The organism is Streptomyces sp. NPDC039423, assembly GCF_055598725.1.
The window spans coordinates 206,463-1,117,579 of sequence record NZ_JBVKAH010000001.1; the positions used below are offsets into that span (position 1 = coordinate 206,463).

General features: G+C 72.9%; 790 protein-coding genes, 11 tRNA genes, 1 other RNA gene, 6 pseudogenes and 3 riboswitches (1 of these 811 only partly in view). Of the genes and pseudogenes, 439 read left to right on the top strand and 369 right to left on the bottom strand.

The window, feature by feature from the left end:
* Positions 1–49: 49 nt before the first annotated feature.
* From ACZ7LK_RS00935 to ACZ7LK_RS00950, 4 genes are read right to left on the bottom strand one after another with little or no spacing between them, the layout of a single operon-like run.
* On the bottom strand, positions 50–187 hold the full coding sequence (locus tag ACZ7LK_RS00935) for a hypothetical protein (RefSeq protein WP_471137770.1): 138 nt from the start codon (positions 185–187) through the stop codon (positions 50–52).
* A 35-nt stretch (positions 188–222) separates the two neighbouring features.
* Entirely contained in the window at positions 223–516 is a 294-nt protein-coding gene (locus tag ACZ7LK_RS00940; RefSeq protein WP_471137772.1) for a hypothetical protein, read from the bottom strand.
* A 54-nt stretch (positions 517–570) separates the two neighbouring features.
* Positions 571–1,749: a helix-turn-helix domain-containing protein gene (locus tag ACZ7LK_RS00945; protein WP_471137774.1), complete on the bottom strand. Its 1,179-nt coding sequence runs from the start codon at positions 1,747–1,749 to the stop codon at positions 571–573.
* Positions 1,746–2,393 (bottom strand): HAD family hydrolase, encoded by a 648-nt coding sequence (locus tag ACZ7LK_RS00950; protein WP_471137776.1) that lies wholly within the window; start codon positions 2,391–2,393, stop codon positions 1,746–1,748. Before ACZ7LK_RS00950 ends, ACZ7LK_RS00945 begins: the two co-directional genes overlap by 4 nt.
* A 181-nt stretch (positions 2,394–2,574) precedes the next feature.
* On the opposite strand from ACZ7LK_RS00950, the gene ACZ7LK_RS00955 reads away from it, so the two are divergent.
* Positions 2,575–3,444, top strand: coding sequence for an NmrA/HSCARG family protein (locus ACZ7LK_RS00955; RefSeq protein ID WP_392274541.1), 870 nt, complete (start codon positions 2,575–2,577; stop codon positions 3,442–3,444).
* 423 nt (positions 3,445–3,867) lie between these two features.
* Here ACZ7LK_RS00955 and ACZ7LK_RS00960 read toward each other — a convergent pair.
* The 4 genes from ACZ7LK_RS00960 to ACZ7LK_RS00975 form a co-directional block, all read right to left on the bottom strand.
* Positions 3,868–3,940 (bottom strand) — tRNA-His (locus ACZ7LK_RS00960).
* Positions 3,941–4,024: 84 nt separating this feature from the next.
* On the bottom strand, positions 4,025–4,624 hold the full coding sequence (gene orn / locus ACZ7LK_RS00965) for an oligoribonuclease (protein WP_392274610.1): 600 nt from the start codon (positions 4,622–4,624) through the stop codon (positions 4,025–4,027).
* Positions 4,625–4,730: 106 nt separating this feature from the next.
* Entirely contained in the window at positions 4,731–5,951 is a 1,221-nt protein-coding gene (locus tag ACZ7LK_RS00970) for a helix-turn-helix domain-containing protein (protein ID WP_392274611.1), read from the bottom strand.
* 377 nt (positions 5,952–6,328) lie between these two features.
* A complete protein-coding gene (locus tag ACZ7LK_RS00975; RefSeq protein ID WP_469465140.1) occupies positions 6,329–6,649 on the bottom strand; it encodes a hypothetical protein in 321 nt (106 codons plus the stop codon).
* A gap of 761 nt (positions 6,650–7,410) precedes the next feature.
* On the opposite strand from ACZ7LK_RS00975, the gene ACZ7LK_RS00980 reads away from it, so the two are divergent.
* Together ACZ7LK_RS00980 and ACZ7LK_RS00985 are read left to right on the top strand one after the other, a co-directional pair.
* Positions 7,411–7,932, top strand: coding sequence for a universal stress protein (locus tag ACZ7LK_RS00980; protein ID WP_392274613.1), 522 nt, complete (start codon positions 7,411–7,413; stop codon positions 7,930–7,932).
* Positions 7,933–8,206: 274 nt separating this feature from the next.
* Positions 8,207–8,791: a GPR1/FUN34/YaaH family transporter gene (locus ACZ7LK_RS00985; protein WP_392274614.1), complete on the top strand. Its 585-nt coding sequence runs from the start codon at positions 8,207–8,209 to the stop codon at positions 8,789–8,791.
* 100 nt (positions 8,792–8,891) lie between these two features.
* Here ACZ7LK_RS00985 and glmS read toward each other — a convergent pair whose 3' ends face one another.
* The 3 genes from glmS to ACZ7LK_RS01000 all read right to left on the bottom strand — a co-directional run bounded on the left by glmS (position 8,892) and on the right by ACZ7LK_RS01000 (position 11,979).
* Positions 8,892–10,709, bottom strand: a complete 1,818-nt coding sequence (glmS, locus tag ACZ7LK_RS00990; protein ID WP_392274615.1) for a glutamine--fructose-6-phosphate transaminase (isomerizing) — start codon at positions 10,707–10,709, stop codon at positions 8,892–8,894.
* A gap of 52 nt (positions 10,710–10,761) precedes the next feature.
* Positions 10,762–11,037, bottom strand: coding sequence for a hypothetical protein (locus ACZ7LK_RS00995; RefSeq protein WP_392274616.1), 276 nt, complete (start codon positions 11,035–11,037; stop codon positions 10,762–10,764).
* Positions 11,038–11,112: 75 nt separating this feature from the next.
* Entirely contained in the window at positions 11,113–11,979 is an 867-nt protein-coding gene (locus ACZ7LK_RS01000; protein WP_392274617.1) for a DUF4429 domain-containing protein, read from the bottom strand.
* Between the two features lie 183 nt (positions 11,980–12,162).
* Here ACZ7LK_RS01000 and ACZ7LK_RS01005 point away from each other — a divergent pair, with 183 nt between their 5' ends.
* Complete coding sequence (locus ACZ7LK_RS01005; protein ID WP_469465139.1) at positions 12,163–13,800, top strand: beta-N-acetylhexosaminidase; 1,638 nt, start codon at positions 12,163–12,165, stop codon at positions 13,798–13,800.
* A gap of 60 nt (positions 13,801–13,860) precedes the next feature.
* Here ACZ7LK_RS01005 and ACZ7LK_RS01010 read toward each other — a convergent pair whose 3' ends face one another.
* From ACZ7LK_RS01010 to ACZ7LK_RS01055, 10 genes are all read right to left on the bottom strand, one after another.
* On the bottom strand, positions 13,861–15,645 hold the full coding sequence (locus tag ACZ7LK_RS01010) for an IucA/IucC family protein (protein ID WP_469465138.1): 1,785 nt from the start codon (positions 15,643–15,645) through the stop codon (positions 13,861–13,863).
* Positions 15,642–16,211: a GNAT family N-acetyltransferase gene (locus ACZ7LK_RS01015; protein WP_392274620.1), complete on the bottom strand. Its 570-nt coding sequence runs from the start codon at positions 16,209–16,211 to the stop codon at positions 15,642–15,644. Before ACZ7LK_RS01015 ends, ACZ7LK_RS01010 begins: the two co-directional genes overlap by 4 nt.
* The gene (locus ACZ7LK_RS01020) at positions 16,208–17,479 is read right to left on the bottom strand and encodes a lysine N(6)-hydroxylase/L-ornithine N(5)-oxygenase family protein (RefSeq protein WP_392274621.1); all 1,272 of its coding nucleotides are present in this window, start codon (positions 17,477–17,479) and stop codon (positions 16,208–16,210) included. Before ACZ7LK_RS01020 ends, ACZ7LK_RS01015 begins: the two co-directional genes overlap by 4 nt.
* Positions 17,463–18,905, bottom strand: a complete 1,443-nt coding sequence (locus ACZ7LK_RS01025) for a pyridoxal phosphate-dependent decarboxylase family protein (RefSeq protein WP_392274622.1) — start codon at positions 18,903–18,905, stop codon at positions 17,463–17,465. Before ACZ7LK_RS01025 ends, ACZ7LK_RS01020 begins: the two co-directional genes overlap by 17 nt.
* Before the next feature lie 397 nt (positions 18,906–19,302).
* A complete protein-coding gene (locus ACZ7LK_RS01030) occupies positions 19,303–20,148 on the bottom strand; it encodes a siderophore-interacting protein (RefSeq protein ID WP_471137783.1) in 846 nt (281 codons plus the stop codon).
* A gap of 4 nt (positions 20,149–20,152) precedes the next feature.
* Entirely contained in the window at positions 20,153–21,196 is a 1,044-nt protein-coding gene (locus tag ACZ7LK_RS01035; protein WP_392274624.1) for an ABC transporter substrate-binding protein, read from the bottom strand.
* A gap of 178 nt (positions 21,197–21,374) precedes the next feature.
* A complete protein-coding gene (locus ACZ7LK_RS01040; protein WP_392274625.1) occupies positions 21,375–22,535 on the bottom strand; it encodes an acyl-CoA dehydrogenase family protein in 1,161 nt (386 codons plus the stop codon).
* A 3-nt stretch (positions 22,536–22,538) separates the two neighbouring features.
* The gene (locus ACZ7LK_RS01045) at positions 22,539–23,492 is read right to left on the bottom strand and encodes a hydroxymethylglutaryl-CoA lyase (protein WP_392274626.1); all 954 of its coding nucleotides are present in this window, start codon (positions 23,490–23,492) and stop codon (positions 22,539–22,541) included.
* On the bottom strand, positions 23,489–25,543 hold the full coding sequence (locus ACZ7LK_RS01050; RefSeq protein ID WP_471137786.1) for an acetyl/propionyl/methylcrotonyl-CoA carboxylase subunit alpha: 2,055 nt from the start codon (positions 25,541–25,543) through the stop codon (positions 23,489–23,491). Before ACZ7LK_RS01050 ends, ACZ7LK_RS01045 begins: the two co-directional genes overlap by 4 nt.
* A gap of 7 nt (positions 25,544–25,550) precedes the next feature.
* Positions 25,551–27,167, bottom strand: a complete 1,617-nt coding sequence (locus tag ACZ7LK_RS01055; RefSeq protein WP_471138594.1) for a carboxyl transferase domain-containing protein — start codon at positions 27,165–27,167, stop codon at positions 25,551–25,553.
* 76 nt (positions 27,168–27,243) lie between these two features.
* Between ACZ7LK_RS01055 and ACZ7LK_RS01060 the strand changes: the two genes are divergently transcribed.
* The 4 genes from ACZ7LK_RS01060 to ACZ7LK_RS01075 all read left to right on the top strand — a co-directional run bounded on the left by ACZ7LK_RS01060 (position 27,244) and on the right by ACZ7LK_RS01075 (position 30,122).
* Positions 27,244–27,834, top strand: coding sequence for an SACE_7040 family transcriptional regulator (locus ACZ7LK_RS01060; RefSeq protein ID WP_392274628.1), 591 nt, complete (start codon positions 27,244–27,246; stop codon positions 27,832–27,834).
* 72 nt (positions 27,835–27,906) lie between these two features.
* Positions 27,907–28,665 carry a pentapeptide repeat-containing protein gene (locus ACZ7LK_RS01065; protein ID WP_471137788.1) on the top strand — a complete coding sequence of 253 codons (759 nt, stop codon included), beginning with the start codon at positions 27,907–27,909 and terminating at the stop codon, positions 28,663–28,665.
* Positions 28,631–29,257: a pentapeptide repeat-containing protein gene (locus ACZ7LK_RS01070; RefSeq protein WP_471137790.1), complete on the top strand. Its 627-nt coding sequence runs from the start codon at positions 28,631–28,633 to the stop codon at positions 29,255–29,257. The genes ACZ7LK_RS01065 and ACZ7LK_RS01070 overlap by 35 nt, the downstream gene beginning before the upstream one ends.
* Before the next feature lie 97 nt (positions 29,258–29,354).
* On the top strand, positions 29,355–30,122 hold the full coding sequence (locus tag ACZ7LK_RS01075) for a phosphatase (RefSeq protein ID WP_471137792.1): 768 nt from the start codon (positions 29,355–29,357) through the stop codon (positions 30,120–30,122).
* Positions 30,123–30,174: 52 nt separating this feature from the next.
* Here ACZ7LK_RS01075 and ACZ7LK_RS01080 read toward each other — a convergent pair whose 3' ends face one another.
* The 4 genes from ACZ7LK_RS01080 to ACZ7LK_RS01095 all read right to left on the bottom strand — a co-directional run bounded on the left by ACZ7LK_RS01080 (position 30,175) and on the right by ACZ7LK_RS01095 (position 34,244).
* Entirely contained in the window at positions 30,175–30,642 is a 468-nt protein-coding gene (locus ACZ7LK_RS01080) for a hypothetical protein (RefSeq protein ID WP_392274631.1), read from the bottom strand.
* A gap of 15 nt (positions 30,643–30,657) precedes the next feature.
* Entirely contained in the window at positions 30,658–31,560 is a 903-nt protein-coding gene (locus ACZ7LK_RS01085; RefSeq protein WP_392274632.1) for an acyl-CoA thioesterase, read from the bottom strand.
* The gene (locus ACZ7LK_RS01090) at positions 31,561–32,718 is read right to left on the bottom strand and encodes an acyl-CoA dehydrogenase family protein (RefSeq protein ID WP_392274633.1); all 1,158 of its coding nucleotides are present in this window, start codon (positions 32,716–32,718) and stop codon (positions 31,561–31,563) included.
* Between the two features lie 107 nt (positions 32,719–32,825).
* Positions 32,826–34,244 carry a PucR family transcriptional regulator gene (locus ACZ7LK_RS01095; RefSeq protein WP_471137795.1) on the bottom strand — a complete coding sequence of 473 codons (1,419 nt, stop codon included), beginning with the start codon at positions 34,242–34,244 and terminating at the stop codon, positions 32,826–32,828.
* 166 nt (positions 34,245–34,410) lie between these two features.
* On the opposite strand from ACZ7LK_RS01095, the gene speB reads away from it, so the two are divergent.
* The 7 genes from speB to ACZ7LK_RS01130 all read left to right on the top strand — a co-directional run bounded on the left by speB (position 34,411) and on the right by ACZ7LK_RS01130 (position 44,636).
* Positions 34,411–35,391 carry an agmatinase gene (gene speB, locus ACZ7LK_RS01100; RefSeq protein WP_392274635.1) on the top strand — a complete coding sequence of 327 codons (981 nt, stop codon included), beginning with the start codon at positions 34,411–34,413 and terminating at the stop codon, positions 35,389–35,391.
* A 104-nt stretch (positions 35,392–35,495) separates the two neighbouring features.
* Positions 35,496–37,178, top strand: coding sequence for a thiamine pyrophosphate-binding protein (locus tag ACZ7LK_RS01105; RefSeq protein WP_471137797.1), 1,683 nt, complete (start codon positions 35,496–35,498; stop codon positions 37,176–37,178).
* A 116-nt stretch (positions 37,179–37,294) separates the two neighbouring features.
* Positions 37,295–38,212 (top strand): serine hydrolase, encoded by a 918-nt coding sequence (locus ACZ7LK_RS01110; protein WP_392274872.1) that lies wholly within the window; start codon positions 37,295–37,297, stop codon positions 38,210–38,212.
* 147 nt (positions 38,213–38,359) lie between these two features.
* Positions 38,360–42,088: an ABC transporter ATP-binding protein gene (locus ACZ7LK_RS01115; RefSeq protein ID WP_471137799.1), complete on the top strand. Its 3,729-nt coding sequence runs from the start codon at positions 38,360–38,362 to the stop codon at positions 42,086–42,088.
* A 170-nt stretch (positions 42,089–42,258) separates the two neighbouring features.
* The gene (locus tag ACZ7LK_RS01120) at positions 42,259–42,642 is read left to right on the top strand and encodes a hypothetical protein (protein ID WP_471137801.1); all 384 of its coding nucleotides are present in this window, start codon (positions 42,259–42,261) and stop codon (positions 42,640–42,642) included.
* A 74-nt stretch (positions 42,643–42,716) separates the two neighbouring features.
* Positions 42,717–43,124 carry a hypothetical protein gene (locus ACZ7LK_RS01125; RefSeq protein ID WP_392274639.1) on the top strand — a complete coding sequence of 136 codons (408 nt, stop codon included), beginning with the start codon at positions 42,717–42,719 and terminating at the stop codon, positions 43,122–43,124.
* Between the two features lie 93 nt (positions 43,125–43,217).
* The gene (locus ACZ7LK_RS01130; protein ID WP_471137803.1) at positions 43,218–44,636 is read left to right on the top strand and encodes a S28 family serine protease; all 1,419 of its coding nucleotides are present in this window, start codon (positions 43,218–43,220) and stop codon (positions 44,634–44,636) included.
* 113 nt (positions 44,637–44,749) lie between these two features.
* Here ACZ7LK_RS01130 and ACZ7LK_RS01135 read toward each other — a convergent pair whose 3' ends face one another.
* Positions 44,750–46,582: a glycoside hydrolase family 3 protein gene (locus ACZ7LK_RS01135; protein WP_471137806.1), complete on the bottom strand. Its 1,833-nt coding sequence runs from the start codon at positions 46,580–46,582 to the stop codon at positions 44,750–44,752.
* Between the two features lie 327 nt (positions 46,583–46,909).
* On the bottom strand, positions 46,910–47,818 hold the full coding sequence (locus tag ACZ7LK_RS01140; protein WP_392274642.1) for a LysR family transcriptional regulator: 909 nt from the start codon (positions 47,816–47,818) through the stop codon (positions 46,910–46,912).
* An 88-nt stretch (positions 47,819–47,906) separates the two neighbouring features.
* On the opposite strand from ACZ7LK_RS01140, the gene ACZ7LK_RS01145 reads away from it, so the two are divergent.
* On the top strand, positions 47,907–48,914 hold the full coding sequence (locus ACZ7LK_RS01145; RefSeq protein WP_392274643.1) for an EamA family transporter: 1,008 nt from the start codon (positions 47,907–47,909) through the stop codon (positions 48,912–48,914).
* Here ACZ7LK_RS01145 and ACZ7LK_RS01150 read toward each other — a convergent pair.
* Together ACZ7LK_RS01150 and ACZ7LK_RS01155 are read right to left on the bottom strand one after the other, a co-directional pair.
* The gene (locus tag ACZ7LK_RS01150; RefSeq protein ID WP_392274644.1) at positions 48,911–49,696 is read right to left on the bottom strand and encodes a sugar phosphate isomerase/epimerase family protein; all 786 of its coding nucleotides are present in this window, start codon (positions 49,694–49,696) and stop codon (positions 48,911–48,913) included. The genes ACZ7LK_RS01145 and ACZ7LK_RS01150 overlap by 4 nt on opposite strands.
* 140 nt (positions 49,697–49,836) lie before the next feature.
* On the bottom strand, positions 49,837–50,904 hold the full coding sequence (locus ACZ7LK_RS01155; RefSeq protein ID WP_392274645.1) for a LacI family DNA-binding transcriptional regulator: 1,068 nt from the start codon (positions 50,902–50,904) through the stop codon (positions 49,837–49,839).
* Positions 50,905–51,076: 172 nt separating this feature from the next.
* Here ACZ7LK_RS01155 and ACZ7LK_RS01160 point away from each other — a divergent pair, with 172 nt between their 5' ends.
* The 6 genes from ACZ7LK_RS01160 to ACZ7LK_RS01185 all read left to right on the top strand — a co-directional run bounded on the left by ACZ7LK_RS01160 (position 51,077) and on the right by ACZ7LK_RS01185 (position 60,279).
* Entirely contained in the window at positions 51,077–52,228 is a 1,152-nt protein-coding gene (locus ACZ7LK_RS01160) for a Gfo/Idh/MocA family protein (RefSeq protein ID WP_471137810.1), read from the top strand.
* The gene (locus tag ACZ7LK_RS01165; RefSeq protein ID WP_471137812.1) at positions 52,225–53,367 is read left to right on the top strand and encodes a dihydrodipicolinate synthase family protein; all 1,143 of its coding nucleotides are present in this window, start codon (positions 52,225–52,227) and stop codon (positions 53,365–53,367) included. The genes ACZ7LK_RS01160 and ACZ7LK_RS01165 overlap by 4 nt, the downstream gene beginning before the upstream one ends.
* Entirely contained in the window at positions 53,364–54,176 is an 813-nt protein-coding gene (locus tag ACZ7LK_RS01170; protein ID WP_392274648.1) for a sugar phosphate isomerase/epimerase family protein, read from the top strand. Before ACZ7LK_RS01165 ends, ACZ7LK_RS01170 begins: the two co-directional genes overlap by 4 nt.
* Before the next feature lie 356 nt (positions 54,177–54,532).
* Positions 54,533–56,464 (top strand): rhamnogalacturonan lyase, encoded by a 1,932-nt coding sequence (locus tag ACZ7LK_RS01175; RefSeq protein ID WP_471137814.1) that lies wholly within the window; start codon positions 54,533–54,535, stop codon positions 56,462–56,464.
* A gap of 122 nt (positions 56,465–56,586) precedes the next feature.
* Complete coding sequence (gene recD2, locus ACZ7LK_RS01180) at positions 56,587–58,812, top strand: SF1B family DNA helicase RecD2 (RefSeq protein WP_392274650.1); 2,226 nt, start codon at positions 56,587–56,589, stop codon at positions 58,810–58,812.
* 177 nt (positions 58,813–58,989) lie between these two features.
* Positions 58,990–60,279: a citrate synthase gene (locus tag ACZ7LK_RS01185; protein WP_392274651.1), complete on the top strand. Its 1,290-nt coding sequence runs from the start codon at positions 58,990–58,992 to the stop codon at positions 60,277–60,279.
* A 508-nt stretch (positions 60,280–60,787) separates the two neighbouring features.
* Here ACZ7LK_RS01185 and ACZ7LK_RS01190 read toward each other — a convergent pair.
* From ACZ7LK_RS01190 to ACZ7LK_RS01210, 5 genes are all read right to left on the bottom strand, one after another.
* Positions 60,788–61,099 (bottom strand): heavy-metal-associated domain-containing protein, encoded by a 312-nt coding sequence (locus ACZ7LK_RS01190; protein WP_392274652.1) that lies wholly within the window; start codon positions 61,097–61,099, stop codon positions 60,788–60,790.
* Between the two features lie 84 nt (positions 61,100–61,183).
* On the bottom strand, positions 61,184–61,807 hold the full coding sequence (locus tag ACZ7LK_RS01195; RefSeq protein WP_392274653.1) for a GNAT family N-acetyltransferase: 624 nt from the start codon (positions 61,805–61,807) through the stop codon (positions 61,184–61,186).
* 117 nt (positions 61,808–61,924) lie between these two features.
* Positions 61,925–62,122, bottom strand: coding sequence for a helix-turn-helix transcriptional regulator (locus ACZ7LK_RS01200; RefSeq protein ID WP_392274654.1), 198 nt, complete (start codon positions 62,120–62,122; stop codon positions 61,925–61,927).
* 308 nt (positions 62,123–62,430) lie between these two features.
* Positions 62,431–63,597, bottom strand: a complete 1,167-nt coding sequence (locus ACZ7LK_RS01205) for a serine hydrolase domain-containing protein (protein ID WP_392274655.1) — start codon at positions 63,595–63,597, stop codon at positions 62,431–62,433.
* A 189-nt stretch (positions 63,598–63,786) separates the two neighbouring features.
* Entirely contained in the window at positions 63,787–64,701 is a 915-nt protein-coding gene (locus tag ACZ7LK_RS01210) for a sugar phosphate isomerase/epimerase family protein (RefSeq protein WP_469465026.1), read from the bottom strand.
* A gap of 127 nt (positions 64,702–64,828) precedes the next feature.
* Between ACZ7LK_RS01210 and iolC the strand changes: the two genes are divergently transcribed.
* The 8 genes from iolC to ACZ7LK_RS01250 all read left to right on the top strand — a co-directional run bounded on the left by iolC (position 64,829) and on the right by ACZ7LK_RS01250 (position 75,454).
* Positions 64,829–65,788 carry a 5-dehydro-2-deoxygluconokinase gene (iolC, locus tag ACZ7LK_RS01215; RefSeq protein WP_392274657.1) on the top strand — a complete coding sequence of 320 codons (960 nt, stop codon included), beginning with the start codon at positions 64,829–64,831 and terminating at the stop codon, positions 65,786–65,788.
* Positions 65,785–66,702 carry a Cgl0159 family (beta/alpha)8-fold protein gene (locus ACZ7LK_RS01220; protein ID WP_471137819.1) on the top strand — a complete coding sequence of 306 codons (918 nt, stop codon included), beginning with the start codon at positions 65,785–65,787 and terminating at the stop codon, positions 66,700–66,702. Before iolC ends, ACZ7LK_RS01220 begins: the two co-directional genes overlap by 4 nt.
* On the top strand, positions 66,699–67,511 hold the full coding sequence (gene iolB, locus ACZ7LK_RS01225) for a 5-deoxy-glucuronate isomerase (RefSeq protein WP_469465025.1): 813 nt from the start codon (positions 66,699–66,701) through the stop codon (positions 67,509–67,511). Before ACZ7LK_RS01220 ends, iolB begins: the two co-directional genes overlap by 4 nt.
* A complete protein-coding gene (gene iolD / locus ACZ7LK_RS01230) occupies positions 67,508–69,382 on the top strand; it encodes a 3D-(3,5/4)-trihydroxycyclohexane-1,2-dione acylhydrolase (decyclizing) (protein WP_471137822.1) in 1,875 nt (624 codons plus the stop codon). The genes iolB and iolD overlap by 4 nt, the downstream gene beginning before the upstream one ends.
* A gap of 28 nt (positions 69,383–69,410) precedes the next feature.
* Positions 69,411–70,913: a CoA-acylating methylmalonate-semialdehyde dehydrogenase gene (gene mmsA / locus ACZ7LK_RS01235; RefSeq protein ID WP_471137824.1), complete on the top strand. Its 1,503-nt coding sequence runs from the start codon at positions 69,411–69,413 to the stop codon at positions 70,911–70,913.
* Positions 70,914–70,974: 61 nt separating this feature from the next.
* Positions 70,975–71,571, top strand: a complete 597-nt coding sequence (locus ACZ7LK_RS01240; RefSeq protein WP_392274662.1) for a DUF4291 domain-containing protein — start codon at positions 70,975–70,977, stop codon at positions 71,569–71,571.
* Positions 71,572–71,756: 185 nt separating this feature from the next.
* Positions 71,757–74,588, top strand: a complete 2,832-nt coding sequence (locus tag ACZ7LK_RS01245; RefSeq protein WP_471137826.1) for an alpha/beta fold hydrolase — start codon at positions 71,757–71,759, stop codon at positions 74,586–74,588.
* On the top strand, positions 74,585–75,454 hold the full coding sequence (locus ACZ7LK_RS01250) for an ABC transporter permease (RefSeq protein WP_471137828.1): 870 nt from the start codon (positions 74,585–74,587) through the stop codon (positions 75,452–75,454). The genes ACZ7LK_RS01245 and ACZ7LK_RS01250 overlap by 4 nt, the downstream gene beginning before the upstream one ends.
* A gap of 58 nt (positions 75,455–75,512) precedes the next feature.
* Here the strand turns inward: ACZ7LK_RS01250 and ACZ7LK_RS01255 are convergent, their stop codons facing one another.
* Entirely contained in the window at positions 75,513–76,151 is a 639-nt protein-coding gene (locus tag ACZ7LK_RS01255) for a helix-turn-helix transcriptional regulator (protein WP_471137830.1), read from the bottom strand.
* Between the two features lie 349 nt (positions 76,152–76,500).
* Between ACZ7LK_RS01255 and ACZ7LK_RS01260 the strand changes: the two genes are divergently transcribed.
* The 14 genes from ACZ7LK_RS01260 (at position 76,501) to ACZ7LK_RS01325 (ending at position 90,395) form a co-directional block, all read left to right on the top strand.
* Positions 76,501–78,150, top strand: coding sequence for a vWA domain-containing protein (locus tag ACZ7LK_RS01260; protein WP_471137832.1), 1,650 nt, complete (start codon positions 76,501–76,503; stop codon positions 78,148–78,150).
* Between the two features lie 45 nt (positions 78,151–78,195).
* Positions 78,196–78,660 carry an anthrone oxygenase family protein gene (locus tag ACZ7LK_RS01265; RefSeq protein WP_392274667.1) on the top strand — a complete coding sequence of 155 codons (465 nt, stop codon included), beginning with the start codon at positions 78,196–78,198 and terminating at the stop codon, positions 78,658–78,660.
* Positions 78,661–78,781: 121 nt separating this feature from the next.
* Entirely contained in the window at positions 78,782–79,486 is a 705-nt protein-coding gene (locus ACZ7LK_RS01270; protein ID WP_392274668.1) for a DUF4142 domain-containing protein, read from the top strand.
* Positions 79,487–79,491: 5 nt separating this feature from the next.
* Positions 79,492–80,130, top strand: a complete 639-nt coding sequence (locus ACZ7LK_RS01275) for a class F sortase (RefSeq protein WP_469465019.1) — start codon at positions 79,492–79,494, stop codon at positions 80,128–80,130.
* A gap of 216 nt (positions 80,131–80,346) precedes the next feature.
* A complete protein-coding gene (locus tag ACZ7LK_RS01280; protein WP_392274670.1) occupies positions 80,347–81,084 on the top strand; it encodes a thioesterase II family protein in 738 nt (245 codons plus the stop codon).
* 70 nt (positions 81,085–81,154) lie between these two features.
* On the top strand, positions 81,155–82,621 hold the full coding sequence (locus tag ACZ7LK_RS01285) for a cation:proton antiporter (protein ID WP_392274671.1): 1,467 nt from the start codon (positions 81,155–81,157) through the stop codon (positions 82,619–82,621).
* Positions 82,622–82,649: 28 nt separating this feature from the next.
* Positions 82,650–83,306, top strand: a complete 657-nt coding sequence (locus ACZ7LK_RS01290) for a 4'-phosphopantetheinyl transferase family protein (protein ID WP_471137836.1) — start codon at positions 82,650–82,652, stop codon at positions 83,304–83,306.
* A 64-nt stretch (positions 83,307–83,370) separates the two neighbouring features.
* Positions 83,371–83,706 carry an ArsR/SmtB family transcription factor gene (locus ACZ7LK_RS01295; protein WP_392274673.1) on the top strand — a complete coding sequence of 112 codons (336 nt, stop codon included), beginning with the start codon at positions 83,371–83,373 and terminating at the stop codon, positions 83,704–83,706.
* Between the two features lie 23 nt (positions 83,707–83,729).
* Positions 83,730–83,963 (top strand): hypothetical protein, encoded by a 234-nt coding sequence (locus ACZ7LK_RS01300; RefSeq protein WP_392274674.1) that lies wholly within the window; start codon positions 83,730–83,732, stop codon positions 83,961–83,963.
* Positions 83,960–84,745 (top strand): sensor domain-containing protein, encoded by a 786-nt coding sequence (locus tag ACZ7LK_RS01305; RefSeq protein WP_471137839.1) that lies wholly within the window; start codon positions 83,960–83,962, stop codon positions 84,743–84,745. Before ACZ7LK_RS01300 ends, ACZ7LK_RS01305 begins: the two co-directional genes overlap by 4 nt.
* Positions 84,717–85,514: an ABC transporter ATP-binding protein gene (locus ACZ7LK_RS01310; protein WP_392274676.1), complete on the top strand. Its 798-nt coding sequence runs from the start codon at positions 84,717–84,719 to the stop codon at positions 85,512–85,514. Before ACZ7LK_RS01305 ends, ACZ7LK_RS01310 begins: the two co-directional genes overlap by 29 nt.
* Positions 85,511–88,054 carry an ABC transporter permease gene (locus tag ACZ7LK_RS01315; protein ID WP_392274677.1) on the top strand — a complete coding sequence of 848 codons (2,544 nt, stop codon included), beginning with the start codon at positions 85,511–85,513 and terminating at the stop codon, positions 88,052–88,054. The genes ACZ7LK_RS01310 and ACZ7LK_RS01315 overlap by 4 nt, the downstream gene beginning before the upstream one ends.
* Before the next feature lie 149 nt (positions 88,055–88,203).
* Positions 88,204–89,757 (top strand): tryptophan halogenase family protein, encoded by a 1,554-nt coding sequence (locus ACZ7LK_RS01320; protein ID WP_392274678.1) that lies wholly within the window; start codon positions 88,204–88,206, stop codon positions 89,755–89,757.
* 71 nt (positions 89,758–89,828) lie between these two features.
* Positions 89,829–90,395, top strand: coding sequence for a flavin reductase family protein (locus tag ACZ7LK_RS01325; RefSeq protein WP_471137843.1), 567 nt, complete (start codon positions 89,829–89,831; stop codon positions 90,393–90,395).
* 323 nt (positions 90,396–90,718) lie between these two features.
* Here ACZ7LK_RS01325 and ACZ7LK_RS01330 read toward each other — a convergent pair whose 3' ends face one another.
* The 26 genes from ACZ7LK_RS01330 to ACZ7LK_RS01455 form a co-directional block, all read right to left on the bottom strand.
* Complete coding sequence (locus tag ACZ7LK_RS01330) at positions 90,719–91,561, bottom strand: ArsR/SmtB family transcription factor (RefSeq protein ID WP_392274680.1); 843 nt, start codon at positions 91,559–91,561, stop codon at positions 90,719–90,721.
* A 34-nt stretch (positions 91,562–91,595) separates the two neighbouring features.
* A complete protein-coding gene (locus ACZ7LK_RS01335) occupies positions 91,596–92,534 on the bottom strand; it encodes an ATP-binding cassette domain-containing protein (RefSeq protein ID WP_392274681.1) in 939 nt (312 codons plus the stop codon).
* 25 nt (positions 92,535–92,559) lie between these two features.
* Positions 92,560–92,778 carry an MbtH family protein gene (locus ACZ7LK_RS01340; RefSeq protein ID WP_469464569.1) on the bottom strand — a complete coding sequence of 73 codons (219 nt, stop codon included), beginning with the start codon at positions 92,776–92,778 and terminating at the stop codon, positions 92,560–92,562.
* 110 nt (positions 92,779–92,888) lie between these two features.
* Positions 92,889–93,140, bottom strand: a complete 252-nt coding sequence (locus ACZ7LK_RS01345; RefSeq protein ID WP_392274683.1) for an acyl carrier protein — start codon at positions 93,138–93,140, stop codon at positions 92,889–92,891.
* Positions 93,140–94,036, bottom strand: coding sequence for a 3-hydroxyacyl-CoA dehydrogenase family protein (locus tag ACZ7LK_RS01350; protein ID WP_392274684.1), 897 nt, complete (start codon positions 94,034–94,036; stop codon positions 93,140–93,142). The genes ACZ7LK_RS01345 and ACZ7LK_RS01350 overlap by 1 nt, the downstream gene beginning before the upstream one ends.
* Before the next feature lie 2 nt (positions 94,037–94,038).
* Positions 94,039–95,250, bottom strand: a complete 1,212-nt coding sequence (locus ACZ7LK_RS01355) for a class-II aminoacyl-tRNA synthetase family protein (RefSeq protein ID WP_471137848.1) — start codon at positions 95,248–95,250, stop codon at positions 94,039–94,041.
* Positions 95,251–95,265: 15 nt separating this feature from the next.
* Entirely contained in the window at positions 95,266–96,426 is a 1,161-nt protein-coding gene (locus ACZ7LK_RS01360; protein WP_392274686.1) for an acyl-CoA dehydrogenase family protein, read from the bottom strand.
* A 46-nt stretch (positions 96,427–96,472) separates the two neighbouring features.
* Positions 96,473–97,447 carry a beta-ketoacyl-[acyl-carrier-protein] synthase family protein gene (locus ACZ7LK_RS01365; RefSeq protein WP_469464571.1) on the bottom strand — a complete coding sequence of 325 codons (975 nt, stop codon included), beginning with the start codon at positions 97,445–97,447 and terminating at the stop codon, positions 96,473–96,475.
* Complete coding sequence (locus tag ACZ7LK_RS01370; RefSeq protein WP_469464572.1) at positions 97,444–98,694, bottom strand: cytochrome P450; 1,251 nt, start codon at positions 98,692–98,694, stop codon at positions 97,444–97,446. Before ACZ7LK_RS01370 ends, ACZ7LK_RS01365 begins: the two co-directional genes overlap by 4 nt.
* 22 nt (positions 98,695–98,716) lie before the next feature.
* Entirely contained in the window at positions 98,717–99,538 is an 822-nt protein-coding gene (locus ACZ7LK_RS01375; protein WP_392274689.1) for an ABC transporter permease, read from the bottom strand.
* On the bottom strand, positions 99,535–111,417 hold the full coding sequence (locus ACZ7LK_RS01380; RefSeq protein WP_471137852.1) for an amino acid adenylation domain-containing protein: 11,883 nt from the start codon (positions 111,415–111,417) through the stop codon (positions 99,535–99,537). Before ACZ7LK_RS01380 ends, ACZ7LK_RS01375 begins: the two co-directional genes overlap by 4 nt.
* 221 nt (positions 111,418–111,638) lie before the next feature.
* Positions 111,639–112,346, bottom strand: a complete 708-nt coding sequence (locus ACZ7LK_RS01385; protein ID WP_392274691.1) for a 2-hydroxychromene-2-carboxylate isomerase — start codon at positions 112,344–112,346, stop codon at positions 111,639–111,641.
* 31 nt (positions 112,347–112,377) lie between these two features.
* Entirely contained in the window at positions 112,378–113,124 is a 747-nt protein-coding gene (gene fabG / locus ACZ7LK_RS01390) for a 3-oxoacyl-ACP reductase FabG (RefSeq protein WP_392274692.1), read from the bottom strand.
* Entirely contained in the window at positions 113,125–114,225 is a 1,101-nt protein-coding gene (locus ACZ7LK_RS01395; protein ID WP_392274693.1) for a beta-ketoacyl synthase N-terminal-like domain-containing protein, read from the bottom strand.
* The gene (locus tag ACZ7LK_RS01400) at positions 114,225–115,457 is read right to left on the bottom strand and encodes a beta-ketoacyl-[acyl-carrier-protein] synthase family protein (RefSeq protein WP_471137855.1); all 1,233 of its coding nucleotides are present in this window, start codon (positions 115,455–115,457) and stop codon (positions 114,225–114,227) included. Before ACZ7LK_RS01400 ends, ACZ7LK_RS01395 begins: the two co-directional genes overlap by 1 nt.
* Positions 115,458–115,512: 55 nt before the next feature.
* Positions 115,513–115,770, bottom strand: coding sequence for an acyl carrier protein (locus ACZ7LK_RS01405; protein ID WP_392274695.1), 258 nt, complete (start codon positions 115,768–115,770; stop codon positions 115,513–115,515).
* Between the two features lie 77 nt (positions 115,771–115,847).
* Positions 115,848–116,837, bottom strand: a complete 990-nt coding sequence (locus ACZ7LK_RS01410) for a LysR family transcriptional regulator (protein WP_392274696.1) — start codon at positions 116,835–116,837, stop codon at positions 115,848–115,850.
* 210 nt (positions 116,838–117,047) lie between these two features.
* A complete protein-coding gene (locus ACZ7LK_RS01415; RefSeq protein ID WP_469464576.1) occupies positions 117,048–117,836 on the bottom strand; it encodes an AfsR/SARP family transcriptional regulator in 789 nt (262 codons plus the stop codon).
* Positions 117,837–118,060: 224 nt separating this feature from the next.
* Positions 118,061–120,307, bottom strand: coding sequence for an MMPL family transporter (locus ACZ7LK_RS01420; RefSeq protein ID WP_469464577.1), 2,247 nt, complete (start codon positions 120,305–120,307; stop codon positions 118,061–118,063).
* Positions 120,308–120,603: 296 nt separating this feature from the next.
* Positions 120,604–122,859 carry a pyridoxal-phosphate dependent enzyme gene (locus ACZ7LK_RS01425; RefSeq protein ID WP_471137858.1) on the bottom strand — a complete coding sequence of 752 codons (2,256 nt, stop codon included), beginning with the start codon at positions 122,857–122,859 and terminating at the stop codon, positions 120,604–120,606.
* Between the two features lie 49 nt (positions 122,860–122,908).
* Positions 122,909–123,766: a GHMP family kinase ATP-binding protein gene (locus ACZ7LK_RS01430; RefSeq protein ID WP_392274700.1), complete on the bottom strand. Its 858-nt coding sequence runs from the start codon at positions 123,764–123,766 to the stop codon at positions 122,909–122,911.
* Positions 123,767–123,837: 71 nt separating this feature from the next.
* Entirely contained in the window at positions 123,838–125,376 is a 1,539-nt protein-coding gene (locus ACZ7LK_RS01435; RefSeq protein ID WP_469464579.1) for a lyase family protein, read from the bottom strand.
* 8 nt (positions 125,377–125,384) lie between these two features.
* On the bottom strand, positions 125,385–128,807 hold the full coding sequence (locus tag ACZ7LK_RS01440) for a non-ribosomal peptide synthetase family protein (protein WP_471137861.1): 3,423 nt from the start codon (positions 128,805–128,807) through the stop codon (positions 125,385–125,387).
* A 160-nt stretch (positions 128,808–128,967) separates the two neighbouring features.
* Positions 128,968–129,315 (bottom strand): VOC family protein, encoded by a 348-nt coding sequence (locus ACZ7LK_RS01445; protein ID WP_392274703.1) that lies wholly within the window; start codon positions 129,313–129,315, stop codon positions 128,968–128,970.
* A 133-nt stretch (positions 129,316–129,448) separates the two neighbouring features.
* A complete protein-coding gene (locus ACZ7LK_RS01450; RefSeq protein WP_471137864.1) occupies positions 129,449–130,204 on the bottom strand; it encodes a hypothetical protein in 756 nt (251 codons plus the stop codon).
* A gap of 1,203 nt (positions 130,205–131,407) precedes the next feature.
* Entirely contained in the window at positions 131,408–132,067 is a 660-nt protein-coding gene (locus tag ACZ7LK_RS01455; protein ID WP_471137866.1) for a hypothetical protein, read from the bottom strand.
* 1,266 nt (positions 132,068–133,333) lie between these two features.
* On the opposite strand from ACZ7LK_RS01455, the gene ACZ7LK_RS01460 reads away from it, so the two are divergent.
* A complete protein-coding gene (locus tag ACZ7LK_RS01460) occupies positions 133,334–133,444 on the top strand; it encodes an integrase (protein WP_471137868.1) in 111 nt (36 codons plus the stop codon).
* A gap of 179 nt (positions 133,445–133,623) precedes the next feature.
* Here ACZ7LK_RS01460 and ACZ7LK_RS01465 read toward each other — a convergent pair.
* A tRNA-Arg gene (locus ACZ7LK_RS01465) sits at positions 133,624–133,696 on the bottom strand.
* Between the two features lie 314 nt (positions 133,697–134,010).
* Between ACZ7LK_RS01465 and ACZ7LK_RS01470 the strand changes: the two genes are divergently transcribed.
* The 7 genes from ACZ7LK_RS01470 (at position 134,011) to ACZ7LK_RS01500 (ending at position 142,745) form a co-directional block, all read left to right on the top strand.
* A complete protein-coding gene (locus tag ACZ7LK_RS01470) occupies positions 134,011–135,615 on the top strand; it encodes a dynamin family protein (protein WP_392274724.1) in 1,605 nt (534 codons plus the stop codon).
* The gene (locus tag ACZ7LK_RS01475; RefSeq protein ID WP_392274725.1) at positions 135,612–137,420 is read left to right on the top strand and encodes a GTPase; all 1,809 of its coding nucleotides are present in this window, start codon (positions 135,612–135,614) and stop codon (positions 137,418–137,420) included. The genes ACZ7LK_RS01470 and ACZ7LK_RS01475 overlap by 4 nt, the downstream gene beginning before the upstream one ends.
* A 156-nt stretch (positions 137,421–137,576) precedes the next feature.
* Entirely contained in the window at positions 137,577–138,080 is a 504-nt protein-coding gene (locus ACZ7LK_RS01480) for a single-stranded DNA-binding protein (protein ID WP_471137870.1), read from the top strand.
* Positions 138,081–138,321: 241 nt separating this feature from the next.
* Complete coding sequence (locus ACZ7LK_RS01485; RefSeq protein WP_471137872.1) at positions 138,322–139,746, top strand: Cys-Gln thioester bond-forming surface protein; 1,425 nt, start codon at positions 138,322–138,324, stop codon at positions 139,744–139,746.
* 227 nt (positions 139,747–139,973) lie between these two features.
* Positions 139,974–141,638, top strand: coding sequence for an energy-dependent translational throttle protein EttA (ettA, locus tag ACZ7LK_RS01490; protein ID WP_392274728.1), 1,665 nt, complete (start codon positions 139,974–139,976; stop codon positions 141,636–141,638).
* A 10-nt stretch (positions 141,639–141,648) separates the two neighbouring features.
* On the top strand, positions 141,649–142,089 hold the full coding sequence (locus ACZ7LK_RS01495) for an acyl-CoA thioesterase (protein WP_189551530.1): 441 nt from the start codon (positions 141,649–141,651) through the stop codon (positions 142,087–142,089).
* Complete coding sequence (locus ACZ7LK_RS01500; RefSeq protein WP_471137875.1) at positions 142,086–142,745, top strand: DUF8010 domain-containing protein; 660 nt, start codon at positions 142,086–142,088, stop codon at positions 142,743–142,745. Before ACZ7LK_RS01495 ends, ACZ7LK_RS01500 begins: the two co-directional genes overlap by 4 nt.
* 80 nt (positions 142,746–142,825) lie before the next feature.
* Here ACZ7LK_RS01500 and ACZ7LK_RS01505 read toward each other — a convergent pair.
* From ACZ7LK_RS01505 to ACZ7LK_RS01595, 19 genes and pseudogenes are all read right to left on the bottom strand, one after another.
* Positions 142,826–143,037 (bottom strand): annotated as a pseudogene (locus ACZ7LK_RS01505) (ATP-binding cassette domain-containing protein); the annotation flags it as partial.
* 105 nt (positions 143,038–143,142) lie between these two features.
* On the bottom strand, positions 143,143–145,392 hold the full coding sequence (locus ACZ7LK_RS01510) for a thioesterase domain-containing protein (RefSeq protein ID WP_471137877.1): 2,250 nt from the start codon (positions 145,390–145,392) through the stop codon (positions 143,143–143,145).
* A complete protein-coding gene (locus tag ACZ7LK_RS01515; protein WP_469464584.1) occupies positions 145,389–145,523 on the bottom strand; it encodes a hypothetical protein in 135 nt (44 codons plus the stop codon). Before ACZ7LK_RS01515 ends, ACZ7LK_RS01510 begins: the two co-directional genes overlap by 4 nt.
* Positions 145,524–145,528: 5 nt before the next feature.
* On the bottom strand, positions 145,529–145,876 hold the full coding sequence (locus ACZ7LK_RS01520; protein ID WP_392274732.1) for a hypothetical protein: 348 nt from the start codon (positions 145,874–145,876) through the stop codon (positions 145,529–145,531).
* A 162-nt stretch (positions 145,877–146,038) separates the two neighbouring features.
* Positions 146,039–146,443, bottom strand: coding sequence for a globin (locus tag ACZ7LK_RS01525; RefSeq protein ID WP_392274733.1), 405 nt, complete (start codon positions 146,441–146,443; stop codon positions 146,039–146,041).
* A 137-nt stretch (positions 146,444–146,580) separates the two neighbouring features.
* Positions 146,581–148,038: an FHA domain-containing protein gene (locus ACZ7LK_RS01530; protein ID WP_471137880.1), complete on the bottom strand. Its 1,458-nt coding sequence runs from the start codon at positions 148,036–148,038 to the stop codon at positions 146,581–146,583.
* Positions 148,039–148,091: 53 nt separating this feature from the next.
* Positions 148,092–149,450, bottom strand: coding sequence for a vWA domain-containing protein (locus tag ACZ7LK_RS01535; protein ID WP_392274735.1), 1,359 nt, complete (start codon positions 149,448–149,450; stop codon positions 148,092–148,094).
* Positions 149,451–149,530: 80 nt separating this feature from the next.
* Complete coding sequence (locus ACZ7LK_RS01540) at positions 149,531–151,060, bottom strand: PP2C family serine/threonine-protein phosphatase (protein ID WP_471137882.1); 1,530 nt, start codon at positions 151,058–151,060, stop codon at positions 149,531–149,533.
* 3 nt (positions 151,061–151,063) lie between these two features.
* Entirely contained in the window at positions 151,064–153,532 is a 2,469-nt protein-coding gene (locus tag ACZ7LK_RS01545) for a serine/threonine-protein kinase (RefSeq protein WP_471138596.1), read from the bottom strand.
* Positions 153,533–153,573: 41 nt separating this feature from the next.
* Positions 153,574–154,845: a hypothetical protein gene (locus ACZ7LK_RS01550; RefSeq protein WP_469464586.1), complete on the bottom strand. Its 1,272-nt coding sequence runs from the start codon at positions 154,843–154,845 to the stop codon at positions 153,574–153,576.
* 36 nt (positions 154,846–154,881) lie between these two features.
* Positions 154,882–155,829 (bottom strand): glutamate ABC transporter substrate-binding protein, encoded by a 948-nt coding sequence (locus tag ACZ7LK_RS01555; protein ID WP_471138598.1) that lies wholly within the window; start codon positions 155,827–155,829, stop codon positions 154,882–154,884.
* Positions 155,830–156,035: 206 nt separating this feature from the next.
* Positions 156,036–157,445 carry a hypothetical protein gene (locus ACZ7LK_RS01560; protein WP_392274738.1) on the bottom strand — a complete coding sequence of 470 codons (1,410 nt, stop codon included), beginning with the start codon at positions 157,443–157,445 and terminating at the stop codon, positions 156,036–156,038.
* A gap of 153 nt (positions 157,446–157,598) precedes the next feature.
* Complete coding sequence (locus tag ACZ7LK_RS01565; RefSeq protein ID WP_471137885.1) at positions 157,599–158,585, bottom strand: N-acetylglucosamine kinase; 987 nt, start codon at positions 158,583–158,585, stop codon at positions 157,599–157,601.
* Positions 158,576–159,841 carry a 6-phospho-beta-glucosidase gene (locus ACZ7LK_RS01570; protein WP_471137887.1) on the bottom strand — a complete coding sequence of 422 codons (1,266 nt, stop codon included), beginning with the start codon at positions 159,839–159,841 and terminating at the stop codon, positions 158,576–158,578. The genes ACZ7LK_RS01565 and ACZ7LK_RS01570 overlap by 10 nt, the downstream gene beginning before the upstream one ends.
* A 6-nt stretch (positions 159,842–159,847) precedes the next feature.
* Positions 159,848–160,774 (bottom strand): carbohydrate ABC transporter permease, encoded by a 927-nt coding sequence (locus ACZ7LK_RS01575; RefSeq protein ID WP_392274740.1) that lies wholly within the window; start codon positions 160,772–160,774, stop codon positions 159,848–159,850.
* A gap of 5 nt (positions 160,775–160,779) precedes the next feature.
* Positions 160,780–161,721 (bottom strand): carbohydrate ABC transporter permease, encoded by a 942-nt coding sequence (locus ACZ7LK_RS01580; RefSeq protein ID WP_471137888.1) that lies wholly within the window; start codon positions 161,719–161,721, stop codon positions 160,780–160,782.
* Positions 161,718–163,046: an ABC transporter substrate-binding protein gene (locus ACZ7LK_RS01585; RefSeq protein ID WP_471137889.1), complete on the bottom strand. Its 1,329-nt coding sequence runs from the start codon at positions 163,044–163,046 to the stop codon at positions 161,718–161,720. The genes ACZ7LK_RS01580 and ACZ7LK_RS01585 overlap by 4 nt, the downstream gene beginning before the upstream one ends.
* 192 nt (positions 163,047–163,238) lie before the next feature.
* A complete protein-coding gene (locus ACZ7LK_RS01590; RefSeq protein ID WP_469464592.1) occupies positions 163,239–164,408 on the bottom strand; it encodes an ROK family transcriptional regulator in 1,170 nt (389 codons plus the stop codon).
* A 282-nt stretch (positions 164,409–164,690) separates the two neighbouring features.
* Positions 164,691–165,755 (bottom strand): mechanosensitive ion channel family protein, encoded by a 1,065-nt coding sequence (locus ACZ7LK_RS01595; protein ID WP_392274878.1) that lies wholly within the window; start codon positions 165,753–165,755, stop codon positions 164,691–164,693.
* 234 nt (positions 165,756–165,989) lie between these two features.
* Between ACZ7LK_RS01595 and ACZ7LK_RS01600 the strand changes: the two genes are divergently transcribed.
* On the top strand, positions 165,990–166,523 hold the full coding sequence (locus ACZ7LK_RS01600) for an HNH endonuclease (RefSeq protein WP_073751115.1): 534 nt from the start codon (positions 165,990–165,992) through the stop codon (positions 166,521–166,523).
* Positions 166,524–166,642: 119 nt separating this feature from the next.
* Here the strand turns inward: ACZ7LK_RS01600 and ACZ7LK_RS01605 are convergent, their stop codons facing one another.
* Positions 166,643–169,594: a beta-N-acetylglucosaminidase domain-containing protein gene (locus ACZ7LK_RS01605; RefSeq protein WP_392274743.1), complete on the bottom strand. Its 2,952-nt coding sequence runs from the start codon at positions 169,592–169,594 to the stop codon at positions 166,643–166,645.
* Positions 169,595–169,863: 269 nt separating this feature from the next.
* Here ACZ7LK_RS01605 and ACZ7LK_RS01610 point away from each other — a divergent pair, with 269 nt between their 5' ends.
* Genes ACZ7LK_RS01610 through ACZ7LK_RS01620 form a run of 3 tightly spaced genes read left to right on the top strand, consistent with a single transcriptional unit; the run spans position 169,864 to position 172,493 of the window.
* A complete protein-coding gene (locus ACZ7LK_RS01610; RefSeq protein ID WP_471137891.1) occupies positions 169,864–170,133 on the top strand; it encodes a hypothetical protein in 270 nt (89 codons plus the stop codon).
* A complete protein-coding gene (malQ, locus tag ACZ7LK_RS01615; protein ID WP_469464895.1) occupies positions 170,134–172,245 on the top strand; it encodes a 4-alpha-glucanotransferase in 2,112 nt (703 codons plus the stop codon).
* Positions 172,246–172,265: 20 nt separating this feature from the next.
* Positions 172,266–172,493 (top strand): hypothetical protein, encoded by a 228-nt coding sequence (locus ACZ7LK_RS01620; RefSeq protein ID WP_392274746.1) that lies wholly within the window; start codon positions 172,266–172,268, stop codon positions 172,491–172,493.
* Between the two features lie 124 nt (positions 172,494–172,617).
* On the opposite strand, the gene ACZ7LK_RS01625 is transcribed toward ACZ7LK_RS01620, so the two are convergent.
* The gene (locus tag ACZ7LK_RS01625) at positions 172,618–173,133 is read right to left on the bottom strand and encodes a MarR family winged helix-turn-helix transcriptional regulator (RefSeq protein WP_392274747.1); all 516 of its coding nucleotides are present in this window, start codon (positions 173,131–173,133) and stop codon (positions 172,618–172,620) included.
* Between the two features lie 105 nt (positions 173,134–173,238).
* On the opposite strand from ACZ7LK_RS01625, the gene ACZ7LK_RS01630 reads away from it, so the two are divergent.
* The 3 genes from ACZ7LK_RS01630 to ACZ7LK_RS01640 are packed head-to-tail and all read left to right on the top strand — an operon-like array spanning position 173,239 to position 176,072.
* Positions 173,239–174,165: an EamA family transporter gene (locus tag ACZ7LK_RS01630; RefSeq protein WP_471137894.1), complete on the top strand. Its 927-nt coding sequence runs from the start codon at positions 173,239–173,241 to the stop codon at positions 174,163–174,165.
* 24 nt (positions 174,166–174,189) lie between these two features.
* The gene (locus ACZ7LK_RS01635) at positions 174,190–175,143 is read left to right on the top strand and encodes a DMT family transporter (RefSeq protein WP_469464897.1); all 954 of its coding nucleotides are present in this window, start codon (positions 174,190–174,192) and stop codon (positions 175,141–175,143) included.
* 26 nt (positions 175,144–175,169) lie between these two features.
* Positions 175,170–176,072 carry a LysR substrate-binding domain-containing protein gene (locus ACZ7LK_RS01640; protein WP_469464898.1) on the top strand — a complete coding sequence of 301 codons (903 nt, stop codon included), beginning with the start codon at positions 175,170–175,172 and terminating at the stop codon, positions 176,070–176,072.
* 41 nt (positions 176,073–176,113) lie between these two features.
* Here the strand turns inward: ACZ7LK_RS01640 and ACZ7LK_RS01645 are convergent, their stop codons facing one another.
* Complete coding sequence (locus tag ACZ7LK_RS01645; RefSeq protein ID WP_392274750.1) at positions 176,114–176,746, bottom strand: TetR/AcrR family transcriptional regulator; 633 nt, start codon at positions 176,744–176,746, stop codon at positions 176,114–176,116.
* 140 nt (positions 176,747–176,886) lie between these two features.
* On the opposite strand from ACZ7LK_RS01645, the gene wrbA reads away from it, so the two are divergent.
* On the top strand, positions 176,887–177,501 hold the full coding sequence (gene wrbA / locus ACZ7LK_RS01650) for an NAD(P)H:quinone oxidoreductase (RefSeq protein ID WP_471137897.1): 615 nt from the start codon (positions 176,887–176,889) through the stop codon (positions 177,499–177,501).
* A gap of 239 nt (positions 177,502–177,740) precedes the next feature.
* Here the strand turns inward: wrbA and ACZ7LK_RS01655 are convergent, their stop codons facing one another.
* The 5 genes from ACZ7LK_RS01655 to pepN (ACZ7LK_RS01675) all read right to left on the bottom strand — a co-directional run bounded on the left by ACZ7LK_RS01655 (position 177,741) and on the right by pepN (ACZ7LK_RS01675) (position 183,632).
* Positions 177,741–178,361, bottom strand: coding sequence for a GTP-binding protein (locus tag ACZ7LK_RS01655; RefSeq protein ID WP_392274752.1), 621 nt, complete (start codon positions 178,359–178,361; stop codon positions 177,741–177,743).
* Positions 178,342–178,719, bottom strand: coding sequence for a DUF742 domain-containing protein (locus tag ACZ7LK_RS01660; RefSeq protein WP_392274753.1), 378 nt, complete (start codon positions 178,717–178,719; stop codon positions 178,342–178,344). Before ACZ7LK_RS01660 ends, ACZ7LK_RS01655 begins: the two co-directional genes overlap by 20 nt.
* Entirely contained in the window at positions 178,716–179,123 is a 408-nt protein-coding gene (locus tag ACZ7LK_RS01665; protein WP_073751149.1) for a roadblock/LC7 domain-containing protein, read from the bottom strand. Before ACZ7LK_RS01665 ends, ACZ7LK_RS01660 begins: the two co-directional genes overlap by 4 nt.
* Positions 179,120–180,775 (bottom strand): sensor histidine kinase, encoded by a 1,656-nt coding sequence (locus ACZ7LK_RS01670; protein WP_469464899.1) that lies wholly within the window; start codon positions 180,773–180,775, stop codon positions 179,120–179,122. The genes ACZ7LK_RS01665 and ACZ7LK_RS01670 overlap by 4 nt, the downstream gene beginning before the upstream one ends.
* A 295-nt stretch (positions 180,776–181,070) precedes the next feature.
* The gene (pepN, locus tag ACZ7LK_RS01675; RefSeq protein ID WP_471137900.1) at positions 181,071–183,632 is read right to left on the bottom strand and encodes an aminopeptidase N; all 2,562 of its coding nucleotides are present in this window, start codon (positions 183,630–183,632) and stop codon (positions 181,071–181,073) included.
* Positions 183,633–183,744: 112 nt separating this feature from the next.
* On the opposite strand from pepN (ACZ7LK_RS01675), the gene ACZ7LK_RS01680 reads away from it, so the two are divergent.
* Positions 183,745–184,296 carry a DUF1203 domain-containing protein gene (locus ACZ7LK_RS01680; RefSeq protein WP_392274756.1) on the top strand — a complete coding sequence of 184 codons (552 nt, stop codon included), beginning with the start codon at positions 183,745–183,747 and terminating at the stop codon, positions 184,294–184,296.
* A gap of 130 nt (positions 184,297–184,426) precedes the next feature.
* Here ACZ7LK_RS01680 and ACZ7LK_RS01685 read toward each other — a convergent pair whose 3' ends face one another.
* Positions 184,427–185,446 (bottom strand): aspartate-semialdehyde dehydrogenase, encoded by a 1,020-nt coding sequence (locus ACZ7LK_RS01685; RefSeq protein WP_469464902.1) that lies wholly within the window; start codon positions 185,444–185,446, stop codon positions 184,427–184,429.
* Positions 185,447–185,622: 176 nt separating this feature from the next.
* Positions 185,623–188,943, bottom strand: coding sequence for a S8 family serine peptidase (locus ACZ7LK_RS01690; RefSeq protein ID WP_471137903.1), 3,321 nt, complete (start codon positions 188,941–188,943; stop codon positions 185,623–185,625).
* 255 nt (positions 188,944–189,198) lie between these two features.
* On the opposite strand from ACZ7LK_RS01690, the gene ACZ7LK_RS01695 reads away from it, so the two are divergent.
* The gene (locus tag ACZ7LK_RS01695) at positions 189,199–189,654 is read left to right on the top strand and encodes an NUDIX hydrolase (protein ID WP_392274759.1); all 456 of its coding nucleotides are present in this window, start codon (positions 189,199–189,201) and stop codon (positions 189,652–189,654) included.
* 93 nt (positions 189,655–189,747) lie between these two features.
* Positions 189,748–190,899, top strand: a complete 1,152-nt coding sequence (locus tag ACZ7LK_RS01700) for a serine hydrolase domain-containing protein (protein WP_471137905.1) — start codon at positions 189,748–189,750, stop codon at positions 190,897–190,899.
* Positions 190,900–190,931: 32 nt separating this feature from the next.
* On the opposite strand, the gene ACZ7LK_RS01705 is transcribed toward ACZ7LK_RS01700, so the two are convergent.
* Both ACZ7LK_RS01705 and pepN (ACZ7LK_RS01710) read right to left on the bottom strand, forming a co-directional pair.
* The gene (locus tag ACZ7LK_RS01705; RefSeq protein WP_471137907.1) at positions 190,932–191,918 is read right to left on the bottom strand and encodes a hypothetical protein; all 987 of its coding nucleotides are present in this window, start codon (positions 191,916–191,918) and stop codon (positions 190,932–190,934) included.
* Between the two features lie 298 nt (positions 191,919–192,216).
* Positions 192,217–194,766 (bottom strand): aminopeptidase N, encoded by a 2,550-nt coding sequence (pepN, locus tag ACZ7LK_RS01710; RefSeq protein WP_392274762.1) that lies wholly within the window; start codon positions 194,764–194,766, stop codon positions 192,217–192,219.
* Between the two features lie 139 nt (positions 194,767–194,905).
* On the opposite strand from pepN (ACZ7LK_RS01710), the gene ACZ7LK_RS01715 reads away from it, so the two are divergent.
* The gene (locus ACZ7LK_RS01715; RefSeq protein WP_392274763.1) at positions 194,906–195,541 is read left to right on the top strand and encodes a mycothiol-dependent nitroreductase Rv2466c family protein; all 636 of its coding nucleotides are present in this window, start codon (positions 194,906–194,908) and stop codon (positions 195,539–195,541) included.
* Between the two features lie 217 nt (positions 195,542–195,758).
* Here ACZ7LK_RS01715 and ACZ7LK_RS01720 read toward each other — a convergent pair whose 3' ends face one another.
* From ACZ7LK_RS01720 to ACZ7LK_RS01735, 4 genes are all read right to left on the bottom strand, one after another.
* Positions 195,759–196,403, bottom strand: coding sequence for a superoxide dismutase (locus tag ACZ7LK_RS01720; RefSeq protein ID WP_392274879.1), 645 nt, complete (start codon positions 196,401–196,403; stop codon positions 195,759–195,761).
* Between the two features lie 75 nt (positions 196,404–196,478).
* Entirely contained in the window at positions 196,479–197,528 is a 1,050-nt protein-coding gene (locus ACZ7LK_RS01725) for a glycerophosphodiester phosphodiesterase family protein (RefSeq protein WP_471137910.1), read from the bottom strand.
* 170 nt (positions 197,529–197,698) lie between these two features.
* Complete coding sequence (locus ACZ7LK_RS01730; RefSeq protein WP_392274765.1) at positions 197,699–199,108, bottom strand: amino acid permease; 1,410 nt, start codon at positions 199,106–199,108, stop codon at positions 197,699–197,701.
* Positions 199,109–199,271: 163 nt separating this feature from the next.
* Positions 199,272–200,657 carry an amino acid permease gene (locus tag ACZ7LK_RS01735; protein ID WP_471137912.1) on the bottom strand — a complete coding sequence of 462 codons (1,386 nt, stop codon included), beginning with the start codon at positions 200,655–200,657 and terminating at the stop codon, positions 199,272–199,274.
* A gap of 252 nt (positions 200,658–200,909) precedes the next feature.
* Here ACZ7LK_RS01735 and ACZ7LK_RS01740 point away from each other — a divergent pair, with 252 nt between their 5' ends.
* A complete protein-coding gene (locus ACZ7LK_RS01740) occupies positions 200,910–201,500 on the top strand; it encodes a biotin transporter BioY (RefSeq protein ID WP_392274767.1) in 591 nt (196 codons plus the stop codon).
* Positions 201,501–201,646: 146 nt separating this feature from the next.
* Here the strand turns inward: ACZ7LK_RS01740 and ACZ7LK_RS01745 are convergent, their stop codons facing one another.
* Positions 201,647–203,080 (bottom strand): amino acid permease, encoded by a 1,434-nt coding sequence (locus tag ACZ7LK_RS01745; protein WP_392274768.1) that lies wholly within the window; start codon positions 203,078–203,080, stop codon positions 201,647–201,649.
* 149 nt (positions 203,081–203,229) lie between these two features.
* Between ACZ7LK_RS01745 and ACZ7LK_RS01750 the strand changes: the two genes are divergently transcribed.
* Positions 203,230–203,718 (top strand): ribose-5-phosphate isomerase, encoded by a 489-nt coding sequence (locus ACZ7LK_RS01750; protein WP_392274769.1) that lies wholly within the window; start codon positions 203,230–203,232, stop codon positions 203,716–203,718.
* 229 nt (positions 203,719–203,947) lie between these two features.
* On the top strand, positions 203,948–204,757 hold the full coding sequence (locus tag ACZ7LK_RS01755; RefSeq protein ID WP_471137915.1) for an Fpg/Nei family DNA glycosylase: 810 nt from the start codon (positions 203,948–203,950) through the stop codon (positions 204,755–204,757).
* On the opposite strand, the gene ACZ7LK_RS01760 is transcribed toward ACZ7LK_RS01755, so the two are convergent.
* Complete coding sequence (locus tag ACZ7LK_RS01760) at positions 204,745–205,974, bottom strand: GNAT family N-acetyltransferase (RefSeq protein WP_469465266.1); 1,230 nt, start codon at positions 205,972–205,974, stop codon at positions 204,745–204,747. The genes ACZ7LK_RS01755 and ACZ7LK_RS01760 overlap by 13 nt on opposite strands.
* A 106-nt stretch (positions 205,975–206,080) precedes the next feature.
* On the opposite strand from ACZ7LK_RS01760, the gene ACZ7LK_RS01765 reads away from it, so the two are divergent.
* Both ACZ7LK_RS01765 and ACZ7LK_RS01770 read left to right on the top strand, forming a co-directional pair.
* Positions 206,081–207,226 (top strand): SpoIIE family protein phosphatase, encoded by a 1,146-nt coding sequence (locus ACZ7LK_RS01765; protein ID WP_471137918.1) that lies wholly within the window; start codon positions 206,081–206,083, stop codon positions 207,224–207,226.
* 9 nt (positions 207,227–207,235) lie between these two features.
* A complete protein-coding gene (locus ACZ7LK_RS01770) occupies positions 207,236–207,691 on the top strand; it encodes an HD domain-containing protein (protein WP_392274773.1) in 456 nt (151 codons plus the stop codon).
* Between the two features lie 13 nt (positions 207,692–207,704).
* Here ACZ7LK_RS01770 and ACZ7LK_RS01775 read toward each other — a convergent pair whose 3' ends face one another.
* Positions 207,705–208,817, bottom strand: coding sequence for an acyltransferase family protein (locus ACZ7LK_RS01775; RefSeq protein ID WP_471137920.1), 1,113 nt, complete (start codon positions 208,815–208,817; stop codon positions 207,705–207,707).
* Between the two features lie 420 nt (positions 208,818–209,237).
* Here ACZ7LK_RS01775 and ACZ7LK_RS01780 point away from each other — a divergent pair, with 420 nt between their 5' ends.
* Together ACZ7LK_RS01780 and ACZ7LK_RS01785 are read left to right on the top strand one after the other, a co-directional pair.
* Complete coding sequence (locus ACZ7LK_RS01780) at positions 209,238–209,432, top strand: hypothetical protein (protein ID WP_064069514.1); 195 nt, start codon at positions 209,238–209,240, stop codon at positions 209,430–209,432.
* 71 nt (positions 209,433–209,503) lie between these two features.
* On the top strand, positions 209,504–209,869 hold the full coding sequence (locus tag ACZ7LK_RS01785) for a cupin domain-containing protein (protein WP_392274775.1): 366 nt from the start codon (positions 209,504–209,506) through the stop codon (positions 209,867–209,869).
* Positions 209,870–209,952: 83 nt separating this feature from the next.
* Here the strand turns inward: ACZ7LK_RS01785 and ACZ7LK_RS01790 are convergent.
* Positions 209,953–210,023, bottom strand: a tRNA-Gly gene (locus tag ACZ7LK_RS01790).
* 136 nt (positions 210,024–210,159) lie between these two features.
* On the opposite strand from ACZ7LK_RS01790, the gene ACZ7LK_RS01795 reads away from it, so the two are divergent.
* From ACZ7LK_RS01795 to clpX, 5 genes are all read left to right on the top strand, one after another.
* Positions 210,160–210,236, top strand: a tRNA-Pro gene (locus tag ACZ7LK_RS01795).
* Positions 210,237–210,410: 174 nt separating this feature from the next.
* Positions 210,411–211,805: a trigger factor gene (gene tig, locus ACZ7LK_RS01800; RefSeq protein WP_392274776.1), complete on the top strand. Its 1,395-nt coding sequence runs from the start codon at positions 210,411–210,413 to the stop codon at positions 211,803–211,805.
* Between the two features lie 251 nt (positions 211,806–212,056).
* Positions 212,057–212,674, top strand: a complete 618-nt coding sequence (locus ACZ7LK_RS01805; protein ID WP_079137019.1) for an ATP-dependent Clp protease proteolytic subunit — start codon at positions 212,057–212,059, stop codon at positions 212,672–212,674.
* Between the two features lie 44 nt (positions 212,675–212,718).
* Positions 212,719–213,393: an ATP-dependent Clp protease proteolytic subunit gene (locus tag ACZ7LK_RS01810; protein ID WP_031070475.1), complete on the top strand. Its 675-nt coding sequence runs from the start codon at positions 212,719–212,721 to the stop codon at positions 213,391–213,393.
* A 136-nt stretch (positions 213,394–213,529) separates the two neighbouring features.
* Positions 213,530–214,813, top strand: coding sequence for an ATP-dependent Clp protease ATP-binding subunit ClpX (clpX, locus tag ACZ7LK_RS01815; RefSeq protein WP_073751205.1), 1,284 nt, complete (start codon positions 213,530–213,532; stop codon positions 214,811–214,813).
* Positions 214,814–214,885: 72 nt separating this feature from the next.
* Here the strand turns inward: clpX and ACZ7LK_RS01820 are convergent, their stop codons facing one another.
* On the bottom strand, positions 214,886–215,815 hold the full coding sequence (locus tag ACZ7LK_RS01820; protein ID WP_392274777.1) for a hypothetical protein: 930 nt from the start codon (positions 215,813–215,815) through the stop codon (positions 214,886–214,888).
* Positions 215,816–215,954: 139 nt separating this feature from the next.
* On the opposite strand from ACZ7LK_RS01820, the gene ACZ7LK_RS01825 reads away from it, so the two are divergent.
* The 19 genes from ACZ7LK_RS01825 (at position 215,955) to galE (ending at position 244,062) form a co-directional block, all read left to right on the top strand.
* Positions 215,955–218,576 carry a valine--tRNA ligase gene (locus ACZ7LK_RS01825; protein ID WP_471137925.1) on the top strand — a complete coding sequence of 874 codons (2,622 nt, stop codon included), beginning with the start codon at positions 215,955–215,957 and terminating at the stop codon, positions 218,574–218,576.
* 93 nt (positions 218,577–218,669) lie between these two features.
* Positions 218,670–220,178 (top strand): bifunctional tetrahydrofolate synthase/dihydrofolate synthase, encoded by a 1,509-nt coding sequence (gene folC, locus ACZ7LK_RS01830; protein ID WP_392274779.1) that lies wholly within the window; start codon positions 218,670–218,672, stop codon positions 220,176–220,178.
* An 8-nt stretch (positions 220,179–220,186) separates the two neighbouring features.
* A complete protein-coding gene (locus ACZ7LK_RS01835) occupies positions 220,187–220,522 on the top strand; it encodes a DUF4233 domain-containing protein (protein WP_392274780.1) in 336 nt (111 codons plus the stop codon).
* 150 nt (positions 220,523–220,672) lie between these two features.
* Complete coding sequence (ndk, locus tag ACZ7LK_RS01840; RefSeq protein ID WP_471137928.1) at positions 220,673–221,086, top strand: nucleoside-diphosphate kinase; 414 nt, start codon at positions 220,673–220,675, stop codon at positions 221,084–221,086.
* 263 nt (positions 221,087–221,349) lie between these two features.
* On the top strand, positions 221,350–222,369 hold the full coding sequence (locus ACZ7LK_RS01845) for a rod shape-determining protein (RefSeq protein WP_064069523.1): 1,020 nt from the start codon (positions 221,350–221,352) through the stop codon (positions 222,367–222,369).
* A gap of 132 nt (positions 222,370–222,501) precedes the next feature.
* Positions 222,502–223,452 (top strand): rod shape-determining protein MreC, encoded by a 951-nt coding sequence (mreC, locus tag ACZ7LK_RS01850; RefSeq protein WP_392274782.1) that lies wholly within the window; start codon positions 222,502–222,504, stop codon positions 223,450–223,452.
* Between the two features lie 2 nt (positions 223,453–223,454).
* Complete coding sequence (gene mreD, locus ACZ7LK_RS01855) at positions 223,455–224,120, top strand: rod shape-determining protein MreD (RefSeq protein WP_392274783.1); 666 nt, start codon at positions 223,455–223,457, stop codon at positions 224,118–224,120.
* A gap of 19 nt (positions 224,121–224,139) precedes the next feature.
* On the top strand, positions 224,140–226,326 hold the full coding sequence (gene mrdA / locus ACZ7LK_RS01860) for a penicillin-binding protein 2 (protein ID WP_392274784.1): 2,187 nt from the start codon (positions 224,140–224,142) through the stop codon (positions 226,324–226,326).
* 6 nt (positions 226,327–226,332) lie between these two features.
* On the top strand, positions 226,333–227,532 hold the full coding sequence (gene rodA, locus ACZ7LK_RS01865; protein ID WP_471137931.1) for a rod shape-determining protein RodA: 1,200 nt from the start codon (positions 226,333–226,335) through the stop codon (positions 227,530–227,532).
* Positions 227,533–227,564: 32 nt separating this feature from the next.
* Positions 227,565–229,070 (top strand): CYTH and CHAD domain-containing protein, encoded by a 1,506-nt coding sequence (locus ACZ7LK_RS01870; RefSeq protein ID WP_469464008.1) that lies wholly within the window; start codon positions 227,565–227,567, stop codon positions 229,068–229,070.
* Between the two features lie 117 nt (positions 229,071–229,187).
* Positions 229,188–231,113 (top strand): TIGR03960 family B12-binding radical SAM protein, encoded by a 1,926-nt coding sequence (locus ACZ7LK_RS01875; RefSeq protein ID WP_471137933.1) that lies wholly within the window; start codon positions 229,188–229,190, stop codon positions 231,111–231,113.
* 71 nt (positions 231,114–231,184) lie between these two features.
* Positions 231,185–232,237, top strand: a complete 1,053-nt coding sequence (locus tag ACZ7LK_RS01880) for a hypothetical protein (protein ID WP_471137935.1) — start codon at positions 231,185–231,187, stop codon at positions 232,235–232,237.
* Between the two features lie 123 nt (positions 232,238–232,360).
* Complete coding sequence (locus ACZ7LK_RS01885; RefSeq protein ID WP_392274792.1) at positions 232,361–233,143, top strand: TIGR03936 family radical SAM-associated protein; 783 nt, start codon at positions 232,361–232,363, stop codon at positions 233,141–233,143.
* A gap of 183 nt (positions 233,144–233,326) precedes the next feature.
* Entirely contained in the window at positions 233,327–237,568 is a 4,242-nt protein-coding gene (locus ACZ7LK_RS01890; RefSeq protein WP_471137937.1) for an Rne/Rng family ribonuclease, read from the top strand.
* A 398-nt stretch (positions 237,569–237,966) separates the two neighbouring features.
* Positions 237,967–239,094: a DegT/DnrJ/EryC1/StrS family aminotransferase gene (locus tag ACZ7LK_RS01895; RefSeq protein WP_392274794.1), complete on the top strand. Its 1,128-nt coding sequence runs from the start codon at positions 237,967–237,969 to the stop codon at positions 239,092–239,094.
* A complete protein-coding gene (locus ACZ7LK_RS01900; protein WP_469464000.1) occupies positions 239,091–240,104 on the top strand; it encodes a Gfo/Idh/MocA family protein in 1,014 nt (337 codons plus the stop codon). The genes ACZ7LK_RS01895 and ACZ7LK_RS01900 overlap by 4 nt, the downstream gene beginning before the upstream one ends.
* On the top strand, positions 240,101–241,729 hold the full coding sequence (locus tag ACZ7LK_RS01905) for a glycosyltransferase family 2 protein (protein WP_392274796.1): 1,629 nt from the start codon (positions 240,101–240,103) through the stop codon (positions 241,727–241,729). The genes ACZ7LK_RS01900 and ACZ7LK_RS01905 overlap by 4 nt, the downstream gene beginning before the upstream one ends.
* Positions 241,726–243,009, top strand: a complete 1,284-nt coding sequence (locus tag ACZ7LK_RS01910) for a nucleotide sugar dehydrogenase (RefSeq protein ID WP_392274797.1) — start codon at positions 241,726–241,728, stop codon at positions 243,007–243,009. Before ACZ7LK_RS01905 ends, ACZ7LK_RS01910 begins: the two co-directional genes overlap by 4 nt.
* An 84-nt stretch (positions 243,010–243,093) precedes the next feature.
* Positions 243,094–244,062, top strand: a complete 969-nt coding sequence (gene galE, locus ACZ7LK_RS01915; protein WP_469463998.1) for a UDP-glucose 4-epimerase GalE — start codon at positions 243,094–243,096, stop codon at positions 244,060–244,062.
* 69 nt (positions 244,063–244,131) lie between these two features.
* Here galE and ACZ7LK_RS01920 read toward each other — a convergent pair whose 3' ends face one another.
* From ACZ7LK_RS01920 to ACZ7LK_RS01935, 4 genes are all read right to left on the bottom strand, one after another.
* A complete protein-coding gene (locus ACZ7LK_RS01920; RefSeq protein ID WP_469463997.1) occupies positions 244,132–246,264 on the bottom strand; it encodes a glycosyltransferase family protein in 2,133 nt (710 codons plus the stop codon).
* On the bottom strand, positions 246,261–247,637 hold the full coding sequence (locus ACZ7LK_RS01925) for a glycosyltransferase (RefSeq protein ID WP_469464013.1): 1,377 nt from the start codon (positions 247,635–247,637) through the stop codon (positions 246,261–246,263). The genes ACZ7LK_RS01920 and ACZ7LK_RS01925 overlap by 4 nt, the downstream gene beginning before the upstream one ends.
* A gap of 113 nt (positions 247,638–247,750) precedes the next feature.
* Positions 247,751–248,854 (bottom strand): non-hydrolyzing UDP-N-acetylglucosamine 2-epimerase, encoded by a 1,104-nt coding sequence (gene wecB, locus ACZ7LK_RS01930; RefSeq protein WP_392274800.1) that lies wholly within the window; start codon positions 248,852–248,854, stop codon positions 247,751–247,753.
* Positions 248,855–249,098: 244 nt separating this feature from the next.
* On the bottom strand, positions 249,099–249,500 hold the full coding sequence (locus tag ACZ7LK_RS01935; RefSeq protein ID WP_469463996.1) for a PIN domain-containing protein: 402 nt from the start codon (positions 249,498–249,500) through the stop codon (positions 249,099–249,101).
* A gap of 136 nt (positions 249,501–249,636) precedes the next feature.
* Here ACZ7LK_RS01935 and ACZ7LK_RS01940 point away from each other — a divergent pair, with 136 nt between their 5' ends.
* Positions 249,637–250,779: a PLL family lectin gene (locus ACZ7LK_RS01940; protein WP_471137942.1), complete on the top strand. Its 1,143-nt coding sequence runs from the start codon at positions 249,637–249,639 to the stop codon at positions 250,777–250,779.
* A 90-nt stretch (positions 250,780–250,869) separates the two neighbouring features.
* On the opposite strand, the gene ACZ7LK_RS01945 is transcribed toward ACZ7LK_RS01940, so the two are convergent.
* Positions 250,870–251,472, bottom strand: coding sequence for an acyltransferase (locus ACZ7LK_RS01945; protein WP_392274803.1), 603 nt, complete (start codon positions 251,470–251,472; stop codon positions 250,870–250,872).
* A 292-nt stretch (positions 251,473–251,764) separates the two neighbouring features.
* Between ACZ7LK_RS01945 and rplU the strand changes: the two genes are divergently transcribed.
* The 12 genes from rplU to ACZ7LK_RS02005 all read left to right on the top strand — a co-directional run bounded on the left by rplU (position 251,765) and on the right by ACZ7LK_RS02005 (position 266,669).
* A complete protein-coding gene (gene rplU, locus ACZ7LK_RS01950; protein ID WP_017944922.1) occupies positions 251,765–252,085 on the top strand; it encodes a 50S ribosomal protein L21 in 321 nt (106 codons plus the stop codon).
* 14 nt (positions 252,086–252,099) lie between these two features.
* The gene (rpmA, locus tag ACZ7LK_RS01955) at positions 252,100–252,357 is read left to right on the top strand and encodes a 50S ribosomal protein L27 (protein WP_156694431.1); all 258 of its coding nucleotides are present in this window, start codon (positions 252,100–252,102) and stop codon (positions 252,355–252,357) included.
* A gap of 102 nt (positions 252,358–252,459) precedes the next feature.
* Positions 252,460–253,896 (top strand): GTPase ObgE, encoded by a 1,437-nt coding sequence (obgE, locus tag ACZ7LK_RS01960; RefSeq protein ID WP_392274804.1) that lies wholly within the window; start codon positions 252,460–252,462, stop codon positions 253,894–253,896.
* A 220-nt stretch (positions 253,897–254,116) separates the two neighbouring features.
* Complete coding sequence (locus ACZ7LK_RS01965; protein WP_471137945.1) at positions 254,117–256,141, top strand: glycosyltransferase family 4 protein; 2,025 nt, start codon at positions 254,117–254,119, stop codon at positions 256,139–256,141.
* 165 nt (positions 256,142–256,306) lie between these two features.
* Positions 256,307–257,806 (top strand): SDR family NAD(P)-dependent oxidoreductase, encoded by a 1,500-nt coding sequence (locus ACZ7LK_RS01970; RefSeq protein WP_392274806.1) that lies wholly within the window; start codon positions 256,307–256,309, stop codon positions 257,804–257,806.
* Positions 257,807–257,974: 168 nt separating this feature from the next.
* Positions 257,975–260,119, top strand: coding sequence for a hypothetical protein (locus tag ACZ7LK_RS01975; protein WP_471137947.1), 2,145 nt, complete (start codon positions 257,975–257,977; stop codon positions 260,117–260,119).
* Between the two features lie 223 nt (positions 260,120–260,342).
* Positions 260,343–261,521, top strand: a complete 1,179-nt coding sequence (locus ACZ7LK_RS01980; RefSeq protein WP_469463993.1) for a glycosyltransferase family 2 protein — start codon at positions 260,343–260,345, stop codon at positions 261,519–261,521.
* A gap of 154 nt (positions 261,522–261,675) precedes the next feature.
* On the top strand, positions 261,676–262,803 hold the full coding sequence (proB, locus tag ACZ7LK_RS01985; protein ID WP_392274809.1) for a glutamate 5-kinase: 1,128 nt from the start codon (positions 261,676–261,678) through the stop codon (positions 262,801–262,803).
* A gap of 142 nt (positions 262,804–262,945) precedes the next feature.
* Positions 262,946–263,446: a hypothetical protein gene (locus ACZ7LK_RS01990; RefSeq protein ID WP_392274810.1), complete on the top strand. Its 501-nt coding sequence runs from the start codon at positions 262,946–262,948 to the stop codon at positions 263,444–263,446.
* A gap of 74 nt (positions 263,447–263,520) precedes the next feature.
* On the top strand, positions 263,521–264,837 hold the full coding sequence (locus ACZ7LK_RS01995) for a glutamate-5-semialdehyde dehydrogenase (RefSeq protein WP_471137950.1): 1,317 nt from the start codon (positions 263,521–263,523) through the stop codon (positions 264,835–264,837).
* Between the two features lie 87 nt (positions 264,838–264,924).
* Complete coding sequence (locus ACZ7LK_RS02000) at positions 264,925–265,509, top strand: SCO2584 family spore wall biosynthesis protein (RefSeq protein ID WP_392274812.1); 585 nt, start codon at positions 264,925–264,927, stop codon at positions 265,507–265,509.
* A 65-nt stretch (positions 265,510–265,574) separates the two neighbouring features.
* Complete coding sequence (locus ACZ7LK_RS02005; RefSeq protein WP_471137952.1) at positions 265,575–266,669, top strand: SCO2583 family membrane protein; 1,095 nt, start codon at positions 265,575–265,577, stop codon at positions 266,667–266,669.
* A gap of 113 nt (positions 266,670–266,782) precedes the next feature.
* Here ACZ7LK_RS02005 and ACZ7LK_RS02010 read toward each other — a convergent pair whose 3' ends face one another.
* Positions 266,783–267,838 (bottom strand): M48 family metallopeptidase, encoded by a 1,056-nt coding sequence (locus ACZ7LK_RS02010; protein WP_392274814.1) that lies wholly within the window; start codon positions 267,836–267,838, stop codon positions 266,783–266,785.
* Between the two features lie 256 nt (positions 267,839–268,094).
* Between ACZ7LK_RS02010 and ACZ7LK_RS02015 the strand changes: the two genes are divergently transcribed.
* The 6 genes from ACZ7LK_RS02015 to ACZ7LK_RS02040 all read left to right on the top strand — a co-directional run bounded on the left by ACZ7LK_RS02015 (position 268,095) and on the right by ACZ7LK_RS02040 (position 272,060).
* Complete coding sequence (locus ACZ7LK_RS02015; protein ID WP_392274815.1) at positions 268,095–268,256, top strand: hypothetical protein; 162 nt, start codon at positions 268,095–268,097, stop codon at positions 268,254–268,256.
* 52 nt (positions 268,257–268,308) lie between these two features.
* The gene (gene nadD / locus ACZ7LK_RS02020; RefSeq protein ID WP_189551438.1) at positions 268,309–268,929 is read left to right on the top strand and encodes a nicotinate-nucleotide adenylyltransferase; all 621 of its coding nucleotides are present in this window, start codon (positions 268,309–268,311) and stop codon (positions 268,927–268,929) included.
* A 19-nt stretch (positions 268,930–268,948) separates the two neighbouring features.
* On the top strand, positions 268,949–270,739 hold the full coding sequence (locus ACZ7LK_RS02025; protein WP_392274816.1) for an LCP family protein: 1,791 nt from the start codon (positions 268,949–268,951) through the stop codon (positions 270,737–270,739).
* A 69-nt stretch (positions 270,740–270,808) separates the two neighbouring features.
* On the top strand, positions 270,809–271,264 hold the full coding sequence (rsfS, locus tag ACZ7LK_RS02030; RefSeq protein ID WP_471137956.1) for a ribosome silencing factor: 456 nt from the start codon (positions 270,809–270,811) through the stop codon (positions 271,262–271,264).
* Positions 271,261–271,914: a histidine phosphatase family protein gene (locus ACZ7LK_RS02035; RefSeq protein WP_392274882.1), complete on the top strand. Its 654-nt coding sequence runs from the start codon at positions 271,261–271,263 to the stop codon at positions 271,912–271,914. The genes rsfS and ACZ7LK_RS02035 overlap by 4 nt, the downstream gene beginning before the upstream one ends.
* A gap of 73 nt (positions 271,915–271,987) precedes the next feature.
* A tRNA-Ala gene (locus tag ACZ7LK_RS02040) sits at positions 271,988–272,060 on the top strand.
* A 68-nt stretch (positions 272,061–272,128) separates the two neighbouring features.
* Here ACZ7LK_RS02040 and ACZ7LK_RS02045 read toward each other — a convergent pair.
* Positions 272,129–273,046: a helix-turn-helix transcriptional regulator gene (locus ACZ7LK_RS02045; RefSeq protein ID WP_471138603.1), complete on the bottom strand. Its 918-nt coding sequence runs from the start codon at positions 273,044–273,046 to the stop codon at positions 272,129–272,131.
* 111 nt (positions 273,047–273,157) lie between these two features.
* Here ACZ7LK_RS02045 and ACZ7LK_RS02050 point away from each other — a divergent pair, with 111 nt between their 5' ends.
* Both ACZ7LK_RS02050 and ACZ7LK_RS02055 read left to right on the top strand, forming a co-directional pair.
* Positions 273,158–274,591, top strand: a complete 1,434-nt coding sequence (locus ACZ7LK_RS02050) for an MFS transporter (protein ID WP_471137958.1) — start codon at positions 273,158–273,160, stop codon at positions 274,589–274,591.
* A gap of 238 nt (positions 274,592–274,829) precedes the next feature.
* Positions 274,830–275,063: a hypothetical protein gene (locus tag ACZ7LK_RS02055; protein WP_260226316.1), complete on the top strand. Its 234-nt coding sequence runs from the start codon at positions 274,830–274,832 to the stop codon at positions 275,061–275,063.
* Here ACZ7LK_RS02055 and ACZ7LK_RS02060 read toward each other — a convergent pair.
* Entirely contained in the window at positions 275,042–276,262 is a 1,221-nt protein-coding gene (locus tag ACZ7LK_RS02060) for a glycosyltransferase 87 family protein (protein ID WP_471137961.1), read from the bottom strand. The two genes, ACZ7LK_RS02055 and ACZ7LK_RS02060, sit on opposite strands and share 22 nt — an antisense overlap.
* A gap of 150 nt (positions 276,263–276,412) precedes the next feature.
* Here ACZ7LK_RS02060 and ACZ7LK_RS02065 point away from each other — a divergent pair.
* Positions 276,413–276,485, top strand: a tRNA-Ala gene (locus tag ACZ7LK_RS02065).
* Between the two features lie 151 nt (positions 276,486–276,636).
* On the opposite strand, the gene ACZ7LK_RS02070 is transcribed toward ACZ7LK_RS02065, so the two are convergent.
* Both ACZ7LK_RS02070 and ACZ7LK_RS02075 read right to left on the bottom strand, forming a co-directional pair.
* Positions 276,637–278,220, bottom strand: coding sequence for an NADH-ubiquinone oxidoreductase-F iron-sulfur binding region domain-containing protein (locus ACZ7LK_RS02070; RefSeq protein WP_392274820.1), 1,584 nt, complete (start codon positions 278,218–278,220; stop codon positions 276,637–276,639).
* On the bottom strand, positions 278,217–279,536 hold the full coding sequence (locus tag ACZ7LK_RS02075) for a hypothetical protein (RefSeq protein WP_471137963.1): 1,320 nt from the start codon (positions 279,534–279,536) through the stop codon (positions 278,217–278,219). The genes ACZ7LK_RS02070 and ACZ7LK_RS02075 overlap by 4 nt, the downstream gene beginning before the upstream one ends.
* A gap of 405 nt (positions 279,537–279,941) precedes the next feature.
* Between ACZ7LK_RS02075 and leuS the strand changes: the two genes are divergently transcribed.
* The 7 genes from leuS to holA all read left to right on the top strand — a co-directional run bounded on the left by leuS (position 279,942) and on the right by holA (position 289,820).
* Entirely contained in the window at positions 279,942–282,812 is a 2,871-nt protein-coding gene (gene leuS, locus ACZ7LK_RS02080) for a leucine--tRNA ligase (protein WP_392274822.1), read from the top strand.
* A 130-nt stretch (positions 282,813–282,942) separates the two neighbouring features.
* Entirely contained in the window at positions 282,943–283,740 is a 798-nt protein-coding gene (locus tag ACZ7LK_RS02085) for a hypothetical protein (protein WP_392274823.1), read from the top strand.
* A gap of 65 nt (positions 283,741–283,805) precedes the next feature.
* Positions 283,806–284,651: a DegV family protein gene (locus ACZ7LK_RS02090; RefSeq protein ID WP_469463985.1), complete on the top strand. Its 846-nt coding sequence runs from the start codon at positions 283,806–283,808 to the stop codon at positions 284,649–284,651.
* A 257-nt stretch (positions 284,652–284,908) separates the two neighbouring features.
* Positions 284,909–285,979 carry a ComEA family DNA-binding protein gene (locus tag ACZ7LK_RS02095; protein WP_471137966.1) on the top strand — a complete coding sequence of 357 codons (1,071 nt, stop codon included), beginning with the start codon at positions 284,909–284,911 and terminating at the stop codon, positions 285,977–285,979.
* The gene (locus tag ACZ7LK_RS02100; protein ID WP_471137968.1) at positions 285,976–288,498 is read left to right on the top strand and encodes a ComEC/Rec2 family competence protein; all 2,523 of its coding nucleotides are present in this window, start codon (positions 285,976–285,978) and stop codon (positions 288,496–288,498) included. Before ACZ7LK_RS02095 ends, ACZ7LK_RS02100 begins: the two co-directional genes overlap by 4 nt.
* Before the next feature lie 23 nt (positions 288,499–288,521).
* Entirely contained in the window at positions 288,522–288,767 is a 246-nt protein-coding gene (locus ACZ7LK_RS02105; protein ID WP_469463980.1) for a hypothetical protein, read from the top strand.
* Between the two features lie 66 nt (positions 288,768–288,833).
* A complete protein-coding gene (holA, locus tag ACZ7LK_RS02110) occupies positions 288,834–289,820 on the top strand; it encodes a DNA polymerase III subunit delta (protein ID WP_392274828.1) in 987 nt (328 codons plus the stop codon).
* A gap of 392 nt (positions 289,821–290,212) precedes the next feature.
* On the opposite strand, the gene rpsT is transcribed toward holA, so the two are convergent.
* Complete coding sequence (rpsT, locus tag ACZ7LK_RS02115; RefSeq protein WP_064069563.1) at positions 290,213–290,479, bottom strand: 30S ribosomal protein S20; 267 nt, start codon at positions 290,477–290,479, stop codon at positions 290,213–290,215.
* A 208-nt stretch (positions 290,480–290,687) separates the two neighbouring features.
* On the opposite strand from rpsT, the gene lepA reads away from it, so the two are divergent.
* The 4 genes from lepA to hemW all read left to right on the top strand — a co-directional run bounded on the left by lepA (position 290,688) and on the right by hemW (position 298,343).
* On the top strand, positions 290,688–292,559 hold the full coding sequence (gene lepA, locus ACZ7LK_RS02120; RefSeq protein WP_471137971.1) for a translation elongation factor 4: 1,872 nt from the start codon (positions 290,688–290,690) through the stop codon (positions 292,557–292,559).
* Positions 292,560–292,803: 244 nt separating this feature from the next.
* The gene (locus ACZ7LK_RS02125; protein WP_392274830.1) at positions 292,804–294,693 is read left to right on the top strand and encodes an AMP-dependent synthetase/ligase; all 1,890 of its coding nucleotides are present in this window, start codon (positions 292,804–292,806) and stop codon (positions 294,691–294,693) included.
* 203 nt (positions 294,694–294,896) lie between these two features.
* The gene (locus ACZ7LK_RS02130; RefSeq protein WP_471138605.1) at positions 294,897–297,095 is read left to right on the top strand and encodes a SpoIIE family protein phosphatase; all 2,199 of its coding nucleotides are present in this window, start codon (positions 294,897–294,899) and stop codon (positions 297,093–297,095) included.
* A gap of 15 nt (positions 297,096–297,110) precedes the next feature.
* On the top strand, positions 297,111–298,343 hold the full coding sequence (gene hemW, locus ACZ7LK_RS02135; protein ID WP_392274832.1) for a radical SAM family heme chaperone HemW: 1,233 nt from the start codon (positions 297,111–297,113) through the stop codon (positions 298,341–298,343).
* Positions 298,344–298,401: 58 nt separating this feature from the next.
* Here hemW and ACZ7LK_RS02140 read toward each other — a convergent pair whose 3' ends face one another.
* Positions 298,402–299,217: a DUF3097 domain-containing protein gene (locus ACZ7LK_RS02140; protein ID WP_392274833.1), complete on the bottom strand. Its 816-nt coding sequence runs from the start codon at positions 299,215–299,217 to the stop codon at positions 298,402–298,404.
* Between the two features lie 10 nt (positions 299,218–299,227).
* The gene (locus tag ACZ7LK_RS02145) at positions 299,228–299,950 is read right to left on the bottom strand and encodes an MBL fold metallo-hydrolase (RefSeq protein ID WP_392274834.1); all 723 of its coding nucleotides are present in this window, start codon (positions 299,948–299,950) and stop codon (positions 299,228–299,230) included.
* Positions 299,951–300,117: 167 nt separating this feature from the next.
* Between ACZ7LK_RS02145 and hrcA the strand changes: the two genes are divergently transcribed.
* The 9 genes from hrcA to ACZ7LK_RS02190 all read left to right on the top strand — a co-directional run bounded on the left by hrcA (position 300,118) and on the right by ACZ7LK_RS02190 (position 309,113).
* A complete protein-coding gene (gene hrcA / locus ACZ7LK_RS02150) occupies positions 300,118–301,134 on the top strand; it encodes a heat-inducible transcriptional repressor HrcA (protein ID WP_064071914.1) in 1,017 nt (338 codons plus the stop codon).
* Positions 301,135–302,271 carry a molecular chaperone DnaJ gene (dnaJ, locus tag ACZ7LK_RS02155; protein ID WP_392274835.1) on the top strand — a complete coding sequence of 379 codons (1,137 nt, stop codon included), beginning with the start codon at positions 301,135–301,137 and terminating at the stop codon, positions 302,269–302,271.
* A 46-nt stretch (positions 302,272–302,317) separates the two neighbouring features.
* A complete protein-coding gene (locus ACZ7LK_RS02160) occupies positions 302,318–303,394 on the top strand; it encodes a nitronate monooxygenase (RefSeq protein WP_392274836.1) in 1,077 nt (358 codons plus the stop codon).
* Positions 303,391–304,122 carry a 16S rRNA (uracil(1498)-N(3))-methyltransferase gene (locus ACZ7LK_RS02165; protein WP_471137975.1) on the top strand — a complete coding sequence of 244 codons (732 nt, stop codon included), beginning with the start codon at positions 303,391–303,393 and terminating at the stop codon, positions 304,120–304,122. The genes ACZ7LK_RS02160 and ACZ7LK_RS02165 overlap by 4 nt, the downstream gene beginning before the upstream one ends.
* A gap of 232 nt (positions 304,123–304,354) precedes the next feature.
* Complete coding sequence (locus ACZ7LK_RS02170) at positions 304,355–305,650, top strand: ATP-binding protein (RefSeq protein WP_471137977.1); 1,296 nt, start codon at positions 304,355–304,357, stop codon at positions 305,648–305,650.
* Entirely contained in the window at positions 305,647–306,777 is a 1,131-nt protein-coding gene (locus tag ACZ7LK_RS02175) for a tetratricopeptide repeat protein (protein ID WP_392274839.1), read from the top strand. The genes ACZ7LK_RS02170 and ACZ7LK_RS02175 overlap by 4 nt, the downstream gene beginning before the upstream one ends.
* Positions 306,778–306,817: 40 nt before the next feature.
* Positions 306,818–307,177, top strand: a complete 360-nt coding sequence (locus ACZ7LK_RS02180) for a histidine triad nucleotide-binding protein (protein ID WP_392274840.1) — start codon at positions 306,818–306,820, stop codon at positions 307,175–307,177.
* A gap of 11 nt (positions 307,178–307,188) precedes the next feature.
* Positions 307,189–308,097: a ribonuclease Z gene (locus ACZ7LK_RS02185; RefSeq protein ID WP_392274841.1), complete on the top strand. Its 909-nt coding sequence runs from the start codon at positions 307,189–307,191 to the stop codon at positions 308,095–308,097.
* An 11-nt stretch (positions 308,098–308,108) separates the two neighbouring features.
* Positions 308,109–309,113 (top strand): adenosine deaminase, encoded by a 1,005-nt coding sequence (locus ACZ7LK_RS02190; protein ID WP_469463976.1) that lies wholly within the window; start codon positions 308,109–308,111, stop codon positions 309,111–309,113.
* 32 nt (positions 309,114–309,145) lie between these two features.
* Here the strand turns inward: ACZ7LK_RS02190 and ACZ7LK_RS02195 are convergent, their stop codons facing one another.
* Positions 309,146–310,471 carry an MFS transporter gene (locus tag ACZ7LK_RS02195; RefSeq protein WP_471137980.1) on the bottom strand — a complete coding sequence of 442 codons (1,326 nt, stop codon included), beginning with the start codon at positions 310,469–310,471 and terminating at the stop codon, positions 309,146–309,148.
* A 265-nt stretch (positions 310,472–310,736) separates the two neighbouring features.
* Between ACZ7LK_RS02195 and ACZ7LK_RS02200 the strand changes: the two genes are divergently transcribed.
* From ACZ7LK_RS02200 to era, 10 genes are all read left to right on the top strand, one after another.
* A complete protein-coding gene (locus ACZ7LK_RS02200) occupies positions 310,737–311,855 on the top strand; it encodes a carbohydrate kinase family protein (protein WP_392274844.1) in 1,119 nt (372 codons plus the stop codon).
* A gap of 168 nt (positions 311,856–312,023) precedes the next feature.
* A complete protein-coding gene (locus tag ACZ7LK_RS02205) occupies positions 312,024–313,037 on the top strand; it encodes a PhoH family protein (RefSeq protein WP_351817221.1) in 1,014 nt (337 codons plus the stop codon).
* A gap of 14 nt (positions 313,038–313,051) precedes the next feature.
* Positions 313,052–313,549: an rRNA maturation RNase YbeY gene (gene ybeY, locus ACZ7LK_RS02210; RefSeq protein ID WP_064071926.1), complete on the top strand. Its 498-nt coding sequence runs from the start codon at positions 313,052–313,054 to the stop codon at positions 313,547–313,549.
* The gene (locus tag ACZ7LK_RS02215; protein WP_392274847.1) at positions 313,546–314,817 is read left to right on the top strand and encodes a hemolysin family protein; all 1,272 of its coding nucleotides are present in this window, start codon (positions 313,546–313,548) and stop codon (positions 314,815–314,817) included. The genes ybeY and ACZ7LK_RS02215 overlap by 4 nt, the downstream gene beginning before the upstream one ends.
* Complete coding sequence (locus tag ACZ7LK_RS02220; RefSeq protein ID WP_392274848.1) at positions 314,814–315,167, top strand: MmcQ/YjbR family DNA-binding protein; 354 nt, start codon at positions 314,814–314,816, stop codon at positions 315,165–315,167. The genes ACZ7LK_RS02215 and ACZ7LK_RS02220 overlap by 4 nt, the downstream gene beginning before the upstream one ends.
* 65 nt (positions 315,168–315,232) lie before the next feature.
* Positions 315,233–316,123 (top strand): helix-turn-helix transcriptional regulator, encoded by an 891-nt coding sequence (locus ACZ7LK_RS02225; protein ID WP_392274849.1) that lies wholly within the window; start codon positions 315,233–315,235, stop codon positions 316,121–316,123.
* A 120-nt stretch (positions 316,124–316,243) separates the two neighbouring features.
* Positions 316,244–316,966 (top strand): hypothetical protein, encoded by a 723-nt coding sequence (locus ACZ7LK_RS02230; protein WP_471137984.1) that lies wholly within the window; start codon positions 316,244–316,246, stop codon positions 316,964–316,966.
* A gap of 27 nt (positions 316,967–316,993) precedes the next feature.
* Positions 316,994–317,347, top strand: coding sequence for a cytidine deaminase (locus ACZ7LK_RS02235; RefSeq protein ID WP_392274851.1), 354 nt, complete (start codon positions 316,994–316,996; stop codon positions 317,345–317,347).
* Positions 317,347–317,796, top strand: coding sequence for a hypothetical protein (locus tag ACZ7LK_RS02240; RefSeq protein WP_392274852.1), 450 nt, complete (start codon positions 317,347–317,349; stop codon positions 317,794–317,796). The genes ACZ7LK_RS02235 and ACZ7LK_RS02240 overlap by 1 nt, the downstream gene beginning before the upstream one ends.
* Positions 317,774–318,724, top strand: coding sequence for a GTPase Era (gene era, locus ACZ7LK_RS02245; protein WP_392274853.1), 951 nt, complete (start codon positions 317,774–317,776; stop codon positions 318,722–318,724). Before ACZ7LK_RS02240 ends, era begins: the two co-directional genes overlap by 23 nt.
* Before the next feature lie 16 nt (positions 318,725–318,740).
* Here era and ACZ7LK_RS02250 read toward each other — a convergent pair whose 3' ends face one another.
* Positions 318,741–319,007, bottom strand: coding sequence for a protealysin inhibitor emfourin (locus ACZ7LK_RS02250; protein WP_392274854.1), 267 nt, complete (start codon positions 319,005–319,007; stop codon positions 318,741–318,743).
* A 9-nt stretch (positions 319,008–319,016) separates the two neighbouring features.
* Positions 319,017–320,081, bottom strand: coding sequence for a M4 family metallopeptidase (locus tag ACZ7LK_RS02255; RefSeq protein WP_469463972.1), 1,065 nt, complete (start codon positions 320,079–320,081; stop codon positions 319,017–319,019).
* Between the two features lie 295 nt (positions 320,082–320,376).
* Here ACZ7LK_RS02255 and leuA point away from each other — a divergent pair, with 295 nt between their 5' ends.
* From leuA to ACZ7LK_RS02275, 4 genes are all read left to right on the top strand, one after another.
* On the top strand, positions 320,377–322,134 hold the full coding sequence (gene leuA, locus ACZ7LK_RS02260) for a 2-isopropylmalate synthase (RefSeq protein ID WP_469463971.1): 1,758 nt from the start codon (positions 320,377–320,379) through the stop codon (positions 322,132–322,134).
* A gap of 170 nt (positions 322,135–322,304) precedes the next feature.
* Entirely contained in the window at positions 322,305–323,000 is a 696-nt protein-coding gene (locus ACZ7LK_RS02265) for a TerB family tellurite resistance protein (RefSeq protein WP_392274857.1), read from the top strand.
* A 107-nt stretch (positions 323,001–323,107) separates the two neighbouring features.
* Positions 323,108–324,100, top strand: coding sequence for an ornithine cyclodeaminase family protein (locus ACZ7LK_RS02270; RefSeq protein ID WP_471137988.1), 993 nt, complete (start codon positions 323,108–323,110; stop codon positions 324,098–324,100).
* A gap of 202 nt (positions 324,101–324,302) precedes the next feature.
* Positions 324,303–325,139, top strand: a complete 837-nt coding sequence (locus ACZ7LK_RS02275) for a nitroreductase/quinone reductase family protein (RefSeq protein ID WP_469463969.1) — start codon at positions 324,303–324,305, stop codon at positions 325,137–325,139.
* 49 nt (positions 325,140–325,188) lie between these two features.
* Here ACZ7LK_RS02275 and ACZ7LK_RS02280 read toward each other — a convergent pair whose 3' ends face one another.
* The gene (locus ACZ7LK_RS02280) at positions 325,189–326,553 is read right to left on the bottom strand and encodes an FAD-dependent oxidoreductase (protein ID WP_392276432.1); all 1,365 of its coding nucleotides are present in this window, start codon (positions 326,551–326,553) and stop codon (positions 325,189–325,191) included.
* Positions 326,554–326,714: 161 nt separating this feature from the next.
* On the opposite strand from ACZ7LK_RS02280, the gene ACZ7LK_RS02285 reads away from it, so the two are divergent.
* Positions 326,715–327,467 carry a hypothetical protein gene (locus ACZ7LK_RS02285; protein ID WP_471137990.1) on the top strand — a complete coding sequence of 251 codons (753 nt, stop codon included), beginning with the start codon at positions 326,715–326,717 and terminating at the stop codon, positions 327,465–327,467.
* Between the two features lie 4 nt (positions 327,468–327,471).
* Here ACZ7LK_RS02285 and ACZ7LK_RS02290 read toward each other — a convergent pair whose 3' ends face one another.
* The 3 genes from ACZ7LK_RS02290 to ACZ7LK_RS02300 are packed head-to-tail and all read right to left on the bottom strand — an operon-like array spanning position 327,472 to position 329,114.
* A complete protein-coding gene (locus ACZ7LK_RS02290) occupies positions 327,472–328,083 on the bottom strand; it encodes a DUF7691 family protein (RefSeq protein ID WP_392276434.1) in 612 nt (203 codons plus the stop codon).
* Positions 328,084–328,092: 9 nt separating this feature from the next.
* Complete coding sequence (locus ACZ7LK_RS02295) at positions 328,093–328,293, bottom strand: DUF397 domain-containing protein (protein WP_392276435.1); 201 nt, start codon at positions 328,291–328,293, stop codon at positions 328,093–328,095.
* Positions 328,275–329,114 carry a helix-turn-helix domain-containing protein gene (locus tag ACZ7LK_RS02300; RefSeq protein ID WP_471137993.1) on the bottom strand — a complete coding sequence of 280 codons (840 nt, stop codon included), beginning with the start codon at positions 329,112–329,114 and terminating at the stop codon, positions 328,275–328,277. The genes ACZ7LK_RS02295 and ACZ7LK_RS02300 overlap by 19 nt, the downstream gene beginning before the upstream one ends.
* A gap of 93 nt (positions 329,115–329,207) precedes the next feature.
* On the opposite strand from ACZ7LK_RS02300, the gene ACZ7LK_RS02305 reads away from it, so the two are divergent.
* The 5 genes from ACZ7LK_RS02305 to ACZ7LK_RS02325 all read left to right on the top strand — a co-directional run bounded on the left by ACZ7LK_RS02305 (position 329,208) and on the right by ACZ7LK_RS02325 (position 331,984).
* Positions 329,208–329,465 (top strand): hypothetical protein, encoded by a 258-nt coding sequence (locus tag ACZ7LK_RS02305; RefSeq protein WP_469465152.1) that lies wholly within the window; start codon positions 329,208–329,210, stop codon positions 329,463–329,465.
* Positions 329,462–329,689 (top strand): hypothetical protein, encoded by a 228-nt coding sequence (locus ACZ7LK_RS02310; RefSeq protein ID WP_471137995.1) that lies wholly within the window; start codon positions 329,462–329,464, stop codon positions 329,687–329,689. Before ACZ7LK_RS02305 ends, ACZ7LK_RS02310 begins: the two co-directional genes overlap by 4 nt.
* A gap of 64 nt (positions 329,690–329,753) precedes the next feature.
* Entirely contained in the window at positions 329,754–330,500 is a 747-nt protein-coding gene (gene recO / locus ACZ7LK_RS02315) for a DNA repair protein RecO (RefSeq protein ID WP_392276438.1), read from the top strand.
* A 27-nt stretch (positions 330,501–330,527) separates the two neighbouring features.
* A complete protein-coding gene (locus ACZ7LK_RS02320) occupies positions 330,528–331,394 on the top strand; it encodes an isoprenyl transferase (RefSeq protein WP_392276439.1) in 867 nt (288 codons plus the stop codon).
* A 44-nt stretch (positions 331,395–331,438) separates the two neighbouring features.
* Positions 331,439–331,984, top strand: coding sequence for a YcxB family protein (locus ACZ7LK_RS02325; protein WP_471137997.1), 546 nt, complete (start codon positions 331,439–331,441; stop codon positions 331,982–331,984).
* Positions 331,985–332,062: 78 nt separating this feature from the next.
* Here ACZ7LK_RS02325 and ACZ7LK_RS02330 read toward each other — a convergent pair whose 3' ends face one another.
* From ACZ7LK_RS02330 to ACZ7LK_RS02345, 4 genes are all read right to left on the bottom strand, one after another.
* A complete protein-coding gene (locus ACZ7LK_RS02330; protein ID WP_198943973.1) occupies positions 332,063–332,470 on the bottom strand; it encodes a Fur family transcriptional regulator in 408 nt (135 codons plus the stop codon).
* Positions 332,471–332,559: 89 nt separating this feature from the next.
* Positions 332,560–333,468, bottom strand: a complete 909-nt coding sequence (locus tag ACZ7LK_RS02335; protein WP_392276441.1) for a metal ABC transporter permease — start codon at positions 333,466–333,468, stop codon at positions 332,560–332,562.
* Position 333,469: 1 nt separating this feature from the next.
* Positions 333,470–334,264 (bottom strand): metal ABC transporter ATP-binding protein, encoded by a 795-nt coding sequence (locus ACZ7LK_RS02340; protein ID WP_392276442.1) that lies wholly within the window; start codon positions 334,262–334,264, stop codon positions 333,470–333,472.
* 5 nt (positions 334,265–334,269) lie between these two features.
* A complete protein-coding gene (locus ACZ7LK_RS02345) occupies positions 334,270–335,256 on the bottom strand; it encodes a metal ABC transporter substrate-binding protein (protein ID WP_392276443.1) in 987 nt (328 codons plus the stop codon).
* A 144-nt stretch (positions 335,257–335,400) separates the two neighbouring features.
* On the opposite strand from ACZ7LK_RS02345, the gene ACZ7LK_RS02350 reads away from it, so the two are divergent.
* A complete protein-coding gene (locus tag ACZ7LK_RS02350; RefSeq protein ID WP_189551384.1) occupies positions 335,401–336,783 on the top strand; it encodes a glycine--tRNA ligase in 1,383 nt (460 codons plus the stop codon).
* An 81-nt stretch (positions 336,784–336,864) separates the two neighbouring features.
* On the opposite strand, the gene ACZ7LK_RS02355 is transcribed toward ACZ7LK_RS02350, so the two are convergent.
* Together ACZ7LK_RS02355 and ACZ7LK_RS02360 are read right to left on the bottom strand one after the other, a co-directional pair.
* The gene (locus ACZ7LK_RS02355; protein WP_469465154.1) at positions 336,865–337,461 is read right to left on the bottom strand and encodes a TetR/AcrR family transcriptional regulator; all 597 of its coding nucleotides are present in this window, start codon (positions 337,459–337,461) and stop codon (positions 336,865–336,867) included.
* A 31-nt stretch (positions 337,462–337,492) separates the two neighbouring features.
* Positions 337,493–338,509 carry an aldo/keto reductase gene (locus ACZ7LK_RS02360; protein ID WP_392276445.1) on the bottom strand — a complete coding sequence of 339 codons (1,017 nt, stop codon included), beginning with the start codon at positions 338,507–338,509 and terminating at the stop codon, positions 337,493–337,495.
* Between the two features lie 249 nt (positions 338,510–338,758).
* On the opposite strand from ACZ7LK_RS02360, the gene ACZ7LK_RS02365 reads away from it, so the two are divergent.
* Positions 338,759–338,941: a DUF6243 family protein gene (locus ACZ7LK_RS02365; RefSeq protein WP_392276446.1), complete on the top strand. Its 183-nt coding sequence runs from the start codon at positions 338,759–338,761 to the stop codon at positions 338,939–338,941.
* Between the two features lie 144 nt (positions 338,942–339,085).
* Here ACZ7LK_RS02365 and ACZ7LK_RS02370 read toward each other — a convergent pair whose 3' ends face one another.
* Positions 339,086–340,528 carry an MFS transporter gene (locus ACZ7LK_RS02370; protein WP_392276447.1) on the bottom strand — a complete coding sequence of 481 codons (1,443 nt, stop codon included), beginning with the start codon at positions 340,526–340,528 and terminating at the stop codon, positions 339,086–339,088.
* A 57-nt stretch (positions 340,529–340,585) separates the two neighbouring features.
* Here ACZ7LK_RS02370 and dusB point away from each other — a divergent pair, with 57 nt between their 5' ends.
* From dusB to ACZ7LK_RS02385, 3 genes are all read left to right on the top strand, one after another.
* Positions 340,586–341,722: a tRNA dihydrouridine synthase DusB gene (gene dusB, locus ACZ7LK_RS02375; protein ID WP_469465155.1), complete on the top strand. Its 1,137-nt coding sequence runs from the start codon at positions 340,586–340,588 to the stop codon at positions 341,720–341,722.
* A gap of 435 nt (positions 341,723–342,157) precedes the next feature.
* Positions 342,158–344,869 carry a pyruvate, phosphate dikinase gene (gene ppdK, locus ACZ7LK_RS02380; protein ID WP_471138002.1) on the top strand — a complete coding sequence of 904 codons (2,712 nt, stop codon included), beginning with the start codon at positions 342,158–342,160 and terminating at the stop codon, positions 344,867–344,869.
* Positions 344,870–345,575: 706 nt separating this feature from the next.
* Positions 345,576–346,616 carry an ArsR/SmtB family transcription factor gene (locus tag ACZ7LK_RS02385; protein WP_392276450.1) on the top strand — a complete coding sequence of 347 codons (1,041 nt, stop codon included), beginning with the start codon at positions 345,576–345,578 and terminating at the stop codon, positions 346,614–346,616.
* On the opposite strand, the gene ACZ7LK_RS02390 is transcribed toward ACZ7LK_RS02385, so the two are convergent.
* Complete coding sequence (locus tag ACZ7LK_RS02390) at positions 346,586–347,746, bottom strand: PhoX family protein (protein ID WP_471138004.1); 1,161 nt, start codon at positions 347,744–347,746, stop codon at positions 346,586–346,588. The genes ACZ7LK_RS02385 and ACZ7LK_RS02390 overlap by 31 nt on opposite strands.
* 94 nt (positions 347,747–347,840) lie before the next feature.
* Entirely contained in the window at positions 347,841–347,999 is a 159-nt protein-coding gene (locus ACZ7LK_RS02395) for a hypothetical protein (protein ID WP_469464973.1), read from the bottom strand.
* A gap of 69 nt (positions 348,000–348,068) precedes the next feature.
* Here ACZ7LK_RS02395 and ACZ7LK_RS02400 point away from each other — a divergent pair, with 69 nt between their 5' ends.
* Positions 348,069–348,479 carry a VOC family protein gene (locus ACZ7LK_RS02400; protein WP_392276453.1) on the top strand — a complete coding sequence of 137 codons (411 nt, stop codon included), beginning with the start codon at positions 348,069–348,071 and terminating at the stop codon, positions 348,477–348,479.
* A gap of 106 nt (positions 348,480–348,585) precedes the next feature.
* On the opposite strand, the gene nirD is transcribed toward ACZ7LK_RS02400, so the two are convergent.
* The 3 genes from nirD to ACZ7LK_RS02415 are packed head-to-tail and all read right to left on the bottom strand — an operon-like array spanning position 348,586 to position 352,632.
* Complete coding sequence (gene nirD / locus ACZ7LK_RS02405; RefSeq protein ID WP_392276454.1) at positions 348,586–348,933, bottom strand: nitrite reductase small subunit NirD; 348 nt, start codon at positions 348,931–348,933, stop codon at positions 348,586–348,588.
* Positions 348,930–351,449, bottom strand: a complete 2,520-nt coding sequence (gene nirB, locus ACZ7LK_RS02410) for a nitrite reductase large subunit NirB (protein WP_471138007.1) — start codon at positions 351,447–351,449, stop codon at positions 348,930–348,932. Before nirB ends, nirD begins: the two co-directional genes overlap by 4 nt.
* A gap of 1 nt (position 351,450) precedes the next feature.
* Entirely contained in the window at positions 351,451–352,632 is a 1,182-nt protein-coding gene (locus tag ACZ7LK_RS02415; RefSeq protein ID WP_471138009.1) for an NAD(P)/FAD-dependent oxidoreductase, read from the bottom strand.
* 213 nt (positions 352,633–352,845) lie between these two features.
* On the opposite strand from ACZ7LK_RS02415, the gene ACZ7LK_RS02420 reads away from it, so the two are divergent.
* Positions 352,846–353,622 carry a sulfite exporter TauE/SafE family protein gene (locus ACZ7LK_RS02420; RefSeq protein WP_392276457.1) on the top strand — a complete coding sequence of 259 codons (777 nt, stop codon included), beginning with the start codon at positions 352,846–352,848 and terminating at the stop codon, positions 353,620–353,622.
* Positions 353,623–353,677: 55 nt separating this feature from the next.
* Here ACZ7LK_RS02420 and ACZ7LK_RS02425 read toward each other — a convergent pair whose 3' ends face one another.
* A complete protein-coding gene (locus ACZ7LK_RS02425) occupies positions 353,678–354,343 on the bottom strand; it encodes a class F sortase (protein WP_471138011.1) in 666 nt (221 codons plus the stop codon).
* Positions 354,344–354,444: 101 nt separating this feature from the next.
* Positions 354,445–355,047 carry a hypothetical protein gene (locus ACZ7LK_RS02430; RefSeq protein ID WP_392276459.1) on the bottom strand — a complete coding sequence of 201 codons (603 nt, stop codon included), beginning with the start codon at positions 355,045–355,047 and terminating at the stop codon, positions 354,445–354,447.
* A 259-nt stretch (positions 355,048–355,306) separates the two neighbouring features.
* Between ACZ7LK_RS02430 and ACZ7LK_RS02435 the strand changes: the two genes are divergently transcribed.
* The 3 genes from ACZ7LK_RS02435 to ACZ7LK_RS02445 all read left to right on the top strand — a co-directional run bounded on the left by ACZ7LK_RS02435 (position 355,307) and on the right by ACZ7LK_RS02445 (position 356,764).
* Complete coding sequence (locus ACZ7LK_RS02435) at positions 355,307–355,909, top strand: NADPH-dependent FMN reductase (RefSeq protein ID WP_392276460.1); 603 nt, start codon at positions 355,307–355,309, stop codon at positions 355,907–355,909.
* A 64-nt stretch (positions 355,910–355,973) separates the two neighbouring features.
* A complete protein-coding gene (gene cutA, locus ACZ7LK_RS02440) occupies positions 355,974–356,342 on the top strand; it encodes a divalent-cation tolerance protein CutA (RefSeq protein WP_471138013.1) in 369 nt (122 codons plus the stop codon).
* Positions 356,339–356,764 (top strand): gamma-glutamylcyclotransferase family protein, encoded by a 426-nt coding sequence (locus ACZ7LK_RS02445; RefSeq protein ID WP_469464971.1) that lies wholly within the window; start codon positions 356,339–356,341, stop codon positions 356,762–356,764. Before cutA ends, ACZ7LK_RS02445 begins: the two co-directional genes overlap by 4 nt.
* Here ACZ7LK_RS02445 and ACZ7LK_RS02450 read toward each other — a convergent pair.
* The 3 genes from ACZ7LK_RS02450 to ACZ7LK_RS02460 all read right to left on the bottom strand — a co-directional run bounded on the left by ACZ7LK_RS02450 (position 356,712) and on the right by ACZ7LK_RS02460 (position 360,511).
* Positions 356,712–358,799, bottom strand: a complete 2,088-nt coding sequence (locus tag ACZ7LK_RS02450; RefSeq protein ID WP_392276463.1) for a molybdopterin oxidoreductase family protein — start codon at positions 358,797–358,799, stop codon at positions 356,712–356,714. The genes ACZ7LK_RS02445 and ACZ7LK_RS02450 overlap by 53 nt on opposite strands.
* A gap of 242 nt (positions 358,800–359,041) precedes the next feature.
* Positions 359,042–359,749, bottom strand: coding sequence for a SanA/YdcF family protein (locus ACZ7LK_RS02455; RefSeq protein ID WP_392276464.1), 708 nt, complete (start codon positions 359,747–359,749; stop codon positions 359,042–359,044).
* A gap of 48 nt (positions 359,750–359,797) precedes the next feature.
* On the bottom strand, positions 359,798–360,511 hold the full coding sequence (locus ACZ7LK_RS02460; RefSeq protein ID WP_471138016.1) for an aquaporin: 714 nt from the start codon (positions 360,509–360,511) through the stop codon (positions 359,798–359,800).
* A gap of 104 nt (positions 360,512–360,615) precedes the next feature.
* Between ACZ7LK_RS02460 and ACZ7LK_RS02465 the strand changes: the two genes are divergently transcribed.
* The 6 genes from ACZ7LK_RS02465 to ACZ7LK_RS02490 all read left to right on the top strand — a co-directional run bounded on the left by ACZ7LK_RS02465 (position 360,616) and on the right by ACZ7LK_RS02490 (position 368,389).
* Positions 360,616–361,323: a hypothetical protein gene (locus tag ACZ7LK_RS02465; protein ID WP_471138018.1), complete on the top strand. Its 708-nt coding sequence runs from the start codon at positions 360,616–360,618 to the stop codon at positions 361,321–361,323.
* A gap of 204 nt (positions 361,324–361,527) precedes the next feature.
* On the top strand, positions 361,528–362,283 hold the full coding sequence (locus tag ACZ7LK_RS02470) for a sirohydrochlorin chelatase (RefSeq protein WP_471138020.1): 756 nt from the start codon (positions 361,528–361,530) through the stop codon (positions 362,281–362,283).
* Positions 362,284–362,320: 37 nt separating this feature from the next.
* Positions 362,321–363,625 (top strand): deoxyguanosinetriphosphate triphosphohydrolase, encoded by a 1,305-nt coding sequence (locus ACZ7LK_RS02475; RefSeq protein ID WP_469464969.1) that lies wholly within the window; start codon positions 362,321–362,323, stop codon positions 363,623–363,625.
* Between the two features lie 116 nt (positions 363,626–363,741).
* Positions 363,742–365,010 (top strand): NAD(P)/FAD-dependent oxidoreductase, encoded by a 1,269-nt coding sequence (locus ACZ7LK_RS02480; protein ID WP_392276469.1) that lies wholly within the window; start codon positions 363,742–363,744, stop codon positions 365,008–365,010.
* Between the two features lie 59 nt (positions 365,011–365,069).
* Positions 365,070–366,974, top strand: a complete 1,905-nt coding sequence (gene dnaG / locus ACZ7LK_RS02485; RefSeq protein WP_392276470.1) for a DNA primase — start codon at positions 365,070–365,072, stop codon at positions 366,972–366,974.
* Between the two features lie 155 nt (positions 366,975–367,129).
* Positions 367,130–368,389, top strand: a complete 1,260-nt coding sequence (locus ACZ7LK_RS02490; RefSeq protein ID WP_392276471.1) for an RNA polymerase sigma factor — start codon at positions 367,130–367,132, stop codon at positions 368,387–368,389.
* Positions 368,390–368,411: 22 nt separating this feature from the next.
* Here ACZ7LK_RS02490 and ACZ7LK_RS02495 read toward each other — a convergent pair whose 3' ends face one another.
* From ACZ7LK_RS02495 to ACZ7LK_RS02510, 4 genes are all read right to left on the bottom strand, one after another.
* Positions 368,412–370,367 carry an ABC transporter ATP-binding protein gene (locus ACZ7LK_RS02495; RefSeq protein ID WP_469464966.1) on the bottom strand — a complete coding sequence of 652 codons (1,956 nt, stop codon included), beginning with the start codon at positions 370,365–370,367 and terminating at the stop codon, positions 368,412–368,414.
* Positions 370,367–372,100, bottom strand: coding sequence for an ABC transporter ATP-binding protein (locus tag ACZ7LK_RS02500; protein ID WP_392276473.1), 1,734 nt, complete (start codon positions 372,098–372,100; stop codon positions 370,367–370,369). Before ACZ7LK_RS02500 ends, ACZ7LK_RS02495 begins: the two co-directional genes overlap by 1 nt.
* Before the next feature lie 144 nt (positions 372,101–372,244).
* Positions 372,245–373,687: an FGGY family carbohydrate kinase gene (locus tag ACZ7LK_RS02505; protein ID WP_392276474.1), complete on the bottom strand. Its 1,443-nt coding sequence runs from the start codon at positions 373,685–373,687 to the stop codon at positions 372,245–372,247.
* A 21-nt stretch (positions 373,688–373,708) separates the two neighbouring features.
* Positions 373,709–374,011: a YtxH domain-containing protein gene (locus tag ACZ7LK_RS02510; RefSeq protein WP_392276475.1), complete on the bottom strand. Its 303-nt coding sequence runs from the start codon at positions 374,009–374,011 to the stop codon at positions 373,709–373,711.
* A gap of 171 nt (positions 374,012–374,182) precedes the next feature.
* Between ACZ7LK_RS02510 and ACZ7LK_RS02515 the strand changes: the two genes are divergently transcribed.
* The 5 genes from ACZ7LK_RS02515 (at position 374,183) to istB (ending at position 377,385) form a co-directional block, all read left to right on the top strand.
* Positions 374,183–374,255 (top strand) — tRNA-Asn (locus ACZ7LK_RS02515).
* Between the two features lie 5 nt (positions 374,256–374,260).
* Positions 374,261–374,333, top strand: a tRNA-Asn gene (locus tag ACZ7LK_RS02520).
* A 187-nt stretch (positions 374,334–374,520) separates the two neighbouring features.
* Positions 374,521–374,594, top strand: a tRNA-Ile gene (locus ACZ7LK_RS02525).
* 288 nt (positions 374,595–374,882) lie between these two features.
* Entirely contained in the window at positions 374,883–376,010 is a 1,128-nt protein-coding gene (locus ACZ7LK_RS02530; RefSeq protein WP_471138024.1) for an NADH:flavin oxidoreductase, read from the top strand.
* Positions 376,011–376,182: 172 nt separating this feature from the next.
* Positions 376,183–377,385: an IS21-like element helper ATPase IstB gene (gene istB / locus ACZ7LK_RS02535; protein WP_471138026.1), complete on the top strand. Its 1,203-nt coding sequence runs from the start codon at positions 376,183–376,185 to the stop codon at positions 377,383–377,385.
* Here istB and ACZ7LK_RS02540 read toward each other — a convergent pair.
* Positions 377,375–377,788 carry an organic hydroperoxide resistance protein gene (locus ACZ7LK_RS02540; protein WP_392276478.1) on the bottom strand — a complete coding sequence of 138 codons (414 nt, stop codon included), beginning with the start codon at positions 377,786–377,788 and terminating at the stop codon, positions 377,375–377,377. The two genes, istB and ACZ7LK_RS02540, sit on opposite strands and share 11 nt — an antisense overlap.
* A gap of 102 nt (positions 377,789–377,890) precedes the next feature.
* Between ACZ7LK_RS02540 and ACZ7LK_RS02545 the strand changes: the two genes are divergently transcribed.
* Positions 377,891–378,382 (top strand): MarR family winged helix-turn-helix transcriptional regulator, encoded by a 492-nt coding sequence (locus ACZ7LK_RS02545; RefSeq protein ID WP_471138028.1) that lies wholly within the window; start codon positions 377,891–377,893, stop codon positions 378,380–378,382.
* A gap of 160 nt (positions 378,383–378,542) precedes the next feature.
* Here ACZ7LK_RS02545 and ACZ7LK_RS02550 read toward each other — a convergent pair whose 3' ends face one another.
* From ACZ7LK_RS02550 to ACZ7LK_RS02565, 4 genes are all read right to left on the bottom strand, one after another.
* Positions 378,543–379,865 carry a carboxyl transferase domain-containing protein gene (locus tag ACZ7LK_RS02550; protein ID WP_471138030.1) on the bottom strand — a complete coding sequence of 441 codons (1,323 nt, stop codon included), beginning with the start codon at positions 379,863–379,865 and terminating at the stop codon, positions 378,543–378,545.
* Positions 379,858–381,342, bottom strand: a complete 1,485-nt coding sequence (locus tag ACZ7LK_RS02555; RefSeq protein ID WP_471138032.1) for an acyl-CoA synthetase — start codon at positions 381,340–381,342, stop codon at positions 379,858–379,860. Before ACZ7LK_RS02555 ends, ACZ7LK_RS02550 begins: the two co-directional genes overlap by 8 nt.
* Before the next feature lie 463 nt (positions 381,343–381,805).
* Positions 381,806–382,849, bottom strand: a complete 1,044-nt coding sequence (gene mreB, locus ACZ7LK_RS02560) for a rod shape-determining protein (RefSeq protein WP_392276482.1) — start codon at positions 382,847–382,849, stop codon at positions 381,806–381,808.
* A gap of 211 nt (positions 382,850–383,060) precedes the next feature.
* Positions 383,061–383,633 (bottom strand): hypothetical protein, encoded by a 573-nt coding sequence (locus ACZ7LK_RS02565; protein ID WP_392276483.1) that lies wholly within the window; start codon positions 383,631–383,633, stop codon positions 383,061–383,063.
* A 121-nt stretch (positions 383,634–383,754) separates the two neighbouring features.
* Here ACZ7LK_RS02565 and ACZ7LK_RS02570 point away from each other — a divergent pair, with 121 nt between their 5' ends.
* On the top strand, positions 383,755–384,570 hold the full coding sequence (locus ACZ7LK_RS02570) for an SCO2400 family protein (RefSeq protein WP_471138034.1): 816 nt from the start codon (positions 383,755–383,757) through the stop codon (positions 384,568–384,570).
* A 162-nt stretch (positions 384,571–384,732) separates the two neighbouring features.
* Here ACZ7LK_RS02570 and ACZ7LK_RS02575 read toward each other — a convergent pair whose 3' ends face one another.
* On the bottom strand, positions 384,733–385,167 hold the full coding sequence (locus tag ACZ7LK_RS02575) for a MarR family winged helix-turn-helix transcriptional regulator (protein WP_392276485.1): 435 nt from the start codon (positions 385,165–385,167) through the stop codon (positions 384,733–384,735).
* 109 nt (positions 385,168–385,276) lie between these two features.
* Between ACZ7LK_RS02575 and ACZ7LK_RS02580 the strand changes: the two genes are divergently transcribed.
* Together ACZ7LK_RS02580 and ACZ7LK_RS02585 are read left to right on the top strand one after the other, a co-directional pair.
* Positions 385,277–386,296 carry an NADP-dependent oxidoreductase gene (locus ACZ7LK_RS02580; RefSeq protein ID WP_392276486.1) on the top strand — a complete coding sequence of 340 codons (1,020 nt, stop codon included), beginning with the start codon at positions 385,277–385,279 and terminating at the stop codon, positions 386,294–386,296.
* 66 nt (positions 386,297–386,362) lie between these two features.
* On the top strand, positions 386,363–386,788 hold the full coding sequence (locus tag ACZ7LK_RS02585) for an organic hydroperoxide resistance protein (RefSeq protein ID WP_392276487.1): 426 nt from the start codon (positions 386,363–386,365) through the stop codon (positions 386,786–386,788).
* 88 nt (positions 386,789–386,876) lie between these two features.
* Here the strand turns inward: ACZ7LK_RS02585 and ACZ7LK_RS02590 are convergent, their stop codons facing one another.
* Positions 386,877–388,070, bottom strand: coding sequence for a serine hydrolase domain-containing protein (locus ACZ7LK_RS02590; RefSeq protein WP_471138037.1), 1,194 nt, complete (start codon positions 388,068–388,070; stop codon positions 386,877–386,879).
* A 65-nt stretch (positions 388,071–388,135) separates the two neighbouring features.
* Here ACZ7LK_RS02590 and ACZ7LK_RS02595 point away from each other — a divergent pair, with 65 nt between their 5' ends.
* The 6 genes from ACZ7LK_RS02595 to ACZ7LK_RS02620 all read left to right on the top strand — a co-directional run bounded on the left by ACZ7LK_RS02595 (position 388,136) and on the right by ACZ7LK_RS02620 (position 394,657).
* Complete coding sequence (locus tag ACZ7LK_RS02595) at positions 388,136–388,996, top strand: EI24 domain-containing protein (protein WP_471138039.1); 861 nt, start codon at positions 388,136–388,138, stop codon at positions 388,994–388,996.
* A complete protein-coding gene (locus tag ACZ7LK_RS02600) occupies positions 388,989–389,594 on the top strand; it encodes a LysE family transporter (protein ID WP_471138041.1) in 606 nt (201 codons plus the stop codon). The genes ACZ7LK_RS02595 and ACZ7LK_RS02600 overlap by 8 nt, the downstream gene beginning before the upstream one ends.
* 150 nt (positions 389,595–389,744) lie before the next feature.
* Complete coding sequence (locus tag ACZ7LK_RS02605) at positions 389,745–391,310, top strand: type III PLP-dependent enzyme domain-containing protein (protein ID WP_471138043.1); 1,566 nt, start codon at positions 389,745–389,747, stop codon at positions 391,308–391,310.
* Positions 391,307–392,626, top strand: coding sequence for a pyridoxal-phosphate dependent enzyme (locus ACZ7LK_RS02610; RefSeq protein WP_471138045.1), 1,320 nt, complete (start codon positions 391,307–391,309; stop codon positions 392,624–392,626). Before ACZ7LK_RS02605 ends, ACZ7LK_RS02610 begins: the two co-directional genes overlap by 4 nt.
* A complete protein-coding gene (locus ACZ7LK_RS02615) occupies positions 392,619–393,833 on the top strand; it encodes an aminotransferase class V-fold PLP-dependent enzyme (protein WP_469464771.1) in 1,215 nt (404 codons plus the stop codon). The genes ACZ7LK_RS02610 and ACZ7LK_RS02615 overlap by 8 nt, the downstream gene beginning before the upstream one ends.
* Before the next feature lie 65 nt (positions 393,834–393,898).
* Positions 393,899–394,657 (top strand): class I SAM-dependent methyltransferase, encoded by a 759-nt coding sequence (locus ACZ7LK_RS02620; protein ID WP_471138047.1) that lies wholly within the window; start codon positions 393,899–393,901, stop codon positions 394,655–394,657.
* Between the two features lie 28 nt (positions 394,658–394,685).
* Here ACZ7LK_RS02620 and ACZ7LK_RS02625 read toward each other — a convergent pair whose 3' ends face one another.
* Together ACZ7LK_RS02625 and ACZ7LK_RS02630 are read right to left on the bottom strand one after the other, a co-directional pair.
* Positions 394,686–395,921 (bottom strand): pyroglutamyl peptidase, encoded by a 1,236-nt coding sequence (locus ACZ7LK_RS02625; RefSeq protein WP_471138049.1) that lies wholly within the window; start codon positions 395,919–395,921, stop codon positions 394,686–394,688.
* A gap of 32 nt (positions 395,922–395,953) precedes the next feature.
* Positions 395,954–396,529 carry a TetR/AcrR family transcriptional regulator gene (locus ACZ7LK_RS02630; protein WP_471138050.1) on the bottom strand — a complete coding sequence of 192 codons (576 nt, stop codon included), beginning with the start codon at positions 396,527–396,529 and terminating at the stop codon, positions 395,954–395,956.
* A gap of 110 nt (positions 396,530–396,639) precedes the next feature.
* Between ACZ7LK_RS02630 and ACZ7LK_RS02635 the strand changes: the two genes are divergently transcribed.
* Positions 396,640–399,087: a beta-glucosidase gene (locus tag ACZ7LK_RS02635; protein ID WP_471138052.1), complete on the top strand. Its 2,448-nt coding sequence runs from the start codon at positions 396,640–396,642 to the stop codon at positions 399,085–399,087.
* Here the strand turns inward: ACZ7LK_RS02635 and ACZ7LK_RS02640 are convergent.
* On the bottom strand, positions 399,018–400,016 hold the full coding sequence (locus ACZ7LK_RS02640) for an aldose epimerase family protein (protein ID WP_392276497.1): 999 nt from the start codon (positions 400,014–400,016) through the stop codon (positions 399,018–399,020). The genes ACZ7LK_RS02635 and ACZ7LK_RS02640 overlap by 70 nt on opposite strands.
* Positions 400,009–400,914 carry a GDSL-type esterase/lipase family protein gene (locus tag ACZ7LK_RS02645; RefSeq protein ID WP_392276498.1) on the bottom strand — a complete coding sequence of 302 codons (906 nt, stop codon included), beginning with the start codon at positions 400,912–400,914 and terminating at the stop codon, positions 400,009–400,011. The genes ACZ7LK_RS02640 and ACZ7LK_RS02645 overlap by 8 nt, the downstream gene beginning before the upstream one ends.
* 249 nt (positions 400,915–401,163) lie before the next feature.
* Here ACZ7LK_RS02645 and ACZ7LK_RS02650 point away from each other — a divergent pair, with 249 nt between their 5' ends.
* A complete protein-coding gene (locus tag ACZ7LK_RS02650; RefSeq protein ID WP_392276499.1) occupies positions 401,164–401,658 on the top strand; it encodes a DUF3145 domain-containing protein in 495 nt (164 codons plus the stop codon).
* Positions 401,659–401,874: 216 nt separating this feature from the next.
* On the opposite strand, the gene fabF is transcribed toward ACZ7LK_RS02650, so the two are convergent.
* The 5 genes from fabF to ACZ7LK_RS02675 form a co-directional block, all read right to left on the bottom strand.
* Complete coding sequence (gene fabF / locus ACZ7LK_RS02655) at positions 401,875–403,137, bottom strand: beta-ketoacyl-ACP synthase II (protein ID WP_392276500.1); 1,263 nt, start codon at positions 403,135–403,137, stop codon at positions 401,875–401,877.
* A 67-nt stretch (positions 403,138–403,204) separates the two neighbouring features.
* Positions 403,205–403,453, bottom strand: a complete 249-nt coding sequence (locus ACZ7LK_RS02660; RefSeq protein WP_084897295.1) for an acyl carrier protein — start codon at positions 403,451–403,453, stop codon at positions 403,205–403,207.
* Between the two features lie 82 nt (positions 403,454–403,535).
* A complete protein-coding gene (locus ACZ7LK_RS02665) occupies positions 403,536–404,537 on the bottom strand; it encodes a ketoacyl-ACP synthase III (protein WP_392276501.1) in 1,002 nt (333 codons plus the stop codon).
* Between the two features lie 16 nt (positions 404,538–404,553).
* A complete protein-coding gene (locus ACZ7LK_RS02670) occupies positions 404,554–405,477 on the bottom strand; it encodes an ACP S-malonyltransferase (protein ID WP_469464767.1) in 924 nt (307 codons plus the stop codon).
* Between the two features lie 89 nt (positions 405,478–405,566).
* Positions 405,567–406,769, bottom strand: coding sequence for a PucR family transcriptional regulator (locus ACZ7LK_RS02675; protein WP_392276679.1), 1,203 nt, complete (start codon positions 406,767–406,769; stop codon positions 405,567–405,569).
* A 99-nt stretch (positions 406,770–406,868) separates the two neighbouring features.
* On the opposite strand from ACZ7LK_RS02675, the gene ACZ7LK_RS02680 reads away from it, so the two are divergent.
* Positions 406,869–407,528 (top strand): pirin family protein, encoded by a 660-nt coding sequence (locus ACZ7LK_RS02680; RefSeq protein WP_392276680.1) that lies wholly within the window; start codon positions 406,869–406,871, stop codon positions 407,526–407,528.
* Positions 407,529–407,571: 43 nt separating this feature from the next.
* Here ACZ7LK_RS02680 and ACZ7LK_RS02685 read toward each other — a convergent pair whose 3' ends face one another.
* Both ACZ7LK_RS02685 and ACZ7LK_RS02690 read right to left on the bottom strand, forming a co-directional pair.
* Positions 407,572–407,943, bottom strand: a complete 372-nt coding sequence (locus tag ACZ7LK_RS02685; RefSeq protein WP_392276503.1) for a hypothetical protein — start codon at positions 407,941–407,943, stop codon at positions 407,572–407,574.
* Between the two features lie 27 nt (positions 407,944–407,970).
* Positions 407,971–408,816 (bottom strand): serine hydrolase domain-containing protein, encoded by an 846-nt coding sequence (locus ACZ7LK_RS02690; RefSeq protein WP_471138057.1) that lies wholly within the window; start codon positions 408,814–408,816, stop codon positions 407,971–407,973.
* A gap of 86 nt (positions 408,817–408,902) precedes the next feature.
* Here ACZ7LK_RS02690 and ACZ7LK_RS02695 point away from each other — a divergent pair, with 86 nt between their 5' ends.
* Together ACZ7LK_RS02695 and ACZ7LK_RS02700 are read left to right on the top strand one after the other, a co-directional pair.
* Positions 408,903–409,370 carry a MerR family transcriptional regulator gene (locus ACZ7LK_RS02695; RefSeq protein ID WP_392276505.1) on the top strand — a complete coding sequence of 156 codons (468 nt, stop codon included), beginning with the start codon at positions 408,903–408,905 and terminating at the stop codon, positions 409,368–409,370.
* Complete coding sequence (locus ACZ7LK_RS02700) at positions 409,367–410,383, top strand: aldo/keto reductase (protein WP_392276506.1); 1,017 nt, start codon at positions 409,367–409,369, stop codon at positions 410,381–410,383. The genes ACZ7LK_RS02695 and ACZ7LK_RS02700 overlap by 4 nt, the downstream gene beginning before the upstream one ends.
* A gap of 5 nt (positions 410,384–410,388) precedes the next feature.
* Here the strand turns inward: ACZ7LK_RS02700 and ACZ7LK_RS02705 are convergent, their stop codons facing one another.
* The 7 genes from ACZ7LK_RS02705 to ACZ7LK_RS02735 all read right to left on the bottom strand — a co-directional run bounded on the left by ACZ7LK_RS02705 (position 410,389) and on the right by ACZ7LK_RS02735 (position 418,231).
* Positions 410,389–411,654 (bottom strand): acyltransferase family protein, encoded by a 1,266-nt coding sequence (locus ACZ7LK_RS02705; protein ID WP_392276507.1) that lies wholly within the window; start codon positions 411,652–411,654, stop codon positions 410,389–410,391.
* On the bottom strand, positions 411,651–412,640 hold the full coding sequence (locus ACZ7LK_RS02710) for an alpha/beta hydrolase (RefSeq protein WP_471138608.1): 990 nt from the start codon (positions 412,638–412,640) through the stop codon (positions 411,651–411,653). Before ACZ7LK_RS02710 ends, ACZ7LK_RS02705 begins: the two co-directional genes overlap by 4 nt.
* Positions 412,641–413,003: 363 nt before the next feature.
* Positions 413,004–413,681, bottom strand: coding sequence for a response regulator (locus ACZ7LK_RS02715; RefSeq protein ID WP_471138060.1), 678 nt, complete (start codon positions 413,679–413,681; stop codon positions 413,004–413,006).
* Positions 413,678–414,964, bottom strand: coding sequence for a sensor histidine kinase (locus ACZ7LK_RS02720; RefSeq protein ID WP_469464764.1), 1,287 nt, complete (start codon positions 414,962–414,964; stop codon positions 413,678–413,680). Before ACZ7LK_RS02720 ends, ACZ7LK_RS02715 begins: the two co-directional genes overlap by 4 nt.
* A 167-nt stretch (positions 414,965–415,131) precedes the next feature.
* Positions 415,132–415,998 carry a DUF4429 domain-containing protein gene (locus ACZ7LK_RS02725; protein WP_392276510.1) on the bottom strand — a complete coding sequence of 289 codons (867 nt, stop codon included), beginning with the start codon at positions 415,996–415,998 and terminating at the stop codon, positions 415,132–415,134.
* Positions 415,999–416,104: 106 nt separating this feature from the next.
* The gene (locus tag ACZ7LK_RS02730; protein ID WP_392276511.1) at positions 416,105–417,316 is read right to left on the bottom strand and encodes an alpha/beta hydrolase; all 1,212 of its coding nucleotides are present in this window, start codon (positions 417,314–417,316) and stop codon (positions 416,105–416,107) included.
* 237 nt (positions 417,317–417,553) lie between these two features.
* Complete coding sequence (locus ACZ7LK_RS02735; RefSeq protein WP_392276512.1) at positions 417,554–418,231, bottom strand: TetR/AcrR family transcriptional regulator; 678 nt, start codon at positions 418,229–418,231, stop codon at positions 417,554–417,556.
* A 116-nt stretch (positions 418,232–418,347) separates the two neighbouring features.
* Between ACZ7LK_RS02735 and ACZ7LK_RS02740 the strand changes: the two genes are divergently transcribed.
* The 3 genes from ACZ7LK_RS02740 to ACZ7LK_RS02750 all read left to right on the top strand — a co-directional run bounded on the left by ACZ7LK_RS02740 (position 418,348) and on the right by ACZ7LK_RS02750 (position 421,038).
* On the top strand, positions 418,348–419,958 hold the full coding sequence (locus ACZ7LK_RS02740) for an MFS transporter (RefSeq protein ID WP_469464762.1): 1,611 nt from the start codon (positions 418,348–418,350) through the stop codon (positions 419,956–419,958).
* A gap of 284 nt (positions 419,959–420,242) precedes the next feature.
* Positions 420,243–420,710 carry a peptidase inhibitor family I36 protein gene (locus ACZ7LK_RS02745; protein ID WP_471138063.1) on the top strand — a complete coding sequence of 156 codons (468 nt, stop codon included), beginning with the start codon at positions 420,243–420,245 and terminating at the stop codon, positions 420,708–420,710.
* Positions 420,711–420,729: 19 nt separating this feature from the next.
* On the top strand, positions 420,730–421,038 hold the full coding sequence (locus ACZ7LK_RS02750) for a small hydrophobic protein (protein ID WP_471138065.1): 309 nt from the start codon (positions 420,730–420,732) through the stop codon (positions 421,036–421,038).
* Positions 421,039–421,162: 124 nt separating this feature from the next.
* On the opposite strand, the gene ACZ7LK_RS02755 is transcribed toward ACZ7LK_RS02750, so the two are convergent.
* The 3 genes from ACZ7LK_RS02755 to aceE (ACZ7LK_RS02765) form a co-directional block, all read right to left on the bottom strand.
* A complete protein-coding gene (locus ACZ7LK_RS02755; protein WP_392276516.1) occupies positions 421,163–421,894 on the bottom strand; it encodes an alpha/beta fold hydrolase in 732 nt (243 codons plus the stop codon).
* Positions 421,895–421,994: 100 nt separating this feature from the next.
* A complete protein-coding gene (locus ACZ7LK_RS02760) occupies positions 421,995–422,798 on the bottom strand; it encodes a potassium channel family protein (protein ID WP_471138067.1) in 804 nt (267 codons plus the stop codon).
* A 51-nt stretch (positions 422,799–422,849) separates the two neighbouring features.
* Positions 422,850–425,582: a pyruvate dehydrogenase (acetyl-transferring), homodimeric type gene (gene aceE, locus ACZ7LK_RS02765; protein WP_471138069.1), complete on the bottom strand. Its 2,733-nt coding sequence runs from the start codon at positions 425,580–425,582 to the stop codon at positions 422,850–422,852.
* A 450-nt stretch (positions 425,583–426,032) separates the two neighbouring features.
* On the opposite strand from aceE (ACZ7LK_RS02765), the gene ACZ7LK_RS02770 reads away from it, so the two are divergent.
* The 6 genes from ACZ7LK_RS02770 to ACZ7LK_RS02795 all read left to right on the top strand — a co-directional run bounded on the left by ACZ7LK_RS02770 (position 426,033) and on the right by ACZ7LK_RS02795 (position 430,710).
* Positions 426,033–426,464, top strand: coding sequence for a DUF3052 domain-containing protein (locus ACZ7LK_RS02770; protein WP_392276519.1), 432 nt, complete (start codon positions 426,033–426,035; stop codon positions 426,462–426,464).
* Positions 426,465–426,579: 115 nt separating this feature from the next.
* Entirely contained in the window at positions 426,580–427,065 is a 486-nt protein-coding gene (locus ACZ7LK_RS02775; RefSeq protein WP_392276520.1) for a peroxiredoxin, read from the top strand.
* A 112-nt stretch (positions 427,066–427,177) separates the two neighbouring features.
* Positions 427,178–427,753: a TerD family protein gene (locus ACZ7LK_RS02780; RefSeq protein ID WP_064071174.1), complete on the top strand. Its 576-nt coding sequence runs from the start codon at positions 427,178–427,180 to the stop codon at positions 427,751–427,753.
* A 290-nt stretch (positions 427,754–428,043) separates the two neighbouring features.
* Complete coding sequence (locus ACZ7LK_RS02785) at positions 428,044–428,619, top strand: TerD family protein (RefSeq protein WP_392276521.1); 576 nt, start codon at positions 428,044–428,046, stop codon at positions 428,617–428,619.
* Between the two features lie 83 nt (positions 428,620–428,702).
* The gene (locus tag ACZ7LK_RS02790; protein WP_392276522.1) at positions 428,703–429,827 is read left to right on the top strand and encodes a DUF475 domain-containing protein; all 1,125 of its coding nucleotides are present in this window, start codon (positions 428,703–428,705) and stop codon (positions 429,825–429,827) included.
* A 139-nt stretch (positions 429,828–429,966) separates the two neighbouring features.
* A complete protein-coding gene (locus tag ACZ7LK_RS02795) occupies positions 429,967–430,710 on the top strand; it encodes a TerD family protein (RefSeq protein ID WP_392276523.1) in 744 nt (247 codons plus the stop codon).
* Between the two features lie 123 nt (positions 430,711–430,833).
* Here the strand turns inward: ACZ7LK_RS02795 and ACZ7LK_RS02800 are convergent, their stop codons facing one another.
* Positions 430,834–431,682, bottom strand: a complete 849-nt coding sequence (locus tag ACZ7LK_RS02800) for a TerD family protein (protein WP_392276524.1) — start codon at positions 431,680–431,682, stop codon at positions 430,834–430,836.
* 176 nt (positions 431,683–431,858) lie between these two features.
* Between ACZ7LK_RS02800 and ACZ7LK_RS02805 the strand changes: the two genes are divergently transcribed.
* The 3 genes from ACZ7LK_RS02805 to ACZ7LK_RS02815 all read left to right on the top strand — a co-directional run bounded on the left by ACZ7LK_RS02805 (position 431,859) and on the right by ACZ7LK_RS02815 (position 436,539).
* Positions 431,859–433,022, top strand: a complete 1,164-nt coding sequence (locus ACZ7LK_RS02805) for an HpcH/HpaI aldolase/citrate lyase family protein (RefSeq protein WP_471138073.1) — start codon at positions 431,859–431,861, stop codon at positions 433,020–433,022.
* 110 nt (positions 433,023–433,132) lie between these two features.
* Positions 433,133–435,676, top strand: coding sequence for a phosphoribosyltransferase (locus ACZ7LK_RS02810; protein WP_471138075.1), 2,544 nt, complete (start codon positions 433,133–433,135; stop codon positions 435,674–435,676).
* Positions 435,673–436,539, top strand: a complete 867-nt coding sequence (locus ACZ7LK_RS02815; protein WP_392276527.1) for an HAD family hydrolase — start codon at positions 435,673–435,675, stop codon at positions 436,537–436,539. Before ACZ7LK_RS02810 ends, ACZ7LK_RS02815 begins: the two co-directional genes overlap by 4 nt.
* Here ACZ7LK_RS02815 and ACZ7LK_RS02820 read toward each other — a convergent pair.
* From ACZ7LK_RS02820 to ACZ7LK_RS02835, 4 genes are all read right to left on the bottom strand, one after another.
* Complete coding sequence (locus tag ACZ7LK_RS02820; protein WP_392276528.1) at positions 436,508–437,119, bottom strand: DedA family protein; 612 nt, start codon at positions 437,117–437,119, stop codon at positions 436,508–436,510. The genes ACZ7LK_RS02815 and ACZ7LK_RS02820 overlap by 32 nt on opposite strands.
* A gap of 112 nt (positions 437,120–437,231) precedes the next feature.
* On the bottom strand, positions 437,232–437,450 hold the full coding sequence (locus ACZ7LK_RS02825; protein WP_064071106.1) for an FmdB family zinc ribbon protein: 219 nt from the start codon (positions 437,448–437,450) through the stop codon (positions 437,232–437,234).
* 21 nt (positions 437,451–437,471) lie between these two features.
* Positions 437,472–438,815: a hypothetical protein gene (locus tag ACZ7LK_RS02830; RefSeq protein WP_469465061.1), complete on the bottom strand. Its 1,344-nt coding sequence runs from the start codon at positions 438,813–438,815 to the stop codon at positions 437,472–437,474.
* 74 nt (positions 438,816–438,889) lie between these two features.
* The gene (locus ACZ7LK_RS02835) at positions 438,890–439,639 is read right to left on the bottom strand and encodes a DUF4097 family beta strand repeat-containing protein (protein WP_469465074.1); all 750 of its coding nucleotides are present in this window, start codon (positions 439,637–439,639) and stop codon (positions 438,890–438,892) included.
* Positions 439,640–439,831: 192 nt separating this feature from the next.
* Here ACZ7LK_RS02835 and ACZ7LK_RS02840 point away from each other — a divergent pair.
* Positions 439,832–439,906: transfer RNA gene (locus ACZ7LK_RS02840), tRNA-Val, on the top strand.
* Positions 439,907–440,409: 503 nt separating this feature from the next.
* Here the strand turns inward: ACZ7LK_RS02840 and ACZ7LK_RS02845 are convergent.
* Positions 440,410–441,048, bottom strand: a complete 639-nt coding sequence (locus tag ACZ7LK_RS02845) for a PASTA domain-containing protein (protein ID WP_471138078.1) — start codon at positions 441,046–441,048, stop codon at positions 440,410–440,412.
* Positions 441,049–441,471: 423 nt separating this feature from the next.
* Positions 441,472–441,858 (bottom strand): hypothetical protein, encoded by a 387-nt coding sequence (locus ACZ7LK_RS02850; protein ID WP_469465067.1) that lies wholly within the window; start codon positions 441,856–441,858, stop codon positions 441,472–441,474.
* A 100-nt stretch (positions 441,859–441,958) separates the two neighbouring features.
* Between ACZ7LK_RS02850 and ACZ7LK_RS02855 the strand changes: the two genes are divergently transcribed.
* From ACZ7LK_RS02855 to ACZ7LK_RS02870, 4 genes are all read left to right on the top strand, one after another.
* A complete protein-coding gene (locus tag ACZ7LK_RS02855) occupies positions 441,959–442,183 on the top strand; it encodes a cold shock domain-containing protein (protein ID WP_392276532.1) in 225 nt (74 codons plus the stop codon).
* Positions 442,184–442,245: 62 nt separating this feature from the next.
* Entirely contained in the window at positions 442,246–442,797 is a 552-nt protein-coding gene (locus ACZ7LK_RS02860) for a flavoprotein (RefSeq protein WP_471138080.1), read from the top strand.
* A 94-nt stretch (positions 442,798–442,891) separates the two neighbouring features.
* Entirely contained in the window at positions 442,892–444,049 is a 1,158-nt protein-coding gene (locus ACZ7LK_RS02865) for an SUKH-4 family immunity protein (protein ID WP_471138082.1), read from the top strand.
* Positions 444,046–444,789: a hypothetical protein gene (locus ACZ7LK_RS02870; RefSeq protein WP_471138084.1), complete on the top strand. Its 744-nt coding sequence runs from the start codon at positions 444,046–444,048 to the stop codon at positions 444,787–444,789. Before ACZ7LK_RS02865 ends, ACZ7LK_RS02870 begins: the two co-directional genes overlap by 4 nt.
* Here the strand turns inward: ACZ7LK_RS02870 and ACZ7LK_RS02875 are convergent.
* Positions 444,779–444,853: a 50S ribosomal protein bL37 gene (locus ACZ7LK_RS02875; RefSeq protein WP_373297613.1), complete on the bottom strand. Its 75-nt coding sequence runs from the start codon at positions 444,851–444,853 to the stop codon at positions 444,779–444,781. The genes ACZ7LK_RS02870 and ACZ7LK_RS02875 overlap by 11 nt on opposite strands.
* 169 nt (positions 444,854–445,022) lie before the next feature.
* Here ACZ7LK_RS02875 and ACZ7LK_RS02880 point away from each other — a divergent pair, with 169 nt between their 5' ends.
* Both ACZ7LK_RS02880 and ACZ7LK_RS02885 read left to right on the top strand, forming a co-directional pair.
* A complete protein-coding gene (locus tag ACZ7LK_RS02880; RefSeq protein WP_392276536.1) occupies positions 445,023–445,199 on the top strand; it encodes a hypothetical protein in 177 nt (58 codons plus the stop codon).
* A 32-nt stretch (positions 445,200–445,231) separates the two neighbouring features.
* The gene (locus ACZ7LK_RS02885; RefSeq protein ID WP_471138086.1) at positions 445,232–445,483 is read left to right on the top strand and encodes a DUF2277 domain-containing protein; all 252 of its coding nucleotides are present in this window, start codon (positions 445,232–445,234) and stop codon (positions 445,481–445,483) included.
* A gap of 55 nt (positions 445,484–445,538) precedes the next feature.
* On the opposite strand, the gene ACZ7LK_RS02890 is transcribed toward ACZ7LK_RS02885, so the two are convergent.
* From ACZ7LK_RS02890 to ACZ7LK_RS02910, 5 genes are all read right to left on the bottom strand, one after another.
* A complete protein-coding gene (locus ACZ7LK_RS02890) occupies positions 445,539–446,291 on the bottom strand; it encodes a DedA family protein (protein WP_392276538.1) in 753 nt (250 codons plus the stop codon).
* A 369-nt stretch (positions 446,292–446,660) separates the two neighbouring features.
* Positions 446,661–447,098 carry a DoxX family protein gene (locus ACZ7LK_RS02895; RefSeq protein ID WP_392276683.1) on the bottom strand — a complete coding sequence of 146 codons (438 nt, stop codon included), beginning with the start codon at positions 447,096–447,098 and terminating at the stop codon, positions 446,661–446,663.
* A gap of 62 nt (positions 447,099–447,160) precedes the next feature.
* Positions 447,161–449,011 (bottom strand): FAD/NAD(P)-binding protein, encoded by a 1,851-nt coding sequence (locus tag ACZ7LK_RS02900; RefSeq protein WP_469465072.1) that lies wholly within the window; start codon positions 449,009–449,011, stop codon positions 447,161–447,163.
* A 329-nt stretch (positions 449,012–449,340) separates the two neighbouring features.
* Entirely contained in the window at positions 449,341–451,017 is a 1,677-nt protein-coding gene (locus ACZ7LK_RS02905; RefSeq protein ID WP_392276539.1) for an alkaline phosphatase D family protein, read from the bottom strand.
* Positions 451,018–451,417: 400 nt separating this feature from the next.
* Positions 451,418–452,062 carry an HNH endonuclease family protein gene (locus ACZ7LK_RS02910; protein ID WP_392276540.1) on the bottom strand — a complete coding sequence of 215 codons (645 nt, stop codon included), beginning with the start codon at positions 452,060–452,062 and terminating at the stop codon, positions 451,418–451,420.
* Between the two features lie 187 nt (positions 452,063–452,249).
* Between ACZ7LK_RS02910 and ACZ7LK_RS02915 the strand changes: the two genes are divergently transcribed.
* Together ACZ7LK_RS02915 and ACZ7LK_RS02920 are read left to right on the top strand one after the other, a co-directional pair.
* Positions 452,250–453,029 carry an ABC transporter permease gene (locus ACZ7LK_RS02915; RefSeq protein WP_471138088.1) on the top strand — a complete coding sequence of 260 codons (780 nt, stop codon included), beginning with the start codon at positions 452,250–452,252 and terminating at the stop codon, positions 453,027–453,029.
* Positions 453,030–453,297: 268 nt separating this feature from the next.
* A complete protein-coding gene (locus tag ACZ7LK_RS02920; protein WP_392276542.1) occupies positions 453,298–453,882 on the top strand; it encodes a TMEM165/GDT1 family protein in 585 nt (194 codons plus the stop codon).
* 34 nt (positions 453,883–453,916) lie between these two features.
* On the opposite strand, the gene ACZ7LK_RS02925 is transcribed toward ACZ7LK_RS02920, so the two are convergent.
* Both ACZ7LK_RS02925 and ACZ7LK_RS02930 read right to left on the bottom strand, forming a co-directional pair.
* Positions 453,917–454,597, bottom strand: a complete 681-nt coding sequence (locus ACZ7LK_RS02925; RefSeq protein ID WP_471138090.1) for an HAD-IA family hydrolase — start codon at positions 454,595–454,597, stop codon at positions 453,917–453,919.
* Between the two features lie 285 nt (positions 454,598–454,882).
* On the bottom strand, positions 454,883–455,629 hold the full coding sequence (locus tag ACZ7LK_RS02930; protein ID WP_471138092.1) for a peptidoglycan-binding domain-containing protein: 747 nt from the start codon (positions 455,627–455,629) through the stop codon (positions 454,883–454,885).
* Positions 455,630–456,036: 407 nt separating this feature from the next.
* Here ACZ7LK_RS02930 and ACZ7LK_RS02935 point away from each other — a divergent pair, with 407 nt between their 5' ends.
* On the top strand, positions 456,037–458,085 hold the full coding sequence (locus tag ACZ7LK_RS02935; protein ID WP_469465158.1) for an MFS transporter: 2,049 nt from the start codon (positions 456,037–456,039) through the stop codon (positions 458,083–458,085).
* A gap of 57 nt (positions 458,086–458,142) precedes the next feature.
* Here ACZ7LK_RS02935 and ACZ7LK_RS02940 read toward each other — a convergent pair whose 3' ends face one another.
* On the bottom strand, positions 458,143–458,637 hold the full coding sequence (locus ACZ7LK_RS02940) for a GNAT family N-acetyltransferase (protein ID WP_392276546.1): 495 nt from the start codon (positions 458,635–458,637) through the stop codon (positions 458,143–458,145).
* 108 nt (positions 458,638–458,745) lie between these two features.
* On the opposite strand from ACZ7LK_RS02940, the gene ACZ7LK_RS02945 reads away from it, so the two are divergent.
* Positions 458,746–459,390 carry a hypothetical protein gene (locus ACZ7LK_RS02945; protein WP_392276547.1) on the top strand — a complete coding sequence of 215 codons (645 nt, stop codon included), beginning with the start codon at positions 458,746–458,748 and terminating at the stop codon, positions 459,388–459,390.
* Entirely contained in the window at positions 459,363–460,118 is a 756-nt protein-coding gene (locus ACZ7LK_RS02950) for a hypothetical protein (RefSeq protein ID WP_392276548.1), read from the top strand. The genes ACZ7LK_RS02945 and ACZ7LK_RS02950 overlap by 28 nt, the downstream gene beginning before the upstream one ends.
* A gap of 24 nt (positions 460,119–460,142) precedes the next feature.
* On the opposite strand, the gene ACZ7LK_RS02955 is transcribed toward ACZ7LK_RS02950, so the two are convergent.
* From ACZ7LK_RS02955 to ACZ7LK_RS02985, 7 genes are all read right to left on the bottom strand, one after another.
* Complete coding sequence (locus ACZ7LK_RS02955) at positions 460,143–460,811, bottom strand: O-methyltransferase (RefSeq protein ID WP_392276549.1); 669 nt, start codon at positions 460,809–460,811, stop codon at positions 460,143–460,145.
* A 210-nt stretch (positions 460,812–461,021) separates the two neighbouring features.
* A complete protein-coding gene (locus ACZ7LK_RS02960) occupies positions 461,022–461,423 on the bottom strand; it encodes an aggregation-promoting factor C-terminal-like domain-containing protein (protein ID WP_392276551.1) in 402 nt (133 codons plus the stop codon).
* 287 nt (positions 461,424–461,710) lie between these two features.
* A complete protein-coding gene (locus ACZ7LK_RS02965) occupies positions 461,711–462,607 on the bottom strand; it encodes an ECF transporter S component (RefSeq protein ID WP_471138611.1) in 897 nt (298 codons plus the stop codon).
* Positions 462,571–464,391 (bottom strand): ABC transporter ATP-binding protein, encoded by a 1,821-nt coding sequence (locus ACZ7LK_RS02970; protein WP_471138096.1) that lies wholly within the window; start codon positions 464,389–464,391, stop codon positions 462,571–462,573. The genes ACZ7LK_RS02965 and ACZ7LK_RS02970 overlap by 37 nt, the downstream gene beginning before the upstream one ends.
* Entirely contained in the window at positions 464,388–465,488 is a 1,101-nt protein-coding gene (locus tag ACZ7LK_RS02975; RefSeq protein ID WP_392276553.1) for an energy-coupling factor transporter transmembrane component T family protein, read from the bottom strand. The genes ACZ7LK_RS02970 and ACZ7LK_RS02975 overlap by 4 nt, the downstream gene beginning before the upstream one ends.
* Positions 465,485–466,162, bottom strand: coding sequence for an SCO2322 family protein (locus ACZ7LK_RS02980; protein ID WP_471138098.1), 678 nt, complete (start codon positions 466,160–466,162; stop codon positions 465,485–465,487). The genes ACZ7LK_RS02975 and ACZ7LK_RS02980 overlap by 4 nt, the downstream gene beginning before the upstream one ends.
* Positions 466,162–467,460 (bottom strand): prenyltransferase/squalene oxidase repeat-containing protein, encoded by a 1,299-nt coding sequence (locus ACZ7LK_RS02985; protein WP_471138100.1) that lies wholly within the window; start codon positions 467,458–467,460, stop codon positions 466,162–466,164. The genes ACZ7LK_RS02980 and ACZ7LK_RS02985 overlap by 1 nt, the downstream gene beginning before the upstream one ends.
* 134 nt (positions 467,461–467,594) lie before the next feature.
* Positions 467,595–467,665, bottom strand: a riboswitch (cobalamin riboswitch).
* Positions 467,666–468,030: 365 nt separating this feature from the next.
* Between ACZ7LK_RS02985 and ACZ7LK_RS02990 the strand changes: the two genes are divergently transcribed.
* Positions 468,031–468,600: a hypothetical protein gene (locus ACZ7LK_RS02990; protein WP_392276557.1), complete on the top strand. Its 570-nt coding sequence runs from the start codon at positions 468,031–468,033 to the stop codon at positions 468,598–468,600.
* Between the two features lie 11 nt (positions 468,601–468,611).
* Here ACZ7LK_RS02990 and ACZ7LK_RS02995 read toward each other — a convergent pair whose 3' ends face one another.
* Positions 468,612–469,250 (bottom strand): TetR family transcriptional regulator, encoded by a 639-nt coding sequence (locus ACZ7LK_RS02995; RefSeq protein WP_392276558.1) that lies wholly within the window; start codon positions 469,248–469,250, stop codon positions 468,612–468,614.
* Between the two features lie 218 nt (positions 469,251–469,468).
* Here ACZ7LK_RS02995 and ACZ7LK_RS03000 point away from each other — a divergent pair, with 218 nt between their 5' ends.
* Genes ACZ7LK_RS03000 through ACZ7LK_RS03010 form a run of 3 tightly spaced genes read left to right on the top strand, consistent with a single transcriptional unit; the run spans position 469,469 to position 472,633 of the window.
* Positions 469,469–470,773 carry a glycosyltransferase family 4 protein gene (locus ACZ7LK_RS03000; protein ID WP_392276559.1) on the top strand — a complete coding sequence of 435 codons (1,305 nt, stop codon included), beginning with the start codon at positions 469,469–469,471 and terminating at the stop codon, positions 470,771–470,773.
* Between the two features lie 55 nt (positions 470,774–470,828).
* A complete protein-coding gene (locus tag ACZ7LK_RS03005; RefSeq protein WP_392276560.1) occupies positions 470,829–471,563 on the top strand; it encodes a class I SAM-dependent methyltransferase in 735 nt (244 codons plus the stop codon).
* Complete coding sequence (locus tag ACZ7LK_RS03010; RefSeq protein WP_471138103.1) at positions 471,560–472,633, top strand: prenyltransferase/squalene oxidase repeat-containing protein; 1,074 nt, start codon at positions 471,560–471,562, stop codon at positions 472,631–472,633. The genes ACZ7LK_RS03005 and ACZ7LK_RS03010 overlap by 4 nt, the downstream gene beginning before the upstream one ends.
* Before the next feature lie 27 nt (positions 472,634–472,660).
* Here ACZ7LK_RS03010 and ACZ7LK_RS03015 read toward each other — a convergent pair whose 3' ends face one another.
* The 4 genes from ACZ7LK_RS03015 to ACZ7LK_RS03030 all read right to left on the bottom strand — a co-directional run bounded on the left by ACZ7LK_RS03015 (position 472,661) and on the right by ACZ7LK_RS03030 (position 475,755).
* Complete coding sequence (locus ACZ7LK_RS03015; protein ID WP_392276562.1) at positions 472,661–472,954, bottom strand: hypothetical protein; 294 nt, start codon at positions 472,952–472,954, stop codon at positions 472,661–472,663.
* A 177-nt stretch (positions 472,955–473,131) separates the two neighbouring features.
* Positions 473,132–473,965 (bottom strand): hypothetical protein, encoded by an 834-nt coding sequence (locus tag ACZ7LK_RS03020; protein WP_392276563.1) that lies wholly within the window; start codon positions 473,963–473,965, stop codon positions 473,132–473,134.
* A 162-nt stretch (positions 473,966–474,127) separates the two neighbouring features.
* Entirely contained in the window at positions 474,128–475,009 is an 882-nt protein-coding gene (locus tag ACZ7LK_RS03025) for an N-acetylmuramoyl-L-alanine amidase (protein ID WP_392276564.1), read from the bottom strand.
* A 92-nt stretch (positions 475,010–475,101) separates the two neighbouring features.
* On the bottom strand, positions 475,102–475,755 hold the full coding sequence (locus ACZ7LK_RS03030) for a class I SAM-dependent methyltransferase (protein ID WP_392276565.1): 654 nt from the start codon (positions 475,753–475,755) through the stop codon (positions 475,102–475,104).
* Positions 475,756–475,862: 107 nt separating this feature from the next.
* Here ACZ7LK_RS03030 and ACZ7LK_RS03035 point away from each other — a divergent pair, with 107 nt between their 5' ends.
* The 3 genes from ACZ7LK_RS03035 (at position 475,863) to ACZ7LK_RS03045 (ending at position 478,592) form a co-directional block, all read left to right on the top strand.
* Positions 475,863–477,305: an MFS transporter gene (locus tag ACZ7LK_RS03035; RefSeq protein WP_392276566.1), complete on the top strand. Its 1,443-nt coding sequence runs from the start codon at positions 475,863–475,865 to the stop codon at positions 477,303–477,305.
* Between the two features lie 59 nt (positions 477,306–477,364).
* Positions 477,365–477,586 (top strand): hypothetical protein, encoded by a 222-nt coding sequence (locus tag ACZ7LK_RS03040; protein WP_189548367.1) that lies wholly within the window; start codon positions 477,365–477,367, stop codon positions 477,584–477,586.
* 151 nt (positions 477,587–477,737) lie between these two features.
* Positions 477,738–478,592: a MaoC/PaaZ C-terminal domain-containing protein gene (locus ACZ7LK_RS03045; RefSeq protein ID WP_471138107.1), complete on the top strand. Its 855-nt coding sequence runs from the start codon at positions 477,738–477,740 to the stop codon at positions 478,590–478,592.
* A 324-nt stretch (positions 478,593–478,916) separates the two neighbouring features.
* Here the strand turns inward: ACZ7LK_RS03045 and ACZ7LK_RS03050 are convergent, their stop codons facing one another.
* Positions 478,917–480,191, bottom strand: a complete 1,275-nt coding sequence (locus ACZ7LK_RS03050) for a hypothetical protein (RefSeq protein ID WP_392276568.1) — start codon at positions 480,189–480,191, stop codon at positions 478,917–478,919.
* Between the two features lie 244 nt (positions 480,192–480,435).
* Between ACZ7LK_RS03050 and ACZ7LK_RS03055 the strand changes: the two genes are divergently transcribed.
* The 4 genes from ACZ7LK_RS03055 to ACZ7LK_RS03070 are packed head-to-tail and all read left to right on the top strand — an operon-like array spanning position 480,436 to position 484,263.
* Positions 480,436–481,251, top strand: coding sequence for a Nif3-like dinuclear metal center hexameric protein (locus tag ACZ7LK_RS03055; RefSeq protein WP_392276569.1), 816 nt, complete (start codon positions 480,436–480,438; stop codon positions 481,249–481,251).
* On the top strand, positions 481,248–481,991 hold the full coding sequence (locus ACZ7LK_RS03060; RefSeq protein WP_469464448.1) for a zinc ribbon domain-containing protein: 744 nt from the start codon (positions 481,248–481,250) through the stop codon (positions 481,989–481,991). Before ACZ7LK_RS03055 ends, ACZ7LK_RS03060 begins: the two co-directional genes overlap by 4 nt.
* Positions 481,991–483,406 (top strand): bifunctional RNase H/acid phosphatase, encoded by a 1,416-nt coding sequence (locus ACZ7LK_RS03065; RefSeq protein WP_469464424.1) that lies wholly within the window; start codon positions 481,991–481,993, stop codon positions 483,404–483,406. Before ACZ7LK_RS03060 ends, ACZ7LK_RS03065 begins: the two co-directional genes overlap by 1 nt.
* The gene (locus tag ACZ7LK_RS03070; RefSeq protein ID WP_471138110.1) at positions 483,403–484,263 is read left to right on the top strand and encodes a GNAT family N-acetyltransferase; all 861 of its coding nucleotides are present in this window, start codon (positions 483,403–483,405) and stop codon (positions 484,261–484,263) included. Before ACZ7LK_RS03065 ends, ACZ7LK_RS03070 begins: the two co-directional genes overlap by 4 nt.
* A gap of 45 nt (positions 484,264–484,308) precedes the next feature.
* Here the strand turns inward: ACZ7LK_RS03070 and eda are convergent, their stop codons facing one another.
* Both eda and yaaA read right to left on the bottom strand, forming a co-directional pair.
* Positions 484,309–484,935 (bottom strand): bifunctional 4-hydroxy-2-oxoglutarate aldolase/2-dehydro-3-deoxy-phosphogluconate aldolase, encoded by a 627-nt coding sequence (gene eda, locus ACZ7LK_RS03075; RefSeq protein ID WP_471138112.1) that lies wholly within the window; start codon positions 484,933–484,935, stop codon positions 484,309–484,311.
* A 66-nt stretch (positions 484,936–485,001) separates the two neighbouring features.
* Entirely contained in the window at positions 485,002–485,766 is a 765-nt protein-coding gene (gene yaaA, locus ACZ7LK_RS03080) for a peroxide stress protein YaaA (protein WP_469464426.1), read from the bottom strand.
* 110 nt (positions 485,767–485,876) lie between these two features.
* On the opposite strand from yaaA, the gene ACZ7LK_RS03085 reads away from it, so the two are divergent.
* Positions 485,877–487,319, top strand: coding sequence for an RNB domain-containing ribonuclease (locus ACZ7LK_RS03085; RefSeq protein ID WP_471138114.1), 1,443 nt, complete (start codon positions 485,877–485,879; stop codon positions 487,317–487,319).
* Here ACZ7LK_RS03085 and ACZ7LK_RS03090 read toward each other — a convergent pair.
* Entirely contained in the window at positions 487,270–488,307 is a 1,038-nt protein-coding gene (locus ACZ7LK_RS03090) for a hypothetical protein (RefSeq protein ID WP_471138115.1), read from the bottom strand. The genes ACZ7LK_RS03085 and ACZ7LK_RS03090 overlap by 50 nt on opposite strands.
* Before the next feature lie 8 nt (positions 488,308–488,315).
* Positions 488,316–489,131, bottom strand: coding sequence for a MerR family transcriptional regulator (locus ACZ7LK_RS03095; protein WP_392276576.1), 816 nt, complete (start codon positions 489,129–489,131; stop codon positions 488,316–488,318).
* 154 nt (positions 489,132–489,285) lie between these two features.
* Between ACZ7LK_RS03095 and ACZ7LK_RS03100 the strand changes: the two genes are divergently transcribed.
* Both ACZ7LK_RS03100 and rnpB read left to right on the top strand, forming a co-directional pair.
* On the top strand, positions 489,286–489,864 hold the full coding sequence (locus tag ACZ7LK_RS03100) for a Uma2 family endonuclease (RefSeq protein ID WP_471138117.1): 579 nt from the start codon (positions 489,286–489,288) through the stop codon (positions 489,862–489,864).
* Positions 489,865–489,897: 33 nt separating this feature from the next.
* Positions 489,898–490,298: RNase P RNA component class A (gene rnpB / locus ACZ7LK_RS03105), an RNA gene on the top strand.
* 198 nt (positions 490,299–490,496) lie between these two features.
* Here rnpB and ACZ7LK_RS03110 read toward each other — a convergent pair.
* The 7 genes from ACZ7LK_RS03110 to ACZ7LK_RS03140 all read right to left on the bottom strand — a co-directional run bounded on the left by ACZ7LK_RS03110 (position 490,497) and on the right by ACZ7LK_RS03140 (position 500,150).
* Positions 490,497–491,039, bottom strand: a complete 543-nt coding sequence (locus ACZ7LK_RS03110; protein ID WP_471138119.1) for a hypothetical protein — start codon at positions 491,037–491,039, stop codon at positions 490,497–490,499.
* 313 nt (positions 491,040–491,352) lie between these two features.
* On the bottom strand, positions 491,353–492,657 hold the full coding sequence (locus ACZ7LK_RS03115) for a DNA sulfur modification protein DndB (protein ID WP_471138121.1): 1,305 nt from the start codon (positions 492,655–492,657) through the stop codon (positions 491,353–491,355).
* 25 nt (positions 492,658–492,682) lie between these two features.
* Positions 492,683–493,285 carry a hypothetical protein gene (locus ACZ7LK_RS03120; RefSeq protein ID WP_471138123.1) on the bottom strand — a complete coding sequence of 201 codons (603 nt, stop codon included), beginning with the start codon at positions 493,283–493,285 and terminating at the stop codon, positions 492,683–492,685.
* A 140-nt stretch (positions 493,286–493,425) separates the two neighbouring features.
* Positions 493,426–494,259, bottom strand: a complete 834-nt coding sequence (locus ACZ7LK_RS03125) for a phosphoadenosine phosphosulfate reductase domain-containing protein (protein ID WP_471138124.1) — start codon at positions 494,257–494,259, stop codon at positions 493,426–493,428.
* 2 nt (positions 494,260–494,261) lie between these two features.
* Positions 494,262–497,825, bottom strand: coding sequence for an ATP-binding protein (locus ACZ7LK_RS03130; protein WP_471138126.1), 3,564 nt, complete (start codon positions 497,823–497,825; stop codon positions 494,262–494,264).
* The gene (locus ACZ7LK_RS03135) at positions 497,822–498,919 is read right to left on the bottom strand and encodes a DUF4007 family protein (RefSeq protein ID WP_471138128.1); all 1,098 of its coding nucleotides are present in this window, start codon (positions 498,917–498,919) and stop codon (positions 497,822–497,824) included. The genes ACZ7LK_RS03130 and ACZ7LK_RS03135 overlap by 4 nt, the downstream gene beginning before the upstream one ends.
* 58 nt (positions 498,920–498,977) lie before the next feature.
* Positions 498,978–500,150 (bottom strand): cysteine desulfurase family protein, encoded by a 1,173-nt coding sequence (locus ACZ7LK_RS03140; RefSeq protein WP_471138130.1) that lies wholly within the window; start codon positions 500,148–500,150, stop codon positions 498,978–498,980.
* A gap of 498 nt (positions 500,151–500,648) precedes the next feature.
* Here ACZ7LK_RS03140 and ACZ7LK_RS03145 point away from each other — a divergent pair, with 498 nt between their 5' ends.
* The 3 genes from ACZ7LK_RS03145 to ACZ7LK_RS03155 are packed head-to-tail and all read left to right on the top strand — an operon-like array spanning position 500,649 to position 504,978.
* Positions 500,649–502,205, top strand: a complete 1,557-nt coding sequence (locus tag ACZ7LK_RS03145; RefSeq protein ID WP_471138132.1) for a DEAD/DEAH box helicase — start codon at positions 500,649–500,651, stop codon at positions 502,203–502,205.
* A complete protein-coding gene (locus ACZ7LK_RS03150) occupies positions 502,202–504,070 on the top strand; it encodes an ATP-binding protein (protein WP_471138134.1) in 1,869 nt (622 codons plus the stop codon). The genes ACZ7LK_RS03145 and ACZ7LK_RS03150 overlap by 4 nt, the downstream gene beginning before the upstream one ends.
* Positions 504,067–504,978 (top strand): phospholipase D family protein, encoded by a 912-nt coding sequence (locus ACZ7LK_RS03155; protein ID WP_471138136.1) that lies wholly within the window; start codon positions 504,067–504,069, stop codon positions 504,976–504,978. The genes ACZ7LK_RS03150 and ACZ7LK_RS03155 overlap by 4 nt, the downstream gene beginning before the upstream one ends.
* Before the next feature lie 113 nt (positions 504,979–505,091).
* Here the strand turns inward: ACZ7LK_RS03155 and ACZ7LK_RS03160 are convergent, their stop codons facing one another.
* Complete coding sequence (locus ACZ7LK_RS03160) at positions 505,092–505,271, bottom strand: hypothetical protein (RefSeq protein ID WP_471138138.1); 180 nt, start codon at positions 505,269–505,271, stop codon at positions 505,092–505,094.
* 172 nt (positions 505,272–505,443) lie between these two features.
* Between ACZ7LK_RS03160 and ACZ7LK_RS03165 the strand changes: the two genes are divergently transcribed.
* From ACZ7LK_RS03165 to ACZ7LK_RS03180, 4 genes are all read left to right on the top strand, one after another.
* Complete coding sequence (locus ACZ7LK_RS03165; RefSeq protein WP_471138140.1) at positions 505,444–507,987, top strand: ATP-binding protein; 2,544 nt, start codon at positions 505,444–505,446, stop codon at positions 507,985–507,987.
* A 186-nt stretch (positions 507,988–508,173) separates the two neighbouring features.
* Positions 508,174–508,830, top strand: a complete 657-nt coding sequence (locus ACZ7LK_RS03170) for a hypothetical protein (protein WP_471138142.1) — start codon at positions 508,174–508,176, stop codon at positions 508,828–508,830.
* 137 nt (positions 508,831–508,967) lie between these two features.
* On the top strand, positions 508,968–509,636 hold the full coding sequence (locus ACZ7LK_RS03175) for a class I SAM-dependent methyltransferase (protein ID WP_471138144.1): 669 nt from the start codon (positions 508,968–508,970) through the stop codon (positions 509,634–509,636).
* Between the two features lie 472 nt (positions 509,637–510,108).
* Positions 510,109–510,909, top strand: coding sequence for a phosphoadenosine phosphosulfate reductase (locus ACZ7LK_RS03180; protein ID WP_471138146.1), 801 nt, complete (start codon positions 510,109–510,111; stop codon positions 510,907–510,909).
* Between the two features lie 101 nt (positions 510,910–511,010).
* On the opposite strand, the pseudogene ACZ7LK_RS03185 reads toward ACZ7LK_RS03180, so the two are convergent.
* Positions 511,011–512,494 (bottom strand): annotated as a pseudogene (locus ACZ7LK_RS03185) (DNA phosphorothioation-associated putative methyltransferase).
* A 493-nt stretch (positions 512,495–512,987) separates the two neighbouring features.
* Here ACZ7LK_RS03185 and ACZ7LK_RS03190 point away from each other — a divergent pair.
* From ACZ7LK_RS03190 to ACZ7LK_RS03200, 3 genes are all read left to right on the top strand, one after another.
* Positions 512,988–513,266: a helix-turn-helix domain-containing protein gene (locus tag ACZ7LK_RS03190; RefSeq protein WP_471138148.1), complete on the top strand. Its 279-nt coding sequence runs from the start codon at positions 512,988–512,990 to the stop codon at positions 513,264–513,266.
* Positions 513,267–513,392: 126 nt separating this feature from the next.
* Positions 513,393–514,286 (top strand): tyrosine-type recombinase/integrase, encoded by an 894-nt coding sequence (locus tag ACZ7LK_RS03195; protein ID WP_471138150.1) that lies wholly within the window; start codon positions 513,393–513,395, stop codon positions 514,284–514,286.
* Between the two features lie 19 nt (positions 514,287–514,305).
* Positions 514,306–514,647, top strand: a complete 342-nt coding sequence (locus ACZ7LK_RS03200; RefSeq protein ID WP_471138613.1) for a tyrosine-type recombinase/integrase — start codon at positions 514,306–514,308, stop codon at positions 514,645–514,647.
* 300 nt (positions 514,648–514,947) lie between these two features.
* Here ACZ7LK_RS03200 and ACZ7LK_RS03205 read toward each other — a convergent pair whose 3' ends face one another.
* From ACZ7LK_RS03205 to ACZ7LK_RS03230, 6 genes are all read right to left on the bottom strand, one after another.
* Complete coding sequence (locus tag ACZ7LK_RS03205; RefSeq protein WP_392276578.1) at positions 514,948–515,238, bottom strand: hypothetical protein; 291 nt, start codon at positions 515,236–515,238, stop codon at positions 514,948–514,950.
* Positions 515,239–515,310: 72 nt separating this feature from the next.
* The gene (locus ACZ7LK_RS03210) at positions 515,311–515,604 is read right to left on the bottom strand and encodes a DUF6087 family protein (protein ID WP_392276579.1); all 294 of its coding nucleotides are present in this window, start codon (positions 515,602–515,604) and stop codon (positions 515,311–515,313) included.
* A 17-nt stretch (positions 515,605–515,621) separates the two neighbouring features.
* A complete protein-coding gene (tgmC, locus tag ACZ7LK_RS03215; protein WP_392276580.1) occupies positions 515,622–516,785 on the bottom strand; it encodes an ATP-grasp peptide maturase system methyltransferase in 1,164 nt (387 codons plus the stop codon).
* The gene (gene tgmB, locus ACZ7LK_RS03220) at positions 516,782–517,741 is read right to left on the bottom strand and encodes an ATP-grasp ribosomal peptide maturase (RefSeq protein WP_392276687.1); all 960 of its coding nucleotides are present in this window, start codon (positions 517,739–517,741) and stop codon (positions 516,782–516,784) included. Before tgmB ends, tgmC begins: the two co-directional genes overlap by 4 nt.
* A gap of 5 nt (positions 517,742–517,746) precedes the next feature.
* Positions 517,747–518,007, bottom strand: a complete 261-nt coding sequence (tgmA, locus tag ACZ7LK_RS03225; protein ID WP_392276581.1) for a putative ATP-grasp-modified RiPP — start codon at positions 518,005–518,007, stop codon at positions 517,747–517,749.
* Positions 518,008–518,086: 79 nt separating this feature from the next.
* Entirely contained in the window at positions 518,087–518,293 is a 207-nt protein-coding gene (locus tag ACZ7LK_RS03230) for a hypothetical protein (protein ID WP_392276582.1), read from the bottom strand.
* Positions 518,294–518,640: 347 nt separating this feature from the next.
* Here ACZ7LK_RS03230 and ACZ7LK_RS03235 point away from each other — a divergent pair, with 347 nt between their 5' ends.
* The 3 genes from ACZ7LK_RS03235 (at position 518,641) to ACZ7LK_RS03245 (ending at position 521,086) form a co-directional block, all read left to right on the top strand.
* Positions 518,641–519,897 (top strand): helix-turn-helix domain-containing protein, encoded by a 1,257-nt coding sequence (locus ACZ7LK_RS03235; RefSeq protein ID WP_392276583.1) that lies wholly within the window; start codon positions 518,641–518,643, stop codon positions 519,895–519,897.
* 16 nt (positions 519,898–519,913) lie between these two features.
* On the top strand, positions 519,914–520,267 hold the full coding sequence (locus ACZ7LK_RS03240; protein ID WP_392276688.1) for a hypothetical protein: 354 nt from the start codon (positions 519,914–519,916) through the stop codon (positions 520,265–520,267).
* A 492-nt stretch (positions 520,268–520,759) separates the two neighbouring features.
* The gene (locus tag ACZ7LK_RS03245; protein WP_469464428.1) at positions 520,760–521,086 is read left to right on the top strand and encodes a nuclear transport factor 2 family protein; all 327 of its coding nucleotides are present in this window, start codon (positions 520,760–520,762) and stop codon (positions 521,084–521,086) included.
* A gap of 64 nt (positions 521,087–521,150) precedes the next feature.
* Here the strand turns inward: ACZ7LK_RS03245 and ACZ7LK_RS03250 are convergent, their stop codons facing one another.
* A complete protein-coding gene (locus ACZ7LK_RS03250; protein ID WP_469464429.1) occupies positions 521,151–521,903 on the bottom strand; it encodes an SDR family oxidoreductase in 753 nt (250 codons plus the stop codon).
* 101 nt (positions 521,904–522,004) lie between these two features.
* Positions 522,005–522,160, bottom strand: a pseudogene (locus tag ACZ7LK_RS03255) (gfo/Idh/MocA family oxidoreductase); the annotation flags it as partial.
* A 114-nt stretch (positions 522,161–522,274) separates the two neighbouring features.
* Here ACZ7LK_RS03255 and ACZ7LK_RS03260 point away from each other — a divergent pair.
* Positions 522,275–523,657: a multidrug effflux MFS transporter gene (locus tag ACZ7LK_RS03260; protein WP_471138154.1), complete on the top strand. Its 1,383-nt coding sequence runs from the start codon at positions 522,275–522,277 to the stop codon at positions 523,655–523,657.
* On the opposite strand, the gene ACZ7LK_RS03265 is transcribed toward ACZ7LK_RS03260, so the two are convergent.
* Positions 523,639–524,982 (bottom strand): hypothetical protein, encoded by a 1,344-nt coding sequence (locus ACZ7LK_RS03265; RefSeq protein WP_471138156.1) that lies wholly within the window; start codon positions 524,980–524,982, stop codon positions 523,639–523,641. The genes ACZ7LK_RS03260 and ACZ7LK_RS03265 overlap by 19 nt on opposite strands.
* Before the next feature lie 130 nt (positions 524,983–525,112).
* On the opposite strand from ACZ7LK_RS03265, the gene ACZ7LK_RS03270 reads away from it, so the two are divergent.
* Both ACZ7LK_RS03270 and ACZ7LK_RS03275 read left to right on the top strand, forming a co-directional pair.
* Positions 525,113–526,108, top strand: a complete 996-nt coding sequence (locus ACZ7LK_RS03270; protein WP_392276588.1) for a small ribosomal subunit Rsm22 family protein — start codon at positions 525,113–525,115, stop codon at positions 526,106–526,108.
* A gap of 114 nt (positions 526,109–526,222) precedes the next feature.
* Positions 526,223–526,744 carry a hypothetical protein gene (locus ACZ7LK_RS03275; RefSeq protein WP_392276589.1) on the top strand — a complete coding sequence of 174 codons (522 nt, stop codon included), beginning with the start codon at positions 526,223–526,225 and terminating at the stop codon, positions 526,742–526,744.
* Between the two features lie 67 nt (positions 526,745–526,811).
* On the opposite strand, the pseudogene ddaH reads toward ACZ7LK_RS03275, so the two are convergent.
* Positions 526,812–527,654, bottom strand: a pseudogene (gene ddaH, locus ACZ7LK_RS03280) (dimethylargininase); the annotation flags it as partial.
* Positions 527,655–527,733: 79 nt separating this feature from the next.
* Complete coding sequence (locus ACZ7LK_RS03285) at positions 527,734–527,913, bottom strand: DUF6243 family protein (RefSeq protein ID WP_392276590.1); 180 nt, start codon at positions 527,911–527,913, stop codon at positions 527,734–527,736.
* A gap of 135 nt (positions 527,914–528,048) precedes the next feature.
* Here ACZ7LK_RS03285 and ACZ7LK_RS03290 point away from each other — a divergent pair, with 135 nt between their 5' ends.
* Both ACZ7LK_RS03290 and ACZ7LK_RS03295 read left to right on the top strand, forming a co-directional pair.
* On the top strand, positions 528,049–528,666 hold the full coding sequence (locus tag ACZ7LK_RS03290; protein WP_392276591.1) for a TetR/AcrR family transcriptional regulator: 618 nt from the start codon (positions 528,049–528,051) through the stop codon (positions 528,664–528,666).
* Between the two features lie 226 nt (positions 528,667–528,892).
* On the top strand, positions 528,893–529,630 hold the full coding sequence (locus ACZ7LK_RS03295; RefSeq protein ID WP_392276592.1) for a bifunctional DNA primase/polymerase: 738 nt from the start codon (positions 528,893–528,895) through the stop codon (positions 529,628–529,630).
* A gap of 101 nt (positions 529,631–529,731) precedes the next feature.
* On the opposite strand, the gene ACZ7LK_RS03300 is transcribed toward ACZ7LK_RS03295, so the two are convergent.
* Genes ACZ7LK_RS03300 through efeO form a run of 4 tightly spaced genes read right to left on the bottom strand, consistent with a single transcriptional unit; the run spans position 529,732 to position 533,992 of the window.
* Positions 529,732–530,673 (bottom strand): SCO2278 family lipoprotein, encoded by a 942-nt coding sequence (locus tag ACZ7LK_RS03300; RefSeq protein WP_469464449.1) that lies wholly within the window; start codon positions 530,671–530,673, stop codon positions 529,732–529,734.
* Positions 530,600–531,586 (bottom strand): iron uptake transporter permease EfeU, encoded by a 987-nt coding sequence (efeU, locus tag ACZ7LK_RS03305; protein ID WP_392276594.1) that lies wholly within the window; start codon positions 531,584–531,586, stop codon positions 530,600–530,602. Before efeU ends, ACZ7LK_RS03300 begins: the two co-directional genes overlap by 74 nt.
* A 15-nt stretch (positions 531,587–531,601) precedes the next feature.
* Positions 531,602–532,843, bottom strand: a complete 1,242-nt coding sequence (gene efeB, locus ACZ7LK_RS03310; protein WP_471138160.1) for an iron uptake transporter deferrochelatase/peroxidase subunit — start codon at positions 532,841–532,843, stop codon at positions 531,602–531,604.
* Positions 532,844–532,849: 6 nt separating this feature from the next.
* A complete protein-coding gene (gene efeO, locus ACZ7LK_RS03315) occupies positions 532,850–533,992 on the bottom strand; it encodes an iron uptake system protein EfeO (protein WP_392276596.1) in 1,143 nt (380 codons plus the stop codon).
* A gap of 236 nt (positions 533,993–534,228) precedes the next feature.
* Here efeO and ACZ7LK_RS03320 point away from each other — a divergent pair, with 236 nt between their 5' ends.
* A complete protein-coding gene (locus tag ACZ7LK_RS03320; RefSeq protein ID WP_392276597.1) occupies positions 534,229–534,879 on the top strand; it encodes a PhzF family phenazine biosynthesis protein in 651 nt (216 codons plus the stop codon).
* Here the strand turns inward: ACZ7LK_RS03320 and ACZ7LK_RS03325 are convergent.
* On the bottom strand, positions 534,869–535,534 hold the full coding sequence (locus ACZ7LK_RS03325) for a biliverdin-producing heme oxygenase (protein WP_392276598.1): 666 nt from the start codon (positions 535,532–535,534) through the stop codon (positions 534,869–534,871). The two genes, ACZ7LK_RS03320 and ACZ7LK_RS03325, sit on opposite strands and share 11 nt — an antisense overlap.
* Positions 535,535–535,667: 133 nt before the next feature.
* A complete protein-coding gene (map, locus tag ACZ7LK_RS03330; RefSeq protein WP_469464435.1) occupies positions 535,668–536,525 on the bottom strand; it encodes a type I methionyl aminopeptidase in 858 nt (285 codons plus the stop codon).
* A gap of 58 nt (positions 536,526–536,583) precedes the next feature.
* On the opposite strand from map, the gene ACZ7LK_RS03335 reads away from it, so the two are divergent.
* A complete protein-coding gene (locus tag ACZ7LK_RS03335; protein ID WP_392276600.1) occupies positions 536,584–536,811 on the top strand; it encodes a hypothetical protein in 228 nt (75 codons plus the stop codon).
* A gap of 63 nt (positions 536,812–536,874) precedes the next feature.
* On the opposite strand, the gene ACZ7LK_RS03340 is transcribed toward ACZ7LK_RS03335, so the two are convergent.
* Complete coding sequence (locus ACZ7LK_RS03340; RefSeq protein ID WP_392276601.1) at positions 536,875–537,480, bottom strand: hypothetical protein; 606 nt, start codon at positions 537,478–537,480, stop codon at positions 536,875–536,877.
* A 101-nt stretch (positions 537,481–537,581) separates the two neighbouring features.
* Here ACZ7LK_RS03340 and npdG point away from each other — a divergent pair, with 101 nt between their 5' ends.
* Positions 537,582–538,256, top strand: a complete 675-nt coding sequence (gene npdG / locus ACZ7LK_RS03345) for an NADPH-dependent F420 reductase (protein ID WP_392276602.1) — start codon at positions 537,582–537,584, stop codon at positions 538,254–538,256.
* A gap of 68 nt (positions 538,257–538,324) precedes the next feature.
* Positions 538,325–538,498, top strand: a complete 174-nt coding sequence (locus ACZ7LK_RS03350) for a hypothetical protein (protein WP_392276603.1) — start codon at positions 538,325–538,327, stop codon at positions 538,496–538,498.
* Here the strand turns inward: ACZ7LK_RS03350 and ACZ7LK_RS03355 are convergent.
* Entirely contained in the window at positions 538,485–539,291 is an 807-nt protein-coding gene (locus ACZ7LK_RS03355; RefSeq protein WP_469464436.1) for a site-2 protease family protein, read from the bottom strand. The genes ACZ7LK_RS03350 and ACZ7LK_RS03355 overlap by 14 nt on opposite strands.
* Before the next feature lie 87 nt (positions 539,292–539,378).
* Here ACZ7LK_RS03355 and ACZ7LK_RS03360 point away from each other — a divergent pair, with 87 nt between their 5' ends.
* Positions 539,379–542,684, top strand: a complete 3,306-nt coding sequence (locus ACZ7LK_RS03360; protein ID WP_469464437.1) for an AfsR/SARP family transcriptional regulator — start codon at positions 539,379–539,381, stop codon at positions 542,682–542,684.
* A gap of 3 nt (positions 542,685–542,687) precedes the next feature.
* Here ACZ7LK_RS03360 and ACZ7LK_RS03365 read toward each other — a convergent pair whose 3' ends face one another.
* The 4 genes from ACZ7LK_RS03365 to panB all read right to left on the bottom strand — a co-directional run bounded on the left by ACZ7LK_RS03365 (position 542,688) and on the right by panB (position 546,005).
* Complete coding sequence (locus ACZ7LK_RS03365) at positions 542,688–543,494, bottom strand: ABC transporter permease (RefSeq protein ID WP_392276606.1); 807 nt, start codon at positions 543,492–543,494, stop codon at positions 542,688–542,690.
* Complete coding sequence (locus ACZ7LK_RS03370) at positions 543,491–544,489, bottom strand: ATP-binding cassette domain-containing protein (protein ID WP_392276607.1); 999 nt, start codon at positions 544,487–544,489, stop codon at positions 543,491–543,493. The genes ACZ7LK_RS03365 and ACZ7LK_RS03370 overlap by 4 nt, the downstream gene beginning before the upstream one ends.
* A gap of 111 nt (positions 544,490–544,600) precedes the next feature.
* Positions 544,601–544,972, bottom strand: coding sequence for a cupin domain-containing protein (locus ACZ7LK_RS03375; protein WP_392276608.1), 372 nt, complete (start codon positions 544,970–544,972; stop codon positions 544,601–544,603).
* Positions 544,973–545,141: 169 nt separating this feature from the next.
* On the bottom strand, positions 545,142–546,005 hold the full coding sequence (gene panB / locus ACZ7LK_RS03380) for a 3-methyl-2-oxobutanoate hydroxymethyltransferase (RefSeq protein ID WP_392276609.1): 864 nt from the start codon (positions 546,003–546,005) through the stop codon (positions 545,142–545,144).
* Between the two features lie 302 nt (positions 546,006–546,307).
* On the opposite strand from panB, the gene ACZ7LK_RS03385 reads away from it, so the two are divergent.
* The 3 genes from ACZ7LK_RS03385 (at position 546,308) to ACZ7LK_RS03395 (ending at position 548,240) form a co-directional block, all read left to right on the top strand.
* Positions 546,308–547,333 (top strand): endonuclease/exonuclease/phosphatase family protein, encoded by a 1,026-nt coding sequence (locus ACZ7LK_RS03385; protein WP_469464438.1) that lies wholly within the window; start codon positions 546,308–546,310, stop codon positions 547,331–547,333.
* Between the two features lie 139 nt (positions 547,334–547,472).
* Positions 547,473–547,703, top strand: a complete 231-nt coding sequence (locus tag ACZ7LK_RS03390; protein WP_392276611.1) for a hypothetical protein — start codon at positions 547,473–547,475, stop codon at positions 547,701–547,703.
* Between the two features lie 96 nt (positions 547,704–547,799).
* Positions 547,800–548,240 carry a hypothetical protein gene (locus ACZ7LK_RS03395; protein ID WP_471138166.1) on the top strand — a complete coding sequence of 147 codons (441 nt, stop codon included), beginning with the start codon at positions 547,800–547,802 and terminating at the stop codon, positions 548,238–548,240.
* On the opposite strand, the gene ACZ7LK_RS03400 is transcribed toward ACZ7LK_RS03395, so the two are convergent.
* The 6 genes from ACZ7LK_RS03400 to ACZ7LK_RS03425 all read right to left on the bottom strand — a co-directional run bounded on the left by ACZ7LK_RS03400 (position 548,206) and on the right by ACZ7LK_RS03425 (position 553,570).
* Positions 548,206–549,966 (bottom strand): NAD+ synthase, encoded by a 1,761-nt coding sequence (locus ACZ7LK_RS03400; RefSeq protein WP_392276613.1) that lies wholly within the window; start codon positions 549,964–549,966, stop codon positions 548,206–548,208. The genes ACZ7LK_RS03395 and ACZ7LK_RS03400 overlap by 35 nt on opposite strands.
* A gap of 175 nt (positions 549,967–550,141) precedes the next feature.
* Complete coding sequence (locus ACZ7LK_RS03405; RefSeq protein ID WP_392276614.1) at positions 550,142–550,561, bottom strand: CBS domain-containing protein; 420 nt, start codon at positions 550,559–550,561, stop codon at positions 550,142–550,144.
* A 157-nt stretch (positions 550,562–550,718) separates the two neighbouring features.
* A complete protein-coding gene (locus tag ACZ7LK_RS03410) occupies positions 550,719–551,348 on the bottom strand; it encodes a DUF305 domain-containing protein (protein ID WP_392276615.1) in 630 nt (209 codons plus the stop codon).
* A complete protein-coding gene (locus ACZ7LK_RS03415) occupies positions 551,345–551,995 on the bottom strand; it encodes a DUF3105 domain-containing protein (protein WP_392276616.1) in 651 nt (216 codons plus the stop codon). The genes ACZ7LK_RS03410 and ACZ7LK_RS03415 overlap by 4 nt, the downstream gene beginning before the upstream one ends.
* A gap of 66 nt (positions 551,996–552,061) precedes the next feature.
* Complete coding sequence (locus tag ACZ7LK_RS03420) at positions 552,062–552,460, bottom strand: hypothetical protein (protein ID WP_392276617.1); 399 nt, start codon at positions 552,458–552,460, stop codon at positions 552,062–552,064.
* 30 nt (positions 552,461–552,490) lie between these two features.
* Positions 552,491–553,570: a PP2C family protein-serine/threonine phosphatase gene (locus tag ACZ7LK_RS03425; RefSeq protein WP_392276618.1), complete on the bottom strand. Its 1,080-nt coding sequence runs from the start codon at positions 553,568–553,570 to the stop codon at positions 552,491–552,493.
* 119 nt (positions 553,571–553,689) lie between these two features.
* On the opposite strand from ACZ7LK_RS03425, the gene ACZ7LK_RS03430 reads away from it, so the two are divergent.
* Both ACZ7LK_RS03430 and ACZ7LK_RS03435 read left to right on the top strand, forming a co-directional pair.
* On the top strand, positions 553,690–555,051 hold the full coding sequence (locus ACZ7LK_RS03430; RefSeq protein ID WP_392276619.1) for a glutamine synthetase family protein: 1,362 nt from the start codon (positions 553,690–553,692) through the stop codon (positions 555,049–555,051).
* Between the two features lie 273 nt (positions 555,052–555,324).
* Positions 555,325–555,840: an RICIN domain-containing protein gene (locus tag ACZ7LK_RS03435; RefSeq protein WP_392276642.1), complete on the top strand. Its 516-nt coding sequence runs from the start codon at positions 555,325–555,327 to the stop codon at positions 555,838–555,840.
* Between the two features lie 131 nt (positions 555,841–555,971).
* On the opposite strand, the gene ACZ7LK_RS03440 is transcribed toward ACZ7LK_RS03435, so the two are convergent.
* Together ACZ7LK_RS03440 and ACZ7LK_RS03445 are read right to left on the bottom strand one after the other, a co-directional pair.
* Complete coding sequence (locus ACZ7LK_RS03440) at positions 555,972–556,373, bottom strand: DUF4234 domain-containing protein (RefSeq protein ID WP_471138170.1); 402 nt, start codon at positions 556,371–556,373, stop codon at positions 555,972–555,974.
* Between the two features lie 64 nt (positions 556,374–556,437).
* A complete protein-coding gene (locus ACZ7LK_RS03445) occupies positions 556,438–557,037 on the bottom strand; it encodes a helix-turn-helix domain-containing protein (protein ID WP_471138172.1) in 600 nt (199 codons plus the stop codon).
* A gap of 100 nt (positions 557,038–557,137) precedes the next feature.
* On the opposite strand from ACZ7LK_RS03445, the gene ACZ7LK_RS03450 reads away from it, so the two are divergent.
* Complete coding sequence (locus ACZ7LK_RS03450) at positions 557,138–558,538, top strand: MFS transporter (protein WP_471138174.1); 1,401 nt, start codon at positions 557,138–557,140, stop codon at positions 558,536–558,538.
* Positions 558,539–558,606: 68 nt separating this feature from the next.
* On the opposite strand, the gene ACZ7LK_RS03455 is transcribed toward ACZ7LK_RS03450, so the two are convergent.
* Both ACZ7LK_RS03455 and ACZ7LK_RS03460 read right to left on the bottom strand, forming a co-directional pair.
* Positions 558,607–559,038, bottom strand: coding sequence for a VOC family protein (locus ACZ7LK_RS03455; RefSeq protein WP_471138176.1), 432 nt, complete (start codon positions 559,036–559,038; stop codon positions 558,607–558,609).
* Positions 559,039–559,125: 87 nt separating this feature from the next.
* A complete protein-coding gene (locus ACZ7LK_RS03460; RefSeq protein ID WP_471138178.1) occupies positions 559,126–561,132 on the bottom strand; it encodes a PIG-L family deacetylase in 2,007 nt (668 codons plus the stop codon).
* Positions 561,133–561,456: 324 nt separating this feature from the next.
* Here ACZ7LK_RS03460 and ACZ7LK_RS03465 point away from each other — a divergent pair, with 324 nt between their 5' ends.
* Entirely contained in the window at positions 561,457–564,441 is a 2,985-nt protein-coding gene (locus ACZ7LK_RS03465) for a bifunctional [glutamine synthetase] adenylyltransferase/[glutamine synthetase]-adenylyl-L-tyrosine phosphorylase (RefSeq protein WP_392276648.1), read from the top strand.
* 25 nt (positions 564,442–564,466) lie between these two features.
* Here the strand turns inward: ACZ7LK_RS03465 and ACZ7LK_RS03470 are convergent, their stop codons facing one another.
* Genes ACZ7LK_RS03470 through ACZ7LK_RS03480 form a run of 3 tightly spaced genes read right to left on the bottom strand, consistent with a single transcriptional unit; the run spans position 564,467 to position 568,376 of the window.
* Positions 564,467–565,450: a phosphatase PAP2 family protein gene (locus ACZ7LK_RS03470; RefSeq protein ID WP_471138180.1), complete on the bottom strand. Its 984-nt coding sequence runs from the start codon at positions 565,448–565,450 to the stop codon at positions 564,467–564,469.
* Between the two features lie 36 nt (positions 565,451–565,486).
* Positions 565,487–566,557, bottom strand: a complete 1,071-nt coding sequence (locus ACZ7LK_RS03475) for a LacI family DNA-binding transcriptional regulator (RefSeq protein WP_392276650.1) — start codon at positions 566,555–566,557, stop codon at positions 565,487–565,489.
* A 25-nt stretch (positions 566,558–566,582) separates the two neighbouring features.
* Positions 566,583–568,376, bottom strand: coding sequence for a glycoside hydrolase family 13 protein (locus ACZ7LK_RS03480; protein ID WP_471138182.1), 1,794 nt, complete (start codon positions 568,374–568,376; stop codon positions 566,583–566,585).
* 349 nt (positions 568,377–568,725) lie between these two features.
* On the opposite strand from ACZ7LK_RS03480, the gene ACZ7LK_RS03485 reads away from it, so the two are divergent.
* From ACZ7LK_RS03485 to ACZ7LK_RS03520, 8 genes are all read left to right on the top strand, one after another.
* Positions 568,726–570,000, top strand: a complete 1,275-nt coding sequence (locus tag ACZ7LK_RS03485) for an extracellular solute-binding protein (protein WP_471138184.1) — start codon at positions 568,726–568,728, stop codon at positions 569,998–570,000.
* Positions 570,001–570,024: 24 nt separating this feature from the next.
* Positions 570,025–571,050, top strand: coding sequence for a carbohydrate ABC transporter permease (locus ACZ7LK_RS03490; RefSeq protein WP_469464445.1), 1,026 nt, complete (start codon positions 570,025–570,027; stop codon positions 571,048–571,050).
* On the top strand, positions 571,047–571,907 hold the full coding sequence (locus ACZ7LK_RS03495; protein ID WP_392276654.1) for a sugar ABC transporter permease: 861 nt from the start codon (positions 571,047–571,049) through the stop codon (positions 571,905–571,907). Before ACZ7LK_RS03490 ends, ACZ7LK_RS03495 begins: the two co-directional genes overlap by 4 nt.
* A gap of 505 nt (positions 571,908–572,412) precedes the next feature.
* Positions 572,413–574,065 carry a glycoside hydrolase family 13 protein gene (locus ACZ7LK_RS03500; RefSeq protein ID WP_469464446.1) on the top strand — a complete coding sequence of 551 codons (1,653 nt, stop codon included), beginning with the start codon at positions 572,413–572,415 and terminating at the stop codon, positions 574,063–574,065.
* Entirely contained in the window at positions 574,053–575,135 is a 1,083-nt protein-coding gene (locus tag ACZ7LK_RS03505; protein ID WP_469464447.1) for a LacI family DNA-binding transcriptional regulator, read from the top strand. The genes ACZ7LK_RS03500 and ACZ7LK_RS03505 overlap by 13 nt, the downstream gene beginning before the upstream one ends.
* Before the next feature lie 430 nt (positions 575,136–575,565).
* Complete coding sequence (locus tag ACZ7LK_RS03510; RefSeq protein WP_392276657.1) at positions 575,566–577,269, top strand: carbohydrate-binding module family 20 domain-containing protein; 1,704 nt, start codon at positions 575,566–575,568, stop codon at positions 577,267–577,269.
* Between the two features lie 108 nt (positions 577,270–577,377).
* Complete coding sequence (pulA, locus tag ACZ7LK_RS03515) at positions 577,378–582,726, top strand: pullulanase-type alpha-1,6-glucosidase (protein ID WP_471138616.1); 5,349 nt, start codon at positions 577,378–577,380, stop codon at positions 582,724–582,726.
* A gap of 96 nt (positions 582,727–582,822) precedes the next feature.
* Positions 582,823–583,173 carry a 5-carboxymethyl-2-hydroxymuconate Delta-isomerase gene (locus tag ACZ7LK_RS03520; protein WP_471138188.1) on the top strand — a complete coding sequence of 117 codons (351 nt, stop codon included), beginning with the start codon at positions 582,823–582,825 and terminating at the stop codon, positions 583,171–583,173.
* Positions 583,174–583,188: 15 nt separating this feature from the next.
* Here the strand turns inward: ACZ7LK_RS03520 and ACZ7LK_RS03525 are convergent, their stop codons facing one another.
* Positions 583,189–583,914 (bottom strand): TetR/AcrR family transcriptional regulator, encoded by a 726-nt coding sequence (locus ACZ7LK_RS03525; RefSeq protein WP_471138190.1) that lies wholly within the window; start codon positions 583,912–583,914, stop codon positions 583,189–583,191.
* Positions 583,915–583,987: 73 nt separating this feature from the next.
* On the opposite strand from ACZ7LK_RS03525, the gene ACZ7LK_RS03530 reads away from it, so the two are divergent.
* Complete coding sequence (locus tag ACZ7LK_RS03530; RefSeq protein ID WP_392276660.1) at positions 583,988–584,281, top strand: hypothetical protein; 294 nt, start codon at positions 583,988–583,990, stop codon at positions 584,279–584,281.
* 153 nt (positions 584,282–584,434) lie between these two features.
* On the opposite strand, the gene ACZ7LK_RS03535 is transcribed toward ACZ7LK_RS03530, so the two are convergent.
* Positions 584,435–586,366, bottom strand: coding sequence for a hypothetical protein (locus ACZ7LK_RS03535; RefSeq protein ID WP_392276661.1), 1,932 nt, complete (start codon positions 586,364–586,366; stop codon positions 584,435–584,437).
* A 30-nt stretch (positions 586,367–586,396) separates the two neighbouring features.
* Positions 586,397–589,477, bottom strand: coding sequence for an alpha-N-acetylglucosaminidase TIM-barrel domain-containing protein (locus ACZ7LK_RS03540; protein ID WP_469464932.1), 3,081 nt, complete (start codon positions 589,475–589,477; stop codon positions 586,397–586,399).
* A gap of 101 nt (positions 589,478–589,578) precedes the next feature.
* Here ACZ7LK_RS03540 and ACZ7LK_RS03545 point away from each other — a divergent pair, with 101 nt between their 5' ends.
* A complete protein-coding gene (locus ACZ7LK_RS03545; RefSeq protein ID WP_469464933.1) occupies positions 589,579–590,124 on the top strand; it encodes a hypothetical protein in 546 nt (181 codons plus the stop codon).
* Positions 590,125–590,239: 115 nt separating this feature from the next.
* Here the strand turns inward: ACZ7LK_RS03545 and ACZ7LK_RS03550 are convergent, their stop codons facing one another.
* Positions 590,240–591,856: a DUF1996 domain-containing protein gene (locus tag ACZ7LK_RS03550; RefSeq protein ID WP_471138194.1), complete on the bottom strand. Its 1,617-nt coding sequence runs from the start codon at positions 591,854–591,856 to the stop codon at positions 590,240–590,242.
* 150 nt (positions 591,857–592,006) lie between these two features.
* Positions 592,007–592,993 (bottom strand): NAD-dependent epimerase/dehydratase family protein, encoded by a 987-nt coding sequence (locus tag ACZ7LK_RS03555; RefSeq protein ID WP_471138196.1) that lies wholly within the window; start codon positions 592,991–592,993, stop codon positions 592,007–592,009.
* A gap of 194 nt (positions 592,994–593,187) precedes the next feature.
* Between ACZ7LK_RS03555 and ACZ7LK_RS03560 the strand changes: the two genes are divergently transcribed.
* Both ACZ7LK_RS03560 and ACZ7LK_RS03565 read left to right on the top strand, forming a co-directional pair.
* Complete coding sequence (locus tag ACZ7LK_RS03560) at positions 593,188–593,796, top strand: hypothetical protein (protein WP_469464936.1); 609 nt, start codon at positions 593,188–593,190, stop codon at positions 593,794–593,796.
* Between the two features lie 56 nt (positions 593,797–593,852).
* Positions 593,853–595,316: a PepSY-associated TM helix domain-containing protein gene (locus tag ACZ7LK_RS03565; protein ID WP_471138198.1), complete on the top strand. Its 1,464-nt coding sequence runs from the start codon at positions 593,853–593,855 to the stop codon at positions 595,314–595,316.
* Positions 595,317–595,412: 96 nt separating this feature from the next.
* Here the strand turns inward: ACZ7LK_RS03565 and ACZ7LK_RS03570 are convergent, their stop codons facing one another.
* Both ACZ7LK_RS03570 and glnII read right to left on the bottom strand, forming a co-directional pair.
* Positions 595,413–595,976 carry a winged helix-turn-helix domain-containing protein gene (locus tag ACZ7LK_RS03570; protein WP_392276668.1) on the bottom strand — a complete coding sequence of 188 codons (564 nt, stop codon included), beginning with the start codon at positions 595,974–595,976 and terminating at the stop codon, positions 595,413–595,415.
* Positions 595,977–596,322: 346 nt separating this feature from the next.
* Entirely contained in the window at positions 596,323–597,360 is a 1,038-nt protein-coding gene (gene glnII / locus ACZ7LK_RS03575) for a glutamine synthetase (protein WP_392276669.1), read from the bottom strand.
* Between the two features lie 219 nt (positions 597,361–597,579).
* On the opposite strand from glnII, the gene ACZ7LK_RS03580 reads away from it, so the two are divergent.
* The gene (locus ACZ7LK_RS03580; RefSeq protein WP_471138199.1) at positions 597,580–598,491 is read left to right on the top strand and encodes a Gfo/Idh/MocA family protein; all 912 of its coding nucleotides are present in this window, start codon (positions 597,580–597,582) and stop codon (positions 598,489–598,491) included.
* Between the two features lie 36 nt (positions 598,492–598,527).
* Here ACZ7LK_RS03580 and ACZ7LK_RS03585 read toward each other — a convergent pair whose 3' ends face one another.
* Entirely contained in the window at positions 598,528–599,340 is an 813-nt protein-coding gene (locus ACZ7LK_RS03585) for an RlpA-like double-psi beta-barrel domain-containing protein (protein WP_471138201.1), read from the bottom strand.
* A 137-nt stretch (positions 599,341–599,477) separates the two neighbouring features.
* Complete coding sequence (locus ACZ7LK_RS03590) at positions 599,478–599,840, bottom strand: arsenate reductase family protein (protein WP_392276672.1); 363 nt, start codon at positions 599,838–599,840, stop codon at positions 599,478–599,480.
* 134 nt (positions 599,841–599,974) lie between these two features.
* Here ACZ7LK_RS03590 and ACZ7LK_RS03595 point away from each other — a divergent pair, with 134 nt between their 5' ends.
* Together ACZ7LK_RS03595 and ACZ7LK_RS03600 are read left to right on the top strand one after the other, a co-directional pair.
* The gene (locus ACZ7LK_RS03595) at positions 599,975–600,250 is read left to right on the top strand and encodes a hypothetical protein (protein ID WP_392276673.1); all 276 of its coding nucleotides are present in this window, start codon (positions 599,975–599,977) and stop codon (positions 600,248–600,250) included.
* 124 nt (positions 600,251–600,374) lie between these two features.
* The gene (locus tag ACZ7LK_RS03600) at positions 600,375–601,556 is read left to right on the top strand and encodes a winged helix DNA-binding domain-containing protein (protein ID WP_471138204.1); all 1,182 of its coding nucleotides are present in this window, start codon (positions 600,375–600,377) and stop codon (positions 601,554–601,556) included.
* Between the two features lie 112 nt (positions 601,557–601,668).
* Here the strand turns inward: ACZ7LK_RS03600 and glnA are convergent, their stop codons facing one another.
* The gene (gene glnA, locus ACZ7LK_RS03605; protein WP_392276675.1) at positions 601,669–603,078 is read right to left on the bottom strand and encodes a type I glutamate--ammonia ligase; all 1,410 of its coding nucleotides are present in this window, start codon (positions 603,076–603,078) and stop codon (positions 601,669–601,671) included.
* A gap of 209 nt (positions 603,079–603,287) precedes the next feature.
* Here glnA and ACZ7LK_RS03610 point away from each other — a divergent pair, with 209 nt between their 5' ends.
* Positions 603,288–603,755 (top strand): RDD family protein, encoded by a 468-nt coding sequence (locus tag ACZ7LK_RS03610; protein WP_392276676.1) that lies wholly within the window; start codon positions 603,288–603,290, stop codon positions 603,753–603,755.
* Positions 603,756–603,859: 104 nt separating this feature from the next.
* On the opposite strand, the gene ACZ7LK_RS03615 is transcribed toward ACZ7LK_RS03610, so the two are convergent.
* The 4 genes from ACZ7LK_RS03615 to lipB form a co-directional block, all read right to left on the bottom strand.
* On the bottom strand, positions 603,860–604,567 hold the full coding sequence (locus ACZ7LK_RS03615) for a DUF4191 domain-containing protein (protein ID WP_392276068.1): 708 nt from the start codon (positions 604,565–604,567) through the stop codon (positions 603,860–603,862).
* A 10-nt stretch (positions 604,568–604,577) separates the two neighbouring features.
* A complete protein-coding gene (locus ACZ7LK_RS03620) occupies positions 604,578–604,847 on the bottom strand; it encodes an SCO2195 family GlnR-regulated protein (protein ID WP_392276069.1) in 270 nt (89 codons plus the stop codon).
* Positions 604,848–605,092: 245 nt separating this feature from the next.
* Positions 605,093–606,046, bottom strand: a complete 954-nt coding sequence (lipA, locus tag ACZ7LK_RS03625; protein ID WP_469464940.1) for a lipoyl synthase — start codon at positions 606,044–606,046, stop codon at positions 605,093–605,095.
* A 144-nt stretch (positions 606,047–606,190) separates the two neighbouring features.
* The gene (gene lipB, locus ACZ7LK_RS03630; protein ID WP_392276071.1) at positions 606,191–607,003 is read right to left on the bottom strand and encodes a lipoyl(octanoyl) transferase LipB; all 813 of its coding nucleotides are present in this window, start codon (positions 607,001–607,003) and stop codon (positions 606,191–606,193) included.
* A 272-nt stretch (positions 607,004–607,275) separates the two neighbouring features.
* Between lipB and ACZ7LK_RS03635 the strand changes: the two genes are divergently transcribed.
* Entirely contained in the window at positions 607,276–608,739 is a 1,464-nt protein-coding gene (locus tag ACZ7LK_RS03635) for a regulator (RefSeq protein ID WP_471138207.1), read from the top strand.
* 80 nt (positions 608,740–608,819) lie between these two features.
* On the opposite strand, the gene ACZ7LK_RS03640 is transcribed toward ACZ7LK_RS03635, so the two are convergent.
* Positions 608,820–610,088, bottom strand: a complete 1,269-nt coding sequence (locus ACZ7LK_RS03640; protein WP_471138212.1) for an FAD-dependent oxidoreductase — start codon at positions 610,086–610,088, stop codon at positions 608,820–608,822.
* 380 nt (positions 610,089–610,468) lie between these two features.
* Positions 610,469–611,371, bottom strand: coding sequence for a TIGR01777 family oxidoreductase (locus tag ACZ7LK_RS03645; RefSeq protein WP_469464942.1), 903 nt, complete (start codon positions 611,369–611,371; stop codon positions 610,469–610,471).
* Between the two features lie 33 nt (positions 611,372–611,404).
* On the opposite strand from ACZ7LK_RS03645, the gene ACZ7LK_RS03650 reads away from it, so the two are divergent.
* Positions 611,405–611,896 carry a GNAT family N-acetyltransferase gene (locus tag ACZ7LK_RS03650; RefSeq protein ID WP_392276075.1) on the top strand — a complete coding sequence of 164 codons (492 nt, stop codon included), beginning with the start codon at positions 611,405–611,407 and terminating at the stop codon, positions 611,894–611,896.
* A 45-nt stretch (positions 611,897–611,941) separates the two neighbouring features.
* On the opposite strand, the gene ACZ7LK_RS03655 is transcribed toward ACZ7LK_RS03650, so the two are convergent.
* Positions 611,942–612,460, bottom strand: a complete 519-nt coding sequence (locus tag ACZ7LK_RS03655; protein WP_469464946.1) for a DUF4240 domain-containing protein — start codon at positions 612,458–612,460, stop codon at positions 611,942–611,944.
* A gap of 98 nt (positions 612,461–612,558) precedes the next feature.
* On the opposite strand from ACZ7LK_RS03655, the gene ACZ7LK_RS03660 reads away from it, so the two are divergent.
* Positions 612,559–613,491 carry an SDR family oxidoreductase gene (locus tag ACZ7LK_RS03660; protein ID WP_392276076.1) on the top strand — a complete coding sequence of 311 codons (933 nt, stop codon included), beginning with the start codon at positions 612,559–612,561 and terminating at the stop codon, positions 613,489–613,491.
* On the opposite strand, the gene ACZ7LK_RS03665 is transcribed toward ACZ7LK_RS03660, so the two are convergent.
* The 6 genes from ACZ7LK_RS03665 to ACZ7LK_RS03690 form a co-directional block, all read right to left on the bottom strand.
* Positions 613,482–614,450 (bottom strand): helix-turn-helix transcriptional regulator, encoded by a 969-nt coding sequence (locus ACZ7LK_RS03665; protein ID WP_392276077.1) that lies wholly within the window; start codon positions 614,448–614,450, stop codon positions 613,482–613,484. The genes ACZ7LK_RS03660 and ACZ7LK_RS03665 overlap by 10 nt on opposite strands.
* Before the next feature lie 55 nt (positions 614,451–614,505).
* On the bottom strand, positions 614,506–617,196 hold the full coding sequence (aceE, locus tag ACZ7LK_RS03670; RefSeq protein ID WP_471138215.1) for a pyruvate dehydrogenase (acetyl-transferring), homodimeric type: 2,691 nt from the start codon (positions 617,194–617,196) through the stop codon (positions 614,506–614,508).
* A 262-nt stretch (positions 617,197–617,458) separates the two neighbouring features.
* Positions 617,459–618,082, bottom strand: coding sequence for a GntR family transcriptional regulator (locus tag ACZ7LK_RS03675; protein ID WP_392276079.1), 624 nt, complete (start codon positions 618,080–618,082; stop codon positions 617,459–617,461).
* A 178-nt stretch (positions 618,083–618,260) separates the two neighbouring features.
* A complete protein-coding gene (gene sucB, locus ACZ7LK_RS03680; RefSeq protein WP_471138217.1) occupies positions 618,261–620,111 on the bottom strand; it encodes a 2-oxoglutarate dehydrogenase, E2 component, dihydrolipoamide succinyltransferase in 1,851 nt (616 codons plus the stop codon).
* A 58-nt stretch (positions 620,112–620,169) separates the two neighbouring features.
* The gene (lpdA, locus tag ACZ7LK_RS03685; RefSeq protein WP_392276081.1) at positions 620,170–621,558 is read right to left on the bottom strand and encodes a dihydrolipoyl dehydrogenase; all 1,389 of its coding nucleotides are present in this window, start codon (positions 621,556–621,558) and stop codon (positions 620,170–620,172) included.
* A gap of 479 nt (positions 621,559–622,037) precedes the next feature.
* Positions 622,038–623,558, bottom strand: a complete 1,521-nt coding sequence (locus tag ACZ7LK_RS03690; RefSeq protein WP_392276082.1) for a leucyl aminopeptidase — start codon at positions 623,556–623,558, stop codon at positions 622,038–622,040.
* Between the two features lie 303 nt (positions 623,559–623,861).
* On the opposite strand from ACZ7LK_RS03690, the gene ACZ7LK_RS03695 reads away from it, so the two are divergent.
* Genes ACZ7LK_RS03695 through ACZ7LK_RS03715 form a run of 5 tightly spaced genes read left to right on the top strand, consistent with a single transcriptional unit; the run spans position 623,862 to position 630,437 of the window.
* Positions 623,862–625,916: a hypothetical protein gene (locus tag ACZ7LK_RS03695; RefSeq protein WP_471138220.1), complete on the top strand. Its 2,055-nt coding sequence runs from the start codon at positions 623,862–623,864 to the stop codon at positions 625,914–625,916.
* Between the two features lie 41 nt (positions 625,917–625,957).
* Complete coding sequence (gene pelF / locus ACZ7LK_RS03700; RefSeq protein WP_471138222.1) at positions 625,958–627,496, top strand: GT4 family glycosyltransferase PelF; 1,539 nt, start codon at positions 625,958–625,960, stop codon at positions 627,494–627,496.
* Entirely contained in the window at positions 627,496–629,019 is a 1,524-nt protein-coding gene (locus tag ACZ7LK_RS03705) for a hypothetical protein (protein WP_471138224.1), read from the top strand. The genes pelF and ACZ7LK_RS03705 overlap by 1 nt, the downstream gene beginning before the upstream one ends.
* 18 nt (positions 629,020–629,037) lie before the next feature.
* Positions 629,038–629,646 carry a spherulation-specific family 4 protein gene (locus tag ACZ7LK_RS03710; protein WP_392276086.1) on the top strand — a complete coding sequence of 203 codons (609 nt, stop codon included), beginning with the start codon at positions 629,038–629,040 and terminating at the stop codon, positions 629,644–629,646.
* Entirely contained in the window at positions 629,643–630,437 is a 795-nt protein-coding gene (locus tag ACZ7LK_RS03715) for an endo alpha-1,4 polygalactosaminidase (protein ID WP_469464925.1), read from the top strand. Before ACZ7LK_RS03710 ends, ACZ7LK_RS03715 begins: the two co-directional genes overlap by 4 nt.
* 18 nt (positions 630,438–630,455) lie before the next feature.
* Here the strand turns inward: ACZ7LK_RS03715 and ACZ7LK_RS03720 are convergent, their stop codons facing one another.
* Together ACZ7LK_RS03720 and ACZ7LK_RS03725 are read right to left on the bottom strand one after the other, a co-directional pair.
* Positions 630,456–630,659, bottom strand: a complete 204-nt coding sequence (locus ACZ7LK_RS03720) for a cold-shock protein (protein WP_392276088.1) — start codon at positions 630,657–630,659, stop codon at positions 630,456–630,458.
* A 66-nt stretch (positions 630,660–630,725) separates the two neighbouring features.
* Positions 630,726–631,553 carry an adenosylcobinamide-GDP ribazoletransferase gene (locus tag ACZ7LK_RS03725; RefSeq protein WP_471138618.1) on the bottom strand — a complete coding sequence of 276 codons (828 nt, stop codon included), beginning with the start codon at positions 631,551–631,553 and terminating at the stop codon, positions 630,726–630,728.
* A 37-nt stretch (positions 631,554–631,590) separates the two neighbouring features.
* Here ACZ7LK_RS03725 and ACZ7LK_RS03730 point away from each other — a divergent pair.
* Positions 631,591–632,334: pseudogene (locus tag ACZ7LK_RS03730) on the top strand (hypothetical protein); the annotation flags it as partial.
* 128 nt (positions 632,335–632,462) lie between these two features.
* Here the strand turns inward: ACZ7LK_RS03730 and ACZ7LK_RS03735 are convergent.
* The 4 genes and pseudogenes from ACZ7LK_RS03735 to ACZ7LK_RS03750 form a co-directional block, all read right to left on the bottom strand.
* Positions 632,463–633,161: pseudogene (locus tag ACZ7LK_RS03735) on the bottom strand (hypothetical protein); the annotation flags it as partial.
* Complete coding sequence (locus ACZ7LK_RS03740; protein WP_471138227.1) at positions 633,158–634,921, bottom strand: phosphatidylglycerol lysyltransferase domain-containing protein; 1,764 nt, start codon at positions 634,919–634,921, stop codon at positions 633,158–633,160. The gene ACZ7LK_RS03740 and the pseudogene ACZ7LK_RS03735, both read right to left, overlap by 4 nt.
* A gap of 94 nt (positions 634,922–635,015) precedes the next feature.
* Positions 635,016–636,146, bottom strand: a complete 1,131-nt coding sequence (gene cobT, locus ACZ7LK_RS03745) for a nicotinate-nucleotide--dimethylbenzimidazole phosphoribosyltransferase (RefSeq protein ID WP_471138229.1) — start codon at positions 636,144–636,146, stop codon at positions 635,016–635,018.
* Positions 636,147–636,163: 17 nt separating this feature from the next.
* On the bottom strand, positions 636,164–637,363 hold the full coding sequence (locus tag ACZ7LK_RS03750; protein ID WP_392276091.1) for a bifunctional adenosylcobinamide kinase/adenosylcobinamide-phosphate guanylyltransferase: 1,200 nt from the start codon (positions 637,361–637,363) through the stop codon (positions 636,164–636,166).
* An 80-nt stretch (positions 637,364–637,443) separates the two neighbouring features.
* Between ACZ7LK_RS03750 and ACZ7LK_RS03755 the strand changes: the two genes are divergently transcribed.
* Positions 637,444–637,653: a hypothetical protein gene (locus ACZ7LK_RS03755; protein WP_392276092.1), complete on the top strand. Its 210-nt coding sequence runs from the start codon at positions 637,444–637,446 to the stop codon at positions 637,651–637,653.
* A 98-nt stretch (positions 637,654–637,751) separates the two neighbouring features.
* Here ACZ7LK_RS03755 and ACZ7LK_RS03760 read toward each other — a convergent pair whose 3' ends face one another.
* The 3 genes from ACZ7LK_RS03760 to ACZ7LK_RS03770 form a co-directional block, all read right to left on the bottom strand.
* On the bottom strand, positions 637,752–638,843 hold the full coding sequence (locus tag ACZ7LK_RS03760) for a S1C family serine protease (protein ID WP_471138231.1): 1,092 nt from the start codon (positions 638,841–638,843) through the stop codon (positions 637,752–637,754).
* A 103-nt stretch (positions 638,844–638,946) separates the two neighbouring features.
* Positions 638,947–639,699: a class I SAM-dependent methyltransferase gene (locus ACZ7LK_RS03765; RefSeq protein ID WP_471138620.1), complete on the bottom strand. Its 753-nt coding sequence runs from the start codon at positions 639,697–639,699 to the stop codon at positions 638,947–638,949.
* A 41-nt stretch (positions 639,700–639,740) separates the two neighbouring features.
* Complete coding sequence (locus ACZ7LK_RS03770) at positions 639,741–640,337, bottom strand: DUF3043 domain-containing protein (RefSeq protein ID WP_392276094.1); 597 nt, start codon at positions 640,335–640,337, stop codon at positions 639,741–639,743.
* Between the two features lie 240 nt (positions 640,338–640,577).
* On the opposite strand from ACZ7LK_RS03770, the gene ACZ7LK_RS03775 reads away from it, so the two are divergent.
* The 5 genes from ACZ7LK_RS03775 to ACZ7LK_RS03795 all read left to right on the top strand — a co-directional run bounded on the left by ACZ7LK_RS03775 (position 640,578) and on the right by ACZ7LK_RS03795 (position 646,969).
* The gene (locus tag ACZ7LK_RS03775; RefSeq protein ID WP_392276095.1) at positions 640,578–641,378 is read left to right on the top strand and encodes a PspA/IM30 family protein; all 801 of its coding nucleotides are present in this window, start codon (positions 640,578–640,580) and stop codon (positions 641,376–641,378) included.
* 12 nt (positions 641,379–641,390) lie between these two features.
* A complete protein-coding gene (gene pspAA / locus ACZ7LK_RS03780; protein ID WP_392276096.1) occupies positions 641,391–641,669 on the top strand; it encodes a PspA-associated protein PspAA in 279 nt (92 codons plus the stop codon).
* A 168-nt stretch (positions 641,670–641,837) separates the two neighbouring features.
* Positions 641,838–643,040, top strand: a complete 1,203-nt coding sequence (locus tag ACZ7LK_RS03785) for a sensor histidine kinase (protein WP_469464929.1) — start codon at positions 641,838–641,840, stop codon at positions 643,038–643,040.
* Positions 643,037–643,726, top strand: coding sequence for a response regulator (locus tag ACZ7LK_RS03790; protein WP_392276097.1), 690 nt, complete (start codon positions 643,037–643,039; stop codon positions 643,724–643,726). Before ACZ7LK_RS03785 ends, ACZ7LK_RS03790 begins: the two co-directional genes overlap by 4 nt.
* Before the next feature lie 129 nt (positions 643,727–643,855).
* On the top strand, positions 643,856–646,969 hold the full coding sequence (locus tag ACZ7LK_RS03795) for an efflux RND transporter permease subunit (protein ID WP_469464921.1): 3,114 nt from the start codon (positions 643,856–643,858) through the stop codon (positions 646,967–646,969).
* Between the two features lie 88 nt (positions 646,970–647,057).
* Here the strand turns inward: ACZ7LK_RS03795 and nadA are convergent, their stop codons facing one another.
* Entirely contained in the window at positions 647,058–648,245 is a 1,188-nt protein-coding gene (gene nadA, locus ACZ7LK_RS03800) for a quinolinate synthase NadA (protein WP_392276099.1), read from the bottom strand.
* A gap of 244 nt (positions 648,246–648,489) precedes the next feature.
* Here nadA and erpA point away from each other — a divergent pair, with 244 nt between their 5' ends.
* Positions 648,490–648,846 carry an iron-sulfur cluster insertion protein ErpA gene (erpA, locus tag ACZ7LK_RS03805; RefSeq protein ID WP_064071056.1) on the top strand — a complete coding sequence of 119 codons (357 nt, stop codon included), beginning with the start codon at positions 648,490–648,492 and terminating at the stop codon, positions 648,844–648,846.
* 72 nt (positions 648,847–648,918) lie between these two features.
* On the opposite strand, the gene ACZ7LK_RS03810 is transcribed toward erpA, so the two are convergent.
* Positions 648,919–650,505 carry a hypothetical protein gene (locus tag ACZ7LK_RS03810; protein WP_471138235.1) on the bottom strand — a complete coding sequence of 529 codons (1,587 nt, stop codon included), beginning with the start codon at positions 650,503–650,505 and terminating at the stop codon, positions 648,919–648,921.
* 138 nt (positions 650,506–650,643) lie between these two features.
* Entirely contained in the window at positions 650,644–650,856 is a 213-nt protein-coding gene (locus tag ACZ7LK_RS03815; protein ID WP_392276101.1) for a hypothetical protein, read from the bottom strand.
* Positions 650,857–650,986: 130 nt separating this feature from the next.
* Between ACZ7LK_RS03815 and ACZ7LK_RS03820 the strand changes: the two genes are divergently transcribed.
* Complete coding sequence (locus tag ACZ7LK_RS03820; protein WP_392276102.1) at positions 650,987–651,961, top strand: carbohydrate kinase family protein; 975 nt, start codon at positions 650,987–650,989, stop codon at positions 651,959–651,961.
* A 28-nt stretch (positions 651,962–651,989) separates the two neighbouring features.
* Here the strand turns inward: ACZ7LK_RS03820 and ACZ7LK_RS03825 are convergent, their stop codons facing one another.
* On the bottom strand, positions 651,990–653,369 hold the full coding sequence (locus ACZ7LK_RS03825) for an aminotransferase class V-fold PLP-dependent enzyme (protein WP_471138238.1): 1,380 nt from the start codon (positions 653,367–653,369) through the stop codon (positions 651,990–651,992).
* A 260-nt stretch (positions 653,370–653,629) separates the two neighbouring features.
* On the opposite strand from ACZ7LK_RS03825, the gene ctaC reads away from it, so the two are divergent.
* From ctaC to ACZ7LK_RS03845, 4 genes are all read left to right on the top strand, one after another.
* A complete protein-coding gene (ctaC, locus tag ACZ7LK_RS03830; protein WP_392276104.1) occupies positions 653,630–654,601 on the top strand; it encodes an aa3-type cytochrome oxidase subunit II in 972 nt (323 codons plus the stop codon).
* Positions 654,598–656,346, top strand: coding sequence for an aa3-type cytochrome oxidase subunit I (gene ctaD / locus ACZ7LK_RS03835; protein ID WP_392276105.1), 1,749 nt, complete (start codon positions 654,598–654,600; stop codon positions 656,344–656,346). The genes ctaC and ctaD overlap by 4 nt, the downstream gene beginning before the upstream one ends.
* Entirely contained in the window at positions 656,343–656,741 is a 399-nt protein-coding gene (locus tag ACZ7LK_RS03840) for a cytochrome c oxidase subunit 4 (RefSeq protein ID WP_392276106.1), read from the top strand. The genes ctaD and ACZ7LK_RS03840 overlap by 4 nt, the downstream gene beginning before the upstream one ends.
* A 110-nt stretch (positions 656,742–656,851) precedes the next feature.
* Positions 656,852–658,093 (top strand): L,D-transpeptidase, encoded by a 1,242-nt coding sequence (locus ACZ7LK_RS03845; protein ID WP_392276107.1) that lies wholly within the window; start codon positions 656,852–656,854, stop codon positions 658,091–658,093.
* Between the two features lie 138 nt (positions 658,094–658,231).
* Here ACZ7LK_RS03845 and ACZ7LK_RS03850 read toward each other — a convergent pair whose 3' ends face one another.
* The gene (locus tag ACZ7LK_RS03850) at positions 658,232–658,633 is read right to left on the bottom strand and encodes a DNA-binding transcriptional response regulator (protein WP_392276108.1); all 402 of its coding nucleotides are present in this window, start codon (positions 658,631–658,633) and stop codon (positions 658,232–658,234) included.
* Positions 658,634–658,832: 199 nt separating this feature from the next.
* Here ACZ7LK_RS03850 and ctaE point away from each other — a divergent pair, with 199 nt between their 5' ends.
* From ctaE to ACZ7LK_RS03880, 6 genes are all read left to right on the top strand, one after another.
* Entirely contained in the window at positions 658,833–659,453 is a 621-nt protein-coding gene (gene ctaE, locus ACZ7LK_RS03855) for an aa3-type cytochrome oxidase subunit III (RefSeq protein WP_392276109.1), read from the top strand.
* 76 nt (positions 659,454–659,529) lie between these two features.
* A complete protein-coding gene (qcrC, locus tag ACZ7LK_RS03860; RefSeq protein ID WP_392276110.1) occupies positions 659,530–660,339 on the top strand; it encodes a cytochrome bc1 complex diheme cytochrome c subunit in 810 nt (269 codons plus the stop codon).
* Positions 660,336–661,388 (top strand): cytochrome bc1 complex Rieske iron-sulfur subunit, encoded by a 1,053-nt coding sequence (gene qcrA, locus ACZ7LK_RS03865; protein ID WP_392276111.1) that lies wholly within the window; start codon positions 660,336–660,338, stop codon positions 661,386–661,388. The genes qcrC and qcrA overlap by 4 nt, the downstream gene beginning before the upstream one ends.
* Positions 661,385–663,016 (top strand): cytochrome bc1 complex cytochrome b subunit, encoded by a 1,632-nt coding sequence (gene qcrB, locus ACZ7LK_RS03870; protein ID WP_469465122.1) that lies wholly within the window; start codon positions 661,385–661,387, stop codon positions 663,014–663,016. The genes qcrA and qcrB overlap by 4 nt, the downstream gene beginning before the upstream one ends.
* Before the next feature lie 144 nt (positions 663,017–663,160).
* On the top strand, positions 663,161–664,225 hold the full coding sequence (trpD, locus tag ACZ7LK_RS03875; RefSeq protein ID WP_471138243.1) for an anthranilate phosphoribosyltransferase: 1,065 nt from the start codon (positions 663,161–663,163) through the stop codon (positions 664,223–664,225).
* Positions 664,226–664,350: 125 nt separating this feature from the next.
* Positions 664,351–664,468, top strand: a riboswitch (SAM riboswitch).
* A gap of 161 nt (positions 664,469–664,629) precedes the next feature.
* Positions 664,630–665,997 carry an aminotransferase class V-fold PLP-dependent enzyme gene (locus ACZ7LK_RS03880; protein ID WP_471138245.1) on the top strand — a complete coding sequence of 456 codons (1,368 nt, stop codon included), beginning with the start codon at positions 664,630–664,632 and terminating at the stop codon, positions 665,995–665,997.
* Positions 665,998–666,202: 205 nt separating this feature from the next.
* On the opposite strand, the gene ACZ7LK_RS03885 is transcribed toward ACZ7LK_RS03880, so the two are convergent.
* Positions 666,203–666,484: an Lrp/AsnC family transcriptional regulator gene (locus ACZ7LK_RS03885; protein WP_392276116.1), complete on the bottom strand. Its 282-nt coding sequence runs from the start codon at positions 666,482–666,484 to the stop codon at positions 666,203–666,205.
* Positions 666,481–667,179, bottom strand: coding sequence for a rhomboid family intramembrane serine protease (locus ACZ7LK_RS03890; protein WP_392276117.1), 699 nt, complete (start codon positions 667,177–667,179; stop codon positions 666,481–666,483). Before ACZ7LK_RS03890 ends, ACZ7LK_RS03885 begins: the two co-directional genes overlap by 4 nt.
* A gap of 153 nt (positions 667,180–667,332) precedes the next feature.
* Between ACZ7LK_RS03890 and ACZ7LK_RS03895 the strand changes: the two genes are divergently transcribed.
* The 5 genes from ACZ7LK_RS03895 (at position 667,333) to ACZ7LK_RS03915 (ending at position 672,759) form a co-directional block, all read left to right on the top strand.
* The gene (locus ACZ7LK_RS03895; RefSeq protein WP_392276118.1) at positions 667,333–667,575 is read left to right on the top strand and encodes a hypothetical protein; all 243 of its coding nucleotides are present in this window, start codon (positions 667,333–667,335) and stop codon (positions 667,573–667,575) included.
* Positions 667,576–667,627: 52 nt separating this feature from the next.
* Entirely contained in the window at positions 667,628–668,992 is a 1,365-nt protein-coding gene (locus ACZ7LK_RS03900; protein WP_392276119.1) for an NYN domain-containing protein, read from the top strand.
* A 327-nt stretch (positions 668,993–669,319) separates the two neighbouring features.
* Positions 669,320–670,345 carry a C40 family peptidase gene (locus tag ACZ7LK_RS03905; protein ID WP_392276120.1) on the top strand — a complete coding sequence of 342 codons (1,026 nt, stop codon included), beginning with the start codon at positions 669,320–669,322 and terminating at the stop codon, positions 670,343–670,345.
* Positions 670,346–670,564: 219 nt separating this feature from the next.
* Complete coding sequence (locus ACZ7LK_RS03910) at positions 670,565–671,596, top strand: C40 family peptidase (protein ID WP_392276121.1); 1,032 nt, start codon at positions 670,565–670,567, stop codon at positions 671,594–671,596.
* A gap of 44 nt (positions 671,597–671,640) precedes the next feature.
* Positions 671,641–672,759, top strand: coding sequence for a hypothetical protein (locus tag ACZ7LK_RS03915; protein ID WP_392276122.1), 1,119 nt, complete (start codon positions 671,641–671,643; stop codon positions 672,757–672,759).
* Between the two features lie 108 nt (positions 672,760–672,867).
* Here ACZ7LK_RS03915 and ACZ7LK_RS03920 read toward each other — a convergent pair whose 3' ends face one another.
* On the bottom strand, positions 672,868–674,127 hold the full coding sequence (locus tag ACZ7LK_RS03920; protein WP_392276123.1) for a glycosyltransferase 87 family protein: 1,260 nt from the start codon (positions 674,125–674,127) through the stop codon (positions 672,868–672,870).
* A gap of 100 nt (positions 674,128–674,227) precedes the next feature.
* Between ACZ7LK_RS03920 and ACZ7LK_RS03925 the strand changes: the two genes are divergently transcribed.
* Positions 674,228–675,370 carry a glycosyltransferase family 4 protein gene (locus ACZ7LK_RS03925; RefSeq protein WP_392276124.1) on the top strand — a complete coding sequence of 381 codons (1,143 nt, stop codon included), beginning with the start codon at positions 674,228–674,230 and terminating at the stop codon, positions 675,368–675,370.
* 161 nt (positions 675,371–675,531) lie between these two features.
* On the opposite strand, the gene ACZ7LK_RS03930 is transcribed toward ACZ7LK_RS03925, so the two are convergent.
* On the bottom strand, positions 675,532–677,328 hold the full coding sequence (locus tag ACZ7LK_RS03930) for an AMP-dependent synthetase/ligase (protein WP_469465115.1): 1,797 nt from the start codon (positions 677,326–677,328) through the stop codon (positions 675,532–675,534).
* 268 nt (positions 677,329–677,596) lie between these two features.
* Here ACZ7LK_RS03930 and ACZ7LK_RS03935 point away from each other — a divergent pair, with 268 nt between their 5' ends.
* From ACZ7LK_RS03935 to ACZ7LK_RS03960, 6 genes are all read left to right on the top strand, one after another.
* Positions 677,597–678,364, top strand: coding sequence for a metallophosphoesterase family protein (locus ACZ7LK_RS03935; protein ID WP_392276416.1), 768 nt, complete (start codon positions 677,597–677,599; stop codon positions 678,362–678,364).
* Positions 678,365–678,428: 64 nt separating this feature from the next.
* Positions 678,429–678,872 carry an SRPBCC family protein gene (locus ACZ7LK_RS03940; RefSeq protein WP_392276126.1) on the top strand — a complete coding sequence of 148 codons (444 nt, stop codon included), beginning with the start codon at positions 678,429–678,431 and terminating at the stop codon, positions 678,870–678,872.
* Between the two features lie 58 nt (positions 678,873–678,930).
* The gene (locus ACZ7LK_RS03945; RefSeq protein ID WP_392276127.1) at positions 678,931–680,103 is read left to right on the top strand and encodes an ArsA family ATPase; all 1,173 of its coding nucleotides are present in this window, start codon (positions 678,931–678,933) and stop codon (positions 680,101–680,103) included.
* Positions 680,104–680,141: 38 nt separating this feature from the next.
* The gene (locus ACZ7LK_RS03950; RefSeq protein ID WP_469465106.1) at positions 680,142–680,606 is read left to right on the top strand and encodes a DUF5304 domain-containing protein; all 465 of its coding nucleotides are present in this window, start codon (positions 680,142–680,144) and stop codon (positions 680,604–680,606) included.
* A gap of 50 nt (positions 680,607–680,656) precedes the next feature.
* Entirely contained in the window at positions 680,657–681,598 is a 942-nt protein-coding gene (locus tag ACZ7LK_RS03955) for an ROK family glucokinase (protein WP_392276129.1), read from the top strand.
* Between the two features lie 73 nt (positions 681,599–681,671).
* Positions 681,672–682,433, top strand: a complete 762-nt coding sequence (locus ACZ7LK_RS03960; protein ID WP_471138251.1) for an endonuclease/exonuclease/phosphatase family protein — start codon at positions 681,672–681,674, stop codon at positions 682,431–682,433.
* An 18-nt stretch (positions 682,434–682,451) separates the two neighbouring features.
* Here ACZ7LK_RS03960 and ACZ7LK_RS03965 read toward each other — a convergent pair whose 3' ends face one another.
* Positions 682,452–683,015: a hypothetical protein gene (locus ACZ7LK_RS03965; protein ID WP_392276131.1), complete on the bottom strand. Its 564-nt coding sequence runs from the start codon at positions 683,013–683,015 to the stop codon at positions 682,452–682,454.
* The gene (locus tag ACZ7LK_RS03970; RefSeq protein ID WP_392276132.1) at positions 683,008–683,814 is read right to left on the bottom strand and encodes an alpha/beta hydrolase; all 807 of its coding nucleotides are present in this window, start codon (positions 683,812–683,814) and stop codon (positions 683,008–683,010) included. Before ACZ7LK_RS03970 ends, ACZ7LK_RS03965 begins: the two co-directional genes overlap by 8 nt.
* 182 nt (positions 683,815–683,996) lie before the next feature.
* On the opposite strand from ACZ7LK_RS03970, the gene ACZ7LK_RS03975 reads away from it, so the two are divergent.
* The 4 genes from ACZ7LK_RS03975 to ACZ7LK_RS03990 all read left to right on the top strand — a co-directional run bounded on the left by ACZ7LK_RS03975 (position 683,997) and on the right by ACZ7LK_RS03990 (position 688,143).
* Positions 683,997–684,758, top strand: coding sequence for a lysophospholipid acyltransferase family protein (locus tag ACZ7LK_RS03975; protein WP_392276417.1), 762 nt, complete (start codon positions 683,997–683,999; stop codon positions 684,756–684,758).
* A 38-nt stretch (positions 684,759–684,796) separates the two neighbouring features.
* On the top strand, positions 684,797–686,002 hold the full coding sequence (macS, locus tag ACZ7LK_RS03980) for a MacS family sensor histidine kinase (RefSeq protein ID WP_392276133.1): 1,206 nt from the start codon (positions 684,797–684,799) through the stop codon (positions 686,000–686,002).
* Complete coding sequence (locus ACZ7LK_RS03985) at positions 685,999–686,670, top strand: response regulator (protein ID WP_392276134.1); 672 nt, start codon at positions 685,999–686,001, stop codon at positions 686,668–686,670. The genes macS and ACZ7LK_RS03985 overlap by 4 nt, the downstream gene beginning before the upstream one ends.
* Before the next feature lie 459 nt (positions 686,671–687,129).
* Positions 687,130–688,143, top strand: a complete 1,014-nt coding sequence (locus tag ACZ7LK_RS03990) for a 2-hydroxyacid dehydrogenase (protein ID WP_471138255.1) — start codon at positions 687,130–687,132, stop codon at positions 688,141–688,143.
* Here the strand turns inward: ACZ7LK_RS03990 and ACZ7LK_RS03995 are convergent.
* Positions 688,130–690,001 carry an anthranilate synthase family protein gene (locus ACZ7LK_RS03995; RefSeq protein ID WP_471138623.1) on the bottom strand — a complete coding sequence of 624 codons (1,872 nt, stop codon included), beginning with the start codon at positions 689,999–690,001 and terminating at the stop codon, positions 688,130–688,132. The genes ACZ7LK_RS03990 and ACZ7LK_RS03995 overlap by 14 nt on opposite strands.
* A 127-nt stretch (positions 690,002–690,128) precedes the next feature.
* Positions 690,129–690,185 carry a trp operon leader peptide gene (locus ACZ7LK_RS04000; protein WP_078493144.1) on the bottom strand — a complete coding sequence of 19 codons (57 nt, stop codon included), beginning with the start codon at positions 690,183–690,185 and terminating at the stop codon, positions 690,129–690,131.
* A gap of 103 nt (positions 690,186–690,288) precedes the next feature.
* On the opposite strand from ACZ7LK_RS04000, the gene ACZ7LK_RS04005 reads away from it, so the two are divergent.
* Together ACZ7LK_RS04005 and ACZ7LK_RS04010 are read left to right on the top strand one after the other, a co-directional pair.
* Positions 690,289–691,641 carry a class II 3-deoxy-7-phosphoheptulonate synthase gene (locus ACZ7LK_RS04005; protein ID WP_392276136.1) on the top strand — a complete coding sequence of 451 codons (1,353 nt, stop codon included), beginning with the start codon at positions 690,289–690,291 and terminating at the stop codon, positions 691,639–691,641.
* Positions 691,642–691,839: 198 nt separating this feature from the next.
* Entirely contained in the window at positions 691,840–692,115 is a 276-nt protein-coding gene (locus tag ACZ7LK_RS04010) for a (2Fe-2S)-binding protein (RefSeq protein WP_392276137.1), read from the top strand.
* A gap of 13 nt (positions 692,116–692,128) precedes the next feature.
* On the opposite strand, the gene bfr is transcribed toward ACZ7LK_RS04010, so the two are convergent.
* A complete protein-coding gene (gene bfr / locus ACZ7LK_RS04015; RefSeq protein ID WP_469465109.1) occupies positions 692,129–692,608 on the bottom strand; it encodes a bacterioferritin in 480 nt (159 codons plus the stop codon).
* Positions 692,609–692,764: 156 nt separating this feature from the next.
* On the opposite strand from bfr, the gene ACZ7LK_RS04020 reads away from it, so the two are divergent.
* Entirely contained in the window at positions 692,765–693,397 is a 633-nt protein-coding gene (locus ACZ7LK_RS04020; protein WP_392276139.1) for a sulfite oxidase-like oxidoreductase, read from the top strand.
* Positions 693,398–693,414: 17 nt separating this feature from the next.
* On the opposite strand, the gene ACZ7LK_RS04025 is transcribed toward ACZ7LK_RS04020, so the two are convergent.
* The 6 genes from ACZ7LK_RS04025 to thiO all read right to left on the bottom strand — a co-directional run bounded on the left by ACZ7LK_RS04025 (position 693,415) and on the right by thiO (position 699,301).
* The gene (locus tag ACZ7LK_RS04025; protein ID WP_469465110.1) at positions 693,415–694,026 is read right to left on the bottom strand and encodes a DUF4396 domain-containing protein; all 612 of its coding nucleotides are present in this window, start codon (positions 694,024–694,026) and stop codon (positions 693,415–693,417) included.
* A 74-nt stretch (positions 694,027–694,100) separates the two neighbouring features.
* Entirely contained in the window at positions 694,101–694,994 is an 894-nt protein-coding gene (locus ACZ7LK_RS04030) for a deoxyribonuclease IV (RefSeq protein WP_471138258.1), read from the bottom strand.
* Between the two features lie 6 nt (positions 694,995–695,000).
* Complete coding sequence (gene pknB / locus ACZ7LK_RS04035; RefSeq protein ID WP_471138260.1) at positions 695,001–696,950, bottom strand: Stk1 family PASTA domain-containing Ser/Thr kinase; 1,950 nt, start codon at positions 696,948–696,950, stop codon at positions 695,001–695,003.
* A gap of 150 nt (positions 696,951–697,100) precedes the next feature.
* The gene (locus ACZ7LK_RS04040; RefSeq protein WP_469465112.1) at positions 697,101–697,895 is read right to left on the bottom strand and encodes a thiazole synthase; all 795 of its coding nucleotides are present in this window, start codon (positions 697,893–697,895) and stop codon (positions 697,101–697,103) included.
* Positions 697,896–697,898: 3 nt separating this feature from the next.
* Positions 697,899–698,099, bottom strand: coding sequence for a sulfur carrier protein ThiS (thiS, locus tag ACZ7LK_RS04045; RefSeq protein ID WP_469465113.1), 201 nt, complete (start codon positions 698,097–698,099; stop codon positions 697,899–697,901).
* Positions 698,096–699,301, bottom strand: coding sequence for a glycine oxidase ThiO (gene thiO / locus ACZ7LK_RS04050; protein ID WP_471138262.1), 1,206 nt, complete (start codon positions 699,299–699,301; stop codon positions 698,096–698,098). The genes thiS and thiO overlap by 4 nt, the downstream gene beginning before the upstream one ends.
* A riboswitch (TPP riboswitch) is annotated at positions 699,299–699,412 on the bottom strand. (Overlaps the previous gene by 3 nt.)
* Positions 699,413–699,462: 50 nt before the next feature.
* Between thiO and ACZ7LK_RS04055 the strand changes: the two genes are divergently transcribed.
* The 6 genes from ACZ7LK_RS04055 (at position 699,463) to ACZ7LK_RS04080 (ending at position 704,125) form a co-directional block, all read left to right on the top strand.
* On the top strand, positions 699,463–699,804 hold the full coding sequence (locus ACZ7LK_RS04055) for an avidin-fold protein (protein ID WP_392276146.1): 342 nt from the start codon (positions 699,463–699,465) through the stop codon (positions 699,802–699,804).
* Positions 699,805–699,844: 40 nt separating this feature from the next.
* Positions 699,845–701,050 carry an NAD(P)/FAD-dependent oxidoreductase gene (locus ACZ7LK_RS04060; RefSeq protein ID WP_392276419.1) on the top strand — a complete coding sequence of 402 codons (1,206 nt, stop codon included), beginning with the start codon at positions 699,845–699,847 and terminating at the stop codon, positions 701,048–701,050.
* A gap of 61 nt (positions 701,051–701,111) precedes the next feature.
* Positions 701,112–701,477: an Rv2175c family DNA-binding protein gene (locus ACZ7LK_RS04065; protein ID WP_392276147.1), complete on the top strand. Its 366-nt coding sequence runs from the start codon at positions 701,112–701,114 to the stop codon at positions 701,475–701,477.
* 113 nt (positions 701,478–701,590) lie between these two features.
* Positions 701,591–702,241 carry a thiamine phosphate synthase gene (gene thiE / locus ACZ7LK_RS04070; protein WP_392276148.1) on the top strand — a complete coding sequence of 217 codons (651 nt, stop codon included), beginning with the start codon at positions 701,591–701,593 and terminating at the stop codon, positions 702,239–702,241.
* Between the two features lie 122 nt (positions 702,242–702,363).
* Complete coding sequence (metF, locus tag ACZ7LK_RS04075) at positions 702,364–703,278, top strand: methylenetetrahydrofolate reductase [NAD(P)H] (RefSeq protein ID WP_392276149.1); 915 nt, start codon at positions 702,364–702,366, stop codon at positions 703,276–703,278.
* A 52-nt stretch (positions 703,279–703,330) separates the two neighbouring features.
* Positions 703,331–704,125 (top strand): hypothetical protein, encoded by a 795-nt coding sequence (locus tag ACZ7LK_RS04080; protein ID WP_392276150.1) that lies wholly within the window; start codon positions 703,331–703,333, stop codon positions 704,123–704,125.
* Positions 704,126–704,186: 61 nt separating this feature from the next.
* Here ACZ7LK_RS04080 and ACZ7LK_RS04085 read toward each other — a convergent pair whose 3' ends face one another.
* The 4 genes from ACZ7LK_RS04085 to ACZ7LK_RS04100 all read right to left on the bottom strand — a co-directional run bounded on the left by ACZ7LK_RS04085 (position 704,187) and on the right by ACZ7LK_RS04100 (position 709,916).
* Positions 704,187–705,725: a phytoene desaturase family protein gene (locus ACZ7LK_RS04085; RefSeq protein WP_471138266.1), complete on the bottom strand. Its 1,539-nt coding sequence runs from the start codon at positions 705,723–705,725 to the stop codon at positions 704,187–704,189.
* 456 nt (positions 705,726–706,181) lie between these two features.
* Entirely contained in the window at positions 706,182–706,790 is a 609-nt protein-coding gene (locus ACZ7LK_RS04090; protein ID WP_392276152.1) for a TetR/AcrR family transcriptional regulator, read from the bottom strand.
* An 11-nt stretch (positions 706,791–706,801) separates the two neighbouring features.
* On the bottom strand, positions 706,802–708,895 hold the full coding sequence (locus ACZ7LK_RS04095; RefSeq protein WP_471138268.1) for a YhgE/Pip family protein: 2,094 nt from the start codon (positions 708,893–708,895) through the stop codon (positions 706,802–706,804).
* Positions 708,867–709,916 carry an ATP-binding cassette domain-containing protein gene (locus ACZ7LK_RS04100; protein ID WP_471138270.1) on the bottom strand — a complete coding sequence of 350 codons (1,050 nt, stop codon included), beginning with the start codon at positions 709,914–709,916 and terminating at the stop codon, positions 708,867–708,869. The genes ACZ7LK_RS04095 and ACZ7LK_RS04100 overlap by 29 nt, the downstream gene beginning before the upstream one ends.
* 155 nt (positions 709,917–710,071) lie before the next feature.
* Here ACZ7LK_RS04100 and ACZ7LK_RS04105 point away from each other — a divergent pair, with 155 nt between their 5' ends.
* The 3 genes from ACZ7LK_RS04105 (at position 710,072) to ACZ7LK_RS04115 (ending at position 712,045) form a co-directional block, all read left to right on the top strand.
* Positions 710,072–710,557, top strand: a complete 486-nt coding sequence (locus ACZ7LK_RS04105) for an SAV_6107 family HEPN domain-containing protein (RefSeq protein ID WP_392276155.1) — start codon at positions 710,072–710,074, stop codon at positions 710,555–710,557.
* Between the two features lie 70 nt (positions 710,558–710,627).
* Positions 710,628–711,386 (top strand): methyltransferase, encoded by a 759-nt coding sequence (locus tag ACZ7LK_RS04110; RefSeq protein WP_392276156.1) that lies wholly within the window; start codon positions 710,628–710,630, stop codon positions 711,384–711,386.
* Between the two features lie 263 nt (positions 711,387–711,649).
* On the top strand, positions 711,650–712,045 hold the full coding sequence (locus tag ACZ7LK_RS04115) for a DUF3040 domain-containing protein (RefSeq protein ID WP_392276157.1): 396 nt from the start codon (positions 711,650–711,652) through the stop codon (positions 712,043–712,045).
* Positions 712,046–712,321: 276 nt separating this feature from the next.
* Here the strand turns inward: ACZ7LK_RS04115 and ACZ7LK_RS04120 are convergent, their stop codons facing one another.
* From ACZ7LK_RS04120 to ACZ7LK_RS04135, 4 genes are all read right to left on the bottom strand, one after another.
* Positions 712,322–714,730 carry a transglutaminase TgpA family protein gene (locus ACZ7LK_RS04120; protein WP_471138273.1) on the bottom strand — a complete coding sequence of 803 codons (2,409 nt, stop codon included), beginning with the start codon at positions 714,728–714,730 and terminating at the stop codon, positions 712,322–712,324.
* Positions 714,727–716,094, bottom strand: a complete 1,368-nt coding sequence (locus ACZ7LK_RS04125) for a DUF58 domain-containing protein (RefSeq protein WP_392276159.1) — start codon at positions 716,092–716,094, stop codon at positions 714,727–714,729. Before ACZ7LK_RS04125 ends, ACZ7LK_RS04120 begins: the two co-directional genes overlap by 4 nt.
* Positions 716,094–717,203, bottom strand: a complete 1,110-nt coding sequence (locus ACZ7LK_RS04130) for an AAA family ATPase (RefSeq protein WP_469464164.1) — start codon at positions 717,201–717,203, stop codon at positions 716,094–716,096. Before ACZ7LK_RS04130 ends, ACZ7LK_RS04125 begins: the two co-directional genes overlap by 1 nt.
* 209 nt (positions 717,204–717,412) lie before the next feature.
* On the bottom strand, positions 717,413–717,961 hold the full coding sequence (locus ACZ7LK_RS04135) for a beta-class carbonic anhydrase (protein WP_392276161.1): 549 nt from the start codon (positions 717,959–717,961) through the stop codon (positions 717,413–717,415).
* Between the two features lie 393 nt (positions 717,962–718,354).
* Here ACZ7LK_RS04135 and rsmH point away from each other — a divergent pair, with 393 nt between their 5' ends.
* From rsmH to ACZ7LK_RS04215, 16 genes are all read left to right on the top strand, one after another.
* Positions 718,355–719,311 (top strand): 16S rRNA (cytosine(1402)-N(4))-methyltransferase RsmH, encoded by a 957-nt coding sequence (gene rsmH, locus ACZ7LK_RS04140; RefSeq protein WP_392276162.1) that lies wholly within the window; start codon positions 718,355–718,357, stop codon positions 719,309–719,311.
* An 85-nt stretch (positions 719,312–719,396) separates the two neighbouring features.
* Positions 719,397–719,804: a cell division protein FtsL gene (ftsL, locus tag ACZ7LK_RS04145; protein WP_392276163.1), complete on the top strand. Its 408-nt coding sequence runs from the start codon at positions 719,397–719,399 to the stop codon at positions 719,802–719,804.
* A 4-nt stretch (positions 719,805–719,808) separates the two neighbouring features.
* Entirely contained in the window at positions 719,809–721,779 is a 1,971-nt protein-coding gene (locus ACZ7LK_RS04150) for a peptidoglycan D,D-transpeptidase FtsI family protein (RefSeq protein ID WP_392276164.1), read from the top strand.
* 17 nt (positions 721,780–721,796) lie between these two features.
* Entirely contained in the window at positions 721,797–723,464 is a 1,668-nt protein-coding gene (locus tag ACZ7LK_RS04155) for a UDP-N-acetylmuramoyl-L-alanyl-D-glutamate--2,6-diaminopimelate ligase (RefSeq protein WP_469464165.1), read from the top strand.
* A 4-nt stretch (positions 723,465–723,468) separates the two neighbouring features.
* A complete protein-coding gene (locus ACZ7LK_RS04160; protein ID WP_392276166.1) occupies positions 723,469–724,899 on the top strand; it encodes a UDP-N-acetylmuramoyl-tripeptide--D-alanyl-D-alanine ligase in 1,431 nt (476 codons plus the stop codon).
* The gene (mraY, locus tag ACZ7LK_RS04165; protein ID WP_392276167.1) at positions 724,896–725,966 is read left to right on the top strand and encodes a phospho-N-acetylmuramoyl-pentapeptide-transferase; all 1,071 of its coding nucleotides are present in this window, start codon (positions 724,896–724,898) and stop codon (positions 725,964–725,966) included. The genes ACZ7LK_RS04160 and mraY overlap by 4 nt, the downstream gene beginning before the upstream one ends.
* A complete protein-coding gene (gene murD, locus ACZ7LK_RS04170; protein ID WP_471138278.1) occupies positions 725,948–727,378 on the top strand; it encodes a UDP-N-acetylmuramoyl-L-alanine--D-glutamate ligase in 1,431 nt (476 codons plus the stop codon). Before mraY ends, murD begins: the two co-directional genes overlap by 19 nt.
* A 49-nt stretch (positions 727,379–727,427) precedes the next feature.
* Positions 727,428–728,825, top strand: a complete 1,398-nt coding sequence (gene ftsW / locus ACZ7LK_RS04175) for a putative lipid II flippase FtsW (protein WP_471138280.1) — start codon at positions 727,428–727,430, stop codon at positions 728,823–728,825.
* Between the two features lie 6 nt (positions 728,826–728,831).
* The gene (murG, locus tag ACZ7LK_RS04180; protein WP_392276170.1) at positions 728,832–729,926 is read left to right on the top strand and encodes an undecaprenyldiphospho-muramoylpentapeptide beta-N-acetylglucosaminyltransferase; all 1,095 of its coding nucleotides are present in this window, start codon (positions 728,832–728,834) and stop codon (positions 729,924–729,926) included.
* A gap of 13 nt (positions 729,927–729,939) precedes the next feature.
* Positions 729,940–730,797, top strand: coding sequence for a cell division protein FtsQ/DivIB (locus tag ACZ7LK_RS04185; protein WP_471138283.1), 858 nt, complete (start codon positions 729,940–729,942; stop codon positions 730,795–730,797).
* 278 nt (positions 730,798–731,075) lie between these two features.
* Positions 731,076–732,290, top strand: coding sequence for a cell division protein FtsZ (ftsZ, locus tag ACZ7LK_RS04190; protein ID WP_392276172.1), 1,215 nt, complete (start codon positions 731,076–731,078; stop codon positions 732,288–732,290).
* A gap of 9 nt (positions 732,291–732,299) precedes the next feature.
* Positions 732,300–733,034, top strand: a complete 735-nt coding sequence (gene pgeF, locus ACZ7LK_RS04195) for a peptidoglycan editing factor PgeF (protein ID WP_392276173.1) — start codon at positions 732,300–732,302, stop codon at positions 733,032–733,034.
* A 3-nt stretch (positions 733,035–733,037) separates the two neighbouring features.
* Complete coding sequence (locus tag ACZ7LK_RS04200) at positions 733,038–733,757, top strand: YggS family pyridoxal phosphate-dependent enzyme (protein ID WP_471138285.1); 720 nt, start codon at positions 733,038–733,040, stop codon at positions 733,755–733,757.
* Between the two features lie 142 nt (positions 733,758–733,899).
* On the top strand, positions 733,900–734,526 hold the full coding sequence (locus tag ACZ7LK_RS04205; protein WP_392276175.1) for a cell division protein SepF: 627 nt from the start codon (positions 733,900–733,902) through the stop codon (positions 734,524–734,526).
* A gap of 69 nt (positions 734,527–734,595) precedes the next feature.
* Positions 734,596–734,892, top strand: coding sequence for a YggT family protein (locus ACZ7LK_RS04210; protein ID WP_392276176.1), 297 nt, complete (start codon positions 734,596–734,598; stop codon positions 734,890–734,892).
* A gap of 49 nt (positions 734,893–734,941) precedes the next feature.
* The gene (locus ACZ7LK_RS04215; RefSeq protein ID WP_392276177.1) at positions 734,942–736,027 is read left to right on the top strand and encodes a DivIVA domain-containing protein; all 1,086 of its coding nucleotides are present in this window, start codon (positions 734,942–734,944) and stop codon (positions 736,025–736,027) included.
* Between the two features lie 277 nt (positions 736,028–736,304).
* On the opposite strand, the gene ileS is transcribed toward ACZ7LK_RS04215, so the two are convergent.
* Positions 736,305–739,436, bottom strand: a complete 3,132-nt coding sequence (gene ileS, locus ACZ7LK_RS04220) for an isoleucine--tRNA ligase (RefSeq protein ID WP_392276178.1) — start codon at positions 739,434–739,436, stop codon at positions 736,305–736,307.
* A gap of 559 nt (positions 739,437–739,995) precedes the next feature.
* Here ileS and ACZ7LK_RS04225 point away from each other — a divergent pair.
* The 5 genes from ACZ7LK_RS04225 to ACZ7LK_RS04245 all read left to right on the top strand — a co-directional run bounded on the left by ACZ7LK_RS04225 (position 739,996) and on the right by ACZ7LK_RS04245 (position 745,462).
* The gene (locus tag ACZ7LK_RS04225) at positions 739,996–741,765 is read left to right on the top strand and encodes a TraR/DksA family transcriptional regulator (protein ID WP_471138289.1); all 1,770 of its coding nucleotides are present in this window, start codon (positions 739,996–739,998) and stop codon (positions 741,763–741,765) included.
* 68 nt (positions 741,766–741,833) lie between these two features.
* Positions 741,834–742,394: a signal peptidase II gene (gene lspA / locus ACZ7LK_RS04230; RefSeq protein ID WP_392276180.1), complete on the top strand. Its 561-nt coding sequence runs from the start codon at positions 741,834–741,836 to the stop codon at positions 742,392–742,394.
* A 17-nt stretch (positions 742,395–742,411) separates the two neighbouring features.
* The gene (locus ACZ7LK_RS04235; protein WP_392276181.1) at positions 742,412–743,353 is read left to right on the top strand and encodes an RluA family pseudouridine synthase; all 942 of its coding nucleotides are present in this window, start codon (positions 742,412–742,414) and stop codon (positions 743,351–743,353) included.
* Entirely contained in the window at positions 743,350–743,817 is a 468-nt protein-coding gene (locus ACZ7LK_RS04240; protein ID WP_392276182.1) for a GNAT family N-acetyltransferase, read from the top strand. The genes ACZ7LK_RS04235 and ACZ7LK_RS04240 overlap by 4 nt, the downstream gene beginning before the upstream one ends.
* 58 nt (positions 743,818–743,875) lie before the next feature.
* Positions 743,876–745,462 (top strand): Na+/H+ antiporter, encoded by a 1,587-nt coding sequence (locus ACZ7LK_RS04245; protein ID WP_392276183.1) that lies wholly within the window; start codon positions 743,876–743,878, stop codon positions 745,460–745,462.
* Between the two features lie 24 nt (positions 745,463–745,486).
* Here ACZ7LK_RS04245 and ACZ7LK_RS04250 read toward each other — a convergent pair whose 3' ends face one another.
* Positions 745,487–746,662 carry a mechanosensitive ion channel family protein gene (locus tag ACZ7LK_RS04250; RefSeq protein WP_471138292.1) on the bottom strand — a complete coding sequence of 392 codons (1,176 nt, stop codon included), beginning with the start codon at positions 746,660–746,662 and terminating at the stop codon, positions 745,487–745,489.
* A 31-nt stretch (positions 746,663–746,693) separates the two neighbouring features.
* Here ACZ7LK_RS04250 and ACZ7LK_RS04255 point away from each other — a divergent pair, with 31 nt between their 5' ends.
* Entirely contained in the window at positions 746,694–747,263 is a 570-nt protein-coding gene (locus ACZ7LK_RS04255; protein ID WP_392276185.1) for a dienelactone hydrolase family protein, read from the top strand.
* A 142-nt stretch (positions 747,264–747,405) separates the two neighbouring features.
* Here the strand turns inward: ACZ7LK_RS04255 and ACZ7LK_RS04260 are convergent, their stop codons facing one another.
* The 5 genes from ACZ7LK_RS04260 to ACZ7LK_RS04280 all read right to left on the bottom strand — a co-directional run bounded on the left by ACZ7LK_RS04260 (position 747,406) and on the right by ACZ7LK_RS04280 (position 753,430).
* Positions 747,406–748,407, bottom strand: a complete 1,002-nt coding sequence (locus tag ACZ7LK_RS04260; protein WP_471138295.1) for a zinc metalloprotease — start codon at positions 748,405–748,407, stop codon at positions 747,406–747,408.
* 296 nt (positions 748,408–748,703) lie between these two features.
* Entirely contained in the window at positions 748,704–750,359 is a 1,656-nt protein-coding gene (locus ACZ7LK_RS04265) for an alkaline phosphatase D family protein (RefSeq protein WP_471138297.1), read from the bottom strand.
* A gap of 106 nt (positions 750,360–750,465) precedes the next feature.
* On the bottom strand, positions 750,466–751,281 hold the full coding sequence (locus tag ACZ7LK_RS04270; protein WP_471138299.1) for a DsbA family protein: 816 nt from the start codon (positions 751,279–751,281) through the stop codon (positions 750,466–750,468).
* Between the two features lie 72 nt (positions 751,282–751,353).
* On the bottom strand, positions 751,354–752,040 hold the full coding sequence (locus ACZ7LK_RS04275) for a hypothetical protein (protein ID WP_392276189.1): 687 nt from the start codon (positions 752,038–752,040) through the stop codon (positions 751,354–751,356).
* Between the two features lie 37 nt (positions 752,041–752,077).
* Positions 752,078–753,430, bottom strand: a complete 1,353-nt coding sequence (locus ACZ7LK_RS04280; RefSeq protein WP_392276190.1) for a DUF2252 domain-containing protein — start codon at positions 753,428–753,430, stop codon at positions 752,078–752,080.
* Positions 753,431–753,608: 178 nt separating this feature from the next.
* Here ACZ7LK_RS04280 and dnaE point away from each other — a divergent pair, with 178 nt between their 5' ends.
* Positions 753,609–757,148, top strand: coding sequence for a DNA polymerase III subunit alpha (dnaE, locus tag ACZ7LK_RS04285; RefSeq protein ID WP_392276191.1), 3,540 nt, complete (start codon positions 753,609–753,611; stop codon positions 757,146–757,148).
* 136 nt (positions 757,149–757,284) lie between these two features.
* Here dnaE and ACZ7LK_RS04290 read toward each other — a convergent pair whose 3' ends face one another.
* Positions 757,285–757,455, bottom strand: a complete 171-nt coding sequence (locus ACZ7LK_RS04290; RefSeq protein WP_392276192.1) for a hypothetical protein — start codon at positions 757,453–757,455, stop codon at positions 757,285–757,287.
* Between the two features lie 223 nt (positions 757,456–757,678).
* On the opposite strand from ACZ7LK_RS04290, the gene ACZ7LK_RS04295 reads away from it, so the two are divergent.
* The 4 genes from ACZ7LK_RS04295 to ACZ7LK_RS04310 all read left to right on the top strand — a co-directional run bounded on the left by ACZ7LK_RS04295 (position 757,679) and on the right by ACZ7LK_RS04310 (position 761,718).
* Complete coding sequence (locus ACZ7LK_RS04295) at positions 757,679–759,037, top strand: NYN domain-containing protein (protein WP_392276193.1); 1,359 nt, start codon at positions 757,679–757,681, stop codon at positions 759,035–759,037.
* A 38-nt stretch (positions 759,038–759,075) separates the two neighbouring features.
* Positions 759,076–760,047 carry an ABC transporter ATP-binding protein gene (locus ACZ7LK_RS04300; RefSeq protein WP_392276420.1) on the top strand — a complete coding sequence of 324 codons (972 nt, stop codon included), beginning with the start codon at positions 759,076–759,078 and terminating at the stop codon, positions 760,045–760,047.
* 194 nt (positions 760,048–760,241) lie between these two features.
* Complete coding sequence (locus ACZ7LK_RS04305; RefSeq protein WP_392276421.1) at positions 760,242–761,066, top strand: ABC transporter permease; 825 nt, start codon at positions 760,242–760,244, stop codon at positions 761,064–761,066.
* Positions 761,067–761,100: 34 nt separating this feature from the next.
* Positions 761,101–761,718, top strand: a complete 618-nt coding sequence (locus ACZ7LK_RS04310) for a DUF2567 domain-containing protein (protein WP_392276194.1) — start codon at positions 761,101–761,103, stop codon at positions 761,716–761,718.
* Between the two features lie 124 nt (positions 761,719–761,842).
* On the opposite strand, the gene ybaK is transcribed toward ACZ7LK_RS04310, so the two are convergent.
* The 4 genes from ybaK to ACZ7LK_RS04330 all read right to left on the bottom strand — a co-directional run bounded on the left by ybaK (position 761,843) and on the right by ACZ7LK_RS04330 (position 765,893).
* Complete coding sequence (gene ybaK, locus ACZ7LK_RS04315) at positions 761,843–762,340, bottom strand: Cys-tRNA(Pro) deacylase (RefSeq protein ID WP_392276195.1); 498 nt, start codon at positions 762,338–762,340, stop codon at positions 761,843–761,845.
* Positions 762,341–762,360: 20 nt separating this feature from the next.
* A complete protein-coding gene (locus tag ACZ7LK_RS04320) occupies positions 762,361–763,101 on the bottom strand; it encodes an LON peptidase substrate-binding domain-containing protein (RefSeq protein WP_392276196.1) in 741 nt (246 codons plus the stop codon).
* A 5-nt stretch (positions 763,102–763,106) separates the two neighbouring features.
* A complete protein-coding gene (locus tag ACZ7LK_RS04325; RefSeq protein ID WP_392276197.1) occupies positions 763,107–764,168 on the bottom strand; it encodes a hypothetical protein in 1,062 nt (353 codons plus the stop codon).
* 114 nt (positions 764,169–764,282) lie between these two features.
* Positions 764,283–765,893, bottom strand: a complete 1,611-nt coding sequence (locus ACZ7LK_RS04330; protein WP_392276198.1) for an oxidoreductase — start codon at positions 765,891–765,893, stop codon at positions 764,283–764,285.
* A 160-nt stretch (positions 765,894–766,053) separates the two neighbouring features.
* On the opposite strand from ACZ7LK_RS04330, the gene hisD reads away from it, so the two are divergent.
* The 8 genes from hisD (at position 766,054) to hisF (ending at position 771,897) form a co-directional block, all read left to right on the top strand.
* Positions 766,054–767,376, top strand: coding sequence for a histidinol dehydrogenase (gene hisD / locus ACZ7LK_RS04335; RefSeq protein WP_392276199.1), 1,323 nt, complete (start codon positions 766,054–766,056; stop codon positions 767,374–767,376).
* Positions 767,373–768,500 carry a histidinol-phosphate transaminase gene (locus ACZ7LK_RS04340; RefSeq protein WP_471138305.1) on the top strand — a complete coding sequence of 376 codons (1,128 nt, stop codon included), beginning with the start codon at positions 767,373–767,375 and terminating at the stop codon, positions 768,498–768,500. Before hisD ends, ACZ7LK_RS04340 begins: the two co-directional genes overlap by 4 nt.
* A complete protein-coding gene (gene hisB / locus ACZ7LK_RS04345; protein WP_030492957.1) occupies positions 768,497–769,090 on the top strand; it encodes an imidazoleglycerol-phosphate dehydratase HisB in 594 nt (197 codons plus the stop codon). Before ACZ7LK_RS04340 ends, hisB begins: the two co-directional genes overlap by 4 nt.
* 64 nt (positions 769,091–769,154) lie before the next feature.
* Entirely contained in the window at positions 769,155–769,322 is a 168-nt protein-coding gene (locus tag ACZ7LK_RS04350) for a hypothetical protein (RefSeq protein WP_392276201.1), read from the top strand.
* Between the two features lie 5 nt (positions 769,323–769,327).
* Positions 769,328–769,969: an imidazole glycerol phosphate synthase subunit HisH gene (hisH, locus tag ACZ7LK_RS04355; protein WP_392276202.1), complete on the top strand. Its 642-nt coding sequence runs from the start codon at positions 769,328–769,330 to the stop codon at positions 769,967–769,969.
* A gap of 37 nt (positions 769,970–770,006) precedes the next feature.
* The gene (gene priA, locus ACZ7LK_RS04360) at positions 770,007–770,732 is read left to right on the top strand and encodes a bifunctional 1-(5-phosphoribosyl)-5-((5-phosphoribosylamino)methylideneamino)imidazole-4-carboxamide isomerase/phosphoribosylanthranilate isomerase PriA (RefSeq protein ID WP_392276203.1); all 726 of its coding nucleotides are present in this window, start codon (positions 770,007–770,009) and stop codon (positions 770,730–770,732) included.
* Complete coding sequence (locus ACZ7LK_RS04365; RefSeq protein WP_392276204.1) at positions 770,729–771,145, top strand: RidA family protein; 417 nt, start codon at positions 770,729–770,731, stop codon at positions 771,143–771,145. Before priA ends, ACZ7LK_RS04365 begins: the two co-directional genes overlap by 4 nt.
* On the top strand, positions 771,142–771,897 hold the full coding sequence (gene hisF / locus ACZ7LK_RS04370; protein WP_392276205.1) for an imidazole glycerol phosphate synthase subunit HisF: 756 nt from the start codon (positions 771,142–771,144) through the stop codon (positions 771,895–771,897). The genes ACZ7LK_RS04365 and hisF overlap by 4 nt, the downstream gene beginning before the upstream one ends.
* A gap of 18 nt (positions 771,898–771,915) precedes the next feature.
* Here the strand turns inward: hisF and ACZ7LK_RS04375 are convergent, their stop codons facing one another.
* Both ACZ7LK_RS04375 and ACZ7LK_RS04380 read right to left on the bottom strand, forming a co-directional pair.
* A complete protein-coding gene (locus ACZ7LK_RS04375) occupies positions 771,916–772,302 on the bottom strand; it encodes a VOC family protein (RefSeq protein ID WP_392276206.1) in 387 nt (128 codons plus the stop codon).
* Between the two features lie 185 nt (positions 772,303–772,487).
* The gene (locus ACZ7LK_RS04380; protein WP_392276207.1) at positions 772,488–773,123 is read right to left on the bottom strand and encodes a TIGR03085 family metal-binding protein; all 636 of its coding nucleotides are present in this window, start codon (positions 773,121–773,123) and stop codon (positions 772,488–772,490) included.
* Between the two features lie 84 nt (positions 773,124–773,207).
* On the opposite strand from ACZ7LK_RS04380, the gene hisI reads away from it, so the two are divergent.
* The 11 genes from hisI (at position 773,208) to lgt (ending at position 782,452) form a co-directional block, all read left to right on the top strand.
* Positions 773,208–773,573 (top strand): phosphoribosyl-AMP cyclohydrolase, encoded by a 366-nt coding sequence (hisI, locus tag ACZ7LK_RS04385; protein WP_392276208.1) that lies wholly within the window; start codon positions 773,208–773,210, stop codon positions 773,571–773,573.
* An 11-nt stretch (positions 773,574–773,584) separates the two neighbouring features.
* A complete protein-coding gene (locus ACZ7LK_RS04390; RefSeq protein WP_392276209.1) occupies positions 773,585–775,072 on the top strand; it encodes an anthranilate synthase component I in 1,488 nt (495 codons plus the stop codon).
* A 4-nt stretch (positions 775,073–775,076) separates the two neighbouring features.
* Positions 775,077–775,757 (top strand): TIGR02234 family membrane protein, encoded by a 681-nt coding sequence (locus ACZ7LK_RS04395; RefSeq protein WP_392276210.1) that lies wholly within the window; start codon positions 775,077–775,079, stop codon positions 775,755–775,757.
* A 97-nt stretch (positions 775,758–775,854) separates the two neighbouring features.
* Complete coding sequence (locus ACZ7LK_RS04400) at positions 775,855–776,127, top strand: HGxxPAAW family protein (RefSeq protein WP_392276211.1); 273 nt, start codon at positions 775,855–775,857, stop codon at positions 776,125–776,127.
* Between the two features lie 60 nt (positions 776,128–776,187).
* A complete protein-coding gene (locus ACZ7LK_RS04405; RefSeq protein ID WP_471138311.1) occupies positions 776,188–776,775 on the top strand; it encodes a DUF2752 domain-containing protein in 588 nt (195 codons plus the stop codon).
* A 115-nt stretch (positions 776,776–776,890) separates the two neighbouring features.
* Positions 776,891–777,700, top strand: coding sequence for an indole-3-glycerol phosphate synthase TrpC (trpC, locus tag ACZ7LK_RS04410; protein ID WP_392276213.1), 810 nt, complete (start codon positions 776,891–776,893; stop codon positions 777,698–777,700).
* A 161-nt stretch (positions 777,701–777,861) separates the two neighbouring features.
* Positions 777,862–778,101 carry a tryptophan biosynthesis modulator TrpM gene (gene trpM, locus ACZ7LK_RS04415; RefSeq protein WP_392276422.1) on the top strand — a complete coding sequence of 80 codons (240 nt, stop codon included), beginning with the start codon at positions 777,862–777,864 and terminating at the stop codon, positions 778,099–778,101.
* A gap of 124 nt (positions 778,102–778,225) precedes the next feature.
* Positions 778,226–779,539, top strand: coding sequence for a tryptophan synthase subunit beta (trpB, locus tag ACZ7LK_RS04420; RefSeq protein WP_392276214.1), 1,314 nt, complete (start codon positions 778,226–778,228; stop codon positions 779,537–779,539).
* Positions 779,536–780,360 (top strand): tryptophan synthase subunit alpha, encoded by an 825-nt coding sequence (gene trpA, locus ACZ7LK_RS04425; RefSeq protein ID WP_471138313.1) that lies wholly within the window; start codon positions 779,536–779,538, stop codon positions 780,358–780,360. Before trpB ends, trpA begins: the two co-directional genes overlap by 4 nt.
* 63 nt (positions 780,361–780,423) lie before the next feature.
* On the top strand, positions 780,424–781,296 hold the full coding sequence (locus ACZ7LK_RS04430; RefSeq protein ID WP_471138315.1) for a DsbA family protein: 873 nt from the start codon (positions 780,424–780,426) through the stop codon (positions 781,294–781,296).
* A gap of 151 nt (positions 781,297–781,447) precedes the next feature.
* Complete coding sequence (gene lgt / locus ACZ7LK_RS04435) at positions 781,448–782,452, top strand: prolipoprotein diacylglyceryl transferase (RefSeq protein ID WP_471138317.1); 1,005 nt, start codon at positions 781,448–781,450, stop codon at positions 782,450–782,452.
* Between the two features lie 53 nt (positions 782,453–782,505).
* Here the strand turns inward: lgt and ACZ7LK_RS04440 are convergent, their stop codons facing one another.
* The 7 genes from ACZ7LK_RS04440 to ACZ7LK_RS04470 are packed head-to-tail and all read right to left on the bottom strand — an operon-like array spanning position 782,506 to position 790,454.
* On the bottom strand, positions 782,506–783,363 hold the full coding sequence (locus ACZ7LK_RS04440) for an HpcH/HpaI aldolase/citrate lyase family protein (protein ID WP_392276218.1): 858 nt from the start codon (positions 783,361–783,363) through the stop codon (positions 782,506–782,508).
* On the bottom strand, positions 783,360–784,565 hold the full coding sequence (locus ACZ7LK_RS04445; protein WP_392276219.1) for a CaiB/BaiF CoA transferase family protein: 1,206 nt from the start codon (positions 784,563–784,565) through the stop codon (positions 783,360–783,362). Before ACZ7LK_RS04445 ends, ACZ7LK_RS04440 begins: the two co-directional genes overlap by 4 nt.
* A complete protein-coding gene (gene rbsK / locus ACZ7LK_RS04450; RefSeq protein WP_392276220.1) occupies positions 784,562–785,446 on the bottom strand; it encodes a ribokinase in 885 nt (294 codons plus the stop codon). The genes ACZ7LK_RS04445 and rbsK overlap by 4 nt, the downstream gene beginning before the upstream one ends.
* On the bottom strand, positions 785,443–786,897 hold the full coding sequence (locus ACZ7LK_RS04455) for an ADP-ribosylglycohydrolase family protein (protein ID WP_471138320.1): 1,455 nt from the start codon (positions 786,895–786,897) through the stop codon (positions 785,443–785,445). Before ACZ7LK_RS04455 ends, rbsK begins: the two co-directional genes overlap by 4 nt.
* Positions 786,894–788,060 (bottom strand): ADP-ribosylglycohydrolase family protein, encoded by a 1,167-nt coding sequence (locus tag ACZ7LK_RS04460; RefSeq protein WP_392276222.1) that lies wholly within the window; start codon positions 788,058–788,060, stop codon positions 786,894–786,896. The genes ACZ7LK_RS04455 and ACZ7LK_RS04460 overlap by 4 nt, the downstream gene beginning before the upstream one ends.
* Positions 787,996–789,426 (bottom strand): ADP-ribosylglycohydrolase family protein, encoded by a 1,431-nt coding sequence (locus ACZ7LK_RS04465; protein ID WP_469464190.1) that lies wholly within the window; start codon positions 789,424–789,426, stop codon positions 787,996–787,998. The genes ACZ7LK_RS04460 and ACZ7LK_RS04465 overlap by 65 nt, the downstream gene beginning before the upstream one ends.
* The gene (locus ACZ7LK_RS04470) at positions 789,426–790,454 is read right to left on the bottom strand and encodes an ADP-ribosylglycohydrolase family protein (RefSeq protein ID WP_469464191.1); all 1,029 of its coding nucleotides are present in this window, start codon (positions 790,452–790,454) and stop codon (positions 789,426–789,428) included. Before ACZ7LK_RS04470 ends, ACZ7LK_RS04465 begins: the two co-directional genes overlap by 1 nt.
* Before the next feature lie 481 nt (positions 790,455–790,935).
* Here ACZ7LK_RS04470 and ACZ7LK_RS04475 point away from each other — a divergent pair, with 481 nt between their 5' ends.
* From ACZ7LK_RS04475 to ACZ7LK_RS04525, 11 genes are all read left to right on the top strand, one after another.
* A complete protein-coding gene (locus ACZ7LK_RS04475) occupies positions 790,936–791,664 on the top strand; it encodes a VIT1/CCC1 transporter family protein (protein ID WP_392276225.1) in 729 nt (242 codons plus the stop codon).
* 568 nt (positions 791,665–792,232) lie between these two features.
* Positions 792,233–796,795, top strand: a complete 4,563-nt coding sequence (gene gltB / locus ACZ7LK_RS04480; protein WP_471138323.1) for a glutamate synthase large subunit — start codon at positions 792,233–792,235, stop codon at positions 796,793–796,795.
* On the top strand, positions 796,788–798,248 hold the full coding sequence (locus ACZ7LK_RS04485) for a glutamate synthase subunit beta (protein ID WP_392276227.1): 1,461 nt from the start codon (positions 796,788–796,790) through the stop codon (positions 798,246–798,248). The genes gltB and ACZ7LK_RS04485 overlap by 8 nt, the downstream gene beginning before the upstream one ends.
* 505 nt (positions 798,249–798,753) lie before the next feature.
* Positions 798,754–799,614, top strand: a complete 861-nt coding sequence (locus ACZ7LK_RS04490) for an inositol monophosphatase family protein (protein WP_471138325.1) — start codon at positions 798,754–798,756, stop codon at positions 799,612–799,614.
* A gap of 167 nt (positions 799,615–799,781) precedes the next feature.
* Positions 799,782–800,498 (top strand): VWA domain-containing protein, encoded by a 717-nt coding sequence (locus tag ACZ7LK_RS04495; protein ID WP_469465271.1) that lies wholly within the window; start codon positions 799,782–799,784, stop codon positions 800,496–800,498.
* Positions 800,495–801,052: a HutD/Ves family protein gene (locus tag ACZ7LK_RS04500; protein WP_471138328.1), complete on the top strand. Its 558-nt coding sequence runs from the start codon at positions 800,495–800,497 to the stop codon at positions 801,050–801,052. Before ACZ7LK_RS04495 ends, ACZ7LK_RS04500 begins: the two co-directional genes overlap by 4 nt.
* Positions 801,053–801,147: 95 nt before the next feature.
* Complete coding sequence (locus ACZ7LK_RS04505; protein ID WP_469465273.1) at positions 801,148–801,585, top strand: hypothetical protein; 438 nt, start codon at positions 801,148–801,150, stop codon at positions 801,583–801,585.
* 236 nt (positions 801,586–801,821) lie between these two features.
* The gene (locus ACZ7LK_RS04510; protein ID WP_005318814.1) at positions 801,822–802,025 is read left to right on the top strand and encodes a cold-shock protein; all 204 of its coding nucleotides are present in this window, start codon (positions 801,822–801,824) and stop codon (positions 802,023–802,025) included.
* Between the two features lie 104 nt (positions 802,026–802,129).
* Entirely contained in the window at positions 802,130–803,710 is a 1,581-nt protein-coding gene (locus ACZ7LK_RS04515; RefSeq protein WP_392276233.1) for a DEAD/DEAH box helicase, read from the top strand.
* A 247-nt stretch (positions 803,711–803,957) separates the two neighbouring features.
* Positions 803,958–804,371 carry a ribonuclease domain-containing protein gene (locus ACZ7LK_RS04520; protein WP_471138331.1) on the top strand — a complete coding sequence of 138 codons (414 nt, stop codon included), beginning with the start codon at positions 803,958–803,960 and terminating at the stop codon, positions 804,369–804,371.
* 13 nt (positions 804,372–804,384) lie between these two features.
* Positions 804,385–804,666, top strand: a complete 282-nt coding sequence (locus tag ACZ7LK_RS04525) for a barstar family protein (RefSeq protein WP_469465274.1) — start codon at positions 804,385–804,387, stop codon at positions 804,664–804,666.
* A gap of 29 nt (positions 804,667–804,695) precedes the next feature.
* On the opposite strand, the gene ACZ7LK_RS04530 is transcribed toward ACZ7LK_RS04525, so the two are convergent.
* Positions 804,696–805,613 carry a hypothetical protein gene (locus ACZ7LK_RS04530; protein WP_469465275.1) on the bottom strand — a complete coding sequence of 306 codons (918 nt, stop codon included), beginning with the start codon at positions 805,611–805,613 and terminating at the stop codon, positions 804,696–804,698.
* Positions 805,614–805,835: 222 nt separating this feature from the next.
* Here ACZ7LK_RS04530 and ACZ7LK_RS04535 point away from each other — a divergent pair, with 222 nt between their 5' ends.
* A complete protein-coding gene (locus ACZ7LK_RS04535) occupies positions 805,836–806,657 on the top strand; it encodes a S1 family peptidase (protein ID WP_469465276.1) in 822 nt (273 codons plus the stop codon).
* A 101-nt stretch (positions 806,658–806,758) separates the two neighbouring features.
* On the opposite strand, the gene ACZ7LK_RS04540 is transcribed toward ACZ7LK_RS04535, so the two are convergent.
* Positions 806,759–808,513, bottom strand: a complete 1,755-nt coding sequence (locus tag ACZ7LK_RS04540) for a glycoside hydrolase family 35 protein (protein WP_392276238.1) — start codon at positions 808,511–808,513, stop codon at positions 806,759–806,761.
* Positions 808,514–808,627: 114 nt separating this feature from the next.
* Between ACZ7LK_RS04540 and ACZ7LK_RS04545 the strand changes: the two genes are divergently transcribed.
* From ACZ7LK_RS04545 to ACZ7LK_RS04565, 5 genes are all read left to right on the top strand, one after another.
* Positions 808,628–809,515 carry a helix-turn-helix domain-containing protein gene (locus ACZ7LK_RS04545; RefSeq protein ID WP_471138334.1) on the top strand — a complete coding sequence of 296 codons (888 nt, stop codon included), beginning with the start codon at positions 808,628–808,630 and terminating at the stop codon, positions 809,513–809,515.
* Positions 809,516–809,526: 11 nt separating this feature from the next.
* Positions 809,527–809,844, top strand: coding sequence for a chorismate mutase (locus ACZ7LK_RS04550; RefSeq protein ID WP_471138336.1), 318 nt, complete (start codon positions 809,527–809,529; stop codon positions 809,842–809,844).
* Between the two features lie 70 nt (positions 809,845–809,914).
* On the top strand, positions 809,915–812,425 hold the full coding sequence (gene pepN / locus ACZ7LK_RS04555) for an aminopeptidase N (RefSeq protein ID WP_471138338.1): 2,511 nt from the start codon (positions 809,915–809,917) through the stop codon (positions 812,423–812,425).
* A gap of 321 nt (positions 812,426–812,746) precedes the next feature.
* Positions 812,747–814,162: a pyridoxal phosphate-dependent decarboxylase family protein gene (locus ACZ7LK_RS04560; protein ID WP_471138340.1), complete on the top strand. Its 1,416-nt coding sequence runs from the start codon at positions 812,747–812,749 to the stop codon at positions 814,160–814,162.
* Positions 814,159–815,586 (top strand): lysine N(6)-hydroxylase/L-ornithine N(5)-oxygenase family protein, encoded by a 1,428-nt coding sequence (locus ACZ7LK_RS04565; RefSeq protein ID WP_392276243.1) that lies wholly within the window; start codon positions 814,159–814,161, stop codon positions 815,584–815,586. Before ACZ7LK_RS04560 ends, ACZ7LK_RS04565 begins: the two co-directional genes overlap by 4 nt.
* Before the next feature lie 169 nt (positions 815,587–815,755).
* On the opposite strand, the gene ACZ7LK_RS04570 is transcribed toward ACZ7LK_RS04565, so the two are convergent.
* Positions 815,756–817,543, bottom strand: a complete 1,788-nt coding sequence (locus ACZ7LK_RS04570) for a bifunctional metallophosphatase/5'-nucleotidase (RefSeq protein WP_392276244.1) — start codon at positions 817,541–817,543, stop codon at positions 815,756–815,758.
* A gap of 145 nt (positions 817,544–817,688) precedes the next feature.
* On the opposite strand from ACZ7LK_RS04570, the gene ACZ7LK_RS04575 reads away from it, so the two are divergent.
* On the top strand, positions 817,689–818,402 hold the full coding sequence (locus tag ACZ7LK_RS04575; protein WP_471138342.1) for an SIMPL domain-containing protein: 714 nt from the start codon (positions 817,689–817,691) through the stop codon (positions 818,400–818,402).
* A gap of 132 nt (positions 818,403–818,534) precedes the next feature.
* The gene (gene pyk, locus ACZ7LK_RS04580; protein ID WP_392276246.1) at positions 818,535–819,965 is read left to right on the top strand and encodes a pyruvate kinase; all 1,431 of its coding nucleotides are present in this window, start codon (positions 818,535–818,537) and stop codon (positions 819,963–819,965) included.
* Positions 819,966–819,978: 13 nt separating this feature from the next.
* Here the strand turns inward: pyk and ACZ7LK_RS04585 are convergent, their stop codons facing one another.
* A complete protein-coding gene (locus ACZ7LK_RS04585; protein WP_469464756.1) occupies positions 819,979–820,752 on the bottom strand; it encodes a helix-turn-helix domain-containing protein in 774 nt (257 codons plus the stop codon).
* Between the two features lie 108 nt (positions 820,753–820,860).
* Positions 820,861–820,935 (bottom strand) — tRNA-Leu (locus tag ACZ7LK_RS04590).
* A 100-nt stretch (positions 820,936–821,035) separates the two neighbouring features.
* Here ACZ7LK_RS04590 and ACZ7LK_RS04595 point away from each other — a divergent pair.
* Positions 821,036–821,692, top strand: a complete 657-nt coding sequence (locus tag ACZ7LK_RS04595) for an ANTAR domain-containing response regulator (protein WP_392276248.1) — start codon at positions 821,036–821,038, stop codon at positions 821,690–821,692.
* A gap of 75 nt (positions 821,693–821,767) precedes the next feature.
* On the opposite strand, the gene ACZ7LK_RS04600 is transcribed toward ACZ7LK_RS04595, so the two are convergent.
* The 8 genes from ACZ7LK_RS04600 to ACZ7LK_RS04635 form a co-directional block, all read right to left on the bottom strand.
* A complete protein-coding gene (locus tag ACZ7LK_RS04600) occupies positions 821,768–822,484 on the bottom strand; it encodes an ABC transporter ATP-binding protein (RefSeq protein ID WP_064073040.1) in 717 nt (238 codons plus the stop codon).
* Entirely contained in the window at positions 822,481–823,641 is a 1,161-nt protein-coding gene (locus ACZ7LK_RS04605; RefSeq protein WP_471138346.1) for an ABC transporter ATP-binding protein, read from the bottom strand. Before ACZ7LK_RS04605 ends, ACZ7LK_RS04600 begins: the two co-directional genes overlap by 4 nt.
* A 2-nt stretch (positions 823,642–823,643) precedes the next feature.
* Positions 823,644–825,470: a branched-chain amino acid ABC transporter permease gene (locus tag ACZ7LK_RS04610; protein ID WP_469464754.1), complete on the bottom strand. Its 1,827-nt coding sequence runs from the start codon at positions 825,468–825,470 to the stop codon at positions 823,644–823,646.
* 7 nt (positions 825,471–825,477) lie between these two features.
* Entirely contained in the window at positions 825,478–826,407 is a 930-nt protein-coding gene (locus ACZ7LK_RS04615; protein WP_336318498.1) for a branched-chain amino acid ABC transporter permease, read from the bottom strand.
* A 94-nt stretch (positions 826,408–826,501) separates the two neighbouring features.
* On the bottom strand, positions 826,502–827,734 hold the full coding sequence (locus ACZ7LK_RS04620) for a branched-chain amino acid ABC transporter substrate-binding protein (RefSeq protein ID WP_392276251.1): 1,233 nt from the start codon (positions 827,732–827,734) through the stop codon (positions 826,502–826,504).
* Between the two features lie 434 nt (positions 827,735–828,168).
* A complete protein-coding gene (locus ACZ7LK_RS04625; RefSeq protein ID WP_392276252.1) occupies positions 828,169–828,348 on the bottom strand; it encodes a hypothetical protein in 180 nt (59 codons plus the stop codon).
* Positions 828,349–829,393: 1,045 nt separating this feature from the next.
* The gene (locus ACZ7LK_RS04630) at positions 829,394–829,900 is read right to left on the bottom strand and encodes a PaaI family thioesterase (protein WP_392276423.1); all 507 of its coding nucleotides are present in this window, start codon (positions 829,898–829,900) and stop codon (positions 829,394–829,396) included.
* Positions 829,901–829,961: 61 nt separating this feature from the next.
* Positions 829,962–832,244 (bottom strand): FdhF/YdeP family oxidoreductase, encoded by a 2,283-nt coding sequence (locus ACZ7LK_RS04635; protein WP_469464753.1) that lies wholly within the window; start codon positions 832,242–832,244, stop codon positions 829,962–829,964.
* A 190-nt stretch (positions 832,245–832,434) separates the two neighbouring features.
* Here ACZ7LK_RS04635 and polA point away from each other — a divergent pair, with 190 nt between their 5' ends.
* Positions 832,435–835,089 (top strand): DNA polymerase I, encoded by a 2,655-nt coding sequence (gene polA, locus ACZ7LK_RS04640; protein ID WP_392276424.1) that lies wholly within the window; start codon positions 832,435–832,437, stop codon positions 835,087–835,089.
* 133 nt (positions 835,090–835,222) lie between these two features.
* Here polA and ACZ7LK_RS04645 read toward each other — a convergent pair whose 3' ends face one another.
* Complete coding sequence (locus tag ACZ7LK_RS04645) at positions 835,223–836,032, bottom strand: DUF4184 family protein (protein ID WP_471138350.1); 810 nt, start codon at positions 836,030–836,032, stop codon at positions 835,223–835,225.
* 205 nt (positions 836,033–836,237) lie between these two features.
* Here ACZ7LK_RS04645 and ACZ7LK_RS04650 point away from each other — a divergent pair, with 205 nt between their 5' ends.
* Complete coding sequence (locus ACZ7LK_RS04650; protein ID WP_469464751.1) at positions 836,238–837,959, top strand: lytic transglycosylase domain-containing protein; 1,722 nt, start codon at positions 836,238–836,240, stop codon at positions 837,957–837,959.
* A 316-nt stretch (positions 837,960–838,275) separates the two neighbouring features.
* Here the strand turns inward: ACZ7LK_RS04650 and ACZ7LK_RS04655 are convergent, their stop codons facing one another.
* Entirely contained in the window at positions 838,276–840,882 is a 2,607-nt protein-coding gene (locus ACZ7LK_RS04655; protein ID WP_471138352.1) for an ATP-dependent RNA helicase, read from the bottom strand.
* The gene (locus tag ACZ7LK_RS04660) at positions 840,882–841,676 is read right to left on the bottom strand and encodes a class I SAM-dependent methyltransferase (RefSeq protein WP_392276257.1); all 795 of its coding nucleotides are present in this window, start codon (positions 841,674–841,676) and stop codon (positions 840,882–840,884) included. The genes ACZ7LK_RS04655 and ACZ7LK_RS04660 overlap by 1 nt, the downstream gene beginning before the upstream one ends.
* Before the next feature lie 350 nt (positions 841,677–842,026).
* On the opposite strand from ACZ7LK_RS04660, the gene rpsA reads away from it, so the two are divergent.
* The 4 genes from rpsA to ACZ7LK_RS04680 all read left to right on the top strand — a co-directional run bounded on the left by rpsA (position 842,027) and on the right by ACZ7LK_RS04680 (position 845,944).
* Complete coding sequence (rpsA, locus tag ACZ7LK_RS04665; protein ID WP_064073049.1) at positions 842,027–843,532, top strand: 30S ribosomal protein S1; 1,506 nt, start codon at positions 842,027–842,029, stop codon at positions 843,530–843,532.
* A gap of 159 nt (positions 843,533–843,691) precedes the next feature.
* On the top strand, positions 843,692–844,684 hold the full coding sequence (locus ACZ7LK_RS04670; protein WP_469464749.1) for a PAC2 family protein: 993 nt from the start codon (positions 843,692–843,694) through the stop codon (positions 844,682–844,684).
* Positions 844,685–844,769: 85 nt separating this feature from the next.
* Complete coding sequence (gene coaE, locus ACZ7LK_RS04675) at positions 844,770–845,393, top strand: dephospho-CoA kinase (protein ID WP_392276259.1); 624 nt, start codon at positions 844,770–844,772, stop codon at positions 845,391–845,393.
* Between the two features lie 158 nt (positions 845,394–845,551).
* Positions 845,552–845,944, top strand: a complete 393-nt coding sequence (locus tag ACZ7LK_RS04680) for a tetratricopeptide repeat protein (RefSeq protein WP_392276260.1) — start codon at positions 845,552–845,554, stop codon at positions 845,942–845,944.
* Between the two features lie 85 nt (positions 845,945–846,029).
* Here ACZ7LK_RS04680 and ACZ7LK_RS04685 read toward each other — a convergent pair whose 3' ends face one another.
* Entirely contained in the window at positions 846,030–846,302 is a 273-nt protein-coding gene (locus ACZ7LK_RS04685; RefSeq protein WP_392276261.1) for a DUF6343 family protein, read from the bottom strand.
* Between the two features lie 116 nt (positions 846,303–846,418).
* Between ACZ7LK_RS04685 and ACZ7LK_RS04690 the strand changes: the two genes are divergently transcribed.
* From ACZ7LK_RS04690 to ACZ7LK_RS04715, 6 genes are all read left to right on the top strand, one after another.
* Entirely contained in the window at positions 846,419–847,126 is a 708-nt protein-coding gene (locus ACZ7LK_RS04690; protein WP_469464748.1) for a class I SAM-dependent methyltransferase, read from the top strand.
* A 121-nt stretch (positions 847,127–847,247) separates the two neighbouring features.
* Positions 847,248–847,676 carry a DoxX family protein gene (locus tag ACZ7LK_RS04695; protein WP_471138356.1) on the top strand — a complete coding sequence of 143 codons (429 nt, stop codon included), beginning with the start codon at positions 847,248–847,250 and terminating at the stop codon, positions 847,674–847,676.
* 84 nt (positions 847,677–847,760) lie between these two features.
* Positions 847,761–849,203 (top strand): carboxylesterase/lipase family protein, encoded by a 1,443-nt coding sequence (locus ACZ7LK_RS04700; protein WP_471138358.1) that lies wholly within the window; start codon positions 847,761–847,763, stop codon positions 849,201–849,203.
* An 81-nt stretch (positions 849,204–849,284) separates the two neighbouring features.
* On the top strand, positions 849,285–852,263 hold the full coding sequence (locus ACZ7LK_RS04705) for a DEAD/DEAH box helicase (protein ID WP_392276265.1): 2,979 nt from the start codon (positions 849,285–849,287) through the stop codon (positions 852,261–852,263).
* Entirely contained in the window at positions 852,260–853,606 is a 1,347-nt protein-coding gene (locus ACZ7LK_RS04710; protein WP_392276266.1) for an SWIM zinc finger family protein, read from the top strand. Before ACZ7LK_RS04705 ends, ACZ7LK_RS04710 begins: the two co-directional genes overlap by 4 nt.
* Positions 853,607–853,806: 200 nt before the next feature.
* Complete coding sequence (locus ACZ7LK_RS04715) at positions 853,807–854,574, top strand: chaplin (protein WP_392276267.1); 768 nt, start codon at positions 853,807–853,809, stop codon at positions 854,572–854,574.
* 15 nt (positions 854,575–854,589) lie between these two features.
* On the opposite strand, the gene ACZ7LK_RS04720 is transcribed toward ACZ7LK_RS04715, so the two are convergent.
* Positions 854,590–855,252: a DUF2293 domain-containing protein gene (locus tag ACZ7LK_RS04720; protein WP_392276268.1), complete on the bottom strand. Its 663-nt coding sequence runs from the start codon at positions 855,250–855,252 to the stop codon at positions 854,590–854,592.
* A gap of 1 nt (position 855,253) precedes the next feature.
* Positions 855,254–855,412 (bottom strand): hypothetical protein, encoded by a 159-nt coding sequence (locus ACZ7LK_RS04725; protein WP_392276269.1) that lies wholly within the window; start codon positions 855,410–855,412, stop codon positions 855,254–855,256.
* A gap of 70 nt (positions 855,413–855,482) precedes the next feature.
* Here ACZ7LK_RS04725 and ACZ7LK_RS04730 point away from each other — a divergent pair, with 70 nt between their 5' ends.
* Positions 855,483–856,220 (top strand): DUF7873 family protein, encoded by a 738-nt coding sequence (locus ACZ7LK_RS04730; RefSeq protein ID WP_392276270.1) that lies wholly within the window; start codon positions 855,483–855,485, stop codon positions 856,218–856,220.
* Positions 856,221–856,636: 416 nt separating this feature from the next.
* On the opposite strand, the gene ACZ7LK_RS04735 is transcribed toward ACZ7LK_RS04730, so the two are convergent.
* Complete coding sequence (locus tag ACZ7LK_RS04735; protein ID WP_471138361.1) at positions 856,637–857,848, bottom strand: pyridoxal phosphate-dependent aminotransferase; 1,212 nt, start codon at positions 857,846–857,848, stop codon at positions 856,637–856,639.
* Positions 857,849–857,933: 85 nt separating this feature from the next.
* On the opposite strand from ACZ7LK_RS04735, the gene ACZ7LK_RS04740 reads away from it, so the two are divergent.
* Complete coding sequence (locus ACZ7LK_RS04740) at positions 857,934–858,563, top strand: winged helix-turn-helix transcriptional regulator (RefSeq protein ID WP_471138363.1); 630 nt, start codon at positions 857,934–857,936, stop codon at positions 858,561–858,563.
* 214 nt (positions 858,564–858,777) lie between these two features.
* Here the strand turns inward: ACZ7LK_RS04740 and ACZ7LK_RS04745 are convergent, their stop codons facing one another.
* The 3 genes from ACZ7LK_RS04745 to ACZ7LK_RS04755 are packed head-to-tail and all read right to left on the bottom strand — an operon-like array spanning position 858,778 to position 860,451.
* The gene (locus ACZ7LK_RS04745) at positions 858,778–859,143 is read right to left on the bottom strand and encodes a nuclear transport factor 2 family protein (RefSeq protein ID WP_471138365.1); all 366 of its coding nucleotides are present in this window, start codon (positions 859,141–859,143) and stop codon (positions 858,778–858,780) included.
* A 19-nt stretch (positions 859,144–859,162) separates the two neighbouring features.
* A complete protein-coding gene (locus ACZ7LK_RS04750; protein ID WP_392276274.1) occupies positions 859,163–859,528 on the bottom strand; it encodes a MerR family transcriptional regulator in 366 nt (121 codons plus the stop codon).
* Between the two features lie 56 nt (positions 859,529–859,584).
* Positions 859,585–860,451 (bottom strand): SDR family NAD(P)-dependent oxidoreductase, encoded by an 867-nt coding sequence (locus ACZ7LK_RS04755; RefSeq protein ID WP_471138367.1) that lies wholly within the window; start codon positions 860,449–860,451, stop codon positions 859,585–859,587.
* Between the two features lie 90 nt (positions 860,452–860,541).
* Between ACZ7LK_RS04755 and ACZ7LK_RS04760 the strand changes: the two genes are divergently transcribed.
* Positions 860,542–861,174 carry a nucleoside/nucleotide kinase family protein gene (locus tag ACZ7LK_RS04760; RefSeq protein WP_471138369.1) on the top strand — a complete coding sequence of 211 codons (633 nt, stop codon included), beginning with the start codon at positions 860,542–860,544 and terminating at the stop codon, positions 861,172–861,174.
* A 94-nt stretch (positions 861,175–861,268) separates the two neighbouring features.
* Here ACZ7LK_RS04760 and ACZ7LK_RS04765 read toward each other — a convergent pair whose 3' ends face one another.
* Together ACZ7LK_RS04765 and ACZ7LK_RS04770 are read right to left on the bottom strand one after the other, a co-directional pair.
* Positions 861,269–862,159: a carbohydrate kinase family protein gene (locus ACZ7LK_RS04765; protein WP_392276277.1), complete on the bottom strand. Its 891-nt coding sequence runs from the start codon at positions 862,157–862,159 to the stop codon at positions 861,269–861,271.
* Entirely contained in the window at positions 862,156–863,064 is a 909-nt protein-coding gene (locus ACZ7LK_RS04770; RefSeq protein ID WP_471138371.1) for a pseudouridine-5'-phosphate glycosidase, read from the bottom strand. The genes ACZ7LK_RS04765 and ACZ7LK_RS04770 overlap by 4 nt, the downstream gene beginning before the upstream one ends.
* Positions 863,065–863,216: 152 nt before the next feature.
* On the opposite strand from ACZ7LK_RS04770, the gene ACZ7LK_RS04775 reads away from it, so the two are divergent.
* Entirely contained in the window at positions 863,217–863,573 is a 357-nt protein-coding gene (locus ACZ7LK_RS04775) for a cupin domain-containing protein (RefSeq protein WP_392276279.1), read from the top strand.
* Positions 863,574–863,713: 140 nt separating this feature from the next.
* Here the strand turns inward: ACZ7LK_RS04775 and ACZ7LK_RS04780 are convergent, their stop codons facing one another.
* Together ACZ7LK_RS04780 and ACZ7LK_RS04785 are read right to left on the bottom strand one after the other, a co-directional pair.
* Positions 863,714–864,964, bottom strand: coding sequence for an MFS transporter (locus tag ACZ7LK_RS04780; RefSeq protein ID WP_392276425.1), 1,251 nt, complete (start codon positions 864,962–864,964; stop codon positions 863,714–863,716).
* Positions 864,965–865,073: 109 nt separating this feature from the next.
* Entirely contained in the window at positions 865,074–865,616 is a 543-nt protein-coding gene (locus ACZ7LK_RS04785) for a methylated-DNA--[protein]-cysteine S-methyltransferase (RefSeq protein WP_471138374.1), read from the bottom strand.
* A 271-nt stretch (positions 865,617–865,887) separates the two neighbouring features.
* On the opposite strand from ACZ7LK_RS04785, the gene ACZ7LK_RS04790 reads away from it, so the two are divergent.
* The 6 genes from ACZ7LK_RS04790 (at position 865,888) to ACZ7LK_RS04815 (ending at position 873,534) form a co-directional block, all read left to right on the top strand.
* Positions 865,888–866,757: an MHYT domain-containing protein gene (locus tag ACZ7LK_RS04790; RefSeq protein ID WP_392276281.1), complete on the top strand. Its 870-nt coding sequence runs from the start codon at positions 865,888–865,890 to the stop codon at positions 866,755–866,757.
* 103 nt (positions 866,758–866,860) lie between these two features.
* The gene (gene uvrB / locus ACZ7LK_RS04795) at positions 866,861–869,023 is read left to right on the top strand and encodes an excinuclease ABC subunit UvrB (RefSeq protein WP_471138376.1); all 2,163 of its coding nucleotides are present in this window, start codon (positions 866,861–866,863) and stop codon (positions 869,021–869,023) included.
* Positions 869,024–869,160: 137 nt separating this feature from the next.
* A complete protein-coding gene (locus ACZ7LK_RS04800; RefSeq protein ID WP_392276283.1) occupies positions 869,161–869,739 on the top strand; it encodes a TerD family protein in 579 nt (192 codons plus the stop codon).
* 92 nt (positions 869,740–869,831) lie between these two features.
* Positions 869,832–871,844 carry a TerD family protein gene (locus tag ACZ7LK_RS04805; protein ID WP_392276284.1) on the top strand — a complete coding sequence of 671 codons (2,013 nt, stop codon included), beginning with the start codon at positions 869,832–869,834 and terminating at the stop codon, positions 871,842–871,844.
* A 245-nt stretch (positions 871,845–872,089) separates the two neighbouring features.
* A complete protein-coding gene (locus ACZ7LK_RS04810) occupies positions 872,090–873,097 on the top strand; it encodes a TerC/Alx family metal homeostasis membrane protein (protein WP_392276285.1) in 1,008 nt (335 codons plus the stop codon).
* Positions 873,098–873,186: 89 nt separating this feature from the next.
* Positions 873,187–873,534 carry a hypothetical protein gene (locus tag ACZ7LK_RS04815; protein WP_392276286.1) on the top strand — a complete coding sequence of 116 codons (348 nt, stop codon included), beginning with the start codon at positions 873,187–873,189 and terminating at the stop codon, positions 873,532–873,534.
* A 13-nt stretch (positions 873,535–873,547) separates the two neighbouring features.
* On the opposite strand, the gene ACZ7LK_RS04820 is transcribed toward ACZ7LK_RS04815, so the two are convergent.
* The 3 genes from ACZ7LK_RS04820 to ACZ7LK_RS04830 form a co-directional block, all read right to left on the bottom strand.
* Complete coding sequence (locus ACZ7LK_RS04820) at positions 873,548–874,831, bottom strand: MFS transporter (RefSeq protein ID WP_392276426.1); 1,284 nt, start codon at positions 874,829–874,831, stop codon at positions 873,548–873,550.
* A gap of 118 nt (positions 874,832–874,949) precedes the next feature.
* Positions 874,950–875,606, bottom strand: coding sequence for an MBL fold metallo-hydrolase (locus ACZ7LK_RS04825; RefSeq protein ID WP_392276287.1), 657 nt, complete (start codon positions 875,604–875,606; stop codon positions 874,950–874,952).
* Positions 875,607–875,615: 9 nt separating this feature from the next.
* Positions 875,616–876,299 (bottom strand): maleylpyruvate isomerase family mycothiol-dependent enzyme, encoded by a 684-nt coding sequence (locus ACZ7LK_RS04830; RefSeq protein WP_471138380.1) that lies wholly within the window; start codon positions 876,297–876,299, stop codon positions 875,616–875,618.
* Positions 876,300–876,490: 191 nt separating this feature from the next.
* On the opposite strand from ACZ7LK_RS04830, the gene uvrA reads away from it, so the two are divergent.
* The gene (uvrA, locus tag ACZ7LK_RS04835) at positions 876,491–879,496 is read left to right on the top strand and encodes an excinuclease ABC subunit UvrA (protein ID WP_471138382.1); all 3,006 of its coding nucleotides are present in this window, start codon (positions 876,491–876,493) and stop codon (positions 879,494–879,496) included.
* Between the two features lie 58 nt (positions 879,497–879,554).
* Here the strand turns inward: uvrA and ACZ7LK_RS04840 are convergent, their stop codons facing one another.
* Entirely contained in the window at positions 879,555–880,808 is a 1,254-nt protein-coding gene (locus ACZ7LK_RS04840) for a PfkB family carbohydrate kinase (RefSeq protein WP_471138384.1), read from the bottom strand.
* Between the two features lie 133 nt (positions 880,809–880,941).
* Here ACZ7LK_RS04840 and ACZ7LK_RS04845 point away from each other — a divergent pair, with 133 nt between their 5' ends.
* Positions 880,942–881,370 (top strand): Rieske (2Fe-2S) protein, encoded by a 429-nt coding sequence (locus ACZ7LK_RS04845; protein WP_392276291.1) that lies wholly within the window; start codon positions 880,942–880,944, stop codon positions 881,368–881,370.
* A gap of 6 nt (positions 881,371–881,376) precedes the next feature.
* On the opposite strand, the gene ACZ7LK_RS04850 is transcribed toward ACZ7LK_RS04845, so the two are convergent.
* A complete protein-coding gene (locus ACZ7LK_RS04850) occupies positions 881,377–882,357 on the bottom strand; it encodes a hypothetical protein (protein WP_471138386.1) in 981 nt (326 codons plus the stop codon).
* A gap of 224 nt (positions 882,358–882,581) precedes the next feature.
* Here ACZ7LK_RS04850 and ACZ7LK_RS04855 point away from each other — a divergent pair, with 224 nt between their 5' ends.
* The 14 genes from ACZ7LK_RS04855 to pgi all read left to right on the top strand — a co-directional run bounded on the left by ACZ7LK_RS04855 (position 882,582) and on the right by pgi (position 899,719).
* The gene (locus ACZ7LK_RS04855) at positions 882,582–883,190 is read left to right on the top strand and encodes a papain-like cysteine protease family protein (RefSeq protein WP_392276293.1); all 609 of its coding nucleotides are present in this window, start codon (positions 882,582–882,584) and stop codon (positions 883,188–883,190) included.
* A 5-nt stretch (positions 883,191–883,195) separates the two neighbouring features.
* Positions 883,196–884,089, top strand: coding sequence for a hypothetical protein (locus tag ACZ7LK_RS04860; RefSeq protein WP_392276294.1), 894 nt, complete (start codon positions 883,196–883,198; stop codon positions 884,087–884,089).
* A gap of 244 nt (positions 884,090–884,333) precedes the next feature.
* Positions 884,334–886,331, top strand: coding sequence for an excinuclease ABC subunit UvrC (gene uvrC / locus ACZ7LK_RS04865; protein WP_392276295.1), 1,998 nt, complete (start codon positions 884,334–884,336; stop codon positions 886,329–886,331).
* The gene (gene rapZ / locus ACZ7LK_RS04870) at positions 886,324–887,292 is read left to right on the top strand and encodes an RNase adapter RapZ (protein WP_392276296.1); all 969 of its coding nucleotides are present in this window, start codon (positions 886,324–886,326) and stop codon (positions 887,290–887,292) included. The genes uvrC and rapZ overlap by 8 nt, the downstream gene beginning before the upstream one ends.
* The gene (locus tag ACZ7LK_RS04875; RefSeq protein ID WP_392276297.1) at positions 887,289–888,311 is read left to right on the top strand and encodes a gluconeogenesis factor YvcK family protein; all 1,023 of its coding nucleotides are present in this window, start codon (positions 887,289–887,291) and stop codon (positions 888,309–888,311) included. The genes rapZ and ACZ7LK_RS04875 overlap by 4 nt, the downstream gene beginning before the upstream one ends.
* Positions 888,302–889,291, top strand: a complete 990-nt coding sequence (gene whiA / locus ACZ7LK_RS04880; RefSeq protein WP_064073084.1) for a DNA-binding protein WhiA — start codon at positions 888,302–888,304, stop codon at positions 889,289–889,291. The genes ACZ7LK_RS04875 and whiA overlap by 10 nt, the downstream gene beginning before the upstream one ends.
* A gap of 140 nt (positions 889,292–889,431) precedes the next feature.
* Entirely contained in the window at positions 889,432–892,395 is a 2,964-nt protein-coding gene (locus ACZ7LK_RS04885) for a M14 family metallopeptidase (RefSeq protein ID WP_471138389.1), read from the top strand.
* A gap of 234 nt (positions 892,396–892,629) precedes the next feature.
* Complete coding sequence (gap, locus tag ACZ7LK_RS04890; protein ID WP_392276299.1) at positions 892,630–893,634, top strand: type I glyceraldehyde-3-phosphate dehydrogenase; 1,005 nt, start codon at positions 892,630–892,632, stop codon at positions 893,632–893,634.
* Between the two features lie 120 nt (positions 893,635–893,754).
* On the top strand, positions 893,755–894,966 hold the full coding sequence (locus tag ACZ7LK_RS04895) for a phosphoglycerate kinase (protein ID WP_392276300.1): 1,212 nt from the start codon (positions 893,755–893,757) through the stop codon (positions 894,964–894,966).
* 6 nt (positions 894,967–894,972) lie between these two features.
* Positions 894,973–895,749: a triose-phosphate isomerase gene (gene tpiA / locus ACZ7LK_RS04900; protein ID WP_392276301.1), complete on the top strand. Its 777-nt coding sequence runs from the start codon at positions 894,973–894,975 to the stop codon at positions 895,747–895,749.
* A 158-nt stretch (positions 895,750–895,907) separates the two neighbouring features.
* Entirely contained in the window at positions 895,908–896,138 is a 231-nt protein-coding gene (gene secG / locus ACZ7LK_RS04905; protein ID WP_064073089.1) for a preprotein translocase subunit SecG, read from the top strand.
* Positions 896,139–896,247: 109 nt separating this feature from the next.
* Complete coding sequence (locus ACZ7LK_RS04910) at positions 896,248–896,583, top strand: RNA polymerase-binding protein RbpA (RefSeq protein ID WP_003957010.1); 336 nt, start codon at positions 896,248–896,250, stop codon at positions 896,581–896,583.
* A 200-nt stretch (positions 896,584–896,783) separates the two neighbouring features.
* The gene (locus tag ACZ7LK_RS04915) at positions 896,784–898,010 is read left to right on the top strand and encodes an MFS transporter (RefSeq protein WP_469464268.1); all 1,227 of its coding nucleotides are present in this window, start codon (positions 896,784–896,786) and stop codon (positions 898,008–898,010) included.
* A gap of 56 nt (positions 898,011–898,066) precedes the next feature.
* On the top strand, positions 898,067–899,719 hold the full coding sequence (gene pgi, locus ACZ7LK_RS04920) for a glucose-6-phosphate isomerase (protein ID WP_471138629.1): 1,653 nt from the start codon (positions 898,067–898,069) through the stop codon (positions 899,717–899,719).
* Between the two features lie 129 nt (positions 899,720–899,848).
* Here the strand turns inward: pgi and pgl are convergent, their stop codons facing one another.
* Genes pgl through tkt form a run of 5 tightly spaced genes read right to left on the bottom strand, consistent with a single transcriptional unit; the run spans position 899,849 to position 906,496 of the window.
* The gene (pgl, locus tag ACZ7LK_RS04925; protein ID WP_392276303.1) at positions 899,849–900,631 is read right to left on the bottom strand and encodes a 6-phosphogluconolactonase; all 783 of its coding nucleotides are present in this window, start codon (positions 900,629–900,631) and stop codon (positions 899,849–899,851) included.
* A complete protein-coding gene (gene opcA, locus ACZ7LK_RS04930; protein WP_392276304.1) occupies positions 900,628–901,722 on the bottom strand; it encodes a glucose-6-phosphate dehydrogenase assembly protein OpcA in 1,095 nt (364 codons plus the stop codon). Before opcA ends, pgl begins: the two co-directional genes overlap by 4 nt.
* Positions 901,719–903,251, bottom strand: coding sequence for a glucose-6-phosphate dehydrogenase (gene zwf, locus ACZ7LK_RS04935; RefSeq protein WP_392276305.1), 1,533 nt, complete (start codon positions 903,249–903,251; stop codon positions 901,719–901,721). The genes opcA and zwf overlap by 4 nt, the downstream gene beginning before the upstream one ends.
* A gap of 3 nt (positions 903,252–903,254) precedes the next feature.
* Positions 903,255–904,373, bottom strand: coding sequence for a transaldolase (gene tal / locus ACZ7LK_RS04940; protein WP_392276306.1), 1,119 nt, complete (start codon positions 904,371–904,373; stop codon positions 903,255–903,257).
* A 35-nt stretch (positions 904,374–904,408) separates the two neighbouring features.
* Positions 904,409–906,496, bottom strand: coding sequence for a transketolase (gene tkt / locus ACZ7LK_RS04945; protein ID WP_471138393.1), 2,088 nt, complete (start codon positions 906,494–906,496; stop codon positions 904,409–904,411).
* 372 nt (positions 906,497–906,868) lie between these two features.
* Between tkt and ACZ7LK_RS04950 the strand changes: the two genes are divergently transcribed.
* The 3 genes from ACZ7LK_RS04950 (at position 906,869) to ACZ7LK_RS04960 (ending at position 909,453) form a co-directional block, all read left to right on the top strand.
* Positions 906,869–907,810, top strand: coding sequence for a heme o synthase (locus ACZ7LK_RS04950; RefSeq protein WP_392276308.1), 942 nt, complete (start codon positions 906,869–906,871; stop codon positions 907,808–907,810).
* Between the two features lie 147 nt (positions 907,811–907,957).
* Entirely contained in the window at positions 907,958–908,305 is a 348-nt protein-coding gene (locus ACZ7LK_RS04955) for a hypothetical protein (protein ID WP_392276309.1), read from the top strand.
* A 68-nt stretch (positions 908,306–908,373) separates the two neighbouring features.
* Positions 908,374–909,453 (top strand): amidohydrolase family protein, encoded by a 1,080-nt coding sequence (locus ACZ7LK_RS04960; protein WP_471138396.1) that lies wholly within the window; start codon positions 908,374–908,376, stop codon positions 909,451–909,453.
* A 77-nt stretch (positions 909,454–909,530) separates the two neighbouring features.
* Here ACZ7LK_RS04960 and ACZ7LK_RS04965 read toward each other — a convergent pair whose 3' ends face one another.
* Both ACZ7LK_RS04965 and ACZ7LK_RS04970 read right to left on the bottom strand, forming a co-directional pair.
* A complete protein-coding gene (locus tag ACZ7LK_RS04965) occupies positions 909,531–910,532 on the bottom strand; it encodes a COX15/CtaA family protein (RefSeq protein ID WP_471138398.1) in 1,002 nt (333 codons plus the stop codon).
* Positions 910,533–910,629: 97 nt separating this feature from the next.
* Positions 910,630–911,117, bottom strand: the 3' portion of a protein-coding gene (locus tag ACZ7LK_RS04970; RefSeq protein WP_392276312.1) for an ABC transporter permease. The gene runs 280 nt beyond the window's last position; only the last 488 of its 768 coding nucleotides appear in the window; the start codon falls outside the window, past its right edge — the gene reads right to left on this strand; its stop codon occupies positions 910,630–910,632.

The window sequence follows — 911,117 nt, forward strand, 5'->3', positions numbered from 1 at the left end:
GTCCGCCCGCTGCGCCGTCCCTGCTGGCGGTCGTGGGCGGGGGGCGAGCTCAGCGAGGCCCGCGGCTGCGCCGACTCTGGTAGTACGCCAGGGCGGCGAGCAGGTCGTCGAACGGGGCGGCCAGGTCCCGGGCGTGCGCGCGGCACGCCCAGACATCCCGGCCGTTCCGTACGGCGACGACGCGCACGTGCTCCCTCGAGCCACAGTGGGCGCATGGGGCGGTCACCGTCCGGACTCCGGGGCGGTCGGTTCCTCGTCCAGTGCCTGCACCCCGCGCGCGGTGGCGCACCGGCAGTGCGCGTACAGCGGACAGCCGGGCCCCGACGTCTTCTCCAGCACCTGCACGCACACGTCGGCGCCCGGGTGCGAGCAGTAGACGCAGTCCTTCACCGAGCCCTGTCGGTGAGCGCCGTACACCGACAGGGTGTTCGGGCCGGCGCCACCCTGTACGCACGCCGCGTCGTTGAGGCGCGCGATGCTGACGGGTCCGTCCACCACCACTCGGCTATCGCTCATGGACTGATGTTGTCCCGGTCGCATGGGCGCAAGTACCCCTCGGTGGGGTACCTCTCAGATCGCGTGGCACCACTCGGCGAACGCGGTCACCGCCGGCGCCGCCCCCCGCCGCAGCCGTCGCAAGGTGGCGACGTCATGGCGCACCCACGGGTGTTCACGGGTGTGCAGCGGCGCGATGCGCCGTGCGGCGGTCAGGGACTCGAATGCGTCACCGGGTCTGCCGGCCCAGAGCTGCGCGCGGGCGAGCTCGATGTGGAAGCCGCTGCGCCGCTCGGCGGGCATGTCGGCCGACGGTCTCCACACGCGAGCGACGGCCAGTGCCTCGCCGATGTGGTCGCCGCCGAGGCTCACAGCGACGGCCACGTGATGGACGCGCACCGAGTCAGGGCCGAACGCGGTTCCGGAGTAGAGCGCCTCCGGGGCGAGCCCGGCGAGTCGCCCGGCCTCGGCGAGGTGCGCCCGGGCCGCTGCGGCGTCGTCGGCGCGCGCGGCGATGACGGCCGCGCGCATGTGCAGCGCGCCGCGGGCGGCCGCCGTCCCCGGGGTGGTCGGTGCGGGTGCCCGGTCGATGGCGGTTTCGAGCGCTGTCAGTCCAGCGCGGTGCGCACGGGCGGCGAAGAAGATTTCGGTGCGTACGTAGGCGACGGCGGCCGCGACGAGGGGGTCGCCGCTCCGCGTGGCCGCCCACCTCATCAGTTCGACGAGCCGTGCCGAGAGGTCCCGGGCACCGTACTTGTACGCGGCGGCGTCGACGCTGCGGTACGCGGACACCAGCAGGGTCGCCACCCGCTCTCTTTCCGCGCCGCCGGCCGTATGTAACGCGCGTGCGAGTTCCGGCAGTAGGGCCGGCGCGGAAAGCGCGAGGCGCTTGTACTGGGCGGCGAGGCGCCATGCGGTCCACTGCTGTACATCGCTCACCAGCAGGGGCAGGGGGCGCACGGGGCCGTCCCTGGGGATGTCGTACACCGCGATGGCACCGGAGATTGCCGGGAGAGCATCACGTACAGCGCACGGCGCGGTGGCGTCGCCGAGGAGCCGGGGTACGTCGATGCCGAGGGCGTCAGCCAGGGCTTCGAGCATCGTCCCGCTCGCGGCCCGCTCGCCCTGCTCGATCTTCCGTACGGTTCCCAGCGCGACGCCCGCGCGTTCGGCGAGCTGCCGCTGCGTCATCCGGGGCCGGGCGATGCCGCGGAAATACGCCACGCGCCGCCCAAGCTCGCGGTCGACGGTCACGCCGAGTCCCGGATGATGGCGAGGAGATCGTGCAGGCTGTCGATGCTGTGGTCGGCCGCGGCTCGCACCGCCGGGTCGTCCGCCCACAGATGCCCCCAAGGGCCACGGCGTAGGTGCGCGGTCAGCAGACCGGCGGCGCGGGCCGGGTGGACGTCATTGCTGGGGTGATCGCCCACGTACAGCGTCTCGTGGGGCGGAGCTTTGCCGGCGTCGAGGACACGTGCGAAGAACTCGCCGTCGGGCTTGGCGCATCGCCATTCGTCCGAGGTGGCGATCAGATCGGCCGGCAGATCGAGGTCGCGCAGCAGGTCGCCCGCGCGGCGGGTCTGGTTGCCGGCGATGACGACGCGCACTCCCGCGTCGCGGAGCGCGGCGAGGGCGGGGCGGACGTCCGGGTAGAGGTCGGTTTCGTCAAGGTGCTCGCCGCGGCCGGCTGCCTCCCGGGCGCGGTACTCGGCGGCGAGGTCGATGCCGGGGCGCAGCAGCCGGATGGCGTCGGCGTTGTCCCGGCCCTGTGCGACGACGGCGCCGACGAGTGCCGCGAGGGTGTGGCGGGGGGCGTCGAGCCAGTCGGCCCACGATGCCCAGTACCGGTCGTCACGTACGAGGGTCTCGCCGATGTCCAGGGCTACCGCTCGAATCATGGGACCAGCGTAGGGGTGGCGGGGGCACGTCGGTGGGGTGCGGTCCGAGACGGTCCGCGACCGCTTGGCCGAGCATGACGGACGAGGCCGGGTGGCGGCGGGACTCCCGTGGGAGATCGGCGCTCGGCGATGGAACATTAAATATCTGCGCCACGCAGTGAATGTGTCGTACAGTGGAGGCATGACGAAGGAATCCTTTCGGCCCGTGGTGGCCGTTACCGGAGCGACCGGTGCCCAGGGCGGCGCGGCCGCCCGCTCGCTGCTCGACCAGGGCTTCGAGGTCCGCGCCCTGACCCGCGATCCCGACTCGGCCGCCGCCAAGGCGCTGCGGGTCCTCGGCGCCGAGGTGCTCGCCGCCGACTTCGACGACCGCGAGTCGCTGGAGGCCGCCCTGAAGGGCGCCGACAGGTTGTTCGCGATGTCCACGCCGTTCGGCTCCGACCCGGAGACCGAAGTCCGGCAGGGCATCGGCCTGCTGGAGGCCGCCCGCGGCATCGGGCACATCGTGTTCACCTCGGCCGCGCACGCCGACCGGGACACGGGCATCCCGCACTTCGACAGCAAGTACCGCATCGAGCGGCACCTGCGCGGGCTGGGTGTGCCGTGGACGATCCTCGGTCCGGCCGCGTTCATGGACAACTACACGGTCGAGTGGTCGCTGGAAGGTCTGCGTGAAGGCCGATTCGTCCTGCCGATGCCGGCCGACCGGCCGCTGACACTGATTCCCGCGCGGGACATCGGAGCCTTCGCCGCCCATGTGCTCGCGCGGCCCGAGGAGTTCGCGGGCCGGCGCATCGACATCGCCTCCGACGAGCTGACCTGTCCCGAGATCGCGGAGGCGCTGACCGGGGTGTGCGGCAGGCCGATCGTCTTCGAGCGGCTGCCGATCGCCCGCGTCGAGGCGTTCTCCGCCGATCTCGCCGCGATGTTCCGGTACTTCACCGAGGTCGGCCTCGACGTGGACGTGGACGCGCTGCGGCGCGACTTTCCGGAGATCGGCTGGCAGCGCTTCGGCGCCTGGGCGGCCGAGCGCACCTGGCCGGTCGACTGAGCGCACGTGGCCGGCACGTGGCTCGCCTCGGGCCGGTAGCGGTTCATGCGGGCGCTCGGCCGGGGATTCCGGCCGAGCGCCTCGCGCGGGCGGCCGTTGAGCTCGGGCGTGGCGGCCTGGTTCGCCTTGCCCGCCCGGGTGGGCAAGGGATCGGTACGGGCACGCTCGAGGCGGCCGTCAGCGGCAAGATCGGCTTCGATGGGGCCGGCAAGCAGCGCACCGCCTCAAGGTGCCGTACCGCCATGCCCGCCCCGCCGGCTTCCGTGCCCGCTGGGGATGCGCACCTCGCGGTGATGGTCCTCGCGCGTCCATGCGTCGGTTCCTGTGAGCCGGTTCACACGGCGGGTCGCGGAATCGGTGCCTGGCGTTGCGAACACGACGAAGGGCTGACCTGTTTTCACAGGTCAGCCCTTCGTCGTTCAGGGTGAGTAACGGGACTCGAACCCGCGACATCCTGGACCACAACCAGGTGCTCTACCAGCTGAGCTATACCCACCACGACCGGTCTTTTTCCCGACCGGCCGAGAAAAAGTGTACAGGGTCCGAGAGGGTGCTCGCTCCCGCCTTTCGGGCGGGCGGGTTACTCGGGCAGGACGTGGCGCGCGGCGATGCGCTTGGCGGTGTCGGAGTCCGGGCCGGGCTGCGGGACGAAGATCGCCTCGCGGTAGTAGCGCAGCTCGGCGATGGACTCGCGGATGTCGGCGAGCGCGCGGTGGTTGCCGGCCTTCTCCGGACTGTTGAAGTACGCCCTCGGGTACCAGCGGCGAGCCAGCTCCTTGACCGAGGAGACATCGACGATCCGGTAGTGGAGGTAGTCCTCCAGCGTCGGCATGTCGCGCAGCAGGAACCCGCGGTCGGTGGAGACCGAGTTCCCGCACAGCGGGGCCTTGCCGGGTTCCTTGACGTGCTCGCGCACATAGGCGAGGACCTGCTCCTCGGCGTCGGCGAGGGTCGTGCCGGCGGCGAGCTCGTCCAGGAGGCCGGAGGCGGTGTGCATCTGGCGCACCACGTCCGGCATGGTCTCCAGCGCCGCGTCCGGCGGGCGGATCACGATGTCCACCCCTTGACCGAGTACGTTCAGTTCCGAGTCGGTGACCAGCGCGGCCACCTCGATGAGTGCGTCGTCCGTCAGCGAGAGCCCGGTCATCTCGCAGTCGATCCACACCATGCGATCGTTCATGCGTCCTACCTTAGAGGGGCGGCCGCCCGGGGGACGCGCCTCGTACGGGCGCCCCCGGGCGGCCGCCCCTCTCAAAAGGCGGTACGCCGTGTTCGTGACGTGGTCGCTACGGTGCGCTGCGCTGGCCCGGCAGGGCCGCCCTGCCGCCGAACGCGTCCGCGTGCGGCTTGCCGTGCTCCGCCGGGACGGCGGACGTCGCCGACGGGCCGGTCGCGGCGGAGGCCGCGGCCGCCCGCCTCGCCGCCGACGCCACCTGGGACGGCACCAGCGACTCCACGACGGCCGGCGGCCCCGACGGACCCGACGGGTCGCTCTGGGGACGACGGGCCCGGTAGGCGGCCCGGTACGCGGCGGGCGACGAGCCGAGCTGGCGGCGGAAGTGCCCGCGCAGCGCGACGGGGGAGCGGAAGCCGCAGCGGCCCGCCACCTCGTCGACCGAGTAGTCCGACGTCTCCAGCAGCCGCTGGGCCTGGAGCACCCGCTGCGTGATCAGCCACTGGAGCGGGGCCGACCCGGTGAGCGAGCGGAAGCGCCGGTCGAACGTCCGCCTGCTCATGTACGCGCGGGCCGCGAGCGTCTCCACGTCGAACTGCTCGTGGAGGTGTTCCAGCGCCCACGCGACGACCTCGGCCAGTGGGTCGGCGCCGATCTCCTCCGGCAGCGACCTGTCGAGGTACCGCTCCTGCCCGCCGCTGCGCCGGGGCGGCACGACGAGCCGGCGGGCCAGTGCCCCGGCCGCCTCGGTGCCGTGGTCCGTGCGCACGATGTGCAGGCAGAGGTCGATGCCGGCCGCCGTTCCGGCGGAGGTCAGTACGTCTCCGTCGTCGACGAACAGCTCCCGCGGGTCCACGTGGACCGACGGGTAGCGCTTGGCGAGCGTCGGCGCGTACATCCAGTGCGTGGTGGCGGGCCGCCCGTCGAGTAAACCGGCGGCCGCGAGCACGAACGCCCCGGTGCACAGGCCGACGATGCGGGCCCCTTCCTCGTGCGCGCGGCGCAGCGCGTCGAGCGCCTCGGCCGGTGGCGGCGAGGTGATCGACCGCCAGGCCGGTACGACGACGGTGCCGGCCCGGCTGATGGCCTCCAGCCCGTACGGCGCGCTGAGTTCGAGTCCGCCGGTGGTCCGCAGCGGTCCGTCCTCTCCCGCGCAGACGAGCAGCCTGTAGCGCGGAACTCCGGCGTCCTGGCGGTCAATCCCGAACACCGAAAGTGGAATCGAACTCTCGAAGATGGGGCCGCCGCTGAACAGCAGTACTGCGACGACCTCGCGGCGGCGCCGTCCGGACAGTTTGCGTCCGGTCTCCGGTGCGGCGGAGTCCTGGCTCATGACGCTAAGCCCCCCTCGGTGTTCGCGTCTCCTAGGTCCTGTCGCTCCTGCACGTTTCCCCTCGGTTTTGCACGAGTCCCCAGTCTTCGATAGTCATGATCGAATCTACTGTGTCCCGTGGCGCCGGAGTGACAAGTTCCGCATCCGGCACTATGTCGACAAGGCAACTTGGCGCGAAGCATTCGATCACGAAGCGTTCCACTCGCGGGGCCCGCAGGGAAGTGCGCCTCACGCGCATGGCCCATCCGCGTAGGGTGCGAGCCGCCCTCGCGGTCCTTTCTTTCCTGGTGACAAGGGGGTTGGCAGGCCATTCTGGCAAGGAATGGCCAGGTCGCCGAAGTTGGCTGAAAACATACGGGTGCGGATGTGCGAACACGTCAGTCTCCGGACGTGCGCCTCCCGTCGTGACGGCCTCCGCGGTACGCCCCGGCCCCGGATCGTGAGTGCCGGCCGCCCCGCTGTGGGACGGTCCGCCGCCGGTTCTCCTCGGCCGCCCGTTCCGAGCGGCGCAGCAGCATCCGGCACGCGGCGGTCACGGCGGCCAGCCCCACGGCGGTGCCCGCCGAGCCCCCGACGGAGGTGCCGTACACCAGGAGCACCACCGGTACCAGGGCGCAGCTGAAGGCGGCCCAGCGCACCACGTCGCTCGCCGACTCGGACGCGGAGGACGGGGCGGGCGCGGGCGGGCGTACGGGCACGGATGCTCCCTCGGGCTGCGGTATGACCGGTCGGACCGAGTGGCCAACGACAACCGGCCGCCCCGGTCACTGCCCCCGGCGCCCGGATGGCGGGCCCCGGGGCGGCCCGGCCGGGGTCGCTCGCCGGTACGCGGAGGCCGGGGATGCGCGGGCGCGGGCCGGCGCGCAGGGGCGCACAGGGGCGCGGACGGGCTCCACCGGGTACCGGTCGGTCGGCATGATAAACGCCCCTGTCGAGCCCCCCGGAAGGTTCCGGCCGCGCGCCCCTCCCGCTGCCGGGCCCCCGGCAGGTCGCCGTTCCCGCACGTGAGCGGCCGGGCCGGAGGCGAGGGGTGCGCGACGGGGCGAGGACGGTGCGATGGAGGCGAGGGCGGTGGGGTCGGGGGCCGGGGCCGGGCCGGTGGCATGGCGGCCGGGGCGGTGGCGCGGTGGCGGTCGGGGTACGGCGGGTGGGCCCGCACCGGCGCGGGGGGCAGCCGCCCCCGGCTGCCGCCCCGGCTCCCGCCCCGGCGCACCCGGGCGGGCGCGGCGGGGGCGGACGGCTGTAAGGGGCATCCGGCATTGCCATACCGGGCGGGCTCGTGCATGCTCCCTGGAACGCCGTGTGACCGCCGCGGCAGGGTGGCGGGCACTGGGCAGTGGAGGAGTGTCGCCGTACCCTTGGGGGTATGGGGTGGGGAAGAGGTTTCCCGGACAGAGCTCCCCCGCGAACCGTCGTACCCCTGCTCCCTCCCAAGAGGACCTTCTTCGCCGAGACACCGATGGCCGGTCACGAAATCCCTGAACCCGCGGACCGCAGGCAGGTCGCCGACTCCCCGGTCGACCCCCTCGCGGCGGACGAGACACGCCACTCCTGCGATCCCGCGTTCCGGCACGGAGTGGTCGTCGGCTTCGACGGCTCGACCTCCAGCGAGCGGGCGCTCGCGTACGCCATCGGCATGGCCCGGCGCTCCGGCTCCGGCCTGATCATCGTGCACGTGGCGAACCGGCTGCCCACCACCGTCTGGGCCGGCTGCGAGCCGCCCGTCTTCGTCGACGTGCCCGACCACCGCACCGAGGTGCTCGGCCTGGAGCTGGCCTGCGCGGACTACCTCTCCGAGGTGCCGTGGATCCTCGTGGAGCGCGGCGGTGACATCTGCCACGAGCTGGAGGAGGTCGGCCGGGAGTACTCGGCCGACGCCATCGTGGTCGGCTCGACGCACGGCCTCGTCGGCCGTGTCTTCGGCTCGGTCGCCGGACGGCTGGCGCGGCGGGCCCAGCGGCCGGTCGTCGTCATCCCCTAGTCCGCAGTCCGCAGTCCACAGTCCACAGTCGGCAGTCCGCCGTACCCCCCGGACCCCTTCGCCCCTCAGGCCCCCTTCGTACCTCGGGCCCCCTTCGTACCTCGGCTCCGCCGTTGGTCCGCGGCTCCGCCGTCTTCCGGCGGTGATACGGCGTCAAATCCCCTTGCGCCAGGCCGGATAAAGGCCCTCGGGAGGTGGATTGCGCGCTTGTGAAGGGTATATCCGGAGGGCTGGGAAGCAGTACGACCGCACATGAGCTTGAAGGGAGCCCGCCGTGGACAACGACGTCTCCGCGGGAAGCGCCGGAAGCACCGGCTCCACCGCCTCCACTCTCGGCCACCTCGCACTCGGCCTGACGCTGCTGGCGTTCGGCATCGGCGGCGCCGGTGTGATCGACGGCGTCACGGCCGCGGACGCCGCGGCACTGGCGACCTGGGTCGGCGGAGTCGCCCTGTTCGCCGCCGGACTGTTCGCCCTGCGCGAGGGCGACGGCCGCACCGGCACCGCCTTCGCGGGCCTCGGCGCCTTCTGGTTCGCCTGGGGCACCGGCGTGGGTGCCGGGACCTCGGCGAAGGCCGGCGGGCTGTTCCTGGTCCTGTGGGCGCTGCTGGCGCTGAGCATGACGGCGGCCGCCTCCGGCGGCGGGCCGCTCGGGCAGGGCGTGTACGGGCTGCTGACCGTCTCCCTGCTGCTCTCCGGCATCGGCGCCTTCGCCGACGCCTCCGTGCTCGGGCGGATCGGCGGCTGGACCGCCGCGGTCGCGGGTCTCGCCGCCTGGTACGGCGCCACCGCGTCGCTGGCGAAGTGGCCGACGTTCGCGGGGCGCGCCGCGGGCCGGGGTGTGACGGCCACCGGCTGAAGCGGCCACAGGGGCCGGTGCGGGGGCGGCACCGGCCGTACGGAAAGGGGCGACCCCCGGCGCGTTGGTGGCACGCGCCGGGGGTCGCCCGCGTCCGGGACTACTCCACGGTGACGGACTTGGCCAGGTTGCGCGGCTTGTCGATGTCCCGGCCCAGGGCCAGGGCCGTGTGGTAGGCGAGGAGCTGGAGCGGGATGCCCATGAGGATCGGGTCCAGCTCGTCCTCGTTCTTCGGGACGATGATCGTGTGGTCGGCCTTCTCCTGCTCCTGGTGCGCGACCGCGAGGATCCTGCCGCTGCGGGCCTTGATCTCCTCCATCGCGGCCCGGTTCTTCTCCAGCAGGGAGTCGCTCGGGACGATCGCGACGGTCGGCATGGCCGGCTCGATGAGCGCCAGCGGGCCGTGCTTGAGCTCGGAGGCGGGGTACGCCTCGGCGTGGATGTAGGAGATCTCCTTGAGCTTCAGGGAGGCCTCCAGGGCGACCGGGTAGCCACGGACGCGGCCGATGAACATCATCGACTTGGCGTCGGCGTACTCGGCGGCGAGCTTCTTGATGTCCTCCTCGCCCTGGAGGATCTCCTGGATCTGCGCGGGCAGCTTGCGCAGGCCCTCGATGATCCGCTTGCCGTCGGCGACCGACAGGTCGCGGATGCGGCCCAGGTGCAGGGCGAGCAGCGCGAAGGCGACGACCGTGTTGGTGAAGCACTTGGTGGACACCACGCAGACCTCCGGGCCGGCGTGCACGTACACGCCGCCGTCGGCCTCGCGGGCGATGGCGGAGCCCACCACGTTCACGACGCCCAGGACGCGGGCGCCCTTGCGCTTCAGCTCCTGCACGGCGGCCAGCACGTCGTACGTCTCGCCGGACTGCGAGACGGCGATGTACAGGGTGTCGGGGTCCACGACCGGGTTGCGGTAGCGGAACTCGGAGGCCGGCTCGGAGTCGGCCGGGATGCGGGCCAGGCCCTCGATCAGCGAGGCGCCGATCAGGCCGGCGTGGTACGAGGTGCCGCAGCCGAGGATCTTCACCCGGCGGATGCCCCGGGCCTCGCGGGCGTCCAGGTTGAGGCCGCCGAGGTGGACGGTGGAGAACTTGTCGTCGATGCGGCCGCGCAGGACGCGGTCGACGGCGTCGGGCTGCTCCGAGATCTCCTTGTGCATGTACGTGTCGTGGCCGCCCATGTCGAACGAGGCGGCCTCCCACTCCACGGTCTCGGGCGTGGCGGTGGTCAGCGTGCCCGACGTGGTGTAGGTGCGGAACTCGTCGGCCTTGAGGGTGGCCATCTCGCCGTCGTCGAGGGTGACGATCTGGCGGGTGTGGGCGATCAGCGCGGCGATGTCGGAGGCGACGAGCATCTCCTTCTCGCCGATGCCGAGGACGACCGGGGAGCCGTTGCGGGCGACGACGATGCGGTCGTTGAAGTCGGCGTGCATGACGGCGATGCCGTACGTGCCCTCGACGACCTTGAGCGCCTCGCGGACCTTCTCCTCCAGGGTCTCGGCCTGGGAGCGGGCGATCAGGTGGGTGAGGACCTCGGTGTCGGTCTCCGAGGCGAAGACCACGCCCTCCGCCTCCAGCTTGGCGCGCAGCTCGAGGGCGTTGTCCACGATGCCGTTGTGGACGACCGCGACCTTGTTCTCGGGGTCCATGTGCGGGTGCGAGTTCACATCGCTGGGGGCACCGTGGGTGGCCCAGCGGGTGTGGGCGATGCCGGTGGTGCCGGTGAAGCGCTTGGGGACACGGGCCTCCAGGTCACGGACCCGGCCCTTGGCCTTGACCATCTTCAGACCGGTGGACTTCGGGCTGGTGATCACCATGCCCGCCGAGTCGTACCCCCGGTACTCCAGCCGTGCCAGACCCTCCAGCAGCAGCGGAGCCACGTCACGCTTACCGATGTAACCGACGATTCCGCACATAAAGTGTTGCCCCTCCGAATGATTGCGGGTGTGTGCCCGGTCCCGGGCGCTCTCAGCCGTAGACGATGCGGCGCAGCTGCCGGAGCGAGAGCTCCGGTGGCGCCACGGCGCGGTGCGGCAGTTCGGCCGCGATGCGCTCGAAGATCGTGGAGTTCACCTCGCCGCCGGACTGGAGCTCGCGGTGGCGGCGGCGGACGAACTCCTCCGTCGTCTCGTCGAAGTACGCCAGCACGTCGAGCACCACCCGGGCGGCCTCACCGCGCTGGAGCGCGGTGCTGCGGACCAGGTGGTCGATGAGGTCGTCGTGCGACGGGCGGTGTTCGAGCACTCGTAGATATTGAAGGACGGGCATACGGATGGCAACATTCCTGCCCGATATCGGGCAGGCTGTTGTCCTTTTTGGTCAGAGTTGCTTGAGAACGGCCTGTTTGGCGGCGGTGAACTCCTCCTCGGTGAGGACGCCGGTCCGGTGCAGATCGCCCAGCTCCCGCAGCCGCCGCAGCAGGACGTCATGGTCGGCGGCGGCCGTCGGTTCCGCCGCCGGCGCCGCCGGCACCGCCGGGGCGTTCGGGTGCGGCAGCCGGGCCACCACGGCCGCCCCGGCCAGCGCCATCAGCGGGTCCTTGCGGAAGCCGAACAGCTCCACGGCGTGCGGGTCGTACTTGGGCGCCGGGAGGGAGGCCGCCGTCCCGGCCCCCACCCGGAAGCGCAGGTAGCCGTTCTCCAGCCCCGAGGCCGGCAGCCACTCCACGCCCCGCACGTCGGCCAGGGCCAGGGTGCGGTCGCCAGCGGAGGACTTGGACTCCTCCGTCTTCCAGTTCCACTCCAGCCGGACGCGCTCCCCGTCGAAGGTCACCGTGCCGTCCCCCGCGCCCACGGTGATCGGCAGGGCGGGACCGGGGAGCAGGTACGTGTCCACCGGACCGGTCCCCACCTGCTCCAGCAGCAGCGCGTGCCGCACCTCGTCCACGAAGTACTCCGCCACTCCGCTGCGGTCGTTGGCCACCGCCAGCCGGTACGGGTCGGACCCCTCCGGCAGCCTGCCCCCGGCGACCTGGAGCAGGGGATCGGCGCCGTCCCGCAGCCGCAGCCGCAGGCGCCCCGCCTTCTTGCCCGGTTCGAACGAGATCCCGGCCAGTGCCTCCAGGGGCACCACGACTTCGCCGAGCGTCCGGCGCAGCAGACCCACGCTCTTGTCGCCGCCCGGCACGACGCGTATGACGTCCCCGTCGAAACTCCAGGTCCCGTCCTTCTGGATGATTTCCGTCATGCCGAGGATTCTGGCACCGCGCGACGACGACCCGTCCCGAGGGCACCCGGTACCGGCCCGGGAGGCCGCCCCGGAAACGGTCCGCGCCTTGACCGGCACCGGGGCGCGCGGTACGGATGGGGACCGTTACGTTGCACCGGCCCCACAGTCGCGACGCCCCGTGAAGGGATCCAGCCTGTGAGAGTGAGACAGCACGCGACGTCCTCCCGCCTCCGCCTCCTCGGCCCGCTGCTGCTCGTGATCGCCACCGGGATCGCCGGGACCGGCGCCGCGCCCGGCGGGGCCCCGCCCGGCGAGGCCCCCGCCGCACCCGCCGCCGCGCCCGGCGTGCGGCCGCTCGGCGACGTCGTGCCCGTGCCCGCCTCCGTACGCCCCGGCGGCGGCCCGTACACCCTCACCGCCCGCACCCGGATCCGGGTGGACGCGGGCGCGGCCGGCGCCCGCCGTGTCGCGACCTACCTCGCCGAGGTGCTGCGGCCCTCGACCGGCTACGCCCTGCCGGTCACCGACGACGGCACCGGCGGCATCCGGCTGCGGCTCAGCGGCCGCGAGACCGCGCTCGGCGACGAGGGCTACCGGCTGGAGTCCGGCCCGAGGGGCGTCACCCTCACCGCCCGCGAGCCCGCCGGGCTCTTCCACGGCGTCCAGACGCTGCGCCAGCAGTTCCCCGCCGCCGTGGAGAAGGACACCCGGCAACCCGGCCCCTGGCAGGTGGCGGGCGGCACGATCACCGACACCCCCCGCTACGGCTACCGGGGCGCGATGCTCGACGTGTCCCGGCACTTCTTCACGGTCGGGCAGGTGAAGCGCTATATCGACAACCTGGCCCTGTACAAGATCAACAAGCTGCACCTGCACCTCAGCGACGACCAGGGCTGGCGCATCGCCATCGACTCCTGGCCGCGCCTGGCCCGACACGGCGGCTCCACCCAGGTCGGCGGCGGGCCGGGCGGCCACTACACCAAGGACCAGTACCGCGACATCGTCGCGTACGCCGCCTCGCGCCACCTGGAGGTCGTGCCCGAGATCGACATGCCCGGCCACACCAACGCCGCGCTCGCCTCGTACGCGGAGCTCAACTGCGACGGCGTCGCCCCGCCCCTCTACACGGGCACCGAGGTCGGCTTCAGCAGCCTGTGCGTGGGCAAGGACGTCACGTACGACTTCGTCGACGACGTCGTCCGCGAGCTGGCCGCCCTCACTCCCGGCCGGTACCTCCACATCGGCGGCGACGAGGCGCACTCCACCGGCCACGAGGACTACGTCGCCTTCATGGACCGGGTCCAGGCGGTCGTCGCCGCGTACGGCAAGACCGTCATCGGCTGGCACCAGCTCACCGGCGCACGTCCCGCCGACGGCGCCCTCGCCCAGTACTGGGGCCTGGACGGCACGTCCGGTGCCGAGAAGGCACGGGTGGCGAGCGCCGCGCGCAACGGCACCGGGCTGGTCCTGTCGCCCGCCGACCGGCTCTACCTGGACATGAAGTACACCAAGGACACCCCGCTCGGCCTGTCCTGGGCCGGGTACGTGGAGGTGCGGCGGGCCTACGACTGGGACCCGGGCTCCTACCTGCCGGGCGTCCCCGCGGCCGCCGTCAGGGGCGTCGAGGCGCCGCTGTGGACGGAGACCCTCTCCACCGACGCCCACCTCGACACGATGGCCTTCCCCCGGCTGCTCGGGGCGGCGGAGCTGGGCTGGTCCCCGGCCGCCTCGCACGACTGGGAGGCGTACCGGCAGCGGCTCGCGGGCCAGGGCCCGCGCCTGGAGGCGCTGGGCGTCGGCTTCCACCGGTCGCCGCAGGTGCCGTGGCGGACCCGGTGAAAAAGCCGGGGCGCCGGACGGAGGACCGTACTCCGTCCGGCGCCCCGGCCGGCCCGTGGGTCACGCGAAACGCGCGATCGGGTTCACCAGCGTGCCCATGAACTGGAGCGCGCCGGAGGGGTCCGCCAGGTCCACCATCTGCTTGTTGTTGCGGAGCTGGAGGCGGTTGAGGCAGGAGAGCGCGAACTCCCCGGCGAACATGTCGTACTGCGCGAACTTGTCCGCCAGCTCGGGCTTGGACTCCTGGTAGGACCTGACGCACTCGGCGACCGTCCGCCAGAAGTCGTCCTCGTCCAGGACCCCCTCGGCGGCGAGCGTCGCGCCCAGGAAGCGGAAGAAGCAGTCGAAGACGTCCGTGAAGACGGACAGCAGCTTGGTGTCCTCGGGCACGTCCACCCGGATGCGCTCCACGGCCGGCGGCAGCACCGCGTCCGGGTCCATCACCGCGATCTCCTCGGCGATGTCCTTGAAGATCGCGCGCCGGACCGCACCGTCCTCGATCACCAGGATCACGTTCTCGCCGTGCGGCATCCACACCAGGTCGTAGGCGTAGAAGGTGTGCAGGATCGGCAGCAGGTACGCGTCCAGGTAGCGGCGCAGCCACTCGGTGGGCGCCAGCCCCGACTCGGCGATCAGCGCGCCGGCGAACGACGCGCCCTCGTGGTCGGTGTGCAGCAGCGACGCCATGGTGGCGAGGCGCTGGCCGTCCTCGATCGTCGGCACCGGGCTCTCGCGCCACAGCGCGGCGAGCATCTTGCGGTACGGGGAGTACCGGTCGGTGGCGGCCTCGTACTCCAGGTGGCGGTAACCGACCGCGGCCCGCTCGCGGATGATCGAGAAGCGGGCCGCCTTCAGGACGTCGTCGCCGTCGATCAGGTTCGCCAGCCAGTCGTTGATGGCCGGGGTGGCCTCCATGTAGGCGGCGGAGAGGCCGCGCATGAAGCCCATGTTGAGGACCGAGATGGCCGTCTTGACGTAGTGCTTGGCCGGGTCGTCGGTGTTGAAGAACGTCCGGATCGACTGCTGCGCCAGGTAGCGGTCGTCGCCCTCGCCGAGGAACACCAGCCGCCGCTGGGCGATCTCGGCGGCGAAGGTGACGGACAGCTTGTTCCACCACTGCCAGGGGTGCACCGGCACCAGGAGGTAGTCGGCGAAGTCCAGGCCGAGGCCGGCCAGGGTCTTCGCGAAGCCGTCGACGGCCGCGTCGCCCAGCTCGGCGCGGATGAAGCCGTCGTAGTCGATGCCCGCGCCCGCGGTGAAGGTGGTGCGGTCGCGGTGGGCGGCCAGCCAGATGAGCCGCAGCGGGTTCGCCGCCTCCGGCGCGTACGCGTGGTACTCGTCGATGCCGAAGCCGAGCCGCCCGTTGTTGGCGACGAAGCACGGGTGGCCCTCGGTCATGCCCGTCTCGACGTCCTGGAAACCGGCCTTCGCCAGCTCGGCGGCCGGCACCGGCGGCTTGGCCGACTTGTACGCCGTACCGGAGAGGGTGGAGGAGATCTCCTCCAGGTAGACCGGGAGGATCTCGTCGCTCAGGCCCAGGGAGCCGCGCAGCTCGATGATGAACCGCAGCGCGTCGAGCGGCAGTTCCTCCCCGCCCTGGTGGCGGCTGATGGAGCCGGCGTCCACCTGCCAGTGGTCGAGGGCGAACCGCTCGGCGGTGAAGCGGTACTCGGTCGTGCCGTCGTCGCTGAGCACGCGGTAGCGGTCCTCGCCCAGGGGCTCGGGGGTGAGCAGCCGCTCGTGGGCGAACTCGGCGAGGCCCTTGCGGACCAGGAGGCGGTTGGCGTGCGCCCAGCGCTCGGGGGTGAGGTGGGCGACGGGGTCCATGGGGTGGGCGGCGCTCATCGGGCGGCCCCCACGGCGGCGCGGAACTGCTCCCGGGTGCAGAAGCTCAGGTAGGCGTCCTTCTCCGGCTTGGCGATCCGCTCGGCTATCTCGAAGCCGACGGCCGCGTTCAGCGCGTGGACGGCCGTGTTGCGGACGTCGGGCTCGACGACGACCCGTGCGGTCGCCGGGTCCCGGAACAGCTCCTCCATCACGGCGGTGATCACGGCGCGGGTGAAGCCGTGGACGGGGGTGTCGGTCGGGGCGACCAGGAAGTGCATGCCCACGTCGCCGGGGCGCGCCTCGTACAGCCCGACCAGCTCCGCCTTCGCCGGGTCGTACCGCTCCATGAGGAACGCGGGCTCACCGTCGCGCAGGCCGATGAAGGCGTCGTGGTGCTCGTCGGCCGCGATGGCCATGTACTCGCGCTCGACGTCGGCGACGGTGTGGTTCTGCATCATCCAGAACCCGGCCTTGGGGTGGGTGACCCAGGAGTGGACCAGCTCGCCGTCCACGAGCGGGTCGAGCGGGCGGAAGGTGAAGGTCCCGACGGCGGTGGCGGTACCGGTGGTGCTGGTGGTGCTCATACTGCGAACTCCTGGAACGCGATGGACTTCTCGACGGGGTAGTACTCGGAGCCCAGCAGCTCACCGATGATGTACGCGTTGCGGTAGGCGCCCATGCCCAGGTCGGGACTGGTGATCGAGTGGGTGTGCACACCGGCGTTCTGGAGGAAGATGCCCCGGCCGGTGGTGTCGATGGAGTAGTTGCGGGCGACGTCGAAGCGGCCCTGGCCGTCCCAGCGGATCCGGTCGCGCACGGGCTCCAGGAACGCGGGGGTCACGTACTTGTAGCCGGTGGCCAGGACCAGGCCCTCGGTCTCGATCTCGAAGTCCTTGCCCTGCTCCTCCTGGCGGAGGCCGAGCGTGTACGTGCCGTTCTCGTACGTCGCGCTGTTGAGCGACGCGTTCGTGAGCAGCCGTGTGGGGACGGGGCCGCCGAGGTTCTTCTGGTACAGCAGGTCGAAGATCGCGTCGATCAGCTCGCCGTCGATGCCCTTGAACAGGCCCTTCTGCTGGGTCTCCAGGCGGTAGCGGGTGGCCTCGGGGAGGGCGTGGAAGTAGTCCACGTACTCCGGAGAGGTCATCTCCAGCGTGAGCTTGGTGTACTCCAGCGGGAAGAAGCGGGGGGAGCGGGTGACCCAGTTGAGGCGGTAGCCGTGGACGTCGATCTCGCTCAGCAGGTCGTAGTAGATCTCGGCGGCGCTCTGGCCGCTGCCCACGAGGGTGATCGACTTCTTCTTCTGGAGCGCTTCCTTGTTCGGCAGGTAGCGCGAGTTGTGGAGGAAGTCGCCCTCCAGCCCCTCGCAGGCCTCCGGGATGTACGGCGGGGTGCCGGTGCCCAGGACGAGGTGGCGGGCGCGGAAGGTGTCGCCGGCGGTCGTGCGGACCGCGTACAGCTCCTCGGCGGCGTCGTACTCGACCGTCTCGACCGTGGTGTTGTAGCGGACGCTGCTCAGCTTGCCGGCGGCCCAGCGGCAGTAGTCGTTGTACTCGGTCCGCAGCGGGTAGAAGTTCTCGCGGATGTAGAACGAGTAGAGCCGGCCGTTCTCCTTGAGGTACTGGAGGAACGAGTACGGCGACGTCGGGTCGGCGAGGGTGACCAGGTCCGACATGAACGGCGTCTGGAGGTGGGCGCCCTCCAGGAACATCCCGGAGTGCCACTCGAATCCGGGCTTGGACTCGAGGAAGAGGCCGTCGAGCTCCTCGATCGGCTCGGTCAGGCAGGCGAGACCGAGGTTGAACGGACCCAGTCCGATACCGATGAAATCGTGGACGTCACGAGGCGTGGACAAGGTTTTCTCCAAGGTACTGCTCGGCGTGGCCGGCGATCAGGTCGAGGACGGCGGTGATGTCGTGCACGGTCGTCTCGGGGTTGAGCAGGGTGAACTTCAGGTACTGGCGGCCGTCCACCTTCGTACCGGCGACGACCGCCTCGCCCGACGCGAACAGCGCCTTGCGGGCGTGGAGGTTGGCGCGGTCGATCTCCGTGGGGGAGGTGACGGCGGCCGGGATGTAGCGGAAGACCAGGGTGGACAGCGACGGCCGGACGACCACGTCGTAGCGCGGGTCGGCGGCGAGCACGTCCCAGCCGGCGGCGGCCAGATCGCACACCTCGTCGAAGAGCTGCCCGACGCCGTCGGCGCCCATGACGCGCAGGGTCATCCACAGCTTGAGCGCGTCGAAGCGGCGGGTGGTCTGGAGCGACTTGTCGACCTGGTTCGGGATCCGCTCCTCCACCGTGCGCCGGGGGTTGAGGTAGTCCGCGTGGTAGGTGGCGTGCCGCAGCGTGGCGCCGTCACGGACCAGCACGGCGGAGGAACTCACCGGCTGGAAGAAGGACTTGTGGTAGTCGACGGTGACGGAGTCGGCCCGCTCGATGCCGTCGAGGAGGTGACGGCGGGTGGGGGAGGCGAGCAGTCCGCAGCCGTAGGCGGCGTCGACGTGCATCCAGGCGCCGTACTGGCCGGCGAGCTCGGCGATCTCCGGGAGCGGGTCGATGGAGCCGAAGTCGGTGGTGCCGGCGGTGGCGACGATCGCCATCGGGGTGAGCCCCTGGGCGGCGCACAGCTCCAGCTCGGCGGCGAGGGCGACGGACTGCATCCGCTTGTCGCGGTCGGTGGGGACGGCGATCACGGCGTCCGGGGACAGGCCGAGGAGTTTGGCCGACTTCTGGACGCTGAAGTGGCTGCACTCGGAGGAGAAGATGCGCAGTTTCGCCAGGTCGTCCGTCTTGGCCTCCTCACGGGCCAGGAGCAGTGCCTGGAGGTTGGACTGGGTGCCGCCGCTGGTGAACACGCCGTCGGCGGCCGGCCCGAGGCCGATGCGGCCGGTGGTCCAGTCGATCAGCTTGCGCTCGATGAGGGTGCCGCCGGCGCTCTGGTCCCAGGTGTCCAGCGAGGAGTTGACGGCCGAGAGGACGGCCTCGCCGAGGACGGCGGGGATGACGACCGGGCAGTTGAGGTGGCCCAGGTAGCGCGGGTGGTGGAAGTAGACCGCGTCGCGGAGGTAGACCTGCTCCAGCTCGTCGAGGGCGGCGGAGGCGTCGCCGAGCGGCTTGTCGAGGTCGACGGCGGAGACGAGGGGCGCCAGCTCGTCCGGCGTGACGCCGGTGAACGGCCGCCGGGTGGAGGCGAGCCGGTTCGCCACCCGCTCCACTCCTTCGGTGACGGAACGCCGGTACTGATCGGCTGTCGCGTCATTGAGCAGGTGCGAGCGCATGCGGTTGTCCTCCCGGGTACGGGGACTTGAACGGCCCTCAGGGGACAGGAAGGGGGTTGAGGCGCCGTGGCGTAAGTAAGGTTAGCCTAACCTAATTTGAAACCGCAACGGACCCAGGTGCCTCACCAGCCCCGTACGGCACGGCCGTTGCTCCCGACCTTCCGCCGTACCACCGCCGTCGCGGGGCGACGGCGCGCCGGGTCCCGGGGCCGGGGTGCCCGCGGTACAGGCGGGCACGGACGTCCGGGCGGCCCCGTGGCGCGGTGCCACGGGGCCGTTCCGGACGGGTGCTCCGGCCGACGGACCGCGGGATCGCGGTACCGCGGCCGTCACGGTCGCCGGTGGACCGCTCCTGTGCCCGCCCTCCGGGCGGACGGCGCCGGTTCCGGCGTACTGCCTAGGACTCGTCCTCGGTCGTGTCGGGGACCTCGCGAAGGGCGTCCTCGCTCAGGCCCTTGCGCCAGTAGCCGACGAAGGTGACCCGCCGGCGGTCGATGCCGCGCTCGTTGACCAGGTGCCGGCGCAGCGCCTTCACCGAGCCGGCCTCGCCCGCGATCCAGGCGTACGGGGCCGAGCCCGACAGCTCGGCGGCCCGTACCGCGTCGACCGCGGCGGGCGCGCCCTCCTCCCGGACCAGCCAGGTGACGGTCGCGTCCGCCTCCGTGGCGAGCTCCAGGCGGTCGGCGGTGTACGGGACTTCGAGCCACACCCGCGCCCTCGTCCCAGCCGGCAGCTCCTCCAGGATCGCCGAGGCGGCGGGCAGCGCCGTCTCGTCGCCCCAGATCAGCACCTCGTCGGCGTCCTCCGGCAGCCGGAAGCGCACACCGGTGTTGTCGGCCGCCGTCGGCCCGAGGACGACCACCCGGTCCCCCGGTGCCGCTCCGGCGGCCCAGCGGCAGGCCGGCCCGCCGTCCTCGTGCAGGGCGAAGTCGATGTCCACCTCGGCGCCCCCGTCACCGGCCGTGCGCTGCCCGCGCACGGTGTACGAGCGCATCACCGCCCGTACGTCGTCGGGCATGGCCCGCCACGCGCCGAGCGCGCCGTACAGGTCCCCGTCCACCACCGGCGGCATCACCGGCTGGGGCTGGCCCGGGTGGGGCAGGAACAGCGACAGGCTCTGGTCGCGGCCGCCGGAGACGAAACCTTTCAGCTCCTCGCCGCCGGCCCCGGTGAACGTGACCCGCACCAGCGACGGGCCGAGCCGCCGCGTCCGCGCCACCTGGAGGGAGAAGAAGGCGAACACCGGGTCAGGCCACCTTCTTGGCGTTCTGGATCGCCTTGGCGAGGTCCTCCAGCAGGACGGCGCACTTGTCGTAGGAGTAGATCGGCTCGGTGAAGCGCGGGACGACCTGGCCGGCCTTGACGGCGGGCAGTCGCGTCCAGGTCGGCTTGGACTTCAGGTCGGCCGGCTGGATGGCCTGGCTGCGGTTGTCCATCATGATGATGTCGGCCGGGTACTTGTCGAGGTTCTCCCAGCTCAGTTCCTCGAAGTAGCCCTGCGCGTTGACCTTCGGCTTCACGAACTTCACGCCCAGCTCCTCGAAGTACGCGGTGTCCGCGGACATCTTGGCGAGCGAGACGTAGAACAGCTCGGCGCTCGCCGAACCGATCATCACGCGGATCTCGGGCCGCGACTTGGCGGCGGCGCGCAGCGCGGCGGCGGCCTTCTCGAAGCGGGCCTTGGCGTCGACCGTCTTCTTGTCCTTCAGGTCCGCGCCCAGCGACTCGGCCAGCTCGGCGTGGCGCGCCAGGGCCTTCGGCATCGTGGTGTTGGCGGCCCACAGCGCGACGGTCGGCGCCAGCTTGACGATCTTGTCGTGGGACTGCGGGGGCAGGTACCACAGGACGTCCTTGTCCCACATCGCCGAGACCAGCAGCTCGGGCTCGAGCTTCAGGTACTCCTCGATGTTGAAGGTGCCCCAGACGTTGCCGAGGTTCTTCACCTTGGTGACGTCGAGGTCGCCGGCCTGGATGTCGGCCTTCTCCTTGCCCGTCTTCGGGTCCTTGACGGTCGTCGGACCGAAAACACCCTTGACCTCGATGCCGTAGTCGTACAGCGCGGCGGCGGTACCGATGAAGGCGACGATGTTCTTCGGGGTGGACTTCAGCTCCACCGCCTTGTTGCGGTCGTCCGTGAACTTCCAGGGGCCGGACTTCCCCTCGGCCTTGGCCGAGCCCTTGTCGTCTTTTCCGCCACCGCACGCGACGAGCGCGGCGCCGAGCCCGACGGCGCCGCCAGCGGCGAGCAGACCGCGACGGGTGAGGGAGGTGGCTCGGGCGTTGCTGGACATGGCGGAGTCGCTTTCGTACGGCCGTATTCGGCCACTGGGCAAGTTCGAGGGTAGGTTAGCCTAACCTCACGCGATGTCCAGAGGGTGCCCCCGTGTGGGATGGAGCACGCGACCGGAGGCCGGACGCGGCGAGGCCGCCGTCACCGGGTGACGGCGGCCCCGCCGGACGTACGGGAGGTCAGGCGGACAGGCCCAACTCCCGGGCGATCAGCATGCGCTGGACCTCACTGGTGCCCTCGCCGATCTCCAGGATCTTGGAATCCCGCCACATCCGGGCCACCGGGTACTCGTTCATGAAGCCGTAGCCGCCGTGGATCTGCGTGGCCTCACGGGCGTTGTCGACCGCGACCGTGGAGGAGTACAGCTTCGCCAGCGCCGCCTCCTTCTTGAACGGCTCTCCGCTCACCAGCCGGGAGGCGGCGTCCCGCCAGCCGATGCGCGCCATGTGCGCCCGCATCTCCATGTCGGCGATCTTGAACTGGATGGCCTGGTTGTCGCCGATGGGCCGCCCGAAGGCGTGCCGCTCCTTGGCGTACTTCACCGACTCGTCCACGCAGCCCTGGGCCAGGCCCGTCGCCAGCGCCGAGATGGCGATGCGGCCCTCGTCGAGGATGCGGAGGAACTGGGCGTACCCGCGCCCCTCCTCGCCCAGCAGATGGGACACCGGGACGCGTACGTCCGAGAAGGACAGCTCGCGGGTGTCGGAGGCGTTCCAGCCGACCTTGGAGTAGGGCGCGGCGACCGTGAAGCCGGGGGTGCCGGAGGGGACGATGATGGAGGAGATGAGCGGGCGGCCGTCGTCCTTGTGGCCGGTGACGGCGGTGACCGTGACCAGGCCCGTGATGTCCGTGCCCGAGTTGGTGATGAAGCACTTCGAGCCGTTGATGACCCACTCGTCGCCGTCCCGCACGGCCGTGGTGCGGGTGCCGCCGGCGTCCGAGCCGCACTCCGGCTCGGTCAGCCCGAACGCGCCCAGGATCTCGCCGGAGCACATGCGCGGCAGCCACTCCCGCTTCTGCTCCTCGGTGCCGAACCGGTACACCGGCATCGCGCCGAGGGAGACGCCCGCCTCCAGGGTGATGGCGACGGACGAGTCGACCCGGGCCAGCTCCTCCAGGGCGATGCCCAGGGCGAGGTAGTCGCCGCCCATGCCGCCGTACTCCTCGGGGAAGGGCAGGCCGAACAGGCCCATCCGCCCCATCTCGCGGACGATCTCGTACGGGAACTCATGGCGCTCGTAGAAGTCCCCGATCTTCGGGGCGACGACCTCGTGGGCGAACTCCTCCACGGTGCGGCGCAGTTCCTCGTGCTCCTGGGAGAGCCGGTGGTCCAGGGACATGACTCAGGACTCCTTGTGGGAGGCCGCGCCGCCGAGGGCGCGGACGGTGCGGGACGGGCTGGGACGGCCCAGTTGTCCGGCCAGCCACACGCTCGTGGCGGTGAGCAGGCCGAGGTCGACCCCGGTGTCGATGCCGAGGCCGTGGAGCATCCACACGAGGTCTTCGGTGGCGAGGTTCCCGGTGGCGGACTTGGCGTACGGGCAGCCGCCGAGGCCGCCGGCGGAGGCGTCGACCGTGGTGACGCCGTGCTGGAGGGCGGCGAGGGTGTTGGCGAGCGCCTGGCCGTAGGTGTCGTGGAAGTGCACGGCCAGCGCGTCCGTCGGGACGCCCGCCTCGTTGAGCGCGGTCAGCAGCCGGGTGACGTGGCCAGGGGTGGCCACGCCGATCGTGTCGCCCAGGCTCAGCTCGTCGCAGCCCATGTCCCGCAACCGCCGGCAGACCCGGACGACCTCGTCGACCGGGACGGGGCCCTCCCAGGGGTCGCCGAAGCACATGGAGAGGTAGCCGCGCACGGTGAGGCCGTGCTCGACGGCGCGGGTGACGACCGGGTCGAACATGGCGAGCGCCTCGTCGACCGTGCGGTTGAGGTTGGCCTTCGCGAACGACTCGGTGGCGCTGGCGAACACGGCCACCTCCCGCGCCCCGAGCGCCAGCGCCCGGTCGAGACCGCGCTCGTTCGGCACGAGGACCGGCAGCCGCACCCCTTCGAGGTCGCTGACGAGCGGGAACAGCCGCTCGGCGTCGGCGAGCTGGGGCACCCACTTGGGATGGACGAAGCTGGTCGCCTCGATGGTGGTCAGTCCGGCGCCGGCGAGGCGCCGGATGAACTCGGCCTTCACCTCGGTCGGGACGACACCCTGCTCGTTCTGGAGGCCGTCGCGCGCACCGACCTCATGGATCCGCACACGGGCGGGCAGCCCCGGCGCGGGCACGGTCATGGGCAGTCCGGTGGTCATCGCTCCTCCTTGGGAACCACCACGGCGAGCACCTGGTCCATGGCGACGGTGGTCCCGGGCGTGACGTCCAGCTCGGCGACGGTGCCGTCGTGCGGGGCGGAGATGACGTGCTCCATCTTCATGGCCTCGACCACCACCAGCCCCTGTCCGGCCGTCACCTCGTCGCCCACGGCGACCTTCACGACCGTGACCGTCCCGGGCATGGGGGCGGTCAGCGAGTCGGCCCCGGCGTGCGCCGACCGGCCGAGGGAGGCCTCCACCGGGTCGTGGTCCAGGACGTTCCAGGCGTCCCCGTCCCGGCCCAGCCAGCTCCCGGCGCGGTGGAAGGCGTGCGTGAGGCCGTCCACCTCGACGGTGGCGGTGCTCGCGGTGAGCGCCACCAGCCGGGCCCGCCGCCCGGCGGACGCCGACGCCCCGGCCGCCGGGGCGCCGGTGGTTCCCGCTCCCTCGTCCGCCGCCCCGCCGTCGCCGGACGGCAGCAGCAGCTCCGCGTCCCCGGCGGTGCCCCGCACCCGCACGGTCACGGGCTCGTGGCCCGGGATCCGGAGGTGGTGGGCCGTCCAGGCGGGGGCGCCGCCGAGGCGCCAGGCGCTCGGCACCGAGAACGGGTCCGTCCAGCCGGGGCCGGCGGGCGGGGCCAGCTCCGCCTGCCGCACCAGCGCGGCCGCCGCGTACACCTCCTCCGGTACGCCCCCGGGGACCAGCCCCTCGGCGTCCCGCTCCACCAGCCCGGTGTCCAGGTCGCCGGACACGACGTCCGGGTGGGCGAGGAGCCGGCGCAGGAAACCGGCGTTGGTCGGGACGCCGAGGGTGACCGTGTCCGCGAGGGCCGCCCGGAGCTTGCGGAGCGCGGTGGGGCGGTCGGGCCCGTGGACGATGACCTTCGCCAGCATCGGGTCGTACAGGCTGGACACCTCGGTGCCCTCGCTCAGGCCCGAGTCGGTCCGCACCCCGTCGCCCGAGGGCTCGGCCAGCGCCAGCACCGTGCCGCCCGAGGGCAGGAAGCCCCGGGAGGGGTCCTCCGCGCAGAGGCGGGCCTCGATGGAGTGGCCGGTGAGCGCGATGTCGTCCTGGGTGAAGCCGAGCGGCTCGCCGGCGGCCACGCGCAACTGCCACTCCACCAGGTCCACGCCCGTGACCAGTTCGGTGACCGGGTGCTCGACCTGGAGCCGGGTGTTCATCTCCATGAAGTAGTGGGCGGACGGGTCGCCGCCCGGGACGATGAACTCCACGGTGCCCGCGCCCCGGTAGCCGCAGGAGCGGGCCGCCTGGACGGCGGCCTCGCCCATCGCGGCCCGGGTCTTCTCGTCCAGCAGGACGGAGGGGGCCTCCTCGATGATCTTCTGGTGCCGGCGCTGGAGGGAGCACTCGCGCTCGCCGAGGTGCACGACGTTGCCGTGCCCGTCCGCCAGCACCTGGATCTCGATGTGCCGGGGCCGGTCGATCCACCGCTCGACGAGCAGCGTGTCGTCGCCGAACGACGCCCGCGCCTCGCGGCGCGCGGCCGCGATCTCGTCCATCAGGGCCGACTCGACCCGGGTGAGGCGCATGCCCTTGCCGCCGCCGCCCGCCGAGGGCTTCAGCAGCACCGGCATGCCGATCTCACGGGCGGCCGCCGCCAGTTCGTCGTCGCTCAGCCCGCTTCCCGAGGAGCCGGGCACCACCGGCACGCCGGCGGCCTTCACGGTCTCCTTGGCGCGGATCTTGTCGCCCATGAGGGCGATCGCGGAGGCCGGCGGCCCGATGAAGACCAGACCGGCGTCCTCGCAGGCCTGCGCGAAGGCGGCGTTCTCCGCCAGGAAGCCGTATCCCGGGTGGACGGCCTCCGCGCCGGTGCGGGCGGCCGCCTCCAGCAGCCGGTCCACACGCAGGTAGCTCTCGCCGGCGGGCGGCGGCCCGATCCGCACCGCCGTGTCCGCCTCCCGTACGTGCCGGGCGTCGGCGTCCGCGTCGCTGAAGACCGCGACCGAGCGGATGCCGAGCGTCCGCAGCGTACGGATGACGCGGACCGCGATCTCGCCCCGGTTGGCGACAAGAACAGTCGTGAACATCAGTCCCTCACATCCGGAAGACGCCGAAGCCGGGCTCACCCAGCGGGGCGTTGGCACACGCGGTCAGGGCCAGACCCAGCACCTGGCGGGTCTCCAGCGGGTCGATCACACCGTCGTCCCAGAGCCGGGCCGTGGCGTAGTAGGCGTTCCCCTGCTGCTCGTACTGCGCGCGGATCGGGTCCTTGAACGCCTCCTCCTCGTCGGCGGACCAGGACTCGCCGCGCGCCTCGATCTGGTCGCGCTTGACGGTGGCCAGGACGGAGGCGGCCTGCTCGCCGCCCATCACGGAGATCTTGGCGTTGGGCCACATCCACAGGAAGCGGGGGCTGTAGGCCCGGCCGCACATCGAGTAGTTGCCGGCGCCGTACGAACCGCCGACGACGACCGTCAGCTTCGGCACGCGCGTGCAGGCGACGGCGGTGACCATCTTGGCGCCGTGCTTGGCGATGCCGCCCGCCTCGTAGTCCCGGCCGACCATGAAGCCGGAGATGTTCTGGAGGAACAGCAGCGGAATGCCGCGCTGGTCGCACAGCTCGATGAAGTGGGCGCCCTTCTGGGCGGACTCGGCGAACAGGATGCCGTTGTTGGCGACGATCCCCACCGGGTGGCCGTGGACCCGGGCGAAGCCGGTGACCAGCGTCTGCCCGAACTCGGACTTGAACTCCTGGAACCGCGAGCCGTCCACGACCCGCGCGATGATCTCCCGCGCGTCGTACGGCGTGCGCGAGTCGACCGGCACCGCCCCGTACAGCCCCGCGGGGTCGACCTTGGGCTCCTCGACCGGCTCCACCGGCCAGGGCAGCGGGCCCCGGGCGGGGAGCGTGGAGACGATGTTCCGCACGATCCGCAGCGCGTGCGCGTCGTCCTCCGCGAGGTGGTCGGTGACGCCGGAGGTCCGGGAGTGGACCTCGCCGCCGCCCAGCTCCTCGGCGGTGACGACCTCACCGGTCGCGGCCTTCACCAGCGGCGGGCCGCCCAGGAAGATCGTGCCCTGGTTGCGGACGATCACGGCCTCGTCGCTCATCGCCGGGACGTACGCCCCGCCGGCCGTGCACGAGCCGAGGACGGCGGCGATCTGCGGGATGCCCGCGCCCGACATGCGGGCCTGGTTGTAGAAGATCCGCCCGAAGTGCTCCCGGTCGGGGAAGACCTCGTCCTGCTTGGGGAGGAAGGCGCCGCCCGAGTCCACCAGGTAGACGCACGGGAGGCGGTTCTCCAGGGCCACCTCCTGGGCGCGCAGGTGCTTCTTGACCGTCATCGGGTAGTACGTGCCGCCCTTGACGGTCGCGTCGTTCGCCACGACGACCACCTCGCGGCCGGCGACCCGGCCCACTCCGGCGATCACCCCGGCGGCCGGTGCCTGGCCGTCGTACATCCCCTCGGCCGCCAGCGGGGCGAGCTCCAGGAACGGGGAGCCGGGGTCCAGGAGGGTGTCGACGCGGTCGCGCGGCAGCAGCTTCCCGCGCGCGGTGTGCCGGGCGCGGGCCTTCTCACCGCCCCCCAGCCGGGCGGCGGCCAGCCGGGCGCGCAGCCCCTCGGCCAGCTCGTGGTGCGCCGCCTCGTTTGCCTGCCAGGCGGCGGAGGCCGGATCTGCCGTGCTGGTCAGCACGGGCGCCTGCTGCATCATGCCCCCAGTTAATGACCGTTAACGTGTGTCCATCAGGTTAACGACCGCTAACCGCCTTGTCTAGAATCAATCCATGAGCACCAGGACCGACGCCCCGACGCGCCGCGAACAGATCCTCAAGGAGGCCGCACGCCTCTTCGCCGAGCGCGGCTTCCACGGTGTGGGCGTCGACGAGATAGGCGCCGCCGTCGGCATCAGCGGTCCCGGCCTCTACCGGCACTTCCCCGGCAAGGACGCCATGCTGGCCGAGCTGCTGGTCGGCATCAGCGAGCGGCTCCTCGACGGCGGCCGGCGACGCGTACGGGAGGCGGCGGGCGACCCCGGGGCGCTCCTCGGGTCGCTCATCGACGGGCACATCGACTTCGCGCTCGACGACCGCCCCCTGATCACCCTGCACGACCGCGAGCTGGACCGCCTCCGGGAGAGCGACCGCAAGAGGGTCCGCCAGCTCCAGCGGCAGTACCTGGAGCTGTGGGTCACGGTGGTCCGCGAGCTGTACCCGGCGCCCCCCGAGGCGGAGGCCAGGGCCACCGTCCACGCCGTGTTCGGCCTGCTCAACTCCACCCCCCACATCGGCCTTCTCGGCCGCACCGCCATGGAGGCCCTGCTGCGCCGCCTTGCCCACGGTGCGTTCGGCTCCCTGGGTGAGCCCCCGGCGGCCTGAGGGGGAACGGCCGGGGGTCCGCACGGTGTGGCGCCTCCCGTACCCCGCGCCAGGGGGTGTGGCATGGGCCGGGTGCAGAGAGGACCGGCCCATGGCAGGCTCGCCCGGATCGCTCACCGGCGGGCTGCGAGCCGGCGCCGGAAGCGGCGCCGGCACCCCACCGGTGCGGAGCGCCCGGCGGGCCGTGACGGGACCGCCTGGATCTCGTTGCTGCTCCTCAGCCTGCCGGGGTTCGCGGCGCTGGCGGCGCTCCTGTTCACCTGGATGCAGGTGGGGCAGGCGAACAAGGAACTCCGGCTCGGCGAGCAGGGCCAGGTCACCAGCAGGTTCAACGCGGCCATCGGCAACCTGGGCTCGGACTCCGAGGACGTGCGCCTGGGCGGGCTCTACGCGCTGGAGCGCCTCATGCACGACTCCACCCGCGACCATCCGACTGTGGTCTCGGTCGTCTCGGCGTACGTGCGCCGGCACGCCCCGGTGAGGGCCGGCGGGGCACAGAAGCCCGTTCCCGCGGACATCGACGCGGCGATGAAGGTCCTTAGCCGACGTCCTCCCGGACACGAACAGCAGGAGCTCGTCGACCTGAGCCGCACGGACCTGAGGGGGTGGCAGCCCGCGTTCCAGGGTGAGGAGACCGTTCGGTGGGGTGGGGCGATCCTGACGGGAGCGGATCTCAGTGGCGCTAACCTCAGCAACGGCTACCTCCGCGAGGCCGTTTTCGACGGTGCCACTCTCCGTGACAGTTACCTCGGCGGTGCGGACCTCCGGGGCGCGACCTTCGACGGTTCCGACCTGCGTGGTGCGCAGGCGGAACGGTGCCACTCTCCGTGACAGTTACCTCGGCGGTGCGGACCTCCGGGGCGCGACCTTCGACGGTTCCGACCTGCGTGGTGCGCAGGCGGATACTGCGGATCTCCGCGGCGCCTCCCTCGATGGCGCGGACCTCCGCGATACCAACCTGTTCGATGCGAACCTCGGCAAGAGCTGGTTCTGCCGTTTCGCACTGTGTGCGGACTTGACCGGAACGGTGTTGGTCGGCGCCGATCTGGCCGGGTCGGGTCTGGCCGGCGCTAACCTCACCCAGGCCACCCTGTGCTTGACTGCGCAGGAGCTGACCGTAGGCGACGCGCCGGCCAGCCCGGGCACAGAACGCGATGTGCGATCGTGCGCCACCTTGCGGGGTGCGGACCTCTCCCGGGCGCGGCTCACCGGGCTCGACCTCGCAGGAGCGGACCTCCGAAGTGCCAACTTGACCGGCGCCGACCTGGCGAAGGCGGACCTCACCAAGGCGGATCTCCGCAAGGCCGACCTGAGGAAGGCCGACCTCAGGAAGGCCGACTTCACCGGGGCGAAGCTGTCCGGAGCCCGCCTCGCGGGAGCGAAGCTCACCGGCGCCAAGGGCCTCCCGGCGTCCCTTCGCTGACCGACAGGTGCGAGCCCCCGGCGGCCTGAGGCGCGCGCCACGTCCACGGGGCGGAATGACGCGGCCACCGACGGTGGCGGCGCGGCACAATGGGGCCATGCCGATACCCAGCCGCGCCGCCCTCGTCGAGCACCTCGTCCGCACCCGGATCGCCGGAGACGTCGCCACGCCCCGCGACAACAACCTCTCCCACTACCGCAAGCTCGCGAACGGCGACCGCCACTACTGGCTCGGTCTGGAGCTGGGGGACCGGTGGACCGACGAGCAGGACGTGCTCGCCGTGATGGCCGAGCGGTGCGGGGTGAACGACGATCCGGCGCACCGGGCCGGGCAGGACACCATCGACCCGGAGCTGACCGTCGACGGCCTGGAGCGGATGGCCGCGCGGCTGCGCAAGGCCGCCGCCGGCCGGCAGCGGGTGCTGTTCGCCACCGGGCACCCCGGCGCGCTGCTGGACGTGCACAGCAGCACCGCCGCCGCGCTGCGGGCGGCCGGCTGCGACATCGTGCGGATCCCCGGCGGGCTCGTCGCCGACGAGGGGTACGTGGTGCAGTTCGCCGGCGTCGCGGTCTTCGAGCGGGGCGCCAGCCTGTGGCACACCCACTCGCCGGAGCCGATGAACGCCATCCTCGACCACCTGGAAGTCCAGCCGGACCTGGTCGTGGCCGACCACGGCTGGGCGGGCCGCGCCGGCCAGCGGGGCATCGACTCGGTCGGGTACGCCGACTGCAACGACCCCGCCCTGTTCATCGGCGAGGCCGAGGGCACCATGCAGGTCACCGTGCCGCTCGACGACCACGTCGTCGACCCGCGCTACTACGAGCCGATGACGGCGTACCTGCTGGACGCGGCCGGGCTGCTCTGAGACGGGGCGGCGCCGGGCGCTCAGCGGGTGAGCGCCCGCTTCCGGCGGCCGCTCAGCCGGTGACCGCCCGCTTCCGGCGGCCGCTCAGCTCACCGCGGGCGGCCTCCATGAACGCGGCCCGCCGCTCCCGCTTGGCGGGCACCGCCGGGCTCCCGGTGCCGCCCCGCACGCGCGCGTGGAGCGCCTCGGCGTACTCCTGGGCGGCCAGTGCCGTCCCGTCAGCGCAGACCAGTTCGACGGCCTTCGTCGCCAGCCAGAGGTCGTGCAGCGCCTCCTCGTCGGTGCCGCACGCGTCCGACAGGCCGAGGCTCCTGCTGTCGAGGACCAGCTCGATCCGCTGCGCCGAGCCGAGGAAGTCCATGATGGCCGCCTTGCGCTCCGCGCGGTCGGTGGCGGCCCGCTCCCACTGGTGGCGGCGGTTCTCGACCCGGGTCGCCAGATGCTGGCCCACCAGCGTGCCCAGGGTGCCGAGCAGAACTCCCGCCAGGGCCAGGGCCGTTCCCCCCGTCAGTGTCTCCATGACGCCAAGAAAACCTCACCCGCGCGGGACGCGCACCACGCCCTCCTGGATGACGGAGATGGCCAGCCGGCCGTCCTGGGTGTAGATGCGGGCCTGGCCCAGGCCGCGGCCGCCCGAGGCGGAGGGGGACTCCTGGTCGTACAGGAGCCACTCGTCCGCCCGGAAGGGGCGGTGGAACCACATGGCGTGGTCCAGTGACGCGCCGACGACGTCACCGACCGCCCAGCCGCCGCGCCCGTGGGCGAGGAGGACCGAGTCGAGCAGCGTCATGTCGGAGACGTAGGTCGCCAGGCACACGTGCAGCAGCGGGTCGTCGGCGAGCTTGCCGTTGGTCCGGAACCACACCTGGGAGCGCGGCTCGCGCGGCTCGCCGACGCTGCCCCACGGCGGCACCTCCGCGTACCGCAGGTCCACCGCCGCCCGCGCCTCGATCAGCCGGTCGGCGACGTCCGCGGGCAGGTGGCGCGGCAGCATCTCGGCGGCCGTCGGCAGGCTCTCGGGGTCGGGCGCGGCCGGCATCTCCGCCTGGTGCTCCAGCCCCTCCTCGTACGTCTGGAACGACGCCGAGAGGTGGAAGATCGGCTGCCCGTGCTGGACGGCGACGACCCGGCGGGTGGTGAAGGACCGGCCGTCCCGGATGCGGTCGACGGTGTAGACGATCGGCGCGCCCGGGTCCCCGGCGCGCAGGAAGTACGCGTGCAGGGAGTGGGCGTGGGGGACCCCCCTGCTCGAGCGAAGCCGAGAGCTTGGGGGACGGTCCTCGGGTACGGTCCGGCCGGCCGCGACCAGCGCCTGCGCGGCCACCTGGCCGCCGAAGACGCGCGGGACGAGGGCCGACCGGGACACGCCCCGGAAGATGTCCTGCTCGATCCGCTCCAGGTCGAGCAGATCGAGCAGGGCGTCCAGAGCCTCGGGCACTTACAGACCCATCGACTTGGCGATGATCGACTTCATGATCTCGCTGGTGCCGCCGTAGATCCGGTTGACACGGTTGTCCGCGTACAGGCGGGCGATCGGGTACTCGTTCATGTAGCCGTAGCCGCCGTGGAGCTGGAGGCAGCGGTCGATGACGCGGTGGGCGACCTCGGTGCAGAAGAGCTTGGCGCTGGCGGCCTCGGCCGGGGTCAGCTCGCCCGCGTCCAGGGCCTCCAGGGCGCGGTCGGCGACGGCCTCGGCGGCGTCCACCTCGGCCTGGCAGGCGGCCAGCTCGAACTTGGTGTTCTGGAAGTGGGCGACCGGCTTGCCGAAGACCGTGCGCTCGGTCACGTACTGCTGGGCGAACCGCACCGCGGCCTTGGCCTGCGCGTACGCGCCGAAGGCGATGCCCCAGCGCTCGGAGGCCAGGTTGTGGCCGAGGTAGTAGAAGCCCTTGCCCTCCTCGCCGAGCAGGTCCTCGACCGGGACCTTGACGTCGACGAAGGCCAGCTCGGCGGTGTCGGAGGTCTTCAGGCCCAGCTTGTCGAGCTTGCGGCCGATGGAGTAGCCCTCGGACTTGGTGTCCACCGCGAAGAGCGAGATGCCGAAGCGGCGGTCCTGCTCGCTGGGGGCGGACGTACGGGCGCACACGATCACGCGGTCGGCGTGGACGCCACCGGTGATGAAGGTCTTGGCGCCGTTGAGGACGTAGTGCGTGCCGTCCTCGGAGAGCTTGGCCGTGGTCTTCATGCCCGCGACGTCGGAGCCGGTGCCCGGCTCGGTCATCGCCAGCGCCCACATCTCCTCGCCGGAGACGAAGTTCGGCAGGTAGCGCTTCTTCTGCTCGTCGGTGGCGAGCATCTTGATGTACGGCAGGGCGAGCAGCACGTGCACGCCGGAGCCGCCGAACTGGACGCCCGCGCGCGAGGTCTCCTCGTACAGGACGGCCTCGAACTTGTGCGTGTCCAGACCCGCGCCGCCGAACTCCTCCGGCACGTTGATGCCGAAGACGCCCAGCTCGCCGAGCTTGTAGTAGAAGTCGCGCGGCGCCTGGCCCGCCGCGAACCACTCGTCGTAGACGGGGACGACCTCGGCCTCGATGAAGGCGCGAATGGTCTCCCGGAACGCCTCGTGGTCCTCGTCGAATACGGTACGGCGCACGGACGCCTCCTCGTGGTGTCGCTGGCTACGGTCGCGCTGGATCTGGCTAAGCGCTTGCTCAGACGAAGTTACCGGGCAGTCACCGCGGCTGTCCAGGGTCGTTCACGTCACAACCACCGCAGCGCGAACCACAGCTCCATGCGCACCTCCGGGTCGTCCAGGTCCGCGTCCAGCAGCGCCGCGCACCGGGCGATCCGCTGCCGGACCGTGTTGCGGTGCACCCCGAGGGCGGTGGCCGTGCGGTCCCAGTTGCCGTGCAGCGACAGCCACGCCCGCAGCGTCTCCGGCAGAGGCTCGGTCAGCGGGGCCAGCAGCCCGCGCCCGTACGCGGCCGCCTCGTCCGGGTCCAGCAGGGCGCCGAGGCCGCCGGCGCGGTGCCGGGCCAGCGGCAGGTGCGCCGCCCGGGCCCGGCCGAGGGCGCGGGCCGCCTGGACGTCGGCTGCTCCAAGCTGCGCGGGCTCCACCGGGGCGCTCACCCCCAGGGTCCAGCCCGGGTGCGGGGCGACCTCCCGCCCGGCCGGCAACAGCGCCCGTACGGTCCCCTCCCGGACGTCCACCAGGGGCGTGCCCAGCGGCGGCGGGACGTGCGGCGGGGCGCCCTCACCGCGCGCGTGCACCACGGTCCACGGGGCCTCACCCAGCAGCGGGGCGACCTCGCCGGGAGCCGCGCCCAGCAGCAGGCGTACCAGGGCGGTGGACCGCGTGGCCTCGTCGGCGCCCTGGTGCGGGGCGGTGAGCAGCGACAGCAGGACCACCGCCACGCCCGCGATCGTGTGGTCGCCCGCCTCCCGGCGCCCCGTGGCGAGGCCCAGGGTGAGGCCCTGGCCGCCCCCCAGGGCGTACGCGGCGAGATGGGCCCCGCCCACGGTGTCCGCCGCCGACGCGGGGCGCGAGCCCGTGTGCGGCACCCGGGCCAGGCGGGCGAGGGTCGCCGCGACCCGGGGCTCCGGGGGCCGGCCGGCCGCCGCGTACTCCGCCCCGTCCGGCGCGTACAGCACCGCCCGCCCCGCCAGCCGGGACGCCAGCGCGTGCAGCACGGCGGGCACCGGGTCGGGCCGTGCCGCCGCGGTGGCCAGCGACTGCTGGGCCTCCGTCACCCGGCGCAGCTCCCGGTGGCGGGCCTGCGCCATCAGCCGCCACACCGCGCGCCCCACCGCCGCGAACGGCGTCCTCGGCGGCACCTCCAGCAGCGGCAGCCCGTGCCGGGCGCAGGCCGCGACCAGCTCCCCGGGCACCGTGTCGTACACCGGCGTCACGCCGAAACCGAGCGCCGCCGCACCCGCCTCGACGACCCGCCGCACGTACCGCTCGGGGTCGGACAACTGCATCCCCGCCGTCATCAGCAGCTCGCCGCCCAGCAGGTACGGGAAGGGGTCGGCCATCTCCGAGGCGTGCACCCAGTGGACCTCGGCCTCCGCCGGACCGGCGATCAGCCGCAGGCCCAGATCCTCCCGCGCGAGCAGCGCGCTCAGCGGGACGGTCGGCGCCGGTGGGGCGGGCGCCAGCCCGGCGACGGGGTCCGTCATGGACGCTTCCTCCATACAGCGGGCGAACAATGGAGGAAACGTACACTTCAGCGTCGCGTCCCGGCCACCTACGGTCTTTCCGACCGGCCATGCACACTCGAAGCAGTGCACACCCGTGCATACCGGCACCAGCAGTACGAGACGACCGAAAGAAGGCCAACCGATCATGAGCAGCACCCCCGAGACGCCGCGCGGCCCCATCGACTCGTCCCGCGTCCCGCGGTACGCCGGTCCCGCGACGTTCGCCCGGCTGCCGCGGCTCGACGAGGTGGGCACCGCCGACGTCGCCGTCATCGGCGTGCCCTTCGACTCCGGCGTCTCCTACCGCCCCGGCGCCCGCTTCGGCGGCAACGCCATCCGCGAGGCGTCCCGCCTGCTGCGCCCCTACAACCCGGCGCAGGACGCCTCGCCCTTCGCGCTCGCCCAGGTCGCGGACGGCGGCGACATCGCCGTGAACCCGTTCAACATCAACGAGGCGGTCGAGACCGTCGAGGCCGCCGCCGACGACCTCCTCGGCACCGGCGCCCGCCTGATGACGCTGGGCGGCGACCACACCATCGCCCTGCCCCTGCTGCGGTCGGTCGCCAAGAAGCACGGCCCGGTCGCCCTGCTCCACTTCGACGCCCACCTCGACACCTGGGACACCTACTTCGGCGCCGAGTACACCCACGGCACCCCGTTCCGCCGGGCCGTCGAGGAGGGCATCCTCGACACCGAGGCGCTCTCCCACGTCGGTACGCGCGGCCCGCTGTACGGCAAGCAGGACCTCACCGACGACGAGAAGATGGGCTTCGGCATCGTCACCTCGGCCGACGTCTACCGGCGCGGCGCCGACGAGATCGCCGACCAGCTCCGCCAGCGGATCGGCGACCGCCCGCTGTACATCTCCATCGACATCGACTGCCTCGACCCGGCCCACGCCCCCGGCACCGGCACCCCCGAGGCGGGCGGCATGACCTCCCGCGAGCTGCTGGAGATCCTGCGCGGCCTGGCCTCCTGCAACCTGGTCTCGGCGGACGTCGTCGAGGTCGCCCCGGCGTACGACCACGCCGAGATCACCTCGGTCGCCGCCTCCCACACGGCGTACGAGCTCACGACGATCATGTCCCGCCAGATCGCCGCGCAGCGCGCCTCCGCCGCGGAGTAGGCCCCCGGCGCGCCGGGCTCCGCGGGTACGGAACCATGAGGTCCAGCCCCTCGGCCCGCACGCCCGGCGCGCCCCGGAGGAGAACCGAGCCCGAAAGGAACACCGTGACCCACGACCACGACCTCGTGCTGCGGCCCACCCCCGCGCAGACCGCGGCCGCGCTGAACCCGCCGGCCGGCCGCACCGGCGGGGACCTCGTCGTCGAGACGCTGGCCGGGCTGGGGGCCACCACGGTGTTCGGGCTGCCGGGCCAGCACGCGCTCGGCGTGTTCGACGCGCTGCGCCGTTCGACGCTGCGGTACGTGGGGTTGCGCGTCGAGAACAACGCGGGCTTCGCGGCGGACGCGTACGGCAGGATCACCGGTGAGGCCGCGCCGCTGCTGCTGTCGACCGGCCCCGGCGCCCTGATGTCGCTGGCGGCGCTCCAGGAGGCGGCGGCCGCGAGCGCGCCGGTGCTCGCCATCGGCAGCCAGGTCCCGGTCGCCGGGCTGGGCGGCGGGCGCCGGGGGTACCTGCACGAGCTGCGCGACCAGCAGGCCTCGTTCCGGGACGTCGTCAAGTCGGTGCACACGGTGCGGGCGCAGTCGCAGATCCCCTCGGCGATCGCCGCCGCCTGGGAGTCGGCGCTGACCGCGCCGCACGGCCCGGTCTGGGTGGAGATCCCGCAGGACGTGCTGGTGGCGGAGACCGTCCTGCCGGTGGTCACCGCCGTGGACGCCACCCCCGAGGAGCTGCCGCCCCGTCCGGAGCTCACCGCGCTCGCCGCCCACCTGCTGGCGAACGCGGAGCGGCCGGCGATCGTCGCGGGCGGTGGTGTCGTGCGCGCCGACGCCTCGGGCAAGCTCCGGGCCCTGGCCGAGCGGATCGCCGCGCCCGTCGTGACGACCTTCGGCGGCAAGGGGGCCTTCCCCTGGGAACATCCGCTGTCCCTCCAGTCGTGGCTGGAGGACCGGCACACCACCGACTTCCTGGAGGACGCCGACGTCCTGCTGGTGGTCGGCTCCGGACTCGGCGAGCTGTCGTCGAACTACCACACGTTCGCCCCGCGCGGCCGGGTGATCCAGATCGAGGCGGACGCCGGCAAGCTGGAGGCCAACCATCCGGCCCTGGGCATCCACGCCGACGCCCGCCTCGCGCTGTCCGCGCTGCTGGAGACCGTGGAGGAGCGGCGGGACGACACGGCCGCCGTCCGGGTCCGTACGGTGCTGGACCGGGTGCGGGACCGGATCGACGGCCAGGACCTGGCCCTGGAGCGGGAGGTGCTGGCCGCCGTTCGTGCCGCGCTCCCGGACGACGCGCCCAGCTTCTGGGACATGACGATCCTCGCCTACTGGGCCTGGTCCGCCTTCGACGCCCGCCGCCCGAACACCATGCACTCCGCGCAGGGCGCCGGCGGCCTGGGCTACGGCTTCCCGGCGGCGCTCGGCGCGGCGGCGGCCGACCCCACTCGTCCGGTGCTGGCGGTCTCCGGCGACGGGGGCGCCATGTACTCGATCGCCGAGCTGGCCACGGCCCGGCAGTACGGGCTGGACGTCACCTGGCTGATCGTCGACGACGGCGGCTACGGGATCCTCCGCGAGTACATGACGGACGCCTTCGGCGAGGCCACCGGCACCGAGCTGACCGGTCCGGACTTCGTCGCGCTCGCCGGGTCGTTCGGCGTCCCGGCGGTGCGGACCACTCCGGAGGCGCTGGCCGGCGACCTCGCCAAGGCCCTTGCCGCGCCCGGGCCTTCGGTGGTCGTGCTGCCGGCCCGGCTCAGGATGTTCGCGCCGACGCACCTGTGACGGACGTCGCGCGGGTCCCGTCGAACCGATGGTCCCCGCACGTACAACTTTTCGCGCGCTGCCGGGTCATCTGATGCGTGAACCGACTCTCCATATCCCGCCGCCGGCGCGGGGCCGTGTGCGCCGCGGTCGCCCTCGGGGTACTGCTGCCGACCGCCGCCACCGCCACCCCGGCCGCCGCCGTGACGCCGGCCGTGGCGTGCACGTCCCAGAAGGCGGGTCTCGCCGCCAAGCTGGTCAAGGACATCAACGCCGCCCTCGCCGGCCGCAAGTCCACCACCGCGATCCTGGTGAACGACCGGATCACCAGGACGAGCTGCGTCCTGCGGCCCGACACCCAGTTCGACTCCGCCAGCGTGGTCAAGACGACCGTGCTCGCCACCCTCCTGTGGGACGCGCAGAAGACGAAGCGGGCGCTGACGGCGACCGAGAAGTCCCGCGCCACCGCCATGATCACAAAGTCGGACAACGACGCCACCACCGCGCTGTGGAAGCAGCTCGGCGTCACCAAGGTCAAGGGCTTCCTGACCGCGGCCGGCATGACCAGGACCGTCCCCGGGTCCGGCGGCTACTGGGGGCTCACCCAGATCACCGCCCGTGACCAGCAGAAGCTGCTGGCGCTGATCACCGCGAAGAACACCGTCCTCACCGACGCCTCCCGCGGCTACATCCTCCAGCTCATGAACGCCGTCATCCCCTCGCAGCGCTGGGGCACCCCCGCCGGAGCGCCCGCCACCGCGAAGGTCCACGTGAAGAACGGCTGGCTGCCGCGGGCCACCCACGGCTGGCGGGTGCACTCCATCGGCGCCTTCACCGGCACCGCGCACAACTACCAGCTCACCGTGCTCACGCACGACAACGCGGCGATGCAGGACGGCATCAACACCATCCAGGCCGTCGCCCGGGTGGTCCACGCCGACCTCAACCCGACGGCCGCCCGGAGCGACTCCTTCGTCCCGCCCGCCGCCCCGCAGGAGGCCGTCCCGGCCGTGCCCGGCCGCGCCGCCCAGGACCTGGTGACCGCCACCCGCTGACCCCCGGCCGCGTCACCGCCGCGGCTCCGGCCCCGGTCCTAGGACCAAGGGCCGATCATTGCGGAGGGATGAAATCCGTCCGCGCCCGCGTTGGTGCCTTCCGGAAGATCAGGTCATCTGACCAGAGGTCGGAACGGGAGGCACCACGTGGTGGCGGCAGAGCAAGGATGGGCACGACGGCTGTCCGGGTACGCCTGGCGGTACCGGCGCAATGTGGTGCTCGCGCTCGGCTCGTCCCTCGGGGGCATGGCCGTCATGGCGCTGGTCCCGCTGATCACCAAGGTCGTCATCGACGACGTCATCGGCGACGGGACCCGCTCCCTCGCCGTCTGGACCGGACTGCTGATCGCCGCCGCCGTCGCCGTGTACGTGATGACGTACGTCCGCCGCTACTACGGCGGCCGCCTCGCCCTCGACGTACAGCACGACCTGCGCACCGACATGTACCGGACCATCACCCGGCTCGACGGCCGCCGCCAGGACGAGCTGTCCACCGGGCAGGTCGTCGGCCGCGCCACCAGCGACCTCCAGCTCATCCAGGGCCTGCTCTTCATGCTCCCGATGACCATCGGGAACTTCCTGCTCTTCCTGATCTCCCTCGTCGTCATGGCGTGGCTGTCGCTGCCGCTCACTCTCGTCGCGCTCGCCGTCGCCCCCGCCCTGTGGGTCGTCGCCAAGCGCAGCCGCACCCGCCTGCATCCCGCGACCTGGTACGCCCAGGCACAGGCCGCGCAGGTCGCGGGCGTGGTCGACGGGGCCGTCACCGGCGTACGCGTGGTCAAGGGCTTCGGCCAGGAGGAGCAGGAGACCGGCAAGATCCGCCGGGCCAGCCGCAAGCTGTTCGCCGGCCGGATGCGCACCATCAGACTGAACAGCCGCTACACCCCCGCCCTCCAGGCCGTCCCCGCGCTCGGGCAGGTGGCCATGCTGGCTCTCGGCGGCTGGCTGGCCACCCGCGGCCAGATCACCCTCGGCACGTTCGTCGCCTTTTCCACCTACCTCGCCCAGCTCGTCGGCCCGGTCCGGATGCTCGCCATGGTCCTCACCGTCGGCCAGCAGGCCCGCGCCGGCGTCGAGCGGGTCCTGGAGCTCATCGACACCGAGCCGGTGATCGACGACGGCACCAAGGAGCTGCCCGCCGGCGCCCCCGCGAGCGTCGAGTTCGACGACGTCTCCTTCGCGTACGAGGACGGACGCCCGGTCCTCGACGGCTTCTCGCTGGAGATCCGCCCCGGCGAGACCGTCGCCGTCGTCGGCTCCTCGGGCAGCGGCAAGTCCACCGTCTCGCTGCTCCTGCCGCGGTTCTACGACGTGACGCGCGGCGCCGTCCTCATCGGCGGCCACGACGTGCGGGAGCTGACCCTGGACTCGCTGCGGGCCGCCATCGGCCTCGTACCGGAGGACAGCTTCCTCTTCTCCGACACCGTCCGGGCCAACATCGCCTACGGCCGGCCGGAGGCGACCGACGAGGAGATCCGCGCCGCCGCCCGGGCCGCCCAGGCGGACGGCTTCATCGGCGACCTGCCCGACGGCTACGACACCACGGTCGGCGAGCACGGCCTGACCCTCTCCGGCGGCCAGCGCCAGCGCATCGCCCTCGCCCGCGCCATCCTCACCGACCCGCGGCTGCTGGTCCTCGACGACGCCACCTCCGCGGTCGACGCCCGCGTCGAACACGAGATCCACGAGGCGCTGCGGTCCGTCATGGCCGGGCGCACCACCCTGCTCGTCGCCCACCGGCGCTCCACCCTGAACCTCGCCGACCGGATCGCCGTCCTGGACGACGGGCGGCTGTCCGACATCGGCACCCACGAGGAGCTGGAGCGGCGTTCGGCCCTCTATCGGCGGCTGCTGACCGACCCGGACGAGCTGGGCGGCGTCTCGCCCGGCCACGCCCCGGCCCTGGAGATGCCCGAGGACCGCACGGTCCGCGAGGAGCTGGACGCCGAGTTCGACGCGGAGCGGGGCATCACGCCCGCGCTGTGGGAGCGGAACGAGCCGGCCGCCGAATCGGCCGCCCCGGGCGCCACGCCCGAGCTCCTCGCCCAGGTCGAGGCGCTGCCGCCGGCGACGGACACCCCGGAGGTCGACGAGGCGCGGGCGGTCACGCCCGAGGAGTCGTACGGACTGCGCCAGCTGCTGCGCGGCTTCGGCGCCGCGCTGCTGGTGAGCCTGCTCCTGGTGGCAGCCGACGCCGGCATGGGCCTGCTGCTGCCGATCCTGATCCGGCACGGCATCGACGACGGCGTCGAGCAGGCCGCGCTGGGCGCGGTGTGGGCGGCGTCCGGGCTGGCCCTGGCGACGGTGGTGGTGCAGTGGGCGGCGCAGACCGGTGAGATCCGGATGACCGGCCGGACCGGTGAGCGGGTGCTGTACGCGCTGCGCCTGAAGATCTTCGCGCAGCTCCAGCGCCTCGGGCTCGACTACTACGAGCGGGAACTGACCGGCCGGATCATGACCCGGATGACGACGGACGTCGACGCCCTGTCGACGTTCCTCCAGACCGGGCTCGTCACCGCGTTCGTGTCACTGGTGACCTTCTTCGGCATCATGGTCGCGCTCGTCGTGATCGACGTGCAGCTCGCGCTGGTCGTCTTCGCCACGCTGCCCGTGCTGGTGGTCGGCACGGTCTTCTTCCGCCGGTCCAGCGTGAAGGCGTACGAGCTGGCGCGGGAGCGCATCAGCGTCGTCAACGCCGACCTCCAGGAGTCGGTGTCGGGGCTGCGGATCGTGCAGGCGTTCCGCCGCGAGCGGTCCGGCACGGAGCGGTTCGCGGCGCGCAGCGCCGAGTACCGGGCCGCCCGGGTGCGCGGCCAGTGGCTGATCTCCGTCTACTTCCCCTTCGTCCAGTTCCTGTCGTCGGTGGCGGCGGCCGCCGTGCTGATCGTGGGCGCCGGGCGGGTGGAGGCCGGGACGCTGACCACCGGCGCGCTGGTCGCCTACCTGCTCTACATCGACCTGTTCTTCGCCCCGGTGCAGCAGCTCTCGCAGGTCTTCGACGGCTACCAGCAGGCGTCCGTCTCGCTGGGGCGGATGCAGGAGCTGCTGCGCGAGAAGACGTCCACGGCGGCCCCCGCCGAGCCCCTGCCGGTGCCCTCGCTGCGGGGCGAGATCGCCTTCGAGAAGGTGTCGTTCGGGTACGGGAATGCCGTCGGCGACGGGGAAGGCGACGCCCTGAGCGGGGTGGACCTGCGCATCCCGGCCGGGCAGACCGTCGCCTTCGTCGGCGAGACGGGCGCCGGCAAGTCGACGCTGGTCAAGCTGGTCGCGCGGTTCTACGACCCCACCTCCGGCCGGGTCACCGCCGACGGCACCGACCTCCGGGAGCTGGACCTCACCGCGTACCGGCACCGGCTGGGGGTCGTGCCCCAGGAGGCGTACCTCTTCGCCGGTACGGTCCGGGACGCCATCGCCTACGGGCGGCCGGAGGCCACCGACGCGGAGGTGGAGGCGGCCGCGCGGGCGGTCGGGGCCCACGACATGATCGCCACGCTGGACGGCGGGTACCTCCACGAGGTCGCCGAGCGCGGCCGGAACCTCTCGGCGGGCCAGCGGCAGCTGATCGCCTTGGCCCGCGCCGAGCTGGTCGACCCGGACGTGCTGCTGCTCGACGAGGCCACCGCCGCGCTGGACCTGGCCACGGAGGCGCAGGTCAACGCCGCGACCGACCGCCTCGCCGGGCGCCGCACCACCCTGGTGGTCGCCCACCGGCTCACCACGGCGGCCCGCGCGGACCGGGTGGTCGTGATGGACCACGGCCGGGTCGCCGAGGACGGCACGCACGACGAGCTGCTGGCCCGTGGCGGCCGGTACGCCGAGCTGTGGCGCACCTTCATCGGCGAGGCCCCCGCCGAGGCCCCGGCCCCCACCGCCTGACCCCGGGGCCCGGGACGCCTGGTCCCGGCCGGCCCGGGACGCCCGGTCCCGCGACGCCCGCCCCGGCCCCGCGACGCCGGGGCCGGAGACCGGGACGTTGAGTACCCGCGCCCGGGGGACTGAGTAGCGGGGCCCATCCGGGCGGTGGCCGGGGGCGGTGGGATGGGGGCATGAACACCGAACCGGCCCGCCCCTCCGTCCCCTCCCGCCCTTCCGCGCCCTCCCGCCCTTCCGCGCCCTCCCGCCCCGCCGTCCGTGTGCGGGTGCGCGCCACCATCGCCGCCGTGGCGTTCCTGCCCGCCTGTGCGCTGGTCGGGTTCCTCACGCTGTTCTCCGAGCGGGCGTCCGGGTGTGTCCTCCAGGGCGGGGACCAGTGCGTGGGCGTACCGGGGCAGGTGTGGGCGTACGGGGCGCTGGCCGCGGCCGTGCTGTGGGCGGTGGCGCTGTGCACGCCCGACCGGGGCGGGTGGACGGACACCGTGCGCAAGGGCGCCTTCCGTGCCCAGCTCGGCAGTGAGGCGCTGGCGCTGATGGTGATCCTGAGCCACGCGTGACCCGGGACGGGGCAACCGTTCGGCCCCCCGGTGCGTCGTACGCACGTACGCACGTACGGCGAAGAGGAGCGAACGTGTTCGATGGGACGGTCACGGCCGGGACAGGGCGACTGCTCGTGCACATACTCGCGGTGCTGGTCGCCGCGGGGCTCCTCGTCCTGGCCGGACCAGGGACCCCGCGCGCCGACGCGGCGGCCACCGCCTGCACCGGACGCCTCGTCAAGACCATGACCTTCCGCACGGGCGAGCTGCGGGTGTACAAGAACCGCCAGTACGCGTGCGCCGTCACCCTCGCCGCCAAGCCGGGCGCCCGCCGCGTGATGTCGGTGTCCATCCAGCCGCGCGGCGGGCGGGCCGCCGTCGACGCGGGCTCCTTCACCCGGCAGGCCGGTCCCGTGACCGTCCACGCCCTCAACCGCTGCGTCCGCGCGTCCGGCGCCGTCGCCGGCAAGGGCGCCTCCACGGGCTGGATCCTCTGCTGACCCGCCCGCCGGCCCGGCGCAACAGGGGCTGGCGGCAGGCGCGTTGGTCCCACTAGGTTCGCGGCGACCACAGCGAACCCACGTGGAGGGTGCATGCGCAAGGCGCTCAGATGGCTGCTGTCACTCATGGTGCTCATAGGCACCGTGAGCGCGGCCGGCACGGCCACCGCCGCCGGTACCGCCGACAGCGGTACGGCCACCGATATCAAGGACCGCATCCTGGCCATCCCCGGGATGACCCTCGTCGAGGAGAAGCCCTACCCCGGTTACCGCTACTTCGTCCTGACCTACACCCAGCCGGTCGACCACCGCGACCGCTCCAAGGGCACCTTCGAGCAGCGCTTCACCCTGCTGCACAAGGACACCGCCCGCCCCACCGTGTTCCACACCAGCGGGTACGCCGTCAGCACCCGCCCCGGGCGCTCCGAGCCGACCCGCATCGTGGACGGCAACCAGGTCTCCCTGGAGTACCGCTTCTTCACCCCCTCCCGCCCCCAGCCGGCCGACTGGTCGAAGCTGGACATCTGGCAGGCGGCCTCCGACCAGCACCGGATCTTCACCGCGCTGAAGAAGGTCTACGACCGCAAGTGGCTCGCCACCGGCGCGTCCAAGGGCGGCATGACCGCCACGTACTACGAGCGCTTCTACCCCCGTGACATGGACGGCGTCGTCGCGTACGTCGCCCCCAACGACGTGGTGGAGAAGGAGGATTCGGCGTACGACCGGTTCTTCGCGACCGTGTCCACCAAGGAGTGCCGGGACCGGCTCGACGCCCTCCAGCGCGAGGCGCTGGTCCGCCGCGCGCCGCTCCAGGAGAAGTACCGCGCCTGGGCCGAGGCCGAGGGCGCGACCTTCACCACCGTCGGCGGCCTGGACAAGGCGTACGAGGCGGTCGTCCTCGACTTCGTCTGGGGCTTCTGGCAGTACCACACCGAGGCCGACTGCGCCTCGGTCCCGGACGCCGCCACCGCCACCGACCAGGCCGTGTACGACACGATCGACACCTACTCGGGCTGGTCCGCCTACAGCGACCAGGGCCTGGAGCCGTACACCCCGTACTACTACCAGGCGGCCACCCAGCTCGGCTCGCCCAGCCTGCGCCAGCCCCACCTCAAGGGCTTGACCCGGTACGGCTACCAGCCGGCCCGGAACTTCGTGCCGCGTGAGATCCCGGTGCGGTTCGAGCCGTGGGTGATGCGGGACGTCGACACCTGGGTGCGGACCCGGGCGCGCGGCATGCTCTTCGTGTACGGCGGCAACGACCCGTGGGGCTCCGAGCGGTTCCGCGTCGACAAGGGCGCCCGGGACTCCTACGTCCTCACCGCGCCGGGCGCCAACCACGGTGCCAACGTGGCGGGCCTGACCGAGGACGAGCGCACCAAGGCCACCGCCCGGATCCTGGCCTGGGCGGGCGTCGCCCCGGCCGACCCGCAGCGCGCCGCGCCGCTGAGCTCGTACGACCCGCGCCTGGACAAGCGGGACCTGGAGCGGGAGCCGGCCCTGCGCCCGTGAACCGGCGGGCCCCCGGGCCCCGGGCCGCGCGCGCCGCTCACCGGCGGCGCGCGCGGCCCACCGCCGCCCCCGGCGGCGCCGGCTCCGGGGCGGACCGGTCGGGGGACCTCCCGCTACCGGTACGTCAGGCCGTACCCCACCGGGTACAGCACCTGGGCCGGATCGTCCGCGCGCTGCACCGGGACCGGCAGCCGCCCTTCCGGGCGGGCCCGGCCGGCGATGACCCGGGCGGCGGCGCGGAGTTCGACGTCGGTCCAGGAGTAGGTCGCGAGCGTGGCCCGCTGGCCGCTGAGGCGGGCGATGTCGTACGGGTTGCGGATGGCGACCGTGACGACGGGGACGCCGGTGGCGGCCAGCCGGGACACCAGTGTGCGCTGGCCGCTCGTCGCCGAGACGTTGTACGTCCCCACGACCACGGCGTCCTTGCCGGCCGCGGCCGCCACCGCCTCGTCGATCTTCGCGCCGCCGGGCGCGGTGCCGGTGGGCAGGACCGTGGTCGTGAAGCCGAGTTCGGTGAGCGCGGCGGCCAGGGTGGCGGTCGGCGGGCCGGTCGTGCCGGTGGGGGAGGCGACGTCGGCGCCGACCACCAGGAGGTTCGGCCGCTCGGTGCTGTCCAGCGGGAGCAGGCCGCCCTCGTTGAGCAGCAGGGTGGTGGTCCGCTCGGCGATCCGGTCGGCGGCGGCCAGGTGCGAGCGGCTGCCGACGGTGCGGTCGACGGCGGCGTGGGTGACGTACGGCTGGTGGAAGAGGCCCAGCCGCGCCTTGAGGCGGAGGATGCGGAGAATCGATTCATCGATCCGGTCCTCGCCGAGTTCGCCGCTCCGTACGGCCGCCAGGACGGCCTCGTAGGCCACGGACAGCTTCGGCGGGTTGAGCAACTGGTCGCAGCCCGCCTTGAGGGCGAGGACGGGCACCCGGTCGTCGCCGTACTTGGTGCGGACGCCCTCCATGCCGAGCGAGTCGGTCACGACGACGCCGTCGTACCCGAGTTCCTCCCGGAGGATGCCGGTGACGATGGGGCGGGAGAGGGTGGCGGGGTCCTCGGCCGGGTCGAGGGCGGGGACCACGATGTGCGCCGTCATGATCGAGTCGATGTCGGCGGCGATGGCGGCCCGGAACGGCGGCGCGTCGAGGGCCTGCCACTGCTCACGGGTGTGGGTGATGGTCGGCAGGCCGTAGTGGCTGTCGACGGACGTGTCGCCGTGTCCGGGGAAGTGCTTGGACGTGGCGGCGACGCCCGCCCGCCGGTACCCGCCGACCTGGGCGGCGACCAGGCCCGCGACGGCCCGCGGGTCGGAGCCGAAGGACCGTACGCCGATGACCGGGTTGGCCGGGTTGACGTTGACGTCGGCGACCGGGGCGTAGTTCTGGCGGACGCCCAGCGCGGCCAGCTCGGCGCCCGCGATCCGGGCGGCCCGGCGTGCGTCGGAGCGGGAGCCGCCGGCGCCGAGCGCCATGGCCCCGGGCATGAGGGTGGCGGGTTCCCCTATCCGGGCGACGATGCCGTGTTCCTGGTCGGTGGAGATCAGCACCGGGACGGGCACGGACCGGTCGAGCGCGGCGCGCTGGATGCCGTTGGACAGGTCGGCGATCTGGTGCGGGTCGCGGGTGTTGTGCGCCCAGGAGAAGTAGATGACGCCGCCGACGTGGTACCTGGCGATCAGCTCGGCCGCGGTGCGGACGCCGATCTCCTTGAGGTTGGCGTCGACGTCGGCCTGGTCGGGGGCGGTGGCGGAGTGCCCGTACACCCGCATGACGAAGAGCTGGCCGACCTTCTCCTCCAGGCTCATCCGGGAGACGAGCCGCGCGAGGCGGCGGTCGTCCGCGTCGGCCCGGGCGGGGGTGGTGGCCCCGGTGGCGGCGGCCGCCGCGGCGGCGGCGGTGACGGTGAGGAGGGTGCGTCTGGAGGGGGAGGAGGGGGAGGCGGCGGTGGCGCGGTGGTGCATCGGTGCTCCTTCCGGCCATGCGGATGAAGGAAACTTCCAAGGAGTCACGGATAGCCGGAAAGTAACTGCCAGGTCAAGGACCTGGACGCACCGCGCCGGAAAGGGGCGGGGCCGCCACCGGCGCCGCGGAAGGGGCGCGCCGGTGGCGGTGCGTGCCGCCGGCCGCGGGGCGGCTGGAGAGGGGGAGCCGGCGGTCGCCGCCAGAAGCGAGGCCGGCACACCGCCCCGCGGTGACTCGGTGGCGGCACGTCCCGTTGGACGGAGGGCGACGACGGCAGGTTCCCGGAACGCCCGATTCCCGGCGAAGTGGTGCCGATGGGACGGGCGTTACGCGGCCGCGACGGACGGCCACAGGTCCTGGAGCGTGCGTACCGTCTCGGTGATCGCCGGCCGCCGCGCCGCCCCCGCGCGCCACAACGCCGCCAGCCTCCGCCTGGGCACCGGATCGAGGCGTACGGTGGCGACCTCGTCCGGCAGCCTGCCGCGGCCCAGACGGGGGACCAGCGCCACCCCGAGGCCGGCCGCCACCAGGGCCACCTGGGTGTGGTTCTCCTCGGCCAGATGGGCGATGTGCGGCTCGCCGCCCGCCGCCCGCAGCGTCCGCATCAGCCAGTCGTGGCACACCGTGCCCGGCGGCTGCGAGATCCACCGCTCGCCCGTCAGCTCCTCGCGCCGCACCGCCTCCCGCCCGGCCAGCGGGTGCCCCAGCGGTACGAGGACGTCGCACAGGTCCTCGCCGATCAGGGCCTGCTCCACGCCCGGCGGCGCGGGCATCGGCGCGATGTCCCAGTCGTGCGCCACGGCCAGGTCGATCACGCCCCGCGCCACCAGGTCGACCGACAGGTGCGGGTCCACCTCCGTCAGCCGGGCGTCCAGCGCCGGGTGCCGCCGGGCCAGCTCCCCGAGCGCCCGGGGCATCAGCCCCCGGGCCGCGCTGGCGAAGCACCCGATCGACAGCCGCCCGGCCGGCAGGCCGCGGCGCTCCTCCAGACGCACCTCCGCCTCCTCGACCAGCGCCAGCAACTGCCGCGCCGTCGCCGCCAGATGGCGCGCCTCGTCCGTGAGCCGCACGCCCCGGCCCTGCCGCTCCAGCAGCGTGGTGCGGGTCTCCCGCTCCAGCTTGGCGATCTGCTGCGACACGGCGGACGGGGTGTACCCGAGCGCGGCCGCGGCGGCGCCGACCGTCCCGTACACCGAGACGGCGTGGAGCGCCCGCAGCCGTCCGAGATCGAGCACGACGCCCCCCTCCCGTTAGCGATGCTTCATCCAACCATGAAGAGATCCGCGCTGGTGCTACATGGTCATCACTCGCGATGCTCGACGCATGCGCCCAGCACACCTCGCCCTCGCCGCCCTCGTCGCCGCCGTCTGGGGGGTCAACTTCGTCGTCATCGAGATCGGCCTCGACCACTTCCCGCCCCTGCTCTTCTCCGCCCTCCGCTTCCTGGTCGCCGCGCTGCCCGCCGTCTTCCTCGTGGGCCGGCCGAAGGTGGCGTGGAAGTGGATCGTTGGGGTCGGACTGACGCTCGGCGTCGCGAAGTTCGGCCTGCTCTTCACCGGCATGGACCGGGGCGCCCCGGCGGGCCTGTCCTCGCTGGTCCTCCAGGTCCAGGCGGTCTTCACCGCGCTGTTCGCCTTCGCCGCGCTCGGCGAACGGCCCGGCCGCGTCCGGCTGGCCGGCATGGGCGTGGCGCTCGGCGGGATCGTGGTCGCCGCCGTCGACGAGGGCACCGCCGGGCCCCTGCTCGGCTTCGCGCTGTGCGTCGCGGCCGCCGCCTTCTGGGGCGTGTCGAACGTGATGACCCGCAAGGCGGCCCCTCCCGACGCGCTGAACTTCATGGTGTGGGTCAGCACCGTGCCGGTCCTCCCGCTCCTCGCCCTCTCCCTGCTGCTGGAGGGCCCCTCGCGGGACTGGGCCGCGCTGCGCGCGCTCGACTGGACCGGCGCGGGCGTCATCGTCTACGTCGCCTGGATCACCACCGTGTTCGGCTTCGGCGCCTGGGGCTGGCTGCTGCGCCGTCACCCCGCCTCCTCGGTCGCCCCCTTCTCGCTGCTGGTGCCCGTCTTCGGCATGTCCTCGGCCGCCCTGTTCCTCGGCGAGACCGTGAGCCCCCTCCGCTGGTGCGCGGCGGCCCTGCTGGTGGGCGGCGTGGCGCTGACGTCATGGCCGGGGCGGCGGGCCGCCGCGTCCGCGCCCGGGCCGGCGCCCCTGCCCGCGGCTGAGCCCCAGGCCGCGCCCGTGCCGGTGCCCGTGCCCGCGGCGGCCGCGCCCGTCACCGGCCGGCCCGCCTCCGGGACGTCCGCCGGCCGGCCCGCCCCACGGCCCCGCTAGACGATGCGGGCCAGGTGCTCCCGCCCCGCGGCCAGCAGCGGCGGGAGGCCGGCCGCCCCGGGGTACCACCGCTTCTCGTACTCCCAGCACACCCAGGGCTCACCGGCCCCGTCGTCCACCAGCGCCAGGCACTCGGCGAGCGGCAGCACCCCGGCGCCCAGCGGGAGCGGCGCGGGATCCTCCACCGAGGCGATGTCCTTCACCTGGACGTACCCGAGGTACGGGGCCAGCACCGCGTGCGTCGCCGCCGGGGCCTCGCCGGCCGACCAGGGGTGCATCACGTCCCACAGGGCGCCCACGTTCTTGTGCCCGACCGCCCCGACGATCCGGGCCAGATCGGCGCCCGTCCGGTGCGAGTCGTGGGTCTCCACCAGGATCCGCACGCCCAGGTCCGCCGCGACCTCCGCCGCCGCGCCCAGCCGCCGGGCCGCCGTCGCGTCCGCCTCCGCCGGGTCCTGCTCACCGCCGCCGGGGAACACCCGGACGTACGACGCGCCCAGGTCGGCCGCCAGGTACAGGAGCCGGTGCAGCTCCTCGTACACCGGCTCGTCGTCACCGGCCTCCGCCACCCGCGCGTACCCGGCGACCGTCAGGACCTCCACCCCATGCCGGGCGAACTCCTCCACCACGGCGCGCCGCTCGTGCCCCACGAGCCCCGGATGCACCGGTTCCTCGGGGTGGGCGCGCAGCTCCACGCCCTGGTAGCCGCTCTCCGCGGCGAGACGGACGACATCGGGCACCGGCATCCCGGGGACACCGAGGGTGGAGAAGGCGTACTTCACGGTCTGGAGCTCCTTCGTGGGGCGCGGTCCGGTCCGACTCCGTGGAACGTACCCGCAGGACCCCCCGTCATGACCGGCCCCCGGCGCGGCGCCCGCCCCGTGTCGGCGCCGGCCGCGCGGCCCGCGCGGCCGGCGCGAGGTCAGCCGCGGCGGGGGCGGCCGGTGGAGGAGCGGATGACCAGCTCGCCGTCGACCGTCGCCACACCGCCCGGCGGCGGGGCCTCCGTGCCCGTCGCCAGCCGCCCGGCCCGCGCGCCCGCCTCGTGCAGCGGCAGCCGTACGGTGGTGAGCGCGGGCACCGCGTCCACCGAGAACGGCAGGTCGTCGAAGCCCGCGACGGAGACGTCGTCCGGGACCCGCAGGCCCCGGTCGCGCAGCGCGGCACAGACGCCGAGCGCGACCGTGTCGTTGGCGGCGACGATCGCCGTCAGGCCCGGCTCGCGGTCCAGCAGCTCCAGCGCGGCGTCGTACCCGGAGCGCCGGTCGTACGGCCCGTGCACGGTGAGCCGGTCCGGGTCCCCGCCGCCCGGCCCCGCCGCGGCCGTCGCCGCGCGGTGGCCCTCCAGGCGGTGGCGGGTGGTGGTGCGCTCGGCCGGGCCGGCGACGTACCCGATCCGCCGGTGGCCGAGCTCCAGCAGATGCTCCGTCAGCCGCCGCGCCCCGCCCCGGTTGTCGAACGCCAGCGCCGCCACGACCGCCCCGCCCGCCGCCGGCACCGGCGGCCGGCCGCACAGCACCACCCGCGTACCGGCGTCCGCGAGCCTGGCCAGCTTCGCCGCCATGGCCGCGCCGTGCCCGGGGTCCTCCACCGCGCCCCCGGTCAGCACGACGGCGGCGGCGCGCTGGCGCTGAAGGAGGGTCAGATAGGTGAGCTCCCGCTCGGGGGAGCCGCCCGTGTTGCAGACGACGGCCAGCTTTTCGCCGCCCGCCCGGCCCCGCGCGCCCTCGCCGATCGCCTGCTGCGCCGCCCCGGCCATGATCCCGAAGAAGGGGTCGGCGATGTCGTTGACGAGGATGCCGACCAGGTCGGAGGTGGCGGCGGCCAGCGCGCTGGCGGGGCCGTTCAGCACGTAGTCCAGCTCGTCGACCGCGCGCAGCACCCGCTCCCGGGTGGGGGCGGCCACCGGGTAGTTGCCGTTCAGGACCCGGGAGACGGTGGCCGGGGACACCCGGGCGCGTGCCGCCACATCGGCCAGGGTGACTGTCATCGCGTTCCTCCGAGGAGAGTCGGACCGGCCCCCTTGTACGGGCTGCCGTCGGCAGGCTAGCGTCATTGGGCGTAGAAAGCGCTTGCTGTCCTGGTGTACGGGCATGTCTTCCCCGGGCACCCCGCCCGCGGGCCGACCGGTCCCGCGCGCCGAGGACACTGGGAGGACCTTCGTGACACGCAGAACCGTGCGCATCGCCATGAACGGCGTCACGGGGCGGATGGGTTACCGGCAGCACCTGGTGCGGTCCGTTCTCGCGATCCGCGACCAGGGCGGCCTGGACCTCGGCGACGGGCGGGTGCTGTGGCCGGAGCCCGTCCTCGTCGGCCGCCGCGAGCACGCCCTGCGCGAGATCGCCGGCCGCCACGGACTGACCGAGTGGTCCACCGACCTCGACGCGGTCCTCGCCGACGACACCACCGACGTCTACTTCGACGCCCAGGTGACCTCCGCCCGCGTCGACGCCCTCACCCGGGCCATCGCCGCCGGCAAGCACGTCTACGCCGAGAAGCCGACGGCCACCGACACCGCCGGCGCCCTCGCACTCGCCCGCCTCGCCCGCGCCGCCGGCGTCAAGCACGGCGTCGTCCAGGACAAGATCTTCCTGCCGGGCCTGCGGAAGCTGAAGCGCCTCGTCGACGGCGGCTTCTTCGGCGAGATCCTCTCCGTACGCGGGGAGTTCGGCTACTGGGTCTTCGAGGGCGACTGGCAGGAGGCCCAGCGGCCGTCCTGGAACTACCGCGCGGAGGACGGCGGCGGCATCGTCGTCGACATGTTCCCGCACTGGGAGTACGTGCTGCGCGAGCTGTTCGGCCGGGTCACCGGCGTCACCGCCCACGTCACCACGCACGTCCCGTGGCGCTGGGACGAGGACGGCAAACCGTACGCCGCCACCGCCGCCGACGCCGCCTACGGCATCTTCGAGCTGGAGAGCGGCGCCGTCGCCCAGATCAACTCCTCCTGGGCGGTACGCGTCCACCGCGACGAACTGGTCGAGTTCCAGGTCGACGGCACCCACGGCTCGGCCGTCGCCGGACTGCGCGGCTGCCGCGTCCAGCACCGCTCCACCACCCCCCGGCCCGTCTGGGACCCGGACGTCCCCGCCACGGAGGCGTTCCGCGACCAGTGGCAGGAGGTCCCGGACAACACCGTGTTCGACAACGGCTTCAAGGCCCAGTGGGAGCTGTTCCTCCGCCACGTCGTGCTCGACGAGCCGTACCACTGGGACCTGCTGGCCGGCGCGCGCGGCGTGCAGCTCGCCGAGCTGGGCCTGAAGTCCTCGGCGGAGGGCCGCCGTCACGACGTGCCGGAGCTGGTGCTGTGACGATCCGGCTCCCGCACGGCACGTACGAGCCGCGCGCCACGCCCGCGGACCTCCGCCCCGGTGGCGCCCCCCTCACCTCCCGTACGGTCCTCGCCGCCGCCCATGTGGTGGCCGATCCGTACGCGGACGTCTCCCCCGGCTCCCCGGCGGCCGTCGACTGGGACGCCACCCTCGCCTTCCGCCGCCACCTGTGGTCCCACGGCCTGGGCGTCGCCGAAGCCATGGACACCGCCCAGCGCGGCATGGGTCTGGACTGGGCGTGCGCCGCCGAACTGATCCGCCGCTCCGCCGCCGAGGCGAGGGCGGCCGGCGGCCGGATCGCGGCGGGCGCGGGCACGGACCAGCTCACCGCCCCGGCGGACCTCGCCACCGTCCGCGGCGCGTACGAGGAGCAACTGGCCCTCGTCGAGGACGCCGGCGCCCAGCCCGTCCTCATGGCCTCCCGCGCCCTCGCGGCGGCCGCGCGGTCGTCCGAGGACTACCTGAGCGTCTACACCCACCTGCTGCGCCAGGCGCGCGGACCCGTCATCCTGCACTGGCTCGGCCCGGTGTTCGACCCGGCCCTGGAGGGCTACTGGGGCTCGGCCGACCCGGACGCCGCCACCGACACCCTCCTGAAGGTCGTCGCCGAGCACCCGGACAAGGTCGACGGGGTCAAGGTGTCCCTGCTGGACGCCCGCCGCGAGGTCGACCTGCGCCGCCGCCTGCCCGAGGGCGTGCGCTGCTACACCGGCGACGACTTCCACTACCCCGAGCTGATCGAGGGCGACGGCCAGGGTTTCAGCCACGCCCTGCTCGGTGTCCTCGACCCGCTCGGCCCGCTGGCGGCCCGGGCGGTACGGGCTCTGGACACCGGCGACACGGAGGGCTTCCGGGCGCTCCTGGACCCGACCGTCGCCCTCTCCCGCCACCTGTTCGGGGCGCCGACCCGCTTCTACAAGACGGGTGTGGTGTTCCTGGCCTGGCTGGCGGGCCACCAGGACCACTTCACCATGGTCGGCGGCCTCCAGTCGGCCCGCTCCGCCCCGCACCTGGCGCGGGCCTACGAACTGGCCGACCGGCTCGGGCTGTTCCCGGACCCGGCGCTGGCCGAGTCCCGTATGCGGTCCTACCTGGCGGTTTACGGAGCCGGGCGATGAGCGGCCTGGCCCGCCTCAGCGTCAACCAGATGACCGTGCGGCAGCTCCCGCTGCCCGAGCTCACGGCGGCCTGCGTGCGCCTCGGCATCCCCGGCGTCGGCCTGTGGCGCGAACCGGTCGCCGCGTACGGCCTGGAGGCCACCGCCACGCTCGTCCGCGACGCGGGGCTCGCCGTCACCACCCTGTGCCGGGGCGGGTTCTTCACCACCGCGCCGAACCTGGACGACAACCGCGCGGCCGTCGACGAGGCGGCGGTCCTCGGCACCGACACCCTGGTCCTGGTCTCCGGCGGCCTCCCGCCCGGGAGCAAGGACCTGGCCTCGGCCCGGTCCCGCATCGCCGACGCCCTGGCCGAACTCGCCCCCTACGCCGCCTCCCGGGGCGTCCGCCTGGCCATCGAACCCCTGCACCCCATGTACGCGGCGGACCGGTGCGCGGTCTCCACCCTCGACCAGGCCCTCGCCCTCGCGGAGCCCTTCCCCGCCTCCCAGGTCGGCGTCGTGGTCGACACGTACCACGTCTGGTGGGACGACCGCGCCCCCGCCGCCGTCGCCCGAGCCGGCGCCCAGGGCCGCCTCCACGCCTTCCAGCTCGCCGACTGGACCACCCCCCTCCCCGCCGGCGTCCTCACCGGGCGCGGCCGGCTCGGCGACGGCGCCATCGACCTGCGTGCCTGGCGCGAACTGGTCGACGCGTCCGGCTACACGGGCCCCGTCGAGGTGGAGCTCTTCAACGACGACCTGTGGGCCCGGGACGGCACCGAGGTCCTGGAGGAGACGGCTCGGCGGTACGTCGAGCACGTGCTCTGAGAATCGCCGCCGTATCCGTACAACCCTTGGGCGGCGACGCGTGTCATACGTGGCGTCAGGGCTTCGGGGGGATCCGGGGGGATTCAGGAAGCCCTGACGGGGGAGCGCTCGGGGCCCGGTCCAAGGACCGGGCCCCTTCCGTGCGACATGGCGCACCGGTCGCCGCCGGACGTGCAGGGGCAGACGACGCCCTGGTCCCGGCGTGACGGGCGAGGCCGGGTGCCCGGGGACCGTCCCCGGGCGAGTGGCGCGACCACCCGCGTGCCACCTGGTCCGGAATCTGACCGTTGAAAGGGAAACCTTTTGGGTGGCGGCGGCGACTGGTGGGTGTCAATGCCCCTGCACGTGAGGTCCCCATGTCCCTTGCCCCTCCCGCAACCCACCGCCGCAGCCGCAGAGGCCGGCTCCTCGCGGCGGCTCTCGCCGCCGTCCTCGTCGGCACCGGCGGTTCCCTGGCCCTGAACCGGTTCGCGGACGCCGCCGACGCCCTGCCCGCGCCCGCCGACAGAGCGACGAAGGCCCTGGCCGCCGCCCGGATCGCGGAGCGCCTCGACCGCGGCCTGGTCGCGGTGCCCGCGAACGGGGGAACGCTCGTCACCTGGCGGATGCTCGGCGACGACCCGGACGGCGTCTCCTTCAAGCTCTACCGGGGCGGCAGACTCATCGAGGAGACCCGGAAGACCAACTACCTGGACGCCGGGGGCAACACCTCGTCGGTGTACGAGATCCGTGCCGTCGTCGACGGCAGGGAAGGGCCCGGCGAGAAGGCCGGCGTGTGGGGGTCGGGACGCCTCGACATCCCCCTGCAGAAGCCCGCCGGCGGCACCACCCGCGACGGCGTCGCCTACACCTACTCCGCCAACGACACCTCGGCGGGCGACCTGGACGGCGACGGCCGGTACGAGTTGGTCGTCAAATGGGTGCCCTCGAACGCCACCGACGTGGCCAACTCCGGTGCCTGCACCGGGCCCACGATCTACGACGCCTACAAGCTGAGCGGCAAGCGGCTCTGGCGGATCGATCTCGGCACCAACGTCCGCAGCGGCTCCCACTACGACTCTTTCCAGGTCTTCGACTACGACCGCGACGGCAAGGCCGAGATGGCCGTCCGCACGTCCGACGGGTCGAAGGACGCGGCGGGCACCGTCATCGGCGACAGGAACGCTTCGCACCTCGGGGACAATTGCGCGGTCCTCCGTGGAGCCGAGTATCTGTCCGTCTTCAACGGTGCGAGCGGCAAGGTGATGGACTCCGTGCCGTTCGAGCCCGCTCGCGGCTCCGTCGCCGACTGGGGCGACACCTGGGGCAACCGCGAGGGCAGGCTGCTCTCCGCCACCGCCTACCTCGACGGAACCAGGCCCAGCATGGTCTTCACGCGCGGTATCTACGCACGTACCGCGCTCGCCGCGTACGACTGGAACGGGTCGGAGCTGACCCGGCGCTGGAAGTTCGACAGCAACAGCTCGGCCAACCGCGGCAAGGGTTACGACCAGCAGGGCAATCACAACCTCGCGGTGGCCGACGTCGACGGTGACGGCAGGGACGAGATCCTGTACGGCGCGATGGCCGTCGACGACAACGGCTCCGGCCTGTGGACCACGCGACTGGGCCACGGCGACGCCCTGCACGTCGGCGACCTGGACCCGGCGCGCCCCGGCCTGGAGTCCTTCAACGTGCACGAGCACAAGGACTCCGCGTACGGCTTCGAGATGCACGATGCGAAGACCGGCCGGGTCCTGTGGGGCCGGAAGACCGGCACGGACGTCGGCCGCGGCATCTGCGCGGACCTGACGAGGCAGTACGCGGGCGCCGAGTGCTGGTCCAGTGGCGGCGGGCTCTATACGGCGGCCGGCAGGAAGATCAGCGACAGCGTTCCGGCGTTCGGCGGCGGCCCCTCGTACAACTCCGCGATCTGGTGGGACGGTGACGCCAACCGTGAGCTGCTCGATCACCGCTGGTCGGGCTCGGCGAGGGCGGGCTCCGGCCAGGTCCTCAAGTACGACGGCGACAGCGAACTCTCCCGCATCTGGTACGACCAGGACGCCAAGTCCAACAACTGGACGAAGGGCAGCCCGGCGCTCTCCGCGGATCTGCTCGGCGACTGGCGCGAGGAGATGATCTGGCGGAACGCCGACTCCACGGCGCTGCGGCTCTACAGCACTCCGCACCCGACGGAGTACCGGCTCCCGACGCTGATGCACGACCGGGTGTACCGCACGGGCGTGGCCTGGCAGAACACCGGTTACAACCAGCCGCCGCAGGTCAGCTACTACCTCGGGACGAAGTAGACCGGGGACGGGTGAGCCCCCGCCGCATGAGGCGGGGGCTCACCCGCGTCCGGGCGCGGGCCGTGGGCGGGAGTTGTCCATAGGCCGTACGGGCTGTCGGACCCGGCGGGTAGCGTCGGGGCATGTCCAGTCTGGCAGTGGTCGAAGGGGTCCTGGAGCGGATCACGTACGCCAATGAGGAGAACGGCTACACGGTGGCCCGGGTCGACACCGGGCGCGGGGGCGGGGAACTGCTCACGGTGGTCGGGTCGCTGCTCGGCGCGCAGCCGGGGGAGTCGCTGCGCATGGAGGGGCGCTGGGGGTCGCACCCGCAGTACGGCAAGCAGTTCACGGTGGAGAACTACACGACCGTGCTGCCCGCCACCGTCCAGGGCATCCGGCGCTACCTGGGGTCCGGGCTGATCAAGGGCATCGGACCGCGCATCGCCGACCGGATCGTGGAGCACTTCGGGGTCGAGACGCTCGACGTCATCGAGCGGGAGCCGAAGCGGCTCGTCGAGGTGCCCGGGCTGGGTCCCAAGCGGACGAAGATGATCGGCGCCGCGTGGGAGGAGCAGAAGGCGATCAAGGAGGTGATGGTCTTCCTGCAGGGGGTGGGTGTCTCCACCTCCCTCGCGGTGCGGATCTACAAGAAGTACGGGGACGCCTCGATCTCCGTCGTGCGGAACCAGCCCTACCGGCTGGCGGCCGACGTGTGGGGCATCGGGTTCCTCACCGCCGACCGGATCGCCCGGGCCGTGGGGATACCGCACGACAGCCCGGAGCGGGTGAAGGCCGGGTTGCAGTACGCCCTGTCGCAGTCCACCGACCAGGGGCACTGCTTCCTGCCCGAGGAGCAGCTCATCTCCGACGCCGTGAAGCTGCTCCAGGTCGACACGGGCCTGGTGATCGAGTGCCTGGCCGCCCTGGTGGCCGACGAGGAGGGCGTCGTGCGGGAGCGGGTGCCGGGCCCGGACGGGCAGCCGCTGACGGCGGTCTACCTGATCCCGTTCCACCGGGCCGAGGTCTCCCTGGCCGCGCAGCTCCAGCGGCTGCTGCGCACCGGCGAGGACCGGATGCCGGCCTTCCGGGACGTGGCCTGGGACAAGGCGCTGGCGTGGCTCGCCGACCGTACGGGGGCGGACCTGGCGCCGGAGCAGGAGCAGGCCGTGCGCCTGGCCCTGACCGAGAAGGTGGCCGTGCTGACCGGGGGTCCCGGCTGCGGCAAGTCCTTCACGGTCCGGTCGGTGGTGGAGCTGGCCCGCGCCAAGAAGGCCAAGGTCGTCCTCGCGGCACCCACCGGTCGCGCGGCGAAGCGGCTGGCGGAGCTGACCGGCGCGGAGGCGTCCACCGTGCACCGGCTGCTGGAGCTGAAGCCGGGCGGGGACGCGGCGTACGACCGGGACCGGCCGCTCGACGCCGACCTGGTCGTCGTCGACGAGGCGTCCATGCTGGACCTGCTGCTGGCGAACAAGCTGGTCAAGGCGGTGGCGCCGGGGGCGCACCTGCTGCTGGTGGGGGACGTCGACCAGTTGCCCAGCGTGGGCGCGGGGGAGGTGCTCGGGGACCTGCTGGCGCCGGGCGGCCCCGTCCCGGCGGTGCGGCTCACGCGGATCTTCCGGCAGGCCCAGCAGTCCGGGGTGGTCACCAACGCCCACCGCATCAACTCCGGTCAGCAGCCGGTCACCACGGGGCTGCCGGACTTCTTCCTGTTCGTCGCCGAGGAGACCGAGGAGGCCGGCCGGCTCACCGTGGACGTGGCCGCCCGCCGCCTCCCGGCGAGGTTCGGTCTCGACCCGCGCCGGGACGTGCAGGTCCTGGCGCCGATGCACCGGGGCCCGGCCGGCGCGGGCACCCTGAACGGGCTCCTTCAGCAGGCGATCACCCCGGCGCGGCCCGACGTGCCGGAGAAGAGGTTCGGCGGCAGGGTCTTCCGCGTCGGCGACAAGGTCACACAGGTGCGCAACAACTACGAGAAGGGGGCGAACGGCGTCTTCAACGGCACGGTCGGCGTGGTCACCTCGCTCGACGTGGACGAGCAGCGGCTGACGGTGCTGACCGACGAGGACGAGGAGGTGCCGTACGACTTCGACGAGCTGGACGAGCTGGCCCACGCCTACGCCGTCACGATCCACCGCTCGCAGGGCAGCGAGTACCCGGCGGTGGTGATCCCGGTCACCACCGGGGCGTGGATGATGCTCCAGCGGAACCTGCTCTATACGGCCGTGACACGGGCCCGGAAACTCGTCGTCCTCGTGGGATCACGCAAGGCGATCGGTCAGGCCGTCCGGACGGTGTCCGCCGGGCGGCGCTTTACCTCACTGCATTATCGGCTGAAAGGTGAGGTAGGGGTGGGAAACATCACCTGAGGATCATCCGGACTTTCGCAAGCGGGGCGAAGGGGGCAGGATGAGCAGGTTGACGGCACTGAGTGCCGCCAATTGGCCGAATGGTCGACCCCGAGTGCACTCTGCTGGGCCAAGTGGGGGATGGTAGAGACAGTCAGGGCACCTCGAAGAAGAGGCACTACGTCGGTGAGGGATGACGTGAGCGACAACTCTGTAGTACTGCGGTACGCGGACGGTGAATACACCTACCCGGTGGTCGAGAGCACCGTCGGTGACAAGGGCTTCGACATCGGGAAGCTCCGAGCCCAGACCGGTCTGGTGACCCTGGACAGTGGATACGGCAACACCGCCGCCTATAAATCCGCGATCACCTACCTGGACGGCGAGCAGGGCATTCTGCGGTACCGCGGCTACCCCATCGAGCAGCTTGCCGAGCGCTCCACCTTCCTCGAGGTGGCGTACCTGCTGATCAACGGTGAGCTGCCCAAGGTCGACGAGCTGGCGGCCTTCCGCAACGAGATCACGCAGCACACCCTGCTGCACGAGGACGTCAAGCGGTTCTTCGACGGCTTCCCGCGCGACGCCCACCCGATGGCGATGCTCTCCTCCGTGGTCAGCGCGCTGTCGACGTTCTACCAGGACAGCCACAACCCGTTCGACGAGAAGCAGCGTCACCTCTCCACGATCCGGCTGCTGGCCAAGCTGCCCACGATCGCGGCCTACGCGTACAAGAAGTCGATCGGCCACCCGTTCGTCTACCCGCGCAACGACCTGTCCTACGTCGAGAACTTCCTGCGCATGACCTTCTCGGTCCCCGCCCAGGAGTACGAGCTGGACCCGGTCGTGGTCTCCGCGCTCGACAAGCTGCTCATCCTGCACGCGGACCACGAGCAGAACTGCTCCACCTCCACCGTGCGCCTGGTCGGCTCGTCGCAGGCGAACATGTTCGCCTCCATCTCCGCCGGCATCTCGGCCCTGTGGGGCCCCCTGCACGGTGGCGCCAACCAGTCGGTGCTGGAGATGCTCCAGGGCATCCAGGCCAGCGGCGGCGACGTCGACTCCTTCATCCGCAAGGTGAAGAACAAGGAGGACGGCGTCCGTCTGATGGGCTTCGGCCACCGCGTCTACAAGAACTTCGACCCCCGGGCGAAGATCATCAAGGCGGCGGCGCACGACGTCCTCTCGGCGCTCGGCAAGTCCGACGAGCTGCTGGACATCGCGCTGAAGCTGGAGGAGCACGCGCTCGCCGACGACTACTTCGTCTCGCGCAACCTCTACCCGAACGTCGACTTCTACACGGGTCTGATCTACCGGGCGATGGGCTTCCCGACCGAGATGTTCACGGTGCTCTTCGCGCTGGGCCGGCTGCCGGGCTGGATCGCCCAGTGGCACGAGATGATCAAGGAGCCGGGTTCCCGCATCGGCCGCCCGCGCCAGATCTACACCGGCGAGGTCCTGCGTGACTTCGTCCCGGTCGAGAGCCGCTGACGCCACGCTCATCGAGAAGCGCCCCGCCGCCGATCCCCCCACGGGTCGGCGAGCGGGGCGCTTCCCATATCCCCGGAACGGATTCCCCCCACGGGATCCGGGTCCGGGCGTCTGCCGGGTTGCAGCAGAAGCTCGCGATGCGATCTGCCGGGGTACGTACGGGAGGGCCGCTCAAAGCTCCCCGGTGCACGTGCCCCGGCCAACGCTTGCCTGGGACGTCCCCCAAGACATCCCATGAACGTCCCCCAAGACGTTCTTGGCATCGCCCATTCAGACTCGCGAGCGGTCCGAATGGTTACCCCCAAATATCTGTGATCTAGGTCTCTTTGTGAAGGTCCTGTGAGTCACGTGAAGGTGAAATCACGTGGAGCAGTGGCCCGGAAGACCGACAGTCACCACCAAAGGGGGAGGAAAAGCCGCGGCCGGGCCGGCCGCCCGCCGTCGCGGTGCGGCCCGGCCCGGCCGGGGTGGCGTGCTCGGCCGGCGGGTCCGCCGGCCGGCCGTGGCGTCAGGCGCGGCCGACGAGCTCGTATCCCGCCTCGTCGACCGCGGCGCGCACCGCGGCCTCGTCCAGCGCGGCTTCCGAGACCACGGTGACCAGGCCGGTCGAGGCGACCGCCTGCACGGAGGTGACGCCGGCGATCCCGGAGACCTCCTCGGTCACGGCGCCCTCGCAGTGGCCGCAGGTCATGCCCCGGACCTCGTAGACGGTGGTGACGCCGCCGGTGGCGGCCGCCTCCGCGCCGTCGTGGCAGGAGCCGGCGGGGGAGCAGCAGGACCCGGTGGCCTGGGGAAGCTCGGTCCTCGTCTCGGAGGTCATGGTGTTCTCCTGTTCGGTCGCAGTCTGGTGCGGCAGGGGCGTACGGGCATGCCGTGACGTCCTGACGTTCCTCACTGTATACCCCTAGGGGGTATGAATTCCAGTGGGGTCGCTCCCGCGCGCCGCACCGGCCGCCCTCTCCGGGTGCCCGCGGTGGACGGCCCACTCCCGGGCCAGGACCGACATCCACACCGAGTCGACCCACCGGCCGCGGTGCCGCAGCGCCTCGCGCTCGACACCTTCCCGGACGAAGCCGACCTTCTCGTAGACCCGGATCGCGCGCGGGTTGAAGGCGAAGACGCCCAGCGAGATCCGGTTCAGCCCCAGCTCGCCGAAGCCGTGGGCGAGCAGGAGCCGGATCGCCTCGGTCCCCAGGCCCCGGTCACGTCCACGGGGGCCGACCAGGGTGCGGAAGTTGCAGCTACGGTTCGGTTCGTCCCACTCGTTGAGGACGAGCTCGCCCACCGTCTCCCCGGAGGCCCGGTCGACCAGGGCGAGGTCCAGACGGTCGGTCCGCTCGCCGCGCGAGCCGTACCAGGCGCGCAGGGAGGCGGGGGAGGGCGGCGGCGCGCCCTCGGGGGTGCCGGTGAAGGTCAGTACCTCCGGGTCCGAAAGGATCTCCGCGATCACCGCGGCGTCGTCCTCGGTGACCGGCCGCAGCACCACGTGCTCGCCGGTGAGGGTGGGTTTGACGGAGAAGTCGTTCATCCGGCGATCCTCCGGCCCGCCGCCGGGGACGGGCAAGGCGATATGTGCGGCCGGCCCCGCGCCGGGGCCGGCGCGGGGCCGGGCCCCCGGACGGGGCCGTGCTCCACGGCGGGGCCGTCAGTCCCCGCGGCCCCGGTTGCCGGGGCGGTTGGCCACCCAGACGCGGATCGTGTCCGGGTGCCAGTAGGGCTTGCCGCCCTCCACGTGGTCGGGCTTGGGGAGCAGGCCGTGCTTCCGGTACGAGCGGACCGTGTCCGGCTGCACCCGGATGTGCGCGGCGATCTCCTTGTAGGACCAGAGCCTGCTGTCCGTCATCTGTGCACCTCCTTGCGCGCGCCGCGGTGGCGGTCCGGGAGGACCGGCGGGGGAGCCACGGCGTCGGCGCTGGCGATCAACTCAGCCTGTGCCCGTTGAACGACAGCGAGTGACCGGCGGGAAGGGGCTGTTGAACGCTTGTGACCGAAGACCCGCGTAATGGAGATATGCGTGACACGGAGGAGATCACTGTGACAAGGACGTGGCCGCTTCCGCCGGTACGCGCCCGAGTCCCGGACCGGAACGGGGAGATGTGCGCCGGCGGCGGGTCCGGCCGTGGGGCGTGACCGCGACGACCTGGCGCCGCCTCAGTCGCACAGGGCTGCCGTCTGGGCCTTCATCAGCCCCTTGTTCCCCGGGAGGGGCGACTTGCCTCTCAGGTCGGCGCCGAGGTCGTAGACATTGACGGCGAGGACGAGCTGTCGCTCGCCGTCCGTGGTGGTGAGGGACACGCTGGTGAAGCCAGGTCCACCGCCGTCGGTCCCCCAGGCGCTGACCGGCTTGGTGCCCGGCTCCGAGCCGCACGGCATGTTCATGCGTTGCACGCCGAGTCCGTACGCCGGCTTCCGGGGGAACCGCACCGTGGTCAGGAGTTCCCGCTGCTGGGCGGGGCGCAGCAGCTTGCCGCTGAACAGGGCCCGGTGGAACCGGGCCAGGTCGCCGACCGTGGAGATCATGGCACCCGCGGTCCAGTCGTACGACGGGCTGAACCGGGTCACATCCCGCCCCGTGAGGTCGTAACCGTGCAGATGGGGACCGTGAATGGACGGGTCGGTCAGCGGAAAGGAGGTGTCCTTCAGTCCCAGCGGGGCGAGAATCCGCCGGTGGATTTCCGAGGGCGCGCTGTGATGCGTGACCGCCTCGATCACCAGACCGGCGAGCAGGTAGTTGGTGTTGGAGTACGACCAGCCGCCGCCGGGCGCGAACAGCGGCTTGTGCCGGACGGCGCGGTCGATCACCTCCCGGGGGGTGTACACGTGGTCCCACTCATGGCGCTCCAGATAGGGCGCGAAGAACTCCGGCTCGGTGGTGGGGTCGTAGATGCCCGAGGTGTGGTTGAGCAGTTGCCGGACGGTGACGGCCCGGCCGTCGTTGCCATTCCCCCGGACCACGCCGGGCAGCCACTTCTCCACGCTGTCGTCGAGCGAGAGCCTTCCCTCGCCCTCCAGTTGCAGAAGCACCGTCGACACGAACGACTTGGTGTTACTGGCGATCCGGAACCGCTGGTCCGGCCGGGCTCGCTCGCCGCTCGCCGTGTCCGCGAGTCCGGCCGCCGAGCGGGACTCCCACTCACCGCGTCTGGCATACGCCACGGCACCCGGGAATCCGTCCGCGACCGTCTGCTCGAGGGCCTCGGCGAGCCCGGCGGGCGGCGAGGCCGGCGTCCGCTCCCCGGCGGCCGCCGGAAAGACCCCTGACACCGCCACCGCGCATATCCCCGCCAGCAGTGCAGCCGCCCGTGCACGCACATTCATCGATCGCTCCCGTTTCTGTTGCCTGTGCCTTCCCGCATCAGCCTGCCGGTCGCCGCACCGGTTGCCCATCCGGCTGACGCCCGCATGGATACGGGGGCTGTCCCCCCAAAGCCCCGTCCTTCGCCACCTGGGTGCGCGACGAGGCCCGAGGCCGCCGAGCCCGGGGCGTCCGCTGCGCGGGTGTGCCGTTCAGGCTCCGCAGGAGCGGAGGAAGCGGCGGGTGCGGGCGGCGATGGGGTAGGGCTGGTCCGGAGGGCAGGGGTACATGTCCTGCTCGACGATGGCGAACAGGTCGACGTCCAGGGCCTGGGCGGCGGCGAGGACGGGTTCCAGGGCCGGGACGCCGGAGGGGGGTTCGCACATGACGCCGCGCGCGACGGCCGGGCCGAACGGGGTGCCCTCGGCGACGACCCGGGCGAGGACCTCGGGGTCGACCTGCTTGAGGTGCAGGTAGCCGATGCGTTCGCCGTACGTCTCGATCAGCTTGACGCTGTCGCCGCCGCAGTACGCGTAGTGCCCGGTGTCCAGGCAGAGCGCGACGAGTTCGGGGTCGGTGGCGTCGAGGAAGCGGCTGACGTTCTCCTCGGTGTCGATATGGGTGTCGGCGTGCGGGTGGACGACGACGCGCAGGCCGAAGCGGTCGCGCACCTCGGCGCCGAGGCGCTCGGTCAGCCGGGCCAGGTCGCGCCACTGTCCGGCGGTGAGGTGGCGGTCCTCCAGCACCTCGCCGGTCTTGTCGTCCCGCCAGAAGGACGGGATGACGACCAGGTGCCCGGCGCCCATCGCGCGGGCGAGCGCGGCGTTGTCCGCGACGTGCGCCCAGGTGCGGTCCCAGACGGCGTCGCCGTGGTGCAGGCCGGTGAAGACGGTCCCCGCCGAGACCTTCAGCCCGCGCCGGGCCGTCTCCTCGGTGAGCCGGGCCGGGTCGGTGGGAAGGTAGCCGTACGGACCGAGTTCGATCCACTCGTACCCGGCCGCGGCGACCTCGTCGAGGAAGCGCTGCCAGGGGACCTGCCGGGGATCGTCCGGGAACCACACCCCCCACGAGTCGGGGGCGGAACCGATCCGGATGCGGGACAGCGGCGGCGGTGACAGCGGCGTCATGGGCCCCAGCTTGGTGGCGGACGCGGAGGAGCGTCAAGCATTGGTCCGAATGTCCGGACAAAATGTTGACAGGCCCTCCCGTGGCGGCTAGACCTGATCACGGTGCCGACGCGAAGGGGAACAAGGGATGGTGTCCGATCCGTACGACCTCATCAGCATGGGACGCATCGGGGTGGACCTCTACCCGCTCCGGACCGGGGTCCCGCTGGCCCGGGTCGAGACGTTCGGCAAGTTCCTCGGCGGCTCGGCCGCCAACGTGGCCGTGGCGGCCGCCCGGCTCGGCCGGCGCACCGCGCTGATCACCCGCACGGGCGCCGACCCGTTCGGCGCCTACCTGCACCAGGAACTGCGGGACTTCGGCGTGGACGACCGGTGGGTGACGCCGGTCGAGGCCTACCCGACGCCGCTCACCTTCTGCGAACTCTTCCCGCCCGACGACTTCCCGCTGTACTTCTACCGCCACCCCAAGGCCCCCGACCTGGAGATCCACGAGCACGAGCTGGACCTGGCCGCCATCGCCGCCGCCCGGGTGCTCTGGACGACCGGCACCGGCCTGTCCGCCGAACCCAGCCGCGGCGCCACCCTCGCCGCCCTCGCCCACCGGGCCGGGAACGGCACCACCGTCCTCGACCTCGACTGGCGGCCGATGTTCTGGCCCGGCGCCGAAGCGGCCCGCCCCCACTACCGCGCCGCCCTGCGGCACGCCACCGTCGCCGTCGGCAACCTCGACGAGTGCGAGATCGCCACCGGTGAGCGCGAACCGTACGCCGCCGCCCGCGCCCTGCTCGCCACAGGCGTCCGCCTCGCCGTGGTCAAGCGGGGCCCGAAGGGCGTCCTGGCCATGACCGCCGACGGCGACACCGCCGACGTCCCGCCCGTGCCCGTCGAGGTGGTCAACGGCCTGGGCGCGGGCGACGCGTTCGGCGGGGCGCTGTGCCACGGGCTCCTCGCGGGCTGGGACCTGGAGCGGACCGTGCGGTACGCCAACGCGGCGGGCGCCATCGTCGCCTCCCGCCTGGCCTGCTCCTCCGCCATGCCGTTCCCTGAGGAGGTGGAGCGGGTGCTCCGGGGCGGCGGCACACCGTGAGCGTCGACCTCGCGCGGCTCGTCGCGGTCCGCGCCCGGCACCCCGAGGCCGTCGCGGAGGCCGCCGCGCGGCGAAGGCGGCGGGCCCTGCTGGGCGACTCCGGCCGGCTGATGATCGTCGCGGCCGACCATCCGGCCCGAGGCGCGCTGGCCGTGGGCGACCGGCCGCTCGCCATGGCCAACCGCCTCGACCTGCTGGAACGGCTCTGCCTGGCGCTCTCCCGCCCCGGCGTGGACGGCGTCCTCGCCACCGCCGACATCCTGGACGACCTGCTGCTCCTGGGCGCCCTGGAGGACAAGGTCGTCATGGGCTCCATGAACCGCGGCGGGCTCGCCGGCGCCGCCTTCGAGTTCGACGACCGGTTCACCGGCCACCGCCCCGAGGACCTGGCCCGCCTCGGCTTCGACGCCGGCAAGCTCCTGCTGCGCATCGACCGCACCGACCCCGGCTCCCTCAGCACCCTCGCCACCGCCGCCCGCACCATCGAAGCCATGGCCGAGCGGCGGCTCCCCGTCTTCGTCGAGCCGTTCCTGTCCCGCCGCGACCCGGCCGACGGCCGCGTGCGCAACGACCTGAGCCCCGAGGCGGTGACCACGTCGCTCGCCATCGCCTCCGGGCTCGCCGGCACCTCCGCGTACACCTGGCTCAAGGTCCCCGTCACCGACGACCCCGACGACATGGCCCGGGTCATGGCGACCACCACCCTGCCGGCCGTCCTCCTCGGCGGCGACGTCGGTCCCGACCAGGACGCGGCGTACGAGAAGTGGGGCACGGCGCTGCGGCTGCCCACCGTCCAGGGGCTGGTGGCGGGCCGCACCCTGCTCTACCCGGCGGACGGGGACGTCGCCGCCGCCGTCGACACGGCCGTCGGCCTGCTCCGAGGAACCGCCCAGGAGGATACGGAGAGATCATGACCGAGCGGCAGCTTCACCTCCCGCGGGGCCAGGCGGCCCGCGGGCCCTACGCCCTGCACATCGACCCCGAACGGGCCGGCTGGAGCCACTCCGCGCTCCGGATCCTCGACCTCGGCCCCGGCGGGAGCCACCGGTTCGACACCGGGGAGAGCGAGTGGATCCTGCTTCCCCTCACCGGGGGCTGTACGGTGCGGATCGACGCCGATCCCATCGAACTGCGCGGCCGGGACGGCGTGTTCAGCGGCGTCACCGACTTCGCCTACCTACCGCGTGACGCCCACGCCCAGATCGCCTCCGGCGCGGGAGGCCGCTTCGCCCTGGCAGGAGCGAAGTGCGAGCGACGACTCCCCGCTCGCTACGGCCCCGCGCCGGAGGTACCGGTGGAGGCGCGCGGCAGCGGCACCTGCGCCCGCGAGGTGCGCAACTTCGCCGCCGCCGACGCCTTCCCGTGCGACCGGCTCATCGCCGTGGAGGTCGTCACCCCCGGCGGCAACTGGTCCTCCTACCCGCCGCACAAGCACGACGAGCACCTCCCCAGCCGGGAGGCGGAGCTGGAGGAGATCTACTACTTCGAGATCGACGGCGACGGCGTGGGCTACCAGCGCGTGTCGCCCTCCCGCCCGGGCGGCGCCGATCTCCTCGCCGAGGTCCGCGGCGGCGACGCCGTCCTCGTACCCGACGGCTGGCACGGGCCGTCCATCGCCCAGCCCGGACACGCCATGTACTACCTCAACGTCATGGCCGGGCCCGGCGACGAACGGGAGTGGAAGATCAGCTTCCACCCCGATCACGCGGAGGGATACCGATGAGCACCCGACGACTCACCACCGCCCAGGCGCTCGTCGCCTTCCTGGCCCGCCAGTACACCGAACGCGACGGGCGGCGCCGGCGGCTCATCGGCGCCACCTGGGGCATCTTCGGCCACGGCAACGTGGCGGGCATCGGCCAGGCCCTCGTCGAGTACGCCGACGAGATGCCCTACTACCAGGGCCGCAACGAACAGGCCATGGTCCACGCCGCCGTCGGCTACGCCCGCCAGTCCAACCGCCTCTCCGCCCACGCCGTCACCACCTCCATCGGCCCCGGCGCCACCAACCTGGTCACCGGCGCCGCACTCGCCACCGTCAACCACCTCCCGGTGCTGCTCCTGCCCGGCGACACCTTCGCCGGCCGGCCCGCCGACCCCGTCCTCCAGCAGCTCGAAGTGCCCCACGCGGGGGACGTCTCCGTCAACGACACGCTGCGCCCGGTGTCCCGGTACTTCGACCGGGTCACCCGCCCCGAGGCGCTGGTCCCCGCCGCCCTCGCGGCCATGCGCGTCCTCACCGACCCCGCCACCACCGGCGCGGTCACCCTCGCGCTCCCGCAGGACGTCCAGGCCGAGGCGTACGACTGGCCCGAGGAGTTCTTCGCCGAACGCGTCTGGCGGGTGCGCCGCCCACGGCCCGACACCAGCGAACTCGACGCCGCCGTCCGGGCGGTCGGCGCGGCCCGGCGCCCCCTGATCGTCGCGGGCGGCGGCGTCCACCACAGCCGCGCCGAGGACGCGCTGCGCGCCCTCGCCGACGCGACCGGCATCCCCGTCGCCTCCACCCAGGCCGGCAAGGGCTCCCTGCCCCACGACCACCCGGCGGACGTCGGCGGCATCGGCCACACCGGCACCTCCACCGCCGACCACCTGGCCCGCACCGCCGACCTGGTCATCGGCGTCGGCACCCGCTACACGGACTTCACCACCGCCTCGGCCACCCTCTTCGCCCGCCCCGGCGTCCGGTTCGTCAACCTGAACGTCACCGGCTTCGACGCCCACAAGATGGCCGCCCTGCCGCTGGTCGCCGACGCCCGCGAGGGGCTGGAGGACCTCGCCCGGGCCCTGGCGGGCCACACCGTCCCGGCCGCCTACACGGCCGAGTACACCGGGCTCAAAGCCGGCTGGGAGGCCCGCGTCACCGCCGCGTACGCCCCGGGGGCGGAGGACACGCGGCCCACCCAGACCCAGGTCCTCGGCCTGCTCGACACCCTGGCCGGCGACGACGACATCCTGATCAACGCCGCCGGCTCGCTCCCCGGCGACCTGCACAAGCTCTGGCGGACCCGCTCCCACGACCAGTACCACGTCGAATACGGGTACTCCTGCATGGGATACGAGATCCCCGCCGCCATCGGCACCGCCCTCGCCGCCCCCGGCCGCCCCGTCTGGGCGCTGGTCGGCGACGGTACGTACCTGATGAATCCCACCGAGATCGTCACCGCCGTCCAGGAGGGCGTCCCGCTCAAGGTCGTCATCCTCCAGAACCACGGGTACGCCTCGATCGGCGGCCTCTCCGAGTCGGTCGGCGCCGAGCGGTACGGCACCGCCTACCGCTACCGGAGCCCCGACGGCACGTACACCGGCGATCCCCTCCCGGTGGACCTGGCCGCCAACGCCGCCTCCCTCGGCATGCGGGTCCTGCGCGCCCACACCATCCGTGACCTGCGGGAAGCCCTCGCCGAGGCCCGCTCGGCGACCGTCCCCACATGTGTCTACACCGAGACCGCAACGGCAGACACAGTGTCGGGCGCGCCCGCCGCCGAGGCATGGTGGGATGTGCCCGTGGCCGAGACCGCGACACGTCCACCGGCGGTGAAGGCCCGGGAGGAGTACGACCGCCACGTCGCAGCCCGACGCCGCCACCTGTAGCAGAGGTCCGAAGAGGAGCACGTACGTCATGACGAAGACCGTTCACCATTGGATCGGTGGCAAGACCGTCGAGGGCACGTCCGGCAACTGGGGCCCGGTCACCGACCCGGCGACCGGCGCCGTCACCACCCGGGTCGCCCTCGCCTCCGCCGAGGAGGTCGACGCCGCCGTCGCCGCCGCCAGGGCCGCGTACGCCACGTGGGGCACGTCCTCGCTGGCCCAGCGCACCTCCGTACTGTTCGCCTACCGCGCGCTGCTCGACGCCCACCGCGACGAGATCGCCGCCCTGATCACCGCCGAGCACGGCAAGGTGCACTCCGACGCGCTCGGCGAGGTCGCGCGCGGCCTGGAGATCGTGGAGCTGGCCTGCGGCATCACCGTCCAGCTCAAGGGCGAGCTGTCCACCCAGGTGTCCAACCGGGTCGACGTCGCCGCCATCCGCCAGCCGCTCGGCGTGGTCGCCGGCATCACGCCGTTCAACTTCCCGGCGATGGTGCCGATGTGGATGTTCCCGCTGGCCATCGCCTGCGGCAACACCTTCGTGCTCAAGCCCAGCGAGAAGGACCCGTCCGCCGCCAACCTGCTCGCCGAGCTGGCCTCGCAGGCCGGCCTGCCCGACGGCGTCCTCAACGTCGTCCACGGCGACAAGGTCGCGGTCGACGCCCTGCTGGAGCACCCCGACGTCGCGGCGGTCTCCTTCGTCGGCTCCACGCCGATCGCCAAGTACATCCACACCACCGCCTCGGCGAACGGCAAGCGCGTCCAGGCCCTCGGCGGCGCCAAGAACCACATGCTGGTGCTGCCCGACGCCGACCTCGACGCGGCCGCCGACGCGGCGGTCTCGGCGGCGTACGGCTCGGCGGGCGAGCGCTGCATGGCGATCTCGGCGGTCGTCGCGGTCGGCGCCATCGGCGACGAACTCGTCCAGAAGATCCGCGAGCGCGCCGAGAAGATCAAGATCGGCCCCGGCGACGACCCCACCTCCGAGATGGGCCCGCTGATCACCGCCGCCCACCGCGACAAGGTCGCCTCCTACGTCACCGGCGCCGCCGCCCAGGGCGCCGAGGTCGTCCTCGACGGCACCGGCCACACCGTCGACGGGTACGAGGACGGCCACTGGATCGGCCTGTCGCTGCTCGACAAGGTGTCCACCGACTCCGACGCCTACCGCGACGAGATCTTCGGCCCGGTGCTGTGCGTGCTGCGCGCCGACACCTACGAGGACGGCGTCCGGCTCATCAACGACTCGCCGTTCGGCAACGGCACCGCCATCTTCACCCGCGACGGCGGCGCGGCCCGCCGCTTCCAACTGGAGGTCCAGGCCGGCATGGTCGGCGTGAACGTCCCGATCCCGGTGCCCGTCGGCTACCACTCCTTCGGCGGCTGGAAGGACTCGCTCTTCGGCGACCACCACATCTACGGCAACGACGGCGTGCACTTCTACACCCGCGGCAAGGTCGTCACCACCCGCTGGCCCGACCCGTCCGAGGCCCCCGCGGGCGTCGACCTGGGCTTCCCGCGCAACCACTGACCCTCGCGGTCCGGAGAAAACGGCTGGCCCCCACCGGGGCCGGCCGTCGATCCTGGCGGGGATGAACGACGAACCGAAGTACCGCGTCCGCGCCCTCCACACCGAGGACACGATCACCGTCTACCAGGCGTACGCGCCCGGGATCGGCGTCCCCGCCGCCCGCGACGGCCGCTTCCCGGCCTCCTGGAAGCGCGAGCGGATGACGTGGATCAAGCCGAGCTTCCTGTGGATGATGTACCGCTGCGGCTGGGCCACCAAGCCGGACCAGGAGACCGTCCTGGCCGTCGAGATCACCCGTGAGGGCTTCGAGTGGGCGCTGCGCCACGCCTGCCTCTCGCACTACGTGCGCGGCTTCCACCCCGACCAGGACGCCTGGAAGCGGCAGTTGCGCCGCTCCCCGGCCCGTGTCCAGTGGGACCCCGAGCGGGACTGGCACCTGGCGCCCCTGCCGTACCGCTCGCTCCAACTGGGCCTCGCGGGGGAGGCGTCCGCGCGGTACGCCGACGAGTGGACCGTGTCGATACGGGACGTGACGCCGCTCGCGCGCGAGATCCACGCCCTGGTGCGGGACGGGGACCTCGACGGGGCGGCCCGGCTGATGCCCGAGGAGCGCCCGTACCCGGCGGGTGCCGAACTCCTCGGACACCTGGTCCCGTGAGCGGCCGGGGCGGGCGGGACAGCTCGTACGGGCACGTCTCCGAGCCCTTGCCCGGGTGCGGCATTCCGGTCCTCCCGTGTACCGCGGCTGGTGTACGGCGACGGTCGTGCGTACACCTCAGGAAGGCCCCCGACTTCCGCCGTGCGGCAGGGGAGGCGGCCTGGCGCGGCGCTTAGGGTCGAGACATGCAGATCCGATTCCCCCGGCGTGCCGCGGCCGCCGCGGCCGCCGCCGTCGTGCTGCTCGCGGGCGCCGGCACGTGGACGGCGGTCGCCTCGGACGACGGGCCCGTCCCGCGCCGCGAGGACCGAGTGCTCCCGATGCCGGGAGCGAGGATCGACACGTCGTTCTTCACCTCCGGTCCCACGGACGCGCGCCGCCCGGCCGTGCTCCTCGCGCACGGCTTCGGCGGCAGCAAGGACGACGTGCGCGCCCAGGCCGAGGAGCTGGCCCGTGACGGCTACGCGGTACTGACCTGGTCCGCGCGCGGCTTCGGCGCGTCGACCGGGCGCATCGGCCTCAACGACCCCGCGTACGAGGTCAAGGACGTGTCACGGCTCATCGACTGGCTCGCACAGCGCCCCGAGGTGCGGCTCGACGGTGACGGCGACCCCCGGGTGGGCGTCTCCGGCTCGTCGTACGGCGGGGCGGTGTCGCTGCTGGCGGCCGGGCACGACGAGCGGGTGGACGCGATCGCGCCGCAGATCACGTACTGGAACCTGGCCGACGCGCTCTTCCCGGACGGCGTCCTCAAGAAACTGTGGGCCGGGATCTTCTTCACCACCGGTACGGCGGCCGCGTCGGACCGGCCCCCGGGCCCCGCCCCCGACGACCCGGGCCAGGACACCGCGCCCCAGCAGCGCGCCCCGGTGCGGGGCGGCGGCGGGCAGGCGCAGGACTCCAAGGGCTCCTCGGCCCAGGGCTCCTCCGCCGGCGGCTCCCGGGCCGCGGGCTCGCCCGCCCCCGCCCCCGCCCCCGCCCCCGCTCCACCGCGGGCCTCCGCCGCGTGCGGGGAGTTCCAGGACGTGCTGTGCGCCATGTACCAGCGGGTGGCCGTCGCCGGGAAGCCGGACGCCGAGGCCCGCGCGCTGCTCGCCGCGCGCAGCCCGTCCGCCGTCGGCGACCGCATCGCGGTGCCCACGCTCCTGGTCCAGGGGCAGGCCGACTCGCTCTTCCCCCTGGCCCACGCCGACGCCGCCGCCCGGGCCGTCCGCGCGAACGGCGCGCCCGTCGCCGTCGACTGGATCGCCGGCGGGCACGACGGCGGCGACCGGGAGACCGAGCGCGTCCAGGCACGCATCGGCGCCTGGTTCGACCGGTACCTCAAGGACGACACCGGCGCCGACACCGGTCCCGCCTTCCGCGTCAGCCGCACCGGCGGGGTCGACTCGACCGACGGGCAGGCCCGTCTGCGCGGCGCCACCGCCGACACCTACCCCGGTCTGCGGGCCGGCGCCCGCACCGTCTCCCTCGCCGGCGGCCCGCGGGCCTTCCGCAACCCGGCCGGGGCCACCCCGCCCGCCATCTCCGCCGTCCCCGGTACCGGCGGCGGCCTGGCCCGGCTGTCGTCGCTCGGGGTGGGCCTCTCGCTCGACTTCCCCGGCCAGCACGCCCGGTTCGACTCCGCCCCGCTCACCGGGTCCCTGCGCGTCACCGGCTCGCCCACCGTCCGCGTGCACGTCACCTCCGACACCGGCGAGGCCGTCCTGTTCGGGAAGGTGTACGACGTCGGCCCCGACGGCCGGCAGGTGCTGCCCGCCCAGCTCGTGGCGCCCGTCCGCGTCGAGGGCGCCGCGAACGGCAGGACCGTCGACCTGACGCTGCCGGCCGTCGACCACGAGGTGGAGGCCGGGCACCGGCTGCGGCTCGTCCTCGCCGCCACCGACCTCGGCCACGCCTCCCCGGTGACCCCCGCCGCGTACACCGTCACCGTGACCGGCGGGCTGTCCGTACCGACCGCGCCCGCCGTGCGCACCGAGGCCGCCGGCCTGCCCTGGTGGGTGTGGGGCCTGCCGGCCGCCGGCGCCCTGACCGCCGGGGCCCTGCTGCTCACCGCCCGCCGCCGCACCACCGCGCCACCGCCCGACCCCGGCCTCGCGGACGTCCCGCTCACCATCACCGGGCTCACCAAGCGGTACGCCGGGTCGGCCGACCGGTACGCGGTGCGCGAGCTGTCCTTCCGGGTCGAGAGGGGCCAGGTCCTCGGCCTCCTCGGGCCGAACGGCGCCGGCAAGACCACCACCCTGCGCATGCTCATGGGCCTGATCACCCCCGACGAGGGGGAGATCCGGGTGTTCGGGCACGCGATCCGGCCCGGCGCGCCCGTCCTGTCCCGGGTGGGCGCCTTCGTCGAGGGCGCGGGCTTCCTGCCCCACCTGTCGGGCCGCGAGAACCTGGAGCTGTACTGGCGGGCCACCGGCCGTCCCGCGGGGGACGCCCACATCGACGAGGCGCTGGAGATCGCCGGCCTGGGTGACGCCCTGGCCCGTGCCGTGCGGACGTACTCGCAGGGCATGCGCCAGCGGCTCGCCATCGCCCAGGCCATGCTCGGCCTCCCGGACCTGCTCATCCTGGACGAGCCGACCAACGGGCTGGACCCGCCGCAGATCCGCGAGATGCGGGACGTGATGATCCGGTACGCGGCCGGGGGCCGGACCGTCATCGTCTCCAGTCACCTCCTGTCGGAGGTCGAGCAGTCCTGCACCCACCTGGTCGTCATGGACCGGGGCCGGCTCGTCCAGGCGGGCCCGGTCGCCGAGATCACCGGCGCGGGCGACACCCTGCTCGTCACCACGGACGGGGACGTGCCGGACGGGCCGGTGGACAAGCTCGGCGCCCTGCCCGGCGTCGGCTCGGTGGTGCGCGCGGACGGAGGCCTGCTGGTCCGGCTGGACGGCATGACCGCCACCGCCCTGATCACCGAACTGGTCAGGCTGGAGATCCCGTCGACCGGCGTGGGACCCCACCGCCGCCTGGAGGACGCGTTCCTCACCCTGATCGGAGGAGGATCCGCATGAGCGCCCCGCTGACCGAGGCCGTCCGGTCCGCGCCCGGCTACCGGGCCGGGCACACCCTGCCGCTGCGCGTCGAGGCCGTCCGCCAGCTCACCCGGCGCCGCACCCTGGTCATGGGCGCGGTCCTGGCCGCCCTGCCCTTCGTGCTGATCGCCGCCTTCGCGATCGGCGGCGGCCCCGACGGGCGCGGCAACGACCGGATCACCCTGATGGACACGGCGACCGCGTCCGGCGCGAACTTCGCGGCGACCTGCCTGTTCGTGTCGGCGGGCTTCCTGCTGGTGGTGCCCGTGGCGCTGTTCTGCGGGGACACGGTGGCGTCCGAGGCCAGTTGGTCCTCCCTCCGCTACCTGCTCGCCGCGCCCGTGCCCCGCGCCCGGCTGCTGTGGTCGAAGCTGGCCGTGGCGCTCGGGTTCAGCGCGGCCGCGATGCTGCTGCTGCCGCTGGTGGCCCTCGCCGCCGGGACGGTGGCCTACGGCTGGGGGCCGCTGGCGCTGCCCACGGGCGGCTCCCTCGCCACGGCCGACACCCTGCCCCGGCTGGCGCTGGTGGTCGCGTACGTCTTCGTGTCCCAACTGGTCACGGCGGGCCTCGCGTTCTGGCTGTCCACCAGGACCGACGCCCCGCTCGGCGCGGTCGGCGGCGCGGTGGGTCTGACGATCATCGGCAATGTGCTGGACGCGGTCACGGCGCTCGGCTCCTGGCGCGACTTCCTGCCCGCGCACTGGCAGTTCGCCTGGGCCGACGCGCTCCAGCCCCAGCTCGAGTGGGGCGGCATGCTCAAGGGCGCGGCGGTGTCGGTGAGCTACGCCCTGGTGCTGTTCGCGCTGGCCTTCCGGGGCTTCGCCCGCAAGGACATCGTCTCCTAGGAGGCGAGACGCCCCCTGGGGAGCGTCCGCGAGGGGTGGGCCGCCGTCCGGGGCGGGGTCACAGCCAGCCGCGACGAGCCGCTTCCGCTCCCGCCCGGAAGCGGCTTGTCGTGCCCAGGGCGGTGAGCAGCTCGCCCACGCGCCGGCTGTACGTGCGCCCCGATATGCCCAGCCGCGCGGCGGCCGTCTCGTCGGTGAGCCCCGCCAGCAGGGCCTCCAGCACCGGCCGCAGGTGCGGGGGGAGCGCCCCGGGTGGCGCGGGCCGGGAGGGAACCTCCTCACCCGTTTCCCACCAGGCGTGATGGGCCCGCACCAGAGCCTGGACCACCACCGGGTCGCGGATCAGCAGCAGCCCGTTGTAGAGCAGTTCGAGGTCGAGGGGGATGGCGGCGATCGTGCGGTCCACCAGGATCATCTTGAACGGGATGGACCGGGTGAGCCGGGCCCGGCCCGGCAGCCGTGCCATCCCCGGGGCGTCCGCGGCGGTGATCCGGGACAGGGAGTGCCGGGGCAGGATCTGACGGACCGTCCCCACCCGCTCGGTGGCCGTGCGCACCCACGCGCCGGCGAGCTCCAGGAACGGTTCGGGGATCGACAGGCCGGTGCAGGCGGACGGATCGTCGAAGGTCAGCACCTCGTGGCGGGCGGACTCGGTGAGCGCGGCGAGTGTCGCGCAGATCTGTCTGGTGCCGCGCACCGGCTGCCCGGCCGGCCGCGGTGTCCGCGGCGGCGCGGCCCGCGCCGGTGTCGTCTCTCGTAATGCCGCCCGGCCGAGCACGGAGCCCGGAACGTCCGCCACGGCTGACCACCCCCGCCATCCCTTGGAACGTACGCAACTCCATGTACGCATGTGACTGCGTACCGTGACAAGGGCGTGTTCCGGGGTTGGCGAGTCCAAGCCAAGCCCTGCGCCGGGCCTCACCAACAGCTTCGTGTTGCCGCATTGAGACACGTCCGTAACCGGTTCGTCCGGTCCTCCGGCCGCCGGCCGACGTCCCATTCACAGTGCCGAGAGTCCGAGAGGACGCGAGACCGGGGGAGTTCGGATGGATACGTACCGAGGTGCGGCGTACCGACGGGACGCGAGCGGGGTGAACGGGGCGCACCGGGCCGGCGGGACGAGGGCCGGCAGGGCCCGCGGGGCCGGGCCGAGGCGCCGGGCCGCGCTGGCCGCGGCGCTGGCCGCGGGCCTGCTGCTCGCCGGCTGCTCCGGCGGCGGCGTCACCGACCGCGCCGCCACGGGCGACAGTGGCAAGCGCGCGCCCGGTGTCCCCGCGCCCGGCGCCCCGGCGCCCGCGCCCGGCGCGCAGGACGGCCGGCGGCACGACGGCGCGGCGGACGGGCGGGAGGAGGACCAGGCGCGCGAGACCCCGCCCGCCGACCATCTGTCCACCTTCGCCCTGGACGTCGACACCGCCGGTTACGGCTACGCCCGCCGTACCCTCGCCGAGGGCCGGCTGCCCGCGCCGGACACCGTACGGCCCGAGGAGTTCGTCAACAGCTTCCGCCAGGACTACCCGAAGCCGGAGGGCAACGGCTTCTCCGTGACCGTCGACGGCGCCCGCACGGGCGCGGGGGACTGGTCCCTCGTACGCGTCGGACTGGCCACCCGCCCGGCCGACCGGCGCGGCGCACGCCCGCCCGCCGCGCTCACCTTCGTCGTCGACGTCTCCGGCTCCATGGCCGAACCGGGCCGCCTCGACCTGGTCAAGGAGTCCCTCGGCCTCCTCACCGACCAGCTCCGCGACGACGACTCCATCGCCGTGGTCACCTTCAGCGACGAGGCCGAGACCCGGCTGCCCATGACCCGGGTCGGGGGCAACCGCGACCGCGTCCACGACGTCGTCGACGGACTGGAGACCACGTCGTCCACCAATGTGGAGGCGGGCGTCACCACCGGCTACGACACCGCCGTCGAAGGCCACCGCAAGGGCGCCACCAACCGGGTCGTCCTGCTGTCCGACGCGCTCGCCAACACCGGTGAGACCGGGGCCGAGGCGATCCTGGAGCGGATCGGGGACGAACGCCGCGCGTACGGCATCACGCTCTTCGGGGTCGGCGTCGGCAGCGAGTACGGCGACGCGCTCATGGAGCGGCTCGCCGACCGGGGCGACGGCCACACCACCTACGTCTCCACCCCCGAGCAGGCCCGCAAGGTCTTCGTCGACCAGCTCCCCGCCCACCTCGAACTGCGCGCCCGGGACGCCAAGGCACAGGTCGCGTTCGACCCGGCGGCGGTGGAGTCCTTCCGGCTCATCGGCTACGAGAACCGCGAGGTCGCCGACGAGGACTTCCGGGACGACCGGGTGGACGGCGGCGAGGTCGGTCCCGGCCACCAGGTGACCGCCCTCTACGCGGTCAGGACCCGGCCCGGCGCCCTGGACCGCGACGGCCGCCTGGCCACCGCCACCGTCCGGTGGCTCGACCCCGCCACCCGGGCCCCGCACGAGGGGTCCGGCACGCTGCGGGCGGGCGCCCTGGGCGGCCGGCTGTGGGACGAGAACACCCGGCCGGGCCTCCGGGTCGCCGCCGTGGCGGCGTACTTCGCCGACTCGCTGCGCGGCGGGGAACTGCCGGGCGCGCCCTCGCCCACCGAACTCGCCGCCCGGGCGGACGGTCTGGCCCGGACGACCGAGTCGAAGGTGGTGGCCGAGCTGGCCGCGTCCATCCGGCAGGCCAACGGCCTGCGGGACTGATCGCGGACGGCTGACGGGGAGCCGGCCCGCTGCCATGATGTGCCCATGCCGACGTTGCTGCTCGCCCTCGCGGTCGTCTCCACCGGGCTCTACGCGGGATTCATGCTGATCTTCCTGACCGGGGTGATGCCCGCGCTGGCGAGGCTGGACGACGAGCAGTTCGTGACGGCGATGCGCCGCGTCAACGAGTGCGTGCCCCGCGCGGTGTTCCTGGCCGTCTTCGCCGGGGCCGTGGTCTTCCCGGCCCTGGCCCTCGCCGTACCGGCCGGGGACCGGACGGCCGGCGGCCGGTGGCTGATCGCCGCCGGACTGGTGTGCGCGGTGCTGGGCCACCTGGTGACCGTCGCCGGGAACGTCCCGCTCAACAACGCGCTCGCCGCCGCGCCGGGGGACGACGGACCCGGCCCCGTACGACGGGCGTTCGAATCCCGCTGGAACGCCCTCCACCGGATCCGCACCCTGCTCGTCACGGCGTCCTTCGCCCTCCTGGTCGCCGCCGCGCTCCGGTGACCGGGCGTGCGCCGTTTGCAGTACCGCGAGTGGCGGGCGGCGCCGCGCCGTGTCCGGATGGTCACGTGACCCTCGACGGGAGAGGGTCGCCCACCGACCGAGCAGAAACGGACGACCAATCGTGAGCCGCACGCACCGCTGGGCCGCCACGGCCTTCACCTGCCTCGCCCTGACCGGCATAGCCGCCGGCCCCGCCCTCGCCGCGGCACCCGCCGACGGCTCCCCCACCCCCACCGACGCCGGCTTCCTGCGCGCCTCGCACCAGGGCAACCTGACCGAGATCGCGGCGGGCAAGGACGCCCGGAAGAACGCCACCACCGACTGTGTGAAGCACGTGGGCCACGTCCTCGTGCGCGACCACACCAAGCTCGACGCGGACACCAGGGCCCTCGCCGACAAGCTCGGGGTGGACCTGCCCGTCGCGCCCTCCAAGGAACAGCAGGACACCCTCGCGGACGTCATGTCCAAGGCGGGCACCAAGGCCTATGACGCGGCGTGGCTGCACGCCCAGGCCGCCGCCCACGAGAAGACCCTGGCACGCATCGACCACCAGGTCGCCCACGGCAAGAACGCGCAGGTGACCGCCGCCGCCAAGGCCGCCCGCCCGGTCGTCGTCATGCACCTGGACATGGTGCGCGGTGGCGAGTGCCACGCCGCCGCGGCGCCCAAGGCCATCCACGCCGGCAACGGCGGCCAGGTCGCCACCTCGATGGCGGCCGAGGTCCCGGTCGCGCTCGCCGTGCCCGCGGTGGCGGTCGGCGGCGTGCTCGTGGCCGGCGGAGCCTTCTGGGCCGCGGCCCGTATGCGCCGCAACGACAATCGCTGACGCCGATGCGCGCCTCACGGCGTGACGAGCCCGGTCCGGACCGCGTACTGGTCCGGACCGGGCTCGCGGCGGTCGCCACGGCCGTCGTGACCTGCCTCTTCCCCTTCTTCCCCGACCCCGTCCGGGCCCCGGACACAGGCACCCTGCCGGGGTCGGCCGCCGCGCCGCCCCGGGCCGCGGCCGGGAGGGAACCGGCGTACTCCCCGCCCGTCTCCCTCACCATCCCGGGCCACCTCCGCCCCACCCCCGTCGACCCCGTCACCGCCGACGAGGACGGGGCCATGGCCGTCCCCGCGTCGCCGCACCGGATGGGCTGGTGGGCCCTCGGCGCCCCGCCCGGCGCCGCGCGGGGCACCGTCCTGCTGGCGGGCCACCTCGACTCGGCCGACGAGGGCGCGGGCCCCTTCGAGGCCCTGCACGACGTGCCCATGGACACCCGCGCCCAGCTCACCACCGCGGACGGCAGGCGCCACACGTACCGGATCGTCGCCCGGCGCACCCACGCCAAGGAAGCACTGCCCAAGGACCTGTTCACGCCTCGCGGCCCGGCCCGCCTCGCCCTGGTCACCTGCACCGGCGACTTCGACCCCGACGCGCACGCCTACGCCGGGAACCTGGTCCTCTACGCGGAGCCGGTCGCCTAGGGGGTGTCTCGTCAGGGAGGCTCCGCGCCAGGACGCCGACCTCCCGAAGACGAACCGGATCACGAGCCGTCACCGCCCTCCCGCGGTGAGACTCGGAAGCCGGCCCCTCCCGCCGGCGCACCGCGCTGTCAGCCGGCTGTCAGTGGCCGCCTGTGCAATGGGACCGGCTCCGTGGAGGGCCGAAGTGTCCGGTGGTGACGAGCGGGAGGCTCTCGAATGGTCTGGACGGAATGCGGCGAGGTCCGGCCGTTCGCCGCGGCGCGGCTGGTCTGCTTCCCGCACGCCGGAGGGTCGTCGTACTTCTTCCGGGAATGGCGCAAGGGGCTGCCCGAGTTCGAGGTGCACGCGGTCTGCTACCCGGGCCGGGCGGACCGGTTCGGCGAGCCCACGGCGACCGACCTGGTGTCCATGGCGGGCGAGATCGCGGAGGCGGTCGCGCCGCTGATGGACCGGCCCACCGTGCTGTTCGGGCACAGCATGGGCGCGGTGGTGGCGTACGAGACGGCCAGGGCCCTGGAGGCGGGCGGCGCCCGCCCGTCGCACCTGTTCGTGTCGGGCGCCCGCGCCAGCCACCTGCTGCGGGCGGACGCCCGGGCGGCCGGGATGGACGACGAGAGCGCCATCGCCACCCTCCAGGAGCTGGGCGGCACCGACAGCGAACTGCTGGAGCACCCGATGTTCCGCGAGCTGATCCTCCCCTACATCCGCGCCGACTTCCAGCTACTGGGCGCCTACGAACACCGGGCCGGAGCGCTGCTCCACTGCCCGGTCACGGCCGTGGCGGGGCTGAGCGACTCCCGGGTGACGGTGGACCAGGTGGCGCAGTGGGCGGACGTGACCCGGGGGGAGTTCCGGCAGCGAATGGTGCCCGGCGGGCACTTCTACCTGGCCGACTCGCCGCCCTACGACCTGGTGCGGGAGGCCTGCGCCGAACGGGACGGCACGCACCTCTGAGGGCGTCCGGCGTACGCCCCGGGGTCCGTCCGTCCTTCCATGACTTCCGTTACCAGCAGGGGGAATCGACGTGCCAGTCAGAAGCAAGAGGCAGCGGGCGGCGGTGGTGGCCCTGGTCGTCCTGCCGCTGGCGGTGACCGGCGGCGCGGTGGCGGCGGTCGTCGCGACCGGGGAGCCGGGCGCCGCCGTGGTGCGCGAGACGGCCCGCCTCGACAAGGGCGGGCACTTTTTCCTGGCCGTGGCGGCCATCCTGCTCGCCGCCTGGCTGGGCGGACGGCTGGCCGACAGGCTGGGGCAGCCCCGGGTGATCGGTGAGATCTGCGCCGGGCTGGCCATGGGGCCGACCGCGCTGGGACGGTTCGCGCCCGGGGTGAAGGACTGGCTGTTCCCGGCGGACGCGCTGCCGATGCTGGACGGACTGGCCCAGATCGGGCTGGTGTTCTTCATGTTCGGGGTGGGCCGCGAGCTGACCTCGATGCCGCTGCGGGGCGTGGGGCCGCAGGTGCTGATGGTGAGCCAGGCGTCCATGCTGGTGCCGTTCGCCGCGGGCACGGCGGCGGCGGTGCCGCTGGTGGCGCAGTTCCGGGGGCCGTCGGGCGACCCGATGGCCTTCGTCCTGTTCGTGGGGTGCGCGCTGAGCGTCACCGCCCTGCCCGTACTGGCGCGGATCCTCACCGACCTCCGGCTGACCCACACGCGCCAGGGCCAGCTCAGCCTCTTCGCCTCCGCGGTCGGGGACGGCGCGGTGTGGCTGGTCCTCACCGCGGTGCTGGCCCTCGTGCACGGCGGCGGCCCGATGGGCGTGCTGTGGAACGGCGTGTTCGCGGCCGTCCTGACCCTCGTGTTTCTCGGACCGCTGCGCCGGGCACTGGCCCGCTGGGCCGGCTCCCGGTCGGCGTCCGGCGAGGGCGCCGGGGGCGACGCGGTGCTCATGGTGCTGCTGGCCGCCGGTATCGCCGCCACCGCCACCCTCACCACCGTCATCGGCATCCACCAGCTCATCGGCGCGCTGCTGGTCGGTCTCGCCTGGCCCACGGGCAACGCGCGGGCCGCCCGGGTCGCGGACCGGCTGTCCGGCACGTCCAAGACGGTGCTGCTGCCGTTCTTCTTCTTCGGGTTCGGGCTCAACATCGACCTCGGGTCACTGCGCTTCGACCGCGCCTCCGTGCTGGCCCTGGCCACCCTGCTGTTCCTGGCCGTCGCCACCAAGGTGTGCGGGCCCGCGCTGAGCGCCGTCCTCACCGGCATGCGCCCGAAGCCCGCGCTCATGCTCGGCGTGCTGCTCAACGCCCGGGGCCTGACCGAACTGGTCATCCTCCAGATCGGCTACCAGGCCGGCATCATCGACCAGCGGCTGCTGAGCATCCTCACCATCGTGGCGCTGGTCACCACGATCGTCACCCGGCCGCTGCTCCGGCTGCTCGGCCCGGACGCCGCCGAGCCCGCGCCCGGAGCCGTACCGGCCGGGCCCGCGACGGGGGCCGGCGCACCCGGCCCCGGCCCGCGCGCGCCCGAACCCACCACCCTGTCCCGGTAGTTCCCGACCCGACCCGCTGGCGGCCCGTGTGATCGACGACGTACTTCCCGCGGCCGTCCTGGGCGCCGAGACCTTCGGCGACGAGCCGGACGGCTGGCTGTTCCCGGAGGAGAGCGCGGCCCTCGGCGAGGTGGGCGCGCCGCGCCGACGGGAGTTCACGACGGTGCGGCACTGCGCCCGGCGGGCCATCGGCGCGCTGGGCCTCGCCCCGGTGCCGCTGCCGCCGGGCACGCGCGGCGCCCCGCGCTGGCCCGACGGGGTCGTCGGCAGCATGACGCACTGCGCCGGCTACCGGGCCGCCGCCGCGGCGCGCCGGGCCGAGGTGCGCACCCTCGGCATCGACGCCGAGCCCCACGCGCCGCTGCCCGAGGGCGTCCTGGAGTACATCGCGCTGCCCGAGGAGGCGTCGCACGTCGCCCGGCTCTCCCGCCGGTCGCCCGACGTGTGCTGGGACCGGCTGCTGTTCTGCGCCAAGGAGGCCGTCTACAAGGCCTGGTTCCCCGCGACGCACCAGTGGCTCGGCTTCGACGGGGCGCTGATCGTGCCGGCCACGGACGGCTCCTTCCACGTCCGTGTCCTGGCGCAGCGGCCCCAACCGGCGGACGCGCCGGTGGAGTTCACCGGGCGGTGGGTGGTGCGGGACGGCCTCGTGCTGGCCTCGGTGGTGTGGCCGGCCACTGTTTGACAGCCCCTCTGGCATGTGAAAGCTTTGACTTACACATGAAGTCCGGTTCGCTGGAGGTGGCGGGGTGACCAGTGAGGAACTTCTCGCCGTCCTCTCCGCCGTGGGTCACGCCCAGCGGCTCCGGGCGATAGCGGGCCTCGCCGACGGCCGTATGTACGTCAGTGAACTGGCCCGGCAACTGGGCATGTCCCGCCCCCTGCTGTACATGCACCTGGAGCGCCTGGAGAAGGCCGGCCTGGTCGTCGGCCACCTGGAACTGTCCGACGACGGCAAGGCTCTGAAGTACTTCGAGCTGGTGCCGTTCGAGCTGCACCTCACCGTGCAGACGGTCCTGGACGCCCTCGGCGCGGACGAACAGCGGGCACGCGCGGCGGACGGGTCCGCCGATGAGGAAGGCTAGAACGTTATGAGGGGGACCCGGACATGACCGGCGCCGTTGTCACCATCGCCATCGTCCTGATCGTCGTCGGAGGCATCACGGCGGCGGTGGTCTCGCACTTCAGACTCCAGCGCCACCGCGCCGACGCGGTCGCCATGGCCGCGTACCGGCGGCTCGCCGAGGAGGCGGTCGCCCGGCAGGACGCGTTACAGGCCGAACTGGCCGAAGTCAAAGCCCGGTTGAGCTCGATCGACGACATGCTGCGGAGCATCGAGTGAGCCGGCTGCACCCCGGGCGGCTGCGCCCGCCGTCCTCCCTGGCCCGCACCCCGCTGTCGGCCGCCCCCTGGCTCGCCGCCGGCTACCTCGCCAGTTACGTCGTCACCGGCACCGCCCTGTTCGCCGTCGCGACGGCCGCCGTCCTGAGCGGCGTCGTCCTGAGCCAGCTCACGGTGACCGTGCCCCTGATCATCGGCACGGTGTGGGTCGTCAGGGCCTGCGCCCAGGTCGAGCGGGGCCGGGCGGCACTCGTCGACCGGCCGATCCCGTACCGCTACCACGAGGTCACCGAACCCGGACTGCCCGCCCACCTCAGGATCCGGTGCACCGACCCGGCGTTCGCCCGCGACTGCGCCTACCTCGTCCTCCTCTTCCCGCCCCTGCTGGTGCTGGACCTGTCCGCCCTGGCCGTCTGGCTGGTGGCCCTCGGCGGCCTCGCGCTGCCGCTCTGGTACCCCGCGGTGGACGCCCCCCGCGGCCCCTTCGGCGCGGACGGCCCGCTCGGCTGGGCCCACACCCTGCCCGGGGCACTGGCCGTCGCGCTCGCCGCCCTCGTCCTGCTGCCCTTCGCCGCCCGGCTCCTGGTGGGGGCCGCCCGGCTCCACCTCACCGTGGCCCGGGTGGTGCTCCGGCCGCCCGCCGACCCGCTGGCGCACGTCAAGAGCGTGCTCGACCGCCCGGGCCCGCTCTCCGTCGTGGCCGGCGGCCGGCCCACCCGCACTCCCACCGAACCGACCGACAAGAGGGAAGCCCATGAACCGCACACCGGACGGGCCGGCTGACGCCGTCGTCCACCTGGACTCCGTGTACAAGCTCTACGGCGGCGGCAAGAACAAGGTGGCCGCACTCGACGGAGTGAGCATCAGCCTGCGGCGCGGCAGCTTCACCGCGGTGATGGGCCCCTCCGGCTCCGGCAAGAGCACCTTCCTCCACTGCGCCGCCGGGCTCGACCGGCCCACGAGCGGCTCCGTCCGGCTGGACGGGGTGGAACTGTCCGGGCTCAAGGAGCGGGAGCTGACCAAACTCCGCCGCGAACGCGTCGGGTTCGTCTTCCAGGCGTTCAACCTGATGCCCGCGCTGAACGTACGGGAGAACGTCACCCTGCCCCTGCGGCTCGCCGGCCGCCGCCCCAAGTCCAGCGAGGTCGACGAGGTCATCGAGCGCGTCGGCCTCGCCTCCCGGCAGAAGCACCGGCCCGGTGAGCTCTCCGGCGGCCAGCAGCAGCGGGTGGCCATCGCCCGCGCGCTCGTCACCCGCCCCGCCGTGGTCTTCGGCGACGAACCGACCGGCGCCCTGGACACCCGTACCGCCCGGGAGGTCCTCGGCCTGCTGCGCGAAGCCGTCCAGTGGGCCGGGCAGACCATCGTCATGGTCACCCACGACCCGGTGGCCGCCGCCCACGCCGACCGCACCCTCTTCCTCGCCGACGGCCGGATCGTCGACGCGCTGGAGCGCCCGACCGCCGACATGGTCGCCGAGCGCATGACCACCCTCGGCGCCTGGGCCGACGAGCGCGCGGCACACGACGGACAGTACGGAGCGGCCCGGTGATCGGCCTCGCGCTGCGTTCCCTGAAGTTCCACAAGGGCGGCTTCGTCGCCTCGTTCGTCGCGCTGTTCTTCGGCGCCGCCATCGTGATCGCCTGTGGCGGCCTGCTGGAGACCGGATTACGCGGCCTCGCCGAGCCGCAGCGGCTCCGGGGCGCGCCCATCGTCCTCACCGGCGACCAGCGCTACCCCGAGTCCAACAAGGTCTTCCGCGAGCGGGTCCGGCTCGACGCCGCCGCCGTCGCCGAGGCCGCGGCCGTACCCGGCGTCGAGGCGGCCGTACCGGACGTCTCCCTCGCCGCCGTCGTCGTCCCCGCCGGCGGAAAGGGCGGCGTCCCCGCCACCGGCCACGGCTGGGAAGCCGCCCGGCTCGGACCGTACCGGCTGGTCGAGGGCGCCGCCCCGCGCGCCGCGGGCGAAGTCGCCCTGGACGCCCGGCTCGCCGCGCGGGCCGGGGCGAAGGCGGGCGACCGGGTCACCCTCGGTCTGCGCGGTACCACCGCCCCCTACCGGGTCACCGGTCTGCTGAGCGGACCGGGCGCCGCCGACACGCTCTTCCTCTCCACCCCCGACGCGGCCCGGCACGCCCCGCAGCCCGGCAGGATCGACTCCATCGGCATCCTCACCCGCCCCGGCGCCGACACCGCCCGGGTACGGGACGCGCTCGCCGACGCCTTCGCGGACGCCCCGGTCACCGTGCTCACCGGCGACGAGCGGGGCCGCGCCGAATTCCCCGAGGTCGTCACCAAGGGCAAGAACCTGGTGTCCATGGCGGCCGTGTTCGGCGGCCTGGCCGCCATGGTCACCGTGTTCGTGGTGGCCAGCACCCTCGGCCTGTCGCTCCAGCAGCGGCAGCGGCAGATGGCGCTGCTGCGCGCCATCGGCTCGACACCCGGACAGGTCCGGCGCATGGTGCTGGCCGAGACGTTCACCGTCGCCGTCGTCGCCACCGCGCTGGCCTGCGTCCCCGGACCGCGCCTGGGGGAGTGGCTGCTGGGCCGGTTCGCCGCCGCCGGGGTGGTGCCCGACGTGATGATCCACCGGACCGGCTGGATCCCGCAGGCCGCGGGCGCCGGCGCCGCGCTGCTCACCGCGCTCGGCGCCGCCTGGATCGCCGCCCGTGCCGCCGCCCGCACCCGCCCGACCGAGGCGCTGGCCGAGGCGTCCCTCCAGCGCCGCCGCCTCAACTGGATCCGGCTCCTGTTCGCCGTGCTGTGCCTGGCCGGCGGCACCACCCTCGCCTTCGTCACCATGAACGTCGACGGCGCCGTCGCGGGCAGCACCGCCACCCCCGCCGCGATGCTGTGGGCCGCCGGCTTCGGCCTCCTGGGCCCCACGCTCACCCGGGTCATGACGGCCCTGCTGCACTGGCCGCTGCGCGCCGTCTCCGGTTTCTCCGGGCAACTGGCCCTGCTCAACGCCAAGGCCGGCGCGGCCAGGCTCGCCGGAGCCGTCATGCCGGTCATGCTCGCCACCGGCATGGCCACCGCCCTGATCTACCTCCAGACCACGCAGAACCAGGGCGCCCAGCAGGCGTTCGAGGACAACCTCCGGGCCGACCTGGTGCTCACCGGCGCGGCCGGCGGCATGCCCGCCTCCCTGGTCGACGGCATCGGCCGGACTCCCGGTGTGGCGGCCGCCTCCGCCTACGTACCGAGCTCCGGCTTCCTCGACCCGTCCAAGGCCGAGATGGAGGCGTACGACGGAAAGGGCCGCAAGCCGAAGGGCGACCCCGTCCAGATCACCGGCGTCTCCGCCGCGGGCATCGCACGCACCACCGCGATCCGGGTGGTCGGCGGCAGCCTCGCCGACCTCGCCGGCGACACCGTCGCCCTGCCCGAATCCGCCGCCGACGGCCACCGCATCGGCGACCGGATCCCGATGCGCCTGGGCGACGGCACCAGGGTCGAACCCCGCCTGGTGGCGACGGTCGGCGACCGGCGCGGGTACGGCTCGGCGCTGATGCCCGCCGCCGTGGTCGCCGCGCACACCACCGGGGGCGTGGTGCCGCAGATCCTCGTCACGGCCGCCCCCGGCACCGACCCCGCCCGGCTGGCCGCCGCGCTCACCGGCCCGGACGCACCGGCCCCCGGGCTGCGCGCGGTCGACCGGGCGGACCTGGTCACCGCCTCGGCCGAGCAGAACGACACCCAGACCTGGGTCGCGTACCTGCTCGTCGGCATGGTCGTCGGGTACGCGGTCATCGCCCTGGTCAACTCGCTGGTCATGGCCACCGGCGAGCGGCGCCGGGAGTTCACCCTGCAACGGCTCGTCGGCGCCACCCGCGGCCAGGTCATGCGGATGATGACCGTGGAGGCACTGCTGACCGCGCTGGCCGGCCTCGGTCTCGGGCTGCTGGTCGCGGTCGCGACGCTGGTACCGCTCAGCCGGGCCGTGCTGGCCCGTTCCCTGCCCGCCGGACCGCCGTCGATCCTGCTCGCCGTCGTGGCCTCCGCGCTGGTCCTGACGGTCGGCACGACCCTGCTGACCGCCCGCATGGCGCTGCGCACCCGGCCGTCCGCCGCCATCGGCAGCCGCGACTGAACCGGCCGCCTGCCGGACCACCCCCGGCCACCTGGGTATTTCGCCCACCACTTAACAACGTGGTGGGCGATGCCTTTTCAAACTTAGTCTCACTGTTATGGCGTTGCAGCCCATCGGAAACAACCTCATCGTGGAATTGGAGTTTTTCGATGCTGAATAGAGTCGTGATCGTGGGCGGGGGTACGGCCGGCTGGATGACCGCGTCCTACCTGAAGGCGGCATTCGGGGACCGGGTCGACATCACCCTCGTCGAATCCGGAAAGGTCGGCACCATCGGCGTCGGTGAAGCCACGTTCAGCGACATCCGCCACTTCTTCGAGTTCCTCGGACTCAAGGAATCGGACTGGATGCCGGCGTGCAACGCCACGTACAAGCTCGCGGTCCGCTTCGAGAACTGGCGCAAGCCCGGCCACCACTTCTACCACCCGTTCGAGCAGATGCGGTCGGTCGACGGCTTCCCGCTGACGGACTGGTGGCTCAAGAACGGCCGCACCGACCGGTTCGACTCGGACTGCTTCGTGATGGCGAACATCTGTGACGCCGAGCGCAGCCCGCGCCACCTCGGCGGCGCCATGCTGTCGCAGCCGTACGGCGACAACTCCGACGAGCCCCAGGGCCTGACGATGTCGGAGCACCAGGGCAAGACGCAGTTCCCGTACGCCTACCACTTCGAGGCCGCGCTGCTGGCGAAGTACCTCACCGACTACACGGTCCAGCGCGGCGCGAAGCACATCGTCGACGACGTCAAGGACGTCAGGCTCGACGAGCGCGGCTGGATCAGCAGCGTCGTCACCGCCGAGCACGGCGAGCTGACCGGTGACCTGTTCATCGACTGCACCGGCTTCCGCGGCGTCCTGCTCAACAAGGCCCTGGAGGAGCCCTTCATCTCCTTCCAGAAGCATTTGCCCAACGACAGCGCGGTCGCCCTCCAGGTGCCCCAGGACATGGAGGCGCGGGGCATCCGCCCCTGCACCACCGCCACCGCGCAGGACGCCGGCTGGATCTGGACCATCCCGCTCTACGGCCGCATCGGCACCGGGTACGTGTACGCCAGTGACTACCTGTCCGCCGACGAGGCCGAGGCCACCCTGCGCAAGTTCGTCGGCCCGAGCGCCGCCGAGGCCGAGGCCAACCACATCAAGATGCGCATCGGCCGCAGCCGGCGCTCCTGGGTCAACAACTGCGTGGGCATCGGCCTGACCAGCGGCTTCGTCGAGCCGCTGGAGTCCACCGGCATCTTCTTCATCCACCACGCGGCCGAGCAGCTCGTCAAGAACTTCCCCGGCGCGGACTGGAACCCGGTCCACCGCGACAGCTACAACAGCGCCGTCGGCAACGTCCTGGACGGCGTCCGGGAGTTCCTCGCGCTGCACTACGCCGCCGCCGGGCGCAACGACACCCAGTACTGGAAGGACACCAAGACCCGCGAGCTGCCCGACGGGCTGGCCGAGCGGATCGAGCACTGGAAGTACCAGCTCCCGGACAGCGAGTCGGTCTTCCCGTACTACCACGGGCTGCCGCCGTACTCGTACCAGTGCATCCTGCTGGGCATGGGCGGCATCGAGCTCAAGCCGTCCCCCGCGCTCTCCCTCGCCGACGACAGCGCGGCGCAGCGCGAGTTCCAGGGGGTGCACGAGCGGGCGCAAGCCCTCATCGGCGAACTCCCCACGCAGTACGAGTACTTCACGCACATGCGCCGCTGACCCCGCAGGCGCCGCGGCGGCCGGACCGGCCGCCGCGGCGCCGCGTCCGCCGCCCCAGGGAGCGTCACCCCGTGACCGAGACCATTCCACTCAACGAACCCGCGCCGACGGCCGCCCCGCAGCCGGCGGCCGTCGCCGACGGCCAGCGCGCCATGATGAGCGGCTTCCCCACCGGGGTCGCCGTCCTCACCACCGCCGACGACGACGGCACCCCGCGCGGGATGACCATCTCGTCCGTGTGCAGCGTCTCGCTGGACCCGCCCATGCTGCTGGTCTGCCTCCGGAGCGGCAGCCCCACCCTGCGCTCGGTGCTGACCACCGGCCGGTTCGCGGTGAACCTGCTCCACGGGGCCGCACGGCCGGTCGCCGAGCTCTTCGCGTCGGGCGCGCCCGACCGGTTCGACCGGGTGCGCTGGGAACACGACACCGCAGACCCGTACGCGGCCGGCCCGCACCTCTTCCACGACGCGCACGCCATCGCGGACTGCGTGGTCAGCGACGAGCACCGCAGCGGGGACCACCTGGTGGTCTTCGGCCGCGTCCTGCGCGTCACCCCCTTCCCGGACCGGCAGCCGCTGGTCTACGGCGGGCGGGAGTACCGGGTGTGGCCGGTCGGCGCGGCGGCCACGGCCCGGTGACGGCCCGGGCACGGCCCCGGACGCCGTCGTGGCGCCGGGGCCCCGCGGCGCGGCCGGCGGCGCGGGACACGTCAGGCGGCCCCGCACACCGGGGCGGACGACGACGCCGGGGAGCCCGGGTGCGTGGGCACTCGGGCTCCCCGGCGTGGCCAGGCGGTGGGGGCCGGCGGCGGACACCGGCGGGCGGGTGCCCGGGACCGGGCGGGCGGCGCGCGGGCCGCGGGCGACCGGCCGACGGGCGGCGCGGGCGGTGGGTGCCGCGTGTGCGGTGGGAGGTGTGCGGGCGGCCGGTTGACCGCCGGTGGCCGGTGGGCGGCGGTGGGTCAGGCCACGGCCGCGGACGGGACGCGTCCCGCGCCGAGGGCCCTCGTGGGTACGGCCGTCCTGCCGTCCAGCAGGGCCATGCCGAGCGGGGTCACCGAATGCAGCACGGTGTTGCGCACCCGCCGGGTGGTGATCAGCCCCGACTCGCGCAGCACGGAGGCGTGCTGGCTGGCGCAGGGCGCGGAGACGCCGAGCCGGTCGGCGAGCTGGCTGGTGGTGCACGAGGCCCGCAGCTCCCGCAGCGCGGCCGCCCGGGTCTGGCCGACCAGCGCGGCCAGGGCCTGGGAGGGGACGGTGGTGTCGTCCCACAGGACGGCGGACTGTTCCGCGCTCGGCGGCGCGGCGAAGACCAGCACGGCCTGGCCGCGCTGCCCGTCACCCCGGAAGAGCCGGGCCGACCGCTGGGCGAGGAACACCGACGGGCTGAGCACCAGGCCCTTGCCGCCGAGCCGCACGTCGCCGTCCGGGCCGTCCTGGAGCTCCAGCACCTGGCCGTTCCAGACGGCCCGGCGGCCCAGGCCGGCCAGCAACTGCTCGACCCCGCCCGCCATCACCATCCGGCCGCGGGCGTCGCACTCGGCCTCGTAATGGGCCAGTACCCGGTTCCAGTACGGTGCCACCGCGTCCCGCCAGAAATCGGCGGGGGACAGGGCGGACACCGGCTGGCGGGCCGGTCTCCTGGCGCGCAGTTTCGTATAGACCTGGTGACGCCACCGCGCGTACACATGGTCGACGCCGCGGGAGAACAGGTCGCGGGCCAGTCCGCCCTCTATTTCCGGACCGGCGGTGGGCTGGAGTCGTATGCGGGCGAGATCGGCCGTCGTGAAATGAATTCTCTGCATGAATTCCCCCGTGTTGTGCCCGGCAAAGGCGTGTTCAGCGCGCGTGACCGGTGAGCCGGGCGAAGGCGTCGTCGAGCGTGGGCCGGCGGACGGCGAAGTCCACGACGGTCACGCCCGCCTTTTCCAGCGCCGTCGCGGCGGCGGCGATACTGCCCATTCCCTCCCCGAGCGGCAGGGTGATGACGCCCTCGTCGCGGTCCACCGCGAGGTCCTCGGGCGTACCGGTCCGCAGCGCCTCGACGGCGTCGGCGACCGTGTCCCGCTCCGCCACCCTGACCTCCAGCCGGTCCGGCCCCACCGAGCGCTTCAGCTCGTCCGGGGTCCCCTCGGCGATGACCCGCCCGGCGTCGACGACGGCGATGCGGTCGGCGAGGAAGTCGGCCTCCTCCAGGTACTGGGTGGTGAGCAGCACGGTCACGCCGTCGGCCACCAGGTCGCGCACGGCGTCCCACAGGGACATCCGGCTCACCGGGTCGAGTCCCGTGGTGGGTTCGTCGAGGAAGAGCACCGAGGGCGAGGCGACCAGGCAGGCCGCCAGGTCCAGCCGGCGGCGCATACCGCCGGAGTACGTCCGGACGGGCCGGTCGCCGGCGGCGTCCAGGCCGAACCGGTCCAGCAGCCGCTCGGCGCGGTCGCGGGCGCCGCGCCGGCCGAGGTGCAGCAGCGCACCGATGAGGGTGAGGTTCTCGCGGCCGGTGAGCAGCCCGTCCACGGCCGCGTACTGGCCGGCCAGGCCGATCCGGCGGCGGACCTCCGCGGGCCGGCGGACCACGTCGAATCCGGCCACCTCGGCATGGCCGCCGTCGGGCGCGAGCAGGGTGCTCAGCACCCGTACGGTGGTCGTCTTGCCCGCGCCGTTCGGGCCGAGCAGCCCGAGGACCGTACCGGCCCGCACGGTGAGGTCGACGCCGGCGAGGGCCTGGTGGTCCTTGAAGCGCTTGCGCAGGCCCTCGGCCCGTATCGCGGTCTCCACGTCTGCCCGCACCCGCGCGGCCGGGTCAGGCACCGAGGCCGGCGGCGGGCTCGCGGACGCTCCTGGGCCGCATGTCGGTCCAGTGCTCCTCCACGTGCGCCAGGGCCGCCTCCCGGGTGCTCTCGCCCAGCGACACCGTCCATCCGTCGGGCACGGCGGCGAAGGCGGGCCACAGGCTGTGCTGGCCCTCGTCGTTGACGAGTACGAGGAACGTGCCGTCCTGGTCGTCGAAGGGGTTCGTCACGTCGCGCTCTCCGAATCGGTGGGGTTCGAGGAAGGGCCCGGGCGGGCCCCGGTACGACCATCGTGCCGGGGCCCGCTGACACGGCACTGACCGTGTCCTGAGACCGCGCGTCAGGCCGGGGCGGCCGCCCGGCGGGACTCCACGAACCGCACGACGTGGTCCACCGTGCGGAAGTTCTCGATGTCGAGGTCCGAGGGGTGGACCGTGATGCCGAAGGTCCGCTCGACCCACATCACGAGCTGCACGGCGAACAGCGAGCTGACGCTGCCGGTCGCGAAGATGTCGTGGTCGTCGACGAGTTCGGTGTCCCGCACGTGCTCGCCGATGAAGGCGCGCACGGTGGTGAGGATGTCGTCAGTCATCAGGCACCTGCCCTGTTCCCGGTGTTGACCGGCTCGTACGAGTAGAAACCGCGGCCGCTCTTGCGGCCGTGGCAGCCCGCGGCGACCAGCTTGCGCAGCAGCGGCGCGGGGGCGAACTTGGGGTCGTTGAAGTTGTCCAGAAGGACTTCCAGCGAGTACATGACGGTGTCCAGGCCGATCAGGTCCGCGGTCTCCAGCGGGCCCATCTGGTGACCGAGGCACTGCCGGAACAGCCGGTCGATGTCGCCGGCCTCGGCCACGTTGTCCTGGAGCAGCAGGATCGCCTCGTTGACGCTGAGCATGGCGACCCGGTTGGTGACGAAGCCCGAGGAGTCCTCGACCACGACGATGTCCTGCCCGATGGCACGGAACAGCCCGCGGGTGCGCTCGATCGTCTCCGGGGAGGTGTGGAAGCCCCGGATCACCTCGACGAGCTTCTTCAGCGGCACCGGGTTCATCAGGTGGGTGCCGACCACCCGGTCCGCGCGGCCGGTGACCGACGCCATCCGGGTGATGGGGATGGCGGAGGTGTTCACCCCGAACACGCAGTGCTCGGGCGCCACCGCGTCCATCTCCCGGTACAGCGCCTCCTTGATGTCCCAGTTCTCCGTCACGTTCTCCACGACGAAGTCCGCGTCGGCGAGCCCGTCGAGACCGGTGCGGAAGTCGATCCGGGAGAGCACCTCGTCGGGCGTGCTCTTCCCCAGCTCGCGGTTGATCAGGGCGTACAGCCGGGCGTTCTCCGCTATCAGGCCGCGGGCCCGGTCCAGGGCGGCGTCCGTGGTGTCCACGAGCACCACCGACAGTCCCGCCGCCGCGAAGGCGTGGGCGCCGCCGATGCCCATGGTGCCGGCGCCGAGGACGGCCACGCGCCGGATCTGGCTGGTTTCAGTCATCGCTATTCCTTGCCCGGTTGTGGTGTGGTGCGGCACCGCTCGGCAAGCGGGGCCGGCCAGTCGGCGACGTCCCAGCCGTACTGGCAGAGCACGGCGTACGTGAACCGCTCCAGCCCGAAGCCGACGCAGGCGGAGTGCACCGTCGTGCCGTCGGGTCCCTTGATGCCGAAGGCGTCGCCGAAGTGCTTCTCGTGCAGGTTGAACGAGCCGACCGAGATGCTGTCCCCGGGGCCCACGTCCAGGTGGAGCTCGTGCTTGAGCTCCAGCAGCCGCTGCGAGGACACCTGCGCCGCGGTCGCCGCCCCGGCGAAGAACGGGTCGCTCGCCACCTCGCACCGGCCGGCCAGGTCGAGCTCCTCGACCAGCTCGGTGGCGCGCCGGCGGAACCGGTCGCGGGCCTCGCGGACGAACTCGGCCGTGCCCAGGAAGACCGTCTCCCGGATGGTGAAGTCCGACAGCCGCTCCAGGGTGCGGTGGTAGCGGGCCTCGTGCCGGAAGGAGCCGCCCCGGGCGGTCACCACCGTGTTCTCCCGGGGCAGCGTGCCCCCGGCGAACTGGTCGAAGGTGTGGTAGCACATCGTGGGCGGGAGGCAGCGGTCCACCGGCGCGCAGCGGTGCAGCACCCGGTCGCCGATGGTGTCCCGCGCCCCGACCTCCTCCGCGAAGGCCCGGTAGGTGTCGACGTCGCCGTCGAGCCGGGCGGCGAACATCATGTGCTGCGGGAAGGACGAGAGGTAACCGCTGCGGTGCAGCGCGGTGACCGGCAGCAGCGTCGGATAGCGGTACTCGCGGGCCCCGAACTCCTCGTGCACCAGGGCGCACAGCAGGCCGTCCAGCGCCTCCAGCGCGTCCAGCGCCGGGGAGCCGAGCGCCACCTGGCCGGGCCCGATCTCGTGCACCACGCCGTCCGCCAGCAGCCCGGCGAAGGCGTCGGCGCGCGGGGTGCGGGCCGAGGCGGAGCGCCACAGCACCTTGGGCGGGGTGGCCAGTTGGGGGCGCACCTCCGTGTCGACGACGTGCCGCAGCTTCTTGCCGAGCGCCTCGGCGTCGGCCGGAGCGTCGGTGGTCACCTCGACGGCGGCGACCGCGTCGCCGTCGCCGGGGACCAGCCGGAAGCCGGTGATGGCCTCGGACAGGTAGTAGACGCGCCGGTTCAGCTCGTCGCGGTGGGCCCCCGAGACCGGTTCGTCGAGGGTGAGTCGGTAGGAGTGCATGTCGGCCTCTCGTCCCTACGCGGCGGTCGGCAGGCCCATGAGGCCGGCGATGATGGACCGCTGGATGTCGGAGGTGCCGCCGTAGATCGTGCCCGCGAGCACGTCCCGCACCTCCCGCTCGATGCCGAGCTCCTCGGTGTAGCCGCGGGCGCCGTGGATCTGCATGGCGTCCAGCGCGGTGGTCTTCAGCGCCTCGCTGACGTACAGCTTCAGCATCGAGGCCTCCTGCATCGCCAGCCGGCCCTCGGCGCGCAGCCAGCCCACCTTGTAGAGCATCAGCCGGGCCAGCTCCAGCCGGACCCGCATGTCGGCGATCCGGTGCGACACGGACTGGAACGCGCCGATCGGCCGGCCGAACTGGCGGCGTCCCGCGGCGTACGCGACACAGCGGTCGGTGAGGCGGCTCATCACGCCGACCTGGCTGGCGAACATGAAGCCGCGTTCCCACTCCATGGTGGAGGTGAACAACTGGTAGCCCGCGCCCTCGGCGCCCAGCCGCTGGTCCTCGCCGACCACGCAGCCGTCGAAGGTGATCTCGCCCATCAGGGTGCCGCGCAGGCCCGCCTTGGGGATGTCCCGGGCGGTCAGCCCCGGGGTGGTGGCGGGCACGACGAAGGCGGACAGGGAACGCTGCGGGGCGACGTCGTCCCCGCCGGTGCGGGCGAACACCACGAACAGGTCGGCGCGGGGGCCGTTGCTGATGAACTTCTTCGTCCCGGTCAGCACGTAGCCGTCACCGTCGCGGACCGCCGTGGTGGTCAGCGAGAGCATGTCGGAGCCGGTCTCCGGCTCGGACAGGGCGTGCGCGCCGACCAGCGACCCGTCGCAGAGGGCCGGCAGCCAGCGGCGGCGCTGCTCCTCGGTGCCGTGGTCGGCGATGTAGACGGCGCACGCGAAGAGGTGGTTGTTGATCGCGAAGACCAGGCCGTTGTCGACACAGCCCTCGCCGAGCGCCTCGTAGGCCATGATCGCGGTGAGCGGGTCGAGGCCGCCGCCGCCGTACTCCTTCGCGATCGGCCAGCCGAGGACGCCGAAGTCGGCGCACGCCTTCCAGCCGCTCTCGTCGAAGGTGGCGTTGCGGTCGTGCTCCGCCACCTGGGCGCCCAGGGTGTCGCGGGCGAACCGGACGACCCGCTCGCGCAGCGCCCGTTGGTCCGGCGTGGGTGCGAAATCCATCAGTCTTCTCCGTGGTCGTGGGGCGCGGTCCGGGGCGGTGCGGGGCTCATACCTCCCACAACGTCACCGCCCAGGCGGCCACCGGGCTGTTGTTGAGCACGAGCACCAGGTCGCCCTCGTCCAGCTCGCCGCTCGCCAGCAGGGCGTCGAGGTTCAGCACCACGTCGGCCGGCCCCAGGTGGCCGTGCGCGGCGAGGTGCTCGCCGCAGACGGGGTGGATCGGCAGGCCGATCAGGGTGGTGTAGAAGTCGAAGGCGGCGGCGGTGACGTTCTGCATCAGCGTGGCCCTGACCCGGTCCCGGCCCACCCCGGCGTCGGCCAGGACCTGCTCCACCATCGCGCCGAGCCTGCGGGAGCTGAGCGTGGCGAGCTGGAAGCGGTAGCGCGACGGGTCCTGGCACACCTCGCGCCACTCGTACCAGGGCGTCTCCTTGTAGTCCACGCGGAACAGGTCGTGGAAGGAGCCGTCGGCCTGCTGGCGGTGGGCCCGCAGCACCGGCCGGCCGCCGCGGACCATGGTCATGGCGTACGCCCCGTCGCCGACGACCGTCACCGGGGGGCGGATCCGGTCGACGCCCGTGGGCCTGCTGGCGTGCGCGATGACGACCTGCTCGCGGCCCGGGTCGGCCAGCAGCAGGTCCCGTGCCAGGGCCCAGGCGGTACTGGAGCCGGTGCAGCCCAGCCCCTCGACGGTGAACGGGAACGCCGCACCGAGCTTCGCCTCGCTCTGCACCCGGCCCACGTCCGACCCCAGCAGCACGTCCGGTGCCCGCGGCGCCACCAGCAGCAGGGTGTCCGGCTCGCCGGGGTGCTCCTCGTACAACTCCCGGCAGGCCCGGGCGGCGAGCGGCGCCTGCTCGGTCTCCTCGAACACCCCGACGGTCCGCACCCCGCTGGTCCGCGCGAAGTCCGCCGAGGCGGAGTCCAGCATCGCGAACTCGGGGAGGTCCTCCACCGCCACCCGGGTGTCGGGCAGCACGCAGTGGATGGCGCCGATGCCGATGTCCGTACCGCCGCTCATACGGCGCTCCCCTCCGGTGCCCGCTCGGCCGTCAGGGCGACCGGCAGTCCGCTGTAGCCGTTGACGAAGTTGGAGAACAGCCGCTGGGGCGGACCCGCCAGCCGGACACCGGCCACCCGGGTGCGCAGCGCCTCCAGCATCGCGTTCACATGGACGCGGCCGAGGAAGGCACCCAGGCAGAAGTGCGGGCCGTGCCCGAAGGCCACGTGCTTGTTCGGGGTCCGCGCCAGGTCGAAGACGAACGGGTCGGGGAACACCGACTCGTCGAAGTTGGCCGAGCTGTTCCAGAGGCTGACCACGTCGCCCGCCTCGATGGTCCGGTCGCGCAGCGGTACGTCCACCAGGGCGCGGCGCCCGAAGTGCATGGCGGGGGTGGTCCAGCGCAGCACCTCCTCGGTGGCGCTGTCCACGCCCACCGCGCCCGACTTCAGCGCCTCCCACTGTGCGGGGTGTTCCGCCAGGGCGATCAGCCCGCCGGCCGACGACATCCGGCTGGACTCGTCACCGCCCAGGATCAGGCTGTAGCAGTTGAAGACGATCTCGTCCTCGCTCAGCGGCTCGCCGTCGACGGTGGCCGTCGCCAGCGCGCTGATCACGTCGTCGCCCGGGTGCCGGCGGCGGCGGGCGGCGAGGTCGGAGAAGTACAGCAGGATCTCGTTGCGGGCCAGCAGCTCCTCCATCTCGCTGTCGTCGGCGCTGTGCCGGGAGAGCGTCTGGGTGTTCCAGGCGACGAGCTGTTCGCGGTCCTCCTGGGGCACGTCCATGAGGTCGCCGATGGTGTTGATGGGGATGTGGTCGGCCACATCCGTGACGAAGTCCAGCTCGCCCCGCTCGACGGCCTCGGCGACCAGTTCCCCGGTGCGCCGGTGCACGCCCGCCACCACGGGCTCCAGCACCCGGGGCGAGAAGGACTTCAGCATCAGGTTGCGGATCTCGCGGTGCCGGGCGCCGTCGGTGACGGCGAGCATCTTCCGCGAGGCGGAGTCCTCCCCCTGGAGCAGGGTCGCCAGGACGTTGCCCCGCTCGGAGGTGAACCGCTTGTTGTCGCGGTAGAGCGTCACCACGTCCTCGTAGGTGGAGATCACCCAGAAGCCGGGGCCGCGTTCGGTGGGCCGGTGCCGGAAGACCGGCCGCTCGGTGCGGAACCTGCGCCACATGTCCGGCAGGTCCACGTCCAGGAAGGTCTGCGGGTCGGTGAGGTCCACCGAGTCCAGGTCGTCCACGGTCCGCTGTGGTCGGGGGGTCATGTGCGGTCTCTCTCTCCGGGGTTCAGGCGCCCGCTGTGCGGTAGCGGCGGAGGCTCACGAGCGAGCAGAGGGCGAGGAGCAGGCCCACGGACACCGCGGCCACCAGCCCGGGGTGGTCGGCGGGGAAACTGCCGCCGGTGGTCGCGGGGTTGCCCCACAGCCGGCGGCAGCAGGCGATCACGGCGCTCACCGGGTTCCACTCCGCGACCGGCCGGATCGCCGACGGGATGTTCTGCGGGGCCAGGAACGCGTTGGACAGGAACGGCAGCACGATCACCACGAACGGGGTGATCACACTGATCGTCTCCACGTTGCGCAGGGTCAGCGCGAAGAGCACGCCCAGCCACAGCATCGCGTAGACGAACACGGCGATCAGCGCGAAGCCGGCCAGCACGGACAGCGGCCCGGCGTTCGGGCGCCAGCCCAGCAGCAGCCCGGCGCCGGTCACGACGACCAGCCCCAGCAGCCCGACCAGCAGGTCGGCGAGGGTGTGCCCGAAGAGCACCGCCGACCGGCCGATCGGCAGCGACCGGAACCGGTCCGTCATCCCGCCGTGCAGGTCCAGCGCCACCGAGATCGCGGTGGGCCCGACACAGGCGAGGGCCACCTGGACGGCGCCGCCGGCGAAGACGTACTCCCCGTACGAGCCGCCGGCGGGCAGCGTGATGGAGTCCCGGAACAGGTAGCCGAGCATCACCATGCTCACCAGCGGGCTGAGCGCCACGCCCAGCACCCGGGCGGGGGCCCGCCGCAGGTGCCGCAGGCGGCGGCCGGTCACCGCGGCGACCTCCGTGAGGAGGGCCGCCGCGGGGGCGGGGCGGGGGATCGAGGCGGCCGTCGTCATGACCGACCGCCCTCGTGCGCGGCGTGCCAGCGCGCCAGTTCGGCGGTGACGGCCGGGCCGATCTCCCGGAGCGGTCCGGCGCTCATCATGTCGTCGTGGGTGCAGGCGACGTGGTGGACGTCCATCGGCCCGTCGAACACGGGCTTCCACAGCCCGACCTTGTTCGTCCGTTCCCCGTCGGAGAGCGGTGACTCGGAGACGAAGAGCTGCATCCTGCCGTCGTAACGGCCGGGCGCGTAGCTCGACTTCAGAGTCTGGTGATGACTCATCAGATCGACCATGCGGGCCATCCGGTCCTCTCCCATCCGGGCCAGCGGGCTGTTGTCACGACGCAGCGCGTCGAAGACGTCCCGGACGGTCAGGTCCCGGTCGCCGTACTCGGAACGGTGGTGCCCGATGCCCTCCAGCAGCCAGGCGTACAGCGACTGCTCCTCGCGGTCGTCGGGCACCCCGGTGCGGGGGTAGGCGTCGAGGACGGTGAGCACCCCGACCTCCTCGCCGGCGGCCCGTAGCTGCACGGCCATCTCGTAGACGATCGTCCCGCCGAACGACCAGCCCAGCAGGTGGTACGGGCCTTCCGGCCGGACCTCCTTCATCCTCCGGACGTAGTCGGCGGCGATCTCCTCGACCGAACCGGGCAGCGGCGCGAAGTCCACCACGCACGGGGCCTGGATGCCGTAGATCGGGTGCTCGGGGCCGATGTGCCGGGCGAGCGGCAGGTACGGCAGGCTGAAGCCGACGCCGCTGTGCACGCAGAACACCGGCGGCCGGTCACCGGTCGGCCTGATGCACAGCATCGTGCTGAACGGATCGTCCATGCCGGGCTCCGCCGGGGCGGCCAGCGCCTCGGACATCAGCTCCGCCCCGCCCAGGCGCCCGGGCGCGGCCGGGGCCGTGACCGGGCCGCCGCGGCAGACCTCGGCGAGCTCCGCCACGCTCTGGTGCACGAACACATCGGCGATGGTCAGCTCCAGCCCGGCGTTGCGCGCCCCGTGGACCAGGAGCAGGGACTTCATGCTGTCCATGCCGGCGTCGAAGACGCTCTGCTCCACCCCGATCTCCGGCAGCCCCAGCACCTCGGTGACGATGTCGTGCAGCACCGCCTCGGTCTCGTCGCGCGGCGCCGTCCCGGCCGTGTCCCGCGCCGCGTCGGGCGCGGGCAGCGCGGCCCGGTCCACCCGGCCGTCCTGGGTCAGCGGCAGCGCGTCGAGCACCACGAACACCGAGGGCACCATGTACGGGGCCAGTGCCGCGCCCGCCGCCTTGGCGAGCGCGGCGGTGTCGACCACCGCGCCCTCGGCGGGCACCACGTACGCCACCAGCCGGACGTCACCGGGACGGTCCTCGCGGGCCACCACCGCGGCCCGCTCGACCGAGGGCCCGGACGCCAGCTCCCATTCGACCTCGCCGAGCGCGACCCGGAAGCCGCGCACGCGCACCTGGTCGTCCGAGCGGCCCACGTGCCGCAGCGCGCCGTCGGCGCCCCGCCTGACCAGGTCCCCGGTGCGGAACATCCGCGTGCCGGGCGGCCCGTAGGGGCAGGCGAGGAAGCGCTCGGCGGTGGCGGCCGGGGCGTGCGCGTAGCCCCGGGCCAGCCCGTCACCGGCCAGGTACAGCTCCCCGGTCACCCCGGGCCCGACCGGGTTCAGCCAGGGGTCGAGCACGTACGCCCGTACGTTGGCGATCGGCCGGCCCAGCGGCAGGACGCCGTCGCCGGTGTCCTCGCCGGGCTCCACCGTCCCGGACAGGGCGCCCACCGTGGCCTCCGTCGGGCCGAACTCGGTGACCACCCGCACATCCGGGTGGGCCTCGCGCCAGGGGGCCAGCCGCTCGGCCGGCACGGGCTCGTCGGCGAGGACCAGCTCCCCGGTCGGCGAGCAGCCGCCGGGCAGCGCGGCCAGCAGCGCCAGGTGGGACGGGGTGCCCTTCAGGAACGCGGCGCCGCCGCACGCCGTGGCGTCGTCCTCCGCCAGTTCGGCCAGGCGCACCGTGCCGCCGGTGACCAGCGGCAGGAACAGTCCCGTCACCGACACGTCGAACGACAGCGGGGTGGCCAGCAGCGCGTCCTCACCGGCACCGCGGTAGGCGTCCCGGGCCCAGGCCAGGTAGTTGACCACCGCGTGGTGCTCCACGACGACGCCCCGGGGGCGGCCGCCGGCACCGGCGGTGTGCACCACGTACGCCGGATGCGCCGTGCGCAGCGGGGCCGTCCGGTCGGCGTCCGTGACGGCGGTCGCCGCGGCGGCCTTCACCGCCGGGCCGTCCACCACCACCGGCACCGTCCCGGTGGCCAGCATCCGCCGGGCGAGGTCACCGCTGGTGACCACCCGCAGCGGCGCGGTCCCGGCGAACATCCGCTTGAGCCGCGCGACCGGCTCGTCGGCCTCCACCGGCAGATAGGCCGCGCCGGACTTCAGCACGCCGAGCACCGCGACGACCGCCTCCGGCGACCGGGGCAGCGCGAGCGCCACGACCCCCTCCGGGCCGGCACCGGACTCGATCAGGTGCCGGGCGAGCTGGTTGGAGCGGGCGTCGAGCTCGGCGTAGGTGAGCGAACCGGACTCGGACAGGACCGCCGTCGCGTCCGGGGTGCGGGCCGCCTGCGCCGCGAACAGCTCGGGCAGCGTGGCGTCGGGCACCTCCAGGGCGGTGTCGTTCCACCCGGTGAGCACCAGGGCGCGCTCGTCGTCACCGAGCACGTCCACCGCGCTCAGCCGTACCCCCGGGTCGGCGGCCACCGCGCGCAGCAGCCGGACGAAGCCCGCCACCATCCGCTCGGCGGTGTCCCGGGTGAACAGGTCGGTGCTGAAGCCGAGCAGGCCCCGCATGGAACCGTCCTCGGGCCACTCCAGCAGTTGCAGCGCCAGGTCGACCTTGATCCGGCCGGACTCCACGAACGTGGGGCGCACGGTCAGACCGGGCAGCACCAGCGGCGCGTCCTCGTTGTTCTGCAACGTCAGCATCACCTGGAACAGCGGGTGCCGGGCCAGCGAGCGCGGCGGGTTGAGCGCGTCCACCACCTGCTCGAAGGGCACGTCCTGGTGGGAGTAGGCCGCCAGGTCCGCCTCCCGGACCCGGGCCAGCAGATCGGTGAAGACCGGGTCGCCCGAGGTGTCGGTGCGCAGCACCAGGGAGTTGACGAAGAAGCCGACCAGGTCTCCCAGCGCGTCGTCGGTGCGCCCGGCCACCGAGGTGCCAACGGGGATGTCGGTGCCGGCGCCCAGCCGGGTGAGCAGCGCCGCGAACGCCGCCTGCAACACCATGAACTCGGTGGCCCCGGCCCGCCGGGCGATGCCCACCAGGGTGGCGTACAGCTCCGCGTCGAGCTCGAACATGACCTCGCCGCCGGAGTTGCCGCTCACCGCCGGCCGGGCGGAGTCCGCCGGCAGCGCCAGCTCCTCCGGGAGCCCCGCCAGCGCCTCCTTCCAGTACGCGAGCTGCCGCGACACATGGCTGTCCGGGTCGTCGGGCGACCCCAGCAGCGCGCGTTCCCACACCGCGTAGTCCGCGTACTGCACCGGCAGCGGCGCCCACTCGGGGGCCCGGCCGGCGCACCGCGCCCGGTAGGCGGCGGACAGGTCGCCCAGCAGCGGCGCCATCGACCAGCCGTCGAAGGCGATGTGGTGGAAGACCAGCAGCAGGACATGGTCGTCCTTGCCGATCCCGAACAGGCGCGCCCGGAGCGGGGTCTCCCGGGTCAGGTCGAAGCCCAGGTCGTACTCGGCGTCCAGGGCGGCGGCCAGGCCGTCCTCGGACAGCGCCCGCACCTTCAGCCCGGGCCCGCCGTCCGCGGCGTCCAGCACCCGCGGCACCGGCCTGCCGTCGACCTCGGGGATCACCGTGCGCAGCACCTCGTGCCGCCCGGCGAGGTCCCCCAGCGCGGCCCGGAGGGCCTCCGCGTTCAGCCGCCCGGTGAGCCGGAACGTCATCGGCGAGTTGTACGTGCCGGTGGAGCGGGCCTCGCGGCGGTTGAGGAACCACAGCCGCTGCTGCGCGAAGGACAGCGTCCCCGCGGCACCGGCGGGAGCCGGCACCAGGGCGGGACGGGCCGTGTCGGCCGCGTCCAGCCCGCCGGCCAGGGCCGCCACCGTACGGGCCTCGAACAGGGCCCGGATGGGCAGTTCCACGCCGAGCGCCGTACGGGCCCGGCTGATCAGCCGGGTCGCCAGCAGCGAGTGGCCCCCGATGTCGAAGAAGTCGTCGTCGATCGTCACCCGGTCCAGGCCGAGCACGTCGGCGAACAGCCCGCACAGGATCGCCTCGGCGGGAGTGCGCGGCTCGCGCCCCGTCGTCGCCGTGTGCGCGCTCGGCGCGGGCAGCGCCTTGCGGTCGAGCTTGCCCTGCGGGGTCAGCGGCAGCTCGGGCAGCGCCACCACCGCGGAGGGGACCATGTAGTCGGGCAGTTCGCCGGCCAGCCGCTCACGCAGCCCGTCGGCGACGGCGCCCTCCTCGGCGAGGACCACGTACGCCACCAGGCGCCGGTCCCCGCTCTCGTCCTCCCGTACGGTCACGGCCGCCTGCGCCACGCCCTCCTGGGCCAGCAGCGCCGACGACACCTCGCCGAGCTCGATGCGGAAACCGCGGAGCTGCACCTGGTCGTCGGCCCGGCCCACGTAGTCGAGCTGCCCGTCGTCCAGCCGCCGCACCAGGTCCCCGGTGCGGTACATCCGCTCGCCCGGGGCGCCGTACGGGTCGGCCACGAACCGCTGGGCGGTGAGGTCCGGGCGGCGCAGGTAGCCGCGGGCCAGGCCGCCGGAGACGTACAGCTCCCCGGTCACCCCGACCGCCACCGGCGCCAGGTCCCGGTCCAGGACGTAGACGCGGTGCGCGGAGGTCGCACGGCCGATGGGCGGCCGGCCGGTCCCGGACAGCGGTCCGGCGACCGTGGAACTGACCACGGCCTCCGTCGGACCGTACCCGTTGTACAGCCGCACGGCCGACGCCCAGCGCTCCACGACCTCGGCGGGCACCGCCTCGCCGGCGACCGCGAGGCGCAGGTCGGCGGGCAGGGTGCTGCCCTCGGGCAGTCCGCCCACCACCACCGGCGGCAGACCGGCCAGATTGACCCGGGCCGAGTGGATCAGGTCGACCAGCGGCCGGCCCGGCGTACGGCACTCCTCGTCGGCGATCACCAGCGTGCCGCCGTTGAGCAGTGCCAGCATCAGCTCCCACACCGAGGCGTCGAAGCTGAACGAGGCGAACTGGAGCACCCGGGTGTCCGCGTCCAGGCCGAAGCGCTCGACCAGGCTCGCGACCATCGTCATCAGCCCCTGGTGCGCCACGGCGACACCCTTGGGCCGCCCGGTGGACCCGGACGTGTAGATCACGTAGGCGAGGTGGCGGGCGTCCAGAGGGGCGCGGCGCTCGGCGTCGGTGACGTCGCCGGCCGCGTACCCGGCGAGCGCGCCCGCCGTGGCGGCCGTGTCGACGGCGATGACGGCCGCCGCACCCAGGGGCAGCCGCTCGGCGATCTCCCCGCTGGTCAGCACGGCCACCGGGCGGGCGTCGTCCAGCATGTACGCGATGCGGTCCGCCGGGTAGGCGGCGTCGACCGGCAGATACGCGGCACCCGCCTTGAGCACCGCGAGCGCCGCCACCACCATGGCGGCCGAGCGCGGCAGCGCCACGGCGACCAGGTCCTCGGGGCCGACCCCGCGGTCGACCAGCAGCCGGGCCAGCCGGTTGGCGCGGGCGTTGAGCTCCGCGTACGTGACCTCCTCGCCGCCGTCGAGGACCGCGACGGCGTCCGGCGTCCGGGCGGCGTGCTCCTCGAAAGGCACCGTCGCGGGACGCGGGGCGACCGGCGCCGGCTCACCGGCCCAGGCGCCGAGCAGCAGCCGCCGCTCGTCGTCGCCGAGCGCGTCCACGTCGCCGAGGCGCGCGCCCGGGGCGGCGACCAGCGCCCGGAGGACGTGGACGAAGCGGCTCACGACCGCCTCCACGCCCCGGGCGTCGAAGACGTCCGGCCGGTACTGCGCCTCCAGCCGCAGGCGCTCGCCGGGGAACACCCCGAGCGCCAGCGGGTACTCGGCGATCACCCGGGCCTTCCAGTCGAGCATGGACAGGCCGGGGACGTGGTCGCCGATGCGGTCGAGCACACCGGTCGGGTAGTTGTGGAAGCTCACCACCGTGTCGAACAGCTCCCCGACACCGCCCAGTTGCTGCACCTCGGCCAGGCCCAGGTGCTCGTACGGTTCGAGGGCGAGCCGCCGCGACTGGAGGTCGGTCAGCATCTCCTCCAGGGTCGTCCCCGGGCTCAGCGTCACCCGCACGGGCAGGGTGTGCATGAACGAGCCGACCATCTGCTCCACGCCCGGCAGTTCGGCGGGCCGGCCGGAGACGACCGCGCCGAAGGTGACGTCCCGGCGGCCGGTCAGCCGGCCGAGGGCCACCGCCCAGGCGCCCTGCGCCACGGTGTTCATCGTCAGTCCGCGTGCGTGGGCCCACGAGGTGAGCGCCCGCGTCAGGTCCTCGGGCAGCTCGGTGACCCAGGTCCCGGGCAGCGTCTCGACCCGGGCCCGGTCGGCGGGGCCGAGCCGGGTCGGCTCGTCCACCCCGGCCAGCTCCCGGCGCCACGCCTCCCGCGCGGCCTCCTTGTCCTGCGCGCCCGCCCACTCCAGGTAGCCGCGCACCGGGACCACCGGCGGCAGCGCCGAGGCGTCGCCGCCGTTCGACCACAGGGTGACCAGCTCGTGGGCGAGGACGGCCGACAGGGACCAGCCGTCCACCAGGATGTGGTGCGCGGTCCACACCACCCGGTACCGGTCGGGGCCCAGCGTGTAGACGGTGAAGCGGGTCAGCGGGGCCTCGGCCACGTCGAACCGGCGCAGCCACTCCTCGTCGGTCAGCCGGACCGTCTCCGCCTCCCGGTCCTCCTCCGCCGCACCGGTCAGGTCGACCTCGTGCCAGGGGAGCTCCACGGAGCCGGGGACGAGCTGCACCGGGTCGCCGGTGTCCCGGTCGCGGAAGCAGGCGCGCAGGGCGTCGTTGCGCTCCAGCAGCGCCGCCACCGCCCGCCGCAGCACGTCCTTGTCCAGCGGCCCGCTGATGTCCATGAGGACCTGGAGGGTGTACGCGTCCATCCCGTGCCGGTCGAACTCGGCCTGGAACAGCAGGCCGCGCTGGAGCGGCGACAGCGGCAGGACGTCCGTCAGGTCCTCGACCTCCCGCTCGTAGGCCTCGATCTCGTTCTGGCCGATCGCGACGAGCGGGAACTCCGACGGGGTGCGGCCGCCCGCCCCGGGGCGCCGGGCGTGTTCGGCGAGCAGGCCGAGGGCGCGGAACCAGCCGTCGGCGAGCTCGCGGACGTCCTCCTCGGTGAGGATCCCGCCGGCGTACGTCCAGGTCGCCGACAGCACCGGGCCGCCGGGGCGGTCCTCGGTGACGGACACCACCTCGACGGGGTGGCGCAGCGGGGTGTCCGGGTGGGCGGTCTCGCCGGAGGCGCCGGACTCCATGCGCCAGGCCTCACCGGTACCGGCGGTGAACCGGCCCAGGTAGTTGAAGCCGATCTGCGGGACCGGCCGGCGGGCCAGCACCCGTGCGGTCTGCGGGTTCAGGTGCCGCAGCAGCCCGTGCCCGAGGCCGTGGCCGGGGACGGCGCGAAGCTGCTCCTTGACGCGCTTGAGCGCGGTGCCGCAGCTCGTGCCGGCCGCGGTGACGTCCTGCCGGTCGAGGTCGCCGACGTCCAGGGCGACCGGGTACACGCTGGTGAACCAGCCGACGGTGCGGGACAGGTCCGGCTCGCCCGCGACCGGTTCGCGGCCGTGCCCCTCCAGCTCCACCACCGTGCGGGTGGCGGGGACGCCGCGCCGGCGGTTCCGGTCCGCCAGGGCGAGGGCAAGGCCGGTCAGCAGCACCTCGTCCACATCGGCGTGGAACAGCGCCGGGACCGTGGTGAGCAGCTCGGCGGTGCGCTCGGCGGACAGCTCGACGGTGACCCGTCCGGCGGTCGCGCGGGTGTCGCGGGCCGGGTCGACGGGCCGGGTGCCCAGCAGCGGTTCGCCGGGGTCCGACTGCGCGGTCCACCAGGCCAGTTCACCGGCGCGCCGGGCGGTGCGGGCCTCCTGGGACAGGGCGCCCGCCCAGCCCCGGAAGGAGGTGGGGACGGGGTCGAGCCGCACCGGGCGGCCCTCGGACGCCTGGTGCCAGGCGGCTTCCAGGTCGGGCAGCAGGATGCGCCAGGACACCCCGTCCACGGCGAGGTGGTGGATCACCAGGAGCAGGCGGCCCGGCCGGCCGGGGCCGGCGTCGAGGTGCACGGCCTGCACCACCAGGCCGTCCTCGGGCCGCAGCCTGCCGCGCGCGGCGGCCAGTTCGGCGGCCAGCGGGTCCGCCCCGGTGCCGGCGGCCGCGTCCGTGCCGTCGCCGGGGCCCGCGTCCGTGCCGGAGACGTCGACGCGGGTGAGGACGTCCGCGGCGGACACCGCCCCGACGGGCAGCGTCTCCAGCGACCACAGCCCCGGAGCCGGGACGGCCAGCCGCGTCCGCAGGGTGTCGTGCGTGTCCAGCAGTGCCTGTACGGCCGCCGTCAGCGGGGCGCCGCCGGCCCCGGCGGGCACCGCGACCGTGACGTACTGGCTGAACTCCCGTGCCGCGTCGGGCAGCTCGGCGAGCTCCTCGCGGAGCTGGTCCACGATCGGGGTGGGCTCGATCTCGCCGACGCCGTCCCGGGCGGCCGCCGGTGCCTCGTCCTCGACGGGCCGCGCGGCCGCCGCGATGGCCGCGGGCGTGCGGTGCAGGAAGACGTCGCGGGAGGTGATGACCAGCCCGGCCTTGCGGGCCCGGCTGACCACCTGGATGGAGCTGATGCTGTCGCCGCCGACGGCGAAGAAGCTGTCGTCCCGGCCGACCGACGGCAGTCCGAGCACCTCGGCCACCACCTGGGCGACGATCCGTTCCACGGGGCCGCGGGGCGCCTCGGGCGCGGTCGCGGCGGGCGCGGCGGCGGGCGCGGCATGGGCCGGCACGGGCAGGGCCTTGCGGTCCACCTTGCCGTGCGCCGTCAGCGGCAGGGCGTCCAGGGCCACCAGGGCCGCCGGCACCATGTAGCCGGGCAGGACCCGGGCGAGACCGTCCCGCACCGCGTCGGCGTCCGGGGCGGCGGCGTCCACCGCGTCCGTGGCGCCCACCGTGTCCGTGGCGTCCGCCCCGGGCACGTAGTAGCCGATGAGCCGCTTCTGCCCGGCCGCGTCGGCGCTCGCGGTCACCACCGCGTCCGAGACGCCGGGCAGCGCGCGCAGCGCCGCCTCGACCTCGCCCAGCTCGATGCGGTGGCCGCGGATCTTGACCTGGTGGTCACGGCGCTCGATGAAGTCGAGCTGCCCGTCCGCCCGCAGCACCACCCGGTCACCGGTGCGGTACATCCGGGCGCCGTGGCCCGCGAACGGGTCGGCCACGAAGGTGGTGGCCGTGCGGCGCGGGTCGCCGAGGTAGCCGCGGCCCACCCCGGCGCCGCCGATGAAGAGCTCGCCCGGCACCCCGCGCGGCACCGGCCGCAGCTCGTCGCCCAGCACGTACAGCAGCGTGTTGCGCAGCGGGCGGCCGATCGGGACGTACACCCCGTCGATGACGTCGCCGCGGCGGACGTAGGCGTGCGTCACGTCGTCCGAGCACTCCGTGGGGCCGTACATGTTGACCAGCGGGACGGACGGGTAGCGGGCGAACCAGCGGTCGCACAGGCCGGGCGCGAGCGCCTCACCGTTGGAGATCATCCAGCGCAGGGCGGGCAGCCGGGGGGCGCCGCCGGTGGTGTCCCAGGCGTCGAGGGTGGCGCGCAGCAGGGACGGGACCACCTCCAGCACGGTCAGCCCCTCGTCGCCGATGACGCCGAACAGGGCGTCCGGGTCGGCCGCGGTCTCCCGGCTCACCACCCGGACCCGGCCGCCGACCAGGAGGGTGGTCAGCGTCTGCCACACCGTGATGTCGAAGGTCACCGGGGCGTTGTGCACCAGGCTGTCCGCCCGGGTGAGGGAGAGCTCCTCCACCTTGGCGAGCAGGTGGTTGACCATGCCGCCGCGCTGCACCATGGCGCCCTTGGGCTTGCCCGTGGAGCCGGAGGTGAAGATGACGTACGCCAGGTCCTCGGGACCGCCCAGGACGGGCGCCAGGTCGCCGGGCGCGTCCTCGGCGCCGTCCAGGACCAGCAGCTCCAGCTCCCGGCCCGCCTCCGCGACCAGCCGCTCGGCCAGGCCCCGGTTGACGGGGTCGGCCACCAGGCAGGTCGCCCCGCTGTCCGCGAGCAGCGCGGTCAGCCGGGCGTGCGGCGAGCGGGCGTCGAGCGGCAGGAAGGCCCGCCCGGCACCCAGCACGCCCAGCTCGGTCACCACGAAGTCCCGCCCGGGCTCCGCCAGTACGGCCACCAGGCCGGTCCCGGCGAGCCGGCGGGACAGCGCCCCCGCCCGGCCGGCCAGCCGCGCGTAGGTCAGGCTGCCGGTGTCGTCCGTCACGGCCACCGCGTCCGGGCGTTCCGCCGCCCGGGCCCGTACCCGCTCGACGACGCCGACGTACGGCTCGGGCCGCGCGGGGCCGGTGAGCACGGCGGTCAGCCCGGCCCGCTCGCCGGGCGTCAGCAGCTCCAGCGCGCCGAGCGGCTCGTCGGAGCCGGCGGACACGAAGCGGTCGAGCCAGCCGATGAACCGCCGCAGGTGGCCGCGCGCCTCGTCGCGGTCGTAGCGGCTCTCGTTGGCGCTGAGGTCCACGCCCACACCGGCCGCGCCCTTGTCGGCGACGGTGAACTCCAGGTCGTCCACCAGCCCGGTGGACGGGCTCTGGAGGACGGCCTCGCACGGACCGATGGTCAGCTTCTCGATCTGCGGCATCATGTTGAGGAACGGGCCGAACGGCCGCCGGTCGTCGCTGGCCAGCCCCATGCCGCGGCGCACCTTGCTGACCCGGTACCGCTGGTGCCGCAGCGCCCCGGTGATCTCCTTGTGCGCGGCGGCCAGCAGCTCGCCCCGGGTGGTGCGGGGGCCCGTCCGCAGCCGCAGCGGCAGGTAGTTGACGACCATGCCGGGGATGTTCTGGAGGGTGCCGCCCACCCGGGCGGTCACCGGCAGCGACAGCATGACCTCGTCGGTGCCGGTCAGGCGCTGGGTGTAGGCGCCGAGCGCGGCGACCAGCACCGTCTGCCAGGTCACCCGGGCATCCCAGGCCACGGCGCGCAGCCGGTCGGCGAGGTCGTCGGCGAGGACGGTCCCCTCCCGGAGGAACGTCTGGGCCGGCGCGGCGTCGCGGTGGGCCAGCGTCACCGGTGCGGGGGCGTCGGCGAAGCGCGCCTCCCAGTAGGCCCGGTCGCGCTCCTGGCGCGGGGAGCCCTCGTAGGCCGCCTCCGCCTCGATCAGCGTGCTCAGCGGGGCGAAGCGCCCCTCGTCGAGCGGGGTGCCCGCGGTCATCGCCTCGTACAGGGCCGACAGCCGCTGCCAGTAGATGACGTAGCTGAAGCCGTCCGACACCAGGTGGTGGTTGAGCAGGCAGAAGATGGTGCGGTCCGCGGCCAGCGTGAAGACGCTCAGCCGGAACAGCGGGGTGTCGCCGCCCACCGTGAAGGGCACCCGCAGGTCGGCCCGGATGGCGTCGTTGGCCGCTGCCTCCGGGTCGGCCGCGCCGCTGACGTCGGTGACGGTCAGCGGCAGGGCGGTGAGCTCCTCGACGACCTGGCGGGGTTCGCCGTCGACCTCGAAGAAGCGGGCCCGCAGGCACTCCGACTCCTCGGCGAGCCGGGCCAGCGCCGCGGTGAACCGCTCCCGGTCCAGCGGGCCCCTGATGTCCCAGTAGATCGCGGTGTTGTACGTGGCCCCGCCGCCGGTGAGCCGTTCGTCGAACCAGATGTCCTTCTGGCCAGCGGTGAGCGGCAAGCCGGCCGTCGGCACACGAGTCATTGCAATCCCCTCGGAAAGTTCACCAGGTCCATGCCACCGTCCCGGCCGCCGGATCGCGGTCACCGCTCGACGCTCACGGGCATGGGGCCACGCAGAAAACGCGGGAGCGCCGCCCCGCCGGCCGTCCGGGGCCGGCAGGGGCAGCGTTGTCTCCCAGGGTGGTCGAGCGCGCTGACAGCGCACTGACCGGAAACTGACGGTCCGCCCGCGGGCGGCCGGGGTCAGCCGCAGCCGCCCGCGTGGCCGTCGTCGGCCGACCGGCCGATGCCGACCGCGCCGGCCGTGACGGGGGGCAGGGACGCCGCCGGGGGCGTCGTGCCGCGCAGGTGGGCCACGAAGTCGCCGAGCCGGTCCAGGCCCCAGAACCGGTTGAAGCCGCGGACGAGGAACGGCACTCCGAAGACGCCGTCCGTACAGACGTCCATCAGCGCGTCGACGCCCCGCTCCCGCAGCTCGGGGTCGTCCTTGGCGCGGGAGACCACGTCCGGGTCGATCCCCAGCTCGCGGCCGATGCCGGCGATGGTCGCCGGGTCGCACACGTCCCGGCCCTCACCGAACCGGGCCCGGTAGACCGCGGCGATGTACGCGTGCCCCAGGCCCTCGCGGGCCGCCACCAGGTAGCCCAGGTGCGGGACCTCCCACACCGGGTCGACGTCCACCGGCCAGGTGATGGGGATCCCGCGCGCCTTGGTGATCCGGCCGACGTCCTGGAGGACGTACCGGTTCTTCTCGCGTGACATCTCCGAGTACGGGAAGCGTCCGCCGCGCTCCTGGAGCATCCGCGCGCTGACGGCGTCCGGTTCGAAGAACGGCCGCCATTCCAGCAGGCCGACCAGATCCTGGTGGTGCTCCGTCAGCTCCCGGTACGCGAGCCACGAGTACGGGCTGCGCAGCGAGAAGTAGAAGCGCGGGGTGTTGTTCCTGGGCATGCAGCTCCTTCACGGGGATCGGACACGGGGGTCAGACGACGAGGCCGCCGTCGACCCCGAAGACCTGTCCGGTGATGTAGGTGGCGCGGTCGGAGACGAGGAACGACACCAGGTCCGCCACCTCCCCGGGGCGGCCGAGGCGGCCCAGCGGGATCCGCTCGGTCATCGTCCGGGTGTGCTCGGGCGCCAGCCCGGAGAGCATGTCCGTGTCGATGAAGCCCGGGGCGACGGCGTTGACCCGCACCCCGTAGCGCCCCGATTCCTTGGCCAGCGCCTTGGTGAAGCCGATGATCCCGGCCTTGGACGCCGAGTAGTTGGTCTGCGTCGCGTTGCCGTACACGCCCGCCACGGACGACAGCGTGACGACGGTGCCCGCCCGGCGCTTCATCATCGAGAACACGGCGGCCTTGCACAGGTGGTAGGTGCCGTCCAGATTGGTGCGCAGCACCGCGTCCCAGTCCGCGTCGGGCATCATCACCAGCGGGTTGTCGCGGACGATGCCGGCGCAGGAGACCGCCGCGTGCAGCGGCCCGAGCGCCTCCTCGGCCGCCCGGACGAAGTTCTTCGCCGCCCGCGGCTCGGCGACGTCGGCACGCGCGGTGAACACCGCCGCGCCCTCCTTCTCGGCCTCCTCGGCGGCCGACCGCGCCGCCTCCTCGTCGGACCGGTAGCAGAACGCGACGTCGAAGCCGTCCCGCGCGAGGCCGGTGACCACGTGCCGCCCGATCCCCCGGGAGCCCCCGGTCACCAGCGCCACCCTGCGGGCGTTCGTCTCCACTCAGCTCTCCTCGTTCGTCGCGGCGGCCAGCAGTGCGCAGCCGGCCGTGCCGTCCCGGTCGACCGCCGTCACGAGGGCGAGCGCACCGGGCGGGGTTCCTTCGTCGTCGAGCACCGTCAGCGCGGCCGCGAGCTGGAGGTTCGCGCTCACCGCCGAGGTGTCGCCCAGCAGCGCGCGCAGACCGAGCGGGCGGGGTCCGGCCGGGCCGAGCACATCGGCGACGGCGGCCTCCTCGACACCGGCCTGCTCCCCGCCCGTCTCCGCCGGGGCCACCACCCGCACGTCCTCGGGCCGGGCGCCGGCCTGCTTCAGCGCGTCGCGCACGCAGTCGGCCAGCGCGCCCCGGGCGCCGGACGGTTCGGTGAAGGCACGGAACCGGGTGGTCAGCAGCCGGGCCCGTACGCGCCGGCCGGCGGCCCGGGCGTCCTCGGCGGTCTCCAGCAGGAACACCGCGCCGCCCTCGCCGAGCGGGGTCTCCCGGTCGTCGCCGTCCCGGCCGTGCCACTCCAGCCAGGCGCGCTGGACGGAGTACTCCTCGGCCGCCCCGCACAGCACGCGCGCGCAGTGCCCGCCGCGGTGCAGCCGGGAGGCGTAGCTCAGCGCGGTCAGCCCGGTCAGCCGGCCGCCGGCGATGGTGGTGTTGGGGCCCTTGATGCCGTGCCAGATGGCGCTCTGCCCGGCGGCCCGGTTCATCACCGTGTTGGGGAAGCGGGCCGGGTCGACGTGGTACGGGCGCTCGCCCACGAGCGAGTCGCGGGTGAAGTCCATGATGCTCTGCACGCTGCCCGAGCCGGTGCCGAGCACCAGCCCGGTCTCCTCGGGCCGGGACGTCAGTTCGTCCCCGCCGTCGGCCAGCAGCAGACCGACGGCGGTCACCGCGATGGCGGTGACCCGGTCCATGGTGCGGGTGCCCTTGCGGCCGATGTGCTCGGTGACGTCGAAGTCCGGGATCAGCGCGGCCTCGTCGAACGGCCCCGGCCAGGCCTCCCGGTCGAGCGCGGTGACGGCGCTCCGGCCGGCCAGGACGCCCGCGCGGAAGGGCTCCGCGCCCACTCCGTACGGGGTCACCGCCGACCAGGTGGAGAAGACCAGTGCGGACATCAGGCGGCCTCCCGGTGCCGGCCCAGGACGAGCACGGCGTTGTTGCCCGCGAACGCGAGCGCGTTGTTCTGCACCACGGACAGGTCGGCGGGCCGTGCCTCGTTGGGCACGCAGTCCAGCCCGCAGTCCGGGTCGGTCTCGCGGTGGTTGATGGTCGGCGGGATGAATCCCTCGGCGATGGCCAGGGCGCAGGCGGCCGAGCCGAGCGCGCTCGCCGCGCCCATGCTGTGCCCGACCATCGACTTGATGGAGACGGTGGGCGGCGGGACGTCGAAGACCTGGCGGATCGCGCCCGCCTCGGTCACGTCGTTGGCCTTGGTGCCGGTGCCGTGGGCCGAGATGAAGTCGACGTCCGCCGCGCTGATCCCGGCGTTCCGGTGGGCCAGCGCCATGCAGCGGGCGAGGCTGTCCCGGTCGGGGGCGACGGGGTGGTGGGCGTCGCAGGTGAGCCCGTACCCGAGGACCTCGGCGTAGATCCGCGCCCCGCGGGCCCGGGCGGACTCCAGGCTCTCCATCAGGAGGATGCCGGCGCCCTCACCGGTGAGGATGCCCTTGCGGTCCCGGTCGAAGGGCTGGCACATCTCGGGGGCGATGGTGCCCAGCCGGTAGAAGCCGGCGAAGGTCTTGCGGCACACCGCGTCGGCCCCGCCGGCCAGGGCCACGTCGACGTCACCCGCGCGGATCGCGTCGTAGGCGCTGCCGATGGCGTAGTTGCCCGCCGCGCAGGCGGTGGGGATGGTGAGGGCCTCGACGTCGGTCAGCCCGAGTTCGCGGACGATGCCCGACGAGAGCCGGCCGGCGTGGGCCCGTCGTACGATCTGCCGGCTGAGCCGCTCCGGGCCCCGGTCGAGCTGCTCGCCGGCCAGCAGGTCCAGGTCCCGGGACTCCGCGTCGGTGGTGCCGACCGACACCATGGCCCGCCGGCCGCGGAGCTCGTCCGGGTCGATGCCCGCGTCGGCGACGGCCATGGTGGCCGCCGCCACGGAGAACTGGGTCGCCCGGCCCAGTTCCTCCGGCCGGGCCGTGCGGATCCACTCCGCCGGGTCGAAATCGGTGACCTCGCACCCGTTGGCGTGCGCGAAACCGGTGGTGTCGAAGGCCGTGATGGGGCTGGCCCCGCTGCGGCCCGCCCGGAGCCCGGCCAGGAACTGCTCGACCCCGAGGCCGATGCTGGTGACCAGGCCGAGTCCGGTGATCACCACCTGGCGGGGCCGCTGATCGTTGTCGTACACCCTGCACTCCCGTCCTCGCGCCCGGCCCGGGCGGCGCCCGGCCGGGCAGCGCCGGCTACTTGGCGGCCACGGCCTCGTCGACGACGGCGATCACGGCGTCGAGGTGGACCATGCGGGGCAGCACGCTCTGGTCGAGGTCGATGCCGTAGGCGCGCTCCAGGGTGGAGAGGATCTCGATGGCACCCATCGAGTCGGCCTCGTGGTCCTCCTTGAACCGGCTGGTGCCGGTCATCTCGGACGGCTCGATCTCGAGGATGTCGCAGATGATGCCCTTGATCTCTTCGCGCCGTTCGGCGCTGGTGGCTGTAGTCATGCAGACGATGCTGGAGTACGCGGCTGACAGCGCACTGACCGCGAACTGACGCGCGGCGCCGAGGACGTGGCGGTCGGTCAGCCCGCGGTGGGCGTGGCCTCGGGGAGGTCGGTCAGGAAGCGCCGGACCTCGCGGAAGTCGTCGGGGTGCTCGGTCATCCAGGACCAGTAGCGCGGGATGGTGCGGGCGTAGGCGCAGTAGTAGCGGCGGATGCTGTCCACCAGGTTCCCCAGGGTGGCCTGGCCGAGCGAGTCCGTACGCCACACCAGCACCATCTCGTAGGTGTGCGCGTCGGCGATCGGGACCAGGCTGATGTCCTTGGTGGCACCGGTGGGCACGGTCAGCGCGGCCACGCCGGCCTCGCGGACCCAGCTCATCGCCTCGTGGTGACCGCGCACCCGGTGCACCGAGGTGGGGCGGCCGTCGACGAGGTCGGCGAACGCCGCCTCCTCGTGGTCGTGGAACCAGTGGCCCCGCGAGTACCGCACCCACTCCAGGGACCGCACCTCGGCGGCGGTCACCGGTCCGTGTCCGGCCAGCGGGTGCCCCGGGGGCACCGCCAGCCACACCGGCTCGCGGACCACGACCGCGGTGCTCAGCGGTACGTTCCCGCCCTCGGCGGGCTGCCCCTCCGGGGGGCTGGGCACCAGCGCCAGGGTGAGTAGCCCGTCGGCGACCGCCCGCATCGCGTCGGCCGGGTCCACCGTCTCGGTCTGCACCTCGGCGGCGGGCAGGCACGCGGCGATGGCGTCCCTGAGCGTGGGCGGTGTCCACTCGACGTTGCCGACGCGCAGGGTGGTGGTGCTCTGCGCGGCCACCTCGGCGATGAAGGCGTCACCGCGCCGGGCGAGGTCGACGAGCATCGGTATCAGCCGTTCGCCGAGCGGGGTGGGCACCACGCCGCTGTGCGAACGGACGAACAGGTCCCCGCCGAACTCTCTCTCCAGGCGGCGTAGTTGGGAGGAGAGGGCAGGCTGCGGAAGGTTGAGCTGGGCTGCGGCCGCGGAGATGCTCCCCGCGCTTGCAATGGCGGCTACGAGTCGGGCATGCCGTAACTCGACGCGCATCGCGGACCCAGCCCTCCCCCGCTTCCCCCGGACATATGGGCCCTCGCGTCCGTCCCCCTGTCAGGTCACGCGCGAGCCGTGTGCAGCAGGGTAATTGAATCACGCGGGTGCCGGGGTGCCCCGGAATTTTCTCCGGGGGCGTAGGCGGCGGGAGCGGCGGGCGGCCGCGGGTGGGGCGCGGCGGGTGGCGGGGCCGCGGGTGGGGCGCGGTCAGCCGGTGAGGGCGAGGGCGCCGTGGGGACGCCCGAGGGTGTCGTCCTGGTGGAGGATCGCCTCGTACACCGCGTGCAGCGAGCGGCCGGGCTCCACGCCGAGGTCCTCGGCCAGCCGGCGACGGGCCCGGTGGAACACGTCGAGGGCCTCGGTCTGTCTTCCGTCGCGGTACAGCGCCAGCATCAGCAGCTCGCTGAGGCGTTCGCGGCCCGGGTGCTCGGCGGCGAGCTGCCGCAGCTCCGGCACCGGTACGCGCTCCACACCGACCGCGAGCTTGGCGGTGACGAGGTCCTCGTGCGCGGTCAGCCGGCGCTCCTCCAGCCGGACGGACGCCGACCGGCAGCGGAAGCCCTCGCTGACGTCCAGCAGGGCCGAACCCCGCCACATGCCCAGCGCCTTCTCCAGCAGCCGCACCGCCAGCGCGGGGTCGGGGCCGACCAGCGCGGCGCCCCGGTCGGCGAGGCCGGCGAAGCGGTGGGCGTCGACCGACTCGGCCGGGACGTCCAGGACGTAACCGGTGCCGACGGTGCGGACGAGGTCCCGGCCGTCCCGGCCGGCCACGGACGCCAGGAGCCTGCGCAGCCGGGTCACATTGGCCTGGAGGGCGTTCTTCGCGTTGGCCATGCGCTCGTCGCCCCACAGCTCGTCCATGAGCTGGTCGACCGGAACGGGCTGGCCCGGGGCGAGGGCCAGCAGGGCCAGGACCGAGCTCACCCGCTTGGAGGTCACCCCCCAGGTCCGTGCGCCCCGCGTCAGTACCAGTGAGCCAAGTATGTGGATCTCCATGCTTTCGACACCCCCGTCTTCGTGTGATCCACATCCTCACCCACCGTGACGCCGCTGTGAAATACCAACCACGCGGTTTTGCCATACCTGGTTGGTATGACTGCGGAGCCGGACAGTCCGTAAAAAGGGTGCTGGGCCGCTCAACCATGGAGCGGCCCAGCACCTGGCCTTCCCGGGGGATTAGAAGGCCGTCTCGCGCGGCTGCCGGGACCGGCAGCCGTGGCTCAAACTCGCCCGGATTCCCGGGCATGGTGGGGGAGATGACCGCCAGAACCAGTCTCTCCGGTCTGTTCTGCGCGGGCCGCTCGCATTCCTCGCGACGGCCACCAGCTCGCGGCGCCCAGCAGGGTCAGCGCCGCCGGAAGGATCATGATCCGCACGATGAAGGCGTCGAGCAGGACGGCGGCCGCCAGGACGAAGCCCATCTGCTTCATCTCCACCAGCGAGAGGAAGACGAAGCTGGCGAAGACGGTGACCATCACGACCGCCGCACTGGTCACCACGCCCGCCGAGTTGCCGATGCCCTCCAGCACGGCCCGCCGGGTGTCCAGGCCGCGCAGCGCCGCTTCCCTGATCCGGCTCACCACGAACACCTGGTAGTCCATCGACAGCCCGAAGAGGATGACGAACAGGAACAGCGGCACCCGGGCCCCGATCGCGCCGGTGGAGTGGAAGTCCAGGACGCCCTCCGCCCATTCGCCCTGGAAGACCAGGACCAGCAGGCCGAACGCGGACGCCGCCGACAGCAGGTTGAGCGCCGTGCCGAGCAGCCCGATGACCACCGAGCGGAAGGCGAACACCGTCACCCCGAAGGTCACCAGCAGCAGGAAGCCCACGATCAGCGGCAGCTTGGAGTTCTGGTGGTCCAGGTAGTCGGCGTCCCGGGCGATGTCCCCGGTGACGTACGCCTCCGCGCCGGGCACCGTGCCGACCGTCGCCGGCAGGAAGTCGTCACGGACGCGGTCCAGCGACCGGAGCGCCTGGGGCGAGCTGGGCTTGGACGGTACGGACAGGGTCAGGCTGGTGATCCGCCGGTCGGGGGAGGAGACGGGCGGCGGCACGGAGTCCCTGGCGAACATCGGGTCCGCCTGGGCCCGCCGGCGCAGCTCCTCCATCGCCCGCGTCACCTCGGCCGAGCGCTCCGCGTCGGCGCGCACCACCACCTGGTGCTGGACCAGCTTCTCGGGGAAGGCGGAGGTCAGCCGGTCGTAGGTCTGCACCGCGGGGATCTCGCGGGAGAAGGTGTCCCGGCCCAGCACGCTCAGCTTCAGGCCCAGGGCGGGCGCCGCCAGCCCCAGCATGATCAGCACCGAGACCAGCAGGGTCAGGCCGGGGCGCTGGGTCGCGGGCCGCAGCAGCGCGTTCCACGTACGGCTGGTCCCGTGGTGCGCCCGGACCCGCTTGCCCTGGGCCGCCCGGCGGGCCTCCCGGCGCTCGGCGCGGGCGCCGAGCTTGGCCAGCAGGGCGGGCAGCACCGTCAGCGAACTGGCCATGGCGACCAGGACGACGATGATGGCGCCGGTGGCGAGCGAGGAGAAGATGACGTCGGTCGCCAGGTACAGCGTCGCGGTGGAGACGATCACCGCGAAGCCCGAGACCACGATGGCCCGGCCGGCGGTGGCCGCGGCGAGCTGCACGACCGCCTCCGAGCCGAGGTGGCCGCCCGCCCGGGCCCGCTCCTCGCGGTCCCGCTTGAGGTAGAAGAGCGAGTAGTCGACGCCGACGGCCAGGCCGATCAGCAGGATGATGTTGTTGCCCACGCCGGCGTCCGGCAGGACGTGCGACGCCAGGGCGGACAGGCCCATCGCCGCCGCGATCGAGGAGAGCGCCAGCAGCACGGGCACACCGGCCGCGGTCACCGAACCGAAGGCGATCATCAGGGTGATGAGGGTGACCGGCAGGGTGAGCATCTCGGAGAAGGCGAGGTCGTCACCGCGCTGCTGGTCCAGGCCCTTGCTCATCGAGGGGCCGCCGGTCTCCCGCACCCGTACGTCCGGGTGGGCCTTCTGCACCGCCTCCGTCTGCTCCACCAGCGGGCCGACCTTCTTGCGCGCGGCGAGCTCCTCGCCCGTCATGACCACCTGGACCATGAGGACGTCGCCGCCCCGGGAGAGGACCGGCTCCTCCACCCGGTCGACCTCCGGGAGCTTCTCCATCCGCGCGGTGACGTCGGCGGCGGCCGCTCGGGCCGCCGCCCCGTCCAGGGCGCCGGAGGGCGAGTCGATGACGATCTGCTCGACCGGCCGCCGCTGGAGGCCGCCCTCGGTCGCGATCGCCTCCGCCTTTCCGGCGTTGCCGACCCGGTAGTCCTCGGTGGTGGCGCTGCGGGTGCCGACGGCGGCCGAGGCGGCCAGGCACAGCGCGACGAAGACGAACCAGCCGACGATCGCGCGCCAGGGGTGGGCCGCGCTCCAGCTCGCCACCTTGACGGTGACCGAGGGTTTCTCCACTGTCTCCAGCCCCTTACTCACGTCGTCGATCCCTTCTACGTGTAAGTCTGAGCTTACATGCGAAAGAGGGCGGGTCAACGATCGTTCTGCGCCATCTCCCGTCAGCCATACGGCAGTTGGGCGGAAGTGGGCCCGTACGGCACGGACCCCGGCCCCCGGGTCGCCGGGGCGGGGTCCGCACGCCCACCCGCGCACGGCGGGCGGGGAGGGGCCGGGCGGCCAGGGGGCCCGGCGAAGGAGCGGCAGGCCGCTCCGGGGCTTTCCGGACGTCCGCCGCCCCGGCACCGGCCCTCCCCGGCCGCGCGGTCAGGTCCGGTTCACCGCTCCCGCAGTTCGACACGCACCAGGGCCTCGGCCCGGTCGAGGGCCTCGACCACCGCCGCCCGGCTGTCCCCGACAGCCACGATGTGGCCGATCCGGCCGTACGCGTCCGTCGGAGGAGCCACCCCGTCGCCCACGGCCGCCGTGACGGTCACCCGCTCGACCCCCGGCACCGCCCGCGCCTCCGCCAGCCCCGCCACGCCCGCCAGCACCCCCCGCTCGGTGGGCAGGAGGAACTGGATGCCCGCGTGCCGCGCGACGCCGTCCGGCAACCGGGGCTCGGCCCCGCCGGCCTGGGCCACCTGGGCGGCCAGCAGGTCGACACCCGTGGCCAGCCGGTAGAGCTCGGGGATCAGCCCGCCCGCCAGCCTCGGGTTGATCTCGACCACGGCACTCCCGGCCGCCGTGCGCTTCACCTCGGTGTGGCTCGGGCCCCGGCCGAGCCCGGTCGCCGCCAGCGCGGCCGACACCGTCCCGGCCATCTCCTCCGCCGCCTCGGCGGACAGGTCCGCCGGCACCAGGTGGCGGGACTCCACGAAGTGCGGCGCGCCGGTCACGGTCTTCTCGGTGATACCGATCAGCCGGTGCTCCCCGCCGGTCCCGAACATCTCGACGCTGTACTCGGGCGCGTCCAGGTACTCCTCCACCAGCGCCCGGCCCGCCATGGCCTGCCCGCGCCCGTTGGTCGTCCGGGCCGCGATCTCACCGGCCAGCTCCGCGGCCTCCCGCCCGGAGTCGCAGCGCCGCACCCGGGTGGAACCGGAGTCGTCGACCGGCTTGACCACCACCGGCAGCCCGAGCCGCCCCGCCGCCGCGGCGGCGGCCGGCCCGTCCCCGACCACCTCGAAGCGCGGCTGCCGGATCCCGGCCCGCCGCAGCGTTTCCCGCAGCCGCCCCTTGTCCCGGCAGCCGGCTATCGCCTCGGCGCGCTCGGCCGGCAGACCGACGGCGGTGGCCAGCGCGGCCGCCGCCACCAGGTAGAACTCGCTGGTCGTCGACACCCCGGCGATCCGGCCGGGTTCGAACGCCTTGGTCACCGCCCGCACCAGCGCGTCGGTGTCGTTGGTGTCGCAGTCCACGACCGTCGCACCCGTCCCGGCCAGCCCCCCGTACCTGCCGGCGTTCCCGGTCGCCAGCACCGGTTCGTAACCGGCCTCCGCGGCGATCCGCAGCGCCAGCATGCCCGTCCCGGTGGTGTTGGACTCCACGAAGACGAACGCCGGGCGCGGCGCGTCCGGGTGGTCGCGGCGATACGACCACGTGCGCACCTCCGTGCCGCCGAGGACCTGACGGGGCACCGTGGCGACCGGCAGCCGGGCGAGGTCCTGCTCCGCCCAGTGCGCGTCGCTGTGCACGGTGTCCGCGTAGCGGTCCCCCCGGTCCGGGAAGATCCCGACCAGCGTCGAGCCCGGCGCGGACCGCGCGGCCAGGGCCCCCAGCACCCGGTACACCGACCCGGAGGTGTTGCCGGCGAACAGCTTCTCCTCCCGGGCCAGTTCCCGGGTGGCGGCGAACGCCTCGTGGTCGTTGAGCCAGTGCACCTCGTCGATCAGCGCGTGGTCCAGGTTCGGCGGGTGCAGGCTGTTGCCCAGTCCGCTCTGCAACCGCTGCGGCCGGTCCGGCTGGCCGAACAGCACACTGCCGACGCAGTCCACGCCCACCACGTACAGCTCCGGCAGCGACTCGCGCAGCACGCGCGAGGTGCCGCACAGCGAACCGCCGCTGCCCACCGCGCCGACCAGCACGTCCACCGCGTCCAGGTCGCCCAGCAGCTCCTGGGCCAGGTGCCGGTAGGCGGCCGGGTTCTGCGGGTTCTCGTACTGCCGGGGCCAGAACGCCCCCGGGTTGCGGTCCATGATCTCCCGCAGCCGGGTCAGCCGGGCCCCCTGCCAGCCGCGGTCGTCCATCGCGGACACCACGTGCACCTCGCAGCCCAGCGCCTCCAGTTTCGCCAGCGTCGTCCGGTCGATCCGCGGGTCGGTGACGATGTGCACCGGATGGCCCAGGGCGGTGCCCACCAGGGCCACCCCGAGGGCCATCGTGCCGGAGGAGCTCTCCACGATCGGGGCGCCCTCGGCCAGTGCGCCCGTCCGGCGCGCCTCGGTGATGATCTGCTTGGCCACCCTGTCCTTCATCGCGAACAGGTTGTTCATCTCGAGTTTCGCGTAGACCCGGACGTCCCGGTCGGCCCCCAGCCGCAGGCGTACCAGCGGTGTGTGGCCGATGGCCTCGATCACGTTCTGGCTCAGCATGTGCGCTCTCTCTTCCCATCCGTGCGCCGGGCCGGCGAAGCGCCGGAGTTCATCGGTCGAAGCTCAAGGTCCGGTACACCGTGACGTTGCCGACCAGTTCGGAGCACGCGCTCGCGGCGTCCACCAGCCGCTGGGGGTACGAGGGGTCGGCGGTGTCCAGCAGCACCCCCAGGCACGTCCCGCTGTGGCCGACGACCACACCCAGCCCGCCCACCTGCCGGCAGATGCCGATCATGGCGTCGAGCTTCCGCTTGGGCCGCAGCACCTGGTTCATCAGCGCGCTGCGGGTCGCCACCGCGCCCACCTCGGCCAGGTCGGCCGCCGCCACCGCCGTCGCCATCCGCTCCAGCAGCCGGGCGTACTCCGCCCGGTCCGCGGCGGAGAAGGGCTTGGGGATGCGGTTGAAGGCGATCGTGTCGATCGCGCCGCCCTCGTCGCCGCCCACCACCGTCATCGACGGCAGCGACCCCAACTGGCTGTGCAGCGCCACGCGCCGGTGGTAGAACGCCACGATGCCGGGGTACAGCACGCCGTCGGTGGGCTCGATCCGCGCCAGCAGCGACTCGATCCGCCGGGGCGGCATCGGCTCGCCCAGGGCGTTGGCGACCGCGCGGGCCGTCGCCACCAGGTCGGCCGACGAACTGGCCAGCCCCTTGCCCTCGGTCAGGGTGCTCTCCACGGTCAGCACCCCGCCCATCGGCTCCGACGACGACTCGACGATCATCCGGGCGAGGCGCAGCGCCTTGTGCTTGTGGGCCGGCCGGACCTCCAGCGCCCCGCTGCCGGGCACGCCGTGGAACGTCACCCGGGACCAGCGGGCGATGGGCAGGGTGACCAGGAAGTCACCGTTCTCCTCGGGCAGTACGCCCTGGAGCAGCTCGCCGAACGTGCCGGAAGCCGTGCTCATGCCCGTCACCGCGGCGGACGGCGCCGGAACCGGGCGCGGAACGTCCGGCCGCAGGACGGCGTCGGGGGACTTCACCACTCCCGCCGTCCCTCCGGCCCGGCGAGCAGCCGGTCCACCTCGGCGGCCGCCGCCTCGACGGCCGTACGCCGCCTCCGCCAGCGCTCCTCCAGCGCGCCGAACGCCACGTCCTGCCCCGCCAGCAGCGCCCGTACGGAGTCGGGGCCGGCCGAGCCGTCCGAGCGCTTGGCCCGCAGGCCGCCCGGCACGCTCATCGCCTCGGCCAGCAGGCCCGCCGCGTCGTCGGCCGCGTACCCCTCCGCCGCCAGCACCGCGTCGAGCAGCGCCCCGTCGGGTTCGGCGGGCGGCAGCCCGCGGGCGACGGCCCGCACGATGTAGCGTCCCGCGGCCACCTGGGCGGTCCGCCAGGGCACGCCCGCCCGCAGGGTCAGCAGGTTGGCGAGCGTGAACCCGCCCAGGTACTCGCTCTCGCACGCCTCGCGCATCCGGTCCTCGCGGAACCGCAGGTTCTCCAGCACCGCCCCGAACAACCGCAGCACCGACCCGAGCGTGTCGAACGCCCCCGGCACCCCGGCCCCCGCCTCCTTGGAGACCTCCACCGAGTTGCTGTACGGCGTGGACCGCTGCCCCGCCGAGACGGCCGCGTAGGCCGCGCCGAGGTGGGCCGTACGGGCCCGGATCCGCTCCAGCACCGGGAAGTTCTTCTTCTGCGGCATCGCCGAGGAGATGCCCGACCACTGGTCCGGCAGGTCGATGAAGCCGTACCCCGCCCCGCCCCACGTCATCAGGTCGGTGACGAACCGGCTCAGCGCGACGCCCAGCAGCGAGAACTCCGCGCACGCCTCCAGCGCCCAGTCCCGCTGCGCCACCGCCCGCAACGCGTGCGTACGGACCTCCGCGAACCCCAGCAGCGCGGCCATCCGGTCCCGGTCCCAGTCCAGTTCCTGCCCCGCCATCGCCCCGGCCCCCAGCGGCGAGGCGTCGGCCGTCCGGTACACCGACTCCAGCCGCTCCAGGGTGTGCAGCACCTGGTCGGCGAGCGCCGCGAAATAGAAACCGGGGCTGATCACCTGGGCCGGCTGCATATGGGTGTAGCCCGGCATGACCAGTCCGGCGCCGCGCCCGGCGAGCCGGTGGGCGGTGCGGCCGAACACCAGCAGCGCGTCCGCGCACTCCAGCAGGCGCGCCCGGCCCTGCATGGACTGGGCGGTGGCCTGGAGGTCGTTGCGGCTGCGGTCGACGTGCCACGCGGGCGGAACCGCGTCCAGCCGGCGCGCCACGTGGCGCTCCAGGGTGAACGCGATGTCGCTCATGCTCTCCGCGGCCTCCTCGGCGACGGCCGCGGGGGTGACCCGGTCGAGGATGTCGGCGATGGCGCCGACCTGGGCGCCGTCCAGCAGCCCGAGCCTGCGGTACTCCAGCAGCAGGACCTTCTCCACCTGGACGTACCAGGGCAGCAGGGCGTCGGTCTCGAAGCGGAGCTGCGGCTCCAGCACCTCGGCGCGCAGCAGCGCGTCGGGGCCGGAGGCTATCCGCCCGGTCAGCCCGCCGGCGTCACCGGGAGGGGCCGTCGTCAGATGGTCGTTGGGCATGCGCTTCCTCACGGGAACGAAGGGGCGGTTCGGTTCAGCGCGGCCAGCACCGCGTCTCTCGCGTCGGCCGCCCGGGTGCGCGGGAAGTGCGCTCCGCCGCCGTCCAGCCGGCGGTGCGTCACCTCGTCGGAGAGGAGCCCCCAGTCCCACGGGGCACCACCGGGCCCGTCCGGCCCGGCCGCCTCCGGCCGCCCCGCGGGCTCCCCGGGGGTGTCGTCCGCGACGACGAGCTCGATGCCCGCCCTCACCCGGTGGGCCGCCGGGTCCCGCCGGGCGGCGAGCAGGAACGCTCCGGCGTACCGTACGTCGTGCCGGTAGGCGGGGCCCAGCAGCCGGGCCCGCTCGGGCTTGAGCCCGTCGAACTCCACGTACGCGCCCTCGCTCAGCAGGGTGGCCGCGACCTCCTGGTCGCTCAGGGCACCGGCCCGGTCCATCCGCTCCCGCAGCCCGGCCGCCCAGTCCGCCCCGGCCCCGCCGAGCAGCACCCGGCGGGGCGCCGAAGGGCCTGCCTCCAGCAGCCGCGCCAGCGCCAGCGCGGGCGCCGCGCCCTCCCGCTGGCCCCACAGCGCCAGCGGCACGGCGGGCAGCCGGTCCAGTTCGCCGGCCACGCGGCGGGCCACCTCCGCGACACCGGCCAGGTCCTGCCCGCCGGGGACGAAGTCGTGGCCGGGCAGCTCGACGCCGTACACCTCGATGCCGTGCGGGGCCAGTTCGCGGGCGAGCGCCAGGAAGTTGACGGCGTTGCCGCCCGCGCCGGGGAAGCAGACGAGCCGGCCACCGGGCGCGGTCCGGCCCGGCAGGACGCCGGTCAGCGCACGGAGCAGGCCGGCCGCCGGGCCGTCCGGCGCCGCGTCCCCGCGTCCGGCGCCGGCCGCGTCCCGGCCCGCGTCGACGGCGGCCGCGAGGTCGGACAGCACCGGACGGGCCAGGATCGCGCTCAGCGAGACCAGCCGGTCCAGCTTCACCACCAGCCAGGTCGCCGCCAGCGACGTACCGCCCAGCGCGAAGAAGTCGTCGGCCCGCCCGATGCTCTGCAACGGCACGCCCAGCGCCTCCGCCCAGGCCATCGCCAGCCGCTGCTCGGTGGGCGTGACGGGTGCCGTGCTGGGCACGCCCGCGTGCCCCAGGGTGCCGGCCAGCCCCGTCAGCGCCTTGCGGTCCACCTTGCCGTTCTCGTTGACCGGCAGCGCGTCCAGCCAGTGGCAGTACGCGGGGATCATGTAGTCCGGCAGATGGCGGGCGAGCGCCGCCCGGACGGTGTCGGGGTCGTGGCGGACGGCGCCCACCAGGAAGGCCACCAGGACCCGGTGCCGGTCGCCGCCGCCGGAGGCGACGACCACCGCGTCCTTCACGTCGTCCAGGGCCAGCAGCCGGTTCTCGACCTCGCCGGTCTCCACCCGGTACCCCCGGATCCGGACCTGCTGGTCGCGCCGGCCCAGGAACTGGAGGCGGCCCCCGGGCTCCCAGCGGCCGAAGTCCCCGGTCCGGTACATCCGCTGGCCCGGCCGGAACGGGTCGGGCACGAAGGCGGCCCGGGTGCGGGCGGGATCGTTGACATAGCCGCGGCCGACGGCGACCCCGGAGAAGACGATCTCGCCGGACGAGCCCAGCGGCACCAGCCCGCCCTGCTCGTCCAGCACGTAGCCGTGCACGTTGCGCCGCATCCGGCCGAGCGTCACGGGCCCCTCGCCGGGCGCCCGGTCGATGATCTCGTGCATGGTGTCGTCGGACACCTCGGTGGCGCCGTACGCGTTGACCACCGGGATGCCCGGGTGGCGGGCGAACCACCGGTTCAGCAGCGACGGTTTGAGCTCCTCGCCCGTCACGGAGACGACGCGCAGCGCGCCCAGGTCGCGGGGGTGCCGCTCCAGGGCGGTGATCAGCGCGTCGAAGTAGGACGGCACGAACTGGGCGACGGACACCCGCGACGCGGTCAGCTCCGCCACGAAACGGTCCACGTCCAGCAGGACGGCGGTGTCGACGATGCGGGCACTGCCGCCCGTCAGCAGCGGGGCGACGAGCTGCCACAGGGAGATGTCCAGCGACTGGGCGGCGGTCTGCGCCACCACGTCACCGGGCCCCAGGCCCAGGTCCGCCACCTTCATCAGCAGGTGGTTGAGCAGCCCCGCGTGCTCGCACATCACGCCCTTGGGCGTGCCGGTGGAGCCGGAGGTGAAGTAGACGTACGCCCGGAGGCGGGGCGAGAGGGGCCGGCCCGGATCGCCGACGGCACCCGCGCCCGCGCCGTCCCCGGCGCCCGCGCCGGCCGGGGCGCACAGGGCCACCGCGTTCACCAGGAGCCGTCCGTGGCCCCCGCCGTCCGCCTCCGTACCGCCCTCCGCCCCGTCCGTACCGTCCTGCCCGCCGGCCTCGCCCCGGGCGGCGGTGCGGGCGGCGTCACCGGACCCGAGCACAAACCGGCAGTCCGCGCCGTCGAGTTGCGCCGCGATCCGGGCGGCCGGGAAGTCCGGCTGCACCGGCAGGTAGCAGCCGCCCGCCTTGAGCACGCCGATCGTGGCCGCCGCCCACTCCGGGCCGCGCTCCATGACCACGGCGACCACGTCCTCGTCCCGCAGCCCCTCCGCCAGCAGGGCGTGGGCGATCCGGTTGGCGGCGGTGTTGAGCCGCTCGTACGTCCACGACCGGTCGCCGTGCGTCACCGCGACCGCGCCGGGGGTGGCCCGCACCTGCTCCTCGAACCGCTCGGTGAACAGCCGCCCGTCGAAGGGCTCGGCCTCACCCGCCAGTCCGTAGATCTGGAAGTGCCGTTCGTCGTCCGCGAGCAGGCTCCGCTCTCCGGCCGGCGCGTCGGGGTGGGCGGCCAGCAGCCGGAGGGCCTTCGCGTGGTAGCCGGCGATCCGGGCCAGGTGCTCCTCGGTCATGACGTCCGCCCGCGACCGGGCCCGTACCGTCGTCCGGTCCTCGTGCACGGTGACGCGCACCCACAGTGGGGGAGCGTTCCCGGGGTCCGGCTCCGCCGCCCCGGAGAGGTCCAGGACCGACTCGTGCGAGGGCCCGGCGGGCGCGCCCGGCGCGAGGGCCCGGCGCATCCCCTCAGCGGCCTCCCTGACCAGTTCCTGCCAGCTCCCCCGCAGGACGCCCGTGACCCCGAGGGAGCGCGGGGCGCCCGGGTCGCCGCCGGGAGGCACGTACCCGGTGACGGGGTCCTGCTCGGAGGTCAGCGCGGCCACCACCCGGAGGTGCGCGGCCAGCAGCACCGCCTCCAGCGGGGCGGCGCACGCGGTGGCCACCTTCCGCAGCCGGACGGTCACTTCGGGCGGCAGGACGAGCTCGGCGCCCACTCCGTCCGGTGCGTCCGCCGCACCGGCGGTCCACCGAGGGACACGTACGGCCGCACCCGCCGCACCGTGCCCACGGGCGTGCTCGTCCGTCGTCCGGGCCGTTGCCGGGCAGCCCAAAGTCTTCGACACGTGATCGCCAACCTACCGGGGAAGGGACGGAGGGATGCGTGGTTCGGCATCGCTTGTACGGCCATGCTGCCGACCCGCACTGACAGCCCACTGACGCCCCTCCCCGCCCCTCCCCGCCCCGGCGGCGCCGCGGCGGCCGCCCCGCTCGCGGCCGGTGACGTCAGCGGTGGGCGAGCACGTTGACCACCCGGCCGTTGGGGTCACGGACGAAGAACCGCCGCACGCCCCACTCCTCGTCCCGCAACGGGTGAACGATCTCCGCACCTCGCGCCCGCATCACCGCGTACGCGGCGTCCACGTCGTCCACCTCGACGCTCATGTCCGGGACGACCGGCGCCGTGGCGTCCCGCGCCATGAAACTCACCTGCGCCGACGGGTCGGACGGGGACGCGAGGGTCATGATCCAGCCGTGGTTCATCACCTCCTCGAAGCCGAGCAGGCCGTAGAACTCACGGCTCTCCTGTGCGGCTTCGGAAGGAACGTTGGGCACGACGCGGCGAACGGCCATCGGTGACTCCAGACGGGAGGAACGGATCTCTGACCTTCCCAGGAGTACTACGACACGCCGTCCCATGCGGCGACTCCGGGAACCCGCCGCGACAGCGGATGAGGGCGCGGGCGGTGATGCCGGTCGTCCCCGCTCAGCCGGCCGGATGGTTCTGTGTCGCCTCGCGTGCTTCGGTGAGGGCCCGCTGCCTGAGGTTGCCGCCGAACAACCGCGTCGTGGCGGCGGCCAGGACGTCGTCCCTGCCGATGGTCCGCGCGTCCCCCCGGCGAGCGGCCGGGGCCGGGCGGGAATCCTTGAGGAACGGGACCGGGGCGACCGCGACCGAACGCCCGCCCCCGCCCTCGCGGACGACCATGGCGGCGTCCCGGGCGAGGTCCGTCAGGAACACGCTCGCGATGCCGTCCAGGTCGCGGACCATCGCCGGAACGGCCGTCGCCCCCCGACCCCGCAGCAGCCTCTTGACCCCGGCCTCGAACCTGTGGGCGCCGGCCACAGCGCTCGGTCTGCGCGACCCGCCGCGCTGACGAGAAGGCACCAGGACACCCTCGGAGTCGTACAGGACACCGGTCAGGCCGCGGAACGTCGGGCTGTGGTCGTACCACGTGTGCCCCACCTCGAGCTCGACGTTCCGGTCGAGCGCCGAGAGAAGGTCCCCGGGGATCAGCTTCCTCCGGGCCTCCGCCGCCGCGGCTCTCCTCGCGCCGTCGATGATCTCCGTCAGCACCGTCCGCGTCACCGACGCGGCGGCCCACACCGCCGACCGGGAGACGTGCATAGGGGTCACGTCCCTGAACACCGCTTTGACGAGAGAAGCCTTGAACGGCGGGACATCCATGGCCGAGGCGGTCCCGGGACCACTGCGCTCGGGGTGTGCGGGCTGTGCGGTCATCGGAAGGAAGCTCCCTGCTGTCGGAGTCGTCGGAGCCGTCGGAGTCGTCGGAGCCCCGCACTCCACCACGCGGACCCGCTCTCTTCCCTCATCCTCCGCCGAAGCGGCACCTGGTCCAAGGCCTGACGAGCTCCACTCCGACATGGATGCGACCCGGCCGGCCGGACAGCCCACGAGCCCGCCCTTGATCGGCATCAGGACGTCCGGGGCTTCGCCGTGGCGGACGGCTCTCGCCCTGACCAGCGAAAAGGCCCTCCCCAAGGGGAGGGCCCGGCGGTGCGCCCCCGGCAGGACATGAACCTGCGGCCAAGCGCTAAGAAGGCGCTTTGTGAGATCACCGACGCATGCCCTCTGACCTTGCGTTCTTCAGTTGACGACTGCGGGCGCCCGGCGCCTTCGACATGCATTTCGACCGAACCGTCCGATATCCGACCTTGGCCGGCGTTGACCCCTTCCCGAGGCTAGCCGCGGAAGTCGGTCGACCGACCAAAGCGGCGGCCAACCGGGCGTCGGACAGCGGGGCTGGGCGGCGGCGCAAGGGCGGCATGGCAGGCAGAGGGGAGTTGGACCGGGAATGCGGTTCGGCAGGGCGGCGACACCGCGCGAACCCCGATGCCAAACGACGTGCGGCCCCGATCCTGAGCGGATCGGGGCCGTGCCGTTTGCCGGGCAGTTTGAGCTCAAGTCCCGCTGCTAGTGGCAGGAGGGGCTACTGAGCGACGGTCATGGCCCATCTGACTGACGTGGGGGCCTCGACCTGAACCGAAGCCGTCTTGCGGGCCTGGGAGAGATCGATCTGGTTGTACGTGGTGCTGGGTTCTCCATCCTGGCAGTCCAGCGGGAAGGACATAGATGACTCGTATGTCACCCGCACGGTGCCTGCTCCCAAACAAGTCACCATGATGCCGAGGGGACCCTTGCGTACACCGCCCTCGAGGGCTACCTCCCGGTTCCCTACCGCATTAGCAACCTCCACCAGTGCTTTTGTGTCGGGAATCTTTGGCGGGGTGGCTACCGACCCATTCGGGGCTCGACTCGGGGAAGGTGATGCAACCGGGTTTGCAGGGGAGCTCTTCGTCGGCGCTGACGGAGCCGCTTTGTGTTCCTCTTCTGTTCCCGACAGACATCCCGTAAGGCAAAGTGCAGCGATCATCCCAAACGCAGGGACGGTGGAGCGCCTCACCAGAGAGAGGCGCCGCGCTTCTATCGCTCCCATATGTACCATCCACTGTACCAGGGAGTGTATGAGGTGACGGTGCTTTGTGTTGAGGTCTGGCAGTTGCTGTACATGACGTAGCTAAGCCCGGTGTTCTTCATTCGCCACACACCATACTTCCCGAAGGTGGTCTTCTTCGCCGGCGTGTCTACCTGGATCTCGTTTCCGATCTTGACCGAGAGCTTCTTGGACAGTTCGACCCCGAACTTTCCTTCGATCGACGCGATCATGCCGTCGACCCCCACCTTTAGCTCCCCGGAGAAGGTAGTGCCGATCTCTCCTGCCTTTTCGGACTTGAACCAGGTTCGTGCCGTCCGGCTGGTGCCGTTGTAGTTGGCTTGCTGGGCTCCTACCGGCGCGTGGAACTTGCCCCCCTTGGTCTTCGGTATGTATACATTCCGTCGATCACAGCGGGGTGCGTTAGTGCCGTCTTCCGACTTCGAGGGGGGCGGTAGTTCCGCTTCATCCTCCGGCGCCGGAAGGAATCCTTCCCCAAAGCCCTCTTCGACTGGCGGTTCCGGCTGGATCACCACATCCTCGGGAAGATTAGGTTTCACCTCCTCGGCTGACGCTGCGGACGTAATTCCAGCCATTGCCACGGCAATAGCGGTAGAGGCAATAAGGCCTCGCCCCGTGATGATGCGCACTAATATCCCCCCAATTGCAATGCGCTTGTCGCAATCCCCGGCCGGGTCATCGCTTGGTCAACAGTGAACCTACCGCACATCTTCGATTACGCAACGCGGTTAACCGAAGCTCTGAGGGAGATTTGAGGGTGCGCCACGAGACTTCGACCGAACCGGACAATTCGATCTGCCGCTTGTCTCTTTCAGCCAAGTTGAGTGGCGGAAATTCTCTGGTGATCGGAGGGATTTGTTGAATCGGGGATCATTGGGAGTGGCATGTTCGCCGTGGTATGCCCGACTTGGCCCGCCGCGCCCTTAGCCGACGAGCACTCATGCGGACTTCAGTCTTCACTGGTTGCAGCCGGCGCTTACGCCGAGGGCGGCAGGCAGCTGCACCGGCGAGTTGCGCCGCAACGGCCGTAGTTCCTGCTGCGCCAGCGTTGGCCGGTTTCGCGCCCATGGCCTGCAATACAGACCGGTGATCCAGCACAGATGATTGACCCGGTGGCCGTATAAGAGTCCCGGAATCATGGCTCCGGGGGCCTTTGTCCGGTGGTCGGCCCTTTGAGGACAGGGACGTCGGTCGGCGGGGTGGGGGCACGCCTCAACGTCGTCATGAAGCACGCGGTCCGGCGGCGCATCCTGCGGGGTAACCCCCTTCCCAAGGGCAAGGAGTCGACGGCTGCCACGAAGACCTCGAACGCCGTGGACAAGCGGTCCTTGCTGAACCCTGGGCAGGCGGCGGCGATCCTCGACTGGATACGGCGCCGACCGCGCGGTGGCAGCGGCTCCACGCCTTCTTCGCCACGCTGTACTACTGCGGCCCGCGGCCCGAGGAAGCCGCAGCCATGCGGGAGGGGGAGGACGTCATGCTGGCCGAGCCCGACGCCGAGGGTCAGTGGTGCGAGCTGCTAATGCACACAGCGGCCCCGGAGGTTGGGAAGCAGTGGACCTGCGCGGGGAGATTTGTGAGCGATGCGACGTGAAGGGGTGTGCGGAGAGGGAGACCTCGAGTGTGCCGGGGCATCCCACTCTCACGCGCATACTGCGGCAGCACAACAGGACGAACAGCTCCGGCCGGGTGACCTGCTCTGCCAGGGGGGCGGCATCCTCGCCGGTTCCGTCATCCGCCGGTGTGGCGCAGTGCCCGTAGGGCGGTTCTCGTCCCGCACGTCTTCGAGTCGCCGACCGGGCGGCGCGTGTACGAACAACCGGCACACGCGCCTGACCAAGTGGCTCAACGACGGGATCCCGCCCGCCCAGGTGGCGGAGTGGGCCGGAAACAGCGTGGCCGTGCTCCTCGCCACGTACGCCCGGTGCGTCGACGGGCAGCTGCCGGATCTGAAGCGGCGGCTCGAAGTCGCGGGGGACCTGCCCGAGGCACCCGGCGTCGGCTGATTCTCCGGCCGGGAACTTCGACACGTATTCGACACGGCCACCCGCGATAACCCGGTGACAGCCGGACAGCCCCGGAGTCCGCTCTTGATCGTCGAGAGGGCTTCCGGGGCGGACGTGTGGTGAGCCTCACCCCTTTTGACCAGCGAAAAGGCCCTCCCCAAGGGGAGGGCCCGGTAGTGCGCCCCCGGCAGGACTCGAACCTGCGGCCAAGCGCTTAGAAGGCGCCTGCTCTATCCACTGAGCTACGGGGGCCGGTGGTGGCCTTGTGGCCTGGAGCCCCTGCTGGGTGGTCCGTGACCTTGCCGGGGACAAGGATAGGGCTCCGATCGCCTTGACCCGGTCGCTTCGCCTGCGTGGCACGATGTGGAGGTTCGGTGAAGCGAACCGATAATCGCAGGCAGGTGCGATTCCCGCAGCGCTTTTGGCGCCTGGGAGCCCGGGTGTTGTGTACTCGTTATGCCTGCGTCCCACTCATCCCCTCTGTCCCTTGTGTCCGATCGGCGCGCAGGGGGCGCCATACGCTTCAAAACGGTCACGAAATTGGGCATTCTTCGCATGTGGTGACCATGGACGTACGGCCTCAGCTCATCGACGCACTCTCCGCCCTGCGCGACCGTGTCGCCGCCGTGCGTCTTCCACTTCCCCTCCCGGGGGCGCCACGGGCGCGGCAGACCCGGGCGGAGCTGCTCGCCCAGCTCGACGACTACCTGGTACCCCGCCTCAAGGAACCCGAGGCCCCGCTGCTCGCCGTCATCGGCGGATCCACCGGGGCCGGCAAGTCGACGCTCGTCAACTCCCTCGTGGGGCGCCGGGTCAGCGAGGCCGGGGTGCTCCGGCCCACCACCCGTACGCCCGTCCTCGTCTGCCACCCCGACGACCACCACTGGTTCTCCGGCATGCGGGTGCTCCCGCAGCTCACCCGGGTCCGGGCGGCCCCCGAGGACCCGGACGACGACACCGACCCCGACGGCGCCGGGGACCGGGCCCTGCGGGTCGAGACCGCCGAGACCGTGCCGCGCGGGCTCGCCCTCCTCGACGCGCCCGACATCGACTCCCTGGTCGTCCGGAGCCGCGAGCTGGCCGCCGAACTCATCTGCGCCGCCGACGTATGGGTGATGGTGACCACCGCCTCCCGCTACGCCGACGCCGTCCCCTGGCACCTGCTGCGCACCGCCAAGGAGTACGACGCCACCCTCGTCACCGTCCTCGACCGGGTGCCCCACCAGGTCATCAACGAGGTGTCACGGCAGTACGAGGCGCTCCTGGTCCGCGCCGGGCTGGGCGAGGTCCCCCGCTTCACCATCCCCGAGCTGCCCGAATCGGCCGGCGGCGGCAGCGGGCTGCTGCCCGACACCGCCGTCGCGCCGCTGCGCGCCTGGCTCGCCCACCGCGCCCAGGACCCCGCCGCCCGGCAGCAGACCGTGGGCCGCACCGCCGGCGGGGTGATCGACTCGCTGAACGCCCGGATGCCGGAGCTGGCCGGCGCCGTCGCCGCCCAGTACGCCGCCGCCGTCCGCCTCACCGGCGCCGTCCAGTCCGCCTACGAGCAGGAGGGCGAACGGGTCCGCCGCGAACTGCGCCGCGGAGCCGTCCTCGCCGGCGACGCCCGCACCCGCTGGCGCGGCTACCCCCGCGACTGCTCGGCCACCGAACTGCTCGACTCCCTGGCCGAGTCCCTCACCGCCCTGCTCCAGTGCGCCGTCGCCGCCGCCGACGAGCACGTACGGGAGTCCTGGCGGCGGGAACCGGCCGCCCGGGCCCTGGACGACGGGACCGGCGCGCCCCCCGGGCCCGACCGGGAGACCGGCGAACGGATCGGGATGGCCGTACGGCGGTGGCGGCGCGTGCTGGAGGAGTTGGCGGAGGACGAGGTCCGGCGCATGGACCGGGCCTCCGCCCCCGATCCCGAGACGGCCGCCGCCCTCCTCGGCGCCGCCCTCCTCGGCGGCCGCCGGGCCCGGGGCGCGGGCGAACGGCTCGCCGAACTGCTCGGTGCCCAGGGGGCGCTGCGGCTGCGCGACCGGGGCGGCGAACTGGTCACCACGTACCTCGACCGCGTCCTGCACGAGGAACGGACCCGGCGGCTCGCGCCCCTCCGCGCCCTCGACGTCACCCCCGAGCCCCAGGCCGAACTCATCGCCGCACTGTCGCGACTGCAGAAGGAGAGGTGACGGCGGTGAGCGCCGTTGACGAACGCTGGGACGACGGGCTGATCGCCCGCCGTGTACAGGAACTGGCCCCCGGGGAGGAAGGACCGCCGGCCGACGAGCCGCACGTCCCGATCGGCGAGGCCTACGACGGGACCCTCCGGACCCGGCTGGACGCCCTGCGGGAACTGGTGGGCCTGTCCAGGACCCGGCTGGACGGCGACACCCTCGCCGAGGCCGGACGGGTGCTCGACGAGGCCGCCGCCCGCCAGCGGCTGTCCTCCCGGCACACCGTCGTCGCGATCGCCGGGCCCACCGGGAGCGGCAAGTCCGCCCTGATCAACGCCCTGGCCGGCGTACCGGTCTCGGAGACCGGACTCCGCCGGCCCACCACCGCCAACCCCATCGCCTGCACCTGGTCCGAGGGGGCGGCCGGGCTCCTGGACCGGCTCGCCATCCCCGGCCGGCTGCGCCGCCGGCCGCTGGCGGGCGGGGTCGGCGACGAGGCGTTGCAGGGCCTGGTCCTGGTCGACCTGCCCGACCACGACTCGGCGGTCACCGCGCACCGCGCCCAGGTGGACCGGGTGCTGGCCCTGGTGGACGCGGTGATCTGGGTGGTCGACCCGGAGAAGTACGCGGACGCCGCCCTGCACGAGCGGTACCTGCGCCCGCTCGCCGGGCACGCCGAGGTGACCTTCGTCGTCCTCAACCAGATCGACCGGCTGCCCGGCGACGCCGCCCACCAGGTGCTGGACGACCTGCGGCGGCTGCTCGACGAGGACGGCATGGCCCTCGGCGAGCACGGGGAGCCGGGGGCCACGGTCCTCGCGGTGTCCGCGCTCACCGGCGAGGGCGTGGGCGAACTGCGCGAACTGCTCGGCGCGTTCGTCCAGTGCCGCGGCGCCGCCGAACGCCGGCTGTCGGCGGACGTGGACGCGGCCGCGGCCCGGCTGCGCCCGGTGTACCTGGCGGACGGGCACCCCGGGCTCGGCGAGCGGTCCCGGGAGGACTTCGGCGCCCGGCTGGCGGTCGCCGTCGGCGCCCGGGCGGCCGGGGAGGCGGCCGAGCGCGAGTGGCGGCGCAACGCGGGACGGGCCTGCGGCACGCCGTGGCTGCGGCTGTGGCGCTGGTACGAGCGGCTGCGCGCCAGGGGTGCCGCCGCGCCGGAGGAGGGTGCCGAGGCGGAGGCGACCGCGGCGGAGGACGAGCTGACGGCGCGCCAGCGCGTCGAGCAGGCGGTGCGGATCGTGGCGGAGGAGGCCGCGCGCGGGCTGCCGGTGCCGTGGGCGCAGGCGGTGCGCGAGGCGGCGGTGCGCGGTGCGCGGGGGCTGCCGGAGGCGCTGGACGAGCTGGTGGTGCCGGTGTCGGCGCCCCCGGCGGGCGGGCGGCCGCCCCGGCCCGCGTGGTGGCCGGCCGCGGTGCTGGCCCAGGCGGCGATGACGCTGCTCCAGTTCTACGGCGCCCTGTGGCTGGTGGGCCAGATCATCGGGGTGCTGGAACCCGGGCTGGTCCCGCCGGCCCTGATCATGCTGGCCGGCATCCTCGGCGGGCCCCTGGTCGAGTGGGCCTGCGCGGCGGCGGCCCGGGGGCCCGCCCGGCGGTACGGGCAGGACACCGAGCGCCGGCTGCGGGAGGCGGCCGCCGGGTGCGGGCGGGCGATGGTCCTCGACCCGGTCGCCGCGGAGCTGCTGCGGTACCGGGAGGTGCGGGAACGGTACGCCCATGTGTCGCGCGGTGGCGGCGAGGGCGGCGGGCCGGGCGCGGGGGTGGCGGTGGGCGCGCGGACCGGGGCGGGGCGGGCGGGTCACGTGGGTCCGCGGAGGGCGTGAGGCGCTCGTGGTGACGGCGGGGCGGCCGGTTGGGCGTCCCCCGTGCGGGTGGTGCGGTTGTGCACCTGCGGGGGTTCGTCCACAGGGCCGGGCGGGTTCGCGGCGGGCGGGCCAGCATGGGCGCAGTCAGCAGGACGACCGCGAGGGGTGGGTGTCATGAACGACACGATGGTGACGCTGGTGGGCAACGTGGCGACGAGCGTCGACTACCGGGAGACGGTGACCGGAGGCGTGGCGAAGTTCCGGTTCGCCGCGACCGGGCGGCGCTGGGACCGGGAGAAGGCGGTCTGGGTGGACGGGCCCACGAGTTTCTACACGGTGAGCGCGTGGCGGGCGCTGGGTGCCAATCTGGCCGCGTCGGTGTCGGTGGGCGACCCGCTGGTGATCCAGGGGCGGCTGCGGGTGCGGGAGGAGGACCGGGACGGCCAGCGCCGGACGTTCGTGGACGTCGACGCGTGGGCGGCGGGGCACGACCTGGCGCGCGGCACGTCCGCGTTCCGCCGGGCGGCGCGCGGGGAGCCCCGGCCCGCGGACCGTGCCGCCGGCCGGCCGGCGGTCGGGGACGGGGTGCCGGACACGGTCGCGGGCGTCGTGCCGGACGCGGCCGGGGGCGGGGGAGGGGGTGGCGCGGCGGACCGGCCGGTGGAACTGGTGTCGTGACGGTGCGTCAGGGCCGGACCACCGAGCGGTGCGTGATGTGGAGATTCGGCGAGCACGGACCCCGTGGTTCGGTGTTCGCGATAACGATTCCGATTCGGAATGGTTGTCTGACGGTATGACAGGGGACTGTGCTGGGTCGCCTCTCTAGGATTCCCGGGTACTCACGGGGCACTTGAGTCGGCTGGCGAGGCACTCCCCCCACGCGCCACGCGCGCAAAGGTCTCGCCCGGAGGGGAAGTCTGTGTTTGCTGCGTTTTCTGTACGGAGGCGGAGGGGGCGCGCCGCCCGCCTCCTCGCCGCGGTCGTGACCTCCGGTCTGGTCGCCGGGGGAGTCATAGCCGGGGCGTCCGCCGCCGCGGCCGACGAGGCGCCACGGCACCGGGGCGGAGCCGCCGCCACCCTCAACGGGCTGACCACCTTCGACCAGGCGGTGCTCCGCGTCGACGGCGAGAGGCAGCAGATCCCGGCCGGCCTGTTCGAGATGACCGTCGACGGCGGCGGCACCCTCAAGACCTACTGCGTGGACCTCCACAACCCCACCCAGGAGAAGGCCCGCTATCTGGAGACCTCCTGGGACCAGACCTCCCTCGGCGCCAACAGGGACGCGGGCCGGATCCGGTGGATCCTCCAGCACTCCTACCCCCAGGTCGACGACCTGGTGGGGCTGGCCTCCGACGCCGGCACCGGGCCGCTGACCGCCGCCACCGCCGCCGCCGGCACCCAGGTCGCCATCTGGCGGTACTCCGACAACGCCCAGGTGCAGGCCCTCGACCCGGCGGCCGAGAAGCTCGCCGACTGGCTGGAGAAGGAGGCCGGGACGGCCGCCGAACCGCGCGCGTCGCTCAGCCTGGAGCCGGGTGCCGTGTCGGGCCCGGCCGGCACCCGGATCGGCCCCGTGACCGTCCGCACCGACGCGGGCCGGGTCTCGGTGGCCCCGCCGGCCGACGCGGCCGCCAGCGGCATCAGGATCACCGACGCCAAGGGCAGGCCGGTGGTGTCGGCGGCCGACGGCAGCCGGCTCTACTTCGACGTGCCCGCCAAGGCCGCCGACGGCTCCGCCGCGCTGACCGTGCAGGCCACCACGTCCGTGCCGGTCGGCCGCGCCTTCACCGGCGTCACCAAGAGCCAGACGCAGATCCTGGCCGGCTCCAGCGAGTCGACCGTCTCCGCCACCGCCACCGCCACCTGGGCGACCGCGGGCGCCATCCCGGCGCTGACGGCCGAGAAGAACTGCGCCGAGGGCACCGTGGACGTCACCGTCGCCAACAAGGGCGACGCGGCCTTCGGCTTCGAACTCATGGGCGTGACGTACACGGTCGGGGCCGGCGGGACGCGCACGGTGAGCGTCCCGGTCGCCGAGGACCGGACGTACGAGTTCACGATCACCGGGCCGGGCGGCCTCCACCGCACCTTCACCGGCGTCCTCGACTGCCGCACCACCGGCTCGGCCGCCGTCACCATGGCCGGCCCGCAGGGGCCCAGCCCCCTCTCCGCCGGCGGCACCTCGGCCGGTCCGGGCACCCCGGTGGACGGCCCCGACCTGGCCGAGACCGGAGCCTCCGGCGCCACCCCGATGATCGCGGGCATCGCCCTGACGATGGTCGTCATCGGCGGGGCCGCGGTCTTCCTCCTCCGCAAGAAGCGGACCCCCGGCGCCGACGACTGACCCGGACGACCCGCTCCGGCCCGGCCCGGCACACCCCCGGCGGGCCGGGCGGCGTCCACCCCGCCCGGAGCGGGCCCGCGCCGCCACGCGGCGTGCCCGAGCCGCCACCCGCCCCGCCGGAGGGCGTCCGGGAAGCGGGCCCGACGCCATACGGGTTTCCTTCGCGGGGTGGACGTCAGGCAAGATGGGGTGTATCTGCCCACTCTCGGACTGCCGGACGGTTTCTCTTGGCTGAGTACATCTACACGATGCGCAAGACGCGCAAGGCGCACGGCGACAAGGTCATCCTCGATGACGTGACGCTGAGCTTCCTGCCCGGTGCGAAGATCGGTGTGGTCGGCCCGAACGGCGCCGGTAAGTCGACCGTGCTCAAGATCATGGCCGGTCTGGAGCAGCCGTCCAACGGTGACGCGTTCCTGTCGCCCGGCTACACCGTCGGCATCCTGCTCCAGGAGCCGCCGCTGGACGAGTCCAAGACGGTCCTGGAGAACGTCCAGGACGGCGTGGGCGAGATCAAGGGCAAGCTCGACCGGTTCAACGCCATCGCCGAGGAGATGGCCACGAACTACACCGACGCCCTCATGGAGGAGATGGGCAAGCTCCAGGAGGAGCTGGACCACGCCAACGCGTGGGACCTGGACGCCCAGCTCGAGCAGGCCATGGACGCCCTGGGCTGCCCGCCCGGCGACTGGCCCGTGACCAACCTCTCCGGTGGCGAGAAGCGCCGCGTCGCGCTCTGCAAGCTGCTGCTGGAGGCCCCCGACCTGCTGCTGCTCGACGAGCCCACCAACCACCTGGACGCCGAGTCCGTGCAGTGGCTGGAGCAGCACCTCGCCAAGTACGCCGGCACCGTCGTCGCCATCACCCACGACCGGTACTTCCTCGACAACGTCGCCGAGTGGATCCTGGAGCTCGACCGCGGCCGCGCCCACCCCTACGAGGGCAACTACTCCACCTACCTGGAGAACAAGGCCTCGCGTCTGAAGGTCGAGGGCCAGAAGGACGCCAAGCGCCAGAAGCGGCTCAAGGAAGAGCTGGAGTGGGTCCGCTCCAACGCCAAGGGACGGCAGGCCAAGTCCAAGGCCCGTCTCGCCCGGTACGAGGAGATGGCCGCCGAGGCCGACAAGATGCGGAAGCTGGACTTCGAGGAGATCCAGATCCCGCCGGGCCCGCGTCTGGGCAGCGTCGTCGTCGAGGTCGAGAACCTCAACAAGGCCTTCGGCGACAAGGTCCTCATCGACAACCTGAGCTTCAGCCTCCCGCGCAACGGCATCGTCGGCGTCATCGGCCCCAACGGCGCCGGCAAGACCACGCTGTTCAAGATGATCCAGGGCCTGGAGGAGCCGGACTCCGGCGCCATCCGCGTCGGCGAGACCGTCAAGATCAGCTACGTCGACCAGAGCCGCGCCAACATCGACCCCAAGAAGACGCTGTGGGCCGTCGTCTCCGACGAACTGGACTACATCAACGTCGGCCAGGTCGAGATGCCCTCCCGCGCCTACGTCTCCGCGTTCGGCTTCAAGGGCCCGGACCAGCAGAAGCCGGCCGGCGTCCTGTCCGGCGGTGAGCGCAACCGCCTGAACCTGGCGCTCACCCTCAAGCAGGGCGGCAACCTGCTGCTCCTCGACGAGCCGACCAACGACCTCGACGTCGAGACCCTGTCGTCGCTGGAGAACGCGCTGCTGGAGTTCCCCGGCGCGGCCGTGGTCGTCTCCCACGACCGCTGGTTCCTCGACCGGGTCGCCACGCACATCCTGGCGTACGAGGGCGACTCCAAGTGGTTCTGGTTCGAGGGCAACTTCGAGTCCTACGAGAAGAACAAGATCGAGCGCCTCGGCCCGGACGCGGCACGCCCGCACCGCGCCACGTACAAGAAGCTCACCCGGGGCTGAGGCAGCGACAGTGGCTCGTCACCTCTACAGCTGTCCCCTGCGCTGGTCGGACATGGACGCCTTCGGGCACGTCAACAACGTCGTCTTCCTCCGCTACCTGGAGGAGGCACGGATCGACTTCATGTTCCGGCTCGCGCCGGGGGACGGTTCCCCCTCGTTCTCCGGCGGGTCCGTCGTGGCCCGGCACGAGATCGACTACCTGCGGCCGCTGGTCCACCGGCACGAGCCGGTGACCATCGAGTCGTGGGTCACCAAGATCGGCGCGGCGTCGCTGACGATCGCGTACGAGATCAAGGACCCGGACCAGGTGTACGTACGGGCCTCGACGGTCGTCGTGCCGTTCGACCTGGAGGCCCAGCGCCCGCGCCGGATCACGGCGGAGGAGCGCTCCTTCCTGGAGGAGTACGTCGACGACGGCATGCGCTCCCCGGGTGAGGCCGCCGCGGCATGACTCCGCCGCTGCACTTCGCCGACGCCAGGGAGGCGGCCGATCTGGCGGCCTTCCTGGCCCGGCTCATCCACTACGACCGGGCCGCCGCCGTCCGCCTCCAGGCGGGCGGCGGGGCGCTGGCCGTGTTCGGACGGCCGCCGAGCTTCGAGGTACTGGCCATCCGCACGGCCGCCCTGCTGGACGACAGCCCGCTGGACGTCACCGTGTCCGCCGGGCAACTCCTGGACGGCATCGAGGAGTCGGCGGGCAAGGCCATGGTGCCCGCCCCCGTCACCGGCCCGCCCTGGGCCGGGCTCCTGCCCCCGCGCGCCGGCTGGCGTGAGGTCCCCGGGCTCCCCGGCGCCGCGGAGCTGCGCGGCGCGGTCGCCGCGGCGGTGACCGAGTTCCGGCAGCGGGACGGCGCCCTGCCGGCCGAGCACCGTACGCGCGCCGAGCGCGACCGGATCGGCCGCGAGATCTGGACCCGGACCGTCGGCGGCACCGGACTGCCGCTGCGCGCGGTGCACGCCGCCCAGTCCCTGGGATTCCTGCCGCCGCACGACGTACCGGTGGCGCTGCTCGCCACCGGCTCGTGGCTGCGGCTGCGCACCCCGTACGGATCGATCGCCGTCCGCGGGGCGGGGATCGGGACCGGCCTGACCGTCACCGCGGTCTGACCCGGCCGCGTCAGGGCGCGTCGTCCGGGCGGACCGCGATGTGGTCCGTCTCCAGCTCCAGCGGCACCCGCTGCTCCATTGGCGGTCTGCTGCCGGACGAAGCCCACCACTCGCGCCGGTGACGCAGCCGCGCCTTCGCGTCCGTCGGGAGCAGGTCGCGGCCCGCCACCCTCCCCGCGCCCGCGGTCGGCACGTCCAGGCCCGCGAGGATGTTCATCAGCGTCGACCCGGCGCTGCCCGAGGCGCCCACCAGCGCCATCAACTCGCCCTCCCGCACCAGCAGGCCGAGTCCTCCGTACCCACGCCATGACGACCGCGCGGCCAACGGCCGTACGTCCGCCAGGCCGTGGGGCCGCCAGGCCGTGGGGCCGCCAGGCCGTACGGCCCGGGGGCGCGGTCAGTCGCCGCGCGGCAGGCACCGGTGGGTGGCCCCGGCTGCCAGCAGCCCGCCGGCCACGGTCGCCGCCGCGCACACCGCGACCGCCACGCCGAGGCCCGCCCCGAGCAGTCCGAGCGGTGAACTCCCCGACGGGGACAGGAAACCGAGGTTCACTCCCGCCAGCAGTCCCGCGAACAGGGTGGCAAGGCCCAGCGCGTACGCCATCGGCACCCCCATGCCCCACCACGCGACCCGCAGGTGGAACCGCGCCCCCGAGGTGCGGCCGGCCGGCGGCCGCGGTCCGTCGGCCCGGTCGAGGAAGGCGTGCAGCAGCCCGGCCGCGCCGGTGAGCGCCAGCAGCGGGAACCCGGCGGCCGCCACCAGCAGTACCCAGTCCGCCTGCCGCGCGCGGGCCCGGCCACCGATGACGTCACCCTCACCCGGGACACCGACATGGGGGAGCGGCAGCGTGGCGCGGGCCGCCCGCTCCACCCGCTCACGCCCCTCGGGGCCGCTCGTCAGGACGACGAAGGGCCCCCGTCCCGCCGGCAACCGCGCCCGGGACCCGGACGCCTGGACCAGCACCGGTCCGAAGCCCATCCACCGCAGCGCCTCCGTGCGGGGCGTACGAGCGCCGTACACCTCACGGACCGGCAGCGCGCGCTCCCGGGGGCAGGAGCGCATCGCCCCCAGGGCGGCCAGGTCCCGGCAGTCGCCGCGCAGCACAGGCTCGCCACCGGAGGCGCCCGGGTCCGTCAGCACCCGCAGCACGCGGTCCCCGGGCGCCAGGGCGGCCACGAACCGGGCGTGCGCCCGCTCGTCCGCCGGCGCGCTGCGCACCTCCAGGAGCCGCTCGCCCAGGCGCTCGCCGAGCACGGTGGCGTTCCTGGCCCCGCTCGACAGGTCGGTCACCATCACCACGGCCTGGGCCGCCAGCCCCAGCATGACCACCAGTCCCGCGCCCGCCCGGGCGATCACCGCCGGGTTCGCGGCCGCCCAGCGCCCGCCGGCCAGCCGGGCCGCGTCGGCCGTGCCGTGCGCGGTGAGCCGGAGGGGCACGCGCGCGGCCGCCCGCCCCAGCAGCGGGGGCAGACCGACGAGCAGGAGGCCGGCGCCCAGCAGGAACAGCCCGGTGCCCGTCGCGGGCCCGGCCGCCGCCCCGAGGACCACGGCCGCCGCACCGGTCCCGCACAGCACGCCCGGCCACGACGACGGCAGCGCCCGTCCCTCCCCGCCCCGCCCCGGCCGCGCGCGCCGCACCCGTGGGCGGGGCACGGTGGACAGCAGGCGCAGCCCGGCGAGCAGCAGGCACAGGGCCGCCCACACGACGACCAGCGAGAGCGGGAACCACCACCGCAGCGGCGCCAGATCGCCGGCCGCCACCTCATGACCGGTCAGCGGCAGCCGTACGCCGGTCCAGGTGAGCGCCGCCAGCGGCACCCCCGTGAGCAGGACGCCGGCCGCCAGCGGCCGCGCGGACCCACCGGCCGCGGCGCTCGCGCGGACCGGACGCCCGGCGCCCGGCGCGTGCGGGACCGCCGGCCGGCTGTCCCGCCGCCGGGCCCCGAGGCGGGAGGAGACCACCAGCAGGACGGTGACCGGCAGCCCGAGGCCGGCGGCCAGCAGTCCGTACAGATCGCCCTCGGGCCGGTCGAAGGACTGGCTGAGGAAGGGCCCGGGAGCGGCCGGCCGGCCGGTGCCGAACCCGGTGACGCCGAGCGTCGCCGCCTGCCCCCGGACGTCCACGCCGGCCGGCGGGCGGGCGTACACGAAGAGCTCCCCACGATCGGCCAGCCCCTCCTCGGCGACCGTCCCCGCGAGCCTGCCGAACCGGGTGGCGGCCGGCGGCATGACGGCGAGCAGCGCCGGTGACACGAAGGCCTCGCCCGGGGCCGGCCAGCGGGGCAGACCGGGCGGCGGCTGGGCGGACGGGACGGCGGGCTCGACGTACACCACCGAGAAGTGCCGGTCCCGCCAGCTGTCGTCGCTCTGGTTCCACCAGGCGGCCGGCCGTGTGCCGGGCGCGGCCGGCACGGGCGTCCGGGCGGCGACGCGCGCCTCCCGCCCGCCGTACCCGACGTGGACCGTCTGCCCGCTCCACACCAGCAGCGTCGCGGCCATGGCGGTGAGCACCAGGCACAGCGTCCGGACGGTCGCCCGGGGGTCGGGCCGGCGGGCCGCCCCGGCGGGGGCACGGTGGCCGGCGGCGGGCGGGAGCGCGGTCGTGCCGTGGCGCCGGACGCGGTCGGCGTCCCGTACGCGGCTCATGCGCTGCCGCCGCTCGGCCCGGTGACGGCGACGGAGGCGCCGGGGCGGGCGGTCGTCACGGCGTCGCGCGGCACGGTCCGGCCGCCCGGCTCGCGGGCCGGCCCGGTGACCGTCATGGTGGGGGCGGTCATCGTGCTCAGGGGTGCCGCTTCCAGGCGGAGCACGCGTCCGACACGAGCGGACGGTTCTCGCACGTCTGGAGGGTGTGGATGGGGTAGGTCCCGCTCGTGGAGTGCTTGCAGTAACCGCCCGTCTCCTCCATGCGGACGACGGTGTCGGGCGTGGTCCGCCGGAAGTTGACGTAGACGTTGAAGCCGTCGTACTCCCGGTCGCAGACGCCCGCGTACTTGTGGTCACTGCCGATGTAGCCGAAGTCCTCGCCCTCGTACACATAGAACGTGTCACCGAAGGCGGTACCGGCCCCCAGGAGAGCCGTCACCATCGCGATCGCCACGGCTCCGAGCCGCACGGTCCTCCGTCGCACGCCGCACCTCCACAAGACGAGGGGCACCCGCCGACTGCGGATGCCCGTTCGATGTGTTGCGACTGTGAATTTAGGTGGTCGGCGATGCCGCTGGGGACCGGGTGGGGGAGAGTTGGCCGGAACCTTTTCTGTCACTTACCGGTCACCCAGCGTGCGTACGGCTCAGTCGGCGGTGTTCACCATCGACGCGGCGGCGTACGTCAGGTAGTTCCACAGCGTCCGCTCGTGCTCCTCGGACAGGCCGAGCTCGTCGACCGCCGCCCGCATGTGCTTCAGCCACGCGTCGTGCGCCGCCCGGTCCACGGTGAACGGGGCGTGGCGCATCCGCAGGCGCGGATGGCCGCGGTGGTCGCTGTAGGTGCGGGGGCCGCCCCAGTACTGCATCAGGAACAGCACCAACCGCTCCTCGGCCGGCCCCAGGTCCTCCTCGGGGTACATCGGCCGCAGCAGGGGGTCCTCGGCGACCCCTTCGTAGAAACGGTGGACGAGGCGCCGGAAGGTGGGCTCGCCGCCGACCTGCTCGTAGAAGGTCTGCTCCTGAAGCGTGCCGCGCGGGATCTCATTCACGGGTCCATCGTCTCAGACGCCCCGGCCGAGGACCCGGGCCCTAGGTCCTTGGCCCGGGGGCCGGGAACCGCCGGGCGGTTCCGGCGGACCCGCGGCCGGGCCGGCCGGAACCGCCCGGCCTCGGGTCCGCCCGCGGCTCAGCCCCGGTGGATGGTGATCGTCGTCCAGGCGCCCACGTGCACCCGGTCGCCGTCCTTGAGCGGGACCGGGACGTACGGCTGGATCGGGTCCTCCGCGCCGTTGAGCGTGGTGCCGTTGGTCGAGTTCTGGTCGACCACCGCCCAGGAACCGTCCGGCTGCTGCACCAGCACCGCGTGGTGGTGCGAGACGCCCGGGTCCTCCGGCGGCACGGACAGGTCGATGTCGGGGGACTCGCCCGTGGAGTGCCGGCGGCGGCCGATGCTGATCTGGTTGCCGGAGAGCGGCAGGCGCTGCTCCGGGGAGTACGCGGGCAGGTTGAGCCCCGCGGCCTCGGGGCCGCTGCGCTGCATCATCGCCATGAAGTACTCACGGTCGGGCGCCACGACGGCCGTCCAGCCCACCGGAGCCGCCGCCTGGTACTGCGGCGGCTGCGGAGCCTGGTGCGCTTGCGGGGCCTGGGACACCTGAGGGGCGTGCGTGTTCTGCGGCGTATGCGTGTTCTGCGGCCCGTGGGGGTTCTGCGGCACATGGGGCGCCTGCGGGCCGTGCGGGTTCTGCGGTGCGTGGAGTGCCTGGGGCGCCTGCGGTGCGTGAGGCGCCTGCGGGGCCTGGGGGTGCTGGGGCTGCTGAGGCGCACGGGGGGCCTCCTGCTGCTCCGGGCGCTCCGGGGCCTGCGGCGCCGGGGCGTGGGGTGCCTGGGCCTGTGAGGGCGGCGGCAGCATCCAGTCGTCCCCGCCACCACCGGTCGGCGCGGTCGGCTGCGGCGGCTGGGGCTGCGGCGGGGGCGGCGGGCCGGGCTGCTGGAACGCCTGCGGAGGCCGCGGCGCGCCGGGCGGCTGCTGGAAGGCCTGGGGAACCGGCGGCGGGCCCTGCGGCTGCCCCTGCTGCGGGCGCTGGGGCGCGGACGGCTCCGGGTTCAGCGGTTCGGCCGGGCGGTTGACCTGGGACGGGCGGGAGCCCTGGTACTCGTACGGGTCCGGGGTGCGCGGCGGCTGCGGCTGCTGCTGCGACTGGAAGCCGGGCGGCAGGTTCAGCCCGGGCGGCGGCCCGCCGGGGCCACCGGGGCCGCCGGGGCGTCCCTGGCCGCCGGGGGGCGGGGGCGGTGCCAGGGGCGTGTACGAGGTCGCCGTGTTGGTGAGGAAGTTCCACCGGCACTCCTCGCAGAACGGCGCCATGGCCTCACGGGGCGTACGGCACTGGGGGCACAGCTCCGCCTGCGCGGTGGCGTTCGGGTCGCCCCCGGCGAAGCCGCCCGGACCGCCGGGACCGCCGGGGCCACCCGGCCGGCCCGGAGCGCCGGGGCCACCGGGGCCCGGGTAGCCGTAGGCGGGGGGCGGCGGGGGAGGCGGCGGCGGAACGGCACCCGCAGGCGCGCCCGCCCCGGCCATGCGGTGGCCGCAGACCTCGCACCAGTCGTCGGAACCCGACTGGTGTCCGTTCGGGCAGGTCGGCATGTCGGCGCTTCCCCCTCTCCTCGTCCGGCCCCGCGGGCCGAGCAGATCGTGACCTATTTCTTGACGCGAACGGTCTTCGTGGAGCGCGTTTCGAGCGTCATCTCGTCCGCTTCCGCGACCTTCGCCTTCAGTCGCACAGTACCTGTCGCCGCGTCGACCACGTCCACCACCTTCGAAAGGAGTTTCGCGGTGTCCGCGTTGCCGGAGGCGGCGGCCAACTGCACGGCCCGGCCGAGCTTCGCCGTTGCGCCATCGAAATCGCCCGACTTGCGGGCATCCAGCCCCTGCTGGATGACATGCGCCAGTTCGGCCTGCCCCGTGTAGTGCGCGACCTGCGGATTGATGGAGGTGGACGCCACCATGTCGTCCGTCCACACCGCCCGTACCAGGCCCTGCGACAGGGCCTGGGGCGTGCCGCCCGCCGGGTCCGGAAGGACGAGCGAGACCCGCGCCGCGAGCATCTCCTGGCCGATACCGGCCTCCGGTACGCGGACGCACACGTGGTAGTCGCGGGACTCGTCGCCCCATGAACCCGTCGGGTAGTCCCCGGCCCGCGGCCCCGCCTCCGTACGCCGGTCCGTCAGGTCCTCGACCGCCGGCGCCACCTGCTTGACGAACACGATCTCCACCCCGACCGGGGTCCACAGGCGCAGGGCGACGTCGGCGACCTCCTTGCCCATCGCCGTCTCCATCATCCGCGTGAAGTCCGCGGCCAGGCCCGCCGGGTCGGCGACGATGTCGGCCGTGCCGAGGAGCGCCGAGGCGATCCCGGTGACCTCCTTGACCTCCCAGTCGGTCCCCACCCCGCGGGCGTCGCAGGTGAAGCGCCCGGCACAGGCATCCAGGGCGGCCCGCAGGTCCTGGGGCGACTCGTGCTCGTTGCGGCCGTCGGTCAGCAGGATGCCGTGCCGGATCGGTACGTCGGCGGTGGCCAGCAGCCGGTCGGCGAGCGTCAGCCACGTACCGATGGCGGTGCCGCCCCCCGCGCCCAGCTTCCGCAGCGCCTCCTTCGCCTCGGCGCGCGTCCGGGCGTCGGCGACGGCCAGCCGTCCGCCCCGCGGGTACACCTCGTTGGCGACGTGCGTGCCGGCGACCACCGCGAAGGCGACACCGTCGCGGAGGGTGTCGATCGCGGCCGCCGTGGCGTCCCGGGCGTTGCGCATCTTCGTCGGCGGGTACTCCATGGAGCCGGAGCAGTCGACCATGACCACCACGGCGGCGGTCGGCGCCTGTCCCGGTATGTGCGCGGGGGAGACCGACGCCCCGGCCGGCGCCACCCCTCCGCCGGTGCCGCCGCCCGCGGCGGTGACCGTGACGATCGCGTTGACCTCGCGGCCGCCCTCCGGCAGGAACTCGTTCTGGTAGACGTCCACCGAGAACCGGGGCGCGTTCGGCTTGGAGAAGTTCGCCATCTGATCGGCTCCTCAGGACGTGGTCGGACGCCCGCGCGACGGGCGGAGGGAGGTAGGGGGCTGGTCGTCGGGCGGAACGGTCAGGCCGATCCTGCCCCTCCGGGCGCCACGGCGAACGGCACGACCGCCACTGTTACGTTGTCGTGGCCCCCGCCGTCGAGCGCGTGCCCGACGAGGACCTGGGCGCCGTGCAGGGGCCGGCCGGCCGCGTCGGGCGGCACCACCCGCGCCATGTCCTCCGCCCCCTCCGCGTAGTTCCACAGGCCGTCCGTGCAGACCACCACCACACCGGGACGGTCCGGCTTGAACGCGGCGGTGTGCGGCTCCAGTTCGTACGCGTCCGCCCCCAGCCAGCCCGTGATGGCGTGGGCGCGCTCGTCCGCGTACGCCTCGGCCTCGTTCATCAGCCCGGCCGCGACCATCTGCGCGGCCCACGAGTCGTCCTCGGTGAGCCGGGCGGGCGCAGCGCCGCGGTCGTCGGGCACCCAGTAGGCGCGGCTGTCGCCGACCCAGCCGACCACCAGCAGGCCGTTCGCCACGACCGCTCCGACGAGCGTGCAGGCCGGCGCGTTGCGGTGGTGGTGCGGGTCGTGCTCCATGGCCCCGCCCGCGTCCTGCCCGCCGTCCGCGGCCGCCAGCGCGTTGACCGCCTCCGAGGCGGCCACGATCGCGTCGTGCATCGCCGCCTGCGGGTGCGTACCGCGCGGGAGGGAGGCCAGCAGGCTCTCGCTGGCGGCGGCCGCGGCGGCCGCCGACGCCTCGTCGGGCCGGGTCGCCGACGACACGCCGTCGCAGACGATCGCCACGACGGCCGGCGAACCGTCCGGGAGGGCCGTCGAGGACACCGCGAACGCGTCCTCGTTGCGGTGGTGGCGCAGCCCGCGGTCGCTCACGGCGGCCACCGCGCCGAGCTCCTCCTCCATGTGGTCGCGCTCGCGCGGCTGGGCATGCCCGCAGTTCTCGCAGTACCCGTCCGGATCCACGTGCCCCGCCCGGCAGGCCACGCACAGCCTGGTCCCGGCGGGCGGCGTCGCCGTGTGCTCGGCCTCCCGCGGATCGGGGGCCCCGCCCGCATGGGCGGCCGGGGCCGGGGTGTCGTCCGGAGCGGGCGCCACGGAGTGCGCGGGCGCGGGCGGGACCGGCGGGACGGGAGGGACGGGAGGGACGGGAGGGACGACGGGCGGTGCGGGCGGGACCGGCGGCGCGGGGGCGCCGGCCACCGGGGCGGGCGGAGGCGCCGGCGCGGCGGGGCCCCAGGGCCCGGCGGCCGTCCCGGGCGCGGGCGCCGGGCGCGCCGCCGGGCCGGGAGCAGGCAACTCGAAGTCACCGGCGCCCGCGTCCGCGGCGCGGGCGTCGAACCGCACCGCCGAGGGGCCGGGGGCGGGCCGGCCGGCCGGCGGAGCGCCGACCTGCTGGTCCCGTCCGGGCGCGGCCGGGACGGCGGGCCAGGCCGCGCCGCCCGCGGGGGCGCCCATGACCATCGTCGGACGGTCCTCCGGCGGCGGCGGTACGGCCGACAGGTCGTACCCGCACGCTCCGCAGAACAGGTCACCCGGCTCCAGCGGCTCCTCGCAGCTGGGGCAGGCGGACGGCTGGTGCCTCTGCGACATCATTCACACCCATGTCCGGGGGCGGAAGCGGTTGGCCCGCTCCACCATGTCGATCCTCTCCTCGCCGCGCTGAGCGAGCCGGGCGAGCACCCGGTAGGAGCGTTCCAGTCCGAAGCGCAGGCCGCGTTCGTCCGGTTCGCTTCCCAGCAGCGGGGTCCGTACGGTCCCCGCTCCGGGACTACCGGAGAGTACCCAGTCCAGCGCCTTGCCCAGCACCTCTGTGGACAACTGTTCGCGGCGCACCGCGTCCAGCCCGAACTGCTGGAGCGCGGACACCTGCTCGGCCGCCGCCGTCAGGTCGCCCAGCAGCGGCTCCCGGGCGGAGCGGCGCCGCAGCCTCGCCCGTACCGCCGCCACGCGCGCGGCCGTGTAGTGGATCGACGCCTCCGGCACCGACTCCAGCACGGCCACGGCACCCGCCCGGTCACCGGCGGCCAGCCGGACCCGGGCCAGGCCGAACGCGGCGCTCACGTAGCTCGGGTCCGTCGTCCACACCAGCCGGTAGTACTCGGCCGCGTTGTCCAACTGGCCCAGCACCTCGGCGCAGACGCCCAGGGCGAGCTTGGGCGCCGGCTCGCCGGGGAAGGCGTCGTACACCGCGTCGAAGGACAGCGCCGCGTTCGCGTCGTCGCCCGACGCCAGGGACGCGATCCCCCGGTACCAGACGACCCGCCAGTCGTCGGGGTGCCGCGCCTCCAGGTCGTCCAGCGCCCGGCCCGCCGAGCCGGCGTCGCCCATCTCCAGGCGGGCGCGCAGCTCGCGGATGCGCAGTTCGGGGGAGCTCGCCGGGGCGGTGTGCAGGGCGGCGATCAGCTCGGCGGGCGCGGACGCCATCAGACCGGCCAGGAAACCGGCGTTGGGGTCGCCCGCGTCGACGTGCGGCACGGGCAGCGCCAGCGCGGTGGCCCGGGCGTCGAGCGGGGCGAGCGGCGGGGTGACGGCGGCAGGGGTGCCCGCCGCCTCCGTGCGCGGCGTGGGAACCCCGCCCGGAACGGGCGGCCGCGCGGGCGTACGGGCGCGGGCGAACAACCCGCCGCCCCGGGGGGCTTCCCGGGCGCCCAGGTCCGACACCTCGCCCTCCGCGGCGGCGAACAGCTCGGTGTCCGGCACCCGCACCTCCGGGCCGAACAGCGTCGACAGGGCCGGGCGCGGACGGCCCGTCTGGACGGCCACCACCTCCCGCAGCACGCCCGTGAGCTGGTCGGCCATCTCCTCGGCCGAGGCGAACCGGCGCGCCGGGTCCGGATCGGTCGCCCGCACCAGCAGCCGGTAGAACGACTCGTACGTCCGGAACACCTCGATGTCGTCCGGGTCCGGCAGCGAGTCCACGAACACGTTCGTGTAGCCCTGGAAGTCGAACGTCAGCACCGCCAGCGTCCGCGCCACCGTGTACAGGTCCGACGCGACCGACGGACCGGCCTCCGCCACCTCCGGCGCCTGGTAGCCGACCGTGCCGTAGATGGCCGACTCGTCGTCGTCCGTCCTCCGCACCGCGCCCATATCGATCAGCTTGAGCTGGTCCTCGGTCTGGATCGCGTTGTCGACCTTGAAGTCGCAGTAGAGCAGGTTCCGGCCGTGCAGGTGCCCCAGCGCCTCCAGCGCCTCGATGCCGTACGCGCACGCCTGCTCGACCGGCAGCGGATCGCGCCGCCCGTCCGGCCCGCGCCGCTCGTTGGCGATGTCCTTCAGCGACTTGCCGCCGACGTACTCCATGACGATGTAGCCGTCGAGGGAGCCGGTCCGCTGGTCCAGGTGCTCCACGAAGTTGTAGATGCGGACGATGTTGGAGTGCTCGATCTCGGCGAGGAACCGCCGCTCCGATATCGCCGCCGCCATCGCGTCCTGGTCACCGGTGTCCAGCAGGCCCTTGAGGACCACCCACCGGTCGGACACCGCCCGGTCCACGGCGAGGTAGACCCAGCCCAGCCCGCCGTGCGCCAGACACCCGGCCACCTCGTACTGGCCGTGCACCACGTCCCCCGCGCGCAGCTTGGGGACGAAGGAGTACGGATGGCCGCACTTGGTGCAGAACCCTTCCGTACGCCCCGGCCGGTCACCGCGTGCCCGCCCCACCGGCGCCCCGCAGTCGGACCGCGAGCAGAATCGCTTCCGCTCGGGCACCTCCGGCCGCGCCATCACCACCGAACGGGGATCGGGGCGCGGCACGGACGGGACCGACACCAGCCCCGCGCCCAGCCTGCCCCGCCCCGACCGGCCGCTGGACGCGCCGGAACTGCGCACCGACACCGACCGGGACGACACCGACCCGCCCGACAGCGCACGCGACAGGCGCCCCGACACCGAGCGCCGGGACGCGCGGGACGACCGCGACGACCGGGACGACGACCGCGAGCTGCCGGTCGACCCCCGGCCCCCGCCCGCGACGCCCGTCGGCGGCGACGACACCATCCCGGACGGCGACACCACGGGCGCCAGCCCGCACGTGTCGCAGTACAGCTCGCCGCCGCCCATGTCCTCGTACGAGCCCTCGCACCCGGGCCGCTGACACGTCTTCACTGGCTCCCCCTACGGTCCACGGGCCCCGCCCCGGACAGCGCCTCCGCCGCCGCGCGCTGGTAGCGCAGCACCGCCTGCTCGGCGGCCCGCAGGTCGCACGGGGCGCTCCACAGCATCCGGCGGGCCACGTCGTACCGCTCGATCAGCAGCGGGTCCTCCGCCAGGCCGTGCCGGGCGACCTTCGCCCGGTACGCGTCGAGCCGGCCGCGCAGCTCCGCCCGCACCGCGAGCGGCGCGGTCACGGCCGTCAACTGCTCACGGGCCCGCAGCAACTCGTCCTCGGCCTCCCGCTCCAGCGCCTCCAGCAACGGCGACAACCGGTGCCACCGGGCGTGCCGCCGGTACTCGGCCGCCGTCGCCAGCCGCTCCTGGAGCGCGGTCGGCGGACCGCTGACCACCGGCACCTCCGAGGCGGCGATCTTCGCCAGCACCTCGCCCCGGGCCGCGCGCGCCTCGGTGAGCGTCCGGTCGGCGCGCGACAGGACGTCCCGCAGCCGCAGCAGCCGCGCCTCGGAGTCCTGCCGGACCTGGAGCACCGCCTCGATCTCGCGGCGCACGTCCTCCAGCGCGCGGGCCGCCCGGTCGTACCGGTCGGTGTCCGGCCGCCCGCCACCGGGTGCCGAACTGCCCGCCGCCGGACGCCAGAACGCCAGCGGGTCGGTCACCACCTGGGACCGCAGGGTCACCAGCTCGTGCGTGATGGACTCCAGGTCGTCACCGGCCGGGTGCTCCCCGGGCCGCACGCCCACGGAGTGGGCCAGCGACCGCGTGCGGTTCAGCTCGGCGGCCAGCAGGTCTATGCGCGCCGGCAGGGCGGACCACACCGCGTCGGCCGTCACCACCGTGTCGAGCGAGCTCGCGTACAGCTCGTTCATCCGCTCCACCAGCCGCTCCAGGGTGAACCGTTCGGCCAGCAGGGTCGCCCCGCCCGGGACCGTCACGCTCTCCCCGCGCAGCCGCTCCGTCAGCTCGGCCAGCTCCTCCCGGCCGGGCCACCGGCGCCGGGCACGCACCTCGCGCGCCTCGTGCAGCGCGGCCGTGTACACGTCGAAGTACGTCCACAGCAGGGTGATCGCCCGCTCCGTGCCGGCCCAGCGGTCCTTGGTGGTGCCGGTCAGCTCGGCGCCTTCGAGGAGCCGGCGGCCCGCGTGGTCCTGGAGGGCGAGCAGCGAGTCCTCGACCGCCTTGTGCTCCGCCCCGAGCCGCGCCAGCGCACGGTCCACCTCGTCCCGGTCCATCACCGGCCCAGGAGGTCCCGTGACGCCCATCGATCACCTCTCCAGTCGTACACGCGGGTCAGCAGGTCAGTTGGTGCGGTACTTCGGCGCGGGCGGCCCGGATATGCCGGGCAGGACGGGGCGCAGCCAGGTGTCGTACGCCTTCGTCCAGGGCCCCTTGCGGTAGTCGACGAGCACTTGGTTGACGCGCCGCACCAGGTCGTCGTTGCCGAGCTTGGCGGCCACGCCGTAGTACTCCGTGGTGAACGGCTTGCCCTTCAGGGTGACGGCCGGGTCCTGCGCCGCCTGGCCGGCCGCCAGCGCGTTGTCCGTCACCACGGCGTCCACCTCGCCCATCTGGAGCCGCACCAGGCAGTCGAGCTGGTTGGGCACGGTGTGGACGTCCTCGTCCTCCGGCCCGCCGTCGTGCGCGTCCTTGAAGACGGCGCCGAACGAGTTCCGCTCCAGCGCCTCGTAGGCCGTCGATCCCTCCGCCGAGCACACCCGCCGGCCCCTGAGCGACGCGTCGTAGCCCTTGACCGGGGAGTCCGCCGGCGCCAGGACCTGCTGGCCGGCCTGGAAGTAGGCGGTCGAGAAGGCGACCTGCTTGATCCGCTTGCAGTTGATCGTCATCGTCCGCACCACCAGGTCCACCGTCCCGTTCTCCAGCGCGGCGATCCGCTGGTTGGTGGGGACGGCACGGAAGACGACGGCGTCCCGGCTGCCGAGGATGTCCTCGGCGATGGCCCGGGCGAGGTCGATGTCGAAACCCTCCAGCTTCCCGGTCGCCGGGTTGCGGTACCCCCACCGGTAGCTGTTCTGGTCCACGCCCACGACCAGCTTGCCGCGCGCCTTGATGGCGTCGACGGCAGGTCCGCCGGCGGTGGACGGCGGCAGCGAGGCCTCCGGGACCCGGCAGGTGTCGGCCCGCACGGGCAGGGCGCCGCCCGCACCCGACGCCTGGGCGGCGCCCAGGCGGCCGTGGGACAGCGGCACCAGGGTCAGCGCGGCCGTGAGCCCGCACGCCACGGCCATGGCCGCGACCCCGCCCCAGCCGCGCAGCCGCCCGGCCCCCCGGGCCCGGCGCCGGCCGGCGGCCCCGCCCGTGCCGGGGGCCCCGGGCCCGTCGGGGCCCGGGGCGGGAACCGGCCCGGCGGTGGCCGGTCCGGGCGTCACCGCCCCGTCGGTGGCCGGCCGCGGCGGCGTGTCGTCGTTGGCCCTCATCCTGCCTCCCCTCGCCCTCACCGGTACTCCGACAGCCGGCGGTTGACACCCATGACGGCCCCCGCCGCGCCCAGCACGGCCAGGACGGCCGCCCCGGCCGGCAGGCCGGCCAGCGCCCCGCGCCCGTCCCGCGCGGCCCGGGTGAACTCGCCCTGCTCATGGTCCAGGGCCGTGTCCAGCGCCGCGTCCACCCGGTCGAAGGACTCCCCGGTGGAGTCCTCCGCCCCGATCACCCGGGCCAGGGCGCCCTCGAAGTCGCCCGCGTCGTCCGTCTCCCGCGCGGCCCTGTGCCGTTGCCTCCACTCGGCCACGCGGTGCGCGGCCTCCGCGACCGGGGTGGCGCCCGCGTCGTCGTCGGCCAGCCGGCCCGCCTCGCCCAGCGCGGTGGTCAGCCTCTTCATGCCCGTGCCGTAGTCGGTCTCGTACTTGTCGCCCTTGCCGTCCTCGGTCAGCACCGCGCCGCGGGCGACCAGGGTCAGGTTCTCGTTCGCGCGCGCCTTCAGGGAGTTGATCCGCGCCTCGTTCAGCACCTCGAGCGACTCCTGGCCGTGCGCCCGCGCCTCGGTCAGCTCCGCGCGCGCCACCGCGTGCCCGGCCACCAGCCACAGCAGCACCACCGCGGACGCGGCCGTGGCCGCCAGCAGACCGTGGTTGAACACCCGGTTCGTCCGCAGGTAGGTGCGGCGCTGCGCCCACAGGAGGACGGCGAGCACCACCAGGCCCGTGGCCGCCGACAGGAACGGCCAGGCCCGCGCGTCCCGGTCGTCCCGGTCGAGCCGGGCGGTCTCCGCCCCGTACAGCCGTTCGGCGGCGGGCAGCAGGCGGGTGGTCATCTGCTGGTTGGCGTACCGCAGGTAGGCGCCGCCCAGCGGCAGGCCCTGCCGGTTGGCCGCGCGGGCGCGCTCCATCAGGCCCGTGTAGCGCGGCAGGTATTCGTTGAGGGTGGCGATGTCACGGGCGGAGGGCGAGGAACCGTCCGTGTTCGCCGCGGCCTTGACGATCAGCCGCGACGCGGTGGTGACGTCCTTCTCGTACCGTGCGCGCGCCCCGGCCGGCTCCTGCGCGCCGGCGAGGAAACCGCTCGCCGCGGCCGTGTCGGCGTCGGCCAGCGAACGGTAGATGTCGGCCGCGTCCGCGCTCAGCGGCTGGCTGCGGCTCACCACGTCGTCGGCCGCCGCGGCCCGGTCGGAGACCTCGAACGCCGTGACGGCCCCGAACGTCACGACCAGCGCGGCCAGTACGGCACCCAGGACCCGGAGCCGTCCCGGCTCGGTGGTCGCCGCGGCACGCAGCCGTGCGGCGCCCGTGGCCCACGCCCCCCGGCCCGGCGGGGCCACCGGTGGCGGCGGTGGCGGCGGTGGCACGGCGGGCGCGGCCGGCGCGGGTGCGGTGCCCGGCGCGGCCGGCGCATCCGGTGCGTATGTCACGTGACCTCCCCCTCGGTCGCTCTTCGCAGTATGGCGGGAGGGGCCGGTCTTCACACCAGGCTTGACTCGATCTTGTTGTTCTCGTGCCCGCGCCCCGTCCGCACCACCGTTCGATCCCCTCTCTGTATACGCCGGCCGCCCCCCGCCGGTTCCCTACTCCGGACGCCCCGCGTAGTGCGCCCGCAGCCGCTCACGGGCCCGCGCCGACGCCCCGACGTGGTCCAGGCCCAGCAGCGCCGCGCCCAGTACCGGCGGCGCGGTGACCACCTGGACGGCGGCCTTCGGCGCCCGCACCGCCAGCAGTCCGGTGATCCGCCCGTCGAGCAGCGGGTGCCGGGCCGCCAGGACGCTGCCGCCCAGCAGCACCGGAACCTCCTCGTCCAGCAGACCGAGCCGGTCCAGGGCCACCGCCGCCATGGCGACGACCTCCTCCGCCTGCCGCTCCACCACGGACCGCGCCACCGGGTCGCCCGCCGCCCCCGTGGCGAACAGCACCGGCGTCAGCTCGTGCCGGCGCTCGGCCGGGATCCGCCCCAGGTGCAGCGCCTCCACCAGCGCGTACACCGAATCCAGCCCGAAGTGCGCCGGAAGCGTCCGGGCCAGCTCCGTCGGCTCGCCGCGCCCGTCCTCCGCCCGCGCGGCCCACCACATCGCCTCCTCCGCGAGCGCCGAACCCCCGCCCCAGTCACCGGAGATCCGGCCGATCGACGGGAACCGGACGGTGCGCCCGTCCGGCAGCATGCCCACGCAGTTGATGCCCGCGCCGCACACCACGGCCACGCCCCGCGGCTCGTCCACGCCCGCCCGCAGGATCGCGAACGTGTCGTTGCGCACCCGGGCCGTGCGCCCCCACGCGCGCGCGTGCACCGCGTCCGCCAGCTCGGCCTCCTCGGCGGGGAAGTCGGCGTTGGCCAGACAGGCCGACACGTGCCGCACGCCGCCGGCGGGCACCCCCGCGCCCGCCAGCACCTCCTCCACGAGGGCCGCCAGGACGTCGAGCGCCGCCCCGACGCCCACCCTCGGCGGCTGGAAACCCGCCCCCCGGGCGGCGGCGAGGACCGTGCCGTCCTCGCCGACGAGCGCCACGTCCGACTTGCTGTTGCCCGCGTCGATGGCGAGGACCGCGCCCGTCACGCCCACGCCAGGTACTCCCGGTTGTGGGCGATCAGCCGGTCGGTCAGCCCCTCGGCCGTCGCGTACCGGCCCACCAGCGGATGCGCCAGCAGCGCGGCGAAGACCCGGTCCCGCCCGCCCCGCAGCGCCGCGTCCAGCGCCAGCTCCTCGTACGCCGTGACGTGCCCGACGAGCCCCGCGTACAGCGGGTCCAGCTCCGGCACCGGCAGGGGCACGGCACCGGACGGGCCCACCGACGCCTGCACCTCGATCACCGCGTCGTCCGGCAGGAACGGCAGCGTCCCCCGGTTGAAGGTGTTCACCACCTGCGTCCCCGGCCCCGCGCCGCCCAGCAGGGCCGCCGCCAGGTCGACCGCCGCCTCCGAGTAGAACGCCCCGCCCCGCCGCGCCAGCAGCGCGGGCTTCTCGTCCAGCGCCGGATCGGCGTACATCTCCAGCAGCTCCCGCTCCATCGCGGCCACCTCCGCCGCCCGCGACGGCTTGCCGGCCAGCTCCGCCACCACCTCGTCGTGGGCGTAGAAGTACCTGAGGTAGTACGAGGGGACGACGCCCAGCCGGTCGAGCAGGGCGCGCGGCAGCCGGAGGTCGGCGGCGACGGCGTCCCCGTGCTCGGCGAGCAGCTTCGGCAGCACGTCCTCGCCGCCCGGCCCGCCGAGCCGCACGCCCAGCTCCCACGTCAGGTGGTTGAGCCCCACGTGGTCCAGGTGCACCGCCTCCGGGGCGACGTCCAGCAGCTTCGCGAACTTCCGCTGGAAGCCGACGGCCACGTTGCACAGCCCGACGGCCCGGTGACCCGCCCGCAGCAGCGCCCGGGTGACGATCCCGACCGGATTGGTGAAGTCGATGATCCAGGCGTCCGGGTTGGCCCGCCGGACGCGCTCGGCGACGTCGAGCACCACCGGAACGGTACGCAGCGCCTTGGCGAGGCCCCCCGCCCCGGTCGTCTCCTGGCCGACGCAGCCGCACTCCAGCGGCCACGTCTCGTCCCGCTGCCGGGCGGCCTGTCCGCCGACGCGCAGTTGCAACAGGACGGCGTCGGCGCCGTCGATCCCCGCGTCCAGGTCGGACGTGGTGGTCACCACGCCCGGATGGCCCTGCCGGGCGAAGATCCGCCGGGCCAGCCCGCCGACCCGCTCCAGGCGGTCGGCGGCCGGGTCGACGAGGACCAGTTCGGCGATCGGGAGCGTGTCGCGCAGCCGCGCGAACCCGTCGGCCAGCTCCGGGGTGTAGGTGGAGCCGCCCCCCACAACAGCCAGTTTCACAGCGATTCAGCCCTTCACTCCGGTCAGGGTGACGCCCTCGACGAACACCTTCTGGGCGAAGAAGAAGACGAGGATCACGGGGGCCATGACCAGCACGGTCGCGGCCATGGTCAGGTTCCAGTCGGTGTGGTGCGCGCCCTTGAAGGATTCCAGTCCGTAACTCAGGGTCCAGGCGGCCGGGTTCTCCGAGGCGTAGATCTGCGGGCCGAAGTAGTCGTTCCAGGCGTAGAAGAACTGGAACAGGGCGACCGCGGCGATGCCCGGCCTGGCCATCGGCAGGACCACCCGGACGAGCGTGCGCAGTTCGCCGCAGCCGTCGACCCGGGCCGCGTCCAGGTACTCGTCCGGCACGGTCAGCAGGAACTGCCGCAGCAGGAAGACGGAGAACGCGTCCCCGCACGCCATCGGGACGATCAGCGGCCACAGCGAGCCGGACAGGTCCATCTGCTTGGCCCAGAACAGGTACATCGGGATGACCACCACCTGGGGCGGCAGCATCATCATCGCGACGACGAGCATCAGCGCCGCCCGCCGGCCCCGGAAACGGAACTTGGCGAGCGCGTACGCCACGGGGATGGACGAGAGGACCGTCAGCAGGGTGCCCAGCCCGGCGTACAGCAGGGTGTTCCGCCACCAGGTGAGGAAACCGGGCGTGTGCCACACCCGGGCGTAGTTGCCCCACTCCCAGGTGTCGGGGGTGAGGTCGCGGGTGAGCGCCTGCTGGTCGCTCATCAGCGAGGTGAGGAGGAGGAAGACGAAGGGCAGCACGAAGAACAGCGCCGCCGCCACGCCCAGCGCGTGCACGGCGATCCAGTGCAGCACCGCCCTTCGGCGGGCCGTACGGGCGGCGGGCGAGGCCCCGCGACGGGCGCCCCCGGGGGGTGCCGCCTCCGGCGGCGTGACCCCGGGGGGCGTGTCGAGCGTATGCGTCATGGCGGTCAGTCACCCATCTGTACGAGACCGCCGCGGCGCCGCATCAGCAGTGCCGTGCAGGCCATGGCGAGGGCGAACAGCACCAGGGCGACGACACAGGCCGATCCGTAGTCGAAGCGCTGGAAGCCGAGGTTGTACACGAGCTGGGGCAGGGTCAGCGTCGACTGCTCCGGGTAGCCCGGTTCGACCTGCTGGCCGCTGTTGCCGATGACGCCGGAGGCGACCTTCCCGGCCACCAGGGGCTGGGTGTAGTACTGCATCGTCTGGATGACCCCCGTGACCACCGCGAACAGCACGATCGGGGAGATGGCGGGCAGCGTCACGTACCGGAAGCGCTGCACCGCCGACGCCCCGTCCAGCTCGGCCGCCTCGTACTGCTCCTTGGGCACGTCGAGCAGGGCGGCCATGAAGATGACCATCAGGTCGCCGACGCCCCACACCGCCAGCACGGTCAGCGCCGGCTTGGACCAGGCGGGGTCGTTGAACCAGCCCGGGGACGGCAGTCCCAGGCCGGTGAGGAGGGCGTCGACCGGGCCCGTACCGGGGTTGAGCAGGAAGACGAAGCCGAGGGTGGCGGCGACCGGCGGGGCCAGGTACGGCAGGTAGAACAGGGTCCGGAAGACCCCGGCCCCCGTCTTGATCTTCGTGACCAGCAGCCCGGTGCCGAGCCCGAACACGACCCGGCAGGTGACCATCACGAGGACCAGCCACAGCGTGTTCGCCATCGACGGCCAGAAGGCCGGGTAGTCGGTCAGGACGTACGTCCAGTTCTCCAGGCCGTTGAAGACCGGCGCCCGGAAACCGTCGTAATCCATGAAGGAGAAGTACACGGTCGAGACCAGCGGATAGGCGAAGAAGATGCCGAAGCCGACCAGCCAGGGGGAGAGGAAGGCGAGGGTACGGAGCCTGCCCCGGACCCGCTTGGCCCGGAGCGGATGGGCCGTCACTTCGCCTTCTCGATGTCGGTGTCGATCCGCGCGGCCGTCTCCTCCAGGCCGGCCTTGAGGTCGGCCACCTTCCCCGCCTCGTACCGGTAGCCGAAGTCCTGGAGCGTCACCTGGTAGGCGCCGCCGTTGACGGACGCCGGGGTGGTGCTGGACTTCGGGTGCCGGGCGATGTCCAGGAACGTCCTGAAGCGCGGGTCCAGCTTCAGCTTCGGCGAGGCGAGCGCGGCATTGGTGGAGGGCACGTTGCGCAGCTCGTTGGCGAAGGCGACCACCGCGTCCGTGTCGGTGGTCAGGTACTTCACGAACTCCCAGGCGGCGTTCTGCTTCCGGCTGGTGGCGGCGATCCCCACGATCGTCCCGGACAGATAGCCCTTGCCGTAGTCGGCGGCCTGGTCGTCGGGGACCGGCAGCGGCGCCACGCCCACCTCGAAGGGCACCTCGGCGTCGGCGGTCATGCCCAGACGCCACTCGCCGTCGAGCTGCATGGCGACCTGGCCGGTGTGGAAGGGGTGCTTGGCGCCCCACTCGTCACCGAAGGTGCTGCGGTACGCCTCCAGCTTCCGGAACCCGCCCAGCTTCTCGACCAGGTTCTTCTGCCAGGTGAACATGGCCGCGAAGGCGGGGTCGTCGGCGACGGCCGACGTGCCGTCCTCGTGGAAGTACGCCGGGCTCCACTGGGCGACCAGGTGGCCCGGGGTGCTCTCGTACCCGTGGAAGTTCGGCATGAAGCCGAGCCGCTCGTAGGAGTCGCCCTTCGTCTTCGTCAGCTTCCGGGCGGCCTCGTCGAAGGCGCTCCACGTCTTCGGCGGGGCCGTGATCCCCGCCTCCTCGAAGGCGTCCTTGTTGTAGTACAGCCCGTACGCGTCACCCAGCAGCGGCAGCGTGCAGCGCCTGCCCTCGAACTGCGTGTAGTCCAGCCGCGGCCGCGCGAACGTCTTCTCCAGGTCGAGGCCCGACTTCTGGACGAACGGCGCCAGATCGGCGAAGGCGCCGGAGGAGCAGAACTTGCCCACGTTGTCGGTGGTGAACGACGACACGACGTCCGGGGCGTTCGAGCCGCCGGCCCGCAGCGCCTGCTGGATCTTGTCGTCGGTGATGTTGGGGACGGCCTTCACCGTGACGTTGGGGTGGGCGGCCTCGAACCGGTCGATGGCGGCCTCCACCGCCTTCACCTCACCCGGTGCCGACCAGCCGTGCCAGAAGGTCAGCGTGACCCGGGCGTTCGGATCGTCGCTCGCGGCCGGCCCGGACGAGCCCGTACAGGCGGAGGTGAGCAGGGCTATGGCGGCGGCCGAGGCCAGCACGCCCAGGGTTGTGCGGTTCATGACGGGACTCCTGGGAGGGGTCGGCGGGGGCTTGCGGAGGTTGGCGGAGGTTTGCGGGTTTTGCGGGTTTCCGGGGGGCTGGGGACGAGGGGATGGAGGGAGGAGGGCCCTGCTGGGAGGTGCCTTTCAGTAGGAGGTGCCTTCAGCGGGAGGTGTCTTTCAGCGGGAGGTGTCTTTCGGCGGGAGGTGCCTTCAGCGGGAGGTGTCGAAGACCTCGTCGCGCGTCGCCGACAGCGCGCTCTCCAGCGCCCCGCGCAGCACGGGGTGCCGCCGTACGCCGCCGAGGACGAGCCGCGGCCGGGAAGCGGCCAGCTCGCCGAGCTCGGCCCGCACCCGCTCGCGCAGCGCCTCGCCCCCGGCGGTGATCACCTCGCCGGACAGCACCACCAGCTCGGGGTCGAGGACGGCGACCAGCGAGGCCAGGCCGGTGGCCAGCCCCGTCGCGAAGGCGTCGAGGAGCCGGGCGTACGGGCCGGTGCCGGCCGCCGCCGCCCGGCGGACGAGCTCGGCGGCGGCCTCCGCGTGCTCCCCGCGCTCCGCGCGCGGCACGTCCTCGACGCCGTACTCGCGGGCCAGCCGGGGCAGCACCTGGGCGCCGGCCAGTTCCTGGAAGCCGCCGCTGTTGGCCTTGGTGACCTGCCGCACCAGCGGGGCGCCCGGCACCGGCAGGAAGCCGACCTCGCCGGCGCCGCCGGTGAACCCGCGGTGCAGCCGGCCGCCCAGCACCAGGGCGGCGCCCAGACCGCTCTCGTTCCACAGCAGGACGAAGTCCTGGTGCCCCCGGGCCGCCCCGAGCCGCTGCTCGGCCACCGCCACCAGGTTCACGTCGTTCTCGTACTCGACCGGCATCGGCAGCGCGGCGGCCAGCTCGTCCAGCAGGGTGGGGGAGTGCCAGCCCGGGAGGTGCGAGGCGTACCGGAGCCGGCCGGTCGACGGGTCGAACGCTCCGGGCGTGCCGATCACCAGCCGGCGCACCTCGCCGCGGGTGATCCCGGCCGCCTTCACGGCACCGTCCAGCGCCTCGGTGACCTGCCGGACGACGTCCCCGGCCGCCTTCTTCGGGGTCGCCAGCTCGAACTCGCCGGCCACCGCCCCGGTCACGTCGGCGACGGCCGCGCGGATGCGCCGGGGGTTCACGTCCAGGCCGGCGGCGTACGCGGCGCGCGGGTTGACGGAGTAGAGCTGCGCGTTCGGCCCCGGCCGCCCCTCGGTCACCCCGGTCGCCACGACCAGCCCCGCCGCCTCCAGCCGTGCCAGGAGCTGGGACGCGGTCGGCTTGGACAGCCCGGTCAGCTTCCCGATCCGGGTCCGGGACAGGGGCCCGTGCTCCAGCAGCAGGTCGAGCGCGGCCCGGTCGTTCATGGCCCGCAGGAGGCGGGGCGTGCCGGGGGTGGTCCCGGAGATTGCGGTCACGGCGGGGAGCACCAGCCTCGTACTGTTAGGAAAGTTTCCTGTCGGGTGCGGAGACGGTAGGACGGCCGTCAGGGACGCGTCAAGACCCCGGTGTGGACGACGACCGGGACGACGGCGAAGACGAGGTCGGCGAAGACGAGGACGAGGTCGACGGAGACGACGACGAGGGGCGCCCCGGCCGTGAAGCCGGGGCGCCCCTCGTCGTCCTCGTACGGGTGCTGTCCCCGCGTCCTACTTCGCCAGGTTCGCCGGCGGGGTCAGCGGGGTGGCCGCGACCGACTGCGGGGAGGTGGTCGAGGCGAAGGCGGACGGCGCCGCCATCCCGGCCGTCGGGTCCTTCGGGGCATCCTCCGTCACCGCCGCCGGAAGGCCGCCCACGATACGGATGCCCACCTCGTCGAAGGCCCGCTTGATCCGCCAGCGCAGCTCCCGCTCCACGCCCAGCGACTTGCCCGGCATGGTCTTGGCCGCTATCCGGACCGTCATGGAGTCCAGCAGCACCTCGTTCAGGCCCAGCACCTCGACCGGGCCCCAGAGGCGCTCGTTCCACGGCTCCTCCTTGGCGAGGGACTCCCCCACCTCCGAGATCACGGAACGGACGGTGTCCAGGTCCTCCGTCGGGCGGACCGTCACGTCGACCGTCGCCGTGGACCAGCCCTGGCTCAGGTTGCCGATCCGCTTGATCTCGCCGTTGCGGACGTACCAGATCTCACCGTTGTCGCCGCGCAGCTTGGTCACCCGGAGGCCGACCTCGATCACCTCGCCGGAGGCGACCCCCGCGTCGATCGAGTCCCCGACCCCGTACTGGTCCTCCAGGATCATGAAAACGCCGGAGAGGAAGTCGGTGACCAGGTTGCGGGCGCCGAAACCGATGGCGACACCCGCGACACCGGCCGAGGCCAGCAGCGGCGCCAGGTTCACGTTGAAGGCGCCCAGGATCATCAGCCCGGCGGTGCCCATGATCAGGAACGAGGCGACCGAGCGCAGCACCGAACCGATGGCCTCCGAGCGCTGCCGGCGGCGCTCCGCGTTCACCAGCAGCCCGCCCAGGGCGGACCCCTCGACCGCCTGGGCGCTGCGGTTCATGCGTTCTATCAGCTTGGTCAGGGCCCGGCGGACCAGATGCCGCAGCACCACCGCCACGGCCAGGATCAGCAGGATGCGCAGACCGGTGCTCAACCAGGTGGACCAGTTCTGCTCCACCCAGCCGGCGGCCTCGCCGGCCTGCTTGGCGGCTTCGTCGAGCGACACCGGCGCGGGTGTGGGGTCGGCAGCCGGAACGGCGGACCAGAGCACGGCGGGAACCTCCAGGATGGACAAACTAACCAATTACATTAACGGGGCACCGGGGGTGCTTCGTTGCCGTGTTCGAGGGAGAGCTGTGTCTCACCTGGGGATGATCCCGGTGTGGTCGAAAACACTTCGGGCCCGTTACCGGTACGTGGTGGCGCTTCGACCTGGCATGAGGAGAGACTGAGAGCAGATCGTCCCGGCGCGAGCCACGCGCCGCCGGCGTACAAGGAGGCACCCGTGCCGCACGTCCTGGTCCTCAACGCGTCGTACGAACCCCTCGGCGTCGTACCGCTCCGCCGCGCGCTCGTCCTCGTCCTGGAGAACAAGGCGATCTGCCTCGAGGAATCCGGCGCCTTCATGCACAGCGCGACCCGTGCCATCGCCGCGCCCAGTGTGGTGCGCCTCAAACGGTTCGTACGGGTCCCCTACCGGGGGCCCGTTCCTCTGACCCGCAAAGCCCTGTTCGCCCGCGACGGCGGGCGTTGCATGTACTGCGGTGGCGTCGCAACCAGCGTCGACCACGTCGTACCGCGCAGCCGCGGCGGACAGCACGCCTGGGAGAACGTGGTGGCGGCCTGCCGCCGCTGCAACCACGTCAAGGCCGACCGCCACCTGCGGGAACTGGGCTGGCGGCTCCACCAGCAGCCCGCCCCGCCGACCGGCCTGGCCTGGCGCATCATCGGCACCGGCCACCGCGACCCCCGCTGGCTGCCCTACCTCCAGCCGTACGGAGCGGACGACGCGATGGCCCGCATCGATCGCGTCTCGTAGAAGGGCTCGGTTCGGCTCCGGGGCGCTCCAGCGTGTGCCGACGGTCGATCGTGCTCGACCCCTCGTCCCTCGGGGCCTCCGCGCGTTCTCCCTCTCGGCACCCGCCGCGCCCCTTCGCCTCACTCGCCGGGGGGCGGCGGGGTGACCGCGTAGGCCTCGACCGTGAAGAGCGAGTAGCCGTACTCGGTCGCCCGGGCGTCGCCCTGGACGCGGACGAAGCGGGTGCCGGGGGCGTCCATGCGGATCGCCTCGCGGCCGCCCTTGCCGTCCCGCACGGTGGCCGCCGTGCGCCAGGTGCGGCCGTCCGGCGACACCTGGATGCGGTACTTCGCCGCGTGGGCGTCCTGCCAGTGGAGCACCACCTGGCCGAGCCGGACCGGTGCGGGCAGCTCGAGCTGCCACCAGGCGCCGTCCTCGGCCGGGGACGACCAGCGGGTGGCCGGGTCGCCGTCGAGGGCGGCCGACGCCGGGAAGTCGGAGGTCTCGTCGCCCGACGAGGACGCCCTCGCCGTACGGGCCAGGTCCGGGCCGCCGGTCGCCGGGTAGGCCCGGACGGTCAGCGTGCGCTCCTGCCCCGCGAAGGTGAGCGGCACCCGGTACTCGCCCGCCGGGGTGCCCGCCGGCACGGTGACGTCGACCGGGACGGTGGCCGCCGTGCCGCGCGGGACGGTGGTCCGCTTCGGGACGGTGACCTTCAGGCCCTTCGGCGCCTTCGCCGTGAGGGTGCCGTGCACCTCGCCCGGCCGCTGCGCGGCGAGCACCGCGTCGACCCGGCGCGGGGCGCCGCCGATCACCGCGTCCGTCTCGGCGTGCGGCAGGTCCAGCCGGGCCTGCGGCTCGTCGGCGAACCAGGGCACCAGGGCCCGCACCCCGGGGGACCGGCCCGTCCAGGTGATCCGTACCGCGTCGGCGGTGAGCCCCCGCGCGGCCGCCTGCGTCCAGCCGCTGCCCGACAGGGCGCCCAGCCGCCGCCACCCCTGGCCCGGGACGTGCGCCTCCACGGAGCCGTGGCCAGGGCCCGGCCCCGGCGCCGTCATCGCGGTGACCGTGTCCAGCGGCCGGGCCCGGTCCAGGCGCACGGTGTAGGCCCCGTCCTCGTGCGTGACGCCGCCCGCGTCGCGGGACGCGCCCGTCCACCGGGCCGCCTCCCGGACCGCCCGGGTCAGGAACGGGTCCAGCACCCCCTCGCCGACCGTGACCGGGCTGGACGCCAGCTCCTTGCGCAGCGGCTCCAGCTCCAGCGAGGCCCGCCAGGCGCCCGCCCCGTCGCCCCGGGACTGCGCCTGGAGCATGTCCACGGCCGCCTCGCCCGCGCGGCCGTACCGCGCGAGCTGCTCCAGCCACGGGCCCACCTCGTCGTCCAGCAGCCCGTCCGCCGTGCCCGCCAGCCGCTCGGGCGCCCGGCGCATCACGGTGAACGCCGCACGCAGCTCGCCGGCCGCCCGGTCCCGGGCCTTCGCGTCGGCCGTCGTGCTGGCGCGCGTCCGCCAGAAGTCGGCCAGCAGCGGACGGAGATACCCCGACTCGGTGCGGCTGAGGATCGACGAGGCGTCGTTCCCGGCCAGCGCGTGCAGCGCCGCTCGGGCCGCCGGGTCGCCGCCCGCCAGGTCATCGAGCGCGGCGTGCCAGGACTCCCCGGGGCGGTAGCCCTTGGGGTTCCAGGCGTAGTCGGCGGCGGTGAAGACGGGGATGCGGGACGCGGCCGGCTGCTCCATCCCGTTGGCCAGCAGGGCCGCCGAACCGGCCGCGACGGCCGGTTCACGGCCCATGTACGGCCCGAGGAAGACCCGGTCCTGCGCGTAGTCGTTGACCGGGTAGTTGTCCAGCGTCACCAGCGGGTGCCCGAACGCGTCGCGCGCCCCCGCCAGTTCCCGGCCGGTGATCGTACGGGGCACCACGCCGACCCCCGTCCACGCCACCTGCACCCGGTCGTCCAGCTCCGCGGCCAGCGCCGTGCGGTACTCGGTGGCGCCGTCCTGGTAGTACTCGGTCGGCATCAGGGTCAGCGGCGCGGCGTCCGGATGGCGGCCGGCCAGGTGCCGGGCCAGCTCCGTCGCCACGCGCGCGTGCGCCCGGGCGGCCGAGGCCGGTCCCGAACCGAACGTGTCGGCGTCCCTGGAGCAGTGCCACTCGTCGTAGGAGGCGTCCTGGAACTGCACCTGGAAGGCGCGCACCCCGAGCGCGTACATCGCGTCGACCTTGCGGCGGAGCGCGGTCATGTCCTCGTCCGAGGCCAGGCACATCGACTGGGCGGGTGCCACCGCCCACGCCAGCGTCACATGGTTGCGCCGGGCCCGCTCGGCCAGCTCCCGGAACTCGGCCCGCTGCGCGGCCGGGTAGGGCTCGCGCCACTGGGTCTGCCGGTACGGGTCGTCGCCGGGCGCGTAGAGGTACCGATTCTGCTTGGTGCGGCCCATGAAGTCGAGCTGCGCCAGCCGCTGTTGGTGGCTCCACGGCCGGCCGTAGAAACCTTCCGCCAGGCCGCGCACCGCGGTCCCGGGCCAGTCGCGCACGAGGACCCCGGGGATCGTGCGGCCGGCGGCTATGAGCTGGCGCAGCGTCTGGACCGCGTGGAACAGCCCGTCCCCGCCGACACCGTCCACCGCGACCGTGTCCCGGCCCTCGTACCGGCCCGTGGCGATCCGGTAGCCCCCCGCCGGCAGGTCGCCCCGCTCGGGCGCCCGCAGGGCCCGCAGCGCGGCCCCGGCGGCCGTGCCGCCCAGCAGCACCACCGGCCCGCGCCCGCCCGGCCCGGTGTGCACCGTCCGCACCCCGGCGTCCCGCAGGACGTCTTCCAGCGCGCCCACCGCGTACGGGTCGGCGCCCTCGCCCGGCAGGACCGTCACCTCGTCGCCGAGCGGCACCGCGGTCCCGCCCGCCCGGAGCGACTGCGGGCGCGGCCACACCGCGGGCAGGGCGCCGCCGTCCCGCCCGGGGACGGCCGTGGTGGGGGAGCCGGGTTCGCCGGGCGCGGCCAGCGCACCGGGAGCGCCGCCCAGCAGACCGCCGATCACGGCGACGGCGACGGCCGTCGCGGTCCGCTTGCCGCGGCCGAAGCGCCCGAACTGCACGCGCGTCTCCCCTCGTCTTGCGTTGTTCTGCGAGTAGCTTTGCCGGTGGCCGGAACGATGGCCGAACCGGTCGGTTTCGAGCCCACCACCGACTCGCCGAAGGTGTCAATGTGCGTGGCCGTTGTGTCGTATTTGCCTACCGGGGCGCGGGGTGCGGCCCGACTCCCGCCATGGCCGGGCGATGTGACCGACGCCACGTTGTGCGGATGTGCGGCCGCCCGCTGGGTAGGGCTGCTGTGTCCCACCGTCACCCGTACAAGGAGGCCCCCGTGGCCGCTTCGGCACAGCTCCTGCTCTCCGCCCTCTCCAAACAGGTCCCGGGCCCCGCGCCCGTCGCCGACCGTCCCGACACCGGTCACGGCCCCGGCTTCTGCCCCCTCACCGGGCTGCCGGCCGTCGGCACCCCGCTCACCAGCGAACCGCCGCTCGCCGGCGCCGCCCCGCTCACCAGCGAACCCGCCCTCACCGACTTCACCCCCCTCACCAGCGAGCCGACCGCACACCGCGCGGCCGGCGGACCGGAGTCCCCAGGAGCCTGAATGACCCTTGCCCGGCTCGCCGCGCTGCACGGTGTCGCCACCGCGTACTCCCCGTCCGCGGGCGTCACCGTCCCGGTCCCCGACGCCACGGTGGTGCAGGTCCTCGCCGCCCTGGACGTCGACGCCACCACGCCCGAGGCGCTGCGCGCGTCCCTGGCCGCCACCGAGGCGGCCCGGGACGCGCGGCTGCTGCCGCCGACGCTGGTCCTGTGGCAGGACGACCCGGGCGAGGGCACCCCGCCCCAGGTCCGCCCGTACGAACTGCCCCGCCCCCTCACGGCGCTCCCGCCGGGCACCGACCTGCGGATCACCACCGAGCACGGTGACGAGATCTCCGGCACGCCCCGCTGGGAGCGGCTGCCTCTCGGTGTGCACCGGCTCGACGTCCGGGCGCGGGACGGGCGCACCGCGCACAGCACCCTCGTCGTCGCCCCCGCGCGCGTGCCCCAGCCCCCCGGCCGCACGTACGGGCTGCTCGTCCAGCTTTACTCGCTGCTGTCCACCCGCTCCTGGGGCATGGGCGACCTCGGCGACCTCCGCGAACTGGCCGAGTGGGCCGGCCGCGACCTGGGAGCCGCGTTCGTCCAGGTCAACCCGCTGCACGCGGCCGTGCCCGGCACGCCCACCGACCCGTCCCCGTACCGCCCCTCCTCCCGGCGCTTCCCCGACCCGGTGCACCTGCGGATCGAGGACGTCCCCGAGTACGCGTACGTGCGCGGCGAGGACCGCGCCGAGCTGGACGTGCTCACCGGGCGGGCGGCGGAACTGCGCGAAGGGGTGCTCCGCAAGGGCGAGCTGATCGACCGCGACGCGGTGTGGGTGCTCAAGCGCCGGGCCCTGGAGCTGCTCCGGCGGGTGCCGCTCGGCCCCGGGCGGCAGGCCGCCTTCCGGGAGTTCCGCGCCGCCCAGGGCCAGGCCCTGCTGGACCACGCCACCTGGTGCGCCCTCGTCGAGCGGTACGGCGCCGACCGGCGGCAGTGGCCCGAGGGCCTGCGCGACCCGCGCTCGGCCGCCACCGCGCGCGAGCGGGACGAGCTGGCCGACCGGATCGACTTCCACTGCCGGCTCGCCTGGCTCACCGACGAACAGCTCGGTGCCGCCGCCCGGGCCGGCCGGGACGCGGGCCTCTCCGTCGGGATCGTCCACGACCTCGCCGTGGGCGTGCACCCGGACGGCGCCGACGCCTGGGCCCAGGCCGGCGCGTTCGCCACCGGGATGTCCGTGGGCGCCCCGCCGGACGCCTTCAACGCCCGTGGCCAGGACTGGGGTCTGCCGCCCTGGCGTCCCGACGCGCTGGCCGCCGCCGGGTACGCCCCCTACCGGGACCTGCTGCGCGGACTGTTGCGGCACGCGGGCGCGCTGCGCATCGACCACGTCATGGGGCTGTTCCGGCTCTGGTGGGTGCCCGAGGGCCGTCCGCCCACCGAGGGGACGTACGTCCGTCACGACGCCGACGCCATGCTCGCCGTCCTCGCCCTGGAGGCCCACCGGGCCGGCGCCGTCGTGATCGGCGAGGACCTCGGCACGGTCGAGGCGGGCGTACGGGAATCCCTCCAGCGGCGCGGAGTCCTCGGCACCTCCGTGCTGTGGTTCGAACGCGACTGGGAGGGCACCCGGCGGCCGCTGCCGCCCGGGACCTGGCGGGCCGACTGCGTGGCCACCGCCACCACCCACGACCTGCCGTCCACCGCCGCCCGGCTCACCGGAGAGCACGTCGGTCTGCGGCACCGGCTGGGGCTGCTGACCCGCCCCCTGGAGGAGGAGCGCGCCGAGGACGCCGAGGAGATCGCCGAGTGGCTCGCGTACCTCCGCGAGCTGGAACTGCTGGAGCCGGGCCCGCGTGACGAGGAGGCCGAGATCCGCGCCGTCCACCGCTTCCTGCGCCGCACCCCCGCCCGGATGACCGGGGTGTGGCTCCCGGACGCGGTCGGCGACCGCCGCCCGCAGAACCTGCCCGGCACCTGGGACCAGTACCCGAACTGGCGGCTGCCGATCGCCGACGCCGAGGGCCGCCCCGTCACCCTGGAGGAGCTGGCCGTCTCCCCGCGGCTGCACGCCCTGATGGACGTGCTGCGCCCCTCCACGGCACCCCCGGACGCGCGGGGCGTCTAGGCGTTCGCTACGTTTGCACCGTGGACAAGAAGAACGCCCTGCGCACCGGCGCCGTCGCGGCCGGTACGACGCTGATGATGCTGCTCATGTCGTCCCCCGCGCTCGCGCTCACCCGCGACGACGGTGACGACCCGGGTTCCGGCCTGAGCGTGGCCGAGACCCTCGGCCTGTACGTCGCCGCCCCGATCGTGCTCTTCGCGGTGATCGCCGGTCTGGTGATGGTGCTCGACCGCTCCAAGAAGGCGTGACTTCTTAAGGCCCGTCGGCCCCGGGGCGCCTCGGCGCGTCCCCGGGGCCCTCTCGCCGGCCCGCCCGGGTGGTACCCCGTACCGCCCGGGCCGTCGGCGTTCCCGCCCCCGGACTCCCCCCGGGTCAGGCGCCCGTGGCCAGGAGGAGCCTGCGCAGCAGGCCCGACAGGAGCTCGGTCTCCCGCGCGTCCAGCCCGGCGGCCTCCAGCGCCTCGCGCTGGACGGCGAGTCCGGCCGCGACGGCCTCGTCCACCAGTGCCCGGCCGCGCTCGCTGAGCGTGACGCGCAGGCCGCGCCGGTCATGCGGGTCGGGGCTGCGGCTCAGCAGCCCGGCCCGCTCCAGCTTGTCCAGCCGCCCCGTCATGCCGCCCGTCGTCAGCATGAGCGTCGCCGACAGCTCGCGCGGGGAGAGCGTGTACGGCTCACCCGAGCGCCGTAGCGTCGCCAGGACGTCGAACTCACCGCGGGCGATGCCGAAGGGCGCGTACGCCTTGTCCATCCGCGCGGCCATGGCGTTGCTCAGCCGGTAGATCCGCCCGTGGACCGCCATGGGGGCGGTGTCCAGGTCGGGGCGTACGACCGCCCACTGTGCGGTGATCGCGTCGACGGGGTCCTGGGGCGCGGGTGCCGATGTGGTCATGGCCGCAGTGTGGGCCGGATTTCCCTCGTTCGCAAGAAAGATGCTTGCGATTAAGTAGCTTAGCGCTAAGCTACTTAGAGCCGAGTTACTTCAAGGGGGAAGACCATGTCACGCAGAGCCGTCGTCACCGGCCTCACCGCACTCGCGCCCATCTCCTGGGGTTCGACCTACGCCGTCACCACCGAGTTCCTCCCGGCCGACCGGCCGCTGTTCACCGGTCTGATGCGTGCCCTGCCCGCCGGGCTGGCCCTGCTGGCGCTCACCCGGACGCTGCCGCGCGGGGTCTGGTGGGGGAAGTCGGTGGTGCTCGGGGCACTCAACATCGGCGCGTTCTTCCCGCTGCTGTTCCTCGCCGCCTACCGCCTGCCGGGCGGGCTGGCCGCGGTCGTCGGGTCGGTGGGGCCGCTCTTCGTCGTCGGTCTCGCCGCCCTGCTGCTGGGGGAGCGGCCGACCGTCCGGGCCCTGCTGGCGGCCGTCGCCGCCGCCTTCGGGGTGAGCCTGGTGGTCCTGAAGGCGGGCGGGGCCTTCGACCTCGTAGGGGTGGCCGCGGGGCTCGCCTCCGCGGCGTCCATGTCGGCGGGCACGGTGCTCACCAAGCGCTGGGGCCGGCCCGAGGGGGTGGGCCCGCTGGCCATGGTCGGCTGGCAGCTCACCGCGGGCGGGCTGCTGATCGCGCCGGTGGCCTTCCTGGTGGAAGGCGCCCCGCCGGCCCTCGACGGCCGGGGCGTGGCCGGCTACGCGTACCTCGCGCTGGCCAACACCGCCGTCTCGTACTGGCTGTGGCTGCGGGGCATCGAGCGCCTCCCCGCCACCTCCGTGACGCTCCTCGGACCGCTCTCGCCGATCACCGCGGCCGTCATCGGCTGGGCGGTGCTCGGGCAGGCGCTGGGCCCCGTCCAGCTCGCCGGCATGGCCATCGCCTTCGGGGCGACGCTCGCCGGACAGTGGACGCCCCGCTCATCGTTCAGTTCTGCTGAACGTACCGGTGAAAAAGTTTCGATGGACCTGACGACTCCGGTGGTGCGACGGTAGCTCCCGCAACCGGCACCCCCGTCCATGGGGGACGAGGGGGGAGAGACCGTGGCAGTACAGGACCGCGTCCATGCCGACCGATCGACGAGCGCGAGGGGCGCTGCCGGCCGGGCCTTCGGGCCCGGCCTCCTGCTCGCGGCCCTCGCGACGGTCGTGTGGTCGGGCAGCTTCGTGGCCTCCCGCGCCCTGCACGACGCGGTGCCGCCCGTCCAGGCCGCCTTCTGGCGCTGGATCGTGGCGATCCTCGCCGTCGCCCCCTTCGCCGCCCGCGAGGCCTGGCGGCAGCGCCACGCCGTACGGCGCCACCTGGGCTTCGTCACCCTCGCGTCACTGCTCGGCGTCACCGTCTACAACACCCTCGTCAACCAGGCCGGGCTGACCACCTCGGCCGGCACCATGGGCATGGTCATGGCCGCCTCCCCGGTCCTGATGGCGGTGTACGAGAAGCTGGGCGGCGCCCGGCTCGGGCCGCGCCGCGTGACCGGCATGGGGATCGCCTGCGCCGGTGTGCTGCTCCTGGTCGGCAACGGCTCCCTGGTGCCGGACCTGGCCGCCGGCGACCTGTGGATCGTGGCCGCCGCCGTCTGCTTCGCCTCCTACAGCGCCCTGCTGAAGCGGCGGCCCGCCGAACTCGGCGGCCCCGCCTTCCTGTTCGCCACCTTCGCGCTCGGCGCGCTGATGCTGCTGCCGGCGTACGGGGCGAGCCTCGCCGTCCAGGGCGGGTTCACGCCCACGGCCGGTACGGCCGGGCCGCTGGTGTACGTCGGGGTCTTCTCCTCGGCGGTGGCGTTCTTCGCGTGGAACAAGGCCGTCGGCCTGATCGGGGCCGCCCGCGCGGGGGTCGTGTACTACCTCCAGCCGGTGTGCGTGGCGGTGCTGTCCTGGGCGCTGCTCGGTGAGGCGATGGGCCCGCTCCAGTTCCTGTGCATGGCGCTGATCCTCGGCGGCGTGGTCCTGGGGACGGCCCGGGGGAGGTGACCCGGGGCGTGGGTAGGTTGCCGGACATGACCGAGTGGGACATCAAGAAGCTCCGGATCCTCCGCACCCTGCGCGACCGCGGCACGGTGACCGCGACGGCGGAGGCACTGCTGATGACCCCCTCGGCCGTGTCCCAGCAGCTCACCAACCTGTCCCGGCAGCTCGGGGTGCGGCTGCTGGAGGCGCACGGGCGGCGGGTGCGGCTCACCGACGCGGCGCACCTGGTGCTGCGGCACGCCGAGGCGGTGTTCGCGCAACTGGAGCGGGCCGACGCCGAGCTGGCCGGCTACCTCCAGGGCGAGGCGGGGGAGGTCCGGGTGGGGGCGTTCTCCACCGCCGTTCCCGCGCTGGTCGTGCCGGCCGTGCTGCGGCTGCGGGCCGCGCACCCGGGCCTGGAGGTCCGGGTGCGGGAGGCCGAGGCGGCCGAGGCGTACGCGCTGCTGTCGGCCGGCGAGGTGGACCTGGCCCTGTCGCTGGCGGCGCACGCGCCGACGGCCCGGGACCCCGAGTTCAGCCGTCTGCCGCTGCTTGCCGATCCGCTGGACGTGGCGCTGCCGGCCGGGCACGCGCTGGCGGGGGCGCCGGGACTGCGGCTGGCCGACCTGTCGGGGGAGCGGTGGATCTTCGGGGGCAGCGGGCCCTGGTCGGAGATCACCAGGGCGGCCTGCGAGGCGGCCGGGTTCGTGCCGGAGCAGGCGCATTCCGCGGCCGGGTGGACGGCGATCCTGGCGATGGTGGAGGCCGGGATGGGCATCGCGCTGGTGCCCCGCATGGTGGCCGCCGACCGCGCGTCGGGGGTGCTGACGCGGGTGCTGGAGGCGGACCAGCCGCGCCGCCATGTCGTGGCGGCGGTGCGGCGGGGCGCGGAGGCGGCCCCGGCGGTGGCCCGGCTCGTGGCGGCGCTGCGGGAGGTGGCGGCGCGGCGGTAGCCGCCGGTGGGGCGTGGTCGCGGAGTCCGGCGGGCGGCCGGTCAGCGGGGGTGGGCCAGGCCCCGGAGCAGCTCGTCGGCGGCGGCCTTGATCTCGTCCACCGTCCGCCCGGCGTCCCGCGTCAGATGGTGCGTCAGGCTCGGCATGAACGGGGCGAGCAGCATGTGGGCCAGCAGGGAGGCGTCGGCCTCCGGCCGGACGCGGGTGACGAGCACGGTCACATGGGTGTGCATGGTCGCGTACGCCCCGCTGCTGTAGCGGGCGCTGGGCGCGGCCGTCTCGGCGGCGAGCATCATGTCGAGCTGGTCGGTGACGCGGTCGGCCAGCGCGTGCAGGAAGGCGCGCAGCCGTTCCAGCGGCGGCGCGTCCGGGCCCAGCGGCGGAGGGCCGGTCATGAACGCCTCCTGGAACCGCTTCTCGCGCTCGTCGAGCAGGGCGAACAGCAGTTGGGCCACGTCCCCGAAGCGCCGGTAGACCGTCCCCACGCCGATGCCCGTCTCATGGGCGACCGCGTTCATGGTCAGGGCGTCCGGTCCCTTGTCGGCGACGATCCGCGCGGCCGCCTCCAGGATGCGGCGGCGGTTGTCGGCCGCGTCCGCGCGCTCGGCGCGCCCCGCCCGGCCTGCGGGGGATCCGCCCGCGAGCGGGAGGCGGGCACGCTGCGGCTCGTCCATGGTTCCAGCATAGCGCCGGTAACGGAAAGCTATCCGTTTCTCGCCCGGCGGGCCTTGTCGTGCGGATAGTTATCCGCTTAGTCTCGGGGCGTCAGCAAGCGGATAGCGATCCGCTCAGCACTTCGCGAAGGGGTCCGGCCATGCCTCCCAAGATCGCCGTCATCTACTACTCCGCCACCGGCAACGTGCACACGCTCGCCGAGGCCGTCGCCGAGGGGGCCGAGAAGGCCGGCGCGGAGGTCCGCCTCCGCCGGGTTCCCGAACTCGCGCCGGACAGCGCCATCGACGCGCTGCCCGCCTGGCGCGAACACGCCGACGCCACCCGGCATCTGGAGGTGGCCACCCTCGACGACCTCTCCTGGGCCGACGCCTACGCCTTCGGCACCCCGACCCGGTACGGCAACATCTCCTCGCAGCTCAAGCAGTTCCTCGACACCACCGGGGGGCTGTGGCAGCAGGGCACCTTCACCGACAAGCCGGCCACGGGCTTCGTCAGCGCCGCCAACACCCACGGCGGCAACGAGTCCACGCTGCTCGCCCTCTACAACACCTTCCACCACTGGGGCTCGCTGATCGTGTCCCCCGGGTACACCGATCCCGCGGTCTACGCGGCCGGCGGCAACCCCTACGGCACGTCCCACGCCTCCCGCGGGGGAGCGCCCGGCGACGAGGTCCTCGCGGCCGCCCGGCACCAGGGGCGGCGCCTGGCCGGGATCACCCGGCGCCTCCTTTCGGCGGGACCGAGCGGCGAGTGACGGAACTCCCGACCTGACGGGTCGGGCTGCGGGACGGTCGGTGCATGACCTTCGACCCCCGCCTCCGCTTCGCGCTGCCCGCCCCGGCCGGGGCCACCCACGTCCGCCTCGCCGCCTTCCCCGGAAGCGTCGCCCGCATGCGCCTCCACGGCTCACTCACCGAACGCGGCGCCGCCGCCCCGCGCGCCCGCTGGACGCGGCTGACCGGCTGGCCCACGGCCGCACCGGTGCTCAACCGGTCACGAGGCCTCCGGGGTCACGGCGAGGGAGTGCAGGTAGCGCATCAGCGTCATCAGGACGTCACGGCTGGAGTCGCGGCGCCGGGCGTCGCACACGACGATCGGTACGGACCCGGGCAGGTCGAGGGCGCCGCGCAGTTCCTCCAGGGGGTGCTCGGGCGCTCCGGGGAAGGAGTTGACGGCCACGACGAACGGCACGCCACGCTCCTCCAGCCTGCCGATCACGTCGAAGCTGACCTCCAGGCGGCGGGTGTCGACCAGCACCACGGCACCGAGGGCGCCCTCGAACAGGCCCCGCCACAGGAACCAGAAGCGTTCCTGGCCGGGGGTGCCGAAGAGATACAGCACCAGTTCCTCGTTGATGCTGATCCGCCCGAAGTCCATCGCCACGGTGGTGGAGCTCTTGCGCTCCACGCCCGCGATGTCGTCGACGCCGACCCCGGCCTGGGTCATCGTCTCCTCGGTGGTCAGCGGCCGGATCTCGCTCACCGAGCCGACCAGGGTCGTCTTGCCCACCCCGAAGCCGCCGACGACCACCACCTTGACGGCGGCGGCGGCCGTCGCCGGGAGGGCGTCCGCGGAGCGCGGGCCGGCGGGCGGCTCAGAGCTTCTGAAGTCCATCGATCACTGCCTCAATCAGTGCCAGGTCGGGGAGTCGGGCCGGTGCGACGGGCTCGCGCGCCAGCACGTGCCCGTCGGCGAGCAGGTCGCCCACCAGGACGGTCACCACACTCACCGGCAGCAGGAGGTACGCGGAGATCTCGGCCACCGACAGCGGCGCCTGGCACATCCGCATGATCGCCGTGTGCTCCGGCTGCATCCCGGGCCTGGGGCCCGACCTGGCCACGATCAGCGTGACCAGGTCGAGCGGGGCGGACCCTAACGAGCCGCTGCGGCCACCGGTGATCACGTACAGCCGCTCGGGGCTGCCGTCCTCCCAGTCGTGGTCGTCACCGCGCCGGTGGTCGGGGTCGCTCACGCGGGCTGCCCGTCGCGGCGGGGCGGGCTGCTGAGGTGCTCTCCGATCCGTGCCACCAGGTCGCGCATCCGCTGGCCCATCAGACCGGCGTCGACGCCCTCGTCGGCCAGGACGGCGAGGTACGCGCCGGCGCCGGCCGCCATCAGGTAGAAGAAGCCGCCGTCCATCTCGATCACCACGAGCCGCATCCGGCCCTCGCTGTGCGGCAGTTCGGCGGCGACGGCGCCCGCGAGGCTCTGGAGGCCGGCGCAGGCGGCGGCCAGCCGGTCGGCGGTGTCGGTCTCGGCGCCGTACTGCGCCATGCGCAGGCCGTCGGCGGAGAGCACGATGACGTGGCGGGTCTGCGGAACGCTCTCGGCCAGGTCCTTGAGCATCCAGTCCATGTCGGGCCGCTGCTGACTCATGGCTGTTCCCCCTTGCTCGCCGGGGCCGGCGAGGCGTCGCTGTTCTGGTCTGCGCCGGTCTGGCGTTCCCCGGCCAGGCCGCTCTGGAAGGCGGCCAGCCACATGCCGGGCTGCACCTGGGGCGCGGGCTCCGGCGCGGTGGTGGCGGTCCGGGTGGTCGTGGTGGTGCTCCCGCCGGTCACGGCGGTGGTCCCGGTGGTCACGGCGGTCCCGGGAAGCGCGGTGGTCCCGGTGGTCTCCGCGGTCCCGCCGGGTGCGTCGGGCCGGGCCGGGGCGGTCACCCGGGTCTTGCGCCGCCGCTGGGGCAGACCGCTGGGCGTCCGCTCGGTCACGAGCGGCCCGCCGTGGTCGGACGGGCCGGCCGGGTGCGGTGCGGGGACGGGGCCGGTCGGGCCGGTCACCGGGCGGGCGGGGCCGGAGGGCTGCCCGGCCGCCTCCCGCGCGGCCGGGGCCAGGGCCCGCCGGGGCCCGGAGGAGGTGCCGATGCCGTGGGCGAGCCCGGTGGCGGCCGAGGTGGTGGTGATCAGGTCCTGCGGGACCACCAGCACCGCGCGGACACCGCCGTACGCGGACGACCGCAGCGAGACCTGGAAGCCGTACGCCTGTGACAGCCGGCCCACCACGGCCAGACCCAGCCGGGGCGTCTCGCCCAGATCGTTGAGGTCGATGCCCTGCTGGGCCTGGCGCAGCATGCGCTCGGCCCTGTTCCGGGCCTCCTCGCTCATGCTGACGCCCCCGTCCTCGATCTCGACGGCGATGCCCGCGTTCACGTCCACCGCGGTCAGATGGACCTTGGTCTGCGGCGGCGAGTAGCGGGTGGCGTTGTCGAGGAGCTCGGCCAGCGCGTGGATGAGGGGTTCGACGGCGGGGCCGACGACGGCGACCTCGGAGACCGAGTGCAGCTCGACCCGCTGGTAGTCGATGATCCGGGACATCGCGCCGCGCAGCACGCTGTAGAGCGGCACGGCCTTGTTCCACTGGCGGCCCGGGCGCGCGCCGCCGAGCACGGCGATGGAGTCGGCGAGCCGGCCGATCAGCGCGGTGCCGTGGTCGAGCCGCAGCAGGTCGCCGAAGACGCTCGGGCTCTGCCCGTGCCGGTCCTCCATGTCCCGCAGCTCCTGGGCCTGCTGGTGCACGATGGCCTGGACGCGGCGCGCGATGTTCACGAAGGCCCGCTGCGCCGATTCGCGCAGGTCCTCCTCGGCGACCACCGCGTCCAGCACCGAGCGCAGCACCGCCCGGTGGGCGGACCGGAACTCCGGCGTGAGCCCGGGCCCGTAGGAGTCGGCGGCCTCCAGCGAGGCGAGCACGTCCTCGGGGAACTCGCCCTCGCGCAGCCGCCGCACGACGTCCGGCAGCAGGGTGTCGGCGAGCCGTACCGTCTCCGCCTCCTGCCGGGCGAGGGCGGTCCGCTGCTCGGCCACCTCGGCGCGCAGGGAGGCCAGTTCCCGGCCGCGCCGGGCGGCCACGGCGCAGGCGAGCGCGGCCACCGCGGTGGCGGCCGCCCCGAGCCAGCCGACCGGGGTGCGGGCGGGTGCGGCGACGAGGGCCACGGCGACGGCGGTGCCCGCTGCGATCACGATGGCGGGCAACGCCCATATGACGGGTGAGGCGGGCCCTGGACTACCGGGCGACGATCCCTCTCGAACCATCAGAACCCTTAAACGATCGAAAGCGAAAGATCAAAGGACACAACGGCCCGGAAGCTTATCGGTTGTCGTGCACGCCTCTTGACAGCGGGTCAGCATGCGGACGTCCCGCCCTGGCCCGGGAGTTGGCCCCTCCCCGCCCCGGAACCCGGAGCGCCTTGCCCCGGCACCCGGACCGCCTTGCCCCGGCACCCGGACCCGCCCCGGCACGGCACCCCCGGCCCGCCCCGGACCCGGACACGAAGCCGCCCCGGACCCGGTGGACCCGGGGCCGGGGCGGACGTCCGTACCGGTGGTGTTACGCGTCGGCCGCCTGCGCCCGCAGCGCGCGCTCCACGCCCGACCGCGACTCGGACACCAGCCGCCGCAGCGCCGCGTTGGGCCCGGCGCTCGCCAGCCACGCGTCCGTGGCCTCCAGGGTCTCCGGGGACACCTGGAGCGCCGGGTACAGCCCCACCGCGATCTGCTGGGCCATCTCGTGCGACCGGGACTCCCACACGTCCTTGACCACCGCGAAGTACCGCTCCGCGTACGGGGCCAGCAGCTCGCGCTGGTCGGTCTGGACGAAGCCGCCGATCACCGCCTCCTGCACGGCGTTGGGGAGCTTGTCGGAGTCGACCACCGACGCCCACGCCTCGGCCTTGGCCTCCTCGGTCGGCCGGGCCGCCCGCGCGGTGGCCGCGTGCCGCTCGCCCGCCGCGGTGCGGTCCCGCTCGTACTCCGCGGCGATCTCCGCCTCGTCGTACACACCCGTGGCGGCCAGCCGCTCCACGAACGCCCAGCGCAGCTCGGTGTCGACGACCAGGCCGTCGATCGTCTCCGTGCCCTCCAGCAGGCCCGACAGCAGGTCGAGCTGCTGCGGCGTGCGGGCGGTCGCCGCGAACGCCCGCGCCCACGCGAGCTGGTGGTCGCTGCCCGGCTCCGCGGTGCGCAGGTGGGCCAGCGTGGCCTCGGTCCAGCGCCCCAGCGCCGCCTCCCGCCGCTCGGGCGCCGCGTACACGTCCAGCGCCAGCTTCACCTGCCGGTGCAGCGACTGCACCACGCCGATGTCCGACTCCTTGGCGATGCCGGACAGCACCAGCTCCAGGTAGGCGTGCGTGGCCAGCTCGCCGTCCCGCGTCATGTCCCAGGCCGACGCCCAGCACAGGGCGCGCGGCAGCGACTCGGTGAAGTCGCCCAGGTGCGCGGTGACGTTCTCCAGCGACACCTCGTCCAGCCGGACCTTGGCGTACGACAGGTCGTCGTCGTTGAGCAGCACCACCGCCGGACGGCGCGTGCCGACCAGCCGGGACACCTCCGTCCGCTCGGTCGCCGTGACGTCCAGCTCCACCCGGTCCGTACGGACCAGCTTGCCGTCCTGGAGCTCGTACAGGCCGATCGCGATCCGGTGCGGCCGCAGCACCGGCTCGCCCTTCGCGCCGGCCGGCAGCGCCGGGGCCTCCTGGCGGACCGCGAAGGAGGTGATCACCCCGTCGCCGTCGACCTCGATCTCCGGGCGCAGCACATTGATACCGGCCGTTTCCAGCCATGCCTTGGACCAGGTCCGCAGGTCGCGCCCGGAGGTCTCCTCCAGCGCGCCCAGCAGGTCCGACAGACGGGTGTTGCCGTAGGCGTGGCGCTTGAAGTACGCCTGCACGCCGCGGAAGAAGGCGTCCTCGCCGACGTACGCCACGAGCTGCTTGAGCACCGAGGCGCCCTTGGCGTAGGTGATGCCGTCGAAGTTGACCAGGACGTCGTCCAGGTCGTTGATCTCGGCCATGATCGGGTGCGTGGACGGGAGCTGGTCCTGCCGGTACGCCCAGGTCTTCATCGAGTTGGCGAACGTCGTCCACGAGTGCGGCCAGCGCGAGCCGGGCGCCGCGGCCTGGCAGGCGATCGACGTGTAGGTGGCGAACGACTCGTTCAGCCACAGGTCGTTCCACCACTCCATGGTGACCAGGTCGCCGAACCACATGTGCGCCAGCTCGTGCAGGATGGTCTCGGCCCGCACCTCGTACGCCGCGTCCGTGACCTTGGAACGGAAGACGTACTGGTCGCGGATGGTCACCGCGCCCGCGTTCTCCATCGCGCCCGCGTTGAACTCCGGCACGAAGAGCTGGTCGTACTTGGCGAAGGGGTAGGCGTAGTCGAACTTCTCCTGGAACCAGTCGAAGCCCTGCCGCGTCACCTCGAAGATCGCGTCCGCGTCCAGGTACTCGGCCAGCGACGGACGGCAGTAGATGCCCAGCGGCACCACCTGGCCGCCGTTCTCGTAGGTGCTGTGCACCGCGTGGTACGGGCCGACGATCAGCGCCGTGACGTAGGTGGACATCCGGGGCGTCGGCTCGAAGGCCCAGACGTCGTCCACGGGCTCGGGCGTCGGGCTGTTGGAGATGACCGTCCAGCCGGCCGGGGCCTTCACGGTGAACCGGAACGTCGCCTTCAGGTCCGGCTGCTCGAAGCTGGCGAAGACCCGCCGCGCGTCCGGCACCTCGAACTGGGTGTACAGGTACACCTGGTCGTCGACCGGGTCGACGAACTTGTGCAGGCCCTCGCCGGTGTTCGTGTACGCGCAGTCCGCCACGACCTTCAGCTCGTTGCGGCCCCGGTGCAGGTGCTTGAGCGCGATGCGGGAGTCCCGGAACACGGCGGCCACGTCCAGCGCCTTGCCGTTCAGCACCACCTGGTGCACGGCCGGCGCCACCAGGTCGATGAACGACTCCGCCCCGTCCTCGGCGGAATCGAAGCGCACGGTGGTCACGGACCGGTAGGTCGCGTCCTCCTGCGCGCCACTGAGATCGAGGTCGATCTCGTACGAGTCCACGGTCAGCAGCTCCGCCCGCCGCTGGGCCTCTTCACGGGTCAGGTTCGTGCCAGGCACCCGGTCATCTCCTCGTTGTGTGACGTTTCCGGCCATCCTTCCACGACGGGTGCGGAACACGATGACCCATTACCGCCAGCGCCCCCGGGTGCCGTACCCCCACGCTGGTCGCATGACGACCACGTACACCGCACGCCCCATCGACCCCGCCACCGTGCGGGACCTGCGCGGCACCGACGACGCGGGCCGCCCCCTCGCCCCGCGCGCCGACGAGGAGGGCGGCTCCCCGCTGCGCTGCTGCCTGCGGCTCTCCGAGCCCGGGGAGCGTGTCGCGCTCGTCTCCTACGCCCCGCTGCGCCGCTGGGCCGCCGAAACGGGGGCCGCGCCCGGCGCGTACGACGAACAGGGCCCGGTCTTCATCCACGCCGAGGCGTGCGCCGGGCCCGCGGACGGGAGCGACGGCTACCCCTTCGCACGCCCCGGCGCGCTGCGCACCGTCCGCCGCTACGACGCCGGCGGGCGGATCGTCGGCGGTCGGCTCCTGGAGGTTCCCGAGGACGCCACCGAGGCCTTCGACCGGGCGTTCGCCGACGCCTTCGCCGACCCGGCCGTCGCGCTCGTGCACGTCAGGGCCGTGGAGTACGGCTGCTTCCACTTCGAGGTACGCCGCCCCGGCGACGACCCCGCCGCACCCGGCGCCGTCCCCGCCGCACGCCCGGCGTGAGGACGCGGGCCACGGGCGTGAGGACCCGGGCCACGGCGTGAGGACCCCGGCCACGGGGGAGGAGCGGCGGGTACGGCGAAGGGCGGCCCACCCGCCCGGGTGAGCCGCCCTCCCCGCCGTACCGACGGCGTCAGGCGCTCCTGAGCTCCTCGGCCACCAGCTCCGCGATCTGCACCGCGTTCAGCGCGGCGCCCTTGCGGAGGTTGTCGCCCGACAGGAACAGCGCCAGGCCGTTCTCCACCGTCTCGTCCACGCGGATGCGGCCCACGTAGGAGACGTCCTTGCCGGCCGCCTGGAGCGGGGTCGGGATCTCGGACAGCTCGACGCCCTCGGCGTCCTTCAGCAGCTCGTGGGCGCGCTCCACGCTGATCGGACGCGCGAAGCGGGCGTTGACCTGGAGGGAGTGGCCGGAGAAGACCGGGACGCGCACGCACGTGCCGGACACCTTCAGCTCCGGGATCTCCAGGATCTTGCGGGACTCGTTGCGGAGCTTCTGCTCCTCGTCCGTCTCGAAGGAACCGTCGTCGACGATCGAGCCGGCCAGCGGCAGCACGTTGAAGGCGATCGGGCGCTTGTAGACGCCGGGCTCCGGGTACGCCACGGCCGCACCGTCGTGGGTGAGCTCGGCGGCCTTCTCGGCCACGGCCTTGACCTGGCCGTCCAGCTCCGCGACGCCCGCCAGGCCCGAGCCGGAGACGGCCTGGTACGTGGTGGCGACCAGGGCGGTCAGGCCCGCCTCCTGGTGCAGCGGCTTGAGCACCGGCATCGCGGCCATGGTCGTGCAGTTCGGGTTGGCGATGATCCCCTTGGGGCGGTCCTTGACCGCGTGCGGGTTCACCTCGGAGACCACCAGCGGCACCTCGGGGTCCCGGCGCCAGGCGGAGGAGTTGTCGATCACCACGGCACCCTGCGAGGCGACCTTCTCGGCCAGCGCCCGCGAGGTGGCGCCACCGGCGGAGAACAGCACGATGTCCAGACCGGTGTAGTCGGCGGTGGAGGCGTCCTCGACGGTCACCCCGTCCAGGACGGTGCCCGCGGAGCGGGCGGAGGCGAACAGCCGCAGCTCGTCGACCGGGAAGTTCCGCTCCGTGAGGATCTTGCGCATGACCGTGCCGACCTGACCGGTGGCTCCGACGATTCCGACCTTCACGGGGACTCCTCCGTACGTGCTTGCGGGCCTGGCGGCCTGGGTGCCGCACCCATGATGCGTATCACCTGGCCCGGCTTGTCCAATTCATTGTCCGCGACGTGAGAAGCAGCACGCGGGGAACGGAAAGGGCGGGCGCCCGGTCCGGACGCCCGCCCTCACTCACCGTACCGACGGTGTCACGGCGTGACCTTCCCGATCACGACGCTGCCCGTGCCCGCGGCCGTGCCGCGCGCCGTCAGCAGCGACACCTCGCCGAAGAACTGCCGTCCCTCGGGAGCCGCGCCGTTCACCAGGACCTCCGCCGAGACCTGCGCGGAGGCGCCGCTCGCCAGGGCGACCGGCTTGTTCTCGTCGACCTTCAGCGTGCCGAGCGAGGACGAGAAGTACACGTCCTTGTAGTCGTACATGGTCGAGCCGGACGGGACCGCGTAGCCGTCGACGACGATCGTGTACGTGCCCGCGGCGGGCTTGACCAGCGAGACCGCCTCCTCCGAGTCACCGTCGGCGGAGGAGCCCACGACCTTGCCGTCCTTCAGGACGCTCAGGTCGAGGTCGGCACCCTTGTCGGAGGTGTTGCCGATCACCACGTCGAGGCGCTCCACACCCTCGCCGACCGTCACCGTGCTGGTCTGCGACTCGTGGTTCGCAATCGTCGGCGCGGCGACCTTCGCGGAGCCGAGCGGTCCGCCCTTCAGCCGGCCGTCGAGGGCCGCGAAGGCATTGGTGACCTTCCAGTCGACCGCGGCCGGCGTGCCGACCTTCGCCTCGGGGACCGTCTTCACGGCCGGGTCGAAGGCGGCGCCCAGCAGCGTGACGTCCAGCTTGTACGGGTTGTCCAGGTCGGGCGACGTACGGCGCGACTCGACCTCGATCTCCCACACGCCCGGCGCCGGCGCGGCGTACGAGCGCACGTCCGGACGGCAGGTGTTGGCCGGGTTGTAGTGCGGGTAGCACAGGTTGGACGCGGTGTCCTCGACGGCCACGCCGTACGGGTGGATGGAGATGAACCGGGTCTGGCTCTTCTCCTTCAGCCCGCTGATCGCGACCTCCAGCGCCTTGGCGCCCTCGGGCACGGTCACGAAGTACGACCTGTGGCTGTTGCGCTGCACGCTGCCGCTCGCCGAGAAGGTGTACGGGGCCTTCGCCAGGTCCTGCGAGACGACCACGGTGGCGAGGATCTGCTTGTCCACGCCCTCGGTGTCCTCGTCGTCCGCCTCCAGGATCGCGCTGTGCACACCGGCGGAACCGGGCCTGGCCTGCACCTTGACGGTGACCGGCTTGTTCAGCGGCAGCTCCACCTCGTCGTCGCCGAGGATGCGGAAGGTGCCGTCGTTGTACTTCAGGTCCAGCTCGTGCTCGACCGGCCGGTCCGGACCGGTCGTGCGCGTGATGGTGACGTCGTAGACCTTCTTCTGCTTGACCTTGAGGCCGCCCTCACGGTCGTAGATGCCGGTGCCGGGCTTGGTCAGGTGCTGGTCCAGCGCGGTGTCGACGGGCGCGGCGACCTTGTAGTCGTGCGCGGTCGCACCGTCCTTGATCGACTCCCAGGCCTCGACGACGTCGATCAGACCGGCGCCCTGCTCGTGCGCGGCCACCCCGGAGATCCGGCGCGCGGTGCTGGTCAGCGCGGTGCGCAGGGTCAGCGGCGACAGCTCGATCTTCTTCTGCTTGGCGGCCGAGAGCAGCAGCGCGCTCGCGCCCGCCGCCTGCGGCGAGGACATCGAGGTGCCGTTGAGCATCCCGTACCCGGCGGGCAGCTTGTAGCTGGTCTCGGGCACGCCGGCGCCCGCCATCCACAGCGGGATGGTGTTGACCGCCGAGCCGGGCGCGGAGATCGTCGGCGTGAAGCCGCCGTCCTCACGCGGGCCGCGCGAGGAGAACGGGAACATGGCGTACTTCTTCTCGACGACCGAGTTGTAGTTCGCCGCCCAGGTCTCCCGGGAGATGGCCGCGCCGACCGAGACGACCTTGTCGGCCAGGCCGGGGTCGCCGATCGTGTTGATGCCGGGGCCCTCGTTGCCGGCCGAGATGACGAGCTGGACGCCGTAGGTGTCGATGAGCCGGCCGTACAGCTCGGCACGCGCGTTGTCACCGGAGTTGAGCGCCGGCAGGCCGCCGATGGACATGTTGACGATGTCCACGCCGCGGTTGATCACCAGGTCGGCCATGCCCTCGGTCAGGGCGGTGTTGGTGCAGCCGCCGGACCAGGTGCAGGCGCGCGAGGAGACGAGCTTCGCGCCGGGCGCGGCGCCGTTCATCTTCCCGCCGAACAGCCCGTGGGCGGCGGTGATGCCGGCGACGTGCGACCCGTGGTCCGACTCGATGACGCCGATGTTGACGTAGTCGGCCTTGTCGCCGTTGGCGTTGTACTCGACGTCCTTGCGGATCTCGACCACGAACGGGATGCGCTCGGCGACCTCGGTGGCCGGGTTGTCCGTACCGAAGTGGCCGATCTGGAAGCCGTCCTTGTACGGCTTCATCGCCACGTCGTCGGTGAAGTCGGCGTTGTCGTTCAGGTCGACCCGGACGGTGCCGGCGGCCGCGTCGTAGAGCACGCCCCACGCGTCGGTGGTGTCGCCGTCCCGGTTGAGGTCACCGGCCATGTCGCCACCCTTGGTGACGGCCTCGGCGAAGCGGCTGTAGGCCTGCTTGCCGGCCGGGGCCTTCCAGGTGCGCCCGTCGGCGGTGAACGTGGGCCCCTCCACGGCCACGTTCATCCGGCGCCAGGTGCCGTCGGCGTCCCCGACCGGGTCGGTCGCGGTCACCCAGTCGGTGATCTTGCGCTCGCCCGTGGTGGTCTTCTGGAGCGCCGGGTGGTCCAGGTCGACGCCCGAGTCCAGGATGCCGATGGTCACCCCCCGCCCGTCGGCCTTGGGGTGGTCCTGCACGAACTCGACCGCGCCCGTCTCGAAGGACGGGTTGTACGGGTTCTTCGCCGGGGTCTTCGCACCCGGCCCCGGGTAGGTGGCCGTCCCGCCCCGGGCGCCGGCCGCGGCGTCCCGTGCTGCGGAGGCGCCCGCGTCGGGCGACGGGTCGTCCAGTCGTATCTCGTACTGGAGGTCGATGCCCTTCACCGACGACAGCTTCGCCGCCGAGGCGAGCGCGGCCTCCGCCTTCGCGGTGGGCAGGGTGGCGCGGACGTAGCCGAGCTTGTCGTAGGTCGTGCCGACCGTGGCGCCGGTGACGCCGTCGAGCTGTCCGGCGACCTGCTCGGTCTGGCCGGGGGCGGTGGCCACCATGACGGTGACGGTCTTCTTGCCCGTGGCCTCGGCCTCGGCGAGCCGCTCGGCGTCGGCCTGGCCCAGCTTGTCCGCGGTGGCGGACGGGGGGACGGGCTTGGGGGGTGCGGGGTCCGCCGGGCCGGCGGCGAAGACCGGGGCGGTGCCGGCCGCGACGAGCGCGGCCACCAGGCCGGCGGCGGCGGCCACGCGGGCCGCGCGTCTGTGGCCGGGGGTCGGGCTCCCTGGTATGGAGCCCTGGGATTCGAGGGTGGTCATCAGCATCCCTGTTGTGAAAGAGACAGTCCGGAATTCGGAGCCGGATGACCGCTCACCCTGTCGTAAGTGGAGGGGTTTTGTGGAGGGTTGCCGGAGGTCGGAATGCGGTCATGGCGTACATCCGCCACTGCGGGATGTACGCCATGAGGAACGAACCGGGGTGAAACCCCCATAACTAGTTGAGCGTTGATCTTTCAGTCGCCGCTCCCCGCCGCTCCCCGCCGAACCCGCCCGCAGCCGGTCTAACCTCGGCCCATGAACCAGAGGTTGAGAGTCGCCGCCTACGCCGTGTGCGTACGGGACGGACAGCTCCTGCTGGCCCGCTGCACGGCCCCCGACGGCAGCAAGGAATGGTCGCTCCCGGGCGGCGGCATGGACCACGGCGAGGACCCGATGCACACCGCCGTGCGGGAGGTCGAGGAGGAGACCGGCTACCTCGCCGAGATGACGGCCCTCCTCGGTGTGGACTCCCGGCGCCGCCACTACGGCCGCCGCCTCGGCCCGGCCACCGACTTCCACGCCCTGCGCATCCTCTACGAGGGCCGCATAACGGGCGGGGAGCTGCGGCCCGAGGTGGGCGGCTCCACCGACCTCGCCGCCTGGCACCCGCTGGACGCCGTGCCCGCGCTCGCCCGCGTGGGGGTCGTCGACGCCGGACTGCGGCTCTGGCGCGAGCGGCCCGCCACCGGAAACCTCGGCCACGTCGGCTGAAACCCGCTCAACCCTCCGGCGCCCGGCAACCGTTCCGCCCACCGCCGCGGTCCTGCCCCCCGACCGCACCAACGCGCAGAGGGGAACCCCGACATGCCGGTACGCAGGACCCTGCCCGCCCTGATGGTGGCGGCGGCACTCGCCGTCACCGCCTTCACCGCCCCCGCCACCGCCACCGAACGGCCCGCACGCCCCGGCGGCGACCACCGGCGGACCCAGGAGGCGGTCGACGCCCTCGTCCGGGCGGGCGTTCCCGGCGCGCTCGCCCAGGCCCGGGACGAGCACGGCACCTGGAACGGCTCCGCCGGCGTCGCCGACCGCACCACCGGCCGCCCGCGCCTGCCGAAGGACCGCTACCGCATCGGCTCCATCACCAAGCCGTTCATCGCGACCGTCCTGCTGCAACTCCAGGCGGAGGGCCGCCTCGACCTCGACGACCCCGTCGAGCGATGGCTGCCGGGCGTCGTCCGGGGCAACGGCCACGACGGGCGGCGGATCACCCTGCGCCAGATGCTGAACCACACCAGCGGGATCTTCGACATCACCTCCGACCCGGCCTACCGGCAGCAGGTCTTCAGCCCCGACTTCCTCCGCCACCGCTACGACACGCGGACACCGCGCGACATGGTGGCCATCGCCATGCGGCACCGCCCCGACTTCGCACCCGGCACCGACTGGAGCTACTCCAACACCAACTACCTGCTCGCCGGCATGGTCATCGAGAAGGTCACCGGCCGGCCCTACGGCACGGAGGTCGAGCGCCGGATCCTCAAGCCCCTGAAGCTGCGCGCCACCAGCCTTCCCGGTACCGACGCCAGGATGCCGCGGCCCAGCGGCCGGGCGTACTCGCGGCTCTTCGCCGGTCCGGACGCCGAGATCCACGACATGACCGAGCTGAACCCCTCGATCGCCGGACCCGCCGGCGAGATGATCTCCGACTCGGCGGACCTCCAGCGCTTCGTCCGGGCCCTGATGACCGGCCGGCTGCTGCCGCCGCGCGAGACCCGGGAGATGACCACCACGGTCCCGATCGGCGAGGACGCCCCCACCGCCCGCTACGGGCTGGGGCTGATGATGGACCGGCTGAGCTGCGGTACGGAGGTCTGGGGACACAACGGCGGCATCCACGGCTCCACTTCGGGGGTGCTGTCCACCCGGGACGGGCGCCACACGCTGGCGACCAACGTCAACGGCGACTGGGCGGGGGACACGCGCGCGGTGGTCGAGGCGGAGTTCTGCGGCTGATCCCGCCCGCCGTTCCCGTTCCCGCCCGCCGTTCAGCGCGGCAGGACGACCAGGTAGGCGGCCGGGGCCCGGTCCCCGGCCGCCATCAGCGCGGTACGCACCACCACCGCCTGCTGCTCCACGGCGTCCCGCAGCTTCCGGGGCGTGATGTGGACGACGGTGACGCCGAGCCGCTCCAGGTGCTCGCGCTTGCGGGTGTACTCCGTCCACAGCGCGCCGTCGTCGTGGCGCGGTGAGCGGGTGTCGAGCTCCACGGCCACCGCGTGGTCGGGCCAGTACGCGTCCACCCCGCCGAGGTGCGGACCGCCCGGCAGCCGGAGGTCGACGTTCCACAGCGGTTCGGGCAGCCCGTGCGCCCGCACCATCTCGTACAGCCGGCCCTCGGACAGCGCCCGCCCCTCGGCGAGCAGCGAGTCGACCGCGTCCACCACGTGCGGCCGCGTCAGCAGCCGGGCCCGGTCCAACTCCCGGACGACCAGCGCCGGTTCGCAGTGGCCGCCCCGTACCGCCTCGGTCAGCAGCCGGCGTACGGTCGCGGCGTCCGCGATCTGCGCGACGGCGTCCGCCAGCGCGCGGGCCACCGGGGCGACGGGCACCCCGGTGATCTGCCGCGGCTCGGGCAGCCGGGCCGTCCGCACGATCCGTACGCACCCGGTGGACCGCAGCCGCCGGGTGCGCGGGACCAGGACGTCGATGCGGTCCAGCGCCGGCAGCGGCGGGGCGGCCGCGAACCGGTACAGCGCAAGCGCGGCCGCGCCGGTGACCATCGCCTCGGACGGCTGCGGCTCCCGCTGGGCGTACAACAGGGCCGCGTGCAGCCGCTCCTCGCTGGTGGGCGGCCCGGGGTGCAGCAGGTACACGCCCGGCAGGAACTGCTGCCAGGGCCCGCCGGCCCGGCAATGGGCGCCGGCCTCGGCGGCGGACACGCCGTGCGCCCGCAACTGCGCGGCGGACAGCACCCGGCGCCGGTCGGCGGCCAGGTGGGACAGGGGGCGGGGGGAGAGCGGGGTGTTGGTCATGCCCCGGGGTTTCCCGGCAACCGCCCCCGCCCTAACCGCTGTTACACGCCCGTCGACAATTCGGGACGACCCCGTCCTAAAGTACGGGCGTTCGACTGCCGATCAGGGACCCCGATCAGGCCCCCGACCAGCACCGCCGCCCCCCGCTCGGACGGATGTCCGTCCCGGGAACGCCCGCGCGGGCCCCGGCCCGTCCCCGAGGCGGACCCTTCCCGGCCGGCACCCCAGGAACACCCCCGGAACACCCCCGCGGCCACCCGGGAGGGTGATCCCGCGCCCGCCGGGCCCGGCGTGGCCGTCAGACGGCCGAGGCGTCGCACCGCTGGGCCCGCAGTGCGCGGGCCAGGTCGTCGCGGGACTCCAGGACCAGGCGCCGCAGCGCCGGGGCGGCCGACTCGTGGGCGGCGAGCCACGCGTCGGCGGCCTCCAGCGTCGCCGGGTCGTCCTGGAGGGACGGGAACAGGCCCCGTACCACGTCCATACCGATCTGGATCGACCGCTCGGCCCACACCCGCTCGATCGCCGCGAAGTACTTCGGGGCGTACGGGGCCAGCAGCGCCCGCTGCGACGGCTGGCCGAAGCCCGCGATCGTCGCCTCCACCAGCGCGTTGGACAGGGCGTCCGACTCGACGACCTGCGCCCACGCCTGGGCCTTGACGGCCTCGGAGGGGCGGGCGGCCAGACAGCGGACCTGGTGGCGCTTGCCCGAGGCGGTGTCGTCGCGCGCCAGTTCCGCCGCGATCACCGTCTCGTCCGCGCCGCCGTGCGCGGCCAGCGCCTCCAGGAACGACCAGCGCAGCTCCTGGTCCACGTCCAGTCCGTCGATCTTCGACGTGCCCTCCAGCAGCTCCTCCAGCAGCCGGTGGTCCGCTTCGGTCGTCGCCGTCGCGGCGAAGAACCGCGCCCAGGTGAGCTGCTGCTCACTGCCCGGCTCCGCGGCCCGCAGCTCCCCGAGGGCGCCCTCGGCCAGCAGCCGGCCACCCTCCTCGCGCCGCTCCGGCGCGGTGTAGTGCACCAGCGCGGTCCGCGCCCAGGCGTGCAGCATCTGGAGCACGCCGATCTCCGACTCGCGCCCGGCGAAGGCCAGCACCAGGGCGATGAAGTCCCGGGCCGGCAGCACCGCGTCCCGCGTCAGGTTCCACAGCGCCGACCAGCACAGCGCCCGCGCCAGCGGGTCCGTCAGGTCGCCCAGGTGCTCCCGCAGCGTCGCCAGCGAGTCCTCGTCGAAGCGGACCTTGCAGTACGTGAGGTCGTCGTCGTTGACCAGGACGAGCGCCGCCCGCTCGGCCCCCGCCAGCTCCGCCACCACGGTCCGCTCGCCGGTGACGTCCACCTCCGCGCGGGCGTACCGCACCAGCTCGCCCTCCGGCGACAGGCGGTACAGGCCCACCGCCACCCGGTGCGGCCGCGGCAGTCCGCCCTCCTGGAGCACGGCGAGCTCCGCCACCCGGCCGTCGGCGCCGTACGTCACCACCGGCGTCAGGACGTTGACGCCCGAGGTCTCCAGCCACGACCGGGACCAGGCCTTCATGTCCCGCCCGGACGTCTCCTCCAGCACCGACAGCAGGTCGTCCAGGCGGGTGTTGCCGTACGCGTGCCGCTTGAAGTACCGGCGGGCGCCCTCCATGAAGGCGTCCCGGCCCGCGTAGGCCACCAGTTGCTTGAGCACCGCGGCGCCCTTGGCGTAGGTGATCCCGTCGAAGTTGAGCTTGGCGTCCTCCAGGTCACGGATGTCGGCCGTGACGGGGTGGGTGGAGGGAAGCTGGTCCGCCCGGTAGGCCCAGGCCTTGCGGCTGTTGGCGAAGGTCACCCAGCTATTGGTGAAGCGGGTCGCCTCGGCGAGCGAGAAGGAGCCCATGAAGTCGGCGAAGGACTCCTTCAGCCACAGGTCGTCCCACCACCGCATGGTGACCAGGTCGCCGAACCACATGTGCGCCATCTCGTGCAGGATGACGTTCGCCCGGCGCTCGTACGCCGCCCGCGTCACCTTGCCCCGGTAGATGTACTCCTCCCGGAAGGTCACCATGCCGGGGTTCTCCATGGCGCCGAGGTTGTACTCGGGCACGAACGCCTGGTCGTACTTCCCGAAGGGGTACGGGTAGTCGAAGTTGTCGTGGAAGAAGTCGAAGCCCTGCTTGGTGACCAGGAAGACGTCGTCCGCGTCGAAGTGCTTCGCCAGGCTGCGGCGGCACATCGCGCCCAGCGGGATCTCCAGCTCGCCGCGCCGGTAGGTGTCCGTCACGTAGTGGTAGGGGCCCGCCACGACACAGGTGATGTACGTCGAGATCGGCGCCGTCTCCGCGAACCGCCACACCCCGCCCTCACGGGACTCCTCGGCGCCGTTGCTCCACACGGTCCAGCCCTCGGGAGCCGTCACCTCGAACCGGAACGGCGCCTTCAGGTCGGGCTGCTCGAAGGTGGCGAACACCCGCCGGGCGTCGGCCGGCTCGTACTGCGTGTAGAGGTAGACCTCGCCGTCCTCCGGGTCGACGAACCGGTGCATCCCCTCGCCGGTGCGGCTGTAGGCGCACTGCGCGTCGACCACCAGCACGTTCTCGTCCGCGAGGCCGTCCAGCGCGATCCGCGAGCCGTCGAACACGGCCGCCGGGTCGAGCGCCTGCCCGTTGAGCGTCACGGCGTTCACCGAGGGGGCGATGAGGTCCACGAACGTGGTGGCACCCGGGGCGGTACTCCGGAACCGGAGGGTCGTCACCGAGCGGAACGTCCGCCGCTCCGTCTCGCTCTCCCCGACCGCGGACCTGAGGTCGAGCGCGACCTCGTACCCGTCGACGGACAGCAGCTCGGCCCGCTCACGGGCCTCGTCGCGGGACAGATTCTCACCGGGCACGGGCGGCACTCCTTCGTGGCTCGTTTCGACAGCAGCGATCCTCCCACGCGCCACTGTCGGCCGGAACGCGGGAATGCCCGGGGCCCTCGTGACGTTGGCCCTCTCCAGGCGCACCCGTTCATCCCTACCGAGGAGACGCATGTCCGAGAGCAGGATCACCGCCGACTTCTGGTTCGACCCGCTGTGCCCCTGGGCGTGGATGACCTCCCGCTGGATGCTCGAAGTGGAGAAGGTCCGCCCGGTCGACGTGCGCTGGCACGTGATGAGCCTGGCCGTCCTGAACGAGGACAAGCTGGACCAGGTGCCGCCGGAGTACCGCGAGATGCTGGAGACCCAGGCGTGGGGCCCGGTCCGGGTCGTGGTCGCGGCGCAGCAGCTCCACGGCGACGAGGTGGTCGGCAAGCTGTACACCGCGCTCGGCACCCGTTTCCACAACAAGGGCGAGGGCCCGACGCCGACGGCGATCCGCGAGGCGCTGGAGGACGTCGGCCTGCCGGTCTCCCTGGCCGAGTACGCCGACAAGGACACCTACGACGCCGAGCTGCGCGCCTCCCACCACGAGGGCATCAGCAAGGTGGGCCAGGAGGTCGGCACCCCGGTCATCGCGGTGCCCGGCGCGGACGGCGAGCAGATCGCCTTCTTCGGCCCGGTCGTCACCCCGGCCCCCAAGGGCGAGGAGGCGGCCCGGCTGTGGGACGGCACGCTGCTGGTGGCGTCGGTCCCCGGCTTCTACGAGATCAAGCGCACCCGTACGGCAGGGCCCAGTTTCGAGTGAACCCCCGCGGCGGCGGGGACCAGTACATCAAGCGCACCCGTACTCAGGGTCCCGACGGACCACCCCCGCACACACGGGGAGCATGCCCCGGTTAACGAAGAAGGCCCCCCGCGAGTCACTCCCCCGGAGGGGGTGCTCGCGGGGGGCCTTCCTGCATCCGCCTGCCCGGTGAAGGTTGAGAAGACGATCACGAGCAGGACGACTCACGCGCCCGTCGTCAGGGGGCGATCAGGGGGGTGCGCTCCTTGGCCCGGGCGTAGCGGCGGGCGACGTCCTGCCAGTTGACGACCTCCCACATGGCCTCGATGAAGTCGACCTTCTGGTTCTTGTACTGGAGGTAGAAGGCGTGCTCCCAGGCGTCGAAGACCAGGATCGGCACCGAGCCCTGGCCCACGTTGCCCTGGTGGTCGTAGACCTGTTCGACGATGAGGCGGCCGCTGACCGGCTCGTACGCCAGCACGCCCCAGCCGGAGCCCTGGGTGGTGGCGGCGGCCTTGGAGAGCTGGGTCCTGAACCGGGCGAAGGAGCCGAAGGAGGCGGTGATCGCGTCGGCGAGCTCCCCCACGCCGTCCGCGGCCAGCGGCTCGCCACCGCCGCCGTTCTTCTTGCCGGTCATGTTGTGCCAGTAGATGGAGTGCAGGATGTGGCCGGAGAGGTGGAACGCGAGGTTCTTCTCCAGGCCGTTGATCGCGCCCCACTGGTCCTTGTCGCGTGCCTCTTCGAGCTGTTCCAGCGTGTCGTTGGCGCCCTTGACGTAGGCGGCGTGGTGCTTGTCGTGGTGCAGCTCGATGATCTGCGGGTTGATGACCGGCTCGAGCTCCGCGTAGTCGTACGGAAGTTCAGGAAGTGTGTAGACCGCCATGTCCGAGCCCTCCGACTGCTGCTTATTGCGAATCATATGCAAGTGCAGGTTAGCAGCAGCAAGCCGTTCCGTTGATCAGTCCTCCGTCCTGGGGCGCGCGTCCCTGGCGATCACCGCCAGATCGGGGAAGTCCGTCACCACCGCGTCCACCCCGAGCGCGAAGTGCCGGGCGTACTCGGCGAACGCGTCCCCGAAGGCGTTCGGGTCGTCACCGCGCCGCAGGTCCTCGGGCAGGTAGCGGTTCTCGGCGCGGAAGGTGTACGCGCCCACCCGCAGCCCCGCCGCGCGGGCGTCCGCGAGCAGGGTCGACGGGGGCGCCAGGGACGACTTGTCGGGGCCGATCCACCGGGCGTACGTGGCGACCGCGCGCAGCCCCGCCGGGGTGGCCATCTCCCGGTACGTCGTCGGGTGCCCGTACGGACCGCCGACGGTGCCGAGGGCCTGCCAGAGCGGGACGCCCAGCCGCTCACGGGCGAGCCGGAGCAGACTGGACGGCTCGAAGGACTGGATCACGCACTCGTGCGGCCCCAGCCCGTTGCGGCGCACCGCGTCGGCGAGGACCGGCTCCAGAGGCAGGCCGATGGAGCGGAAGTACGACGGGTGCTTGGTCTCCGGGAAGACCGTGACGGTCCGGCCGTGGCGCCGGGACAGCCGGCGCGCCAGGCCGATCACCTCCTGGAAGGTCAGCACCCGCTGGCGCCCGTCGAAGACGGTGTTCCTGTTCCGTACGAGCGGGAGGCGCTCGACCGCCCGGAGCGTCTTCAGCTCCGCGAGCGTGAAGTCCTCGGTGAACCAGCCGGTGACGGCCCGCCCGTCGACGGTTTTGGTGGTCCGGCGCCCGGCGAACTCGGGGCGCCGCGCGACGTCCGTGGTGCCCGAGACCTCGTTCTCGTGCCGCACCACGAGGTGGTGGTCCCGGGTGGCCACCAGGTCCGGCTCGATCCAGTCGGCGCCCGTCTCGACGGCGAGCGCGTAGGAGGCGGCCGTGTGCTCGGGGCGCCAGCCCGCCGCGCCCCGGTGGCCGATCACGAGCGGCCCCGGGGCGGCCGAGGCACGGGCGGGGGAGGACAGGGGGCCGGCGGCCGCGGTCGCGCCCGCCGCCACGAGTACCGAGCGACGTCTCATGGGCCCGGACGGTAGACCCGGGGGAGGGGCGCGCCAGGGTCACTTCCGGCCGGGCCGGGCGGATTCCACCCCGGTACCGCACGGGACCGCACGAAAGGGGGAGCCCCGGCGCGCCACGCGCCGGGGCTCCCCCTTCTATGACCGTCAGGCCTTGTCGGCTTCTATGACCGTCAGGCCTTGTCGGCGCCCTTCCGGGCCTGGACGACGTATCCGGCCACCGCGAGCGCCAGCGTCAGCGCGCCCGTGGCGTAGAGCTGATCACGCGTGCCCTCCTCGCGGGCCATCAGCACGAACACCGCCGCCATGCCCGCCAGCGCCGCGTACGTCAGGTACGGGTAGGCCCACATCCGCACGACCAGCTTCTCGGGCGTCTCGCGTTCCAGCCGGCGGCGCAGCACGAGCTGCGAGACCGCGATGAAGATCCAGACGACCAGAATGATCGCGCCGATCATGTTGAGGAGCCAGAGGAAGACGTCGTTGGGGCGCCAGTAGCTGAGCAGCACGCACACGAAGCCGATCACCGAGGACATCAGGACCGCGATGCGCGGCACCCCGCCGGAGAGCCGGCCGAGGGCCTTCGGGCCCTGCCCGCGGGCCACCAGCGAGTGGGCCATCCGGGAGGCGCCGTAGATGTTGGCGTTCATCGCCGACAGCAGGGCGACCAGCACCACGACGTTCATGATCTGGCCGGCGTAGGGGATGTCCAGGTGCTCCAGCGTGGCGACGTACGGGCCCTTCTCGGCGACCGCCTTGTCGGTCCACGGCAGCAGGGTGACCACCACGGCCATCGAGCCGATGTAGAAGACGCCGATCCGCCACATCGCGGTGCGGACGGCCTTGGCGACGCCCTGCACCGGGTGCTCGGACTCGGCCGCCGCGATGGTGACCGTCTCCAGGCCGCCGTACGCGAAGACGGAGGCGAGCAGGCCGACGATCAGGCCCTCGGAGCCGCTGGGCAGGAACCCTCCGTGACCGGTGAGGTTCGTCGTGCCGGGGGCCTCCGTGCCGGGCAGCAGGCCGGTGATCGCCAGCGCGCCGATGGCCAGGAAGATCACGATCGCGGCGACCTTGAGGGCGGCGAACCAGAACTCGAACTCGCCGAAGTTCTTCACGGCCGCGAGGTTGGTCACGCAGAACACGACCATGAAGAGGGCCACCCAGGCCCACTCGGCCGTGCCGGGGAACCAGCCCGTCATGATCTTCGCCGCGCCGATGCCCTCCAGGCCGACGGCCACGCAGAGCAGGAACCAGAACGACCAGCCGGCGGTGAAGCCCGCCCATGGCCCGATGGCCCGTTCGGCGTGCACGGAGAAGGAGCCGGACGCCGGGTTGGCCGCCGACATCTCGCCCAGCATGCGCATCACCAGCATCACGAGCGCGCCGGAGAGCGCGTACGCGAGGACGATCGAGGGTCCGGCGGCCGCGATGGCGGTGCCGGAGCCGACGAACAGACCGGCGCCGATGACACCGCCGAGGGCGATCATCGACAGGTGGCGTTGTTTGAGGCCGTGGGGGAGCGGCGCGTCGGCCGGCGTCTGCTCGACCGGGGTCGAGTCGGCGGGCGCGGAGGTCCGAGACATGGGCGTGCCCTGTTCAGTAGCTGAGACCGGTGCGGTGTGCGGTCGCGCCCGAACGGGTCGGGGCGCGGCCACACAGTCTGGGCGGGGGCACCGTTCACAGGGAACATCCGCCCGCTATACGGACACCGTGCTCACACAAGGTGAAGGAACACGCACACAACCATCACACCCGGCGCGTACGCCACTCCCGCACCCACGCCACCAGCAGCACCACCCCGGTCGCCGCCGCCGACCACAGCACCTGCGGCCGGGAACCGTCGTCCAGCAGCATCAGCACCAGCACCGCCGCCATGGCCGCCAGCGCCGTCCACGTCAGCCACGGGAAGCCCCACATCCGCAGCGTCAGCAACTCCGGCGTCTCCCGCTCGACGCGCCGCCGCAGCCGTAGCTGCGACACCGCGATGAGGCCCCACACGAACAGCAGCACCGCCCCGACCGCGTTCAGCATGTAGAGGAACACCGAGTCGGGCCACTTCAGGTTCAGCAGCACCGAGACGAAACCGAACGCCACCGACGCCAGCACCGCCCGGCGCGGCACCCCGCCGCCCGACACCGCGAGCAGCCCCCTGGGCGCCTCCCCGCGCTCCGCCAGCGAGAAGACCATCCGGGACGAGCCGTACAGGTTGGCGTTCAGCGCCGACAGCAGCGCCACGAACACCACCACGTTCATGATCTGCCCGGCCCCCGGCACCCCGATCGCGTCCAGCACCGCGACGTACGGGCTCTGCCCCGGCTCCATCGACGTCCAGGGCAGCAGCGTCACGATGACCAGCATCGAACCGACGTAGAAGAAGAGGATCCGCCACACCGCGCTGCGCACCGCCCGCGCCACGTTGCGCGCCGGGTCCTCCGACTCGGCGGCGGCGATGGTCACCACCTCCAGCCCGCCGAACGCGAACACCACCGCCAGCACCCCGGAGACCACGCCGTCCCAGCCGTTGGGCAGGAAACCGCCCTGACCGGTGAGGTTCGCCGGCCCCACCGGCGCGGTGTCCGGCAGCCACCCGCCGATCGCCAGCACCCCGAGGACCAGGAACAGCACGATCGCGCCGACCTTCAGCGCGGCGAACCAGAACTCGAACTCGCCGAAGTTCTTCACCGCCGCCAGGTTGGCTGCCGTGAACACCACCATGAAGACCAGCACCCAGGCCCACTGCGGCACCCCGGGCACCCAGCCGTTCGCGATCCGCGCCGCGCCCGTCGCCTCCACGGCCAGCACGACCACCAGCAGGAACCAGTACAGCCAGCCGACGGAGAACCCCGCCCAGCGGCCGAGCGCCCGCTCCGCGTGCACCGAGAAGGCGCCCGACGCGGGCATCGCCGCCGACATCTCCCCGAGCATCCGCATGACGAGCATCGCCAGGGCGCCCGCGATCAGGTACGACAGCACGATCCCCGGCCCGGCGACCGCGATCCCGGCCCCCGAACCGACGAACAGCCCGGCGCCGATCACCCCGCCGAGGCCGAGCATCGTCAGGTGCCGCTGCTTCAACCCGTGCGACAAGGGCTCGGGCGCCGGGGCGAGGGGCGGGGGTGGGGCGTCGTGCATGGCGCTCGTACTCTCACGTATTTGGAAGGACCCCACAGTCTCTCCGGCGACGCCCTCCTGGCGCAAAAGGGACCGTCCAATCGACCTTCCCCGTGACGAGCATCACGCCCGCTGAGGCATATCCCCGGCTCTTTGTCCGAACCCCACCAATGCCCGGTCAACCGCTTTGTGGTCGGCTGACGGTGATCGACCGTTCACTCGTCGACTACGGTCGGGCTGTTCCTGCTGTCCCTCACCCCCGCCGGAGTTCCGATGAGCACTGCCGCCGCCCCCATCCGTCACGGAGTGGTCCTCGCCGACCTGCTTCCGGCCACCCGCGCCCGCGACATCGCGCTCGTCGCCGGCGGCGCGGTGCTCACCGGCATCGCCGCCCAGATCGCCGTGCCCGTGCCCGGCTCACCGGTGCCCGTCTCCGGCCAGACCTTCGCGGCCCTGCTCGTCGGCACCGCCCTCGGCGCCCGCCGCGGCTTCCTGTCGCTCGCGCTGTACACCGTGGTGGGCATGGCCGGCATGCCGTGGTTCGCCCAGGCCACGTCCGGGTATGGCATGCCCTCCTTCGGCTACATCCTCGGCATGCTGCTCGCCGCGACCGTCGTCGGCGCCCTGGCCCGGCGCGGCGCCGACCGCTCGGTGGCGCGCATGGCGGGCACCATGGCGCTCGGCTCCCTCGTCGTCTACGCGGTCGGCGTGCCCTACCTGGCCCTCGCCACCGGCATGACGCTGCCGCAGGCGGTGGCCGCGGGCCTGACGCCGTTCCTCGTCGGCGACGCCCTGAAGGCCGCGCTCGCGATGGGCGTGCTGCCCACCGCCTGGAAGCTGATCGGCCGCAAGGACCGCGGCTGACGCATCGCGTCCCCCCCCAGCGAAAAGGCCCTCCGTGCACCGGTGTACCGGTGCACGGAGGGCCTTTCGCCGTTCTCGCCGGACGCCGTCGGGCAGGTGCCGTCGGGCGTGGTCAGGCGTGGCCGGGCGTCGTCGGGCGGGTGCCGTCAGGTGAGCGAGGCGGCGCGGCGCTTGCGGTCCAGCAGGACGCCGGTGCCCACCACGAGGGCGGCGACCAGCAGCGACGCCAGCACGACCTCGCGGTTGGCGTCGTCGAACAGCATGTAGACCAGCACGAAGGAGATCATCGCGGCGGTCGCCCACGTCAGGTACGGGAACAGCCACATCTTGACCGTGACCTTCTCCGGCACCTCACGCATGAGGATCCCGCGCATCCGCAGCTGGGTGAAGCAGATGACCAGCCAGACGAACAGCGCCACCGCACCCGAGGAGTTCAGCAGGAAGAGGAAGACCGTGTCCTTGAACGCGTAGTTGAAGTACACGGCGACGAAGCCGAAGACCACCGAGGCGAGGATCGCGGCGGTCGGCACGCCCTTGGCGTTGACCTTGGCGAACGCCTTCGGGGCGTCACCGCGCTCACCGAGCGAGAACGCCATGCGCGAGGCGGTGTAGAGGCCCGAGTTCAGGCAGGACAGCACGGCCGTCAGCACGATCACGTTCATGATCTGGCCGGCGTGCGGGATGCCGATGGAGTCCAGGGCCGCGACGTACGAGCCCTTCTTGACGATCGACTCGTCGTTCCAGGGCAGCAGGGTGAGCACGATGAAGATCGAGCCCAGGTAGAACACGGCGATGCGCCAGATGACGCTGTTGGTCGCCTTGGTCACCGCGCGCCGCGGGTCCTCGGACTCACCGGCGGCGAGCGTGACGATCTCGCTGCCCATGAAGGAGAAGACGACCATCAGCACACCGGTGAGGATCGCGCCGGCGCCGTTGGGGAAGAACCCGCCCGCGTCGGTGAGGTGAGCGAGACCCGCGCCCGGGTTGTCCGAGCCCGGCAGGAAGCCGAACACGGCCAGCAGGCCGATCACGACGAAGGCGCCGATGGCGACGACCTTGATGCCCGCGAACCAGAACTCGAACTCGCCGTACGAGGACACCGAGACGAGGTTCGTGGCGGTCAGGACCAGCATCACGATCAGCGCCCAGGCCCACTGCGGCACGGCCGGGACCCAGCCCTCCAGGATCACCGCGCCCGCGGTCGCCTCGACCGCCAGCACCACGACCCAGAAGAACCAGTACAGCCAGCCGATGGAGAAGCCCGCCCAGCGGCCGAGGGCACGGTCGGCGTACGCGGAGAACGAGCCGGAGTTCGGGCTCGCGGCGGCCATCTCGCCCAGCATCCGCATCACGAAGACGACCATCGCACCGACGATGACGTACGAGAGCAGGATGGCCGGACCGGCCTTGGCTATGCCGCCGGAGGAGCCGACGAACAGGCCGGCGCCGATCACTCCACCGATGGCGATCATGGACAGGTGACGGTTCTTGAGGCCGGCCTTCAGACCGTCTGCGGACTGCGAAGTACCGGGTTCCCCGGTGGCTCCGCCTTCCTTCGGCAGGGTCGACTGCGTCGTCATGGACGATTCCTTACGTCTGTGCGGTACTCGGGTTACGAGCCCGTGCATGCAAGCACGAGACCCGGACGTACCGAAAGACCCGATTCCGGATCGTGATACGAGGGCCCCGGCGCCCCGCCCGGCCCCGCGCGCGTGCCACACTCGGACCCATGCGCGTGTACCTCGGCTCCGACCATGCCGGCTTCGAACTCAAGAACCACCTCGTCGAATGGCTCAAGGCCCACGGCCACGAGCCCGTCGACTGCGGTCCCCACATCTACGACGCCCAGGACGACTACCCGCCGTTCTGCCTCCGCGCGGCCGAGAAGACCGCCGCGGACCCGGACAGCCTGGGCATCGTGATCGGCGGCTCCGGCAACGGCGAGCAGATCGCCGCCAACAAGGTGAAGGGCGTGCGGGCCGCGCTCGCCTGGAGCGAGCAGACGGCCGCCCTCGGCCGTGAGCACAACAACGCCAACGTGGTGGCGATCGGTGGCCGCATGCACTCCGTGGAGGAGTCCACCAAGTTCGTGGAGACCTTCCTCAGCACCCCGTACTCGGGTGAGGAGCGTCACACGCGCCGCATCGAGATGCTCTCGGCCTACGAGACCACCGGCGACCTCCCCCCGATCCCTTCCCACCACCCCCAGCACCCCTGACGCCCGCCCGTTGTGGGCATGCGTTCCGCCGGGGCGGAACGGATGGGCACGACGGAACCGGGGCGGTGCCCTTTCCCGTTCCCCCTGGGGCGGTGCGCTGCACCGGTGCGCCCAGGCGCGGGCGGGACGGCAACCACCGGTCCGGCGCGGGGCGGAGCCACGGCCCCGCCCCGCGCCGGACGCCGACCGCGGCACGGTGGGGGCACGGCCCGACAAGGAGACCGCACCCATGCCCGAGGGGCATACGATCCACCGCCTCGCCCAGGACCACCTCGCCCGCTTCGGCGGTCACCCCCTCCGCGTCACCAGCCCCCAGGGCACGTTCTCCCAAGGCGCCGCCCTCCTCGACGGCCGGGTGCTCGACGCCGTCGACGCCCACGGCAAGCACCTCTTCCTGGGGTTCGGCGGCGACGAGTGGGTCCACATCCACCTCGGCCTCTTCGGCAAGGTCCGCTTCGGCGACGCGCCCGCCCCGCCGCCCACCGACACCGTCCGGCTGAGGCTCGCCGGCGCCGGGGCGTACATGGACCTCCGCGGCCCCACCACCTGCGCCCTGATCACCGAGCCGGAGAAGCGGGCGATACACGAGCGGCTCGGGCCCGACCCGCTGCGCGACGGCGACGACCCGGAGCGGGCCTGGCGGCGGATCTCCCGCAGCCGTACCACCGTCGCCGCCCTGCTGATGGACCAGAAGGTCGTCGCGGGCGTCGGCAACGTCTACCGTGCCGAGGTCCTCTTCCGGCACGGCATCGATCCCTACCGCGCGGGCAAGGACCTCCGCCGGGACGAGTGGGACGCGATCTGGGAAGACCTCGTGGCCCTGATGCGCGAGGGCGTGTGCAACAACCGCATCGACACCGTCCGCCCCGAGCACACCCCCGAGGCCATGGGCCGTCCGCCGCGCGTGGACGACCACGGCGGCGAGGTGTACGTCTACCGCCGCGCCACCCTGCCCTGTCACGTCTGCGGCGGCGAGATCCGCACCGCCGGCCTCGCCGCCCGCAACCTCTTCTGGTGCCCCGCCTGTCAGAAGCCGTGAGGCAGCCAGGGCGCCACCGCCGAGCCGAAGGCGAGGGACGCCTCGGCCAGGGCGCCCCGCCGCAGCTCCCGCACCAGGCCCGCGCCCGCCAGCGACGCCAGCGAGTACCCGCCCAGGTACGCGGCGCCCAGCTCCCGCACCGACAGCGCCAGGTCCGGCGCGTCGTCCGTCCGCGCGCACACCGCGCCCTTGGGGTCGCCCGACAGCCGCCACCGCCCGGTGTTCCAGGGGCAGAAGGCGTCCCGCACGTCCAGGACCACGTCCACCGGCGCCCGGTAGGTACGCGCCTCCAGTGCCGCGGGCAGGTCCACCACCCGCAGGTGGAGCCCGTCCTGGACGCGCGTGTTGCAGCGCCGGACGTCGGACACCAGGTGCTGCCACGGGTCGTCCACCGGGCGGTTGGGGACCTGGAGCGTCGACATCAGGTCGATCCCGCACAGGAACCGCCACACCGCCGCGTAAGCCGCCGGGTCCAGCGCGCCCATGCTCCGCAGCCGCACCGTGCCCTTCGGGCCGGCCGCCTCCCACTCCGGCTTGGTGCTGTACAGCGCGAACCCGACCGTCGCCCCGTCCCGCCGCGCCAGCACGCACTGGAGCGGCGACGCCCCATCCCGCGTCCCGGGCGGGTCCAGCAGCGGCAGCCGCTCCCAGCCCGGCCGGCGGGCGAGCATCCCCGGCCGCTCCGGGACCAGCCGCGCGTAAACGGCCTCGCACTCCGCGCTCGCGTCCCCCGGCGCCGCGAGCCGCAGCACTACGTCATCCGTCCCCTCCGGCACGGACAGCCGGACCCGGGTCGTATCGATCTCCGCGCGCAGCTGCCGGGTGGCGATGCCGTACCCGAATCGCCCGTAAATAGCCGGTTCCGACGCCGTCAGCACGGCCAGTGGCTCGCCCCAGGCGAACACGTCGTCGAGCTGGCGCCGCATCATCGACGTGAGGATCCCGCGCCGCCGGTGCGTCGGGGCCACGCTCACCATCGTGACGCCGGCCGCGGGCACCAGCGAGCCGCCGGGCACGGACAACCGGAACGAGAACGCCCCCGTCGTACCGACGCACACGTCGCCGTCCCAGACGCCGAGGGAACGCTCACGCTCGGTGAGCGCGTCCCACAGCTCCCGTTCCTGCCGGGCTTCGAGCGCCCCGCCGAACGCCAGCATCAACTGCCCGTACCAGGCGTCCCATTCGGCCGGCCCGAGGACACGTAAATCCGTCGTCATATGCCATGGGTAGCAGGCACGCGCCCCCCGGGCGACCCAATTTCGAACGCAATGTCACAGGGGTCCCCCTGCACGGGGCGCCGCCGGATGGATAGGGTCCAGGCCAATGGCCCGTAGCGCACGAGTGGACGCGTACCTGGCCCGGATGCGGAAGTCCGCGCGCCGGGTCAAGGTCGGCCTGCGCAAGTCGGGCGTCGACTACTTCCGCGGCGACGGCTCCGACTGGATCGCCCTGGCGGGCCTCCTGCTCACCGTCCCGCTGATCACGTTCCTCACCGTCACCACCCCCGTATGGGCTGCCCCGGCCGCACTGGTCCTGCCCATCGTCGCGGGCGGCCTGCTGCTGCGCCCGGCGAGCCTGCTGGCCCTGTACGCGGCGTCCGCCGGCGCCCTGATCGTCGAGTCCGCCCTCCTCGGCCCGTACACCCAGGGCGCCGCCCGGGTCACCCCCGGCACGGTGCTGGTGGTGGCCGCGTGCGGACTGTTCGGGCTGCTGATAGCGCAGTTCCGGGCCCGGGTGGGGGTGCCGTGGCGGCGCGGTGGGACGATGCTGTTCGACCTGCGCGAGCGCATCCGGGTGCAGAGCGCCCTGCCCCGGCTGCCCAAGGGCTGGCACCACGAGATGGCGCTGCGCCCGGCGGGCGGCCAGTCCTTCTCGGGCGACTTCGTGGTCGCCGCCAGGACGCAGGGCGGCCGCACCCTGGAGGTCGTCCTGACCGACGTGTCCGGCAAGGGCATGGACGCGGGCTCCCGCGCCCTGCTGCTGTCCGGGGCCTTCGGCGGGCTGCTCGGCTCGCTGCCCCCGCACGGCTTCCTGCCGGCCGCCAACGGCTATCTGCTGCGCCAGGACTGGGACGAGGGCTTCGCCACCTCCATCCACCTGGTGCTCGACCTCGACTCGGGCGACTACGAGCTGCTGTCGGCGGGCCACCTCCCGGCGCTCCAGCTCCACGCGGGCAGCGGCCGGTGGGAGGAGAAGTCCGGGGAGGGCCCGCTGCTGGGCGTGTACGACCGTGCCGAGTTCCACTCGGTCAAGGGCTCGCTGCGGCCCGGGGACGTGCTGATGCTGTTCACCGACGGCCTGGTGGAGGCCGCGGACCGGGACATCGCCGAGGGCATCGACCGGCTCACCGGCGAGGCGGACCGCCATGTGGCGACCGGCTTCGAGGGCGCGGCCTGGCACCTGATCGAGGCGTGCGCGAAGGACGTCAACGACGACCGCGCGCTGCTGCTCATCACCCGTGACGCTTAGGGAGGGGACATGGGGTACCTGTCGTTGGCCGAGATCGAGGCGCTCGCGCGGGAGGCCCACGCCGGCCAGACCGACAAGGCGGGCCGCCCCTACGCCGGGCACCTCCGGGCGGTCGCGGAGGGGGTACGGGCCCGGGGCGGCAGCGACGAACAGGTGGCCGCGGCCTGGCTGCACGACGCCGTGGAGGACGACCGGCTGTCCGAGGCCTGGCTGCGCGGGGCCGCCCTGCCGCCGTCCGTCAAGGACATGGTGCTGGCGCTCACCAAGCGGCCGGGCGAGGAACCGGAGGCGTACACCGCCCGGATCCTGGCCGTGCCGGGCGCCCTGCTCGTCAAGGAGGCCGACCTGGCGCACAACGCCGACCCGGAGCGCCTCGCCCTCCTGGATGGGGTGACCCGGGCCCGGCTGACCGCCAAGTACGCGAGGACCCGCGCGCTGCTGGGGCTCCGGCCCGACGGGGCCTGAGCGCCGGGGTCGCTCAGCGGCGGGCGGTGGCGGAGGCCTCCCGCCGGAACGCCCACCCCATCCGCGGCTCGGTCACCCATCGCAGCGCCCGCCGCACCGGCGGGGTGCACAGGGCGGTCACCGCGAGGGCGGCCACCGCCGTGACGACGACCCGCCCGAGGGGGGTGCCGAGGTGGTAGGCGGGGACGAGCGGCCAGTACTCCATGGCCTTCACCAGGAACCCGTGCAGCAGGTAGCCGCAGATGGTGCCCGCCCCGAGGACGGTGAACCAGGTCCGCCGGCGCGGCACCCAGGACAGGAAGGCGACGGTGAGCACCAGGGCGCAGCCGAACAGCGCGCAGGTCATGACCGGCCCGGCCCACCAGGGCGCGTCCAGCTCCTCGGCGCTGGTGCTGCGGTAGAACCAGCTCATCCGGATGTCCGGGGCGATCCAGTAGGTGAACGCCAGGGCGCCCAGCGCGACCGGCACCGCCGCGATCCGTACCGCCCGCCGCCGCACCAGGTCGAAGTGCGCGGGCTCCAGCGACAGGCCCAGCACGAAGAACGGCAGGAACTGGAGCACCCGCTGGAGGTCCAGGTCCTGGCCGATGCCGGGGGTGAGCGAGCCGAGGGCGGCGACGACCAGGGCGACGGGCAGCGGGTGGCGGAGGCTGCGCCACAGGGGGGTGGACAGCCGCCAGACGAACAGCGCGATCAGGAACCAGGTGAGGTAGATCGGGTCGGTCAGGCTCAGGGCCTGGTCGGGGACGTGGCCGGCCCAGCGCCGGTAGAGCGAGTACGCCACCTCGAACACCACGTACGGCACGACGAGCCCGGAGACCAGGCGCCTGAGCTGGTCCGGGCGCCCGGTGAAGCTCCGCGAGAAGTACCCGGAGATCACGATGAACGCGGGCATGTGGAAGGTGTAGACGAACATGTACAGCGCTCTGGTCGCCCGGCTGCCGTCCATGACGGGCTCCCAGGCGTGCGCCATGGCGACGAGCACGATCGCCAGGTACTTGGCGTTGTCGAAGAACGCGTCCCGGCCGGGTCTGTCCGTCCCGCGCTCGCGGGTGCTCGTCGTGGTCTCGGGCTCCCGGACCGGCGGGAGCAGGGCCTGCTGATTTCCATGCGGAGCCTGGAACATCCAAGGCACCCTAGCCACGCCTCCGGCAATTCGTAAAACCGGCCGCGCGACGCGTCCATTCCTTTATGACACCACCCGCAACTGCACCCTATGCCCTGGTTAATCCCCCTTAAATGGTGCATACCGTTACCGCTTCTGCCGCGGAGAATTACTCGCCGGGCACGCTGCGAATTACCTGTGACCCCGCTGTGTGCGACGCGAAAAGATCAGAGGGAATTCGTGTACCGGTTTTCGGACCGGCGCTGCGGGGGTAGACGGCGGCAGCGGTGGGGGCGCGCGGTGGCCGCGATCCCCAGGTGAACGATGTGTCAGTGGGCCTCATTCGGGGGGAGGTTGGTGGCACGATGGAGCCAACGGGGGGCGCCGGGCCGCGCACCCCGGGGCCGGCAAGGTGGACCGACCGAGGGTGTGTGATCAGTTGTGGCCATTTCACTGTCCGTGGTGCTGCTGTTGGCGATCATCCTGGTGGTGTTGATTCGCGGCGGCTCCCTCAAGGCGGGGCCGGCGGTGGTCGCCGTGCTCTTCGGTTTCTTCCTCGCCTCGTCCGGCATGGCGCCCTCGATACAGCGCTTCCTCGACTCCATCGCCTCGACGATCAACCAGATCAGTTTCTGAGCTCCCTTTCCGAGTCGCAGCCGGTCGTGCCCCGACCCAGACTGGAAGGGGGATCCGGCCGAGGAGGAGACATGACGGGAGCGACACGCGAGGACACCCCCGTCGCCATCGAGGGCGGCGGCGTGGAACTGCGGACGCGGGAAGTCGGGGGTGACATGACCGTCGCCTTCGTCCGCTTCCCAAGCGGTACGGACATGGGCCCGGCCCTCAAGGGCCTGCCCGGCGACCTCTGCCAGTGCCCCCACTGGGGCTACCTGTTCAAGGGGCGGCTCAGGATGCGCACCGCGGACGGGGACCGCACCTACGAGGCGGGACAGGCCTTCTACTGGGAACCCGGCCACGCCCCCGAGGCCCTGGAGGACTGCGAGTACGTCGACTTCTCCCCGAGCCGGGAATTCGCCGAGGTGGTCGGGCACGTGAAGGCGCAGCTCGGGTGAACGGCCCGCGGCGGCGGCCCGGGGAACGCGGCGCGGCCCGGGCGGGGGGAACAGGTCCCCTCACCCGGGCCGCGGCCGGACGGAGCGGGCGACGGGAATCGAACCCGCGTAGCTAGTTTGGAAGACTAGGGCTCTACCATTGAGCTACGCCCGCGAGCAGCGCGCCGCGGGTCACAGGACCGCGGCACGAACGCATCGTCATCGTAGCGGGTCGTGTGCGGTCGCCGCACACCCCCTCACAAAGGTGCCGACGCACCGACGCGGGGCATGTACCCTACGTGTCGCACCGACGGGGTGTGGCGCAGCTTGGTAGCGCGTCCGCTTTGGGAGCGGAAGGCCGTGGGTTCAAATCCCGCCACCCCGACCACACCGGACGCGCCGGATCATGCGCGCAACCAAGATCACATTGTGGGCCTCATCCCGCTTGCGGTTACTATGCAAGCTGCGTGCCCGTGTGTCTCTCTGACCGGGCCGAATCCGCCGGAACCGCCGCAAGCGGCACCGGCAGAATCCAAGAATCAGCCACCAAGGAGACCGAACCGTGAAGAGCGCCGTGGAGACCCTGAACCCGACCCGGGTTCGGCTCACTGTCGAGGTGCCCTTCGAGGAGCTCAAGGACAGCCTCGACGCGGCGTACAAGAAGATCAACCAGCAGGTCACGGTCAAGGGCTTCCGCAAGGGCAAGATCCCGGCTCGTGTCATCGACCAGCGGTTCGGCCGTGGTGCGGTGCTGGAGGAGGCCGTCAACGACGCCCTCCCGAAGTTCTACACCGAGGCCGTCAACGAGGCCGAGGTCAACCCGCTGGGTCAGCCCGAGGTCGACATCACCGAGCTGAAGGACGGCGAGCTGCTGGCCTTCACCGCCGAGGTCGACATCCGCCCGACGATCGAGATCCCGGACTACTCCGGCATCGAGGTCACGGTCGACGCCGTCGAGGTCACCGACGAGGACGTCGAGAAGTCCGTCGAGCAGCTTCGCGACCGCTTCGCGTCCACCAACCCGGTCGAGCGCGCCGCCGCCGAGGGTGACGTCGTGACGGTCGACCTCGAGGCCAAGGTCGACGGCGAGGTCCTGCCGGACGGTGTCGCCTCCGGCGTGCAGTACACCATCGGCTCCGGTGAGCTCCTCGACGGCATCGACGAGGCCGTGACCGGCCTGGAGGCCGGTGGCGAGGCCACCTTCACCTCCCAGCTCAAGGGCGGCTCCGCCGAGGGCAAGGAGGCCGAGGTCACCGTCAAGGTCACCCAGGTCGCCGCCCGTGAGCTCCCCGAGCTCGACGACGACTTCGCGCAGATGGCGTCCGAGTTCGACACCCTCGAGGAGCTGAAGGCCGACAGCCGCAAGCGCCTCGAGAACATGAAGCAGTACGACCAGGCCACCCAGGCCCAGGAGCGCGTGCTGGACCAGCTCATCGAGCTGGCCGAGGTGCCGATCCCCGAGAAGCTCCTCGAGGACGAGGTCAACACCCGCAAGCACAACCTGGAGCACCACCAGCTCGGCCAGATGGGTCTGACGCTGGAGAAGTACCTGGAGCTCCAGGGCAAGACGGTCGAGGAGTTCGAGACCGAGACCCGCGAGCAGGCGGTCAAGGGCATCAAGACCCAGTTCATCCTCGACGAGCTGGTCAACAAGGAGAAGCTCAACGTCAACCAGGAGGAGCTCACCGAGCACCTCATGCGGCGTGCCGCCTCCTCCGGCATGAGCCCCGACCAGTTCGCCAAGGCCGTCGTCGAGGGCGGCCAGGTGCCGATGCTCGTCGGCGAGGTCGCCCGCGGCAAGGCCCTCGCGGTCGTCGTCGAGGCCGCCAAGGTCGTCGACACCAACGGCGAGCCGGTCGAGCTCGACGACGACGAGGACGAGTCCGCCGAGTCCGCCGAGACGGCCGAGGCCTCCACCGAGGAGTCCGCGGAGTCCGAGGACAAGAACGAGGCCTGAGCCACGGCCCCGGTATGAACGGTCCGACGGGCCCGATCCGCACCCGCGTGCGGTCGGGCCCGTCGCCGTACGGGAGCCCCCGGGGCCTGCCGGCCCAACTACCTTGCGCTCCCAGCGAACAGTTGGGGAACCGGGATGGTGTTGTCCGACCTGCGCGTTAGGGTCCATGAATACGAGGGCAGGCCATTACCCGCCCCCAGTACGTACGACGCTGAGACGGCCGGAGCCGTCAGAGACGAGCAGGTGGATACGTGACGAATCTGATGCCTTACGCCGCGGGTGAGCCGTCCATCGGTGGTGGCCTCGGCGACCATGTCTACAACCGGCTGCTCGGCGAGCGGATCATCTTCCTCGGCCAGCAGGTCGACGACGAGATCGCGAACAAGATCACCTCGCAGATGCTGCTCCTTGCCGCCGACCCGGACAAGGACATCTACCTGTACATCAACAGCCCGGGTGGCTCGGTGACGGCCGGCATGGCCATCTACGACACCATGCAGTACATCCCGAACGACGTCGTCACCATCGGTATGGGCATGGCAGCCTCGATGGGTCAGTTCCTGCTCACCGGCGGCACCCCCGGCAAGCGCTTCGCGCTGCCGAACACGGACATCCTGATGCACCAGGGCTCCGCCGGCATCGGCGGCACCGCCTCGGACATCAAGATCCAGGCCGAGTACCTCCTCCGCACGAAGAAGCGCATGGCCGAGATCACCGCGCGCCACTCCGGCCAGTCCGTGGAGACGATCATCCGCGACGGTGACCGCGACCGCTGGTTCACCGCCGGGGAGGCCAAGGAGTACGGCCTGATCGACGACATCATGTCTGCCGCCGCGGGCGTTCCGGGCGGTGGCGGCACCGGCGCCTGAGCGCCCCCGCCCCTCGCCCCCCAGCCCCGCCGAACGCCACCAGGATGGTGAACACCCATATGAGCAACTTCTCCGCGAGCGGCCTCTACACCGGCCCGCAGGTGGACAACCGGTACGTCGTCCCCCGCTTCGTCGAGCGCACCTCCCAGGGCGTGCGCGAGTACGACCCGTACGCGAAGCTCTTCGAGGAGCGCGTGATCTTCCTCGGCGTGCAGATCGACGACGCCTCGGCCAACGACGTCATGGCGCAGCTGCTGTGCCTGGAGTCGATGGACCCGGACCGCGACATCTCCATCTACATCAACAGCCCCGGTGGCTCCTTCACCGCGCTGACGGCCATCTACGACACGATGCAGTTCGTGAAGCCGGACATCCAGACGGTCTGCATGGGCCAGGCGGCCTCCGCCGCGGCCGTGCTGCTGGCCGCCGGCACCCCCGGCAAGCGGATGGCCCTGCCCAACGCGCGTGTGCTGATCCACCAGCCGTCCGGCGGCACCGGCCGTGAGCAGCTCTCCGACCTGGAGATCGCGGCCAACGAGATCCTGCGCATGCGTACGCAGCTGGAGGAGATGCTGGCCAAGCACTCCACCCAGCCGATCGAGAAGATCCGCGACGACATCGAGCGCGACAAGATCCTCACGGCCGAGGACGCCCTGGCGTACGGCCTGGTGGACCAGATCGTCTCCACCCGCAAGAGCACCGCAGCGGCGGCTGCCTGACGGCCCCGCCTTCCCTTGGCACGGTGTGAACCGTGCCAAGGGGGGCCCGAACCAGGGCCCCGGCAAGGTACCGTCGGATATGAGGCACCAGGAGTCGGCTGAACCAAGCCGCTCCCAGGCGAAGGGGAAGCACCTCGTGGCACGCATCGGTGATGGCGGCGACCTGCTCAAGTGCTCGTTCTGCGGAAAGAGCCAGAAGCAGGTGAAGAAGCTCATCGCAGGCCCCGGTGTGTACATCTGCGACGAGTGCATCGACCTCTGCAACGAGATCATCGAAGAGGAGCTCGCGGAGACGAGCGAGGTCCGCTGGGAGGAACTCCCCAAGCCGCGCGAGATCTACGAGTTCCTGGAGGGGTACGTCGTCGGCCAGGAGCCGGCCAAGAAGGCCCTCTCCGTCGCGGTGTACAACCACTACAAGCGCGTCCAGGCCGGTGAGAACGGCGGGGGCGCGGGCCGGGACGACGCGATCGAACTCGCCAAGTCCAACATCCTGTTGCTGGGCCCCACCGGCTCCGGCAAGACGCTCCTGGCCCAGACGCTGGCCCGGATGCTCAACGTCCCGTTCGCCATCGCCGACGCGACGGCGCTCACGGAGGCGGGGTACGTGGGCGAGGACGTCGAGAACATCCTCCTGAAGCTCATCCAGGCCGCCGACTACGACGTCAAGAAGGCCGAGACGGGCATCATCTACATCGACGAGATCGACAAGGTCGCCCGTAAGAGCGAAAACCCGTCGATCACCCGCGATGTGTCGGGCGAGGGCGTCCAGCAGGCGCTCCTCAAGATCCTGGAAGGCACCACGGCCTCGGTGCCCCCGCAGGGTGGGCGCAAGCACCCGCACCAGGAGTTCATCCAGATCGACACGACGAACGTGCTGTTCATCGTGGGCGGCGCCTTCGCCGGCCTGGAGAAGATCATCGAGTCCCGGGCGGGTGCCAAGGGCATCGGCTTCGGCGCGACGATCCGCTCCAAGCGCGAGATCGAGGCGAGCGACCAGTTCCAGGAGGTCATGCCGGAGGACCTGGTGAAGTTCGGGATGATCCCCGAGTTCATCGGCCGTCTCCCCGTCATCACCTCGGTCCACAACCTGGACCGCGAGGCCCTGCTGAAGATCCTCGTCGAGCCGCGCAACGCGCTGGTCAAGCAGTACCAGCGCCTCTTCGAACTCGACGGCGTCGAGCTGGACTTCGACCGCCCGGCCCTCGAGGCCATCGCCGACCAGGCCATCCTCCGCGGCACCGGCGCGCGCGGCCTGCGCGCCATCATGGAGGAGGTCCTGATGTCGGTGATGTACGAGGTTCCGTCCCGCAAGGACGTCGCCCGCGTCGTCATCACCGAGGACGTCGTCCACAACAACGTCAACCCGACGCTCGTCCCCCGGGTCGTCAAGGACCCGGGCCGCCACGAGAAGTCGGCGTAACCCCAAACACCCCGAAGGCGCCCGCCCGGTTCCCCGAACCGGGCGGGCGCCTTCGTCGTTCGCCGGGGCGCGTCAGGCCTTGACGCGGACTTCCTTGCGGAGCTTGGCGGCGATGCCGGCCGCCTCCTCGACGCTGCTGCTCTTGCCCGACATGGCGCTGGCCATGTCGACCGGCATCACCATGCCGAGCGTGCTGTAGTCACCCCACACGCACACCGAGACGGTGAAGTCCTTGGGGCCCGCCCCGGACCCGCCGCCGCCCGGCTTGGTCTTCACCTGCTGGCACTTGAGGACCGCGCCCTCCAGGCCCTCGGGCGTGTACGCCTGGGGGCTGCCGACCAGCTCGGCGTCCTCGCTGCTGTCCTTCTCCGACTCCGTCTTCATGTGGGCGAAGAACGCGTCGACGACCTTCTCGGGGTCCTCGATCTCGCCGTACACGCCACCGAACTGGAGCATCTTGGCCGTGAAGGGGTTCTGCTGGACGTCCCCCGCCTGGTAACCGGCCTCGACCTCCTTGGCGTTCTTCACGCCCCACTTCTCGGCGTCCTTGAGGTCGTCGTCGGACGACGAACCGCTGTCGCCCTTGCCCTTCTTGTACTCCGTCAGCACCGTCTCCGGCGTCACCAGCTTGTGGGGACCGTCGTCCGCGATGTCGGCGCCGCCCGAGCCGCCGAGGACGAAGTACGCGCCCACGCCGATCGCCGCCACGACCGCGACCGCGCCGAGGATGAGGCCCGTCTTCTTCTTGGGGGCCGGCGGCGGGGGCGGGGGGTAGGCGCCGGGGCCGGCGCCGTAGGGCGCTTGCGGGGGCTGGCCGTAGGGGCCGGGTTGCTGGGGGTGGCCGTAACCCTGCTGCGGCACGCCCTGCGGGGGCGGCGCCTGCTGCGGGTAGCCGTAGCCGGGCTGGGGCGCCTGCGGCTGCTGGCCGTAAGGGCCCGGCTGACCGTACGGTCCGGGCTGCTGGGGCTGTCCGCCGTACGGGCCCGGCTGGTTGTAACTCATTAAGGGGTTCCCCCTCCGAATGCTTATGCGTTCCTCACATCCTGGCCGAAAGCCGTGGGCACCGGTGCGGCGGGGGGCCCAACCGTTACCGAACATTCCCGTTTCAGTACGGGCCTGTGACACCTCTAAACTGTGGCCCGTGACCGAGAACACTCAGCAGCAGCCAGCATCCGTCCCCGAACTGCCGACCCAGTACGCGCCGGCCGAGGTAGAGGGGAAGCTGTACGAGCGCTGGGTAGAGCGCGGTTACTTCACGGCGGACGCGACGAGCGAGAAGCCGCCGTACACCATCGTCATCCCGCCGCCGAACGTCACCGGCAGCCTCCACCTGGGCCACGCCTTCCAGCACACGCTCATGGACGCCCTCACCCGCCGCAAGCGGATGCAGGGGTACGAGGCGCTGTGGCTGCCCGGCATGGACCACGCCGGCATCGCCACCCAGAACAAGGTCGAGCAGCAGCTCGCCGAGGAGGGCAAGTCCCGCCACGACCTGGGCCGCGAGGAGTTCGTCGAGCGCGTCTGGCAGTGGAAGGAGGAGTACGGCGGCAAGATCCTCGGCCAGATGCGCCGCCTCGGTGACGGCGTCGACTGGTCGCGCGAGCGGTTCACCATGGACGAGGGCCTGTCCAAGGCCGTCCAGACCATCTTCAAGCGGCTGTTCGACGACGAGCTGATCTACCGCGCCGAGCGCATCATCAACTGGTGCCCGCGCTGTCTCACCGCCATCTCCGACATCGAGGTGGAGTACCAGGAGGACGACGGCGAGCTCGTCTCCATCCGGTACGGCGAGGGCGACGAGACGCTCGTCGTCGCCACCACCCGCGCCGAGACGATGCTCGGTGACACCGCGGTCGCCGTCCACCCGGACGACGAGCGGTACAAGCACCTCGTCGGCAAGCGCATCAAGCTGCCGCTGACCGACCGCACCATCCCGGTCGTCGCGGACACCCACGTCGACCCGGAGTTCGGCACCGGCGCCGTCAAGGTGACCCCGGCCCACGACCCGAACGACTTCGCGATCGGCCAGCGCCACGGCCTGGAGTCCATGACGATCATGGACGAGCGCGGTGTCATCACCGTCCACGGTCCCTTCCAGGGCCTGGACCGCTTCGAGGCGCGCAGCGCCGTCGTCGGCGCGCTGCGCTCGCAGGGCCGGATCGTCGCCGAGAAGCGCCCGTACGTCCACTCCGTCGGCCACTGCTCGCGCTGCAAGACCACCATCGAGCCGCGCCTGTCGATGCAGTGGTGGGTCAAGGTCGGTCCGCTCGCCCAGGCCGCCGGTGACGCGGTCCGCGACGGCCGGGTGAAGATCCACCCGGAGGACATGTCGAAGCGGTACTTCGACTGGGTCGACAACATGCACGACTGGTGCATCTCGCGCCAGCTCTGGTGGGGCCACCGCATCCCCGTCTGGTACGGCCCGGACGGCGAGGTCGTCTGCGTCGGACCCGACGACGAGGCGCCCACCGGCGAGGGCTGGACCCAGGACACCGACGTCCTGGACACCTGGTTCTCCTCCGGCCTGTGGCCGTTCTCCACGCTCGGCTGGCCGGAGCGGACCCCGGACCTGGAGAAGTTCTACTCCACCGACGTCCTGCTCACCGGCCACGACATCATCTTCTTCTGGGTCGCCCGGATGATGATGTTCGGCCTGTACGCGATGGACGGCGAGGTCCCGTTCACGACCATCGCCCTGACCGGTCTCGTCCGTGACGAGCGCGGCAAGAAGATGTCCAAGTCCTTCGGCAACGTCGTCGACCCGCTGGACTGGATGGACGCGTACGGCTCCGACGCCGTGCGGTTCACGCTGGCCCGCGGCGCCAACCCCGGCACCGACGTGCCGATCGGCGAGGACTGGGTCCAGGCGTCCCGCAACTTCGCCAACAAGATCTGGAACGCCACCCGCTTCGCGCTGATGAACGGCGCCACGGTGGAGGGCCCGCTGCCGGACGCCTCCGAGATGTCCGCCACCGACCGGTGGATCCTGTCGCGGCTCAACAAGACGGTCGCCGAGGTCGACGCGTACTACGAGGACTTCCAGTTCGCGAAGCTCTCCGACGCGCTCTACCACTTCGCGTGGGACGAGGTCTTCGACTGGTACGTCGAGCTGTCGAAGACCACCTTCTTCGGCGGCGGCGAGCCCGCCAAGGTCTCGGCCCGCGTCCTGGGCGAGGTCCTGGACGTGTCGCTGCGGCTGCTGCACCCGGTGGTCCCGTTCGTCACCGAGACCCTGTGGACCTCGCTCACCGGCGGCGAGTCCCTCGTCATCGCCGACTGGCCCGCCGACTCGGGCTTCCGCGACGAGGCCGCCGAGCGCGAGATCGAGCTCGTCCAGCGGGTCGTCACCGAGGTCCGCCGCTTCCGCTCCGACCAGGGCCTCCAGCCCGGCCAGAAGGTCCCGGCCCGCCTGGACCTCACCGGCACGGCCCTGGCCCCGCACGAGGCGGCCATCCGCCAGCTGCTGCGCCTCCAGCCGGAGGGCGAGGGCTTCCACGCCACCGCCTCCCTGCCGGTCGCGGGCGCCACCGTCGCGCTCGACCTGTCGGGCACCATCGACGTGGCGGCCGAGCGCAAGCGCCTCGCCAAGGACCTGGCCGCCGCCGAGAAGGAGAAGGCCCAGGCGACCGCGAAGCTCGGCAACGAGGCGTTCCTCGCCAAGGCGCCGGACAACGTCGTGGACAAGATCCGTACCCGACTGGCCAAGGCCGACGAGGACATCGCCCGCATCGAGAACCAGCTGGCGAGCCTTCCCGAGGCGTGACCCGGACGGCGGGGGCGCGGGGCGTCCGCCCCGCACCCCCGCCGTCGCGGCACCGGTCCGGGCGCCGGCGGCGGGGCTCCGTAGACTGGCCCTGTGAGTGAGCAGCCCCCGTCCAGCGACAGCGACGACTTCGACGACATCGTGGAAGCCGAGACCCACCGAGATCCCGACCTGGCGGTGATCGAGGCCGGCAGCCGTACGCTGCGCACCCAGGCCGGTCCCCCCGGGGCCGCCGAGGCGGTGCCCTCCCGGCCGGCCGACCCGGAGGTGGACCAGGCGCTGCGGGAGGTGGAGCAGGAGCTCGCCACCCGCTGGGGCGAGACCAAGCTGGAGCCCTCGGTGACGCGGATCGCGGCGCTGATGGACGTGCTGGGCGAGCCGCAGCGCGCGTACCCCTCGATCCACATCACCGGCACCAACGGCAAGACGTCCACGGCCCGGATGATCGAGGCGCTGCTCGGCGCGTTCGACCTCCGCACCGGGCGGTACACCTCGCCGCACGTGCAGTCGATCACCGAGCGGATCAGCCTCGACGGCGCGCCGATCGGCCACGAGCGGTTCATCGAGACGTACCGGGACATCAAGCCGTACGTGGAGATGGTCGACGGCTCCCAGGAGTACCGGCTGTCCTTCTTCGAGGTCCTCACCGGTATGGCGTACGCGGCGTTCGCCGACGCTCCGGTGGACGTGGCGGTCGTCGAGGTCGGCATGGGCGGCACCTGGGACGCGACCAACGTGATCGACGGCGACGTCGCCGTGGTCACCCCCATCGACCTGGACCACACGGACCGGCTTGGCTCGACGCACGCCGAGATCGCCGGGGAGAAGTCCGGGATCGTCAAGCAGGGCGCCACCGTCATCCTGGCCCAGCAGCCGGTGGACGCGGCGCAGGTGATGCTGAAGAAGGCCGTCGAGGTCGACGCGACCGTGGCCCGCGAGGGCATGGAGTTCGGCGTCGTCTCGCGCGAGATCGCGGTCGGCGGGCAGCTACTCACCCTGCGCGGGCTCGGCGGCGAGTACGAAGGGATCTTCCTCCCGCTGTACGGCGCGCACCAGGCGCACAACGCGGCGGTGGCGCTGGCGGCCGTGGAGGCGTTCTTCGGCATCGGCGCCCAGGAGGCGCGGACGCTGGACCTGGACCGGATCCGCGGGGCGTTCGCCTCCGTGGTCTCGCCGGGCCGCCTGGAGGTGGTGCGGCGCAGCCCGACCGTGGTGCTGGACGCCGCGCACAACCCGGCGGGCGCACGGGCCACGGCCGAGGGCATCAGCGAGGCGTTCGGGTTCTCCCGGCTGGTCGGTGTCGTCGGCACGAGCGGCGACAAGGACGTGCGGGGGCTGCTGGAGGCGTTCGAGCCGATCTTCGCCGAGGTCGTCGTCACGCAGAACTCCAGCCATCGCGCGATGGACGCGGACGAGCTGGCCGCCGTCGCCGTCGAGGTCTTCGGCGACGAGCGGGTGGTGGTCGAGCCGCGTCTGGACGACGCGCTGGAGGCGGCGATCACCCTGGCGGAGGAGGAGTCCGAGTTCGCGGGCGCGGGCGTCCTCGTCACGGGTTCGGTGATCACGGTCGGTGAGGCCCGGCTGCTGCTGGGGAAGGGCTGAGGTTTCTGATGCGTACGCTCTGTGCGTCCACGCTGATCGGCGAGTTCTTCGTGATCGGCTTCGCCGGGCTGGTGGCCATGAAGGACGACAGCCTGTCGATGGGCACCGTCTGGACGGTCTGCGGCATCCTGATGGCCCTGAGCGTGCTGCTGTGCGGCATGATCACCCGACCGGGTGGGATACAGCTCGGCTGGGCGCTCCAGGTGGCGCTGGTCCTGAGCGGTTTCATCGTGCCGGTCATGTTCTTCCTGGGCGCGGTGTTCGGCGGGCTGTGGTGGGCGTCGGTCCACTTCGGCCGCAAGATCGACGCGGCCAAGGCCAGGTGGGCGGCCCAGGCCCCCTGACGGCCGCCGCGCCCCCGGCCCGCCCCGCGCGGGCGGGCGTCCCCCGGACGGCGCAGCCGCGCGGAAGGCGGGGACCCGGTGCCGCGGGGGCCGGGGGCCCCTGTAGCCTCGGCTCACCGCACACGTATGCCTGCAAGGAGCCGTAACAACATGACCCAGCGCACGCTCGTCCTTCTCAAGCCCGACGCCGTTCGCCGCGGCCTGATCGGCGAGATCATCGGTCGTATCGAGCGCAAGGCCGGCTGGGCCATCACCGCGATGGAACTGCGCCACCTGGACCAGGACACGCTGGAGCAGCACTACGGCGAGCACAAGGGCAAGCCGTTCTACGAGCCGCTCGTGGCGTTCATGTCCTCCGGTCCGGTCGTCGCGCTGGTCGTCGAGGGCGAGCGGGTCATCGAGGGCGTACGCCAGCTCGCGGGTCCGACGGACCCGATCGCCGCGGCGCCCGGCTCCATCCGTGGTGATTTCGGCACCATCGTCCGGGAGAACCTGATTCACGCCTCGGACTCGGAGGAGTCCGCCATTCGGGAACTGAAGATTTTCTTCCCCGGCATTTCCTGACCCGCTGTCAGCCATACAGCGCTCATGACCTGGGGCGACCGAAGGAATTTCGGTCGCCCTTCGGCATATGAACGCCACGACCGGGAACGCATCGCTCCGACACTTCGTCACCTATACAGAGGCGGGCCACCGCGCCGTGTCCGCGCAGGCGGGACTACGATGTGAATCTCCTCGCCACACCACCCACCTCGCCGACCTGAGAAGCCGTCAACGCTCTAATTGGGAAGGCCCGACGCATCCTCATGGGAAACAAGGGGAACTCAATGTCGTTCATCGGCCGTGACATGGCTGTCGACCTCGGGACCGCCAACACGCTGGTGTACGTGAGGGGTCGCGGCATCGTCCTCAACGAGCCGTCCGTCGTCGCGATCAACACCAACACCGGCGGCATCCTGGCGGTCGGGGCCGAAGCCAAGAAAATGATCGGCCGCACTCCCGGCAACATCGTGGCCGTGCGTCCGCTGAAGGACGGCGTGATCGCCGACTTCGAGATCACGGAGCGCATGCTCCGCTACTTCATCCTCAAGATCCACAAGCGCCGCTACCTGGCCCGCCCGCGGGTCGTCGTCTGTGTGCCGTCCGGCATCACGGGCGTCGAGCGCCGCGCCGTCATCGAGGCGTCCACCCAGGCGGGCGCCCGCCAGGTGCACATCATCGAGGAGCCCATGGCCGCTGCCATCGGCTCCGGGCTCCCGGTCCACGAGGCCACCGGCAACATGGTCGTCGACATCGGTGGCGGCACCACCGAGGTCGCGGTCATCTCGCTCGGCGGAATCGTCACGGCACAGTCCATCCGGGTGGCCGGTGACGAGCTGGACAACGCGATCATCCAGCACGTCAAGAAGGAGTACAGCCTCCTCCTCGGCGAGCGGACCGCCGAACAGATCAAGATCACCATCGGTTCGGCGTACGACCTGGACACCGACGAGCACACCGAGATCCGCGGCCGTGACCTCGTCTCCGGGCTCCCCAAGACGGTGGTCATCTCGGCCGCCGAGGTCCGCAAGGCCATCGAGGAGCCGGTCAACGCCATCGTCGACGCGGTGAAGACGACCCTCGACAAGTGCCCGCCGGAGCTGTCCGGCGACGTCATGGACCGGGGCATCGTCCTCACCGGCGGCGGCGCCCTGCTGCGCGGCCTCGACGAGCGGCTCCGCCGGGAGACCGGCATGCCGATCCACATCGCGGAGGACCCGCTGGACTCGGTGGCGCTCGGCTCCGGCAAGTGCGTCGAGGAGTTCGAGGCGCTCCAGCAGGTGCTGGACGCCCAGCCGCGCAGATAGCGCGGCCCCACAGGTCAGCCGTACGGGTGCTGCCGGACCCGTACGGCTGATCGTTGATCCGGTTGCTCCGGTTGGTATAACGGCACAAACATTTCCTACGAGATTCCTACGAGGAAGGCACGGCCGCCCCACGTGAGGGACACACGAGAGAGCCGGCTGCTCCTGGTGCTGCTGGTCGCCATCGCGTTCGCGCTGATCACGGTGGACATCCGCGGCGGCGAGGAGTCACCCGTCGACGGCGCCAGACGGGCGGCCGCCACTGTCTTCGGCCCGGTCGAGAACAGCGTCGCGTCCGCCGTCAACCCGGTCGGCAACGCCATCGCGGCCGTACGGGACTCCGGCGAGCGCCACAACCGCATAGCGGAGCTGGAACGGGAGAACGCCGCGCTGAAGGCGAAGCTCGGCAGCGACGACCGCAACCGCAGCCGGGTGCGCGAGCTCGACAACCTCCTGAAGAAGGCCGGCGCCGGCCAGTACGGCATCAAGGCGGCCGAGGTCGTCGCCATAGGAGCCGCCCAGGGCTTCTCCTGGACGGTGACCATCGACGTGGGCTCCGACGACGGCATCAAGCGGGACATGACGGTCATCAACGGGGACGGGCTCGTCGGCCGTGTCACCACCGTCGGCCCCGGCACCTCCACCGTGCTCCTCGCCAGCGACCCGGACTTCACTGTGGGCACCCGCATGGAGCGCTCCGACGAACTCGGCTTCGCCACCGGCCAGGGCGACCGCCCGCTGTCCGTGCAGCTCCTCAACGGCAAGGCCAAGGTCAAGCCCGGCGACCGGCTGGTCACCTTCGGCTCCCGGGCCGACCGGCCGTTCGTGCCCGGCGTCCCGGTCGGCGAGGTGGTCCGTGTGGACCCGTCCACCGGCAGCCTCACCCGGAACATCTACGTGCGCCCGTACGTCGGCTTCAGCAAGCTCGACATCGTCGGCGTCGTCGTCCAGGCCCCGCGCGCCGACCCGCGTGACACCGTTCTGCCGCCCAAGCCCACGCCCGAGCCGACCGTCACGGTCACGGTGACCCCGTCCCCGACCGGGGCGCCCAGCGGAGCCCCGAGCGGGCAGCCGGAGGGGGAGTGACCATGCGTTTCAACCGGATCCTGCTCTCGACGACCCTGCTGGTCGTCGCCCTCGTCCTCCAGGTGTCGATCCTGGCCCGCCTCCAGCTCCCCGGCGCCGTCCCCGACATCGTCCTGCTCGTCGTCGTCGGCCTCGCGCTGGTGTACGGGCACGTCAGCGGCGCCCTCATCGGCTTCGGCGCCGGCCTCCTCACCGACCTCGCGCCGCCCGCCGACCACGCCGCCGGGCGGTACGCCCTGGTGCTGTGCGTCATCGGCTACCTGGTCGGCCTGGCCAAGCCCGAGAACGGCCAGCTCCGCTCCGCCACCGGCCCGATGGTCATGGTCGTGGTCGCCGCCGTCGGCTCGACGCTGCTGTACGCGGGCGTCGGCGCCCTCGTCGGCGACACCGCCGCCCGCCACGTCGGCCTGGTCTCCCTGCTGATCACCGCCGTGATCTACGACCTGCTGCTCGCCCCCTTCACCGTGCCGCTGATCATGGCCCTCGCCAGACGGGCCGAGAACGACCCCCTCGCCGAGAACACCGGCGCGGGCACCGATGTCGCCTCCGGCTTCCTGGCGAACGGCACCGGTCTGCGGATCGGCGAGCAGCGCGGCGTACTGCGCATGAAGGCCGCCCGCAACCGGGCGGCGCGGGCCGGACGCATCAAGGGCGTCAAGCGACTGTGACCGAGGGGGCCACCGCGTCATGAGCAACATCCCCGAGACCGGACGGACCCCCCGGGTCCAGATCCGGCTCATCGTCATCCAGGTCCTGGTCTTCTCCCTGCTCCTCACCCTCGGCGGCCGCCTCTGGTACCTCCAGATCCGGCAGGGCAAGGAGTACACCGACGAGGCGAAGAACAACCACGTGCAGCAGGTCGTCCAGCCCGCCGTACGCGGTGCCATCCTCGACGCGCGCGGCGTCCCCCTCGCCGACAACGAGACCCGCCTGGTGGTCTCCGCGTCCCGCACCGAACTGCTGAAGATGAAGGACGACGGCAAGGGCGTCCTCACCCGGCTGGCCGGCGTCCTGGGCATGAAGCCCAAGGAGGTCATGGACAAGATCCGCCTCTGCGACTCCAAGACGCCCCAGCCCTGCTGGAACGGCTCGCCCTTCCAGCCCATCCCCGTCACCGACGAGGCCACCACCCAGCAGGCCCTCCAGATCCGCGAACGCGCCGAGGACTTCCCCGGCATCACCGCCGAACCCACCGCCGTGCGCCGCTACACCGCGCCGGGCGGCGCCCGCACCGCGCAGGTCCTCGGCTACCTCTCTCCCGTCACCGACGAGGAGATCGAGAAGGCCAAGGACAGCGACTCGCCGTTCCTCCGCTCCGACATGGTCGGCCGCTCCGGTCTGGAGCGCACGTACGACAAGGCGCTGCGCGGCAAGGCCGGCGTCACCCGCTACGAGGTCGACAACCTGGGCCGGGTCCTCGGCGAGGCGGAGAGCGACCCCGGCCGGCCCGGCTCCACCGTCGTCACCAGCATCGACGCCCGCGTCCAGGCGGTCGCCGAGTACGAGCTGCACCAGGCGATGGAAACGGTTCGCAAGGAGACCGACCGGGTCACCGGCCGCCCCTACGAGGCCGACTCGGGCGCCGTCGTCGTCATGGAGTCCAAGACCGGCCGTGTCGTCGCCATGGCCTCCCAGCCCGACTACGACCCCAACGCCTGGGTCGGCGGCATCTCCGGCAAGGAGTACGCCCAGCTCACCGGCAAGAACTCCAACTACCCGCTGCTCAACCGGGCCATCCAGGGCCAGGCACCCGCCGGCTCGGTCTTCAAGGTGGTGTCGGCGAGCGCGGCCGTACGGGCCGGCTACGACTTCAACGACCGGTACAACTGCAGCAGCTCCTACAGCATGGGCGGCCGGAGCTTCGCCAACTTCGAGTCCAAGGGGCACGGCCCCATCACCCTCGGAGACGCCCTCAAGTTCTCCTGCAACACCGTCTTCTACCGCCTCGGCCACCAGGAGTGGCAGCGCGACGGCGGCCTCAAGCCGGCGAAGAAGCCCAACGACTGGTTCTACCGGACCGCCCGCGACTTCGGCTTCGGCTCCGAGACCGGCATCGACCTGCCCAACGAGGTCAAGGGCCGTATTCCGGACCGCCACTGGAAGCAGGCGTTCTGGGATGCCAACAAGGACTCCTGGTGCAAGCAGGGCAAGAAGGGCGGCAGCTACGTCGAGCAGATCGCCTACGAGAGCTGCCTCGAAGGCAACCAGCTCAAGGCGTTCGACAGCATCAACTTCGCCATCGGCCAGGGCGACGTGCTCATCACCCCCATCCAGCTCGCCACCGCCTACGCCGCCATCAGCAACGGCGGCACCCTCTTCGACCCCACCATCGGCAAGGCCGTGATCAGCCCCGACGGCAAGAAGGTCGAGGAGATCAAGCCCAGGGCCGGCGGCAGGCTCCCGGTCGACGCGGAGACCATCAGCAACCTCGACAAGGGCCTGAAGTCGGTCGTCGAGCCCGGCGGCACCGCCGCCTGGCGGTTCGGCGGCTGGCCGCAGGACAAGATCCCGATGCATGCCAAGACCGGCACCGCCCAGGTCTACGGCAAGCAGACCACGTCCTGGTTCGCCACCTACACCGACGACTTCACCATCGTCATGACCATCTCCCAGGGCGGCACCGGCTCCGGTGCCTCCGGCCCCGCCGTGCGCAACATCTACGACGCCCTCTACGGTCTGGACGACGCGGGCAACCAGGACATCAAGCGGGCCCTGCTGCCCCGGCCGCAGTCGGCCCTGCCCAAGATCCAGCCCGACGGCTCCATCGACGCGCCGGTCGTCACGCCCTACGACCCCGACGCCCAGAAGGTCGACCCGGGCGAGGGCGACGGGGAGCCGCAGCTCGCGGGACCGCCCCCGCACCGGAGGGACTGACCCACGATGGCCGGAACCAACAACTTCTCCGTCGCGCGCTACGCCCCCGACCGGGGCGCCTGGACCAAGCTCACCTCCCGCGACTCGATGATGCGCAGGCTCGACTGGCCGCTGCTGTTCTCGGCGATCGCCCTGTCCGCCGTCGGCTCGCTGCTGGTGTGGTCCGCCACCCGCAACCGCACCGAACTGACCCACGGCGACCCGTACGCCTTCCTCTTCCGCCATGTCCTCAACACCGGCATCGGCTTCGCCCTGATGGTCGGCACCGTCTGGCTCGGCCACCGCACCCTGCGCGGCGCGGTGCCCGTGCTGTACGGCATCTCCGTAATCCTGGTGCTGCTCGTCCTCACCCCGCTCGGCGCCACCATCAACGGGGCGCACGCCTGGATCGTCATCGGCGGCGGCTTCTCGCTCCAGCCCTCCGAATTCGTGAAGATCACGATCATCCTGGGCATGGCGATGCTGCTGGCCGCCAAGGTCGACGCGGGCGACCAGGTGCACCCCGACCACCGCACGGTGGCCAAGTCCCTGGGCCTGGCCGTCGTACCGATGGCCATCGTGATGCTGATGCCCGACCTGGGCTCGGTGATGGTGATGGTCGTGATCGTGCTGGGCGTCCTGCTCGCCTCCGGCGCGTCCAACCGGTGGATCTTCGGGCTCATCGGCGCCGGCGTCATCGGCGCGGTCCTGGTCGCCGCGCTCGGCGTGCTCGACCAGTACCAGATCAACCGCTTCGCGGCCTTCGCCAACCCCGAACTCGACCCGGCCGGCGCGGGCTACAACACCAACCAGGCCCGCATCGCCATCGGCTCCGGCGGACTGTACGGAGCCGGGCTGTTCAACGGCCACCAGACCACCGGGCAGTTCGTCCCCGAACAGCAGACCGACTTCATCTTCACCGTCGCCGGCGAGGAACTCGGCTTCATCGGAGCGGGCGCCATCATCGCGCTCCTCGGCGTGGTCCTGTGGCGCGCCTGCCGGATCGCCCGCGAGACCACCGAGCTGTACGGCACGGTCGTGGCCGCCGGCATCATCGCCTGGTTCGCCTTCCAGGCCTTCGAGAACATCGGCATGACCCTCGGCATCATGCCGGTCGCCGGTCTGCCCCTGCCGTTCGTCTCCTACGGAGGATCGTCGATGTTCGCCGTGTGGGTGGCGATCGGACTGCTCCAGTCGATCAGGGTGCAACGGCCCCTGGCCGCATAGACCGGGCCTCGCGGGGTAGCCGGTATCGAATGATGGCGGACACGAAGCGTGAGATCGAGCGCAAGTACGAAGCCGGCCCCGGCGCCCGGCTGCCGGACCTCACCGGGGTGCGCGGCACCGCGGCCGTCACCGACGAGGGCGTCACCGAACTGGACGCCGTCTACTACGACACCGAGGACCTCCGCCTCGCCGCGGCGTCCATCACGCTGCGCCGCCGCACCGGAGGCGCCGACGCCGGCTGGCACCTGAAACTGCCGGTCGCCCCCGGGACCCGGGACGAGATACGCGCCCCGCTCGAGGACGGCGTACCACCCTTCCTCGCCGCACTGGTCCGCGCCAGGACCCGGGGCGCCGAGCTCGTCCCGCAGGTACGGCTCCGCTCCCGCCGGGACGTACGCCACCTCCGGGACGCCGGCGGCACGCTGCTCGCGGAGGCCAGTACCGACACCGTCCGCGCCGAACGCCTCACCGGCGGGCGCGGCGGCACCGCCGAGTGGACCGAGATCGAAGTGGAGCTGGCGGACGGCGGCGACCCTGCCTTCCTCGACGCCGTGGACAAGCGGCTGCGCAAGAAGGGCCTCACCCCCTCCAGCGCGCCGTCCAAGCTGGAGAAGGCGCTCCGCGAGACCGGATGGCGGCCCGCGCCGGACCCCCGGGAGGACGGCACCGCCGGCGGCCGCGTCCTCGCCCACCTGCGCGACCAGGTGCGCAAGCTGCTCACCTACGACGCCGCCGTACGCCGGGACCTGCCCGACTCGGTGCACAGCATGCGGGTCGCCACCCGCCGCCTGCGCAGCGCCTTCCGCACGTACCGCAAGGTCCTGGACCCGGCCGTCACCGGCCCCGTCGGCGACGAGCTGCGCTGGCTGGCCCACGAACTCGGCGTCGACCGCGACCAGGAGGTCCTCGCCGAGCGGCTTACCGCCCGCATCGACACCGTGCCCGTCACCCTGCTCCTGGGCCCGGTCCGGGGGCGGCTGCGCGCCTGGGCCGCCACCGGCCGCGCGACCGCCCGCCACCGCACCCTGTCCGTCCTCGACAGCGAGCGCTACGCCACCCTCCTGGACTCCCTCGACGCCCTGCTCGCCGACCCACCGCTGCGCCCCGCGGCCGGTGAGGACGCCGGAACGGTGCTGGCCAAGGCACTCCTCAAGGAGCACCGGCGGCTCGCCGGCCGCGTCGACCGCGCCCTCGCCCTGCCCGCCGGCCACGACCGGGACGTCGCCATGCACCAGGCCCGCAAGACCGCCAAGCGCGTCCGGTACGCCGCCGAGAGCGCCACGCCCGTCCTGGGCAAGCCCGCGAAACGCCTCGGCAAGCGGGTGAAGGCCGTCCAGAAGGTCCTGGGCGACCACCAGGACAGCGTCGTCGCGCGCGCCACCCTCCGCGACATCGCCGTCCACGCCCACGCGGCCGGCGAGACCGCCTTCACCTGGGGGCTGCTCCACGGCCAGGAGGAGGCGAGCGCGGCCGAACGGGAGCGCGAGCTGCCGGCGGTGTGGGCGAAGGCCGCCCGGCCCGGACGGCTGCGCACCTGACCGGGGCGGGGCGCCCGCCCGCCGTGCCGGGCGGGGGCGTGGTGATCGCCGTGAGGAGGGCGACTCCGAGCGGGTTACGCTTGAGAGTCGCCCTGCCAGCTCACGAAGGTTCGCGAGATGCCTGCCGAGTCCGTCTTCCCTCAGCTCGAAGCTCTGCTTCCGCATGTGCAGAAGCCGATCCAGTACGTCGGCGGTGAACTCAACTCCACCGTCAAGGAGTGGGACAGCTGCGACGTGCGCTGGGCGCTCATGTACCCGGACGCCTACGAGGTGGGCCTGCCCAACCAGGGCGTCATGATCCTCTACGAGGTACTGAACGAGCGTGAGGGCGTCCTGGCCGAGCGCACGTACAGCGTGTGGCCCGACCTCGAGGCGCTGATGCGCGAGCACCGGGTGCCGCAGTTCACCGTGGACAGCCACCGCCCCGTGAAGGCCTTCGACGTCTTCGGGCTCAGCTTCTCCACCGAGCTCGGCTACACCAACATGCTCACGGCCCTGGACCTCGCGGGCATCCCGCTGGAGTCCAAGGACCGCACGATCGACGACCCGATCGTGCTCGCGGGCGGCCACGCGGCCTTCAACCCCGAGCCGATCGCCGACTTCATCGACGCCGCGATCATCGGTGACGGCGAGCAGGCCGTGCTCGACATGACCGAGATCATCCGCGCCTGGAAGGCGGAGGGCCGCCCCGGCGGCCGCGAAGAGGTGCTCCTCCGCCTCGCCAAGACCGGCAGCGTGTACATCCCGGCGTTCTACGACGTGGAGTACCTCCCGGACGGCCGCATCGGCCGTGTCGTCCCCAACAGGTCGGGCGTCCCGTGGCGCGTGTCCAAGCACACCGTGATGGACCTCGACGAGTGGCCCTACCCCAAGCAGCCGCTCGTGCCCCTCGCCGAGACCGTCCACGAGCGGATGTCCGTCGAGATCTTCCGCGGCTGCACCCGCGGCTGCCGTTTCTGCCAGGCCGGCATGATCACGCGCCCCGTGCGGGAGCGAAGCATCACCGGCATCGGCGAGATGGTCGAGAAGGGCCTCAAGGCGACCGGCTTCGAGGAGGTCGGCCTGCTCTCGCTCTCCTCCGCCGACCACTCCGAGATCGGTGACATCGCCAAGGGCCTCGCCGACCGGTACGAGGACGACAAGATCGGCCTGTCGCTGCCCTCCACCCGCGTCGACGCGTTCAACGTCGACCTCGCCAACGAGCTCACCAGGAACGGCCGCCGCTCCGGCCTGACCTTCGCCCCCGAGGGTGGCTCCGAGCGCATGCGCAAGGTCATCAACAAGATGGTCTCGGAGGAGGACCTGATCCGGACCGTCGCCACCGCCTACGGCAACGGCTGGCGCCAGGTGAAGCTGTACTTCATGTGCGGCCTGCCCACCGAGACCGACGACGACGTCCTCCAGATCGCCGACATGGCGATGAACGTCATCCAGAAGGGCCGCGAGGTCTCCGGCCAGAACGACATCCGCTGCACGGTCTCCATCGGCGGCTTCGTGCCCAAGCCGCACACCCCCTTCCAGTGGGCTCCGCAGCTCGGCGCCGAGGAGACCGACGCCCGGCTGGAGAAGCTCCGCGACAAGATCCGCGGCGACAAGAAGTACGGCCGCTCCATCGGCTTCCGCTACCACGACGGCAAGCCCGGCATCGTCGAGGGCCTGCTCTCGCGCGGCGACCGCCGCGTGGGCGCCGTCATCCGCGCCGTCTACGACGACGGCGGCCGCTTCGACGGCTGGCGCGAGCACTTCAGCTACGACCGCTGGATGGCCTGCGCGGAGAAGACGCTTCCCCGGTTCGGCGTGGACGTCGACTGGTACACCACCCGCGAGCGCACCTACGAGGAGGTCCTGCCCTGGGACCACCTGGACTCCGGTCTCGACAAGGACTGGCTCTGGGAGGACTGGCAGGACGCGCTCGACGAGACCGAGGTCGAGGACTGCCGCTGGACGCCGTGCTTCGACTGCGGTGTCTGCCCGCAGATGGACACCCACATCCAGATCGGCCCCACCGGCAAGAAGCTGCTGCCGCTGACGGTCGTCAAGTAGTCGCGTAACGTCCGCGCAACGGCCCGGCCGGGGAAGAAACCCCTGGCCGGGCCGTTCGCGTCCTCACCCGCATGGACGTGGACAAGCGTGAGCCGGAGGGCTGCCTGACGGCCGCCGTCAGGATTCCGGTACGGATCGTGGTGCTGCTCGTCGTGCTGCCCGTGCGCATGGTGTGGGACGCCCTCACCGCGTGCGGCCGGGCACTCGACCGGGTGGTGCTGCGGCCGCTGGGCCGGCTGCTGTACGTGCTGTTCGTCACCCCGCTGGTGTGGCTGTACGCCTACGTCCTCGCGCCCTTCGGCCGGGGCCTGGCGTGGCTGGCCGGGGCGCTGGTGACGTACGGGCTCGTGAAGCCGGCCCGCGGCCTGTACCGGTGGGTGCTCGCTCCGGTGGGGCACGCGCTGGTGTGGCTGGTGGACACGCTGGTGGTGACCCCGGCGCGGTGGCTGTACCGGTGGGTGCTCACCCCGCTCGGGCACGCGCTGGTGTGGCTGGTGGACACGCTGGTGGTGACCCCGGCGCGGTGGCTGTACCGGTGGGTGCTCACCCCGCTCGGGCACGGTGTCACCTGGCTGGCGAGGGCGCTGTTCGTCCGGCCGTGGGTGGCGCTGTGGTGGTACGTCGTGGTTCCCGTCGTGCGGTACGGGATCGTCGTCCCGCTCGGGTGGCTGTACCGGTGGGTGCTCGCACCGGTGGGGCGGGCGCTGGTCGTGGTGGCCCGGGAGCTCCGGGACGCGGTCGTGGTGGCGTGGCGGGTCGCCGGGTACCTGTCGCGGGCCGTGGGGCGCGGACTGAAGTGGCTCGGATGGAACCTGCTCGGGCGGCCGGTGGCGTGGTGCTACCGGAACGTGTGCACGCCGGTCGGCCACGCGCTGCGCGACCACCTGTGGCGGCCGGTGCGCGCCGCGGTCGCCGGAGCGGGGCGCGCCACCGCGGCGGCGCTCGCCTCCGCGCGCGAGACCGTGCGCCGGGCCCGCCGGGAGGCGTGGCGGGCGCTGGTCGGCGGACCTTCGGCGGGCCGGGCCGGGGAACCGGCCGGCGTCGCGGCGCGTAGTCTGGGTAGTACAACGACCGCACCTGGCGTGGCGCCCGCACCCGAGATCTCCCCGCGACAGCGGGGGTGAGCCGGGCGGGACCCCCGGGAGCCGCCCGAATTTCGTGGGCGGAGCGCCACCGCGCCCGCCCCGCACCGAGGAGAAGAACCACTGGGCAAGCGACAGCCCGAAGGCCCGCCGCCCGCACCGGCAGTGCAGCGCATCCGCCTGCGCTACACCAAGCGCGGCCGCCTCCGGTTCACCAGCCACCGCGACTTCCAGCGCGCGTTCGAGCGAGCGCTGCGGCGCGCCGAGGTGCCCATGGCGTACTCGGCGGGCTTCACCCCGCACCCGAAGGTCTCGTACGCCAATGCCGCACCCACCGGCACGGGCTCCGAGGCCGAATACCTGGAGATCGCGCTCACCGCTCACCGCGACCCGGCGACGCTGCGCGAGCTGCTCGACGAGTCGCTGCCGGACGGGCTCGACATCATCGACGCCGTCGAGGCCCGTACCTCGGGTCTCGCCGACCGGCTCACCGCCTCCGTCTGGGAGCTGCGCCTGGAGGGAGTGGCGGTCGAGGACGCCGAACGCGCCGTCGCCGCCTTCCTCGCCGCCGAGGCCGTCGAGGTGCGGCGCAAGACCAAGAACGGGATGCGCACCTTCGACGCACGGGGCGCCGTGGCGGGGCTGGAAGCCGTTCCCGCGCCGTCTGATAGGAGCGGGCAGGCCCCCTGTGCGATACTGCGGCTGGTTGTTCGGCACGTGACACCTGCCGTGCGACCCGACGACGTCCTGTCCGGTCTCCGAGCTGTGGCCGACCTGGCGCCGCCGGTCCCCGCAGCGGTGACCAGGCTGGCGCAGGGGCTCTTCGACGAGGAGTCCGGCACGGTGACCGACCCGCTCGCGCCCGACCGCGAGGCAGTCACGGCCGCCCCACAAAGGGCCGCCGGACCCGCCGCCGCCCCGGAGCCGACAGGTGCAGGTTCCGCGTAGGGCGGTCGTTGTAACGCGGCCCTGGCACTCGGGAGCCACCTGGGTCGGGCCGCGTGCACCCACAGGAGACTTTCGCCAGGCCGTGCGTACCACGCGTACGGAACCGGCGAGCCAGACATAACAGCTCCCGTGCGGCGCCGCGCCAGACGCGGCGCCCGGGAGCGTGACGGGAGAACCGCCCGCATGCTCGAGCCGAACGAATCCGGCACCGCCGGTCACCACAACGAAGAGAACGACTCGCCCAGCGACACGCTGCCGCCGCGCCGCCGTCGCCGTGCCGCGTCCCGGCCGGCCGGGCCCCCGGTCACGGCCGCCGCCGACGCTCCGGCCGGCGAGGTCGTCGTCGAGACGGCCACCGCCGAGGTGGCCGACGTCGCGTCCCTCGCCGAGGCGCCGAACGAGGCGCCCGAGCCGGCCCCGGCGCGTCCGCGTCGTCGTGCGACCCGTAAGGCGACCGCCCCGGCGGGTGCGCCGCAGACCGCCGAGACGCCCGTCGTCGAGGAGCCGCAGGCCGTGGAGGCGCCGGCTGTGGAGGCGCCCGTGGCCGAGGAGCCGGAGGCCGCTCCGGCGCGTCCGCGTCGTCGTGCCACCCGTAAGGCGACCGCTCCGGCGGGTGCGCCGCAGACCGCCGAGACGCCCGTCGTCGAGGAGCCGCAGGGCGCCGAGGCGCCGGCTGTGGAGGCGCCCGCGGTCGAGGAGCCGGAGGCCGCTCCGGCGCGTCCGCGTCGTCGTGCCACCCGTAAGGCGACCGCTCCGGCGGGTGCGCCGCAGACCGCCGAGACCCCCGTCGTCGAGGAGCCGCAGGGCGCCGAGGCGCCGGCTGTGGAGGCGCCCGCGGTCGAGGAGCCGGAGGCCGCTCCGGCGCGTCCGCGTCGTCGTGCCACCCGTAAGGCGACCGCTCCGGCGGGTGCCCCGCAGACCGCCGAGACGCCCGCCGCCGAAGAGCCGCAGGCCGCGGAGGCACCGGTCGCCGAGGCCCCCGCCGCCGAGGCCCCGGCCGCCGAGGAGGCCGAGTCCGCCGCCCCGCGCCGGACCCGTCGCCGCGCCACCCGCAAGGCCACCGCCCCCGCGGGCGCACCCCAGGTCCGGGAACAGGACGCCGAGGACGCCGAGGGCACCGTGGCCGCCGAGACCGGCGAGGGCCTGCCGGCCGACACCGTCGCGCAGATCTCCTCCGGCGAGGCCGGAGCCGAGGTCGCCGCCGCCGAGGAGGCCGCCACCCGCGGCCGTACGCGCCGCCGCGCCGCCGCCCCGCAGTTCACCGCCGAGCCGGCGAAGAAGCCCGAGCAGTCCCGCGGCCGCCGTGCCGCGCGGCCCGCCGTGCCCGTCTTCCAGGCCCCGGTCTTCACCGAGCCGATGTTCCAGACCCCGGAGACCGCCGCCGCCGCGGCCGCCGCCGAGGCCGCCGTGCGCGAGGAGGCCGACGAGGTGGAGGAGGTCGAGGAGGTCACCGAGACCGCCGCTCCGGCCCCCGCCCGGGCCGCCGAGCAGCCGGAAAGCGGTGGCCGCCGCCGTCGCCGCCGCCGGGGTGAGCCCGCCGAGGCCGCCGAGGCCGAGCCGGTCCGCACCGCCCCCGCCCCCGAGCCGCGGGCCGAGGCCGAGGAGGAGCCCGAGGCCGAGGCCGAGGAGGAGGCCGCCGAGGGCGAGGACACCGACGAGTTCGGTGACCGCCCCTCCCGCCGCCGCCGTCGCGGTGGCCGCCGCCGTCGTCGCGGCGAGGCCGCCGAGGGCGAGGAGGCCGAGGAGGGCTCCCGCGCCGAGGCCGAGGGCGCCGACCAGGACGCCGAGGACGAGGAGCAGGACGAGGAGGCCGAGGAGCACGAGGGCGGCACCCCGTCCGCCGCCGGCACCAGCAGCTCGCGCCGTCGCCGCCGCCGTCGCCGCCGCAGCGGTGACGCCGGCCCGGACGCGGAGCCGACCGCCGAGGACGACGGCGTCCGTACGGTCGTCAAGGTCCGCGAGCCGCGCCCCGCGCGGGAGAAGGCCGAGCCGTCCGACGAGGTGCAGTCCATCAAGGGCTCGACCCGTCTGGAGGCGAAGAAGCAGCGCCGCCGCGAGGGCCGCGAGCAGGGCCGTCGCCGGGTGCCGATCATCACCGAGGCGGAGTTCCTGGCGCGCCGCGAGGCCGTCGAGCGCGTGATGGTCGTCCGCCAGAGCGGCGAGCGCACCCAGATCGGCGTCCTCGAGGACAACGTGCTCGTCGAGCACTATGTCAACAAGGAGCAGGCCACCAGCTACGTCGGCAACGTCTACCTGGGCAAGGTCCAGAACGTGCTGCCGTCCATGGAGGCCGCGTTCGTCGACATCGGCAAGGGCCGCAACGCCGTCCTGTACGCCGGTGAGGTCAACTTCGAGGCGCTCGGCATGGCCAACGGGCCGCGCCGCATCGAGACCGCGCTCAAGTCCGGCCAGTCCGTCCTCGTCCAGGTGACGAAGGACCCGATCGGCCACAAGGGCGCCCGCCTCACCAGCCAGGTCTCGCTGCCCGGCCGCTACCTGGTCTACGTGCCCGAGGGCTCGATGACCGGTATCAGCCGCAAGCTCCCCGACACCGAGCGGGCCCGGCTGAAGACCATCCTCAAGAAGATCGTCCCCGAGGACGCGGGCGTCATCGTGCGCACCGCCGCCGAGGGCGCGAGCGAGGACGAGCTGCGCCGTGACGTCGAGCGTCTCCAGGCGCAGTGGGAGGACATCCAGAAGAAGGCGAAGAGCGGCAACGCCCCGACCCTCCTCTACGGTGAGCCCGACATGACCGTCCGGGTCGTCCGCGACATCTTCAACGAGGACTTCTCGAAGGTGATCGTCAGCGGCGACGAGGCGTGGAGCACCATCCACGGGTACGTGTCCCACGTCGCGCCCGACCTGGCGGACCGGCTCCAGCGCTGGACGTCCGAGACGGACGTCTTCGCGACGTACCGGATCGACGAGCAGCTTATGAAGGCGCTGGACCGCAAGGTCTGGCTGCCGTCCGGCGGTTCGCTGGTGATCGACAAGACCGAGGCCATGATCGTGGTCGACGTCAACACCGGTAAGTTCACCGGCCAGGGCGGCAACCTGGAGGAGACCGTCACCAGGAACAACCTGGAGGCGGCCGAGGAGATCGTGCGCCAGCTGCGGCTGCGCGACCTCGGCGGCATCGTCGTCATCGACTTCATCGACATGGTGCTGGAGTCCAACCGGGACCTGGTGCTGCGGCGTCTGCTGGAGTGCCTGGGCCGGGACCGCACGAAGCACCAGGTCGCCGAGGTCACCTCGCTGGGCCTGGTCCAGATGACCCGCAAGCGGGTGGGCCAGGGCCTGCTGGAGTCCTTCTCCGAGACCTGCGTCCACTGCAACGGCCGTGGCGTGATCGTGCACATGGAGCAGCCGACGTCCGCCGGTGGCGGTGGCAACGGCTCCAAGCGCTCCAAGAAGCGCGGGCGCGCCGCCGAGGCGGAGCCGGAGACGGCCGTCGCCGAGGCGGAGTCCACGACGGCCGAGGCCGAGGTGGAGACCGAGGCCGAACTCGCGGCGGAGGTCGCCGCCCCGGTGGCGGTCGAGGAGCCGTTCCGTCCGGACGAGGAGCTGTACTCCAGCGTCGCGGAGGCCGAGGCGGCCGCCGGCCGTGGCCGTTCCCGCCGCCGGGCGTCCCGCAAGGCGTCCGCCCCGGCCGGTGCGCCGAAGGCCGCCGCGGAGCCCGAGCCGCACCTGGGCGTCGCCGAAGTGGCCCCCGAGGCCATCGAGGTGGAGGCGCTTCCGGCACTCGCCACCGCCGCCGAGGAGGCGGCCGCCTCGGAGGCGGCCCCCGCCCCCGAGGCGCCGCAGGGCCGCACCCGTCGGCGCGCCACCCGCAAGGCGTCCGCCCCGGCGGGCCCGCCGAAGCCGGTGGAGGCCGAGCAGCCCGCGCCCGTCGAGGCCGCGCCCGTCCAGCCGGAGCCGGTCGAGGCCGAGCAGGCCGAGGAGCCGCGCCCCGAGCAGGCCGAGGAGCCGCGCCCCGCCGCCGAGGAGGCCCCCGTGGCCGCCCCGCCGCGTGCGCGCCGCCGGGTGGTCCGCAAGGTCACCGCGCCGGCCGCTTCCCCGGCGGGTGCCGCCGAAGCCGCGGTCATCGTCGTGAGCAGCGGCTCCCCGGCACGGACCACGGCCGACGAGACCCCGGAGCCGGCGACGGCACCGGAGGCCGGGGCCACCGAGGCGGAGGCCACCGGGGCGGAGACCACCGGGGCCGAGGCGCCGGTGAAGAAGGCCGCGGCCCGCAAGACCGCCAAGAAGGCCACGGCGAAGAAGGCGCCCGCCAAGAAGACGGCCGCCAAGAAGACGACCACGGCCAAGACGACCACGGCCAAGAAGACCGCGGTCAAGAAGACGGCCACCAAGTCGGCGAAGACGGCGAAGACGGCGAAGGCCGCCACGTCGGCACCGAAGGAGACCGCCACGGCCGAGCAGTAGGCGGCCCGCCCCGAGGACGCCGGGCCCCCGGGCCCGGCGTCCTCGGGTGGTCCGACCGCCGAACAGTTGGTGAGCGACCGTGGAACGTTCCTCGTTCCGCCCCGCATAACCCCGGGGCGGAACCGGGATTTTGTTTCGGAATCGATGCCTCCAACGGTTAACGGCCCCGAAATTGACCAGGAAATTCCTGATAATGTGACGCCGGTCGCTGCCGTCGGCGGGCCCCGCCCGAAGACTACGGTCGGTGACCGACCCGGTTCCGGGACAGACCGGTCCCAGCATTCCTCGGTAGGGCGTCGGCATCGCGCCGGAGGGGTAAGCGCGGCCTTGATAGCCTCCGCGGGCACCCTTCAGACCTCTGCCACAAAGAGCTCTTGCGGTGTTCAAGGAGGACGTCCATGCCGAGCATCAACGAGCAGCCCATCCCCGCTGCCCGCCCGGTCATCGGTGAAGAAGAGATCGAGGCCGCCGTACGCGTACTGCGCACCGGCCGCGTCGTACAGGGCCCCGAAGTGGCCGCCTTCGAGGAGGGATTCTCCGAGCTGGTCGACGGGCGCCACTGCGTCGCCGTCAACTCCGGTACGTCGGCGCTGCACCTCCTTCTGATGGCGCTGAACATCGGCCCGGGCGACGAGGTGATCGTCCCCTCCTTCTCGTTCGCCGCCTCGGCGAACGCGGTCCGCCTCGTGGGCGCCGACGTCGTCTTCGTCGACATCGAGGCCGACAGCTTCAACATCGACCCGGCCGCCGTCGAGGCCGCCATCACCCCGCGCACCGCCGCGATCATGCCGGTCCACATCTACGGCAACCCGGCCGCCATGGACAAGATCATGGCCATCGCGGACAAGCACAAGCTCGCGGTCGTCGAGGACGCCTGCCAGGCCCACGCCGCGGCGCTCCACGGAACCCCGGTCGGCGCCTTCGGCTCCGGCGGCACGTTCAGCTTCTACCCGACGAAGAACATGCACTCCCTCGAGGGCGGCATGATCTCCACGGCCGACGCCGAGACCGCCCGCACGCTGCGCCTGCTGCGCAACCAGGGCATGGAGCAGCGGTACGCCAACGAGATCGTCGGCGCCAACATGCGCATGACCGACGTCGCCGCCGCCGTCGGCCGCGTCCAGCTCGCCAAGCTGCACGGCTGGACCGAGACGCGCATCGCCAACGCCGCGTACCTCAGCGAGCACATCACCGCGCCGAACGTCGTGACCCCCGTGGTCGCCGAGGGCGCCCGGCACATCTACCACCAGTACACGATCCGTGTGCGGGGCGGCGAGGGCGCGCGGGACGCCGCGATGGCCAAGCTCACCGAGGCGGGCGTCGGCAACGCCGTGTACTACCCGACGCCCATCCACCGGCTCAAGCCGTACTGGGAGCCGGACCAGAAGGCCGGCCGGAACTGGGACCTGCCCGAGACGGAGAAGGCCGCCGCCGAGGTCGTCTCGCTGCCCGTCCACCCCTCGCTGACCCAGAACGACCTTGAGCGCATCGTCACCGCCGTGAACGCGCTGGGAGAGAACCTGTGACTGCTGCTGGACTGCGGGCCGGCCTGATCGGCCTCGGCTCCATGGGACGCCACCACGCCCGCGTACTGGCCGGGCTGGACGGCGTGACCCTCGTCGGCGTCGTCGACCCGATGGGCGACAAGAACGGCTGGGCCCAGGGCGCACCCGTCCTGTCCACCGTCGAGGAACTGATCGCGCTGGGCATCGACTACGCCGTCGTCGCCTGCCCGACCGCGCTGCACGAGGAAGTCGGCCTGAAGCTCGCCGACGCCGGTGTCCACGCGCTGATCGAGAAGCCGGTCGCCGACACCGTCGACGGAGCCCGCCGCCTCGTCGAGGCGTTCGAGTCGCGGAGCCTGGTGGCCGGCGTCGGCCACATCGAGCGCTGCAACCCCGCGCTGCGGTCCCTGCGTTCCCGCCTGGAGGCCGGTGAGCTGGGCGAGGTCTTCCAGGTCGTCACCCGCCGCCAGGGTCCCTTCCCGCACCGCATCGCGGACGTCGGCGTGGTCAAGGACCTCGCCACCCACGACATCGACCTGACGGGCTGGGTCACCGGCCAGCAGTACACGTCGATCGCCGCGCACACGGTGTCCAAGTCCGGCCGCCCGCACGAGGACATGGTCTCCGCCGTCGGCCAGCTCTCCGACGGCACGATGGTCAACCACCTCGTCAACTGGCTGAGCCCGCTGAAGGAACGCTTCACGTCGGTCACCGGTGAGAAGGGCTGCTTCATCGCGGACACCCTCACCGCCGACCTCACGTTCTACTCCAACGCCGCCATCGCCACCGAGTGGGAGGCGCTGCGCGCCTTCCGCGGGGTGTCCGAGGGCGACATGATCCGTTACGCGATCCCCAAGCGCGAGCCGCTGCTCGTCGAGCACGAGCTGTTCCGGGACGCCGTCCTCGGCAAGGGCGACGACATCTGCACGCTGCGCCAGGGTCTGCGTACGGTGGAGGTGGCCGCGGCCGTCCTCGACTCCGCCGACCGCGGTGTCACCGTGCGGCTCACCCCGGAGGACGTGGCCAGTTGACCACACCCGATGTCACCGTCGTGGTAGCCGTGTACAACACGATGCCGTACCTCACCGAGTGCCTGAACTCGCTGGTGGGGCAGAGCATCGGGCTGGACCGGCTCGAGGTCGTGGCCGTCGACGACGGCTCGACCGACGACAGTGGCCGGGAACTGGACCGCTTCGCGGAGAAGTACCCGAACACTGTCAAGGTGATCCATCAGGCCAACTCCGGTGGCCCGGCCGCTCCCAGCAACCGGGCCCTGGAGCTGGCCACCGGTCGTTACGTGTACTTCATCGGGTCCGACGACTACCTGGGCAGCGAGGCCCTGGAGCGCATGGTGGCCTGTGCCGACGAGCACGGCTCCGACGTCGTCGTCGGCAAGATGGTCGGCACCAACGGCCGTTACGTCCACCAGGCGCTCTACAAGAAGAGCGACCCGGACGTGTCGCTGTACGACTCGGCCCTGCCGTTCACGCTGGCCAACACCAAGCTCTTCCGCCGCGAACTGGTGGAGAAGCACGGCTTGCGCTTCCCCGAGGACCTGCCGGTCGGCTCCGACCAGCCGTTCACCATCGAGGCGTGCGTACGGGCCGCGAAGATCTCGGTCCTGGCGGACTACACGTACTACTACGCGGTCAAGCGCGGTGACGCCAGCAACATCACCTACCGGGCGAACCACCTGGCCCGGCTCCGCTGCACCGAGCGGATCATGCACTTCACGGCCTCGCTCATCGAGCCGGGCCCGCAGCGTGACGCGGTCCTCAAGCGCCACTTCACCTGGGAGCTCGCCAAGCTGATCCAGGACGACTTCCCGGCGCTGGACGCGGTGACCCGGACCGAGGTGTGCGCGGGCATCGCGCAGCTTGCGGACGCGTACTTCACCGACGAGCTGCGCGACGCGATGGACGTCAAGCGGCGGGTCCGGATCTGCCTGGCCCGGCGCGGCGCCGTCGACCTGCTCGTGCGGGCCATCGAGGACGAGGCCGAGCACGGCTCGCCGCCGCTGCTGCTGGAGGACGGGCGGGCGTTCGTCCGCTACCCCGGCTTCCGCGACCCGGCCGTGGGGCTGCCCGACCGGGCCTTCGAGGTGATCGGCGAGTCCGTTCCCGGCCGGCTGGCCGAGGGCACCTCGCTGGTCGCGGCCGAGTGGGACCAGAACGGCGACGACATGGCCGTCGGCCTGACGGTACGGCTCGGGCTGGCCGGCGAGACCGGCTCCGCCGTCGTGAGGCTCGCCACCAGGGCCATGCCGAAGAGCGCCGACAAGCCCGGCGCCCGGCGGCTCCCGGTGGGCCACGAACTCCCCGCCCCGGTGGGCGAGTTCACCCGCAAGCCGACCGAGGACGGCGAGGGCACCCTGCTGACCGCGCGCATCCCGGTCCCCCCGAAGAGCGCCAAGCTCGGCGTGCGCGTGTACGCCGACGTGGCAGGCTCGACGTACGAGGTCCCCGTGCCGGTCAACGGCAGACCGCTGCCCCTGGCCCGGCGCTGGCGGGAGAGGATCCCGTACCGGATCTCCGCCAACGCCAACCCCAAGGGGCGGCTGGTCATCACCACGGCTCCGCTCTGGGAGCCCTCGCTCGGCGTGGGCAAGCGACTGCGTCAACTGATGTCCCGTGTGAAGAGGAAACTGACCCGATGAATATCTGTGTAGTCGCGCTCGGCAAGATCGGCCTGCCGCTCGCCGTGCAGTTCGCCGCCAAGGGCCACAAGGTCATCGGCGCCGACGTCAACGAGAAGGTCGTCGAGCTGGTCAACGCCGGCACCGAGCCCTTCCCCGGCGAGCACGACCTCGACCGGCTGCTCAAGCAGACCGTCGACGCCGGTCTGCTGTCCGCGACCACCGACACCGCCGCCGCCGTCGCCCAGTCCGAGGCCGTCGTGGTCGTCGTCCCGCTGTTCGTGGACGCCGAGGGCACCCCCGACTTCGGCTGGATGGACTCCGCCACCAAGGCCATCGCCAAGGGCCTGAAGCCCGGCACCCTCGTCTCCTACGAGACGACCCTGCCGGTCGGCACCACCCGCACCCGGTGGGCGCCGATGCTGGAGGAGGGCTCCGGCCTGACCGCGGGTGAGGACTTCCACCTGGTCTTCTCCCCGGAGCGCGTCCTCACCGGCCGCGTCTTCGCCGACCTCCGCCGCTACCCCAAGCTCGTCGGCGGCATCGACGAGGCGTCCGCGAAGCACGGCGTCGAGTTCTACGAGCAGGTCCTCGACTTCGACGAGCGCGACGACCTGCCCCGCGCCAACGGCGTGTGGGACCTGGGCACCGCCGAGGCCTCCGAGCTCGCCAAGCTCGCCGAGACCACCTACCGCGACGTCAACATCGGCCTGGCCAACCAGTTCGCCCGGTTCGCCGACCAGCAGGGCATCGACGTCCTCAAGGTCATCGAGGCCTGCAACAGCCAGCCCTACAGCCACATCCACCAGCCGGGCATCGCCGTCGGCGGCCACTGCATCCCGATCTACCCGCGGATGTACCTGTGGAACGACCCGGAGGCCACCGTCGTGCGCTCGGCCCGCGAGGCCAACGCCGCCATGCCCGAGTACGCCGTCGACCTGCTGGCCGCCGCCTACGGCGACCTCAAGGACGTCAACGTGCTCGTGCTGGGCGCCGCCTACCGCGGCGGCGTCAAGGAGACCGCGTTCTCCGGCGTCTTCGGCACCGTCGAGGCCCTCAAGGCCCGTGGCGCCGTCCCGTACGTCTCCGACCCGATGTACACGGCCGAGGAGCTGGCCGCGCACGGCCTCACCCCGCACCAGGGCGAGAAGGTCACCGCCGCGATCCTCCAGGCCGACCACACCGAGTACAAGGAGCTGGCCGCCGCCGACCTGCCGGACGTCACCGTCCTGGTCGACGGCCGCCGCACCACGGACCCGGCCCGCTGGGAGGGTGTCCGCCGCGTCGTCATCGGCGGCTGAACCCCCGGCCGGTCCCGTACACAACGAACAGAGGCCCTGCCCCGCGCACCCGTGGGGCGGGGCCGGTTTGCAGAGGGTTTCCCCATGACCTGGTTGATCACCGGCGGCGCCGGATTCATCGGCTCCCACGTGGTGAGGGCGATGGCCGAGGGCGGCGAGCGGATCGTCGTCCTGGACGACCTCAGCACCGGCCGCGCCGAGCGGCTCCCCGAGGGCGTCCCCCTGGAGGTCGGCACCGTCCTCGACCGTGACGTCGTCGACCGTGTCCTCGCCGAGCACGCCGTCACCGGCATCGTGCACATCGCGGGCAAGAAGCAGGTGGCCGAGTCGGTCGCCAAGCCGCTGCATTACTACCGCGAGAACGTCGAGGGCCTCCGTACGCTCCTGGAAGGAGCCGTCGGGGCCGGGGTCACCCGGTTCCTGTTCTCGTCGTCGGCCGCCGTGTACGGCATGCCCGACGTGGACCTGGTCACCGAGGCCACCCCGTGCGCGCCCATCAACCCGTACGGCGAGACCAAGCTGGCCGGCGAGTGGCTGGTCACGGCCACCGGGCGGACGCACGGCATGGCGACCGCCTCGCTGCGGTACTTCAACGTGGCGGGCGCCGCCACGCCCGAGCTGGGCGACGAAGGCGTCTTCAACCTCGTCCCGATGGTCTTCGAGCGGCTCACGGCCGGCGAGCGGCCGCGGATCTTCGGCGACGACTACCCGACGCCCGACGGCACCTGCATCCGCGACTACATCCACGTCGAGGACATCGCCTCCGCGCACGTCGCTGCCGCCCGCCGGCTCGCGGCCGACCCGGACGCCTCGCTGGTCCTGAACATCGGGCGCGGCGAGGGCGTCTCCGTCACGGAGATGGTCGGCATCATCCAGGACGTCACCGGCCGCACCGACGTCGAACCGCTCGTCACCGACCGCCGCCCCGGCGACCCGGCCCGGGTGGTGGCCTCCGCCGACCGCATCGCCGAGGAGCTGGGCTGGAGCGCCCGCCACGGCGTGCGCGAGATGGTCGAGTCCGCGTGGGCGGGCTGGAAGCTGCGCCACCCGTAAGCGGCACGCGTACGGCGAAGGGCCCCGGGATCGCTCCCGGGGCCCTTTTCCGTACGGTCCGGCCCTCGCCTAGCTTTCGCCGAGGAACAGCTTGTCGAAGGCCTGGCTCACGACCGGCCAGTCCCACGTCGACAGCGCGTACTCCGAGGCCAGCTTCCCGGCGTCCTGCCACGCCTCCTCGGTCGCCGTGGTCTCCAGGATCCGCTTCGCGGCCTCCTCCGTGGAGCCCACGACCCAGCCCTCCGGGTACAGCGTGCGGGCGCTGTTGGGCTTGCCCGCGTAGAACGGCCAGTCGCGGGAGACCGGGACGGCGGCGCTCGCCGCGCCCTCCATCAGACCCACGTGGCAGCCCTCACGCACCGACGAGGAGAGGATCACACCGATGTCGGTGAGCGCCGACGGCACGTCGTCGGTGGGGCCGAGCTTCAGCACGACGCCCTCCTCGATCAGCGGGGCGATCTCCTTGTCGAACTGGCGCCGGTAGTCACGGGTGGCGCGGCTGGTCTTCGGGTTCATGTCGCCGCCCACCAGCAGCAGCCGGTAGCGCTCGTCGTGCTCCCGCACCCGCCGCAGCACGTCCACGGCCCACATCGGGTCCTTGGCGACCTGGCTGATGCCCACCAGACCCAGGTTGAAGCGGGCCTCGGCCGGCTTCGGGCGGGCGAAGCCCGACAGGTCCATGGCGTTGTCGATGAGGTGCGCGCGCGGCGCGCCCTCGCCGCGCAGCATCGGCACCAGCGACTCCACGAGGTCCTTCACGTGCGGGGCGACGTAGATCAGGTCGTCGATCCGCGAGAAGTCCGTCATGTGCGGCCAGCGCGTGAACGCCTCGTAGCTGTGCAGCCGGACCACGATCCGGGTGTCGCCCGGGTCGATCGTCGTCAGCATCGCCGCCGGCCCCACCGACCAGTCCAGGAAGACGGTGTCCGCCCAGTCCAGGTACGGCCGCATCAGCCGCTCGACTTCCTCCTGGTAGGTGCTGGTGCCGCCGGCCAGGCGGTCCTCCAGCACCCGGCGGCCCGCCCAGGCGATCCGCTTGAGCGCCTTCTGCGCCGCCAGGTCCAGGTACCGCAGCTCCACGCCCTCGTGGTTGCCGTACCGGTCCAGGATGTGGTGCAGGAAGTTGTCGTTGGCGCTGGTGGTGACCAGCAGCCGCAGCGGACGGCCCTTCGGCGCCGGAGCCGCCGGGGTCTTGCGCCCCTGCGGGCGCTTCATCACGTCCATGACCTTGGAGCGGTAGAGCGGCTCGACGAAGCCCTGCGCGTCCTTGGCCAGGGGCGACGAGAGCTGGTCGATGTGCAGCACCCGGTGGAAGCCCAGGAACAGCGCGCGGTCCAGCGCGAAGGACGCCTTCTCGTGGTCTCCCGCGGCGAACTGGGCGTCGGCGTGCGCGAGCTGGGCGGCGACCGCCTTGTCGAGGTCGCGCGGGTTGAGGCCCTTGCCGAGCTCCTTCATCACGGCCTCGTCCAGCAACTGCGCCTTGAGCCCCAGGTCGGAGATCTTCGACGCGGCGGCGGCGAGCGCCAGGGCGGCACCGCTGGTGCGGCCCGCCCACTGCATGCCCTCGGCCACGTAGCGGGAGGTCGCGATGCGCACCTTGGGCGGCACGCCGGGGGCCGTGACGGCCGTGCGCCACATCCGGGCGCCGACCGTGGAGCGCATCACCGGGCGGGCGGTGGCGTGCCGCATGACCGTGGCGGGCAGCCCGTCCACGGAACGGCGCACGTTCTGCTTGACGACGTCCAGCGGCGGCAGGACGCCCCGGCCGGAGGTGGCGCCCTTCGCCTTGACGCGCTCGACGGCCTTCAGGGCCGGCGCCAGGCCGAAGTGGGCCTCCTCGACGCGGTAGTACTGCGCCAGGCGCCACACCGTGTAGACGGCACCCGCGTCGAGCGCCACCAGGACGTCCGCGTTGCGGGCGAGCCGGCGCAGCCGGCCGTCCCGCTGGGACTGCATCCACACCTTCATGCCGCCGGGCGCCGTACGGGCCTTGCGGCGCAGCGCCGTGCTGCGGAAGTTGAGGTTGCGGGGGAGCTGGTGCGTACCGTCCAGCTCCGTGGCGGCGAGGTCCTCGGCGACCGGATCCAGGTGGAACGTACCGGCGAGGAACGTCTTTGCGCCGGCGGCGCGGAACTTGCGCACCGAGTCGGCGAACACGCCGAGCTGGGGCCGGACGCTGGCGATGAACAGGACGTTGGTCACAGGGACGGTCCTCCGGCGGCGATCTGGTTCTCGGCGAGGGGAGCCGCGTCCGCGGTGTCCGTCTTCCCCGCCCCGAGGGCGGTGAAGTCGTCGATCAGCTGCTTCACGGCGGCGGTCATCAGCGCCTCGCGGGTGAACTGGTCGGCGTGCGCCATGGCTTCGGCGTGCACCTCGTCGCTCGTCTCCACCGCCATGTGGGCGGCCTTGACGAACGACTCGGTCAGGCCCTCCTCGTCGATGCCGACGGCACCCGTCCACAGCGGGTGGCCGCGCAGCACGTTGGAGGCGTCGTGCTCGACGACGTGCGCCGAGACGATCGGCAGGCCGGTCGCCATGTACTCGTAGACCTTGCCGGAGGTGACGTAACGGCCGCCGATGAGGATGAGGACCATCGCGTCCCAGCGGGCGTAGATGGACGCCACCTCGGCCTTGGCGGCGGGGCCGCCGAAGCGTACGCCGTCCACCTCGGCCTGCTTGAGGACCTCGGCGTGCCGGTTCGCCTCGCGGCCCGAGCCGTTGCCGATGTGGCCGCGCACCTCGAAGGTGGCGTTGGCCAGCAGCGGTTCCTTCTCGCGGGCGGCGCGCCAGGCGTTGAGCACGGTCTCCAGGTGCGGGACCGTGAAGTTGACGGTGCCGAGGTAGCCGAAGGCCAGGCCCGCCTCCGGGTTGGCGCGGTGCGCCTTGCCCGGCGAGCTGTCGGCGTCGTAACCGTTGCGCACCACGTGGACGCGGTCGGCGAAGTCGGGGTAGCGGGTGCGGTAGTGCTCCGCGATCGGGTCGTTGACGACCCACAGGGAGAGCGCGTTGTCGAGGATCTTCTGCTCCCAGACGCCCTCGGCGGAGTCGCGGGCGAAGGCCTCGACACCGTCGATGACGTCGATGGACCAGCCGTCGCGGAAGTCCACGGCGTACGGGACCTTCGCCTCCTCCCACAGCTTCCACGCCGCGGCGAGGTTGACGTAGGGGACGCAGCTCGCCAGCAGCAGGTCGGCCGGGTGCTCGGCGTGGACACGGAGCACCGCCTGCTCCAGGTCCTCGCGCCACTCACCGAAGTTCGGCTCGGGGAACGGCTCCATCTGACGACGGCGCAGTCGCGTCACCCACCCGTTCGGGTTGAGTGCGCGCTCCTCGCTGTAGAGACGGATGTCCGTCTCCAGGTCCTCGCGCACCAGGGGCAGTTCGACGATCTTGATCTTCGGGTCGACCTGCTCCAGGAGGGTGAGGTCGACGCCGGAGTCCCTTTCCCAGGACTCCTGCGCGATGGTGACGACGGTGACGTCCCAGCCCTGGTTGATGAACTGGTTCGCGGTCTCGCGCATGCGGTACGCGCAGCTCTTGGCCGCGGGCGGGAAACCGATGGCGAGGTAGATCACATGGGGCCGCTTGCCTGTCGCGGGCAGCCCGGACCTGGGAGACGCTGACATAACCGGTGACGCTAGCACGGTGACATGTACCGAAAAGTGCCTCGTGAGAGGACCTGTCCGGGTCACGCGTGCCGGCTGCCTCCCTTCCACTCTTCCATGATCCGGACAACGTTCTGGGCGGCTCGTCCGTCGCCGTACGGGGTGCCGGGGTCGGCCGTGGGCACCGCGCGGGTGACAGTCGCGGCCCACTCGTCGGCGGACAGCGTGTGCGGGTCGGGAACAAGGACGTTCCAGCCCGTGTCCACGGTTTCGACCCACTCCGTCTCGGGACGGATGGTGGTGGTGATGCGCTCCAGCAGGAACGCTTCCTTCTGGAGGCCGCCCGAGTCGGTGACCACACCGGCGGAGGCGAGCACCGCGGCGACCAGCCCGGCGTACGGCAGCGGACGGCCGACGTGCACGGAGCCGGTGTTCAGCTCGATGCCGTGCTCCTCGGCGCGCGCCACCAGGCGCGGGTGGGCGAGCAGCGCGACGGGGACCGGCAGGCCGGCCAGCGAGTCGAGGATCGCGCGCAGCCGCTCCGGGTCGTCGGTGTTGTCCGGGCGGTGCAGCGTGGCCAGCAGGAACGGCTTCGCCGGGTCGATGCCCTCGGGCAGCACCGGCGCGGGGTGCTTCCCGGCCAGGACGTCGTCCCGGATCTTCAGGCAGATGTCGACCATCACGTCACCGGCCAGCACGGCCCGGTCCTTCAGGCCCTCGTCGGCGAGGTGGCGCATGGCCTCCTCGGTCGGGGCCAGCAGGACGTCGGCGCAGTGGTCGGTCAGGACGCGGTTGTGCTCCTCCGGCATGCGCCGGTTGAAGGAGCGCAGGCCCGCCTCCAGGTGGGCGACCGGCAGGTGCATCTTCACGGCCGAAAGGGCGCCGGCGATGGTGGAGTTGGTGTCGCCGTAGACCAGCACCCAGTCCGGCTTCTCGCGCTCCAGGACCGGGTCGAGCGCGGAGAGCACCGCACCGGTCTGGACGCCGTGGCTGCCGGAGCCGACGCCCAGGTGGACGTCCGGGTCAGGGATGCCGAGGCCGTCGAAGAAGACGTCGGAGAGGTCGGCGTCGTAGTGCTGCCCGGTGTGCACGATGAAGTGCTCGTGCTCCGTCTCGGCGAACGCGGCCGCGATGGGGGCGAGCTTCACCAATTGGGGACGTGCGCCGACGATGCTGATGACTTTCACTGAGCACTCTTCTTCTACTGGGACAGGTCGATGAGGGAGGCGTGCCGTGCCATCGTAGGCAATGGCCGGGATGACCAGGCCCTCGGCCGCACCAAGGGCCGGAACACGCGGGTCCCGCGGGGGTGGTCGGACATGGTCAGAAGGTGCCTGCGCGGCCGTTCGGGCCGGGGATAACGATTCCGTGAACAGTTGACGACGGGGTTTCGCGGCGCGTTCCCGGGGCGTACGGAGGGGGCCGGGCGGCTCAGGGGCCGTCGGCTCCCGGCGCGGGCCGTACGGACCGGGGCCCGAGGGTCGAGGCCCCGTGGGCCGTCACCCGTCGGCGCAGCTCCCGGTCGGCCGTCACCACGACGCACCGGCGCCCCGCGGCGGCCGCCTCGCCCGCCAGCTCCACCATCCGGTCGTCACCGCTGCCCGGCGCCTCGTCGACCCGCACCCCGGGCACCGGCTCCACGCCCCGTGCCCGCCCCTCCACGACCAGGACCACGTCCAGCGGGCCGGGGTACCCGGGCAGGCCACCGGCGGCCAGGGGGACGAGCCGGTCGCGCAGCCGCTCGGCGGCACCACGGCGGTCCCGCCACCAGCCGTCCGGAACCGAACCGACCACGTTCGCGGCGTCGACGACGAGGAGAGTGAGCACGCCCACGAGGGTCCCACGCGGACGGGCTGGTGTGGGCCTTCCGGGGGACGGTGGGAGGGCGGCGAAATGCTATCGTCGCGCAAGCTCGGGGGAGCTGCGCGTGAACTGTTCGAACTGTTCAGGGGAAGGTCGGCGGTGAGCCATGGCGGTGTGGTCCGCGCGTAAGTCCAAGCGTCCTGCGGGCGCGCCGGCGGCCCGTGGCGCCGCCCCGGGCGGCACCCCGCTCCCCGACGCCTCCCTGCCGGCCACCACCGACTGGCTGGTGCGCGGCAAGGACGGCCGCCTCACGGCGTACGCCCCCGTCGAGGGCGCCGTCCTGCGCTGGACCGAGAAGCACCCGGGCGGACCCGAGTGGACCGGCCCCGAGACGATTCCGGCGCCCGGCATCGGCCCGCACGTGTCCATAGCCCAGGGCCCCGACGGTTACGTCCACCTCGTCGGGATGCGCCGCACGCGCCTCGCGGACGGCACACCCGCCACGGACGTGGTCTTCGCACTCCAGTACCAGTCCGGGCTGGCCGTGCGCGACTGGGCCGTGGTCGGCAACCCGTACCCGAACGACCCCGCGCTCGCCGAGCGGATCGGCCCGCCCGCGGCCGTCGTCGACTCCGAGGGCTCGCTGCACGTCTTCGTGCGCAACGTGGGCGGCGGGATCTGCGGGCGCACCTCGGTGCCGTCCGGCAAGTGGAACAAGTGGGCCGACCTCAAGGGCAGCGGGATCACCGGACCCATCCGCGTGTCGATCACCACCGACGGCCTGATGGAGCTGGTCGCCCCCACCGAGGAGCATGTACTGCGCTGGACGCAGGACACCAAGGGCGTGAAGTTCCAGCGGGCCGACGACATCCCGGCCCGCGCCCGGGCGGACTCGCTGTCCACGGAGTGCACCGGCCCCGGCCGCCTCACCCACTTCTGGCAGGACGCCGACGACGGCACGGTGCGGGCCTGGCGCCCCTCCGACAAGGCCCCGTCGGTCCTCGGCTCCGGCGCGGGCACCGGCCCGGTGGCGCTGCTCCGCACCGCCGTCGACGGCCACGACTGCACGATCATGGCCCGCCGGGACGCCGCGACCGGCCGCCCCGCCCTGGCCGCCTACCCCACGGAGGACGAGGCGCTGGGCGCGACCTGGACGCTCACCGGCGAGCCGTGCGTGGGCGCCCCGGCGCTCGCGCTCGACGGGCGCGGCCGTGTGACGATGGCCGCGTTCGGCACGGACGGCGCGCTCCGCGTCGCCCGCCAGAAGCCCGAACCGGGCCTGGCCCTGGCCCCCTGGCACCGGGCCTGAGCCCACCCTCCCGTTGTGGGCATTCGTTCCGCGGGGCGGGCGGGGACCCGCCGGGCCCGCCTCCTGGCGGTCGGCGGGGCACCCATCCGGTCAGGCGGCGCGTTCCGTGAGCGCGCCGTCCTTCTCGTCGTACAGCGCCCCCGTCCGCGGGCACTCCCACACGCCCGGCTCGCCGTCCCGCTCGACCAGCTTCACGCCGGCCCGGCCGACCCAGCCGACCTGGCGGGCCGGGACGCCCACGACCAGGGCGAAGTCCGGGACGTCCTTGGTGACGACCGCGCCCGCGGCGACCATCGCCCAGCGGCCGATCTCCAGCGGAGCCACGCACACCGAGCGCGCGCCGATCGAGGCGCCGTCGGCGATCCGCACGCCCACGGCCTCCCAGTCGCCGCCGCGCTTCTGCTGGAAGTCGGGGTCGACGGAGCGCGGGTTGTGGTCGTTGGTGAGGACGACCGCGGGGCCGATGAAGACCCCGTCGCCGAGCTCGGCCGGCTCGTAGACCAGCGCGTAGTTCTGGAGCTTGCAGTTGTCGCCCATGCGGACGCCCGTACCGACGTAGGCGCCCCGGCCGATCACGCAGGCCTCGCCGAGCTTCGCGCCCTCGCGGATCTGTGCGAGCTCCCACACACTGCTCCCGGCGCCGATCTCGACGTCGTCGGCGACCTGGGCGGTGGGCTGGACCCTGTAGTTCACTGTGCTCTGCCTTCCGGGATGCGTCTTCGCCCGGCGAGCATACGGGTCCGGCCCGCCCGCGCGGCCGGGCGGGCGCCGCGCGGCCGGTTTGACCCGTGCGGGTGCGGACCGTAACCTTGACCGTCGGCGTGTTTCCATGCGCGCCAACTCCTGAGCACCTCCCTTCCGGCAGGCCGGGCACGGCCCGCCGCTGGAAGAGGCCGCTCATCCCTCGCGGACAGTCACGGGCCTCGCCGGTCCGTGCGGGCGGCTGGCATCAGGAGTTTCCGTTCCGAGCGAGAGAGAGATCCGCGTGTACGCCATCGTGCGCAGCGGTGGTCGCCAGCACAAGGTTGCTGTCGGCGACATCGTTGAGGTTGACAAGATTTCCACTGCCAAGGTTGGCGACACGGTCGAGCTCTCGACCCTGCTCGTTGTCGACGGCGACGCTGTGACCAGCGACCCGTGGGTGCTGGCCGGCATCAAGGTCCAGGCCGAGGTCGTGGACCACCACAAGGGCGCCAAGATCGACATCCTGCGCTACAAGAACAAGACCGGCTACCGCCGTCGTCAGGGCCACCGCCAGCAGTACACGGCGATCAAGGTCACGGCGATCCCCACGGCTGCGAAGTAAGGGACTGAGGAGACATGGCACACAAGAAGGGCGCATCGTCCACCCGGAACGGTCGCGACTCCAACGCTCAGCGGCTCGGCGTGAAGCGCTTCGGCGGTCAGGTCGTCAACGCCGGTGAGATCCTGGTCCGCCAGCGTGGCACCCACTTCCACCCCGGTTCGGGCGTCGGTCGTGGCGGCGACGACACGCTGTTCGCGCTGCAGGCCGGTGCGGTGCAGTTCGGCACCTTCCGTGGCCGCAAGGTCGTGAACATCGTTCCGACCGCTGCCTGATCCACTTTCGCGGAGGCGGACCTCACTTCCCGTACGGGAAGCGGGTCCGCCTTTCGCGTGTTAACACGTAGACATTTCCGCACGTAACTGGAGGCACAGAACATGACCACCTTCGTGGACCGCGTCGAGCTGCATGTCGCCGCGGGTAACGGGGGCCACGGCTGTGCCTCCGTTCACCGTGAGAAGTTCAAGCCGCTCGGCGGCCCCGACGGGGGCAACGGCGGCCGGGGCGGTGACGTGATCCTGGTCGTCGACCAGTCGGTCACCACGCTCCTGGACTACCACCACTCGCCGCACCGCAAGGCCACCAACGGCAAGCCCGGCGAGGGCGGCAACCGCTCCGGCAAGGACGGCCAGGACCTGGTCCTGCCCGTGCCGGACGGCACGGTCGTCCTCGACAAGAAGGGCAACGTGCTGGCCGACATGGTCGGCCACGGCACGTCGTACGTCGCCGCCGAGGGCGGCCGCGGCGGACTCGGCAACGCGGCGCTGGCCTCGGCCCGCCGCAAGGCGCCGGGCTTCGCGCTGCTGGGCGAGCCGGGGCGGTCCGGCGACATCGTCCTGGAGCTGAAGACGGTCGCGGACGTGGCCCTGGTGGGTTACCCCAGCGCGGGCAAGTCGTCGCTGATCTCCGTGCTGTCCGCCGCCAAGCCGAAGATCGCGGACTACCCCTTCACCACGCTCGTGCCGAACCTGGGCGTGGTCACCGCCGGATCGACCGTCTACACCATCGCGGACGTGCCGGGGCTCATTCCGGGTGCGAGCCAGGGGCGTGGGCTCGGCCTGGAGTTCCTGCGGCACGTCGAGCGCTGCTCGGTGCTGGTGCACGTGCTGGACACCGCGACGCTGGAGTCCGACCGTGACCCGGTCACCGACCTCGACGTGATCGAGGAGGAGCTGAAGCAGTACGGCGGCCTCGACGACCGGCCCCGGATCGTCGTCCTCAACAAGATCGACATCCCGGACGGCAAGGACCTCGCGGACATGATCCGCCCGGACCTGGAAGCGCGCGGCTACCGCGTCTTCGAGGTGTCGGCCGTCGCCCACATGGGCCTGAAGGAGCTGTCCTTCGCGCTGGCCGAGATCGTGTCCCAGGCGCGGGCGGCCAAGCCCAAGGAGGAGGCGACCCGGATCGTCATCCGCCCGAAGGCGGTCGACGACGCGGGCTTCACGGTCACGCTGGAGGAGGACGGCCTGTACCGGGTGCGCGGCGAGAAGCCGGAGCGCTGGGTGCGCCAGACGGACTTCAGCAACGACGAGGCCGTCGGCTACCTGGCGGACCGCCTCAACCGTCTGGGCGTCGAGGACGAGCTGATGAAGGCCGGTGCCCGCGCGGGCGACGGCGTGGCCATCGGCCCCGAGGAGGACGCGGTCGTCTTCGACTGGGAGCCCACGATGATGGCGGGCGCGGAGATGCTCGGCCGCCGTGGCGAGGACCACCGCATGGAGGCCCCTCGCCCGGCCGCCCAGCGCCGCAAGGACCGCCAGGCGGAGCGGGACGAGGCGGACCGCGAGTTCGACGGCTTCGACCCCTTCTGATCCCTTTCCCTCAGGAGCCCCGAGCCCCCGTCGCCCCCGTCGGCGGGCGCGCGCCTCACCGCGTGCGTCCACCGGCGGGGGCGTGCCGTTTGGTGCGGCCGAAAAAAGCGTATGAATTCCGGTTTACCTCGCTCCGGCCGGACAACCTGTGGCCAGGGATCACCGTCTTGTCTCCGGGGGCGGGGCCGCGGGTGCCCCGGCTGACTTGAACGGAGCGTTGATGAAGGTCTCCTTCCTCATCCACACCATCTACGGCATCGGCGGCACCATCCGCACCACGCTGAACCTGGCGGAGGAGCTGACCGGACGGCACGAGGTGGAGATCGTCTCCGTGTTCCGGCACCGGGACGAGCCGCTCTTCGCGATCGACCCGCGCATCACCGTCGTACCGCTCATCGACACCCGCCCCTCCTCGCCCACCAATGAGAGCAAGCACGAGCGGCACCTCCAGCCGGCCGAGCACTTCCCCCGGCACGAGGCGCGCTTCAAGGAGTACAGCCGTCTCACCGACGAGCGCGTCCGCGCGCACTACGCCGGCGCCGGCTCCGACGCCGACGTGGTCATAGGCACCCGGCCCGGACTCGTCGCCTACGTCACCGCGTTCGCGCCCGGGGGCGCCGTGCTCATCGGGCAGGAGCACATGACGCACAACCACCACAAGCCCGAGCTGCGCGCCGAGATGGCGGGCTTCCTGCCCCGGCTCGACGCCTTCGTCACCGTCTCCGAGGGGGACGCCGCCACCTGGCGGGCACGGATGCCGCTGCCCGGCACCCGGGTGCTGGCCGTCCCCAACAGCGTTCCGGAGCCGGTCGTCCCGCCCTCCGACACCTCGGGCACCACCATCATGGCGGCCGGGCGGCTAGCCTCCGAGAAGCAGTACCACGTGCTGGTCGAGGCGTTCGCCAAGGTGGTGGCCGTACGCCCGGACTGGACCCTGCGCATCTGCGGCTGGGGCAACCAGAAGGACCGGCTCCGCAAGAAGATCGACGAGCTGGGCCTATACAACAGCGTGCACCTGATGGGCCCGCGTTCCCCGATCGAGCCCGAGTGGGTCAAGGGCGCCATCGGTGTGTCCACCTCACGCCACGAGTCCTTCGGCATGACGCTGGTCGAGGCCATGCGCTGCGGCCTGCCCGTGGTGTCCACCGACTGCGACTACGGCCCCCGGGAGATCATCAAGGACGGCGAGGACGGCCTGCTCGTCCCCGTCGGCGACGTCGACGCCATCGCCGGCGCGCTGCTCCGGCTGATCGACGACCCCGCGCTCCGCCGCCGCATGGGCGCCGCAGCCGTCGCCAACGGGCGCCGGTTCGATCCGGGCCCGGTGGCCAAGCGGTACGAGGAGCTGTTCGCCGGGCTCGGCGCGGCCGCCACCCAGCGCGCCGGCCTCCCCTCGCGGCCCGCCCCGGCCGCCGCGCCCGCGCCCGGCGCCGTCGCCGACTGCGCCGTCGCCGCCGACGGCACGGTGACCGTGACGCTGCTCACCCCCCGCGAGGGCGCCCGCCTGGTGGCCGACGGCCACGCCTTCCCGTTCGACGAGCACGGCACCGCGACCGTCCCGGCCGGTACGCCGTTCCCGGAGGGCGTCCGTCCGGTCCACCTGGAGCTGCCCGGTGGTACGCGCGAGCCGCTGACCACCCGCGCCATCGACCAGCGCGGGGCGATGCGCGCGGCGGAGCGCCAGGGCGCGGAGGCACCGGTCCGGCAGCTCGTCCCGTACACCAAGGGGGGTGCCCTGCACTTCCGTTGCTGGTCGCGGACCGTGCACGCCGAGGTGGGCGAGGTCCGGGTCCAGGACGGGACGGTCACCCTGTCCGCGCGGCTGTACGGCGCGGCCGCCGGGCCGGCCGGCGAACCGGTCCTGCTGCTGCGGCGGCGCGGCAAGGCCCCCCTGGAGCTGGCCTTCCCCGGCACCCGGGAGGACACCGGCCGCCTCCGTTTCACCTTCTCCTGCACGGCTCCCGCCGCCCGGCAGCAGGACCCCCACGATGTGTGGGACCTGTGGCTCCGGTACGCGCCGGACGCCGGTCCGGTCCGGCTCGCCCGGGTCCTCGACGACATCGTGGAGAAGGGCTCCCTCTTCCCGTACCCCCCGGCCGAGCTGCGCAAGAAGCAGCCGCTGGGGCTGGTGCGCGCCGTCACCAGGAAGCTGGCGGGCAAGCCGCAGGAGCGGGTCGTGGTCAAGGTCTTCCACAGCGCCGCCAACGATCTCGTGCTCAACGTCGTCGACAAGCCCGCCGCGTGATGTCGGTCACCGGAGGTCCGCCGGGGGGCCCGTCCGCTCCCCCTGGCCACACGGTGAACACGGGGTGTCGCGGGGGTGCGGGGCGGTCACCGTCCGCCTTGCGAGACGGTCACGGAGAGTGCGACCATCAGCCCGTCCCCCAGTCGTCGCAAGGTAGGTCGTTCTGTGTCAGCGCCGCATGAAGCCAAGACCCGCACCACAGCCGTCGTGCTCGCCGGCGGTACCGGCCAGCGGGTCGGACTCGCGATCCCGAAGCAGCTGCTGAAGATCGCGGGCAAGGCGGTCATCGAGCACACGCTGACGATCTTCGAGCAGGCCGAGTGCGTCGACGACGTGATCGTGCTGATGGCGCCGGGTTTCGTACCCGACGTCGAGAAGATCATCGCCAAGGCCGGGCTCACCAAGGTCACCCGTGTCATCGAGGGCGGCGCCACCCGCAACGAGACCACCGAGCGCGCCATCCGGGCCCTCGGCGAGGGGCTCGGGGACGGCGAGGACCTCAACGTCCTGTTCCATGACGCGGTGCGTCCGCTTCTGTCACAGCGCGTCATCAAGGACTGCGTCGACGCCCTCGACCGCTACCAGGCCGTCGACGTCGCCATCCCCTCCGCGGACACGATCATCGTCACCCGCACCCACGGCGAGGACGGCGAGTTCATCACCGACGTTCCCGACCGCTCCCGGCTGCGCCGCGGCCAGACGCCGCAGGCGTTCAAGCTGTCCACGATCAGGCGGGCGTACGAGGTCGCCGCCGGCGACCCCAACTTCCAGGCGACGGACGACTGCAGCGTCGTCCTGAAGTACCTGCCGGACGTGCCGATCTACGTCGTCGCGGGCGACGAGTACAACATGAAGGTCACCCAGCCCGTCGACGTGTTCATCGCCGACAAGCTGTTCCAGCTCGCCTCCACCGCGGCCCCGCGCCAGGCCGACGAGGCCGCCTACCGCGAACTGCTGTCGGGCCGCACGCTCGTCGTCTTCGGCGGGTCGTACGGCATCGGCGCCGACATCGCCGCCCTCGCCGAGCGGTACGGCGCCACGGTGTACGCGCTGGGCCGCTCCACCACCGGCACGCACGTGGAGAACCCCGAGCACGTCGAGGAGGCGCTCGCCAAGGCGTACGCCGAGACCGGCCGTATCGACCACGTCATCAACACGGCCGGCGTGCTGCGCATCGGAAAGCTCGCCGAGACCGACAGCGCGACCATTCAGGAAGCGCTGAACGTCAATTACCTGGCGCCCGTCCAGATCGCGCGCGCCGCGTACAAGTACCTGGTCGAGACCAAGGGTCAGCTCCTGCTCTACACCTCCTCCAGCTACACCCGCGGCCGGGCCGAGTACAGCCTTTACTCGTCCACCAAGGCCGCCATGGTGAATCTCACCCAGGCGCTCGCCGACGAATGGGCAGGCGACGGAATCCGGGTGAATTGCGTCAACCCCGAGCGCACCGCCACGCCGATGCGCACGAAGGCGTTCGGCCAGGAGCCCGCCGGATCGCTGCTGTCCTCCGAGGCCGTGGCCCGGACCTCGCTGGACGTGCTGCTTTCCGAGCTCACCGGCCATGTCATCGACGTACGGCAGCAGGACCCCACCCGCGGTGCGAGCGAGGCGTCGGGCTTCGAGCAGGCCTTGGCCTCGGTGCTGGACCGCCAGGAAGATGTGTAATACTCACCAGATGTGTTCTTCGGGCCTCTGTGTCGCATTGTGCGAATGCAGAGGCCCGAGTTCGTAAGAGTCCGTAAGGGCTCCGAAAACCGATCCGTGAAGTCCCCCGCCTTCACGAGGTTTTGTCCATGTGAAAAAACCGGCACCCCCTTCTGGAGCAGGTTCCTCGTGATTTCGACCGCCATTCGCCTGGCACGTGTGGGCAGTGCGTCAGAGCTCGCCGCGGCAGTCCTCCTGGGACTGGGTTACCCGTGCGTCATGCTCGCCGCCCTCGTCCCGAACCTCTGGTTCTTCGCGGCCGCCGGTGCCGTGACCTACGTCGCCGACTGGTATCTGCACCAGAAGAACAGCTACCTGGTCAACCGGCTGAACAAGGTCCGGGCCGGTCTGCCGATCCGCTTCCTGCTGCGCCAGCTCCTGCTGATCCTGCTGCTCGCCCGCGAAGGCCTCGCCGAGCAGCCCGTGTTCTACGCGGCGGTCGCCTGCTTCCTGCTCTTCTACGGCCTCCAGGCCCCCCAGGGCGCCCTCGCCACCCTGATCCGGCTGCGCCGGACCATGCCGGTCGTCACCCGCAACATCGACCTCAACGCCGTACGCATCCCGGACGCGCCGCCGCACGCACTGCTCAGCCGCTCCGGCGAGAAGATGCTGCACCTCGACATCCCCGCCATGGCGGGCGTGATCGCCGCGGTCGCCACCGGCCGCAACGCCCTCGGCTACGCGGGCGTCGCGGCGACCCTCGCCCTGGGCCTGCTCTACACCGCGGCCCTCGTCCCGTACCTGCGCCGCAAGCGCCGGGTGCCGGCCGCCGGCGCCGTCCTCAAGGCCGTGGGCACCTGGCTGCGCGAGTACCAGCCGACCGTGGCCCTGTACTTCTCCGGCTCCGACGACTCCGCGTACCAGGTCAACATGTGGCTGGAGACGATGGAGCAGGTCGACGGCCGGCCGCTGGTCATCATGCGCGAGCGCAACCTGGTCGACAAGCTCAACCCCACGTCCGTGCCGGTCCTGTGCGTCCCCGGCGGCCAGCACCTGATGGCCATGGACATGTCCTCGATCCGGGTCACGCTGTACGCCGCCAACGTCGGCAAGAACATCCACATGCTGCGCGTACCGACCATGAAGCACGTCTTCATCGGCCACGGCGACAGCGACAAGCTCGCCAGCGTCAACCCCTTCTCCAAGGTGTACGACGAGGTGTGGACCGCCGGCCGGGCCGGCCGCGACCGGTACGCGCTCGCCGACGTCGGCGTCCGCGACGACGACATCGTCGAGGTGGGCCGCCCGCAGCTCGCGCCGATCGAGACCTGGACGGGCACTCCCCGCAACCCGATCCCGACCATCCTGTACGCCCCCACCTGGGAGGGCTGGGACAACAACCCCGGCAACACCTCTCTGCTGCTGGCCGGCGAGAACATCATGAAGCGGCTGCTGGACGCCCCCCGTCCGGTCCGGGTCATCTACAAGCCGCACCCCTTCACGGGCCTGGTCGACAAGAAGGCCAGGGCCGTCGATGAGCGGCTGAAGAAGCTGGTCGCCGCCGCCAACGCCGAGCGCGCCGCCGACCCCCGCTGGGCGGAGGAGACCGCCGCCGCCCAGACGTCCCAGGCGGCCGCGCGCGCCGAACTGGCCCGTATCGAGGCCCGGATCGCCCAGCTCTCCGCCCCCGGGCGCAAGGGCGGCGACGAGGCCGAGGAGTCCCGCGTCTCGCTCGCCGACCCGCAGCGCCTCGCCGACATCAAGCGGCTGCGGGCCGAGTGGAACGACGCGTACTGGCGCTCCTTCGGCTGGTGGGAGCACAAGGTCGTCACCGGCTCCGAGCCGAAGCTGTACGACTGCTTCAACCAGGCCGACGGCATGGTCTCCGACATCTCCAGCGTGGTGTCCGACTTCATCGCCAGCGGCAAGCCGTACGCGGTGACGGACTCCGCCGGGCTGGGCGCCGGCGAGTTCAAGCGCCAGAACACCGCGGTCCGCGCCGCGGTGATCCTCTCCAACGACGCCACCGAGCTCGACGAGCTGCTGGCTGCCGTGGCCGACCCGGCCGCCGACCTCCGGGCGGACGAGCGCAAGCAGCTCAAGCGGTACCTGCTGGGCCCCGACGAGCCCACGTCCATCGAGCAGTTCAACGCCGCGGTACGGGCGCTGTCCGCCAAGGCGGAGGCCCGCAACAACGGCGTCGCGCAGCGGCTGGCCGGCCAGCGGATCGGCGAACTCGACCAGGAGGCCGACGGCGCCGGCGCCGAACCGGCGGAAGCCGCCGCCGACACCGTCGCCGAGAAGGGCGCCCAGGAGGCGACGGTGGCGCACTGAGCCACCGGCGCCCCGCGCGGAGGGCCGCCGGCATCGGCGCCCTCGTGGCGGACCACCGGCTGCCCGCGTAAAGGCGGACGTACACCCCGCGGCCCGTAAGTCCCTCGTCCGAGGCGGACTTACGGGCCGCTGTGCGCGCCGTCACACCCGGCGGCCACGGCGGGGGCACCATGACGGACGACTTTCGTCCGTTTGCCGTCAGGCAGGGAAGCCGGTGGTGCCGATGACCGAGAACACTCCCGACGTCAGTGTGATCATCGGGGCCTACGAGGCGATGCCGTACCTGGTGAAGTGCCTGGACTCGGTGGAGGCGCAGACCCTCGGCGCCGACCGGATCGAGATCGTCGCCGTCGACGACGGCTCGACCGACGGCACGGGCGAGTACCTGGAGCAGTTCGCGGCCCGCTCCAAGATCCCCACCCGCGTCGTCCGGCAGGCCAACTCCGGTGGCCCCAGCGGACCGCGCAACACCGGACTCGCCCTGGCGCGCGGCCGGTACGTCTTCTTCCTCGACGCCGACGACCACTTCGGCGAGGAGGCCCTGGAACGGCTCGTCGCCATGGCCGACCGGGCCGGCACCGACGTGGTCCTCGGCAGGACCGTCGGCGTCAACCGCAACGCCGCCAAGTCGATGTGGAAGCAGACCGTCGAACGCGCCGACATCCACCGGTCCAACGTCAAGTACACGCTCAGCGCCCAGAAACTCTTCCGCCGCGATCTGCTCGTCCGGCACGGCATGCGGTTCGACGAGAAGCTGCGGACCGGCGAGGACGCGCTGTTCACGCTGGAGGCGTACCTCCGCGGCAACGGCGTCTCGGTGGTCGCGGACTACACCTGCTACTACCTGGTGGGCCGGGAGGACGGCAAGCACCTCACCAAGACGGGCGGATACGTGCCCCGCTTCGACTCGGCCAGGGCCCTGATGGAGCTCATCGCCGCGCACGAGCCGCCGGGGGAGCGCCGCGACCTGCTCATGATGCGGCCCTTCACCATCACGCTGCTGCCCCAGTTCGGTCCCGTCGTCCTCCGGCAGCCCCGCGACGTGCTGCTCGCCAAGATGGCGCTGGCCGCCCCGCTGATGGCCGCCCACTGGACCCCCGGCCTGGCCAAGCGCCTGAAGACCGAGGAGCGGCTGCGCCTGACGTGCGTCGCCATGGACCTGCCCGACGCGCTCGTGGACGTCCTCACCTTCCTCCAGGACGGCCACCGCCCGGAGCGGGTGCGCCGGCGGGGCCGCGAGTACCTGGCGTACCCGCACTTCCGCGACCCGGCCGTGGGCATCCCCGACACCGCGTACGAAGTGCGCGGCGCACCCGGCCCCTTGACCGTCGCGCGGCGCCGGGCCCGGCGGCTGGCGGGAGGGGTGCTGCGGCGGCTGCGGCGGGCCCGCCCGGCGCCCTGACCCGGTCGGGGCCGGCCGGCCGGGGAAGACGTCCGGGACGTTCCGCGGGCGCCCGGGAGGAGGCCCGTGGGAAAGCCCGGAAAGGTGTCCAGGAACCTGTCCAGCCGCTGGAACGGGCGCGCGCCGGACACCGCTCCTGGCATAGATTTCCCACGTGACAGTGGCAAGACAGTACGTAACGGAAGCCCGCCGGATCGTCGTCAAGGTCGGTTCCTCGTCCCTGACCACCGCCTCGGGCGGCCTCGACGCCGACCGCGTCGACGCGCTCGTCGACGTACTGGCCAAGGTCCGCAGCGGCGGCGAGAAGGAGATCGTGCTGGTCTCCTCCGGCGCCATCGCCGCCGGACTGGCGCCGCTCGGCCTCGCCCGGCGCCCCAAGGACCTCGCCCGCCAGCAGGCCGCCGCCAGCGTGGGCCAGGGCCTCCTGGTCGCCCGCTACACCGCGTCCTTCGCCCGCTACGGCGTACGCGTCGGCCAGGTGCTGCTCACCACCGACGACACCAGCCGCCGCGCCCACTACCGCAACGCCTACCGCACGCTCGACCAGCTCCTCGCCATGGGCGCCCTCCCGGTCGTCAACGAGAACGACACGGTCGCCACCGACGAGATCCGCTTCGGCGACAACGACCGGCTCGCCGCCCTGGTGGCCCATCTGGTGCGGGCCGACCTGCTGGTGCTGCTCTCCGACGTGGACGGGCTGTACGACGGCGACCCGTCCAAGCCCGGCACCTCGCGCATCGCGGAGGTGCGCGGCCCCGCCGACCTGGAGGGCGTCGAGATCGGCTCGGCCGGCAAGGCGGGAGTCGGCACCGGCGGCATGGTCACCAAGGTCGAGGCCGCCCGGATCGCGGCCGCCGCCGGCGTACCGGTCGTCCTCACCTCGGCCAGCCGCGCCGCCGACGCCCTCGCCGGCCGCGACACCGGCACCTACTTCCGCCGCACCGGCCGCAGGTCCGCCGACCGGCTGCTGTGGCTGGCGCACGCCTCCACCCCGCAGGGCGCGCTGGTCCTGGACGACGGCGCGGTGCGGGCGGTCGTCGAGGGCCGCAAGTCCCTGCTCCCGGCGGGCATCGCGGCCGTCGAGGGGGACTTCGGCGCCGGCGACCCCGTCGAGCTGCGCGACGCCACCGGCCGCGCCGTCGCCCGGGGGCTCGTCAGCTTCGACGCCAAGGAGATCCCCCAGCTACTGGGCCGGTCCACCCGGGAACTGGCCAAGGAGCTCGGCCCGGCGTACGAGCGGGAGGTCGTACACAGGGACGATCTCGTCCTGCTCACCTCCTAGACCCGTCCCAGAACGGCTGAAAGTCCCGCCATCCGCCAGAGACCTTCACCAAAACCGCCCCACGTTCCGCGCAGGACTGGTCAACTTTGTCTCAGGGGTAAGCGGGGTGACAGCACCACGACGCACAAACAGGAGGCCGCCGGTGAGACGAGCGCGCCCAGGGGCACTGCCCCGAGGGACGGCCGAACGGGCCTTGACGAGTGTCGAGGCCGGGGCCGACTTCGACGACACCGTCCTCGACGAAGGCGCCCCGGGCCGGCAGTCCGGCGGCCGGCCGGAGCGGCACGTCCCGGACCGGCCGGTGTCCAAGCTGTGGCACATCACCCTCAGCGTCTCCGGCCGGGCGGCCCCGCTCAAGGACGTCAGAGCGGCCCTGGAGCAGCTCGCCCATGACCACCCCTTCCTGCTGACCAGCAGATACGCCGACGATCACGCCGAGATCCGGTACTGGGAGGAGGCCCGCGACCTGCACGACGCCGCCGCGGTCGCCCTCCGGCTGTGGGGCGAGCACCGGCAGACCGCCAAGCTGCCGCCGTGGGAGATCGTCGGCCTGGAGGTCATCGACCGCGAGACGTACCACCTCAGGATCGCGGAGGGTTACGGTCCGCCACCGGCCGCCCCCGTGGGCGTACACCCGTACTGACGTACCGGCCGCGGGGCGTCTCGCAGAGCGGGATGTGGGAGGAACGCCCGCCGGGAGCGCATTACGCTGCGAGTATGACCTCGTCGCATTCCCCCGCCTCCGCCACCTCGCCGTCCGTCACGCCGTACGACGACATGACCCCGGTCGTCCGTGCCGCCTACCGGGCCCGTGCGGCCGCCGCCGAAATCGCGCCACTCCCGCGTGCGGCCAAGGACGACGCGCTGCTGGCGATCGCGGACGCCCTGGAGGTGCGGACGAGCGAGATCGTCGAGGCCAACGCCGAGGACGTCGCCCGGGCCCGGGAGGCCGGCACCAGCGAGTCGATCATCGACCGGCTGACGCTCACCCCCGAGCGGGTGCGGGCCATCGCCGCCGACGTGCGGGACGTGGCCGCGCTGCCCGACCCGGTCGGCGAGGTCGTCCGCGGCTCCACCCTCCCCAACGGCATCGACCTCCGGCAGGTCCGCGTCCCGCTGGGCGTGGTCGGCATCATCTACGAGGCCCGGCCGAACGTGACGGTCGACGCCGCCGCCCTGTGCCTGAAGTCCGGCAACGCGGTCCTGCTGCGCGGCTCCTCCTCCGCGTACTCCTCCAACAGCGCCCTGGTCCGCGTCCTGCGCGACGCGGTCGGCGGCGCGGGCCTCCCCGCGGACGCGGTGCAGCTGGTGCCCGGCGAGTCCCGCGACTCGGTGCGCGAGCTGATGCGCGCCCGCGGTCTGGTCGACGTGCTGATCCCGCGCGGCGGCGCCTCCCTGATCCGCACCGTCGTCGAGGAGTCCACCGTCCCGGTCATCGAGACCGGCACCGGCAACTGCCACGTCTACGTCGACGCCCAGGCCGACCTCGACATGGCCGTCGACATCCTGATCAACTCCAAGGCCCAGCGGCCCAGCGTCTGCAACGCCGCCGAGACCCTCCTCGTCCACCAGGACATCGCCGACACCTTCCTGCCGCGCGCCCTGGACGCCCTCGCCGAAGCCGGTGTCACCGTGCACGGCGACGAGCGGGTCCAGGGGTACGCCGGTGCCTCGAAGGCCACCGTCGTGGCGGCCACGGCCGAGGACTGGGAGACCGAGTACCTCTCGTACGACATCGCCGCCGCCGTCGTCGACTCGCTGGACGCCGCCGTGTCCCACATCCGGCTGTGGACCTCCGGGCACACCGAGGCGATCGTCACCACCTCCCAGGCGGCCGCCCGCCGCTTCACCCAGCTGGTGGACTCCACGACGGTCGCGGTCAACGCGTCCACCCGTTTCACGGACGGTGGCCAGTTCGGCTTCGGCGCGGAGATCGGCATCTCCACGCAGAAGCTCCACGCCCGCGGCCCCATGGGCCTGCCGGAGCTGACGTCGACCAAGTACATCGTCACGGGCGACGGTCACACCCGGTAGCCGGCGGCGCCGGACGGAGCACGGAGGCGGGTGGGGAGAGTTGCGCTCTCCCTGCCCAAAAGCACCTCCCCGGTCTACTCTGAAGGCGTGCCGGACGACGTGGGGGGCAAGCCGTTACCGGACGGCTGGGAGCCCGACGACGACCGCGGGGGCGCCGATGAGGACATCGCCTCCGTGGTGTTCGACGAGGACTTCGTACGGGCCGCCACCATCCACGAACCCAGCGCCGTCGAGCGGCTGTTGGCCGCCGCCCAGGCGCGCGCGGACGCCGAGGCCGCCCGCTCCGGAGCCGGCGGCCCCGCGGCCGACGACGAGCGGTACGACGACCACCACGGCCCCGGGGGCCGCGTCCACGGGTACGGCGGTGTGTACGGCCCCGCCGAGGACCACGACCCCTACGGGGCGCACGGAGGGGCCCTGCGTCCGTACCGGCCCAGCTCCCGCTGGCACCGTCCGGTGGCCTGGGTCCTCGCCGTGGTGATGGGCGTCGGCATGGTCGCCCTCGCCTTCACGGCCGTCTACCGGGGCACCTCCGGCGGCCGGGGCGGACCGGTCCCGGCCCCGGCGACCAGCGGCATCGACACGCCCTCCCCGGCCCCCGCCGTGACACCGCGCCCCGCCTCCGCCGAGTACGGCGCCCCGCCCGTGCCCGCCGCGCCGCGAACGCCCTGAGGCCACCCGTATGTTGTCCCGCACCAGCGCGTTTACCGGAGCCCCGCGCGACCTACCCTGAAGGTATGGCAGGGCGTGGCGACCCGCCCGAGGGGACGCCGGAGGGGCTCCCCGGGGGTGGTGAGGACGAGTACCGGTCCGTCGTCTTCGACGAGTCGTTCGTCCGCGCTGCCCGTCTCCAGGAGTACTCCGCGCGGGAGCGCATGGGCGAGCACGCCCGGGCCGTGCGCAGCCGCCCCGCCTGGGGCAGGGCGCCCGCGCACCCCCGGCCCCGCCAGGGCGCACTGGTGTTCGTCCTGGTGCTCGCGGTGGTCTTCGCCGCCGTCGTCTACCTGAGCGCCCGGAACACCTACCAGCCCCTGCTCGACCGGCGCGCCGAGCCGCTGCGGAGCATGGTGGTCCCGCTGGCCCCGCAGGGCACGGTCCCCGGCGGGGACCCGGCCTTCCTGTACGCCCACAGCCCCGCCGCCCAGTTCCGCACGGGCGCCGCCGGCATCACCTTCCCCGCGGCCGAGCGCACCGCCCACTTCTCGGAGAGCCAGGTGGTGACCGCGCTCAGCACCGCCAAGGACTACCTGGTGCAGTCCTCGCTCGACCCGGACGTGCTGACCGGCGCCGCCGTACGCCAGGTGCGCCTCCTGCTGGACCCCGAGCAGGCGGAGCAGTTCGACCGCAGCGTCGAGTCCCCGGCCGACGACGGGCGGCACGCCGCCACGGGGTGGCTGGTGCGCTTCGACCCGGCCGAGGCGGCCCTGGCGGGCACCCAGGCGCGCGTACGGGGCACCATGCGGGTCACGGAGGTCGAGCCCGACGCCCTGGAGGTCGCCACGGACCACACGCTGGTCTACGCCGTGCGCCCGGCCGGCGCGGGCGCGGGCGCCGACGCCTCGCTGTTCACCGTCCGCCGTGAGCTGGTTCTGCGCTTCGACCGCGAGGACCTGCGCATGCACCGGGCGGAGCTGCTGGCCGGGCGTGTGCAGGCCGGCCCGCAGTCCTGCTCGGCGGACCCGTCGGGCGCCCTGCACCCGGTGTTCGCCGGGCAGCGCGCCGATCCGGCGGGCCCGGCGGTCACCGACCCGTACGCCACCGGCAGCCGGGCCGCCGCCGCCCTGTGCGGGGCGCTGGCGCCCGGCGCCCAGCCCTCCCGCCCGGGCCCCTGACGCCCGGGGTGTCGAGGGCGTCGGGGCTCCGGGGCCGTCAGGCCCGGGGCGCCGGGCGCGTCAGGCTCGGGGTCCCGACGCCCCGGGTGTCAGGGCGCCGGTGCTCCGGAGCGTCAGGGCTCCTGGCGTCCGGACTCCTGGGGGCCCGAGCCGCCCGCGAACCGGTCGCGGAGCTTGCCGCCCAGGTCGCCCGCGCCCCCGGCTATGTCGCCGACCAGCTTCATCAGCGGGTCCTTGCTGCCCCGCACCGACTCCGCGTAGTGCGAGGCGGACTCGCGGAACGAGTCGGTGACCGAGGTGTCCTTGTCCTCCGAGCGGCGCGGGTAGTGACCGTCCATGATCCGCTGGTGGTCGCGGCTCTCGGCCCACTTCTTCAGCTCGGCGGCCCGCACCGTGGTGAACGGGTGGGAGCGCGGCAGCACGTTCAGGATCTTGAGCACCGAGTCACGCAGGTCGCCCCCCGCCTCGTATTCCTCCGCCTGCTCCAGGAACGCGTCCACGTTCATCTCGTGCAGGTGGTTGCCGCCCGCGATCTTCATCAGCCCGCGCATCGACGCCTTCAGGTCCTGGCCCACCAGCAGACCGGCCCGGTCCGCCGAGAGCTCGGACTTGCGGAACCACTCGCGCAGCGCCGTCACGATCGCCATGACCGCGACGTTCCCCAGCGGGATCCAGGCGATCTTCAGAGCCAGGTTGGTGAGGAACAGCAGTACCGTGCGGTACACCGCGTGGCCCGACAGCGCGTGCCCCACCTCGTGCCCGACGACCGCCCGCATCTCCTCCTCGTCCAGCAGCTCCACCAGACCGGTGGTGACGACGATGATCGGCTCGTCCAGCCCGATGCACATGGCGTTGGGCTTGGGGTCCTGCGTGACGTACATCGCCGGGACCTTCTCCAGGTCCAGGATGTAACAGGCGTCCCGCAGCATGGTGTTGAGGTGCGCGAACTGGGCGTCGCTCACCCGCACGGAGTCCGACAGGAAGAGCAGTCGCAGACTGCGCTCCGGCAGCAGCCCGCTCAGCGCCTTGAAGACCGTGTCGAAGCCGCTCAGCTTGCGCAGGGCCACGAGCGCCGACCGGTCCGCCGGGTGCTCGTAGGCCCGGGACGAGATGCCCGGGAACCGCCTGCGCTGCCTGCCCGGCACCTGGTCGTGACTGCTGTCGGTCATGAATGCCCCCTCTTCGTACGAGATCCGCCTCGTCCCCCTGACGGCCCCCAGCGTAGGCGCTGGAGTCACGGCGCGGCCGGGCCTGTGGACAACCGCCCGGGCGGCCCCGCCCGCCCGGCTCCCGCCGCGTGGCCCCCGCGGCACCGGCCGACGACACCGACCGCAACCACTGAGTCGGCGTGAGCGTCCCCGGACGGCCCGCATACGATGTGCGCGAAGTCTCCGCTCCGACTCCGATGGATAGGTCCTGCCGAAGATGAGCCTCCCCACCACCGCCGCCAGCCTCGTCACGCTCGCCGAAGGCGCCGAGCACGGCGGCAACCACGCCAGCCTCAGCCCGTACCTCACCGGCGGTGGCGCCTTCGTCGTCCTGCTCCTGCTGCTGTGGATCACCACGCGCTTCAACCGCGACCGCTGAGCCCGCGACCGCCGGGACCGCCCGCGGCACCGTGCCAGTAGGCTCTGCACGCATGGGAGACCAGCAAGTGCCGACCAGTTCCGGCAAACGCCGACTCGGCGTGATGGGCGGGACGTTCGACCCGATCCACCACGGACACCTGGTGGCCGCCAGCGAGGTGGCCGCCCTGTTCCACCTGGACGAGGTGGTGTTCGTACCGACCGGGCAGCCGTGGCAGAAGAGCCACAAGAACGTCTCCCCGGCGGAGGACCGCTACCTGATGACGGTCATCGCCACGGCGTCCAACCCGCAGTTCTCGGTCAGCCGCATCGACATCGACCGCGGCGGGCCGACGTACACCATCGACACGCTGCGGGACCTCCGTGACCTCAACGAGGACACGGACCTGTTCTTCATCACCGGAGCGGACGCGCTGTCCCAGATCATGCCGGGCTGGCGCAACGCCGAGGAGCTCTTCTCGCTCGCCCACTTCATCGGGGTGACCCGTCCGGGCCACGACCTGTCGGACGACGGGCTGCCCGAGGGCGGGGTCTCCCTGGTCGAGGTGCCGGCGCTGGCCATCTCCTCCTCGGACTGCCGGGCGCGGGTCGCCGCGGGCGATCCCGTCTGGTACCTGGTGCCGGACGGCGTGGTGCGCTACATCGACAAGCGCCAGTTGTACCGGGGCGAATGAGCCACGGAGAGGGGCACCGGTGAACGACCAGCAGAACCCGTACGACCCGTACTACCCGCCGCAGCCGCAGATCGTCGGCTACGACGCCTACGGGCAGCCGGTGTACCAGCAGGCTCAGCAGTACCAGGAGCCGCAGCAGGCCCAGCAGTACGACCCGTACGCGCAGCCCCAGCAGACCTACGGTTACGACCAGTACGCGCAGCAGCCGCAGCAGCAGTCCCAGCAGCCGCAGTACGACACGTCGTACGACGCGTCGTTCACCCAGCAGGGCTACGGCTACGAGGGGTACGCCACCGGGTACGACACCGCCCCCCAGGCCCCCGCCGCCCAGGCGCCCGCCCCGCCGTACCAGGCGCCGCAGCCGCAGCCGCAGCCGCAGCCCCAGCAGCCGGTCCCGCGCCCCCGGGCCGACGCCGCGCCCCCCGCGGCCGTCCCCGGACCGCGCCGCCCGGCACCCGGACCGGAGCGGGAGCAGGACGGGACGCGGGACGGAGCCCGTGGCGGGGCGCAGGAGCCGGAGTACCGCACCGAGCAGTTCGCCTTCGTCGAGGACCCGGACGAGGAGTCCGAGGACGTCATCGACTGGCTCAAGTTCACCGAGAGCCGCTCCGAGCGCCGTGAGGAGGCCAAGCGGCGGGGCCGCAACCGGGTCGTCGCCCTGGTCGTCGTGCTCGCCGTGGCGCTCATCGGCGGCGTCGGCTACCTGTGGGCGACGGACGCCCTCCCCGGCATGTCCGACGGGGAGACGAAGCGTGGCGCCACCGCGAGCGGCCCCCAGAAGCGGGACGTCATCGTCCTGCACCTGCACGACATCGCGACCAAGGAGACCTCCACGGCGCTGCTGGTCGACAACGCCACGACCGGACAGGGCACCACCGTCCTGCTGCCGGACTCCCTCTCCGTCGCCAATGACGACGGCACCACCACCACGCTCGCCAAGTCGGTCGACGAGGACGGCTCCGCCGGCACGCGCGAGGCCATCGGCGCCCTGCTCGGCACCAGGATCACCGGCACCTGGCGGCTCGACACCCCGTACCTGGAGAACCTGGTCGAGCTGGTCGGCGGCATCGAGACCAGCACGGACACCGATGTGCCGGGCGCGAAGAAGGGCGACGCGCCCCTGGTCACCAAGGGCGAGGACCAGACGCTGAACGGCCGCGCGGCCGTCGCGTACGCCACCCACCGCGGGCCGGGCGAGGCGGAGGCCGCGCAACTCCAGCGGTTCGGCCAGGTGGTCCTCGGAGTGCTGCGCAAGATGTCGGACGACCCGGCGTCGGCGACGGTCACGGTCCAGACGCTGGCGCAGATCCTGGACCCGTCCCTGCCGGAGAAGGACCTGGGCGCCTCCCTCGCCAAGCTCGCCGAGCACGCCAAGGTGGGCGACTACAGGACGGCGCTGCTGCCCGTACGGGAGGACGGCACCCTCGGCGAGGAGGCCACCGGCAGTGTGGTGAAGGACATCCTGGGCGGCTCGGTCAGCGCGCCGGAGCAGGGGGCCGCGGTACGGGTCGGCGTCCGGAACGCCTCCGGGGACGCGGACGCCACCGAGGCGGCGCGGATCGCGCTGGTCAACGGCGGCTACGCGGTCGTCGACGGCGGAAAGGCGGACGAGGAGTCGTCGTCGCAGGTCATCTATGGTGACGCCGCACAGAAGGCGAAGGCCGAGGAGGTCGCCAAGACCCTGGGTCTGCCCGCCGGGGCCGTGGAGCAGGGCAAGGCGGCGGCCAACGCCGACGTCACCGTCGTCCTGGGCCGGGACTACGAGCCCCGGCGGGGCCCTGGTACGGAGGCGGGCCAAGGGGCCGGGTAATGGTTTGCCGGGCTGTCGGCGGTACGTGAGACCCTGGGGGTGTTCTGGACCGCCGACGAAAGCCTGCATGTGACCGCCACTGACCGCTCCATCGAGCTCGTGACCGCCGCCGCCCAGGCGGCTGCCGACCGGCTCGCGCACGACATCATCGCCTACGACGTCAGCGACGTGCTGTCGATCACCGACGCCTTCCTGCTCGCCTCCGCGCCCAACGACCGCCAGGTCAAGTCGATCGTCGACGAGATCGAGGAGCGGCTCAACAAGGACCTCGGCGCCAAGCCGGTCCGCCGCGAGGGCGACCGCGACGCCCGCTGGATCCTGCTGGACTACGTCGACATCGTCGTGCACGTCCAGCACAGCGAGGAGCGGGTCTTCTACGCCCTCGAGCGGCTGTGGAAGGACTGCCCCGAGCTCCCGCTCCCCGAGGACGCCCTGAAGACCCGCGGCAAGGCGGAGGAGCACGCCCGGCTCACCGGCGCCGACGCCACGGACGGCCCGGACGCCCCGGACGGTGATCGGAGCTGAACGGCAGCAAGGGCGGCAGGGGCCGCCGCATCGTCCTGTGGCGGCACGGCCAGACGGCGTGGAACCTGGAGCGCCGCTTCCAGGGCACCACGGACATCGAGCTGACCGACACGGGCGTCGGCCAGGCGCGCCGTGCCGCACGGCTGCTCGCGGCCCTGAAGCCGGACGCGATCGTCGCGTCCGACCTCCGGCGCGCGTCCGCCACGGCGGCCCAGCTCGCCGCGATCACCGGCCACCAGGTCAACCACGACCCCGCGCTGCGCGAGACGTACGCGGGGGAGTGGCAGGGCCTGACCCACGAGGAGATCGTGGCGCGGTACGGCGAGCAGTACGCCGCGTGGAAGCGCGGCGAGCCGGTGCGCCGCGGCGGGGGCGAGCTGGAGACGGAGGTGGCCGACCGGGCTGCCCCCGTGGTGCTGGCGCACGCCGACAAGCTGCCCGACGACGGCACCCTCGTCGTGGTCAGCCACGGCGGCACCATCCGCACCACCATCGGCCGGCTCCTCGGCCTGGAGGCGCACCACTGGGAGGGTCTGGGCGGGCTCTCCAACTGCTGCTGGTCCGTCCTCGGTGAGGGCGCGCGCGGCTGGCGGCTGCTGGAACACAACGCCGGAACGCTCCCCGAACCGGTCCTCGGCGACGACGACTGACCCGGATTTCACTTTCCGGCAGGTCACAGGCTAAAGTTCTTCTTGTTCGCAGCGCGGAGCGCGAAGAACACGAGGGGCTATAGCTCAGTTGGTAGAGCGCCTGCATGGCATGCAGGAGGTCAGGAGTTCAATTCTCCTTAGCTCCACAGACACCGGATCCCGTCCCCACCAGGGGGCGGGATTCGTGCTTTCCCCCTCGGTCCCGGGACCGGCATCACGCCGTGTCCGTGTTCCCGGCACACAGCTCGCCGATCGCCCGCATGCTCTCCTCGTCGTTCGGGGTGTACGCCACGATCCGGCACTCCGGCATGCCGTTGATCGACAGCGACACCGACGTCATCCGGACCTCCCCCACGTCCTCGTGCCGGAAGGTCTTCACCCGCGGCCCCGGCGGCGCCACGTTCCCGCTCTCCCACAACCTGGTGAAGTACGGGCTGGCCGCGGTCAGCCGGGCGATGAACGACTCCCACGCCGGCTCGCCGACGTGCCGCCCGTACGCCCCGCGGAGCTGCGCCACCATCAGCGGCAGCTCGGCCTCCTTGTCGACCAGCGGGCACACCGGGTCCGGCACCGTGAACAGCGTCCAGAGCACGTTGCGCATCCCGAACTCGCCGTACCCCGGCCGCTCGAACAGCAGCCGGTAGGCCCGGTTGGTGGCGAGGATGTCGTACCGCGTGTTGTAGACCACGGCCGGGCGCGGGTCCAGGGCTTCGATGATGCCCTGGATCTCCGGCCCCGCCCGCTCCACGTCCACCGGCCGGTCCGGCGCGTACGGCACCTCGGCCAGGTGGTAGAGGTGCTCCCGCTCCGGCCGGTCCAGCCGCAGGGTCCGCGCCACCGCGTCCAGGACCTGGGCGGAGGCGTTGATCCGGCGGCCCTGCTCCAGCCAGGTGTACCAGGTCACCCCGACGCCGGAGAGCTGGGCGACCTCCTCGCGGCGCAGGCCCGGTGTGCGGCGCCGCAGCCCCGGCGGCAGGCCGACGTCCGCCGGTGTCACCCTGGCCCGGCGGCCGCGCAGGAAGGCGGCCAGCTCCGTCCTCCGGCGCTGCCCCGCCCGGCCCGCCTGCTCGTCCGCCTGCCCGGACGCCCGCTCGCCCGCCTGCCCGGACGCCTGCTCGTCCCGTACCGCCATCGTCGTCACACCCCCATGGTCGACGGACCGCCCCGCCCTTGCCAGGTGCTGTCAGTACCAGGACCAGCGGGCTCTCGTTACCCGTACTGGATCGGCGGCAGGCTCGACGCCATGACGACGACCACGACAAGTCCCGTACTCAGTAAAGACGGTGGCACCGACAATCCATCCCGGTGGCTGCTCGGCGCGGTGCTCGCCGGGCAGTTCATGGCACTGCTGGACACCTTCATCGTCAATGTCGCCGCACCCACCATCCGTACCGAACTCGGCGCGTCCGGAGCCGCGTTGCAGCTGGTCATCGCCGGCTACACGGTCGCCTACGCGATCCTGCTGATCACCGGCGCCCGGCTCGGGGACCTCGTCGGGCACCGCCGGATGTACCTGGGCGGTCTCGCGCTGTTCACCGCCTCCTCGCTGGCGTGCGGACTCGCCGGCGGCGCCGGGCAGCTCATCGCCTTCCGGCTCGCCCAGGGGGCCGGGGCGGCGCTGATGATCCCGCAGGTGCTCAGCCTCATCCAGCGCCACTTCACCGGCGAGGGACGGGTGCGGGCGCTCGGCGCCTACTCCGCGGTGCTCGCCACCGGGGCGGCGGCCGGTCAGGTCGTGGGCGGCGTCCTGGTCAGCGCGGACCTGTTCGGCGCGAGCTGGCGGCCCGTGTTCCTCGTCAACGTCCCGATCGGGCTCGCCCTGCTGGTGCTCGGCGCGCGCGTCCTGCCCCGGGACCGCGAGGACGCCGCCGAGCGCGCCAGGGGCCTCGACCTGCCGGGCCTGGTACTGCTGGCGGCAGCCGTCTGTCTGTTCACCCTGCCGCTGGTCCTGGGCCAGGAGCAGGACTGGCCCGTCTGGACCTGGGTCTCCCTGGCCGGCTCGGCGGTGCTGTTCACCGTGTTCTGCCGCCACGAATCGGTGCTCGCCCGGCGCGGGGGCGCCCCGCTGGTCGCGCCGCGCGTGCTGCGGATCCCCGGCATGGGCACCGCGGTGGTGCGGATCGCCGTGGTGATGGGCGTCAACGCGGGCTTCCTGTTCGCGATGACCCTGCACGTCCAGGGCGGCCTGGGCTACAGCCCGCTGCGCGCCGGCCTGACCTTCGCCCCGACCGCGGTCGTCTTCGGCGTGGTCGGCCTGACCTGGCGGCGCTGGCCGGCGGCGTGGCGGCGGGCCCTGGTGCCGGGCGGGTTCCTGCTCAGCGCCGCGGCCGCGGTGGCCTCCGGCTGGGTGCTGCGGGACGGGCAGGCCGGCGGTCCGGCGATGTACGGGGCGTTCATCGCCCTGGGCGTCGGGCTGTCGCTCGCCTTCAGCCCCGTCCTGACCGGCGCGCTGGCGACCGTACGCCAGGAGGACGCCGCCGACGCCAGCGGCCTGCTGGCCACCGTCACCCAGCTCGGCCAGCTGATCGGCGTCGCGACGTTCGGCACGCTCTTCCTGAGCCGCCTCACCGCGCCCGGGGCCCAGGCATCGGCCGACGCGCTGTGGGTATGTGCCCTGGCGCTGGCCGCCGCGTCGGTCGTCGGGGCGTCCGCGGGGCTGGTGCGCCGACCCCGCTGACCCCCGTGCCGGGCCATGGCAGAATCGGACGGCCGGAGGGGGACGACGGTCCGGACGGGAGGGAGTGCGCGATGGCGGCCAGCGGTTTCGAGGAGGCTTCCGACCCGCTCACCGCGGCGCGGCCGCGCCTCGGGCTCGGCTGCCCCTCCTGCGGTTCGGCCCACGTGGCCCAAGTGCTCGGTGACAATGGCGGGGTGTCCTACGTGTGCACGTCCTGCGGCCACAGCTGGAGCTGATCATGGGTGCGCACAGGCGGAAATGCGACTGGTGCGGCAGCGGTACGCCGATCGTCCGGGACATGGACCCGGTCAACGCCGAGTACCAGTACTGGTGCGAGGAGTGCGCGCGGGCGCTGATCATAAAAGGCGACCCCATCGAGACCTACCGGGAGCTCGAGGGGGAGCCCATCTACGGGCGCCTGCTCGACGAGCACTGCACCCTCAAGCGGTTCTACTCGTTCGCCACCGCGTGACCCGTCCGCCGCGGCCGCGCCCCGAACGCGGCCAGCACACCCAGCCCGACCAGCGTGTAGAGCCCGGACAGCAGCATCTGCCAGCCGTTCTGGTGCAGTTCCAGGCGCACCGGGGCGGGCGCGTGCGGCACCCACCACAGGGCGAACGACGCGAAGACCAGGCCCACGCCGGCCGTCCAGCCCGGCCGCGCGCGGGTCGCCAGCAGGACCAGCGTCGGCACACACCACACCCAGTGGTGCGACCAGGAGATGGGGCTCACCAGCAGGGCCGTGATCGCGCACACCACCACGGCCACCGGCCGGTCGTCCCGCAGCGCCGCCAGCACCGCGACCGTGATTCCCGCCACACCGACCACGACCGCCGCGATCAGCCACCACACCCCCGGATCGGTGGTGTGCAACAGCCGGGCCAGCACACCGTTCAGCGACTGGTTCGCCGTCTCCTCCTTGCGCCCGACCCGACTGGTCTCGAAGATCATCTCGGTCCAGAAGCGGCGTGAGTCGTACGGCAGGACGAGCGCGGACGCCACCGTCACCGCGGCGAACACCCCGGTGGCCGTGGCCGCCTGCCGCAGCCACGGGTTCCACCTCTCCTCCGGGCCCCCCGCACGCGCGCGTGTCACCCCCACGGCCAGGAGCAGCACGACGAACAGCCCCGGGGTCAGCTTCACCGCCGTGGCCAGCCCGATCCCCACCCCGGCCCACCGGTTGTCCGCCCGCCGGGTCAGGTCCCACAGCACCGCGACCGCGATCAGCAGGTTGATCTGCCCGTACCGCAGCGTCGTCCACACCGGCTCGCACCACACCAGGACCGCGGCCACCCACAGCGCCGTGCCCGGCCGGTCCCGGCCGACCAGGCGCAGCGACAGGTGCACCAGTGCCAGCAGCAGGAGCAGGTTCCCGGCGGTGGCCAGGGTCCGCATCTCGGGGACCCCGAGCAGCGTCAGCGGGGTGAACAGCAGCGCCGCGAACGGCGGGTAGGTCGTCGGGAGGTTCGCCGATGTGGCGCGCATCGCATACAGATCGCCCCCGGCCAGTACCGTCTCGCCCTCCGCGCGGTAGACGGAGAGGTCCAGCATGGTGACGTTGGCGGCGCGCTGCGCCATCCAGAAGGCCACGAAGGACAGCACACAGGCCGTTGCGGCGGCGGCCACGGGCAGTTCCCGCAGGCGCGCCCGGAGGGTCAGGGTCACGGTCACGAGGGGCGACGCTACCCGCCGGAGCCGTGAGGCCCGTAAACGATTTGGTGAACCACCGGGGGGACCGTGTAATGTTCTCTGTGTCGCCGCGAGGGAAGCCCGCAAGGGAGACCCGACCAGGAGGAAGCTTCTGGAAGGCGGCACAGGCAAGGGGCTATAGCTCAGTTGGTAGAGCGCCTGCATGGCATGCAGGAGGTCAGGAGTTCAATTCTCCTTAGCTCCACAGAACGAAGAAGGCGGGCCGTCCGATCGGACGGCCCGCCTTCTTCGTGTGCTTGGGGGGGCGGCCCTGTCCCTGGTGGCGGTTTTGGGGCCGTGTCCCTGGTCACGGTTCCCGGCGGCCGGAGCCGCCGGGAACCATGACCAGGGGCCCGTCAACCCCGCCCGCTGCCGAGGGCCTTGCGGTCGGCGCTCGGCAACGCGGGACGCGAGGGCCGATCCTGCGGGCCCTGCTCCAGCCGGAGCGCCAGCTCGGGGCAGCGCCGTACCGCCAGTTGCGCGCGGTCCCGCAGATGGACCGGCACCGACGCGTCCGCCAGCACCGGGTAGCCGTCACGGCCCATCCGGATCAGCTCCGGGAGGATGTCCGCGCACAGCCCGTGGCCCTTGCACAGCGTCCAGTCCACGGCCAGCTTCTCGCCGCTCGGGATGGACTCCACGGCCTCCTGGTAGCCCGGCTCGGGCAGCGGCAGCACCCCGATCGTCGGACGCCCGCAGCCGCCGTGCAGCACATGCGCGGCCAGGTCGTCGGTGAAGGCGGACAGCGTCGACGCGAAGAACCGGGCCGACCCGTCGGGGTGCTTGCACACGCCGCGGCCCTTCACGGCCTGGGTGACCTCACGCAGCGCCTCCAGGGCGGCCGGTCCGCCGCCGTTCAGCACGTCCGACAGGCCGCCGGCCGCCGCGGGCAGGCCCAGGCGGCAGGGGCCGCACTGGCCGGCCGTCTCGGCCGCCAGCCAGTTCGCCACCCGCTGCGCCTCGCCCAGCGGGCAGGTGTCCGGACCGATCGGCAGGATCGCACCGGCTCCCAGGGCGCCCCCCACGGCCGCCATGGACTGCTTGGAGATGACGCAGTTGTCGACGGCCATGGAGTCGATCCAGTTGCCGTGGTACCCGCCCGTCAGGACACCCTGCGGGACCTGCGGGGCGCCGGCGAGCTGGAGGACGTACCGCATGGGGACGCCCGTCGGGACCTCCACCACCATGGGCCGGGCGACCTGGCCGGAGATGGTCAGCATCACCGTGCCGGGCTCGCTGTCCAGGCCGTGCTGGCTGTAGCGGCCGGCCCCGACCCGGGCGGCGACGGCGAGCTGGGCGAAGGTCTCCGCGTTGGACAGCAGCGTCGGCGCGTTCCCCACGCCCGACTCGGCCGCCCGCTCACGGCGCCCCGGCGGGATCGCGGGGCCGCCGTTGACCGCGCGGATCACCGAGGAGGCCTCACCGGACACCATGCGCTCGGGGGTGCGCACGACACGGGCCCGCAGGCGCTGCCCGCGCCGGTCGGACAGGCCCCGCTCGGCCAGGGCGGCGCGGATGGAGACCTCGGTGGAGTTACGGGTCACCGCGACGACCAGGGTGCGGGCGCCGAGCGCCTCCGCGGCCAGCAGGGCGCCGTCCAGGATCAGGTGCGGGGCGCGGTTGAGCAGCACCGTGTCCTTGCGGCAGGCGGGTTCGCCCTCGCTGCCGTTGACCACGACGACGGGGCGCACCCCGCGCCGGATCGTCGCCTTGGCGACCGCGCGCAGCTTCTTGCCGAAGGGGAACCCGGCGCCGCCGCGGCCGGTCAGGGATATCTCCTCGGCGAGCTGGGCCAGGCGCTCACCGCCCATGGGTTCGAGCGGGCCGTGCACCTTCAGGTGCATCTGGAGGTCCAGCCGCTCGACCAGGTCGAACCCCTGGGTGAGCTGCGGGAGGCCGACGACACGGACTTCGGGGACGTCGGGGAGCGGGGCGTTCACGGGCGGTCTCCTGCTGGTGCGGTCCAGGGCTCGCCGGCCGGCGGCTGCTGGAAGGGGCCCTGTGCGGGCTCGGGGGCGTCGGCGGCGCCGTACGGCGGCGGGGTGGTGCCGTGGCCGTAGGAGTGCTGCTGGGCGGTCTCCTGGGTGTAGGAGGCCGGCCCGGGGGACTGTGCGGGCGGCGGCGGGGAGGGGGTCGGCCAGTAGCCGGGACGGGTCGCCGGTTCATCGGTCACCACCGGCAGCTCCTCCGTCATGGGGACGCGCTCGGCGTACGGGATCTCCTCGGTGGGGGCGCCGGACGCGTTGCCCAGGGACACGGCCCGGTACCCGGCGGAGATGCCCGCCCCCGTGGTGGAGGTGGTGGTGGAGGACGAGGGGAAGGCGGGCTCGTACGGCGGAGCGGCGGGCGGGGTCAGGGTGCGGGGCCGTTCACGCGGGCGGCCGCCCAGCGGGAGGTCGGGGGACGGCGCCTCGGGGCGGCCGGCCGGCTCCCGGCGGAGCTCCTGCTCGAACGGGGAGGTCTCGAACCCGGCGGGCGCGGCGATGGCGGACGTACCGGGCAGCGGGGCCACCGACGGGTCCCGCCGCCTGCCCCGGGGGCGGCCCGGCCGGTCCGAGCCCGGCCCCACGAGGGTCAGCACGCGCTCGGTGAGCCGCTGCTGGACGGGGCGGGGCAGCAGCCGCAGCGAGACGGCCGCGGCGGCGCCCGCGAGCGCCAGGCAGTACATGGTGGTCACCCAGGTGGCCGCCGGGCGACCCGCGTAGAGCCCGTGGACGAGCGCGCTGCACCACGCCGGGTAGGCCAGCATGTGCAGCGGCCGCCAGCGGGCGGCGATGCTGCCACGGCCCGCCAGGGCGCTGCGGGCGGCCCCGGTGGACGCGGCGATCACCATCAGCAGACCGGCGAGCGAGCCGAAGCCGATCAGGCCGGACGTGCCGGTCACTCCCAGGCCGAAGGGGATGAGTGCCCCGATGAGCTCCACGTGCCCCAGGGACACCTTGACGGTGGCGTGCAGCAGGAGGAAGCCGAGGGAGGCGACCGCGGTGGTGCGGTGGATGGCCTGGGCGAGGAGCCGGTTGCGGGTGGAGAGCAGCAGCCGGTCCTGGGCGAACAGGCCCCAGGCGACCGAAGCGGTCAGCGAGACGAGGGAGAGGACGCCCGTCGCGAAGTCCAGGGCGGCCCGGAAGCTGTCGCTCCCGCCTATCGCGAGCGCTGGTATGAGGACCAGTGCAGCCGCGGAAAGCCCGCCCTGTACCGGCTTGCTCATTCCGGCCTGAAGGGCGGGCGAGGAGCGGATCTTGCGATGAGGGTTCATGGGGGGCGACTCCAGTGGTGCGGAAAAGAGGTCCCGTGGCCGCATGCTAAGTCGAGGCATACCAACGGGTACGAGCTTTGGGCGTTTGAAGTTCGGAACGACCGACAACTGACTTTGGGGTTGCCCTGGATAGGGTCGATACGCGGAGTAACCCCGGGGCCCCGGACCACCTCCGCGCGGCACGACCGCCCCGTGGACCTCGATGCGGCTCCACCGGGCCCTGCGGTACCCTGACGCCATGCGTGCCGTACGCCTCCTGCTTAGCGAGCCGCGCTGATCAGTACCGGCGGATGAAACATCCAGCCCGGAATCGGCGCGGCGTCCCCTCCTGTGCGAGGGGATTTTTCATTTCGCCGCGTCACCGAGCGGCAACCGGCAGAGACGATCGATGGAGCTTCAAGGACCATGAGCGAGATGAATCCGGCTGCCGCCGAGGCAGCAGCCCCGCACCGGTACACGGCGGCCATGGCCGCCGACATCGAGGCACGCTGGCAGGACGTCTGGGACGCCGAGGGCACCTACGAGGCGCCCAACCCGAGCGGAGACCTCGCCGGTGACCCGGCCGTCGTCGCCCGGCCCAAGAAGTTCATCATGGACATGTTCCCCTATCCCTCGGGTGCGGGGCTCCACGTCGGCCACCCCCTGGGGTACATCGCCACCGACGTCTTCGCCCGGCACCAGCGCATGACCGGGCACAACGTGCTGCACACCCTGGGCTTCGACGCCTTCGGCCTGCCGGCCGAGCAGTACGCCGTCCAGACCGGCACACACCCGCGTGTGTCGACCGAGGCGAACATCGAGAACATGAAGGCCCAGCTCCGCCGGCTGGGCCTGGGCCACGACAAGCGCCGGTCGTTCGCCACGATCGACCCGGACTACTACAAGTGGACCCAGTGGATCTTCGTCCAGATCTTCAACTCCTGGTACGACACCGAGGCGAAGAAGGCCCGTCCCATCGCCGACCTGGTCGCCCGGTTCGAGAGCGGTGAGCTCCCCGTACCCGGCACCACGCGCGCGTGGAGCGAGCTGACCGCCGCCGAGCGCGCCGACGTCCTGGGCGAGTACCGCCTGGCCTACGCCTCCGACGCGCCCGTCAACTGGTGCCCCGGCCTGGGCACCGTGCTGGCCAACGAGGAAGTCACCGCCGACGGCCGCTCCGAGCGCGGCAACTTCCCCGTCTTCAAGGCGAAGCTGCGCCAGTGGAACATGCGCATCACCGCCTACGCGGACCGCCTGCTGGACGACCTGGACGCGCTGGACTGGCCCGAGGCCATCAAGCTCCAGCAGCGCAACTGGATCGGCCGCTCCGAGGGCGCCCGCGTCGACTTCGCCGTCGGCGACGACGCCATCACCGTCTTCACCACCCGCCAGGACACCCTGTTCGGCGCCACCTACATGGTCCTGGCGCCCGAGCACGAGCTGGTCGAGAAGATCGTCCCGGCCGCCTGGCCCGAAGGCACGCACGACGTCTGGACCGGCGGTCACGCCACCCCGGCCGAGGCCGTCGACGCGTACCGCAAGCAGGCCGCGTCCAAGTCCGACGTCGAGCGCCAGGCCGAGGCCAAGGACAAGACCGGCGTCTTCACCGGCGCGTACGCCGTCAACCCGGTCAGCGGCGACCGCGTCCCCGTGTTCATCGCCGACTACGTCCTGATGGGCTACGGCACCGGCGCGATCATGGCCGTGCCGGCGCACGACTCCCGCGACTTCGCCTTCGCACGCGCCTTCGAGCTGCCCATGCGCTGCGTCGTGGAGCCCTCGGACGGCCGCGGCACCGACCCCTCGACGTGGGACGAGGCCTTCGACTCGTACGACGCGAAGATCGTCAACTCGGCGAACGACGAGGTCTCGCTGGACGGCCTGGGTGTCGTCGAGGCCAAGGCGAGGATCACCGACTGGCTGGCCGCCCGGGGCATCGGCGAGGGCACCGTCAACTTCCGGCTGCGCGACTGGCTGTTCAGCCGCCAGCGCTACTGGGGCGAGCCCTTCCCGATCGTCTACGACGAGGACGGCACCGCCCACGCGCTGCCCGAGTCGATGCTGCCGCTGGAGCTGCCCGAGGTCGAGGACTACTCGCCGCGCACCTTCGACCCGGACGACGCCGACACCCAGCCCGAGACGCCGCTGTCGCGCAACGAGGACTGGGTCAACGTCACCCTGGACCTGGGCGACGGGCCCAGGAAGTACCGCCGCGAGACCAACACCATGCCCAACTGGGCCGGTTCCTGCTGGTACGAGCTGCGCTACCTGGACCCGCACAACGACACCGCCCTGGTCGACCCGGCGATCGAGCAGTACTGGATGGGCCCCCGCGAAGGACAGCCGCACGGCGGTGTCGACCTGTACGTGGGCGGCGCCGAGCACGCCGTACTGCACCTGCTGTACGCCCGCTTCTGGTCCAAGGTCTTGTACGACCTGGGCCACGTCTCCTCGGCGGAGCCCTTCCACAAGCTCTACAACCAGGGCATGATCCAGGCCTTCGTCTACCGGGACGCGCGCGGCATCGCCGTTCCGGCCGCCGAGGTGGAGGAGCGCGACGGCGCCTTCTTCCATCAGGGCGAGAAGGTCAGCCGCGTCCTGGGCAAGATGGGCAAGTCCCTGAAGAACGCCGTCACCCCGGACGAGATCTGCGCCGAGTACGGGGCGGACACCCTGCGCCTGTACGAGATGGCCATGGGCCCGCTGGACGTCTCCCGCCCCTGGGACACGCGCGCGGTGGTGGGCCAGTACCGGCTGCTCCAGCGGCTGTGGCGCAACATCGTCGACGAGTCGACCGGCGAGGCGACCGTCGTCGACGCCGCGCCCGACGAGGACACGCTGCGCGCCCTGCACAAGGCGATCGACGGCGTGGGCCAGGACATGGCCGCCATGCGCTTCAACACGGCGATCGCCAAGGTCACCGAGCTGAACAACCACCTGACGAAGTCCGGCGCCCCGGTGTCGCGGTCGGTCGCCGAGCCGCTGGTCCTGCTGGTCGCGCCGCTGGCCCCGCACATCGCCGAGGAGCTGTGGCGCAAGCTGGGCCACACCGACTCGGTCGTCCACCAGGACTTCCCCGTCGCGGACCCGGCGTACCTCGTCGACGAGACCGTGACCTGCGTCGTCCAGATCAAGGGCAAGGTCAAGGCGCGCCTGGAGGTCCCCCCGTCCATCACGGACGCGGACCTGGAGGCGCTGGCCCTGGCCGAGCCGGCCGTCGTCACCGCGCTGGGCGGGGCGGACGTGCGCAAGGTGATCGTGCGGGCACCGAAGCTGGTGAACATCGTCCCCGCGTGACACCTGGGTGTTTTCCCCTACGGGCAGGTTGGGGGTTCGTGAGGAACCCCCGGCCCGCCCGTTCCGTTTACCGTGGAAGGGCGACGGACGGCCGCGTCCGAGCCGCACCGAGTGACATCGAGGGGACCCCATGGCAGAAGCGATCGCGATCCTGGCGCTGCTCTTCGTCGCCTTCGTCGCCCTGGGGGTGTACGTGACGGTCAAGGCCGTCAAGGCCGCCAAGCGCGGAGTGGACCGTACGATCATCCAGGCGCGGCGCACCGTCGAGGACACCACCCTGCGGGCCAAGAGCTACGGACCGGGCGGTGTGACCGCCGAGCTGGCCCAACTGCGGCTGTCCCTGCGGACGTCGATGCGAGCCACCCAGGACGCCCTGGAGGCCGGGGCGGCCGAGGACGCCTCGCTCAAGGAGTCCCTGGACCTCTTCCGGCGGCTCAGCGCCCACGGGCACGAACTGGACGAGGACCTCAAGCGGCTGGAGAAGGACCCGGACCGGGCTGGGGTCGCGGCGCAGCTCGGCGAGCTGCGTGAGCGCACGGAGCGGATCACCCACTCGGCGGAGTCGCTGCGGTGGGCGGCCCGTGACCGGGCACGCAAGTTCGCGGACGACGACCTGGCGTCGCTGAGCGCCCAGATCGACGTCGAGGCGGGAGCGCTGCGCCACTGGGCCGGCGCCGGCCAGGACGACCTCTCCTGGGCGGACGCCCCGGCGGGCGTCGACGCGCGGCACCGGACGCGGCCCTCGGACCCGGCCGGCGCGGGTACCGGTGACGCCGCCACGGGCCCGGCGGACGCGTCCACGGGTTCGGCGGACGCCGCCACGGGTCCGGCCGACGCCGAGGCGCCCCGGGCGATCACGGCGCCGGACCCCCGGCAACAGCCCTTCTACTCCTGGCAGAAGTCCGCCCGTCCCGAGACCACCAACTGACCGGAACGGATCACCGGCGGGGGCGGGCTGCCGTACGGAGCCCCCTCCGGGGTACCCTCCCGGTCATGTCCCGCCATGTCGCGATCGTCACTGATTCAACGGCCTACCTGCCGCCGCGGACGATGGAGCGGCACGGTATCACCGCGGTGCCGCTGACCGTCGTCCTCGGGGACCAGGCCCTGGAGGAGGGCACCGAGATCTCGGCCCGCTCGCTGGCCCTCGCACTCCAGAAGCGCCGCTCCGTGACCACCTCGCGGCCGAGCCCCGAGACGTTCGCCGCCGCCTACCGCGCGGCGGCCGGGCGGGGCGTCACGGGGATCGTCTCGCTGCACCTGTCGGCGGAGTTCTCCGGGACCTACGACGCGGCGCTGCTGGCCGCCAGGGAAGCGCCGGTGCCGGTGCGGGTGGTCGACACCGGGATGGTCGCCATGGCGCTGGGCTTCTGCGCGCTGGCCGCCGCCGAGACGGCGGAGGCCGGAGGCACCCTGGACGAGGTGGTCGCCGCCACCGAGAAGCGGGCCGCCGGCACGTCCGCGTACTTCTACGTCGACACCCTCGAGTACTTGCGCCGGGGCGGCCGCATCGGCGCGGCCCAGGCCCTGCTCGGATCGGCACTCGCCGTGAAGCCGCTGCTGGAGCTGGAGGGCGGCCGGATCGAGCTGCGGGAGAAGGTGCGCACGGCGTCGAAGGCCATCGCCCGGCTGGAGGAGATCGCCGCCGACCGGGCCGGAGCCGGCCCCGTGGACATCGCCGTGCACCACCTCTCCGCCCCCGACCGGGCCGCCGCCCTCGCGGACCGGCTGCGCGCCCGCGTCCCGGGCCTGGCCGACCTGCACGTGAGCGAGGTCGGCGCGGTGATCGGCGCGCACACCGGGCCGGGGCTGCTGGGCGTCGTCGTCTCGGCACGGTGACCACCCGCCCCGTGCGTCCCCCGCACGGGTGATCAGGTTCTCCACAACTGCCGGGCTGTCCACGGAATTGACGGCCGCTCGGCGGGGCCGGGCGGATGTGTCTAGCGTGCTGGGGCATGACGACACGAACACCCTCCGTGACATCTTCGGTGCTCTTTGCACGTGCGGCGAGCGGCCCCGGCCGGGCACCCGGCACCGACGGCCGGGCGCGCTCCCGGCGCCTCGGACGGCACCGGCCCGGCGGGAGACCGGCGGCCGTGCGCGCCGCGGTGACGGCACGCCGCCGCGCCGACGCCCTCTTCGCCGGGGCGGGCGCCTCGGCGACCCACCCGCCGCCGGGGCGGGCCCCGCTGTCCGGTCCGGCTGTGGTGCCGGTTGCGGCGCCGATCGCGGTGCCCGCTGATCTGCCGGCTCCGGTGCCCGCCGAGGTGCCGGCCGCGGTGCCCGCCGAGGTGCAGGCTCCGGTGCAGGCGGGGGCGGCCGCTGCGGTGGACAGGGCCGCCGTCGTCACTGATGCCGGTCCCGCGCCCGGCCTCGTGGACGCGGCCGTCGGGAGGTGGTCGGAGCGGTCGGCCGGCCCGGCGGAGGACGGGGCCGGCGGGGGCGGGGACGAGACCCCGGAGAACGTTCCCGGTCCGCGCGAGCGGTGGCGGCTCGGTCTGCGGGACAGGGCGCCGCTGTGGCTGCGCACGCGGTGCGGGATGGAACCCCGGACGGTCGTCGCGCTCACCGTGGTGCTGGTCGTCGCCACCGCGCTCGCCGGCCGGCACTTCTGGGCGGGCCGGCCGGAGACGGTCCGGGCGCCCGAGGTGGTCGAGGCGGCACCGGCGGCGGCCGGGCCGGCCGGGGGCGCGCCCCGCCGTGCCGGGGCCGGGGCGCCGCCGGTCGTGGTCGACGTGAGCGGCAAGGTGCGGCGGCCGGGGGTGCTGCGGCTGCCCGCCGGATCCCGGGTCGCCGACGCCCTGCGGGCGGCCGGTGGAGCCGGGCCCGGCACCGACCTCACGGGGCTGAACCGGGCCCGCGTGGTCATGGACGGCGAGCACATCGTCGTGGGTGTCACACCGCCACCGGCGGCAGCGGGACCCGGGTCCGGGGTGACGGGGGACGCCGGGGCGTCCGGTCCGGGCGGCGGCGCGGGGCCGGTCAGCCTCACCACCGCCACCGCCGAGCAGCTCGACGCCCTGCCGGGCGTCGGCCCCGTGCTGGCCCAGCACATCGTCGAGTACCGCACCCGGCACGGGGGTTTCCGGTCGGTGGACGAGCTCCGTGAGGTCAACGGCATCGGTGAGCGCCGGTTCGCGGACCTCCAGCCCCTCGTACGCCCGTGAACCGCCCCGAGGTTCACACCGCGTCGGGTACCCGGCTGGGCACCGCCGACCCCGGGCAGGAGGGCCCCACCGACGTCCGCCTGGTCGGTCCCGCGCTGGCCGCGTGGGGAGCGGCTGCGCTCGCGCTGGGCGCGCCCGGCCGGTGGACGGTGGCGGGGGTGGCGCTCTGCGCCCTGGGCGGAGCCGTGCTGCTGCTCCGGCCGGGCGGTCGGTGGGGCGGCCGGCGGGGCGGTCGGCGCGGCACGCCCGGGACGGCGCCCCGGCGGCGGGCCCGTGCCACCGCGTCGGCGGCGGTGTTGCTCTGCGCCGCGGCCGGTGCGGCATCCGCGGGACTGCACGGCGCCGACCTGCGGCGCGGACCCGTCCCCGCGCTGGTGGAGCGGCACGCGCGCGTCACCGCCGAGGCGACGGTCACGTCCGATCCGCGGCTCACCCGGACGCGGGTCCACGGGCCGCGGGTGGCGCCCGCCGTCATCGTGCTGGACGCCGACCTGACCCGGGTGGCGGCGTCCGACGGAGCGGTCACCCGGGTCCGCACGCCCGTGCTGGTGATCGTGTCGCCCGCCAGGAGCGGCTGGCAGCGGCTGCTGCCGTCCACCCGGCTGCGTCTCACGGGGCGGCTGGCGCCACCGCGGCGCGCGGGTGAACCGTTCGCCGGGGTGCTGCGGGTGGATCCGGGCCCGCCGCGCGTCACCGGGCCGCCGACCGCGCTCCAGCGCACGGCCGGTGACCTGCGGGCGGGGCTGCGGGACGCGACCGACGGACTGCCGCCGGACGCCCGGGCCCTGCTGCCGGGGCTGGTCGTCGGGGACACCTCCCGCATCCCGCCCGATCTGCACGACGCCTTCCGGGCGACCGACCTGACGCACCTTCTGGCCGTCTCCGGGAGCAACCTCACCCTGGTGCTGTTCCTGCTCATCGGCCCGCCCGGAATCGCGCTCAAGGCCGAACGCGGGGGACTCGCGCCCCGGTTGGGCATCCCGCTGCGGGTGACCGCGCTGCTCGGCGGGGCGCTGACCCTGGCCTTCGTCCTGGTCTGCCGGCCCGACCCGAGCGTGCTGCGCGCCGCCGCCTGCGGGCTGATCACGCTGCTGGCCATCGGCACCGGACGCCGCAGGTCGTTGCTTCCGGCGCTCGCCGCCGCCGTCCTGCTGCTGGTGCTGTACGACCCCTGGCTGGCGCGCAGCCACGGCTTCCTGCTGTCCGTACTGGCGACCGGAGCGCTCCTCACCCTCGCCCCGCGCTGGAGCGCGTCCCTGCGTGCGCGCCGGGTGCCGCCGCGGCTCGCGGAGGTACTGGCCGCGGCGGCCGCGGCGCAGGCCGTGTGCGCCCCGGTGGTGGCGGTCTTCGCCGCCCGGGTCGGTCTGGTGGCGGTGCCGTGCAACCTGCTCGCCGAGCCGGCCGTGGCCGCGGCGACCGTGCTCGGGTTCGCCGCGCTCGCCACGGCACCGGTCGCGCCGCCGGTGGCCGCCCTGCTCGCCGGGTGCGCGGGATGGCCGGCCGGGTGGATCGCGTCCGTGGCCCGGACGGGAGCCGCGCTGCCCGGGGCGGAGGCGGCATGGCCGGGCGGCTGGGGCGGGGGACTGCTGCTCGCCGCCGTGACGGGACTGCTGGTGCTGTGGGTGCGGAAGGCGCGGCACCGGGCGTGGCTGGCCGGGGCGTGCGGCGTGCTCCTGCTGCTCGCCGTGGTCAGGCCCCCGCCGCTCACCAGACTGGTCACCGGGTGGCCGCCACCGGACTGGGTGTTCGCGATGTGCGACGTCGGCCAGGGCGACGCGACGGTCCTCGCGGCCGGCGACGGCACCGCCGTGGTGGTGGACGCCGGTCCCGACCCGGAGCCCGTGGACCGGTGCCTCGGCGACCTGGGCGTGCGCCGGGTGCCGCTCGTGATCCTCACGCACTTCCACGCCGACCACGTCGCCGGCCTCGCGGGCGTCCTGCGCGGCCGGTCGGTGGGGGCGATCCAGACCACGGGCCTCCTCGACCCGGCCGACCAGGCGGCGTTCGTACGGCGGACCGCCGCCGGGGCGCGGGTGCCGGTCGTCCGGGCGGGAGCCGGTGAGCGGCGGCGGATCGGGTCGCTCGACTGGCGGGTGCTGTGGCCCGGCGCCACCGCGTCCGGACCGGACCCCGAGGGGCCCAACGACGCCAGCGTCACGCTCCTCGTCCGCGTCGGCGGCGGCCCGACGCTGCTGCTCCTCGGCGACCTGGAACCACCGGCCCAGCGGGCCCTGCTGCGCGCCCACCCCGACCTGCCGCCGGTCGACGTCCTCAAGGTCGCCCACCACGGCTCGGCCCACCAGGACCCACGCCTGATGGACAGGGTCAGGCCCCGGCTGGCCCTGGTGTCGGCCGGCCGCGACAACCCGTACGGCCATCCCTCACCGCGCACGGTCGGTGCGCTGCGGGCCGGGGGAGCGGTGGTGCTGAGCACCGACCGACACGGCGCGATCGCCGTGACGGGCGGGGGGCGGGAGCTGCGCGCCGTCACCGCGGCGGGGCCGGGGCCGGAGCCGTAGCGGCCGACGGGAACAATGTCCCCGTGAGCGATGTGAGACATGTGCTGGTGCTGCCGGACCGGGACGCGGCCGAGGAGGCCGCCGAGGAGCTCGGGGAACGGTTCGCGATCACGGAGGAGCCCCAGCTCGTGCGGGACGCCCTGGCCGGTGAGGACGACGCCGAGGACGCCCAGTGGCTGGTGGTGGTCGAGGACCCGGACGGGCGGCTCGCGGCCGCCGACCTCGACGCGTTCGCGGCGCGGTGGGACGGCTGGCGGGAAGAACCGTAGGCGAGGGGCGGGAGGGGGCGCCGGGCGGGGCCGCGCTGTCGGTGGGCCGTGCGATGCTGGTTCGCGATGGCCACCAGAAAGAACCAGACCGACGACGTCCTCGCGCCCGTCACCCTCGCCGTGGGGCAGGAGGACCTGCTCCTCGACCGCGCGGTGCAGCAGGTGGTGGCGGCCGCCCGCGCGGCCGACGCCGACACGGACGTGCGCGACCTGACGTCCGACCAGCTCCAGCCCGGCGCCCTCGCCGAGCTGACCAGCCCCTCGCTCTTCGCCGAGCGCAAGGTGCTCGTCGTGCGGAACGCGCAGGACCTCTCCGCCGACACGATCAAGGACATCAAGGCGTACCTCGGCTCGCCCGTGGAGGACATCAGCCTCGTCCTGCTGCACGCGGGCGGCGCCAGGGGCAAGGGCCTGCTCGACGCGGCGCGCAAGGCGGGCGCGAGGGAGGTCGCCTGTCCGAGGACGACCAAGCCGGCGGAGCGCCTGACGTTCGTGCGCGGGGAGTTCCGGGCGCTGGGGCGTTCGGCGACCCCGGAGGCGTGCCAGGCGCTCGTCGACGCGGTCGGCAGCGATCTGCGGGAGCTCGCGTCCGCGGTGTCGCAGCTCACCGCGGACGTCGAGGGCACCATCGACGAGGCGATCGTCGGGCGGTACTACACGGGCCGTGCGGAGGCCTCCAGCTTCAACGTCGCCGACCGGGCGGTGGAGGGCCGGGCGGCGGAGGCGCTGGAGGCGCTGCGCTGGTCGCTTTCGACCGGTGTCGCGCCCGTGCTGATCACCAGCGCGCTCGCCCAGGGGGTGCGGGCGATCGGCAAGCTGTCCTCCGCGCGGGGCGGACGCCCCGCGGACCTCGCCCGTGAGCTGGGCATGCCGCCGTGGAAGATCGACCGGGTGCGCCAGCAGATGCGCGGCTGGACCCCGGACGGGGTGGCGGTCGCGCTGCGGGCCGTCGCCGAGGCGGACGCCGGGGTCAAGGGCGGGGGCGACGACCCGGAGTACGCGCTGGAGAAGGCCGTCGTCACCATCGCCCGCGCCGCCCGCTCCCGCCGCTGACCCGCGATGCCCGGGGCGCTGCCCCCGGGCATCGCCCCGGGGGGTTGCCCCCGGAGTGCGTCACCCGCTCGCGGATACCGGAGCCCAGGCCCCTCGGGGCTCCTGCGCCCCCGGATCCCCAGGCCCCGGCGAGGCCGGCGGCGCCTGGGAATCCGGCGGTCCGGCGGGTCCGGCGGCCCGATGGGTCCGGCGGGTCCGGCGGGTCCGGCGGGCGAGGGTATGCCGAAGGCCCCGGTGCCGGTCCTGGGGAAGGACGGGCGACGGGGCCTTCGGGTGATGCTTCGGTGAGCTCGTACCCGCGTGGCGAACGCAGGCCGCGTACGGGCTCGGGGTGCCGGTCAGGAGCGGATGAGAGGGCCCGCTGGGTCCGTCCCGGCGATCAAATCAAGAGCTCAGCCCTGGAGGGAGGCAACCTTGGTGGCCAGCGCCGACTTCTTGTTGGCGGCGGCGTTCTTGTGGATGACACCCTTCGAGACGGCCTTGTCGAGCGCACGGGAGGCGGCGCGAGCGGCAACGGTGGCCTTCTCGACGTCACCCGCGGCGGCAGCCTCACGGGCCTTGCGGATCGCGGTCTTGAGCGACGACTTGACGGCCTTGTTGCGCAGGCGCGCCTTCTCGTTGGTCTTGTTCCGCTTGATCTGGGACTTGATGTTCGCCACGAAAGAGCCTTTTCAGGTTCGTAAGGATTTCTCTGATGTGTGCCACGTCGCTGAGAGGGCCACGAGACACAGCTGCCCAGGCTACCAGCCGTCCTCCGAGCGGCCCAAACCGAGCGCCGGTCCCCGTCCGTGGGACCATGGAACCTACGTATCGATCCGCCGTCGACCCGAGCAGAGACGCCCGGCGTCTCGAGAATCAGGACCCTGCGTGCCCGCGACCCCTATCCACGTGCCCGAGCCGAGCCGTACCGACCCGGCGCTGATCCGCAATTTCTGCATCATCGCGCACATCGACCACGGCAAGTCCACCCTTGCCGACCGGATGCTCCAGCTGACCGGTGTGGTCGAGCAGCGGCAGATGCGCGCTCAGTACCTCGACCGCATGGACATCGAGCGCGAGCGCGGCATCACGATCAAGTCCCAGGCGGTGCGTCTGCCGTGGGCCCCCACCCAGGGGCCCGGCCAGGGCAGCACTCACATCCTCAACATGATCGACACCCCCGGTCACGTCGACTTCACCTACGAGGTGTCACGGTCCCTGGCCGCGTGCGAGGGCACCATCCTGCTCGTCGACGCCGCCCAGGGCATCGAGGCGCAGACCCTCGCCAACCTCTACCTGGCGATGGAGAACGACCTCACCATCGTCCCGGTCCTGAACAAGATCGACCTGCCGGCCGCCCAGCCGGAGAAGTTCGCCGAGGAGCTGGCGAACCTCGTCGGCTGCGACCCCGACGACGTGCTGCGCGTGTCGGCCAAGACCGGCATCGGCGTCGAGGCGCTGCTCGACCGGGTGGTCAAGGACGTTCCGGCCCCGGTCGGCGTCGCCGACGCCCCAGCCCGCGCGATGATCTTCGACTCGGTGTACGACTCGTACCGCGGTGTCGTCACCTACGTCCGTGTCATCGACGGGCAGCTCAACAAGCGCGAGCGCATCCGCATGATGTCCACCGGCGCGACCCACGAGCTGCTGGAGATCGGGACGAACTCGCCCGAGATGCTCCCGGCCGACGGGCTCGGCGTGGGCGAGGTCGGCTACCTGATCACGGGTGTGAAGGACGTTCGCCAGTCCAAGGTCGGTGACACCATCACCACCCTGCACAAGGGCGCCACGGAGGCCCTGGGTGGCTACAAGGACCCCAAGCCGATGGTGTTCTCCGGCCTCTACCCGCTGGACGGCTCGGACTACCCCGAGCTGCGCGACGCCCTCGACAAGCTCCAGCTCAACGACGCCGCGCTCGTCTACGAGCCGGAGACCTCCGCCGCGCTCGGCTTCGGCTTCCGCGTCGGCTTCCTCGGCCTGCTCCACCTCGACGTCATCCGCGAGCGGCTGGAGCGGGAGTTCGGGCTCGACCTGATCGCCACCGCCCCCAACGTGGTCTACCGCGTGCTCATGGAGGACGGCACCGAGCACACCGTCACCAACCCGAGCGAATTCCCCGAGGGCAAGATCAGCGAGGTGTACGAGCCGGTCGTCCGCGCCACGATCCTCGCCCCCAGCGAGTTCATCGGCTCGATCATGGAGCTGTGCCAGACCCGCCGCGGCACGCTCCTCGGCATGGACTACCTCTCCGAGGACCGGGTCGAGATCCGCTACACGCTGCCGCTCGCCGAGATCGTCTTCGACTTCTTCGACCAGCTCAAGTCCAAGACCCGCGGCTACGCCTCCCTCGACTACGAGCCCACCGGCGAGCAGGCCTCCAGCCTGGTCAAGGTCGACATCCTGCTGCACGGCGACAAGGTCGACGCCTTCTCCGCCATCACGCACAAGGACGCGGCGTACGCGTACGGCGTGCGGCTCGTGGCCAAGCTGCGCGAGCTCATCCCGCGGCAGGCCTTCGAGGTGCCCATCCAGGCCGCCATCGGCTCCCGGGTCATCGCCCGCGAGACGATCCGCGCCATCCGCAAGGACGTCCTCGCCAAGTGCTACGGCGGTGACATCTCCCGGAAGCGGAAGCTGCTGGAGAAGCAGAAGGAGGGCAAGAAGCGGATGAAGATGGTCGGTTCCGTGGAGGTTCCGCAAGAGGCCTTCATCGCGGTGCTGTCCAGCGACGACTCGGCCGGCGGCAAGGCCAAGAAGTAGCCGGGCCCGCACAGCGGCCCGCACACCGCCCGCACGGCGCCCGTTCGTTACCGGACGGGCGCTTTTGCGTGCCCGCGACGTGCGCGGCGGCGCCCGAGTCGTTATGAAGCGGGTATGAACCACCGGGCCATAGGCCCTTACATGGCGGACGACGGCGCTCTAACCTGATCCCGCCCAAGGGTTACTCGCCAGTTAAACAATCATCCCGTCGTGCAGCCCTGCCGCAAGCCGCCCGGAGGACGTCGTGAGCGACACACAGACCCTGATCGAGACCCGACCGCCCTCCGTGGCGAACCTCTTCCTGGAGCGTGTGGCGAAGACCCCGGACGCCGAGGCCTACCGCTACCCGGTCCCCGCGGCCTCGGGCCAGGGCCCCGACGACTGGAGGTCCCTGAGCTGGGGACAGGCCGCGGAGCGCGTCTACGCCATCGCCGCCGGTCTCGTCGACCTCGGCGTACGGCCCGAGGAGTGCGTCGCCCTCGCCTCCGCCACCCGCGTCGAGTGGATCCTCGCCGACCTCGGCGTGATGTGCGCCGGAGCCGCGACCACCACGATCTACCCCCAGACCAACGCCGAGGAGTCCGCTTACATCCTCGCCGACTCCGGGAGCCGCGTCCTGATCGCCGAGGACGCCGCCCAGCTCGCCAAGGCGCGCGAGCGCCGTGCCGACCTGCCGAACCTCGCCCACGTCGTGGTCATCGACCCGGCCGCCGCCGAGGCGGACGCCGGCGACCCGGAGGGCTGGGTGGTCTCCCTCGCCGAGCTCGAGGAGCGCGGCCGCGCCCACCTGGAGAAGAACCCCGAGGCCGTCAGGGACCGGGTCTCCGCCATCACCGCCGACCAGCTCGCCACCCTCATCTACACCTCCGGCACCACCGGCCGCCCCAAGGGCGTACGGCTGCCGCACGACAACTGGTCGTACATGGCCAAGGCCATCGCCGCGACCGGCCTGGTCACCGGGGAGGACGTCCAGTACCTCTGGCTGCCCCTGGCGCATGTCTTCGGCAAGGTGCTGACCTCCGGCCAGATCGAGGTCGGGCACGTCACCGCGGTCGACGGGCGCGTCGACAAGATCATCGAGAACCTGCCGGTCGTCCAGCCGACGTACATGGCCGCCGTGCCCCGCATCTTCGAGAAGGTCTACAACGGCGTGGCGGCCAAGGCGCGGGCCGGCGGCGGCGCCAAGTACAAGATCTTCAAGTGGGCCGCCGAGGTCGCCCGCGAGTACGCCCGGACCAGCCAGGACAACTTCCGCCGCACCGGCCGGGCGACCGTCCCCTTCGGGCTCGGCGCCAAGCACAAGGTCGCCGACGCCCTCGTCTACTCCAAGCTCCGCGAGGCCTTCGGCGGCCGGCTGCGCGCCGCCGTATCCGGCTCCGCCGCCCTCTCGCCCGAGATCGGCTTCTTCTTCTCCGGCGCCGGTATCCACATCCTGGAGGGCTACGGACTCACCGAGTCCAGCGCCGCGTCCTTCGTCAACCCGGGCGAGGCCTACCGCACCGGCACCGTCGGCAAGCCGCTGCCCGGCACCGAGGTGCGGATCGCGGACGATGGCGAGATCCTGCTGCGCGGCCCCGGCATCATGGAGGGCTACCACGGGCTGCCGGAGAAGACGGCCGAGGTCCTGGAGTCGGACGGCTGGTTCCACACCGGCGACATCGGCGAACTGTCCGTCGACGGCTACCTCCGGATCACCGACCGCAAGAAGGACCTGATCAAGACGTCCGGCGGCAAGTACATCGCGCCCGCCGAGGTCGAGGGACAGTTCAAGGCGGTCTGCCCGTACGTCTCCAACATCCTGGTCCACGGCGCCGACCGGAACTACTGCACGGCGCTCATCGCCCTCGACGAGCCCGCGATCCTCGGCTGGGCGGAGGAGCACGGACTGGGCGGCAAGCCCTACGCGGAGGTCGTCGCCACCGCCGAGGTGGAGCGGCTCGTCCAGGGCTACGTGGACCGGCTCAACGAGGGGCTCCAGCGCTGGCAGACCATCAAGCGCTTCCGCCTCCTGCCCCGTGACCTCGACATCGAGCACGGCGAGCTGACGCCCAGCCTGAAGCTCAAGCGCCCGGTGGTGGAGCGCGAGTACAAGCACCTGATCGACGAGATGTACGCCGGGACCAAGGAGGTCTGAGCCTCCCGCTCCCGGGGCGACGGGGGCGGGACCGGGACGAGGCGGGGCCGCGCGAGGAACGCGCGGCCCCGTTCGCGTCGGCGAGTTCGATGACTCGGTGCTTATGTGCGTGCTCGATCTGTCACCCTGTCGGTGTCCGACCACGAGCAGAACCAGGAGCCGACGAGGAGCCGCACGTGGGGTCCTTTCCGACACAGCGCGCGATCACCGGTGAGCTGCCGCTGCCGCCCCACCACCCGCCGCCGGGCCAGTCCGTCACCCGCACCAGCCTGCCGGGCAACCCCCTCGCGCCGTCCGCGGCCCGCCGCTTCGTGCGCGCCGCGCTCGCCGACTGGACCGGCCTGGCGGTGCCCGCCGCCGCGACGATCACCGAGCGGGTCGCCGACGACGCCGTCCTGGTCGCCGGCGAGCTGGTGACCAACGCGGTCGTCCACGCCGGCACCACCGTCGAGCTGCTGATCCGGCTGGAGGACCCCGCCGAGGGCCGGCCCGCCGCCCTCGTCCTGGAGGTCTCCGACCACCACCCCACCCGGGCCGTCCGCCACGACCACCAGCTCGACGAGGACGACGACGGGCTCGACGAGTACGGCCGCGGGCTGCGGCTGGTCGCCGCGCTCGCGGAGTGCTGGGGCATCACCTACCGCCCCGGCCTCAAGACCGTCTGGGGCCGGCTGCCCCTGGACGGCTGGGACGCCTGCCCCGTGCCCGGCGGCGAGCCGGCGATCCGGCGCGGGCTGCGCGCCGCCGAGATCCTCGCCCCGGCGCCGCGCAGGGTGGTGCGCGACGACCACGAGTGGGCCGGCCGGGGGGCGCTGTCGTTCCTGGCCGAGGCGTCCGACCTGCTCGCGGGCCAGCTCGACGAGGACCTGGTCGCCGCGCTCGCCGGCCAGCTCCTGGTGCCGCGCCTGGCCGACTGGTGCGCCTTCTGGCTGGAGGACGACGGCACGCGGGGCGGCGGGCCCCGGCTCGCCCGGGTGTGGCACGCCGACGAGTCGGCCCTGGAGACGCTGCGGTCGGTCCTGGAGAAGGAACCGCCGCGCATGCCGGACCCGCCCCGCACGGGCCCCGTCACCATCCCCTGGCCGACGGCCCCGGCCGGCGCCGCGGCCGGGGCCGGCGCCGGCGCCGCGGCCGGCCGGCACGCGCCACGCCCCGCCCCGGCGGACGGCACCCCCGGCCCGGACGGCCGCCCCGGGGACGGCCGCGCCGACGCCGCCGCGGACCACACGCACGACGCCGCCGCGGACCACACGCACGACGCCGCCGCGGACCACGCCACGCACGGGGCCGCCACGGACGACGGCCGCGACGACATCCCTGACGACGTCACGCGCGACGGCCTCGACGACACCGCCGCCGGCCGGGCCGACGGGCCGTCCCCGGCGGCCGGGGCGGCGGCCGGGGGCACCGCGGTCGCGTACCGGCTCGTCGTAGGAGGTCACGGGCTCGGCACGCTGCTGCTCGGGCGGCGCGGGCGGGCCGGTATCCCCGACGCCGTCTCCGCCCTGGTCGAGGACTTCGCCCGCCGCGTCGCCCTCGCCATCGGCGCGGCCCGCCGCTACACGCGCCAGGTCACCATCAGCCGCATCCTCCAGCGCGGGCTGCTGCCCAGCCAGGTGGCCCACATCCCGGGCGTCGACAGTTGCGTCGTGTACGAGCCGAGCGACGACGGGCTCGCGGGCGGCGACTTCTACGACGTGTTCCAGGCCGGCCCCGGCGCCCGGCGCTGGTGCTTCATGCTCGGCGACGTCCAGGGCAGCGGCCCCGAGGCCGCCGTCGTCACCGGCCTGGCCCGCCCCTGGCTGCGGCTCCTCGCCCGCGAGGACCACGAGGTCGGCCACGTCCTGGACCGGCTGAACCGGCTGCTCCTGGACGACGCCACCGAGGCCGCCGAGGCCGCCGCCTCCATGGTCGCCGCGGCCGGTGACCCGCCCGGCGCGCCACCGCCCCCGGCCCAGCCGCAGTCCCGGTTCCTGTCGCTCCTGTACGGCGACCTCGTCCCTCTCGCCCCCGAGGACGGCGGCGGGGCCCGCTGCACGCTCGCCTCCGCCGGCCACCCGCTGCCGCTGCTGCTGCGTCCGGACGGCACCGTGACGCCCGCCGCCGCGCCCCAGGTGCTGCTGGGCGTCGTCGACGACGTCGCCTACCAGAGCCACACCTTCCACCTGGCGCCCGGCGACACCCTGCTGTGCGTCACGGACGGCGTCACAGAGCGCCGCTCCCGCACGGGCCGGATGTTCGACGACGGGGACGGCCTGGCCGAGGCCCTGGCCGGCTGCGCGGGGCTGCCGGCCCACGAGGTCGCGGAAAGGATCAAGCGCGCGGTCCACGCCTTCGGCGAGACGCCGGTACGGGACGACCTCGCGCTGTTGGTGCTCCAGGCCAGGCAGCGCCCGCGGTGACGGACAATGGGCGGTATGCCTTCCGTACTGCCCGATGGTGAGCCCATGCCCGAGGACGGCGCGCTGCCCGCGTCCGCCCTGCTCGGGGCCGGTGAGCGGCCGCTCGGGTTCTATCTGCACGTGCCGTACTGCGCGACCCGCTGCGGCTACTGCGACTTCAACACCTACACCGCCACCGAGCTGCGCGGCTCCGGCGGAGTGCTCGCCTCCCGCGACAACTACGCCGCGACGCTGACGGACGAGGTGCGGCTCGCCCGCAAGGTCCTGGGCGACGACCCCCGCCCGGTGCGGACCGTGTTCGTCGGGGGCGGCACGCCCACGCTGCTCGCCGCCGCCGACCTCGTGGCGATGCTGGGGGCCGTCCGGGACGAGTTCGGGCTCGCGGACGACGCCGAGATCACCACCGAGGCGAACCCGGAGTCCGTGGACCCCGCGTACCTCGCCGAGCTGCGCGAGGGCGGCTTCAACCGGATCTCCTTCGGCATGCAGAGCGCCCGTCAGCACGTCCTGAGGGTCCTCGACCGCACGCACACCCCCGGGCGGCCGGAGGCGTGCGTCGCGGAGGCGCGGGCGGCGGGTTTCGAGCACGTCAACCTCGACCTGATCTACGGCACGCCCGGCGAGAGCGACGACGACTGGCGCGCCTCGCTCGACGCGGCGATCGGGGCGGGGCCCGACCACGTCAGCGCGTACGCCCTGATCGTCGAGGAGGGCACCGGGCTCGCGAGGCGCATCCGGCGCGGTGAGGTGCCGATGACGGACGACGACGTCCACGCCGACCGGTACCTGATCGCCGAGGAGGTGCTGTCCGGGGCGGGCTTCCAGTGGTACGAGGTCTCCAACTGGGCCACCTCGGACGCGGGGCGGTGCCTGCACAACGAGCTGTACTGGCGCGGCGCCGACTGGTGGGGCGCCGGCCCCGGGGCGCACAGCCACGTCGGGGGCGTGCGGTGGTGGAACGTGAAGCACCCCGGCGCGTACGCCGCCGCGCTGGCGGAGGGGCGTTCACCGGGCGCGGGGCGCGAGGTGCTGTCGGAGGAGGACCGGCGGGTGGAGCGGGTGCTGCTGGAGCTGCGGCTGCGGGAGGGCTGCGAGCTGTCGCTGCTCCGGCCGGCGGGCCTGGCCGCCGCCGAGCGCGCGGTAAGGGACGGGCTCCTGGACACCGGTCCTTACGCCGAGGGGCGGGCCGTGCTGACGCTCCGGGGACGGCTGCTCGCCGACGCCGTGGTGCGGGACCTGGTCGACTGACACGGGCCCTCCGTCGAGAGGGACCCCGCGCCAGGGGCCTGCCGACGGCCCCGTGCCGTCACACGTGCTCGGCGTCGCCGACCGTCACGTGGTCGATCAGTCGTTCCACCGCGCCCAGCAGCTCCGGCTCCAGGTCCTTGTAGGTCCGTACCCGGGACAGGATGTGCTGCCAGGCCGCGCCCGTGTTCTCGGGCCAGCCGAGCGCCCGGCACACCCCGGTCTTCCAGTCCTGGCCGCGCGGCACGGACGGCCACGCCCGGATGCCCACCGACGAGGGCTTCACCGCCTCCCACACGTCGATGTACGGGTGCCCCACGACCAGCGTGTGGGCGTCCGTCACCGAGGCCGCGATACGGGACTCCTTGGACCCGGGGACCAGGTGGTCCACCAGGACCCCGAGGCGGGCGTCGGGGCCCGGGCCGAAGTCCCGCACGATGGCGGGCAGGTCGTCCACGCCCTCCAGGTACTCCACGACCACGCCCTCGACGCGCAGGTCGTCGCCCCACACCCGCTCCACCAGCTCGGCGTCGTGCCGGCCCTCCACGTAGATGCGCCCCGCCCGGGCGACACGCGCGCGTGCGCCCGGCACGGCGATCGAGCCCGAGGCGGTGCGCGACGGGCGCGCCGGGGCGGCGGCCGGGCGCACCAGCGTCACCGGGCGGCCCTCCAGGAGGAAGCCGCGCGGCGCCATCGGGAACACCCGGTGCTTGCCGAACCGGTCCTCCAGGGTCACCGTGCCCGCCTCGCAGCCGATCACCGCCCCGCAGAACCCGGTGCTCACCTCCTCGACCACCAGGTCCGGCTCGGCGGGTACCTCCGGCACCGGGGCCGGACGCTTCCAGGAGGGCGTCAGGTCAGGGTCGTAAGCGCGCATTCGCCAGACGCTACGACACCCCGAACCGGCGGGCCAGCTCATCGCGTTGGGCGCGTACGAACGCGGCGTCGACGACCGCCCCGTGCCCCGGCACGTACAGCGCGTCCCCGCCGCCCAGCTCCAGCAGCCGGTCCAGGGCGGCCGGCCAGCGCGACGGGATGGCGTCCGGGCCCGCCTGCGGGTCGCCGGACTCCTCCACCAGGTCCCCGCACAGGACGACGTCCCTGGAGCCGGGCACGAGCACCGCCAGGTCGTGGCCGCTGTGCCCGGGGCCCACGTTGGCCAGCAGCACCTGGCGCCCGCCCAGCTCCAGGGTCCACTCGCCGGACACCAGGTGGTGCGGGGCCACCAGGACGTCCGCCGCCTCCAGGGCGTCCGTGGCGCCGACCCCGTGCCGCACGGCGTCGGAGCGCAGCCCGTCCCGGTCCCGGATCAGCACGGTGTCGACGCCGACCGCGCCGTACACCTCCGCCCCCGAGAACGCCGCCGTGCCGAGCACATGATCGAAATGCGGATGGCTCAGTGCGATGTGCGTCACTCTCCGGCCGCCCATCAGCGCCTGCGCCTGGGCACGGATCGCGGCGCCCTCACGGAGCGTCGCGCCCGTGTCGAAGAGCAGGGCGCCCTCCTCGCCGACCACCAACGCCGTGGTGGCGTCCCACACGGGCAGCCTCTTGCGGCCCACGCCGTCGGCGAGACGCTCCCACCCGAAGTCTTCCCAACTGACGTCCATACCGCGACGCTATCGGCATCCACCAGCGCCGTCGCGCGGTAGCGTGGTCGGCCGCCCTTGCTAGGGGCGTACCCCGGCGCCGTACACTTGCCGGGGGATGGTTGGCACTCGGGCAGGGCGAGTGCCAGCGCAGCAGACGGAACAACGGCCAGCTGGAGGTGCGCGCGATGCTCAGCGAACGCAGACTCGAGGTACTGCGCGCCATCGTCCAGGACTACGTCGGCACCGAGGAGCCCGTCGGCTCCAAGGCGCTCACGGAGCGCCACAACCTCGGCGTCTCGCCCGCCACCGTGCGCAACGACATGGCGGTGCTGGAGGAGGAGGGCTTCATCGCCCAGCCCCACACCAGCGCGGGCCGCATCCCCACCGACAAGGGGTACCGCCTCTTCGTCGACAGGCTCGCCGGCGTCAAGCCGCTGTCGTCGCCGGAGCGGCGCGCCATCCAGAACTTCCTGGACGGCGCCGTGGACCTCGACGACGTCGTCGGCCGTACGGTGCGGCTGCTCGCGCAGCTCACCCGGCAGGTCGCCGTGGTCCAGTACCCGTCGCTGACGCGCTCCACCGTGCGTCACGTGGAGCTGCTGTCGCTGGCACCGGCCCGGCTGATGCTGGTCCTGATCACCGACACGGGGCGGGTCGAGCAGCGCATGGTCGACTGCCCCGCGCCGTTCGGCGAGACGTCCGTGGCGGACCTGCGGGCGCGGCTCAACAGCCGCGTCGTCGGGCGGCGCTTCACGGACGTGCCGCAGTTGGTGCAGGACCTCCCCGAGTCCTTCGAGGCGGAGGACCGGGGGACCGTCTCCACGGTGCTGGCCACCCTGCTGGAGACCCTGGTGGAGGAGACCGAGGAACGGCTGATGATCGGCGGCACCGCCAATCTCACCCGCTTCGGGCACGACTTCCCCCTGACCATCCGGCCGGTGCTGGAGGCGCTGGAGGAGCAGGTGGTGCTCCTCAAGCTGCTCGGCGAGGCCAAGGACTCGGCCATGACCGTACGTATCGGGCACGAGAACGCCCACGAGGGCCTCAACTCCACGTCCGTCGTCGCGGTCGGCTACGGTTCGGGCGACGAGGCAGTCGCCAAACTCGGCGTGGTCGGACCGACCCGCATGGACTACCCCGGAACGATGGGAGCGGTACGCGCAGTGGCACGTTACGTCGGACAGATCCTGGCGGAGTCGTAAGTGGCCACGGACTACTACGCCGTACTCGGCGTACGCCGCGACGCGTCCCAGGACGAGATCAAGAAGGCGTTCCGCAGGCTCGCCCGCGAGCTGCACCCGGACGTCAATCCCGATCCGAAGACGCAGGAGCGCTTCAAGGAGATCAACGCCGCCTACGAGGTGCTGTCGGACCCGCAGAAGAAGCAGGTCTACGACCTCGGCGGCGACCCGCTGTCCTCCTCGGGCGGCGCGGGCGCGGGCGGCTTCGGCGCGGGCGGCTTCGGAAACTTCTCCGACATCATGGACGCCTTCTTCGGTACGGCGTCCCAGCGCGGCCCCCGGTCGCGCACCCGGCGCGGCCAGGACGCGATGATCCGCCTGGAGATCGACCTCAACGAGGCGGCCTTCGGCACGACCAAGGACATCCAGGTCGACACGGCCGTCGTCTGCACCACCTGCTCCGGTGAGGGCGCCGCGCCCGGCACCTCGGCGCAGACGTGCGACATGTGCCGCGGCCGTGGCGAGGTCTCGCAGGTCACCCGGTCCTTCCTGGGCCAGGTCATGACCTCCCGCCCCTGCCCCCAGTGCCAGGGCTTCGGCACGGTGGTCCCCACCCCGTGCCCCGAGTGCGCGGGCGACGGCCGGGTCCGGTCCCGCCGTACGCTCACGGTCAAGATCCCGGCCGGTGTGGACAACGGCACCCGTATCCAGCTCGCCGGCGAGGGCGAGGTCGGCCCGGGCGGTGGTCCGGCCGGTGACCTGTACGTCGAGATCCACGAGCTGCCGCACGCGGTCTTCCAGCGGCGGGGCGACGACCTGCACTGCACGGTGACCATTCCGATGACGGCGGCCGCGCTGGGCACGAAGTGCCCGCTGGAGACGCTGGACGGGCTGGAGGAGGTCGACGTCCGCCCCGGGACGCAGTCGGGCCAGTCCATCCCGCTGCACGGGCGCGGAGTGACCCATCTGCGCGGCGGCGGACGCGGTGACCTCATCGTGCACGTCGAGGTCCAGACGCCGTCGAAGCTCGACCCCGAGCAGGAACGGCTGCTGCGCGAGCTGGCGAAGCTGCGGGGCGAGGAGCGGCCGACGGGGCAGTTCCAGCCGGGCCAGCAGGGCCTGTTCTCCCGGCTCAAGGACGCGTTCAACGGGCGGTGAGCCCGGTGGGTTCGGTACGGGTGCGGGGGCGTGACACCATGCGTGCATGTCCTCCGCACTGACCGGTCTCTGCCGGTACCCGATCGTGCAGGCCCCCATGGCGGGCGGCGCCTCCGGTCCGGAGCTCGCCGCGGCCGTGTCCGGGGCGGGCGGCCTGGGGTTCCTGGCCGCCGGGTACAAGACCGCCGACGGCATGTACCAGGAGATCAAGCAACTCCGCGGGCTCACCCCCCGCCCCTTCGGCGTGAACCTGTTCATGCCGCAGCCCGGGCAGGCCGACCCCGCCGCCGTGGACGTCTACCGCCACCAGCTCGCCGGTGAGGCCACCTGGTACGACACGCCGCTCGGGGACCCCGACGCGGGCCGGGACGACGGGTACGAGGCCAAGCTGGCCATCCTGCTGGAGGACCCGGTCCCGGTGGTGTCGTTCACCTTCGGGTGCCCCACCCGCGAGACGGTCGCCGCGTTCGCCCGGGCCGGGACGCTCACCGTCGTGACGGTCACGTCCCCGGAGGAGGCCCAGGCCGCGCGGGAGGCGGGCGCCGACGCCGTGTGCGTCCAGGGCGTCGAGGCGGGCGGCCACCAGGGCACGCACCGCGACGACCCGGAGACCGGCGGGGCGGGAACGGGACTGCTGTCGCTGGTCGCGCAGGTCAAGGAGGCCGTGCCGCTTCCGGTGGTCGCCGCGGGCGGCCTGATGCGCGGCAGCCAGATCGCCGCCGTCCTGGCGGCGGGCGCCGAGGCCGCCCAGCTCGGCACCGCGTTCCTGGTGTGCCCCGAGTCGGGCGCCCACCCCCTGCACAAGCAGGCCATGACGAACCCGCTGTTCACCCGCACCGAGCTGACCCGGGCCTTCTCGGGGCGCCCCGCCCGCGGCCTGGCCAACCGGTTCATGCACGAGCACGGCCCGTACGCCCCCGCCGCCTACCCCGAGGTGCACCACCTGACGAGCGGGCTGCGCAAGGCGGCCGCCAAGGCGGGCGACCCCCAGGGCATGGCCCTGTGGGCCGGGCAGGGGCACCGGATGGCACGCGAGCTGCCCGCCGCCCGCCTGGTGGAGGTCCTGGCCGCCGAACTGGACGCCGCCGCGGCCTCCCTCGCCCTGCGGAGCGTGGCGTCATGACCGCCCCCGTCTTCCTGGTGGACCGGGTCACCGGCGGGACCGTCACGCTCGACGGGTCCGAGGGCCGGCACGCCGTGTCCGTGCGGCGGCTGCGGGTCGGAGAGGAGATCGTCCTCACGGACGGCGCCGGCCGGGGCGCGTACGGCACCGTCGCGGCCGTCGAGGGCAAGGACCGCCTCGACGTCACGGTCACCGAGGTGCGCACGGAGCCCGAGCCCGCCCCGCGCATCACCGTCGTCCAGGCCCTGCCCAAGGGCGACCGGGGCGAGCTGGCGGTGGAGACGATGACCGAGACGGGCGTCGACGCCATCGTGCCGTGGGCCGCGTCCCGGTGCATCACCCAGTGGAAGGGCGACCGCGGGCTGAAGGCGCTCGGCAAGTGGCGGGCCACCGCCCGCGAGGCGGGCAAGCAGTCGCGCCGGCTCCGCTTCCCGGACGTCGCGGACGCGGCCGGCACCAAGCGGGTCGCCGAGCTGCTCGCGGCCGCCGACTTCGCGGCCGTGCTCCACGAGGAGGGCGCCGAGCCGCTCGCCACCGCCGAACTGCCCGCCACGGGCGACATCGTGCTCGTCGTGGGCCCCGAAGGAGGCGTGTCGCCCGACGAGTTGGCGGCGTTCGCCGCGGCGGGCGCCAAGCCCTACCGGCTCGGGCGCAGCGTTCTGCGCACCTCGACCGCCGGGACGGCCGCCACCGCCCTGCTCCTGGGCCGCACCGGCCGCTGGTCCTGACCGGAACGCCCCCGCCCGGCTCCGCGCCCGAACGCCCGCCGCCCGCCCACCGCGTGGACGCCGCGCCCGGTCCGCGGGCTCCGCGTCGGCCTCCGCGCGCCCACCCTCCGCGCGCCCACCGGTCCCGGCCGGACCGCGCCGGCCACGGGCGGCGGGACCGCCCGGCGCCGGCGGGGCTCCGACGGCGGGGCCCACCGGGCCGGTTGTCGTGGGCGATCCGTAAGGTGGCGGCATGTCCGACGAGTCTCCTCTCATCCGCAGCATGCGCGCCGCCGTCGCCGCCGCACCCGACGACGTCCCCCTGCGGTTGCACCTCGCCGAACTCCTTCTCCGCGAGGGGCGGAACGACGAAGCCGTGTGCGAGGCCGCCGTCGCCCTCCAGCACGCGCCCGGCGACCCTGAGGCCCGCGCGCTGATGGGCCGCGCCATGGGCATGCCGCCCGCGCCGCCGGAGCCCCCGCGGGCCCCGGACGACCAGGCGTCCCCGGCGCCCCGCGAAGCGCGGACGCCCCGGCACGGCGAGGACTTCGACTGGGCGGCCGCCGAGCAGGAGGTCGGCGACATCGTCCCGCCCCGGTTCGCCGACGGGACCGAGGCGCCTCTCACCGCCGACGGCCACGGCGACGACCCGGGCGGCGCCACCGCCTGGGACGTGGACGCCCCCGGTGCCGTACGCCTCGCGGACGTCGGCGGCATGCAGGAGGTCAAGGACCGCCTGGAGGCCGCCTTCCTCGCCCCCATGCGCAACCCCGAGCTGCGCAAGCTGTACGGCAAGAGCCTCCGCGGCGGTCTGCTGCTCTACGGGCCGCCCGGCTGCGGCAAGACGTTCATCGCCCGCGCGGTCGCCGGGGAGCTCGGCGCGAACTTCCTGTCGATCTCGCTCAGCGACATCCTCGACATGTACATCGGCGCGTCCGAGAAGAACGTCCACGACGTCTTCGAGACCGCCCGCGCCCAGGCCCCGTGCGTCGTCTTCCTCGACGAGCTCGACGCGCTGGGCGCCAAGCGGAGCCGCAGCCACCACAGCGGGCTGCGCAACGTCGTCAACCAGCTCCTCACCGAACTGGACGGCATCGCCGCCGACAGCAACGACGGCGTGTTCGTGCTGGCCGCCACCAACGTGCCCTGGGACGTGGACATCGCGCTGCGCCGCCCCGGCCGCCTCGACCGCACCCTGCTGGTCCTGCCGCCGGACGCCGCCGCGCGCCACGCGATCCTCCGCTACCACCTGCGCGACCGCCCCATCGAGGCGGTCGACCTCGGCAAGCTCGTCAAGGCCACCGAGGACTTCTCCGGCGCCGACCTCGCGCACGTCTGCGAGAGCGCCGCCGAGACCGCGCTGCTCGACTCGGCCCGCACCGGCACCGTACGCATGATCAACACCAAGGACCTGCTCGGCGCGGCCCGGCAGATCCGGCCGTCCACCGACCCCTGGTTCTCGGCCGCCCGCAACGTGGCGACGTTCGCCAACGACGGCGGCATGTACGACGACCTCCTCGCGTACCTGAAGAGGAAGCGCAAGCTGTGACCACCCAGGCCGACCCGCCCACCCCGTCCTCCCCGCCGTCCCGGACGCTGGACCGGGCCGAGGCGCTGTACGACCTGGAGCGCTACGAACAGGCCGCCGCCCTCGCCGCCCAGCACCTCGCCCAGCACCCCGACGACGCCCCGGCGCTCGCCCTGCTGGCCCGCTGCCGCCGCCACCTCGGCGACCGGGGCGAGGCGCTGCGCCTGGCCGACGAGGCGCTGCGCGCCGACCCGGAGCTGCCGTCCGCCTGGTTCCTCCGCGCCGACCTGCTGGCCCACGGACCGGCCGGCGGGCCGCAGTGGGCGGCCGCCGAGGACGCCGCCCGGCGGGGCCTCGCCCTCGTCCCCTGGCACTGGAGCGGCTACCACGTCCTCGGCACGATCCTGTCCCGCTCCGGGCACCCGGCACGACGCCGGGAGGCGTACGCGCTGGCGCTGCGCTCCGTCGAGCTGGGGCCCGAGGAGGACGCCACCCACTTCCTGCTGGGCCTGACGGCGTACCAGCTCAAGGACTACCGCACCGCCGAGCGGGCCTACGAGAACGCGCTGCGCCTGAACCCGGAGAGCAGCGAGGCGCACAACAACCTGTCCCTGCTGCACCTGCGCCGCCGCTGGTACCGGCGCGGCGCCTGGACCAGGGCGGCCGAGGGGTTCGTCGACTCGGCCGCGCTCGATCTGGAGGACCGGGAGGCCCGCTTCAACCTGGAGACCATGGCCTGGGGGACCGCGGCCGGCGCCCGCTGGGTGGCCCTGGGCGGGTTCATGGCCGCCGCCATCGGCTCGGCGCGGCTGCGCACCGGGGGCACCGGCACGGGCGCCGTCCTGGCCGAGGCCGTCGGGGTGACGGTGTTCCTGGCCCTGTGGGGCGGCTGGGCCCTGTGGACGCTCCGGCGGGTGCCGCCGCGGCTGCGGCGCCCCCTGCTGCTGATCTCCCGCGGCTGTCCGCCGGTGCTGTGGATGGCCGGCGCCGTGGCGCTGCTGGGCCTGGAGTCGGCGGTCGCCCTCGCGCTGCCCACGGCGAGCGCGGGCGTCCTCGCCGGACTGGGCGCGCCGCTGTTCTGGGGCGTGGTCCTGACGTACTGGATCAGCAGGTCGGCGCTCAACAGACGCGCCCCCGGCCGCCGATAGAGTGCCCCCGTACGCAGCCGGAGACAGAAAGGACCAGGACATGGCCGGAGAGCCGCAGAGCGACTGCCTGTTCTGCAAGATCGTGGCGGGGGAGGTCCCGGCCACCGTCGTGCGCGAGTCGGAGACGACCGTCGCCTTCCGCGACATCAACCCGCAGGCGCCCACCCACGTCCTGGTCATCCCCAAGGCGCACTACCGCGACGCCGCGTCCCTCGCCGCCGGGGCGCCGGAGATCGCCGCGGACGTGCTGCGCGAGGCCGGGCAGGTCGCCGCGGACGAGAAGGTCGACGGCAGCGGCTACCGCGTCGTGTTCAACACCGGTTCCGGCGCCGGCCAGACCGTCTGGCACGCGCACGCGCACGTGCTGGGCGGCCGCGGTCTGAACTGGCCCCCCGGGTAGTCGCGACAGCCATGTCCGTACGAGAGCTCGTCGTGCTGGGCACCGCCAGTCAGGTGCCCACCCGACACCGCAACCACAACGGCTACCTGCTGCGCTGGGACGGCGAGGGCATCCTCTTCGACCCGGGCGAGGGCACCCAGCGCCAGATGCTGCGGGCCGGGGTCGCCGCGCACGATATCGACCGCATCTGCGTTACGCACTTCCACGGCGACCACTCCCTGGGCCTCGCCGGGGTGATCCAGCGGATCAACCTCGACCAGGTCCCGCACCCGGTCACCGCGCACTACCCGGCGAGCGGGCAGCGCTTCTTCGACCGGCTGCGGTACGCGACCGCCTACCGCGAGACGGTGGAGCTGGCCGAGGCGCCGGTCGCCGCCGACGGCGTGCTCGCCACGACCCGGGCGTACACGCTGGAGGCCCGCCGCCTGTCGCACCCCGTCGAGTCCTTCGGCTACCGGCTCACCGAGCCCGACGGGCGCCGGATGCTGCCCGAGCGGCTCGCCGCGCACGGCATCCAGGGCCCGGACGTGGGCCGCATCCAGCGCGACGGCGCGCTGGGCGGGGTGCGCCTGGAGGACGTCAGCGAGGTACGGCGCGGCCAGCGATTCGCGTTCGTCATGGACACCCGGCTGTGCGACGGTGTCCACGCCCTCGCCGAGGGCTGCGACATGCTGGTCATCGAGTCGACGTTCCTCGACGAGGACGCCGTGCTCGCCGAGGACCACGGCCACCTGACGGCCGGACAGGCCGCCGCGGTGGCCGCCGGGGCGGGGGTGCGCCATCTCGTCCTCACCCACTTCTCGCAGCGCTACGGCGACCCCGACCTCTTCGAACAGCAGGCGAGAGCGGCCGGGTTCGACGGTGAGCTGACCGTCGCCCAGGACCTGATCCGCGTCCCGCTCCCCACCCGTCACCAGTAAGGCCGAGCCCCATGCACCTCCCGGAAGCCCTCCCCAAAGCGGAACTGCACCTCCACATCGAGGGCACCCTCGAACCCGAGCTCGCCTTCGCGCTCGCCGCGCGCAACGGGGTCGCGCTGCCGTACGCCGGCACGGAGGAGCTGCGCGAGGCGTACCTCTTCAGCGACCTCCAGTCGTTCCTGGACCTGTACTACGGTCTGATGGCCGTGCTGCGCACGGCCGACGACTTCACCGAGCTCGCCGACGCCTACCTGGCCCGGGCCGCGGCCCAGGGCGTGCGGCACGCCGAGATCTTCTTCGACCCGCAGGCGCACACCGAGCGCGGTGTGCCCCTCGGCACGGTCGTCGAGGGGCTGGCGCGGGCGCTGGAGCGCAGCGAGGAGCGGCACGGCATCTCGACACAACTGATCATGTGCTTCCTGCGCGACCGGTCGGCCGAGTCGGCGATGGAGACCCTCCAGGCCGCGAAGCCGTATCTGCACCACATCACGGGCGTCGGGCTGGACTCGGCGGAGGTGGGCCACCCGCCGTCGAAGTTCGCCGAGGTGTACGAGGCGGCCGGGGCGCTCGGGCTGCGGAAGGTCGCCCACGCGGGCGAGGAGGGTCCGCCCGCGTACGTCCGCGAGGCCCTGGACGTGCTGGGCGTCGAGCGGATCGACCACGGGCTGCGGGCCGTGGAGGACCAGGAACTGGTGGAGCGGCTGGTCCGCGACCGGGTGCCGCTGACCCTGTGCCCGCTGTCCAACGTCCGGCTGCGGGCCGTGGACGTCCTGGAGGACCACCCGCTGCCGTCGATGATGGCGGCGGGACTGCTCGTGACCGTGAACTCCGACGACCCGGCCTACTTCGGCGGCTACGTGGGCGACACCTTCCACGCGGTCCACGAGGCGCTGGGGCTGGACGAGGAGCAGCTCCGCGAGCTGGCCCGCAACTCGTTCCTGGCGTCGTTCCTGGACCACGACGAGGACCGCCGGGCGCGGTACCTCGCCGAGGTCGAGGCGTACGAGTTCGGCTAGGTCGTGTCCCCCTCGGGAGCGCCCGCCGTTCGTCAGCGGGGCCCCGAGGGGCCGGCCTGGCGGTAGGCGCGGCGGCGGACCAGGAGCGGGGCCAGGGCGCGGACGGGGAACTCGGTGACCGGCTGCTCCGGGGCGCCGATCTGCGGGGCGGACACGCCCGCCGCCGCGCCCGTGGTGCCCGCGACGATCGCGGTGGGGGCACCGCCCCGGCGGCGGACGGCGCCCGGGACGAGCGGGCGGCCCGAGGTGTGCAGGGCCACCGCGGTCAGCGGGACGGCGAGCAGGACGAGCAGGGCGCCCAGCACCAGGCCCATGCCGGGGTAGCCGGCCCGTTCCGACAGGACGCTCCCGGCGACCGGGCCGCAGGCCACGCCCAGCGAGGACGCCGAGCCCGCCAGGACCGCCCAGCGGCCGCGCGGGTCCAGGGAGGCGGCCAGGCCGATCAGGTACGACAGGACGACCGGGTAGCAGGCGTTCCACAGGATCTCGCCGGCCGCGAAGGAGGCCAGGCCCTCGGCGGCGGAGCTCACGGCGATGCAGCCGGCGATCACGACCGTACCGGCGCCGATGGGGACCGCCCGCCCGAGCCGGGCGCCCAGCGCGCCGGCCGCGGTGACGCCCAGCAGCCCGGCGCCGAGCGCCGCCGCGAACACCGCGCCGACCGCGACCTCGCTCAGGCCCGCCTGGGTGGTGCCGATCCGGCCGCTGACGCCCCACAGGGCGTTCTGCGCCATCGACCAGCACACCATCGCGCCCGCCAGGACCAGGCCGGCCCGGGGCCGCGGCAGCGGCGCGCCGGCCTCCCGCACGGCACCCGTGTCGTGACCGCCCTCCAGGCGGCCGGTGGCGGGCCACACGGCGGCGGCGACCAGCGCGAGCGCCGCGAACGGCAGGGTGTGCCCGCCGCCCAGGCGCGGCAGCGTCAGGTACAGGGCACCGGCCGTGGCGGACACCGACAACAGGCCCAGGGTGGAGGCGCGGTGCGGATCCCGGAGCCCCGCGATCCCGGCCGCGGCGACCGCCGTGGCCGTACCGGAGCCGAAGCCACCGACGACCGCTCCGGCCACGACCAGCGGTACGGCGGAGGTGAGGGCGGCGCAGCCGTAGCCGGTCAGCGCCACCAGCAGGCCCGCGCGGGCCAGCCGGCGCGGCCCGTGGCGGTCCACCCGCGACGCGAGGGTGAACCCGGCGGCGGCCGAGCCGAGGAGCAGCCCGGAGCCGGCCAGGCCCGCCTGGGCGGGGGAGAGTCCCAGACCGGCGGAGAGGCGGCCGACGACGGTCGGCAGGAGGTACGCGGCGAGGTAGCCGGCCGTGAACACGGCGACGAGCGGCCACAGGGCGCGCGGGCGCGAGGGCATGGGCGTTCCCGGACGGGAGAAGGGGAAAGGGGTGGAGCGCCCGGTGTCGTACGGGAACGTGCACGGGAACGCGGGCCAATTTGTATCAAGCGGGCCGGTCGTACGAGAAGGCGGGAAGGGGCCAGCGGGATGTGATCCGCGTCACTATGCGTTTGTGTGCGGTGATGGCGGGTAAGGGAGCTCGTTCTCCGGGTGTTGCCGCCCTCCCGGAAGGGTGAGAATCAGGCACACTGTCCTGATCCGTACCGCGACCGGGGAGCCCGCCGTGATCACATCCAGGGGAGAGCAGCAGCAGCGGCAACACACGGCCGGGGTCGACCCGTTGGACGGGCTGCGCACGCCCGCCGACCCCGAGTACGACGTCTTCCTCACCGGCACGGTCTTCCTCGACATCATCTTCACCGGCCTGGACAGCGCCCCCGCGCGCGGCACCGAGACCTGGGCGCGCGGCATGGGCTCCAGCCCCGGCGGCGTCGCCAACATGGCCACCGCCCTCGCCCGGCTCGGACTGCGCACCTCCCTGGCGGCCGCCTTCGGCGACGACCACTACGGCGAGTACTGCTGGGACGCCCTGGAGCAGGGCGAGGGCATCGACCTGTCCCGGTCGCGCACCGTCCCCGGCTGGCACTCCCCGGTGACCGTCTCCATGGCCTACGAGGGCGAGCGGACCATGGTGTCGCACGGCCACGAGGCCCCGCCGCTCGACGGCTCCCTGCCCGCCTGCCCGCCACGCGCGCGTGCCGCCGTCGCCTCCCTGACCCCCGGCCGCCCCGAGGAGTGGGTCGCCGACGCGGCCGGGCAGTCCACCCGCGTCTTCGCCGACGTCGGCTGGGACGACACCGGCCGCTGGGACCTGGCCGCCCTGCCCGACCTGGACCACTGCGAGGCCTTCCTGCCCAACGCCGAGGAGGCGATGCGCTACACCCGCACCTCGTGCCCGCGCGCCGCCGCCCGGGCCCTCGCCGACAAGGTGCCCCTCGCCGTCGTCACCCTCGGCTCCGACGGCGCCTACGCCGTGGACGGGGCGACGGGGGAGACCGCCGAGGTCCCGGCCATCGAGGTCGCCGCCCTCGACCCGACCGGCGCCGGGGACGTCTTCGTCGCCGGGTTCGTCACCGGCACGCTCGCCGGCTGGCCGCTCCCGGACCGGCTCGCCTTCGCCGGGCTGACCGCCGCCCTGTCGGTGCAGGAGTTCGGCGGGTCGCTGTCCGCGCCCGGCTGGGTGGAGGTCGCCGCCTGGTGGGACCACGTCCAGAAAGCCGCCGCCCAGGACCCCGCCGGCCTGCGCCGCTACGCGTTCCTGGAGTCGCTGCTGCCTGCCGCCACCCGGCCCTGGCCGCTGCGGCGGGCCGTCCCCACGATCGGCTTCCGGCGGTCCGCCTAGGGCGTGTCCGCGAAGTCCCGCCCGGCCCGCGGTGCCGGGCAATCCCCGGCGGGGCCGCGGTAAAAGCCTTCGGGGTTGTCCGCGCCACGACGTACGCTGGATGTCCAGAGGTTGTCGAGCAGCGAGAACCCTGCAGCGGGAGGTATGTGCAGGCCTGAGAGCCGGCCCATGACGCAGACACCCACAGCCCAGACCCAGCAGGCGCGAGCCCACTTCACGGTCCCGGCCAAGCATCCGATGGTGACCGTCCTCGGCTCGGGCGACGCGCTGCTGCGCGTGATCGAAGAGGCGTTCCCGGCCGCCGACATCCATGTCCGGGGCAATGAGGTCAGTGCGGTCGGACCGGCGGGGGAAGTCGCCCTGATCCAGCGACTGTTCGACGAGATGATGCTGGTGCTCCGCACCGGGCAGCCGATGACGGAGGACGCAGTGGAACGCTCGATCGCCATGCTCAGGGCGAGCGAGAACGGCACGGCCGAGCCCGGCCAGGAGAGCCCCGCCGAGGTGCTCACCCAGAACATCCTCTCCAGCCGCGGCCGCACCATCCGCCCCAAGACGCTCAACCAGAAGCGGTACGTCGACGCCATCGACAAGCACACGGTCGTGTTCGGCATCGGCCCCGCCGGTACCGGCAAGACGTACCTGGCCATGGCCAAGGCGGTCCAGGCCCTCCAGTCCAAGCAGGTCACCCGGATCATCCTGACCCGGCCGGCCGTCGAGGCGGGCGAGCGGCTCGGCTTCCTGCCCGGCACGCTCTACGAGAAGATCGACCCGTACCTGCGGCCGCTGTACGACGCGCTGCACGACATGCTCGACCCCGACTCCATCCCGCGCCTGATGGCGGCGGGCACGATCGAGGTCGCGCCGCTGGCGTACATGCGCGGCCGCACGCTCAACGACGCGTTCATCATCCTCGACGAGGCGCAGAACACGAACCCCGAGCAGATGAAGATGTTCCTGACGCGGCTCGGCTTCGACTCGAAGATCGTCATCACCGGTGACATCACCCAGGTCGACCTGCCCGGCGGCACCAAGAGCGGTCTGCGCCAGGTCAGGGACATCCTGGAGGGCGTCGAGGACGTCCACTTCTCGATGCTCACGTCGAACGACGTCGTACGGCACAAGCTCGTCGGCCGTATCGTCGACGCGTACGAGAAGTACGACAACCAAAACGGGAAGTAGAGCGCACGAGCACCATGTCGATCGACGTCAACAACGAGTCCGGCACCGAGGTCGACGAGCAGGCGATCCTCGACGTCGCCCGGTACGCGCTCACGCGGATGCGCATCCACCCCCTCTCCGAGCTCTCGGTGATCGTGGTGGACGAGGAAGCGATGGAGCAGCTCCACATCCAGTGGATGGACCTGCCGGGCCCCACGGACGTCATGTCCTTCCCGATGGACGAGCTGCGCCCGCCGAGCAAGGACGACGAGGAGCCCCCGCAGGGCCTCCTCGGTGACATCGTCCTCTGCCCGGAGGTCGCGGCCAAGCAGGGCCAGGACGCCCCGACGCAGCACTCCATGGACGAGGAGCTCCAGCTCCTCACCGTCCACGGGGTGCTGCACCTGCTCGGGTACGACCACGAGGAGCCCGACGAGAAGGCCGAGATGTTCGGCCTCCAGGCGGCGATCATCGACGGCTGGCGGGCGGAGAAGGGCCTCACGGGCCCCTCCCCGGCGCCGACCGTCTCATGACCGCCCAGCTCATCCTCGGCGCGGTCGCGCTGGTCGTGGTCGCCTGGCTGGCGGCGTGCGCCGAGGCGGGCCTGGCGCGCGTCTCCGGCTTCCGCGCCGCCGAGGCGGTCCGGGTCGGCCGGCGCGGTGCCGTCAAGCTGGTCCAGGTCGCCTCCGACCCCACCCGGTACCTGAACCTGGCGCTGCTCATCCGGGTGGCCTGCGAGATGGCCGCCGGGGTCATGGTCACCTACGTCTGCCTCAACGAGTTCGAGGAGACCTGGTCGGCCCTGCTGGTGGCGATAGGCGTGATGGTGCTGGTGTCGTACGTCGCCGTCGGCGTGTCGCCCCGCACCATCGGCCGCCAGCACCCGCTGAACACGGCGACCGCCGCCGCGTACGTCCTGCTGCCGCTGGCCCGTGTCATGGGCCCGGTGCCGCAACTGCTGATCCTCATCGGCAACGCCCTCACCCCCGGCAAGGGCTTCCGCAAGGGCCCCTTCGCCTCCGAGGCCGAACTGCGGGCCATGGTCGACCTCGCCGAGCAGGAGTCCCTGATCGAGGACGACGAGCGGCGCATGGTCCACTCCGTCTTCGAGCTGGGCGACACCCTCGTACGCGAGGTGATGGTGCCGCGCACCGACCTGGTCTCCATCGAGCGGTACAAGACCATCCGCCAGGCGCTCACCCTGGCGCTGCGCTCCGGCTTCTCCCGCATCCCGGTGACCGGCGACAACGAGGACGACGTCGTCGGCATCGTCTACCTCAAGGACCTGGTCCGCCGCACCCACATCAACCGCGACGCCGAGAACGACCTGGTGTCCACGGTCATGCGGCCCGCCGCCTTCGTCCCCGACACCAAGAACGCGGGCGACCTGCTGCGGGAGATGCAGAAGGACCGCAACCACTGCGCCGTCGTCATCGACGAGTACGGCGGCACGGCCGGCATCGTCACGATCGAGGACATCCTGGAGGAGATCGTCGGGGAGATCACCGACGAGTACGACCGGGAGCTGCCGCCCGTCGAGAAGCTCGGCGACGGCCGCTTCCGGGTGACCGCCCGCCTCGACATCGGCGACCTCGGCGAACTGTTCGGCCTCGACGAGTACGACGACGAGGACGTGGAGACGGTCGGCGGACTGCTCGCCAAGGCGCTCGGCCGGGTACCGATCGCCGGCGCCACGGCCGTGGTCGACCTGCCGGACGGCCGCTCCCTGCGGCTCACCGCCGAGTCCCCGGCCGGCCGCCGCAACAAGATCGTCACGGTGGTCGCGGAGCCGGTGGCATGACCCCCGATGAGCTGCGCGGCTTCTGCCTCGCCTTCAACGACGCGGTGGAGGACTTCCCCTTCGGCCCGGAGACGTCCGTCTTCAAGGTCGCGGGCAAGATGTTCGCCCTGTCCGCCCTGGACGCCCGGCCGTTCACCGTGAACCTCAAGTGCGACCCGGAGATCGCCGTCCGGCTGCGCGCCGAACACCCGGAGATCGTGCCCGGCTGGCACATGAACAAGCGCCACTGGAACACGGTCACCGTCCCCGGCCTCCCGGACCGCCTGGTCCGCGAACTGGTCGAGGACTCCTACGACCTGGTGGTCGCCGGCCTGCCCCGCGCGACCCGGCTGCGCCTGGACCGCCCGTAGGGAACCTATGCTGTTGGCCGCGCCCGGCGGCCAGGGCCGGGGCAGGGGGGCAGGGGGAGCACGACGTGACGGCGCCAGCGACCGGGAGCACGAGCTCCAAGGACCACCGGCTCGCCGAGCTGCGCGCGTTCCTCAGGAGCCGCCGCGCCCGCGTCACCCCCGCCGAGGCCGGCCTGCCCGACGGCGGCGCCCGGCGCCGCACCCCCGGCCTCCGCCGCGAGGAGGTCGCGGTCCTCGCCGGCGTCGGCGTGTCCTGGTACCAGTGGCTGGAGCAGGGCCGGGACATCACCGTCTCCCCGCAGGTGCTGGACTCGGTGGCGCGGGTGCTCCGGCTGACCCCCGCCGAGCGCCGGCACCTCTACGTGCTGGCCGGGCTCAACCCGCCGCCGCCCGAGGCCGACCCGGGCCAGGGGGACATGCGCGCCGGGCTGCGGCGGCTGATCGACGCGTGGATGCCCTACCCGGCCCACATCATGGACCAGTACTGCGACACGATCATGTACAACGCCTCGGCTGCGGCGGTGCTCGGCATGCGGCCCGGCATGCCGCAGAACGGCGTCATCGCCTTCTTCACCGACCCCCTGTACCGGTCGCGTTCCCGAAGCTGGGAGCGCAACGCCCCGCAGCTCGTCGCCCAGTTCCGGGCCGCGTTCTCGGAGTGCCCCGACGACGAGGGCTTCCGCCGGGTGGTGGAGGAGGCCAAGGCCGCCAGCGCCGAGTTCGCCGCCTTGTGGGAGCGCCGTGACATCGCCCCGGCGGGCCAGGTGCACAAGGAGCTGGAGCACCCGGTGGCCGGCACGCTGCACGTCGAATCCACCCAACTGCGCGTCCCCGCACGGCCCGACCTGATGATCGTCCTCCACACGCCGCTCCCCGAAGCGGACACGGCGGCCAAGCTGGAGTGGCTGGCGAGCCCGGAGGGCGCGCGCGGAAAGACCTGGCCGCGTACAGGCTGAGGACAGTTCTGTGCCCTTCCCGTGATCCGGCTGTGTATATCCTCAGCGCGGCCGATCATGGCGGGGAGGGGGGAACCAAGCTCCCCAGGAACATCCACATCCAGGGGAGAACACACCCTCATGCGTACTCGTATCCGTCGCGGCGTCGCCGTCGCGCTCACCGTTTCCGCGCTCACCCTCACCGCCGCGTGCGGTGGCTCGTCCGACAAGGGCGACGGCGCCGCCAAGGGCAAGGACGCCGCCAAGCCGGCCGACAAGCCCGCCGGCAAGCCGGCGGCCGCTGCTCTGACGGCCGATCAGATGAAGGCGGGCGTCCTCACGGTGGCCGACCTGCCCAAGGGCTGGACCGCCACGAAGAACCCGGCCAACACCGATGCCTTCAAGGCCGACAAGCCCGAGTGCCAGCCGATCGCGACGCTGCTCCAGAACAAGGTCGTCGGCGCCACCGTCGGCGCCAACGAAGACTTCGCCGGTGGCAACGGCGCGAACCAGCTCTCGCACCAGATCATGACCTTCCCCGGCACGGGTGCCGCGGACTTCGTGACGTCCATCGGCGCCGCCGCCGAGAAGTGCACCGGCTTCAAGACGACCATGGAGGGCGCGCCCGTCGACCTCAAGGTTGAGAAGCTGACCGCGCCGAAGGCCGGCGAAGAGTCGCACGGCGTGCGCGTCAGCATGAACCTGGGCGGTGCGATGGAGTTCGCCCTCCACATCGCCGTTGTCCGCCAGGGCAGCGGAGTGTCCCGTGCCGTCTACGTCCCCGGCACCCCGGCGGCCACCAAGAACTTCGACGACCTCGCCAAGCGCGCGGGCGACAAGTTCGTCAAGGCCGCCCAGAGCTGACACTGATCGCGGACTTATCCTCGGGGCATGACTCAGACCACCGACCTCGGCCCCGAGGACCGCAAGATCATCACCCTGGCGCGCAGCGCCCGTGCCCGTAACGGCGTGCCGGAGGGCGCGGCGGTACGGGACGAGACCGGGCGCACGTACGTCGCCGGGACCGTCGCCCTGGAGTCGCTGAAGCTCAGCGCGCTCCAGACGGCGGTGGCGATGGCCGTGGCCAGCGGTGCCACGTCCCTGGAGGCCGCGGCCGTCGTCACCGAGGCGGGCGCCGCCGCGGAGGCGGACCGCGCCGCCGTGCGCGACCTGGGCGGCGCGGACACGCCCGTCCTGGTGGCCGGTCCGGACGGCGAGCTGCGGGCGACGGTGAGCGCGGGCTGATGGCCGGTACGGGGGAGAAGTCCGGGGGCCCGACCCGCCCCTGGATCGTCCTGGTGATCGGCGCCGTCGGGGTGGTCATCAACGTCGTCGACCTGATCGCCGGGGGCGCACCGGAGCCGCACGCGGTGTTCCCGCTGCTGCTGGTGCTCTGGGCGGCGGGCGAGCTGCTCAACCGGGACCGGCCGGCCGCCGCGCGCGTGGCCCGGGGCGCGGCGGGGGTGCTCCTGGTCGTGGCCGGGCTCGCCGCCGGGATCCCGGCGGCCGCCGCGCTGGCACGGGGCGGGGCGGTCGACTGGCTCGATCTCGTCCTGGGTGTGCTCACCCTCCTCTACGCGGCCTCGGTGGTCGCCGCCCTGGCCGCGCGGTCGCGGGCCCGGAGGCCGGTGGCGGAGCCTGCGGTAGGTGAGGGTGTCCGCATCGGGGAGAATGGCCCCCATGAGCGCTCGTAATCCTGAAACCGAAGCCGCCCACCGGGCCGGGTTCGCCTGCTTCGTCGGCCGCCCCAACGCGGGCAAGTCCACCCTCACGAACGCTCTGGTCGGCCAGAAGGTGGCGATCACCTCCAACCGGCCGCAGACCACGCGCCACACCGTGCGCGGCATCGTGCACCGCCCGGACGCCCAGCTCATCCTGGTCGACACCCCGGGCCTCCACAAGCCGCGCACCCTGCTGGGCGAGCGGCTCAACGACGTGGTGCGTACTACGTGGGCCGAGGTCGACGTGATCGGTTTCTGCCTGCCCGCCAACGAGAAGCTGGGCCCGGGCGACCGGTACATCGCCAAGGAACTGGCGGAGATCAAGAAGACCCCGAAGGTCGCGATCGTCACCAAGACCGACCTGGTCGACTCCAAGACCCTGGCCGAACAGCTCATCGCGATCGACCAGCTCGGCAGGGAGCTGGGCATGGAGTGGCAGGAGATCATCCCGGTCTCCGCGGTCGGTGACAAGCAGGTCCAGCTCGTGGCCGACCTGCTGATCCCGCTGCTTCCCGAGAGCCCGCCGCTCTACCCGGAGGGCGACCTCACGGACGAGCCGGAGCAGGTCATGGTCGCCGAGCTGATCCGCGAGGCCGCGCTGGAGGGCGTACGGGACGAGCTGCCGCACTCGATCGCGGTGGTCGTCGAGGAGATGATCCCGCGCGAGAACCGTCCCAAGGACAAGCCGCTGCTGGACATCCACGCCAACGTCTACATCGAGCGCCCCAGCCAGAAGGGCATCATCATCGGCCCGAAGGGGCAGCGGCTGAAGGAAGTCGGCACCAAGTCCCGCAAGCACATCGAGGCGCTGCTGGGCACGCCGGTCTTCCTGGACCTGCACGTCAAGGTCGCCAAGGACTGGCAGCGCGACCCCAAGCAGCTACGCAAGCTGGGCTTCTAGAACGCGGCAGCGAGGCTCACGCGCCCTCCCGGAGCACCCGGGCGACCAGCTCCCGCTGGGCCTCGCCCAGCCCCGGGTCGGCGCAGTACACCGTCCGGCCGTCCACGGTGATCTCGTAGCCGAACCCGTCCGGCACGCCCGCCGGCCGCTGTCCGTCCCCTTCCGCCAGGGCCGCCTCGGCCAGCAGGTGCCAGTCGCGGGCGTCGAGCAGACCAGAGGTGTCCATCTCGGCCCGCCGCTCGATGCCCGCGAACCCGCCCGTACGGATGACCCGAATGCGCATGGGCCCTGTCTACCCGGTCGGCAGCCCCACCGTCGACCAGGCCTTCACCACCGCGTCGTCCTCCGCGCCGCCCGCGCCGAACCGCTCGCGGGCCGCCGCCACCGTCAGCCGGGAGAAGTCGGCGAAGTCGGCGTCCTCCGTGAGCCGGCCCCCGGTCAGCACGTCGTACCAGACCCGCCCGGCCCGCTCCCAGGCGTGGCCGCCGAGCTCCTTGGCGAACAGGTAGAAGGCGTGGTTGGGGATGCCCGAGTTGATGTGGACGCCGCCGTTGTCGGCGCCGGTGTGCACGTAGTCGTCCATCGTCGCGGGCTGCGGGTCCTTGCCGAGGACGTCGTCGTCGTACGCCGTGCCGGGGGCCTTCATGGAGCGCAGCGCCACGCCCTGGACCTCGGGCGCCAGCAGCCCGGCGCCGATCAGCCAGTCGGCCTGCTCGGCGGTCTGGCCCAGGGCCTTCTGCTTGACCAGGGAGCCGAAGACGTCCGACATCGACTCGTTCAGCGCGCCGGGCTGGCCGAAGTACGCCAGGTTCGCGGTGTACTGGGTGACGCCGTGGGCGAGTTCGTGGCCGATGACGTCGACCGCGACGGTGAAGTCCAGGAAGATCTTGCCGTCCCCGTCGCCGAAGACCATCTGGTCGCCGTTCCAGAAGGCGTTGTTGTAGTCCCGGTCGTAGTGGACGGTCGCGTCCAGCGGCAGTCCCGACCCATTGATCGAGTTGCGCCCGTAGGCGTCGCGGAACAGCTCGAAGGTGGCCCCGAGGCCGGCGTACGCGCGGTTGACGGTCGCGTCCCCGCTCGGCTGCTGGCCCTCGCCGCGCACCTTCTTCCCCGGCAGGGCGGTCTTGTGCCCGGCGTCGTGCACGGTGCGGCGGGGCTTGTCGGCGGGCGTGTCCGCGGCCGTCGGTACGGGGGCGGCCCCGGCGACGGTGGTCAGGCGGCGGGCGGTGCGCTGGGCGGCGTCCGTGACCAGGGTGCGGCGGGCGGCGGCGGCGACGACCGGGTCGGCGGCCCGGGAGAGACGGTCGAGGAGGTGCGGCGGGACGATCGTGCAGAACACGGGGGCTGTCGCAGTCATGCTCCGCAATGTGGCAGCCTGTCATCATCCTGTCACCCGCTGCGATGAGGGTTCCCGAAAAAGAGTGATGAGTCACTGTTTGACGGTTGGCGCGCCGAATCCCGCATACTGAAACGGCACCTCCACTCCTGGTGCCGCTCGGCTAGGCTTCCTCACATCATGCGTTTCGGGCTGCTTCTTCTTAGCTGCCGCGGCGAGGGCCTGTAGTCGTAGGCCGACCCCCTCCCCGCGGAGTCTGGTGCTGCTTCGACCCAGTCGGCCGTCCCCGTGAAGGACAACCGAGGAGCCCTACGCAATGTCCCAGCCCGTTGGCCGCCCCACGCCCGTCACCAACGCGACGCACACCCAGAAGCCGTCCGGGATGCCGATCCACAAGTACGGCCGGTACGAGGCCGTGGACATCCCCGACCGCACCTGGCCGGACAACCGCATCACCAAGGCGCCGCGCTGGCTGTCCACCGACCTGCGGGACGGCAACCAGGCGCTGATCGACCCGATGAGCCCCGCCCGCAAGCGCGAGATGTTCGACCTGCTCGTACGCATGGGCTACAAGGAGATCGAGGTCGGTTTCCCGTCCTCCGGCGAGACCGACTTCGCCTTCGTGCGCTCCATCATCGAGGAGGGCGCGGTCCCCGAGGACGTGACGATCTCCGTCCTGACCCAGGCGCGCGAGGAGCTGATCGAGCGCACGGTCGAGTCGCTGCGCGGCGCCCACCGGGCCACCGTGCACCTGTACAACGCGACCGCGCCGGTCTTCCGCCGGGTCGTCTTCCGCGGCTCCAAGGAGCAGGTCAAGCAGATCGCCGTGGACGGCACCCGGCTGGTGATGGAGTACGCCGACAAGATCCTGGGCGACGAGACGGTCTTCGGCTACCAGTACAGCCCGGAGATCTTCACCGACACCGAGCTGGACTTCGCCCTGGAGGTCTGCGAGGGCGTGATGGACGTCTGGCAGCCCGAGGAGGGCCGCGAGATCATCCTGAACCTGCCCGCCACCGTGGAGCGCTCGACGCCCTCCACCCACGCGGACCGGTTCGAGTGGATGTCGCGCAACCTGTCCCGCCGCGAGCACGTGTGCCTGTCCGTCCACCCGCACAACGACCGCGGTACGGCGGTGGCGGCCGCCGAGCTGGCGATCATGGCCGGTGCCGACCGCATCGAGGGCTGCCTGTTCGGCCAGGGCGAGCGCACCGGCAACGTCGACCTGGTCACCCTGGGCATGAACCTGTTCTCGCAGGGCGTCGACCCGCAGATCGACTTCTCGCAGATCGACGAGATCCGCCGTACGTCCGAGTACTGCAACCAGATGGAGGTCCACCCGCGCCACCCCTACGCGGGCGACCTGGTCTACACCGCCTTCTCCGGCTCCCACCAGGACGCCATCAAGAAGGGCTTCGACGCCATGGAGGCCACCGCGGCCGCCGCCGGCAAGACCGTCGACGACATCGAGTGGGCCGTGCCCTACCTGCCGATCGACCCCAAGGACGTCGGCCGGTCCTACGAGGCGGTCATCCGCGTCAACTCGCAGTCCGGCAAGGGCGGTGTCGCGTACGTCCTGAAGAACGACCACAAGCTGGACCTGCCGCGCCGGATGCAGATCGAGTTCTCGAAGATCATCCAGGCGAAGACCGACGCCGAGGGCGGCGAGGTCACGCCGAAGGCCATCTGGTCCGTCTTCCAGGACGAGTACCTGCCCAACCCGGACAACCCGTGGGGACGGATCCAGCTCCGTTCCGGCCAGACCACGACCGACAAGGACGGCACGGACACGCTGACCGTCGAGGCGGTCGTCGACGGCGCCGACACGGTCCTGACCGGCTCCGGCAACGGTCCGATCTCCGCGTTCTTCGCCGCCCTCCAGGCCATCGGCATCGACGCCCGCCTGCTGGACTACCAGGAGCACACGATGAGCGAGGGCGCGTCCGCGCAGGCCGCCTCGTACATCGAGTGCGCCATCGACGGCAAGGTCCTGTGGGGCATCGGCATCGACGCCAACACCACCCGCGCCTCGCTGAAGGCGGTCATCTCGGCCGTCAACCGCGCCACGCGCTGACCCCGACCCGCTGGACCCCGCCCTTCCCGAAGGCCCGCCGCGGCCTTTGCGGAGGGCGGGGTTCAGCCATCCCTGTGGCGATCTCACGCCGGGGTGCTGACGCGGCATCACCGATGTGGCTAACATCACGCCAACGCGGCAAGGTGGCCGAGGCGTTCTGGAGGTGCGACGTGCTGCCAGCACGAGGATCAAGCGGGCGAAGAGTGCGCATCTGCTCCATTTCCACCGCCTGGAACACCGTCGGCGACGGCCAGTTCTTCTGCCCCGGCTGCGGCGGGGACCGCAATTACCGGCGCCGCACCGGCCGTCGGCGCCTCACCCTCCTCGGTGTCCCGCTGCTGCCGCGCGGCCTCGCCGGACCGGTCGTCGAATGCGCCGCCTGTCACGGCCACTTCGGCACCGACGCCCTGGACCACCCCACCACCGCCCGCTTCTCCGCGATGCTCCGCGACGCCGTCCACACCGTCGCCCTCGCCGTCCTCGCCGCCGGCGGGGTGTCGTCCCGCCCCGTCCTCAGGACCGCCGTCTTCGCCGTCCGCGCCGCCGGGTACGAGGACTGCACCGCCGACAGCCTCACCGCGCTGATCGAGGCCCTCGAAGCCGACACCGGCCGGTTCGTGGCCGACACCGGCACGCCGTGCGGTGCCGCCCTCGCCATCGAGCTGCACGAGGCCCTGGAGCCGCTCACCCCGCACCTCGCGCCCGCCGGGCGGGAATCGATCCTGCTCCAGGGCGCCCGCATCGCCCTCGCCGACGGTGCCTACACCACCGCCGAGCGGGACGTCCTCACCACCGTCGGTGCCGCCCTCCACCTCCCGGCCGACGAGACCGCCCGGCTGATGGAGTCCGCGCAGGCGCCCTTCTAGAGCGTGCCCGCCGGGACCGCCGGGACCGCCCGGATTGCCGGGACCGCCCGGCCCTGTCCGGGCGCCCCGCCGTGGCGGCGGCCCGCGTCGTGACGGACGCTGGAAGGGTGCTGGTACTGGGGCGCAGGGAAGTCGAGACCCTGCTCGACATGGACGCGCTGATCGACGCCCTCGGTCCCGCGATGGTGGACCTCAGCGAGGGCCGCGCGTCCGTGCCCGACCGCGTCGCCGCCATGGTGCCGGGGCAGGACGGCTTCCTCGCCGCCATGCCCGGGTACGTGCCGTCCGCCGGGGTGCTCATGACCAAGCTGGTCTCCCTGTTCCCCCACAACGCCGGTACGCCCCTGCCCACCCACCAGGCCGTCATCGCCGTCTTCGACCCCGGTACGGGCGCGCCCCGGGCGCTCCTGGACGGGACCGCCATCACCGCGGCCCGCACCGCCGCCGCCTCCGCGCTGTCGGCCCGGCTCCTCGCCCGCGACGACGCCACCGTCCTCGCCCTCCTCGGCACCGGCGTCCAGGCCCGCACCCACGCCCACGCCCTGTGCCGGGTGCGGCCCGTCCGGCACATCCGGGTGGCCGGCCGCGACCCGGTCCGGGCGGCCGTGCTGGCCGACGAGCTGGGGGCCGCCCTGAAGGTCGAGGTGGTCGCCGTGCCGACGTACGCCGAGGCGCTGGACGGGGCGCACCTGGTGGCCGCCGCCACCCACTCCGTCGACCCGGTCGTCCGGCGCCGCTGGCTCGCGCCCGGCGCGCACATCACTTCCGTCGGGTTCAACCGGGGCGGCCGGGAGGTCGACGACGCCACGATCGCCGACGCCCTGGTGTGCGTGGAGTCCCGGCGGGCCGCCCTGGCGCCGTTCCCCGCCGGGAGCAACGACCTGCTGTTCCCCATCCGCGACGGCGTGATCACCGCCGACCACGTCCACGCCGAGCTCGGCGAGCTCCTCAACGGCAGCAGGCCGGGCCGCCGCTCCCCCGAGCAGCTCACCCTCTACAAGTCGGTCGGCGTGGCCGTCCAGGACGCGGTGGCGGCCGGTCTCGTGATCGCCGCCGCCCGTGCCCAGGGCCTCGGCGACGAGATCCACATGTTCGACTGATGGCCGGTTTTCTCCGTTGCGGATGATCGTTCGTCATCGGTACGTTGACGTGGTGACTGCCGGGTCGGCCATGGGCCACACACGAGTAGGGCACCCGGCCTCGGCGTGACGCCGGGGCGGGCCAGAGCCCCGCCTTCTTCTGTTTTCTCTCCGCGTGCATCCGCACACAGCAGTTCTTCACCCAGGAGCAGAAAGCAGACACTTGCCCAACGATTTCAATCAGCAGGTCATCGACGAGTTCCGCGCCAACAACGGGCGCGTGGGCGGATGGTTCGAGGGGGCCCGGCTCGTCCTGCTGACGACCACCGGCGCCCGGTCCGGCAAGCCCCACACCACGCCCGTCGGCTATTACCACGACGGTGACGGCCGGATCCTCGTCATCGCCTCCGCCGCCGGCGCCCCCCGGCACCCCGCCTGGTACCACAACCTGCTGGCCAACCCCCGCGTGACGGTCGAGAGCGGTGTCTTCACCTACGAGGCGGACGCCACCGTCCTCCGGGGCGAGGAGCGCGACCGCGCCTTCGCCCGCGCCGTCGAGGCGGACTCCGGCTGGGCCGACTACCAGGCGAAGACCAGCCGGGTGATCCCCGTGGTGGTGCTCACCGAGGTGCCCGGCCCGCCGCGCGTCAACGCCACGTCGATGAGCGAGGGCATCAAGGTCGTCCACGACATGTTCCGGCGCGAACTGGGACTCATCCGCAAGGAGATCGCCGAGACCGGGACCGCCACCGGACTCGGCACCCAGCTTCGCATCAACTGCCTCACCGTCTGCCAGGGCCTGCACAACCACCACACGGGCGAGGACACGATGCTCTTCCCGATGGTCGCCGACCGCCACCCGGAGCTGGCGCCCGTGCTGGACCGGCTGAAGCGGGAGCACGAGCGGATAGCGGCCATCCTGGCCGACCTGAAGGCGGTGGTGTCCGATGCGGAAGCGGACCCCGAGCACGTCCGCTCGGAGGTCGAGCGGCTCACGGACGAGCTGGAGGCCCACCTCGTGTACGAGGAGGAGCACCTCGTGCCGATGCTCGACGTGTGAACGCGGCGGGGCGCCCCCGGAAGGTTCCGGGGCGCCCCGCCGCGTGCGGTCAGCGCTCGGCGCTCGCCCGGAGCATGCCCTCGCGCTCGACGATCTTGACGCGTTCGCGGCCCTCGGCCTCACCCAGCGCCCGCTCGGCCGCGTCCAGGCGGTACCAGCCCTCCCAGGTCGTGTACTCCACGCCCTTGTCCCGCAGGAACGCGTCGACCGCGCCCTCCTCCGGGGCGGCCGGGACCAGGAGCCGGCCCTCGCGGTGGTCCTCCAGCAGGTTGGCCACCGTCTCGTTGGCGTCGCCCTTGGTGTGGCCGATCAGGCCGACCGGACCGCGCCGGATCCAGCCCGTGACGTACGTCGACGCCATGTGCTCGCCACCCTCGATCACCCGGCCGCCCTCGTCCGGCACCGTGCCGCTGGCGAGGTCGAACGGCAGCTTGGGCAGCTCGTCGGAGAGGTAGCCCACCGCGCGGTACACGGCCTGGACGTCCCAGGTCGTGAACTCGCCCGTGCCCTTGACGTTGCCCGTGCCGTCCAGCTCGGTGCGCTCGGTGCGCAGCCCGACGACCCTGCCGTCCTCGCCGACGATCTCGGCCGGCGACTCGAAGAAGTGCAGGAACAGCTTGTGCGGCCGGTCGCCGACGTCGCGGATCGCCCAGTTCTCCAGGGTCTTGGCGACCATGTCGACCTGCTTGTTGGAGCGCCGCTGCTCGATGGACCCGGCGTCGTAGTCGATGTCCTCGGGGTTGACGACGACCTCGATGTTCGGCGAGTGGTCCAGCTCGCGCAGCTCCATCGGGCTGAACTTCGCCTGTGCCGGGCCGCGCCGCCCGAAGACGTGGACCTCCAGCGCCTTGTTCGCCTTCAGGCCGTCGTGGACGTTCGGCGGGATCTCGGTCGGCAGCAGCTCGTCCGCCGTCTTCGCCAGGATGCGCGCCACGTCCAGCGCCACGTTGCCCACGCCCAGCACGGCGACCTTCTCGGCCTCCAGCGGCCAGGTGCGCGGCACGTCCGGGTGGCCGTCGTACCAGGACACGAAGTCGGCGGCGCCGTACGAACCGTCCAGGTCGATGCCGGGTATGTCCAGCGCCCGGTCGGCCGTCGCGCCGGTCGAGAAGACCACCGCGTCGTAGAACGTCCGCAGGTCGTCCAGGACGATGTCGGTGCCGTAGTCGACGTTGCCGAACAGCCGGATCTGCGGCTTGTCCAGCACCTGGTGCAGCGCGGTGATGATGCCCTTGATGCGCGGGTGGTCCGGCGCGACGCCGTACCGGATGAGGCCGAAGGGCGCGGGCATACGCTCGAAGAGGTCGATCGACACACCGGGGTCGGTGGCGGCCTCGGACTTCAGCAGCGCGTCGGCGGCGTAGATCCCGGCGGGGCCGGCACCGACGATCGCGACCCGCAAGGGGCGGGGCATGACGAATTCCCTTCGAGCGAGGAGTGAGCGGTGACGTGAGTGCTCATACGCACCCTAAGTAAGGCTCGCCTCACCTCGGTACCCGCCCCCCGCCTATGACCCCATAAGCCGGGCTTATGGCATCTCTCGCCTCCACGCATGAACCGCGCCACGCTGGAACCATGAACGGCACGGCCGGCTGGGGCGCCAGGCTGATGAACAGCTCGATCACGGGCATGTCCCCGTGGATCGTCTTCTCCTTGCTGGTCGGCCCCGGCCGTTATGAACCGGCGGCCGGCCTCGCCCTGGCCCTGGCGGCCGTCCTGCTGCTGGTGCGCCACCGGCCGGTGTTCCTGGAGGTCGCCGGACTGGTCTTCTTCGGCGTCCTCACCGTCGTCGGCATGATCGCCCCGGTGGACACGATGCGATGGCTGGAGACGTACGCCAACGAGATCTCCAACCTCGCGATCGCCGCGCTGGCGGTGCTCTCCGTCGCGGCGGCGGCACCCCTGACGACGCCGTACGCCCGCAAGAAGGTCCCGCGCGAGTTCTGGCACACGCGGGACTTCCTCCGGGCCAACGTCGTCGTCACCCAGGCCTGGGCACTGGCCTTTCTGGTGGCGGCCGTGGCGGGCGGCATCGGCGACCTCGTCCTGCACGACCCCGACAACCTCTGGACGGCCTGGCTCGTCCAGGCGTCGGCGCTCATCACCGCCATGCGCTTCACCGAGTGGTACCCGGCCGTCCCCCGCCCGCCGGTACGCAGCCTGCTGATGCCGTTCGTCGGCCTGCTGATCCCCATGGGCGTCCTGGTCCTGGTCTACGACGCCGCCCCCCGCTGGCTGGCGGTCGGCCTGATCGTCGTCGGTGTCATCCTGGCGCGCGCACTCCGCAAGGAGGTCGTGGTCGCCAAGCAGGAGGGGCGGGAGCCGTAGCGGCCTACGACACGAACCCCACGACGCCGAAGCCGGGCCGCGCCTCCACGTGCCGCAGCCACCCGATGACGTCCATCACCGCGTCGACCACCTCCGGCTCCAGCGGCGGCGCGTGCCCCTCCCGCTTCGTCCGCTCGAACTGCTCCAGCGCCTCCAGGCACTCCTCGTGCGTCCACTCGCCGCAGCGCGGCAGGTCGTAGGCCGGGATCCCCTTCGGCAGACCGTCGTAGTACCCCAGCTCCGCCACCGAGACGGCGGTGATCCGCAGTGCCCGCAGCCCCTCGTCGACGACCTCCAGCCAGTCGCCCCGGAACGGGCTGAAGGAGGAGTTGTCCAGGAAGGACCCCGTCAGCGAGCAGAGGCGCTTGTACGCGTACCCGTACTGGAAGGCGTACTGCTTGTTCTCGTGGAACGGCCCGCCGTGCACCACCGCGCGCAGCGCCTCGTACGCGGTGGGGGCGCCGTTCGCGATCTCGGAGGAGAAGTACCGGTCGTCGGCGGCCAGGTCGTCGCCGAAGCTGTCCCGTATGACCTGGAGGAGCTGGTCGTCGCCGGAACCGACGAGGGCGCGGGTGGCCTTGGGGTCGAGCAGGTACGCGCTCAGGGAAGAACTCATGTGATCACGTTAACCACCGGCACTGACACCCTCGACGAACGCCCGCCACGCGTGAGCGCCGACCACCAGGACCGGTCCGGCGGGCTTCTTGCTGTCCCGTACGGGGACGACGCCGGGGAAGTCGTACGCCACTTCGACGCAGTCGCCGCCCTCGCCGTTGCTGTGGGTGCTCTTGCGCCAGCGTGCGGTGCTCAGGTCGTAGTCGCGCATCGTCTGTAGTCCTCAGCCGCCGACTCGATCAGGGCGAGGGACGCCTCCGGCGACGACGCGGCGACCCTGACCAGATCGTAGGCGCGCTGTGCCCGCTTCACCACCGCCGGATCGTCCAGCAACGTGCCCGAAAAAGCCGTTTCTGTATAGGCGGTTGGCGGGGCGTCCTCGAAGTCCATGAGCTTCAGCGACCCCATCATGGAGGCGTGCGCCCCCGCCGCGCACGGGATCACCGTCACCAGTACCGCCCGCCGGCGCGCCAGCGCCGCCACGTGGTCCAGTTGCGCCGCCATCACGGCCGGGCCGCCCACCGGCACCCGGAGCACGTTCTCGTGCAGGGTCACCCAATACTCGGGCCTTGTAGCGGGCGCCAGGACGCGGGCCCGGGCCAGCCGGGCGGTGACCTTCTCCTCCACGTACTCCTCGGGGACGAAGGGGTTGGCGGCCACGGTGACCGCCCGCGCGTACTCGGCGGTCTGGAGCAGGCCGGGCACGACCGTGGGTGCGAACTCGCAGATCCTCGTCGCCAGCGCCTCCAGCTCCGCAACGGCCCGGAAATACTCGGCGTACGGCGACGTGTTGATGAGCTTGCGGCACATCCGCTCGAAAAAACCATCGGTTTGTAGGACTTCGTCGATCCTCGCCGCCACGTCCAACTGGGGCTTTCGGATGGCCTGTTCGAATTGGCCGATGTACCCGCCCGAAACGAAGACCTTCCGCCCCAGTTCCTGCTGCGTCATTTTCGCGGCTTCGCGCCGGTTCTTCAGCTCCGTGCCGTAGAACTCCCAGGCGGCCTGCCTGGACGAGCCTGCGTTGGCCATGGCTTAACACCCCAGTCCTGCCGCGCAGTTGTAGCGCGTGCGCAACCGCCAATGCTAGAGGCGCGGGTCCATCCTGGGGGCAGTAAGCGGGAAATGGATTCGGAAAGGACCGTGTTGGTGAAGGAACAAAGCGAGCGACAGCCGTCGGGGACCGTCGAGGACGCGAAGGAGGCGGTGGCGGAATTGCGCGCGGCACTGGAAAGGGCGGGAATCACGCTCCCGTCACTGGGGCTGGACCCCGTCACATGCGCCGCGGAGCCCCCTCGGCCGCTCGTCGAACTGGGACGTTGCACGGTGGGGACGGCGCGCCGGCTGGCCGCCGCCCTGCCGGAGGAAGGTGGACGGGAATGAGCCTGCCGTTCGGGTTGCCGGTCGGGTCGTACGTCGTGGACGTCCGCAGCGGGCGCGTGGGGCGCCTCATGGGGCACGTGGGGCCGTACGTCCAGCTCAGGCCCATCGGTGGCGGCCGGGAGTGGGACTGCCCCCCGGACGGGCTGCGGCCCGCGACGGACGCGGAGCGGATCAGCGCGGCGACGTCGTACGTGAACGCGCGGAGCCGGGGCGAGGTGCCTTGACGCCGCCGGGGCCGGGTTCCCGGGCCGGGCCCCGGCCGCCGTCCCGGTACGGGACAATGGGTCCATGACCCTGTTCCGCGACGACGGCATCGTGCTGCGCACCCAGAAGCTGGGTGAGGCGGACCGCATCATCACGATCCTCACGCGCGGGCACGGGCGCGTACGGGCCGTCGCCCGGGGGGTGCGCCGGACGAAGTCGAAGTTCGGCGCCCGGCTGGAACCCTTCAGCCACGTCGACGTGCAGTTCTTCGCGCGCGGCAGCGAGCTGGTGGGGCGCGGGCTGCCGCTGTGCACGCAGAGCGAGACGATCGCGGCGTACGGCAGCGGGATCGTCACCGACTACGCGCGGTACACGGCCGGTACCGCCATGCTGGAGACCGCCGAGCGGTTCACCGACCACGAGGGCGAGCCCGCCGTGCAGCAGTACCTGCTGCTGATCGGGGGATTGCGGACCCTGTCGCGCGGGGAGCACGCCCCGCACCTGATCCTGGACGCCTTCCTGCTCCGCTCGCTCGCCGTGAACGGCTACGCGCCCTCGTTCGACGACTGCGCGCGGTGCGGGCTGCCGGGGCCGAACCGGTTCTTCTCGGTCGGGGCGGGCGGGGTCATATGCGGCGACTGCCGGGTGCCCGGGAGCGTCGTACCCTCTGCGGAGGCCGTCGGTCTGCTCAGCGCGCTGCTGACCGGCGACTGGGAGACGGCGGACGCGTGCGAACCGCGCCACGTCAGGGAGGGGAGCGGACTGGTGTCCGCGTATCTGCACTGGCACCTGGAGCGAGGGCTGCGCTCCCTGCGGTACGTCGAGAAGTAGCAGCAGATTGAGGAGAGTGTGAGCCGCATGGCACGACGCGGATTCCTGGGCCGGTCCCGCCGCGACTACAAGGACGTCGAGCGGCACCCGTCCGGCGCGCGCCCGCCGAAGATCCCGGGTGAGCTGGTCCCGAACCACGTCGCCATCGTCATGGACGGCAACGGGCGCTGGGCGAAGGACCGCGGCCTGCCCCGCACCGAGGGCCACAAGGTCGGCGCCGAGCGGGTCCTGGACGTCCTCCAGGGCGCGATCGAGATGGGCGTCGGGGCGATCTCCCTGTACGCCTTCTCGACCGAGAACTGGAAGCGCTCGCCGGACGAGGTGCGCTTCCTGATGAACTTCAACCGCGACTTCATCCGCAAGACCCGCGACCAGCTCGACGAGCTGGGCATCCGGGTGCGCTGGGTGGGCCGGATGCCCAAGCTGTGGAAGTCGGTGGCCAAGGAGCTCCAGATCGCCCAGGAGCAGACCAAGGACAACGACCGGCTGACCCTGTACTTCTGCATGAACTACGGCGGCCGCGCGGAGCTGGCGGACGCGATGCAGGGGATCGCCGCGGACGTGAAGGCGGGCCGGCTCGACCCGTCGAAGGTCAGCGAGAAGACGATCCAGAAGTACCTCTACTACCCGGACATGCCGGACGTGGACCTGTTCCTGCGGCCCAGCGGTGAGCAGCGCACCTCGAACTACCTGATCTGGCAGAGCGCGTACGCCGAGATGGTCTTCCAGGACGTGCTGTGGCCGGACTTCGACCGGCGCGACCTGTGGCGGGCGTGCCTGGAGTTCGCCCAGCGCGACCGGCGCTTCGGCGGGGCGATCCCGAACGAGGAACTGCTGGCCATGCAGGGCCGCCCGGAGGGCGAGCGGGCGGTGACCGACGGGCCGGCCGTCTGACCCGGCCGCTACGATCACGGCTTTGTCCATGACAAGGAGGGGCCGTGACCGAAGCAGTGTCCGGAACGACGCGGGACACCGTGGAGCTGACCTACGTTCCCGTTCTCGCCGACGCGGTGGGGGCGATCCGCGCGCGGGCCCGGGCCACCCCGTCGGGGCGGCTCCAGAACGGGGTGCTGCTGGCCTGCGCGCTGTTCATGCTGGGCTCACTCGTCCTGAGCCTCACCGGCCCGGACGGGCCGAGCGTGGGCGGGGCGCTGCTCTGCCTCGTGGTGCTGCTCTTCGTTCTCGGCGTGTACCTGCTGGTCCCCGGCCTCCAGGGGCAGCAGGTGCACCGGATGTACGCCACCCAGGGCGAGTACCGGGTGGTCGTGGACGACGACGGCGTCCGGCAGTCCTCGCGGGACCTGGACATGACGTACCGCTGGCCCGCGCTGCCCCGGTACACCGAGACCGCCGAGCTGTTCGTGCTGCTCACCGGCGACCGGCACGGCGTGGGCATGGCCATCCTGCCCAAGCGGGCCGTCGACGGCCCGGACGGCGCCGACCGGCTGCGGGCCATCCTGGACCGGCACATCACCCGGCTGTGACGCACCACGCGTGAGGGCCCGCACCGGCGGTCCGGTGCGGGCCCTCACGCGTACGGCGTCACGCGGCGGCCGTCCGTGTCACTTGGCGGCGCACTCCGCGCACGTACCGAAGATCTCCACCGTGTGCGCCACGTTCACGAAGCCGTGCTCGCCGGCGATCGTCTCGGCCCACTGCTCCACCGCGGGGCCCTCGACCTCCACCGCCTTGCCGCACATGCGGCACACCAGGTGGTGGTGGTGCTCGCCGCTGGAGCAGCGGCGGTAGACCGCCTCGCCGTCGCTGGTGCGCAGCACGTCGACCTCGCCCGCGTCGGCGAGGGACTGAAGGGTGCGGTAGACCGTCGTCAGGCCCACCGAGTCGCCGCGGTGCTTGAGCATGTCGTGCAGCTCCTGCGCGCTGCGGAACTCGTCCACCTCGTTCAGCGCCGCCGACACGGCAGCTCGCTGCCGGGTCGACCGGCCGCGCACGCCGGGGGTTCCAGCCATCGCCACAGGTGCCTCCTCAACACTCGGCCCGCTCACACGTACGTCGGGCCATTCTGCCAGGCCCCGCCGAGGGGCCCGGCAGTCCCGCGTCAGACCTTCCCGGCCGTGACGTCGCCGGCCGCCGGGCCGCGGGTGCCGTCGACGGCCACGTCACAGGCGTCGGCGGACCCGGGTTCGGCGGCCCGGGCACGGCGCCGGGCCAGGGGCGCGGCCAGGGCGGTCAGCACGATGAACACCGCGATGGCCAGCAGGACGATCGTCGCGCCGGGCGGCACGTCCTGGTAGTAGGACGTCACCGTGCCGGCCAGGGTCACGGCCGTACCGATGAGGACCGCCAGCGCGAACGTCATCCGGAAGCTCCGGGTGAGCTGCTGCGCCGCCGCGACCGGCACCACCATCAGGGCGCTGACCAGCAGCAGCCCGACGACCCGCATGGCGACCGTGACGGTCACCGCGGCGGTGACCGCGATCAGCAGGTTTAGCGCTCGCACGGGCAGCCCGGTCACCCGCGCGAACTCCTCGTCCTGGCTGACGGCGAAGAGCTGGCGCCGCAGCCCCACCGTGACGAGGATCACGAACGCCGCCAGCGCGCAGATGGCGGCGACGTCCTCCTCGGACACCGTGGACAGGGAGCCGAAGAGGTACGAGTTGAGGTTGGCGTTGGAGCCGGTCGGCGACAGGTTGATCAGCATGACGCCGCCGGCCATGCCGCCGTAGAAGAGCAGCGCCAGCGCGATGTCGCCGCGGGTGCGCCCGTACGCCCGGATCAGCTCCATGGTGATGGCGCCGGCGACCGAGACGGCCGCGGCCATCCACACCGGGTTGGTGGACAGCAGGAACCCGAGTCCGACGCCGGTCATGGCGACGTGGCCGATGCCGTCGCCCATCAGGGCCTGCCGGCGCTGGACCAGGTAGATGCCGACGGCCGGGGCCGTGATGCCGACCAGGACGGCCGCGAGCAGCGCGCGCTGCATGAAGGCGAGCTGGAGGATTTCCATGTCAGGTCAGCAGTCCCGTGCGGAGCGGCTCGTCGGCCGCGTGCGGATGTACGTGGTCGTGGCCGGGCAGCGCGTGCTGGCCGACGGCTCTCGGCGGCGGCCCGTCGTGGACGACGCAGCCGTCCCGCAGCACGACCGCGCGGTCGATCAGCGGCTCCAGCGGGCCCAGCTCGTGCAGGACGAGCAGGACGGTCGCCCCCTCCGCGACCTGCTCGCGCAGCGTCGAGGCGAGGATCTCCTGGCTGGCCAGGTCGACGCCCGCCATCGGCTCGTCCATGATCAGCAGCTCGGGGTCGGCGGCGAGGGCCCGGGCGATCAGCACCCGCTGGTGCTGGCCGCCGGACAGGGCGCTCACCGAGTCCTTGGCGCGGTCGGCGAGCCCCACCAGCTCGATGGCCCGCTCCACGGCCGCCCGGTCCGCCCTGGAGGGCCACCCCAGCCGCGTACGGGACAGCCGGCCCGACGAGACGACCTCGCGGATCGTGGCCGGGACGCCGCTGGCGGCGGTGGTGCGCTGCGGGACGTACCCGACGCGCGCCCAGTCGCGGAACCGTCGCAGCTCCGTGCCGAACAGCTCCACGGACCCGCTGGTCAGCGGGACCTGGCCGATCACGGACCGCACGGCGGTGGACTTGCCGGAGCCGTTCGCGCCGAGCAGGGCGACGACCTCACCGCGCCGGACGGTGAGGTCGACCCCGCGCAGCACGGGGCGGGAACCCAGCGAGGCGGTGGCTCCGCCGAGGGTGATGACGGGCTCGGATATGGCCGGCTCTCTGCTCACGTCGCTGCCTCCCATGTGTGTCACTTGGCGCCGAGGGCCTTCTGGAGCGCGGCGAGATTGGACTCCATGACCTCGATGTAGTCAGCACCCCTGGACGTGTCCGTGATTCCCTCCAGCGGGTCCAGGACGTCCGTCCTGAGGCCGGTGTCCCGGGCGAGGGTCTTCGCGGTCCTGTCGCTGGCCAGCGTCTCGAAGAAGACGGTGGTGACCTTGTCCTTCCTCGCGGTGTCCTGGAGCTCCTTGATCCGGGCGGGGCTCGGCTCGGACTCGGGGTCCACGCCGGAGATGCCCTCCTGGTCCAGGCCGTACCGCTCGGCGAGGTAGCCGAAGGCGGAGTGGGTGGTGATGAAGGTCTTGGTGGCGGAGTTCTTGAGGCCGCCCGCGAACCTGGCGTCGAGGCCGTCGAGCTTCTTGACGAGAGCGGCGGTGTTCTTCTCGTAGGCCGCGGCGTTGTCCGGGTCGGCCTTCGCCATCGAGGCGCCGACGCCCTTGGCGACCTCGGCGTACTTCACGGGGTCGAGCCAGATGTGCGGGTCGGCCCCGGCCTCTCCCTCGTCCTCGGCGTGGTGGTCGCCGTGCTCGTCGGCGTGCTCCTCGCCCTCGTGGGTGTGGCCGCCGGTGGCGGTGCCGTGCTTCTCCATCGTGGTGAGGGTGCCGGCGTCGACGGTGTGCTCGACGCCCGCCTGCTTGATGGCGTCGTCGACGGCGGGCTGGACGCCCTTGAGGTACAGGATGTAGTCCGCCTCGCCGAGCTCGCCGATCTGCCGCGGCTTCAGCTCCAGGTCGTGCGGCTCGACACCGGGCTTGGTGAGGGTGGTGACGGAGACGTGGTCGCCGCCTATCTCCTCGGCCAGGAACTGCATCGGGTAGAACGACGCCACCACGTCCAGCTTGCCGTCGTCGCCCGCGGCGGAGCCGGTGGAGCCCCCGCAGGCGGAGAGCGTGACCAGGCCGAGGGCCACGGCTCCGGCGACGGCGGTGGTGGGTATGAGGCGTCGTACGTTCATGGGATTCATTTTCAACAATACTGGAAACGATTGTCAACAAAGGGGGTACGTGGCCCCGGCCACCCACCGATTTGATCCCAGGGGTGCGCGCGCCGGTAACCTGAAGCATTCGCCGTTCGCCATCGTCGTTATGAAGAGAGCACAGTGGCCGCCGACAAGATCGACTCGATCGTCAACCTGAGCAAGCGCCGTGGCTTCGTCTACCCGTGCAGTGAGATCTACGGCGGTCAGCGGGCCGCCTGGGACTACGGGCCGCTGGGTGTCGAGCTCAAGGAGAACCTCAAGCGCCAGTGGTGGCGCTACATGGTCACCTCGCGCGAGGACGTCGTCGGTATCGACTCGTCGGTGATCCTGGCGTCCGAGGTCTGGGAGGCCTCCGGCCACGTCGCCACGTTCACCGACCCGCTCACCGAGTGCACCTCCTGCCACAAGCGCTTCCGTGCGGACCACCTGGAGGAGGCGTACGAGGAGAAGCACGGCCGCCTTCCCGAGAACGGCCTGAAGGACCTGGGCTGCCCCAACTGCGGCAACAAGGGCACCTTCACCGAGCCCAAGCAGTTCTCCGGCCTGCTCTCCACGCACCTCGGCCCGACCCAGGACTCCGGCTCCGTCGCCTACCTGCGCCCCGAGACCGCCCAGGGCATCTTCACCAACTTCGCCCAGGTGCAGCAGACTTCGCGCAAGAAGCCCCCGTTCGGCATCGCGCAGATGGGCAAGTCCTTCCGGAACGAGATCACTCCGGGCAACTTCATCTTCCGCACCCGCGAGTTCGAGCAGATGGAGATGGAGTTCTTCGTCAAGCCGGGCGAGGACGAGCAGTGGCAGGAATACTGGATGGAGCAGCGCTGGAACTGGTACCGCGACCTGGGTCTCCGTGAGGAGAACATGCGCTGGTACGAGCACCCCAAGGAGAAGCTCTCCCACTACTCCAAGCGCACCGCCGACATCGAGTACCGCTTCCAGTTCGGCGGCAGCGAGTGGGGCGAGCTGGAGGGCGTCGCCAACCGCACCGACTACGACCTGTCGGCCCACTCCAAGGCCTCCGGCACGGACCTGTCGTTCTTCGACCAGGAGGCCGGCGAGCGCTGGACGCCGTACGTCATCGAGCCCGCCGCCGGTGTCGGCCGCGCGATGCTGGCGTTCCTCCTCGACGCGTACAACGAGGACGAGGCCCCCAACGCCAAGGGCGTGATGGAGAAGCGCACCGTGATGCGCCTCGACCCGCGCCTCGCGCCGGTCAAGGTCGCGGTGCTGCCGCTCTCCCGCAACCCGCAGCTCTCGCCGAAGGCCAAGGGCCTGGCGGCCGACCTGCGCAAGAACTGGAACATCGAGTTCGACGACGCGGGCGCCATCGGCCGCCGTTACCGCCGCCAGGACGAGATCGGCACGCCGTTCTGCGTGACGGTCGACTTCGACACGCTCGACGACAACGCGGTGACCGTGCGCGAGCGCGACACCATGAAGCAGGAGCGCGTCTCCCTGGACCAGATCCAGGGCTACCTGGGCAGCCGCCTGCTCGGCTGCTGACCCTCCACCGCGCGTGCGGTGCAGCCCCCGGTTCCCTTGGGAGCCGGGGGCTTCCGCGTGCTCGCGTCCCCGCGGCCGGTCTCAGGCGCGCAGGCCGCGCAGCAGGAGGGAGACGACGGCGTCGAACGCGGCGTCGATGCCGGGGTCCGTCCAGTCGGCGGCGTGCACCGGGTCGTGGAAGCGGTCCGTGGCGTCGAAGACCGCACGGGCCGTGGCGGTGAAGCCGCCTCCCGCGCTCGGCGGAGCGGCGAACTCGCCCCGGCGGTGGCCGTCCTCGATGATCCGGGCGAGCTGCCCCACGAGGTGGTCCACGTGCTCGGCCACCACCCGGCTGCTCTCGCCGATCAGCACCTCGTACGTCGCGAACAGCTCCGGATCGGCGCCGGCCTTGCGGCGCTTGGCCGCGAACAGCGTCCTCAGCCAGCCGGTGAGCCGCTCGGCGGCCGGGCCGGGCCCGTCGGCGAAGGGGGCGAGCTCGGTCACCGCCCGCTCCAGCCAGCGCTCGGTGACGGCTTCGCGGAGCGCCGCCTTGGTGCGGAAGTGGCGGTAGACGCTGCCGTGGCTCACACCAAGGGCCCGGGCCACGTCGACCACCGTCGCCTTGCCGGGGCCGTAGCGCCGCAGCACCTCCTCGGTGGCTTCGAGGATGCGATCCGGGGTCAGGGCTTCGGTGCTCATGCCCCTGAAGGTACCGGGCCCGGGGGACCGGTCATCGCTCGCTGTCCAGGTGCGCCATCTGGGCCGCCGCGTAACGGTCGCCGGCCGCCGCGCCCGCCGGGACGGCCGCCTCGACGGCGGCGAGGTCGCCGGCGCCGAGCGTGACGTCCAGGGCGCCGAGGGCCTCCGCCAGCCGGTCGCGGCGGCGGGCGCCGACCAGCGGCACGATGTCGTCGCCCTGGGCGAGCACCCAGGCGATGGCGGTCTGGGCGACGGTGGCGCCGTTGCGCTCGGCGACCTCGCGCAGCCGGTCGACCAGGCCGAGGTTGTGGCGCAGGTTCTCCCCCTGGAAGCGGGGGCTCATGGCGCGGAAGTCGCCGGGCGCGAGGGCGCGGTCGTGGGTGAAGTGGCCGCTGATCAGGCCGCGGGACAGCACCCCGTACGCCGTGATGCCGATGCCCAGCTCACGCGCGGTCGGCAGGATCTCGTGCTCGATGCCGCGGGAGAGGAGCGAGTACTCGATCTGGAGGTCGGCGACCGGGGCGACCGCCGCCGCCCGGCGCAGCGTACCGGCGCCCACCTCGGACAGGCCGATGTGGCGTACGTGCCCGGCCTCCACCAGCTCGGCGATGGCGCCGACCGTCTCCTCGACCGGGACGTCGGGGTCCAGGCGGGAGAGGCGGTAGACGTCGATGTGGTCGGTGCCGAGGCGCTGGAGCGAGTACGCGGCGAAGTTCTTGACCGCCGCCGGGCGGCCGTCGTAGCCGGTGAAGCCGCCCTCGACGGTCCGCAGGGCGCCGAACTTGACGCTGGTCAGGGCCCGTTCGCGGGAGGCGGCGGGGGCGGTGCGCAGGGCCTCGTTGATCAGCAGCTCGTTGTGCCCCATGCCATAGAAGTCGCCGGTGTCCAGGAGCGTGACGCCCGCGTCGAGGGCGGCGTGGATCGTGGCGATCGACTCGGCGCGGTCGGCCTCGCCGTACAGGGCGGACATGCCCATGCAGCCGAGGCCGAGGGCGGAGACCCGGGGGCCGGTGGTGCCGAGGGTGCGGGAGGGGAGCGGGGAGGGCATGGCGGACTCCTCGGGAGGTCGGGAGGGGGGTGGGGGCGGGATACCTCCACCACAGTGACATGACTGCTGACAGATTTCAATATCTGTCAGCAGTCATGTCACGGGAAAAGTGGGTGCCGGGGTGTCCTGCGGCGGGGTACCGTCACCTCATGCCATTCCTTCCGATCTACGAGTGAGAGTGCGGCGGGTCCGACCGCCCGCCCCCCACGCGCCCCGAGCGGAACCACTTCTCACCACGATGGAGAACCCGTGGCCAAGAGCCGTAACAACCTTCTCGGCGTAGGCGGACAGCGGAAGAAGCTGTCCCGCGCCGACCAGCAGGGCTCCGCCCCCGCCCGCGCGGCCGACCGCCGCGCCGCGGCCGACCAGAAGCAGGAGCTCCTGCGCAAGATGCGCGAACGCGCACTGGGCGACGAGCAGCAGACCGGCTGACCGCCCGGCCCTGACCGGACCGCGCACGGCGATATGTCGCACGGCGCGGGCCGAAGGCCCGGACCACCCCTCGTACGGGGCGGTCCGGGCCTTTTCGCGTAACCGGTGCCTCGCGCGTGCCGGCGCCCGCGCGCGTGCCGGTGCTCAGTGCGGGACGGGCAGGGTCTCCGGCTCCTCCAGGCGGCGGGCCGTGCGGATGGCGGTGGTGCGGGCCCAGGGGCCGGTGGTGGCGGTGCCGACGAGGAGGACGAGGAATCCGAGGGCGGCGATGATCCACCAGGCGGGGCGGCTCGCGGCGACGAAGCCGGTCGTGTGCGAGGCGGGCGCGACGCCGGCGGCCAGGACGGCGCCGATGACCGCGACGCCCAGCGTCTGGCCGATCTGCCGGCTGGTCGAGGCGACGGCGGCGGCGACGCCCGCCTGGGCGCGGGGCATGCCCGAGACGGCCGTGTTGGTGATGGGGGCGTTCACCATGCCGAAGCCGAGGCCGAAGAGCACGTACCCCGTGAAGAGCAGCGGCGTGGACGTCTCGGCCTCGAAGGCCGCGAACAGCACGCCGCTCGCCGTCATCGTCACGCCCGCGACCAGCAGCGGCAGGCGCGGGCCCCGGCTGCCCACCATCCGCCCGGACACGGGCGCGCAGACCAGGGTGAGCGCCGCCATGGGAAGCATGTACAGCCCGGCGTGCAGCGCGGTGAGCCCCCGTACGTCCTGGAGGTACAGGGTGTTGATGAACAGGAACCCGCCCAGCGCGGCGAACGAGCACACCGCGATGATTGTCGCCCCGCTGAACGGCGCGCTGCGGAAGAAGCGCAGGTCGATCAGCGGCTCCGCGCGCCGGGGCTCGTACAGCACCAGGGCGATCAGCGCGAGCGCGGCCGCCGCCGCGAAGCCCGTGATCGTCGGCGAGGTCCAGCCGGACACGGGCGCCTCGATGATGGCGTACGTCAGACAGCCCAGGAACACCATGACGAGCAACTGGCCGACCGGGTCCACCCGGCGCGGCCGGGGCGCGCGGGACTCGGGGACGTACCGGAAGGTGAGGAACAGCGCGAGCAGGCCGACCGGCAGGTTGATCCAGAAGATGGAGCGCCAGCCGACCGAGTCGGTGAGCACCCCGCCGACCAGGGGGCCCGCCGCCATGGAGATGCCCACCACACCGCCCCAGACGCCGATGGCCCGGGCACGCGCGCGTGGCTCGGTGAACGTGTTGGTGATGATCGACATGGCGACCGGGTTGAGCATCGAGCCGCCCACCGCCTGCACCGTGCGGAAGGCGATCAGGGCGGGCAGGTTCGGCGCCAGGGAACAGAGGACCGAGCCGATCGTGAAGAGGACGAGCCCCGCCATGAAGACCTTGCGCCGGCCGATCCGGTCGGCGGTGGAGCCGGCGAGCATCAGCAGCGACGCCAGGACGAGGGTGTACGCGTCGATGGTCCACTGCATCCCGGCGACGGTCGCGTGCAGCTCCCGCCGTATGGAGGGCAGGGCGACGTTCAGGACGGTGTTGTCGAGGCTGACGATCAGCAGGCTCATGCAGCAGATCGCGAGGACCAGCAGCCGCCGGCGGTCGGTGGACTCGGGCATATATCCAAAGTACGCCTAACTAACGACCTCCTCGTTACGTGGGCGACAATGGGGGGCATGACCGCGTTCAGTCCTCTTGCCATCGGGCCGCACACCGTGCAGCCGCCGGTGGTGCTCGCGCCGATGGCCGGCATCACCAACGCCCCCTTCCGCACCCTGTGCCGCGAGTTCAGCGGCGGGAAGGGGCTGTTCGTGAGCGAGATGATCACGACACGGGCGCTGGTCGAGCGCAATGAGAAGACCATGCAGCTCATCCACTTCGACGAGACCGAGACGCCCCGCTCGATCCAGCTCTACGGCGTGGACCCGGTGACCGTCGGCAAGGCGGTCCGGATGATCGTCGACGAGGACCTCGCGGACCACATCGACCTGAACTTCGGCTGCCCGGTGCCCAAGGTCACCCGCAAGGGCGGCGGCTCCGCCCTGCCCTACAAGCGGCCGCTGCTGCGGGCGATCCTCAACGAGGCGGTCTCGAACGCCGGGGACCTGCCGGTCACGATGAAGATGCGCAAGGGCATCGACGACGACCACATCACCTTCCTGGACGCGGGCCGCATCGCCGTCGAGGAGGGCGTGACGGCCATCGCCCTGCACGGCCGCACCGCCGCCCAGCACTACGGCGGCACGGCCGACTGGGACGCCATCGCCCGGCTCAAGGAGCACGTCCCGGAGATCCCCGTCCTCGGCAACGGCGACATCTGGTCGGCGGACGACGCGCTGCGGATGATGCGCGAGACCGGGTGCGACGGCGTCGTCGTCGGGCGCGGCTGCCTGGGGCGGCCGTGGCTCTTCGGCGACCTGGTGGCGGCCTTCGAGGGGGCGGGGACGGCGGCCACGCCCACCCTGCGCGAGGTCGCGGACGTGATGGTGCGGCACGCCCGGCTGCTGGGGGAGTGGATCGGCGACGAGACCCGGGGCGTCATCGACTTCCGTAAGCACGTCGCCTGGTACCTGAAGGGGTTCGCGGTCGGTTCGGAGATGCGCAAGCGGCTGGCGGTGACCTCGTCGCTGGACGAGCTGCGCGCTCAGCTGAGCGAGCTGGACCTGGATCAGGCGTGGCCGGTGGGGGCGGACGGGCCGCGCGGCAGGACGTCCGGGAACAACCGGGTGGTACTGCCGGACGGGTGGCTCAAGGACCCCTACGACTGCGCTGCCGTCAGCGCGGACGCCGAACTGGACACCTCCGGCGGGTGACCCGCGCCGGGTGGGGCGAGGGGGTGCCGGAGGCTGCCCGGAGGCTGTGCCGGACCGGTCCGGATACTGGAATCCCGCGCTCCAGCAGGGCGTGATTCTCGCCACCCCTGATAGGGGTTGTGCTCAGATGAGCGCCAAATCGGCGGATGCACTTCTCAAAGGGTGGCACTCAGTGCCACCCTTTTTGTGTTCACAAGTTGAACGCAAGTGCCTGACTAGACGCTCACTTGAGCGGTTACCCCCAGCTTTGAGTCAAAGCTCATTCGGAGGCTGAAGGAGTCGGGCCGGAAAACCTACCGCGCGGTCACTTTCGATCTGGTGGCGGACGGGTGGTTAAGGCCGTATGACGGGTAGGCGTACGTACCCAGAAGCCTTCGATCTGGGTATGTTCCTCGCCGTCAGGGCAGCCACCGAGTCCTCGAGGAGTCGAGACCCGTGTCGGAAAACAAAGATCAGAAGTTCGTGTACGACTTCACCGAGGGCAACAAGGACCTGAAGGACCTGCTCGGCGGTAAGGGTGCCAACCTCGCCGAGATGACCAACCTGGGTCTTCCCGTGCCTCCCGGGTTCACCATCACCACCGAGGCCTGCAAGGTCTACCTCGACAGCGGCGACGAGCCGGTCGAGCTGCGCGACGAGGTCACCGCGCACCTCGACGCCCTCGAGGAGAAGATGGGCAAGAAGCTCGGCCAGGCCGACAACCCGCTTCTGGTCTCCGTCCGTTCCGGCGCCAAGTTCTCCATGCCCGGCATGATGGACACCGTCCTCAACATCGGACTCTCCGACAAGTCCGTCGAGGGCCTGGCCAAGCAGGCCGGGGACGAGCGGTTCGCCTGGGACTCCTACCGGCGCCTGATCCAGATGTTCGGCAAGACCGTCCTCGGCGTCGACGGCGAGCTCTTCGAGGAGGCCCTGGAGGATGCCAAGGCCGCCAAGAAGGTCACCGTCGACACCGACCTCGACGCGGGCGACCTGAAGAAGCTGGTCAAGCACTTCAAGAAGATCGTCAAGGCCGAGGCCGGCCGCGACTTCCCGCAGGACCCGCGCGAGCAGATGGACCTGGCCATCAAGGCCGTCTTCGACTCCTGGAACGGCGAGCGCGCCAAGCTCTACCGCCGCCAGGAGCGCATCCCGCACGACCTCGGCACGGCGGTCAACGTCTGCTCCATGGTCTTCGGCAACCTCGGCCCCGACTCCGGCACCGGCGTCGCCTTCACCCGCGACCCCGCCTCCGGCCACCAGGGCGTCTACGGCGACTACCTCCAGAACGCGCAGGGCGAGGACGTCGTCGCCGGCATCCGCAACACGGTGCCGCTGGCCGACCTCGAGTCGATCGACAAGGCGTCGTACGACCAGCTCATGCAGATCATGGAGACGCTGGAGAACCACTACAAGGACCTCTGCGACATCGAGTTCACCATCGAGCGCGGCCAGCTCTGGATGCTCCAGACCCGGGTCGGCAAGCGCACCGCCGGTGCCGCCTTCCGGATCGCGACGCAGCTCGTGGACCAGGGCCTGATCGACGAGGCGGAGGCGCTCCAGCGCGTCAACGGCGCCCAGCTCGCCCAGCTCATGTTCCCCCGCTTCGACGAGAAGGCGGAGGTCCAGCAGGTCGGGCGCGGCATCGCCGCCTCGCCCGGCGCGGCGGTCGGCAAGGCCGTCTTCGACTCGTACACCGCCGTCAAGTGGTCCCGGTCCGGCGAGAAGGTCATCCTGATCCGCCGGGAGACCAACCCCGACGACCTGGACGGCATGATCGCCGCCGAGGGCATCCTGACCTCGCGCGGCGGCAAGACCTCCCACGCGGCCGTCGTGGCGCGCGGCATGGGCAAGACCTGTGTCTGCGGCGCCGAGGAGCTGGAGGTCGACACCAAGCGCCGCCGGATGACCGTGCCCGGCGGGCACGTCGTCGAGGAGGGCGACGTGGTCTCCATCGACGGTTCCACCGGCAAGGTGTACCTCGGCGAGGTGCCCGTCGTGCCGTCCCCGGTCGTCGAGTACTTCGAGGGCCGGATGCATGCCGGCGCCGACGACGCCGACGAGCTGGTGCAGGCCGTGCACCGGATCATGGCGTACGCGGACCGGGTACGCCGGCTGCGCGTACGGGCCAACGCCGACAACGCCGAGGACGCCTCGCGGGCGCGGCGCTTCGGGGCCCAGGGCATCGGCCTGTGCCGCACCGAGCACATGTTCCTCGGCGAGCGGCGCGAGTACGTCGAGCGGCTCATCCTCGCCGACACCGACGAGGAGCGCGAGGACGCCCTGAAGGCCCTGCTGCCGCTCCAGAAGCAGGACTTCGTCGAGCTGTTCGAGGCGATGGACGGCCTGCCCGTCACGGTCCGCCTGCTGGACCCGCCGCTGCACGAGTTCCTGCCCGACATCACCGAGCTGTCGGTGCGCGTCGCCCTCGCCGAGGCCCGCAAGGAGCCGCACGAGAACGAGCTGCGGCTGCTCCAGGCCGTCCACCGGCTGCACGAGCAGAACCCGATGCTGGGCCTGCGCGGCGTACGCCTCGGGCTCGTCATCCCCGGCCTGTTCACCATGCAGGTGCGGGCCATCGCCGAGGCGGCCGCCCAGCGCGTCGAGGCCAAGGGCGACCCGCGCGCCGAGATCATGATCCCGCTGGTCGGCACGGTCCAGGAGCTGGAGCTGGTCCGCGACGAGGCCGAGCAGGTCATCGCCGAGGTGCAGGCGCAGACCGGCGTGGAGCTGACGCTGGCGCTCGGCACGATGATCGAGCTGCCGCGCGCCGCCGTGACCGCCGGTCAGATCGCCGAGTGCGCCGAGTTCTTCTCCTTCGGCACCAACGACCTCACCCAGACGGTGTGGGGCTTCTCCCGGGACGACGTGGAGGCCAGCTTCTTCACCGCGTACCTGGAGAAGGGCATCTTCGGCGTCAGCCCGTTCGAGACGATCGACAAGGACGGCGTCGGCGCGCTCGTGCGCAGCGCGGTCCAGGCCGGCCGGGCCACCCGCCCGGACATCAAGCTCGGCGTCTGCGGCGAGCACGGCGGTGACCCGGAGTCGGTGCACTTCTTCCACGAGGTGGGCCTGGACTACGTCTCCTGCTCGCCGTTCCGGATCCCGGTGGCGCGCCTGGAGGCGGGCCGCGCGGCCGCGCAGTCCAGCGGGAGCGACAGCCGCTGAACCAGGGCCGTGGCCGTCCACGCCCGGACGGCCACGGCGCCATGAGCCACCGGAGCCGCCGTCGGTCCCCGACCCTCACCGATCGGCGGCGGCTCCGGTATCCATGAAGGACGGGGCGGACACCTTGTGCGGAGGTGTCCGCCCCGTCGTCGTGCGTCCGGGGGAGCCGACCGGGGGAGCCGTCCGGGGGCCAGGAACCAGGGGCCGGGTGCCGTGGGGAGCCGGGGCCGGGGGCCGAGGGGCCGGGGGCCGAGGGACGCGGGGAGCCCGGGCCCGCGCGGGGTCCCCGGGGAGGAATGCGGGTTCCTGTTGCATTGCGGCCGGTTGAATTCCGGGCTGTTGAACACCGGACCTTTATGTCAGGTCAATGTACCGGCCAATGTCGGCTGAATGTGCTGATTCATCCCGCAAAGAACGGGCGGAGCGCGGCCACCGGATCCCCACCCGCCGACCGCGCCCCATTACCCCTGCCGGGCGGGAGAGCCGCAACCTTTCAGGTCCGCCGCCGGACGCGCGAAGCCCCCCACGGTCTTCACCACGTCACCTCGGTCCTGAAGGTTTCCTGCCCGACGGCGTACAGCTTTTCGGTTCACCCCCGGTCTCCGCGATGCGTTTCAACTGTGGCTGAAATGCCGTGGTGACGGCCTGTGATGGCATGCATACTCATTGGCGGGGGGTGATTGCGGATGCAACAGGGGTGGGTTCAGTGCTGCGTATTCATTTCACCGGGGACGACCTCGCGGGGGTCAGGATGGCCGCCCGGCCCGACGCGTTGTGGGAGACGATTCTCAGCTTTCACCGGCTGCGGGACCGGCGCGGCGCCCTGGTCTACGGAGCGTGGCGCTCGGAATCCCGGACGCGGCTGAACGGCGAGACGAGGCTCCTCGGCGCGCTCGTGCCGACCCGGGGCTATTTCCCCGACTTCCTCACGCCTCCCCAGGGCCTCGACGGCCTCGACGCGGGACTCCAGGCGGTGCGGGCCACCCCGCCGGCCCGGGTCCACACCGAACTGGCCCTGCTGGCCGCCTCCCGGCCCGGCTCGGCCCCGCTGCCCGCCTGGGCCCGCGACCTCGCCGAGGGCCGCCAGGAGCCGTTCGGACGCCTCGTCGGGGCGTTGCGCGGCTACCACCGGGCCGCCGTCGAGCCGTACTGGGCGCACATCGAGGCCCGCGTCGAGGCCGACCGGGCGGTGCGCGGGCGCGCCCTCCTCGACGGCGGCGCCGACGAACTGCTCGCCTCCCTGCCGCCGGTGCTGCGCTGGCGCGCGCCCGTGCTGGAGGCGGACTACCCCGTCGACCGTGAGCTGCACCTGGACGGGCGGGGCCTGCTGCTCCAGCCGTCGTACTTCTGCCGGGGCACCCCGGTGGTGCTCCGGGACCCCGAGCTGCCGCCCGTGCTGGTCTACCCCGTGACGCACACCGACGCGCCCGCCCCGGGCCCCGGCGAGCCCGGGGCGTCCCCGCTGGGCCGGCTCGTCGGGCACACCCGGTGCGCGGTCCTCAGGGCCATAGGGCACGGCGGTACGACCAGCGAGCTGGCCCGCCGCGCCGGGGTGTCCCTCGCCTCCGCCAGCCAGCACGCGGGCGTGCTGCGCGACGCCGGCCTGGTGGTCACCCTCCGCCAGGGCAGCTCCGTCCTGCACACCCTGACGCCACTGGGCGCCGCCCTCCTGCACGGGGGCGGCACCCAGCCCGGACAGCTCCAGCAGCGGCGGCGTTACGCGCGGAACGGCCCCGTCACCTCGTAGGTGATGCCGCCCGACGAACTGCCGGTGGTGCCCCGCTGGCTGGAGAAGTACAGCCGCTTGCCGTCCGGCGAGAAGGCCGGGCCGCAGATCTCCGAGCCGGACTGGCCGTTGATCCGCAGGAAGGGCGCCACCACGTCGTCGGGCGTGATGACGCAGATCTCCATGTTGCCGCCGTCCTCGGCGACGAACAGATCGCCGGAGGACGAGCCGGTGACGTTGTCCACGCCGGTCAGCGGGGCGGTGCCGCCGCTGACCAGCGAGTCGTCGTAGGCCAGCTCGTAGGTGTTGTCGGTGAGGTCGAGCTGCCAGAGGCGGTTGTCGCCCTTGGTGGTGAACCAGACGGTGTCGTTGGCGTAGTGGCAGCCCTCGCCGCCGTTGAACCGCTTGGCGCCGGAGACCTGGTCACGGGTGTAGGCGGGGGAGCCGTCCGGATCCGGCACGGTCACCCAGGTGAAGCTGCCGGAGGCGGCGGTGCCGGCCTTCAGCACCTGGAGGGTGCCGGCGGACAGGTCGCCCCAGGTGGTGGGGACGAAGCGGTACAGGCAGCCGTTGGTCTCGTCCTCGGTGAGGTACACGACCTTGCGCACGGGGTCGGCGGCGGCCGCCTCGTGCTTGAAGCGGCCCATCGCGTCCCGGCGCACGGGCCCGTTCACGCCGAACGGGTCGGTCTCGTACACGTACCCCAGGCTGACCTCCTCGCAGGACAGCCAGGTGTTCCACGGGGTCCTGCCGCCGGCGCAGTTCTGCCGGGTGTTCGACAGGATGCGGTAGGCGCCGGTGATGGCGCCGGTCGAGGAGAACGTCACGGCGCTCGCGCCGCCGCCCGGGTTGATCTCCGAGTTCGACACGTAGATCCAGCCCGTGCCGTCGGCGAAACAGGCGCCGCCGTCGGGGGCGTTGTGCCAGGTGTACGCGGTCGGCCCGACCTTCTGGCCGGAGCGGGCGATCACCCGGCTGGTGAAGCCGGCGGGCAACTGGATGCCGTTGGCGTCCGCCGCGCCGAGCGCCCCGTAGGGGCCCGGGCCGGGCTGGGCCGGGGCCGCGTAGGCCGCGCCCTGCATCAGGGTGCCGCCGAAGGCCGCCACCGTGCCGCCCATGACCGCTCCACGCAGGAAACTGCGACGTTCCACTTGTCACTCCAAGGGTGTGTGACCCTCCCGCCGCGCCGGTCGGGCGACGGGGCCGCGCGCTTCCGGAACCTAGGAGTCCCTCATGGACGGTGCATCAACGGCCGGTGAAGCGGAAGCGGCGGAGCCCTGCTGCTTCGGCGCGGGGGCGGTTCCCGGCCGGAACCGCGCCGGGCCCGGGCCCGGCGCCCGGGTGGGTGGAGTGGCGGGGGACGCCGAGTGGGGCGAAGTTCTTCCCGAGGGGTTGCTCGCGCACCGATGAATCGTGCCGGACTCCCCGGTCTACCCCCCGACAGCGACACACACGAGAGAAGAGAAGACGACCATGCCCCAGATGATCTTCGTGAACCTGCCGGTGAAGGACCTCGAGACCTCGAAGGCCTTCTGGAGCAAGCTCGGCTACTCCTTCAACGAGCAGTTCAGCGACGACAGGACCGCGTGCCTGGTCATCAGCGACACCATCTTCGTCATGCTGCTCACCGAGCCGCGCTTCAAGGACTTCACCAAGAAGGACGTCGCGGACGCGGCGCGCACCACCGAGGCGATCTTCGCGCTGAGCGCCGACAGCCGGGAGCGGGTCGACCGGCTGTGCGACGCCGCGCTGGCGTCCGGCGGGTCCGCCGCCAATGAGCCGCAGGACTACGGCACGATGTACGGCCGCTCCTTCCAGGACCCCGACCACCACCTGTGGGAGGTCATCTGGATGGACCCGAAGGTGGTGGAGGGCCAGGCCTGACCGGGCTCCCACCCCACCGCGTGGACCCGCACGCCGTCGCCCGGGTGGTCCAGGGCGGCGGCGCGGGCCGGCGCACGACACGGCGGCCCGCGCTCACCGCGGCGGGTCAGGCCACGGCCGCCGCGACGAGTTCCCGCGTCCGCACCGGGAAGACCGCCACCGACACCTCCTCGTCGTCCAGGCACCGCCCCGTCTCCAGGTCGAAGCGCTGCTTCAGCAGCGGCGACGCCACGAACGGCCGTCCGCCCGCCGAACCGATCAGGCCGCGCGACAGCACCTGGGCGCCGGTGAAGGGGTCCCGGTTGTCGATCGCGTACAGCCGGCCCGCCCGGTCCCGGAACAGCGCCGCCTGCCGGCCGTCCGGCAGCAGGGCCGCCATGCCGCGCCCCGGGGTCAGTACCGAGTCGTCGCAGACCGTCAGCCAGTCGTCGTCGTGGCAGAGTTCGAGCATCATCGGGCGGAGGCTCCTTCCAGGGGTTCCAGCGTGAGGATCGTCAGGTCCGGCTTGATCTGGCCGCGCTCGGGCACGAACTTCACCGACGGGTCCGGCGCGTCCGGGGCGTTCACGAAGGAGACGAACCGGCGCAGCCGCTCGGGGTCGTTCAGCGTCTCGGCCCACTCGTCGTGGTAGCTCGCCACGTGCGCGGCCATCAGCGCCTCCAGCTCGTCGCACAGCCCGAGCTTGTCGTGCACGACCACGTCCCGGAGGTGGTCCAGGCCGCCCTCCAGCCGCTCCAGCCAGGCCGCCGTGCGCTCCAGCCGGTCGGCGGTACGGATGTAGAACATCAGGAACCGGTCGATCAGCCGGATCAGCTCCGCGTCCGACAGGTCCTGGGCGAGCAGGTCCGCGTGGCGCGGCGTGGCGCCGCCGTTGCCGCCGACGTACAGGTTCCAGCCGTTCGCCGTGGCGATCACGCCGAAGTCCTTCGACTGGGCCTCCGCGCACTCGCGCGCACAGCCCGAGACGGCCGACTTGAGCTTGTGCGGGGCGCGCAGGCCCCGGTAGCGCAGCTCCAGGTCGATGGCCATCTTCACCGAGTCCTGCACGCCGTACCGGCACCAGGTCTGGCCCACGCAGGACTTCACCGTCCGCAGCGACTTGCCGTACGCGTGGCCCGACTCGAAGCCCGCGTCCACCAGCCGGGTCCAGATCTGCGGAAGCTGGTCCACCCGCGCGCCGAACAGGTCGATCCGCTGCCCACCCGTGATCTTGGTGTAGAGGCCGAAGTCCCGGGCCACCTCACCGATCACGATCAGTTTCTCCGGGGTGATCTCCCCGCCCGGGATGCGCGGCACGATCGAGTACGAGCCGTTGCGCTGCATGTTCGCCAGGAAGTGGTCGTTGGTGTCCTGGAGGGCCGCCCGCTCGCCGTCGAGGATGTACTCGTTGGTCAGGCTGGCCAGGATCGACGCCACGGCCGGCTTGCAGACCTCGCAGCCCTCGCCGCCGCGCGCCTCCTCGCGGCCGTGCGAGTCCAGCAGCTCCCCGTACGACGTGACGCGCAGGGTGCGGACGATCTCGTACAGCTCGCTGCGGGTGTAGGAGAAGCAGCCGCACATCCCGCTGTCGGCCGGCTTCGGCAGGAGCTGCTGGATCACCTTCACACAACTGCCGCAGCCGGTGCCCGCCTTGGTGCACTTCTTCACCTCGGGCAGCGAGGAGCAGGCGCAGATGGCGCCCTTGGTGACGTTGTGGCAGGAGCAGATGATCGCGTCGTCGGGGAGCGACTGCGGGCCCAGCGACACCGGCGCACCGGCACCGGCCGGCAGCACCAGCTGCTCGGGCGCCACCGGCGGCTTCGTCCCGGTCATCGGGCGCAGCATGCCGTACGACTCGGCGTCACCGACCAGGACACCGCCCAGCAGCACGCCGTCGGGGTCCACCACCAGCTTCTTGTAGATCCCGGAGCGGGAGTCCGAGTAGACGACGTCCAGGCAGCCCTCGGCCGTGCCGTGCGCGTCGCCGAAGGACGCCACGTCCACGCCGAGGAGCTTCAGCTTGGTGGACATGTCGGCACCCGTGAAGCCGTCCACCTCCTCGTCCGCGATCGTCGCGGCGGCGGTCAGCGCCATCTCGTACCCGGGCGCGACCAGGCCGTACACCCGGCCGTCCACCGCCATGGCGCACTCGCCGATCGCGTACACCGCCGGGTCCGACGTCCGGCACCGCTCGTCCACCGCGATGCCGCCGCGCTCGCCGACCGCCAGGCCGCAGTCGCGCGCAAGCTGGTCCCGGGGCCGTACGCCCGCCGAGAAGACCACCATGTCGGTGGTGACCGTCGAGCCGTCCGACAGGGCCATGCCGGTCACCCAGCCGTCCTCGGTGAGGACCTCCTGCGTACCGGTGCCGGTGTGGACGACGAGGCCCATGTTCTCGATGGTGCGCAGCAGCGCCGCGCCGCCGCCCTCGTCGACCTGCACCGGCATCAGCCGCGGCGCGAACTCCACCACGTGCGTCTCCAGGCCCAGGCCCTTGAGCGCGCCGGCCGCCTCCAGGCCGAGCAGCCCGCCGCCGACCACCGCGCCGGTCCGCGCCGTCTTGGCGTACTCCTCGATGGCGAGCAGGTCCTCGATCGTCCGGTAGACGAAGCAGCCCGTGGCGTCCTTGCCCGGCACCGGCGGGACGAAGGGGTAGGAGCCGGTGGCCAGCACGAGGGTGTCGTACGCGATCACCCGGCCGGCCCGCGAGGTGACCGTGCGGGCCTCGCGGTCGATGGTCTCGGCCGGGTCGTCCAGGTGCAGCTCGATGCCGTGGCGCGCCATGAAACCGTCCTCGACCATGGACAGGTCGTCGGGCGTCTTCCCGTCGAAGTACGAGGTCAGGCGCACCCGGTCGTACGCCGGGCGGGGCTCCTCGCAGAGCACGACGATCCGCGCCCGCTCCGTGACCCCGCGCTCGGCGAGGGCCTCCAGGAAGCGCTGGCCGACCATGCCGTGGCCGACGAGGACGATTGTGGGCATGTGGGCCATTTCAGGAGCCTCCGTCATGGGTGAGCAGATGGAGCAGGGGCGCTTCCGGGAGGGCCTCGTCGCCCTCCCAGGCCCGGGCGAGCGCCCCGACCGCGCCGAGGTCGCCGAGCAGCACGCCCCCGACGAGCCGGTCGCCTCGGACGACGACCTTCCGGTACGCGCCGCTGGTGGCGTCGGCGAGCTGCACGGTGTCGTCACCGGGCAGCGGCGTCGCCTCGCCGAACGCCGCCAGTTCGAGGGCGTCCATGCTGAGCCGGGTCAGCGCGCGGGTGCCCCGGTAGGCGCCGGTGCCGTGGGTCAGCACCTCGGTGAGGACGTCGGCCTGCTCCAGGGCGGCGCCGGCCAGCCCGTAGAGCCGGCCGTCGTGCTCGGCGCAGTCACCGACGGCGTGGATGTACGGGTCGGAGGTGCGCAGCCGGTCGTCCACGACGATCCCGCGCTTCACGTCCAGGCCCGCCTCCAGGGCGAGGCCCACGCGGGGGCGCACCCCGCAGGCGAGGACGACGACATCGGCGGCCAGCACGAAGCCGTCGGCCAGTTCGACCGCCTCCACCGTGTCGTCCACGCACCGCAGGCCCCGGACGCGGCACTCGGTGTGCACCTCCACGCCCAGGTCCGCCTCCAGGTGGCGGCGGAGGATCGCGGACGCGCCCGCGTCGAGCTGGCGCTCCATCAGGTGCTCGCCCTGCTGGGCCAGCACCACCTCCGCGCCCCGTGCGGCCAGCGCGCGGGCCGCCGACACGCCCAGCAGCCCGCCGCCGATCACCACCGCCCGCGCCCCGGGGCCCACCAGCGCGTCCAGCGCCAGGCAGTCGTCGAGCGTCCGGAACGCGTGCACCCCGGTCGGCAGCCGTCCGGCCCCCAGGCCCCGCAGCGGCGGCAGCACCGGGTTCGAGCCGGTGGCCAGCACGAGCCGGTCGTAGGCGAACGCCTCGCCGCCCGCGCAGTGCACCACCCGGGCGGCGCGGTCGATGCGGGTCACCCGCACCGAGTGCCGCGACCCGTCTTCCCGGGGGGCCGGCAGGGCGATGACCTCGGGCCCGTACCGCCCGGCCAGGACATCCGCGAGCAGCACCCGGTTGTACGGGGCGTGCGGCTCCTCGCCGAGCAGGGTGACGGGCAGCCGCTCGGCGAGACGCGCGCCCGCCGTGCCTCCGCCGACCACCACGATCCGTGAACTCATGCCCGTCAGCGTGCGTCGGCGGTGTTACCCGACCGCATCCCGATTGTTTCGCCCACGGAAAGCTGATCTCAGCGGAGCCCGGCTCCGGGCGTGAGGAGCAGCGGCGCGGACCCCGCCGCCCGGCGGCGCCCACCGGCGGCCGGACCTCAGAGGTACCTCAAGCCTCCCTGGTTCCGTGGACGGCACACGTATCCCGTCCCTAGGCTCATGGTCATGCCCGAGATATCGCTGACCACCCTGGTCCTCCTCTGTTCGGCCGCCCTCGTGGCGGGGTGGATCGACGCCGTGGTGGGCGGCGGCGGGCTGCTGCTCCTGCCCGCGCTGCTGCTCGGTCTGCCGCACGTCCCGGCCGCCCAGGTCCTCGGCACCAACAAGGCGGTGGCGATCGTGGGCACCACGGGTGCCGCCGTGACCTACGTGCGCAAGGCGCCGGTAGACGTGGGGACGGCGGTGCGGATCGGGCTGGCGGCCCTGGCCGGGTCCATGGGCGGCGCCTTCTTCGCCGCGGGGATCAGCAGCGACGTGCTGCGGCCGGTCATCATGGTGGTGCTGCTGGGCGTGGCGGCGTTCGTGATGCTGCGGCCCTCGTTCGGCACGGCCACCGCCGGGCGGCCGGTCACCCGGGCCCGGGTGGTCACCGCGATCGTCCTCGTCGGTGGCGGCATCGGCTTCTACGACGGGCTGTTCGGCCCCGGGACCGGCACGTTCCTGGTGCTGGCCCTGACCGCCGTGCTCCACCTGGACCTGGTGACCGCGTCGGCCACCGCCAAGATCGTGAACGTGTGCACCAACGCGGGGGCGCTGGCGATGTTCGCGTACCAGGGGACGGTGCTGTGGCGGCTCGCCGCGCTGATGGCGGTGTTCAACCTGGCGGGCGGGATGTTCGGGGCGCGGATGGCGCTGCGCAAGGGCGCGGAGTTCGTGCGGGGCGTGCTGCTGGTGGTCGTCTTCTCGCTGGTGGCGAAGCTGGCCTTCGACCAGTTCGGCTAGGTCGTGTCCGCGGAGTCTCGCCTGGCCCGCGGTCCTGCACGCGCGCTCGGGCGCCTCAGCGGACGCCGATCAGGTGGGCGTACGCGACGACGTTGCCCCGGTAGCCGGTCTTCCGGTCGAACCCGCCGCCGCAGGTGATCACCCGGAGCTCCGCCCGGTCGGCGGCCCCGTAGACCTTCCGGTCGGGGAAGCCGTCCTTCTCGTACACCTCGATCGCGTCGATGGTGAAGACCGCCGTCCGGCCGTCGTCGCGGGCGACCTCGACGCGGTGGCCCTTCTTCAGCGCGCCGAGCGCGTAGAAGACGGCGGGCCCCTCGGCGTTGTCGACGTGCCCGACCACCAGGGCGGTGCCCTTGGCGCCGGGCGGGGTGCCGTCCGCGTACCAGCCGGCGATGTTCGGGTTGCCGGCCGGCGGCACCTCCAGGCTGCGGTCCGGTGCCAGGCCCAGGCGCATCACCGGGGCGTCGACGCCGATCTCGGGGATGCGGACGCGGACCGGGGCGGCGGCGGGCAGCGGGTCGGCGGCCGCGTCGGTGTGCCGGTGGGGTCCGGCGGCGAAGGCCTCGGCGGCGGTGGGGACGGGCGGGGTCGTCTCCGCGGAGCCGTTCTGGACCAGCCAGAGGCCGACGCAGGCGGCGATGACCACGCCCCAGCCCTTGCCCTTCTTCCCGGCGCCGTTCACGGTGTCGTTCCCGGCGCCGCTCCTGGTGTCGTCGGTCATGGCTGCCCTCGCGGGGGATGGGGCTCCCCGCCCGCGCCGCGGTCTCGGGGACACACGCGGCGGGGGCGGGGAGCGGGGCGGGGGTACGGGGACGGACCCCGTCAGCTGTCCTGCGCGCCGCTCGCCCGGCGGCGCAGGAGCCAGACCCCGCCTACGGCGGAGGCGGCCAGCACGGCCACTCCCGCCGCGATCTGGGTGGTGTCGGGGCCGACGCTGCCGCCCACCCCGGTCCGTACGTGGCCACTGGGGTCGTGGCGGCCCTGGTCGTGCCCCCCGGTGCCGCCCGAGTCGTGGCCGCCCGAGTGCCCGCCCGAGTCGTGGCCGCCGGAGTCGTTGCCCCCGTGCCGGACGGTCAGGTCACCGGTGGCCGTCCTGCCGTTGTCGCAGGCGACGGCGATGGCGTAGGTGCCCGGCTTGGTGTGGGAGGGCACGGTGAACCGGCCGACCACGACGTCCTTGTGGGCGCCCGGCGACAACTCGAAGTCGCCCGCGCCCAGGGACTGCGCGTCACCGATCCCGTGGCCCTTCTTGCCGCACGCGGTGGTGTTGACCGTGACGGTCTCACCGGGTTCGGCGGGTGACGGGTACACCTCCAGCTTCCCGAAGTCACCGGCGGGGGCGGCGTACACGGCCGGCGAGGCGAGGGCGCCGAGCGAGACGACCGCCAGCGCGGTACCGGTCAGCAGGCGGGCAGTGGTGCGCATGGGGTCCTCCGGGGCGCGCGACTGGGGGTGGGGCAGGCTGATCTCCTGTGTCCGAGGTAAGACCCCACCCGCCGCCCGCGCCTGCTGATGACCCATCAGATTGCGCCGTCCGGGTCGGCGTGGCGCCCTGGACGCCGGACGTCGCCGCAGGTCAGGGGCGATTCACCGGGCCCGTCGGGCGGGTCGCCCCGAACGGGTGACGCCGCCCTCGCCGGAACCGCTTGACCTCAACTTTGGTTGAGGTACCAAGGTCTTCCCCATGAACACCGACCGCACCTCCTCGCCGCTCAAGCTCGCCGTCGTCGTCGCCAGCAACCGCGAAGGCCGCTTCGGGCCCGTCGTCGCCGACTGGTTCCTCGGCCACACCGCCCAGCACGCCGACTTCACCGTCGACGTCCTCGACCTGGCCGACCCGGCGGCCGAGCTGCCCACCGCCCTCTCCTACGACCCCGCCCCCGAGGTCCGCGAGCGGCTCGCCAGGGTCGGCCCCGTGCTGGCCGCCGCCGACGCCTTCGTCGTCCTCACCCCCGAGTACAACCACTCCTTCCCCGCCTCCCTCAAGAACCTCATCGACTGGCACTACACCGAATGGCAGGCGAAGCCCGTCGGCTTCGTCTCCTACGGCGGCATGTCGGGCGGTCTGCGCGCCGTCGAGCAACTGCGGCAGGTCTTCGCCGAGATGCACGCGGTGACCATCCGGGACACCGTCTCCTTCCACAACGCCCGCGGCCACTTCGACGAGGACGGCCGCCACAAGGACCCCACCGCCGCGGACGCCGCCGCCAAGACGATGCTCGACCAGCTCGCCTGGTGGGCCCACGCCCTCCGCGACGCCAAGGCCGTCCGCCCCTACACGGGATAGGTCCCGGGGTGCGTACGCTCGGCCGTACGCGGCGCGGCGAGCCCCGGAACCGAACCGAGCCCCCATGACGCGCCGCCGTGGCGTGACGACGACGCGCGGAGGAGAGACCGTGACCCTGGCCCTGACCGTACTCACCACGACCGACGGCGCCGACAAGGCGCAGGAACTGGCCCAGGGAGCGGTGGAGGCGCGGCTCGCCGCCTGCGCCCAGGTCTCCGGGCCGGTCACCTCGGTCTACCACTGGCAGAACGCCATCGAGACCAGCCAGGAATGGCAGGTCCTCTTCAAGACCACGGAGGACTGCTACCCCGCGCTGGAGGCGTACCTCACCGACCGGCACGACTACGACACGCCCGAGATCATCGCCACCCCGGTGGTGCGGGGCAGCACGGCCTACCTGTCCTGGATCCGGCAGGAGACGTCGGCGCGATGACGGGGCCGTCCGGGGAACTGCCCTTCTTCGTCTACGGGACGCTGCGCCCGGGCGAGTACAACCACGACCGGTTCCTCCGCGGCCGCACCGCCGCGGAGGAACCGGCCCGGCTGACCGGGGCCCTGCTGTACGAAGGGCCCGGTTACCCCTACCTGGTGCGCGGCGAGGGACGGGTGGCCGGTGAGCTGATCAGCGCCGCGCCGGGCGGGTACGCGCGGCTCCTCGACGTACTGGACCGCCTGGAGCACGGCTACGAGCGGCAGGTGTGCGAGGTGGTGCGCGCCCGGGACGGCGCGAGGGTCCGCGCCTGGGTGTACGTGGCCACGCCCGCCGTACGTCTGGGGGAGCCGATAGCGGGCGGGGACTGGCTCAGCCGGCGTCCGGCGCCGCGCCCGCTTCGAGACGCACCGCGCACACCTTGAACTCGGGCATGCGCGAGGTCGGGTCGAGCGCCGGGTTGGTGAGCGTGTTCGCCCGGCCCTCCCCGGCCCAGTGGAACGGCATGAACACCGTGTCCGGCCGGATCCCGGTGGTGATCCGCGCCGGGGCCACGGCCCGCCCGCGCCGCGAGACGACGGTGACCGGCTCGCCCTCGGCCACGCCCAGCCGGTCCGCCAGCCGGGGGTGCAGCTCCACGAACGGCCCGGGCGCGGCGGCGTTCAGCTCGGCGACGCGCCGGGTCTGGGCCCCCGACTGGTACTGGGACACGACCCGCCCGGTGGTCAGCACCACCGGGTACTCCTCGTCCGTCTCCTCGGCCGCCGCCCGGTGCGTGACGGGCACGAACCGCGCCCGCCCGTCCGGTGTCGCGAACCGGTCCAGGAACAGCCGGGGCGTACCGGGGTGCTCCGGCTCGGGACACGGCCAGAAGACGCCGTCCTCCTCCGCGATCCGGCGGTAGCTGATGCCCGCGTAGTCGGCGGGGCCGCCGGCCGACGCGCGGCGCAGCTCCTCGAAGACCTCCTCCGGGTCGGTGGGGAAGCCCTTCTCCCAGCCGAGCAGCCCGGCCAGCGCGTGCATCACCTCCAGGTCGCTGCGCACGCCCTCGGGCGGGTCGACGGCCCGGCGGCGCAGCAGGACGCGGCCCTCCAGGTTGGTGAGGGTGCCGGTCTCCTCCGCCCACTGGGTGACGGGCAGCACGACGTCGGCGAGCGCCGCGGTCTCCGACAGCACCACGTCCGCCACGGCGAGGAAGTCCAGGGACTCGATCCGCTCCTGGATGTGCGCGGCGCGGGGCGCCGACACGACCGGGTTGGACCCCATCAGCAGCAGGGCCCTGATGTCGGTGCCGAGGGCGTCCAGCAGTTCGTAGGCACTGCGGCCGGGGCCGGGGAGGACGGCGGGGTCGACGCCCCAGACGCCGGCGACGTGGGCGCGGGCCGCGGGGTCGTCGAGCTTGCGGTAGCCGGGGAGCTGGTCGGCCTTCTGCCCGTGCTCGCGCCCGCCCTGTCCGTTGCCCTGGCCGGTCAGGCAGCCGTACCCGGACAGGGGCCGGCCGGCGCGGCCGGTGGCCAGGCACAGGTTGATCCAGGCGCCGACGGTGTCGGTCCCCTTGGACTGCTGCTCGGGGCCGCGGGCGGTCAGCACCATCGACTCGGGCGCGTCGCAGAACATCGCCACCGCCTCGCGCAGTTGCGGGACCGGTACGCCGGTGATGCGCTCGACCAGCGCGGGCCAGTGGGACATGGCGGCCGCGCGGGCGTCCGCCCAGCCCGTCGTACGGCTCTCGATGAACTCCTCGTCGGTCCGCCCCTCCGCCACCACCAGGTGCAGCAGCCCCAGCGCGAGCGCCAGGTCGGTGCCGGGGCGGGGGGCGAGGTGGAGGTCGGCCTGCTCGGCGGTACGGGTGCGGCGCGGGTCGACGACGATGAGCCGGCCGCCGTTCTCCTTCAGCTCGGTGAGGTACCGGAGGGCCGGCGGCATGGTCTCGGCGAGGTTCGACCCGACGAGGATCACGCACCCGGTGCGGGGGACGTCCTCCAGCGGGAAGGGCAGCCCCCGGTCGAGCCCGAAGGCCCGCTGGTGGGCGGCGGCGGCGGACGACATGCAGAACCGGCCGTTGTAGTCGATCTGCGAGGTCCCGAGGACCAGCCGGGCGAACTTGCCGAGCGTGTACGCCTTCTCGTTGGTGAGCCCGCCGCCCCCGAACACCCCGACGGCGTCGGCCCCGTGCGCGTCCCGGGTGCCGCGCAGCCCGTCGGCGACGGTCCGCAGGGCCTCCTCCCAGGAGGCGGGTTCGAGCCGGCCGGTGGCGGGGTTGCGGACCAGGGGCCCGTCCAGCCGGACCCGGGAGGAGAGCACCGCGGGCGCGGTCCGTCCCTTGCCGCAGAGGGCGCCCCGGTTGACGGGGAAGTCGGTGCGCTCCACCACCTCGACGCCGTCGCCGGCGGGCCGGAGGTTCATCCCGCACTGCAGCGCGCAGTACGGACAGTGCGTGGCGGTGGTGGTGGTGAGCATGCCCCTGAGCATGCGTCCCGCGTGTTACGCCCACCGTCACGCCGCATTACACGCCCGGTACGGCCGCCTCCGCACCCCCGCCCCGTGGCGGTGAGGGCCGCGCCCGGGCAGCGACCGCCGGACCCGGGCGCCGGGCGCACCCGGACCCCGCGCGGCCCGGCGGGCGCACCCGGCTGCCCGGGTCACCGCCCGAGGCGCCCGCGCGACCCGGGTCACCGCCCCGGGCGCCCGCGCGGGCCGGGTCACCGCCCCAGGGCCTCCGTCACGCCCGTCTCCTCGCGTCCCAGGAATGTCGGGTCCGGCTCCAGCGCCGCGTCCAGGGCCGCCTTGCCCGCCGCCACCAGCTCCCGCGCCCCGCCGTAGTACCAGACCGAGTCGTGCGGCTCGTCGACGCCGACGCCGTACGTGTCGATCCCGGCCGCCTGGCAGAGCGCGACCGCCCGGCGGATGTGGAAGCCCTGGGTGACCAGCACGGCGTCGTCCACACCGAAGATCTTCTTCGCGCGCACGCACGAGTCCCAGGTGTCGAAGCCCGCGTAGTCGCTGACGATCCGTCCGTCCGGCACGCCGCGCTCCCGCAGGTACGCGCGCATGGCGTCCGGCTCGTCGTATTCGACCCGGCCGTTGTCACCGGTCACGAGCAGCACCTTGACCTTGCCGTCCCGGTACAGCGCGGCGGCGGTGTCGAGCCGGTGCGCCAGGTACGGCGTCGGGCGTCCCTTCCACAGGCCGGCCCCGAAGACGACGGCGACGTCCCGGGCGGGCACGTCGGCCGGGGTGCGGAGCCGGCCGTCGGCGACGGCGTGCGTCCACGTGGCGGGCATGAGCGCGAGGACGCAGCCCAGCACGGCACCCCGCACCAGCCGCCGCTGCCCCCGCCGGCTCACCGGCCACTTCAGCCTCGACCGTACGGACCGCACACCCTGTCGGAATCCCACGCCCCACCTCATCCCACGCCCCACCTCCGCCTCTTCCGACGCCGGAACGGCCCCTCCGGTTCAGTGCGGCACGTGTGATCCCTCCGACGGCCGTCCTCCGTAGAGCAGGGCGGCGAGCGCGGCTCCCAGGAGGCCGCCCAGGAGCTGGGCCGCGATGAAGCCCGGCATCGACGCGGGGGCGATGCCGGTGAACGAGTCCGTCAGGGACCGGCCCACCGTCGCGGCCGGGTTGGTGAAGGAACCGGAGGAGGTGAACCAGATCGCGGCGGCGATGTACGCGGCGACCGCGAGCGGCGCGAGCCGGGCGCGCCCGATCCGGTCCAGGCCCTGGACGAGCAGCACCAGACCGGCCGTGGCGACCGTCTCGCCGAGCAGCAGGTGCGCGTCGGACCGCGCCTGGGTGGACCAGCCGCCGGGCGCCCGCCCGTACATCGCCCCCGCCAGCAGCGCCCCCGCGACCGCCCCGGCCGACTGGGCGGTGATGTAGAGGACGACCTCCCGGCCGGTCAGCCCGTCCCGGGTGCGCCGCCCGGTCCACCAGACGGAGAGCGTGACCACCGGGTTGAGGTGGGCCCCGGAGACCGGGGCGAACAGGGCGATCAGAAGTCCCAGGCCGATCGCCGAGGCCAGCGAGTTGGCCAGCAGCCGCACCCCGGTGTCGGCGCTGAGACCGGTGGCCTGGATGCCCGAGCCGACGATGACCGCCACGAGCGCCCCGGTGCCGACCAGTTCCGCCCCGGCACGGCGCGGCAGCGCCGTCCGCGTCCCACTCATGGACCCCACACTTCCTCTCTGTGGAAAAATTATTCCGCGCTTCGAAAGTAAGGTAGCGGGTAAATAAGATCGTTCTCTGCCCCGTGGCCTGGCACGATGTCCCGATGACCACGTCCGGCCCCTGGGCCCTCGCCGCCGCACGCAACAACGCCGAATGGTGCGCCACCATGTGCCGGGCCCACGGACTCGGCGGGGGCACCCTCGGCGAACGTGCCTGGACGCACCCGCGCCGGACGCCGCCGTACTACCCGGACGCCGTCACCCTCGCCCCCGACGCGCCCCTGGCGGAGGTGCTCGCCGGCATCGACCGGAGCACCCCCGGTGCCTCGGTCAAGGACGGGTTCGCCACCCTCGACCTCACCGGACACGGCTTCACGCCGCTGTTCGACGCCCGGTGGATCCACCGCCCCGCCGGCGCCCCCGCCCCGCACCACCCGGACACCGCCCCCTGGGAGCCCGTGCGCACCCCCACGGAGCTCGCCGCCTGGGAGGACGCCTGGAGCGGCGGCGAGCCCCCGGACCTCTTCCGCCCCGCCCTCCTCGCCGACCCCGCGACCACCGTCCTCGCGGGCCGCGCACCGGACGGCCGTACCGTCGCCGGGGCGGTCGTCACCCACAGCACCGGCCCCGGGGTCGTGGGCGTCTCCAACGTCTTCGGCGCCGACCCCTGGCCCGGCTGCCTCGCGGCGCTCACCCGGCTGTGGCCCGGCACCCCGGTCGTCGGGTACGAGCACGGCGAGGACCTCGCGGCCGCCCTCGCCCACGGCTTCACGGCGACCGGCCCCCTCCGCGTCTGGATCGCCACCGCCTGACCCACGGCCCCGCTCCCGGCCCGACCGGCCGGTCCGGGGCGGCGTGAGCCGCTGGAAAACACCTGTCACCCGCGCGCAACGACCCGGCAACACCCGCCCGTCACCATCGATTCATGACGGAGCCGGCCCACCTCCACGCGCCCGACCCCCACCAGCGGCCCGGCTCCCGGCCGACCCCTCACCGCCAACGGAACGCGCAGGCCCATGAGCACACCCCACCTGCCCACCCTCGTCGCCGTCGCCCACGGCAGCCGCGACCCCCGCGCGCTGACCACCGTGAACGCCCTGCTCGACCGGGTCCGGGAACTCCGGCCCGGCCTGCCCGTACGGCTCGGCCACATCGAGCTGAACGCGCCCCTGCTCACCGACACCCTCGCCGGCCTGCCGGACGGCGACGCCGTCCTCGTACCCCTCCTCCTCAGCCGCGGATACCACGTCAAGCACGACCTGCCCGGCGCCGCCGCCACCGCACCCCACCTGCGCGTGCGCGTCGCCGCCCCGCTCGGCCCCCACCCCCTGCTCGTCGAGGCGCTCCGGAGCCGGCTCGTCGAAGCCGGCTGGCGCACCGGCCACGGCACCAGCCGCAGCACCGGGGTCGTCCTCGCCGCCGCCGGATCCCGCGACCTCGACTCCGCCGCCGACACCCGCCGCACCGCCCGGCTGCTCGGCGAGCGCCTCGGCGGCGTGCCCGTCGTCCCGGCCTACGCCTCCGCCGCCGCCCCCACCGTCGCCGACGCCGTCCGCGCGCTCACCGCCCGGGGCCGCCACCGCATCGCCGTCGCCTCCTGCTTCACCGCCCCCGGCCTGTTCGCCACCCGCAGCGCCGCCGCCGCGCCCTGGCTCGCCGCCGCCCCCCTCGGCCCCCACCCCGCCCTCGCCCGGCTCGTCCTCCACCGCTACGACCAGGCCCTCACGGCCGGGACGGTCCCGGCCGGTCCCTCCCGACTGGTCCCCGCCTGACCGGTTCACCCTCCGTCCCTGCGGTTACCTTCAGTGCATGAACGGCATGGACGGCATGAACGGCGTGGAAGGTACGTACGACACCGCGGACACCGAACGCTGGGCCCCCGAGCCCGACAAGCGACCGGGCCGCACCGCGTTCCAGCGGGACCGCGCCCGGGTGCTGCACTCCGGCGCGCTGCGGCGACTGGCCGGGAAGACCCAGGTCGTCACCCCCGGCTCCCGCAGCCACGCCTGGGACCCCAGCCCGCGCACCCGGCTCACCCACTCCCTGGAGTGCGCCCAGGTCGGCCGCGAGCTCGGCGCCGCCCTCGGCTGCGACCCCGACCTGGTCGAGGCCGCCTGCCTGTCGCACGACATGGGCCACCCGCCCTTCGGTCACAACGGCGAGCAGGCCCTCAACGACTTCGCCGAGGACTGCGGCGGCTTCGAGGGCAACGCCCAGTCGCTGCGCCTGCTCACCCGGATCGAACCCAAGCGGTTCGTGCACGACGAGGGCTCCGGCGAACTCGTCAGCGTCGGCCTCAACCTCACCCGCGCCGCCCTCGACGCCGCCACCAAGTACCCCTGGCCGCGCGGCGCCCACCCCACCGACCCCGGCTCGCCCAAGTTCGGGGTGTACGAGGACGACCTCCCGGTCTTCGCCTGGGCGCGGCGGGGCGCCCCCGGACAGCGCCGCTGCTTCGAGGCCCAGGTCATGGACTGGTCCGACGACGTGGCCTATTGCGTGCACGACTTCGAGGACGGGCTGCACGCCGGGCACATCGACCCCAACCTCCTCCTCGCCGAACCCGAACGCGCCGACATCTGGCGGGTCGCCGTCGGGCGGTACGTCCCCGCCGGCACCGACCCGCAGGAACTGGCCGACGCCCTCGACCGGCTCATGGAGCAGGAGTGGTGGCCGCACGGCTACGACGGCACGGCCCTCGCCCAGGCCCGCCTGAAGGACGCCACCAGCCAGCTCATCGGCCGCTTCTGCCTCGCCGCCGAGACCGCCACCCGCCAGGCGTACGGGACCGGCCGCCTCACCCGGTACGCCGCCGAACTGGTCGTCCCGCGCGAGGCGCGCAACGAGTGCGCCGTCCTCAAGGCCGTCGCCGACCGGTACGTGATGCAGCGCGCCGAGCAGGAGGCGCTCCGGGCCGACCAGCGCATCGTCCTCGCCGAACTGGCCGAGGCCCTGACCGCCCGTGCCCCCGAGGGCCTGGACCCCCAGTTCCGCGCCCTGTTCGACACCGCCCACGACGACCGGGCCCGCAAGCGGGTGATCGTCGACCAGATCGCCTCCCTGACCGACGCCTCCGCCCGCACCCTGCACGCCCGCCTGACGAGCCGCCACTGAACCGGCCGCCGCCGAAGCCGGCGCGGACGTCCTCTTCCAACATCACGCTCCGTACGGGACGCTGCTGGGGCCGGCGGCGTAGCGTGACAATTCCCGGAACCACCAGGAGGCAACAAGTGGTCGACGCAGATCAGACCTTCGTCATCGTCGGCGGGGGACTGGCCGGGGCCAAGGCGGCGGAGACACTCCGCTCCGAAGGGTTCACCGGCCGCGTGATCCTCATCGGAGAGGAAGCCGAACCGCCCTACGAACGTCCGCCCCTGTCCAAGGGCTACCTCACGGGCAAGGAACCGCGCGAGCGCGCCTACGTCCACGAGTCGACCTGGTACGCGGAGCACGACGTCGAACTCCACATCGGCCAGCCCGTCACCTCCGTCGACCGTGCCGCCAGGACGGTGCGGCTCGGCGACGGCACCACCATCCGCTACGACAAGCTGCTGCTGGCCACCGGTTCCGAGCCGCGCCGCCTCGACGTCCCCGGCACCGGCCTCGCCGGAGTGCACCACCTGCGCCGCCTCACCCAGGCCGACCGGCTCCAGCACACCCTCGCCGCGCTCGGCCGCGACAACGGCCACCTGGTGATCGCCGGCGCCGGATGGATCGGTCTGGAGGCCGCCGCCGCGGCGCGCGGGTACGGCGCCGAGGTCACCGTCGTCGAACCGGCCCCCACCCCCCTCCACGGAGTCATCGGCCCCGAGCTCGGCCAGCTCTTCGCCGACCTGCATGCCGCGCACGGCGTCCGCTTCCGGTTCGGCACCCGCCTCACCGAGATCACCGGCCAGGACGGCATGGTGCTGGCAGCCCGCACCGACGACGGCGACGAGCACCCCGCCCACGCCGTCCTCGTCGCGATCGGCGCCGCCCCCTGCACGGCCCTCGCCGAGAACGCCGGCCTCGCCCTGGTGGACCGGGCCCACGGCGGAGGCATCGCCGTCGACGCGTCGCTGCGCACCTCCGACCCCGACATCCACGCGGCCGGGGACGTGGCCGCCGCCGAGCACCCCCTCCTGCACACCCGGCTGCGCGTCGAGCACTGGGCCAACGCCCTCAACGGAGGGCCCGCCGCCGCCCGCGCCATGCTCGGCCGGGACGTCTCCTACGACCGGATCCCGTACTTCTTCTCCGACCAGTACGACCTGGGCATGGAGTACAGCGGCTGGGCCCCGCCCGGCACGTACGACCAGGTGGTGCTGCGCGGCGACGCCGGCCGGCGCGAGTTCATCGCCTTCTGGCTCAAGGACCGCCGGGTGCTCGCCGGGATGAACGTGAATGTGTGGGACGTCACATCGGACATCCAAGACCTCATCCGTTCCGGTGCGCCCGTGGACCCCGAGGCCCTCGCCGACCCCGCGACACCGCTCACCGCCGTCCGGCCCGGCCCCTAGGTCGTGTCCGCGCCCCGCTTCCCGCCGGACGATCACCGAAGCCCCCGTAAGATTTACGCGTGGCAGGCGGCAGGATCAACGATGACGACGTGAAGGCGGTACGGGACGCGGTCCCGATCGACGCCGTCGTGTCCGAGTACCTCCAGCTACGCAGCGCGGGCGGCGGCAACCTCAAGGGCCTGTGCCCCTTCCACGACGAGAAGTCCCCCTCCTTCCAGGTCAGCCCCAGCAAGGGTCTCTTCCACTGCTTCGGCTGCCAGGAGGGCGGGGACACCATCGCCTTCGTGATGAAGATCGACCACCTCTCCTTCTCGGAGACGGTCGAGCGCCTCGCCGCCAAGGCGGGCATCACCCTGCGGTACGAGGAGGGCGGGTACAACCCCGGCCACCAGCGCGGCGAGCGGATCCGCCTGATCGAGGCGCACAAGGCGGCCGCCCAGTTCTACGTCGAGCAACTCGACGGCGCCGAGGCCGAGATCGGACGGAAGTTCCTCGCCGAGCGCGGTTTCGACCAGGCCGCCGCCCAGCACTTCGGCGTCGGCTACAGCCCGGCCGGCTGGGACCACCTCACCCGCTACCTGCGCGGCAAGGGCTTCTCCGACAAGGAGCTGCTGCTGTCCGGGCTCTCCCAGGAGTCCCGCCGCAACCCCATCGACCGGTTCCGCGGCCGTCTGATGTGGCCCATCCGGGACGTCGGCGGCGATGTCGTCGGGTTCGGCGCCCGCAAGCTCCGCGACGACGACACCGGCCCCAAGTACCTCAACACGCCCGAGACGCCGATCTACAAGAAGTCCCAGGTGCTGTACGGCATCGACCTGGCCAAGAAGGACATCGCCAAGTCCAGCCGCGCCGTCGTCGTCGAGGGCTACACCGACGTCATGGCCTGCCACCTCGCCGGCGTCACCACCGCCATCGCCACCTGCGGCACCGCCTTCGGCGGCGACCACATCAAGATCCTCCGCCGGCTGCTGATGGACAACGGCTCGGCCCGCGTCATCTTCACCTTCGACGGCGACGCCGCCGGCCAGAAGGCCGCGCTGCGGGCCTTCGAGGACGACCAGAAGTTCGCCGCCGAGACCTACATCGCCATCGCCCCCGACGGCATGGACCCGTGCGAGCTGCGCCTCGCCAAGGGCGACGAGGCGGTCGCCGACCTGGTCGAGCCCCGCACCCCGCTCTTCGAGTTCGCGCTGCGCCAGATCGTGGGCCGGTACGACCTGGAGACCCCCGCCGGCCGCGCCGCCGCCCTCGACGAGGCCGCGCCGGTCGTCGCCCGCATCAAGAACACCGCCTCGCAGCACGAGGTGGCCGTGCAGCTCGCCGGCATGCTGGGCATCCTCGACACCCAGTTCGTCGTCAAGCGCGTCGCCCAGTTCGCCCGCTGGGCCAGGGACCGCGGCGGCCGGGGCCCCGCGCCCGCCTCCCGCCCCACCCCCGCCGCGCCCGCGGCACACGCCCCCGCCGCGCCCTCGGGCCCGGCCCTGAACCTGCGCAGCCCGGCCCACCGCACGGAGCGGGAGCTGCTCAAGCTCGCCCTCCAGCACCCGGCCCTCGTCTCGCCCGCCTTCGACGCGTACGGCGCCGACGAGTTCACCGCCCCGCCGTACGCCGCGGTCCGCCGGACCATCGCGGAGGCGGGCGGCGCCGAGCAGGGCGCCGGCAACACCGCCGAGTACCTGGCGCGCGTACGGGACGCGGCCCCCGACGACACCGTCCGGGCGCTGGTCACCGAGCTCGCCGTGGAGGTCATCCACGGCCGCACCGTCGACGAGACCTACGCCGGCGACCAGCTCGTCCAGGTCCGCCTCCGGGCGGTCGACCGCCGCATCCGCGACGTCCAGGGCTCCCTCACCCGCCTCGGCTCCCACGGCGACCCCGACCACCTCGCCGCCGTCCAGAACGAGCTCTGGGTCCTCCAGCAGTACGCCCAGTCGCTCCGCAACCACGGCGCCGCCGCCCTCTAGACACCCCCCGGGACCGGGGACACCCCCCGGACCGGGCACCGAGCCGCCCTCGGGCCCGCGAAGGCCGCACCGGCGCGCCCTGTCACCGGACGGTCGCAAAAAGTGGTCGCACGCCCCTACTGGCGGTGATGTGTCGTACCCCACACTGGGAGGCGGTGCCTGAGTCCTCGGAGCGCGGCCGGTCCACCGACGGTGGGCCCCTCACCCCCGCGGATCCGCTCATCGAGTACGGGACGGAGAACAGCGGCCCGGCCGCCGCCGTCCCGCTGCCGTACGCCCCCGACCCGGCAGCGATCACCCTGGAGGTCGCCCTCGTGCAGACCCGGACCCTGACCGACACCGACCCGGCCACGGCATCGGCCGTCGCCGTCCCCGTACAGGGCATCCCGCCCCACCACCCCGAGACGCTGCCCGGAGCGCTGCCCGACGCCGTACCGGACCCCGACGAACCCGAACAGGCGCCCGCCGACCGCAGTCGCGCCGCCGCGGAGGCGTCCGCCGGCGGCCCGTCCGCCGACCTGTTCCGCCAGTACCTCCGGGAGATCGGCCGCATACCGCTGCTCACCGCCGCCGAGGAGGTGGAACTGGCCCGCCGCGTGGAGGCCGGGCTGTTCGCCGAGGAGAGGCTCGCCACCGCCGCAGGCCTCGACGAACGGCTGGCCCTGGACCTCGACCGGCTGGTCGTCATGGGCCGGATGGCCAAGCGCCGCCTCATCGAGGCCAACCTGCGCCTCGTCGTGTCCGTCGCCAAACGGTACGTCGGCCGGGGCCTGACCATGCTCGACCTGGTCCAGGAGGGCAACCTGGGCCTGATCCGGGCGGTCGAGAAGTTCGACTACGCCCGCGGCTACAAGTTCTCGACGTACGCCACCTGGTGGATCCGCCAGGCCATGTCCCGCGCCCTCGCCGACCAGGCGCGGACCATCCGGGTCCCGGTCCACGTCGTCGAGCTGATCAACCGGGTCGTCCGGGTCCAGCGCCGGATGCTCCAGGAACGCGGCTGCGAACCCACCCACGACGAGGTCGCCGCCCACCTGGACCTGGCGCCCGAGCGGGTCGGCGAGGTGCTGCGCCTCGCCCAGGAGCCGGTCTCCCTGCACGCCCCGGTCGGCGAGGAGGACGACGTCGCGCTCGGCGACCTCATCGAGGACGGCGACGCCGCGTCCCCCGTGGAGTCCGCGGCGTTCCTCCTGCTGCGCGAGCACCTGGAGGCCGTCCTGTCCACCCTCGGGGAACGCGAACGCAAGGTCGTCCAGCTCCGTTACGGCCTGGTCGACGGGCGGCCCCGCACCCTGGAGGAGATCGGACGGATCTTCGGCGTGACGCGCGAACGCATCCGCCAGATCGAGTCCAAGACCCTCAGCAAGCTGCGGGACCACACCTTCGCCGACCAGTTGCGCGGCTACCTGGACTGACGCACCCCGCCCCGGCAGCCGGTCAGTCGACCTCCGCCACCGCCTGCGCGAACTGCGCCGCGTACAGACGGGCGTAGGCCCCCTGTGCCGCCAGCAGCTCCTCGTGCGAGCCCTGCTCGACGATCGCCCCGTCCTCCATCACCAGGATCACGTCCGCGTCCCGGATCGTCGACAGCCGGTGCGCGATCACGAAGCTGGTCCGGCCGTGCGCCAGCCGCGCCATCGCCTTCTGGATGAGCACCTCGGTCCGGGTGTCGACGGAGCTGGTCGCCTCGTCCAGGACGAGGATGACCGGGTCCGACAGGAAGGCCCGGGCGATGGTGATGAGCTGCTTCTCGCCCGCGCTCACCCCCGCGCCCTCGTCGTCGATGACGGTGTCGTACCCGTCCGGCAGCGTCCTGATGAACCGGTCCGCGTGCGCGGCCCGCGCCGCCTCCTCGATCCGCTCGCGGGTCACCCCGCGCGACGCGGGAGCGCCGTACGCGATGTTGTCGGCGATCGTGCCGCCGAACAGCCAGGTGTCCTGGAGCACCATGCCGATCCGGGACCGCAGCTCGTCGCGCGTCATGTCCCGGGCGTCGACGCCGTCCAGCAGGATGCGGCCGCCGGTCACCTCGTAGAACCGCATCAGCAGGTTGACCAGCGTGGTCTTGCCCGCCCCCGTGGGGCCGACGATCGCGACCGTCTGGCCGGGCTCCACCGACAGCGACAGGTCCTCGATCAGCGGCCGGTCCGGGTCGTAGCGGAACGACACCCGTTCCAGCGTCACCCGCCCCGCCGGTTCCACCGGCTCCACCGGCTCCTGCCGCCCGGCGGTCCGCGGGGCGTCCGGCTCCTGCTCCTCGGCGTCCAGCAGCTCGAAGATCCGCTCCGCGGAGGCGACCCCCGACTGCACCAGGTTCGCCATCGACGCGACCTGCGTCAGCGGCATCGAGAACTGGCGCGAGTACTGGATGAACGCCTGCACGTCGCCGATGGACAGCGTCCCGGACGCGACGCGCAGCCCGCCCACCACCGCCACCAGCACATAGTTGAGGTTGGAGATGAAGAACATCAGCGGCTGCATGATCCCGCTGTTGAACTGGGCCCGGAAGCCCGCCTCGTACAGCGCCTCGTTCTGCTCGCGGAAGTCGGCCGCCGCCTCCTCCTGCCGTCCGAAGACCTTCACCAGCGCGTGGCCGGTGTACATCTCCTCGATGTGGGCGTTGAGCCGGCCCGTCGACTTCCACTGCTGCACGAAGTGCGGCTGCGACCGCTTGCCGACCTTCGTCGCCACGACCACCGACAGCGGCACCGTCACCAGCGCGACCAGCGCCAGCAGCGGCGAGATCCAGAACATCATCACCAGCACACCGATGATCGTCAGCGCCGAGTTGATGAGCTGACCCATCGTCTGCTGCATGGTCTGCGCGATGTTGTCGATGTCGTTCGTCGCCCGGCTCAGCACCTCACCGCGCTTGGCCCGGTCGAAGTACGCCAGCGGCAGACGCTCCAGCTTCGCCTGGACGTCCTCCCGCATCCGGTACACCGTCCGGTTGATCACCATGATCGACATGCGCGTCGACACCAGCATCAGCAGCCCGGCCGCCACGTACACCACCAGGACGGTCATCAGCACGGTGGCGACGGCGTCGAAGTCGATGCCCCGCCCCGGCTGGAAGTCCACCCCCGACAGCATGTCCGCGAGCCCGCCGTCCCCGTCGGCCCGCAGCCCCGCCAGCGCCTGCTCCTTGGTGATCCCGTCCGGCATCCCGCGCCCGACGACCCCCGCGAAGATCAGGTCGGTCGCCCGGCCCAGCACCTTGGGCCCGACCACCGACAGCGCCACGCTCAGCACACCGGCCACCAGCATCAGCCACAGCGTGGCCTTCTCGGGCCGGAACTGCCGCAGCAGCCGCCTGCCCGACCCCTTGAAGTCCATCGACCGCTGGTCGGGGCCCCCGGCCGCCGCCATCATCCGTCCCGCCGGCCCCGCCATCAGGCAGCCTCCGCCTCGGTCAGCTGGGAGAGCACGATCTCCCGGTACGTCTCGTTGCCCGCCATCAGCTCCTCATGGCGCCCGGTCCCCACCACCCGGCCCTCGTCGAGGACCACGATCCGGTCCGCGTCACGGATCGTCGACACCCGCTGGGCGACGATCACCACCGTCGCCTCGGCGGTCTCCGCCGCCAGCGCGGTCCGCAGCAGCGCGTCCGTCGTGTAGTCCAGCGCCGAGAACGAGTCGTCGAACAGGTAGATCTCCGGCCGCTGCACCAGCGTCCGCGCGATCGCCAGCCGCTGCCGCTGCCCGCCCGACACATTGGTGCCGCCCTGCGAGATCGGCGCGTTCAGGCCGCCCTCCATGGCCCGGACGAAGTCGGCCCCCTGGGCCACCTCCAGCGCGTGCCACAGCTCCTCGTCGGTCGCGTCCGGGTTGCCGTACCGCAGGTTCGTGGCGACCGTCCCGGAGAACAGGTACGGCTTCTGCGGCACCAGGCCCACCGTCTTCGCCATCAGCACGGGATCCACCTGCCGCACGTCCACCCCGTCGACCAGCACCTCGCCGCCCGTGGCGTCGAACAGCCGCGGCACCAGGCCCAGCAGCGTCGACTTGCCGCTGCCGGTCGAACCGATGATCGCCGTCGTCTCACCGGGCCGGGCCACCAGGTCCACCCCGCGCAGCACCGGCTCCTCGGCACCCGGGTAGCGGAAGTCCGCCCCCCGCACCTCCAGGTGCCCGCGCCGCGGCAGCTCCCGCACCGGGGAGACCGGCGGGATCACGCTGGACTCCGTACGCAGCACCTCCTCGATGCGCTCGGCGCACACCTCGGCGCGCGGCACCATCATGAACATGAAGGTGGCCATCATCACGGCCATCACGATCTGCATCAGATACGCCAGGAAGGCGGTCAGCGCGCCGATCTCCATCCCGCCGCCGTCGATGCGATGCGCGCCGAACCAGACGACGGCGACGCTGGAGATGTTGACCACGGTCATCACGGTCGGGAACATCAGCGCCATCAGCCGGCCGGTCGACACCGACACCTCGGTCAGGTCCGCGTTGGCGCGCGCGAACCGCTCCCGCTCGTAGGCGTCCTTCACGAACGCCCGGATCACCCGGTTGCCGGTGATCTGCTCGCGCAGCACCCGGTTCACCGTGTCCAGCCGCTCCTGCATCGCCCGGAACAGCGGCCGCATCCGCTTCACGATCAGCGAGACGGCGATGCCCAGCACCGGGACCACCGCGATCAGCACGCCCGACAGCGGCACGTCCTGGCCGAGCGCCATGACGATGCCGCCCACGCACATGATCGGCGCCGACACCATCAGCGTGAACGCCATCAGCACCAGCATCTGCACCTGCTGGACGTCATTGGTCGTCCGCGTGATCAGCGACGGCGCCCCGAAGTGCCCGACCTCCCGCGCGGAGAACGACTGCACCCGTTCGAAGACCGCCGCCCGCACGTCCCGGCCGAGCGCCGACGCGGTCCGCGCGCCGTAGTAGACGGCAGCGATGTTGCAGACCACCTGCACCACCGAGATCGCGATCATCAGCGCGCCGAAGGTGAGGATGTAGCCGGTGTCACCCTTGACGACACCGTTGTCGATGATGTCCGCGTTGAGCGTGGGCAGGTAGAGGGTGGCGCACGTCTGCAAGAGCTGGAGCGCCACCAGCAGGACTATGGGCCGTTGGTACGGCCCCAGATGGATCCGGAGAAGTTGTCTGAGCACGGGTTCAACTATCGCCCGCCCCGCCCGCCCTGACGACTCGGTTTTCCCCGTCCTTTGCCCCGTCCGGGCCGATCGTCACCGGACCGCCACGCCCGGACCCTCCGCCTCCGCCGCCGCGGCCCCCGTTTCCGCCCCAACCGCTCGCTAGAGCGAGAACGCCCCGGGATGGAGCTGCTCGCGCGTCGCCCCGTACTGCTGGCGCACCGCCTGCCCGACCGCGAGCTCCTCGCCCGGCTCGAACACCTGGGCGGCGGCGCCCTGCCAGGCCGGCGGGGACTGCGGCGACAGCACGCCCTGCGAGACCCCCAGCGCCCACGCCGCCTGCCGTGCCGCGCCGAGCGCCGCGTAATCGGCCGGCTGGGGTACGACCACCTGCGCGCCGAAGATCGCCGGCGCGGCCGCCTGCACCGCGGGCAGCTCCGCCGCCGCCCCCAGCAGGAACACCCGCCGCACTTCCACGCCCCGCCCGCGCAGCACGTCCATCGCGTCCGCCAGCGAGCACAGCATGCCCTCGAACGCCGCCCGCGCCAGGTGCTCGGGCTTCATCGACTCGCGCCGCAGCCCGCTCAGCGTCCCGGCCGTGTGCGGGAGCTGCGGAGTGCGCTCACCCTCCAGGTACGGCAGCAGCACCAGCCCCGAGGCGCCCGGCGTCGACTTCAGCGCCAGCGCCGACAGCTCCTCCAGGCCCCCGCCCAGGCCCAGCATCTCGGCGGTCCCGCGCAACGCCCGTACCGCGTTCGACGTGTGGACGACCGGCAGGTGCATGCCCGCCGCGTCCGCGAACGCCGTGATCATCCCGTGCGGATCGGCCGACGCCTCGTGATGCACCGCCATCACCGACCCCGACGCCCCGAGCGACACCACGGCGTCCCCGAGCCCGAGCCCCAGCCCGAGCGCGGCCGCCATGGTCTCGCCGGTCCCCGCCGAGATCAGCAGCCCCTCGGGAGTCATCCCGGCGGCCTCGGCGGGCCCCAGCACCTCCGGCAGCGCCGCCTGGTGCCCCAGCGCCAGCTCCACCAGGTCCGGCCGGTACGCACCCGAACCCGCCGACCAGTAGCCGGTGCCCGAGGCGGCGCCCCGGTCCGTGGTCCGGCGCACCGGACGGCCCAGGAGCTGCCACACCAGCCAGTCGTGCGGCTGGAGCACCATCGCCACCCGCGCCGCCGCCTCAGGCTCCGTCCGGGCGAGCCACCGCAGCTTGGCCACCGGCTGCGCCGCCTGCGGTACGCAGCCGACCGCCTCGGCCCACGCCCGGCGCCCGCCGAGCGCCTCGACCAGGTCCGCGGCCGCCACCTGGGCCCGCTTGTCGTTGCCGACCAGCGCCGGGCGCACCAGCGAGCCCTGCCGGTCCAGCGGCACCAGACCGTGCTGCTGGGCGGACACACCGATCGCCTGGACGCCCTCGAGCAGCCCGCCCGACGCGGCCTCGCCCAGCGACAGCAGCCACGCCTGCGGGTCGACCTCCGTGGCCTTCGGTTCGACGGGGTGCGGTGCGTAGCCCTGCCGCAGCACCGCACCCGTTTCCGTGTCACAGACGACGATGCGCGTGAAACCCGACGAACTGTCCAACCCGGCGACTATCCCCATGGGGATAGATTCTGCCGCACCCTAGGTGTTACTGGTCCCCCACTCGTCCTGGCCGTTGCCCTGGCTGCGCTCCCGCAGCGAGCGCACCCGCTCGGCCACCGACTCGGGCATCCGGTCGCCGACCTTGTCGCTCACGGTGTGCAGCGCCTTGCCGGCCACCTCCCGCCCGGTCTGCGCGGCCGATTCGGCGGCATTGCGCACCGCCGGGTTGTGGGAGAACTCGCGCGCGGACTTGCGGAGCTGTTCGTAGCGCTCCCGTCCGGCACGGGTGCCGAGGACGTAACCGAGGGTCAGTCCAACGACGAACGTGACCTTGTACCGCATGGCTGCCACCCTTCCGTAGGCGTCGGTGCTGGCCGCCTACCCGTAAGGGCCGGAGATCACCCCGGGGAACCGATTGGCGGAGCACCCCCCTGCTTGCGCTAATGTATGTGTCGCAGCGAGCGAGCGCCGCCCGGGAGACCCCAGGTGGGTACGTTCGGTGCAACGCAGCAATCCCCTGTAGCTCAATTGGCAGAGCAGCCGGCTGTTAACCGGCAGGTTACTGGTTCGAGTCCAGTCGGGGGAGCGCGATCCCCTGTAGCTCAATTGGCAGAGCATTCGGCTGTTAACCGGAGGGTTACTGGTTCGAGTCCAGTCGGGGGAGCGGTACCAGGAGAGGGCCTTTCGAGGCCCTCTCCTTGTTTTTCCGCCCCGGTTCGCCCCCGGCGGGAACCATCCGGGCCGCGGCGCGGTCTCCATGGTCGTGCGTTGCCGACCATCCGGAGCAGGAGATCGTATGAGCGGCTATGCTGCGGCAGACGGCGCGCACAAATGTGCGCGACGCGCCGTAAGGGGCGGTAGCTCAGCCGGTTAGAGCAGCGGACTCATAATCCGTCGGCCGTGGGTTCGAGTCCCACCCGCCCCACCGCAGTCCAGCGGTGAAGAAACGATTCGAGCAGCGCTTTCGCTGCTCGGAGCACCGCAGTGCCCCCGGGGTGACCGCTTCCCCCGGGTGTCCCACGGCCGTGAAGTGCCGTACACGGGCCGCCTGTCCGGCGGTCCGACCCCCGCCCCCTTCCGCGGGGCCGGCGTGTCCCGGATCACAGGGTGGTCCGGGCGGTGGCCGGGAATCGGGGCGCGAGCGGGGAGGTTGACGCATGCACGCGTTCAATGCACGTGCACATACCGTCTGGTACCTCCGAGGAGCACCCCCGTGACCGTCACCGAGCCCGCCGCCTCCCGCGCGGCCGACATCCTCTCCCGGCCCGTCACGCTGAACGGTCTGACCGTTCCCAACCGCATCGTGATGGCGCCGATGACGCGCCAGTTCTCCCCGGGCGGCGTGCCCGGCGAGGACGTGCGGTCGTACTACGCCCGCCGTGCCGCCGCGGGGGTCGGGCTGATCGTCACGGAGGGGACGTACGTCGGCCACGAGTCGGCCGGGCAGAGCGACCAGGTGCCCCGGTTCCACGGCGAGGAGCAGCTCGCGGGGTGGGCCGCCGTCGCCGAGGCCGTGCACGCGGCGGGCGGCACGATCGTGCCGCAGCTCTGGCACATCGGCATGGTGCGGCGGCAGGACGACCCGCCCTTCGCCGGCGCTCCCGCGGTCGGCCCCTCCGGCATCCGCCTCGACGGCACCGAGGGTGCCGGCAGGGCGATGACCCGGGGTGACCTGGACGACGTCATCGGCGCCTTCGCGGAGGCCGCCGCGGCCGCCGAGCGCATCGGCTTCGACGGCGTCGAACTGCACGGCGCCCATGGCTACCTCCTCGACCAGTTCCTGTGGGCGGGCACGAACCGCCGTACCGACGCCTACGGCGGCGACCCGGTGGCCCGCACGAAGTTCGCGGCCGAGATCGTGGCCGCCGTGCGCGAGGCCGTCTCGCCCGGCTTCCCGGTCCTCTTCCGCTACTCCCAGTGGAAGCAGGACGCCTACGACGCCCGGCTGGCCGAGACCCCGGAGGAGCTGGAGGCGATCCTGACCCCGCTCGCCGCGGCCGGCGTCGACGCCTTCCACGCCTCCACCCGCCGCTACTGGGTGCCGGAGTTCGAGGGGTCGGACCTGAACCTCGCCGGCTGGACCAAGAAGCTCACGGGCCGGCCCGCCATCACCGTCGGGTCCGTCGGCCTGGACGGCGACTTCATCCGGGCGTTCATGGGCGAGGGCGCCCCGCTCCAGGGCATCGACAACCTGCTCGACCGCCTGGAGCGCGACGAGTTCGACCTGGTCGCCGTCGGCCGCGCCCTGCTCCAGGACCCCCAGTGGGCGGCGAAGGTGCTGGCGAACCGCCTGGACGAGCTGAAGCCCTACGACGTGGCGGCGCTCAAGACGCTGAGCTGACGTCTGCTTTCGCCGTCGCACCCCCCGCCGGTCCTCCGGCGGGGGGTGTTCCGTCTCCGGCGGCAAGGGGTGTTGTCCTACTGGAATTCTATTAACCCCAACGGGTGGCACGAATTCAGATTGTCGGTGGCGGCGCACAAGAATGACGAACCTCCCGGCCGTTGGAGGTCTCGTGTCCCGCTCCGCCCCGCCCCCGTCGACCATGACCACCCTGGGGTGCGCCCTCTTCGCGACCCGCTGGCTCCAGGCCCCGCTGTACTTCGGTCTGGTGGCGGCACAGGGGGTGTACGTCTACAAGTTCTTCAACGAGCTGTGGCACCTCGTCCACCACGTCATCAGCGGTCACGCGGACGAGACGCACGTCATGCTGGCCGTGCTCAAGCTGGTCGACGTGGTGATGATCGCCAATCTGCTGATCATGGTGATCGTCGGGGGGTACGAGACCTTCGTGTCCCGGATCGGCCTCCAGGGGCACCGGGACCAGCCCGAGTGGCTGTCGCACGTCAACTCCAACGTGCTGAAGGTGAAGCTGGCCACCGCCATCGTGGGGATCTCCTCGGTGCACCTGCTCCAGATGTTCGTGGACGTGCACCACACCCCCCGGCACGACCTGTTGTGGGGGACGGTGATCCATATGGCGTTCATCGCCTCGGCCGCGATCCTCGCCTACATGTCGGGGCCCATGGCCGCGCACGAGGCCAGGCAGCACCCCGTGCCGGGGGCGCCCCCGGAGGCGGCCGTACCGGCCCAGCGGGAGGGGCGGCGGGAAACGCCGGAGGAGCCGGCGGCCGGGGCCGAGGGGCGGATCGAGGCCGCGGGGTTCCCGGCCCGGAAGGTGCTGGAGACGTTCGACGAGGGGCACCTGCGGGCGCCCGGGCCGCAGGTGATCGCCCGGCTCGGGAAGGTGGACTTCGTGGGCCGGAAGGCGAACGTGGTGCTGCTGGGCGGTCCCGGCACCGGCAAGACCCACCTGGCCGTCGCCCTGGGCGTACGGGCGTGTCAGGCGGGCCACCAGGTGCTGTTCGCCACCGCCGCCGAGTGGGGCGCCCGGCTCGCGGACGCCCGGGCCGCGGGACGGCTGCGCGAGGAGCTGGCCCGGCTGGACGCGTACCCGCTGCTCGTGGTCGACGAGGTGGGGTACGTGCCCTTCGACGCCGAGGTGGCGCAGCTCCTCTTCCAGCTTGTCTCGCACCGCTACGAGCGGGGTTCGCTGATCGTCACCGGCAACCGGCCGCTCGGCCGGTGGGACGAGGTGTTCGGCGACGGCGCGACGGCCTCCGCGACGGTGGACCGGCTGGTCCACCACGCGGAGGTGGTCACCCTCGACGCCGACAGCTACCGCACGCGCCGGCTGGACCCGAGCCTCACTCGATGACGAGCTCGACCGGGATGTTGCCGCGCGTGGCCTTGGAGTAGGGGCAGTACGCGTGGGTCTTCTCCAGCAGGTCACGGCCGGCCTCGCCCTGGAGGTGGTCCGGGAGCTCGACGCGCATCACGACCGCGAGGCCGAAGCCGCCGTCCGTGTCCTTGCCGATGCTGACCTCGGCGGTCACCGAGGCGTCCTTGACGTCGATCTTCTCCTGGCGGCCTATCGAGCCCATCGCGCTGGCGAAGCACGCCGCGTACCCGGCGGCGAAGAGCTGCTCGGGGTTGGTGCCCTGGCCGTTGCCGCCCAGCGCCTGGGGGAAGCCGAGCGGAAGGTCGATCTGGCCGTCGGAGCTGACCGCGCGGCCCTCGCGGCCGTTGGCGGTGGCGACAGCGGTGTACAGGGCGTCCATGGGACTCGTCCTCTCGGAAGGGTGCGTGGCGTGGTGCCGGAGATATTTGTATCGCACGATTCAGTTGTGCACAACTGAATCGCGTTCGCGTACCCTGTGTCCATGGACACGTTCGGGACCGTGCGGGACGAGGACTTCCTCCGCCTCGACCACCAGATCTGCTTCTCGCTGCACGCCGCCACACGCGCCTTCAACGGCGTCTACCGCACCGCGCTCAAGGACCTCGGCCTCACCTACCCCCAGTACCTGGTGATGCTGGTCCTCTGGGAACACGGCGAGCTGCCGGTCAAGCGGATCGGCGAGCACCTGCGGCTGGACTCCGGCACCCTGTCCCCGCTCCTGAAGCGCCTGGAAGCGGCCGGGTACGTCGAGCGGCGGCGCAGTGCCGAGGACGAGCGGTCCGTCACCGCCCGGCCCACCCCCGCGGGCACCGAGCTGCGGGAGCGCGCCGTCGGCGTCCCGCGCCGGATCGCCGTCGCCACCGGGCTGCCCCTGGAGGAGATCCGCGCGCTGCGCGACCGGCTCGATGAACTGACCACCGCCCTGGACGCCGCGGAGGCCGGCGCCACGGCGGACTGCGCCACGGAGGAGTGAGCCACGGAGGAGTGAGCCACGAAGGAGCGGGCCGGGGAGGACAGCGCCACGGAGGAGTGAGCCGCCCCCCGGGCGATGCGGGGCGCGCCGGAGGGGGTGAGCGGCGGGGGAGCGGGCCGGGCGCGCGCCCGGCGGGGCCGCCGGGCGCGCCGGCCCGTCGTCAGACGATGCCGCGCACCAGCCCGAGGTCCAGCAGGTCCTGGGGGCGCAGGCGGAGCTGCTCCGCCGTGCGCGGCGCCTCCTCGGGCGGGCGCTTCAGGATGGCCGCCGCCAGCTCCGGGGCGATCACCGAGAAGTAACTGTCCCGGGTGGCCCAGGTGTTGCCGGGCGCGGCCAGGGCCAGCGCGCCGCCCGAACCGCCCTCGCCGATCAGGAGCGTCGTCACCCCGACCCGCGCACCGGCGACGGCCGCGAACGCGTCCGCGATCGCCGCGCCCGCACCCGCCCGCTCCGCCTCGGCGTCGTTCGCCGCGCCGGGGGTGTCGACGAGCGTCAGCACCGGGATGCCGAGCCGGTCGGCGAGCCGGATCACCCGGGCCGCCGTGCGATAACCCGCCGGGCGGGTCGCCGTCCCGCACTGGGCGACGTACGCCACCGCGCCCGCCCCGGCGCGGATCCCGACGCCGCACAGCGTCCCCGGGTCCGTACCCCCGCAGCGGTCGCCGACGAGCGGCAGCCGGTCCGTGAAGTACGCGTCCAGATACGCCTCGGCGCGCGGGCGGGCCGGGTCACGCGCCTGCCGCACCGCGTCCCAGCCGCTCGCGGGCAGCGCGGTGCCGACGAGCGCGGAGGGCGGCGGGACCTCCGGCGCGGGGCCGGTCAGCGCGGCCAGCCAGCGCGCCACCGTCCCGCGCAGCTCCTCCGGGCGCACGACCGCGTCGACATGCCCCGCCGCGAGCTGGCCCTCGGCCGTGTACGCGGCCGGGTCGGCGTCCGGCGGGCGCACCCGCGACCCGGCGAACCCCACCTGCGCCCCGGGCAGCGCCAGGATCACGTCGGCACCCGCCCCCACCGTCGCCCAGCCGCCACCGGTCGCCGGGTCGCGCAGCACCGCGACGTGCGGCACGCCGGCCTCCCGCAGCAGCACCGACTCGCGCGCCACCCGCTGGAGCTGGGTCAGCGCGACCATGCCCTCCTGCATCCGGCTGCCCCCGGTCGCGACCAGCGAGACCAGCGGGATCCGCTCCTCCCGCGCCAGCCGGTACGCCGCCTCCAGCCGGTCGCCCGCCCGCTCGCCCAGCGAGCCGCCGAGGAACCCGAACTCGAAGGCCAGCACCGCGCACGGCCGGCCGCCGGCCAGCGCCCTGCCGTACACCACGGACTCGGCCTCGCCCGTGCGCTCGGCGGCACGCGCGCGGGAGGCGCCGTACCCCTCCCAGGACAGCGGGCCGTCCGGCGCGCACGTCCGGCCGGGCGGGGTGTGCTCCGTGAAGGCGTCGGTGACCAGCGCGACGGCCTCGCGGGCGGACAGGCGCTCAGCCACGGAGCGCCCGCTTCAGGATCTTGCCCATGTCGTTGCGGGGCAGCACCTCCAGGTACCGGACCACCCGGGGCCGTTTGTGCGGGGCGAGCTGCGCCGCGACGTGGTCGGCCAGCTCCTGCCCGGACGGCGGCGCCGCCGGGTCGGCGGGGACGACCCACGCCACGATCCGCTCGCCCAGGTCGGCGTCCGGTTCCCCGGTCACGGCGGCCTCCCGCACCCCCGGGTGGTCGAGCAGCGCGTTCTCGATCTCACCCGCGCCGATCTTGTAACCGCCGCTCTTGATCAGGTCGGTCGCCTTGCGCCCCACGATCCGTACCGACCCGTCCGCGTCCCGGACCGCCATGTCGCCGGTGCGGAACCAGGTCCCGTCGAACGCGGCGGCCGTGGCGTCGGGCCGGTTCAGGTACTCGGTGAACAGGTTCGGGCCGCGCACCTGGATCTCGCCGACCGTCTCCCCGTCGTACGCCGTGATCTCCGTGCCGTCCTCCTCGACCAGCCGCAGGTCGACCCCGGGCAGCGGGACGCCCACCGAGCCGGTGCGCGGCTCGACGTCGTCCGCCCGGACGCTGGTGTTCATCAGCGTCTCCGTCATCCCGTACCGCTCGATCACCCGCCGTCCCGTCAGCGCGGCGATCCGCTCGTGGTCGTGCACGGGCAGCGCCGCCGACCCCGACACCAGCAGCCGCGCGCCGGCCAGCGCCTTGGCCAACTGCGGGTCGTCCGCCAGGGCTTCGGCGACGCGGTGGTACATCGTCGGTACGCCGAACAGCATCGTCCCGCCGTCCGCCAGCTCCCGCGCCACCCCGCCGGTGGTGAACCGGCCCAGGTGGCGCACCGATCCGCCGCGCCGCAGCGGTCCCAGCACGCCCAGGATCAGCCCGTGGACGTGGAAGAGGGGGAGGGCGTGCACCAGGACGTCGTCGGACGTCCACCCCCAGGCGTCCTCCAGCGCGTCCAGCGTCGCGGCGACGGCCCGGCGGGACAGCACCGCGCCCTTGGGCGGGCCGGTGGTGCCGGAGGTGTAGACGACCAGCGCCGGGTCCGCGGGCGACGCCGGCTCGGCGCGCGGCGGGACCCCGGCCCCGCCACGCTCCCCGGCTCGGTCCCCGGACCCGTCGGCGGGGACGCCGGTGGGGATGTCGATCCGGGGCAACGACGCCAGGGCAGGGGGCAGTTCGGCGTCCGCGGCGGCCAGGACGAGCGCCGGGCCGCTGTCGGTGACGATGTGCGTCAGCTCGCGCTCACCCGTCTTCGGGTTGAGCGGTACGGCCGGCACGCCCGCCAGCAGCGCGGCGACCACGGCGACCGCCGTCTCCAGCGTGGGCGTCGCCCACACGGCGACGCGCCCCGCCCCGTCCAGCCGGGCGGCCAGCGAACCGGCGACGGCCCGCAGTTCGCCGTACGTCAGCGAACGGTCCCCGAACCGCAGCGCGGGCCGTTCGGATCCGGCGTCCAGGGCCGGAAAGAGCGAACTCACTCGTCGTCCTCCTCGCAACGCCGCGCAGGGGTCCGCGCGGGGCTGTCCATCTGCGGTCACGGGCCCCACCATTCTCCCCGTCGACGCCCGGGCGGAAGCGATGCCGAGTGTGCTGTTCGCCGCAGTTCCGGCGCTGCTCGTGCGGGGTACGGTCCGGGCTCGAGCGCCCGTACCGTCCAGCGGTCCGGTGGTCCTCGCGCCCGGCTGCGACGAGTGCTCGCGCGTACGGCGGCGGGGGCGGGACCGGGAGGGCCGGGTGCCGCCGGGGGGCTCGCGGAGGAGGACGCGGCCCCGGGCGCGGGGGAGGGGTGCGGCGGGTGCGGGCTCGCCGGGCGCGGGCGCGGGCGGGGGAGGTGCGGGGGTGCCGGGGCGGTGCGGGACGGGGCGCGGGCGGGGCGCGCCCGTCAGGGGCGCGGCACCCGCCCGCGGTGGGATCCGGGCGCCCCCGCCGGGCGCCCACGGGTCACTCGGCCTCGGCGAGCGGGTTCAGCGTGATGGGCTGGACGCGGCCCTCCAGCATCGCCCCGAGGCCCAGGACGGCGCAGATGTCGGGCCGTTCGGCGATCTGCACGGGCATGCCCGTCGCGTTGCGCAGCATCTGGTCGAGGCCGGGCAGCAGCGCGCTGCCGCCGACCATCATGATGCCGCGGTCCACGAGGTCGGCGACCAGGTCCGGCGGGCAGTCCCGCAGCACCTTCCCGATGCCGTCGAGCACCGTCGTCAGCGGCGTGTGCAGCGCCTGGCGCACGGCGGCCGTGTCGACCAGCACGGAGCGGGCCAGCCCCGTCGCCACGTCCCGCCCGTGGATCTCGGTGGACGCCGGGCCGTGCGGGGTGAGGCCGTTGCCGTGCAGGGCGAGCTGGAGCGGGCGCACCGACTGGCTCGGCAGCATCAGCTCGTGCTGGTGGCGCAGGTACTGGATGACGGCGTGGTCGATGGCGTTGCCGCCGACCGGGATGCGCTCGGCGGTGACGATCGCGCCCAGCGACAGTACGGCGACCTGGGTGGTGGCGGCCCCGCACACCAGGATCATGGTGGCGGTGGGCTCCTCCACCGGCAGCCCGCAGCCGACCGCCGCCGCGATCAGGGTGTCCACCAACTCCACACGGCGGGCGCCGAGCCCGACGAGCGTCTCGATCGTGGCGCGCTGGGCGAGCGGGTCGCTGTCGTGCGGGGTGCACGCGGCGGCCCGCAGCATCGGCTTGCGGCGGAGCTGGCGGCGGAGCTTCTCGCCGAGGAGGTGGCGCAGCATCCGCTGGGCCATCTCGATGTCGACGACGGTGCCGCCCGAGACGGGGCGCACGACGCGGATGTAGTCGGGGGTGCGGCCGGTCATCTTCTCCGCGAACTCGCCCACGGCGATCAGGGCCCCGGTACGGGTGTTGACGGCGGCGACGCTCGGCTCGTCGACGACGAGCCCCACACCCTTGATGAAGACCCGGGTCCTGGCGGCCCCCAGGTCGACGGCGACATGGCAGCGGCGCAACTGCTCGAGACTGACGGTCACGGTGCGGATCCTCCCAGGAGCGGTACGTCCTCGCATCGTGCGTGCGCCGGGCGGGCCGCGCGCGCCGGGGGAGCTGACGGGGTGACAGACAGCGGCCGAAGGAGCGACGCGGGGCCGGTGGGGCGGCCGTGGCCGGGGCGTGCGGCGGCCGTGCAGCGCGGCTGCCGGCCGGGCGTACGGGCAGGGCGTACGGGCCGGGCACACGGCCGGTTCACACGAGCCGTTGGAGCAGTCCCCAGGTGAACTCGGCCACGCACGGCTCCGCGCCGGGCGGGGTGAACGCCAACCGCCACCGGGTGGGCGCGCTGCCCTCCATCGGACGGGCCGGCGCGAAGGCGCGGGCCACCTCGTCGACCGTGCAGCTCCAGGGGCGGAGGTCGGCGACCGTACGCAGCTCGGGGCCGGCCGCGCCGGGCGCCCGGACGAGCCACTCGTTCCACACCGCCCCGCCGCCGGGCGCGGCCAGCACCTCGAAGCGGAGGTCCGGCCAGAGCGGCACCGGCCACAGCAGGGCGTCGCACTCCAGGTCGCCGATGGCGCGGCGGGTGCGGGACTCGGGTTCACCGAGCACCGAGCGGTAGCGGGTGAGCGCGCCCCGTGACCGGGGGGCACGGGTCATCGCCTGCCAGCGGCGGTTGGCCTCCCGCATGCCGGCGATCGACACGCCCAGCCGGCGGCGGGCGTCCTCCACGAGGCCCGGCTGGTGGTCGGCCATCCGGCGCAGCAGGACGAGCTGGAAGTCGAGCGGACCGAACGGGGCGGAGGGCGCGCCGGAGGCTGTCATGCCGACATCCTGCCCGTTCCACGCGAAGGGAACGGCGCGCCGGGTGTCGGCACTTTCCACACAGGATCCTCACAGTCGCGGGTACCTCCGGTGTCCCGGCGGCGCATAATCTGCGGGCGCCATGGATTACTGCCACCAGTGTCAGAGGCACCTCAACGGCGCCCTGGCCTGTGCCGGCTGCGGAACGCCCGTCGAGGAGCTCCGGCACGACGACGCCCAGACGTCCGCGGCGGAGCACGTCTACGAGCTGGACCGGGACGAGGAGCATCCGCCCGCGGGGCCCCGTCGTGCCCGCGGCCAGGCGCGCCGTGCCCAGCCGCCCGCCCGCCGGGCGCGCCCGGCGGGGCGCCGTGCCCGCAAGCGGCGGGGGCGCAAGCTGCTCACCGTGGTGGGCGCGCTCGTCCTGGCGGCCGGGCTGCTGAGCCTGGCCGAGCTGGCGATCGAGCACCCGGGCGAGGACGGTTCCGCCACCGCCGTACGGCAGGACGACGAGGCCCTCCCGGACCCGCTGCCCGCCCGGCCGGAGGGCTCCGAGGTGCCGGACGGCCCGAGCCCGGTCACCGAACCGGTGACGGCGACGTCCGCCACGGCCGGCCCCGAGGAGGGCGCGGGTCCCGGCGACGAGGGCTCCGGCGCGCCGTCGCACGCGCCCGGCGCGTCCGCCTCGGCGCCGGGTGGCGAGCCGGGCACCGGCCCGTCCGCCCCGCAGCCGTCGGGCGACCCCGAGGAGCCGGGTACCCCCGAGGACCCGGGCCAGGACGACCCGGCCCCCGAGGACCCGCCGCCGGGCGGGCCCGGCGACCCCGGTGACCCGGGCGACCCTGGCGACCCCGCCCCCGAGGACCCGGCCCCCGAAGAGCCCCCGCCACCCGCCGACCCCGCCCCGGAACCCACCCCGACCGAGTCGTGCGACTGGTTCCTCTGGTGGTGCGTCTGACCCCCGGCACCCCGCACCCCGGCCGATCGGGCCCCGGCCCCTGAGCCGGGTCACGGGCCGGCGGCCCGTACTCCGAAGGCCCGTCACCCGGCAGCCCCGCGCCGACGTCGTCGAAGTACCGGCGCCCCCCCGGGGTGGGCGCCGGTACTGTGCGGACGCTCCCTACTCGCCCGGCGTGCCCAGCATGCGGCGGAGGAGGTCGCGGAGGGCGGTGCGTTCGGCCTCGGAAAGGGCGGCGAGGGGTTCGCGCGCGAAGTCGAGGGCCTCGCGGAGGCGGCGGGCCGTGGCGCGGCCCTCCTCCGTGGCCGCCGCGATCTTGACCCGGCGGTCGGCCGGGTCCGGCCGGCGTTCCACCAGGCCGCGCGCCTCCAGGCGGTCCACGATGCCGGTCACGTTGGACGGCTCGCACCGCAGCGACTGCGCGATGCGGCGCATGGGCGTCGGCTCCAGGGCGAGCAGCCCGAGGACACGGGCCTGGGCGCCGGTCAGGGAGTGCTGCGCGGCGGCCTGCTCGTACTCCTCGTGGTAGCGGGTCACCACCGAGCCGATGAGCTCGACCACTTCGAGGGTGAGCGGGTCTGTGCGTCTGCTGGACATGGGTCCAGGATACCCATTTACTTGACAACCTGAAATATCCAGGCGCATGGTTGTTTCAGGTAGTGAACGAAACACGCACGGCGTGCAGCAATACCAGGAGGCCCGCACCATGTCCGCTCTTCCCGCGTCCGGCCGCGAATGGCACCTCGTCGCCCGCCCGCACGGCTGGCCCGCGCCCGAGGACTTCGCTCTCCGCGAGGCGCCCGTCGCCGCGCCGGCCGAGGGCCGGATCCTCGTCCGCAACCTGCACTTCTCGGTCGACCCCTACATGCGCGGCCGCATGAACGACGTGAAGTCGTACGTACCGCCGTTCCAGCTCGACCGGCCCATGGAGGGCGGCGCGGTCGGTGAGGTCATCGCCTCCGCCGCCGAGGGCTTCGCGGTGGGCGACCACGTCCTGCACGGCCTCGGCTGGCGCGAGTACGCGGACGTGAACGCCAAGCACGCCACCAAGGTCGACGCCTCCCTCGCCCCCCTCTCCGCGTACCTCGGCGTCCTCGGCATGACCGGCCTCACCGCCTACGCCGGTCTCTTCGACGTCGCGTCCTTCACGGAGGGCGACGTGGTCTTCGTCTCCGGCGCGGCCGGCGCCGTCGGCAGCCAGGTCGGCCAGATGGCGAAGCTCCGCGGCGCCTCCCGGGTCATCGGCTCGGCCGGCTCCGACGAGAAGGTCCGGCTCCTCACTGAGGAGTACGGCTTCGACGCCGCCTTCAACTACAAGAACGGCCCCGTCGCCGCCCAGCTCAAGGAAGCGGCCCCGGACGGCATCGACGTCTACTTCGACAACGTCGGCGGCGAGCACCTGGAAGCCGCGATCTCGTCCTTCAACGTGCACGGCCGCGCCACCATCTGCGGCATGATCGCCCAGTACAACAGCACCGAGCCGACCCCCGCCCCGCACAACCTCGCGCTGGTCATCGGCAAGCGGCTGCGCATCCAGGGCATGCTCGTGGGCGACCACGCGGCGCTCCAGCCGCAGTTCGTCAAGGAGGTCGCCGGCTGGCTGGCCTCCGGTGAGCTGAAGTACAAGGAGACCGTCGTCGAGGGCATGGAGAACGGCGTCGAGGCGTTCCTCGGCATGCTGCGCGGCGAGAACACCGGCAAGATGATCGTTTCACTCACCCGATAGGCTCACCTCCAGCCCGCCGCGATCACGGGCGCGAGTCGCGGCGCCACACAGGAGGAAACCTCTTACATGTCGATCCAGCAGTCCGACGTCCTGTACACCGCCGTCGCCACCGCCGAGAACGGCCGTGACGGCCGCGTGGCCACCAACGACGGCAAGCTCGACGTCGTCGTGAACCCGCCCAAGGAGATGGGCGGGTCCGGCGAGGGCACCAACCCCGAGCAGCTCTTCGCCGCCGGTTACAGCGCCTGCTTCCAGGGCGCGCTCGGCGTCGTCGCCCGCCAGGAGGGCGCCGACATCACCGGCTCGACGGTCACCGCCGAGGTCGGCATCGGCAAGAACGCCGACGGCTTCGGGATCATCGTCAAGATCTCCGCGAAGATCCCGAACGTCAGCGCCGCCACCGCCAAGGAGCTCATCGAGAAGGCCCACCAGGTCTGCCCGTACTCCAAGGCCACCCGCGGCAACATCACGGTCGACCTCGACGTCGCCTGATCGCACCGCCCGTACGCGCCGGAGGGCCGCACCCGCTCGGGGTGCGGCCCTCCGCCGTACCGTCCGGGCCCGGGCCGCCCCGGCCGCGTCAGGGCGCCGACGCCAGCGCCGCCGAGTGCACCGCCCGCACGAGGCGGACGTTCTCCGGCGCCGCCCCGCCCGGGAAGGCGTACCGGCGGCGCGTGAACCCGTACGCCAGGCCCGCCCGCGGGTCGGCGAACGCCTGCGACCCGCCCGCCCCGCCGTGACCGAACGACCCGCTGCCGAGGAACGGGTACCGGTACGTCGAGTCCTGGAAGCCGAGGACGAACGAGCTGTGGTCCCGCCCGACCAGGTCGTACCCGACCGAGTGGAGCTGGCCGATCTCCGCCACCGTGCCGGCCTCCAGCAGGGGCTCCCGCCCCTCCAGCCCGGTCACCGCCGCCGCGTACATCCCGGCGAGCCCGCGCGCCGACGCCACCCCGCCGAACGAGGCCGGTCCCTTGGCGCGCACCAGCCGGTCGTTGGGCAGGCTCTCGATGTCGGTCGGCCGCTCACCGTTGCGGTTGTACGCGATCGACGGCAGGGTGCCGGGCACGTCCGGCACCTCCGCCGCGGCGAGCTCCGCCCGCTGCTCCGGCGTCGGGTCCATCGGCTGGACCGGACGGAAGCGCGGCTCGTGCTCCTGAGGCAGGCCGAGGAAGAAGTCCAGCGCGTGCGGGGCGCGGATCCGCTCCTCGTACAGCTCGTGCAGCGTCCGCCCGGTCGCGCGGAACACCACCTCGCCGGTCAGGGCCGCGATGACGTACGCGTGGTAGCCGAACCCCGCCCCCGGGCGCCAGTAGGGCCGCTGCCCCGCCAGCCGCCCGGCCATCGCCCGGTCGTCCGCCAGCTCCTCCGGCGAGAAGCCGCCGTCCACGCCGACCACGCCCGCGCGGTGCGTGAGCAGGTCGCGCAGCGTCACCGCGCCCTTGCCGCCCGCCGCGAACTCCGGCCACCAGTGCGCCACCCTCCGGTCCAGGTCCAGCGTCCCTTCCTGGACCAGCAGCGCGACCAGCAGGTGCGCGGCGCCCTTGGTGGAGGAGTAGACCCCGTACAGCGTCTCCCCGTCCGTGTCCGGCCCCGCCCACAGGTCGACGACCTTCCGGCCGTGCACGTACGCGGCCACCTGCGCCGCGTAGTCGGGCCTCTCCCTGGCCACCACCGCGGCGAATTCCTCCCGTACCGCCTCGAAGCCCTCGGCCACGGTCCCCCGAACAGCCCTCCGGTCCGACACCCGTACTCCCTCCCGCGTAATGATCATGACGATGGATCAAGCTGTCACCGGCCCGGGGAATTCCCGCGGGAGCCCCCCGCTAGGGTGGCCCCATGCGTGATCTCGGGGTGGGTTTCGGCTATCTGATGAAGGGCCAGCGCTGGGTCGGCCGGCACGGCCGGTGGTTCGGGTTCGGGCTGCTGCCCGGCCTGGTCACCCTGCTGCTGTACGCGGCCGCGCTGGCCGGTCTGGCCTACGGGGCCGACGACCTGACCGCGTGGGCGACGCCCTTCGCGGACGACTGGTCCTCGCCCTGGCGGGGCACCTTCCGCGGCTTCCTGACCGCGCTGGTCTTCGCCTTCGGCCTGTTCCTGGCCGTCGTGACGTTCACCGCCGTCACCCTCCTCGTCGGCCAGCCCTTCTACGAGTCGCTCTCCGAGGAGGTCGACCGCGCCGAGGGCGGCGAGGTGCCCCGGTCCGGGCTGCCGCTCTGGCGCGAGCTGTGGATCTCCGGCCGGGACAGCGTGCGCATCCTCCTGCGGGTGGTGCTGTACGGGATCGTCCTCTTCGCGCTCGGGTTCATCCCGGTCGTCGGCCAGACCGTCGTCCCCGTGCTCGGCTTCTGCGTGTCCGGCTTCTTCCTGGCGGAGGAGCTCACGGCGGTGGCGCTCCAGCGGCGCCGGGTCGAACTCAAGGAGCGCCTCGCGATGCTGCGCGGCCGCCGCATGCTCACGCTGGGCTTCGGCGTGCCGCTGACCCTCGCCTTCCTGGTGCCGTTCGTGGCGGTGTTCCTGATGCCGGGCGCCGTCGCCGGTGCGACGCTGCTGGTCCGCGACCTGGAGGAGCGGCCGGAGCCGCCCGCCGGCGGGCCGGGCGACGCGGGCGCCGACGCGGGGCCGGCCCCGGGCACGCACGCGGGGCCGGGCACCGGCGCGGGCCCGTACGGCAAGCCCGGGAGCGTGCCCGGTGCCTGAGCTGCTCGCGGTCGCCGTCATCACGGTCCTCGCGGTCATCAGCCCGGGCGCCGACTTCGCCATGGTCGTACGGAACAGCTGCCTCCACGGCCGGAAGACCGGGCTCCTGTCCGCCGCGGGCGTCGCCGCCGGTGTCCTGGTCCACGTCACGTACACCATGCTGGGCGTGGGCCTGCTGATCGCCGCCAACACCGCGCTGTTCACCGCGATCAAGCTGGTGGGCGCGGCCTACCTCGTGTACATCGGCCTGCGCACGTTCTTCTCCCGCGCCGACGTGACGGTCGACCTGGAGTCGAAGCAGACCCTCACGCGGTGGGCCGCGCTGCGCGGCGGCTTCCTGACCAACGTGCTGAACCCGAAGACCACCCTGTTCGTGGTCTCCACCTTCACCCAGGTCGTCGGCCCGGACACGCCACGGTGGCAGCAGGGCGCCTACGGCCTGTTCATGTCCCTCGCGCATCTGGCCTGGTTCGGCCTGGTGGCGCTGTTCTTCTCGCACTCCCAGCTGCGCACGTCGCTGCTGCGGGCCCAGAAGGCCCTCAACCGGGTGATCGGCGGCACGCTGGTGGGGCTGGGGATCACCCTGGGGGTGACGTGACGGCGTTCCGGAACCGCTCCACCGGCCGCACGGGCTGAATCCGGCCGTCTCGTTCCCCACGGCCATCCCGCCGGGGAAAGTTGGGCATAAAGAGCGGGACGACGACGGAGCCGGTCGGCATTCCTCGCGGAAGCGGGAGGAAAAGCTGGGATGAGCACGGCGGGGAAACGCACGGCGGGGACGGACCCACCCGGAACACCGGACGTACGAGCCCCGCTCGGGGCGGACGAGGAGCCCCTCTACCTGGAGCCCCGGCTCGAACGGCGGCCGGCCGCGCTCCTGGAGACCGGAGGCGCGTTCCTGCACGGGCTGGTGGACGCGCTGGGGTCACCCCTCAACGTCCTCCTGCCGGACCAGATCGCCGACAACGTGGAGCGCTTCCGCGCCGTCCTCCACCGCCACCGGCTCACCGGCCGTATCTTCTTCGCGCACAAGGCGAACCGGTCCAGCGCGCTGGTCCGCCGCCTGGTCACCACCGACGCCGCCCTGGACGCGGCCTCCCTCGGCGAGTTGCAGCACGCCCTCGCGTCCGGGTGGACGGGCGACCGCGTCATGGCGACGGGCCCCAAGGACCCGGAGTTCCTGTGGCTGGCGGCCCGCTCCGGGGCGATCGTCAACGCCGACGGGCCGGCGGAGCTGGCACAGGCCGCCGGGCTCGTACGGACCCACGGGCTGCCCCGGCTGCGGGTCGTGCTGCGGCTGTCCGGCTTCTCCTCCGCCGGCACCACGCTGCTGTCCCGCCGCAGCCGCTTCGGCTCCCCGGCAGGGGACCTGGACGACCTGCTGGACACGGCGGGCCGCCACCGGGACGCCCTGGAGCCGGTCGGTGTCGGCTACCACCTCGACACCACCGGCCTGGACGAGAAGGCGGCCGCCCTCGAAGGCTGCCTGCGGGCCATGGACGTGCTGCGGGCACGCGGCTTCTCCCCGCGCGCCGTCGACGTCGGGGGCGGGTTCGGCGTCGACTACCTCGCGCACGCCGGGCAGTGGGACCGCTACACCACTGCGCTCACCCACGCCGTCATGGGCCGGCGCCCGCCCATGACCTGGGACGGCCACGGCTACGGCCTCCGGATGGAGAACGGCACCCTCAGGGGCTCGCTGGGCCTCTACCCCGCCCACCGCCCGACCGCCGGCGCCGGCTACCTGGACGAACTGCTGACGCGCCCCGCCCCGGGGCTCGGCGGCCGCCCGCTGGGCACCCTGCTGCTGGAGAGCCTCCACGAGCTGTACGTGGAGCCCGGCAGGGCGCTCGTGGACCAGTGCGGGCTCACCCTCGGCAGGGTCCTGGAGGTACGGCGGGCGGACCCCGGCGGGGCCCACCTGGTGCGCCTGGCCATGAACGCCGGTGACATGAGCCTGGAGGACCACGGCGTCCTCCTCGACCCGGTCCTCCTGCCCCGCGACGCCGCCCCGCCCCGCGGCCCCGTCCCGCCCGCCCCGGACGGCCCCGCCGCCGTCCACCTGATGGGCAACCTGTGCCTGGAGTCCGACCTGATCACCCGCCGCGTCGTCCACCTGCCCCGGCTGCCCCGCCCCGGCGACCTCCTCGCCTTCCCCAACACCGCCGGCTACTGCATGGACTTCGGCGCCACCCACGCCCAGCGGCAGCCCGTCGCCCGCAAGGTCGCCGTCCACCGGGAAGGGGGTTCCTGGCACTGGTGCCTCGACGAGCAGTACTGGCCGATCACACGACCGGGGGGACCGCGCACATGAGGTACGACAGCATCACCGACGCCATCGGCAACACCCCGCTGGTACGCATCGACCCGGAGGTCCACGGTCTGCGCACCATCGACCTCTACGCCAAACTGGAGATGCTCAACCCCTTCGGCTCCCTCAAGGACCGGGCCGCGTGGAACATGGCCCGCGGGGGTCTGGCCGCCGCCCGGGAGCGCGGCGAGACGGTCGTCGAACTGTCCAGCGGCAACACCGCCAAGGCGCTCGCCCTCATCGCCGGACTGCACGGACTGCCCTTCAAGAGCGTCACCAACAGGATGCGCATCCCGGAGATCAAGGACCTGCTCCTGCTCCTCGGCGCCGAGATCGAGGAACTGCCGGGACGCTCCGAGTGCCTCGACCCGACCGACACGGACGATCCGTTGACCCTGTTCCACCAGCGGCTCAACCGGCCCGGCAGCGCCCACTTCCACACCGACCAGTACTTCAACGCGCTCAACACCGACGCCCACGCGTCCGGCACCGGCCCCGAGATCATCGCCGACCTCGACGGCCGCGCCCCCGACTGGTTCTTCGCCTGCGTGGGCACCGCCGGATCGTCCACCGGCGTCGCCAGGGCACTGCGCGCCCACGACCCGGCGGTGCGCGTCGTCGGGCTCGTCGGGGAGAAGAGCGACTTCATCCCCGGCATCCGTACCGCCGACGAGGTGCAGGAGGTCGGGCTCTTCGACCCCGCCACCTACGACGCCATCGAGACCGTCGGCGCCGACGACGCGATCGACGGCATGGTGACCCTGCTGCGTCGCTGCGCCCTGCTCGCCGGACCCACCGGCGGAGCCGCCTTCCACGGGGCGGTACGCCACCTGCGCGCGCTGGACGGGGAGTCGGCCGGGCGGCGGACCGCCGTCTTCATCGTCTGCGACCGGGCGGAGAGCTACCTCGGGTACGTCCGGCAGCGGCGCCCCGAGCTCCTGGGGCGGCCGCCGGTGAAGAACTCGGTGGCCACCCTGACCGACACGGAGGCCCGCACCGCCACCGTCGTCGACGTCGCCGGGGCGCGGAAGTGGATCGCCGAGGAGCGCCCGCTGGTGATCGACCTGCGCGGCCCCTTCGCGTACGCGGCGCTCCACATCGACGGCTCGGTGAACATCGTCGACGAGCTGTTCGACGAACTGCTGCGGGGCGGCCTGCCCTTCGGCAAGCGGCAGCCGGTGCTGCTGGCCTGCCCGGTGGGCGAGCGGTCCGCGCGGTACGCCGCCCTGCTGACCCGCATGGGCCATCCCGACGTCCGCAGCCTGGCCGGCGGCATCGTCGCCTGGCGGGACGCGGGAGCGCCGCTGGTGCGTGACTGACGTGGCGGACGGCACCCTCGCCGAACTGGCCGGCTGGCAGCGGGCACTGCGCGCCCAGTTCCCCATCGTCACGGCCCACCCGGACCTGGTGTACCTGGACAGCGCCGCCACCGCGCAGAAGCCCCGGGCCGTGCTGGACGCCGTCCACGACTACCTCACCACGTCCAACGCCAACGCCGGCCGGGGCTCGTACCCGTGGGCCAACGCCACCACCTCGCTGGTGGAGGACGCCCGGGAACGGGTCAAGCGGTTCCTCGGCGACCCCGAGCCGGAGCGGTCGTCCGTGCACTTCACCAGCGGGACCACGGAGGGGCTGCGCACGGTCGCCCGGGACTGGCTGCCGGACCTCCTCGCGGACGGGGACGAGATCGTCGTGCCGTTCCACGACCACCAGGCGAACCTGTCGCCGTGGCTGGAGGCCCGGGACCTGCTCGCCCGCCAGGGGGTGGCCGTGCGGGTCCGCGAACTGCCGTACCAGGCGGCCTCCGGGGACTACGACCCGGCGGCGCTCGCCCGGATCACCGGTCCGCGCACCCGGTTCGTGGCCGCGACGCACGTGCACCACGTGTACGGGGCGGACATGAACGTGCACCGCGTCCGCGAGGCCGTCGGGCCGGACGTGGCCATCTGCCTGGACGCCGCCCAGAGCGTGGGCCACCTGCCGGTGTCCCTCGCCGGCCTGGACGTGGACTTCCTGGTGTTCTCCGGCCACAAGGCGCTCGCCCTGCCCGGCACGGGCGCGGTGTGGGCCCGCCGCCGGCACGGGCCGGACTTCCGGCCGGGCGGGTGGCGGGGCACCCCGAACACGGCCGGGATCGCCTCCCTGGTGGCGGCGCTCGACTGGCTGGAGGAGGCCGGGACCGACCGGGTGGAACGGTGGACCGTGGCGCTGACGTCCCTGCTGACCGACGGGCTGAGCCGGATGGAGGGCACCTACGAGGTCCTCGGCTGCCGCACCAGCCTGGCGGCCGGGTCGCCGGTGCAGCGGCGCCGGAGCCTGGTGAGTTTCCGGCACCGGGGGATCGACGCCCAGGACCTGGGCTTCGTCCTGTTCAGCCACGGGTTCATGGTGCGGTCCGACGGCCACTGCCAGGCCGGGCGCGGCGGGGGAGGGGCAGGGGACGGCTCCGTACGCGTCAGCCTCCACGTCCACAACACACCCGAAGAGATGGAAAGGCTCCTCGCCACGCTCGCCAGTCTGCAATGATTTTCAATAACGGACGTGGTGCGTGAGGCGCGGAGGACACGGGCGGCCATGGGTGTGAGTGCGGCATGGGGATGAACGCGGTGACGGCCGCACGGTGGGTGGAGCGCTGGGAGGACCAGCAGCAGCGGTACGCGGTCGACCGCGAGGAGAGCTTCACCGTCATCGCCGACGTGGTCGAGCACGTGACGCGCGGCCGGCCCGGCCCGCCGCTCGTCCTGGACCTCGGCAGCGGTCCCGGCTCGCTGGCGGCGCGGCTGGCGGGCCGCCTCCCGGGCGCCGAGGTGCTGGCGGTCGACGCCGATCCGCTGCTGCTGGAACTGGGCAGGACGTACTACGGCAACGCCCTCCGCCACGCCGAGGCGGTGATCGGCGAGCCGGGCTGGCTCGACGCGCTCGGCCTGGACCGCCCGGTGGACGCGGCCGTGTCCACGACGGCCCTGCACTACCTGGACCGCCGCACACTGCGCCGGGTCTACCGGGACCTGGCCGGGCGGCTGCGCCCCGGCGGCGTCCTCGTCAACGGCGACCACATCAGCCCGGACGCCCCGAAGGTCTCCGAACTGGCCGGTGACATCGGCCGCCGCCATGCCGAGCGCCACCTGACCCTCGGTCACGACGACTGGCAGTCCTGGTGGTCGGGGGCCGCCTCCGACCCGGAGCTCGCGCGCTTCCTCGGCCGGCGCGGGGGCCACCGGCACCCGCGCTGCGAGGGCAACGACCTGACCGTCTCCAGCCACCTGGCCCTGCTGCGCGAGGCCGGGTTCGAGCAGGCCGGCGTGGTCTGGCAGTACGGGCACAGCCACGTCCTGGCCGCCGTCCGCTGACCCGGCGCCCCGGCCCGGCCCGCCCCGCTCAGTCCCCGGCCGCGGCCACCGCGACGACGGCCCTGACCTGGGCGGTGATGTCCGCCCGGTTGCGCAGGAACTCGGGGTCCGTCACCGCGTCGGTGTTGCCCGCGCCGAACTGGAGCACCGGCGTGTGCAGGTGCCCGCCCGGCAGCCCGGCCAGGCCGAGCCGGTCGCGCAGCAGCGTGGCGCGGTACGCGATCTCGTTGGACAGGTAGTCCCCGCCGCCGCCCGCGCGGGCCGCCGAGCCGGGGGTCGGCCCGCCGGGCCGGACCACCGGGGCGGTGCCGCCCGCCGGGACCTCGGTCACCGAGGTGTTGTCGTACACCGGGAACCGTCCCGTGTCCGCCGCCAGGATCGTCGCGTACGGCAGGGTCGTCGCCGTCCACTGCGGCTGCGACGCCGGGTCGGCGACCGGCACGGTCCCCGTCGCGGACACGTTCTCGTTGTCGCCGAACCCGCCGCGCCAGGCCCCGTTGTAGCGCTCGACGTCGAACCGGCCGACGCGGCCCTGGCTCACCGTGGTGAAGGCGTCCACGTGCGGCAGGTGCGGGCGCAGGGTCCGCTCCACCTCGCCGTCCGCGAAGTCCGCCCAGCGCACCGGGAACACCGCCGTCTCCACCCGGGCGAGCCGGCCGTCGGCCGTGCGGAGCAGCGTCCCGTCCAGGGCGAGGGCCGCCGCGCCCGACGGGTTGCTGATCCGCACGTCCCGGTCCAGCGTGAACGGGTCGAACCCGGTCACCAGCACCCGCTTGACGCCCTTCCCGGCGGGGTAGCGGATGGCGTCCTGGCCGCGCGAGGAGGTCTCCAGCCGGTCCAGCAGCCGGTTCCGCGCCTCCGGCGGCAGGGCGAAGCCGGGCTCCCAGGCGCGCAGTTCGCGGGTCATCGCCAGCCGCGCCCAGTACAGCGGGCGGTCGTCGTCCCGGGCGAGGTCGCCCCCCGCCGGGCCCCGTCCCTGCGCCCGGTCCACCGCCCGCCGCCACAGCCCCGACGCGTGCCCCGCGACCACCCGCTCGGCCGCCGCGTAGGACACGGCCCCGTCCAGCGCGTCGGCGAACCGGGGCGCCACCGTGCCGAACCCGCTGCGGGTGAGGATCTCCCGGGGCACGGCCCGGTCGAGCCGGGCCTCCTCGACGGTGGGTCCGCCGGCCGGGGCCGCCGCGCGGGCGGGAGCCGTGGCCAGGGGGAGCGTCAGCGCGGCGAGAGCGGCGACCAGCGTGATGCGCGACGGTGTCCGGGGCACAGGAGGCAGTCCTTCCGTAGGGTGCCGGAACGCTACCGCGCCCCCAACAGCCGCAGGAAGTCCCGGAATACGGCCGGCATGTCCACCGCGTCCGGATCCAGCAGCCACTGGTACTGGAGCCCGTCCAGCACCGCGACCACCAGCGGTGCCGCCCGCTCGGGGGTCAGCCCGCCGGGCAGCCGGTCCCCGTACTCGGCCCGCAGGACGTCCTCCGTTTCCGCCCGCACCTGGGCGTAGCGGCGGGTGAAGAAGTCCCGCGCCGGGTGGTCCTCCGTCACGCTCTCGCCGAGCAGCGCCGAGAAGGTCTGCACGATGCCCGGCCGCATGGCGTTGTACTCGACGAGCGACGCCAGCAGGTCCAGCCGCCAGCCGTCGCGGCCGCCGCTCCCGCCGCCGCCCGTGTCCCACTGGTCGCGCTCCTCCAGGACCGCGACGAGCAGCGCCTCCTTGGTGGGGAAGTGGTGCAGGAGCCCCTGCTGGGTCAGCCCGACCCGCGCGGCGACCGCACCGAGGGAGGCGCCCCGGTAGCCGCGCTCGGCGATCACTTCGAGGGCGGCGCGCACGATCTCCGCACGCCGCTCCTCGCTCCTGGCCCTGGCCGCTGCCATCCTCGTACTCCGATCCTTTGGGTAACGGAAGAATAACGGAACCTACCGCCCTACAGGTGACGGGCGCACCATGGGGCGTACCGCCCGCACACCGACCCGGAGGTACGACGGTGACAGACGCGACCGGCGACCGGTACGACGAGGCCGTCGAGGCGGCACTCGGCGCGCTCGACCTCGACGCCAAGGCCCGCCTCCTGTCCGGCCAGGACATGTGGTCCCTGCCCGCCCTCCCCGAGATCGGCCTGAAATCGCTGGTCATGTCCGACGGCCCGATCGGCGTGCGGGGCGTCCGCTGGACCGCCGACGACCCGTCCGTCGCCCTGCCGTCCCCCACCGCGCTCGCCGCCACCTGGGACCCCGGCCTCGCCCGCCGCGCCGGCCGGCTGCTCGCCCAGGAGGCCCGCCGCAAGGGCGTCCACGTCCTCCTCGCCCCCACCGTCAACCTGCACCGCTCACCCCTCGGCGGCCGCCACTTCGAGGCGTACAGCGAGGACCCGTACCTCACCGCCGAGATCGGCACCGGCTACGTCCTGGGCGTCCAGGCCGGCGGCGTCGCCACCACCGTCAAGCACTTCGTCGCCAACGACGCCGAGACCGACCGCTTCACCGTGAACAACACCGTCGCCCCCCGCCCGCTGCGTGAGCTGTACCTCGCCCCCTTCGAGGCCATCGTCAAGAACGCCCGCCCCTGGGGCGTCATGACCGCCTACAACCGGGTCAACGGCACCACCATGACCGAGCACCACCACCTGGTGAACGAGGTGCTGCGCGCCGAATGGGGCTTCGACGGCGCCAACGTCTCCGACTGGACGGCCGCCCGTGACACCGCGCGCGCCGCCGAGGGCGGCCTCGACATCGCCATGCCCGGCCCCCGCAGCGTGTACGGCGAGGCCCTCGCCGCCGCCGTCCGCGCCGGCCGGGTCGACGGGGCGACCGTCGACCGGGCCGTCCGCAACGTACTGCGGCTCGCCGCCCGCGTCGGCGCACTGGACGGCGCCGGACCGGCCGTCACCGCCCTCCCCGGCCCCGTCGACGGCGACGCCCTGGCCCGGGAGGTCGCCCGCCGCTCCTTCGTCCTCGTCCGCAACGACGCCGCCCTCCCACTGGCACCGGGCGGCACGGTCGCCCTGCTCGGCGCCGCCGCCCGCGACGCCCGGATCCTCGGCGGCGGCTCCGCCCAGGTCTTCCCCGCCCGCACCGTCTCCCCGCTCGACGGCCTCACCGCCGCGCTGCCCCCCGGGGCGCTGACCCACGCCGTCGGCGCCCACCCCGACGACGAACCCGCGCCCGCCGCCCGGGGCTTCGCGCTGCGCGCCGTCTGCCGCGACGCGGCCGGGACCGTCATCGGCGAGGGGGCGCTGCCCAGTGGCGAGGTCCAGTGGATCGGCGACGACCTGCCCGGGGGCGTCACCCGCGACCGGCTGCACAGCGTCGAGGTGACAGGCACCTTCACGCCCCGCGAGAGCGGCGCCCACACCTTCGGCACCCGGGGCCTCGGCGCCCTCACCCTCACCGTCGCGGGCCGGACCCTCTACGACGGCGTCCAGGAGATGGGCGACGAGGCCGACCCGTTCGAGGCGTTCGTCGGTGCCCCGCTGGAACGCGGCACGCTCACCCTCACCGAGGGCGTCCCCGTCGAGGTGTCCCTGCTCCACCCGCTCCACCCGCTCGACCCGGAACACGCCGCGCCCCTGCCGGGCGTGCTGTTCTCGCTCCTCCACCGCGGGCCGCGCCGCGACCCCGACGAACTGATCGCCGAGGCGGCCGCGGCCGCCCGCGCCGCCGGCACCGCGGTCGTCGTGGTCGCCACCACCGAGCGCGTCGAGTCCGAGGGCTTCGACCGCGCCGACCTGAGGCTGCCCGGCCGCCAGGACGACCTCGTGCGGGCCGTCGCCGCCGCCAACCCGAACACCGTCGTGGTCGTCAACGCGGGCTCCCCGGTCGAGATGCCCTGGCGCGACGACGTCGCCGCCGTCCTGCTGACCTGGTTCCCCGGCCAGGAGGGCGGCGCCGCCCTCGCCGACGTCCTGCTGGGCGCCGAGGAGCCCGGCGGCCGCCTCCCCACCACCTGGCCCGCCGCCCTCGCCGACGCACCCGTCACCGACGTCGTGCCCCGCGACGGCGAACTCGCCTACAGCGAGGGCCTCTTCATCGGCTACCGGGCCTGGGACCGGGCCGGCACCGTCCCCGCGTACCCCTTCGGCCACGGCCTCGGCTACACCACCTGGGAGTACGAGACCCTGGAACCGGCACCCGGCGGCGCCACCGTGCGCGTCCGCAACACCGGCACCCGCCCGGGCCGCGAGGTCGTCCAGCTCTACGTGGCACCCGTGGACGACCCGGTGGAGCGCCCCGCCCGCTGGCTGGCCGGCTTCACGAGCGTCGAGGCGGGCCCGGGCGAGAGCGCCGAGGCCCTGGTCCGCATCCCGCGGCGGGCGTTCGAGGTCTGGGACGAGGCGGCCGGCGCCTGGACGGTGGTCCCCGGCGCCTACGAGGTGCTGGCCGGGCGCTCGCTCACCGATACCCGGCTGCGCACGTCCCTGGACGTCGGGGCCTGACGGACCCCGAACGCGTACACCGTCTCCGACGCGTACACCTCGCCCGGCCGCAGGACCGTGCTCGGGAACCCGGGCCGGTTCGGGGAATCGGGGAAGGCCTGGGTCTCCAGCGCCACGCCGTCCGGCCGGCCCGGCGCGTAGACCTGGAGGCCCGGCTCGGTCGTACGGACCGTCAGCAGCCGCCCCGACACCGGCGAGTACAGCTCGGCCGCCGGCACCCCGGGGTCCCCGTCCAGGACGAAGTTGTGGTCCAGCCCGGTGCCCACCGGGCGCCACGTCCGGAAGTCCAGCCGGGTGCCGGCCACCGTCGCGACGACACCGGTCGGGACCGACGCGTCGTCCAGCGGTGTGTAGTGCCCGGCCGCCAGCCGCATCTCGTGCGCCCCGCCGAGGTTCCAGTACGTGTGGTTCGTCAGGGCCACCACCGTCGGCGCGTCCGTCACCGCCTCGTACGCGATCCGCAGCGCGCCCGAGGCGTCCAGGGTGTACGTGGCGGAGACCTCCAGACGCCCGGGAAAGCCTTCCTCGCCGTCCGGGCTCACCCGCGACAGCCGCACCCCGCCGTCGACCGCCTCCGCGGCCCACACCCGCTTGTCGAACCCGCGTTCCCCGCCGTGCAGGCTGTTCGGCCCCCCGTTGCGGGCCAGCCGGTACGTCCGCCCGTCCAGCGTGAACGAACCCCCCGCTATCCGGTTCGCGTACCGCCCCACCAGCGCCCCGAAGTACGGCCCCGGATCGGCCTCGTACCCGGCGGGGGAGCCGTACCCCAGCACCACGTTCGCGACGGCGCCGTCCCGGTCGGGCACCTCCACCGACTGCACGATGCCGCCGTAGGTCAGCACCCCCACCCGGGTACCGCCCCGCTCCAGGACCCAGCGGTGGACCGCCGTACCGTCGGCCAGCCGGCCGCACACCCCGGTGTCACCCACGCCCGGCCCCCGTGACCTGCCGGTACGCGATCTCCGCCAGCCGCCCCTGGCCGTCCGCGCTCGGATGGAACCAGTCCCACGGGCTCAACTGCCCGCCCGAGAAGCGGTAGCCGAACACCGCCCCGCCGTCGTACCGGCACAGCCGGTCCTCCGCGCACACGTCCCGCAGCACCCCGTTGTACGCCACCACCCGCTCGTACACCTCCCGGCGCCGCGCCGCGGCCGCCGCGCCGACGTCGTCCGCGTCCCCCAGCATCGACGCGCACACGCCCAGCTTCCACACCTGCTTGCCCAGCACACTGGTCCGCCCGGTCGACCACAGCCGCATCAGGTCCGGCACGCTCGACACGTACACCTGGCTCTTCGGCGACACCGCGCGCAGCCGGGCCATCGCCTCCTCCAGCGAGGCGCGGAACTCCGGCACCGGCGTCATCAGGTCCGCGCTGTCCCGGCAGGCGTCGTTCGCGCCGACCATCACCGTCACCAGCCCCGGCCGCCGCACGGCCGCCCGCTCCATCTGCACCGGCAGCTCGGCGGCCCGCGCCCCGGACCGGGCCAGGTTCCAGCTCCGCGAGGGCAGCGCCGACGGGCCCAGCAGCCGCCGCGCCAGGCTGTTCACCCGCGCGTCGCCGCCCGTCGCCCAGGACATCTCGGGGCAGTCGACCAGGATCCCGCACGCGTCGAACCCGCGGGTGATCGAATCCCCGACGGCCGCGACCGACGCCGGGCTCGGGTCCCACGCCGGGGAGGGCCTCGGCGAGGGGGAGGGGCGCGACGCCACGCCCGGCCCGCGCTCCGGTGCGGCCTCGCACCCGGTCAGCGCGGCGCCTCCCACCAGGGCGGCGGCCACCGCCCACGTGGTGAGCGGGCGTATACGGCCTCGTCGGCCGGCAAGCATCCGGTAGCCCTTTCGTCGGCGTCCTGGCGGGTGAATGCTTGGGGTCCAGGTCCCCGGGGCAGACCGTACGTCATCCCAAGCGCCCCGGCGCACGGTAGCTTTTCCCCGTCGAACCGTCAGGCGCCTTCGCCAACCGGCTCCGGTAAATTACATCACGTCACATGCTGTCCCTTTTGCGGAGTTTCACTCCCGATGCTGTTTACTGAGGCCGCTGGGAAAGGCGAACCTCGTCCCACACTGGAGGTCCCGGTGACGACACGTGGAGTCCTGTACGTACACTCCGCACCGCGCGCGCTGTGCCCGCACGTCGAATGGGCGGTGGCGGGAGTGCTCGGTGCGAGGGTCCAGCTCGACTGGATCCGGCAGCCGGCCTCACCCGGCACCTGGAGAGCGGAGTTCTCCTGGCGGGGCGAACCGGGCACCGCCTCCAAACTCGCCTCCGCGCTGCGCGGCTGGCAGATGCTCCGCTTCGAGGTCACCGCCGAGCCCTGCCCCACCGCCGAGGGCGAGCGCTACAGCGCCACGCCCGAGCTGGGCATCTTCCACGCGGTCACCGGTATCCACGGCGACATCCTGATCCCCGAGGACCGCCTCCGCGCCGCCCTCGTCCGCGCCGCCCAGGGCGAGACCCAGCTCGAGGCCGAGATCGCCCGGCTGCTCGGCAAGCCCTGGGACGACGAGCTCGAACCCTTCCGCTACGCCGGCGAGGGCGCCCCGGTCCGCTGGCTCCACCAGGTCGTCTGACCCCGGGACGCCCACGCGCGCCCGGGTGTCCCCCGGCGCCCGCCGCCCACGTGTCACTCCGGGGCGGTGCCCCCCGGGTCGTGCCCACCCGCGGCTCCCGCTCCCGCTCGCGCCGCGTGCCGCCACCGGGTCGTGCCACGCCCGCGGACACACGTGTGGGCCCGCCCCCCGGAGGGGCGGGCCCACACGCGTGTCCGTCGGTCGCCGACCGCGAGGTCAGACCGTCCGGAACGCCAGCACCACGTTGTGGCCGCCGAAGCCGAACGAGTTGTTGATCGCGGCGATCGTGCCCTCCGGCAGCGGACGCGGCGTGTCGCGCACGATGTCGGCGTCGACCTCCTCGTCCAGGTCCTCGACGTTGATGGTCGGCGGGGCCGTCCGGTGGTACAGGGCCAGCACCGTGGCGACGGTCTCGATGCCGCCGGCACCGCCCAGCAGGTGACCGGTCATGGACTTGGTGGCGGAGACCGCCACGTGGTCCAGCTCGTCGCCGAGCACCTTGCGCAGCGCCTTCACCTCGGCGACGTCACCCTGCGGGGTGGACGTGGCGTGCGCGTTGAGGTGCACGACCTCGGCCGGCTTCAGGTCGGTGGTGTCCAGCAGGTTCTGGAGGGCGGCGGCGATGCCGCGGCCCGTCGGCTCCGGCTGGGCGATGTGGTGGCTGTCGGCCGACAGCCCCTGGCCGAGCGCCTCGCAGTAGACCTTCGCGCCCCGCGCGGCGGCGTGCTCGGCCGACTCCAGGACGACGACACCCGCGCCCTCGCCGAGGACGAAGCCGTCACGGCCCTTGTCGTACGGGCGGGAGGCCTTCTCGGGCTCGTCGTTGTTCTTGGACATCGCCATCATGTTGGCGAACGCGGCCACCGGCAGCGGGTGGATCGCCGCCTCGGTGCCGCCCGCGAGGACCACGTCGGCGCGGCCGGTACGGATCATCTCGACGGCGTAGCCGATCGCCTCGGCACCCGACGCGCACGCCGAGACCGGGGTGTGCACGCCCGCCCGGGCGTTCACCTCCAGGCCGACGTTGGCGGAGGGGCTGTTCGGCATCAGCATCGGCACGGTGTGCGGGGAGACGCGGCGTACGCCCTTCTCCTTCAGCACGTCGTACTGGTCCAGCAGGGTCGTCACGCCGCCGATGCCGGAGGCGATGACGGTGCCGAGCCGCTCGGGCTCGATCGAGGCGTCCTCGCCCGCCGGGGCGGTGAAGCCCGCGTCCGCCCACGCCTCACGGGCCGCGATCACGGCGAACTGCGCCGAACGGTCCAGCTTGCGGGCCAGCGGGCGGGGCAGCACCTCGGCCGGGTCGACGGCCACGGGTGCCGCGATGCGCACGGGCATGTCGGCGAAGCGGTCACCTTCGAGGGGCTTGACGCCGGAGCGTCCCGCCAGCAGACCCTCCCAGGTCGCGGCGGAGTCGCCACCCAGCGGTGTGGTTGCGCCGATACCGGTGACGACCACGGTGCGATTGGTCGAGTTCACAGGAATTCTTTCTCCACGTGTATGAGGTATGCGGGGAATGCGGCGCCACCGCCGGGTGGCGGTCCGATCAGCCCTGGTGCTTCAGGATGTAGTCGGCGGCGTCGCCGACAGTCTTGAGGTTCTTGACGTCCTCGTCGGGGATCTTGACGTCGAAGCGCTCTTCGGCGGCGACGACGACCTCGACCATGGAGAGCGAGTCGACGTCCAGGTCGTCGGTGAAGGACTTGTCCAGCTGGACGTCCTCGACCGGGATGCCGGCGATCTCGTTCACGATGTCGGCGAGACCGGCGACGATCTCTTCCTGAGTGGCGGCCATGTGGCGCTCCTTCGGTGTGTGTCTCAGAGGTGTTTCTCAGAGGGTTTTGAGGCTGTCGCCCGGGAAAACTCCCGAAACGTGCCTAGGGGAGGGTAACGACCGTCGCGGCGTAGACGAGACCCGCCCCGAAGCCGATGACGAGCGCGGTGTCACCGCTCTTCGCCTGACCGGTCGCCAGGAGCCGCTCCATCGCGAGCGGAATCGAGGCGGCCGAGGTGTTGCCGGTCGTCTCCACGTCACGGGCGACCGTGACGTGCTCCGGCAGCTTCAGCGTCTTCACCATCGAGTCGATGATCCGCATATTGGCCTGGTGCGGGATGAAGACGTCCAGGTCGGCCGCCGAGATCCCGGCCGCGTCCAGCGCCTGCTGGGCGACCTTCGCCATCTCGAAGACGGCCCAGCGGAACACCGCCTGGCCCTCCTGCGTGATGGCCGGGAACTTCTCGACCGTACCGTCGCGGTAGTCGGTCCACGCGACGGTCTGCTTGATGGTCTCGGACTTGTCGCCCTCGGAGCCCCACACGGTGGGGCCGATCGCCGGCTCCTTCGCGGGGCCGACGACGACGGCGCCGGCGCCGTCACCGAACAGGAAGGCCGTCGCACGGTCCTCCAGGTCGGTCAGGTCGCTCAGCCGCTCCACGCCGATCACGAGGACGTACTCGGCGGAACCTTCCACCACCATGCCCTTGGCGAGGGTCAGGCCGTAGCCGAAGCCGGCGCAGCCCGCCGAGATGTCGAACGCGGCCGGCTTGTGGGCGCCGATCTTGTCCGCGATCTCGGTGGCGACGGCGGGGGTCTGCTTGAAGTGCGAGACGGTGGAGACGATCACGCCGCCGATCTGCTCGGCCGTGATCCCCGCGTCCGCGATGGCCTTGCCGGCCGCCTCGACCGACATCACCGTCACCGTCTCCTCGGGCGAGGCCCAGTGACGGGTGGCGATGCCGGAACGGGAGCGGATCCACTCGTCGGACGAGTCGATCGTCTCCAGGATCACCTCGTTCGGCACCACACGGGTGGGCCGGTAGCCGCCGACGCCCATGATGCGGGCGTACGGTGCGCCCTGGCTGGGCTTGATCTTCGCCATGCTCTACGGCTCCTTGTCAGACGGCGGGCGTCGCGTGCTCGGCGATGAGCGCGCGGGCCGCGTCGAGGTCGTCCGGCGTCTTCAGGGCGACCGTCTTGACGCCCTTCAGGGCGCGCTTGGCGATACCGGTGAGCGTGCCGCCGGGGCACACCTCGACCAGGGCGGTCGCGCCGAGCCGCTGGAACGTTTCCATGCACAGGTCCCAGCGGACGGGGTTGGCGACCTGGCCGACCAGGCGGGCGACGACATCGGCGCCCGTGGCGACGGTCTGCCCGTCCTTGTTGGAGACGTACGGCACGGTCGGGTCGGCGACCGTCAGGGCCTCGGCGGCCTTGCGGAGCGTCTCGACCGCGGGCGCCATGTGGTGCGTGTGGAACGCGCCGGCGACCTTGAGCGCCACCACACGGCGTACGCCCTCGGGCATGTCCGCCTCGAGCGCCGCGAGCTGCTCCATGGTGCCGGCCGCCACGATCTGGCCGGCGCCGTTGACGTTCGCCGGGGTCAGGCCCAGCTTCTCCAGGTGCGGGACGGTGACCTCCGGCTCACCGCCGAGCAGCGCCGACATGCCGGTCTCGGTGACGGCGGCGGCCTCGGCCATCGCCAGGCCACGGGTCCGTACGAAGCCGAGCGCGGCCGTGTCGTCGAGGACACCGGCGAACGCGGCCGCCGTGATCTCGCCGACGCTGTGGCCGGCGACGGCGTCCGGGGCCGTGTCGCCGAGCGCGGCGGCGGACAGCAGACCGGCCGCCACCAGCAGCGGCTGGGCCACCGCCGTGTCACGGATCGCGTCCGCGTCCGCCTTGGTGCCGTAGTGGACGAGGTCGAGCCCGATGGCGTCGGACCACGCGGCGACGCGGTCACGGGCGCCGGGAAGGTCGAGCCAGGGAGTCAGGAAGCCGGGCGTCTGAGCGCCTTGGCCGGGAGCGACGAGTACGAGCACCCTCACACTCTCTCTTGTGGACGGCTCCTACCGCCCGTGAGGACAGGGACCAAGAACCGTCAGGGGAATTGTGGACGTTCGACAAAAGTCTAGGACTGCGGTTCTCCGTCGACCAGACGCCCGAGGATCAGCGCGATCCTCAGGGTGAACGCGGACCGCACATCGGACGGCGACCATCCGGTGACGTCGGTCACACGTCGGAGCCGGTAGCGCACGGTGTTCGGATGGACGAAGAGCATCCGAGCCGCGCCCTCAAGACTGCTCGCCTGCTCCAGATAAACGCTCAAGGTTTCCAGGAGCGCCGAGCCCGCCTCCTCCAGCGGTCTGTAGATCTCCTCCACCAACTGCTCGCGCGCGGACGGGTCACCGGCGATGGCGCGCTCCGGCAGCAGATCGTCCGCCAGCACCGGCCGCGGCGCGTCCTGCCACGCCGAACAGGCCTTCAGGCCCGCCGCCGCGGCCTGCGCGGACCGGGTGGCCGCCAGCAGGTCCGGCACGATCGGCCCGGCGACGACCGGCCCGGCCGCGTACGGGCCGATCAGCGCCTTGGCGACCTGGAGCGGGTTGTCGCTGCCGCCCGCGATCACCACCAGCCGGTTCCCGAGCACCCCGGTGAGCACCTGGAGCTTGGCGTGCCGGGCCGCCCGCCGGATCGCCTCCACCGTCAGCTCGCTGTCGCCGTCCGGGGCCGTGCCCAGGATCACGCACACGTGCTCCGGCGAGTTCCAGCCGAGCGCGGCCGCCCGCGAGACGGCGCCCTCGTCCGCCTCGCCGGACAGCACCGCGTTCACCACCAGGGACTCCAGCCGGGCGTCCCACGCGCCGCGCGCCTCGGCGGCCTGCGCGTACACCTGGGCCGTGGCGAACGCGATCTCCCGCGCGTACACCAGCAGCGCCTCGCGCAGCACCGACTCGTCGCCCGGGGCCGCGACCTCCTCGATCGCCGCCTCCATGACCTCGATCGTGGTGCGGACCATCTCCACGGTCTGGCGCAGGGTGATCGCCCGGGTCAGCTCGCGCGGAGCCGTGCCGAAGACGTCGGTGGAGATGGCCTGCGGGGTCTCCGGGTGCCGGAACCACTCGGTGAACGCGGCGATGCCGGCCTGGGCGACCAGCCCGATCCACGACCGGTTCTCCGGTGGCATCGCCCGGTACCAGGGCAGCGTCTCGTCCATGCGGGCGATGGCGTTCGCCGCGAGGCGTCCGGAGGACTGCTCCAGGCGCTTCAGGGTGGCGGCATGGGACCGGTGGTCGTTCGCTGCGGGTTCAGGCACGGGACAAGACTGCCTTATCCGGACGGGGGAGTGCGGCGCCGGGGCTACGGTGGTCCCGTGAGTTCACGGCAACCAGACGGCGCGGCCCCCGCCGCCGGACCCGCCCCGGGCACCCCGGTGTGGTCGGTGCGGCGGGCCGGCGACCGCTACCGCGGCGGCGCGGCGGCGGACGGCATCGAGACCCTGCACGCCTTCTCCTTCGGGCGCTTCTACGACCCCGACAACCTCCGGTTCGGCGCGATCCTGGCCTGCAACGAGGAGCGGCTCGCCCCCGGCTCCGGGTTCGACGAGCACCCCCACAGCCACACCGAGATCGTCACCTGGGTCGTGGAGGGCGAGCTCACCCACCGCGACTCGGCCGGGCACACCTCGCGCATCGGCCCGGGTGACGTACAACACCTCAGCGCGGCCGCCGGGGTCCGGCACGAGGAGCGCAACGACGGCGACCGCCCGCTGGTCTTCGTGCAGATGTGGCTGGCCCCGCGCCGGCCCGGCGGCGACCCGGCCTACGACGTGGTGCGGGGCATCGCGGACACGGCCCCGTACGCCCTGCCGGCCGCGGGCGCGACACTCCACGTACGGCGCCCCGAGGCCCCCGGGGAGCGGATCGCCGTCCCGGACGCCGCCCACGTGTACGTCCACGTCGTCCGCGGCACGGTACGGCTCGGCGACGACGAGCTCGCCCCCGGGGACTCGGCGCGGATCACCGGCTCGGCGGGGCTGGAGCTGGAGGCGCCGGCCCCGGCCGAGGTGCTGCTGTGGGAGATGGACGGATGACCCCCGTGCGCGCGGTGCGCCACCGGGGCGCACCGCGCGGGGATCACTGGTCGGAATAGCTGAAGTCGCCCACCGTCCAGGCGCTCACGTCCTTGATGGCGATCCGGTACATCCCGCCCGTCTCCGGGATGCCCACCTGGCCCTGGAGGATCCGGGCGACGTGGAAGTGCAGATGGGTGGGCGCCCCGGACGGCCGGGACCCGCCACCCCCGGGCGGCGCGAACGTGCCGGCGAACGGACCGAGCCGGTCCGAGTCCCGCAGCACCTCGGCCACCCGCTGCCGCCAGACCGTCTCGGGCGCCAGCCGGCCCGTGATGACGGCCCCGTGGACCACGACGGTCAGGGACATCTGCGTGGTTTGCTCCGACTCCACCGTGGCGGCGATGTCAACGAGCAGTTCATCAGGCTTCGACATGGGCGTTGATTCTAGAGTGGCGGGCGCTCAGCGCGCCGCGCGGAGTTCCGCCAGCACCGCGTCCGTGAACGGCGGCCACGCCTCGACCGCCCACGGACCGAACGCCCGGTCGCTCAGGGCGACGCAGGCCGCCCCCGTGCCGCCGCCGTCCGCCCACGCGGCGTCCGGGTCGATCCACAGGAAGGTGCCCGACTGGCCGAAGTGGCCGAAGGCGCGCGGCGAGGACGAAGCGCCCGTCCAGTGCGGCGACTTGCCGTTCCGGATCTCGAAGCCCAGGCCCCAGTCGTTCGGCCGCTGGTGGCCGTACCCGGGCAGGATGCCCGTCAGCCCGGGGTGGACCACCGTCATGGCCTCCAGCACCGTGCGCGGGTCCAGCAGCCGGGGCGCCTGCACCTCGGCGGCGAACCGCACCAGGTCGTCGACCGTCGACACGGCGTCCTTCGCGGGCGAGCCGTCGAGTGCCGTGTCCGCCATGCCCAGCGGCTCCAGCACCGCCTGGCGCAGGTATTCGGCGAACGGGATGTCCGTGGCCTTCGCGACATGGTCGCCCAGCACCTCGAACCCGGCGTTGGAGTAGATCCGCCGGGTCCCCGGTGCCGCCATCACCCGGTGCTCGTCGAACGCCAGGCCCGACGTGTGCGCCAGCAGGTGCCGCACCGTGGACCCCTCGGGCCCGGCCGGCTCGTCGAGCTCGACCGCCCCCTCCTCGTACGCCACGAGCACGGCGTACGCGGCGAGCGGCTTGGTCACCGACGCCAGCGGGAACCGCCGGCTGGTGGGGCCGTGCGCCCCGGCCACCGTGCCGTCCGCCCGCACGACGGCCGCCGCCGCGTTCTCCACCGGCCAGTTCTCGATCATCGCCACGCTTCGCATGGGGACGAGCGTAACTCCGCGCCCCGCCGGGACTTCCCCGGGCCGAGGCTTGCTTCGAGTGCACTCCAAGGTCCTAGCGTGGGGGCATGACGGTGATCGAGAGCATTCCCGTACGGACCGGGCGCCGCGAGTTCTGCGTCTCCGCCCCGCCCCCGCACCCGCGCCCCGCCGGGCAGGACCGCTACACGATCAGCGAGGTGGCGGCCTGGACCGGGCTCACCGCGCACACTCTGCGCTGGTACGAGCGGATCGGGCTGATGCCGCACGTCGACCGGTCCCACACCGGCCAGCGCCGCTTCACCAACAAGGACCTGGACTGGCTCGCGTTCGTCGGCAAGCTGCGGCTGACCGGCATGCCGGTGGCGGACATGGTCCGCTACGCGGAGCTGGTGCGCGAGGGCGAGCACACCTTCGACAAGCGGCAGGAGCTGCTGGAGGCCACGCGCCGGGACGTGCGGTCCCGCATCGCGGAGCTCCAGGACACGCTCGCCGTACTCGACTACAAGATCGACTTCTATGCGGGTGCCCGACGGGCCCCGGAGAGGACCGCATGAGCACGGAAAAGATCGCGACCGTACGCCTGGGCACCGGAGGCCCGCTGGTGGGCGTCCAGGGCTTCGGCGCCATGGGCATCAGCGAGTTCTACGGCGACACCGACGAAGCGGCGGCCCGCGACACCCTCGACGCCGCGCTGGAGGCCGGCGTCACCCTGATCGACACCGCCGACATCTACGGCCGCGGCGCCAACGAGGAGTTCCTCGCGCCGTTCGTCGCGAAGCACCGCGACGAGATCACCCTCGCCACCAAGTTCGCCGTCGAGCGCACCGACGACCCGCGGTACCGGCGCGTCCGCAACGACCCCGCGTACATCAGGTCCGCCGTCGAGGGCAGCCTCCGGCGCCTCGGCGTCGACGTCATCGACCTCTACTACATGCACCGCCGCGACCCCGCCGTGCCGCTCGCCGAGTCCGTCGGCGCCATGGCCGAGCTGGTGGAGCGCGGCCTGGTCAAGCACCTGGGCCTGAGCGAGGTGACCGGCGCGGAACTGCGCGAGGCGCACGCCGTGCACCCGATCACCGCCCTCCAGTCCGAGTGGTCCCTGTTCTCCCGGGACGTCGAGCGCAGCGCGGTGGGCGCGGCGGCGGAACTGGGCGTGGCGTTCGTGCCGTACTCGCCCCTCGGCCGCGGCTTCCTCACCGGGGCGTTCGCCGACGCGGCCACGGACCTGACGGACGGCGACTTCCGGCAGCACCAGCCGCGCTTCACCGGCGACAACGCCCGCCGCAACGCCGCCCTGCTGGAGCCCGTCCGCGCCGTCGCCAAGGCCCACGGAGCCACCCCCGCCCAGGTCGCGCTCGCCTGGGTGCAGCAGCGGGCGGAGGTGCACGGCCTGGCCGTGGTGCCCATCCCCGGCACCCGCAAGCGCGCCCGCCTGCTGGAGAACGCGGCCGCCACCCGGATCACCCTCACCGAACGGGAACTGGCCGCCCTGGAACCCCTCGCCGACCGGGTCGCCGGCGACCGCTACCCGGACATGTCGTCCACCTCGGCCGCCCGGGAGTCCTGACCGGCTCAGGTGAGCGCGTACACCGCGAAGCCCGCCGCCAGCAGACCCGCGGCCGAGCGGCGGGCGGCGGTGGCGTGCGTCCACGGGGTCTCGAAGCCCCGCGCGTACCGCCCGATCACCAGCAGCAGCCCCGCGAACAGCGGCATCCACGCCAGCCGCGCCGGGATCCAGCCGAGGGTGTCGGGCGTGGTCGTCAGCCCCGGCACCGCGCCGGCGAAGGACGCGGGCACGGCCGCCGCCAGCATCGCGGTCTGGTGCCAGCACAGGATCGTCATCGCCGACAGGTTGACCACGACCACCGGCGCCCACAGCGCGGGGCGGCGCAGCAGCGCCCCCAGCCGGTCGCGCAGCAGGACCGCCGCGCCGCTCTGTGCCGCCGCCAGCGCCAGGACGAGCAGCGACGGCGGGTGGGAGTTGGTACGGGCCTCCCCGGGGACGCCGACCATCGAGGCGGGGTAGTGGAACGCGAGCAGGAGCGTGGCGAACAGGGCCGCGCCGCCGAGCAGCAGCGCCCACGCCTCCCGCCGGCCGACCCGCCGCACGCCCCACGAGACGCCGAGCTGGTAGGCGAAGAGCCAGCCGGGCAGGAGGTTCAGCAGGCCCAGCCAGGACGGCACGGCGTCCGCGTACGGGCCGTAGCGGAGGACGTCCACCACGGCGACCGAGGCGAGCAGCGGGGCGGCCGCCCACACACCGAGCCGGCGGGCGGCGCGGACGCAGTACGGGGTCAGGGCGGTCACCACCAGATACACCCCGACGAACCACAGCGGCTGGACGACGAGTGTCGCCCCGGTGCGCAGCGTGTCGCCCGGGACGCCCGCCACGCCCAGGGCCGCGACCAGGACGGCCCACACGGCCGTGACACCGAGGACGGGACGGCCGAGCCGGGCGATCCGCCCCTTGAGCCACGCGCCGGTGGAACCCGGGCGCCCGTCGTACGACAGGACGGCCGCGTACCCGCCGACCAGGAAGAAGATCCCCAGCATCTGGAGCCCCCAGCTCAGGGGCGCGAAGAACCCGAAGGCGGACAGCGGGCTGGCGTTGTGGATCGCCCCCTCGCCGTCGAGCGTGAAACCGCCGAGGAGCCAGTGGCCGGTGGGGACGGCGAGCAGCGCCAGGGCACGCAGCCCGTCGACGGCACGGTCGCGGTGGGCCGGCGTCCGGGCGTCGATCCGGCGGGCCAGGGCGGACGCGGAGGCGGTGGCGCGGGCGGCGGCGGAGGCGGGACGGGAGCGGCGGGCGGTGGCGCGGGTGGGGGCGAGGGTCTTCATCGGACGTCTCCCCGGGCGATGGCGGCGAAGGTACGCAGGGACTCGGTGCCCGGCGCGAAGTAGCCGGTGTGGCCGTGCGCGTCGGCGGCCGGCACGGGGCGGGCGCCGAAGTCGGGGCCGGCCGGGTCGGCGCCGTGGCCGAGGCCCAGGAACCGGACGTTCGGCACCTTGGAGATCCAGTCCGACGGGTCCTTCGCGGCCCACACCCGGGCGGTGGTGCGCAGGTCGGCGACGGTGCCGGCGCGCATCCCGGGGGAGCCGAGGACCACCAGGTCACGGGCCACCAGCCGGGGGGCGGCCAGCCCGCAGACCACGGAGCCGTAGCTGTGGCAGAACACGGCGGGCGCCGGGACGCCCTGGGCGGCGAGCCCGTCGGTGAGGCGGGCCAGCCGCTGCGCGCCCGCCTCCGCGAGCTCGCCGGTCGCGGCGTCCAGGCCCACCCCGACGGGCGTGGTGTACCCGGCCCACGCGATGACGGCGGTGCCCGGCGCGGCGGTCCGGAGCTGCCTCGCCATCCCGGCGGGCGTGCCGTACGGGTCGCCGGCCCGGTCGTACGTCCCCGCGTCGATGTCCGACCCCGGTACGACGACGGCGACGTGGCGGCTGTGCGCCAGGTCCCCGAGTACCTCGGCCACCTGGCCGCGCCCGCGCGGGTCGAACGCCAGGACCTGCCGCCCGGCGAGGTGCGCGAACCGGGGATCACGCCGCAGGGCGGTCGCGTTGGCCTCGTAGCGGAGGGCGACCGGGGCCCCGTCGAGGTTGCCCACGACGGTGGGGTGACGGCGCGCCAGGTCCTTCTGCCGTGCGGCCGGCAGGGTCCGGAAGAAGGCCGCCACCTCACGGGGCGTGGCGGTCGCCGGATCGGGCAGCGCCCGCCCCAGCGACGTGTCGTCCCGCCACGCCTCGCTCCCCGGCGGCGGCCCGGTCACCGCCCGCTGCCCGCTCCCCGCGGCCCACCCGGCGGTCCCGCCGACGACCGCGCCCATGAGCAGGACGGCGGTCAGCGCCCTTCCCCAGCGCCTGCCGCCGCGGCCGGTGCCCTCCGGCTGGCCGGCGCCGACCGTGTGGTCGGTGCCGACCGTGTCGACGGTGCTGTCCGTGCGGGCCTTCTTCCAGCGGCGCATGACGCCCCCCTCTGCTTCCCTCGTCCTGTGCGGCGAGAGGAAGGTAAGGAGGCGGCCTCCGGCAGGACGTCACCCCGAGGAGCCAACTGCCGGGTGGTACCCGGGTAGGGGGTGTACGAGAGCGGTGGGCCGGACGGGGCCGGCGGACCGGCCCGGGGCGCTCCGGGTCGTGTCCCAGGGAGCGTGCAGGACGCCGCGGGCCAGGCGAGACTTTGCGGACACGACCTAGGCGTCGCCCGGGGTGACCAGGCCAGACTCGTAGGCGAAGATCACCGCTTGCGCCCGGTCGCGGAGGTCCAGCTTGGACAGCACGCGCCCGATGTGCGTCTTCACCGTCTGCTCGGCGAGGACCAGCCGGCCGGCTATCTCCTGGTTCGACAGGCCCCGGGCGATCAGCTCCAGCACCTCCGTCTCCCGGGGCGTCAGGCCGTTGAGGCGCAGCGAGCGGTCCCGGCGCGGGGCCGGGCGGGAGGCGGCGAAGTCGGCGATCAGGCGGCGCGTCACGGACGGCGCCAGCAGCGCCTCGCCGGCCGCCACCACCCGTACCGCGCCGATCAGGTCCGCCGGCGGGGCGTCCTTCAGCAGGAACCCGGACGCACCGGCGCGCAGCGCCTCGTACACGTAGTCGTCCACGTCGAAGGTGGTGAGCATCAGCACCTTCGGCAGGTGCACGACCCCCGGCGGCGCTGACAGGATCTCCCGCGCCGCCGCCAGGCCGTCCATCTCCGGCATCCGGACGTCCATCAGGACCACGTCGGGGTGTGTCGAGCGGGCCACGGCCACCCCCTCGCGGCCGTCCGGCGCCTCCCCGACCACGTCGATGTCCTGCTGCGCCGACAGCAGCGCGGCGAATCCCGCGCGCACCATGGCCTGGTCGTCGACGATGATCACGCGGATGGTCACGCGGGTTCCTCCGGAGCGGGGGTGAGGGGCAGACAGGCCGCGACACGGAAACCGCCGTCGGGCAGCGGCCCGGTGTCGAGGGTGCCGCCGGTCAACCGTACGCGCTCCCGCATGCCGACCAGCCCGTGACCCGTACCGGACGTCTCCAGGGGTGAACTTGCCTGCTCCGGGGGCCCGTTGACGACCAGCACCGTCAGCCGGTCGCTGTCCGCCGACACCGACACGCGCGTCGGCGCGCCCGGCGCGTGCCGCACCACGTTGGCGAGCGCCTCCTGCACGATCCGGTACGCGGACAGGTCCACCGCCGGCGGCACGGCACCCAGCCCGGCCGGCATCGCCAGCTCGGCGGGCACCCCCGCCCGTACCGTCGCCTCCACGAGCTGCTGCACCCGCTCCAGCCCCGGCTGCGGCGCCCGTTCGCCCTCCGCGCCCTCACTGCGCAGCACCGCCAGCAGCCGCCGCATCTCCGCCAGCGACTCGCGCGCGGACGCGGCGATCGTCGAGAACTCCTCGCACGCCGCCGCCGGCAGCCCCTCGATCCGGTACGGCGCCGAGTCCGCCTGCACGGTGATCACCGACATGTGGTGGGCCACCACGTCGTGCAACTCCCGCGCGATGCGCGCCCGTTCCTCCAGCAGGGTGCGCCGCGCGCGCTCGGCCTCACTGATCGTCTCCTGCTCGACGAGCCGCCGTTGCGCGTCCCCGCGCTCCCGCAGCGACGCCGTCAGCAGCAGCACGGCCCCGCTGAGGATGAACAGCAGCAGGTGGATGCCGTCGCTGCGGGTCGGCGAGATCAGCTCGAAGAGGAACCCCGCCGCGCCGGTCACCAGCCACACGCCCAGCAGCGTGCGGCGCGGCTCGCGCAGCCCCAGGGCCGCCATCAGTGCCAGGCGGCCGACCACGATCATCGGCGTCCACGGCCACGCCCGGCCGGCCACGCCGTCGGCACCGAGCAGGAACAGCGCGCCCAGCACATCGGCGGCCATGACGATCCACCACGCCTGGAGCGGACGCCTCACGGCGAGCAGCAGCGGCACGGTCTGCGCGGTCGCCAGGGCCCCGGCGACAGCGCCGTTGACCCGGTAGTCGCCGACGAGGACGGTGACGGTGACCGGCAGCAGCGTGGCGACGAACCCGAAGGCGACGGCGTACGGCAGCCTCCGCAGCCAGGGCGAGGCCGCCCGCGCGAGCAGCGGCTCCGCGCCCTCGGTCGGCGTGGTGACGGCGAGCCCCAGCGCGCGTGCCGAACCGCGCAGTCGGGAGAGCGGGAGATCGGTACGCATGATCCGCCAGCCTAGGCAGCGGCTGGCCACCCGGCGTCATACCGGAGTGCCGGTTCCCACCCCCTACCCCGGTACGACCCCACCGCCCCGCCGGGGCGGGCCTCCGCCGGCTCCGGATCCGCCGGGCCCGGGCAGGCAGGGCCCGGCGGCCTCCCGGCGCCCGGGGATCACAGCTCCGCGAGGAGCTGGGCCTTCTTCGCGGCGAACTCCTCGTCCGTCACCAGGCCCGCCTGGTACAGCTCGCCCAGGTGCCGTATGCGCTCCGCGATCACCGCCGGGTCGCGTCCCGCCGTCACCGCGGCGGGCACCGGCACGGGCAGCCCGCCGGCGTCCCGGACCGCGGCGAGGACCGCCGCGGCGAACGGCAGGGACTCGTGCACGGGCCCGTAACCCAGCCCGAAGACGACCGCCGCCGGGTCCTGGTCCGCCTGCGCCGGCTGGACGTCGCCCGCGTGGCCACGCCGCAGCAGCCGGAGGTAGCCGTCGAAGACGTCGGGCGAGCGCCACTCGACCCCGCTCAGCTCCCGTACGGAGAAGGACTGGTCGCCGGCCTTCCACTTGGCGGACGACGCGCCGGTCCAGAACCAGCGGAACGCCACCTGGCCACCGTCGAAGGACGCCTTGCCGTCGTACGCCTTGAACTGGAGCGGCGCCTCGGGGGCGGCGACCAGGAACCGGTCGGCCGGCTCCCCGGCGTCCGGCCCGAGCAGGGCGCGCAGCTCGTCGGCGTAGTACTCGGCGAGGGTCTCCCGCTCGGCCGGCAGCACCAGCCGGTACGGGTCGCAGGCGTCCTTGAGCTGGCCCGCGGCCGCCTCCATCAGCGGATCGGCTCCCGCCCTCGGGACCGCGTGCAGCACGACCGTGCCGCGTCTGCCAGGGGAGAGGGTCACCGACGCCAACGCTTCGTGCGGGATGCGTCGCTCGCGCAGCGCCTGGTAGAGCTTCGGTGCGCGGATCCCCCGTTCGAAGCGGATGAGCACGGCGTCGGGTTCGAACTCCCAGGTGGCATGAATTCCGGCCAGCACATCACCCATGCGCCTCATCGTATGCGGCGGGCGCCCGCGCGTCGCCCCCCGGAGACGCGCGGGGTCGCCCGGAGACTTGTGGGCCGGGGCGGCGCTCCACGCGCCTCTACGCGCGTCAGACCGTGCTCGTGCCGGAGATTCCGCTGCGGCAGCCGTACGGGTCGCCCTCACAGCGGACCGTACGGTACGAGCCGACGCCTATGTCTGCGAAGTTGCGGAGGCTCTCCGTACCGGGCTCGAAGTACCCGGCGTGGCCCACCGCGCCCGCCGCGGACAGCACCCGGGCCCCGAACTCCGGCGCCACCGGATCGGCGCCGTGCCCCAGCCCGCCGACCTCCAGGTACGGCACCCCGGCGATCCAGTCGTCGGCGTCCCGCATGGCCCACACCCGGGCTCCGGTGCCCAGTGCGGACGCCGTCTCGGCCCGCATTCCGGGGCTCCCGGCCACCGCGACGTCCACCACCCGGGAGGGCAGCCGGCGGGCGGCGACCCCGCACACCACGGAGCCGTAGCTGTGGCAGAACAGCGCCACCCGGGAGTCGCCGGGCAGCGCGGAGGTGAGGCCGACCAGCCGGTTCGCCCCCGTCTCGGCGAGCCGCCCGATGGCCGCGTCCATGCCGACGCCGACGGGCGCGGTGTAGTCGGCCCAGGCGATCACGGCGGTACGGGTGGCGGGGGAGGCGGCGCGCTCGGCGGCGTACAGCGATTCGGCCATCCCGGCGGGGGCCGAGTATTTGCGGGCGGTCTTCTGGAACGTGAGCAGGTTGGTGTCGACGCCCGGGACGACCACCGAGACGTGCTCGGCCCGGTCGAGGTCGCCGAAGACCTCGGCGACACGGCCCTTGCCGGACGGGTCGAAGGCCAGGACCTGCCGGTCGGCGCGCATCAGGGAGGCGAACCGGTGCGTGCGCCGGACGGCCTCCAGGTGCCCCTCCGGGGACAGCCGACCGTCCTCCACCCGCTTCCGCTCGGCCTCCAGCGCGGCGCGCAGCGCGTGCCGGTTGGCCCGGTAGCGGACGGTGACGGGGACGCCGTCGAGGTTGCCCACGACGAGCGGGTGCTCGGCGGCGAGCCGGTCGCGCTGACGGGGGCTCAGCGAGCCGAAGAACGCGGCGAGTACGGACGGCGGGGACGCGGGATCGGGAAGGTCCCGGGTGCCTATCCGGTCGTCCCGCCACGCGGCGAGCGCGGCCTCGCGCGGCTCTCCCGGCCCGCGGTGATGGCGGATCGCGGTCCAGCCGGTCGTCATGAGGAGGACGAAGACCACGGCGAGGGCGAGCAGTGCGCGCCACACCTGGAGCGTGGGGGAGGAGTCGAAGGAAGTCACTGCGGGACACCCTAGGAGACGTGCGAGGGGCGTCGCGACGAGGGTGACGTACATCACGCGTGAGAGTGGCTCATCGGGGTAGTGCGCTCACTCCCCGTACGCGCCGGGCGTCAACACGCCCTATATAAAAGCCGCGTGAGGAAAGGCCCGGTAAAGACGCGAGGCCCGGCAGGGCGCATGGCCCGGTGCGGGTGAGGGCGGGGGGAGGGCGCGAGGGAGGGTGCGGGCGCCCGGGCGTCACCTCCGTGCGCCAGGGGCGCGCCAGTCGGCGGCGAGCGCCGGGCCCAGATGGTCCAGGTACGTCTCGGTGAGCGTCCGGATCGCCTCCAGGGACGCGTCCGCACCGCGCCCCCAGAGCTGCCCGGTGATCCGCATGACGCCGCTGAACGCGGCGACGGCCACACGCGGGCGCGGATCGGCGTCCACGTCCAGGCCCTCCCGTGCGGCGATCAGCTCGGCGATGGTCTCCTCCATCTCGATGGAGCGCCGCAGGTGGACGGCGAGGAGGGCCGGGGTCGACTCGATCACCTGGAAGGTGCGCAGGTACAGCTCGATCGGCACGAGCTCCATGATCGCCTCGCCGATCGTGTCCCAGGCGGACAGCACGGCGTTGCGCATCGCCTCCAGCGGCGCCTCGTGCGCGGGGCGCTCGCGGAGGGCGGTCAGGAAGTGCCGCTCGACCATGTGCTGGACGGCGAAGGCGACCTCCTCCTTGCTGGCGAAGTAGCGGAAGAAGGTGCGCTGCGACACGTCCACGGCGTCGACGATCTCGTCGACCGTCGTCCGCTCGTACCCCCGGGTGGTGAACAGCTCCAGCGCGGCGCGCAGCAGGGCGTCGCGGGTGCGCTGCTTCTTGCGCTCACGCAGCCCGGCGGGCGCCGGCCTCCCGGCGGTGGTCGGCTGCTCGGGCGTCACGTCATGGTCCTCTTTCTGCCATTTCCGGCTGCTCAGGCTACCTGTGAGCGACGCGACAGTTACCGGCGTATGAAACCCTTTGTCAATTGTCAGTCGCTGACACTAGCCTCGCTCGTATGACTAGTAGGACCACCATCCAGAAGTCGCCGCAGGGCCAGGACCCCGTGCCGGGACCGGGCAGGGGCCTGCGCGGCCACCCCTGGCTGACGCTGTTCGCCGTGGCGGTCGGCGTGATGATGGTCGCGCTCGACGGCACGATCGTCGCGATCGCCAACCCCGCGATCCAGCGGGACCTCGGCGCGTCACTCGCCGACGTCCAGTGGATCACCAACGGCTATCTGCTCGCCCTCGCCGTGGCGCTGATCACCGCGGGCAAGCTCGGGGACCGGTTCGGTCACCGCCAGACGTTCCTCATCGGCATCGCGGGCTTCGCCGCCGCCTCCGCCGCGATCGGCATGTCCGACTCGATCGCCCTCGTGATCGCCTTCCGGGTGCTCCAGGGCGTCTTCGGCGCCCTGCTGATGCCGGCCGCGCTCGGCCTGCTGCGCGCCACCTTCCCGGCCGAGAAGCTGAACATGGCCATCGGCATCTGGGGCATGGTCATCGGCGCCTCCACCGCGGGCGGCCCCATCCTCGGCGGCCTCCTCGTGGAGCACGTGAGCTGGCAGTCCGTGTTCTTCATCAACGTGCCGGTCGGGGTGGTCGCCCTGGCGCTGGGCCTGGTGATCCTCAAGGACCACCGCGCGGAGAACGCGCCCCGCTCCTTCGACGTCCCCGGCATCCTGCTGCTGTCCGCCGCGATGGGGTCCCTGGTCTTCGGCCTGATCAAGGCCGGCGAGTCCTGGGGCTGGGACGGCGGCAACACCTGGCTGTGCCTGCTGGGCGCGGTGGTCCTCTTCGCCCTGTTCGCCGTCTGGGAGACGAAGGTCGCGGAACCGCTCATCCCGCTGGGCATGTTCCGCTCGGTACCGCTGTCGGCGGGCACCGTGCTGATGGTGCTGATGGCCTTCGCCTTCATGGGCGGGCTGTTCTTCGTCACCTTCTACCTCCAGGGCGTCAAGGGACTCAGCCCGGTCGACAGCGGCCTGCACCTGCTGCCGCTGACGGCCATGATGATCGTCTCCTCGCCGCTGGCGGGCGCGCTCATCACCAAGTTCGGCCCCCGGGTCCCGCTGGTGGGCGGCATGGTGTGCACCGCGGCCGCCATGTTCGGCATGATCACCCTGACCGAGGGCACCGGCACCCTGGCCATGTCCCTCTGGTTCGCCCTGCTGGGCCTCGGCCTCGCCCCGGTCATGGTGGGCGCCACGGAGGTCATCGTGGGCAACGCTCCGCTGGAGCTGTCCGGTGTGGCCGGCGGTCTCCAGCAGGCCGCCATGCAGGTCGGCGGCGCGCTCGGTACGGCGGTGCTGGGCGCGGTCATGTCCTCCAAGGTGAACGCCGAGTTCGCCGGCAACTGGAAGGACGCCGGCATCCCGGTCCCGCCCGACCCGCGGCTGGAGCAGGCGGCGGAGTTCGGTGCCGTTCCGGCCGAGCTGGCGAAGGCCCCCGGGATGACGCCGGACCTGCTCGCGAAGATCGGCGGCGTCATCCACGACACCTTCCTCTCCGGCATGGGCCTGGCCTTCACGGTCGCGGGCGTCGTGGCGGTCGTCGCGGCGCTGGTGGCCACGCTGACCAAGCGCGGTGAGAACGCGGAGGCGGGCGCGGGCGGCGCCCATATCTGAGCTCCCCGGCCGGGTCCTGCCCGGCGCACGACGAGGGCCCCGCGGCGCGTCCGCTGCGGGGCCCTCTTCGTGGTTGTGGTTGTGGTCGTGGCCGTGCCTGTGCGGGTGGCTGTGGACGTGGCTGTGGCTGTGCGGGTGGCTGTGGACGTGCCTGTGGTCGTGGGGCGTCACCCGGTCGCGCTGCGTCACCCATGCGGGTGGATCCGTCCCGGAATCCTTCCCCAGACGGTGACGGAGCGTGAGGATGGTCGTACGTGATCGTCAGTCGTCCACGGGGGGTTCCCATGCGTTCCACGACCGTTCTCACCACCGCCGTCACCGTCGCTCTCACGGCCGGTGCCCTCGCCGCGTCCGTGGTCGGGGCCGCCGCGCCGGTGACCGCCGCGCCCGTGTCCGTCGCTCCGGTGTCCGTCGCTCCGGTGTCCGTCGCGCCGGTGTCCGCCGAGCGGGGGGCCGCCGCGCCGCCCCGGCTCGGGCCCTGTGACGCCGGGCAGTTGTGCCTGTGGGCGAAGGAGGGCTTCCGGGGTGCCCGGCAGACCCATGAGCTGGCCGACCTCGACATCGATGCGTGCGTCCCGCTGCCGGCCGGATCGTCCGCGGCGTCCCTCGCCAACCGCACCGGACGACCCGTCACCACCTACCAGTCCGCCGAGTGCGCGGAGACCGGCGAGTTCGAGACGTATCCGGGCGGCGGCACCTGGGTGCCCCAATCGCCGTACAAGGTACGGGCTTTCAAGGTGTGGGAGACATGAGCCCGGGCACCCGGGGGCCATGGGAAGTTTCGGGTACACCTCGCGTTCGCGCAGGAGCCCCCGCTCACGCGGCCGGATGTGGTCGCGGACCGGGCCGGATCGCGCGACGCTCGGGATCGTCGGGCTGGTCTGCGCGGTCGCCGGATTCTTCGTGCTGGGCATCGTCCTCGGCCCGGTGGCGATCGTCTGCGGCTGGCTGGGCATGGGCCGGCGCTGGGCGAACGATCACCTTCCGGCGCTGGTCGCCTTCGTCCTCGGGGCGATCGACACCGTCCTGGCCCTCGTCTGGCTGGCCGGTGCCGGCACCCCGGGCAACGGCATCCTCTGAACCCGAACGCACCGGCGCCCCCGGGCGCCGCGCGTCAGGGCGACCGCCCCGGGCACCCTCCTGCCCCGGGGCGGGCCCCGCGCCGCGGCCGTACGGGTGCCTCACCGGGCGGCCCCAGGGCCGGTCAGCCGTGGACGGCCACCTGCCGGGCGAAGCGGCGTACCGCGTCCGTGAAGGCCGCCGGGTCGTCGAAGTTGGCCAGGTGCCGGGCGCGCGGCACCAGTTCGACACGGGCCCGTGGATGTGCCCGGGCGAAGTCCCGCTCCCCGGACCGGAAGACGGTGTCCTTCTCCCCGTTCAGGATGAGTACCGGAGCCGCCACGTGGCGCATGTCGCCCGCGTCGAAGCGGCCGAGCACCTCGTCCCACGCGGCGGGCAGGGTGTGGAAGGCGTAACCGGCGCGGATGGTCGGCTCCACCAGCTCGGGCGGGTACAGCCGGCGCAGCAACCGGTCGTTCCACCGGGTCAGCCGGTCCTCCGGCACCTTGGGCACCAGCCGCGACACCCATCGGTACGGTGTCGCCCACGGGCCCCGGGTGGAGGCACTGGCTCCGGCGAGGACCAGGCCCCGCAGCCGCTCCGGGCACCGCCGGGCGAACTCCAGCGAGGCGTAGCCGCCCAGCGAGTGCCCGACGACCAGAGCCGGCCCCCGGCCGAGCGCGTCCACCGCATCCGCGATGACGTCCGTGGCCGCGCGGAGGCTCCACGGCTCGGCGGAGCGGGCCCCGTGCCCGGGCAGGTCGACGGCGGCCACCGGGAAGTCGTCGCGGAGCGCGGCGATCTGCGGGCTCCACTGGCCCGCGCTGAACCGCGTCCCGTGCACGAAGACAATGGGTGGTGCGTCCTGCGGCGTCATGGATCCCCCCAAGATCAGCGGCCTGCCCGACGGACTGTACAGCCCGCACCGGAAGCCCGCCTTGGCCCGTCCCGGCCCGTCCCCGATGGCCACCCGTCTCTTACGGGGTCCGCTCCGGGGTGGTTCGCTCCGGGGCGGTCGACGACGTGGCCGGACCGGGTACACCCGGGCCGGGCACGGCGGGCACGCCGGGTGCGGTGCCCGAGAGCCGGCCGACCTCCGCCCGCAGTTCCCTGATCTCCAGGGCCAGCGCCTCCAGGAGCGCGCTCTGGCGGCGTTCCTCCTGGTCGTCCCGCTCGAAGCGGGAGATGAACCACGCGGCGATGTTGGCCGTCACCACACCGAGCAGCGCGATCCCGGACAGCATCAGGCCCACGGCCAGCAGCCGCCCGAGCCCCGTGGTCGGCGCGTGGTCCCCGTAGCCCACGGTCGTCATCGTGGTGAACGACCACCACACCGCGTCGCCCAGCGTCTTGATGTTCCCGTGCGGGGCGTCGCGCTCCACGTGCAGCACGGCCAGCGAGCCGAACATCAGCAGCCCCACCACCGACCCGGCCACGTACATGGTGAGCGTTATCTGCGAGGCCATCCGGGCCCGCCGGCCCACGAGCATCAGCGTCGAGACCAGCCGCAGCAGCCGCAGCGGCTGGACCAGCGGCAGCACCACCGCCACCAGGTCGAGCGGATGGCCGCGCACGAAGAGCCACCGGGAGGGGGCGAGCAGCAGCCGCACCGCGTAGTCCAGGGCGAACGCGCCCCACACCACCCACTCCACGGACGTGCACAGCGAGTGGACCCACGGCTCGGCGTCCGGCATGACGATCGGCACCGCGTACGCGATGCCGAAGGCCAGGGCGAGCGCCAGGAGCGGCGTCTGGGTACGTGCTTCCCAGCGTTCCTTCATGCCGGAATGGTAGGCGGGTGCGGGGGGCCGGAGCCCCCCGCGTGACGGGCGTTACGCGTCGCCGCCGGCGGCGCCGGGGTCGGCCGCCGCCACGTCCAGGAGCTGGTAGCGGTCCACCGCCTGCTTCAGCGCCGACCGGTCGACCTTGCCCTCCCGGGCCAGCTCGGTCAGCACGGCCAGCACGATCGACTGCGCGTCGATGTGGAAGTACCGGCGTGCCGCACCACGGGTGTCGGCGAAGCCGAAGCCGTCCGCGCCCAGCGAGCTGTACGTCCCCGGCACCCAGCGGGAGATCTGGTCCGGCACGGAGCGCATCCAGTCGGAGACGGCCACGAACGGGCCCTCTGCGCCGGAGAGCTTCCGCGTCACGTACGGAACCCGCTGCTCCTCCTCCGGGTGGAGCAGGTTGTGCTCCTCCACCGCCACGGCGTCGCGCCGCAGCTCGTTCCAGGAGGTCGCCGACCAGACGTCGGCCCGTACGTCCCACTCCTCGGCGAGGATCCGCTGGGCCTCCAGCGCCCACGGCACGGCAACGCCGGACGCCATGATCTGCGCCGGGACCGACCCCGCCTCACCCGCCTTGAAGCGGTGGATGCCCTTGATGATGCCGTCCACGTCGACGTCCGCCGGCTCGGCCGGGTGCTGGATCGGCTCGTTGTACACGGTGAGGTAGTAGAAGACGTCCTCGGCTTCCTCGCCGTACATCCGGCGCAGACCGTCCTTGACGATGTGCGCGATCTCGAAGCCGAACGCCGGGTCGTACGCGACGCACGCCGGGTTCGTCGAGGCGAGGAGCTGCGAGTGGCCGTCCGCGTGCTGGAGCCCCTCACCGGTCAGCGTCGTACGGCCCGCGGTCGCGCCCAGGACGAAACCGCGCGCGAGCTGGTCGGCCATCTGCCAGAACTGGTCGCCGGTCCGCTGGAAACCGAACATCGAGTAGAAGACGTACACCGGGATCAGCGGCTCGCCGTGCGTGGCGTACGCCGAGCCCGCCGCGATCAGCGACGCCGTGCAGCCCGCCTCCGAGATGCCGTCGTGCAGCATCTGCCCGGTCGGCGACTCCTTGTACGCGAGCAGCAGCTCACGGTCCACGGCCTCGTACTGCTGGCCCAGCGGGTTGTAGATCTTGGCGCTCGGGAAGAACGAGTCCATACCGAAGGTGCGGTACTCGTCCGGCGCGATCAGCACGAACCGCTTGCCGATCTCCTTGTCCCGCATCAGGTCCTTGAGCAGCCGCACGAACGCCATCGTCGTGGCGATCGACTGGTGCCCCGAACCCTTCTTGACCGCCGTGTACGTCTTGTCGTCCGGCAGCGCCAGGGGCTTCGCCCGCACGACCCGGGTCGGGACGTACCCGCCCAGCGCCTTGCGGCGGTCGTGCATGTACTGGATCTCCTCCGAGTCCCGGCCCGGGTGGTAGTACGGCGGGACGCCGCTCTCCAGCTGCTGGTCGCTGATCGGGATGTGCAGCCGGTCGCGGAAGCGCTTCAGGTCGTCGACCGTCAGCTTCTTCATCTGGTGCGTCGCGTTGCGGCCCTCGAAGTTCGGGCCGAGGGTCCAGCCCTTCACCGTCTGCGCCAGGATCACCGTCGGCTGGCCCTTGTGCTCCACGGCCGCCTTGTACGCCGCGAAGATCTTCTTGTGGTCGTGACCGCCACGGCCCAGGTGCAGGATCTGGTCGTCGGTCATGCCCTCGACCATCGCCCGCAGCCGGTGGTCGTCACCGAAGAAGTGCTCGCGGATGTACGAGCCCGTCTCCGTCGCGTACGTCTGGAACTGTCCGTCCGGCGTGGTGTTCAGCTTGTTCACCAGGATGCCGTCGCGGTCCTGGGCCAGCAGCGGGTCCCAGGAGCGGTCCCACACCAGCTTGATCACGTTCCAGCCGGCGCCGCGGAACTGCGACTCCAGCTCCTGGACGATCTTGCCGTTGCCGCGCACCGGGCCGTCGAGCCGCTGGAGGTTGCAGTTGACGACGAACGTCAGGTTGTCGAGGCCCTCGCGGGCCGCGATCGAGAGCTGGCCGAGCGACTCCGGCTCGTCCATCTCGCCGTCGCCCAGGAACGCCCACACGTGCGACGTGGAGGTGTCCGCGATCCCGCGCGCCTCCATGTAGCGGTTCATGCGCGCCTGGTAGATCGCCCCGATGGGGCCGAGGCCCATGGAGACGGTCGGGAACTCCCAGAAGTCCGGCATCAGCCGCGGGTGCGGGTACGACGACAGTCCGTTCGGGAACTTCGACTTCTCCTGGCGGAACGCGTCCAGCTGCGCCTCGGTCAGCCGGTCCAGCAGGAACGCGCGCGCGTAGACGCCGGGCGACGCGTGGCCCTGGAAGAAGATCTGGTCGCCGCCGTCGCCCTCGTCCTTGCCGCGGAAGAAGTGGTTGAAGCCCACGTCGTAGAGGGACGCGGAAGAGGCGAACGTCGCGATGTGACCGCCGACCCCGATCCCGGGGCGCTGCGCGCGCGACACCATGACGGCGGCGTTCCACCGGGTCGCGTTCAGTACCTTCCGTTCGATCTCCTCGTTGCCGGGGAAGAACGGCTCGTCCTTGGTGGCGATGGTGTTGACGTAGTCCGTGCTGCGCATCTCGGGCACGGCCACGCGCTTCTCGCGCGCCCGCTCGATCAGGCGGAGCATCAGGTAGCGGGCCCGCTCGCGGCCGCGCTCGTCCACGGCGGCGTCGAGGGAGTCAAGCCATTCCCGGGTCTCCTCGGGATCGAAATCCGGGACCTGGCTGGGAAGGCCGCCAATGATGATCGGGTTGCGATCGGATCCGGAAGCCACGCTGTTCCTTCTGTTCGGTGGAGCCTACGGCAGTGGAATGTCAGCAGTACGGTCGCGCCGCCACCATCGTGTACCCCATGGGCGTAAACGTCATCTTTACCGAGGGGTAACCCCCACGGGGCGCCTCATCCGGGCCCGGGTCACCGGAAGGCGCTGGTCAAATCGCAACCATACGCCCAACCCGGCCATGCGTTCCGTTCGGCCGTTCGACCCTCACGGGCGCACGGAAGGAGTAGAAGCGAATAAAGTGGGTCAAGAGCCGTGGCGTGTAGCGCGGGCGTGGACGGGAAGGTGCCTGGAGTTGCGGCGAGACGGCCCCAAAAGTCACCGTTTCGGCGGTCTCGCTCGCCGGGTACTTGCGCGATCCGCCCCGCACGTGTGGACTACGCCCAATGCCACGCGTACGCGCGCGGCCGAAGCACTTCCCAAAAAACGATCAGGAGGCAAGCCGTGAGCGCGACCGCGGACCACGCGGAGGAGCGGACCAACCCGGCGGCGAAGCTGGGGTTCGAGCCCGGACAGGTGGTCCAGGAGATCGGCTACGACGACGACGTCGAGCAGGAGCTCCGTGAAGGCATCGAGGCCGTCATCGGCCAGGATCTCGTCGACGAGGACTACGACGACGTCGCCGACGTCGTACTGCTGTGGTTCCGTGACGACGACGGCGACCTCACGGACGCGCTGGTCGACGCCATCGGTCTGATCGACGAGGGTGGGCAGATCTGGCTCATGACGCCCAAGACCGGCCGTGACGGTTACATCGAGCCCAGCGACATCAACGAGGCCGCCCAGACGGCGGGCCTCTCGCAGACCCGGAGCATCAACGCCGGCAAGGACTGGACCGGCAGCCGACTGGTGACCCCGAAGTCCGGCAAGCGCTGAGCCGCTCGCCCGCCGGCCACCAGCCAGCCACCGGGGCCCCCGCCGACATCCGTCGGCGGGGGCCCTGTGCGTAGGGTGGGTCCCCACGAGACCCAGTGAAGGGATGCTTTCTGTCATGGCGATCGAGGCGATCGAGACGACCGCGCCTGTTCAGGTCGGCACCAAGGCCCCGGACTTCGAGCTGAAGGACAACCACGGCCGCACCGTGTCGCTCGCGGACTTCCGCGGTGAGAAGAACGTCGTGCTCCTCTTCTACCCCTTCGCCTTCACCGGCGTGTGCACCGGCGAGCTGTGCGCGCTCCGCGACGAGCTGCCGACGTTCGTCAACGACGACACCCAGCTCCTCGCCGTGTCCAACGACTCGATCCACACCCTGCGGGTCTTCGCCGAGCAGGAGGGCCTGGAGTACCCGCTGCTGTCGGACTTCTGGCCGCACGGCGAGGTCTCTCGCGCGTACGGCGTCTTCGACGAGGAGAAGGGCTGCGCGGTGCGCGGCACCTTCATCATCGACAAGGAGGGCGTCGTCCGCTGGACGGTCGTCAACGGCCTGCCGGACGCCCGCGACCTCAACGAGTACGTCGCGGCGCTCGACACCCTCTGATTCTTCGGCGCAACTGCCTGCTCACGACGGGAACCGGTCACTAGGATCCAGTCGTTGATCCGATGCCAACGCACGACGGGGGCGCTGCCCCTGGAAACCAATGGAGGGACTCGTGGGAGTCAGCCTCAGCAAGGGCGGCAACGTCTCGCTGACCAAGGAGGCCCCGGGCCTGACGGCAGTCACCGTCGGTCTGGGCTGGGACGTCCGCACCACCACCGGTACGGACTTCGACCTCGACGCCAGCGCCATCCTGGTCAACGCCGAGGGCAAGGTCCGCAACGACCAGGACTTCGTGTTCTTCAACAACCTGAAGAGCGCGGACGGCTCGGTCGAGCACACCGGCGACAACCTCACCGGTGAGGGCGAGGGCGACGACGAGCAGGTGAAGGTCGACCTGGCCAACGTCCCGGCCGACGTCGCCAAGATCGTCTTCCCGGTGTCGATCTACGACGCCGAGACCCGCCAGCAGTCCTTCGGCCAGGTCCGCAACGCGTTCATCCGCGTCGTGAACCAGGCCGGCGGCGCCGAGATCGCCCGCTACGACCTGAGCGAGGACGCCTCGACGGAGACCGCCATGGTCTTCGGCGAGCTGTACCGCAACGGCGCGGAGTGGAAGTTCCGCGCGGTGGGCCAGGGCTACGCCTCGGGCCTGCGCGGTATCGCGCAGGACTTCGGCGTCAACGTCTGACCCACCCCCCGGCACACCGCCGGCCCCGACCGGGGCGGGGGTGCCACCGGGGCGCTCCGGCCGCGCTCCACCAGCTCCGGCCGCGCTCCGGCGGGGGTCGAACCGCCGAGCAGTTCCGTCCGGCGCCGCACGCTTCCGTGCGGCGCCGGACGTGCCTCACCGCCCGCCCCGGGCTCGCGTGACCGCGGCCCCGGGCCCGGGCGCACCGGCCGGGCCGTGACCGGGCCGGTGGGTCCGGGGGCCGCCCCCGGGACCACGCAGCAGCAGATCTCAGGGGAGGAATCACCATCATGGGCGTCACGCTCGCCAAGGGAGGCAACGTCTCCCTCTCCAAGGCCGCACCCAACCTCACCCAAGTGCTGGTCGGGCTCGGCTGGGACGCGCGCTCCACCACCGGAGCGCCCTTCGACCTCGACGCCAGCGCGCTGCTGTGCCAGAACGGCAGGGTGCTCGGCGACGAATGGTTCGTCTTCTACAACAACCTCACCAGCCCCGACGGCTCCGTCGAGCACACCGGTGACAACCTCACGGGTGAGGGCGAGGGCGACGACGAGTCCCTGATCGTCGACCTCCCCCGGGTGCCGGAACACGTGGACAAGATCATCTTCCCGGTGTCCATCCACGAGGCCGACAACCGCGGCCAGACCTTCGGCCAGGTCAGCAACGCCTTCATCCGGGTCGTCAACCAGGCCGACGGCCAGGAACTGGCGCGCTACGACCTCAGCGAGGACGCCTCGACCGAGACGGCGATGATCTTCGGCGAGCTCTACCGGTACGGCGGAGAATGGAAGTTCCGGGCCGTAGGACAGGGGTACGCATCGGGTCTGAGGGGCATCGCTCTAGACTTCGGGGTCAATGTTTCCTAAAGCACGTCTCCGGGTTCGTTCAAGACCCGGCGCGCACGGCGCGGGGGAGACCCGTACCCGTACTTAACACGATTGGGTAGCCAGTGGTTCTGAAAACCTTCGGCTGGTCGTTCGCCATCACGGCGCTCGGCCTCGCTTTCGCCGCCTGGCAGTGGGGCTGGGAGGCGTTCGGGATCGTACTGATCCTGTCCGTCCTCGAGATCTCCCTGTCGTTCGACAACGCGGTCGTCAATGCCGGGATCCTCAAGAAGATGAACGCCTTCTGGCAGAAGATCTTCCTGACGGTCGGCATCCTGATCGCCGTCTTCGGCATGCGGCTGGTCTTCCCCGTCGTGATCGTCGCCATCAGCGCCAACGTCGGACCGATCGAAGCGGTCCAGCTCGCGATGGACCAGCCCGAGCAGTACGAGGACCTCGTCACCGACGCCCACGCCGCGATCGCCGCGTTCGGTGGCATGTTCCTGCTGATGATCTTCCTCGACTTCGTCTTCGAGGAGCGGGAGCACAAGTGGCTCGCGTGGCTGGAGCGGCCGCTGGCCAAGCTCGGCAAGGTCGACATGCTGTCGGTCTGCATCGCGCTGATCGTCCTGCTGATCACCGCCCTCACCTTCGCCACCCAGGCCCACACCAGCTCCGGCCACGCCGACAAGACGGCCACCGTCCTGCTGTCCGGCATCGCGGGCCTGATCACCTACCTCGTCGTCGGCGGCCTGTCCGGCTACTTCGAGGACAAGCTGGAGGAGGAAGAGGAACGCGAGCACGAGGAGGAGGAGAAGGCCAGGAAGGCCGGCAAGCCCGTCTCCGCCGTCGGCCTCGCCGGCAAGGCGGCCTTCTTCCTGTTCCTGTACCTCGAGGTCCTCGACGCGTCGTTCTCCTTCGACGGCGTCATCGGCGCCTTCGCCATCACCAACCACATCTTCTGGATGGCGCTCGGCCTCGGCATCGGCGCGATGTACGTCCGGTCGCTCACGGTCTACCTGGTCCGCCAGGGCACCCTGGACGACTACGTCTACCTGGAGCACGGCGCGCACTACGCGATCGGCGCCCTCGCCGTGATCCTGCTCGTCACCATCCAGCACGAGATCAACGAGATCGTCACCGGCCTCGTCGGCGTGATCCTGATCGCCGCGTCCTTCCTGTCCTCCGTACGCCGCAACAAGGCGCTGGAGGCCCAGGGGGCGGACGACCAGACGCACGTCTCCGTGTGACATTCGCCGGGGCCCGCCGGAGTGTGGCGGCCCCGGCAACGAGGAACGCTTCCGTTGCGGGGCGGCCGGGTGCTCCCGGCCGCCCCGCACGCGTATCCGAGCGGATCCCGAGGGGAACCGGACGACTGGGGGTGGGGGCATGGCCTTCTGGGACAGCCTGTTGCGCAACAACAACGCGGCGCAGTTCGACTCGGGCAGCGCCTCGTCGAACTCCATCGACCTGACCAAGCGCCGCCCGACCGTCTCGCTCACCAAACAGGGAGCGGCGACCGGCAACCTGCGCGTCAACCTCTCCTGGCGGATGCGCACCTCCGACATCGAGGGCCGGTCCCGCCGCAGCGGACGGCTGCTGCGGCACCCCTTCCAGCTCTTCAAGCCCGAGGTGGTCCAGGCCCACACCCAGGGCGTGGTCAACGTCGACCTCGACATCGGCTGCCTGTACGAGCTGAAGGACGGCACCAAGGGCGTGGTCCAGCCACTGGGCGGCTTCTTCGGCGACCTCAACGCGGCGCCGTACGTGAAGCTCAGCGGCGACGACCGGTTCGGCGCGCCGTCCGGCGAGACGATCTTCGTCAACCTCGACCACCGGGACGCCATCAAGCGCCTGCTGTTCTTCGTCTACATCTACGACCAGACCCCGGCGTTCGACCGCACGCACGCCACCATGACGCTCTACCCGAGCAACGGGCCGCGCATCGAGATAGAGCTCGACGAGCGCGCCCCACAGGCCCGCTCCTGCGCGGTCTTCCTGCTGGAGAACGTCAAGGACGAGCTGGTGGTCCGACGGGAGGTGCGGTTCGTGTACGGCTTCCAGGCCGAGCTGGACCGGCTGTACGGCTGGGGCCTGCAATGGGGCCGCGGGTTCAAGGCCGGCAAGGTCTGACACCCGTACGGCCCGCCCCTCGGCCTCGCGGAGGCGGCCGGGCCGCCACGGCCGCCGGTGCCGGCGCCTGCCGGGCGCGGGGTCCGGCGGGCGCGGGGTCCGGGGGCGGTTGGCCCGGCGGCGTCAGCGCCGGACGAACTGCGGCCCCATCGGCGGCAGGGTGAAGTTCGGGTCCGGCGCCGGCGCGGCGGCCGCCGCGGGCTGCGGGTAGCCGTAGGCGGGCTGCGCCGCGCCGGGCTGCGGGTATCCGTACGCCGGGCCCGGGGGCGACGCGGGGGGCGGTGGAAGCGTCGCCGGAGCCGGGGGCGCCGTGGCCACCGTCGGGGCGGCGGACGCCCCGGTGACCGGGGAGGACGCGGGCGTCGCCGGAGCCTCGCCGGCCGGCCGCCCGTCCGTCGCGCCGGCCCCGTCCGTACCGCCCGCCTCCTCGGCCTCGTCCACCGAGATGCCGAACGCCGTGGCCAGACCGATCAGCCCGGTCGGGTACCCCTGCCCCACCGCACGGAACTTCCAGCCCTCCCCGCGCCGGTACAGCTCGCCGCAGATGATGGCCGTCTCCTCGCCCGTCTCGGGCTTCACCTCGAAGACGGCCAGCGGCTCCGAGGCAGCCGGGCCCGCGTCGTACAGCAGGATCCTGAGGTCCCGTACGCGCTCGAAGGTGTCGCCGTCCGACGACGCCGCGATCACCACCTGGTCCACCGACGCGTCCAGCGCCGCCAGATCCGCCTCGACCGTGTCGGTCAGCCCCTCCGGCACCCGCTTCTTCGACAGCCGCCGCACCAGCCCCGACGGGTGGCGCGGCTGGTTGTAGAAGACGAAGTCCTCGTCCGAACGCACCCGTCCGTCGGCGCCGAGCAGCAGGGCGGAGGCGTCCACGTCCGGCACCCCGGGGCCCGGGGTCCAGCACAGTACGGCCCGTACGGCCGCGGCGTCGAGCGGGACGTTCGAGCCCTTCAGCATGGCGTGCGTCATGTCCGACATCCTGCCTGGCCGCCCACGCCGCGGACAACGCGGGGGCCGCCCGGGAGGGGCGAGAAGCGGACGAGTTACCTGAAGTTCAGGCCCGGGGGGAACCCGGGACACCCGTCCCTACGTACTATTACCGGCCACATGTCGTCAGGGCCGTCGAGGCAGTACGGGGGATACTCATGCGTCATTTCGGGCACATCCCGGCCACTGCCCGGGCGGGCCTGTTCCACCGGGAACCGTGCGAGTTCAGCGCCGCCTCCCCGGCCCGCGTCCTCGCGGCCGCGCTCGGGGCCACGCTGTACAGCCCGGCCACCCGGCCGCGGCTCGCCGACGACGTGCTCAAGCAGGTCGGCCGCGGCGTGGTGTCGATGGTGCTGTGCCTGGAGGACTCCATCGACGACGGCGAGGTCGCCGGAGCGGAGGAGAACCTCGTACGGCAGTTCGCCGACCTGCGCGCACGTGGCCTGGAAACCCCGCTGCTCTTCATCCGGGTGCGGGAGGCGGGGCAGGTGGCGGACCTGGTGCGGCGGCTCGGGCCGTCCGCCCGGCTGCTGTCCGGATTCGTGCTGCCCAAGTTCACCGAGGAGCGCGGCGGGCCCTTCATGGAGGCCCTGGCCGTGGCCGAGAACATGTGCGGCCGCCGGCTGTTCGCCATGCCCGTGCTGGAGTCGCCCGAGCTGCTCCACCTGGAGAGCCGCCGCGAGACCCTCGCCGGGATCGGCCGCGTCGTCGACAAGTACCGCGACCGGGTCCTCGCGCTGCGCCTCGGCGTCACCGACTTCTGCTCCGCCTACGGGCTGCGCCGCTCGCCCGACATGACCGCCTACGACGTCCAGATCGTCGCCGGAGTGATCGCCGACGTGGTCAACGTCCTCGGCCGGTCCGACGGCACCGGCTTCACCATCACCGGGCCGGTCTGGGAGTACTTCCGCCTCCAGGAGCGCATCTTCAAGCCACAGCTACGCCGCAGCCCCTTCATGGAGCAGCGCGCCGACGCGCTGCGCACCGCGCTGATCGAACACGACATGGACGGGCTGCTGCGCGAGATCGAGCTCGACCGGGCCAACGGACTGCTGGGCAAGACCTGCATCCACCCCTCCCACGTGCTGCCGGTGCACGCGCTGTCCGTGGTCAGCCACGAGGAATTCAGCGACGCCCAGGACATTCTGCGGCCGGAACGGGGCGGCGGCGGGGTGCTGCGCAGCGCGTACACGAACAAGATGAATGAAGTGAAGCCGCACCGCGCGTGGGCCGAGCGGACCCTGCTGCGGGCGGAGGTCTTCGGCGTGGCGAAGGAGGACGTGGGCTTCGTGGAGCTGCTGGCCGCGGGACTGGTCACATGACGTCGCCGTGGCGGCGGTCGTCGCCGTCGTGGCGTCCGCCGGTGTCGTCGGTGTCGTCGGTGTCGCCGTCGTCGTCGCTGTCATCGCTGTCATCGAGGGAGAACGAGAACGTGGGCGTCTGGTCGGGTACGTGGGTGTCGGAGCGGCTCGGGGTCGAGCTGACCGGCGACCCCGGGCTGCGCGAGCTGCTGGGCATGGCCCTGCGGCGCAACCCGAAGCGGGCGCACCTGCTCGTCTCCCGGGTGCTGGGCAAGCACGTGCCGCAGAGCCCGTACGTCGTGTGGCGGTCGGGTTACGACCTGGGCGTACGGGTACGGGAGCTGCTCGGCCCCGCCGAGGCCGCCCGCGCGGTGGTCCTCGGGTACGCGGAGACGGCCACCGGTCTCGGCCACTCGGTCGCGGACGGGCTGGGCACGGCCCCGTACCTGCACTCCACCCGCCGGCCCGTACCAGGGGTGCCCCGGGCGGGCGGCTTCGAGGAGGCCCACTCGCACGCCACCTCGCACCTCCTGCTCCCGGAGGATCCGGCGCTCCTGGCGGGCCGCGGACCGCTGGTGCTGGTCGACGACGAGTTCTCCACCGGCAACACGGTGCTCAACACGGTACGGGCCCTGCACGCCCGCTACCCGCGCGAGCGATACGTGATCGTCGCGCTCGTCGACATGCGCTCGGCCGCCGACCGGGACCGGCTCACGGGCTTCGCCGCCGAGATCGGCGCCCGGGTGGACCTGGTCACCCTGGCCGCGGGCACGGTCCGCCTCCCCGAGGACGTCCTGGAACGCGGCCAGGCCCTGGTGGCCGCGCACGAGCGCCCGGAGCATACGGAGCGCCCGGCCGGTGGTACGGGTGCTGGTTCCGATGCTGGTTCCGGGGCGGAGCCCGAGCGCGCGGACGTGCGGCGCGTCGACCTGGGATGGCCGGACGGCGTCCCCGACGGGGGCCGCCACGGCTTCACCCCCGCGCACCGCGCCCGGCTGGACGCCGCGCTCCCGGCCATGGCCGAACGCGTTGCCGACGCCCTGGGGCTCGCCCCCGTCGCCGCCCCCGGCGAGGCCGCCGGGGAGGGCCACGGCGAGGGCCAGGGGCAGGGCCACGGCGAGGGCCAGGGGGAGGGCCACGGCGAGGCCGCCCTGCCGCGCGTACTGGTGCTGGGCTGCGAGGAGCTCATGTACGCGCCCCTGGCGCTGGGCGTCGCGCTGGAGCGGCGCGGCGGCGCCGAGGTGCGCTTCTCCACCACCACCCGCTCGCCCGTCCTGGCCGTGGACGACCCCGGCTACGCGATACGCACCCGCCTGGTGTTCCCCGCCCACGACGACCCCGCCGACGGCCCCGGCGACCGGTACGCCTACAACGTCGCGGGCGCCGGCTTCGACGCGGTCGTCGCCGTCGTCGACTCGGCCGCCGACACCCCCGCCCTCCACGCCCCCGACGGCCTCCTGGCCCGGCTCGGCGCGCACGTACCGCGCGTCCTGCTCGCCGTCGTACCGTCCTACACCCCACGAGGTGCCCTGATGCTGCCCGAGCCCCTGCGAGGGCCCGCCTTCTCGTCCTACGCGCCCGAGGAGGTCGGCTGGCTCCTCCAGGACCTCTCCGGCGTGGAGCTGGAGGCCCCGACCGAGGAGCGGGAGGAGGCCATCCAGAGCGGCGGCGCCCACTACGCCGAGTCGCTGCCCGTGGAGTACCAGCCCAGCGACCGCTACCAGGCCCTCTTCCACGCGGCCCTCGGCACCTCGGCCGCCCGCATCGCCCGCGCCGTCGGCACCGTCACCGAGACGGTCCTGGCCGAGCGGTCGCCCCGCCCCGTGCTCGTGTCGCTCGCCCGCGCCGGCACCCCCGTCGGCGTGCTCATGCGCCGCTGGGCACTCCACCGCCACGGCCTCGACCTGCCCCACTACGCCGTGTCCATCGTGCGCGGCAGGGGCATCGACGCCAACGCGCTGCGCTGGCTCCAGCACCACCACGACCCGGCCGATGTCGTGTTCGTCGACGGCTGGACCGGGAAGGGCGCCATCACCCGCGAACTCGCCGCCGCCCTGGCGGACTTCCCCGGCTTCGACCCCGAGATCGCCGTCCTGGCCGACCCCGGCTCGTGCGTGCGCACCTACGGCACCCGCGAGGACTTCCTCATCCCCTCCGCCTGCCTCAACTCCACCGTCTCCGGGCTCATATCCCGTACGGTGCTGCGCGCCGACCTCGTCGGCCCGCACGACTACCACGGCGCGAAGTTCTACCGCGAACTCGCCGGCGCCGATGTCTCCACCACCTTCCTGGACACCGTCGCCGCCCACTTCGACGAGGTCGCCACCGTCGTCGACGCCGACGTCAAGGAACTCCTCGCCACCGACCGCACCCCCACCTGGGAGGGCTGGGCGGCCGTCGAGCGGATCAGCGAGGAGTACGGCATCCACGACGTCAACCTGGTCAAGCCCGGCGTCGGCGAGACCACCCGCGTCCTGCTGCGCCGCGTCCCCTGGAAGATCCTCGCCCAGCGCGGCGCGGGTGCCGACCTCGACCACGTACGCCTGCTCGCCGAGCAGCGTGGCGTCCCCGTCGAGGAGGTCGACCACCTGCACTACACCTGCGTGGGGCTGATCCACCCGCGGTTCACCAAGGGCGCGACGGGTGCCGACGGCAAGGCGGTGACCGGCCGATGACCACGCCCACGACCACGGCCGCCCCCATGGCGGCGGCCTCGGCGGGTTCGGCGACGCTCATCGCCAGCGACCTCGACCGCACCCTGATCTACAGCTCCGCCGCCCTCGGCCTCACCATGCCGGACGCCGAGGCCCCCCGGCTGCTGTGCGTCGAGACCTACGAGCACAAGCCGCTGTCGTACGTCACCGAGACCGCCGCCGCCCTGCTGGCCGACCTGCCGCGGCACGCCCTCTTCGTTCCCACCACCACCCGCACCCGCGAGCAGTACCACCGCATCCGGCTGCCCGGGCCCCCTGCGCCGTACGCCATCTGCGCCAACGGCGGCCACCTGCTCGTCGACGGCGTCTCCGACCCCGACTGGCGGCGTACGGTCGCCACCCGCCTCGCCGACGAGTGCGCCACGCTCGACGAGGTACGCGCCCACCTCCTGGCCGTCGCCGACCCGGCCTGGCTGCTCAAGGATCGGGTCGCCGAGGACCTCTTCGCCTACCTGGTCGTCGAGCGCGCCCTGCTGCCCGACGGCTGGATGAAGGAACTGGCCGCCTGGGCCGCGCCCCGCGGCTGGGCCGTCTCCCTCCAGGGCCGCAAGGTGTACGCCGTGCCCCAGCCGCTCACCAAGAGCGCCGCCGTCCGCGAGGTCGCCCGCCGGACCGGGGCCGACCGTGTGCTGGCCGCCGGCGACTCGCTGCTGGACGCCGATCTGCTGCTCGCCGCCGACCGGGGCTGGCGGCCCGGGCACGGGGAGCTCGCCGAGAGCGGCTGGAGCGCCGGGCACGTCGACGCGCTGGAGGAGCGGGGCGTGGCCGCGGGGGAGGAGATCCTGCGCCGGTTCACCGCCGCCGTGCGTCCGTCCCCGGCCTGAGGAGCCGGACGGCCACGAACGCCACCACGGCGCCCGCCGCCACCACCAGCACCACCTTCGAGTACAGCGACACGTAGTGGCCGACTTGCTCCCAGTTGTCGCCCAGCGCGAAACCGGCCAGGACGAAGACGCTGTTCCAGATCGCGCTGCCGAGCGTGGTCAGCCCGAGGAACACCGGCAGCGGCATGCGCTCGATGCCCGCCGGCACGGAGATGAGGCTGCGGAAGACCGGGACCATCCGGCCGAAGAACACCGCCTTGGTGCCGTGCCGCGCGAACCAGGCCTCCGTCCGCTCGATGTCGGAGACCTTCACCAGCGGCAGCCTGCTCGCCACCGCGATGGTCCGCTCCCGCCCGAGCAGCGCCCCGACCCCGTACAGCGCGAGGGCGCCGATCACCGAACCGGCCGTCGTCCACAGCAGCGCGGCGACCAGACCGATCCGGCCGGTCGCCGAGGCGAACCCGGCCATCGGCAGGATCACCTCGCTGGGCAGCGGCGGGAAGAGGTTCTCCAGGGCGATCGCGAGTCCGGCGCCGGGCGCGCCGAGCGTGTCCATGAGGCCGTTGATCCAGCGTTCCATGGCCCCACGCTAGGCAGCGGTGGCTGAAGCCCCGCTGAAGATCCCGCCCGGCCCGGCGCCCCCGGCCCCGCGGCCGCGGTAGAGGCGGACGGGAGCCGGACTCAGCGGGGGCTCAGCCGCAGCAGCCGCCGCCGCAGCACCCGCCGCCACCGCCCTGGGACGGCGCGGGCGCCCCGCCCTTGGCCGTGCCGCCCACCGCGACGGCGGACAGCAGCTTGACGGTGTCGTCGTGCCCGGCCGGGCAGGCCGCGGGCGCCGACGACTCGGCCATCGGACGGTTCAGTTCGAAGGTGTCTCCGCACGTGCGGCAGCGGTACTCGTAGCGAGGCATGGCCCCAGATTAACCGCGCCGTCAGTGCCCGCCGCCCCGGTCCTCCCGGATCAACTCCACCACCCGGGCCACCGTGGCCCGCACCGCTTCCATCTCCGTCAGGAAGTGCCAGTAGTCGGGGTGACGCCCCTCCAGCCCCCCGATCGCCCGCTCCAGCCGGGCCACCGCGTCGTCCAGCGGACCCGCGTGCCGCGGATCGGGAGTGTGACGACCGGCCATGGCGAGCCGCTGGGCGTCCCGGACGGCGAAGCGGGTGCGCTGGATCTCCGCCTCCGGGTCCTTGGACACGGCGTTCAGCCGGCCGAGCCGGTCACCGGCCGCCGACACGGCCTCGTCCGTACTGTTCAGCAGGGCCCGTACGGTCGACAGCAGGGCGGTCGCGTCCGCCCACCGCTGCTCCTCCCGGGCCTTGGCGGCCTCCTGGAGCTTCGCCTCCGCCTGCCGGACGCTCCGGGCGGCCTGCTCGGGCACCGGCTGGAGGTCCTGCCAGCAGGCCGCGCTGAACCGGCGCCGCAACTCGCTGAGGACCGGCTCCACCGAGGCGGCACGGTTACCCAGCGCCTGCGCACGCGTCCGGAGCGACACCAGCCGCTTGTCGGTCTCGGCGGCCCGCTCCGGCAGCCGTTCCGCCTCCGCCCGCACGGCCTCGGCGTCGCGCAGCACCCGGTCGGCCCGCTGGAGCGTCTCGGGGACACCGTGCTGCCCCGCGCCCTGGTTGAGCTTGGTCAGCTCCGGGGCGAGGGCGGCCAGCCGCGCCGCGAGATCATCCGCGCGCAGACCGGAACCACGTACCCCGTCGAGAGCGTTGCTCGCGGCCAGCAGCGCCGCCTTGGCCCGCTCGACGGCGGGCGCCAGCCGCGCGAGCTGGGTCTCCGCCGTGTCCAGCAGGGGCCGCAGCCCCTCCTCGAACCTGTCCAGCTCCCCCTTCACCCGTACCAGGTCGTCCTTGGCGCGGTTCAGCTCCCCACGGGCCCTGGAGGCCACCGAGGCCTCCAGATCGTGCCGGTCCAGGTCGTACGCGTCGACGGCGGTGATGTACGCGTGGCTCACCTCGTCGATCCGGCGCCCCAGTGCCGCGAAGTCGTCCACCGCCCGGCGGGCACCCGGCGACCCGTCCACCGCCGTGATCGTCTCGATCGAGATCCGCAAGTCCCGCTGGGCCGTGTCCAACTCGTAGAACGCCGCCGCGGCCTCGTCCTTCGCCGCCTGTGCGTCCGCCCTCTGGCTCTCCCCGCGCCCGCCGAACCAGCGCCGGGTCCCGCCCCCCGCGAAGGCCCCGGGCAGCACGGCGAGGACCAGCGGCACCGGCAACAGCACCAGCGCGAGTACATCCTTCGCGTACCGCCGCGCGTGTGTCGCCGTCACATCCGCTCCCGTGCCGTCCGTCCCGCCCTGACCGGTTCATTCTCCCACCAGGTAAGGACGAACACACGAGCCCTTCAGTTCGCGCTCCGGACCACGACTTGCCCGTTGTCGCTACGGGCCTTCACCGCGTGCGCGCTGCCGGCGTCGGTCGGGACTCCCACCTCCACCTTCCCATTGTCGCTCTGAGCGTCCACCTTGTACCGCGTGTCACCGCGCGGCAGTTCGACGGCGATCTCCCCGTTGTCGTTCACGACGTCCACCCGGTCCGGCACCGCACCGAACGCCAGGCGTATCCGCCCGTTCCCCGACCGCGCCACCACGCTCTTCGAGGCCCCGCCCTCCACCCGCACGTCCCCGTTCTCACTCCGCACGTCCAGCGGCCCACCCGCGTCCCGCACGGTCACCGTGCCGTTGTCCGTCGCGACCTTGACCGCTGACTCGAACCCCTCGGCGGTCACGTCCCCGTTGTCGCCCTCCACGGTCACCGCCACCCCACGTGGCACCCGCACCTCGTGCCGCGCCGCGCAGTCGCTCGCCACCGCGTCGCAGTCCACCCGCAACGTCAGCCGGTTCCCCTCCAGCTTCCACACCGGCGCCGGCCCGTCTCCCAGCACCACCCACCCGTCGACCTGCCGCGACACCTCCACGTCCTTCACATCCGCCGGCACCAGCACCAGCTCCGAGTCCCTCGCGTCCACGACCAGCGTCCCGCCCCGGAACCCGAACGCCTTCCGCTCCACCGGCGCGCCCTCCACATCGGTGCCCCCACACCCCACGAGCACCAGCGCTCCCAGCACCACCCCGCCCACAACGACGGCCCGCATCCGACGTGCACCCACGACGACTCCCCCGTAAGGTCTTCCGCTCTTCCCCCATCACGCTACGTGTCCACCCGACCCGAGCACGATCCGGCCACCACCCTCCCCCCAGGTAGGGCTACCCCCCGCTCCCACCCCCGCGCAGCCCGGGTTTGCGGGATGCACCCGTGGGCCATGTACCCTGTTCACTCACTCCACGGGTGCGTAGCTCAGGGGTAGAGCGCTGCTCTTACAAAGCAGATGTCGGCGGTTCGAAACCGTCCGCGCCCACCAGTACGAAGACCCCCAGCCGATCATGGCTGGGGGTCTTCGACGTGCGTACCTGACATCAACGGGCGCGATCACACGCGGCCGGGACGCCTCCTGAGGAGCCAGTCCGGTGGCCACCTTCAGGCTCTGGAGACTCGATGGCGCTCCCGGTCGACCCTCGGTGCGCCTTACAGCCCCATCACGACGCGCTGAAGCGCCGACGTATACGACATCGCAAGCGCGGTATGACTTTCTCTACTCCATCAAGGCACCCCGCCGCGCACAGCGCGGCCCGCGGCCCGGCGCCCGAGCCGAGGCTCCTGTTTACGCCCGCTCCGCCTCGGCCGCCGGCCGCACGCCTGGCAGCTCGGGTTGATGGTGGGACAACCCCGCTATGGCTGGGGCGGTCGGCTCCACGGCTTTAGCCGCCTCCTCGGTCCGGGTCCCGGCTCGTCGCTGCTGCCGCAGGAAGTAAGCGTGAGTACGAGGGCGACGGCTAGCCGGTGGTGGCTTTCGATCGCATCGGATCAGCAGCTTTCATCGAACTTCACGGCGGTAAGGGTGACGGGCTGGCCGTCGAGCTTTGTGCCGGCGGCGGGTTCCTGGGTGCAGACCTGCCAGTTGGATTCGACGATGACCATGCGGTCCTGGGGCGATGCGTCGGTGACGGTGAGGCTGGTGGAACTCTCGAGCGACTCCCGGGCGACCTTGACGGACTTCCCGGTGAAGTCGGGCATGGTTGTGCTGACCTGAGGGTCGGTGCCTCCCTGGTCATTGGCCGGGCAGCTCTCTTCGAGCTTGACCGCCGCGAAGTCGATCTTGACGTCGGTGGGGTGCTCGCCTGCGGTCGGGGTTTGGCCGCAGACCTTCCAGTTCCTGTCGAGGGCCTGCATACGTCCACGGCCGAGAGCGTCGTGGGAGTGCAGGTTGTAGAAGCCGGCGGCCTGCGCTTGGTCCTGCGCTGATTGAAGGCCCTTGCCGGTCATGTCCGGCAGGGCGCCTACCTCGGCGTCAGCCTTGGGAGCCTTGGTCGTGGCGGCCGCAGTCGGCTCGGCGGACTGGGCGGGACTCGGCTTGTCCGAGCCGGTCTTGCTGCCCCCTTCGCAGGCAGTGAGGGTGAGGACGAGAGCGGCGCCCGCGATGAGGGTGGTGGTCTTGATGCGCATAGGGTCAGCCTGCCGGAATGTGTACAGCCTGTGTGGGGGCTTGATCAGGTTGTGATGACCTGGCCGTCGGTCTGTACGCAAGGGTCCACGGGGGCCTGGTGGCGAGGAAGATGCCCTTTGTGCTGCATACCTTGAGCTCAAGGGCGGCCCACACGCGTCCGGAGTTACCGGTCTCTTCGGCTGCGGAGCCGACGGACTTGCTGCCCTGTTGGTAGCTGAGGGCGGCGTGACGGATGTGCCGTGGGTGCCAGGTTTTCAAAGTAGATGTCGGCGGTTCGAGACCGTCCGCGCCCACCACCACGAAGACCCCCAGCCGATCATGGCTGGGGGTCTTCGACGTCCGTACCTGACATCAACGGTCGCGGTCACAGGCGGCCGGGACGCTTCCTGTGCAGCCGGTCCCCGGTGGCCACCTTGCAACGGTCACCGGCGTCTTACGGCGGTGATGAGGGCGGAGAGGGCTGCCGTGGTGGCGAGGCTGCCGAGCAGGAGCATGGTGACGCCGACCATGAAGAGGCCGCTGGCGTCGTCGGACCAGTCGTAGTAGGCGGCGGCGGTGAGGCCGAGGGGGATGCCGAGGACGGCGGCGGTGGGGTGGTGGCGGGTGGTGGCCCAGAGGAGTGGGGGCAGGAGGGTCAGGACCAGGCCGATGACCTGCCAGGCTTCGTAGGGGCCGGTGCTGCTGCCGTCGGGGTGGATGTCCCGGTGCTGGTCCCAGCCGAGCCAGGCGGCCCAGAGGGTCGCCGCGACGGCTGCCAGGAGGAGGGTCGGCTGAAGGGGGGTGGCGGTCGTCCGCGTGTCGTGGGGCATGGCGCCAGCGTCCCGGCCCGGCCGGTCGGCGGGGAGAGCGCAGGTACTCAGGTCGGGGCGAGTATCCGGGCCGTCGACGGGGGGACGTATGGTGCCGGGCATGGTGAAGGCGACGGTCCGTGAGTGGCGCGAGGAGGAGGGGTGGGGGGTGCTGGACTGTGCTGAGACGCCGGGGGGTTGTTTCGGCCATTACTCGGTGATCCGCATGGACGGGTTTCGCACCCTGATGCCCGGGCAGGTGGTCGACCTGGAGTGGGAGGCGCCGGGGTTCACGCAGGACGGGTGTGACTTCCGGGCCCTGAGCATCGTGCCTCGCTCCGGCTGACGTCGAGGTCAGGGGCCAAGCCCTCGATCCGGTAGGTCGGTTGGGTGTGATCGGATGGGGTCATGACGAGGACCCTGTATCTGTTCTGCTCAGCCGCGCCGCCCGTGTTCGATGTTGCTCGTGCGATCGAGGATGCGCAGAGCCGGGGCTGGGACGTGTGCCTCGGTCTGACGCCGACCGCCGCCCGATGGCTGGCGGACGGTCTCGACGGGCTGGCGGTGCTGACGGGGCATCCGGTGCGGTACGAATACGACCTGCCGGGGCAGCCGGACGTGTGGCCGGCGGCGGACGTCGTGCTGTTCGCGCCCGCGACGTTCACCGCGATGAACGAGTGGGCGCTGGGCCTGACGGCGAAGTTCGTGGTGAGCGTGGCTGTCCAGGGCGTCGGCAAGCGCGTTCCGACCGTGGTGATGCCGTGCGTGAACGAGGCGCACGTACAGCATCCGGCCTTCGCCAACTCGGTCGCGACGCTGCGCGCTTCCGGTGCGACGGTGTTGTACGGCGAGGGCGCCTACGTCCCGAACCCGTCCGGCCAGGACCTCCCCGGCGCGTACCCGTGGGCGGTGGCGCTGGACGCCGTGGAGCGAGCCGGGTGGGAGCCCGCGCGGGCGTGACGCCGGGCGGGCCGGGGCCGGGCCGGCCCGCGTTGTCGGTGGTCGCTCCTATCGTGGGAACGGTGGGATCACCACGAGGCATCACGGGGGCATCATGAACGGCATTCATCCAGGGATCACGCACGGTCCGACACGGCGCCGGCTCGCCGAGGCCGGGCCGCCGCGACGGCACGAACTGGTCCGGCTGACGCGGCTCGCCGAGGGGCGGGTGGTGACGGCGGCACAACTCGTGCCCGAGGAGCACGACGCGGCGGAACTGGACCCGTACATCGCCGGTCTGCTCGCCGTCGGGCACCTGCCGGTCGAGACGCTCGACGCGCAGGATGTCGTCGTCGACGGGGAGACCGGGCGGGTGTTCACCCTGGAGATGTACGCGCCCTGGCACGCGGAGGTCCTCCCGCTGGCGCCCTCGCTGGAGGTGCTCGACCGCCTCCTGGAAGCGGTGGACGAACTGGACGGCCGACGGGGGCGGTTCGCCGACCTGGCGGGGCGGTGGGGCGTCGAGACCGCCCGGGTGGCCTCGGAGCGATTGCTGTCCGTGTTCACCGAGCTGGGCGGAGCGGAGTGGGAGGGCCCCCTCCCGGCGCTCTGGCGGATCGCCGCCCTGATACGGCCGATGGCGCTGGTCGCCCGGCCGGGCAGGGGACTGCTGCTGGACCTGCCGCCCGGGTTCATCGAGGACGAGTTCGGCGCCGGAGAGGTGGTGCGGCTGGACCCCGCCCGGCTGCCCGCCGCCCTGGAGCACGAGCCGACCCGCAGGTTCCTGGCCGAGGTCGGGCTGCCCAGGGACGGCCTGATGTTCGAGCCGGCCGACCCGGAGACTCTGCTGGAAACGGTGCGCGCCGAGCGCGCACGGCTCGGCGAGGACCCCGCGCTGCGCCACCTGTGCCGCGGCGACCGGCTGCCGCCCGACGCGGACCGGCTGCTGGTGCTGGGCGGGCTGATCCACGACCTGGAGGTCGTCGTCGACGGCCGCACCGGCACGGTCCATTACCTCGAGTACGGCGCCGGCACACCGACCCCGGTGAACGCCGACGTCTCGACCCTCGCCTTCACCCTCTGGATGCACCACAGGGAGCAGGCGATCGACAAGGAGCACCGCCTGACGGAGGACTTCTACCACCAGCTCGCCGACGCCATGGTGGCCGTCCTCGCCTCCGTCGACCCCGTCGCCTGCCTCCCCGCGAGCGGCCCGGACGACTACCGCTACTGGCCGGAGGTCTTCCACGACCAGGCCGGGGACGTGCTGTGACCGGCGGCCCGCCGGGGGCGGTGGTGAGGATCGCCGTCTCGGACCGGGAACATGCCGGAACGGTCGTGGGGCATCCGGAGACGTACGAGGTGACCGGGCGCGCGGAGGTGGGGGAGGTGCTGCGCGCCCTCGGGACCGGCGGCGTGGGGGAGAGGGACGACTTCGTCTGCATGTGCCCCGGCCCGTACCGGTTCTCGCTGTACGACGCCGCCGGGCGGCTCGTCCGCACCGTCGACCGGCACGATCCCCTGCCGCTGCTGGACCCGGCGGACCCGGAGTCGATACCGGGGCGTCACCGTGCCGCGTGGGCCGCGGCCGCACCGGCGCCCTTGCGGCGGTACGCGGCCGGGTGGGCGCGCGGGGAGGCGCCGGATCCGGAGGCACCGGGGCCGGAGGTGGCGGCCGCGCCGCTGAGCCTGGTGTTCGGCTGGCTCGGCGCGCCGTCCGCCGGTGGCGGCGCCGCCGCTCGGGTGGCCCGCCTCGCGCCCCTCGCCCTGCTGGGCGCGGCGGCGACGGACGACCTGGCGTGGGCGGTGCGGCAGACCGACGCGGCCGGGCTGGACGGAGCCGTGGAGTTCTTCGCGAGCGAGCACTTCACCGCCCGCCACCCCAGGAAACGCCGGGTCGGCACGACCTCCCGCGAGCTGGTGCTCCGCCATGCGCGCGTGCGCCGCCCCGAGCACGTGGCCGTGCTGGAGCGGCGGCTGCTACGGGCCGCGGAGGACCGGATCAGGCGTTAGGACGCTTGCCGTGGTTCGCGCCCTTCTTCTTGCGGGCGCGGCGCTTGTTCCCTCGCTTGGACATGGTGTGCACCTCCTTCGCCAGTCTAGGTTCCGGCCGTGCGTCGCGCAGCGGACGCCGGACCGCGCGTGCGACGGAGCGCACCTTCGTGGGACCGCCGTGCGCCCTGCCCGGCCGGTCCCCGGGGGCGGGACGCTGCAACGGGGGATCCGGCGGGAGAGCGGGAGGCGACATGGCTCGTACACAGTCCACGTGCGGCGCGCGCACCAAGCACGGCGGGTGCTGCCGGCGGCTCGCGATGGTGGGGGCCTCACGGTGCAACCTGCACCGGGGGGACTGGGCGACCTACACGATCGAGCGGGACAGGGACCGGGAGAGGGAGCGGGCGCGCAAGCGGCCGAAGCGGTGACCCGGCGGCACGGACGGGCGCACACTGGGGGCATGTGCCGCAGCATCAAGACCCTCCGCCCGCCCGTGCTCCCCACCGAGGCCACCGAGGAGGACGTCCACGCCGCCGCGCTCCAGTACGTGCGCAAGGTGTCCGGCTTCCGGGCACCCGCCGCGCACAACCGGGAGGTGTTCGAGCGGGCCGTGGACGAGATCGCCGAGGCGACCCGGCGTCTCCTCGACGGGCTGGAGGTGCGGGGTTCGGGCGGCCACGCGGGCAGCGGCGCCGCCGCGGGGCAGCGCTAGGGAGTGTCCGCAGGTATCGGTGTCCGCCCGGAGGACGCCACTTTCGGCGCCCGCCCTAGGACAGCGCCGACGGGGCCGGTGTCCGGGCCGCTGTCCGGGACGGGACGGCGCCGGTCGCCGGCGGCCGGTCCCGGTCGGCGGTGGGGACGGGGGTCGGGGCCGACCCCGGGGACGGTGGTGCCGGCAGGGGCAGCGCCGACGGTGGTTCGGTGCCGGCCGCCGGGGCGCGGCTCGCCTCGGTGCCGGGAGACGGAGCCGGCGGGCGGCGCATGACGTAGGCGGCCAGGGTGCCCGCGAGGAACAGGGCGACCACCGAGACCGCCACGCCGGTCCAGGTGGCGCCCACCCACCGGCCGCCGAAGTAGCCGAGGCCCACGCCGTACGAGGCCCACGCCAGCCCCGCGAGGGCGGACCAGGGCACGAACTGGCCGGGCTTGCGGCGGGCCGCGCCCGCGCCGAGCGAGACCACCGAGCGCCCGGCCGGGGCGAACCGGGCGATGACGACGAGCAGGCCGCCGCCCTGCGCCAGGGCGGCGCCGAGACGCTCGTGCGCGGTGGCCAGCCTCCGCGAGCGGGCGACCATCCGGTGCAGCCGCGACCGGCCGCGCCAGGCGAGGCCGTACGCGACGAGGTCGCCGAGCAGGGAGGCGGTGGCCGCGCAGAGCGTCAGCGCGAGGAGGGAGCCGCTGCCGGTCGCGGCGACGGTCGCGGCCGTGATGACGAGGATGCCGCTGGGCAGCACCGGCAGGAACACGTCCAGCAGGACGGAGACGGCGACGGCCGTGTAGATCCATGGGCCGGCGGCCACGCTTTCGAGCACCTTCACTCCCCGGTCCCGTGGAGCCGGTCCCGTGGGGCGGGCGGCGGCTGGACAGGCCGAAAGCGTACGCCCGAAGCGGCGCCGGCCGGTCACCCGGGCGGGTGACCGGCGACGACTGTGTGACGTCGGCGCCCCGCGCCCGGCCGGGGGAACGGTGCGGAACGGTCGCGCGGGGCGGGACGGGGCCCGGGTGGGTGTAGGTGCTTCGTACGGAGAGGGGTGGGGTGCCCGTCTCGCACGCCGTCGCACGAGCCGGGCCCGCCGGCCCCGATGAGACACCGGCCCCGATGAGACACCGGCCTGCGCGCCGCCCGGCGCGACGAGCCACCGGCCCGCGCGCCGCCGGGCCCAGGAGAGCTACGCGGTGACGGGCTCGCGCTTGCGGTCCGTCTGGGCGGACGTGAAGAGGCTGTCCAGCGACAGCGCGCCCGGGCCGGTGAAGACCAGCAGGAACAGCGACCAGCAGTAGACGGCCGACAGTTCGCCGCCGTTCTTGATGGGGAAGAGGCCCATCGGCTGGTGGACCTTGAAGTAGGCGTACGCCATCGCGCCGGAGGCTATGAAGGCGGCGGCACGGGTGCCCAGGCCGACCAGCACGAGCGCGCCGCCGACGAGTTCGATGACGGCCGCGTACCAGCCCGGCCAACTGCCCGTCGGGACGGTGCCGCCGCTGCCGCCCGCGCCACCGAGGACGCCGAAGAGCGAGGCGGCGCCGTGGCAGGTGAACAGCAGGCCGATGACTATGCGGAACAGGCCGAGGGCGTACGGCCGGGCCTGGTCGAGACGAGCGGTGATGGTGGGCATGGGGATCCTTCGGTCGGGGACGGAACCGACGAGCCCCCCTAGGTTAGGGAGTCCTAATCAATACTTGCAAGTTCAACATTCGGTCGTTCCGCTTCCGTGGTGGAGCACGCGCGGAGGGCCGCTCGAGCCACCGCGTCCGTGTCCGAGAGCGTCACCGAGCCGACGCCCGGCCTGGCACCGGCCGCCGTCACCCAGTGGACCCCCTCCGTGGGCACGCCCAGGGCGAAGACCGCCTGGTGAGCGCGTCCCTGACCGTTGATCAGGCGATACGGGGGCGGCGTGACGTCCAGTCCGCCGGTGTCGTAGCCGTCCACGACATGAGTGCGGCACTGGCCGGATTCGAGCATCCCCGCGAGTAGCGCGTCACCAGTGCGCCTCAAGTCCGGCTCCGGCAACCGGGCCTCGATCAGGGTGCTCGCGGTCACGGACGAGCCGGGGACGTCGGGGGATTCCGCCGTGAACGCCCCGTTCCCCGTACCGATCCGCATGCGGGGGCCGACCACCGTCAGCACGCCCGCCTCGATCAGGGCCGTCATCTCCTCGACACGGCGGCGCGGCGGGCCGATCGACAGGAAGGCGTTCAGCGGTGTGTACCAGCGGTCCAGGTGGTCCCGGCGCGAGGCGCCCGCCAGGCCCGCGTGGTCGACGATCAGCCGCAGCTCGTTGCGGATGTCGCGCAGCACGTCCAGCGCGGCCTTCACCGGGCCCGCCACGTTGCCGAGCCTCGCCTCGGCCGCGTCCCGGCGCAAGTGCGCCAGCAGCCAGGCGCGGAAGTCCGCCGGCGACCGGAACGTCTCGCCCGCGTGCGGGCGCGAGACCCGCTCCCACGACCACCGGTCGCCGGGCGGCACGGCGTACGCGTCGAGGGTGGCGTCCGGAGCGGACAGGAACCGGGAGCGGAAGCCCCTCGGCCACCTCAGCAGCGTCTCGTAGTACGCCGTCTCGACCTCCTTGGCGACCAGCGGCCATATCTCGCCCAGGAAGTCCGGCGGGTCGCCCGCGTCCGCCCGCTCGCGGAACGCCCGGACCACGCCGGGCGTCAGCAGCACCGGCTCGTGCCGCGCCGACGCGCCCTTCTCGTTGTCCCCGCGCGCCCGGTACGGCACGCCGCGCCGCGAACCGGCGTACAGCCGGGGCTCACGCCCCGAGGGGCGGTAGGCGCGGCCGCCCGCGCCGTCGCGTACGAACACCCCGCCCCGGCCCTCCGTCAGCAGCGCCATGTGGTCGAAGAAGTTCAGGCCCAGGCCCCGCAGCAGCACCGGTTCGCCGGGGGCGACCGGCGTCAGGTCCAGGTCCGCCGGGTTGGCGGGCGCGAAGTGGCGCAGCCCGTGGCGCGCGGCGTACCCCGCCAGGTGCTCCGACGCGGGGTCACCGCCGGCCGCCGGGAGGTGGCCCTGGGCGAGGACGACCGCGTCCAGACCGGTGAGCACCGTCCCGTCGTCCAGGACCAGGGTCCGCGGGGTGCTCCCCTCCAGGCGCACGGCCCGCGCCCCGTGCACCCGCACGGTCACCTCCGGCGGCGCCCCGGCCACCGCGCGGGCGAACGCCCATTCGAGGTAGGCGCCGTAACAGGCGCGGGTCGGGTAGTCGTCGGGGCCGAGCGGGTACGCCCGGGCGGCGGCCCACTCGTACAGGCTCGGCCCCCGGCGTACCGGACCCTCGCACGGCACGCTCTCGTCGGTGAACAGCGTCACCTGGCACGCCACCGTGTTCATCAGCAGCTCGGCCGGCTGGTCCGTGCGCCACACGCGGCCCGCGCCCGGCGGGGCGGGATCGACGACGTGGACGGTCAGGGGTGTTCCCGCGGCCAGTTCCGGGACGGAGGCGCAGAGGCGTTCGAGCACCGAGGTGCCTCGGGGACCCGCGCCGACCAGGGCCAGGGCACGCGGAGCGTGGGACGACACGACGGGAACTCCCGGGGCAGGGGGCGGTGCGGGCGCTGCCGGGGGGCGGCAGGCGGGTGCCCATCATGCCGGTGGCGCGCCCCTCGTCGCCCCCTTGGCCGGAGGATCGCCATCCGCTATGGGCGGGATTGTGGCAGGCCTGAACCGGACGTTCACCGGACGTTCACGGCCCGGGCGGCAGCCCCCCACGACATGCACCCCGAACGCGACCGGCCGTCCAGCCGTCCACGCCCCGTCCCTCTCGGCGGCCGCTCCGGCCGCGCACACCCCGTCCCTCTCGGCGGCCGCTCCGGCCGCGCACGCCCCGTGCCTCTCAGCAGCCGCCCGTGTCAGCGGCCCGCCGTCAGGGACCGCTCGTGCACGGTACGGAGCTCGGCGGGGCTTCCGTCACGGCTCCGCGCCGCCGCGTGCTCCAGCCGCAGTTCCGCCGACCGCCCGTCGAGGGTGAGCGTCATGAGCTGGTTGCCGAACCACGGCCCGCCCGTGCGGCGCCAGTCGACGACCGGGGGCCCGGTGCGGGCGTGCCGCCGCAGCGCGTGGCCGATCCGCCGCCCCGCGCGGCTCCAGCTCAGGCGGAACCCCAGCCGCAGGGGCCGCGGGATCCGGTTGTGCACCGGCGAGCAGGTCAACTGGACGATCCGGGCGGACGCCGGGGGGACGCCCTCCGGCCACTCGGGTTCGGCGACGTACGCGTGGTGCACGTCGCCCGACAGCACGCACACCGTCGCCGGGGCGGCCGGCCCGCTGCCCACCTCGGCGAGCAGCCGGGTGAGCCGCTCGAAGGAGTCGGGGAAGGCCGCCCAGTGCTCCAGGTCGGCGGCCCGGCGCACCCGTTCCGCCAGCCGGGCCCACCGCTCGCCGCGCTCCCCGCGGCAGAGCGCGGCGTTCCAGTTCTCCGCCTCGTGCATCATCGGGGCCAGGAGCCACGGCAGCGAGGCCCCGAGCAGCAGGTGGTCGCACTCGTCCCCGCCGGACGGCATCTGCTCGGCGAGCCACCGCTCCTCGTCCTCGTCGAGCATCGCCCGCTTGTGCTCGTCCAGCACGCGCCCGGCCCGGTTGTCGGTCATCACCAGCCGCGTACGGCCGAAGTCCCGCCGGTAGCTCCAGCGCACCCGGGCCGGGTCGGCGTCGGCCTCCTCGGCGAAGGCGCGCAGCAGCTCCGTCCCGTCCGGGGCGGCACGGACGGCCGCGTACAGCGGATCGGTCTCCAGCTCGTCGAGGGAGAGGTTGCCCAGGTGCTGGTGGACCCAGTACGACATCAGCCCGCTGAGGATCCGCTCGCGCCACCAGCCCTTGCGGCGCATGTCGGCCACCCAGGAGGCGCTGGTGTTCCAGTCGTCGATCACGTCGTGGTCGTCGAAGATCATGCAGCTCGGGACGGTGGACAGCAGCCACCGCACCCCGGGGTCGAGCCACGATTCGTAGTAGAGGTGCGTGTACTCCTCGTAGTCCGCGACCTGGGCGCCCGGCTCCTGGCGCAGGTCCCGGCGGCCGGCCAGCCAGCGGCGGGTGTCCTTCGACGTCTCGTCCGCGTACACCTGGTCACCCAGCAGGAGCAGCACGTCGGGGCGTACGGCGCGGGGGTCGGACGCCAGCCGGGTGGCGAGCGTGTCGAGCGCGTCCGGGCCGACCGGGTCGTCGCCGCCCGCGGGCGGCGCGGCCCAGCGGCAGGACCCGAAGGAGACGCGCAGCTCGCCGGCGCCGGGCAGGGGCGTGCTGATGGTGCTGGCGGGGTAGCGGTGGCCGGGGTCGGTGGGCGGCCAGACCGGGCTGTCGTCGAGCAGCACCTCGTAGGGGGTCGTGCTCCCCGGTGTCAGGCCGGTGACGGCGATCAGGGCGTAGTGGTGCCCGGCGATCTGGAAGGTCCGGCTGCGGCCGCCGGCGCCGTCGGCGCACCGCACCTCGGCCTCGCAGGGCCGGTCGGCCTCGACCCAGACCGTCGCGCGGTCGCCGCGGTCCCAGTCGACGTACCGCAGGAGTGGTCCCAACCGCAGTCCGGCTGCCATGCCCGGCCTCCTCCGTCGAAGTCGTCGACTCGCCGACTTACCGACTTGCCGACTCGTCGTGCCCGCCGGCCCGGCGGGCGGTACCGGCCCTGGCGGCGCCGGCTCCGGCGACCCGCCCGTACTTCGTACTCGTACCTCGTACGGTACGGGCGGCGGGGCCGCCGCCGCGCGACGTCACCGCCGCCCGCGCCGCACGGCGTCCGTCCGCGGCGCCGCACGCCCTCCGTCTGCCCACCTCACGGCGCCGTACGCCCGCCGGACCCGCCCGGCCCGCCGGCCGTACCGGGCGGCCGGGCCGTACCGGGCGGCCGGTGGGCCGCTGGGCCGGTCGGGCGTACGCGGGCCGCCGGGGCCCACCGCGCACCGGGCGGCCGGCGGCCGCCCGCGGAGCCGGGAGCGGTCAGCAGCCGTTGAGGACCGACTGCAACGCGCTCTTCTCGGCCGAGTCCACGCTCAGCTTGTAGTGGTACTTCACGTGTACCCACATCCGCGCGTAAGTGCAGCGGTACGCGGTGCGGGACGGGAGCCACTCGGCGGGGTCGAGGTCGCCCTTGGCCTGGTTGACGTTGTCCGTCACCGCGATGAGCTGCGGGCGGGTCAGGTCGTTGGCGAAGGCCTGGCGCTGGGAGGTGGTCCAGGCGTTGGCGCCGGAGCGCCAGGCCTCGGAGAGGGCCACCACGTGGTCGATGTCGAGGTCCGCGGCCGCGTGCCAGGTGGCGCCGTCGTACTCGGAGTACCAACTGCCGCTGACCGCCGCACAGCTCCCGTCCTGCACGACGTTCACGCCGTCGCGCTTGAGGACCACTTCGCGGGTGTTGCAACTGCCCGACTGGGTGATCCAGTGCGGGAACAGGTCACGGCTGTAGCCGGTGGAGGAACCTTCCGCCTTCACCGTGAGCTGGCCCAGGTAGCTGCGGGCGGTCGCGGCGCTGACCGGGGTGGGCGGGGCGGCCTGGGCGGCGGGGGCGGTGGCCAGGGCGCCGGTGACGGTGAGGGCGGCGGAAGCGGCGAGCACGGCTATTCGACGCGCGTAGACACCGGACATGGGTGACTCCCTTGGGATGTGGGGGTGGTGCCGGCCGCCGTTCGGACGGCTCGGTCATCGTGGCGGCGCCAGGTTGCCCCGGAGGATGCGCCGGGTTACAGAGTGACGACATGCGCACGTCACATCAAGGGTTCTTCCCTCTTTCTGACGTCCCGCCACCTGCCTTGTCCCGCTTTAGGGTTGACGTGTGCTGCTGCCCGTCAATGCCACGTTCGCGGCTGTTCTGGCCGTCCTGCTCGCCCTCGCCGCCACCGTCGCGGCGCTCGCCCACCTCCGGGCACCGCGCGAGGTGGTCACCGCGGGGGTGCGGGCCGCGGTGCAGCTCGCCGCCGTGTCCCTGGTCATCGGATGGGTCGTCCGCTCCGTACCGGCGCTGCTGGCCTTCCTGCTGCTCATGTACGTGGTCGCCGTCCGCACCGCCGGGCGCCGCGTCACGCCCAACGGGACCTGGTGGTGGGCGGCCGTACCCATCGCCGCCGGGGTCGTCCCGGTGGTCGCCGCGCTGGTGCTCACCGGGCTCGTCCCGCTCCGGGGCATCGCCCTGGTCCCCGTGACGGGCATCCTCATCGGCGGGGCGCTCACCGCGACGGTGCTCGGCGGGCGGCGCGCCCTGGACGAGCTGGGCACCCGGCACGGCGAGGTCGAGGCGGGGCTGGCGATCGGGCTGACCGAACGGGACGCGCGGCTGGAGGTGGCCAGGGAGGCGGCCGCGGACGCGCTGCTGCCGGGGCTCGACCAGACCAGGACGGTGGGGCTGGTCACGCTGCCGGGCGCGTTCGTCGGGATGCTGCTGGGCGGGGCGTCCCCGCTCCAGGCCGGGGCGGTGCAGCTGTTCGTGCTGGTGGGGCTGATGGCGGTGCAGGGCGTGGCGGTGGCGGCGACCCTGGAGCTGGTGGCGCGGGGCAGGCTGCACCGGGGCGGCGCCGGGGGGCGGGGTGCCGGGGGAGCGGCGGGCGGCGGGCGGTGACCTGCGAGGGGAGGCGGCCCGCGAGGGGGCGGGTGCGCAGATCACGTACCCTGGACGGAGCAGAAGGGGAGTAGCTCTTCGCCGGAACGTCGACATACTGCCGGGCCCTGTGCCCGGCCGGCGCCCGGAGGCACGCCGGACCGGCGGGCCAGCGAGACCTTCGGCAACAGCAGTGCCATGCCCACATCCATGGCGCCGCCGTGCCGGAGCGACCCCTGGACGTCTCTTCTCGGCCCGGCGGAGCCCGACCGACAGAGGAACCCATCCCGTGCTCAGCCTCACGATCATGGCGATCACCTTCGGCGTCGTCTTCCTCGCCGAACTCCCCGACAAGACCGCCCTCGCCGGCCTGATGCTGGGCACCCGCTACCGCGCGTCCTACGTCTTCGTGGGCGTCGCCGCCGCCTTCGCGGTCCACGTGGTGCTCGCCGTCGCCGCCGGCAGCGTCCTGACCCTCCTGCCGCACCGGCTGGTGCAGGCCCTGGTCGGCGTGCTGTTCCTGGCCGGGGCGGCCGTGCTGCTGCTGCGGAAGGGCGGCGACGACGAGGAGAACATCAAGGCCCCGGCCGACCAGTCCTTCTGGAAGGTCTCCGGGGCGGGCTTCATGCTGATCCTGGTCGCGGAGTTCGGCGACCTGACGCAGATCATGACCGCGAACCTGGCCGCCCGCTACGACGACCCGCTCTCCGTGGGCATCGGCGCCGTACTCGCCCTGTGGGCGGTCGCGGGCATCGGCATCCTCGGCGGCCGGACGCTGATGAGGTACGTACCGCTGCGGCTGATCACCAGGGTCGCCGCCTGCCTGATGCTGGCACTGGCGGGCTTCAGCCTGTACGAGGCCCTGGCGCCCTGACCCCCGGGCGGCGCCCGCCGCGGTGACGCAGGGGCTACGCGGTGATGTGGAGGCGGATCGCGGTGACGCCGTCCGCCTCCACCGCCTCCACGCGTACATGCGTCAGGTCCGGTACGTGGACGTCGGGGCCGAACGCGCCGGCGCGCGGGCCCACGCCCACCACCCGCATCCCGGCGGCGCGGCCGGCCTGGATGCCCGCCTCGGAGTCCTCGAACACCACGCAGTCGGCCGGCCCGAAGCCCAGCTCCGCCGCGCCCTTCAGGAACCCCTCCGGGTCCGGCTTGCTCGCGCCCACGCACTCCGCGGTCACCCGCACCTCCGGCATGGGCAGCCCGGCCGCGCCCATGCGGGCCCGGGCGAGGGGCCCGTCGGCCGAGGTGACCAGGGCGTGCGGCAGCCCGGCGACGGCGGCCATGAACGCGGGCGCGCCGCCGACCGGCACGACCCCGTCCAGGTCGGCGGTCTCCTCCGCGAGCATCGCGCGGTTGTCGGCGTGGTTCTCCGCCATGGGGCGGTCCGGGAGGAGGACGGCCATCGTGGCGTACCCCTGGCGGCCGTGGACGACCTTCAGGGCCTCCTCCGGGTCCAGGCCGTGCCGGAGCGCCCAGCGGCGCCAGCAGCGCTCCACCACCGCGTCCGAGTTCACGAGCGTGCCGTCCATGTCGAGCAGGAGGGCGCGGGTGGTCAGGACGGAGGGGGAAGGGGCGGCCGGCATCGGCGATCTCCACGGGGGATGGGGAGAAAAGGGAACGAAGTGGCCCGCCCGCCGGTCAGGGTATACGGGCGGGACCACTTTGTTCTTCCACGATACAAAACCGAGCGCCCAGATGCCAGTCCGCCCCCGGCCCCCGTCCCGGCCCCCGTCCCGGCCCCGTCCGCGGCCGACCCGGCCCCGGCCCGGCCTCGTCAGCGGCCGACCCGGCCCCGGCCCCGCCCCTGTCAGCGGCCGGCCCGCGTCGTGACCCCGGCCCGGCCCCCGGTCAGCGCCCCCGGCCCCCGGTCAGCGCCCCGTCGTCTCGGACTCCAGCCACTGGCGGGTCTCCGGGCCGTACACGCCCCACTCGTCGCCCTCCAGGTCGCGGGCCTCCTGGTACTGGCCGACGCCCCACTCCACCTGGTCGTTGTAGCGGCCGTTCATCGGCCCGTCGTACAGGCCCGCCTCCCGCAGCCGCCGCTGCAACTCCGCGACCTCCGGGCCCCGGTCGCCGCGCGCCAGCGTCACCGGCTCCCCGGGCGACGGCTCCTGGACCGGCACACGGCTGCGCAGCGGCGACGCCGAGACGCTCGCCCGGTCCTTCGGGGTGCCGCTCGCGGTGGCCGGCGCGGACGCCGGCGCCGTGGTCGTCGCGGCCCCCGGCGGGGAAGCGGACACGAACGCGGAGGCGGACGCGGAGACGGTGGCCGACGAGGACGCCGAGGCGGAGGGGGACACCGAGGGCGACGCCGGTCCGGACGTCTCCGGCGGGCCCTCGGGCGCGCTCGGCCACGCGGGCGTGCTGGGCCCCAGGTCGGGCAGCACCCGGTCCGCCTCCCCGTCCCCGCCGAACAGCCCGCCCGCGAAGCCCGCCACGCCCACCACCGCGAGCACCGCGGCCACGGTGCCCACCACGGCGTACGGGCGGCGCGCGCGGCTCCGTGACCGCGCCTCCGCCCGGGCCCGGGCGCGCGCCCCGGCCCGGGCCCCGTGCGACGGCCCCGCCTCCGCCAGCGGCACCAGCTCCGGCTCCAGCGGCACGTACAACGGCATGGTGGACACGGGCGACGCCGGCCCCCCGCCGTGCTCCGCCCGGAGGTTCACGTACGGACGTATGCCCAGTGTGTCCTCCGTGGAGGCACAACCGCAGTCACCGTCGCACTCAGGACACACCTGTCCCGTCAATGTGGGCCCCTCCCCTTGAACTGCGAGCGATTATGCAGCCCGCCGGGCCCTCCGGAGGACCATCCTCCGCCTCTCCGGCACCGTTCGGCGGGCCGTATCGGGACGAAGCACCCAGGATGGGATGAGGGTACGAGGGGTACGCGTCCGACCCGTCGCCCGGCGGACCACGGCCACGCGCCGATCACGGCCCCGCGCGGCCACGGCCCGCGCGGGGCACGGCGACGCACGACCACCGCCCCGGCGACCACGGCCCGCGAGACGACGAGGGAGAAGCCATGGCGCAGGAAGTGACCACCCCGGCCACCGGCCCCGCCCCAGGACAGGGGCAGAACCGGCGCACCGTCCTGGTGGCCATCGGCGCCCTGCTGCTCGGCATGCTGCTGGCGGCACTCGACCAGACCATCGTCTCCACCGCCCTGCCGACCATCGTCAGCGAACTCGGCGGCATGGAGCACCTGTCCTGGGTCGTCACCGCCTACATGCTCGCCTCGACCGCCGGCACGCCCCTGTGGGGCAAGCTGGGCGACCAGTACGGGCGCAAGAAGCTCTTCCAGACCGCCATCGTCATCTTCCTCATCGGCTCGGCCCTGTGCGGCATCGCGCAGAACATGCCGCAGCTCATCGCCTTCCGCGCCGTCCAGGGCCTGGGCGGCGGCGGCCTGATGGTGCTGTCCATGGCGATCGTCGGGGACCTCGTCCCGCCGCGGGAGCGCGGCAGGTACCAGGGCCTGTTCGGCGCCGTCTTCGGGGCCACCAGCATCCTCGGACCGCTCCTCGGCGGGCTGTTCACCCAGCACCTCTCCTGGCGCTGGGTGTTCTACATCAACCTCCCCATCGGGGTCGTCGCCCTCTTCGTCATCGCCGCCGTCCTGCACATCCCGGTGCGCTCCAGCCGCCACGCCATCGACTACCTCGGCACCTTCCTCATCGCCTCCGTCGCCACCTGCCTCGTCCTCGTGGCGTCCCTCGGCGGCACCACCTGGGGCTGGGGATCGGCGCCGATCATCGGCCTCGCCGTCCTCGGCGCCGTCCTCCTCGTCTGGTTCGTGCGCGTCGAGCGGCGTGCCGCCGAGCCCGTCCTGCCGCTGAAGCTGTTCCGGATCCGCACCTTCACGCTCGTCTCCGTCATCAGCTTCGTCGTGGGCTTCGCGATGTTCGGCGCGATGACCTACCTGCCGACCTTCCTCCAGGTGGTACGGGGGGTCACTCCGACCATGTCCGGGGTGCATATGCTGCCGATGGTGCTCGGCATGCTGATCACCTCCACCGCCTCCGGCCAGATCGTCAGCCGCACCGGTCGCTGGAAGGTCTTCCCCATCGTGGGGACCGGCGTCACCGCGCTCGGTCTGGTCCTGCTGCACCGCATGGAGGAGACCAGCTCGGACGGCGAGATCAGCCTCTACTTCTTCGTCTTCGGCGCCGGACTCGGCCTCGTCATGCAGGTCCTGGTGCTGGTGGTGCAGAACGCCGTCGCGTACGAGGACCTCGGCGTCGCCACCTCCGGCGCCACGTTCTTCCGCTCCATCGGGGCGTCCTTCGGTGTCGCCGTCTTCGGCACCGTCTTCACCAACCGGCTCACCGGAAAACTCGCCGACGCCCTCGCCGGCCGCGAACTGCCGCCCGGCACCGGCCCCGACCGGCTCGCCGCCGACCCGCGTGCCATCGCCGCGCTCCCGGCCGACCTGCGCCCCGGCGTCCTGCACGCGTACGCGACCTCCATCACCGACGTCTTCCTGTACGCGGCGCCCGTCGTCGTCCTCGCCTTCGCCGTCGCCTGGCTGCTGCGGGAGGACCGGCTGCGCGGCGCCGTCACCGCGCCCGATCCCAGCCAGACCGTGGCCTCCAACCCCGTCGAGCGCTCCTCGTACGACGAGTGCGCCCGCGCCCTGTCGGTGCTCGGCTCCCGCGAGGGCCGCAAGGAGATCTATGAGCGGATCACCGCCCGCGCGGGCCTGGACCTGCTGCCCGCCGCGAGCTGGCTGCTGCTGCGGGTGCGCCGCCACGGCGCCGTGGAGCCCGCCCGGCTCGCCGACACCACCCCCGTACCGATCAGGGCCGTCACCGAGGCCGCCCGGCAGCTTGAGGAGCGGCACCTGGTGCGCCGCGAGGGTCTCCAGCTCCTGCTGACCGACGAGGGCATGGACGTCGCCGGCCGGCTCGCCCACGCCCGCGAGGAGTCCCTGGCGGAGCTGCTCGGCGACTGGTGGGGGCCGGATCGGCCGACCGACCTGGTGCGGCTCGTGGAGGAGCTGACGGCCGAACTGTGCGGCTCCCGCCAGGAACGGCCGCGGACCGCCGCCCCCCGCCGGGACCACACGGCCTGACCGCGCCCGGGTCGTGTCCGCGAAGTCCCGCCCGGTAGGCGGTGTCGCGGACACTCCCTATCGGGTGGGCAGCTCCTTGCCGTACCAGACCTCCATGTACGGGCCCTCGCGGTACGCCGGGATCTCGCGGTAGCCGTGGCGGGTGTACAGCGCCCGCGCCTCGACGAGGTCCAGCCGGGTGTTGAGCACGACGCGCCGGGCGCCCAGCTTGGTCGCGGCCTCCTCCAGGGCGTCCATCAGCAGTGCGGCGCCGCCGGTGCCGCGGAAGGCGTGGCGCACGAAGACCCGGGTGAGCTCCGCCCGTCCGGCGTCCAGCAGGACCACCCCGCCGCACGCCGCCGGCTCCCCGTTCGCGCGGCCGACGACGAACCGGCCCGTCGGCGGGGCGAGCCGGTCCAGGCCCTCGTTGAGGATCCCGTCGTCGATCTCCTCCGCCGTGATGGGCCGGTTGTAGTAGCGGGCGGCCACGTCGTAGTAGTAGTCGACGCGCAGCGCGGTGGCATCGGGGCTGTCGTAACGCTCGGGACGGACGGTCCAGTTGGGGTTCGTCATGGTGCGTCCCTATCCGACCGGCCCGCCGTTTGGCCAACGTATTAGCGGCAACACGGCCGTCGAACAGACACGGAAGAACCCCGACCCCCGGATCGAGGGAAGACAGTCATGTCCACTGTCCTGATCGTCGGCGCTCTGGTCGTCGTCTTCGTCGCCGTCGTGGCCGCGGTCCTGTACGCCGGGCCCGGCAGGGCCGGCGGGCGACGCGGCCGTGGCCTGAAGCGCCGGTTCGGCCCCGAGTACGAGCGGACCGTCGCCCGGCACGACGGCGACACCAAGGCCGCCGAGCGCGAACTCGCCGAGCGCGTCGACCGCCACGGCGACCTGCGCACCCGGCCGCTGACGCGTGAGGCCCGCGAGCGGTACGTGGCCCTGTGGGCCGGTCTCCAGGAGCAGTTCGTCGACGCGCCGCGCCAGGCCGTCACCGAGGCGGACCGGCTCCTGGCCCGGCTGGCCGAGGAGCGCGGCTTCCCGGCGGCGTCCGCGTACGAGGAGCAGGTCGCCGCGCTGTCGGTGCACCACGCCGAACACGTCGACGGCTACCGCCGGGTGCACCGCACCGCCCGGCTGGAGGGCCACACCACCAACGTCGGTACCGAGGAGCTGCGCGGCGCCATGCTGGACGCGCGGCGGCTCTTCGAGGAACTCGTGACCGAGCACCCCGAGGACCACGCCCGGCACGCCCCGCGCCGTCAGGCCGGGCGCGCCCACCGGGTGCACGCCCCGTGGCAGCCGAAGGGGAGTGGTGCCTGATGTCCGCCCGCAACCCCCTGGACCCGCACGCGGCCACCGGCACGCACGCCGACCCGGCCCCCGGCGCCGCGCACAAGGACCCCGGCACCGCTCCGGGCACCCACCCGGACCCGGCCTCGGGCACGGACCCCCGGGCGTCCGACCGCGCGGGGGCCCCGGACGCCTCTGTGCCCCCGAAGCCCCGCACCTCACCGGATCCGGTCGCGCCGGTCGCCCCGGTCGTGCCGGTCACGCCCGTCGCCCCCGACACCGGCCCCGGCGACCCCACCGATTCCGGGACGCCCGGCGGGCCCGGCGTCCACACCGGCGCCGACGTCCGCACCCTGCACGAGGCCCACGCCGAGGCCGACTCCCGTCCCGACACCGACTCCCGTCCCGACACCGACGCCGGTGCCGACTCCCGTACCGGGGCCGACTCCCCCGACGGGACGGGCGCCCGCGGGGTGGCGGGGGTGTCGGAGCCGCTGGTGGCGCGGAGCGTGCGGGACGAGCTCGCCGCGCGCCTGCACCAGGCGTTCACCGACTTCGTCGACGGCCCGCACCGGTCCGTGAAGGAGGCCGCCGACGTGCTGGACGCGGCCGCGGACCACCTCACGACCGCGCTGGCCGAGCACCGCCGGGCGCTGCGCGCCGACTGGGACCACGACGAGGAGGAGCCGGACACGGAGCGGCTGCGCATCACGCTCCAGGCCTACCGCGCCATGGCGGAGCGCCTGCTCAAGGTGTGACCCGCCGGGGGCGACGAGGGGCGGTCAGGCCGCCACGCGGGCGATCAGCATCCCGTCGTACCCCTTCCCGCCGACCGTCTGGAGCGCCGTGGCGTCCAGCCGCGGATCGCGGGCCACCAGGTCGAACAGTTCACGTGTCGCGATCACCGCCGGGTCCGTCGAGGACTCGTCGGTGATCGCGCCGCCGCGTACCACGTTGTCCACGACGACCAGGCTGCCCGGCCGGGTCAGTCGCAGCGCCCACTCGACGTACCGGGGGTTGTTCGGCTTGTCGGCGTCGATGAAGACCAGGTCGAACGGGCCCACGCCCTCCTCGGCCAGTTTCGGCAGCGTGTCGAGGGCGGCGCCCGTCCGGACCTCGGCCACCCCGTCGAGCCCCGCCCTCGCGAGGTTCGCCCGGGCGACGTCGGCGTGCCGGGGGTCGTACTCCAGCGAGACCAGCCTGCCGTCCGCCGGCAGTGCGCGGGCCAGCCACAGGGTGCTGTAGCCGCCGAGCGTGCCGATCTCCAGGATCGTGCGGGCGCCCTGCGTACGGGCCAGCAGGTGCAGCAGTTTGCCCTGCGGCGGCGTGACGCCGATCGCGGGCAGCCCCGCCGCGTCGCTGTCGGCGAGGGCGGCGGCCAGTGCCTCGTCGGCGGGCGCCAGCATGTCGGTGAGGTAGTCGTCCACGGCGGTCCATCGCTCTTGGCTCATACAGCCGAACGTACGGCACGCCCCGCCCGCGGGGCCGTACGTATCCGGCCGTGTCACCCGCGTCCGGCGAGGGCCGCGATGTGCGCCGGCACCGGCAGCCCGGCGGGCAGCGGCAGGCCGGGCCCGGGGGCGCCGAAGACCGGCCGGAAACACGGGAAAGCCCCGGTGAACGGTGTTCACCGGGGCTTCGCGTCATCGGGGCGGGGCGGCTCAGTACCAGCCGTTGGACTGCCAGAAGTTCCAGGCGCCGCACGGGCTGCCGTAGCGGTCGTTCATGTAGTCCAGGCCCCACTCGATCTGGGTGGCGGGGTTGGTCTTCCAGTCGGCGCCGGCGGAGGACATCTTCGAGGCCGGCAGGGCCTGCACCAGGCCGTACGCGCCGGAGGAGGCGTTGGTGGCGCTGGGGTTCCAGCCGGACTCGTGCTCCACGATCTTGCTGAAGCACTGGTACTGACCCGCCGGGACCATCTTCTTCGCGATGTCCTGCGCGGAGGCGGCCGAAGCCGGACCGGTGGTGCCCAGCACGGCGCCGGTGGCACCCAGCAGCACGGCGGCGCCGGCGGCGATGGACTTGGGACGGGCGGAGAAACGGCTGGCGAGCGAGCGGAACACGTAGCGACCTAACGTCGGGGACACGGGGAGTCGCGGAGGCATGCCGGAACCACGCCGGGGGGCGGGGGAAGGTGGCTGCCAGGGGCGTTGCGATGCGAGCTGCGCCCGGCGACATCACCAGAGAAGCAGGGCGGTTCGGCCGCGGCAAGCACCCCCGGTACTAGGCGGGGCCGGACTCGGGGAGGAAGGACTCCCCCCGGCCCGTCGGCGATCAGTGCACGTCACCACGGGAAGCCCGGGGCCGGAAGACCGCCCGTCCCGCCCCACTAACCCGGTTCGTATGTGACCTAGGTCCTGTGGGGTGCTTCACCCTCATCACGCCCTTTCGGGGCGGAAACGGCCCTTATGTTGCCTTCGAATGTGACCTGGGCCTCGAAGGCCGCCCGCCGAGTCGCCCGGCGCAGCGCCTTCAGGACCGTGGATCCGATGGTCATCATCAGCACCACGGTCAGCACGGCACGCCCCAGGTCCCAGCCGAGCGACGTCGCCGCGCAGTACGCGAGGAACCGCACCAGGTTCTCCCGCACCGGATCGCCGGGCTGGAACGAGATCCCGCTGCCCATGCCCTGGAGGGTGACCCACCCCTGGAGGTTCATGACGGTCCCGTACGCGAACGCCGCCACCGCCCCGTACAGCGCCAGCAGCAGCAGCTCGGCCCGGCCACGCAGCCGCTCCGCCCCCGGCAGCAGCCCGGCGCCCAGGGTGAACCAGCCCATCGACAGCATCTGGAACGGCAGCCACGGGCCCACCCCGCCGGTCAGCAGCGCCGACGCGAACATGGTCACCGCGCCCAGCACGAACCCGAACCCGGGCCCGAGGACCCGCCCGCTCAGCACCATCAGGAAGAACATCGGCTCCAGGCCCGCCGTGCCGGCGCCCAGCGGCCGCAGCGCGGCGCCGACCGCCGCCAGCACCCCCAGCATCGCCACTGCCTTGGCGTCCATGCCGCAGTCGGCGATCGTCGCCACCACCACGGCCACCAGCAGCGGCAGCAGCACCGCCAGCAGCCAGGGCGCCTCCTGCGAGCGGCCCGCCAGGACGGACCCGCCGTCCGCGAGGAGCGGCCAGCCGAAGGCGACGACGCCGACGGCGCCGACCAGCACGAGGGCGGCGACCGAGCGGGGCCCCAGGCGCACCGGACGGGCGCTCACAGGGCGGCCTCCACCTGCGGCACGGTCAGCCAGGGCTGCGGGGCCAGCACCTTCGCGACCTGCGGGGCGAAGGCCGGGGAGGAGACGACCACCTCGTGCGTCGGGCCGTCCGCGACGACCTCCCCGTCGGCCAGGACGACGACCCGGTGCGCCAGCTCGGCGGCCAGCTCCACGTCGTGCGTGGCCATCACGATGGCGTGCCCGCCGGCCGCCAGCTCCCTCAGCACACCGACCAGCCTCGCCTTCGCGGCGTAGTCCAGCCCCCGGGTCGGCTCGTCGAGCAGCAGCAGCGGTGGCCGGGCGGTCAGCACCACCGCCAGGGCCAGCGCCAGCCGCTGCCCCTCCGACAGGTCTCTAGGGTGCGTGCCGTCCGCGACGCCCGGCAGCAGCCGCGTCACCAGCGCCCGGCAGGCCCCCGGCGCGGCGCCCGCGTCGGCGTCGGCGGCCGCGCACTCGGCGGCGACGGTGTCGGCGTACAGCAGGTCGCGCGGCTCCTGGGGGACCAGCCCGACGTGCCGGATCAGCTCGCGGGGCGCCGTGCGGTGCGGGACCCGGCCGCCCACGAGGACCGTGCCCGAGGCGGGCTCGACCATCCCCACCAGCGCCCCGAGCAGGGTCGACTTGCCGGCTCCGTTGCGGCCCATGAGCGCCACGGTCTCCCCGGCGCGTACCTCCAGGGCCACGTCCCGCAGCGCCTCGACCCGCCCGTGCCGCACGCCCAGGCCCCGCACCCCGGCGGCCACCGGGCCGGTGCCGCCGGAGCCGCTGCCGTCCGGGCCGGCCCCGCCCCCGGCGCCCCGGCCGGCCGCGCCGCCCGGCCCGCCCGGGTCCGGTGCGCCCGCGCCGCGCAGCAGCCGGCCCAGCGCCACCCGTACGCCCCGCGCGGGCACGGGCGCGGGACCGCCGCCAACGGGACCGCCGGGAACGGGACCGCCGTCAACGGGACCGCCGGGAACGGGACCGCCGTCAACGGGCGCGGGCACGGGTGCCACGGGCGAGCGGCCCGCCAGCCGCTCCCGCAGCGCGCCCGCCCGGCGCCGGGCGTCCCGTACCGACAGCGGCAGCGGGTCCCAGCCCGCCAGCCGGCCGAGGGCGACCACCGGGGGGTGCACCGGCGACACCGCCATGACCTCGGCGGGCGGGCCGACGACCACCGGGGCGCCGGGCGCCGGCAGCAGGGCGACCCGGTCGGCGTACTGGACCACCCGCTCCAGCCGGTGCTCGGCCATCAGCACCGTGGTGCCCAGGTCGTGGACCAGCCGCTGGAGGACCGCCAGGACCTCCTCCGCGGCGGCCGGGTCCAGAGCCGACGTCGGCTCGTCCAGCACCAGCACTTGCGGGTGCGGCGTCAGCACCGAGCCGATCGCCACCCGCTGCCGCTGGCCGCCCGACAGCGTGGCGATCGGCCGGTCCCGCAAGGAGGCGAGGCCCAGCAGATCCAGCGTCTCCTCCACCCGGCGGCGCATCACCGCGGGAGCCAGGCCCAGCGACTCCATCCCGTACGCCAGCTCGTCCTCCACCGTGTCCGTGACGAAGTGCGCGAGCGGGTCCTGGCCCACGGTGCCGACCACGTCCGCCAGTTCACGCGGCGCGTGGGTGCGGGTGTCCCGGCCGCCGACCGTGACCCGGCCCCGCAGGGTGCCGCCCGTGAAGTGCGGGACCAGCCCCGACACCGCGCTCAGCAGCGTGGACTTGCCCACCCCGGACGGGCCCACCAGCAGCACCAGCTCGCCCTCCGGGACGGTCAGGTCGACCCCCTCCAGCGTGGGCGCGGCGGCACCGGCGTACGTCACCGTCACGTTCTCGAACCGGATCACACGGACTCCTTCGGCACCGGGGCCACGAACGCGGGCAGCAGGCCCACCAGAACGGACAGCGCCGGCCACAGCGGCAGGCCGGGCGCGGCGAGCGGAACGACGCCCGGGTGCAGCCCCGGCGCGTCGGAGGCGATCAGCAGGGCCGCCACCGTGGCGCCCGACCCGGCCACCAGCCAGGCGCGGGCGTCCCACCGGTCGGGCCGGTACCGGGTGCGCGCCGAACGGCGGCCGCCCAGCCGCAGCGCCACCAGGACCATCACCACCCCGGCCACCACGAGCGGCACCGCGTACGCACCGCCGGACGCCGCCAGCAGCCCGTACCCGCCGACGCACACGCAGAGCAGCCCGCCCAGCGTCAGGGCCGTGGTGGCGTGCCGCACCGCGCGCGGAACCGGCACCGTCCGCCCGTACCCCCGCGCGTCCATCGACGCGGCGACCGCCACCGACCGCTCCAGCGCACCCTCCAGCACCGGCAGCCCCACCTGGAGCACCGCCGTCACCCCGCCCGTCGGCCGGCCGCGCAGCCGCCGCGCCGTCCGCAGCCGCGCCACGTCGGCCACCATGTTCGGCGCGAACGTCATCGCGACGACCACCGCGACCCCGGCCTCGTACAGCGCGCCCGGCAGCGACTTCAGCAGCCGGGCCGGGCTGGCCAGCGCGTTGGCCGCGCCCACGCAGATCAGCAGCGTCGCCAGCTTCGCCCCGTCGTACAGGGCGAACACCAGTTGCTCGGCCGTCACCCGCCCGCCGATCCGCACCCCCTGCGCCCAGTCGGGCAGCGGGACTTCGGGCAGGGTCACCAGGACGCGGGTGCCGGGTACGGGCGAGCCGAGGACCACCGAGAACACCAGCCGGACCACCAGCACCGCCAGCCCGAGCCGGACGAACGCCCCGTACGAGCGGGCCCACGGCGCGTCGGTCCGGCGGGCGGCCACCACGTAGCCGGCCACGCCGACCAGCAGCCCCAGCACCAGCGGGTTGGTGGTGCGGGACGCGGCCACGGCCAGGCCCAGGGCCCACAGCCACCAGGCGCCCGGGTGCAGGGCGTTGGAGCGGTTCGCCTCGGGAGGGCGCGGGCCCAGGGGAGCGCGGCTCATCGGCGGCGGGCCCGCCACCCGGCGGCGAGGCCCAGGACGGCGACGGCGGCCACTCCGGCGACCGTCCCCACGGACGGCCCGGAGTCCTCCGGCTCCCCGGCGACGGGCTCCTTCCGCCCGCCGGTGCCGCCCGCCGCACCCGCGCCGCCGGGCTGCCCGGCCGGCTCCGACACCTGCTCGCCGCAGCCCGTCCGCGGATACCCGGCGATCGCGCACAGCAGCGCCTGGCCGTTGTACCGCAGCGGTTTCGCGACGGCGGCGAGCGCCTCCGCCGCGGTCGCGTCGGCCCGCACCCGCGCGCACGCCGCACGCGGCCCGGGCGGCCGGCCGGCGCCGTGGGGCGCGTCGGCCGCCGTACCGAAGTCGATGACGACTCCGACCCGCTTGGTGCCGTCCGCCGCGGGTGCCGTACCGCAGATCGCGGCGAAGCCGGGTGCCCGCCGCGGCCGTTGGGCGTCCTGGGAGTCGGCGCTCACCGCGAACCGGTAGCCGTTGACGTCCCCGTCGGCGGGCCGGGCGGTGGCCGGGCCCTGGGTGGCGTACGTCCAGGCGCCCCGGCCGCCGTCGCTCTCCCAGAACGACCAGTAGCGGTAGCCGGCCGCCCGGGCGGGCCCGGCGACGCCGAGCAGCACCGCGCAGACCGCGAGGAGCAGGGTCAGCGAGCGGGCCCGCATCAGCGCTGCCGCTTGCGTCCGCTGAGCAGGAACCCGATGCCCATGCCGGCGACCAGGAAGACGGCGACGACCAGCCAGACGTCGGAGCCCTCCTCCTCGTCGGCCGCCCGGTCCTGCTCGTCGTCCTTGTCCCGGTCCTTCCGCTCCAGGGGCAGCGAGGCCGGTGCCGGTCCCGTCGCGTTGAGCCGCTGGACGAGGTCGACCCCGCCGAAGTCGTGGACGTCCGCGCCCACGGTGTGGGCGGCCAGGACGAGCTGGGCCCAGGCGGCGGGGCCGTTCTCGGTGGCCCAGGGGGCGGCGTTCTTCCGCAGCCAGTCGACGGCCGGGGCCGCCCGCTCGGCGTGCCCCGCCGCGCCCAGCGCGATCACGGCGTCGGCGGTGTTGCCGACGTCCGGCCGGGGCGCGGTGGTGGCGGCTCCGGGCATGGGCGGGAGGTCGAGGTGGCCGCCGCGGGCGAGGGCGCCGGCCAGGTACGCGGCACCGTTGCGGGCGGCGCGCTCGGCCGACGGCGCGCCCGCGGCCCGGCAGGTCGGCTCCTGCTCCGGCTCGGCGCCGCGCGTCTGGAGGTCCTTGCCGAGCCCGGCGAGGACGGCGGCGGCGGTGGCGTCGCCGTTCGCGACGAGCGCGCCGGTCTTCGGGTCCGGCTGGTAGGCGAAGGCGCCCGCGCCGGTCTTGGCGTCGCACGGGATCGCCAGGCCGAGCAGCGCGTCGTACGGGGTGCGGCCGCCGGCGGAGCGGACGTCGCCGGGCCGGTGGCCGGTCGCGGCGAGGGCGCTGACGACGATCGAGGTGGAGTTGGCGTCGCTGGGGGAACCGGGGTTGTAGCCCCAGCCGCCGTCCTTGTTCTGCACGCCCTTCAGCCAGGCGGCGCCCGCGTCGATGGCCTTGCTGACCGGATCGGTGCCGGGTTCGGCGGCCTCGGGCCGGTCGACGCCGGACAGGGCCTGGACGGCGACGGCGGTGGCGTTGGTGTCCAGTGTCGTCCCCGGTCCGCACGTGGTGGCCGGGGCGGGGCGGTACGAGGCGAAGCCGCCGCTGTCGCACTGCTGTCCCAGCAGCCAGTCGACCGCCTTGCGGTTCGGCTCCACCCCGGCCACCTGCTGGGCCATGAAGGCCAGGGACTGGCGCCACACACCGTCGTAGGTGGGGTCCTTCGTGCCGTAGAGCCCGGCGGGGACGGTGGGGGAGGGGGAGGGGGCCGGTGACGGCGCCGCGTGGGCGGCCGGGGAGCCGCCGGACAGCAGGACGGCGGCCGCGGCGAGCGCGGCGGCGCCGTGGCGTACGCGAACGGTGGTCATGGCTACGGTGGCCTCTCCTGCGGGAACCGGGCACCGGTACGCGAAGGGCACCAGGCTCCGGCTCCGTATTCCTCGACGGTGCCGGTCACCGGGCTCAGGGTCCCGGTGACACGAGCCGAACACGTGCTCGCACGGGGCATTCCGGCTCACCGCCGAAGCGGTCTCACGGCTGCGTGGTCAGCGCCGGATTTGCACCGGCTTCCCCCCGTACGGGGCATGATGACGACGGCGCTCACTCTACCGGCGGGTCAGGACGGCCCCCACGCGACGTACGTCACGGCGTCGCGGCCCGGGACCGGCTCCGCGCGGCCCCCGCGCACCGGGCCCGGCGACGGCACCCGGTCGGGTGGGGAGCACCTCGCCGCCGCCCAGGGATGCCCGGTCGACGCGATCACCCTCGTCACGGCGGACGGCGGCGAACCGGTCTTCCCGCCCGCCGAAGGGTGAAGGAGTGACGGAGGAACGGCGCGCTGCGCCCGTCGCTGCCCGGAATGCCCCGTACCTCCGTGCGAAACTGCTGCCTTGATCACGGGGGCACGGGGCCCGCGTGCACGCAGGATTGGGTGTCTCATGCGCAAGGCGATGGGAGTCGTCCCCGCCCGGGTGACGTCGAGGGCTTGGCGGGGCGCGGCCGCGGCCGCCGGTGTGGCGCTGCTGGTCGCCGGCTGCGGCGGTGGCGGTACGGACGGCGGGACGGCCACGCCCGCGTCCCGCACCCCGGCGGGTGCGGGGGCCGGTGCGGAAGCGGGCGACGGCCTGGACGCCGCGGCGGTGACGAAGGAGATCTCGGCCGCGGCCACGGCGGCGGGCTTCACCGAGGAGCCCTCGGACGAGGACGTCCCGCCGGCCCTCAAGCCGTGCATGGTCTCCTGGCAGGTCGACGACAAGAAGGCCACCGACTCCAGGAAGTCCTACGACGCCACCGTCGCGGCCCTCGGCAAGGGCGGCTGGAAGGAGTCGCAGCAGTTCGACCAGAAGGGGTCGGTCGTCACCTCGCTGCGGAAGGGCGGCTGGACGCTCAAGGCGAGCCACCACGGACAGGGCGGCTTCCTGATGGTGTCGTTCATCGCGACCGACTCCAGCCCCACCTGCGAGAAGCTCTTCCAGGAGGACCTGGAGAAGAACAAGAACGCGCGCTGACGGCGGCCCGCTCAGGACGGTCCAGCGGCCCCGTCCCCGCCCGGGGCCGCGTCCGGCGCCGTCAGGTCGATCAGACGGCACACCATCTCGATGTCGATCCTCACCTGGGCGATCGACGCCCGGCCCGACAGCCAGGCGATCAGCGCCGAGTGCCAGGTGTGCTCGATCACCCGCACCGCCGCGAGCTGCTGCGGCGTCGGGTGCTCCAGACCCGTGGCGTCCAGGATGATCGCCGTCGTCCGCCGCGAGACGGCGTCCACCTCCGCGCTCACGCCGCGGTCCGCGAACGTCAGCGCCCGCACCATCGCCTCCGCCAGGTGCGGCTCCCGCTGGAGGGCGCGGAAGGCGCGCATCAGCGTCTCCGCCACCCGCTCCGACGCCGCCCGTCCGGTCGGGGGCCGCTTGCGCAGCGTCGTGTGCAGGTGGTCGAGCTGGTCCTGCATGGTGGCCACCAGCAGGTGGATCTTGGACGGGAAGTAGCGGTACAGCGTGCCCAGCGCGACCCCGGCGGCCTCCGCGACCTCGCGCATCTGCACCGCGTCGAATCCGCCCCGGCCGGCGAGCTCCGCGCCGGCGTGGAGGATCCGGCGGCGGCGCGCCTCCTGGCGCTCGGTGAGCGGTGGCGAGGCCGGTCTGACGTCCCCTGTCATGTGTCCCGTTCCGTTGTTCCGTTCCGCGGCCTGCCGGCGTGCGCACGGGCCGGCTCCGCCCGGCGCCCCGTCGTGGCGTGAATCACCTGTTCCGGCTCTCACAGCGGCGCTACCTGCCGGTAGATTCGAAGCTCCTCGAACGATCAAGTCTGAAACTTGTTCTAGATTAGCGCGACCGGTTACGCTCCGGCGAAACGCAAGGCAGAAGGGGGCCGCGAGTGACCGCTGAGGCCATAGAGGCAGGCCCCCGCGGCGGTGTCACCGGAGGCGACGACGCCCCGCTGCGCATCGCGCTCCTCACCTACAAGGGCAACCCGTTCTGCGGCGGCCAGGGCGTCTACGTACGCCATCTGTCCCGTGAACTGGCCCGCCTCGGCCACCACGTCGAGGTGATCGGCTCCCAGCCCTACCCCGTCCTGGACGAGGGCGTGCCGCTCACCGAGCTGCCCAGCCTCGACCTCTACCGGCAGCCCGACCCCTTCCGCACCCCCGGACGCGGCGAGTACCGGGACTGGATCGACGCCCTCGAGGTCGCCACCATGTGGACCGGCGGCTTCCCCGAACCCCTCACCTTCTCGCTGCGCGCCCGCCGCCACCTGGCCGCCCGCCGCGGCGACTTCGATGTCGTCCACGACAACCAGACCCTCGGCTACGGCCTCCTCGGTGACATCGGCGCCCCGCTCGTCACCACCGTCCACCACCCCATCACGGTGGACCGGCGCCTGGACCTGGACGCCGCCGAGGGCTGGAAGCGCCGCGCCTCCGTCCGCCGCTGGTACGCCTTCACGCGCATGCAGAAGCGGGTCGCCCGCCGCCTGCCGTCGGTGCTCACCGTCTCCGGCACCTCCCGCGACGAGATCGTCGAACACCTCGGCGTACGCCAGGACCGCATCCGCGTCGTCCACATCGGCGCCGACACCGACCTGTGGTCGCCCGACCCGGCCGTCCCCCGGGTCCCCGGCCGGATCGTCACCACCTCCAGCGCCGACGTCCCGCTCAAGGGCCTCGTCCACCTCGTCGAGGCGCTCGCCAAGCTGCGCACCGAGAACCCCGACGCCCACCTCGTCGTCGTCGGCAAGCGCGCCGAGGACGGACCGGTCGCCCAGGCCATCGAGCGGTACGGCCTCGACGGCGCCGTCCGGTTCGTCAAGGGCGTCACCGACGCCGAGCTCGTCGACCTCTACCGGGGCGCCCAGGTGGCCTGCGTCCCCTCGCTGTACGAGGGGTTCTCCCTGCCCGCCGCCGAGGCGATGGCCACCGGGACCCCCCTGGTCGCCACCACCGGCGGCGCCATCCCGGAGGTCGCGGGCCCCGACGGCGAGACCTGCCTGGCCGTCCCGCCCGGCGACGCGGGCGCCCTCGCGGCCGCCCTCGGCCGGCTGCTCGGCGACCCCGACCTCCGTACCCGCCTCGGCGCGGCCGGCCGCGCCCGGGTGCTGGACAGGTTCACCTGGGCCCGAGCGGCCCAGGGCACGGCCGAGCTGTACCGCGAGGCCATCGCGGCGCGCGGAGCCCGCCGGTGACCCCCCAGCCCTCCCGCACACCCACCCCCCTCCTCCGTGAAAGCAGGCCGTCCCCGTGCTGACCGTCGACTTCACCCGCTTCCCGCTCGCCCCCGGCGACCGCGTCCTCGACCTGGGCTGCGGGGCCGGGCGGCACGCGTTCGAGTGCTACCGGCGCGGGGCCCAGGTCGTCGCCCTCGACCAGAACGGCGAGGAGATCCGCGAGGTCGCCAAGTGGTTCGCCGCCATGAAGGAGGCCGGTGAGGCACCCGCCGGGGCCACCGCCACCGCCATGGAGGGCGACGCCCTCAACCTGCCCTTCCCCGACGAGTCGTTCGACGTCGTGATCATCTCCGAGGTCATGGAGCACATCCCGGACGACAAGGGCGTCCTCGCCGAGATGGTCCGCGTCCTCAAGCCCGGCGGCCGCATCGCCGTCACCGTCCCCCGCTACGGCCCCGAGAAGGTCTGCTGGGCGCTCTCCGACGCCTACCACGAGGTCGAGGGCGGCCACATCCGCATCTACAAGGCCGACGAGCTCCTCGCCAGGATCCGCGAGGCCGGCCTCAAGCCGTACGGCACCCACCACGCGCACGCGCTCCACTCGCCCTACTGGTGGCTCAAGTGCGCGTTCGGCGTCGACAACGACAAGGCGCTGCCGGTCCGCGCGTACCACAAGCTGCTGGTCTGGGACATCATGAAGAAGCCGCTGGCCACCCGCCTCGCCGAGCGGGCCCTCAACCCCGTCCTGGGCAAGAGCTTCGTGGCGTACGCGACCAAGCCGCACCACCCCGCGGCGGACGCCAAGTGACCTCCCCCGAACGCACCGAACACCTCGTCCTGCCCGGCGTCCTCACCGCCGAGCAGGCCGCCGAGACCGTCGCCGGCATCCTCGCCGTCCAGCGCGAGGACGGCGCCATCCCCTGGTTCCGCGGCCACCACCTCGACCCGTGGGACCACACCGAGGCCGCCATGGCCCTGGACACGGCCGGCGAACACGACGCGGCCGCGCGCGCCTACGAGTGGCTCGCCCGCCACCAGAACGACGACGGCTCCTGGTACGCCGCCTACCACGACGGCGACCCCACCCGGGTCACCGACCACGGCCGCGAGACCAACTTCTGCGCCTACATCGCGGTCGGCGTCTGGCACCACTACCTCGCCACCGGCGACGACACCTTCCTCGACCGGATGTGGCCGGCCGTCTACGCGGCCGTCGAGTTCGTCCTGCGGCTCCAGCAGCCCGGCGGCCAGATGGGCTGGAAGCGCGAGCCCGACGGCACCCCCGTCACCGACGCCCTGCTCACCGGCTCCTCCTCCATCCACCAGGCGCTGCGCTGCGCCCTGGCCATCGCCGAGGAACGCGAGGAGCCCCAGCCCGACTGGGAACTGGCCACGGGCGCGCTCGCCCACGCCATCCGCCACCACCCCGAGCGCTTCCTCGACAAGAACCGCTACTCCATGGACTGGTACTACCCGGTCCTCGGCGGCGCCGTCACCGGCGCGGCGGCCAAGGAGCGCATCGAGAGCGCCTGGGACGACTTCGTGGTCCCCGGCCTGGGCGTGCGCTGCGTCCTGCCCAACCCGTGGGTCACCGGCGGCGAGAGCTGCGAACTGGCCCTCACCCTCTGGGCGATGGGCGAGTCCGACCGTGCCCTGGAGATCCTCCAGTCCATCGGCCACCTCCGTGCCCCGGGCGGCATGTACTGGACCGGCTACGTCTTCGAGGGCGAGCGCGCCGTCTGGCCCGAGGAGCTCACCACCTGGACCGCGGGCTCCCTGCTGCTCGCCGTCGCGGCCCTCGGCGGGGACGAGGCCACCACCGCGGTGTTCGGCGGCGGTCGCCTCCCCGAGGGTCTGGCGCCGGACTGCTGCGGCTAGCGGCAGGACCCGGACGGCTCGTCCGGGTCAGTACCGGCGCAGCCGGCCGGCCAGGGCGTGGCCGAGGAGCAGGTACACGAGCGCGGCCAGCCCGTAGCCGGCCACGACCCGCAGCCAGGCCGCGTCGAACGTGAACAGGTCGTGCGACCAGCCGGCCAGCCAGCGGGCCGCGTTCTGCACGAACTGCACCAGGTCGTTGGCCCGGTTGGCGTCGAAGAGGTACATCAGGATCCACAGGCCGATGATGGCGGCCATGACGTCGGCGACGACCACTATCGCGGTGGCCGCCGATGCGCTTCCGTTCCGGTGACGGGGAGACATGCGGTACGGATTGCCGCTCCCCGACGCCCGAAACCGGCTCCGTCGCCCAGCCGTTGAGGTCGGCCGGGAGCCGTATGCCCGCCACGCTTTTTGACGGTAGGTCACCTCCGGGCCGGGCGGCCGTACGGCGACGGCCCCCCGCCCGGAAGGGCGAGGGGCCGTACGCGGACGCGCGGCTCAGCCGCGCTGGATGCCCGTGGTGTCCTGGAGCACACCGCGGCGGCCGTCCTGCGTCTGGGCCACCAGGCCCTGGCCGCGCTGTTCCACCGCCAGGTACCAGGTACCGGGCGCCAGTTCCGCGATCGGCGTCGGGGAGCCGTCCTCCGCGTACAGCGGACGGGCCACCGGCACGGCGAACCAGAACGGCGAGAAGTCCGAGGCGCCCGCCGGCTGCGGCGCCGGAGCGCCGCCCTGCGGCTGACCGCCCTGGGACGGCGGCTGCTGGTCGACCTTGGCCGGCTGCGGCTGCACCGGCGGCTGGCCGGCCTGCGACGCGCCCGGGTAGCCGTAGCCACCCTGGGGCTGGCCGCCGTACGGCTGCTGCTGGGCGCCGGGGTAGCCGTAACCGGCCTGCGGCTGCCCGCCGTAGGGCTGCGGCTGCTGCGGACGCGGGGCGCCCACGAGCGGGGCCTTCAGCGCCGGGACCAGCGGGGCCGCCACTGCGGCGGCGGCGAGCGCGATCGTGGCCAGCAGGCCCAGGATCATGCCGGCGCCCGCGTCGGCGTCCATGTCGATGATGGTCCAGAACGCCGTCCACAGCGCGAAGATGCAGAAGGCCACGCCGAACTGGCCCAGGTCGATCCCCGCGATCCGGCGGCCGGGCATCGCCCGCCCGACCACGATCAGCGCCGCCCCGATGACACCGGAGAGGAACATGCTCATCAGGAGGCCCAGGCCGTCCCAGGCGTTGCGCCTCTCGAAGCCGGAGCAGTCGACCCCCGCGGGGCAGTCGAAACTGGTGAGGCCGAGGAACGAGGCGATGAACAGCACCACCGCTGCTCCGATCACCACGCCATCGCCTCGAGTGAGGGAGCGGATGTTCACGTGTAAGAGTCCTTCTCGGTTCGTCTCGTCGGGGTGGCGCGGTGCACGGGGGTGGCCGGGCCCCATCGTACGGATGCGGTACGGGTCCGGGGCTACCCCGGGCCCCCGGCAGGCTACCGCCCGCCGGACCTAGTCCCGCAGGTAGGTGGCGATGCCGGCGGCGATTCCCCGGGCCGCTTTCTGCCGCCATGCCGCGTCTGTCAGCAATGCGGCGTCCTTCGGGTCACGCATATTGCCGCATTCGACGAACACTTTGGGCACGGTCGACAGATTCAGTCCGCCCAGATCCTTCCGGACGTCCAAACCCGTTCCGTCCCCGATGTAGTTGGCCGGGGCGCTGCCGGTGGCCGCCGCGAACTGCCGTGCCACGGCCCGCCCGAGGTCACGGGACGGGGCGACGATCCGGGCCGTGTCCGCCCCGCCGCCCTTGACCAGGGCGGGCAGGATCACATGGAACCCGCGGTTGCCGGCGGCCGAGCCGTCCGCGTGGACGGACACCACGGCGTCCGCCTCCGCGGCGTTCCCGATCCGGGCCCGCTCGTCGACGCACGGGCCGAACGGGCGGTCCGCGTCATGGGTCAGCGTCACGGTCGCCCCCTGCTCCTGGAGCAGGGTGCGAAGACGGTGTGAAACATCCAGGGTGAATGCGGCCTCCGTGTGGCCGGAGTCGGTGGACGTCCCCGTGGTGTCGCATTCCTTGCGGTTCGTTCCGATGTCCACCTGCCGGCCGATCTCCCGGGCGTGGCGGAAGTTCCCGGGGTTGTGGCCGGGGTCGATCACCACCGTCCGGCCGGCGAGCGGCGCCGCCGGGGAGGGGCCCGGGGCGGCGGGCGACGGAGCGGACGGCCCCGGCGCCGGCCGCGCCCCGTGCGGGACGCTCTTCGCCGGACCGCTCGTCACGCCCCAGACCAGCCACCCCGCCAGCGCGGCCGGCACCAGCGCGGCGACCGTCAGGGTGAGCCCGCGCCGGCGGGGCGGGCGCGGGGCCGGTGGGCTGTCGTTCTCGTGCACACCCCGATGCTAGGTCGTGTCTTGCCGATCGGGCCGGACCGGCGACCGGCGGCCGGCGCCGTGCATCGCACGCCCGGACGCCCCCACCCGCGTCAGATGCCCGGGCCCGTACGGCGCAGTACGCGCAGCGAGTCCGTCACCGACACCTCGGTGAACGCCCCGGACTCCAGCGCCCGCAGGTACACGCGGTACGGGGCCTGGCCGCCGTCCGCCGGGTCGGGGAACACGTCGTGGACCACCAGCAGCCCGCCCTCGGCCACGCGCGGCGCCCAGCCCTCGTAGTCGGCGGTGGCGTGCTCGTCGGTGTGGCCGCCGTCGATGAACACCAGGCCGAGCTCGCCCGCCCAGACCCGCGCCACCTGCGGCGAGCGCCCCACGACCGCGATGACGTACTCCTCCAGCCCCGCCGCGTGCAGCGTGCGGCGGAACGTCGGCAGCGTGTCCATCAGCCCCACCTCGGGGTCCACCACCGCCGGGTCGTGGTACTCCCAGCCCGGCTGCTGCTCCTCGCTGCCCCGGTGGTGGTCGACCGTGACCGCCACGGTGCCCGCGGCCCGGGCCGCGTCGGCCAGCAGGATCGTGGAGCGCCCGCAGTACGTGCCGACCTCCAGCAACGGCAGCCCCAGCCGGCCGGCCTCGGCGGCAGCCGCGTGGAGCGCCAGTCCCTCGCGCACGGGCATGAACCCCTTGGCGGCCTCGAAGGCGGCGAGCGTCTCCGGCTTGGGCGGCGCGGCGGGCACGGCCATGGGTTCCTCCTGAGCGGTCCGGCTACTGGGCGGTCACATCGTAGGTGGACCAGGACCTCCGACGTACGTCCATCTCCTGATGTACGGACCGCACGGCACCTGCGACCATGACACCCATGCCTCAGCCCCGTACCGACACGGCCCGCGACCGCACGGCCACCGACACCCCCCTCCCCACCGCCCGCACGTGGGCGGTGATCCTCGCCGCCTGCGCCGGCCAGTTCCTGGTCGTCCTCGACGTCTCGGTGGTGAACGTCGCGCTGCCGTCGATGCGCGCCGACCTGGGCCTGTCCGCCGTCGGGCTCCAGTGGGTGCTGAACGCGTACTCGATCGCCTTCGCCGGGTTCATGCTGCTCGGCGGGCGGGCGGCGGACCTGTTCGGGCGCAAGCGGATGTTCCTGGCCGGGCTCGGGCTGTTCACCGCCGCGTCTCTGGCCGGCGGGCTCGCCGTGGAGGGCTGGCAACTGCTCCTGGCCCGCGCCGTCCAGGGCCTCGGCGCGGCGGTCCTCGCCCCGGCGACGCTCACCATCGTGACCTCCGCCGTACCGGCGGGGCCCGCCCGCACCCGCGCGATCGGCACCTGGTCGGCGGTGGGCGCGGGCGGCGGAGCGGCCGGCGGACTGGTCGGTGGCGTCCTGACCGACCTGCTCTCGTGGCGCTGGGTGCTGCTGATCAACGTGCCGGTCGGCGTGCTGGTGCTCGTCGGCGCCGCGCTGTCCGTCCGCGAGAGCCGGACCGCCGGCGGGCGGCGGCTCGACCTGCCCGGAGCGGTGCTGGTCACCGGCGGGCTGGCGGCCGTCGCGTACGGCATCGTGCAGACCGAGCAGGCGGGCTGGGGCGCCTCCGCGACCCTGCTGCCGCTGTCCGCCGGACTGGCGCTGCTGGCCGCGTTCGTGGCGGTCGAGGCCCGGACGGGCGCCCCGCTCATGCCCCTGGGGGTGTTCCGCTCCCGGGCGGTGACGGCGGCCAACGCGGCGATGCTGCTGAACGGCTCGGCCTCGTTCGCCATGTGGTTCTTCATGACGGTGTACGCCCAGAACGTGCTCGGCTACTCCCCGACGGCGGCCGGCCTGGCCCTCGTGCCCAGCTCGGCCGCCATCATCGTCGGCTCGAAGCTGGCGCCACGGCTGATGGCCGTCACCGGGGCGCGGAACCTCGCGGTGATCGGCACGCTGGTCGCCGCGACCGGGTTCGGCTGGCAGTCCCTGATGGAGGCGCACGGCACGTACGCCACGACGATCCTCGGGCCCGGCGTCCTGATGATGGCCGGCATGGGCCTGGCCATCACCCCGCTCGCCTCCCTCGCCACCTCGGGTGCCGCGCCGGGCGACGCCGGGCTGGTGTCGGGCCTGGTCAACACGTCCCGCACGATGGGCGGCGCCCTCGGACTGGCCGTCCTGTCGACGGTCGCCGCCTCCCGTACGGCGGGCGGCACGGGCCCCGAGGCGCTCACGGCCGGGTACGCGCTGGCCTTCCGTACCGGGGCCGGTGTCCTGCTCGCGGGCGCCGTGCTGATGCTGCTGTGGCTGCCGCGCCGCACCGAGCCGTAAGGTCACGGTCGAGGCAGCCCCCTGCCCCATCCGGCCTCCGTGCCGCATACTGGCGGGAAATGACGAACCGATCCGCGCCCCGGCGCCACCTCGCCACCAGTCCCTTCAAAGCCCCCGTGGCCGCACCGATCAAGCACTTCGCGGTGGGGGACCGGGTTTCCCACGACAGGCACGGCCTCGGCACGGTCATCGCCGTCGAGGACCAGATCGCCACGCTCGTCGACTTCGGGTCGCAGAAGGCCCGTATCGTCAGCCCCTACAAGGGCATGGACAAGCTCTGACCGCCTCCTGACGCTCTGCCCCGCCCCACGGCACGGGGTGGGGCAAAAGCACCCGCAGAACGACTGCCCACACCTGGCGTACAGGCCCCGGCCCGTTCCGGAACCGGTCCCTGCGCGGCCTCGGCGCCGTCGCGCGACGAGCAGGAGACCCATGCCCATCGACGCCGGCCGGGCGACCGCGGCCGAGCCCCGGACCGCCGAGATCGCCTGGGACCACAAGGACGTCCAGCTCTACCACCTCGGCATCGGCGCCGGCCTCCCCGCCACCGACCCCGACGAGCTGCGCTACACCCTGGAGTCCCGGCTCCACGTCCTGCCCAGCTTCGCCACCGTCGCCGGCGCCGGCATGGGCATGATGGGCGGTCTCGCCGCCCCCGGCGTCGACATCGACCTCACCGCCGTGCTGCACGGCGGCCAGCGCGTCGAGGTGCACCGCCCGATCCCCGTGAAGGGCCGCGCCCGCACCACCTCCCGTGTCGCCGCCGTGTACGACAAGGGCAAGGCGGCCGTCCTGGTCCTCCGCTCCGAGGCGGCCGACGACGACGGGCCGCTGTGGACGAGCGACGCCGAGGTCTACGCACGCGGCGAAGGCGGCTTCGGCGGCGAGCGCGGCCCGTCCGTCCGCACCGAACCGCCCGCCCGCGCACCCGACCGGACCGTCGAGCGGCACGTGCGCGAGGACCAGGCGCTGCTGTACCGGCTCTCCGGCGACTGGAACCCGCTGCACGCAGACCCGGAGTTCGCCGAGCTCGCCGGCTTCGACCGGCCGATCCTGCACGGCCTGTGCACCTACGGCATGGCGCTCAAGGCCGTGGCCGACACCCTGCTCGACGGGGAGGTCGCCCGGGTCCGCGCGTACCGGACGCGCTTCGCCGGCGTGGTGTACCCGGGCGAGACCCTCCGTATCCGGATGTGGCGACAGGACGCCGGCGTCCGGCTGACGGTGACCGCCGCCGACCGGGGCGACGCCCCGGTCCTCGCCGACACCCTCGTCGAAACCGGGTGAAGGGTGCCGCACCGGGCGCGCAGCCGTACCGCACGGGGACCGGCCAGGTTTTCCCGGCCCGCACGGCGGAGGGGCCGTCCCGGGGGATCCCCCCGGAACGGCCCCTCCGCTCTGTCGTCCCGTCAGACCGCGCTGTGCTGCGGGTCCTTGCGGTGGCGGCCGTGCGGCCGCGTCGACAGGTCCTCCGTCGACGCGGCACCCCCTCGGTGCTTTCCGGAGCCACCGGCGTCCCCCTGCGGTCGCCCGTGGGTCGTGTCGGTGCTGGCTTCAGACATGTGGGAAGTCACCCCGTAGTGATCGCTGATGTTGGTGCGGCCCGAGAGTCTATCCGCGGGCTGTGCGGCCGGTGAGCGGTGCCTGCTGCAACGGCACCGGCTTGCACACACCAGGAGTCACCACGCCCGCGGACGGTTCCCCACCAGGGCATTCCGGTTGTGCCGATCGTGTGGCCGGATGCGGTACGTCCCCTTCCCGCGCCGCCGGTCCGGGGCCCGTCGCGCTCCCCGCCGCCCCGTCCGGCGCCTCCTCCGCCCCGGCCCCGGCGCCCTCCGCGCCGGACCCCTCCGCGCCGGACCCCTCCACCCGCGTCGCCACCACGCGCGCCAGGCCGCACGGCACCGCCCCGGTCACGTACGGCAGCCGCAGCATCCCCTCACGGGTCCACGCCCCGGCCCCCGCCAGCCACCCGCGGGGCGCGGCCAGTTGGTGCAGCCGCCGTTCCGCCGGCCGCCACACCCCCACCCAGCTCCCCGACGCCCCGTCGATCCGCAGCGCCACCGCGCAGGCCTCCGGCGTCAGCGTCTGCCCCGGCTGTATCGCGAACGGCGTCACCGCCGCGTCCGGCAGCCGCAGGCACTCCGGGAAACGCACCGGCAGCATGCTGCCCAGGACCGCCCAGCCCAGCCGGTGGTGGCCCGGCGACGGGGCGTCGGACCGGATCAGCAGCAGTCCGCTGTCGGGGTCCGCCAGCAGCACACGGTCGTCGCTGCCGTCGGCGATCTGGAGCAGCGGGGTCACTTCCCCGCCCCGCTCCAGGTCGACCGCGACCGACTTCACCGGCCCGCCCCCGGCCGGCCGGCGGTCCAGCGCCAGCATCCGGCCCGCACGGTCCAGCCACGCCCCGCCGGTGCAGCGGCCCGCCACCTCCGCGACGTGCTCGGGGCCGCCGCCCGCCCCGCCCGCCACCCGCCAGACGCCGGTCGACCGCTCGCCGGCCGTCAGCGCGTAGGCGCACGACCCGTCCGGCGGGGGCGGCAGCAGCCGCAGCGCCGCCGACTCCACCGCGCCCAGCGGCAGTTCCCCGGTGCGCGGCCCCGTCGGGTACAGCAGCGAGAAGACGTACCGCCCGCCCGTCCTGCGTCCGATCAGCACCCGGCCGTCCACCAGGGGGAGCAACTGCGCGTGGGGGTCCTCGGGCTGTGCGGCGGGGAGCGGCACCGCGTAGGGCTCCGGTCCGTCCAGCGTCCACCGCTCGGGGAACAGGGCCTCGCCGTCGCCCGCCAGCCGCGCCGCGTAGGCGCCGTTCGCCGCGATCGTGAAGCCCGGACGCGACACCGCGTCGTCGTCCTCCGCGGCGGTCTCGATGGCACAGGCTGTCATCGACTCGTCACCTCCGGCGACCGAAAGTAGTTTTCGTACCTACAGCCGAACAATGGGGACTACCGCGCTTCACCTATAAGGGTGGCGATGTCCCGGTTCGCCTGAGGGGCCGGAGACGGGTGTGCTGCCGAGGGGCTCCACCAGGGTCGCGGGGGCCGCCCCCGGGGCGGGCCCGGAGGGCGCCGGCAAGGGGCCGGACGGCGCAGGTGCGGGGCGGGAAGGCGGGCCAGGTAGCCTTTCCCCCGTGCCCCGTCTGTCTGAAGTCATCGCCGAGCTCGACGCCCTCTGGCCGCCCGAGCGGGCCGAACAGTGGGACGCCGTCGGCACCGTCTGCGGCGACCCCGACGCCGGCGTCACCCGGGTGCTGTTCGCCGTCGACCCGGTCCAGGAGATCGTGGACGAGGCGCTCACCCTCGGCGCGGACCTGATCGTCACCCACCACCCGCTGTACCTGCGGGGCACGACGACGGTCGCGGCGGGGCACTTCAAGGGCCGCGTCGTCCACACGCTCATCAAGAACGACATCGCGCTGCACGTCGCGCACACCAACGCCGACACCGCCGACCCCGGCGTCTCCGACGCCCTCGCCGGCGCGCTCGACCTGCGCGTCACCGGGCCCCTGGTGCCCGCGAACGGCCTCGGCCGGATCTGCGAGCTGGACCGGCCAGAGACGCTGCGCGAGTTCGCCGCCCGGGCCGCGAAGCGGCTCCCCGCCACCGCGCAGGGCATCCGCGTCGCCGGAGACCTCGACGCCCCGGTGCGTACCGTCGCCGTCAGCGGCGGCTCCGGCGACAGCCTCTTCGACGCCGTGCGCGAGGCGGGCGTTGACGCGTTCCTCACCGCCGACCTGCGCCACCACCCGGCCTCCGAGGCCACCCAGCACTCACCGCTGGGGCTGGTCGACGCCGCCCACTGGGCCACCGAGTGGCCCTGGTGCGAGCTGGCCGCCGCCCAGCTCGACGAGATTTCCGACCGTCACGGCTGGGGCCTGCGGGTCCACGTGTCGAAGACGGTCACCGACCCGTGGTCCCACCACTCTTCTTCTGGAGCCCCCAACTGAACGCCGCGCCCGCCGACCAGATCCGACTCCTCGACGTCCAGGCCCTCGACGTACGCCTGTCGCAGCTCGCCCACAAGCGCAAGTCCCTGCCCGAGCACGCCGAGATCGAGTCGCTGACCAAGGACCTCAGCCAGCTCCGCGACCTGCTCGTCGCCGCGCAGACCGAGGAGAGCGACTGCGCCCGCGAGCAGACCAAGGCGGAGCAGGACGTCGACCAGGTGCGCCAGCGCGCCGTCCGCGATCAGCAGCGCCTGGACTCGGGGGCCGTCTCGTCCCCCAAGGACCTGGAGAACCTCCAGAAGGAGATCGTCTCGCTGGCCAAGCGCCAGGGTGACCTGGAGGACATCGTCCTGGAGGTCATGGAGCGCCGCGAGTCCGCGCAGGAGCGGGTCGCCGAGCTGACGGAGCGCGTCTCCTCCGTCCAGTCCAAGGTCGACGACGCCGTCGCCCGGCGGGACGCCGCGACCGAGGGGCTCGACGGCGAGGCCGCGTCGGTCACCAAGGAGCGGGACCTCATCGCCGGATCCGTGCCGGCCGACCTGATGAAGCTGTACGAGAAGATCCGTGAGCAGCAGGGCGGGGTCGGCGCCGCGCGCCTGTACCAGCGCCGCTGCGAGGGCTGCCACATCGAGCTGAACATCACCGAGGTGAACGACGTGCGGGCGGCCGCGCCCGAGACCGTCCTCCGGTGCGAGAACTGCCGCCGGATCCTGGTGCGCACGGCGGAGTCGGGCCTGTAATGACCGCCGCGCGGGAACTGATCGTCGAGGCCGACGGCGGCTCCCGGGGGAACCCGGGGCCGGCGGGGTACGGGGCGGTGGTCCTGGACCCGGTGTCGGGGGAGCCGCTGGCGGAGGCGGCCGAGTACATCGGCGTCGCCACCAACAACGTCGCCGAGTACAAGGGCCTGGTCGCGGGGCTGAAGGCGGCGCGCGAGCTGGCGCCCGACGCGACGGTCAGGGTCCGCATGGATTCCAAGCTGGTGGTCGAGCAGATGTCGGGGCGCTGGAGGATCAAGCACCCCGACATGAAGCCGCTGGCGGCGGAGGCGGCGCGGATCTTCCCGCCGTCGCGGGTGACGTACGAGTGGATCCCGCGCGAGCGGAACAAGCACGCGGACCGGCTCGCCAACGAGGCGATGGACGCGGGCAAGCGCGGCCGGCAGTGGCAGCCGTCCACGTCGACGGCCGCCCTGGACGCCGGCGCCCGCCCGGACGCCCTCGACGCGGCCGCGGCCCGCGTGGTCGGTGACGCGGCCGCCGGCGCCGCCCGAGCCCGCGCCGCCCTCGCCGCCACGACCACCGGCGGATCGGCCCCCACCACGCCGGCGGGCGGTACGCCACCCGCCGGCGCCGCCCCGGCCGGCCCGGCCACCGCCGGCCCTGCCTCCGCCGGCGCGGCGCCCGGTGACTCCGCGCCCGCCGGCGCGACGCCTGCCGGCCCTGCGACCGGCGGGTCCGGGGCCGACGAGGGCGCCGGGGCGGCGGGGCGGGATGCCGCGCCGTCGACCGGGTGGGGCGCCGCCGCGGACCTGGGCGCGCCGGCCACGTTCGTCCTGCTGCGGCACGGGGAGACCGCGCTCACGCCGGAGAAGCGTTTCTCCGGCAGCGGCGGCACCGACCCCGACCTGTCCCCGGCCGGCCGGCGGCAGGCCGACGCGGTCGCGGCCGCCCTCGCGGCCCGGGGCACCGTCCAGGAGATCGTCTCGTCCCCGCTGGCCCGCTGCCGGCAGACGGCCGCCGTGGTCGCGGCCCGCCTCGGACTGGACGTCCGGATCGACGACGGCCTCCGGGAGACGGACTTCGGCGCCTGGGAGGGCCTGACGTTCGCCGAGGTACGGGAGCGCTACCCGGACGAGCTGGACGCCTGGCTGGCCTCCCCGAAGGCCGCCCCCTCGGGCGGTGAGTCCTTCGCGGCCGTCGCGCGCCGGGTCGCGGCGGCCCGGGACCGGCTGACCGCCCGCCACGCGGGCCGTACGGTCCTGCTCGTCACACACGTCACGCCCATCAAGACGCTGGTCCGGCTGGCGCTCGGCGCCCCGCCGGAGTCCCTGTTCCGGATGGAGCTGTCCGCGGCGTCGATCTCGGCGGTGGCGTACTACCGCGACGGCAACGCCTCCGTCCGGCTCCTCAACGACACGTCCCACCTCCGTTGACGTCCCCGGCGGCGACGGGCTGGCGGCTCACCGGCGACGTCGCGGAGTTCCACCGGGAGGCGGGCGCCTATCTGGAGGCCGACCCGGCCCGCAGCACGGCGCTGCTGACCGTCGGCGAGACCGTGCGGCGGCACGGCCCCGGCGCGTTCGGGGCCGGAAGCGCCCGGTTCGGCTGGTGGCGCCGTGCCCCCGACGGCCCCGTGGAGGGGGCGTTCGTCCGGACCGCGCCCCGCCCCCCGCTGCTGGGGCCCATGCCGGAGGAGGCCGCCCGGCGGCTCGCCGAGGCGCTGCGCGGAACCGGTGTCACGGGCGTGAAGGGCGGCGACGGGCCCACGCAGGCGTTCGCCGCCGCGTGGACGCCGCCGGGCGGGACGTGGACGATCACCCACCGCACCCGGCTTCACCGCCTCGGGGACCTCACACCGCCGCGCCCCGCGCCCCCGGGCACCGCGCGGCGGGCCACCGCCGAGGACGTACCGCTCACCGCGGCGTGGATGCGGGCCTTCGCCGCCGACATCGGCGAGGACCCGGCCACCGACCACACGCGGAACGTCGCCCGGCGCGTCGAGCACGGCGGGCTGTACGTGTGGGAGGTGGCGGGGCGTCTCGTGTCCATGGCGTCGCACTCTCCGCCCGTCGCCGGGCAGTCCCGGGTGTCGCCCGTCTACACGCCTCCCGAGCTGCGCGGCCGGGGGTACGCCGGGGCCGTCACCGCCGCCGTCAGCCGCGCCGCCCTGGACGCCGGCGCCCGGCAGGTTCTGCTGTTCGCCGACGTCGCCAACCCCACCAGCACCGCGCTCTACCAGCGCCTGGGCTACCGCCCGCTGAGCGACCACGTCGACATCGCGTTCGCGTGACGTGGGCGCCTGGGACGACGACCGCGACGGCGGGCGGCCGGGCGGTCAGCGCCGGAGCGCGGCGGCCTGCCGGGCCAGGGTCTCCACCCGGGCCCAGTCGCGGGCCGCGAGGGCGTCGGCGGGCAGCATCCACGTACCGCCCACGCAGCCCACGTTCGGCAGCCGCAGGTACGCGGGGGCCGAGTCGGGGAGGATGCCGCCCGTCGGGCAGAACCGGGCGGCCGGCAGCGGACCGGCCAGGGCAGCGAGGTACGCCGTGCCACCCGCCGCCTCGGCCGGGAAGAACTTCATGTCCCGCACCCCCCGCTCCAGCAGCGCCACGACCTCGGACGCCGTCGATACACCCGGCAGGAACGGCACCCCCGACGCGTCCATCGCGTCCAGCAGCCCGCCCGTCCAGCCGGGGCTCACCAGGAACCGCGCCCCGGCGCTCACCGCGTCCGCCACGCCCCGCGCCGAGACGACCGTGCCCGCGCCGACCACCGCGCCCGGCACCTCGGCGGCGATCGCCCGGATCGCGTCGAGCGCGGCGGCGGTCCGCAGCGTCACCTCGATCGCCGGGAGCCCGCCCGCCACCAGCGCGCGGGCCAGCGGTACGGCGTCGGCCGCGTCCTCGATGACGACGACGGGCAGGACGGGGGCGTGGGCCAGCACGGACGGCGCGGGAGTCATGCGCCCATCGTCCCGAGGACCCGCATCACCCGCAACGAGCGTTGCGGAGCGTGCAACGCGTCCGGTTCAGTGAATCTCCGCCACCAGCACGTCGAGCTTCCCCGCCGCCGGGATCTCCACCTCGTACCCCAGCTCGCGCAGGGCGTCCGACAGCTCGGCCGGCGTCCCCGGCACCGCGCCCGCCTCCAGCAGGCTCCGGACGATCCGCCCCTTGGTCGCCTTGTTGAAGTGGCTGACCACCTTCCGGGTCGGGGCGTGCAGCACCCGCACGGTCGCCGTCCGCGCCGCCACCTCCCCCTTGGGGCGCCACGCCGTCGCGTACGCCGCCGACCGCAGGTCCAGCACCAGCCCGTCCCCGGCCGCCTCCGGCAGCACCTCCGCCATCGGCGCCCGCCAGTACGCCCCGAGCGCACCGAGCCCCGGCAGCTTCACGCCCATCGAGCACCGGTACGACGGGATCCGGTCGTCGACCCGCACCGCGCCCCACAGGCCCGAGAAGACCAGCAGCGACTCCCGCGCCCGCTCCCGCGCCGCCGCGCCCAGCGTGGCCAGGCCCAGCGCGTCGTACAGCACGCCCGTATAGACCTCACCGGCCGGCCGCGCCCCCGCCGTCCGCAGCCCGGCGTTCTTCGCCACCTCGCCGCGCAGCCCCTCGCTCAGCCCCAGGACCTCCCGCGCCTTCTCCTCGTCGGCGGCGCACAGCTCCACCAGCTCGTCCAGCACGGCCGCCCGCGCGGGGGCGAGCCCCGGCAGCGACAGGGAGCCCGGCTCCAGCGGCGCACCGTCCCCCGACGCGGCCTTTCCTTCCGAGGGCGGCAACAGCACGAGCACGGTGGTTCTCCTTCGGTACGTACGGGAACGGGGATGCGGCCCCGCGCCAGCGTACAAAGCGCCACGGCGCACGACATGCCACCCGGTGCCCCGGGCCCTACGCTCGACCCATGCCCCGCCGCCAGATCCGTGTGACCGGCGCGGCCCAGGCGTCCCTCCGGACCGCCCTGCGCGCGCTGCGTACCGAGCTCGCCGTCCCCGACGCCTTCCCGCCCGCCGTGCTCGCCGAGGCCGAGGAGGCGGCCCGCTCCCCGCGCCTGCCCGAGCGGGACGCGACCGACCTCCCCCTCTTCACCATCGACCCGCCCGGCTCCACCGACCTCGACCAGGCCATGCACCTGGCGCGCCGCGCCGGCGGCGGCTACCGCGTCCACTACGCCATCGCCGACGTCGCCGCCTTCGTCACCCCGGGCGGCGCGCTCGACGAGGAGGCGCACCGGCGCGTCCAGACCCTCTACTTCCCCGACGGTCGCGTCCCCCTCCATCCCGCCGTCCTGTCCGAGGGGGCCGCCAGCCTTCTGCCGGACCGGACCGTGCCCGCCCTGCTGTGGCGCATCGACCTCGACGCCGACGGCCGCCCCACCGCCACCGACGTACGGCGCGCCCTCGTCCGCAGCCGCGCCCGGCTCGACTACGCGGGCGTCCAGCAGCGGCTCGATGAGGGCACCGCCGGGGAACCGCTCTCCCTCCTCCGCGAGATCGGCACCCTCCGCGAACGGCTGGAGGCCGAACGCGGCGGGATCTCCCTCCAGGTCCCCGAACAGGAGATCGTGGCGCGCGACCACGCCTACCACCTGGAGTACCGCGCCCCCCGCCCCGCCGACGCGTGGAACGCCCAGATCTCCCTGCTCACCGGCATGGCCGCCGCCGACCTGATGACCGCCGCCGGCACCGGCGTCCTCCGGACCCTGCCGACCGCCCCCGACGGTGCCGTCGCCCGGCTGCGCCGGTCCGCCAAGGCCCTCGGCATCGCCTGGCCGCACCACGTCTCCTACGCGGCCCTCGTCCGCTCGCTCGACCCGCACGACACCCGCCACGCCGCGTTCCTCCAGGACTGCACCACCCTGCTGCGGGGTGCCGGCTACACCGTCTTCACCGGCGGCGACACCCCGGTGCCGGCCGTCCACGCCGCGGTCGCGGACGAGTACACGCACTGCACCGCCCCGCTGCGCCGCCTCGTCGACCGGTACGCCGGCGAACTGTGCCTGGCCGCCGCCGCGGGCCGGGAACCGCCCGGCTGGGTCCGGGAGGCCCTGCCCGGCCTGCCGCGCCGGATGGCGGAAGGCTCGCGCCGGGCCGGCACCGTCGAGCGCGAGTGCGTCGACCTCGTGGAGGCCGCGCTGCTGAAGGACCGGGTGGGCGAGGTCTTCGAGGCGTACGTCGTCGACGTGCGCGACCGTGACCCGGCGGCCGGCACCGTCCACCTGGAGGAACCCGCCGTGGTCGCCCGCGTCGAGGGCGGCCCCGACCCCTTGCCGCTGGGGGAGCGGCTGAGGGTACGGCTCACCCAGGCCGACCCGGGCCGGGCGAAGGCCCTGTTCGTCCCCGCGTGAGCGCCCGCCCTGGGTCGTGTCCGTAAAGTCTCGGCTGGCCGCGGTGTCCCGCACGCGCGCTCGCGGCGTTGTCGCCGGTCGTCATGGTCCCCCGTAGCCCTTCGGGCACGGGAGGTGCCCCCACCGCCATGACTCCCTCCTCCGCCTTGCGATCGCACGCACCGGACGCCGCGGTCCCCGCCCTCCGGGCGGACGCCGATACTTTCCGGACACTCCCTAGCGCCCCCACCAGGGCCCGCGGATCATCGGCGTGGCACCGCACCAGGCGTACCGGGTACGGCCTGCCCAGCAGCCGCACGGCGGTGACGGGTTCGGCCAGCTCGACGGTGACGGACGTCTGCGAGGCCACGGCCAGGTTCAGCACGCCCTCCTCCTCCTCGTGCGAGAAGCGGAGCTCGTGCCGTACGGCGGCGATCCGCTCCAGCGGCACCGCCAGGTCCACGTGCGCCCCCTGCCGCAGCCGCAGCACCGCCCCGTCCAGCAGATGGGGCCGGGTCACCGACGCCGCGTGCAGCCCCAGCACGAACAGCACCGTGTACACGTCCAGGACCAGGAACACCGCGTGCACCACGGGCCACGACGCCAGCAGGTACGCCATGCCGACCGTCTCCACCACGCACACGAAGGCGAACCCATACAGGTACGCCGCCTGGTCGCGCGCGTGCCCGAACGCCCGGACACCGGCCCGCCCGGTCCCGTCCGGCCGCCGCGCCGCCCACCGCACCAGGCTCACCATCAGCCGCAGCTCGTGTCCCACCAGCCGCGCGACCGGCTCCGGCACCCGTGCGCGCTGGGCCTCCCGCCGGCCGTACCCCCGCCGCCGCAACCGTATGTACAGCAGCAGCTCCGTGCCCAGCAGGGCGGCCACCGCGACCTCCGCCCCCGCGACCACGGCGCCCGGTATCCGTACCCCCGCCACCAGGCACACGGCCAGCACCACCTCGGCGGGCAGCAGGGCGTAGGCCACCGCCCGGACCGGCCGCCTCATCGGCCGCCTCACCGCGCACGTCCCGCGGCGATCCGCAGCGCCCGCCGGACGACCTCCGCCTGCGCGGCCGAGAAGTCCGCGAGGAACACCCGGGAGAACGCGGCCTCCTCTACGCCGCCCAGGTCCGGCACCACCTCGTCCGGCAGCAGCTCCGCCAGCGCCCGCGCGGTGTCCTCCACCCGTACGTCGTCGGCGGCCGCGTCCGCCAGCGCGTCGAGCCGCGCGTACACCTCGTACGCCCGCTCCATCGCATCCGGCGTCCCGGTCACGGCCCGTACGGCGTCCAGGAGCCGGGCGCCCTCCTCCTCCGGCACGACCGTCTCCAACAGCACGAGCACCTCCCGGTCCCGCGCCGCCATCGCCGGCTCCGGCCCCGGCAGCCCGGCCGACACCCCGGCCATCCGCCCGAACAGCTCCGCCAGCCCCGGCGACACCGGCCCCTCCGCCGGCAACCGCCCCGTCCGGGCCTGCTCCAGCAGCGCCCCGAGCCGCTCCCGGCGCGCCGAGATCTCCTCCTGCTGCCGTGCCAGGTCCGCGTCCAGCTCCTCCAGCACGTCGACCAGCTCCCGTCCCGCCCCCGAGCTCTCGGCTCCGCTCGGGCAGGGGGGACCCCCACCGTCCGCCAGCACGTCCCGGACCTCGTCCAGCCCCAGTCCCAGCTCGGTCAACCGCCGGATCCGGGCGAGCAGGACGGCGTCGCGCAGGGTGTAGTCCCGGTAGCCGTTGGCCCGCCGCCGGGGCTCGGGCAGCAGCCCGAGGTGGTGGTAATGGCGTACCGCCCGCGTGGTGATGCCGACGAGGCCGGCGATCTCTCCGATCCGCATGGAGCCAGTAGAAACGTTGACGCTGCGGCAGGGTCAACCGCAATCACGCGCCCGTCCTCGATCATGTGCCACGATCGAGGGAACGACTCCCATCTCACGGACGGGCGGCCCGGCGATGTCCCAGTCTGACGAGCGACCGAGGAAGGGGCGTGACATGACTGCCATGGCACATGAACCGCTCACGCAGGCGGATGTCCTGCTGGAGGGCTTCCTGGCGTTGGAGACGCCGGAGGGCTTCCGGGCCGAGCTGGTCGAGGGGGAGATCGTCGTGACGCCACCGCCGGACGGCGACCACGAGGACTACAACAGCCTGATCGTCAAGCAGGTGATCAGGCGGGGTCGTACCGATATGGACGTCTCCGGGAACAAGGGCCTGAAGCTTCCCAGTGGGGGCAGTTGCCCCAGGAGCCACCTCATGCCCGACATCACGTTCGCCCCCGCCGAGCTTCGTCTCTTCCGCGGCGCCGAATCCTGGATGCCGTGCGAGGGCGTGGCGCTCGTCGTCGAGGTGACCTCCAGTCGGCCCCAGCGCGACCGGGAGACCAAGCGCCGCTGCTACGCGCGCGGAGCCATCCCGCTGTATCTGCTGGTCGACCGGGAGTCCTCCTCGGTGACGCTTTTCAGCGACCCGGGGAACGAGGACTACCGTCAGGTCCTCACCGTCCCGTTCGGCAAGCCGCTGCCGCTTCCCGACCCGTTCGGCTTCGACCTGGAGACCGCCGACTTCGTCTGACGTCCTTCCCGGTACCATGGTCGGCACGGCAGACGAGCCGGGCGGACGGCCGCGTGGAGACCCTTCGGGGCCTTCCCGAGGAACGTCCGGGCTCCACAGGGCAGGGTGGTGGCTAACGGCCACCCGGGGTGACCCGCGGGACAGTGCCACAGAAAACAGACCGCCGGGGACCTCGGTCCTCGGTAAGGGTGAAACGGTGGTGTAAGAGACCACCAGTGCCCAGGGTGACCTGGGCAGCTAGGTAAACCCCACCCGGAGCAAGGTCAAAAGGGGACACCTCGGTGTCCCTGCGCGGACGTACGAGGGCTGCCCGCCCGAGTCCGCGGGTAGACCGCACGAGGCCGGTGGCAACGCCGGTCCTAGATGGATGGCCGTCGCCCCGACGACCGCGAGGTCCCGGGGCACAGAACCCGGCGTACAGCCCGACTCGTCTGCCCCCACCTGGGGCTTTGCCTCGGAAAGGGCCTCTGACCTGCATCGGAGGCCCTTTCCGGTCTTGCGGGGGCTTGCCGCGTTATGCGGCGGAAAGTCCCTCGGAAGTCCCTCGGACAGCACTGAAAGCCCCTGAAAAATCCCTGGCGCAGAGGCGCGGAGGACGCCTCCGACCTGGGGCAACCATGTTTCCTCTGGCCTCAGCGCGTGGCCTGCGGGAGCTGGGCGCAGCGGGTTGCAGCGCTCGTCGTCGAGATCGTCGAGACCCACCGGAGATCGCTGGCTCGTGCGAGGTCCTCGCGCGAGCCGACCCGGACCTCGACGCCGCCGCGGATCCCAAGGACTCCTACGCCGCGCATGTCCCGGGAGAATCCGTCGTACAGCTCCACAGTGTCCGGGTCGAGCTTCAGGTTGACAACGAGCAGCCGCTTGCGCGGCTGCAGGCGCACCGTGGCGACGTTGTTGATCCGCCGGTAGGCGATGTAGTGGAGCTGGGGCTCCTTGAGTACGTCCCGGTGTGCCAGCAGCAGCTCGTCGAGGTCCGCGTACAGATCCTTCAGCTCCTCGGGCGCCTCGTCCAGGTACTGCTGGACCGACTTCGGCGCCGCCGACGCGACGCGGACCGATCCCGACGTTCCACCCCGCGGAGGGGTGCGCGTTCCGCCGGCCGACGCGATGAGCTGCAGCGTGAGCACGTCCTCGAAGACCCGGTACGTCACCAGGTCGATCCGGTGGCCTATCATCTCCACCGCCACCGTGTCATGGCGCGTGAAGGCCCCGGCGACGCAGATATCAGCCTCTGCAGCTCGACCTCCACCCCCACGGCCGCACCCGGCACCTCCGTCGCCTGCCCGCCTCTCACCCGGAAGACCTTCAGGTTGCTCACCTGCCTCCCTCCACATTCGTGCTGACTCACCAGTCGCACAATCCAAATGTGGAGGGCGCTATTCCCGGCATGTGTGGACCCCGGTCTCGGGAGCGGTGAGACCGGAGCCTCTTCTCCCGCGCGCCAATGACGACGGGTTCACGGCTCTGATGGGTCCAGCAGATCTCCGGTCAGGCGTCCTCTGCGGGGAGGGCTTCAAGCAGTTCGTCCACGGGGACCGGGTACTTCGTCTTCATCAGGTCCGAGTAAGAGCGAACGGCGCGTGTGATCTGGGCCTTTGACCTAGGTGACATGTGAACGAGCAGCAACTCGTAGAGAAGCTGCCCGTTATCCTTTGCCGTGGCCATTTTGCCCTGCTTAGGGCCATCAGGGGTCTCAATCCAGCAGGAGGAGAACGGAGCCGCTGACATGCGCCAGTCGAGATCTGCAAGCCGCTTCATCAGCTCGGGCCACTCCAGCGTTCCTTGCTCCAGGAAGTGACGTACTGCCCTGGCCACCTGCACCTGGACGATCGGACGCATGAAGGGGTGTCCTGCTCCATCGCGGCCCTTTGGAGCTCGTACATCCTTTGGTGTTACAGCATCCGTGTAGCGGCGCCGAAGGTTTCCGCAAGCGTCGAGAAGTTCCTGCATACGAGTGGCCAGGATCTCGTAGCTCTGATCCAGGATTTCATCTGCTGCGCGCTGCGCCGACCTTCCGGCGGCGCAAGGAAGGTCGAATCCAATCTCCTTCACGATGTCGTACAAGACTGGGATGCTGCTCCATGCGGGGCTCGTTGATGACACCTGGCGTGAAGCGAGCCTGAGTTCACCGTCGTCTTTGCCAACCTTAGTGAACACGTTGACCACGTGGGCCTGGCTGAGGAAGGCATCTTCATCGAGAAGCCGTCGGGTCAAGATGGCGAAGCTGTCATCCTCGTCGAGTGCGATGTTCTCGCCGGCGCTGGTGGTCTTGGCGTTTCGGTTGATGTTGGTGAACAGTCGCCTCGTGCGCTGGCGTCCCTCCGGAGTGTTGAAATGAGGGACGACGATGACGGTGATGTCTTCGCTGCCAAGGTCGGGGTTTCTCTTGACCGCGTCTTTGATGGCCTTGAGCCGATGCTGGCCATCGAGCGCGAAGAATTGGTGCGTTCCGTCAAAGGTGAGGACCCCGAAGTTCCGATCGATACCCTCCAGTACAGCCTGGTTCGCTGCATCGTCGTCCATGGTCAGGGGGAGGTAGTCGGGGTGGCCGCCCCACACTGCCACGATCAGCGCGCCAAGGAATCGATTCTCGTTGGTCAGGAGGTATTCGGTAATGTCCTCGGTGCGATTTCCCACGCCTCGCTGAATCATCGTTCCTAGATCACGGTTTCCGCCAAGTTCGTGAGCGAAGTTGATCTCACGTGCCACTTGGGCGTAGCTCATGAGGCAGGAGTAGTAGGTCCAATTTCCCACTTTGGCCTCGAAGGCGGGAACGAACGTTTTTGATGCCATGGCGGTACCTCGATTTCGGTGGCGACTAGCTTCGGAGTGCCGGCTTGCGAGGGCCGGCTACCCGGGCACGCAGCTTGGGGCGCTTCTGTGCATTTGCTGGCGGGTTGTAGAGGTCGATCAACCGGGTTTCCAGATTCTCTATCTGAGACCGATCGGCGATGGTTGTGAACCAGTACTCCAAGGGCCGCAGCGTGAGGTAGTGAGTGAGGCGACCGCGCCGTGTGTCGGGAGGCTGGGTGGCCCACAGCGCCTCAGGGTTGCCACTGAGGTATTTCCTGTACTCCCGGTACCTGTTCCGAAGCGTGTTCCCCTGCTGTCCGGCTCCGCCGGCCTGCCCGATGTACAGGATCTGGTGAAAGTTGCTTGGCGAGTTGTCCGCCATGGCGAGTTTGAAGGTGGGCCGCCAGACGAACATGTAGAGCCCGGCTTCCTGAGGCAGGGAGTCTGCGAGGTTCTCAACGGCTAAAAGCCGCTCCCATGGCGCAGCGTGGACGTTCAGGTCGTCCTCGAGGACCTTGTGGGCCGGCTCGTCGAGCATGGGGACGATGCCGAGCTTGATCTCAACGGCCGGGCTAGGCTCGAGCCGGTGTCGGATCACGGAGTGACCGAGGTTGTGAGCGGTCGCCATGCCTCAGCCAGCCTCCACTGCAGTGACGGTAGATACGAGGGTGACCATCCTTGCACGCCCCACTGACAGCCGGTGAGATAAGACGAGAAAGCCCTGGTCGGTGATGGTTAGTCACCAACCAGGGCTCTTGCGGAACTTGCTCAGAGGTGGCAGACCGAGCAGCCCGCCTCGTCGTCGTCGCTGTCGAGAGCGTCTGACAGGACCTCCAGAAGCGGCCGGTTCGGCTTGACCCGCTTGGCCGCTCGTTCCATGGCGGCCTCGTGCTTCGCCTGGATCTCCTCGCGGCGCGCTATCAACTCGGGGAGCGATTCCCCCTGTGACCAGGTGTAGTCACGGCCCTGCATCGCCGTATGCCGGTACCGGACCTTGTCTTCGTAGGCGACGGCCTTGTCGTACAGCTCTGGGTGCCGGTCCTTGAGGCCGACCCACTCGTGCTTGCGCTGGAAGAAGCAGAAGTAGCAGCCCGAGCGGGTGCGCCACTCGTAGTAGCCGGGCAGCCCGATGCCAGCCTCGTCGAGGATGCGCATGACGCCGTCCTTGTCGATGCCGTCCTCGCGGAAGGGGAACACGGCCTCGATGTTGGGCTTGGTGCTGACGTAGCCGAGCCGGTTCTCATCCGCGCGGATGGCGACGTAGGAGATCACCTCGTCGTCGCCGACCCACTCCTCCAGCGGCTTGATCTTCAGATTCTTGGTGCACCAGCGCATCTGCGGACTCGGCAGGGTGCCCTGGTACACCTCCATCCAGTGATCGAAGTCGCGATCGGCGTTAAGCCGCACGATGGGCTTGCCGAGGGCTGCTTCGAGGCGGTTGAGGTACTCGTAGGTCTCCGGAAGCTCCGCTCCCGTGTCACAGAAGAAGTACTCCATCTCCGGAACCCGGTCGCGCATGTGGATCGCGAGGGCCGAGGAGTCCTTGCCCCCGGAAATGCCTAGGACGTGGCGGACCTTCTTGGGGTTTGTACCGTCAGGCATGGTCACTCAGTCCTTTCTGCTGCCGTCGTTGTTGCGGGCTCGGTGACGCGCTGGGCGAGAGCGGCGAGCAGGATGCGGGCGCCGTCGGGACCGAGCATCTTCTCAGCTTGCTCCAGGACACTGACAGCGAGGTCCTCGGCCTCCTGCCGGGATTGCTCCGGAACGTAGATCAGCGTCCGCTGTTCGGCGCCGTCCTTGTCGGTCAGGGTGAGGAGCCGCGCTTCGAGCGCCTCGCCCCTGTCGCCATCCGTCGGGCTTTGGTACAGGTGGCTCACTCGGTCGAGGGCCGCGGCCATCTCCTTCACCCGGCGGGGGAAGATGGTTGCGTCTGTGTCGGACCAGTCGCCGAGAGCGGAGTTCGACAGCCGTACGATCACCGGGTCGAGCCAGTCCTCGTCAGCCAATCCTGAGTTGAGGGCGATGGCAACGAATCCCTTGAGCTCCAGGCTCAGGGAGACGCCGGCGAAGCCCTCCAAGCGGGTGGCGAGTGCACGTCGTAGCGCTGGCAGCGAAGCAGGCAGGCGGAATTCCCTGCTGATGGTCTCAACAACTTCTGCTCGCAGGGCTTGCTCGGCACCAGAGATCTCGTCGACTGCAGCCGCGAGCCGGTCCGCATAGCCCTTGTTTCCCGGGGTGGCCCGGCGTGCCTCTGTGGTGATCGGGTCCATGCCGAGAGCCCTGGGCAAGGCATTGAACAGCAGATCGTCGGGGTCCTGCGCCACGAGCAGTGCTGAACGCACGGCGACTGCATCCGCGCTGATGCGCCGAGTGCGCCTGGCGTACGGGGTAAGCACCATCACCCTCTCCAGCAATGCCCTGGTGACCGCGAGCAGGGCCGGGTTGCGCAAGGCTTGGGAACGAGGCGATTCGACCTTAAGGGCAACAGACAAGCTCTTCACGACGCTCTGGCGCAGGCCGTCCCCGAGAGGGGTGAATTTCACGGCGAATCGCTGGGGAGCCTTGACCATGCGCTCAACGATGTCCGGCGTCAGCCGTGGCAGGTAGGAGCCGTCTTCGAAGAGCGCCACATCCTCGCTGCGCACGATGAGTGCCGTGACGACGAGCAGGGGCACCAGACCTGCCTTGACCCCGTAAGGCGGCACCATGATGACACGGATGATCTCATCGAGCCCGGTGCGCTGGTGCGCGTTAGTGAGCGCGGTCTCCAGGGCATTCCAGACAGGGAGGGTGTGAGGGTGCGCTTCGCTGGGCCGCGAGAACCCGTAAGGGAGGAAGGAAGTCGACGCGTCGTCGGGTGCACTGCGGTTTTCCCTGTGCAGGCCCATGTACTCCAGTGCACCGCTGTACATGGCCCGCTCGGCTGGGTACTTCTCGATCCCGAGGTGCCGTTCTCCAGACTTGAGGAGCATCGCGGTCAGCAGCTCGCGGCGGGACTTTGCGCCCTGGCTCGTGAGCTCGTGTCGGCCGAGCATCTCGTTGCGGATGTGTGGGGCGGCGGAGAACACCTGGTCGCAGGCAAACGACACGAGACCGCTGAGGCTTCGACCTCGAATCGTCTCGCCCTCAGAGGAATCGGCCGGCATGCCGGTGCGCCACAGCCGCCAGGTGGCGCTCGCGGACAGCGGGAAGAACGCTGCATCAAGCAGTTCTGTCAGCTCGCGTTGAGCGGCTGCCGCGCGTCCCTTGACCTCGCGTGCAGCGACGGGGTCCAACGATGAGTCCAGCAGCAGTTCTTGCAGGGCGACGAGGTAGCTCGCGGCGTTCAGGATGATCTCCGGCTCTTCCGTGACCCCTAGGATCACGGGAAGCGTGGAGTTCACCACCGGTCGGTCGCTGACCTTGCCCAGGTGGAAGAGAAGCAGACCGTCGGCCTGGTCGTTGAGCTCGTCCGGACCTTGGATGTTCTTCGTCTCAGCGCTGGAGACACGGACGAAGAACGCCCGCAGCATGCCTGTGACCTGGTTGTGGCGGCCAGCGGCGACGGCAAGCGGGAGATAGTCGCCCAGTCTCTTAATGACCGAGGGCGTGTCGAGGTGGTTGATGATCTCCTTGACACGGCCGTCGATGTCGAAGTCCGTGCCGCGCCACACCCGGTACTCGCCGCTGAATTGTCGATGAACGAGGAACCCTCGTGTCACCAAGTTCTGCAGCTGCTTCTCCAGGGTTGCGAATGCCTTGGGGTCTGCGCTCTCGGTGGGCTCGTGCAGGGCGAAATAGATCATCGCCGCAGTGGCACGCAGAGCGCCGTCGGCGTCGATGAGGTTGAGCATGCCAACGGTGCGCAGAAGCTTCTGGTCCGCGGGGGACATGCCGGCGGCTTCGTTGATGCGCGATTCGATCTCGATCCAGCGGCTGGCGTTGCTGGAGGCCAGCAGCGAGGTACGGCCGGAGTTGAGGAAGAAGTCGTACAGCTGCGGGAGCTGAATGGTGTCAGCCCGGCTGGGCTCGCGACTTGAGAACTGCTCCAGAGCGCGGCGCACCGTGTCGGGTTCGTCGCTGTTCAGGAAACCCGACAGGCTGCGGTCGTGCTGGCCGATCTGGGCAGCGAGCAGGGGGGCCGCGACGGCGGTCAGCGGGTGCAGGGGATAGAGGTCCTCGAAGTCTTGTGCCTTGAGGTCGACGAAGGCGTTGAGTCCGTGGTCGAGCCATGCAGCTTCTGCAGCTGCGGCCTGCGCTCGGATGAGCGTGCGCCCGGCATCGGATACACCGGACCGGTCGAGCCGGCGGCGCATCAGCTGGACCGCGTCGCCGAGATGCGGCGTGAAGGTGATGTCCTCGAACCGGCCCTGGATTTTAGCCCACTCGCGAGTCTGGAGCTGGCTGGAATGGGCGGCGTAGTCCATGAACGACATGTGCTGCAGCGTCATCATGAACAGCGGGAGTCCCTGGGGGCCGGCGCTTTTCTCAGCCAGTTCCTGCAGCAGGAACAAGTCGTCTTTGGCGCTGGTCAGATCGCTGTTTCCGGAGAGGTGCTCCAGCGTCTTGCCGAACTCGTCGATGATCAGCAGGAGGGGCTGCTGTTCGCAGAGGGCAACCACAGCGTCCAGGATGTCCTGTGACGTGGCTGTGGCGGGATCCGCGCAAGCGGCGAGGGCAGCTGTGACCGCCTTGGGCGTGCGGGTCTTCCAGCGGCGCCGTGCCGCGGTGTGAAGGGCCCGGGAAAGGGTGGCGACTAGAGGCTCCCGACGCGCGGTGGCAACGGCACCAAGGAAGCCCATAGGGGCGAGTTCCCCGCGACTGGCCGTGAGTCGGTGAACGAGGCCGATGCTGGTCGCACCGAGCACCGACTCAGCCTCGGTACGGCGGGCACCGTCAGGACCCAGGAGGGCTTCGATGAAGTTTGCCAAGGTGGACTTACCGGATCCGTAGGGTCCAGTGAACGACCACGATCGGGGGCGGCGACGGTCACCGAGCGCGTTGGCGACGCGATCGACGACATCGACGGCCCGCGCTCCGACGTAGGGGGTGTGCAGTCCGTCCTCGACGTCGCGCTCCAGGTTGGTGGAGCGCATCTGGGAGCCAACGAGGCTGATGCCGTGCGGGAACTGCGGAGTGGCGGGGGCCTTCTGAACAGAGCCAGGCCGCGTGGGGGTTGCGGTGGTCACACGGTCTCCTCGGTCAGGGCGAGCTGCGGGTCGATGATGTCCAGCTGCTTGAGCTCGCGCTTTTCAGCTTCGGCGAGCTTGGGGTACCTGCGAGCCCAATCCTCACGGGTGGGGAAATTCGGCCTGTCGCGGACGTTGTCGTACTGCTCGTCCAGCACGTCCCAGGCAAGATCGAATGGGTTAGACGTGAACGTCAGGCTCCGTTGGCCCACTGCCTCTACGAGCTGCAGTTCCTGGTGGCTAGCGGCGACCTTCCCCAGGGCCGCCGCGATGTCGGCCTCGCGGATGCGAAAGGCTCGTCCAGGAGCGCCGGGCTCGTTTGCCAAGCGCGCCAAGGAGATCGAGCCTGCATTGCGCGTCGTGCGGGCTGCGTAGTCCAGGCACGCGTAGGCGATGATGCGGGCTGGCAGGGAGGGGCGGGAACCGCTCGTGAATTCCCATTCGCTGTTGCCACGTTGGCCCACCTGCTCCAGCAGCCCGAGCTCACGGAACGGGCAGGAGAGAAGATCCTCGAATGCCCCCGGCGCCCCGCCCCTCAGTCGCTGAGCAGGGACGTACATCTTGGTGATGCAGTCGACGTCCTTGGCGATGGAGGCTTCCACCGGGCCTTCAGGGAACGAGAGGTTGACATGCCGCACGATGACCTGGGTCAGGTCCGCCAGCGTGAACCGGGAGAAGGGAGCCAGGTGGAACGCGACATACCACGAAGGTGCCCAACTCTTCGCCCCCGGCCGGGAAGACAGAAGCCACCAGTGAAGAAGCCACAGGCTGCCGAGCTCTTCCAGGTAGGGGTCGGCTCCATCCTCGTCAAGCAGCCACCGCGCCTCCCAGGTTGGGTAGGACAGCATGGCCCTGGAGTTGGTGTCGTCGCCGTAGTGCTCCCGGGTGAGCTTGAAGGCACGGGACCAGTAGCGCATGGCGTAGACCATGTTTTTGCCAACGCCGAGCTGCACGGGGGCATCATCCGCGAGGAATGCCTCGGGGTTGCTTTGCACCTGCATGTACGCCTTATGGAGCCACCCGAAGCGCGGCGCGAAAGTCTCGTGACGCGCGAAGGAGGAATGGGCGGCTTCGGCGAGCCGACTGTCTGACATGCGAGGAATCTCCGTGTACGTTCAGATTTTGGTGGGCGTCAGGACTGAATGCTTCAGGTCAGATCGGGATCGCCAAGGTGGTACGCACCTGCCGGACTGCGCGGATAGTGGAGGCGATGGCCTGATCGACATCGGCGCGTGTTGACGCGTACCCAAGAGAGAACCGGACAGTGGAGTCTGCCTCTTCCCGGCTACGGCCCATGGCCAGGAGTACGTGGCTCGGGCTCGGTGCACCGGATGAGCACGCACTTCCTTCGGAGGCAGCGACATCTGGCATCGCGGTGAGGACAGCGTCGGCAGGGGCGCCGTGGAATGTGATGCTGGTAACACCAGGTAGCCGGTATTCGAGCGCACCGTTGATCCGGCAGTCGCCGACCTGCTCAACGAGAGCACTCTCCAGCAAGTCACGGAGGTGTGTGACCCGTGCGATCTCTTCCGCCAGGCTGCGGTGCGCCGCTGCCGCTGCTGCTCCCGCCCCCGTGATGCCAGCGACGTTGAGTGTCCCGGCTCGCCAGCCGCGTTCTTGCCCTCCGCCGAAGATCAGCGGGTGGTACGGGAGTGAGATGCCACGACGGACAAAGAGGGCCCCCACTCCTTGCGGGCCGCCGAACTTGTGAGCTGACAGAGACAGCAAGTCCACGTCGACGTCGGCGAGGTCGATCGGTAGCCGGCCAACCATTTGCGTGGCGTCGGTGTGGAAAAGAGCCCCCGCCGCATGTGCCGCTTCCGCAAGCGGTGCGAGGTCGGTCAGGACGCCCGTCTCGTTGTTCGCGGCCATCAGGGAAACGATCGCCGCGTCACCTGCAGACAGGGCGGCACGGAGGCCGTCTAGATCCACCAGGCCGTCCTCATCCACCGCCAACAGTCTGAGCGCGTCGGGCGCGGTTGCCGTAAGGTTCTTGGCGGTTTCCAGCACTGCGGGGTGCTCGACTGTGCTCGTAATCACAGTCCCGCCGGCGCTGTGAGCAGCTCGGAGCGCAAGGTTGTTGGCTTCGGTGGCTCCAGAGGTGAAGATGATCTCGCCAGGGGAGCAGTTCAACAGATCAGCGACTTGGCGGCGAGCCTCGTCTACCCGTTGCGCGGCGTCGCGACCGGAACGATGCGTGCTTGACGCGTTACCCACAGTCTGCATCGAGGTGAGAGTGGCCTCTCGCGCTTCGGGTCGCATGGGTGCCGTGGCGTTGTAATCGAGATAGGCCAGACCTGGACTAAGCGTCCGTTCTGTCACCATCCACCCCGCTTCTCTGTGATCCGTCTGCGCAACTGGTGGCTGCTCGCGTTGGCGTGGCAGCTTCCACCAGTCGTCAACGGAGATCCTAGCCGTGCGCAGATGCGGGTGGGACGCAGGCGCGGGCTTTCGAGCATTCGCAACAGTCGTGATGGAACGTATGTTCGCATCCTGGGGGTGTTCGTGACCACTGCTAAGCGCTGCGGCAGCTACGGGAGTTGGACCATGCGGTTGTGGCCTCATCGGGCCGCAGCCGGTCGCTAGTTGACGGATTGAGCCGAGCTGGCACCGGCTGTCAGTGGTCAGGGCTAGGGTGATCACGCGTTGCACTCACGTTGAACGGTGTGCGGCGCGTGAGGGAGAGAGATCTAGGAGGGGGCGAGGCTTGCGTGTGGTAGTTGCGCAAGGAGTGCGCGAGGCGCGGACGAACTGGGGGATGCTGTGATCGGGTCCCCTGGCATCGCCTTTCAGACCCTCCTGGCCGAGGCCCCCCTGGCGTACGTGCGTCGTCTACTGGGCTCGCACGCCTGTGAGCTGCTCGAACTTCTACATGAGGGATCTGTCGAACAGGCGATCCGGCAGGTTGCATCCTCTGCCATCGCGCCGGAACAGTTGATCAGTGACGCCGAGGAGCGCTCGCAGCTCCTCGCGCTGCTTCCCCCCGGTAAGGGGGAAGAACTAGCGGATCGCCTTGGCTGGGATCGGACCTCTTCCGCGGAAGCGTTCTTCTCCGCTCTGTCCTGGTCGCATGAGGAACGTCGCGCATTCCTTGGATTCCTCGGGCTTGTCGTTGACCGTGCACCGGAGGCTCCTATGGCCTCGCGGAGGCCTGCAGAACCTGCGTACGGACTGTTTCCCCATCAGCGGCGTGCCGCTGGCAGAGTGCGACGCCTGCTCTACTCCGGGGAGCGCCGTACTGTGCTCCACCTGCCGACCGGGGTCGGCAAGACTCGCACCGGTATGAACGTGATCTGCGATCACCTTCGCCAGAACGAGCCCACACTCGTCGTGTGGCTCGCGCGAGGCCGGGAACTGCTTGAGCAGGCCGCGGTGGAGTTTGAGCGCGCGTGGGCCTCCCTTGGTAATCGCGAGGTCACTGTGGCTCGTATGTGGGGCGATGCTCCTACGGACCTCGATGACATCACTGACGGTATCGTCATCCTCGGACTGGAGAAGGCCGGCGCTGCCGCGAAGAGTAGTCCCGGCTTCCTTGATCAGCTGGCTCTCCGCACTACGCTCACGGTCTTCGACGAAGCACATCAGGCCGTCGCTCCCACTTACCGCCGCGTGGTCGAAGCCCTCACACTGCGTAGCGACTCCAGCCTCTTGGGTCTGACCGCCACCCCCGGGCGGACGTGGGCTGACATTTCCGAGGACGAGAAGCTCGCGGACTTCTTCGCGCGCCAGAAGGTGATGCTGGAGATCGATGGCTATGACAATCCGGTGACGGCTCTCATCGAGCAGGGGTACCTTGCTCGTCCTGACTTTCGCACGGTTGCAGCTGATTCCGGGATGAAACTCAGCAGCCGAGACAAACAAGCCCTCGCAGCGTCTTTCGACATCCCCGATGAGTTGATCGCAGAGCTTGCCGACAATGTGCAGTGGAACCTCCAGGTCGTACGAACCGTGCTCGATCTCAGCGAACAGCACAGGCGCATCCTGCTGTTCGCCGCATCACTCGAGCACAGCCGCCTGGTCGTGGCCATCTTGACCATGTTCGGAATCGATGCCGAGCAAGTCACGGGTGAGTCCCCAGCACGTCATCGTGACCGAGTGATCAACCGCTTCAAGGGCCCAGGGATCCGACCGATGGTCCTGTCGAACTATGGCGTACTCACCACGGGCTTCGACGCTCCCGCAGCGAGCGCCGCTGTCATTGCCCGCCCCACACGCTCACTCGTGCTGTACAGCCAGATGGTGGGCCGCGTCATCCGCGGGCCGAAGGCCGGCGGCACTTCCACCTGCGACGTCGTGACCGTCGTCGATCCCGCGCTCCCGGGCTTCGGAGACGTGGCAGAGGCATTCACCAACTGGGAAGACGTTTGGAAGGCTCGATGACATCCAAGTACTCGATCGTCACATCCGACCTGACGGTCAAAGCCCTGCAGGACAGTGGATACAAGTCGACGGCGCACGCCATCGCCGAGCTGATCGACAACGGCATTGAAGCCGGAGCCGACCTTGTAGAGCTGTTCGTCGTTGAGTCGACCGACCGTCCCTCACAGCGCTCACGACACCGGGTCGAGAAGATCGCCGTCCTCGATAACGGCAGCGGCATGGACCCCGAGACACTCCGACAGTCCCTCCGCTTTGGCGCTGGGACACGGCAACACCGCAAGGGTATAGGGCGCTTCGGCGTCGGCCTCCCCAACTCCAGCATCTCCCAGTGTGACCGCGTCGATGTCTGGTCCTGGACGAACGGGCCCGACAACGCCTTGCACACGCACCTCGACCTCGCCGAGGTCCGCGATGGGCTGGAAGAGGTTCCCGAGCCCAAGCTGGATGGCGTTCCCGATGAGTGGCAGGCCCTCGCCGAAGGACTTGGGCCCACTGGCACCTTGGTGCAGTGGACTCAGCTGGAGAGAGTGCAGTGGCGTGGGGCGGAGGCCACACTGACCAACACCGAGGCCTTGATCGGGCGCATTTACCGCCGCTTGATCGCAGGTGGAACGCGGATCAAACTCGTTCCCGCACGTGGCTGGGCGCCCCTGCAAGGCGTACGCGATGCCCTCCCCAATGACCCGCTCTACCTGATGAGCCCGAGCGCGACCCCGGCTCCGTTCGACCACAAGCCGATGTTCCGACCCTTCGGAGCCGGCAATGTTGGCGAGGTTGGTGTCGAGAAGTTCATGGTCCGAGGGGCCGATGGCAAGGAGCACCCCGTCCTCGTCCGTTCCTCGATCGCCGTGGAGTCGGCGCGACGCCCCGATATCGAGGGCGCAGAGTGGCCCAAGAGCGTGTCTCCTAGCCTCAACCCTGGCCACACTCCTTGGGGCAAGCATGCCCACAAGAACCTCGGCATTTCACTCATCCGAGCCGATCGCGAACTCGACCTCGACACTGCCTGGACGAACTCGTACGACCCTGTCGAGCGCTGGTGGGGCGTAGAGATCGACTTCCCTCCCGCACTCGACGAGGTCTTCGGCGTCACCAACAACAAGCAGTCGGCGACGATCTTCTCGGAGCTCGCCTCCTTTAACTGGCGAGAAGAGGCAGCCGGGCTTACCTGGGACGAGTTCGTTGAACAGCTCCGAGAGGAGGGGGACCGACGACTGCCGCTCATCAAGATCGTCTACCACATCCGCGAGAAGCTGCTCGGCACCTTGCGTTCCAACCTCACTGACCAGACCCGGGGCACGCGTGCCAACCGGAAGCGGCATGAGGACGTTGAGACGAAGGCCGAGGAAGCGGTGAAGCGGCGCCGAGTGGAGACGAAGCCGACCTTTACTGACATGCTGGCAGAAGAGGTCACCGAGGAACAGAGCAAGGAGATTCAGCTCGAAAACCTCGTGGAGACCCACAAGTACACGCCTGCTGACGCGCAGCGGATCATCGAGGAGTCGATCCAGCAGGGTAAGCACGTCCGTCTGCTGACGAGCCGCAACCCGGACTCGCCAGCCTTCTTCAACATCGACTACATCCCCAACCTGCTCCAAGTCACCCTCAACCAGGACCACCCGGTCTACGCCGATCTCATCGCCGTGCTCGATGGCGACATCGACGGTGCGAGCAAGGAAGAGCTCGCAGAGCGACTGCGCAGTGCGGCCGGCGCCTTCAAGCTCCTCCTCATGTCCTGGGCGCGGTTCGAGGACGAGCTGCCTGACAAACCTCGGGAGCGAGCGAAGAAGATGCGACAGGACTGGGGCCGCATCGCCAGCGACTTCCTCGGAGCGGACGAGGCCGATGACGAGGACGATGAGTGACCCGAGACCACGTCTGGCAGCAGATTGAGCAGCTCCTCCGCGGAGCGACTCGTGACGTGCTCCTGGTGGCTCCCTTCATCAAGAAGGAGAACTTCGCAGCGGCCCTCACAGCAGTGCCGGCCAGCGTGGAACGCATTCAGTGCGTGACACGCTGGTCCGTGGCCGAGGTTGCTGCGGGCGTGTCCGACCCGGAGATCGCGGAGCTCGCGGAAGCCGACGGTCGGGTGAGTATCTCGCTCTGCCATAACCTCCACGCCAAGCTGTATGCAGCCGACGACCGTTGCCTCGTAGGCTCCGCCAACCTCACGGGTAAGGCAACTGGGCGAGTCCCCGCTCCGAACATCGAACTGCTCCTCGAAGCTGAACTCGCACATCCCGAGGTGCGCCGGATACTCGACGCCATCGACGTAGTCGCTGTACCTGGCACGGTGGAGCTCGCGCGCCAGATTCGCGAGCAGGCGGACCTCGTCCGTGACGATGAGGACGCCCCGCAGATGGTCGTGATCGGAGAGAGCGAGACGCGGGCGCGCTGGCTGCCAGAAACCAGGAATCCGGAGCGCCTCTACCGGGTGTACAACGGCCGACACCGGAACATGTCCAGTGACGTCCTCGCCGGAGTGTTGCGTGACCTCGTTCACATGGACATTTCGCCGGGACTCTCTGAGCAGGACTTTGGGGCCGCAGTTCTTGATCGGCTGCGATCCCTGCCAGAGGTCCGCACACTCGCGGAACGCGGGGCTCTGAACCTCGACGACGCGAAGATGACCCTCATCGACGGTGGATTCCACACGGCGGACCAGGCGCAACGGGCGGTGGAAACGATCGCCAAGTGGCTGAGCTACTTCGACGAGGTGTACCTCGTACCCGTCGGCCCTTGGGAGATCCGGCAGGGCAGAGAGATCAGGTGACCCCGCCGGACTGGCCCTAGTGTGACGTGTATAGCGTGGCAGGCTCGCTGGCCCGAGTCTTCTGGATCTTGCCGGGCGTCTCGGCGCTCGGCTCGCGGAGGGTCCGCCACGCGTCACGAGGAGAGCCACGACCACAGCGTTTCAATCGCGGAGCGGGTGACCACCGCCCAGACGCTCTTGATCAGGATGCAGGTGAGCCGCGCCCTGCGCGTGCGCGAGGTGCTCGGGACTGCCTTGCCTGCGGGCTCGCCGTCGCGTGCCGGGCGGCGCTTCGGAGCGGACTTCTTCGTCATGGGTGCCTCCTGTCGGATGCCGGTCGTGGTTCGTCCGGCGACAGCCCCAGATCTCCGCCTTCCAGAGGGTTTCCAGCGACCTTCGGCGAGGCCCGGAGGCACAAGTACGCTGGTGGGGACGGGGATGCGAGTCTTCCGGCGCACGATGGAACGGGAAGACAGATGGGGGAACATGGGCGGAGCAGTCGACCGATTCGGCACCGAGCTGCGTAGCCTTTACGAGGCGGCGGGTGAACCGACCCTGAGCCAGCTCGTCCGGCTCGGCTCGAACCAGGTCCCCCCGCTTCGAATCTCGGACTCCACGCTCAGTGCCTGGCTGAACGCGGGACACGTACCGGGCCCCGGCCCGAAGGAGAAGTACTTCTTCCTGCTCGTCACTTACCTGAACCGGCTGGCGGCGAAGAATGGGCATCCCACGCGGCCCGAGGGCACCTGGGCGGCCCTTCTCAAGGTGGCTCGCGACGAACGAAGGGCCCGCCGCGGTGGTCGGCCGCGCACCACGGCCGGATCGACCACGAGCGATCGACACGAAGTGCAGCAGACCGCGCCCGTCGTGGACCGGGTGCCACCCCGCCCAGTGACCTTCGTTGGCCGTGACGACTCACTGAACGACCTGCTCGCCCGGCTCGCCCCTCAGGACACGGCATCTCTCTCCTCCGTGGTCACCCTTGTGGCCGGCATGGGAGGCGCGGGGAAGACCGCGTTGGCCGTCGAGGCGGCCCATCGCGCCAGGGACCTCGGTTGGTTCACCGGCGGGACGTTCTTCATCGACATGCGCGGCTACAGCGGCAACGACGCCGACCTCGGGCCCGTGAACGCGGCTGCGCTTCTGCTCAGGCACCTCGGCACGCCGGAGGAGGACATCCCGCCCAGCGGAGACGACGTGCTGGCACTGTGGCAGGCCCGAGCAGACCAACTGGCCGGCCAGGGGCGACCGCTGCTGATCGTCCTGGACAACGTCTCGTCCGCGGGGCAGATCCTGCCGCTCGTTCCGACCCGTCCGCACCACCGAATTGTCGTCACGTCCCGGCACGTCCTGGCGTCCGTACCGGGACGCCACATCGATCTGAGCGAACTATCCCGGTCGAGCTCGGCACAGGTTCTCGACCGAACCCTGCGTATCGCCCGCCCAGAGGACTCCCGGGTCACCGACGCCCCCGATCACGCCGAGCGGATCGGCGACCTCTGCGGTGGATTGCCGCTCGCCCTCCAGATTGTCGCCGCCATTCTGGGGACGGAGCCCCACCGCCCCCTAACTGGCCTCGTCGAGGAGCTGGCAGACACCCGCAGCCGGCTCGACGGACTCGCCTACGAAGATGTCGACGCCCTGGGCAACCCCATGGCCGTACGGGCCGCCTTCGACCTCTCCTACCGACGCCTCGCACCAGCGGATGCCCGGGCCTTCCGGCTACTCGCCCTCGCCCCGGGACCCGACTTCTCTCTGGAGACAGCAGTCGTACTGCTCGACGCCGCTCCTCTCGGGACCCGGCAGGTCGTGCGTCGGCTCGCAGGGGCTCACCTTCTAGACGGTCGGGTCCCCGAGCGCTGGATGATGCACGACCTGATCCGCCTCTACGCGCAGGAGAAGGCGGATGAGCCTCAGCACACGGAGGAGGCGACAGAAAGCCTCAAGCGGATTCTGCTCCATCTGCAGGAAAACGCGCGGGAGGCCGACCTGCGGGTCCGTTGGAGGTCCGGCGACCCTGAGGGTGAGCGCTTCGTGTCGAGCAGCGAGGCGTGGGAGTGGTTCGACGCCGAGCACGGCACCCTCGTGGCGGCCGTCGCCATCGCCAACCGCGCCGGCTTCGATCTAATGACCGTATCCCTGGCCATGAACATGATCGGCTATTTCGAGCAGCGGGCCCATGCGGACTGGCGCGACGTCTTCGACACGGTGGAGGAAGCAGCGGGCAGGGTCGCGGACCCGCGACTCGACGTTGAGGTGCTGGCCAGCATCGGGGGCCTGTACGGGGCCACACACCAGGCGGAACAAGCCCTGTCCTACCTCTCGCGTGCCGTCAGACTCATCGAGGAACTGGGCGGCCACCCCAGCGAGGCGCCCGTGCTTAACTCCGCAGCCCTAGCGCTGATGGAACTGGGGGACCTCCAAGAAGCGCTCCCCACCTTGCAGCTGGCCATGGCTGTGTACCGCAAGAGGGGCGACAAACACGGCGAGGGGATGGTGCTCCACAACATCGCCTCCCTCTTCCTCAGGAACGGCGCCCCGGAGCATGCCCTGGAGCCCCTGGAGCGGGATCTCGCAATCTGCAGCGAGCTCGGCGACCGGGCTGGCGAGGGAACTACGCTGAACACCCTCGGCAACGTGTACTACGACCTGCGCCGGTACGAAGAAGCCGGGGCGGCCTTCCGAAAGGCCCTGGCCGTCGCCCGGGAGTTTGGCGATGTCGTGCTGGAGGGGCACTGCCTGAAGAACCTCGCGAACGTGTGCGCCGAACTGGCGAGGTTTGACGAGGCCTTTGCATTGTACGAGGAGGCCCTGGAGGTACAGCGGGCCCACGGGGACCGGTTCCGGGAGGGCGAGACCCTGATGAACCTCGGGCTCACCCATCATCAGCTGAACCGGCACGCACAGGCAGTGCACTGCTTCCGCGAGGCGATCGACGCATTCGAGGAGGTCGGCGTCGAGGACGCCGCCGACTGGGCTCGCGCGCGGCTTCGTGAGGTCCTGGCAGACAGCACCGGCCACACTCCGTGAGGAGGTGGGTGAGTCCTCATCGAACCAACAAGATCGTAAAGACACCCTGTCAACCCGCCGACGAGCGCAGTCGCAGCTGGGATGCCCGGCTGAGGGCGGGTATGCAGCGCGAGCGGTATCTTTGGAGGATCTCATGCTCTTCCGCGGGGGTCTTCGCCTGCCACGCTGATCGAAAAGGTGCTGCGCATGGTGGCGGTACGGAAGCCGTATCTGCTTGGACACGCCGAGATCGCTGCCCTTTACGGAGTGGAGCGTCAGACCTCGCAGAAGTGGAGAGCCGAAGGGACCCTGGCTGAACCTGATGTGGTGATCTCGGGGAACCCCTACTGGCTGCTGCCGACGGTGCTTCAGCTCCGTCAGGACGGCGCTCGGGAAGTCGCAGAGCAACGGGTGGCCGAGTATGAAGCCTCCGTACCCGGCGGATATCTCGTCGAACGGTCAGAGCGGCTTCCGACCATCGTGGGGCTCATGGAAGTTGCCGAGATCCTTGGCCGTGACCGGGGGACGATTTCCCGCTGGCGCCACCGGAAGCAGATCGCGCCACCTGATCTTGAGCTGTCCGGTTCGCCTCTGTGGCTCATCGAGACGATCGTGGCTGATGCGAAGGCCCGTGGCCGTGCGGTACAACAGGAAGAAGTCCAGCGGCTTCGTGGCGGAGCGCGCGGTCTGCAAAAGCCCCGGGGGCGTCGCAGCGCATCGCTGGCATCTCATCCCGCTCGGGCGCCTCTTCCTGCTCCTCGGACGTTTACGAGCGAAGAGGGCGACGAAGCGGCGAGTTTCCTAGCCGCAGCCTTTGCGCAGGGGCACTCAGTGGTGATCCGGCCTCTGCGGAGCAAGGCGTAAACGTCGCTCCTTGGGCAGCTTGGGCCCGGTGGACTCCCCGCTCACGCTGATGTGGTTGCATGCCTGACGGGGCCGCTACGCCCGCTTCTGCCATCGGCAGGGTGATGCTGAGATCAGCGGGTAGGTACCCTTCAGCCATGGGCGATGAGGTGGCTCCCAACGCCGGTGGACGTCGGCTGGCCAGGGGAACTGCTGGATACGCCGAGGCGGCGGACGTGCTGGCTGTTCAGTACGAGGCAGTCACTTTCGACGATGTCCACCGCGACGTGCTGCGGTTCGTTCCTGCCAAGCCTGGCCGGGTCTTGGACGTGGGCGCAGGGACTGGGCGCGACGCTGCCGCGCTGGCAGCCCTGGGGCACAACGTCGTGGCTGTTGAGCCGACTGTGGAGCTGCGAGCGCACGGGCAGAGGCTTCATGCGGACAGCGGGATTGACTGGGTTGACGACGCTCTCCCGGACCTCACACTGAGCCGGCATCCGGTTCGGTTTGACGCGATCTTCGCCACTGCGGTGTGGATGCATCTGGATGATGAGGAACGTCGACGAGCGATGGCGAGGATCTCCGCCTTGTTGGTGCCTCGCGGTCGGTTCTTCGTGGACCTGCGCCACGGTCCTGTGCCCAATGGCCGCCGAATGTTCGAGGTGTCCGCACCTGAGACGGTTGAGTTGGGCAGTGCACATGGGCTGCAGACAGTTCACCGCAGCGAGCGTCGTGACCTTCATGGCCGTGACGGCGTCCGGTGGAGCTGTCTGGTACTGCAGTCAAACTGCGTCGACAGCTCAGATCCGCTGAACGCGGCCTGCTGACATCGCCTTCCGCGTGCTCAGCCGCTGTGATCGAAGACTGCTGAGTTTGCGCTCGTCATGGAGCGGACGCTTTCTTGAGGGTTCATGGTGCCCGTAGCGCGACCTTGACCGCCGATGCTGGATCGGCGCCCACCGCTGCGTAGTGGCCCGTGAAGGCTCATCCCCGTCGGTCAGCTGGCAGTTGGTGAAGCGCGAGAGCGCAGCGCATCTTGCGGTGCGGTCCCATGGGCTCCGCAGCTTGCGGCCAGGGTGTGCCGCGTCGGTAGAAGCAGACGCTGTTCGACGCCCTGTGCCCGTTTGGGGTGCACGGTGGGCGACTTGCGCCTTGGATGGAATAAACAGTTGATGGTTGGTTGTGGTCCATAGAAACTTTCAACGGCGATGTAGCCCTCTAGATCGGAAGTCACATGTCAGACCATCTCCCTGACCCGCGACGCGAAAGCGACCGCATCCCTTGCCATGAGAGGGCCTCGTGAAGGTCATCTCGTATGGCGGCGGAGTTCAATCAACTGCCCTGCTGGTTCTCGCGGCTCGGCGCGAGATTGACTATCCAACTTTCCTGTTCGCGAACGTGGGTGACGACAGCGAACACCCTGGGACCTTGGCGTACGTGCGCGAAGTAGCGAGGCCGTACGCCGCCCGTGCTGGCCTCGACCTGCATCATCTGGAGCGCCGCCGTCGAGACGGTTCGACCGAGACTCTGATGGAGAGGCTGAACAGGCCGGGCATTCGATCGATCCCGATTCCCATCCGGATGGCCAACGGCGCGCCTGGGCGCCGGTCCTGTACTGCTGACTTCAAGATCAAGGTTGTGGGGCGCTGGTTGCGCGAGCACGGTGCCACCGCCCTCGATCCAGCCACCGTAGGCATCGGCATATCCCTCGATGAGATCCACAGAGCGAACCGTCGCCGCTGTGAGGCGCACGAGCAGATCGAGTACCCCCTGCTCGACCTTGGGCTTCGTAGAAGCGACTGTGAACGCATCATCCAGGACGCAGGGCTGCCGGTTCCGCCGAAGAGCGCCTGCTTCTTCTGCCCCTTTCGCACGGTTGAAGCCTGGCGGCTTCAGCGGCGGGTCGAGCCCGAGCTCTTCAAGGTGGCGGTTCAGCTAGAAAAGACGATCAATAGGCGACGAGCAGCACTTGGAAGGGACTCTGTGTACCTGACTCGGTACGGCAGGCCCCTTGAGGAGGCCATACCGGGACTCGACTCTGAGGCTGATGCTCCGGAGGTCGGAGACGGTGACTGCGATTCTGGATGGTGCATGACCTGACCGTCGGCCCCGGCGGCGCTGGATGGCGAGAGCGACTTCAGCGTCACCGGGGCTGCAGACTATCCGGGGTTGGTGGGGAGCCGACAATTTCGCTGAACCGCTCAACTACCAGTCCGGCGGACCAGCCGATGGCCTCTCAACGATCGTCCAGTGCGCGAGAGCTCCCGCTCCCATCCTTCCTCGTTGCCGATCAAGTGCGGATGCTCGTAGAGGCCAGCGCGTACCTCCGCTTCGGTCAACCGCTGGTACCTCGGAGCGTCCGGGTCGTCTGGGGCCAGGAACTCGTGTTTGCGGTGGAGCAGAGGTCGGTTCGTCGAATCGGCGTACGACAGGAAGGAGGACTTCAGGGGCTGCAAGTCAACCGTATAGGAGGATGTAAGCCGGGAGTGGGGATCCGAGTCGAAGTCAGGGTAATCGAGCCAACTTACCCCGCGGCCCTGGTGACGGAGCTTGACGACAGTCCACGCAGGAGGTCGACCAGCAGCGATGCTGGCGCACTGCTCGTAGACACGCAGAACGGTGGGGATTCGCGGAAGCGCCCTGCGGTGCACGTAGAGGCTGTCGCAGTGAACTTGCCAGCCAAAGATCCGTTCATGGCGCGACGCACGTACGCATCGTCGCGAAGCTTGAAGAGAAGCCGGTCTGCCCGCTTGCACGCCTCCGCGTACGACGAGAAGAAGGCCCGAATGTCCAACTGAACCGGGATGGGGAGGCTGCTGGACGGCCCGCGGCCGTGGAAGAGCTCGACTGCAAGGAAGAGCAGTGTGTCGAGGGATGACCGCTTCGCGCCAGCCTCTACCTTCAACGGATCGGCGGACTGCTCGGCAAGGCGCTTGAGTTCTTGAGGCCTTAGGTGACCGAGGAGTGCCGCTACGGGCTGAGGCATCTCCTCGAGATTCGGGAGTCGACCACGGCGCTCCAGATGATCTACGACGGCAGAGATCGCGGACGCGGTGTCCTCGGAGGCCAGCCAATGGGCGTCTGGCATGACCTGACGAGCGAGGTAGGCGAGACGCGCTTCGTCACTCCTGAAGGCGTAAAGGATCCCGGGAGCCGCTGACAGGCAGCGGACACCAGTCACGTCCTGAACGAGGTCCCAAAGCTCGTTCGACGCGAAGAGGTGCTGGAAGGTATTGCGGCTCGTGAGGACACCGTCGCCATACTTCTTGCCCTTGATCTGGTTTCGCTCCCAACGAAGCCGGGCCGAAACCACGAGCGTGCCCCTCGTGTGCTCCCATGCCTTCGCCAGCGTGGCGCGCCGCTCAGCAGGGTTCTCGATGACGTTGAGGACGTAGGTGAGGAGCACGACGTCGGAGGGACGGAGCTCCCCGTCAGGCCGGTGCATAGGGTCCCAACCGGAGACGTCGAGCCCGAGCTGCTCCAGAGCGCGAACATCGCCGCCTCTGCCACAGCCGTAGTCCAGAGCCCGCACGCCATCAGTCATCTGTAGGTCGATCACGGCCTGACGCGCGGGAGCGGAGAGCCCGACCCTGCCGATGGCAGTTTGATGCCTCTGGCTGCTCCACGGCTGCAGTGTCATCGGCGCTTCCCGTGAGTCGAGGTGCAGATCGACGTACAGCAGCATTGAATCGCATGCCCGGCCGGGGGCTCATCAGATCCAGGAGTCAATCTCCAGCATCGGCGCCGCCTGCGAGTGACAACACTTTCCAGCGCTCGCCCCGCCGGGTGGATGCTGGCGCCCGATGCGATGGAACGGCCCAGCCGATCAGGTTTCGGGTCTCGAAGCATGAGCGGCCTCGGCGAGCGTTGAATGCTGGGTCACAAGCCGGCGGACGCGACGTGATTGCTCCCGGAAGCCTGGCTCGTAAGCACAATCTGCCCCGCCGGCACCCGCTCGTCGCAGCCGCATTGTTCGCGAGCGAAGCGCTCGAGACGGGACAGCGACGCTGGATGAACGTCGTCTTCCGGTATCACGTCGGGACGGCTGCACCAAATCACCGATTCTCCGGATTCTGATCCGTCTCGCCAGCCCCTGCCGCGCGGTGAACGTCGTCACGGTGCGGCAGCCGGGAGGTCGGAACGCCCGCTGCTTCGGCAGCGCTTACACCGGAGACACGATGCGTAACCAGTCCAATCCTGCCGCTGAGGCCGCTTTCCTGAACGTCCAGAACGCCGCGAAGTACATGGGCATCTCGGTGAACACGCTCTACGTGTGGCGTCACCGCCGGCAAGGGCCGCCCAGCTTTCGGATGGGTCCCGGCGGAAGGGTCATGTACCGCCGGGATCTGCTCGATGCGTGGCTCAGTGAGCAGCAGCAGGTGGACTCGCGGTCGAACCCGGCCCTCAACCCGTTGAACAAGGCCCCGCAGCAGCGTGAGCGTCGCCGGGCTGCCTGACCTGCGAAAACTGGTCTGAGGAGTTCATTAGCACTCGGAATTTCGTGCGCACGGCGATCGTCTGTGTGTCTGATCGCGACGCTGATCGCGTCGAGAGAAGCCAGGCGAGCCGAGGGTAAGACGAGTATGGCGGGTTACATCGAAGACCGGTGGCTGAAGAAGCGACCGAACAAGGAGACGGGCAAGCGCGAACGCACCGCTCTGTGGGGCAAGTGCACGCGCTATCGGGTCAAGGGGATACCGGGGGTCCGCGACCGGTCTTTCGACACGGTCGCGGACGCCAAGGCGTGGCTTGCCGAGGCGCAGACCGACGCACGTCGGGGGGATTTCGTCGACGCGCGAGACGGTGCGATCAGCCTTCGTGAGTACGTCGAGAAGCACTGGTGGCCGTCCCAGGTGCATCCCGCTCAGACGCTGGAAAGCATGAGGCACCGGATCTGGGGGCAGGTGCTGCCGCAGCTCGGAGACCTGGCGCTCAGGGACATCGGTGTCGCGGAGCTGCGCAAGTGGTCGGCCGACGTGCAGAGGGCGGTGGCGTCGAGCACGGCTTATGTCGCGTGGGTGTACCTCAAGGCGATCATGCAGGCCGCGGTCGAGGACAAGCGGCTCTACCGCAACCCGTGCAAGGGCAACAGCTCGATCAAGCCGCCGAAGAAACCGGAGCGCAAGGCTCGCGCCTGGGAGCAGGATCGTGTCGACGCCGTACGGGAGGCGCTGGCCGACCGCTACCAGATCGCCCTCGACCTCGGCGTCGGATGCGGACTCCGACAGGGTGAGGTGTTCGGCTTCAGCCCCAACGACGTCCACGGCGACTTGGTGCACGTCGAGCGCCAGATCCTCATGTACAAGTCGCGGCTGTACTTCGGCCCGCCCAAGGGTGGCAAGGAGCGCGACGTGCCTCTGCCGAAGGTGCTCGCGAAGCGACTCCTCACTCACCAGGAACGCTTCGAGCCGATCGACGTCACCCTGCCGTGGCTGGACCCCGAGGAGCCCGATCCTCGCGCGCGAGGATCGGCGTAAGGTCACCGTCCCGTTGCTCGTGTACACCGGGCGGCGTGGTGCGATCAACCGCACCACCTGGAACACCAAGGCGTGGAAGCCGGCGCTCGCCGACGTGGGAGTCATCCCGCCGCTGCCCGAGCGGCAGCCGGGCGAAAAGCCGTCGCGCGTATGGGAGCCGAGCCGCGAGCACGGCTTCCACGTCCTGCGTCACACGTACGCCTCGGTGATGCTCGAAGCCGGTGAGTCGATCGTCTCGCTCGCGAAGTGGCTGGGGCACTCCGATCCGGCGTTCACGCTCCGGACGTACACTCACTTCATGCCGCAGGCTGGCGCGCGGGGACTGTCCGCGATCGAGGCGTGGCTCACGGATCTCGGCTGAAAGTCCCTGAGAAGTCCCAGAGGGTCGGAACAGCCGCCGGATTCCCATAAACGTGCAGGTCAGAGCGTGATCGCTCCCTGAGTGGGGCAGAACCCGGCGTACAGCCCGACTCGTCTGCCCCACAGGCGTCTGATCTGCGGTACCGCAGGTCAGACGCCTGTTCTCGTGGAATCGTGGGCGCCCACTCACCCCGTTCCGTACCGGCTTAAACCGGACCTCGCTGCTACGAAGGTAGCCACGCTGGGCGGCTTGGTGTGGGTGTTGGCTGAGTCGGGGGCCCTCCGCGCGATGCGTCTACGCCTAGGTGTCCTCTGTTGCGGTCCCGGGGCCGGTGGAATTCTGCTCGTCAAGCCAGGCTTGAATGCCGCCAGGGTTCTGCGCGGGTGCGTCGAACGGGATGATCGGAAACGGGGGCAAGGTGGACAGCGGAGCCGCCCCGTCAGCGGGGAGCGCGGCCACCGAGGGCTCAAGCTCCTCGATCTTGTAGCCAATCAGGGCGTTCCGGGCTGCCAGAGCGTAGCGAGTATCGCGGGCCAGCCACGTCAAATACACCCGCTGTGCCCATCGGTCATCGGATATGTCGTTACTCACGGGCGCCAGTGTGCCGCGGGTGGTCTACCGGCTGGGGGCCGGTTTCAGAGGTATGGCTTGGACGCCAGAGAATCATGAGGAAGTCGGAGGCTTCCGATGTCTGCCGGTCCCTGGGCCGAGCTTCGGTGTTGCCTCACGGGTGGAGGTAGCGTCGGTGTGGGGAAACAGGATGCGTCGTGCTTCCGCGAGGTTCGCCGCGAAGCCGTGCGGTTCCCACAGATGGCCGTTCCACCGCTGGATCGCGCGGGGAGCATCGGGGTTCAGATGCGATGCCCTCGGGTCGCCGGTGACGAGGGGTACGGCGCGGAGCTGCCCGATCCTCGCATCGCGACGCTCGGCCCACTGGGAGAGCGGTTCGTCGTCCATGTCCGGAGCGTAGTGGGTCAGGTGATCCGGTGTTCCCAGCGCAGGGAGGGCGCCTGGTCAATCCAGTACCGGTGGGACGTGGGCGTCACGTGGAGCCGTACGGAGTCGATCTCCGGTGCCCCGGCGACCTGCCAGGCGACGAGGGAACGTTCCACGTCGTCCCACAGGGCCACCGGACCGCCTTGGCGGACGGTCCAGTTCTCGCCGTCGGCGAGGAACTCGGCGAACGACTCCTTCTCCGGATCGAACAGGTACCGCAAGGGCGAGCCGTCACCGCCCGTCGCGCGGACGAACTGAACGCCGGGCGCCGCCAACTGCGCAACGAAGGCGGGCATCCACTCCTCCAGGACAAGAGGAGACACCTGAGTGCGCCGCTCACTGTCCGCGTACGCGGTCCGGGCGGAGAGATCGCCAGCCGCGGGAGCCACTGCCTGGGCGCGCGCCTGCATGAAGGAGGAGCGCCCGACGAACGAGCCCTCGGCGGTGCCGTCATCGCCGACGGTCAGTTTCGCAAGGCCGGTTCCCCACGGCCACGAGCCGACCGTGCCGAGGACGATGCCTCCAGGGATCGTCTGCCTGATCCAGGCGTACGGGATGCGGCGAACCGCGCAGGTGGCGATGACCCGGTCGTACGGTGCTCGGTACGGGTGGCCGAGGAGACCGTCGCCCGTCACCGTCCATGTCGAGAAGCCGACGGCTTCGAGAGCGGCATCGGCGCGTGCGGCCACCTGTGCGTCGACCTCGACCGTGGCGACGTTGTCCTCGCTGAGGTAGTGGCACATCAGGGCTGTGGAGTAGCCGGTGCCTGTGCCGATCTCCAGGACTCGGTGGCCCGTCACGAGGTCCAGGGTCTCGATCATGCCGACAACGGTGGCCGGGTCGGTCGAGGAGGACGTGGGCACGCCCATTACGGGTTCGTCGGCCTGGTCGGCGGTGAGGTGGCCGTCGAGCTGGGTGGTGAGGGTGTCGACGCTGTATGCGATCTTCAGCCACTCGTCCGGATTCGTGTCGGTGACGGTGACGGGCCGCCAGGTCCGCCCCTCGTCCAGGAAGACTCCCGGGCGGAGGAACCGCTCGCGGGGGACGGACTCGATGGCCTCACGCAGCCAGGGGGATTTCAGGACCCCGTCATTCATGAGAACAGTCGCCATGCGGCGTCGCTCGGATGCCGGATCGGTCATCGGCGATCTCCTTGTGCGAGTAGGTCGGCGAAGGCAGCGGACATCGGGAGGCCAGTCTCGGTCTCCAGCCACCCCCACTGTCCGTTGGGATTCAATTCCAGCCACCAGTAGGCCCCCGCCCGGTCGACCGCGAGGTCGAAGCTTCCCGATACCAGATCCAGCCGGTCCAGGTAGGCATGCAGTCCCTTGGCCACCCGGTCGGGAAGGTGCTCCACGGTGTAAGTCAGGGCGCTGTAGTCCTTGCGCCAGTCCAGGAGTTGGGAGTCGATGCGTACGGCGAACGTGTGCCGGCCTACGAGCAGTACGCGAACGTCGGCGACTTTGTCCACGCGGGCTTGGAACAGGTGGGGTGCGACCCGAACGCTGTCGTCGAGATCGTCGGGGGTGACGGGGGCGGTCCATCCCGTCATCGGCACGCTGTCACGCGTGTAGGGGGTCCATCGCAGCGTCTTGAAGATCGCCTGCCCTTGAGCCTGGACGAACTCGCGGGCCTCGTCCGGGTCGTTGGTGACAAGGGTGGGAGGGATGGTGAAGCCGAGTTGCTGGGCGAGAACGAGCTGCCCGGGCTTGTAGTCGGCTGCGGTAACGCGCAGGGGGTGGTTGACCCAGAGAGGGCCGCCCAGGGCGAAGAGGGTGCCACCGAGTCCGTAGCGGACCTGCGCCGCCGCGAACCGGGAGTCGTCAGCGGACAGGTGGGGAAACGTGGGCCATTCCGGGCGGCGCCAGTACACCGACCGGACGTGGGTCACATCAGCGGTTCTCGACGGGGTGCGTACCTGCCCGACCACCGGGGCCGGGCAGGTGCCGAATCGAGCCGAGACCGTGAGGTTTTCGCCGATGTCGGCGGGGTTGAACCGGACCACCGGCACATCTCGCCGGTTGAGTTCGGTGATCACCATGTCGGCGGTGATGTCGTCCGCCTCGGTGGCCACCAGAACCGGCCTCTCCTCGGTCATGGTCATCAGTCCTGCGTGCTGTCCTGATCGTGACCCTGGTCGTTCCGGGAGTCCGAGTTCGTCGTCGTGGAGGTCTCGGTGCCCGAGCTGGTGCCGTGCTTGCCCATCTCGACCACCTGCCCGACGCGGTCGCGGAACACCCCGAGCTGCGTCGTGGGGTCGATGGCGACCGTGGCGTGGGGTCGGCGGACGACCGTCGGGTAGGGCGCGAGTCGGCCCGCACCCCACGGCCGCGTGGGGCAGGGGAGTGCGACAGAGGTGGTCATGAGACTCCTCGGGTTGAAGGGTGTGATGCGGGAATCCGTCTGCGCCAGGGGGCGCGGACGGCGATCTGCGGGCCGCGGCTCAGGGGTGAGCGGCCTGGATGTTGTCGGCCGCGGTCGTCCACTCGACTCCGGACGCGGGCCGGATGTGCGCGATGCGGACCATGCCGTGGCTGTGGAGCTCTTGTGTGACGGCGACGAGCACACCCTCCCCACGCGAGGCGATGTCACGGACAAGCGTGTCCAGGAGCGGGTGGTGCTCGTAGCCGTCGGAACCGACCGGGTTCACTCCTCCGGCTCCTGCCGGGCCTCGATGCGGCGCATGAACCTCTCCCAGCCGCCGGCCGCTCGCACCCGAAGAGCCCGGCTCGGCGCACCCGGCCGGGGCTCCGGCAGCGTGTACGTACGGCCACTGACGCCAGGGTTCCTGCGGGGCAGTCCGGAGGTTGTCACTCGGTCGCTCCTCTCCGTGGCGAGCCGCCCGGAGGGTCCTTCGGCCTCCGAGCGGTGTGTGACCAGTCAACGACGATCCGTTACCTTCTCCCAGAGCGGACCTCGCGCAATGCCCGGGCGTTTTCCAGGCGTTGGCGCGTGGCGGGTATGCGTGCGTGAAAGGGTTCTCGTGAGGGGAGACCTATGACGTCGAGGCGAAGGTGCTTTGCGGAACGGCGCGCGGCCCGGGGCTACTCTCAGGAGGAATTCGCAGAAGCGCTCTCGGTGGCCGCGTCCACCGTGGTCCGTTGGGAAAGTGGTCGTGCCACCCCGCGTCCCCATCAACGGCCGAAGATCGCAGGGCTGTTGGGAGTGACCCTCCCCGAGCTGGAAGCCCTTCTCTCCGACGATCAGTTGGCCGAGACAGTCGGGCTCTCCGCTGCTCCACCCCTCCTCCATGGTGATGATGACGACATGAAGCGCCGCGAAGTCCTGGGCCTGCTCGCCGTTACGGGTGCGCTGGTCGCACTTCCCGATCCCGGTGATGCCGCCCGAGGGCGCGCAGCGTCGACGCTCTTGGAGACGGGGGACGCCTTGCATCGCAGCCTCTGGCAGGTCTACGCGCTATCGGACGCCAAGCAGGTCGTCTTCCCTGCGGTGCGCGCACAGCTCGATGTGATGGCGAAGGGACTGACCGAGACGCGTACTGCCGTGGATCGGTCCCGATTGTGTCGGATGACGGCCGACCTCTACCAGCTCGTCGGCGAGCTGTTCTTCGACGCCAACCGGTACACCGACGCCGCGCAGTGCTACACACTGGCCGCCAACGCGGCCTATGCCGGTGGCGACCACGACCTGTGGGCCTGTGCCATGACCCGCCACGCGTACGTCGAGCTGTACGCGCGCCGCGCGCACGCTGCCCAGCCCCTGCTCGCGGCAGCTTTCCGCATCGCCCGGAGAGGTGACGACACTCTCTCCACCCGTCACTGGGTCGCGGCTGTCCAGGCGCAGGCGTACGCGGCCGTGGGCGATCTCGACGCGTGCAACCGGGCTCTTGACGAAGCTGAGAAAGTGCACGCCCTCGACAGCGCTCACTCCCATAACAGCGGCTGGCTCCGCTTCGACGGCTCCCGCCTGGCAGAGGAGAGAGGGGCCTGCTACCTCCAACTGGGCCGCCCTGATCTCGCCGATGAAGCGCTCACCGCAGCCCTTGCCCAGCCTCTGTCCCTGCGTCGCCGCGCTGCCGTCCTGAGCGACCTCGCCGTGCTCGGGGTGCATAGGCGAGACATCGACCAGGTCGTGCACTACGCGGAGCAAGCACTGGGACTGGCCGACCGGTCGAATTCGGGATTCATCGGCAAGAAGCTGGACGGGCTTCGGGGGCGTCTTGCCCCGCTCATGTCCGATGACCGAGTCTCGACTCTTGATCACCGAATCGCGGCGCTTCCGCGCACCGCATGACGAGAGGGACACGCGCATGAATGACGGCCGGATCTTCCGCGAGGCGTGGATCGACGGTGTGAACAAGCACTATCCCGGCGAGCCCAAGCCTGGCTACGTCACGCCGTGGGACGACACGCCCGCTTGGGAGCGCGAAGCGGCCACCGCCGTGTACGGGCAGGTGCGCGACTTCATCGAGGTCAGCGGCGGGCATACGGCGAGGCTCACACGCGAGCAGAAGGGCCGATTCGTCGCGATCTGCTGGACCGCCCAGATGTTCAGGCACTTCGAAGACCCGAAGCCCGGATATGTTGCCGACTGGTCCGACCTGCCGGACTGGCAGCGGGAGACCGACGCGGACATCTTCGAACGCATCGAAGGGACCGTCTGATCTCAGGAGCGACGACGTCCCCGTCCGGGCCGATCCCGGCGGGGATGTCTTGTTGCGTAGCCATCAAAGTAGCCACGGAAGCACCGTACCTGCTCGTTTGTGCAGGTCATAGCGTTGCGCCGACAGTCCCCGGCGTACAGCCCAACTCGTCTGCCTCTCCCGCCTCGGTGACAATCCGGGTCACCGATCTGCACGGCATGCCCGGCACGCTCAGGTCCGGATGGCGTTCTCCGCAGCTCATGGGTCGTCGGGTGCCGCTCACTCATGTGGAGATCCCGCCCTGGCGGGGTATTCGGTCTCCCGGCTGATGGCCGTGTTCATACGGCCGATGGTCCGCCCCGCGCACCGCGTCCCGCCCGCAGCGCCGGGCGGTGCCCCTGACGCGCCACGGGTGGCGCAACGTCCCCGGAACGCGGGGTCCGGGGGTGTACCGGGTACGGGGGGTACCGGTGGGGAACCGCCCCGTCGGCCCCGTACCCAAGGAGACGCCTGATGACCATCCCCGCGGAACAGCTCACCGACCCCGCCGTCCGTGCCTTCGTCACCGCCGTGAACGCGGGCGACCGCGCCGCGTTCGCCGCCGTCCTCGCGCCCGGGGCCACCATGGCGGACGACGGTTCCGACCGGGACCTTGACCAGTGGGCCGAGAAGGAGATCTTCACGGTGGGCGGTCACATGGACGTCGAGTCGGAGCAGGCCGGCGGCCGTGCCCTGACCGTCCGCTACCGCAACGACACCTGGGGGGAGATGCGGACGGCGTGGCGGTTCACGGTGGGCGACGACGGGAAGGTCACCCGCTTCGAGACCGGCCAGGCATAGCCCGGCGCCAGGACCGGCGCCGGTGGGCCGGGACGCCGGCGCCCTCGGGGTCCACCCGCCCGGGTCAGCCCCGGCCGATGTAGGGCATCGCCGTGGCCATCACCGTCGCGAACTGGACGTTCGCCTCCAGCGGCAGCGCCGCCATGTGCGCCACGGTGCGGGCGACGTCCGCCGCGTCCATGACCGGCTCCGGGGCCAGCCGTCCGTCGGCCTGGAGGATGCCCGTCCGCATCCGCTCGGTCATCTCCGTGGCCGCGTTGCCGATGTCGATCTGGCCGCACGCGATGCGGTACGGGCGGCCGTCCAGGGACAGCGACTTGGTGAGGCCCGTCATGGCGTGCTTGGTCGCCGTGTACGCCACCGAGTGCGGCCGCGGGACGTGCGCCGAGATGGAGCCGTTGTTGATGATCCGGCCGCCCTGCGGTGACTGGTCCTTCATGTGCCGGTAGGCCGCCTGGGCGCACAGGAACGCGCCCGTCAGGTTGACGTCGACGACCGCGCGCCACGTCCCGGGGTCCAGGTCCTCGACCGGTGTGCCGCCCCCGGCGAAGCTGCCCGCGTTGTTGAACAGCAGGTCCACCCGGCCGAACCGGTCCCGGACGGCCGCGAACAGGGCCGTCACCGCGTCGGGCGAGGTGACGTCGGTCGGGACGCACAGGGCGTCCGTGCCGGTGAGGGCGGCCGTCTCCCGCAGGGGCTCCGCCCGGCGGCCCGCGAGGGCCAGGGACCAGCCGTCCTCCGCCAGGGCGAGCGCCACGCTCCGGCCGATGCCCGAGCCGGCTCCCGTCACCACCGCGATCCTCCGTACAGCGCTCATGGGCCGCAGCGTACGGGAGGGTCCGGCACGCGATACGGAAGTGGCCGACATGTGGATGTTGTGTACCCGACAATCGGTCGGGCCGGTATGCCCCTCGTTCGTCACCGGGGCGGGCGACCCGGGGCTCCACCCCGTGTGACCGCCCCGTCGGCCGGGTAGCGGACGCCGACCCGGTCCCGTACCGCGTCGAGCGTCCGCATCACGGCCAGGGTCCCGTCCAGCGGCACCAGCGGCGACTCCGTCTCACCGGCCCGCAGGTCGCCGGCACGCCCCACCGCACGGTCCCGCCCATAACCGCCCCCCCAGATTGAGGTTTCAACCACCGTCGACGAGCTGAGAGCATTGGCCCGGCCCCCACGACAGGAGACGAGATGCCGGAGAGCGGCCCGAGCAGCGGCCCGAGCAGCCCAGGACACATACCCGCCGACCACCCTCCGGCCGCCCGCCCGGCCCCCGCGGCCGCCGGCCGCCCGCCCGCCGGGGACCCCCAGGCCCCCGCTCCCGGCACCCCGGCCGCCTCTGCCGTACCCGCCGCGCGGCGGGCGAGTCTGCTCGTGACCCTCGTCCTCGGCGGGCTCACCGCGCTGCCGCCGCTGTCGATGGACATGTACCTCCCGGCGCTGCCGCAGGTCACCCAGGCCCTCCACGCGCCCGCCGCCACCGTCCAGCTCACCCTCACCGCGTGCCTCGCCGGCATGGCGCTCGGCCAGCTCGTCGTGGGACCCATGAGCGACCGGTGGGGGCGCCGCCGCCCGCTGCTCGCCGGCATGCTGGTGTACGTCGCCGCCACGGCCGTCTGCGCCCTGGCGCCCAGCCCCGAACTGCTCATCGCCTTCCGGCTGCTCCAGGGCCTCGCGGGCGCGGCCGGCATCGTGATCGCCCGGGCCGTGGTGCGCGACCGGTACGACGGCGTCGAGATGGCCCGGTTCTTCTCCACCCTGATGCTGATCTCCGGGGTCGCCCCGGTCGTCGCCCCGCTCATCGGCGGCCAGATCCTCCGGGCCACCGACTGGCGCGGGGTCTTCCACGCCCTCACCGTGGTCGGCGTCCTGCTGACCCTGGTGGTGTGGAAGTGGCTCGGTGAGACGCTGCCACCCGCCGAGCGGCACGCCGGCGGGGTCGGCGAGGCGCTGCGCACCATGCGCGGGCTGCTCGCCGACCGGGTGTTCTCCGGCTACATGCTCGCGGGCGGGCTCGCCTTCGCCGCCCTCTTCGCCTACATCTCCGCGAGCCCGTTCGTGGTGCAGGAGATCTACGGGGCGTCGCCGCAGACCTTCAGCCTGCTGTTCGGCGTCAACTCCGTGGGGCTGGTCGCGGTCGGCCAGATCAACGGCAAGCTGCTGGTGGGCCGGGTCAGCCTGGACAAGGTACTGGGCCTCGGCCTGGCGGTGATCACCCTCGCGGCCGCCGCGCTGCTGCTGATGACCAGCGGGGTGTTCGGTCCCGTGGGCCTCGCGCCGGTCGCGGCCGGCCTGTTCGTCCTGATGTCGGCGATGGGCCTGGCGATGCCCAACACCAACGCCCAGGCCCTGATGCGCACCCCGCACGCGGCCGGTTCCGCCTCCGCGCTGCTGGGGACGACCTCGTTCCTGGTCGGCGCCGTGGCGTCACCGCTCGTCGGCATCGCGGGCGAGGCGACGGCCGTCCCGATGGCGGTGGTCCAGCTCGTGTGCGGCCTCGGCGCCGTCGCCTGCTTCCTGGGCCTGTGCCGCCCGTGGCAGCGGCGGCAGGAGCGTCAGCCCCGCGCCTCGTAACCGACCAGGTGGACGCGGTCCCGCGGGTCCGTCCAGCGGAAGACGCCCACCCCGGCCACCTCCGCCACCGGGAGCCGCACGCTCGCCCCGAGCGCCCGGGGCACCCCGGTCGCCAGGTCCACGGCGACCGGGCTGCCCCCGCCGGCCAGGGCGTCCGCCGCGTCACGGGCACCGCCTGCGCCGTAGGCCACGCCCCGGTCGGTGACGGTGGTGAGCGTCAGCGGCCGGGAACCGTCCGGCTCCTCGAAGCAGCGCCCGGTCCGCGCGTCCAGGTCGAAGGCGAGGCTCCCGGCGACCAGGTACCGGCCGCCCGGCGAGACCACCGCCCGCGGGTACTCGCCCGGTTCGAGCGCCGGCCGCCGGCATTCGGCCTTCACCAGCGGCCTGCCCGTGGCGGCCTCGTGGACCGCCCACACGTCGTGCGTGGCCGCCCGCGGCGCGCCCTTCCGCCCCCGCCAGCGCGCCAGGACGTGCTCCGCCGTCAGCGCGGCGGGCACCCCGCTCGCCGGGTCCGCGCCGGCCGGCGCCCGGTCCCGGCCGGCCCAGCCGCCCCGTACCCAGAAGCCCCGCGCGCCGCTCACCAGCAGGCCCTTCGACGTCACCCCGCGCACGGCGGTGAGCCGGCGGCAGTCCGCACAGCCCGCGGGAGGGCCGAGGCGCTGCGGCGGGACCGTCGTCACCCCGCCGGTGTCCGGGGCGACGACCGCGCTCCTCGCCCGCCCGTCGCTGATCAGGACGCCCGGCCCGGTGCCGGTCACTATCGGCACGTCGGGCCAGGGCACCTCCACCCGCCGCCGGGTGCCGGACACCGCGTCGTACACGTCGAGCGACACGAAGCTGCCGGCCGTCGTCAGCGGGTCGTCGCCGGCCCTGCCGTACGACCAGGTGGCGAAGAACTGCCGGCCGTCCTTGGCGAGCACGAGCAGACCGGGGGAGCTCCCGGGCCCGCCGAGCGGCCGCCACGGCCGGCCCGCCCAGCCGTGGCGGCCGGTCCGGGCGTCGAGGGTGCGGAGGCGGAAGCGGGTGCCGTCGACCCGCTCCAGGTACGCGAGCGTCCCGGTCCGGGGGGCGAGGACGTACTCGGGGGACGGGCCGGTGACCGGGCCGGTGACCTCCCAGCCGCGCGAGGTGTCGTACGCGGGCGGGACGGTGAGCCGGGTGACGGGGGTGCCGGCCCGGCGGGCGGCCCCGGAGGCCCTGGTGTCCGGCGCCGGCGCGGCGCCCCCACCGCCGGTGCCGCCGGTGCCGCAGGTGGTGAGCAGGACCAGCAGGGCCAGGACGGTCGCACCGGCCACCAGGGCCAGGCGCACGATCCGCTGTCTCATGGTCCCCCCACCCGGCCGACGGGCGGCCAGCGTAGCAACTGCCCCGCGCCGCCGGGGCGTTCACCGCCACGGGCACCGGGGCGTCCCGGGCCGTTCCGGACGGCCCGGCCCCGCCGCCTACGATGGATCGGTGAACGCCTCCCTCTCCACCGCGGAAGCCCTGCGCGGTGCCCTCGCCGGGCTGCTCGACGGGCTCCCGCCGACGCAGGCGGCGCAGGCCGTCGACCGGCTCATCGCCAACTACCGGGGCACGGTCCCGACCGGGGCGCCCGTGCTGCGGGACCGGTCCGACGTCGCCGCCTACGCCGCGTACCGGATGCCCGCCACCTTCGAGGCGGTGCGGGCGGCGCTGGGCGCGCTGCGGGACGCCGCGCCGGAGTGGGTGCCCGGCACGCACACCGACATCGGGGGCGGCACGGGAGCGGCGAGCTGGGCGGTCGCCGAGGCGTGGGGGACCGACGGGGCCCCGGGCACCACGGTGCTGGACTGGGCCGAGCCGGCGCTGGCGCTGGGCCGCGAACTGGCGGCCGCGTCCGGGCTGCCGTCCCTGGAGAACGCCACCTGGCGGCGCTCGCGCATCAGCACGGCGCTCCGCGTCGACAGCACCGACCTCGTCACCGTGTCGTACGTCCTCAACGAGCTCACCGAGCAGGACCGCACCGCCGTCGTCACCGAGGCCGCCCGGGCCGCGCGGGCCGTGGTGATCGTCGAACCCGGCACCCCGGACGGCTACGCCCGGATCATCGCCGCCCGGGACCTGCTGATCGCGGCGGGGCTGACGATCGCCGCGCCCTGCCCGCACAGCGGCGCCTGCCCCATCGAGCCCGGCACCGACTGGTGCCACTTCGCCGCCCGGGTCAGCCGTTCCTCCCTGCACCGCCAGGTCAAGGGCGGTTCGCTGGCGTACGAGGACGAGAAGTTCGCCTACGTCGTGGCGACCCGGTTCCCCGTGGTGCCCGCCCCCGCCCGGGTGGTCCGCAAGCCGCAGCTCCGCAAGGGCCAGGTGCTGCTGGACCTGTGCACCGACGACGAGGGGCTGCGCCGCGACACGGTGACCAAGCGGCACGGCACCCTCTACAAGGCCGCCCGGGACACCGCCTGGGGGGACGAGTGGCCGCCCCGCTGACGGGGTGACAGCGCGCGACCACGCGGGTGACCCGGTGCCCGTGGCAATGGCCCACGGCGCCCGGGCGGAGTTGAGCTGGGCTCGTCCCCGCTCCTCGTACACCCTGGAGGTTCCATGCCGCGTACCCCCTCCCGCGCCCGGCTGCTGAGCCGGGGCGTCCTGGCCGCCGCCACCGTGGTGCTCGCCGCCACCGCCCTGGCCCCCACCGCCGGGGCGGCGCCCCGGCCGACGCCGAAGGACACGCCCAAGGACTCCGTGAAGGTCCTCGACTGGCTGGCGGTCAAGCAGTCCGACAGCAGGCCCGAGCGCGTGCGCGTCGGCGCCGACTGGACCGTCCACGCCCACCTGTACACCAACAGGAAGGGCAAGCCGGGCAAGAAGATCGGTGACGCCTCCGCGCACTGCAGCGCCGTCGACCTCACGCGCCACGGGTACGTCGCCCTGTGCCACCGGGTGCTGCGCACCGACGGTGGCAGTATCAGCCTGAGCGACACCATCGACCGGTTCCCGCACCGGCGCCACGGCGGGCTGTCGGCGGTCACCGGCGGCACGGGCACGTACGTCGAGGCCGAGGGGCAGGCCGAGGTCACCTTCGACGGCGACGTCGCCCGCTTCCTGATCAAGCTCGACGACTGAGCGTGCCGTACCCCGAAGCCGGGGGGCCGGTCCGTGGCGGACCCGCCCCCCGGCCACGGGCCGGACATCAGGCGCGCAGCTCCTGCGTACAGCACTTCACGCTGCCGCCGCCCTTGAGCAGTTCGCCCAGGTCCATCCCGATCGGCTCGAAACCACGCTCGCGCAGCGGCCGGAAGAGCCCCACCGCGGCCTGGGGCAGCAGCACGTGCCTGCCGTCGCTCACCGCGTTGAGCCCCAGCGCCGCCGCGTCCTCCTCCTCGGCGATCAGCGCGTCGGGGAAGAGCCGGCGCAGCACCGAGCGGCTGCCGGGGGAGAAGGCCCCGGGGTAGTACATGATCTCGTCGGCCGCGTCGTCCAGGACGCACAGGGCCGTGTCCAGGTGGTAGTAGCGGGGGTCCACCAGGTCCAGCCCGATCACCGGCCGCCCGAAGAACTCCTGCGCCTCGTCGTGCGACAGGGGGCTGGAGCGGAAGCCGCGGCCGGCCAGGACGTACGTCGAGGTGACCGCGAAGTCGCCCTCGCCCTCGTTGACGTGGTCGGGTTCGCGTACGTCGGTGAAGCCGTGGGTCCGGAACCACTCCCGGTGTACGGCGGCCTCGGCGGCGCGTTCGGTGAAGGCGAACCGGGCGCCGAGGACCCGGCCCTCGATGACGGTGGCCCCGTTGGCGGCGAACACCATGTCGGGCAGGTCGCCGCGGGGTTCCAGCAGTTCGACGGTGTGGCCGAGCGACACGTACCGGTCCTTGAGGTCTTCCCATTGGGTGAGGGCCAGCGGCAGGTCGACCGGTTTCGCGGGGTCCATCCACGGGTTGATGGAGTACGTCACCTTGAAGTGCGCGGGTGGGCACATCAGGTAGCGGCGGGGTGATGCGTCACGCGGCAAGGAAGGCTCCTCACGGACGACGGGCGCACGATCTGTGCGTGCCTGCCATGGTGCGCCGTGCGGAGCCTCCGCGCAGTGGACCGTACGGGTGAGTTCACGCCGGCGCTCAGGAAGTGCCGTGAGCCGTGCGCCCCTCCTTCAGCTTCCGCAGCAACGCCCGCTTCCGGGCGGCCGGATCGACGCCCCGCCCGGCCGCTCCGCCGCCGCTGCCGCGCAGCGCCTCACGGGAGAGGTTCTTGCGGGTGCCGCCGACGCCCAGCATCCTTCCGGCTCCACCTCGGGTCATGGTGGGCTCCTTTCCGTTCGGTTCCGTTCTTCTCCGGTCATCGTGCTCACCGGCTGACGTCCTCAACGATGAACGAGACGTCTCGTCTTGTCAAGAGACGATACGTCTCGCCTCGCTCGCTGCTAGATTGATGCCATGGCTGAGACCAAGGCACCCGACTCCACGCGCCGCAGCGAACGCTCCCGCCGCGCGATCTACGACGCCGCCCTCACCCTCGTCGGCGAGGTCGGCTACGCGAGGACCACCATCGAGGGCATCGCCGCCCGCGCCGGGGTCGGCAAGCAGACGATCTACCGCTGGTGGCCCTCCAAGGCGGCCGTGCTGCTGGAGGCCTTCATCGACCTGGGTGTCCAGGCCAACGAGGCGCTCGGCGGCGACGCCGACAGCGTCATCCCGGACACCGGCGACCTGGAGGCCGACCTCAAGCTCGTCCTGCGTGCCACGGTCGACGAGATGACCGACCCCAGGTTCGAGGTCCCGGCCCGGGCCCTGACCGCCGAGGGCGTGGTGAACCCCGAACTGGGCGCCCGGTTCGTCGAGCAGTTGCTGGAGCCGCAGCTACTGCTGTACGTCGAGCGCCTGACCGCCGCCCGCGAGGCCGGGCACGTCCGCCCGGACATCGACCCCCGCATCGCCCTGGAGCTTTTCGTCGGCCCGCTCACCCACCGCTGGCTGCTGCGCACCCAGCCGCTCAGTCACGCCTACGCCGACACCCTCGTCGAGTACGCCCTCCGCGGACTCGCCCCCCGCTGACCCCCGCCCCGCCCCCGCCGGCCCCCGCCCGGCCCCTCCGTGGAGCTCCTCACGCCCGGCGGTCCCCGGCGCGGTGCGAAACATCGCATACGCGGACAAAATCACCGCCCCGGAAGCCCCTGGTGCGCGGTCACCCTCCTCGGATCGGGGACTCCGGTCACCGAAGGAGCAGGATGGTGGGACCATGGCAGGGACCGCAGGGCTTGGCAGAGGTGTGAGGGGATAGATGGGCGACGGTATCGGCCGCTACCGCGGCACGGAGAACAAACTCGCGCAGTGGCTGCGCCGGCGCCCGAAGAAGACCGCCGCCGAGGCCCCGGACCGCGAGGACCTGCTCCGGGCCATCGCCGCCGCCGGCCTGCCGCTCGCCCCCGCCGCGCATCCCGTCGGCTACCGGTGTTCGTGCGAGCGCATCGGCTGTCCCACCCCGGCCCGCCATCCCCTCTCCTTCGCCTGGCAGACCCAGTCCACCACCGACCGCGCGCAGATCGAGCGGTGGGCGCAGGGCCAGCCGCAGGCCAACTTCATCACCGCGACCGGCATGGTCCACGACGTCCTCGACGTTCCGCTGGAGGCCGGTCGCGCCGCGTTGGAGCGGCTGCTCGGCGAGGGGATCGACGTCGGCCCGGTCGCCGAGTCCGGGGACGGCCGGATGCTGTTCTTCACCGCCACCCGCGGCACCCCCGAGGACGAGGACGAGTGGTGGCCGTGCGAGCTGGACTGCCACCCGGAGACGATGGACGAGCACCCGGGGCTGCGCTGGCACTGCCGCGGCTCCTACGTCCTCGTACCGCCCGCGCGCCTGCCCGGTGACCTGGGCGTGGACTGGGTGCGCGGCCCGGAGCACCCGCTGCCCGACCCGCTGACCCTGCTGGAGGCGCTCACCGACGCCTGCGCCCGCCACGCCGACCGGTACGACGGGCAGGACGACCACCACTCGGTGGCCTGGCCGCTCAGCCGCTGAACCGGCCGCAGTGTCCGGAGGGCCCGGCCCTCGCACAGGCGCTCAGCCGCTGAACCGGCCGCTCGGCCCCGGCACCGGGCCGCCCGGCCACCCCGGCCGGGTCACGACCCGGTGGCCGCGGTGACGCCCTGGAGCCGGCTCAGCACCGTCACCTGGTCCGCCGTGGCACCGGCGGGCTTCACCAGCGCCGCCTGGCTGGTCACCCACTCCTTGGTGAGGGTGCTCCTGACCTCGCCCGTCATCAGCGCGCGCACATCGGGGTTCACCTTCGGCCGGTACCCCTTGGCCGCCACCTGCCGGTCGTAGAACCGCGTCGCGAAGAAGACCAGCGCGCCGCCGTCCTCGGTCGTCAGGGCGAGGGGGGCGTAGTCACCGGTGTCGAGCGGCTGGTCCACGTACTGCGTGGCGAGCCCCGGGCGCTTGCCGACCCTGGCGCGCTCGTCGCGCCACACCGAGGTGTGCGGACCGGCGGTGAAGTGCGCCGGCTTGCCCGTCTGGAGGTACGAGGAGTACTCCTCGCTCAGGTTCTTCGGCGCCACCGCCAGCGACGCGGAGTCCGGCGCCGCCGGCTCGGCCCAGCCGTCCGCGTCCGTCCGGAACGCGGGCACCCCGGCGGCCGGCAGGATCTGGAGGTAGGCGACCTCCCAGAGCTGCTGGGGCCCGTTGCGGACGAAGACCAGCACCCAGCGGTTGTCGTCCGCGCCCCGGTCGGTGTCCCGGTTGGAGTCGGTGTCCGCGACGAACCAGCGCGGCCAGCCCGCCTTCTTGGGGATGGCGTACCGGGCGTCGGTCAGCTCCAGCGGCCGGTGGGCGGGGTTGCCGCCCGGGCTGGTGACGCTGCGGGCCTTGAGACCGGCCTGGTTGATCGCCCCCAGCGCGCCGGTGACCCGGCCCGCGTCCAGGGCCGGGTCGTAGGCCTTGTCGGCCTTGTTGTACGCCTCGGTGAAGTCGGCGAGTGCCTCGGCCGCCTCAGCCTTCGTCACCGACGGGACGACCGCCAGCTCGCCGTGCACCGTCACGCACCCGCTCGCCGTCAGCGCCAGTACCGTCGCCGTCGCCGTCGCGAGCCCCGCCGCCCGGCCCCGAACCCGACTCCGCCCCAGCCTTCTCATCGGTTGCCTTCTGCTCCTCGACCCCCACTGACCGTCCGAACCCTACCGGGGCCAGGAACAGCGCGAGCGTGGGGACCAGATACAGGGCCCACACCGTGACCTGAAGGACGGTCGGGTCGGGCTGGAAGTTGAAGACGCCCTTCAGCAGCGTCCCGTACCAGCTGTCCGGCGGGACGGTGGCGCTGACGTCGAACGCCTTGTCCGCCAGGCCGCCGAGGAAGCGCGCCTCCTGGAGGTCGTGCACGCCGTACGCCAGCACGCCGGCGGCCACCACGACCAGCATCCCGCCGGTCCAGGTGAAGAACCGCGCCAGGTTGATCCGCAGCGCGCCCCGGTAGAACAGCCAGCCCAGCACCACCGCCGTGGCGATGCCCAGCAGCACGCCCACCAGCGGGTCCGAGGACCCCGCCTCGTCGGTCGCCGCCCGCACCGAGGCCCACACGAACAGCGCGGTCTCCAGGCCCTCCCGGCCCACCGCGAGGAACGCGGTGGCCACCAGGGCGCCCGTGCCCAGCCGGAGGGCGGCGTCGAGCCGTCCGTGCAGCTCGGCCTTCAGGTGCCGCGCGGTGCGCCGCATCCAGAAGACCATCCACGTCACCAGGCCCACCGCGAGGATGGACAGCGAGCCGCCCAGCAGTTCCTGCGCCTCGAACGTCAGCTCCTGGGAACCGAATTCCAGGACGCAGCCGAACGCCAGCGCCAGCCCCACCGCGATGCCGATGCCGGCCCAGACCGGCTTCAGCGCGTCCCGCCGCCCGGTCTTCACCAGGTACGCGACGAGGATGCACACGACCAGGCTGGCCTCCAGGCCCTCGCGCAGCCCGATCAGATAGTTGCCGAACATTCCTGTCCCGTCCCCTCAGCCGAACAGCGCCCGGCCCCACCAGTCGTCCGCGCCGCGGACGCCCGGCGGGACGGCGAACAGCGCCGAACCCACGTGCTGGATGTACTCGTTGAGCACGTCGTGGCGTGCGAGCCGGGTCTGCACCGGGAGGAATCCGGTGCGTACGTCCCGCTGGTACGCCAGGAAGAACAGGCCCGCGTCCAGCCGGCCCAGCCCGTCGGTGCCGTCCGTGAAGGAGTAGCCGCGGCGCAGCATCCGCGCCCCGCCGTTGGAGTCGGGGTGCGCGAGGCGCACATGCGCCTCGGGCTTCATGGCCGGGAGGAACGGCTCGTCGTGTTCCTTCGCCTTGCCGACCGGGGCGCCCTCGCCCTTGTCGCGGCCGAAGATGTCCTCCTGCTCCTGCAACGGGGTGCGGTCCCAGGTCTCGACGTTCATCCGGATGCGGCGGGCCACCAGGTAGGAGCCGCCGGCCAGCCACTCGGGGCCGTCCTTGGGGGAGACCCACACGTGCTTGTCGAGCGCGGCGGTGTCGGTGCCGGCGATGTTGCGGGTGCCGTCCTTGAAACCGAAGAGGTTCCGCGGGGTCTGCGCGTCGGGCGTCGTCGAGGACGTCTTGCCGAAACCGAGCTGGGACCAGCGCACCGCGACCCGGCCGAAGCCGATGCGGGCGAGGTTGCGGATGGCGTGCACCGCCACCTGCGGGTCGTCGGCGCACGCCTGGACGCACAGGTCGCCGCCGCTGCGGGCCCGGTCGAGGTTGTCGCCGGGGAACGGCGGCAGCTCCGTGAGCGCCGCCGGCCGCCGGTCCGCCAGGCCGAAGCGCCCGTCGAACAGCGACGGGCCGAACCCGATGGTGAGCGTGAGCCGCGAGGGCTTGAGGCCCAGCGCCTCGCCGGTGTCGTCCGGCGGGGCCTCGGGCAGCCCGCCGTACGCGCCCTCGCCGACCTCGCGGCCCGTGGTCAGCCGCTCGGCCGCCCGCGTCCACTCCTTCAGCAGTCGCACCAGCTCGGCGCGGTCCTTCGTCTTCACGTCGAACGCGGCGAAGTGCAGCCGGTCCTGGACGGGCGTGGCGATGCCCGCCTGGTGGGGGCCGTGGAAGGGCACCGCGGCGCCGGTGTCCGCGGCGGGCGCCGCCCGGTCCAGCGGGTCGGTCACGGCCATGGCGCCGCCGGCCGCCGCGGCGCCGAGGGCGAGGCCCGCCCCTCCCCAGCCGAGGAGGGCGCGCCGCGAGGGGGTCGTCTTCTCGTCGTCGGCCATGGGGTCCTACTTCACCACCGCGGCGGCGAGCTTGGACAGCGGCTCCGCCAGGGCGTTGACCCCGTCGGACAGCTCCTTGCGCTGCCCGGCGGAGACCTTGTCGTAGGGGGTGAAGTCGTAGGAGGCCTTGTCGGCGCGGTACTTGTCCAGCAGGCCGTTCAGCGCCGCGAACTGCTTGTCGAGCTGGGCGACGAGCGCCGGGTCGTTCTTGGCGGCGACCGGCTTCAGCAGCTCGAAGGACTTCTGGGCGCCCTCGACGTTGGCCTTGAAGTCGACCAGGTCGGTGTGGGAGTAGCGCTCCTCCTCGCCCGTGACCTTGCCGGTGGCGACCTCGTCCAGCAGCTCCTTGGCGCCGTTGGCCATCGAGGTGGGCGTGATCTCGGCCTTGCCGACCCGCTTCACCCAGTCGGCCAGGTCCTTGTCGAGGGTGTCGGCGAGGGTCTTGGCGTCGGGACCGAGCTTCTTCTCCTGCCACAGCGCCTTCTCCAGGCGGTGCCAGCCCGTCCACGCCTGGCCCTTCTCCAGGCCGTCCTCGCGGACGTCGACCTTGGGGTCGATGTCGCCGAAGGACTCGGCGACCGGCTCGGTGCGCTCCCAGCCGATGCGGGAGGCGGCGTACGCCTTCTTGGCGGCCTCGACGTCACCGGCGCGGACGGCGTCGGTGAAGGTCTTCACCTTGGGCAGGGTCTCGTCGGCCTGCTGCTGGACGTACTGGCGGTACGCGGCGACGGCGGCGTCCATCTCGGGGGAGCGGGTGGCGGTCCTGCCGCCGGTGGCCGTGACCTTCTGCCGGATGCCCTCGCCCTTCATGCCGGGCTTGCAGGCGATCTCGTAGTCGCCGGCCTTCACCTCGGCGGTGATGGTCGCCTTGGTGCCGGGGCCGATGTTCTCGCGCTCGGTGACGATCCGGTCGTCCGGGAAGAGGACGTAGACCTCGGTGACCTTGGAGCCCTTGTTCTCCACGGCCAGCTTGACGTGGCCGGCGGGGAACTCCTTCTTCGACACCTCGCAGGCGTCGTCCTTGGCGATGACCCGGACGGCGCCGTCACCGGCCTTGGCGTCGCTCTTCTCGGCGCAGCCCGTGACGGAGGTCAGAGCGGCCAGGGAAGCGGCGGCGGTGACGACGAGGGGCAGACGGACGGGTCGCATACGGGCTCCGAGGAGGGGATCAGGTGCTGTCGGTACGGGGCAGGGGCGAAGGGTTCGAGGTGAGGCGAACCTTACTTAAGGGAGCCTTACAAGCCGGCGACTCAGGGCGGTAACGGACGGTTCATGGGTAGCCCATCGGCGGGTCAAGTGCTGGTCAAGTGGCGATCATTATTCCGCTTTGTGCCGCTTCGTCCCCCCGCCGGTCCCGGCGTCCGCGCCCGTGCTTCAATGCCCGGGTGAACACTGCATACGACGTGCTCGCCGTCTTCTGCGGGGGCGACGGCCGCCACGGCAACCTCCTCGGTGTCGTGCGCGACGGAAGGGCCCACCCCGACGAGGCGTCCCGTCAGGCGTTCGCCAAGCAGCTCGGCCACAGCGAGACGGTGTTCGTCGACGACCCCGAGCGCGGGGTCGTCGACATCTACACCCCCGGCGTCCGCCTGCCCTTCGCCGGCCACCCGCTCGTGGGCACCGCCTGGCTGCTGGACCTGGAGGTGCTGAACCCTCCGGCCGGCGAGGTCTGGGCCCGGCACGACGGCGAGTTCACCTGGATCACGGCCCGCGCGGAGTGGGCCCCGCCCCGGACCCTGCGCCAGTACGCCTCGGCCGCCGAGGTGGACGCGCTGGAGGTGCCCCCGCCCGGCGAGTGGATCTACGCCTGGGCCTGGGAGGAGGAGGCCGCCGGCCGGGTACGGGCCCGGGCGTTCCCCGGGCGGGGCGACGGCATCGACGAGGACGAGGCCACCGGCGCCGCCGCCCTGCTGCTCACCGCCCGCCTGGGCCGGGCGCTGAACATCGCCCAGGGCCGCGGGTCCCAGCTCCTGACGGCGCCCGGCCCCGACGGCACCATCGAACTCGGCGGCCGGGTGCGCGAGGTCAGGCGCTGAGCGGGAACTCGTCCGCGAGCTGACGGAACACCGCGCCGTTGAAATCGAAGGCGCGCCGGCACTCGTCGATGATCCGCTGCTTCTCCAGGTCGTCCGCCTCCACCCGGTCCAGCAGCTCGCGGTAGCCCCGCTTGAACGCCGCCGGGTTGGGGATCGACGCGAAGACGTAGAACCGCACGCCGTCGCCCTTGCGGGCGAAGCCCCACGTCCGCTCGGCCCGGTCCCGGATGATCTGCCCGCCGGACAGGTCCCCCAGGTAGCGCGTGTAGTGGTGCGCCACGTACCCGCCCGGCCACCGGTGCCCGCACTCCTCGACCCGGGCCGCGTACGCGGCGGTGGCGGGCAGCGGTGCGGCCGCCGCGCGCCAGTCCGGGCCGCGCAGATGGGCCAGGTCCCGCTCCAGCTCGGCGGTGCGGAACAGCTCCGGACGGATGAACGGCCCGGCCACCGGGTCGTCCCGCAGCGCGCCGGCGGCACCCTCCAGGGCCCGGTAGACGAACCAGAGCTGCTCGGTGTAGCGCGCGTAGGCGTCCACCCCGAGCCGGCCGCCGAGCAGGTCGCTCATGAAGGTCGAGTTCTCGGCCTCGGTGTGCTGCTGGTGCGACGCCGTGCGGATGAGCGTCGAGAACGGGGTGGCGGTACCGCTCGTGTCCAAGGCGGGCCTCCGGGGGCCGGGGGTGGAGCGCGGCGGCCGGGGGCCGCCACCGCCGCCGGGCCGCTCCGCCCAGGGAGCCCCGGGCCGGCCGCTTCCCGACGGCCTGTCGGTAAAACGGTACCCACCCGGGGCGTCAGGGCAACGTCAGGATCTCGGCACCGGTGTCCGTGACGACCAGGGTGTGCTCGAACTGCGCGGTCCGCTTGCGGTCCTTCGTCACCACCGTCCAGCCGTCGTCCCACATGTCGTACTCGTGCGTGCCCAGGGTCAGCATCGGCTCGATCGTGAAGGTCATACCGGGCTGGATGACCGTGGTGGCGTGCGGGGAGTCGTAGTGCGGGACGATCAGACCGGAGTGGAACGAGGAATTGATCCCGTGCCCGGTGAAGTCCCGCACCACCCCGTAGCCGAAGCGCTTGGCGTACGACTCGATGACCCGCCCGATGACGTTGATCTGGCGGCCCGGCTTGACCGCCTTGATCGCCCGGTTCAGCGACTCCCGGGTCCGCTCCACCAGCAGCCGCGACTCCTCGTCCACGTCGCCGCACAGGTAGGTGGCGTTGTTGTCGCCGTGGACACCGTGGATGTACGCCGTCACGTCGAGGTTCACGATGTCGCCGTCGCGCAGCACGGTGGAGTCCGGGATGCCGTGGCAGATGACCTCGTTGACCGAGGAGCACAGCGACTTCGGGAAGCCCCGGTAACCGAGCGTCGAGGGGTAGGCGCCGTGGTCGCACATGTACTCGTGCGCGACCCGGTCCAGCTCGTCCGTGGTCACACCCGGCGCGATGTGCTTGGCGGCCTCCTCCATCGCCCGCGCCGCGATGCGGCCCGCGACGCGCATCCGCTCGATGGTGTCGGCGTCCTGCACCTCCGGGCCGGTGTACGGCGTCGGGGCGGGCCTGCCCACGTAGTCGGGGCGGCGGATGGATCCGGGAACGGAACGGGTGGGGGAGAGTTCCCCTGGTACGAGCAGCGACTGGCCAGACATGCCAGCGAGTCTAACCAGCCGTCGCGGGGGCACCCTTGCGACAGAGGAAGGAGCCGACATGGCCTTGTTCAAGAGGCGCGCCGTCGCGAAGGCGGGCGAGTGGTACTACTGCCTGAAGCACGGAACGGTCGAGGAGGGCCCGGAGTGCCGGGCGGCGGACCGCTTCGGCCCGTACGCGACCCGTGAGGAGGCTTCCCGCGCGATGGACACCGCCCGGGAGCGCAACCTCGACTGGGAGACCGACCCCAAGTGGCACGACACCCCGAAGGACGAGGACACCCCCTGACGGGCGGCCCCGGCGCGGACGCGGGCGCGCCGGGATGACGGTCCCGGCCCGCCGCGGCCCGCCCTACCACAGCCGGGGCGGCGGGGCCGTGAGCTGATCGGCCAGCCGGGACAGCCGGTCCCGGAACCGGTGCCGGCCCGGCGGCGCGGCCGGCAGCGTGTTCTCCCCGGCCGCGGCGCTCACCAGGTGCTGGACGATGTCCAGGTCCACCTCGTCCGCCTCCGCCACCGTCAGCGCCTCGTGCGCCAGCCCCCGCACCTCCCGGTCCCCGCCGTCCAGCGACAGCACCGTCGCCCCGGCCCGCCGGGCGTCGTGCACCCGCTCCAGCAGCGCCGCGTCCGGCCGCTCCGGCGCCACCACCAGCAGCGTCGCCCCGCGCCCGGCCGCCTCCAGCCGCCCCAGCCCCACCGACAGGTGCGCCGGACCGGCCGGCGCCGTCCGGTGCCGCACCAGCGTCGGCGCCAGCTCCGGCCGGCCCGACCAGGCCGCCTCGTCCACCAGGTGCGCGGCCAGGTGCCACGGCTCGTACCGCTCCGTCCCCACCAGCAGCAGCCCGCCGCCCCGCGGCACCACCGCGGACCGCAGGACCCCCGCGAACCGGCGCGCCGCCGCCGGCCACTCCGTACCGTCCAGGACCTCGCGCAGCAGCGCGACACGTACGGCATCCATGGCGCCGTATCGTGCCCCCGCCGGCGCCCCTGAGGCGGCCGTTCCGCGTCGTGTCACCCGCACGGGGGCACCCGCCGTCACGCCACGTACTGTCAGGGACCATGACTACTGATCCGTACGACCTCCCCGACGTCTCCGGGCTCGTCGTCGGTGTCCTCGGCGGCACCGGCGACCAGGGCCGCGGCCTCGCCTACCGCCTCGCCCGCGCCGGCCAGAAGGTGATCATCGGTTCGCGGGCCGCCGAGCGCGCCCGGGCCGCGGCCGCCGAACTCGGCCGGGGCGTCGAGGGCGCCGACAACGCCGAGTGCGCCCGGCGCAGCGACATCGTGATCATCGCCGTGCCGTGGGACGGGCACGCCGCGACCCTCACCGCGCTGCGCGAGGAACTGAGCGGCAAGCTCGTCATCGACTGCGTCAACCCGCTCGGCTTCGACAAGAAGGGCGCTTACGCCCTCAAGCCCGAGGAGGGCAGCGCCGCCGAGCAGGCCGCCGCCCTGCTGCCCGACTCGCGCGTCACGGCCGCCTTCCACCACCTGTCCGCCGTCCTCCTCCAGGACGAGACGGTCGACGAGATCGACACGGACGTGCTGGTGCTGGGCGAGAAGCGCGCCGACACCGACCTGGTGCAGGCCCTCGCCGCCCGCATCCCCGGCATGCGGGGCGTGTTCGCCGGCCGGCTGCGGGGCGCCCACCAGGTGGAGGCGCTGGTCGCCAACCTCATCTCGGTCAACCGCCGCTACAAGGTCCACGCCGGACTGCGCGTGACCGACGTCTGACGGCCGCCGGGCATGGGGGACACTGGACGGGCACGTCTCACGCCGTACCCGGACAGGAGCCGACCCCCATGCCCCGCCTCGCTCTGTACGCCCTCGCCGTCTGCGTCCTCGCGGTCGCCGCGGCCGTGGTCTCCTTCACCCAGGGCACCTGGCTCGGCATCGTGTGGGTGCTGCTGGCCGGTGTCTCCTCCAACATGGCGTGGTACTACCACCGCCGGGCCAAGCACGTCACTGGTCGATGATCGCCGAGCAGCCCGGGTGCTGCTCCTGCCAGAAGCGGTAGAGGTTCTGCCCGCAGTACGTCTCGACCTCCTGCACGCCCAGCCCGTCCAGCACCGTGTCGACCAGTCCGAAGAAAGCCTGGTTGATCTCCGGGACGAAGAGCAGCGCGAACACCGCGAGCAGCCCGAAGGGCGCGAACGGCTCCACCTGGCGGCGCACCTTGTACGACAGCCACGGCTCGATCACGCCGTAGCCGTCCAGGCCCGGCACCGGCAGGAAGTTCAGGATCGCCGCCGTCACCTGCAACAGCGCCAGGAACGCCAGCGCGAAGCGGAAGCCGGACGGCACGCCGTCCAGGCTGCCCAGCCAGAACGGGGCGGTGCACACGACGGCGAACAGGACGTTCGTCAGCGGGCCCGCCGCCGAGACGAGGCTGTGCTTCCACCGCCCCCGGATACGGTCGCGCTCGATGAAGACCGCCCCGCCCGGCAGGCCGATGCCGCCCATGATGACGAACACCACCGGCAGCACGATGCTCAGCAGCGCGTGCGTGTACTTCAGCGGGTTGAGGGTCAGATAGCCCTTCGCCCCGATGGTGATGTCACCGCCGTGCAGCGCGGTGCGGGCGTGCGCGTACTCGTGCAGGCACAGCGAGACGACCCACCCGGACGTCACGAAGAGGAAGACGGCGAGGCCCAGGTTGGCCGAGAAGCCCGTCCACACCGCCCATCCGGTGACCGCCATGACGGCGGCGATCCCGAGGAAGACGGGGCTGATCCTCCGGTCGCCGGTGCGGGAGGTGGCGGTGGCCATGGGGGGCGCTCCTGAGGGTGGGCGGGTCTGGTGGTGACCGACCGTACCGGACGCGGCGCGCGGGCCGGGGGCGGGGACAATGGGGCGGTGCGCATCTCCCTGCTCGGTCCCACACAGGTCCACCGCGCGGACGGCTCCGCCGTACCGGTAGGCGGGGCGCGGCTGCGCGCGCTGCTGACCGTCCTGGCGCTGCGCGCCGGGCGGACCGTCCCGGCCGGGCTCCTCGTCGACGAGGTGTGGGGCGGCGCGCCGCCCGCCGACGCCACCGGCGCGCTCCAGGCACTGGTGGGGCGGTTGCGGCGGGCGCTCGGGCCGGACATCGTCGTCTCGTCGGCGGGCGGGTACCGGCTCGGTGCAGACCCGGACGACGTCGACCTGCACCGCTTCGAGCGGCTGGCCGCCGAGGGCGTACGAGCCCTGGAGACGGGCGACCCGGCCGGGGCGGTGACCGCCCTGGGCGAGGCGCTCGCGCTGTGGCGGGGCGGCGCGCTCGCGGACCTGCCCGACCGGGCGGCCGAGGCGGCGCCCCGGGAGGCCCGCCGCCGGGAGGCCCGCCGGGCCCGGCTCGCGGCGCTGCTGGCACTGGGGCGGGCGGAGGAGACGCTGCCGGAACTGGCCGGTCTGTGCGGCGAGTTCCCGCTCGACGAACCGCTCCAGGCGCTGCGGATCCGCGCCCTGCGCGCGGTGGGCCGCCCGGCGGAGGCCCTCGCCGCGTACGAGGCGGTACGCCGGGACCTGGCCGCCCGCCTCGGTACCGACCCCTGCCCCGAGCTCCGCGCCCTCCACACCGAACTCCTCACCCCGCCCCCGGCCCCCGGGGCGGCCGGTGTCCCAAGCAACGGCGACGGCGGCACCGGCGGGGCGCGGCGGGTGGGGAACCTGCGCGCGCGGTTGACGAGCTTCGTGGGGCGCGAGGAGGACATCGGGGCCGTCCTCGGCGACCTCGCGCGGGCCCGGCTGGTGACCCTGCTCGGGCCCGGCGGCGCCGGGAAGACGCGGCTGTCGCAGGAGGCGGCCGAGCGCGGCGGGGCCGCCTGGCCCGACGGGGTGTGGCTGGCCGAGCTCGCGCCGGTCGACGACCCCGACGCCGTACCGGACGCCGTGCTCACCGCCCTCGGGGCGCGCCAGACCGTGCTGCGCGGCGCCGGCGCCGAGGGGCTGCGGGCGGCCGAGCGGCACGGCGACACCGGCGACGCCCTCGTACGCCTCGCCGAACACTGCTCGCGGCGCCGCATGCTGATCCTGCTGGACAACTGCGAGCACGTCGTCACCGCCGCCGCCACCCTCGCCGAGCGGCTGCTGGAGGAGTGCCCCGGGCTCACCGTCCTCGCCACCAGCCGGGAACCCCTCGGCGTGCCCGGCGAGACCGTGCGCCCGGTCGACCCGCTGCCCGACCCCATGGCGCTGCGGCTGCTCGCCGAGCGCGGGGCGGCCGCGCGGCCGGGTTTCGACGTGGCCGACGACCCCGACGCGTGCGCCGAGATCTGCCGGCGCCTCGACGGCCTGCCGCTCGCCATCGAACTCGCCGCCGCCCGCCTCCGGATGCTCACCCCGCGCCGGATCGCCGACCGGCTCGACGACCGCTTCCGGCTCCTCACCGGCGGCAGCCGGACCGTCCTGCCCCGCCAGCAGACCCTGCGCGCGGTCGTCGACTGGTCGTGGGACCTCCTCGACGCACCGGAACGGGCGGTGTTGCGGCGGCTGTCGGTGTTCTCCGGCGGCTGCGACCTGGACGCCGCCGAGGCGGTCTGCGGCGGGCCGGAGGTGCCGGACGTCCTGGACGCCCTCGGGTCCCTCGTCGACAAGTCCCTCGTCGTCGCCGCCCCCACCGAGAGCGGCGACATGCGCTACCGCCTCCTCGAAACGGTCGCCGAGTACGCCGCCGAACGCCTCGACGAGGCCGGCGACCGGCCCGGCACCGAGCGCCGCCACCTCGTCCACTACCGCGAACTCGCCCGTACCACGGACCCGGAACTGCGCGGCGCCCGCCAGCGCACCGCGCTCGCCCGGTTCCAGCGGGAGTACGAGAACCTCCGCTCCGCGCTGCGCCGCGCCGTCGCCGCCCGCGACGAGCAGGAGGCGCTCTGCCTCGTGCTGTCGCTCGTCTGGTACTGGCACATGCGCGACCTGCGCACCGACGCCCTCCACTGGGCCGAGGCCACCGCCGCCCTCGGCCCCGACCCGTTCGCCCCGCCCGTCGCCCCCGCCCCGCCGCTCACCACGCGCTGCACCGACGCCCCGCCGCCGATGAGCGACGAGCAGGTGGCGGAGGCACGGCGCGGGGTGCGCCTGGTGCAACTGGCCAGCATGGACCACCAGACGGCGACCTGGACCACCCCGGAGGGGCTGGAACGGGCGCGCCGGATCAGGAGCGCGTACCGGCCCGGGCTGCCGCAGACCTGCTGGATGCCCGGCACCCTGTGGTGGTACGCGGTACTGCTCACCGGCGAGGCCGACCAGCTACGCGGCCTCCTGGACGACACCGTCGGGGCGTGCCGGGAGTACGGCTACGAGTGGGAGCTGGCCTGCATCCTCCAGATGCGGGCCAACGTGCTGGCCAACCGGAGCGACTGGGCGGGCGACGCGCTCCGCGACGCGGACGAGAGCCTGAAGGTCTTCGGCCGGCTCGGCGACTCGTGGGGCGCGGCCGAGGCGCTGTCGGCGCGCGGGGAGGCCCGGGAACGCCAGGGGGACCACGCGGGTGCCGCCGAGGACTTCCTGGCGGCCATGGAACACGCCGACCGGATCGGCGCCCAGGCCCAGATGTCGCTGCTGCGCGTCCGGTACGCCGAGACGCTGAACGAGACGGGACGGGGCGAGGAGGGCGAACGGATCCTGCGCGAGGTCCTGGCCGAGGGCCGGGGCTCGGGGCACGAGGCGGTTCCCGCCGCGCGGCTGTTCCTGGCGCTGTGGCTGGGCCGCAGCGGCCGCACGGGTGAGGCCCGGAGCCAGCTCGACGTACTGATGGAGGAGTTCCGCCCCGGGGCGCTGGCGCTCTTCCAGGGCTTCACGCTCGGCGTGCACGCCTGGCTCGACACCCTGGAGGGCCACTACGACAGCGCGCTCGACCGGGTGTCCCATGCCCTGGCGTACGCCAAGGAGCCGCTGTCGGAGATGATCGCCCCGCACATGCCCGCCGTCCACCTGGTCACCGCGGCCCGCGCGCTGGCCGGTGTCGGCGGCCCGCGGGCGTACACGGCGGCCGTGCTGCTGGGCGCCAACGACGCGCTGCTGCCCGCCGGTTACGTCCGCAGCCCGATGGAGCGGGAGAGCCTGGAGGGCGCCGTGACGGCGACCCGTGCCCGGATCGGGGACGCCGCCTTCGACGCCGGGTACGCCGAGGGCGGCGGCCTCTCCGTCGAGGAGGCCGCCGCCCTGCTGGCCGGCGGGTGACGCTCAGGTCTTCCGGCGGAACCTGGACACCGCGAGCGGCGCCGTGACCAGCGTGATGCCGACCGCCCAGGCCAGCGTCATCCATACGGAGTGGGCGACCGGCCCGCCGTTGATGAGGTTCCGGGCGGCGTCGGCCAGGTTGGACAGCGGGTTGTAGTCGGTGAACGTCTCCAGCCAGCCGGGCATCGACGTCGGCGGGGCGAAGATCGAGGAGCCGAACTGCAAGGGCATCAGCACGAGCATGGCCACCCCCTGCACCGCCTGCGCGGTCTTCATGGTGAGTCCCAGCAGAATGAAGATCCACATCAGGGAGGCACCGAAGACCACCGACAGACCGACCGCCGCCAGCAGGTCCAGCACCGAGGTCTTGATCTCCAGACCGAGGAGGAAGCCCATGCCGAGGAGGATCGTGGTGGCGATCATCATGCGGCCCACCTCGACGACGATCTTCGCGACGAGGACGGACGACCGGGCGATCGGCATCGTCCGGAACCGGTCCATCACCCCCTTCTTGAAGTCGTCGTTGATGCCGGTCCCGACGGCCATGGCGATGTTGAGACCCATCATCGCCATCAGGCCGGGGGTGACGTAGTTGACGTAGTCCTCCTGGTTGCCCTTGCCGGCGATGGCGCCGCCGAAGACGTACACGAACAGCAGGATGAAGACGATCGGCATCAGGACGGCGTCGAACATCGACTCCGGGTCCTGCTTGATCTGAAGGGCGTTGCGGCGCACCAGGGCGCCGATGTGGCGGGCGTTGGCCCGCGGTCCGATGCGGCCCTCGCCGGGCGCCGCCGTCACCGTGCTCACGCGGCGACCTCCTCGGGGATCGTGTCGGACACCGCGGAGGACGTCTTCTCCCCGGTGATGGCCAGGAACACCTCGTCCAGGCTGGGCAGGTGGGTGCCGATGTGCGCGATGCCGAAGCCCCGGGCGGCCAGCAGACCCACCACCGCGGTCAGTTGGGCGTCGGTGAGGATCGGTACGTACAGCAGGCCCTCGTCCGGGACGACCGTCGCCCCCGCGACGCCGGCCAGTCCGCTGTCGCCCAGCGCGCGGGCCATCTCGGGCAGTTGGTCCGGGTCGACGGGCCGGACCTGGAGGGTGCGGCCGCCGACCCTGGCCTTGAGCTCGTCGACCTTGCCGCCGGCGATGACCCGCCCGCGGTCGATGACGGTGAGCTCGTGGGCCAGTTGCTCGGCCTCCTCCATGTACTGGGTGGTGAGCAGGACGGTCACGCCCTCGGCCACCATCCGCTGGACCTCGTCCCAGACCTCGTTGCGGGTACGCGGGTCCAGACCGGTCGTCGGCTCGTCCAGGTAGAGGACGGCCGGCCGGCCGATCATGGACGCGGCCAGGTCGAGACGGCGGCGCATACCGCCGGAGTACGTCATGACGGGCCGCTTGGCGGCCTCCGTCAGCGAGAACCGCTCCAGCATCCCGTCGGCGCGCCGGCGGGCGTCCTTGCGGGACAGATCGAGCAGCCGCCCGATCATGTACAGGTTCTCCCAGCCGGACAGCTTCTCGTCGACCGACGCGTACTGGCCGGTGAGTCCGATGGTGCGGCGGAGCTGCCGCGGCTGGCGCACGACGTCGTACCCGGCGACGGTGGCGGTCCCGGCGTCCGGGACGATCAGGGTGGACAGGCAGCGGACCAGCGTGGTCTTGCCGGCGCCGTTGGGGCCGAGGACGCCCAGGACGGTGCCCTCGCGCACGTCGAGGTCCACTCCGTCCAGTGCCCTGGTCGCGCCGTAGTGCTTGACGAGGCCTCGTACCTCGACGGCGTTGGTGTCGGATCGCTTCATGCCCCCATGGGAGCAGGGCCCGCCGACATGTCACCGACACCGATGACGGCCCACCGGCAGGTCGCCGACGGATCACCGACGGATCACCGACGGGCCGTGGTTCCCGCGTCCCTACGAGGACGCCGGGACGGCGTAGTCGCCGAATCCCACCCAGTCGACGAGGACACAGGGCTCGTCCCCGACCACCCAGGCGTCGTGGCCGGGCTCGACGGCGAAGAAGTCACCGGGGCCCACGTCGTCCTCGCTGCCGTCGTTCATGACGACCTTCATCCGGCCGCTGACGACGTAACAGGCGTGGGAGGCCTCGCAGCTCTCCGTGCCGGCGATGGGCTTGACGTGCTCGGTCCACCGCCAGCCCGGCTCGAACACGGCCCGTCCCACCGGGCCCCGGTCCGTGTTGACCAGATCGAGCCTCCCCTTGCCGTCCTCGAACGGTCGGGTCTCATCCGCGGAGTCGAAGTTCTTGCGGACGATTCCGGGCATGTCCACCACCTCCTGGGCGGCTGGGAACGGGCCCCCGAGTCCACTTCCCAGGCTACGGCCCGGACGAGCCGTCCACACGCCGGCGGCCGGCGCCCGCCCACCCGGGAGGTGACGGCCGACGGCCCGCCGATGGGGGAAGTCGGCGGGCCGTCGTCCGTACCGGGAGTGGCTAGTGGAAGGTGTGCTCCTCCTGCGGGAACGTTCCGCCGGTCACCTCGTCGGCGAACGCCCGCGCCGCGTCGCCGAGCGTCCGCCGGAGGTCGGCGTACTGCTTGGTGAACCGCGGCACCTTGCCGCCGGTCAGGCCCGCCATGTCGGTCCAGACGAGGACCTGCGCGTCCGTGTGGGGACCCGCGCCGATGCCGATGGTCGGGATGTGCAGGGACCGGGTGACCTCGGCGGCCAGCTCGGCCGGCACCAGCTCCAGGACCAGCGCGAAGGCGCCCGCGTCCTGGGCGGCCTTGGCGTCCCGCAGCAGCCGGTGGGCGGCCTCGTCGCCGCGGCCCTGCACCCGGTAGCCCATGGTGTTCACGGACTGCGGCGTCAGGCCCAGGTGCGACATCACCGGGATGCCGGCCTGGACCAGCATCTCGGTCTGCGGCAGCGACCGCTCGCCGCCCTCCAGCTTGATCGCGCCGACGCCCGCCTCCTTGACCAGCCGGGTGGCCGACCGCAGCGCCTGCACCGGGCCCTCCTGGTACGAGCCGAACGGCAGGTCGCCCACCACCAGGGCGCGCCTGGTGCCCCGGACGACGGCGGCGGACAGGATGGCGACCTCGTCGAGCGTGACGGGGACGGTGGTCTCGTAACCGAGGTGGCAGTTGCCCATCGAGTCGCCGACGAGCATGACCGGGATGCCGGCCTCGTCGAAGACGGACGCGGTCATCGCGTCGTAGGCGGTCAGCATGGGCCACTTCTCGCCGCGCTCCTTGGCGCCGGCGATGTCATGGACGGTGATGCGCCGAGTGCCCTTGCCGCCGTACAGCGCCTTGCCGCTGTCGGCGGGCTGCTTGGGGGCAGCCTGAAGCGTCATTGAAAGGCTCCTTCGTCATCTCGAGGCGCCCTCACGGCGTCCCCGGACCACGTCCATGGTGGCACTTCGTGCCGTACGGGGGGAAGTGGGTCCGCGGCCATCTCCGCCACACGCCCCCCGCCCGGCCCGGTTCCCGTTTTGTGCGCGTTCTGTCACAGCCCGCGCTCCGCCCGCAACCCCAGGAACCCGGCGCGCCGCCTCTTCGTCCTCGTGGCAGTACGCCCGTCCCCCGATCCCCTAGGGTCGGGTCCGGGGCGGGGCGTACGACGGAGCACGACGAGCAAGGCAGTGAGGACGGCGGCATGGCGCGGGTGGACGTGACGGAGACGGGGAACGGCAGCGCGCGGGACCAGCGGCGCACCGGATCCCGGGTCCGGTCGGTGCTCGACCGCTGGCGCGACGACCCGGGCATCTGGCGCCGGGGTGCCCTGCTGGCCTGCTGCGCCGTGCTGCTGGGGCTGCTGATGGTCTTCCACGCGCAGATCCCCAACAAGATCGGCAACCTGGGCAGTCTCACCGAGACGTTCCTGCCGTGGCTCGGCGTCTTCGTGCCGGTGATCATGGTGGCCGCGGTGGTGCGGCGCTCGGCGACCGCGCTGGTCGCCGCCCTGCTGCCGGGGGTGATCTGGCTCAATTTCTTCGGCGGGCTCGTCACCGACAAGTCGGGCTCGGGCGGGGACCTGATGGTCGTCTCGCACAACGTCAACGCCGACAACCCGGACCCCGGGGGCACCGCCCGCCAGGTCGCCGGCTCCGGGGCGGACATCGTGGCCCTGGAGGAGCTCAAGCCCGGCATGGTCCCGGTGTACGAGCGGGCGCTCGCCGAGACGTACCCGTACCACTCCGTCCAGGGCACGGTCGGCCTGTGGAGCAAGTACCCGATGGGCGAGAGCCGCCCGGTGGACATCCGGCTGGGCTGGACGCGCGCGATGCGCGCCACCGTGACCGCGCCCCAGGGCCAGGTCGCCGTGTACGTCGCCCACCTGCCGTCCGTGCGGGTCAAGCTGAACGCCGGGTTCACCGCCAACCAGCGCGACGACAGCGCCGACGCGCTGGGCGAGGCCATCGTCCGTGAGGACCTGGGCAAGGTCATCCTGCTCGGCGACCTCAACGGCACGATGAACGACCGGTCGCTCAACGCCGTCACCTCCCAGATGCGCTCCACCCAGGGCGCGGCCGGCGACGGCATGGGCTTCAGCTGGCCGGCCGCGTTCCCGATGGCGCGGATCGACCAGATCATGGTCAAGGGCGTGGAACCGGTCGCCTCCTGGACCCTCCCGGAGACCGACAGCGACCACCTCCCGATCGCCGCCCGCGTCACCCTCTGACACCGCGGGGCCGGGCGTCACCCGGCCGGGCGGTGACCGGTGGCACGGCACCCGGCACGGTGTTTGGCTGACGGGGGTCCGCCACCGATGGCGGACCCGCCCGGTCACGGGCCCCGGAGCTGGGAAAGGGCAGGTCGCCATGGCGAACAAGGAACAGAGGTTCCAGATCGACATCGACGGGATCGACCTGCCCGACGAGGTCGTCCAGCGCATCGACGCCGCTGTCCGCAAGGCCGTCCTCACCGAGCTGGCGACGGTCGATCTGCACGGCCGCGCCACCGACCTCCTGGCCCAGGGCTTCGCGGTGGAGTCGCTCGGCGGGCCGGGCCACCTCCAGGGACTCCGCGTCAAGGACGCGAGGACGGTCTAGGTGCCCGGTCCGGGCTCCGGTACCGGCGCGTCACCGGGAGCCGCCGCGGCCACGCGGGGCATGACGTGCCCGAGCGCGCCGTGCCACGAGGGTGCCGTGCTCATCGCCGTGCTGGGGGAGGACGGGCGCCTCGGCTACCTGCGCCCCGCGCTCCCCGTCGACGACGCGTTCGTGGCCGCCGCCGAGCGGCACGGCGACCCCGAGTCGCGGTTCCGGTTCGCCGACCGGTGCCGCGAGGACGGCTGCGAGAACTGGAGCGGCCGGGACTGCTCCCTCGTCGACACCCTGGTCGGCGCCGCGCCCGGCCCGGAGCCGGAGGCCCCCGCCGACGGCCTGCCCCGGTGTGCCGTCCGCGCCGACTGCCGGTGGTTCGTCCAGCGGGGCCCCCGGGCCTGCGCCGTCTGCCCCCTCGTGGTCTACCGGCCGGAACCCCGCCCGGTCGGCCAGGACCCGGACCCGGCGGTACCGGCGGACCGAGGGGGGCGGGGGCGGTCCGGGGACGTCAGCCCGTCGTCGTCTCGCGCCAGCGGTTGGTGATCGGCAGGCGCCGGTCCTTGCCGAAGCCCTTGGCCGAGATCTTGGTTCCCGGCGGGTACTGGCGCCGCTTGTACTCGGCCGTGTCCACCAGCCGCAGCGTCCGCGTCACCAGCTCGTCGTCGTACCCCCCGGCGACGATCGCGTCCTTGCCCTGGTCGCGGTCGACGTACAGCTCCAGGATCCGGTCCAGCACGTCGTAGTCGGGCAGCGAGTCGGTGTCGACCTGCCCCGGCCGCAGTTCGGCGCTCGGCGGCTTGGAGAGGGAGTTCTCCGGGATCGGCGGGGTCTGGCCCCGCTCCTCGGCCGCGCGGTTGCGCCACCGCGCCAGGCGGAAGACGGTCGTCTTGTACACGTCCTTGATGGGCCCGTACGCGCCGACCGAGTCGCCGTACAGCGTCGAATACCCCACCGCCAGCTCCGACTTGTTGCCCGGCGCCAGCACGATGTGCCCCTCCTGGTTGGAGATCGCCATCAGCATCGTGCCGCGCAGCCGCGACTGGAGGTTCTCCTCCGCCAGGCCCGTCAGGCCGAGCGAGCCCATGTAGGCGTCGAACATCGGCTCGATCGACACCGTGCGGAAGTTGAGGCCCGTGCGGCGGGCCAGCTCCGCCGCGTCGCCCTTGGAGTGGTCGGAGCTGTACTTGGAGGGCATCGACACCCCGTACACGTTCCCCGCGCCCAGCGCGTCGCAGGCGATCGCGGCGACCAGCGCCGAGTCGATCCCGCCCGACAGACCGACCAGCACGGAACGGAAACCGTTCTTGGCGGCGTACGCCCGCAGCCCCACCACCAGGGCGGTGTACACCTCCTCGTCGTCGTCGAGGCGCTCCGCGTACCCGCCGGTCAGCTCCGCCTCGTAGGCGGGCAGCGGCTCCTCCGACAGCACGACCCGCTCGATGCGGAGCCCGTCGTCCACGACGCCCTCCGGGGCGTCCGGGGACGCCGCCGGCAGGTCCAGGTCCAGGATCACGCTGCCCTCGGCGAACTGCGGCGCCCGCGCCACGACCTCGCCGTCCTTGTCGACCACGATGGAGTCGCCGTCGAAGACCAGGTCGTCCTGGCCGCCGATCATCGCCAGGTAGGCGAGGGTGCAGCCGGCCTCCTGGGCGCGCTTGCGCACCAGTTCCAGCCGGACGTCGTCCTTGTTCCGCTCGTACGGGGAGGCGTTGATCGAGATCAGCAGACCCGCGTGCGCGCTGCGGGCGGCCGGGACGCGGCCGCCGTCCTGCCACAGGTCCTCGCAGATGGCGAGCGCGACGTCCACCCCGTGGACCCGGACCACCGGCATCGTGTCGCCGGGCACGAAGTACCGGAACTCGTCGAAGACGCCGTAGTTCGGCAGGTGGTGCTTGGCGAACGACAGCACCACGTCCCCGTCGTACAGCACCGCGGCGGCGTTCCGCGGCGCCCCGGCGGGCTGGCCGTAACGGGGCTGGGCCTTCTCCGTACGGTCCAGGTAGCCCACCACCACGGGGACACCGCCGAAGCCCTCCTCGGCGAGGCGCGCGGCGAGCGCGCGCAGCGCGCTGCGGGACGCCTCGACGAAGGACGACCGCAGGGCCAGGTCCTCGACGGGGTAGCCGGTCAGCACCATCTCGGGGAACGCGACCAGATGCGCTCCCTGCTCCACGGAGTGCCGGGTCCAGTGCACGATCGCCTCGGCGTTCCCGGCGAGATCACCGACGGTCGAGTCGATCTGATTCAGAGCGAGGCGTAGTTGAGGCACCCGGCCAGTGTAATCGTCAGAGCGACGCGATGTCCTGACGTGCCCGCCGGACGCGCCGGGCACGACGACGCGGGCGGGCCGCACCGGGCACGGCGACGCGGGCGGGCCGCGCCGGGCACGACGACGGGGGCGGGCCGCGCCGCGCGCGTGCCACGCCCCCGTACCGGTGGAGCGGTCAGCGCCGCTCGTAGACCCGCCCCGCCCAGTCGGCCACCTGGGCGTCCGACAGGTGCCGGGCCAGGTCGGCCTCGCTGATCATGCCCACCAGACGCTTGTTCTCGATCACCGGCAGCCGGCGGATCCGGTGGCCCTTCATCTCGCGGAGGACCTCCTCCACGTCCGCGCTCGCGTCGATCCAGCGCGGGGTGCCCTTCGCCATCTCGCCCGCCTTGACGCGCGCCGGGTCGTGGCCCATGGCCACACAGCCGACGACGATGTCCCGGTCGGTGATGATGCCGCAGAGCCGCTCGTTCTCGTCGGCGACGGGCAGGGCGCCCACATCGAGGTCGCGCATGAGCTGCGCGGCACGGTCGAGGGTCTCGTGGGCGGGGAGCCACTCGGCTCCGGGGTGCATGATGTCCTTGGCGGTGGTCATGGGGTTCGTTTCCTCCGAAGACGCCGTACGGCGCCGTACGCGGTCCCCGAGCGCCTTCATTCTCGTCGCCGCCCCGCCGCCCCGCGACCGCTGCTCGGCCGTACGGCCGCCCCGGGCACCCCGGAGCGGCCGCACGGCGGCCGGCCGCCGCCGGACGCTACGGCTTCGCGCCGCGCTTCTCCAACAGGTCGGCCATCAGCAGGATCTCCGACTCCTGCGCGTCGACCATCCCCTGCGCCAGGTTCCGCTCCACCCCGGGACGGCACCGGTCCACACAGCCGCGCGCCATGTGCACCCCGCCCCGGTGGTGCTCGGTCATCAGCCGCAGGTACAGGACCTCCGCCTGCCGGCCGCTCGCCGTCCGCAACCGGTCCAGCTCGTCGGCCGTGGCCATGCCCGGCATCAGCGGGCCGGAGTGCCCCGGGCCGTGGGACGGCATGTCCATCCAGGCCATCGGCTCGCTCCCCGCCACCACCTTCGGCAACCCCCACATGTCCAGCCAGCCCAGCATCATGCCGCGCTGGTTGGCCTGGGTGTTGGCGATGTCGTACGCCAGCCGGCGCACCTCCTCGTCCTTCGTGCGGTCCCGCACGATGAACGACATCTCCACGGCCTGCTGGTGGTGCACCGACATGTCCCGCGCGAACCCGGCGTCCGCCGAGTCCTCGGCCGGCACGGCCGCGGCACGGCCCTCGGTCCCCGGGCCCGCCGACGCGACCGTCGCCGCCCCGGCGAACAGCAGCGCCAGCACCACCGCCGTCACCGCCGCCCAGTGCGTACGGGTCACTGCGGGTCCAGCCCGTTGGTGCACGCCGCGCCCGGCTCGGGCGTCTGCGGGCCCTGCACGTACTTGGTGAAGAAGGCGTCCACCCGCGGGTCGTCGGCACCGTCGACGGTGACCTGCTTGCCCCACGCGCTCAGCATGATCGGACCGGCCTGGCCCTCGACCGGGCTCATGAAGGAGTACGAGGTCTTGCCGACCTTCTCCGCCAGCTTCTTCACGTCGTCCGCCGGCGCCTTGGAGTTGTACGTCACCCACACCGCGCCGTGCTCCAGGGAGTGCACCGCGTTCCGCTCGGGAACCGGCTTCTTGTACACGTCCCGGTCGCAGTTGAGCCACACCTGGTCGTGGTCACCGCCCACCGGGGGCTTCATCGGGTACGTCACGGACTTGGTGACGTGGTTGCGGCCCAGCTTCTTGGCGTCCCAGGACTTCTCGTCCTCGATCGGCGCCTTGGCGGCCGCCTCCTGCTGCTCCTGCTCCTTGTTCTCCTTGTTCAGCACGTATCCGCCGAAGCCCACGAGGCCGGCGACCACGAGAGCGCTGACGGAGATGGTGATCACGCGGTTGCGGCGCTCACGGGCGCGCTCGGCGCGGCGCATCTCCTCTATTCGGGCACGGCGGTCGGCGGTGGACGATCGGTTGGCAGCCATGGTGGGGGTTTCCTTGTCGGATGTGGAGGGTCGTCACTGCTGGGTCCGGGACTGCGGCGGGCTGCCCTAGGTCCGCAGCACCTGGAGGACGTGGAGGTCCGGCGCGCGCGGCCGGACGCCGGAGGCGGCGGGCCGGCCGGCGGGAGCGGTTGCCCCCGCCCGCACCAGGCCGTCCGGCTGGGCCGGCGGGTCGAGCGGCGGGGCGGTGAGGACGGCGGGGGTCAGGTACGGGAAGAGCCCGCAGTCGCCCCGGTCGTACGGGCAGATGTACTCGCCGGCTTCGTGCCCCGTCCCGTACCCGGAAGCCGGGTGCCCGGCGGCGGTGCTGCCGGCCACGGGGCCCCGGTGCCCGGCCCCGGCGCCGCCGTGCGGGGCGACACAGACGAAGAGCGCGGCGAGCAGCGTCGCCACGGCGCCCGCGAACGCCATGGGACGCGCGATGCGTATGAGCCCGTGGCCCCCCATGGGCGCTGATGGTAATGGGCCGCCGTCCGGTCAGCCACGCCCGTCCGGCGTACAGAGCGCCAGCAGCGCCACGTCGTCGGCCACCTCACCGGCGTACGACGCCAGATCGCGCCACACCTCACGCACCAGCTCCACCGGCGAGACGGGCCACGTCTCCGCCCGCAGCCGGGTCTCCAGCGGGTAGAACGCGCCCGTCGCGTCCCGCGCCTCCGTCACGCCGTCCGTGTGCGCCAGCAGCACGTCCGACGGCCGCAGCGGCACCGTCACCGCCTCCGGCGCCCGGTACTCCCTCAGCCCCAGCCCCAGGGGCGCGCCCGGCGCCAGCTCCACCTCACGCGGGCCGTCCCCGTCCACCAGCAGCGGCGCCGGGTGCCCGCAGCTCAGCACCCGTACCGCCCTGCCGCCCGGCGGGAACTCCATCAGCACCGCGGTCGCGAACACCTCCGTCTCGCCCCGCCCCGCCGAGTCCACCACCAGCCGCCGGTCCAGCCGCCGGGCCACCCCGGCCAGCTCCGGCTCGTCCAGCACGGCCTCCCGGAACGTCCCCAGCAGCGCCGACACCGTCCCCACCGCCTCCAGGCCGTGCCCCTTCACATCGGCCACGATCGCCCGCACTCCGTACGGCCCGTCCTGCACGTCGTACAGGTCCCCGCCCACCAGCGTCCCCCGCTCCGCCGCCCGGTACAGCGCCCCGCACCGCACCGGGCCCACCCGCTCCGGCATCGGCGGCAGCACGGCGAGCTGGGCCGCCTCCGCCACCGTCCGCACCGACACGAGCTGCGCGTCCCGCCGCACCCGCACCCCGGCCAGGATGACGCTGACCGCGCCGATCAGCCCGAAGGCCAGCAGGTCGCCGTAGGTGACGTCGTCGGCGCGGATGGCGGGCATCAGCAGCAGCCCGAACAGGGTGCCCGCCACCATGGCCGTGCCGAGCATTCCGTACAGCAGCGAGGTCAGGGGCGGCACCACGGCGAATGCGAAGCCGAGCTGCACGCTCCTCGGGGTGGTGAGCTGGACGACCACCAGAAGGACCATCGTCAGCCAGGGCAGCAGACGCAGCCAGGCCGGCGGCTTGCCGGCGCCGGGCAACTGCTGGGTGCCACGGTCCATGGGACCAGTCTGCGAGGCCTCCGTTACCTACGCCACAGAGGTCCATGCACTATGGGTTCGCAACGTGCACGAAACCGTGTGGTGGCATGCTGGCCTGATCAGCGAGGATGGGTGTGGACATGGACAAGCAGCAGGAATTCGTACTCCGTACGCTCGAGGAGCGCGACATCCGCTTCGTGCGCCTGTGGTTCACGGACGTGCTCGGCTTCCTGAAGTCCGTCGCCGTGGCCCCCGCCGAGCTGGAGCAGGCCTTCGACGAGGGCATCGGCTTCGACGGCTCGGCGATCGAGGGCTTCGCCCGGGTGTACGAGTCGGACATGATCGCCAAGCCCGACCCGGGAACCTTCCAGATCCTGCCGTGGCGGGCGGAGGCACCGGGCACGGCCCGGATGTTCTGCGACATCCTCATGCCCGACGGCTCCCCGTCCTTCGCCGACCCCCGGTACGTGCTGAAGCGGATCCTGGCCAAGACCTCCGACCTCGGCTTCACCTTCTACACCCACCCCGAGATCGAGTTCTTCCTGCTGAAGGACAAGCCGCTGGACGGCACCCGCCCCACCCCGGCGGACAACTCCGGCTACTTCGACCACACCCCGCAGAACGTCGGCATGGACTTCCGCCGCCAGGCGATCACCATGCTCGAGTCGATGGGCATCTCGGTCGAGTTCAGCCACCACGAGGGCGCCCCCGGCCAGCAGGAGATCGACCTCCGCTACGCCGACGCGCTGTCGACCGCCGACAACATCATGACGTTCCGCCTGGTCATGAAGCAGGTGGCGCTGGAGCAGGGCGTGCAGGCCACCTTCATGCCCAAGCCGTTCTCGGAACACCCCGGCTCGGGCATGCACACCCACCTCTCCCTCTTCGAGGGCGACCGCAACGCCTTCTACGAGTCGGGCGCCGAGTACCAGCTCTCCAAGGTCGGCCGCTCCTTCATCGCGGGCCTGCTGCGCCACGCGGCGGAGATCTCGGCCGTCACCAACCAGTGGGTCAACTCCTACAAGCGCATCTGGGGCGGCTCCACCCGCACCGCCGGCTCGGGCGGCGAGGCCCCCTCGTACATCTGCTGGGGCCACAACAACCGCTCCGCCCTGATCCGCGTCCCGATGTACAAGCCCGGCAAGACCGGCTCCGCCCGCGTCGAGGTCCGCTCCATCGACTCCGGCGCCAACCCGTACCTGACGTACGCGGTGCTTCTGGCGGCCGGCCTGAAGGGCATCGAGGAGGGCTACGAACTCCCCGCCGGCGCCGACGACGACGTCTGGGCCCTCTCCGACGCCGAACGCCGCGCCATGGGCATCGAGCCGCTCCCGCAGAACCTGGGCGAGGCGATCTCCCTGATGGAGCGCAGCGAACTGGTCGCCGAGACCCTCGGCGAGCACGTCTTCGACTTCTTCCTCCGCAACAAGAAGCAGGAGTGGGAGGAGTACCGCTCCGAGGTCACCGCCTTCGAGCTGCGCAAGAACCTGCCGGTGCTGTAGGCCGGGTTCAGCCCTGGGTCCACCGCTGCACGACAGCCATGACACGGCCGACGGTCACCGACCGTCGGCCGTGTCATGGCTGTCCGGCTGCTGACCCGACCCCCGAAACCACCGGGCATTTCCCGGATCTCAGGCGGAGCATTTCATTCCGGCTCAAGTCTTGATCAACTTGCTTGCTTGTCTCGAACTCTCCCGCATAGAGTTCAGGCGTCCCAGGGGGATCTGACCATATTCCACCCCCTGGCTTTAGCGCCTTCGGGTGCAGGGGGAAATATGAATAAGGCTTCGAAAATCCGCGCTGCCATGGTGCTGGCGGCGGTTCCGACGATCCTGGCGGCTGTCTCTACGCCTGCGTCGGCATCCGACAACATCCTGTGGCGCAACGCGCACACAGGCGGTTGCCTCCGAGTCTGGAACAGCAGCGGCGTCGACACCAGTGCCGCGGCCATGCTGAAGTGCGTGGACGTGCCCAAGGGGCTCAGCATCAGATGGGACGACTCGCAGAGTAATCTTCAGAACCCGGACGGCGCCTACAAGATCACCACCAGGAACACGTTCTTCTCCGGTCGCTGCCTGGCGAGCTGGTACGCCGACGGGAGTGGCGTCGGAAAGGTCTACATCGAGCCCTGCGACAAGCCGGCGAATTATTACCAGCAGTGGTACGAGAACTGGACGGGCGACGGCATGCAGCTCGTGAATCGGCAGACCGGCCTGTGTCTCGATGGCGATTGGCAGGGCAACGTCTATACCAATAAGTGCAACGGTAGCGACTGGCAGATCTGGAAGTAATCAAGAGCGGGGGCGGAGGGCCGGAAGCCCGGTTCTGCCCGCGGTCCGTGAGCTGCTCCTCCGGCATGGGAACGCCGGGGGAGCTGCTTGACGTTGAGCCGGCTCGGTTCGGCCGGCGGCCCGGCCGGGGGTCAGGCCGCCAGGGGGACCTGGTCGCCTTCCGGGCGGAGGCCGTAGAGGGCCCAGATGCGGTTCATCTCCTGCTGGTAGTACAGCGGGTGCAGGCTGAAGATGAAGACCAGGACGAGGCCGATCCAGGGGTTGCAGGTCGGCTGCATCCCGGCCGCCCGCTGCATGCGGGCGATGCGTTCGCCCGTGTTGTACACCGAGATGAACGGCGGCACGATCAGGATCCAGCCGAGGGCGATGGCCACCACCGCCATGCCCGGCCGGACGTCGATGCGTTCGTCGAAGTCGCGCGCCTCGCGGTTCACCTTGTAGTACCAGACGAGGTGGTAGATCCCCAGGGTGATCAGTGGCCAGACGAGCCACACGAGGAAGATGTTCCGGGTCTTGCCGACGCGGCCGGTCATGGGCACCTCCGCAGTGGTCCTCCGTCCAGTGCAGCACGCCGGGTGGCGTGGCGCGCGTCGGCCGTCAGGCGTGCGGGCCGTGGCCTCCGAGGGCCGCCGGGCCGGGGGTGCGGACGACGGCCTGGTCGCCGTGGGGCCCGAACAGGTGGAGGATCTCGACCGGCTTGCCGTTCGCCGGGCCGAACCAGTGGGGCTGCCTGGTGTCGAACTCGGCCACCTCGCCCGGGCGCAGGACGCAGTCCTGGTCCCCGAGGACGAGGCGGAGCTCGCCCGCGAGGACGTACAGCCACTCGTAGCCGTTGTGGGTCACCAGCTTGGGTTCGCGGGGAGCCAGCACCTGCTTGAACACCTGCACCCGGCCCGGGTACTGGGTCAGGGGCACCAGGACGTTGCCGTGCCCCTTGTTGAGCGGCTTGAGGTGCACCCGGGGGTCGCCGCTGGCCGGCGCCGCCACGAGCTGGTCCAGGGCCACCCGGTGCGCACGCGCCAGCGGGATGAGCAGGTCCAGCGTCGGCCGGCGCTTGCCCGACTCCAGCCGGGACAGGGTGCTCACCGAGATCCCCGTCGTCGCGGCCAGCGCTTCCAGGGTGAGTCCGCGGTCCCGGCGCAGCGCGCGCAACCGGGGGCCGATGCCGTTGATCGTCTCTTGCACTTCCGCGTCCATGACAGCCATTTTGCGGTCTCCGCAAAGTCGCTGGGCCACGGTGGGCGGCCACCCCGAGCATGACCGGGCCGGACACTGCACGAACGTGAGAGGCAAGGCCGTGACCACGACGATCCATCCCCCGCAGCAGACCGTACCGCCCGTGCTGAGCCCGCGAAGGCGCTGGACGGTACTGGCCGTCTGCTGCCTGAGCATGTTCCTGGTGGGCCTGGACACCACCATCGTGAACGTGGGCCTGCCCGAGATCGGACGCGCCCTGCACATCGGCACCCGCAGCCTCGAATGGACCGTCGATTCCTACACCCTCGTCCTCGCCGGTCTGCTCATCACCTCCGGCGCGCTGGCGGACCGCTTCGGCCGCCGCAAGGTGTTCCGGACCGGGCTGGTGGTCTTCGGTCTGGCGTCCGTGGCCTGCGCCCTCGCGCCCTCGGTGGGCGTGCTCGTGGCGGCCCGCGCGCTCCAGGGCGTCGGCGCCTCGATGCTCAGCCCCGTGGCCCTCGCGATCGTGGTCGACGCGATGCCCGACCCGAGGGAACGCGCCCGGGCGATCGGCGTCTGGGCCGCGGTGTTCGGGCTCAGCATGGCCGCCGGCCCCGTCACGGGCGGTGCGCTCGTCGAAAGCCTCGGCTGGCGCTCGCTGTTCTGGGTCAACGCCCCCGTCGTCGTCGCCGCTCTCGTGCTCACCGCGCTGTTCGTCCCCGAGTCCCGGGCCCGGCGGGCCCAGCGGCTCGACCTGCCCGGCCAGGTGCTGCTGACCCTGGTCATCGCGGCCGCGGTCGGCGTCCTGATCGAAGGGCCGCGCATCGGCTGGACCTCGCCCGCCGCCCTCGGCGCCTACGCCTTCACCGGCCTGGCGGCGGCCGCGTTCGTACGGGTCGAGTGGAGCCGCCCCGAACCGCTGGTGGACCCGCGGCTCTTCCGCCGCCCCGCCTTCACCGGGGCCGTCCTCGGAGCGGTGGCCGTCTTCGTCGCCCTCAACGTGACGCTGCTGCTCAACACCCTCTACCTCCAGGACGGCCGGGGCTGGACACCGCTCGCGGCCGGGCTGGCGACCCTGCCCATGGCCGTCGGAGCGACCCTCTGCGCGCCCTGGTCCGGCCGGCTCGTCGGGCGTACCGGGCCGAGGCCGCCGCTGCTGGCGGCCGGGGCCTCCATGACGGCCGGCGGCCTCTGCCTCACCGGTCTCGACCAGGACACCGGCGTACTGCTGCTCCTGCCGGCCTACGCGCTCATCGGCATCGGGTTCGGCTTCGCCAACGCGCCGATCACCAACACCGCCGTGAGCGGCCTGCCGGCCGGCCGCGCCGGGGTGGCCGGGGCGATCACCTCGACCGCCCGGCAGTTGGGCGCCGCGCTCGGCATCGCCGTCGCCGGCGGCCTGGTCGCGGGCTCCGCCCCGGCCGGACTCGCCCACGCGTCCCGCCCGGGCTGGGCCCTCGTCGCCCTGTGCGGACTGTCCCTGTTCGCGGTCGCCTCCACGTCCCGGCCGAAGCGCACCTAGGCGGTGTCGTGCCGATCAGGCGGGCATCGGGAGCCCGATCGGCGGGACGCCCGCCTGATCGACACGACCTAGCGCTCGGACAGCTCGGACGGGGCCTCCTGGACCGTCCAGCCGTTGCCGTCCGGGTCCTTGAAGAACATGAACGAGTTCCACGTCCCGCCCTTGCCCTCCGTCCAGCCGTCCGGGCCCACGTGTTGCACGGGGGTCACGTCCACGCCCCGGGACAGCAGCTCCGCGCGGGCCGCCTCGATGTCGGTCACGCACACCTGGAGGCCCTGGAGCGAGCCCGGGGCCATGGGCTTCTCGCCCGGGCCCGGGGGCATGCCGCTCTGGAGGGCGATCGAGCAGCGCGAGCCGGGCGGGGTCACCTGGATGATGCGCACGCCCGAGGCCACCTCCGTGTCCAGGTCGACCGTGAACCCGCAGGCCGTGCCGTAGAAGTCCTTCGCCCGGTCCAGGTCGGTGACCGGGACGACGACGACCTCGAGTGTCCAGTTCATGGGCTTCCTCCCTCGATACGTACGCCCATCCAAGCCGGACGTACGCCCATCCAAGCCGGACTCCGCGCGCGGCGCAGGCTTATCGGCTCACCGTTCCCAGGGCGACCAGTTCAGCCGGCCGTCCAGGCCCAGCGTGGCGAAACCGCCCGGGGCGGCGGCGGGGGCGCCGGCGAACAGCGAACCGCCCGTCGTCCACCGCCCGCCGGGCGACAGCGCCGCCACCGCGCCGGTGCCCGCGCGCCCGGCCACCCGGCCGCCCGACACCGCCAGGGCGCCGTGTCCGGCCACGCCGCCCGGCGCCTCCCGTACCGGCGAGGCGTGGCCACCGCCCGCGAAGCGGGCCGAGCGGACGTCACCCGCATCCGGCTTCCGGAACCAGAGCCGCACCCCGTCCGCACCGTCCGGCGCGGCGCTCAGCGACACGGTGGTCGCCGGCAGCCCGGTCGGCACCGGCCCGCCCACCGGCCCGTCCGGGGCGGCCTGCGTCCACGCCAGCACCGTCCTCGGCGTGGCCGCGAACACGTACCCCCGCCCCGTCGCGTCCATGGCCGCCACCGGGTCGCCCCGCAGGTCCCGCCCCCCGGCCGGCCGCCACGGCCCCCAGCCGCCGTCCGCCCGCTGGGCGCTGACCCGCATCGTGTGGCCGCCGTCGCGCACGTACACCGTCATCAGGCCGGCCCGGTCCACCAGGACCGCCGGCAGGCCGATGTCGGACGTGGCGGTGTCGTCGTCCCGCTCCGGCGTCCCCAGCGACCGCCACGGGCCGAACGCCCCGCCCGGCGCGGACTGCACCGACGCCACCACCTCGCGGCGGTACTTCCCGTCCAGCCGGGTGCGCGTCCCGAACACCGCGACCCGGCCGTCCGGCAGCCGCACCGAGGTCACCCCGCTGTCCAGGCCGGTCCCCTTCTGGAGGACCGGGCCCGTCCACCCCTGTGCCGCGTCCCGCCGGTGCCACACCGCCAGCCGGCCGTCCAGCACCGAGAACGCGTACGACTCGCCCGGCCCGGCGCCCCGCTGCGCCCAGGAGGCCGAACCGCCCCGGGCGTAGCGGACCGACTGGGCCCAGTCGTGCCCGGCGGGGCGGGCGGCCACCTTGCGGTCGCCGCAGCCGGCCGGGTCCTCGCAGTAGTCGGTGTGATCCCACCACGCGTAGGTCTTCAGCGTGCGCAGCTTCGCCTCGGTGGTCCGCGGGTCCAGCACGTGCGGCATCCCGCCGGTCGAGTACCCGAGGTAGTTCTGCACGGCGAAGGACGGGCGCCCGCTCTTCTCCGCGTACCGGGCGAGCGCCGCCTGCGCGAACCGGGCGCCGTACATGTGGTCCTGGTGGTCGGAGAGCTTGCCCGTCTTCTCGTTCCGGCCTGGCGTCGGGTCCATCATCCGCACGAAAGTGGGCCGGAACCGGTCGAGCACCCCGGTCAGGGTCGCGACCGTCTGGTCCCTGGTGTACGCGAAGCCGTCCCGGACCGGGGAGCCCGCCGCGAGCTGGGACTCCAGCCGCTCCACCCGGCCGTCCCACAGCCCGCGCAGGCTGTGCGGGCGGTCGTCGGAGATGCTGCCCGCCTCACGGAGCTGGAGCCAGACCAGGCTGATCTGCGGCTTCGCCCGCAGGGTGTCCAGTTCGGCCCGGCCGCCGCCGGCCGTGACGATCGAGGTGCGGTCCCACGGGCTGGTGCGGTTGCCGGTGGCCATCTCGGCGTACGCGGCCCGGATGCCGTTCTGCCGGGCCTCCGCGTACGCCGCCTTGTCGGCGCGCGGGCGCGGGTCCTGACGGCGGGCGTTGCGCCCGTCGGACTCCCCGGCGGTCAGGTACACGGACGTGAGGCTCCGGCCGGACGCGATGGACTGGCTGGTGTCCGGGTTCATGAAGAACAGGTCGTCGTCCGGGTGGGCCATGATCTGCACGACCGCCTCCCCGGCCGTGCGGACCGGCTTCATGGCGTCCGCCTCCGGTACGCCCCGGGTCGGCACGTCGGACGCGTCCGACGACCCGGTGGTGAGCGCCAGGGTCCCGCCCGTGATGCCGAGCAGCACGGCGATCGGCGCGGCCACGAGCAGGCCTCGGCGGAAGGAGGGGAGGGCGGGGCGAGACATGGGCGGCGGCTTCCGTCATACGGGTGGGAGTGGTCGAACCGGGAGGGAAGAGGGGCATTGCCGCCATCCGGTTCATAGGCCGCCGTGTGCGCTGCCTCACGCCGTCGCCCCCGTGGCCGCCGGTGCCCCGGGGCCTCACGGTGCGGCGGGGGCGCGGGCCGATAGGCTCGTGGGGACGTGCTGGCGAGTGGGCCGAAGGGGCGCGCGGGCGTCGAGCGGGAGAGCGCGGAGGGCCGCGGGGTACGAGCGGCCCGAGCACGGTCGACCGCCGGCGGACGCGACTGGTTCCCGGAGGCGGACCGAGCCTCCGGAAGAAGGGGAGCCATGACCGGACCGGGGCGCAGGAGCAGTACCTTCACCCGACTGTTGCGGCACGGCTTCACCGATCCGTCCGCCGCCGAGCGGCTGCTCGACCTGCCCGTGGTGTCGGCCGTGCGCGGTGACCCGGTCCTCCTGGACGCGCTGGGCGCCACCCCCGATCCCGATCTGGCGCTGCGCGGGCTGGTCCGGCTGGCCGAGGCGCAGGACGGGGACGGCCGGCAACTGCTCGGCACGGTCCTGAGCGCCAAGCCGCTGCGCGACCGGCTGCTCGGCGTGCTCGGCTCCTCCGAGGCGCTGGCCGACCACCTGGCCCGGCACCCGCGGGACTGGGAGGCGCTCGTCACGTACGAGTCGGCCGACCTGCACCCGGGCGTCGCGGAGTTCGAGCGCGGGCTGGCCGGGGCGACCGATCCCGTGTCGCTGCGCGTCGCCTACCGGCGCTGCCTGCTGGCCATAGCGGCCCGTGACGTGTGCGGCACCATCGATGTCGCCGAGACCGCCGCCGAGCTGGCCGACCTCGCCACGGCCACCCTCCGCAAGGCCCTCGCCCTGGCGAGCGCGGCCGCCCCGGAGGACGCGGCGCTGTGCCGGCTCGCGGTCGTCGCGATGGGCAAGTGCGGCGGCCGCGAGCTGAACTACGTCTCCGACGTGGACGTCATCTTCGTCGGCGAGCCCGTCGACGGCGCCGACGAGGGCGAGGCGCTGCGCGCCGCCACCCGGCTGGCCTCGCACCTGATGCGCATCTGCTCGGAGCAGACGGTGGAGGGCACCATCTGGCCGGTCGACGCCAATCTGCGGCCGGAGGGCAGGAACGGGCCCCTGGTGCGCACGCTGTCGAGCCACCTCGCCTACTACCAGCGCTGGGCCAAGACGTGGGAGTTCCAGGCCCTGCTGAAGGCCCGGCCGGTGGCCGGTGACCCGGAGCTGGGCGCCGCGTACATCGAGGCCGTCTCGCCCCTGGTGTGGCAGGCCGCCGAGCGGGAGAACTTCGTCACCGACGTGCAGAAGATGCGCCGCCGCGTGGTGGACAACATCCCGGTCGCGCACGTGGACCGCGAGCTGAAGCTCGGGCCCGGCGGGCTGCGGGACGTCGAGTTCGCGGTGCAGCTCCTCCAGCTCGTGCACGGGCGCAGCGACGCCACGCTGCACAGCGCGACCACGCTGGAGGCACTGAAGGCGCTGGCGGCCGGCGGCTACGTGGGGCGCGCCGACGCGGCGCAGCTCGACGAGGCGTACCGCTTCCTGCGGGCGATGGAGCACCGCATCCAGCTCTTCCGGCTGCGGCGTACGCACCTGGTGCCGGAGGGCGAGGAGGACCTGCGGCGGCTGGGCCGGTCGATGGGGCTGCGCACCGATCCCGTCGCCGAGCTGAACCGGGAGTGGCGGCGCCACGCCTCGGTGGTGCGGCGGCTGCACGAGAAGCTGTTCTACCGGCCCCTGCTGGACGCGGTCGCCCAGCTCGCCCCCGGGGAGACACGGCTCAGCGCCAAGGCCGCCGGGCAGCGCCTGGAGGCGCTCGGGTACGCCGATCCCGCCGCCGCGCTGCGGCACCTGGAGGCGCTGGCGTCCGGCGTCACCAGGAAGGCGGCGATCCAGCGGACGCTGCTGCCGGTGCTGCTGGGCTGGTTCGCCGACTCGGCGGACCCCGACGCCGGGCTGCTGGGCTTCCGCAAGGTGTCGGACGCGCTGGGCAAGACGCCCTGGTACCTCCGGCTGCTGCGGGACGAGGGCGCGGCGGCGGAGAACCTGGCCCGGGTGCTGTCGGCCGGGCGGCTGGCCCCCGACCTGCTGCTGCGCGCGCCCGAGGCGGTGGCCATCCTGGGGGCGCCCGAGGGGCTCCGGCCGCGCGGCCGTTCCCATCTGGAGCCGGAGATCCTGGCGGCCGTCGGCCGCGCGGAGGACGCCGAGCTGGCCGTGGCCGTGGCCCGTGGCGTACGGCGCCGGGAGCTGTTCCGTACCGCCGCCGCCGACATCATCGGCTCGTACGGCACCGAGGACAGCCCCGCCGAGGCCGACCCCGGCGCCCTGGTGGACCGGGTCGGGCAGGCGATCACCGATCTGAACGCGGCGACCGTCGCGGGGGCGCTGCGGGCCGCCGTGCGCGAGCAGTGGGGCGACACCCTGCCCACCCGGTTCGCCGTCATCGGCATGGGCCGCTTCGGCGGCCATGAGCTGGGGTACGGCTCCGACGCCGACGTCCTGTTCGTCCACGAGCCGCGCGAGGGCGTCGACGAGCAGGAGGCGGCGCGGGCGGCCAACGCCGTGGTCGCCGAGATGCGCCGGCTGCTCCAGCTCCCGACCGCCGACCCGCCGCTGCTCATCGACGCGGACCTGCGCCCCGAGGGCAAGAGCGGGCCGCTGGTGCGCACCCTCAAGTCGTACGCGGCCTACTACCGCCGCTGGTCACTGGGCTGGGAGAGCCAGGCGCTGCTGCGCGCCGAGCCGATGGCCGGCGACGAGGACCTCGGGCGCCGGTTCATCGAGCTGGCCGACCCGCTGCGCTACCCCGAGCAGGGCCTGGACGAGGCCGCGGTGCGGGAGATCCGGCGCCTGAAGGCCCGGATGGAGACCGAGCGGCTGCCGCGCGGGGCCGACCCCGCCCTGCACACCAAGCTGGGGCGCGGGGGGCTGTCCGACGTGGAGTGGACCGTCCAGCTCCTCCAGATGCGCCACGGGCACGCGGTGCCGGGGCTGCGTACCACCCGTACCCGGCCGGCGCTGGCCGCCGCCCGGGACGCGGGCCTGATCACGGAGCAGGACGCCCAGACCCTGGACGAGGCCTGGGTGCTGGCGACCCGGGTGCGCAACGGGGTGATGCTGGTGCGCGGCCGGGCCGGGGACACCTTCCCGTCCGACTCCCGGGAGCTGGCGGCGGTCGGCCGCTACCTGGGGTACGGGCCCGGGCACGTCGGCGAGATGGTGGAGGACTACCGCCGCACCACGCGCCGGGCGCGGGCGGTGGTGGAGGAGCTGTTCTACGGGGGCTGAGGCGGTCCGGGAGGCCTCGCGGCCGTCAGCGGCGCGTTCCCGCCGCGAGCGGGGCGCCGGTGGCCGCACCGGCACCGGCCGCACCGGCGTCGGCGGGATCCGCTTCCGGGCCGGCGGGCGCGGCGTGGGCGCCGGCTCCGGCGCCGGGCGCCGCCGGGGTGTACGCCGCCACCAGGCGCGGCAGCCGGTGCGGCAGCCTGCCGTACCAGACGTACGCCAGGGTGCAGCCGAAGGCCAGGCAGATCATGCCGCCCACGGCGTCCAGCCAGAAGTGGTTGGCGGTGGCGACGATGACCACCAGGGTGGCGGTGGGGTAGAGCAGCCCGAGGATCCTGGCCCAGGGCGCCCGGGCCAGGGCGAAGATCGTCAGCCCGCACCACAGCGACCACCCGATGTGCATGGACGGCATCGCGGCGTACTGGTTGGACATCTGCTTCAGGTCGCCGGAGGCCATGGAGCCCCAGGTGTGGTGCACCAGCACCGTGTCGACGAACGTCTCCGACGTCATCAGGCGCGGCGGGGCCAGCGGGTACAGGTAGTAGCCGAGCAGGGCGACACCGGTGGTGGAGAACAGCACCAGGCGGGTCGCGGCGTACCGCCCCGGGTGCCACCGGTACAGCCACACCAGGACACCGATGGTGACGATGAAGTGCAGGGTGGCGTAGTAGTAGTTCATGCCCACGATCAGCCACGTCACCGAGTCGACGGCGTGGTTGACGGACTTCTCGACGGCGATGCCGAGGGACTGCTCCGCCCGCCAGATCCAGTCGGCGTTGCGCAGTGCCTCCGCCTTCTGCTCGGGCACCGCGTTGCGGATCAGTGAGTACGTCCAGTAGCTCACCGCGATCAGCAGGATCTCGAACCAGATGCGGGGGCGGCGCGGAGCGCGCGCACGCTGCCACACCGTACGGCCGTCCGCCTCCCGGGCCGGACCCTGCTCGATGGGTGAATCCACCGGTGGTGCCGGGGCCTCGCGGCCTTCCCGTGTCCTCACAGTCGTGTCACCCATGGGCCAAGAGTCTGCCAGATAGGTCTACTCGCTCGATCATCCGTCAGTCTGGTCGTCATCGCCATCGCTACGCCTTTCGGATGACCGCTGACCCTGAGGTCCCGAGGCGGTGGACCCGCGGACGACCAGCTCCGGCATGAAGACGAACTCGCTGTGCGGGGCGGGTGTGCCGCCGACCTCCTCCAGGAGGGCCCGCACCGCCGCCTGCCCCATGGCGAGGACGGGCTGGCGGATGGTGGTCAGCGGCGGGTCGGTGAAGGCTATGAGGGGGGAGTCGTCGAACCCGACGACGGAGACGTCCCGGGGGACGTGCAGCCCCTGCTGGCGGGCGGCCCGGATGGCACCCAGGGCCATCATGTCGCTGGCGCAGACGACGGCGGTGCAGCCCCGGTCGATCAGCGCGGTCGCGGCGGCCTGCCCGCCCTCCAGCGTGTACAGCGAGTGCTGGATCAGTTCCTCGCACCGCTCCGGGTCCAGGCCGAGCCGGGCCTGCATGCCGAGCCGGAAGCCCTCGATCTTGCGCTGGACGGGCACGAACCGCTTCGGTCCGACCGCGAGGCCGATCCGGGTGTGCCCGAGGGAGGCGAGGTGGGTGACGGCGAGCTGCATCGCGGCCCGGTCGTCGGGGGAGACGAACGGCGCCTGCACCTTGGGGGAGAAGCCGTTGATGAGGACGTACGGGACGCCCTTGCCGCGAAGCTGGTCGTAGCGCGTCATGTCGGCGGTGGTGTCGGCGTGCAGTCCGGAGACGAAGATGATGCCGGAGACGCCCCGCTCGACGAGCATTTCGGTCAGTTCGTCCTCGGTGGAGCCGCCGGGGGTCTGGGTGGCGAGGACGGGGGTGTAGCCCTGGCGGGTCAGGGCCTGGCCGATGACCTGGGCCAGGGCCGGGAAGATGGGGTTGTCCAGCTCGGGGGTTATCAGCCCGACCAGTCCCGCGCTGCGCTGCCGCAGCCGTACGGGACGCTCGTAGCCGAGCACGTCGAGGGCGGCCAGCACGGACTGGCGGGTGGCCGCCGCCACACCGGGCTTGCCGTTGAGCACGCGGCTGACTGTGGCTTCGCTGACCCCCGCCTGGGCTGCGATGTCGGCTAGCCGCGCGGTCATGGGATGCGACTGTACCGGCCGCACGTCAGCTTGCCCACCAGACGCAGGACTCGGGGGCCAGCAGGACGGTCCGGCCGGCGTCCCCGGTGCCCGCCCCCACCGCCGACTCCCGTGCGGGGGGCGGGACTTTGGCGCAGGGAGCGGTGGCCGCCGCCGGGTTCCCGGGGGCCTCGCCGGCCGACTCCCCGGGCGGAGCGGCGGGGGCCGGGGGAGCGGCGGGGACGGGGGTGCTCGACAGCAGGACCCGGCCGCCGGGGACGGGCAGGGGGACCGGGCGGTCGGTGAGGTTGACCGTGCAGACCAGGTCGCCCTGCCAGGGGCCGGTGCCCGCGCCCTTCGCACGGCGGCGGAACGCCAGGACCCCGTCCGGCGCGGGCAGCCACTCCACCGCGTCGCCCGCGCCGAGCGCCGGGTGCTCGCGGCGCACGGCCAGCGCGCTGCGGTACAGCTCCAGCGTCGAGTCCGGGTCGCCGGTCTGGGCCGCCACGGACAGCTCGCGCCACGACGACGGCTGGGGCAGCCAGCTACCGCCGGGGCCGAAGCCGTACGAGGGGCCCTCCGGCGTCCACGGGATCGGCACCCGGCACCCGTCGCGCAGCCCGTCCTGGCCCTCGCCGCGCAGGAAGGCGGGGTCCTGGCGGACCTCGTCGGGCAGCTCCGTGACCTCGGGCAGTCCCAGCTCCTCGCCCTGGTAGACGTACGCCGAGCCGGGCAGGGCCAGCATCAGCAGCGCGGCCGCCCGCGCCCGGCGCAGCCCGGTGACACCGTCCCCGTACCGGGTGGTGTGGCGGACCACGTCGTGGTTGGACAGCACCCAGGTGGTCGGCGCGCCCACCGAGGCGGTGGCCCGCAGCGAGTCGTCGATGACCCGCCGCAGGCAGTCCGCGTCCCAGGGGCAGTTGAGGAACTGGAAGTTGAACGCCTGGTGCAGCTCGTCGGGGCGTACGTACAGCGCCAGCCGCTCCGCCGACGGCGCCCACGCCTCGGCGACGGCGATGCGCTCGCCCTCGTAGCCGTCCAGCAGCCGCCGCCAGGCGCGGTGGATCTCGTGGACCCCGTCCTGGTCGAAGAACGGAAGCTGCTGGGTGCCGATGAGCCGGGCCTGCTCCCCGTGCCCGATGTCGGGCATCCCGGCGGCTTTGACCATGCCGTGCGCGACGTCGACCCGGAAGCCGTCGACCCCGAGGTCCAGCCAGAACCGGAGCACGGACTCGAACTCGGCTCGGACCTCCTCGTCGTCCCAGTTGAGGTCCGGCTGCTCGGGGGCGAACAGGTGCAGGTACCAGTCGCCGTCGGGCACGCGGGTCCAGGCCGGGCCGCCGAAGACGGACTCCCAGTCGTTGGGCGGCAGGGAACCGTCCGGCCCCTTGCCGGGGCGGAAGTGGTAGCGCTCGCGCCCGGTGCCGGCGAGGGCCTCGCGGAACCAGGGGTGCCGGTCGGAGGTGTGGTTGGGGACGATGTCGACGATCACCCGCAGCCCGAGCTCGTGGGCCGTGCGGACCAGGTCGTCGGCGTCCGCCAGGTCGCCGAAGACGGGGTCGACGGCCCGGTAGTCGGCCACGTCGTACCCGCCGTCGGCCTGGGGGGAGGCGTAGAAGGGGGTGAGCCACACCGCGTCCGCGCCCAGCCGGGCCAGGTGGGGCAGGCGCTCGCGGGCCCCGCGCAGGTCGCCGATGCCGTCGCCGTCGCTGTCCGCGAAGGACCTGACGTACACCTGGTAGATGACGGCCTCCCGCCACCACCCCGGGCGGTCGCTGGAAGAGCTTGCACGGTGCAGATCCTCCGGCGCCGGGACGGGCGAGGTCAGCTCGTGTGCCATGTGCGGTGTCCCTCTCGGTGGGCCGGGATGGGGGCTACGTACATCTAACGAGGTGGCAGTGGTAATGCAACGGTCCTGCAAGGTCTTACGAAAAGGCTTGCAGACCGTTCCCGTCCCGCGCAAGGCCGCCTCGCGGTCGCTGTCAAGCGATGCGTCGGCAACTGTAGGGACACGCGGATGTAACGATCAGCGTGCCTTGCAGAAATTTACCGCAAGGTCTTTCGGCGCGTTTTCATCCCTGTTACGTTCCTGGCAACCCGGCGCACCGCGAGGGAGCGGTCTGCAGGAGGCACGAGATCCAGACATGTGATCCGCCTTCGTCTTCCCGGGATCAGTTGAAGGAGTTCACATGCGGCGTGGCATAGCGGCCACCGCGCTGGTCGCGGCCCTCGGTCTGACGACGGCGGCGTGCGGAGGCGACGGCGGCGACCAGGGCGGGTCCAGCGGATCCGGCGAGCTGTCCGGCACGGTCACCTTCTGGGACACCTCGAACGAGGCCGAGAAGGCGACGTACCAGTCCCTCGCCGAGGGCTTCACCAAGCTGCACCCCAAGGTGAAGGTCAAGTACGTCAACGTGCCGTTCGGCGAGGCCAACGCCAAGTTCAAGAACGCCGCGGGCGGCAACTCCGGCGCCCCCGACGTGATGCGCACCGAGGTCGCCTGGGTCGCCGACTTCGCCAGCCTCGGCTACCTCGCCCCGCTCGACGGCACCCGCGCCATCGAGAACCAGGGCGACTGGCTGCCCCAGGCCGCCGCGAGCACCAAGTTCAACGACAAGACCTACGCGGTCCCGCAGGTCATCGACACCATGGCGCTCTTCTACAACAAGAAGATGCTCAAGGACGCCGGCGCCGAGGTCCCCACCACCCTGGAGGCGCTGAAGGACGCGTCGGCCAAGGTCAGCAAGAAGTGGCCCGGCAAGACCGGCCTGTACCTGCGCGGTGACGACCCGTACTGGTTCCTGTCCTTCCTCTACGGCGAGGGCGGCGACCTGGTCGACGCCAAGGGCAAGAAGATCACCATCGACGACCCGTCCGGCGTCAGCGCGTACAAGACCATCAAGGACCTGGTCGACTCGGAGGCGGCGATCACCGACGCCTCCGACGGCTGGAACAACATGCAGAACGCGTTCAAGTCCGGCAAGGTCGCGATGATGCTGAACGGCCCGTGGGCCATCGCCGACTCGCGCGCCGGCGCCGAGTTCAAGGACCCGAAGAACCTGGGCATCGCCCCCGTCCCGGCCGGCAGCGCCGGCCAGGGCTCCCCGCAGGGCGGCTGGAACCTCTCCGTCTACGCCGGCTCCAAGAACCTCGACGCGTCCTACGAGTTCGCCAAGTACATGGGCTCCGCCAAGGTGCAGCAGCAGACCACCGAGAAGCTCAGCCTCCTGCCCACCCGCCTGTCGGTCTACACCCAGCCGTCGGTGTCGGGCAACGAGATGGTCCAGTTCTTCAAGCCGGCCGTCGACAAGGCCGTCGAGCGCCCGTGGATCCCGCAGGGCAACGCCCTCTTCGAGCCGATCCGCCTCCAGATGGCCAACGTCCTGGGCGGCAAGACCACCCCGGAGAAGGCCGCCCAGGAGACGGGCGACGCCTACCGCAAGATGCTCAAGGACTACAAGTAAGCAGTGGGAAGGGCTGACCGACCAATGGCTGTCGAGACCAGCCAGTCGGTGGCGAAGGCCGCGGGCGCCGAGCGCGCCCGCGGCCGCGGCCACCGCACTGAGAACACCCCCGGGTCCCCGGGCCCGGGCCGGCTGCGCCGGGCGCTGAGCACCCACTGGTACGCCTGGAGCATGGTCGCCCCGGTGGTGATCGTGATCGGCGTGATCATCGGTTACCCGCTGGTGCGCGGCGTCTACCTGTCGCTGACCGACGCCAACGAGGCCAACGTCGAGCGCACGATCGGCATCAACCACATCCCCGCGACGTACCGGTCCGTCGGCCTCGACAACTACCAGGCCGTCCTCACCGACAACGTCTTCTGGGACCGGCTCGGCTGGACCGTGGTGTGGACCGTCAGCTGTGTCGCCCTCTCCTTCACGCTCGGCCTCGTGCTGGCCACGATGCTCAACCGCAAGATCAAGGGCCGCACCTTCTACCGGATGGCCCTGGTCCTGCCGTGGGCCGTCCCGGCCTTCGTCTCCGTCTTCACCTGGCGGCTGCTGTTCAACGAGCGCAGCGGCCTGTTCAACAAGCTCCTCGCGGGCGGCGGCATCGACGCGATCTCCTGGCTGAACGACCCCACCTGGGCCAAGATCTCCGTCATCGCCGTCAACGTCTGGCTCGGCGTGCCGTTCATGCTGGTCGCCATGCTGGGCGGCCTCCAGTCCATCCCCGGTGAGCTCTACGAGGCCGCCGAGATGGACGGCGCGACCGCCTGGCAGCGGTTCCGCCACATTACGCTGCCCGGACTGCGCCCGGTGTCCGGCACGGTGGTCCTGCTCAGCTCCATCTGGACCTTCAACATGTTCCCGGTGATCTTCCTGCTCACCCGGGGCGGTCCCGGCGACGCCACCGAGATCCTGGTGACGTACGCCTACAAGCTCTCGTTCGTCGTCAGCCCCCGCGACTTCGCGGGATCGGCGGCCTGGGGCGTGCTGATCCTGGCGCTCCTGTCGCTGTTCGCGGTGGCCTACCGCCGCGCGCTCCGCAAGCAGGGAGACATGTGGTGAGCACCCACGCCCAGACCCCGAAGGTACGGCCCCGGGGCGAGCGTTCCCCGCTCGCGTCCGCGGGACTGCACCTGACGCTGCTCTTCGCCACCCTCATCGCGGTCTTCCCGCCGCTGTGGCTGGTGATCACGTCGTTCAAGCCGAAGACCGACGCCTTCGACACCTCGATCGTCAAGAACTTCACCTTCGGCAACTACAGCCACGTCATCTCCGACACCCAGTTCCTGGCCTGGCTCGGCAACTCGCTGGTCGTCGTCGGCATCACCACCGTCGTCGGTGTCTTCATCTCCGCCACCACCGGCTACGCCGTCAGCCGCTTCCGCTTCCCGGGCCTCCGGCCCCTGATGTGGCTGCTGCTGATCACCCAGATGTTCCCGGTCGCGGTCCTGATCGTGCCGCTGTACAACCTGCTGGCCTCGCTGGGCATGCTGAACCAGCCGGTCGGTCTGGTCATCACGTACCTCACCGTCGCCGTGCCGTTCTGCGCCTGGATGATGAAGGGGTACTTCGACGGCATCCCCGCCGAGATCGACGAGGCGGGCAGGGTCGACGGCCTGACGCCCTTCGGCACCTTCTGGCGGCTGATCATGCCGCTGGCCAAGCCCGGTCTGGCCGTCACCGCGTTCTACACCTTCATCACCGGCTGGGGCGAGGTCGCCTACGCCTCGGCGTTCATGACCGGTGAGGAGAACCTCACCCTGGCCGGCGGCCTCCAGACCTTCGTCAACCAGTACACGGCCGACTGGGGCTCGCTGACCGCGGCGGCCGTGCTGATCGCGGCGCCCGCCGCGGTCGTCTTCGGCCTCGTCCAGCGCCACCTGGTCTCCGGCCTGACGGCCGGCGCGACCAAGTCGTAGGGGGACGGCGTCATGGACCTCGCGCACCGTGGGCGCCGGGCGCCGGACGGGCACGACGTCCCGGCGCCGCCCCCGCCACCGGCCGCCGACCCGGCCGTCCGGGCGACGCGCTCCCCGGCGGCGGACCGGCCCGGCGGCGGGTCCGCCGGCCGGGGCCCCGTGCCCGCCCGGGGCCCCGTGCCCGCCCGGGGCCCCGTGCCCGCCCGGGGCCCCGTGCCCGCCCGGGGCCCCGTGCCCGCCCGGCGGTCCGTGCCCGCCCGGGGGTCCGCCGTCGCTCCGGCCGACCGCCGGCCGGGGGCCGACGTCCCGGTCGGCGTTCCGGCCGGGGCTCCGGCTCCGGCCGCTGTCCCGGTCGCGGCTCCGGTCGCGGCCCGGTCCTTAACGGGCCGCCACCGGACCGGCTGACGCGCCCGGTCCCCACTTCCGTATCCCGGTCCGCGCGCCGGCCGTCCCGACAGTCCCGTCGGGGCCGGGCGGCCGCTCCACTCCTCCACTCAGGGAAGACATGACCCAGCACCTCGTTGCCCCCGACGCCCCCGCCACCGGCACGCACACGGGCTGGTGGAGAGACGCGGTGATCTACCAGGTCTATCCGCGCAGCTTCGCCGACGGCAACGGCGACGGCATGGGCGACCTGGAAGGAATCCGCAGCCGGCTGCCGTACCTGAGGGACCTCGGCGTCGACGCCGTCTGGCTCAGCCCCTTCTACGCCTCCCCGCAGGCCGACGCCGGGTACGACGTCGCCGACTACCGCGCCATCGACCCCATGTTCGGCACCCTGCTGGACGCCGACGCGCTGATACGCGAGGCCCATGGGCTGGGGCTGCGCGTCATCGTCGACCTGGTGCCCAACCACTCGTCCGACCAGCACGAGTGGTTCCAGCGCGCGCTGCGCGAGGGCCCCGGGTCGCCGCTGCGCGAGCGCTACCACTTCCGTCCGGGCAAGGGCGAGAACGGCGAACTGCCCCCCAACGACTGGGAGTCCATCTTCGGCGGCCCGGCGTGGACGCGCGTCGAGGACGGCGAGTGGTACCTGCACCTCTTCGCCCCCGAGCAGCCCGACTTCAACTGGGAGCACCCCGCCGTCCGCGACGAGTTCCGCTCCATCCTCCGCTTCTGGCTGGACATGGGCGTCGACGGCTTCCGCGTGGACGTCGCCCACGGCCTGGTCAAGGCGGCCGGACTGCCCGACATCGGCGCCCACGACCAGCTCAAGCTGCTCGGCAACGACGTGATGCCGTTCTTCGACCAGGACGGCGTCCACGAGATCTACCGAAGCTGGCGCGAGGTCCTGGAGGAGTACGACGCCGACCGCGTCCTGGTCGCCGAGGCCTGGACCCCGACCGTCGAGCGCACCGCCAACTACGTGCGCCCCGACGAGATGCACCAGGCGTTCAACTTCCAGTACCTGGGCACCTACTGGGACGCCGCCGAGCTGCGCCGGGTCATCGACGCCTCGCTCGCCGCGATGCGCCCCGTCGGCGCCCCCACCACCTGGGTGCTGTCCAACCACGACGTGACCCGGCACGCCACCCGGTTCGCCAACCCGCCCGGCCTCGGCACCCAGCTCCGTACGGCCGGCGACCGCGAGCTGGGGCTGCGCCGGGCGCGGGCGGCCACGCTGCTGATGCTGGCGCTGCCCGGCTCCGCGTACGTCTACCAGGGCGAGGAGCTCGGCCTGCCGGACGTCACGGACCTGCCTGACGAGGTGCGCCAGGACCCGTCGTTCTTCCGGGCGACCGGGCAGGACGGCTTCCGCGACGGCTGCCGGGTGCCGATCCCGTGGACGGTCGGGGGGCCGTCGTACGGGTTCGGCGGCGGCGGTAGCTGGCTGCCCCAGCCGGCCGGCTGGGCGGACCTGAGCGTGGAGGCCCAGACCGGGGACCCGGGCTCCACGCTGGAGCTGTACCGCGCCGCGCTCGCCGTGCGCCGCGAGCAGCCGGACCTGGGCGCGGGTGACGCGGTGGAATGGCTGGAGGCGCCCGAGGGCGTGCTGGCCTTCCGGCGCGGCGCCTTCGTGTGCCACGCCAACACCACCGGGCGGGCGGTGCGGATCACCGTGCCGGGCCGGATGCTGCTCGCCAGCGAGCGGGTGCGCACCAGCGTGGACGGCACCGCCGAACTGCCCGCCGACACCACCGTCTGGTGGGCGGTGTGACGATCCTGTCGCCGCGCGGCGACGCACGGACCGAGCCGCGGGGCGACGGAGGAGGGGGCGCCCCGCGGCTCGCGGACATCGCCGCGCAGGCCGGGGTCAGCGAGGCCACGGTCAGCCGGGTCCTCAACGGCAAGGCGGGGGTCGCCGGGCCCACCAGGACCCGGGTGCTGGCCGCCCTGGACGTGCTGGGCTACGAGCGGCCCGTCCGGCTCAAGCGGCGCAGCGCCGGGCTGGTGGGCCTGGTCATCCCCGAGCTCACCAACCCGATCTTCCCCGCGTTCGCCCAGGTCATCGAGCAGGTGCTGGCCGGACACGGCTACACCCCGGTGCTGTGCACCCAGATGCCGGGCGGCGCCACCGAGGACGAGCTGGTCGAGCAACTGGAGGAGCGCGGTGTCACCGGCATCGTGTTCCTGTCCGGGCTGCACGCCGACATGAGCGCCGACCCGTCCCGGTACGTCAGGCTCGCGGCCCGGGGCGTGCCCTTCGTGCTCATCAACGGGTTCAACGAGCACATCGACGCCCACTTCGTCTCGCCCGACGACCGCTCGGCCGCCCGGATGGCCGTGCGGCACCTGGTCGAGCTGGGCCACGAGCGGATCGGGCTGGCCATCGGCCCCACCCGGTACGTCCCCTCGCGGCGCAAGGCCGAGGGCTTCACGGCCGCGCTGCGCGCCCTGCTGGGCGTGGGCCCCCAGGAGGCGGAAACGCGCGTCCAGCAGACCCTGTTCGGGGTCGAGGGCGGGCACGCGGCGGCGGGGGCGCTGCTGGACCAGGGCTGCACGGGGATCGTGTGCGCCAGCGACCTGATGGCGCTCGGCGCGATACGCGCGGTGCGGGCGCGGGGGCTGGACGTGCCCTCGGACGTGTCGGTGGTCGGCTTCGACGACTCGCCGCTGATCGCGTTCACCGACCCGCCGCTGACGACGGTGCGCCAGCCGGTGCAGGCGATGGCGACGGCGGCGGTGGACGCGCTGCTGGAGGAGATCGACGGCAACCCGGTGCAGCGCACGGAGTTCGTGTTCCAGCCGGAGCTGGTGGTACGGGGGTCCACCGCCCAGCGCAGATGAGGCGTGGGTGTCGAGGAGGCCCGGGGCCTGCCCGTGATCGGGCGCGGCGGGGTCTTCATCGGCCCCGGGCCTCCCGGCTCATGACGTACCCGGCGGATGGCCGGGCCCGGTCGGCGACCGGCCCGGCCGGCCGGGCGCGTGGGGCCCCGGGGTACGGGGACCCCCGGCCGGCCGGACCGGAGTCGCGGTTGAACGTAACACCACTGCAAGTGCTTGCGAAAGACTTTGCAGCGGTGGATCCGGCGGATTTCCCCGATGTGAACCGCGTGTGTCCCAGGGGTTGACCGCGTCCCTGGGGGCTCGTACGGTCACGACCGAAAACTGTTGCTGCTGTCTTGCAGCAAGAAGATTCACCAGGGCCTTGCGGGCATGGCGCGTTGCCGTACGAGGCTGCACCGCAATCCGCACCTCCCATTCCCCAGGAGGAAACATGGTCCGAAAGACCGTGGCCGCCGCGCTCGCCCTCGTGGCGGGAGCCGCTGTGGCCGTCACGGCACCCCCCACCCCCGCCGCGGCCGTCCCGCCCGGCGACAAGGACGTCACCGCCGTCATGTTCGAGTGGTCCTTCGCCTCGGTCGCCAAGGCCTGCACCGACACCCTCGGCCCGTCCGGCTACGGCTACGTCCAGGTCTCCCCGCCGCAGGAGCACATCCAGGGCGGCCAGTGGTGGACCTCGTACCAGCCCGTCAGCTACCGGATCGCCGGCCGCCTGGGCGACCGCGCGGCCTTCCAGTCCATGGTGAACACCTGCCACGGCGCGGGCGTCAAGGTCGTCGTCGACACCGTCATCAACCACATGGCGGCGGGCAGCGGCACGGGCACCGGCGGCTCGTCGTACACCAAGTACGGCTACCCGGGCCTGTACTCCGCGCCCGACATGAACGACTGCACCGCGCAGATCACCAGCTACCAGGACCGCGCCAACGTCCAGAACTGCGAACTCGTCGGCCTCGCCGACCTGGACACCGGCGAGGAGTACGTCCGCACCAAGATCGCCGGCTATATGAACGACCTGCTGACGCTGGGCGTCGACGGCTTCCGCATCGACGCCGCCAAGCACATGCCGGCGAACGACCTGGCCGCCATCAAGGCCAAGCTCACCAACCCGGGCGTGTACTGGAAGCAGGAGGCGATATACGGCGCCGGAGAGGCCGTCTCGCCCGGCGAGTACCTCGGCAACGGCGACGTCCAGGAGTTCCGCTACGCCCGCGACCTCAAGCGCGTCTTCCTGGGGGAGAACCTCGCCCACCTCAAGAACTACGGCGAGGCCTGGGGCTACATGGAGTCCGGGAAGTCCGCCGTCTTCGTCGACAACCACGACACCGAGCGCGGCGGCGACACGCTGAACTACAAGAACGGCTCGGCCTACACGCTCGCCAACGTCTTCATGCTGGCCTGGCCCTACGGCTCCCCGGACGTCCACTCCGGCTACGAGTGGACCGACAAGGACGCCGGCCCGCCCAGCAACGGCAGCGTGGGCGCCTGCTACAGCGACGGCTGGAAGTGCCAGCACGCCTGGCGCGAGATCGCCTCCATGGTCGCCTTCCGGAACGTGGCCCGCGGTCAGGGTGTCACGAACTGGTGGGACAACGGCGGCGACCAGATCGCCTTCGGGCGCGGCAGCAAGGCGTACGTCGCCATCAACCACGAGACGTCCGCCCTCACCCGCACCTTCCAGACGTCACTGCCCGGCGGCGACTACTGCGACGTGCAGAACAACCGGACGGTGACCGTCAACGGCTCCGGCCAGTTCACGGCCACGCTCGGCGCCGGCACCGCCGTCGCGCTGCACGCCGGGGCACGCACCTGCGGCGCGGGATCCACGACCCCGCCGCCCGCCACCTCCGGCGCGTCCTTCGCCGTCGACGCCACCACCGTCCCCGGCGAGAACATCTACGTCACCGGCGACCACTCCGCCCTCGGCAACTGGAACCCGGCCGCCGCGCCCAAGCTCGACCCGGCCGCGTACCCCGTCTGGAAGCTCGACGTGTCCCTCCCCGCCGGAACGGCCTTCGCGTACAAGTACGTCCGCAAGGACGCCGCCGGGAACGTCACCTGGGAGTCCGGCGCCAACCGCACGGCCACCGTCCCGGCCTCCGGGAAGGTCACCCTGAACGACACCTGGCGCGCCTGACCCGCGCGTCCCTCCGCCGCCCCGCGCCCCTCCTGGGCGCGGGGCGGCCCGCACCTGACGTCTCCGTACCCTCTTCGAGGAGATCCGGCCTTGATACGCCCCCGATCCCTGCCGCGCGTCCCGCGCAGAACCGCGGCCGCCCTCGCGGCGGCTACGGTCGCGGCACTCGTCCCGGCCCTGCCGGCGACCGCCGCGCCCCAGCCCCCCGCCCCGCCGTCCGACAAGGCGCTCGCGGCCGAGCCCGCCCGCCACGACCTGACGCGCGAACAGTTCTACTTCGTCCTGCCCGACCGGTTCGCCAACGGCGACCCGGGGAACGACCGCGGCGGACTGACCGGCACCCGCCTGGACACCGGCTACGACCCCACCGACAAGGGCTTCTACCAGGGCGGGGACCTCAAGGGGCTCACCGAGCGGCTCGACTACATCAAGGGCCTGGGCACCACCGCCATCTGGATGGCGCCCCTCTTCAAGAACCAGCCCGTCCAGGGCCAGGGCAAGGACGCCTCGGCCGGCTACCACGGCTACTGGATCACCGACTTCACCCAGGTCGATCCCCACTTCGGCACCAACGCCGACCTGGAGAGGCTCATCGACAAGGCCCACGCCAAGGGCATGAAGGTCTTCTTCGACGTCATCACCAACCACACCGCCGACGTCGTCGACTACCAGGAGAAGTCCTACGGCTACCTCTCCAAGGGCGCCTTCCCCTACCTCACCAAGGACGGCGTCCCCTTCGACGACGCCGACCACGCCGACGGCACCAAGCCGTTCCCGAAGACCGACCGCGACTCCTTCCCGCGTACGCCGGTCGTCCCCGACGCCAAGAAGAACCTCAAGGTCCCCTCCTGGCTCAACGACCCCACGATGTACCACAACCGGGGCGACTCGACCTTCGCCGGCGAATCCTCCACCCAGGGTGACTTCGCGGGCCTGGACGACCTGTGGACCGAGCGCCCCGAGGTCGTCGAGGGCATGGAGAAGATCTACCAGCGCTGGGTGCGCGACTTCGACATCGACGGCTTCCGCATCGACACCGTCAAGCACGTCAACACCGAGTTCTGGACCCAGTGGGCCACCGCGCTCGACGCCTACGCCGCCAAGCGCGGCCGGGACGACTTCTTCATGTTCGGCGAGGTCTACTCCGCCGACCCGGCCGTCACCGCCCCCTACGTCACCCGGGGCCGGCTCGACGCCACCCTCGACTTCCCCTTCCAGGACGCCGCCCGCCGGTACGCCTCGCAGGGCGGCCCCGCGACCAAGCTGTCCGAGCTGTTCGCCCAGGACCACCGCTACACCACCGACAAGGCCAACGCCTACGAGTCGGTGTCCTTCCTCGGCAACCACGACATGGGCCGCTTCGGCACCTTCCTGAAGCAGGACAACGCCGGGGCGGACGACGGGGAACTCCTCAAGCGCTACCGGCTCGCCAACGAGCTGATGTTCCTCAGCCGCGGCAACCCCGTCGTCTACTACGGCGACGAACAGGGCTTCACCGGCGCCGGCGGCGACAAGGACGCCCGCCAGACCCTGTTCGCGTCGAAGACCGCCGACTACCTCGACGACGACCAGCTCGGCACCGACCGCACGCACGCCGCCGCCGCGTACGACACCCGCCACCCGCTCTACCGCTCCATCGCCGCCCTCTCCCGGCTCACCAAGGCCCACCCGGCCCTCCGCGACGGCGTCCAGACCGAGCGGCACGCCGACACCGGCCAGGGCGTGTACGCCTTCTCCCGCTTCTCCGGTACGGGCACGAAGACGCGCACCGAGTACGTCGTCGCCGTCAACAACGCCCCCGCCCCCAAGACCGTGGAGCTCACCACCGACTCCCCGGACACGGCCTTCCGCCACCTGTACGGCGGCACGGGCGCCGTCACCAGCAGCGGCGGCGGCAAGCTGAAGGTGACCGTCCCCGCCCTCTCCTCCGTCGTCCTCCGGGCCGGCAAGCCCGTGCCGGCCCCGGCCACCGCGCCCACCATCGGCCTCAAGGCCCCGGCCGCCGGCGCCACCGGCACCGTCGAGATCACCGCGGACGTCGACGGCGGCGGGCTGAACCGGGTCGTCTTCGCCGCCCAGACCGGCAACGGCAGGTGGCGGACGCTCGGTTCCGCCGACCACGCCCCCTACAAGGTCACCCACACCGTCACCGCCCCCGAGGGAACGGCCCTGCGCTACAAGGCCGTCGTCGTCGACAGCACCGGCCGCACCGCGAGCGCCCTCGCCTCCACCACCGCCGGGCAGACGCCCGAGCCCGGCAAGCCCAGCGCCGTCGACCGCGACCACGCCGTCGTCCACTACCGGCGCACCGACGGCGACTACGACGGCTGGCAGCTCAGGACGGGTGCCACCACCGCCGCCTTCACCGGCCGTGACGCGTACGGCGCCTTCGCCTGGGTCAAGGTCGAGGACGGCGCCACGTCCGTCCCGTACACCGTCGAGAAGAACGGCACCGCCGACGGCCCGCAGCGCACCCTGGACCTCGCCGCCACCGGCGAGGTGTGGATCGCGCAGGGCGCGGACGGTCAGCAGAACAAGGCGCCCGACGGCGCCTACCCGCCGCAGGACCCGGGCAAGGCCGTCATCCACTACCACCGCCCCGACGGGAACTACGACGGCTGGGGCCTGCACACCTGGACCGGCGCCGCCACCCCCACCGACTGGTCCACGCCGCTCCAGCCGGTGCGGAAGGACGCCTTCGGCCTCACCTTCGAGGTCCCGCTCGCCGCCGGCGCCACCTCGCTGTCCTACATCGTCCACAAGGGCGACGAGAAGGACATCCCCGCCGACCGGTCCCTCGACTTCGGCACCCACGGCAAGGAGGTCTTCCTCCTCACCGGCGACACCGGCTACCTGCTGCCCACCACGGGCGCCGCGCCCGTGCTCGACCTCACCCGGGCCGAGGCCCAGTGGATCGACGCCGACACCGTCGTCTGGAAGGTCAAGGCCGCGCCCGGCACCAGCCGGCAGTTGGTGTACGACCGGGACGGCGGCATCACCGCACCCGACGGCGCCCTGTCCGACGAGGGCCGCTGGCTGCGCCTGAACGCCTCCTCGCTCACCGACGCCCAGAAGGCGGCCCACCCGCACCTCAAGGACTACCCCGCCTTCCGCATCGACCCGCGCGACCGCGACCGCGTGCGGGACGCCCTGCGCGGGCAGCTCATCGCCACCCACCGCGCCCCCAACGGCGCCCTGCTCGCCGCCACCGGCGTCCAGATCCCGGGCGTGCTCGACGACCTGTACGGCACGAAGGCACGGGCCACGGCGCTCGGCCCGGTCTTCCGCAAGGGCACGCCCACGCTCTCCGTCTGGGCGCCCACCGCCCAGCACGTCGCCCTCGAACTCGACGGCAGGCGCGTGGCGATGAAGCGCCACGCGGCCACCGGCGTCTGGTCCGTCACGGGCTCCAAGAGCTGGCGGAACAAGCCGTACCGCTACGAGGTGAAGGTCTGGGCGCCCAGCGTCGGCAAGGTCGTCACCAACAAGGTCACCGACCCCTACTCCACCGCCCTGACCGCCGACTCGGCCCGCAGCCTGGTCACCGACCTCACCGACCCGAAGCTCGCCCCGGCCGGCTGGACGACGCTGAGGAAGCCCGCGGCCACCCCGCTGCGCGACGCGCGGATCCAGGAGCTGCACGTCCGTGACTTCTCGATCGCGGACCGCACGTCGAAGCACCCCGGCGGCTACCTCGCCTTCACCGACACCACGTCGGACGGCATGAAGCACCTGAAGGAGCTGGCCGGCAGCGGCACCTCCTACGTCCACCTGCTGCCCGTCTTCGACATCGGCACCATCCCCGAGAAGACGTCCGACCAGGCCGTCCCCGCCTGCGACCCGGCGGCGTACGCCCCCGACTCCGACGAACAGCAGGCGTGCGTGTCCAGGGCCGCCGCCAAGGACGCCTTCAACTGGGGCTACGACCCGCTGCACTACACCGTTCCCGAGGGCTCCTACGCCTCCGACCCGGACGGCACCCGCCGCACGGTCGAGTTCCGGCAGATGGTGCAGGGCCTGAACAAGGCCGGACTGCGTACGGTCATGGACGTGGTCTACAACCACACCGTGGCGAGCGGCCAGGCCGACAAGTCCGTCCTCGACAAGATCGTGCCCGGCTACTACCAGCGGCTCCTCGCCGACGGCACCGTCGCCACCTCCACCTGCTGCGCCAACACCGCGCCCGAGAACACGATGATGGGCAAGCTCGTCGTCGACTCGGTCGTCACCTGGGCCAAGGAGTACAAGGTCGACGGCTTCCGCTTCGACCTCATGGGGCACCACCCGAAGGCCAACATCCTGGCCGTCCGCGAGGCCCTCGACGCGCTCACGCCCGCGAAGGACGGCGTCGACGGCAAGAAGATCATCCTGTACGGGGAGGGCTGGAACTTCGGCGAGATCGCCGACGACGCCCGCTTCGTCCAGGCCACCCAGAAGAACATGGCCGGCACCGGCATCGCGACCTTCTCCGACCGGGCCCGCGACGCCGTCCGCGGCGGCGGTCCCTTCGACGCCGACCCCGGCGTCCAGGGCTTCGCCTCCGGCCTGTTCACCGACCCCAACACCTCCAAGGCGAACGGCACCCCCGCCGAGCAGAAGGCCCGCCTGCTGCACTACCAGGACCTGATCAAGGTCGGCCTGTCCGGCAACCTCGCCTCCTACACCTTCACGGACACCTCGGGGAAGGAGGTCAAGGGCTCCGAGGTCGACTACAACGGCGCCCCCGCCGGCTACGCGGACGCCCCCGGCGACGCCCTCGCCTACGCGGACGCCCACGACAACGAGACCCTGTACGACGCGCTCGCCTTCAAGCTCCCGGCCGGCACGTCACCCGACGACCGCGCCAGGATGCAGGTGCTCGCCATGGCGACCGCCGCGCTCTCCCAGGGCCCGGCGCTCTCCCAGGCCGGCAGCGACCTGCTCCGCTCCAAGTCGCTGGACCGCAACTCCTACGACAGCGGCGACTGGTTCAACGTCCTCCACTGGGACTGCCGGGCCGGTAACGGCTTCGGGCGCGGCCTGCCGCCGGCGGCCGACAACAAGGACAAGTGGTCCTTCGGGAAACCGCTGCTGACCTCCCCGTCCCTGACGGTCGGCTGCCCGCAGATCACCGGCGCCTCCGCCGCCTACCGGGACCTGCTGAAGATCCGTACCACGGAGAGGGCCTTCAGCCTCTCCACCGCCGGCCAGGTCCAGGAGGCGCTGTCCTTCCCGCTCTCCGGCGCGCAGGAGACCCCCGGCGTGATCACCATGCGCCTGGGCGACCTGGTGGTGGTCTTCAACGCCACGCCCGGGAAGCAGGCGCAGTCCGTCCCCGCCCTGACCGGCAAGGGCTACGCCCTGCACCCGGTCCAGGCCGCCGGCTCCGACGCCACCGCCAGGACGTCCTCGTACGACCCGGCCACCGGCACCTTCACGGTTCCGGCCCGCACGGTGGCGGTGTTCACCCAGCGGTAGCGCGAGCCCGGGGCGCCACGGTCCGGACAGTTGTCCCGGACCGTGGCGCCCCGGCCTATCGTGACCCGGACGCCACCACGACCGGGAGCCACACCCATGCCGCAGATCACCGTCGACTACTCCGCCTCCCTCGAGGAGGACTTCGACCGCCGGGGCCTCGCGCTCGCCCTGCACCCCCTCGTCGTCGAGACGGTCGACGCCCGGCTCGCCGCGTGCAAGACCCGCACGCGCCGGGTCGAGGACACCGTGACCGGCGACGGCACGGCCGACGACGCCCTCGTCCACATCGCCGTCGACCTGCTGGCCGGGCGCGCCGAGGAGGCCAAGGCGCGCCTGACGGAGGCCGCCGTCGCGCTCGTACCGCGGTTCGTCCGGCCGGCCGAGGGCCGGGTGCTGCACGTCTCCGCCGAGGTCCGCGACCTCGACCCCTCGTACCGCGCGCTCTGACGGCCGCGTACGCCGCTACGGAACCGGCTGGGCGGCCGCCGCCGCGGGCACCGGGGGCAGCAGCGCCGCCAGCCGGTCGACCAGGCCACCGAACGGCCCGTCCACCGGCTCGTCGGCCAGCGTGCGCGCGAGCAGCGAGGCCATCGCGCCGTCGTACGCCGCGCTGACCGCCGCCAGCGCCACGAAGTCGTGCACGAGCTGCAACTCCAGCTCCCCGCGCGGTATCCGGCGGCCGTCCAGCCACAGCAGCGCCGTCGACTCGGCGAGCGACACCCACGAGCGCACGACCAGCTCCAGCCGGGCCGGCGGGTCCACCACCCCGAGGTGGGCCATGATCTGCTCGTACGCGGCCTGCCGCACCTCGTCGATCATCGCGTTCGTCGTCGTCGAGCCGACCGCCGGGCCGCCGCGCATCAGCGCCGAGAACCCCGGCCCGTGCTCCTCCACGAAGTCGAAGAACCGCCCCATGACCCGCAGCAGCCGGGCGCCCAACGGCCCCTGGCGCGGCTCCACGAACCGGCGGGCCAGCTCGTCCGCGGCCCGCCGCAGCGCCGCCTCGTACAGGCTCTGCTTGCCCGGGAAGTAGTGGTAGACCAGCGGCCGGGAGATGCCCGCGGCGGCGGCGATCTCGTCGATCGACACCTCGTCGGGGGACCGGCGGCTGAACAGCTCCAGCGCCACCCCGATCAACTGCTGCCTGCGCTCCTCGACGCCCATCCTGCGCCGCGCCCCGGTCGTCATACGATCAGCCTAGCGTTCACCGCCCGGCGGCCTTCGAACAGTGGCCCCTACACAGTTCGCTACGCTGCCGGTCATGAGCAGCCCCGACCACGAGACCCCGGCCCCCCGCGCCGGCCTCACACCCCGCCAGGCCCGCCGCTTACGCATCGCCGCCGCCTCCGTCCTGCTGGCGGCGACCGCCGTCGTCCTGGTCCTCCGCCTGGCCAGTCGCACCTCCGTGCTCGTGGTCGGCGTCTACGGACTCGCCATGATCCTCTGCGGAGTCGCCATCGAACTCAGCCGCAACGGCCGCACCCGCCTGGCCACCTGGCTCCTCGCCACCGGCCTCCTCGCCGCCCTCGCCGCCGACTGGCTGCTGCTGCCCTGAGGCGTGTCGCGGAAGGCCGCGAGGAGGGGGCGTCAGTGCCCATCGCGGCCGGCCCGTGCCCCGTCGCCGATCCCGCTCCGGTCCGACCCTCGATGACCGTGCGGCCGGAGCGGCGCGGTTCCCCCTCGAAGACGCCGCCGGGGCAGGGGCCGGTCAGCGCAGCGAGGTGATCCTGCCGCCGTCCTCCAGCCGGCCCGTCAGCTCCACCTGCCGGGACGGCTTGGCCGGGAGCTCCACCGCGAGCAGCCGGTCCTCGTCCGCGCCGCCCGACGCCCCGCCCGACACCGCGACCGAGGCCACTCCCGGGCTGCCGGCCGCCAGCATGTACCACCGCCCGCCCGGGGACTGCCACAGCGCACCGGCCAGCACGTCCGGCTCACGCGTCCCGCACGCCGGCGACTCCTCGGCCTTCGCGACGACCGCGCCCGCCTTCGTGGACGGCGCCTGGAACTGGGCCAGCACCGTGCCCCCCGTCCCCCGCCAGGTCTCCGCACGCGTGCACAGCCAGGCGGCGGTCCCCGCCGTGCCGGCCGAGCCGGGCAGTTCCTGTTCCGCGAACCGCCAGGAGTTCACCGCCCGCACGCCCTTGGCGCGCAGCAGGGGCAGCAGACAGGCCGTCCGCGCCCACTCCGCCCGCGCCTGTGCGTCCCCCGCCACCAGATCGGCCCGCTCCGACGGCGACCCCGACGTCAGCCGCGCCGGGGCCAGCTCCCCGAGGTCGGTCAGCGTCCGGGTCCCCGTGCCGTCCCGCACCTCCAGCACGTCCCACGCCCGGCACCGGCTCGGCGCCACGGGGCTGAGCTGCGCATTTGTGACCCCGTACGCGTCCCGTCGCACCGGGCGCGCCGCCGCCGACGGGTCCAGCAGGTCGCGCGCCGACACCTCCCGTACCCATGGAGCCGTCAGGTACCGCACATTGGCGTGCGTCCGCCCCACCACCAGGGCGGCGGCCGACGCCGCGTCGGCACCGTCCGTGCGCGCGAAGTCCAGCGCCGCACCGGCCGTACCGTCCTTCGGCTCCGCGTACCGCACCACCCGCAGACCGTCGTGGAACAGCACCACCCGCGCCTCGTCCACCTCCCCGGCGAACAGGAGCTGCGGCGGCCCCATCGGCGGCCCCGGCGGGGTGCCCGGCGTAGCCGACGCCCGCACCGTGGCGCCCGGCCGCGCCCACACCGCCAGCGCCCGCCGCAGCAGCGCCTCGTCACCGACCAGGCCGCCCCGCGCGGGCCACACCGAGAAGTCCGTGCGCTCCGAGTCCTGCCACGCGGCCGGGGCGACCCGCCGCAGGTTGACCGGGTCCAGCGCCGCCTCCGACACCGGATTGCGCGCGTACGGCGGGGCGGCCGCCCCGTCCGGGGCCCAGCCCTCGCCCGGCAGCCCGAGCAGCGCCCCGCACACCACGGCGGCCGCGAGCGCCGCGAGCGCCGCCTTGCCGTGCTGGCGCCGGCGCATCAGGTCCGTGGGGCGGGCCTGCAACGAGCACGGGTCGAACTCGGGCGACTCCAGCAGCGTGTGCGCCGCCTTCACGGAGTCCGCCTCGGCCAGCGCCGCCCCCGGGTCGGCCACCCCGGCCGCCGCCAGCACCCGGCGCACCTCGGCATCGCCCTGCCGCTCCAGCCCGCGCAGCACCCAGGCCGCCCGGCCCGGCCCGGACAGTGCCGAGAGCCGCTGGTCCAGCGCCAGCTCGTCGGCGCCCCCGGCGCGCGGGAACAGCCTCAGGCCCCATACCTGGGGCAGCAGCGGCGGCAACTGCGCCCGCTTGGGCCACGCCTTGCGCCGCAGCGGGAGCCCCGCCTCCAGGGCCTGGCGCAGCACCCGGGCGCGCACGTACGCGTACCCGGGGTCGACGGCGTCGTCGGGCTGCCGCTGCGCGGGCATCCCGCCGTCGTCACCGGCACCGCGCCGGCGCGGCAGCGCCCGCTGCACCACGGAGTGCGCGGTCAGCACGCGCCGGTTGCGCCCGAGGCCGGACGGCAGCACGAGATAGGCGATCCGGACGAGCCTCGGGTAGTGCTCGACGAGGGCCGCCTCGGCCTGGTCGACGCCGACGGGGGAGGAGGTGGCCAGTTCCTTGGTGCTCACCTTCAGCAGAACGAGCGAATCGGGGGATGGTCACCTCCCGGGCGTGTCCCCCCAGCCGCTCACCGAGCCGAACACGGCCGTACCGCGCGTCCCGCCGCCCCCGTGCATGGCCGTCATGAACAGTCCCGCGTCCTGCGCCTCGGCCGCGCCCGGCACCCGGACCGTGGCGACCGTACGCCAGGTGGCCCCGTCGTCCGTCGAGCAGGACCCGGTGACCGTGCCCCCCGCGCGGGACAGGCGCAGCAGCACGGGCGCCGCGAAGGGCGTGCCGGTGAGCCGCCGGTAGGTGTCCAGGGTGCCGTCACCGGTCGTGCCGTACGACAGCACCACGCCGTTGAGCGGGGTCACCGCCAGGTTGAGGAACCCCGCCGAGCCGGGCGTGGCCAGGGAGTTCCGTACGGCGATCCCGGCCCGCGCCCAGGGGCCGGTCGCGTCCTGGGACTCCACCCGGACGGTGAGGACCCGGCCGTCCGCGAAGACGCCCTCCCGGTAGAGGGCGCCGAACTCGGCGGTGCCCTTCCACAGGTCCTGGCCGCCACCGTTGATGGCGAACCGGTCCCCGGCCCGGCCGAAGACCGCCCCGCTGTTGGTGTACGTCCGCCACGTCCGGTCCAGGGGCCCGGCCCGGTACAGGTCGCCCTGGTGGACGGTGGTGACCGGCTCCTCGCCCTCGGGGCCGTAGGTGACGCGCAGCTCGTACGGGAGGGGCTCGACGGGGACGGTCAGGGGCCCGGCCGGCGCCACGACGCCCCACGACACGGTGCCGGAGCCGGCCGCCGGGACGGGCGGAAGCCGCAGCGGCGGCTGGTCGCCGAAGCCGGTGAGCGTGACGGTGACCGGGCCGGTGGCGCGGAGGCCGTTGACGTTCCGGAAGGTGGCCGAGACCTCGGCCTCCGCGCCCGGGGAGAACGCCCCGGGGGAGCCGGTGACGGTGACCGCGCCCTGGAACGGCGCCCGGGCGAGGGCCTCGTGCACGCGCGTGGCGGTCCGGTACGGGTCGTGCGGCGGGCGGAGGGGGTAGATGTCCTTCCCGTACGTCCACGCCTCCTCCCTCGCGTACCAGTCGAACGCCTTCGGCGCGCGCCCGTGCGCCAGGGCGTCCTCCAGCTCCTCCAGGTAGGCCCGCCACTGGGGGAGGTGGACGTCGGCGATCAGGCCCGACCAGTCGCGGTTGGCGTAGTTGGCGAGGTGCCCCGCGTCGGCGGCGGGGCGGTCGGCCCAGGTGGTGACCAGCACGCGGGCGGTGCGCTCCATGCCCTCGCGGCGGGCGTCCGCCAGCCAGGGACCGAGGAGGAAGGAGCGGTGCGAGCCCGCCATGTCGTCGCTCAGCCGCATCAGCCGCAGCCACAGCCGGGACAGCGCCCGGAAGGTGTCCCGGTCCCCCTGCGCGTACGCGTCCCGCAGCCGGCCGATGAGCTGCCAGGAGCGGTTGGCCAGCACCTGGCGGCCCAGGTCGGTGAGGTCGTGCCGGTACGCGTCCGAGCGGCGCAGCGGCTCCCGCACGCGCAGCAGCGCCGCGAACGCCCGGTCGAAGGCGGCGGGGTCGAAGGCGGGGGAGCGGGTCGCGTAGTAGGCGCCGGAGCTCGCGGTGAGGGCCGGGCGGGCGGCGAAGAGCGAGTCGTGGGGACGCCCGTCCCGGCTGGTGATCCGGTACGCGGTGTCCCGCAGCACCGCGAAGGCCTCCCGCGCGGCGGCGTCCCGGCCGCCGTACCGGAGGTCCGCGTACCGTTCGAACCAGCGTGTCCGGTCGACGGGCTCGCGGCGCCAGGCCAGCTCCGTGAACAACTCCAGGGCGGCCGGGTCCCGTTCGGCCGCCTCCGGCATGTAGGCCGTCCCGGCGAGCGCGGAGCCGGGCTTGTCGCGCCAGGCGGTGAAGCGTTCGGTCCACAGGTGGGTCTTGGCGCCGATGGTGGTGCGGCCGCCGAAGTTGGGGATGGTGCCGAAGGCGTAGGGGACGCCGCCCCAGTCCTTCTCGCGGTCGGTGACACCCTCCAGGTCGGACCGCCCGTCGACGACGAGGAGGCGGGAGGGGTCCAGGGCGTCCAGCAGCTCGCGGCGCGGGTTCGCCTGCCAGCCGAGGAGCACCCAGGTGGCGCCGGGGCGGGCCTTCTGGAGGGCGGCCTCGACGGCCCGGGCGGCCTCGGGGACGGGCACGTCCCCGGGCGAGCCGCCCTCGTGCAGCAGGTCCATCTTGAAGTGGTCGGCCTCGCCGAACAGGTCCGTCTGGTGCCGGTGGAACGCGGCGGCGACGGCCCGGAACACCTCCGTGCGCGGGTCGAGCCAGTCGGGGCGCCGCAGGCCCGACCAGACGCCCTGCGGGATGGTGCGCCCGCCCGGGTTCCGCGCGGCGAACCCGTCGGGCACGGTGCCGAAGTACCCGGGCAGGACCGGGTGCATGCCCAGCTCGCGGAGCCGGTCGGCGACGCGCCGGCCGAGGGCGGCGCGGCGGGCGATCAGGCCGGGGTCGAGGGGGCCGCCGTACCCGCTCATGTTCTGGAGCAGCCACCAGGGCTGGTGGGAGGGCGCCGGCAGCCAGGCGCGGGCCTCGGCGTCGGTGTACCCGAAGTCCTGGAGCAGCCGGTGGTACACGGCCTCCTGGCCGGTGGTGACGAGGACCTCGTTGCAGCCGTGCAGGGCCAGCACGTCGATCAGCCGCTCCCAGCGCGCCCAGTCGGCGTACGGGGCGGTGTAGCCGTCGTGCGTGTCGTTGAACACGAACCGGTGCGGGACGGTGGCCTCCCGCTCCAGCGGCTCGCCGGGCGCGGGGAGGCGGGTGGGCAGGCCGAGCTGGCTGCCGGCCCAGGAGACATGGGCCCCGCACCGGTACTTCAGGTACCAGTGGACGCCCGTGAGGGCCGTGGCGGGGTCGGTGGCGGCGACCTCGACGCGGCCGGTGGAGCCCGTGACGCGGAAGCGGTCGGGCCCGCCCCGGAGGCGGGCCAGCCGGAACTGGTCGGCGTGCCGGGGCAGGAGCCTTTCGAGGGCGGCGCGGGCCGGGCCCATGGGGTTCTCCTCCGCCGCGGCGGGCGGCCGGGCCGCCCCCACGAGGCCGGCGCCCACGCCGATCGCTCCGGCGGTTCCCAGGAGCCTTCGTCTCGACAGGTCGGCCACGGCGCTCCTCCACGATGCTGACACAACATCAGATACGGACGTGTCGCACGTTACTCGGGGTTCGTCCCCGGAACAGGGGTGCGAACCGGCACGATGGCCAGATGCGTACGGAACGAACTCGTGTGGCGTCGGTGGCGGCGGCCGCCTTGGTGGTCCTGGCCCTGCCCGCCGTGACGGCCTGCGGCGGGGGCGGGGACGAGCCCGACGCCACGCCGAAGACGGCGACGGGCACCCTGGAGGAGCTCGCGGCGAAGGTCGCGTGCGAGCCGAACATACAGACGGACGCGGAGGAGATCCGCCAGGCCAACTGTGAGACGAAGGACGGTAAGTACGTCCTGGCCACCTTCGCCACCGATCGCGGCCAGCGCGAGTGGATCAACGAGGCGAACGATTACGGCGGCGCCTACCTGGTCGGCCGCAAGTGGGTGGCCGTCGGCGAGGAGAAGGTCGTCGGCGCGCTGCGCGACCGGCTCGGCGGCGACGTGGAGACCGGCGCGTCGCACCACTCGGGGAGCGGCGGGAGCGGCGAGCACGGCGGGCAGGGTGAGCACGGTGGTCAGGGTGAGCACGGCGGTCAGGGCGGGCACGGCGCGAAGGGCGCGGGCGGCGCGGCCGGCGCGGGCCACGCGGGGCACGACGGCGGCTGACCGCACGCGGTGAGGGGCCGGACCACCAGGGAGGTGGTCCGGCCCCTCGTCTCTCGCCGATCGCCGGTCGCCGGGCGGTCAGGTCCCTGTCAGGCCCTGAACGGCCGTTCGCCGGTCAGGCGCACCGCCGCCCGCCGTTGATGCAGCTCACCATCTGCTGCATCAGCCGGTTGTTGAAGACGTTGATGAAGTCTCCGTGGTCGGTGATCGGCTTGTGGAGCTGCTCGGGGAACGAGTCCACGGCGAACACCGTCCCCTGCGGAACGTCGTACACGATCCGCTGGACGAGCTGGGGAATGGCCCGGAACCCGTTGGGGCACTGGCCGTTGCCGTCGGCGAAGGCCACGTGTGTCCGGTGGTTGGCGCTGTCGGTGTTCTGGCCGTCCCAGCAGCTCTGGAACTTGAACGACCGTACGACCTGGCTGCCCTGCGGGCAGATCGGGTACTTGTCCTTGAGCTGCCGGTCCTCGAAGCCGGTGCAGCTCCAGGAGGCGTTGGCGTTCTTGTCGCCGTTGGTGAACGCCTTGGCGTCACCGGTGATGATGCGCAGGAACTTCGGCATGGCCGACACCTTGGACACCGGGCTGCCGACGAAGTTCATCGTGACCTGGCTGGGGGTGAGGATCTCACCGACGTTCTTGTCGTTCCCGCCGCCGTCCGCCTGGGCGTCGTTCTCGTTCTGGCCGTTCTGGAGACGCAGGACCGGCCAGAAGTAGGTGGACTTGTCCCCCTGGTTCCGGCAGGTCGTCTGTCCCCTGGCGAGGTCGTCGTCACTGGCGAAGGCGTCATTGGCCTGGTTGCCCACGTAGTCGTGCATGTGGTGGGCGCCATTGCTCACGCCGGGCGCGACGATCACGTTGTCCGGGTTGAACTTGCCGTTCTCGTTCCGCCCGCAGTTCGTGGTGAAGGTGCCCCGCGAGGCGCCGTTCAGCTTGCGGGGGTTGCGGACGTTGGGCTGGACGTTCTGGATGTCGACGAAGTCACCCGCGACGGGCCCGTTGCCCGCCTGCCCCTGCCCCTGGCCCTGACCTTGGCCCTGGTCCTGTCCCTGGCCCTGTCCCTGGTCCTGTCCCTGGTCCTGTCCCTGGTCCTGACCGTCCCCGTTCTGGCCGTCCCCGTTCTGGTCACCGCCGTTCTGGCCGTCTCCGTTCTGGTCACCGCCGTTCTGGCCGTCTCCGTTCTGGTCACCGCCGTTCTGGTTGTCGCCGTTCTGGCCGACGTCGCCGTTCTGGTCCTTCACCTGGTTGGTGTCGTCCGCGCGCAGGGTGCACGGCGCCAGGCCGCTCAGGCCGCCGGGGCGCTGGGCGATCCGGTCGATGGCGATGACGATCCGCTCGATCGCGGCCGTCCGCTTGTCCTTCAAAGGATTCAGAATGGCATTCTGGGCAAAAGCCGGATCCTGCTGGATCTGTTGCTTCTGATCCGCGAAGCGTTGGTACGCCTCGGTGATCTGGGTATCCATGTTCGCCAGTTCCCGGTCCACTTCCGCCCGCACCTGGTAGGGCACGTCGGGAAGACCGTTGGCGACCTCCGGACAGTCGATGGTCGACATCTGCTGGCCGGCGTTCAAAGGCTTCTGCTGCTGCGGGCGGGAGCTGGACCATCCGGACCAGCCCTCACCGGCGGACGCGTAGACATTGGCCGCGACCAACCCGCCGCCGCCCAGTATCAGGGCAGCCGAGGCGGCGATCGCCCGGTTGGCCAGTGTCGAGCGTTTTCGTGTGCGTCGCATGGAACTCCAATCCTGGGCGGGGTGAACCGCTCCGTTCCATACGGCCGCTCCTCGGGGCTCGTTCAGCGCGCCGGGAGATTCGTAGAAACCTACGTCCCCAAAGCGGGCGAACCGCTATTCCTTGCCCCGCCGTTGCCTCCTGTTCCGGCGTCAGCCGCCCAGCGCCTTCGCCTCCTGTTCCGGCGTCACCCCCACCGCCGGCCGGTCCGGCCGGCGCGGTGCCGTCCCGCCCAGCCCGCGCAGCCACGCCCAGGTGTCCTCGACCGTCGCGGCCGCCGGCCGGCACCGCAGGCCCGCCGCCAGGGCCTTGGACACGTCGGCGGCGTGCATCGCGGCGTGCAGTTCGCCGGGCGGGGTCCAGACCGGCAGCCCCGACCAGGGCTCGATGCCCGCGCCGAGGACCACCTCCGGGTCGGTCCACCGCAGTTCGGCGTCCGCACCGGTGGCACGCACACAGGCGTCGAGCAGTCCGCCCATGGTCGTGTGCCCGGGCGGGGACACCAGGTTGTACGGACCCGACAGCCCGGCCTCCGCCGCGTCCAGCAGCCACCCGGCCATGTCCCGGACGTCGATGAACTGGAGGGGCAGGTCGCGCGGGCCCGGGGCGAGCACCGGTCCGCCGCGGGCGATCCGGTCCAGCCACCACGGCAGCCGCCCGATGTTCTCCCACGGGCCGAGGATCAGGCCCGCCCGCCCCATCAGCACCCGCTCCTCGCCGAACGCGGCGACCGCCGCCAGCTCCCCGCCCCGCTTGGCCTCCGCGTACGGCACGCCGGTGGCGTCCGGCGAGCCCGCCACCAGCGGACCGTCCTCGGTCAGCCCCGCCGCCGGCGGCCACGTGTGCACGCTGCGGCTGGAGACGTACACGTAACGCCCCACCCGGCCGGCGAGCAGCCGTGCCGCGTCCCGCACCGCCACCGGGTCCGACGACCACGTGTCGACGACCACGTCCCACCGCCCCTCGGAGAGCGCCGCGAGCCCGCCCGGAACGGTGCGGTCGCCCCGCAGCGACACCACACCGGCCGGCGGCTCGTGGCGCCCCCGGTGAAAGACCGTCACGTCCCAGCCGCGGGCCGACGCCGCCTCGACGACGGCCCTGCCCGCGAACTCCGTACCACCCAGCACCAATAGCCTCATGATCCGACCCTGCCGCGTTCACCACGGCTCCGACCAGCGGTTCTGCTGCCAGAAGAACGGCCGGTCTCCCGCCGCCGCCGACGGGATGGCAGCATATGGCGACGATGACGAATGCCCGGTCGCCCCTGCGCGCCCTGCGTGCCGCACTTTTCGCGGCGGTGTGCGTGACCTTGGCCGCCATGGGGCATTCGTCCATGTCTGCGCACAGTCTTCCGCCCGGGTCGCTGCTCGTCGCCCTCTGCGTCACCGGCGGCCTCGCCTGGCTCGCGGCGGGCCGCCGCCGGGGCGCCGCCACCATCGGTACGGGCCTCCTCGCGGTCCAGGGCGTGCTCCACCTGACGTTCACCGGCGACGGCGGGCACCACGCCCATGGCCCCGCCCCCGGCCCGGCCGGGCACCTGATGCCCGGCATGTCCCACGCCGCCGCCCCGGCCCCACCCGCCGGGCACGCCACCGCCACCACGACCGGCGGCACCGCCGACCTCCTCACCGCGATCACCGGCGGCGCCTCCGCCGGCATGATCGCCGTCCACCTGCTGGCCGCGGCCGTCTGCGCCCTGTGGCTGGCCCGCGGCGAGGCCGCCTTCTTCCGGCTCGCCCGGGCCGTCGCGGCCCTCGCCTTCACCCCGCTGCGGCTGTTGCTCGCCGTCGTCCGCCCGCCCGCCGCCCCGCGCGCGCCGCGTCCCCGGACCCGGCACCTCCGCCGCCACCACGGCGTCGTCCTCGCCCACACCCTGTCCCGGCGCGGCCCGCCCACGTCCCTCCCACCCCGCGCCACGGTCCCCGGAGCGACACACGTCTGACCAGGGGCCGCTTCCCCCTTTCCAGACACGCCATCGCGCCGACTCCTAGGACAGTCATGGCCATTGACGACCGTACGACGGCCGTACCGGCGGAATCCGCCGCCGAAACCGCCTCCGTCCCCACCCCGAACACGACCGGATCGACGTGGAGCGCGCTCCGCCCGCTCCTCCTCCGCATCCACTTCTACGCGGGCCTCCTGATAGCCCCGCTCCTCCTCGTCGCCGCGGTCAGCGGCCTGCTGTACGCCTTGTCCTTCCAGGCGGAGAAGGTCCTCTACCGGCACGAGCTCCAGGTCCCGGTGGGCGACCGGGTCCTCCCGCTGTCCGCACAGGTCGAGGCGGCCCGCCGGGCCCACCCGGACGGCACCGTCACCGCCGTCTGGCCCTCCGCGGAGGACGGCGCCACCACCCGCGTCCTGATGACCGGACCCGACGTCGAGGAGGGCAGGTCGCTCGCCGTCTTCGTCGACCCGTACACCGCCGAGGTACGCGGTGACCTGCCCAGTTACGGCAGTTCCGGGGCGCTCCCGCTGCGGGCCTGGCTCTCCGAGTTCCACGCGAACCTCCGGCTCGGCGAGACGGGCCGCCACTACAGCGAGATGGCCGCGAGCTGGATGTGGGTCGTCGCCCTCGGCGGCCTGGCCCTGTGGGCCGGCCGCCGACGTACCGCCAAGCGGGCCCTGTTCCTCCCCGAACGCGGCCCCAAGTCCCGCCGCCGCACCCTGTCCTGGCACGGGTCGGTGGGCCTGTGGGCGGTGACCGGCCTGGTCCTGCTCTCCGCCACCGGCCTGACCTGGTCCCGGTTCGCGGGCGAGCACATCGACGCCGTCCAGTCGCAGCTCGGCGGCGCCACCCCCACCGTCTCCGCCACCCTCGACGGCGCCGCCGCCCCGGGCGGCACCGGCCATGAGGGCCACGGCGCCGGCCACCACCCCGCCCCCGCCCCCGCCGGCGCGGACATCGGCGTCGACCGGGCGGTCGAGGCCGCCCGCGGCGCCGGCGTCGACGGACGGATCGCCGTGACCCTCCCGGCCGAGGGCCAGGGGTACGTCGTCAAGGAGACGGACACGCGGTTCCCCGTCCACCTGGACTCGGTGGCCGTCGACCCGGCCGACGGCACGGTCATCGACGAACTGCGCTTCGCCGACTACCCCGTGCTCGCCAAGCTGACCCGCTTCGGCATCGACGCCCACATGGGCGTCCTCTTCGGGCTCCCCAACCAGCTCGCGCTCGCCGCCCTGATGGTGGCGCTCGTCCTCCTCGTCCTCTGGGGCTACCGCATGTGGTGGCTGCGCCGGCCGACCAAGGACCGCAAACTGGGCGCCGGCCGGCCCGTACCGCGTGGCGCCTGGCGCAAGGTGCCCGTCACCCTGCTCCTCCCGCTGGCCGCCACGACGGCCCTGGTGGGCTGGTTCGTGCCCATGCTCGGCATCAGCCTGCTGGCGTTCCTCGCCGTGGACGCGGTCCTGGGCCTGACGGCCCGCGCCCGCGCCCGCCGCGCCGCCCGGACCGCGCCCTAGCGGCCACCCCCCGGGGAACCGGAACGGCCCGCCGGAGGGACCGGCGGGCCGTTGCGCCGCGTCAGCCGGCGAGGGCCGGGTGGTGGGCCGGGCGGCTCAGGGGGCGTACTTGTAGCCGACCCGCCGCACGGTCTGGATCGCATGGCGGTGGTCGGCGCCCAGCTTGCGCCGCAGCCGGGCCACATGGACGTCGACGGTCCGCCCGTCGCCCACGTGCCCGTACCCCCACACCGTCGTCACCAACTGGTCGCGCGTGTGCACCCGGTGGGGATGGGCGACCAGGTGCGCCAGCAGCTCGAACTCCAGGTACGTCAGATCCAGCGGCTGCCCGTCCACCTGGGCGGTGCGCCGGGTGGTGTCGATGGTGACCGGCCCCTCGCCCGGGTCGGCCGCGGTCCCCGCCGGAGGCTGCTCGGCCGGGACCAGGACCAGGTAGCCGACCATCGGCGGCTGCCCCGGCAGCACGGGGATGGTGTGCGGGGGCGCGGGCACCCACGTGGCGCCCGGCGGAAGGAAGTCGGCGACGTCGACACCGCCGGGGAGGCGTACGAGGGCCTCGTCGCGCTCGTCGACGGCACGGAGGTGGTGCCGGCCGGGCGCGGGGGGCGGAGTGGCGGTCGCGGCGGAGGGAAGGGCGGTGAGGGCACGGGTGTTGGCCATGAGAGGTCAGCTCTTTCGCGCGAAGGGACGAGGAGTACGTCGTGCGCGGCGGCCGAAGGCCTGCATCGGGGTCCGACGGGATCGGAGCGGAGCAGCCGAAGGGCTTTAGAGGGCCGGCGCGTTCGTCGCGCGGCAACACACCCGGTCGAAGTCGTGGTGCTGACGGGTCGGCCAGAACGGCTGGAGGTCGCTGCGACCCGTCGCGGTGTCCTGAAGGCTGGCCATGCCCCCATTCAACCAGATGCCGGCGCGCGGCACCCCCCCTTCTCACCACCCGGAACGCCACGGGGCGCCCACCGTGAACGATGGGCGCCCCGTGGCGTGCGTACGTGCGGTCGCGCGGGGATCAGACCTGGCCGGCCTTCTCCAGCGCGGAGCAGCAGGTGTCCACCAGCAGACGGGTCACCGTGTACGGGTCGACGTTCGCGTTGGGGCGGCGGTCCTCGATGTAGCCCTTGCCGTCCTTCTCCACCTGCCACGGGATGCGGACCGAGGCACCGCGGTCCGAGACGCCGTAGCTGTACTCGTTCCACGGGGCGGTCTCGTGCAGACCGGTCAGGCGGTCGTCGATGCCGGCGCCGTAGTTCTTGACGTGGTCCATCGGCTTGGAGCCCTCGCCCAGCGACTCGCACGCGGTGATGATCGCGTCGTAGCCCTCGCGCATCGCCCTGGTGGAGAAGTTGGTGTGCGCGCCGGCGCCGTTCCAGTCGCCCTTGACCGGCTTGGGGTCGAGGGTGGCGGAGATGTCGAAGTCCTCGGCCGTGCGGTACAGCAGCCAGCGGGCGACCCACAGCTGGTCGGAGACCTCCAGCGGCGCCAGCGGGCCGACCTGGAACTCCCACTGGCCCGGCATGACCTCGGCGTTGATGCCGGAGATGCCCAGGCCCGCCTTCAGGCAGTTCTCCAGGTGCGCCTCGACGACGTCACGGCCGAAGATCTCGTCCGAGCCGACACCGCAGTAGTAGCCGCCCTGCGCCGCCGGGAAGCCGCCCTCGGGGAAGCCCAGCGGGCGGGCGCCCTTGAAGAAGGTGTACTCCTGCTCGATGCCGAAGATCGGCTCCTGCGACGCGAACCGCTCCGCCACCTCGGCCAGCGCGGCACGCGTGTTGGACGCGTGTGGCGTCATGTCCGTGTTGAGCACCTCGCAGAGCACCAGGATGTCGTCGCCGCCGCGGATCGGGTCGGGGCAGGAGAACACCGGCTTCAGCACGCGGTCGGACGCGTGGCCCTCGGCCTGGTTGGTGCTGGACCCGTCGAAGCCCCAGATGGGCAGATCGGCGACGCCGGTGGCGGCGGAGCCGGCCAGTATCTTCGTCTTCGAGCGAAGCTTGGCGGTCGGCTCGGTGCCGTCGATCCAGATGTACTCAGCCTTGATGGTGGTCACGGGGGCCTCATCCTTTGCGGGTGCAGCGGTATGTCGCGCAGCTTCGCAATACGGGATTTCCCGACCGTTGCCCGTTTGTGAACCCCGTGTTACTCAGGTTCCCTGTGTTTCGCGCCTCCCGGGCCGTCGCCGGGCCGTCGCGGCCGGCCGCCCGCCCCGCCGCTCCGCCGCGGGAGGCCCGTCCGGTGCCCCGTCCGCGTACGGGGCAGACTGGCGGGCATGGACAGCAAGCCGCGCATCGGACTCCTCGGCACCGGCCCCTGGGCCGGCCGTACCCACGCCCCCGCGCTCGCCGCGCACCCCGGCATCACCTTCAGCGGGGTGTGGGGCAGGCGCCCGGAGGCGGCGGCCGCGCTCGCCGCCTCCCACGGCACACGGGCCTACGAGGACGTGGACGCGCTGCTGGCGGCGAGCGACGCGGTGGCGTTCGCCCTGCCGCCGGACGTGCAGGCCCCGCTCGCCGTGCGCGCCGCGAAGGCCGGGTGCCACCTGCTCCTGGACAAACCCGTCGCCACCGGCGTGGCGGCCGCCCGGGAGATCGCCGAGGCCGCCGACGGGGCGGGGGTCGCGTCCGTCGTCTTCTGCACGCTCCGTTTCGCCGCCGGCACGGCCCCCTGGATCGAGGAGCAGGCGGCGCTGGGCGGCTGGTACCTGGCGCGGGCGCACTGGCTGGGCGCGCTGTTCTCGCCCGGGTCGACCAGCGCCTACGCCGCGTCGCCCTGGCGCCGCGAGAAGGGCGGGCTGTGGGACGTGGGCCCGCACGTGCTGTCGGTGCTCCTGCCGGTCCTGGGGGACGTCACGGAGATCACGTCGGCCGTCGCGGGGCCGGGGGACGCCCGGCACCTGGTGCTGCGGCACGCCTCGGGCGCGGGCAGCACGACGACGGTGAGCCTGAGCGCCCCGGTACGGGCCTCGGACGCGGGCGTCACCCTGTACGGCGACCACGGGCGGGCGGAGATGCCCTCCTGGGCGGACGCGGTCGGGGCGTTCGGGACGGCGGTGGACGCGCTGCTGGCAGCGGTACGGAGCGGCAGGGCGCACGCCTGTGACGCCCGTTTCGGGCTGCGTGTGACGGAGATCCTGGCGGCGGCGGAGCGGTTCGCCGGGGCGGAGGCGCGGCCCGCCGACTGAGCCGCGCCTCCTGTCCGGGGTCCGGCCCGCGGGGCGTCAGCCGACGCGCTCGATGCGGGCCTTGCGGATGAGGAACTTGCCGGGCTCGCGGACCTGCTCGAACGCCGCGTTGTTGAGCAGGGCGCAGCTACCGGAGACCGAGGTGACGTTCACGGTGGTCGACTTGTTGTTGTCGAGGTTGGTCACCTTGAGCTTGGTGCCGATCGGGAACTGGTTGCTGGACGCGGCCGGGGCGCCGCCCTCGCCGGACAGGGTGACGGTCGACCCCGCGCAGACCACCTCGCCGGCGTTGCCGCCGTCCTGCTGTCCCGCGCCCTGACCGGCGCCCTGGCCCTGGCCGTTGCCCTGGCCGGCACCTTGCCCGTTGCCCTGCCCGTTGCCCTGGCCGGCGCCCTGGCCCTGCCCATTGCCCTGATTCTGGCCGTTACCCTTCCCGGCGCCCTGGCCATTGCCCTGGCCCTGCCCATTGCCCTGCCCATTGCCCTGGCCCTTGCCGGCGCTCTGGTCCGCGCCCGCGCCCGGGGCCTGCCCGCCCGCCTGGGCGCCGCCTTCCGCACCGCCCTGGGCGCTGCCCTGGCCGACTTCGCACCCGGCGGCCTGCTGCTGGCGCTTGATCTGCTCGATGACCGCCTGGCGGTTGGCGATCCGCGCCTCCGACTGGGCGTCCGGGTTGGCCCGCTGGCCGGCGATGAACTGCTCGTTGTTGCCCAGCGCCGTCGCCAGACCGTCGCAGGCCACCGACGCCTGGCTGGTCCCGGTCATGACGACCGCCGTGCCGCCGGCCATCGCGGCCGCGCCGACGAGCAGGGCGAGCTTCTTCTTTCCGCTGAGCGTCCTCTTGCGTGACACGTGGGGGCTCCTGTCCCCGGCCGTTCGGGGGAGTGACGGCCGGATGGCTTCCGTGTGTGCCCCTACGTACGAGTAGCACCGAGGTTCCGCTCAACTGCCGCTCGGGAAAAGTGAATTACCCCCTCCGGTGCGGCCCGTCAGGAGCGGCCGAGCGCGTCCCGTACCGCCTCGTCCGTCCTGGCCACCACCGCCGAGCCGTCGTCCGCCGTGATGATCGGGCGCTGGATGAGCTTCGGGTGCTCCGCCAGCGCCGTGATCCAGCGCTCGCGCGAACCGGCCTCGCGCGGCCAGTCCTTCAGCCCCAGTTCCTTGGCGGCCGGCTCCTGGGTACGGGTGATGTCCCAGGGTTCGAGGCCGAGCCGGGTCAGCACGTCCCGGATCTCGGCCGGGGACGGCACGTCCTCCAGGTAACGGCGGACGGTGTAGTCCGCCCCCTCCTCGTCGAGCAGCGTCAGTGCGCCACGGCACTTGGAACACGCGGGATTGATCCAGATCTCCATGCCCGCCACCGTACCGCCGGTGACCGCGCAAAGCCGTGCTGGCCAGGGCCGATTGTCAGTGGGCGGCAGTAAAATCGGAGGAGTTCGTGAGGGCCCGGGGGAGGGTCCACACACCGCGTACCAGGAGGTCGCCGATGGCCGTAGCCGCACTCACGACACTACCCCTCGAACCCTTCAAGCCCCTCCGGAAGAAGCCGCTCCCGGCGGGCCGGCCCCGCGAGTGGTACGTGTCCCACAACCGCCGCCTGAAGGCCATGCGACTGGCGATCGCCCTGCTCGACTCGGGCGTCTACCAGCCGTCCCAGGCCGACGACGAGACGATACGGAGCACGGCGGAGCGCATCGGCATCCACCCGCCGTCCGACACCACGTGCCGGATGGTCCGGGCGCTGATCCACACCAGCCGCTGAGCACCACCCCGTGCCCGCCGCGCCGTGACGGGGCCGGCGGGCACGGGGCCCACCGCACGCGGTTCCTCCGGCGGCGTGTCCGGAAGCGCCGCACGACACCGTTTCCCTGGATACGTTCTGCACCATGCCGAGCCACCGTCCCCGCATCACCGACGAAGAGCGCCGCGACCGCCTCGCCGTGCGCCACCACCTCACCCCGGCGGCCCGCGCGGCGACCGTCGAGCGGATCGCGCAGTCCCTCACCGCCCTGCACGGCACCGACCCCGCCACCGTCCACCTCGCCGCCGGAGCCCGGCTGGCCGACCCGGCGGGACCGGTCGCCGCCATGGAACGCGCCCTGTACGAGGACCGCACCCTCGTCCGCATGCACGGCATGCGCCACACGGTCTTCGTCGTCCCCACCTCCCTCGCGCCCGTCGTCCAGTCCTCCACCACCCACGCGGTAGCCGCCCGCGAGCGTGCCACGCTGCTCAAGCATCTGGCGGCGGGCAGTTCCCTCGACGCGGAGTGGCTCGCCGACGTCGAGCGGTCGGTGCTCGACGCCCTGACCGGGCGCGGCGAGGCCACCGCCGCCGAACTCGCCCAGGACGAGCCGCGGCTGCGCGAGCAGTTCGTGTACGCCCCCGGCACCACTTACGAGCAGCGCCAGACCGTCTCCTCCCGCCTGCTGCGCCTGCTGGGCACCGAGGCCCGCGTCGTGCGCGGCCGCCCGCTCGGCTCCTGGACGTCCAGCCAGTTCCGCTGGGCCATCGCCCCGGCGCTCCCCGACGTCCCGCCCGACGAGGCCCGGGCCACGCTCACCCGCGCCTGGCTCGCCTCCCACGGCCCGGCGACCGAGGAGGACCTGAAGTGGTGGACCGGCTGGAAGGTCACCGACGTACGCCGGGCCCTGGCGGCCGTCGGGGCCGTCCCGGTCGACCTCGACCACGGCGCCACCGGCCACGTCCTCCCCGACGACACCGCCCCGACCGCACCCCCGGCCCCCTGGGCGGCCTTCCTCCCGGCCCTCGACCCCACCCCCATGGGCTGGCAGCACCGCGACTGGTACCTCCCGCCCGCCCACCGCGCCGCCCTCTTCGACCGCAGCGGCAACATCGGCCCCACCGTCTGGTGGAACGGCCGCGTCGTCGGCGGCTGGTCCCAGCGCCCCGGCGGCGAACCGGTCTGGCGCCTCCTGGACCCGGACCCGGGCCGTGACGCCCTCACCGCCATCGCCGCGGAAGCCGCCCGCCTCCACGCCTGGCTGGGCACCACCCGCGTCACCCCCCGCTTCCGCACCCCGCTGGAACGGGAACTCTCCGCCTGACCCCCCGCGCCCCGGCTCCGTGACCGAACGGCGAAGGCCGCCACCCGGGTGTCGGATGGCGGCCTTCGGTGCTCGGTGCTCGGTGCGAGGCGCCGGGAGGCGGCGCTGCTCCTTAGATGTCGAAGTAGAGCTCGAACTCGTGGGGGTGCGGGCGGAGCTGGATCGGGGCGATCTCGTTGGTGCGCTTGTAGTCGATCCACGTCTCGATGAGGTCGGACGTGAAGACGCCACCCGCCTGGAGGTACTCGTTGTCCTCCTCCAGGGCCTCCAGGACGGCCGGGAGCGAGGTCGGGACCTGCGGGACGCCCGCGTGCTCCTCGGGGGCCAGCTCGTAGAGGTCCTTGTCGATCGGCTCGGCCGGCTCGATCTTGTTCTTGACGCCATCGAGGCCGGCCAGCAGCAGGGCCGAGAAGGCGAGGTACGGGTTCGAGGACGGGTCCGGGGCGCGGAACTCGACGCGCTTGGCCTTCGGGTTCGAGCCCGTGATCGGGATGCGCATCGCGGCGGACCGGTTGCGCTGCGAGTAGACCAGGTTGACCGGGGCCTCGAAGCCGGGCACCAGGCGGTGGTAGGAGTTCACCGTCGGGTTGGTGAACGCCAGCAGCGACGGGGCGTGCTTGAGGATGCCGCCGATGTAGTAGCGGGCGGTGTCCGACAGGCCGGCGTAGCCCTGCTCGTCGTAGAAGAGCGGGGAGCCGCCCTGCCACAGCGACTGGTGGACGTGCATGCCGGAGCCGTTGTCGCCGAAGATCGGCTTGGGCATGAAGGTCGCGGTCTTGCCGTTGCGCCAGGCGACGTTCTTCACGATGTACTTGAAGAGCATCAGGTCGTCGGCGGCGGCGAGCAGGGTGTTGAACTTGTAGTTGATCTCCGCCTGGCCGGCGGTGCCGACCTCGTGGTGCTGGCGCTCGACCTGGAGGCCGGCGGCCTCCAGCTCCAGGGAGATCTCGGCGCGCAGGTCGGCGAAGTGGTCGACCGGCGGGGCCGGGAAGTAACCGCCCTTGTAGCGGACCTTGTAGCCGCGGTTGTCCTCGACCGCACCGGTGTTCCAGGCGCCGGCCTCGGAGTCGATGTGGTAGAAGCCCTCGTTCGCCGAGGTGGCGAAACGGACGCTGTCGAAGACGTAGAACTCGGCCTCGGGGCCGAAGTAGGCGGTGTCCGCGATGCCGGTGGAGGCGAGGTAGGCCTCGGCCTTCTTGGCGATGTTGCGCGGGTCGCGGCTGTACTGCTCGCCCGTGATCGGGTCGTGGATGAAGAAGTTGATGTTCAGCGTCTTGTCACGGCGGAACGGGTCCAGGCGCGCCGTCGACAGGTCGGCGCGCAGCGCCATGTCGGACTCGTGGATGGCCTGGAAGCCGCGGATCGACGAGCCGTCGAAGGCGAGCTCCTCGGACGGGTCGAACGCCGTGGCCGGAATCGTGAAGTGCTGCATCACGCCGGGAAGGTCGCAGAAGCGGACGTCGATCATCTTGACGTCGTTGTCCGCGATGTACTTCTTGACGTCGTCGGCGTTCTGGAACATCCAACTCCTCCTACTCCCACCCGGGGGAGGGCGGGGTTGTAGCTCGGTCGTGCGGCCAGTGCGGTGGCACACGCTGTTCCCGACCATAGGGAGGCGGGATTTCTCAAGCGTGACCCATTTGTTTCGACCAAGTTAACCGGAGCGCGCCCCTCTGTGTCCCGACGGACCCGGGTCGAAGTGATCGAAAGCGGGCACAGTACGGTGGTCGGGTGGACAACAGGCAAGCAATCGGATCGTGGCTGTCCGGGCCCCGCGCGGCGGCCGAGGACATGGGCGCCGACTTCGGCTACCGGGGTGAGCGGCTCGGCCTGCCGCAGGAGGGGCCGGGTTCCATGGCCCCCCTGGGACGCCGGTTCGGCGCCCTGTTCCTGGACTGGACGCTGTGCATGGTGATCGCATACGGCCTGATCGCGCCGGGTGACCAGGCGGCGGCGGGCAACTGGGCCGTGGTCGTCCTCTTCGTGCTCGGAGTGCTCACGGTGGGCACCGTCGGCAGCACGCCCGGCAAGCGGCTGCTCGGGCTGCGCGTCATCTCGGTCGACGGCGAGCGGCTCGGCCCGGTCCGGGTCGTCGTCCGCAGCGCCCTGCTGTGCCTCGCCGTCCCGGCGCTCATCTGGGACCGCGACGGCCGCGGGCTGCACGACCGGCTCTCCCGCGCGGTGCAGGTCAGGATCTGAGCCCGTCGTACGACACCGGCCCCGCACGACCGCGGACGTAAACGGAGAAGGGGCGCCCCGCCATCACGGCGGGGCGCCCCTTCTCCGTTATGCGGAGGACGGCGCTAGCGCATCTTGCCGCCGCGCGGCATCCGCATGCCCTTGGGCATCGGGCCCTTCGGCAGCGGCATGTTGCTCATGAGGTCGCCCATGGCGCGCAGCCGGTCGTTGGCGGCGGTCACCTGGGGGCCGGAGAGCACCCGCGGCAGCTTGAGCATGGTGGTGCGCACCTTCTTCAGCGGCACCTGGCCCTCGCCGTTGCCGACGATGATGTCGTGCACCGGGACGTCCACGACGATGCGGGCCATCCGCTTCTTCTCGGCCGCCAGCAGCGTCTTGAGCCGGTTCGGGTTGCCCTCGGCGACCAGCACGATGCCGGCCTTGCCGACCGCGCGGTGCACCACGTCCTGGTTGCGGTTCATCGCGACCGCCGGGGTGGTCGTCCAGCCGCGGCCCACGTTCTGCAGGACGGCGGCCGCCGCGCCGGGCTGGCCCTCCATCTGCCCGAAGGCCGCCCGCTCGGCGCGGCGCCCGAAGACGATCGCCATCGCGAGGAAGGCCAGCAGGAAGCCCAGGATGCCCAGGTAAACGGGATGCCCGATCAGGAAGCCGATCGCGAGGAGGACGCCGAAGACGACGAGTCCCACGCCCGCGACGACGAGACCGACCTTGGGATCGGCCTTTCGGGTCATCTTGTACGTCAGAGCGATCTGCTTCAGTCGCCCGGGGTTCGCAGCGGCGTCACCGCTGTCTGATGTTGCCTTCCTCGCCATGCTCTGAAGTTTACGTGGCCCGGGAAGTGTGGCCCGCCACGGCCTCCAGTACGTGCTGCGCCTCGACCCGGTCCTTGGCGCGGCGCCGGTCCTCCAGGACCGACGTCCAGGCGTTGCGCCGGGCGGTGCGCTGGCCGCCGCCCAGCAGCAGCGACTCGACGGCGCGCAGGGCGCCGGTGACCGACGGGAAGGGCTGGGCCCGGACCTCGGAGACATCGCGTGCGGAGCGCGCCGGGCGCGCCTGGTCTGCCGTGCGTACCTGCTGGGTCGCGGCCTGCATGTTCGGGGTCCTCCCTGGGAGCGGGTTCTGCGGGAGTGGGGGTCGTACGCGGCGTCCGCGCGCGGCGGTGTGCGCGGGGCGTACAAGCATCGTCACTGATTGGTGTTACCAGGACGTGACCGACGGGTCAAACGCCGGTGAAACCCGCGTGCCCCGCCCCGGGACGCGACACGGCCCGCGCACGCCCCTCACCTGCGGGGTGTGCGCGGGCCGGGTCGTCAGGGCCGCCGGACCTGTGCGGCGATTCACACGGCGGTCTGGCTCCGCCGCTCCATCGCCTGCTGGAAGAGCCGGCCCGCGCGGTACGAGGAACGGACCAGCGGGCCCGACATCACACCGGAGAAGCCGATCTCGTCGGCCTCCTCCTTCAGCTCCACGAACTCCTGCGGCTTGACCCACCGCTCCACCGGGTGGTGGCGCACCGAGGGCCGGAGGTACTGGGTGATGGTGATGAGCTCGCAGCCGGCGTCGTGCAGGTGCTGGAGCGCCTCGCTGACCTCCTCGCGGGTCTCGCCCATGCCGAGGATCAGGTTCGACTTGGTCACCAGACCGGCCTCACGGGCCTTGGTGATGACCTCCAGCGAACGCTCGTAACGGAAACCGGGGCGGATGCGCTTGAAGATCCGCGGCACGGTCTCGACGTTGTGCGCCAGCACCTCGGGGCGGGCGGAGAAGACCTCGGCCAGCTGCTCGGGCACCGCGTTGAAGTCGGGGATCAGCAGCTCGACCTTGGTGTGGCCACCCTCGCGCTCCGCGGTCATCCCGTGGATCTGCCGCACGGTCTCCGCGTACAGCCAGGCGCCGCCGTCCTCCAGGTCGTCGCGGGCGACGCCGGTGATGGTGGCGTAGTTCAGGTCCATCGCGACGACCGACTCGCCCACGCGGCGCGGCTCGTCCCGGTCCAGCGCCTGCGGCTTGCCGGTGTCGATCTGGCAGAAGTCGCAGCGCCGGGTGCACTGGTCACCGCCGATGAGGAAGGTCGCCTCGCGGTCCTCCCAGCACTCGAAGATGTTCGGACAGCCCGCCTCCTGGCAGACCGTGTGCAGTCCCTCGCTCTTGACGAGTTTCTGGAGCTGGTTGTACTCGGGGCCCATCTTCGCCCGGGTCTTGATCCACTCGGGCTTGCGCTCGATGGGGGTCTGGCTGTTCCGGACCTCCAGGCGCAGCATCTTGCGTCCGTCGGGTGCGACTGCGGACACGGCTGGCTCCTACGGCTTCGATTCCTCGGCGAACACCAGGGTACGCCCGATAAAAGTGTGACCTTCTCGGCGATGGTCGTGACGCCTGGCCAACCTCTGGCCCAAGGGTTGCATTCCCGCGCGTACGGACCGCCCTGGACCGCCCTAGGCGGTCGCCACCGGCTCCGCGTCCCGCTCGATCTCCCGGGGCCTGAGCTCCGCGTTCTCCAGCACGTCCCGCAGGTGGCGTTCCACCACCGGCAGCACCTCGGCGATGGTCACCTCCCGGCCGACCTCCTCCGACAGCGACGTCACCCCGGCGTCCCGGATCCCGCACGGGACGATCCGGTCGAACCAGGTGTTGTCCGGGTTCACGTTCAGCGAGAAGCCGTGCATCGTGACGCCCTTGGCCACCCGGATGCCGATGGCCGCCAGCTTGCGGTCCTCGCGGCGCTGGCCGGCGTTGGACGGGGCGTACTCGGGGCCGTTCAGCCGCGCGTCGAACTCGTCGTCGTGCAGGCGCGGGTCGAAGTCCAGCGACAGGCCGCCCAGCGAGGGGCGCTCCTCCACCGGGTCGCCCAGCACCCAGACGCCGCTGCGGCCCTCGATCCGGGTGGTCTCCAGGCCGAAGTCCGCCGCCGTGCGGATCAGCGCCTCCTCGAGGCGCCGTACGTGCGCGACCACGTCCACCGGACGCGGCAGCTTCATGATCGGGTAGCCGACGAGCTGGCCGGGACCGTGCCACGTGATCTTGCCGCCGCGGTCCACGTCGATCACCGGCGTGCCGTCCAGGGGGCGCTCGCTGTCCTCGGTGCGCCGCCCGGCCGTGTACACCGGCGGGTGCTCCAGCAGCAGACAGGTGTCCGGGACCTCGTCCGCGAAGCGGGCGGCGTGGACCTCGCGCTGCATGTCCCAGGCCCGCTGGTACTCGACGGCGTCCGCGCCGAAGCCCACCCGGACGAATCGCAGCTCACTCACGGCAACGCCTCCCTAGAACCATGCGCCAGAACCTTGCAGCGTGCACTCATCGCGCCCCACGGCCACTGTACGGCGGCGCGGACGATCACCGACCGGCAGGTGCGGCCTGGCACACACCCGGCACCGGCCGTCAGCGCCGCCCCCAATCCTCACACGATCGGATGAATGTGGGGCGAAGACGGCGGTACGGACGTCCGGGGCAGTTAAATTCGCGCCGTTCCAAGGGGGTCTGCACCCCGGCCCAGAAGGCAAGGCAGGAGACCGCACAGCTGATGACGGATCGCCCCCCGCAGCGCACCCCCAACCGCCAGCTCGCCGCCCTCATCGCCGAAGCCGGGTTCTCCAACGCCGGCCTCGCCAGACGCGTCGACCAGCTCGGCCTCGAACACGGCCTCGACCTGCGGTACGACAAAACGTCCGTGACCCGCTGGCTGCGCGGCCAGCAACCGCGCGGCACCACTCCGGCACTGATCGCCGAGGTCTTCACCCGACGCCTGGGCAGACGGCTGTCCGCCCAGGACCTCGGCCTGGACGCCTGCGCCCCGGTCTACGCCGGACTCGAATTCGCCGCCACGCCCGAGGAGGCCGTCGACATCGTCAGCGGGCTCTGGCGCAAGGACTCCGGCAGCCACGCCGAACTCCGCAAGATCGCCTTCACCCCGGCCGGACTCGTCGTCCCCAGCCGCGACTGGCTGATCGGCCGCGCCGACGAACGCGTGGGCCGGGGCGACCCCCACCACCCGGCCGAGCCCCGCGTCCCCGCCCAGGGCCGCGCCCCCGCCGCCCCGCCCCTCTCCGTACCCCGGCAGCGCACCACCGACCGCGGCCCCGGCCAGCGCGTCACCGGCGGCGACATCGCCGCCCTCCGCTCCGTGGGCGAACTGTTCCGCACCCTCGACCACGCCTACGGCGGCGGGCACGCCCGGCAGGCCCTCGTCCGGTACCTGGAACACGAGGCCGAGCCGATGCTGCGTGGTGTGTACGGCGAGACCGTCGGCCGCCGGCTCTTCGGCGCGGCCGCCGACCTGACCCGGCTGGCCGGCTGGACCTCGTACGACATCGCGGCCCACGGCCTCGCCCAGCGGTACTTCGTCCAGGCCCTGCGGCTCGCCCAGGCCGCCGGCGACCGCGCCTACGGCGCCTACGTCCTCATCACCATGAGCCGCCAGGCCGTCTACCTCGGCCACGGCCGCGAGGCCGTCCAACTCGCCCGGGTCGCCCAGCAGGGCGTCGGCTCCTCCGCGCCGCCCGTCGTCCAGGCGATGCTCCACTCCGTCGAGGCCCGCGGGCACGCCGTCCTCGGCGAGGTCCGGGCCGCGACCTCCTCCCTCGTCCGGGCCGAGCGGGCGCTGGACGCCGCCCGGCCCGGCGACGACGTGCCCCACTGGGCGCGGTTCTTCGACGAGGCCCAGCTCGCGGACGACTTCGGCCACTGCCACCGGGACCTCCAGCAGTACCGGGCCGCCGCCCAGCACGCGGAACGCTCACTCCAACTGCGCGCGCCCGGCTTCGCGCGCAGCCGCCTCTTCTGCCGGGTCGTCCTCGCCACCGCCCGCCTCGGCCTCGGCGAACTCGACCAGGCGTGCGCCCTCGGCGCGGAGGCCGCCCAGCAGGCGTCCGAGATGCGCTCGGCACGCGCCGCGGAGTACGTCCGCGAGTTCGAACGTCGACTGGAGCCCTACCGGGACGCGACCGCGGTGCGGAACTATCGGGACCGGGTCGGCGCCATCGGCTAGCCGGCCCCCGGAGACACGGCGGACACGGCGGACGCGTGCCCCGGGGCCCGCGAGCCCGGCGGGACCCCAAGGGACACGTCCTAGGCCGCCACCCGCAGCGGAGGCGCCTCGTAGGAGGACGGGACGCCCAGGTCCCGGAGGACCGCGTCGGCGGCGCGGCGGCCCGACCGGTAGGCGCCCTGCACGGTGCTCGTGTCCCGGTGGTCACCACACACGTACAGCCCGCCCAGCAGCCGCACCGGCCGCCGCGGGTCGTGCGGGGGCGGCATCGCCGGGACGGCCTCCGGATCGTGGTGCACGGCCAGCAGCTCCCAGTCGTCGGTGCCCGTCCCGTACAGCGCCGCCAGATGCCTCCGGACCCGCTGGTCGAGCCGGTCCGGCGGGCTGCCCAGCACCGTCGAGCTGACCAGGACGCGGCCGTACGGCGCCCGCGACGGGTCGACCTCGCTCATCACCGCCGAGTGCGACACCGGACCCGCGCGGTCGGCGTCCAGCACCAGCGCCGCGTCCGGCAGCGGGGCCGCCGGCGCGGTGTGGTGCACCACGGTCACCTGGTGGAAGTCCGGCACGCGCAGCCCCGGCAGCAGCTCGCCCGCCGCCCGGGCGCCGGTGGCCACCACCAGGCAGCGGCAACTCAGCTCGCCGTGCTCCGCGGTGACGACCCGGCTGATGGACGCGTCCTTCACATGGACGCCGGTCTTCACCGTGCCGGGCGGCAGCGTCGCCGCCAGCAGTTCGGGCAGCGCGGCGGCGCCCCCCGCCGGAACGCACAGCCGGCCGCGCGCGAAGTCCCGCAGTGCCAGGTCGGCGCAGCGGCTGGAGGTGGTCAGGTCCGGGTCGCTCAGCAGCGCCGACAGCAGCGGGCGGACGAATCCGCTGACGGTACGGGCCGGCAGGCCGCGGCCCGCGAGCCCGTCCAGCGCCGGGCGCTCGGGGCGGGCCAGCAGCCGGGCGTCCTCCGTCGCGGCCAGCCGGGCCAGCGCGGCCCCCAGCCGGGCCTGGTCCAGCGGGCGCGGCGCGCTCGCCAGCGCCCGCGCCCGGGCCCACCGGGCACTCCTGCCGACCTCGCCGGTGCGGTGCAGCCGGCCCTCGCTGTGCACCAGGACGCCCGGCTGGAAGAGCCGCAGGTCGGCACCGCCCAGACCGGGGTACGAGGTGCTGAACAACTGCCCGGTCCGGTCGAGCCGGAACCCGTCGATGTGCTCGGTGGCCATGCGGCCGCCGATGCGGGAAGCGGCTTCCAGGACGCTGACGGTCACTCCCGCACTGGTCAGTTGATGAGCCGCGGCGAGTCCCGCGATTCCGGCTCCTACGATGATGACGTCCGCGTGGCGTGCGCGCTCAAGCACGTGTCCCTCCCCGGGGTGGCGGTTCGGTGCGTGGGGGGCTCATGCCCTTAACAGGGCCGTGGAATACCCGAGTTCGGGCTCCGAGCGTATGAGCGGGCCGAGACCCCGGTCACACGCGCGCGCGGGGGGTCACCGAAGCAACGGGGGTCGCACGCGGCCGGAATCCTCCGGGCGGCCGAGCCCGGAACCACGGGAGCGGTGGGCGGGCTCTTGGACCACCGGTCGGGCTCGCGCCGCTGGGTGGGGTCGGGTGCCTGGGCCGGCGCGCGTCCCCAGGGCGGCCGAGCCCGGACGGACAACCCCTGCGCCGACCCCACGGCAACCACGTCCGGGCGGGCGACCCGCGGGGCAGGCCGCGGGGCCGGGCCGCCGCCGCGGACCTACGCGGCGGCGATCGCCGTGTCGATCGTCGGGAAGGCGAAGCGGAAGCCCGACTCCAGCAGCCGGGCCGGGAGGACGCGCTGGCTGCCGAGCACGTCGGACGCGAAGTCGCCCAGCGCGACCCGCAGCGCCGGGGCCGGCACGTGCAGGAACGCGGGACGGCGCAGCACGCGGCCCATCGCGGCGGTGACCTCCCGGTTCGTGACCGGGTCCGGGGCGGTGAGGTTCACCGGGCCGGACAGGGACTCGGTGTCCAGGATGTGCCGCAGCGCGGCCACCTCGTCGTGCAGGGAGATGAAGCTCCAGTACTGCTCGCCCCTGCCCAGGCGGCCGCCCAGCCCCGCCCGGAACAGCGGGAACAGCCGCCCCCACGCGCCGCCCTCGCGCGCCACCACCAGCCCGGTGCGGGCGTACGCGACACGGATGCCCGCCTCCTCCGCGGCGGCCGCGGCGCCCTCCCACTCCACGCACACGGACGGCAGGAAACCGTCCCCCGGGGGAGCCGTCTCGTCCACCGCCCGGGACCCGGTGTCGCCGTAGTAGCCGAGAGCCGTGCCGCACAGCAGGACCTTCGGCGGGGTGTCGAGCGAGGCGAGGGCCTCCGCGACGGCCGCGGTGCCGAGCACCCGGCTGTCGCGGATCTCCTTCTTGTACGCCTCGCTCCAGCGGCGCTCGCCGACGCCCGCGCCCGCGAGGTGCACGACGGCGTCGCAGCCGACGAGCCCGGCCGCGTCCACGTACTGCCGCCGGGGGTCCCACTCGATCTCGTCACCGGCCCGCGCGGGGCGCCGCACCAGTCTGACTACCTCGTACCCGTCGGTCCGCAGCGAGCGGACGAGGGCCGACCCGATGAGACCGGTGGAGCCGGTGACCGCGATACGAGCGATACCGATACGTTTCATGCGCCCATCCTGCCGCGTGGCACAGTGTCGGGCATGAGCACCCCGCACATACGCCTGGCACGGCCCGGGGACGACGACGCCCTCGGGCGGCTCGACCGTGAGACCTGGTCGCCGCTGCACGCGGTACAGCCGCCGCCGCAGCCGCCGTACGACCCGTTCTTCGACTCCTCGCACCGGCCGGAGGACTTCCTGGTCGCCGAGGCCGAGGACGGCCGCCCCGCCGGATACATCCGGCTCGTGCCGCCCACGCGGCTGGCCTGCAACCGGCACGTGCGCCAGATCCAGGGCCTCGCCGTCGCCGAGTGGGCGCGCGGCCGTGGGGTGGCACGCGCCCTGCTGCGGGCCGCGTGCGACGAGGCCGTCCGCCAGGGCGCCACCCGCATCACCCTGCGCGTCCTCGGCCACAACAAGCCCGCCCGCACGCTGTACGCCTCGGAGGGGTTCGTCGTGGAGGGTGTCCTGCCGGGCGAGTTCTTCCTGGACGGGCGGTACGTCGACGACGTCCTGATGGGCCGCAGCCTCTGAAGCACCCGCGGCACCCGGGCCGCCCCGGGCACCCGGGTGCCCCCGTCACACGCCGAACCGGTCCCAGAGCCGGGGAAAGCGCTCCTCCAGCGCCGCGTCGTCGTCGAAGTCGAACGGCGTGCCCTCCGGCTCCGGGGCCTGCGGCGGGATGCCCAGGTCCGGCGCGACCGCGCCCGTGAGCTGCTCGTACGCCTCGTCCGCCGCGTACCCCAGCTCCTCGCCGTCCCCGTCGATCTCCTCGTCGAAGTCCTCCAGCAGCTCCGCCAGCGAGTCGGGCTCGTGCACCGCCCCCTCGAACACCTCGCGGCCCTGGCCGATCAGCCAGCAGCGGAAGTAGTCGAACGCGTCGTCGCTCGCCCCGCCCAGCAGGACGGCCGCCGCGCCCCACAGGTCCCAGGTGTACGCGCGGTTGTAGCGCGCCTCGAAGTGCCGGGCGAAGTCCAGCACGGAGTCGGGATCGAGCTGGAGCAACCGCTCGACGAGCAGCTCCGCGTGGTCCTCGGGGTCGCCCTCGGCGGCCTGGCGGGTGGTGTCGATGATCTCCCAGAACTCCGTCTCGTCCATCACGGGACAAGCATCCTGGGTCGGAGGACGCAGTGCACGCGGAGCGGCCGAAAAGAAACCGGACAGAGGATGTCGCGTATCACCGGCAGGATGGTCGTATGACGAACGACAACACTTCTGCCGCGCCCCTCGCCGGCACCACCGCCCTCGTCGCCGGCGCCACCCGGGGCGCCGGCCGCGCCATCGCCGTCGAGCTCGGCGCCGCCGGAGCCACCGTGTACGTCACCGGCCGCACCACCCGGACCGGCGTCAGCGAGGTGGGCCGGCCGGCCGAGACCATCGAGCAGACCGCCGAGCTCGTCACCGCGGCGGGCGGGGAGGGCATCGCCGTACCGGTCGACCACCTCGAGCCGGCGCAGGTCCGGGAACTCGTCGACCGGATCGACCGGGAACGCGGACGGCTCGACGTCCTGGTCAACAGCCTCTGGGGCGGCGACCACCTGATCCCCTGGGGCAAGAAGATGTGGGAGACCGACCTCGACCAGGGCCTGCGGATGCTGGAGCTGGGCGTCCGCAGCCACGTCATCACCAGTAGCTGCGCCCTCCCGCTGCTCGTGCGGAACCCGGGCGGACTGGTGGTGGAGATGACGGACGGGACGGCCGAGTACAACACCCGCTTCCGGGAGAACTTCTACTTCGACCTCGCGAAGAACGCCCCGCTGCGCATGGCCTTCTGCCTCGGCGAGGACCTGAAGGCGGTGGGCGGCACGGCGGTCGCCCTCACCCCCGGCTACCTCCGCTCCGAGATCATGCTCGACATCTACGGCGTGACGGAGGAGAACTGGCGGGACGCGACGGAGAAGGAGCCGCACTTCGCCGTCGCCGAATCACCCGCGTACGTCGGCCGGGCCGTCGCCGCGCTCGCCACCGACCCCGACCGGCACCGGTGGAACGGCCGGTCGCTCTCCAGCGGGCAGCTCGCCCGGGAGTACGGCTTCACCGACACCGACGGATCGCGCCCGGACGCCTGGGGGTACTTCATCGACGTGGTGCACGGCGGGAAGGACGCCTCCGCGGAGGACTACCGGTAGAGGGCCGCCATCCGGTCCGCCGCCCCGGCGAACAGCGCCCGCAGCGAGGCGGGCTCCAGCACCTCCGCCTCCGGCCCCAGCCGCAGCAGCTGGCCGTACGCGACCTCCTCCGACTCCACCGGCAGGGTCACCGTCACCCGGCCTTCCGCGTCCGGCGGGCCGGCCGCCTCCAGCGCCTCGCGGGCGGCGGCCCGGTCCGCCACGTACGGCAGGCCCCGCACCCCGGCCTCCGTCAGCCGCACCACCGCCTCCGTCCGCAGGATCGAGCGGGCGAACTGGGCGGCCCGCTCCTCCCAGAACCCCGGCAGGTCGAAGTCCTCGTCCCGGGTGAACCGCTCGTCCCCCGGCGTCACCGCCGTGAAACGGTCCACCCGGTAGACCCGGAAGGACGCCCCGGCGCGGGCGCAGAGGTACCAGACGCCCGCCTTGAGCACGAGCCCGTACGGCGCCAGCTCCCGCTCCACCTCGCCGTCGTCCCGGCGCCGGTAGCGCACCGAGACCGTACGGTCGTCCCACACGGCCTCCGCCAGCACCGGCAGCAGCTCCGGCGTCTCCGGCTCCTGGTACCAGCCCGGCGCGTCCAGGTGGAACCGCTGCGCCGCCGAGGAGGGCGCGTCCCGCAGCGACGGCAGCAGCGCGGCCGACACCTTCAGCCGGGCCGCCGACGCCGCGTCCTCCAGCCCCATCCCGCGCAGCGCGCCCGGCACCCCGGACAGGAACAGCGCCTCCGCCTCGCTGCGCGCCAGCCCCGTCAACCGCGTCCGGTAGCCGCCGATCAGCCGGTAGCCGCCAGCCCTGCCCCGGTCGGCGTACACCGGCACACCGGCCTCCGACAGGGCGAGCGCGTCCCGGGTGATCGTGCGCTCGGAGACCTCCAGCTCCCGCGCCAGCTCGGCGGCCGTCATCGAGGGGCGGGACTGGAGCAGGAGCACCATCTTGATCAGCCGGGCAGCGCGCATGGCCCCATCATGCAAGAGGCCCCCGCCGTAGCGGGGGCCCCTGGAAGCGCGGCTCCTACAGGCCGTAGCGCTCGCGGGCGTCCTTCACCTGGGAGACCGGGACCTCCCCGCGCTTGGCGAGCTGCGCCAGCGCGGCCACCACGATCGACTCGGCGTCCACGCCGAAGTGGCGGCGGGCCGCCTCCCGGGTGTCCGACAGGCCGAAGCCGTCCGCGCCGAGCGAGCTGTAGTCCTGCTCGACCCACTGCGCGATCTGGTCCGGCACCTGGCGCATGTAGTCGCTGACCGCCAGCACCGGGCCCTGGGCGTCGGCCAGCGCCTGGCGTACGTACGGCACCCGCTCCTCGCCGCGCAGCAGCGCCGCGTCGGCCTCCAGCGCGTCGCGCCGCAGCTCGGTCCACGAGGTCGCCGACCATACGTCGGCGGTCACGCCCCAGTCGGCGGCCAGCATCTCCTGGGCCTTCAGCGCCCAGTGGATCGCCGTGCCGGAGGACAGCAGCTGGAGGCGCGGGGCGTCGGCCGTGACCGGCGTGCCCTCCTTGAAGCGGTACAGGCCCTTGAGGATGCCCTCGTCCACGCCCTCGGGCTTGGCCGGCTGCGGCATCGGCTCGTTGTAGACGGTCAGGTAGTAGAAGACGTTCGGGTCCTCGCCGGGGGCCGTCTCGCCGTACATCCGGCGCAGGCCGTCCTTGACGATCACCGCGACCTCGTACGCGAACGCCGGGTCGTACGTCAGCGCCGCCGGGTTGGTCGCCGCGATGACGGGGGAGTGACCGTCGGCGTGCTGGAGGCCCTCACCGGTCAGCGTGGTGCGGCCGGCGGTGGCGCCGACGAGGAAGCCGCGGCCGAGCTGGTCGCCGAGCTGCCACATCTGGTCGGCCGTGCGCTGCCAGCCGAACATCGAGTAGAAGATGTAGAACGGGATCATCTGCTCGCCGTGCGTGGAGTACGCGGTGGCGGCGGCGATGAAGTCGGCCATCGAGCCGGCCTCGGTGATGCCCTCGTTGAGGATCTGGCCGTCCTTGGCCTCGCGGTAGTACATGAGCTGGTCGCGGTCGACCGGCTCGTACGTCTGGCCCTTCGGCGAGTAGATGCCGAGCGACGGGAACAGCGACTCCATGCCGAAGGTGCGGGCCTCGTCCGGGACGATCGGCACCCAGCGCCTACCGGTCTGCTTGTCGCGGATCAGGTCCTTCATCAGGCGGACGAAGGCCATGGTCGTGGCGACCGACTGCTGGCCGGAGCCCTTGTCGAAGGCGGTGAAGGTCTTGTCGGCCGGCGCCGGCAGCGGCTCCAGGGCGTGCGTGCGGCGCGCCGGGGCGGGGCCGCCGAGGGCGGCGCGGCGCTCCTGGAGGTAGCGCACCTCGGGGGAGCCGGCGCCGGGGTGGCCGTAGGGCACCTGGCCGTCGGCGAAGGCGGAGTCCGGGATCGGCAGGCCCAGCAGGTCCCGCATGTCCTTGAACTCGTCCACCGAGAGCTTCTTCATCTGGTGGTTGGCGTTCTTGGACTCGAAGCCCTTGCCGAGGGTGAAGCCCTTCACCGTCTGGGCGAGGATCACCGTCGGGGCGCCCTTGTGCTCCAGGGCGGCCTTGTACGCCGCGAAGACCTTGCGGGGCTCGTGGCCGCCGCGGGAGTACTGGAAGCACTCGATGATCTTGTCGTCGGACAGCAGCTTCGCCATCTCGACGAGGGCGGGGTCCTTGCCGAAGAAGTCCTCGCGGATGTAGGCGGCGTCGCGGGTCTGGTACGTCTGGATCTGCGCGTCCGGCACCTCGCGCAGCCGGCGGACCAGCGCGCCCGTGGTGTCGAGCTGGAACAGCTCGTCCCAGGCGTTGCCCCACAGCGACTTCACGACGTTCCAGCCGGCGCCGCGGAACTGGGCCTCCAGCTCCTGCACGATCTTGAAGTTGGCGCGGACCGGGCCGTCCAGCCGCTGGAGGTTGCAGTTGATGACGAAGGTGAGGTTGTCGAGCTCCTCACGGGCGGCGAGCGCGAGGGCCGCCGTCGACTCGGGCTCGTCCATCTCGCCGTCGCCGAGGAACGCCCAGACGTGGGAGTTCGAGACGTCCTTGATGTTGCGGTTGGTCAGGTAGCGGTTGAACCGCGCCTGGTAGATCGCCGACAGCGGGCCGAGGCCCATGGACACCGTCGGGAACTCCCACAGCCAGGGCAGGCGCCGCGGGTGCGGGTAGGAGGGCAGGCCGTTGCCGCCGGACTCCTGGCGGAAGTTGTCCAGGTGCTGGGCGTTCAGGCGTCCGTCGAGGAAGGCGCGGGCGTAGATGCCGGGCGAGGCGTGGCCCTGGATGTAGAGCTGGTCGCCGGAGCCGTCCTGCTCCTTGCCCCGGAAGAAGTGGTTGAAGCCCGTCTCGTAGAGCCAGGCGGCGGAGGCGAAGGTGGCGATGTGGCCGCCGACGCCGTACTTGGAACCCCGGGAGACCATGGCGGCCGCGTTCCAGCGGTTCCAGGCCGTGATCCGCGCCTCCATCGCCTCGTCGCCGTCGAAGCCGTAGCCGGCCTCGGCGGCGGTGGGGATGGTGTTGACGTAGTCGGTTTCGAGCAGCTTGGGCAGCGCGAGACCGGCGCCCTCGGCGCGCTCCAGGGTGCGCCGCATCAGGTACGCGGCGCGGTGCGGCCCGGCGGCCTGGGCGACGGCGTCGAGGGACGCCTGCCACTCGGCGGTCTCCTCGGGGTCGCGGTCCGGCAGCTGGTCGAGCTCGCTCGGCTGGATGCGGGTGGGGTCGGTCATAGTCGCCGCCTTCCGGAGTCGAAGGGGTGGGGAGCCCTTGGTCTTGGCAGGACAGGGCGAGGGGACCTCTGTTGAAGTCCGCGGACGACTGTACGACCGTGATCGATGATCGATCAAAGTGTTCGGGGAAAAATGTTCGCCCCAGGCCCAAAGTCGGCATTCGGTGCCACGAAAATGGGCACCCGGTGCCTTGTTTTCGCAGGTTTTCGCAGGTGGGAGCAGCGGATGAGCGCGCGTTCCGACCGATGAGCGGGGGGCCTGCTCAGGCGCGCGGGGCGCAGCCGAGGACGTGCTCCTTCACCAGGACGCCGATCGCGGGGTCCCGGCGGCGGAAGGCCTGGACGAGCTCCTCGTGCTCCTCCGCGTACGACTTCTGTACGGTGCCGAGCCAGCGGATCGACAGGGCCGTGAAGACCTCGATGCCCAGCCCCTCCCAGGTGTGCAGCAGCACCCCGTTGTGGGCGGCCCGCACCAGCTCCCGGTGGAAGCCCACCGTGTGGCGCACCTGGGCCGTGCCGTCGGCCCGCGCGTCCGCCTCGTAGAGGGCCGCCACATGGGGCTCCAGGGCCGAGCAGTCCTCGCCCAGCCGGTCGGCCGCCAGCTCCGCGGCGATCTGCTCCAGACCGGCCCGCACCGGGTAGCTCTCCTCCAGGTCGGCCGCGGTGAGGTTGCGCACCCGCACGCCCTTGTTGGGCGCCGACTCGATGAGCCGGAGGCTCTCCAGCTCGCGCAGGGCCTCCCGCACGGGCGTCTGGCTGACCGCCAGCTCGGTCGCGATCCGCCGCTCCACGATCCGCTCGCCCGGCTTCCAGCGGCCGCTGACGATGCCCTCCACGATGTGCTCGCGGATCTGCTCGCGCAGCGAGTGGACGACGGGCGGGGTCATGGGTGCTCCTTCGCTGCTGCGGCGGTCGCTGGCCATTATTCCGCCCGGTCAGCCCGTACGGCGGCCCCGGGCGGGAGACACCGGTCACGCCCGGGTGCCGTGGACACGACAGCGGCGCCCCCGGCCCGAAGGAACTCCGGACCGGGGGCGCCGCCGTCGTACGCCCTGCTGCTGGGGACTACAGGCCGAGGTCGACCTCGAACTCGCCCGCCTCCAGGATCGCCTTGACGGCCGTCAGGTAACGGGCCGCGTCGGCGCCGTCCACCAGACGGTGGTCGTAGGAGAGCGACAGGTACGTCATGTCGCGGACCGCGATGGTCTCGCCCAGGTCCGGGTGGTTGATGACCACCGGGCGCTTGACGGTGGCACCGATGCCCAGGATGGCGACCTGGTTCGGCGGCACGATGACCGTGTCGAACAGCGCGCCGCGCGAGCCGGTGTTGCTGATCGTGAAGGTGGCGCCGGACATGTCGTCCGGGGTGAGGCCGCCGCCACGGGCCTTGCCGGCCAGCTCCGCGGTCTTCTTGGCGATGCCGGCGATGTTCAGGTCGCCCGCGCCCTTGATGACCGGGGTCATCAGGCCCTTCTCGGCGTCCACGGCGATGCCGATGTTCTCCGAGTCGAAGTACGTGATCGTGCCCTCGTCCTCGTTGATCCGGGCGTTGATGACCGGGTGGGCCTTCAGCGCCTGGGCCGCCGCCTTCACGAAGAACGGCATCGGGGACAGCTTGACGCCCTCACGGGCGGCGAACGCGTCCTTCGCGCGGTTGCGCAGCTTCATCAGCTTGGTGATGTCGACCTCGAGGACCGAGGTCAGCTGGGCCTGCGAGTGCAGCGCCTTCATCATGTTCTCGCCGATGACCTTGCGCATCCGGGTCATCTTGACCGTCTGGCCGCGCAGCGGGGACGTCTCCAGGGCCGGGGCCTTGGCGGCGGCCGGGGCGGCCGCGGCGGGAGCCGGGGCAGCGGCGGCGGCCTTCGCGGCCTCGGCGGCGGCGACGACGTCCTGCTTGCGGATACGGCCGCCGACGCCGGTGCCCTTGACGGACGCCAGGTCGACACCGTTCTCGGCCGCGAGCTTGCGGACCAGCGGCGTCACGTACGCGCCGTCCTCCGCCGGCTGTGCGGCGGCGGGGGCGGGGGTGACGGGAGCGGCCGGAGCGGCGGCCGGAGCCGGGGCGGCCGGAGCCGGGGCCTGGGCGGCGGGCGCGGGCTGCGCCGGAGCCGGGGCGGGCGCCGGAGCGGCGGGGGCGGCCGGAGCGGCGGGGGCGGCCGGAGCCGGAGCCGCGGCCGGAGCCGGGGCCTCGGCGGCGGGAGCCGGGGCGGCCGGGGCCTGGGCGGCGGGAGCCGGGGCGGCCGGGGCCTGGGCGGCGGCCGGAGCCGCACCCGGAGCGCCGATGACGGCCAGCTTGGCGCCGACCTCGGCGGTCTCGTCCTCGCCGACCACGATCTCCAGCAGCACACCGGAAGCCGGGGCCGGGATCTCGGTGTCGACCTTGTCCGTGGAGACCTCGAGCAGCGGCTCGTCCTCCGTGACCTCCTCGCCGACCTCCTTCAGCCAGCGGGTGACGGTGCCCTCGGTGACCGACTCGCCCAGCGCGGGCAGCACGACGTCGGTGCCCTCGGCCGAACCACCGCCGGCGGCGGCCTCGGCGGTCGGGGCGGGGGCGGGAGCCTCGGCCTCGGTGGACGGGGCGGCCTGCGGGGCCGGGGCCTCCTGCGCCGGAGCCTCCTGCGCCGGGGCCGGAGCGGCCTCGGCGGCGGGGGCGGCCTCGGCGGCCGGGGCACCCGAGCCGTCGTCGATGACGGCCAGCTCGGCGCCGACCTCGACGGTCTCGTCCTCGGCCACCTTGATGGAGGCCAGGACACCGGAGGCCGGAGCGGGGATCTCGGTGTCGACCTTGTCGGTCGACACCTCCAGCAGCGGCTCGTCGGCCTCGACGCGCTCGCCCTCGGCCTTCAGCCAGCGGGTGACAGTGCCCTCGGTGACGCTCTCGCCGAGCGCCGGCAGGGTTACGGAAACCGACATGGTTTCGGTTGCTCCTAACGAATTGCGGAAAGTGGTCGTCGCGCCCGGACTGAAGGCGTCAGTCGTGGGAGTGGAGGGGCTTGCCGGCCAGCGCCAGGTGGGCCTCGCCGAGCGCCTCGTTCTGCGTCGGGTGGGCGTGGATGAGCTGCGCGACCTCGGCCGGCAGCGCCTCCCAGTTGTAGATCAGCTGCGCTTCGCCGACCTGCTCGCCCATGCGGTCACCGACCATGTGGACGCCGACCACGGCACCGTCCTTGACCTGCACCAGCTTGATCTCGCCGGCGGTCTTGAGGATCTTGCTCTTGCCGTTGCCCGCGAGGTTGTACTTCAGGGCGACGACCTTGTCCGCGCCGTAGATCTCCTTGGCCTTCGCCTCGGTGATGCCCACGGAGGCGACCTCGGGGTGGCAGTACGTCACCCGCGGCACGCCGTCGTAGTCGATCGGAACGGTCTTCAGACCGGCCAGACGCTCCGCCACCAGGATGCCCTCGGCGAAGCCGACGTGCGCGAGCTGGAGCGTCGGGACCAGGTCGCCCACGGCCGAGACGGTCGGCACGTTGGTGCGCATGTACTCGTCGACCAGGACGTAGCCGCGGTCCATCGCTACGCCCTGCTCCTCGTACCCCAGACCGGCCGAGACCGGGCCGCGGCCGATGGCGACGAGCAGCACCTCGGCCTCGAAGGTCTTGCCGTCCGCCAGGGTGACCTTGACGCCGTTGTCGGTGTACTCGGCGCTCTGGAAGAACGTACCGAGGTTGAACTTGATGCCGCGCTTGCGGAAGGCACGCTCGAGGAGCTTCGAGCTGTTCTCGTCCTCGACCGGCACGAGGTGCTTCAGGCCCTCGATGATCGTGACGTCGGTGCCGAAGGACTTCCACGCCGAGGCGAACTCGACGCCGATGACGCCGCCGCCCAGGATGATCGCGGACTCCGGGACCCGGTCCAGCGTCAGCGCGTGGTCCGAGGAGATGATGCGGTTGCCGTCGATCTCCAGACCCGGGAGCGACTTCGGCACGGAACCGGTGGCGAGGAGGACGTGCCGGCCCTCGACCCGCCGGCCGTTCACGTCGACGGAGGTCGGGGAGGACAGCCGGCCCTCACCCTCGATGTACGTCACCTTGCGGGAGGCGACGAGACCCTGGAGGCCCTTGTACAGGCCGGCGATCACGTCGTCCTTGTACTTGTGGACGGCCTTGATGTCGATGCCCTCGAAGGAGGCCAGGACACCGAACTGGTCCGCCTCGCGGGCCTGGTCCGCGATCTCACCGGCGTGGAGCAGCGCCTTGGTGGGAATGCAGCCGTTGTGCAGGCAGGTGCCGCCGAGCTTGTTCTTCTCGATCAGTGCGACGTCCAGGCCCAGCTGCGCACCCCGCAGGGCCGCGGCGTACCCGCCACTGCCACCGCCGAGGATCACTAGGTCGAAAACGGTGCTGGCGTCGTTCGCCACGTCACGTCCTCCATGCATGTGCGCCGGTCGCCGGTCGTCCACGACCGGGCGGCGGCTGGTGTTCGGCCGCTGTTTCTTCGGCCCTGTGGTGGGGGCCCTGTCCTGCCGAGAACCCATCTTCGCACTTGTTGCCGGAGACCGGGACGCGGGGCTGTTCTTTCCGGGGCTCGGTTCGGCCCCGGGGCGCTCAAGCGTGCGCCGACGGTCGATCGTGCTCGACCCCTCGTTCCTCGGGGCCTCCGCGCGTTCTCCCTTTCGGCACCCACCGCGCCCCTTCGCCTCACTCGCCCCCCTCATCCGGCTCGGTTCGGCTCCGGGGCGCTCAAGCGTGCGCCGACGGTCGATCGTGCTCGACCCCTCGTTCCTCGGGGCCTCCGCGCGTTCTCCCTCTCGGCACCCGCCGCGCCCCTTCGCCTCACTCGCCGGACGTGCGGCGGCCCCGGGCGGGGGTCCGCCCGGGGCCGCTGGTCACGCGGGTGTCAGCCGAGGTCGCCCGCGGCGGTGCGCTCCGCGAGCTTCACCAGGGTGCGGACCGCCGAGCCCGTACCGCCCTTCGGGGTGTAGCCGAAGGGGCCGCCCTCGTTGAAGGCGGGGCCGGCGATGTCCAGGTGGGCCCAGGTGATGCCCTCGCCGACGAACTCCTTGAGGAACAGGCCGGCCACCAGGCCGCCGCCCATCCGCTCGCCCATGTTGGCGATGTCGGCGGTGGGGGAGTCCATGCCCTTGCGCAGGTCGGCCGGGAGCGGCATCGGCCAGGACGCCTCGCCGACCTCCTCCGCGATCTCGTGGATCGCGGTACGGAAGGCGTCGTCGTTCGCCATGATGCCGAACGTGCGGTTGCCCAGCGCCAGCACCATCGCGCCGGTCAGGGTCGCCACGTCGACGATCGCGTCCGGGTTCTCCTCCGAGGCGCGGGTCAGGGCGTCCGCCAGGACCAGGCGGCCCTCGGCGTCGGTGTTCAGGACCTCGACGGTCTTGCCGCTGTACATGCGCAGCACGTCACCGGGGCGGACCGCGGAACCGGACGGCATGTTCTCGGCGAGCGCCAGCCAGCCGGTGACGTTCACCTCCAGGCCCAGACGGGCGGCGGTGACGACGGCGGCGAACACCGCGGCCGCGCCGCTCATGTCGCACTTCATCGTCTCGTTGTGGCCGGCCGGCTTCAGCGAGATGCCGCCCGAGTCGTAGGTGATCCCCTTGCCGACCAGGGCGAGCGTCTTGTCCGCCTTGGGGTGCGTGTACGCCAGCTTCACCAGGCGCGGGCCGTTCTCCGAGCCCTGGCCGACGCCCAGGATGCCGCCGTACCCGCCCTTGACGAGAGCCTTCTCGTCCAGGACCTGCACCTTGATGCCGTGCTCCTTGCCGGCCGCGGTGGCGATGGCGGCGAAGGACTCGGGGTACAGATCGTTCGGCGGGGTGTTGACCAGGTCACGGGCGCGGTTGATCTCCTCGGCCAGCGCGACGGCGCGCTCGACCCCGGCCTTGTACGCCTTGTCGCGCGGCTTGGCGCCCAGCAGGACCACCTCGGCGAGCGGGCCCTTGGCGTCCTTGCCCCGCTCCTGGTAGGCCGTGAACGCGTACGCGCCCAGCAGCGCGCCCTCCGCGATCGCCTCCGCGTCCTCGACGGCCTCGACCGGCAGGGCGAACGCGGCCTTCTTCGTGCCGGCCAGCGCGCGGGCGGCGGAACCGGCGGCACGGCGCAGCGCCTCGGCGTCGTACGTCTCGTCCTTCTCCGGAGCCGCGCCGAGCCCCACCACCAGGACGACCGGGGCCTTCAGCCCGGACGGCGAGGGGAGCTTGGTCACCTCGCCCTCGGAGCCCGAGGCGCCGAGGGTCTCCAGGACGGTGGCGAGCTTCCCGTCGAACGCCTTGTCCACGGCCTCGGCGCCCGGAGCGGCAACGAGCCCCTTGCCGCCCTTCGGGCTCTTGGCGACGCCGACGACGAGAACATCGGCGCGCAGGGTCGCCGCGCCGGCGGTGCTGAGAGTGAGAGCAGTCACGGTGGTGAAATCTCGCTTCCGTTGAGTTCTGAGGCGGTCGAGGGATGGGACGACCGGGTCCTGCCGCATCGTAAGTCCCGCCCGGAGAGACCGTGAACGAGCCTACGCGTGCTGTCCGGTTTCCCTCACGGCGACGGCAATTCACTCATCCGTGGCGTCTCTCCGACGTTTGCCGCGTCAACCGCTGAGAGCTGCGTCACACTCCCTGCAATCGTGCAAGGGAGCAACGTACCCCTTTGCATCATCTCCACAGATCCTCCCGGCGCCCGCGCGCCCGGAGGACCTCACGAGGGGGGAACACATATGCATACTTTCCGACGCCGTGGCGCGAGAGCGGCGGGCTCGCTGCCGGCCGCGACGCTGCTGGTCACCGCGCTGCTCGCGACGGCCGTCCCGGCCGGGACCGCGTCCGCGGCCGAACCGGCGCCGCGCATCGACCTGACGGTGCTCGTGGTGGACGACGGCGGCGGCGCCGTGGGGGCGATCACTTCCGAACTCAAGGGTTCCGGGGTCCCGTACCGCACCGTCCGCCTCTCCGACTCCGCCCGCCCCGTCATCGACGCGGCGTTCCTGGCCGACACGGTCGACGGCCGGCCCCGCGCCAAGTACCAGGGCGTCGTCCTGCCCGACGAGGCGCCGACCGGCCTGTCGGAGGCCGAACGGACCGCCCTCGGCGCGTACGAGCAGAAGTTCGACGTGCCCCAGGTCGACGCCTACACCTGGTCCCACCCCGGCGTCGGCCTCGACTACACCAGCGAGGGCGGCCGCTCCGGCGTCCTCGACGGCGTCCGCACCGACGTGACCGCCGCCGGCAAGGCCGGCCCGTTCCGGTACCTCGACGGACCGCTCGCCTTCGAGGACAACGCCCCGGACGTCGCCGAGAGTTACGGGTACGCCGGCCGGCCCCGCGAGGGCTACACCAGCTACCTCGACGTCCCCACCGACGACGGCGGGCGGGCCAGCCTCATCGGCCAGTACGCCCACGACGGCCGGCGCGAGCTGGTCGTCACCTTCGCCTACAACCAGCACCAGCGGCAGTTCCGCGCCCTGGCCCGCGGCATCGTGGAGTGGCTGACCGGAGGCGTCCACCTCGGCCGGAACCGCAACTACCTGTCCGTCCACATCGACGACGTCTTCGCCCCCGACGCCCGCTGGGACACCGCCCGCAACTGCACGCCCGGCGACTTCGACTGCGTCGGCGGCGACGGCGAGGGCACCACGCCCATCCGGATGACCGCGGCCGACGCCCAGTACGCCGCCCAGTGGCAGCGCTCCTCCGGCTTCACCCTCGACATGGTCTACAACGCCGGAGCCGGCGAGGAGTGGAAGACCGAGAACGGCGGCACCGACCCGCTCGCCGCCCAGCTCGTCGCCGACCGCGCCCAGTACCGCTGGGTCAACCACACCTACACGCACCCCTTCCTCGGCTGCGTCCAGGACACCTCCACCGTCCCCTGGACCTGCGCCAAGGACGCGTACGGCAACACCCGGTACATGAGCCGGGCCGAGATCGCCGCCCAGATCCGCGACAACCACACCTGGGCCGTCAACCGCGGCATCGCCCTCGACCGCACCGAACTCGTCACCGGCGAGCACTCCGGCCTCAAGACGCTGCCGCAGCAGCCCGCCGACAACCCCAACCTGGCCGGCGCCCTCGCCGACACCGGCGTCAAGTGGATCGCCAGCGACAACTCCCGCGAGCCCCAGCAGCGTCCCGTCGGCGCCGCGAAGACCGTCCCGCGCCACCCGATGAACGTGTACTACAACGTCGGCACCGCCGCCGAGATGGCCGACGAGTACAACTGGATCTACGCCTCCAGGGAGGACGGCGGCAGCGGCGTCTGCGAGACCAACCCCGCCTCCACCTGCCTCGACGAGCCGCTCGACGTGACCACCGGGTACGCCTCGTACATCGTCCCGCAGGAGGCCCGCATCGCGCTGGGCCACGTCATCGCCAACGACCCCCGCCCGCACTACGTGCACCAGTCCAACCTCGCCGAGGACCGCATCCTCTACCCGGTCCTGGACCGGATCCTCACCGACTACCGCGCCCTGTTCGCCGACAACACCCCGATCGTCAACCCCCGCCACCGCGACGCCGGTACGGAACTCTCCCGCCGCGCGGCCTGGGACCAGGCCCTCGCGGCCGGGAAGGTCACCGCGTACCGCATCGGGAACACCGTCACCGTCAAGGCCCCGGCCGGAGTGACCGCCCCCGTCACCGCCCCCGAGGGAACCCGCAAGAACCTGCTCCTCGGCACGGCGGCGTTCGGCACCCCCTACGCCGGCGCCCGGTCGGCCTGGACCGCGCCCGAGGCGCTCCAGTCCGCGGTCACCCTCACGCTGCCGACCGCCTGACGCCCGACGCCAGTACCACTTCACATCCGGGGGGATCACCGATGCCGCGCAGCGGCCGCCATGTCACCATGCTCACCGAAGGCACCTACCCGCACGTCCACGGGGGCGTCAGCACCTGGTGCGACCAGCTCGTCCGGGGCATGCCCGAGGTCGACTTCCACGTCCTGGCCCTGACCGGCAGCGGCCGCGAGCCGGTCACCTGGGAGCTGCCGGCCAACCTCTACCGCCACACCTCGTTCCCGCTGTGGGGCCCGGCCCAGGGGCGCGGCCGGCCCCTGATCGGCCGGGACCGGCGCCGCTTCACCGACACCTGGGAACGCTTCCTGCTGTCGGTGCTCGACCCGTCGGCCGGCTGCGACTTCGCCGAAGGCCTGTACGCCCTGGCCGCGCTGGCCCGGCGCGGCAGGCTCTCGGCGGCCCTCCGGTCCGAGTCCGTAATCCGCTCGCTGATGTGGATCTGGACGATGCCGCACCTCAAGACCGCGGCCGCCCGCCCCACCGTCCACGACGCCCTGACCGCCACCGACCTCCTCGAACACGCGCTGCGCCCGCTCGCCGCCCGCGTCCCCGACGACAGCGTCGCCCACGCCGTCTCCAGCGGCCTGGCCACCCTCCCCGCGCTCGCCGCCCAGCACTTCGACGGCGTGCCCTTCCTCCTCACCGAGCACGGCATCTACCTGCGCGAGCGCTACCTCGGCTACCGCAGTGCCGCCCAGCGCTGGCCCGTCAAGGCGCTGATGCTCGGCTTCTACCGGGAACTCAACACCCTCGGCTACCGCAAGGCCGACCTCATCACCCCCTGCAACCAGTACAACCGCCGCTGGGAGGAGCGGGGCGGCGCCCCCAGCGACCGCATCCGCACCGTCTACAACGGCGTCGACCCGCACGCCTTCCCCCTCGCCGGACCCGAACCGGACGTCCCCACCCTGAGCTGGTGCGGCCGTGTCGACCCCATCAAGGACCTGGAGACGCTCATCAGGGCGTACGCCATCGCCCGCGCCGAACTCCCGGAGCTGCGGCTGCGGTTGTTCGGCCCCGTCCCGGCCGGCAACGAGGACTACCGGACGCGGCTGGAGAAGCTCGCCGCCGAACGGGGCGTCACCGACGGCATCACCTACGAGGGCCGCGTCGACGACGTGGCGAGCGCCTACGCGGCGGGCAGCCTGGTGATGCTCTCCTCCATCAGCGAGGGGTTCCCCTTCTCGCTCATCGAAGCCATGTCCTGCGGCCGGGCCACCGTCTCCACCGACGTGGGCGGGGTACGGGAAGCGGTCGGCGACACCGGGCTGGTCGTCCCGCCCCGCGAGCCCGCGGTGATGGCCGAGGCCGTCCTCACCCTGCTGCGCGACGACGCGCGCCGCGCGGAACTGGGGCGGCGGGCCCGGCAGCGGGTCGTCGACCAGTTCACCCTCCGCCGCTCCGTCGACGGCTTCCGCCGCATCTACCGGGAACTGGCCGGGCACCCCGAGCCACGGCCGGCGGCCGACGACACCCGCGACTGGACCCTCCAGCTCCGCATCACCGACCCCTGGCGCGACCTCGGCGCCGAGGACGACCTCCTGACCGAGGAGGCGGCCTGATGAGCGGTTCCCTGTGGCTGAAGCCGGAGTCCGCCGGACTGGACACCCTGCCCGCCGTGCCCCGGCCCCGGCCCCGGCCGAGCTGGGCGGCCGCCGACCCCGTCGACGAGCTCACCACCCGGCTGGAGGACGTGATAGCGGCCGCCGTCCACCCCGACGAGATAGCGGCCGTCCTCGAATCCGACGGGATGTCCGACGACCACATACGCCTCACCTACGGCCGGGAGGACTCCTTCGCCCTCGCCGAGGACCTCTACGCGCGCGTGGAGCGGCGGTACCCCGAGCCGGAAGGACCACCCGCCGACCCCTGGCACACCGGCCTCGGCGGCTGCCTCCTGCGCGGCCTGGTCTTCGCCCTCCCCGGCCTGGCCTATGTGCTCGGCGCCCCGCTCCTGGCCGGCCCCACCGGGGTCCACGGCCTGCCCACCGGCACCGTCCCGCTGCTCGCCGGGGCGGTCACCGGCTGGGTGTGGAACCAGGCCCTGTCCCACCGCGCCCACTCCTGGCTCGGCCTCGGCGACCGCCGGGCCGCCATGCGCACCCTGCTCCTCGGCGCCCCGGCCGGCGCCCTCCTCGGGGCCCTGGTGGCCTTCGCGGCGGCGGCCGGACCGGGGGAGTGGGGCGGCGCCGCCTTCGCCGCCGGCCAGGCGGTGTACCTGGCCGCCGCGACCGTCCTGCTGGTGCTGGACGGGGAGAAGGCCCTGCTGGGCGCGCTGGCCCCGCTGATCGCCGGCACGCCCGCCGCCTACTGGCTCGGCCTCCCGGGCCCGGCCCGGGCGGCCCTGCTCGGCACCTCCCTGGCCCTGGCGGTCGCCCTCGCCGGACGTGCCCTGCTCCCCGGGCCGGCGCCCACGGGGGAGCGGGGCCCGGGGTCGCCGGAGCGGGAGCCGGGGCCGGCCCGGGACCCGGGGCGGGAGCGGCGCGGGGTGGCCGGGCCGCGGCTCGCCGCCTCCGTGCCGTACGGCCTGTTCGGGCTGGGCACCGGCGGGCTCGTCCTGTACGCCGCGATCGGTGACGTGCTGGGCGGGGGCGCGGCGGCGGGCGTGGCCGCGCCCACCGCCGTGGCGCTCACCCTGTCCATGGGGCCCGCCGAATGGCTGCTGCACCGGTTCCGCAGCGAGAGCCTCGCCGGGCTGCGGGCCTCCACCAGCACCGGCGCCTTCCGCCGGGCCACGGCCACCACGCTGGCGCTGTGCCTCACCGTCTACCTGGCGGTGCTGCTGGCCCTCGCCGTGACCGGCTCCCTGCTGTGGCCGGGCGCCCCCGACATCGGCGGCATCCGGCTCGCCTCGCTGCTGCTGATCGGTACGGTGCTGTGGGCCGCCCTGCTGCTCCAGTCGTTCGGGGCGGTGCTCAGCGCCTCGGTGGTCTGCGGGGCGGCGACCGCCGCGCAGACGGTGGCACTGGCGACCGGCACGGGGGACCCGGACCTGATCGGCGCGGGAGTCGCCGGGGTGGCCGCCGTGGTACTGGCCGTCCTGGGGGCCGTCCTGCTGGGGCGGGCGACCGCACACCGCACGTAGAAACAGAAGGAAACGTACGTGGACCTGCTGGTGCCCTACTACGAGCATCCCGCCGTACGCCCCGCGGAGTGGGACGCCCTGATCGCCGCCGCCCCGCTGCTGTACGGCGTGGTGCTCAACCCGGCGAGCGGCGCCGGCACGGCGCCCGACCCGGCGTTCGTCACGGTCGCGGACCGGCTGCGGGCAGCCGGCGTGTGCGTCCTCGGCTACACCGACACCGACTACGGCCGCCGGCCGCACGCCGACGTCCTCACCGACCTGGTCCGCCACCGCGACTGGTACGGCGCCGACGGCGCCTTCCTCGACCAGGTGCCCACCGACCCCGGGGCCGTGCCGCACTACCGGCGCCTGGGCGTGGCCGCCCGCGCGGCGGGCGCCGCCACCGTCGTCCTCAACCACGGCGCCCAGCCCCACCCCTCGTACGCCGAACTGGCCGACCTGCTCGTCACGTTCGAGGGCCCGTGGGACACCTACCGGGAGCTGGACCTGCCGGTGGCGGAGCACTTCTGCCACCTGGTGTACGCGGCCCCGGCGAGTGCACGCCTCTCCACCCGGGTGAAGTGCGCGGTCCCCGGCTCCGGGGCACATCCGTGGGGAACGCTCCCCCACGCCCTGGAGTGCCCGTGAAACGCCGCGTACCGCTCCTCATCGCCGCCCTGCTGCTGCTGACGGCCGGCTGCACCTCCACCTCCGACGACGAGCCCGGCCCGCCGCGCGCCGGGCGCTGGCGGCCCACGCCCGGCCAGCCCTGGCAGTGGCAGCTCAGCGGACGCCTGGACATGTCGGTGGACGTGCCGGTGTACGACATCGACGGCTTCGACCACCCGGAGTCCACCGTCGCCGACCTGCACCGGCGCGGCCGCAAGGTGATCTGCTACCTGTCGACCGGCGCGTGGGAGGACTGGCGTCCCGACGCCGGGAAGTTCCCCCGGGCGGTGCTCGGGAAGGGCAACGGCTGGGAGGGCGAGAGATGGCTCGACATCCGCGCCACCGACGTCCTCGAACCGCTGATGGCCGACCGCCTGGACATGTGCCGGGACAAGGGCTTCGACGCGGTCGAGCCCGACAACATGGACGGCTACGCCAACCGCACCGGCTTCCCCCTCACGGCCGCCGACCAGCTCCGCTACAACCGCCTCGTCGCCCGCCTCGCGCACGACCGCGGCCTCGCGGTGGGCCTGAAGAACGACCTGGACCAGATCCCCCAGCTCCTGGACGACTTCGACTTCGCGGTCAACGAGCAGTGCGCCGAGCACGACGAGTGCCCGGCGCTCAGCCCGTTCATCGAGGCGGACAAGGCCGTGTTCCACGTGGAGTACGAGCTTCCGACGCACGCGTTCTGCCCGGAGGCCGAGCGGCTGCGGCTGAGCTCGATGCTGAAACGGTACGACCTGGGCGCCTGGCGGAAACCCTGCTGACGGCCCTAGGCCGTGTCCCTAGGCGGGGCTGACGTTCTCCGCCTGCGGACCCTTGGGCCCCTGGGTCACGTCGAACTGGACCTTCTGGCCCTCCTGGAGCTCACGGTACCCGGAGGCGTTGATCGCCGAGTAGTGGACGAACACATCGGGTCCGCCGCCGTCCTGCTCGATGAAACCGAAGCCCTTCTCGGGGTTGAACCACTTCACGGTGCCGGTAGACATGCTGATCGATCTCCTTCGTTCCTTCTTCCGCCGTCTACCGGGCTTCGAGGTACTTCAAACGCCGGTTCAGCCGAATGCGCCGAAGGTCAGGACGACCAGCGTCGCCGTGGCCGCGGTTTCCTCCACCGCGCCGAAGACATCACCGGTCACCCCGCCGAAGCGGCGCACGCAGCGGCCCAGCAGCCATTGGGCCGCCGCCAGGGCCCCCGCCGCCGCCACGACATGACGCAGCACCCCGTACGGGCCGTCCAGCGCCGCGCCCGCCCCGGCCGCCGCGGCCAGGACCAGCAGGGCCACGGCCAGTGCGGCGCGCGCCGGGACGGTGCCCGCCACGACCGCGCCCAGCCCCTCGGGCCGGGCCGCCGGGACGCCGGCGCGGGAGGCGAGGGTGAGCGCCAGGCGGGCGACCGTGCCGGCGACGACCGCGCCCGCCGTGCCCTGCGCCCAGCCCCGGTCCGCGTACAGCTCGTGGAGCGCGGCGACCTGGGCGAGGAGCACGAACAGCAGGGTGATGACCCCGAACGGCCCGATGTCCGACTGCTTCATGATCCGCAGCGCGTCCTCGGCTGGCTTGCCGCTGCCCAGCCCGTCCGCGGTGTCGGCCAGCCCGTCCAGGTGCAGGCCCCGGGTCAGGACGGCGGGCACGGCGGCACACGCCACCGCGGCGAGCAGCGGCCCCCCGCCGGCCAGCCCGGTCAGGCCCCCGGCCGCCGCCGCCGCGGCGCCCACCACCAGTCCGGCGAACGGGGCCCACAGCATCCCGGCGCGGGCGGCCTCCCGGTCCCAGCGGGTCACCCGGACGGGCAGCACGGTGAGGGTGCCGAAGGCGAAACGTATGCCGTCGACGCTCGTACGGCCGCGGCTACGGGTGCGGGAAGTGGTCACCGCGCGCAGGGTAGTCGGTAGGACGCCGGAATCTGGAGCGGGTGGCATGGGGCACTGGTTCTACCGCAACATCGTCGAGCCGGGGAAGCTCCCGCTGCTGGTCGCCCTGGCGTCCTTCGTGCTGACCTTCCTGATCACCCGGACCGTCACCCGGCTGATCCGGGCGGGGAAGGGCCCCTTCCGCAACGTCCGGCCCGGCGGGCTGCACATCCACCACGTGGTGCCCGGCATCGTGCTCACCCTGATCGGTGGTTTCGGCGTGGTCGCGGTGGGGCGGCACGAGGCCGGGGCCATCGTCTTCGCGGTGCTCCTGGGGATGGGCGCGGGACTCGTCCTCGACGAGTTCGCGCTGATCCTCCACCTCGACGACGTCTACTGGACCGAGCAGGGCCGCCAGAGCGTGGAGGTCGTGGTCCTCACCACGGCGCTGCTCCTGCTGGTCCTCGCCGGCTTCTCGCCGTTCGGCGTCGACGAGGTCAGCCCGCAGGAGCGGCAGGGCCGGGGCAGTTTCATCCTCACCCTCGTCCTGAACTTCCTGTTCGTGCTCATCGCCCTGTTCAAGGGCAAGTTCAGGATGGCGATCCTCGGCCTGTTCCTGTCGCCGGTCGCCGTCTTCGGGGCACTGCGCCTGGCCCGGCCCGGCTCCCTGTGGGCCCGCCGCTTCTACCGCAACCGGCCCAGGGCCCGGGCGAAGGCGGGGCTGCGGGCCTTCCACCACGACCGGCGCTGGGACAGCGCCAGGCGCCGGTTCCAGGACCTGATCGCGGGCGCCCCCGACCGCGTACTGCCCTCGCGCCGCCAGCCGGACGCCGTTCCCCCGCCGTCCGGCGCCTCGGTGGACGTCCCCCCGTCGTCCGGCGCATCGGTGAAGGACCCTCCGCCGGACGGCCACCGGTCCGGCGACCGCCCGGCGGCCGGCGGTCCACCGGCCGACGACCCGCCGCCGGAACCCCCCGCCGGGGGCCCGCCCCCGCCCGGCCGGCGCTGACGCCACGACCCCACCGCGCAGACCACCAGCACCGCCGCGATCGCCGCCAGGTGCTCCTTGCCCGCCAGGTTGCACTTGACCAGCACCTCGACCACCATCGCCGCGATCACCGCACCGCCCGTCACCCAGGCCCGGTGACGCCAGCACAGGAACACCGCGAGCCCCACGACCGCCGCCGAGGGACCGGTGTCCACGACCCGTGCGTCCTCGGCGGGCAGCCCCAGCGGGCTGTCCGGGCCGAGCGCGATGCCCAGCCGGGCGTACATGGTCCCGGCCAGTGTCGCCGCGTACGCGATCAGCAGCGTCCGCCGCCGGCCCAGACACGTCTCGGCCAGCCCGAACACCACCAGCACCTGCGCCAGCGCGCCCCACACCGGCAGGTCGAGCGCCGGGACGAACAGCGACAGGGGGGTGCGCAGCAGCGCCGGCAGCAGCGGGTCCTCGGCCCGTACGGAACCTATTCGCTGGACGAACCCGTACCCCCAGGACTGGTTCTGCACGATCTGGAAGACGGCCGTCAGGCACACCGCCCCCAGCGTCATGGCGACCGCCCGCCACGACCGGGTCACCAGGGCCGTGCGCACGGCCGCGTACAGCGGCCCCCACTCGCGGCGGGCGAACCGTCTCAACGCCGTCGGCCTTCCAGGTGCCGGTGCATCCACTTGGGCAGGCCGGGAGCCTCCAGGAACCCCTCCGCGCGGCCTGCGGCCAGCCCGATGCGCAGCAGGTCGGAACTCTTCTCGAAGAGCATGAATCGCGGCTCCCAGATCGGTCGGTACTTGGCGTTGGCGCGGTACAGCGACTCGATCTGCCACCAGCGGGAGAAGAAGCTCAGCAGGGAGCGCCACAGTCGCAGCACGGGGCCCGCCCCGAGCTTCGCGCCACGTTCGAAGACCGACCTGAACATCGCGAAGTTGAGCGAGACCTGCGTGATCCCGATCTCTCCGGCGCGCTGGAGGAGTTCGATGACCATGAACTCCACCAGGCCGTTCTCGGCGTTCCGGTCCCGCCGCATGAGGTCCAGCGACAGGCCCCGGGGCCCCCACGGCACGAAGGACAGCAGGGCGCGGGCCACGCCGTCGGCGTCGGCGCACTCCAGCATCACGCAGCGCCCGTCGGCCGGGTCGCCCAGCCGCCCCAGCGCCATCGAGAAGCCCCGCTCGGTGGCGCCGTCGCGCCAGTCGTCGGCCAGCTCCAGCAGGGCGGCCATCTCCGCGGGCGGGATGTCCTCGTGGCGGCGGATCCGCACCTGGTACCCGGCCCGCCGTACCCGGTTGTACGCCTGCCGGACGGTCCGCATCGCCCGCCCGTCCAGGGTGAACTCGGCCGTCTCCACGATCGCCTCGTCGCCCAGTTCCAGGGCGTCCAGGCCGTGCCGGGCGTAGACGGTGCCCGCCTCCTCGCCGGCACCCATCACGGCCGGGATCCAGCCGTGCTCCCGCGCCTCGGCCAGCCACGGTCCGATCGCCCCCGGCCAGGCCTCCGGGTCGCCGATGGGGTCGCCGGAGGCGAGCGAGACGCCGCTGACGACGCGGTAGGCGACGGCCGCCTTGCGGCTGGGCGACCACACCACGCTCTTCTCGCGGCGGAGCGCGAAGTAGCCGAGGGAGTCGCGCTCCCCGTGCCGTTCCAGCAGCGCCCGCAGGTCCGCCTCGTCCCCTTCGTCCAGCGGGTCGACGGCCCGGCGGGAGCGGAAGGCGGCGTACAGCACCGAGACCAGCAGCAGCGTGGACAGGATGTTGATGACGACGTCGACCCAGCCGGGCGTCACGATGTCGGGGGCGGTGTCGGTGGCGAGGGTGACCGAGCGCAGGACGCCGTAGCGCCACCGTTCGAGGAAGGTCGAGGCGGTGGTGTCGGTCGCGGTGACGAGCAGGGCGGCGAGCAGCGAGGTGACGAGCAGTCCGCCCACGGCCACCACCGTGGCCAGCCACGGATTGGAGCGGTCGCCCTTGGCGTAGAACTCGCGGCGGCCCAGCACCAGCGCCAGCACGAACGCGGCGGTCAGGACCAGGGAGACCCAGTTCTGCCCGTGCCCGCGGATCTCGGGGAACGCCATGGCGACGGCGAAGAGCAGCAGGAACAGGCCGCTGAGGACCAGGTTGAGGATCCACGCGGCGCGCTTGCGCCGGCGCATGGTGATCGCCAGGAAGAGCGTGAAGGCGCCGGAGGCGAAGCCGGCGGTCAGCAGGTACGGGGTGAAGTAGTCGTCCGAGTTGTGGCGCCGCAGGTCCTGGCCGAAGGAGACCCAGACGGCGCCGAGGAGGTTGACGAACGTGACGGCCCGCAGGTACCAGACGGCGAAGGCTGCGGAGCGCCGTGAGCGGGCGGTGCCGCCGGGTGCCGCGGCGGGGTGATCGGTGGACGCGGACAACCGGACCTCTCCCATGAAACGCGATCATATGGGGCATCGCATGACATGGCGGGCCACCGGTGCGGCCGCCCCCGCCGGGCCGGTGGGGGCGGCCGCACCGGGGTGCGCCTCAGTCCTCGCGCGGCAGATCCCGCTCCGGCAGATCCGCCGCGCCCGCCGCGCCCGCCGCGTCCTCCGCGTGGTCCTTTTCCGCCCGGTCCTTCTCGGGCAGCTCGGCCGCGAAGGCCGCCGCCGCCCGTACGAGGGGAAGTGCCAGCAATGCCCCGGTTCCTTCCCCTACGGTGACGCCATGGTCGAGCAGCGGGTTGAGCGCCATCCGGTCCAGCGCCTTCGACTGAGCCGGCTCCCCGCTCACCTGGCCCGCCAGCCACCAGTCCGGCGCCCGGAACGCCGCACGCTGCGCCACCAGCGCGCACGCCGCCGACACCACACCGTCCAGGATCACCGGCATCCGCCGCACCGCGCTCTGCAACAGGAACCCGGTCGTCGCCGCCAGGTCCGCCCCGCCGACCGCCGCCAGCAGCTCCAACTGGTCGCCCAGCACCGGCCGGGCGCGGCGCAGCGCGTCACGGATCGCCGCGCACTTGCGCATCCACGCCAGGTCGTCGATCCCCGCACCGCCCCGCCCCGTCACCACCGAGGCGTCCGTGCCGCACAGGGCGGCGATCAGCGTGGAGGCGGGGGTCGTGCCGCCCACGCTGAGGTCGCCGAGCACGACCAGATCGGTGCCCGAGTCGGCCTCCTCGTCGGCGATCGCCATCCCGAGCCGTACGGCCCGCTCGGCCTCCTCGGGGGTCAGGGCGTCCTCGACGTCGATGCGGCCGCTGCCGCGCCGCACCCGGTGCCGCACCACATCGGCGGGCAGCAGCTCCGGGTCGCAGTCCAGCCCGGCGTCCACGACGCGCACCGGCACGCCCGTGCACCGTGCCAGCACGGCCACCGGGCTCGCCCCGTCCAGCACGGCGCGCACCAGCTCGTACGTGCTTCCCGCGGGCCGGCCGGACACGTCCAGCCCGGCCACTCCGTGGTCACCGGCGAACAGCACCACGCGCGGCCGCTCCACGGGCCGCACCGGCACCGCCCCCTGCGCGGCCGACAGCCACTCGCCCAGCTCGTCGAGACGCCCGAGCGCCCCGGGCGGTACGACGAGACGCTCCCGGCGTTCCTCGGCGTCACGCCGCGTACCGCTGTCGGGGCGCTCGATCAGATCGGAGAAGTCGTCGAGATTCAGCCTGCTCATTCGCTGAACAGTACCGGTCACCCCCGCAGCACGAGGGCCTGCCCGGAGACCACCAGCAGCACGTGCTCGCACTCGTCGGCGAACGCCGCGTTCAGCCGCCCCAGCTCGTCCCGGAACCGTCTGCTGCCCGCGTCGGCGGGCACGATGCCGGCGCCCACCTCGTTCGTCACCGCGACCACCGTGCGGGGCGTGCCGCGCACCGCCGCGACCAGCTCCGCCACCCGCTCGCGCACCTCCCGCTCCCCGGTCGCGGCCCAGACGCCGTCGTCCCACGCCCCTGCCCGGTCCATCGCGTCGGTCAGCCACAGCGCCAGGCAGTCGATCAGCAGCGGCGGTCCGTCCTCGCGCAGCAGCGGGGCCAGTTCGCACGTCTCCTCCGTACGCCACGACCCCGGCCGCCGGTCCCGGTGGGCGGTCACCCGGGCCGCCCACTCGGTGTCGCCCTCCCGCTTGCCGCTCGTCGCCACGTACACCACGTCGGGAAACGCCTCCAGGCGCCGCTCGGCCTCCAGCGACTTGCCCGACCGGGCCCCGCCCGTGACCAGCGTGCGCCGGGGGACGTCGGGCACCTCGTGGTACTCGCCCACGACCAGCGTCGTCCCGTCCGGCACCGCCCGCGCCCCGGCCGCGGCCAGGCGCCGGTCCAGCTCGCCGCCGGACGGCACGTCGTGGTCCAGATGCGCCGCCACCACGTCGGTCGCCGGCCCCACGCCCCCGGCGGCCCGCAGCCGGGCCGGCCCGTCCGGCCGGGCGACCACGTCGGCGACCACCAGGTCGTACGGCCGCGCCGCCTCGGCGAACCCGGCCGGGGCGCCCCCGGGCGGCAGGTACAGCAGCCGCAGCCCCTCGGGCGACGTCACCTCGTACCCCGTACCGGGGGAGTCCATCGGCACGGCCCGCACCCGGTGCCCGCTGATCAGCGTCAGCTCCCGCCCGTCCGGCACCCGCCCCGCCGCGGGCAGCCCGGGCGGCAACTCCAGCGCGGGCCCGTCGTGCGGGTGGGTGAGCAGCACCTGGCGTACGGCGGTCAGCGAATGCCCCGCCCGGGCGGCGGCCAGCGCCGCACCGGGCGTCAGGTCGAGCAGCAGCGCCCCGTCCACGAGCAGCGCCGTGGCGGCACGCGCCCGGCTGCCGCGGGCGGTGGCGCAGGCCGCGCAGGGGCAGTCGGGGCGGGGCAGGCCGTCGGGGGCGCCGGTACCGAGCAGTGTCACTTCCACGGGACGATCCTCCCGCGTCCCCGCGCGGGGTGCGCGCCCGGCTACGCTGCGGGCAGGAAACCGATCATCTGGAGGTCCACATGGCATGGACGTGGCGGTTCGAGGGGCCCGACGGCGCGGAGGTCCGGCCGGCGGTCGAGCCGGAGGAGTTCACCACCCAGGGCGACGCGGAGTCCTGGATCGGCGAGACCTGGAAGGACCTCCTGGACGGCGGCGCCGAACAGGTCACGCTCTTCGAGGACGGCACGGAGATCTACCGCATGAGCCTCCGCGCCGCGGCCGAGTCCTGACCACTGCCTGAAAGGGCGGGCCGCCCTCCGGGGCGCCCGCCCCCGGGCCCGCGCGGCGGCCCGGCGCCGCACCCGACGCGCCGGGCCCGCGCCGGGTGTCAGATCTCGCCCAGGGTGACCCGGGCCGTGGCCGGGCGGCCGCCGCGGGTGTAGGTCACCGTCACCTCGTCGCCCGGTTCCGCCGAGGCCAGGGCCTCCAGCAGGGACGTCATCGTGGTGATGGGAGTGCTGTTCAGCCGGGTGATGATGTCGCCCGCCCGGAGGCCCGCGTCCGCCGCCGCCCCGCCCCGCGACACCTCGACGATCGCGACGCCGCCCGGCCGGTAGTCGTCGGTCAGGACGGTACGGCCGGTGATGTTCAGGGCCGCCCGGCCCGAGTCCGTGACCCGCCCGGTCTTCACGATCTGGTCGACGACCGTCCGCACCATGGACGCGGGGATCGCGAACCCGATGCCCGGCGCCGCGCTGCCACCGAGCTGCGGGTCGGCCGCCGCGAGCGTCGGGATGCCGATCACCTCGCTGTCCAGGTTGACCAGCGCGCCACCGCTGTTGCCCGGATTGATCGCGGCGGACGTCTGCACCATGTTGCCGATCGTCGCGCCCGTACCGCCGGCCGACCGGCTCTCGCTGACGGTCCGTCCGGTGGCCGAGACGATGCCCTGGGTGACGCTGCCGGACAGGCCCAGCGGCGAGCCCATGGCCAGGACGATCTGGCCGACCTCCACCTTCGACGAGTCGCCGAACGCCGCCGGCTTCAGCCCCGCGGGGCGCCGGGCCAGTTTGATGACGGCCAGGTCCTGCTCCGGGTAGCTGGACACCAGCTCGGCGGTCATGGGCTCCTCACCCGTCGCCACGGTGACCTTGAACGTCCGCTCCCCGCCGACGACGTGGGCGTTGGTGACGATGTGGCCCTGCTCGTCGTAGACGACGCCGGAGCCGAGGCTGTCCCGCGCCTCGATCTGCACGACCGACGGGAGGACGTTCCTGATCGCGTCGCGGTAGTCGTCCTCGAGCTCGGCCGCCCTGCCGGCCGTCCTCCCGGCGGCCCGCCCCGCCGCCGGCACCGCGGGTGCCGCCGCACGGGCCGTCGCCCCCGGGCCCGGCGACGACGGGCCGGCCGAGCAACCGCCCACCAGGGCGGCCGCGCACACCGCGGACGTCAGGGGCGCGAGCACACGAAGGGCATCCATGTCCGGAGTATCCCTTTCGCCCCGGCGGTACGGCGCCCGCTGCGCACCCGTCCAGGGGGTCCCTCGGGTCACCCCCCGGCGGTCGCCCCCGGCACCCGGTCCGTCAGCCCCGCACCCCGCACAGGTGCAGCAGCGCCGCCACCCGGCGGTACGGATCGGTGCGGCCCGCGCGGTCCTCGGCGGCCAGCAGCCGCTCCAGCTCCTCCGCGGCGGGGAGCCCCTCCTCGTTGGGCACGTTGTCGGTGAAGACCCGCACCCCGTACCAGGCCTGGAGCGGCGCCGCGATCCCGGCGAGCGTCGCCGTCAGCGTCTCCAGCCGGTCGGCCCGCACCGGCAGCCCGAGCCGGTTGACGTAGGTGTCCGACTCGAACGCCGCCAGCGTGCCCGGCCAGTCCCCGGCCAGCCCCGGCCGCATGGCCAGCGCGTCCGCGTTCCGTACGAGCAGCGACAGCAGACCGCCGGGCGCCAGCATCCGGGCGAGCCCCGCCAGCATGGCGTCGGGCTCCTCCACGTACATCAGCACACCGTGGCACAGCACCACGTCGAAGCTGCCCGGCAGGAAGTGCACACCGGTCTCCCGGCCGTCCCCCTCGATCAGCCGGACCCGCTCCCGGATGCCCGCCGGCTCCGACGCCAGCGCCTCCCGGGCGGCCTTCAGCATCTCCGGGTCGGACTCCAGGCCGGTGAGGGTGTGCCCGGCCCGGGCCAGGCGCAGCGCCTGGGTGCCCTGGCCCATGCCGACGTCGAGTATCCGCAGCCGCTGCCCCACCGGGTAGCGGGCGGCTATCTGCTCGTCGAGCTGGCGTGCGACGAGCTCCTGGCGGACCGTGTTGCGCAGTCCGCCGAGCCCGCCCAGCCACTCCGCCCCCGCGCCTCCGAAGCCGGAGACCAGGCTGGTCAGGGCCGCTCTCCGCGCTTGACCTGCGGCTTGGGCAGCCGCAGCCGGCGCAGTTGGAGCGTACGCATCAGGCCGTACGCCACGGCGCCGCGCTTGGGCTCGTCCGGGTAGCGCGCGTTGAGCTGCTTCTTCAGCCGGATGGAGATGCCGATCGAGTCGACCACGATCAGGGCGATCACGGCGAGCCACAGCAGCAGGGCGGTGTTCTTCACCTGCGTGTTCGGCAGGCTGGACAGCACCAGGATCACCACCGCCAGCGGCAGGAAGAACTCGGCGACACAGAAGCGCGAGTCCACGAAGTCGCGGACGAAGCGGCGGACCGGACCCTTGTCCCGGGCCGGCAGATATCGCTCGTCGCCGCTTGCCAGTGCCTGGCGCTGCTTGGCGAGGTCCGCGCGGCGCGCCTCGCGCTGCCGGCGCATGGCCTCCTTGCGGTCGGTCGGCACGGTCTGTGCACGGCGGCGCTGCGTCTGGGCCTCACTCCGCTTCGGGGTCGGGCGGCCCTTGGGGGCCTGGGGATCGCGGGGCTGCTTGGAGAGGTCCGCCGTCACCTGGTCGGTGGGGGCCTTCTCATCCTTCGAACGGCTACGGAACACAAAGCCCAAGGGTACGGGGTGCGCCGCATGGACCCCAGCCCGGCGGGGAACGATCCGGCAACGGCCTGCGTCCCCCGGAGAGGGATCCCTACTCCTTGCGCCGGAGCGAAGCCGCCCGCAGTCGTCCTTGGGGAGGAGCGCATCGGCGCCCGAACAGTGCGGTAATGGATGTGGGGCCCGTACTGTGGGTTCTGTTGGGTGCTGGAGCCGAAGTCCGTCAGAAGGGGGCGCGCGAAGCCCATGAGCGGTGTCATGAAGCGTATGGGGATGATCTTCCGCGCGAAGGCAAACAAGGCCCTTGACCGGGCCGAGGATCCGCGCGAGACCCTCGATTACTCGTACCAGAAGCAGCTCGAGCTGCTTCAGAAGGTACGCCGCGGCGTCGCCGACGTGGCGACGTCGCGCAAGCGCCTGGAGCTCCAGCTCAACCAGCTCCAGGGGCAGTCCGCCAAGCTGGAGGACCAGGGCCGCAAGGCGCTGGCGCTCGGCCGTGAGGACCTGGCGCGCGAGGCGCTGTCCCGCCGGGCCGCGCTCCAGCAGCAGGTCACGGACCTGGAGACGCAGCACCAGACCCTCCAGGGCGAGGAGGAGAAGCTGACGCTCGCCGCCCAGCGCCTCCAGGCCAAGGTCGACGCCTTCCGTACGAAGAAGGAGACCATCAAGGCCACGTACACCGCCGCCCAGGCGCAGACCCGGATCGCCGAGTCGTTCTCCGGCATCTCGGAGGAGATGAGCGACGTCGGCGTCGCCATCCAGCGCGCCGAGGACAAGACCGCGCAGCTCCAGGCGCGGGCCGGCGCGATCGACGAACTGCTCGCCTCGGGCGCGCTGGACGACCAGTCCGGCCTCCAGAAGGACGACCTCCAGGCCGAGCTGGACCGCCTGTCGGGCGGTACGGACGTCGAGCTGGAGCTCCAGCGCATGAAGGCCGAGCTGGCCGGCGGCACCACCCCGCAGCAGGCCATCGAGGGCGGTGCCGGCACCCCGCAGGACCAGGCCCGGCAGCAGTCGCAGTCCCCGACCCGGTTCGACAAGAGTTAAGGACGGCGCGTCATGATCGTCAGGATCATGGGGGAGGGCCAGGTGAGGCTGGCGGACAGCCACTTCGCCGAGCTCAACAAGCTGGACGACGAACTGCTCGGGGAGATGGAGGGCGGCGACGGCGAGGGCTTCCGCCGCACCCTCCACGCCCTGCTGGACACGGTGCGCCAACTCGGCGAGCCCTTGCCGGACGACGCGCTCGAACCCTCCGAACTGATCCTGCCGGCCCCGGACGCGACGCTCGAAGAGGTCCGCGCCATGCTCTCCGACGACGGCCTGATCCCCGGCTGACCCTCCGGCCCCCACCTGTGCCCCTCCCCGCCCGGCCGGGGAGGGGCACACGTGCGTCCCCCCCCGGGGGCCCGCCCCCCGCCGGGGGGTCATCACGGTCCCCGGCAGGACGTACCGTCTTCTTCCGTGACCACCCTCGAGAACCGGATCGTGCGCGGCCGGGCCTGGATGCGCGAGCACCCGCTGGCGTTCGACGGCGTCCTGGCGCTCGGCGCGCTGCTGTGCATGGTCGCCGGATCGTTCGTCGACCGGCACGGCGGGCCGCACGGCGGGCCCGACTTCGGCGGCCGTACGCCCGGCGCGGTCAGCGTGCTGCTGATGGTGACGGGCGCGGCGGCGCTGGTCCTCCGGCGCCGCAATCCGCTGGGCGTCCTGGTGTTCACCGGCGTGGTCACGCTCGTCGAGCACATCGCCCAGGACCCGCCCGCCCCCGTCGCCATGAGCGCCGTGGTCGCCCTCTACACCGTCGCGTCGCGCACCGACCGCCCCACCACCTGGCGCGTCGGGCTGCTGACGATGACCCTCCTGACGGGCGCCGCGATGCTGTTCGGCTCCGCGCCCTGGTACACCCAGGAGAACCTGGGCGTCTTCGCCTGGACCGGCATGGCCGCCGCCGCCGGTGACGCCGTCCGCAGCCGCCGCGCCTTCGTGGACGCCATCCGCGAGCGCGCCGACCGCGCCGAGCGCACCCGCGAGGAGGAGGCCCGCCGCCGGGTCGCCGAGGAACGGCTCCGCATCGCGCGGGACCTGCACGACGTCGTGGCCCACCACATCGCGCTGGTCAACGTGCAGGCGGGCGTCGCCGCCCACGTCATGGACAAGCGCCCCGACCAGGCCAAGGAGGCCCTCGCGCACGTGCGCGAGGCCAGCCGCTCCGCCCTCAACGAACTGCGCGCCACCGTCGGCCTGCTCCGCCAGAGCGGCGACCCCGAGGCGCCCACCGAACCCGCCCCCGGCCTCGGCGTCCTGGACGAGCTGCTGGACACCTTCCGCCACGCCGGCCTCCCGGTGGAGCTGGCCCGCACCGACCAGGGCCTCCCGCTCCCGGCGGCCGTCGACCTGGCCGCGTACCGCATCATCCAGGAGGCGCTGACCAACGTGCGCAAGCACGCCGGCCCGGGCGCCAGGGCCGAGGTGAGCGTCGTACGGGTCGGCCGGACCGTCGAGGTGACGGTCCTCGACGACGGCGCGCCCGGCGGGGCCGTACCCGGCGACGGCACCCCCGCCGACGGCGGCGGCCACGGCCTCCTCGGCATGCGCGAACGCGTCACCGCCCTCGGCGGCGCCCTCACCGCCGCCCCCCGCTACGGAGGCGGGTTCCGGGTCCAGGCGATACTGCCCGTCACGGCAGGGACAGGGGAGGCCACATGACCATCAGGGTGCTGCTCGCCGACGACCAGGCACTGCTCCGCAGCGCGTTCAAGGTCCTCGTGGACTCCGAGCCCGACATGGAGGTCGTGGGGGAGGCGGCGGACGGCGCGGAGGCCGTCGCGCTCGCCCGCTCGCGGCGGGCCGACGTCGTGCTGATGGACATCCGCATGCCCGGCACGGACGGTCTCGCCGCCACCCGCCTGATCAGCGCCGACCCGGACCTGGCCGGCGTCCGTGTGGTCATGCTGACCACCTTCGAGGTGGACGAGTACGTGGTGCAGTCGCTGCGCGCCGGGGCGTCCGGCTTCCTCGGCAAGGGCGCCGAGCCGGAGGAACTGCTGAACGCCATCCGCATCGCCGCCGCCGGGGAGGCGCTCCTGTCGCCCGTCGCCACCAAGGGCCTGATCGCCACGTTCCTGGCGCAGAGCGGCCACGCGGACGGCGCCGCGGGGGACGGACGGGCCTACTCCGAGCGGCTGGCCGCGCTGACCGTCCGCGAGCGGGAGGTCCTCGTCCTGGTCGCGGGCGGCCTGTCCAACGACGAGATCGCCGAGCGGCTGGAGGTCAGCCCGCTGACGATCAAGACGCACGTCAACCGGGCGATGGCCAAGCTCGGAGCCCGCGACCGCGCCCAGCTCGTCGTCACCGCCTACGAGTCAGGGTTGGTCCGCCCCAGGGTGGAGTGACCGCGTACCGCCGTGTACTCCGTTCGGTGTATGCGGGGCATAAGCAAACGGGACCTGGGGGCGACGGAACCCTCCCCTCCGTGGCTGATCGTATGAATACCCGCCGATCCGCCACAGAAGAGAGACCCCATGTCCTGGCTGTCCAGATTCAGCCTCGCGCAACGGGCCCTGATAGGGCTGATGTCGATCGTGGCGATCGTCTTCGGAGCGATCGCCATCCCCCAGCTCAAGCAACAGCTCCTGCCCTCCATCGAACTGCCGATGGTGTCGGTCCTCGCCCCCTATCAGGGCGCGTCCCCCGACGTGGTCGAGAAGCAGGTCGTCGAGCCGCTCGAAAGCTCCATCAAGGCGGTCGACGGCATCAAGGGCGTCACCTCCACCGCCAGCGAGGGCAACGCCCTCATCATGGCCACCTTCGACTACGGCGACGAGGGCACCAAGCAGCTCGTCGCCGACGTCCAGCAGGCCGTCAACCGGGCCGGCGCCCAGCTCCCCGACACCGTGGACCCGCAGGTGATCGCCGGCTCGACCGACGACATCCCGACCGTCGTCCTCGCCGTCACCTCGGGCAAGGACCAGCAGGCCCTGGCCGACCAGCTCGAGCGGACCGTCGTCCCGGCGCTGGAGGACATCGAAGGCGTCGGCCAGGTGTCGATCGAAGGCGTCCAGGACCTCCAGGTCTCCGTTACCCCGGACGACCGGAAGCTCGCGGCGGCCGGCCTGAACGCCATGACGCTGTCCGAGGCCCTCCAGGCGGGCGGCGCCACGGTACCGGCGGGCTCCTTCTCCGAAGCGGGCAAGAGCCGCACGGTCCAGGTCGGCGGCGGCTTCACCTCGCTGAAGCAGATCGAGAACCTGACGATCAAGCCGGAGAAGGGCGACCCGGTACGCCTCGGCGACGTCGCCACCGTGAAGCAGGAGGAGTCCCGGCGGGTCTCCCTCACCCGGACCAACGGCAAGCCGAGCCTCGCGGTCATGGCCACCATGGACAAGGACGGCAGCGCCGTCGCCATCTCCGAGGCGGTCAAGGCCGAGCTGCCCGAGCTCCGCGAGGACCTGGGCGCCGGCGCCGAACTCACCGTCGTCTCCGACCAGGGCCCGGCGGTCTCCAAGTCGATCTCCGGCCTGACCACCGAGGGCGCGCTCGGCCTCCTCTTCGCCGTGATCGTCATCCTGGTCTTCCTCGCCTCCCTCCGCTCCACCCTGGTCACCGCGGTCTCCATCCCGCTGTCCGTGGTCCTCGCCCTGATCGTCCTGTGGACCCGTGACCTGTCGCTCAACATGCTCACCCTGGGCGCGCTGACCATCGCGATCGGCCGGGTCGTCGACGACTCGATCGTGGTCCTGGAGAACATCAAGCGGCACCTCGGCTACGGCGAGGAGCGGCAGACCGCCATCCTCACCGCGGTGCGCGAAGTGGCCGGCGCGGTCACCTCCTCCACCCTCACCACCGTCGCCGTCTTCCTCCCGATCGGCCTGGTCGGCGGCATGGTGGGCGAGCTGTTCGGCTCGTTCTCCCTCACCGTCACCGCGGCCCTGCTTGCCTCGCTGCTCGTCTCGCTGACCGTCGTGCCGGTCCTGTCGTACTGGTTCCTGCGCGCCCCCAAGGGGACGTCCACGGACCCGGACCGGGCGCGCCGCGAGGCCGAGGAGAAGGAGAACCGCAGCGTCCTCCAGCGCGTGTACGTCCCGGTGCTCCGCTTCGCCACCCGCCGCCGGGTCACCAGCGTGGTCCTCGCGCTCGTCATCCTCGTGGGCACCTTCGGCATGGCCCCGCTGCTGAAGACCAACTTCTTCGACCAGGGCGAGCAGGAGGTCCTGTCCATCAAGCAGGAGCTGCCCGCCGGCACCAGCCTGGAGGCGGCCGACGCGGCCGCGAAGAAGGTGGAGAAGGTCCTCGCGTCGACCGACGAGGTCAAGGACTACCAGGTCACCGTCGGCTCGTCCGGCTTCATGGCGGCCTTCGGCGGCGGTACGGGTGCCAACCAGGCCTCGTACCAGGTCACGCTCACGGACTCCGGCGCCTACGAGAAGGCCCGGGACCACATCGACGCCGAGCTGGGCAAGCTCGACGGCATCGGCGACACCACCATCGCGGCGGGCGACGGCTTCGGCAACCAGGACCTCAGCGTCGTGGTGAAGGCGGCGGACGAGGCCACCCTCAAGCGGGCCTCCGAGCAGGTCCGCGCGGAGGTCGCCGAGCTCAAGGACGTCACCGACGTCCAGAGCGACCTGTCGCAGTCCGTCCCGCGCATCTCGGTCAAGGCCAACGCCAAGGCCGCCCCGGCGGGCTTCACCGACGCCACCCTCGGCATGGCGGTCGCCCAGGCCGTACGCGGCACCCCGGCGGGCAAGGCGATCCTGAACGACACCGAGCGGGACGTCGTCGTCACCTCCGCCGCGCCCGCGACAACGCTGGCCCAGCTCCAGCGGCTGCCCCTCGGCCCGGTGAAGCTCGGCGACGTCGCCGACGTGAAGCTGGTGCCCGGCCCGGTCTCGATGACCCGCATCGACGGCGCCCGCGCCGCGACCATCACGGCCAAGCCCACCGGTGACAACACGGGCGCGGTCAGCGCCGACCTCCAGTCGAAGATCAACGCGCTCGACCTCCCGGAGGGGGCCACCGCCTCCATCGGCGGCGTCTCCGAGGACCAGGAAGAGGCCTTCGCCAACCTGGGCCTGGCGATGCTCGCGGCGATCGCGATCGTCTTCATGCTCCTGGTCGCGACCTTCAAGTCCCTGGTCCAGCCGCTGATCCTGTTGGTCTCCATCCCGTTCGCGGCCACCGGCGCGGTCGGCCTGCTGATCGCCACGGGCACGCCGATGGGCGTCCCGGCGATGATCGGCATGCTGATGCTCATCGGCATCGTGGTCACCAACGCGATCGTGCTGATCGACCTGATCAACCAGTACCGGGCCCAGGGGCTCGGGGTCGTCGAATCGGTCATCGAGGGCGGCCGCCACCGCCTCCGCCCGATCCTGATGACCGCCCTGGCGACGATCTTCGCCCTGCTCCCGATGGCGCTCGGCGTCACCGGCGAGGGCGGCTTCATCGCCAAGCCGCTGGCGGTCGTGGTGATCGGCGGTCTGGTGACCTCCACGCTGCTCACCCTGGTGCTGGTCCCGACGCTGTACGCGATGGTGGAGCTCCGCAAGGAACGCCGCCGCGCCAAGCGGGCCGCCAAGCGCGCGGCGAAGTCGGCCCCCTCCGAGGAGAGGACCCCGACCCCGGCCAACGCCTAAAAGGCCCGCCTTACAGGGCCGTCACGCGCCGAAGGGGCGCCCCCGCGACGACGCGGGGGCGCCCATTCGGCACAGTGACGGCGACGGCCTACGGCAGCGCGAGCATCCGCTCCAGCGCCAGCTTGGCGAAGCTCTCCGTCTCCCGGTCGACCGTGATCCGGTTGACCAGGTTCCCCTCGGCCAGCGACTCCAGCGCCCACACCAGGTGCGGCAGGTCGATCCGGTTCATGGTCGAGCAGAAGCAGACCGTCTTGTCGAGGAAGACGATCTCCTTGCCCTCGTCGGCGAAACGGTTCGCCAGCCGCCGGACCAGGTTCAGTTCAGTGCCGATCGCCCACTTCGAGCCGGCCGGCGCCGCCTCCAGGGTGTTGATGATGTACTCGGTCGAGCCGACGTAGTCCGCCGCCGCCACGACCTCGTGCCGGCACTCGGGGTGCACGAGCACGTTCACCCCGGGGATCCGCTCCCGCACGTCGTTCACCGAGTCGAGCGAGAAGCGGCCGTGCACGGAGCAGTGGCCCCGCCACAGGATCATCCTGGCGTTCCGCAGTTCCTCCGCCGTCAGCCCGCCGTTCGGCTTGTGCGGGTTGTAGAGGACGCAGTCCTCCAGGGACATGCCCATGTCCCGGACGGCGGTGTTGCGCCCCAGGTGCTGGTCCGGCAGGAAGAGGACCTTCTCGCCCTGCTCGAAGGCCCAGTCCAGCGCCTTCTTGGCGTTGGAGGAGGTGCAGATCGTCCCGCCGTGCTTCCCGGTGAAGGCCTTGATGTCCGCCGAGGAGTTCATGTACGACACCGGGACGGTCACGTCCGCGACGCCCGCCTCCGTCAGCACGTCCCAGCACTCGGCGACCTGCTCGGCCGTCGCCATGTCGGCCATGGAACACCCGGCCGCCAGGTCGGGCAGCACGACCTTCTGGTCGTCCGTGGTGAGGATGTCGGCCGACTCGGCCATGAAGTGCACACCGCAGAAGACGATGTACTCCGCCTCCGGCCGCGCCGCCGCGTCGCGCGCGAGCTTGAAGGAGTCACCGGTGACGTCCGCGAACTGGATGACCTCGTCGCGCTGGTAGTGGTGCCCCAGGACGAAGACCTTGTCGCCCAGCTTCTCCTTGGCCGCGCGGGCGCGCTCGACCAGGTCGGGGTCGGAGGGGGAGGGGAGGTCACCGGGGCACTCGACTCCCCGCTCGCTCTTCGGGTCGGCCTCGCGGCCGAGCAGCAGCAGGGCGAGGGGCGACGGCTGGACGTCCAGGGGCTGGGCGGTGGTCACGTCACGCACCCTTTCTTTTCTGCGGAGAGCCTTTTCGTCTAAATGACGCTATCTATCATAACCGCTTCACGTCACTTTGACGATGGCCATAGTGTCGATGTGACACATCCCCCCTCCACAGGTCGGTGCTTGCCCGGAGCCCGGTGTGCGAGCATGAAGGGGAAAGACAAGCGCTGTGCCCGGAATGAATCCGCGGCCCCACCGGTTGCTACCGGTCGGCAAGCAGTCTCCGTACAACCCGGGAGAGAAGCAGATGTCCGTATCGGACGAGAAGACCACTGTCAGCGACGGCATCCTCCTGTCGGACGCCGCCGCGGCCAAGGTCAAGGCCCTGCTCGACCAGGAAGGCCGCGACGACCTGGCACTGCGCGTCGCCGTTCAGCCCGGTGGCTGCTCGGGCCTGCGTTACCAGCTCTTCTTCGACGAGCGCTCGCTCGACGGTGACGTCGTCAAGGACTTCAACGGCGTCAAGGTCGTCACCGACCGCATGAGCGCCCCCTACCTGGGCGGCGCCTCCATCGACTTCGTCGACACGATCGAGAAGCAGGGCTTCACCATCGACAACCCCAACGCCACCGGCTCCTGCGCCTGCGGCGACTCCTTCAGCTAAGAATTCCCGGCGCGAGCGCGAGGCGGCGGCCCCGGACCATCCCCGGGGCCGCCGCCTCCTGCCGTACGCCGGCTACCGCCGCGGCACCCGCTCGCCGCTCGCCGCGTCGACCACCTGCCGCTCACCCAGCGGCTGGTCCAGCGTCACCGTTCCGGTCAGCTCCTTGGCGATCAGGATGCAGACCCGCCCCGGCTCGACCGGCTTCTCGACCACCTTCAGCTTCACCTGGCTGCCGTTCTGCTCGGCCTTCACGGTGTACGTGCTGCACACCCCGCCCCAGAAGCGCGCGGTCAGGATCCGGCCGTCCATGCTGTACGACTCCACCTGCCGGGGCGCCTTCCCCGGCCCCGGGGTCCCGGGTGCCGCGGAGGGCTCCGGACGGGGCGTGAGCGGCGCCGGGGCGGGCGTGAGGTACTCGGGCGCCACGGCCGGGTAGGTGATCGTGAACGGCCGGGCCCCGCCCTTGGGCGCCACCTCGAACAGCCAGGACGGCACGAGCGCCGGGCGCCCCGCCGCGTAGTGCGCCGCGAGCCCGAAGACCGCCCGGGAGACCGTCACCGTGTCCTTCGCCGGCGGCACCCGGTCCGGGCCGCACGGGACGGCCGGCGCGGCCGGGTCCGCGCCCTTGGCCGCCGGGTCCGAGTCTTTCGCGGCCGGCCCGGACGGCGAGCCCGGGCCCTCCAGCGGCGCCGGGGTGGCGCACCCGCCGATGTCCCCGCCGGTGCCCACCCGGCCGTCACCGGCTCCGGAGTTCAGCCGCTCCAGCGCCGCCGCCGCGCCGATCACCGGGTACTCGTGGCTGCGGGCCGGCGCCTTCAGCCGCCCGCCGGCGCCGCTGACCGTGCCGTCCGGGGCGACCTGGACACCGGTGGACCAGCCGTACGTCGGAAGCCCGCCCACGACCGGGTCGGCGTTCACCACCCGCACCGAGCCCATCAGCTGCGTGGCGTCCAGCTCGGCGTCCCGCTGGCCCAGCGCCTCCAGCACCGGGCCGGCCGCCGCCTTGGCGGCCGCCTCGCTCACGGGCCGCCCGCCGGTGCCGCCCGGGGGCGTGCCCGTGGAACCGTCCGGGGTCGTGGCGCTCGTGGAGGGGCACTCCTTGCCCTTGACGCAGTCGTCCCCGGCCGGCGAGGTCCCGAACGTCCAGGTCCCCGGCGCCTGCCGGTCCACGTGCAGCACGGCACCCGAGCCGTCCTTGTCCGGGCCCACCTTCCACGCCGAACCGGCCGCCACGGGCGTCCCGGTCACCCCGAGGGCCTTGGCCAGCCGCGCCACCTCGTCGGCCCCGACGGTGCCCTCCGGCCGGTACACGTGGGCCGAACCGGGCCCCTTGGGCAGCGGGCCGGCGGCCCGGTAGACGACCCCGCTCGGGTCCGGCTCGCCGGGCGCGATCCCCGGCCCCGTGCCCGGTGGCGTCCCCTGCCCGGGACCGCTCTCGGTGTGACCGTCCAGGGCCAGCGGCGGCGGCCGCGTGCCCTCCGCCGCGGGGACGCCGTCGCTGCGGGCGTCACCCTCCGACGCGACCGTGGCGAAGTACGCGCCGCCGCCGCCGGCGATCAGCACGGCCGCCGCCACCGAGGCGACGGCCAGCGGCGAACGCCTCCGGCGAGGGGTGTCCTGTGTCGGCTCCGCGGCCGGCTCCGGCTCCGTACTGCTCACCGCAATGCTCCTTCGTACGCCCTGGCCCGTTGACGGGAGACACCCCTGGGACGGAACGGAGCGGCGGGCGGTTCCCTCGGTGCGCCCGGGCGGGGGAGCGCCCGGGCGGGCCCGCGGACGCCGGGGGACGGCCGTGCCTCAGGCGCCGTACTCCGGAGTGGCGGCGATCAGCCGCGCCGAGGCGGGCGGGACGACCACCCCGTGGATGAGCGACGGCGACACGGGGGCGGGCGCCGGCACGGCCTCCGCCGGGTCCACCCAGTGCGGCACCATGCGCGCGCTGTCCCCGCGCAGCTCGGCGAGGCTCACATCGGACTCGTACTGCTCTCGCGGAACGCTGAAGTTGGACATGTACGCACCGTACGCACGCGAGAGCCGACCGAAAAAGACCTACTATCGGGTAGTTTCCGCGTGTGGGGGGGGTGCCGGCGACCCGGTAGCGTGAACCGTCAACTCCACCTTCCCGCAGGAGCGCCCAGCCGTGCGTATCGCAGTCACCGGCTCCATCGCCACCGACCACCTCATGACCTTCCCCGGCCGATTCGCCGACCAGCTGGTCGCCGACCAGCTCCACACGGTCTCCCTCTCCTTCCTGGTCGACAACCTCGACGTGCGCAGGGGAGGGGTGGCGGCCAACATCTGCTTCGGCATGGGGCAGCTCGGCACCCGCCCCATCCTGGTCGGGGCGGCGGGTTCCGACTTCGACGAGTACCGCGCCTGGCTCGACCGGCACGGCGTGGACACCGGCTCCGTGCGGATCTCCGAGGTGCTGCACACCGCGCGCTTCGTGTGCACCACGGACGCCGACCACAACCAGATCGGCTCCTTCTACACCGGCGCCATGAGCGAGGCCCGGCTGATCGAGCTGAAGGCCGTCGCCGACCGCGTCGGCGGCCTGGACCTGGTGTCGATCGGCGCGGACGACCCCGAGGCGATGCTCCGCCACACCGAGGAGTGCCGGACGCGGAACATCCCGTTCGCCGCCGACTTCTCGCAGCAGATCGCCCGCATGGACGGCGACGAGATCCGCACCCTCCTGGAGGGCGCGACCTACCTCTTCTCCAACGAGTACGAGAAGGGGCTGATCGAGTCCAAGACCGGCTGGACCGACGAGGAGATCCTCGCCCGGGTCGGCCACCGCGTCACCACCCTCGGCTCGCGGGGCGTCCGGATCGAGAGGACCGGCGAGCCGGTCATCGAGGTCGGCTGCCCCGACGAGGAGGCCAAGGTCGACCCGACCGGTGTCGGCGACGCCTTCCGGGCCGGCTTCCTGTCCGGCCTGTCCTGGGGCGTGGGCCTTCAGCGCGCCGCCCAGGTCGGCTGCATGCTGGCCACCCTGGTCATCGAGACGCTCGGCACCCAGGAGTACACCCTGAGCCGCGCCCACTTCATGGACCGCTTCACCAAGGCATACGGCCACGAGGCCGCCACCGAGGTCCAGGCCCACCTCCCGTAACCACGGCGGGACGCCCCCGCGCGGTGTCTCAGGACGTCCGGCGGACCACGTACGCCGTTCCGTGGTCCGCCGGCCGCTCGCCCACGTACTCCTGGCCGCGCATCCCGCACCACGCCGGGATGTCCAGACGGGCCGCCTCGTCGTCGGAGAGAACCGTCACGGTGCCGCCCACCGGGACGTCACCGAACACCTTGGCCAGCTCGATCACCGGGATCGGGCACCGCCGGCCGAGGGCATCCACCACCAGGGACTCCTCGCCCCCGGCGGCGGACCGCGGGGCGGGCGCGCCGAACCGTTCCCGGATCCCCGCCACCACGCCCGGCAGCACCTCCAGGAACCGCTCCACGTCCGCCTCCGCCGTACCGGACGGCAGGGACACCCGGACATTGCCCTCCGACAGCACGCCCATCGCCCGCAGGACGTGGCTGGGCGTCAGCGTCGAACTCGTGCACGACGAACCGGAGGAAACGGAGAAACCGGCCAGGTCCAGCTCGTGCAGCAGGGCCTCCCCGTCCACGTAGAGGCACGAGAAGGTCACGAGGTGGGGCAGGCGCCGCACCGGGTCGCCGACCACCTCCACGTCCGGCACCGACTCCGCCACCCGGGCCCGGATCCGGTCCACCAGCGCCCGCAGCCGCCCGGCCTCCGTGCCGGCCTCCGCGCGCACCGCCCGCAGCGAGGCCGCCGCCGCCACGATCCCGGGGATGTTCTCGAAGCCGGCCGACCGCCCCGACTCCCGCTCGTCGGCCGGGCCTTGGGGCGCGAACCGGACACCCTTGCGGACCACCAGCAGCCCCACCCCCGCCGGTCCGCCCCATTTGTGGGCACTCGCCGTGAGCAGGGACCAGTCGCCCGGCACCGGACCCCACGCCAGCGACTGGGCGGCGTCCACCAGCAGCGGGACCCCCGCCTTCCGGCACGCCGCCGCGACCTCGGCCACCGGCTGCTCGGTGCCGACCTCGTGGTTGGCCGACTGGAGGCAGGCGAGCGCCGTGTCGTCCCGCAGCGCGGCGGCGTACGCCTCCGGCGCCACCCGCCCGGCCCGGTCGACCGGCACCTCGGTCACGGTCCCGCCGTCCGCCTCGTGCGCGGCGGCCGCGTGCAGCACCGACGAGTGCTCCACCGCCGACACGGCCAGGTGCCGGCCCACCCGCCGGCGCCCCGCGAGCGCCCCGGCAACCCCGGAGTGCACCGCGCGCGTCCCCGAAGGGGTGAACACGAGCTCGTCGGGACGGCACCCCACCGCCTCGGCGGCCGCCTCCCGCGCCGCGTCCAGCAGCAGCCGGGCACGCCGTCCCTCCCGGTACAGCCGTGCGGGGTCGGCCCACCCCTCGTCCAGCGCGGCCTGGAGGGCCTGGCGGGCCACCGGGTGGAGGGGGGCGGAGGAAGCGGAATCGAAGTAGGACACACCGACACGCTAACTCCGGTGGGCCCGTACCCGGGTGCCGCCGGGGCCCGGCCCGCTCGCGACCTCAGGAAATGCCGCTCCGGACACCCCTTCGGGGTGCCCTGCGGCGCGTTGGGCACCCTCCCCGCGCGACCCCAAATAGCGTCCAGTAGGGTTTGGTCCGCATAAACATCCAAACCCCTGCCCGCGTCAGGGCCGGCGACCGACCAGCGTGACGGCCGCAGCCGACCGCGCGGGCGAGACTCTCGGGAAGGCGCTACGTGAGTCCCAACGGCTCCGACCGCTCGTCGCGGCGCCCGATGCGGCGGAAGCTGCCGCAGGTGCTGACTGCGGGCCTGATCCTGGCTACCGCCTCCGGTTGCTCGTACAACTGGGAGGACTTCCCCCGCCTTGGTATGCCCACCCCGGTGACGGAGGAGGCCCCGCGGATCCTCTCCCTCTGGCAGGGCTCGTGGGCGGCTGCGCTCGCCACGGGCGTGCTGGTCTGGGGCCTGATCCTGTGGAGCGTCATCTTCCACCGGCGCAGCCGCACCAAGGTCGAGGTTCCTCCGCAGACCCGGTACAACATGCCCATCGAGGCGCTGTACACGGTGACCCCGCTCATCATCGTCTCGGTGCTCTTCTACTTCACCGCGCGCGATGAGTCGAAGCTCCTGGCCCTCTCCAACAAGCCGGCCCACACCATCAGCGTGGTGGGCTACCAGTGGAGCTGGGGCTTCAACTACATCGAGAACGTCGACGGCAAGGCGGACACGGGAAGCAAGCCCGCCTCGCAACTCGCCGTCGTTCCTGACAAGTACCAGAAGCAGTTCCCCCAGGGGGCCGAAGGCGTCTACGACTACGGCATCCCCGGCACGCGGAACCCGCAGACCGGCAACCCGGGCCCGACCCTGTGGCTGCCGAAGGGTGAGAAGGTCCGGTTCATCCTGACCTCCCGTGATGTCATCCACTCGTTCTGGGTCGTCCCCTTCCTGTTCAAGCAGGACGTCTTCCCCGGCCACAACGTGAACGTGTTCGAGGTGACCGCGACGCAGGAGGGCACCTTCAAGGGCAAGTGTGCCGAGCTCTGCGGCGTCGACCACTCCCGGATGCTCTTCAACGTCAAGGTGGTCTCCCCGGAGCGCTACCAGCAGCACCTGAAGGAGCTGGCCGAGAAGGGGCAGACGGGTTACATCCCGGCGGGCATGGCGATCACCGACTCGGCCAGGAACTCGGAGAGCAACCAACTGTGAGCATCCTCAACGAACCTCAGGGTGCCGCCGAGGCAGCCGACGGCTCGCGTGAGCCGTACGAGAACGAGCTGCCCGTACGGCGCCGTCAGCCCGGTGGTGTGGTCGTGAAGTGGCTGACCACCACCGACCACAAGACGATCGGCACGCTGTATCTGGTCACGTCGTTCGCCTTCTTCTGCATCGGCGGTCTGCTGGCGCTCTTCATGCGCGCCGAGCTGGCCCGTCCGGGCACGCAGATCATGTCGAACGAGCAGTTCAACCAGGCGTTCACGATGCACGGCACGATCATGCTGCTGATGTTCGCGACGCCGCTGTTCGCCGGATTCGCGAACTGGATCATGCCGCTCCAGATCGGTGCGCCCGACGTGGCGTTCCCGCGGCTGAACATGTTCGCCTACTGGCTGTACCTCTTCGGCTCGCTGATCGCGGTGGCCGGCTTCCTCACCCCCCAGGGTGCGGCCGACTTCGGCTGGTTCGCCTACGCCCCGCTGTCGGACGCGGTCCGCTCGCCGGGTGTCGGCGCCGACATGTGGATCATGGGTCTGGCCTTCTCCGGCTTCGGCACGATCCTCGGCTCGGTCAACTTCATCACCACGATCATCTGCATGCGCGCGCCCGGCATGACGATGTTCCGCATGCCGATCTTCACCTGGAACGTGCTGCTGACCGGTGTCCTGGTCCTGCTCGCCTTCCCGGTGCTGGCCGCCGCGCTCTTCGCGCTGGAGGCCGACCGCAAGTTCGGCGCGCACGTCTTCGACGCGGCCAACGGTGGAGCGCTGCTGTGGCAGCACCTCTTCTGGTTCTTCGGCCACCCCGAGGTGTACATCATCGCGCTGCCGTTCTTCGGCATCGTGTCGGAGATCATCCCGGTCTTCAGCCGCAAGCCGATGTTCGGTTACATCGGCCTGGTGGCCGCGACGATCGCGATCGCCGGCCTGTCCGTGACGGTGTGGGCGCACCACATGTACGTCACCGGCGGTGTGCTGCTGCCGTTCTTCTCCTTCATGACCTTCCTGATCGCGGTACCGACCGGTGTGAAGTTCTTCAACTGGATCGGCACCATGTGGAAGGGCTCGTTGTCCTTCGAGACCCCGATGCTCTGGACGATCGGCTTCCTGGTCACCTTCACCTTCGGTGGTCTGACCGGTGTCATCCTGGCCTCGCCCCCGATGGACTTCCACGTCTCCGACTCGTACTTCGTCGTCGCGCACTTCCACTACGTCGTCTTCGGCACCGTGGTCTTCGCGATGTTCGCCGGCTTCCACTTCTGGTGGCCGAAGTTCACCGGAAAGATGCTGGACGAGCGCCTCGGCAAGATCACGTTCTGGACGCTGTTCATCGGCTTCCACGGCACGTTCCTGGTGCAGCACTGGCTCGGTGCCGAGGGCATGCCGCGTCGTTACGCGGACTACCTCGCCGCCGACGGCTTCACCCTGCTGAACACGATCTCCACGATCGCCTCGTTCCTGCTGGGCCTGTCGATCCTGCCGTTCCTCTACAACGTCTGGAAGACGGCCAAGTACGGCAAGAAGATCGAGGTCGACGACCCCTGGGGCTACGGCCGTTCGCTGGAGTGGGCGACTTCCTGCCCGCCGCCGCGGCACAACTTCCTCACGCTGCCGCGCATCCGTTCGGAATCCCCGGCGTTCGACCTGCACCACCCTGAGATCGCGGCCGTCGGCCAGCTCGAGAACCACGGGCAGAAGGACACCGCGCTGTTCGGTGGCAAGGAGGTCGGCAAGTGAAGATCCAGGGCAAGATGTTCATCTGGCTGAGCATCTTCATCCTCGCCATGGCGATCCTCTATGGCGTGTGGTCGAAGGAGCCGGCCGGTACGACGGCGCTCTTCCTGGCCTTCGGCCTGTCGATCATGATCGGCTACTACCTGGCCTTCACGGCCCGGCGAGTGGACGCCATGGCGCAGGACGACAAGGAGGCCGACGTCGCGGACGAGGCCGGTGAGGTCGGCTTCTTCTCGCCGCACAGCTGGCAGCCGCTCTCGCTGGCGATCGGTGGCGCCTTCGCCTTCCTGAGCATCGCTCTGGGCTGGTGGCTCCTGTACTTCGCCTTCCCGCTGATCCTGATCGGCCTGTGGGGCTGGGTCTTCGAGTACTACCGGGGCGAGAACCAGAACCAGTAGCGTTCCGCGCTTCGACAAGGGGCCCGGCCACCTCCGTACGGAGGTGGCCGGGCCCCTCGTTTGGAGTCATCCGGCGTGCCGCTGCGGGCATACCTTCCTACGGTGTGCTCATGAGCAACACGCCCCGCATGCGCATCGCCATAAGCTGCACCCTGCTGGTCGCCGTCACGGGCGCGAGCGCGACCGCGTGCGGCGGCCCGGACGGCCATCCCCTCTCGGCGAAGCCGTACGACGCGGCCCGCCAGGTCGCGTTCAACGCCCCGTCCGGCACCGCCAAGGCGTCCCTCGACAAGCCCCTCGAAGTCACCGCCAAGGGCAAGGACGGCCGCATCACCGACGTCACGGCCGTCGACGCCGCCGGCCACTACCTGGCCGGTGAGCTCTCCGCCGACGGCAGCCGCTGGCGCTCCACGGCCCCCCTGGTGGCCGGGACGCGGTACACCGTCCGGGTGGCCACGGAGGACACCAAGGGGGCTCCCGGCGCCCGTACGATGACGTTCGAGACCGCACCCGCCAAGAAGGTCCTCAACGTCGCATTCGGCCCGGAGACGGGCAAGTACGGCGTCGGCCAGCCCATCACGGCCGAGCTCAGCACCCCCGTCACCACCAAGGAGGGCCGGGCCGCCGTCGAGCGCTCCCTCAAGGTCCGCTCCACCCCCGCCGTCACGGGCGCCTGGCACTGGGTCGACGACAAGAAGCTGCACTACCGCCCGAAGGAGTACTGGCCCGTCGGCGCGTCCGTCACCGTCACGGGCAACCTCGCGGGCGTCCGGGTCACGCGCGACCTCTACGGCGGCTCCGCCAAGCCCCTGAACCTCAGCATCGGCGACCGCGTCGAGGCCATCACCGACGCGGCCAGCCACCACATGACGGTCAAGCGCAACGGAAAGGTGATCAACACCATTCCGGTGACCACCGGCAAGCCGGGCTTCTCCACCCGCAACGGCATCAAGGTCGTGCTCGGCAAGGAGTACTTCGTCCGCATGCGCAGCACCACCGTGGGCATCGCCGCGGGCAGCAGCGAGTCCTACGACCTGCCGGTCTACTACGCCACCCGGGTGACCTGGAGCGGCGAGTACGTCCACGCCGCCCCCTGGTCCGTCGGCTCACAGGGGTCCGCCAACGTCAGCCACGGCTGCACCGGCATGTCCATGAGCAACGCGGCCTGGTTCTACGAGAACGTCCGCCCCGGGGACCTCGTCCACGTCATCAACAGCGAGGGCAAGGAGATGGACCACTTCGGCAACGGCTTCGGCGACTGGAACCTGCCCTGGGACAAGTGGCAGGCCGGCAGCGCCGCCCAAGCCGAAGCCCCCCGCACGGAACGGATGCGCCTCCGGCCCACTTTTTAGGGCTCGGTTCGCCTCCGGGGCGCTCCGGCGTGCGCCGACGGTCGATCGTGCTCGGCTGCTCGTTCCTCGCAGCCTCCGCGCGTTCTCCCTTTCGGCACCCGCCGCGCCCCTTCGCCTCACTCGCCCCGGAGGGGGGTCTTACGCCTCCACGGCGAGGCGGGTGCGGAGCAGGGCGGCCAGGGCGTCCGCGAACTCGACCGGGTCGACCGGGAGGGTCACCGCGGCGTCCGCGCGGCTCCAGGTGGCCAGCCAGGCGTCCTGGGGGCGGCCGATGAGCAGCAGGACGGGCGGGCACCGGAAGACCTCGTCCTTGATCTGGCGGCACACCCCCATGCCGCCCGCCGGCACCGCCTCGCCGTCCAGGACGCAGACGTCGACGCCGCCCCGGTCCAGCCGGTCCAGCACCGCCGGGAGTGTCGCGCACTCGATGAACTCCACCGGCGGAACGTCGGCCGCGGGCCGGCGCCCGGCCGCCAGCCGCACCTGCGCGCGGGTGTTGGCGTCGTCGCTGTAGACCAGGACGGTGGCGCTCGACTGCATGGTTCCTCCGAGTACGTCGGCGGCATGGGCGGGTACGGCAGGTACCGATGGGCCGGATGCTACTCCTCCCGCACCCCCCTCAACACCGGTTCGGACACCCCTTCGACGGCCCTTCCGCTGGGCCGTTCGGGCTGGACAGAGCGCATCAACACACCGAACGGCACCCCCCGGAGTGAGGGCGGGATAAGCGACCGACATAATGTCGGTCGTGGCGACAGCAACGACAGTAGAAACCGGGCACGCGCACCCGTCGGTCAATCGGCCGAACCTCACCAGCGTCGGAACCATCATCTGGCTGAGTTCCGAGCTGATGTTCTTCGCGGCCCTCTTCGCGATGTACTTCACCCTGCGATCGGTGACGGGTGCCGAGTTCTGGGCAGAGAAAGCCGATGCGCTGAACTTCCCGTTCTCGGCGACCAACACCACGATCCTGGTGCTCTCCTCGCTCACCTGCCAGCTCGGCGTCTTCGCCGCCGAGCGCGGTGACGTGAAGAAGCTCCGGGCGTGGTTCGTGATCACGTTCGTGATGGGTGCCATCTTCATCGGAGGCCAGGTCTTCGAGTACACCGAGCTGGTGAAGCACGAGGGCCTCTCGCTCTCGTCGGACCCGTACGGCTCCGTGTTCTACCTGACGACCGGCTTCCACGGCCTGCACGTGACGGGCGGTCTCATCGCCTTCCTGCTGGTCCTCGGCCGTACGTACGCGGCCAAGAGATTCACTCACGAGCAGGCAACCGCCGCCATCGTCGTGTCCTACTACTGGCACTTCGTCGATGTCGTCTGGATCGGCCTCTTCGCCACGATCTACATGATCAAGTAGTCGGGTCCGTACCGACCGGTACGCCCGACACATCCAGCAAGCATCGACGCAGAAGATCCTGACACCGGGGTAATCCGTGAAAAAGCTCTCCGCACGACGACGCCATCCGCTGGCGGCGGTCGTCGTCCTACTCCTCGCGCTGGCGGCCACTGGGGGGCTGTACGCCGCGTTCGCGCCCGCGGGCAAGGCGCAGGCAGACGAAACCGCCCAGTCCCTCGCCATCGAGGAGGGCAAGAAGCTCTACACCGTCGGCTGCGCCAGCTGCCACGGAACCGGCGGTCAGGGCACCACTGACGGCCCGAGCCTGGTGGGCGTCGGCTCCGCCGCCGTGGACTTCCAGGTCGGCACCGGCCGCATGCCGGCGCAGCAGCCCGGCGCCCAGGTGCCGAAGAAGAAGGTCATCTACTCGCAGGCCGAGATCGACCAGCTGGCCGCGTACGTCGCGTCCCTCGGCGCCGGTCCGATCAAGCCGACCGAGAAGCAGTACAGCCCGGAAGGCGCGAACATCGCCAAGGGTGGCGACCTGTTCCGCACCAACTGCGCCCAGTGCCACAACTTCACCGGCGAGGGCGGTGCCCTGACGCACGGCAAGTACGCCCCCAGCCTCGAAGGCGTGAGCGAGAAGCACATCTACGAGGCCATGCAGACCGGCCCGCAGAACATGCCGTCCTTCCCCGACACCACGATGCCGGAGAAGGAGAAGAAGGACATCATCGCGTACATCAAGACCGTGAACGGTGAGGAGACGCCGACCCCCGGCGGCTTCGCGCTGGGCGGTCTCGGCCCGGTCAGTGAGGGCCTGTTCGGATGGATCTTCGGTCTGGGTTCCCTGATCGCTGTCGCCGTCTGGGTCGCGGCCCACACCGCTAAGGCCAAGAAGTCATGAGTAGCCAAGAGATTTCAGAAGCAGAGAGCCTGCCGAACGCGCAGGACACCACGCACGGCACGGCGCTGGCGGAGAACCCGTTCGCCGACCCGGGGCTGCCGCCCCACAAGCCGCGCATCCAGGACATCGACGAGCGGGCCGCCAAGCGCTCCGAGCGCACGGTCGCCCTGCTGTTCACGCTGTCGATGCTGGCCACGATCGGCTTCATCGCCTCCTTCGTGATCTTCCCGGTCGACAAGATCGTCTACGTCTGGCCGCTGGGTCACGTCAGCGCGACGAACCTGTCGCTGGGTCTGACGCTGGGCCTCGCGCTCTTCTGCATCGGCGCGGGCGCGGTCCACTGGGCCCGCACCCTGATGTCCGACGAGGAGATGGCCGACGACCGGCACGCCATCGAGGCGACGCCGGAGGTCAAGGCCAAGGTCATGGCGGACTTCGCGGACGGTGCGCGGGAGTCCGCGATCGGCCGCCGCCCGCTGATCCGCAACACGATGCTCGGCGCGCTGGCCATGGTGCCGCTCTCCGGCGTGGTGCTGCTGCGCGAGCTGGGCCCGCTGCCCGAGAAGAAGCTCTTCCACACCGGGTGGTCCAAGGGCAAGCAGCTCATCAACATGAACACGAATGAGCCGCTGCGCCCCGAGGACGTCGCGGTGGGCTCGCTCACCTTCGCCAAGCCCGAGGGCCTGGAGGAGAGCGACCACGAGTTCAACAACAAGATCGCCAAGGATGCCCTGATGATCGTCCGGATCCAGCCGGAGGACATCAAGGACAAGCGCGAGCTGGAGTGGTCGCACGAGGGCATCGTCGCCTTCTCGAAGATCTGCACCCACGTGGGCTGCCCGATCTCCCTGTACGAGCAGCAGACCCACCACGTCCTCTGCCCGTGCCACCAGTCCACCTTCGACCTCTCCGACGGCGCCCGCGTCATCTTCGGCCCGGCCGGTCACCCGCTGCCGCAGCTGCGGATCGGCGTGAACGACGAGGGCTTCCTCGAAGCTCTCGGCGACTTCTCCGAGCCCGTCGGCCCTGCATTCTGGGAGCGCGGATGAGCACCACGACCGCAAGCGACGCCAAGCGCAAGGCGCCCGCCGGCGAGCGGGTCGCCGACTGGGCCGACGGCCGGCTGGGCATCTACGGCCTGGCCAAGGCCAACATGCGCAAGATCTTCCCGGACCACTGGTCCTTCATGCTGGGTGAGATCTGCCTCTACAGCTTCCTGATCATCATCCTCACGGGTGTGTATCTGACGCTGTTCTTCCACCCGAGCATGAACGAGATCGAGTACCACGGCTCGTACGTGCCGATGCAGGGCATCCGCATGACCGAGGCGTACGCCTCGACCCTGGACATCAGCTTCGACGTCCGCGGTGGTCTGCTCATCCGGCAGATTCACCACTGGGCCGCGGTGGTCTTCCTCGCGGGCATGTTCGTGCACATGATGCGCGTCTTCTTCACCGGCGCGTTCCGCAAGCCGCGTGAGATCAACTGGCTGTTCGGCTTCCTGCTGTTCGTCCTGGGCATGTTCACCGGTTTCACCGGCTACTCGCTCCCGGACGACCTGCTCTCCGGCACCGGTGTCCGCTTCACGCAGGGCGCGATCCTGTCCATGCCGATCGTCGGCACGTACATCTCGATGTTCCTGTTCGGCGGCGAGTTCCCCGGCCACGACATGGTGGCCCGGTTCTACTCGATCCACATCCTGCTGCTGCCGGGCATCATGCTCGGCCTCGTGGTGGCCCACCTGATCCTGGTCTTCTACCACAAGCACACGCAGTTCCCCGGCCCCGGCCGGACGAACAAGAACGTCGTCGGCATGCCGCTGCTGCCGGTGTACATGGCCAAGGCCGGAGGCTTCTTCTTCCTGGTCTTCGGCGTCATCGCGATGATCGCCGCCATGTTCACGATCAACCCGATCTGGGCCATGGGCCCGTACCGTCCGGACCAGGTGTCCACCGGCGCCCAGCCCGACTGGTACATGGGCTTCGCCGAGGGTCTGATCCGTGTCATGCCGGGCTGGGAGATCAACCTCTGGGGCCACACCCTGGTCCTGGGCGTGTTCATCCCGCTGATGCTCTTCGGCGTGATGCTCGCGGCGATCGCGGTCTACCCGTTCATCGAGTCGTGGATCACCGGCGACAAGCGGGAGCACCACCTGCTGGACCGGCCGCGCAACGCGCCCACCCGGACCGCTCTGGGTGTCGCCTGGGTCACCGGCTACATGGTCATGCTGCTGGGTGGTGGCAACGACATCTTCGCCACCCACTTCCACATGTCGCTGAACGCCATCACGTGGTTCGTCCGGATCGCCTTCTTCGTCGGCCCGGTCATCGCGTTCCTCGTCACCAAGCGGATCTGCCTCGGCCTCCAGCGCCGCGACAAGGACAAGGTGCTGCACGGACGCGAGTCCGGCATCATCAAGCGCCTGCCGCACGGTGAGTTCGTGGAGATCCACGAGCCGCTCAGCCAGGCCCAGCTCCACGCGCTCACCGCGCACGAGCAGTACGCGCCCGCCGAGATCGGCCCCGAGGTCGACGAGAACGGCGTGGAGCGCAAGCTGTCCCGCGGGCAGAAGCTCCGCGCGAAGCTCAGCAAGGGCTACTACGGCGAGGGGAACCAGATCCCCAAGGCCACCGCCGAGGAGTACAAGGAGATCACCAGCGGCCACGGCCACCACTGATCACCCGACGTCCGTCGCCCGACCCTGAGGTCGCCACGCATCGAGCCCCGTCCAATCGCCGGACGGGGCTCTTTGCCGTCCCCCGGGATGGATAGGGTGGTGGTCGAGCCCCTACTCCCCGTACGGACGACACCAGGAGCGACCATGAGCGCTGTGAACCCCGCTGGAGGCACGAGCACGGCGGGTCGTTCCTGGCCCCAGGTGCTGGACTCCCTGCTGGAGGGCCACGACCAGAGCGCCGACGCCACGGCGTGGGCGATGGACCGCATCATGCGCGGCGAGGCCACCGACGCCCAGATCGCCGGCTTCGTGGTCGCGCTGCGGGCGAAGGGGGAGACCGTCGAGGAGATCTCCGGCCTCGTCCGCACCATGTACGCGCACGCCAACCTCATCGAGGTGCCCGGCCCGTCCGTCGACATCGTCGGCACCGGCGGCGACGGGGCGAAGACCGTCAACATCTCCACCATGTCCGCGATCGTCGTCGCCGGTACCGGTGCCAAGGTCGTCAAGCACGGCAACCGGGCCGCGTCCTCCGCCTCGGGCGCCTCCGACGTCCTGGAGAAGCTGGGCGTCAACCTGAACCTCTCACCCCGGCGGGTCGTCGAGGTCGCGGAGGAGGCCGGCATCACCTTCTGCTTCGCGGTGAAGTTCCACCCCGCCCTGCGGCACGTGGCGGCGGCCCGCAAGGAGCTGGGCATCCGCACCACCTTCAACTTCCTCGGCCCGCTCACCAACCCCGCCCGCGTCAAGGCCCAGGCCACCGGGGTCGCCGACGCCCGGATGGCCCCCATCATGGCCGGGGTGCTCGCCGCGCGCGGCTCCTCCGCCCTGGTCTTCCGCGGCGACGACGGTCTGGACGAGCTCACCACTACGGCCACCTCCAAGGTCTGGGTGGTGCGCAACGGCGCGGTGCGCGAGGAGGCCTTCGACCCGCGGGACGTGGGCATCGAGCTGGTGCCCGTGGAGGCCCTGCGCGGCGCGGACGCCTCGTACAACGCCGATGTGGCGCGCCGGCTGCTGGCCGGCGAGACCGGCCCGGTGCGGGACGCGGTGCTGCTCAACTCGGCGGCGGCCCTGGCCGCCCTGGAGCCGTCCGACGCCCCGCTGACCGAGCGGATCCGGGACGGCATCGCCCGGGCGGCAGAGGCCATCGACTCCGGCGCGGCCCGCGCGGCGCTCGACCGGTGGGTCGCGGCGACCAACGCGTAGCCCGCCTCCGCCGCGTGACCTGGGGCGGCGCCCACCGGGCGCCGCCCGTCGTCGTCGGCGGGCCGGTGTCCCGGGATCCGGACACGGGTTGCGCGCGGGCGATCACGTTGTTTAACTTCTCGGCAGGTCATGAGTGACAGCGACTACGGCCCCGGCCCGCTGTCCGGCAACCCTCCGTCCGTGGCGGGGTGCCCCGGGTGAAGACCAGGCCGCAGGCGGCGAAGTCTGTGGCAAGCGCGGACCCCTGCACACCCTGGGGTCCTGGTCCTCAAGGGAGCAGTCTCGTGAGCAAGCGAATGCGATAGGGCGTCTCCGCCCCTTCTTCGGCATCCCCTTTCCCTCCGCCGCGCCGCACCCTCGTGCGTCGACGCGGTGGATTCGCCTGCCCCGTACGGGAGTTCGCCATGCCTGTCACCGCCGTTGCCGCCGACCGTTCGCTTTGTGCCCCGCTGCCCGTTCTGGGACGGGACGTCACCGTGCCGCTCGTCACCGGCGGCGAGGTCACCTACGCCGCGCTCGACTACGCCGCCAGCGCGCCGGCCCTCCAGCGGGTGTGGGACGACGTCGCCGCGTACGCCCCGTACTACGGCAGCGTGCACCGGGGCGCCGGTTACCTGTCGCAGCTCTCCACGGACCTCTTCGAGAACAGCCGTACCGCGGTGGCCGCGTTCCTCGACTGCCGCGCGGACGACCAGGTCGTCTTCACCCGGTCCACCACCGACTCGCTGAACCTGCTGGCCGCCGCGCTGCCCGCCGACTGCGAGGTCTTCGTCTTCGAGACCGAGCACCACGCCTCCCTGCTGCCCTGGAGGGACGCCCGGGTCACCTTCCTCGACGCGCCCCGCACGCCCGGACAGGCCGTCGAGACCCTGGAGCGGGCGCTCGCCGGCCGGGACCCGTACGGCCCCGCCCTGGTCTGCGTCACCGGTGCCTCCAACGTGACCGGCGAACTGTGGCCGGTACGCGAACTGGCCGCCGCCGCCCACGCCCACGGCGCCCGCATCGTCCTGGACGCCGCCCAGCTCGCCCCCCACCACCCGGTCTCGGTGCGGGACCTGGACGTCGACTGGGTGGCGTTCTCGGGGCACAAGCTGTACGCCCCGTTCGGGTCCGGCGTCCTCGCCGGGCGGGCCGACTGGCTGCGCGACGCCGAGCCGTACCTGGCCGGCGGCGGCGCGTCCCGCACGGTGTCACGGCGCGCCGACGGCGGGGTGGACGTCGAATGGCACACCACCGCCGCCCGCCACGAGGCCGGCTCGCCCAACGTCATCGGCGTGTACGCCATCGCCTCCGCCTGCAAGGCGCTCACCGAGGCCGGGTTCGACGACCTGGTCGCCCGGGAGCGGTACCTGATCGGCAAGGTGCGCGCCGGGCTCGCCGAGGTGCCCGAGGTGAAGGTGCTGTCGCTGTTCGGCGACGAAGCCCCGCGGGTCGGCGTCATCTCGTTCGTCGTCGACGGCTGGAACAGCTCGCACTTCGCCGCCGCCCTGTCCGCCGAGTACGGCATCGGCGTCCGCGACGGCCTGTTCTGCGCCCACCCGCTGGTGCGCACCCTGCTGGGCGGCGACCCGCGGACCGTCGGCGAGTGCGGCGCGCCCGACGGCGGGGCCACCTCCCTCAACGCCATCCGGGTCAGCTTCGGGGCGGGGACGCCGGACGAGCACGTCGACCGTTTCGTCCGGGCGGTCAAGGAACTCGTCCGGGACGGGGCGCGCTGGAACTACCGCACGGAGGACGGCCGTTGCGTTCCCGCTCGTGGCCAGGGCGCCTGACACGGCCGCCCCGCGTCCCCGGCGCCTCGCCCGGGACCCCGCCCCGCGCGGTCCGGGCGTCCAGGGGGCCCTCCCCGGTGGTTCCGGCCACCGGGCGGCCCGCTCGCGCGCCGGGCGTACGCCCGCGCGCCCCGCGGTGTCATCCGTACGGGTGATGGGCGGGCCGGCGCGGCCGACCCTCGGCGGGGCCGGGAGGGGACGCGATCTAGGTGTCGAGGCCGATCGCGAAGGCGGCCTCCAGGTCGTGCTGGGAGTACGTGCGGAACGCCACGTGCGTGTCCGTCGCCTCGACGCCCGGGATCTTGCTGATCCGGCCGGGGATGACGTCCGCCAGGTCGTCGTGCCGGGCCACGCGGACCATCGCGATCAGGTCGTACGTACCCGTGACGGAGAAGACCTCGCTGACGCTGTCCAGCGCCGCGATCGACTCGGCGATCTCGGGGATGCGGTCCACGCTGGTCTTGATGAGCACGATCGCGGTGATCACGTCTGTCCTTCTTCCTCGGTGGCCGCTGGGTGGGCCTTCACTCTAGCCCCCCGCCCGAAACGCACCCACGCGTACAGGAAGCCCAGGCAGAAGCCGACCACATGGGCCAGGTACGCCACCCCGGGGCCGCTGTCGGCGCCGTGGGCGGCCAGCCACTGGAGGACGAACCAGAAGATCAGCACGATCCAGGCGGGGAACCGCAGCGGCAGGAAGAAGAGGAACGGGAAGAGGCTGGTCACCCGCGCCCTGGGGAACAGGTGCAGGAATGCGCCGAGCACCCCGGAGATCGCCCCCGACGCCCCCACCAGCGTCTGGTCCGAGTCCGCGTGCGCCGCCGCGTACGCGAGGAGGGCGAGGCAGCCGGACCCGGCGTAGAAGAGGGCGAACTCCAGGTGACCCAGCCGTTCCTCGGTCATCGCCCCGAAGACGTAGAGGAAGAGCATGTTGCCCAGCAGGTGCAGCCAGCTTCCGCTGACGAACAGGGCCGTCAGCGGTGTGAGCAGCGCGTGCGCCGAGCCGTCGAGCAGCTCGGCCGGCACGATGCCCCACCGGCGGAAGTAGGAGCTCTGGGCGGCCAGCAGGGCGTCGCCCGTGCCGTACGAGGGGTTCAGTCCGGACACCGGGCTGACCAGGAAGACCAGGAAGCAGGCGCCGATCACGGCGTGCGTCACGAGTGGTCCGCGCCAAGCGATCATGGACAGATCATGACGTAAACGGAGGGAGCGGGACAGGGTGCCTCGCCGCACCACGGGGGTACCCGCAAGGCCGTAGGGTTACGGGACGCACACCCGCAGTTCGACGGCGCACCGCGGTTCCCGTACCCCGGCACCATGGAAGAGGACGGAACGATGACGACGGTTCCCCTGCCGACCGCGACGACCCGCTGGCGCTGCACGCTCTGCGGCAACCTCACGCGCTTCGACGTCACCCGGTCGTCCAAGGTCGTGGAGTACGTCCATCTGGACCTCGCGGGCGAGCCCACGGTGGAGGAGCGCGAGGTGGTCAGTGAGACCATCGAGTCGGTCCGCTGCCGTTGGTGCAACGCGGTGGACCGGATCGAGCTGGTGGACAGGCCCGGCGCGGCTTCCTGAGGACCGGGAGCGGCCGGAGGGCCACGACGGACGGGTAGTGGGGTGACGGATCGTGGAGCAGCCCGACAGCGGTGCTGAGCCGGCCGGTGCGGCCGGTGACGCCGCCGAGGCGCTCGACCGCCCGCTGCCCGAAGGGGTGCGGCGCCGGGTCGTCGCGCTCGTCTCGGACGCCTTCGGTGGCCTGACGGTCGCGGAACTGCCCGCGCAGCTACGCCAGTACGCCCGCTTCACCCCGTCCCGGCGGGCCAAGTTCGCGGGCAACGCCATGGCCGCGGCCCTGGAGGGCGACCCGCTGTTCCGGCAGCGGATCGGCGAGCGCCTCAAGGACGGGCAGCCCGAGCTGGCCCGCGCGGTCGAGTCCGGGGCGCCCCCGGCGGCCGCCGACCCGGTGGACGTCGCCGCCGCGGCGTACGTGTTGCGCCCCGCCGGCTGGGTCAAGCTGGTCGCCGCCGCCGGCGAGGAGGCCCAGCGGGCCGACGCCGAACGCGCCGACGAGGCGGGCCGGCGGGAGCTGGAACGGCTGCGCGCCGAACTGGCCGAGGCCCGCGCCCAGACCAGGACCGAGACCGAGCGGCTGCGCGCCGAGCTGGACGCGGCCCGCAAGGAAGCGGAATCGCTTCAGCGCAAGCTGCGCAGCGCCCAGAGCGACGTCAAGCGCGGCGAGGCCGCCCTGCGCCGGGGCCAGGCGGACATCGACGCCGTGCGCGCCGAGGCGGCCGCCCAGGTCTCCGCCGCCGAGAGCGAGACGCGCCGGCTCAAGGCCCGCCTGAGCGAGGCGGAGGCGGCCCTGGAGGCCAGCCGCCGGGCCGCCCGCGAAGGGCGCTCGGTGGAGGACATGCGGCTGCGGCTGCTGCTGGACACCGTCCTGGAGTCGGCCCAGGGGCTGCGCCGTGAACTGGCCCTGCCGCCCGTCTCGGTGCACCCGGCCGACACCGTCGACGCCGTGGAGCCCGGCCGGATGTCGCCCAAGGACATCGCGGCCCGCGCCCTGTCGGAAACCGACCCGGCGCTGCTGGACCAATTGCTGGCACTGCCGCAGGCGCACCTGGTCGTGGACGGCTACAACGTCACCAAGACCGGCTATCCGACCATGCCCCTGGAGAAGCAGCGGCTGCGGCTGCTCGGCGGCCTGTCGGCGCTGGCCGCCCGCACCGGCGCCGAGGTCACCTGTGTCTTCGACGGCGCGGAGCTGGCCGCTCCGGTGCTGCTGGCGCCGCCGCGCGGCGTGCGGGTGCTGTTCTCCAAGCCGGGCGTGACGGCGGACGAGCTGATCCGCCAGTTGGTGCGGGCGGAACCGCCCGGCCGGCCGGTCGTCGTGGTCTCCACCGACCGGGAGGTCGCCGACGGCGTCGCCAAGTCCGGTGCGCGCCCGGTGGCGTCCGCCCTGTTGCTGAAGCGGCTTTCGCGGCTTTCCTGACGACAGCGCCCCTTGTCGGGCATCGGAGCAATGCCCGGTTCCGGGAAACGTACCGTCAAGTCCCCATGACGCACCGTGGGTCGTGTGTAAAGAATGTGGCCCCCGGGCGAGATTTTTCGCATGAGGATTTGAACTGATCACAAGATGGTCACTAGGGTCTGGCCTCAAGCCTTCGCGCAGTTGATCACTCATCGGGAGTGGCAGCGGAGGAACCGCCTATTTCCGTGCGGTCCGGCCTGTTTCGCGGGGGACCGGACAGCACGCACGGAGCCGGGGCCCGACCCAGAAGCCCGGCAGGCGGCGCAGAGGAAGAAGGAGCTCGCCTCCGTGGCGTCCCACCGTCGTCCCAAGCAGCCGAGCCGCGCCCGGGTGACCGTGCTCACCGCGACCGCCGCCGCTGCCGTCGCCCTGTCCTCCCAAGCCGCTCAGGCAGACCCCAAGCCGAGCAAGAGCGAGGTCAAGGCACAGGTCGACAAGCTCCACCACGAGGCCGAGCAGGCCACCGAGCAGTACAACCTCGCCGACGAGCAGCGCGGCAAGCTCCAGAAGGAGGTCGACGCCCTCCAGGACAAGGTCGCGCGCGGCCAGCAGGAGCTCAACGAACTGCGCGACAGCCTCGGTTCGGTGGCCACCGCCCAGTACCGCTCCGGCGGGATGGACCCCTCCCTCCAGCTCCTGCTCTCCTCCGACCCGGACAGCTACCTGGAGAAGGCGTCCGCCGTCGACGCCATCAGCGCCAAGCAGGCCGAGACGCTGGAGACCATCCAGGCCAAGCAGCGCACCCTGGCGCAAGAGCGGGCCGAGGCGACCGCCAAGCTCGCCGGCCTGGAGGACGTCCGCAAGACCCTCGCCGAGAAGAAGAAGTCCTACCAGGGCAAGCTCGCCGAGGCGCAGAAACTCCTCAACACCCTGACCGCCGAAGAGCGGGAGAAGATGCAGGAGGAGGAGCAGCGCGCCAGCCGCGAGGCCGGCGACCGGGTGGAACTCGGCAACGAGGTCCCCGCCTCCCAGCGCGGCGCCGCCGCGCTCGCCGCCGCCGACACCCAGGTCGGCAAGCCCTACGTCTCCGGCGCCGAGGGCCCCAACTCGTACGACTGCTCGGGCCTGACGCAGTGGGCCTACCGCCAGGCCGGCGTAAGCATCTCGCGCACCACCTACACCCAGCACAACGACGGCGTGAAGATCGGCCGCAGCCAGCTCAAGCCGGGCGACCTCGTCTTCTTCAGCAACCTGTCGCACGTGGGCCTGTACGCGGGCAACGGCCAGGTGCTGCACGCCCCCTACCCGGGCGCCTTCGTCCGCTACGAAGCCATCGGGTACCTGGGCGACTTCCAGTTCGGCGTACGCATCTGACGCGCCCGGATCCCGCGCCCGATCGGGTGGTTCGCCGCCCGTCGCGCTGACGCTCCGCCCCGCCGGTGACCTTGTGGTCTCGGGCGGGGCGCCGTTGTTCGACGCCCGTACGGTCGCTGGCCGCCGGGTGACCACCCGGCTACTGTCTGGCGCGCAACAGCGTGCACGGCACCGCACGGCACGCGCACACCCCCACGTCAGCGGAAGGGAGCGCGGTACGTGGCGTCCCATCGCCGGTCCCCGTCATCCACGTCCCCGGGGTTCTCCCGGAGCGCGAAGGTCACCGTCCTGTCCGCCGCGGCGGCCACCGCCGCCGCGGCCTTCGGCGCCGCCCCCGCGAGCGCCGAACCGGGCACCGTGGAGGCCACCCGCGCCAGGGTCGACCGCCTCTACGAGCAGGCGGAACAGGCCACCGAGGGCTACAACAAGGCGGACGAGCGGGCCGACGCGCTCCGCGAGCAGGTCTCCCGGGTGCAGGACAGCGTCGCCCGCGGCCAGGAGCGGATCAACCGGATGCGCGGCGCGCTCGGCGCCGTGGCGGGCGCCCAGTACCGGTCGGGCGGCATGGACCCCGCGCTCGCCCTGCTGCTCTCCGAGGACCCCGACAGCTACCTCGACCGGGCCGCCGCCCTCGACCGGATCAGCGAACGGCAGGCGAGCGCCCTGACCGAACTCCGGCGCGCCCAGCGCCAACTGGCCCAGCGGCGTGCCGAGGCCGGCCGGATGCTCACCGAACTGGAACGCAGCCGCGCGGCCGTCGCCTTCCACAAGCGCACCGTCGAACGCAAACTCGCCGAGGCGCGGGCACTGCTCAACTCCCTGCCGTCCGAGGAGCGCGAGTCCCTCGACCGGGTCTCCCGTTCCGGCCGCGACGACCTTCCGCTCCCGGGCGGCGAGGCCGCGTCCGGCCGGGCCGCCGCCGCGGTCGCCGCCGCCCGCTCCGCCGTGGGCAAGCCGTACGTGTGGGGCGCCAACGGCCCCTCCGGCTTCGACTGCTCGGGCCTGATGCAGTGGTCGTACGCCCAGGCCGGCGTCGGCCTCCCCCGTACCTCCCAGGCCCAGCGCGACGCCGGCCGGCACGTCCCGCTCTCCGAGGCGCGCCCCGGCGACCTGGTGACCTACCGGGACGACGCCAGCCACGTCGGGATGTACATGGGCGACGGACAGGTGGTGCACGCCCCCTACCCGGGCGCGCCCGTGCGCTACGACCCGGTGGGCATGATGCCCGTCTCCGCCGTCACCCGGGTCTGACGACGGACCCGCGAGGAGCGGCCGCACCCCGTACGATCGGGCGGATGCGGGTCCGGAGACGAACGGCGGGAGCGGCGCTCGGCCTCTGCCTGCTCGCCGGCGGCTGCGCCGCCCCGGCGCCGGCGCCGCCCGACACACGGGTCTTCCAGTCGGCCGCCGACCGTCGGGCCGCCGCCGTCCGGGCCGGTCGGCTGGCCGGCGTGCCGCTGGCGTCCTGGACGTACCGGGTGACCGACGTGCGGCGCGACGGCGACGACCGGGCCACCGCCCGGGCCGAGCTGAGCTACCGCGTCGCCGGGTACGACAGCGGCCCGGTGACCGGCGAGCGGACCCTCGCCCTCGTCCGGCGGGACGGGCGCTGGGACGTGACGTCCGACCGGCCCGCCGAGGACGGCGGCCAGCAGCTCTGGGAGCAGGGCGACATCGACGTCGTCCGGGGACGGACGAGCCTGGTCCTCGGCGTCGGCCAGGACGCGGCGCGGCTGCGTTCCGTCGCGGCGGCCGCCGACCGGGCGGTGCCCGCCGTGTCGGACGCCTGGCCCGAGGGCTGGGCGCGGCGCGTGGTGGTGCTGGTGCCGGGCTCGCTGAAGGACATGGGCGCGCTGCTGGGCGAGCCGGCCGCCGGGTACCGGGGCATCGCCGCGGTGACCACCGGCCGGGCCGGCGGCGGGCCGGGCGCCCCGGCGGACCGGGTGATCGTCAACCCGGAGGCGTACCCAACGCTCGGCGAGTTCGGGCAGCGCTTCGTGCTCGCCCACGAGACCACCCACGTGGCCACCCGGACGCGGACCTCCGCGGCCACGCCGCTGTGGCTGTCCGAGGGGTTCGCCGACTGGGTGGCCTACCGCGGCACCTCCCGCGCCCCCGACCAGGCCGCCCCCGAGCTGCGCGACGCCGTCCGGGCGGGCTCCACCCCGGCCGCCCTGCCCACGGACGGCGACTTCTCCTTCGCCGCCGACAAGGCCGCCCTGGCGCGCGCGTACGAGGGCGGCTGGCTGGCCTGTGAGCTGATCGCCGAGCGGTGGGGCGAGGACAAGCTCCGCGCCTTCTACCGGGAGGCGGGCGCGCGGGGCCCGGAACACGCCCTGCACGAGGTGCTGGCGACCACCCCGCGGGAGTTCACCGCCCGCTGGCGGGGCTACCTGCGGGAGCGGCTGGGGTAGGCCACCGGGCCCGGGGCGCGCAGGCGGCCGCTCAGGGGCCGGGGGCTCAGGAGGCTCGGGTGGCTCAAGGAGCTCAGGGAGCTCAGGGAGCTCAGGGGGCCCAGGGGCTCAGCGGGTGAGCATCCGCTGGGGGGCCCGGGCCGTCTGCGCGGGCACCGGGACGCGCTCCTCGCGCAGCCGCGGCTCCGTGACGGTCTGGCGCCACAGCTCACGGCACGCGATGAGGGTGGCGGCGACGAGGAGGCCGTTGCGCACTCCCAGCAGCACGATGCCCCACAGGTCGCTGTGCACCACGTGCGTGAACCAGATCGGGAACTCCAGCATCGTCACACCCGTCGCCACCAGCACCAGTTTCGCGGGACGGACCATCCGGCTGCCCCGGAAGACCAGGCACACCGCCGCCAGACCCACCAGCCAGATCATGTACTGGGGGCTGATCACCCGGCTCGTGGTGGTGAACAGCAGCACCGCCGCGAACGCCGCGTCGGCCGGCGTCGTCGTACCGAACGCGCGGGCCCGCACCCGCCACACCAGCAGCCAGCCGAACGCCGCCACGGTCAGCGCCAGCGCGGCGCTCGAGACCACCGGCACGTACGGGCCGAGGAACTCCACCGACCCGTAGTTCAGCAGCACCTGCCCCTCCCAGCCGAAATTCCGCGCCACGTGGAAGACCAGCGACCCCAGCGACTCCACCTCCGTGCCACGGTCCCGCTGGAAGGTGAGGAACGCCAGCGCGCCCGGCATCGCCGCGACGCACGCCAGCAGCACCACGGCCCCCGTGACCGCGGCCGCCGTCCAGGACCGCACGGTGGCGCGGCCGCGCCGGGTGCCCGCCAGCAGCAACGCCGGCCACACCTTCAGCAGCGCGCCGAACCCGGCCAGCGCGCCCAGCAGGCGCGGGTGCCGGCCCCCCGCCAGCAGCGCGGCGACCGCGACGGCGGTGACCATCAGGTCGTAGCGCGCGTACGCGGTCGGGCCCAGCAGCGGTACGCCCGCGACCCACACCCAGGCGCCCGACACGCTCTTGCCCGGGCGCCGTCCCGCGTACAGCAGCAGGCCGAAGACCAGCGCGTCGCACGCGAAGGCGAGGAGGAAGAAGGCGGAGGCGTAGTCCAGGAACGGCAGCAGACCGGGGGAGAGGATCGCCAGCGCCGCGGCCGGGGGGTACTGCCAGGTGACGTCGTCGAGCGGGTACGTGCCGGTGCGCAGCACCTCGAACCAGCCCTGGTAGATCACCGAGACGTCACTGGTGACGTCCGGACCGGGCAGCACGAACACCTTGAAGACGCAGAGCAGCAGGAGAACCCTGGTCAAGAGCCATATGCCGATGACTGCGATCGGGAGCCTGGTGCCGCTGGGGCCCTTCATGCGAACCTCGTCCGGGTGGGTGGGCGGTCTGGGGATCGTGGTGCCGGGCGGGACTGTGCGGGAGCGGTGGAGCGGCGCCGTTCGGTACTGTCGGCATGCGATGCACAAGACCTTGATCGTAACCAACGACTTTCCGCCCAGACCCGGCGGGATTCAGGCGTTTCTGCACAACATGGCGCTCAGACTCGATCCGGAACGGATCGTGGTCTACGCCTCCACGTGGAAGCGCGGCCGGGAAGGCGCCGAGGCGACCGCCTTGTTCGACGCGGAACAGCCCTTCCGGGTTGTCCGGGACCGCACGACGATGCTGTTGCCCACACCCCGTGTGACCGCCCGGGCGACCGCGCTGCTGCGCGAGCACGGCTGCGAGTCGGTATGGTTCGGGGCGGCCGCGCCCCTCGGGCTCATGGCACCCGCGCTGCGCCGGGCCGGCGCGCGGCGGATCGTGGCCACCACGCACGGGCACGAGGCCGGATGGGCCCAGCTTCCGGGTTCACGCCAACTGCTGCGGCGCATCGGCGAGGGCACGGACACGATCACGTACCTCGGCGAATACACCCGCTCCCGCATCGCGGCCGCGCTGACCCCGGAGGCGGCCGGGCGGATGGTCCAGCTCCCGCCGGGCGTCGACGAGAAGACGTTCCACCCGGGGTCGGGCGGTGACGCGGTACGGGAACGGCTGGGACTGGCCGGCCGGCCGGTCGTCGTCTGCGTCTCGCGACTGGTCCCCCGCAAGGGCCAGGACACGCTGATCAGGGCCATGCCCGCGGTGCTCACCCGGGTCCCGGACGCCGTCCTGCTGATCGTGGGGGGCGGCCCGTACGAGAACGACCTGCGGCGCCTCGCCGCGGGGACCGGCGTGGCCGGATCCGTGCGTTTCACCGGCGCGGTGCCGTGGGAGGAGCTCCCGGCGCACTACGGGGCCGGTGACGTGTTCGCCATGCCGTGCCGTACGCGGCGGGGCGGACTGGACGTCGAGGGCCTCGGCATCGTGTACCTGGAGGCCTCGGCGACGGGCCTGCCGGTCGTCGCGGGCGACTCCGGCGGCGCGCCGGACGCCGTCCTGGACGGCGAGACGGGCTGGGTCGTGCGCGGCTCGTCCCCGGCCGAGTCGGCCGACCGGATCGTGACGCTCCTCCAGGACCCGGAACTGCGCCGCCGCATGGGCGAGCGGGGGCGGGCGTGGGTCGAGGAGAAGTGGCGCTGGGACCTCCTCGCGGAACACCTGAAGCGCCTCCTCTGACCCCCGGAGCCCCGCCCTTACCCGTCGTGGGCACGCGCCGGGGCGGTGCGTTTCACCGGTGCGCCCAGGGCGTGGAGGCACCGGCCCGGCTCAGGGCCCGTGATGCGGGCACCCCGCGGCTCCCGCGGGTCCAGGGACCGGGCCGGTGCCGTCGCCGACGCTCAGGCGCGGTAGATCGCCTCGATCTCGTCCGCGAAGTCCTTGGCCACCACATTGCGCTTCAGCTTCAGCGACGGCGTGATGTGACCGGCCTCCTCCGTGAACTGGGAGGTGAGGATGCGGAATTTCCGCACCGATTCCGCCTTGGAGACCGCCGCGTTCCCGTCGTCCACCGCCCGCTGCACCTCCGCCAGCAGCTCCGGGTCCTCGCGCAGCGACGCCGCCGTGGAACCGGCCGGCTTGCCGTGCTCGGCGGCCCAGCGGCCCAGGAACTCCTCGTCGATGGTGACCAGCGCGCCCACGAACGGGCGGCCGTCGCCCACCACCATGCACTCCGCGACCAGCGCGTTGGCGCGGATGCGGTCCTCGATCACCGCCGGGGCGACGTTCTTGCCGCCCGCGGTGACCAGGATCTCCTTCTTCCGGCCCGTGATGGCCAGGTAGCCGTCCTCGTCCAGGGTGCCGATGTCGCCGGTGTGGAACCAGCCGTCGGCCAGCGCCTCGGCGGACGCCGACTCGTTCCCCCAGTAGCCCGAGAAGACGTGCTCGCCGTGGACCAGGACCTCGCCGTCGTCGGCGATCCGCAGCACCGAGCCCGGCAGCGGCTGCCCCACGGTGCCGATCTTCGGACGGTCGTACGGGTTGAACGCGGTCGCCGCGCACGTCTCCGTCAGGCCGTAGCCCTCCAGGACGGTCAGCCCGATGCCCCGGTAGAAGTGGCCCAGGCGCTCGCCCAGCGGGGCACCGCCGGAGATGGCCGCCTCGCAGCGCCCGCCCAGGACCGCGCGCAGCTTGCCGTACACCAGCTTGTCGAAGACGAAGTGCTTGACCTTCAGGCCCAGCGAGGGTCCCTCGGGGGTGGCGGTGGCGCGGCTGTAGTCGATGGCCGTCTGCGCCGCCTTGTCGAAGATCTTGCCCTTGCCCTCCGCCTGGGCCTTGGCCCGCGCGGAGTTGTAGACCTTCTCGAAGACGCGCGGCACGCCCAGGATCAGGGTCGGCTTGAAGGCGGCGAGCTCGTCGGTGAGTTCCTTGATGTCCGGTACGCAGCCCAGGCGGATCGGCGCCAGGACGGACCCGACCTCGACCAGCCGCCCGAAGACGTGCGCGGCGGGCAGGAACAGCAGCGCCGAGCACTCCCCGGTGCGGAACAGCGGCTTGAGCCGCTCGACGACGTTGCCGCACTCGGCGAAGAAGTTCCGGTGCGTCAGCACACAGCCCTTGGGGCGGCCCGTGGTGCCCGAGGTGTAGACGATCGTCGCGATGTCGTCGGCCTTGGCGGTCGAGGTCGCCTCGTCGACGGCCTCGTCCGTCACACCGGCCCCGGCGGCGGTCAGTTCGTCGATCGCGCCCTCGTCCAGGCGCCACACGTGCCGCAGCTCCGGCAGGGCGTCGCGTACGGACTCCACCGCCGCGGCGTGCGCAGCGGTCTCCACGACCACCGCGACCGCGCCGGAGTCGCCCAGGATCCACTGCACCTGCTCGGCGGAGCTGGTCTCGTACACCGGCACCGTCACCGCGCCGGCGCTCCAGATCGCGAAGTCCATCTGCACCCACTCGTAGCGGGTGCGGGAGATCAGGGCGACCCGGTCACCGGGGCGCACGCCCCGGGCGATCAGACCCTTGGCGGCGGCCCGGACCTCGGCCAGGAACTGGGTGGCGGTGACGTCCGTCCACGCACCGGCGACCTTGCGGCCCATCACGGCGACATCTGGGTGCTGAGCGGCATTGCGGCGGATGAGATCCGTCAGGTTGCCGTCCGTGGGGACCTCGTACAGGGCCGGAAGGCTGAACTCGCGCAAGACTGCTGCTCCTCATCGGGCGCCGGCGCCACGGCTCTGTGTGATGCACCGGTTGCGGTCCAAGATCGGGCACGTGCTCAGTGGGGGTGAGCACGACTGGACTGCCCGGACGTTACCCACCAGTACTCGGTTGGGGATAGGGGCGCTGGCCAGATGTTCGCTGCGTCACACGTATGTGGCGGTGCTTCGGGCACAGTAGTCCAGACCAGCGACGACGTGGAAACAACCGCAGGTCCGACGGCGCCTAGGGTGGGTGGTCATGCGAGGCATGAGGGTCAACGTGATCAGCGACGTGCACGGGAACGCCGAGGCCCTGGCCGCGGCCGGGGAGGGCGCCGATGCCCTGATATGCCTCGGTGACCTGGTGCTCTTCCTCGACTACCACGACCACTCACGGGGCATCTTCCCGGAGCTCTTCGGCGCGGAGAACGCCGGCCGCCTGGTGGAGCTGCGCACCGCCCGGCGCTTCGAGGAGGCCCGGGACTTCGGCCGCCGGCTGTGGGCGGACCTCGACGTGGACCGCGAGACCGCCATCGAGGCGGCGGTCCGCCGCCAGTACGCCGCGATGTTCGCCGCCTTCCCCACCCCCACCTACGCCACCTACGGCAACGTGGACGTCCCCACCCTGTGGCCCGAGTACGCGCGCCCCGGCACCACCGTGCTGGACGGCCAGCGCCTGGAGCTGGGCGGGCTCGTCTTCGGCTTCGTGGGCGGCGGCCTGCGCACCCCGATGCGCACCCCGTACGAGATCTCCGACGAGGAATACGCCGCCAAGGTCGAGGCCCTCGGCGAGGTCGACGTGCTGTGCACGCACATCCCGCCGGACGTGCCGGAGCTCACCTACGACACGGTCGCCCGCCGCTTCGAACGCGGCAGCCGCGCCCTGCTGGCCGCGATCCGGCGGACGAGGCCCCGCTACGCCCTGTTCGGCCACGTCCACCAGCCGCTGGCGCGGCGGATGCGGGTCGGGGCGACCGAGTGCGTGAACGTGGGACATTTCGCGGCGACCGGGAGGCCCTGGGCCCTGGAATGGTGAGTCACACCCACGCGATAGCCTTCACCCCACAGGGAATCGGTACCGCACTGGAGGAGCCACGGCGATGGCGGAACACACCAGCTCGAGCATTGAGATCGAGGCGGCACCGGCCGACGTCATGGGAGTGATCGCCGACTTCGCCCGCTACCCGGAGTGGACGGGCGAGGTGAAGGAGGCGGAGGTCCTGGAGAAGGACGCCGCCGGCCGCGCCGAGAAGGTCCGCCTGCTGCTGGACGCCGGCGCGATCAAGGACGACCACACCCTGGCGTACACCTGGACCGGCGACCACGAGGTGGGCTGGACGCTGGTCAAGTCCCAGATGCTCCGCGCCCTGGACGGCTCCTACCGCCTCCGGCCGCTGGAGGGCGGGGCCCGCACCGAGGTGACGTACCAGCTCACCGTGGACGTCAAGATCCCCATGCTGGGCATGATCAAGCGCAAGGCCGAGAAGGTCATCATCGACCGGGCGCTCGCGGGCCTGAAGAAGCGCGTCGAGTCCACCGTCTGACGGCACCCCCGGGCCCGGGGGACGGACGGCCCGCCTCCGGGCAGTAGCGTGTCCGGGCATGCGCACCATCCTGGTCACCGGCCCCGGCGGCGCCGGGCGTACGACCGTCGCCGCCGCGACCGCCCTCGGCGCCGCCCGGCGCGGGCGGCGGGTCCTGCTCCTCACCACCGACCGGGCGCTGCCCGGCACCTGGTTCACCGGCGACGACCGCCCGGTCGTGCGCCACGTCGACTCCGGCGCCCACTTCCGCGCCGAGGTGCTCGCCTTCCAGGAGCGGGCCGCCCCCGCCCTCGCGCTGCTGGGCGCCGCGCCGCTCGCCGGCGAGGAGCTCACCGAGCTGCCCGGCAGCGACCGGTTCGCCCTGCTGCGGGCCCTCGGGGACGCCGCCGCCGGGGACTGGGACCTCGTGGTGGCCGACCTGCCGCCCCTCCCCGACGCCGTCGCCGTACTCGCCCTGCCCGAGCAACTGCGCCGCTACCTGCGCCGCCTCCTGCCGCGCGAACGCCAGGCGGCCCGCGCGCTGCGGCCCGTGCTCGCCCAGCTCGCCGGCGTCCCCATGCCGGCGGAGTGGCTGTACGAGACCGCCGCCCGCTGGGACACGGAACTGGCCGCCGTCCAGGCCATGACCGAGGCCCCGTCGACCACCGTCCGGCTGGTCGCCGAACCGGGCCCGGCCACCGCCGCCGCCCTCCGCACCGCCCGCGCCGGGCTGGCCCTGCACCGCCTCGCCGTGGAACCCGTGATCGCCAACCGGCTGCTGCCCACCACGTCCCCCGACCCCTGGCTCTCCGGCCTCGCCGCCCAGCAGCAGGCGCACCTCAAGGCGCTGGTCGAGGCCCTGGAAGAGGCCCCCGACGGGGCGCCGGACGGCACACCGGACCGGCCGCGCGAGCTGCCGCACCTCGGGCGCGACCCCCGCACCGACGACGACCTGGCCCTCCTGGAGCCGCCCACGGCGCCGACGGCCCCCGCGCCGGAATGGACCGTGGAGGACCGCCGCACGCCCGACGGCGTCCTGGTCTGGCGCATCCCGCTGCCAGGCGCCGCCAAACCCGACCTCGGCCTGGTGCGCCGCGGCGACGAACTGGTACTGACGGCCGGGCCGTTCCGCCGCGTCGTGCCCCTGCCGTCCGCGCTGCGCCGCTGCACCGTCTCCGGGGCCGCCCTCGACGGCGGCGTGCTGAGCGTCCGCTTCGCACCCGACCCGGATTTGTGGCCCCGTACGCGGTAACGTCGGGAGTACCACCCACGCTGCCGCAGGAGAACGCCATGAGCGATGCCACCCAGCATCCCGACGCCGACGCCTGGGCGAAGGCCTGCGCCGAGGACCTGGCGGCCGAGAAGGCCCGCCGTCGCGGCACCGAGGACCCGCCGCCCGGCAGCGCCGCCGAGGAGCTGCGCAAGCTCGTCGACGCGGTCGCCGACAAGGTCGCCTCGCTGCGCACCCCGCTGCTCGGCATGGGCGCCCAGGGCGCCGTGCAGCAGCTCGTCAGCCAGGCCAAGGCCGCCGTCGAGCCGGTCATCGAGCGCAACCCGCAGGTCTTCGACCATCTCGCGGCCGCCGGCAACGAACTGCTCGCCGCCTACCGCTCGGCCGTCGAGGGCCAGGAGCGCCGCTGGACCCGCGGACCGGACACCCCCGGGCCGCCCACCCGCGGGTCCGACACCCCTTCCGCGGACGGGAGGAAGGACGACGGCGGTCCTGATCCCACCGAGCACATCGACCTCGACTGACACCGGGTACGGTGGGCCGTAGCGGGGCTCGACCGAAAACTGAGGGACACATGGGACTCACCATCGGCGTCGACATCGGCGGCACGAAGATCGCGGCCGGAGTGGTCGACGAAGAGGGCACGATCCTCGACACCCACAAGGTGCCCACCCCGCCGACCGCCGAAGGCATCGTCGACGCGATCTGCGCGGCAGTCTCCGAGGCCGGCAGGGGCCACGACATCGAGGCGGTCGGCATCGGCGCCGCCGGGTACGTCGACGACAAGCGCGCCACGGTCCTCTTCGCGCCGAACATCCAGTGGCGGCACGAGCCGCTGAAGGACAAGGTCGAACAGCGCGTCGGCCTCCCGGTGGTCGTGGAGAACGACGCCAACGCCGCGGCCTGGGGCGAGTACAAGTTCGGTGCGGGCAAGGGCCACGAGGACGTCATCTGCATCACGCTGGGCACCGGCCTCGGCGGCGGCATCATCATCGGCAACAAGCTGCGGCGCGGCCGCTTCGGCGTGGCCGCCGAGTTCGGCCACATCCGGGTCGTCCCCGACGGCCTGCTGTGCGGGTGCGGCAGCCAGGGCTGCTGGGAGCAGTACGCCTCCGGGCGCGCCCTCGTGCGGTACGCCAGGCAGCGCGCCAACGCCACCCCGGAGAACGCCACGATCCTGCTGGGCCTCGGGGACGGCACCCCCGCCGGCATCGAGGGCAAGCACATCTCCGAGGCCGCCCGCCAGGGCTGCCCCGTCGCCGTCGACTCCTTCCGCGAGCTGGCCCGCTGGGCCGGCGCGGGCCTCGCCGACCTGGCCTCCCTGTTCGACCCGTCGGCGTTCATCGTCGGCGGCGGCGTCTCGGACGAGGGCGAGCTGGTCCTCGGCCCGATCCGCAAGTCGTTCCGGCGCTGGCTGATCGGCGGCCAGTGGCGGCCGCACGCCCAGGTCCTCGCCGCCCAGCTCGGCGGCAAGGCCGGTCTCGTCGGCGCCGCCGACCTGGCCCGCCAGGGCTGAGCCGCCCCGCCCGTCCGCCGGTGCCCGCCGCGTCCTCGCCCGGATGCGGCGGGCACCGTCATATCGTGCTCGTATGCCGATCACCGAGCTGCCCAACTCGCGCACCGAGCCGGACGGTTCCGCCGTGGTGCGGGTGCTCAGCTACAACGTCCGCTCGCTGCGCGACGACGAGGACGCGCTCGCGCGCGTGATCCGGGCCTGTGCGCCGGACCTGGTCTTCGTCCAGGAGGCGCCCCGCTTCTTCCGCTGGCGCAAGCACGCCGCCCGGCTGGCAGCGAAGAGCGAGCTGCTGGTGCTGAGCGGCGGCGGCACCGCGGCCGGACCGCTGCTGCTGTGCTCGCTGCGGGCCACCGTGGAGCGCACCGAGGACGTCCTGCTGCCGCTCACCCCCGGGCTCCACCGGCGGGGCCTGGCGACCGCGGTCGTACGCGTCGGGGGCGCCAGGCTCGGCGTGCTGAGCTGCCACCTGAGCCTGGAGGCCGGGGAGCGGTACGACCAGGCCGGGATGCTCCTGGACCGGCTGGCCGCCCTCGACGTCCCGCACGCCGTCGCGGCCGGCGACATCAACGACGAGCCCGACGGGCGTGCCTTCCGGCGGCTGGCGGCCGAGCTCCAGGACTGCCGGACCGTCCGGCCCTGGGGCGGCGAGCACACCTGGAACCCCACCGATCCGCACAAGCGGATCGACGCGGTCTTCGCCACCAAGGGCATCGAGGTGCTGGGCTGCGGCGTGCCGCGCCCCGAGGACCTGCCGGGCCTGGACGCCGCCGACCTCCGGGCCGCCACCGACCACCTGCCGGTCCTCGCCGCCCTTCGCGTCCCCGCCGGACCCTAGGGGTGTCCCGCCGAGCGGTCAGACCACCGCCCCGCGGCCCGGGTCGTCGCCCTCCTCGTCGTCGCCGGTGCGCATCCGGGCCACCAGGGTGGCGAAACCGCCCAGGAAGCCGCCGATGCACAGTGTGGTGAGCCACCAGGTCATGTCCCAGCCGAGTATCACCGCCAGCAGCATCAGCACCGGGCCGCCGATGACCCCGAGCCAGGCGAACTTGGCGGTGGCGTCGGCCTCCGGCAGCGGGGGCGGCTCCGGGGGCACGAAGTGGCCCTCGTCGGAGTCGTCGAGGTCACCGGCCCTGGCCTCGGCCACCTCGTAGTCGCGCGGCCCGCCCGGCCCGACGCCCGGGGCGAACACGACGGAGCTGCCGAGCGGCTTGTCCGGCTTGCCGGACTCCGCCGACGGCCCCTCCGGGAGCTCGTTGACGTCGTCCTCCGGCAGCGCCAGGTCCTCGATCGGCTTGAACGGCTTGGCGCCGGGCGGGTCCGCCGGCTCCTCGCCGTACCCGGCGACGATCGCCGCCCAGGCGGCCTCCTCGTCGAACGGCTGCTCGTCCCGCTTGTCGGAGTCGTGCTGCTCAGCCACCGGTCGTGCTCCCTCCCCGGGCCTCCGGCATGGGGGACCCCGTCGTACCCGCTGTCGGAGCGAGCCGGCCGACGAACGCGTGACTCTCCTCGAAGATCCGCTCCGCGTCGTGGTCCAACGTCGCGACGTGGTAGCTCTGTTCCAGCAGAATCTCCGTGACGTCCGTGGAGGAGATCCGGCCGAGGATCCGCGCCGAGTCGGCGGGCGGTACGACATGGTCCTGGGGGCTGTGCAGCAGCAGCACCGGCTGGGTGACCTGCGGGAGCTCCCGGTCCACCAGCCGGAAGAACCGGCGCACCGAATGCGCGGCGTGCAGCGGCACCCGGTCGTAGCCCAGCTCCTTGACGCCCTCCTTGGCGATGTCACTGGCGATGCCGGGCTGCGACGGCACCAGGTGGCGCACGACCGGCAGCGCGTGGGCCGCCAGCCCGTGCACCTTGTTCGCCGGGTTCACCAGCACGATGCCCGCCACCGCGTCGCCGTGCTTGGCGGCGAGCCGCAGCGTCAGCGCGCCGCCCATGGACAGGCCGAAGACGAAGACGCGCCGGCACCGCTCCAGCAGGGCGCGCAGCTCTCGGTCCACCTCCGCGTACCAGTCCTGCCAGCCGGTGACCTGCATGTCCTGCCAGCGCGTGCCGTGCCCGGGCAGCAGCGGGAGCGACACGGTCAGGCCGCGCTCGGCCAGGTATTCGGCCCAGGGGCGCAGCGACTGCGGCGAACCGGTGAAGCCGTGACAGAGCAGCACGCCGACCTCTCCGCCTTCGTGGCGGTACGGCTCGGCTCCAGGGAGGACCGGCACCGGGGTCTCCTGTTCGGGGGTTCGATGGGTCTCGGGAAGGTGTACTTCACCGTACGCGACCGGGCTGACACCGACCAGATCCGTCGCCGTCCCCGCGTGACCGCGGGCGGGAGCGGGGGCGCCACTCGGGTTAAGGTCTGATCGACGGAACACAGGAGGCATTCGAGTTGATCTACGGCGCAATGAAGTTCTCCATCGGAGGGTCGCTGAAGCTCGCCTTCCGGCCCTGGGTGGAGGGCCTGGAGAACATTCCCGCCGAGGGGCCGGCGATCCTCGCGAGCAACCACCTCTCCTTCTCCGACTCCTTCTTCCTGCCGGCGGTCCTGGACCGCAAGGTGACCTTCATCGCCAAGGCCGAGTACTTCACCTCGCCCGGCCTGAAGGGCAAGCTCACCGCCGCGTTCTTCAAGGGCGTGGGCCAGCTCCCGGTGGACCGCTCGGGCGCGCGCGGCGCGGGAGAGGCCGCGATCAGGAGCGGGATCGAGGTCATCGAGCGCGGTGAGCTCTTCGGCATCTACCCGGAGGGCACCCGGTCGCCGGACGGCCGGCTCTACCGGGGCAAGCCGGGCGGCCTCGCGCGCGTGGCGCTGGCCACCGGCGCGCCGGTGATCCCCGTCGCCATGATCGACACCGAGAAGATCCAGCCGCCCGGGAAGGTCGTCCCCAAGCTGATGCGCCCGGGGATCCGGATCGGCAAGCCCCTGGACTTCAGCCGCTACCAGGGCATGGACGGCGACCGCTTCATCCTCCGCTCGGTCACCGACGAGGTGATGTACGAGATCATGAAGCTCTCCGGCCAGGAGTACGTCGACATCTACGCCACGGCGGCCAAGCGCCGGATCGCCGACGCGGAGAAGGCCGCCAAGGAAGCGGCCAGGGAGGCCGCCAAGGAGGCCTCCAAGGAAGCGGCGAAGGCCGGGGAACAGCCGGACGCGCGGGCGTAGCCGGCACGTACGGCGTCGTCCGTCCGGGGGTGGGGGAGTTGGCCAAGCGCGAGCGCGTCGTCCGTATGTCCGTGGAGCAGCCGCTGTGGCGGGCGCTGACCGCGTACCGCGTCCTCACCATGGGGTACGCGGTGCTCCTGTTCGTCTTCACCCGCGACACGTTCGAGCGGCCCTGGGTCGCCGTCGCGTTCCTCGCCGTGATGTCCGTCTGGACCCTCGCCACCCTGCCCAAGGTGGCCGGGGCCGCCGGCTGCACCAAGCGCTTCCTGGTCGCCGACCTCACCGTGGCGCTCACCGGCATCCTGCTGACCCCGCTCGCCGACGCGGACGCCCAGTCGTTCGACGGGCCGACGCTGCCGAGCATCTGGACGGCGGGTTCCGTCCTCGCGTACGCCATCAAGGGCGGCTGGCGCTGGGCCGCGTTCGCCTCGTCCCTGGTCGCGGTCGCCAACATCGTCGAGCGGGGCGACCCCAGCCGGGACACCCTGCACAACGTGCTGCTGGTGTGGGTCGCCTCCATAGCGATCGGTTACGTGGTCGAGGTGGCCCGTGCCTCCGAACGCACCCTCGCGCGGGCCCTGGAGATCGAGGCCGCCACCCGCGAGCGCGAGCGGCTGGCCCGCGACATCCACGACTCCGTCCTCCAGGTGCTGGCCATGGTCCAGCGCCGGGGCACCGCCCTGGGCGGCGAGGCCGCCGAACTGGGCCGGATGGCGGGGGAGCAGGAGGTCGCGCTGCGCACCCTGGTCGCGGGCGGGCTGACCCGCACCTCCCACGTCTCGGAGGACGAGTCGCTGGGCGCCGTGGTCCGCGAGGTCGACGAACCGGACGACGGCCCGGCCGACCTGCGCGGCCTGCTCGCCCCGCACGCGTGCGGCCGGATCACGTTCTCCGAACCGGGCGCTCCGGTGCTGCTGGCGCCCGCGGCGGCGAAGGAGCTGGCCGCCGCCGTCGGTGCCGCCCTGGACAACGTCCGGAGGCACGCGGGCGAGGACGCCAGGGCCTGGATCCTGGTGGAGGACTGGCCGGACGAGGTCGTCGTGACGGTCCGGGACGACGGGCCGGGCATCCCGGAGGGGCGTCTCGCGCAGGCGGAGGGCGAGGGCCGGCTCGGGGTCGCCCAGTCCATCCGGGGCAGGCTGCGGGACCTGGGCGGCACGGCGGAGCTGGTATCGGTGCCCGGGCAGGGCACGGAAGTCGAACTGAAGGTCCCGAGGGTTCCACGGGGGAAGGCGGACACATGAGCGAGCGGCAGATCAAGGTGATGGTGGTCGACGACCACCCGATGTGGCGGGACGCGGTCGCCCGCGACCTGGCGGAGGCCGGGTTCGACGTGGTCGCCACCGCCGGCGACGGCGAGCAGGCCGTACGCCGGGCCCGGGCCACCGGCCCCGACGTGCTCGTCCTCGACCTGAACCTGCCGGCCAAGCCCGGCGTGCAGGTCTGCAAGGAGCTGGTCGGCGCCGACCCGGCCCTGCGGGTGCTGGTGCTGTCCGCGAGCGGCGAGCACGCCGACGTCCTGGAAGCGGTGAAGTCCGGCGCGACCGGGTACCTCCTGAAGTCGGCCAGTACGGAGGAACTGCTCGACGCGGTGCGCCGGACGGCGGCCGGCGACCCGGTCTTCACGCCCGGCCTGGCCGGCCTGGTCCTCGGCGAGTACCGCCGCCTGGCCTCCGAGCCGCTGCCCACCGCCGGCCCGGACGACCCCAAGGCCCCGCGGCTCACCGACCGCGAGACGGAGGTGCTCCGGCTGGTCGCCAAGGGCCTGAGCTACAAGCAGATCGCCGAGCGCCTGGTGATCTCGCACCGCACCGTCCAGAACCACGTGCAGAACACCCTCGGCAAGCTCCAGCTCCACAACCGCGTCGAGCTGGTGCGCTACGCCATAGAACGCGGCCTGGACGACGCCTAGGGCGTGTGTCGAAAGTCCCGTCTGGCCGGGAACGCCCGGCACGCCCGCTCGCCGCGTTGTCGGTCGTCGGCGCAGCCTGCTGCGCTCTCTCCCCCTGCGCCTGGCGGCGCGGGAGGTGCCCCCACCCTCCGCCTTGCGATCGCACGCACCGGACGCCCCCGGCCCCGCCCTCCGGGCGGACGACGCTACTTTCGAAACACGTCCTAGCGGCCGCCGTTGCACGGCCCGCGGGCCTTCCGGCTCCGGCCCCGGGGAAGCCCCCGGGACCGGGGCCTGCCGTAGGGCCGGGACCCGCCGCCGGGCCGGAGCCGGCCGCCGGGACGGGACGGGCGGCTCGCGGTACCGCGAGGCCGGGCCGGCCGGGGTCCCGGCGGGCCGGTGGGCGCGGCGCGCCGGGGGAGGGGGCCGGGGCGGGGGTAGGGTCGCGCTCGTCCCCCAGCCGTCTCCCTTGGAGAACCCGTGGACATCCTCGCCTTCGGCGTCCAGGCCGACGAGAAGCCGCTCCTCGAAGAGGCCGCCGCCGGACGCCACCGCGTCCGCTGCCTGGACGTGTTCCTCACCGGGGACACCGCCCCCCTCGCCGCCGGCCACGAGGCGATCTCCACCAGTGTGAACGCGGACCTCGACGCCCGCGTGCTGCGCACCCTCGCCGCCGGCGGGACCAGGATGATCGCCCAGCGTTCCACCGGCTTCAACAACATCGACCTGCCCGTCGCCCGGGAGCTCGGCCTCACCGTGGCCCGGGTGTCCTCGTACTCGCCCTACTCCGTCGCGGAGTTCGCGTGGACGCTGGCGATGGCCGTCAACCGCCGGGTCGTCCGGGCCTCGAACCGGACCCGGGACTTCGACTTCCGCCTCGACGGGCTGCTCGGCCGGGACATGCGGGGCCGTACGGCCGGTGTCCTGGGGACCGGCAGGATCGGCGAGGCCTTCACCCGGATCGCCCACGGCTTCGGCATGCGCCTGCTGGGCTGGGACATCGCCCGCAACCCCGCCTGCGAGGAACTGGGCATGACGTACATCGAGAAGGAGGAGCTGTTCGCCCGGGCCGACCTCGTCAGCCTGCACGTCCCGCTCCTCCCCGCGACACGGCACCTCGTCGACGCCGCCGCGCTGGCGTCCATGAAGGACGACGCCGTCCTGGTGAACTCCAGCCGCGGTGGCCTGGTCGACACCCAGGCCCTCGTCGGCGAACTGCGCGCGGGCCGCTTCACCGGCGTCGGCCTGGACGTGTACGAGGCGGAGGCCGGCCTGTTCTACCTCGACAAGTCCCTCGGGGTGGTCGACGACGACACGCTCGCCCGGCTGATGACCTTCCCCAACGTCCTGGTCACCTCCCACCAGGCGTACTACACCCTGGAGGCGGTGACCCAGATCATCGAGACCACGCTGCGCAACGTCACCGACTACGAGGAGGGCCGCCACAGCGAGAATGTCCTCGTGCCGGGGCCCGACGACCTCACCCGGGGCTGACCGCCAGGGCCCGCACCAGGTCCCGGACGATCGACGCCCCGCGCAGCGTCAGCACCGACTCGGGATGGAACTGCACCCCCGCGAAGCCCGGCCCGCGCAGCGCGTGCACCTCGCCGGTCGCCGCGTCACGGCTCACCTCGACGCCCCGCGCGGCCAGCCGGCCGGCCGCCCCGTCGTCGCACCGGGCGGTGAAGCTGTTGTAGAACCCGACCGTCTCCTCCGTACCGAACAGGTCGATCCGCACCTGCGCGCCCTGGAGGGGCACCGCCTTGCGCACGATCGGCAGGCCCAGCTCGGCGGCGATCAGCTCGTGCCCGAGGCACACGCCCAGCAGCCCGTGGCGGTGGCCGCGCACCAGCTCGGCGGTCAGTGCCCGCAGCGCACGCATCTTCGGATCGGCCGCGTCAGCGGGGTCACCGGGGCCGGGCCCCAGCACCACCGGCCCCTCGTGGGAGAGCACCGCTTCGCGCAGCCCCGGCTCGTCGAAGCGGCGGACCGTGACCGCCAGGCCCGAGGAGCGGAGCAGATGGGCGAGCATCGCGGTGAAGGTGTCCTCGCCGTCGACCACCAGGGCGTGGCCGGCCCGCTGCGCCACCGGCTCGCCCATCCGCAGCCAGAACGGCGCCAGATCCGCCCGGCGGGCGTCCAGGGCGGCCCGTACCCGGGGGTCGCCGGCGAGCCTGGGCCGTACGGACTCCTCGCGCGGCCGCCCGGGGCGTACCCCCAGCGCCGCCAGCACGCCCGCCGCCTTGGCGTGCGTCTCGGCGACCTCCCCCGCCGGGTCCGAGTGCCGCACCAGCGTCGCGCCGACCGGGACGCGCAGCTCGCCGTCGGCCGCGATGTCGGCGGTACGGATCAGGATCGGCGAGTCCAGGGTCTGGGCCCCGCCCGGGTCCGTGCCCAGGAGCGCCAGCGCGCCCGCGTAGTAGCCGCGGCCGCCGGTCTCGTGCCGCTCGATGACCCGGCAGGCGTTCTGCACCGGCGAACCGGTGACGGTCGCGGCGAACATCGTCTCGCGCAGCACCTCGCGGACGTCGAGCGAGGAGCGGCCCCGCAGCTCGTACTCGGTGTGCGCCAGGTGCGCCATCTCCCTCAGCCGGGGCCCGACCACCACCCCGCCCATGTCGCCGACCGTGCACATCATCTTCAGTTCCTCGTCCACGACCATGGAGAGCTCGTCGGTCTCCTTGCGGTCGGCGAGGAAGTCCAGCAGGCCCTCGGGCGTCGGTCCGCCGGCCGGGTAGCGGTAGGTGCCGCTGATCGGGTTCATCACGACCGTGCCGCCCGACATCCGGACGTGCACCTCCGGGCTCGCGCCCACCAGGGTGCGCTCCCCGGTGTGGACGACGAAGGTCCAGTACGCCCCGCGCTCACCCGCCAGCAGCCGCCGGAACAGCGCCAGCGCGTCCCGCCGCCCGAACCCCGGGATCCGCCCCCGGTAGGTGCGGCGGACGACGAAGTTCGCCCCCTCGCCGCGCCCGATCTCCTCGTCGACGACCCGGCGCACGACCTCGGCGTACTCCTCGTCGGACACGTCGAAGGCGCCCTCCCCGACGGTCACGTCGTGTGCCGGGAGCCGGGCGAGCGCCGTGGCGAGCGGCAGTTCGTACGCCTCGTCGGCGACCAGCACCGACACCGGCGTGCCGTCGTCGCGGACGTCGAAGCCCCGCTCCCGCAGTTGCCGGAACGGCACGAGGGCCAGGGCCGGGCGGTCCCCGACGGGGAGGTCGGCCAGGCGGTCGGCCTCGTGCACGGCGCCGATCAGCACCTCGACGGTGTCGTGGTCGCGGCCGGGGGTGCGGCGGCGCAGCAGGGCGAAGGGCGGGCAGGAGTCGTCGAGCAGCCGGGAGAGGTCCAGGGGGTCCACGGGGGGTTCCTTCCGGTCGGACGGATCGGGAGAGGATCCGGATGGGGAGGAACGGCCCGTGAAACGGGAGAAGGCCGCCCCTCGGGCGGCCTTCGCGTGTGTTTCGGTGTACGCGCAGTCAGTGGGCCGCCGGATGAGCGGTCCACCACCAGGTGCGGGTCGAGTGCGCGAACATGGGCGGCACCCTACCCCACGGAACGGTGAAAACCTCAAGATTGATTGTCTCATCAGGTGAGCGACCAGATGGACGTAGGGGAAGACCCCGTAAGGTTGGGCAGGTGACCGTGAACGCTAAGCCCACCGCGACCGGTGGCAACACCTGGCGAGACCTTCCCGCGGCGCAGCAGCCCGAGTACCCCGATGCCGAGGCTCTGCGCGATGTGATCGCGGACCTCGAGTCGTATCCGCCGCTCGTCTTCGCGGGCGAGTGCGACCAGCTGCGCGCCCGGATGGGAGCCGTCGCCAGGGGCGAGGCGTTCCTGCTCCAGGGCGGCGACTGCGCCGAGGCCTTCGACGGCGTGTCGGCCGACCACATCCGCAACAAGCTCAAGACCCTGCTCCAGATGGGCGCCGTGCTGACGTACGCCGCGTCCGTCCCCGTCGTGAAGGTGGGGCGGATCGCGGGCCAGTACTCCAAGCCGCGCTCCAAGCCGACCGAGACCCGCGACGGGGTGACGCTGCCGACGTACCGCGGCGACTCGGTGAACGGCTTCGCCTTCACCGAGGAGGCGCGGATCCCGGACCCGGAGCGGCTCAAGCGCATGTACCAGGCGTCGGCCTCGACGCTGAACCTGGTGCGCGCCTTCACCACCGGCGGTTACGCCGACCTGCGCCAGGTGCACGCCTGGAACCAGGACTTCGTGAAGTCGTCGCCGTCGGGGCAGCGCTACGAGCAGCTGGCGCGGGAGATCGACAACGCGCTGAACTTCATGAAGGCCTGTGGCACCGACCCGGCGGAGTTCCGCACGGTCGAGTTCTTCGCCTCGCACGAGGCGCTGCTGCTGGACTACGAGTCGGCCCTGACCCGGGTCGACTCCCGGACCGGGCAGCTGTACGACACCTCGGGCCACATGGTGTGGATCGGTGAGCGCACCCGCCAGCTTGACGGGGCGCACATCGAGTTCGCGTCGAAGATCCGCAACCCGATCGGGATCAAGCTCGGCCCGACCACCTCGGTCGACGAGGCGCTGACGTACATCGACCGCCTGGACCCCGACCGCGAGCCGGGCCGGCTGACGTTCATCGTCCGCATGGGCGCCGACAAGGTCCGCGACAAGCTGCCCGAGCTGGTCGAGAAGGTCACCGCGTCCGGTGCCACCGTGGCCTGGGTGACCGACCCGATGCACGGCAACACCTTCGAGGCGGCCTCCGGCCACAAGACGCGCCGTTTCGACGACGTGCTCGACGAGGTCAAGGGCTTCTTCGAGGTCCACAAGGAGCTGGGGACGCACCCGGGCGGCATCCACGTGGAGCTGACCGGTGACGACGTCACCGAGTGCGTGGGCGGCGGCGACGAGATCTTCGTCGACGACCTGCACCAGCGCTACGAGACGGCCTGCGACCCGCGGCTCAACCGCAGCCAGTCGCTGGACCTGGCGTTCCTGGTGGCGGAGATGTACCGCGACCAGTGACCGGGGCCGGCGGCCGTACCGGTCGTTGATCTTGGCTTGAAAGTGCCTTGACGTGCCAGGGGCGCGGATCCATGTGATCCGCGCCCCATCGGCGTTTCCCGGGCTTTTGCGCGCCGGGGGCGACGGGTAAGGTTAGGTTAGCCTCACCGATCAAGGCGGGGTCCCCCGTTTGTCGATCCCGTCGATCCCCGCAGGGAGGTGAACCGCGTGTACGTCTGCTCGTGCTTCGGTGTCACCGAGAAGCAGGTCAAGGAACACGCGGACGCCGGCGCCTGCACGCCCCGCCAGATAGCGTCGGCCTGCAAGGCCGGCACCGACTGCGGATCATGTGTACGCCGCATCCAGGCCATTCTTGGCCGCGGGAACTGCCCCCGGCGCGAGCTGGTCGACCAGGGCGAACCGGCCCTGCTGGCCGCCGAGGCCGTCGCCGCCGCGGGGGCCGCGGACGGCGTGCCGCTTCGCGAAGCCGCCTGAGACGTACCGGGGCTCAGCTATCCGGCTGCTCGATGAGCTGGGCGATGTAGAGCGCCTCACCGAGCTTGTCGACCAGTTCGAGCTGCGTGTCGAGGTAGTCGATGTGGTGCTCCTCGTCCGCCAGGATCGACTCGAAGATGTTCGCGGACGTGATGTCCCCCTTATTGCGCATGACCTCGATGCCGCGCCGCAGCCGGTCGATCGCCTCGACCTCGACCTGCCGGTCCGCCTGGAACATCTCCGTGACCGTCTGGCCGACGCGGACGTGGAAGAGCCGCTGGTAGTTCGGCAGGCCGTCGAGGAAGAGGATCCGGTCGGTCAGGACCTCGGCGTGCTTCATCTCGTCGAACGACTCGGCACGGGTGTATTTCGCGAGCTTCGTCCACCCGAAGTTCTCCTGCATCTTCGCGTGCAGGAAGTACTGGTTGATCGCCGTCAGCTCGGCGGTGAGCTGCTCGTTGAGGAACTCGATGACCTCGGGGTCGCCCTGCATCGCAGAGGCTCCTTCCGCGCGTGTGTACGGGGCAGATGCCGCGCATCCTCGCACCGCTGGAGAGGGGCGTCCAGTAAGTGCACGCTTAGTAGGAGTTGCCCGAATGTGCCTCGTCCCTGGTCATGACCACCCCTCCCGGTCTGTCACCATTGAGGCATGGGTCAGCCAGGGAGCGGGGAAAACCGGGCAGCGGAGGGGTCCGAGCTTCCGCCGGGACAGCGGCTCCAGCGCGGTTGGCCGGTCACCCACTACGGGCCGGTCCCCAAGTTCAGGCCCGAACGCTGGGAGTTCAGGGTCTTCGGCGCCACGGAGGGCGGCGACAAGCACTGCTGGACCCACGAGGAGTTCTCGGCGCTGCCGTTCTCGACCGTCGTCGCGGACCTGCACTGCGTGACGAAGTACAGCATGCTCGGGGCCGAATGGGGTGGGGTCCCCGCCCGTACGGTCCTGGAGCTGGCCCCGCCGGCCGCCGGTGTCACCCATGTGATGGTGTGGGCGGAGTACGGGTTCAGCGCCAATATGCGGCTCTCCGACTTCGCGTCGGACCGCACGATCTTCGCCACGCACAAGGACGGTGAGCTGCTCACCGCCGAGCACGGCTTCCCGCTGAGGCTCGTCGTGCCGCACCTCTACGCGTGGAAGGGGCCCAAGTGGGTCCGGGGCGTGGAGTACATGACCGCCGACCGCCGCGGCTTCTGGGAGGAGCGTGGCTACCACAACATCGGCGACCCGTGGCGGGAGCAGCGGTACTCCTACCAGGAGGAGCCGGGGGACGGCCCGGAGCTCTGACGCCCGCCGGATACCCCTCAGTGGTATTGGTGCACCACGGCGTGGCCCTTGCCGCGGCCGATCATCCACCGGTTGACGGGTGTGGTGACGACGAACGCGGCGAGGAGGGAGACGGCCAGGGCGCCCCAGAAGAACGCGTCCGTGAGGTGCGCGTCCATGGCGCCGGGCCACAGGACGAGGACGCTGTTGTCGATCAGCTCCATGACGGCGATGGACAGCGTGTCGGCCGCCAGGGCCACCCGGAAGGCGGTCCGGAAGTCGACGCCTGCCCGGAGGATGCCGCGCAGGGTGAGGGCGTAGCCGAAGAAGAACGCCAGGGCGATGGCGAGCACCATCGTCGGCAGGGAGCCCCAGCCCAGGGCCGTGCCGATCACCATGCCCAGGACCTCGCCGATGGCGCAGCCGGTGAGGCAGTGGAGGGTCGCCTGGGCGGCCGTGGACCAGCTGACCTTGCCGGTGGCGCCGTGGTGCTCATGGTGCCCGTGGTGGTTCTGGTGTCCGCGGTGTTCCTGGTGTTCCTGGTGTTCGTGCTGTGGTGCGTGGTGCTGTGGGGTGTCGTGCCGGTGGTGCCGGCCGTGCTCGTCGTGCTGTGCCTGTTCGCCGTGCGGGGTGTGACGTTCGTGCCGCATGAGAGCCCCCAGGGTCAGGTGGCGGTGACGGTTCCTGCCGATAGCAGAAACCGTATACCCCCCAGGGGTATTCCTCAACTATTCCGGAGCTTCTTCAGCCGCTCGATGTCGGCCGCGTGTCCTTCCTTGCCGCCGGGGGTCTCGATCACCAGCGGGACGCCGTCGGTCGCCGGGTGACGCATCAGCTCACGGAACGGGTCCTCGCCGATGTGACCGGCGCCGATGTTGACGTGCCGGTCCTTGTGGGCGCCCACGACGTCCTTGGAGTCGTTGGCGTGGATCAGCTTCAGCCGCCCCTCGCCGACCGTGTCGACCAGCAGGTCCAGGGTCTGCCGGACGCCGTGCTCGCCGGTCAGGTCGTGGCCGGCCGCGAAGACGTGGCAGGTGTCCAGGCAGACGCCCAGCATGGGGTGGGCGTCGAGCGCCTCGAAGTACGGGCCGAAGTCCCAGGTGCGGGAGCAGAGCGAGGCACCCTGCCCGGCCGTCGACTCCAGCAGCAGGAACGGGTCGTCGTCGTGTGTCAGCTCGTCCAGCAGCGGCAGCAGGTGCGTCCGCACCTGGGCCAGCGCCTCCTCCCGGGGGCGGCCGCCGGTCGCCGAACCGGTGTGGACGACCACGCCGAGGGCGCCGATGTCCCGGGCGCGCCGCAGCGAGTGCCGCAGGGACGCCACGGAGAACTCGACGGTCGCCTCGGTGTGGGAGCCGAAGTTGATCAGGTAGGGCGCGTGGACGTACGCGGGGATGCCGGTGAGGGCGCACTCCTCGCGGAACAGTTCGTCCTGGGCCGGGTTCCCGGTGGGCGTGGCCCAGCCGCGCGGATTGGCCACGAAGACCTGCACCGCCTCCGCGCCGATCTCGCGGGCGTACCCGAGGCCGGCCTTCGCGAGGCCGCCGGCCACGGGGACGTGACTGCCGACCGGATTGCGGGTGCCCTCCGGCCGGACGGGGCCGGGGCCTTGGCCGATCATGTGCTTCTAGATTCCCTTGGTCGTGATGGTGATGGTGCTGCCCTCGGGCGCGCGGTCGCCGCCGGCCACGGACTGGCTGTCCACGGTGTCGCCGAGGAACGGGAAGCTCTTCTCGACCTTCACCTCGAAGCCGGCGCGCTCCAGTTCCCGGGTGGCGTCGTCGACGTTCTTGCCGGTGACGTCGGGCACGTCGGCCAGGCGGGGGCCCTTGGAGACGGTGAGCGTGACCGTGTCGCCCTTGGCGGCCTCGCTGCCGCCCGAGAGGGACTGGGCGGCCACGCTGCCCGCCTCCTGCCTGGAGTGCACGCGCGCCGCGGCGACCTTCACGGTGAGCCCGGCCTCCTCCAGCGTACGGGTGGCGTCGCCGACGGTGTCGCCCGTGACGTCCGGTACGTCGACGGGGGCGCCCTTGCTGACGACCAGGGCGACCGCGGAGTCGGGGTTGCGCCCGGTGCCCGCCTTCGGGTCGGTGCGGATCACGCTGCCCTGCTCGAACTCCTCGCTGAACGCCCGGGTGACCTTGCCCGGGGCGAGCCCCGCCCTGGTCAGCTCCCGCTTGGCCTCGGCCAGCGGCAGCCCCTTGAGGTTCGGGACCTTCACGATCTCCGGGCCGCGCGAGACGGTGAGGGTCACCGAGCCGTTGCCCCGGACGCGCTCGCCGGGGGCGGGGTCGGCGGCCATCACGGTGCCCCGGTCGTAGGCGCTGCTGTAGTCCCGCTCGACGGCCTCGACCTCCAGCCCGGCGTCGGCGAGCCGCTTCTCCGCCTCGGCCTGGCTCTGGCCGAGCAGGGTGGGGACGCGGGTGAACTGGCCGGAGTTGATGTACCAGACGCCTCCGCCGACGCCGAGGACGAGCAGGACGGCGACGAGGGCGGCGACCAGTCCGCGGCGGGTGTCGAGGACGGTGCCCCGGACGCCGCGCCGGGGAACCGGCTCCGGCGCGGGGCCCGGCCGCGGCGGCATGGTGAGCCGGCTGGTGCGCCGGACGCCGTCGTCGTCGCCGGGCGTGGGGCGGGCGATCACGCTGGTGGGGTCCTCGGAGCCGCCGCCGGCGCGCTCGGCGCCCTCCGCGGCCGGGCCCGCCTGGGGCGGTACGAGGTCGAGCTGCTCGTCGCCGAGCGCCGCCCGCGCCTCGCGGGCCAGGGCCAGGAGCGCCACCGCGTCGTGCGGGCGGACGTCGGGGTTGCGGGCGGTGGCGCTCGCCACCAGGTCGTCCAGGTCGGCCGCGAGGCCGGGGACGGCGGCGGAGGGCGGTGGGACGTCCGCGTTGAGGTGCTGGTAGAGGATCTGGGCGGGTGTGTCGCCCGCGTGCGGCTTGGCGCCGGTCAGCATCTCGTAGAGGACGACCCCGCAGGCGTACACGTCGGCGCGGGTGTCGGCGGTGCCGTGCTCGATCTGCTCGGGCGCCAGGTAGGACACGGTGCCCAGCACGGACCCGGTGGTGCTGGTGGCCGCGCCGACCGCCCGGACGAGCCCGAAGTCGGCGACCTTGACCCGGCCGTCGTCCCCTATCAGGACGTTCTCCGGCTTCATGTCCCGGTGGACGAACCCGGCCAGGTGCGCGGCCCCCAGCGCGGCGAGCACCGGCTCCAGGATGTCGAGCGCCGCCCGGGGCTGGAGCGCCCCGCGCTCGCGCAGCAGGTCGCGGAGGGTGCACCCGGCGACGTACTCCATGGCCAGGTAGACGTACGCCCCTTCGGCGCCCTGGTCGAACACCCCGACCACATTGGGGTGCGACAGCCGTGCCACGGACTTGGCCTCGCGGATGAACCGCTCCACGAACGTCGCGTCGGTGGCGAGGGCGGGGTGCATCACCTTCAGGGCGAGCACCCGGTCGAGCCGGGTGTCCAGGGCCCGGTAGACGGTGGCCATGCCACCGACGGCGATGCGCGCGTCGACCCGGTAGCGGCCGTCGAGCAGCTGGCCGACGAGGGGGTCGTGCAGGGTCGTATCCACCCGCCCGAGTCTACGAGCCCGTACCGACACCCCGGCCGCCCCGTACCCGCCCGGCCTGGACTGCAGCCGAGCTGTGACACCGGCGGCCCCCGGCGCCCGCCCCCCCGGAGCGGGCGCCCGCGGTGACGGCCCCGCGCCGGGGCGGGGCCGTCAGAACGCGGGCCGCTCCGGGTCCAGGGCGGCGCGGCCCTCCACCGGGGAGGAGGCCTCCGCGAAGTGCCGGCGCGGGATCCGCCCCGCCCGGTACGCGAGCCGGCCCGCCTCCACCGCGTGCCGCATGGCCTCCGCCATCAGGACCGGCTCCTGGGCACGGGTCACGGCGGACGCCAGCATCACGGCCGCGCAGCCCAGCTCCATCGCCAGCGCCGCGTCGGACGCCGTACCGGCCCCCGCGTCCAGGATCACCGGCACGCGCGCGTGCTCCACGATGAGCTGGAAGTTGTGCGGGTTGCGGATGCCCAGCCCCGAGCCGATGGGCGAGCCCAGCGGCATCACGGCCGCGCAGCCGACGTCCTCCAGCTTGCGGGCGAGCACGGGGTCGTCGTTGGTGTACGGCAGGACGGTGAAGCCGTCGTCGACCAGCGTCTCCGCGGCGTCGAGCAGCTCGACCGGGTCGGGCAGCAGCGTCCGCTCGTCCGCGACCACCTCCAGCTTGATCCACTCGGTGCCGAGGGCCTCCCGCGCGAGGCGGGCCGTGAGCACGGCCTCGCCCGCGGTGAAGCAGCCCGCCGTGTTGGGCAGGACGCGGATCCCGAGGCGGCCGAGGACGGACAGCACGGAGCCCTGCACGGTCGGGTCGAGGCGGCGCATGGCCACGGTGGTCAGCTCCGTGCCGCTGGCGGCCAGGGAGCGTTCCAGCACGTCGAGGCTGGGCGCCCCGCCCGTTCCCATGATCAGCCGGGAGTCGAACGTGGTCCCGGCGATGGTCAGACGGTCGTCGGCCATGGCTCAGCCCCCCTGGACCGCGGTGAGGACCTCGACCCGGTCGCCCTCGCCGAGCAGCGTCCCGGTCCACTGGCTGCGCGGGACCACCGTCTCGTTGACGGCGGCCGCGACCCCGGAGGGCGCCGAGGTGAGGGTGGCGACCAGGGCGTCGAGGGTGGTGGGGCCGGCGAGCCGTCGGGCCTCGCCGTTGACGGAGACGTTCATGACACTCCTGCCGGAGAGAGGGACGGGGACGGGGCGGGGGAGGCGGACCGGAAGCGCGCGGGGGTGAACGCCCGGGCCTCCTCCGGGAGCTCCCCGGTGGTCAGCGCGGCGGCCATCACGTCCCCGGTGACGGGGGTCAGCAGCACCCCGTTGCGGTAGTGCCCGGTCGCCAGATGCAGCCCGGGCAGGGCGGTGGGGCCGAGCAGGGGCGCGTTGTCGGGAGAACCGGGGCGCAGCCCCGCGCGGGTCTCGGTCAGGGGCAGCTCGGTGATGCCGGGCACCAGCTCGTGGGCGTCGCGCAGCAGCTCGTACACCCCGCCCGCGGTGACCGTGGTGTCCCAGCCGAGCTCCTCGCTGGTGGCGCCGACGACCAGTTCGCCGTTCTCGCGCGGCACCAGGTACACCTGGCTGCCGCGTACGACCGCACGGACCGTGCGGCTCAGGAAGGGCGCGTAGGCGCGGGGCACGGACAGCCGCAGCACCTGCCCCTTGACCGGCCGTACCGGCGGCAGCACCTCCTCCGGTACGCCGCCGAACCGGCCGCTCAGGCTCCCGGCCGCCAGCACCACCTGCCCGGCGGCCAGTTCCGTGCCGTCCTCCAGGAGAACGCCGGCCGCCCGCTCCCGGGTCACCACGAGGTGCTCCGCCCGGGCGCGGTGGACCGCCACCCCGGACCGCTCGCAGGCGGCGACCAGGGCGGCCGCCAGCCGCCGGGGGTCCACCTGGTGGTCGCCGTCCACCCGCAGTCCGCCGCGCACGCCGGGCGCCAGCATGGGCTCCAGGCGCCGGCACTCGCGGCCTGTCAGCCACTCCGAGTCCAGGCCCGAGCGCTGCTGCAAGGCGTGCAGTTCCTTCAGGTGGGCGCGGTCGTCGGCGTCCAGGGCGACGGCGAGCGTGCCGCAGGAGCGGTAGCCCACGTCCGTCCCGCCGGCCGCCTCCTGGAGCTCGGCGACGAAGTCCGGGTAGCGGCGCGCCGACTCCAGGTTGAGCCCGAGGAGGGTCTCCTCCCCGTAGTGCAGTTCGGTGACCGCGGCGAGCATGCCGGCCGCGACCTGCGCCGCCCCGCCGCCCGGCGCGGGGTCGACGACGGTGACGCGCGGACCCCGCTGCGCGGTCCGCCAGGCCGTGACCAGGCCGATGATGCCGCCCCCGACGACGAGGACGTCCGAGGTCGTACGTGGACCCGTGGTACGTGGATGCATGGGCGTCCAGCCCCTCCCTTCGCCGGCATGACCCGGATCAGGTTCGTACGGTCGGAGGCCGTCCCAGCCTCCCTCTCAGCCCGGTGCGTCCGGGCTCCCGCGAGTGCTCTACGGTGGCCAGACTAACCCCAGCCCGCAACCCGCAGTAAGGGAGCTTCACCGTGGCGCGGTCGCTCGACGGACTCGTCCTCTCACCGGTGGCGGACCAGGCTCCCGGTCAGGTCGGCACGGCGACCCGGTTCACGTACCACGAGGAGGACGGCCGCGTCTGGGCCGAGTACGCGGGCGGTGACGTGGTGCGCGGGCACCTGGTGGGAACCCGGACGGGAGATCGTCTCGACTTTCGGTACGTCCAGCTGAAGCGCGACGGGCGGACGGCGTCGGGGCACTGCCTGTCCACGGTCGTGGAACTGGCGGACGGGCGCGTTCGGCTGGAGGAGACCTGGGCATGGGAGTCCCAGGAGGGCGCCGGCACCAGTGTGGTGGAGGAGCTCCCTTCCTGACGAATCGTCAGATGCATAAGGTGGGCGGGTGAACGAGCGGATGCGAGCAGAGCGGCGCGTGGTCGTCGTGGGTGCCGGAATGGCGGGGGTGCAGACGGCCGTGGCGCTGCGCGAGCAGGGCTTCACCGGCCCCGTGCAGCTGATCGGGGCCGAACCGCACCAGCCGTACGACCGGCCCCCGTTGTCCAAGGCGGTCCTCCTGGGCACGGCGGAGGGCTCCGCCTTCGACGTGGACTTCGAGGCGCTCGGCATCGGGCTGCGCCTGGGCGTCGAGGTGACCGCCCTGCGCCCCGGCGCCCATGAGGTCGACACCGCCTCCGGACCCGTCCCGTACGACGTCCTGGTCATCGCCACCGGCGCCGTGCCCCTCGCCCTGCCCGGCGCCGAGGGCGTGCGCGGGGTCCACCTGCTGCGCACCCTGGACGACGCCGAGCGGCTGCGTCCGGTCCTGGCGGAGAAGCACGACGTGGTGGTCGTCGGCGCCGGCTGGATCGGCGCCGAGTTCACCACGGCCGCCCGGGAGGCCGGCTGCGCGGTCACCGTCGTCGAGGCCGCCGACCGGCCGCTCGCCGGGACGCTGCCCGCCGAGGTCGCCGCACCGATGGCCGCCTGGTACGAGGAGAGCGGCGCCGCGCTCCTGACGCACGCGCGCGTGGGGCACGTCGAACCCGGCGAGGTCGCCCTGGAGGACGGCCGGCTGCTGCCCGCCGGGGCGGTGGTCGTCGGCATCGGAGCCCGGCCCGCCACCGGCTGGCTGGCCGGCTCCGGCGTCGCCCTCGGCCCGGAGGGCGCGATCGTCGCGGACGACCACCTCCGGACGTCCGCTCCCGACGTGTACGCCGTGGGCGACTGCGCCTCCTTCCCGTCCGCCCGCTACGGCGAGCGGCTGGTGGTGCACCACTGGGACAACGCCCTCCAGGGCCCGCGCGCGGTGGCCGCCGCCATCGTCGGGGACGCGCCGCGGCCGTACGACCCGGTGCCGTACTTCTGGTCCGAGCAGTTCGGGCGGTTCGTCCAGTACGCGGGCCACCACGGGACCGCCGACACGATGGTGTGGCGGGGCGACCCGGCCGGCGCCGCCTGGTCGGTGGTGTGGCTGCGCGAGGGCGCCCTGGTGGCGCTGCTGGCCGTCGGCCGGCCCCGGGACCTGGCGCAGGGGCGCAAGCTCATCGAGGCGGGCACCGTGCTGGACCCCGCGCTCGCCGCGGACCCGGCCGTCCCGCTGAAGTCGGCCGCCCGGGGGTAGCGCGGGCCGGTCCGGCGTAGCCCGGCTACCGGCTGTCAGCGCGGGATGGCACGCTAGACCCGTGACCGAGATTGACGCAAAGATCGATGCTCTCGTCCCCGCCTGGCTCCACCTGCCCGACATCGCGGAACTCCTCGACGTCGAGGTGACGCGCGTGCGGCAGTTGGTCAAGGAGGGCCAGCTGATCGCCGTGCGCCGGGGTGAGAACCGGACGCTCCAGGTGCCTGCCGCCTTCATCAAGGACGGCAAGGTCGTGAAGGGTCTCGCCGGGACCCTGACCCTCCTGAAGGACGACGGCTTCACCGACGAAGAGATGCTGGAGTGGCTCTTCACTCCCGACCCGACCCTGCCGGGCACGCCCGCGCAGGCGCTCAGCGAGAATCGCGGCACGGAGGTGAAGCGCCGCGCCCAGGCGCTCGCCGTCTGACGTCCAGGCAGGGCCCGGCGGGCACGCCGGGCGGAACACCGACACCAGGCGGTGTCCGGGCCGGGGGAGCCCTCCCGGCCCGGACACCGCCGCACCCACGGGGGGAACACCTCATGTCCACCGCACGCGCCGCACTGGCCGACGCCCGGCTCTACCTCTGCACGGACGCCCGCAAGCGGCAGGGCGACCTGCCCGAGTTCCTGGACGCGGTGCTCGCCTCCGGCGTGGACGTCGTGCAGCTGCGCGACAAGGGCATGGAGGCCGGTGAGGAGCTGGAGCACCTCGCGCTGTTCGCCGACGCCTGCCGCCGGCACGGCACCCTGCTCGCGGTGAACGACCGGGCCGACGTGGCCCACGCCGCCGGCTCAGCCGTGCTGCACCTGGGTCAGGGCGACCTGCCCGTCCCGGCCGCCCGCGCCATCCTGGGCGAGGACGTCCTGATCGGCCGTTCCACGCACGCGGAGGCCGAGGTGGACGCGGCGGTCGCCGAGCCGGGCGTGGACTACTTCTGCACCGGCCCCTGCTGGCCCACCCCCACCAAGCCGGGGCGGTACGCGCCCGGGCTGGACCTCGTGCGGTACGCCGCGTCGCTGGACCAGGACCGCCCCTGGTTCGCCATCGGCGGCATCGACGCGGACAACCTGGACCAGGTGCTGGACGCCGGAGCCCGCCGGATCGTCGTCGTCCGGGCGATCACCGAGGCGGACGACCCCGCCACGGCCACCGCGGCCCTGGCGAAGCGGATCCGCGAACGCTCCGCCTAGGAACCGCCGTCGCCGGCCCAGGGTGTCCACGACTGTCCAAGGGGTGGACAACAGCCCGGCAAAAGCGGACAAATCACCCTGCTCCGGTTGGGTGACGCCCGACCCGTGGCTAACCTGCCCGTATGGCCCTTGGCACACCTTCCACCAGGACGGACCGCGCACGGACGGTGCGCGATCTGCTCGCGACCGGCACGACGTACTCCTTCGAGTTCTGGGCGCCCAAAACCGAGAAGGGCGAGCGGAACCTCTGGAACGCGCTGCGCCGGGTCGAAGCGGTGGCCCCCAGCTTCGTCTCCGTCACCTACGGGGCCGGCGGGTCCACGAGGGCCGGGACGGTCAAGGCCACCCAGGAGATCGCCGCCGACACCACGCTCACCCCGGTCGCGCACCTCACCGCCGTCAACCACACGATCGCCGAACTGCGGAACATGATCGGCCAGTACGCCGACGCCGACATCCGCAACATCCTCGCCGTCCGGGGCGACCCGCCCGGCGACCCGATGGGCGAGTGGGTCCCCAACCCCCGGGGCGTGCGGTACGCCGCCGATCTGGTCCGGCTGATCAAGGAGTCCGGCGACTTCTGCGTCGGCGTCGCCGCCTTCCCCGAGATGCACCCCCGCTCCACCGACTGGGAGACCGACATCCGGCACTTCGTGGACAAGTGCCGGGCGGGCGCGGACTACGCGATCACCCAGATGTTCTTCCAGCCGGAGGACTACCTGCGGCTGCGCGACCGGGTCACGGCCAGGGGCTGCGAGACGCCGATCATCCCCGAGATCATGCCCGTCACCAGCGTCAAGCAGATCGAACGGTTCGCCCAGCTCAGCAACGCCCACTTCCCGGCCGACCTGAAAGAGCGGATCCTCGCCGTCAAGGACGATCCGGCCGCTGTACGCTCCATTGGCATCGAGTACGCGACGGAGTTCTGCGCGCGGCTGCTCTCCGAGGGCGTCCCCGGATTGCACTTCATCACGCTGAACAACTCCACGGCGACGCTCGAGATCTACGAGAATCTCGGACTGCACGAGCAGTCCTGACCGGCCGTACCCGCCACCTCCCGGGGCGGGAGGCCGCATGAGAGGGGCGGGCATGGGCTGGACGGTCCTCTACATCGCGTTCGGCATCGTCGCGTTGTGGCTGCTCGGTGAGGTGCTCCTGCAGTACAAGGCCCGGCTGCGCTGGCGGCTGCTCGCCTTCGCGGGCTTCCTGGGCGTGGTCCTCGGCGTGCTGCTGCCGTCCGTCCCCGTGATCGCGGCGGGCGCGATCGCCTTCGCGATCGGCCAGACCTGCGTCACGCTCTCCTTCCGGCGCGGCTTCTCCACCGGCTGGGCGATCGGCGGCCGCCCCGGCGCCAGCCGCCGTCGCAAGGCCGGGGCCGCCGCCCCCGCCGGGCCGACCCTGGAGGTCTCCGGCCTCGCCTACGACGACGAGCGGGAGCCGGCGGCCGCCGAGTCCACGGCCGTCTACGCCCCCGAGCCGCTGCCCGACGAGACCGGGCAGTACGGCGTCTACAGCGAGCCCTACGGCGAGCCCGCCCCCGCCCCCCAGCCCGCCCAGGCGGCCGCCTACGACGGCGGCTTCGGCGGCTACGCCCCCACCGGCTACGACCAGCAGGGCACCTACGCCACGACCGCCACGTACGACTACGGCACCGGCGAGCAGAGCTACGCCGCCTACTCCGACCCGTACGTCGGCACCGCGCCGTACGACATCGGCTACGGTGCACAGCCGCAGTACACCGCCGACCCCTACACGAGCCAGTACGGCAGGGAGACCCCGCCCGGCGGTGTGTGGGTGCCGCAGCAGCGCGACGGGGAGGACCAGCCCCCGCAGCAGTCGCCGTACGGCTACGACCCCGGCCAGGGCGACCCCTACCGCTACTGACCGGCGCTCGCCTCCGGCCGGCCCGGCGCACGGCCGGGGCCGCGGTGGCCCCGGGCCGCCGCTACCGGGAGCCGCGGAAGTCCGCGCCCTCGACGACCAGCCCCGCCACCAGCGCGCCCGACATCCCGGCGTGCGCCAGCCCGCCGCCCGGGTGCGCCCAGCCTCCCGCGAAGTACAGCCCGCCGACGGGCCCCGGGTTCGCGGCGGGCAGCAGCGCGCCCCGCGCACCCGCCAGCGCCGGCCCCGGCACCTGGTACACGCCCGTCTCCCGGAACGTGTCCGCCGGGGTGCGCACCACCCGCCACAGCAGCCGCTCCCGCAGGCCGGGCACGGCAGCGGCGGCGGCCTCGACCATCCGGTCGGCGAACGCCTCCACGGCGGCCGCCACCGCGGGCTCCCCGCCCGCCGCCCCGCCCGTCCCCCACAAGTTGTCCGACGCCCACGCCCCGCCCGCCGCGACCGTCGCGGTCACGGTCACCGCCTCGTGGTCCGCGTCCGGGCGCAGCAGCTCGTCGTCCGGGCGCAGCACCGTCACGGTCGGGCGCTCGCACAGCCGCCCCCGCGCGAGCGCGTCCAGCTCGTCCTCCCGGTCCGCCGAGTGCACCACGGTCCGGTGGACGGCGTCCGCCTCCCGCGCCCCCCGCAGCGCCAGGCACACCGTGACCCGGCCGGTCGGCACACCCCGCTGGTGGCGCGGCCACTCGTCGGTGCTCTCCCACTCCAGGACCTGATCGCGGTACAGCCCGGGCAGCGGGGCGCCCGCCACGACGTGGTCCGCCCGGACCGGCTCCCGGCCGGCCGGGAGCACGCCGACGGCCCGGCCGTCCTCCACCAGGACCCCGGTCACCTCGGTGCCGAGGACGAACTCCACCCCGCGCTGCCGGCACCGCTCGTACACCGCGTCCGCCAGCGCGCGCATGCCGCCCGCCACGTACCAGGTCCCGAAGGTCTGCTCCATGTAGGGCAGCACGGCGGCGGCGGCCGGAGCGGTCACCGGGTCGAAGCCGTACGCCAGGGCGTGGCTCTCCAGCAGGGCGGCCAGCCGCGCGTCGCGCAACTCCCGCCGGCCCACCTCGGCCAGGGTGGCCGCGGAACGGCGCAGCAGACCAGTCCTGACCGCCGGGTACGGGTCGCGGCCGAACGGTGCCACGTCGGCCGGCAAGGGCTCCTCCAGCAGCGGCCTCCGGGACCGGTCCCAGGCGTCGCGCGCCCGGTTCAGGAACTCGCCCCAGCGCGCCCCCGCCCCCGCGCCGAGCGCCGCGTCCAGCGCCGAGACGATTCCGGCCCGGGAGGCGTTCGGCAGCGACACGGCCATACCGTCGGCGAAGACGTGCCGGCTCGCCGGGTCGACCTGCGCCATGCGGACGCACCGCTCCAGCGGCTCCTTGCCGGTCTTGACGAACAGGTCCCGGTACACGGCGGGCAGGTGCAGCAGGCCGGGGCCGGTGTCGAAGGCGAAACCCTCGCGCTCCAGCCGGCCGACCGCCCCGCCGTACGTCGCCGACCGCTCGTACACCGCCACCCGGTGGCCCGCGACCGCCAGCCGGGCCGCCGCCGCCATGGCGCCCATCCCCGCGCCGATCACCACAATCCGTGCCATGGGACGGACCCTATCCGGCCCCCCGTCCGGCCCCGCCGACAGCCCGGCCGGCCGGGCCCACGCGCGCGTGGGCAGGAACACGGGCCTCTGAGTACCCGTACCTAGCCGTCGAGATGAGTAGGTACGCGGATGGGGCCGGCCCCGCCCGGACGGAAGAGTGGGGACCCCGGAAGGGGCGCGGGGCCGGCACCGCCGACACGGGGCGGCGGAAACGGCACCGCGCACCTGCCGGAACGGGGGTGCGTGACGGAGAGCCCGGAGACCGACGGGGGGACACGGGGGTCGGGGCTCTCCCCGGGGGAACGCACGGGGGACACGGGGGATGACGCCGGTCCGGTGAGGCTCGGGGGGATCGAGCCTCACCGGACCGGCTTCTTCCGTTCCCCGTGCGGGCCCGCGAGCCGCACCGTCCCGCGCGCGCCTCCCGCCGTTCAGGGGCCCACCGCCCTACGGGCCTCAGCGGCCGCTGACGCGCCCGTGCAGGAGCCGGGACAGGGCCGAGTGGACGTCGTCGATGGAGCGCTCCCGCTGGAACGCCTGCCAGTCGAGCGCCGCCACCAGCACCATCCCGACCAGCGCGGCCGCCGTCAGCGGGATGTCGATCTCGTCGCTCAGCTCGCCGCCCTCGACCCCCTCCCGCAGCACCGTCTCGACCACGGCGACCGCCTCCTGACGCACCACCAGCAGCGTCGACTGCCAGGCGCGGTTGGTGCGCCACAACTCGGCCACATACAGCTGGGTGAAGGCCGGGTAGCGGTCGATGAAGACCAGACCCGCGCGGATCATGGCGTCCAGCGCCTCCACCCGGGTGCCGCCCCGCGCCGCCGTCTCGTCGGCGGCGTCCCGCAGGGAGGCGGTCAGCAGCCCGACGCCGTGCCGCAGCAGTTCCTCGAAGAGCTCGGTCTTGCTCTTGAAGTTGTAGTAGACCGTGCCCTTGGCCACCCCGGCGCGCTCCGCGATCTCGTCCACCGTCGTCGCCGAGAAGCCCTGCTCGGCGATGAGGGTCACAGCGGCCTCGTAGAGCTTGGTGCGGGTGGCCTGCCGTCTGCTGCTCTGGGTGTCCATGGCGTCGATTCTCACAGGCTCAGCTCCGGGTGCAGGCGATCGAGGGTCCACACCTGCTTGCGGCGCGCGGAGAGGGCCGTCAGGGCGACCGCTCCGAGGGTGAACGCGGCCAGGACCGCGCACGCCTGCCAGACCGGCCCGAGCCCGCCACCGGTGATGAGCCGGCGCAGCGCCTCGACGACGTACGTCATCGGCAGGAAGGGGTGGATCGTGTTGAAGAAGCCGGGGCTGGTCTGCACGGGGTACGTGCCGCCCGCCGAGGTCAGCTGGAGCATCAGCAGGGCCAGGACGAGGATCCGCCCGGCGGCGCCGAAGCGGGCGTTCAGCCACTGGATGATCGCGGCGAAGCAGCAGGTGACCAACAGCAGGAACCCGACCGTGCCGGCCGGCCGCGCCATCTGGAGCCCCAGCCCCGGCGCCCAGTGCAGGACGGACATCAGGGCGCCCACCTGGAGCACGCCGAGGGCGGCCACCGGCAGCCAGCCGGCCAGCGCGATGCGCCACGCGGAGGCCCCCGCGGCGAGGGCGCGGCGGTTGAGCGGCTGGATCAGCATGTACGCCACCATGGCGCCCACCCAGAGGGAGAGCGGGATGAAGTACGGGGCGAACCCGGTGCCGTAGTTGGACGCCTTGTGCAGCGACTTGGAGGCGAGCTGGACCGGGTCGGCCATCACCTCGGTGCGGCGGTCGCGGGCCTGCTTGTCGTAGTCCGGGATCTTCCCGACGCCGTCGTTGAGGCCGGTGGCCAGCTCGGAGGAGCCGTCGGCGAGCTTGTACAGACCGCTGTTGAGGTCGCCGGCGCCCTTCTTGAGCCTGCCGACCCCGGTGTCGAGCTCGGCGATGCCGCCCTTGGCGCCGGTCAGGCCGGTGTGCAGGGTGTCCGCTCCGGTGGCGACCCGGTGGGCGCCGGCGTTCAGCTCGTTGATCTTGCGGACGGCGTCGGCGAGGTCCTCGTCGAGGTGCGGTGCCCGCTCGGCGAGGGCGTCGGCCCTGGCCTGGAGGTCCTTGAGCTGCGTGTCCAGCTTCTTCAGGTTGCCGTTGCCGTCCTTGGCCAGCTCATGGAGGTCGTCGGCGATGACGGCCACGTCGGCGGACGCGACCTTCGCCTTCTCCACCTTCGGGCAGAGCTTGGGGTCGGGCAGCGGGTTGTCCTCGCACTCCTCCTTGTGGAAGGCGGCGAGCCCGTCGGCGGCCGCATGGGCGCCCGTCCGCAGCCCGGGGCCCTTCTTCACGATGAGGTCCAGGCTGTTGCGCATGCCCTGGGAGAGGTCCGAGACCAGCCGCGCGGAGTCGCCGATCTTCTTGCCGTTGTCCCTGAGGTACGGGCGTACGTCGGCGGCCACGCCGTTGACCTTGTCGGCGAGCGTCTGGGTGCCGTTCGCGACCTGCCGGGCGCCCGTCTCCAGGTCGGCCGCGCCGCCGTCCAGCTTCTTCAGGCCGCCGGCCAGCTTGCCGCTGCCCTTCTTGGCGTCGGTGAGGCCGTCGGAGAGGTCCTTGGACCCCTTCTTGGCCCGCGCCGCCCCGCTCTTGAGCTCATCGGCCCCCTTGGCCGCCTTCTCGGTGGCGTCGTGGAGGTCGGAGAAGTTGATGAAGATCTTGTCCAGGAAGGACCGGGACGACTTCGTCGACGCGGCGGTGCGGACCTCGGCGAACACCGTCTTCGAGATCTGCCCGACGATGTAGTTGTTGGCGTCGTTCGTCCGCACCTGGAGGGCGCCCGTCTCGGGCGCGTCCCCGGAGCTCGACGCGATGCGCCGGCTGAGGTCCCGCGGCATGGTCAGGGACAGGTAGTACGTCCCGTTCTCCACGCCTTCGCGGGCCTCGGCGTCGCTCACCTCGTGCCACTCGAAGACCTTGCTCTCCCGCAGGTTCTTCGCGAGGTCGTCGCCCGCGTTCAGCTTCTTGCCGTCCGCGGTGGCGCCCCGGTCCTCGTTGACGAGCGCCACGGGCAGCTTCTCCAGCCTGCCGTACGGGTCCCAGAACGACCACAGGTACAGCGCGCCGTACAGCAGCGGCAGCAGCAGGATCGCGACGAGCGCGGCCCGCGGCAGCTTCCCCCTGCCGAACCGCTTCAGCTCAAGCGCGGCCAGTTTCGGCGAGCGCATCGGCCGCCCCCTCCTCGGTGGTGCGGATGGTGATCGTGTTCCCGGGTGCCTCGCTGCACACGGCCAGCACCGTCGTACCGGCGCCGGCTATGGACCGCAGCAGGGACCAGGCCTCGGCCCGGTCGGCGTCGGAGAGCTTCAGATCGGCGTCGTCCACGGCCAGCAGCCGGGGTCCGCCGATCAGCGCCAGGGCGATGGACAGGCGAAGGACCTCCAGCCGGTCCAGGTCCCGCACGGAGGTGCGTCCCCCCTTCGGCAGCGAGGCCGGGTCCAGTCCGGCGGCCTCCAGGGCCTTCTGGACGCGCGCCCGGGAGGCGGCGGCGCGTTCGGCGCGCGGCCGCAGCAGGGCGAGCGGCGAGCCGTCGAACCGGCGCTGCAACAGGGCGCGCTCGCGCAGGTGCTCGTCGACGGTCAGGGCCGGGTCGAGATCGCTGACGCCGGCCACCGGGCCGAGCGCGCTGATCCGCCGGACGGCCGCCATCTTCCGCGGCAGGGGGTGCCCGCCGACCTCCGCGTGCCCCTCGGTGGCGCGCATCCGCCCGGTGAGGGCCAGCAGCAGGCAGGTCCGGCCGGAGCCGGACGGCCCCTCGATCGTCACCAGCGAGCCGGGCGCGGCGTCCACGCCCACACCGCGGAACGTCCAGCCGCGCGGGCCCTTGAGCCCGAACCCCTTCGCCACCACGGCGGCGCCCGCGGCGACCGGGCCGCCGGTGCGGTCGCCCTCGCCGGTGTGCGGCGGATCCGTGTCCCCGCCCGTGTCCGTACCGGCGGCGGCATCGGTGGTCACGTCGGTGGCCACGTCCTCGTCGCTGTCCGCGTCGGTGTCGGTGTCCGCGTCATCGGCGCCGTCCTCGGCTGCGGCGGCCGGCCGGGCGGAGGCGGTGCCGCTCTCGTCCCGGGCGTCCCGCTCGTCCGCCCCGTCCCGCGTGTTCGCCCCGTCCCGTGCGTCCGCCCCGTCCCGGGTGTCCGTTCCGCCGTCCCGCTCGTCCGGGGTTTCCAGGTCGTCGTCCTGGCTGTCCACGAGCCCCCATTTCTTTGAACTGACCGGTCAGTGCAAAAACCTACTCCGAACCTTCGATCGAAGCAAAGTGCCTGGTCGGGGCCGACTGTCAGTGCCGCCCCGCACGATGGGCACATACGGCCACCGCGCCGTCACACGACGACTGGAGGTTCGTCATGGCCGGTACCCACACGGCGGCGAGCGACATCCACCCCGTGCAGCGTCGCGCCGCCGCGCCGCCCGCCGCTCTCGACCTGCTCGGCCAGGCCCGCGCGGGCCTGGAGGAGGCGCGTACCCTCGAAACCCCCAACGAGCGGTACGCCCTCGCCCACCTCGCCGCCCTCCGCACGGCGGCGGCCGTGCTCGCCGTTCACGGCCGCCCCGAGGCCACCCCGCGCAAGCGCCGCCAGATCCGCAGCGCCTGGGAGGTGCTCCCTGAAGTGGCGCCCGAGCTGACCGAGTGGAGCGCCCTGTTCGCCGCCGGCGCCGCCCGCCGGGCCCGCGCCGAGGCCGGCATACGGGGCGCGGCGAGCAACCGCGACGCCGACGACCTCGTCCGGGACGTGACCATGTTCCTGGGCCTGGTGGAGCGGCTGCTGGTGCCCCGGCCGCCGCTGCCGCGGCCCCGGTCCCGGCGGTCGGGCACGGACCGTACGAACTGAGTACCGGGGCACCGCTCGTGAGGCCATAGGGTGGGAAGCGTTCGTAACCGTCACCGAGGAGTCAACTGCCGTGTCGGACCCGCAGCGCCCCCGCGCCTCCCTTCGTACCGCCGTGGTGTGGGACGTTCTCGAGGACGCCCTCGACCGCCGGGTCAAGGCGGCCGGCAAGGACAGCCTGGACGTCCTCGACACCGGCGGCGGCAGCGGGAACTTCGCCGTCCCCGTCGCGCTGCTGGGCCACCGGGTCACCGTCGTCGACCCCAGCCCCAACGCGCTCTTCGCGCTGGAGCGCCGCGCCGCCGAGGCGGGCGTCGCCGACCGGGTGCGGGGCGTCCAGGGCGACATCCACGGCCTGTTCGACGTCGTCGAGCGCGGCGGTTACGACGCGGTGCTCTGCCACGGCGTCCTGGAGTACGTGGACGACCCCGCCGAGGGCGTGCGCAACGCCGCCGAGGCCCTGCGGCCCTCCGGCGCGCTCAGCCTGCTCGCGGCCGGACTGGGCGGCGCCGTCCTCGCCAGGGCGCTCGCCGGGCACTTCACCGAAGCCCGCCGCGCCCTGACCGACCCGGCGGGCCGCTGGGGCGAGGGCGACCCCGTCCCGCGGCGCTTCACCGCCGAGCAACTGACCGAGGCCGTCGAGGCGGCCGGTGTGGAGGTCGGCGCCGTGCACGGCGTGCGGGTCTTCGCCGACCTCGTCCCCGGCGTCCTGGTCGACACCGAGCCCGGCGCCCTCGACGCGCTGCTCAAGCTGGAGGCCGCCGCCGCCGAGCTCCCCGCGTTCCGGTCGGTCGCCACCCAACTGCACGTGCTGGGCGAAAAGCGGGGCTGATCCGACCAGCGGGCTGATCAGCGGCGCAGCCGCAGATGGAGTACGCCACAGGCCGCCCGCTCGCAGCCGGATCCCCGTATGATCGAGGGACACCATCCGGCATGACGGATCGGAGGACGGGGAATCAACGCCTCACCACCCGAACCGGCATGGCGGTCCGATCGGTGAAAGGCACAGGGCGGGTTTCACGGGGGCGAATCCCTGCCTATCCTGAAAGGGCCGCATACCGGTCGCCCCCAGCGACCGACGACGAGGAGGACTCCGTGCCGCTCTCGGAGCACGAGCAGCGAATGCTCGAGCAGATGGAGCGAGCGCTGTACGCCGAAGATCCCAAGTTCGCGACAGCGCTCGAGGGAAGCGGGCTGCGTACGCACACCCGGCGACGGGTGTACCAGGCGGTCGCAGGCTTCCTGGTGGGTATCGCGCTCCTCATGGCCGGAATGGTCGCCCAGCAGATCTGGATCAGCGTGGTGGGGTTCCTCGTCATGCTCGGCTGTGCGGTCCTCGCGGTCACCGGTTGGCGCAAGGCGCCGAAACCGGGTGAGCAGCAGCAGACCGACGGAGGCACGGCCCACGGCCGGCACCCCCGGCAGCGCCGCTCGATGATGAACAAGATCGAGGAGCGGTGGCAGCGCCGCCGCGACGAGCAGGGCCACTGAGCGCCACGGCATGAGACATGGGTGAGGGGCGACCGCCGACGGCGGTCGCCCCTCACCCATGTCCACCCACCCGCCGCCCAGTGATACGAGCGGGTACCCCCGTCCCTGCCGGGACGCGCGCCGCTCGGCCGTCGGATGCGGCTGGTCCGCCCCGGCACATCCTGGACGCGGCCCCGTTCGATCCCTCCCGGCACCCCACCGCATGACGAGGCCCCGGCCACCCGGCCGGGGCCTCGTCATGCGGTGGGGTGCCGGGAGGGGCCCCCGGCCGCCGGGTCAGCCGCCCTGGCGGGAGGGGCGGCGGAGCAGGGAGGCGACGCGGGCCACCAGGCGGTGGCGCCGGCCGGCCCACCGGCCGGTGAGCGCCGCCCAGCGGTCCGACACCGCCCACACCACCCGGACGGTCGAGCGGGGGAGCAGCAGCGCGCGCAGCTGGCCGGCCCGGCCGGATCCGGCGGCCAGACCCGCACGGATCCGGGCCGCGTCCTCGGCCAGTCCCGCCACGTGGCCCGGCCGGGGGGCGTAGAGCACCTGCTCCACCGCGCCGGCCACCCGGTGGACCGCCTCGGCCGGGGGACCGTCCAGCTCGCCCAGCAGGACGATCCGCTCGGCCGTCTTGCGCGGCGTCCGGGAGTCGTCCGGCGCAATGCCGTGGTCCCACGCCGTGTCCAGGACCTCCTCCCAGGCCGCCAGGGTCCGGGCGGCCACGTCCTCCGGGCCGCGCCCGGCCCGGCCGAGGCGCCGGGCCCGTACCCGCGACCGCCACAGCATCGGCAGCAGGGGCAGCAGTACGACCGCCACCACTCCCGCGGCGACCAGCAGGATCGTGCCCAGCGGCGGCCCCGAGTCGGCCGCGGCGACGGCGCCGGGGTCCTGGACGTCCCCGCACTCGCCCAGGCGCCGCGCCTGCGGCGGGCAGCTCTCCTGGGTGGACGGCTGCGTCGACGGCACCGCGGCGGCGCTCTCCTCCGGCTGCGCCGGTGTGCTCGGCCGTCCCGTCGGCGCCTCCGGCCGCGTGTACTCGGGCGTCGTGCCGCGCGTCGGGGTGGGCTCGAAACGGGTCCAGCCCACGCCCTCGAAGTACAGCTCGGGCCATGCGTGCGCGTCACGGATGCCGACCGACATGTAGCCGCCCGACTGCGGCGCACCGGGGGTGAAGCCGACCGCGACCCGCGCCGGAATGCCCAGCGTCCGGGCCATCGCCGCCATCGAGAAGGAGAAGTGGATGCAGAACCCCTCCTTGTTCTTGAGGAACTGCGAGATCGCGGCCGCTCCCGTGCCCGACGACACCGTGGTGTCGTAACGGAAGCCGCCCTCCACCGCGAACCAGTCCTGGAGCTTGACGGCCCGCTCGTAGTCGGTCGCCGCGCCCCTGGTCACCCGGGCCGCGGTCGACCGCACGTCCGGCGGCAGCGACCCGGGCACCTCGGTGTACTCGCGTTCGAGGTCGGCCGACGGCTGCGGGGCGTTGGCCAACTGCTCCCGGGTCGGCTCCACGACCAGGCTGCGCACCGTGTACTGCGCGCCCTTCGTGGTCTGGTCGCCGTCGCCGACGAGCGTGCGTCCCACCGGCTCGAAGCGCCAGCGCCCGTCGACCTCGACCCGGGACGCGGGGAACGGCATGGGCAGCCACCGCTGTTCGTAGGTGCCGGCGGCCGACACACTGGTCGTGATCTCCGCCGCGTTGACACTGCCGCTCAGCCCGGCCGGCTGCGGCAGCCGCTCGGGGACGTCGACGATCGGGCGCTCGGAGAGCTTCCAGGACGCGCCGTCGAAGTCGTCCAGCGACGTCAGACGCAGATACAGCCCGGACGTGTCCTCGGCGTTGGTGCGGTAGCGCAGCACCTCGCGGTCCTCGGGCTGCGTCAGGTTGTCCTGGAGCGCCACCAGCGGGTTGACCGCGTTGATCACCCCGCCGCCCTTGCCGCCCACCGCGCCGGTGCCGTCCAGCAGTCCGCCGCCGAGGGCCGGCAGCGCGGCCGGCACGGCCAGCGCGATGCCCAGGGCGACCACGCCGATGCGCCGCCCGGTCCGCACCGGGGCCAGCGGCCCGCCCGCCCGCCCGGCCGGGCCACGTCCGCCCGGGGCCGCGCCGCCGAAGACCCGGCCCCACTGGGAGAGCCGGTCGCGGCCCTCGGCCAGCAGGAGCAGCAGGTAGCCGGAGGCGGCCAGCAGGAACCACAGCCAGCTCGCGCCGCCACCGGACAGGCCGGCCGCGACCGAGTACAGCGCGAGCAGCGGCAGCCCCGCCGGAGCGGCGCTGCGGAACGTCACCGCCAGGGCGTCGACGGCCAGCCCGATCACCAGCACGCCGCCGACCAGCATCAGCCGGATGCCGTCGGTGGCGGGCGCCGGGGTGGCGTACTGCCCGACGTCCTCCGCGCCCGAGGTCAGCAGCAACCCGAACCGCTGGATCGCGTCCGGTCCGGGCAGGAACCAGGCCAGTGCCTGGTCCCGGGCGAAGAGGACGGTCAGCGCCACCAGGCCCACCAGGGCCTGGACCGCGACCGTGAGCGCGCGTGCCGACGACCAGCGCCGCACCAGCGCGCCCGCCCCGCTCTGGAGCGCCACCAGCACCGCGGCCTGGATGATCCACGTGGCCGGATCGACCAGCGGCAGCAGCGCCCCGGCCGCCATCAGCGTGGCGGCGAAGGCGCACAGCGCCAGCCTCCCGCGACCGCTCATGACCAACCCCCCGATACCCCGGACATTCCGCTCGTTCCCCTGCTCGCCGCGCCCGGTCCGGAGGGCGCCCCGCCCGTCCGCCGCCACAACTCGGCCAGCGACGCCCCGGGCGGTACGGCCACCGCCGTCCAGCCCGCGTCCCGCAGCCGCCGCACACTGTCCTCCACCGCGCCGGCCACCGCGCCGCCGGTCAGCCACGTACCGCTGTCCAGGACGAAGGCGACCGCCGCGCCGCTGCGCTGCCGCATCCGGGCGGCCACCGCCGCCTGCTCCTCGTCGAGGTCGCCGATGAACGCGACCAGCAGTCCCTCGTTCCCGGAGCGCAGCAGGTCCAGGGCGCGCGAGAGCCCGGCCCCGTCGGAGTGGTCGACGACCGCGAGGGTGTCCAGCATCAGGCCCGCCGCGTCCGCCGAGTCCTGTGCCGCACCGGTGAACCCGTCACCGTCGCCGGGCAGCGGACTGCCCTCGTCGGTCAGCAGCCGGACGGAGTAGCCCTGCTCCAGCATGTGCACCAGCACCGAGGCCGCGCCGGACACCGCCCACTCGAAGGCGGAGTCCGGCCCGAAGCCCTGGTAGGCCACCTCGCGGGTGTCCAGCAGCACCGTGCACCGGGCGCGCTGCGGCTGCTCCTCGCGGCGCACCATCAGTTCGCCGTACCGAGCGGTGGACCGCCAGTGCACCCGCCGCAGGTCGTCGCCGTAGCGGTACTCGCGCGGGATCACGTCGTCCTCGCCGGCCAGGGCCAGCGAACGCGGCCGCCCCTCGCCGTATCCCGAGGCCTCGCCCGGCAGCCGGCCGGGCGGCAGCGGCTCGGTGCGCGGTATGACCGTGAGCATGTCGTAGGCGCTGAACGAGCGGGTCAGCTCGCACATCCCGAACGGGTCGCTCAGCCGTAGCTGGAGCGGCCCGAGCGGATAGCGGCCGCGCAGGTCCGAGCGGACCCGGTAGGACACCTCGCGGCGCCCGCCCGCCTCCACCCGGTCCAGCACGAACCGGGGCCGCGGCCCCAGCACGTACGGCACGTGGTCCTGGAGCATCAGCAGGCCCGTGGGCAGCCGCGAGATGTTCTCCATCCGCAGGTGGACGCGCGCCTCGGCGCCGGCCGGCACCCGCTGCGGCGCCAGCCGCCGACTGCCGGCCACCTGGTAGCGGGTGCGGTAGAGCACCAGCACGCAGACCAGCGGCAGGACGGCCAGCAGCAACCCGACGCGCAGCAGGTCGCCCTGTCCCAGTACGTAGGCGCACACCGCCGCCGCGACGCCGGCCGCCAGGAAGGACCGGCCGCGGGTCGTCAGCCCCCCGAGGGCGGCCCGCACCCCGCCCCTGTTCTCGCCGTCCCGGCCGGCGGGCCCCCCGGCCGCCATCACAGCCGCCGTACGCCGGGCTGCTGCTGGCCGTAGAGCGGGGCGCCGGCCCCCGGGCCGCCGGGCATCTGACCGCCCTGCATCGGGCCGCCGGGCACCCGGCCACCGGACAGCGGCGAGCCGTGCGGCGCGGCCGCCGGCGGAGCCGCCGTGGGTACCGGCGTGCGCTGGATGATGTCCCGCACGACCTGCTCGGAGGTACGCCGGTTCAGCTGCGCCTGGGCCGTGGGCAGCAGCCGGTGGGCCAGCACGGGGACGGCCAGTGCCTGGACGTCGTCGGGCAGGGCGTAGTCGCGGCCGCTCAGCGCGGCGGACGCCTTCGCGGCCCGCAGCAGGTGCAGCGTGGCGCGCGGCGAGGCGCCGAGCCGCAGGTCCGGGTGGGTGCGGGTGGCCGCGACGAGCTCCACCGCGTACCGCCGGACCGCCTCGGCCACGTGGACCGTGCGCACCGCGTCGATCAGCTTCACGATGTCGTGGGCGTGCGCCACCGGCTGGAGGTCGTCCAGCGGCGACACCCCGCCGTGCACGTCCAGCATCTGGAGCTCGGCCTCGGCGCTGGGGTAGCCGATCGAGACGCGGGCCATGAAGCGGTCCCGCTGGGCCTCGGGGAGCGGGTAGGTGCCCTCCATCTCGACCGGGTTCTGCGTGGCGACCACCATGAAGGGGCTGGGCAGCTCGTAGCTGTGCCCGTCCATGGTGACCTGGCGCTCCTCCATCGACTCCAGCAGCGCCGACTGGGTCTTGGGCGAGGCGCGGTTGATCTCGTCGCCGATCACGATCTGCGCGAAGATCGCGCCCGGCTTGAACTCGAACTCACGCCGCTGCTGGTCGTAGACCGACACACCGGTGATGTCCGACGGCAGCAGGTCGGGCGTGAACTGGATGCGCCGCACGGAGCAGTCGATCGACCGTGCCAGCGCCTTGGCCAGCATGGTCTTGCCGACGCCGGGGACATCCTCGATCAGGAGGTGTCCCTCGGCGAGCAGCACGGTCAGCGAAAGCCGTACGACCTCAGGCTTGCCCTCGATCACACCCTCCACCGACCTGCGGACGCGTTCCGCCGTGGTGGTCAGATCTGTGAGGCTCGCTCGATCGTCATAGGTCGTCACACGGCCCTCCTCGGCCCGTTCCATGGGCCGTGCGCGACTGACGGCACGGTCCACCCTTGAAACACGGACACCGTCTCCGAACCATTCAGGAGCGGTGTCACCCCCGCATTCTTGTTGCCGTTACCCGTACGTGTCACTCGGCTGTGGACAACCGCGCGCGATATGTCGGAGATGGCGTGTTCCGGGAGGGTGTCCCGTGCCGGGAAACCTCAGGAAGAGGGGTCGATCTCGCGCAGGAGACCCGTCTTCACGTCGAAGACGAAGCCCCGCACGTCGTCGGTGTGCACCAGGAACGGCGACGTCCGCACACGCTGCATGGACTGCCGTACGTCCTGGTCGACGTCGCGGAAGGCCTCCACCGCCCAGGCCGGCCGCTGGCCGACCTCCTGCTCCAGCTCGTGGCGGAATTCCTCCGTGAGCGACTCCAGGCCGCAGCCCGTGTGGTGCACCAGCACGACACTGCGGGTGCCCAGCGCGCGCTGGCTGATGGTGAGCGAGCGGATCACGTCGTCGGTGACGACACCGCCGGCGTTGCGGATCGTGTGGCAGTCACCCAGTTCGAGACCGAGCGCCGCGTGCAGGTCGAGCCGGGCGTCCATGCAGGCGACGACCGCGACGTGCAGCACGGGGCGGGCGTCCATGCCCGGGTCGGTGAAGCCGGCGGCGTACTGCCGGTTGGCCTCGACGAGACGGTCCGTGACCGTGCCGCCGTCGGTTATGGGGCTCGGCGAGGGGTGCGCGGATGCTGAAGTCGTCATGGCTCAAACGTTAATGGTCACGCCCCGCCGCGGCTCGCTGTGAGAGGGGACAAAGAACTCCAACGTGCCTTGTTGTGAGGTAACCCACAGGGGTGAGGGCGGGCCACTGTCCGGGTGAGTCGTCCGTGATCGCGCCCCGTGCGCCGCCGCCCCGCGCGACGCGCTGCCCGGTTGATTGACCGCGCGGGGCAGTGGACTAAAGTGACGCGAAGTTCACGGAGACATTGAGCGAATCCCAGCGAATCCGCAGTTTCTCCCCCCGCGTGTGCGGCGGCAGGTACGGCTCGGCCCTCTCCCGCTCGCCGGTCGGCCGACGCTTTTCCGGCGCCGGCGGGCCTCCCCGGACGGGAGGGATCCGGCAGTACGTCCACCGCGCCGAATCTGAGAGGGCGCATGAGCGAGACCCGACACGTCCCGGTGATGCTCCAGCGGTGCCTGGACATGCTGGCACCCGCACTGGGGCAGCCGGGTGCGGTGGTCGTCGACTGCACCCTGGGCCTCGGAGGCCACAGCGAGGCGCTGCTGACCCGCTTCCCCGAGGCGCGGCTGATCGCCCTCGACCGGGACAAAGAGGCCCTGCGGCTCTCCGGTGAGCGGCTCGCCCGCTTCGGCGACCGCGCCACCCTGGTCCACGCCGTCTACGACGAGCTCCCCGAGGTCCTGGACCGGCTGGGCGTCCCGGAGGTCCAGGGCGTCCTGTTCGACCTCGGTGTCTCGTCCATGCAGCTCGACGAGGCCGACCGGGGCTTCGCCTACGCGCAGGACGCCCCGCTCGACATGCGCATGGACCAGACGACCGGCATCAGCGCGGCGGAGGTCCTCAACACCTACCCGCCCGGCGAGCTGGTCCGCATCCTGCGCCAGTACGGCGAGGAGAAGCAGGCCAAGCGGATCGTGGCGGCGATCGTACGGGAGCGGGAGAAGGAACCCTTCTCCAACAGCGCCCGGCTCGTCGAGCTGATCCGCGACGCCCTCCCGCAGGCCGCCAAGCGGACCGGCGGCAACCCGGCCAAGCGGACCTTCCAGGCCCTGCGCATCGAGGTCAACGGCGAGCTGACCGTCCTGGAGCGGGCCGTCCCGGCCGCGGTGAAGGCCCTCGCGGTGGGCGGCCGGATCGCCGTCCTGTCGTACCACTCGCTGGAGGACCGGCTGGTGAAGCAGGTCTTCGCGGCCGGCGCCACCAGCACCGCCCCGCCGGGGCTGCCCGTCGTGCCGGAGCGCTACCAGCCGAAGCTCAAGCTCCTGACCCGCGGTGCCGAACTCCCCACCGAGGAGGAAGTCGCCGAGAACCGCCGCGCCGCCCCCGCCAGGCTCCGGGGCGCCGAGCGGATCAGGCGGGACGAGCTGTGAGCGGCCAGCCCGGCCGGAAGGACGGGCGCGGGCACGGCGGCGGCGTGGACCACGGACGGGACAGCGGGGCGAACCGGGAGGACAGGTGACCAAGGCGGGACCGCTGAAGGGACGGGCGGCGCGGCTCGCGCGGCTCATGCCGTCCGGGCCCAGCACCGCGGCCCGCACCCCCTTCGTCCTGCTGGTCGTCCTGCTCCTCGGCGGCGGCCTGATCACCCTCCTGCTCCTCAACTCCTCCCTCAACGAGGGATCCTTCCGGCTCAGCGAGCTGAAGAAGAGGACCACCGAACTCACCGACGAGGAGCAGGAGCTCCAGCGGGACGTGGACGGCCGGTCCGCCCCCGACGCGCTGGAGCGCCGGGCCCGTGAACTCGGCATGGTGCCCGGCGGCAGCCCCGCCTTCCTGGGCCCCGACGGCACGGTCCGCGGCGTACCCGGCGAGGCGACGGCCGAGCCCGCCCCGCCCACCGCACCGACGACGTCCGGCAGGTGACGCAGTGCCCCCCACCCAGCCCCCCCGCCGCCGCGTGCCCGCCCCGGCCCGCCCGGAACGCTCCGCCCGCCCGGACCGGCCCGCCCGCCCGGCCGTCCGCCGGCCGCGACCCTCGCCACGCCCGCCCGCCCGGGCCCGCACCATCCGGCTCGGCAGCCCCCGGCCCCGGCTGAGGCTGGTCAGCCTGGGCCTGACGCTGGTCATGCTGGCGTTCGTCGTGCGCCTCCTCCAGGTCCAGGCCGTCGACGCCAGCGCGTACGCCGCCAAGGCCGAGAAGAACCGGTACCAGGAGTTCACGCTGTCCGCCGAGCGCGGCGAGATCACCGACCGCGCCGGGATCGCTCTGGCCACCAGCGTCGACGCGTACGACATCACCGCCGACCCGAAGATGTTCACGCCCGAGGAGAGCAAGGCCCCCGACGCCCCGGAGCAGGCCGCCGCCCTCCTCGCGCCGATCCTCGGCAAGGACCCCGCCGAACTGGTCGCCAAGCTCAAGGCGCCCAAGTCCCGCTACGCCCTGCTGGCCCGCCGCCAGACCCCCCAGGTCTGGAAGCAGATCAAGGACCTGAAGAACGTCTTCGCCGAGAAGGCCCGCGCCGGCAAGGCGGGCGGCGGCACCGGCGTCAGCATCCTGGCCGGCATCTTCAACGAGCCCAGCACCAAACGCGTGTACCCCAACGGCACCCTCGCCGCCGGGATACTGGGGTACGTCAACGCCGACGGGCGCGGCGGCGGCGGCCTGGAGTCCATGCTCGACGAGGAACTGGCCGGCAAGGACGGCAAGATCAAGTACGCCCAGTCCGGCGGCCGCCGGGTGCCCACCGTCGGCGCCCGCGAGACCCCCGCCGTCCCCGGCTCCGACATCGAGCTCACCATCGACCGGGACATCCAGTGGGCCGCCCAGCAGGCCATCACCCGGCAGGTCGAGGAGTCCAAGGCGGACCGCGGCTACGTGATGGTGCAGGACGCCCGGACCGGCGAGGTCCTCGCCATGGCCAACGCCCCCGGTTTCGACCCCAACGACCTGAGCCAGGCCAACTCCGCCGCCATGGGCAACGCCGCCCTCCAGGACGCCTACGAACCCGGCTCCACCGCCAAGGTCATCTCCATGGCCGCCGTCCTGGAGGAGGGCGCCGCCACGCCCTCCACCCACGTGGTCGTCCCCAACCGCCTCCACCGCGGCGACCGGCTGTTCAAGGACGACATCGACCACCCCACCTGGTACCTGACGCTCAACGGCGTCCTGGCCAAGTCCAGCAACATCGGCACCATCCTGGCCACCGGCCAGCTCGGCCCCACCCAGGCCCAGGCCAACCGGGTCCTGCACTCCTACCTGCGCAAGTTCGGCCTCGGCAGCCCCACCGGCCTCGGCTACCCGGGCGAGACCTCCGGCATCCTCGCCAAGCCCCAGGACTGGTCCACCTCGCAGCAGTACACGATCCCCTTCGGCCAGGGCCTGTCCCTCAACGCCATGCAGGCGACGTCCGTCTACTCCACGATCGCCAACGGCGGCGTACGCGTCGAGCCCACCCTCGTACGCGGCACCAAGGGGCCGGACGGCCGCTTCACCCCCGCCCCCGCCCCCCGGCAGACCCGGGTCGTCAGCGAGAAGACCGCCAAGACCCTCGCCGCCATGCTGGAGTCGGTCGTCGACGACGAGGAGGGCACCGGGACCAAGGCCGCCATCCCCGGCTACCGGGTCGCCGGCAAGACGGGTACCGCCAACCGCGTCGACCCCCAACTCGGCCGCTACAAGGGCTACACCGCCTCCTTCGCGGGGTTCGCCCCCGCCGACGATCCCCGGATCACCGTCTACTGCGCCATCCAGAACCCCACCAGCGGCAGCTACTTCGGCGGCCAGATCTGCGGACCCATCTACAAGAAGGTCATGGAGTTCGCCCTCAAGACCCTGCAAGTCGCACCCACCGGCAAACAACCACCCCGGATGCCGGTCACGTTCAAACCCGGCGAGTGAGCCGGCGGGAGCAACCAGTGACAACCACCACCCCCGACCCCGGGAACCGTTCCGGCGGCCACGCGGCCCAGGCGCCCTCATTTAGCCCGATCACGGGTGCGCCCGGTACGCTCACCGCCGTGCCACACGCTGATCAGTCCCGAACCACCCCGACGGACGCCCCCGCGAACCGCCCCGGGGCGCCCCGGCCGGTCCAGGTCCGCCCCACACCCCTGGGCGAACTCGCGGCCCGGCTGGACACGCCCGTGCAGGGCGACGCGGAGGTGACCGGCATCACCCACGACTCCCGGGCCGTACGCCCCGGAGACGTGTACGCGGCCCTGCCCGGCTCCCGCCTCCACGGCGCCGACTTCGCCGGCCAGGCCGCCGACCTCGGAGCCGTCGCGATCCTCACCGACCCGACGGGCGCCGACCGCGCCGCCGCGACCGGCCTGCCGGTCCTGGTCACCGAGGACCCGCGCGGCCGGATGGGCGAGCTCGCCGCCGAGATCTACGGCCGCCCCGGCGGCGACCTGCTCCAGATCGGCATCACCGGCACCTCCGGCAAGACCACCACGGCCTACCTCGTCGAAGGCGGCCTCAAGGCGGCCGGCCGCAGCACCGGACTCATCGGCACCGTGGAGATGCGCATCGGCGGCGAACGCATCAAGTCCGAACGGACCACCCCGGAGGCCACCGACCTCCAGGCGCTGTTCGCGGTGATGCGCGAGCGCGGCGTCGAAGCCGTCGCCATGGAGGTCTCCAGCCACGCGCTGGTGCTCGGCCGGGTCGACGGCTGCGTCTTCGACGTCGCCGTCTTCAACAACCTCAGCCCGGAGCACATGGAGTTCCACTCCGGCATGGAGGACTACTTCCAGGCCAAGGCGCAGCTCTTCACCCCGCGCCGCAGCCGCCTGGGCGTGGTCAACTACGACGACGAGTACGGACGCAGGCTGGTCAAGGAGGCCTCCGTCCCGGTCGTCACCTTCTCCGCCGAGGGCCACCCCGACGCCGACTGGCACGCCGAGGACGTCGAGATCGGCGCCATCGGGAGCACGTTCACCATCGTCGGCCCCGAGGGCGAGCGCATCAGCGCCGAGGCCCCGCTGGCCGGCCCCTTCAACGTCGCCAACGCCCTCGCCGCCGTGGTCACCCTCGCCGCGGCCGGGATCGACCCCCAGACCGCCGCCGACGGCGTCGCCGCCGTCCCCGGCGTCCCCGGCCGCCTGGAGCGCGTCGACGCGGGCCAGCCCTACCTCGCCGTCGTCGACTACGCCCACAAGACGGACGCCGTCGAATCGGTCCTGCGCTCGCTGCGCAAGGTCACCGAGGGCAAGCTGCACGTCGTCCTCGGCTGCGGCGGCGACCGGGACGTCACCAAGCGCGGCCCCATGGGCGCCGCCGCGGCACGCCTCGCCGACACCGCCGTCCTCACCTCCGACAACCCCCGCTCCGAGGACCCCCTCGCGATCCTCGCCGCCATGCTCGCCGGCGCCGCGTCGGTGCCCGTCCACGAACGCGGCGAGGTCGCCGTCTTCGAGGACCGGGCCGCCGCGATCGCCGCCGCCGTGGCACGCGCCCGGCCCGGCGACACCGTGCTGGTCGCCGGCAAGGGCCACGAGCAGGGCCAGGACATCGCCGGAGTGGTCCGCCCCTTCGACGACCGCCTGGTCCTCCGCGAAGCAATCCAGAACAGTCAGGGATGAAGTAGTGATCGCCCTCTCCCTCGCCGAGATCGCCGAAATCGTCGGCGGGCAGTCGTCCGACATACCGGATCCGGCCGTGCGGGTCACCGGCCCCGTCGTCATCGACTCCCGCCAGGTCGAGCCCGGCTCGCTCTTCGCCGCCTTCGCCGGCGAGAACGTCGACGGCCACGACTACGCACTGCGCGCCATGGACGCGGGCGCGGCGGCCGTACTGGCCACCCGCCCCGTCGGGGTGCCCGCCATCGTCGTGGACGACGTGCGCACGGCCCTCGGAGCCCTCGCCCGCCACGTCGTCGGGCGCCTCGGCACCCGCGTCGTCGCGCTCACCGGCTCCGCCGGCAAGACCAGCACCAAGGACCTGATCGCCCAGGTGCTCCAGCGCAAGGGCCCCACCGTCTGGACGCCCGGCTCCCTCAACAACGAGATCGGCCTGCCCCTCACCGCGCTGCGCGCGGAGAAGGACACCGAGCACCTCGTCCTGGAGATGGGAGCGCGCGGAATCGGCCACATCCGCTACCTCACCGAGCTGACCCCGCCGTCCATCGGCCTCGTCCTGAACGTGGGCAGCGCCCACATCGGCGAGTTCGGCGGCCGCGAGCAGATCGCCCAGGCCAAGGGCGAGCTGGTGGAGGCGCTGCCCTCCGCCGAGGACGGCGGCATCGCCGTGCTGAACGCCGACGACCCCCTCGTCCGGGCCATGGAAAGCCGCACCCACGCGCGCGTGACGCTGTTCGGCGAGGCCGACGACGCGACCGTACGGGCCGAGAACGTCCGGCTCACAGAGACCGGACAGCCCGCATTCAGGCTTCACACACCCACCGGGTGCAGTGACGTGACCTTGCGCCTGTACGGTGAGCACCACGTGTCGAACGCGCTCGCCGCGGCCGCCGTCGCCCATGAGCTGGGCATGTCCGTCGACGAGATCGCCACCGCGCTCTCCGAGGCGGGCACCCTCTCCCGCTGGCGCATGGAGGTCACCGAGCGTCCGGACGGTGTGACGATCGTCAACGACGCCTACAACGCGAACCCGGAGTCCATGCGAGCCGCCCTGCGCGCGCTCGCGGCCATGGGCAAGGCAGCACAGGCCAAGGGGGGCCGTACGTGGGCGGTGCTCGGTCAGATGGCCGAGCTGGGGGACGAGGCGCTCGCCGAGCACGACGCGGTCGGACGGCTCGCCGTCCGGCTCAACGTCAGCAAGCTCGTCGCAGTCGGGGGCAGGGAAGCGTCCTGGCTGCAACTGGGCGCATATAACGAGGGTTCGTGGGGTGAGGAGTCGGTGCACGTGTCCGACGCACGGGCGGCGATCGACCTGTTGCGCAGTGAGCTGCGCCCGGGAGACGTCGTGCTGGTGAAGGCATCAAGGTCGGTCGGGCTCGAGCGGATCGCCCAGGCACTGCTCGAGAACACCACCGAGGGCGAGGTCACCGGCCGATGAGGCAGATCCTCTTCGCGGGAGCCATCGGGCTCTTCCTGACCCTGATCGGTACGCCGCTGCTGATCAAGCTCCTGGCCCGCAAGGGATACGGGCAGTTCATCCGGGACGACGGCCCGCGCACGCACGGCAGCAAGAAGGGCACGCCCACCATGGGCGGCATCTCCTTCATCCTGGCCACGCTCATCGCGTACGCGCTCGCCAAGGTCATCACGGGGGAGGACCCGACCTACTCGGGCGTCCTGGTGCTGTTCCTGATGGCGGGCATGGGCCTCGTCGGCTTCCTCGACGACTACATCAAGATCGTCAAGCAGCGGTCGCTCGGTCTGCGGGCCAAGGCGAAGATGGCCGGCCAGCTGATCGTCGGCATCGCCTTCGCCGTCCTGGCGCTCCAGTTCGCCGACAGCCGCGGCCAGACGCCGGCCTCCACCAAGCTCTCCTTCATCACGGACTTCGGCTGGGCCATCGGCCCGGTGCTGTTCGTGGTCTGGGCGCTGTTCATGATCCTGGCCATGTCCAACGGCGTGAACCTGACGGACGGCCTGGACGGCCTCGCGACCGGCGCCTCGGTGATGGTCTTCGGCGCGTACACCTTCATCGGGCTGTGGCAGTTCCAGGAGTCGTGCGCCAACGCCGAGACCCTGACCAACCCCAACGCCTGCTTCGAGGTGCGCGACCCGCTCGACCTCGCCGTCGTCGCCTCCGCCCTCATGGGCGCCTGCTTCGGCTTCCTGTGGTGGAACACCTCTCCCGCCAAGATCTTCATGGGTGACACCGGTTCGCTCGCCCTCGGCGGCGCGCTCGCGGGCCTGGCGATCTGCTCCCGCACGGAGCTGCTGCTGGCCCTCCTGGGCGGCCTGTTCGTCCTCATCACCATGTCCGTCGTCATCCAGGTCGGCTCCTTCAAGATGACCGGCAAGCGGGTCTTCCGGATGGCGCCGCTCCAGCACCACTTCGAACTCAAGGGCTGGTCCGAAGTCCTGGTGGTGGTCCGTTTCTGGATCATCCAGGGCATGTGCGTCATCGTGGGACTGGGCCTCTTCTACGCGGGATGGGCAGCCGACAAGTGAGTACCTCCTGGCAGGGCAAGAACGTCACCGTCGCCGGCATGGGCGTGAGCGGCATCCCCGCCGCCCGTGTCCTCGCCGGCCTGGGAGCGCGCGTCACGGTCGTCAACGACGGCGACGACGAGCGTTCCCGCACGCAGGCGGCGGAGCTGGAGGCGGAGGGCATCACCGTCCGCCTCGGCGACGGGGCCACCCTGCCGGAGGGCACCGAACTGGTCGTCACCACGCCCGGCTGGCAGCCGGACAAGCCGCTGTTCGCCGCGGCCGCCGAGGCGGGCGTGGAGGTCTGGGGCGACGTCGAGCTGGCGTGGCGGCTGCGGGGCCCCGGCGCCGCCCCCTGGCTCGCGGTCACCGGCACCAACGGCAAGACCACGACCGTGCGGATGCTCGCCGCCATCCTGGAGGCGGCGGGCCTCAGGACCGCCGCCGTCGGCAACATCGGCGTCTCCCTGCTGGACGCGGTGCTCGGCGAGGAGGAGTACGACGTCCTCGCCGTCGAGCTGTCCAGCTACCAGCTCCACTGGGCGCCCTCCGTGCGCGCCCACTCGGCCGCCGTCCTGAACCTGGCCCCCGACCACCTCGACTGGCACGGCTCCATGCAGGCGTACGCCGCCGACAAGGGCCGCGTCTACGAGGGCAACCAGGTGGCGTGCGTCTACAACGTCGCCGACAAGGCCACCGAGGACCTGGTGCGCGAGGCCGACGTGGAGGAGGGCTGCCGCGCCATCGGCTTCACCCTCGGCACGCCCGGCCCCTCCCAGGTCGGCGTCGTCGACGACCTCCTGGTGGACCGGGCCTTCGTCGAGAACCGGCAGAAGCAGGCCCAGGAGCTCGCCCAGGTCTCCGACATCGACCCGCCGGCCCCGCACAACATCGCCAACGCGCTCGCCGCCGCCGCGCTCGCGCGGGCCTTCGGCGTCCCGGCCACCGCCGTACGCGACGGACTGCGGGCCTTCCGGCCCGACCCGCACCGTATCGAGCTGGTCGAGGAGATCGAGGGCGTCCGGTACGTCGACGACTCCAAGGCCACCAACACGCACGCCGCGGAGGCGTCGCTGGCCGCCTACGACCCGATCGTCTGGATCGCCGGGGGCCTCGCCAAGGGCGCGACCTTCGACGAGCTGGTGGCCACGGCGGCGAAGCGGCTGCGCGGCGTCGTACTCATGGGCGCCGACCGGGCCCTGATCCGGGAAGCCCTCGTGCGACACGCCCCGGAGGTACCGGTCGTCGACCTCGACCGGACCGACACTGGGGCGATGCCGGCGGCGGTCCGGGAGGCGGCACGGCTCGCCCGGCCCGGGGACACGGTCCTGCTCGCCCCGGCCTGCGCCTCGATGGACATGTTCGTCAACTACAACAAGCGGGGCGAGGCGTTCGCGGACGCGGTCCGCGCACTCGCCGCCGAGCGCGCCTGACAGCCACCAGGTCCGGCCGCGCCGGGCACGACTGGAGGGGACAGCGACCATGCCGGCCGACCACGCCGCCGCGTACGCACCGCACCGCGCCGGTCTCGCCCTGCGCGGCCGGACCGCCGGACTGCGACGGCCCCCCGCCGCCCGCAAGGCGGCCGGGCGCGTCCGCAGGGGCCCCGTACCCCGCCCGCCGCGGGGGAGCGGGGCGCGCGGGCTCTACGAACGGGCACGGAGGGCCTGGGACCGCCCTCTGACCGCGTACTACGTGATCCTGGGCGCCAGCCTGCTGATCACCGTCCTGGGCCTCGTGATGGTCTACTCCGCGTCCCAGATCAAGGCGCTGGAGCTGTCGCTCTCCGACACCTACTTCTTCCGCAAGCAGTTCCTGGCCGCCACCATCGGCACCGGGCTGCTGCTGTTCGCCTCCAGGGTCCCGGCCAAACTGCACCGGGCCCTCGCCTACCCGCTGCTCGTCGGGACCGTCTTCCTGATGGTGCTGGTCCAGATCCCCGGCATAGGGCACGCGGTCAACGGCAACCAGAACTGGATCTACCTGGGCGGCCCCTTCCAGCTCCAGCCCAGCGAGTTCGGCAAGCTGGCGCTCATCCTGTGGGGCGCGGACCTGCTCGCCCGCAAGCAGGACAAACGGCTGCTGACCCAGTGGAAGCACCTGCTGGTGCCGCTCGTCCCGATCGCCTTCCTGCTGCTCGGCCTGATCATGCTGGGCGGGGACATGGGGACGGCGATCATCCTCACCGCGATCCTCTTCGGCCTGCTGTGGCTGGCCGGCGCCCCCACCCGGTTGTTCGTCGGGGTCCTGGCGGTCGCCGCCGCGATCGGCGTGATGCTGATCCGGACCAGTGAGAACCGGATGGCGCGGCTCGCCTGCATCGGCGCCACCGAACCCGGCCCGGGGGACTCGTGCTGGCAGGCCGTGCACGGGATCTATGCTCTGGCGTCGGGCGGATGGTTCGGTTCCGGGCTGGGGGCGAGTGTGGAAAAATGGGGCCAACTCCCCGAACCTCACACCGACTTCATCTTCGCCATCACCGGGGAGGAACTGGGGCTGGCGGGGACGCTGTCGGTGCTCGCCCTGTTCGCGGCTCTAGGCTATGCGGGTATCCGCGTGGCCGGACGCACGGAGGACCCCTTCGTGAGGTATGCCGCGGGAGGCGTGACCACCTGGATCACGGCGCAGGCCGTGGTCAACATCGGTGCGGTGCTCGGCCTGCTGCCGATCGCCGGTGTCCCGCTCCCGCTGTTCTCCTACGGGGGTTCCGCCCTGCTGCCGACCATGTTCGCCGTCGGTCTGCTCATCGCCTTCGCGCGAGAGGAGCCCGCGGCGAAGGCGGCCCTGGCCATGCGACAGCCTGGCCCGGGCACATGGGCCGGGGTGAGTTGGAAGTCGATGCGACGGCGCGTCAAGAAGCGTCCGTCCGGAGAGCGGTGAATTTCGGTGCATGTCGTACTCGCCGGTGGGGGGACCGCCGGCCACATCGAGCCCGCGCTCGCCCTCGCGGACGCCCTGCGCAGGCAGGACCCGACCGTGGGGATCACGGCCCTCGGTACGGAACGGGGACTCGAGACCCGTCTCGTACCCGAGCGGGGCTACGAGCTGGCGCTCATCCCCGCCGTCCCGTTGCCGCGCAAGCCCACTCCCGAGCTGATCACCGTCCCGGGGCGGCTGCGTGGCACCATCAAGGCCGCCGAGCAGATCCTGGAGCGCACCAAGGCCGACTGCGTCGTCGGCTTCGGCGGTTACGTGGCCCTGCCCGGCTACCTGGCCGCCAAGCGGCTCGGCGTGCCGATCGTGGTCCACGAGGCCAACGCCCGGCCCGGCCTGGCCAACAAGATCGGGTCCCGGTACGCGGCCGGGGTCGCCGTCGCCACGCCCGACAGCAAGCTCCGCAACGCCCGCTACATCGGCATCCCGCTGCGGCACACCATCGCCACCCTGGACCGCGCCCGGGTCCGCCCGGAGGCGCGCGCCGCGTTCGGTCTGGACCCCAACCTGCCGACGCTGCTGGTCTCCGGCGGCTCGCAGGGCGCCCGCCGCCTCAACGAGGTCGTCCAGCAGGTCGCCCCGGTCCTCCAGCGCTCCGGCATCCAGATCCTGCACGCGGTGGGCCCGAAGAACGAACTGCCGCACGTGGACAACATGCCCGGGATGCCGCCCTACATCCCGGTACCGTACGTGGACCGGATGGACCTCGCGTACGCCGCGGCCGACATGATGCTGTGCCGCGCGGGCGCGATGACCGTCGCCGAGCTCTCCGCCGTCGGGCTGCCCGCCGCGTACGTACCGCTGCCGATCGGCAACGGCGAACAGCGGCTCAACGCCCAGCCGGTGGTCAAGGCGGGCGGCGGCCTGCTGGTCGACGACGCCGAGCTGACGCCCGAGTGGGTCCAGGGCAACGTGCTCCCGGTGCTCTCCGACCCGCACCGGCTGTACGAGATGTCCCGCGCCGCCGCCGAGTTCGGCCGCCGGGACGCCGACGACCTGCTCGTCGGCATGGTCTACGAGGCGATCGCGGCACGCCACCGGGCGTGAGAAGGCAGGGAGCATGGCCGGGCCGACGACGACCACCGAGCGCGGCGCTCCGGGCCCCCGGGGGACCGGGGGCGGGAAGCCCAGGGGCGCGAAGCCCAAGGGGTCGTCCCCGGCCCGGCCGTCGCTCCGGTGGCGGCGGGGGCCGGGCGGCGGCCGGACGCCGTCGTCCGGCCGCTGGGCCCTGCTCCTGCTCCTGGCCGCCGTGGCCCTGCTGGTGGGCGGGCTGTGGCTCTTCTACGGCTCCGCGTGGCTGCGGGTCGGGGAGGTCACCACGTCCGGGACGCGGGTGCTGACGCCCGCCCAGGTCGAGGCGGCCGCCGCGGTCCCGGTCGGGGCGCCGCTGGTGTCGGTCGACACGGACGCGATCGAGCACCGGCTGCGGCGCGCCCTGCCCCGTATCGACTCGGTGGACGCGGTGCGTTCCTGGCCGCACGGCATCGTCCTGAACGTCGTCGAGCGCACCCCCGTACTCCTGGTGGAAAAGGGCGGAAAGTTCACGGAAGTGGACGCCAAGGGTGTGCGTTTCGCCACGGTCGACGCGGCGAGGGCCCCCAAGGGCGTGCCCCTGCTGGAGCTGGTGGTGGCCCGGTCCCCGAGCCTGCGCCGTTTCGACGCGGGCCGGCTGACCGTCGAGGCGGTCGGCGTGGCGGGCGACCTGCCGGCACCGGTGGCCCGGGACGCCAAGGTCCTCCGGGTCCGTTCGTACGACTCGATCACCCTGGAGTTGAGGGGCGGCCGGACCGTGGTGTGGGGCAGCGGTGAGGACGGCGAGGCGAAAGCGCGTGCGCTCGTCGCACTGATGAAGGCGGCTCCCAAAGCGGGGCACTTCGACGTGAGTGCCCCGACCGCCCCGGCGGCGTCGCGGAGTTGACGCACATACGCCCTGGCCAGCACCCTGGTTGGTCAGCGCTATGGGTGATCACATAGGGTGAAAAGAAAAACGGGAGGTTCGGCGTGTTCGTTGAACGTGCGCCACTTGTCGACTTAGTGTCCTGTTCGGAAGAGTCCAGCGAACAGAGACACTGGTAACCCTAAACTTCAACGTTAGGGTTTGGGTCGGCGTTTCGGACCGTCCCATCGGCATCCGTCGTCACGGCGCGGGACCACCGCGAAGTGGCGACACGTAACTCGAGGCGAGAGGCCTTCGACGTGGCAGCACCGCAGAACTACCTCGCAGTCATCAAGGTCATCGGTGTCGGCGGCGGTGGTGTCAATGCCATCAACCGAATGATCGAGGTCGGTCTCAAGGGCGTCGAGTTCATCGCCATCAACACGGACGCGCAAGCACTGTTGATGAGCGACGCCGACGTCAAGCTCGACGTCGGCCGGGAACTCACCCGCGGCCTCGGGGCCGGAGCCAACCCGGCAGTCGGTCGCAAGGCGGCAGAGGACCACCGCGAGGAGATCGAGGAGGTCCTCAAGGGGGCCGACATGGTCTTCGTCACCGCCGGCGAAGGTGGCGGCACCGGCACCGGCGGCGCACCCGTCGTCGCCAACATCGCGCGCTCGCTCGGCGCCCTGACGATCGGTGTGGTCACCCGCCCGTTCACCTTCGAGGGCCGGCGCCGCGCCAACCAGGCGGAGGACGGCATCGCCGAGCTCCGCGAAGAGGTCGACACCCTCATCGTCATCCCGAACGACCGGCTGCTGTCCATCTCGGACCGCCAGGTCAGCGTGCTGGACGCGTTCAAGTCCGCCGACCAGGTGCTGCTCTCCGGTGTCCAGGGCATCACCGACCTCATCACCACCCCGGGTCTCATCAACCTCGACTTCGCCGACGTCAAGTCGGTCATGTCCGAGGCGGGTTCGGCCCTGATGGGCATCGGCTCGGCCCGCGGCGACGACCGCGCGGTGGCCGCGGCCGAGATGGCCATCTCCTCGCCGCTGCTGGAGGCGTCCATCGACGGCGCCCGGGGCGTGCTGCTCTCCATCTCCGGCGGATCGGACCTCGGTCTCTTCGAGATCAACGAGGCCGCCCAGCTGGTGAGCGAGGCCGCCCACCCGGAGGCGAACATCATCTTCGGCGCGGTCATCGACGACGCGCTCGGCGACGAGGTGCGGGTCACGGTCATCGCGGCCGGCTTCGACGGCGGCCAGCCGCCGGCCCGGCGCGACAACATCCTCAGCGCGGGGTCGAGCAAGCGCGAGGAGCCCGCGCCGCCGGCCCGGACCACCGAGGCCCCGCGTCCGGTCGGCGGACTCGGTACCGTCCCGGTCCGCGAGGAGTCCCCGGCTCCGGCCGCCGAGCCCGCCCCGGCCGTGAACGACAGCTCCCTGTCGGTCACGCCTCCGGCGGTCCCGCCGGCCCGCCCGTACCCGGACACCTCGGCCGAAGAGCTGGACGTCCCGGACTTCCTGAAGTGACCGTGTGACGTGATAGGGCAGCACGACTCAGTGAGCGGCGCGCACTTCGCCTTCACCGACCGGTGGGGCGGGGTGAGCGCCGTTCCGTACGAAGAGCTCAACCTCGGCGGAGCGGTCGGCGACGACCCCGGTTCCGTCACCGCCAACCGGCGGCTCGCCGCCGAGTCGCTGGGACTCGATCCCCGGCGGGTCGTGTGGATGAACCAGGTGCACGGCCGGGAGGTCGCCGTGGTCGACGGGCCGTGGGCGCCGGGCGAGACCGTACCGGCGGTGGACGGCGTCGTCACCGCCCGGCGCGGTCTCGCGCTCGCCGTGCTGACCGCCGACTGCACGCCGGTCCTGCTGGCCGACCCGGTCGCGGGCGTGGTGGGCGCGGCGCACGCCGGCCGTCCCGGCATGGTCGCCGGCGTCGTGCCGGCCACCGTCCGGGCCATGATCGCGCTCGGTGCCGAGGCGTCCCGGATCACCGCCCGTACCGGCCCGGCCGTGTGCGGGCGCTGCTACGAAGTCCCCGCGGCCATGCGGGACGAGGTGGCCGCCGCCGTTCCCCAGGCGCACGCGGAGACGAGTTGGGGCACTCCGGCCGTGGACGTGACCGCCGGGGTGCACGCCCAGCTCGACGCGCTGGGGGTGCGCGACCGGCGCGCGTCGGACGTCTGCACGCGGGAGTCGCGCGACCACTTCTCGTACCGCCGCGACCGCACGACCGGGCGGCTCGCCGGATATGTCTGGTTGGACGGATAGCAGATGACGGACCGCAAGGCTCAGCTCGCCGGGAACCTGGCACGGGTGGAGGAACGGATCTCCGCCGCGTGCGCCGCCGCCGGGCGACAGCGCGAGGAGGTGACCCTGATCGTGGTCACCAAGACCTACCCCGCGAGCGACGTCCGGCTGCTCCACGAGCTGGGGGTCCGTCATGTCGCCGAGAACCGGGACCAGGACGCGGCGCCCAAGGCCGCCGACTGTGCCGACCTCGAGCTGACGTGGCACTTCGTCGGCCAGCTCCAGACCAATAAGGTCCGTTCTGTGGCGAGTTATGCACATGAGGTGCAGTCGGTCGACCGTCCGAAGCTCGTCACCGCGCTCTCGGCCGCCGCGGAGCGCGCCGGGCGCGAGCTGGGGTGCATGATCCAGGTCGCCCTCGACGCCGGGTCCGGCGAGCGGGGCGACCGCGGCGGCGTCGGGCCGGACGGCGTCGAGGAGTTGGCCGCCGCCGTGGCCGGGGCGCCGGGGCTGCGGCTGGACGGCCTCATGACCGTCGCGCCGCTGGCCGGGCCGTACGCGGGACGCCAACGGGCCGCGTTCGACCGGCTGATGGAATTGGCATCCCGCGTGCGCGCGTCCCATCCTGCTGCGAACATGGTGTCAGCAGGGATGAGTGCGGACCTCGAGGACGCGGTGGCGGCCGGAGCGACACATGTGCGCATCGGTACGGCGGTACTCGGAGACCGACCCCGGCTCGGGTAACGTCGCGAAGCAAGTCGGACCACAGCAGAAAATATGGTCATTTCCGCCGAACAGCGGACAGGCCTCGTGGATCGCGGGCACTTGGTGACGCTGTGCCCACTAATGGTGAGGGCGATCCACCACAGAGCGGAGGACTCAGAGAATGGCCGGCGCGATGCGCAAGATGGCGGTCTACCTCGGCCTCGTGGAGGACGATGGGTACGACGGCCGGGGTTTCGACCCCGATGACGACTTCGAACCCGAACTGGAGCCGGAGCCCGAGCGCGACCGACGGCGCCACCAGCCCCCGCACCAGCCCCCGCACCAGGCGGAGCGCGAGGAGCCGGTGCGCGTCGTCCCCCAGCCGCCCGTGCAGCGCGACCCCGTTCCGCTTCCCGCTGAAAGTGGACGACCGGCGCGAATCGCCCCCGTGGCATCCATCACACCTGAACGCCCGAGCCTGGAGAAGAACGCACCGGTGATCATGCCCAAGGTCGTGTCCGAGCGGGAGCCCTACCGCATCACCACGCTGCACCCGCGGACGTACAACGAGGCCCGTACCATCGGGGAACACTTCCGCGAGGGCACGCCTGTGATCATGAACCTCACCGAGATGGACGACACGGACGCGAAGCGACTTGTCGACTTTGCCGCCGGTCTCGTCTTCGGGCTGCATGGCAGCATTGAGCGAGTGACGCAGAAGGTGTTCCTGTTGTCGCCTGCTAACGTCGATGTCACGGCGGAGGACAAGGCCCGCATCGCAGAGGGCGGATTCTTCAACCAGAGCTGAGAGCACGACACCGGGAACGGCCGGCCGGGAGGCCGGTGGACATGGGATCAGGGGAGAGGGAAGCGCGGGATGGGCGTCGCACTACAAGTGATCTACATCGCTCTGATGTGCTTCCTTGTCGTCCTGATCTTCCGGCTGGTCATGGACTACGTCTTCCAGTTCGCTCGTTCATGGCAACCCGGGAAGGCGATGGTGGTCGTACTGGAGGCCACCTACACTGTCACCGATCCACCACTGAAGCTTCTGCGGCGGTTCATCCCGCCGCTGCGTCTCGGGGGCGTGGCACTCGACCTGTCCTTCTTCGTTCTGATGATCATCGTCTACATCCTGATCTCCATCGTGAACAGCTTCATGATGAGGGTGTAGCGATAACGGTCCTGCCGACTGCCGACGACTACGTAGAGGTGAAGGAAAGATGCCGCTGACCCCCGAGGACGTGCGGAACAAGCAGTTCACGACCGTCCGCCTCCGAGAAGGCTATGACGAGGACGAGGTCGATGCCTTCCTCGACGAGGTCGAAGCCGAACTGACGCGTCTGCTCCGCGAGAACGAGGACCTGCGCGCCAAGCTCGCCGCCGCCACCCGCGCGGCCGCGCAGAACCAGCAGCAGCAGGGCATGCGCAAGCCTCCGGAGCAGCAGGACCAGCGCCCCGTGGGTCCCGGCGCTCCCGTGCCCGCCGGGATATCGGGTCCGCCGGTCCAGCAGCAGCCCCCGCAGATGGGTCCCCCCCAGCTGCCCGGTGGTGCTCCTCAGCTGCCGGCCGGTCCCAGCCACGGCGGCCCGCAGGGCCAGCACGGCCCGGGCCCCATGCAGGGCGGCCCCATGGGTGGCCCGATGGGCGGTCCCATGGGTGGCCCCATGGGCGGTCACGGTCCGCAGATGCCCCAGCCCGGCCAGGGCCCCGGCGGCGACAGCGCGGCCCGGGTGCTCTCCCTCGCCCAGCAGACGGCCGACCAGGCGATCGCGGAGGCCCGCTCAGAGGCCAACAAGATCGTCGGTGAGGCCCGCTCGCGCGCCGAGGGCCTGGAGCGCGACGCCCGCGCCAAGGCGGACGCCCTGGAGCGGGACGCCCAGGAGAAGCACCGCGTCGCCATGGGCTCGCTGGAGTCGGCCCGCGCCACGCTGGAGCGCAAGGTCGAGGACCTGCGGGGCTTCGAGCGCGAGTACCGCACGCGGCTGAAGTCGTACCTGGAGAGCCAGCTCCGTCAGCTGGAGACCCAGGCCGACGACTCGCTGGCCCCGCCGCGGACGCCGTCCGCCCCGTCGCTGCCGCCGTCCCCGTCGATGGCGTCCGCCGGTGCGAGCGCCCCGTCGTACGGCGGCAACCAGACCATGGGCGGCGGCCCGTCGATGGGCGGTGGCCCGTCCTACGGCGGCCAGCAGCAGATGTCGCCCGCGATGACGCAGCCGATGGCACCGGTGCGGCCGCAGGCGCCGCAGCCGATGCAGCAGGCTCCGTCGCCGATGCGTGGCTTCCTCATCGACGAGGACGACAACTGACGGGCGGGCGCCGCGCGCCGCGCGCGTAGCCGTCGGTAGGCAGGAGGGCCGGGGCCCGGGACGTACACCGTCCTGGGCCCCGGCCCTTTGCGCTGTCCGGTCGCGCCCCCGCGCCCTGGGCGCCCCGGTGCGGCGCACCGCTCCGGGGGAACGGGAAAGAGCGCCGCCCTGGTTCCGTTGTGCCCACCCGTTCCGCCCCGGCGGAACGACTGCCCACAACGGGGCGGGGCGGGAGCGAGGGGGGAAGGGCCCGGCCGGGGCCGGGCCCTTCGGGTGGTCAGGCCTTGCGGAGGCGGAACGTGAGGGACAGACCCTCGTCGGTGAACGGTTCGCCGTACGTCGCGTCCGCGTCGGTGGACGCGAAGTCCGTGGCCAGGACCTCGTCCGCGATCAGCTCGGCGTGGTCCGCGAGGGCCGAGACGACCTCGGGGTCGGTCGACTCCCAGCGCAGGGCGATACGGTCCGCGACGTCCAGGCCGCTGTTCTTGCGGGCCTCCTGGATCAGGCGGATCGCGTCCCGGGCCAGGCCCGCCCGGCGCAGCTCCGGGGTGATCTCCAGGTCCAGGGCGACCGTCGCGCCCGCGTCGGAGGCGACCGACCAGCCTTCCCGGGGCGTCTCCGTGATGATCACCTCGTCGGGGGCCAGGGTGATCGTCTCCCCGTTGACCTCCAGCGTCGCCTCGCCGTTGCGGAGGGCGAGGGAGAGCGCGGCGGCGTCGGCGGCGGCGACCGCCTTGGCCACGTCCTGGACACCCTTGCCGAAGCGCTTGCCGAGGGCACGGAAGTTCGCCTTGGCGGTGGTGTCGACGAGCGAGCCGCCCACCTCCGAGAGGGAGGCCAGCGAGCTGACGTTCAGCTCCTCCGTGATCTGGGCGTGCAGCTCCGGCGACAGGGCCTCGAAGCCCGTCGCGGCGACCAGGGCGCGGGAGAGGGGCTGACGGGTCTTGACGCCCGACTCCGCGCGCGTGGCGCGGCCCAGCTCCACCAGACGCCGCACCAGGGCCATCTGGGCGGAGAGGGCCGGGTCGATGGCGGAGAGGTCCGCCTCCGGCCAGGTGGAGAGATGGACGGACTCGGGCGCATCCGGGGTCACCGGGACGACCAGGTCCTGCCAGACACGCTCGGTGATGAACGGGGTGAGCGGGGCCATGAGGCGGGTGACCGTCTCGATGACCTCGTGCAGCGTCCGGAGGGCCGCCTTGTCGCCCTGCCAGAAGCGGCGCCGGGACCGGCGCACGTACCAGTTGGAGAGGTCGTCGACGAACGCGGACAGCAGCTTGCCGGCCCGCTGGGTGTCGTACGCCTCCAGGGCCTGGGTGACCTGGTCGGTCAGGGCGTGCAGCTCGGAGAGCAGCCAGCGGTCCAGGACCGGGCGGTCGGCGGGGGCGGGGTCGGCGGCGGAGGGCGCCCAGTTCGAGGTGCGGGCGTACAGCGCCTGGAAGGCCACCGTGTTCCAGTAGGTGAGAAGCGTCTTGCGGACGACCTCCTGGATGGTGCCGTGGCCCACGCGCCGCGCCGCCCACGGGGAGCCGCCGGCCGCCATGAACCAGCGCACCGCGTCGGCGCCGTGCTGGTCCATGAGCGGGATGGGCTGGAGGATGTTGCCCAGGTGCTTGGACATCTTCCGGCCGTCCTCGGCGAGGATGTGCCCGAGGCAGACGACGTTCTCGTACGAGGACTTGTCGAAGACCAGGGTGCCGACGGCCATCAGCGTGTAGAACCAGCCGCGCGTCTGGTCGATGGCCTCGGAGATGAACTGCGCCGGGTAGCGCTTCTCGAAGAGGTCCTTGTTCTTGTACGGGTAGCCGTACTGCGCGAACGGCATCGAGCCCGAGTCGTACCAGGCGTCGATGACCTCGGGGACACGGGTGGCCGTCTCCCGGCAGGTGGGGCACGGGAAGGTGACGTCGTCGATGTACGGGCGGTGCGGGTCCAGGGACGACTGGTCGGTGCCGGTGAGCCCGGACAGCTCGTCGAGCGAGCCGACGCAGGTGAGGTGGTTCTCCTCGCAGCGCCAGATCGGCAGCGGGGTGCCCCAGTAGCGGTTGCGGGAGAGCGCCCAGTCGATGTTGTTGTTGAGCCAGTCGCCGAAGCGGCCGTGCTTGACGGAGTCCGGGAACCAGTTGGTGTTCTCGTTCTCCTCCAGGAGCCGGTCCTTCACGGCGGTCGTACGGATGTACCAGGACGGCTGCGCGTAGTACAGCAGCGCCGTGTGGCAGCGCCAGCAGTGCGGGTAGCTGTGCTCGTACGCGATGTGCTTGAAGAGCCGTCCCCGGGCCTGGAGGTCGGCCGTGAGGGCCTCGTCGGCCTTCTTGAAGAACTGGCCGCCGACCAGCGGAACGTCCTCCTCGAAGGTGCCGTCGGCCCGGACGGGGTTCACCACGGGCAGGCCGTACGAGCGGCAGACCTTGAGGTCGTCCTCACCGAAGGCGGGGGACTGGTGGACCAGACCGGTGCCGTCCTCGGTGGTGACGTAGTCCGCGTTGACGACGTAGTGGGCGGGCGCCGGGAACTCGATCAGCTCGAAGGGGCGCTCGTAGGTCCAGCGCTCCATCTCGGCACCCGTGAAGGTCCGGCCGGTGGCCTCCCAGCCCTCGCCGAGGGCCTTGGCGAGGAGCGGCTCGGCGACGACCAGCTTCTCGGTGCCGTTCGTGGCCACGACGTAGGTGACCTCGGGGTGGGCGGCGACGGCCGTGTTGGACACCAGGGTCCAGGGGGTCGTCGTCCAGACGAGGAGGGCGGCCTCCCCGGCGAGGGGGCCGGAGGTCAGCGGGAAGCGGACGAACACGGAGGGGTCGACGACCGTCTCGTAGCCCTGGGCCAGCTCGTGGTCGGACAGGCCGGTGCCGCAGCGGGGGCACCAAGGGGCGACGCGGTGGTCCTGGACCAGCAGGCCCTTGTCGAAGATCTCCTTGAGGGACCACCACACCGACTGGACGTACTCCGGGTCCATGGTGCGGTACGCGTCGTCCAGGTCGACCCAGTAGCCCATGCGGGTCGTCAGCTCGGCGAACGCGTCGGTGTGGCGGGTCACGGACTCGCGGCACTTGGCGTTGAACTCGGCGATGCCGTACGCCTCGATGTCCTTCTTGCCGGAGAAGCCGAGCTCCTTCTCCACGGCCAGCTCGACCGGCAGGCCGTGGCAGTCCCAGCCGGCCTTGCGGGCGACGTGGTAGCCGCGCATGGTGCGGAAGCGGGGGAAGACGTCCTTGAAGACGCGGGCCTCGATGTGGTGGGCGCCCGGCATGCCGTTGGCGGTGGGCGGGCCCTCGTAGAAGACCCACTCGGGGCGGCCCTCGGACTGCTCAAGGGACTTCTGGAAGACCTTGGCCTCGCGCCAGAAATCGAGCACGGCGTGCTCGAGCGCGGGCAGGTCGACCTGGGCGGGTACCTGGCGGTACTGCGACATCGAATCCTCCGGCGGACTGTTCCTCGTTCCGTCGGAGGGACGAGAGCGCCTGCGCTGCGCGGCTCCCGCGGTACCACCCTCCTTGGCCCCGGGCGCCTCGTGGGCGCCCTGAGCCCCCTCATTGGGGTCGCGATGCCGGGTCTACTGACCGCGCGGTCTCCCGCGGGCGTTCTTCCGGCGGCTCCGGGGTGATGCTTCACATCGGGCTCGCCCCCGGGCTCTCACCGTCCCCGGGTCGCTCATGGCTGCGTACGACGCTACTCGTCCCCATCCAAGCCTTTCGCTGCGCCCAGTGTAAGGGCCCGACCGGCGAGCGGCCGACCCCTTTCCCGGCGGGTGGGCTAGTGACCCGAATGGCCACACGCGGTCCGACCGGCTCGGGGGCGGGTGCGGAGGCGGATTACCGGGCGGGGAGCTGGGCACAACGGATGCAGGCCGTCCTGGCCGCGGGTACGGGGCGTCCGTACCGGCGGCGTGCCCCGTTGCCGCGGCGCTCCGGTCGATTTATCGTCCCAGCACGATTCGCGAGCAAGATCACAATATGTGAAGGGGCCGCGAGATGGTGGCGAAGAAGACCGCCGAGAAGAAGACGGCGTCCGGCAGATCCGCCGCCACGGGCGCGGCGGCCAAGGACACGACGGGGAAGAAGAGCACGGCGTCGGCGACGGCCGCGGGGCGGGCCGCGCCCGCCCGGGCCCGCAAGACGGTCACGAAGAAGGCCGTGGGCGGTGCGGCAACGAGCAGCACCGCGCGGGGCGGCACCGCTGCCGCTGCCGCGAAGCGGGCGGACCGGTCCGCGAAGCGCGCCGAGACGGCGGAGGCCGCGGCGCCGACCCCGCCGGGGCGCACCGCCTCCGACCGGGCCGCGCCGGCGGCCAGGAAGACCGCCGCCCGGGCCACGGCCCAGAAGGCCGCCTCCGGGGCGGGCCGTGCCGCTCCCGGGACCCCCGCCCCGGACGGCGGCACCCCGGAGGCGCCCGCCCGGAGGGCCGCTGCCGCTGCCCGGAGCACCTCCGCGCCCACCCGTAAGGCGACCGGGGAGGCCGGCAAGGAGCCGGCCGGCAAGAAGGAGGCGTCTGGCGGCGGCCGCGCGGGGAAGAAGACCGCTGCCGACGAGGGGGGCGGCGCCGGTACGCCCGCCGGAACGGCGACGGGCGGGGCGACCGCCGGCGGGGCGACCGCCAAGGGAGCGACCACCGCCAAGAAGACGGCCGGCAGGGCGCCCGCCAAGGAAACGACCGCCAAGGAAACGACCGCCAAGGAGGCGACCGTCAAGCAGGCCACCGCCGGTAGGGCGTCCGCCAGGACAGCGACCCCAGGCAAGGCGACCGCCAAGGATGCGGCTGCCGACAGGGCGAGCGCCGGAGCAGCGACCTCCGGCGAGACCACCGCCAAGAAGACGGCCGCCAAGAAGTCGACCACCACCAGGAAGGCGACCGCCAGTAAGGCAGCCGCCAAGGCAGCCGCCCACGAAGCGACCTCCGAAGCAGCGACCGCCGGCACGACGACCGCCAGGAACACCACCACCAAGAAGACGGCCGCCGACAAGACCACCGCCAAGAAGACGGCCGCCGACAACACCATCGCCAAGGACACCACCGGCAAGAGCACCACCGCCAGGAAGACCACCGGCAAGGAAACGACCGCCAGGAGCACCACCGCCGGCAAGAGCGCCAAGAAGGCCACCGCCCGGGAGGCGGGTTCCGCGGAGGTGGCGGAGGGTGGGGCGGGGGCCCTCGGCGGGGTCCGGGCGGGGAACGAACGCGTGGCCGGCAAGGCCGCGGGAAAGGCCGCAGCCGCGGCCGAGGGGGCGGCCGAGGCCGCGGAGAAGACAGGAGCCAGGAAAGTGGCAGCGAAGAAGACCGCGGATGTGACCACGGCGCCGGCCGCCTCGGCCGTACCGACCGCCAGGGGCGTCGCCGAGACGGCGCCCGAGGACCTCGCCGTACGGCCGGGGGAGGAGCCCTGGAGCCCCGAGGAGGTCGCGGAGGCGCGGGCCGAGCTGGAGAGCGAGGCGGTCCGCCTCCAGGCGGAGATCACCGCCTCCGAGGAGGCCCTGTCCGGGCTGATGCGGGACTCCGGGGACGGCGCCGGGCACGACGAGGCCGACACCGGGACCAAGAACATCACGCGCGAGCACGAGATGGCGCTCGCCGCGAACGCCCGGGCCACGCTGGAGCAGACCCAGCACGCCCTCCAGCGGCTCGACACGGGGACGTACGGCCTGTGCGAGGTGTGCGGCAAGCCCATCGGCAAGGCGCGGATGCAGGCCTTCCCGCGCGCCACCCTGTGCGTGGAGGACAAGCAGAAGCAGGAACGGAGGGGCTGAGGGAGCCGCGTCCGCACGTGTGTGCCGTACCCTCGTGCTCAGTCAGGCACCTAGGTTGAGGGACTCACGTGGCAGAGGCGGAGCGCACCATCGGTACGCCGGATCTTGACGACGAGGCTGCGGCGCCCGCCGAGCAGCCCAGGGGCAGGCGCCGCGTCATGGCGCTGTTCGGCGTGGCCCTGGTGGCCTACCTGCTGGACCTCGGCAGCAAGATGCTCGTCGTGGCCAAGCTGGAGCACCACGAGCCGATCCAGGTCGTGGGAGACCTGCTGAAGTTCGTGGCGGTGCGCAACCCTGGCGCGGCGTTCGGCATGGGCGAGGCGTTCACCGTGATCTTCACCTGCATCGCGGCGACGGTCATCGTGGTGATCATCCGCCTGGCGCGCAAGCTCTACAGCCTGCCCTGGGCGATCGCGCTGGGGCTGCTGCTCGGCGGTGCGCTCGGCAACCTCACCGACCGGATCTTCCGGTCGCCCGGCGTCTTCGAGGGCGCGGTCGTCGACTTCATCGCGCCCGCGCACTTCGCCGTGTTCAACCTGGCGGACTCGGCGATCGTGTGTGGCGGGTTCCTCATTGTGATCCTGTCGTTCCGGGGGCTGGACCCGGACGGGACCGTCCACAAGGACTGACAAGGCATACTCGACGGGTGAGCACGATTCCCGAGATCCGTACGCTGCCCGTTCCCGATGGCCTCGAAGGCGAGCGCGTCGACGCCGCCATCGCCCGTATGTTCGGGTTCTCCCGGACCAAGGCGGCCGAGCTGGCCGCGGCCGGGAAGGTGCTCGTCGACGGCGCCGCCGTCGGCAAGTCCGAGCGGGTGACCGGCGGCGCGTGGCTGGAGGTCGAGATGCCGGGGGCCCCGGCCCCGGTGCAGATCGTCGCCGAGCCCGTCGAGGGCATGGAGATCGTGCACGACGACGACGACATCGTCGTGATCGCGAAGCCGGTCGGCGTGGCCGCGCACCCGAGCCCGGGCTGGACCGGGACGACCGTGATCGGCGGCCTGGCGGCGGCCGGGTACCGGATCTCCACGTCCGGCGCGGCCGAGCGGCAGGGCATCGTGCACCGCCTGGACGTCGGTACGTCCGGGCTCATGGTGGTGGCCAAGTCGGAGCGCGCGTACACGCTGCTCAAGGCGCAGTTCCGCGACCGTACGGTCGACAAGCGGTACCACGCGCTCGTGCAGGGGCACCCCGACCCGCTGAGCGGGACGATCGACGCGCCGATCGGGCGCCACCCGAACCACGACTACAAGTGGGCGGTCACCGCCGAGGGCAAGCCCTCGGTGACCCACTACGACCTGATCGAGGCGTACCGCGCGGCCTCCCTGCTGGACATCAAGCTGGAGACCGGCCGCACCCACCAGATCCGCGTGCACATGTCGGCCCACCGCCACCCGTGCGTCGGCGACCTGACCTACGGCGCCGACCCGACGATGGCCAAGCGCCTCGGCCTGACCCGCCAGTGGCTGCACGCGGTGCGCCTGGGCTTCGAGCACCCGTCCGACGGCCGCTGGGTCGAGTTCGCGAGCACCTACCCCGACGACCTCCAGCACGCCCTGGACCGGATCGCCGCGGAGAGCGCGTGAGCGGATTCGTCGTCCGGGAGGCCGTGAGCGCGGCCGACCGGGAGGCCGGTTTCGCGGTGCGCCGCGCGGTCTTCGTCGTCGAGCAGGGCGTTCCCGAGGACATCGAGTACGACGCGTACGACGCGACCGCCGTCCACGTACTGGCCGTCCGCCGCGCCGACGGGGCGGCCCTGGGGACCGGCCGGCTGCTGCACGGGGCGGATGCGGCCGGCAAGACCGGCGGCGCCGAGGGCGTGGGCTCGCTGGGCCGGCTCGCGGTGGCCGCGGCCGCGCGGGGCCTGGGGGTCGGCGTGGCCCTGGTGCGGGCCGTCGAGGAGGCGGCACGCGCGCGTGGGCTGACGGCGGTGGACCTCCACGCCCAGACGCACGCGCTCGGCTTCTACGAGCGCCTCGGGTACGAGGCGTACGGCGAGGAGTTCCAGGACGCCGGGATACCGCACCTCGCGATGCGACGGGTCCTGTGACGCGCGTGGCAGGGTTGAACTCCTGATCATCGTGGAGTGAACGGCCGGAGGGCGCACCATGGACCAACTGGCGCTGCTGCTCGTGCTGCTGCTGGGGGCGGTGCTGTCCGTACCCCTCGGCGAGCGGCTGGGGCTGCCCGCCCCGGTGCTGATGACGCTGGCGGGCATCGTGCTGGCGCTGCTGCCCTTCGTGCCGAACGTGGAGGTCCCGCCGGAGTTCATCCTCCCGCTGGTGCTCCCGCCCCTGCTGTACGCGACCGTGCAGCGGACGTCGTGGCGCCAGTTCGCCGCGAACCGGCGGCCCATCTTCCTGCTCGCGGTGGCGCTGGTGTTCGTCACCACGGCCGCCGTCGCCGCCGTGGCGAGCGCCGTCGTCCCGGGGCTGCCGCTGGCGGCCGCGGTCGCGCTGGGCGCGCTCGTCGCACCGCCCGATCCGGTCGCCGCGACCGCCGTGGCCGGCTCCCTGGGGCTGCCGCGGCGGCTCGTGTCCATCCTGGAGGGCGAGGGACTGTTCAACGACGTCACGGCGATCGTGCTCTACCACGTGGCGATCGGCGCCGCCGTCGGCGGAACGTTCTCCTGGGGGGAGGCCGCGGGCGAGCTGGTGCTGTCCGCCGTCGTCGCCGTACTGGTCGGGCTGGCGCTGGGCTGGCTCTCCAACAAGCTGATGGGCCTGCTCGGCGACGCCACCCTCCAGACGGGGCTCACCCTGCTGGTGCCCTTCGTCTCCTACGTGCTCGCCGAGGAACTGCACGGCTCCGGTGTCCTCGCCGTCCTCGTCACCGCCCTCTTCCTGGCCGAGCACGCCACGGACGCCGACGACGTGATGGGCCGGATCGCGGGCCGCACCTTCTGGGAGATCGTCGACACCCTCGTCACCGGCGTCGCCTTCGGGCTGATCGGCCTGGAGCTGCACAACGTCTTCGGCACGGCCGACGGGCGGGAGCTGCGGATGCTGGGCTGGGGCGCCGCCGTCGTCGTGTGCGTCGTCGGCGTACGGCTGCTGTGGCTGCTGCCGGCGACCTGGCTGGCCAAGCGGCTGCACACCCGCCGGGACTACGACGAGGAGATCCCCATGAGCTGGCGGGAGACCGTCGTCATGTGGTGGTCGGGCATGCGGGGCGTGGCGTCGGTCGCGCTGGCGCTCGCCATCCCGTTGCACACCGAGGACGGGGCGCCGTTCCCCGGCCGGGACGAGATCGTCTTCATCGCCTTCTGCGTCATCATGGCGACCCTGGTCTTCCAGGGACTCACCCTGCCGTGGCTGGTCAGGAAGCTGGGCGTACGCGCCGACACGGACGCGGAACGGGACCTGGAGCGCAGGCTCGCCGTGCGGGCCGCGGGGGCGGCGAAACGGCGCCTCAAGGAGATCGAGGAGGTCGAGGACCTGCCGGAGGACCTCCAGGAGCGGCTCCAGCGCATCGCGTTCGACGTGGGGGCGCGGATCAGCCCCGACCTGGTCGATGAGGAGCGGCGGTCCGCGTCCGCCCGCCGGGTGGAGCGGTTCCGGGCGATGCAGCGCATCCAGCGGGAGCTGATGTCGGCCGCGCGCCACGAGGTGCTGGCCGCCCGCAGCGAGCCCGGCGCCGACCCGGAGGTCGTGGACCGGGTGCTGCGCCACCTGGACGTCCGCAGCCTGCGCTGACCCCGCGCGCCGAGCGACGAGGGCTCAGCCGCGGCCGATGCGGGGGGCGCCCGCCGGGGCGTCGCCGTTCGGGACGTACTCGTCCGCGTTGTTGCTGTGCACCTCCGCCTGGCGGGGCGGGCGGTCCGCCGCCTTGCCGAGCGCGGGCCACTGGCCCTCCGGCGGCAGTGTCGCGGGGGCGGTGGCGATGCGCGGGAGCGCGTACCGGTGCTCGTCGAGCAGCCAGGCGATCATCTGCTCCCGTACGACACAGCGCACGGTCCAGACGTCGTCCGCGTCCTTCGCCGTGACCACGGCCCGCACCTGGATGGTGCTCGGTGTGGTGTCGGTCACGGCCAGGGACCAGTCGCGGCCGTCCCAGGCGGGGCAGTCCGCGAGGATGCTCTTCAGCTTGTCGCGCATCAGGGCCACCGGGGCCGCGTGGTCCAGGTGGAAGAAGACCGTGCCGGTCATCTGGGCCCCGCCGCGCGACCAGTTCTCGAACGGCTTGCTGGTGAAGTACGACACCGGCATCGTGATCCGCCGCTCGTCCCAGGTGCGTACGGCCAGGAACGTCAGCGTGACCTCCTCCACCACGCCCCACTCGCCGTCCACCACGACGGTGTCGCCGATCCGCACCATGTCGCCGAAGGCGATCTGGAAGCCGGCGAAGAGGTTGCCGAGCGTGGACTGCGCGGCGACACCGGCGACGATGCCGATGATGCCCGCCGAGGCCAGCATCGAGGTGCCGATGGTCCGGAAGTCGGGGAACGTCAGCAGCATCGCGGCGGCGGCGACCACACCGACGACCGCCGTGACGATCCGCATGATCAGCGTGACCTGCGTACGGACCCGGCGGACCCGGGCCGCGTCACGGGTGGAGGAGGCGTAGCGGGCGTAGCTGGACTCCACTATGGCCGCGGCGATCCGGATCACCAGCCAGGCGCTCGCCCCGATCAGCACCAGGCTCAGTACCTGCCCTATCCCGGCCTCGTGGTCCTCGATGAGCCGCCAGCGGGTCTGGGCGTACGCACCGCGCAGCAGCGCGGTGAGCAGGACGACCTGCAAAGGCAGCCGACAGCGGCGCAGCAGCCCCCACAGCGGGGTCTCGTGGTGCCGGGCATCGGCTCGGCGCAGCGTGATGTCGACGAGGTAGCCGACCACCAGCGTGAGCGCGACCGAGCCACCGACGACGGTCAACGGGCGCAGTGCGTTCTCCATGGGCTCCGAATCCAACTGGCAGGATGGCCGGATGAACATCATGCTCTTCCACTCGGCCTACGGTCCGCGCCCGGCCGTGCACGCCGCAGCCGACCGGCTGCGTGCCGCCGGGCACCACGTGCACGTGCCCGACCTCTATGACGGTCAAACGGCCGCCACCCTGGAGGACGGCATCGCGCTGAAGGACGGGATCGGCAAGGAAGAGCTGCTCAGGCGGGCCGTCATGGCCGCGGCTCCGTACTCGGAGCAAGGGCTCGTGTACGCCGGGTTCTCGCTGGGGGCGTCCGTCGCCCAGACCCTGGCGCTCGGCGACGAGAGGGCGCGGGGGCTGCTGCTCCTGCACGGCACGTCCGACATCGCGCCGAACGCCTCGGTGGACGAGCTGCCCGTGCAACTGCACGTGGCCGATCCGGATCCGTTCGAGCCGCACGACTGGCTGAACGCCTGGTACCTGGGGATGCGGCGGGCCGGTGCGGACGTCGAGGTCCACCGTCACCCGGGCGCCGGACACCTGTACACCGACCCGGACCTGCCGGACTACGACGAGGAGGCCGCCGAGCGGACCTGGGCCGTCGCGCTGTCCTTCCTGGAGGGCCTGTAGGCGCCGGTCCCGGCCCGGTGCTCCGTACGCGCATGGGCATGGGCACGGGCATGGGCACGGGCACGGGCATAGGCACGCACACGGGCGCGGGCACGGTGCCGCGCGTACGCCGCACCGTGCCCGTGCCACTCCTGCCGGGTCGTCAGCCGGCGCGGTACGCGGTCCAGTGCTCCTTCATGCGCTGCACCTGGCCGCCGGTGAACTGGTACATGCAGGCGTCGTAGGTGTAGTCCATGAAGTTGTGGATCGGGTCGGTGCCCGCCTTGCTGGCGCAGGTGTCGCGCCCGGTCGGGCACTGGTAGGCCGCGCTCTTCTCGGCGGGGGTGTCGGTGACGTAGTCGCCGTTGCCGTTACAGCCGCCCTGGAAGGTGTGGTAGAGCCCCATCCAGTGGCCGACCTCGTGCGTGCCGGTGTCGCCCTCGGCGTAGTTGGCGGCCGTGCCGCCCGGGAGGGAGGCGTCGAGCACGACCACGCCGTCCATGCTGGGGTTCGACCGGTACGAGGACGGGAAGGTCGCCCAGCCGAGAAGGCCGCCGCCGAGGTTGGCCGTGTAGAAGTTGAGCGCACCGGCACCGCCCTTGCGGAGGGCGGACTTCATGGCCTTCTCCTCGGCCGAGCCGGAGCTGAGGTTGTACCAGGCGGCGTTGTCGGTGTAGTCGGTGCCGGCCAGCGAGAACTGGAAGCCCGAGTCGGTGTTGCCGGTGCCCTGGCCGCCGTAGGCGGCGTTGAGGACGGCGAGCTGCCCGCTGATGTCGGCGGCGTCGAGCTTGCCGGTCTCGCCGTCGTGGATGACGTGGAAGTAGACCGGGATGGTCGTGGCGGCCGCGACGCTCATGCGGCTGCCGTTCGCCCGCGCCGCCTCCAGTCTCTTCCGCAGGTCCGCGTCCATGGCCTTGGCCTTGGCGTCGGTCACCTCGTTGGGCTCGTGCGCGTGGGCGGCGCTCCCGGGCTTGATCTCGCGCGCGGCCGCTCCCGCGCCGGCCTTGCCGTCGACGCACTCGTCGGTGACGGCGGCGGTGGGCGACGAGGCGGCGGCGACGCCCGTCGGGGCGGAGAGCGGGAACAGCGCCAGGGATCCGGCCATGGCCGCCGTGGCCAAAGCACGACGGTGCAGACGCGGAGATATCCGGGCAAGAGCACGCATGGTGACTCCTCGGGGGGGTTGTGGAGAGGGACTTCCTCGCCACCGCCGGGGAGATTACGTGGCCATGTCAGATCTTGATGAGCATTGAACAAGCCCAATCAATCGTTGAGTAATTGACGACATCCGGGAGAAATCCTTCGGCCCGTTCCAGGCTGTGAGACGCGCATGTAACGGAACACGACATCAAGGCGGGCGGTGTGTCCGGATTCGATCTACCGGAACACGCCGCCCGCCATGGCTGGGTGATCTTCTGTTAACAGGAGCAGGATTGGCTGAAAATCGCCCCTGAGGGAGCGTCAGTGCACCGGGGCGTACACCCGCTCGACCTTCTGCGTTCCACTGGCCGTCCGGTAGGAGCGGATCCAGGCCGACGAGGCGTCCGGCCTCCTCTTGTCGGACACGGTGTAGTAGTCCATCTGCGAGCGCTCCGCGGTCACGTCCAGGACGCCGTACCCGTGGTTGTCCATGTCGACCCACTTCACATGCCGGTTGGCCCCCCGGATCGCCGTCGCGGCGACCAGCGAGACGGTGCCGGGGGCGACGTGGAGGAGGTCGTCCAGGTTGTCGGACGTCACCGACGTCACGACGAACTCGGTCGCCGCCGACCGGGACGCCGGGTAGGTGGCCGCCGTCACCGGGACGTCATTGGCCCACGCCATGTGGATGTCGCCGGTCAGGAACACGGTGTTGGTGATGGACCGGTCCGTCAGGTGCGCGAGCAGCTCCCGGCGGTCGTCCGTGTAGCCGTCCCACTGGTCCACGTTGATGGCCAGGCCGCCCTTGGGCAGGCCCAGCAGCTCCGTGACCGGCCCCAGCAGGTGGGACGGCAGGGAGCCGAAGGCGACCGGCGAGATCATCACCGAGGTGCCGACCAGCTTCCAGGCCGCGTCGGAGGACGCCAGCCCCGCCTTGAGCCAGTCCAGTTGGGCGCGCCCGGTGATGGTGCGGTCCGGGTCGTCGACCCGGCCGCTGCCCGTCGACGCCTGCTGGGACCGGAACGAGCGGAGGTCCAGCAGGTGCAGGTCGGCCAGCCTGCCGAAGCGCAGCCGGCGGTAGACCGTGCCCTCGGTGGAGGCCCGGACCGGCATCCACTCGAAGTACGCCTGCTTCGCGGCCGCCGCCCGGGCGGCCCAGTCGCCCTCCGCGCCCGGCGTGTGGTTGTCCGCGCCGCCGGACCAGGTGTCGTCGGCGAACTCGTGGTCGTCCCAGATGGCGATCACCGGGTGCGCGGCGTGCAGCGCCTGGAGGTCGCCGTCCGTCTTGTAGGTGGCGTGCCGGAGGCGGTAGTCGGCGAGGGTGACGATCTCGTGCCTCGGCTCGTGCTGCCGCACCACGTAGTCGGGCTTGGGATAGCCGCCCGTCTCGTACTCGTATATGTAGTCACCCAGGTGCAGGACCGCGTCCAGGTCGGTCCGGGCCGCGAGGTGGCGGTACGCGGAGAAGTGGCCGGCCTCCCAGTTGGCGCAGGAGACCACGCCGAAGCGGACCCCGGCCGTCGGGGCGTCGGCGGCCGGGGTGGTGCGGGTGCGGCCCACCGGGGAGACGGCCGTCGAGGCGTCCGTACCGGCGCTGAAGCGGAAGTGGTAAACGGTCTCCTGGCGCAGGCCCCGCACGTCCACCTTCACGGTGTGGTCGGACGCGGCCGTCGCCGTGACGGCGCCCCGCGCCACGATCCGGGTGAAGGCCCTGTCCTCGGCGACCTCCCATCTCACCTCGGTGTCCGGGCCCTTGCCGGACCCCGGCACGGCCTCCGGGGACGGGGTCACCCGCGTCCACAGCAGGACACCGTCGGGCAGCGGGTCACCGGAGGCGACGCCGTGGAGGAAGGCGGGGATCCTGGCCTCCGCCGCGGCGGACGTGGCGGCGCCCAGGACGGGAGCGGCGACAGCGGTGGCGGCAGCGGCCTTGACGACCGTGCGGCGGCTGGGGGCAGAAAGGTTTCGACTGGTCACGGCCGATCAGATTACTGATCGGTAGAGCACTCGGGCGGGTGAACTGCCCTCTGTTCACCCGCCCTTGGCCGAAAGCCACGCCCCGCTCACCGCGTGGCCTCCTCCGCTACCCCTTGAGGGCCTTGTCGACCGCGGTGGTGAACTCGGCGGCGGTCATCGGGGCGTTCTCGCCGCCCGCTTCCGTGACCGGCTTGCCGTCCATCTTCAGCGTGGGCGTGGCCGACACGCCGCTCTTGTCGAAGGCCTCGGACATCTTCATCGCCCAGGCGTCGAAGGTGCCCTCCTCGACGTTCTTCCGGAAGGCGGCGTTGCCCTTCAGGGCCGGGACCGTGTCGGCGACCTCCAGCAGGTAGGAGTCCTTGGCGAACGCGTCCTTGCTCTCCTCGGGGTGGTACTTCGCCGAGTAGAGCGCCGCCTTGTAGTCGAGGAACGCCTCCGGGCCGACGTCGAGGGCGGCGCCCAGCGCGGACAGGGCGTTCTTGGAGCCCTCGCCCCGGTCGCTGTTGTCGATGAACGTCGCACCGACGTACCTGAGCTTGTACTTCCCGGCGGCGACGTCCTTCTCGACCGTCTCGCCGACCTGCTGCTCGAACGTGGCGCAGACCGGGCAGCGGGAGTCCTCGTAGAGCTCCAGCGTCTTCTTGGCGGCGGGCTTGCCGATCACGACGGTGGTGCCGTCGGCGCCCGAGGTGTTCTTCGGCGCGGTGACGCCCTTGGCGTCCTTCGCCGCGTCCCAGTGCGAGGGCTCGTTCGCCCGCATCACGGCGTAGCCGATGCCGCCGGCGACCGCCAGGACGCCGACGACCGAGACGGCGACGGTGATCTGCCGGCGGACCTTGTCCTTCTTGGCCTGGCGCTCGCGCTCCTGGCGGAGCCGTTCGCGGGCCGCCGCCTTGTTGGCCTGGCTGTTGCGTGCACTCATGGTGGTCTTCTCCGTGGATCCGTACGAAAGGGGGGACTGCCGTGCCCGGGCGGCGGACAGCCGCCCCGGTGGTCAGGCGGCCAGGGCCGCCCGGCACGGCGGTCCGCGCCGTCCCACGGAGTGCACGAGGAGACGGGTGCGCGACCGGCGCGGCCGGCTCGCGGGCCGCGGACCCCGCCGTACGGTCCGGCCGGCCGCGGCGACCACGGCGACCGCGAGCAGCAGGGGCCGGAAGGCGAACGCCGCCACCGACCGCACCAGCCCGGCCAGCGCGTCCTCGCCCCGCCGCAGCCACGCCGAGGCGATCAGCCCGACCGTGACGTGCGCGGCCAGCAGCAGCCACGGCAGCGCCGGGTCGGGGGAGCGGAGCAGCGCCATCGCGCCGCTCTCCGGGCCGGCGACCCCCGGCAGCGGCATGCCCACCGGGCCCCCGCACAGCACGTCGACGCCCACCGACCGCAGGGACCCCGCCACGGGGCCGCCGGCCGGGCCGTAACAGACGTGCTGACCGGTGGTGAAGATCGTGTCCGCGGCCAGCTCCAGCGGCACCAGGAGCCCGGCGATGCTCCAGAACCCGCGCTGCGCGCCCGCCAGCGCGTACGCGACGCCGAAGACCCCGGCCGCCACGCCGGCGACGGTCGCCACCGGCAGCGCGACGCCGGACAGCAGCACGTGGGAAGCCACGGACAGCGTCACGACCAGTGCCGTGAAGAACGCCGCCCGCAGCCACCTGAGCCGGGTCCCGGATATGCCGTCCATCGTCCGAGAGTCTGCCACGCCCGCCCGTAAGCGGTCCCTAAAGGATCCGGCCTGCGCCCGTGCCCTGGAGGCCGGGGATCCGGCCGTTGCGGAACAGGTCGACGAAGATCTGGTGGTCGGCGCGGGCCCGGGCGCCGTAGCCGTGCGCGAAGTCCACCAGCAGCTCCCCGAAGCCCTCCTCGTCCGCCGCGATCGCCGCGTCGATGGCCCGCTCGGTGGAGAACGGCACCAGGGAGTGCCCGCTCTCGTCGTCCGCCGCCGCGTGCATGGTGGCCGTCGCCCGGCCGAGGTCGGCGACCGTCGCGGCGATCTCCTCCGGGTCGTCGATGTCCGACCAGTCCAGGTCCACCGCGTACGGCGAGACCTCCGCCACGAGCTGTCCGGAGCCGTCCAGCTCCGTCCAGCCCAGCCACGGGTCGGCGTGGTCCTGGAGGGCGCGCTGCGAGATCACCGTGCGGTGCCCCTCGTGCTGGAAGTAGCCGCGCACCGCCGGGTCGGTCACATGACGGGAGACCGCCGGGGTCTGCGCCTGCTTCATGTAGATCACGACGTCGTTCTCCAGGGCGTCGCTGTTGCCCTCCAGGAGGATGTTGTACGACGGCAGCCCGGCCGACCCGATGCCGATGCCGCGCCGCCCCACCACGTCCTTCACGCGGTACGAGTCGGGGCGGGCCAGGCTCGCCTCCGGAAGCGTCTCCAGGTACCCGTCGAACGCGGCCAGGACCTTGTAGCGGGTCGCGGCGTCCAGTTCGATCGCCCCGCCGCCGGCCGAGAAGCGGCGCTCGAAGTCCCGGATCTCCGTCATGGAGTCCAGCAGCCCGAAGCGGGTCAGCGAGCGGGCGACGCGCAGCGCGTCCAGCAGCGGTCCCTCGGCGCTGTCCAGGGTGAAGGGCGGGACGTCGTCGTCCTTGGCGCCCGTGGCCAGGGAGCGGATCCGCTCCCGGTAGGCGGCGGCGAAGATCCGCACCAGCTCGGTGATCTGCTCGTCGCTGAGCGCCTTGGCGTAGCCGATCAGCGCCAGGGAGGCCGACAGCCGCTTGAGGTCCCAGGTGAAGGGCCCGACGTACGCCTCGTCGAAGTCGTTGACGTTGAAGACCAGCCGGCCGTGGGCGTCCATGTACGTGCCGAAGTTCTCCGCGTGCAGGTCGCCGTGGATCCACACGCGGGCGGTCCGCTCGTCCAGGTAGGGCCCGCCGTGCCGCTCCTCGCCGAGGTCGGCGTAGAAGAGGCAGGCCGTGCCCCGGTAGAAGGCGAAGGCCGACCCCGCCATCTTCCGGAACTTGACCCGGAAGGCGGCCGGGTCGGCGGCCAGGAGCTCGCCGAAGGCGGTACCGAAGACGGAGAGGATCTGCTCACCGCGCTCCTCGGCGGTGGGCTGGGGGACCGACATCGCGGGGTGCCTCCTGGTGCTCACGTGCGGATGCGCGCGTGACCGCGCGCATGACAAAGGGGACAGGCCCTCCGTCCCCTCCAACGCGTGACCGTACTCCCGAGTGCCCGGTCGGTGTCAGTGGGGCGACGTAGACTTCCGAGCTGTCCCCATCCCCCGCCCCCCGGAGGCAGCAACCGTGTCGAAGCCGCCGTTCACGCACCTTCACGTGCACACCCAGTACTCGCTGCTGGACGGTGCCGCGCGGCTCAAGGACATGTTCAACGCCTGCAACGAGATGGGCATGACGCACATCGCCATGTCCGACCACGGCAACCTCCACGGGGCGTACGACTTCTTCCACACGGCGAAGAAGTCCGGGGTCACCCCGATCATCGGCATCGAGGCGTACGTCGCCCCCGAGTCGCGCCGCAACAAGCGCAAGATCCAGTGGGGCCAGCCGCACCAGAAGCGGGACGACGTCTCCGGTTCGGGTGGTTACACCCACAAGACGATCTGGGCGGCGAGCGCCACCGGCCTGCACAACCTGTTCCGGCTTTCCTCCGACGCGTACAAGGAGGGCTGGCTCCAGAAGTGGCCGCGCATGGACAAGGAGACCATCGCCCAGTGGTCCGAGGGGCTCATCGCCTCCACCGGCTGCCCCTCCGGCGAGCTCCAGACCAGGCTGCGCCTCGGCCAGTTCGACGAGGCCCTGAAGTCGGCCTCCGAGTACCAGGACATCTTCGGCAAGGACCGCTACTTCCTGGAGCTGATGGACCACGGCATCGAGATCGAGCGCCGGGTCCGCGACGGCCTGCTGGAGATCGGCAAGAAGCTCGGCATCCCGCCCCTGGTCACCAACGACTCGCACTACACCTACGCGCACGAGGCCTCCGCCCATGACGCGCTGCTGTGCATCCAGACCGGCAAGAACCTCTCCGACCCCGACCGCTTCAAGTTCGACGGCACCGGCTACTACCTCAAGTCCACGGACGAGATGTACGCCATCGACTCCTCGGACGCCTGGCAGCAGGGCTGCGCCAACACGCTCCTGGTGGCCGAGCAGATCGACACCGCCGGCATGTTCGAGAAGCGCGACCTCATGCCGAAGTTCGACATCCCCGAGGGGCACACCGAGGTCAGCTGGTTCAAGGAGGAGGTCCAGCGCGGCATGCACCGCCGCTTCCCCGGCGGCATCCCCGAGGACCGGCAGCAGCAGGTCGAGTACGAGATGGACGTCATCATCCAGATGGGGTTCCCGGGGTACTTCCTCGTCGTCGCCGACTTCATCATGTGGGCCAAGAACCAGGGCATCGCGGTCGGCCCCGGCCGTGGCTCCGCGGCCGGCTCGATCGTGGCGTACGCGCTGGGCATCACCGACCTCGACCCCATCCCGCACGGTCTGATCTTCGAGCGCTTCCTCAACCCCGAGCGTGTCTCCATGCCCGACGTCGACATCGACTTCGACGAGCGCAGGCGCGTCGAGGTGATCAGGTACGTCACCGAGAAGTACGGCGAGGACAAGGTCGCCATGATCGGTACGTACGGCACCATCAAGGCCAAGAACGCGATCAAGGACTCCGCGCGCGTGCTGGGCTACCCGTACGCGATGGGCGACCGCATCACCAAGGCGATGCCCGCCGACGTCCTCGGCAAGGGCATCCCGCTCTCCGGCATCACCGACCCCTCCCACCCCCGGTACTCCGAGGCCGGCGAGGTCCGCGGGATGTACGAGAACGAACCGGACGTGAAGAAGGTCATCGACACCGCGCGCGGTGTGGAGGGCCTGGTCCGGCAGATGGGCGTGCACGCCGCCGGCGTGATCATGTCGAGCGAGCCGATCGTCGACCACGTCCCCGTCTGGGTCAGGCACACCGACGGCGTGACCATCACGCAGTGGGACTACCCGAGCTGCGAGTCGCTCGGCCTGCTGAAGATGGACTTCCTGGGCCTCCGCAACCTGACGATCATGGACGACGCCGTCAAGATGGTGAAGGCCAACAAGGGGATCGACATCGATCTCCTGAGCCTGCCGCTCGACGACCCGACGACCTTCGAGCTCCTCCAGCGCGGCGACACCCTCGGCGTCTTCCAGTTCGACGGCGGCCCCATGCGGTCCCTGCTGCGGCTGATGAAGCCCGACAACTTCGAGGACATCTCCGCCGTCTCGGCCTTGTACCGGCCGGGCCCGATGGGCATGAACTCGCACACGAACTACGCGCTGCGCAAGAACGGCCAGCAGGAGATCACCCCGATCCACCCGGAGCTGGAGGAGCCCCTCAGGGAGGTCCTCGGCGTCACCTACGGCCTGATCGTCTACCAGGAGCAGGTGCAGAAGGCCGCCCAGATCATCGCCGGGTACTCGCTCGGCGAGGCCGACATCCTCCGCCGCGTCATGGGCAAGAAGAAGCCCGAGGAGCTGGCCAAAAACTTCGTCCTCTTCCAGGAGGGCGCGAAGAAGAAGGGCTACAGCGACGAGGCGATCCAGGCGCTGTGGGACGTGCTGGTGCCCTTCGCCGGCTACGCCTTCAACAAGGCGCACTCCGCCGCGTACGGACTGGTCTCCTACTGGACGGCGTACCTCAAGGCCAACCACCCCGCCGAGTACATGGCGGCGCTGCTGACCTCGGTCAAGGACGACAAGGACAAGTCGGCCGTCTACCTGAACGAGTGCCGCCGCATGGGCATCAAGGTGCTCCCGCCCAACGTCAACGAGTCGGAGTCGAACTTCGCCGCCCAGGGCGACGACGTCATCCTCTTCGGCCTGTCCGCCGTGCGGAACGTCGGCACGAACGTCGTCGAGTCGATCATCCGGTGCCGCAAGGCCAAGGGGAAGTACAGCTCCTTCCCCGACTTCCTGGACAAGGTCGAGGCGGTCGTCTGCAACAAGCGCACCATCGAGTCGCTCATCAAGGCCGGTGCCTTCGACGAGATGGGCCACACCCGCAAGGGCCTGGTCGCCCACCACGAGCCGATGATCGACAACGTGGTCGCGGTCAAGCGCAAGGAGGCCGAGGGGCAGTTCGACCTCTTCGGCGGCATGGGCGAGGAGACCAGCGACGAGCCCGGCTTCGGGCTGGACGTGGAATTCTCCGACATCGAGTGGGAGAAGTCCTACCTCCTCGCGCAGGAGCGCGAGATGCTCGGCCTGTACGTCTCCGACCACCCGCTCTTCGGCATCGAGCACGTCCTGTCGGACAAGACCGACGCGGCGATCTCCCAGCTCACCGGGGGCGAGCACGCGGACGGCGCGGTCGTCACCATCGGCGGCATCATCTCCGGCCTCCAGCGCAAGATGACCAAGCAGGGCAACGCCTGGGCCATCGCGACCGTCGAGGACCTCGCCGGCTCCATCGAGTGCATGTTCTTCCCGGCGACCTATCAGCTCGTGTCCACCCAGCTCGTCGAGGACACCGTCGTCTTCGTCAAGGGCCGTCTCGACAAGCGCGAGGACGTGCCCCGGCTGGTCGCCATGGAGCTGATGGTCCCCGACCTCTCCTCGGCCGGCACCAACGCCCCCGTCGTGCTCACCATCCCCACGGTGAAGGTCACCCCGCCGATGGTCAGCCGCCTCGGGGAGATCCTCAGCCACCACAAGGGCAACACCGAGGTGCGGATCAAGCTCCAGGGCCCGCGCTCGACCACCGTCCTCCGGCTCGACCGGCACCGCGTCCAGCCCGACCCCGCCCTGTTCGGCGACCTGAAGGTGCTGCTCGGCCCGTCCTGCCTGGCCGGCTGACCGCCGCCCGGCCCTGCCCGGCCGGCCGCCGCCCGGCCCTGCCCGGCCGGCCGAGCGCCGCGGCCCGTCCGCGCGGAAGGGGCGCGCCCGTCGTCACGGGTGCGCCCCTTCCGGCGTGCGCGGCTCGGTCGCGGCCTCAGTTGTGGCCGAACCTCTTCTGCCGGCCCTTGCCGGCCACATCCGCCGGCGTGACCTGGGCGAGCCGGTGCTCCGCCTGGGCCTCCATCGACGAGCTCTTCGCCTGCTGCGTGCCACGCTCCGCGGGCGACGCCTTCTGACTGCGGTCCGACTTCTTGTTCTTGGCCATGGTGGTGCCTCCGTGGGGTGTAGGGGCCAGGGCCGCTGCCAGACTCACATATGCACATAAAAGGCGCATTTTGGATCATTGCGGACGGTAGTCGGCCGCCGCCGCCGGGGCTCGGCGCGATCCGCCACGCCGATGATCCAGTTCCGGCCGTTAACCCCCCGGCAGTCGGGCAGACTCGAAGGAAACCCGAAGCAACTCCCGATCCCGAGGTTCCCGAAAGAGGGTGGAACACGTGGACCGCTGCGTCGTTCTGGTGGACGCCGGCTACCTGCTGGGAGCCGCCGCCAGCCTTCTCGCCGGAGAACCGGCCCGCTCCCGGATCACCGTCGACCACGCCGCCCTCATCCAGGGTCTGCGCGAACGCGCGGAGGCCGACACGCAGCAGCCCCTGCTCCGGATCTACTGGTTCGACGGTGCCCCCGACCGCGTACCCCAGCCGGAACACCGCCGGCTGCGCGTCATGCCCCGCGTCACCGTCCGCCTGGGCGCCCTGACCCGCAGCGACGGCCGCTGGGCGCAGAAGGGCGTCGACGCCGCCATGCACGCCGAACTCACCGAGCTGGCACGCAACCGCGCTTGCTCCGACATCGTGCTGGTCACCGGCGACGGCGACCTGCTGCCCGGCCTGATGTCCGCCAAGGAACACGGCGTCGCCGTCCACCTCTGGGCCGTCCAGGCCGCCGATGGCGACTACAACCAGTCCGAGGACCTGGTCGCCGAGGCCGACGAACGCCGGGTGCTCGACCGCGAATGGATCATCCGGGCCGTACGGGCCAAGGAGCTCACCGGCCCCTGCTCGCCGCCCCCCGTCCCGCGCCCCGAGATCGCCGCGATCCTCTCCGCCCCGCTGCCCGAGTCGGCGCTCGCCGCCTCCGCCGAACGCGCCGCCGAAGCCGCGGCCGCCGCCGGGGTCAACGGCTCCGCCCCGTCCGTCAACGGCACGCCCGCCGGCAACGGCACGTCCGTCAACGGCCGGACCGTCCACGGCGCGCCGCACCCCGACGGGCGGACCGGCGCCGACCGGACCGGCGCGCCCGGCGCACCCGGAGCGGGCGGCGCCACCAAGGGCGGCGTCCCCACCCCCAAGGACCTGGCCGCCCTGCACGCCCCCGGGAACCAGACCCCGGGGACCGCCGGCGCGGCCGCACCGCCCGCGAACGCCACCCTCCGCTGGTCCTCCGACCGGGGCTGGGTCGACCGCCCGGGCGGCCCGGTCGGCGAACCGCCCGAGACCGCCTCGCTGCCCACCCTCGCCCAGCTCACCAGCGCCGAGCAGCGGTGGGCCGACCGCGAGGAGGACATCACCACGGTCGGCGGCGACCCCTTCGAGGTGGGCCAGGTCTTCGCCCGGCGCTGGATGGAACGGCTCCCCGACCCGGCCCATGTGCAGAAGCTGTCCACCATGTACCCGCGCATCCCGCACCGCATCGACGGCGAACTGCTGCGGTACGCGGCACGCTTCGGCCTGCTCGCCCACAAGGACGACCAGATCGACGAGCACGACCGGTACGCGATCCGGGCCGGGTTCTGGCGCGAGATCGACGTACGGGCGGCGGCCGAGCACGCCCCCGTGGGCGAATAGGGCAGGGCGACCCTTTAGGCTCATCCCTCGTGAGTACGGTGTGCGTGGTGCGGGAGCTGGTCAAGACGTACCCCGCCACGCGCGGCGGGCGCGGACGGCCCGCGACCCCCGAGGTGCGCGCCACCGACGGGGTGTCCCTGGACGTGCGCGGCGGTGAGGTCTTCGGCCTGCTCGGACCCAACGGCGCCGGCAAGTCCACCCTCGTCCGCCAGCTCACCGGCCTGATGCGCCCCGACTCGGGCACTGTCGAGATGCTCGGCCACGACCTCGTGCGCCACCCCGACCGCGCCGCGCGCCTGATCGGCTACCTCGGGCAGGAGTCCACCGCGCTCGACGAGCTGACCGTCGCGCTCGCCGCCGAGACCACCGGGCGGCTGCGCGGCCTCACCGCCCGGGCCGCCCGGGCCGAGCGGGACGCCGTCCTGGACGAGCTGGGCCTGACCGGGCTGGCCGGGCGGCCGCTGAAGAAGCTGTCCGGCGGGCAGCGCCGGCTCGCCTGTTTCGCGACCGCCCTGGTCGGGGAGCGGCCGGTTCTCGTCCTCGACGAGCCGACCACCGGCATGGACCCCGTCGCACGGCGCGCCGTGTGGGCCGCGGTCGACCGGCGGCGCGAGCGGCACGGCACCACCGTGCTGCTGGTCACCCACAACGTCATCGAGGCCGAGACCGTACTGGACCGGGTGGCCGTGCTGGAGCGTGGCCGGGTCATCGCCTGCGACACCCCGGCCGGCCTCAAGGAACGGGTGGCCGGCGAGGTACGGGTGGAGCTGGTGTGGCGCGAGCGTGCCCCGCTGGAGGTGCCCGAGGTGGCGGCGCTGCGCGGCTCGGCCCAGGAGTCGGGGCGCACCTGGGTGCTGCGGCTGGCGCCGGACGAGGCCCGGGCGGCGGTCGCGGCCGTGACGGGCGGCGCGGCGTTCGCGGCACTGGACGACTTCACGCTGGCGACGCCGAGCCTGGAGGACGTGTACCTCGCGCTGGGCGGCGAGACGAAGGGCCTGGTCAAGGCGTGAAGGGGTCGAGGCGTGAAGGGGTCACGGCATGAACGGCCGGGGCCACGGCAGGAAGGGCCCGGTCACGGCCGGCACGGCCGGAGCGAAGCCCACGGGCCCGCTCACGGCGTGGCCGGCCGGGAGGCAGGCATGCGGGTCCGGTATCGGCGTGGAAGGCCCGGTCAAGGCGTGAACAGGAGCATCCGTTGAGCATCATGCCCGCACAGGCCGTGCCGTCCGGCGCGGTGGCCGCCGCACCGGCCGGCGCATCCGCCCCGGGCGACGCGGCGCCGCTCGCGCCCCGGGCGCGGCTGCTGCCGGCGCTCGCCGCCGTGTACGGGGCCCAGCTCTCGCGGGCCCGGGTGGCCCGTATCCCGCTGCTGTTCGTGGCGACCTTCCAGTCCGTCGGGATCATGGTGCTGATGCGCGGGGTCGTGGACGGGGGAGCGGAGGCGCGGGCGGTCGTCGCCGGGTCGTCCGTCCTGGTCGTCGCCTTCGTGGCGCTGAACCTGCTCGCCCAGTACTTCGGCCAGCTACGGGCGAGCGGCGGCCTCGACCACTACGCCACGCTGCCCGTGCCGCCCGCGGCGGTGGTGCTGGGCGCGGCCGGTGCGTACGCCTCCTTCACGGTCCCCGGCACGGTGGTGACGGCCGTCACCGGTTCGGTGCTGTTCCAGCTTCCGCTGACCCACCTGTGGATCCTGGCGGCGGTCGTCCCGCTCTCGGGGGCCGCCCTCGCCGGGCTCGGCGCGGCGCTCGGGCTGCTCGCGCCGCGCCAGGAACTGGCCACCCTGCTCGGCCAGCTCGGCATGTCGGCCGCCCTGCTGCTGGGGGTGCTCCCGGCCGGGCGGCTGCCCGAGCCCATCGCGTGGGCGCGCGACCTGCTGCCGTCGACGTACGGGGTGGAAGCGCTCGCGCGGACGTTCGACGCCCGGCCGGACTGGGCGGTCGTCGGGCTGGACCTGGCGGTGTGCGCGGGGGTCGGCGTCGTGTCGCTGGCCGTCGCGACGTGGGCGTACCGGCGGGCGGCGGTCCGGTGAGGCACCGCACCGGGCGGCCTGGCACGATGGCAGGGTGACCGCACCGCTGACTCCGCCCCACCGGCCGTCCCCGCAGGACCCCTCCTGGCCGCCGCCGTACCCCGCCGCCCCCAAGGACACGGACGACGTGCCGGACGCGGCCACGGAGGTGCGCCAGGGCCTGGTCGTCCTGCTGGTGGTCACCCTCGCCGGGATCGCCCTGGGGCTGCTGTGGCTGTGGCTGGCGCCGCGGATCCCGCTGATCTCGGACGGCAAGGCCGTGTTCCTCCGGGAGACCGAGGGCGAGGGCGCGGTCGGCGCGGACGGGACGTTCACCCTGCTGGCGCTCGGTCTCGGGGCGCTCAGCGCGGCGGTCGTCTTCTGGTTCCACCGGCACGGCGGCATCGCGGTGGTGGTCGGGCTCGCCGTGGGCGGGCTGCTGGCGTCGCTGCTCGGCTGGGGCCTCGGCACCCTGCTCGGCCCGGCGCACGACGTGGCGGAGCACGCCCGGGCGGTCGGCGCGGGCGTCACGTTCGACGCGCCGCTGGAGCTCAAGGCGCACGGGGCGGTGCTGGCGTGGCCGGTGGCCGCGATGCTCGTGCACCTCGCGCTGACGGCCCTCTTCGGCCCCCGCGACCCGGAGCCCGACTGGGACCTGCCCCCGCAGCCCTGACACCGCGGCCCCGCCTTCTGATCCGGAAGGTCCGGCGGACACCCGGTCCGGCGGACACCGCATCCGGGACACCTGGTCCGGCGGACGCCGCGTCCGGGACACCGCGCCCCGGACGCGAGGGGCGTTACGCGCGGCCGATCGGCGCCACCACCGCGCCGGTGAGCGCGGCCAGGTCGGCGGGCGCCAGCTCGACCTCCAGGCCGCGGCGCCCCGCCGAGACGCAGATCGTGGCGTGCTCCGACGCCGACGCGTCCAGCACGGTACGCAGGCGCTTGCGCTGGCCCAGCGGGGAGATGCCGCCCCGGACGTACCCCGTGGTGCGCTCCGCCGCCGCCGGGTCGGCCATGGTGGCGCGCTTGCCGCCCACCGCGGCCGCCAGGGCCTTCAGATCGAGCTGGCCGGCGACCGGGACGACCGCCACGGTCAGCTCGCCGTCCACGTCCGCGACCAGGGTCTTGAACACCCGGTCCGGGGAGACGCCGAGGGCCTCGGCCGCCTCCTCGCCGTACGAGGGCGCGGCGGGGTCGTGGTCGTAGGCGTGGGTCGTGAAGGGCGTGCCCGCGGCCGTGAGGGCCACCGTCGCCGGGGTGCCGCCGGACTGCTTCTTTGACTTCTTCGCCACGTCGGTCGTCGTCTCCCGGTTCAGTTGGGGCTCGTCGGTGCCCGGGTCAGCTCCACCGCCGGCAGCGACGGCAGGTGCCGCAGCACCGCCGTCTCCGCACGCAGCAGGTGCAGTTCCTCCCGCAGCCGCGTCGCCGTGTCCGGCGCCTGGAGGAGCCGCTGCTTGGCCGGGGTGTCGAGCACCGCGGCCGCGGCCACCAGATACGAGACGACCGACGGCTCATCCGGCAGTTCCTGACCGGTCGCCACCGACCGCTCCCGGGCTCCGGCCAGCCGCTTCTGGTAGGCGCGGAACGCCCGCAGGACGCCCTCGGCGAGCGCGCCCGCCCCGTCGCCCTGCTCCTCCTCCAGCTCTTCGAGCTCGGCGGTCAGGTACGGCCCGGTCGCGTCGACCGACAGCAGCTTCACCCGGGTCGTGCCGGTCGCCAGCACTTCGAAGCTGCCGTTCTCCCGTTCCCGGATCGTCGCCGCGTCGGCGATGCAGCCGACCCGGTGGAACGCCTGGATCGGGTCGGGTCCGAAGCCCGCGGCGGGGCCCTTCTCCGGCAGCGCGGTCTGGTCGGGCATCCCGGGCGCGCTGGGCGCGACCTCACGCCCGTCGCGGATCGCCACGACGGCGAAGCGGCGCGGCTCCGACTCGTCGGTCTTCAGCAGCTCGCGCATCATGGCGCGATAACGCTCCTCGAAAACGTTCAGGGGCAGCACGAGGCCCGGGAACAGCACCGCGTTCAGCGGAAAGAGTGGCAGGCGAGCGGTGGTCACAGCGGTCAAGCGTAATGGCCGCCCGAAAGGCCGCGTCCGGCCCGTCCCCGCGAGGGCGCGGCCGGGACCGTCGCGCGGCGCGCCTCGTCGCGCGTCTCGAGGAACCGGCCCAGCGGATCGTCGCTCACCGACGACCACGGGAAGGACGTCGCGTACGGGCCGATCAGCCGGAACTGCTCCAGCGCCGCCGCCCACCGACCCCGCCCCGCCAGCACGTAGACCAGCACGTTGCGCACCTCGGCCGGCCACGGGTCGCCCGGCGCGTACCGCCCGGACAGCTCGACCGCCAGGTCCGCCGCCCGGTCGATCCGCTCCGCCGGCACGCCGCCGTCGTCCCCGGCGACCAGTTGCGCGAACGCCGCCCGCACCGGCAACGCCCGGGTCAGCGAGCCCGGCAGCGCGTCGGCCGCGGCCTGCTCGGCGAAGTCCAGGCACTCGCGGTGCGCGCCACGCCGCTGGGCGGACAGGTACTTCAGCGCGGCCACATGGCACCCGTAGTGGTGCGAGGCCCGACGCACGGCCTGCTCCCACAGGGACTCGAAGGCGGCGTGCCCGGCCCGGGTCCCGCGCGCGTGGTCCAGCGCCAGGCGCCACGGCACCGGGTCGCGCGGCGCCGCCCCGGCCGCCGCGTCGATCAGCGGTCCGAGCTCACCCAGCCGCTCGGCGCGCGCCGGGGACGCCCACGCCCGGCGCACCGCCACCTCCGCCTCGACCAGCAGCGCGTCCGGGTCGCCGGGTGTGCTCGCCAGCCACCCCGTCAGCCACTCGTCCCGGCAGTGCGCGAAGGCGGCCAGCCGGGTGACGTACCGGTCCCGGCTCTCCCACTCGGCGGCGCCGCGCGTGGTGGCCAGCAGCTTCGCGGCCGGTTCGTGATCCCCCAGCGCGGCGGCGACCAGCGCCGGGGCGAGCCGGTCGTCCGGCGCGTCCAGCAGCACCGCGTGGTCCGGCGGCAGTCCGTCCGGGAGCAGCGCGGTGTGCCCCGCGGCGGTCCGGGAGTGTTCCCCGGGAGGGCACAGCGCGCGGGCGGTGCTGAACAGGGCACGGAGCAAGGACATGGTGCGGACCATTGAAAACCGCAGGTCGGGGCCGCGCCAGAGGGGCTGCTGTGAAGCTTTGGTAGGGGCGGAATGGTTGCACGGACGAATGGCAAGAGAACGTAAAGAAAGCGGTGTACGGGTGTGTCAACTGCGCCTGAGGAGACGGGAAGCACCGGCCGCGACGGTCGTGGCGAGGATCCAGCCGAGCAGGATCAGCACGGCCGACGCCCACTGCCACATGCCGTCCAGCCGCCAGTACCCGTCCTGGCCGAGATCGATCACCGGCAGCAGCAGGTCCAGGGCGTACAGGGCCGCGTTCCAGTTCGGGTGCTCACCCGGTTTGAGGGCCGGCGGATCGGACCGGGAGAAGGCGAACGTCCCCGCGGCCCACAGCACCGCCATCCACAGCGCCGCCCGGCCCGGCCGGTAGCCGTAGGCCACCGTCCAGTCCTGGAGGAAGCCCCACATCTTGGCGGCCAGCGGCAGGGTCTCGCGCCGCCGCCGCTGCTTGGCCAGCAGCACCTCCCGGGCGTCGGCGTCCTCGCCGCTGTTGCGCAGCACCGTCGCCAGCCGCTCGTACGGCTCCGGGGCGAACTCGGGGGTCGCCGCCGCCACCCACTCCAGGCGGCGGGCGAGCGGGAAGTGCCCGTACGGCACCAGGTTCTCGTACACGAACCCGCCCATCGCCAGGCCCCCGGGGCCGGGCCAGCTCGTGGACAGGTCGATCAGCGTCACCACCTTCGCGCCGTTCAGCACCACCCGGCCCTCCTCCGGGCGCTCCCCGTTGAAACGCAGCTCCGGGGTGACGATCCGGCGCAGCGACAGCTCCTCCCGCCGCTCCGACGACAGCAGGAACCGCGCGTGGTGGAAGTCGACCGCGTCCCCGAACCGGCCGTCGTCCAGCCGCACCCCGCCCCGGCACTCGAACGGCTGGATGCGGGTGCCGCGCATCGGCGTGTTGAAGTTGGCCAGCCCCCCGGGCGGTGTGGCGCCCGCCGCGTTCCCCGTCCGGTCGCTGACCCAGGCGTACGTCATGTACAGCGTCCGCTCCACGGTGAGCTGCGGGGCGTTCAGCGCCCGCCGGCCCTCGGCGCCCCGCAGCCGGCTGCCGCGCAGGCTCAGCGACACGCCGACCTTGGCCCCGCGCAGCGAGAACTCGCCGTGCGTCTCGATCAGCTCCGCCGTCAGGTCCTGCGCCACCGACATCCCGTCGGCCACGATCGCCCGGCCGCGCCGGTCCGGGCCCACGTCGATCTGGCTGATCAGCAGATCCGTGCCGATCTGGGCGTCGGTGAGCCGCATCCCCCGGTCCACCCGGCAGCGGGGGAGGTGCAGGTCCCCCTCGGTGTGCAGCCGCGCCGCCTCCAGCCGCGGTATCGCGCACTTGACCATGCGCAGCGTGGTGAACCGCGACTCGGGCAGCACCACCTCGTTCTCGAACCGGCAGCCGTGCAGCTCCACGTACGGAGCGATGGTGCCGCCGGCCAGATCGAGCGTGCCGGTGATCTGCACCCCGCGCAGCTTCAGCGCCGACACCCGCCCGGCCAGCGCCGGCGGCCCGTCCAGCAGCAGCAGCGCCACCTTGTCCGCCCGCACGCTCCGCTCGGGCGGCCAGACGCGCGGCGCGAACGGGTCGTCCAGCAAGCCGTTGCCGGTGCTCAGGTCATAGGTGGCGCCGATCCGGAACGCCTGCCACATCCCCACCTCGGACGGGGTGAGATCGGCCGGCACATCGTCGTCGTGCGGCTCGGTCACTGCCGCCCCCTCCGCTTCCCCTGTTTCGTACGGTTGTTCTTCCCGCTGTGTGACGGACCGAACGCTAACGGTCAGGTGTGACAACAAGACGCCACTGCGACGTGTATCAGCCAGTGATACGGACGCTCGGCCGCGCGATGCCGTCTGCGAGAATTGACCTGTGATCTCACGAATCGATCTGCGCGGCGACGCCCTCCCGAAGGGCGGCGCGCTGCGCGACCTGCTGCCCCGTGCCGAGTTCGACGTGGAAGCCGCCCTGGAGAAGGTGCGGCCCATCTGCGAGGCCGTGCACCATCGCGGGGACGCGGCGCTGATCGACTACGCGGAGAAGTTCGACGGGGTCGTCCTCGACCGGGTGCGGGTTCCGGCCGCCGCGCTCACGCGCGCGCTGGAGGAGCTCGACCCGAAGGTCCGCGCCGCCCTGGAGGAGTCGATCCGGCGGGCCAGGATCGTCCACCGCGAGCAGCGCCGCACCGCGCACACCACCCAGGTGGTGCCCGGCGGCACGGTGACCGAGAAGTGGGTCCCCGTCGAGCGGGTCGGGCTGTACGCGCCCGGCGGCCGCTCCGTCTACCCGTCGTCCGTGATCATGAACGCCGTACCGGCGCAGGAGGCGGGCGTCGAGTCGATCGCCCTCGCCTCCCCGCCGCAGAAGGAGCACGGCGGCCTCCCGCACCCCACCATCCTCGCCGCCTGCGCCCTCCTCGGCGTCGACGAGGTGTACGCGGCCGGAGGCGCCCAGGCCGTCGCCATGTTCGCGTACGGCACCGAGTCCTGCGCCCCCGCCAACATGGTCACCGGCCCCGGCAACATCTGGGTCGCCGCCGCCAAGCGGTACTTCACCGGCCGGATCGGCATCGACACCGAGGCCGGCCCCACGGAGATCGCCGTCCTCGCCGACGACACCGCCGACCCCGCGCACATCGCGGCCGACCTGATCAGCCAGGCCGAGCACGACCCGCTCGCGGCCGCCGTCCTGGTCACCGACTCGCCCGACCTCGCCCGGGCCGTCGAGAAGGAACTGGAGCCGCAGGTCGCCGCCACCCGGCACGTCGAGGACCGGATCGTGCCCGCCCTGCGCGGCAAGCAGTCCGCGATCGTGCTGGTCGACGGCCTGGAGGAGGGCCTGCGGGTCGTCGACGCCTACGGCGCCGAACACCTGGAGATCCAGACCGCCGACGCCGCTGCTGTGGCCCAGCGGGTGCGGAACGCGGGCGCCGTCTTCGTCGGGCCCTGGGCGCCGGTCTCGCTCGGCGACTACTGCGCCGGCTCCAACCACGTCCTGCCGACCGGCGGCTGCGCCTGCCACTCCTCCGGCCTGTCCGTGCAGTCGTTCCTGCGCGGCATCCACATCGTGGACTACACCCGCGACGCGCTCGCCGAGGTGGCCCACCACGTGGTGACCCTCGCCGAGGCGGAGGACCTGCCGGCGCACGGCGCGGCGATCAAGGCCCGGTTCGGGTGGAAGGTGCCGCAGCGGTGACCGGCGGGACCCTCGGCATCGACGACCTGCCCATCCGCGATGAGCTGCGCGGCAAGTCCCCCTACGGCGCGCCGCAGCTCGACGTGCCCGTACGCCTCAACACCAACGAGAATCCGTACCCGCTGCCGGAGCCGCTCGTCGAGCGGATCGCCGAGCGCGTCCGGGAGGCGGCCCGCGGCCTCAACCGCTACCCCGACCGGGACGCCGTCGAACTCCGCACCCGGCTGGCCGCCTACCTCACCCGGACCACCGGGTACGAGGTAGGTCTCGCCCACGTGTGGGCCGCCAACGGCTCCAACGAGGTCCTCCAGCAGCTCCTCCAGACCTTCGCCGGACCCGGCCGCCTCGCGATCGGCTTCGAGCCCTCGTACTCGATGCACGGCCTGATCTCGCGCGGCACCGGCACCGGCTGGATCTCCGGGCCGCGCAACGAGGACTTCACCATCGACGTCGACGCGGCGAAGGACGCCATCGCCAGGCACCGGCCCGACGTCGTCTTCATCACCTCCCCCAACAACCCCACCGGCACCGCCGTCGACGCGGAGACCGTGCTGGCGCTGTACGAGGCGGCCCAGGCGGCCAAGCCGTCCCTGGTGGTCGTGGACGAGGCGTACGTGGAGTTCAGCCACCGCCCCTCGCTGCTGTCCCTGATCGAGGGCCGCCCTCACCTCGTGGTCTCCCGCACCATGTCCAAGGCCTTCGGCGCCGCCGGACTGCGTCTGGGCTACCTGGCGGCGCACCCCGCGGTGGTCGACGCCGTCCAGCTCGTACGCCTGCCGTACCACCTGTCGGCCGTCACCCAGGCCACCGCGCTCGCCGCCCTGGAGCACACCGATACGCTGCTGGGGTACGTCGAGCAGCTCAAGACCGAGCGGGACCGGCTGGTCGCCGAGCTGCGCGCCACCGGCTACGAGGTGACCGAGTCCGACGCCAACTTCGTGCAGTTCGGACGCTTCACCGGCGAGGGCGGCGCCCACGCCGTGTGGCAGCGGATCCTCGACCACGGCGTCCTGGTCCGCGACAACGGCGTACCGGGCTGGCTGCGGGTGACCGCCGGCACCCCCGAAGAGAACGACGCGTTCCTGGATGCGGTTCGCGCACTGAAGAAGGAGCAGAGCTCATGAGCCGCGTAGGACGGGTCGAGCGCACCACCAAGGAGACGTCCGTCGTCGTCGAGATAGACCTCGACGGCACCGGCAAGGTCGACGTGTCGACCGGCGTCGGCTTCTACGACCACATGCTGGACCAGCTCGGCCGCCACGGCCTGTTCGACCTCACGGTCAAGACCGACGGCGACCTGCACATCGACTCCCACCACACCATCGAGGACACCGCCCTCGCGCTCGGCGCCGCCTTCAAGCAGGCGCTCGGCGACAAGGTGGGCATCTACCGGTTCGGCAACTGCACCGTGCCGCTGGACGAGTCCCTCGCCCAGGTCACCGTCGACCTCTCCGGCCGCCCCTACCTGGTGCACACCGAGCCGGAGAACATGGCGCCGATGATCGGCTCCTACGACACGACGATGACCCGGCACATCCTGGAGTCGTTCGTCGCCCAGGCCCAGATCGCGCTGCACGTCCACGTCCCGTACGGGCGCAACGCCCACCACATCGTGGAGTGCCAGTTCAAGGCGCTCGCCCGCGCCCTCCGGTACGCCTCGGAGCGCGACCCGCGCGCGGCCGGCATCCTGCCCTCCACGAAGGGCGCGCTGTGAGCGACGCACGCGCGGCCGCCGGGCCGCGGACGACCGGGAAGCCCGCGCGGAACGGACGGGCGCTGTGACGGGTCTGTCGACCATCCTGATCGTCGTGGGCCTCTTCCTGGCGGGAGGCGTGTACTCCTTCAGCAAGCAGAAGATGCCCCGGGGCGTCATCGTCCTGCTGGCCGTCGCCTCGCTGATGTGCCTGGTGGCGGGCGTCCTGCGGCTCCAGGGAATCTGGGAATGAGTGGCATGAGCACTGCGAAGAAGGTCGTCGTCCTCGACTACGGGTTCGGCAACGTCCGCTCCGCCGAGCGGGCCCTCGCCCACGTCGGCGCCGACGTCGAGATCACCCGCGACTACGACCGGGCCATGAACGCCGACGGGCTCCTCGTCCCCGGCGTCGGCGCGTTCGCCGCCTGCATGGCCGGGCTCAAGGAGGCCCGCGGCGACTGGATCGTCGAGCGCCGCCTGTCCGGGGGCCGCCCCGTCATGGGCATCTGCGTCGGCATGCAGATCCTCTTCGAGCGCGGCATCGAGCACGGCGTGGAGACCGAGGGCCTGGACGAGTGGCCCGGCACGGTCGGCCCGCTGAAGGCCCCCGTCGTCCCCCACATGGGCTGGAACACCGTCGACGCCCCGGAGGACAGCGAGCTGTTCGCCGGCCTCGGCACCGACGCCCGGTTCTACTTCGTGCACTCCTACGCGGTGCACGACTGGAGCCTGGAGGTCACCAACCCCGCCATGCGCGCGCCCAAGGTCACCTGGTCCACGCACGGGGAGCGGTTCGTGGCCGCGGTCGAGAACGGGGCGCTGTGGGCGACCCAGTTCCACCCCGAGAAGTCCGGCGACGCCGGCGCCCAGCTACTGACCAACTGGCTCAACACCTTCTGACCCGCCCAAAGGATCTAGGAACCGAGGACCCGCTGAGATGAGCAAGCTCGAACTCCTCCCCGCCGTCGACGTCCGGGACGGCCAGGCCGTACGGCTCGTCCACGGCGAGTCCGGCACGGAGACCTCCTACGGCTCCCCGCTGGAGGCCGCCCTCGCCTGGCAGCGCGCGGGCGCCGAGTGGCTGCATCTCGTCGACCTCGACGCCGCTTTCGGCACCGGTGACAACCGTGAGCTGATCGCCGAGGTCGCGAAGGCCATGGACATCAAGGTCGAGCTGTCCGGCGGCATCCGGGACGACGCGTCCCTCGCCGCCGCGCTGGCCACCGGCTGCACCCGCGTCAACCTGGGCACGGCCGCCCTGGAGACCCCTGAGTGGGTCGCCAAGGTCATCGCCGAGCACGGCGACAAGATCGCCGTCGGCCTGGACGTCCGCGGCACCACGCTGCGCGGCCGCGGCTGGACCCGCGACGGCGGCGACCTGTACGAGACGCTGGCCCGCCTCGACTCCGAGGGCTGCGCCCGCTACGTGGTCACCGACATCGCCAAGGACGGCACGCTCCAGGGCCCCAACCTGGAGCTGCTGCGCAACGTCTGCGCCGCCACCGACAAGCCGGTCGTCGCCTCCGGCGGCGTCTCGTCGCTGGACGACCTGCGTGCCCTGGCGGAGCTGGTCCCGCTCGGCGTCGAGGGCGCCATCGTCGGCAAGGCGCTGTACGCCGAGGCGTTCACCCTGGAGGAAGCGCTCGCGGCGGTGGCCGGATGACCGACTCCGTACGCCGGGTGGTGACCGGCGCCCCCTGGGAGGAGCAGTTCGGCTATGCGCGGGCCGTGGAGCTGCCCAGCGGCCTGGTCCTGGTCTCCGGCTGCACCTCCGTCATCGACGGCCAGATCGCCGGCGGCGGCCCCTACGAGCAGGCGGTCAACTCCTTCAAGGTCGCCTTCGCCGCGCTGGAGCGACTGGGCCTCGGCCCCACCGACGTCGTCCGCACCCGGATGTACCTCACCCACGCCCGGGACGTGGAGGAGGTCGGCCGCGCCCACAAGGAGCTGTTCGACGCCGTCCGACCCGCCGCGTCGATGATCATCGTCTCCGGCTTCGTCGACCCCAGCCTGGTCGTCGAGGTCGAGGTCGAGGCGTACCGGACCGGCACCACCCAGGGAGGCACTCCCTCATGACCCTCGCGGTACGCGTCATCCCCTGCCTCGACGTGGACAACGGCCGGGTCGTCAAGGGCGTCAACTTCCAGAACCTCCGCGACGCGGGCGACCCCGTCGAGATGGCCAAGCTGTACGACGCCGAGGGCGCCGACGAGCTGACCTTCCTCGACATCACCGCCTCGTCCGGGAACCGGGAGACCACCTACGACGTGGTGCGCCGCACCGCCGAGCAGGTCTTCATCCCGCTGACCGTCGGCGGCGGCGTGCGCAGCGCCGAGGACGTCGACCGGCTGCTGCGCGCCGGCGCGGACAAGGTCGGCGTCAACACGGCGGCGATCGCCCGCCCGGACCTGATCAAGGAGATCGCCGAGCGGTTCGGCCGCCAGGTGCTCGTGCTGTCCGTCGACGCCCGCCGCACCCCGGAGGGCACCTTCGAGGTCACCACCCACGGCGGCCGCCGCGGCACCGGCCTCGACGCCGTCGAATGGGCCCACCGGGCCGCCGAGCTGGGCGCCGGCGAGATCCTGCTCAACTCGATGGACGCGGACGGCACCAAGGACGGCTACGACACCGAGATGATCGCCGCCGTGCGCGAGCACGTCTCGGTTCCGGTGATCGCCTCCGGCGGCGCCGGCGCGCTCGCCCACTTCCCGCCCGCCATCGACGCGGGCGCGGACGCGGTGCTGGCCGCGTCGGTCTTCCACTTCGGCGACCTGCGGATCTCCGAGGTGAAGGCCACCCTGCGCGACGCGGGCCACCCGGTCCGCTGACGCCCGCGGGGCAGGGGCTCAGCCGAGCGGCTGGGTGAGCTGCACGAGGTTGCCGACGGTGTCGTCCAGCACGGCCGTCAGCACCGGCCCCTGCTCCGTGGGCGGCTGGGTGAACCGCACGCCCAGCCCGCTCAGCCGCTCGTACTCGGCCGCCAGGTCGTCCACCCCGAGGACGATGCACGGCAGCCCGGCGTCCCGCAGCCCCCGGCGGTACCGCTCCGCCAGCGGGCTGTCCCCGGGCTCCAGCAGCAGCTCCACGTCCTGACCGGGCGCGGACACCGTGATGAAGCGCGCCCCGCCCAGATCGAGATCCGTACGGGTCGCGAAACCGAGGACGTCCCGGTAGAAGACATGGGCCCGGTCCTCGTCGTCGACGTACACGCTGGTCATGGCGATCCGGATCATCGTGAACCTCCTGCCCGCCCGCGCGGGGGCCGCTTACGGGCGCCACCGCGCACGAGCCGCGTACGTCCGATGATGCACGCCCCCGCGGGCGCCCGCCGCCGCACGCCGCCGACGACGACCCGGGGCCGGCCCGCCCGGGGAGCGTCCACCGCGCGGCGGGCGCCCCGTACCGGACCGGCCGGGCCCTAGATGCCCAGCTGCTTCGTCCCGTGCAGCCGCTCCACGGCGTCCTTCTCGCCGGCCACCTCGACGTCCGCCGCGTCCTGGCGGCCGAACACGAACATCGTCAGCTCGCCCGGCTCACCCGTCACCGTCACCACCGGGGTGCCCCGGTGGCCCACCACCGTCCGGCCGTCCGGCCGGCGCAGTACCAGCCCCACCGGCACCTTCCGGCACAGCATCCGCGCGGCTTTCTCCAGCCGCACCCACAGGGCCTCCGCGAAGACCGGGTCCAGGGCGCGCGGCGTCCAGTCCCGCTGCGCCCGCCGCACGTCCTCGGCGTGCACGTAGAACTCCACCGTGTTGGCACCCTCGTCCACCTGCTTGATCGCGTACGGCGACAACCGCGGCGGCCCCGTACGGATCAGGTGGACCAGCTCCTCGTACGGCTTGGCGGCGTACTCCGCCTGCACCTGTTCCAGGCGCCCCCGCAGCGGACCGAGCAGTATCCCCGCCGCCGCGTCCGGGCGGCGCTCGCGCACCACCACATGGGCCGCCAGGTCACGGGTCTTCCACCCCTCGCACAGGGTCAGGGCATCGGGGCCCGCCGCCTCCAAGAGGTCGGCGAGCAGGAGTCGTTCACGCTTGGCATGGGTCGACATGGGGGCCAGGGTACGACCGCGCGGGGCGGTCCGCCCAGTGGACGCACCACCGGGAACCCCTCTCCGTCACGGCACAATGGCGGCATGACCAGCAACCTTGACCCGGCCATCGCCGCCCGTCTCAAGCGCAGCCCCGACGGGCTGGTCCCGGCCATCGCCCAGCAGTACGACACCGGCGAGGTGCTCATGCTCGGCTGGATGGACGACGAGGCCCTGCACCGCACCCTCACCACCGGCCGCTGCACCTACTGGTCCCGCAGCCGCCACGAGTACTGGGTCAAGGGCGACACCTCCGGCCACGTCCAGCACGTCAAGTCCGTCGCCCTCGACTGTGACGCCGACACCGTCCTGGTCAAGGTCGACCAGGTCGGGGCCGCCTGCCACACCGGCGCCCGCACCTGCTTCGACGCCGACGTGCTGCCCCTGGGACAGGCAATTCCCACCGAGTAGGGTCAGACGCCATGGATCTCGAGACCTTCCGCAAGCTCGCGGCGGACCGCCGCGTCATCCCCGTCAGCCGCCGCCTCCTGGTGGACGGCGAGACCCCGGTCGGCCTCTACCGCAAGCTCGCCGCCGAGCGGCCCGGCACCTTCCTCCTGGAGTCCGCCGAGAACGGCCGCTCGTGGTCCCGCTACTCCTTCATCGGCGTCCGCAGCGCCGCCACCCTCACCGCCCGCGACGGACAGGCCCACTGGCTGGGCGTCCCGCCCGTCGGCGTCCCGGTGGACGGCGACCCCCTGAAGGCGCTGCGCGCCACCGTGGAGGCCCTCCACACCCCGCGCGACCTGGCCTCCGGGATGCCGCCCTTCACCGGCGGCATGGTCGGGTACCTCGGCTACGACATCGTGCGCCGCCTGGAGCGCATCGGCGACCACGGCCGCGACGACCTCGACCTGCCCGAGCTGACCATGCTGCTCACCTCGGACCTGGCCGTGCTGGACCACTGGGACGGCACGGTGGTGCTCATCGCCAACGCCATCAACCACAACGACCTCGACACCGGGGTCGAGGAGGCGTACGCCGACGCCGTCGCCCGGCTCGACGCCATGGAGGCCGACCTGGCCGAACCGGTCCGCACCCGGCCCGTCGCCCTGCCCCCCTCCGAGCTCCCGCCGCACACCGCGCTGTGGGGCGGCAAGGCCTACCAGGACGCCGTCGAGGACATCAAGGAACGCATCAGGGCCGGCGAGGCCTTCCAGGTGGTGCCCTCCCAGCGCTTCGAGACGCCCTGCACGGCCGGCGCCCTGGATGTCTACCGGGTCCTGCGGGCCACCAACCCGTCCCCGTACATGTACCTCTTCCGTTTCGACGGCTTCGACGTCGTCGGCTCCAGCCCCGAGGCCCTGGTCAAGGTGGAGGACGGGCACGCGATGGTCCACCCCATCGCCGGCACCCGGCCGCGCGGCGCCACGCCCCAGGAGGACCAGGCGTACGCCGACGAGCTGATCGCCGACCCCAAGGAGCGGGCCGAGCACCTGATGCTGGTCGACCTGGGCCGCAACGACCTGGGCCGCGTCTGCGAACCCGGCTCCGTCGAGGTCGTCGACTTCATGTCCATCGAGCGGTACTCGCACGTGATGCACATCGTCTCGACCGTCACCGGCCGCGTCGCCGAGGGCCGCACCGCCTTCGACGTGCTCACCGCCTGCTTCCCCGCCGGGACCCTGTCCGGCGCGCCCAAGCCGCGCGCCATGCAGATCATCGACGAACTCGAACCCACCCGGCGCGGGCTGTACGGCGGCTGCGTCGGCTACCTCGACTTCGCGGGCGACTCCGACACCGCCATCGCCATCCGCACCGCGCTGCTGCGCGACGGCACGGCGTACGTCCAGGCCGGCGCCGGGGTCGTGGCCGACTCCGACCCGGTCGCCGAGGACACCGAGTGCCGCAACAAGGCTGCCGCCGTGCTCCGCGCCGTACACACCGCCAACCGGATGAACGGCGCATGACGGCATGAGGGATAGTGGACGGGTGAGTGCCGCATCCGTACCCCAGCCCCGTGCCACCCGCGCGGACGGGACGGCGGCCGCTTCGGGCGGCCGCCGCAGTCTCGCCGCCGCCCTGTCCCTCGGCGCCGCGGGCGCGGCCGTCGTGCTGCTCGCGTCCGGCCAGACCTGGGCCGAGGGCACGGTCACGGTCGGCGGCGGCTCCGTGCCGCTCGACGCGACGGGCGGAGACGTCACCGGCGTCCCGACCGCGCTCGCCATAGTGGGCCTGGCCGCCCTCGTCGCCGTCTTCGCGGTACGCCGCGCCGGCCGGTCCCTCGTGTCGCTGCTGCTCACCCTCAGCGGCGCCGGGGCCGCCACCGCCGCCTACCTGGGCGCCTCCGACGGGGCGGCGCTGGACGAGAAGGCCGCCTCGACGACCGGGGACGCCGCGGCCCGGGTCGAGGCCCTCACCCACACCCCCTGGCCCTGGGTCACCGTCGTGGGGGCGCTGCTGATCCTCGCCGCCGGGCTCCTCGCCCTCCGCCACGGGCGGGGCTGGCCCGCGATGTCCGGCCGGTACGAGCGCGACGGCGGCCCCCGCCCGGGGAGGACCGCCGGCGCGGCCCGCCCCGGCGACCCCGACCGGCCCGAGGACCTGTGGAAGGCCCTCGACCGCGGCGAGGACCCGACCGACCCGCGAGGGTGACCCCGGATCACCTCGTACGCGCGCGTGCGGGACAATGTCGCTGAGCGTCCGCACCCCGGCGGGGCCTTAAGAGAGCAACATCAACGAGGAGCAATTCATGGCCAGCGACCATGGACACACCCCGGCCGCCTGGACCGGTGTCATCATCTCCTTCATCGGCTTCTGCGTCGCCGGTGTCTTCATGGTGGCGGCCAACCCGTTCGGCTTCTGGGCGGGCATCGGCCTCATCCTGCTCGGCGGTGTCGTCGGCGGTGCGATGAAGCTGGCCGGTCTCGGCCAGAAGGAGTCGCCCGACCTCGTCCGGGCGCGCGAGGCAGCCGCCCGCAAGGACCGCACCCCGGAGACGGCCCGCGCGGACGTCACCGCCTGACCCGTCCGGGCGCGACACGAGAAGGCGCGGTCCGGCACCAGCCGGGCTGCGCCTTTCCGCATGACCGGCGACAATCACCCGGTGGACCCCGATCCGACCCGCAGCCCCGCCCCGCCGTCCGTGCTCCCGCACCCCGGCGCGCCCCCGCTCGCCGGGCCCGCGCTCCCCGGGCCCGCGCTCCCCGGGCCCGCGCGTCCCGGGCTCCGGAGCGGCCCGCCGCGTTCCGGCCCGCACCCGCCGCCCCCTCCGCGCCCGCTCGCGCGGCGGCTCGCGGCACCCCTGGGCACCCTCGCGGCGGCCGCCGCGGCGTTCGCGTACGTCGGCGCGGTGGACCCCAACGAGCCCGGGCACTACCCCGTCTGCCCGCTGTTCCGCTTCACCGGGCTGCTCTGCGCCGGCTGCGGCGGCCTGCGCAGCGCGCACGCCTTCGTCCACGGGGACCTGGTCACCGCCCTGGGCGCCAACGCGTTCGCCGTCGCGGGGTACCTGCTCTTCGCGGTGGCGATGGCGTACTGGCTGGCCAGGGCCGCCAGGGGGCTGCCCGCACGCCTCACCGTGGCCCCCGTGTGGTGGTGGTCCGCCGGGGCTCTGCTCGTGGTGTTCTCGGTCGTCCGGAACCTTCCGTTCGGATCGGCTCTCGCCCCCTGAAACAGCAGGTCACGGCGGTGCGGTCGGCCGGATGAGGACTCTGGGCCCCGGTGCGGATACCATCAAGGTGACTGATCCTGATCCAACACCGCCGCCGTGGAAGGGGGCCTCTCGCGTGAGTGTGCTCGACGAGATCATCGAAGGCGTGCGCGCCGACCTCGCAGAGCGACAGGCGCGGGTCTCTCTCGACGAGCTCAAGGAGCGGGCGGCCAAGGCGCCCGCCGCCAAGGACGGCGCCGCCGCCCTGCGCGGCGACGGCGTGAAGGTCATCTGCGAGGTGAAGCGCTCCAGCCCGTCCAAGGGCGCGCTCGCCGCGATCGCGGACCCCGCCGGGCTCGCCGCCGACTACGAGGCGGGCGGTGCCTCCGTCATCTCCGTGCTCACCGAGCAGCGGCGCTTCGGCGGCTCCCTGGCCGACCTCGAAGCGGTGCGCGCCAAGGTCGACATCCCGGTCCTGCGCAAGGACTTCATCGTCACGGCCTACCAGCTCTGGGAGGCCAGGGCGTACGGGGCCGACCTCGCCCTGCTGATCGTCGCCGCCCTGGAGCAGCCCGCCCTGGAGTCGCTGATCGAGCGGGCCGAGTCCATCGGTCTCACCCCGCTGGTCGAGGTGCACGACGAGGACGAGGTCGAGCGGGCCGTCGACGCGGGCGCCCGGGTCATCGGCGTCAACGCGCGCAACCTGAAGACCCTCAAGGTCGACCGCTCCACCTTCGAGCGCGTCGGCCCCGAGATCCCCTCCCGCATCGTCAAGGTCGCCGAGTCGGGCATCCGCGGACCGCACGACCTGATCGCCTACGCCAACGCGGGCGCGGACGCCGTCCTGGTGGGCGAGTCCCTGGTCACCGGACGCGACCCCAAGTCCGCGGTCGCCGACCTGGTCGCCGCCGGCGCCCACCCGGCCCTCCGGCACGGACGGGGCTGAACCTCCCCATGACCGCCGCCGCCCGCACCGTCGCCGCCGCGACGCCGCACCGGACGCCCTCGCGCCCGGTGCGGACGTCCCGCGCGTGCGCGGACGCCGGCGCGGCACCCGGCGCACCGGGCGCGGCCCCGGCCCGGATCCCGGCCCACACCCCGTCCTCCATGACCCTCGCCCGTCCCGGTACGGGCGCCACGCGCGCGTACCTGGCCGTCCCGGCGGCGGACGCCACGGCGGCCCGCGACCCGTACGCCCGGCTCGCCCGGGGCTGCCGCCCGCGCGGCTGCCGGGCCCCCGCGCGGCGCGTGCACGGACGCCGCGTCCGCTACGTCATCGGCGACGAACCCGGCCAGGTCAACGGCATGCGATGGCGCGCGCGCACCGCGCGCCCCCACCACCGCTGACCCACCGCCCGCTCCGGCGCACGGACGGGCGGGCAGTGGTCGTCCGGTGGCGCCGGCGCACACCGTGACCACCGTCAAGCCAGACGTCCGGGGACGACGCCGTCCCCGCAGAGGAGCATGTCGCATGCCCAGCGAGTTCTTCATTCCCGACCCCGAGGGCCAGGTCCCGAGCGCCGAGGGCTACTTCGGCGCCTACGGCGGCAAGTTCATCCCCGAGGCCCTCGTCGCCGCCGTCGACGAGGTCGCCGTCGAGTACGACAAGGCCAAGAACGACCCCGCTTTCGCGGCCGAACTCGACGACCTGCTGGTCAACTACACCGGCCGTCCGAGCGCCCTCACCGAGGTGCCGCGGTTCGCCGAGCACGCCGGCGGCGCGCGGGTCTTCCTCAAGCGCGAGGACCTGAACCACACCGGCTCGCACAAGATCAACAACGTGCTGGGCCAGGCGCTGCTCACCAAGCGCATGGGCAAGACCCGGGTCATCGCCGAGACCGGCGCCGGCCAGCACGGGGTGGCCACCGCCACCGCCTGCGCCCTGTTCGGCCTCGAATGCACCATCTACATGGGCGAGATCGACACCCAGCGCCAGGCGCTGAACGTCGCCCGGATGCGCATGCTCGGCGCCGAGGTCATCCCGGTCAAGTCCGGCAGCCGCACCCTGAAGGACGCCATCAACGAGGCGTTCCGCGACTGGGTCGCCAACGTCGACCGCACGCACTACCTCTTCGGCACGGTCGCCGGCCCCCACCCCTTCCCCGCCATGGTCCGCGACTTCCACCGCGTCATCGGCGTCGAGGCCCGCCGCCAGATCCTGGAGCGGGCCGGCCGGCTGCCCGACGCCGCCGTCGCCTGCGTGGGGGGCGGCTCCAACGCCATCGGCCTCTTCCACGCGTTCATCCACGACACCGGCGTCCGCCTGGTGGGCTGCGAGCCCGCCGGGCACGGCGTCGAGACCGGCGAGCACGCGGCCACGCTCACCGCCGGTGAGCCCGGCATCCTGCACGGCTCCCGCTCGTACGTCCTCCAGGACGACGAGGGCCAGATCACCGAGCCCTACTCGATCTCCGCCGGCCTCGACTACCCCGGCATCGGCCCGGAGCACTCGTACCTCAAGGACAGCGGACGCGGCGAGTACCGCGCGGTGACCGACGACGCGGCCATGCGGGCCCTGCGCCTGCTGTCCCGCACGGAGGGCATCATCCCGGCCATCGAGTCGGCCCACGCCCTGGCCGGCGCCCTGGAACTGGGCCGGGAGCTCGGCGAGGACGGCCTCATCGTGGTCAACCTCTCCGGCCGCGGCGACAAGGACATGGACACCGCCGCGCGCTACTTCGGGCTGTACGGCACCGACGCCGCCCCGGTCGAGGCCGACGCCTCCGCCGACGACGGCGCCGCCGAGATCCAGACGGACACCGAGATCCAGGGGGGCACCAAGTGAGCGGGAACATCCGGCTTCTCCAGGACACCCTGGAGCGGACCGCGGCCGAGGACCGGGCCGCGCTGATCGCCTACCTCCCGGCCGGCTTCCCCACCGTCGACGGCGGCATCGACGCCGTGAAGGCCGTCCTCGACGGCGGCGCCGACGTCGTCGAGGTGGGCCTGCCGCACAGCGACCCGGTCCTCGACGGCCCGGTCATCCAGACCGCCGACGACATCGCGCTGCGCGGCGGGGTCAGGATCGCCGACGTCATGCGCACGGTCCGCGAGGCCCACGAGGCCACCGGCAAGCCGGTCCTCGTCATGACGTACTGGAACCCCATCGACCGGTACGGCGTCGAGCGCTTCACCGCCGAACTCGCCGAGGCGGGCGGCGCCGGCTGCATCCTGCCGGACCTGCCGGTCCAGGAGTCCGCCGTCTGGCGCGAGCACGCCGACAAGCACGGCCTCGCCACCGTCTTCGTCGTCGCGCCGAGCAGCCAGGACGCGCGCCTGGCCACCATCACCGCCGCCGGCTCCGGCTTCGTGTACGCCGCGTCCCTCATGGGCGTCACCGGCACCCGGGAGTCCGTCGGCGAGCAGGCGGCCGACCTGGTGCGCCGCACCCGCGCCACCTGTGACCTGCCGGTCTGCGTCGGCCTCGGCGTCTCCGACGCCGCCCAGGCCGCCGAGGTCGCCTCCTTCGCCGACGGCGTCATCGTGGGCTCCGCCTTCGTCAAGCGCATGCTCGACGCCGACGACCACGCGGCCGGCATCGCCGCCGTAAAGGAACTGGCGGGCGAACTGGCCCGGGGCGTGCGGCGCTCCCGGCCCGCCTCGTAACTCGTACGGGTGGAAGTGGACCGGGGAGGCGCGCGGGCGCCTCCCCGGTTCGTTGCTGTGGGCGTGAGCGAGAAGAACAGTGCAGGGAAGCGGAGCGCCCGAGAACGGCTCCAGGAGGAACGCGACCGGCAGAAGGCGCACGACCGGCGCAGGCGCACGCTGATCGTCTCGGCCGCCGTCGTCGGCGTGCTCGGGCTGGCCGCCGTCGCCGGGCTCATCGCCGCCAACACCGGCGACAAGAGCGACAGCTCCGGCTCCGGCACCGTCGCCGCCCCGACCGGCGCGGCCGGCGAGGACCGGCTGGCGATCCCGGCCGGCGCCACCGACGCCCCCTCCACGCTCACGATCTGGGAGGACTTCCGCTGCCCGGCCTGCGCCCAGTTCGAGAACGCCGTCCGGGACACCATGCACGAGCTGACCGACTCCGGTCAGATCAAGGTCGAGTACCACCTCGCCACGATCATCGACGGCAACATGGGCGGCAGCGGCTCGCTCAACGCGGCCAACGCCGCGGCCTGCGCCCAGGACGCCGGCGCCTTCGTGCCGTACCACGACGCGCTCTACCAGAACCAGCCCCCGGAGCAGGACGACGCCTTCGCCAAGGACGCCAAGCTCTTCGAACTGGCGGCCAAGGTGCCCGGTCTGGACACCCCCGCCTTCCGCTCCTGCGTCACCGAGGGCACCCACGACAGCTGGGTGACCAAGTCCAACGAGGCCTTCCGCGACGGGGACTTCCGCGGTACGCCGACCGTCCTGCTCAACGGAGAATCGATCTTCCCCACCAAGGGCAAGGAGCAGATCTCCATCGAGAACCTGAAGAAGTGGGTCGCCGAGGCGAACAAGGGCAAGAAGCCGGGCACGGCCTTCCCGTCCCCGGCCGGTTCCGCGCCCGCACCGGCCTCGCCCCCGGAGCCCACGTCCCCCTCGGCGGGCTGAACGGCCGCGGCACCCGCCGCCGTCACGCACCGCGGTCGCCCGCCACTGTCACGCACCGCGGTCGCGCGCTGCCGTCACGCACCGCTGTTATGCACTCTTTGCCGGGCGGGTTGCCCCCGCTCCCGCCCGGCAAGGTAGCGTCGGTCCTGCCATGGACCTTGCCTACATCCCCAGCCCGTCGACCGGTGTGCTCCATCTCGGACCGGTCCCGCTGCGCGGCTACGCCTTCTGCATCATCATCGGTGTCTTCGTCGCCGTCTGGTACGGCAACAAGCGCTGGCTCGCCCGGGGCGGCAAAGCCGGCACCGTGGCCGACATCGCCGTGTGGGCGGTGCCCTTCGGTCTGGTCGGCGGCCGGCTGTACCACGTCATCACCGACTACCAGCTGTACTTCAGCGAGGGTGAGGACTGGGTCGACGCCTTCAAGATCTGGGAGGGCGGCCTGGGCATCTGGGGCGCGATCGCCCTCGGCGCGGTGGGCGCCTGGATCGGCTGCCGGCGCCGTGGCATCCCGCTGCCGGCGTACGCGGACGCCATCGCCCCCGGCATCGCACTCGCCCAGGCGATCGGGCGCTGGGGCAACTGGTTCAACCAGGAGCTGTACGGCCGGTCCACCGACCTGCCGTGGGCGCTGCGGATCAGCGAGGGCGCCAACCGCGAGGCCGGGCTCTACCACCCGACCTTCCTGTACGAGTCGCTCTGGTGCGTCGGCGTCGCCCTGCTGGTGGTCTGGGCGGACCGCCGGTTCACCCTCGGCCACGGCCGGGCGTTCGCGCTGTACGTGGCCGCCTACTGCGCGGGACGCGGCTGGATCGAGTACATGCGCGTCGACGAGGCGCACCACGTGCTGGGCCTCCGGCTGAACGTGTGGACCGCGATCGTGGTCTTCCTGCTGGCCGTGACGTACATCGTCGTCTCGTCGCGGACGCGGCCGGGGCGCGAGGAGGTCGTGGAGCCGGCGGCGCTCGCGGACGTGGCGAAGGCGGACGCCGCCGAGGCGGCCAGGGCGGACGCGAAGGGGATGGACGCGAAGAGGACGGGCCCGGCCGGGACCGGTCCGGCGACGGCGGACGCGGCGGGGACGGACACCGCCGCGGCGCCCGGGAAGACCGGCCGTGGCGCCGGCGCGAAGCCGGAGTCGGCGGACAAGGGCTGACACGAGCGTGGCGCGAAGCGGCCGCCGGGACCAGGGTCCCGGCGGCCGCTTCGTCATGCGCGGTGGGCCGAGGCCAGGGACAGGGTGCGGCGGGCGGCCGCGACGACCGCCGCGTCGACGAACCGGCCGTCCGGCAGCGCCAGCGCGCCCGCGCCGGTGGCGGCCGCCTCGACGATCTCCTCCGCCGCCGTGACCTCCTCGGGCGTCGGCAGGTAGGCCCGCTCGATGACCGGGAGCTGGCGGGGGTGGATCGCCGCGCGGCCCAGGAACCCCAGGGCCCGGCCGTGCGCGCAGGACGCGGCGAGGCCGTCGAGGTCCAGGACGTCCGGGTGGACGGACTGCACGGGCGGAGGGAGCCCCGCGGCGCGGGCGGCCACCACCACCCGGCTGCGTGACCAGTCCAGGCCGCCGTCCTCGCGCAGGCCGAGGTCGGCGCGGAGGTCCGCCTCGCCGAGGGCGATGCCGCGGACGGCCGGATGGGCGGTGGCGAGGGCGTGGGCGTGCTCGACGGCCAGGGCGGATTCGAGCAGCGCGTGCAGCGGGACGCCGGGGGCGAGGGCGGCGACCCGGTGGATGTCAGTGCCGTGTGTCACCTTGGGAACACGCAGAGCGGCGAGGCCGGGCAGCGGTGCCAGGGTCGTGATCGCCGTGGTGTCGTGCGCGCTGGGGAGGCGGACGTGGACCGGTACGGGGTGGGGCGAGGAGAGCAGTTCGGCGGTGGCCGCGAGGGCGTGGGCCTTGCGGTCGGGGGGCACCGCGTCCTCCAGGTCGACGATCACGACGTCGGCACCGGAGGCGAGCGCCTTGCGCACCACGTCAGGACGGTCGCCGGGGGCGTACAGCCAGGTGAGGGGCTGGGACCGGAGCGGTGGCGCGGGCCGGGGCGGGGGAGCGGTGGGCGGTGGCGTCACAGCGCGCCCTCGGAGCGCAGGGCGGTGATCTCACCGGCGTCGAGCCCGAGTTCGGTGAGCACCGCTTCCGTGTCGGCGCCGTGCGGGCGGCCGGCCCAGCGGATGGCGCCGGGGGTCTCGGAGAGGCGGAAGAGGACGTTCTGCATACGGAGGGGGCCGAGTTCGGGGTCGGGCACCGTGGTGACCGTGTCCAGCGCCCGGTACTGGGGGTCGGCCATGACGTCACGGATGTCGTGGACGGGGGCGATCGCCGCCTCCGCCTTCTCGAACGCGGCCATGGCCTCGTCCCGGGTGTGCCGGGCGATCCAGCCGCCGACCGCCTCGTCGAGGACGTCCGCGTGCTGGGCGCGGGTGGTGCCCTCGGCGAACCAGGGCTCGGCGACCAGGTCGGGCCGGCCCACCAGCCGCATCACGCGCTCGGCGACGGACTGGGCGGAGGTGGAGACGGCCAGCCAGGCCCCGTCGGCGGTGCGGTAGGTGTTGCGGGGGGCGTTGTTGCGGGAGCGGTTGCCGGTGCGGGGCTGGACGTAGCCGAGCTGGTCGTACCAGAGGGGTTGCGGGCCGAGGACCATGAGGATCGGCTCGATGATCGCCATGTCGACGACCTGGCCGCGTCCGGTGGCGGCCCGGGCGTGGAGGGCGGTCGTCACGGCGTAGGCGGTGGCGAGGGCGGCGATGGAGTCGGCGAGGCCGAAGGGAGGGAGCGTGGGCGGGCCGTCGGGTTCGCCGGTGACGGCGGCGAAGCCGCTCATGGCCTCGGCGAGCGTGCCGAACCCGGGGCGGCGGGCGTAGGGGCCGTACTGGCCGAAGCCGGTGACGCGGGCGAGGACCAGCCGGTCGTTGGCGGCGGAGAGTTCGGGCCAGCCCAGGCCCCACTTCTCCAGGGTGCCGGGGCGGAAGTTCTCGATCACGACGTCGGCGGTGGCGGCGAGCCGGAGCAGGGTGTCGCGGCCGCCGGGGGTGGACAGGTCGAGGGTGATGGCCCGCTTGTTGCGGCCGAGCACCTTCCACCACAGCCCCACGCCGTTCTTGGCCGGGCCGTGGCCGCGGGACGGGTCGGGCTTGCGGGGGTGTTCGACCTTGATGACCTCGGCGCCGAAGTCGCCGAGCAGGGTCGCCGCCAGCGGCCCGGCGAAGAGGGTGGCGAGGTCGAGGACACGCAGTCCCTGGAGGGCGGGGGTCGTGGAAGCGGTGGTGGTCATACGGCGTCGATCTCCGTGCGGTACGGCATCGAGGACGAGGCGCCCGGGCGCTGGACGGACAGGGCGGCGGCCGAGGACGCCCAGGCCAGGGCGTCCGGGACGGGTTTGCCCTCGGCGAGCGCGACGGCGAGCGTCCCGACGAAGGTGTCACCGGCGGCGGTGGTGTCGACGGCCCGGACCCGGGGGGCGGGGACGGTGACGGGGGCGGTGCCGCGGGCCGCGTGGAGGCTGCCGGCCGAGCCGAGGGTGATGACCACCTCGGGGACGTGCCGCAGCAGGTCCTCGGCGGCGGCGCGCGGGTCGGCCAGGCCGGTGAGGGCCGCCGCCTCGTGCTCGTTGGGGACCAGCAGGTCCGTGGCGGCGAGCAGGGCGGGGGGCAGCGGCTGGGCGGGAGCGGGGGTGAGGATCGTACGGACGCCGTGGCGGCGGGCGGCCTCGGCGCCGGCGACGACGGCGGAGAGGGGGAGTTCCAGTTGGAGGAGCAGGGCCTGGGCGGTGGCGATGAGGGTGTCGTCGCCGGGCGAGAGGGAGGTGACGGTGCCGTTGGCGCCGGGGATGACGACGATGGCGTTGCCACCCTCGTCGTCCACGACGATGTGGGCGGTGCCGGAGGGGCCCTCGACCGTGCGGAGCAGGTCGGTGTCCACCCCGGAGCTCTCCAGCCCGGCCCGGAGACGGGTGCCGAACTCGTCGGAGCCGACGGCGCCGATCATCGACACCTCGGCTCCGGCGCGGGCGGCGGCGACGGCCTGGTTGGCGCCCTTGCCGCCGGGGATCGTGCGGAACTCCCGGCCGGTGACGGTCTCGCCGAGCTTGGGGGCGCGGCTCACATAGGCGACGAGGTCCATGTTGGTGCTGCCGAGCACCGCGATGTGGGTCATGAGTGGTGTGCCTCCTGGTGCGTGAGTCGGGCCAGTGTGTCGAAGCCGATGCCGTCGAAGGGGTGGACGGAGGTGGCGAGCCGGTTCTTGAGGGGGGAGGTCCAGCGGTCGGGGATCCGGTCGGGGGCGCCGGCCAGGAGACCGGCGACGGAGCCTGCGGTGGCACCGTTGGAGTCGGTGTCCCAGCCGCCTGAGACGGCACGGCAGATGGAGCGGGTGAAGTCGCCGTCGGCGTGGGTGAGCGCGGCGGCGAGGAGGGCGGCGTTCGGAACGGCGTGTACCCAGTGGTAGGAGCCGTAGGCGGCGTGCAGCCGGTCGACGACGGCGTCGAAGTCACCGTGGGCGCGGGCCGTCCCGATGCCGAAGCGGACCGCGCGGGCCAGCCGTGAGTCGGGCGGGACGACGGTCAGCCCGGTGGCGAGCGCCCGGTGGACGTCGGCGGTGCCGGAGGCGGCGGTGGCGATGACGGCCGCGGTGAACATGGCCCCGTACACCCCGTTCGCGGTGTGGGTGAGGGTGGCGTCCCGGTGGGCCTGTTCGGCGGCGGCCGCGGGGTCGCCCGGGTGGGTCCAGCCGTGGACGTCCGCGCGGATCCAGGCGCCGATCCACTCGCGGAAGGGGTTGCGGTGGACGGCGGTGAGCGGGGGTTCGAGGCCGGAGAGGAGGTTGCGGTAGGCGACGCGTTCGGCGGTGAAGGTCCGGCCGGCGGGCAGTTCGTCCAGCCAGAGGCGGGCGACGTCGGCGGTGCTGAAGGTGGGGCCGTACCGCTGGAGGAGCAGCAGGTTGAGCAAGGCGTAGTTGAGGTCGTCGTCCTCGGGCATCCCGTCGATGTTCTCGGCGAGCGAGGTGGCGGCGGAGCGGCGGTTCCACGGGTGGGCGGCGGCGAGCGCCGGGGGCAGCCCCCTGGCGGTGAACCACGAGGTGATCGGCCAGTTCCCGGTGGCCCGGGCCAGGGCCCGGATCGCGGGGAGCGGCAGCTTCTCCACGGGCTTGCCGAGCAGGCACCCGGCGGCCCGCCCCAGCCACGCGGCGTGCAGCCGGGCGCCCAGCCCCGGCGCCACGGCGAGGGGTGCGGGCGGACGGGCGGTTGCCTGTGGGGCGTCCGGGGCGTCCGGGGCGGCGGGGGGCGGGCCGGGTGGTGGGGTGCCCGGGGCGGCGGGGGGCGGCGGCCAGTGGGGGCAGAGCCGCCGGATGTGGGGGAGGGGGGTCGGCTCGGCGGCGGCCAAGGGGGCCGGGAGGGCGGCCAGTTCGTCCAGCAGGTGCTCGGCCAGGGCCCGCAGGTGCGGGGGCGCCGGGCCGGCGGAGGCACCCGCCGCCACCGGGGCGGGGGCGCCCCCGGCGGCACGCCAGCGGGCCCCGACGGCCGAGGCGTCCCGGCCGTCCTCGCCGGCCTGGCGCAGCTCGTGACCGATCAGGTCCTCGGGCTGCACCCAGGTGAGGCGCACGTTCACCGGGGTGCCCCGGCGGCGGGCGACAGGGCGGCGAAGGCACGCTCGTGGGCGCGGCGGCGGGCCGTGTCGCGCGCGAACACCTCGTGGGCGACGTCCGCCAGCACCGCCGCCGGGGCGTGGAGGTCGAGGCGGCTGGCCTCGGCGACCTGCTTCGCCCAGACCGCGGGGACCGCAGCCTCCCCGTGCAGGGCGCCCGCGACGGCGCCCGCCATGGTGGCGATCGAGTCGCAGTCACGGCCGTAGTTGACGGCGCCCAGCACCGTACGGCGGTAGTCGCCCTCGCCGACCAGCAGCATGCCGAGGGCGATCGGCAGCTCCTCGATGGAGTGCAGCCGCGACGGGCGGCGCGCGCCGAGGGAGGGGGCGCGGTAGTCGGGGCCGACGGTGTCGAAGGGGGCGACCGCCGCACGGAGGGGGCGGAGCGCGGACTCGAAGTCGGTGTGCCGGCCGGCCACGTCGGCCACCGCCTCGATCGCCGAGCGGGTGCCGTCCTTGGCGAGCTCCAGCGCCGTGCCGACCACGGAGGACGGGGTCGCGCCGGGGAGGCAGGCCGCGGCGACCGCCGCCGCGAACACGCCCGCCGCCTCGCGCCCGTACGAGGACTGGTGGGCGCCGGCGACGTCGAGGGCCTCGGCGTACGCGGCGGCCGGGTTGGCCGCGTTGACCAGGCCGACCGGAGCCATGTACATGGCCGCGCCGCAGTTGACGATGTTTCCGGTGCCCGCCTCGCGCGGGTCGACGTGGCCGTAGTGGATGCGGGCCACCAGCCACTTCTCGGCGAGGAAGACCCGCTGGAGGGGCAGGGCCTCGGCTTCCAGCTCGGGGATCCAGCGGGGCGTGGCGATGAGGTCCGGGACGAGGTGGTCCGCCACGGCGTACGCGTCCAGATGGTCGCGGACCGCGTCGTACACCCGGACCAGCGCGTGGGTCATGAGGGTGTCGTCGGTGACGTGCCCGTCACCCTTGTGGTACGGGGCGATGGGGCGGGCGGTGCGCCAGTCGTCACCGTCCCAGGGACCGACGATGCCGGTGACGCGGCCGCCGTGGCGTTCGGCGATGCGGTCCGGGGGGTAGCCCTCGACCGCGCCGCCGAGGGCGTCACCGACGGCTGCTCCGACGAGGCTGCCGGTGATCCGGTCCTCCAGTGTGGGTTTCGGCGTCATGTCGGAATTGTCCACCCGGGGTGGCGAGTTCCGTGTGCGCGAGCTGTTCGGCGAGTTCCACCAGATCGGTACCCCTCAGCCGGGGCAGCGCGCAGCCCGCGAGGGTCCGGCAGGCGTCGCGCCAGGTGGCGGGCACACCGGCGCCGCCGCTGAGCGCGCCGGTCAGGGCCCCGGCGAGGGCGGGGGCGGAGTCGGCGACCCGCGACAGGCAGGCGGCGGCCGGTACCGCCTCGGTCACCCTGCCCCGGGCGGCGACGGCCAGGGCAAGGGCGACCGGGACGGTCTCGGCGGCGGCGATGCCGTAGCTGTAGACGTGGTCGACGATCTGGTGCTCCAGGAGCGGGACCAGTGCGAAGGCGCTGTCGGCGGCGCGCGCGAGCCGGGTGGCGTGCCGGGCGTTGCGGCCGATCTCGGTGCCGGGCGGGAGCTGGTCGAGCGCGGCGTCCACGGCGTCGCCGGCGGGGGCGCCGCCGAGGGCCGCGGCGACGGCGGCGGCCATGGCCCGGGCACCGTGGACGCCGTCGCCGTCCTGGGTGTAGCGGGCGTCGAACTCGGCGAGTTCGGCGGCGGCGCGGGGCTCGCCGGGGTGGGCGACGGCGAGGACGGCGGCGCGGACGCAGGCGGCGTCGTCGAAGTAGTGCGGGTTGTCGTGGCCGGTCGCGGGCGGCCGAAGCCCGGTGGCCAGGTTGCCCAGTCCGGCGCGTACGGAGATCCGGGCGCGCAGCGGCAGGACGGCGGACTCCACCTCGGGGGCGCGGTCGGCGGCGGCGGCGATCTCGGCGGCGAGGGAGTTCCAGGCGAGGTCCACGGCGGCGCACAGGCGGCGGGCGGGCGGGAGGGAGCGGAAGAGTCCCCCGGCGGCGGTCAGCAGGGTCTCGGCGGTGAAGACCGCCCATTCGGCGTCGTCCGAGGGGCCGAGGCGCAGCGGCTCGGGGGGCTGGTTGAGGGCGATCGGGACCGGGAGGGTGGTGGTGGCGTTCTGCTCGGCGAACGTGTCGAGCTCACGGGTGAGGCGGCGGGTCCACTCCGGCATGCGGGCGGCGCGGTGCCGGGCGGCGGGCCACCCCGCGGCATCCCCGGAGGCGAGGCCGAGCAGGAGGCCCTCGACGCGACGCGGCCCGTCCGCCGGGGAGATGCGGGCCGCGCCCCTCGTACCGGCGAGGTCGGTACGCCGTCCCTTACGGGCGGCGGGGTCGTGGTGCGGGGCGCCGGGGGTGGCACCTGGTGTGGCGCCCGGGGCGGTGGTGACGGGTGCGGTCGCCGGCGGCGGGGCGGGCGCGGGGGCGGGGGCCTCCGGGTCCGCCGGCCCCGGCCCGGGAGGCGCGGCCCGCCCGGCCGGAGGGGCGTGCGGGGGCGTGGGCGGCATCAGGGGGCCTCCGTCTCGTCGTACGGGGTGAGCAGTTCCGCGACGTCCAGCACGTGGTAGCCGCGCATCGAGGGCAGGCAACTGCCGCGTACGGGACCGATGGCGGCCGCCCAGTCCGGCGGGATCGCCGTCGCGCCGGACATCGCGCCCGCCAGGGCGCCCGCCACGGCGGCGGTGGTGTCGGCGTCGCGGCCCATGTTGACGGCCGTGAGGACCGAGGTGCGGAAGTCGCCGCGCGCCGCCGCGAACGCCCCGAAGGCGAGGCCGACCGCCTCCGGCGCGAGGTCCGTCCACGGGTAGCCGCCGATGACCACCGCCGAGCGGACGGCCCGTTCCCGTACGAGCGGGTCGGGCTGGACGCGCTGGGCCGCGACCACCGCGCGGCGCATCGAGCGGGCCGTCCACGAGTCCATCGGCACCACCGACAGGGCGGCGGCGATGACCGAGGCCGGCCCGGCGCCCGACATCGCCGCCGCCACGCCCGCCGCGACGGCCTGGCCCCCGTAGATGCCCTCGCCGTCGTGGCTCACCGTGCCGTCGATCGCCACCAGCCGCGCCGCCTCCGCCGGGCGCCCCGCCGCGAAGACCCCGAAGGGAGCCGCGCGCATGGCCAGACCGTCGCTCCAGGCGTGCCGGTGCTGGGCCGAGATGGGGGCTGCCAGGCCGCGCCGGAGGTTCTCCAGCGTGCCGCGCTCGCTGAAGCCGGCGCCCCGGAACGGGCCCTCGTCGAGGTCGGCGATCCAGCGGTGCCAGGCCTGCTCGACGTGGTGGACGGTCAGCGCGGAGCCGTGCCGGGCGAGCAGGAGCCCGGAGAAGATCGCGTACTCGGTGTCGTCCGTGCCGGCCGGGTCGTCGCTGACGAACCCCTCGATCCGGCCCCAGCGGCGCCGGATCTCGGAGGGGCGCATGTTCTCGGCGGGAGCGCCGAGCGCGTCCCCGACCGCCAGCCCCAGCAGGGCGCCCCGCGCGCGGTCGAGCAGCGCCTCCGCGGCGGTGGGGGAGGCGGGATCGCGGATGACCGGCTCCATCGGCGTGGCCCTTCCGTGCGCACCGATCCGAATCCTGGATACGTGCCACGGGCGGGGGGCGGGCTGTCGGCCCGGGACGTGCTGTCACCCGCGTGCCGCAGCCGCCCACTGGACCCGCCCGCCGGACCCGGCCGTCGGCCGCCGCGCGCGTGTCCCATCGACCGCCGCGCGCGTGCCCCGCCGGCCACCGCGCGCGTGTCCCACCGGCCACCGCGCGCGGGCCCGCCGGTTGTCGTGCGCGCCGCCCCCGCGACCGGCCGTGCGCGCGCCCCCGCGACCGCCGCGCGCGTGCCCCGGCGACCGGGCCGCGCGCGTGCCCCGGCGACCGGCCGCGCGCGTGCCCCCCGCGACCGGGCCGCATGCCGTGGTAAGTAAAGCCTGCCTTGCTGGCGGGCCCCTTACATCGCGCGTATTTTCGAGAGTGTTGGGGGAGCGGGGTCACCCGGACCCGCTGCTGTACGCAAGGCGTAAGGGGAGAGCTGTGTCCATCATCGAGACCGAGGCGACGCTTCACGAGGCGCACCGCGACAACCACACCCACCGCGATGTGAACGGTGGCTGGCTCCGTCCCGCCGTCTTCGGGGCGATGGACGGTCTCGTGTCGAACCTGGCGCTGATGACCGGTGTGGCGGGTGGCGCGGTGTCCCAGCAGACCCTCGTCATCACGGGTCTGGCGGGCCTCGCGGCCGGCGCGTTCTCCATGGCCGCCGGCGAGTACACCTCCGTGGCCTCGCAGCGCGAACTCGTCCAGGCCGAACTGGACGTCGAGCGCGCCCAGTTGCGCAAGCACCCGGTGGACGAGATGGAGGAGCTGGCGGCGCTGTACGTGGCGCGCGGCGTCGAGCCGGCGCTCGCCCGCGAGGTGGCCATGCAGCTCTCCAGGGACCCGGAGCAGGCGCTGGAGATCCACGCCCGCGAGGAGCTGGGCATCGACCCGGACGACCTGCCCTCGCCGGCCGTCGCCGCCGTCTCGTCCTTCGGTTCGTTCGCGCTCGGCGCGCTGCTGCCCGTCCTGCCGTACCTGCTCGGCGCCACCGCGCTGTGGCCGGCGGTCCTGCTGGCGCTGCTCGGCCTGTTCGCGTGCGGCGCTCTGGTGGCCCGGGTCACCGCCCGTAGCTGGTGGTACAGCGGTCTGCGCCAGCTCGCCCTCGGTGGTGCGGCGGCGGCCGTCACGTACGGCCTGGGCGCCTTGTTCGGCGCGGCGGTCTGACCCGGGGCCGGCCCCGGCGCCGGCGCCGCTGCCCCCCGCCCCCGGTCGCTGCCCCCGGCCCCCGGTCGCTGCCCCCGGTCCCGTGCCGCCCCCGGCCGGCGCCCCGACCCGCGCCCCGCCGCCCGCCCCGGGGGCGTTCCGGCAGGTCAGCCCCCTCGACAGGCGAGCGAGGGGGCTTCGCCGTACCGTTGCCGTACGTTGGCGAGAACGCCATGAGCGCTGTGACGAACGTCCAATAGCCCGATCCACCCCTCTGATGAGACACTATGCAACGCGGCACATAAGTAGCCGTAACACGGCGGTTTCGAGTCCCCCGACACGGGGCATGAGCCGTTAACCCGTGGGCAACGAAGCCCGCGCACCCCCCAGGACGCCGGAAGTCGATCTCTCGACGGTCCGTCCGCTCATCAGGCTTGTAAGACCTCCACCGCCATCAGCGGTGTCCGCATGCTGGAACGAGCTTTCCGCTTTCCGAGAAGCACTCCATCATGTAACCTGCACGAAATTTTGCGGAGGGCCAACGTCGTCCCTCTGGCGCTCATATGCCACGACGACGACGGGAGAGCCGATGCGTTCCGACGCCTGGTCGCCCATGGACGGTCGCCCCGCCCCGCAGGGTATGTACGACCCCCGCAACGAGCACGACGCCTGCGGTGTCGGCTTCGTTGCCACCCTCACCGGTGTCGCCAGCCACGCGCTGGTGGAGCAGGCGCTGACCGTTCTGCGCAACCTGGAGCACCGGGGCGCCACCGGCTCCGAGCCCGACTCCGGCGACGGCGCGGGCATCCTGTTCCAGGTGCCGGACGCGTTCCTCCGCGAGGTCACCGACTTCGCGCTCCCGGCGGCCGGCGAGTACGCCGTCGGCATCGCCTTCCTCCCCGCGGACGACTCCGCACAGGCCGTCTCGCGCATCGAGACGATCGCCGCCGAGGAGGACCTCACCGTCCTCGGCTGGCGCGAGGTCCCCGTTGCCCCCGAGCTGCTGGGCGCCACCGCCCGCTCCACCATGCCCGCCTTCCGGCAGCTCTTCGTGAGCGACGGCGGTACGAGCACGGGCATCGACCTGGACCGCAAGGCGTTCGTGCTGCGCAAGCGCGCCGAGCGCGAGGCCGGGGTCTACTTCCCCTCGCTCTCCGCCCGCACCATCGTCTACAAGGGCATGCTCACCACCGGGCAGCTCGAGCCGTTCTTCCCGGACCTGTCGGACCGCCGCTGCGCCACCGCCGTGGCGCTCGTCCACTCCCGGTTCTCCACCAACACCTTCCCGAGCTGGCCGCTGGCCCACCCGTACCGCTTCGTCGCCCACAACGGCGAGATCAACACGGTCAAGGGCAACCGCAACTGGATGCGGGCCCGCGAGTCGCAGCTCGTCTCCGACCTCTTCGGGGCCGAGAAGCTGGACCGGATCTTCCCGGTCTGCACGCCGGACGCGTCCGACTCCGCCTCCTTCGACGAGGTGCTGGAGCTGCTCCACCTCGGCGGCCGTTCGCTGCCGCACAGCGTCCTGATGATGGTCCCCGAGGCGTGGGAGAACCACGACTCCATGGACCCGGCCCGGCGCGCCTTCTACCAGTACCACTCCACGATGATGGAGCCCTGGGACGGCCCGGCCTGTGTCACCTTCACCGACGGCGTCCAGGTCGGCGCCGTTCTCGACCGCAACGGCCTGCGCCCCGGCCGCTACTGGGTCACCGACGAGGGCCTCGTCGTGCTGTCCTCCGAGGTCGGCGTCCTGGACATCGACCCCGCCAAGGTCGTCCGCAAGGGCCGCCTCCAGCCCGGCAAGATGTTCCTCGTCGACACCGCCGAGCACCGCATCATCGAGGACGACGAGATCAAGGCCGCCCTCGCCGCCGAACACCCGTACCAGGAGTGGCTGGAGAGCGGGATCATCGAGCTCGAGGACCTCCCCGAGCGCGAGCACATCGTCCACACCCACGCCTCGGTCACCCGCCGCCAGCAGACCTTCGGCTACACCGAGGAAGAACTCCGCGTCATCCTCGCGCCGATGGCCCGCACCGGCGGCGAGCCCCTCGGCTCCATGGGTACGGACTCGCCGATCGCCGCGCTCTCCGAGCGCCCGCGCCTGCTGTTCGACTACTTCACCCAGCTCTTCGCGCAGGTCACCAACCCGCCGCTGGACGCCATCCGCGAGGAGCTCGTCACCTCGCTGCACTCCTCGCTCGGTCCCCAGGGCAACCTGCTGGAGCCGACCGCCGCGTCCTGCCGCAGCGTCACCCTGCCGTTCCCGGTGATCGACAACGACGAGCTGGCCAAGCTCATCCACATCAACGCCGACGGCGACATGCCCGGCATGACGGCCGCCACGCTCTCCGGTCTCTACCGGGTGTCCGGCGGCGGCGAGGCCCTGGCCGCCCGCATCGAGGAGATCTGCGCCGAGGCCGACGCCGCCATCGAGGGCGGCGCCCGGCTGATCGTGCTCTCCGACCGGCACTCCGACGCCGAGCACGCGCCGATCCCGTCGCTGCTGCTCACCTCGGCCGTCCACCACCACCTCATCCGCACCAAGCAGCGCACCCAGGTGGGCCTGCTGGTCGAGGCCGGTGACGTCCGCGAGGTCCACCACGTCGCGCTGCTGATCGGCTACGGCGCCGCCGCCGTCAACCCGTACCTCGCCATGGAGTCCGTCGAGGACCTGGTCCGCGCCGGCACCTTCGTCGAGGGCCTGGAGCCCGAGCAGGCCATCCGCAACCTGATCTACGCCCTCGGCAAGGGCGTCCTGAAGGTCATGTCCAAGATGGGCATCTCGACCGTCGCCTCCTACCGGGGCGCGCAGGTCTTCGAGGCCGTCGGCCTCGACGAGGCCTTCGTCGAGAAGTACTTCCACGGCACCGCCACCAAGATCGGCGGCGCCGGCCTGGACGTCGTCGCCAAGGAGGTCGCCGCCCGCCACGCCAAGGCGTACCCCGCCTCCGGCGTCCCCTCCGCGCACCGCGCGCTGGAGATCGGCGGCGAGTACCAGTGGCGCCGCGAGGGCGAACCGCACCTGTTCGACCCGGAGACGGTCTTCCGCCTCCAGCACGCCACCCGCTCCGGCCGGTACGACATCTTCAAGAAGTACACGGACCGGGTGAACGAGCAGTCCGAGCGGCTGATGACGCTCCGCGGCCTGTTCGGCTTCACGTCCGACCGCCCCTCGATCCCCATCGACGAGGTCGAGCCGGCGTCCGAGATCGTCAAGCGCTTCTCCACCGGCGCCATGTCGTACGGCTCCATCTCCCAGGAGGCGCACGAGACCCTCGCCATCGCCATGAACCAGCTCGGCGGTAAGTCCAACACCGGTGAGGGCGGCGAGGACCCGGACCGCCTGTACGACCCGGCGCGGCGCTCGTCCATCAAGCAGGTCGCCTCCGGCCGCTTCGGCGTGACGAGCGAGTACCTGGTCAACGCGGACGACATCCAGATCAAGATGGCCCAGGGCGCCAAGCCCGGCGAGGGCGGCCAGCTCCCCGGCCACAAGGTCTACCCGTGGGTCGCCAGGACCCGGCACTCCACCCCGGGCGTCGGCCTGATCTCCCCGCCGCCGCACCACGACATCTACTCCATCGAGGACCTCGCCCAGCTCATCCACGACCTGAAGAACGCCAACCCGGCCGCCCGCATCCACGTGAAGCTGGTCTCCGAGGTCGGCGTCGGCACGGTCGCGGCCGGTGTGTCCAAGGCCCACGCGGACGTCGTGCTCATCTCCGGCCACGACGGCGGTACGGGCGCCTCCCCGCTCACCTCGCTCAAGCACGCGGGCGGCCCCTGGGAGCTCGGCCTCGCCGAGACCCAGCAGACCCTGCTGCTCAACGGCCTGCGCGACCGGATCGTCGTCCAGACCGACGGCCAGCTCAAGACCGGCCGCGACGTCGTCATCGCCGCGCTGCTCGGCGCCGAGGAGTTCGGTTTCGCGACCGCGCCGCTCGTCGTCTCCGGCTGCGTCATGATGCGCGTCTGCCACCTCGACACCTGCCCGGTCGGCATCGCCACCCAGAACCCGGTGCTGCGCGACCGGTTCTCCGGCAAGGCCGAGTACATCGTCAACTTCTTCCGGTTCATCGCGGAGGAGGTCCGCGAGCTCCTCGCCGAGCTGGGCTTCCGCACGCTGGAGGAGGCCGTCGGCCACGCCGAGCTGCTCGACACCAGCCGCGCCGTCCGGCACTGGAAGGCCCAGGGCCTCGACCTGGAGCCGCTGTTCTACGTGCCCGAGCTGCCCGAGGGCGCGGTGCGCCACGCGCTGATCGAGCAGGACCACGGCCTGGAGAAGGCGCTCGACAACCAGCTCATCGAGCTGGCCGCCGAAGCGCTCGGCGCCGCCTCCGTAGAGGAGGCCCGGCCGGTCCGCGCCCAGGTCGCGATCCGCAACATCAACCGCACCGTCGGCACCATGCTCGGCCACGAGGTGACGAAGAAGTTCGGCGGCGCGGGCCTGCCCGACGACACCATCGACATCACCTTCACCGGCTCGGCCGGCCAGTCCTTCGGCGCCTTCGTGCCGCGCGGCATCACGCTGCGCCTGGAGGGCGACGCCAACGACTACGTCGGCAAGGGCCTCTCCGGCGGCCGGGTGATCGTCCGCCCCGACCGGGGCGCCGACCACCTCGCCGAGTACTCCACCATCGCGGGCAACACCATCGCGTACGGCGCGACCGGCGGCGAGGTCTTCCTCCGCGGCCGCACCGGCGAGCGCTTCTGCGTCCGCAACTCCGGCGCGCTGGTGGTCTCCGAGGGCGTGGGCGACCACGGCTGCGAGTACATGACCGGCGGTCACGCGGTGGTGCTCGGCGAGACGGGCCGCAACTTCGCGGCCGGCATGTCGGGCGGTGTCGCGTACGTCATCGACCTCGACCGGGACAACGTCAACTCCGGCAACCTCGGCGCGATCGAGGCCCTGGACGAGACGGACCAGGCGTGGCTGCACGACGTCGTGCGCCGCCACCACGAGGAGACGGGCTCGACCGTAGCCGAGAAGCTCCTTGCCGACTGGTCCGCGGCCGTGGACCGCTTCAGCAAGATCATCCCGACCACGTACAAGGCAGTGCTCGCCGCCAAGGACGCCGCTGAGCTCGCCGGTCTCTCCGAGCAGGAGACCACCGAGAAGATGATGGAGGCGGCGACCCATGGCTGACCCCAAGGGCTTCCTGACCACCGGGCGCGAGGTCGCCAAGACCCGCCCCGTGGCCGAGCGCGTCAAGGACTGGAACGAGGTCTACGTCCCCGGCTCCCTGCTGCCGATCATCAGCAAGCAGGCCGGCCGGTGCATGGACTGCGGCATCCCGTTCTGCCACAACGGCTGTCCGCTGGGGAACCTGATCCCCGAGTGGAACGACTACGCCTACCGCGAGGACTGGTCCGCCGCCTCCGAGCGGCTGCACGCCACCAACAACTTCCCGGAGTTCACCGGGCGGCTGTGCCCGGCGCCCTGCGAGGCGGCGTGCGTGCTGGGCATCAACCAGCCCGCCGTCACCATCAAGAACGTCGAGGTCTCGATCATCGACAAGGCGTGGGACTCCGGTGACGTCACCCCGCAGCCGCCCGAGCGGCTGTCCGGCAAGACCGTCGCCGTCATCGGCTCCGGCCCGGCCGGCCTCGCCGCCGCGCAGCAGCTCACCCGGGCCGGCCACACGGTCGCCGTGTACGAGCGGGCCGACCGCATCGGCGGTCTGCTGCGGTACGGCATCCCCGAGTTCAAGATGGAGAAGGTGCACATCAACCGGCGCATCGAGCAGATGCGCGCGGAGGGCACCAAGTTCCGCACCGAGGTCGAGATCGGTGTCGACATCGACGCCGCGAAGCTGCGGCGCCGGTACGACGCGGTCGTCATCGCCGCGGGTGCCACCGTCTCGCGCGACCTGCCGGTCCCGGGCCGGGAGCTCAAGGGCATCCACTTCGCGATGGAGTACCTGCCGCTCGCCAACAAGGTGCAGGAGGGCGACTTCGTGGCGCCCCCCATCACCGCCGAGGGCAAGCACGTGGTGGTCATCGGCGGCGGCGACACCGGCGCGGACTGCGTGGGCACCGCCCACCGCCAGGGCGCGGCCTCCGTCACGCAGCTCGAGATCATGCCGCGGCCGGGCGAGGAGCGGAACGCGAACCAGCCGTGGCCGACCTTCCCGATGCTCTACAAGGTCACCTCGGCGCACGAGGAGGGCGGCGAGCGGGTCTACTCCGTCTCCACCACCCACTTCGAGGGCGACGAGGACGGCAACGTCCAGTTCCTCCACCTGATCGAGGTCGAGTTCAAGGACGGCAAGCTGGAGCAGAAGCCCGGCACCGAGCGGCGGATCCCGGCCCAGCTCGTCACCCTCGCCATGGGCTTCACCGGCACCGACCGGTCCAACGGCCTGGTCCAGCAGTTCGGCCTGGAGCTCGACGAGCGCGGCAACATCGCCCGCGACGCCGACTTCGCCACCAACGTCGACGGCGTCTTCGTCGCCGGTGACGCCGGCCGCGGCCAGTCGCTCATCGTCTGGGCCATCGCCGAGGGCCGCTCCGCGGCACGCGGCGTGGACCGCTACCTGACCGGCGCGAGCGAGCTCCCCGCCCCGATCCGCCCCACGGACCGCGCGCTCACCGTCTGACGCCCACCGTCCGACGCCCACCGGCCGGGCGTCCCGCACGACGTCGTGCGGGACGCCCCCGGCCCGGCACGGGACGGCGGCCGGAGGGGGTAGAGTCGGCGTATCACCGGCCGCGCCCCCCTCACCGGGCGCGGGCCCCCAGAGACGTCCCGTACAACGGCGTGCGGAACACAGCAGCGCCTGCCGTGTCCCCGACCGGACCGTGGCAGGCGCTGCGCCCTTGTGCGCCGCGTGCGCCCTGTCGGGCGGCGCCCCGCGTCTCCTACGATCGCCTACGGATCGGGGGAGGGGGAGCGCCCACGTACGCGCTCGGCGCGGGCGAGTTCCACACCACCGTGGTGACACCCGGCCGGACCGCCGCCACCCTCGTCCTCGGACCGGTCCCTGCCCGGCGGCCGGGACCCGTCCCCCGGCCCGCTCGACGGGCCACCCCGCCGCACCGTCGGCCGGACGTACGGCACCGAGGCGACCATGCGGGCCGTACGCACGGCCCTGGGGAGGATTCATGCGGAACGCCGCGCCTGACACCGGCCGACGCCCCCCGTTCGCCGCCGAACGCCGGGTGGCCGTCGCCGCGGCCGAGGCGACCGGACGCCTGCTGCGCGGCCACTTCGCCGACGCCCGGACGCTACGGACCAAAGGCACGCACGGCGACGTGGTGACCGACCTGGACCTGGCCGCCGAGGAGCTGATCCTCACCCGGCTGCGGCACCACTTCCCGCACGACCGGATCCTCTCCGAGGAAGCGGGGCTCCTCGACAACGGCAACGGCCGCACCTGGCTGGTCGACCCGCTGGACGGCCGCAACAACGTGGCGATCGGCCTCCCGGCGTACGTCGTCGGCATCGGGCTGTGCGTCGGGGACATCCCCGTCGTGGGCGTCGTCCACGAACCCGTCACCAACCGGACCTGGCACGCCGTCACCGGCCAGGGCGCCCACGACGACGACGGGCTCCGGCTGCGGGGGCCGCGCAGCACCCTCCCGGGACCGGGACCCGTGCTCGCCTGGACCCAGGGCCACGCCGTGGACCGCGCCGACCGCACGGCGACCGCGCTGCGCGGCGGCCTGGAACGGCGCTGCCGGCGCGTCCTGCAACTGTGGGCGCCGCTGCTGGGCTGGAGCCTGCTGGCCCGCGGCACCATCGACGGGTTCGTCGGCTACCGCGCCGAGGGCGTCGACCTGCCCCCGGGCGCGCTGCTCGCCGCCGAGGCCGGCGCGGAACTGCGCACCCTGCGGGGCGCCCCCTTCCGGCCCCGGTTCAACGGCCCCGACACCGGGCGCAGCTTCGTCGCCGCCCGCGCGGAGACCCTGACGTACGTCCTCGAAACGGTCGCCGCCGCGCTGCGGCGCACCCCGCCGTCATGACGTCGCCGCCAGCGCCAGCGCCACCGTCGCCGCCACCGTCGCCGGCGAGTTCTGGCACGTGGTGGGCATGTGCCGGTTCCCGCCGGGGGAGTTGGACGCGTTCCTCCCGGGGGTGCGCCGGCTCCCGCTGGGCGAGGAGCTGTGACGCGGTCGCATAGTCTCCGCGTATGCCGGTCAGCTTGCACAAGGTCCAGGAGACCGCCCCCGCCCTGGTCAGCCTCTACCGAAGCGCGGGCGTCTCGCTGCGCAAGCACGGACTGGACGGTGAGCGGGCGGCGGTGTACCTGGTCGTCGACTACTCCGGATCGATGAAGCCGTACTACGCGGACGGCAGTGTCCAGGCCCTGGCCGACCGGGTGCTGGGCCTGTCGGCGAACCTCGACGACGACGGGCGCGTCCCGGTGGTCTTCTTCTCCACCGACATCGACGCCGAGACCGAGATCGCGCTCGACGACCACCGGGGCCGGATCGACCGGATCGTGGCGGGTCTCGGCCACATGGGGAAGACCAGCTACCACCTGGCCATGGACGCGGTCATCGACCACTACCTGGACAGCGGCGCCACCGCCCCGGCGCTGGTCGTCTTCCAGACGGACGGCGGCCCGATCAACAAGCTCGCCGCCGAGCGCTACCTCTGCAAGGCCGCCGAGCTGCCGCTCTTCTGGCAGTTCATCGGCTTCGGCGACCCGGGCAGCCGCCAGTTCGAGTTCCTCCGCAAGCTCGACGAGCTGGCCGTGCCCGCCAGGCGCCGGGTCGACAACGCGGGCTTCTTCCACGCGGGCACCGACCCGCGCCGCGTCCCGGACGCCGAGCTGTACGACCGGCTGGTCGCCGAGTTCCCCGCCTGGCTCGCCGCCGCCCGCGCCCAGGGCATCGTGCGGTGACGGGCGTACGGGTGCTGCGGGCGGCCGGCCGGACGGCCGTGCCGTGGAAGAACGGGGGCGGCGTCACCCGGGAGGTCGCCGCCCTCCCGGAGAACGCCGGGACCGAGGGCTTCACGTGGCGGGTCAGCCTCGCGGACGTCGCCGCCGACGGGCCGTTCTCGACCTTTCCCGGTACGGACCGGATCCTCACGGTCGTGGCCGGTGCCGGCATGGACCTCGACGCCGGCGGCCGGCCCCTGCGCGCGGAGCGGTACCGTCCGGTGCCCTTCCCCGGTGACGTCCCGACCGGCGGGCGGCTCCTGGCGGGGCCCGTGGTCAACCTGAACGTAATGCACCGGCGCGGGGCGGTCGCGGCGGCCGTCGCGGTGATACGGGGCGCTCTGCCCGTCGCGGTCCCGCCGGACACCACGGTGCTCGTGGTGGCCCTGGACGGTCCGGCGGAGGTGGCGGGCGTCCGGCTGGGACGGTACGACGCGGCGCGGCTGGACGCGCCCGCTCCCCTCCTGCGTACGCAGGGGTACGCGGCGGTCGTCACGCTCGGCCGGACGGGCTGAGCCGGCCGTGTGATTGTGCCCGGCCCCTCGTGAACGGCCGGGCCCGGCGGGTAGGGCTGCCCTCGGGGCCGGCCCACCGCACAGGAGACACGCACATGTACCGTCCGATCTTCGTCGCCGCCACCACGACCGCGCTCACGCTCGCGGCCGCCGGACCGGGCTGGGCGTCCACGTCCAGTGGCGACATCACCACGAGCTGGGGAGACCGCACCCGGATCCAGGTGACGTGGCTGGACCGCGACTCGTTCCGGGACGCCACCCTCGCGGTCGCCGACCAGACGTGCGACGACCGCTCCCTCTACGCCACCCTCACCATCCGCACCGGCTCCGGCACCACCCTCGCCTCGGACGCCCGGCACAACACCCGCGGCTGCGGCACGACCGCCGACTTCCGCGGCATCCGGGCGACGGACCCGAGCGGCATCAAGAGCGTCACCCTCACCGTGTGCCGTGAGCACCCCGGGACCGCCGACCAGTGCGAGACCCGGTACACCGGCTTCAACCCGTACAACCCGTCCACCCTCGTGTTCTGACCTCACCCCGCCCCGCCGTGCCCCGCACCGGCACGGCGGGGAAGGGCTGTGACGGGGACGGCGGTCCATGGCGCGCCCTGTTGCGGACGGGTCCCCGGGATGGTGTGCTACGGTTGTTCACGTTGCAGTTTTGGTACCCATGAACTTTATGTGCGCCTGACGGGAATGTTCCTCAGGCGCATTATTGTTTTACCGGCTTTCTCCGGATGGGGCCCCGACACCATCAGGAGATAATTATGGCCACCGGTACCGTGAAGTGGTTCAACTCGGAAAAGGGCTTCGGCTTCATCGAGCAGGACGGCGGCGGCGCCGACGTCTTCGCCCACTACTCCAACATCGCCACCTCGGGCTTCCGTGAGCTCCAGGAAGGCCAGAAGGTGACCTTCGACGTCACGCAGGGCCAGAAGGGCCCGCAGGCGGAGAACATCCTCCCCGCCTGATCACCGGATACGCAGCACCGGTATCTCGCAGCCGGGACCCGCACCGAGCAGTCGCAGGTGCGGGTCCCGGCTTGTGCTGTGCTCAGGCCCAAGGAAGGCAATGTATGACGACGACTCGACCCGAACGCCCCGCCCGTAAGCGTCCCGCGCGGTCCGCGAACGTGAATGCCGCCCGCTCCGGCAACGGCAAGGCACCCGCCCGCGGCGCCGGCAACCGCGCCCCCGTCGCGCCCCCGCGCGAATTCACCCTGCCGGAGACGGCCACCCCCGCGCTGCCCCCGGCCGCGGCCTTCGACGACCTCGACATGCCGGCCGCCCTCCTGAAGACGCTCACCGCCCAGGGCGTCACCGAGCCGTTCCCGATCCAGGCCGCGACCCTGCCGAACTCTCTCGCCGGCCGCGACATCCTGGGCCGCGGCCGCACCGGCTCCGGCAAGACCCTCGCCTTCGGCCTCGCCCTGCTCGCCCGCACCGCCGGCCGCCGCGCCGAGCCCAAGGCCCCGCTCGGCATGGTCCTGGTCCCCACGCGTGAGCTGGCGCAGCAGGTGACCGACGCCCTCACCCCGTACGCGACCTCCGTGCAGCTCCGGATCGCCACCGTCGTCGGCGGCATGTCGATCAGCCGGCAGTCGGGCGCGCTGCGCCGCGGCGCCGAGATCCTGGTCGCCACCCCCGGCCGCCTCAAGGACCTGATCGAGCGCGGCGACTGCCGCCTCGACCAGGTGTCGGTCACCGTCCTCGACGAGGCCGACCAGATGGCCGACATGGGCTTCCTGCCGCAGGTCACCGCCCTGCTGAAGCAGGTCGAGCCGGACGGCCAGCGGATGCTGTTCTCGGCCACCCTGGACAAGAACATCGACCGGCTGGTGCGGATGTTCCTCACCGACCCCGTCGTCCACTCGGTCGACCCCTCGGCGGGCGCGGTCTCCACCATGGAGCACCACCTGCTGTACGTCGCCGACGAGACCGACAAGAAGGCCGTCACCACCCGCATCGCGGCCCGGGACGGCCGGGTGATCCTCTTCCTGGACACCAAGCGTGCGGTGGACCGGCTGGTCAAGCGGCTCCTCGCCAGCGGTGTGCGCGCGGCGGGCCTGCACGGCGGCCGTTCGCAGCCGCAGCGCAACCGGACCCTGGACCAGTTCAAGAACGGCCAGGTCACCGCGCTCGTGGCGACCAATGTGGCGGCCCGTGGCATCCACGTCGACGACCTCGACCTCGTCGTGAACGTCGACCCGCCCACCGACCACAAGGACTACCTGCACCGCGGTGGCCGTACCGCCCGCGCGGGCGAGTCCGGCAGCGTCGTCACCCTCGTCCTGCCCGAGCAGAAGCGCGACATGAGCCGGCTGATGTCCCACGCGGGCATCACGCCGCGGGCCGCCCGCGTGAAGTCGTCGGACGAGGAACTGGCCCGCCTCACCGGTGCCCGGGAGCCGTCCGGAATACCGGTCACCATCGAGGTCCCGCAGCCGGCCCGGCCCGCCGCGCAGCCCTCCGACAAGCCCGGCCGACGCCGCCGCCCCCGCCGCAGCGGCCAGGGCACCGGCACCGGCACGGCGACCGCCGGTGCGGCGAGCACGCAGGCGGGGGCCTCCCGCCGGCGCCGCACCGCCTCGGGCTCCGGCACGGGCGCCGGCACCGGTCGCCCCGCCGCGCGCGGCGGTCGCCGCAGCGCCGCCTGACGGACAGCCCTCCACACTCCGGCCCGCCCCCGCCGGCCCCGCCCCGCCCCTCCCGGTCCGCCGGGACGGGCCCGGGCACCGGCCGGGGGCGGGCCGGAGTCGTACCACCGGACGGGAGAGCGGGAAGGCTGAGGGAGGGGGGAAACGTTCACCATCTCGCCCCCTACGTGTCCAAGGCGTCAACGTCCGGGGAATTCCCGCCACTTGGCGTTGACGTGCACACATCTACACGCGTCATCATCGGCGTATGCGAATCCCCCCACGCCTCACCCTGCTCGGCGGCGCCGCGGCGCTGCTGTCCTCCCTCGTCGCCGGACCGGCCACGGCCGCTCCCGCACCGGCCACCGCCCTCGCCTCCGCGCCCGTCGCCACGGCCGTCGGCGACATCTGCTACTCCGCGCTGCCCTCCCAGGCGCACGACACCCTTCGCCTCATCGAGGGCGGCGGCCCCTACCCGTACCCCCAGGACGGCACCGTCTTCCAGAACCGCGAACGCGTCCTGCCCAGCCGGACCAGCGGCTACTACCACGAGTACACCGTCGTCACCCCCGGCTCCGACACGCGGGGCGCGCGCCGCATCGTCACCGGCGACGCCGGGCGGGAGGACTACTACACCGCCGACCACTACGAGTCCTTCGACCTCGTCGACCACGGCTGCTGACCGGGCCGTTCCCATGACGACCGTGTACGTGATCGAGGGCCGCCGGATCACCGGACCGGCCGGCTTCTGGCGGGCCGTCGGCGAAGCGGTCAACGGCCCCGGCGGCTACTTCGGCCGCAACCTCGACGCGTTCGCGGACTGTCTGAGCGGCGGCTTCGGCACCCCCGAGGACGGCGACTTCGTCTTCGAGTGGCGCGACCACGAGGCCGCCCGCCGCACGCTCGGGCGGGCCCTCTTCGCCGAGCTGGTGGAGATCATGGAGGAGAGGGCCCCGGGGGCGCTCCGGCTCCGCTGAGACCGGGCACGGCGGGAGCCGCGCGGTCGTCAGGTGTCGCACTCCAGCACGGTCCGGCACAGCCCGCAGCGCGCCCGCACCCTTCCCCGCACGGGGATCCGGATGCGCTGCTGACAGGTGGGGCAAGGGAACGACACCCGCAGCCCGGTGCCCCGCCCGTCGCCGTCGCCGCTGCCGCTGCCGCCCCCGTCGAAGGCGTACGAGACGCCGGTGACCGCCCCCGGGTGGTCCTGGGCGTGACGCCGGTCCCTGGCGTAGCGGCGGCGGCCCGCGCGGCCCGCCGCCGTCAGCGGGGGCCGGCGCCCGTCGTCCAGCGCCACCGCGCGGCCGCCGGTGTACGCGACGTACGCCTGCGGGCTGGTGAACCACGGCGACGGGTCCTCCCCGAAGGCCAGGGCCCGCTTGGCCAGCACGTACCCGAACTCCTCCGGGGTGAGGTAGCCCAGCTTCTGGCTCGACACCCCGTCCTCGCGGTACGCGTCCAGCAGCAGCCAGCCGGCGCCCAGGTACGTGGTGGCGGTGTCGGTCAGGATCTCGTTGTCCCGCGTGCCGGGGAAACTCAGGCCGAGCCGGTGCAGCAGCACATGGGTGATCTCATGGGCGAGGGCCGCGCCGATGTCCCGGCGGTGTGTGCGGAACCGGTCGTTGAGCTCGATGAAGTACTCGGGTCCCGACGCCAGTTCGACGCTCGCCGCGTGCGTCATCTCCCGGAAGCTGACGATCACCCGGGCGTCCGGCAGCCGCAGTTGCTGCACCAGCGCGTGGGCCACCCGCTGGGCGCCCAGGTGGAGGTCGTCGTCGTCGGCGAAGCACACGTCGGCGGGGGCGACGCTGCCGGCGTACGCGTACAGCCCCTCCTGGGTGAGCCGCCGGTACAGGGCGGTGATCGCCGCCCGCACGGTGTCGAGGTGCGGGTAGCCGTGCACGACCTCGCTGCCGTTCGCCACGTCCCTACCCCCATGTGCGACGTCGACCCTCCTCCACTGTAAGCGCCCGTCCGGGCCGGGCGCCCGCCCCGGACGGGTGGTCCGGCGACCGTCGGCGGGGCCGGCCGCGGGCCGCCGGGAGGGCGGGTGATGGCCGAAAACGCGGCCTTGTGGTCCCTCCGGCGGGCTCCGGATAATCCGGATCACGCCTTGACGGGCCCATGTCATAGAGCTGCCCGGGACATGGTCCCCGTCGTGCGCGCACGTTCTCAACCCCCCACGAAAGGCAGACAGTTGAACATCCTTCGCACCCTCAAGAGATGCGCCGCCGCCGGCGCCGTCGTCCTCGCCGCCGTCAGCCTCCAGCCCTCCTCCGCCTCCGCCGCCCCCCAGCCGGTCGTCGGCGGGACACAGGCCGCGCAGGGCGAATTCCCGTGGATGGTCAGGCTCTCCATGGGCTGCGGCGGCTCCCTGCTCACCCCGCAGATCGTGCTGACCGCCGCCCACTGCGTCAGCGGCTCCGGCAACAACACCGGCATCACCGCCACCGCCGGTGTCGTCGACCTCCAGAGCTCCAGCGCCATCAAGGTCCGCTCCACCAAGGTCCTCCAGGCGCCCGGCTACAACGGCAAGGGCAAGGACTGGGCCCTCATCAAGCTCGCCCAGCCGATCAACCAGCCCACCCTCAACATCGCCACCACCACCACGTACAACACCGGCACCTTCACCGTCGCCGGCTGGGGCGCCACCCGCGAGGGCGGCGCCCAGCAGCGCTACCTGCGCAAGGCCACCGTGCCGTTCGTCTCGGACGCCACCTGCAAGCAGTCGTACGGCACCGACCTCGTCCCCAGCGAGGAGATATGCGCCGGATACCCGCAGGGCGGCGTCGACACCTGCCAGGGCGACTCCGGCGGCCCCATGTTCCGGCGTGACAACGCCGGAGCCTGGATCCAGGTCGGCATCGTGAGCTGGGGCCAGGGCTGCGCCCGCCCCGACTACCCCGGCGTGTACACCGAGGTGTCCACCTTCGCCTCCGCCATCAAGTCCGCGGCGGCGACACTCTAGGACCGGCCCCGGGGGGCGGGCCCGGCGGGGCCCGCCCCCTCCCGCGCGCGCAGGCCCGCCCGGAGCCGCCCGCGCCCGTGTGCCCACCGGCACCCCGTCCGCTACACCAGCCGTACGGACGTCCCGGCGCCCTCCAGCTCCAGCACCCACACCTCGTTCGCCCCCTCCCGCACCACGGGACCCGGCACGAACAGCGACTCCTGCGGCCCCACCGCCCAGTAACGCCCCAGGCAGAACCCGTTCAGCCACACGAACCCCCGCGTCCAGCCGGGCAGTTCCAGCGCCGCGTCCCCCGCGCCGGCCACCTCCACCACCCCCCGGTACAGTCCCGGCGCGCCCGGCCCCGCACCGCCCCCCGCCACCGGCGTGAACGGCACCTTCGCCACCCCGCCCGCCGTGAAGGCGTCCACCCGCAGCCCCCGCGCCCACACCCCGTGCAGGTACTGGCGCTCGTGCAGCACCCCGCCCGTGACGCCCTTGGCCTCCCCGAGCCGCGGCCCGTAACCGACCCGCCCCAGCGACTCCACCCACAGGTCCACCACCGCCGGCCCCGCCACCGGCTCCGGCAGCACCGCGTCCTCCGCCGCCAGGACCCCCGCCCGCACCCCGTCCACGTACACCACCGCCCGGTCCCGCAGCCCCGACACCGACAACGGGTACGGCCGCCTCGGCCCCGGCACCTCCACCCGGTAGCGGACCACGCCCCGGTCCACCCCCAGCTCCTCGAAGGACGGCGGCACCGGCCCGTACCGCTCCTCGTCGCCCAGCACCTCCAGCACCGTCTCCGGCGGCGCCCACTCGCCCAGCACCGCCCCCACCGGCCCCGCCAGCCGCACCGGCGGTGCCGGAACCGGCGGCAGCGGGCCCTCCGCGTACCGCTCCAGCACCGCCCGGAACGCCCAGAACTTCGCCGTCGGCAACCCCGCCTCGTCGACCGGCGCCCCGTAGTCGTACGACGTCACCGTCGCCCGCAGCGCCCCGTCGTGCAGGGGCCCGGCCCGGTTCGCCCCCGCCCACCCGCCGAAGCTGGTGCCCCCGTGCGCCATGTAGACATTGACCGACGCCCCGCTCTCCAGCACCTCCGCCAGCGCCGCGGCCGCCTCCTCCGCCTCCCGCCCGGCGCCCTCCGCACCCCAGTGGTCGAACCAGCCGCACCAGAACTCCATGCACATCAACGGCCCGCGCGGCCGGTGCCGGCGCAGCACCCCGAACGCCTCCCGCGCCCCCGAACCGAAGTTCACCGCGGCCGTCACGCCCGGCAGGGACCCGCCCGTCAGCATGTGGTCCTCCGGCCCGTCCGACGTGCACAACGGCACGGCCACCCCGCACGCCTCCAGCAGGTCCGCCAGACGGCGCAGATGGCCCCGGTCCGAGCCGTAACTCCCGTACTCGTTCTCCACCTGCACCATGACCACCGGACCGCCCCGGTCCACCTGGCGCGCCACCACCTGCGGCAGCAGGGTGCGGAACCAGCGGCCGACGTGCCGCAGGTACTCGGCGTCCCCCGTCCGCACCCGCCGCCCCACCCGCCCGGTCAGCCAGTGCGGCAGCCCCCCGTTGTCCCACTCGGCGCACACGTACGGGCCCGGCCGCACGATCACCCACAACCCCGCCTCCCGCGCCGCGTCCAGGAACCGCCCCGGCGCGCCCACGTCCCGGTACCGGCCCGGCTCCGGCTCGTGCAGATTCCAGGGGACGTACGTCTCCACGCAGTTCAGGCCCATCGCCCGCAGCATCGCCAGCCGGTGGCCCCACTGCTCCTCGTGCACCCGGAAGTAGTGCATCGCCCCCGACAGCAGCCGCACCGGCCTGCCGTCCAGCAGGAAGTCCCGCTCACCCACCGTGAACACCGCCATGTTCCCCCGCCTCCCGGTCGGCCACCGCGCCCCACTGTCGCCCCCTGGCGGCCGGCCGGTCCATGGACAAAGATCAGCACTGGTTGGACGCGACGACCTCCGGGAGGACGCGGGATGTACCACACCTGGATGCGCTTCTTCACCCCCGGCCCGCTCCACCGGCGGCTCGGACTCGTCTGCCTCGGCGTCGGCCTCCAGCACGGCACCCTGCCCACCGTCGGCCCCCGCACCCTCGACCACCACGTCGCCGTCGTCATCGGCGCGGGCGCCGGCTGGTACCGGCACCCCGACGGCCGGCGCACCACCGTCACCGCACCGGCCCTGCTCTGGCTCACCCCCGGCGTACCCCACCACTACGCCCCCGACCCCGCCACCGGCTGGGACGAGGGCTTCGTCGACTTCACCGGACCGGTCACCTCCACCTACACCGAACTCGGCTACATAGAACCCGGCCGCCCGGTCGTCCCCCTCACCGACGCAGGCCCCGCCCGCTCCGTCATCCGCCGGGTCGCCCGCGCCGCCCGGCGCGGCAACCCGCTCCTGGAGGTCGAGACCTCCGCCGCCGTCCACGAACTGCTCGTCACCCTGCGCCGGGCCCGCGCCGACACCAACGCCGACGGCGACCCCGTCCTGGAGGCCCTCGCCCGCGACGCCTTCCAGCCCCTGTCGGTCGCCGAACACGCCGCCCGGCACGGCATGACCCCCGCCGAACTGCGCACCGCGGTGCGCCGGAGCGCCGGGTGCAGCCCCAAGAACTTCCTGCTCGGCATCCGGCTCGGACGGGCCAAGGAGCTCCTCACCGGCACCGAGCTGCCCGTCGCCGCCGTCGCGCGCCGCGTCGGCTACGACGACCCCGCGTACTTCTCCCGCCTCTTCACCCGCCGTGTCGGCACCGCCCCCGTCCGCTTCCGGGAGCAGCAGGGGCGCACCGTACCGGGCGGCTGGAGCACCCGGATCCCGGATGCCGAACACCCTCCGACGATCATCACCGGACACGTCTAAGCTCGCTGCCCATGAGCACCAACGAGACCGACGACTCCGTACGCGCCGAGCTGAACCGGCTGCGCGAAAGCATCGACAACATCGACGCGGCGGTCGTCCACATGCTGGCCGAGCGCTTCAAGTGCACCCAGCAGGTCGGCCACCTCAAGGCCCGCCACCACCTGCCCCCGGCCGACCCCGCCCGCGAGGCCCGCCAGATCGCCCGGCTGCGGCAGCTCGCGGAGAGCGCCAACCTCGACCCGGCGTTCGCCGAGAAGCTGCTGAACTTCATCATCGCCGAGGTCATCCGCCACCACGAGACGATCGCGGGCGGCTCACGGACCGCCTGAGAAGGCCCTCCGCTCAGCCCTGAGATGAACACCCGTGCCCCGCCCCCACCCCATCGGGCAGCATGGCCCCATGCCCGTACTGACGCGCGACGAAGCGCAGACCCGAGCCCAGCTCCTCGACGTCCACCGGTACACGGTCGACCTCGACCTGACCACCGGTGCGGGGACCCCCGCGGCGGAGCGCGGGGAAGAGACCTTCGACTCCACCACCGTCATCCACTTCACCGCCCGCACCGCCGGGACCACCTTCGTCGAGCTCAAGCCGGCCACCCTCCGCTCCGTCACCCTCGACGGCGACCCCCTCGACCCCGAGAGCCTCACCGACAACCGGCTCCCCCTCACCCTCACCGAGGGCGAGCACACCCTCCGCGTCGACGCCGCCATGCGCTACTCCCGCACCGGCGAGGGCATGCACCGCTTCACCGACCCCAGCGACGGCGAGACGTACGTCTACACCCAGATGTTCATGGAGGACGTCCAGCGCGTCTTCGCCGCCTTCGACCAGCCCGACCTCAAGGCCGTCTTCGAGGTCGCCGTCACCGCCCCCCACGGCTGGACCGTCCTCGCCAACGGCATCACCACCCACCAGGGCGACGGCCGCTGGCAGGCCGCCCCCACCCCGCCGATCTCCACCTACCTCGTCGCCGTCGCCGCCGGCCCCTGGCACTCCGTCCGCACCCGGCACGCCGGACTGCCCTTCGGCATCCACTGCCGCCGCTCCCTCGCCCCCCACCTCGACGCCGACGCCGACGAGATCCTCGAGGTCACCCGGCAGTGCTTCGACCGGTACCACGAGAAGTTCGACGAGCCGTACCCCTTCGACTCGTACGACCAGGCCTTCGTCCCCGAGTTCAACTCCGGCGCCATGGAGAACCCCGGCCTCGTCACCTTCCGCGACGAGTTCGTCTACCGCTCCGCCGTCACCGTCACCGAACGCCAGACCCGCGCCATGGTCATCGCCCACGAGATGGCCCACATGTGGTTCGGCGACCTCGTCACCCTCAAGTGGTGGGACGACATCTGGCTGAACGAGTCCTTCGCCGAGTACATGGGCTACCAGATCATCAACGAGGCCACCAGCCGCTACCCCGACACCTGGATCGACTTCGGGATCGCCCGCAAGGCCTGGGGGTACGACGCCGACCAGCGCCCCTCCACCCACCCCGTCGCCCCGGACCCCGACGCCGTCCCCGACACCGCCTCCGCGATGCTCAACTTCGACGGCATCTCCTACGCCAAGGGCGCCTCCGCGCTGCGCCAGCTCGTCGCCTGGATGGGGGAGAAGGAGTTCCTCGCCGGCATCAACGCCCACTTCGCCCGGCACCGGTTCGGCAACGCCACCCTCGCCGACTTCATCGACAACCTCGCCTCCGCGACCGAGCGCGACGTCCGCGGATGGGCCGGGCAGTGGCTGCGCACCACCGGCGTCGACACCCTCACCCCGCGGTACGACCAGGGCGCCGGCACCCTCACGGTCACCCGCACCGGCAGCCGCCCCCACCGCGTCGCCGCCGGCGTCTACGACCGGGACTTCGCCGACGGCAGGCGCCTCGTCCTCCGCGACCGCCTGGAACTCGACGTCCCCCAGGACACCCCGGCGAACCTCCCCGGCCCCCGCCCGGCACTGATCGTCCTCAACCACGGCGACCACACCTACGCCAAGATCCGCCTCGACGAGCACTCCCGGGAATGCGCCCTGCGCGCCCTCTCCGGCATCCCCGACCCCCTCACCCGGGCCGTCGTGTGGAACTCCCTGCGCGACATGGTCCGCGACGGCGAGCTCGAACCCCTCGCCTACCTGGAGACCGCCCGCGCCCACCTGCCGGAGGAGAAGGACCTCGCGATCGTCCAGGGCGTCATCGGCTTCGCCGCCGCCCACATCGCCGACCGGTACCTCCCCGCCGACGCCCGCCCCGGCGCGCTCGCCCTGCTCACCGACCTCACCCGCGACCTCATCCGCCGCACCGAGGACGGCAAGGACCCGGGCCTGCGCCTCACCGCCGTACGCCACTACATCGACGCCACCGACCGGCACGGCACCCTCCACGGCTGGCTCGACGAGGGCGGCGTCCCCGGCGGCCCCGAACTCGACCCCGAGCTGCGCTGGCGCATCCTGGGCCGGCTCGCCGTCCTCGGCGCCACCGACGAGGCCGCCATCGCCGCCGAACTCGACCGCGACGCCAGCGCCACCGGCGAGGAGGGCGCCGCGCGCTGCCGTGCCGCCCTGCCCACCCCCGAGGCGAAGGCGGCCGCCTGGGAGCGGATGTTCACCTCCGACACCCTGTCCAACTACCTGTTCACCGCGACCGCCCAGGGCTTCTGGCAGCCGGAGCAGGCCGACCTGGTGCGTGAGTACGTGCCCCGCTTCTACCCGGACGCCACCGCGCTCGCCGACCGCCGGGGCCCCGCGATCGCCGACGCGGCCGGCCGGTACGCCTTCCCCGCCCACGCCGTCGACGCCGCGCACCTCCGCCTCGCCGAACAGCACCTGGCGTCCGACGCCCTCCTCCCGGCGCTCCGCCGCAAGCTCGTCGACCAGATCGACGACCTCCGCCGCGCCCTCGCGGTGCGCAAGGCCTGACCCGGCCCCCCGCCCGGGCCACCCGGCCCGGGGGGGCCACCCCGCCCGCCCCGGAACCGCCCCGCGCCGCCCCGGAACCTCCCCGGCCCGCCCCGGAACCTCCCCGGCCCGCCCCGGAACCTCCCCGGCCCGCCCCGGAACCGCCCCGGCCCGCCCCCGGCGCCCACTCCGGGCGGCCACCCGCGGGCACCGGAGGCCCCGGAAACACCCGGCCGTGGCTCATAGCACGTCCCGCCTGTCCACAACCCCCGTGTCCCCCTTTCGGGTTGAGATCGCCCCGCAGCGCAACCACGTCCCACCGGGCCGCGTCACGCTGGCAGCATGAGCAGCAGTCCGTGGAGCACCCCGTCGAGCACCCCGTGCGGCACGCCACCCCTCGCCGGAGGCCCCGGTGGCGCCGACGCGCTCCGGCCACTCCTGCGCACCGTGCTCGACGCCCTCCGGGACGGCGCCGCCACCCGTGACGGGCCGCTCCCCGCCGGCGGACCGGAGGCCGTCACCGCCCACCTCCGCACCCTGCTCGGAGACGTTCTGCCCGCCACCGGCACCGGCGCCGAGGAAGCCCTCCGCACCCTGGTCACCGCCCTCGCCCACGGCGCCGCGGACCCCGCCCACCCGCTCTGCGCCGCCCACCTCCACACCCCGCCCCTCGCCCTGGCGGCCGCCGCCGACCTCGCCGCCTCCGCGCTCAACCCCTCCCTCGACTCCTGGGACCAGGCCCCCGCCGCCGCCACGCTCGAACGACTCGTCACCCGCACCCTCGCCGCCCAGACCCACCCCGCCGGACCCGCCCCCGACGCCCTCGTCACCACCGGCGGCACCGAGTCCAACCACCTCGCGCTCCTCCTCGCCCGCGAACACCACGGCCCCACCCTGCAAACGGTCTGCGGCGCCAACGCCCACCACTCCGTCCACCGCGCCGCCTGGCTCCTCGGCCTCCCCGAACCCGTCACCGTCCCGGCCCCCGGCGGCACCATCGACCTCACCGCCCTCGGCGCCGTCCTCACCGGCCTCCGCGGCCCCCTCCTCGTCACCGCCACCGCCGGTACCACCGACACCGGGGCCATCGACCCCCTCCCCGAGATCGCCGACCTCTGCGACACCCACGGCGCCACCCTCCACATCGACGCCGCCTACGGCGGGCCCCTGCTGTTCAGCACGAGCCACCGCCACCTCCTCACCGGCCTCGACCGCGCCCGCACCGTCACCCTCGACCTGCACAAACTGGGCTGGCAACCGGTCGCCGCCGGCCTCCTCGCCGTACCCGACACCGCACACCTCGCCCCCCTCGGCCACACCGCCCCCTACCTCAACGCCGAAGACGACACCGACGCCGGCCTCCCCGACCTCCTCGGCCGCTCCCCGCGCACCAGCCGCCGCCCCGACATCCTCAAGATCGCCGTCACCCTCCGCGCCCTCGGCCGCACCGGCCTCGGCCGGCTCGTCGACCGCGTCCACACCGCCGCCCAGCACCTCGCCGACATCGTCGACAAGAGCCCCCACCTCGACCTCTACGAACGCCCCACCCTCACCACCGTGCTCTTCCGCCCCACCGGAGCGACCGACCACGCCGTCGCCACCACCCGCCGCGACCTCCTCACCCACGGCCACGCCGTCCTCGGCCGCGCCCACGCCGACGGCCGCCTCTGGCTCAAAGCCACCCTCCTCAACCCCCACACCACCCCCGAAGACCTCGACACACTCCTCGCACTCGTGGAAGGCAGCACCACCCGATGACCGGCAGCACACCCCAGCACGACCACGACCAGCCCCACGACCTGGTGGGCATCGGCATCGGCCCGTTCAACCTCTCCCTCGCCGCCCTCGCCCACGGCGTACCCGGCGGCCTCGCCACCGCCTTCTACGAACAGCGCCCCGCCTTCCACTGGCACCCCGGCCAGCTCATCGAAGGCACCACCCTCCAAGTCCCCTTCCTCGCCGACCTCGTCACCCTCGCCGACCCCACCAGCCCCTGGACCTTCCTCAACTACCTCCGCACCCGCGACCGCCTCTACCCGTTCTACTTCGCCGAGCGGTTCCACACCCACCGCACCGAGTACGACGCCTACTGCCGCTGGGTCAGCGACAACCTCCCCGGCCTCCACTTCGCCCACCAGGTCGACGCCGTCCGCTGGAACGCCGAACGCGACGTCTACGAGATCGACCACACCCGGCTCGGCCCCGACGGCGAAGCCCTCGCCCTCGGCCGCACCCACGCCCGCCACATCGCCCTCGGCGTCGGCACCGAACCGTACGTCCCCGACCCGCTGCGCCCCCTCGCCGAACAGGCCTCCGTCCCCGTCATCCACTCCGCCGACTACCTCCACCACCGCGAACGACTGCTCGCCGCCGAGCACATCACCGTCATCGGCTCCGGCCAGTCCGGCGCCGAGATCTTCCTCGACCTCCTCCGCACCCGCCCCACCGGAGCCGAGAAGATCCACTGGCTCACCCGCACCGAGGCCTTCGCCCCCATGGAGTACTCCAAACTCGGCCTCGAACACTTCACCCCGGACTACACCCGCTACTTCCACGCCCTCCCCGAACAGGTACGCGGCGACCTCGTCCCCCGCCAATGGCAACTCCACAAGGCCATCGACGCCGAGACCATCGCCGCCATCCACGACGAGCTCTACCGCCGCAGCCTCCACTGCGACTGGCCCGACGCCGTCCTCACCCCCGGCGTCCGCGTCCGCACCGCCGGCCGCCTCGCCACCACCAAGGTGGAACTCCACCTCGAACACCTCCAGCAGGGCACCCGCTCCCGACTCACCACCGACGCCGTCGTCCTCGCCACCGGCTACCGCGAACGCCCCCTCAGCCGCATCCTCGCCGCCCTCGACCCCTACCTGCGCCGCGACTCCCAGGACCGCCCCCGCGTCGACGCCCACCACCGGCTCGTCCTCGACCCCTCCGTCACCGGGTCCCTCTACGTCCAGAACGCCGAGACCCACACGCACGGCGTCGGCGCCCCCGACCTCGGCCTCGCCGCCTGGCGCAGCGCCACCATCCTCAACCACCTCACCGGCAAGGAGCCCTACCCCCTCCCGCGCCGCACCGCCTTCACCACCTTCGGCCTCGAACGCCAGGAGGCGCCCGGCATTCCCCGCCAGACGCCTCCGCTCAACAGCCGCCAGACCCCCCAGGGCCTGCGCTCCTAGGTCGTGTCCGCAAAGTCTCGCCTGGCCCACGGTGTCCTGCACGCGCGCTCGCGGCGTTGTCGTCGGTCGCCATGACTCCGCCATGACCCCCCCTCCGCCTTGCGATCGCACGCACCGGACACCGCGGCCCCCGCCCCCCGGGCGGACGCCGATACTTTCCGGACACTCCCTAGAACACCGGCACACCGTCCCGGGTCAGCTTCCAGTCCACCGACGCGAACCGGCCCGGGTCGACCGTCCCCTGCGCCTTCACCCACTGGATGATGGTGTTCCGGATCTCCTCCGAGTTCGCCCACACCTGCTTCGCCCCCGCGACATGCGGGAACGCCCCACCACCCGAAGCCCGGTAGTTGTTCACCGCCAGCACGAACCGCGCCGCGGGATCCAGCGGCTTCCCCTCGAACGACAGGTTCACGATCCGCGACCCCGCCGGCTTCGCCACATCGATCTCGTACGACAGCCCGTACACCGCGTCATAGTTGTAATCCGGCGTCCCGCCCGCGTTCGTCAGCTTCGCCGTGTCCACCGGAGCGCCCGCCGGTGTCTGCACGTAGTACCGCGCCGAGAACTCCAGGTAGTCCTTGAGCTGCGCCCCCGTCAGCAGCCGCGCCTCCAGCGTGTTCTCGAACGGGTACAACCCCGCCGCGTCCTTGATCGTCACCTCCCCGGCCGGGATCCGCGCCGTACGGGAGAAGCACGACGCCTGCGACAGCACCGGCAGCGACGCGTACTCGCCACCCGCCAGCGCCCCCCGCACCGTCTCCGCCTGCACATGGTTGATCAGATCGATGATCGGCTCGTCCTTCCACGGCGCGTCCGCCGTGGACATCGCCGCCGTCGACGTACCGATCACCTGGTTGACGTACGCCACCACCTTCTCGTGCTCGTCGCCCAGCAGCTTGACGATCTCCGGGTCCTCCTCGACCGTGTTCGAGTTCAGCACCTGCGCGCCGACCCGCTCCACCGTCCAGCGCCCCTTCGACCACACCAGGTCGAAGTCGAACAGCGTCAGCCGCTGCCCCCACTTCAGCGGCTCGGACAGCACGACGTCCTTGCCGGTCTCCTTGTTGGTCACCCGGTACTCGGGGATCTCCGTGTGCGCGTGACCCACCAGGATCGCGTCGATCCCCGGCACCTGCTCCGCCACCAGCGCCGCCGCGTTCTCGACGTACGGGAGCTGGTCCCCGTACGACGACGTCCCGCTCGACCCCGAATGCGCCGACACGACCACCACGTCCGCGCCCATCGACCGGAGCTTCGGCACCCACTTCGCCGCCTGCTCCTCCAGCCCCGGGAACACCATCTTCCCGCTCACATTGGCCTTGTCCCAGATCGCGATCCCCGGGTTCGTCAGCCCCAGCACCGCCACCCGCACATCCCGCCCGCACGGCGTGCGCAGCCGGTGCATGCTGTACGCCGGGAACGCCGGCCGCAACGTCTTCGCGTCCAGCGCGTTCGCACCCAGCAGCGGGAAGTCGCACTGCTCCTGGAACTTCCGCAGCACCGGTATGCCGTAGTTGAACTCGTGGTTCCCGAGCGCCGCCGCGTCGTACCCGATCGCGTTCATCGCCTGCGCCATCGGGTGCACCGGGCCGCGCCGGGCCGTGATCGGGTCGACCTTGGCGTAGTAGTACGAGAGCTGCGTGCCCTGGATCGTGTCACCCGCGTCGATCAGCAGCGTGTTCCGGCGTCCCTTCTCCTTCCGGACCCGCTCCACCAGCGTCGAGATCTTCGCCAGGCCGACGTCGTTGTGCGCCTTGTCGTCGAACTCCTTGTCCGTGAAGTAGTCCCAGTTGAAGACGTTGCCGTGCAGGTCCGTCGTCCCCATGACCGTGAAGGAGTACCGCTTCGCCCGGGGCGCCGCCGCCGCCGGTGCCGCCCCCACCGCCCCGGTGATCGCCGCACCGGCACCCGCCACGGCCGAAGTGCCCAGGAAAGTCCTACGATTCAGCGGCATGTGATCTCCTTCGTTCTGTGCATGACGCGCGCATGACGCGCGTAGATTCTGGCGCAGACCCGCCCCCCGCAACACCCCCCACAGGTTTCGATCCGATGACCGGCTACGGAAGAGTGGAACCCCCGAGCGAAGGAGCCGACCGGCGATGACCCCGACCACCGACCAGCCCGCCGACCTCCCCTACGGCACCCCCCGAACCCCCCGTGTCGCCGTCCGCGGCGAAGCCCACCTCGAAGTCGACCCCGAGATCGCCCGCATCGGCATCACCGTCACCGCCCGGGGCACCGACCGCCGCACCGCCCTCGACGACCTCACCCGCCGCAACACCACCGTCCTGGACCTCATCAAGACCTACGGCGACACCGTCGAGAACCTCCAGACCGGAACGTTCTCCATCACCCCCCAACTCACCCGCCACGGCCGCACCGAACGCGTCCGCGCCTACCACGGCACCGTCCACATCACCGCCGAACTCACCGACTTCACCGCCCTCGGCGAACTCACCACCCGCCTCGCCGACCTCGAACTCACCCAGGTCGACGGCCCCTGGTGGGCCCTGCGCCCCGACTCACCCGCCCACACCCTGGCCCGCCGCCAAGCCGTCCGCGAAGCCGTCCAGCGCGCCCGCGAATACGCCGACGCCCTCGGCACCCACCTCGCCGCCCTCGTCGAACTCGCCGACATCGGCACCGACGACACCACCCCCTTCTTCCCGCCCGCCCCCCGCGGAGCCGTCCGCTCCTTCGCCGGCACCGCCGCCCCCGAACAGGACGCCCCGCCCCTCGACCTCGAACCCCAGCGCCAGACCGTCACGGCACGGGTCGACGCCCGCTTCACCATGCACCCGCCCCAGCTCTGACACCCCCGGCGCCGCTCATCGGAGCAGCGCCCCGCACACATTCAACACTTGTCAAGAGGGCTTCATCGAAAGGTCGTTGAGTAGTCACGCAGGACCAAATCCCTACCGACCGGTAAGCCGTAGGGTCGACCCATGCGCCGAGCCAAAATCGTCTGCACCCTGGGCCCAGCCACCGACACATACGACCAGATCAAGACCCTGGTCGAAGCCGGAATGGACGTCGCCCGCTTCAACCTCAGCCACGGCGGCTACGCCGACCACGAGGAGCGCTACCAGCACGTACGCAAAGCCTCCGACGAAACCGGCCGCAGCGTCGGCATCCTCGCCGACCTTCAAGGCCCGAAGATCCGCCTCGGACGCTTCCGCGAAGGCCCCGTACTCCTTGAACGCGGCGACCACTTCACCATCACCGTCGAACCCGGCGTCCAGGGCGACCGCCACACCTGCGGCACCACCTACGCAGGCCTCGCCGCCGACGTCACCCCCGGCGAACGCATCCTCGTCGACGACGGCCGCGTCACCCTCGAAGTCACCTCGGTCGACGGCCCCCGCGTCCACACCACCGTCGTCGAGGGCGGCATGGTCTCCGACAACAAGGGCCTCAACCTCCCCGGCGTCGCCGTCTCCGTCCCCGCCCTCTCCGACAAGGACGTCGAAGACCTCCGCTGGGCACTGCGCACCGGCGCCGACATCATCGCCCTCTCCTTCGTACGCAGCGGACGCGACATCGAGGACGTCCACCGCGTCATGGACGAGGAAGGCCGCCGCGTACCCGTCATCGCCAAGATCGAGAAGCCGCAGGCCGTCGACAACATCGACGACATCGTCGCCGCCTTCGACGGCATCATGGTCGCCCGCGGCGACCTCGGCGTCGAAATGCCCCTCGAACAGGTCCCCATCGTCCAGAAGCGGGCCATCAAACTCGCCAAGCGCAACGCCAAGCCGGTCATCGTCGCCACCCAGATGCTCGACTCGATGATCGACAACTCCCGCCCCACCCGCGCCGAGGCCAGCGACGTCGCCAACGCCGTCATCGACGGCACCGACGCCGTCATGCTCTCCGGCGAGACCAGCGTCGGCCGCTACCCCGTGGAGACCGTGCGCACCATGAGCCGCATCGTCGAAGCGGCCGAGGAGGACGTCCTCGCCAAGGGCCTGCCACCCCTCACCGAACGCAACAAGCCCCGCACCCAGGGCGGCGCCGTCGCCCGCGCCGCCGCCGAAATGGGCGACTTCCTCGGCGCCAAGTACCTCGTCGCCTTCACCCAGTCCGGCGACACCGTCCGCCGCCTCTCCCGCTACCGCTCCCCGATCCCGCTCCTGGCCTTCACCCCCGACCCGGCCACCCGCTCCCAGCTCAACCTCACCTGGGGCGTCGAGACCTTCCTCGGGCCGCATGTCGAGTCCACGGACGCCATGGTCGCCCAGGTGGACGAACACCTCCTGGAGATCGGCCGCTGCCGCAAGGGCGACGTCGTGATCATCACCGCCGGCTCCCCGCCGGGCGTCTCCGGCTCCACCAACCTCGTGCGCGTCCACCACATCGGCGAACCCCTGGCGTGACCGCGTAACCCCCTCAGTACTTCGGCCCGACGTGCGCGTCCATCAACCCCACGGACGCGCGTCGGGCGACCGAGACGTTGTACGGGTCCCCGCCCCGCGCGCAGAGCGTCCACCGGACCCCGAGCATGTCCAGGGTGTCGGTGTACAGCCGCCGGATGTCGTCCGACACGTTGGTGAAGAAGTACCGCGGATACTCGTACCGCTTCCGCTCCCCGCCCACGAGGCGGGTGGTCCAGTTGGCGATCCGGCACCCGTCGGAATGGATGAGCCCCCGGACGAACTCCCAGGGGTGCTCGTCGACGATCTCCTGCTGCCACTCTTCGAGGACGATGCGGCGCTCGTGCTTCTTGCCGGGGCCGTGCTGGGGGAAGAGGCACGGCCAGTGCTTGCTGGTGCACGCGACGGAGACGCAGCCCTGCTGCTGCACGCGGAAGACGCTGTTGTCCGGGCGTACGGCGCGCATCGCCTGCTCGCAGGCCTCGATGAGCCCCGGCCAGGCGTCGGCGCATGCGATACGGAGGCAGTGGACGCCTCTGCGGTGCTCGCTGATGCAACCGTCACCGAGGTACAGACCGAGCAGATAGGCGTAGGCCGCCGGGTCTTCCGGCGCGCCGGGAACACTCCGGCACCGGGGACACGGCCCGCCGTTCTTCACGAGGGGTTCCATTCGCGTCAGCCAGGACCGGATGGCCGCCCGGGATATGCCGGTCTGCCTGCTGACGGAGTTGAGGCTGCGCCCTTGGGCGACGAGCGCCAAGGCGCGTTCGCGTGACTGGATGTCGTACACACGGGCGAGAGTGCCTCGGCGTCGACTTTGCCGCAGGGGAACGAGGTCGCGTACCACGATCAAGTGAACTCGCGCGTACAGGCCGTGACCTTGGAATCCCAGGAAAAGTGCCCCGGGTCGGACTCGAACCGACACTGTGTGGGTTTTGAATCCACTGCCTGCTGCCAATTGGGCTACCGGGGCTCGCAGAATCCAAGGTTTCCGTGGACCCGCTGCGCGTCCACCATACCGCAGCTAGGTAGGCTCATGGGGAGCTGTACCTGCCTTGGAACGAGGAGCCAAAGTGACCGCCCCCGAGTCGCCCCAGCCCGACGCCACCGACGACGACACGTCGCACGTCCCGCCGATGACGACCCGTGTCGTCATCGCCGAGGACGAGGCCCTCATCCGCCTCGACCTCAAAGAGATGCTCGAGGAAGAGGGCTACTCGGTGGTCGGCGAGGCCGGTGACGGTGAGCGTGCCGTCGAGCTGGCCCGGGAGCACCGGCCCGACCTGGTGATCCTGGACGTGAAGATGCCCGTCCTGGACGGGATCTCGGCCGCCGAGAGGATCGCGGGCGAGTCCATCGCGCCCGTGCTGATGCTGACCGCGTTCTCGCAGCGGGACCTGGTCGAGCGGGCGCGGGACGCCGGGGCCATGGCGTATCTGGTGAAGCCGTTCAGCAAGAGCGACGTGGTGCCGGCCATCGAGATGGCGGTGTCGCGGTTCGCGGAGCTGAAGGCGCTGGAGAAGGAGGTCGCGGACCTCTCGCAGCGGCTGGAGACGCGGAAGCTGGTGGACCGGGCGAAGAGCATCCTCCAGACGCAGTACGGGCTGTCGGAGCCGGCGGCGTTCCGGTGGATCCAGAAGACGTCGATGGACCGGCGGATGTCGATGCAGCAGGTGGCGGAGGCGGTCATCGAGGACGCCGAGGAGAAGAAGGCCGCGAAGGGGCAGTAGCGCATAGACGCGTATGCACGAGGAGGGCCCACCCGTCACCGGGTGGGCCCTCTTCGTGTGCGTCCGTCGGTCCGGTCAGTCCTCGCCGAGGTAGGCCTTGCGGACGGACTCGTCGTGCAGGAGGTCCCGTCCGGAGCCGGAGAGGACGATCTTGCCGATCTCCATCACGTGGGCCTGGTCGGCGAGCGAGAGCGCGGCCTGGGCGTTCTGCTCGACGAGCAGGATGGTGGTGCCCTGGGCCTTGAGCTCGGCGATGGTGGCCATGATCTTCTGCATCATGATCGGGGAGAGGCCCATGGAGGGCTCGTCGAGCATGAGCAGCTTGGGCTGGGACATCAGGGCGCGTCCCATGGCGAGCATCTGCTGCTCACCGCCCGAGAGGGTGCCGGCGGCCTGCTTGCGGCGTTCCCCGAGGATGGGGAAGAGGTCGTAGGCGCGCTGGATGTCCTTCTCGATGCCCGTCCGGTCGCTGCGGAGGAAGGCGCCGAGGCGGAGGTTGTCCTCGATCGTCATGCGGGGGAAGATGTGCCGCCCCTCGGGGGAGTGGGCCAGCCCGAAGGAGACGATCTTGTGGGCGGGGTACTTCCGCAGCGGCTTGCCGTCGAACTTGACCTGGCCACCGACTGGCTTGAGCAGCCCGGAGAGGGTGCGCAGGGTGGTGGTCTTGCCGGCGCCGTTGGTGCCGATGAGGGTGACGACTTCGCCTGCGTCGACGGTGAAGGAGATGCCCTTGACGGCTTCGATCTTGCCGTAGGCGACGCGCAGGTCCTCGACTTCGAGCAGGGCGGTCATGAGTCGTTCTCCTTGCCGGAACCCGAGGCGCCCGAGGCTTCGGCGGCGGTGGTCGGGGCGGTGGTGCGGTCGGTGTCGCCGTCGCCGTCGGTGTCGCCGGGGGTGGCGGTGGCGTCCGGGGCGTCGGCGTCCGGGGCGGTGTCCGAGGCGTCGGTCTCGGTGTCGGCCTCGTCGGCGTCCGTCTCGGCGTCGGCCTCGGCCTCTGCGGCGTCGGCGTCGGCGTCCGAAGCGGCTTCCGGCTCGGCTTCCGGTTCGGCTGCCGGTTCGGCGTCCTCGTCGGCGTCCGTCCCGTCGTCGGCGGCCTGCTCGGCGGCGGCGACCTCGGCCGCCTCCGCTTCGCCGGGTTCGCCCTCGAAGGGCTCGCCGAGGTAGGCGGCGATGACGCGCTCGTCGCGCTGGACGGTGGGGCCGTCGCCCTCGATGAGCTTCTCGCCCTGGACGAGCACGGCGACGCGGTCGCAGAGGTTCATGATGAACCGCATGTCGTGCTCGATGACGAGGACGGCGATGCCCATGTCCCGGATGGCGAAGACCAGTTCCTCGGTGGCGCGGGTCTCCTGCGGGTTCATGCCGGCGGTGGGCTCGTCGAGGAGCAGCAGGCCGGGCTCGCTGGCGAGTGCGCGGGCGATTTCGAGCTTGCGCTGCTCGCCGTAGGGGAGGTTGCGTGCGAGGTGGTCGGCCTTGGCGCCGAGGCCGACGAACTCGAGGAGTTCGGTGGCGCGGGCGCGGGAGGCGGCTTCGGCCTTGTGGAAGCCGGGGCCGCGGAGGAGGGCGGACCAGAGGCCTTCCTTGGTGCGGGTGTGACGGCCGACGAGGACGTTCTCCAGCACGGTCATGTTGCTGAAGAGCCGGATGTTCTGGAACGTCCGGGCGATGCCGGCCGCGGTCACCTTGAAGGACTTCGGGGGCAGGACCTGGCCCTTGTACCGGACTTCTCCCTCGGTGGGGATGTAGAGGCCGGTGAGGCAGTTGAAGAAGGTGGTCTTGCCGGCACCGTTGGGGCCGATGAGGCCGACGATCTCACCGCTCTTGACGGTGAGGTCGACCGAGCGGACGGCGGTGAGGCCGCCGAAGCGCATGGTGACACCGCGGGCGTCGAGGACGGTCTCGCCGGCTGCCGGGGCCTTGGCCGTGGTGGCCGTCGTGGTGGTGGTCATGTTCAGGCACCTGCCTTGGTGAGGGTGGCGGGCGCTTCCTCGTTCTCGTGGAATTCGAGCTGACGGCGGCGGTTGGGGATCATTCCCTCGGGGCGGAAGCGCATCAGCAGGACGAGCGCGACGCCGAAGGCGAAGAGCTGGTAGTCGCCGAGGAACTGCAGCTTGTTGGGGATGAGGAAGAGCAGCGCGCCGCCGACGAGCGGTCCGCTGATGGTGCCCATGCCGCCGAGGACGACGGCGGCCAGCAGGAAGGCCGAGTTGGGCGGGACCACGTGGGCGAACTGGTACTGCTCGGGGGTGACGGTGTAGGTGACGTGGGCCTGGACGGCGCCGGCGAGGCCGGCCAGGGTGGCGCCGAGGGCGAAGGCGACGAGCTTGACGCGGAAGCCGTTGATGCCCATGGCGAGCGCGGCGGTCTCGTCCTCGCGGATGGCGATCCAGGCGCGGCCGATGCGCGATTCGGAGCTGCGGCGGAAGACCACGACCACGATCAGCGTGACCAGCAGCATGAGGAAGAAGTAGTTCGCGAACCGGCCGATGGTGAAGCCGCCGATGCTGTGCACGGCACCGAAGTCGAAGCCGAACATGTTGAGGTTCGGGATCGAGGAGATGCCGTTGGAGCCGTTGGTGACGTCGGGGCCGGAGGTGCCGTCGAGGTTGAGGACGGTGATGCGGAAGATCTCACCGAAGCCGAGGGTGACGATGGCGAGGTAGTCGCCGCGCAGCCGGAGCGTCGGGGCGCCGATGAGGACGCCGAAGATCATGGAGACCGTCGCGCCGACGAGGATGGCCGCCCAGAAGGGGAGGTGCACGTCGTAGGGCGAGGAGGGGGAGCCGGAGACCATGGCCGCGGCGTAGGCGCCGACGCCGAGGAAGGCGACGTAACCGAGGTCGAGGAGGCCGGCGAGGCCGACGACGATGTTCAGGCCGAGGGCGACGGTGGCGAAGATGAGGATGTTGACGCCGATGGTGGCGTACTGGTCGTCGCTCTGGGTGAAGGGGAAGGCCGCGGCGGCGACGAAGGCGCCGATCATGGCCACGTTGCGGTGCCGTGCGGTGAGCGCGGAGACGCGGGCGATCAGGCCGGCCTTGTTGAGGGCGGCGAAGCCGAAGGCGGCGGTGATCAGGAAGCCGAGGAAGAGTTCGTCGTACTCGGTGCCGATGCCGTAGGTGAAGACGGTGAGGCCGAGGGCGAGTACGGCGGTGATGATCAGGATCTCGACGTAGCCGGGGAGCTTGCGGGCCGGGGTGACCGGCCCGGTGGCGAGGGCGGCCTTGATGGTGGCCCACTGGTTGCCGGCGCGGTGCTTGAACTGGTCCCAGCCGGTGTCCTCCGGGTCGGCGGGCAGTAGCTGCGGCCGGTCGAAGGGGAGGGCCAGGGCGCCGACGAGGGCGGCGAGCGTGGCGAGGGCCGCGACGAAGCCGCCGGGTTCGAGGTTGATCAGGCCGCCGAGCTGGACGCTGATGGCGATGACCGTGTACCAGGCGGTGGCGAAGGCGGCCAGGGCGGCCAGCTTGATGGCCGAGTCGGCGCCGGCGGGGACGAGCCAGCGGGTGCCCTTGATCCCGTAGGAGGCGAGTCCGAAGAGGGCGGTCAGGGCGCCGCCGATGAGGACGAGCCACTGGAGGCCGCCGGGGTAGCCGTAGACCGTGAGGTCTCCGGGGAAGGCGGGGGTCCAGGTCCAGGCCAGGAACGCGGAGACGACGGTGAGCGCGCCGCCTGCGGTGGCGGTGGCCCGCGCGATGTGCGGGGGCAGGGCGATGAGCCCGGTGCGCTCGGCGGTCGTGGTGGTGTGCGGGGTGTCCGCGGTGGTGGTCTGTGTGGTCATGGTGGTGTCACGCCCTGTCCGCGACGCGCTCGCCCAGGAGGCCCTGGGGCCGGAAGAGGAGCACGAGGATGAGGAGTACGAACGCCCAGACGTCGGCCCAGGACTGGCCGCCGAGCTGCTGCATGCCGGGGATGTCGGCGATGAAGGCGGTGGCGAGGGTCTCGGCGAGGCCGAGGGCGAGGCCACCGATCATGGCGCCGTAGATGTTGCCGATGCCGCCGAGGACGGCCGCGGTGAACGCCTTGAGGCCGAGGATGAAGCCCATGCGGAAGTTGACCTCGCCGTACTTGAGGCCGTAGGCGACGGCTCCGATGGCGGCGAAGGCGGCTCCGAGGGCGAACGCGACCACGATGATGCGGTCGGTGTTGATGCCCATGAGCTTGGCGGTGTCGGGGTCCTGGGCGGTGGCCTGCATGCCGCGTCCGGTCCGGGTCTTCATGACGAAGTAGCCGAGGACCGCCATGGAGAGGGGGGCGGCCGTCAGGAGGAAGACGTCACCGGTCTGGATGGTGATGCTGCCGAGGTGGAAGGGGCCGCCGGGTATCTCCGGGAAGGTGAGGGAGGAGGTGGCTCCGGGGTACCAGGCCCACACGGCCTGCTGGAGGGCCAGCGAGATGCCGATGGCGGTGATGAGGGGGGCCAGGCGTGGCCCCCCGCGGAGGGGCCGGTAGGCGAATCGTTCGGTTCCGACCGCGATGGTGACGGCGACGATGATCGCGCCGATGATCATGAGTGGCAGGGCGAGCCACATGGTGGTGCCGCCGGGGAGTATCAGCCAGACCGTGAGTGCGCCGAAGCCACCGGTCATGAAGATCTCGCCGTGGGCGAAGTTGATGAGCTGGACGATGCCGTAGACCATCGTGTAGCCAATGGCGACCAGCCCGTACATCGATCCGAGTAGCAGGCCGTTGACCAGCTGTTGCGGCAGTTCGTTCACCGCAGGTCCTCCGAAGTCTTTCGCCGGATGTGACACCGCGCGGGGCGCTTTGTGCAGCGTCCCGCGCGGCCAGGGATGTGATGCGGAGTCGTGATCAGCCGGTGTAGGTGCCGGACTTCACGGGCTTCCAGGCGCCGCCCTCGTAGCGGTAGACGGTGAGCTGCTTGTTGGTCGCGTCACCGAACTCGTCGAAGGAGACCTTGCCGGTGACACCCTCGAAGGAGACGCCCTTCATGGCCTCGAGGACCTTGGTGCGGGCGTCGGAGGGCAGCTTGCCGCCGTTGTCGTCGACGACCTTCTTGACGGCCTCGATGATCGACCAGGCGGAGTCGTAGGAGTAGCCGCCGTAGGCCTCGAAGGCCTCCTTGTAGCCGGCCTTCTTGTAGTTGTCGACGAACTCCTTGGCCGAGGGGAGGGTCTCGACCGGCGCGCCGACGGAGGTGGCGAGGTCGCCCGCGCCCTCCTTGCCGGACAGCTTGATGAACTCGGCGCTGTAGATGCCGTCGCCGCCGACGAGCGGGATCTTGGCGCCGGAGGCCTTGATCTGCTTGCTCAGCGGGCCGGCGGCCGGGTACTCGCCGCCGTAGTAGACGACGTCGGCGCCGGAGTTCTTGATCTTGGTGACGACCGCGGAGAAGTCCTTGGTGTCGGGGTTGACGTGGTCCTCGCCGGCGACGGTGCCGCCCAGCTTGGTGAACTCGGCCTTGAAGGTGGCGGCCAGACCGGCGCCGTAGGTCTTCTTGTCGTCGACCAGGAAGACCTTCTTCTTCTTGGCGTCCTTGAAGAGGTACTGCGCCGCGAAGGGGCCCTGGATGGCGTCCGTGGTCGCGGTGCGGAAGTAGGAGGCGTAGGGCCGCTTCTTCGTGCCGCCGTTCCAGTCCTGGCCCTGGGTGAGGGCCGGGTTGGTGTTGGCGGGGGAGACCTGGACGAGCTTGGCGTCGTCGAAGACCTTCTGCATGGACTCGGCCACGGAGGAGTTCAGCGGGCCGACCACGCCGAGGACGTTCTTGTCGGCGACCAGCTTGGTGGCGTTCTGCTGGCCCGAGGAGGGCTGTGCCTGGTCGTCGAGCGCCTCGATCTTGAAGGTGACGCCGTCGACGTACTTCTTCTCGTTGGCCTGCTTGGCGGCGAGGTCCACCGAGTTCTTGATACCGAGGCCCAGGGCGGAGAGGTCGCCGGTCAGCGGCGCGTCCACGCCGATGACGACGGTGGTGCCGCCACCTCCGGCGGAGTCCCCACCCTTGTCGTCGCGCGAGCCACAGGCGGTGAGGGACAGTGCTCCGGTCGTGAGCACTGCGGTGAGTATGAGCAACGAACGCTGTCGCACGAAGGGGTCCTTTCCCTGGCGCGGTCTCCTCGGGTCGAGGAGCCGTGTCGAGCGCCGGGCCGTACATGGAGTGGTACAGCCGTGCAGTTGACGCGCCCGGCGGCGCGGTGACTGGCCGTGACTCTAGGCGCAGCCGGGGCGGCTCGGGGAGCGCCATCGGCAGGATGTGACTCTCTTGTTATGCCGTGGCCAAACGTTTGTATGCGTGGCGCCTACACGCGTCGGCGATGATCCGGCGTTCCTCTCACATGTCGAGAACGCCCAGTTCCGCTAAGGGGCTTGGGTCGATCTTGGTGCTTACGGGCGGCTCGGTCGCCGACGCTCCGCGAGGGGGGTGGGCACGCCCTCCGGGGCGCCCGGAGCCCCTCCCGAAGCATGATCATCCACCCTGCCGTATGTTACGCAGAGTGACGAACGGCCCGGGGGTCTCCGGGTCACTGCCAGGGGTGGCCGGTGGGTCCGCCGCTCCGGTAGCGCTCCTCGCACCGCCGCTCCGTCGCCTCGCGCACGACCCTCTCGGCGCCCGCCGCGCCGGTGCGTCCGAGCTCCTCGCGGGCCTCCGCGACGACCGCCTTGAGGATCTCGTTCTGACCGCCGGAGAGACCCTTCTGCATGAAGTCCCCCTTCGCGCGCCCGGCCAGCTCTTCACGTGCCCAGTGTCCGATGAGGGAGACACAGAGTCCGATAGGTGAAGTGGTGGACGGCGCGGGCGAGTTGGGGCGGGCGTCGGTTCGCGGCCCCGAGGCGCAGCCGGCGAGCAGGACGGCGCACAAGAGCAGCGTGAGCGGCCGTGCGTGGCGTCGGTCGCGGCGTGGTGCACCGGGCGTCATGGGGAAGACGGTACGGCTCGGCCGGGCCTCCGGCCAGGGGCGGGAAAGGTCAACTGTGCGTGAGCATCGGGGGGTTGGGCGGTTCCGGTGGGAGGGGTGGGTGGAGCGTGGAGTATGTGTGCGGTTCCGGTGGCCGCCGCGTGGGTCCCTGATGCCGGTGGCGGTCGGTTTGTCGCGATCGGCCGGATTGCTCGGGCCGGCCGCGGTGGCGTCTCCGGTGTGTGGGGTGGCGGTGCCGGACCGGTTCCGGTGGGGGTGATGGGGGCGGTCGCCGTGGGCGGGCCACCGGTCCGGTGGCCGGGCGCCGGGGCGGCGGCGGCCGCGCGGCGGGGCTTCCGGCGGGTGCCGGCCGACGGCGGGCGGGCCGGGGAACGGCGACGGACAGCGACGGAGGCGGCGGGCGCCGCAGTGGGCCGCCGCGGGTCCCGCGGCCTGCGGAAACCCTCTCCGGGAAGGTCGGCGAGGGGCCGGTCCGGGGGTCCTCGCGGGCCCTCCGCACGTGCGGTCGGGCAGCCTGCGAAGGGGCTGGGAGGTAAGGGGCTCCGGGGGCCTGCGGGTCTGTTCCCCGGGGTGGGATCGATGCCCGGTGCGGCCCGATCCGCCTGATGACGCCGATTTGAAGAGTGTCCAAGGGGTGGACACTTTCCGGCGTCCGCGCGGCGGATCGGCGACGTTCACGCCGGCCGATGACGCCCGCGCGGAGTCCGGACCCGCGGGTGGGCGCACCTGCCGGAGGGGACCGGGCGGGGTGGACGGGCGCGCGGGCGGCACGCCGAGGGCCGACCGGGGGTGCTCCGCCGGTCGGCCCTGGGTGCGAGTGGCGCGGGGGTCAGCCCGTGGTGCCGGGGGCGGCCGCCCCCGGGACGTTGTCCGCGTCCTTGGGGGAGACGTCGCGCAGCAGGCAGGTCAGGCGGGCGGTGCAGACCCGCTTGTCCTGCTCGTCGGTGATGACGATCTCGTACGTGGCGGTGGAGCGCCCGCGGTGGACGGGGGTGGCCACGCCGGTCACCAGCCCGCTGCGGACACCGCGGTGGTGCGTGCAGTTCAGGTCGACGCCCACGGCGATCTTGGAGACGCCGCCGTGCAGCATGGAGCCGATCGAGCCGAGGGTCTCGGCCAGCACGGCGGAGGCGCCGCCGTGCAGCAGCCCGTACGGCTGGGTGTTGCCCTCGACCGGCATGGTGCCGACGACCCGGTCGGCGGACGCCTCGCGGATCTGGACGCCCATGCGGTTGCCGAGGTGCCCCGCGGAGAAGAGGGCGGGCAGGTCGACACCGAGCGAGGCGTACTCGTCGATGACCTCCTGCGGGAACTTCACCTGTGTCTGCTCGCCCATGGGGCCCGGCTCCGATCGTCGTGCGGTCATGTCCCTGGTCCGTTGCCGCCTAAGCAAACGCTCAGGCGGAGGGTGATTGTTCCAGACGGACGACGACGGACTTGCTGGCGGGGGTGTTGCTGACGTCGGCGGTCGAGTCCAGCGGTACGAGGACGTTGGTCTCCGGGTAGTAGGCCGCCGCGCAGCCGCGGGCCGTGGGGTAGTGGACCACCCGGAATCCGGGCGCCCGGCGCTCCACCCCGTCCCGCCACTCGCTGACCAGGTCGGCGTACGCCCCGTCGGCCAGGCCCAGCGCGCGGGCGTCCTCGGGGTGGACCAGGACGACCCGGCGGCCGCCCTTGATGCCCCGGTAGCGGTCGTCCAGGCCGTAGATCGTGGTGTTGTACTGGTCGTGCGAGCGCAGCGTCTGGAGCAGCAGCCGGCCCTCGGGGACCCGGGGGTACTCCACGGGCGCGGCCGTGAAGTTCGCCTTGCCGGTCTTCGTGGGGAAGCGGCGCTCGTCGCGCGGGGCGTGCGGCAGGGCGAAGCCGCCGGGGTTCGCCGCGAGCCTGGCGTTGAAGTCCTCGAAGCCGGGCACCACGCGCGCGATACGGTCCCGGATCGTGGCGTAGTCCCGTTCGAACTCCTCCCACGGCGTGGCCGACGCCGCTCCCAGCACCGCCCGCGCCATGCGCGCCACGATCGCCGGCTCGGACAGCAGGTGCGGGCTCGCCGGGGGCAGGTTGCCCCGGGAGGCGTGCACCAGGCCCATCGAGTCCTCGACGGTGACGAACTGCCTGCCGCTCTTCTGTACGTCCTTGTCGGTGCGCCCCAGGGTGGGCAGGATCAGCGCGCGCGTGCCGGTGACCGCGTGCGACCGGTTCAGCTTGGTCGACACGTGCACCGTGAGCCGGGCGCGCCGCATGGCGGCCTCGGTGACCTCGGTGTCGGGCGTCGCGCCGACGAAGTTGCCGCCCATGGCGAAGAAGACCTTCGCCTCGCCGTCGCGCAGTGCCTGGATGGCGCGGACGACGTCGAAGCCGTGGTGCCGGGGGGAGGTGATGCCGAATTCCTTGTCGAGCGCGTCCAGGAAGCCGGCCGAAGGGCGCTCGAAGATGCCCATCGTACGGTCGCCCTGCACGTTGGAGTGGCCGCGCACCGGGCAGACCCCGGCACCGGGGCGGCCGATGTTGCCGCGCAGCAGCAGGAAGTTGACCACCTCGCGGATGGTGGGCACGGAGTGCTTGTGCTGGGTGAGGCCCATCGCCCAGCAGACGATGGTGCGCCGCGAGGCCAGCACCATGCGCAGGGCGGTCTCGATCTCGGCGCGCTCCAGTCCCGTGGCGGCGAGGGTCTCGTCCCAGTCGGCGGCCCGGGCCGCGGCGGCGAACTCCTCGTACCCATGGGTGTGCTCGCGGACGAACTCCTCGTCGACCGCGCCGTCCGTCTCCAGGACCAGCTTGTTGAGGAGCCGGAAGAGCGCCTGGTCGCCGCCGATGCGGATCTGGAGGAACAGGTCGGTGAGCGCGGCGCCCTTGATCATGCCCTGCGGGGTCTGCGGGTTCTTGAACCGCTCCAGACCGGCCTCGGGCAGCGGGTTCACCGAGATGATCCGGGCGCCGGAGGCCTTGGCCTTCTCCAGGGCGGACAGCATCCGGGGGTGGTTGGTGCCCGGGTTCTGCCCGGCCACGATGATCAGGTCCGCGCGGTGCAGGTCCTCCAGCGAGACGCTGCCCTTGCCGATGCCGATCGTCTCCGTGAGCGCCGAGCCGGACGACTCGTGGCACATGTTGGAGCAGTCGGGAAGGTTGTTGGTGCCGAACTCGCGGGCGAAGAGCTGGAGCAGGAACGCGGCCTCGTTGCTGGTGCGGCCCGAGGTGTAGAAGAGGGCCTCGTCGGGGGAGGCGAGCGCCGTCAGCTCCTCGGCGATGATCTCGAAGGCCCGCTCCCAGCTCACCGGCTCGTACCGGTCGGCGCCCTCGGCGGCGTACACGGGGTGGGTGATGCGGCCCTGCTGGCCGAGCCAGTACCCGCTGCGGGTGGCGAGGTCCGCGAGGGGGTGGGCGGCGAAGAAGTCCGGTGTGACGCGGCGCAGCGTCGCCTCCTCGGCGACGGCCTTCGCCCCGTTCTCGCAGAATTCCGCGACGTGCCGCTTGTCGCCCTCGGGCCAGGCGCAGCCGGGGCAGTCGAAGCCGTCCTTCTGGTTGACCTTGAGGAGCGTCCGCGCGGTGCGGGCCACGCCCATCTGCGCCTGGGACATGCGGAGCGTGTGCCCGATCGCCGGGAGGCCCGCGGCGGCGTGCTGCGGCGGCGTGACCCGCGGCGCGTCCTGGACCGGGTCCCCTGCGGGCGGCTTGCTGGCCATCGCGCTCTCCCTCGAGCGGTCGTGTCCGACGGACGTCTTCGGTGTACGTCTCCGATCCTGTCACGTGGCACCGACAGCGGCGGACTCAAGGCTCGCTCGGTCGGGATTGTCAGTGCGCCGTGGCAGGATCGTCCCCGTGGTAGAGACAGCATCGAAGAAGACCGACGACAACCGTCCGCGCCTGCTCCTCATGGACGGGCACTCCCTGGCGTACCGGGCGTTCTTCGCGCTGCCCGCGGAGAACTTCACCACCGCGAGCGGCCAGACGACCAACGCCATCTACGGCTTCGCGTCGATGCTGGCGAACACGCTGCGTGACGAGTCGCCCACGCACTTCGCCGTGGCGTTCGACGTGTCCCGCAAGACCTGGCGCTCGGCGGACTTCCCCGAGTACAAGGCGAACCGCTCCAAGACCCCCGACGAGTTCAAGGGGCAGGTGGAGCTGATCGGCGAGCTGCTGGACACGATGAACGCGGACCGGTTCGCGGTCGACGGCTTCGAGGCGGACGACGTCATCGCCACCCTGGCCACCCAGGCCGAGGCGGCGGGCTTCGAGGTGCTGATCGTCACCGGCGACCGTGACTCCTTCCAGCTCGTGTCCGACCACATCACGGTGCTGTACCCCACCAAGGGCGTCTCCGAGCTGACCCGCTTCACCCCGGAGAAGGTGCAGGAGAAGTACGGGCTGACCCCGTCGCAGTACCCGGACTTCGCCGCCCTGCGCGGCGACCCGTCGGACAACCTGCCGGGCATCCCCGGTGTGGGCGAGAAGACGGCCACGAAGTGGATCAATCAGTTCGGTTCGTTCGCCGAGCTCGTGGAGCGCGCCGACGAGGTCAAGGGCAAGGTCGGACAGGCGCTGCGCGACCACCTGGAGTCGGTCAAGCTGAACCGGCACCTGACGGAGCTGGTCCGTGACGTGGAGCTGCCCAAGGGGGTCGCGGACCTGGAGCGCCGGCCGTACGACAGGACGGCGCTGAAGGGCTTCCTGGAGGTCCTGGAGATCCGCAACCCGAGCCTCCGGGACCGGCTCCTGGCGGTCGACCCGGGCGCGGCGGAGGAAGAGGCCCCCGCCCCGGCCGCCGGTGTCGAGCTGGACGGCTCGGTGCTGGGCGCCGGCGAGGTGGCGGCCTGGCTGGAGGAGCACGGCCGGCAGCCCCTCGGTGTGGCCACCGTCGCCACCTGGGCGCTGGGCGTGGGCAATGTCGCCGAGGTGGCGCTGGCCGCCGCCGACGGCAAGGCGGCCTGGTTCGACACCACCCAGCTCGACGAGTCCGACGAGAAGGCGTTCGCCGGCTGGCTCGCCGACCCGGCCCGGCCGAAGGTCGTGCACAGCGCCAAGGAGGCGCTGAGGGTCCTCCCCGAGCACGGCTGGCACCTCGAGGGCATCACCATGGACACCGCCCTCGCCGCCTACCTGGTCAAGCCGGGCCGCCGGTCCTTCGCGCTGGACGCCCTGTCCGTCGAGTACCTGCACCGCGAGCTCGCCCCGGCGGCCGCGGACGGCCAGCTCGCCTTCGGCGCCGACGAACAGGCCGAGGCCGACGCCCTGATGGCCCAGGCCCGCGCGGTCCTGGACCTGGGGGAGGCGTTCGGCGAGAAGCTGGCGGAGGTCGGTGCGACCGGCCTGCTCCACGACGTGGAGCTGCCCACCTCCCTGCTGCTCGCCCGCATGGAGCGGCACGGCATCTCCGCCGACCGCGCCCATCTGGAGGCCATGGAGCAGCAGTTCGCGGGCGCCGTCCAGCAGGCGGTCAAGGAGGCGCACGCCTCCGTCGGGCACGAGTTCAACCTCGGCTCGCCCAAGCAGCTCCAGGAAGTCCTCTTCGGCGAGCTGAACCTGCCCAAGACGAAGAAGACGAAGACCGGTTACACCACGGACGCCGACGCGCTGGCGTGGCTGGCCGCCCAGACCGAGCACGAACTGCCGGTCATCATGCTGCGCCACCGTGAGCAGGCCCGGCTGCGCTCCACGGTCGAAGGCCTGATCAAGACGATCGCGGCGGACGGCCGCATCCACACCACCTTCAGCCAGACGGTCGCCGCGACGGGCCGCCTGTCGTCCACGGACCCCAACCTCCAGAACGTCCCGGTCCGCACCGACGAGGGCCGCGCCATCCGGCACGGCTTCGTCGTCGGCGAGGGCTTCGAGTCCCTGATGACGGCCGACTACAGCCAGATCGAGCTGCGGGTCATGGCCCACCTGTCGGAGGACGAGGGCCTGATCGAGGCGTTCACCTCCGGCGAGGACCTGCACACCACCGTCGCTTCGCAGGTCTTCGGGGTGGAGCGGTCCGCCGTCGACGCCGAGATGCGCCGCAAGATCAAGGCCATGTCGTACGGCCTGGCCTACGGCCTGTCCGCCTTCGGCCTGTCCCAGCAGCTCAACATCGAGGCGGGCGAGGCGCGCGCCCTGATGGACACGTACTTCGAGCGGTTCGGCGGTGTGCGGGACTACCTGCGCCGGGTCGTCGACGAGGCGCGCGCCACCGGGTACACGGAGACGATGCTCGGCCGCCGCCGGTACCTGCCGGACCTCAACAGCGACAACCGCCAGCGTCGTGAGTCGGCCGAGCGGATGGCGCTCAACGCCCCGATCCAGGGCACGGCCGCCGACATCGTGAAGGTCGCGATGCTCAACGTCGACCGGGCGCTGCGGGAGGCGGGCCTCACCACCCGGATGCTGCTCCAGGTGCACGACGAAATCGTGCTGGAGGTGGCCCCCGGCGAGCGTGAGCGGGTCGAGGAGCTCGTCCGCCGCGAGATGTCCTCGGCGGTCGAACTGCGGGCGCCGCTGGACGTGTCGGTGGGCGTGGGCCCGGACTGGGACTCCGCCGCGCACTGAGCGGGCGCGCGCCCGCCGGTGGCCCCGGTCGCACCCGGGGCCACCGGCGGCGCGCCATGCCGCTGCCGAGGGGCCGGTGCCCAGGGGCACGCGACCGAACGACGCGGCGGACGGGCGCCCGGCCCGCGGGGGCTCACCCCTCGCGACGCAGCCGCATCCCCGCGCCGTACAGCAGCAGGCCTCCCGCCAGCCCCGCGCCCGCGCCGAAGCAGGCCGTGGGGATGATGTCGAGCGGGGTGTCGATCCGGCCCCAGTACGCGTACCACCGGGCGCACCGGTGCACGATCCCCGCCGTCACGCACGCCCCCAGCAGCACCCCCGCCAGCAGCCGCCCCCGCCGGTCCAGCACCGGCACCGACGCCGGAGCCCGCACCGCCGCCTCCGGCGGGACCCGCCGCAGCGCCCCGGCCACGAACCACACCAGCACCACCAGGGCGACGGCCGAACCGCCGTACTGCGCGTACAGGTACAGCGGGAAACCGGCCACCACCTCGCCGAGCGCCGGCAGCACCCTCGTCCCCCAGCGGTCGGCGTGCGTGAACAGGTCCCACACCACGTGCGTCGCCGCCCCGATGACGGCCGACGCGTAGAAGCTGGCCGCCAGCCCCAGCGGCGGCCGCCCGCGCCAGGACTCGCCCCGCACCAGCGCGTGCACCCTGCCCTGCCACCGCGCCGGCACCAGCGCCAGCAGCGGCTCACGCACCATCAGCCACACCGCCACCAGCGCGGCGGCGATCAGGGCGTCGACGGTCAGGATCCCCACCAGGCTGTGCGTGACGTCCCCGAAGAGCATCGCGCCCGGGACGGCGGTGTCGGCGAAATAGGTCATGTCGGGCGCGAACGACCCCATGACGAGCGCCGACGCGACGAGCGGCCCCCGTGCGGTGCCGGACCTCCGTATCCCCGGCAGTACCGCCGCGGCATGGCTGAGCGTGAAAGGCATGACCGTCCCGTCCCCCGTTGTACGTAGCTCGGATCAACGGCGCCCAGTATGCGTGACGTTCGCCCACCGGATTCCGGGCGACCCGGAGGTGACGAAAGCGTGAAAACCGGTCAGGAGGCGGTGTCCGGCGGGGCCGAGTTGACGTAGGGTCGCCTGAGTCACCGCGCTGGGGAGCGCGAAGGGCCACCGGGGAGGGACCACACGTATGGCAGGGCACATCGGCCGTCGACTGCGCAAGGGAGCCACCAGCACCGCGGTGGCGGCGGCCGCGGTGGCGGCGCTCTCCGCATCACAGGCACCCGGGGTCACGACCGCCGCGGCCGGCGGCGACGGCCAGCCGCTGACCGACGCCACGCTCCCGTCCTCCGACGGCTCGGCGACCGGCAACTCCCCGTACTACACGGACCTGCCGCCGCTGCACACCCCGGCGAAGCCCGGCGCGCCCACCACACCGGTCGTCACGGGCCCCGCCGAGGCGGGCATACCCGCGACCGTGCTCGCCGCCTACAAGCAGGCCGAGCAGCACCTCAAGACCACCGACTCCGGCTGCAACCTCCCCTGGCAGCTCCTCGCCGGCATCGGCAAGGTGGAGTCCGGCCAGGCACGCGGCGGCCGGGTCGACGCCAACGGCACGACCTTCTCGCCCATCCTCGGACCGGTCCTCAACGGCGTCGGATTCGCCGACATCTCCGACACCGACCGCGGTGCCTACGACGGGGACGCGAAGCACGACCGCGCGGTCGGCCCCATGCAGTTCATCCCCTCCACCTGGGCCACCTGGGGCCAGGACGCCAACGGTGACGGCCGCAAGGACCCGAACAACATCTACGACGCCGCCCGGGCGGCCGGCATGTACCTGTGCGCGAACGACCGCGACCTGTCGCTCAGGGCCGACCTGGACAAGGCGATCCTCAGCTACAACCGCTCGACGGAGTACCTGCGCACGGTGCTGTCCTGGTTCGAGTACTACAAGAACAACAGCCACCAGGTGCCGGACGGCACGGGCGTCCTGCCGATCGACCGCAGCGACGACGGCTCCGGCGCGATCACCACGCCGCGGCCGACCCCCTCGCCGCTCGTTCCGGTCACGCCCACCCCCACCCCCGCGCCCACCCCGGGCCCGACCACCGGCGGCGGCACGGCCACCCCCAAGCCGACGCCGACCCCGACGCCCACGCCGACCCCGCCGGCGAAGCCGACGCCCACCCCCACCCCGACGCCCACGCCGACCCCCACCCCGACGCCCGCCGACACCGTCGCGCGCCTCAAGGCCGCGGCCACCGCGCCGCTGACCGCCACGGCGGGCACCCGGTTCGCGGAGCGCCCCGCCGTCACGGCGCTGGACGTGTCGGGCAAGCCGGTGGCCCGGGTCGGCGTGCGCTTCGCCCTGGTCGGCGACACCGACTCCCGCTTCCCGGACGGGGCCACCGCGGTCACCGTCCTCACCGGCGCCGACGGCACCGCCACCGCGCCCGCGCTCCAGGCGGGGGAGCGGACCGGCGAGTTCACCGTCCGGGCCACCGTGGTGGGCCGCACGCTCGCCCCCGCCGACCGCACCGCGACCGTCACCGCCCGCCAGGCCGACGCCCTGACCCGGACGGACGGCAAGACGCTGACGGCCGCGCCCGGGACGGAGTTCGCGGACCAGGTCCAGGTGAAGGCGACGTACAAGGGCGCGGCCGCCTCCGGGGTCGCGCTGACCGCCACCATGGTCACGAGCGCGGACGACGCCACCACCGCGGACAAGGGCCCCTTCTTCAAGGACGCGCAAGGGAACCCGGTCCGCAGCCTGGACGGCCTGACCACCGCCGCGGACGGCACGCTCACGCTGCCGAAGATCCACGCGGACGCCGGGACCGGCACCTTCCTGCTCCGCCTCACCACCACCGGCGGAGCGACCCTGACCGTCGAACTCACGGTGGCCTGACCGTCGAACTCACGGTGGCCTGACCGGCTCCCGCGTCACGACACCGGGGCACACCACCCGGCGCGCCACCCCGCACGACCCCGCACCGCCCCGCCCCGTACGGCGGGGCGGTGCCGTGTGTGCTCACCGCCCCGCCGGTGAACTGACGGAGGATCAGGCGAGGGGGCCGATCCATGCGCGCCACGCGACGCCGGCCGGGACGTCGTCGTCCGGAACGCCCTCTCCCACGTCGTCGGCACCGACGGCACCATGGCGTCCCGGATCCCCGGGCGCCGTTCGCCGGGCGCCGCCGCTCCGCCGCGCCGCCGCTCCGCCGTCAGCGGCGCGCGTTCGTCCGGCGGGTCGGCTCGGCCACCGACGGATCCTCCGGCCACGGGTGCCTCGGGTACCGGCCGCGCAGCTCCGCGCGGACCGCGCGGTATCCGTCGCGCCAGAAGGACGCCAGGTCCGCCGTGACGGCGGCGGGCCGCCCGGCCGGGGACAACAGGTGCACCAGCACCGGAACACCCGCCACGGACGGCGTTTCCGCGAGGCCGAACATCTCCTGGAGCTTGACCGCCAGCACCGGCTGCTCACCTCCGTACTCGACCCGGATCCGTGAGCCGCTCGGCACCTCGATCCGCTCCGGCGCCAGCTCCTCCAGCCGGGCCGCCTCCCCGGTGGCCCAGGGCAGCAGCCGCCGCAGGGCCTGCCCCGCGTCGATCCGGCCCAGGTCGGCCCGGCGCCGGGCCCGCGACAGCTCGGGCTCCAGCCACTCCTCCGTACGCTCCAGCAGCGCGGCGTCCGTCACGTCGGGCCACGGCGCGCCCAGCACCCGGTGCAGGAACGCCAGCCGCTGCCGCAGCTCGCCCGACTCGCGGGACCAGCGCAGCAGCCCCAGCCCCTCGCTCCGCAGCCCCTGGAGCAGCGCGTCCCGGACGAGCCCCGCGTCCGGGTCCTTCAGCGGCCGTACGGCGAGGTCGACGGCGCCCAGCCGCTCCACCGACCGGGCGACCACGTCCCCCTCCTCCCAGTGGACCTCCTCGCCCGACGTGAGCAGGTGCCGGGCCGCCTCCCGGGCGGTGTCCTCGTCCACCACGGCGGCCAGCCGGACGCGCGCGGAGGCGGCGTGCGCCGGGCGGTCCGCGACCGCGACCGCGAGCCACTCCGACCCGCGCAACCGGGACCCCGGGGCGAGCTCCGCCCCCGTGCCGGACGCCATCAGGTACGCCCCCTCGCCCTTGGCCCGCGCGACCCGCTCGGGAAAGGCCAGCGCCGCCACCAGACCGGCCGCCGCGTCGTCACTCCAGCCGCGCCCACCGACCGGCCCCGCGCCACCGACCGGCCCCGCGCCCCCGACCGGCCCCGCGCCCCCGACCGGCCCCGCGCCCCCGACCGGCCCCGCGCCCCCGACCGGCCCCGCGCCTCCGCGCGGCTCCGCGCCACCGGGCGCCTCGCGGGCGTCCACCTGGCGGGCCAGCCGCCGCGCCTCCTGGCGCCAGCGGGAGCCGTACGCGTCTCCACCGCCACGCGCCGCCCGCCACGCGCCCGCCAGGTCGTCGCCGTACTCCCGCGGCGGCTCCTCGCTCAGCAGGGCCACGACCTCCGCCGCGCGCCGCGCGCCGATCACCGGCGCGCCGTCCAACAGCGCGCGGGCCAGCCGCGGGTGCAGTCCCAGCCGGGCCATCGTCACGCCCCGGTCCGTCACCCGGCCCGCCCCGTCGACCGCGCCGATCGCCGCCAGCACCGACCGGGCGGCCGCCATCGCGCCCGGCGGCGGCGCGTCCAGCAGGGCCAGGCCCGACGCGTCGGGCTCGCCCCAGGCGGCCGCCCGGAGCGCGAACCCGGCCAGGTCGGCCACCTGGATCTCGGGCGCCGGGAACCGCGGCAGGCGCCCGTCCTCCGCCTCCGCCCAGCACCGGAGGACCACGCCCGGCCCCTCGCGCCCGGCACGGCCCGCGCGCTGGCGGCCGGCCGCCCTGGACGCCCGTACCGTCGTCAGCGACCCCAGGCCCCGCGCGTGGTCCACCCGCGGCTCACGCGCCAGCCCGGAGTCCACCACCACCCGCACCCCGGGAACCGTCAGGGACGACTCGGCGACCGACGTGGCCAGCACCACCCGCCGCCCCCGCCCCGGGAAGAGCACCGCGTCCTGCACGGCGGCCGGCGCCCGCCCGTGCACCTGGAGCACCTCCGCCCCCACGGACGACAACAGGCCCGCCACGCGCGCGATCTCCCCGACACCGGGCAGGAAGCACAGGACGTCGCCCTCGTGTTCCGCCAGCGCCCGCCGCACCACCGACGCCACGTGCGCCAGCAGCGCCGGGTCCACGAACGTCCCGTGCGGCGGCCGCACCGGCCCGGCCGGCGGGGACCACACCACCTCCACGGGATGGGACGTCCCCGCCGCCTCCACCACCGGAGCCCCGCCCAGCAGCCGGGCCCAGCCCTCCGCGTCGGTCGTCGCGGACGCGGCCACCAGCCGCAGCTCGGGCCGCAGGGCCGCCCGTACGTCCAGCAGGAAGGCGGCGGCCGTGTCCGCGTCCAGGTGCCGCTCGTGGCACTCGTCCAGGATCACCACGTCCACCCCGGCCTGCTCCGGGTCGCGCTGGAGCCGCTGGAGCAGCACCCCCGTCGTCACCACCTCGACGACGGTCTCCCGGGACACCACCCGCTCGCCGCGCACCGTGAAGCCCACCCGGCCGCCCACCTGCTCGCCCAGCAGCCACGCCATCCGCCGGGCCGCCGCCCGCGCCGCGATCCGCCGGGGCTCGGCGACCACGACACGCGCGCCGCCCGCCGCGAGTTCCAGCGGCACCAGGGTGGTCTTGCCCGTCCCGGGCGGGGCGCACAGCACCGCCGACCCGTGCGCGTCCAGCGCCCGCTCCAGGGCGGGCAGGGCGGTACGTACGGGAAGGTCCCGGGCCTCGTCCCGCAGGCGCATCAGACCCGCTCGCAGACGAAGATCGCCGTCCCCGGGATCAGGTTCCCGCGCAGCGGGGACCAACCGCCCCACTCCTGGCCGTTCCACGCGGGCCACTCCGGCTCGACGAGGTCCACGAGGCGGAACCCGCCCGCGACCACGTCCCGCACCCGGTCCCCGAGGGTGCGGTGGTGCTCGACGTACACGGCCCGCCCCTCCTCGTCCTGCTCCACATAAGGGGTGCGGTCGAAGTAGGACGCGGAGACGGACAGGCCCTCCGGACCCGGCTCGTCGGGGAAGGCCCACCGGATGGGGTGGGTCACCGAGAACACCCACCGGCCGCCCGGCCGCAGCACCCTCCGCACCTCCCGGAACACCCGCACCGGATCGGCCACGAAGGGCACCGCCCCGTACGCCGAGCACGCCAGGTCGAAGGAGCCGTCCGCGAACGGCAGCGCGGTGGCGTCGGCCTCCACCAGGGGCACGTCCCGCCCGATCCGCAGTGCGTGCTGGAGCTGCCGGTGGGACAGGTCCAGGGCCACCGGACGGGCTCCCCGGGCGGCCAGCCAGCGCGAACACTGGGCGGCACCCGCGCCGATCTCCAGGACGTCCCGCCCGGACACGTCCCCCAGGAGGCCCGCCTCGGCCTCGTCCAGCCCCTCCGGTCCCCACACGAACCGGTCGTCCCCCAGGAACGCCCCGTGCTCGCTCTGGTACTCGTCCGCGTTCCGGTCCCACCAGCCGCGGCTCGCCCGGCTGCTCTCCGCCTCATCGGCGTGGCGCCGCGTGGCTTCAGGCTCGTACTCTTGGATCATCCCGCCCGCCGTTGTAGGTTGCGCACGGCTCCCGGCGAAGCGGCAGCCGCGGCCACGATGGCCTTGGGAAACTTTAAATGTGCCGGGTATGCGACGTTCTGCCCCGGGTGTGCGCCTTCGCGCATTGACCCTGTCCGGACGTCCCCGTATGCTAAAGGTTGCGCTGCGGGCCTGCGCGCCTCAGACGGAGCAGGTCGCGCTCGCATCTGTTGTATGTCCCCTCGGTTGTCGAGGCGCCTCCCCTGGCGGGGATGGGCGCTTCCTTGGCTGTCCGGCTTCTTCAGCTGCGATACGGGCTCTCGGCGTAGCAGTACCTACGACTTTCTGTCCGTACCGGAGCCCTTTCCCACATGACGAGCAGCACCGAGACCACCGCCACCACCCCGCAGGTTGCGGTCAACGACATCGGTAACGAGGAAGCCTTCCTCGCCGCGATCGACGAGACGATCAAGTACTTCAACGACGGCGACATCGTCGACGGCGTCATCGTGAAGGTCGACCGGGACGAGGTCCTGCTCGACATCGGTTACAAGACCGAAGGTGTCATCCCGAGCCGCGAGCTCTCGATCAAGCACGACGTTGACCCGAACGAGGTCGTCAAGGTCGGCGACGAGATCGAGGCCCTTGTTCTCCAGAAGGAGGACAAGGAAGGCCGCCTGATCCTCTCGAAGAAGCGCGCCCAGTACGAGCGTGCCTGGGGCACCATCGAGAAGATCAAGGAAGAGGACGGCATCGTCACCGGCACCGTCATCGAGGTCGTCAAGGGTGGTCTCATCCTCGACATCGGCCTCCGTGGCTTCCTGCCGGCCTCCCTCGTCGAGATGCGTCGTGTCCGCGACCTCCAGCCCTACGTGGGCAAGGAGCTCGAGGCGAAGATCATCGAGCTGGACAAGAACCGCAACAACGTGGTCCTGTCCCGCCGCGCCTGGCTCGAGCAGACCCAGTCCGAGGTGCGCCAGACGTTCCTCACGACCCTGCAGAAGGGTCAGGTCCGCTCCGGCGTCGTCTCCTCGATCGTCAACTTCGGTGCGTTCGTCGACCTGGGCGGCGTCGACGGTCTGGTCCACGTCTCCGAGCTGTCCTGGAAGCACATCGACCACCCGTCCGAGGTTGTCGAGGTCGGCCAGGAAGTCACCGTCGAGGTCCTCGACGTGGACATGGACCGCGAGCGTGTCTCCCTGTCGCTGAAGGCGACGCAGGAGGACCCGTGGCAGCAGTTCGCCCGTACGCACCAGATCGGCCAGGTCGTCCCGGGTAAGGTCACCAAGCTGGTTCCGTTCGGTGCGTTCGTCCGCGTGGACGAGGGCATCGAGGGTCTGGTCCACATCTCCGAGCTGGCCGAGCGCCACGTGGAGATCCCGGAGCAGGTCGTCCAGGTCAACGACGAGATCTTCGTCAAGGTCATCGACATCGACCTCGAGCGCCGCCGCATCAGCCTCTCGCTGAAGCAGGCCAACGAGTCCTTCGGTTCCGACCCGGCCTCGGTCGAGTTCGACCCGACCCTGTACGGCATGGCCGCGTCGTACGACGACCAGGGCAACTACATCTACCCCGAGGGCTTCGACCCCGAGACCAACGACTGGCTCGAGGGCTACGAGACCCAGCGCGAGGCGTGGGAGACCCAGTACGCCGAGGCGCAGCAGCGCTTCGAGCAGCACCAGGCCCAGGTCATCAAGTCCCGCGAGGCCGACGAGGCCGCCGCTGCCGAGGGTGGCGCCGCCGCCGCCGCGGCCGGTGCCCCGGCGGGCGTCTCGGGTGGTTCGTACTCCTCGGAGTCGGACGACAACTCCGGCGCCCTGGCGTCGGACGAGGCCCTGGCTGCCCTCCGCGAGAAGCTGGCCGGCGGCCAGAGCTGACCTCCCGGCTCCTCGCCGAACGGTGAGCGGTAAGTAGCACGACCGAGGCCCGTCCCCATCGGGGGGCGGGCCTCGGTCGTGCGCGCGAAAGGCCCGCCTGCCTCGAAGCGTTCGGGCCATCCCGGTCCGGCGGGGCAGACCGGACAGCGACCCCCGGGAATGCCCGTACGGCCGGTGACGTTCTTCCTACGAACACGAGGAGGAGCGGTAATCGTGCTTGATCCCCAGGATTTGTACGCATGGGAGCCGAAGGGCCTGGCCGTCGTCGACATGGCGCTGGCGCAGGAGTCGGCCGGCCTGGTCATGCTCTACCACTTCGACGGCTACATCGACGCGGGTGAGACCGGCGACCAGATCGTCGAGAACCTGCTGGAGACGCTGCCCCACCAGGTCGTGGCCCGCTTCGACCACGACCGGCTCGTGGACTACCGGGCGCGCCGTCCGCTGCTCACCTTCAAGCGCGACCGCTGGGCCGGGTACGAGACCCCCGCCATCGAGGTCCGGTTCGTCCAGGACGCCACCGGGGCGCCCTTCCTGCTGCTGTCCGGGCCGGAGCCCGACGTGGAGTGGGAGCGGTTCGCCGTGGCCGTACGGCAGATCGTCGAGCGGCTCGGGGTGCGGCTTTCGGTCAACTTCCACGGCATCCCCATGGGCGTGCCCCACACCCGTCCCGTCGGTCTGACCCCGCACGGCAACCGCACCGACCTGATGCCCGGGCACCACAGCCCGTTCGACGAGGCGCAGGTGCCCGGCAGTGCCGAGGCGCTGGTCGAATACCGGCTCATGGAGGCCGGGCACGACGTCCTCGGGGTCGCCGCCCACGTTCCGCACTACGTGGCCCGGTCCGCCTACCCGGACGCGGCACTGACCGCCGTGGAGGCCATCACGGCCGCGACCGGTCTCGTCCTGCCCGGCATCGCGCACGCGCTGCGCACGCAGGCCCACCGCACCCAGACCGAGATCGAGCGCCAGATCGGCGAGGGCGACGAGGAACTGGTCGCGCTCGTGCAGGGGCTGGAGCACCAGTACGACGCGATGGCCGGCGCCGAGACGCGCGGCAACCTGGTCGCCGAACCGGTGGAGCTGCCCTCGGCCGACGAGCTCGGCCGCGAGTTCGAGCGGTTCCTCGCCGAGCGGGAGGGCGACCTCTGACACCCGGGGGCGACCTCCGGCACCGTGGGGCGACCTCCGGCACCCGTCCGGCATGATCGGCGAGACACCCCCTAGGCTTCCGCTCATGCTGAAGGTTGGGTTGACCGGCGGAATCGGCGCCGGAAAGAGCGAGGTTTCGCGGCTGCTCTCCTCGTACGGAGCGGTGGTCGTCGACGCCGACAGGATCGCCCGCGAGGTCGTCGAGCCCGGAACCCCCGGGCTCGCGGCCGTCGTGGAGGCGTTCGGACCGGACATCCTCACCGACGGGGGCACCCTCGACCGCCCCCGGCTCGGCTCCATCGTCTTCTCCGACGCCGAGCGGCTGGCCACGCTGAACCGCATCGTCCACCCCCTCGTGGGGGCCCGCTCCGCCGAGCTGGAGGCCGCCGCCGGCCCGGACGCGGTGGTCGTGCACGACGTCCCGCTGCTCACGGAGAACGGCCTGGCGCCGCTGTACGACCTCGTCGTGGTCGTCGACGCCTCTCCGGCGACCCAGCTCGACCGGCTGGTCCGGCAGCGCGGCATGACCGAGGCCGAGGCCCGCGCCCGGATGGCCGCCCAGGCCACCCGCGAGCAGCGGCGCGCCGTCGCGGACCTGGTGATCGACAACGACGGGCCGCTGGAGGCCCTGGAGCCCCAGGTACGCGAGGTGTGGGAGCACCTGACGGAGCGGGCCGCCGCCCAGGGGCCGGCCGGCCGGGACGGGTGATCACCCGCCGCGGCGGCCGCGGGGCCTGACGGGGCCCGCCGACGGGGACCCGCGACCGGGGCCCGCCGACGGGGCCGCTGAAGCAGGACCCGCGGGCCCGGAGGAATACCGCCGGCGCCGCGCACGTTGAACCGCCGGAGCGAGGGAAGGATGACAGCGTGCCCGAGACCAACCCGGAGACCCACGTCATCGACTACCGCGCGGCGGAGCGGCTGCTCGCCGCCCGGGACCCACGCGGTGCGGTCAAGCTGCTGGACTCCGTGATCGCCGCCCATCCGGAGAACACCGCCGCCCGGCTGCTGCGGGCCCGCGCCTTCTTCGCGGCCGCCCAGCTCCGACCCGCCGAGCTGGAGTTCGAGCTGGTGCTGGAGCGCGAGCCGGACAACGCCTTCGCGCACTTCGCGCTGGCCCGCACCTTCCAGCGCTCCGGCCGGCCCGAGCAGGCCAAGCGCCACTTCCGCCTCGCCGCCGCCCTGGACCCCAAGCCGGAGTACCTGGAGGCGGCACGCTTCCCGGTCGACTTCCCCGCGGACGTCCCCACCGAGGAGTGACCACGCCGCCGCGCGCCCGCCCCGGCAGGCCGGCGTCGGGTGCCCACCCCGTATGCCCGCCCCGGCGGGCCGCGCGACCGACGGGCTAGCGGCCGTCCGGGCGCCGGTCGCCGGGGTCGTACGGGGGCACGTCGCGGCCCGGCTGGTAGTGCGGGCCCTGGCGGATGTGGCGCAGGACGACCACCAGGTCGACCACCACGACCACGGCCAGCACCCCGCAGGCGGCCGCCCACCCGGGCCGGCCGGCCAGCGCGAAGGCCGCCGTTCCCGCACCCGCCCAGATCAGGCCCCACACACCCAGCCAGAAGCGGATCCGGAGGGGGCTGCGCGCGGTCCTCGGTTCACTGCCTGTACGCATGGCGATCACCCTCCGACCGCCGGGTACCCGCCCGGTGACCGTTCGATCCGAGCCATCCCGCCGCCGGACGGGAACGGGCCCGTGCCGCCGGCCGTTCCGGGCACATGAGCGGACGGATGCGCGAGGGACACCAGGGCACCGGCCCGGGGGCGATCACCCCGGACGGCTGTGCCGTCGATCTGTACGAGAGGCTCGCCCCGGGCGCCGAGCCGGACGTCGTCGCCGCCGCGGTGCCGGCGGGGGCGACCCTGCTGGAGCTCGGCAGCGGGGCGGGCCGCATCACCCGGCCGCTGGTCGAACGCGGCCTCCGGGTCACCGCGGTGGACGAGTCGGCCGAGATGCTGGAGCGGGTCCGCAACCGGGTCCCCGGCATCAGGACCGTACAGAGCCCGATCGAGATCCTGGACCTGGAGGAGCGGTTCGACGCCGTCCTCCTGGGCTCCTTCCTGGTGCACACCGGTGACCGGCGGGTGCGCGACGGGCTGCTCGCGGCCTGCCGGCGGCACGTGGCGGACGACGGGTGCGTCCTGGTCCAGCGCGAGGGCCCGGACTGGCACACCCGCGTACCGCGCGAGCGGGTCGACCCGGCCGGCTGCACCGTGCGGATCGCCTCGGCCGAACCGGTCGGGGACGGGGTCGACCGGGTGGTGGCCGAGTACGTCTTCCCCGACGCCCGCTGGACCCAGACGTTCCTGTCCCGGCCGTTGTCCGTGGCGGAGTTCGAGGACAGCCTGCGCGCGGCCGGCCTCGCGGTGGAGACCTACCTGACCGACGACGGCACCTGGGCGCGGGCACGGCCCGTCCTCGGAGGCCCGGCGGCCTGACGACCGGCGCCCCGTCGATCCGGCACGGCCCGACGATCGGCGGCCCGACGGCCGATGACTTTCCGGCGTTCCCCCGGTCCATCCTCTGACACGATTTCACCACCCCCAGAGGGAGACCCACATGAGCGCCACCACCGCCCGGACCACCACCGCGGCCTCCGCGCCGACCCGACGGGCCGACATCGGCGTGCTCGTGCTCCAGATCGTCCTCGCCCTGTTCTTCGCGGTCCCCAGCGCCGCGCCGAAGCTGGTCGGACACGCCTCGGCCGCGGAGTCCTTCGACACCATCGGGTTCGGCGACTGGTTCATGTACCTGGTCGGCGCCCTGGAACTGGCCGGGGCCGTCGGGCTGGTGGTCCCCCTCCTGTCCGGGGTGGCGGCACTCGCGCTCATCGGCCTCATGGCGGGCGCGCTCGTCACCCAACTCGTGTTCCTGGACGGGCGGTACTGGTTCACCCCGGTGGTCTTCGCCGCATTGCTGGCCGTCGTCGCCCGGACCCGTCGCCACCATAACGCCGAACTCCTGGCCCTGGCCCGCCGCCGGACGTGAACCCCGGGGGACCTTTACGCGGGGCCCGGCGGCACGGTACGAGAGAGGCACCACGACGAAGGGACCCCGATGCGACCGGTGTGCATGACCAGGCAGGGCTCCGTACGCGGCACCATCTCCTCCGACGGGATCGCCTCCTTCCTGGGCATTCCGTACGCGGCCCCGCCCTTCGGCCCGCTGCGCTTCGGGCCACCGGCTCCCCCGCGCGCGTGGACCGGGACACGGGACGCCACCGCCCACGGCCCCACCCCGCCCAAGGCGCCCTACGCCCCGCCGTTCGACACGCTCATACCGGAGACGACGATCCCGGGCGAGGACTGCCTCAACCTGAACGTATGGACCCCGTCCCCCGGACCCGGTGCCCGGCTGCCGGTCATGGTGTGGCTGCACGGCGGGGCCTTCACCAACGGATCGGCGGCGTCCTCGGCGTACGACGGCAGCGCCTTCGCGCGGGACGGCGTCGTCTTCGTCTCCCTCAACTACCGCCTGGGAGCCGAGGGGTTCCTGCACCTGGACGGCGTCCCGGACAACCGGGGGCTCCTCGACCAGACGGCCGCCCTGGAATGGGTCCGCGACAACGTCGCCTCCTTCGGCGGCGACCCGGACCGGGTGACCCTCTTCGGCGAGTCCGCCGGGGCGATGAGCATCGGCGTCCTCCTGGGCGACGCCCGGGCCCGCGGCCTGTTCCACCGGGCGATACTCCAGAGCGGGGCGGCACACCACTTCCTCCGCCCCGCGTCGGCCCGCCGGATCACCGCCCGGCTGGCCGCGAAACTGGACGTCGCGCCGACGCCCGGCGCCTTCGCCGCCGTACCGCTCGACCGGCTCCTGCCGGCCCAGGCCGAGCTGCGGGCCGAGATCGGCGCACGCCCCGACCCCGCCGTGTGGGGCGAGGCGGCGCTCAACGCCATGCCCTTCGAGCCGGTGACCGACGGCCCGGTCCTGCCCGGGCCCGACTGCGGCGTCGACCTGCTGGTCGGCAGCAACCGCGAGGAGTACCGGCTCTTTCTCGTCCCCACCGAGCGCCTGCACCTGCTGTCGGAGGACAGACTCCGCGCCGCCGCCGAGGCGTACGGCCTGGACCCGGACAAGGCCCTGCCCGTCTACCGGGACGCGAGGCCCGGTGCCTCGCCGGGGGAGCTCTTCGACGCGATGGTGACGGACTGGTTCTTCCGGATCCCCGCCGTCCGGCTGGCCGAGTCGGTGCCGGGCTCGTACGTCTACGAGTTCGCCCGGCGGTCCTCCGCCTTCGGCGGGCGGCTGGGGGCCTGCCATGCGGGGGAGCTGGCGTACGTCTTCGACCGGCTCGGCGACCCGGTGTACGCGCCGCTGACCGGCGAGGACCCGTCGCAGCCGGTGGCGGACGCGATGCACGGGGCCTGGGTGGCGTTCGCGACGACCGGTGACCCGGGCTGGCCGGCGTACGACCCGCGGAAGCGGACGACGAGGGTCTTCGACGACGCCGCACCCGGCACGGTGGACGACCCGCGCGGTGCCGAGCGGGCGCTGTGGGAGAGCGTGCGCTGACCGGGCTCGGCCCGATTGTCAGACCCCCGCCGTAAGGTCGTAGATCCACGACACGACCAGCGTGAGGGGAGGTGACCGGCCATGGAGCAGCGGCCGCCGCTGCACGCCTTCGCCGCCGTCTTCCTCCCCGCCGCGCTGCCCCGCGAGGGGCGGGTGGCCTTCTGGTCCCCCGACGGCCGCCCGCTGCCCCCGCCGCCGGCGTCTTCGGCGCGCCCCGGGCCGCCGGCCGGACCATCGGCGCCGCCCGCCGGACCGTGGGCCGGCGCCCCGGGCGGGACGACCGCCGGCGCGTACCCGGCGACCGGCGCGTACCCGCCCACCGGTGCGGCGACCGGCGCGGCGGCCGGGGCCGCTGCCGAGGCGGGGACCGCCGGTCCGGGCACGCTCACCGTGGTGCGGGCGCACGGGACGGGGGTGCGGAGCCGCACGGTCCCGGCGGTGGTCCTGCCCGTCGCGGACGCCCTGCCCGTGCTGGTCGCCGCACGGCACGACCCCGCCGCGCACCCCGCGGCCGCCTGCTGGGGCGCCGCCGCCCTGCACGCCCTGCACCTCGCCGGGCGGGGCCGCCTCCTGCCCGGCCTCGCGGCGGGGGACCTGGACGCCTGGCGGGCCGGCCCGCTGGACGCCGACGACATCGCCCACCTCCGCGCCGTCGCGGCCGCGATGCCGTACGAGGCCCACGCGGTGCCCCTCCCCGGGCTCAGCCCCCTCCGGCTCCCGGAGCCCGAGGCCCTGGTCCGGGCGTTCCTGGACGCCGTCGCCGACACCCTGCCCCGCACACCGGCCGCCGCGTACGCCGCGGGTGCGCCGTTCGCGGCGCGCGGCCCGCAGCACCTGCCCCACGCGCGCGCGTGGGCCGCCGAGGCGGCCGCCGGCATGGACGCCGGGGTCCGCGTCTCGCTGCGCCTCGACCTGTCCGGGTACGAACTGTTCGACACCCTCCGGGAGGGCGGCGAGGAGCGGCAGGCCGCCGCCGCGGTGCTCCAGGTGCACAGCCTCGCCGACCCCACCCTCGTCCTGGACGCGGCGGCACTGTGGGCCGGGGAGAGCGCCGAGCACTTCGGGCCGCGCGCCCGTATCGACGCCGTCCTGGCGCTGCGCCGCGCGGCACGCGTGTGGAGCCCGCTGGCCCGCCTGCTGGAGCGGGACGTCCCCGACGTTCTGTCGCTCACCGAGGACGAGCTGTACGAACTCCTCGGCCCGGCCGCCGCCCGGCTCGGCGCGGCCGGTGTGACCGTCCACTGGCCCCGGGAACTGGCCAGGTCGCTCACCGCCGCCGCGGTCGTCCGCCCCGCGCCCGGCTCGGCCACGGACGGCACGGCCTTCTTCGACAGCCAGGAACTGCTCCGGTTCAACTGGCAGCTCGCGCTGGACGGCGACCCGCTGACCGAGCGCGAGATGGACGCCCTCGCCGAGGCGCACCGCCCCGTCGTGCGGCTGCGGGACCAGTGGGTGGTCGTCGACCCCTCACTCGTACGCAAGGCGCGCAAGCGGGAGCTGGGCCTGCTGGGACCGGCCGACGCGCTGTCCGTGGCGCTCACCGGCACCGCCGAGGTGGACGGCGAGACGGTCGAGGCCGTCCCCGTCGGCGCCCTCGCCGCCCTGCGGGACCGGCTCGTCGCGGGCCCCGGCACCGTCGGCCCGCCGCCCGGCCTGGACGCCACCTTGCGCGACTACCAACTGCGCGGGCTGGCCTGGCTCGACCTGATGACGTCCCTCGGCCTGGGCGGCTGCCTCGCCGACGACATGGGACTCGGCAAGACCGTCACGCTCATCGCCCTCCACCTGCGCCGCGCCCGCCGCGCCCCCACCCTCGTCGTCTGCCCGGCCTCCCTGCTCGGCAACTGGCAGCGCGAGATCGCCCGCTTCGCCCCCGGAGTCCCGGTCCGCCGCTTCCACGGCGCCGGCCGCACCCTGGAGGGCACCGACGGGGGCTTCGTGCTCACCACGTACGGCACGATGCGCACGAGCGCCGGAGAACTGGCCGGCCACGAGTGGGGGATGGTCGTCGCCGACGAGGCTCAGCACGTCAAGAACCCGTTCTCCGCGACCGCCAAGGCGTTGCGCACCATCCCCGCGCCCGCGCGTGTGGCCCTCACCGGCACCCCCGTCGAGAACAACCTCTCCGAACTGTGGGCGCTGCTCGACTGGACCACCCCGGGGCTCCTGGGCCCGCTCAAGGCGTTCCGCTCCCGGCACGCCCGCGCGGTGGAGAACGCCGACCGGATCGAGGACGACGAGGCGGTCGAGCGCCTCGCCCGGCTCGTCCGCCCCTTCCTGCTGCGCCGCAAGAAGTCCGACCCCGGCATCGTCCCCGAGCTGCCGCCCAAGACGGAGTCCGACCACCCGGTGCCCCTCACCCGCGAGCAGGCGTCGCTCTACGAGGCGGTGGTGCGCGAGACGATGGCGCGCATCGAGGGCGCCGAGGGCATCGCCCGGCGCGGGCTCGTGATGAAGCTGCTGACGTCGCTGAAGCAGATCTGCAACCACCCCGCCCAGTACCTGAAGGAGGACCCCGCCCGGCTGGCCGGCCGCTCCGGGAAGCTGGCGCTCCTCGACGAACTCCTCGACACGATCCTGTCCGAGGAGGGCTCCGTGCTGGTCTTCACCCAGTACGTGACCATGGCCCGGCTGCTCACCGCCCACCTGACCGCCCGCGCCGTCCCCTCCCAACTGCTGCACGGCGGCACGCCGGTGGCGGAGCGGGAGCGGATGGTGGACCGGTTCCAGTCCGGCGAGGTCCCGGTGTTCGTCCTGTCGCTCAAGGCCGCCGGCACCGGCCTCAACCTCACCCGGGCCGGCCATGTCGTGCACTACGACCGCTGGTGGAACCCTGCCGTCGAGGAGCAGGCCACCGACCGGGCGTACCGCATCGGGCAGACCCAGCCCGTCCAGGTGCACCGGCTGATCGCCGAGGGGACCGTGGAGGACCGCATCGCGGAGATGCTGCTGGCCAAGCGGGCCCTGGCGGACGCCGTCCTGGGCTCGGGAGAGGCCGCCCTGACCGAGCTCACCGACCGGGAGCTGGCCGACCTCGTCTCCTTGAGGAGGCTGTCATGAGCCCCCACCACCCGGGCCCGCCCCCCGGCCCCGGCCCGTACCCGGCCCCCCGCCCCGGAGCCGGCCCCGGCCCGCGCCCCGGCCCCCGTACCGGCGGCGGCGCCCGGCGCGTCCCGCTGCACGACGACCGGCGCCGTACGTTCCCGCAGCTCGCCCCCGTGCGGGGCCCCGAGGGGACGTTCGCGGCCACCTGGTGGGGCAACGCCTGGGTCGAGGCCTTGGAGGACACCGCCCTGGACCCGGCGCGCCTGGCCCGCGGGCGGGCGTACGCCTCCACCGGGCACGTCGACGCGGTCACCGTCACCCCGGGCCGCGTCACCGCGTACGTCCACGGCAGCCGTCCCCGCCCGTACCGCACGGAGATCCGGCTGCGGGTCCTCGGCGACGACGACTGGGAGCGGTTCCTGGACGCCGCGGCCGCCCGCCCCGAGCACATCGCCGCCCTCCTCGACAAGGACGTGCCGCACGCGCTGGCCGCCGCCGTCGACCTGCTGCCCGGCCCCGGGGACCTGGTCCCCGACTGCTCCTGCCCCGACCACGGCTACCCGTGCAAGCACGCCGCCGCCCTCTGCTACCAGGCGGCCCGGCTGCTGGACGAGGACCCGTTCGTGCTCTTCCTGATGCGCGGCCGGGGCGAGCAGGAGATCCTCGCCGCGCTCAGCCACCGCAACGCCGCCCACGAGGCGGCCGAGGCGTCCGCCGCGCCCCCGCCCATGCCGACCGTGCCCGCCCGCGACGCCGTCGCCTCCCCGCCGGCCACGGCCCTGCCGCCCCCGCTGCCCGCGCCCGACCGGCCCGGCCGCCCGCCCCTCTACCCCGAGGACCCGGCCGCACCCGACCCGCTGGCCCTGGAGATGCTGGCCACCGAGGCGGCCGCCCGCGCCCACACGCTGCTGACCACCGGCCAGGACCCGGTCGCCGTCCTCACCCCCTGGCAGGACGCCGTCCGTCTCGCGGCCGCCCACCCGGGCTCCGGCCTGACCGCCTCCACCCGCGCCCTCTACCGCGACCTCGCCGCCGCCCTGGACCGCGCCCCCGCCGACCTGGCCCGCGCGGTCGCCGCCTGGCGCCAGGGCGGACCGGCCGGGCTGGCCGTACTGGAGGAGCCGTGGGACCCGCCCGCCGGCCCCTTCGACCGCGCCCGCCCGGCGCTGATCGCCGCCGACCTCCCGCAGTTCCGCCCCTGGCGCAACCGCCTCTCGTCCCGCTCGCTGCAACTGCGCTACGGCCGCGACGGCCTCTGGTACGGGTACGAGTCGGACCCCGACCGCGAGGACTGGTGGCCCCGGGGCACCCCCGACGCGGACCCGGTCGGCGCCCTCACCGACCTCCTGGAGCGCTGACCGCGGCGGCCGGGCGTCGTCCTCTCCCCGGCCCCGGCGACCGGGGGCCGGGGAGGACGACAGGTAAAGAGCCTGTGTGGGTTCGAATGAACCGCCACTCGATGGGGTGAATGGCGGATGCGTCATAACCCGCGTTGGCTGTAGGGCGTTAATTCCGGTGCGGGCGGGTGCCCGTGAAAGTCTCCGGAAGGCAGGAAGCCATGAGGCACACTCGCCGAAATGGTCTGGTCACACTGATGGCCACGGGCGGCGCGCTCGCCCTGGCGGCGGGATATGCGCACGCCGACTCCGACGCGGCCGGTGCCACGGCCGAATCGCCGGGGCTGATCTCCGGCAACGCCGTGCAACTGCCGGTGGACGTCCCGGTCAACGTCTGCGGGAACACCGTCAACGTGGTCGGGCTGCTCAACCCCGCGGCCGGCAACACGTGCAAGAACAAGGGCGGCGGCGGTCACCAGCACAAGGACCGTCCCGGCACCGCGCACGGCAACCACGGCGAGCACGGCGGCAAGGGCGGCGGCGGCAAGGGCGGCAGCGCCAACGGCGGTGGCGCCTCGGCGGACGGAGCCGCGGTGGGGTCCCCCGGCGTGATCTCCGGCAACGGGGTCCAGCTCCCCATCGACCTGCCGGTCAACGTCAGCGGTAACTCGGTCAGCCTGGTCGGCATCCTCAACCCCACCTTCGGCAACGCGTCCAGCAACGGCGGCAGCAAGCCGCCCGTCACGCCGCAGAAGCCGCCGAAGCACGACGAGCCGACCGCCCCGCTCCCCGAACACGACGAGCCCGCCGCCCCGGTGCCCGCCCCGGCCGACGAGGCCCCGGCGCCGCTGCCGCACACCAGCACGACCGCGCTGGCGCAGACCGGCGCGGGCGCCGGCCTGATCGGCATGGGCGTGCCCGCCCTGGGCCTCATGCTGGGCGGCGGCGTCCTCTACCGCCGCTTCCGCCCCGCGGCCGACCGCGTCTGAGCGACCGGCCGGAGGTCACCGCCGCCAGGCGGCCAGCACCGACTCGATGGCCGGTGCCACCCGGGTACGCGCCTGGCGGCGGGGGACACGGCTCATCAGCAGCGCGTCGTACTCCGTGTCGAGGTGCCGCACCGACGCCCGTACCGCGGCGGTGACCGCGCCCTCGTCCAGCGCCCGCCCCGCCGCCGTCCGGCCCACCCGGCCGCTCCCGCGCTCCCCGGCGTGGGCCGCGATCCCGGCCGCGCGCTCCGGCGGGCACCCCGGGAACAGACGCAGGATCTCGGCCGCCAGCGCGTCCCGGAACCGCACGTCATCGGCGGCCCGGCGCTCCGCGTCCCGGGCCCGGCGGCGCGCCCGCGCCTCGGCGTCGGCCAGGCACGCCGCCTCCGCCCGCGCCAGGGCGACCTCCTCCACCAGGACGCCCCGGCGTTCGTACCGCGTGCGCCGCCGGTCGTGGCGGACGACCACCGCCCACAGACCACTCGCCTCCCGGGCCCGCCGGGTCAGCGCCGCGTCACCGCGCGGCAGGTAGACCAGATGGCCCAGGTCCGCGCAGTCCAGGCAGAGCGGCGCGTTGAACTCCAGCACCATCCGGGCCAGCGGCCCGCCGCGGCACTCCGCGCAGTGGCGCCGCTTCAGCGGTTCGACCACCACCAGCGGGGCCACCGGGCCGGCCATCTCAGCGCACGCCCGGAGCCGCGGCCTCGACGCACGCGGTCGGCGCCCCGGCCTCGACGCGCACGGCCGGCGCTCCGGCCGCGCCCGCCGCGCGCCGGCGCGCCCGCCGGTACGTGATGCCGGGCCGGGTGCCGGTCACCGCTGTGAGCGTCGTCTCCATGGCTCCGCGCTCCTCACGTCGTCCCGTAAATCATTCGATCCGCACGCGCCCCCACTGATTCAATTCCCCCGTGGCAACGACAAGACTCAATCAGATCATCGCAGTTGAGAAGGGCGTCAAGGCCAAGGCGCAGCAGGACCTGGCCGCGGCGCACCACGGGCTGCAGAAGCCCGCGCTGCTCGCCGGCATCGCGCGTACGTACCAGCCGAAGGACGAGGAGGGGGAGCAGCTCCCGCCCGAGTCGACCCTCGTGCAGGTCAAGGCGGAAGACGTGCTGCGGGACACGGCGAAGACGCTGACGAGGCTGTTCGACGTCACCGCCACCAAGGACTGGGCCAACTGCACCGCGCGCGCGGACGTCACCGTGGACGGGCGGGTGCTGGTCGCCCAGGCTCCCGTCGCGTACCTCCTGTTCCTGGAGAAGCAACTGACGGACATCGCCGCCTTCGTCCGCAAGCTCCCGGTGCTGGACGCGGCCGAGTCGTGGAGCCAGGACCCGTCGACCGACGCGTGGAAGACCGAGCCGGTGCGGACCCTGCGGACGAAGAAGGTGCCGCGCAACCACGTCAAGGCCGAGGCGACCGACAAGCACCCGGCCCAGGTCGAGGTCTACTACGAGGACGTCCCGGTCGGGTACTGGACCACGGTCAAGTTCTCCGGCGCGCTGCCCGCGCGGCGCGTCAACCAACTGCTGGAGCGGGTGGACAAGCTCCAGCAGGCGGTGAAGTTCGCCCGTGAGGAGGCGAACGGCGCGGAGGTCACCGACCAGCGCGTCGGCGACGCCGTGTTCGGCTACCTCTTCGGCTAACCCGCACGGCACACCAGACTCCCCGGCCCCACGCACCGTGGGGCCGGGGCGCGCGAGGAGCGCGAAGCTGAAGCTGAAGCTTGTCGTGACGGAGCGGTTCCGGTAAGGAGCCGCCCTGAGACTCAGACTCTTGCTCCAGACTCAGCATGCGCCGCTCATCGCCGGTACGACCGGGCCCGGAACCCGGTGCGCCGAAATGCCGGTTCGACTCCGGCCCGCGCAGCTCGATGCGCGGTCGTCCAAAGGCAGGACGCGGCGACATGAGATTCATCCGGGTCCCACCATGCCGGCGTGTGATGGGAGCGGCACGACAGGGCTCGGGGGCCGGCTACGCCCCCGGGCCCGCTCCTTTCTTCCCGCCTTTCCCGCCTCTTCCCGCCTTCCCGCCCTTTCCCGGCCGCTGCCGCGGTACGCCGCTACTGGCGGTAGCCGCTCAGGAAGCGGCCGATCCGGCTGATGGCCGCGTCGAGGTCGTCGGCGTGGGGGAGCGTGAGGATCCGGAAGTGGTCGGGGCGGGGCCAGTTGAAGCCGGTGCCCTGGACGACCTGGATCTTCTCCCGCAGCAGCAGGTCCAGCACGAACTTCTCGTCGTCGTGGATGCGGTGCACCTTCGGGTCCAGGCGCGGGAAGGCGTACAGCGCGCCCTTGGGCTTGACGCACGAGACGCCGGGGATGGCGTTCAGCTTCTCCCACGCCATGTCGCGCTGTTCGTGCAGACGGCCGCCGGGGGCGGTCAGCTCGTGGATGGACTGCCGGCCGCCGAGGGCGGCCTGGATGGCGTACTGGGCGGGCGCGTTGGGGCACAGGCGCATGGAGGCGAGCATCGTGAGCCCCTCCAGGTAGTTGCGCGCGTGCTGCTTGGGACCGGTGACGACCAGCCAGCCGGAGCGGAATCCGGCGACGCGGTACGTCTTCGACAGGCCCGAGAAGGTCAGGACGACCAGGTCAGGGGCGAGCGAGGCGGCGGTGTGGTGCACGGCGCCGTCGTACAGGATCTGGTCGTAGATCTCGTCGGCGAACACCATCAACTGGTGGCGGCGGGCGAGGTCGAGGATGCCCTCGACGATCTCCCGGGGGTAGACCGCGCCGGTGGGGTTGTTGGGGTTGATGATAACGACGGCCTTGGTGCGGTCGGTGATCTTGGACGCCATGTCATCGAGGTCGGGGTACCAGTCGGCGGACTCGTCGCAGAGGTAGTGCACGGGCCGGCCGCCGGACAGGGTGGTGACGGCGGTCCACAGCGGGAAATCGGGCGCCGGGATGAGGACTTCGTCGCCGTCCTCCAGGAGGGCCTGGACAGCCATGGTGACCAGCTCGGAGACGCCGTTGCCGAGGAAGACGTCGTCGACGTCCACATCGGGGAGGCCGAGGGCCTGGTAGCGCTGGGCGACGGCACGTCGGGCGGAGAGGATGCCGCGGGAGTCGGTGTAGCCATGGGCCCGGGGCAGCATCCGGATCATGTCCTGCACGATCTCCTCGGGCGCCTCGAAACCGAAGAGGGCCGGGTTGCCGGTGTTCAGGCGCAGCACGCTGTGACCCGCCTCCTCCAGGGCGTTGGCGTGTTCGATCACCGGGCCGCGGATCTCGTAGCAGACCTCGCTGAGCTTGCTCGACTGCCGGAACTCCATGCGCGACGACCTCCCTGAAACGGCGTTGCTTGGTTTTACCAAGTGCGAGCTTGGAAAGTCCAACAAGTTGTCTAGACTGCCTCGCATGCCACGACGACGTCGTTACGACCAGTACTGCGCCGCCGCCCGCGCCCTCGATGCCGTCGGTGACCGCTGGACGCTGCTGATCGTCCGCGAACTGCTCGCGGGTCCGCGCCGCTACACCGATCTGCACGCCGATCTGCCCGGCGTCAGCACGGACATGCTCGCCTCGCGGCTCAAGGACATGGAGCGGGACGGCCTGGTGACCCGCCGCCGGCTCTCGCCGCCCACCTCGGCGTACGTCTACGAACTCACCGGGCGGGGCCGGGACCTGATGCCCGTGCTGCGTGCCCTGGCGGGGTGGGGCGCGCCGGCCCTGGACGGGCCCCGCCCCACCGACGCGGTGCGGGCGCACTGGTTCGCCGTCCCGCTGCTGGACGCCCTGGAGGCGGCGGGCACGGGGCCGGGGGTGGTGGAGGTCCGCCTCGACGAGGGCACGTTCCACGCGCGGCTGGACGGCGCCGGTGGCACGGCCTCGTACGGCGAGGGTCCGTACGCCGGGGAACCGGACGTCCGCCTGGTCACGGACGCGGCGACGTGCGTGGACGTCGCGCGCGGGGAACTGTCCGTCGCGCAGGGTGTGGCGGCGGGGCGCATCGTGGTCGAGACGGGCGCCGTCGACGCGCCCGCGTGACGCGCCGTGCCCACGCGCCGGTGCCCATCGCCGGCGCTCACCCGCCCGCGCTCACCCGGCCGTGCTCACGCGCCGGCGCTCACCCGCCCGCGCTCACCCGGCCGTGCTCACGCGCCGGCGCTCACCCGCCCGCGCTCACCCGGCCGTGCTCACGCGCCCGCGTGCGCACGGGCGCGTGGGGCGTGGGCGCGTGGACGCGTGGGGCACGGGGCCGTCAGTGGGCGAGCGTCTCTCCGTACGCCCCGAACCCCGCGATCACCCGGCCGTCGCGGAAGGCCAGCACCTCGTACACACGGCCACCGATCTGGTTCCGGTAGTCGATCACCACCGCGTCGACGCCCACCCGTACGTCCAGCACCTCGAAGCGCAGGTCCGGGATGCGGCGCAGGCCCTCGGTCCAGTACTCCCGCAGCGCCTCCTTGCCGCGGACGGTGCCGGACGGGTCGCCGGTGAACCGGCTGACCATGGGGGAGGAGAAGGTCACGTCGTCGTGGTAGTGGGCCAGGATGCGGTCGATGTCATGGGAGTTCCAGTCGTCCTGCCACCGGACGGCGAACTCCCGTGCGTATGCGAGGTCCATGGAGCGGATGGTACGTGCGTCATGCACGCGGTGTGGCGGGTTCGGCCCGCCGCAGTGCCGCCGCCAGCCGGTCCCGCGCGGCGGTCTGGGCGGCGATCCGGGCGTCCAGCACCGCGAGCCGCTCCCGGGCGATGCCCAGGCCCCGCTCCGAGGGCGGGGCCCCGGCCACGTCCCCGTCCAGACAGGCGCTGAACGCGGCCACGTCCTCCAACGTCAGCCCGGCATCGAGGAGATGCCGGATGTTGCGCACCCGGACGACCGCGCCCTCGTCGTACTCCCGGTACCCGTTGGACGCGCGGGCCGAGGTGATCAGACCCTGCTGCTCGTAGTGGCGGAGGGCGCGGGCCGTCGTGTCCGTCGCCCGTGCCAGTTCCCCGATGCGCATGTCGCTCCCTCCCGGGAGCATGGGTACCACGGCAGTCCGCCCGGCCGGTACGCGGTTCACGCCACGACCGCGCCCCCGTCCACGGGCAGGACGACGCCGGTCACGAAGGAGGCCCCGGGCGACGCGAGCTGTTCGACGGCCCAGGCGACCTCCTCGGGGCGCCCGACGCGGCCCAGCGGGGTGTGCGCCCGCTGCCACCGGCGCAGGGCGGCCAGGTCCTCGGGGGACAGCCCGGAGTGCTCGCCCATCGGGGTCTCGACCGCGCCGGGCGCCACGGCGACGACCCGGACACCGCGCGGCGCGAGCTCCACGGCCCAGCTCCGGGTGAGGACTTCGAGCGCCGCCTTGGTCCCCGCGTACACGGCGTTGCCCGGCCAGGCGCGCTGTCCGATCGAGGTCGTGATGTTCACGATCACGCCGCTCGCCGCCTCCAGGGCGGGCAGCGCGGCCTGCGCGAGGAGGACCGGTGCCACGAGGTTGGTGGCGAGCTGGGGCGCCATCGAGGCGCGGGTGTGGGTGCCGAGGCGGCCACTGCCCACGACGGCCGCGTTGTTGACCAGGACGTCGAGACGGCCGTGGAGGTCGAGCGCGGCGGCGACCACGCGCTCGGCCGCGCCGTCCTCGGTGACGTCGGCGGCCAGCGGCCGGATGAGGTCCCGGTGGCCCCGCGCGGTCTCGGCGAGGGGCTCGGGGCGGCGGCCGACGGCCAGTACGTGGGCGCCGCGCGCGGCGAACCTCCTGGCGGTGGCGCGGCCGATACCCGTCCCGGCGCCGGTCACGACGACGACCCGGGTGGTGCCGTCCGTTCCCGTGCCCCCGCCGCCGTCCGGGGTGTCCGCCGCATGCGCATCGGGGTCTGTCGTGCCGGTGCTCGTCGTGCCGGTGTGCGTGGTGCCGGTGTGCGTGGTGCCGCTGTTCGTCATGGGGCCGATCCTCGAACCCTGCCGCCAGTGACAAGGTCAAGTCCCCCCCGGGGGGGCGGGCCCCGGGGCCGGCTGGGGCAGCATGAGGGCGTGGAACTCGAACCGATCACCTGGGAACGCCTGGCCGGCACGCTCGCCGCGCACGTGGACGGGCTCGCTCCGGCGGACGGCGGCCCCTGGCTGAAGGTCGCCGTCGACGGCGCACCGGCCGCCCGCCCCGGGGAACCGGCCGCGCTGCTGGCGGAGGAGCTGCGGCTGCGCGGGCGGGCGGTGATGGTGGTGGGGACGGAGGGGTTCCTGCGGCACGCGTCGCTGCGGTACGAGTACGGCAAGGAGGACCCGGACGCGTACTACGACGGCTGGGTCGACACCGGCGCCCTGTGGCGGGAGGTCTTCGGGCCACTGGAACCGGACGGCGACGGACGGGTGCTGCCCGACCTGTGGGACCCGGCCACCGACCGGGCGACCCGCAGCCCGTACCGGACGCTGGCCCCCGGCGGGGTCCTGGTCCTGCACGGGCCGTTCCTGCTCGGCCACTGGTTCCCCTTCGACCTGACGGTCCACGTGCGGCTGTCGCCCGGAGCCCTCGCCCGCCGCACCGAGCGGCGGTGGACGCTGCCGGCCTTCGCGCGGTACGAGGACGAGGTGACCCCCGCCGAGGCCGCCGACGTCGTCGTGCGCGCCGACGACCCCCGTCACCCCGCCTGGACCGGCCTGCCCTAGGCCGTGTCGGACACTCCCCAGGCGGGTTCCGGCGTTCCCGTCCCCGCGCGCGGCACACGTCCCGGCCGCCGGGCCCCGCCCCCGCCCGGCCGCCTCACGCTTCCGGGCGGCCGCCCAGGAGCGTGACCGCCGTCGCACCGGCGCGACAGCCGGCCTCCGCGGCCGCCGCCGGGTCCGCTCCGGCCAGCCGGGCCGCCAGGAACGCGCCCGTGAACGCGTCGCCCGCGCCCGTGGAATCCACCGCCGCGGCCGCCGGGGCCGCCACCCGCGCCACGACCCGCCCGGACACGGCCACCAGGGCCCCCGCCGCGCCCAGGGTCATCGCCACCAGCGGGAAGCGGCGGCTCAGCGCGGCCGCCGCGTCCCCGGGGCCGGCCAGACCCGTCAGCAGCGCGGCCTCCTCGGCGTTGGGCAGGAGCAGGCCGGCACCCTCGACCGCGGCCAGGAACCGCTCCGCGCCCAGTCCCCTGACGAACCCGGCCGACGCCGGGTCCACGCTCACCGGCACGTCCCGCTCCCGCGCCGTCGCCAGGGCCAGCCGCGCCGTCTCGCGGCTGGCCCCGGCGAAGAACAGGTACCCGGACAGATGCAGGTGGGACACCCCGTCCAGCAGGGTTGGCGACCAGTCGCCAGCCGCGAGCCGGAGGGCCGCGCCGCTGTCCGTGAGGAACGTCCGCTCGGCCGCCGCGTCGACCAGCGCGACCACCGTCGCCGTCGGCGCGGCCGGGTCCCGTACCAGCAGCGGCCGTACCCCGGCACGCCGCAGCCACTCCTCGTGCCAGGCCGCCCGGTCGGTGCCCACCCGCGCCAGTATCCGCACGTCCGGGCAGCCCGAACGGGCCGCCCAGCACGCCACGTTGGCCCCCGCCCCGCCCGGCAGGGTCCGGATCTCCGCGGCCGTGTCGGTGGCCGGGGCGAGGGGCGTCAGGTGCCGGGCCACCACGTCGGTGACCACGTCCCCGACCACGAGCAGGGCGCCGCTCACAGGGCGGCCGCGACGCGCGCCGCCAGCCGCACGTTGCCGCGCACCGCTGCCAGGTTGGCCTCCAGCGACGCCCCGTCGGTGTGCCGTGTCAGGTATTCCAGCAGGAACGGCGTCACGGCCTGACCGGTGATCCCCCGCTCCCGGCACTCGTCCAGCGCCCGCGCGAGCACCCGGTCGTGCAGCCCCGGGTCGAGCTGCTGCTCCTCCGGCACCGGATTGGCGACGACCAGCGCCGCCTCCGGGCCGCCCAGTGCGTCCTGCGCCCGCATCACCGCGGCGACCTCCTCCGGGGTCCGCACCGTCCAGTCGACCGGCTCGCCGGACGAGGCCAGGTAGAAGCCGGGGAAGCGGTCCGTGCCGTACCCGAGGACACCGACCCCCAGGGTCTCCAGCCGCTGGAGCGTCGCCGGCACGTCCAGGATGGACTTGACCCCCGCGCACACCACGGTGATCCGGGTCCGCGCCAGCAGCCGCAGGTCCGCCGACTCGTCCTGGGCGCGCGTCCACTCGCGGTGCACCCCGCCCAGCCCGCCGGTCGCGAAGACCCGGATACCGGCCCGCGCCGCCAGGAACGCCGTCGCCGACACCGTCGTCGCGCCGCTCGCCCCCACCGCCAGGGCGGGAGCGAGGTCGCGGTGGCCCAGCTTCCGCACGCCGGGACCGGTCGCGACCCGCTCCAGTTGCTTCTCGTCCAGCCCCACGCGCGCCACACCGTCCAGCACCGCGATGGTCGCCGGCACGGCCCCGCCGGCCCGTACGAGCGCCTCCAGCTCCCCGGCCACGGCCAGGTTCCGCGGCCGGGGCAGGCCGTGCGCGATGATCGTCGACTCCAGGGCGACGACCGGCCTGCGCGCGGCCAGCGCCTCCCGTACCTCTTCCGACAGCGTCACTGTGGTCTCCGGCATGTCCCATCCCTGGCGCGGCGGCGGCTCGCGCAAACGTCCGGACGGTCACCTTCCCGTTGCGGCGCGCGGCCGCCCGGACCGCGTCGCGCGACCGGTGCCGAGGGCCCGGCCGGTCGGGGGCCGCTCGGTGGCCCCCGCTACAGTCACCGGCCATGACGACCCTTGAGCGACCCTCCTTCGCCGTGCACATCCCCGACGCCGAGCTGGAACCCGAGCCGCTGGACCCCGCGCAGATCGTCTCCGGGGACCCGGTGGTGACCGGCAAGGTGCTGTGGGAATCGGCCGACGGCACGCAGTTGCGCGGCATCTGGCAGATCACGCCCGGCGTGGTGACCGACACCGAGGCGAACGAACTGTTCGTGGTGGTCAGCGGGCGCGCCACCGTGGAGGTCGAGGGCGGCGACACCCTGGAGCTGGGACCGGGCGACGCGTGCGTGCTGCGCGAGGGCGACCGCACGACGTGGACGGTGCACGAGACGCTGCGCAAGGCGTACCACATCAGCCTCTGAGCCGGTCCCGTCCCGGGCCCGCCGTCCCGGGCCCGCCGTCCCGGGCCCGCCGTCCCAGGCCATTCGTCCCCGGCCTGCCCGTCCCCAGCCCGCCGGGTCCCGGGCCGCCGGTCCGGCCCGCCGGTCGCGTCCGCGCGCGGTCAGGACCGCGCGTGCCGTACCGTCAGGGCGGCCAGCGGGAGCAGCAGCGCCGCGCCCACCGCGTTCAGCCAGCCGTACCCCGCCTGGGCGACGATCAGTCCGGCCCCCGCCCCGCCGATGCCCGCCGCCGTGTTCATGGTCAGGTCCGACAGGCCCTGCACGGCGGCCCGGGCGGACTGCGGGACGGAGTCGGTCAGCAGCGCGGACCCGGACACCAGCCCCGCGGACCAGCCCAGCCCCAGCACGAACAGCCCCGCCGCGGTACGCCCGTGGCTCGCCCCCGCCGTACCGGCGAGGAACGCGGCCACGGCCAGCAGCCCCACCGCCAGCCCGATCACGGCCGGCCGGCCGAGCCGGTCCGACAGCCAGCCCATCACCGGCGAGAACGCGTACATCCCCGCGATGTGGCCGCTGATGACGAGCCCGATGAGCGTGATGCCCGCCCCGTGGTGGCTGAGCGCCACCGGGGTCATCGACATGATCGAGACCATCGCGGTGTGCGAGACCGCCACGGCGACCAGCGCCAGCCGGGCACGCGGCGACTCCCGTACGGCCCGCACGCCCGCCCGCAGCGACCGGCCCCCGGGGCCCGTGTCCTTCTCGCCGCCGGCGGCGAGCGCCCGCGCGGTCAGCAGCGGATCGGGCCGCAGCAGGGCCGCGACCACCGCCGCCGAGACCAGGAACACCCCGGCCGCCCAGAGGAACGGCCCGGCCGCCGCCGGTATGCCGAGACCCGCGACGCTCCGCCCGGCGGGCGCGGCGATGTTGGGTCCCAGCACCGCGCCGATGGTCGTCGCCCACACCACCGTGGAGATGGCCCGCCCGCGCCGCTCCGGCTCCGCCAGGTCCGCCGCCGCGAACCGCGCCTGGAGGTTGGCCGACGACCCGGCGCCGAACCCCGCCATGCCGGCCAGCAGCAGCGGGAAGTTCCCCGCGACGGCCGCCACGACCACCACGCCCGCGCCGACCGCCCCGATCAGGTAAGCCAGGACCAGACCCGGCCGCCGCCCCCGCGAGGCCATCAGCGCGGCCAGCGGTACGGACAGCAGGGCCGTCCCGGCCACGGTGGCGGTCGGCGCCAGCCCGGACAGCGCCTCGGTCCCGCTCACCTCCTGCGCCAGGACGGAGGCCAGGGCGATCCCGGTCGCCACCCCCAGCCCGCCCAGGATCTGGCTGGCGATGAGGACCGCCGCGGTCCTCCGCCGCAAGGCGGGCAGGCCGGCCGCGGTGACGCCGGACGGCGCGCACACGGAACCGGCGCCGGAGGCCGGGGCCGTCACCGCTCCGGAGGGCTCGGGAACGTCGGGATCAGTAGTCACCGCGGCAGTTTGCCACCCCTTACAGGATCGGAACAGCGGCTTAGAACAGCGGTTGCGGAAGGATGCCTTCCAGGGCCAGCAGCTTCCGCTTGGTCTCCAGACCCCCGCCGAACCCGCCGATCCCCCCGTCGCTCTCCACCACGCGGTGGCACGGCACCACCAGCGGCAGCGGATTGGACCCCATCGCCGCGCCCACCGCCTGCGCCGCCCCCGGCTGCCCCACCCGGCCGGCCAGGTCCCCGTACCCGACGACCGAGCCGTACGGCACGCCGGACGCCAGCTCGCGCAGCACCTGCCGGTTGAAGCCGGCCGTCAGCGACCAGTCCAGCCGCACCCCGAACGTCTTCAGCCCGCCCGCGAAGTACGCCTCCAGCTCACGTATCGGCTCGGCCAGCCACCCCGTGGCCCGGTGCACCGGGTCGGCGCCGAGCCGCCCCGCCAGCCGCTCCAGCGCCCGCTCCCGCACCCGGTCGTCCGCGTGGAACACCACGCTCACCAGCCCCTCGCCCGTCGCGGCGAGCAACAGCGGGCCGATGTCGCTGTCCACGACGGCCCACTCCAGGAACTGCCCGTTGCTGTCCATGAAGGCCACCGTACGACCGCCCACTGACAACGCCGACAACGCCGGCGACGCCGACCGGCCCCGCCCCCCGCCGGACGGGCGCGGACGGAAGCCCTCCGGACGCCCGGCACCGGAGCCTCCGGCCGGCGAACCGACCCGCCGGTGTCCGATCGGTGACCCACGGGCCGTAGCCTCGCCCCCGTACCAGCGGGTACACATGGCACCACCGGTGCCGCGGCACGAGCGCGGGGCGCGCGGACGGCGGGGCACGAGGAACGAGAGGCGTACGGGCATGCAGGCCACGGTCGACGGTTTCAGCTACGGCTTCATCACGCCCGTGGCCGCCTTTCTCATGGCGTGCCTGGGCGGTGCCCTGGGCCTGCGCTGCATCGCCCGGTCCCTCCGCGAGCACGGCACCTTCTCGCCCGGCTGGCTCGCCCTGGGGGCCACCTCCATCGGCACGGGCATCTGGACCATGCACTTCATCGCGATGATGGGCTTCACGGTGCAGGAGGCACCGGTCGGCTACGACCCCGCCATCACCTTCGCCAGCCTCCCGGTGGCGGTGGTGACGTCCGGCATCGGGATCTTCATCGTCGGGTACCGGGGCGCCACCGTGATGGCCCTGGGCACCGGAGGCACCCTCATGGGCCTCGGCATCGCCACCATGCACTATCTCGGCATGGCCGGCATGCGCCTGCCGGGCCGGCTCCAGTACGACACCGCCACCGTCGCCCTCTCCGTCGTGATCGCGGTCGTGGCGGCGACCTCGGCGCTGTGGGCGGCCGTCGCGGTCCAGGGGCTGCTGCCCAGCCTCGCCGCGGGTCTGGGCATGGGCGTCGCGGTCACCGGCATGCACTACACCGGCATGGCCGCCGTCAGCGTGCACCTGCACGGCGAGGACCCCGCCCCCGGCTCCGACACCGCCTGGCTGCTGGGGCCCATGCTGCTCGGCCCGGTGGTGTTCCTGCTGCTCGCCGGGATCATGGTGGTCTTCGACCCGCTCCTGGTGGCGGGCGACCCCGGCCGGCGCGGGCCGATCCCGTCGCCCCGCCGTCCCGGGATCCCGGCCGCCTGGCAGGAGGGCCACGCCTACGGCGGGTCAGCCCTCCCGCCGCCGGTCCGCCGGACCCGCCGCCGGGCCCGCGCCGGCGACCGCTGACCGGCCGGAACACGGCCCGCGCCGCCGGCTCCGGGCCGCCGCCGGGAGGTCCGGCCGGCCCGCTCGCCCCCCGACTGTCAGTGCCGGGTCGTACGGTGGTTGCATGCGGCCCGTTTCCAAGATCGAACGCTCGGTGGCGCCCTTCGAGGTCGTCAGTCCCTACCAGCCCAGCGGCGACCAGCCCACGGCCATCGCCGACCTGGCCCGGCGCATCGACGCGGGGGAGAAGGACGTCGTCCTGCTCGGCGCGACCGGCACCGGCAAGTCGGCGACGACCGCCTGGATGATCGAGAAGCTCCAGCGCCCCACCCTCGTCATGGCGCCGAACAAGACGCTGGCCGCCCAGCTGGCCAACGAGTTCCGCGAACTCCTGCCCAACAACGCGGTCGAGTACTTCGTCTCGTACTACGACTACTACCAGCCCGAGGCGTACGTCCCGCAGTCGGACACCTACATCGAGAAGGACTCCTCGATCAACGAGGAGGTCGAGCGGCTGCGTCACTCGGCGACGAACTCGCTGCTGACCCGCCGGGACGTCGTCGTGGTCGCCTCCGTCTCCTGCATCTACGGCCTCGGCACGCCCCAGGAGTACGTCGACCGGATGGTCCCCCTGAAGGTCGGCGAGGAGATCGACCGGGACCTGCTGCTGCGCCGCTTCGTCGACATCCAGTACACCCGCAACGACCTGGCCTTCACCCGCGGGACGTTCCGGGTGCGCGGCGACACCATCGAGATCTTCCCGGTCTACGAGGAGCTCGCCGTCCGCATCGAGATGTTCGGCGACGAGATCGAGGCGCTGTCCACGCTCCACCCGCTCACCGGCGAGATCATCAGCGACGACCGCGAGCTGTACGTCTTCCCGGCCAGCCACTACGTGGCGGGGCCGGAGCGCATGGAGAAGGCGATCAACGGCATCGAGCGGGAGCTGGAGCTGCGCCTGGCCGAGCTGGAGAAGCAGGGCAAGCTGCTGGAGGCCCAGCGCCTGCGCATGCGCACCACGTACGACATCGAGATGATGCGCCAGATCGGCTCCTGCTCCGGCATCGAGAACTACTCGATGCACTTCGACGACCGCGAGCCGGGCTCCCCGCCCAACACCCTCCTCGACTACTTCCCCGAGGACTTCCTGCTGGTCATCGACGAGTCCCACGTCACGGTGCCCCAGATCGGCGCCATGTACGAGGGCGACGCCTCCCGCAAGCGCACCCTCGTCGACCACGGCTTCCGGCTGCCGTCCGCGCTCGACAACAGGCCGCTGAAGTGGGAGGAGTTCCAGGAGCGTATCGGCCAGACGGTCTACCTCTCGGCCACCCCGGGACAGTACGAGATGTCCCGCTCCGACGGCTTCGTCGAGCAGATCATCCGGCCCACCGGCCTGGTCGACCCCGAGGTCGTGGTCAAGCCCACCGAGGGCCAGATCGACGACCTGGTCCACGAGATCCGGCTGCGCACCGAGCGCGACGAGCGCGTGCTCGTCACCACCCTCACCAAGAAGATGGCCGAGGACCTCACCGACTACTTCCTGGAACTGGGCATCCAGGTCCGCTACCTGCACAGCGACGTCGACACCCTCCGCCGGATCGAGCTGCTGCGCGAACTGCGGGCCGGTGAGTACGACGTCCTGGTCGGCATCAACCTGCTCCGCGAGGGCCTCGACCTCCCCGAGGTCTCGCTCGTGGCCATCCTCGACGCGGACAAGCAGGGCTTCCTCCGTTCCGGCACGTCGCTGATCCAGACCATCGGCCGTGCGGCGCGCAACGTCTCCGGCCAGGTCCACATGTACGCGGACACCATCACCCCGGCCATGGCGAAGGCCATCGACGAGACCAACCGCCGCCGCGAGAAGCAGGTCGCGTACAACACGGCCCACGGCATCGATCCGCAGCCGCTGCGCAAGAAGATCAACGACATCGTCGCGACCATCGCGCGCGAGGAGGTCGACACCGAGCAGCTGCTCGGCACCGGCTACCGCCAGTCCAAGGACGGCAAGGGCGCCAAGGCCCCCGTTCCCTCGCTCGGTTCCGCGTCCGCGCAGGCCGGCGGCAGGGCGGCCGGCAAGGCGGGCAAGGGCGGCACGGCGGCCGGCAAGGGCGCCCTGGTCAGCGACCGCCCGGCGGCCGAACTGGCCGGAATCATCGAGGAGATGACCGCGCGGATGCGCGCGGCCGCCGCCGAGCTCCAGTTCGAGGTGGCGGCGCGGTTGCGTGACGAGGTCGGCGAGCTGAAGAAGGAGCTGCGGCAGATGAAGGAGGCGGGCATCGCCTGACGCGGCCGGGCCGGTGTGTTGCAACACCGCCACAAAAGCGGACCTGGCCTGATGCGGCCCCCCGGCCACTGCGTAGGGTGCTGGTCAACCGCACTCTTCCTATGGTCGCGGGGGTAGGCAATGAGAGGGGACAGCGCGTGACGGTCAACATGACCAAGGGCCAGGCCATCAGCCTGCAGAAGAGCGACGGGGGTACTCTCACCGCGGTGCGGATGGGGCTCGGCTGGCAGGCGGCTCCGCGCCGCGGTCTGTTCGGCTCGCGCACCCGGGAGATCGACCTCGACGCCTCGGCGGTGCTCTTCGCCGAGAAGCAGCCCGTGGACGTCGTCTTCTTCCGCCACCTGGTCAGCGACGACGGCTCGGTGCGCCACACCGGCGACAACCTGGTGGGCGGCGCGGGACAGGGCGGCGACGACGAGGCGATCCTCGTCGACCTCCAGCGGGTCCCCGTGCACATCGACCAGATCGTCTTCACGGTGAACTCCTTCACCGGCCAGACGTTCCAGGAGGTCCAGAACGCCTTCTGCCGCATCGTCGACGAGACGAACGGCCAGGAGCTCGCGCGCTACACCCTGGACGGCGGCGGCCAGTACACCGCGCAGATCATGGCCAAGGTGCACCGAGCGGGGACCGGCTGGCAGATGACCGCCCTGGGCAACCCGGCCAACGGCCGTACGTTCCAGGACCTGATGCCGTCGATCCTGCCGCACCTGTAGGACGCACCGCACCGACCACCCGCAGCTCCCGGAGGCCAGGCCGCCGGGAGCTGCGTTTCACCGAGGCACCGAGGCACCGAGGGGACACAGGGATGACGGCCGAGCTGGTCCGGGGGCAGAACCACCCCCTGCCCGACAGCCGACTCGAGATCCGGGTGACGGCCGGCGCGCCGGTCGTCGCGGGCGCCACGCTCGCCGACGCCGCGGGCACGGCGACCGGCCCCGAGTGGGTCGCCCACCCCGGCTCGCCCGCGCTGCCGGGCCTGGAGGTGTCGCGGCAGGCGGCCGCCGGGCACCGGCTCGCCGTGGACCTCGACGCCCTGCCCGGGGCGGCCCACCGGGTGACGGTGTTCCTCGCGCTGCCCGACGGTGCCGGCGGCCCGGACCGGTTCGGTGCCATGGCGGCCCCGTTCGCCGCGGTGGTGGCCCTCGACGGCACCGAGATCGCGACGTACACCCTCACCGGGCTGGACACCGAGTCCGCGGTCGTCGCCCTGGAGCTGTACCGCCGTCAGGGCGCCTGGAAGGTACGGGCCGTGGGGCAGGGGTACGCGGGCGGGCTCACCGCGCTCCTCGCCGACCAGGGCCTCGACCGTGCCGCCGACGTCGCCGCCACCGTCCACGCGGCGGTCGCGGACGGCATCACCCGGTCGGTCGCCGCGCCCCCGCCCCGCGCCGCCGGGGGCGACCGCGCCAGGCACGGCGCCTCACTGACGGCGTCCGGCGCACCCGCCGGCCCCGGCGAGCCGGTCCCCGCCGACCTCGCCCCCGACACCACCCAGGTCACCCCCGCCGCCGGGCCCGCCCCGGCGGCCCCGCCCCACGGGCCGGCCCCGGCCACCCCGACCGGCCCCGCGACCCCGGCCGGGCCCGCCACCGGCGGCCCGATCAGCTACGCGCACCCGCGCCGCGGCTCGACCACGCCCCCGCCGCCGCCCCCGGCCCAGCAGCCCGCGCAGCAGGGCGGGCCCGCCCGGCCGGTCGCCGGTGACGCCAGCGGCTGGTCCATGGACGAGCGCCTGTACAACCAGGTCTGGGGCATGTTCGAGGACCTGGCTCGCACCACCGCCGCGTACCGCAGCGCCGTCGACTTCGCCGAGTCCCGCATGGACCAGGAGCTCGACCGGGTCCTGTCCGACCCGCGCAGCCGGATCGGCACCGCCGGTGACGCGGCCCGCGCGGCGGCCCGCGCCAGGTGCGACGAGCTGACCGCCCGGGCCCGGGAGGCGCTCGACCGGGACCTCGCCCAGCTCACCGCCGAGTCCGAGGTCGTCGAGCCCGCCCTTCCGGTCGCCTACGCGGGCTGGGACAACCCGGTCTGGCACGGCTACCGGGTGCCCGCCGAGGCCCCGATGGCGCTGCGCCTGGGCGACCTCCACCTCCCCGAGCGTCCCGAGCTGCGCATCCCCATGCTGATGCGGCTGCCGCTGGAGCGCGGTCTGTGGGTGGACAGCGGCCGCTCCGGCTCCGAGGCCGCCGCCGCGCTGGACGACGGTGAGCTGCGCCGGCTGGCGGTGGACACCGCGGTCCTGCACGCCGCGCGGCTGCTCGCGGTCCACCCGGCCGGCGCGTACGCGGTCCACGTCATCGACCCGGCGGGTGCGGCGGCCGCCTCGCTCGCCCCGCTGACCGCGTCCGGGGCCCTGGCGGCACCGCCCGCGGCCGGTGCCGCGGGAGTGGCCTCCGTCCTCGGCGCGCTCACCCAGCGGGTGGAGCTGCTCCGGATGGCCGTGAGCGGGGGAGCGACCGACGCCCTCCCGCCCGGCCTGGACACGGCCGACCAGCTACTGATCGTCAACGACTTCCCGCACGGCTTCGACGACCGGACCGTCACCCAGCTCCGCTACCTGGCCGACGAGGGCCCGGCGGTCGGCGTCCATCTGCTGCTGGTGGCCGACCGGGAGGACGCCCGGGCCTACGGGCCGGTCCTCGACCCGCTGTGGAAGTCGCTGCTGCGCCTGACGCCCGTTCCGGACGACCACCTCGCCGATCCGTGGGTCGGCCACGCCTGGACGTACGAGCCGCCCCGGCTGCCGGCCGGCAGCGGGATCCTCGGTCAGGTCCTCTCCCAGGCGGTCGACGCCCGTACCAACTGGCGCCGCTGACCTGCTCTTTTGAAAGTTCTTTTACTGTTCCCTTTACCTCCCTTTGGTCTTTGGGGTAACGTTCTTGGTGCGGAGGGGAGTACTCCCGTACGCGGCGTACCCGTCAATACGGACGGTCGGACATGAGACCGGTCCCGGGGCGCCGGCCCGCGGCACGACCGGTCATCGGGACCGGGCCGCCCCGGGTGGAAGAGACCTCCGGCAGCGACGACGCTGATCCATAGCCGTACGACGCCGGAGGCGCAGTGGACGTTTCGATGAGCCTGTGGGCGGCGACCATTCTCGGTCTCACCGCCCTGATCGCGGTCGACTTCTTCATCGGGCGCAAGCCCCATGACGTGTCGGTCAAGGAAGCCGGCATCTGGACGGTCGTCTGGATCGTCCTCGCCGCCCTGTTCGGCCTGGGCCTCCTGGTCTTCGGCGAGAGCCGGGCCTCCGGCGAGTTCTTCGCCGGCTACATCACCGAGAAGTCGCTCAGTGTCGACAACCTGTTCGTCTTCGTCCTGATCATGGCGAAGTTCGCGGTGCCGACCCACCTCCAGCAGCGGGTGCTGCTGATCGGTGTGCTGATCGCCCTGGTGCTGCGCGCGATATTCATCGCCGCCGGTGCCGCGATCATCGCCAGCTTCTCCTGGGTGTTCTACATCTTCGGCGCGTTCCTGATCTACACGGCCTGGAAGCTGATCCAGGAAGCGCGTGCCGACGAGGAGGACGAGGAGTTCGAGGAGAACCGGCTCCTGAAGTCCATCGAGAACCGCTTCGGGGTCGCCGACAGGTACCACGGCACCAAGCTGTTCATCCGCAACAACGGCAAGCGCGTCCTGACCCCGCTGATGGTCGTCATGCTCGCCATCGGCACCACGGACGTCCTGTTCGCGCTGGACTCCATCCCCGCGATCTTCGGCCTGACCCAGGACCCGTACATCGTGTTCACCGCCAACGCCTTCGCCCTGATGGGTCTGCGGCAGCTGTACTTCCTCATCGGCGGACTGCTGAAGAAGCTGGTCCACCTGAGCTACGGCCTGTCGGTGATCCTCGGCTTCATCGGCGTGAAGCTGGTGCTGCACGCCCTGCACGAGTCCGAGGTGCACGTGCCGGAGATCTCGATCCCCGTCTCCCTCGCGGTCATCTGCGGCGTCCTGGTCATCACCACGATCACCAGCCTGATCGCCTCCAGGAAGCAGGCGGAGCGCGAGGCCGCCGAGGCCGCCGAAGGGGCCGGGAAGGCCCCCAAGGACAGCGTCGAGGCCTGAGCCCGGCCGGCGGGCCGCACCGCCGGAGACACGGCACCGGCCGGGGCCGCCCGCATTGCGGGCCGCCCCGGCCGGTGTTTGCTTTGACGGTGAGCGCCCCGACCCCAGGGGCACGGCGCACCGCGGAGAACGGCATGAAGTTCGCGCAGATCATCGACTTCGAAACCGAACGCATCGACGACTTGGACGCCCTGATGGAGCAGCGGCGGGCCGACATGACCGGCCGGCCCGGCGGACCGACCTCCCGCCTCCTGCTGCGGGACCGGGACAACCCCAACCGCTACCTGTCGGTCATCCACTTCGACTCGTACGAAGAGGCCATGCGCAACAGCGAGGACCCCGCGACCACGGAGATGGCCGGACAGATCGCCGCCCTGTGCACCCGGCCGCCGTCCTTCACGGACTGCGACCTGCTGGCCCAGGAGGACCTGCGCTGAGACCGCCGGGGTCTCAGGCGGCCGCCGACTCCAGGGCGGGATCCGCCACCCGTCCGGGCAGCGTCTCCGGCAGCAGGGCGAAGCAGCCGAGACTGAGCAGGGCGATCACGGTCAGGTAGGCCGCGACGCCCCAGGGCGGCCCCGAACCGCCCGCCGAGGCCGTCGCCACGATCGGGGTGAGGGCGCCGCCCAGGACACCCGCCAGGTTGTAGCCGACGGCCGCCCCCGTGCAGCGCACCCGCGGCGGGTACAGCTCCGGCAGATAGGCGGCCACCACGGCGAACATCGTGATGAACGCCAGCAGGGCCCCGGTGAACCCCAGGAACATCAGTACGGGCCGCGCGGTGTGCAGCAGGCCCACCATCGGGAACATCCACAGGGCGGCGGCCGTGCAGCCGGCCAGGCACATCGGCCGCCGCCCCACCCGGTCGCCCAGCATCGCGGCGAACGGGGTCAGCACGCCCTTCACCGCCACCGCCGCCATGATGCACACCAGCATCCGCGTACGGCTCACGCCGAGCCGCTCGGTGCCGTACGCCAGCGCCCAGGTGGACACCGCGTAGAAGATCGCGTACCCGACCGCCAGCGCGCCGGCCGTCAGCAGCACCAGCCGCCAGTGGTCGCGCGCCACCTCCACCAGCGGGGCGCTCGCCCGCCCGCCGGTTTCGGCCATCTCCCGGAACTGCGGCGTCTCGGCCAGGGACGTCCGCAGCAGCAGCCCGCCGGCCGCCAGCAGCCCGGCCGCCCAGAACGGCACGCGCCACCCCCACGCGCGGAACTGGGCGTCGCTCAGCCCCGCCGACAGCGCGAGCATCACGCCGTTCGCCAGCAGGAACCCGACCGCCGGACCCACCTGCGGGAAGCTCGCCCAGAGCGCGCGCCGCCGCGCGGGCGCGTGCTCCGCCGTCAGCAGCACCGCCCCGCCCCACTCGCCGCCGAGCCCCAGGCCCTGGAGGAACCGCAGCACCAGCAGGAGCACCGGAGCGGTCACCCCGAGGGTCGCGTACGAGGGCACGCACCCCACGGCGACGGTGGCCGCCCCGGTCAGGACCAGCGACGCGAACATCACCGGCCGCCGCCCGTACCGGTCCCCGATGTGACCGAACAGCGCGGAACCGAGCGGGCGCGAGAGGAACCCCACCGCGAACGTGCCGAAGGCGGCCAGTGTGCCGGCGACCGGCGAGAAGGTCGGGAAGAACAGGGGGCCCAGGACCAGCGCGGCCGCGGTCCCGTAGACGAAGAAGTCGTAGAACTCGACGGCCGTGCCGGCGAGGGAGGCGGCGGCGAGCCGCACCATGGAGGGCGGCCCGGGCGGTGCGGGGGAGGACGGACGCGGACCGTGACTGTGGCGCATGTCGCGCCAACCACCCGTGGCGCCCCCGGGTTACGGGGGCGCTCGGGAGCCGCCGGAGCGACTACCAGCCGCGCTCGCGCCACTCCGGGAGCTTCGGGCGCTCCTGCCCCAGGGTGGTGTCCTTGCCGTGCCCGGGGTAGACCCAGGTCTCGTCCGGCAGCACGTCGAACAGCTTGGTCTCGACGTCCAGGATCAGGCTGGCGAAGGCGTCCGCGTCCTGGCGGGTGTTGCCGACGCCGCCGGGGAAGAGGCAGTCGCCGGTGAAGACGTGCGGATGGCCGTGCGGGTCGTCGTAGACGAGCACGATCGAGCCGGGGGTGTGCCCCACCATACGGCGGGCGGTGAGCTCCACCCGCCCCACCCGCACCGTGTCCCCGTCGTCGACGGGGACGTCCGTGGTCACCTCGATGCCCTCGGCGTCGTACCGTCCCGCGAGGGTGCGGGCGCCGGTCGCCGCCACGACCTCGGCCAGCGCGTCCCAGTGGTCGCGGTGGCGGTGGGTGGTGACGACGGACGCGATGCCGTCGTCACCGATCAGCCGGAGCAGCGTCCGGGGCTCGCTCGCCGCGTCGATGAGCAGCTGCTCGCCGGTCGCCCGGCAGCGCAGCAGGTACGCGTTGTTGTCCATCGGGCCGACCGCGACCTTGGAGATCATCAGGTCCGTCAGCTCGTGCACATCGGCGGGCCCGCCCACCTTCACCGCTCCGCTGTACGTCATGGAGCCAGCCTATAGCGGGGGCAGTACGGGAAGGGGGCCTCCCTTGACCTCCAGAGCCGCGCCGTCACGGCGTCCGGCGAGCCACCCGAGGAGGTCGGGCGCCGGGCCGGAGACGGTCACCGCGGGGCCCTCGTCGCCGCCCGTGCGCCACTCCGCCCCGGCCGCCAGCAGCCGGGTCGGAGGTACCGTGGGATGGCCGGCGAAACGGTCGGCCAGGAACGCGATCTCCCGCTCGGTGAACTCCTCCGGCAGGTCCTCCAGCTCGTAGCCGGCGTCCAGGTCCACGTGGTGCAGCTCCACCTCGACGAGGCGGCGGAAGGGCAACCTCGCGGCCCGGTCGGTCACCCCGTTGCGCAGCTCCACCACCCGGTCCCAGTCGGCCGGCGCCTCGCCCGCCGCCCGGAACCGCGCGGCGCTCTCGCGGACGTCGTCGAGCTGGACGGCGAGCGGGCGGGTGGCGTCCCGCTCGATGTCGGCGTCGCGCGCCTCGGCGCTGACGTACATGGGACGCCCCAGGAGGACGTTCACCAGGGCGTCGGCGTTGCGGGCGAGGTGGGCCAGGACGTGCCCCCGGGTCCAGCCGGGGAGCCGGGACGGCGCGGCGACGGCGGCGTCGTCGAGCTTGGCGGCGGCGGTGAGCAGTCGGTCGGTCGCCTCGCGCACGGAGGCCAGGTCATGCACATGGTCGATCATGCTGCTGACCCTAGCGCCGCCACACGATCGGGTGAAGGTGGTTGCTCATGGCCGGAAATCGAATGCGCGTGCTATACGCTCGGTGGAGGCATCCTTGAAAGCCAGACATCCATTTGGCGGCCCCCCGTAGGCTTGAACAGTCTGGGACGGGGGCTGTGCCCCCGCTTCTCTCAAGAAAGGTGCGGACCGGCGTGGCCGACCGTCTCATCGTCCGTGGCGCGCGCGAGCACAATCTGAAGAACGTCTCGCTCGACCTCCCGCGTGACTCCCTCATCGTCTTCACCGGGCTCTCGGGGTCGGGCAAGTCCTCCCTCGCGTTCGACACGATCTTCGCCGAGGGGCAGCGCCGCTACGTCGAGTCGCTCTCCTCCTACGCCCGGCAGTTCCTCGGCCAGATGGACAAGCCGGACGTCGACTTCATCGAGGGCCTCTCCCCGGCCGTCTCGATCGACCAGAAGTCCACCTCGCGCAACCCGCGCTCCACGGTCGGCACCATCACCGAGGTCTACGACTACCTGCGCCTGCTCTTCGCGCGCATCGGCAAGCCGCACTGCCCCGAGTGCCACCGGCCCATCTCGCGCCAGTCGCCGCAGGCCATCGTCGACAAGGTGCTGGAGCTGCCCGAGGGCAGCCGCTTCCAGGTCCTGTCGCCGCTGGTGCGCGAGCGCAAGGGCGAGTTCGTCGACCTCTTCGCCGACCTCCAGACCAAGGGCTACAGCCGGGCCAGGGTGGACGGGCAGACCGTCCAGCTCGCCGAGCCGCCCACCCTGAAGAAGCAGGAGAAGCACACGATCGAGGTGGTCGTCGACCGCCTCACGGTCAAGGACAGCGCCAAGCGGCGGCTGACCGACTCCGTCGAGACCGCGCTGGGCCTGTCGGGCGGCATGGTCGTGCTCGACTTCGTCGACCTCCCCGAGGACGACCCCGAGCGCGAGCGGATGTACTCGGAGCACCTGTACTGCCCGTACGACGACCTGTCCTTCGAGGAGCTGGAGCCCCGCTCCTTCTCCTTCAACTCGCCCTTCGGCGCCTGCCCCGACTGCACCGGCATCGGCACGCGCATGGAGGTCGACCCCGAGCTGGTCGTCCCCGACGAGGAGCGCTCCCTCGACGAGGGCGCGATCCACCCCTGGTCGCACGGCCACACCAAGGAGTACTTCGGCCGGCTGATCGGCGGCCTCTCCCAGGCCCTCGGCTTCCGCACCGACATCCCCTGGGCCGGGCTGCCCGCGCGCGCGAAGAAGGCGCTGCTGTACGGGCACAAGACCCAGGTCGAGGTCCGCTACCGCAACCGGTACGGCCGGGAGCGGGCGTACACCACCCCCGCCTTCGAGGGCGCCGTCTCCTTCGTCAAGCGGCGGCACAGCGAGGCCGAGAGCGACTCCAGCCGCGAGCGCTTCGAGGGCTACATGCGCGAGGTGCCCTGCCCCACCTGCGAGGGCACCCGCCTCAAGCCGATCGTCCTCGCGGTCACGGTCATGGAGAAGTCCATCGCGGAGGTCTCCGCGATGTCCATCAGCGAGTGCGCCGACTTCCTCGGCCGGATGAAGCTGAACGCCCGCGACAAGAAGATCGCCGAGCGGGTGCTCAAGGAGGTCAACGAGCGGCTGCGCTTCCTGGTCGACGTCGGCCTGGACTACCTGTCGCTGAACCGCGCGGCCGGCACGCTCTCCGGCGGCGAGGCCCAGCGCATCCGGCTCGCCACCCAGATCGGCTCCGGCCTCGTCGGCGTGCTGTACGTCCTGGACGAGCCGTCCATCGGCCTGCACCAGCGCGACAACCACCGGCTGATCGAGACCCTGGTGCGCCTCCGCGACATGGGCAACACGCTCATCGTCGTCGAGCACGACGAGGACACCATCAAGGTGGCCGACTGGGTCGTCGACATCGGCCCCGGCGCGGGTGAGCACGGCGGCAAGGTCGTGCACTCCGGCCCCCTGAAGCAGCTTCTGGCCAACAAGGAGTCGATGACCGGGCAGTACCTGGCCGGGAAGCGGTCCATCCCGCTCCCCGACGTCCGCCGCCCGGTGGACCGGGCACGGCGGCTGACCGTGCACGGCGCCCGGGAGAACAACCTCCGTGACATCGACGTGTCGTTCCCGCTGGGCGTGCTGACGGCCGTCACCGGCGTCTCGGGCTCCGGCAAGTCGACCCTGGTCAACGACATCCTGTACACCCACCTGGCGCGCGAGCTCAACGGCGCCAAGTCCGTCCCCGGGCGGCACACGCGGGTGGACGGCGACGACCTGGTCGACAAGGTCGTCCACGTCGACCAGTCGCCCATCGGGCGCACCCCGCGCTCCAACCCGGCGACGTACACCGGTGTCTTCGACCATGTCCGCAAGCTCTTCGCCGAGACCATGGAGGCGAAGGTCCGGGGCTACCTGCCGGGCCGGTTCTCCTTCAACGTCAAGGGCGGTCGCTGCGAGAACTGCGCCGGTGACGGCACCATCAAGATCGAGATGAACTTCCTGCCGGACGTGTACGTCCCGTGCGAGGTCTGCCACGGAGCGCGCTACAACCGGGAGACCCTGGACGTCCACTACAAGGGCAAGTCCATCGCCGAGGTGCTGGACATGCCGATCGAGGAGGCCCTGGAGTTCTTCGAGGCCGTCCCGACGATCGCCCGCCACCTGCGCACCCTCACCGAGGTCGGTCTCGGGTACGTCCGGCTCGGCCAGCCCGCGCCGACCCTCTCCGGTGGTGAGGCGCAGCGCGTCAAGCTGGCGTCGGAGCTCCAGAAGCGGTCGACGGGGCGCACGGTGTACGTCCTGGACGAGCCGACCACGGGTCTGCACTTCGAGGACATCTCGAAGCTGATCACCGTGCTCTCCAACCTGGTCGACAAGGGCAACTCGGTGATCGTCATCGAGCACAACCTGGACGTCATCAAGACGGCCGACTGGGTCGTGGACATGGGCCCCGAGGGCGGCAGCGGCGGTGGCCTGGTCGTCGCCGAGGGCACGCCCGAGCAGGTCGCGAGCGTCCCGGCCAGCCACACCGGCAAGTTCCTCCGGGACATCCTCGGCGCGAACCGCATCAGCGACGCGGCCGCGGCGGTGCCGGCGGCGCGGAAGCGGGCGGCCGCGAAGAAGACCGTCGCCTCGGCGGACGGCGTGACCCGCCGGACCGCCACGGCGAAGGCGGCCGGGACGACCAGGGCGAAGAAGCCGGCCACCCGGTCCGCCACGTCCTGACCCGCCCCGCCGGGCGCGGACCCGCGCCCGGCGGCCTCCGCGCCCGGCAACGGGCCAGTCAGGGCGACGGGGCGAGGCGGGCCGCCAGGGCGGGGATCGAGTCGGTGAACCAGACGTGGGAGCCCCGGTTCGCCTCGCGGACGAAGTCGCGCAGCGGCGTGCTGCCGGCCACGTGGTGCGAGACGTCCCCGACGACGACCAGCCGCAGGCCGTAGTCGGTGAACTTCTGGACCACCTCGCCGGCCACGCCCGTGCGCAGCGAGAAGAAGTCCGCACCGAGCCGCTCCACCGGCACCACCACCAGTGCCGCCTCGCGGCCCAGCGCGTCCCCGACCAGGTCCAGGGCGGCCTGGCGGCCGGCCAGCGTGGGCCCGCCGGGAGAGCAGACCAGCGCGGGCACGCCGTGCAGCGGCAGCACCGTGTCGGACGTCACCAGCTCGGCGGCGTACGGCGGCTCCGCGCCCGGGCGGGAGCAGGTGACCGCCGCCGCCCGGGCCGCGAACGACAGCAGGTCCGTCCAGGCCCCGGCGTCCAGGGCGGACAGCGGGCGGGACCCCAGCCCGTGCAGCAGCGCCGCGTTCACCGTGTCGCCCGCCCCGATGGTGTCGGCGACCGCCACCGGCACCGCGGGCACCGACACGGTCAGCTCCTCCGTGAACACCGTCAGCCCCTCAGCGCCCCGGGTGAGCACCACCGCCTCCGGCCCCGCGGCCAGCCACTCGCCGGGTGAACCGCCCAGCCACCGCGCGTCCTCCTCGGACAGCTTCAGCAGCGACACGTACGGCAGCCACCCCGTGAACCGCGCCCGGTGGGCCTCCGCGTCCGGGAGCAGACCGGGCCGGACGTTCGGGTCCAGCAGCGTCAGCACCCCGCGCCCCGCCTCCCGCCGCAGCAGCGCCTCGTAGGCGCTCGCGCCCGGCTCCAGGGCCAGCGAGCAGGTACCGAAGGCCATCGCCCGTACCGCGTCCGGAAGCCGCCCGGGCAGTTCGAAGAGCCGGTCGGCCGTCCCCTCGGCGTGGAACGAATACCCCGCCGAACCGTCCGCGCCGACCGAGGCCACCGCCAGCGTCGTGGGCTCGGCACCCCGCTGGACGAGGCCCGTGGCGACCCCCGCCGCCCGTAGCCCCGCCAGCAGCGCCTCCCCGAACGCGTCCGTGGACACCCGGGAGCAGAACGCGGCCTCGGCGCCGAGCCGGCCCAGCGCCACCGCCGTGTTGTAGGGGCCACCGCCCCGGCGCGGGACCAGCGCCGACAGCGGCTCGGCCCCCGTGGGGACGAGGTCGATCAGGGACTCTCCGGCGGCAACGATCACGAGGCCGAACGTAACCCATCGGCCCCGCACGGGACAGCCCCCGCAGCGCCCCCCGAACCCCGCCGCAGGCCCACCGATCTACCCCGGTATCGTCGGTTCCGTCACCGCACCCCCAGCCCACCGTGGAGCCCCCATGCCCGGCCAGCCGCCCGCCCGCCGTTCCGTGCTGAAAGGCGCAGCCCTCGCCGGGGCCGCCGGGCTCGGCGCCGCCGCCTGCTCCACCGAGTCCAAGCTCGGCCACGCCCGGACCCCCACGCCGACCGCCCCGGTCGACCTGGGCGCGGCGGACGCGGTCCCCGTCGGGGGCGCCAAGCTGTACCGCGAGGAGCGCCTCGTGGTGAGCTGCCCCGCCAAGGGCCAGTACAAGGCGTTCAGCGCCCAGTGCACCCACGCGGGCTGCGTCTTCGACAAGGTCGAGGGCACCGAGGGCAACTGCCCCTGCCACGGCAGCCGCTTCGACGTCACCACCGGCAAGCCGCTCCGGGGCCCCGCGACCGCCGCCCTGCCCGAGGTCCCGGTCAAGGTCACCGGCGGCAAGCTGGTCGCCGGCCCCGACGCGTAGTCCGGGTCAGTCCCAGTCCCAGTCGATCCCCAGGATCCCCGGCCGGACCGCCTGCTCCACGAAGTGCACCGTGCGGTGCCGCCCGCTCAGCGTCAGGTCGCCGCGGGCCCCGCGCGGCGCCCCCGCCGACGTCTGCGCGAAGCGGCGGCACCGCACGGGCAGGGCGTCCTCGTGGAACCGGACCTGGAGCACGTACTGCCCGCCCGCGAAGCTGAAGCCCCGCACGTACTCGCCGCTCACCCCGCCCGTACCGTCCTCGAAGCCGTACCCGAAGAGGTACGTCTCCCCCGCCCGCAGCCGTGCGTCGAACAGCAGCTCGGCCACCACGACCCCGGTCTCCCCGTGCCGCCGCACCCGCCCCGGGCGGCAGTTCTCGCCCGCCCGCACCACCACCCGCTCCGGGTCGCAGCCGGGGTCGCCGTGGTGGATGGCCAGGTAGCGGTCGACGCCGTCCCGGTGCGCCCGCACCACCTGCTGGGAGTCCCGGCCGAGCAGCTCCCGCCCGGCGCCGATCCGCACCCGCTCCTGGTGCCCCACCGTGTGCAGCCCGCCGTCCGCCGGGGCCTCCAGCTCCGCGATCAGCCGCTCCACCGCGCCCGACGCCTCCAGCAGCGAGCGGTACGTACGGCCCGCCGGCCTGGTCACCGCGGGCCGCGGGCCCGCTCCCGTCCCCGTTCCCGTACCGGCGCCCGGGTCGTCCGCGCCCGGATCGCCGAGCAGCCGTATCAGGGACTCACCGGGCAGCCGGAGCAACTCCTCCAGGGCCCGGACCGCCTTCAGGGACTCCGGCCGCTGCGGGCGGCGGGCGCCCTGCTGCCAGTAGCACAGGCTGGTCACCCCGACCTTGATGCCCCGGTGGGCGAGATGGTGCTGGACCCGCTGGAGCGGCAGCCCGCGCACCGCCAGCGCCGCGCGCAGCGCCAGGTGGAACGGGCCGGTGTGGAGGATCCGCGCGAGATCGGTCTCGGTGTGCGGGGTGCGTGCCATGGGAGTCCTCGGTGAACGTTCACGACGGGGCGGTACGACTCCGGGCCGGTGGCGACGGGCGGGGCTGGTGGGGGAGGGGATCCGTTCACTCGTCAACCAGTGGCGTTCACAGCGCGGTGTCACCACGCATTGAAGCGTGTTGACCTGCGCCCGACAACGCTCGATGCTCCCAGCAGCGTCCGGACGCGATCCTCCCTCCCCACATCCCCAGCCGGAGGAACGCGATGCGCACACCCGTCAACCCCCCGGGCAGAGCCCGGCAGTTCGTCCTCGCGGTGCTCCTCGCCGCCACCACCGTCCTCGTCCTCCCGGTGACCGCCGCCACCGCCGAGGACCGTTCCGCCACGGCGCTCGCCGCCAAGCGCCTGGACATCACCATGCAGGCACAGGCCAAGACCAACTGGTGCTGGGCCGCGGGCGGCAACACCATCGCCACCTGGTTCGGCCGCTCCTACACCCAGAACCAGTTCTGCAACGCCGCCTTCGACCGGCAGCAGGGCTACGACTGCCCCAACTGGCAGGCCACCCTCGGCAACGTCCGGACCGGGCTGCGCTGGGCCGGCATCAAGCCCGGCTCGTACGTCGACGGCTGGCTGCGCTACTCCACCGTCCAGACCGAGATCAACGCCGGTCGCCCCGTCGAGACCCGCATCCAGTGGGCCGGCGGCGGAGGACACATGCACGTGGTGTACGGCTACGACGACGCCAACGGCTGGGTCCACTGGGGCGATCCCTGGCCCTCCAGCGACCGGTACAACTGGGCGTCGCACGCCTGGTACGTCGACAACAGCGGCTTCTCCTGGACCCACTCGCTCTACCGGATAGGGGCGTGAGACCGATGACCCCACGTCGTCTCGTGGCGGTGACCGCCCTGACGCCGGCGCTGCTGCTCCTCGGCGTCCCGGCGGCCGGCGCCGCCGACACCCCGGGGGCGGCGGTCACCGCCCCCGCCACCCTCGACACGCTCTCCCGCTTCTTCGCCCGCGACGGAGCCGTGACCCGGTCCGCCGCCCGGCCCCGAGTCGAGGGCCGTACCGTCCCGGTGCGGTTCCTCTCACCGGACTTCGTCGCGGGCAAGGCGGGGGCGCCGGTCGCGCGCGTCGAGTTCCACGCCGCCGCCGCGGTCTCCTCCGACGGGCGGCGGGCGTCCGTGTGGACCGCCCGCCGGGGCGCCGGGGGCTGGCAGGTGGTGAACATCGCGACCGGCGACGACGAGACCCGGTACGCGGCGGAGGGCGCCCGCCGGGCCCCGGGCGGAACGGTGTTCCGGGAGCCGCAGATCGACGCCTGGTACGTCCACGCCGGCGGCAGGGTGCTCCCCCTGGACGAGGACGCGGTACGCGCGGTGGGAGCCGGCGGGACCACGCTCGCCGCCTACCGGGACCGCGTCGCGGCGGCGTACCGCGACAAGCTCCCCGGCTCGGCGTACGCGCGCCGGGGCGGTGCCGGCGGGTACGGAGGGCCCGCCGGACCCGCCGGACCCGAAGCCGTGGCACCGGACACCACGGCCACCGGTCCCGGGGCGGACGGCCCGCGTGCGGACGGCCCCGGTACGGCCGGCGCCCGGGCCGCCGCGGTGCCGGGCGCCGCGGCGCCGGCCGCCGCCTCCCGCCCGACCGGAACCGGAACCGGGACCGACGGGGCCGCCGTGGCCCCCGTCGCCGGGGCCGCCGCCCTGGTCCTCGTCCTGGCCGGGGTCCTCGGCGGGGCCTTCCGGCGCCGCCGCCGCTGATTCCCGGGGCGGTACGGGCCCGGCCCCCACCGGCCCGGCACCGCCCCGGAACCCCGTACCCCGACGACCCCACCCCGTACCGGACCCACCACCCCCTCCTCCCACCGTCTCCCCTCCGCTTCCGCGACCCACCCCCCACCCCGGCGCGGGGCGCCTCCGGTCCCACCCGGCGGCGCCCCGCGGCCATGGCGGCGACACCTCTCGGACGCCCGTGGTGTCAGCGGACGCCAGTAGGGTGTGAGGCATGGCAGACCCCTCCAGCTACCGCCCCAAGCCGGGACAGATCCCCGACTCGCCGGGGGTCTACAAATTCCGTGACGAACACCGCCGGGTGATCTACGTCGGGAAGGCGAAGTCCCTGCGCCAGCGGCTCGCCAGCTACTTCCAGGACCTGGCCGGCCTCCACCCGCGCACGCGCACCATGGTCACCACGGCCGCCTCCGTCGAGTGGACCGTCGTCTCCACCGAGGTCGAGGCGCTCCAGCTCGAGTACTCCTGGATCAAGGAGTTCGACCCGCGGTTCAACGTCAAGTACCGCGACGACAAGAGCTACCCGTACCTGGCCGTCACCCTCAACGAGGACTTCCCGCGCGTCCAGGTCATGCGCGGCCAGAAGAAGAAGGGCGTCCGGTACTTCGGCCCGTACAGCCACGCCTGGGCCATCCGCGACACCGTCGACCTGCTGCTGCGCGTCTTCCCCGTGCGGACGTGCTCGGCCGGTGTGTTCAAGAACGCCGAGCGCACCGGCCGCCCCTGCCTCCTCGGCTACATCGGCAAGTGCTCGGCGCCGTGCGTCGGCCGGGTCGACCCCGAGGAACACCGGGAACTGGCCGAGGAGTTCTGCGACTTCATGGCCGGCCGTACCGGCACCTACATCCGCCGCCTGGAGAAGGACATGACGGTGGCGGCCGAGGACATGGAGTACGAGAAGGCGGCCCGGCTGCGCGACGACATAGAGGCGCTCCGGCGGGCCATGGAGAAGAGCGCGGTCGTCCTCGCCGACGCCACCGACGCCGACCTGATCGCCGTCGCCGAGGACGAGCTGGAAGCGGCCGTGCAGATCTTCCACGTCCGCGGCGGCCGGGTGCGCGGCCAGCGCGGCTGGGTCACCGACAAGGTCGAAGCCGTCGACACCGCCGGCCTGGTCGAGCACGCGCTCCAGCAGCTCTACGGCGAGGAGAGCGGCGACGCGGTACCCAAGGAGGTCCTCGTCCCGGCCCTCCCCGAGGACCTGGACGCCGTGACGCAGTGGCTCAGCGGCCGCCGCGGCTCGCAGGTGTCCCTGCGCATCCCGCAGCGTGGTGACAAGAAGGCGCTGATGGAGACCGTCGGGCGCAATGCCCAGCAGGCCCTCGTGCTGCACAAGACCAAGCGTGCCAGCGACCTGACCACCCGCTCGCGCGCCCTGGAGGAGATCGCCGAGGCGCTGGACCTGGAGTCGGCCCCGCTGCGCATCGAGTGCTTCGACATCTCCCACCTCCAGGGCGAGGACGTCGTCGCTTCCATGGTCGTCTTCGAGGACGGCCTGCCCCGCAAGAGCGAGTACCGCCGCTTCCAGATCAAGGGCTTCGAGGGCCAGGACGACGTCCGCTCGATGCACGAGGTGATCACCCGCCGCTTCCGGCGGTACCTCGCCGAGAAGGAGCGGACCGGCGAGTGGGCCCTGGAGGAGACCGACGGCGAGGTCCCGGCCCAGGCCCCGGAGGACGACGGCCGGCCGAAGAAGTTCGCCTACCCGCCGCAGCTCGTCGTGGTCGACGGCGGGCAGCCGCAGGTCGCCGCGGCCCGGCGGGCCCTGGACGAGCTCGGCATCGACGACATCGCCGTGTGCGGCCTGGCCAAGCGCCTGGAGGAGGTGTGGCTGCCGGGCGACGACGACCCCGTCGTCCTGCCCCGCTCCAGCGAGGGGCTCTACCTCCTCCAGCGGGTCCGTGACACGGCCCACGACTTCGCCATCCGTTACCAGCGCACCAAACGCCACAAGCGGATACGGACCAGTCCCCTGGACGCGGTCCCGGGCCTCGGGGACGCCCGCAAGCAGACACTGATCAAGCACTTCGGCTCGGTGAAGCGGCTGCGGCAGGCGACAATCGAGCAGATCTGCGAGGTGCCGGGGTTCGGCCGGAAGACCGCCGAAGCCGTGGCCGTGGCCCTCGCCCAGGCGGCTCCGGCCGCCCCTGCCGTGAACACGGCCACAGGAGAGATCATGGATGAGGACGACGGGGGAACGGGACATGTCTGAGCACGACCCCACGGCGGCACCAGAGCCGACAGCACGAGAAGACGGAGCAGCACACGTGAGTACGGGCACGACGATCGAGGCCGGAGAGGCCGCCGAGGCGGCCATCCCCGAGCTGGTGATCATCTCCGGCATGTCCGGCGCCGGGCGCAGCACCGCGGCCAAGTGCCTGGAGGACCTCGGCTGGTTCGTCGTCGACAACCTGCCGCCCGCGCTGATCCCCACCATGGTGGAGCTCGGCGCCCGCTCCCAGGGCAACGTGGCGCGCATCGCCGTCGTCGTCGACGTGCGCGGCCGCCAGTTCTTCGAGAGCCTCCGCGAGTCGCTCGCGGTCCTCGACGCCAAGCAGGTCACCCGCCGGATCGTCTTCCTGGAGTCGTCCGACGAGGCCCTGGTCCGCCGCTTCGAGTCGGTGCGCCGCCCGCACCCCCTCCAGGGCGACGGCCGGATCGTCGACGGCATCGCCGCCGAGCGCGACCTGCTGCGCGAGCTGCGCGGCGACGCCGACCTGGTGATCGACACCTCCAGCCTCAACGTCCACGAGCTGCGCGCCAAGATGGACGCCCAGTTCGCCGGCGACGAGGAGCCGGAGCTGCGGGCCACGGTGATGTCGTTCGGGTACAAGTACGGCCTGCCCGTCGACGCCGACCTCGTCGTGGACTGCCGCTTCCTGCCCAACCCGCACTGGGTACCGGAGCTGCGCCCGTTCACCGGCCTCAACGAGGAGGTGTCGGGGTACGTCTTCAACCAGCCGGGCGCCAAGGAGTTCCTCGACCGGTACACCGAACTGCTCGAGCTGGTCTCCGCCGGCTACCGCCGCGAGGGCAAGCGGTACGTGACGATCGCCGTCGGCTGCACGGGCGGCAAGCACCGCTCCGTCGCCATGTCCGAGAAGCTCGCCGCCCGGCTCGCCTCGGAAGGGGTCGAGACCGTCGTCGTCCACCGGGACATGGGGCGCGAGTGAAGCAGTACCGCCGGCGTACGAGGCCCCTGACCGCCCGTACGCTCCGCAGACGCGGCGCCCAGCCCAAGGTCGTGGCCCTCGGCGGTGGCATGGGCCTGTCGGCGTCCCTCGCCGCGCTGCGCCGTATCACCGGTGACCTGACCGCCGTGGTCACGGTCGCCGACGACGGCGGTTCCAGCGGCCGGCTCCGTGAGGAGCTGGGCGTGCTGCCGCCCGGTGACCTGCGCAAGGCCCTGGCGGCCCTGTGCGGTGACGACGACTGGGGCCAGACGTGGTCCCGTGTCATCCAGCACCGGTTCCAGTCCAAGGGCGACCTGCACGAGCACGCCGTCGGCAACCTGCTGATCGTCGCCCTGTGGGAACAGCTCGGCGACCACGTCCAGGCGCTGGACCTGGTCGGCCGGCTGCTCGGCGCGCACGGCCGGGTGCTGCCCATGTCGGCCGTGCCGCTGGAGCTCCAGGCGCTGGTCAAGGGCCACGACCCGGAGCGCCCGGAGGACGTGGACACCGTCCGCGGCCAGGCCACCGTGGCGCTGACGCCCGGCGAGGTGCAGTCGGTGCACCTGGTGCCGAACGACCCGCCCGCCGTGCCGGAGGCGGTCGAGGCCGTGCTCGACGCGGACTGGGTGGTGCTGGGCCCCGGCTCCTGGTTCTCCTCGGTGATCCCGCACCTGCTGGTGCCGGAGCTGCTGGAGGCGCTCGTCGAGACCAAGGCGCGCCGGGTGCTGTCGCTGAACCTCGCTCCCCAGCCCGGAGAAACCGAGGGCTTCTCTCCGCAGCGTCATTTGGAGGTTTTGGGACGACACGCCCCTAAACTCGCCCTGGACGTGGTGCTGGCCGACGAGGCCGCCGTGCCCGACCGCGAGTCCCTCGCAGACGCCGCCAAGCGGCTCGGTGCCGCGGTCGAGCTGGCCCCGGTGGCGAGGAATGACGGCTCGCCGAAGCACGACCCGGAGCTGTTGGCCGCCGCGTACGACCGTATTTTTCGGATGCATGGAAGGATCGGCCCATGGCGATGACGGCAGCGGTGAAGGACGAGATCTCCCGGCTCCCCGTCACCCGGACCTGCTGCAGAAAGGCGGAGGTCTCGTCGATCCTGCGGTTCGCCGGCGGGCTGCACCTGGTCAGCGGGCGGATCGTGATCGAGGCGGAGCTGGACACCGCGATGGCGGCGCGCCGTCTGAAGCGGGACATCGCGGAGATCTTCGGGCACGGTTCCGAACTGATCGTGATGGCTCCGGGCGGGCTGCGGCGCGGCTCGCGGTTCGTGGTGCGCGTGGTGGCGGGCGGTGACCAGCTCGCCCGCCAGACCGGGCTGGTGGACGGCCGGGGGCGCCCGATCCGGGGCCTGCCGCCGCAGGTCGTCTCCGGGGCGACCTGTGACGCGGAGGCCGCCTGGCGCGGTGCCTTCCTGGCGCACGGCTCGCTGACCGAGCCCGGCCGTTCCTCGTCCCTGGAGGTCACCTGCCCGGGACCGGAGGCCGCGCTGGCGCTGGTGGGTGCCGCGCGGCGGCTGTCCATCGCCGCGAAGGCCCGTGAGGTGCGGGGCGTGGACCGCGTGGTGGTCCGGGACGGTGACGCGATCGGCGCGCTGCTGACCCGGCTCGGTGCGCACGAGTCGGTGCTGGCCTGGGAGGAGCGGCGGATGCGCCGCGAGGTCCGTGCCACCGCCAACCGGCTGGCCAACTTCGACGACGCCAACCTGCGCCGGTCGGCCCGTGCCGCGGTGGCGGCCGGTGCCCGGGTGCAGCGCGCCCTGGAGATCCTCGGCGAGGAGGTGCCCGAGCACCTGGCGGCGGCCGGCCGGCTGCGCATGGAGCACAAGCAGGCCTCCCTGGAGGAGCTCGGCGCCCTGGCCGACCCGCCGCTGACCAAGGACGCGGTCGCCGGCCGCATCCGCCGGCTGCTGGCCATGGCCGACAAGCGGGCCCAGGACCTGGGCATCCCCGGCACGGAGTCCAACCTCACGGAGGAGATGGCCGACGGTCTCGTCGGCTGACGGCCCGGTGCGCGCCGCCGCCCCACCCGGAGCGGCGGCGGCCGTCGGCCGTGGCCCCCGAGGCGGTATTGACATGATCATGAAGTGTCATGAGCCTGGCGCCTGTCCACTTCCGTGGCAGACAACTGCAAGGGGGGCACATGAGACGTAGGGCGCGAGCGATCCTCGCCGCGGCTTCACTGCTGGTGACCGGACTGGTGGCGGGACCCGCCGCCGGGGCCGAGGGACCGGACGGCCCGGACGACGGCAGGGGCGACGGCCTCTCCGTATGGCACGCCAGGGTGACCAAGGAGCAGGTCCCGCTCCTCCTCGACGCCGGGGCCGACGGCCACGAGCTGAGCGAGCAGGTGCCCGACAAGGGCACCGCCACCGTCGAGCTGTACCTGACCGGCCGGCAGGCCGAGACGCTGCGCGACAAGGGCGTCGGCGTCACCGAGCACGACCTCACCGCGACCGCCGAGAAGCGCGTTGCGGCCGCCGGCGACGGCGTGTTCCGGCCGTACTCCGGCAAGGGGGGACTCAAGGAGGAACTCCTGACGACCGCCCGGGCCAACCCGGCGCTCACCAAGGTCGTCAGCATCGGCAGGACCGTCCGGGGCCAGGAGATCCTCGCCCTCAAGGTCACCAAGGGAGCCAAGAGGTACGAGGACGGGTCCAAGCCCGCCACCCTGTACCTCTCCAACCAGCACGCCCGTGAGTGGATCACCCCCGAGATGAACCGGAGGCTGCTCCACCACTACCTCGCCGGCTACGGCAAGGACCCGCGCATCACCAGGATCGTCGACACCACCGAGCTGTGGTTCGTGCTCTCGGCCAACCCCGACGGCTACGACCACACCCATGCCGACCCCGCCAACCGCCAGTGGCGCAAGAACCTCCGCGACAACAACGGCGACGGGAGCATCACCCCCGGCGACGGCGTCGACCTCAACCGCAACTTCTCCTACAAGTGGGGCTACGACGACGAGGGTTCGTCACCCGACCCCGCCGACGAGACCTACCGCGGCACCGGCCCCATGTCCGAACCCGAGACCAAGGCCATCGACGCCTTCCAGAAGCGGATCGGGTTCCGGTACGGCATCAACTACCACTCCGCCGCCCAGCTCCTCCTCTACGGCGTCGGCTGGCAGGTCGCCACCGACACCCCCGACGACGTGCCCCTCAGGGCCCTGGCCGGCACCCCCGCCAAGTCCGCGGTCCCCGGCTACCGTCCGCAGGTCTCCTCCGAGCTCTACACCACCAACGGCGAGGCCGACGGACACGCCGCGAACGTCAACGGGATGCAGATGTTCACCCCGGAGATGTCCACCTGTGCCACCGCTTCCCGGATCGACCCGGACGACGCCTGGGAACCGGCCGACTGCGCGTCCGTCTTCACCTTCCCCGACGACGAGAAACTGATCCAGCAGGAGTTCGCCAAGAACATCCCGTTCGCCCTGGCCGTCGCCGAGTCCGCCACCCGCCCCGACGACCCGGTCTCGCCGGCCGGCACCGACGCCCCCGCCCTCGTCCCCGACACCTTCACCACCTCCTACGCCTACGACGGCGCCGACCAGGAGGTCGCCGTCACCGCCCGCAAGTCGCTGCGCGACAAGGAACTCAAGTACCGCGTCAACGGCGGCCGCACCCACGACCAGCGGCTGGAGGCCTGGGACGGCGGCGAGACCTACGGCGGCGAGGACAACCTCTACTACGACGAGTACCGCGCCGAGGTCCAGGACGGCGAACCCGGCGACACCGTCGAGGTGTGGTTCACCGGCCGCACCCGCGCCGGCAAGCGCGTCTCGTCCACCCCGTTCACCTACACCATCGCCGAGCGGCCCCGCGCCGACGTCCTGGTGCTCGCCGACGAGGGCGGCACCACCGCCGCACGGCACACCGCCGCGTACACCGCGGCCCTGAAGGCGGCCGGCCACAAGGCCGTCGTCTGGGACGTCGCCACCCAGGGCACCCCGCACGACCTCGGCGTGCTCGGCCACTTCTCCGCGGTCGTCTGGTACACCGGCGCCGAACGGCCCTCCGGGCCCGTCATGCTCGCCGTGCGCGACTACCTCAACGAGGGCGGCAAGCTGGTCAACGCCGGTGAGCAGTCCGGCGGACTCGTCGACATCGGCCGCGCCGACTCCAACGACTTCGCCCAGTACTACCTCGGCGCCTACCGCCGCGCCGGCATGGCCTCGCCCGGTTCCTTCCGGGGCGTGGGCAGCTTCGCCGGCACGGAGGCCGCCCTCGGCGACGCCCCGGGCAACCCGCTCGACAGCGCCGGCGCCTTCACCGTCACCTCCGACACCCTCGACCCCCGGCGGTTCCCGCAGTTCCGCAGCACCGCCGCGGGCGACTACCCCGGCGTACGCACCCCCTTCGAGCCGTACGAGGGCGACACCTTCGCCGCCGCCCGGCACGCCGACAACGCCTGGATGCGGCTCACCCGGACCGTCGACCTGACCGGCACCGCCGCCGCCGCGCGGCCGGCGCTCCGGTTCAGGCTCAGCCACGACGTCGAGCCCGGCTACGACAACGTGGTCGTCGAGGCGCACACCGTCGGCCAGGACGACTGGACGACCCTGCCCGATACCGGGGGCCGCTCCTCCAGCGAGGTCCCGACCGACTGCGCCGAGGGCTTCTACCTCGCCCAGCATCCCTTCCTCTCCCACTACCTCACCGCCGGCGAGGGCGGCTGCACCGCCGCCGGCACCACCGGCGCCTGGCACGCCTTCAGCGGCACCTCGGGCGGCTGGCAGCCGGTGTCCGTCGACCTGAGCGCGTACGCCGGCAAGCGGGTGGAGCTGTCCGTCTCGTACATCTCCGACTCCGGGACCGGGGAGACCGGCGTCTTCGTCGACGACACCGCGCTGGTCGTCGACGGAGCCACCCGGGACGCCGAGGGCTTCGAGACCTCGCTCGGCGCCTGGACCACCACCGGCCCGCCGGCCGGCAGCCCGGGCAACGCCACCGACTGGGCCCGCTCGCCCGCGCTCTTCCGCTCCCGGGCGGCCGTCACCACGCGCGACACCGTGCTGCTCGGGTTCGGACTGGAGCACGTCACCGACCCGGCGCTGCGTGCGCGGCTGCTGGGCCGGGCGCTGTCGGCACTGGCGCGCTGACGAGCGCGTTCCCGCACCGAAGAGCGCTCCGGGCTGACGCTCGGTAGCCGGGTGAACGCCCCGGTGGACCGTACTGTCCAGTAGGACGGGGACCGCGGTCCACCGGGCGCGTCCGGGTGCGCTAGATGTCACTCCGCCGCCTGGAGGGAGGTAGGGTCGTAAGCGGTCGGGGACATCCCTAATAGAAACTCGCCGGGCGTCGAAACCCGGCGTACCTAACGAGGAGATCGGTTCGTGACGATCCGCGTAGGCATCAACGGCTTTGGCCGCATCGGTCGTAACTACTTCCGCGCGCTGCTGGAGCAGGGTGCAGACATCGAGATCGTGGCTGTCAACGACCTGGGTGACACTGCGACCACGGCCCACCTGCTGAAGTACGACACCATCCTGGGCCGCCTCAAGGCCGAGGTGACCCACACCGCCGACACGATCACCGTCGACGGCCACACCATCAAGGTGCTCTCCGAGCGCAACCCGGCCGACATCCCCTGGGGCGAGCTGGGCGTCGACATCGTCATCGAGTCGACCGGCATCTTCACCAAGAAGGCCGACGCCGAGAAGCACATCGCCGGCGGCGCCAAGAAGGTCCTCATCTCGGCTCCGGCCAGCGGCGAGGACATCACCATCGTGATGGGCGTCAACCAGGACAAGTACGACGCGGCCAACCACCACGTCATCTCCAACGCCTCCTGCACCACCAACTGCGTGGCGCCGATGGCCAAGGTCCTCGACGAGAACTTCGGCATCGTCAAGGGCATGATGACGACGGTCCACGCCTACACCAACGACCAGCGCATCCTGGACTTCCCGCACAAGGACCTCCGCCGCGCCCGCGCCGCCGCGGAGAACATCATCCCGACCTCGACGGGCGCCGCCAAGGCCACCGCCCTGGTCCTCCCGCAGCTGAAGGGCAAGCTGGACGGCATCGCCATGCGCGTCCCGGTCCCCACCGGCTCGGTCACCGACCTGGTCCTGGAGCTCGACCGCGAGGTCACCAAGGACGAGATCAACACCGCCTTCCAGAAGGCGGCCGAGGGTCAGCTCAAGGGCATCCTCGAGTACACCGAGGACCCGATCGTCTCCTCGGACATCGTCAACTGGCCGGCCTCCTGCACCTTCGACTCCCAGCTCACCATGGTGCAGGGCAAGCAGGTCAAGGTCGTCGGCTGGTACGACAACGAGTGGGGTTACTCCAACCGTCTCGTGGATCTCACCGTCTTCGTCGGCGGCCAGCTCTAAGACACTGGGTACCAGGGCAGGCACTTCGATGTGAGCGCAGGGCCCGGGCAGCGCAACGCCGCGCTGTACGGGCCCTGACGCTTGCGCCGATCTTCCAAGGAGTACGGAGTAACAGGACAGATGAAGACGATCGACGAGCTTCTTCGCCAAGGGGTCGAGGGCAAGCGGGTGTTCGTCCGCGCCGACCTCAATGTGCCGCAGGACGGCACCACCATCACCGACGACGGCCGCATCCGCGCCGTCCTGCCGACCGTCAAGGCACTGACCGAGGCCGGCGCCAAGGTCGTCGTGGCCTCGCACCTCGGCCGCCCCAAGGGCGCGCCGGACCCCGCCTTCACGCTCCGGTTCGCCGCCTCCCGGCTCGGTGAACTGCTCGGCCGCCCGGTCGCCTTCGCGGGCGACACCATCGGCTCCGAGGCCCACTCCGCCGTCGCCGGCCTGGGCGACGGTGAGGTCGCCGTCCTGGAGAACCTCCGCTTCAACCCGGGCGAGACGTCCAAGGACGACGCCGAGCGCGCCGAGTTCGCCGCCCGCCTCGCCGCCCTCGCCGACGTGTACGTCGGTGACGGCTTCGGCGCCGTGCACCGGGGCCACGCCTCCGTGTACGACCTGCCGCGCCTGCTGCCCGCCTACGCCGGCTACCTGATCGCCACCGAGGTCGGCGTCCTGAAGAAGCTCACCGACGACGTCCGGCGCCCATACGTCGTCGTCCTGGGCGGCGCCAAGGTCTCCGACAAGCTCGGCGTCATCGACCACCTGCTGGAGAAGGCCGACCGCATCCTCATCGGCGGCGGCATGGCGTACACCTTCCTCAAGGCCAAGGGCCACGAGGTCGGCATCTCGCTCCTCCAGGAGGACCAGGTCCCGGCCTGCCTGGACTACCTGGCCCGGGCCGAGAAGAAGGGCGTGGAGTTCGTGCTCCCCGTCGACGTGCTGGTCTCGGCCGAGTTCCCGGACCTGAAGACCAAGGCCCCGGCCCACCCCACCCTGGTCGCCTCGAGCGCCATCCCGGCCGACCAGGAGGGTCTGGACATCGGTCCCGAGACCCGCAAGCTGTACGCATCGAAGCTCGCCGACGCGGCCACCGTCTTCTGGAACGGCCCCATGGGCGTCTTCGAGCACCCCGACTACGCCGAGGGCACCAAGGCCGTCGCCCAGGCGCTCGTCGACTCCCCGGCCTTCACGGTCGTCGGCGGTGGCGACTCCGCCGCGGCCGTCCGGACCCTGGGCTTCGACGAGAACGCATTCGGCCACATCTCGACCGGCGGCGGCGCGAGCCTCGAGTACCTCGAAGGCAAGACGCTTCCCGGCCTCGCCGCACTGGAGGACTGACCCTCAATGACCGCCCGTACCCCGCTGATGGCGGGCAACTGGAAGATGAACCTCAACCACCTCGAGGCCATCGCCCACGTCCAGAAGCTCGCCTTCGCCCTGAACGACAAGGACTACGAGGCCGTCGAGGTCGCCGTCCTCGCGCCCTTCACCGACCTGCGCTCCGTGCAGACCCTGGTCGACGGCGACAAGCTGAAGATCAAGTACGGCGCCCAGGACGTCTCGGCGCACGACTCCGGCGCGTACACCGGTGAGATCTCCGGTGTGATGCTGTCCAAGCTGAAGTGCGCCTACGTGGCCGTCGGCCACTCCGAGCGCCGGCAGTACCACGGCGAGAGCGACGAGCTCTGCAACGCCAAGGTGAAGGCGGCCTTCCGCCACGGCCTGGTGCCGATCCTCTGCGTCGGCGAGGGCCTGGACGTCCGCAAGGCCGGCAACCAGGTCGCCCACACGCTCGCGCAGCTCGACGGCGGTCTGAAGGACGTCCCGGCCGAGGAGGCCGAGACGATCGTGATCGCCTACGAGCCGGTGTGGGCCATCGGCACCGGCGAGGTCGCCACCCCCGAGGACGCGCAGGAGGTCTGCGGGGCCATCCGCGGGCGGCTCGCCGAGCTGTACTCCAAGGAGCTGGCCGACAAGGTCCGCATCCAGTACGGCGGCTCCGTGAAGGCCTCGAACGTGGCCGCGATCATGGCGCAGCCCGACGTCGACGGCGCCCTGGTGGGCGGCGCGGCGCTGGACGCCGACGAGTTCGTCAAGATCGTCCGATTCCGCGACCAGTGAGTGTGGTCCCCCTGCCGGTGAGTATGCGGTAGGGCGGAATCGTCGTACCCTTGCGGGGGCCGAGGCTCTTTCCACGGAGCCTGGGCCCCCGTCGTCGGTGGAAGTCCGATGGTCCGTGTCATCCGAGAATTGCCAGGAAGTAGGGTCCAGCCGTGGTTATGGGGTTCTCGATCGCCCTCATCGTCTTCAGCGCGCTGCTGATGCTGCTGGTGCTGATGCACAAGGGGAAGGGCGGCGGCCTCTCCGACATGTTCGGTGGCGGCATGCAGTCGTCCGTCGGCGGCTCGTCGGTCGCCGAGCGCAACCTGGACCGCATCACCGTGGTCGTCGGTCTGCTGTGGTTCGCGTGCATTGTCGTACTTGCTCTCCTGATCAAACTGGACAACTGACGTCTCGGTTCCACGTCCGGTGCGGGGTGTAACTCCAATCACTGGACGCGCGTTGGGCCTTACGTAGACTGGGGCATCTTCGAGCACCATCACGCAGGGAGTTACAACCGTGGCAAGTGGCAACGCGATCCGGGGAAGCCGGGTCGGCGCGGGGCCGATGGGGGAGGCCGAGCGGGGCGAGTCCGCACCGCGGCTCCGCATCTCCTTCTGGTGCTCGAACGGGCACGAGACGCAGCCGAGCTTCGCGAGTGACGCGCAGGTCCCCGACACCTGGGACTGCCCGCGGTGCGGGTTCCCGGCAGGCCAGGACCGGGACAACCCCCCGGACCCGCCGCGCACCGAACCGTACAAGACGCACCTCGCGTACGTACGGGAGCGGCGCAGCGACGCGGACGGCGAGGCGATCCTGGCCGAGGCGCTGGCCAAACTCCGAGGCGAGATCTAGAGCGGTCGAGGGCCCTGTAGGTGGATTCCACCGGCAGGGCCCGACGTGTTCCCGCCGTCCTTTCCGTCCTTACCGTCCTTACCGTCCTTTCCGTCGTTCCGTCGTTTCCCGGCCGTTCCGCCACCGGCTCCGCCCGGCGTTGTCAGTGGCGCCCCCTACCGTCATGGGTGAACGGATCATCCGGCGTACGGGGGGCGGCAGTGGCGACGACGGGGACGACGAGGACGACGAGGGATGTCCGGCGGGTACCGGCGTGGCGGGGCGGCTTCGGACGGCTGTGGACGGCCGCCGTGGTGTCCAAGGCCGGGGACTCGTTGCGTACGGCGGCCATGCCGCTGCTCGCCGTCTCACTGACCCGCGAGCCGCTGCTGATCGCCGCGGTGACCGCGTGCGGCCATCTGCCGTGGCTGCTGTTCGGGCTGGTGGGCGGGGCCGTCGCCGACCGGGTCGACCAGCGGCGCGCCATGTGGGCCGTCGACCTCGTCCGGGGCGGGCTGATGGCGGCCTTCGCCGTCGTGGTCGCCCTGGGGCACGCCTCCGTCGCCCTGCTCCTCGCCCTCGCCTTCGCGCTCACCACGCTCCAGACGCTCTTCGACAACGCGGCCACGTCGCTGCTGCCGTCCCTGGTGCCCGCCGAGTCCCTCGCGGGCGCCAACGCCCGGCTCCTGACCGGCCAACAGATCGTGGGCGGCCTCCTGGTGGCCCCGCTGGTGCCCGTGCTGCTGCTCGCGGGCGACGCCGTGCCGTACGCGGCGGACGCGGCCTCGTACGCGGTGGCCGCCCTGCTGGTGGCCTCGCTGCGGGTGCCGGCGCCAAAGCGGCCGCCCCGCCGGGACGGCTCCACCCTGCGCGCCGAGATGGCCGAGGGGCTGCGGGTCCTGTGGCGGGACCGGACGCAGCGCCGGCTGTGCGTGGCGACGACGCTGGCCAACCTGGGCGTGGGCGCCCTGGTCGCCACCCTGGTGCTGCACATGACCGGCTGGCTCGGCGCGGGTGACGGCGGGTACGCGGCCGCCCTCACGGCCTACGGCGTGGGCAGCGTGGCGGGCGGCGCGGTGGCCGGCCGGATCGCCGACCGGACCGGCCGGATACGGGCGGTGTTCCTCGCCGGTGTCGTCCAGACCGGGGCGCTGGCCGTCCTGGGGTCGGTGCGGGAGCTGTGGGTGGCGCTGGTGGCCCTGGCGGTCTTCGGCCTCATGGGCATGGTGTGGAACGTCAACCAGGTGACGCTGATGCAGGAGCGCAGCCCGGCGGAGATGCTCGGCCGGATCAGCGCCGCGTTCCGCACCCTGGCCATCGGCGGCGCCCCGCTCGGCGCCCTGCTGGGCGGCGCGGCAGCGGCGGCGTGGGGCGGGGGCGGTCCCGCCCTGCTGGCGGCCGCGCTGTTCGCGGTCGCCGTCGCCTCGTTGGGGCGGCAGATCAATTAGGTTGGAGGGGCAGCGGGGCAAGCAGGCAGGTACGAGAAAGTGGGCTGATGTCCGAGATGAACGCAGAAGGCCGCACGAGGCTCAACCGGATGCCCGAGTGGACCGCCCTCGGCAAGCACCGGGAGCAGCTGGGACACACACAGCTGCGCGAACTGTTCGCCGCCGACCCGGCGCGCGGCACCGCGTACACGCTGCGGGTCGGCGACCTGTATCTGGACTACTCCAAGCACCTGGTGACCGACGAGACGCTGCGACTGCTGCGCGAACTCGCCGCCGCCACCGGGGTGGCGGAGCTGCGGGACGCCATGTTCCGCGGAGACAAGATCAACACCACCGAGAACCGGGCCGTCCTCCACACGGCGCTGCGCGCCCCGCGCGACGCCGTGATCGAGGTCGACGGCGAGAACGTGGTGCCGAGTGTCCACGCGGTGCTCGACAAGATGGCCGCGTTCTCCGAGCGGGTCCGCTCCGGCGAGTGGACCGGCCACACCGGCAAGCCCATCAAGAACGTCGTCAACATCGGTATCGGCGGCTCCGACCTGGGCCCGGCGATGGCGTACGAGGCGCTGCGCTCCTACACCCGGCGGGACCTGACGGTCCGTTTCGTCTCCAACGTGGACGGCGCCGACCTCCACGAGGCGGTCCGGGACCTGGACGCGGCCGAGACGCTCTTCATCATCGCGTCGAAGACGTTCACCACCATCGAGACCATCACCAACGCCACCTCCGCCCGCGACTGGCTCCTCACCGAGCTGAGGGCGGGTCAGGACGCGGTGGCCAAACACTTCGTGGCCCTGTCGACCAATGCCGAGAAGGTCCAGGACTTCGGCATCGACACGGCCAACATGTTCGAGTTCTGGGACTGGGTCGGCGGCCGCTACTCGTACGACTCCGCGATCGGCCTCTCCCTGATGATCGCCGTCGGACCGGACCGGTTCCGGGAGATGCTCGACGGCTTCCACCTGGTCGACGAGCACTTCCGCACCGCCCCGCCCGAGGAGAACGCACCGCTGCTGCTCGGCCTGCTGGGCGTCTGGTACGGCGCGTTCTTCGACGCCCAGTCGCACGCGGTCCTGCCCTACAGCCACTACCTGTCGAAGTTCACGGCCTACCTCCAGCAGCTCGACATGGAGTCCAACGGCAAGTCCGTGGACCGCGATGGCCGCCCGGTCGACTGGCAGACGGGCCCCGTCGTCTGGGGCACCCCCGGCACGAACGGGCAGCACGCCTACTACCAGCTCATCCACCAGGGCACCAAGGTGATCCCGGCCGACTTCATCGGCTTCGCCCAGCCGGTCGCCGAGCTCCGGCCCGGCCTGGTCGCCCAGCACGACCTGCTGATGGCCAACTTCTTCGCCCAGACCCAGGCGCTCGCCTTCGGCAAGACGCCCGACGAGGTCCGGGCCGAGGGCGTGGCGGAGGAGCTGGTGCCGCACAAGACCTTCCGCGGCAACCACCCCACCACCACGATCCTCGCCGACGAGCTGACCCCGTCCGTGCTGGGCCAGCTCATCGCGCTCTACGAGCACAAGGTGTTCGTCCAGGGCGCCGTCTGGAACATCGACTCCTTCGACCAGTGGGGCGTCGAGCTCGGCAAGGTCCTTGCCAAGAGGATCGAGCCCGTGCTGACCGAGGGCGAGGGCGGTGAGCGGCTGGACAGCTCCACCGCCGCGCTGGCCGCGCGCTACCGGACCCTTCGCGGCCGGTGACCCGACGCCGCTGAGCCGGCGCGGACGACCGAAGGCCCGGTCCACCCATCAGGGTGAACCGGGCCTTCGCCACGAGGCGACCACCACGCGACCGCGGCGCGGCCGGGCCGCCCGCCGTCCGGGCAGCCGTCAGAGAGTGGCCTCCGGGAACAGGGCCAGCGGGAGCCGCGCGGCGGCCGCCTGATCCAGCAGCCACAGCGTCCGCGACCGGCCGTAGGCGCCGGCCGCCGGGGCCTGCACCTCGCCCGCGCCCGACAGCGAGATCGCCGCCGCCGTCGCCTTGTCCTCGCCCGCGGCCAGCAGCCACACCTCACGCGCCGCCCGGATCGCCGGCAGGGTCAGCGAGATCCGGGTGGCAGGCGGCTTCGGCGCGCCGTGCACGCCCACCACCATGCGCTCGGTCTCCCGCACCGCCGGGAGCTCCGGGAACAGCGAGGCGACGTGCGTGTCCGGGCCGACGCCCAGCATCAGCACGTCGAACGCCGGCACCGGGCCGTGGTCGTCGGGTCCCGCGGCCGCGGCCAGCTCCGCCGCGTACGCGGCGGCCGCAGCGTCCGCGTCCGTACGGTAAGCCCCGCCCGACACGGGCATGGTGTGCACCCGCGCCGGGTCCAGCGGGACGCTGTCGAGCAGCGCCTCACGGGCCTGGGTGTCATTGCGGTCCGGGTCGCCCTCCGGGAGGAACCGCTCGTCCCCCCACCACAGGTCGAGGCGCGACCAGTCGATCGCGTCCCGGGCGGGGGACGAACGCAGCGCCGCCAGCAGGCCGTTGCCGTTGCGGCCGCCCGTCAGGACCACGGAGGCGGTCCCGCGGGCGGCCTGGGCGTCCACGACCGCGGTGATCAGGCGGGCCGCCGCCGCCTGGGCCATCAGCTCCTTGTCCCGGTGGAGCACCAGCCGCGGTGCGCTCACTTGGCCGCCGCCTTCTTGGCCGGGGCCTTCTTCGCGGCGGGCTTGTCCCCGGAACCACCCGACGCGCCACCGGAGTCACCGGAGCCGTCCGCGGCACCGTCGGGAGCGGCGTCCGAGGCGTTCGCCGCGGTGGAGCCCTTCGCACCCCCGGCCGCCGGCCGCTCGGGGTGACCCAGCCGGTCGACCCCGTACCGCAGCACCGAGGCGTAGGTGTCGTCGGGGTCGAGGCGCCGCAGCTCCTCCGCGATCAGCTCGGAGGTCTCCCGGCGCTTGAGCGCCACCGCGCGGTCCGGCTGGCCCTCGATGCACAGGGTGGCGAGCGAGGCGTCCGGCCGGTGCAGCACGATGGGACCACAGGTGGTCTCCATCCGCACCGCCGTCAGGCCCGGCCCCGACGAGGCCAAGCGCTTCACCGGGATCTTCAGCCGGTCCGCCAGCCACATGGCCAGCAGTTCCACGCTCGGGTTGAACTCCTCGCCCTCGACCTCGGCGGACGTGACCTCGCAGGTCACCTGGTCCAGGGCCGCCGCCAGCATCGAACGCCACGGCGTGATGCGGGTCCAGGACAGGTCCGTGTCGCCCGGGGTGTAGGCCGCCGCCCGCGCCGCGAGCTCCCGCACCGGGTGCTCGGAGGCGTACGAGTCGGTGACGCGCCGCTGCCCGAGGGCGCCCAGCGGGTCGTTGGCCGGATCGGCCGGCGCGGCCACCGGCCACCAGACCACCACGGGGGCGTCCGGCAGCAGCAGCGGCAGGACCACCGACTGGGCGTGGTCGATGACCTCGCCGTACAGCCGCAGCACCACCGTCTCGCCGGTGGAGGCGTCCGCGCCCAGCCGCACCTCGGCGTCCAGGCGCGCGTTCGCCCGGTCGCGCGGCGAACGCGACGGGCGCTTGATGACCACCAGGGTCCGCGAGGGGTGCTCGCGGGACGCCTCGTTGGCCGCCTTCAGCGCGTCATAGGCGTTCTCCTCGTCCGTGACGATGACGAGGGTGAGCACCATGCCTATGGCAGGTGTACCGATGGCGCGCCGCCCCAGTACCAGCGCCTTGTTGATCTTGCTGGATGTGGTGTCCGTCAGGTCGGTCTTCATGGCCGGCGCCAGCTCCGTCCGTCTCGTGCGAGCATCTCGTCCGCCTCGGCCGGACCCCAGGTCCCGGACTCGTACTGCGCGGGCTTGCCGTGGCGGTCCCAGTACTGCTCGATCGGGTCGAGGATCTTCCAGGACAGCTCGACCTCCTCCGTGCGCGGGAAGAGGTTGGCGTCACCGAGCAGGACGTCGAGGATCAGCCGCTCGTACGCCTCGGGGCTGGACTCCGTGAAGGACTCGCCGTACGCGAAGTCCATCGAGACGTCCCGGACCTCCATCGACGTGCCCGGCACCTTCGAGCCGAACCGCAGCGTCACGCCCTCGTCCGGCTGGACGCGGATGACCAGGGCGTTCTGGCCCAGCTCCTCCGTCGCCGTGTGGTCGAAGGGGGAGTGCGGGGCGCGCTGGAAGACGACCGCGATCTCGGTGACCCGGCGGCCGAGCCGCTTGCCGGTACGCAGGTAGAAGGGGACGCCCGCCCAGCGGCGGTTGTCGATCTCCAGCTTCACCGCGGCGTAGGTGTCGGTCTTCGACTGCGGGTCGATCCCGTCCTCCTCCAGGTAGCCGACGGCCCTCGCGCCGCCCTGCCACCCGGCCGCGTACTGCGCGCGCACGGTGGACTTGCCGAGGTCCTTCGGCAGCTTCACCGCGCCCAGCACCTTGGTCTTCTCGGCCGCGAGCGCGTCCGCGTCGAAGGAGGCGGGCTCCTCCATCGCGGTCAGCGCCAGTAGCTGGAGGAGGTGGTTCTGGATGACGTCACGCGCGGCGCCGATGCCGTCGTAGTACCCGGCGCGGCCGCCGATGCCGATGTCCTCGGCCATGGTGATCTGCACGTGGTCGACGTACGACCGGTTCCAGATCGGCTCGAAGAGGGTGTTGGCGAACCGCAGCGCCAGGATGTTCTGGACGGTCTCCTTGCCCAGGTAGTGGTCGATGCGGAAGACCTGGTCGGGCGAGAAGACCTCGTGGACGATCCCGTTGAGCTCCTTGGCGGAGGCCAGGTCGTGCCCGAACGGCTTCTCGATGACCGCGCGGCGCCAGGAGTCGTCCTTCTCGTCGGCCAGCCCGTGCTTCTTGAGCTGCTGGACGACGACCGGGAAGAACTTGGGCGGTACGGAGAGGTAGAACGCGAAGTTCCCGCCGGTGCCCTGCGCCTGGTCCAGCTCCTCCATCGTCTTCTTCAGGGTCTCGAACGCCTCGTCGTCGTCGAAGTTGCCCTGGACGAAGCGCATCCCCTGGCTGAGCTGCTGCCACACCTCCTCACGGAAGGGCGTGCGGGCGTGCTGCTTGACGGCCTGGTACACCTCGTCCGCGAAGTCCTCGTCCTGCCACTCGCGACGGGCGAACCCGATCAGCGAGAAGCCCGGCGGGAGCAGGCCCCGGTTGGCGAGGTCGTACACGGCAGGCATCAGCTTTTTCCGGGACAAATCGCCCGTGACGCCGAAGATCACCAGGCCCGACGGCCCCGCGATGCGCGGGAGCCGTCGGTCTGCGGCGTCACGGAGCGGATTCGCTCCATGAACTGCGTTCAAGGTTTACGCCTCCGAAGGGGCGAGGCGCTTGAGCTCCGCCTCGGTCGACTTGAGCAGGTCGTTCCAGGACGCCTCGAACTTGTCGACGCCCTCGTCCTCCAGCAGCTGCACGACCTCGTCGTAGCTGATGCCGAGCTTCTCGAGGGCCGCGAGGTCGGCGCGCGCCTGGTCGTACGTACCGGCGATGGTGTTCCCGGTGATCGAACCGTGGTCGGCCGTGGCCTCCAGGGTGGCCTCGGGCATGGTGTTCACCGTGCCCGGCGCGACCAGGTCGTCGACGTACAGCGTGTCCTTGTACGCCGGGTCCTTGACGCCCGTGGACGCCCACAGCGGACGCTGCTTGTTGGCCTGCGCCTTGTCCAGGGCCGCCCAGCGGTCGGAGGAGAACACCTCCTCGTACGCCTCGTAGGCCAGTCGCGCGTTGGCGAGGGCGGCCTTGCCGCGCAGCGCCGAGGCCTCGTCGGTGCCGATGCCGTCCAGTCGCTTGTCGATCTCGGTGTCCACGCGGGACACGAAGAACGAGGCCACCGAGTGGATCTTCGACAGGTCCAGGCCGCGCTCCTTGGCCTTCTCCAGGCCGATGAGGTAGGCCTCCATCACCCGGCGGTAGCGCTCCAGCGAGAAGATCAGCGTGACGTTGACGCTGATGCCCAGGCCGATGACCTCCGCGATGGCCGGCAGACCGGCCTCGGTGGCGGGGATCTTGATCAGCGTGTTCGGCCGGTCGACCAGCCACGCCAGCTGCTTGGCCTCGGCGACCGTCGCCCGGGTGTTGTGCGCCAGGCGCGGGTCCACCTCGATCGACACCCGGCCGTCCTGGCCCTGCGTGGCGTCGAAGACCGGGCGCAGGATGTCGGCGGCGTCCCGCACGTCCGCGGTCGTGATCATGCGGATGGCTTCCTCGACCGTCACCTCGCGGGCGGCGAGGTCCGTGAGCTGCTGGTCGTACCCGTCACCCTGCGAGATCGCCTTCTGGAAGATCGACGGGTTGGTGGTCACGCCCACCACGTGCTGCTGGTCGATCAGCTCGGCGAGGTTCCCGGACGTGATCCGCTTGCGGGACAGGTCGTCCAGCCAGATCGCGACGCCTTCGTCGGAGAGGCGCTTGAGTGCGTCTGTCATGAGAATTGCATCTCCTACTAGTTCGTGTACCGGCGTCAGCGCGCTGCGGCTTCGATGGATTCCCTGGCCGCGGCGGCAACCGCCTCGGCGGTGAAGCCGAACTCCCGGAAGAGCACCTTGCCGTCGGCCGAAGCACCGAAGTGCTCCAGCGACACGATGCGACCCGCGTCACCGACGAACCGGTGCCAGGTCAGACCGATCCCGGCCTCGACCGCGACGCGCGCCTTCACCGACGGCGGCAGCACGGCATCCCGGTACCCCTGGTCCTGCTCCTCGAACCACTCGACGGACGGCATCGACACCACCCGGGTCGGAATGCCGGCGGCCTGGAGCTGCTCGCGGGCCTGGACGGCCAGGTGCACCTCGGAGCCGGTGCCGATCAGCACCACCTGCGGCTCGCCGCCGTCCGCGTCGAACAGCACGTAGCCACCGCGGGCCGCGTCGTCGTTCCACTCGTACGTCGGCACGCCCTGACGCGTCAGCGCGAGGCCGTGCGGAGCGCCCTTGCCGAACTCCTTGGTCCAGCGGCGCAGGATCTCGCGCCAGGCGATCGCCGTCTCGTTGGCGTCGGCCGGGCGGACGATGTTCAGGCCCGGGATGGCGCGCAGCGAGGCCAGGTGCTCGACCGGCTGGTGCGTCGGGCCGTCCTCGCCGAGACCGATGGAGTCGTGGGTCCACACGTACGTCACCGGCAGGTGCATCAGCGCCGAGAGGCGGACGGCGTTGCGCATGTAGTCGGAGAACACCAGGAAGGTGCCACCGAAGATCCGGGTGTTGCCGTGCAGCGCGATGCCGTTCATCTCCGCGGCCATGGCGTGCTCGCGGATACCGAAGTGGATGGTCCGGCCGTACGGGTCGGCCTCCGGCAGCGGGTTGCCCTCGGGGAGGAACGACGACGTCTTGTCGATCGTCGTGTTGTTCGAGCCGGCCAGGTCGGCGGAACCGCCCCACAGCTCGGGGATGACCGCGCCCAGCGCCTGGAGCACCTTGCCGGAGGCGGCGCGGGTGGCGACGCCCTTACCCGTCTCGAAGACCGGGAGCTTCTCCTCCCAGCCCGTGGGCAGCTCGCCCGCGGCGATGCGGTCGAACTCGGCGGCGCGCTCCGGGTTGGCGGTGCGCCACTCCTGGAACTGCTTCTCCCACTTCGCGCGGGCCTCGCGGCCGCGGTCGAGGGCCCGGCGGGTGTGGCCGATAACCTCGTCCGAAACCTCGAAGGACTTCTCGGGGTCGAAGCCCAGGACGCGCTTGGTGGCCGCGACCTCCTCGTCGCCGAGCGCCGAGCCGTGGGCGGCCTCGGTGTTCTGCGCGTTCGGGGCGGGCCACGCGATGATCGAGCGCATCGCGATGAACGACGGGCGCGAGGTCTCCGCCTTGGCGGCCTGGAGGGCACGGAAAAGGGCCTCGGGGTCGAGGTCGCCGTTCTCCTTGGGCTCCACGCGCTGGACGTGCCAGCCGTAGGCCTCGTACCGCTTCATCGTGTCCTCGGAGACGGCCGTCTCCGTGTCGCCCTCGATCGAGATGTGGTTGTCGTCCCACAGCAGGATCAGGTTGCCGAGCTTCTGGTGCCCGGCCGTGGAGGACGCCTCGGAGGAGATGCCCTCCTGGAGGCAGCCGTCACCGGCGATGCAGTAGACGAAGTGGTCGAACGGCGAGGTGCCGGGAGCGGCCTCCGGGTCGAACAGGCCGCGCTCGTAGCGGGCGGCCATGGCCATGCCCACGGCGTTGGCGACACCCTGGCCCAGCGGGCCGGTCGTCGTCTCGACGCCCACCGTGTGGCCGTACTCCGGGTGGCCCGGGGTCTTCGAGCCCCAGGTGCGGAAGGCCTTCAGGTCGTCCAGCTCCAGGCCGAAGCCGGCCAGGTAGAGCTGGGTGTACAGCGTCAGGGACGAGTGTCCGGCGGACAGCACGAAACGGTCGCGCCCGGTCCAGTCGGCGTCCGCCGGGTCGTGCCGCATCACCTTCTGGAAGAGGGTGTACGCGGCCGGGGCCAGGCTCATGGCCGTACCGGGATGGCCGTTGCCGACCTTCTGTACGGCATCGGCGGCCAGGATGCGGGCGGTGTCGACGGCCCGCTGGTCCAACTCGGTCCACTCGAGGTCTGTGGTGGTCGGCTTGGTGCTCACCCTGGGTCAGGGCTCCTCTCCACATGTCGAATGCCGGTGACGTAGATCCCACCGGCCGTTGTCGAGCCTACCCCCGTGAGAACGTCCATTTTTTCGAGTCATTCCAGACTGCCGGGGTCGGCCGGGATCCGCCTCCTGACTGGGCCCTACGGCTTTTGGCAAGTGAATACGGAGCCGCTCATCCGATCGCTCATCCGAGCGTGGAAACCACCCTTTGCGGTGCCCTCTCCAACACGACCCACCCCCGCGGAGAGCGAGGTATGGGCAACGTCTAGAGTGGCGTGGTACGCGCGAGTCTTTACCCGGTCTTCACGGCCCCGAGGGCCCTCATGCCCGGAGCGACTCGCTGGGATGTCTCTGTCAGGGGTGTGCGTGACGGCCGTCGAATCCCGTCCGGCGGGTGTGCTCGGGACGAGCACGGGGAAGCGGCCATTCGGGGCCCGCGTCAAGGCCTTCGTGGCGCTGACCAAGCCGCGGATCATCGAGCTGCTGCTCATCACCACGGTTCCCGTGATGTTCCTGGCCGAGCAGGGCGTGCCCGACCTGTGGCTGGTGCTCGCCACCTGCCTGGGCGGCTACCTCTCGGCCGGCGGCGCCAACGCGCTGAACATGTACATCGACCGCGACATCGACGCCCTCATGGACCGGACGTCGCAGCGGCCACTGGTCACCGGCATGGTCTCGCCGCGCGAGGGGCTGGTCTTCGGCCTCACCCTCGCCGTCGTCTCCACGCTCTGGTTCGGGCTGCTCGTCAACTGGCTGTCCGCCTGGCTGTCGCTGGGCGCGCTGCTGTTCTACGTCGTCGTCTACACGATGATCCTCAAGCGGCGCACCGCGCAGAACATCGTGTGGGGCGGCATCGCCGGCTGCATGCCGGTCCTGATCGGCTGGTCGTCGGTCACGAACACGGTGTCCTGGGCCGCCGTCGTCCTCTTCCTCGTCATCTTCTTCTGGACGCCGCCGCACTACTGGCCGCTGTCGATGAAGGTGAAGGAGGACTACGCGCGCGTGGGCGTGCCCATGCTGCCCGTCATCGCCTCCAACAGGGTGGTCGCCCGCCAGATCGTCCTCTACAGCTGGGTGATGGTCGCCGTCTCGCTGCTGCTGACGCCGCTGGGCTACACCGGCTGGTTCTACACGACGGTGGCCCTGGCCACCGGCGGCTGGTGGCTGTGGGAGGCGCACGCGCTCCAGAGCCGTGCCAAGGCCGGCGAGACCGGCGGCAAGCTCAAGGAGATGCGGCTGTTCCACTGGTCCATCACCTATGTGTCGCTGCTGTTCGTGGCGGTCGCCGTGGACCCCTTCCTGCGCTAGGTCGTGTCCGGAAAGTCTCGCCTGGCCCGCGGTGTCCTGCACGCGCGCTCCCTAGGGGATCTCTCGTCGATCGGCCCGGCATGATCGGCCGGGCACCCCTGGGGCCGGCTCTGGCGAGTTCCCCTACTGGTGGGTAGCATCCTGTTCATGGCAGACACCAAGCAGGGCGACACCACCCAGGCGGAGGCCAAGGCCGACCGCAAGGCCACGCGGCTCGCCAAGCGGATCCGGACGTTCTCCCAGGAGCACGGCGGCGCCGAGGGCCAGCTCGCGTACATCGGGCAGATGGGCACCCGCATCGTGCTCGTCGGCGAGGACGGCGGCTGGGGCGACCTCGTGGCCCCCACCCACGAAGTCGCCAGGAGCGCGGCCGAGAAGGCGGGCCTCACCCTCCACGAGTCCTTCGACGGCGACCTCGCCGCCAAGGTCCGCACGGGTCGCTACGAGTGGAGCCGCATGGCCGGCATCCAGGTCGGCGGACCCTCGAACGACTGAGGCAACACCTTGGGCGGGGCTCACCCGTTAGGACCTGTGACGGTTCAGCCATCGCAGGGAGCCCCCGCATGATCGACACCCCGACGCTGGTGGACCAGTACTGCCACGGGGTGCTCCGTACGGAGCTGGGCCTGGGCACCTTCGAGACCCTGCTCGGCCGGTCCGCCGGGCCCCCCGCGGCCGGCACGACCTTCTTCGACACGCAGACCGGCTTCGCCGTACGGCGCTGGTGCCCGCCCCTGCTCGGCCTCGAACCGCACTGCCCGCCGGCCCACTACCTGGCCCGCCGCCGTGAACTCGGCGCCCTGGAAGCCGGCCGCCGGCTGCTGCGCGCCACCGGCATCTCCACCTACCTCGTGGAGACCGGCCTGCCCGGCGACCTCACCGGACCGGTCGAGCTCGCCGCCGCCGGCGACGCCCGGGCCCACGAGATCGTCCGCCTGGAACCGCTCGCCGAGCAGGTCGCCGACACCTCCGGCAGCGTGGACGCGCTGCTCGCCAACCTCGCCGAGGCCGTGCACGGAGCCGCCGTCACCGCCGTCGCGTTCACCTCCGCGACCGCCGTGCGCCACGGGCTCGCCCTCGCGCCCGCGCCCCCGGGCCCCGGCGAGGTGCGGGGCGCCGCCGGGCGCTGGCTGGCCCGCCGCCGGGCCGGCGGGACGCTCACCGACCCCGTACTGCTGCGCCACCTGCTGTGGATCGCCGTCGCCTCGGGGCGGCCCCTGCAACTGCGCCTCGGCCACCACGACCCCATGACGCTCGGCGACTTCGCCGAGGCCACCGCCGGGCTCGGCACCGACCTGGTGCTGCTGCACGGCTATCCGTACCACCGGCAGGCCGCGCACCTGACGGGCGTGTTCCCGCACGTGTACGCCGACCTGGGGCCCGCGCTCGCGCGGACCGGGGCGCGGGCGGCGGCCGTCCTGGCGGAGACCCTGGAGCTCGCGCCGTTCGGCAAGCTGCTGTTCTCCAGCGGTGCGCGGGGGCTGCCCGAACTGCACGTGGTGGGCGCGCGGGTGTTCCGCGAGGCCCTCGGCCGGGTGCTGGCCGACTTCGTCCACGAGGGCTCGTGGTCCCGCCGGGACGCCCAGCGGGTCGCCGAGATGATCGCGGCGGGGAACGCCCGGCGGGTCTACCGGCTGGCCTAGGGCAGGCTCGCTCGGGGCCGGCCGGGCCGGGCTGGGGCGGGCCGGGGCCCGTCGCCCAGCGCCCGCCCGCCGCCGGGTCAGGCCGCCGGGCTCAGCGCCGCGTCCGCCTGCTGGGCCGGGATGCCCGCGCCCGGGTCCGCCGGCGGCCGCTCGCGGAGGCTCAGGGCGAGCCGCAGCACGGCGATCCACATCAGGGACGAGCCCAGCATGTGCAGGGCCACCAGGACCTCCGGCACCCCGGTGAAGTACTGCACGTACCCGATCCCGCCCTGCGCCAGCAGCACCAGCAGCAGGTCACGGGCGCGCGCCCGGGTGTCGTCCGGGGCGTCCACCACGCGCAGGACGAAGAACACCGCCAGTGCCAGGGCGCACACCATCCATGCGAAGACGGCGTGGACATGGGCCATCGTGGCGAAGTCGAACGGCATGCGCGGGACGTCGCTGCTGTCCCCCGCGTGCTTGCCGGAGCCCGTCACCGTCGTCCCCGCGGCGACCAGCAGGCCTGCCACGACCACCAGCGTCCAGCCCAGCTTGCGCACCGGGCCCGGGACCCGCGGCCGGGGCGCGCCGTCGCCCTCGCCGGCGCGCACCCAGGTGAGCGTGGCGAGGGTGAGCAGGGCGTTCGCGGCGAGGAAGTGCCCGGCGACGCTCCACGGGTTGAGGCCCGTCCACACCGTGATGCCGCCGATCACCGCGTTGCTCATCACGGCCCAGAACTGGGCCCAGCCGAGCCGGGTCAGCCCGCGCCGCCGCGGCTTGGCGGCGCGCGCGGCGACGATCGCCCAGCCGACGGCCGCCGACAGGACGTACGTCAGCATCCGGTTGCCGAACTCGATCGCGCCGTGGATGCCCTGCTCGGGCGTGGCGAACAGACTGTCGTCCGTGCACTTGGGCCAGGTGTCGCAGCCGAGACCGGAACCGGTCAGCCGGACGGCACCACCCGTGACGACGATGACGACGCTCATCACGACGGCGGAGAGCGCGGCGCGCCGGACCGTCTTGGGGGAGGGTGTCCAGCGCTGGGCGATATAGGCGAGGGGGGTCAACACGCCCCCTATCGTAGGCGCCCGCTTGTGCATGGATTCACGAGGGGCCCGTACAGCCCGCCGAGCCTGCTCCAGGGGCCCGTACGGCCGCCGCCGTGCCCGCTCCCGGGGCCCGTACGGTCCGCCGCGCCTACTCCCAGCGGAAGAAGCGGGCCGCCGCGCCCAGCCCGAGCACCGCCCAGACCGCCAGGATCCCGGCCGGCCCCCAGGGCAGGGGCGCCCCGCCCGCCAGGACGTCCCGCAGACCGTCCGACAGGGCGGAGATCGGCAGCAGCTCCAGCACCGTCCGGGCCGCGTCCGGGAACCTCTCCAGCGGCACGATCACCCCGCCGCCCACCAGCAGCAGCAGGAACACCAGGTTCGCGGCGGCCAGGGTCGCCTCGGCCCGCAGGGTCCCGGCCATCAGCAGCCCGAGTCCCGAGAAGGCCGCCGTGCCGAGCAGCAGGAGCAGCGCCACCGCGAGGGGGTTGCCCCGCGGCGACCAGCCCAGCGCCAGGGCGATCACGGTCAGCAGCGCGACCTGGAGCACCTCGGTGACGAGCACCGAGGCGGTCTTGGCCGTCATCAGCGCCCAGCGGGGGAGCGGTGACGCGCCCAGGCGCTTGAGCACCCCGTACC

Coding starts and splice junctions, on each gene's coding strand:
- ACZ7LK_RS02540 (WP_392276478.1), bottom strand. CDS start 377,788: ATGGACGCCCTGTACACCGCTGTCGCCACCGCCAACGGCCGCGAGGGC.
- thiE (WP_392276148.1), top strand. CDS start 701,591: ATGTCCACCGCACGCGCCGCACTGGCCGACGCCCGGCTCTACCTCTGC.
- ACZ7LK_RS02660 (WP_084897295.1), bottom strand. CDS start 403,453: ATGGCCGCCACTCAGGAAGAGATCGTCGCCGGTCTCGCCGACATCGTG.
- ACZ7LK_RS01430 (WP_392274700.1), bottom strand. CDS start 123,766: ATGAGCACGGCTTCCGGCACGTTCGGCGAGCTGCTCCAGGGCGTACTG.
- ACZ7LK_RS02605 (WP_471138043.1), top strand. CDS start 389,745: ATGAGCACGGCGGGGAAACGCACGGCGGGGACGGACCCACCCGGAACA.
- ACZ7LK_RS02590 (WP_471138037.1), bottom strand. CDS start 388,070: ATGATCATTACGCGGGAGGGAGTACGGGTGTCGGACCGGAGGGCTGTT.
- ACZ7LK_RS01510 (WP_471137877.1), bottom strand. CDS start 145,392: ATGAGCCGCGTACGGGACGCCGACCGCGTCCGGCGCCACGGCACGACC.
- ACZ7LK_RS04535 (WP_469465276.1), top strand. CDS start 805,836: ATGGTCCCCGTCGTGCGCGCACGTTCTCAACCCCCCACGAAAGGCAGA.
- ACZ7LK_RS02940 (WP_392276546.1), bottom strand. CDS start 458,637: ATGACGAACCCCAACTGGACCGTCCGTCCCGAGCGTTACGACAGCCCC.
- nirD (WP_392276454.1), bottom strand. CDS start 348,933: ATGATGCTCGAACTCTGCCACGACGACGACTGGCTGACGGTCTGCGAC.
- ACZ7LK_RS01785 (WP_392274775.1), top strand. CDS start 209,504: ATGACGGGAGCGACACGCGAGGACACCCCCGTCGCCATCGAGGGCGGC.
- coaE (WP_392276259.1), top strand. CDS start 844,770: ATGCTGAAGGTTGGGTTGACCGGCGGAATCGGCGCCGGAAAGAGCGAG.
- ACZ7LK_RS03370 (WP_392276607.1), bottom strand. CDS start 544,489: ATGAAGCGATCCGACACCAACGCCGTCGAGGTACGAGGCCTCGTCAAG.
- ACZ7LK_RS03430 (WP_392276619.1), top strand. CDS start 553,690: ATGGACAAGCAGCAGGAATTCGTACTCCGTACGCTCGAGGAGCGCGAC.
- ACZ7LK_RS02250 (WP_392274854.1), bottom strand. CDS start 319,007: ATGCGCATTCGGGTCATCCGTACGGGCGGGTTCGCGGGCATCGAGCGG.
- ACZ7LK_RS01240 (WP_392274662.1), top strand. CDS start 70,975: ATGAACGACGAACCGAAGTACCGCGTCCGCGCCCTCCACACCGAGGAC.
- ACZ7LK_RS04570 (WP_392276244.1), bottom strand. CDS start 817,543: ATGCCGCTGAATCGTAGGACTTTCCTGGGCACTTCGGCCGTGGCGGGT.
- ACZ7LK_RS03785 (WP_469464929.1), top strand. CDS start 641,838: ATGCGCGAGCACCCGCTGGCGTTCGACGGCGTCCTGGCGCTCGGCGCG.
- ACZ7LK_RS01080 (WP_392274631.1), bottom strand. CDS start 30,642: ATGGAGACACTGACGGGGGGAACGGCCCTGGCCCTGGCGGGAGTTCTG.
- ACZ7LK_RS03275 (WP_392276589.1), top strand. CDS start 526,223: ATGCCGCGTACCCCCTCCCGCGCCCGGCTGCTGAGCCGGGGCGTCCTG.
- ACZ7LK_RS04605 (WP_471138346.1), bottom strand. CDS start 823,641: ATGACCACCACCACGACGGCCACCACGGCCAAGGCCCCGGCAGCCGGC.
- ACZ7LK_RS04210 (WP_392276176.1), top strand. CDS start 734,596: ATGGGCGTCGCACTACAAGTGATCTACATCGCTCTGATGTGCTTCCTT.
- ACZ7LK_RS04445 (WP_392276219.1), bottom strand. CDS start 784,565: ATGACCACCACCGCTTCCACGACCCCCGCCCTCCAGGGACTGCGTGTC.
- leuS (WP_392274822.1), top strand. CDS start 279,942: ATGAGCGAGATGAATCCGGCTGCCGCCGAGGCAGCAGCCCCGCACCGG.
- ACZ7LK_RS01590 (WP_469464592.1), bottom strand. CDS start 164,408: ATGAACGACCGGGCCGCGCTCGACCTGCTGCTGGAGCACGGGCCCCTG.
- ACZ7LK_RS04020 (WP_392276139.1), top strand. CDS start 692,765: ATGGGTCAGCCAGGGAGCGGGGAAAACCGGGCAGCGGAGGGGTCCGAG.
- ACZ7LK_RS04495 (WP_469465271.1), top strand. CDS start 799,782: ATGCCGGTCAGCTTGCACAAGGTCCAGGAGACCGCCCCCGCCCTGGTC.
- ACZ7LK_RS04625 (WP_392276252.1), bottom strand. CDS start 828,348: ATGCAGAAGGGTCTCTCCGGCGGTCAGAACGAGATCCTCAAGGCGGTC.
- rpmA (WP_156694431.1), top strand. CDS start 252,100: ATGGCACACAAGAAGGGCGCATCGTCCACCCGGAACGGTCGCGACTCC.
- ACZ7LK_RS02945 (WP_392276547.1), top strand. CDS start 458,746: ATGTCCACTGTCCTGATCGTCGGCGCTCTGGTCGTCGTCTTCGTCGCC.
- efeB (WP_471138160.1), bottom strand. CDS start 532,843: ATGGCCGACGACGAGAAGACGACCCCCTCGCGGCGCGCCCTCCTCGGC.
- trpB (WP_392276214.1), top strand. CDS start 778,226: ATGCCCAGCGAGTTCTTCATTCCCGACCCCGAGGGCCAGGTCCCGAGC.
- ctaE (WP_392276109.1), top strand. CDS start 658,833: ATGTCGGTCGTGGCGACAGCAACGACAGTAGAAACCGGGCACGCGCAC.
- ACZ7LK_RS02630 (WP_471138050.1), bottom strand. CDS start 396,529: ATGGCAGCGGCCAGGGCCAGGAGCGAGGAGCGGCGTGCGGAGATCGTG.
- ACZ7LK_RS02775 (WP_392276520.1), top strand. CDS start 426,580: ATGGCGATCGAGGCGATCGAGACGACCGCGCCTGTTCAGGTCGGCACC.
- ACZ7LK_RS03600 (WP_471138204.1), top strand. CDS start 600,375: ATGCCGAGCCACCGTCCCCGCATCACCGACGAAGAGCGCCGCGACCGC.
- ACZ7LK_RS01260 (WP_471137832.1), top strand. CDS start 76,501: ATGGATACGTACCGAGGTGCGGCGTACCGACGGGACGCGAGCGGGGTG.
- ACZ7LK_RS04645 (WP_471138350.1), bottom strand. CDS start 836,032: ATGCCTTTCACGCTCAGCCATGCCGCGGCGGTACTGCCGGGGATACGG.
- ACZ7LK_RS04545 (WP_471138334.1), top strand. CDS start 808,628: ATGTACCACACCTGGATGCGCTTCTTCACCCCCGGCCCGCTCCACCGG.
- ACZ7LK_RS03740 (WP_471138227.1), bottom strand. CDS start 634,921: ATGGGAGAGGTCCGGTTGTCCGCGTCCACCGATCACCCCGCCGCGGCA.
- galE (WP_469463998.1), top strand. CDS start 243,094: ATGACCTGGTTGATCACCGGCGGCGCCGGATTCATCGGCTCCCACGTG.
- ACZ7LK_RS04685 (WP_392276261.1), bottom strand. CDS start 846,302: ATGCGTACAGGCAGTGAACCGAGGACCGCGCGCAGCCCCCTCCGGATC.
- ACZ7LK_RS01095 (WP_471137795.1), bottom strand. CDS start 34,244: ATGACGGACCCCGTCGCCGGGCTGGCGCCCGCCCCACCGGCGCCGACC.
- ACZ7LK_RS04735 (WP_471138361.1), bottom strand. CDS start 857,848: ATGGAGTTCCGGCAGTCGAGCAAGCTCAGCGAGGTCTGCTACGAGATC.
- ACZ7LK_RS04025 (WP_469465110.1), bottom strand. CDS start 694,026: ATGCGGCACGAACGTCACACCCCGCACGGCGAACAGGCACAGCACGAC.
- ACZ7LK_RS01265 (WP_392274667.1), top strand. CDS start 78,196: ATGCCGACGTTGCTGCTCGCCCTCGCGGTCGTCTCCACCGGGCTCTAC.
- ACZ7LK_RS03815 (WP_392276101.1), bottom strand. CDS start 650,856: ATGTCCAACTTCAGCGTTCCGCGAGAGCAGTACGAGTCCGATGTGAGC.
- ACZ7LK_RS01145 (WP_392274643.1), top strand. CDS start 47,907: ATGCGCCCAGCACACCTCGCCCTCGCCGCCCTCGTCGCCGCCGTCTGG.
- ACZ7LK_RS04365 (WP_392276204.1), top strand. CDS start 770,729: ATGACCGACTCCGTACGCCGGGTGGTGACCGGCGCCCCCTGGGAGGAG.
- ACZ7LK_RS03015 (WP_392276562.1), bottom strand. CDS start 472,954: ATGTCTCCCCGTCACCGGAACGGAAGCGCATCGGCGGCCACCGCGATA.
- ACZ7LK_RS01690 (WP_471137903.1), bottom strand. CDS start 188,943: ATGACCACCCTCGAATCCCAGGGCTCCATACCAGGGAGCCCGACCCCC.
- ACZ7LK_RS02475 (WP_469464969.1), top strand. CDS start 362,321: ATGAACGGCATGGACGGCATGAACGGCGTGGAAGGTACGTACGACACC.
- cobT (WP_471138229.1), bottom strand. CDS start 636,146: ATGAGCAGGCTGAATCTCGACGACTTCTCCGATCTGATCGAGCGCCCC.
- ACZ7LK_RS04505 (WP_469465273.1), top strand. CDS start 801,148: ATGTACCGTCCGATCTTCGTCGCCGCCACCACGACCGCGCTCACGCTC.
- glmS (WP_392274615.1), bottom strand. CDS start 10,709: ATGTGCGGAATCGTCGGTTACATCGGTAAGCGTGACGTGGCTCCGCTG.
- obgE (WP_392274804.1), top strand. CDS start 252,460: ATGACCACCTTCGTGGACCGCGTCGAGCTGCATGTCGCCGCGGGTAAC.
- ACZ7LK_RS01715 (WP_392274763.1), top strand. CDS start 194,906: ATGTCCGAGAGCAGGATCACCGCCGACTTCTGGTTCGACCCGCTGTGC.
- ACZ7LK_RS04520 (WP_471138331.1), top strand. CDS start 803,958: ATGCGAATCCCCCCACGCCTCACCCTGCTCGGCGGCGCCGCGGCGCTG.
- ACZ7LK_RS02450 (WP_392276463.1), bottom strand. CDS start 358,799: ATGCTCACCACCACCACCGCCACGCACTGTCCGTACTGCGCGCTGCAG.
- ACZ7LK_RS02050 (WP_471137958.1), top strand. CDS start 273,158: ATGACGACGACCACGACAAGTCCCGTACTCAGTAAAGACGGTGGCACC.
- ACZ7LK_RS01555 (WP_471138598.1), bottom strand. CDS start 155,829: ATGGCCGTGGCGTGCGGGCTCACGGCCGCGCTGACCCTGGTGCCGCTG.
- ACZ7LK_RS02230 (WP_471137984.1), top strand. CDS start 316,244: ATGCGTACTCGTATCCGTCGCGGCGTCGCCGTCGCGCTCACCGTTTCC.
- ACZ7LK_RS03290 (WP_392276591.1), top strand. CDS start 528,049: ATGGCTGAGACCAAGGCACCCGACTCCACGCGCCGCAGCGAACGCTCC.
- ACZ7LK_RS02705 (WP_392276507.1), bottom strand. CDS start 411,654: ATGAAGACCCTCGCCCCCACCCGCGCCACCGCCCGCCGCTCCCGTCCC.
- malQ (WP_469464895.1), top strand. CDS start 170,134: ATGACCCTTGCCCGGCTCGCCGCGCTGCACGGTGTCGCCACCGCGTAC.
- thiO (WP_471138262.1), bottom strand. CDS start 699,301: ATGCATCCACGTACCACGGGTCCACGTACGACCTCGGACGTCCTCGTC.
- recD2 (WP_392274650.1), top strand. CDS start 56,587: ATGTCCAGTCTGGCAGTGGTCGAAGGGGTCCTGGAGCGGATCACGTAC.
- ACZ7LK_RS04470 (WP_469464191.1), bottom strand. CDS start 790,454: ATGGAGCCGGTCATCCGCGATCCCGCCTCCCCCACCGCCGCGGAGGCG.
- ACZ7LK_RS01250 (WP_471137828.1), top strand. CDS start 74,585: ATGAGCGCCCCGCTGACCGAGGCCGTCCGGTCCGCGCCCGGCTACCGG.
- ACZ7LK_RS01075 (WP_471137792.1), top strand. CDS start 29,355: ATGCCGATACCCAGCCGCGCCGCCCTCGTCGAGCACCTCGTCCGCACC.
- ACZ7LK_RS02340 (WP_392276442.1), bottom strand. CDS start 334,264: ATGGGAGGCAGCGACGTGAGCAGAGAGCCGGCCATATCCGAGCCCGTC.
- ACZ7LK_RS01365 (WP_469464571.1), bottom strand. CDS start 97,447: ATGAGCGGCGGTACGGACATCGGCATCGGCGCCATCCACTGCGTGCTG.
- ACZ7LK_RS01410 (WP_392274696.1), bottom strand. CDS start 116,837: ATGCGCGTCGAGTTACGGCATGCCCGACTCGTAGCCGCCATTGCAAGC.
- ACZ7LK_RS01435 (WP_469464579.1), bottom strand. CDS start 125,376: ATGCCCAACGACCATCTGACGACGGCCCCTCCCGGTGACGCCGGCGGG.
- ACZ7LK_RS04185 (WP_471138283.1), top strand. CDS start 729,940: ATGGCCGGGCCGACGACGACCACCGAGCGCGGCGCTCCGGGCCCCCGG.
- ACZ7LK_RS04465 (WP_469464190.1), bottom strand. CDS start 789,426: ATGCCGCCCACGCCCCCGCACGCCCCTCCGGCCGGGCGGGCCGCGCCT.
- ACZ7LK_RS03100 (WP_471138117.1), top strand. CDS start 489,286: ATGACTGCCATGGCACATGAACCGCTCACGCAGGCGGATGTCCTGCTG.
- ACZ7LK_RS04255 (WP_392276185.1), top strand. CDS start 746,694: ATGAACATCATGCTCTTCCACTCGGCCTACGGTCCGCGCCCGGCCGTG.
- ACZ7LK_RS01470 (WP_392274724.1), top strand. CDS start 134,011: ATGGACGTACGGCCTCAGCTCATCGACGCACTCTCCGCCCTGCGCGAC.
- ACZ7LK_RS01015 (WP_392274620.1), bottom strand. CDS start 16,211: ATGAGCACCACCAGCACCACCGGTACCGCCACCGCCGTCGGGACCTTC.
- wrbA (WP_471137897.1), top strand. CDS start 176,887: ATGCCTCCCAAGATCGCCGTCATCTACTACTCCGCCACCGGCAACGTG.
- ACZ7LK_RS03065 (WP_469464424.1), top strand. CDS start 481,991: ATGACCGCCGCGCGGGAACTGATCGTCGAGGCCGACGGCGGCTCCCGG.
- ACZ7LK_RS02740 (WP_469464762.1), top strand. CDS start 418,348: ATGACTAGTAGGACCACCATCCAGAAGTCGCCGCAGGGCCAGGACCCC.
- ACZ7LK_RS04610 (WP_469464754.1), bottom strand. CDS start 825,470: ATGACCACACAGACCACCACCGCGGACACCCCGCACACCACCACGACC.
- ACZ7LK_RS03580 (WP_471138199.1), top strand. CDS start 597,580: ATGGACAGCAAGCCGCGCATCGGACTCCTCGGCACCGGCCCCTGGGCC.
- ACZ7LK_RS03595 (WP_392276673.1), top strand. CDS start 599,975: ATGGCCGTAGCCGCACTCACGACACTACCCCTCGAACCCTTCAAGCCC.
- nirB (WP_471138007.1), bottom strand. CDS start 351,449: ATGGCCCACATGCCCACAATCGTCCTCGTCGGCCACGGCATGGTCGGC.
- ACZ7LK_RS01890 (WP_471137937.1), top strand. CDS start 233,327: ATGCTCGAGCCGAACGAATCCGGCACCGCCGGTCACCACAACGAAGAG.
- ACZ7LK_RS02825 (WP_064071106.1), bottom strand. CDS start 437,450: ATGCCTCGCTACGAGTACCGCTGCCGCACGTGCGGAGACACCTTCGAA.
- ACZ7LK_RS03775 (WP_392276095.1), top strand. CDS start 640,578: ATGAGCGGTGTCATGAAGCGTATGGGGATGATCTTCCGCGCGAAGGCA.
- map (WP_469464435.1), bottom strand. CDS start 536,525: ATGTCTGGCCAGTCGCTGCTCGTACCAGGGGAACTCTCCCCCACCCGT.
- ACZ7LK_RS02905 (WP_392276539.1), bottom strand. CDS start 451,017: ATGGCAGCCGGACTGCGGTTGGGACCACTCCTGCGGTACGTCGACTGG.
- ACZ7LK_RS01350 (WP_392274684.1), bottom strand. CDS start 94,036: ATGACTGAAACCAGCCAGATCCGGCGCGTGGCCGTCCTCGGCGCCGGC.
- ACZ7LK_RS01995 (WP_471137950.1), top strand. CDS start 263,521: ATGACCTCGTCGCATTCCCCCGCCTCCGCCACCTCGCCGTCCGTCACG.
- ACZ7LK_RS04090 (WP_392276152.1), bottom strand. CDS start 706,790: ATGGACACCCAGAGCAGCAGACGGCAGGCCACCCGCACCAAGCTCTAC.
- ACZ7LK_RS03635 (WP_471138207.1), top strand. CDS start 607,276: ATGACGGATCGCCCCCCGCAGCGCACCCCCAACCGCCAGCTCGCCGCC.
- ACZ7LK_RS01705 (WP_471137907.1), bottom strand. CDS start 191,918: ATGACCAACACCCCGCTCTCCCCCCGCCCCCTGTCCCACCTGGCCGCC.
- ACZ7LK_RS00950 (WP_471137776.1), bottom strand. CDS start 2,393: ATGATTCGAGCGGTAGCCCTGGACATCGGCGAGACCCTCGTACGTGAC.
- ACZ7LK_RS03090 (WP_471138115.1), bottom strand. CDS start 488,307: ATGAGGCGGCCGGTCCGGGCGGTGGCCTACGCCCTGCTGCCCGCCGAG.
- ACZ7LK_RS02745 (WP_471138063.1), top strand. CDS start 420,243: ATGCGTTCCACGACCGTTCTCACCACCGCCGTCACCGTCGCTCTCACG.
- ACZ7LK_RS02355 (WP_469465154.1), bottom strand. CDS start 337,461: ATGAGCACCGAAGCCCTGACCCCGGATCGCATCCTCGAAGCCACCGAG.
- ACZ7LK_RS02545 (WP_471138028.1), top strand. CDS start 377,891: ATGGACACGTTCGGGACCGTGCGGGACGAGGACTTCCTCCGCCTCGAC.
- ACZ7LK_RS00955 (WP_392274541.1), top strand. CDS start 2,575: ATGACGAAGGAATCCTTTCGGCCCGTGGTGGCCGTTACCGGAGCGACC.
- ACZ7LK_RS02005 (WP_471137952.1), top strand. CDS start 265,575: ATGGCAGGGCGTGGCGACCCGCCCGAGGGGACGCCGGAGGGGCTCCCC.
- ACZ7LK_RS04270 (WP_471138299.1), bottom strand. CDS start 751,281: ATGAGTGCACGCAACAGCCAGGCCAACAAGGCGGCGGCCCGCGAACGG.
- ACZ7LK_RS03355 (WP_469464436.1), bottom strand. CDS start 539,291: ATGGCCACCGCCACCTCCCGCACCGGCGACCGGAGGATCAGCCCCGTC.
- ACZ7LK_RS02235 (WP_392274851.1), top strand. CDS start 316,994: ATGACTCAGACCACCGACCTCGGCCCCGAGGACCGCAAGATCATCACC.
- ACZ7LK_RS01195 (WP_392274653.1), bottom strand. CDS start 61,807: ATGAACGACTTCTCCGTCAAACCCACCCTCACCGGCGAGCACGTGGTG.
- ACZ7LK_RS03925 (WP_392276124.1), top strand. CDS start 674,228: ATGCACAAGACCTTGATCGTAACCAACGACTTTCCGCCCAGACCCGGC.
- ACZ7LK_RS04405 (WP_471138311.1), top strand. CDS start 776,188: ATGACCGGCGACAATCACCCGGTGGACCCCGATCCGACCCGCAGCCCC.
- ACZ7LK_RS01055 (WP_471138594.1), bottom strand. CDS start 27,167: ATGCAGCAGGCGCCCGTGCTGACCAGCACGGCAGATCCGGCCTCCGCC.
- ACZ7LK_RS03655 (WP_469464946.1), bottom strand. CDS start 612,460: ATGGACGAGACGGAGTTCTGGGAGATCATCGACACCACCCGCCAGGCC.
- ACZ7LK_RS03720 (WP_392276088.1), bottom strand. CDS start 630,659: ATGTCTACCGGCACCGTGAAGTGGTTCAACCCCGAGAAGGGCTTCGGT.
- whiA (WP_064073084.1), top strand. CDS start 888,302: ATGGCGATGACGGCAGCGGTGAAGGACGAGATCTCCCGGCTCCCCGTC.
- ACZ7LK_RS04825 (WP_392276287.1), bottom strand. CDS start 875,606: ATGACGTACAGCGGAGCGGTGAAGGTGGGCGGGCCCGCCGATGTGCAC.
- ACZ7LK_RS02620 (WP_471138047.1), top strand. CDS start 393,899: ATGGGGATGAACGCGGTGACGGCCGCACGGTGGGTGGAGCGCTGGGAG.
- ACZ7LK_RS03390 (WP_392276611.1), top strand. CDS start 547,473: ATGGCGAACAAGGAACAGAGGTTCCAGATCGACATCGACGGGATCGAC.
- ACZ7LK_RS02595 (WP_471138039.1), top strand. CDS start 388,136: ATGCGTGATCTCGGGGTGGGTTTCGGCTATCTGATGAAGGGCCAGCGC.
- ACZ7LK_RS03620 (WP_392276069.1), bottom strand. CDS start 604,847: ATGCAGGCCGCGACCCAGCAGGTACGCACGGCAGACCAGGCGCGCCCG.
- ACZ7LK_RS01640 (WP_469464898.1), top strand. CDS start 175,170: ATGACCGAGTGGGACATCAAGAAGCTCCGGATCCTCCGCACCCTGCGC.
- ACZ7LK_RS03160 (WP_471138138.1), bottom strand. CDS start 505,271: ATGACGAAGAAGTCCGCTCCGAAGCGCCGCCCGGCACGCGACGGCGAG.
- ACZ7LK_RS01450 (WP_471137864.1), bottom strand. CDS start 130,204: ATGACCGCACAGCCCGCACACCCCGAGCGCAGTGGTCCCGGGACCGCC.
- ACZ7LK_RS03235 (WP_392276583.1), top strand. CDS start 518,641: ATGACGTCGAGGCGAAGGTGCTTTGCGGAACGGCGCGCGGCCCGGGGC.
- ACZ7LK_RS04095 (WP_471138268.1), bottom strand. CDS start 708,895: ATGCGCTCGCCGAAACTGGCCGCGCTTGAGCTGAAGCGGTTCGGCAGG.
- ACZ7LK_RS04710 (WP_392276266.1), top strand. CDS start 852,260: ATGAGCCCCCACCACCCGGGCCCGCCCCCCGGCCCCGGCCCGTACCCG.
- panB (WP_392276609.1), bottom strand. CDS start 546,005: ATGACGCTTCAGGCTGCCCCCAAGCAGCCCGCCGACAGCGGCAAGGCG.
- ACZ7LK_RS01575 (WP_392274740.1), bottom strand. CDS start 160,774: ATGACGCATACGCTCGACACGCCCCCCGGGGTCACGCCGCCGGAGGCG.
- ACZ7LK_RS01870 (WP_469464008.1), top strand. CDS start 227,565: ATGGCGGACACGAAGCGTGAGATCGAGCGCAAGTACGAAGCCGGCCCC.
- ACZ7LK_RS03415 (WP_392276616.1), bottom strand. CDS start 551,995: ATGGCTGCCAACCGATCGTCCACCGCCGACCGCCGTGCCCGAATAGAG.
- ACZ7LK_RS01700 (WP_471137905.1), top strand. CDS start 189,748: ATGCCGGTACGCAGGACCCTGCCCGCCCTGATGGTGGCGGCGGCACTC.
- ACZ7LK_RS03645 (WP_469464942.1), bottom strand. CDS start 611,371: ATGAAACGTATCGGTATCGCTCGTATCGCGGTCACCGGCTCCACCGGT.
- ACZ7LK_RS04060 (WP_392276419.1), top strand. CDS start 699,845: ATGCGAGCAGAGCGGCGCGTGGTCGTCGTGGGTGCCGGAATGGCGGGG.
- ACZ7LK_RS03045 (WP_471138107.1), top strand. CDS start 477,738: ATGCCCATCGACGCCGGCCGGGCGACCGCGGCCGAGCCCCGGACCGCC.
- ACZ7LK_RS02695 (WP_392276505.1), top strand. CDS start 408,903: ATGACGGTGATCGAGAGCATTCCCGTACGGACCGGGCGCCGCGAGTTC.
- ACZ7LK_RS02470 (WP_471138020.1), top strand. CDS start 361,528: ATGAGCACACCCCACCTGCCCACCCTCGTCGCCGTCGCCCACGGCAGC.
- ACZ7LK_RS04120 (WP_471138273.1), bottom strand. CDS start 714,730: ATGAGCGGTCGCGGGAGGCTGGCGCTGTGCGCCTTCGCCGCCACGCTG.
- ACZ7LK_RS03695 (WP_471138220.1), top strand. CDS start 623,862: ATGCATACTTTCCGACGCCGTGGCGCGAGAGCGGCGGGCTCGCTGCCG.
- ACZ7LK_RS01535 (WP_392274735.1), bottom strand. CDS start 149,450: ATGGCGAACTTCTCCAAGCCGAACGCGCCCCGGTTCTCGGTGGACGTC.
- ACZ7LK_RS03935 (WP_392276416.1), top strand. CDS start 677,597: ATGAGGGTCAACGTGATCAGCGACGTGCACGGGAACGCCGAGGCCCTG.
- bfr (WP_469465109.1), bottom strand. CDS start 692,608: ATGCAGGGCGACCCCGAGGTCATCGAGTTCCTCAACGAGCAGCTCACC.
- sucB (WP_471138217.1), bottom strand. CDS start 620,111: ATGTCGGTTTCCGTAACCCTGCCGGCGCTCGGCGAGAGCGTCACCGAG.
- ACZ7LK_RS02795 (WP_392276523.1), top strand. CDS start 429,967: ATGGCCTTCTGGGACAGCCTGTTGCGCAACAACAACGCGGCGCAGTTC.
- trpM (WP_392276422.1), top strand. CDS start 777,862: ATGACCCTCGCCCGTCCCGGTACGGGCGCCACGCGCGCGTACCTGGCC.
- ACZ7LK_RS04715 (WP_392276267.1), top strand. CDS start 853,807: ATGAGGCACACTCGCCGAAATGGTCTGGTCACACTGATGGCCACGGGC.
- iolD (WP_471137822.1), top strand. CDS start 67,508: ATGAGCACCCGACGACTCACCACCGCCCAGGCGCTCGTCGCCTTCCTG.
- ACZ7LK_RS03165 (WP_471138140.1), top strand. CDS start 505,444: ATGGGCGGAGCAGTCGACCGATTCGGCACCGAGCTGCGTAGCCTTTAC.
- ACZ7LK_RS03920 (WP_392276123.1), bottom strand. CDS start 674,127: ATGAAGGGCCCCAGCGGCACCAGGCTCCCGATCGCAGTCATCGGCATA.
- ACZ7LK_RS02610 (WP_471138045.1), top strand. CDS start 391,307: ATGAGGTACGACAGCATCACCGACGCCATCGGCAACACCCCGCTGGTA.
- rbsK (WP_392276220.1), bottom strand. CDS start 785,446: ATGACCCACATCGCGGTGCTCGGCAGCACCAACATGGACCTCGTCGCC.
- ACZ7LK_RS01755 (WP_471137915.1), top strand. CDS start 203,948: ATGCCCGAGGGGCATACGATCCACCGCCTCGCCCAGGACCACCTCGCC.
- ACZ7LK_RS02725 (WP_392276510.1), bottom strand. CDS start 415,998: ATGGGTGATGTGCTGGCCGGAATTCATGCCACCTGGGAGTTCGAACCC.
- ACZ7LK_RS01765 (WP_471137918.1), top strand. CDS start 206,081: ATGGCCCGTAGCGCACGAGTGGACGCGTACCTGGCCCGGATGCGGAAG.
- qcrA (WP_392276111.1), top strand. CDS start 660,336: ATGAGTAGCCAAGAGATTTCAGAAGCAGAGAGCCTGCCGAACGCGCAG.
- ACZ7LK_RS02700 (WP_392276506.1), top strand. CDS start 409,367: ATGAGCACGGAAAAGATCGCGACCGTACGCCTGGGCACCGGAGGCCCG.
- ACZ7LK_RS03340 (WP_392276601.1), bottom strand. CDS start 537,480: ATGGATGCCGTACGTGTCGCGCTGCTGCGCGAGGTCCTGGACGGTACG.
- ACZ7LK_RS02010 (WP_392274814.1), bottom strand. CDS start 267,838: ATGACCGACAGCAGTCACGACCAGGTGCCGGGCAGGCAGCGCAGGCGG.
- ACZ7LK_RS02685 (WP_392276503.1), bottom strand. CDS start 407,943: ATGTCGAAGCCTGATGAACTGCTCGTTGACATCGCCGCCACGGTGGAG.
- ACZ7LK_RS04955 (WP_392276309.1), top strand. CDS start 907,958: ATGGCAGACACCAAGCAGGGCGACACCACCCAGGCGGAGGCCAAGGCC.
- ACZ7LK_RS01355 (WP_471137848.1), bottom strand. CDS start 95,250: ATGCACTCCTACCGACTCACCCTCGACGAACCGGTCTCGGGGGCCCAC.
- ACZ7LK_RS01010 (WP_469465138.1), bottom strand. CDS start 15,645: ATGAGCGCCGCCCACCCCATGGACCCCGTCGCCCACCTCACCCCCGAG.
- ACZ7LK_RS01045 (WP_392274626.1), bottom strand. CDS start 23,492: ATGACCACCGGACTGCCCATGACCGTGCCCGCGCCGGGGCTGCCCGCC.
- ACZ7LK_RS03420 (WP_392276617.1), bottom strand. CDS start 552,460: ATGGGGGGCCACGGGCTCATACGCATCGCGCGTCCCATGGCGTTCGCG.
- ACZ7LK_RS01635 (WP_469464897.1), top strand. CDS start 174,190: ATGGGGGACGAGGGGGGAGAGACCGTGGCAGTACAGGACCGCGTCCAT.
- ACZ7LK_RS03705 (WP_471138224.1), top strand. CDS start 627,496: ATGAGCGGTTCCCTGTGGCTGAAGCCGGAGTCCGCCGGACTGGACACC.
- ACZ7LK_RS04850 (WP_471138386.1), bottom strand. CDS start 882,357: ATGGCACGCACCCCGCACACCGAGACCGATCTCGCGCGGATCCTCCAC.
- ACZ7LK_RS04860 (WP_392276294.1), top strand. CDS start 883,196: ATGACCCCACGTCGTCTCGTGGCGGTGACCGCCCTGACGCCGGCGCTG.
- ACZ7LK_RS01720 (WP_392274879.1), bottom strand. CDS start 196,403: ATGGCGGTCTACACACTTCCTGAACTTCCGTACGACTACGCGGAGCTC.
- polA (WP_392276424.1), top strand. CDS start 832,435: ATGGACGGGCACTCCCTGGCGTACCGGGCGTTCTTCGCGCTGCCCGCG.
- ACZ7LK_RS02445 (WP_469464971.1), top strand. CDS start 356,339: ATGACGGGGCCGTCCGGGGAACTGCCCTTCTTCGTCTACGGGACGCTG.
- ACZ7LK_RS04885 (WP_471138389.1), top strand. CDS start 889,432: ATGAGACGTAGGGCGCGAGCGATCCTCGCCGCGGCTTCACTGCTGGTG.
- ACZ7LK_RS01500 (WP_471137875.1), top strand. CDS start 142,086: ATGACTCCGCCGCTGCACTTCGCCGACGCCAGGGAGGCGGCCGATCTG.
- ACZ7LK_RS04030 (WP_471138258.1), bottom strand. CDS start 694,994: ATGATCGGCCAAGGCCCCGGCCCCGTCCGGCCGGAGGGCACCCGCAAT.
- ACZ7LK_RS01910 (WP_392274797.1), top strand. CDS start 241,726: ATGAATATCTGTGTAGTCGCGCTCGGCAAGATCGGCCTGCCGCTCGCC.
- ACZ7LK_RS02975 (WP_392276553.1), bottom strand. CDS start 465,488: ATGAGCCGCGCTCCCCTGGGCCCGCGCCCTCCCGAGGCGAACCGCTCC.
- ACZ7LK_RS01875 (WP_471137933.1), top strand. CDS start 229,188: ATGCCTGCCGAGTCCGTCTTCCCTCAGCTCGAAGCTCTGCTTCCGCAT.
- ACZ7LK_RS01680 (WP_392274756.1), top strand. CDS start 183,745: ATGACGACCACGTACACCGCACGCCCCATCGACCCCGCCACCGTGCGG.
- ACZ7LK_RS04380 (WP_392276207.1), bottom strand. CDS start 773,123: ATGTCGACCCATGCCAAGCGTGAACGACTCCTGCTCGCCGACCTCTTG.
- ACZ7LK_RS02800 (WP_392276524.1), bottom strand. CDS start 431,682: ATGACGCACGCCATGCTGAAGGGCTCGAACGTCCCGCTCGACGCCGCG.
- efeO (WP_392276596.1), bottom strand. CDS start 533,992: ATGCGACCCGTCCGTCTGCCCCTCGTCGTCACCGCCGCCGCTTCCCTG.
- ACZ7LK_RS02565 (WP_392276483.1), bottom strand. CDS start 383,633: ATGACAGCCTCCGGCGCGCCCTCCGCCCCGTTCGGTCCGCTCGACTTC.
- ACZ7LK_RS02720 (WP_469464764.1), bottom strand. CDS start 414,964: ATGCGTACCGATCTCCCGCTCTCCCGACTGCGCGGTTCGGCACGCGCG.
- ACZ7LK_RS04280 (WP_392276190.1), bottom strand. CDS start 753,430: ATGTCGGTCCCCCAGCCCACCGCCGAGGAGCGCGGTGAGCAGATCCTC.
- ACZ7LK_RS03845 (WP_392276107.1), top strand. CDS start 656,852: ATGAGCAACACGCCCCGCATGCGCATCGCCATAAGCTGCACCCTGCTG.
- ACZ7LK_RS02205 (WP_351817221.1), top strand. CDS start 312,024: ATGACGCAGACACCCACAGCCCAGACCCAGCAGGCGCGAGCCCACTTC.
- ACZ7LK_RS03040 (WP_189548367.1), top strand. CDS start 477,365: ATGACGAACCGATCCGCGCCCCGGCGCCACCTCGCCACCAGTCCCTTC.
- mrdA (WP_392274784.1), top strand. CDS start 224,140: ATGAGCAACATCCCCGAGACCGGACGGACCCCCCGGGTCCAGATCCGG.
- ACZ7LK_RS03615 (WP_392276068.1), bottom strand. CDS start 604,567: ATGGCGAGGAAGGCAACATCAGACAGCGGTGACGCCGCTGCGAACCCC.
- ACZ7LK_RS04805 (WP_392276284.1), top strand. CDS start 869,832: ATGACGGCCGAGCTGGTCCGGGGGCAGAACCACCCCCTGCCCGACAGC.
- ACZ7LK_RS04040 (WP_469465112.1), bottom strand. CDS start 697,895: ATGGCCGACGACCGTCTGACCATCGCCGGGACCACGTTCGACTCCCGG.
- ACZ7LK_RS01965 (WP_471137945.1), top strand. CDS start 254,117: ATGAAGGTCTCCTTCCTCATCCACACCATCTACGGCATCGGCGGCACC.
- ACZ7LK_RS01655 (WP_392274752.1), bottom strand. CDS start 178,361: ATGGACTTCAGAAGCTCTGAGCCGCCCGCCGGCCCGCGCTCCGCGGAC.
- ACZ7LK_RS02415 (WP_471138009.1), bottom strand. CDS start 352,632: ATGAGTTCACGGATCGTGGTGGTCGGCGGAGGCACGGCGGGCGCGCGT.
- ACZ7LK_RS03520 (WP_471138188.1), top strand. CDS start 582,823: ATGCCGCAGATCACCGTCGACTACTCCGCCTCCCTCGAGGAGGACTTC.
- glnA (WP_392276675.1), bottom strand. CDS start 603,078: ATGTTCCAGAACGCCGACGACGTCAAGAAGTACATCGCGGACAACGAC.
- ACZ7LK_RS03880 (WP_471138245.1), top strand. CDS start 664,630: ATGCCTGTCACCGCCGTTGCCGCCGACCGTTCGCTTTGTGCCCCGCTG.
- ACZ7LK_RS02420 (WP_392276457.1), top strand. CDS start 352,846: ATGCCCGAGATATCGCTGACCACCCTGGTCCTCCTCTGTTCGGCCGCC.
- ACZ7LK_RS02985 (WP_471138100.1), bottom strand. CDS start 467,460: ATGACCACCGTTCGCGTACGCCACGGCGCCGCCGCGCTCGCCGCGGCC.
- uvrC (WP_392276295.1), top strand. CDS start 884,334: ATGGCAGACCCCTCCAGCTACCGCCCCAAGCCGGGACAGATCCCCGAC.
- ACZ7LK_RS01375 (WP_392274689.1), bottom strand. CDS start 99,538: ATGACGACGGCCGCCTCGATCCCCCGCCCCGCCCCCGCGGCGGCCCTC.
- ACZ7LK_RS04205 (WP_392276175.1), top strand. CDS start 733,900: ATGGCCGGCGCGATGCGCAAGATGGCGGTCTACCTCGGCCTCGTGGAG.
- ACZ7LK_RS03755 (WP_392276092.1), top strand. CDS start 637,444: ATGGCATGGACGTGGCGGTTCGAGGGGCCCGACGGCGCGGAGGTCCGG.
- ACZ7LK_RS04705 (WP_392276265.1), top strand. CDS start 849,285: ATGGAGCAGCGGCCGCCGCTGCACGCCTTCGCCGCCGTCTTCCTCCCC.
- ACZ7LK_RS03890 (WP_392276117.1), bottom strand. CDS start 667,179: ATGATCGCTTGGCGCGGACCACTCGTGACGCACGCCGTGATCGGCGCC.
- ACZ7LK_RS02570 (WP_471138034.1), top strand. CDS start 383,755: ATGGATTACTGCCACCAGTGTCAGAGGCACCTCAACGGCGCCCTGGCC.
- ACZ7LK_RS02580 (WP_392276486.1), top strand. CDS start 385,277: ATGTCCGCTCTTCCCGCGTCCGGCCGCGAATGGCACCTCGTCGCCCGC.
- hisB (WP_030492957.1), top strand. CDS start 768,497: ATGAGCCGCGTAGGACGGGTCGAGCGCACCACCAAGGAGACGTCCGTC.
- ACZ7LK_RS01480 (WP_471137870.1), top strand. CDS start 137,577: ATGAACGACACGATGGTGACGCTGGTGGGCAACGTGGCGACGAGCGTC.
- tgmB (WP_392276687.1), bottom strand. CDS start 517,741: ATGACCGAGGAGAGGCCGGTTCTGGTGGCCACCGAGGCGGACGACATC.
- ACZ7LK_RS02370 (WP_392276447.1), bottom strand. CDS start 340,528: ATGCCCGAGTCCACCGACCGCCGGCGGCTGCTGGTCCTCGCGATCTGC.
- ACZ7LK_RS01835 (WP_392274780.1), top strand. CDS start 220,187: ATGCGTACGCTCTGTGCGTCCACGCTGATCGGCGAGTTCTTCGTGATC.
- ACZ7LK_RS01280 (WP_392274670.1), top strand. CDS start 80,347: ATGGTCTGGACGGAATGCGGCGAGGTCCGGCCGTTCGCCGCGGCGCGG.
- pelF (WP_471138222.1), top strand. CDS start 625,958: ATGCCGCGCAGCGGCCGCCATGTCACCATGCTCACCGAAGGCACCTAC.
- ACZ7LK_RS03030 (WP_392276565.1), bottom strand. CDS start 475,755: ATGGCCGTGCCCGCCGCGCCGCCCAAGCCGGAGACGCTCGCCGCCTTC.
- ACZ7LK_RS04540 (WP_392276238.1), bottom strand. CDS start 808,513: ATGGCGGTGTTCACGGTGGGTGAGCGGGACTTCCTGCTGGACGGCAGG.
- ACZ7LK_RS03260 (WP_471138154.1), top strand. CDS start 522,275: ATGCCGGAGAGCGGCCCGAGCAGCGGCCCGAGCAGCCCAGGACACATA.
- ACZ7LK_RS04750 (WP_392276274.1), bottom strand. CDS start 859,528: ATGCGCATCGGGGAACTGGCACGGGCGACGGACACGACGGCCCGCGCC.
- ACZ7LK_RS02995 (WP_392276558.1), bottom strand. CDS start 469,250: ATGACAGGGGACGTCAGACCGGCCTCGCCACCGCTCACCGAGCGCCAG.
- ACZ7LK_RS03850 (WP_392276108.1), bottom strand. CDS start 658,633: ATGCAGTCGAGCGCCACCGTCCTGGTCTACAGCGACGACGCCAACACC.
- ACZ7LK_RS01880 (WP_471137935.1), top strand. CDS start 231,185: ATGGACGTGGACAAGCGTGAGCCGGAGGGCTGCCTGACGGCCGCCGTC.
- ACZ7LK_RS01050 (WP_471137786.1), bottom strand. CDS start 25,543: ATGTTCACGACTGTTCTTGTCGCCAACCGGGGCGAGATCGCGGTCCGC.
- holA (WP_392274828.1), top strand. CDS start 288,834: ATGGCCACCAGAAAGAACCAGACCGACGACGTCCTCGCGCCCGTCACC.
- ACZ7LK_RS01370 (WP_469464572.1), bottom strand. CDS start 98,694: ATGACCCCCCGACCACAGCGGACCGTGGACGACCTGGACTCGGTGGAC.
- ACZ7LK_RS01040 (WP_392274625.1), bottom strand. CDS start 22,535: ATGTCCCTGGACCACCGGCTCTCCCAGGAGCACGAGGAACTGCGCCGC.
- ACZ7LK_RS04740 (WP_471138363.1), top strand. CDS start 857,934: ATGCCACGACGACGTCGTTACGACCAGTACTGCGCCGCCGCCCGCGCC.
- ACZ7LK_RS03210 (WP_392276579.1), bottom strand. CDS start 515,604: ATGGACGACGAACCGCTCTCCCAGTGGGCCGAGCGTCGCGATGCGAGG.
- ACZ7LK_RS01155 (WP_392274645.1), bottom strand. CDS start 50,904: ATGACAGTCACCCTGGCCGATGTGGCGGCACGCGCCCGGGTGTCCCCG.
- ACZ7LK_RS02880 (WP_392276536.1), top strand. CDS start 445,023: ATGGCTCGTACACAGTCCACGTGCGGCGCGCGCACCAAGCACGGCGGG.
- ACZ7LK_RS02805 (WP_471138073.1), top strand. CDS start 431,859: ATGCGTCATTTCGGGCACATCCCGGCCACTGCCCGGGCGGGCCTGTTC.
- ACZ7LK_RS03485 (WP_471138184.1), top strand. CDS start 568,726: ATGCGGCGTGGCATAGCGGCCACCGCGCTGGTCGCGGCCCTCGGTCTG.
- ACZ7LK_RS03385 (WP_469464438.1), top strand. CDS start 546,308: ATGGCGCGGGTGGACGTGACGGAGACGGGGAACGGCAGCGCGCGGGAC.
- ACZ7LK_RS03455 (WP_471138176.1), bottom strand. CDS start 559,038: ATGAACTGGACACTCGAGGTCGTCGTCGTCCCGGTCACCGACCTGGAC.
- ACZ7LK_RS03665 (WP_392276077.1), bottom strand. CDS start 614,450: ATGCGCGCTGCCCGGCTGATCAAGATGGTGCTCCTGCTCCAGTCCCGC.
- ACZ7LK_RS01310 (WP_392274676.1), top strand. CDS start 84,717: ATGAACCGCACACCGGACGGGCCGGCTGACGCCGTCGTCCACCTGGAC.
- ACZ7LK_RS02220 (WP_392274848.1), top strand. CDS start 314,814: ATGACCCCCGATGAGCTGCGCGGCTTCTGCCTCGCCTTCAACGACGCG.
- ACZ7LK_RS01735 (WP_471137912.1), bottom strand. CDS start 200,657: ATGCACGACGCCCCACCCCCGCCCCTCGCCCCGGCGCCCGAGCCCTTG.
- ACZ7LK_RS01530 (WP_471137880.1), bottom strand. CDS start 148,038: ATGCCGACCTGCCCGAACGGACACCAGTCGGGTTCCGACGACTGGTGC.
- ACZ7LK_RS04695 (WP_471138356.1), top strand. CDS start 847,248: ATGAGCGCCACCACCGCCCGGACCACCACCGCGGCCTCCGCGCCGACC.
- ACZ7LK_RS02215 (WP_392274847.1), top strand. CDS start 313,546: ATGACCGCCCAGCTCATCCTCGGCGCGGTCGCGCTGGTCGTGGTCGCC.
- ACZ7LK_RS04275 (WP_392276189.1), bottom strand. CDS start 752,040: ATGGACGGCATATCCGGGACCCGGCTCAGGTGGCTGCGGGCGGCGTTC.
- leuA (WP_469463971.1), top strand. CDS start 320,377: ATGTCCCAGCCCGTTGGCCGCCCCACGCCCGTCACCAACGCGACGCAC.
- rapZ (WP_392276296.1), top strand. CDS start 886,324: ATGTCTGAGCACGACCCCACGGCGGCACCAGAGCCGACAGCACGAGAA.
- ACZ7LK_RS01775 (WP_471137920.1), bottom strand. CDS start 208,817: ATGTTCCAGGCTCCGCATGGAAATCAGCAGGCCCTGCTCCCGCCGGTC.
- ACZ7LK_RS02290 (WP_392276434.1), bottom strand. CDS start 328,083: ATGAGTTCTTCCCTGAGCGCGTACCTGCTCGACCCCAAGGCCACCCGC.
- ACZ7LK_RS02845 (WP_471138078.1), bottom strand. CDS start 441,048: ATGCGCATCAAGACCACCACCCTCATCGCGGGCGCCGCTCTCGTCCTC.
- ACZ7LK_RS04720 (WP_392276268.1), bottom strand. CDS start 855,252: ATGGCCGGCCCGGTGGCCCCGCTGGTGGTGGTCGAACCGCTGAAGCGG.
- ACZ7LK_RS01000 (WP_392274617.1), bottom strand. CDS start 11,979: ATGACGGAAATCATCCAGAAGGACGGGACCTGGAGTTTCGACGGGGAC.
- ACZ7LK_RS03440 (WP_471138170.1), bottom strand. CDS start 556,373: ATGACCGGCCGCGTCGGCAAGACCCGGAACATCTTCCTCGTGTGGCTC.
- ACZ7LK_RS04105 (WP_392276155.1), top strand. CDS start 710,072: ATGGCCGGTACCCACACGGCGGCGAGCGACATCCACCCCGTGCAGCGT.
- ACZ7LK_RS04770 (WP_471138371.1), bottom strand. CDS start 863,064: ATGCCGGAGACCACAGTGACGCTGTCGGAAGAGGTACGGGAGGCGCTG.
- ACZ7LK_RS03760 (WP_471138231.1), bottom strand. CDS start 638,843: ATGGATGCCCTTCGTGTGCTCGCGCCCCTGACGTCCGCGGTGTGCGCG.
- ACZ7LK_RS02075 (WP_471137963.1), bottom strand. CDS start 279,536: ATGAACCCTCATCGCAAGATCCGCTCCTCGCCCGCCCTTCAGGCCGGA.
- ACZ7LK_RS02955 (WP_392276549.1), bottom strand. CDS start 460,811: ATGAGCCAAGAGCGATGGACCGCCGTGGACGACTACCTCACCGACATG.
- npdG (WP_392276602.1), top strand. CDS start 537,582: ATGACTACTGATCCGTACGACCTCCCCGACGTCTCCGGGCTCGTCGTC.
- ACZ7LK_RS02045 (WP_471138603.1), bottom strand. CDS start 273,046: ATGGCGGTACGGGACGAGCAGGCGTCCGGGCAGGCGGGCGAGCGGGCG.
- ACZ7LK_RS02510 (WP_392276475.1), bottom strand. CDS start 374,011: ATGCGGTACAAGGTCACGTTCGTCGTTGGACTGACCCTCGGTTACGTC.
- rodA (WP_471137931.1), top strand. CDS start 226,333: ATGGCCGGAACCAACAACTTCTCCGTCGCGCGCTACGCCCCCGACCGG.
- ACZ7LK_RS03150 (WP_471138134.1), top strand. CDS start 502,202: ATGACATCCAAGTACTCGATCGTCACATCCGACCTGACGGTCAAAGCC.
- ACZ7LK_RS03975 (WP_392276417.1), top strand. CDS start 683,997: ATGAAGTTCTCCATCGGAGGGTCGCTGAAGCTCGCCTTCCGGCCCTGG.
- ACZ7LK_RS02910 (WP_392276540.1), bottom strand. CDS start 452,062: ATGTCCGGTGTCTACGCGCGTCGAATAGCCGTGCTCGCCGCTTCCGCC.
- ACZ7LK_RS02495 (WP_469464966.1), bottom strand. CDS start 370,367: ATGGCGGGGCCGGCGGGACGGATGATGGCGGCGGCCGGGGGCCCCGAC.
- ACZ7LK_RS01175 (WP_471137814.1), top strand. CDS start 54,533: ATGTCCCTTGCCCCTCCCGCAACCCACCGCCGCAGCCGCAGAGGCCGG.
- ACZ7LK_RS01730 (WP_392274765.1), bottom strand. CDS start 199,108: ATGTCTCGGACCTCCGCGCCCGCCGACTCGACCCCGGTCGAGCAGACG.
- ACZ7LK_RS03985 (WP_392276134.1), top strand. CDS start 685,999: ATGAGCGAGCGGCAGATCAAGGTGATGGTGGTCGACGACCACCCGATG.
- ACZ7LK_RS04600 (WP_064073040.1), bottom strand. CDS start 822,484: ATGACCGCCCTGCTCGAAGTCGAGGACCTGCGCGTCGCCTACGGCAAG.
- ACZ7LK_RS03960 (WP_471138251.1), top strand. CDS start 681,672: ATGCCGATCACCGAGCTGCCCAACTCGCGCACCGAGCCGGACGGTTCC.
- ACZ7LK_RS04655 (WP_471138352.1), bottom strand. CDS start 840,882: ATGCGCCTGCGGGACGAGGCCCGGGACCTTCCCGTACGTACCGCCCTG.
- ACZ7LK_RS01545 (WP_471138596.1), bottom strand. CDS start 153,532: ATGGGCGGCGGCGAGCTGTACTGCGACACGTGCGGGCTGGCGCCCGTG.
- ACZ7LK_RS02195 (WP_471137980.1), bottom strand. CDS start 310,471: ATGCCCTCGCGCCCGCGCGCCCTGTGGCCGCTCGTCGCCGTGTTCACG.
- ACZ7LK_RS01380 (WP_471137852.1), bottom strand. CDS start 111,417: ATGACTCGTGTGCCGACGGCCGGCTTGCCGCTCACCGCTGGCCAGAAG.
- ACZ7LK_RS04390 (WP_392276209.1), top strand. CDS start 773,585: ATGGATCTCGAGACCTTCCGCAAGCTCGCGGCGGACCGCCGCGTCATC.
- ftsW (WP_471138280.1), top strand. CDS start 727,428: ATGCCGGCCGACCACGCCGCCGCGTACGCACCGCACCGCGCCGGTCTC.
- ACZ7LK_RS04080 (WP_392276150.1), top strand. CDS start 703,331: ATGGGCTGGACGGTCCTCTACATCGCGTTCGGCATCGTCGCGTTGTGG.
- ACZ7LK_RS03435 (WP_392276642.1), top strand. CDS start 555,325: ATGAATAAGGCTTCGAAAATCCGCGCTGCCATGGTGCTGGCGGCGGTT.
- ACZ7LK_RS03195 (WP_471138150.1), top strand. CDS start 513,393: ATGGCGGGTTACATCGAAGACCGGTGGCTGAAGAAGCGACCGAACAAG.
- ACZ7LK_RS03035 (WP_392276566.1), top strand. CDS start 475,863: ATGACACCCATGCCTCAGCCCCGTACCGACACGGCCCGCGACCGCACG.
- ACZ7LK_RS03085 (WP_471138114.1), top strand. CDS start 485,877: ATGCCCCGCCGCCAGATCCGTGTGACCGGCGCGGCCCAGGCGTCCCTC.
- ACZ7LK_RS03285 (WP_392276590.1), bottom strand. CDS start 527,913: ATGACCCGAGGTGGAGCCGGAAGGATGCTGGGCGTCGGCGGCACCCGC.
- tgmC (WP_392276580.1), bottom strand. CDS start 516,785: ATGACCGATCCGGCATCCGAGCGACGCCGCATGGCGACTGTTCTCATG.
- ACZ7LK_RS02295 (WP_392276435.1), bottom strand. CDS start 328,293: ATGCGCGACTACGACCTGAGCACCGCACGCTGGCGCAAGAGCACCCAC.
- ACZ7LK_RS04960 (WP_471138396.1), top strand. CDS start 908,374: ATGATCGACACCCCGACGCTGGTGGACCAGTACTGCCACGGGGTGCTC.
- ACZ7LK_RS01170 (WP_392274648.1), top strand. CDS start 53,364: ATGAGCGGCCTGGCCCGCCTCAGCGTCAACCAGATGACCGTGCGGCAG.
- ACZ7LK_RS02330 (WP_198943973.1), bottom strand. CDS start 332,470: ATGGCTGGAACCCCCGGCGTGCGCGGCCGGTCGACCCGGCAGCGAGCT.
- mraY (WP_392276167.1), top strand. CDS start 724,896: ATGAGGCAGATCCTCTTCGCGGGAGCCATCGGGCTCTTCCTGACCCTG.
- speB (WP_392274635.1), top strand. CDS start 34,411: ATGAGCAGCACCCCCGAGACGCCGCGCGGCCCCATCGACTCGTCCCGC.
- hemW (WP_392274832.1), top strand. CDS start 297,111: ATGCCTTCCGTACTGCCCGATGGTGAGCCCATGCCCGAGGACGGCGCG.
- tal (WP_392276306.1), bottom strand. CDS start 904,373: ATGACAGACGCACTCAAGCGCCTCTCCGACGAAGGCGTCGCGATCTGG.
- ACZ7LK_RS02465 (WP_471138018.1), top strand. CDS start 360,616: ATGACCACGTCCGGCCCCTGGGCCCTCGCCGCCGCACGCAACAACGCC.
- ACZ7LK_RS01725 (WP_471137910.1), bottom strand. CDS start 197,528: ATGAGACGTCGCTCGGTACTCGTGGCGGCGGGCGCGACCGCGGCCGCC.
- ACZ7LK_RS01515 (WP_469464584.1), bottom strand. CDS start 145,523: ATGACCGCCCCCACCATGACGGTCACCGGGCCGGCCCGCGAGCCGGGC.
- ACZ7LK_RS03940 (WP_392276126.1), top strand. CDS start 678,429: ATGGCGGAACACACCAGCTCGAGCATTGAGATCGAGGCGGCACCGGCC.
- ACZ7LK_RS02085 (WP_392274823.1), top strand. CDS start 282,943: ATGGCAGAAGCGATCGCGATCCTGGCGCTGCTCTTCGTCGCCTTCGTC.
- priA (WP_392276203.1), top strand. CDS start 770,007: ATGAGCAAGCTCGAACTCCTCCCCGCCGTCGACGTCCGGGACGGCCAG.
- ACZ7LK_RS01845 (WP_064069523.1), top strand. CDS start 221,350: ATGTCGTTCATCGGCCGTGACATGGCTGTCGACCTCGGGACCGCCAAC.
- ACZ7LK_RS04525 (WP_469465274.1), top strand. CDS start 804,385: ATGACGACCGTGTACGTGATCGAGGGCCGCCGGATCACCGGACCGGCC.
- ACZ7LK_RS02850 (WP_469465067.1), bottom strand. CDS start 441,858: ATGCCCCACGACACGCGGACGACCGCCACCCCCCTTCAGCCGACCCTC.
- ACZ7LK_RS02360 (WP_392276445.1), bottom strand. CDS start 338,509: ATGCCCTCCCCGCTCCCCTCCCGCACCCTCGGCACCACCGGCCCCCGG.
- ACZ7LK_RS01820 (WP_392274777.1), bottom strand. CDS start 215,815: ATGAGTTACAACCAGCCGGGCCCGTACGGCGGACAGCCCCAGCAGCCC.
- ACZ7LK_RS04790 (WP_392276281.1), top strand. CDS start 865,888: ATGCAGGCCACGGTCGACGGTTTCAGCTACGGCTTCATCACGCCCGTG.
- ACZ7LK_RS01385 (WP_392274691.1), bottom strand. CDS start 112,346: ATGCCCAGGAACAACACCCCGCGCTTCTACTTCTCGCTGCGCAGCCCG.
- ACZ7LK_RS01750 (WP_392274769.1), top strand. CDS start 203,230: ATGCGCGTGTACCTCGGCTCCGACCATGCCGGCTTCGAACTCAAGAAC.
- metF (WP_392276149.1), top strand. CDS start 702,364: ATGGCCCTTGGCACACCTTCCACCAGGACGGACCGCGCACGGACGGTG.
- ACZ7LK_RS04820 (WP_392276426.1), bottom strand. CDS start 874,831: ATGGTGCGGCTCGCCGCCGCCTCCCTCGCCGGCACGGCCGTCGAGTTC.
- eda (WP_471138112.1), bottom strand. CDS start 484,935: ATGACTCCCGCGCCGTCCGTGCTGGCCCACGCCCCCGTCCTGCCCGTC.
- ACZ7LK_RS03125 (WP_471138124.1), bottom strand. CDS start 494,259: ATGCCTGACGGTACAAACCCCAAGAAGGTCCGCCACGTCCTAGGCATT.
- ACZ7LK_RS01760 (WP_469465266.1), bottom strand. CDS start 205,974: ATGACGACGGATTTACGTGTCCTCGGGCCGGCCGAATGGGACGCCTGG.
- hisH (WP_392276202.1), top strand. CDS start 769,328: ATGAGCACTGCGAAGAAGGTCGTCGTCCTCGACTACGGGTTCGGCAAC.
- ACZ7LK_RS01190 (WP_392274652.1), bottom strand. CDS start 61,099: ATGACCTCCGAGACGAGGACCGAGCTTCCCCAGGCCACCGGGTCCTGC.
- ACZ7LK_RS04560 (WP_471138340.1), top strand. CDS start 812,747: ATGAGCAGCAGTCCGTGGAGCACCCCGTCGAGCACCCCGTGCGGCACG.
- ACZ7LK_RS02575 (WP_392276485.1), bottom strand. CDS start 385,167: ATGTCCAGCAGACGCACAGACCCGCTCACCCTCGAAGTGGTCGAGCTC.
- ACZ7LK_RS02240 (WP_392274852.1), top strand. CDS start 317,347: ATGGCCGGTACGGGGGAGAAGTCCGGGGGCCCGACCCGCCCCTGGATC.
- ACZ7LK_RS03675 (WP_392276079.1), bottom strand. CDS start 618,082: ATGACCCCGCCCGTCGTCCACTCGCTGCGCGAGCAGATCCGCGAGCAC.
- ACZ7LK_RS03460 (WP_471138178.1), bottom strand. CDS start 561,132: ATGTCTCGCCCCGCCCTCCCCTCCTTCCGCCGAGGCCTGCTCGTGGCC.
- ACZ7LK_RS02935 (WP_469465158.1), top strand. CDS start 456,037: ATGGCGCAGGAAGTGACCACCCCGGCCACCGGCCCCGCCCCAGGACAG.
- ACZ7LK_RS03915 (WP_392276122.1), top strand. CDS start 671,641: ATGCGGGTCCGGAGACGAACGGCGGGAGCGGCGCTCGGCCTCTGCCTG.
- ACZ7LK_RS04485 (WP_392276227.1), top strand. CDS start 796,788: ATGGCTGACCCCAAGGGCTTCCTGACCACCGGGCGCGAGGTCGCCAAG.
- ACZ7LK_RS02145 (WP_392274834.1), bottom strand. CDS start 299,950: ATGGACGTCAGTTGGGAAGACTTCGGGTGGGAGCGTCTCGCCGACGGC.
- ACZ7LK_RS04855 (WP_392276293.1), top strand. CDS start 882,582: ATGCGCACACCCGTCAACCCCCCGGGCAGAGCCCGGCAGTTCGTCCTC.
- ACZ7LK_RS04830 (WP_471138380.1), bottom strand. CDS start 876,299: ATGATCGACCATGTGCATGACCTGGCCTCCGTGCGCGAGGCGACCGAC.
- ACZ7LK_RS01200 (WP_392274654.1), bottom strand. CDS start 62,122: ATGACGGACAGCAGGCTCTGGTCCTACAAGGAGATCGCCGCGCACATC.
- ACZ7LK_RS02400 (WP_392276453.1), top strand. CDS start 348,069: ATGCCCCAGATGATCTTCGTGAACCTGCCGGTGAAGGACCTCGAGACC.
- ACZ7LK_RS02015 (WP_392274815.1), top strand. CDS start 268,095: ATGAGCCTCCCCACCACCGCCGCCAGCCTCGTCACGCTCGCCGAAGGC.
- ACZ7LK_RS01630 (WP_471137894.1), top strand. CDS start 173,239: ATGTCACGCAGAGCCGTCGTCACCGGCCTCACCGCACTCGCGCCCATC.
- ACZ7LK_RS04260 (WP_471138295.1), bottom strand. CDS start 748,407: ATGCGTGCTCTTGCCCGGATATCTCCGCGTCTGCACCGTCGTGCTTTG.
- hisI (WP_392276208.1), top strand. CDS start 773,208: ATGACCAGCAACCTTGACCCGGCCATCGCCGCCCGTCTCAAGCGCAGC.
- ACZ7LK_RS03175 (WP_471138144.1), top strand. CDS start 508,968: ATGGGCGATGAGGTGGCTCCCAACGCCGGTGGACGTCGGCTGGCCAGG.
- ACZ7LK_RS02140 (WP_392274833.1), bottom strand. CDS start 299,217: ATGCGCGCTTACGACCCTGACCTGACGCCCTCCTGGAAGCGTCCGGCC.
- ACZ7LK_RS03660 (WP_392276076.1), top strand. CDS start 612,559: ATGACGAACGACAACACTTCTGCCGCGCCCCTCGCCGGCACCACCGCC.
- ACZ7LK_RS04395 (WP_392276210.1), top strand. CDS start 775,077: ATGAGGGATAGTGGACGGGTGAGTGCCGCATCCGTACCCCAGCCCCGT.
- ACZ7LK_RS03510 (WP_392276657.1), top strand. CDS start 575,566: ATGGTCCGAAAGACCGTGGCCGCCGCGCTCGCCCTCGTGGCGGGAGCC.
- ACZ7LK_RS04565 (WP_392276243.1), top strand. CDS start 814,159: ATGACCGGCAGCACACCCCAGCACGACCACGACCAGCCCCACGACCTG.
- ACZ7LK_RS04690 (WP_469464748.1), top strand. CDS start 846,419: ATGCGCGAGGGACACCAGGGCACCGGCCCGGGGGCGATCACCCCGGAC.
- ACZ7LK_RS01060 (WP_392274628.1), top strand. CDS start 27,244: ATGAGCACCAGGACCGACGCCCCGACGCGCCGCGAACAGATCCTCAAG.
- ACZ7LK_RS01300 (WP_392274674.1), top strand. CDS start 83,730: ATGACCGGCGCCGTTGTCACCATCGCCATCGTCCTGATCGTCGTCGGA.
- ACZ7LK_RS03190 (WP_471138148.1), top strand. CDS start 512,988: ATGCGTAACCAGTCCAATCCTGCCGCTGAGGCCGCTTTCCTGAACGTC.
- era (WP_392274853.1), top strand. CDS start 317,774: ATGGCCCCCATGAGCGCTCGTAATCCTGAAACCGAAGCCGCCCACCGG.
- ACZ7LK_RS03470 (WP_471138180.1), bottom strand. CDS start 565,450: ATGGGTGACACGACTGTGAGGACACGGGAAGGCCGCGAGGCCCCGGCA.
- ACZ7LK_RS03405 (WP_392276614.1), bottom strand. CDS start 550,561: ATGACCACCGCCAAGGACATCATGCACCCCGGAGCCGAGTGGCTCCCC.
- ACZ7LK_RS01120 (WP_471137801.1), top strand. CDS start 42,259: ATGAACACCGAACCGGCCCGCCCCTCCGTCCCCTCCCGCCCTTCCGCG.
- ACZ7LK_RS03095 (WP_392276576.1), bottom strand. CDS start 489,131: ATGCGGATCGGAGAGATCGCCGGCCTCGTCGGCATCACCACGCGGGCG.
- ACZ7LK_RS02865 (WP_471138082.1), top strand. CDS start 442,892: ATGAACGGCATTCATCCAGGGATCACGCACGGTCCGACACGGCGCCGG.
- nadD (WP_189551438.1), top strand. CDS start 268,309: ATGGGAGACCAGCAAGTGCCGACCAGTTCCGGCAAACGCCGACTCGGC.
- ACZ7LK_RS04650 (WP_469464751.1), top strand. CDS start 836,238: ATGGCAGGGCACATCGGCCGTCGACTGCGCAAGGGAGCCACCAGCACC.
- ACZ7LK_RS03140 (WP_471138130.1), bottom strand. CDS start 500,150: ATGGTGACAGAACGGACGCTTAGTCCAGGTCTGGCCTATCTCGATTAC.
- ACZ7LK_RS02820 (WP_392276528.1), bottom strand. CDS start 437,119: ATGGAACGCTGGATCAACGGCCTCATGGACACGCTCGGCGCGCCCGGC.
- ACZ7LK_RS04660 (WP_392276257.1), bottom strand. CDS start 841,676: ATGATCCAAGAGTACGAGCCTGAAGCCACGCGGCGCCACGCCGATGAG.
- ACZ7LK_RS03115 (WP_471138121.1), bottom strand. CDS start 492,657: ATGGCATCAAAAACGTTCGTTCCCGCCTTCGAGGCCAAAGTGGGAAAT.
- iolB (WP_469465025.1), top strand. CDS start 66,699: ATGACCGAGCGGCAGCTTCACCTCCCGCGGGGCCAGGCGGCCCGCGGG.
- ACZ7LK_RS01405 (WP_392274695.1), bottom strand. CDS start 115,770: ATGACTACAGCCACCAGCGCCGAACGGCGCGAAGAGATCAAGGGCATC.
- ACZ7LK_RS01940 (WP_471137942.1), top strand. CDS start 249,637: ATGGCGGTGTGGTCCGCGCGTAAGTCCAAGCGTCCTGCGGGCGCGCCG.
- ACZ7LK_RS02585 (WP_392276487.1), top strand. CDS start 386,363: ATGTCGATCCAGCAGTCCGACGTCCTGTACACCGCCGTCGCCACCGCC.
- ACZ7LK_RS04215 (WP_392276177.1), top strand. CDS start 734,942: ATGCCGCTGACCCCCGAGGACGTGCGGAACAAGCAGTTCACGACCGTC.
- ACZ7LK_RS03050 (WP_392276568.1), bottom strand. CDS start 480,191: ATGACAGCCTGTGCCATCGAGACCGCCGCGGAGGACGACGACGCGGTG.
- ACZ7LK_RS04200 (WP_471138285.1), top strand. CDS start 733,038: ATGACGGACCGCAAGGCTCAGCTCGCCGGGAACCTGGCACGGGTGGAG.
- ACZ7LK_RS01740 (WP_392274767.1), top strand. CDS start 200,910: ATGAGCACTGCCGCCGCCCCCATCCGTCACGGAGTGGTCCTCGCCGAC.
- ACZ7LK_RS04245 (WP_392276183.1), top strand. CDS start 743,876: ATGGACCAACTGGCGCTGCTGCTCGTGCTGCTGCTGGGGGCGGTGCTG.
- ACZ7LK_RS01275 (WP_469465019.1), top strand. CDS start 79,492: ATGCGCGCCTCACGGCGTGACGAGCCCGGTCCGGACCGCGTACTGGTC.
- ACZ7LK_RS03955 (WP_392276129.1), top strand. CDS start 680,657: ATGGGACTCACCATCGGCGTCGACATCGGCGGCACGAAGATCGCGGCC.
- ACZ7LK_RS01415 (WP_469464576.1), bottom strand. CDS start 117,836: ATGGAGATCCACATACTTGGCTCACTGGTACTGACGCGGGGCGCACGG.
- ACZ7LK_RS03240 (WP_392276688.1), top strand. CDS start 519,914: ATGAATGACGGCCGGATCTTCCGCGAGGCGTGGATCGACGGTGTGAAC.
- ACZ7LK_RS03475 (WP_392276650.1), bottom strand. CDS start 566,557: ATGACCGCGCGGCTAGCCGACATCGCAGCCCAGGCGGGGGTCAGCGAA.
- ACZ7LK_RS03135 (WP_471138128.1), bottom strand. CDS start 498,919: ATGTCAGACAGTCGGCTCGCCGAAGCCGCCCATTCCTCCTTCGCGCGT.
- murD (WP_471138278.1), top strand. CDS start 725,948: ATGGGCAGCCGACAAGTGAGTACCTCCTGGCAGGGCAAGAACGTCACC.
- ACZ7LK_RS01360 (WP_392274686.1), bottom strand. CDS start 96,426: ATGGATTTCGCACCCACGCCGGACCAACGGGCGCTGCGCGAGCGGGTC.
- ndk (WP_471137928.1), top strand. CDS start 220,673: ATGACCCAGCGCACGCTCGTCCTTCTCAAGCCCGACGCCGTTCGCCGC.
- ACZ7LK_RS02055 (WP_260226316.1), top strand. CDS start 274,830: ATGGGTGCGCACAGGCGGAAATGCGACTGGTGCGGCAGCGGTACGCCG.
- ACZ7LK_RS03895 (WP_392276118.1), top strand. CDS start 667,333: ATGACGACGGTTCCCCTGCCGACCGCGACGACCCGCTGGCGCTGCACG.
- efeU (WP_392276594.1), bottom strand. CDS start 531,586: ATGTTCGGCAACTATCTGATCGGGCTGCGCGAGGGCCTGGAGGCCAGC.
- mmsA (WP_471137824.1), top strand. CDS start 69,411: ATGACGAAGACCGTTCACCATTGGATCGGTGGCAAGACCGTCGAGGGC.
- ACZ7LK_RS01665 (WP_073751149.1), bottom strand. CDS start 179,123: ATGAGTCAGCAGCGGCCCGACATGGACTGGATGCTCAAGGACCTGGCC.
- ACZ7LK_RS02335 (WP_392276441.1), bottom strand. CDS start 333,468: ATGGAAATCCTCCAGCTCGCCTTCATGCAGCGCGCGCTGCTCGCGGCC.
- ACZ7LK_RS01745 (WP_392274768.1), bottom strand. CDS start 203,080: ATGACGACGCAGTCGACCCTGCCGAAGGAAGGCGGAGCCACCGGGGAA.
- ACZ7LK_RS02815 (WP_392276527.1), top strand. CDS start 435,673: ATGACCACGCCCACGACCACGGCCGCCCCCATGGCGGCGGCCTCGGCG.
- ACZ7LK_RS02300 (WP_471137993.1), bottom strand. CDS start 329,114: ATGGCCAACGCAGGCTCGTCCAGGCAGGCCGCCTGGGAGTTCTACGGC.
- ACZ7LK_RS00970 (WP_392274611.1), bottom strand. CDS start 5,951: ATGAGCCAGGACTCCGCCGCACCGGAGACCGGACGCAAACTGTCCGGA.
- tgmA (WP_392276581.1), bottom strand. CDS start 518,007: ATGACCACCTCTGTCGCACTCCCCTGCCCCACGCGGCCGTGGGGTGCG.
- ACZ7LK_RS01245 (WP_471137826.1), top strand. CDS start 71,757: ATGCAGATCCGATTCCCCCGGCGTGCCGCGGCCGCCGCGGCCGCCGCC.
- ACZ7LK_RS03590 (WP_392276672.1), bottom strand. CDS start 599,840: ATGGAGATCTGGATCAATCCCGCGTGTTCCAAGTGCCGTGGCGCACTG.
- secG (WP_064073089.1), top strand. CDS start 895,908: ATGGGGTTCTCGATCGCCCTCATCGTCTTCAGCGCGCTGCTGATGCTG.
- ACZ7LK_RS03245 (WP_469464428.1), top strand. CDS start 520,760: ATGACCATCCCCGCGGAACAGCTCACCGACCCCGCCGTCCGTGCCTTC.
- ACZ7LK_RS03110 (WP_471138119.1), bottom strand. CDS start 491,039: ATGATAGGCCACCGGATCGACCTGGTGACGTACCGGGTCTTCGAGGAC.
- ACZ7LK_RS02835 (WP_469465074.1), bottom strand. CDS start 439,639: ATGCGGGCCGTCGTTGTGGGCGGGGTGGTGCTGGGAGCGCTGGTGCTC.
- ACZ7LK_RS01695 (WP_392274759.1), top strand. CDS start 189,199: ATGAACCAGAGGTTGAGAGTCGCCGCCTACGCCGTGTGCGTACGGGAC.
- ACZ7LK_RS04515 (WP_392276233.1), top strand. CDS start 802,130: ATGACGACGACTCGACCCGAACGCCCCGCCCGTAAGCGTCCCGCGCGG.
- ACZ7LK_RS02285 (WP_471137990.1), top strand. CDS start 326,715: ATGAACGGCACGGCCGGCTGGGGCGCCAGGCTGATGAACAGCTCGATC.
- aceE (WP_471138215.1), bottom strand. CDS start 617,196: ATGACCGACCCCACCCGCATCCAGCCGAGCGAGCTCGACCAGCTGCCG.
- ACZ7LK_RS03560 (WP_469464936.1), top strand. CDS start 593,188: ATGTCTGCGCACAGTCTTCCGCCCGGGTCGCTGCTCGTCGCCCTCTGC.
- ACZ7LK_RS01135 (WP_471137806.1), bottom strand. CDS start 46,582: ATGCACCACCGCGCCACCGCCGCCTCCCCCTCCTCCCCCTCCAGACGC.
- ACZ7LK_RS01810 (WP_031070475.1), top strand. CDS start 212,719: ATGGTGAACACCCATATGAGCAACTTCTCCGCGAGCGGCCTCTACACC.
- ACZ7LK_RS04745 (WP_471138365.1), bottom strand. CDS start 859,143: ATGGACCTCGCATACGCACGGGAGTTCGCCGTCCGGTGGCAGGACGAC.
- ACZ7LK_RS02930 (WP_471138092.1), bottom strand. CDS start 455,629: ATGCCGTTGTACGTGCCGCTGGAGCCGGAGCTGGTGCCGCTGGCGGAG.
- ACZ7LK_RS04700 (WP_471138358.1), top strand. CDS start 847,761: ATGACCAGGCAGGGCTCCGTACGCGGCACCATCTCCTCCGACGGGATC.
- ybeY (WP_064071926.1), top strand. CDS start 313,052: ATGTCGATCGACGTCAACAACGAGTCCGGCACCGAGGTCGACGAGCAG.
- ACZ7LK_RS02460 (WP_471138016.1), bottom strand. CDS start 360,511: ATGAGTGGGACGCGGACGGCGCTGCCGCGCCGTGCCGGGGCGGAACTG.
- ACZ7LK_RS02925 (WP_471138090.1), bottom strand. CDS start 454,597: ATGCCGGCCGCCCCTTCCCCCTCCGTCCTGACCACCCGCGCCCTCCTG.
- ACZ7LK_RS04775 (WP_392276279.1), top strand. CDS start 863,217: ATGACGACCCTTGAGCGACCCTCCTTCGCCGTGCACATCCCCGACGCC.
- ACZ7LK_RS03500 (WP_469464446.1), top strand. CDS start 572,413: ATGACCCAGCACCTCGTTGCCCCCGACGCCCCCGCCACCGGCACGCAC.
- ACZ7LK_RS01205 (WP_392274655.1), bottom strand. CDS start 63,597: ATGAATGTGCGTGCACGGGCGGCTGCACTGCTGGCGGGGATATGCGCG.
- ACZ7LK_RS03265 (WP_471138156.1), bottom strand. CDS start 524,982: ATGAGACAGCGGATCGTGCGCCTGGCCCTGGTGGCCGGTGCGACCGTC.
- ACZ7LK_RS02750 (WP_471138065.1), top strand. CDS start 420,730: ATGGGAAGTTTCGGGTACACCTCGCGTTCGCGCAGGAGCCCCCGCTCA.
- ileS (WP_392276178.1), bottom strand. CDS start 739,436: ATGTCGCAGTACCGCCAGGTACCCGCCCAGGTCGACCTGCCCGCGCTC.
- ACZ7LK_RS02980 (WP_471138098.1), bottom strand. CDS start 466,162: ATGCGGGCCCGCTCGCTGACCCTGCTCCTCGCGGTCTGCGCGGTGCTG.
- ACZ7LK_RS01320 (WP_392274678.1), top strand. CDS start 88,204: ATGCTGAATAGAGTCGTGATCGTGGGCGGGGGTACGGCCGGCTGGATG.
- ACZ7LK_RS02855 (WP_392276532.1), top strand. CDS start 441,959: ATGGTGAAGGCGACGGTCCGTGAGTGGCGCGAGGAGGAGGGGTGGGGG.
- ACZ7LK_RS04670 (WP_469464749.1), top strand. CDS start 843,692: ATGCCCGTACGGCCGGTGACGTTCTTCCTACGAACACGAGGAGGAGCG.
- ACZ7LK_RS03295 (WP_392276592.1), top strand. CDS start 528,893: ATGGGCGACGGTATCGGCCGCTACCGCGGCACGGAGAACAAACTCGCG.
- rsmH (WP_392276162.1), top strand. CDS start 718,355: ATGAGCGAGACCCGACACGTCCCGGTGATGCTCCAGCGGTGCCTGGAC.
- ACZ7LK_RS01895 (WP_392274794.1), top strand. CDS start 237,967: ATGCCGAGCATCAACGAGCAGCCCATCCCCGCTGCCCGCCCGGTCATC.
- ACZ7LK_RS01540 (WP_471137882.1), bottom strand. CDS start 151,060: ATGTCGCAGAGGCACCAGCCGTCCGCCTGCCCCAGCTGCGAGGAGCCG.
- ACZ7LK_RS02280 (WP_392276432.1), bottom strand. CDS start 326,553: ATGCCCCGCCCCTTGCGGGTCGCGATCGTCGGTGCCGGCCCCGCCGGG.
- qcrB (WP_469465122.1), top strand. CDS start 661,385: ATGAGCACCACGACCGCAAGCGACGCCAAGCGCAAGGCGCCCGCCGGC.
- ACZ7LK_RS01035 (WP_392274624.1), bottom strand. CDS start 21,196: ATGTCCAGCAACGCCCGAGCCACCTCCCTCACCCGTCGCGGTCTGCTC.
- ACZ7LK_RS01980 (WP_469463993.1), top strand. CDS start 260,343: ATGACCGAGAACACTCCCGACGTCAGTGTGATCATCGGGGCCTACGAG.
- ACZ7LK_RS04575 (WP_471138342.1), top strand. CDS start 817,689: ATGACCCCGACCACCGACCAGCCCGCCGACCTCCCCTACGGCACCCCC.
- ACZ7LK_RS00940 (WP_471137772.1), bottom strand. CDS start 516: ATGAGCGATAGCCGAGTGGTGGTGGACGGACCCGTCAGCATCGCGCGC.
- ACZ7LK_RS04225 (WP_471138289.1), top strand. CDS start 739,996: ATGGTGGCGAAGAAGACCGCCGAGAAGAAGACGGCGTCCGGCAGATCC.
- recO (WP_392276438.1), top strand. CDS start 329,754: ATGACCCTGTTCCGCGACGACGGCATCGTGCTGCGCACCCAGAAGCTG.
- ACZ7LK_RS02990 (WP_392276557.1), top strand. CDS start 468,031: ATGCGCAAGGCGATGGGAGTCGTCCCCGCCCGGGTGACGTCGAGGGCT.
- rpsA (WP_064073049.1), top strand. CDS start 842,027: ATGACGAGCAGCACCGAGACCACCGCCACCACCCCGCAGGTTGCGGTC.
- ACZ7LK_RS04755 (WP_471138367.1), bottom strand. CDS start 860,451: ATGACGAACAGCGGCACCACGCACACCGGCACCACGCACACCGGCACG.
- ACZ7LK_RS04460 (WP_392276222.1), bottom strand. CDS start 788,060: ATGACGCCGAAACCCACACTGGAGGACCGGATCACCGGCAGCCTCGTC.
- ACZ7LK_RS03250 (WP_469464429.1), bottom strand. CDS start 521,903: ATGAGCGCTGTACGGAGGATCGCGGTGGTGACGGGAGCCGGCTCGGGC.
- ACZ7LK_RS02090 (WP_469463985.1), top strand. CDS start 283,806: ATGTCCCGCCATGTCGCGATCGTCACTGATTCAACGGCCTACCTGCCG.
- ACZ7LK_RS01130 (WP_471137803.1), top strand. CDS start 43,218: ATGCGCAAGGCGCTCAGATGGCTGCTGTCACTCATGGTGCTCATAGGC.
- hrcA (WP_064071914.1), top strand. CDS start 300,118: ATGCTCAGCGAACGCAGACTCGAGGTACTGCGCGCCATCGTCCAGGAC.
- ACZ7LK_RS02310 (WP_471137995.1), top strand. CDS start 329,462: ATGAGCCTGCCGTTCGGGTTGCCGGTCGGGTCGTACGTCGTGGACGTC.
- ACZ7LK_RS02860 (WP_471138080.1), top strand. CDS start 442,246: ATGACGAGGACCCTGTATCTGTTCTGCTCAGCCGCGCCGCCCGTGTTC.
- ACZ7LK_RS04635 (WP_469464753.1), bottom strand. CDS start 832,244: ATGGCCAGCAAGCCGCCCGCAGGGGACCCGGTCCAGGACGCGCCGCGG.
- gltB (WP_471138323.1), top strand. CDS start 792,233: ATGCGTTCCGACGCCTGGTCGCCCATGGACGGTCGCCCCGCCCCGCAG.
- ACZ7LK_RS04895 (WP_392276300.1), top strand. CDS start 893,755: ATGAAGACGATCGACGAGCTTCTTCGCCAAGGGGTCGAGGGCAAGCGG.
- ACZ7LK_RS02305 (WP_469465152.1), top strand. CDS start 329,208: ATGGATTCGGAAAGGACCGTGTTGGTGAAGGAACAAAGCGAGCGACAG.
- ACZ7LK_RS01670 (WP_469464899.1), bottom strand. CDS start 180,775: ATGGTTCGAGAGGGATCGTCGCCCGGTAGTCCAGGGCCCGCCTCACCC.
- ACZ7LK_RS01210 (WP_469465026.1), bottom strand. CDS start 64,701: ATGACGCCGCTGTCACCGCCGCCGCTGTCCCGCATCCGGATCGGTTCC.
- ACZ7LK_RS04305 (WP_392276421.1), top strand. CDS start 760,242: ATGCCCGCACAGGCCGTGCCGTCCGGCGCGGTGGCCGCCGCACCGGCC.
- thiS (WP_469465113.1), bottom strand. CDS start 698,099: ATGAACGTCTCCGTCAACGGCGAGGCCCGACGGCTCGCCGGCCCCACC.
- ACZ7LK_RS02190 (WP_469463976.1), top strand. CDS start 308,109: ATGCACCTCCCGGAAGCCCTCCCCAAAGCGGAACTGCACCTCCACATC.
- ACZ7LK_RS03335 (WP_392276600.1), top strand. CDS start 536,584: ATGGCCTTGTTCAAGAGGCGCGCCGTCGCGAAGGCGGGCGAGTGGTAC.
- ACZ7LK_RS04785 (WP_471138374.1), bottom strand. CDS start 865,616: ATGGACAGCAACGGGCAGTTCCTGGAGTGGGCCGTCGTGGACAGCGAC.
- ACZ7LK_RS03795 (WP_469464921.1), top strand. CDS start 643,856: ATGTCCTGGCTGTCCAGATTCAGCCTCGCGCAACGGGCCCTGATAGGG.
- ACZ7LK_RS03945 (WP_392276127.1), top strand. CDS start 678,931: ATGCGCACCATCCTGGTCACCGGCCCCGGCGGCGCCGGGCGTACGACC.
- ACZ7LK_RS02185 (WP_392274841.1), top strand. CDS start 307,189: ATGTCCGTACGAGAGCTCGTCGTGCTGGGCACCGCCAGTCAGGTGCCC.
- ACZ7LK_RS01625 (WP_392274747.1), bottom strand. CDS start 173,133: ATGACCACATCGGCACCCGCGCCCCAGGACCCCGTCGACGCGATCACC.
- ACZ7LK_RS04550 (WP_471138336.1), top strand. CDS start 809,527: ATGAGCACCAACGAGACCGACGACTCCGTACGCGCCGAGCTGAACCGG.
- ACZ7LK_RS02760 (WP_471138067.1), bottom strand. CDS start 422,798: ATGAAGGAACGCTGGGAAGCACGTACCCAGACGCCGCTCCTGGCGCTC.
- ACZ7LK_RS03445 (WP_471138172.1), bottom strand. CDS start 557,037: ATGGACGCGGAAGTGCAAGAGACGATCAACGGCATCGGCCCCCGGTTG.
- orn (WP_392274610.1), bottom strand. CDS start 4,624: ATGAACGATCGCATGGTGTGGATCGACTGCGAGATGACCGGGCTCTCG.
- ACZ7LK_RS03550 (WP_471138194.1), bottom strand. CDS start 591,856: ATGCGACGCACACGAAAACGCTCGACACTGGCCAACCGGGCGATCGCC.
- ACZ7LK_RS03425 (WP_392276618.1), bottom strand. CDS start 553,570: ATGGACCGTGGCACCCAGCAGTTGCCCGGCGCCGGCAAGCCGCCGGCC.
- ACZ7LK_RS01395 (WP_392274693.1), bottom strand. CDS start 114,225: ATGTCCGCACTGGTCTTCTCCACCTGGTCGGCGGTGACCCCGTACGGA.
- ACZ7LK_RS02665 (WP_392276501.1), bottom strand. CDS start 404,537: ATGGCGAAGATCAAGCCCAGCCAGGGCGCACCGTACGCCCGCATCATG.
- ACZ7LK_RS04510 (WP_005318814.1), top strand. CDS start 801,822: ATGGCCACCGGTACCGTGAAGTGGTTCAACTCGGAAAAGGGCTTCGGC.
- ACZ7LK_RS01645 (WP_392274750.1), bottom strand. CDS start 176,746: ATGGACGAGCCGCAGCGTGCCCGCCTCCCGCTCGCGGGCGGATCCCCC.
- ACZ7LK_RS02165 (WP_471137975.1), top strand. CDS start 303,391: ATGACCGCCCCCGTCTTCCTGGTGGACCGGGTCACCGGCGGGACCGTC.
- ACZ7LK_RS02755 (WP_392276516.1), bottom strand. CDS start 421,894: ATGACGCCGCAGGACGCACCACCCATTGTCTTCGTGCACGGGACGCGG.
- ACZ7LK_RS02345 (WP_392276443.1), bottom strand. CDS start 335,256: ATGAACGTACGACGCCTCATACCCACCACCGCCGTCGCCGGAGCCGTG.
- ACZ7LK_RS04725 (WP_392276269.1), bottom strand. CDS start 855,412: ATGGAGACGACGCTCACAGCGGTGACCGGCACCCGGCCCGGCATCACG.
- opcA (WP_392276304.1), bottom strand. CDS start 901,722: ATGAAGACCGACCTGACGGACACCACATCCAGCAAGATCAACAAGGCG.
- ACZ7LK_RS03465 (WP_392276648.1), top strand. CDS start 561,457: ATGACCGGACCGGGGCGCAGGAGCAGTACCTTCACCCGACTGTTGCGG.
- dusB (WP_469465155.1), top strand. CDS start 340,586: ATGACCGCGTTCAGTCCTCTTGCCATCGGGCCGCACACCGTGCAGCCG.
- ACZ7LK_RS03555 (WP_471138196.1), bottom strand. CDS start 592,993: ATGAGGCTATTGGTGCTGGGTGGTACGGAGTTCGCGGGCAGGGCCGTC.
- ACZ7LK_RS01425 (WP_471137858.1), bottom strand. CDS start 122,859: ATGCTGAGCCAGAACGTGATCGAGGCCATCGGCCACACACCGCTGGTA.
- ACZ7LK_RS04250 (WP_471138292.1), bottom strand. CDS start 746,662: ATGGAGAACGCACTGCGCCCGTTGACCGTCGTCGGTGGCTCGGTCGCG.
- ACZ7LK_RS03545 (WP_469464933.1), top strand. CDS start 589,579: ATGCGTACGGAACGAACTCGTGTGGCGTCGGTGGCGGCGGCCGCCTTG.
- ACZ7LK_RS01330 (WP_392274680.1), bottom strand. CDS start 91,561: ATGCAGAGAATTCATTTCACGACGGCCGATCTCGCCCGCATACGACTC.
- ACZ7LK_RS02505 (WP_392276474.1), bottom strand. CDS start 373,687: ATGGGGATAGTCGCCGGGTTGGACAGTTCGTCGGGTTTCACGCGCATC.
- ACZ7LK_RS01770 (WP_392274773.1), top strand. CDS start 207,236: ATGGGGTACCTGTCGTTGGCCGAGATCGAGGCGCTCGCGCGGGAGGCC.
- ACZ7LK_RS03790 (WP_392276097.1), top strand. CDS start 643,037: ATGACCATCAGGGTGCTGCTCGCCGACGACCAGGCACTGCTCCGCAGC.
- ACZ7LK_RS03375 (WP_392276608.1), bottom strand. CDS start 544,972: ATGCCCGGAATCGTCCGCAAGAACTTCGACTCCGCGGATGAGACCCGA.
- ACZ7LK_RS03530 (WP_392276660.1), top strand. CDS start 583,988: ATGAGCAGCCCCGACCACGAGACCCCGGCCCCCCGCGCCGGCCTCACA.
- ACZ7LK_RS04630 (WP_392276423.1), bottom strand. CDS start 829,900: ATGGGCGAGCAGACACAGGTGAAGTTCCCGCAGGAGGTCATCGACGAG.
- ACZ7LK_RS03525 (WP_471138190.1), bottom strand. CDS start 583,914: ATGACGACCGGGGCGCGGCGCAGGATGGGCGTCGAGGAGCGCAGGCAG.
- ACZ7LK_RS01025 (WP_392274622.1), bottom strand. CDS start 18,905: ATGCGCTCGCACCTGCTCAATGACGCGACAGCCGATCAGTACCGGCGT.
- pyk (WP_392276246.1), top strand. CDS start 818,535: ATGCGCCGAGCCAAAATCGTCTGCACCCTGGGCCCAGCCACCGACACA.
- trpD (WP_471138243.1), top strand. CDS start 663,161: ATGAGCGCTGTGAACCCCGCTGGAGGCACGAGCACGGCGGGTCGTTCC.
- mreD (WP_392274783.1), top strand. CDS start 223,455: ATGCGTTTCAACCGGATCCTGCTCTCGACGACCCTGCTGGTCGTCGCC.
- ACZ7LK_RS02320 (WP_392276439.1), top strand. CDS start 330,528: ATGGCACGACGCGGATTCCTGGGCCGGTCCCGCCGCGACTACAAGGAC.
- lgt (WP_471138317.1), top strand. CDS start 781,448: ATGGACCTTGCCTACATCCCCAGCCCGTCGACCGGTGTGCTCCATCTC.
- ACZ7LK_RS02430 (WP_392276459.1), bottom strand. CDS start 355,047: ATGCGCACCACTGCCCGCCTGCTGACCGGTACCGCGCTGGCGGTCGTC.
- ACZ7LK_RS02180 (WP_392274840.1), top strand. CDS start 306,818: ATGGCCGGAGAGCCGCAGAGCGACTGCCTGTTCTGCAAGATCGTGGCG.
- ACZ7LK_RS03480 (WP_471138182.1), bottom strand. CDS start 568,376: ATGGCACACGAGCTGACCTCGCCCGTCCCGGCGCCGGAGGATCTGCAC.
- ACZ7LK_RS03565 (WP_471138198.1), top strand. CDS start 593,853: ATGGCCATTGACGACCGTACGACGGCCGTACCGGCGGAATCCGCCGCC.
- cutA (WP_471138013.1), top strand. CDS start 355,974: ATGACGCGCCGCCGTGGCGTGACGACGACGCGCGGAGGAGAGACCGTG.
- ACZ7LK_RS03650 (WP_392276075.1), top strand. CDS start 611,405: ATGAGCACCCCGCACATACGCCTGGCACGGCCCGGGGACGACGACGCC.
- ACZ7LK_RS04290 (WP_392276192.1), bottom strand. CDS start 757,455: ATGGCCAAGAACAAGAAGTCGGACCGCAGTCAGAAGGCGTCGCCCGCG.
- ACZ7LK_RS02435 (WP_392276460.1), top strand. CDS start 355,307: ATGAACACCGACCGCACCTCCTCGCCGCTCAAGCTCGCCGTCGTCGTC.
- ACZ7LK_RS02785 (WP_392276521.1), top strand. CDS start 428,044: ATGGGCGTCACGCTCGCCAAGGGAGGCAACGTCTCCCTCTCCAAGGCC.
- ACZ7LK_RS04845 (WP_392276291.1), top strand. CDS start 880,942: ATGCCCGGCCAGCCGCCCGCCCGCCGTTCCGTGCTGAAAGGCGCAGCC.
- pspAA (WP_392276096.1), top strand. CDS start 641,391: ATGATCGTCAGGATCATGGGGGAGGGCCAGGTGAGGCTGGCGGACAGC.
- ACZ7LK_RS04135 (WP_392276161.1), bottom strand. CDS start 717,961: ATGACGACTTCAGCATCCGCGCACCCCTCGCCGAGCCCCATAACCGAC.
- ACZ7LK_RS04085 (WP_471138266.1), bottom strand. CDS start 705,725: ATGGCACGGATTGTGGTGATCGGCGCGGGGATGGGCGCCATGGCGGCG.
- ACZ7LK_RS02710 (WP_471138608.1), bottom strand. CDS start 412,640: ATGGGCGCGGTCGTCGGCGGGACCGCCGGGTGGGCCGCGGGGAGCGGG.
- pepN (WP_471138338.1), top strand. CDS start 809,915: ATGCCCGTACTGACGCGCGACGAAGCGCAGACCCGAGCCCAGCTCCTC.
- ACZ7LK_RS03350 (WP_392276603.1), top strand. CDS start 538,325: ATGCCCCGCCTCGCTCTGTACGCCCTCGCCGTCTGCGTCCTCGCGGTC.
- erpA (WP_064071056.1), top strand. CDS start 648,490: ATGTCCGTATCGGACGAGAAGACCACTGTCAGCGACGGCATCCTCCTG.
- ACZ7LK_RS01550 (WP_469464586.1), bottom strand. CDS start 154,845: ATGGGCGTCACGGGACCTCCTGGGCCGGTGATGGACCGGGACGAGGTG.
- ACZ7LK_RS03490 (WP_469464445.1), top strand. CDS start 570,025: ATGGCTGTCGAGACCAGCCAGTCGGTGGCGAAGGCCGCGGGCGCCGAG.
- ACZ7LK_RS04125 (WP_392276159.1), bottom strand. CDS start 716,094: ATGGCGGCCGGGGGGCCCGCCGGCCGGGACGGCGAGAACAGGGGCGGG.
- ACZ7LK_RS03950 (WP_469465106.1), top strand. CDS start 680,142: ATGAGCGATGCCACCCAGCATCCCGACGCCGACGCCTGGGCGAAGGCC.
- ACZ7LK_RS04965 (WP_471138398.1), bottom strand. CDS start 910,532: ATGCACAAGCGGGCGCCTACGATAGGGGGCGTGTTGACCCCCCTCGCC.
- ACZ7LK_RS03570 (WP_392276668.1), bottom strand. CDS start 595,976: ATGGCCAACACCCGTGCCCTCACCGCCCTTCCCTCCGCCGCGACCGCC.
- uvrB (WP_471138376.1), top strand. CDS start 866,861: ATGCGGCCCGTTTCCAAGATCGAACGCTCGGTGGCGCCCTTCGAGGTC.
- ACZ7LK_RS02455 (WP_392276464.1), bottom strand. CDS start 359,749: ATGAGGTGGGGCGTGGGATTCCGACAGGGTGTGCGGTCCGTACGGTCG.
- ACZ7LK_RS01445 (WP_392274703.1), bottom strand. CDS start 129,315: ATGGCCGTTCGCCGCGTCGTGCCCAACGTTCCTTCCGAAGCCGCACAG.
- pgi (WP_471138629.1), top strand. CDS start 898,067: ATGAACGCAGAAGGCCGCACGAGGCTCAACCGGATGCCCGAGTGGACC.
- ACZ7LK_RS02885 (WP_471138086.1), top strand. CDS start 445,232: ATGTGCCGCAGCATCAAGACCCTCCGCCCGCCCGTGCTCCCCACCGAG.
- ACZ7LK_RS01345 (WP_392274683.1), bottom strand. CDS start 93,140: ATGACTGACGACATCCTCACCACCGTGCGCGCCTTCATCGGCGAGCAC.
- ACZ7LK_RS03170 (WP_471138142.1), top strand. CDS start 508,174: ATGGTGGCGGTACGGAAGCCGTATCTGCTTGGACACGCCGAGATCGCT.
- ACZ7LK_RS02160 (WP_392274836.1), top strand. CDS start 302,318: ATGTCCTCCGCACTGACCGGTCTCTGCCGGTACCCGATCGTGCAGGCC.
- ACZ7LK_RS03120 (WP_471138123.1), bottom strand. CDS start 493,285: ATGGCGACCGCTCACAACCTCGGTCACTCCGTGATCCGACACCGGCTC.
- ACZ7LK_RS02645 (WP_392276498.1), bottom strand. CDS start 400,914: ATGCTTGCCGGCCGACGAGGCCGTATACGCCCGCTCACCACGTGGGCG.
- ACZ7LK_RS04490 (WP_471138325.1), top strand. CDS start 798,754: ATGCGGAACGCCGCGCCTGACACCGGCCGACGCCCCCCGTTCGCCGCC.
- iolC (WP_392274657.1), top strand. CDS start 64,829: ATGGTGTCCGATCCGTACGACCTCATCAGCATGGGACGCATCGGGGTG.
- ACZ7LK_RS02255 (WP_469463972.1), bottom strand. CDS start 320,081: ATGACTGCGACAGCCCCCGTGTTCTGCACGATCGTCCCGCCGCACCTC.
- ACZ7LK_RS00980 (WP_392274613.1), top strand. CDS start 7,411: ATGGCCGGTCACGAAATCCCTGAACCCGCGGACCGCAGGCAGGTCGCC.
- ACZ7LK_RS04400 (WP_392276211.1), top strand. CDS start 775,855: ATGGCCAGCGACCATGGACACACCCCGGCCGCCTGGACCGGTGTCATC.
- ACZ7LK_RS02170 (WP_471137977.1), top strand. CDS start 304,355: ATGTCCGACGAGTCTCCTCTCATCCGCAGCATGCGCGCCGCCGTCGCC.
- ACZ7LK_RS01585 (WP_471137889.1), bottom strand. CDS start 163,046: ATGAACCGCACAACCCTGGGCGTGCTGGCCTCGGCCGCCGCCATAGCC.
- ACZ7LK_RS04375 (WP_392276206.1), bottom strand. CDS start 772,302: ATGATCCGGATCGCCATGACCAGCGTGTACGTCGACGACGAGGACCGG.
- ACZ7LK_RS04325 (WP_392276197.1), bottom strand. CDS start 764,168: ATGGTCCGCACCATGTCCTTGCTCCGTGCCCTGTTCAGCACCGCCCGC.
- ACZ7LK_RS02690 (WP_471138057.1), bottom strand. CDS start 408,816: ATGCGAAGCGTGGCGATGATCGAGAACTGGCCGGTGGAGAACGCGGCG.
- tpiA (WP_392276301.1), top strand. CDS start 894,973: ATGACCGCCCGTACCCCGCTGATGGCGGGCAACTGGAAGATGAACCTC.
- ACZ7LK_RS02425 (WP_471138011.1), bottom strand. CDS start 354,343: ATGACCGACGACACCAGGAGCGGCGCCGGGAACGACACCGTGAACGGC.
- hisF (WP_392276205.1), top strand. CDS start 771,142: ATGACCCTCGCGGTACGCGTCATCCCCTGCCTCGACGTGGACAACGGC.